The sequence below is a fragment of the Pseudomonas sp. LAIL14HWK12:I7 genome (genome assembly GCF_000483465.1).
Lineage (GTDB): Bacteria > Pseudomonadota > Gammaproteobacteria > Pseudomonadales > Pseudomonadaceae > Aquipseudomonas > Aquipseudomonas kermanshahensis.
The window spans coordinates 110,971-868,090 of the sequence record NZ_AXYZ01000001.1; the positions used below are offsets into that span (position 1 = coordinate 110,971).

671 protein-coding genes, 2 tRNA genes, 1 other RNA gene, 9 pseudogenes and 2 riboswitches are annotated in these 757,120 nt (G+C 62.7%); of the genes and pseudogenes, 380 read left to right on the plus strand and 303 right to left on the minus strand.

The window, feature by feature from the left end; all coding sequences use genetic code 11:
* Positions 1–34: 34 nt before the first annotated feature.
* Positions 35–1,132: a DNA-processing protein DprA gene (dprA, locus tag D886_RS0100565; protein ID WP_027592046.1), complete on the minus strand. Its 1,098-nt coding sequence runs from the start codon at positions 1,130–1,132 to the stop codon at positions 35–37.
* Between the two features lie 207 nt (positions 1,133–1,339).
* On the opposite strand from dprA, the gene def reads away from it, so the two are divergent.
* From def to D886_RS0100590, 5 genes are read left to right on the plus strand one after another with little or no spacing between them, the layout of a single operon-like run.
* Complete coding sequence (def, locus tag D886_RS0100570) at positions 1,340–1,846, plus strand: peptide deformylase (protein WP_027592047.1); 507 nt, start codon at positions 1,340–1,342, stop codon at positions 1,844–1,846.
* A gap of 60 nt (positions 1,847–1,906) precedes the next feature.
* Positions 1,907–2,839, plus strand: a complete 933-nt coding sequence (fmt, locus tag D886_RS0100575) for a methionyl-tRNA formyltransferase (protein ID WP_027592048.1) — start codon at positions 1,907–1,909, stop codon at positions 2,837–2,839.
* Positions 2,836–4,146 carry a 16S rRNA (cytosine(967)-C(5))-methyltransferase RsmB gene (gene rsmB / locus D886_RS0100580; RefSeq protein ID WP_027592049.1) on the plus strand — a complete coding sequence of 437 codons (1,311 nt, stop codon included), beginning with the start codon at positions 2,836–2,838 and terminating at the stop codon, positions 4,144–4,146. Before fmt ends, rsmB begins: the two co-directional genes overlap by 4 nt.
* A gap of 23 nt (positions 4,147–4,169) precedes the next feature.
* A complete protein-coding gene (gene trkA / locus D886_RS0100585; protein ID WP_027592050.1) occupies positions 4,170–5,543 on the plus strand; it encodes a Trk system potassium transporter TrkA in 1,374 nt (457 codons plus the stop codon).
* Between the two features lie 11 nt (positions 5,544–5,554).
* Positions 5,555–5,863 (plus strand): tetratricopeptide repeat protein, encoded by a 309-nt coding sequence (locus D886_RS0100590; RefSeq protein WP_027592051.1) that lies wholly within the window; start codon positions 5,555–5,557, stop codon positions 5,861–5,863.
* Between the two features lie 135 nt (positions 5,864–5,998).
* On the opposite strand, the gene D886_RS0100595 is transcribed toward D886_RS0100590, so the two are convergent.
* Both D886_RS0100595 and D886_RS0100600 read right to left on the minus strand, forming a co-directional pair.
* Positions 5,999–6,886, minus strand: coding sequence for a lysophospholipid acyltransferase (locus D886_RS0100595; RefSeq protein ID WP_027592052.1), 888 nt, complete (start codon positions 6,884–6,886; stop codon positions 5,999–6,001).
* A gap of 41 nt (positions 6,887–6,927) precedes the next feature.
* Positions 6,928–7,479: a DNA-3-methyladenine glycosylase I gene (locus D886_RS0100600; protein ID WP_027592053.1), complete on the minus strand. Its 552-nt coding sequence runs from the start codon at positions 7,477–7,479 to the stop codon at positions 6,928–6,930.
* 83 nt (positions 7,480–7,562) lie between these two features.
* On the opposite strand from D886_RS0100600, the gene glyQ reads away from it, so the two are divergent.
* From glyQ to D886_RS0100620, 4 genes are read left to right on the plus strand one after another with little or no spacing between them, the layout of a single operon-like run.
* On the plus strand, positions 7,563–8,510 hold the full coding sequence (gene glyQ, locus D886_RS0100605; RefSeq protein ID WP_027592054.1) for a glycine--tRNA ligase subunit alpha: 948 nt from the start codon (positions 7,563–7,565) through the stop codon (positions 8,508–8,510).
* A complete protein-coding gene (gene glyS, locus D886_RS0100610; protein WP_027592055.1) occupies positions 8,507–10,558 on the plus strand; it encodes a glycine--tRNA ligase subunit beta in 2,052 nt (683 codons plus the stop codon). The genes glyQ and glyS overlap by 4 nt, the downstream gene beginning before the upstream one ends.
* Positions 10,559–10,561: 3 nt before the next feature.
* Complete coding sequence (gene gmhB, locus D886_RS0100615) at positions 10,562–11,089, plus strand: D-glycero-beta-D-manno-heptose 1,7-bisphosphate 7-phosphatase (protein ID WP_027592056.1); 528 nt, start codon at positions 10,562–10,564, stop codon at positions 11,087–11,089.
* Positions 11,090–11,149: 60 nt separating this feature from the next.
* Positions 11,150–11,920: a 1-acyl-sn-glycerol-3-phosphate acyltransferase gene (locus D886_RS0100620; RefSeq protein WP_027592057.1), complete on the plus strand. Its 771-nt coding sequence runs from the start codon at positions 11,150–11,152 to the stop codon at positions 11,918–11,920.
* Between the two features lie 180 nt (positions 11,921–12,100).
* Here D886_RS0100620 and D886_RS0100625 read toward each other — a convergent pair whose 3' ends face one another.
* Entirely contained in the window at positions 12,101–13,720 is a 1,620-nt protein-coding gene (locus tag D886_RS0100625; RefSeq protein WP_027592058.1) for an MFS transporter, read from the minus strand.
* Positions 13,721–13,817: 97 nt separating this feature from the next.
* A complete protein-coding gene (locus tag D886_RS0100630; RefSeq protein WP_027592059.1) occupies positions 13,818–15,464 on the minus strand; it encodes a GMC family oxidoreductase in 1,647 nt (548 codons plus the stop codon).
* Between the two features lie 160 nt (positions 15,465–15,624).
* Between D886_RS0100630 and D886_RS0100635 the strand changes: the two genes are divergently transcribed.
* Complete coding sequence (locus tag D886_RS0100635) at positions 15,625–16,512, plus strand: LysR family transcriptional regulator (protein WP_027592060.1); 888 nt, start codon at positions 15,625–15,627, stop codon at positions 16,510–16,512.
* Here D886_RS0100635 and D886_RS0100640 read toward each other — a convergent pair.
* Genes D886_RS0100640 through D886_RS0100650 form a run of 3 tightly spaced genes read right to left on the minus strand, consistent with a single transcriptional unit; the run spans position 16,501 to position 19,520 of the window.
* Positions 16,501–17,319 carry a sulfite exporter TauE/SafE family protein gene (locus D886_RS0100640; protein ID WP_027592061.1) on the minus strand — a complete coding sequence of 273 codons (819 nt, stop codon included), beginning with the start codon at positions 17,317–17,319 and terminating at the stop codon, positions 16,501–16,503. The two genes, D886_RS0100635 and D886_RS0100640, sit on opposite strands and share 12 nt — an antisense overlap.
* Positions 17,316–18,596, minus strand: coding sequence for an FAD/NAD(P)-binding oxidoreductase (locus tag D886_RS0100645; RefSeq protein ID WP_027592062.1), 1,281 nt, complete (start codon positions 18,594–18,596; stop codon positions 17,316–17,318). Before D886_RS0100645 ends, D886_RS0100640 begins: the two co-directional genes overlap by 4 nt.
* Positions 18,597–18,635: 39 nt before the next feature.
* Positions 18,636–19,520 carry an MBL fold metallo-hydrolase gene (locus D886_RS0100650; RefSeq protein ID WP_027592063.1) on the minus strand — a complete coding sequence of 295 codons (885 nt, stop codon included), beginning with the start codon at positions 19,518–19,520 and terminating at the stop codon, positions 18,636–18,638.
* A 222-nt stretch (positions 19,521–19,742) separates the two neighbouring features.
* Here D886_RS0100650 and D886_RS0100655 point away from each other — a divergent pair, with 222 nt between their 5' ends.
* Complete coding sequence (locus D886_RS0100655) at positions 19,743–21,044, plus strand: sigma-54-dependent Fis family transcriptional regulator (RefSeq protein ID WP_027592064.1); 1,302 nt, start codon at positions 19,743–19,745, stop codon at positions 21,042–21,044.
* A 140-nt stretch (positions 21,045–21,184) separates the two neighbouring features.
* A complete protein-coding gene (locus tag D886_RS0100660) occupies positions 21,185–21,607 on the plus strand; it encodes an RcnB family protein (RefSeq protein ID WP_027592065.1) in 423 nt (140 codons plus the stop codon).
* A gap of 68 nt (positions 21,608–21,675) precedes the next feature.
* Here D886_RS0100660 and gyrB read toward each other — a convergent pair whose 3' ends face one another.
* From gyrB to dnaA, 4 genes are read right to left on the minus strand one after another with little or no spacing between them, the layout of a single operon-like run.
* On the minus strand, positions 21,676–24,096 hold the full coding sequence (gene gyrB / locus D886_RS0100665) for a DNA topoisomerase (ATP-hydrolyzing) subunit B (protein ID WP_027592066.1): 2,421 nt from the start codon (positions 24,094–24,096) through the stop codon (positions 21,676–21,678).
* Positions 24,097–24,100: 4 nt separating this feature from the next.
* Positions 24,101–25,204 (minus strand): DNA replication/repair protein RecF, encoded by a 1,104-nt coding sequence (gene recF, locus D886_RS0100670; RefSeq protein WP_027592067.1) that lies wholly within the window; start codon positions 25,202–25,204, stop codon positions 24,101–24,103.
* A gap of 15 nt (positions 25,205–25,219) precedes the next feature.
* On the minus strand, positions 25,220–26,323 hold the full coding sequence (gene dnaN, locus D886_RS0100675) for a DNA polymerase III subunit beta (RefSeq protein WP_027592068.1): 1,104 nt from the start codon (positions 26,321–26,323) through the stop codon (positions 25,220–25,222).
* 40 nt (positions 26,324–26,363) lie between these two features.
* On the minus strand, positions 26,364–27,893 hold the full coding sequence (gene dnaA / locus D886_RS0100680; RefSeq protein WP_027592069.1) for a chromosomal replication initiator protein DnaA: 1,530 nt from the start codon (positions 27,891–27,893) through the stop codon (positions 26,364–26,366).
* 596 nt (positions 27,894–28,489) lie between these two features.
* Between dnaA and rpmH the strand changes: the two genes are divergently transcribed.
* The 23 genes from rpmH to D886_RS27385 all read left to right on the plus strand — a co-directional run bounded on the left by rpmH (position 28,490) and on the right by D886_RS27385 (position 50,405).
* Positions 28,490–28,624 (plus strand): 50S ribosomal protein L34, encoded by a 135-nt coding sequence (gene rpmH / locus D886_RS27525; RefSeq protein WP_003253163.1) that lies wholly within the window; start codon positions 28,490–28,492, stop codon positions 28,622–28,624.
* Positions 28,625–28,637: 13 nt separating this feature from the next.
* Positions 28,638–29,042 (plus strand): ribonuclease P protein component, encoded by a 405-nt coding sequence (gene rnpA / locus D886_RS27530; protein ID WP_077068714.1) that lies wholly within the window; start codon positions 28,638–28,640, stop codon positions 29,040–29,042.
* On the plus strand, positions 29,035–29,280 hold the full coding sequence (gene yidD / locus D886_RS27535) for a membrane protein insertion efficiency factor YidD (RefSeq protein WP_075046823.1): 246 nt from the start codon (positions 29,035–29,037) through the stop codon (positions 29,278–29,280). The genes rnpA and yidD overlap by 8 nt, the downstream gene beginning before the upstream one ends.
* Positions 29,281–29,282: 2 nt before the next feature.
* Positions 29,283–30,965, plus strand: coding sequence for a membrane protein insertase YidC (gene yidC, locus D886_RS0100690; protein WP_027592071.1), 1,683 nt, complete (start codon positions 29,283–29,285; stop codon positions 30,963–30,965).
* An 82-nt stretch (positions 30,966–31,047) separates the two neighbouring features.
* A complete protein-coding gene (mnmE, locus tag D886_RS0100695) occupies positions 31,048–32,418 on the plus strand; it encodes a tRNA uridine-5-carboxymethylaminomethyl(34) synthesis GTPase MnmE (protein ID WP_027592072.1) in 1,371 nt (456 codons plus the stop codon).
* A gap of 535 nt (positions 32,419–32,953) precedes the next feature.
* On the plus strand, positions 32,954–34,846 hold the full coding sequence (mnmG, locus tag D886_RS0100700; protein ID WP_027592073.1) for a tRNA uridine-5-carboxymethylaminomethyl(34) synthesis enzyme MnmG: 1,893 nt from the start codon (positions 32,954–32,956) through the stop codon (positions 34,844–34,846).
* Entirely contained in the window at positions 34,843–35,493 is a 651-nt protein-coding gene (gene rsmG, locus D886_RS0100705; protein ID WP_027592074.1) for a 16S rRNA (guanine(527)-N(7))-methyltransferase RsmG, read from the plus strand. The genes mnmG and rsmG overlap by 4 nt, the downstream gene beginning before the upstream one ends.
* A gap of 18 nt (positions 35,494–35,511) precedes the next feature.
* A complete protein-coding gene (locus tag D886_RS0100710) occupies positions 35,512–36,303 on the plus strand; it encodes a ParA family protein (protein WP_027592075.1) in 792 nt (263 codons plus the stop codon).
* Positions 36,304–36,312: 9 nt separating this feature from the next.
* The gene (locus D886_RS0100715; RefSeq protein ID WP_027592076.1) at positions 36,313–37,185 is read left to right on the plus strand and encodes a ParB/RepB/Spo0J family partition protein; all 873 of its coding nucleotides are present in this window, start codon (positions 36,313–36,315) and stop codon (positions 37,183–37,185) included.
* Positions 37,186–37,333: 148 nt separating this feature from the next.
* Positions 37,334–37,741: a F0F1 ATP synthase subunit I gene (locus D886_RS0100720; protein ID WP_027592077.1), complete on the plus strand. Its 408-nt coding sequence runs from the start codon at positions 37,334–37,336 to the stop codon at positions 37,739–37,741.
* Positions 37,742–37,757: 16 nt separating this feature from the next.
* Positions 37,758–38,627, plus strand: coding sequence for a F0F1 ATP synthase subunit A (atpB, locus tag D886_RS0100725; protein ID WP_016489912.1), 870 nt, complete (start codon positions 37,758–37,760; stop codon positions 38,625–38,627).
* Positions 38,628–38,769: 142 nt separating this feature from the next.
* Positions 38,770–39,027 carry a F0F1 ATP synthase subunit C gene (atpE, locus tag D886_RS0100730; RefSeq protein WP_003097235.1) on the plus strand — a complete coding sequence of 86 codons (258 nt, stop codon included), beginning with the start codon at positions 38,770–38,772 and terminating at the stop codon, positions 39,025–39,027.
* A 57-nt stretch (positions 39,028–39,084) separates the two neighbouring features.
* Positions 39,085–39,555, plus strand: a complete 471-nt coding sequence (locus tag D886_RS0100735) for a F0F1 ATP synthase subunit B (RefSeq protein WP_003253189.1) — start codon at positions 39,085–39,087, stop codon at positions 39,553–39,555.
* A gap of 12 nt (positions 39,556–39,567) precedes the next feature.
* Positions 39,568–40,104, plus strand: coding sequence for a F0F1 ATP synthase subunit delta (locus tag D886_RS0100740; RefSeq protein ID WP_003253191.1), 537 nt, complete (start codon positions 39,568–39,570; stop codon positions 40,102–40,104).
* Between the two features lie 21 nt (positions 40,105–40,125).
* Positions 40,126–41,670, plus strand: coding sequence for a F0F1 ATP synthase subunit alpha (atpA, locus tag D886_RS0100745; RefSeq protein ID WP_027592078.1), 1,545 nt, complete (start codon positions 40,126–40,128; stop codon positions 41,668–41,670).
* 48 nt (positions 41,671–41,718) lie between these two features.
* Positions 41,719–42,579: a F0F1 ATP synthase subunit gamma gene (atpG, locus tag D886_RS0100750; protein WP_016489911.1), complete on the plus strand. Its 861-nt coding sequence runs from the start codon at positions 41,719–41,721 to the stop codon at positions 42,577–42,579.
* A 27-nt stretch (positions 42,580–42,606) separates the two neighbouring features.
* A complete protein-coding gene (gene atpD, locus D886_RS0100755) occupies positions 42,607–43,983 on the plus strand; it encodes a F0F1 ATP synthase subunit beta (protein ID WP_016489910.1) in 1,377 nt (458 codons plus the stop codon).
* A gap of 43 nt (positions 43,984–44,026) precedes the next feature.
* Complete coding sequence (locus tag D886_RS0100760; protein ID WP_016489909.1) at positions 44,027–44,446, plus strand: F0F1 ATP synthase subunit epsilon; 420 nt, start codon at positions 44,027–44,029, stop codon at positions 44,444–44,446.
* A gap of 122 nt (positions 44,447–44,568) precedes the next feature.
* Positions 44,569–45,936: a bifunctional UDP-N-acetylglucosamine diphosphorylase/glucosamine-1-phosphate N-acetyltransferase GlmU gene (gene glmU / locus D886_RS0100765; RefSeq protein ID WP_027592079.1), complete on the plus strand. Its 1,368-nt coding sequence runs from the start codon at positions 44,569–44,571 to the stop codon at positions 45,934–45,936.
* A gap of 176 nt (positions 45,937–46,112) precedes the next feature.
* Positions 46,113–46,889, plus strand: a complete 777-nt coding sequence (locus D886_RS0100770; RefSeq protein WP_027592080.1) for a DeoR/GlpR family DNA-binding transcription regulator — start codon at positions 46,113–46,115, stop codon at positions 46,887–46,889.
* Positions 46,890–46,891: 2 nt separating this feature from the next.
* Entirely contained in the window at positions 46,892–48,727 is a 1,836-nt protein-coding gene (gene glmS / locus D886_RS0100775; RefSeq protein ID WP_027592081.1) for a glutamine--fructose-6-phosphate transaminase (isomerizing), read from the plus strand.
* Between the two features lie 357 nt (positions 48,728–49,084).
* Positions 49,085–49,498, plus strand: a complete 414-nt coding sequence (locus D886_RS0100780) for a hypothetical protein (protein ID WP_081717437.1) — start codon at positions 49,085–49,087, stop codon at positions 49,496–49,498.
* Between the two features lie 181 nt (positions 49,499–49,679).
* Positions 49,680–50,405 (plus strand): DUF2182 domain-containing protein, encoded by a 726-nt coding sequence (locus D886_RS27385; RefSeq protein ID WP_050580709.1) that lies wholly within the window; start codon positions 49,680–49,682, stop codon positions 50,403–50,405.
* 20 nt (positions 50,406–50,425) lie between these two features.
* Here the strand turns inward: D886_RS27385 and D886_RS0100790 are convergent, their stop codons facing one another.
* Together D886_RS0100790 and lpdA are read right to left on the minus strand one after the other, a co-directional pair.
* A complete protein-coding gene (locus D886_RS0100790; RefSeq protein WP_027592083.1) occupies positions 50,426–52,033 on the minus strand; it encodes a tyrosinase family protein in 1,608 nt (535 codons plus the stop codon).
* Between the two features lie 155 nt (positions 52,034–52,188).
* The gene (lpdA, locus tag D886_RS0100795) at positions 52,189–53,589 is read right to left on the minus strand and encodes a dihydrolipoyl dehydrogenase (RefSeq protein ID WP_027592084.1); all 1,401 of its coding nucleotides are present in this window, start codon (positions 53,587–53,589) and stop codon (positions 52,189–52,191) included.
* Positions 53,590–53,797: 208 nt separating this feature from the next.
* Here lpdA and cfaB point away from each other — a divergent pair, with 208 nt between their 5' ends.
* A complete protein-coding gene (gene cfaB / locus D886_RS0100800) occupies positions 53,798–54,982 on the plus strand; it encodes a C17 cyclopropane fatty acid synthase CfaB (RefSeq protein WP_027592085.1) in 1,185 nt (394 codons plus the stop codon).
* Between the two features lie 722 nt (positions 54,983–55,704).
* Here cfaB and cls read toward each other — a convergent pair.
* A complete protein-coding gene (cls, locus tag D886_RS0100805) occupies positions 55,705–57,144 on the minus strand; it encodes a cardiolipin synthase (protein WP_027592086.1) in 1,440 nt (479 codons plus the stop codon).
* 131 nt (positions 57,145–57,275) lie between these two features.
* Here cls and D886_RS0100810 point away from each other — a divergent pair, with 131 nt between their 5' ends.
* Entirely contained in the window at positions 57,276–57,803 is a 528-nt protein-coding gene (locus tag D886_RS0100810; RefSeq protein WP_027592087.1) for a DUF3617 domain-containing protein, read from the plus strand.
* Here D886_RS0100810 and folE2 read toward each other — a convergent pair.
* The gene (gene folE2, locus D886_RS0100815) at positions 57,787–58,692 is read right to left on the minus strand and encodes a GTP cyclohydrolase FolE2 (protein ID WP_027592088.1); all 906 of its coding nucleotides are present in this window, start codon (positions 58,690–58,692) and stop codon (positions 57,787–57,789) included. The two genes, D886_RS0100810 and folE2, sit on opposite strands and share 17 nt — an antisense overlap.
* Before the next feature lie 23 nt (positions 58,693–58,715).
* On the minus strand, positions 58,716–59,096 hold the full coding sequence (locus D886_RS0100820; protein WP_027592089.1) for a hypothetical protein: 381 nt from the start codon (positions 59,094–59,096) through the stop codon (positions 58,716–58,718).
* 115 nt (positions 59,097–59,211) lie between these two features.
* On the opposite strand from D886_RS0100820, the gene zigA reads away from it, so the two are divergent.
* Genes zigA through D886_RS0100835 form a run of 3 tightly spaced genes read left to right on the plus strand, consistent with a single transcriptional unit; the run spans position 59,212 to position 62,055 of the window.
* Positions 59,212–60,420 (plus strand): zinc metallochaperone GTPase ZigA, encoded by a 1,209-nt coding sequence (gene zigA / locus D886_RS0100825; RefSeq protein ID WP_027592090.1) that lies wholly within the window; start codon positions 59,212–59,214, stop codon positions 60,418–60,420.
* Complete coding sequence (locus D886_RS0100830; protein ID WP_027592091.1) at positions 60,417–61,043, plus strand: DUF1826 domain-containing protein; 627 nt, start codon at positions 60,417–60,419, stop codon at positions 61,041–61,043. Before zigA ends, D886_RS0100830 begins: the two co-directional genes overlap by 4 nt.
* 40 nt (positions 61,044–61,083) lie before the next feature.
* On the plus strand, positions 61,084–62,055 hold the full coding sequence (locus tag D886_RS0100835) for a GTP-binding protein (protein ID WP_027592092.1): 972 nt from the start codon (positions 61,084–61,086) through the stop codon (positions 62,053–62,055).
* On the opposite strand, the gene D886_RS0100840 is transcribed toward D886_RS0100835, so the two are convergent.
* Positions 62,056–62,445 carry a DUF3301 domain-containing protein gene (locus D886_RS0100840; RefSeq protein ID WP_027592093.1) on the minus strand — a complete coding sequence of 130 codons (390 nt, stop codon included), beginning with the start codon at positions 62,443–62,445 and terminating at the stop codon, positions 62,056–62,058.
* A 120-nt stretch (positions 62,446–62,565) separates the two neighbouring features.
* Here D886_RS0100840 and pdxY point away from each other — a divergent pair, with 120 nt between their 5' ends.
* The gene (gene pdxY / locus D886_RS0100845) at positions 62,566–63,438 is read left to right on the plus strand and encodes a pyridoxal kinase PdxY (protein ID WP_027592094.1); all 873 of its coding nucleotides are present in this window, start codon (positions 62,566–62,568) and stop codon (positions 63,436–63,438) included.
* On the opposite strand, the gene D886_RS0100850 is transcribed toward pdxY, so the two are convergent.
* Positions 63,435–63,920 (minus strand): acyl-CoA thioesterase, encoded by a 486-nt coding sequence (locus D886_RS0100850; protein ID WP_027592095.1) that lies wholly within the window; start codon positions 63,918–63,920, stop codon positions 63,435–63,437. The genes pdxY and D886_RS0100850 overlap by 4 nt on opposite strands.
* Positions 63,921–64,243: 323 nt before the next feature.
* Here D886_RS0100850 and D886_RS0100855 point away from each other — a divergent pair, with 323 nt between their 5' ends.
* Positions 64,244–66,004, plus strand: coding sequence for a cation:proton antiporter (locus D886_RS0100855; protein WP_027592096.1), 1,761 nt, complete (start codon positions 64,244–64,246; stop codon positions 66,002–66,004).
* 157 nt (positions 66,005–66,161) lie between these two features.
* Here D886_RS0100855 and D886_RS0100860 read toward each other — a convergent pair whose 3' ends face one another.
* From D886_RS0100860 to zwf, 5 genes are all read right to left on the minus strand, one after another.
* Entirely contained in the window at positions 66,162–66,569 is a 408-nt protein-coding gene (locus D886_RS0100860; protein ID WP_027592097.1) for an SMI1/KNR4 family protein, read from the minus strand.
* A 113-nt stretch (positions 66,570–66,682) separates the two neighbouring features.
* The gene (locus tag D886_RS0100865) at positions 66,683–67,537 is read right to left on the minus strand and encodes a Tim44 domain-containing protein (RefSeq protein ID WP_027592098.1); all 855 of its coding nucleotides are present in this window, start codon (positions 67,535–67,537) and stop codon (positions 66,683–66,685) included.
* A gap of 113 nt (positions 67,538–67,650) precedes the next feature.
* A complete protein-coding gene (uvrD, locus tag D886_RS0100870; RefSeq protein WP_027592099.1) occupies positions 67,651–69,834 on the minus strand; it encodes a DNA helicase II in 2,184 nt (727 codons plus the stop codon).
* Between the two features lie 122 nt (positions 69,835–69,956).
* The gene (locus D886_RS0100875; RefSeq protein WP_027592100.1) at positions 69,957–70,274 is read right to left on the minus strand and encodes a hypothetical protein; all 318 of its coding nucleotides are present in this window, start codon (positions 70,272–70,274) and stop codon (positions 69,957–69,959) included.
* 85 nt (positions 70,275–70,359) lie between these two features.
* A complete protein-coding gene (gene zwf / locus D886_RS0100880) occupies positions 70,360–71,802 on the minus strand; it encodes a glucose-6-phosphate dehydrogenase (RefSeq protein WP_027592101.1) in 1,443 nt (480 codons plus the stop codon).
* 103 nt (positions 71,803–71,905) lie between these two features.
* Here zwf and hexR point away from each other — a divergent pair, with 103 nt between their 5' ends.
* Both hexR and D886_RS28510 read left to right on the plus strand, forming a co-directional pair.
* Positions 71,906–72,772 (plus strand): transcriptional regulator HexR, encoded by an 867-nt coding sequence (hexR, locus tag D886_RS0100885; protein WP_027592102.1) that lies wholly within the window; start codon positions 71,906–71,908, stop codon positions 72,770–72,772.
* Positions 72,773–73,015: 243 nt separating this feature from the next.
* Complete coding sequence (locus tag D886_RS28510) at positions 73,016–73,234, plus strand: PA3496 family putative envelope integrity protein (RefSeq protein ID WP_081717438.1); 219 nt, start codon at positions 73,016–73,018, stop codon at positions 73,232–73,234.
* On the opposite strand, the gene D886_RS0100890 is transcribed toward D886_RS28510, so the two are convergent.
* On the minus strand, positions 73,176–74,138 hold the full coding sequence (locus D886_RS0100890; RefSeq protein ID WP_027592103.1) for a LysR family transcriptional regulator: 963 nt from the start codon (positions 74,136–74,138) through the stop codon (positions 73,176–73,178). The two genes, D886_RS28510 and D886_RS0100890, sit on opposite strands and share 59 nt — an antisense overlap.
* 189 nt (positions 74,139–74,327) lie before the next feature.
* Between D886_RS0100890 and D886_RS0100895 the strand changes: the two genes are divergently transcribed.
* From D886_RS0100895 to D886_RS0100910, 4 genes are all read left to right on the plus strand, one after another.
* A complete protein-coding gene (locus D886_RS0100895; RefSeq protein WP_027592104.1) occupies positions 74,328–75,743 on the plus strand; it encodes an acetyl-CoA carboxylase biotin carboxylase subunit in 1,416 nt (471 codons plus the stop codon).
* A gap of 11 nt (positions 75,744–75,754) precedes the next feature.
* A complete protein-coding gene (oadA, locus tag D886_RS0100900) occupies positions 75,755–77,563 on the plus strand; it encodes a sodium-extruding oxaloacetate decarboxylase subunit alpha (RefSeq protein WP_027592105.1) in 1,809 nt (602 codons plus the stop codon).
* 180 nt (positions 77,564–77,743) lie between these two features.
* Positions 77,744–79,069 (plus strand): type II toxin-antitoxin system HipA family toxin, encoded by a 1,326-nt coding sequence (locus tag D886_RS0100905; RefSeq protein ID WP_027592106.1) that lies wholly within the window; start codon positions 77,744–77,746, stop codon positions 79,067–79,069.
* Positions 79,066–79,344, plus strand: coding sequence for a helix-turn-helix transcriptional regulator (locus D886_RS0100910; protein WP_027592107.1), 279 nt, complete (start codon positions 79,066–79,068; stop codon positions 79,342–79,344). Before D886_RS0100905 ends, D886_RS0100910 begins: the two co-directional genes overlap by 4 nt.
* 9 nt (positions 79,345–79,353) lie before the next feature.
* Here D886_RS0100910 and D886_RS0100915 read toward each other — a convergent pair whose 3' ends face one another.
* Entirely contained in the window at positions 79,354–80,175 is an 822-nt protein-coding gene (locus D886_RS0100915) for an amino acid ABC transporter permease (protein WP_027592108.1), read from the minus strand.
* Positions 80,172–80,993: an ABC transporter substrate-binding protein gene (locus D886_RS0100920; protein ID WP_027592109.1), complete on the minus strand. Its 822-nt coding sequence runs from the start codon at positions 80,991–80,993 to the stop codon at positions 80,172–80,174. The genes D886_RS0100915 and D886_RS0100920 overlap by 4 nt, the downstream gene beginning before the upstream one ends.
* A gap of 105 nt (positions 80,994–81,098) precedes the next feature.
* Here D886_RS0100920 and D886_RS0100925 point away from each other — a divergent pair, with 105 nt between their 5' ends.
* On the plus strand, positions 81,099–81,998 hold the full coding sequence (locus D886_RS0100925; protein ID WP_033693890.1) for a homocysteine S-methyltransferase family protein: 900 nt from the start codon (positions 81,099–81,101) through the stop codon (positions 81,996–81,998).
* Here D886_RS0100925 and D886_RS0100930 read toward each other — a convergent pair whose 3' ends face one another.
* The 3 genes from D886_RS0100930 to D886_RS0100940 are packed head-to-tail and all read right to left on the minus strand — an operon-like array spanning position 81,999 to position 83,765.
* Entirely contained in the window at positions 81,999–82,670 is a 672-nt protein-coding gene (locus tag D886_RS0100930) for a GNAT family N-acetyltransferase (protein WP_027592111.1), read from the minus strand.
* Between the two features lie 7 nt (positions 82,671–82,677).
* A complete protein-coding gene (locus D886_RS0100935) occupies positions 82,678–83,124 on the minus strand; it encodes a GNAT family N-acetyltransferase (protein WP_027592112.1) in 447 nt (148 codons plus the stop codon).
* A gap of 11 nt (positions 83,125–83,135) precedes the next feature.
* Positions 83,136–83,765 (minus strand): FMN-binding negative transcriptional regulator, encoded by a 630-nt coding sequence (locus D886_RS0100940; protein ID WP_027592113.1) that lies wholly within the window; start codon positions 83,763–83,765, stop codon positions 83,136–83,138.
* A gap of 89 nt (positions 83,766–83,854) precedes the next feature.
* On the opposite strand from D886_RS0100940, the gene D886_RS0100945 reads away from it, so the two are divergent.
* Positions 83,855–85,384 (plus strand): PLP-dependent aminotransferase family protein, encoded by a 1,530-nt coding sequence (locus D886_RS0100945; protein ID WP_027592114.1) that lies wholly within the window; start codon positions 83,855–83,857, stop codon positions 85,382–85,384.
* A 174-nt stretch (positions 85,385–85,558) separates the two neighbouring features.
* On the opposite strand, the gene D886_RS0100955 is transcribed toward D886_RS0100945, so the two are convergent.
* From D886_RS0100955 to aspA, 4 genes are all read right to left on the minus strand, one after another.
* Positions 85,559–86,662: an extracellular solute-binding protein gene (locus D886_RS0100955; RefSeq protein WP_027592115.1), complete on the minus strand. Its 1,104-nt coding sequence runs from the start codon at positions 86,660–86,662 to the stop codon at positions 85,559–85,561.
* Entirely contained in the window at positions 86,662–87,705 is a 1,044-nt protein-coding gene (locus D886_RS0100960; protein ID WP_027592116.1) for a histone deacetylase family protein, read from the minus strand. The genes D886_RS0100955 and D886_RS0100960 overlap by 1 nt, the downstream gene beginning before the upstream one ends.
* Positions 87,706–87,866: 161 nt before the next feature.
* A complete protein-coding gene (locus tag D886_RS0100965; protein ID WP_027592117.1) occupies positions 87,867–88,859 on the minus strand; it encodes an AraC family transcriptional regulator in 993 nt (330 codons plus the stop codon).
* A gap of 177 nt (positions 88,860–89,036) precedes the next feature.
* Positions 89,037–90,461: an aspartate ammonia-lyase gene (aspA, locus tag D886_RS0100970; RefSeq protein ID WP_027592118.1), complete on the minus strand. Its 1,425-nt coding sequence runs from the start codon at positions 90,459–90,461 to the stop codon at positions 89,037–89,039.
* Positions 90,462–90,643: 182 nt separating this feature from the next.
* On the opposite strand from aspA, the gene D886_RS0100975 reads away from it, so the two are divergent.
* The 5 genes from D886_RS0100975 (at position 90,644) to D886_RS0100995 (ending at position 94,267) form a co-directional block, all read left to right on the plus strand.
* On the plus strand, positions 90,644–91,576 hold the full coding sequence (locus D886_RS0100975) for a LysR substrate-binding domain-containing protein (RefSeq protein WP_172960396.1): 933 nt from the start codon (positions 90,644–90,646) through the stop codon (positions 91,574–91,576).
* 171 nt (positions 91,577–91,747) lie between these two features.
* A complete protein-coding gene (gene purE / locus D886_RS0100980) occupies positions 91,748–92,239 on the plus strand; it encodes a 5-(carboxyamino)imidazole ribonucleotide mutase (protein ID WP_016489856.1) in 492 nt (163 codons plus the stop codon).
* A 10-nt stretch (positions 92,240–92,249) separates the two neighbouring features.
* Positions 92,250–93,332: a 5-(carboxyamino)imidazole ribonucleotide synthase gene (locus D886_RS0100985; protein ID WP_027592120.1), complete on the plus strand. Its 1,083-nt coding sequence runs from the start codon at positions 92,250–92,252 to the stop codon at positions 93,330–93,332.
* 107 nt (positions 93,333–93,439) lie between these two features.
* On the plus strand, positions 93,440–93,685 hold the full coding sequence (locus tag D886_RS0100990; protein WP_027592121.1) for a GlsB/YeaQ/YmgE family stress response membrane protein: 246 nt from the start codon (positions 93,440–93,442) through the stop codon (positions 93,683–93,685).
* A 12-nt stretch (positions 93,686–93,697) separates the two neighbouring features.
* Entirely contained in the window at positions 93,698–94,267 is a 570-nt protein-coding gene (locus tag D886_RS0100995; protein ID WP_027592122.1) for a DUF3299 domain-containing protein, read from the plus strand.
* 124 nt (positions 94,268–94,391) lie between these two features.
* Here the strand turns inward: D886_RS0100995 and D886_RS0101000 are convergent, their stop codons facing one another.
* Positions 94,392–95,288: a D-hexose-6-phosphate mutarotase gene (locus D886_RS0101000; protein WP_027592123.1), complete on the minus strand. Its 897-nt coding sequence runs from the start codon at positions 95,286–95,288 to the stop codon at positions 94,392–94,394.
* A gap of 72 nt (positions 95,289–95,360) precedes the next feature.
* Positions 95,361–95,759, minus strand: a complete 399-nt coding sequence (locus D886_RS0101005; protein WP_003253317.1) for an acyl-CoA thioesterase — start codon at positions 95,757–95,759, stop codon at positions 95,361–95,363.
* Positions 95,760–96,115: 356 nt separating this feature from the next.
* Between D886_RS0101005 and D886_RS0101010 the strand changes: the two genes are divergently transcribed.
* From D886_RS0101010 to D886_RS0101045, 8 genes are all read left to right on the plus strand, one after another.
* Positions 96,116–97,405 (plus strand): MFS transporter, encoded by a 1,290-nt coding sequence (locus D886_RS0101010; protein ID WP_027592124.1) that lies wholly within the window; start codon positions 96,116–96,118, stop codon positions 97,403–97,405.
* A gap of 212 nt (positions 97,406–97,617) precedes the next feature.
* Positions 97,618–98,616, plus strand: coding sequence for a phosphate ABC transporter substrate-binding protein PstS (locus tag D886_RS0101015; RefSeq protein ID WP_027592125.1), 999 nt, complete (start codon positions 97,618–97,620; stop codon positions 98,614–98,616).
* A gap of 139 nt (positions 98,617–98,755) precedes the next feature.
* On the plus strand, positions 98,756–101,044 hold the full coding sequence (locus D886_RS0101020; protein ID WP_027592126.1) for an ABC transporter permease subunit: 2,289 nt from the start codon (positions 98,756–98,758) through the stop codon (positions 101,042–101,044).
* Between the two features lie 17 nt (positions 101,045–101,061).
* The gene (gene pstA / locus D886_RS0101025) at positions 101,062–102,732 is read left to right on the plus strand and encodes a phosphate ABC transporter permease PstA (protein WP_027592127.1); all 1,671 of its coding nucleotides are present in this window, start codon (positions 101,062–101,064) and stop codon (positions 102,730–102,732) included.
* 72 nt (positions 102,733–102,804) lie between these two features.
* Entirely contained in the window at positions 102,805–103,638 is an 834-nt protein-coding gene (gene pstB, locus D886_RS0101030) for a phosphate ABC transporter ATP-binding protein PstB (protein WP_027592128.1), read from the plus strand.
* Positions 103,639–103,732: 94 nt separating this feature from the next.
* Positions 103,733–104,503 carry a phosphate signaling complex protein PhoU gene (gene phoU, locus D886_RS0101035; protein ID WP_027592129.1) on the plus strand — a complete coding sequence of 257 codons (771 nt, stop codon included), beginning with the start codon at positions 103,733–103,735 and terminating at the stop codon, positions 104,501–104,503.
* 165 nt (positions 104,504–104,668) lie between these two features.
* Positions 104,669–105,559: a response regulator gene (locus D886_RS0101040; protein ID WP_027592130.1), complete on the plus strand. Its 891-nt coding sequence runs from the start codon at positions 104,669–104,671 to the stop codon at positions 105,557–105,559.
* Positions 105,560–105,770: 211 nt separating this feature from the next.
* Positions 105,771–106,667 carry a peptidoglycan DD-metalloendopeptidase family protein gene (locus D886_RS0101045; RefSeq protein WP_027592131.1) on the plus strand — a complete coding sequence of 299 codons (897 nt, stop codon included), beginning with the start codon at positions 105,771–105,773 and terminating at the stop codon, positions 106,665–106,667.
* Positions 106,668–106,683: 16 nt separating this feature from the next.
* On the opposite strand, the gene D886_RS0101050 is transcribed toward D886_RS0101045, so the two are convergent.
* The 3 genes from D886_RS0101050 to phoB form a co-directional block, all read right to left on the minus strand.
* Positions 106,684–108,024 carry a hemolysin family protein gene (locus D886_RS0101050; RefSeq protein WP_027592132.1) on the minus strand — a complete coding sequence of 447 codons (1,341 nt, stop codon included), beginning with the start codon at positions 108,022–108,024 and terminating at the stop codon, positions 106,684–106,686.
* 139 nt (positions 108,025–108,163) lie between these two features.
* Complete coding sequence (phoR, locus tag D886_RS0101055) at positions 108,164–109,471, minus strand: phosphate regulon sensor histidine kinase PhoR (protein ID WP_027592133.1); 1,308 nt, start codon at positions 109,469–109,471, stop codon at positions 108,164–108,166.
* A gap of 45 nt (positions 109,472–109,516) precedes the next feature.
* Positions 109,517–110,206, minus strand: a complete 690-nt coding sequence (gene phoB / locus D886_RS0101060; protein WP_003253341.1) for a phosphate regulon transcriptional regulator PhoB — start codon at positions 110,204–110,206, stop codon at positions 109,517–109,519.
* Between the two features lie 172 nt (positions 110,207–110,378).
* On the opposite strand from phoB, the gene D886_RS0101065 reads away from it, so the two are divergent.
* Positions 110,379–110,747 (plus strand): hypothetical protein, encoded by a 369-nt coding sequence (locus D886_RS0101065; protein ID WP_027592134.1) that lies wholly within the window; start codon positions 110,379–110,381, stop codon positions 110,745–110,747.
* A gap of 109 nt (positions 110,748–110,856) precedes the next feature.
* Here D886_RS0101065 and ubiA read toward each other — a convergent pair whose 3' ends face one another.
* Together ubiA and D886_RS0101075 are read right to left on the minus strand one after the other, a co-directional pair.
* Entirely contained in the window at positions 110,857–111,747 is an 891-nt protein-coding gene (gene ubiA / locus D886_RS0101070) for a 4-hydroxybenzoate octaprenyltransferase (protein WP_027592135.1), read from the minus strand.
* Positions 111,747–112,304 carry a chorismate lyase gene (locus D886_RS0101075; RefSeq protein ID WP_027592136.1) on the minus strand — a complete coding sequence of 186 codons (558 nt, stop codon included), beginning with the start codon at positions 112,302–112,304 and terminating at the stop codon, positions 111,747–111,749. Before D886_RS0101075 ends, ubiA begins: the two co-directional genes overlap by 1 nt.
* 169 nt (positions 112,305–112,473) lie before the next feature.
* Here D886_RS0101075 and D886_RS0101080 point away from each other — a divergent pair, with 169 nt between their 5' ends.
* The 4 genes from D886_RS0101080 to D886_RS0101095 all read left to right on the plus strand — a co-directional run bounded on the left by D886_RS0101080 (position 112,474) and on the right by D886_RS0101095 (position 114,834).
* Positions 112,474–112,641, plus strand: coding sequence for a rubredoxin (locus tag D886_RS0101080; RefSeq protein WP_027592137.1), 168 nt, complete (start codon positions 112,474–112,476; stop codon positions 112,639–112,641).
* A gap of 34 nt (positions 112,642–112,675) precedes the next feature.
* On the plus strand, positions 112,676–113,824 hold the full coding sequence (locus D886_RS0101085; RefSeq protein WP_027592138.1) for an NAD(P)/FAD-dependent oxidoreductase: 1,149 nt from the start codon (positions 112,676–112,678) through the stop codon (positions 113,822–113,824).
* 188 nt (positions 113,825–114,012) lie between these two features.
* Positions 114,013–114,312 (plus strand): HU family DNA-binding protein, encoded by a 300-nt coding sequence (locus D886_RS0101090; protein WP_027592139.1) that lies wholly within the window; start codon positions 114,013–114,015, stop codon positions 114,310–114,312.
* 147 nt (positions 114,313–114,459) lie between these two features.
* Positions 114,460–114,834 (plus strand): helicase, encoded by a 375-nt coding sequence (locus tag D886_RS0101095; protein WP_027592140.1) that lies wholly within the window; start codon positions 114,460–114,462, stop codon positions 114,832–114,834.
* A gap of 130 nt (positions 114,835–114,964) precedes the next feature.
* On the opposite strand, the gene D886_RS0101100 is transcribed toward D886_RS0101095, so the two are convergent.
* The 6 genes from D886_RS0101100 to exbB form a co-directional block, all read right to left on the minus strand.
* On the minus strand, positions 114,965–116,368 hold the full coding sequence (locus D886_RS0101100) for an aminoacyl-tRNA deacylase and HDOD domain-containing protein (protein WP_027592141.1): 1,404 nt from the start codon (positions 116,366–116,368) through the stop codon (positions 114,965–114,967).
* A gap of 78 nt (positions 116,369–116,446) precedes the next feature.
* On the minus strand, positions 116,447–118,525 hold the full coding sequence (gene recG / locus D886_RS0101105; RefSeq protein WP_027592142.1) for an ATP-dependent DNA helicase RecG: 2,079 nt from the start codon (positions 118,523–118,525) through the stop codon (positions 116,447–116,449).
* A gap of 3 nt (positions 118,526–118,528) precedes the next feature.
* A complete protein-coding gene (locus tag D886_RS0101110) occupies positions 118,529–119,455 on the minus strand; it encodes a hydrogen peroxide-inducible genes activator (RefSeq protein WP_027592143.1) in 927 nt (308 codons plus the stop codon).
* A gap of 94 nt (positions 119,456–119,549) precedes the next feature.
* Complete coding sequence (locus D886_RS0101115; protein ID WP_027592144.1) at positions 119,550–120,281, minus strand: energy transducer TonB; 732 nt, start codon at positions 120,279–120,281, stop codon at positions 119,550–119,552.
* A complete protein-coding gene (gene exbD / locus D886_RS0101120) occupies positions 120,278–120,706 on the minus strand; it encodes a TonB system transport protein ExbD (protein WP_027592145.1) in 429 nt (142 codons plus the stop codon). Before exbD ends, D886_RS0101115 begins: the two co-directional genes overlap by 4 nt.
* Before the next feature lie 3 nt (positions 120,707–120,709).
* The gene (exbB, locus tag D886_RS0101125; RefSeq protein WP_027592146.1) at positions 120,710–121,681 is read right to left on the minus strand and encodes a tonB-system energizer ExbB; all 972 of its coding nucleotides are present in this window, start codon (positions 121,679–121,681) and stop codon (positions 120,710–120,712) included.
* 192 nt (positions 121,682–121,873) lie between these two features.
* Here exbB and D886_RS0101130 point away from each other — a divergent pair, with 192 nt between their 5' ends.
* The gene (locus D886_RS0101130) at positions 121,874–122,731 is read left to right on the plus strand and encodes an SDR family oxidoreductase (RefSeq protein WP_027592147.1); all 858 of its coding nucleotides are present in this window, start codon (positions 121,874–121,876) and stop codon (positions 122,729–122,731) included.
* Between the two features lie 130 nt (positions 122,732–122,861).
* Here the strand turns inward: D886_RS0101130 and D886_RS0101135 are convergent, their stop codons facing one another.
* The 5 genes from D886_RS0101135 to D886_RS0101155 all read right to left on the minus strand — a co-directional run bounded on the left by D886_RS0101135 (position 122,862) and on the right by D886_RS0101155 (position 127,530).
* Positions 122,862–123,587 (minus strand): hypothetical protein, encoded by a 726-nt coding sequence (locus D886_RS0101135; protein ID WP_027592148.1) that lies wholly within the window; start codon positions 123,585–123,587, stop codon positions 122,862–122,864.
* 55 nt (positions 123,588–123,642) lie between these two features.
* A complete protein-coding gene (locus D886_RS0101140) occupies positions 123,643–124,023 on the minus strand; it encodes a RidA family protein (protein ID WP_027592149.1) in 381 nt (126 codons plus the stop codon).
* A 23-nt stretch (positions 124,024–124,046) separates the two neighbouring features.
* Positions 124,047–126,155, minus strand: a complete 2,109-nt coding sequence (spoT, locus tag D886_RS0101145) for a bifunctional GTP diphosphokinase/guanosine-3',5'-bis pyrophosphate 3'-pyrophosphohydrolase (RefSeq protein ID WP_027592150.1) — start codon at positions 126,153–126,155, stop codon at positions 124,047–124,049.
* Between the two features lie 59 nt (positions 126,156–126,214).
* On the minus strand, positions 126,215–126,478 hold the full coding sequence (gene rpoZ / locus D886_RS0101150) for a DNA-directed RNA polymerase subunit omega (RefSeq protein ID WP_012312123.1): 264 nt from the start codon (positions 126,476–126,478) through the stop codon (positions 126,215–126,217).
* Between the two features lie 179 nt (positions 126,479–126,657).
* Positions 126,658–127,530, minus strand: coding sequence for a LysR family transcriptional regulator (locus D886_RS0101155; protein WP_027592151.1), 873 nt, complete (start codon positions 127,528–127,530; stop codon positions 126,658–126,660).
* 244 nt (positions 127,531–127,774) lie between these two features.
* Here D886_RS0101155 and D886_RS0101160 point away from each other — a divergent pair, with 244 nt between their 5' ends.
* The 3 genes from D886_RS0101160 to D886_RS0101170 all read left to right on the plus strand — a co-directional run bounded on the left by D886_RS0101160 (position 127,775) and on the right by D886_RS0101170 (position 131,550).
* Positions 127,775–129,118, plus strand: a complete 1,344-nt coding sequence (locus tag D886_RS0101160; protein ID WP_371097094.1) for a glutamine synthetase family protein — start codon at positions 127,775–127,777, stop codon at positions 129,116–129,118.
* Positions 129,119–129,122: 4 nt separating this feature from the next.
* Positions 129,123–129,896, plus strand: a complete 774-nt coding sequence (locus D886_RS0101165; protein WP_027592153.1) for a gamma-glutamyl-gamma-aminobutyrate hydrolase family protein — start codon at positions 129,123–129,125, stop codon at positions 129,894–129,896.
* 112 nt (positions 129,897–130,008) lie between these two features.
* Positions 130,009–131,550, plus strand: coding sequence for an APC family permease (locus D886_RS0101170; RefSeq protein WP_027592154.1), 1,542 nt, complete (start codon positions 130,009–130,011; stop codon positions 131,548–131,550).
* Between the two features lie 110 nt (positions 131,551–131,660).
* On the opposite strand, the gene gmk is transcribed toward D886_RS0101170, so the two are convergent.
* Entirely contained in the window at positions 131,661–132,281 is a 621-nt protein-coding gene (gmk, locus tag D886_RS0101175; protein ID WP_027592155.1) for a guanylate kinase, read from the minus strand.
* 13 nt (positions 132,282–132,294) lie between these two features.
* Entirely contained in the window at positions 132,295–133,158 is an 864-nt protein-coding gene (locus D886_RS0101180; protein WP_027592156.1) for a YicC/YloC family endoribonuclease, read from the minus strand.
* Between the two features lie 225 nt (positions 133,159–133,383).
* Between D886_RS0101180 and rph the strand changes: the two genes are divergently transcribed.
* Entirely contained in the window at positions 133,384–134,106 is a 723-nt protein-coding gene (rph, locus tag D886_RS0101185; RefSeq protein ID WP_027592157.1) for a ribonuclease PH, read from the plus strand.
* Positions 134,107–134,245: 139 nt separating this feature from the next.
* Here rph and D886_RS0101190 read toward each other — a convergent pair whose 3' ends face one another.
* A complete protein-coding gene (locus tag D886_RS0101190; RefSeq protein WP_003253401.1) occupies positions 134,246–135,025 on the minus strand; it encodes an exodeoxyribonuclease III in 780 nt (259 codons plus the stop codon).
* 80 nt (positions 135,026–135,105) lie between these two features.
* Here D886_RS0101190 and pyrE point away from each other — a divergent pair, with 80 nt between their 5' ends.
* A complete protein-coding gene (gene pyrE, locus D886_RS0101195) occupies positions 135,106–135,747 on the plus strand; it encodes an orotate phosphoribosyltransferase (RefSeq protein ID WP_008091580.1) in 642 nt (213 codons plus the stop codon).
* A 163-nt stretch (positions 135,748–135,910) separates the two neighbouring features.
* On the opposite strand, the gene argB is transcribed toward pyrE, so the two are convergent.
* The 4 genes and pseudogenes from argB to coaBC form a co-directional block, all read right to left on the minus strand.
* Positions 135,911–136,816 (minus strand): acetylglutamate kinase, encoded by a 906-nt coding sequence (argB, locus tag D886_RS0101200; protein ID WP_027592158.1) that lies wholly within the window; start codon positions 136,814–136,816, stop codon positions 135,911–135,913.
* A 30-nt stretch (positions 136,817–136,846) separates the two neighbouring features.
* Positions 136,847–138,220: pseudogene (locus D886_RS0101205) on the minus strand (phosphomannomutase/phosphoglucomutase); the annotation flags it as partial.
* 135 nt (positions 138,221–138,355) lie between these two features.
* Positions 138,356–138,811 (minus strand): dUTP diphosphatase, encoded by a 456-nt coding sequence (dut, locus tag D886_RS0101210; RefSeq protein WP_027592160.1) that lies wholly within the window; start codon positions 138,809–138,811, stop codon positions 138,356–138,358.
* A 5-nt stretch (positions 138,812–138,816) separates the two neighbouring features.
* Positions 138,817–140,028: a bifunctional phosphopantothenoylcysteine decarboxylase/phosphopantothenate--cysteine ligase CoaBC gene (gene coaBC / locus D886_RS0101215; RefSeq protein WP_027592161.1), complete on the minus strand. Its 1,212-nt coding sequence runs from the start codon at positions 140,026–140,028 to the stop codon at positions 138,817–138,819.
* A 127-nt stretch (positions 140,029–140,155) separates the two neighbouring features.
* Here coaBC and radC point away from each other — a divergent pair, with 127 nt between their 5' ends.
* A complete protein-coding gene (gene radC, locus D886_RS0101220) occupies positions 140,156–140,836 on the plus strand; it encodes a DNA repair protein RadC (RefSeq protein ID WP_027592162.1) in 681 nt (226 codons plus the stop codon).
* Between the two features lie 120 nt (positions 140,837–140,956).
* Here the strand turns inward: radC and D886_RS0101225 are convergent, their stop codons facing one another.
* Positions 140,957–142,546 carry an ABC transporter substrate-binding protein gene (locus D886_RS0101225; RefSeq protein ID WP_027592163.1) on the minus strand — a complete coding sequence of 530 codons (1,590 nt, stop codon included), beginning with the start codon at positions 142,544–142,546 and terminating at the stop codon, positions 140,957–140,959.
* A 360-nt stretch (positions 142,547–142,906) separates the two neighbouring features.
* Between D886_RS0101225 and rpmB the strand changes: the two genes are divergently transcribed.
* The gene (rpmB, locus tag D886_RS0101230; RefSeq protein WP_003253504.1) at positions 142,907–143,143 is read left to right on the plus strand and encodes a 50S ribosomal protein L28; all 237 of its coding nucleotides are present in this window, start codon (positions 142,907–142,909) and stop codon (positions 143,141–143,143) included.
* A gap of 11 nt (positions 143,144–143,154) precedes the next feature.
* Positions 143,155–143,310 carry a 50S ribosomal protein L33 gene (gene rpmG / locus D886_RS0101235; RefSeq protein WP_003253507.1) on the plus strand — a complete coding sequence of 52 codons (156 nt, stop codon included), beginning with the start codon at positions 143,155–143,157 and terminating at the stop codon, positions 143,308–143,310.
* Positions 143,311–143,378: 68 nt separating this feature from the next.
* Here the strand turns inward: rpmG and D886_RS0101240 are convergent, their stop codons facing one another.
* Positions 143,379–143,738 (minus strand): cupin domain-containing protein, encoded by a 360-nt coding sequence (locus D886_RS0101240; protein ID WP_027592164.1) that lies wholly within the window; start codon positions 143,736–143,738, stop codon positions 143,379–143,381.
* Between the two features lie 196 nt (positions 143,739–143,934).
* On the opposite strand from D886_RS0101240, the gene D886_RS0101245 reads away from it, so the two are divergent.
* Together D886_RS0101245 and D886_RS0101250 are read left to right on the plus strand one after the other, a co-directional pair.
* Entirely contained in the window at positions 143,935–145,428 is a 1,494-nt protein-coding gene (locus D886_RS0101245; RefSeq protein WP_027592165.1) for an aldehyde dehydrogenase, read from the plus strand.
* 139 nt (positions 145,429–145,567) lie between these two features.
* Positions 145,568–146,707: an MFS transporter gene (locus D886_RS0101250; protein ID WP_027592166.1), complete on the plus strand. Its 1,140-nt coding sequence runs from the start codon at positions 145,568–145,570 to the stop codon at positions 146,705–146,707.
* A 121-nt stretch (positions 146,708–146,828) separates the two neighbouring features.
* Here D886_RS0101250 and D886_RS0101255 read toward each other — a convergent pair whose 3' ends face one another.
* Both D886_RS0101255 and D886_RS0101260 read right to left on the minus strand, forming a co-directional pair.
* A complete protein-coding gene (locus D886_RS0101255; RefSeq protein WP_027592167.1) occupies positions 146,829–148,382 on the minus strand; it encodes a phospholipase D family protein in 1,554 nt (517 codons plus the stop codon).
* 60 nt (positions 148,383–148,442) lie between these two features.
* On the minus strand, positions 148,443–149,873 hold the full coding sequence (locus D886_RS0101260) for a PLP-dependent aminotransferase family protein (protein ID WP_177323868.1): 1,431 nt from the start codon (positions 149,871–149,873) through the stop codon (positions 148,443–148,445).
* 178 nt (positions 149,874–150,051) lie between these two features.
* On the opposite strand from D886_RS0101260, the gene D886_RS0101265 reads away from it, so the two are divergent.
* A complete protein-coding gene (locus tag D886_RS0101265) occupies positions 150,052–150,282 on the plus strand; it encodes a DUF1127 domain-containing protein (RefSeq protein WP_027592169.1) in 231 nt (76 codons plus the stop codon).
* A 28-nt stretch (positions 150,283–150,310) separates the two neighbouring features.
* Here the strand turns inward: D886_RS0101265 and D886_RS0101270 are convergent, their stop codons facing one another.
* Positions 150,311–151,603: an FAD-binding oxidoreductase gene (locus D886_RS0101270; RefSeq protein ID WP_027592170.1), complete on the minus strand. Its 1,293-nt coding sequence runs from the start codon at positions 151,601–151,603 to the stop codon at positions 150,311–150,313.
* A 195-nt stretch (positions 151,604–151,798) separates the two neighbouring features.
* On the opposite strand from D886_RS0101270, the gene D886_RS0101275 reads away from it, so the two are divergent.
* Entirely contained in the window at positions 151,799–152,152 is a 354-nt protein-coding gene (locus D886_RS0101275; protein ID WP_027592171.1) for a YkgJ family cysteine cluster protein, read from the plus strand.
* A gap of 2 nt (positions 152,153–152,154) precedes the next feature.
* On the opposite strand, the gene dadR is transcribed toward D886_RS0101275, so the two are convergent.
* Positions 152,155–152,643: a transcriptional regulator DadR gene (dadR, locus tag D886_RS0101280; RefSeq protein ID WP_003258963.1), complete on the minus strand. Its 489-nt coding sequence runs from the start codon at positions 152,641–152,643 to the stop codon at positions 152,155–152,157.
* A 155-nt stretch (positions 152,644–152,798) separates the two neighbouring features.
* Here dadR and dadA point away from each other — a divergent pair, with 155 nt between their 5' ends.
* From dadA to D886_RS0101305, 5 genes are all read left to right on the plus strand, one after another.
* Positions 152,799–154,100, plus strand: a complete 1,302-nt coding sequence (gene dadA, locus D886_RS0101285; protein WP_027592172.1) for a D-amino acid dehydrogenase — start codon at positions 152,799–152,801, stop codon at positions 154,098–154,100.
* A 149-nt stretch (positions 154,101–154,249) separates the two neighbouring features.
* Positions 154,250–155,323: an alanine racemase gene (gene alr, locus D886_RS0101290; protein WP_027592173.1), complete on the plus strand. Its 1,074-nt coding sequence runs from the start codon at positions 154,250–154,252 to the stop codon at positions 155,321–155,323.
* A gap of 123 nt (positions 155,324–155,446) precedes the next feature.
* A complete protein-coding gene (locus tag D886_RS0101295; protein ID WP_027592174.1) occupies positions 155,447–155,995 on the plus strand; it encodes a cupin domain-containing protein in 549 nt (182 codons plus the stop codon).
* Between the two features lie 154 nt (positions 155,996–156,149).
* Positions 156,150–156,554, plus strand: coding sequence for a cytochrome c5 family protein (locus tag D886_RS0101300; protein ID WP_033693936.1), 405 nt, complete (start codon positions 156,150–156,152; stop codon positions 156,552–156,554).
* A 198-nt stretch (positions 156,555–156,752) separates the two neighbouring features.
* A complete protein-coding gene (locus D886_RS0101305; protein ID WP_027592175.1) occupies positions 156,753–158,609 on the plus strand; it encodes an acetyl-CoA hydrolase/transferase C-terminal domain-containing protein in 1,857 nt (618 codons plus the stop codon).
* Between the two features lie 122 nt (positions 158,610–158,731).
* On the opposite strand, the gene D886_RS0101310 is transcribed toward D886_RS0101305, so the two are convergent.
* Both D886_RS0101310 and rep read right to left on the minus strand, forming a co-directional pair.
* Positions 158,732–159,304, minus strand: a complete 573-nt coding sequence (locus tag D886_RS0101310) for a xanthine phosphoribosyltransferase (protein WP_027592176.1) — start codon at positions 159,302–159,304, stop codon at positions 158,732–158,734.
* A gap of 65 nt (positions 159,305–159,369) precedes the next feature.
* Positions 159,370–161,379, minus strand: a complete 2,010-nt coding sequence (gene rep / locus D886_RS0101315; protein WP_027592177.1) for a DNA helicase Rep — start codon at positions 161,377–161,379, stop codon at positions 159,370–159,372.
* Between the two features lie 286 nt (positions 161,380–161,665).
* On the opposite strand from rep, the gene D886_RS0101320 reads away from it, so the two are divergent.
* Positions 161,666–163,330 carry a bifunctional diguanylate cyclase/phosphodiesterase gene (locus D886_RS0101320; RefSeq protein ID WP_027592178.1) on the plus strand — a complete coding sequence of 555 codons (1,665 nt, stop codon included), beginning with the start codon at positions 161,666–161,668 and terminating at the stop codon, positions 163,328–163,330.
* Between the two features lie 31 nt (positions 163,331–163,361).
* Here the strand turns inward: D886_RS0101320 and D886_RS0101325 are convergent, their stop codons facing one another.
* Positions 163,362–164,750 carry a NorM family multidrug efflux MATE transporter gene (locus D886_RS0101325; protein WP_027592179.1) on the minus strand — a complete coding sequence of 463 codons (1,389 nt, stop codon included), beginning with the start codon at positions 164,748–164,750 and terminating at the stop codon, positions 163,362–163,364.
* A gap of 154 nt (positions 164,751–164,904) precedes the next feature.
* Here D886_RS0101325 and D886_RS0101330 point away from each other — a divergent pair, with 154 nt between their 5' ends.
* Positions 164,905–165,858, plus strand: coding sequence for a LysR substrate-binding domain-containing protein (locus D886_RS0101330; protein WP_027592180.1), 954 nt, complete (start codon positions 164,905–164,907; stop codon positions 165,856–165,858).
* Between the two features lie 3 nt (positions 165,859–165,861).
* Here the strand turns inward: D886_RS0101330 and D886_RS0101335 are convergent, their stop codons facing one another.
* Both D886_RS0101335 and D886_RS0101340 read right to left on the minus strand, forming a co-directional pair.
* Positions 165,862–167,256: a VOC family protein gene (locus D886_RS0101335; protein WP_027592181.1), complete on the minus strand. Its 1,395-nt coding sequence runs from the start codon at positions 167,254–167,256 to the stop codon at positions 165,862–165,864.
* Positions 167,257–167,462: 206 nt separating this feature from the next.
* Positions 167,463–168,347: a LysR family transcriptional regulator gene (locus D886_RS0101340; RefSeq protein ID WP_027592182.1), complete on the minus strand. Its 885-nt coding sequence runs from the start codon at positions 168,345–168,347 to the stop codon at positions 167,463–167,465.
* Between the two features lie 135 nt (positions 168,348–168,482).
* Between D886_RS0101340 and D886_RS0101345 the strand changes: the two genes are divergently transcribed.
* Both D886_RS0101345 and D886_RS0101350 read left to right on the plus strand, forming a co-directional pair.
* On the plus strand, positions 168,483–169,973 hold the full coding sequence (locus tag D886_RS0101345) for an aldehyde dehydrogenase family protein (RefSeq protein ID WP_012274799.1): 1,491 nt from the start codon (positions 168,483–168,485) through the stop codon (positions 169,971–169,973).
* A 170-nt stretch (positions 169,974–170,143) separates the two neighbouring features.
* Entirely contained in the window at positions 170,144–171,430 is a 1,287-nt protein-coding gene (locus tag D886_RS0101350; protein WP_027592183.1) for an FAD-binding oxidoreductase, read from the plus strand.
* A 108-nt stretch (positions 171,431–171,538) separates the two neighbouring features.
* Here D886_RS0101350 and D886_RS0101355 read toward each other — a convergent pair whose 3' ends face one another.
* Positions 171,539–172,966: a mechanosensitive ion channel family protein gene (locus D886_RS0101355; RefSeq protein WP_027592184.1), complete on the minus strand. Its 1,428-nt coding sequence runs from the start codon at positions 172,964–172,966 to the stop codon at positions 171,539–171,541.
* A 336-nt stretch (positions 172,967–173,302) separates the two neighbouring features.
* Positions 173,303–173,455, minus strand: a complete 153-nt coding sequence (locus tag D886_RS28305; RefSeq protein ID WP_177323865.1) for a hypothetical protein — start codon at positions 173,453–173,455, stop codon at positions 173,303–173,305.
* 257 nt (positions 173,456–173,712) lie between these two features.
* Here D886_RS28305 and ycaC (D886_RS0101365) point away from each other — a divergent pair, with 257 nt between their 5' ends.
* From ycaC (D886_RS0101365) to D886_RS0101380, 4 genes are all read left to right on the plus strand, one after another.
* On the plus strand, positions 173,713–174,342 hold the full coding sequence (ycaC, locus tag D886_RS0101365) for an isochorismate family cysteine hydrolase YcaC (RefSeq protein WP_027592185.1): 630 nt from the start codon (positions 173,713–173,715) through the stop codon (positions 174,340–174,342).
* Positions 174,343–174,459: 117 nt separating this feature from the next.
* Positions 174,460–175,026 carry an antibiotic biosynthesis monooxygenase gene (locus D886_RS0101370; protein WP_027592186.1) on the plus strand — a complete coding sequence of 189 codons (567 nt, stop codon included), beginning with the start codon at positions 174,460–174,462 and terminating at the stop codon, positions 175,024–175,026.
* Positions 175,027–175,066: 40 nt separating this feature from the next.
* Positions 175,067–175,885: an alpha/beta fold hydrolase gene (locus tag D886_RS0101375; RefSeq protein ID WP_027592187.1), complete on the plus strand. Its 819-nt coding sequence runs from the start codon at positions 175,067–175,069 to the stop codon at positions 175,883–175,885.
* Between the two features lie 405 nt (positions 175,886–176,290).
* Complete coding sequence (locus D886_RS0101380; RefSeq protein WP_027592188.1) at positions 176,291–178,132, plus strand: amidohydrolase; 1,842 nt, start codon at positions 176,291–176,293, stop codon at positions 178,130–178,132.
* A 41-nt stretch (positions 178,133–178,173) separates the two neighbouring features.
* Here the strand turns inward: D886_RS0101380 and D886_RS0101385 are convergent, their stop codons facing one another.
* Together D886_RS0101385 and D886_RS0101390 are read right to left on the minus strand one after the other, a co-directional pair.
* On the minus strand, positions 178,174–179,436 hold the full coding sequence (locus tag D886_RS0101385) for an OprD family porin (protein ID WP_027592189.1): 1,263 nt from the start codon (positions 179,434–179,436) through the stop codon (positions 178,174–178,176).
* A 161-nt stretch (positions 179,437–179,597) separates the two neighbouring features.
* On the minus strand, positions 179,598–180,509 hold the full coding sequence (locus D886_RS0101390; protein WP_027592190.1) for a LysR substrate-binding domain-containing protein: 912 nt from the start codon (positions 180,507–180,509) through the stop codon (positions 179,598–179,600).
* A 135-nt stretch (positions 180,510–180,644) separates the two neighbouring features.
* Between D886_RS0101390 and ycaC (D886_RS0101395) the strand changes: the two genes are divergently transcribed.
* On the plus strand, positions 180,645–181,274 hold the full coding sequence (gene ycaC, locus D886_RS0101395; protein WP_027592191.1) for an isochorismate family cysteine hydrolase YcaC: 630 nt from the start codon (positions 180,645–180,647) through the stop codon (positions 181,272–181,274).
* 75 nt (positions 181,275–181,349) lie between these two features.
* Here ycaC (D886_RS0101395) and ycaC (D886_RS0101400) read toward each other — a convergent pair whose 3' ends face one another.
* Positions 181,350–181,976, minus strand: a complete 627-nt coding sequence (gene ycaC / locus D886_RS0101400) for an isochorismate family cysteine hydrolase YcaC (protein ID WP_027592192.1) — start codon at positions 181,974–181,976, stop codon at positions 181,350–181,352.
* An 82-nt stretch (positions 181,977–182,058) separates the two neighbouring features.
* Positions 182,059–182,439, minus strand: a complete 381-nt coding sequence (locus D886_RS26675; RefSeq protein ID WP_050580711.1) for an AraC family transcriptional regulator — start codon at positions 182,437–182,439, stop codon at positions 182,059–182,061.
* 179 nt (positions 182,440–182,618) lie between these two features.
* Here D886_RS26675 and D886_RS0101410 point away from each other — a divergent pair, with 179 nt between their 5' ends.
* A complete protein-coding gene (locus tag D886_RS0101410) occupies positions 182,619–183,593 on the plus strand; it encodes a GlxA family transcriptional regulator (RefSeq protein WP_027592193.1) in 975 nt (324 codons plus the stop codon).
* 145 nt (positions 183,594–183,738) lie between these two features.
* The gene (locus tag D886_RS0101415; protein WP_027592194.1) at positions 183,739–185,526 is read left to right on the plus strand and encodes a monovalent cation:proton antiporter-2 (CPA2) family protein; all 1,788 of its coding nucleotides are present in this window, start codon (positions 183,739–183,741) and stop codon (positions 185,524–185,526) included.
* 160 nt (positions 185,527–185,686) lie between these two features.
* On the opposite strand, the gene D886_RS0101420 is transcribed toward D886_RS0101415, so the two are convergent.
* Positions 185,687–190,789, minus strand: a complete 5,103-nt coding sequence (locus tag D886_RS0101420) for an ATP-binding sensor histidine kinase (RefSeq protein WP_027592195.1) — start codon at positions 190,787–190,789, stop codon at positions 185,687–185,689.
* 245 nt (positions 190,790–191,034) lie between these two features.
* Between D886_RS0101420 and D886_RS0101425 the strand changes: the two genes are divergently transcribed.
* Both D886_RS0101425 and D886_RS0101430 read left to right on the plus strand, forming a co-directional pair.
* Positions 191,035–192,027 carry a response regulator gene (locus D886_RS0101425; RefSeq protein ID WP_027592196.1) on the plus strand — a complete coding sequence of 331 codons (993 nt, stop codon included), beginning with the start codon at positions 191,035–191,037 and terminating at the stop codon, positions 192,025–192,027.
* A 29-nt stretch (positions 192,028–192,056) separates the two neighbouring features.
* Positions 192,057–192,410, plus strand: a complete 354-nt coding sequence (locus D886_RS0101430; RefSeq protein WP_027592197.1) for a response regulator transcription factor — start codon at positions 192,057–192,059, stop codon at positions 192,408–192,410.
* Between the two features lie 101 nt (positions 192,411–192,511).
* Here the strand turns inward: D886_RS0101430 and D886_RS0101435 are convergent, their stop codons facing one another.
* The 3 genes from D886_RS0101435 to D886_RS0101445 form a co-directional block, all read right to left on the minus strand.
* Entirely contained in the window at positions 192,512–193,999 is a 1,488-nt protein-coding gene (locus tag D886_RS0101435) for a YifB family Mg chelatase-like AAA ATPase (protein ID WP_027592198.1), read from the minus strand.
* A 158-nt stretch (positions 194,000–194,157) separates the two neighbouring features.
* Complete coding sequence (locus tag D886_RS0101440; protein ID WP_027592199.1) at positions 194,158–194,733, minus strand: PIN domain-containing protein; 576 nt, start codon at positions 194,731–194,733, stop codon at positions 194,158–194,160.
* A complete protein-coding gene (locus D886_RS0101445) occupies positions 194,733–195,197 on the minus strand; it encodes a helix-turn-helix domain-containing protein (protein WP_027592200.1) in 465 nt (154 codons plus the stop codon). Before D886_RS0101445 ends, D886_RS0101440 begins: the two co-directional genes overlap by 1 nt.
* Positions 195,198–195,582: 385 nt before the next feature.
* Between D886_RS0101445 and D886_RS0101450 the strand changes: the two genes are divergently transcribed.
* Entirely contained in the window at positions 195,583–197,610 is a 2,028-nt protein-coding gene (locus D886_RS0101450; RefSeq protein ID WP_027592201.1) for a DUF4034 domain-containing protein, read from the plus strand.
* A gap of 3 nt (positions 197,611–197,613) precedes the next feature.
* On the opposite strand, the gene D886_RS0101455 is transcribed toward D886_RS0101450, so the two are convergent.
* The gene (locus D886_RS0101455) at positions 197,614–197,874 is read right to left on the minus strand and encodes an accessory factor UbiK family protein (RefSeq protein WP_027592202.1); all 261 of its coding nucleotides are present in this window, start codon (positions 197,872–197,874) and stop codon (positions 197,614–197,616) included.
* A 385-nt stretch (positions 197,875–198,259) separates the two neighbouring features.
* Here D886_RS0101455 and glnK point away from each other — a divergent pair, with 385 nt between their 5' ends.
* The 3 genes from glnK to sutA all read left to right on the plus strand — a co-directional run bounded on the left by glnK (position 198,260) and on the right by sutA (position 200,735).
* Complete coding sequence (gene glnK, locus D886_RS0101460) at positions 198,260–198,598, plus strand: P-II family nitrogen regulator (RefSeq protein ID WP_002555808.1); 339 nt, start codon at positions 198,260–198,262, stop codon at positions 198,596–198,598.
* 47 nt (positions 198,599–198,645) lie between these two features.
* A complete protein-coding gene (locus D886_RS0101465; RefSeq protein WP_027592203.1) occupies positions 198,646–199,977 on the plus strand; it encodes an ammonium transporter in 1,332 nt (443 codons plus the stop codon).
* Positions 199,978–200,408: 431 nt separating this feature from the next.
* Complete coding sequence (sutA, locus tag D886_RS0101470) at positions 200,409–200,735, plus strand: transcriptional regulator SutA (RefSeq protein ID WP_027592204.1); 327 nt, start codon at positions 200,409–200,411, stop codon at positions 200,733–200,735.
* 166 nt (positions 200,736–200,901) lie between these two features.
* Here sutA and D886_RS0101475 read toward each other — a convergent pair whose 3' ends face one another.
* The 6 genes from D886_RS0101475 to D886_RS26680 are packed head-to-tail and all read right to left on the minus strand — an operon-like array spanning position 200,902 to position 205,512.
* The gene (locus tag D886_RS0101475; RefSeq protein WP_027592205.1) at positions 200,902–201,597 is read right to left on the minus strand and encodes an HAD family hydrolase; all 696 of its coding nucleotides are present in this window, start codon (positions 201,595–201,597) and stop codon (positions 200,902–200,904) included.
* On the minus strand, positions 201,594–202,493 hold the full coding sequence (gene xerC, locus D886_RS0101480; RefSeq protein WP_027592206.1) for a tyrosine recombinase XerC: 900 nt from the start codon (positions 202,491–202,493) through the stop codon (positions 201,594–201,596). Before xerC ends, D886_RS0101475 begins: the two co-directional genes overlap by 4 nt.
* Positions 202,493–203,203, minus strand: coding sequence for a DUF484 family protein (locus D886_RS0101485; protein ID WP_027592207.1), 711 nt, complete (start codon positions 203,201–203,203; stop codon positions 202,493–202,495). Before D886_RS0101485 ends, xerC begins: the two co-directional genes overlap by 1 nt.
* Positions 203,204–203,216: 13 nt before the next feature.
* Positions 203,217–204,047: a diaminopimelate epimerase gene (gene dapF, locus D886_RS0101490; protein WP_027592208.1), complete on the minus strand. Its 831-nt coding sequence runs from the start codon at positions 204,045–204,047 to the stop codon at positions 203,217–203,219.
* Between the two features lie 4 nt (positions 204,048–204,051).
* On the minus strand, positions 204,052–205,299 hold the full coding sequence (lysA, locus tag D886_RS0101495) for a diaminopimelate decarboxylase (RefSeq protein WP_027592209.1): 1,248 nt from the start codon (positions 205,297–205,299) through the stop codon (positions 204,052–204,054).
* Positions 205,300–205,308: 9 nt separating this feature from the next.
* On the minus strand, positions 205,309–205,512 hold the full coding sequence (locus tag D886_RS26680) for a lipoprotein (RefSeq protein ID WP_033693895.1): 204 nt from the start codon (positions 205,510–205,512) through the stop codon (positions 205,309–205,311).
* Between the two features lie 190 nt (positions 205,513–205,702).
* Here D886_RS26680 and cyaY point away from each other — a divergent pair, with 190 nt between their 5' ends.
* The 3 genes from cyaY to rnk all read left to right on the plus strand — a co-directional run bounded on the left by cyaY (position 205,703) and on the right by rnk (position 206,792).
* Positions 205,703–206,035 carry an iron donor protein CyaY gene (gene cyaY / locus D886_RS0101505; protein WP_027592210.1) on the plus strand — a complete coding sequence of 111 codons (333 nt, stop codon included), beginning with the start codon at positions 205,703–205,705 and terminating at the stop codon, positions 206,033–206,035.
* 1 nt (position 206,036) lies between these two features.
* Complete coding sequence (locus D886_RS0101510) at positions 206,037–206,249, plus strand: DUF1289 domain-containing protein (protein WP_027592211.1); 213 nt, start codon at positions 206,037–206,039, stop codon at positions 206,247–206,249.
* Between the two features lie 132 nt (positions 206,250–206,381).
* Positions 206,382–206,792: a nucleoside diphosphate kinase regulator gene (rnk, locus tag D886_RS0101515; protein WP_027592212.1), complete on the plus strand. Its 411-nt coding sequence runs from the start codon at positions 206,382–206,384 to the stop codon at positions 206,790–206,792.
* Positions 206,793–206,861: 69 nt separating this feature from the next.
* Here the strand turns inward: rnk and D886_RS0101520 are convergent, their stop codons facing one another.
* On the minus strand, positions 206,862–209,720 hold the full coding sequence (locus D886_RS0101520) for a class I adenylate cyclase (protein WP_027592213.1): 2,859 nt from the start codon (positions 209,718–209,720) through the stop codon (positions 206,862–206,864).
* Between the two features lie 199 nt (positions 209,721–209,919).
* Between D886_RS0101520 and D886_RS0101525 the strand changes: the two genes are divergently transcribed.
* Positions 209,920–210,375 (plus strand): YaiI/YqxD family protein, encoded by a 456-nt coding sequence (locus D886_RS0101525; RefSeq protein ID WP_027592214.1) that lies wholly within the window; start codon positions 209,920–209,922, stop codon positions 210,373–210,375.
* Positions 210,376–210,502: 127 nt separating this feature from the next.
* On the opposite strand, the gene elbB is transcribed toward D886_RS0101525, so the two are convergent.
* A complete protein-coding gene (elbB, locus tag D886_RS0101530; protein WP_027592215.1) occupies positions 210,503–211,171 on the minus strand; it encodes an isoprenoid biosynthesis glyoxalase ElbB in 669 nt (222 codons plus the stop codon).
* A gap of 112 nt (positions 211,172–211,283) precedes the next feature.
* On the opposite strand from elbB, the pseudogene D886_RS28515 reads away from it, so the two are divergent.
* Positions 211,284–211,910: pseudogene (locus D886_RS28515) on the plus strand (sterol desaturase family protein); the annotation flags it as partial.
* A 501-nt stretch (positions 211,911–212,411) separates the two neighbouring features.
* Here the strand turns inward: D886_RS28515 and D886_RS27545 are convergent.
* Positions 212,412–213,056, minus strand: a complete 645-nt coding sequence (locus D886_RS27545; protein ID WP_177323866.1) for a DedA family protein — start codon at positions 213,054–213,056, stop codon at positions 212,412–212,414.
* Between the two features lie 216 nt (positions 213,057–213,272).
* Between D886_RS27545 and ppk1 the strand changes: the two genes are divergently transcribed.
* Positions 213,273–215,510: a polyphosphate kinase 1 gene (ppk1, locus tag D886_RS0101545; protein WP_027592218.1), complete on the plus strand. Its 2,238-nt coding sequence runs from the start codon at positions 213,273–213,275 to the stop codon at positions 215,508–215,510.
* On the opposite strand, the gene ppx is transcribed toward ppk1, so the two are convergent.
* Positions 215,497–216,999, minus strand: coding sequence for an exopolyphosphatase (gene ppx / locus D886_RS0101550; protein ID WP_027592219.1), 1,503 nt, complete (start codon positions 216,997–216,999; stop codon positions 215,497–215,499). The two genes, ppk1 and ppx, sit on opposite strands and share 14 nt — an antisense overlap.
* 244 nt (positions 217,000–217,243) lie before the next feature.
* Between ppx and trxA the strand changes: the two genes are divergently transcribed.
* From trxA to D886_RS0101585, 7 genes are all read left to right on the plus strand, one after another.
* On the plus strand, positions 217,244–217,573 hold the full coding sequence (trxA, locus tag D886_RS0101555) for a thioredoxin TrxA (RefSeq protein WP_009684153.1): 330 nt from the start codon (positions 217,244–217,246) through the stop codon (positions 217,571–217,573).
* A gap of 228 nt (positions 217,574–217,801) precedes the next feature.
* Entirely contained in the window at positions 217,802–219,061 is a 1,260-nt protein-coding gene (rho, locus tag D886_RS0101560) for a transcription termination factor Rho (protein WP_003253661.1), read from the plus strand.
* Between the two features lie 213 nt (positions 219,062–219,274).
* Positions 219,275–219,595 carry a type II toxin-antitoxin system RelE/ParE family toxin gene (locus tag D886_RS0101565; RefSeq protein WP_027592220.1) on the plus strand — a complete coding sequence of 107 codons (321 nt, stop codon included), beginning with the start codon at positions 219,275–219,277 and terminating at the stop codon, positions 219,593–219,595.
* Entirely contained in the window at positions 219,592–219,924 is a 333-nt protein-coding gene (locus tag D886_RS0101570; protein ID WP_027592221.1) for an addiction module antidote protein, read from the plus strand. The genes D886_RS0101565 and D886_RS0101570 overlap by 4 nt, the downstream gene beginning before the upstream one ends.
* 81 nt (positions 219,925–220,005) lie before the next feature.
* Entirely contained in the window at positions 220,006–221,472 is a 1,467-nt protein-coding gene (gene ubiD, locus D886_RS0101575; protein WP_027592222.1) for a 4-hydroxy-3-polyprenylbenzoate decarboxylase, read from the plus strand.
* Positions 221,472–222,440 (plus strand): CDP-6-deoxy-delta-3,4-glucoseen reductase, encoded by a 969-nt coding sequence (locus D886_RS0101580; RefSeq protein ID WP_027592223.1) that lies wholly within the window; start codon positions 221,472–221,474, stop codon positions 222,438–222,440. Before ubiD ends, D886_RS0101580 begins: the two co-directional genes overlap by 1 nt.
* 245 nt (positions 222,441–222,685) lie before the next feature.
* The gene (locus tag D886_RS0101585) at positions 222,686–223,336 is read left to right on the plus strand and encodes a gamma-glutamylcyclotransferase (protein ID WP_027592224.1); all 651 of its coding nucleotides are present in this window, start codon (positions 222,686–222,688) and stop codon (positions 223,334–223,336) included.
* Positions 223,337–223,477: 141 nt separating this feature from the next.
* Here the strand turns inward: D886_RS0101585 and D886_RS0101590 are convergent, their stop codons facing one another.
* Entirely contained in the window at positions 223,478–224,455 is a 978-nt protein-coding gene (locus tag D886_RS0101590; RefSeq protein WP_027592225.1) for an NADPH:quinone oxidoreductase family protein, read from the minus strand.
* Positions 224,456–224,612: 157 nt separating this feature from the next.
* Between D886_RS0101590 and D886_RS0101595 the strand changes: the two genes are divergently transcribed.
* Positions 224,613–225,017, plus strand: coding sequence for a flagellar basal body-associated protein FliL (locus D886_RS0101595; protein WP_027592226.1), 405 nt, complete (start codon positions 224,613–224,615; stop codon positions 225,015–225,017).
* A gap of 218 nt (positions 225,018–225,235) precedes the next feature.
* Complete coding sequence (locus tag D886_RS0101600) at positions 225,236–225,670, plus strand: type II toxin-antitoxin system PemK/MazF family toxin (protein ID WP_027592227.1); 435 nt, start codon at positions 225,236–225,238, stop codon at positions 225,668–225,670.
* Positions 225,671–225,841: 171 nt separating this feature from the next.
* Here the strand turns inward: D886_RS0101600 and D886_RS0101605 are convergent, their stop codons facing one another.
* From D886_RS0101605 to D886_RS0101620, 4 genes are all read right to left on the minus strand, one after another.
* Entirely contained in the window at positions 225,842–226,954 is a 1,113-nt protein-coding gene (locus D886_RS0101605; RefSeq protein WP_027592228.1) for an ABC transporter permease, read from the minus strand.
* Position 226,955: 1 nt separating this feature from the next.
* A complete protein-coding gene (rbbA, locus tag D886_RS0101610; protein ID WP_027592229.1) occupies positions 226,956–229,676 on the minus strand; it encodes a ribosome-associated ATPase/putative transporter RbbA in 2,721 nt (906 codons plus the stop codon).
* A complete protein-coding gene (locus D886_RS0101615; protein WP_027592230.1) occupies positions 229,673–230,632 on the minus strand; it encodes an HlyD family secretion protein in 960 nt (319 codons plus the stop codon). Before D886_RS0101615 ends, rbbA begins: the two co-directional genes overlap by 4 nt.
* Before the next feature lie 94 nt (positions 230,633–230,726).
* On the minus strand, positions 230,727–231,176 hold the full coding sequence (locus D886_RS0101620; protein WP_027592231.1) for an EVE domain-containing protein: 450 nt from the start codon (positions 231,174–231,176) through the stop codon (positions 230,727–230,729).
* A gap of 178 nt (positions 231,177–231,354) precedes the next feature.
* Here D886_RS0101620 and D886_RS28310 point away from each other — a divergent pair, with 178 nt between their 5' ends.
* On the plus strand, positions 231,355–231,507 hold the full coding sequence (locus tag D886_RS28310; protein ID WP_172960392.1) for a hypothetical protein: 153 nt from the start codon (positions 231,355–231,357) through the stop codon (positions 231,505–231,507).
* Between the two features lie 19 nt (positions 231,508–231,526).
* Here D886_RS28310 and D886_RS0101630 read toward each other — a convergent pair whose 3' ends face one another.
* The 4 genes from D886_RS0101630 to D886_RS0101640 form a co-directional block, all read right to left on the minus strand.
* The gene (locus D886_RS0101630) at positions 231,527–232,135 is read right to left on the minus strand and encodes a 5-formyltetrahydrofolate cyclo-ligase (protein WP_027592232.1); all 609 of its coding nucleotides are present in this window, start codon (positions 232,133–232,135) and stop codon (positions 231,527–231,529) included.
* 67 nt (positions 232,136–232,202) lie between these two features.
* Positions 232,203–232,382, minus strand: a non-coding RNA gene (gene ssrS, locus D886_RS27550) — 6S RNA.
* Positions 232,383–232,399: 17 nt separating this feature from the next.
* Complete coding sequence (locus D886_RS0101635; protein ID WP_027592233.1) at positions 232,400–232,720, minus strand: cell division protein ZapA; 321 nt, start codon at positions 232,718–232,720, stop codon at positions 232,400–232,402.
* A complete protein-coding gene (locus tag D886_RS0101640) occupies positions 232,717–232,899 on the minus strand; it encodes a TIGR02449 family protein (RefSeq protein ID WP_033693939.1) in 183 nt (60 codons plus the stop codon). The genes D886_RS0101635 and D886_RS0101640 overlap by 4 nt, the downstream gene beginning before the upstream one ends.
* A 181-nt stretch (positions 232,900–233,080) precedes the next feature.
* Here D886_RS0101640 and D886_RS0101645 point away from each other — a divergent pair, with 181 nt between their 5' ends.
* The 10 genes from D886_RS0101645 (at position 233,081) to gcvP (ending at position 245,567) form a co-directional block, all read left to right on the plus strand.
* Positions 233,081–233,635: a YecA family protein gene (locus D886_RS0101645; protein ID WP_027592234.1), complete on the plus strand. Its 555-nt coding sequence runs from the start codon at positions 233,081–233,083 to the stop codon at positions 233,633–233,635.
* A gap of 21 nt (positions 233,636–233,656) precedes the next feature.
* Entirely contained in the window at positions 233,657–234,991 is a 1,335-nt protein-coding gene (gene pepP / locus D886_RS0101650; RefSeq protein WP_027592235.1) for a Xaa-Pro aminopeptidase, read from the plus strand.
* Complete coding sequence (gene ubiH, locus D886_RS0101655; protein ID WP_027592236.1) at positions 234,988–236,187, plus strand: 2-octaprenyl-6-methoxyphenyl hydroxylase; 1,200 nt, start codon at positions 234,988–234,990, stop codon at positions 236,185–236,187. The genes pepP and ubiH overlap by 4 nt, the downstream gene beginning before the upstream one ends.
* Entirely contained in the window at positions 236,184–236,666 is a 483-nt protein-coding gene (locus D886_RS0101660) for a DUF4442 domain-containing protein (protein ID WP_027592237.1), read from the plus strand. The genes ubiH and D886_RS0101660 overlap by 4 nt, the downstream gene beginning before the upstream one ends.
* A 9-nt stretch (positions 236,667–236,675) precedes the next feature.
* Positions 236,676–237,893 carry a 2-octaprenyl-3-methyl-6-methoxy-1,4-benzoquinol hydroxylase gene (locus tag D886_RS0101665; protein WP_177323869.1) on the plus strand — a complete coding sequence of 406 codons (1,218 nt, stop codon included), beginning with the start codon at positions 236,676–236,678 and terminating at the stop codon, positions 237,891–237,893.
* A gap of 204 nt (positions 237,894–238,097) precedes the next feature.
* Positions 238,098–239,099, plus strand: coding sequence for an extracellular solute-binding protein (locus D886_RS0101670; RefSeq protein WP_027592239.1), 1,002 nt, complete (start codon positions 238,098–238,100; stop codon positions 239,097–239,099).
* 146 nt (positions 239,100–239,245) lie between these two features.
* The gene (locus D886_RS0101675) at positions 239,246–240,862 is read left to right on the plus strand and encodes an iron ABC transporter permease (RefSeq protein ID WP_027592240.1); all 1,617 of its coding nucleotides are present in this window, start codon (positions 239,246–239,248) and stop codon (positions 240,860–240,862) included.
* Positions 240,863–240,991: 129 nt separating this feature from the next.
* Positions 240,992–242,074 carry a glycine cleavage system aminomethyltransferase GcvT gene (gcvT, locus tag D886_RS0101680; protein WP_027592241.1) on the plus strand — a complete coding sequence of 361 codons (1,083 nt, stop codon included), beginning with the start codon at positions 240,992–240,994 and terminating at the stop codon, positions 242,072–242,074.
* A 51-nt stretch (positions 242,075–242,125) separates the two neighbouring features.
* The gene (gene gcvH / locus D886_RS0101685; protein ID WP_027592242.1) at positions 242,126–242,509 is read left to right on the plus strand and encodes a glycine cleavage system protein GcvH; all 384 of its coding nucleotides are present in this window, start codon (positions 242,126–242,128) and stop codon (positions 242,507–242,509) included.
* A gap of 184 nt (positions 242,510–242,693) precedes the next feature.
* The gene (gene gcvP / locus D886_RS0101690) at positions 242,694–245,567 is read left to right on the plus strand and encodes an aminomethyl-transferring glycine dehydrogenase (RefSeq protein WP_027592243.1); all 2,874 of its coding nucleotides are present in this window, start codon (positions 242,694–242,696) and stop codon (positions 245,565–245,567) included.
* A 27-nt stretch (positions 245,568–245,594) separates the two neighbouring features.
* Here the strand turns inward: gcvP and D886_RS0101695 are convergent, their stop codons facing one another.
* The 3 genes from D886_RS0101695 to D886_RS0101705 form a co-directional block, all read right to left on the minus strand.
* On the minus strand, positions 245,595–245,909 hold the full coding sequence (locus tag D886_RS0101695) for a DUF2388 domain-containing protein (RefSeq protein ID WP_027592244.1): 315 nt from the start codon (positions 245,907–245,909) through the stop codon (positions 245,595–245,597).
* An 89-nt stretch (positions 245,910–245,998) separates the two neighbouring features.
* Complete coding sequence (locus D886_RS0101700) at positions 245,999–247,684, minus strand: GspE/PulE family protein (protein WP_027592245.1); 1,686 nt, start codon at positions 247,682–247,684, stop codon at positions 245,999–246,001.
* Positions 247,685–247,775: 91 nt separating this feature from the next.
* Positions 247,776–248,081 (minus strand): hypothetical protein, encoded by a 306-nt coding sequence (locus tag D886_RS0101705; RefSeq protein ID WP_027592246.1) that lies wholly within the window; start codon positions 248,079–248,081, stop codon positions 247,776–247,778.
* 126 nt (positions 248,082–248,207) lie between these two features.
* Here D886_RS0101705 and D886_RS0101710 point away from each other — a divergent pair, with 126 nt between their 5' ends.
* Positions 248,208–248,678, plus strand: coding sequence for an Lrp/AsnC family transcriptional regulator (locus D886_RS0101710; protein ID WP_027592247.1), 471 nt, complete (start codon positions 248,208–248,210; stop codon positions 248,676–248,678).
* A 118-nt stretch (positions 248,679–248,796) separates the two neighbouring features.
* Here D886_RS0101710 and D886_RS0101715 read toward each other — a convergent pair whose 3' ends face one another.
* Positions 248,797–250,173, minus strand: coding sequence for an inorganic triphosphatase (locus tag D886_RS0101715; protein WP_027592248.1), 1,377 nt, complete (start codon positions 250,171–250,173; stop codon positions 248,797–248,799).
* A 114-nt stretch (positions 250,174–250,287) separates the two neighbouring features.
* On the opposite strand from D886_RS0101715, the gene argE reads away from it, so the two are divergent.
* Entirely contained in the window at positions 250,288–251,430 is a 1,143-nt protein-coding gene (argE, locus tag D886_RS0101720; protein ID WP_027592249.1) for an acetylornithine deacetylase, read from the plus strand.
* Positions 251,431–251,554: 124 nt separating this feature from the next.
* Entirely contained in the window at positions 251,555–252,853 is a 1,299-nt protein-coding gene (argA, locus tag D886_RS0101725; RefSeq protein ID WP_027592250.1) for an amino-acid N-acetyltransferase, read from the plus strand.
* 151 nt (positions 252,854–253,004) lie between these two features.
* Here argA and D886_RS0101730 read toward each other — a convergent pair whose 3' ends face one another.
* Positions 253,005–254,381 carry a glutamine synthetase family protein gene (locus D886_RS0101730; protein WP_027592251.1) on the minus strand — a complete coding sequence of 459 codons (1,377 nt, stop codon included), beginning with the start codon at positions 254,379–254,381 and terminating at the stop codon, positions 253,005–253,007.
* Between the two features lie 574 nt (positions 254,382–254,955).
* Between D886_RS0101730 and D886_RS0101740 the strand changes: the two genes are divergently transcribed.
* The 7 genes from D886_RS0101740 to D886_RS0101770 all read left to right on the plus strand — a co-directional run bounded on the left by D886_RS0101740 (position 254,956) and on the right by D886_RS0101770 (position 263,266).
* Entirely contained in the window at positions 254,956–256,314 is a 1,359-nt protein-coding gene (locus tag D886_RS0101740) for a glutamine synthetase family protein (protein WP_027592252.1), read from the plus strand.
* A gap of 48 nt (positions 256,315–256,362) precedes the next feature.
* Positions 256,363–257,724, plus strand: coding sequence for an aspartate aminotransferase family protein (locus D886_RS0101745; RefSeq protein ID WP_027592253.1), 1,362 nt, complete (start codon positions 256,363–256,365; stop codon positions 257,722–257,724).
* A gap of 169 nt (positions 257,725–257,893) precedes the next feature.
* Positions 257,894–258,991 (plus strand): polyamine ABC transporter substrate-binding protein, encoded by a 1,098-nt coding sequence (locus tag D886_RS0101750; RefSeq protein WP_027592254.1) that lies wholly within the window; start codon positions 257,894–257,896, stop codon positions 258,989–258,991.
* A gap of 159 nt (positions 258,992–259,150) precedes the next feature.
* A complete protein-coding gene (locus D886_RS0101755) occupies positions 259,151–260,245 on the plus strand; it encodes a polyamine ABC transporter substrate-binding protein (protein ID WP_027592255.1) in 1,095 nt (364 codons plus the stop codon).
* Between the two features lie 71 nt (positions 260,246–260,316).
* Positions 260,317–261,459, plus strand: a complete 1,143-nt coding sequence (potA, locus tag D886_RS0101760) for a polyamine ABC transporter ATP-binding protein (RefSeq protein WP_027592256.1) — start codon at positions 260,317–260,319, stop codon at positions 261,457–261,459.
* Positions 261,456–262,376, plus strand: coding sequence for an ABC transporter permease subunit (locus tag D886_RS0101765; RefSeq protein WP_027592257.1), 921 nt, complete (start codon positions 261,456–261,458; stop codon positions 262,374–262,376). The genes potA and D886_RS0101765 overlap by 4 nt, the downstream gene beginning before the upstream one ends.
* On the plus strand, positions 262,373–263,266 hold the full coding sequence (locus D886_RS0101770; RefSeq protein ID WP_027592258.1) for an ABC transporter permease subunit: 894 nt from the start codon (positions 262,373–262,375) through the stop codon (positions 263,264–263,266). Before D886_RS0101765 ends, D886_RS0101770 begins: the two co-directional genes overlap by 4 nt.
* A 103-nt stretch (positions 263,267–263,369) precedes the next feature.
* Here D886_RS0101770 and D886_RS27555 read toward each other — a convergent pair.
* A pseudogene (locus D886_RS27555) lies at positions 263,370–263,825 on the minus strand (transposase).
* A 428-nt stretch (positions 263,826–264,253) separates the two neighbouring features.
* On the opposite strand from D886_RS27555, the gene D886_RS0101775 reads away from it, so the two are divergent.
* The 18 genes from D886_RS0101775 to D886_RS0101860 all read left to right on the plus strand — a co-directional run bounded on the left by D886_RS0101775 (position 264,254) and on the right by D886_RS0101860 (position 282,005).
* Entirely contained in the window at positions 264,254–265,342 is a 1,089-nt protein-coding gene (locus tag D886_RS0101775) for an efflux RND transporter periplasmic adaptor subunit (protein WP_027592259.1), read from the plus strand.
* The gene (locus D886_RS0101780) at positions 265,339–266,406 is read left to right on the plus strand and encodes an efflux RND transporter periplasmic adaptor subunit (protein WP_027592260.1); all 1,068 of its coding nucleotides are present in this window, start codon (positions 265,339–265,341) and stop codon (positions 266,404–266,406) included. Before D886_RS0101775 ends, D886_RS0101780 begins: the two co-directional genes overlap by 4 nt.
* Positions 266,403–269,465 (plus strand): efflux RND transporter permease subunit, encoded by a 3,063-nt coding sequence (locus D886_RS0101785; protein ID WP_027592261.1) that lies wholly within the window; start codon positions 266,403–266,405, stop codon positions 269,463–269,465. The genes D886_RS0101780 and D886_RS0101785 overlap by 4 nt, the downstream gene beginning before the upstream one ends.
* Positions 269,466–269,691: 226 nt before the next feature.
* Entirely contained in the window at positions 269,692–269,874 is a 183-nt protein-coding gene (gene oscA, locus D886_RS0101790; protein ID WP_003258557.1) for a sulfur starvation response protein OscA, read from the plus strand.
* A gap of 48 nt (positions 269,875–269,922) precedes the next feature.
* On the plus strand, positions 269,923–270,930 hold the full coding sequence (locus D886_RS0101795; RefSeq protein WP_027592262.1) for a sulfate ABC transporter substrate-binding protein: 1,008 nt from the start codon (positions 269,923–269,925) through the stop codon (positions 270,928–270,930).
* Between the two features lie 186 nt (positions 270,931–271,116).
* The gene (cysT, locus tag D886_RS0101800; RefSeq protein ID WP_012274724.1) at positions 271,117–271,935 is read left to right on the plus strand and encodes a sulfate ABC transporter permease subunit CysT; all 819 of its coding nucleotides are present in this window, start codon (positions 271,117–271,119) and stop codon (positions 271,933–271,935) included.
* Positions 271,936–271,947: 12 nt separating this feature from the next.
* On the plus strand, positions 271,948–272,820 hold the full coding sequence (gene cysW, locus D886_RS0101805) for a sulfate ABC transporter permease subunit CysW (RefSeq protein WP_027592263.1): 873 nt from the start codon (positions 271,948–271,950) through the stop codon (positions 272,818–272,820).
* A 3-nt stretch (positions 272,821–272,823) separates the two neighbouring features.
* A complete protein-coding gene (locus D886_RS0101810) occupies positions 272,824–273,813 on the plus strand; it encodes a sulfate/molybdate ABC transporter ATP-binding protein (RefSeq protein WP_027592264.1) in 990 nt (329 codons plus the stop codon).
* A 370-nt stretch (positions 273,814–274,183) separates the two neighbouring features.
* Positions 274,184–274,981, plus strand: a complete 798-nt coding sequence (locus D886_RS0101815; protein ID WP_027592265.1) for an energy transducer TonB — start codon at positions 274,184–274,186, stop codon at positions 274,979–274,981.
* A 40-nt stretch (positions 274,982–275,021) separates the two neighbouring features.
* Positions 275,022–275,744, plus strand: a complete 723-nt coding sequence (locus D886_RS0101820) for a MotA/TolQ/ExbB proton channel family protein (protein WP_027592266.1) — start codon at positions 275,022–275,024, stop codon at positions 275,742–275,744.
* 1 nt (position 275,745) lies between these two features.
* Positions 275,746–276,147 (plus strand): biopolymer transporter ExbD, encoded by a 402-nt coding sequence (locus D886_RS0101825; RefSeq protein ID WP_027592267.1) that lies wholly within the window; start codon positions 275,746–275,748, stop codon positions 276,145–276,147.
* A 355-nt stretch (positions 276,148–276,502) separates the two neighbouring features.
* Positions 276,503–277,084: an alpha/beta hydrolase gene (locus D886_RS0101830; RefSeq protein WP_027592268.1), complete on the plus strand. Its 582-nt coding sequence runs from the start codon at positions 276,503–276,505 to the stop codon at positions 277,082–277,084.
* 62 nt (positions 277,085–277,146) lie between these two features.
* Positions 277,147–277,932, plus strand: a complete 786-nt coding sequence (locus D886_RS0101835) for a sigma 54-interacting transcriptional regulator (protein WP_027592269.1) — start codon at positions 277,147–277,149, stop codon at positions 277,930–277,932.
* Positions 277,933–278,108: 176 nt separating this feature from the next.
* Entirely contained in the window at positions 278,109–278,894 is a 786-nt protein-coding gene (locus D886_RS0101840) for a MetQ/NlpA family ABC transporter substrate-binding protein (protein ID WP_027592270.1), read from the plus strand.
* Between the two features lie 166 nt (positions 278,895–279,060).
* Positions 279,061–279,726, plus strand: a complete 666-nt coding sequence (locus D886_RS0101845) for an amino acid ABC transporter permease (protein WP_027592271.1) — start codon at positions 279,061–279,063, stop codon at positions 279,724–279,726.
* The gene (locus D886_RS0101850) at positions 279,707–280,366 is read left to right on the plus strand and encodes an amino acid ABC transporter permease (protein ID WP_027592272.1); all 660 of its coding nucleotides are present in this window, start codon (positions 279,707–279,709) and stop codon (positions 280,364–280,366) included. Before D886_RS0101845 ends, D886_RS0101850 begins: the two co-directional genes overlap by 20 nt.
* Complete coding sequence (locus tag D886_RS0101855) at positions 280,363–281,136, plus strand: amino acid ABC transporter ATP-binding protein (RefSeq protein ID WP_027592273.1); 774 nt, start codon at positions 280,363–280,365, stop codon at positions 281,134–281,136. The genes D886_RS0101850 and D886_RS0101855 overlap by 4 nt, the downstream gene beginning before the upstream one ends.
* Positions 281,133–282,005: a transporter substrate-binding domain-containing protein gene (locus D886_RS0101860; RefSeq protein WP_027592274.1), complete on the plus strand. Its 873-nt coding sequence runs from the start codon at positions 281,133–281,135 to the stop codon at positions 282,003–282,005. Before D886_RS0101855 ends, D886_RS0101860 begins: the two co-directional genes overlap by 4 nt.
* Before the next feature lie 139 nt (positions 282,006–282,144).
* Here D886_RS0101860 and D886_RS0101865 read toward each other — a convergent pair whose 3' ends face one another.
* Positions 282,145–284,508 carry a penicillin acylase family protein gene (locus D886_RS0101865; protein WP_027592275.1) on the minus strand — a complete coding sequence of 788 codons (2,364 nt, stop codon included), beginning with the start codon at positions 284,506–284,508 and terminating at the stop codon, positions 282,145–282,147.
* A gap of 86 nt (positions 284,509–284,594) precedes the next feature.
* Here D886_RS0101865 and D886_RS0101870 point away from each other — a divergent pair, with 86 nt between their 5' ends.
* The gene (locus D886_RS0101870) at positions 284,595–285,161 is read left to right on the plus strand and encodes a sugar O-acetyltransferase (RefSeq protein WP_027592276.1); all 567 of its coding nucleotides are present in this window, start codon (positions 284,595–284,597) and stop codon (positions 285,159–285,161) included.
* On the opposite strand, the gene D886_RS0101875 is transcribed toward D886_RS0101870, so the two are convergent.
* Entirely contained in the window at positions 285,140–285,709 is a 570-nt protein-coding gene (locus D886_RS0101875; protein WP_027592277.1) for a DUF6436 domain-containing protein, read from the minus strand. The genes D886_RS0101870 and D886_RS0101875 overlap by 22 nt on opposite strands.
* Positions 285,710–285,852: 143 nt before the next feature.
* On the opposite strand from D886_RS0101875, the gene D886_RS0101880 reads away from it, so the two are divergent.
* Positions 285,853–286,779: an alpha/beta hydrolase gene (locus D886_RS0101880; RefSeq protein WP_027592278.1), complete on the plus strand. Its 927-nt coding sequence runs from the start codon at positions 285,853–285,855 to the stop codon at positions 286,777–286,779.
* Here D886_RS0101880 and D886_RS0101885 read toward each other — a convergent pair whose 3' ends face one another.
* Complete coding sequence (locus tag D886_RS0101885; protein ID WP_027592279.1) at positions 286,780–287,532, minus strand: DUF2059 domain-containing protein; 753 nt, start codon at positions 287,530–287,532, stop codon at positions 286,780–286,782.
* Between the two features lie 113 nt (positions 287,533–287,645).
* Between D886_RS0101885 and D886_RS0101890 the strand changes: the two genes are divergently transcribed.
* Entirely contained in the window at positions 287,646–288,278 is a 633-nt protein-coding gene (locus tag D886_RS0101890) for a 2OG-Fe(II) oxygenase (protein WP_027592280.1), read from the plus strand.
* A complete protein-coding gene (locus D886_RS0101895) occupies positions 288,265–288,762 on the plus strand; it encodes a DUF523 domain-containing protein (RefSeq protein WP_027592281.1) in 498 nt (165 codons plus the stop codon). The genes D886_RS0101890 and D886_RS0101895 overlap by 14 nt, the downstream gene beginning before the upstream one ends.
* Positions 288,763–288,861: 99 nt before the next feature.
* On the opposite strand, the gene D886_RS0101900 is transcribed toward D886_RS0101895, so the two are convergent.
* Positions 288,862–289,338: a transporter substrate-binding domain-containing protein gene (locus D886_RS0101900; RefSeq protein WP_027592282.1), complete on the minus strand. Its 477-nt coding sequence runs from the start codon at positions 289,336–289,338 to the stop codon at positions 288,862–288,864.
* Between the two features lie 199 nt (positions 289,339–289,537).
* Between D886_RS0101900 and D886_RS0101905 the strand changes: the two genes are divergently transcribed.
* Positions 289,538–290,014 carry a DUF4399 domain-containing protein gene (locus D886_RS0101905; RefSeq protein WP_027592283.1) on the plus strand — a complete coding sequence of 159 codons (477 nt, stop codon included), beginning with the start codon at positions 289,538–289,540 and terminating at the stop codon, positions 290,012–290,014.
* Positions 290,015–290,070: 56 nt separating this feature from the next.
* Here D886_RS0101905 and serA read toward each other — a convergent pair whose 3' ends face one another.
* Positions 290,071–291,300: a phosphoglycerate dehydrogenase gene (serA, locus tag D886_RS0101910; RefSeq protein ID WP_027592284.1), complete on the minus strand. Its 1,230-nt coding sequence runs from the start codon at positions 291,298–291,300 to the stop codon at positions 290,071–290,073.
* Positions 291,301–291,471: 171 nt separating this feature from the next.
* On the opposite strand from serA, the gene D886_RS0101915 reads away from it, so the two are divergent.
* The 4 genes from D886_RS0101915 to D886_RS0101930 all read left to right on the plus strand — a co-directional run bounded on the left by D886_RS0101915 (position 291,472) and on the right by D886_RS0101930 (position 295,630).
* Complete coding sequence (locus tag D886_RS0101915; protein WP_027592285.1) at positions 291,472–292,869, plus strand: FAD-binding oxidoreductase; 1,398 nt, start codon at positions 291,472–291,474, stop codon at positions 292,867–292,869.
* Between the two features lie 25 nt (positions 292,870–292,894).
* Positions 292,895–293,560, plus strand: coding sequence for a fumarylacetoacetate hydrolase family protein (locus tag D886_RS0101920; RefSeq protein ID WP_027592286.1), 666 nt, complete (start codon positions 292,895–292,897; stop codon positions 293,558–293,560).
* 154 nt (positions 293,561–293,714) lie between these two features.
* On the plus strand, positions 293,715–294,635 hold the full coding sequence (locus tag D886_RS0101925; RefSeq protein WP_027592287.1) for an SdiA-regulated domain-containing protein: 921 nt from the start codon (positions 293,715–293,717) through the stop codon (positions 294,633–294,635).
* 92 nt (positions 294,636–294,727) lie between these two features.
* Positions 294,728–295,630, plus strand: a complete 903-nt coding sequence (locus D886_RS0101930) for an SdiA-regulated domain-containing protein (RefSeq protein WP_027592288.1) — start codon at positions 294,728–294,730, stop codon at positions 295,628–295,630.
* A gap of 155 nt (positions 295,631–295,785) precedes the next feature.
* On the opposite strand, the gene rpiA is transcribed toward D886_RS0101930, so the two are convergent.
* The gene (gene rpiA / locus D886_RS0101935) at positions 295,786–296,460 is read right to left on the minus strand and encodes a ribose-5-phosphate isomerase RpiA (RefSeq protein ID WP_027592289.1); all 675 of its coding nucleotides are present in this window, start codon (positions 296,458–296,460) and stop codon (positions 295,786–295,788) included.
* Positions 296,461–296,610: 150 nt separating this feature from the next.
* Here rpiA and ilvA point away from each other — a divergent pair, with 150 nt between their 5' ends.
* Together ilvA and D886_RS0101945 are read left to right on the plus strand one after the other, a co-directional pair.
* Positions 296,611–298,125: a threonine ammonia-lyase, biosynthetic gene (gene ilvA, locus D886_RS0101940; protein ID WP_027592290.1), complete on the plus strand. Its 1,515-nt coding sequence runs from the start codon at positions 296,611–296,613 to the stop codon at positions 298,123–298,125.
* A gap of 38 nt (positions 298,126–298,163) precedes the next feature.
* Positions 298,164–298,589, plus strand: a complete 426-nt coding sequence (locus D886_RS0101945) for a DUF2269 family protein (RefSeq protein WP_027592291.1) — start codon at positions 298,164–298,166, stop codon at positions 298,587–298,589.
* 129 nt (positions 298,590–298,718) lie between these two features.
* On the opposite strand, the gene D886_RS0101950 is transcribed toward D886_RS0101945, so the two are convergent.
* Positions 298,719–299,375, minus strand: a complete 657-nt coding sequence (locus D886_RS0101950; protein WP_027592292.1) for an HAD family phosphatase — start codon at positions 299,373–299,375, stop codon at positions 298,719–298,721.
* A 141-nt stretch (positions 299,376–299,516) separates the two neighbouring features.
* Here D886_RS0101950 and D886_RS0101955 point away from each other — a divergent pair, with 141 nt between their 5' ends.
* On the plus strand, positions 299,517–299,996 hold the full coding sequence (locus tag D886_RS0101955) for an RNA pyrophosphohydrolase (RefSeq protein WP_003249017.1): 480 nt from the start codon (positions 299,517–299,519) through the stop codon (positions 299,994–299,996).
* A 22-nt stretch (positions 299,997–300,018) separates the two neighbouring features.
* Positions 300,019–302,298 (plus strand): phosphoenolpyruvate--protein phosphotransferase, encoded by a 2,280-nt coding sequence (gene ptsP / locus D886_RS0101960; protein WP_027592293.1) that lies wholly within the window; start codon positions 300,019–300,021, stop codon positions 302,296–302,298.
* A gap of 102 nt (positions 302,299–302,400) precedes the next feature.
* Here ptsP and D886_RS0101965 read toward each other — a convergent pair whose 3' ends face one another.
* Positions 302,401–303,147 carry an NRDE family protein gene (locus D886_RS0101965; RefSeq protein WP_027592294.1) on the minus strand — a complete coding sequence of 249 codons (747 nt, stop codon included), beginning with the start codon at positions 303,145–303,147 and terminating at the stop codon, positions 302,401–302,403.
* A gap of 130 nt (positions 303,148–303,277) precedes the next feature.
* Between D886_RS0101965 and D886_RS0101970 the strand changes: the two genes are divergently transcribed.
* The 3 genes from D886_RS0101970 to D886_RS0101980 are packed head-to-tail and all read left to right on the plus strand — an operon-like array spanning position 303,278 to position 305,920.
* Entirely contained in the window at positions 303,278–304,060 is a 783-nt protein-coding gene (locus tag D886_RS0101970) for a sulfite exporter TauE/SafE family protein (protein ID WP_027592295.1), read from the plus strand.
* 29 nt (positions 304,061–304,089) lie between these two features.
* A complete protein-coding gene (gene lgt / locus D886_RS0101975; protein WP_027592296.1) occupies positions 304,090–304,899 on the plus strand; it encodes a prolipoprotein diacylglyceryl transferase in 810 nt (269 codons plus the stop codon).
* A gap of 49 nt (positions 304,900–304,948) precedes the next feature.
* On the plus strand, positions 304,949–305,920 hold the full coding sequence (locus D886_RS0101980; RefSeq protein WP_027592297.1) for a thymidylate synthase: 972 nt from the start codon (positions 304,949–304,951) through the stop codon (positions 305,918–305,920).
* Between the two features lie 185 nt (positions 305,921–306,105).
* Here D886_RS0101980 and cadR read toward each other — a convergent pair whose 3' ends face one another.
* Complete coding sequence (gene cadR / locus D886_RS0101985; RefSeq protein WP_027592298.1) at positions 306,106–306,549, minus strand: cadmium resistance transcriptional regulator CadR; 444 nt, start codon at positions 306,547–306,549, stop codon at positions 306,106–306,108.
* A gap of 82 nt (positions 306,550–306,631) precedes the next feature.
* Between cadR and D886_RS0101990 the strand changes: the two genes are divergently transcribed.
* The 5 genes from D886_RS0101990 (at position 306,632) to D886_RS0102010 (ending at position 313,785) form a co-directional block, all read left to right on the plus strand.
* On the plus strand, positions 306,632–308,845 hold the full coding sequence (locus D886_RS0101990) for a heavy metal translocating P-type ATPase (RefSeq protein ID WP_027592299.1): 2,214 nt from the start codon (positions 306,632–306,634) through the stop codon (positions 308,843–308,845).
* A 9-nt stretch (positions 308,846–308,854) separates the two neighbouring features.
* A complete protein-coding gene (locus D886_RS0101995; RefSeq protein ID WP_027592300.1) occupies positions 308,855–309,724 on the plus strand; it encodes a LysR family transcriptional regulator in 870 nt (289 codons plus the stop codon).
* Positions 309,725–309,956: 232 nt separating this feature from the next.
* Complete coding sequence (locus D886_RS0102000; RefSeq protein ID WP_027592301.1) at positions 309,957–311,015, plus strand: putative 2-aminoethylphosphonate ABC transporter ATP-binding protein; 1,059 nt, start codon at positions 309,957–309,959, stop codon at positions 311,013–311,015.
* A gap of 1 nt (position 311,016) precedes the next feature.
* Positions 311,017–312,741, plus strand: a complete 1,725-nt coding sequence (locus D886_RS0102005) for a putative 2-aminoethylphosphonate ABC transporter permease subunit (RefSeq protein WP_027592302.1) — start codon at positions 311,017–311,019, stop codon at positions 312,739–312,741.
* A gap of 18 nt (positions 312,742–312,759) precedes the next feature.
* Positions 312,760–313,785, plus strand: coding sequence for a putative 2-aminoethylphosphonate ABC transporter substrate-binding protein (locus D886_RS0102010; RefSeq protein WP_027592303.1), 1,026 nt, complete (start codon positions 312,760–312,762; stop codon positions 313,783–313,785).
* Positions 313,786–314,052: 267 nt separating this feature from the next.
* Here the strand turns inward: D886_RS0102010 and D886_RS0102015 are convergent, their stop codons facing one another.
* Positions 314,053–315,417, minus strand: a complete 1,365-nt coding sequence (locus tag D886_RS0102015) for a GTPase/DUF3482 domain-containing protein (protein ID WP_027592304.1) — start codon at positions 315,415–315,417, stop codon at positions 314,053–314,055.
* The gene (locus D886_RS0102020; RefSeq protein WP_033693900.1) at positions 315,410–316,801 is read right to left on the minus strand and encodes a DUF2868 domain-containing protein; all 1,392 of its coding nucleotides are present in this window, start codon (positions 316,799–316,801) and stop codon (positions 315,410–315,412) included. The genes D886_RS0102015 and D886_RS0102020 overlap by 8 nt, the downstream gene beginning before the upstream one ends.
* A 54-nt stretch (positions 316,802–316,855) precedes the next feature.
* On the opposite strand from D886_RS0102020, the gene D886_RS0102025 reads away from it, so the two are divergent.
* The gene (locus tag D886_RS0102025; RefSeq protein ID WP_027592306.1) at positions 316,856–317,374 is read left to right on the plus strand and encodes a dihydrofolate reductase; all 519 of its coding nucleotides are present in this window, start codon (positions 316,856–316,858) and stop codon (positions 317,372–317,374) included.
* Positions 317,375–317,463: 89 nt separating this feature from the next.
* Here D886_RS0102025 and D886_RS0102030 read toward each other — a convergent pair whose 3' ends face one another.
* A complete protein-coding gene (locus D886_RS0102030; RefSeq protein WP_027592307.1) occupies positions 317,464–318,855 on the minus strand; it encodes an L-cystine transporter in 1,392 nt (463 codons plus the stop codon).
* Positions 318,856–319,096: 241 nt separating this feature from the next.
* Here D886_RS0102030 and D886_RS0102035 point away from each other — a divergent pair, with 241 nt between their 5' ends.
* On the plus strand, positions 319,097–320,152 hold the full coding sequence (locus tag D886_RS0102035; protein WP_027592308.1) for a phosphorylcholine phosphatase: 1,056 nt from the start codon (positions 319,097–319,099) through the stop codon (positions 320,150–320,152).
* Between the two features lie 11 nt (positions 320,153–320,163).
* On the opposite strand, the gene D886_RS0102040 is transcribed toward D886_RS0102035, so the two are convergent.
* Positions 320,164–320,832, minus strand: coding sequence for an FMN-dependent NADH-azoreductase (locus D886_RS0102040; protein WP_027592309.1), 669 nt, complete (start codon positions 320,830–320,832; stop codon positions 320,164–320,166).
* Between the two features lie 22 nt (positions 320,833–320,854).
* Here D886_RS0102040 and D886_RS26690 point away from each other — a divergent pair, with 22 nt between their 5' ends.
* Positions 320,855–321,490 carry a LysR substrate-binding domain-containing protein gene (locus D886_RS26690; RefSeq protein WP_256214912.1) on the plus strand — a complete coding sequence of 212 codons (636 nt, stop codon included), beginning with the start codon at positions 320,855–320,857 and terminating at the stop codon, positions 321,488–321,490.
* Positions 321,491–321,633: 143 nt separating this feature from the next.
* On the opposite strand, the gene ilvD is transcribed toward D886_RS26690, so the two are convergent.
* The gene (gene ilvD, locus D886_RS0102050; protein WP_027592310.1) at positions 321,634–323,475 is read right to left on the minus strand and encodes a dihydroxy-acid dehydratase; all 1,842 of its coding nucleotides are present in this window, start codon (positions 323,473–323,475) and stop codon (positions 321,634–321,636) included.
* A 478-nt stretch (positions 323,476–323,953) separates the two neighbouring features.
* Between ilvD and mgtE the strand changes: the two genes are divergently transcribed.
* Positions 323,954–325,009 (plus strand): magnesium transporter, encoded by a 1,056-nt coding sequence (gene mgtE / locus D886_RS0102055; protein WP_027592311.1) that lies wholly within the window; start codon positions 323,954–323,956, stop codon positions 325,007–325,009.
* Positions 325,010–325,152: 143 nt separating this feature from the next.
* Here mgtE and D886_RS0102060 read toward each other — a convergent pair whose 3' ends face one another.
* Positions 325,153–326,349: a class I SAM-dependent rRNA methyltransferase gene (locus tag D886_RS0102060; protein ID WP_027592312.1), complete on the minus strand. Its 1,197-nt coding sequence runs from the start codon at positions 326,347–326,349 to the stop codon at positions 325,153–325,155.
* A 191-nt stretch (positions 326,350–326,540) separates the two neighbouring features.
* On the opposite strand from D886_RS0102060, the gene D886_RS0102065 reads away from it, so the two are divergent.
* A complete protein-coding gene (locus D886_RS0102065; protein ID WP_172961418.1) occupies positions 326,541–327,359 on the plus strand; it encodes an HDOD domain-containing protein in 819 nt (272 codons plus the stop codon).
* 3 nt (positions 327,360–327,362) lie between these two features.
* Complete coding sequence (gene mutM / locus D886_RS0102070) at positions 327,363–328,175, plus strand: bifunctional DNA-formamidopyrimidine glycosylase/DNA-(apurinic or apyrimidinic site) lyase (RefSeq protein WP_027592314.1); 813 nt, start codon at positions 327,363–327,365, stop codon at positions 328,173–328,175.
* Positions 328,176–328,328: 153 nt separating this feature from the next.
* On the opposite strand, the gene D886_RS0102075 is transcribed toward mutM, so the two are convergent.
* From D886_RS0102075 to D886_RS0102095, 5 genes are all read right to left on the minus strand, one after another.
* Entirely contained in the window at positions 328,329–328,580 is a 252-nt protein-coding gene (locus D886_RS0102075) for a YfhL family 4Fe-4S dicluster ferredoxin (RefSeq protein WP_027592315.1), read from the minus strand.
* Positions 328,581–328,688: 108 nt separating this feature from the next.
* Positions 328,689–329,168, minus strand: a complete 480-nt coding sequence (gene coaD, locus D886_RS0102080; RefSeq protein WP_016489662.1) for a pantetheine-phosphate adenylyltransferase — start codon at positions 329,166–329,168, stop codon at positions 328,689–328,691.
* A gap of 111 nt (positions 329,169–329,279) precedes the next feature.
* On the minus strand, positions 329,280–330,878 hold the full coding sequence (locus tag D886_RS0102085; RefSeq protein WP_027592316.1) for a GMC family oxidoreductase: 1,599 nt from the start codon (positions 330,876–330,878) through the stop codon (positions 329,280–329,282).
* Between the two features lie 20 nt (positions 330,879–330,898).
* The gene (locus D886_RS0102090; protein ID WP_027592317.1) at positions 330,899–331,384 is read right to left on the minus strand and encodes a hypothetical protein; all 486 of its coding nucleotides are present in this window, start codon (positions 331,382–331,384) and stop codon (positions 330,899–330,901) included.
* Positions 331,385–331,394: 10 nt separating this feature from the next.
* Entirely contained in the window at positions 331,395–332,825 is a 1,431-nt protein-coding gene (locus D886_RS0102095) for a coniferyl aldehyde dehydrogenase (RefSeq protein ID WP_027592318.1), read from the minus strand.
* A gap of 150 nt (positions 332,826–332,975) precedes the next feature.
* Here D886_RS0102095 and D886_RS0102100 point away from each other — a divergent pair, with 150 nt between their 5' ends.
* Complete coding sequence (locus tag D886_RS0102100; protein ID WP_027592319.1) at positions 332,976–333,641, plus strand: TetR/AcrR family transcriptional regulator; 666 nt, start codon at positions 332,976–332,978, stop codon at positions 333,639–333,641.
* 35 nt (positions 333,642–333,676) lie between these two features.
* Positions 333,677–334,531, plus strand: coding sequence for a sulfurtransferase (locus D886_RS0102105; protein WP_027592320.1), 855 nt, complete (start codon positions 333,677–333,679; stop codon positions 334,529–334,531).
* 12 nt (positions 334,532–334,543) lie between these two features.
* Here the strand turns inward: D886_RS0102105 and D886_RS0102110 are convergent, their stop codons facing one another.
* The 6 genes from D886_RS0102110 to D886_RS0102135 form a co-directional block, all read right to left on the minus strand.
* Positions 334,544–335,536, minus strand: a complete 993-nt coding sequence (locus D886_RS0102110; protein ID WP_027592321.1) for a hydrolase — start codon at positions 335,534–335,536, stop codon at positions 334,544–334,546.
* A gap of 60 nt (positions 335,537–335,596) precedes the next feature.
* Positions 335,597–336,958: a pitrilysin family protein gene (locus D886_RS0102115; RefSeq protein ID WP_027592322.1), complete on the minus strand. Its 1,362-nt coding sequence runs from the start codon at positions 336,956–336,958 to the stop codon at positions 335,597–335,599.
* Complete coding sequence (locus tag D886_RS0102120; protein ID WP_027592323.1) at positions 336,951–338,243, minus strand: pitrilysin family protein; 1,293 nt, start codon at positions 338,241–338,243, stop codon at positions 336,951–336,953. Before D886_RS0102120 ends, D886_RS0102115 begins: the two co-directional genes overlap by 8 nt.
* Before the next feature lie 120 nt (positions 338,244–338,363).
* On the minus strand, positions 338,364–338,966 hold the full coding sequence (gene rsmD / locus D886_RS0102125; RefSeq protein ID WP_027592324.1) for a 16S rRNA (guanine(966)-N(2))-methyltransferase RsmD: 603 nt from the start codon (positions 338,964–338,966) through the stop codon (positions 338,364–338,366).
* Complete coding sequence (locus D886_RS0102130) at positions 338,966–340,456, minus strand: pitrilysin family protein (protein WP_027592325.1); 1,491 nt, start codon at positions 340,454–340,456, stop codon at positions 338,966–338,968. Before D886_RS0102130 ends, rsmD begins: the two co-directional genes overlap by 1 nt.
* The gene (locus tag D886_RS0102135; RefSeq protein WP_027592326.1) at positions 340,449–341,804 is read right to left on the minus strand and encodes a pitrilysin family protein; all 1,356 of its coding nucleotides are present in this window, start codon (positions 341,802–341,804) and stop codon (positions 340,449–340,451) included. Before D886_RS0102135 ends, D886_RS0102130 begins: the two co-directional genes overlap by 8 nt.
* A gap of 231 nt (positions 341,805–342,035) precedes the next feature.
* Between D886_RS0102135 and ftsY the strand changes: the two genes are divergently transcribed.
* From ftsY to rpoH, 4 genes are all read left to right on the plus strand, one after another.
* On the plus strand, positions 342,036–343,619 hold the full coding sequence (gene ftsY, locus D886_RS0102140) for a signal recognition particle-docking protein FtsY (RefSeq protein WP_027592327.1): 1,584 nt from the start codon (positions 342,036–342,038) through the stop codon (positions 343,617–343,619).
* On the plus strand, positions 343,616–344,287 hold the full coding sequence (ftsE, locus tag D886_RS0102145; RefSeq protein ID WP_027592328.1) for a cell division ATP-binding protein FtsE: 672 nt from the start codon (positions 343,616–343,618) through the stop codon (positions 344,285–344,287). Before ftsY ends, ftsE begins: the two co-directional genes overlap by 4 nt.
* Positions 344,284–345,306, plus strand: a complete 1,023-nt coding sequence (gene ftsX / locus D886_RS0102150) for a permease-like cell division protein FtsX (RefSeq protein ID WP_027592329.1) — start codon at positions 344,284–344,286, stop codon at positions 345,304–345,306. The genes ftsE and ftsX overlap by 4 nt, the downstream gene beginning before the upstream one ends.
* Positions 345,307–345,419: 113 nt before the next feature.
* Positions 345,420–346,274 carry an RNA polymerase sigma factor RpoH gene (gene rpoH, locus D886_RS0102155; RefSeq protein ID WP_023378197.1) on the plus strand — a complete coding sequence of 285 codons (855 nt, stop codon included), beginning with the start codon at positions 345,420–345,422 and terminating at the stop codon, positions 346,272–346,274.
* A 165-nt stretch (positions 346,275–346,439) separates the two neighbouring features.
* Here the strand turns inward: rpoH and mtgA are convergent, their stop codons facing one another.
* A complete protein-coding gene (gene mtgA, locus D886_RS0102160; protein WP_027592330.1) occupies positions 346,440–347,150 on the minus strand; it encodes a monofunctional biosynthetic peptidoglycan transglycosylase in 711 nt (236 codons plus the stop codon).
* Between the two features lie 64 nt (positions 347,151–347,214).
* On the opposite strand from mtgA, the gene D886_RS0102165 reads away from it, so the two are divergent.
* The 4 genes from D886_RS0102165 to trmB all read left to right on the plus strand — a co-directional run bounded on the left by D886_RS0102165 (position 347,215) and on the right by trmB (position 349,470).
* Positions 347,215–347,586: a DUF423 domain-containing protein gene (locus D886_RS0102165; RefSeq protein WP_027592331.1), complete on the plus strand. Its 372-nt coding sequence runs from the start codon at positions 347,215–347,217 to the stop codon at positions 347,584–347,586.
* A gap of 102 nt (positions 347,587–347,688) precedes the next feature.
* Positions 347,689–347,889, plus strand: a complete 201-nt coding sequence (gene thiS, locus D886_RS0102170) for a sulfur carrier protein ThiS (protein ID WP_033693942.1) — start codon at positions 347,689–347,691, stop codon at positions 347,887–347,889.
* A 54-nt stretch (positions 347,890–347,943) separates the two neighbouring features.
* Complete coding sequence (locus D886_RS0102175; RefSeq protein ID WP_027592333.1) at positions 347,944–348,738, plus strand: thiazole synthase; 795 nt, start codon at positions 347,944–347,946, stop codon at positions 348,736–348,738.
* 9 nt (positions 348,739–348,747) lie between these two features.
* A complete protein-coding gene (gene trmB, locus D886_RS0102180) occupies positions 348,748–349,470 on the plus strand; it encodes a tRNA (guanosine(46)-N7)-methyltransferase TrmB (protein WP_027592334.1) in 723 nt (240 codons plus the stop codon).
* A gap of 286 nt (positions 349,471–349,756) precedes the next feature.
* Here the strand turns inward: trmB and D886_RS0102185 are convergent, their stop codons facing one another.
* The 9 genes from D886_RS0102185 to D886_RS0102225 form a co-directional block, all read right to left on the minus strand.
* The gene (locus tag D886_RS0102185) at positions 349,757–350,083 is read right to left on the minus strand and encodes a DUF3392 family protein (RefSeq protein ID WP_027592335.1); all 327 of its coding nucleotides are present in this window, start codon (positions 350,081–350,083) and stop codon (positions 349,757–349,759) included.
* A 9-nt stretch (positions 350,084–350,092) separates the two neighbouring features.
* On the minus strand, positions 350,093–351,280 hold the full coding sequence (gene hemW / locus D886_RS0102190; RefSeq protein ID WP_027592336.1) for a radical SAM family heme chaperone HemW: 1,188 nt from the start codon (positions 351,278–351,280) through the stop codon (positions 350,093–350,095).
* On the minus strand, positions 351,277–351,873 hold the full coding sequence (gene rdgB / locus D886_RS0102195; protein ID WP_027592337.1) for an RdgB/HAM1 family non-canonical purine NTP pyrophosphatase: 597 nt from the start codon (positions 351,871–351,873) through the stop codon (positions 351,277–351,279). The genes hemW and rdgB overlap by 4 nt, the downstream gene beginning before the upstream one ends.
* The gene (locus D886_RS0102200; protein WP_027592338.1) at positions 351,870–352,304 is read right to left on the minus strand and encodes a DUF4426 domain-containing protein; all 435 of its coding nucleotides are present in this window, start codon (positions 352,302–352,304) and stop codon (positions 351,870–351,872) included. The genes rdgB and D886_RS0102200 overlap by 4 nt, the downstream gene beginning before the upstream one ends.
* A 22-nt stretch (positions 352,305–352,326) precedes the next feature.
* Positions 352,327–352,947, minus strand: coding sequence for a methionine biosynthesis protein MetW (metW, locus tag D886_RS0102205; RefSeq protein ID WP_008092977.1), 621 nt, complete (start codon positions 352,945–352,947; stop codon positions 352,327–352,329).
* Positions 352,948–352,954: 7 nt separating this feature from the next.
* Positions 352,955–354,094, minus strand: a complete 1,140-nt coding sequence (locus D886_RS0102210) for a homoserine O-acetyltransferase (protein WP_027592339.1) — start codon at positions 354,092–354,094, stop codon at positions 352,955–352,957.
* Positions 354,095–354,196: 102 nt separating this feature from the next.
* Positions 354,197–354,787, minus strand: coding sequence for a YggT family protein (locus D886_RS0102215; protein WP_027592340.1), 591 nt, complete (start codon positions 354,785–354,787; stop codon positions 354,197–354,199).
* 10 nt (positions 354,788–354,797) lie between these two features.
* The gene (gene proC, locus D886_RS0102220; RefSeq protein ID WP_027592341.1) at positions 354,798–355,616 is read right to left on the minus strand and encodes a pyrroline-5-carboxylate reductase; all 819 of its coding nucleotides are present in this window, start codon (positions 355,614–355,616) and stop codon (positions 354,798–354,800) included.
* Positions 355,617–355,654: 38 nt separating this feature from the next.
* Positions 355,655–356,341: a YggS family pyridoxal phosphate-dependent enzyme gene (locus tag D886_RS0102225; protein ID WP_027592342.1), complete on the minus strand. Its 687-nt coding sequence runs from the start codon at positions 356,339–356,341 to the stop codon at positions 355,655–355,657.
* A 65-nt stretch (positions 356,342–356,406) separates the two neighbouring features.
* Between D886_RS0102225 and D886_RS0102230 the strand changes: the two genes are divergently transcribed.
* A complete protein-coding gene (locus D886_RS0102230) occupies positions 356,407–357,396 on the plus strand; it encodes a type IV pilus twitching motility protein PilT (RefSeq protein WP_027592343.1) in 990 nt (329 codons plus the stop codon).
* Positions 357,397–357,508: 112 nt separating this feature from the next.
* Here D886_RS0102230 and D886_RS0102235 read toward each other — a convergent pair whose 3' ends face one another.
* Positions 357,509–358,135, minus strand: coding sequence for a C40 family peptidase (locus tag D886_RS0102235; RefSeq protein WP_027592344.1), 627 nt, complete (start codon positions 358,133–358,135; stop codon positions 357,509–357,511).
* Between the two features lie 167 nt (positions 358,136–358,302).
* Between D886_RS0102235 and D886_RS0102240 the strand changes: the two genes are divergently transcribed.
* A complete protein-coding gene (locus tag D886_RS0102240) occupies positions 358,303–358,722 on the plus strand; it encodes a TM2 domain-containing protein (protein WP_027592345.1) in 420 nt (139 codons plus the stop codon).
* 111 nt (positions 358,723–358,833) lie between these two features.
* Here D886_RS0102240 and D886_RS0102245 read toward each other — a convergent pair whose 3' ends face one another.
* The 3 genes from D886_RS0102245 to D886_RS0102255 all read right to left on the minus strand — a co-directional run bounded on the left by D886_RS0102245 (position 358,834) and on the right by D886_RS0102255 (position 363,603).
* Positions 358,834–359,532 (minus strand): SPOR domain-containing protein, encoded by a 699-nt coding sequence (locus tag D886_RS0102245; protein ID WP_027592346.1) that lies wholly within the window; start codon positions 359,530–359,532, stop codon positions 358,834–358,836.
* Position 359,533: 1 nt separating this feature from the next.
* On the minus strand, positions 359,534–361,270 hold the full coding sequence (gene argS, locus D886_RS0102250) for an arginine--tRNA ligase (protein WP_027592347.1): 1,737 nt from the start codon (positions 361,268–361,270) through the stop codon (positions 359,534–359,536).
* 113 nt (positions 361,271–361,383) lie between these two features.
* Positions 361,384–363,603 carry a primosomal protein N' gene (locus D886_RS0102255; protein WP_027592348.1) on the minus strand — a complete coding sequence of 740 codons (2,220 nt, stop codon included), beginning with the start codon at positions 363,601–363,603 and terminating at the stop codon, positions 361,384–361,386.
* A gap of 168 nt (positions 363,604–363,771) precedes the next feature.
* On the opposite strand from D886_RS0102255, the gene rpmE reads away from it, so the two are divergent.
* From rpmE to D886_RS0102270, 3 genes are all read left to right on the plus strand, one after another.
* On the plus strand, positions 363,772–363,987 hold the full coding sequence (gene rpmE, locus D886_RS0102260) for a 50S ribosomal protein L31 (protein ID WP_027592349.1): 216 nt from the start codon (positions 363,772–363,774) through the stop codon (positions 363,985–363,987).
* Between the two features lie 2 nt (positions 363,988–363,989).
* A complete protein-coding gene (locus tag D886_RS0102265) occupies positions 363,990–364,811 on the plus strand; it encodes a thermonuclease family protein (RefSeq protein WP_027592350.1) in 822 nt (273 codons plus the stop codon).
* Between the two features lie 178 nt (positions 364,812–364,989).
* A complete protein-coding gene (locus D886_RS0102270) occupies positions 364,990–366,258 on the plus strand; it encodes a malic enzyme-like NAD(P)-binding protein (protein ID WP_027592351.1) in 1,269 nt (422 codons plus the stop codon).
* A 380-nt stretch (positions 366,259–366,638) separates the two neighbouring features.
* Here the strand turns inward: D886_RS0102270 and D886_RS0102275 are convergent, their stop codons facing one another.
* Complete coding sequence (locus tag D886_RS0102275) at positions 366,639–369,089, minus strand: penicillin-binding protein 1A (RefSeq protein WP_371097097.1); 2,451 nt, start codon at positions 369,087–369,089, stop codon at positions 366,639–366,641.
* 181 nt (positions 369,090–369,270) lie between these two features.
* Between D886_RS0102275 and pilM the strand changes: the two genes are divergently transcribed.
* The 11 genes from pilM to D886_RS0102330 all read left to right on the plus strand — a co-directional run bounded on the left by pilM (position 369,271) and on the right by D886_RS0102330 (position 384,269).
* Positions 369,271–370,134: a type IV pilus biogenesis protein PilM gene (pilM, locus tag D886_RS0102280; protein WP_027592353.1), complete on the plus strand. Its 864-nt coding sequence runs from the start codon at positions 369,271–369,273 to the stop codon at positions 370,132–370,134.
* Complete coding sequence (locus D886_RS0102285; protein ID WP_027592354.1) at positions 370,131–370,667, plus strand: PilN domain-containing protein; 537 nt, start codon at positions 370,131–370,133, stop codon at positions 370,665–370,667. Before pilM ends, D886_RS0102285 begins: the two co-directional genes overlap by 4 nt.
* Positions 370,668–370,696: 29 nt before the next feature.
* Positions 370,697–371,680 carry a pilus assembly protein PilP gene (locus tag D886_RS0102290; protein ID WP_033693943.1) on the plus strand — a complete coding sequence of 328 codons (984 nt, stop codon included), beginning with the start codon at positions 370,697–370,699 and terminating at the stop codon, positions 371,678–371,680.
* On the plus strand, positions 371,604–372,872 hold the full coding sequence (locus tag D886_RS0102295) for a type IV pilus secretin PilQ (RefSeq protein WP_081717441.1): 1,269 nt from the start codon (positions 371,604–371,606) through the stop codon (positions 372,870–372,872). The genes D886_RS0102290 and D886_RS0102295 overlap by 77 nt, the downstream gene beginning before the upstream one ends.
* A gap of 4 nt (positions 372,873–372,876) precedes the next feature.
* Positions 372,877–373,395: a shikimate kinase AroK gene (aroK, locus tag D886_RS0102300; RefSeq protein ID WP_027592357.1), complete on the plus strand. Its 519-nt coding sequence runs from the start codon at positions 372,877–372,879 to the stop codon at positions 373,393–373,395.
* A 96-nt stretch (positions 373,396–373,491) separates the two neighbouring features.
* Positions 373,492–374,589 (plus strand): 3-dehydroquinate synthase, encoded by a 1,098-nt coding sequence (gene aroB / locus D886_RS0102305; protein ID WP_027592358.1) that lies wholly within the window; start codon positions 373,492–373,494, stop codon positions 374,587–374,589.
* 15 nt (positions 374,590–374,604) lie between these two features.
* Positions 374,605–376,230 carry an SPOR domain-containing protein gene (locus D886_RS0102310; protein ID WP_027592359.1) on the plus strand — a complete coding sequence of 542 codons (1,626 nt, stop codon included), beginning with the start codon at positions 374,605–374,607 and terminating at the stop codon, positions 376,228–376,230.
* Between the two features lie 372 nt (positions 376,231–376,602).
* The gene (gene gltB / locus D886_RS0102315; RefSeq protein ID WP_027592360.1) at positions 376,603–381,048 is read left to right on the plus strand and encodes a glutamate synthase large subunit; all 4,446 of its coding nucleotides are present in this window, start codon (positions 376,603–376,605) and stop codon (positions 381,046–381,048) included.
* 123 nt (positions 381,049–381,171) lie between these two features.
* Positions 381,172–382,590 (plus strand): FAD-dependent oxidoreductase, encoded by a 1,419-nt coding sequence (locus D886_RS0102320; protein WP_027592361.1) that lies wholly within the window; start codon positions 381,172–381,174, stop codon positions 382,588–382,590.
* Between the two features lie 151 nt (positions 382,591–382,741).
* Entirely contained in the window at positions 382,742–383,806 is a 1,065-nt protein-coding gene (hemE, locus tag D886_RS0102325) for a uroporphyrinogen decarboxylase (RefSeq protein ID WP_027592362.1), read from the plus strand.
* A 115-nt stretch (positions 383,807–383,921) separates the two neighbouring features.
* Positions 383,922–384,269, plus strand: a complete 348-nt coding sequence (locus D886_RS0102330) for a YgiW/YdeI family stress tolerance OB fold protein (protein ID WP_027592363.1) — start codon at positions 383,922–383,924, stop codon at positions 384,267–384,269.
* 99 nt (positions 384,270–384,368) lie between these two features.
* Here the strand turns inward: D886_RS0102330 and D886_RS0102335 are convergent, their stop codons facing one another.
* The gene (locus tag D886_RS0102335) at positions 384,369–385,556 is read right to left on the minus strand and encodes an MFS transporter (RefSeq protein WP_256214920.1); all 1,188 of its coding nucleotides are present in this window, start codon (positions 385,554–385,556) and stop codon (positions 384,369–384,371) included.
* A 165-nt stretch (positions 385,557–385,721) separates the two neighbouring features.
* Here D886_RS0102335 and D886_RS0102340 point away from each other — a divergent pair, with 165 nt between their 5' ends.
* Complete coding sequence (locus tag D886_RS0102340; protein ID WP_027592365.1) at positions 385,722–386,621, plus strand: LysR family transcriptional regulator; 900 nt, start codon at positions 385,722–385,724, stop codon at positions 386,619–386,621.
* 110 nt (positions 386,622–386,731) lie between these two features.
* Complete coding sequence (locus tag D886_RS0102345) at positions 386,732–387,505, plus strand: ParA family protein (RefSeq protein WP_027592366.1); 774 nt, start codon at positions 386,732–386,734, stop codon at positions 387,503–387,505.
* A 109-nt stretch (positions 387,506–387,614) separates the two neighbouring features.
* Here D886_RS0102345 and selO read toward each other — a convergent pair whose 3' ends face one another.
* The 6 genes from selO to betI form a co-directional block, all read right to left on the minus strand.
* A complete protein-coding gene (gene selO, locus D886_RS0102350) occupies positions 387,615–389,075 on the minus strand; it encodes a protein adenylyltransferase SelO (RefSeq protein ID WP_027592367.1) in 1,461 nt (486 codons plus the stop codon).
* 148 nt (positions 389,076–389,223) lie between these two features.
* Complete coding sequence (gene mscK, locus D886_RS0102355) at positions 389,224–392,541, minus strand: mechanosensitive channel MscK (protein ID WP_027592368.1); 3,318 nt, start codon at positions 392,539–392,541, stop codon at positions 389,224–389,226.
* Positions 392,542–392,577: 36 nt separating this feature from the next.
* Positions 392,578–394,320: a potassium/proton antiporter gene (locus tag D886_RS0102360; protein ID WP_027592369.1), complete on the minus strand. Its 1,743-nt coding sequence runs from the start codon at positions 394,318–394,320 to the stop codon at positions 392,578–392,580.
* Between the two features lie 255 nt (positions 394,321–394,575).
* Positions 394,576–396,273: a choline dehydrogenase gene (betA, locus tag D886_RS0102365; protein WP_027592370.1), complete on the minus strand. Its 1,698-nt coding sequence runs from the start codon at positions 396,271–396,273 to the stop codon at positions 394,576–394,578.
* Positions 396,274–396,349: 76 nt separating this feature from the next.
* Positions 396,350–397,822 carry a betaine-aldehyde dehydrogenase gene (betB, locus tag D886_RS0102370; RefSeq protein ID WP_027592371.1) on the minus strand — a complete coding sequence of 491 codons (1,473 nt, stop codon included), beginning with the start codon at positions 397,820–397,822 and terminating at the stop codon, positions 396,350–396,352.
* A gap of 38 nt (positions 397,823–397,860) precedes the next feature.
* On the minus strand, positions 397,861–398,517 hold the full coding sequence (gene betI / locus D886_RS0102375; protein WP_027592372.1) for a transcriptional regulator BetI: 657 nt from the start codon (positions 398,515–398,517) through the stop codon (positions 397,861–397,863).
* 478 nt (positions 398,518–398,995) lie between these two features.
* On the opposite strand from betI, the gene D886_RS0102380 reads away from it, so the two are divergent.
* Positions 398,996–400,999 (plus strand): BCCT family transporter, encoded by a 2,004-nt coding sequence (locus D886_RS0102380; protein ID WP_027592373.1) that lies wholly within the window; start codon positions 398,996–398,998, stop codon positions 400,997–400,999.
* Positions 401,000–401,116: 117 nt separating this feature from the next.
* Complete coding sequence (locus D886_RS0102385) at positions 401,117–405,790, plus strand: dermonecrotic toxin domain-containing protein (protein ID WP_027592374.1); 4,674 nt, start codon at positions 401,117–401,119, stop codon at positions 405,788–405,790.
* 5 nt (positions 405,791–405,795) lie between these two features.
* Here D886_RS0102385 and D886_RS0102390 read toward each other — a convergent pair whose 3' ends face one another.
* From D886_RS0102390 to gpmI, 4 genes are all read right to left on the minus strand, one after another.
* The gene (locus tag D886_RS0102390) at positions 405,796–406,563 is read right to left on the minus strand and encodes a divergent polysaccharide deacetylase family protein (protein ID WP_027592375.1); all 768 of its coding nucleotides are present in this window, start codon (positions 406,561–406,563) and stop codon (positions 405,796–405,798) included.
* An 8-nt stretch (positions 406,564–406,571) separates the two neighbouring features.
* On the minus strand, positions 406,572–407,888 hold the full coding sequence (locus tag D886_RS0102395; RefSeq protein ID WP_027592376.1) for a S41 family peptidase: 1,317 nt from the start codon (positions 407,886–407,888) through the stop codon (positions 406,572–406,574).
* A 102-nt stretch (positions 407,889–407,990) separates the two neighbouring features.
* Entirely contained in the window at positions 407,991–409,295 is a 1,305-nt protein-coding gene (locus D886_RS0102400) for a murein hydrolase activator EnvC (RefSeq protein WP_027592377.1), read from the minus strand.
* Positions 409,296–409,501: 206 nt separating this feature from the next.
* The gene (gene gpmI, locus D886_RS0102405; protein ID WP_027592378.1) at positions 409,502–411,037 is read right to left on the minus strand and encodes a 2,3-bisphosphoglycerate-independent phosphoglycerate mutase; all 1,536 of its coding nucleotides are present in this window, start codon (positions 411,035–411,037) and stop codon (positions 409,502–409,504) included.
* 206 nt (positions 411,038–411,243) lie between these two features.
* On the opposite strand from gpmI, the gene D886_RS0102410 reads away from it, so the two are divergent.
* From D886_RS0102410 to secB, 3 genes are read left to right on the plus strand one after another with little or no spacing between them, the layout of a single operon-like run.
* On the plus strand, positions 411,244–411,657 hold the full coding sequence (locus D886_RS0102410; protein ID WP_027592379.1) for a rhodanese-like domain-containing protein: 414 nt from the start codon (positions 411,244–411,246) through the stop codon (positions 411,655–411,657).
* Position 411,658: 1 nt separating this feature from the next.
* Positions 411,659–411,913 (plus strand): glutaredoxin 3, encoded by a 255-nt coding sequence (gene grxC / locus D886_RS0102415; RefSeq protein WP_003249204.1) that lies wholly within the window; start codon positions 411,659–411,661, stop codon positions 411,911–411,913.
* 39 nt (positions 411,914–411,952) lie between these two features.
* Complete coding sequence (gene secB / locus D886_RS0102420) at positions 411,953–412,438, plus strand: protein-export chaperone SecB (protein WP_027592380.1); 486 nt, start codon at positions 411,953–411,955, stop codon at positions 412,436–412,438.
* A 152-nt stretch (positions 412,439–412,590) separates the two neighbouring features.
* Here the strand turns inward: secB and trmL are convergent, their stop codons facing one another.
* Positions 412,591–413,052: a tRNA (uridine(34)/cytosine(34)/5-carboxymethylaminomethyluridine(34)-2'-O)-methyltransferase TrmL gene (gene trmL, locus D886_RS0102425; RefSeq protein WP_027592381.1), complete on the minus strand. Its 462-nt coding sequence runs from the start codon at positions 413,050–413,052 to the stop codon at positions 412,591–412,593.
* On the opposite strand from trmL, the gene D886_RS0102430 reads away from it, so the two are divergent.
* Positions 413,051–413,488 carry a hypothetical protein gene (locus D886_RS0102430; protein WP_027592382.1) on the plus strand — a complete coding sequence of 146 codons (438 nt, stop codon included), beginning with the start codon at positions 413,051–413,053 and terminating at the stop codon, positions 413,486–413,488. The genes trmL and D886_RS0102430 overlap by 2 nt on opposite strands.
* A 398-nt stretch (positions 413,489–413,886) precedes the next feature.
* Here the strand turns inward: D886_RS0102430 and ntrC are convergent, their stop codons facing one another.
* The 3 genes from ntrC to glnA all read right to left on the minus strand — a co-directional run bounded on the left by ntrC (position 413,887) and on the right by glnA (position 418,154).
* The gene (gene ntrC, locus D886_RS0102435) at positions 413,887–415,323 is read right to left on the minus strand and encodes a nitrogen regulation protein NR(I) (RefSeq protein WP_027592383.1); all 1,437 of its coding nucleotides are present in this window, start codon (positions 415,321–415,323) and stop codon (positions 413,887–413,889) included.
* Positions 415,320–416,405, minus strand: coding sequence for a nitrogen regulation protein NR(II) (gene glnL / locus D886_RS0102440; protein WP_027592384.1), 1,086 nt, complete (start codon positions 416,403–416,405; stop codon positions 415,320–415,322). Before glnL ends, ntrC begins: the two co-directional genes overlap by 4 nt.
* A 342-nt stretch (positions 416,406–416,747) precedes the next feature.
* A complete protein-coding gene (gene glnA / locus D886_RS0102445) occupies positions 416,748–418,154 on the minus strand; it encodes a type I glutamate--ammonia ligase (RefSeq protein ID WP_008095432.1) in 1,407 nt (468 codons plus the stop codon).
* Between the two features lie 491 nt (positions 418,155–418,645).
* Here glnA and thiI point away from each other — a divergent pair, with 491 nt between their 5' ends.
* Positions 418,646–420,100: a tRNA uracil 4-sulfurtransferase ThiI gene (thiI, locus tag D886_RS0102450; RefSeq protein WP_027592385.1), complete on the plus strand. Its 1,455-nt coding sequence runs from the start codon at positions 418,646–418,648 to the stop codon at positions 420,098–420,100.
* 128 nt (positions 420,101–420,228) lie between these two features.
* On the plus strand, positions 420,229–422,052 hold the full coding sequence (typA, locus tag D886_RS0102455; protein WP_027592386.1) for a translational GTPase TypA: 1,824 nt from the start codon (positions 420,229–420,231) through the stop codon (positions 422,050–422,052).
* Positions 422,053–422,245: 193 nt separating this feature from the next.
* On the opposite strand, the gene D886_RS0102460 is transcribed toward typA, so the two are convergent.
* Positions 422,246–422,650: a YkgJ family cysteine cluster protein gene (locus D886_RS0102460; RefSeq protein WP_016712459.1), complete on the minus strand. Its 405-nt coding sequence runs from the start codon at positions 422,648–422,650 to the stop codon at positions 422,246–422,248.
* 198 nt (positions 422,651–422,848) lie between these two features.
* On the opposite strand from D886_RS0102460, the gene D886_RS0102465 reads away from it, so the two are divergent.
* The 5 genes from D886_RS0102465 to D886_RS0102485 all read left to right on the plus strand — a co-directional run bounded on the left by D886_RS0102465 (position 422,849) and on the right by D886_RS0102485 (position 428,204).
* A complete protein-coding gene (locus D886_RS0102465) occupies positions 422,849–425,299 on the plus strand; it encodes a glycogen/starch/alpha-glucan phosphorylase (protein ID WP_027592387.1) in 2,451 nt (816 codons plus the stop codon).
* Between the two features lie 267 nt (positions 425,300–425,566).
* Positions 425,567–426,577 carry a class 1 fructose-bisphosphatase gene (locus D886_RS0102470; RefSeq protein ID WP_027592388.1) on the plus strand — a complete coding sequence of 337 codons (1,011 nt, stop codon included), beginning with the start codon at positions 425,567–425,569 and terminating at the stop codon, positions 426,575–426,577.
* A 3-nt stretch (positions 426,578–426,580) separates the two neighbouring features.
* Positions 426,581–427,177, plus strand: a complete 597-nt coding sequence (locus tag D886_RS0102475) for a DUF924 family protein (RefSeq protein WP_027592389.1) — start codon at positions 426,581–426,583, stop codon at positions 427,175–427,177.
* A 203-nt stretch (positions 427,178–427,380) separates the two neighbouring features.
* Positions 427,381–427,635 (plus strand): outer membrane protein assembly factor BamE, encoded by a 255-nt coding sequence (bamE, locus tag D886_RS0102480; protein ID WP_027592390.1) that lies wholly within the window; start codon positions 427,381–427,383, stop codon positions 427,633–427,635.
* Positions 427,632–428,204, plus strand: coding sequence for a lipocalin family protein (locus tag D886_RS0102485; protein ID WP_027592391.1), 573 nt, complete (start codon positions 427,632–427,634; stop codon positions 428,202–428,204). The genes bamE and D886_RS0102485 overlap by 4 nt, the downstream gene beginning before the upstream one ends.
* Positions 428,205–428,317: 113 nt before the next feature.
* Here the strand turns inward: D886_RS0102485 and D886_RS0102490 are convergent, their stop codons facing one another.
* Positions 428,318–429,682, minus strand: a complete 1,365-nt coding sequence (locus tag D886_RS0102490; RefSeq protein ID WP_027592392.1) for a formimidoylglutamate deiminase — start codon at positions 429,680–429,682, stop codon at positions 428,318–428,320.
* A 143-nt stretch (positions 429,683–429,825) separates the two neighbouring features.
* Between D886_RS0102490 and hutC the strand changes: the two genes are divergently transcribed.
* From hutC to hutG, 7 genes are all read left to right on the plus strand, one after another.
* Positions 429,826–430,536, plus strand: coding sequence for a histidine utilization repressor (hutC, locus tag D886_RS0102495; RefSeq protein ID WP_177323870.1), 711 nt, complete (start codon positions 429,826–429,828; stop codon positions 430,534–430,536).
* On the plus strand, positions 430,533–431,105 hold the full coding sequence (locus D886_RS0102500; RefSeq protein WP_027592394.1) for a HutD family protein: 573 nt from the start codon (positions 430,533–430,535) through the stop codon (positions 431,103–431,105). The genes hutC and D886_RS0102500 overlap by 4 nt, the downstream gene beginning before the upstream one ends.
* Positions 431,106–431,330: 225 nt before the next feature.
* Complete coding sequence (gene hutU, locus D886_RS0102505) at positions 431,331–433,004, plus strand: urocanate hydratase (RefSeq protein WP_027592395.1); 1,674 nt, start codon at positions 431,331–431,333, stop codon at positions 433,002–433,004.
* 69 nt (positions 433,005–433,073) lie between these two features.
* Positions 433,074–434,606 carry a histidine ammonia-lyase gene (gene hutH, locus D886_RS0102510; RefSeq protein WP_027592396.1) on the plus strand — a complete coding sequence of 511 codons (1,533 nt, stop codon included), beginning with the start codon at positions 433,074–433,076 and terminating at the stop codon, positions 434,604–434,606.
* A 151-nt stretch (positions 434,607–434,757) separates the two neighbouring features.
* Positions 434,758–436,161, plus strand: coding sequence for an amino acid permease (locus D886_RS0102515; protein WP_027592397.1), 1,404 nt, complete (start codon positions 434,758–434,760; stop codon positions 436,159–436,161).
* Between the two features lie 16 nt (positions 436,162–436,177).
* A complete protein-coding gene (gene hutI / locus D886_RS0102520) occupies positions 436,178–437,383 on the plus strand; it encodes an imidazolonepropionase (RefSeq protein WP_027592398.1) in 1,206 nt (401 codons plus the stop codon).
* A gap of 10 nt (positions 437,384–437,393) precedes the next feature.
* Positions 437,394–438,197, plus strand: coding sequence for an N-formylglutamate deformylase (gene hutG / locus D886_RS0102525; RefSeq protein ID WP_027592399.1), 804 nt, complete (start codon positions 437,394–437,396; stop codon positions 438,195–438,197).
* Between the two features lie 39 nt (positions 438,198–438,236).
* Here the strand turns inward: hutG and D886_RS0102530 are convergent, their stop codons facing one another.
* Complete coding sequence (locus tag D886_RS0102530; RefSeq protein ID WP_027592400.1) at positions 438,237–443,894, minus strand: NEL-type E3 ubiquitin ligase domain-containing protein; 5,658 nt, start codon at positions 443,892–443,894, stop codon at positions 438,237–438,239.
* A gap of 94 nt (positions 443,895–443,988) precedes the next feature.
* Positions 443,989–449,553, minus strand: coding sequence for a dermonecrotic toxin domain-containing protein (locus D886_RS26695; protein ID WP_050580712.1), 5,565 nt, complete (start codon positions 449,551–449,553; stop codon positions 443,989–443,991).
* Between the two features lie 206 nt (positions 449,554–449,759).
* Between D886_RS26695 and pip the strand changes: the two genes are divergently transcribed.
* The 7 genes from pip to D886_RS0102570 all read left to right on the plus strand — a co-directional run bounded on the left by pip (position 449,760) and on the right by D886_RS0102570 (position 458,564).
* On the plus strand, positions 449,760–450,731 hold the full coding sequence (gene pip, locus D886_RS0102540) for a prolyl aminopeptidase (protein WP_027592401.1): 972 nt from the start codon (positions 449,760–449,762) through the stop codon (positions 450,729–450,731).
* Positions 450,728–451,165 (plus strand): D-aminoacyl-tRNA deacylase, encoded by a 438-nt coding sequence (gene dtd, locus D886_RS0102545; protein WP_027592402.1) that lies wholly within the window; start codon positions 450,728–450,730, stop codon positions 451,163–451,165. Before pip ends, dtd begins: the two co-directional genes overlap by 4 nt.
* Before the next feature lie 262 nt (positions 451,166–451,427).
* Positions 451,428–453,152 carry a glucan biosynthesis protein G gene (locus tag D886_RS0102550; RefSeq protein ID WP_216642083.1) on the plus strand — a complete coding sequence of 575 codons (1,725 nt, stop codon included), beginning with the start codon at positions 451,428–451,430 and terminating at the stop codon, positions 453,150–453,152.
* Positions 453,145–455,718, plus strand: a complete 2,574-nt coding sequence (mdoH, locus tag D886_RS0102555) for a glucans biosynthesis glucosyltransferase MdoH (RefSeq protein ID WP_027592404.1) — start codon at positions 453,145–453,147, stop codon at positions 455,716–455,718. Before D886_RS0102550 ends, mdoH begins: the two co-directional genes overlap by 8 nt.
* 280 nt (positions 455,719–455,998) lie before the next feature.
* Positions 455,999–456,796 carry a transporter substrate-binding domain-containing protein gene (locus D886_RS0102560; protein WP_027592405.1) on the plus strand — a complete coding sequence of 266 codons (798 nt, stop codon included), beginning with the start codon at positions 455,999–456,001 and terminating at the stop codon, positions 456,794–456,796.
* Between the two features lie 78 nt (positions 456,797–456,874).
* Positions 456,875–457,837 (plus strand): amino acid ABC transporter permease, encoded by a 963-nt coding sequence (locus tag D886_RS0102565; protein ID WP_027592406.1) that lies wholly within the window; start codon positions 456,875–456,877, stop codon positions 457,835–457,837.
* A complete protein-coding gene (locus tag D886_RS0102570; RefSeq protein ID WP_027592407.1) occupies positions 457,830–458,564 on the plus strand; it encodes an amino acid ABC transporter ATP-binding protein in 735 nt (244 codons plus the stop codon). The genes D886_RS0102565 and D886_RS0102570 overlap by 8 nt, the downstream gene beginning before the upstream one ends.
* A 129-nt stretch (positions 458,565–458,693) precedes the next feature.
* Here the strand turns inward: D886_RS0102570 and D886_RS28690 are convergent, their stop codons facing one another.
* The 13 genes and pseudogenes from D886_RS28690 to ubiE form a co-directional block, all read right to left on the minus strand.
* On the minus strand, positions 458,694–459,587 hold the full coding sequence (locus D886_RS28690) for a methyl-accepting chemotaxis protein (RefSeq protein WP_371097099.1): 894 nt from the start codon (positions 459,585–459,587) through the stop codon (positions 458,694–458,696).
* Positions 459,588–459,596: 9 nt separating this feature from the next.
* Positions 459,597–460,637, minus strand: a pseudogene (locus tag D886_RS28695) (methyl-accepting chemotaxis protein); the annotation flags it as partial.
* A 245-nt stretch (positions 460,638–460,882) separates the two neighbouring features.
* Complete coding sequence (locus D886_RS28700; protein ID WP_371097101.1) at positions 460,883–461,755, minus strand: methyl-accepting chemotaxis protein; 873 nt, start codon at positions 461,753–461,755, stop codon at positions 460,883–460,885.
* Positions 461,738–462,853, minus strand: a pseudogene (locus D886_RS28705) (methyl-accepting chemotaxis protein); the annotation flags it as partial. The gene D886_RS28700 and the pseudogene D886_RS28705, both read right to left, overlap by 18 nt.
* Positions 462,854–462,900: 47 nt before the next feature.
* On the minus strand, positions 462,901–463,608 hold the full coding sequence (locus D886_RS0102585) for a 16S rRNA (uracil(1498)-N(3))-methyltransferase (RefSeq protein ID WP_027592410.1): 708 nt from the start codon (positions 463,606–463,608) through the stop codon (positions 462,901–462,903).
* Positions 463,605–464,393, minus strand: coding sequence for a twin-arginine translocase subunit TatC (gene tatC, locus D886_RS0102590; protein WP_027592411.1), 789 nt, complete (start codon positions 464,391–464,393; stop codon positions 463,605–463,607). The genes D886_RS0102585 and tatC overlap by 4 nt, the downstream gene beginning before the upstream one ends.
* The gene (gene tatB, locus D886_RS0102595; protein ID WP_027592412.1) at positions 464,390–464,776 is read right to left on the minus strand and encodes a Sec-independent protein translocase protein TatB; all 387 of its coding nucleotides are present in this window, start codon (positions 464,774–464,776) and stop codon (positions 464,390–464,392) included. Before tatB ends, tatC begins: the two co-directional genes overlap by 4 nt.
* Positions 464,777–464,779: 3 nt before the next feature.
* Entirely contained in the window at positions 464,780–465,052 is a 273-nt protein-coding gene (locus tag D886_RS26700; protein ID WP_033693915.1) for a twin-arginine translocase TatA/TatE family subunit, read from the minus strand.
* Positions 465,053–465,077: 25 nt separating this feature from the next.
* Positions 465,078–465,413, minus strand: a complete 336-nt coding sequence (locus tag D886_RS0102605) for a phosphoribosyl-ATP diphosphatase (protein WP_027592413.1) — start codon at positions 465,411–465,413, stop codon at positions 465,078–465,080.
* 1 nt (position 465,414) lies between these two features.
* Positions 465,415–465,807: a phosphoribosyl-AMP cyclohydrolase gene (gene hisI, locus D886_RS0102610; protein WP_027592414.1), complete on the minus strand. Its 393-nt coding sequence runs from the start codon at positions 465,805–465,807 to the stop codon at positions 465,415–465,417.
* Between the two features lie 72 nt (positions 465,808–465,879).
* Positions 465,880–467,499: a ubiquinone biosynthesis regulatory protein kinase UbiB gene (ubiB, locus tag D886_RS0102615; RefSeq protein ID WP_027592415.1), complete on the minus strand. Its 1,620-nt coding sequence runs from the start codon at positions 467,497–467,499 to the stop codon at positions 465,880–465,882.
* Complete coding sequence (locus D886_RS0102620; protein ID WP_027592416.1) at positions 467,496–468,119, minus strand: SCP2 domain-containing protein; 624 nt, start codon at positions 468,117–468,119, stop codon at positions 467,496–467,498. The genes ubiB and D886_RS0102620 overlap by 4 nt, the downstream gene beginning before the upstream one ends.
* Entirely contained in the window at positions 468,119–468,889 is a 771-nt protein-coding gene (ubiE, locus tag D886_RS0102625; RefSeq protein ID WP_012312396.1) for a bifunctional demethylmenaquinone methyltransferase/2-methoxy-6-polyprenyl-1,4-benzoquinol methylase UbiE, read from the minus strand. The genes D886_RS0102620 and ubiE overlap by 1 nt, the downstream gene beginning before the upstream one ends.
* A 124-nt stretch (positions 468,890–469,013) precedes the next feature.
* Here ubiE and D886_RS0102630 point away from each other — a divergent pair, with 124 nt between their 5' ends.
* Positions 469,014–469,289: a polyhydroxyalkanoic acid system family protein gene (locus D886_RS0102630; RefSeq protein ID WP_027592417.1), complete on the plus strand. Its 276-nt coding sequence runs from the start codon at positions 469,014–469,016 to the stop codon at positions 469,287–469,289.
* A 28-nt stretch (positions 469,290–469,317) separates the two neighbouring features.
* Here D886_RS0102630 and D886_RS0102635 read toward each other — a convergent pair whose 3' ends face one another.
* Positions 469,318–474,075 (minus strand): dermonecrotic toxin domain-containing protein, encoded by a 4,758-nt coding sequence (locus tag D886_RS0102635; protein WP_050580713.1) that lies wholly within the window; start codon positions 474,073–474,075, stop codon positions 469,318–469,320.
* Between the two features lie 187 nt (positions 474,076–474,262).
* Here D886_RS0102635 and D886_RS0102640 point away from each other — a divergent pair, with 187 nt between their 5' ends.
* On the plus strand, positions 474,263–474,682 hold the full coding sequence (locus D886_RS0102640) for a phasin family protein (RefSeq protein WP_027592419.1): 420 nt from the start codon (positions 474,263–474,265) through the stop codon (positions 474,680–474,682).
* Between the two features lie 10 nt (positions 474,683–474,692).
* On the plus strand, positions 474,693–475,478 hold the full coding sequence (locus D886_RS0102645) for a phasin family protein (RefSeq protein ID WP_027592420.1): 786 nt from the start codon (positions 474,693–474,695) through the stop codon (positions 475,476–475,478).
* Positions 475,479–475,598: 120 nt separating this feature from the next.
* On the opposite strand, the gene D886_RS0102650 is transcribed toward D886_RS0102645, so the two are convergent.
* The 14 genes from D886_RS0102650 to gshB form a co-directional block, all read right to left on the minus strand.
* A complete protein-coding gene (locus D886_RS0102650) occupies positions 475,599–476,213 on the minus strand; it encodes a TetR/AcrR family transcriptional regulator (RefSeq protein WP_027592421.1) in 615 nt (204 codons plus the stop codon).
* Positions 476,214–476,226: 13 nt separating this feature from the next.
* Complete coding sequence (gene phaC, locus D886_RS0102655) at positions 476,227–477,909, minus strand: class II poly(R)-hydroxyalkanoic acid synthase (RefSeq protein ID WP_027592422.1); 1,683 nt, start codon at positions 477,907–477,909, stop codon at positions 476,227–476,229.
* Positions 477,910–477,970: 61 nt separating this feature from the next.
* Entirely contained in the window at positions 477,971–478,822 is an 852-nt protein-coding gene (phaZ, locus tag D886_RS0102660) for a poly(3-hydroxyalkanoate) depolymerase (protein WP_027592423.1), read from the minus strand.
* A gap of 63 nt (positions 478,823–478,885) precedes the next feature.
* Entirely contained in the window at positions 478,886–480,565 is a 1,680-nt protein-coding gene (gene phaC, locus D886_RS0102665) for a class II poly(R)-hydroxyalkanoic acid synthase (RefSeq protein WP_027592424.1), read from the minus strand.
* Between the two features lie 353 nt (positions 480,566–480,918).
* A complete protein-coding gene (locus D886_RS0102670; RefSeq protein WP_027592425.1) occupies positions 480,919–481,296 on the minus strand; it encodes a gamma-butyrobetaine hydroxylase-like domain-containing protein in 378 nt (125 codons plus the stop codon).
* Between the two features lie 193 nt (positions 481,297–481,489).
* Complete coding sequence (hslU, locus tag D886_RS0102675) at positions 481,490–482,833, minus strand: ATP-dependent protease ATPase subunit HslU (protein WP_027592426.1); 1,344 nt, start codon at positions 482,831–482,833, stop codon at positions 481,490–481,492.
* Between the two features lie 73 nt (positions 482,834–482,906).
* Positions 482,907–483,437, minus strand: coding sequence for an ATP-dependent protease subunit HslV (hslV, locus tag D886_RS0102680; protein ID WP_003249309.1), 531 nt, complete (start codon positions 483,435–483,437; stop codon positions 482,907–482,909).
* Between the two features lie 244 nt (positions 483,438–483,681).
* Entirely contained in the window at positions 483,682–484,953 is a 1,272-nt protein-coding gene (locus D886_RS0102685) for a dihydroorotase (RefSeq protein WP_027592427.1), read from the minus strand.
* Positions 484,950–485,954: an aspartate carbamoyltransferase catalytic subunit gene (locus D886_RS0102690; protein ID WP_027592428.1), complete on the minus strand. Its 1,005-nt coding sequence runs from the start codon at positions 485,952–485,954 to the stop codon at positions 484,950–484,952. The genes D886_RS0102685 and D886_RS0102690 overlap by 4 nt, the downstream gene beginning before the upstream one ends.
* A 12-nt stretch (positions 485,955–485,966) precedes the next feature.
* Positions 485,967–486,485: a bifunctional pyr operon transcriptional regulator/uracil phosphoribosyltransferase PyrR gene (gene pyrR, locus D886_RS0102695; RefSeq protein ID WP_027592429.1), complete on the minus strand. Its 519-nt coding sequence runs from the start codon at positions 486,483–486,485 to the stop codon at positions 485,967–485,969.
* A 46-nt stretch (positions 486,486–486,531) separates the two neighbouring features.
* Complete coding sequence (gene ruvX / locus D886_RS0102700; RefSeq protein ID WP_027592430.1) at positions 486,532–486,957, minus strand: Holliday junction resolvase RuvX; 426 nt, start codon at positions 486,955–486,957, stop codon at positions 486,532–486,534.
* A complete protein-coding gene (locus tag D886_RS0102705; RefSeq protein WP_027592431.1) occupies positions 486,957–487,526 on the minus strand; it encodes a YqgE/AlgH family protein in 570 nt (189 codons plus the stop codon). Before D886_RS0102705 ends, ruvX begins: the two co-directional genes overlap by 1 nt.
* 171 nt (positions 487,527–487,697) lie before the next feature.
* Entirely contained in the window at positions 487,698–488,603 is a 906-nt protein-coding gene (locus D886_RS0102710) for an energy transducer TonB (protein ID WP_027592432.1), read from the minus strand.
* A gap of 91 nt (positions 488,604–488,694) precedes the next feature.
* The gene (gshB, locus tag D886_RS0102715; protein WP_027592433.1) at positions 488,695–489,648 is read right to left on the minus strand and encodes a glutathione synthase; all 954 of its coding nucleotides are present in this window, start codon (positions 489,646–489,648) and stop codon (positions 488,695–488,697) included.
* Between the two features lie 232 nt (positions 489,649–489,880).
* Here gshB and D886_RS0102720 point away from each other — a divergent pair, with 232 nt between their 5' ends.
* The 7 genes from D886_RS0102720 (at position 489,881) to D886_RS0102750 (ending at position 499,539) form a co-directional block, all read left to right on the plus strand.
* Positions 489,881–490,282: a PleD family two-component system response regulator gene (locus D886_RS0102720; protein ID WP_027592434.1), complete on the plus strand. Its 402-nt coding sequence runs from the start codon at positions 489,881–489,883 to the stop codon at positions 490,280–490,282.
* A 46-nt stretch (positions 490,283–490,328) separates the two neighbouring features.
* Positions 490,329–490,694: a twitching motility response regulator PilH gene (gene pilH, locus D886_RS0102725; RefSeq protein WP_027592435.1), complete on the plus strand. Its 366-nt coding sequence runs from the start codon at positions 490,329–490,331 to the stop codon at positions 490,692–490,694.
* Positions 490,691–491,245, plus strand: a complete 555-nt coding sequence (locus D886_RS0102730) for a chemotaxis protein CheW (protein ID WP_027592436.1) — start codon at positions 490,691–490,693, stop codon at positions 491,243–491,245. The genes pilH and D886_RS0102730 overlap by 4 nt, the downstream gene beginning before the upstream one ends.
* A gap of 47 nt (positions 491,246–491,292) precedes the next feature.
* A complete protein-coding gene (locus D886_RS0102735) occupies positions 491,293–493,317 on the plus strand; it encodes a methyl-accepting chemotaxis protein (protein WP_189662490.1) in 2,025 nt (674 codons plus the stop codon).
* A 9-nt stretch (positions 493,318–493,326) separates the two neighbouring features.
* Positions 493,327–498,270, plus strand: coding sequence for an Hpt domain-containing protein (locus tag D886_RS0102740; protein WP_027592438.1), 4,944 nt, complete (start codon positions 493,327–493,329; stop codon positions 498,268–498,270).
* Positions 498,263–498,736 (plus strand): chemotaxis protein CheW, encoded by a 474-nt coding sequence (locus tag D886_RS0102745; RefSeq protein WP_027592439.1) that lies wholly within the window; start codon positions 498,263–498,265, stop codon positions 498,734–498,736. Before D886_RS0102740 ends, D886_RS0102745 begins: the two co-directional genes overlap by 8 nt.
* Before the next feature lie 185 nt (positions 498,737–498,921).
* Positions 498,922–499,539, plus strand: a complete 618-nt coding sequence (locus D886_RS0102750) for a hemolysin III family protein (RefSeq protein WP_027592440.1) — start codon at positions 498,922–498,924, stop codon at positions 499,537–499,539.
* Positions 499,540–499,547: 8 nt separating this feature from the next.
* On the opposite strand, the gene D886_RS0102755 is transcribed toward D886_RS0102750, so the two are convergent.
* The 3 genes from D886_RS0102755 to D886_RS0102765 all read right to left on the minus strand — a co-directional run bounded on the left by D886_RS0102755 (position 499,548) and on the right by D886_RS0102765 (position 502,371).
* Complete coding sequence (locus D886_RS0102755; protein WP_027592441.1) at positions 499,548–500,267, minus strand: 16S rRNA (uracil(1498)-N(3))-methyltransferase; 720 nt, start codon at positions 500,265–500,267, stop codon at positions 499,548–499,550.
* Positions 500,268–500,396: 129 nt separating this feature from the next.
* Complete coding sequence (locus D886_RS0102760) at positions 500,397–501,803, minus strand: adenosylmethionine--8-amino-7-oxononanoate transaminase (RefSeq protein WP_027592442.1); 1,407 nt, start codon at positions 501,801–501,803, stop codon at positions 500,397–500,399.
* Between the two features lie 79 nt (positions 501,804–501,882).
* Positions 501,883–502,371, minus strand: a complete 489-nt coding sequence (locus tag D886_RS0102765) for a hypothetical protein (protein WP_027592443.1) — start codon at positions 502,369–502,371, stop codon at positions 501,883–501,885.
* A gap of 209 nt (positions 502,372–502,580) precedes the next feature.
* Here D886_RS0102765 and D886_RS0102770 point away from each other — a divergent pair, with 209 nt between their 5' ends.
* From D886_RS0102770 to D886_RS0102780, 3 genes are all read left to right on the plus strand, one after another.
* Complete coding sequence (locus D886_RS0102770) at positions 502,581–504,467, plus strand: flavin monoamine oxidase family protein (protein WP_027592444.1); 1,887 nt, start codon at positions 502,581–502,583, stop codon at positions 504,465–504,467.
* Positions 504,468–504,690: 223 nt separating this feature from the next.
* Positions 504,691–505,242 carry a cytochrome b gene (locus D886_RS0102775; RefSeq protein WP_027592445.1) on the plus strand — a complete coding sequence of 184 codons (552 nt, stop codon included), beginning with the start codon at positions 504,691–504,693 and terminating at the stop codon, positions 505,240–505,242.
* 31 nt (positions 505,243–505,273) lie between these two features.
* Entirely contained in the window at positions 505,274–505,852 is a 579-nt protein-coding gene (locus tag D886_RS0102780) for a YceI family protein (RefSeq protein WP_027592446.1), read from the plus strand.
* 71 nt (positions 505,853–505,923) lie between these two features.
* On the opposite strand, the gene D886_RS27390 is transcribed toward D886_RS0102780, so the two are convergent.
* From D886_RS27390 to ahcY, 6 genes are all read right to left on the minus strand, one after another.
* The gene (locus D886_RS27390; RefSeq protein WP_159455776.1) at positions 505,924–507,477 is read right to left on the minus strand and encodes a M60 family metallopeptidase; all 1,554 of its coding nucleotides are present in this window, start codon (positions 507,475–507,477) and stop codon (positions 505,924–505,926) included.
* 150 nt (positions 507,478–507,627) lie between these two features.
* Positions 507,628–509,514 (minus strand): DEAD/DEAH box helicase, encoded by a 1,887-nt coding sequence (locus D886_RS0102790; protein WP_027592448.1) that lies wholly within the window; start codon positions 509,512–509,514, stop codon positions 507,628–507,630.
* A gap of 218 nt (positions 509,515–509,732) precedes the next feature.
* A complete protein-coding gene (locus D886_RS0102795; RefSeq protein WP_027592449.1) occupies positions 509,733–510,521 on the minus strand; it encodes an ABC transporter substrate-binding protein in 789 nt (262 codons plus the stop codon).
* A 52-nt stretch (positions 510,522–510,573) separates the two neighbouring features.
* Entirely contained in the window at positions 510,574–511,650 is a 1,077-nt protein-coding gene (locus D886_RS0102800; RefSeq protein ID WP_027592450.1) for a hypothetical protein, read from the minus strand.
* Between the two features lie 93 nt (positions 511,651–511,743).
* Entirely contained in the window at positions 511,744–512,589 is an 846-nt protein-coding gene (gene metF / locus D886_RS0102805; protein WP_027592451.1) for a methylenetetrahydrofolate reductase [NAD(P)H], read from the minus strand.
* A gap of 137 nt (positions 512,590–512,726) precedes the next feature.
* Positions 512,727–514,136, minus strand: a complete 1,410-nt coding sequence (ahcY, locus tag D886_RS0102810; protein WP_027592452.1) for an adenosylhomocysteinase — start codon at positions 514,134–514,136, stop codon at positions 512,727–512,729.
* 20 nt (positions 514,137–514,156) lie between these two features.
* Positions 514,157–514,253: riboswitch (S-adenosyl-L-homocysteine riboswitch) on the minus strand.
* A 179-nt stretch (positions 514,254–514,432) separates the two neighbouring features.
* Here ahcY and D886_RS0102815 point away from each other — a divergent pair.
* Positions 514,433–514,834, plus strand: a complete 402-nt coding sequence (locus tag D886_RS0102815) for an acyl-CoA thioesterase (protein WP_027592453.1) — start codon at positions 514,433–514,435, stop codon at positions 514,832–514,834.
* 138 nt (positions 514,835–514,972) lie between these two features.
* Here D886_RS0102815 and D886_RS0102820 read toward each other — a convergent pair whose 3' ends face one another.
* Positions 514,973–516,208 (minus strand): sodium:proton antiporter, encoded by a 1,236-nt coding sequence (locus D886_RS0102820; RefSeq protein ID WP_027592454.1) that lies wholly within the window; start codon positions 516,206–516,208, stop codon positions 514,973–514,975.
* Between the two features lie 261 nt (positions 516,209–516,469).
* On the opposite strand from D886_RS0102820, the gene D886_RS0102825 reads away from it, so the two are divergent.
* Together D886_RS0102825 and D886_RS0102830 are read left to right on the plus strand one after the other, a co-directional pair.
* The gene (locus D886_RS0102825; RefSeq protein WP_027592455.1) at positions 516,470–517,303 is read left to right on the plus strand and encodes an EamA family transporter; all 834 of its coding nucleotides are present in this window, start codon (positions 516,470–516,472) and stop codon (positions 517,301–517,303) included.
* Positions 517,304–517,331: 28 nt separating this feature from the next.
* Positions 517,332–517,718, plus strand: coding sequence for an MAPEG family protein (locus tag D886_RS0102830; protein WP_027592456.1), 387 nt, complete (start codon positions 517,332–517,334; stop codon positions 517,716–517,718).
* Positions 517,719–517,831: 113 nt separating this feature from the next.
* Here D886_RS0102830 and D886_RS0102835 read toward each other — a convergent pair whose 3' ends face one another.
* A complete protein-coding gene (locus D886_RS0102835; RefSeq protein WP_027592457.1) occupies positions 517,832–518,983 on the minus strand; it encodes a murein transglycosylase A in 1,152 nt (383 codons plus the stop codon).
* 118 nt (positions 518,984–519,101) lie between these two features.
* Here D886_RS0102835 and D886_RS0102840 point away from each other — a divergent pair, with 118 nt between their 5' ends.
* Positions 519,102–519,548, plus strand: a complete 447-nt coding sequence (locus tag D886_RS0102840; RefSeq protein WP_027592458.1) for a cytochrome c — start codon at positions 519,102–519,104, stop codon at positions 519,546–519,548.
* Positions 519,549–519,670: 122 nt separating this feature from the next.
* Here D886_RS0102840 and D886_RS0102845 read toward each other — a convergent pair whose 3' ends face one another.
* The 4 genes and pseudogenes from D886_RS0102845 to D886_RS0102860 all read right to left on the minus strand — a co-directional run bounded on the left by D886_RS0102845 (position 519,671) and on the right by D886_RS0102860 (position 524,240).
* Complete coding sequence (locus D886_RS0102845) at positions 519,671–520,063, minus strand: DUF1090 domain-containing protein (protein WP_027592459.1); 393 nt, start codon at positions 520,061–520,063, stop codon at positions 519,671–519,673.
* A gap of 131 nt (positions 520,064–520,194) precedes the next feature.
* Positions 520,195–521,893, minus strand: a pseudogene (gene ligB / locus D886_RS26705) (NAD-dependent DNA ligase LigB).
* Between the two features lie 144 nt (positions 521,894–522,037).
* Positions 522,038–523,228: a methionine adenosyltransferase gene (gene metK / locus D886_RS0102855; RefSeq protein ID WP_027592460.1), complete on the minus strand. Its 1,191-nt coding sequence runs from the start codon at positions 523,226–523,228 to the stop codon at positions 522,038–522,040.
* Between the two features lie 19 nt (positions 523,229–523,247).
* Positions 523,248–524,240, minus strand: coding sequence for a metalloregulator ArsR/SmtB family transcription factor (locus D886_RS0102860; protein ID WP_027592461.1), 993 nt, complete (start codon positions 524,238–524,240; stop codon positions 523,248–523,250).
* Between the two features lie 225 nt (positions 524,241–524,465).
* Between D886_RS0102860 and tkt the strand changes: the two genes are divergently transcribed.
* The 9 genes from tkt to D886_RS0102905 all read left to right on the plus strand — a co-directional run bounded on the left by tkt (position 524,466) and on the right by D886_RS0102905 (position 533,963).
* On the plus strand, positions 524,466–526,463 hold the full coding sequence (gene tkt / locus D886_RS0102865) for a transketolase (protein ID WP_027592462.1): 1,998 nt from the start codon (positions 524,466–524,468) through the stop codon (positions 526,461–526,463).
* 150 nt (positions 526,464–526,613) lie between these two features.
* The gene (epd, locus tag D886_RS0102870) at positions 526,614–527,675 is read left to right on the plus strand and encodes an erythrose-4-phosphate dehydrogenase (RefSeq protein ID WP_027592463.1); all 1,062 of its coding nucleotides are present in this window, start codon (positions 526,614–526,616) and stop codon (positions 527,673–527,675) included.
* A gap of 12 nt (positions 527,676–527,687) precedes the next feature.
* On the plus strand, positions 527,688–528,851 hold the full coding sequence (locus D886_RS0102875) for a phosphoglycerate kinase (protein ID WP_027592464.1): 1,164 nt from the start codon (positions 527,688–527,690) through the stop codon (positions 528,849–528,851).
* Positions 528,851–529,102 carry a hypothetical protein gene (locus D886_RS0102880; RefSeq protein ID WP_027592465.1) on the plus strand — a complete coding sequence of 84 codons (252 nt, stop codon included), beginning with the start codon at positions 528,851–528,853 and terminating at the stop codon, positions 529,100–529,102. Before D886_RS0102875 ends, D886_RS0102880 begins: the two co-directional genes overlap by 1 nt.
* 178 nt (positions 529,103–529,280) lie before the next feature.
* On the plus strand, positions 529,281–529,610 hold the full coding sequence (locus D886_RS0102885) for an MliC family protein (protein ID WP_027592466.1): 330 nt from the start codon (positions 529,281–529,283) through the stop codon (positions 529,608–529,610).
* 100 nt (positions 529,611–529,710) lie between these two features.
* Entirely contained in the window at positions 529,711–530,775 is a 1,065-nt protein-coding gene (gene fba, locus D886_RS0102890; RefSeq protein WP_008093958.1) for a class II fructose-bisphosphate aldolase, read from the plus strand.
* Between the two features lie 209 nt (positions 530,776–530,984).
* The gene (locus D886_RS0102895) at positions 530,985–533,114 is read left to right on the plus strand and encodes a bifunctional diguanylate cyclase/phosphodiesterase (protein ID WP_027592467.1); all 2,130 of its coding nucleotides are present in this window, start codon (positions 530,985–530,987) and stop codon (positions 533,112–533,114) included.
* 39 nt (positions 533,115–533,153) lie between these two features.
* Positions 533,154–533,654: a M48 family metallopeptidase gene (locus D886_RS0102900; protein WP_027592468.1), complete on the plus strand. Its 501-nt coding sequence runs from the start codon at positions 533,154–533,156 to the stop codon at positions 533,652–533,654.
* A gap of 12 nt (positions 533,655–533,666) precedes the next feature.
* Complete coding sequence (locus D886_RS0102905) at positions 533,667–533,963, plus strand: helix-turn-helix domain-containing protein (RefSeq protein ID WP_003249396.1); 297 nt, start codon at positions 533,667–533,669, stop codon at positions 533,961–533,963.
* 29 nt (positions 533,964–533,992) lie between these two features.
* Here the strand turns inward: D886_RS0102905 and D886_RS0102910 are convergent, their stop codons facing one another.
* Positions 533,993–534,445 carry a GNAT family N-acetyltransferase gene (locus D886_RS0102910; protein WP_027592469.1) on the minus strand — a complete coding sequence of 151 codons (453 nt, stop codon included), beginning with the start codon at positions 534,443–534,445 and terminating at the stop codon, positions 533,993–533,995.
* A gap of 220 nt (positions 534,446–534,665) precedes the next feature.
* Between D886_RS0102910 and D886_RS0102915 the strand changes: the two genes are divergently transcribed.
* Positions 534,666–535,403: an ABC transporter substrate-binding protein gene (locus D886_RS0102915; RefSeq protein WP_027592470.1), complete on the plus strand. Its 738-nt coding sequence runs from the start codon at positions 534,666–534,668 to the stop codon at positions 535,401–535,403.
* A 108-nt stretch (positions 535,404–535,511) separates the two neighbouring features.
* Here the strand turns inward: D886_RS0102915 and yccS are convergent, their stop codons facing one another.
* From yccS to D886_RS0102950, 8 genes and pseudogenes are all read right to left on the minus strand, one after another.
* Positions 535,512–537,695, minus strand: coding sequence for a YccS family putative transporter (gene yccS / locus D886_RS0102920; protein WP_027592471.1), 2,184 nt, complete (start codon positions 537,693–537,695; stop codon positions 535,512–535,514).
* An 82-nt stretch (positions 537,696–537,777) separates the two neighbouring features.
* Positions 537,778–538,959: an NAD(P)/FAD-dependent oxidoreductase gene (locus D886_RS0102925; RefSeq protein WP_027592472.1), complete on the minus strand. Its 1,182-nt coding sequence runs from the start codon at positions 538,957–538,959 to the stop codon at positions 537,778–537,780.
* 71 nt (positions 538,960–539,030) lie between these two features.
* On the minus strand, positions 539,031–540,368 hold the full coding sequence (dbpA, locus tag D886_RS0102930) for an ATP-dependent RNA helicase DbpA (protein WP_256214922.1): 1,338 nt from the start codon (positions 540,366–540,368) through the stop codon (positions 539,031–539,033).
* A 112-nt stretch (positions 540,369–540,480) separates the two neighbouring features.
* Entirely contained in the window at positions 540,481–541,908 is a 1,428-nt protein-coding gene (gene mdtD, locus D886_RS0102935) for a multidrug transporter subunit MdtD (RefSeq protein WP_027592474.1), read from the minus strand.
* Between the two features lie 129 nt (positions 541,909–542,037).
* The gene (locus D886_RS0102940; protein WP_027592475.1) at positions 542,038–543,369 is read right to left on the minus strand and encodes a TldD/PmbA family protein; all 1,332 of its coding nucleotides are present in this window, start codon (positions 543,367–543,369) and stop codon (positions 542,038–542,040) included.
* Positions 543,369–544,811 carry a TldD/PmbA family protein gene (locus D886_RS0102945; protein WP_027592476.1) on the minus strand — a complete coding sequence of 481 codons (1,443 nt, stop codon included), beginning with the start codon at positions 544,809–544,811 and terminating at the stop codon, positions 543,369–543,371. Before D886_RS0102945 ends, D886_RS0102940 begins: the two co-directional genes overlap by 1 nt.
* A gap of 31 nt (positions 544,812–544,842) precedes the next feature.
* Positions 544,843–544,944: pseudogene (locus tag D886_RS28710) on the minus strand (hypothetical protein); the annotation flags it as partial.
* An 8-nt stretch (positions 544,945–544,952) separates the two neighbouring features.
* Complete coding sequence (locus tag D886_RS0102950) at positions 544,953–545,843, minus strand: LysR substrate-binding domain-containing protein (RefSeq protein WP_027592477.1); 891 nt, start codon at positions 545,841–545,843, stop codon at positions 544,953–544,955.
* Between the two features lie 233 nt (positions 545,844–546,076).
* Here D886_RS0102950 and D886_RS0102955 point away from each other — a divergent pair, with 233 nt between their 5' ends.
* Together D886_RS0102955 and D886_RS0102960 are read left to right on the plus strand one after the other, a co-directional pair.
* Entirely contained in the window at positions 546,077–546,340 is a 264-nt protein-coding gene (locus D886_RS0102955; RefSeq protein WP_027592478.1) for a DUF3077 domain-containing protein, read from the plus strand.
* Positions 546,341–546,396: 56 nt separating this feature from the next.
* Entirely contained in the window at positions 546,397–547,332 is a 936-nt protein-coding gene (locus tag D886_RS0102960; RefSeq protein WP_027592479.1) for a DMT family transporter, read from the plus strand.
* Between the two features lie 30 nt (positions 547,333–547,362).
* Here D886_RS0102960 and D886_RS0102965 read toward each other — a convergent pair whose 3' ends face one another.
* Entirely contained in the window at positions 547,363–549,165 is a 1,803-nt protein-coding gene (locus tag D886_RS0102965; RefSeq protein ID WP_027592480.1) for an acyl-CoA dehydrogenase, read from the minus strand.
* A gap of 383 nt (positions 549,166–549,548) precedes the next feature.
* Between D886_RS0102965 and D886_RS27575 the strand changes: the two genes are divergently transcribed.
* Together D886_RS27575 and D886_RS0102975 are read left to right on the plus strand one after the other, a co-directional pair.
* On the plus strand, positions 549,549–549,977 hold the full coding sequence (locus D886_RS27575) for a hypothetical protein (RefSeq protein ID WP_256214913.1): 429 nt from the start codon (positions 549,549–549,551) through the stop codon (positions 549,975–549,977).
* Between the two features lie 159 nt (positions 549,978–550,136).
* Positions 550,137–550,700, plus strand: a complete 564-nt coding sequence (locus D886_RS0102975; protein ID WP_027592481.1) for a hypothetical protein — start codon at positions 550,137–550,139, stop codon at positions 550,698–550,700.
* A gap of 266 nt (positions 550,701–550,966) precedes the next feature.
* On the opposite strand, the gene putA is transcribed toward D886_RS0102975, so the two are convergent.
* Positions 550,967–554,920, minus strand: a complete 3,954-nt coding sequence (gene putA / locus D886_RS0102980) for a trifunctional transcriptional regulator/proline dehydrogenase/L-glutamate gamma-semialdehyde dehydrogenase (protein ID WP_027592482.1) — start codon at positions 554,918–554,920, stop codon at positions 550,967–550,969.
* Positions 554,921–555,276: 356 nt separating this feature from the next.
* Here putA and putP point away from each other — a divergent pair, with 356 nt between their 5' ends.
* From putP to D886_RS0103025, 9 genes are all read left to right on the plus strand, one after another.
* Positions 555,277–556,755 carry a sodium/proline symporter PutP gene (gene putP, locus D886_RS0102985; RefSeq protein WP_027592483.1) on the plus strand — a complete coding sequence of 493 codons (1,479 nt, stop codon included), beginning with the start codon at positions 555,277–555,279 and terminating at the stop codon, positions 556,753–556,755.
* 106 nt (positions 556,756–556,861) lie between these two features.
* A complete protein-coding gene (locus tag D886_RS0102990; RefSeq protein WP_027592484.1) occupies positions 556,862–557,698 on the plus strand; it encodes a 23S rRNA (adenine(2030)-N(6))-methyltransferase RlmJ in 837 nt (278 codons plus the stop codon).
* 202 nt (positions 557,699–557,900) lie between these two features.
* Positions 557,901–559,658 carry a carbamoyltransferase gene (locus D886_RS0102995; protein ID WP_027592485.1) on the plus strand — a complete coding sequence of 586 codons (1,758 nt, stop codon included), beginning with the start codon at positions 557,901–557,903 and terminating at the stop codon, positions 559,656–559,658.
* Positions 559,642–560,772 (plus strand): glycosyltransferase, encoded by a 1,131-nt coding sequence (locus tag D886_RS0103000; RefSeq protein ID WP_027592486.1) that lies wholly within the window; start codon positions 559,642–559,644, stop codon positions 560,770–560,772. Before D886_RS0102995 ends, D886_RS0103000 begins: the two co-directional genes overlap by 17 nt.
* Positions 560,772–561,668: an antimicrobial resistance protein Mig-14 gene (locus tag D886_RS0103005; protein ID WP_027592487.1), complete on the plus strand. Its 897-nt coding sequence runs from the start codon at positions 560,772–560,774 to the stop codon at positions 561,666–561,668. Before D886_RS0103000 ends, D886_RS0103005 begins: the two co-directional genes overlap by 1 nt.
* Positions 561,665–563,068, plus strand: coding sequence for a PIG-L deacetylase family protein (locus D886_RS0103010; RefSeq protein ID WP_027592488.1), 1,404 nt, complete (start codon positions 561,665–561,667; stop codon positions 563,066–563,068). The genes D886_RS0103005 and D886_RS0103010 overlap by 4 nt, the downstream gene beginning before the upstream one ends.
* Before the next feature lie 48 nt (positions 563,069–563,116).
* Positions 563,117–564,073: a glycosyltransferase gene (locus tag D886_RS0103015; protein ID WP_027592489.1), complete on the plus strand. Its 957-nt coding sequence runs from the start codon at positions 563,117–563,119 to the stop codon at positions 564,071–564,073.
* 64 nt (positions 564,074–564,137) lie between these two features.
* Positions 564,138–564,911 (plus strand): glycosyltransferase family 2 protein, encoded by a 774-nt coding sequence (locus tag D886_RS0103020; RefSeq protein WP_027592490.1) that lies wholly within the window; start codon positions 564,138–564,140, stop codon positions 564,909–564,911.
* 45 nt (positions 564,912–564,956) lie between these two features.
* Entirely contained in the window at positions 564,957–566,048 is a 1,092-nt protein-coding gene (locus tag D886_RS0103025; protein WP_027592491.1) for a glycosyltransferase, read from the plus strand.
* A 3-nt stretch (positions 566,049–566,051) separates the two neighbouring features.
* Here D886_RS0103025 and D886_RS0103030 read toward each other — a convergent pair whose 3' ends face one another.
* The gene (locus D886_RS0103030; protein WP_027592492.1) at positions 566,052–566,657 is read right to left on the minus strand and encodes a hypothetical protein; all 606 of its coding nucleotides are present in this window, start codon (positions 566,655–566,657) and stop codon (positions 566,052–566,054) included.
* Positions 566,658–566,757: 100 nt separating this feature from the next.
* Between D886_RS0103030 and D886_RS0103035 the strand changes: the two genes are divergently transcribed.
* The 3 genes from D886_RS0103035 (at position 566,758) to hldE (ending at position 571,309) form a co-directional block, all read left to right on the plus strand.
* Positions 566,758–567,933: an O-antigen ligase gene (locus tag D886_RS0103035; protein ID WP_027592493.1), complete on the plus strand. Its 1,176-nt coding sequence runs from the start codon at positions 566,758–566,760 to the stop codon at positions 567,931–567,933.
* A gap of 15 nt (positions 567,934–567,948) precedes the next feature.
* Positions 567,949–569,757: a lipid A export permease/ATP-binding protein MsbA gene (gene msbA, locus D886_RS0103040; protein WP_027592494.1), complete on the plus strand. Its 1,809-nt coding sequence runs from the start codon at positions 567,949–567,951 to the stop codon at positions 569,755–569,757.
* A 130-nt stretch (positions 569,758–569,887) separates the two neighbouring features.
* Entirely contained in the window at positions 569,888–571,309 is a 1,422-nt protein-coding gene (hldE, locus tag D886_RS0103045; RefSeq protein WP_027592495.1) for a bifunctional D-glycero-beta-D-manno-heptose-7-phosphate kinase/D-glycero-beta-D-manno-heptose 1-phosphate adenylyltransferase HldE, read from the plus strand.
* Positions 571,310–571,517: 208 nt separating this feature from the next.
* On the opposite strand, the gene D886_RS0103050 is transcribed toward hldE, so the two are convergent.
* The 4 genes from D886_RS0103050 to D886_RS0103065 form a co-directional block, all read right to left on the minus strand.
* The gene (locus D886_RS0103050) at positions 571,518–572,486 is read right to left on the minus strand and encodes a hypothetical protein (protein WP_027592496.1); all 969 of its coding nucleotides are present in this window, start codon (positions 572,484–572,486) and stop codon (positions 571,518–571,520) included.
* A 37-nt stretch (positions 572,487–572,523) separates the two neighbouring features.
* Positions 572,524–573,336, minus strand: coding sequence for an aldo/keto reductase (locus D886_RS0103055; protein ID WP_027592497.1), 813 nt, complete (start codon positions 573,334–573,336; stop codon positions 572,524–572,526).
* The gene (locus tag D886_RS0103060) at positions 573,333–574,508 is read right to left on the minus strand and encodes an FAD-binding oxidoreductase (protein ID WP_027592498.1); all 1,176 of its coding nucleotides are present in this window, start codon (positions 574,506–574,508) and stop codon (positions 573,333–573,335) included. The genes D886_RS0103055 and D886_RS0103060 overlap by 4 nt, the downstream gene beginning before the upstream one ends.
* A 161-nt stretch (positions 574,509–574,669) precedes the next feature.
* Complete coding sequence (locus D886_RS0103065; protein WP_008095055.1) at positions 574,670–575,002, minus strand: multidrug efflux SMR transporter; 333 nt, start codon at positions 575,000–575,002, stop codon at positions 574,670–574,672.
* Between the two features lie 85 nt (positions 575,003–575,087).
* Here D886_RS0103065 and D886_RS0103070 point away from each other — a divergent pair, with 85 nt between their 5' ends.
* Complete coding sequence (locus tag D886_RS0103070) at positions 575,088–575,978, plus strand: LysR family transcriptional regulator (RefSeq protein ID WP_027592499.1); 891 nt, start codon at positions 575,088–575,090, stop codon at positions 575,976–575,978.
* A gap of 11 nt (positions 575,979–575,989) precedes the next feature.
* A complete protein-coding gene (waaA, locus tag D886_RS0103075; protein WP_027592500.1) occupies positions 575,990–577,261 on the plus strand; it encodes a lipid IV(A) 3-deoxy-D-manno-octulosonic acid transferase in 1,272 nt (423 codons plus the stop codon).
* Positions 577,262–577,375: 114 nt separating this feature from the next.
* Here the strand turns inward: waaA and D886_RS0103080 are convergent, their stop codons facing one another.
* Positions 577,376–578,812, minus strand: a complete 1,437-nt coding sequence (locus D886_RS0103080; protein WP_027592501.1) for a TolC family outer membrane protein — start codon at positions 578,810–578,812, stop codon at positions 577,376–577,378.
* A 161-nt stretch (positions 578,813–578,973) separates the two neighbouring features.
* Positions 578,974–579,080, plus strand: a riboswitch (TPP riboswitch).
* Positions 579,081–579,240: 160 nt separating this feature from the next.
* On the opposite strand from D886_RS0103080, the gene thiC reads away from it, so the two are divergent.
* Positions 579,241–581,121: a phosphomethylpyrimidine synthase ThiC gene (thiC, locus tag D886_RS0103085; RefSeq protein WP_027592502.1), complete on the plus strand. Its 1,881-nt coding sequence runs from the start codon at positions 579,241–579,243 to the stop codon at positions 581,119–581,121.
* 147 nt (positions 581,122–581,268) lie between these two features.
* Positions 581,269–582,552, plus strand: a complete 1,284-nt coding sequence (cytX, locus tag D886_RS0103090) for a putative hydroxymethylpyrimidine transporter CytX (RefSeq protein WP_027592503.1) — start codon at positions 581,269–581,271, stop codon at positions 582,550–582,552.
* Here cytX and D886_RS0103095 read toward each other — a convergent pair.
* Positions 582,521–583,267, minus strand: a complete 747-nt coding sequence (locus tag D886_RS0103095) for an RsiV family protein (RefSeq protein ID WP_027592504.1) — start codon at positions 583,265–583,267, stop codon at positions 582,521–582,523. The two genes, cytX and D886_RS0103095, sit on opposite strands and share 32 nt — an antisense overlap.
* A 185-nt stretch (positions 583,268–583,452) precedes the next feature.
* Here D886_RS0103095 and D886_RS0103100 point away from each other — a divergent pair, with 185 nt between their 5' ends.
* The 9 genes from D886_RS0103100 to D886_RS0103140 all read left to right on the plus strand — a co-directional run bounded on the left by D886_RS0103100 (position 583,453) and on the right by D886_RS0103140 (position 592,875).
* Complete coding sequence (locus D886_RS0103100) at positions 583,453–584,070, plus strand: NUDIX domain-containing protein (protein WP_027592505.1); 618 nt, start codon at positions 583,453–583,455, stop codon at positions 584,068–584,070.
* A complete protein-coding gene (locus D886_RS0103105; protein ID WP_027592506.1) occupies positions 584,061–584,513 on the plus strand; it encodes a DUF1249 domain-containing protein in 453 nt (150 codons plus the stop codon). The genes D886_RS0103100 and D886_RS0103105 overlap by 10 nt, the downstream gene beginning before the upstream one ends.
* Before the next feature lie 85 nt (positions 584,514–584,598).
* Positions 584,599–585,399: a 3',5'-cyclic-AMP phosphodiesterase gene (gene cpdA / locus D886_RS0103110; RefSeq protein ID WP_033693919.1), complete on the plus strand. Its 801-nt coding sequence runs from the start codon at positions 584,599–584,601 to the stop codon at positions 585,397–585,399.
* Positions 585,400–585,662: 263 nt separating this feature from the next.
* A complete protein-coding gene (locus D886_RS0103115; protein WP_027592508.1) occupies positions 585,663–586,271 on the plus strand; it encodes a YqiA/YcfP family alpha/beta fold hydrolase in 609 nt (202 codons plus the stop codon).
* Positions 586,272–586,319: 48 nt separating this feature from the next.
* Positions 586,320–588,224 carry a DNA topoisomerase IV subunit B gene (gene parE, locus D886_RS0103120; protein WP_027592509.1) on the plus strand — a complete coding sequence of 635 codons (1,905 nt, stop codon included), beginning with the start codon at positions 586,320–586,322 and terminating at the stop codon, positions 588,222–588,224.
* On the plus strand, positions 588,221–589,207 hold the full coding sequence (locus D886_RS0103125; protein WP_027592510.1) for an esterase-like activity of phytase family protein: 987 nt from the start codon (positions 588,221–588,223) through the stop codon (positions 589,205–589,207). The genes parE and D886_RS0103125 overlap by 4 nt, the downstream gene beginning before the upstream one ends.
* On the plus strand, positions 589,204–589,722 hold the full coding sequence (locus D886_RS0103130) for a TIGR02281 family clan AA aspartic protease (protein WP_027592511.1): 519 nt from the start codon (positions 589,204–589,206) through the stop codon (positions 589,720–589,722). Before D886_RS0103125 ends, D886_RS0103130 begins: the two co-directional genes overlap by 4 nt.
* A gap of 10 nt (positions 589,723–589,732) precedes the next feature.
* Positions 589,733–591,991: a DNA topoisomerase IV subunit A gene (gene parC / locus D886_RS0103135; RefSeq protein ID WP_027592512.1), complete on the plus strand. Its 2,259-nt coding sequence runs from the start codon at positions 589,733–589,735 to the stop codon at positions 591,989–591,991.
* Between the two features lie 173 nt (positions 591,992–592,164).
* Positions 592,165–592,875, plus strand: coding sequence for a membrane integrity-associated transporter subunit PqiC (locus D886_RS0103140; protein WP_027592513.1), 711 nt, complete (start codon positions 592,165–592,167; stop codon positions 592,873–592,875).
* Between the two features lie 228 nt (positions 592,876–593,103).
* On the opposite strand, the gene D886_RS0103145 is transcribed toward D886_RS0103140, so the two are convergent.
* A complete protein-coding gene (locus D886_RS0103145) occupies positions 593,104–594,567 on the minus strand; it encodes an AhpA/YtjB family protein (RefSeq protein WP_027592514.1) in 1,464 nt (487 codons plus the stop codon).
* Between the two features lie 135 nt (positions 594,568–594,702).
* Between D886_RS0103145 and serB the strand changes: the two genes are divergently transcribed.
* The gene (gene serB, locus D886_RS0103150) at positions 594,703–595,917 is read left to right on the plus strand and encodes a phosphoserine phosphatase SerB (RefSeq protein WP_027592515.1); all 1,215 of its coding nucleotides are present in this window, start codon (positions 594,703–594,705) and stop codon (positions 595,915–595,917) included.
* A gap of 152 nt (positions 595,918–596,069) precedes the next feature.
* Here serB and asd read toward each other — a convergent pair whose 3' ends face one another.
* The 3 genes from asd to D886_RS0103165 are packed head-to-tail and all read right to left on the minus strand — an operon-like array spanning position 596,070 to position 599,332.
* Complete coding sequence (asd, locus tag D886_RS28445; RefSeq protein WP_027592516.1) at positions 596,070–596,933, minus strand: archaetidylserine decarboxylase; 864 nt, start codon at positions 596,931–596,933, stop codon at positions 596,070–596,072.
* Between the two features lie 9 nt (positions 596,934–596,942).
* The gene (locus D886_RS28450) at positions 596,943–597,752 is read right to left on the minus strand and encodes a rhodanese-like domain-containing protein (RefSeq protein WP_027592517.1); all 810 of its coding nucleotides are present in this window, start codon (positions 597,750–597,752) and stop codon (positions 596,943–596,945) included.
* Between the two features lie 44 nt (positions 597,753–597,796).
* On the minus strand, positions 597,797–599,332 hold the full coding sequence (locus tag D886_RS0103165) for an HDOD domain-containing protein (RefSeq protein ID WP_027592518.1): 1,536 nt from the start codon (positions 599,330–599,332) through the stop codon (positions 597,797–597,799).
* A 131-nt stretch (positions 599,333–599,463) separates the two neighbouring features.
* On the opposite strand from D886_RS0103165, the gene motA reads away from it, so the two are divergent.
* Complete coding sequence (motA, locus tag D886_RS0103170; RefSeq protein WP_027592519.1) at positions 599,464–600,315, plus strand: flagellar motor stator protein MotA; 852 nt, start codon at positions 599,464–599,466, stop codon at positions 600,313–600,315.
* Positions 600,316–600,318: 3 nt separating this feature from the next.
* The gene (motB, locus tag D886_RS0103175; protein ID WP_027592520.1) at positions 600,319–601,347 is read left to right on the plus strand and encodes a flagellar motor protein MotB; all 1,029 of its coding nucleotides are present in this window, start codon (positions 600,319–600,321) and stop codon (positions 601,345–601,347) included.
* 226 nt (positions 601,348–601,573) lie between these two features.
* Here motB and D886_RS0103180 read toward each other — a convergent pair whose 3' ends face one another.
* Positions 601,574–602,053: a hypothetical protein gene (locus D886_RS0103180; RefSeq protein ID WP_027592521.1), complete on the minus strand. Its 480-nt coding sequence runs from the start codon at positions 602,051–602,053 to the stop codon at positions 601,574–601,576.
* 122 nt (positions 602,054–602,175) lie between these two features.
* A complete protein-coding gene (gene rsgA, locus D886_RS0103185; protein ID WP_027592522.1) occupies positions 602,176–603,207 on the minus strand; it encodes a small ribosomal subunit biogenesis GTPase RsgA in 1,032 nt (343 codons plus the stop codon).
* A gap of 148 nt (positions 603,208–603,355) precedes the next feature.
* Here rsgA and orn point away from each other — a divergent pair, with 148 nt between their 5' ends.
* Together orn and D886_RS0103195 are read left to right on the plus strand one after the other, a co-directional pair.
* Positions 603,356–603,898, plus strand: a complete 543-nt coding sequence (gene orn / locus D886_RS0103190) for an oligoribonuclease (RefSeq protein ID WP_027592523.1) — start codon at positions 603,356–603,358, stop codon at positions 603,896–603,898.
* A 91-nt stretch (positions 603,899–603,989) separates the two neighbouring features.
* Entirely contained in the window at positions 603,990–604,601 is a 612-nt protein-coding gene (locus tag D886_RS0103195; protein WP_027592524.1) for a trimeric intracellular cation channel family protein, read from the plus strand.
* A gap of 124 nt (positions 604,602–604,725) precedes the next feature.
* On the opposite strand, the gene queG is transcribed toward D886_RS0103195, so the two are convergent.
* Positions 604,726–605,790, minus strand: coding sequence for a tRNA epoxyqueuosine(34) reductase QueG (gene queG, locus D886_RS0103200; protein ID WP_027592525.1), 1,065 nt, complete (start codon positions 605,788–605,790; stop codon positions 604,726–604,728).
* Positions 605,791–605,854: 64 nt separating this feature from the next.
* Between queG and D886_RS0103205 the strand changes: the two genes are divergently transcribed.
* From D886_RS0103205 to D886_RS28720, 13 genes and pseudogenes are all read left to right on the plus strand, one after another.
* The gene (locus D886_RS0103205; RefSeq protein WP_027592526.1) at positions 605,855–606,715 is read left to right on the plus strand and encodes an NAD(P)H-hydrate dehydratase; all 861 of its coding nucleotides are present in this window, start codon (positions 605,855–605,857) and stop codon (positions 606,713–606,715) included.
* Complete coding sequence (gene tsaE, locus D886_RS0103210) at positions 606,703–607,167, plus strand: tRNA (adenosine(37)-N6)-threonylcarbamoyltransferase complex ATPase subunit type 1 TsaE (protein WP_027592527.1); 465 nt, start codon at positions 606,703–606,705, stop codon at positions 607,165–607,167. Before D886_RS0103205 ends, tsaE begins: the two co-directional genes overlap by 13 nt.
* 19 nt (positions 607,168–607,186) lie before the next feature.
* Positions 607,187–608,620, plus strand: a complete 1,434-nt coding sequence (locus D886_RS0103215) for an N-acetylmuramoyl-L-alanine amidase (protein ID WP_027592528.1) — start codon at positions 607,187–607,189, stop codon at positions 608,618–608,620.
* Positions 608,617–610,515 (plus strand): DNA mismatch repair endonuclease MutL, encoded by a 1,899-nt coding sequence (mutL, locus tag D886_RS0103220; RefSeq protein ID WP_027592529.1) that lies wholly within the window; start codon positions 608,617–608,619, stop codon positions 610,513–610,515. The genes D886_RS0103215 and mutL overlap by 4 nt, the downstream gene beginning before the upstream one ends.
* Position 610,516: 1 nt before the next feature.
* Positions 610,517–611,488, plus strand: coding sequence for a tRNA (adenosine(37)-N6)-dimethylallyltransferase MiaA (miaA, locus tag D886_RS0103225; RefSeq protein ID WP_027592530.1), 972 nt, complete (start codon positions 610,517–610,519; stop codon positions 611,486–611,488).
* Positions 611,489–611,582: 94 nt separating this feature from the next.
* Positions 611,583–611,843: an RNA chaperone Hfq gene (hfq, locus tag D886_RS0103230; RefSeq protein WP_003258160.1), complete on the plus strand. Its 261-nt coding sequence runs from the start codon at positions 611,583–611,585 to the stop codon at positions 611,841–611,843.
* A gap of 12 nt (positions 611,844–611,855) precedes the next feature.
* Positions 611,856–613,157: a ribosome rescue GTPase HflX gene (hflX, locus tag D886_RS0103235; RefSeq protein ID WP_027592531.1), complete on the plus strand. Its 1,302-nt coding sequence runs from the start codon at positions 611,856–611,858 to the stop codon at positions 613,155–613,157.
* A gap of 96 nt (positions 613,158–613,253) precedes the next feature.
* Positions 613,254–614,435 (plus strand): FtsH protease activity modulator HflK, encoded by a 1,182-nt coding sequence (gene hflK / locus D886_RS0103240; protein WP_027592532.1) that lies wholly within the window; start codon positions 613,254–613,256, stop codon positions 614,433–614,435.
* The gene (gene hflC, locus D886_RS0103245) at positions 614,435–615,304 is read left to right on the plus strand and encodes a protease modulator HflC (RefSeq protein WP_027592533.1); all 870 of its coding nucleotides are present in this window, start codon (positions 614,435–614,437) and stop codon (positions 615,302–615,304) included. Before hflK ends, hflC begins: the two co-directional genes overlap by 1 nt.
* A 300-nt stretch (positions 615,305–615,604) precedes the next feature.
* A complete protein-coding gene (locus tag D886_RS0103250) occupies positions 615,605–616,792 on the plus strand; it encodes an ATP phosphoribosyltransferase regulatory subunit (RefSeq protein WP_027592534.1) in 1,188 nt (395 codons plus the stop codon).
* 56 nt (positions 616,793–616,848) lie between these two features.
* Positions 616,849–618,141: an adenylosuccinate synthase gene (locus tag D886_RS0103255; protein WP_027592535.1), complete on the plus strand. Its 1,293-nt coding sequence runs from the start codon at positions 616,849–616,851 to the stop codon at positions 618,139–618,141.
* Between the two features lie 1,106 nt (positions 618,142–619,247).
* A pseudogene (locus D886_RS28715) lies at positions 619,248–619,460 on the plus strand (methyl-accepting chemotaxis protein); the annotation flags it as partial.
* A 201-nt stretch (positions 619,461–619,661) separates the two neighbouring features.
* On the plus strand, positions 619,662–620,366 hold the full coding sequence (locus D886_RS28720) for a methyl-accepting chemotaxis protein (RefSeq protein ID WP_371097102.1): 705 nt from the start codon (positions 619,662–619,664) through the stop codon (positions 620,364–620,366).
* 32 nt (positions 620,367–620,398) lie between these two features.
* Here D886_RS28720 and D886_RS0103265 read toward each other — a convergent pair whose 3' ends face one another.
* The 4 genes from D886_RS0103265 to D886_RS0103280 all read right to left on the minus strand — a co-directional run bounded on the left by D886_RS0103265 (position 620,399) and on the right by D886_RS0103280 (position 623,437).
* A complete protein-coding gene (locus D886_RS0103265; protein ID WP_027592537.1) occupies positions 620,399–621,964 on the minus strand; it encodes an iron ABC transporter permease in 1,566 nt (521 codons plus the stop codon).
* The gene (locus tag D886_RS0103270; RefSeq protein WP_027592538.1) at positions 621,964–622,977 is read right to left on the minus strand and encodes an extracellular solute-binding protein; all 1,014 of its coding nucleotides are present in this window, start codon (positions 622,975–622,977) and stop codon (positions 621,964–621,966) included. The genes D886_RS0103265 and D886_RS0103270 overlap by 1 nt, the downstream gene beginning before the upstream one ends.
* A gap of 198 nt (positions 622,978–623,175) precedes the next feature.
* A tRNA-Leu gene (locus D886_RS0103275) sits at positions 623,176–623,262 on the minus strand.
* Positions 623,263–623,350: 88 nt separating this feature from the next.
* Positions 623,351–623,437 (minus strand) — tRNA-Leu (locus D886_RS0103280).
* A 275-nt stretch (positions 623,438–623,712) separates the two neighbouring features.
* Between D886_RS0103280 and rnr the strand changes: the two genes are divergently transcribed.
* The 7 genes from rnr (at position 623,713) to dnaB (ending at position 630,883) form a co-directional block, all read left to right on the plus strand.
* Positions 623,713–626,292 carry a ribonuclease R gene (gene rnr, locus D886_RS0103285; RefSeq protein ID WP_027592539.1) on the plus strand — a complete coding sequence of 860 codons (2,580 nt, stop codon included), beginning with the start codon at positions 623,713–623,715 and terminating at the stop codon, positions 626,290–626,292.
* Positions 626,289–627,035: a 23S rRNA (guanosine(2251)-2'-O)-methyltransferase RlmB gene (rlmB, locus tag D886_RS0103290; RefSeq protein WP_027592540.1), complete on the plus strand. Its 747-nt coding sequence runs from the start codon at positions 626,289–626,291 to the stop codon at positions 627,033–627,035. Before rnr ends, rlmB begins: the two co-directional genes overlap by 4 nt.
* A gap of 288 nt (positions 627,036–627,323) precedes the next feature.
* Positions 627,324–627,749, plus strand: coding sequence for a 30S ribosomal protein S6 (rpsF, locus tag D886_RS0103295; RefSeq protein WP_003249557.1), 426 nt, complete (start codon positions 627,324–627,326; stop codon positions 627,747–627,749).
* A gap of 28 nt (positions 627,750–627,777) precedes the next feature.
* Positions 627,778–628,008: a 30S ribosomal protein S18 gene (gene rpsR, locus D886_RS0103300; protein ID WP_003249563.1), complete on the plus strand. Its 231-nt coding sequence runs from the start codon at positions 627,778–627,780 to the stop codon at positions 628,006–628,008.
* A 33-nt stretch (positions 628,009–628,041) separates the two neighbouring features.
* Positions 628,042–628,905, plus strand: a complete 864-nt coding sequence (locus D886_RS0103305; RefSeq protein ID WP_027592541.1) for a hypothetical protein — start codon at positions 628,042–628,044, stop codon at positions 628,903–628,905.
* A gap of 20 nt (positions 628,906–628,925) precedes the next feature.
* Positions 628,926–629,372, plus strand: coding sequence for a 50S ribosomal protein L9 (gene rplI, locus D886_RS0103310; protein WP_012316464.1), 447 nt, complete (start codon positions 628,926–628,928; stop codon positions 629,370–629,372).
* 113 nt (positions 629,373–629,485) lie between these two features.
* Complete coding sequence (gene dnaB, locus D886_RS0103315) at positions 629,486–630,883, plus strand: replicative DNA helicase (protein WP_027592542.1); 1,398 nt, start codon at positions 629,486–629,488, stop codon at positions 630,881–630,883.
* A 69-nt stretch (positions 630,884–630,952) separates the two neighbouring features.
* Here dnaB and D886_RS27395 read toward each other — a convergent pair whose 3' ends face one another.
* Positions 630,953–631,795, minus strand: coding sequence for an RHS repeat-associated core domain-containing protein (locus D886_RS27395; RefSeq protein ID WP_050580716.1), 843 nt, complete (start codon positions 631,793–631,795; stop codon positions 630,953–630,955).
* 206 nt (positions 631,796–632,001) lie between these two features.
* Between D886_RS27395 and D886_RS0103325 the strand changes: the two genes are divergently transcribed.
* Complete coding sequence (locus D886_RS0103325; protein WP_027592543.1) at positions 632,002–634,302, plus strand: YgiQ family radical SAM protein; 2,301 nt, start codon at positions 632,002–632,004, stop codon at positions 634,300–634,302.
* Positions 634,303–634,436: 134 nt separating this feature from the next.
* Here the strand turns inward: D886_RS0103325 and D886_RS0103330 are convergent, their stop codons facing one another.
* On the minus strand, positions 634,437–635,024 hold the full coding sequence (locus D886_RS0103330) for a TIGR00730 family Rossman fold protein (RefSeq protein WP_027592544.1): 588 nt from the start codon (positions 635,022–635,024) through the stop codon (positions 634,437–634,439).
* A 349-nt stretch (positions 635,025–635,373) separates the two neighbouring features.
* On the opposite strand from D886_RS0103330, the gene azu reads away from it, so the two are divergent.
* Entirely contained in the window at positions 635,374–635,823 is a 450-nt protein-coding gene (gene azu, locus D886_RS0103340; RefSeq protein ID WP_027592545.1) for an azurin, read from the plus strand.
* 119 nt (positions 635,824–635,942) lie between these two features.
* Here the strand turns inward: azu and nadE are convergent, their stop codons facing one another.
* Both nadE and pncB read right to left on the minus strand, forming a co-directional pair.
* Positions 635,943–636,770 carry an ammonia-dependent NAD(+) synthetase gene (gene nadE / locus D886_RS0103345; protein ID WP_027592546.1) on the minus strand — a complete coding sequence of 276 codons (828 nt, stop codon included), beginning with the start codon at positions 636,768–636,770 and terminating at the stop codon, positions 635,943–635,945.
* A gap of 3 nt (positions 636,771–636,773) precedes the next feature.
* Positions 636,774–637,979, minus strand: a complete 1,206-nt coding sequence (gene pncB, locus D886_RS0103350) for a nicotinate phosphoribosyltransferase (RefSeq protein ID WP_027592547.1) — start codon at positions 637,977–637,979, stop codon at positions 636,774–636,776.
* 470 nt (positions 637,980–638,449) lie between these two features.
* Between pncB and D886_RS0103355 the strand changes: the two genes are divergently transcribed.
* The 6 genes from D886_RS0103355 (at position 638,450) to D886_RS0103380 (ending at position 644,919) form a co-directional block, all read left to right on the plus strand.
* Complete coding sequence (locus D886_RS0103355) at positions 638,450–639,586, plus strand: branched-chain amino acid ABC transporter substrate-binding protein (protein WP_027592548.1); 1,137 nt, start codon at positions 638,450–638,452, stop codon at positions 639,584–639,586.
* A 157-nt stretch (positions 639,587–639,743) separates the two neighbouring features.
* The gene (locus tag D886_RS0103360; RefSeq protein WP_016489422.1) at positions 639,744–640,658 is read left to right on the plus strand and encodes a branched-chain amino acid ABC transporter permease; all 915 of its coding nucleotides are present in this window, start codon (positions 639,744–639,746) and stop codon (positions 640,656–640,658) included.
* Between the two features lie 2 nt (positions 640,659–640,660).
* Entirely contained in the window at positions 640,661–641,962 is a 1,302-nt protein-coding gene (gene livM / locus D886_RS0103365) for a high-affinity branched-chain amino acid ABC transporter permease LivM (protein ID WP_027592549.1), read from the plus strand.
* Positions 641,959–642,834, plus strand: a complete 876-nt coding sequence (locus tag D886_RS0103370; protein ID WP_027592550.1) for an ABC transporter ATP-binding protein — start codon at positions 641,959–641,961, stop codon at positions 642,832–642,834. Before livM ends, D886_RS0103370 begins: the two co-directional genes overlap by 4 nt.
* Positions 642,831–643,547, plus strand: coding sequence for an ABC transporter ATP-binding protein (locus D886_RS0103375; protein WP_027592551.1), 717 nt, complete (start codon positions 642,831–642,833; stop codon positions 643,545–643,547). Before D886_RS0103370 ends, D886_RS0103375 begins: the two co-directional genes overlap by 4 nt.
* 604 nt (positions 643,548–644,151) lie before the next feature.
* Positions 644,152–644,919 carry an SDR family oxidoreductase gene (locus tag D886_RS0103380; RefSeq protein ID WP_027592552.1) on the plus strand — a complete coding sequence of 256 codons (768 nt, stop codon included), beginning with the start codon at positions 644,152–644,154 and terminating at the stop codon, positions 644,917–644,919.
* Positions 644,920–644,967: 48 nt separating this feature from the next.
* Here D886_RS0103380 and D886_RS26715 read toward each other — a convergent pair whose 3' ends face one another.
* The 4 genes from D886_RS26715 to D886_RS0103405 all read right to left on the minus strand — a co-directional run bounded on the left by D886_RS26715 (position 644,968) and on the right by D886_RS0103405 (position 647,679).
* Positions 644,968–645,213: a hypothetical protein gene (locus tag D886_RS26715; protein ID WP_033693924.1), complete on the minus strand. Its 246-nt coding sequence runs from the start codon at positions 645,211–645,213 to the stop codon at positions 644,968–644,970.
* 73 nt (positions 645,214–645,286) lie between these two features.
* Positions 645,287–646,384, minus strand: a complete 1,098-nt coding sequence (locus D886_RS0103395; protein WP_027592553.1) for an AGE family epimerase/isomerase — start codon at positions 646,382–646,384, stop codon at positions 645,287–645,289.
* A 130-nt stretch (positions 646,385–646,514) separates the two neighbouring features.
* A complete protein-coding gene (locus D886_RS0103400; RefSeq protein WP_027592554.1) occupies positions 646,515–647,147 on the minus strand; it encodes a TetR family transcriptional regulator in 633 nt (210 codons plus the stop codon).
* Between the two features lie 124 nt (positions 647,148–647,271).
* Positions 647,272–647,679, minus strand: a complete 408-nt coding sequence (locus D886_RS0103405) for a hypothetical protein (protein ID WP_027592555.1) — start codon at positions 647,677–647,679, stop codon at positions 647,272–647,274.
* A gap of 339 nt (positions 647,680–648,018) precedes the next feature.
* On the opposite strand from D886_RS0103405, the gene D886_RS0103410 reads away from it, so the two are divergent.
* Positions 648,019–650,085, plus strand: a complete 2,067-nt coding sequence (locus D886_RS0103410; protein ID WP_027592556.1) for an AsmA family protein — start codon at positions 648,019–648,021, stop codon at positions 650,083–650,085.
* Positions 650,086–650,201: 116 nt separating this feature from the next.
* On the opposite strand, the gene D886_RS0103415 is transcribed toward D886_RS0103410, so the two are convergent.
* Together D886_RS0103415 and osmE are read right to left on the minus strand one after the other, a co-directional pair.
* Positions 650,202–650,732 carry a bacterioferritin gene (locus D886_RS0103415; RefSeq protein WP_027592557.1) on the minus strand — a complete coding sequence of 177 codons (531 nt, stop codon included), beginning with the start codon at positions 650,730–650,732 and terminating at the stop codon, positions 650,202–650,204.
* A gap of 48 nt (positions 650,733–650,780) precedes the next feature.
* The gene (gene osmE / locus D886_RS0103420; protein ID WP_027592558.1) at positions 650,781–651,122 is read right to left on the minus strand and encodes an osmotically-inducible lipoprotein OsmE; all 342 of its coding nucleotides are present in this window, start codon (positions 651,120–651,122) and stop codon (positions 650,781–650,783) included.
* A gap of 123 nt (positions 651,123–651,245) precedes the next feature.
* Between osmE and D886_RS0103425 the strand changes: the two genes are divergently transcribed.
* On the plus strand, positions 651,246–652,136 hold the full coding sequence (locus D886_RS0103425; RefSeq protein ID WP_027592559.1) for a triacylglycerol lipase: 891 nt from the start codon (positions 651,246–651,248) through the stop codon (positions 652,134–652,136).
* Here the strand turns inward: D886_RS0103425 and D886_RS0103430 are convergent.
* Entirely contained in the window at positions 652,117–653,010 is an 894-nt protein-coding gene (locus tag D886_RS0103430; RefSeq protein WP_027592560.1) for a DMT family transporter, read from the minus strand. The two genes, D886_RS0103425 and D886_RS0103430, sit on opposite strands and share 20 nt — an antisense overlap.
* A 189-nt stretch (positions 653,011–653,199) precedes the next feature.
* Here D886_RS0103430 and D886_RS0103435 point away from each other — a divergent pair, with 189 nt between their 5' ends.
* The 3 genes from D886_RS0103435 (at position 653,200) to D886_RS0103445 (ending at position 655,415) form a co-directional block, all read left to right on the plus strand.
* Positions 653,200–653,988 (plus strand): helix-turn-helix transcriptional regulator, encoded by a 789-nt coding sequence (locus D886_RS0103435; protein WP_027592561.1) that lies wholly within the window; start codon positions 653,200–653,202, stop codon positions 653,986–653,988.
* 63 nt (positions 653,989–654,051) lie between these two features.
* Positions 654,052–654,336, plus strand: coding sequence for a PsiF family protein (locus D886_RS0103440; RefSeq protein ID WP_027592562.1), 285 nt, complete (start codon positions 654,052–654,054; stop codon positions 654,334–654,336).
* A 71-nt stretch (positions 654,337–654,407) separates the two neighbouring features.
* On the plus strand, positions 654,408–655,415 hold the full coding sequence (locus D886_RS0103445; protein ID WP_027592563.1) for an AI-2E family transporter: 1,008 nt from the start codon (positions 654,408–654,410) through the stop codon (positions 655,413–655,415).
* Between the two features lie 61 nt (positions 655,416–655,476).
* On the opposite strand, the gene D886_RS0103450 is transcribed toward D886_RS0103445, so the two are convergent.
* Positions 655,477–656,748 carry an Hsp70 family protein gene (locus D886_RS0103450; RefSeq protein ID WP_027592564.1) on the minus strand — a complete coding sequence of 424 codons (1,272 nt, stop codon included), beginning with the start codon at positions 656,746–656,748 and terminating at the stop codon, positions 655,477–655,479.
* 164 nt (positions 656,749–656,912) lie between these two features.
* Between D886_RS0103450 and cbpA the strand changes: the two genes are divergently transcribed.
* Together cbpA and D886_RS0103460 are read left to right on the plus strand one after the other, a co-directional pair.
* Positions 656,913–657,869 (plus strand): curved DNA-binding protein, encoded by a 957-nt coding sequence (cbpA, locus tag D886_RS0103455; RefSeq protein WP_027592565.1) that lies wholly within the window; start codon positions 656,913–656,915, stop codon positions 657,867–657,869.
* Positions 657,870–657,871: 2 nt separating this feature from the next.
* Positions 657,872–658,177: a chaperone modulator CbpM gene (locus D886_RS0103460; RefSeq protein WP_027592566.1), complete on the plus strand. Its 306-nt coding sequence runs from the start codon at positions 657,872–657,874 to the stop codon at positions 658,175–658,177.
* Between the two features lie 126 nt (positions 658,178–658,303).
* Here the strand turns inward: D886_RS0103460 and D886_RS0103465 are convergent, their stop codons facing one another.
* From D886_RS0103465 to D886_RS0103555, 19 genes are all read right to left on the minus strand, one after another.
* On the minus strand, positions 658,304–658,819 hold the full coding sequence (locus D886_RS0103465) for a GNAT family N-acetyltransferase (RefSeq protein WP_027592567.1): 516 nt from the start codon (positions 658,817–658,819) through the stop codon (positions 658,304–658,306).
* 31 nt (positions 658,820–658,850) lie between these two features.
* The gene (urtE, locus tag D886_RS0103470) at positions 658,851–659,549 is read right to left on the minus strand and encodes an urea ABC transporter ATP-binding subunit UrtE (protein ID WP_027592568.1); all 699 of its coding nucleotides are present in this window, start codon (positions 659,547–659,549) and stop codon (positions 658,851–658,853) included.
* A gap of 62 nt (positions 659,550–659,611) precedes the next feature.
* Positions 659,612–660,469, minus strand: coding sequence for an urea ABC transporter ATP-binding protein UrtD (gene urtD, locus D886_RS0103475; RefSeq protein WP_027592569.1), 858 nt, complete (start codon positions 660,467–660,469; stop codon positions 659,612–659,614).
* The gene (urtC, locus tag D886_RS0103480; protein WP_027592570.1) at positions 660,466–661,545 is read right to left on the minus strand and encodes an urea ABC transporter permease subunit UrtC; all 1,080 of its coding nucleotides are present in this window, start codon (positions 661,543–661,545) and stop codon (positions 660,466–660,468) included. The genes urtD and urtC overlap by 4 nt, the downstream gene beginning before the upstream one ends.
* The gene (urtB, locus tag D886_RS0103485) at positions 661,545–663,032 is read right to left on the minus strand and encodes an urea ABC transporter permease subunit UrtB (RefSeq protein WP_027592571.1); all 1,488 of its coding nucleotides are present in this window, start codon (positions 663,030–663,032) and stop codon (positions 661,545–661,547) included. Before urtB ends, urtC begins: the two co-directional genes overlap by 1 nt.
* Positions 663,033–663,172: 140 nt before the next feature.
* A complete protein-coding gene (urtA, locus tag D886_RS0103490) occupies positions 663,173–664,438 on the minus strand; it encodes an urea ABC transporter substrate-binding protein (RefSeq protein WP_027592572.1) in 1,266 nt (421 codons plus the stop codon).
* Between the two features lie 188 nt (positions 664,439–664,626).
* Positions 664,627–666,033: a D-serine/D-alanine/glycine transporter gene (cycA, locus tag D886_RS0103495; RefSeq protein WP_027592573.1), complete on the minus strand. Its 1,407-nt coding sequence runs from the start codon at positions 666,031–666,033 to the stop codon at positions 664,627–664,629.
* 234 nt (positions 666,034–666,267) lie between these two features.
* The gene (locus tag D886_RS0103500) at positions 666,268–667,635 is read right to left on the minus strand and encodes a PepSY domain-containing protein (RefSeq protein WP_027592574.1); all 1,368 of its coding nucleotides are present in this window, start codon (positions 667,633–667,635) and stop codon (positions 666,268–666,270) included.
* Between the two features lie 58 nt (positions 667,636–667,693).
* Positions 667,694–669,760: a TonB-dependent copper receptor gene (locus tag D886_RS0103505; protein ID WP_027592575.1), complete on the minus strand. Its 2,067-nt coding sequence runs from the start codon at positions 669,758–669,760 to the stop codon at positions 667,694–667,696.
* 66 nt (positions 669,761–669,826) lie between these two features.
* Positions 669,827–670,258, minus strand: a complete 432-nt coding sequence (locus D886_RS0103510) for a DUF2946 domain-containing protein (protein ID WP_027592576.1) — start codon at positions 670,256–670,258, stop codon at positions 669,827–669,829.
* Between the two features lie 23 nt (positions 670,259–670,281).
* Positions 670,282–670,767 (minus strand): copper chaperone PCu(A)C, encoded by a 486-nt coding sequence (locus D886_RS0103515; protein WP_027592577.1) that lies wholly within the window; start codon positions 670,765–670,767, stop codon positions 670,282–670,284.
* Positions 670,768–670,813: 46 nt separating this feature from the next.
* Positions 670,814–671,203, minus strand: a complete 390-nt coding sequence (locus tag D886_RS0103520; RefSeq protein ID WP_027592578.1) for a DUF2946 domain-containing protein — start codon at positions 671,201–671,203, stop codon at positions 670,814–670,816.
* 194 nt (positions 671,204–671,397) lie between these two features.
* Positions 671,398–672,252, minus strand: coding sequence for an SPFH domain-containing protein (locus D886_RS0103525; RefSeq protein WP_027592579.1), 855 nt, complete (start codon positions 672,250–672,252; stop codon positions 671,398–671,400).
* Positions 672,253–672,278: 26 nt separating this feature from the next.
* Positions 672,279–672,716 (minus strand): NfeD family protein, encoded by a 438-nt coding sequence (locus D886_RS0103530; protein ID WP_027592580.1) that lies wholly within the window; start codon positions 672,714–672,716, stop codon positions 672,279–672,281.
* A gap of 134 nt (positions 672,717–672,850) precedes the next feature.
* Entirely contained in the window at positions 672,851–673,258 is a 408-nt protein-coding gene (vapC, locus tag D886_RS0103535) for a tRNA(fMet)-specific endonuclease VapC (protein ID WP_027592581.1), read from the minus strand.
* On the minus strand, positions 673,258–673,488 hold the full coding sequence (vapB, locus tag D886_RS0103540) for a type II toxin-antitoxin system VapB family antitoxin (protein WP_027592582.1): 231 nt from the start codon (positions 673,486–673,488) through the stop codon (positions 673,258–673,260). Before vapB ends, vapC begins: the two co-directional genes overlap by 1 nt.
* 92 nt (positions 673,489–673,580) lie before the next feature.
* Positions 673,581–674,300: a cobalt-precorrin-6A reductase gene (locus D886_RS0103545; protein WP_027592583.1), complete on the minus strand. Its 720-nt coding sequence runs from the start codon at positions 674,298–674,300 to the stop codon at positions 673,581–673,583.
* On the minus strand, positions 674,297–675,391 hold the full coding sequence (locus tag D886_RS0103550; protein ID WP_027592584.1) for a cobalt-precorrin-5B (C(1))-methyltransferase: 1,095 nt from the start codon (positions 675,389–675,391) through the stop codon (positions 674,297–674,299). Before D886_RS0103550 ends, D886_RS0103545 begins: the two co-directional genes overlap by 4 nt.
* Complete coding sequence (locus D886_RS0103555; protein ID WP_027592585.1) at positions 675,384–676,595, minus strand: bifunctional cobalt-precorrin-7 (C(5))-methyltransferase/cobalt-precorrin-6B (C(15))-methyltransferase; 1,212 nt, start codon at positions 676,593–676,595, stop codon at positions 675,384–675,386. Before D886_RS0103555 ends, D886_RS0103550 begins: the two co-directional genes overlap by 8 nt.
* Positions 676,596–676,808: 213 nt before the next feature.
* Between D886_RS0103555 and cobG the strand changes: the two genes are divergently transcribed.
* The 7 genes from cobG (at position 676,809) to D886_RS0103590 (ending at position 683,309) form a co-directional block, all read left to right on the plus strand.
* A complete protein-coding gene (gene cobG, locus D886_RS0103560) occupies positions 676,809–678,140 on the plus strand; it encodes a precorrin-3B synthase (RefSeq protein ID WP_027592586.1) in 1,332 nt (443 codons plus the stop codon).
* The gene (locus tag D886_RS0103565; protein ID WP_027592587.1) at positions 678,133–678,759 is read left to right on the plus strand and encodes a precorrin-8X methylmutase; all 627 of its coding nucleotides are present in this window, start codon (positions 678,133–678,135) and stop codon (positions 678,757–678,759) included. The genes cobG and D886_RS0103565 overlap by 8 nt, the downstream gene beginning before the upstream one ends.
* The gene (locus tag D886_RS0103570) at positions 678,756–679,490 is read left to right on the plus strand and encodes a precorrin-2 C(20)-methyltransferase (protein WP_027592588.1); all 735 of its coding nucleotides are present in this window, start codon (positions 678,756–678,758) and stop codon (positions 679,488–679,490) included. Before D886_RS0103565 ends, D886_RS0103570 begins: the two co-directional genes overlap by 4 nt.
* A gap of 2 nt (positions 679,491–679,492) precedes the next feature.
* Positions 679,493–681,175: a precorrin-3B C(17)-methyltransferase gene (gene cobJ, locus D886_RS0103575; protein WP_027592589.1), complete on the plus strand. Its 1,683-nt coding sequence runs from the start codon at positions 679,493–679,495 to the stop codon at positions 681,173–681,175.
* A 100-nt stretch (positions 681,176–681,275) separates the two neighbouring features.
* A complete protein-coding gene (locus tag D886_RS0103580; protein WP_027592590.1) occupies positions 681,276–681,956 on the plus strand; it encodes a hypothetical protein in 681 nt (226 codons plus the stop codon).
* A 62-nt stretch (positions 681,957–682,018) separates the two neighbouring features.
* The gene (locus D886_RS0103585; RefSeq protein ID WP_027592591.1) at positions 682,019–682,699 is read left to right on the plus strand and encodes a hypothetical protein; all 681 of its coding nucleotides are present in this window, start codon (positions 682,019–682,021) and stop codon (positions 682,697–682,699) included.
* Positions 682,686–683,309: a hypothetical protein gene (locus D886_RS0103590; protein WP_027592592.1), complete on the plus strand. Its 624-nt coding sequence runs from the start codon at positions 682,686–682,688 to the stop codon at positions 683,307–683,309. Before D886_RS0103585 ends, D886_RS0103590 begins: the two co-directional genes overlap by 14 nt.
* Here the strand turns inward: D886_RS0103590 and D886_RS0103595 are convergent.
* The 9 genes from D886_RS0103595 to D886_RS0103635 form a co-directional block, all read right to left on the minus strand.
* Positions 683,306–683,902, minus strand: a complete 597-nt coding sequence (locus tag D886_RS0103595) for a MarC family protein (protein WP_027592593.1) — start codon at positions 683,900–683,902, stop codon at positions 683,306–683,308. The two genes, D886_RS0103590 and D886_RS0103595, sit on opposite strands and share 4 nt — an antisense overlap.
* A gap of 53 nt (positions 683,903–683,955) precedes the next feature.
* Positions 683,956–686,727 (minus strand): hybrid sensor histidine kinase/response regulator, encoded by a 2,772-nt coding sequence (locus tag D886_RS0103600; RefSeq protein ID WP_027592594.1) that lies wholly within the window; start codon positions 686,725–686,727, stop codon positions 683,956–683,958.
* A gap of 135 nt (positions 686,728–686,862) precedes the next feature.
* Positions 686,863–688,158: a phosphoribosylamine--glycine ligase gene (gene purD, locus D886_RS0103605; RefSeq protein ID WP_027592595.1), complete on the minus strand. Its 1,296-nt coding sequence runs from the start codon at positions 688,156–688,158 to the stop codon at positions 686,863–686,865.
* Between the two features lie 135 nt (positions 688,159–688,293).
* Positions 688,294–689,901, minus strand: coding sequence for a bifunctional phosphoribosylaminoimidazolecarboxamide formyltransferase/IMP cyclohydrolase (purH, locus tag D886_RS0103610; protein ID WP_027592596.1), 1,608 nt, complete (start codon positions 689,899–689,901; stop codon positions 688,294–688,296).
* An 80-nt stretch (positions 689,902–689,981) separates the two neighbouring features.
* Complete coding sequence (fis, locus tag D886_RS0103615) at positions 689,982–690,302, minus strand: DNA-binding transcriptional regulator Fis (RefSeq protein WP_012274390.1); 321 nt, start codon at positions 690,300–690,302, stop codon at positions 689,982–689,984.
* Positions 690,299–691,312, minus strand: coding sequence for a tRNA dihydrouridine synthase DusB (dusB, locus tag D886_RS0103620; protein WP_027592597.1), 1,014 nt, complete (start codon positions 691,310–691,312; stop codon positions 690,299–690,301). The genes fis and dusB overlap by 4 nt, the downstream gene beginning before the upstream one ends.
* A 174-nt stretch (positions 691,313–691,486) precedes the next feature.
* Positions 691,487–692,899, minus strand: a complete 1,413-nt coding sequence (locus D886_RS0103625; protein WP_027592598.1) for a DUF3426 domain-containing protein — start codon at positions 692,897–692,899, stop codon at positions 691,487–691,489.
* 39 nt (positions 692,900–692,938) lie between these two features.
* Complete coding sequence (gene prmA / locus D886_RS0103630) at positions 692,939–693,817, minus strand: 50S ribosomal protein L11 methyltransferase (protein ID WP_027592599.1); 879 nt, start codon at positions 693,815–693,817, stop codon at positions 692,939–692,941.
* Positions 693,818–693,951: 134 nt separating this feature from the next.
* Positions 693,952–694,407 carry a MaoC family dehydratase gene (locus D886_RS0103635; RefSeq protein WP_027592600.1) on the minus strand — a complete coding sequence of 152 codons (456 nt, stop codon included), beginning with the start codon at positions 694,405–694,407 and terminating at the stop codon, positions 693,952–693,954.
* Between the two features lie 143 nt (positions 694,408–694,550).
* Here D886_RS0103635 and D886_RS0103640 point away from each other — a divergent pair, with 143 nt between their 5' ends.
* The 3 genes from D886_RS0103640 to D886_RS0103650 are packed head-to-tail and all read left to right on the plus strand — an operon-like array spanning position 694,551 to position 696,226.
* The gene (locus tag D886_RS0103640) at positions 694,551–694,913 is read left to right on the plus strand and encodes a CidA/LrgA family protein (protein WP_027592601.1); all 363 of its coding nucleotides are present in this window, start codon (positions 694,551–694,553) and stop codon (positions 694,911–694,913) included.
* Positions 694,910–695,626, plus strand: coding sequence for an LrgB family protein (locus D886_RS0103645; RefSeq protein ID WP_027592602.1), 717 nt, complete (start codon positions 694,910–694,912; stop codon positions 695,624–695,626). Before D886_RS0103640 ends, D886_RS0103645 begins: the two co-directional genes overlap by 4 nt.
* Positions 695,627–695,635: 9 nt before the next feature.
* Entirely contained in the window at positions 695,636–696,226 is a 591-nt protein-coding gene (locus D886_RS0103650) for an LON peptidase substrate-binding domain-containing protein (RefSeq protein WP_027592603.1), read from the plus strand.
* Between the two features lie 128 nt (positions 696,227–696,354).
* On the opposite strand, the gene D886_RS0103655 is transcribed toward D886_RS0103650, so the two are convergent.
* Positions 696,355–697,671, minus strand: a complete 1,317-nt coding sequence (locus D886_RS0103655; RefSeq protein ID WP_027592604.1) for a bifunctional DedA family/phosphatase PAP2 family protein — start codon at positions 697,669–697,671, stop codon at positions 696,355–696,357.
* Between the two features lie 3 nt (positions 697,672–697,674).
* Positions 697,675–698,343 (minus strand): DNA-3-methyladenine glycosylase, encoded by a 669-nt coding sequence (locus D886_RS0103660; RefSeq protein ID WP_027592605.1) that lies wholly within the window; start codon positions 698,341–698,343, stop codon positions 697,675–697,677.
* 298 nt (positions 698,344–698,641) lie between these two features.
* Here D886_RS0103660 and D886_RS0103665 point away from each other — a divergent pair, with 298 nt between their 5' ends.
* The 13 genes from D886_RS0103665 (at position 698,642) to D886_RS0103725 (ending at position 710,990) form a co-directional block, all read left to right on the plus strand.
* Entirely contained in the window at positions 698,642–699,913 is a 1,272-nt protein-coding gene (locus tag D886_RS0103665) for a glutamate-5-semialdehyde dehydrogenase (RefSeq protein WP_027592606.1), read from the plus strand.
* Positions 699,882–700,574, plus strand: coding sequence for a nicotinate-nucleotide adenylyltransferase (nadD, locus tag D886_RS0103670; protein WP_050580718.1), 693 nt, complete (start codon positions 699,882–699,884; stop codon positions 700,572–700,574). The genes D886_RS0103665 and nadD overlap by 32 nt, the downstream gene beginning before the upstream one ends.
* A gap of 42 nt (positions 700,575–700,616) precedes the next feature.
* Positions 700,617–701,036 (plus strand): ribosome silencing factor, encoded by a 420-nt coding sequence (gene rsfS, locus D886_RS0103675; RefSeq protein WP_027592608.1) that lies wholly within the window; start codon positions 700,617–700,619, stop codon positions 701,034–701,036.
* Between the two features lie 9 nt (positions 701,037–701,045).
* On the plus strand, positions 701,046–701,513 hold the full coding sequence (gene rlmH / locus D886_RS0103680; RefSeq protein WP_023382530.1) for a 23S rRNA (pseudouridine(1915)-N(3))-methyltransferase RlmH: 468 nt from the start codon (positions 701,046–701,048) through the stop codon (positions 701,511–701,513).
* 16 nt (positions 701,514–701,529) lie between these two features.
* Entirely contained in the window at positions 701,530–703,419 is a 1,890-nt protein-coding gene (mrdA, locus tag D886_RS0103685) for a penicillin-binding protein 2 (RefSeq protein ID WP_027592609.1), read from the plus strand.
* Between the two features lie 38 nt (positions 703,420–703,457).
* Positions 703,458–704,561, plus strand: a complete 1,104-nt coding sequence (rodA, locus tag D886_RS0103690) for a rod shape-determining protein RodA (RefSeq protein WP_050580719.1) — start codon at positions 703,458–703,460, stop codon at positions 704,559–704,561.
* Positions 704,562–704,578: 17 nt separating this feature from the next.
* Positions 704,579–705,589, plus strand: a complete 1,011-nt coding sequence (gene mltB / locus D886_RS0103695; RefSeq protein ID WP_027592611.1) for a lytic murein transglycosylase B — start codon at positions 704,579–704,581, stop codon at positions 705,587–705,589.
* Positions 705,589–706,593: a septal ring lytic transglycosylase RlpA family protein gene (locus D886_RS0103700; protein ID WP_027592612.1), complete on the plus strand. Its 1,005-nt coding sequence runs from the start codon at positions 705,589–705,591 to the stop codon at positions 706,591–706,593. Before mltB ends, D886_RS0103700 begins: the two co-directional genes overlap by 1 nt.
* A gap of 194 nt (positions 706,594–706,787) precedes the next feature.
* The gene (locus D886_RS0103705) at positions 706,788–707,948 is read left to right on the plus strand and encodes a D-alanyl-D-alanine carboxypeptidase family protein (RefSeq protein ID WP_027592613.1); all 1,161 of its coding nucleotides are present in this window, start codon (positions 706,788–706,790) and stop codon (positions 707,946–707,948) included.
* 75 nt (positions 707,949–708,023) lie between these two features.
* A complete protein-coding gene (locus D886_RS0103710) occupies positions 708,024–708,299 on the plus strand; it encodes a DUF493 domain-containing protein (protein WP_012312556.1) in 276 nt (91 codons plus the stop codon).
* Entirely contained in the window at positions 708,299–708,946 is a 648-nt protein-coding gene (gene lipB, locus D886_RS0103715) for a lipoyl(octanoyl) transferase LipB (RefSeq protein WP_027592614.1), read from the plus strand. The genes D886_RS0103710 and lipB overlap by 1 nt, the downstream gene beginning before the upstream one ends.
* A 2-nt stretch (positions 708,947–708,948) precedes the next feature.
* On the plus strand, positions 708,949–709,965 hold the full coding sequence (lipA, locus tag D886_RS0103720) for a lipoyl synthase (RefSeq protein ID WP_027592615.1): 1,017 nt from the start codon (positions 708,949–708,951) through the stop codon (positions 709,963–709,965).
* 86 nt (positions 709,966–710,051) lie between these two features.
* The gene (locus D886_RS0103725) at positions 710,052–710,990 is read left to right on the plus strand and encodes an LD-carboxypeptidase (RefSeq protein WP_027592616.1); all 939 of its coding nucleotides are present in this window, start codon (positions 710,052–710,054) and stop codon (positions 710,988–710,990) included.
* A gap of 83 nt (positions 710,991–711,073) precedes the next feature.
* Here the strand turns inward: D886_RS0103725 and D886_RS0103730 are convergent, their stop codons facing one another.
* The 5 genes from D886_RS0103730 to leuS all read right to left on the minus strand — a co-directional run bounded on the left by D886_RS0103730 (position 711,074) and on the right by leuS (position 717,154).
* Entirely contained in the window at positions 711,074–712,393 is a 1,320-nt protein-coding gene (locus D886_RS0103730) for a lytic murein transglycosylase (protein WP_027592617.1), read from the minus strand.
* Positions 712,394–712,453: 60 nt separating this feature from the next.
* The gene (gene arfA, locus D886_RS0103735; protein WP_016501800.1) at positions 712,454–712,618 is read right to left on the minus strand and encodes an alternative ribosome rescue factor ArfA; all 165 of its coding nucleotides are present in this window, start codon (positions 712,616–712,618) and stop codon (positions 712,454–712,456) included.
* A gap of 187 nt (positions 712,619–712,805) precedes the next feature.
* Complete coding sequence (gene holA, locus D886_RS0103740) at positions 712,806–713,843, minus strand: DNA polymerase III subunit delta (protein ID WP_027592618.1); 1,038 nt, start codon at positions 713,841–713,843, stop codon at positions 712,806–712,808.
* Positions 713,844–713,881: 38 nt separating this feature from the next.
* Positions 713,882–714,487 (minus strand): LPS assembly lipoprotein LptE, encoded by a 606-nt coding sequence (gene lptE / locus D886_RS0103745; protein ID WP_027592619.1) that lies wholly within the window; start codon positions 714,485–714,487, stop codon positions 713,882–713,884.
* 60 nt (positions 714,488–714,547) lie between these two features.
* On the minus strand, positions 714,548–717,154 hold the full coding sequence (gene leuS, locus D886_RS0103750; RefSeq protein ID WP_027592620.1) for a leucine--tRNA ligase: 2,607 nt from the start codon (positions 717,152–717,154) through the stop codon (positions 714,548–714,550).
* A gap of 227 nt (positions 717,155–717,381) precedes the next feature.
* Here leuS and D886_RS0103755 point away from each other — a divergent pair, with 227 nt between their 5' ends.
* Both D886_RS0103755 and D886_RS0103760 read left to right on the plus strand, forming a co-directional pair.
* Positions 717,382–717,696, plus strand: coding sequence for a hypothetical protein (locus D886_RS0103755; RefSeq protein ID WP_027592621.1), 315 nt, complete (start codon positions 717,382–717,384; stop codon positions 717,694–717,696).
* Positions 717,697–717,828: 132 nt separating this feature from the next.
* On the plus strand, positions 717,829–718,590 hold the full coding sequence (locus tag D886_RS0103760) for a YdcF family protein (RefSeq protein WP_027592622.1): 762 nt from the start codon (positions 717,829–717,831) through the stop codon (positions 718,588–718,590).
* A 126-nt stretch (positions 718,591–718,716) separates the two neighbouring features.
* Here D886_RS0103760 and lnt read toward each other — a convergent pair whose 3' ends face one another.
* From lnt to D886_RS0103780, 4 genes are read right to left on the minus strand one after another with little or no spacing between them, the layout of a single operon-like run.
* On the minus strand, positions 718,717–720,234 hold the full coding sequence (gene lnt / locus D886_RS0103765; protein WP_027592623.1) for an apolipoprotein N-acyltransferase: 1,518 nt from the start codon (positions 720,232–720,234) through the stop codon (positions 718,717–718,719).
* An 8-nt stretch (positions 720,235–720,242) separates the two neighbouring features.
* Positions 720,243–721,082 carry an HlyC/CorC family transporter gene (locus tag D886_RS0103770; RefSeq protein ID WP_027592624.1) on the minus strand — a complete coding sequence of 280 codons (840 nt, stop codon included), beginning with the start codon at positions 721,080–721,082 and terminating at the stop codon, positions 720,243–720,245.
* Positions 721,083–721,107: 25 nt separating this feature from the next.
* On the minus strand, positions 721,108–721,581 hold the full coding sequence (gene ybeY / locus D886_RS0103775; protein WP_027592625.1) for an rRNA maturation RNase YbeY: 474 nt from the start codon (positions 721,579–721,581) through the stop codon (positions 721,108–721,110).
* Complete coding sequence (locus D886_RS0103780) at positions 721,574–722,572, minus strand: PhoH family protein (protein WP_027592626.1); 999 nt, start codon at positions 722,570–722,572, stop codon at positions 721,574–721,576. The genes ybeY and D886_RS0103780 overlap by 8 nt, the downstream gene beginning before the upstream one ends.
* Positions 722,573–722,822: 250 nt before the next feature.
* Between D886_RS0103780 and D886_RS0103785 the strand changes: the two genes are divergently transcribed.
* Positions 722,823–723,149 (plus strand): DUF1820 family protein, encoded by a 327-nt coding sequence (locus D886_RS0103785; RefSeq protein WP_027592627.1) that lies wholly within the window; start codon positions 722,823–722,825, stop codon positions 723,147–723,149.
* 6 nt (positions 723,150–723,155) lie between these two features.
* Here D886_RS0103785 and D886_RS0103790 read toward each other — a convergent pair whose 3' ends face one another.
* The 4 genes from D886_RS0103790 to D886_RS0103805 all read right to left on the minus strand — a co-directional run bounded on the left by D886_RS0103790 (position 723,156) and on the right by D886_RS0103805 (position 726,626).
* Positions 723,156–723,701: a tetratricopeptide repeat protein gene (locus D886_RS0103790; protein ID WP_027592628.1), complete on the minus strand. Its 546-nt coding sequence runs from the start codon at positions 723,699–723,701 to the stop codon at positions 723,156–723,158.
* Between the two features lie 188 nt (positions 723,702–723,889).
* Positions 723,890–725,173 (minus strand): glutamate-1-semialdehyde 2,1-aminomutase, encoded by a 1,284-nt coding sequence (gene hemL / locus D886_RS0103795; RefSeq protein ID WP_027592629.1) that lies wholly within the window; start codon positions 725,171–725,173, stop codon positions 723,890–723,892.
* A 17-nt stretch (positions 725,174–725,190) separates the two neighbouring features.
* Entirely contained in the window at positions 725,191–725,814 is a 624-nt protein-coding gene (gene thiE / locus D886_RS0103800) for a thiamine phosphate synthase (RefSeq protein ID WP_027592630.1), read from the minus strand.
* Positions 725,815–725,828: 14 nt separating this feature from the next.
* The gene (locus D886_RS0103805) at positions 725,829–726,626 is read right to left on the minus strand and encodes a hydroxymethylpyrimidine/phosphomethylpyrimidine kinase (protein WP_027592631.1); all 798 of its coding nucleotides are present in this window, start codon (positions 726,624–726,626) and stop codon (positions 725,829–725,831) included.
* A gap of 265 nt (positions 726,627–726,891) precedes the next feature.
* Between D886_RS0103805 and D886_RS0103810 the strand changes: the two genes are divergently transcribed.
* On the plus strand, positions 726,892–728,880 hold the full coding sequence (locus D886_RS0103810) for a hybrid sensor histidine kinase/response regulator (protein ID WP_027592632.1): 1,989 nt from the start codon (positions 726,892–726,894) through the stop codon (positions 728,878–728,880).
* Between the two features lie 453 nt (positions 728,881–729,333).
* Here the strand turns inward: D886_RS0103810 and D886_RS0103815 are convergent, their stop codons facing one another.
* The 3 genes from D886_RS0103815 to D886_RS0103820 are packed head-to-tail and all read right to left on the minus strand — an operon-like array spanning position 729,334 to position 731,738.
* Positions 729,334–729,939: a hypothetical protein gene (locus D886_RS0103815; protein WP_256214916.1), complete on the minus strand. Its 606-nt coding sequence runs from the start codon at positions 729,937–729,939 to the stop codon at positions 729,334–729,336.
* Between the two features lie 22 nt (positions 729,940–729,961).
* Positions 729,962–730,339, minus strand: coding sequence for a hypothetical protein (locus tag D886_RS27600; RefSeq protein WP_081717446.1), 378 nt, complete (start codon positions 730,337–730,339; stop codon positions 729,962–729,964).
* A complete protein-coding gene (locus D886_RS0103820; RefSeq protein ID WP_027592634.1) occupies positions 730,332–731,738 on the minus strand; it encodes a PAAR domain-containing protein in 1,407 nt (468 codons plus the stop codon). Before D886_RS0103820 ends, D886_RS27600 begins: the two co-directional genes overlap by 8 nt.
* 232 nt (positions 731,739–731,970) lie before the next feature.
* On the opposite strand from D886_RS0103820, the gene D886_RS0103825 reads away from it, so the two are divergent.
* From D886_RS0103825 to D886_RS0103835, 3 genes are all read left to right on the plus strand, one after another.
* Positions 731,971–733,623 (plus strand): acyl-CoA dehydrogenase family protein, encoded by a 1,653-nt coding sequence (locus D886_RS0103825; protein ID WP_027592635.1) that lies wholly within the window; start codon positions 731,971–731,973, stop codon positions 733,621–733,623.
* A 71-nt stretch (positions 733,624–733,694) separates the two neighbouring features.
* Positions 733,695–735,158, plus strand: coding sequence for an AMP nucleosidase (gene amn / locus D886_RS0103830; RefSeq protein ID WP_027592636.1), 1,464 nt, complete (start codon positions 733,695–733,697; stop codon positions 735,156–735,158).
* Between the two features lie 6 nt (positions 735,159–735,164).
* On the plus strand, positions 735,165–735,800 hold the full coding sequence (locus tag D886_RS0103835) for a pseudouridine synthase (RefSeq protein ID WP_027592637.1): 636 nt from the start codon (positions 735,165–735,167) through the stop codon (positions 735,798–735,800).
* Between the two features lie 235 nt (positions 735,801–736,035).
* Here D886_RS0103835 and D886_RS0103840 read toward each other — a convergent pair whose 3' ends face one another.
* Both D886_RS0103840 and D886_RS0103845 read right to left on the minus strand, forming a co-directional pair.
* Entirely contained in the window at positions 736,036–736,239 is a 204-nt protein-coding gene (locus tag D886_RS0103840) for a DUF2788 domain-containing protein (RefSeq protein WP_027592638.1), read from the minus strand.
* Between the two features lie 53 nt (positions 736,240–736,292).
* Positions 736,293–736,769 (minus strand): Lrp/AsnC family transcriptional regulator, encoded by a 477-nt coding sequence (locus tag D886_RS0103845; protein ID WP_003249795.1) that lies wholly within the window; start codon positions 736,767–736,769, stop codon positions 736,293–736,295.
* Positions 736,770–737,166: 397 nt separating this feature from the next.
* Between D886_RS0103845 and D886_RS0103850 the strand changes: the two genes are divergently transcribed.
* Positions 737,167–738,018 carry a DUF6515 family protein gene (locus tag D886_RS0103850; RefSeq protein ID WP_027592639.1) on the plus strand — a complete coding sequence of 284 codons (852 nt, stop codon included), beginning with the start codon at positions 737,167–737,169 and terminating at the stop codon, positions 738,016–738,018.
* Between the two features lie 187 nt (positions 738,019–738,205).
* On the opposite strand, the gene D886_RS0103855 is transcribed toward D886_RS0103850, so the two are convergent.
* Both D886_RS0103855 and D886_RS0103860 read right to left on the minus strand, forming a co-directional pair.
* Positions 738,206–739,075 carry a cation diffusion facilitator family transporter gene (locus D886_RS0103855; protein WP_027592640.1) on the minus strand — a complete coding sequence of 290 codons (870 nt, stop codon included), beginning with the start codon at positions 739,073–739,075 and terminating at the stop codon, positions 738,206–738,208.
* A 24-nt stretch (positions 739,076–739,099) separates the two neighbouring features.
* On the minus strand, positions 739,100–739,519 hold the full coding sequence (locus tag D886_RS0103860) for a hypothetical protein (protein ID WP_027592641.1): 420 nt from the start codon (positions 739,517–739,519) through the stop codon (positions 739,100–739,102).
* A gap of 116 nt (positions 739,520–739,635) precedes the next feature.
* Between D886_RS0103860 and D886_RS0103865 the strand changes: the two are divergent.
* From D886_RS0103865 to hrpB, 7 genes and pseudogenes are all read left to right on the plus strand, one after another.
* Positions 739,636–740,049: pseudogene (locus tag D886_RS0103865) on the plus strand (DEAD/DEAH box helicase); the annotation flags it as partial.
* A 204-nt stretch (positions 740,050–740,253) separates the two neighbouring features.
* The gene (locus D886_RS0103870; protein WP_027592643.1) at positions 740,254–741,930 is read left to right on the plus strand and encodes a hypothetical protein; all 1,677 of its coding nucleotides are present in this window, start codon (positions 740,254–740,256) and stop codon (positions 741,928–741,930) included.
* Between the two features lie 207 nt (positions 741,931–742,137).
* Complete coding sequence (locus tag D886_RS0103875; RefSeq protein ID WP_027592644.1) at positions 742,138–742,545, plus strand: hypothetical protein; 408 nt, start codon at positions 742,138–742,140, stop codon at positions 742,543–742,545.
* 579 nt (positions 742,546–743,124) lie between these two features.
* Positions 743,125–743,379, plus strand: a complete 255-nt coding sequence (locus tag D886_RS0103880; protein WP_027592645.1) for a hypothetical protein — start codon at positions 743,125–743,127, stop codon at positions 743,377–743,379.
* A 310-nt stretch (positions 743,380–743,689) separates the two neighbouring features.
* Positions 743,690–743,977 (plus strand): hypothetical protein, encoded by a 288-nt coding sequence (locus tag D886_RS0103885; RefSeq protein ID WP_027592646.1) that lies wholly within the window; start codon positions 743,690–743,692, stop codon positions 743,975–743,977.
* A 51-nt stretch (positions 743,978–744,028) separates the two neighbouring features.
* On the plus strand, positions 744,029–744,433 hold the full coding sequence (locus D886_RS0103890; RefSeq protein ID WP_027592647.1) for a hypothetical protein: 405 nt from the start codon (positions 744,029–744,031) through the stop codon (positions 744,431–744,433).
* A 116-nt stretch (positions 744,434–744,549) separates the two neighbouring features.
* Complete coding sequence (hrpB, locus tag D886_RS0103895) at positions 744,550–747,084, plus strand: ATP-dependent helicase HrpB (RefSeq protein ID WP_027592648.1); 2,535 nt, start codon at positions 744,550–744,552, stop codon at positions 747,082–747,084.
* A gap of 79 nt (positions 747,085–747,163) precedes the next feature.
* On the opposite strand, the gene D886_RS26720 is transcribed toward hrpB, so the two are convergent.
* Complete coding sequence (locus tag D886_RS26720) at positions 747,164–747,649, minus strand: helix-turn-helix domain-containing protein (protein WP_027592649.1); 486 nt, start codon at positions 747,647–747,649, stop codon at positions 747,164–747,166.
* A 202-nt stretch (positions 747,650–747,851) separates the two neighbouring features.
* Here D886_RS26720 and D886_RS0103905 point away from each other — a divergent pair, with 202 nt between their 5' ends.
* From D886_RS0103905 to D886_RS0103930, 5 genes are all read left to right on the plus strand, one after another.
* A complete protein-coding gene (locus D886_RS0103905) occupies positions 747,852–748,253 on the plus strand; it encodes a hypothetical protein (RefSeq protein ID WP_080999575.1) in 402 nt (133 codons plus the stop codon).
* A 3-nt stretch (positions 748,254–748,256) separates the two neighbouring features.
* Entirely contained in the window at positions 748,257–748,652 is a 396-nt protein-coding gene (locus D886_RS0103910; RefSeq protein WP_027592651.1) for a hypothetical protein, read from the plus strand.
* Positions 748,653–748,733: 81 nt separating this feature from the next.
* Positions 748,734–749,462, plus strand: coding sequence for a metallophosphoesterase (locus tag D886_RS0103915; RefSeq protein ID WP_027592652.1), 729 nt, complete (start codon positions 748,734–748,736; stop codon positions 749,460–749,462).
* Between the two features lie 64 nt (positions 749,463–749,526).
* Complete coding sequence (locus D886_RS26725) at positions 749,527–749,898, plus strand: hypothetical protein (RefSeq protein ID WP_033693926.1); 372 nt, start codon at positions 749,527–749,529, stop codon at positions 749,896–749,898.
* A 602-nt stretch (positions 749,899–750,500) separates the two neighbouring features.
* On the plus strand, positions 750,501–751,193 hold the full coding sequence (locus tag D886_RS0103930) for a hypothetical protein (RefSeq protein ID WP_027592654.1): 693 nt from the start codon (positions 750,501–750,503) through the stop codon (positions 751,191–751,193).
* A gap of 160 nt (positions 751,194–751,353) precedes the next feature.
* On the opposite strand, the gene D886_RS0103935 is transcribed toward D886_RS0103930, so the two are convergent.
* On the minus strand, positions 751,354–752,766 hold the full coding sequence (locus D886_RS0103935) for an SH3 domain-containing protein (RefSeq protein ID WP_155951406.1): 1,413 nt from the start codon (positions 752,764–752,766) through the stop codon (positions 751,354–751,356).
* Between the two features lie 357 nt (positions 752,767–753,123).
* Between D886_RS0103935 and D886_RS0103945 the strand changes: the two genes are divergently transcribed.
* Positions 753,124–754,506: a hypothetical protein gene (locus D886_RS0103945; RefSeq protein ID WP_027592657.1), complete on the plus strand. Its 1,383-nt coding sequence runs from the start codon at positions 753,124–753,126 to the stop codon at positions 754,504–754,506.
* 174 nt (positions 754,507–754,680) lie between these two features.
* Here D886_RS0103945 and D886_RS0103950 read toward each other — a convergent pair whose 3' ends face one another.
* Complete coding sequence (locus tag D886_RS0103950; protein WP_027592658.1) at positions 754,681–755,430, minus strand: hypothetical protein; 750 nt, start codon at positions 755,428–755,430, stop codon at positions 754,681–754,683.
* Positions 755,431–755,762: 332 nt separating this feature from the next.
* Between D886_RS0103950 and D886_RS0103955 the strand changes: the two genes are divergently transcribed.
* The gene (locus D886_RS0103955) at positions 755,763–756,446 is read left to right on the plus strand and encodes a metallophosphoesterase (protein ID WP_027592659.1); all 684 of its coding nucleotides are present in this window, start codon (positions 755,763–755,765) and stop codon (positions 756,444–756,446) included.
* The last annotated feature ends 674 nt before the right edge of the window (positions 756,447–757,120 follow it).

The window sequence follows — 757,120 nt, forward strand, 5'->3', positions numbered from 1 at the left end:
CTCCGCCTATATACCTTGCTTGTGAGCAGTGTACTTAGCCAACGCGGGCAAACCAACGCCCGGCTTCATTGCTGACCCGCCCTTCAAGCTCCAGTTCGGTGAGCTGCGCCATCACCTGGGCCAACGACAGTTCGCTGCAGTGCGCCAGGCTCTCGGTAGTCTGGGGCGCGGCATGCAGCAAGGCGAGCAGGGGGTGATCACGCTGTTCAACAATGGCCGGGGGCAGGTTCTGCCAGCCCTGCAGGCTTTCCAGAATCTGTTCCACACTTTCCACCAGCAAGGCACCGTCGCGAATCAACTGGTGACAGCCTTTTGCACCTGGGTGGTGGATGGAGCCTGGGATGGCATACACCTCGCGGCCCTGCTCAGCCGCCAAGCGCGCCGTGATCAGCGAGCCACTGGCCAGGCTCGCCTCCACAACCAATACGCCCAGCGACAAGCCACTGATGATGCGATTACGCCGCGGAAAATTGCCCGGCAGCGGGCCGGCATCCAGCGGGTACTCGGAAACCAGCGCGCTGCCGCTGTCGATCATCGCTTGGGCAAGCTCGCGATGGCGCTGTGGATAAAGTTTTTGCAGCCCCGTCCCGAGCACCCCAATTGTGCCGCCCCCGGCCTGCAACGCTGCCCGATGAGCGGCACCATCGATACCCAGTGCCAGGCCGCTGGTAATGGTAAAACCCGTCTGCGCCAAGTAGCGGGAAAATGCTCGGGCAGTGTCGAGCGCGGGCGGTGAAGCACGCCTGCTGCCCACAATTGCCAACTGTGGCCTTTCCAGTAATGCGGGGTCGCCAGCGACGAAAAGCAACGGCGGCGGGTCGTCGGTTTCAGCCAGCAGAGCAGGGTAGCCAGGGCTGTCCCACATCAGTAAATGCTGGCCCGGGCGCTCTAACCAGGCCATTGCAGCCAGCGCACCGTCACGCACTTCGGCGCTTCTTCGGGCGTCGATACTGGCTTGCGGAATGCCCAGTGCGCGCCAGGCTGCGGCCGGCGCACTCAGCGCCGAAGAAGCGCTGCCAAAAGCTTTCAGCAGGCTGTGAAAGCGGCGTAACCCTGTGTCCGGCAGGCGGTGCAGGCGCAACCTCGCCTCCAGTTCGGCAGGCGCGCAAGGCGACGAATGGTGGGTCAACATGAGGATCATCCTTGATCGAAACGGGGCCATCGACGTGGCACAACCTGTGGATAACTGTGTTGATAACGCTTTGACAACCTGTCCATCAAATGGGTGATAAGCCGTTCGTTTAAACCCTAGCCGAGCTTTGCCAGGTGCCGAATCCCCCGATTACCTTTATTATGTGTGCTCAGTTTTCAACCGAACGCACAGTGACTGCCCGACCTTATGGCCATCTTGAACATTCTCGAATTCCCGGACCCGCGCCTGCGCACCCTCGCCAAACCGGTGACGGTGTTCGACGACGCCCTGAGCCAGCTGATCGACGACATGTTTGAAACCATGTATGAAGCGCCTGGCATCGGCCTGGCTGCGACTCAGGTCAACGTCCACAAGCAAGTGGTGGTGATGGACCTGAGCGAAGACCGCAGCGAGCCGCGGGTCTTCATCAACCCCGTCGTCGAAGAACTGACCCACGACATGGGCCAGTACCAGGAAGGTTGCCTGTCGGTGCCTGGCTTCTACGAAAACGTCGACCGCCCCCTGCGGGTGCGCGTCAAAGCCCAGGACCGCGACGGCAAGCCGTTCGAGCTCGAAGCCGAAGGCCTGCTGGCCGTGTGCGTGCAGCACGAGTTCGATCACCTCAACGGCAAGCTGTTCGTCGACTACCTGTCCACGCTCAAACGCGACCGGATCAAGAAGAAGCTGGAAAAGCAGCACCGCCAGCAAGCCTGATCCCCACCTTCCAGAAGGCTTGCTCCGGCAAGCCTTTTTCTTTTTTGCAGCGAGAACTCCATGCGCATCGTCTTCGCAGGCACTCCAGAGTTTGCCGCCGAACACCTCAAGGCACTGCTCGACAGCCCCTATGAGATCGTGGCCGTCTACACCCAGCCGGACCGCCCAGCCGGGCGTGGCCAGAAGCTCATGCCGAGCGCGGTCAAGGCACTGGCCGTGGCCCACGACATCCCGGTGCTGCAGCCGCCAACCCTGCGCAATGCCGATGCCCAGGCAGAACTCGCCGCGCTCAAGCCCGACCTGATGGTGGTGGTCGCCTACGGCCTGATCCTGCCCCAGGCCGTGCTGGATATTCCGCGCCTTGGTTGCATCAACAGCCACGCCTCTCTGCTGCCACGCTGGCGCGGTGCGGCGCCGATCCAGCGCGCCGTGGAAGCCGGCGATGCCGAGAGCGGCGTGACCGTGATGCGCATGGAAGCGGGCCTGGACACCGGCCCGATGCTGCTCAAAGTGGTCACCCCGATCAGCGCCGAAGACACCGGCGGCACGTTGCATGACCGCCTCGCCGAAATGGGCCCGCCTGCGGTGATTCAAGCCATTGCTGGCCTTGCCGACGGCTCGCTGCAGGGTGAAGGCCAGGATGACGCCCTGGCCACCTATGCCCACAAGCTGAACAAAGACGAAGCACGCATCGACTGGAGCCGCCCGGCCGTGGAGCTGGAGCGCCTGGTGCGTGCCTTCAACCCGTGGCCGGTGTGCCACAGCACCCTGGACGGCGAAAGCGTGAAGGTGCTGGCTGCGACGTTGTCCACAGGCAACGGCGCCCCTGGCGAGATCCTGTCTGCCAGCAAGGACGGCCTGGTAGTCGCCTGCGGTGACCAGGCACTGAGCCTGACCCGTCTGCAACTGCCCGGCGGCAAGGCACTGAACTTCAGCGACTTGTTCAACAGCCGCCGCGAGAAATTCGCCACCGGCAAGGTGCTCGGCCAATGAACCCACGCCTGGCCGCCGCCCGTGCCTTGGCCGCTGTGCTCAGCGGCAAGGCTTCGCTGAACAGCTCGTTGCCGGCACAACTGGACAAGGTCGACGAACGCGACCGGGGCCTGACCCAAGACCTGGCCTTCGGTACCGCCCGCTGGCAGCCGCGCCTCGACCTGCTCGCTGCGCAGTTGCTGCAGAAGCCGTTCAAAGCGGCCGATGCCGATGTGCAGGCCTTGATGCTGGTCGGCCTGTACCAGCTGTTCTACACGCGCATTCCGGCGCACGCCGCCATCGGCGAAACCGTGGGTTGCGCCGACAAGCTGAAAAAGCCGTGGGCCAAAGGCCTGCTCAACGCCGTGCTGCGCCGCGCGCAGCGTGAAGGCGAAGCGCTGCTCGCTGGCATGGAGCGCGACCCGGTGGTGCGCACTGCCCACCCGCGCTGGCTGCAGAAATCGCTGAAGGCCTTCTGGCCCGAGCAATGGGAAGCCATCTGCGCCGCCAACAACGCCCACCCGCCGATGATTTTGCGGGTCAACCGCCGCCACCACAGCCGCGATGCCTACCTGGCCTTGCTGGCTGAGGCCGGCGTGGGCGCCAGCGCCTGCCAGTACAGCCGTGACGGCATAGTGCTGAATGAGCCCTGCGATGTGCGCAGCCTGCCTGGCTTTGCCGAAGGCTGGGTAAGCGTGCAGGACGAAGCCGCACAGCTGTCCGCCGACCTGCTCGAACTGGCCCCCGGCCAACGCGTGCTCGACGCCTGCTGTGCCCCGGGCGGCAAGACTTGCCACTTGCTCGAAGCCGAAGCTGGCCTGGCGCAGGTGGTGGCCATCGACCTGGAAGCCAAGCGCCTGACCCGCGTGCGCGAGAACCTCGATCGCCTGCAACTGGACGCCGAGCTGATCGCCTGCGATGCCCGCGACACCGCCAGCTGGTGGGACGGCAAAACGTTCCAGCGCATCCTGCTCGACGCCCCGTGCTCGGCCACCGGTGTAATCCGCCGCCACCCGGACATCAAGCTGACCCGTCAGGCCGACGACATTCCGGCCCTGGCCACGTTGCAGGGCGAGCTGCTCGATGCCCTGTGGCCAACCCTGGAAGTGGGCGGCATGCTGCTCTATGCCACCTGCTCGAGCTTGCCGACCGAGAACACCGAGGTGATCGACGCCTTCCTCGCCCGCACCCCGGGCGCCCGTGAGTTGGACCTGGCCACCGAGGCCGGCCTGCGCCAGCCACATGGCCGCCAGTTGCTGGCCCAGGAAGGCGGCCACGACGGGTTCTACTATGCCAAGCTGATCAAGATCGCCGCGTCACGCGGATAAGCACAACGGTTAGGGAGTAGCGGATGAAGATCATCATCCTCGGCGCGGGGCAGGTGGGCGGTACGCTGGCAGAACACCTGGCCAGCGAGGCCAACGACATTACCGTGGTCGACACCGACGGCGAGCGCCTGCGCGACCTCGGCGACCGCCTGGACATCCGCACGGTGCAAGGCCGCGGCTCGCTGCCGACGGTGCTGCGCCAGGCCGGTGCCGACGACGCCGACATGCTGGTGGCGGTGACCAACAGCGACGAGACCAACATGGTGGCCTGCCAGGTCGCCTACTCGTTGTTCCACACCCCGACCAAGATCGCCCGGGTACGGGAATCGGCCTACCTCACCCGCGAAGAGCTGTTCCACAACGACCACATCCCGGTCGATGTGCTGATCAGCCCCGAGCAGGTGGTGACCAACTACATCAAGCGCCTGATCGAGCACCCAGGTTCACTGCAGGTAATCGACTTCGCCGAAGGCAAGGCGCAACTGGTGGCGGTCAAGGCGTACTACGGCGGCCCGCTGGTGGGCCAGCAGTTGCGCCAGATCCGTGCGCACATGCCCAACGTCGACACCCGTGTGGCGGCGATCTTCCGCCGTGACCGGCCGATCACCCCACGCGGCGACACCGTGATCGAGGCCGATGACGAAGTGTTCTTCATCGCCGCGAAAAAAGACATCCGCGCCGTGATGGGCGAGCTGCGACGCATCGACGAGACCAACAAGCGCGTGGTCATCGCCGGTGGCGGGCAGATTGGCGAGCGCTTGGCCGAGGCCATCGAAAGCCGCTATCAGGTGAAGATCATCGAGATGAACCCGGCCCGCTGCCGCCACCTCTCCGACACCCTGGAAAGCACCGTGGTGCTGCAGGGCAGTGCGTCGGACAAAGACCTGATGCTCGAAGAGAACATCGCCGACGCCGACATCTTCCTGGCCCTGACCAACGACGACGAGGCCAACATCATGTCGTCGCTGCTGGCCAAGCGCCTGGGTGCGCGCAAGGTGATGACCATCATCAACAACCCGGCCTATGTGGACCTGGTGCAGGGCGGTGAGATCGACATCGCCATCAGCCCACAGCTGGCCACCATCGGCACCTTGCTGGCCCACGTGCGGCGTGGCGATATCGTCAGCGTGCACTCCCTGCGCCGCGGCGCGGCCGAGGCCATCGAAGCCGTGGCGCATGGCGATTCGAAGTCGAGCAAAGTGGTCGGCAAGGCCATCGAAGACATCGCCCTGCCGCCAGGCACCACCATTGGCGCGATCATTCGTGACGAAGAGGTGATGATTGCCCACGACGACACAGTGATCGAATCGGGTGACCATGTGATTCTGTTCGTTGTGGATAAAAAGCACATTCGGGATGTGGAGAAGCTGTTCCACGTCGGCTTGAGTTTCTTCTAGGAGAAGAGGGCATGCGCGAATCGCTGGAGAAGATGCTGGCCAAGGGTGTGGATAACCCGCTGTTGAGGTTCGGCCTTGGCAAGGCCTGGCTGGACGAGGGCAATGGCGCTGAGGCGGCGGTGCACCTGGCGCGTTGCGTGGAACAGGACCCTAAGTATTCGGCAGCGTGGAAGTTGCTGGGTAAGGCGTATCAGTTGCAGGGGGATTTGGCGGCGGCGCGCAAGGCCTGGGAGGACGGGATCGTGGCGGCGCAGGCCCATGGGGATAAGCAGGCCGAGAAAGAGATGACTGTATTTCTCAAGAAGTTGAATAAAGTCTGAGATTGCCGGGGCTGCTTTGCAGCCCATTCGCGGGGCAAGCCCGCTCCCACAAGTCCTGCACAACCTGAGGGTCACTCTGTACCTTGTGGGAGCGGGCTTGCCCCGCGAATGGGGCGCAAAGCGCCCCCAACTATCTCAATACCAACGCGGCTCACCCGCCGGGCGCTTCTTGAAGCGCTTCATGCTCCACATGTACTGGCTCGGATACTCGCGCACATACCGCTCGACCACCTTGCTCATGGCCGCCGCCGACTCGGTCACATCCGTGCTGTACATCGCCTCCGGCGCCGCTTCCAGAATCACCCGGAACCCAGACCCGTCCGGCAGCCGCAACGCATGCAGGAACACACCCACCGCCTTGCCACCGGCCAGCATGTTCGGCACGAACTTGCTGGTCAGGGCCTGGGTGCCCAGGAACGGCACGAACACACCCGCCGACTCAGCAGGTTCCGGGTCGGCAGGAATGCCCACCTGGCCCCCGCGGCGCACTTCCTTGATCACGCTGAGGATGCCTTCCTTGGTCGAAGGCGCCACGCGGTTACCCATCTGCACTCGCTGTTCACGCAACAAATCATCCACAGCTTTGAGCTTTGGCGGGCGGTAGAAGATGATCGGTTTGCACTGGTTGCAATAGAAGTGGTTCAACACTTCCCAGTTACCCAGGTGGCTGGTGATGCCCACCACGCCCTTGCCCGAGGCCAGGGCCTGCTCCAGCACTTCCAGGCCGTGCACTTCCTTGACCAGTTCCAGCGAACGCTGCGGTGGCCAGATCCAGGCACAAGCGCTTTCGACAAAGGATTTGCCGATGTCTCTCAGCGCGCGGCCGACCAGTTGCTCACGTTCGGCCGGGTCCATCTCCGGGAAACACTTGGCGAGGTTGATACGCACCACGTTGCGCGACCCGTTCGGGACCTTCCACATCAGCCAGCCGATACCGGCGCCGACGCGCTGCACAGCGCCCCAGGGCAACTTGGCGAACAGTCGAAGCACCCCGACCATCAGGGCGCCCTTGAACTTTTCCACAGGCGAATTCCTTATTTCAGCAAGGCGCGCATTGTACCCCGTCAGCGCGCCAAGGCGGCGTAGCGATCACAATCGGTGGTGTGGTCCATGACCATACCGGTGGCCTGCATGAAGGCATAACAGATGGTTGGGCCGACAAACGTGAAGCCGGCTTTTTGCAGGGCCTTGCTCATTGCCTTGGCTTCATCGGTAACGGCAGGCATTTCGCTTCGGTCCTTGAAATGGTTGACCTTGGGCGTGCCGCCCACAAACGACCAGAGCCACTCGGCCGGGTTATCCACAGCCAGCCAGGCCTGGGCGTTGCGCCGGGCGGCCTTGAGCTTGAGGCGGTTGCGGATGATGCCGGCGTCGAGCATCAGTGCTTCGATCCGTTCATCGCTCATCTGCGCCAACTTCACCGGGTCGAAGCCATGCATCACCTCGCGATAACGCTCGCGTTTACGTAAAACCGTGATCCATGACAGCCCCGCCTGGAACCCTTCGAGCAAAAGCATCTCGAACAGCAACGCCGGATCACGCTGCGGTGTTCCCCATTCCTGGTCGTGGTAGGCCTGGTACAACGGATCGTCGGTACACCAAAAGCAGCGTGGCATAAGGCTCCAATGAGTAGAGGGCGAGGCGAATCAGGTTATACTCCCGCTCTTTACATCCGCATCCCCAGATACAGGTGAATTTCGTGAGCCAGCCTACGCCAGCCGTGCGTACCTTCCAAGACCTGATCCTCGCCCTGCAGAACTACTGGGCAGCTCAAGGTTGTGTGGTGCTTCAGCCCTACGATATGGAAGTAGGCGCCGGCACTTTCCATACCGCCACGTTCCTGCGCGCCGTCGGCCCAGAGACCTGGAACGCCGCCTACGTGCAGCCTAGCCGTCGCCCTGCCGACGGGCGGTATGGCGAAAACCCAAACCGCCTGCAGCACTACTACCAGTTCCAGGTGGTGCTCAAGCCGAACCCGGCCAACTTCCAGGAGCTGTACCTCGGCTCGCTCAAAGCCATTGGCCTGGATCCGCTGGTCCACGATATCCGTTTCGTCGAAGACAACTGGGAATCGCCAACCCTCGGCGCCTGGGGCCTGGGCTGGGAAATCTGGCTCAATGGCATGGAGGTGACCCAGTTCACCTACTTCCAGCAAGTGGGCGGCATCGAGTGCTACCCGGTCACCGGTGAAATCACCTACGGCCTCGAACGCCTGGCCATGTACATCCAGGGTGTCGACTCGGTCTACGACTTGGTATGGGCCGATGGCCCGTTCGGCAAGGTCACCTACGGCGACGTGTTCCACCAGAACGAAGTCGAGCAGTCGACCTACAACTTCGAACACGCCAACGTCGAGAAGCTGTTCGAGCTGTTCGACTTCTACGAAAGCGAAGCCAACCGCCTGATCAAGCTGGAGCTGCCGCTGCCGACCTACGAAATGGTCCTGAAGGCTTCGCACACCTTCAACCTGCTCGACGCCCGCCGCGCCATCTCGGTGACCGAGCGCCAGCGTTACATCCTGCGCGTACGTACCCTGGCCCGGGACGTGGCGCAAAGCTATCTGCAAGCCCGCGCACGCCTGGGCTTCCCGATGGCCACCCCTGAATTGCGTGACGAAGTGTTGGCTAAGCTGGAGGCTGCACAATGAGTGCTCAAGATTTCCTGGTAGAACTGGGCACCGAAGAGCTGCCACCCAAGGCCCTCGCAAGCCTGGGCGACGCCTTCCTGGCCGGTATCGAGAAAGGCCTGCAGGCCGCTGGCCTGAACTACGCCAGCAAATCGGTATACGCCGCGCCGCGCCGCCTGGCCGTACTGATCCGCCAACTCGACGTGCAGCAGCCTGACCGCAGCATCAACATCGACGGCCCACCCCTGCAGGCTGCTTTCAAAGACGGCGAGCCGACCCAAGCGGCCCTGGGCTTTGCCAAGAAGTGCGGTGTAGAGCTGTCGGAAATCGACCAGAGCGGCGCCAAGCTGCGTTTCTCCCAGCACATCCCGGGCAAGGCCACTACCAGCCTGCTGCCGACCATCGTCGAAGACTCGCTCAACGACCTGCCGATCCCCAAGCGCATGCGCTGGGGCGCCAGCCGCGAAGAGTTCGTGCGCCCAACCCAGTGGCTGGTGATGCTGCTTGGCGACCAGGTCGTCGACTGCACCATCCTCGCCCAGCAGGCCGGCCGTGAGTCCCGTGGCCACCGCTTCCACCACCCGGAAAACGTGGTTATCACCACCCCGGCCAACTACGTCGAAGACCTGCGCAAAGCCTACGTGCTGGCCGACTTCGCCGAGCGCCGCGAGCTGATTGCCAAGCGCACCGCCGAACTGGCCCTGCAGCAGGAAGGCAGCGCCATCGTGCCGCCGGCGCTGCTGGACGAAGTGACCGCGCTGGTCGAGTGGCCAGTGCCGCTGGTGTGCTCGTTCGAGGAGCGTTTCCTCGACGTGCCGCAAGAAGCCCTGATCACCACCATGCAGGACAACCAGAAGTACTTCTGCCTGCTGGACAGCGAAGGCAAGCTGCTGCCGCGCTTCATCACCGTGGCCAACGTCGAAAGCCGTGACCCGAAGCAGATCATCGAAGGCAACGAAAAGGTCGTGCGCCCACGCCTGACCGATGCCGAGTTCTTCTTCAAGCAAGACAAGAAGCAGCCGCTGGAAACCTTCAACGAGCGCCTCAAGAACGTGGTGTTCCAGGCTCAACTGGGCACCGTGTACGACAAGGCCGAGCGTGTTTCCAAGCTGGCCGCGTTCATTGCCCCGCTGATTGGCGGTGACGCCCAGCGCGCCGCGCGTGCCGGCCTGCTGTCCAAGTGTGACCTGGCCACCGAGATGGTTGGCGAGTTCCCTGAGATGCAGGGCGTTGCCGGTTACTACTACGCGCTCAACGATGGCGAGCCGCAAGACGTCGCCATGGCGCTGAACGAGCAGTACATGCCGCGCGGCGCTGGCGCCGAGCTGCCAGAGACCGTCACCGGTGCTGCCGTGGCGATCGCTGACAAGCTCGACACCCTGGTCGGTATCTTCGGTATCGGCATGCTGCCAACCGGCAGCAAAGACCCGTACGCCCTGCGCCGCGCCGCGCTGGGCGTGCTGCGCATCCTGATCGAGAAGCAGCTGGACCTGGACCTGACCGGTGCGGCCGAGTTCGCGGTCAAGCAGTTCGGTGCCAAGGTCAAGGCTGCCGGCCTGGCTGAGCAAGTGCTGGAGTTCATCTTCGATCGCCTGCGTGCACGCTACGAAGACGAAGGCATTGACGTGGCCACCTACCTGTCGGTACGCGCCCTGAAGCCGGGTTCTGCCCTGGACTTCGACCAGCGTGTGCAGGCCGTGCAGGCGTTCCGCAAACTGCCGGAAGCCGAAGCCCTGGCCGCGGTGAACAAGCGCGTGTCGAACCTGCTGAGCAAGGCCGAAGGCGCTATCGCCGAGCAGGTCGAGCCGAAGTACTTCGACAACGCCAACGAGTTCTCCCTGTACTCGGCCATTCAGCAGGCCGACCAGGCCGTGCAACCGATGGCCGCTGCGCGTCAGTACAGCGAGTCGCTGGCTCGCCTGGCAGCCCTGCGTGACCCGGTCGACGCCTTCTTCGAGGCGGTGATGGTCAACGCCGAGGACGCCAAGGTCCGCGCCAACCGTTATGCCCTGCTCAGCCGCCTGCGCGGTCTGTTCCTGGGTGTGGCCGACATCTCGCTGCTGGGGTAAGCCTTGAAACTGCTGATTCTCGATCGAGACGGGGTGATCAACTATGACTCCGACGCTTACATCAAGTCGCTGGAGGAGTGGATCCCCATTCCCGGCTCGGTCGAGGCCATCGCGCAGTTGAGCAAAGCGGGCTGGACGGTGGCCGTGGCCACCAACCAGTCCGGCATTGCCCGCGGCTATTACCCGGTGCAAACCCTCGAGGCCATGCACGCGCGCCTGCGTGCGTTGGTGGCCGAGCAGGGCGGCGAAGTGGGCCATATCGTCTATTGCCCACATGGCCCGGATGAAGGCTGCGATTGCCGCAAGCCCAAGCCGGGCATGCTGCGGGCGATTGCCGAGCACTACCAGGCCGACCTTGGCGGCGTGTGGTTTGTCGGCGACAGCCAAGGTGACCTTCAGGCCGCCCTGGCCGTCGGTGCACAACCCGTGTTGGTGAAAACCGGCAAGGGCGAGCGGACCCTGGAAAAAGGTGTCCCTGAAACTACACTGATTTTCGACGATCTGGCAGCTATCGCCAGAGAACTAATTTAAACAGTGCGCCTTAGGGCGCATTTTCTCAGGCGGGCACGCCCCGCAACGGTACATGCCACTATGTCGATCCTGCAGGCGATCAGAATCTTTCTTTTTTACCTGCTGCTGGGCACCAGCTCGTTGCTGTGGTGCTCCCTGAGCTTTTTTGTCGCGCCCTTCTTGTCGTTCCCCAAGCGTTACACGTTCATCAACGTGTACTGGTGCCGTTGCGCGTTATTTTTGACCCGCACCATCCTTGGCATCGATTACAAGATCACCGGCGCCGAGAATGTGCCGAATGAGCCGTGTGTGATCCTGTCCAACCATCAGAGCACCTGGGAGACCTTCTTCCTTTCCCAGTACTTCTCGCCGCTCAGCCAAGTGCTCAAGCGCGAGCTGCTGTACGTGCCGTTCTTCGGCTGGGCCATGGCCATGCTGCGGCCCATCGCGATCAACCGCGACAACCCTAAAGAAGCCCTGCGTCAGGTCGCCAGCCAAGGTGATGAACTGCTCAAGCAGGGTGTGTGGGTGCTGATCTTCCCAGAGGGCACCCGCGTGCCGTTTGGCACCGTCGGCAAGTTCTCCCGTGGCGGTACCGCGCTGGCGGTCAATGCCGGCCTGCCGGTGCTGCCCATTGCGCACAACGCGGGCAAGTTCTGGCCCAAGGCTGGCTGGGGCAAACGTGCGGGCACCATCGAGGTGGTGATCGGTGAGCCAATGTACGCCAACGGCACCGGCCCTCGTGCAATTGCCGAGCTCAATGACCGCGCCGCCGCCTGGAACGAGGCCACGCAAAGGGCCCTGGGTTCGCTGCCACCCGCGGCTGAAAAGCCACAGGAGCAGACTGCTTGAGTTTCTGTGGATAACTTGTGAGCAGTTTTTCTGCAATCTGTTCTATGTATGCAGTAAGTGATTGAATTAGCTGTTTATTTCTTCACATGACAGATTTGCGAAAAACGTGCATAAGTTTTTTCGCGGCATAAAAAAACCGGCTTTTAAAGCCGGTTTTTTTATGGGTAAACCTGAGCCGCGTCAGACCTTGTCGATATCCACGTCCTTGGTTTCTTTCAGGCAGAAAATCCCCACCACCAGGCTGATGCCGGTCACCAGCACCGGGTACCACAGCCCGTAGAAGATATCCCCGGTATACACCACCAGCGCGAACGACACTGTCGGCAGGAAGCCACCGAACCAGCCGTTGCCGATGTGGTAGGGCAGGGACATCGAGGTATAGCGGATACGGGTCGGGAACAGCTCGACCATCACCGCCGCCAGTGGGCCATAGGTCATGGTCGCGATCAGGATCATCGCCACGATCAGCACCACCACCATCACCTCGTTGACCTGCCCCGGATCAGCCTTGGCTGGGTACCCCGCCTGCTCGATCGCCGAGCGCATGGCGGCGTCGTCGAAACCATTGATGGTCTTGTCGCCAATGTTGACCACCACCTCGCTGCCAGCCACGCTCACCGAGCTGTACGGCAAGCCTTGCTTGACCAGGAACGTCTTGACCTTGTCGCATGGGCTGTCGAAGCGCGCCTTGCCAACCGGGTCGAACTGGAAGGTGCAGCCCTGCGGGTCGGCGGTCACGACGATCGGTGCCTGGCGGCTGGCGGCGTCGATCTGCGGGTTGGCGTAATGGCTGAGCGCCTTGAACAGCGGGAAGTACAGCACCGTCGCCAGCAGCAGGCCGAGCATCAGAATCGGCTTACGCCCGATACGGTCCGACAGCCAACCGAAGAACACGAAGAACGGCGCGCCGATCACCACACTGATGATCAGCAACGTGTTGGCCTGGGCGGGGTCCATCTTGAGCATCTGGGTCATGAAGAACAGCACGTAGAACTGCGCGGTGTAGAAGGTCACCGCCTGGCCAGCATTGATGCTGAACAGGGCAGTGAGCACCACCTTGAGGTTCGGCCAGGAGGTGAACGACTCGCGGATCGGCGATTTGCTGATCTTGCCCTGGGCCTTCATTTTCACGAAGGCAGGCGACTCGTGCATGCTCATGCGAATCCAGGTGGAAATCGCCAGCAGGAAAATCGACAGCAGGAACGGCAGGCGCCATCCCCAGGTTTCGAACTGGTCACCACTGATGTAACGGCTGCCCAGTACGACCAGCAACGACAGCAGCAGGCCCAGGGTGGCGGTGGATTGAATGAAACCGGTATGGAAGCCGCGTTTACCCGGCGGGGCATGCTCGGCCACGTAGGTGGCCGCGCCACCGTACTCGCCACCAAGCGCCAGGCCCTGCAGCATGCGCAGGATTACCAGGATGATCGGTGCCGCAATACCAATGCTGGCATACGTGGGCAGCAGGCCGACGGCAAAGGTCGACAGGCCCATCAGCACGATGGTCACCAGGAAGGTGTACTTGCGCCCGATCATGTCGCCCAGCCGGCCAAACACCAGCGCACCGAAGGGGCGAACCAGGAAGCCGGCGGCGAAGGCCATCAAGGCAAAGATGAAGGCCGTGGTGTCGTTGACCCCAGCAAAGAACTGCTTGCTGATGACCGCCGCCAGCGCGCCATAGAGAAAAAAGTCATACCACTCGAAAACCGTCCCGAGGGATGACGCGAAAATGATCTTTCTTTCTTCACGACGGCTGGCGCTGCTGGCCGTCGCACCCTGCTCTTGGATGTAATCCGACATCGTTGCTGTCCTCGGCCCACAGGCCACAGTGATTATTCTTTTTGTTCCACTGTCGGCAGCCTCCGACCGCAAGCTGCCGGTGTTGCACGCACCCGGGTCAGGGCGTCGGTATTGCGTCTTCGTTTAGGTAGGTCTGGGTCGCAGCTCCTTTGAGGATAAGTTGCGCCGCCTTTTCGGCGATCATCAGCGTGGGTGAACAGGTATTGCCGGAGGTGATCTGCGGCATGATCGAGGCATCCGCCACCCGCAAGCCTGGGATGCCATGCACCCGCAACTGGTTATCCACAACATCCTCTGGGCCACTGCCCATGCGGCAGGTGCCCACGGGATGGAAGATGGTGGTGCCAATCTTGCCAGCGGCCTCAAACAACTCGTCTTCGCTTTGCAGGGCAGGGCCCGGCAGGTATTCCTGGGGGTCGAAGGCCGCGAGGGCAGGGGCCTGGACGATGCGCCGCGTCATGCGAATGGCGTCTGCGGCGACCCGCAAGTCCTGTGGGTCACTGAGGTAGTTGGGGTCGATCAGTGGCGCGCTGTGCATATCGGCGGCGCGGATGTCGATGCGCCCGCGGCTGAGCGGGCGCAGGTTGCACACCGAAGCGGTGAAGGCCGGGAAGCGGTGCAATGGCTCGCCGAACCGCTCCAGCGACAAGGGCTGCACGTGGTACTGCAAGTTGGCCGTGGCCTGTTCGGGGCTGGAGCGCACGAACGCCCCCAACTGGCTAGGCGCCATGGCCAACGGGCCGCTGCGGTCATAGAGATAACGCAGGCCCATGCCCATCTTGCCCCACAGGCTGTTGGCCATCTGGTTCAAGGTACGGGTGTTGCGGATCTGGTAGATCAGGCGCAATTGCAGGTGGTCCTGCAGGTTGCCGCCGACACCGGGCATGTCATGCCGCACGCCAATGCCCAAGTCTTCGAGCAGCTTGCGCGGGCCGATACCAGACCGTTGCAGGATCCCCGGCGAGCCGACGGCGCCGGCGCACAGAATGATCTCGCGACGGGCAGCGAACTCGTGCCAGGCACCTTGCCAGCGGGCTTTTACCGCACGGGCACGGGTGTTGTTGAGCAGTACCTGATCGACCTCTACACCGGTCAGCACCGTCAGGTTGGGCCGGCTGAGCACGGGCCGAAGAAACGCCTTTGACGCGTTCCAGCGCACGCCACTGCGCTGGTTGACCTGAAAGTATCCACAGCCCTGGTTGTCACCGGTGTTGAAGTCGTCGACCTTGGCGATGCCACTTTGCTCGGCCGCCTCGCGGAACGCATCGAGGATCGGCCAGCTGTAACGCTGGCGCTCGACCCGCCATTCGCCGGCAGCGCCATGGTGCTCGCTGTCACCGGCAAAATGGTTTTCACTGGCCTTGAACAGTGGCAGTACGTCCTTCCAGGCCCAGCCTGGGTTGCCTTGCTCGGCCCAGTGGTCATAGTCAGCCGCCTGGCCGCGCATGTAGATCATGCCGTTGATCGATGAACAACCGCCCAGCACCTTGCCCCGTGGATAACCCAGGCTGCGACCACCCAGGCCGCTTTGTGCTTCGGTCTTGAAGCACCAGTCAGTGCGTGGGTTGCCGATGCAGTAGAGGTAGCCGACGGGGATGTGGATCCAGGGATAGTTGTCACGGCCACCCGCTTCCAGCAGCAGCACGCGGCAGGAAGGGTCGGCGGACAATCGATTGGCCAGCAGGCACCCGGCTGGACCGGCGCCCACGACCACGTAGTCGAAGACAGAATCGGCTGATGGCATGTGCAACCTCGCGCCTGATTATTGTTCTTGTCCCGAACCATCTTATTGATTAATTTCGCTGTGGAAACACGAGATTTCGCGCAGCCGCTGTGCGTTTTAGCACAGTGACATGTCTGCTTTGGCCATCGCCGGCCAGAGTGAACAGCCCAAAAGGATCAGCATGTTCGACTGGAACGATCTGCGGTTTTTCCTCGAGTTGCAGCGCAGCGGCCGTTTGCTCACTGCCGCCAAACGCCTCAATACCACCCACAGCACCGTGGCCCGGCATATCGAGAGCATCGAGAAAAGCCTGGGCACGCCACTGTTCGTGCAGCATGCCCAAGGCTACGACTTGACCCCGTCCGGGCAGGCCCTGCTCAAGCACGCCGAAGCCATGGAAAACGTCGCCTTGCTGGCGCAGGAAGAAATCACCCAAGCCATCACCCCGCTGGGCAAGATCCGCCTGGGGGTGACCGAAGGCATTGGCATCATGTTCTTCACCCCGCGCATGAACGCGCTGTTCGAGCGCTACCCAGGCCTTGAGGTGGAACTGGTGGCGGTGCCGCGCTTCGTCAGCATCCTCAACCGCGAGGCGGAAATCAGCATCCACCTGGAGCGGCCCAACGCCGACCTGCTGATCACCCGCAAGCTCACCGACTACCGCCTGGCGCTCTACGCCAGCCAAGCGTACCTCGACCGCGCACCGCCGCTGCGCAACCGCGAAGACTTGGCTCGGCACAGCTGGATCGGCTACGTCGATGACCTGCTGTTCAGCCAGGAGCTGCTGTTTCTCAACAGTTTCTGCCGCGCGCCCAACGTGGCGTTTCGCAGCACCAGTGTGATCGCCCAGCAACACGCGGCGCGCGCGGGCCTTGGCATTGCCGTGCTGCCCAACTTCATGGCGCGCCATGACCCGACGCTGGTCCGGGTGCTGCCCAGCGAAACCATCCAGCGCAGCTATTGGATCTGCACCCGTCGCGAGCTGCACAAATCGGTGCGCCTGCGGGTAGTGTGGGACTACCTGCTGGCGCTGTGTGCCGCCGAACAGGGCGAGCTGCTAGCCCAGTAGCGCCTTGCCGGCCAACAGCAGGGCGGCCGCCCAACCGGCCACGGCAAACATCTGCTGCAAGCGCGGCCCGGCGAGTTTGGCTGCCAATGGCCGCGCCAGCAGCAAACCGACCACCGCACCGAGCGCAAACGGTGCGCCGACCTGCCAGTGCATCACCCCCGCCAGGCTGGCGCTGACCACGCTCCCCGTGGACACCAGCGCAATCACCGCCAGCGAGGTCGAAACGATGCTGGCCATGCGCAAATTGGTGTAGCGGTTCAAGGCGGGGATGATCACAAACCCACCGCCCACGCCCAGCAACCCCGACAGCAACCCCGACAGCGCGCCGGTAAAGGCCAGGGCGCGTGCGCAGGGCAACGTCCAGCGTAAACGGCCCTGCAGCGGGTTGAGCACGCAGGGTTCGATGTAGCGGTGAGCATCGTTGGCTTCACCGCGCAGCTCCCTGGCCGCCTTGCGCCAAATGCGCAGGCAGGCGTAGACCAGCACGCCGGCGAATACCAATGCCAGCGGCGTGTTGGGCACACGGTGCGCCAGCATGAGGCCGAAGGGCGCTACCGCGATGCCGATCAGGGCGATGAACAACGCCGCTCGATAGCGCACCAACCCCTGACGCAAACCCAGCACTGCCCCCACGGCGGCAGCAAGGCCCACCGCCAACAGGCCGACTGGCGCCGCCTCGGCCATCGACAGGCCAAGGCCAAACACCAGCAATGGCACCGCAAGAATACCGCCCCCCGCACCGGTCAAGGCCAGCACGGCACCGATGACCGCCCCCAAGCCTGCGCCCAACAGTTGGTGTTCGATCACTGTTTGGCCTCAGCTACCAATGGCTGCGGCCGCGCCAACCATTCACGCCCCTTGAGCATGCCTTTCCAGTACAACGGCGGCAGTACCCGCGCCTTGAGCAACCAGGCCAGGCGCGTCGGCCGTCGGCCATCGAGTAGCCAGCGTGGGAAGCTCGGCGCCACTTTGCCGCCGTAGGTGAACTCGGCCAGCACGATCTTGCCGCGCTCGACAGTCAGCGGGCACGAACCATAGCCGTCGTACATGGCGAGGGTAGGGAGCCTGCCCAACCCCACCAACACGTTATTGGCCACTACCGGCGCCTGCTTGCGCGCTGCCGCAGCAGTCTTGGCATTACTGGTGTTGGCCACGTCGCCCAGGGCATGGATAGTGGTGAACTTTCGATGGCGCAAGGTCTGCGGGTCGACGTCGACCCAGCCCGCGCTGTCTGCTAACGGGCTCTCGCGAATGAAGTCTGGCGCCACCTGCGGCGGCACCACGTGCAGCATGTCGAAGGCCTCGACACGGGTTTCAGTGCTGCCGTCGGCCAAGGTACGCACGAACGTCGCGCGCTTGCCGGGGCCATCCACCGCCACCAGGCGATGGGCGTAGTTAAGGTCCACGGCGTACTTGTCGATGTAAGCCATCAGTGCGGGCACGTAGTCGGCCACGCCAAACAGCACGGCCCCGGCGTTGAAGAAACTGGCTTTCACATCCCCCAAGTGCCCGTGGCGCAGCCAGTGGTCGCAAGACAGGTACAGCGCTTTCTGTGGCGCACCAGCGCACTTGATCGGCATCGGCGGTTGGGTGAACAAGGCGCGGCCCTGCTTGAGCTGCTGCACCAGTTGCCAGGTGTACGAGGCCAGGTCGTAGCGGTAGTTGGAGGTCACGCCGTTACGGCCCAGTGTCTCGCTCAGGCCGTCGATGGCCTGCCAATCGAGTTTCAGGCCTGGGCAAACCACCAACTGTTCATAGCTGATAGCGCGGCCATCTTCGAGTACGACCAACTGGCCCAAAGGGTCGAAGCCCTGCACGCGCGCCTTGATCCAATGTACGCCACGGGGAAGGGTCGAGGCCATGGTGCGCGCCGTGTCTGGCGCCTTGAACACGCCGGCACCGACCAGGGTCCAGCCGGGCTGGTAGTAATGCACGTCGGCGGGGTCGATCAGGGCGATATCCAGTGACGGATCACGGCTGATCAGGCTGGACGCGGTGGCGATACCGGCAGCACCGGCACCGACGATCACCACTTTGTGGTGGTCGGTATTGAGCGTTTTGGCAGGGTGGAGCAAGGCAGGCATGGCGGTATTTCCTGGAAATCTCGTTATGGGTAAAAGCGGTTAAAGCGTGTTCAGTGGAATCTTCAGGTAGCTCACGCCATTGGCCTCGGGCTCAGGGAAGTGGCCGCTGCGCATGTTGACCTGCACCGATGGCAGGATCAGCACGGGCATGTCGAGGGTCTTGTCGCGGGCTTCGCGCATGGCCACGAAGCTGTCTTCGTCGATGCCGTGGTGAATGTGGACGTTGCTGCCACGTTGCTCGGCCACGGTCGTGACGTATTGCATGTCGCGCCCACCCGGCAGGTAGTCGTGGCACATGAACAACCGGGTCTGGTCGGGGAAGGCCAGCAGGCGGCGGATTGAGCGATACAGGGTGCGGGCATCGGCGCCGGGGAAGTCGCAACGGGCTGTGCCATAGTCGGGCATGAACAGCGTGTCACCGACGAACACCGCCGTTTCACCGCCATCGACCACCACATAGCTCATGCAGGCGGGGGTGTGCCCCGGCGTGTGCAAAGCACGGGCATGCAGGTTGCCGATACGGAAACCTTCCTCATCCTCCAACAGGACATCGAACTGGCTGCCATCCCGGGCAAAGCCGGGTTCGGCATTGAACAGCGCGCCAAACACTTTCTGCACCTGGGTGATCTGCGCACCGATGGCGGTGTGGCCGCCGAGCTTGTCCTTCAGATAGGCCGCGGCCGACAGGTGGTCTGCATGCACATGGGTTTCCAGTATCCACTGCACCTCGGCATCGAGCGCCTTTACCCGGGTGATCAACCGGTCTGCCGAGGCGGTGCAGGTGCGCCCCGACTTGGGGTCGTAATCCAAAACGCTGTCGATCAACGCGCATTTGCGCGTCTCGCCGTCCATGAGCAGGTAGCTGATGGTCGAGGTCGCCTCGTCGAAGAAGGCTTCCACGTGAAGGTTGTTACCGATGATCATCACGTTCTCCAAAGTTTCCTACGCCCCCTATAGAGGCGTAGGCAGTGAACGGAGGTTTATCAAGATGCATGCCAGGGTTTTTCACAGGCCTTGGCCAATGAATACGGGCCGGGCTGGCGCTTGCCTGGCAACATGGCAGCCACGTTGGCAGTCGACTGTCAGCCAATGGCAGTGTTTGGCAGTCCTTGCTACCCTCCGCCGGGTTATCACATCGGTGCCGTCATGCCTGAGCCTCATCACATCATCCTAGCGTTGGTTTCCTACCTCGAACACGATGCCCTGCCCACCATCGTGCTGGACACGGACTACAACATTCTCGCGGCCAACGCGGCCTACCGCCGCCAGTTCGGCCGAGACCAGCAGGCGCCGCTGGGTGAAAAATGCCACAAGGTCTCGCACCACTATGCCGTGCCGTGCGACCAGGCCGGCGAGCATTGCCCCATGCGCAAGGCATGGGACAGCAAGGTGCCGGAACGTGTGCTGCACATTCATCACACGCCACGCGGCCCTGAGCATGTGGACGTCGAGCTGCGGCCAATCCTGGATGAGCAGGGCAGGGTGGTCGCCTTTGTCGAGCGCCTCACCACCATCACGCTCGCCGCAGCGCAACCTCAGCAGCAGGGCTTGGTTGGGCGGGCGCCAGCGTTCAAGGCAGCATTGGCCAGCCTGCAGCGCGCGGCGCCCGCGCAAATCCCGGTGTTGCTCCAGGGCGAATCGGGTACCGGCAAAGAGCTGTTCGCCCGCGCCCTGCACATGGGCAGCCCGCGCGCAAACGGGCCGTTGGTCGTGGTCGACTGCACCGGCTTGACCGAGTCGCTGTTCGAGAGCGAGCTGTTCGGCTACGAGAAAGGGGCGTTCACCGGCGCCAACCAACGCAAGATCGGCCTGGCCGAAGCCGCACATGGCGGCACGTTGTTCCTCGACGAAATCGGCGAAGTGCCGATGGCCATGCAGGTCAAGCTGCTGCGCCTGATCGAGTCCGGCAGCTTCCGCCCGGTGGGCAGCCTGCGGACCGTGCACTCGGATTTCCGTTTGGTCTCGGCCACGCACAAGCCGCTCAAGAAAATGGTCGCCGAAGGTACGTTCCGTGAGGATCTGTATTACCGCATCAGTGGCTTTCCTATACGGCTGCCTGCCCTGCGTGAGCGCGTGGAGGACCTGCCATTGCTGGTCGAAAGCCTGCTCCAGCGTATGGCTGGGCAGCCCGCGCCCAGGTTGGCCGATGACGCATTGAAGCACCTCGGGCTGCATCCGTTCCCGGGCAATATCCGCGAGTTGCGTAACATCCTTGAGCGGGCACGGCTGTTTGCCGATGACGGGCTGATCCGTCCCGAGCACCTGCCTGACGACATCGGCCCACCGATTGCACCCGGCGTGACCAGGGGCCGAGGCCATAGCGACCTGAGTGAGCTGGCGCAGGCGCTGGAGCAGTTTCAGGGCCCACGCAGTGAGCTGGCGCGCCACTTGGGCATGAGTGAGCGCACCCTCTATCGACGCCTGAAGGCGCTGGGCTTGGGCACGTAGGCAGTCTAGGCCTTGCCCACCTTTACCTGACCTTTACCTCGAGCTAAGGAGTAGCTTGGCAAAACCGCTGTCTGATCCGTTAACCGCACCAGGCGAACAGAACTTGCGCCGGGCATTAACATGCAGAGGATCAGCAACACATGAAAAAAACCCTGACCGTGCTGTGCGCCGCGCTGATGTTCAGCGCGCCGCTGGCCAGCTTTGCTCAACCGGGCCCACCCCAGGGGCATGACAACGGCCCCTCCCATCAGGGCAACACACCGCATGGCAACGGCCAGCACGGCAAACAGCCGCAGGGTCGGCCGGGTAACGGCCATGCGCCAGCCCCTTACCAAAACCCGAACTTCCGTCCACAGCCGGGTATGCCGATACCTCATCAGCAATGGCAACGCGGGCATGCCGTTGACCCCCATTACCGCGGCGATCGCTACTGGGTAACCGACTGGCGTGCACGTCACCTCTATGCGCCACCGCGTGACCACCGTTGGTTGGCTGTGAATGGCGACTATGTGCTGGTGGCGATTGCCAGTGGGGTGATCGTGAACATTCTCAGCGGCTACTGACCCACCGTATCGCACGCATAAAAAAGCCCGCTTTCGCGGGCTTTTTTTGTCGTTCAACCTACACCTGATCAGAAGTCCAGGTTCGATACCGACAGCGCGTTGCTTTCGATGAACTCGCGGCGAGGTTCCACTGCATCGCCCATCAAGGTGTTGAAGATCTGATCGGCAGCGATCGCGTCTTCGATGGTGACCTTGAGCATGCGGCGCACGGTTGGGTCCATGGTGGTTTCCCACAGCTGGTCCGGGTTCATCTCACCCAGCCCTTTGTATCGCTGGATGGTGTGGCGCTTGGTGCTTTCGTTCATCAGCCAGTCCAGGCCTTCCTTGAACTCGACGATTGCCTTGCGGCGCTCGCCACGCTGCACATAAGCACCTTCGCCCAGCAGGCTGGCCAGCTTGGAACCGATGTTGACCACGGTACGGTAGTCGTTGCTGCCGAAGAAATCGCGGTTGAAGGTGATGTAGCTGGCCAGGCCGTGCGAGGTGATTTCCACTTCCGGCAGCCAGACATTGCGCTCCTTGTCTTCGCGCAGGCTGGCTTGATACGCCAGGCCCGACTTCTGGGTGCTGCTCAGACGCTCCTGGAACTTGGCCAGCCAGGCCTGCATCACAGCGTGGTCGCCCAGTTGCTCCAGGGTAACTTCCGGCAGGTAGATGAAGTGCTCGGTCAGCTCCTGTGGGTACAGGCGCGACAAACGCTTGAGGGTCTTCATCACGCCACGGAACTCGTTCACCAGGCTTTCCAGCTGAACACCGGAAACCGCTGGCGCCGACTCGTCCAGGTGCAGGCTGGCATCTTCCAGGGCCGATTGGGTCATGTATTCTTCCATGGCCTCGTCGTCTTTGATGTACTGCTCCTGCTTGCCTTTCTTCACCTTGTACAACGGTGGCTGGGCAATGTAGATGTAGCCACGCTCGACCAGCTCTGGCAGCTGACGGAAGAAGAAGGTCAGCAGCAGGGTACGGATGTGCGAACCGTCAACGTCAGCATCGGTCATGATGATGATGTTGTGATAACGCAGTTTGTCGATGTTGTACTCTTCGCGACCGATACCACAGCCCAGTGCGGTGATCAGCGTACCGACCTCCTGGGACGAGATCATCTTGTCGAAGCGAGCCTTCTCGACGTTGAGGATCTTACCCTTCAACGGCAGGATCGCCTGAGTGCGACGGTTACGACCTTGCTTGGCCGAACCACCGGCGGAGTCACCCTCCACCAGGTACAATTCGGAAAGGGCAGGGTCCTTTTCCTGGCAGTCGGCCAACTTGCCTGGCAAGCCCGCGATGTCCAGTGCACCTTTGCGGCGAGTCATTTCACGCGCCTTGCGCGCGGCTTCGCGGGCACGGGCGGCGTCGATCATCTTGCCGACAACAGCTTTGGCTTCGTTCGGGTTCTCGAGCAGGAAGTCCGAGAAGTACTTGTTCATCTCCTGTTCCACGGCGGTTTTCACCTCCGAGGAAACCAGCTTGTCTTTGGTCTGGGAGCTGAACTTGGGGTCAGGGACCTTGACCGAGATGATCGCGGTCAGGCCTTCACGGGCATCGTCGCCCGTGGTCGCCACCTTGTTCTTCTTGGCCAGGCCTTCCTGCTCGATGTAGCTGTTCAGGCTGCGGGTCAGCGAAGAGCGGAAGCCCACCAAGTGAGTACCGCCATCGCGCTGCGGAATGTTGTTGGTGAAGCACAGCAGGTTTTCGTTGAAGCTGTCGTTCCACTGCAGGGCAACTTCAACACCCACACCATCGTCACGCTGGACGTTGAAGTGGAACACCTGGTTGTTCACCGGCGTCTTGTTGGTGTTCAGGTACTCGACGAACGCACGCAGGCCGCCTTCGTATTTGAAGAACTCTTCCTTACCGCTGCGTTCATCCTTGAGCAGAATGCCGACGCCCGAGTTGAGGAACGACAGTTCACGGATCCGCTTGGCCAGGATGTCCCAGCTGAAGTGGATGTTCTTGAACGTCTCAGCCGAAGGCTTGAAGTGGATGTGGGTACCGGTCGTTTCGCTGTCACCTACAATCGCCATAGGCGCTTGAGGGACACCATGAACGTAGGTTTGCTCCCAGATCTTGCCGCTGCGACGCACAGTCAGCACCAGCTTCTCGGACAGGGCGTTAACCACGGAAACACCCACACCGTGCAGGCCGCCCGAAACTTTGTACGAGTTGTCGTCGAACTTACCGCCGGCGTGCAGCACGGTCATGATGACCTCGGCTGCGGATACGCCTTCTTCTTTATGCACGTCAACCGGAATGCCGCGACCGTTGTCGCGCACGCTGATGGATTCATCCGTGTGGATGATGACGGTGATGTCATCGCAATGACCGGCGAGGGCTTCGTCGATCGAGTTGTCGACCACTTCGAAGACCATGTGGTGCAGGCCGCTACCATCATCGGTGTCGCCAATGTACATGCCGGGACGCTTGCGTACGGCATCCAAACCTTTCAGCACTTTAATGCTGGAGGAGTCGTACGTTTGATTTTCGCTCATGCCTTCACTCCCGATGGTCGTGGGTCTGGGTGATACGGCCCTGTTCCACGTGGAACAAAGCAACTGGCGTTTCCGTCTGCCAGCCTTCCCTCAGTAATTCGTGATCTACACAGGTGATGAACACCTGGCAGCGTAATTCTTCTAGCAAGCGGCACAATGCGCGGCGGTGTTGCTCGTCCAGTTCTGACGGCAAGTCATCCACGAGATAAATACAGTGACCGCGGCGAGCCTGGCTGACGAGGTGCCCTTGGGCAATGCGTAGCGCACACACCACAAGTTTCTGCTGCCCTCGCGACAGAATGTCGGCTGCGTTATTGGCAGCCAAACGAAGACGCAGATCAGCACGCTGCGGACCGGCCTGGGTGTGGCCCATTTGCTGGTCACGAAGAAGAGAGGAGGCGAGTACTTCGTTGAGTTCCCGGTCCTTGTCCCAGCCTCGGTAATAGCTCAGGGTCAACCCGTCAAGCTCGACCAGTTCGCTCAGGGTTCGCTCGAAGACGGGCTTCAAGGCCTTGATGTAGTTGCGACGGTATTCATCTATTTCCGCGCTGGCCAGGCACAATTCCCGGTCCCAGGCGGCTTGCGAAGCTGGGTCAAGTGTACCATGCCGCAACCACGAGTTCCGCTGCCGGAGCGCCTTCTGCAGACGTTGCCAGGCAGGCAGAAAACGAGGTTCCACGTGGAACACTCCCCAATCCAGGAATTGGCGGCGAATTTTCGGGGCGCCTTCCAACAGCCTGAAACTGTCCGGGTTAATCAGCTGCAGGGGTAGCAGCTCGGCCAACTGCGCAGCGCTTTTGGCATTCTGCCCGTCGATACGGATGGTGAAATCACCTTGCCGCTCGCGAGATACGCCTAGGTTGCTGGTGCCCCCCGACGTCAACTCAACCTCGCCAAACACGGTGCAAGCTGGCTGCTCGTACTGGATGACCGGGTTCAGACGGGTACTGCGGAACGAGCGCGCCAGCCCCAACAAGTGCACAGCTTCGAGCACACTGGTTTTGCCGCTGCCGTTAGCACCGTAGAGGATGTTGATGCGGGGAGAGGGTGAGAGGGTCACCGGGTGCAGGTTGCGCACCGCGGTGACCATGATACGTCGAAGGGACATTCAGTCTGCTACAGGTTACAGACGCATCGGCATGACAACGTAGGAAGAGTCATCATTGCCAGCCTCCTGCAGCAGCGCACTGCTGTTGGAGTCGGACAGAATCAGACGTACCTGCTCGGTCGTCATCACGCCCAGCACGTCCAGCAAGTAGCTGACGTTGAAGCCGATCTCCAGCGCGCTGCCGTTGTAGTCGACGCTGATCTCTTCTTCTGCTTCTTCCTGCTCAGGGTTGTTGGCCTGAATCTTCAGTTGGCCAGCGGCCAGTTGCAGGCGAATGCCGCGGTACTTTTCGTTGGACAGGATCGCGGTACGGCTGAATGCCTCACGCAGCGCCTGACGATCACCGACCACCAGCTTGTCGCCCCCCTTAGGCAGTACACGCTCGTAGTCCGGGAACTTGCCGTCCACCAGCTTGGAGGTGAAGGTGAACTCGCCGGTGGTTGCGCGAATGTGGTGTTGCCCCAGGACGATGCTGACCATGCCTTCCGGATCAGTCAGCAGGCGCGCGAGCTCCAGGATACCTTTGCGCGGCACGATCACCTGGTGGCGATCATCCTGCTCGATGGGCGCGCTCATGGAGCACAGCGCCAGGCGGTGGCCATCGGTAGAGACGGCGCGCAGGGTGTTACGCGACACCTCCAGCAGCATGCCGTTGAGGTAGTAGCGCACATCCTGTTGAGCCATGGCAAAGCTGGTGCGCTCGATCAGGCGGCGCAGCTTGCTCTGTTCCAGGTTGCAGGTCAGCGAGCCTGGGCCTTCTTCCACCGTCGGGAAGTCATTGGCGGGCAGGGTCGACAGGGTGAAGCGGCTGCGGCCGGCCTTGACCAACAGTTTTTGCTCGTCGACCTTGATATCGATCAGGACGTCGTTTGGCAGGCTTTTGCAGATGTCCATCAGCTTACGGGCCGGGACAGTGATTTCGCCAGGCTCGGCTGGCTCTTCCAGTTGCACGCGGCCTACCAGTTCGACTTCCAGGTCGGTACCGGTCAACGACAGCTGCTGGCCTTGCACAACCAGCAATACGTTAGACAGGACCGGCAAGGTCTGACGGCGCTCGACGACACCGGCGACCAGTTGCAGGGGTTTCAACAGGGCTTCGCGTTGAATGGTGAAATGCATGGTCTAGTCCCTTGCCTTCAATTAGCTGCGCAGACGGCCATCAGGTCGTCAGCGTCCGCAGCAGGTTCTTGTAGTCCTCGCGGATGTCCGCGTCGGATTCCTTCAGTTCGTTGATTTTGCGGCAGGCGTGCAGCACGGTCGTGTGGTCGCGACCACCAAACATGTCGCCGATCTCCGGCAGACTGTGGTTGGTCAGCTCCTTCGACAGGGCCATGGCTACCTGGCGCGGGCGCGCGACAGAACGCGAGCGACGCTTGGACAACAGATCGGAGATCTTGATCTTGTAGTACTCGGCCACTGTGCGCTGAATGTTATCCACACTGACCAGCTTGTCTTGCAGCGCCAGCAAGTCTTTGAGCGATTCGCGAATCAGTTCGATGGTGATGTCGCGGCCCATGAAGTGCGAGTGAGCGATCACCCGCTTCAGGGCACCTTCCAGTTCGCGGACGTTAGAGCGGATGCGCTGGGCAATAAAGAAGGCAGCGTCATGCGGCAGCTCGACTTTAGCCTGGTCCGCCTTCTTCATCAGAATCGCGACACGCGTTTCCAGCTCGGGAGGCTCTACCGCAACGGTGAGGCCCCAGCCGAAGCGGGATTTCAGACGTTCTTCCAGGCCTTCAATTTCCTTCGGGTAGCGGTCGGAGGTGAGGATCACCTGCTGGCCGCCCTCGAGCAGGGCGTTGAAGGTGTGGAAAAACTCTTCCTGGGAACGCTCTTTGCGGGCGAAGAACTGGATGTCGTCGATCAGCAACGCATCGACCGAGCGATAGAAGCGCTTGAATTCGTTGATGGCATTGAGCTGCAACGCCTTGACCATGTCCGCGACGAAACGCTCCGAATGCAGGTAGACCACCTTGGCATTCGGATTTTTCTTCAGCAGGTGGTTACCCACAGCATGCATCAAGTGGGTTTTACCCAAGCCCACACCCCCATAAAGGAAGAGCGGGTTGTAGCCATGCTTCGGGTTGTCGGCGACCTGCCAGGCAGCGGCCCGCGCCAGCTGGTTCGACTTACCTTCGACGAAGGTGTCGAACGTGAACGTGCGGTTCAGGTAACTGGTGTGCTTGAGGGCACCTTCAACCTGAACAGTGCGCTGTTCGGTGCGGGTGTTGGTAGCCGGTGCCGGCGCAGGCTCGGCCATGGCATCAAAGCTGTCACGCGACGAAGGCTCGGCAACCTCATTGACCTGCGCAGCTTCCACAGGCGCAGCGGCAGGCTCTACCGACATCGCAGCAGGCGCGGCTTTTTGTACCTGGGTCTGCGCCAGCGAAGCGGCCACAGCGGCACTGACCGGCGCATTGGGCGCGGCCCGCGGCGCCGAGCTGCGACGGCTGCCTATTAATAAGGAAAGGGCAGGCGCAATGCCGCTGCCGTTCTCACCCAACAGCTCGAGCAGACGACCCAGGTACTTTTCATTGACCCAATCGAGAACGAAACGGTTAGGCGCATAGACGCGCAACTCGTCGCCTTCGGCTTCGACCTGTAGCGGACGGATCCAGGTGTTGAATTGCTGGGCAGGCAGTTCATCGCGCAGAAGCTCCACGCACTGCTGCCAAAGTTCCACTGACACGGATATCCCCTGAGTTTGAAAGCCGGATGAGGCAAAAACAAACCGCCATTGTACCGGTCGAGCGATCAGTTATCCACATGTGGATACGTTAGGAGCCATGACAAAACAGCCATTTATCGACCAAAACGGCTTTATTGCGCTGTGCATAAGCTCTGTGGATAACCGCGCCTGAGGGCTATGCACAACCCTGGGTTGAGATCTGTGGATAATTCACCTGTGGATAATGAGCACTTTAATCCACAGCTTCTGCGCATGCGGAGCACAAGCGCAGCACCGGATACCGACAGGGTTTCAAAACTCTGTACAGCCCGCTATTTCTGGGCTTCAGAACGTTATCCACAGAAAGTTATCCACTTAAGATTTATAAGTTCTTTAAGAAAGCTTTTTAAATGTCTCTTCTTTTTTTTCATGTTATCCCCCGATGTGCGTTCACGCTAAGGCCGTGTCTGGGCAGCGTCTGATCGACCGAGCCCGTCACGCCTTCTATAAGGAATGACTGGTTGGAAATTGACCTATTGGCTTGCTTTCTCTAGAATCGCCGGTCTCTTAAAAAGGGGGCCATCCCGGCCGTCGTCGACAAACCCAGGTAACACGCCATGAAACGTACTTTCCAACCAAGCACCATCAAGCGCGCGCGCACTCACGGTTTCCGTGCTCGTATGGCTACCAAGAACGGCCGCGCTGTTCTGTCGCGTCGTCGTGCCAAAGGCCGTAAGCGTCTGGCCATTTGATTTTTCGGCACAGGTGGTGAGTCAGGACTTCAGTCGGGAAAAGCGACTGCTTACACCCCGACATTTCAAAGCGGTCTTCGACTCCCCAACCGGCAAGGTTCCAGGGAAAAACCTGCTGATCCTTGCTCGCGAGAACGGCCTCGATCATCCGCGCCTTGGCCTGGTGATCGGCAAGAAGAGCGTCAAGCTCGCCGTTCAACGCAATCGCCTCAAGCGCTTGATGCGCGATTCCTTTCGTCTGAACCAGCAGATACTCGCTGGCCTGGACATCGTGATCGTCGCGCGCAAGGGATTGGGTGAGGTAGAAAACCCGGAATTGCATCAACACTTTGGCAAGCTCTGGAAACGCCTGGCGCGCAGCCGGCCTTCTCCAGCGGTTAGCGCCGATTCCGCAGGGGTAGACAGCCAAGATGCGTAAACTGGCACTCGTTCCGATCCAGTTTTACCGTTATGCCATCAGTCCTCTGATGGCCAGTCACTGTCGTTTCTTCCCCAGCTGCTCCTGTTACGCTTACGAAGCCATCGAAAACCATGGCTTATGGCGTGGTGGGTGGCTGGCCGTTCGTCGCCTGGGGCGTTGTCATCCGTGGAACGACGGCGGTTTCGATCCCGTTCCACCCGCTCCTTCCTCCCGAACTTCTTCGATAGCCGAGTAATCATGGATATTAAACGCACGATCCTGATCGCCGCGCTGGCAGTCGTGTCCTACGTCATGGTCCTGAAGTGGAACGATGACTACGGCCAAGCTGCCCTGCCGACTCAGAATACTGCTGCCAGCACTGTTGCTCCGGGCTTGCCCGATGGCGTGCCGGCCGGTAACAACGGTGCCAGCGCCGATGTACCGAGCGCCAACGCCGAATCGAGCCCTGCCGAACTGGCACCGGTCGCACTCAGCAAGGATCTGGTCCGCGTCAAGACCGATGTTCTGGAACTGGCTATCGACCCGGTGGGTGGTGACATCGTCCAGCTGAACCTGCCGAAGTACCCACGCCGTCAGGACCACCCGAACATTCCGTTCCAGCTGTTCGACAACGGTGGCGAGCGTGTTTACCTGGCCCAGAGCGGCCTGACCGGCGCCAATGGCCCGGACGCCCGTTCCACGGGTCGCCCGCTGTACGCGGCTGAACAGCGCAACTACCAGCTGGCCGATGGCCAGGAACAACTGGTGGTGGACCTGAAGTTCAGCGACAACGGTGTGAACTACATCAAGCGCTTCAGCTTCAAGCGCGGTGAGTACGACCTGACTGTCAGCTACCTGATCGACAACCAGAGCAGCCAGGCTTGGAGCGGCAACATGTTTGCCCAGCTCAAGCGTGACGCCAGTGGCGATCCGTCTTCGAGCACGGCGACCGGCACCGCTACCTACCTGGGCGCCGCCCTGTGGACAGCTGCCGAGCCGTACAAGAAAGTGTCGATGAAGGACATCGACAAAGGTAGTTTGAAAGAAAATGTGTCCGGCGGCTGGGTCGCCTGGCTGCAGCACTACTTCGTCACTGCCTGGATCCCGGCCAAGTCGGACAACAACGTTGTCCAGACCCGCAAGGACAGCCAAGGCAACTACATCATCGGCTACACCGGCCCAGCCATCAGCGTTCCGGCTGGCGGCAAGGTCGAAACCAGCGCCATGCTGTACGCCGGTCCGAAGATCCAGTCCAAGCTCAAAGAGTTGTCCCCAGGCCTGGAACTGACCGTCGACTACGGCTTCCTGTGGTTCATTGCCCAGCCGATCTTCTGGCTGCTGCAACATATCCACAGCCTGCTGGGTAACTGGGGCTGGTCGATCATCGTCCTGACCATGCTGATCAAAGGCCTGTTCTTCCCGCTGTCGGCTGCCAGCTACCGCTCGATGGCGCGCATGCGTGCCGTGGCGCCGAAGCTCGCTGCGCTGAAGGAACGCTTCGGTGATGATCGCCAGAAGATGTCCCAGGCGATGATGGAGCTGTACAAGAAAGAGAAGATCAACCCGCTGGGTGGCTGCCTGCCGATCCTGGTTCAGATGCCGGTATTCCTGGCCCTGTACTGGGTACTGCTGGAAAGCGTAGAAATGCGCCAGGCCCCATGGATGCTGTGGATCACTGACCTGTCGATCAAGGATCCGTTCTTCATCCTGCCGATCATCATGGGCGCCACCATGTTCATTCAGCAGCGTCTGAACCCGACGCCGCCGGATCCGATGCAGGCCAAGGTAATGAAAATGATGCCAATCATCTTCACCTTCTTCTTCCTGTGGTTCCCGGCTGGCCTGGTGCTGTACTGGGTTGTGAACAACTGCCTGTCGATTTCGCAGCAGTGGTACATCACCCGCCGTATCGAAGCAGCGACTAAAAAAGCTGCTGCTTGACGGGCTGCTAGTCTGTGAATAAAAACGCCCCCTAGTGGGGCGTTTTTGCTATCTGTCGTTTTTGTCGTAGAGGCTTTCGAGCATGAACACTGTGCGTGAGACCATCGCTGCCATCGCTACCGCCCAAGGCCGCGGTGGCGTGGGCATTGTCCGCTTGTCTGGCCCTCTGGCGGCCAAGGCAGGCCAGCTCATCACCGGCCGCACCCTGACGCCTCGCCATGCGCATTACGGGCCCTTCCGTGATGACCAGGGCCTGGTCCTGGACGAAGGCATCGCGTTGTACTTCCCGGGGCCGAACTCGTTCACCGGTGAGGATGTGCTCGAGCTGCAGGGGCATGGTGGGCCGGTGGTCCTCGACATGCTGCTGCAACGCTGTGTACAACTTGGTTGCCGCCTGGCCCGGCCCGGTGAGTTCAGCGAGCGTGCGTTTCTCAACGACAAGCTCGACCTGGCGCAAGCCGAGGCGATCGCCGACCTTATCGAGGCCAGCTCCAGCCAGGCCGCGCGCAATGCCTTGCGTTCGCTACAAGGTGAGTTCTCCAAGCGTGTGCACAGCCTTACCGAGGCGCTGATCGCCTTGCGGATCTATGTCGAAGCGGCGATCGACTTTCCTGAGGAGGAGATCGACTTCCTCGCCGATGGCCACGTGCTGTCGATGCTGGACGCGGTGCGTGGCGAGTTGTCCACAGTGCAACGCGAAGCCGGGCAGGGCGCTTTGCTGCGCGATGGCATGACCGTAGTTATTGCCGGCCGTCCGAATGCGGGTAAATCCAGCCTGCTGAACCGCCTTGCGGGCCGCGAAGCCGCTATCGTCACCGACATCGCCGGCACCACCCGCGACATCCTGCGTGAACATATCCACATCGATGGCATGCCGTTGCATGTGGTCGACACTGCAGGCCTGCGTGATACCGATGACCATGTGGAAAAAATCGGCGTCGAGCGGGCGCTCAAGGCTATTGGCGAAGCGGATCGTGTATTGCTGGTGGTGGATTCCACAGCCCCGGAAGCCGCAGACCCGTTTGCCCTCTGGCCGGAGTTCCTCGATCAGCGGCCAGACCCTGGCAAAGTCACCCTGATCCGCAACAAGGCTGACCTCAGTGGTGAGGCCGTGGGCCTGGAACAGTGTGACGACGGCCATGTGACCATCACCCTCAGCGCCAAGGACGACGACAGTGGCTTGCAGTTGCTGCGCGACCACCTCAAGGCCTGCATGGGTTATGAACAGACCGCCGAGAGCGGTTTCAGCGCCCGCCGGCGCCACCTCGATGCTCTGCGCCAGGCCAGCGATCACCTGGAGCATGGCCGCGCGCAATTGACCCTGGCGGGGGCCGGTGAGCTGCTGGCTGAGGACCTGCGACAGGCTCAGCAGGCCCTGGGAGAGATCACAGGGGCGTTCAGCTCGGATGACCTGTTGGGGCGCATCTTCTCCAGTTTCTGCATCGGTAAGTAATCCACAGGCCTTCAAAAGGCACTCGCAACACCAGGCCGCTCCTTCGGGAGCGGCTTTTTTTTGCCCGGCGATTGGTTAGCAAGGGGCTGTAGATAGCAAAAGCACGGCTCGACTTCCGGTTTTATTTCATCCACAGCAGCCAAAACACTCGCCTGTACCCTGTGGAAAACCCTCCATCAGCTCTCTTGATAACCCCCTCTTTTTCTTGAGGAAAAACCCGCTTGTGCATAAGTAGCACTTTAATCCACAGGCTAAAGGACGTTATCCAGAGGCCTTATGGCACTTGGATAACAGGGTTTAATTTCTCTGTACACAGCGCAGCGTAAGGGCTGTGTAACCTTATCCACAGAAAGGTGTGTGCATAAGAATAAACATAAAAACAAAGCTTTTTTAAATCTCTCTTCGTTGTTTTTGTTGTCTGCCACTCATCCACAGCCTGATCAAATTTTGCGCAAGCGGTTCCTTTGCAAGGGGGTAAGTCCCTATACTTGTCCGCTTACCTTCTCTATTCGCAAAAACAGGCACGAGGTGCGTGGTGGATTTCCCTTCCCGTTTTGAAGTGATCGTCATCGGCGGCGGCCATGCCGGTACCGAGGCTGCGCTTGCGTCTGCACGCATGGGTGTGAAAACCCTGCTGCTGACCCATAACGTGGAAACCCTCGGTCACATGAGCTGCAACCCCGCGATTGGCGGTATTGGCAAAAGCCATCTGGTCAAAGAGATCGATGCGCTCGGCGGTGCCATGGCATTGGCCACCGACAAGAGCGGCATCCAGTTCCGCGTTTTGAACAACCGCAAAGGCCCGGCCGTACGCGCCACCCGAGCGCAAGCTGACCGCGCCATTTACAAGGCTGTGGTTCGCGAAATCCTGGAAAACCAGCCAAACCTGTGGATATTCCAGCAGTCCTGCGACGACCTGATCGTCGAACAGGACCAAGTCAAAGGCGTGGTGACCCAGATGGGCCTGCGCTTCTTCGCCGACGCCGTGGTGCTGACGACCGGGACCTTCCTCGGTGGCCTTATCCACATCGGTTTGCAAAACCATTCCGGCGGTCGCGCCGGCGATCCGCCTTCGATTGCCCTGGCGCACCGCATGCGTGAACTGCCGCTGCGCGTAGGCCGTTTGAAAACCGGTACCCCGCCGCGTATCGATGGCCGGTCGGTAGACTTCTCGGTCATGACCGAGCAACCGGGCGATACGCCGATCCCGGTCATGTCGTTCATGGGCAACGCGCAGATGCATCCGCGCCAGGTGAGCTGCTGGATTACCCACACCAACGCCCGCACCCACGAAATCATCGCGTCGAACCTCGACCGTTCGCCGATGTACTCGGGTGTGATCGAAGGTGTTGGCCCGCGCTACTGCCCATCGATCGAAGACAAGATCCACCGTTTTGCCGACAAGGAAAGCCACCAGGTATTCATCGAGCCGGAAGGCCTGAACACCCATGAGCTGTACCCCAACGGCATCTCGACGTCGCTGCCGTTCGACGTGCAGCTGGAGCTGGTGCGCTCGATTCGCGGCATGGAAAACGCCCACATCGTGCGCCCGGGCTACGCCATCGAGTACGACTACTTCGACCCGCGTGACCTGAAGTACAGCCTCGAGACAAAAGTCATCGGCGGCCTGTTCTTCGCTGGCCAGATCAACGGCACCACCGGTTACGAAGAAGCCGGTGCACAAGGCCTGTTGGCCGGTACCAACGCTGCACTGCGTGCGCAAGGCCGCGAAAGCTGGTGCCCGCGCCGCGACGAGGCGTACATCGGCGTACTGGTCGACGACCTGATCACCCTGGGTACCCAGGAGCCGTACCGCATGTTCACCTCGCGTGCCGAGTACCGGCTGATCCTGCGCGAAGACAACGCCGACCTGCGCCTGACCGAAAAAGGCCGCGAACTGGGCCTGATCGATGACCAGCGTTGGGCCGCGTTCTGCGCCAAGCGTGATGGCATCGAGCGTGAGGAACAGCGCCTGAAGTCGACTTGGGTTCGCCCGAATACGCCGCAGGGCCAGGCAGTTGTGGATAAGTTCGGCACGCCGTTGAGCCACGAATACAGCCTGCTCAACCTGTTGGCGCGGCCGGAAATCGACTACGCCGGCCTGATCGAGGCCACCGGTGGTGATGAAATTGATCCACAGGTTGCCGAGCAGGTCGAGATCAAGACCAAGTACGCGGGCTACATCGACCGCCAGCAGGACGAAATCGCTCGGCTGCGCGCCAGCGAAGACACCCGCCTGCCTGTGGATATCGACTACACCACGATTTCTGGCCTGTCGAAGGAAATCCAGGGCAAGCTTGGCCAGACCCGTCCCGAGACGTTGGGCCAGGCTTCGCGTATCCCTGGTGTGACACCAGCGGCCATTTCGCTGCTGCTGATTCATCTGAAAAAACGCGGCGCTGGCCGCGAATTGGAGCAAAGCGCTTGAGTGCCCTGGTCACCCCGCAACACGCCGAAGAATTGTCCACAGGCGCGCGCCAGCTCGGCATCGAGCTGAGCGCCCAGCAGCACGAGATGCTGCTGGGCTACCTGGCCCTGTTGATCAAATGGAACAAGGCCTACAACCTGACTGCCGTGCGTGATCCGGACGAGATGGTTTCGCGGCATCTGCTCGACAGCCTCAGCGTCATGTCGTTTATCCACAGCGAGCGCGATAACTGGCTGGATGTCGGCAGTGGGGGTGGCATGCCAGGCATACCCTTGGCTATCCTGCACCCGCACAAGCAAGTGACGGTTCTGGACAGCAATGGCAAGAAGACCCGCTTCCTGACCCAGGTCAAAATGGAACTCAAGCTGGACAACCTGCAGGTTATCCACAGCCGGGTCGAAGCATTCAAACCGGCGCAACCGTTCAGCGGAATCATCTCTCGTGCCTTCAGCAGCATGGAGAACTTCACCAACTGGACCCGCCATCTGGGCGACACCGGGACGCAATGGCTTGCAATGAAGGGGCTGCATCCTTCCGATGAACTGGTAGCATTGCCCGCAGACTTCACAGTGGAAAGCGAGCAGGCCCTGACCGTTCCGGGTTGCCAGGGCCAGCGCCATCTGCTGATACTGCGCCGCAAGGCATGACTGGGAACACGCGCATCAATGGCTAAGGTATTCGCAATCGCGAACCAGAAAGGTGGTGTGGGCAAGACCACCACCTGTATCAATCTCGCCGCTTCGCTGGCCGCGACCAAACGTCGTGTGCTGCTGATCGACCTCGATCCGCAAGGCAACGCCACCATGGGCAGCGGTGTCGACAAGCACGAGCTCGAGCACTCGGTATACGACCTGCTGATCGGGGAATGCGACCTGGCTCAGGCCATGCATTACTCCGAGCACGGTGGTTTCCAGCTGTTGCCGGCCAACCGTGACCTGACCGCCGCCGAAGTGGTGCTGCTGGAAATGCAGGTCAAGGAAAGCCGCCTGCGCAACGCCCTGGCGCCGATCCGCGAGAACTACGACTTCATTCTCATCGACTGTCCGCCGTCGTTGTCGATGCTGACGCTGAACGCGTTGGTGGCCTCCGATGGCGTCATCATCCCCATGCAGTGCGAGTACTACGCACTGGAAGGTCTCAGTGACCTTGTGGATAACATCAAGCGCATCGCCGCCCGGTTGAACCCGGAGCTGAAGATCGAAGGCCTGTTGCGGACCATGTTCGACCCGCGCCTGAGCCTGAACAACGATGTTTCGGCCCAGCTCAAGGAACACTTCGGCGAGCAGCTGTACGACACGGTCATCCCGCGCAACATTCGCCTGGCCGAGGCCCCAAGCTTCGGCATGCCGGCCCTGGCCTACGACAAGCAATCGCGTGGCGCGCTGGCTTATCTGGCCCTGGCTGGGGAACTGGTACGCCGTCAGCGCCGTCCATCCCGCACTGCACAAACAACTTAAGGAATCCGTATGGCCGTTAAGAAACGGGGTCTCGGACGTGGGTTGGATGCACTGCTCAGTGGTCCTTCCGTCAGCGCGCTCGAAGAGCAGGCTGTCAAGATCGACCAGAAAGAACTGCAACACCTGCCGGTCGAGCTGATTCAACGTGGCAAGTACCAGCCACGTCGCGACATGGACCCGGTGGCGCTGGAAGAACTCGCGCATTCGATCCGCACCCATGGCGTGATGCAGCCGATCGTGGTTCGCCCGATTGCCGACAACCGCTACGAGATCATCGCCGGTGAGCGCCGTTGGCGCGCCACCCAGCAGGCTGGCCTGGACACCGTGCCGGCCATGGTCCGCGAAGTGCCGGACGAAACGGCCATCGCCATGGCGCTGATCGAAAACATCCAGCGCGAAGACCTCAACCCCCTGGAAGAGGCCCTCGCGCTGCAGCGCCTGCAGCAGGAGTTCGAACTGACCCAGCAGCAGGTAGCGGATGCCGTGGGCAAGTCGCGGGTTACCGTGGCCAACCTGCTGCGCCTGATCACCCTGCCTGAAGCGATCAAGACCATGCTCGCCCATGGAGACCTGGAGATGGGTCATGCGCGCGCTTTGCTCGGTCTTGAAGAGCATCGTCAGGAAGAGGGGGCGCGTCATGTTGTCGCACGTGGCCTCACCGTGCGCCAAACCGAGGCACTGGTGCGTCAGTGGCTCAGCGACAAGCCTGATCCGGTCGAACCGAGCAAACCTGATCCGGATATCGCACGCCTTGAACAGCGGCTCGCAGAGCGCCTGGGCTCTGCCGTACAGATCCGTCATGGCAACAAGGGCAAGGGCCAGTTGGTTATTCGCTATAACTCGCTTGACGAGTTGCAAGGCGTCCTTGCTCACATCCGCTGAAACAATTCCTGTTGTAGCGCGCAGTCGGAAATCACTACGAAGAGTTGAATAGGGGTTAATCCACCCCTATACTCTGCGCGCATTTTGTCGGCACAAATTATGCCAAGTCATAGCTGACTTGTTGGTCGACTTCCGAGGAGCAGTTGTGATGGAAATACGCACGCCAAACCGCTTGCCTTTCCATCGCTGGGCGGTTTTTCCGGTACTGCTGACTCAATGTGTTGTACTGCTGTTGGCAACGTTGGTGTTGTGGCAGTGGAAAGGGGCGGTCAGTGGATATTCAGGTCTCTGCGGAGGTTTGATTGCCTGGCTACCCAATGTGTATTTCGCCTGGAAGGCATTTCGCTTCAGCGGAGCCCGGGCAGCGCAGGCCATCGTCAAGTCGTTCTACGCTGGCGAGGCAGGCAAAATGATTTTGACGGCAGTGCTGTTTGCACTGACCTTCGCAGGAGTGAAGCCATTGGCGCCGTTAGCAGTATTCGGCGTCTTCCTGCTGACCCTAATGGTCAGCTGGTTCGCGCCACTGCTAATGAATAAAAGACTTTCGAGACCTTAGGGCGTTTGAGGCAACCATGGCAGCAGAAACCGCTTCGGGCTATATCCAGCACCACTTGCAGAACCTGACCTACGGTCAACTACCAGACGGCAGCTGGGGCTTCGCCCATTCGGCTGCAGAAGCCAAGGCAATGGGCTTCTGGGCGTTCCACCTGGACACCCTGGGCTGGTCCGTTGCGCTGGGTCTGATCTTCCTGTTCATCTTCCGCATGGCGGCGAAGAAGGCGACCTCCGGCCAACCTGGCGGTCTGCAGAACTTCGTCGAAGTGATGGTCGACTTCGTCAACGGCAGCGTGAAGGATTCCTTCCACGGCCGTAGCCCGGTGATCGCACCGCTGGCGCTGACCATCTTCGTCTGGGTATTCCTGATGAACGCCGTCGACCTGGTACCGGTCGACTGGATTCCTCAGCTGGCCATCCTGATCTCCGGTGATCCGCACATTCCGTTCCGCGCCGTGTCGACCACCGACCCGAACGCGACCCTGGCCATGGCCTTCAGCGTGTTCGCCCTGATCATCTTCTACAGCATCAAGGTCAAGGGCCTGGGCGGCTTCATCGGTGAGCTGACCCTGCACCCGTTCGGCAGCAAGAACATCTTTGTTCAGATCCTGCTGATCCCGGTGAACTTCCTGCTCGAATTCGTCACCCTGATCGCCAAGCCGATCTCGCTGGCCCTGCGTCTGTTCGGCAACATGTACGCCGGTGAGCTGGTGTTCATCCTGATCGCCGTCATGTTCGGCTCCGGCCTGCTCTGGCTGAGCGGCCTGGGTGTGGTGCTGCAATGGGCGTGGGCTGTGTTCCACATCCTGATCATCACCCTGCAAGCTTTCATCTTCATGATGCTGACCATCGTCTACCTGTCGATGGCGCACGAAGATAACCATTAAGACCGCCTGGCGTGTCTGATAGCCTTCCTCGCCGGTACGGGGGGAGGGCTTAAAAAGTCCGCAAGGGCAGCTGTACTCACGATTTGTTTTACCGCTTCAAACTAAAAACCTAACCAATACGACGTAAAAGTCGGGAGGAAAGATGGAAACTGTAGTTGGTCTGACCGCTATCGCTGTTGCTCTGCTGATCGGCCTGGGTGCTCTGGGTACCGCCATTGGTTTCGGCCTGCTGGGCGGCAAGTTCCTGGAAGGCGCTGCTCGTCAACCAGAAATGGTTCCGATGCTGCAGGTTAAAATGTTCATCGTTGCCGGTCTGCTCGACGCCGTAACCATGATCGGTGTTGGTATCGCTCTGTTCTTCACCTTCGCGAATCCGTTCGTTGGTCAGATCGCCGGCTAATCACTCGTCACCACGAGTTGATTTGCTGTATGAATTAAGACCGAGCGAGGTGTTGGCGTGAACATTAATGCAACCCTGATTGGCCAATCCGTTGCTTTCCTGATTTTTGTACTCTTCTGCATGAAGTACGTATGGCCTCCGGTCATCACTGCTCTGCAAGAGCGCCAAAAGAAGATTGCCGATGGCTTGGACGCTGCCAACCGCGCAGCTCGCGACCTGGAGCTGGCCCAAGAGAAAGCGGGTCAGCAACTGCGTGAAGCTAAAGCACAGGCAGCCGAAATCATTGAGCAAAGCAAGAAACGCGCTGCTCAGCTTGTCGAGGAAGCCCGTGAACAGGCCCGCGTCGAAGCTGACCGTGTGAAGGCTCAGGCTCTGGCCGAGATCGAACAGGAACTGAACAGCGCTAAAGACGCCCTGCGTGCCCAAGTGGGTGCTCTGGCCGTTGGCGGTGCTGAAAAGATCCTTGGCGCCACAATCGATCAAAACGCGCATGCGGAGCTGGTTAACAAACTGGCCGCTGAAATTTAAGCGAGGGCGATCATGGCAGAACTGACCACGTTGGCCCGACCTTACGCTAAGGCTGCCTTTGAGCATGCCCAGGCCCATCAGCAACTGGCCAATTGGTCAGCCATGCTCGGCCTGGCTGCTGCGGTGTCGCAAGACGACACCATGCAGCGCCTGCTCAAGGCCCCGCGACTGACGAGCGCAGAAAAGGCCGCCACGTTCATTGACGTGTGCGGTGACAAGTTCAATGCACAGGCACAGAATTTCATTCATGTTGCCGCGGAAAACGACCGTCTCCTGCTTCTGCCGGAGATTGCCGCTCTGTTCGACCTGTACAAGGCCGAGCAAGAGAAATCCGTGGACGTGGAAGTCACCAGTGCCTTCGCGTTGAACCAAGAACAGCAAGACAAACTCGCCAAGGTTCTCAGTGCACGGTTAGGCCAGGAAGTGCGCCTGCACGCGTCGGAGGATGCCAGCCTGATTGGCGGCGTCGTCATCCGCGCTGGTGACCTGGTAATCGATGGCTCTGTTCGCGGCAAAATCGCGAAACTGGCCGAAGCATTGAAATCTTGAGTTTGAAGGGGCAGCAGAGCAATGCAGCAACTCAATCCTTCCGAAATTAGTGAAATCATCAAGGGCCGCATCGACAACCTCGATGTGAGCTCCCAAGCCCGTAACGAAGGTACCGTCGTTTCGGTTTCCGACGGTATCGTGCGGATCCACGGTCTGGCCGACGTCATGTACGGCGAAATGATCGAGTTCCCTGGCGGCGTCTACGGTATGGCACTGAACCTGGAGCAAGACTCCGTTGGTGCAGTGATCCTGGGTGCATACGACACCCTCGCCGAAGGCATGAGCGCCAAGTGCACCGGCCGCATCCTGGAAGTTCCGGTTGGTAAGGAACTGCTGGGTCGCGTCGTCGACGCACTGGGCAACCCGATCGACGGCAAAGGCCCGCTGGGCAACACTCAGACCGACGCGGTCGAGAAAGTTGCTCCAGGCGTGATCTGGCGTAAGTCGGTAGACCAGCCTGTACAGACTGGCTACAAGTCCGTTGACGCCATGATCCCTGTCGGCCGTGGCCAGCGTGAGCTGATCATCGGTGACCGTCAGATCGGCAAGACCGCCATGGCCATCGACGCCATCATCAACCAGAAAGACTCCGGTATTTTCTGTGTGTATGTTGCTGTCGGCCAGAAGCGTTCCACCGTTGCCAACATCGTTCGCAAGCTGGAAGAAAACGACGCACTGAAAAACACCATCGTGGTGGTTGCCAGTGCTTCGGAATCCGCCGCACTGCAATTCCTGGCGCCATACGCCGGTTGCACCATGGGCGAGTTCTTCCGTGACCGCGGTGAAGACGCACTGATCGTTTACGATGACCTGTCCAAGCAGGCCGTTGCCTACCGTCAGATCTCCCTGCTGCTGCGCCGTCCACCAGGACGTGAAGCGTACCCAGGCGACGTGTTCTATCTCCACTCCCGTCTGCTGGAGCGTGCATCGCGCGTTTCGGAAGAGTACGTCGAGAAGTTCACCAACGGTGCTGTGACTGGCAAAACCGGTTCCCTGACCGCGCTGCCGATCATCGAAACCCAGGCTGGCGACGTTTCCGCGTTCGTTCCGACCAACGTGATCTCGATCACCGACGGTCAGATCTTCCTGGAATCGGCCATGTTCAACTCGGGCATCCGCCCTGCAGTGAACGCCGGTGTTTCGGTATCCCGCGTAGGTGGTGCCGCTCAGACCAAGATCATCAAGAAGCTGTCCGGTGGTATTCGTACCGCTCTGGCTCAGTACCGTGAACTGGCTGCATTCGCCCAGTTCGCTTCCGATCTGGACGAAGCGACCCGCAAGCAGCTGGAGCATGGTCAGCGCGTTACCGAGCTGATGAAGCAGAAGCAGTACGCGCCAATGTCCATCGCGGACATGGCCCTGTCGCTGTACGCCGCTGAGCGTGGTTTCCTGACTGACGTAGAAGTCTCCAAGATCGGTAGCTTCGAGCAAGCACTGATCGCCTTCTTCAACCGTGATCACGCTGAACTGATGGCGAAGATCAACGTGAAGGGTGACTTCAACGACGAAATCGACGCTGGCCTGAAAGCCGGTATCGAGAAGTTCAAGGCCACCCAGACCTGGTAAGCCGCAGCGGGGGCCCAGGCCCCCGCTTGCTAACCTGATAGGTGATACATGGCAGGCGCAAAAGAGATTCGCAGTAAGATTGCGAGCATCAAAAGCACGCAAAAAATTACCAGCGCCATGGAGAAAGTGGCGGTCAGCAAAATGCGCAAGGCACAAATGCGCATGGCTGCTAGCCGTCCTTACGCGGAGCGTATCCGCCAGGTGATCGGTCATCTGGCCAACGCCAACCCGGAATACCGCCACCCTTTCATGATCGAGCGCCCTGTTAAGCGCACCGGTTATATCGTGGTGAGCAGTGACCGTGGTCTGTGCGGTGGCTTGAACACCAACCTGTTCAAGGCCCTGGTCAAGGACATGAACGCAAACCGCGAACAGGGCGTGGAAATCGACCTGTGCGTGATCGGCAGCAAGGGTGCGACTTTCTTCCGCATCTTTGGCGGCAACGTCGTAGCCGCGATCAGCCACCTGGGCGAAGAGCCATCGATCAACGATCTGATCGGCTCCGTCAAAGTGATGCTGGACGCCTACCTGGACGGCCGTATCGATCGCCTCTCCGTGGTTTCGAACAAGTTCATCAATACCATGACCCAGAAGCCAACGGTCGAGCAATTGGTACCGTTGGTGGCAACCCCGGATCAGGATCTCAAGCATCACTGGGATTACCTGTACGAACCCGACGCAAAAGAGCTGCTGGACGGCTTGATGGTGCGTTATGTGGAGTCGCAGGTTTACCAGGCGGTGGTCGAGAACAACGCTGCTGAACAAGCGGCCCGGATGATCGCCATGAAGAACGCCACAGACAACGCCGGTGATTTGATCAAAGAGCTTCAGTTGATCTACAACAAGGCGCGTCAGGCTGCGATCACCCAGGAGATCTCGGAAATCGTCGGCGGCGCTGCCGCGGTTTAACGGTTCACATATTCAGAGGATCCAGCTATGAGTAGCGGACGTATCGTTCAAATCATCGGCGCCGTCATCGACGTGGAATTCCCACGTGACGTCGTGCCGAGTGTATACAACGCGCTGAAAGTACAAGGCGCGGAAACCACCCTCGAAGTTCAGCAGCAGCTGGGCGACGGCGTGGTTCGTACTATTGCGATGGGCTCGACCGAAGGCTTGAAGCGCGGTCTGGATGTCGTCGACACCGGCGCTGCCATTTCCGTTCCTGTTGGTAAGGCCACCCTGGGCCGTATCATGGACGTACTGGGCAACCCGATCGACGAAGCCGGCCCGATCGGTGAAGAAGAGCGTCGCGGTATCCACCAGCCAGCGCCTTCGTTCGCTGACCAGGCAGGCGGCAACGACCTGCTGGAAACCGGCATCAAGGTTATCGACCTGGTTTGCCCGTTCGCCAAGGGTGGTAAAGTTGGTCTGTTCGGTGGTGCCGGTGTCGGCAAGACCGTAAACATGATGGAACTGATCCGTAACATCGCCATGGAACACAGCGGTTACTCCGTGTTCGCTGGTGTGGGTGAGCGTACTCGTGAGGGTAACGACTTCTACCACGAGATGAAGGACTCCAACGTTCTCGACAAAGTAGCGCTGGTCTACGGTCAGATGAACGAGCCACCAGGAAACCGTCTGCGCGTAGCGCTGACCGGCCTGACCATGGCTGAGAAGTTCCGTGACGAAGGTAACGACGTTCTGCTGTTCGTCGACAACATCTATCGTTACACCCTGGCCGGTACTGAAGTATCCGCACTGCTGGGCCGTATGCCTTCGGCAGTAGGTTACCAGCCGACCCTGGCTGAAGAGATGGGCGTTCTGCAAGAGCGCATCACCTCCACCAAGGAAGGTTCGATCACCTCCGTCCAGGCCGTATACGTACCTGCGGACGACTTGACCGACCCGTCGCCAGCGACCACCTTCGCCCACTTGGACGCCACCGTCGTTCTGTCCCGTGACATCGCCTCCCTGGGTATCTACCCAGCGGTCGACCCACTGGACTCGACTTCGCGCCAGCTGGACCCGAACGTGATCGGCAACGAGCACTACGACACCGCGCGTGGCGTTCAGTATGTTCTGCAGCGCTACAAAGAGCTGAAAGACATCATCGCCATCCTGGGTATGGACGAACTGTCCGAGACCGACAAGCAACTGGTAGCCCGCGCTCGTAAGATCCAGCGCTTCCTGTCGCAGCCGTTCTTCGTGGCCGAAGTCTTCACCGGTTCGCCAGGCAAGTACGTTTCTCTGAAAGACACCATCGCTGGCTTCAGCGGCATCCTCAAAGGTGACTACGACCACCTGCCAGAACAAGCGTTCTACATGGTCGGCAGCATCGACGAAGCGATCGAGAAAGCCAAGAAACTGTAATTCCTGCGCCCCGCAAGGGGCGCTATCAGGTTGAGGCAAGCAGATGGCTATGACAGTCCATTGCGATATCGTCAGCGCGGAAGGAGAGATTTTCTCCGGTCTGGTCGAGATGGTGGTTGCGCACGGTAACCTGGGTGATCTTGGTATCGCTCCGGGCCACGCGCCGCTGATCACCAATCTGAAGCCAGGTCCGATCACGCTGACCAAGCAGGGTGGCGCCCAAGAGGTGTTTTACATCTCTGGTGGTTTCCTCGAGGTTCAGCCGAACATGGTCAAGGTGCTTGCCGATACCGTGCAACGTGCTGCAGACCTGGATGAAGCTCAGGCTCAGGAAGCCCTCAAGGCTGCCGAGAACGCCCTGAATCTGAAAGGCGCGGACTTCGACTACGGCGCCGCCGCCGCACGTCTGGCCGAGGCCGCAGCTCAGCTGCGTACCGTCCAGCAAATGCGCAAAGGCAAGTAATCGGCCCTGGGCTGATCACTTCTGTTGCGATTGAGTAAAAGGGTAGCCTCGGCTACCCTTTTTCTTTTTCCGAATTTCTCCCCCCGGTCATTTCACTGACCGCCCAGGATTGGTAGCCAGTAATGTCACTCGATATCGTTATTCTCGCCGCCGGCCAAGGTACCCGCATGCGCTCGGCGCTGCCCAAGGTGCTGCACCCGGTTGCCGGCAACTCCATGCTTGGCCATGTTATCCACAGCGCGCGTCAGCTCCAGCCGCAAGGTATTCACGTGGTCATTGGCCATGGTGCCGAGCAGGTGCGTGAGCGCCTGGCAGCTGACGATCTGAACTTTGTCATGCAGGACAAGCAGCTGGGTACAGGCCATGCCGTGGCCCAGGCGCTGCCAGCATTGACCGCTGACACCGTACTGGTGCTGTACGGTGATGTGCCGTTGATTGAAGTGGAGACCTTGCAGCGCCTGTTGGCCAAGGCCAATGATCAACAGCTGGGCTTGCTCACGGTCACCCTCGAAGACCCGACCGGCTATGGCCGTATCGTGCGTGACGAGCAGGGCAAGGTGACGGCCATCGTTGAGCACAAGGATGCCAGCGACGCGCAGAAAGCGATCAAGGAAGGCAACACCGGCATTCTGGCCCTGCCTGCGGCGCGCCTGGCGGACTGGATGAGCCGCTTGTCGAATAACAATGCCCAAGGCGAGTACTACCTGACCGACGTCATCGCCATGGCGGTGTCCGATGGCCTGGTGGTTGCCACCGAGCAACCTGAAGACCCGATGGAAGTGCAGGGCGCCAACGACCGTCGCCAGCTGTCCGAGCTCGAGCGCCACTATCAGCTGCGCGCAGGCCGCCGCCTGATGGCCCAGGGCGTCACCCTGCGTGACCCGGCGCGGTTCGATGTACGGGGTGAAGTGACCGTTGGTCGCGATGTGCTGATCGACATCAACGTGATCCTAGAAGGCCAGGTGGTCATCGAAGACGGCGTAGAGATCGGCCCCAACTGCGTGATCAAGAACAGCACCCTGCGCAAGGGTGTGGTGGTCAAGGCTAACAGCCACATCGAAGGTGCGGTGATGGGCGAGGGCAGCGATGCCGGCCCGTTCGCTCGCCTGCGCCCCGGCAGCGTGCTGGATGCCAAGGCCCATGTGGGTAACTTCGTCGAGCTGAAAAACGCTCACTTGGGCGAAGGCGCCAAGGCAGGCCACCTGAGCTACCTGGGCGACGCCGAAATCGGCGCGCGCACCAACATCGGCGCTGGCACCATCACCTGCAACTATGATGGCGCCAACAAGTTCAAGACCGTGATGGGTGAGGACGTGTTCATCGGTTCGAACAACTCACTGGTGGCGCCTGTGGAAATCAAGGCCGGCGCGACCACGGCAGCCGGTTCGACTATCACCCAGACCGTCGAAGCCGCCGACCTGGCTGTGGGCCGCGCGCGCCAGCGAAACATCTCGGGCTGGAAGCGGCCGGAGAAGATTAAGAAGAGCTGAGTTATACACAGCTGTTCGATCGAAAGCCGACTTATGTGAATAAGTCGGCTTTTTTTTGGGCGTGAGTTGCGCTCCTACAAGGGTGAAACTATCCACAGGGCAGCAACTGCTTGACGAAACGAGCGTCTTAGGTTTTGATTGCAACCATTATCTTTCGAAACGAAACTTAAGCACTCATGTCGAAACGTAACACGCCTCAACGCCGCCACAACATCCTGGCCATGCTCAGTGAGCAAGGGGAGGTGAGTGTGGATGCATTGGCCAAGCGCTTCGAAACCTCGGAAGTGACCATTCGCAAAGACCTCGCCGCCCTGGAAACCAACGGCCTGTTGCTACGCCGCTATGGCGGTGCGGTACCGGTGCCGCAAGAGCTGCTCGGTGAGCCGGCCCAGCCCGTGTCTGCCTACAAGAAGGCCATTGCCCGCGCGGCGGTAGGGCGTATCCGCGAACATGCGCGGATCATCATCGACAGTGGCAGCACCACTGCCGCGATGATTCCCGAGCTGGGCCGACAGCCTGGCCTGGTGGTGATGACCAATTCCTTGAACGTGGCCCGCGCCATCAGCGATCTCGAGCATGAGCCTGTACTGCTGATGACCGGTGGTACCTGGGACCCGCACTCCGAGTCGTTCCAGGGGCAGGTTGCCGAGCAGGTGCTGCGCTCCTACGATTTCGATCAGCTGTTCATCGGTGCCGATGGCATCGACCTCAACCGGGGCACCACCACCTTCAATGAGCTGCTGGGCCTGAGCCGAGTCATGGCCGAGGTCGCCCGTGAGGTGATCGTGATGGTCGAGTCCGACAAGGTGGGGCGCAAAATCCCCAACCTTGAGCTGCCGTGGGGCAGCGTGAATACCCTCATTACTGACGAACGCCTGCCCGCAGCGGCACGCGAACAAATTCAAGCCCGCGGCATCAACCTGATTTGCGCCGCGATCAGCCAGGAGCAATGAACATGTGTGGAATCGTTGGTGCCGTAGCCGAACGTAATATCACCGCCATCCTGATCGAAGGCCTCAAGCGCCTTGAGTACCGCGGGTACGACAGTGCCGGCCTGGCGGTCTACAGCCAGCAGGGTGGGCTGGAGCGCCGCCGCCGGATTGGCAAGGTCAGCGAGTTGGAAGCTGCCGTGGCCGCCGAGCCGCTCGTCGGCCAGCTGGGTATCGCACACACGCGTTGGGCTACCCACGGCGCGCCAACCGAAGGCAATGCCCACCCACACTTCTCGGGCAGTGAATTGGCAGTCGTGCACAACGGCATCATCGAGAACCACGAAGAACTGCGTGAAGAGCTCAAAGGCCTCGGCTACGTGTTCACCTCGCAGACCGATACCGAAGTCATCGTCCACCTGATCCACCACACGCTCAAGACCGTTGCAGACCTGACCGACGCGCTGAAGGCTGCGGTGAAGCGCCTGCACGGTGCTTATGGCCTGGCCCTGATCAGCGCTAAACAGCCAGACCGCCTGGTAGCTGCCCGCAGCGGCAGCCCGCTGGTGATCGGCCTGGGCCTTGGCGAGAACTTCCTGGCCTCGGACCAGCTGGCCCTGCGCCAGGTCACCGATCGTTTCATGTACCTGGAAGAAGGCGATATCGCTGAAATCCGCCGTGACCAGGTCAGCATCTGGGACCAGGCTGGCAACCAGGTCCAGCGTGAAACCGTGCAGTATCACGAAGGTGCAGAAGCAGCGGACAAAGGTAACTACCGTCACTTCATGCTCAAGGAAATCCACGAGCAGCCAAGCGTGGTCCAGCGCACCCTGGAAGGCCGTCTGGGCAAAGACCACGTGCTGGTACAGGCCTTTGGCCCGAAAGCCGCCGACCTGTTCGCCAAAGTGCGCAACGTACAGATCGTTGCCTGCGGCACCAGCTACCACGCCGGCATGGTCGCCCGTTACTGGCTGGAAAGCCTGGCCGGCATCCCTTGCCAGGTTGAAGTCGCCAGCGAGTTCCGCTACCGCAAGGTGGTGGTGCAGCCCGACACCCTGTTCGTCTCGATCTCGCAATCCGGTGAGACTGCCGACACCCTGGCTGCCCTGCGCAACGCCAAGGAGCTGGGCTTCCTCGGCAGCCTGGCGATCTGCAACGTCGGCATCAGCTCGCTGGTGCGTGAATCCGACCTGACCCTGCTGACCCTGGCTGGCCCGGAAATCGGCGTTGCTTCGACCAAGGCGTTCACCACCCAGCTGGTCTCGCTGATGATGCTGACCCTGGCCCTGGGCCAGGTACGCGGCACCCTCGAAGCCGGTGTCGAAGCCGAGCTGGTTGAAGAATTGCGTCGCCTGCCGGCCCGCCTGGGCGAGGCACTGGCCATGGACGCAACTGTCGAGAAGATCGCCGAGCTGTTCGCCGACAAGCACCACACCCTGTTCCTGGGCCGCGGCGCCCAGTACCCGGTAGCGATGGAAGGCGCGCTCAAGCTCAAGGAAATCTCCTACATCCACGCCGAAGCCTACCCGGCAGGCGAGCTGAAGCACGGCCCGCTGGCACTTGTGGATAACGACATGCCAGTCGTGACTGTGGCGCCGAACAACGAACTGCTGGAGAAGCTCAAGTCCAACCTGCAGGAAGTGCGTGCCCGTGGCGGTGAGTTGGTGGTGTTTGCCGACGAGCACGCTGGCATGACCAACGGCGAAGGCACCCACGTGATCAAGGTGCCGCACATCGCTGACGCCCTGGCGCCAATCCTGTACACCATCCCGCTGCAGTTGCTGTCGTACTACGTGGCGGTGCTCAAGGGCACCGATGTTGACCAGCCGCGTAACTTGGCGAAGTCGGTGACGGTGGAATAAACCGACGGGCAACCGTTAAAAAGCACCGGCCCCGCTGTAATCAACAGCAGGAGCTGGTGCTTTTTTGCGCAATAAAACGGTTTTTGGTATAACTTTCGGCCGGTTCAAGGGATTGAACACATTCAAACGCGCCTCAAAGGAATGACTGATGCCTGCTGTCCCCCCTTCTTACTTCGCTGCCGCCGTCGTCCTGACAGGTAGTGCCCGATTTTCCGCAAGTCAGCCCAACGCCTAGCCATCGCCTATTCACCACGCCTGCATGTGCCCGCGAGGTTCGTATGGAACTGTCTGAAATTTCTCCAGTCAGGGTGTGCTCAAGGCCAAAGCACTTCTTCAATCATCTGTAAGGTTGTCCACATGAAAGCTCTTCGTAATTGCCTCTTCGCCGCGCTGCCTTTCGTAGCCCTTTCGGGTTGCGCGAATTTTGAGCAAACAATGCAGGAAATTCAGAAGGCGACCGCGCCAGTAGCCATCGATCAAAGCCTTGCAGAAATCTGCCGTGTCACGAAAGAAAACAAGGTTCGCGCAAACAGCCTGTACCGCGGCAAGACCTTCTCCACTAACGGTGAAGTCGCCATGATCAATCAAGGGCTCGAGGCGTATCGGGTAGTGCTGAGCGTTGGCGACGTGGATATCCACGCTGAATCGACCAACACCAGCATGGTCAATGCGCTTTCCGTTGGGAAAAAATCGAATGTTTCCGGTGTCGTGACACTGGTCGACTACGACTACAAGAACTGCCACATCTCGCTCAAGAACGCGACGTTCTAAAGCTGATAGCAGGCTGCGGCGCTCTTGTTTGCAGAGCGCTGCGGCACAGCCAGCGGAGCATCCAGGCGTCCCTGTCACCATCAGTCGGCGTACCGGCAAGCCTTAGCAACCTGCTCTATAGTCACTAGCGCGGCACAGGCAATGAGCCAGGCCGTCTAGCCGATGACAGGGAGGCCGTCTGATGGCGCGCCAGGCTAATGCGCCCCTGCCAGCATGGGTGCGCGACACCTGCAGTGATCCGCTCAAATGCGCGTTATGGGCTGCCAGCCTCGTTGCTTTTATCTGGATGGCGCTCAATAACGACAGCCACCACGATCTTGAATCGTTCTGTATTTCCGGCTCGCCCTCGATGTTGACCGAGGGATGGCTGAACCTGCGCCTCTATTATTCCAGCATGGACATCGCCGTCTTCACCGGTGCGGTGGGGTTGATGTTGGTCGCGATGATGCTGCCCGCGCTGCAGGGGCCATTGGCGCATCTGTGGCATCAATCAAGGCCCTACCACCGAGCGCCCGCTGTCGCGGCATTTCTGCTGGGGTATTTTGGCGTGTGGCTGGCGGGCAGTGCACTGCTGTTGATGATTGCGCTGTTGCTGGTTTCTTTCACCGGCTCGCAACTCGCAGCAGGGTTGCTGGCGCTGATAGGGGCAGGGGGGTGGCAGTTGTGCGCGTTCAGGGCGCGTTGCCTTTTGCGCTGCCATCGGCCCGCCAGCGTCGCCAACCCATTGGCCAAGGGGGCGCTGCATGGGGTGTGGTGCTACGCCACCTGTTGGCCGTTGATGCTGATTGCATTTTGCCTGCCGGCTGTTCATCTGCCCGTGATGATCGCCGGTGCAATCATCATTGCTTATGAGCGTAGGGACCGCAGCGTTCAAGCGCCTGAGCGCAGCACCCGAAGCCAGGCTTAGGATGCTGCGCCGGCGGTGGCTCAGTAGGTTTCCAGTTTGAATGGCACGTCAGCGGCTACAGCGTTGCTGCTATTGAGCAGATTGGCCCCCTCTGGCCGTTTGAGCACCGTGTCACGGGTCTGTACTTCCACTTCGATTGTGCCTTCATCAATCGCCGAGTTGTCGGCGTTGAGTGGCAGCTTGAAGGTAGCGGTGGCTTCCAGGTGGGTCTGGCAGTTCATGCAGCCTTCGACATGCCAGCGGCTGAGAATCGGCCGGGTCCCCAGGTATTCGCGCTTGCCATCGACCTTGGCGTAGGCGCTGATCAGGAACGAACCGCGGATCTTGCCCCGGTTGATGCGGCTGACCCGCAAGGTCTTGCCAGCGGGTTGCACGGCCTCGGCCTTGAACAGCAACGGCTTGTTGGGTTGGGCGTAGGCGTCCAGCGAGCCTTTGCCATAGCCATAGCCCAGCTGGGTTTCGATGTTGAAGCAGTCACGGGTGGTGAAGGGGCTGCCGTCGGCCTTCACGAACGGGTCAAGCGTGGTGTCCAGGCTCAGGATGGCATTCGGGTCCAGGCCTGCTGCCCCTGCTGGCGGTTGCACGCCATCGGGCTTGTAGTAGCTGGCGCCGGGATCGGTGGCATCGATGCTGAATTCATCAGTCGCGCCTTGCCGACGCTGCCAGGTCCAGAACACATAGTCGATGAAGCAGTGGTGGAAGAAGAAGATCGGGTCCAGGCCGGCGGTCTCGTTCTCGCCCATGTCGCCGTTGGCACCCGGGATCGCCGAATTGTTGCCTTGCCCCGGGTAGTCGAAGCCGCCGACGGCCAGGTGCATGAAGTTATGCGGCTCTTCCAGGGAGACATGGTGAGTGCCCGCTGGGTCAGCCTTGTTTTTCGCGGCGGCCGACGTGGTATTGGAGAACAGGGTGTAGGTGGGCGCGTCCAGGCAGTTTTCGAAGCGGGTGAACACCTCGCCACGCCACCTACCACCGATCTTGATCTTGCCGCTCAGCCAGGTACTGATGTTGCTATTGAGGTAGCCGATGTTCTGCTCTGGGTCTGGGAATTGCGCGTTATGGGCGTCGGTCTTCGCGCGGTCTTCATCAGTGCCCACCAAACCGGACAGCGGGTAACGCACCGTCTCGTAGCCTTCCGGCTTGCTGTAGATGATCGGCGTGTCCTCGACCTCGTCGGTGATGGCTTTCGGGAACACGAAGGAGCGCAGAGGGTTGTCGATCTTCTGGCCATCGAGCACGAAATATTCTTGGGTCAGGGCCGACGGGATACCGTTTTCCCGTGATGCATCGCTGCATTCATCCCAGAACGGCAAGGTCACGTCTTTGCAGCCGGGGATGCTGCGCAGCGCCTCTTCCAGGCGCCAGAGGTAGGCGCGGTGCCAGCTTGGGAACAGCACCGTCCCGTGCTGGCAGTAGCCGCCCCACCAGTTGGGGTCGGTCTTGCCCTTGTCACGGAATGGCTCGCCATGCAGGCCGCCGAGGGTGAAGAAGGAGTTTGGGTCGTTAGCGGGAAGATCCTTGATGCCCTTCCAGGCGCGGATCAGATTCTCAAGTTCTGCTTTTTTGCCTTGGTCGTAGTCGGCCTGGATATCGCTGAGCGAACGACGTACACGCGGGGTGGATGACATGGTGAACCTCCTTGTTGCCACTGGTCCCGAAAACTCGGGGGTTTACTGCTCCATCGTCCAGCATATCCGGGTTGTAAAAATCTGCCTGGGAGGGCGCCAGACGGTTGATCTCCGTATCAACCGTGCCAGCACCGGCCCCTGTGGCCGAGGTTTTGTCAGATCTGCATCGCCATCCCTTCCACATTCATCGCCGCCTGGCGCAACGCCTCGGAGCGGGTCGGGTGCGGGTGGCAGGTGAGGGCGATGTCCTCTGCCGACGCCGAGAACTCCATGGCTACGCAGAATTCACCGATCATCTCACTGACACTCGGACCCACCAGGTGCACGCCCAGTACCTCGTCGGTGTTGGCATCGGCGAGCACCTTGGCGAACCCTTCGGTCTCGTGGTTGATCTTGGCGCGGCTGTTGGCGGTGAAGGGGAACTTGCCCACCTTGTAGGCGCGGCCTTCGGCCTTGAGCTGTTCTTCGGTCTTGCCGACGCTGGCCAGTTCGGGGCGGGTATAAATGACACCGGGGATCAGGTTGTAGTTGACCTCATGGGCCTTGCCGGCGATGCGCTCGATGCACGACACCGCTTCGTCTTCAGCCTTGTGCGCCAGCATCGGGCCTGAGGTGACATCGCCGATCACCCAGATGCCAGGCACCGAGCTGCGGTGATGATCGTTGCTCAGCATGCCGCGCTTGTCGGTCGCCAGGCCTACGCTTTCCAGGTTCAGGCCCTGGGTGTAGGGGCGGCGACCGATGGCCACCAGCACGTAGTCGGCCTGCAAGGTTTGTGCGTCGCCACCGGCGGCGGGCTCCAACGTCAGGCTGACGCCATCAGCCGACGAGGTGGCCTGGGTGACTTTGCTTCCGAGCTTGAAGCTCATGCCTTGCTTGGCCAAGGCCTTCTGCAAGGTCTTGGCGGTTTCTTCATCGGTGCCCGGGCAGATGCGGTCGAGGTATTCGATGACAGTCACTTCGCTGCCCAGGCGGCGCCATACCGAACCCAGCTCGAGGCCGATGACGCCGGCGCCGATGACGATCAGGTGCTTGGGCACCTGTGGCAGGGACAGGGCACCGGTCGAATCGATGATGCGCTGATTGTCGATGGTCACGCCTGGCAGGGGCGTGGGCTCGGAACCGGTGGCAATGACGATGTCCTTGGCGTGAAGGGTGCTTTCGCTGCCGTCCTCGGCCTTGACCACGACTTTGCCAACGCCATCCAGACGCCCCCAACCCTTGACCCAGTCGACCTTGTTCTTGCGGAACAGGTACTCGATGCCCTTGGTCAGGCCGGTAACGCTCTCGTCCTTCTGCTTCATCATCTGGGCGAGGTTCAAGGTGGGCTTCACTTCGATACCGAGGTGGGCGAACTCCTCGCCGCTGGCGGCCTCGTACAGCTCGGATGCATGCAGCAGCGCCTTGGACGGCATGCAGCCGACATTGAGGCAGGTGCCGCCCAAGGTCGAGCGGCCTTCCACACAGGCAACGGTCAGGCCCAGCTGGCCTGCACGGATTGCCGCGTTGTAGCCGCCAGGGCCACTGCCGATGATCACCACGTCATAGGATTTCATGGGTTCAACTCCAGGATGAAGAAGCGCGAGAGGGGCACAAGGTTAGTCTGTGCGTTTAAAGTTGTATACAATCTGCGTGTCTTTCATGTCTGTTTGTTCTAGACCATCGTCGTGTAAAACCCAAAATCGGCACCAATGAACTACCCTGATCCGGAGGCGTCCGAAATTATGAGGCGTGACGCCCCGTTACCTGAAGGGAGGGTCATTGATGCTTGCGCAACTTCCACCTGCGTTGCAGAGCCTGCACTTACCTTTGCGTCTGAAGTTGTGGGACGGCAACCAGTTCGATCTTGGGCCCAGCCCGCAAGTCACGATCCTGATCAAGGAGCCTCAACTGATCAGCCAGCTGACCCACCCGAGCTTGAACGAGCTGGGTGAGGCTTTCGTTGAAGGCAAGCTGGAGCTTGAAGGCGATATCGGCGAGGTCATTCGGGTATGCGACGAACTCAGCGAGGCGCTGCTGAGTGACGACGAGGACGCTGTTCCACAGCGTACCGCCCATGACAAACACACCGATGCCGAAGCCATTTCCTACCACTACGACCTGTCCAACGCGTTCTACCAGCTGTGGCTGGACCCGGACATGGCTTACTCCTGTGGCTACTTCCGTGAGCCAGACAACACCCTCGCCCAGGCCCAGCAGGACAAGTTCGATCACCTGTGCCGCAAGTTGCGCCTGCAGGCCGGCGACTACCTGCTGGACGTCGGCTGTGGCTGGGGCGGCCTGTCACGCTTCGCCGCGCGCGAATACGGTGCCAAGGTATTCGGCATTACCTTGAGCAAGGAGCAACTCAAGCTGGGCCGTCAGCGGGTGAAGGAGGAGGGGTTGGCCGAGCAGGTGGACCTGCAGATCCTCGACTACCGTGACCTTCCCCAGGATGGGCGCTTCGACAAGGTGGTCAGTGTCGGCATGTTCGAACACGTGGGGCATGCCAACCTGCCGTTGTATTGCCAGAAGCTGTTCGGTGCCGTGCGCGAAGGTGGCCTGGTGATGAACCATGGCATCACCGCCAAGCATGTGGATGGCCGGCCGGTAGGGCGGGGGGCAGGGGAGTTCATCGACCGTTATGTGTTCCCCCATGGCGAGCTGCCCCACCTGTCGATGATCAGTGCGAGCATCTGTGAAACAGGGCTCGAGGTGGTCGATGTAGAAAGCCTTCGTCTGCATTACGCCAAGACCTTGCACCACTGGAGCGAAAACCTGGAGAACCAGCTGCACCGCGCCGCGGCCATGGTGCCGGAAAAGACGCTGCGTATCTGGCGGCTGTACCTGGCCGGTTGTGCCTATGCCTTCGAGAAGGGCTGGATCAACCTGCACCAGATTTTGGCTGTGAAGCCCTATGCCGATGGTCACCATGACCTGCCTTGGACCCGCGAGGATCTTTACCGCTGAACGTCCAACCTTTGTAGGAGCAGCCTTGCGCTGCGAAGAGGCCGGTGCAAGCACCATCGATTGAGGGTGCCTGCACTGGCCTCTTCGCAGCACAAGGCTGCTCCTACAAAGAATTGAGCTGCGCCCCAGATCTTGGGCACCCGTCCATTATCTGCCGTGATTTCCCGGGCTTGATCAAAGTCACGCAGCACCACGTTCTGGTGCACAAAGCCCGTGCACCAGATCCTGGCTGTGAAGCCCTAGGCCGATGGTCGCCATGACCTGCCTTGGACCCGCGAGGATCTTTACCGCTGAACATCCAACCTTTGTAGGAGCAGCCTTGTGCTGCGAAGAGGCCGGTGCAGGCACCATCGATTGCGGGTGCCTGCACCGGCCTCTTCGCAGTTCAAGGCTGCTCCTACAAAGAATTGAGCTGCGCCCCAGATCTTGGGCACCCGTCCATTATCTGCCGTGATTTCCCGGGCTTGATCAAAGTCACGCAGCACCACGTTCTGGTGCACAAAGCCCGTGCACCAGATCCTGGCTGTGAAGCCCTACGCCGATGGTCGCCATGACCTGCCTTGGACCCGCGAGGATCTTTACCGCAGATCGTCCAACCTTTGTAGGAGCAGCCTTGTGCTGCGAAGAGGCCGGTGCAAGCAGCATCGATTGAGGGTGCCTGCACTGGCCTCTTCGCAGCACAAGGCTGCTCCTACAGAGATTGAGTAAGCTTGAAACTCAACTCAAAGAATCGGCGAGATCAACCGGGCTATTCGCATCCCAAGCTGCTGCAGCCGATGGGTATCGAGACTGTCTTCTGGGGTGATTTCCCGGGCTTGATCAAAGTCACGCAGCAGCATCTGTTCGACCTGGTCGGCGAACACGCGATCGACGGTCAGCAAGGTGATTTCGAAGTTCAGGCGGAATGAACGGTTATCCAGGTTCGCACTGCCGATCGCGCTGACCTCGTCATCCACCAGTACCACCTTCTGGTGCAGAAAGCCCGGCAAGTAACGGAACATGCGCACACCGGCACGTACGGCTTCGAAGGCAAACAGGCTGGAGGCCGCGTAGACGATCCGGTGGTCGGGCCGTGACGGAATGAGGATGCGCACATCCACACCGCGCAGAACCGCCAGTCGCAACGCGGCAAAAACGGCCTCGTCCGGGATGAAGTAGGGGCTGGTGATCCACACCCGGCGTGTCGCCGAATGGATCGCTTCGAGGAAGAACAGCGAGCAGGTTTCTTGTGGGTCTGCCGGCCCGCTGGCGAGGGCTTGGCACAGTACGCCGTTCTCCGGGTAGGTGTCGGGCAGGATCAACGGCGGCAGCTGGCGCGTCGCCCAGTACCAGTCTTCGGCGAACGACTCCTGCAAACAGGCCAGTACCGGGCCGCCGATCTGCACATGGGTATCGCGCCAGGGCGACAGTTGCGGGTGCTCACCCAAGTACTCGTCACCCACGTTGTGCCCGCCGATGAAACCCGTCAGGCCATCCACCACCACGATCTTGCGGTGGTTGCGGAAGTTGACCTGAAAGCGGTTGAACCAACCACGGCGTGTAGCGAAGGCATGAATCTCCACGCCACCGTCACGCAGTACCTGGCTGTAGCTGGCCGGCAAGGCATGGCTGCCGACGCGGTCATACAGCACGAAAACCTTCACGCCTTCAGCCGCTTTGCGCAACAGCAACTGCTGCAGTGCCTTGCCCAACGTGTCGTCGTGGATGATGAAGAACTGTACCAGCACCACGTCGCGGGCTTGATGGATGGCGGCAAAGATGGCATCGAAAGTCGCCTTGCCGTCGATCAACAGCTTTACCTGGTTGTTCGCCAGGCAAGGCATGCGCCCAAGTTTGGGCATGGCGCGCAGGGCGGCATAGCTTTCCGACTCGCGGGCGGTGAGGGCCTCTTCTACCCAGGGGCGCCAGTTCAGGTTGGCCATGGCCACGTGCATTTCCTGGTTGGCCTGGCGCCGTGCCTTGATGTAGGCGTAGAAGGAGCGAGCACCGAAGATCAGGTAGGGGATGAGCGTCAGGTAGGGAATGAAGACCAGGGGCATGGCCCAGGCAATCGCACCTTGGGCGGTGCGCACGGTGAACACTGCATGCAGTGCGGCGACAATGCCCAACAGGTGAATCAGGCCGAGCACATAACCGAAGAAGTAGGGGCTGTGGTAATCCATATGCATCCTGCTTGCCGAGTACACTGTGGGTAACAGAACACGTTCCAGGTGCGGCTTGCAACCTGCAGCTGGATTTGGCGTCTAAGCCTCAGCCCGGCCCGTTGGCCGGTTTTTTCCAGGAGCGTTCGTCCATGAAGATTCGTCTGCCACTGTTGGCGTTGGCCCTTGGCCTGAGCAGCCCATTGGTGCATGCACAGATGTTGCAGCCCGGCTTGTGGGAGCTGACCACCAGCAACATGCAGGTCGATGGCAAGCCGTTACCCGACATGGAGTTCATGCTCGGCCAGTTGAAAAACCTACCGCCAGAGCAGCGCGCCATGATGGAAGGAGTACTGGCCAAACAGGGTGTGACAGTGGGGGGCAAGGGCGTGCGCTCGTGCCTGACGCAAGAGCAGGTGGCAACCAACGATATCCCGCTGCAAGACCCGAAGTCGGGTTGCACGCAGAAGATTACCGACCGCACCGGTAATGTCTGGAAGTTCCAGTTCAGCTGCCCCAAGGCTCAGGGCACTGGGAAGGCTACCTTCCTCAGTGATAAGGAATTCACCACCCAGGTCAGTGGTACGTTCAACGCATCGGGGGTGCAGCAGCAAGGCAGCATGAACACCCGAGCCGTCTGGTTGGGCAATGATTGTGGCGCGGTCAAACCGCGCACGTGAGGTTCCATTGCCATTGGCTGGTGGCGACTGCGTCGTGGGCATGCAGGCTCTCTGCATGTTCCACGCGCAGCTTGAAGGCCGTGGCCCATTCTATTTGGCGCAACGATTGATGCAGTCGTCGTGCGGCGTCTTCGCAGAACATGAGGTTCTGCCCGTTGGCCAATGCGAACGCTTGTTCGTCCGCGCGCTTAACCGCCGTTTGCACGGCCGTTCCCAAGCTGGCCTCGACACGGTCGATCAACTCGGTAATCGGCAGCGCTAGCAAATTACGTTTCAGGCGCACGTGAATTTTCGCGCTACTGCGTTGGCTATGGGGCGTCGCAACAATGCCCTGGCTGCTGCCCAGCCACTCCAACACACTGTCTTTATCCAAGCGCCCCTCTGCAAAGTCCGCCTGAAACTGCTGCTGAATCAGCTGCCTTGCGAGTGCTGCAGAGCACGGGCACGTCGATGAGTAAGGCACAGAAACAAATAGTTCCACGTGGAACACTTCACTTTCGATGCGGGCATCGAGGGTAATCGGATAGCTTTTCCAACCTGCCAATGGGCTGATCAGAGCTGGCCGTTTCAGCAGGTGCTCGAAGGTGACGCGCAGATAAGCAGCGGAAGAGAGCCCTTCATGGCTGCTCAGAAAATCTGCCAGTAGCTGACGAATCGCTATGGGGGTGAGCGGTTGATGTTCCAGTGATTCCAATGCCAGGTACAGGCGCGACATGTGGATACCGCGTGAGCTACCGTCCACCAGGCTCACGCCCGCGTCGACAGTGGCAGCGGCTGTGCGACCTTCGAATTGCACAGGCACAGCGATCCCGCACATACCTACCCAGTCGAGGGGTAAGGCGTACTGTTGAGCTTGTGCGGCGATGTCGGGAAGCGTGAGTTGGGTCATGTGTCATTCCAAACGAAAAGGTTTCAGCGGCAACCGCCGATCAAGCTGCAGTGCAGGTTGAAGCGCTGCCCACTGGAGCTGGACACCCGGTTCAACGTAGTCCAGCCGATACGGCGGCTATAGCCCACCCAAGCCTCACCGTCGCTGGCCAGGCCGGTGTAGAAGGTCAACCCACCATAGCGGCTGTTGGTTTGCGCCCATGAACGGCGGCTCACGTGCTCATAGCCACGCAGATAGAACGTGCTGCCTTCAGTGCGCACACTGTAATAACTGCCCTTGCCATCCTGGCAGGCCAACAAGGTCGCGCTGCGGGTACACAGTGCCAACGGGTTGCTCTGTGGCATGGCTAACAGCGTTGTGGGCATGGCCAGCAACAGCATCAGCACAGCGCGTGGAGGCTTCATTTTTCATCTCCGGCGATCACTCTTCCGACGAGAACAGCTTGGCGAAATTGTATTGTTACTTTATAACATTATGCAATGCATCGTTTCGAATGCGTCTGCCTGAAGAGGTTTCGCCATGCCCAACCGTCTCCCCGTTACCGTGCTGTCTGGCTTTCTTGGCGCCGGCAAGAGCACCTTGCTCAACCATGTACTGCGTAACCGCGACAACCTGCGCGTCGCGGTGATCGTGAACGACATGAGTGAAATCAACATCGATGCCAGCGAGGTGCAACGCAACGTCAGCCTGAACCGCGCAGAAGAAAAACTCGTCGAGATGAGCAACGGCTGCATTTGCTGCACGCTGCGCGAAGACCTGCTCGAGGAAGTGGCGCGGTTAGCCGAAGAGGGGCGCTTCGACTATTTGCTGATCGAGTCCACCGGCATATCCGAGCCGCTACCGGTGGCCGAGACGTTCACCTTTCGCGATGAGCAGGGCCGCAGCCTGTCCGACATGGCCCGGCTGGACACCATGGTCACGGTGGTCGATGGCCTCAACTTTATGCGCGACTACCAGGCAGCGGATAGCCTGGCCAGCCGTGGCGAGACCCTGGGTGATGACGATGAGCGTTCAATCAGCGACCTGCTGATCGAGCAGGTCGAGTTCGCCGACGTGTTGCTGTTGAGCAAGATCGACTTGATCAGCCAGCACGAACGTGAAGAGCTCACGGCCATTTTGCGCAGCCTCAACGCCAGGGCGCAGATTGTGCCCATGGTGATGGGGGAGGTACCGCTGGCGCGCATCCTCGACACGGGCCTGTTCGACTTCGACCAGGCCGCACAAGCCCCCGGCTGGCTGCAGGAGTTGCGTGGCGCGCATGTGCCGGAAACCGAAGAGTACGGCATCGCCGCCAGCACCTGGCAAGCGAGGCGCCCACTTCATCCACAACGCTTTTTCGACTTTATCCACAAGCCCTGGAGCAACGGCAGGCTGCTGCGTTCGAAGGGTTTTTTCTGGCTGGCCAGCAAGTATCAGGAGGCCGGTAGCTGGTCTCAGGCGGGGGGCATGATGCGCCATGGCATGGCCGGTCGCTGGTGGCGATTCGTGCCGCGTGAACAGTGGCCGCAGGATGTGGATAACGCCGAGGCGATACTGAAATACTGGACTGTGGAGACGGGTGACTGCCGCCAGGAATTGGTGTTCATCGGGCAAAATATCGACTTCGAAAAGTTATCCACAGAGCTTGAAAGCTGCCTGTTGACGGATGCAGAAATGCAATTAGGGCCGATGGGTTGGTTACGTCTGCCCGACCCATTCGGCCCTTGGCATGAAGAGGCGGCAGCATGAACCTCGCGCATAGCCCTGTGGATATCTTTCAGGTGTTCGGTGAGTCGCCTCAGGTGCTAACCGATGTTCTGCAGGACGGCGTGAACCTGGCGGTATGGCGTCGGCGCTTGCCGGCCCAGCTGGAGGATTTTGCACAGCTGGTCATCAGCCTCAGCCAACCCTTGGCTGACCAGCGCGTAATCGATGTGGACGAACAGCAGATGCCGGCGTTGACCGGCCTGTTGCGCGAAGCTGCCGACCTGCAAGGCTATGAGAGCTTCGTCGCCGATGTCAGCTGGCTGGTGGCTGCCTATACCTGCCTGCTCGGCGCGCGCCGAGTGGGCCTGCGCCTGCGTGTGCTGCAAGGGCCGATGTGCCCGCGCTTCCATGTGGACCACGTGCCGGTGCGCTTGCTTACCAGCTATGCAGGCCCCGGTAGCGAGTGGCTGAAAGAAGGCGCTGTGGATCGGCGCGAACTACACCAGGCCGTGCCACCTGTGGATAACATTCAGTGCCTGCAGGCAGGCGAAGTGGCCCTGCTCAAAGGCGAAAAGTGGCAGGGCAACGAGGGCGCTGGGTTGGTTCATCGCTCACCCTCCGGGCGCCAAGGGCGCTTGTTGCTCAGCCTTGACTGGCTGGCGTGACGGCGCATAGTGAGGCGAACCTCCAGCCTGAAGCCATGCCATGTTGCAAAACATACCTACCCACGTGATTGCCGGCCCATTGGGCGCCGGCAAGACCACGCTCATCCGTCATTTGCTGGCCCAACGCCCCGCCGGTGAGCGTTGGGCCGTGTTGATCAATGAGTTCGGCCTGGTGGGGCTCGATGCCGCCTTGCTAAGCCGCGACGAGGACGGCATTGCCATCGGTGAAGTCGCTGGGGGCTGCCTGTGCTGCGTCAATGGCATGCCGTTCCAGGTGGGTTTGGGCCGGCTGTTGCGCAAGGCCCGTCCTGATCGATTGTTCATCGAGCCCTCCGGCCTAGGCCATCCGTTGCAGTTGCTCGCTCAACTTCAGCAAGCGCCTTGGGTTGGAGTGCTGACAATCCAGCCACTTCTCATGGTTGTGGATGCTCAGAAAATGCTCCGCGACGAGCCGCTTCCAGAGGCTCAACTGCACGCTTTCGAGGCCTGCAAGACAGTGGTTTTCAACAAATCCGAGGCTGTGGATGAATGTCATAGGTTGTTGATAACTAAGAAATTTCCACAAAAAGATATTCTTTGGACATACCAGGGGATGCTGCCCATTTCGCGGCTTCTGATTTCATCCACAGGGGCTATTTCGCCGCCAGATGTGGATAACAGGATTGTCGACAATCTGGGAAATACGCCTGCAACCCTATGGAATAAGCCCAATGAGCCGATCTGCAGTGCGCAGCAAGGGGAGGGAGGTTGGAGTATTGGCTGGCGCTGGCATCCCAGTCAGCAATTTTATCCACAACGCTTATTAGCGTTTTTGCACGCCTGGCCGTGGCGCCGTGCCAAGGGAGTTATCCACACAGGGCAAGGTTGGCAGTCTTTCAATGGGCTGGACGGGGTGCTGCCGCAGTGGCAGCCGAGCGACTGGCGCAGGGATACGCGCATCGAGCTGATTTTTGATCACGCTCAACCGCAGCCGGCCCTGGAGGCCGGCTTGAAGGAATGCCTTATGCGTTAATCAGCGCCAGCGGTTGTGCTCTTGGCGCCACTGCTGCATCTCGATCACATTGTCAGTGCGCGGTGGCGTCTTGATCTCGAACGGGTAGGGCGCCAGTTCGATCTGCACGCTGTGGGCGCCGAACTGGGTGACGGTGCCGGGGTGACGCTGCTCACCCGTCACGGTGAACTCGAAGGCATAGATGCGCGCCAGGCGCTTTTTGCCGTTGGCGTCACGGACAAAGGCGATACGCTTGAGGGCAACGGCATCGTCGAGCAGTTCGAGGTCGAGCTTGGCGCAATGCTGCTTGACCCGCTCCAAGGCTTTCTCGCGCAACCCATGGTTGTGCCACAACCAAGCGCCTGCCGTGGCGACCAGCATCAGGACGAAGAGATTCTCCAGGGTCAACATTTGCGTATGCTCCAAACAGGTCGAACCAGCTTAACTGCGTCCCTGGCCTGTCGTACAGGTGGCAATCGAGTTCATACTGCGCTGCGCACAATCATTGAAACAGCTTTGGAAATCTCCCGCATGAAACGTACCCCGCACCTGCTCGCCATCCAGTCACATGTGGTGTTCGGCCACGCCGGCAACAGCGCCGCGGTGTTTCCCATGCAGCGTATTGGGGTCAATGTCTGGCCGCTCAATACCGTGCAGTTTTCCAATCATACTCAGTATGGCCAGTGGGCAGGCGACGTGCTTGCTCCAGCGCAAATTCCTGCGTTGGTGGAAGGCATTTCCAACATCGGCGAGCTGGGCCACTGCGATGCGGTGCTTTCTGGCTACCTGGGCAGTGCCGAACAGGGGCGGGCGATCCTGGCGGGGGTCGAGCGCATCAAGGGCGTGAACCCCAAAGCGCTGTACCTGTGCGACCCGGTCATGGGCCACCCCGAGAAAGGCTGCATCGTGCCGCAGGAAGTGAGCGAGTTTCTGCTTGAAGAAGCGGCCGCCCGGGCCGACATCCTTTGCCCTAATCAGCTGGAGCTGGACAGTTTTTGTGGCCGCCGTGCGCAGTCGTTGGAAGATTGCGTGCAGATGGCGCGCAGCCTGCTCGCGCGTGGGCCGAAAGTAGTGCTGGTCAAGCACCTGGCGTATCCCGGGCGCGCCGAGGACCAGTTCGAGATGCTGTTGGTGACCGCCGAAGACAGCTGGCACCTGCGCCGCCCGCTGCTGGCTTTCCCGCGTCAGCCGGTGGGCGTGGGCGACCTGACGTCCGGCCTGTTCCTGGCCCGTGTGCTGCTTGGCGACACGTGGCTGCAGGCATTCGAGTTCACGGCCTCGGCAGTGCATGAAGTGCTGCTCGAAACCCAAGCCTGTGCCAGCTACGAACTGCAGCTGGTGCGGGCCCAGGATCGTATCGCCCACCCGCGCGTGCGCTTCGAGGCGCAGCGCCTGGCGCTTTAAACGGCGTCGGTCTTGAGGTCCTGGTAGCGTTTTTCCAGCTCCTGGCGGATTTGCCGGCGTTGTTGGCCCTGCAGGAACCGGCGCTTCTCCTCGCTGCTGTGCGGTTGGCGCGGCGGCACCGCTACGGGGCGGCGGTTGTCATCGACCGCCACCATGGTGAAGAAGCAGCTGTTGGAATGGCGTACCGAGCGTTCCCGGATGTTTTCGGTCACCACCTTGATGCCCACCTCCATCGAGGTGTTGCCGGTGTAGTTGACCGATGCGAGGAACGTCACCAGTTCACCCACGTGCACGGGTTCACGGAAGATCACCTGGTCGACCGACAGGGTCACCACGTAGCTGCCGGCGTAGCGGCTTGCACAGGCATAGGCGACTTCATCCAGGTACTTGAGCAAGGTGCCGCCATGCACGTTGCCGGAGAAGTTGGCCATGTCCGGGGTCATCAGGACGGTCATGCTCAGCTGGGCGTTTCCAGGTTCCATAGTGTGCTCACGGTGAGGTTGCGCTGAATCGGGGCGGGTATCTGCTGACACGTTCTGTTTCCCCTCTTTGAGTTTGCCTGCCTGGTACGGGACGTTGGCTGATGCGCCATGGTCACGCTGATCACGCCATCGGCGGCGGTTAACCTGCCGATCTGTTTCTACATATTGCACCGGCGTTATGCGGCGGGGTGCGATGTTAACCTGAGTACGCCCATGCAACATGGGCTTTCCTGCATTCAATACAGTATGTACTTGCTGCTCGCTCGGTTTGCCTTGGCAGAGGAGCGGTCTGCCCGGGCATTCGATAAAAGGAGTATCGCGCCATGCATGCCATCAGCTTCATCCAGGACCTGGCAGTGATCATGCTGGTTGCCGGGGTGGTCACGATTCTCTTCCACCGCCTCAAGCAACCTGTCGTGTTGGGCTATATCGTCGCCGGCTTCATCATCGGCCCCCACACACCGCCGTTTGGCCTGATCCACGATGAAGACACCATCAAGACCCTCGCCGAGCTCGGGGTGATCTTCCTGATGTTCTGCTTGGGGCTCGAGTTCAGCCTGCGCAAGCTGTTCAAGGTCGGCGCCACAGCGTTTATCGCGGCGTTCCTGGAAATCGTGCTGATGATCTGGATCGGGTTCGAGATCGGTCGCTGGTTCGGTTGGAACACCATGGATTCGTTGTTCCTCGGCGCAATCCTGGCGATCTCCTCGACCACCATCATCGTCAAGGCGCTCAACGACCTGAAGATGAAGAACGAGCGCTTCGCTCAACTGATATTCGGCGTGCTGATCGTCGAGGATATCCTCGGTATCGGCATCATCGCCTTGCTCTCGGGCATCGCCGTCAGCGGCACGGTCAGCTCTGGCGAGGTGTTTTCCACGGTCGGCAAGCTGTCGCTGTTCATGATTGTCGCGCTGGTCATCGGCATCTTGCTGGTGCCACGGCTGTTGGCCTATGTGGCGAAATTCGAAAGCAACGAGATGTTGCTGATTACCGTGTTGGGCCTGTGTTTCGGGTTCTGCCTGCTGGTGGTGAAGCTGGAATACAGCATGGTCCTGGGCGCCTTCCTGATTGGCGCGATCATGGCCGAGTCGCGCCAGCTGCTGAAAATCGAGCAACTGATCGAGCCGGTACGTGACCTGTTCAGCGCCATTTTCTTTGTCGCCATCGGCCTGATGATCGACCCTCAGGTACTGATCGACTACGCCTGGCCGATCGTGGTCATCACCTTGGCGGTAGTACTTGGCAAGATGCTGTCCTGTGGCATGGGGGCGTTTATCGCTGGCAATGATGGCCGCACTTCGTTGCGTGTCGGCATGGGGCTTTCGCAGATCGGCGAGTTCTCGTTCATCATCGCCGCGCTGGGCATGACCCTGCAGGTCACCAGCGATTTCCTGTATCCGGTGGCGGTTGCTGTTTCGGCCATTACCACGCTGCTGACGCCTTATCTGATCCGTGCGGCCGACCCCCTGTCATTGAAGCTGGGTAAGGTGGTGCCGAGCCGTCTGGCGCGTGTGCTGTCGCTGTATGGCGAATGGTTGCGCAACATTCAGCCGCAAGGTGAAGGTGCCATGCTGGCAGCCATGATCCGCCGCATCCTGTTGCAGGTTGGCGTTAACTTGGCACTGGTGATTGCCATCTTCTTCACCGGTGGTTACTTCGCTGGGCGCATTGGCAATTGGCTCAGTGAGTGGTTCACCGATGTCAGCCAGCAAAAGGCGGTGATTTGGGGGGCGGCATTGCTGCTGTCGCTGCCGTTCCTGATTGCGGCGTATCGCAAGCTTAAGGCGTTGTCGATGCTGCTGGCGGAGATGGGCGTGAAGCCTGAAATGGCGGGGCGTCACACCCAGCGTGTGCGTCGTGTGATTGCCGAGGTGATCCCGCTGCTGTCGCTGCTGGTGATCTTCCTGCTGTTGTCGGCGCTGTCGGCGAGCATCCTGCCTACCAGTGAACTGCTATTGGTCATTGCGGTGGTGGCGGCAGTGGTGGTGGCTTTACTGTGGCGTTGGTTTATCCGCGTGCACACGCGCATGCAGATTGCCTTGCTAGAGACGCTGGAGAACAGCCGCGAGAATTCGCACTGAGGGAGGTAATGCTCCCTGCGCAAGATTTCACCGTCGTCCGAGGGGATGGAGCGGTAGCGATGTCGCCAGGCGCAGAAAGCCTGGCGATTTTAATCGCATTAATGGCCCTGAGCCATAAATTTTCCTGGCGGTATTTCTGATGCTTTTGTAGGAATAATCAGCTTTCCAGCCAGACGTCCCGCGCCCAGTGCCAGACCGACTCCCAGCTGTCTTCAAGGACGATTTCTTCTTCGGCGTCCCACAGCACGACAGTGCCGTCTTCTTCCACGCAGTAATAGTTATCACCGTCCTGGCAGATCGGGATCAGTTCGCGCGGCACGCCGGCATCCCAGGCATTGGATGCAACATCTGGCAGGTAGGTATGCGACTGTGGGTCGGTGACCGTGACAGGTTCCAGGGAGCCGTAGACCACATCACTGACGGTCAGCAGGAACTCCTTGAACACGTAGGGAATGTTGATGAACAGCTGCTCTTCGATTTCTACCAGCTGATCTTCATCGGGAAGCTCCAAAGGTACCGGTACCGGTTCATTGGCTTCACGGAGTTGTTCGATCACTTCTTCCACGGTTCACTTCCTCTTACCTGATGACAACGCTGCGCGTTATACCCTAGTAGCCCAGTGTGGCAAAAGCAAAAACCCCGGGACAAGGCCCGGGGTTTTTGTAGTGCGCCTGTCGGTTAGCCGTTTTGACGGATACCGGCGACCAGCCAAGGCTGGTTCTCGCCCTGGGCGCGAACCATGTGCCAGCTTTCGCTGAACACTTCGCCCTGGTCGAAGCGCGAGGTCTTCGACACGCCACGGAAGGTCAGGGTGGCGTCGGTACGGTCGGCGCGGTCGTCTACACCGTCCAGCTGCACTTCGAGGTTGTCGATGTAGGTGGCCTGGAAGCCATCACCCAACTCGGCACGTTCGCGCTTGAGGAACTCGAGCATCTGCGGCGTGACGAACTCGGCGATCTTGTCCATCTCGTTGGCATCCCAGTGCTGCTGCAGCGACTGGAAGTGGCTTTGCGCGGCAGCCAGGAAGCTCTGCTCGTTGAACCAGGCCGGTGCGTTGATCACCGGAGCGGCTGCAGCGGCAGGTGCGGCCGAGCCACCGAAGACCGACGGCTGGGCAGGCTGTGCGTGGGCTTCACGCTGGAACGGCGCATGGCCCGGTGCGGCCATTTGCGGCTGCTGCTGGCGGCGACGCGCGGCAATGAAGCGGAACACCAGGAAGGCGATCAGGCCCATGATCAGGAAGTCCATGATCTGCATGCCCTGGAAGCCGTCACCCATGAACATGGAGGCCAGCAGGCCACCGGCGGCGAGGCCGGCCAGTGGGCCCAGCCAGCGCGAAGCACCGCTGGCGGCAGCCGGTGCACGGCCTGGCGCGGTCGGCGCGGCGGCAGGCGTGGTTGGCGTGGCCTGACGGGTCTGGTGAATAGGCGCGGAGCCCGAGCTCTTGCCGCCGCCGAACCGCTTGGCGTTGGCGTCCAGGCTCAGCGTCAAGCCGACGCAGAGCGCCAGAGCGATGCTAAGAAAACGTTGCATAAGTGGGATATCCCCTGTTGTGGATTGCACGCGCGTCATGGTGCACAGGTTCCCGGGCACATGACCAGCGACATAATGTTTCGAGCTTTTGCCTGAATGTTACAAGGCGGTGCCTACACCGCCTCGAGCTTGGCGTACCCCAGCATCAGCCACTTGCTGCCTTCGGCAAAATTCACCTGCACACGTGCCTGGGCGCCAGAGCCTTCGAAGTTGAGGATAACCCCTTCGCCGAACACCGCATGCTGCACCCGCTGCCCGAGATTGAAGGCGGTTTGCGGAATGTTGGCATTGGCGAACAGGTTGCTGGTGGTGGCCTTCGCCCCGCCGAACGGGCGGGTGACACTGTTGGACAGGCGCACTTCCTGGACCAGGCCTGCCGGAATCTCGCGTACGAAACGCGACACCTTGTTGTAGGTCTCGCTGCCATACAGGCGACGTGTCTCGGCGTAGGTCATGACCAGCTGGCGCATGGCGCGGGTAATGCCCACGTAGGCCAGGCGACGTTCTTCTTCAAGGCGGCCAGGCTCTTCCAGGCTCATCTTGTGCGGGAACAGGCCTTCTTCCATGCCCACCAGGAACACGTAGGGGAATTCCAGGCCTTTGGCGCTGTGCAAGGTCATCAGCTGAATGCTGTCTTCATGCTCGTCGGCCTGGGTATCGCCCGCTTCGAGCGATGCATGGCCAAGGAAGGCGGAGAGCGGCGAGAGGTCGGCGTCTTCGTCGCTGGACTCGAAGTTGCGCGCAGCGCTGACCAGTTCCTCAAGGTTTTCTACCCGTGCCTGGCCCTTTTCACCCTTTTCTTCCTGGTGATAGAGGATCAGGCCGGACTGTTCGATGGTGACTTGGGTCATGGTATGCAGTGGCATGTCCACAACCTTGGCGGCCAAGCCCTCGATCAACTCGATGAACGCCCCCAGGGCGCTGGCGGCGCGGCCCTTGAGGGCTTTGGCGGCGATCAATTGGCACATCGCCTCCCACATCGACAGCTGGCTGTGGCGGGCGTGGTCGCGGATGGCTTCGACGGTTTTTTCGCCGATACCGCGCGGTGGCACGTTGATAACCCGCTCCAGCGCTGCATCGTTGCCACGGCCTTCGAGCAGGCGCAGGTAGGCCATGGCGTTCTTGATTTCGGCACGTTCGAAGAAGCGCTGGCCGCCGTAGATGCGGTACGGAATGCGTTCGCGCAGCAGGGCTTCTTCCAGTACCCGCGACTGGGCGTTGGAGCGGTACAGAATGGCGATTTCGTTGCGCGCATTGCCTTGCTTGATCAGGCTCTCGATGGTTTCCACCACGTAGCGCGCTTCATCGTGTTCGTTGTAGGCCGCGTAAAGGGTCAGCGGTTCGCCTTCGCCCATGTCGGTCCACAGCTCTTTGCCCAGGCGCCCGCTGTTGTTGGCGATCAAGGCGTTGGCTGCCTTGAGGATGCCGCCGGTGGAGCGGTAGTTCTGCTCCAGGCGGATCATCTCGGCGTCGGGGAAGTCGGCTGTGTACTGGTGAATGTTTTCGATCTTGGCGCCGCGCCAGCCGTAAATTGACTGGTCGTCGTCACCCACCGCCATCAGGCTGTCGCCACCGCGCGCGAGCAGGCGCAACCAGGCGTACTGCACGGCGTTGGTGTCCTGGAACTCGTCCACCAGCACATGGCGGAAGCGCCGCTGGTAATGCTCCAGCAGGCCAGGGTGATCGCGCCACAGGTCCAGGGCACGCAGCAGCAGCTCGGAGAAGTCGATGACCCCGGCGCGCTCACAGGCCTGTTCGTAGGCGGTGTAGACGTCGCGCATGGTCGACAGGAACAGGTCACCGCCGGGCTGGATATGCTGGGGGCGCAGGCCTTCGTCTTTCTGCCCGTTGATGAACCACTGCGCCTGGCGTGCTGGCCACTTCTGCTCATCGAGGCCAAGCTCGCGCATCACCCGCTTGACCAGGCGCTGCTGGTCATCGCTGTCGAGAATCTGGAAGTTCTGCACCAGCCGGGCTTCCTGCCAGTGCGCGCGCAGCAGGCGATGGGCCAGGCCGTGGAACGTGCCCACCCACATGCCCGCCGGGTTTATCCCCAGCAACTGCTCGATCCGCTGGCGCATTTCTGCCGCGGCCTTGTTGGTGAAGGTCACCGACAAGATCGAGTGCGGCGAGGCCTGCTCGACCTGGATCAGCCAGGCGATGCGGTGCACCAGCACGCGGGTTTTACCGGAACCGGCGCCGGCAAGCACCAGTTGACGCCCGAGCGAGGCGGCTACGGCCTGGCGTTGGGCGTCATTGAGGGAGTTCAGCAGGAGGGAGAGGTCATCTGTGCGCATCGGGCCATTCTAGGGCGAGGCAAGGGATGGGGCAAACGTCTACTGTATAAATGTTCACCCTGAAGGCCCACCGTTCATCCGAGCGCTCGAGCAAGGGCCTGCCTTAAAGGCAGGCCGGGTGCTCAGTAGGTCACCATGATCTCGCTGATGCTGGTGATCAGGGCGCCATCGTGAAAGATGTCTACCTTGGGGATGTTGCTGTGGTCGCCTGGCATGTTGAAGCTCACCGGCTTTTGCGTGACCACCTGTGGATAAATGCCTTGGTCGGTTTCGAGCGTCAATTCAAGTGCCAGCGCGAAGGACTTGTCTTGTATCTTGCGCAGGCTCAGGGTCGGGTGGATACCGGGGTGGCCAACCATGACGCTGCCGGATACGCGAAATGCGGTAGCGCCAGGCATGTTGTCCATTTGGGCAACCCAGCCTTTGGTGTCGAGGGTCATGTTTCTGTTCTCCGAAGTTGCGCGACGAAGTGCCGCGTGAGCACAGGGTGATGCACCCACGAACATCATCGCAGCCAGAAACAGTTCAGCTGTGCCAATGCCTGCCCTGGTGCGCCAGCAGGCTGTTGGCCTGCTCAGGCCCGTTACTGCCAGCCGCGTAGGGGCGTGGAGCCTGGAAGTGCTCCTCCCAGCCCTTGATGATCGGGTCGATCCAGGCCCAGGCCGCTTCGACCTCATCGCGGCGCATGAACAGCGTCGAATCACCCTCCAAAATGTCCAGCAACAGCCGTTCATAGGCGTCCCAGCGGCGCGTCTGGCCAAATACCTGAGCCAGGTTCAGGTCCAGGTCGACCGGCTCCAGGCGCATGCCCTTGCCAGGGCTCTTGGTCATCATGCGCAAGCTGATACGTTCTTCAGGCTGCAGCTGGATCAGCAACTGGTTGACCTGGCCGCCGTTGAACAGCTCGTGGGGCACTGGCTTGAACTGGATGACGATCTGCGACGAGCGCCGCGCCATGCGTTTGCCGGTGCGCAGGTAAAAGGGCACGCCGGCCCAGCGCCAGTTGTCGATGTGGGCCTGCACGGCAACGAAGGTCTCGGTGTCGCTGTCGTTGTCCACGTCTTTTTCGAAGTAGTACGCCGGCACTTCCTGCCCGCCGATGCGCCCGGCGCCATACTGGCCGCGTACGGTGGTGTCCTGTACGTCCTGGCCGGTGATCGGCTTCAGGGCACGTAGAATCTTCACTTTCTCGTCCCGCACCGCCTCGGCCTCGAACTGCGCCGGCGGCTCCATGGCCACCAGGCACAGCAACTGCAGCAGGTGGTTCTGCAGCATGTCGCGGGTCGCGCCAGCGCGGTCGTAGTAGCCGCCGCGGTTCTCTACACCCAGGGTTTCGCAGACGCTGATCTGCACATGGTCCACCTGGCTGTTGCGCCAGACCGGCTCCAGCAGGGCGTTGGCGAAACGCAGGGCCATCAGGTTCTGCACGGTCTCCTTGCCCAGGTAGTGGTCGATGCGGAACACCTGGGCTTCCTCGAACACCGCGCCAATCGCTTCATTGATGGCCGTGGCGGACGCGTGTGAATGACCGATCGGTTTTTCCAGCACGATACGGGCCTCGGGGTCGGCCAGGCCGGCGATGCGCAGGTGGTTGGCGATGGGCACGAACAGGTTGGGGGCGGTGGCCAGGTAGAAGATCCGCGTCAGCCCGCCGGGTTCGCCGAGGTAGCGTGCCAGGCGGCCGAAGTCGGCGCTTTGCGCAGCGTCCATGGCGAAGTAGTCGAGCCGGGCGGAGAACCGCTGCCAGACCTCTTCGTCGAAGTCATTACGGGCAATCTGCGCCCGGCAGTGGCGCTCGGCGAGCTTCAAGTAGTCGTTACGTGGCAGGTTGCGCCGCGCCAGGGCGATGATCCGCACGGCGTTGTTCAGGCGAGCCTCGCGAAACAGGTGATAGAGCGCTGGAAGCAGTTTGTGCAGGGCCAGATCGCCGGTGCCACCGAAGACCAGAATGTCGCAAGGAATAGTCAAACCACCACTCTCCACGTTCGTTTAACTGGGCGGGTTGGCGCCCATGTAGTATAACTACAAGAAAGCTACATCCCGGCCAGCCGATCATAACCGAGTCCAGCCCGTGAATCTGTTGCAACATATCGCCCAATCGCGCCACCTGCTGCGCAAATCGGAACTGAAAGTGGCCGACCACGTGCTGCTAGACCCGGCTGCCGTCATGCACAGCTCGATGGCCGACTTGGCGCACAACGTGGGTATCAGTGAACCGACCATCGTGCGTTTCTGCCGGGCGATTGGCTGTTCAGGTTTCCAGGACCTCAAGTTGAAGCTGGCGCAGAGCCTGGCCGCCGGGGCCAGTTTTGGCCAGTTCGCGATCCATGAAGATGATTCGGTCGCCGATTACAGCCTGAAGATCTTCGACACTACCTTGCACACGCTGATGGAAGTGCGCGAGCACCTCGACCCGCAGGCGCTGCAGCAGGCCGTGAGCGCGATGGCGCAGGCGCAGCGTGTGGAGTTCTACGGTTTTGGCGCGTCCGGCGCGGTGGCTGCCGATGCCCAGCACAAATTCTTCCGCCTGCTGCTCAGTGCCGCCGCCTATTCCGACCCGCACATGCAGGCCATGTCGGCGGTCACCTTGAAGCCAGGCGATGTAGCGGTGTGCATTTCCCAGTCGGGCCGTTCCAAAGACCTGCTGATCACCGCCAACCTGGTGCGTGAAAGTGGCGCCAACCTGATCACCCTGTGCCCGAGCGCAACCCCGTTGGCGGAGCTTTCCACCGTCAACTTGGCGATCGACGTGCATGAAGACACCGAGATCTACACCCCGCTGACCTCCCGCATTGCGCACCTGGTGGTGATCGATGTGCTGGCCATGGGCGTTGCCATGGCGCGTGGGCCGAGCCTGGTCAACCATCTCAAGAGCGTGAAGCGCAGTTTGCGCAGCCTGCGGTTGTCGCCCAAGTCGATCAAGGCTACCGACGACTGACCCTCGCGATCATCTGCACGGCCCTTTGTAGCAGCAGCCTTGCGCTGCGAAGAGGCCGGTGAAAACGCCATGAATCTTCGCTGCTATCACTGGCCTCTTCGCAGCACAAGGCTGCTCCTACAGCGGGCGCAAGGCCCGGCGATGAAGCCAGCGAAAATTCATGGTTTTGTAACCTCCCCACCGCAAAACCGTAAACCGCCAGCGCCAGTCTGAAACTCCCGCATCCTAACTGGGAGACAGGCAATGGCTCGTGACTTCGACGGTACGTACCAACCCAACGCCAAGGCTCGCAAGCAGCAGGAAAAGGATCAGCGCCGCATGGAGTATCGCCGCGCGATCGAAAGCTACTGCGACCAGCGTCAATTGCTTCGTGACTTGGCCGACTACCCTGAGCTACAAGCACTTACGGTGTGGCAGGCGTCGGCAGCGACTTCCCCGAAAAACGCTCCACAATTGCGCTGATAAGCACGCGTTCGCTGCGGATGAACGCTAAAAATGCCAGGGCCACCGGTGACTGCCGCTTGGCCTTGGCCTGTACCACGCACCAGCTTCGGTACAGCGGCAGTTCCTCCACCGGTAATTCTTTCAGCACCCCCGTTGCCAGCTCCATGTTCAACGCATGGCGGGTCAGCAGGGCGATGCCCAAGCCTGCGATCACACACTCGCGCTGGGCATCGGCCGAGGCCACTTCGAGGGTCTGGGTGAAGTGCACACGCTTGTCCTTGAAGTACTCCTCGCACGCCTTGCGGGTGCCCGAGCCTTGTTCGCGGACCAGCAGGGTATGAGGCTCAAGGTCTTGCAGGCGCAGGTGCTCGAGCTTGCACAGCGGATGGTCCGGCGGGGCCACGGCGACGATCGGGTTGTTCAGGAACGGCAGGAATTCCAGGCCCATGTCCTGCGGCACCATGGACATGATGATCAGGTCGTCACGGTTGTCCGAAAGGCGCCGGATCGCCTGGGCGCGGTTGACCACCGTGAGCGTCAGGTTGACCTCCGGGTGTCGTTGCTTGAAGGCGGCGAACAGGTGTGGCACGAAGTACTTGGCACTGGACTCGATCGCCAGCTTCAGCTGCCCTTGCAGTGAGCCCTGCATGTCCGACAGTTGCATGTCGAGGCTCTCTAGCCGGCCGAAGATGTCGCGGCTGGCGCGCTGCAGCGCTTCGGCCGCTTCGGTCAGGTAGAGCTTCTTGCCGACGTACTCGAACAGCGGCTGGCCGATCAGTTCTTCAAGCTGGCGGATCTGTAGACTAACGGCGGGTTGCGTGAGCGCCATCTCCTCGGCCGCGCGGCTGTACGAGCGCAAATCGCACACTTCGTTGAAGATCTGTAACTGACGTAAAGTCATACGCATCAAGGACTTACGCATTTTTATCCAGGCTCCGGCAAAACCTTGTTACGGCACTATAAGCTTTTGCTAATACTGCCCCTAACAAATATTGATTTTTGTTTATCGACCTACAGCGCTAGGGTAAATGTGCGACTGGCCAGCAACGTCTGGTCACGCGCCGACCGGTAGAACCGGCTCGACTGTTCCTACGGCTTTGGGAAGACTCCAGTGATAAAAAAAATCCTGATCGCCAACCGAGGTGAAATCGCAGTTCGGATCGTGCGTGCCTGCGCCGAGATGGGCATTCGCTCGGTAGCGATCTATTCCGACGCCGACCGTCATGCGCTGCATGTGAAGCGCGCTGACGAGGCCCACAGCATCGGTGCCGAGCCGCTGGCCGGGTACCTGAACCCGCGCAAGCTGGTGAACCTCGCTGTCGAAACCGGTTGTGATGCCCTGCACCCGGGTTACGGTTTCCTGTCGGAAAACGCTGAACTGGCAGAGATCTGCGCCGAGCGCGGGATCAAGTTCATCGGCCCGGCTGCCGAAGTCATTCGCCGCATGGGCGACAAGACCGAAGCGCGCCGCACCATGATCAAGGCCGGCGTCCCGGTCACACCGGGCACCGAAGGTAACGTTGCCGATATCCATGAAGCCCTGAGCGAAGGTGACCGCATCGGTTACCCGGTGATGCTCAAGGCCACCTCCGGCGGTGGCGGCCGCGGTATTCGCCGTTGCAACAGCCGTGAAGAGCTGGAGCAGAACTTCCCGCGGGTGATTTCCGAGGCTACCAAGGCCTTCGGTTCGGCGGAAGTGTTCCTGGAAAAGTGCATCGTCAACCCCAAGCACATCGAGGCGCAGATTCTCGGTGACAGCTTCGGCAACGTGGTGCACCTGTTCGAGCGTGACTGCTCGATCCAGCGCCGCAACCAGAAGCTCATCGAGATCGCCCCAAGCCCACAGCTCACCCCCGAGCAGCGCGCCTACATCGGCGACCTGGCGGTGCGTGCAGCCAAGGCTGTGAATTACGAAAACGCCGGTACCGTGGAGTTCTTGCTCGCCGATGGCGAGGTGTACTTCATGGAAATGAACACCCGGGTGCAGGTGGAGCACACCATCACCGAGGAAATCACCGGCATCGACATCGTGCGTGAGCAGATCCGCATCGCGTCGGGCCTGCCGCTGTCGGTCAAGCAGGAAGACATCCAGCACCGCGGCTACGCGCTGCAGTTCCGGATCAACGCCGAAGACCCGAAAAACAACTTCCTGCCCAGCTTTGGCAAGATCACCCGTTACTACGCACCCGGCGGCCCAGGCGTGCGCACCGACACGGCCATCTACACCGGCTACACCATTCCGCCGTTCTACGACTCCATGTGCCTGAAACTGGTGGTCTGGGCATTGACCTGGGAAGAAGCCATGGACCGCGGCCTGCGGGCCCTGGACGACATGCGCGTGCAAGGGGTGAAGACCACTGCAGCGTATTACCAGGAAATCCTGCGCAACCCGGAATTCCGTAGCGGCCAGTTCAACACCAGCTTCGTCGAAAGCCACCCTGAACTGACCAACTACTCGATCAAGCGCAAACCCGAAGAGCTGGCCCTGGCCATCGCCGCCGCCATCGCCGCCCACGCAGGCCTGTGAGGAACCTAATAATGTCCAAGAAAATCCACGTAACCGACACGATCCTGCGCGACGCCCACCAGTCCCTACTGGCCACCCGCATGCGTACCGAAGACATGCTGCCGATCTGCGAAAAGCTCGACAAAGTCGGCTACTGGTCGCTGGAAGTCTGGGGCGGTGCCACCTTCGACGCCTGTGTGCGCTTCCTCAAGGAAGACCCGTGGGAGCGCCTGCGCAAGCTGCGCGCCGCGCTGCCCAATACCCGCCTGCAAATGCTGCTGCGCGGCCAGAACCTGCTGGGCTACCGCCACTACAGCGATGACGTGGTTAAAGCCTTTGTCGCCAAGGCCGCCGTCAACGGCATCGATGTGTTCCGCATCTTCGACGCCATGAACGATGTGCGTAACCTGCGCGTGGCCATCGAAGCGGTAAAGGCCGCCGGCAAGCACGCCCAGGGCACCATCGCCTACACCACCAGCCCGGTGCACACCATCGAAGCCTTCGTGAACCAGGCCAAGCAGATGGAAGCCATGGGTTGCGACTCGGTGGCGATCAAGGACATGGCCGGCCTGCTGACCCCGTTTGCCACGGGCGAGCTGGTCAAGGCACTGAAGGCCGAGCAGTCGCTGCCGGTGTTCATCCACTCCCACGACACCGCTGGCCTGGCTGCCATGTGCCAGCTCAAGGCTGTGGAAAACGGTGCCGACCACATCGACACCGCAATCTCCAGCTTCGCCTGGGGCACCAGCCACCCGGGTACCGAGTCGATGGTCGCGGCGCTCAAGGGCAGCGAGTTCGACACCGGCCTGGACCTGGAGCTGCTGCAGGAAATCGGCCTGTACTTCTACGCCGTGCGCAAGAAGTACCACCAGTTCGAAAGCGAGTTCACTGCGGTGGACACCCGCGTGCAGGTCAACCAGGTGCCGGGCGGCATGATTTCCAACCTGGCCAACCAGCTCAAGGAGCAGGGCGCCCTCAACCGCATGAACGAAGTGCTGGCGGAGATCCCGCGGGTGCGTGAAGACCTCGGCTTCCCTCCGCTGGTGACCCCGACTTCGCAAATCGTCGGTACCCAGGCGTTCTTCAACGTGCTGGCCGGCGAGCGCTACAAAACCATCACCAACGAGGTGAAGCTGTACCTGCAAGGCGGTTACGGCAAGGCCCCGGGCGTGGTCAACGAGCAACTGCGCCGCCAGGCCATTGGCAGCGAAGAAGTGATCGACGTGCGCCCGGCCGACCTGCTCAAGCCAGAAATGACCAAGCTGCGTAACGACATCGGCGCCCTGGCGCGTTGCGAAGAAGACGTGCTGACCTTCGCCATGTTCCCGGACATCGGCCGCAAGTTCCTCGAAGAGCGTGAAGCCGGCACCCTGACCCCCGAAGCCCTGTTGCCGATCCCGGAAGCCGGCGCCATTGCCGCACCTGGCGGCGAAGGCGTGCCGACCGAGTTCGTCATCGACGTGCACGGCGAAACCTACCGTGTGGACATCACCGGTGTGGGCGTCAAGGCAGAGGGCAAGCGCCACTTCTACCTGTCGATCGACGGCATGCCGGAAGAAGTGGTGTTCGAGCCGCTCAACGAGTTCGTCGGCGGCGGCGGCAGCAAGCGTAAGCAGGCCACCGACCCTGGCCATGTCAGCACCACCATGCCTGGCAACATCGTCGATGTACTGGTCAAGGAAGGCGACATGGTCAAGGCCGGCCAAGCCGTGCTGATCACCGAAGCCATGAAGATGGAGACCGAAGTGCAGGCAGCGATCGCCGGCAAAGTCGTGGCCATCCACGTGGCCAAGGGCGACCGCGTCACCCCGGGCGAGATCCTGATCGAGATCGAAGGTTGATAAAAACCTTCAGCTAAAAACGGTTTACCTCTGGGGAGCGGATGCTCCCCTTTTTTATGCATTAAATTGCATATTTTTAGCGATGCATGGCGAAGATATGCAATTTAATGCATATCTGGTGGGTTTATGGCCGTCAAATATGCACTATAATGCAGGTGTTGCTGCCTGTGGGCCTTGGTCATGTACTCGATAACGCTACAAATCTACGCTGATTGCGCTTGGCAAGATGCGATGACGCTCTCTTTCGCTCAGCCGGAACAGGGCTTCGTCGGCCCTTGCTCAATTGCCTATGAATCGTCCTACATCAGGGCCAACCTTGATGCTTACCAGAGCCAGTTCGCGAAAGCGGTAAGTGCTCGCTTGCCTGTGGATTTCGATAGTTTTTCGCTCTCCGAAGCCCCTGCATTCATCCATGACATCGCGCCTTCGGGTGCTGCGAAGCGATTTCTGCTGGCGCATATGGGGCGAGAGAAACCGGAGGGCCTGAGTGACGACATGTTCCTGCTGGCCAGAAGCACACCAGCTCCAATAGGTAACCTGCGGGTCAAGGAGTCGATGACGCACCTCGACACGCGTGAGCCGATGGGGTTCAGCAGGCAGGATGTAGTCAGTCGTGACCAGCAATTTCTCGAGTACGCGTATGAGCAGGGTGCTGCAATAGGCGGAGCGACCGGCGCGGGGGGAGAGGCGCCCAAACTGTTGATGACAGAAGGCCAAGACGGTCTGCTGTACCCAGATGCTGCCCTTGCGGATGCACAGGCCAGACGACATTGGTTCATCAAATTCGCTCGCAACCAAGCCCTTAAAAATGATCAGGAAATACTCAGGGCCGAGTACCTGTATTACCGGGCATTGCACACGCTGGGTATCGAGACGGTGGCCACCGATGAAATGGCCTTGGAAGAGGGTGAGAAACCCAGTCTCTGGATGCGCAGGTTCGACCGCAAAGTGGCTGAACATGGCGTAGAGCGACTTGCCGTGGAGTCTATCTATTCGTTGGCCGGCATCACCCTGCCCGGTAGCCGGCTGGACCACCGGGACGTGCTGATGGGGTTGGTACGGCTCTGGAAAGAGGCCGGTCAAGAGCAACAGGTAAATGACCTGATTGCCGAGTACCTGCGCCGAGACCTGATCAACAAGATACTGGGCAACTCGGACAATCATGGGCGCAACATGGCCGTCATTCGCGATGATGACAGGTTGCGGTTGGCGCCGATCTACGATTTGGCGCCCATGGTGTTGGATGCCGAAGGTGTCACCCGCACGACCAAATGGTCATCCGATATTGAGCGTGCTGGAGAGGTCGACTGGCGCAGGGCGTGTGAGAGCCTGTCGCCATTGATCAGTCCTGAGCAGGCGTTCGAGCAATTGCGTCAGGATGCGGCTCTGCTGTTGGCACTTCCGGATCTGCTCCGCGACTCTGGCTTGCCGGAGGTGGTGATGAATCATCCTGCTGTCGCGCTAAGACAACTCGAGCAGCGTTTTAGAGGGTGGGGCCTGCTATGACACTGACACCCGAGCAACGGGCCAAAGTCATTGATGATGTTCAGCAATGGATCGCCGACGGTACGTGGGACATGGGTACGGCAGTACGTCATTTGCGCGTGACGGTGGCAGGGCTTCAACAGTCCCAGTTTGCTCGCATGTGCAAGGTATCGTTGCGCACCCTTATCCAGATCGAGGGGGGCGAGGGCAACCCTACTCTCAAATCAATGAATGCCGTACTTCGCCCGTTTGGTCTTCAGGTAGGCGTGGTCAGACGCCAGCGTCAGGTCATCTGACGCCGGCGTTCAGTGCTGATAGCCCTTGCCAAAATGCCGCTCCAGCTTGGCCTGCACCAGTTCCAGCAAAATCGACAGCACCCAGTAGATCACCGCTGCGGTCGTCAGCATCTCCAGGTAGCGGTAGCTGGAACGGCCATAGGACTGGGCCAGGAACATCACTTCCCACACGCCCATCACCGAAATCAGCGACGAGTCCTTGAGCATCGAAATGAACTGGTTGGCGCTTGGCGGGATGATGGTGCGCATGGCCTGGGGCAGGGTGACGTGCCAGAAGATCTGCGCAGGGCCGAGGCCTAGCGCCATCGCCGCCTGGCGTTGCCCGGGGGCCACGCCAAGAATGCCGGCTCGGAAGATTTCGCTGAGGTAGGCGCCATAGTTCAGCGACAGGGCGATGATGCCGGCACTGATGGCCCCAGGCACCACACCGAGCTGCGGCAAGCCGAGGTAGATCAGCAGGATCTGGATCAGCAGCGGTGTGCCACGGAAGAACGACGTGTAGAAGCTGGCGATGCCCAGCAGCACTGCGCTGCTCGACAGGCGTGCCAGCGCTGCAGCGAAGCCCAGTGCCACGGAAACGACGATGGAGCACACGCACAGGAACAGGGTCAGCGCCGCGCCCTGCAAGAAGCCGTTCGGCCCCAGCTTGAACCCCGCCAGATACGGGAACTTCTCGACAATGATCGAAAACTTGAGGTCAAAGCTCAGGAAAAACGCGGCAAACAGCACAAACAGCCCAACCCAGGTCAGGTATAGGCGTGTGCGGAATCCGAACAGTCCAGCGCCCGAGGCTTTGGCAGTCGGGCGAGGGGCAGGTTGATGAGCACTCATTTACTGATATCGGCGCCGATCCATTTCTGGGACAGCTTGGCCAAAGTACCGTCGGCCTTGAGCTCGGCGAAAACTTGGCGCAGCTTGGCATCCCACTCCGGGTCGCCTTTTTCGATGGCCACCGAGTTGGGTTCTTCATAAAGCGGCGCGCCGGCCAGTTTGAAGCGTTTGTCCTGGTCGAGGCGGGGCTGGGCGGTGACCAGGTTGGTCAGGATCGCGTCCAGGCGCACGCCGGCACCCAGGCCCAGGTCCTGGAAGGCGACGTTGTCGGTGTCGTAGGGGGCGATTTGCACCATTTCGAAGGGGTAATCGATTTTTTTGTCTTCGTTGCCTTCGATGACCAGGTTCTTGTTCAGGTAGCTCTCGTAGCTGGATGCGCTGGTCAAGCCGACCTTGCGGCCATCCAGGTCCTTGGCCGAATGAATGCGATCGTCCTTGGCGTTGACCACGATCACGGCGGGCGAGGCGTAGTACTCGACCGGGAAATCAAACACCTCGGCGCGCGCCTTGCTTGGCGTCATGGAGCAGATGCAAAGGTCGTAGCGGCCACTCCAGCGGCCCGCGGCAATCACATCCCAGGACGGCGTTTCCAGGCGCAGCTTGACGCCCAGTTTTTCGGCCACGGCCTTGGCCACATCCACGTCAAAACCATCGAGCTGGTTCTGCGCGTTCAGGAACGAGAACGGCGGATAGCTTTCCATCAGCACGTTGACCATTTCCTTGCGCGATTCCACTCGGTCCAACGTGGCGCCTGCGAAGGCTTGAGTGGTGGCACACAGGGCGATGAGGCCGGTGCCGAGCAAGGTAAGCAAGCGCATGGAAGTACCTGAAAAAGTTGTTGGACAATCGGTGCTGGGTATTTAATAGTTATAACAAGTTACACACTAATGAATTTTATTCATAAACATATAAGTGATAGTCATATGGGCGAACGATCGCTGGTAATTCTGGATGGCGGTATGGGGCGAGAGCTGCAGCGTCGTGGTGCGCCGTTTCGGCAGCCCGAGTGGTCAGCGCTGGCCTTGAGCGAAGCACCTGAGGCGGTGCTGGCGGTGCATACGGCGTATATCGAGGCCGGGGCTCAGGTCATCACCAGCAACAGCTATGCAGTAGTGCCCTTCCATATTGGTGAAGAGCGGTTCGCCCAGGAAGGGCGCACCTTGGCTGCAACGGCGGGGCAATTGGCCCGTGCGGCAGCCGATGCGGCTGCCGCGCCGGTACGCGTGGCCGGTTCGCTGCCGCCGTTGTTCGGCTCTTATCGCCCGGACCTGTATCAGCCCGAGCGCGTCGCCGAAGTGCTGACCCCCCTGCTGGCAGGCCTGTCCCCCTACGTGGACCTGTGGCTGGCAGAAACCCAGAGCTCGATCGAAGAAGTTCGGGCCATCGGCGCGCAACTGCCCCAGGACGGCAGGCCGTTCTGGGTATCGTTCACGCTGCAGGACGAAGGTGACATCGACGTGCCGCGGCTGCGTTCCGGACAAACGGTCGCCGACGCGGCCGAAGCGATTGCCGGGCTGGGTGTCAGTACGCTGTTGTTCAACTGCAGCCAGCCTGAGGTGATTGGCGCGGCGCTGGATGTAGCGCGCGAGACGTTCGAGCGCCTGGGCGTGGACATCGCCATCGGCGCCTACGCCAATGCCTTCCCGCCACAGCCCAAAGACGCCACCGCCAACGATGGCCTCGATGAGCTGCGTGAAGACCTTGACCCACCGGGCTACCTGAGCTGGGCCAGCAACTGGCGGCAACGCGGCGCGAGCCTGCTCGGCGGTTGCTGTGGGATTGGCCCGGAGCACATTTCGGCGCTCAAGGCCAACCTGGCCTGATCACCCGTTGCGGCAGGCTTCCAGCGTCCTGGCTTGCCCCTCAGGGCGCTGGTTGTCGGCACTCAACCAGCGCTCGAACCCTGCCGCTACCTGTGGCCATTCATCATCGGTAATCGAGTACCACGCGGTGTCGCGGTTGTGGTCCTTGACCACTAGGTGCTTGCGGAAAACCCCTTCGTAGACAAAGCCAAACCGTTCTGCCGCGCGCTTGGAGCGGACATTGGCGTTGTTGCACTTCCACTCGAGCCTGCGGTTGCCCAGCTCGAACGCCCGCTTGCCCAGCAGGTACACCGCTTCGGTGCCCTTGGGCGTGCGCTGCATGGCGGCGCCGAAGGCGATGTGGCCGATCTCGATGCGGCCATGGTCGGGCACGATCGACATCAGGCTGAGAATGCCCTGGGCCTGGCCGGTGGGGCGGTCGATGACGGTAAAGAACAACGGGTCTGGGCTGGCGGCATGGCCTTGCAGCCAGCGGTCGAAGGCGCCGCGTTCCGGGAATGGCCCATAAGGCAGGTAATCCCACAGAACCGGGTCTGCATCCGGGCCTTGCAGTACGTCCCAGAGGTCGTCGCCGTGGTGCGCCGGGTCGAGTTTTTCCAGGCGGATGAAGCGGCCCTCGATGGGCGCTGCCGTGGGCGCGGTGGCGGGTTTCCAGTTCAGTGCGTCAGTCATGTCGTGCCTACAGCCCTTTGCGGAATTGAATGAAGCCCGGCCGCTCGGCGACCTGTTGGTACAGGCTGATGGCGGTGGCGTTGGTCTCGTGGGTCAGCCAGTGCACCTTAGCGCAGTTGGCAGCTTTGGCAGTGGCGTAGACATGCTCGATCAGTTGGCGGCCGATGCCCAGGCCACGCTGCGTGTTAACCACATAAAGGTCCTGCAGGTAGCACGAATTTTCGATGCTCCAGTTGGAACGATGATAGATCCAGTTGACCATTCCTACGGCTTTGCCATCGACCCAGGCCAGGGCCGAATGGGTCGGCTCGTTGGGGTCGAGCAGGCGCTGCCAGGTGTTGGCGCTGACCGCTTCGGCCAACTCGGTTTCGTAGAAGCGTAAGTAGGCCTGCCACAGGGCAAGCCAGGCTGCATGGTCGTTGGCGCTGACGGGGCGCAGAGTGACGCTGGGCATGGGCTTTTCCTTCAGAGTTGGCGCATGTGCGCCGCCAGTTGGTTGTCAGGGTAGTCGGCACTGCCGCTCAGGCCTTCACGCACGCCTGCGATGTCCTCGGCCGAACGGTTTTGGCTGAGCTTGCGGGCGCCTTGCAGGCGGGCGATCGGCAGGCGTATGCCGACAATGGCGCGCAGCATGCCGTCGATGTAGTCGCTGGGGGCGTCGGAGACCTTCCAGGGTTCACTGCGGCCCTGCTCGTGACGGTCGGTCAGGCGGCTGACGATCTGCAGCAGGGGCGCGGCTTCGTGGATCACTTCAACAGGGCCGTAGGCGTGCACCGCCAAGTAGTTCCAGGTCGGTACCACCTTGGGGTTCTCGGCCTTGCTGGGGTAGTAGCTGGGGCTGACATAAGCGTCAGCGCCGGGGAACACCAGCAGCGCTTCAGTGCCTTGCTCCAGGTCTTTCCACTGAGCATTGGCCCGCGCCAAGTGCGCGTAGACCGTGCCGAACTCACCTTGCTCGGGGTCGATCAACACCGGCAGGTGGGTGGCCAGCAGCCCGTGTTCGCCGTGGCTGATAAGCACGGCAAGGCGAGTATCGGCCATGTGCTGGTGCAGGCGATCGAGGTCGTGTTCCTGGTGGGGCTTGCTGTTGTACATGGTGGGTTCCTTGTCGAATGGCCCCATCCTAGGCAGGCTATTGGTTCTGTGTAAGATCCATTTATGACTGATTTGACAGGTCCAATACGGTGAACAAGCGCCCCCTCATCTTGCCCTTCGACCCCGCTGGCATCGTGCTGGACCGCCAGCGAGGGCTCAGCCAGCAGCTTTACCAGGCCTTGCGTGCACGGGTGCTGGATGGGCGCCTGAGCAGCGGTACGCGGTTACCGGCCAGCCGTGACCTGGCAGCCATCCTCGCGCTGTCGCGCAACAGTGTGGTGCGTGCCTACGACCAGTTGTATGCCGAAGGGTATATCGAGAGCCGGGTGGGGGACGGCACCTATGTCACTCAGCTCGATAAACTATCCACACAACTGTCCACAGGGTTATCCCTAGGGTTATCAACAGGCTTATCCACATTTTACTCAGAAAAGACTGAGGATTTATCCAGCTGTGAGCGCACCAGCGAGCCTTTGGAGCGTCTGAAAAGTAACCATTTGCCGCCTCCCAGAAGTGGCGCGCCGCGCGCATTCCGGGTGGGGATTCCGGCCTTCGATCTGTTCCCGTTTGACGTCTGGGCCAAGCTGCAAGCGGGTTTCTGGCGTAACCCGGACCCTGCGCAGCTGGGCTACGGTGAACCCGCAGGCGAGCTGCAGCTGCGCGAGCTGATTGCCACCTATTTACGCCGTTCGCGGGGTTTATCGTGCACGGCTGAACAAATTGTGATCACCAGTGGTGCACAGCAGGCCATCAGCCTTTGTGCACAGTTGCTGTTGCAGCCTGGCGAGGGGGTGGCTGTGGAAAACCCGGGCTACCGGGCCGCCGGGCATACCTTCGCCGTGGCGGGTGGCAGGGTGATGGGCGTGCCAGTGGATGACGAGGGTATGAATTGCCAGCGGCTGATGCAGCTGGCGGACTGCCGCCTGGCCTATGTGACGCCAGCCCACCAGTACCCGACCGGGGTAACCATGAGCCTGGCACGGCGCCTGGCATTGCTGGCCTGGGCCGAGCGCAGCGATGGCTGGATCATCGAAGACGATTACGACGGCGAGTACCGCTACAGCGGTGCGCCATTGGCACCGCTGGCGGCATTGGACCGGCAGGGGCGGGTGCTGTACATCGGCACGTTCGGCAAGATTGCCTTCCCCGCGTTACGCCTGGGCTACCTGGTGCTGCCTGGGCGCCTGGTGCAGGCCTTCAGCCAGGGGCGTGCGTTGGCCATGCGGCATTCGGAGGTCAGTAGCCAGTGCGTGATGGCCGAATTCATGGCCCAAGGGCATTTCCAGCGGCACATCCGGCGTATGCGCCGGGCCGCGTTGAGCCGGCGCAACGTGCTCAAGGCGGGCTGGCCTGTGGATGTTCCAGGCTTGGGCGCCATGCCGGAAGTGGCGGCGGGGCTGCACGTGAAGGTGGATGTGGATAACTTTGCGCGGGAACAAGCCTTGGTCGCCAAGGCTGAAGCGGTTGGCGTTGAGGTGAATCCGCTGAGTAGTTACTGGTTGGATGACAGCGAGGTGCCTGTGGATAAGCGGGCAGGGTTGGTGCTGGGGTTTGCGGCCGTGCCGGAAGGCGACATCGCCAATGCACTGATGCGATTGCGCAGTGCCTGGCGAAAGTGAACGGGGCCGCTGTGCGGCCCAATCGCCACCCTTTGCGCCAAGCCTTACCCCGGTAGGAGCAGCCTTGCGCTGCGAAGAGGCCGGTAAAGGCAGCGAAGATGCTGCTGGGTTTACTGGCCTCTTCGCAGCGCAAGGCTGCTCCTACAGCGATGTGGGCTGTGGCCTACATACCATCTAGGTGCCGGACTTAATGCGCGTCCAGGCCCTGGTGCGCGCGCGCTCGGCGTCGCGTGGCAACGGCTTGAGGGTGTACAGCTTGGCCATCGCTTCCGCCGTCGGGTAAAGGTTGGGGTTATTGCGAATCGCCGGGTTCACCTTCTCGGTGGCGTCCTTGTTCGGGTTCGGATAGCCGACAAAATCACTGATCGGCGCAATCACCTCCGGGCGCAGCAGGTAGTTGATGAAGGTGTGGGCGTCTTCGGCGTTGGCGGCGTTTTTTGGAATGGCCAGCATGTCGAACCAGATCGGCGCTCCTTCCTTGGGCAGGCGCATGTCGACCACCACGCCATTCTTCGCATCGCGGGCCCGGTTGGCGGCCTGCGAGAAGCTGCCGCTGTAGCCCACCGCCACGCAGATGTCGCCGTTGGCGATGTCGGCCATGTACTTGGAGGAATGGAAGTACGTCACGTGCGGGCGAATCTTCAGCAGCAGCTCCTCGGCCTTCTTGTAGTCGGCCGGCTTGTCGCTGTTGGGCGGCAAGCCCAGGTACTGCAGGGCCAGTGGCAAGATCTCCGAGGGCGAATCGAGCAAGGCAACGCCGCACTGCTTGAGCTTGGCAATGTTCTCTTCCTTGAAGATCAGGTCCCAGCTGTCCACAGGTGCGTTCTCACCCAGCGTAGCCTTGACCTTGGCCGGGTTGAAGCCGATCAGCACGGTGCCGTACATGTAGGGCACGGCAAACTTGTTGCCGGGGTCGTTGGCCTCGATCAGCTTCATCAGTGCCGGGTCCAGGTGTTGCCAGTTCGGCAGCTTGCTGCGGTCCAGTGGCTGGAACACGCCAGCCTCGATCTGCTTGGCAAGGAACACGTTGGACGGTACCACCACGTCATACCCGGAGTTGCCGGTCAGCAGCTTGGCTTCCAGTGCCTCGTTGGTGTCGAAAATGTCGTAGATCAGCTTTACGCCGCTGTCTTTCTGAAAGTCGACCAAGGTTTGCGGGGTGATGTAGTCGAACCAGTTGTAGACCCGCAGGGTGCGCTGTTCGGCCTGGGCCTGCAGGGCGCCGGTGAACAGGGTGGCAGCGATGATCGGGGCGAGCAGACGCTTGAGTCGGGCCATCATCGGGCTCCTGGCTGGGCGCGCTGGAAACCTTCCAGCACATTGACTGCGTTGATGCCGATTTCTTCCACAGCGTAGCCGCCTTCCATCACGAACAGGGTCGGCTTGCCGAGCTGGGCGATGCGTTTGCCCATTTCCAGGTAGTCAGGGCTGTCCAGCTTGAACTGGGAGATTGGGTCGTCCTTGAAGGTGTCCACCCCGAGCGAGATCACCAGCACATCGGCCTCGTAGGCAGCGATGCGCTGGCACGCGTCTTCCAGCGCTGCGCTCCAGGCGGCCCAGTCACTGCCGGCCGGCAACGGGTAGTTGATGTTGCAGCCTTCACCTGCGCCTTCGCCCGTTTCGTCGGCATAGCCGAGGAAGAACGGGAATTCGTCCTGCGGGTCGCCGTGGATCGAGGCGAAGAACACATCGCTGCGGCTGTAGAAGATGTCTTGGGTGCCGTTGCCGTGGTGATAGTCGACGTCGAGGATGGCGACCTTGGCGCGGCCTTGGTCCAGGAAGGCCTGGGCAGCGATGGCAGCGTTGTTCAGGTAGCAGTAACCGCCCATGACTTCGCCGGCGGCATGGTGCCCCGGTGGGCGGCACAGGGCGAACGCCGAATGGGCGCCTTGCTGGATGGCGGCCTGGGCCGTGAGCGCGACCTGGGCGGCGCTGTAGGCGGCTTGCCAGGTACCGGCGGTAATCGGCGCGCCGGCGTCGAAACTGTAGTAGCCAAGCTCGCCATGCAGGCCGGTGGGTTTAACCTGGCGCAGGGTGCGGGCTGGCCAGGTGAAAGGCAGCAGGTCGCCTTCATGGCCCAACGCGGCCCAGCGCGCCCAAGCGCCTTCAAAAAAGTCCAGGTAGTCGGCGCTGTGGACGCGCAGCAGCGGCGCGCGGCCGAAGTCGTCCGGCGCCTTCACGTCGCCCAGCTGGCGCTTGTTCACTTGATCGAGCACATGGTCGGCGCGCGAAGGCATTTCGAAGCAGGGCATCAGCTTGCCGTCGATCAGCTCGCAGCGGCCGTGGTGCAGGCGGTGGTCATCGGAATAGATCGTCAGCATTGTTGTTCTCCGGTTGGACTGGCGTGGTCCCATTTTCAGGGGCAGCCCGGTAGCGGAGAACGACGCAAACGGCCAAAAGGGGATCGATGTGGCCAAGGTCGCTGGCCGGGTTTAATGTGCGGGCCTCTTCGCGGGCAAGCCCGCGAAGAGGCCCGCCCAGGTCAACCGCGAAAGTGGCTGGGCGCCACGCCACTCCAGCGCTGGAACGCATGGCGGAAGCTGGCCGTTTCGCTGAACCCCAAGGTTTCGGCAATTCGGTAGATCGGCATCTGTTCATCGGCCAACAGCTGCTTGGCCCGCTCGAAACGCAGCTCATCGAGCAGCTGTTGATAACTGCTGCCCAGCGCCTGCAGGTGCCGACGCAGGGTCCGCGATGAGCAGTTCATCTGCCGCGCCAAACCCTCAAGCCCGGGCGCTGCGTCCAGTTGTTGGGCCAGCAGCTGGCGTATCTTGCCCAGCCAGGCCTGACGCCCTGTGAACTCGAGGTTCAGGCGTCGGCAGCGCTCGCTCATGGCTTTGTGGGTAATGGGGTCGGCCAACGGTAGCGGGGTATCCAGCCAGCGCCGCTCGAAGGCAAACGCGTTGTCCTCGGCCTCGAAGCCGATTGGGCATTGGAAGGCACGGGTATAGAGGCTGTGGTAGCCCGGCCGGGCATGCTCGAAGCGGCTGCCGAGCAGTGGCAGGGGCCGGCCCAGCAAGTCGTCGCAAATCACTTTAAGCGAGACCAGGCAGAACTCTGCATTGAAAGCAGTCAGCGCCGGGCTGTCGCGGTAATCGCTGGCGCTGAGCCATACACGCTGGCCGTCGTCGATCAGGCGCAGTTGGAAGACTGTTCCCAGCAGTGCCGGAAAGCGCAGCGCCAGGCGCAAGGCGTCACCCAAAGTGGCACTGGAGAGCAGGGCGTAACCGAGCATGCCATAGCACGACACGTGCATGCGCTGGCCCAGCTCCAGGCCGATGTCTTCGCGCCGGGCGACGGCATTGGCACACACCTGCAGCTCTTGCTGGGTGGTGATGCGCGCGTCTGCATGCCCCAGGTCCGCCGGGCCGATGCCGCTGCCGGCGAGCAAGGCCGAAGCCTCGCAACCCTCAGCCTGAAAGACGTTGAGGATCAGCGAAACCGCGTTGAGGGTGGTCAGGTGGCTGTGCAGCATGCTCGGTATCCCGTTGGTTGGGATGCATTATGGAGCAAGTTGTGTGCCGCAAACCTGGGGCAGCGCAACCGCGCTAGATCATGCAGGCAAAAAAAAGGCCCGATGCATGCGCTCGGGCCTTTGAAAGGTTGAGAGGTGTCTAGTCCCTCGACCTGGTGAGACAGTTGAAGCGGTCGGTTACGCCTTCAGCGGAACCAGACGCGGTGCAATCATGTTTTCTGGGCGCAGGATGTCGTTGAGCATCTCTTCGTCCAGCAGCTTCTCTTCGCGTACCAGTTCCAGCACACCGCGGCCTGTTTCCAGAGCAACACGGGCGATACGGGTGGCGTTTTCGTAGCCGATGTAAGGGTTCAGGGCGGTGACCAGGCCGATCGAGTGCTCGACCAGTTCACGGCAGCGCTGTTCGTTGGCAGTGATGCCGACGATGCAGTGCTCGCGCAGCATGTCCATGGCGCGCTGGAGCAGGCGGATCGAGTCGAAGATCTTGTAGGCGATCAGCGGCTCCATCACGTTCAGCTGCAGCTGGCCACCTTCGGCGGCGACGGTCAGGGCCAGGTCGTTGCCCATGATGGCGAAGGCCACCTGGTTGACGGCTTCCGGGATAACCGGGTTGACCTTGCCTGGCATGATCGAGCTGCCTGGCTGACGCGCTGGCAGGTTGATCTCGTTGATGCCGGTACGCGGGCCGCTGGACAGCAGGCGCAGGTCGTTGCAGATCTTCGACAGCTTGACCGCGGTACGCTTGAGCATGCCGGAGAACAGCACGAAGGCGCCCATGTCGGAGGTGGCTTCGATCAGGTCGGCAGCTGGGACCAGCGGCTGGCCGCTGATGGTTGCCAGGCGCTGTACGGCGAGCATCTGGTAGCCCGGGTCGGCGTTGATGCCGGTACCGATGGCAGTACCACCCAGGTTGATTTCGGTCAGCAGCTCCGGCGCCAGCGAACGCAGACGGTTGAGGTCTTCGGTCATGGTGGTGGCGAAGGCGCGGAATTCCTGGCCCAGGGTCATCGGCACGGCGTCCTGCAGCTGGGTACGGCCCATCTTCAGTACGTGGTCGAACTCTTTACCTTTGGCGGCGAAGGCCTGGATCAGGCTGTCGAGGCTGGCGAGCAGGGCGTCATGACCCAGCAGCAGACCCAGACGGATCGCAGTCGGGTAGGCGTCGTTGGTCGACTGCGCCATGTTCACGTCGTTGTTCGGGTGCAGGTACTGGTACTCACCCTTCTGGTGGCCCATGGCCTCCAGCGCGATGTTGGCGATGACTTCGTTGGCGTTCATGTTGGTAGAAGTACCAGCACCGCCTTGAATCATGTCCACCACGAACTGCTCGTGGTAGTCGCCTTTGATCAGCCGGCCGCAGGCGGCGCTGATGGCGGCGTGCTTGGCATCGCTCAGGTGCCCCAGCTCTCGGTTGGCGTCAGCAGCAGCCTGCTTGACCATCGCCAGGCCCACTACCAGTTTCGGGTAGTGCGACAGCGGAACACCGGAGAGGTGGAAGTTGTTGGCAGCGCGCAGGGTCTGGATGCCGTAGTAGGCATCAGCAGGAACTTCAAGGGTACCCAGCAGATCTTTTTCGACGCGGAACGATGCAGCGGCAGACATGATGTATATCATCTCGAATTTGACCCGGCACATGCCGGAATGGCGCTAATCCTAGGCCCGAAGAGGATTTTGCGGCCAATGCTGTTGCACGCTAACCTATGCACAAACGGCATAGTGTTTCATGTGACGCCAATTGACATTCGAGCGTGTTCCATTTTGGTGCATGCCGGGAGATGTGCTTCGTGAACCTGGAAAGCAAATGGCTGGAAGACTTCAGCGCCCTGGCTGCCACGCGCAGTTTTTCGCAAGCGGCAGAGCGGCGTTTCGTCACTCAACCGGCCTTCAGTCGACGTATTCGCAGCCTCGAAGCAGCCTTGGGCCTGCAGCTGGTGAATCGTTCCCGCACGCCGATTGAACTGACCGAGGCCGGGCAGCTGTTTCTGGTCACAGCGCGCACCGTTGTCGACCAGTTGAGCGAAATTCTGCGCCATTTGCACCACCTCGAAGGTGGCCAGGGCGAGGTTATCCAAGTGGCGGCGGCGCACTCCCTGGCGTCGGGGTTTTTCCCACGTTGGGTGGCCCAGTTGCGCAACGACGGGTTGAACATTGCCACCCGTCTGGTGGCGACCAACGTGGGTGATGCGGTGCATGCCCTGCGCGAAGGCGGTTGCGACCTGATGCTGGCCTTCTATGACCCCGATGCCGCGCTGCAGATGGATGCCGAGATCTTCCCGTCGCTGCACATGGGCACCACCGAAATGTTGCCGGTGTGTGCCGTGGATGCCGACGGCCAGCCTTTGTTCGACCTGGAAGGCGAGGGCAGCGTGCCACTTTTGGCCTACACCGCCGGTGCCTTCCTCGGCCGTTCGGTGAACCTGCTGCTACGCCAGCGCAACCTGCGCTACACCACTGTTTATGAAACCGCCATGGCCGACAGCCTCAAGAGCATGGCGCTGGAGGGCATGGGCATTGCCTGGGTGCCCCGCCTGTCGATGCGCGGCGAACTGGAGCGGGGCGAACTGGCCATCTGCGGTGGCAGCCAATGGCACGTGCCCCTGGAAATCCGCCTGTACCGCTGCGCCCTGGTGCGCAAGGCCAACGTGCGCTTGTTGTGGCGCAAGCTGGAAGGGGCGGCGGCGGTTGACCCAAAAGTCAGCCAAAGCCCCGAAAAATAAGGCCGACAGTTGGTCGCCGGGGGTGCCAGCATCGCCCAGGGTTACGGTATACTGCGCGGCCTTTAGACCGGATAGCTCCGGTCCTGATCAGCAAACAAGCCACGCCGGTCGTCCCGCGTGGCTTGTTGTTTTTTGACGCGCCCAAGGGCGCACAAGCGAAGAGGCTCGACGATGAGTGCACTGGTTGGCGTGATCATGGGCTCCAAGTCCGATTGGTCCACCCTTAGCCACACCGCCGATATGCTGGAAAAACTCGGCATTCCCTACGAAGTGAAGGTGGTTTCCGCCCACCGCACCCCGGATCTGCTGTTCCAGTATGCCGAAGAGGCCGAAGGCCGTGGCATCGAGGTGATCATCGCCGGTGCCGGTGGCGCAGCCCACCTGCCAGGCATGTGCGCCGCCAAGACCCACCTGCCGGTGCTGGGCGTGCCGGTGCAGTCGTCGATGCTGTCGGGTGTCGATTCGCTGCTATCGATCGTGCAGATGCCGGCGGGCGTTCCGGTCGCGACCTTGGCCATCGGCCGGGCGGGCGCGATCAACGCTGCATTGCTGTCGGCGAGCATCCTGGGCGCCAAGTACCCGCAGTACCACGCGGCGCTCAAGCAGTTCCGCACGGAACAGACCGACACCGTGCTGGACAATCCAGACCCGCGCCAGGCTTGAGGCTGACCCCATGAAGATCGGTGTAATCGGTGGTGGCCAGCTCGGCCGCATGCTGGCCCTGGCGGGTACTCCGCTGGGCATGAACTTCGCGTTCCTCGACCCGGCTGCAGATGCCTGCGCCGCCCCTCTGGGCGAGCACCTGCGCGCCGACTACGGTGACCAGGACCATCTGCGCCAGCTGGCCGACGAAGTCGACCTGGTGACCTTCGAGTTCGAAAGCGTCCCGGCCGAAACCGTGGCCTTCCTCTCGCAGTTCGTCCCGGTCTACCCAAGCGCCGAAGCGCTGCGTATTGCCCGCGACCGCCTGTTCGAGAAGAGCATGTTCCGCGACCTGGGTATTCCGACCCCGGCCTTCGCCGACATTCTCTCCCAGGCAGACCTGGACGCCGCGGTTGCCAGCATTGGCCTGCCAGCGGTGCTCAAGACCCGCACCCTGGGCTACGACGGCAAGGGCCAGAAGGTCCTGCGCAGTGCTGAAGACGTGGTCGACACCTTCGCCGAGCTGGGCAGCGTGCCGTGCCTGCTGGAAGGCTTCGTGCCGTTCACCGGCGAAGTCTCGCTGGTGGCCGTCCGTGCTCGCGATGGCGAAACCCGCTTCTATCCGCTGGTGCACAACACCCACGAGAGCGGCATCCTGCGCCTGTCGGTGGCCAGCGAAGCGCACCCGCTGCAAGGCCTGGCCGAAGACTACGTCGGCCGTGTGCTGAAGCAGCTGGACTATGTCGGCGTGATGGCGTTCGAGTTCTTCGAAGTCGACGGCGGCCTGAAGGCCAACGAAATCGCCCCGCGTGTGCACAACTCCGGGCACTGGACCATCGAAGGCGCCGAGTGCAGCCAGTTCGAGAACCACCTGCGCGCCGTTGCCGGCCTGCCGCTGGGCTCGACTGCCAAGGTCGGTGAAAGCGCCATGCTCAACTTCATCGGCGAAGTACCCGCGGTGGACAAAGTGGTTGCCATCGAAGACTGCCACCTGCACCACTATGGCAAGGCCTTCAAGGTCGGGCGCAAGGTTGGCCATGCCACCCTGCGTTGCCAGGACATGGCCACCCTCGCGCGCAAGATTGCCGAAGTAGAGGCGCTGATCAGCAACTGATCGGGCTGTAAATCGAACTTCTGCAAGCGGCTTGCCCTCTGAACATGGAACAAGCCAAAGCCCGTCTAGGCTTTGGCTTGTTCCATCTTCACTGCAGAGGGATTGCCATGGGCATCATTGGAACCATCTTCATCGGCCTCATCGTTGGCCTGCTGGCCCGCTTCATCAAGCCGGGCGACGACAGCATGGGCTGGATCATGACCATCCTGCTGGGTATTGCCGGCTCCTTGCTCGCCACCTACGGCGGCCAGGCACTGGGCATTTATCAGGCGGGGCAGGCCGCAGGGTTCTTCGGCGCGCTGGTCGGTGCCGTCGTCCTTCTGGTGATCTACGGATTAATCAAGAAACGCTGAATACCGTTTAGAATGCTCGGCAATTCATCCGAGTTGCCGAGCATTTTCATGCGTGCCTTATTTCTCATCCCCTTGCTTCTGGCCAGCACCCTGGCCCGTGCCGAGCTGCCCGAAACCGACTGGCTGGAGCTGATGCCCAAGTCGGACCAGAAGGCCCTTGAGCAGATGCCCGAAATCGACCACAACTCGCCAGAGGCCATGGGCACCTTCACCGACAAGGGCGGCCTCAAGCAGAGCAAAGGGTTGCCGGCGGTGATGTATTCGACCAAGACCGTGGCCGCCATGAACGGCAAGCAGATTCGCCTGGGCGGTTACCCGGTGCCGCTGGAGAGCGATGCCAAGGGCAACAGCACGCTGTTTTTCCTGGTGCCGTACCCGGGCGCCTGCATCCACGTGCCGCCACCGCCACCGAACCAGTTGGTGCTGGTGCGCTACCCGAAGGGGCTGAAAATCGACGACATCTACACGCCGCTGTGGGTTAGCGGGGCGTTGAAGGTGGAGAAGGTCAGCAACGACCTGGCGGATGCGGCCTATGCGCTGGATGCGCAGAAGGTGAGGGTGGTGGAGGACTCCGACCTCTGATTGCCTGCACCGGCCTCTTCGCGGGTAAACCCGCTCCCACAGGTACTTCACCCATTTCGAATGCGGTGCAGTACCTGTGGGAGCGGGTTTACCCGCGAAGAGGCCCGCAAAACCACTGCAAAACTCAGATCATTTCACAACCAATCTGCACGCCCAGCGAATGGCTCGCGCCAGGCTTCACTTCCACCACGTCATCCCACACATTCGCCGTCTCGATGCACAGCATCCGCTGCCAGCCATCATCCGCCATGTCCGGCAGCTCCCGCGCCCGCTCGGTCCACGGGTTCCAGATCACCGCCGAGCGCGAGCCACTGCTGGTCAGGGTAATCCGCCGCGCCCAGTGGGGGTCGACGATGCTAAGGGTTTGCGGGGTAGCCAGGTAGATCCGGTCAGTCTCCCCGGCAAATGCCAGCACACCTTGCTGCTGGCGCTGCTCCCAATCGGCCAAGGTCTCGATGTAGCTCAACCCCTCCGCACCCTCGACCCGCGCCTGGCGCACGTCGCTGACGGCAAAGTAGCTGTGCAGGGCCTGGCTGATGGTCACACTGTCGCTGCCGAGGTTATAGCTGGTCAGCGTCACGTTCAGCTGTTCGCCCAGTTCGATCAGCAACTTCAGCTCGACCTCATGCGGCCAGCCGGGCAAGTCACCTTGAGCCGCAGGCAGCTCGAATTCGATCTGAATCGTGTCGCCGACCTGCTCAGCCCTGTTCAACTGCCAGTCGCGACCCCGCACCAGCCCATGCGCGGGGGCTTGTTCGCCCGTGTACATACTTTGTACAGACGCGGGGTTGCGCTGCAGGTTGCCAAACCACGGCCAGCACACCGGTACCCCGGCGCGCACGGATTTGCCCTGGCGGAAAATGGCCTGGTCGCTCAGCCACAGCAGCGGCGGTTCGCCCACACGCTGGTAGCTGAGGATCTGCGCGCCCTGCTGGGCGATCAGTAGTTCGGCATGCTCGCTGGTGATGCGCCAGCAATTGAGTTCGCCGTGTTGCTCGGTGTCGACCTTGAAAGTAGCCATTGCACTCGTCTCATTGATTGCCCTGTGGGCCTTGGACCCGGGCACGTGCAATGAGTTTACCGCCGGCGTGGCTCAGCGACGAGGCACAGAGCGGGTGCGGCCACTGCCGTCGATGGCGACGAAGACGAATACCGCTTCGGTCACCTTGCGCCATTCACTGGACAGCGGGTCGTCGCTCCACACTTCGACCATCATCTGGATCGAGCTGCGGCCGATTTCCAGGGTCTGGGTATAGAACGACAGCTGGGCGCCCACGGCGACCGGGACCAGGAAGGCCATGCGATCGATGGCCACCGTGGCCACACGGCCACCCGCGACACGGCTGGCCATGGCAGTGCCGGCCAAATCCATCTGGGCGACCAGCCAGCCGCCAAAGATGTCACCAAAGCCGTTAGTCTCACGAGGGAGTGCGGTGATTTGCAAGGCCAGGTCGCCTTGCGGGATTGGATCTTCTTGTTCGAGCTCAATCATGCGATGGGGCCTCTGACCCGTGACGCTTTCGTTGGTGTGGCGCAAAGGCCGGGTAAACGATTCAGCTGGAAACATACTACGCCGATTTCGTTTCACTGGGCGGCCGTAGGGAAACTCTGCGAAACCGCCTGACATGCAGACCGGCGTTTTCGCACAACATCCCACGCTAGGAGCAACCTTTTCCTACGAACGGCCAGTATATAGAGCATAACGGCCAGCGACGACCGCGCATTCATGAATATCTGTATGGTTTTTGTATCGCTTTCGGCGCGCCTCGGCAATTTGCTATCTTCGCTCGTCTACCAATCCAGAAGTCGCGCGCCAAGCGGCCTGCATGACCTACAAGAGAAAGATCGATGACCTCCGTGCCGAGCAGTATCGAGCAGCCTTCACGGCCGCTGACCCGCAGCGACTACAAGACCCTTTCACTGTCCGCCCTGGGCGGTGCACTGGAGTTCTACGACTTCATCATCTTCGTGTTCTTCGCCACGGTGGTCGGCAAGCTGTTCTTCCCTGCCGACATGCCGGAATGGCTGCGCTTGATGCAGACGTTCGGCATCTTCGCCGCCGGCTACCTGGCGCGGCCACTGGGCGGCATCGTCATGGCGCACTTCGGTGACCTGCTCGGGCGCAAGAAGATGTTCACCCTGAGCATCTTCATGATGGCGCTGCCCACCCTGATCATGGGCCTGCTGCCGACCTACGCGCAGATTGGCCTGTGGGCACCGGTTTTGCTGCTGCTGATGCGCGTGATTCAGGGCGCGGCGATTGGTGGCGAAGTGCCGGGCGCCTGGGTGTTCGTCTCGGAGCACGTACCAGCGCGCAATACCGGCTACGCCTGCGGCACGCTGACCGCCGGCCTGACCTCGGGCATTCTGCTCGGCTCGCTGGTCGCGACCCTGATCAACAGCATTTACACCCCAGGTGAAGTTGCCGATTACGCCTGGCGTATACCGTTCTTGCTGGGGGGTGTGTTCGGCCTGTTCTCGGTGTACCTGCGCCGCTGGCTGCACGAAACCCCAGTGTTCGCCGAGATGCAGCAGCGCAAGGCCCTGGCCGAAGAGCTGCCGCTGCGTGCCGTGCTGCGTGATCACCGTGGCGCGATCATCTTGTCGATGCTGCTGACCTGGTTGCTGTCGGCCGGCATCGTGGTGGTGATCCTGATGACCCCCGCGCTGCTGCAGAGCTTCTACCAAATCAGCCCGACCGACTCGCTCAAGGCCAACAGCCTGGCCATCGTGCTGCTCAGCCTCGGCTGCATCGGTGCCGGTAGCCTGGCCGACCGCATCGGCGCTGGGCGTGTGTTCATCGTCGGCAGCCTGCTGTTGCTGGCCAGCTCCTGGACCTTCTACCACAGCCTGCCGACCCGCCCCGACCTGCTGTTCCCGCTGTATGCGCTGACCGGACTGTGCGTCGGTATCGTCGGCGCCGTGCCCTATGTGATGGTCAAGGCCTTCCCACCGGTGGTGCGTTTCAGCGGCTTGTCGTTCTCTTACAACGTCGCCTACGCCATCTTCGGCGGGCTGACGCCGATGGTGGTGACCGCGCTGTTGAAGGTCAGCCCAATGGCGCCGGCCTATTATGTGGCGGGGCTGTGTGCTGTCGGGCTGGCCGTAGGCGTTTATCTGTTCGCCAATAAGCGCTGATCGGCTTGCATCAATTGCCTCCCTCATTGGGGTAGGCGAAGAGCCTGAGCGGTTACCCCGCGCCTCTGCAACATCTTGAAAAGGCCATCCCCGGCACCGGGTGATGGCCTTTCATCCAATTGTCACATTGAAGTCATATCGTATTCATGCGGCCTGCAGATACTTGGGCCCGATCCATCCAACACCCCCAATATTCCTGCTAGGAGCAAGGCATGAAACTGAAGCGTTTGATGGCGGCCCTTACCTTCGCCGCCGCTGGCGTTGCAACCGCCAATGCGGTAGCCGCTGTCGACCCAGCAATCCCGACCTACACCAAGACCACCGGTGTTTCGGGCAACCTCTCCAGCGTCGGTTCGGACACCCTCGCCAACCTGATGACCCTGTGGGCCGAGGCCTACAAGAAGGAATATCCGAACGTAAACATTCAGATCCAGGCCGCCGGCTCCTCCACCGCGCCACCCGCGCTGACCGAAGGCACCGCCAACCTGGGCCCGATGAGCCGCAAGATGAAGGACGTCGAGCTGCAGGCCTTCGAACAGAAGTACGGCTACAAGCCGACCGCCATCCCGGTCGCCGTTGACGCCCTGGCTGTATTCGTCCACAAGGACAACCCGATCAAGGGCCTGACCATGGCTCAGGTCGATGCGATCTTCTCGTCCACTCGCCTGTGCGGCGCCAAGGCCGATGTCAAAACCTGGGGCGACCTGGGCGTGACCGGCGACCTGGCCAACAAGCCAGTGCAGCTGTTCGGCCGTAACTCGGTATCGGGCACCTACGGCTACTTCAAGGAAGAAGCCCTGTGCAAAGGCGACTTCAAGCCTAACGTCAACGAACAGCCTGGCTCGGCTTCGGTCGTGCAGTCGATCAGCTCCTCGCTGAACGGCATTGGCTACTCGGGCATCGGCTACAAGACCGCTAGCGTCAAGACCGTTGCCCTGGCCAAGAAAGAAGGCGGCGAGTTCATCGAAGACAACGAAGAAAACGCCCTGAACGGCAAGTACCCGCTGTCCCGCTTCCTGTACGTCTACGTCAACAAGGCCCCGAACAAGCCTCTGGCCCCGCTGGACGCCGAGTTCATCAAGCTGGTGCTGTCGCAAGCTGGCCAGCAGGTCGTGGTGAAGGATGGCTACATCCCGCTGCCGGCCAAAGTGGTCGACAAGACCCTGGCTGACCTGGGCCTGTCCCACGCTGGTAACGTCGCAAAGAAGTAAGTAACTGAGGAATCGGCCGGTGCCTAAGCCCGGCCGCTTCCACGAATTCTCAGTCCGAAGCCAGAACCCCTGAGCGTCGGGCTTTCTTGCGTCACTGCATTGTCATGTTTTTGTCATACGGGACCGCTAGGGTGTGCGCATGAATGATCTGGCCAACTCCACCATGACCCAAAATTCCCAACCCGTGCGGATTGACTTCAATACGCCCGAGTTGCAACGCAAGCGCCGCATGCGTGCGCTCAAGGACCGCCTGACTCGCTGGTATGTACTGGTGGGCGGGCTTGCCGTATTGGCGGCAATTACCCTGATTTTCTTCTACCTGGCCTACGTGGTGCTGCCGCTGTTCCAGGGCGCCGAGCTGACCAGCAAGAAGGCCCTGGAGCCGACCTGGCTGCAGCAGGATGTCGGCAAGCCGCTGATGATCGCGCTTGAAGAGCAGAACCTGGTGGGCATGCGGGTTTCCGACAAGGGGCAGGCACTGTTCTTCGACACCAAGACCGGTGCCGAGCTGCAGCGCGTCGACCTGCCGCTGCCGGCCGGTACCCAGGTGAGCTCCATCAGCACCGATCAGCCGGGTAGCCCGCTGGTTGTGCTGGGTCTGTCCAATGGTCAGGCGTTGGTGTTCCACCACACCTACAAGATCACCTACCCGGACAACAAGAAGACCATCACCCCAGGCATCGACTACCCCTACGGCAAGGACGCGTTCGTGCTTGACGACCAGGGCCGCCCTCTGGAGCACGTGAGCGTCAACGTCAACGGCGAAACCCTGCTGCTGGCAGGTTCCACCGGTTCGCACCTGCAGGTCACCCAACTGACCCGCGAAGAGAACATGATGACCGGCGAGGTCACCAGCGAGCAGAACCGTATCGACCTCCCGCAGATGACCGAGCCGGTCAAGGCCATTTACGTCGACCCGCGCCAGCAATGGCTGTACGTGGTCAACGGCCGTGCCACCGCCGACGTCTTCAGCCTGCGTGACAAGAGCCTCAACGGCCGCTACAAGCTGCTGGAAGATGGCAATGCCGAGATCACGGCCAGTGGCCAGTTGGTGGGCGGTATCTCGCTGATCTTCGGTGACTCCAAAGGTGGCTTGAACCAGTGGTTCATGGCCCGCGATCCCGATGGCGAGTCGCGCTTCAAGTTGATCCGCAGCTTCCAGATGGGCACTGCGCCGATCGTCCAGATCGATGCCGAAGAGCGCCGCAAGGGCTTCATCGCCCTGGACGCCGAAGGCAAGCTTGGTGTGTTCCACAGCACCGCGCACCGCACCCTGCTGGTCGAGCCGGCTGCAGAAGGCGCGGGCATCCTGGCCCTGTCGCCGCGTGCCAACCGCATCATCATCGAGGAAGGCGGCAAGCTGCTGCCGCTGAGCCTGAAGAACCCGCACCCGGAAGTCTCCTTCAGCGCGCTGTGGGGCAAGGTCTGGTACGAGAACTATGACGAGCCCAAGTACGTCTGGCAGTCGACTGCGTCCAACACCGACTTCGAGCCCAAGCTCAGCCTGTCGCCGCTGACCTTCGGTACCCTGAAGGCTGCGTTCTACGCGATGATCCTGGCCGCCCCGCTGGCCATTGCCGCCGCCATCTACACCGCCTACTTCATGGCCCCTGGCATGCGCCGCAAGGTCAAGCCGGTGATCGAGCTGATGGAAGCGATGCCGACGGTGATCCTCGGCTTCTTCGCCGGCCTGTTCCTCGCGCCGTACCTCGAAGGCCACTTGCCGGGTGTGTTCAGCCTGTTCGTACTGATGCCGTTCGGCATCCTGCTGGCCGGTTTCGTCTGGAGCCGCCTGCCGGAGTCGATCCGCCTGCGCGTGCCGGATGGCTGGGAAGCGGCGATCCTGATCCCCGTGATCCTGTTCACCGGCTGGTTCGCCCTGACCATGAGCCCTTACCTGGAGACCTGGTTCTTCGGCGGCGACATGCGCCTGTGGATCACCAACGACCTGGGCATCACCTACGACCAGCGCAACGCCCTGGTAGTTGGTATCGCCATGGGCTTCGCGGTTATCCCGAACATCTACTCGATTGCCGAAGACGCCGTGTTCAGCGTGCCGCGCAGCCTGACCCTGGGCTCCCTGGCCCTGGGTGCGACGCCGTGGCAGACCCTGACCCGCGTGGTCATCCTCACCGCCAGCCCGGGTATCTTCTCGGCGCTGATGATCGGCATGGGCCGTGCGGTGGGCGAGACCATGATCGTGCTCATGGCCACCGGCAACACCCCGGTGATGGAGATGAACCTGTTCGAAGGCATGCGCACCCTGGCCGCCAACGTGGCGGTAGAAATGCCGGAGTCGGAAGTCGGTGGCAGCCACTATCGCGTGCTGTTCCTGGCGGCCCTCGTGCTGCTGATGTTCACCTTCATCATGAACACCTTGGCCGAGCTGATTCGCCAGCGTCTGCGCAAGAAATACTCGTCGCTTTGATAGAAAGGTAGAGATCCGTGAAAAAGGATTCCCTCAAAGGCTGGTTCAAGAGCGGCGCCCCAGGCGTCTGGATCAGCGGTGGCGCGGTTGCCATGGCGGTGATCATGACCATCGGCCTGCTGTCGGTCATCGCCGTGCGAGGCCTGGGCCACTTCTGGCCGGCCGACCTGGTCCAGGCCACCTACAAGGTGCCTGGCCAGGCTGATCACATCGTCGTCGGCGAAGTGGTGCAAAAAGAAGAAGTGCCCCGTGCACGCCTGAAGGGTGCCGGCTTGCCGGTACCTGAGCAGGGCCCGGAGTTCATGACCCGTGAGCTGATCAAGGTCGGTAACCGCGACCTTAACGGCAGCGACTTCACCTGGGTGGTGGGCGACTGGCTGGTCGATGAGCAACGCCCGGTCGACCTGATGGCGCTGGAACGCCGCGAGTGGGGCAACTTCTACGGCTACCTGGTCAGCGTCAAGGAAGAAGGCCGCGTGGTCGCCGAAGGCCCTGCTGCCTGGAACGAACTGCAGGCCCGCCTCAAGCGCGCCAACCAGCTCAATGGCGAATTGCAGCAACTCGAGAAAAAAGACATCGGCGCCATCAACCATGGCCTCGAACGCCTGCGCCTGCATAGCCGCAAGCTGGAGCTGGAGGGCAAGCTCGACGCCGCTGCCCAGGCCGACATGGACGCCGAGCGTGCCGAGCTGAACAGCCGCTACAAGGCCATCGAAGACCGCCTCAGCGGCCTGCACCAGGCCTTCTCCCGCGACAGCCTGGTGGCACGTGATGCCAACGGCCGCGAAGTGGAGATCAACCTGAGCAAGGTGGTGCACGCTATCCAGCCGAACGGCATGTCCGGGCTGACCAAGATGGGCACTTACTTCGCCAAGGTCTGGGAGTTCCTCAGCGACGACCCGCGTGAAGCCAACACCGAGGGCGGCATCTTCCCGGCCATCTTCGGTACCGTGATGATGACCCTGATCATGGCCGTGATCGTGACCCCGTTCGGCGTGCTGGCTGCAGTCTACCTGCGCGAATACGCCAAGCAGGGCCCGGTGACGCGCCTGATCCGCATCGCGGTGAACAACCTGGCGGGTGTACCGGCGATCGTCTACGGCGTGTTCGGCCTGGGCTTCTTCGTCTATGTACTGGGTGGCTCGATCGACCGGCTGTTCTTCCCCGAGTCGCTGCCGGCACCCACCCTGGGTACCCCGGGCCTGCTGTGGGCCTCGCTGACCTTGGCGCTGCTGGCGGTACCGGTGGTGATCGTGGCCACCGAAGAAGGCCTGGCGCGGATTCCACGCACTGTGCGCGAGGGCTCGCTGGCCCTAGGCGCGACCAAGGCCGAGACCCTGTGGAAAATCGTCCTGCCGATGGCCAGCCCGGCCATGATGACCGGCATGATCCTCGCCGTGGCCCGCGCCGCGGGTGAAGTGGCGCCACTGATGCTGGTGGGTGTGGTGAAGCTGGCGCCGTCGTTGCCACTGGATGGCAACTACCCGTACCTGCACCTGGACCAGAAGATCATGCACCTGGGCTTCCACATCTATGACGTCGGCTTCCAGAGCCCTAACGTCGAGGCCGCACGGCCGCTGGTGTACGCCACCGCGCTGCTGCTGGTGCTGGTGATCGCCACCCTCAACCTCTCGGCGGTGTGGATCCGTAACCACCTGCGCGAGAAGTACAAGGCGCTGGACCACTGATCCTGATTACAAGCGTGCCGCCTGCAAGCCGGGCGGCCCTTTGAAACGAATTGATAGCGTATGGAGTTGACCATGCAGCACGAATCCCATACCCACGGCATCGACATGTCTGCCCTGGGCCGCGACAAGCAGAGCCTGCGCCTGGCCGAAGAGACCGTGGCCATCGAAGTACCGGGCCTGAGCCTGTTCTACGGCGACAAGCAAGCCTTGTTCGACGTCAGCATGAATATCCCCAAGCAGCGCGTGACCGCCTTCATCGGCCCGTCCGGCTGCGGCAAGTCGACCCTCCTGCGTACCTTCAACCGCATGAACGACCTGGTTGACGGTTGCCGCGTGGAGGGCGCCATCAACCTGTATGGCACCAATATCTACCGCAAGGGCGAAGACGTGGCCGAGCTGCGCCGCCGTGTGGGCATGGTGTTCCAGAAGCCGAACCCGTTCCCCAAGACCATCTATGAGAACGTCGTCTACGGCCTGCGCATCCAGGGCATCAACAAGAAGCGCACCCTCGACGAAGCCGTCGAATGGGCACTGAAGGGCGCCGCCCTGTGGGATGAGGTCAAAGACCGCCTGCACGATTCGGCCCTGGGCCTGTCGGGTGGCCAGCAGCAACGTCTGGTCATTGCCCGCACCATCGCCGTGGAGCCAGAAGTATTGCTGCTCGACGAACCGTGCTCGGCACTGGACCCGATCTCGACGCTGAAGGTCGAAGAGCTGATCTACGAATTGAAATCCAAGTACACCATCGTCATCGTGACCCACAACATGCAACAGGCGGCGCGCGTCTCGGACTACACCGCCTTCATGTACATGGGCAAACTGGTCGAATTCGGGGACACCGATACCCTGTTCACCAACCCGGCGAAGAAGCAGACCGAAGACTACATCACCGGTCGCTATGGCTAGTCGGTCTGCCAGCCGCAGGCCTGGGGCCAAGGGATAACACGAACGACTTGAAGCTTGCGGCTTGAGGCTTGCAGCTTTTTCGCGGAGCGAAACGATGATCAACAAAGAAAGCCTTACGCATCACATCTCCCAGCAGTTCAACGCCGAGCTCGAAGAGGTGCGCAGCCACCTCCTGGCCATGGGCGGCCTGGTCGAGAAACAGGTCAACGACGCGGTAACCGCGCTGATCGAGGCCGATTCGGGCCTGGCCCAGCAGGTGCGCGAGGTCGATGAGCAGATCAACCAGATGGAGCGCAACATCGACGAGGAGTGCGTCCGCATCCTCGCCCGCCGCCAGCCAGCGGCGTCCGACCTGCGCCTGATCATCAGCATCTCCAAGTCGGTGATCGACCTGGAACGCATCGGTGACGAGTCGACCAAAATCGCCCGCCGCGCCATCCAGCTGTGCGAAGAAGGCGAGTCGCCACGCGGCTACGTTGAGGTGCGCCACATCGGCGACCAGGTGCGCAACATGGTGCGCGATGCGTTGGACGCCTTTGCCCGCTTCGATGCCGACCTGGCGTTGTCGGTGGCGCAGTACGACAAGACCATCGACCGCGAGTACAAAACTGCGCTGCGCGAACTGGTGACCTACATGATGGAAGACCCGCGTTCGATTTCGCGGGTGCTGAGCGTCATCTGGGCCTTGCGTTCGCTGGAGCGTATCGGCGACCACGCCCGCAACATTTCCGAGCTGGTGATTTACCTGGTGCGCGGCACCGACGTCCGCCACATGGGCCTCAAGCGCATGAAGGCGGAAGTGCAGGGCACCAGCGGCGATGAGGCCGAAAGCGCTAATGTTCCGGGCCAAGCGGACGATAAATAGTATTGCTCCCGAGCCTCAACGCCCGGCTTAGGCCGGGCGTTTTCGTTTGCGGTCGAGCAGCCATCAGGCACCCGCGAACGGTGTGAAGAAGTCCCGCTCCACGCGCAGTTGTGGCAAGTAGCCATCACTTGCCGGTAGGCTAGTCGGGATTCAAGAGGAGTATCGATGAGTAAAGTCAATGTGCTGGTCGTGGATGACGCCCCGTTCATCCGCGATCTGGTCAGGAAGTGCCTGCGCAATGCCTTTCCGGGCATGGTCATCGACGATGCGGTCAACGGTCGCAAGGCGATGGCCATGTTGGGCAAGGAGCCGTTCGACCTGGTCCTGTGTGACTGGGAAATGCCTGAGATGTCGGGCCTGGAGCTGCTCAGCTGGTGCCGTCAGCAGCCCGCGTTGAAGAGCCTGCAGTTCATCATGGTGACCAGCCGTGGTGACAAGGAGAACGTGATCCAGGCCATTCAGGCCGGTGTGTCCGATTTTGTCGGCAAGCCGTTCACCAACGAGCAGTTGCTGACCAAGGTAAAGAAAGCCCTGACCAAGATCGGCAAACTCGACAGCCTGATGGCCACTGGGCCTGCGCGCGCGAATTCGGCGTTTGCCAACGATTCGCTGAGCGCGCTGACGGGCGGCAAGCCTGAAGCCGTCAAGGTCGCGGCGCCTGCTGCCGCGCCGGCCAAGCCGTTGATCAATGCACCGGCACCGCCTGCGGCTGCACCCAGTGGCCGTGGCCAAGGCCAGCTGCGCCTGTCTAGCGGCACACAGCCGTGCGTGATCAAGGCGTTGAGCCTGAAAGAGGCGCTGCTGGTGGTGCGCCGCAGCGAAGCGCTGCCGCAGGTGCTTGAGGGCGCGGTACTGGACCTGGAGCAAGGCGAAAACGCCGAAGTCGCGCGCCTGAACGGTTACCTGCATGCCGTCGCGGCGCTGGAGCCCAAGCCAGACAGTGACTGGCTGCAGCTGACCTTCAAGTTCGTCGATCAGGATGCGCAGAAGCTCGACTACCTGTCGCGGCTGATTGCCCGCGGCACGGCGCAGAAGCACTTCACGCCCGGCGCCTGATCGACAGCCAGGCATACGCGGTTCTTGTAGGAGCAGCCTTGTGCTGCGAAGAGGCCGGTGATAACACAGTGATATTGGCTGTTATCACCGGCCTCTTCGCAGCACAAGGCTGCTCCTACAGGTACGTGTTCGCCATCCGACCAACTGTCATATCCCCCGCCAAACCGGCTGCTAGGCTTCGACAGATCACAACTGTCAAAAAGCCACTATCATGCCCGCCCGCCTGCTGCTGTTCTGTGCATTGCTCATGGCCTCGGCGTCGAGCCTGGGCGTGACCCTCTACCCGATCACCGATGCCAACGGTGTGGGTGCCTATACCGACCGGCCAGGCCCCGGGGCCAAGCCGATCGAGCTGCATGAATCCATGGTCGAGCGCCAGGAAAGCCAGGTGCGGCTCAACGCGATCGTGTTCCAGGGCGGCGTGAGCTTTTCTGCGCGCAATGAATCGCATGTGCCGGTGCAGGTCGAATTGCACCTGGACAAGCTGATCAACGCCCAAGGCGGCAATGCGCCGCGGATCGTGCGCAGGGTGCTGCCAGGGCGTTCAACCCAGATGCTCAGCGTGCTGCGGGGCCGCCCTGGGACGTTGCTGGGCTATCGCTCGACGCTGCTGCAGGCAATGGGCGACCCGGGGCTGCGGCCTCAGGGTTATCGGTACGCCTTCCCCTGGCTGGGCGGGCCGTTTCGGGTGACGCAGGGGCCCAACGGCCGCTTCAGCCATTTTGGCCCCAAGGGGCGCTATGCCATGGATATCGCCATGCCTGAGGGCACGACCATCATTGCGGCCCGGGAAGGGGTGGTGGTGAATGTCGAGAACAGCCAGACCGGGCGTGGCAGCAACCCTTCGGGCAATTTTGTCAGGGTCCTGCACGCCGACGGCACCATGGGCGTGTACCTGCACCTGATGCGCGGTTCGGTGGTGGTGGCTGAGGGGCAGCGGGTGAAGCAGGGGCAGATGCTGGCCAAGTCCGGCAACACCGGCAACAGCACCGGCCCGCACCTGCATTTTGTGGTGCAGCGCAACGTGGGGTTGGCGCTGGAGTCGATACCCTATCAGTTCGACAGGCCGATCAGTGGGCTGCCCGACTTTACGGCGGGCAACCCCTGAATGATGGACCGTAAGGTCAATCCAGCTTCAGCACCTTGGCCAGCACGATCTTCGGCCCTTTCATCTTCTTGATGATGATGCGCAGGCCTTCAACCTCAAGCACTTCTTCCTCTTCAGGGACGCGCTTGAGCGTTTCATACACCAGCCCAGCCAGGGTCTCCGCCTCGATGTGGTCCAAGTCGATGCCCAGCAGGCGCTCGACCTTGAACAGCGGCGTGTCACCACGCACCAGCAGCTTGCCCGGCTGGTAGGCGAGGATGCCGCGCTCGGTCTTGCGGTGTTCATCCTGGATATCGCCGACCAGTACTTCCAGCACGTCTTCCATGGTCAGGTAGCCGATTACCTTGCCATCGGCTTCCTCGACCAGCACGAAATGCGCGCCGCCCTTGCGGAACTGCTCCAGCAACTGCGACAGCGGCATATGCCGGGAAACCCGCTCCAGCGGGCGGGCCAGGTCTTCGAGGTCGATGGTTTCGGGCAGGTGGTCGAGTTCGGCCAACTCCAGCAACAGGTCCTTGATGTGCAGCAACCCGGTGAACTCTTCGCGTTCGGCGTCGTAGACCGGGTAACGGCTGAATTTGTGGCGGCGTAGCAGGGCCAGGATCTGCTTGAGCGGCGCGTGCGCGTCGATGCTGACCATGTCCTCGCGGGAGTTGGCCCAGTCGACCACTTCCAGCTCGCCCATTTCCACTGCCGAGGCCAGCACGCGCATGCCCTGGTCGCTCGGGTCCTGGCCACGGCTGGAGTGCAGGATCAGCTTGAGCTCTTCGCGGCTGTAATGATGCTCGTGGTGCGGGCCAGGCTCACCTTGGCCAGCAATGCGCAGGATGGTGTTGGCGCTGGCATTGAGCAGGTAGATGGCCGGGTACATCGCCCAGTAGAACAGGTACAGCGGCACCGCGGTCCACAGCGACAGCAGCTCGGGCTTGCGGATCGCCCAGGACTTGGGCGCCAGCTCACCGACCACGATGTGCAGGTAAGAGATGACGAAGAACGCGACGAAGAACGAAATGCCCTTGATCAGCTCTGGCGTGTCCACGCCCATGTAGGCCAGCAGCGGCTCCAGCAGGTGGGCGAACGCCGGCTCGCCGACCCAGCCCAGGCCCAAGGAGGCGAGGGTGATGCCCAGCTGGCAGGCGGACAGGTAAGCGTCGAGCTGGTTGTGCACCTTGCGCAGGATGCTGCCACGCCAGCCGTGCAGTTCGGCGATGGAATCGACGCGGGTTGAGCGCAGCTTGACCATGGCGAACTCGGCGGCAACGAAAAAGCCGTTGAGCAGCACCAGGAGCAAGGCAAAGATGATCATGCCGAAATCGGCGAATAACGAGGTGAGGCTGATACCAGGGGAAGGGTCCATGATGGAGTTTTTACGGGGTCCGTCTTTGAGGAATGGAGAAAAAAAGTGCCAGCACAGGCTGGCACAGGGGATCCAATGTAGCGGTTGAAGCCGCAAAAGCAAAGGGTGATGGTCTTGATGGGGTTGCGGTGCAGCCTTCTCAACCCTTGCCGTTGGCCAATTGGGCCGGCGCAAAGTGACAGGTAAAGGTGCTGCCATGCCCCGGCACGCTGCTGATCTCCAGGCGCCCGCGATGGCGCAGCAGCACATGCTTGACGATCGCCAGGCCCAACCCCGTGCCCCCGGTATTGGACGCCCGGCTGGAGTCGACGCGGTAGAAGCGCTCGGTCAGCCGTGGCAAATGCTTGGCATCGATGCCGATACCCGAATCCTGCACGCTGAGGTGCGCACCCTGGGCATCGGCCCACCAGCGGATGCGAATGCTGCCCTCGTCCGGGGTGTACTTGACCGCGTTGAACACCAGGTTTGAGAACGCACTGCGCAGCTCTGCCTCGCTGCCCTTGAGGCTGACGCCGGGTGCGGCTTCCAGGCTGATGCGCTGGTTACGTGGGCCGGACAGCGCCTGGGCATCGCCCTTGATCGACTGCAGCAGGGCATCGACGGGCACGGGCAGGTTGTCGGAGGGGTAGTCGGTGGCCTCCAGCTTGGCCAGCAACAGCAAGTCATTGAGCAGGGTCTGCATGCGTGAACCTTGCTGGCTCATCTGCTGCAGGGCCCGGGTCCAGCGCGGGTTTACGTCCTCGACGTTGTCGAGCAAGGTTTCCAGGTAGCCGGTAATCACCGTCAGCGGCGTACGCAACTCATGGGAAACGTTGGCGACGAAGTCTTTGCGCATCTGTTCGAGCTGATGGATGCGGGTGACATCGCGCACCAGCATCAGGTGCTCGTTATTGCCGTAGCGGGTGATGTGCAGCTGCACACGCATCCGGTCATTGATCGGCGAAGGGATTTCCAACGGCTCGACGTAGTTCTCCGCCTCGAAGTATTCCTTGAAGCGAGGGTGGCGCACCAGGTTGGTCACCTGCTGGCCGCCGTCCTGCGGGGTCTTGAAGCCCAGCAGGGTTTCGGCGGCGCGGTTCCACCATTCCAGGTTGCCGTCGCTGTCGAGCATGATCACCGCATCGCGCAGCGCGGCAGTGGACTCCTGCACCCGGTCGATCACCGCCTGCAGGCGGCCGCGTACGCGTTGGTCGCGACGTTGCAGGTGGTAGATGCTGTCGAACACTTCGCCCCACAGGCCGTAGCCGTCTGGCGGGGCCTCGTCGGGTTGATGGTTGCGCAGCCAGTCATGCAAGCGCAGCAGCTGCTTGAGGGTCCAACCCAGGTAAAGGGCCAGGCCGATGGCCAGGCTCCAGCCGTAATAACCGCTGACCAGCCCACCGAGCAGGCAGACAGAGATCAGCAGCAGCAGGTGGCGAATCAGGGTCGCGTGCCAGTTCTGGTTCAATTGACGGTCCTTGTACAACGTCGTGCAGCCAGGCGTGCAGGCGTGTCAGCTCTTGGTCGAGAAACGGTAGCCAGTGCCGCGGACGGTTTGTACCAGATTTTCGTAGGCTTCACCCAGCGCCTTGCGCAAGCGGCGGATGTGCACGTCGACAGTACGCTCCTCGACATAGACGTTGCCGCCCCAAACCTGGTCCAGCAACTGGCCACGGGTGTAGGCGCGCTCTTGGTGGGTCATGAAGAACTGCAGCAGGCGGTATTCGGTGGGGCCCATCTCTGCCGGTTTGCCGTCGATGGTCACGCGGTGGCTGATCGGGTCAAGCAGCAGGCCACCGACTTCGATCGGCGCCTCGCTGTCGCTCGGGCCGGTGCGACGCAGCACGGCTTTCAGGCGGGCGACCAGCTCGCGGGGCGAGAAGGGTTTGGTGATGTAGTCATCGGCGCCCACTTCCAGGCCTTGGATCTTGTTGTCCTCTTCACCTTTGGCGGTGAGCATGATGATCGGGATGTCCCCGGTCAGCTCGTCACGCTTCAGGCGGCGGGCCAGTTCGATGCCCGAGGTGCCCGGCAGCATCCAGTCGAGCAGGATCAGGTCAGGCTTGCGGTCGACGATGATCGCGTGGGCCTGTTGCGAGTTCTCCGCTTCCAGGCAGTCGTAGCCGGCCATTTCCAATGCAACGGCGATCATCTCGCGAATAGGCGCTTCGTCGTCGACGATCAGAATGTTCCTGCCAACCATGCTCAAAACCTCTCCTGGAAAATCGTGTCTGGCCCGCATTAGATAACGGAATTATTGCAGCTGTGTGACAGAGCATTGGCTGTTCTGGCGACATTCCATGACTGGACTAGGCTTGAAAGGGCCGCTGCGGCGGCTATCAGAACTCATTTCCCCGGAAACAATGGTGAATCCAATGACACGACATACGCTGAGCTGGATGGCCCTTCTTGCTGCGCTGGCACTCCCGGGGGTGGCCTTGGCCGACCATGCGATGGAGAAAAACGGCATGCTGGTCGACCATGCCGGCATGACGCTGTACACCTTTGACAAAGACGCTGGGGGCAAGTCGATGTGCAATGGCGATTGCGCAACGAATTGGCCGCCGTTGACGGCTAAAGCGAGTGAAAAGGCAGAGGGCAAGTGGACACAGATCAAGCGTGACGATGGCAAGATGCAATGGGCCTATGACGGCAAGCCGCTGTACACCTTCGTCAAGGACAAGAAGGCCGGCGATACCACCGGTGACGGCATGAAAGACGTCTGGCACGTGGCCAAGCCGTGACATAGCCGGGGCCGCTTTGCGGCCCTATCGCCGGCAAGCCGGCTCCCACAGGGGCAGCAGCTATGCAAACTCTGTGGGAGCCGGCTTGCCGGCGATAGGGCCGGAAGAGTCAGCGCAGTGCGTAATCCAGCACGACCCCAATGAACACCAGCAACCCCGCCCAGTGATTGTGCAGAAACGCCTTGAAGCATGACTCGCGGTCCAGCTTGCGCGTCGACCAGAACTCCCAGGCAAAGCACAACGCCGCCCCCAGCAGCCCCAGGTGGAACCAGCCGCCCAGCTCGAAGCGGCTCCCAGCCAACAGCAGGCAAGCCAGCGACAGCAACTGCAAGGTCAGGATGATCACCCGATCGGCTTCGCCAAACAGGATGGCCGTCGATTTCACGCCGATCTTAAGGTCATCGTCGCGGTCGACCATGGCGTAATAAGTGTCGTAGCCCACGGTCCACAGCAGGTTGGCGATGTACAGCAGCCAGGCACTGGCCGGCAGCTCACCGCCAGCAGCGGTGAACGCCATGGGGATACCCCAGGAATACGCGGCGCCCAGCACCACTTGCGGGTAATAGGTATAGCGCTTCATGAACGGGTAGCAGAACGCCAGGGCCACGGCGCCGAACGACAGCCACACGGTCCGGCTGTTGGTGCATAGCACCAGCAGGAAGCTCACCCCGACCAGGATCGCGAACAGTGCCAGCGCCTCGCGGGGCTTGACCCGGCCGCTGGCCAAGGGGCGGTCAGCGGTGCGTTTGACGTGGCCATCGACCTTGCGATCGGCAAAGTCATTGATGCAGCAGCCTGCCGCGCGCATCAGCACCACGCCAAGGCCGAAGATCAGTACGTTGGCCAGGGTCGGCGAACCTTGGCCTGCAATCCATACAGCCGACAGGGTCGGCCACAGCAGCAGGTAGATGCCGATGGGGCGGTCCATGCGGCTGAGCTGGACAAAGTCCCAGGCGCGCGGGTGCACGCGGTTGAGCGACTTGAGCAGTTGCAGGTACATCAGCGGTTTTCCTCCTTGGCCGCTTGCCACAGGGCTGGCAGGAACACCTCGGCTACCAGCAGGTCCAGGCCGTCCCGTTCAAAGCGTGAGCGTCGGCCCCAAAGCGCATCATGGCGGGCCTCGGTCGGTAACCAGGCCTGTGGATAACTGCACACTTGCAGGGGGTGGCGAATGAACGCCTGGTCACAGAACAGCAACTCGCCCAGCGAGCGGCTGCCCAGGGTCTCGAGGTCCAGGCCACCGCGCTCCAGGGCACTGCGGCTGGCCACGCTGCGGGCGAACACCCAGGGCTGGCCGTGGCCACGCAGGTACACCTCGCGCACCCAGCCTTGCGCCCCCGGCGCGATGCCCAGGGCCAGGCATTCGTCATCACGCAGTGGCTGCCAGCCTTCCAGCAGCGGGGTGACGGAGAAATGATCGTGGGACAGGCGGGTCAGGCGGCGGGTCAGCGAGCCCTCGTCGAACAGCCAGTCTAGGGTTGGCTGGTCGATCTCGGTCGCCAGCTGTGAATACGGCAGCCACGCGACAGCGGCTGCTTGCGGGGATTCGTACGACACGTCGGTATGCTTGTTACAGCCAGAGAGGCGGCGAGCTTAGCATGATTGCCCCGACTGCTTGCATACTGCTGGCAGGGCCAGTAAAAAGCCCCCAAAGATTGCGCGGCGGCCCCCTGGCGGGCCATCAGCAGCGACACGAGCCCGAGCCTGAAACGAGGAATCCGTACCGATGAAAAAATGGCAATGTATTGTCTGTGGCCTGATCTACGACGAAGCCGAAGGCTGGCCCGACGACGGCATCGCCCCCGGCACCCGCTGGGAAGACGTGCCTGCAGACTGGCTGTGCCCCGACTGCGGCGTCGGCAAGAGCGACTTCGAAATGATCGCCATCGGCTGATCATCCCCTTTTACCACCCTGAGGTAAGCACGACATGACGTCCCCCGTAGTCATCATCGGTACTGGCCTGGCCGGCTACAACCTGGCCCGTGAATTTCGCAAGCTCGATGGCGAGACGCCGCTGCTGTTGATTACCGCCGACGATGGTCGTTCCTACTCCAAGCCCATGCTCTCCACGGGTTTTGCCAAGCTCAAGGATGCCGATGGGTTGTGCATGGCCGAGCCAGGCGCGATGGCCGAGCAGCTCAAGGCCGAAATCCGCACCCACACCCGTATCAGCGGCATCGACCCCGGCCACAAGCGCCTGTGGATCGGCGAAGAGGCCGTGGCCTATCGCGACCTGGTGCTGGCCTGGGGCGCCCAGACCGTGCAGGTGCCGATCGAGGGCGACGCTGGCGGGCAGGTCTTCCCGATCAACGACCTGGAGGACTACGCACGCTTTCGCGCCGCCGCTGCTGGCAAGCAGCGCGTGCTGATTCTGGGCGCCGGCCTGATTGGCTGCGAATTCGCCAATGACATGAGCCTGGGCGGGTTCCAGGTCGAGGTGGTGGCCCCGTGCGAGCAGGTGATGCCGACCCTGTTGCACCCAGCCGCGGCCGCTGCCGTGCAGGCCGGGCTAGAGGGCCTTGGCGTGCGCTTCCACCTGGGCCCGGTGCTGACGCGCCTGCAGCAGGTTGCGCAGGGCCTTGAGGCGCACCTGTCCGACGGTAGCGTGATCGCCTGCGACCTGGTGGTTTCAGCCATCGGCTTGCGCCCGCGTACTGATCTTGCCGCCGCTGCTGGCCTGCAGACTAATCGCGGCGTGGTAGTGGACCGGAAGTTGCGCACGTCCCACGCCAATATCTTCGCCCTGGGCGACTGCGCTGAGGTGGACGGCATCAACCTGCTCTATGTGATGCCGCTGATGAGCTGTGCCCGCGCCTTGGCGCAAACCCTGGCCGGCAACCCCACGGCCGTCAGTTACGGGGCGATGCCAATCACCGTGAAGACCCCCGCATGCCCGCTGGTGGTCTCGCCGCCCCCGCAAGGGCGCGACGGCAACTGGCAGGTGGAGGGGCAGGGCAGCGACCTCAAGGTGCTCTGCCACGATGCCGACGGCAAGCTGCTGGGCTATGCCCTGACCGGTGCGGCCGTGATGGAAAAGCTGGCCCTGAATCGTCAGCTACCCCCGGTAATGGCGTAAATAGCTGGCGTTCTGTCGGGTTTGTCCTGTTGTTGCTCACACAATGGCCGCCCAGATACTGGCGCGGCCTCGGTGGGCGTGCCATTCTCACTCCCGTCTGCCGCAGATTAGAGCCTGCGGTGCCTTGAGCGCTGCTCCCAGAGGCAGCACGGCATAACAACAAAAAATCCCGTCAAAGAGGCTTCACTATGCGCAAACCAGAACTCGCCGCTGTCATCGCCGAAAAGGCCGATCTGACCAAGGAAAAGGCCAACGTGGTGCTGAATGCGATCCTCGACAGCATTACCGGTGCGCTGGACAAGGACACCGTGACCCTGGTCGGTTTCGGCACCTTTGAAAAACGTCACCGTGGTGCGCGTACCGGCAAGAACCCCCAGACCGGCGAGCCGGTGAAGATCAAGGCCAGCAACACCGTAGCCTTCAAGCCAGGCAAGAACCTGCGTGACAGCGTCAACGTACCGGCCAAGCCAGCCAAGAAAGGCAAGTGATCGAATCCTGACATCCCCAGTGTCGGTTCAGCGGGCGCCCCAGGGCGCCCGTTGTGCTTTCTGTAGGGATATGTTGCGAACTTGCATAAATAGTTCTGGAAGAGGATAAACTGCGCGACTCAGTCATTTTTTATTCGAGGCGCGTTGATGAAGTTCCGCTTTCTTCTCTGGGCCATGGGGCTGTTGATGGCCAGGGCCAGCCGTAACAACCCGGCGTTCAAGCAGCAGCTCAAGGACAAGGATCTGGTTTTCCAGATGCAGACCCTGGACGGCAAAATCGCCCGGCACTTCATCGTCAGCGACGAGCGCATCAGCAGCAAAGGTGGCGTGCACCCGCAGCCGGCGTTCGCCATTGCGTTCAAAGATGCCGCTTACGGGTTTGCCACGCTGCAGGCAAGCAACAAGCAGTTGGCCTTCATGCAGGGGATTCAGGACAAGCACATCCAGATCAAGGGCAATCCGGCGTTGGTGATGTGGTTCCAGGGCTTGATGAAGTACCTCAAGCCGAAGAAAAAGCGCTGAGCCTGGCCCTGTAGGAGCAGCCTTGCGCTGCGAAGAGGCCGGTGAAAACACAGTGAACTTCGCTGCAGTCACCGGCCTCTTCGCAGCGCAAGGCTGCTCCTACAACGGGTGCGCATTACGCCCCACTCTATTAGTGCGGGGCGTGAAACTGCGATGCCAGTTCCCGCAGCAGGGTTTCGGCCTCCAGCACCTTGTTCACCACATCCTCGGCCTTCTCCCGAGTCACCCCCAACCGCTCCAGCAGTTCATCGGGTACCTCCTCCTGAGGCCCCGAGCCAATCCCGCGCGAACGCAGCAGGCGCGTCGCCAGGCACACCAGGTTGGGGAACGCCGCATAGACGCCGTCATAAGACGGGTCATGCTGGAAGCGCAGCGCCGTCGAGAGCTCTTCTGGCATGTCCCACAGCTTCATCAACCACGCGCCGATCTGCTCGCGGTTGATGCCCAGCAGGTGTTGCTCCACATAGGTGTGGCACAGGTGCGGGTTGACCTCCAAGTGCCGGCAGATCAGCGAGAAGTGCGGCGGGAACACGTGCGCCAGCAGCAGATAGCCAAAGTTGTGCAGCAGCCCCGCCAGGTAGGTCAGGCCGGCTTCCGGGCGCTCTGCCCGGGGCATGGCGCGGGTCAGGCCTTCGATGATGGCTGCGGTGTAGATCGACTGCTGCCAATACGGTGTGGCCTGCTGCGGGTGATCCTTGGGCAGGCTCAGGGTCTTGCCCAGGGCCAGCCCCAAAGCCAGGTTGATGACCAGGTCGAAGCCCAGCACGCGCACGATGGCGTCTTCCACTGAACGGATCTTGCCTGGTGAGGCGTAGTAGGGCGATGCCGCCCAGCTGACCACCTGCGCAGCCAGCGCAGGGTCGGTCTCGACCACGCCGGTGATGTCATCGATGCTGGCGTTGGGGTCTACCCGCAGCTTGATGATTTTCTGCGCCGTGTCGGCCAACGGCGGGATTTCAATGGTTTCTTCCAGGCGCTTCTGGATACGTCGGGCGGTAAAGGCCTGGACCGCTTGGGTGATTTCGTGGGAGTCGTCATCAGGCCGGTCGAGGTTGGGGCTGATGGCCTTCACCTCCTGGCCAAAGCTGCTGGCGCTGGCCTTGGCGAGCATGCGCTTGAAGTCCGTGCGGTCGATTTCCAGCAGCAGCCCGGCTTCGCCGGACTGAATCAGCACCGTCTCACAGTCGAGCAGGCTTTTTTCGTACTGGCACGGCGAGCTGGTCAACGCCGGAATGCCCGGCAGGCGCTTGAGGTGGTGCTTGTCGAGCATCTGCTTGAGCCGGGGGACCGATACGGCGGTCAGCTTGCGGCCGGTCAGCTCGGTCAGGCGATTGAGGTCAAGCAGCTGGCTCTGCGGGAACAACACCATCAAGGCGCCGACTTCGTCGTCGAGGAGCACCGCCTGCACCCGCGAGGCGGCAGGCAATTGCGCATGCTCGAGCACTTCGCGGTAGGTGACGCCAACCTTATCGAGCAGCAGCCGGATAACAGAGGGCGCGTGTGGGGTTGCGGTGTCCAGGGCAACTTCAGTCATGGTCCGTATCCACTAATTCTTTTAAACGCGAAGTATAACCAGTCCCGCCGCAAATCTGGATCCATTGTGGGACTGGCGTCACACTTGGCCGTATTGCTGGCCGTGCCGCAGCCAGCGGTCAAGCAACGGGCTGACATGGTCCGGCCAGCGCGCGATCAGCGCTTGGGCGGCATCACGTACGGCCGGCAGCAGGTCGGCATCACGCATCAGGTCAGCGACCTTGAACTGTAGCAGGCCGGTCTGGCGTGTTCCCAGCATCTCGCCGGGGCCGCGCAGTTCCAGGTCTTTTTCCGCGATGATGAAGCCATCGTTGGTTTCACGCATGATCCCCAGGCGTTCGCGGCCGATCTGCGACAGTGGCGGGTGATACAGCAACACGCAGTGGCTCACCGCGCTGCCCCGGCCAACCCGGCCACGCAGCTGGTGCAGTTGGGCCAGGCCCAGGCGTTCGGGGTTCTCGATGATCATCAGGCTGGCATTGGGCACGTCCACGCCCACCTCGATGACCGTGGTTGCCACCAGCAGTTGCAGCTCACCGGCCTTGAACTGGGCCATGATCTCGGCCTTTTCCGCAGGCTTCATGCGCCCGTGGATAAGGCCGACGCGTAGCTCGCCCAGGGCGCTGCCAAGCTCCTCATAGGTGCTCTCGGCCGCTTGGCAGGTCAGTTCTTCTGACTCTTCGATCAGGGTGCACACCCAATAGGCCTGGCGCCCCTCGGCACAGGCGGCGCGTACCCGTTCGACCACTTCGAAACGGCGGCTGTCGGCCACCAGCACGGTGTTCACCGGCGTACGCCCGGGTGGCAGCTCGTCGAGGACCGAGGTGTCGAGGTCGGCGTAGGCGCTCATCGCCAAGGTCCGAGGGATCGGCGTCGCAGTCATGATCAGCTGGTGCGGGCACAGCTCGCCGGCCACGCCTTTTTTGCGCAGGGCCAAGCGTTGCTGCACACCGAACCGGTGCTGTTCATCGATGATCGCCAGGGCCAGGTGCTTGAATTTGACCTCTTCCTGGAACAGCGCATGGGTGCCCACCACCATCGGTGCACCGTTGGCGATTTGCTCCAGCGAGCTGGCCCGGGCCTTGCCCTTGAGCTTGCCGGCCAGCCATGCCACCTCGATGCCCAGCGGTTCGAGCCAGCGCTTGAAGGTAATGAAGTGCTGTTCGGCGAGGATCTCGGTGGGGGCCATCAACGCCACCTGGTAACCGGCCTCCAGCGCTTGCAGTGCCGCCAGTGCAGCTACCACCGTTTTACCGGCCCCGACATCGCCCTGTACCAGGCGCATCATGGGCTCGGCCTGGGCCAGGTCGTAGGCAATTTCGTTGGCCACCCGTTGCTGGGCGCCGGTCGGCTTGAAGCCCAGGTTGGCCAGGTACTGCGCCGGCAACCGGCTGGCCTTGGGCAGTACGGGGGCACGCAGGCTGCGCAGGCTCTCGCGCAGGCGTTGCTGCGACAGCTGGTGGGTCAGCAGCTCTTCGAAGGCCAGGCGGTGTTGAGCCCAATGCTGGCCTTCGGCAAGCTCGTCAAGGTCGGCATCGGCCGGCGGGTTGTGCAGGTAGCGGATGGCATCGTCCAGCGGCGCCAATTGGTAGTCCCGGGCCAGCTCATCGGGCAGCCAGTCTGGCAGGCTGCGCGGGCCAAGCATGCCAAGGCTCTGCTGGCAGAGCAGGCGCAGGCGTTGCTGGGTGAGGCCTTCGGTGGACGGGTAGATCGGCGTCAGGGTCTGTTCCACCGGGGGCGGTGGCTCGTCGCCGTTGAGCGCCCGGTACTCCGGGTGGTAGATCTCCAGGCCAGAGGCGCCGGGGCGTGCTTCGCCATAGCAGCGCAGGTGCGTGCCGCGTTTCAGGCCTTCTTTTTGCGCATTGCTGAAGTGATAGAAGCGCAGGCTCAATACGCCGCTGCCGTCACCCAGGCGCACCACGAGGCTGCGGCGCTTGCCCATGGTGACGTCCGCACCGCTTACTACACCTTCGATCACGGCATCCTGCCCCGGGCGCAGTTCGCCAATGGGCACCACACGGGTGCGGTCCTGGTAGCGCAGGGGCAGGTGGAACAGTATGTCCTGCAGGTTCTCCAGGCCAACCTTGGCGAGTTTTTCCGCCATGGCATCGCCCACACCTTTGAGCACCGTGACCGGGACCTTCGACAGCTCACTCATGACTCAGGCCGGCTGTTCCACAGGAGGTTTGGCGACCGAGCAGAGGCGGATCGAGTCAGCAAGGATCTCGATGGCCTTGGGCCGCGGGAAGCTTGCACGCCAGGCGATGGCCACGGTGCGGAACGGTGCTGGCGCAGTCAGCGGGCGCACTTCGATGATGCCTGGCGCGTAATGGTGGCTGTGCACGGCCGACAGCGGCAGGATCGAGACGCCAAGGCCCGAGGCAACCATGTGCCGAATGGTTTCCAGGGAGCTGGATTCCACCGTGGTGTGCCGGGAGCCTTCGCCGCCTTTGTTCAATGTCGGGCAGGCTTCCAGGACCTGGTCGCGGAAGCAGTGGCCTTCACCGAGCAGCAGCAGGCTCTTGTCGTTGAGCATGGCGGTGTCGATGGTCTTTTTGGCCGTCCATGGGTGGTCGGCAGGCATCAAGGCGCAGAATGGCTCATCGTACAGCGGCAGGGTCAGCACGTCGGCTTCGTTGAACGGCAGGGCGATGATCACTGCGTCGAGTTCGCCGTTGCGCAGTTTTTCGCGCAGTACGTGGGTGAAGTTCTCTTCGATGTACAGCGGCATCTGCGGCGCCACACGGTGCAGCTGCGGGATCAGGTGCGGGAACAGATAAGGGCCGACGGTATAGATGGCACCGACCTTGAGCGGGGCCGTCAGCTGGTTTTTGCCGGCCTGGGCCAGCTCGCGGATGCCTTGGGCCTGTTCCAGTACCTTCTGCGCCTGGGCTACGATGCTTTCACCGACCGGGGTCAGGCGCACCGCGCTCTTGCTGCGCTCGAAGATCAGCACGCCAAGCTCGTCCTCGAGCTTCTTCACACCGACCGACAGGGTCGGTTGGCTCACGTGGCAACGTTCGGCCGCGTGGCCGAAATGTTGTTCCTGGGCGAGTGTGACGATGTAGCGTAATTCTGTGAGGGTCATAACGTGCGTCCATGAAGTTGCGAGCCCAGCATAGCGGCTGCAATCGATAGACGCACGTTATCAGACTTGCCGATTTGTGACAGAAACAAAAGTCTCAGCGGCGGTCCAGCGAGTAGACGAACGGCGCCACGACTTCGATCGTGCCGTTGTTCAACAACTCGGGTGGCGGCTTGGGTACCGTGCCGGCACGACGGATCATTTCCAGGGTCGCCCGGTCCAGTGCCGCGCTGCCCGAACCCCCGGCCATGGCGTACGACACCACCTTGCCTTCGGCATCGACCACGAAACGCAGGCGGTTGATGCCCTGCAGGCCGCGACGACGCGCGTCTTCCGGGTAACGCTTGTACTTGGCCAAGTGGCGCAGCAGGTCACTCTGCCAGGTAGGCAGGGCGTTGCTGTTGGACGCAATGCTCGGTGCCGGTGCCGCGGACTTCTGCGGCGGCGTGTTGCTTGGCGGTGCGTCTACCACGCTTTCGGTCGGCGGCGCTTCCTTCGGCGGCTCAGGCTTTTTCTCGGGCTTGGGCGGCTGGGGCTTGGCCTTCGGCTTGGGCGGCTTGGCGATGGCGATCTTGGGTTTAGGGGCTTCCACCAGCTTGGGCAACGGCAGTTCTTCAACCGGTGCCGGCGGCTGGGGGACGGCTTTTGGAGGAGGAGGTGGCGCAGGCTCCGGCAAAGGTGCCAGCTCGACCATCATGGCTGCCGGCGGCAGCTCGATGGCCTGAGGCACCGACCAATTGAGCGTGAGCAGCACAGCGACGGCATGGACACCCAGCACCAGTGCCAGGCTGCCGCTGTAACGCGCCAGGTTGTGCCGCGTCTTCGTCATTTCTTGGCTGCCGTCTCGAGACCTACCAGACCGACCTTCAAATAGCCGGCCGCGCGCATGTTGTTCATCACTTCCATCAGGTCACCGTAATCCACGCCCTTGTCGGCCTGGAAGAAGATGGTGGTTTCCTTGTCGCCCTTGGTCTTGGCATCGAGCATCGGGCCAAGCTGGTCGGGCGCAGATACCTGATCGTCGCCGACATACAGCTTCTGATCGGCCTTGACGCTGACGAACACCGGTTTCTCGGGCCTCGGCGCTGGCTTGGCGGTCGAGGCCGGCAGGTCGACTTTGATGTCGACCGTGGCCAGGGGCGCCGCCACCATGAAGATGATCAGCAGTACCAGCATCACGTCGATAAACGGCGTAACGTTGATTTCGTGGTTTTCGGCGAGGTCGTCGCCACCTTCGTTGAGATGCAGGCCCATGGCTTACCCCACTTTCACCATGTGCGGGGCGGCGCGCTCGCTGCCTTGGTGGTCCAGGTCACGGCTGACCAGCAGCAGCACCTGGGCAGAAGCGTCAGACACCTGAGCCTTGTAGCCGGCAATGGAGCGGGCGAAGACGTTGTAGATGACCACTGCCGGAATTGCTGCAACCAGGCCCAAGGCGGTTGCCAGCAGGGCTTCGGCGATGCCTGGGGCAACCACTGCCAGGTTGGTGGTTTGGGTCTTGGCGATGCCGATGAAGCTGTTCATGATGCCCCACACGGTGCCGAACAGGCCGACGAAAGGTGCGGTCGAACCAATGGTGGCGAGCACGCCGGTGCCGCTGCTCATGTTGCGGCCGCTGGCGGCTACCAGGCGCTCAAGGCGGAAGGCGACGCGCTCCTTGATGCCCTCTTTTTCACGTGCATTGGTCGACAGGCGCATCTCTTCGAGCGCATCGTGGACCAAGGTGTGAGCCAAGGTGCCTTCCTTGTTCGAGACGTCGCTGGCTTCCTTGAGGCTGGCGGATTTCTTCAGCTGGGCGATCTCGCCGCGCAGACGACGCTTGGCGCCCATCAGCTCGAAGCCTTTGGCAATCCAGATGGTCCAGGTGATGATCGAGGCAATGGCCAGGCCGATCATGACGATCTTCACCACGATGTCGGCGTTTTTGTACATGCCCCATGGGGACAGGTCGTGCGCCATGCCCAGGGTAGTATCTTCGACCAGTGCTTCGACGCTTGGGTCTGCAGCGGCTGGCGCATCGGCCGGGGCGTTGGCGACAGGTGCCGAGCCGTCTGCGGCTGGGGCAGCGGCGGTGTTAGCCGGGGCGGCAGCGGCAGCCGGGGTGCTGGCGTTGGCAGTTGGCTCATCGGCCATGGCCACTGGGGCCAGCACCAGGCTGAACATCAGCGCGGCAATGGCACGCCAGGCGCGCGACGGGGTTGGCGAAGCGGAGGGTTGAGTACGTGTCATGCTGGCCGGACCTGATGAAGAAAAAGAGTGAACGTTCTCCAAGGCCTCGAGATAGGCCGAGAACAGATAGGGGCGCCATTATTGCAAGTAATTCTTGTTAACAAAAGTAATCTTGTTGCTTTTTTCACCTAAGGTCTAGCCACTCATCGTGTAGCGTGGCGGGTTTGATCAACTGGTCTAGGGAGTTTTGAGATGTCAGACCTTTCAGTAATGGTCGTAGGTTGTGGTGATGTGGGCGGCCGTCTGGCCCAGCAATTGCTGGCCCGCGGCTGGCAGGTGAGTGGCCTGCGCCGCGCGGTCGAGCACCTGCCAGCGGGTGTTGTACCGGTAGCTGCCGACTTGGCCGAACCCACCATCCCGCCAGCGTGGCCACAGCGAGCGCCGGACTACCTGGTGTACTGCGTGGCGGCCAGCCAGCACGACGAGGCGGGGTATCAGTCGGCCTATGTCGACGGGTTGCGCCATGTGCTGGCCTGGCTTGCCGAACGTGGTCAGCACCCGCGTCGCTTGCTGTTTGTGTCCAGCAGCAGCGTGTTTGCGCAAAAAGACGGCGAGTGGGTCGACGAGACGGCTGTCACCGAGCCGGAAGGGTACTCTGGCCGGATCATGCTCGACGCCGAGCGCTTGGCGCTGGCCAGTGGTATCCCGGCAAGCGTGGTGCGCTTGACCGGCATCTACGGGCCGGGCCGTGAATGGCTACTGAGCCAGGTGCGTCAGGGCTACCGTGTAGCTGAAGAGCCGCCGCTGTATGGCAACCGTATTCATGCCGAAGACGCCGCAAGCTTGCTGGCTTATCTGCTGCAGGCCGATGCCGACGGCGTGGCGCTGGACGACTGCTATATAGGTGTCGATGACGACCCGGCGCCGCTGGCCGATGTGGTGGGCTGGTTGCGTGGGTACCTGGGCGTTACCGAGTGGTCGGATGAGCAGCGGGTGCGCCGTACGGGCAGCAAGCGCTGCAGCAATGCCCGTGTGCGGGCGTTGGGCTGGGTGCCAGAGTACCCCAGTTACAAAGAAGGGTATGCGGCGATTCTGCAGGGTAAGGGGTGAGTCTACCGGCCTCTTCACGGGTAAACCCGCTCCCACAGGGTGAGCGCTGATTCGGATGTCAGCGGGGTAGCTGTGGGAGCGGGTTTACCCGCGAAAGGGCCGGCGTGACGGGTAGAGATCCTGGCAGGCCTCAGTCCTTCTCCAGCACCCATTGCCGAGCACCGGCCGCCAATACCGGCATTTCATCCGGCTTCGCGCGGTTAACGGCCTGGAAAATCTCCAGCGTGTCGCCATCACGCTTGATGATAAACGGCGCGCCGCGCTGTTTGCGCTCCAGCCACAGGCTGTCGTTGCTGCCGCCCATGGTCGCGCAATCGCCGGCCAGGCACAGGGCAAAACGGTCCGGGCCAGGCAGGCCACTGACGTTGCCGGTGTCGCTGAAGCGAACGGCGGTGCCTTTGCCCTGGCCTTCGATGATTTTCCATTCACCGCCCAGGTAGGCCTGGTACAGCGCCTTCTCGAAGCTGCCACCCAGCGGTGCATTGCCGGGTTGCTTGACGCGCACGAAGGTTTGTTCGGTACCGGACTGCGCAGTGGTTTTCAGCTCGTCGCCATCCAGCGCCAGCTGCTCGGTCTGGCCGTCCTGGAAGCTGGCCAGCCATTGCTTCTCGTTGGCGCTCAACTGGCCGTCGGCAGCCTCGAAGCCATTGCTGAAGCTGGCCTGTTGGTGAGCCACGTCGAGTTTCCACTCGAACACAGGGCCGTGTTCATTCAGTGCCTGACGCAGGCTGCCACTTTTGACGGCGGCTTTGATGGCGTCCTGGTTGATCCAGGTGCCGTTGAAGTCTTCGGGTTTATGGCTGGCGCAACCGCTCAGAAGCAGGGCTGCCAGCGCGAGGGGCAGTGCTTGACGCATGGTGGGTAACCTTGGGGAGAGAAGGTGACGGGCAGGGCGCCCGTCACCAGGGGCATCACTCGATGACCAGGATCGCGTCCATCTCGACCTGGGAGCCTTTTGGCAGCGCGGCAACGCCAATGGCGGCGCGGGCTGGGTAAGGCTGTTCGAAGTAACGGCCCATCACTTCGTTGACCTTGGCGAAGTGGCTCAGGTCGGTGAGGAAGATGTTCAGCTTGACGATGTCTTTGAACGAGCCACCCGCGGCTTCAGCCACAGCCTTGAGGTTCTCGAAGACCTGCACGGTCTGGGCCTCGAAGCCTTCGACCAGTTCCATGGTCTTGGGGTCCAGTGGGATCTGGCCCGACATGTAAACGGTGTTGCCGGCCTTGATTGCCTGGGAGTAGGTACCGATGGCGGCAGGGGCCTTGTCGCTGTTGATGACGGACTTGCTCATGATGACTCCTTGCGGTTGGCGGACTACGTACGCATGCGGGTGATGCGGACCACACCGGTCAAGGTACGCAGCTTCTTGATCACTCGTGCCAGGTGCACGCGGTCGTGCACGCTGACCACCAGTTGGACCACGCTGATACGGCCGTCGCGTTCGTCCATGCTGATCTTCTCGATGTTGCCGTCGGCGGCATTCACGCTGCTGGCCAGCAGCGCAATCAGGCCGCGCTGGTGCTCCAGCTCGACACGCAGCTCGACATTGAATTCGCCAGCGATGTCCTTGGCCCAGGAGAGCTGCACGCACTTCTCTGGGTTGTGGCGAATTTCACTGATGTTGCGGCAGTTCTCCAGGTGCACGACCATGCCTTTGCCCGCCGACAGGTGGCCGACGATCGGGTCACCGGGGATCGGCGTGCAGCATTTGGCGTAGCTGAGCACCAGGCCTTCGGTGCCGCGAATGGCCAGCGGGCCTTCCGGCGTCGGCAGCTGTTCGCCTTCGGCCGACAGCAGGCGCCGCGCGACCACATAGGCCATGCGGTTGCCCAGGCCGATGTCTTCGAGCAGGTCCTCGATAAGCTCCAGGCGGTACTCGGCGAGAATCGCCTGAATGCGCTCCTGCGGGATCTTTTCGAGGCTGCTGTCGAAGCCGGTCAGCACCTTGTTCAGCAGGCGTTCGCCGAGGCTGATGGACTCGGAGCGGCGCTGTTGCTTGAGGGCGTGGCGAATGTGCGTGCGTGCCTTGCCGGTGACCACGAAGTTGAGCCAGGCCGGGTTCGGCCGGGCGCCCGGCGCGCTGACGATCTCTACCGTCGAACCGCTTTGCAGGGGCTCAGACAGGGGCGCCAGGCGGCGGTTGATGCGGCAGGCGATGCAACTGTTGCCCACGTCGGTGTGCACCGCATAGGCGAAGTCGACGGCCGTGGAGCCTTTCGGCAGCTCCATGATCCGGCCCTTGGGCGTAAAGACATAGACCTCGTCCGGGAACAGGTCGATCTTCACGCTCTCGATGAATTCCAGCGAGTTGCCCGCGCGCTGCTGCAGTTCGAGGATGCCCTTGACCCACTGGCGCGCCCGCGCGTGGCTGCCTTTTGGCTGCTCGTCGTCGTTGGACTTGTACAGCCAGTGGGCGGCGATACCGTTGTTGGCCATCTCTTCCATCTCGCGGGTGCGGATCTGGATTTCGATGGGCACGCCGTGCATGCCGAACAGCGTGGTGTGCAACGACTGGTAGCCGTTGGCCTTGGGGATCGCGATGTAGTCCTTGAAGCGACCGGGCAGCGGCTTGTACAGGTTGTGCACGGCGCCGAGCACGCGGTAGCAGGTGTCGACCTTGTCGACGATGATGCGGAAGGCGTACACGTCCATGATCTCGTTGAAGGCGCGGCGCTTGCCGCGCATCTTCTTGTAGATGCCATAGAGGTGTTTCTGCCGGCCGCTGACCTCGCCCTGGATGCCGTCGGCAGCCAGGCAGTTGGCCAGCGATTGTTCGATTTTAGCGACGATCTCTTTGCGGTTGCCGCGGGCGCTCTTGACCGCCCGGTGAATCAGCGACGAACGCATTGGGTGCATGGCCTTGAAGCCAAGGTCTTCGAATTCGACGCGCACGGTGTGCATGCCCAGCCGGTTGGCGATGGGGGCGTAGATTTCGAGGGTTTCCTTGGCAATGCGCCGGCGTTTTTCACCGGACAGCACTTCCAGCGTGCGCATGTTGTGCAGGCGGTCGGCCAGCTTGACCAGGATCACGCGGATATCGCGCGCCATGGCCATGGCCATTTTCTGGAAGTTCTCGGCCTGCGCCTCGGCCTTGGTCTCGAAGTTCATCTGGGTCAGCTTGCTGACCCCATCGACCAGTTCGGCAACCGTCTCGCCAAATTGCTGGCAGAGGGCTTCCTTGGCGATGCCGGTGTCTTCGATCACATCGTGCAGCATGGCGGCCATCAGGCTCTGATGGTCCATGTGCATGTCGGCGAGGATGCTGGCCACGGCCAGCGGGTGGGTCACGTAGGGCTCGCCGCTGCGGCGGCGCTGCCCGTCGTGGGCCTGCTCGGCGTAGAAATAGGCGCGCCGAACCAGGTTGACCTGTTCGGGGCCCAGGTAGGTCGACAGCCGTTCGGCTAAGGCTTCTATACCCGGCATGGGTTCACCTCTTGCAGAGGAAGAGGGCCTTGTGCCGCGCGACGTCGACCTGGCATCAATCAGACAGCCTCGTTGGACTCGTCCTCGAACGCGGCGAAGACCGGATCCTCGGTGACGATCTCTTCAGCAGCGATGAACTCGTTGGTGACGATGCCTTCGGCGATTTCACGCAGGGCAACAACGGTCGGCTTGTCGTTTTCCCACGCGACGCGTGGCTCTTTGCCGCCGGTCGCCAGCTGACGGGCGCGCTTGGTCGAGAGCATGACCAGCTCAAAGCGGTTATCCACGTGTTCCAGGCAGTCTTCAACAGTTACGCGGGCCATGGTCTTCCTCAGTAGCAATTGCGGTGGGCGTGCAGCCCAATATGGGCAGGCGGACTCGATAGTATAAAAATTCACCAGCCAATAGGGAAGCGCTGTTTTGCCACGCGCGGATCAGGCCCGCCCCTGTGGGGGCGGGTTTAGCCGCGAAAGGGCCGCAACAGACACCCTCCTCTTGTATCTCACAACATCGCGTCGCGCAACCGCGGGGTCAATTCCTCGAACAATGTCTGCACCGAGCGTAACGCCCGGCAATCGGGCCGGGTCAGCAGCCACAGTTGGGTGTCGCAACCGGGCAGCGGGCCACTCAGCGCATCGACGCCAGGCAAGGCATGCACCATGTAGTCGGGCAGCGCCGCCACGCCCAGCCCGGTGCTGACCAGTTGCGCTATGGTCGACATGCCGCTGCACTGGTAGCGCGGGCTCAACCCAGGGTATTGCTGGTTGCGCCAGACCACGGTCGGGTGGTCCTGCATCGAGTCGTCCGGGGCAATCCACGGCACGCTGCTGGCCGACTCGGTCAGCCGTTCGCGCCACTGCGGCTGGCCGCAGATCACGTAGGAGGTCGAGCCCAGGCAGCGGCCTACCAAGTGTTCGGGCGGCGTATTGGTCAGGCGCAGGGCGATGTCGGCATCGCGCCGGCTGAGGTTGGCGAAGGTGTTGGAGGTGCCCATTTCCAGCGACAACGCCGGGTAATTGGGCATGAAGTCGGCCAATGCCGGCAGCAGCAGGCTGTGCATTACCGCCTCGGTGCAGGTCAGCCGCACCGTACCGCTGACCACCTGTTCGCCGCTGGTCATGGCGATGCGCGCGGCTTCCAGGGCCTGTTCGGCGCGCTCGGCCTGCTCAGCCAGAGCCTGGGCGGTGTCGGTGGGCAGGTAGCCTTTACGGCTTTTGACGAACAGCGCGGTGCCCAGTGCCGACTCCAGGCGACGGATCGAGCGGAACACCGTCGAGACGTCCACCTTGAGCAGTTCGGCAGCCTTGGCCAACGAGCGGCCACGTTCCAGGGCCAGGACCAGGGAGAGGTCGGCGTGGGTAATCTGATATTGCATTGATGCACGCTCTGCTTGCCGAAATGCCAATGTCTGTTGCGTTGAGGCCATTTTATAGTGGAACCGCCCCTGGGAATCAATGCGCCCGGTCGGGCAACCAATCCCCACGATGGGAAAGTGAAAAAAACAACAGCTGCAACCATCGTCGCCCGTGAGGCGCCAGCCGTATCCCCACATCGCCGCAGCAAATCAAAGGATGTACACCATGACGTCGGTCACCCCGTGCGCCAGTTCTTCCAGCGAGATGAAAGACTTCCTCCAGGCCCATCCGGATACGCAGTATGTCGATCTGCTGATCTCCGACATGAATGGCGTGGTACGCGGCAAGCGCATCGAGCGGGCCAGCCTGCACAAGGTGTACGAAAAAGGCATCAACCTGCCGGCGTCACTGTTTGCCCTCGACATCAACGGTTCGACCGTTGAAAGCACCGGCCTGGGCCTGGACATTGGCGATGCCGACCGCATCTGCTACCCGATCCCCGGCACGCTGTGCAACGAGCCGTGGCAGAAACGCCCGACCGCCCAGTTGCTGATGACCATGCACGAGATCGAAGGCCAGCCTTTCTTCGCCGACCCGCGCGAAGTGCTGCGCCAGGTGGTGAGCAAGTTCGACGACCTGGGCCTGGATATCTGCGCCGCGTTCGAACTCGAGTTCTACCTGATCGACCAGGACAACCTCAACGGCCGCCCGCAACCGCCGCGCTCGCCTATTTCGGGCAAGCGCCCGCAGTCGACCCAGGTGTACCTGATCGACGACCTCGACGAATACGCCGACTGCCTGCAAGACATGCTCGAAGCGGCCAAGGAGCAAGGCCTGCCGGCCGATGCCATCGTCAAGGAAAGCGCCCCGGCGCAGTTCGAGGTCAACCTGCACCACGTTGCCGACCCGCTGAAGGCCTGCGACTACGCCATCCTGCTCAAGCGCCTGATCAAGAACGTGGCCTACGACCATGAGATGGACACCACCTTCATGGCCAAGCCCTACCCGGGCCAGGCGGGCAACGGGCTGCACGTGCACATCTCGCTGCTGGACAAGAAAACCGGCAAGAACATCTTCGCCAGCAGTGACCCGCTGGAAAGCGACGCGCTGCGCCACGCCATCGGTGGCGTGCTGGAGACCATGCCGGCGTCGATGGCCTTCCTCTGCCCGAACATCAACTCGTACCGTCGTTTCGGCGCGCAGTTCTATGTGCCCAACGCGCCGAGCTGGGGCCTGGACAACCGCACCGTGGCGGTTCGCGTGCCGACCGACAGCAGCGAGAACGTGCGCATCGAGCACCGTGTGGCCGGCGCTGACGCCAACCCTTACCTGATGCTCGCGGCCATTCTCGCCGGTATTCACCACGGCCTGACCAGCAAGGTCGAGCCGGGTGAACCGATTGAAGGCAACTCGTACGAACAACTGGAACAGAGCCTGCCGAACAACCTGCGCGATGCCCTGCGCGCGCTGGATGACAGCGAAGTGCTCAATCAATACATCAGCCCGGATTACATCGATATCTTCGTCGCCTGCAAGGAAAGCGAGCTGGCCGAGTTTGAAGTGTCGATCTCCGACCTCGAGTACAACTGGTACCTGCACACGGTGTAAGCCCATGAGCGCAAATGCGGTCCCCTTGATCGGTATCAGCGCCTGCCGCCAGCAGGTGGGGAAGAACTCGTCGCACACGGTGGGCGACAAGTATGTCGAGGCGGCCGGCTTTGCCGGGCTGCCGCTGATTTTGCCGGCGCGCGACGAGGGCAGTGATACCTCCGCGCTGCTGGCCCAGCTCGACGGCATTCTTTTTACTGGCTCGCCTTCAAATATCGAACCGCATCATTACAATGGCGCCCCCAGCGTGGAGGGTACCCGGCATGATCGCGCGCGCGATCGCCTGACCCTGCCGCTGCTGCAGGCGGCGATTGCCGCCGGTGTGCCGGTGTTCTGCATTTGCCGTGGGTTCCAGGAATTGAATGTGGCCCTTGGCGGCACCTTGCACCAGCGTGTGCAGGAGCTGCCTGGCTACCTTGACCACCGCGAACCTGAGGACGCACCCCTGGAGGTGCAATACGGCCCTCGTCACCCCGTTGGCATCGCGCCTGGCGGGTTGTTCGAGCGCCTGGGCCTGGCTGCGCAATTCGAGGTCAACTCGTTGCACAGCCAGGGCATCGACCGCCTGGCCCCTGGGCTGCGCGTCGAGGCGCGGGCCCCGGATGGCCTGATCGAAGCGGTGTCGATGCCAGATGCGCCGGGCTTCGTGCTTGGCGTGCAGTGGCACCCTGAATGGCGTTTTGCCGAAAACCCGGTCTCCCGGCGCCTTTTCCAGGCGTTTCGCGAGGCCTGTATTGCCCATGCTGCACGGGAGGGTACGCGCCAGAAGGCATTCTGACGTCACCCGAAAGTCTCGGATGACGCACCCCTGTTGCAAGCTTTCAATGAGTGAAAGCGGGCCTTGTACGCAAGGCCCGCGAAAACAATTCCAAAATTTACGGCACATACTCATGAGCGATTACACAGAAGCCGGCCGCCCACCCGATGTGGCGGCCGACGCGGGCAACACCCAGCGCAGCAAGGGCTTGGCCAAAGGCCGCCTGGGCTTGCTGGCCAGCGTGGTGCTGGGCATTTCCACCATCGCCCCGGTCTATACCCTGACCGGCGCGCTTGGCCCAACCGTGCGAGAGGTCGGTGCCCACCTGCCTGCGGTATTCATCGTCGGCTTCCTGCCGATGCTGCTGGTCGCCCTCGGCTATCGCGAGCTGAATTCGGCAGAGCCGGACAGCGGCACCTCGTTCACCTGGTCGGCGCGCGCCTTTGGCCCGATGATCGGCTGGATTGGGGGCTGGGGGTTGGTGGTCGCCACCACCATCGTGCTGTCGAACCTGGCAGGCGTGGCGGTCGACTTCTTCTACCTGTTCCTGGGGCAGATCACCGGCAACCATGGCCTGGCGGCCTTGGCGGACAACCTGCTGATCAACATCAGTACCTGTTGCGTGTTCATCGCCCTGGCGGTGTGGATCTGCTGTCGCGGCATAGCCACCACCATGACGGTGCAGTATGGCCTGGTGGCCCTGCAGTTGCTGGTGCTGATCGGCTTTGCCTTCGCCGCCTTCGGTGGCACCACTGCGCCGCCACCGCTGGAATTCGATTTCGCCTGGTTCAACCCGTTCGGTGTCGAGTCGTTCTCGGCCTTTGCCGCGGGGCTTTCACTGTCGATCTTCATTTTCTGGGGCTGGGACACCTGCCTGACCGTCAGCGAAGAGTCGGTGGGCAGCGAAGAGGTGCCGGGCAAGGCCGCCACCTGGACCGTGATGTTGATCCTCGGCCTGTACCTGTTCACCGCCATCGCCACCCTGCAGTTTGCCGGTATCAGTGAAACGGGCCTGGGCCTGAACAACCCGCGCATCCAGGAGAACGTCTTTGCCCACCTGGCCGGCCCGGTCATGGGGCCGCTGGCGATCCTGATGTCCATCGCCGTGCTGGCCAGCACCGCAGCGTCGCTGCAGTCGACCTTCGTGGCACCGGCGCGCACCTTGTTGGCCATGGGTTACTACGGTGCGGTACCGCCTAAGTTCGCCAGCGTTTGCCCGCGTTCGCAAACCCCGCGCTACGCCACCATCTGCGCTGGCCTGGCCGCCGGCCTGTTCTACGTGACCATGCGTACCCTGAGCGAGAACGTGCTGGCCGACACCATCACCGCGCTGGGGATGATGATCTGCTTCTACTATTCGCTGACTGCGTTTGCCTGCGTCTGGTACTTCCGCGACAGCCTGTTCGACAGCGTGCGCCACTTCGTCATGCGCGGCCTGTGCCCGCTGGTCGGTGGGGTCATCTTGTCGGTGATCTTCGCGCGTACCGCGATCGACAGCGCTTCGCCAGACTTCGGCAGCGGCTCGCATGTGGGTGGGCTGGGGCTGGTGTTCGTGATTGCCGCGATCATTTCGGTGCTTGGCATCGGGCTGATGCTGCTGTCGCGGATGCGGGCGCCGGCGTACTTCCTGGGGGCGACCTTGCGTCAGCAGGCGACCCTGCCGCTGGCGGAGTAATGCAGAGGGGCGCTTTGCGCCCCATTCGCAGCACAAGGCTGCTACATCCTTGCCTTTGTAGGAGCAGCCTTGTGCTGCGAATGGGCTGCAAAGCAGCCCCGCTCCGTCTCTCAGGAAAGCAGTTCTTTCAGCAGCCCACCGTGGCGCTGCTGTTGCTTCTTCAACTGCAGGCGGTTCGAGCGGAACACCGCCTTCAACTCCTCCAGCGCGACGCCGAAGTCATCATTGATGATCAGGTAGTCGTACTCGTCGTAGTGCACCATCTCGCTGACCGCTTCTTTCATGCGCCCGGCGATGATCTCCTCACTGTCCTGCCCACGCCCATCCAGGCGCTGACGCAGCGCTTCCTGGCTGGGTGGCAGGATGAACACCGAGAGTGCCTCGGGCATCAGCTTGCGCACCTGCTGGGCACCTTGCCAGTCGATTTCCAGGATCAGGTCGAAGCCCTGGTCGAGGGTCTGCTGCAGCGCGCTGCGCGAGGTGCCGTAGAAGTTGCCGAACACTTCGGCATGCTCGAGGAAGTCGCCTTGCTCGATCAGTGCCTTGAATTCTTCGTGCACGACGAAGTGGTAGTTCACCCCGTGCTGCTCACCCGGGCGCATGGCGCGGGTGGTGTGCGAGACCGAGACGCGGATTTGCTTGTCGTCCTGGGTCAGGGCCGTTACCAGGCTGGTCTTGCCGGCACCCGAAGGGGCCGAAACGATGTAGAGGGTGCCGCTGCTGTGGTTCATGGTCGGGGTGGCCTTACTCGATGTTCTGTACTTGTTCACGCATCTGTTCGATCAATACCTTCAGGTTGACCGCCGCTTGCGTGCTACGCGGGTCGAATGCCTTGGAGCCGAGGGTATTGGCTTCGCGGTTGAGTTCCTGCATCAGGAAGTCCAGGCGCCGGCCGGCCGCGCCGCCCGACTTGAGCACGCGGCGCACTTCGGTGACGTGGGTGGCGAGGCGGTCGAGCTCTTCGGCGACGTCGCTCTTTTGCGCCAGCAGCACCATCTCCTGCTCCAGGCGTTGCGGGTCGAGCTCAGCCTGCATGTCGCCGAAGCGGTCGAGAATTTTCTGCCGCTGGGCCGCCAGCATCTGCGGCACCAGGGCGCGCAGTGTGGTGACCTCGGTGGTCATGTTGTCCAGGCGTTCGTTGATCAGCCGGGCCAGCTCCTGGCCTTCACGCAGGCGCCCGGCCTTGAGCTCGGCCAGCGCGTCGTCGAACAGCGCCACGGCCTCGGCGTTCAGCGCTTGCGGGTCGCTGGCGTCGGCAAACAGCACGCCGGGCCACGACAGCACTTCCAGGGGGTTCAGCGGGGCCGGCTGCTTGATCAGGCCAGCCACCTCTTCGGCGGCGGCGACCAGCTGTGCGGCGCGCTCACGGTCCACTTTCAGTGGCTTGCCGGTGCTGTCTTCGTTGAGGCGCAAGGTGCATTCCACCTTGCCGCGCGACAGCCCCTGGCGCAGGCCTTCGCGTACCGCGCCTTCGAGGTCGCGCAGGGCCTCGGGCAGGCGCAGGTGCGGCTCCAGGTAGCGGTGGTTGACCGAGCGCAGCTCCCAGACCAGGGTGCCTTGGCTGCCGGCGCGCTCGACACGAGCAAAAGCGGTCATGCTGTGCACCATGGGGAGTACCTCGCGTAGATGAATGAACAGGGAAGCCTCTCGGCTGCAAGGCGCAGGATTGTAGCGCAGTGGGGCCTCGGCGCCCAATCCAGCCATGTTACAGAGGGCGAAATGCGCAGTGGGAAAAGGCGACAGGCTGTCAGGGGCGCGACAATAGGCGTGTCCTCCCGCAGCTGCGAGCTCTATAATGCTCGGCAGATTCAAGTCCCAGTACAGGTATCCCAGATGAAACGTCCAAGTGGTCGCGCCGCCGATCAGCTCCGCTCGATCCGCATCACCCGCAACTACACCAAGCACGCCGAAGGGTCGGTACTGGTCGAGTTCGGTGACACCAAGGTCATCTGCACGGTCAGCGTGGAGAATGGTGTGCCCCGCTTCCTCAAAGGCCAGGGCCAAGGCTGGCTGACAGCCGAATACGGCATGCTGCCGCGCTCCACCGGCGAGCGTAACCAGCGCGAAGCCAGCCGTGGCAAGCAGGGCGGCCGCACCCTGGAAATCCAGCGCCTGATCGGCCGCTCGCTGCGCGCCGCGCTGGACATGAGCAAGCTCGGTGACATCACCCTGTACATCGACTGCGATGTGATTCAGGCCGACGGTGGCACTCGCACCGCGTCGATCACCGGTGCCATGGTCGCCCTGTGCGATGCCCTGGCCGTGATCAAGAAGCGTGGCGGCCTCAAGGCTGGCAACCCGCTCAAGCACATGATCGCCGCGGTTTCCGTGGGCATGTACCAAGGCGAGGCCGTGCTCGACCTGGACTACCTGGAAGACTCCGCCGCCGAGACCGACCTGAACGTGGTCATGACCAGCGCCGGTGGTTTCATCGAGGTACAAGGCACCGCCGAGGGCGCGCCGTTCCAGCCTGAAGACCTGAACGCCATGCTCGCCGTGGCGCAGAAGGGCATGAACGAGATCTTCGAACTGCAGCAGGCCGCCCTGGCCGACTGATTCATAGCAATTGGGGCCGCTTCGCGGCCCATCGCCGGCAAGCCGGCTCCCACCGCGACTGCGCAAACTTCAAGTCATGCGCTATGCCCGTGGGAGCCGGCTTGCCGGCGATGGGGCGCGAAGCGGCCCCAATGGTTTTCTAGATGGTCAACGTCCAGTCATAGTCCACAATCAGCGGCGCATGCTGCGAGAAGCGCGGCTGACGCGGCAGGCGGGCGTTACGCACGAAGCGGCGCAGGCCTGGGGTGAGGATCTGGTAGTCGAACCGGTAGCCCAGGTTGAGCATCTCGGCCTGTTCGTTGTCCGGCCACCAGCTGTACTGGTCGCCTTCACGGCTGACTTCACGCAGGGCATCCACGTAGCCCATCTCGCCCGTGATCGCGTCCATCCAGGCACGCTCCGGTGCCAGGAAGCCAGGCGATTGCTGGCTGTCGCGCCAGTTTTTGATGTCGAGCTTCTGCTGCGCCACGTAGAACGAGCCGCAATAGATGTACTCGCGACGCTTGCGCCGCTGTTTGTCCAGGTACTTGGCGAAGTCGTCCATCAACTTGAATTTCTGGTTCAAGTCTTCGTCGCCGTTCATGCCCGAAGGCAGCAGCAGGCTGGCAATACTGACTTTGTCGAAATCTGCTTGCAGGTAACGCCCGTAACGGTCGGCTGTCTCGAAGCCCAGGCCGGTGATGACTGCCTTGGGCTGCATGCGCGAGTAAAGGGCTACGCCACCTTGGGCGGGCACCTCCGCGTCGCAGGCATAAAGGAAATAGCCATCGAGCTGGAAAGCTGGGTCGTCGAGTTCAAAGGCCGAGGCGCGGGTATCCTGAAGGCAGATGACGTCGGCATTCTGGGCTTGCAGCCAGCTGAGCAAACCACGCTCGGCCGCAGCCTGAATGCCATTTACGTTCACACTGATGATCCGCATAAATGGCCCCAAAAATCTCGTGCGTGTATGATACCCGAGCTCAACTCATTTAGCTAAATCCGTGGTGTCCGGGACTTTCCATGCAGCCGTATCAGCGCGACTTCATTCGTTTTGCCATCGACCGCGGCGTTCTGCGCTTCGGCGAATTCACCCTGAAATCGGGGCGTACCAGCCCGTACTTCTTCAATGCCGGCCTGTTCAACACAGGTTCTGCACTGGCGCAATTGGGCCGTTGCTACGCGGCGGCCATCGTCGACAGCAAGATCCCGTTCGACGTGCTGTTTGGTCCAGCCTACAAGGGTATCCCCCTGGCGGCGACCACCGCCGTGGCCCTGGCCGATCAGCATCAGCTCGACGTGCCATGGTGCTTCAACCGTAAAGAAGCCAAGGATCACGGCGAAGGCGGCAGCCTGGTTGGCGCGCCTTTGGCAGGTGACGTACTGATCATCGACGACGTGATCACGGCCGGCACGGCCATCCGTGAAGTCATGCAGATCATCAATGCCCAGCAGGCCAAAGCCGCTGGCGTGCTGATCGCGCTTAACCGCGAAGAGCGCGGCAATGGCGAGCTGTCGGCGATCCAGGAAGTGGAGCGTGACTTTGGTATTCCGGTGGTCAGCATCGTTTCGCTGACCCAGGTGCTGGAGTTCCTGGCCGATGATCCGCAGCTCAAGCAGCATCTGCCTGCTGTTGAAGCGTATCGGGCGCAGTACGGAATCTGATTCCGGCTCGGTAATAAAAAAGGCGACCTTTGGATGAAGGTCGCCTTTTTTTGTGTCGCCTGTCCTGGCCTCTTCGCGGGTAAACCCGCTCCCACAGGATCTGCGCCAACACCTGTGGGAGCGGGTTCACCCGCGAAGAGGCCAGTGCAGGCTAACTAATCACTCAGCGCGGCTTGCGGTTGGTGATCAGGGTACCCACGCCGCTGTCGGTGAAGATCTCCAGCAGTACCGCGTTCGGCACGCGGCCGTCGATGATGTGCGAGCTGTTCACGCCGCCCTGCACCGCATCCAGTGCGCACTTGATCTTCGGCAGCATGCCGCCGTAGATGGTGCCGTCGGCGATCAGCTCGTTGACTTGCTCAGTGGTCAGGCCGGTCAGCACCTGGCCCTGCTTGTCCATCAGGCCGGCGATGTTGGTCAGCAGCATCAGCTTCTCGGCTTTCAGTGCCTCGGCTACCTTGCCCGCCACCAGGTCGGCGTTGATGTTGTACGACTCACCGTTGGCGCCCACGCCGATCGGCGCGATCACCGGGATGAAGTCACCCTTGACCAGCATGTTCAGCAGGTCGGTGTTCACGCTCACGACTTCGCCGACGTGGCCGATGTCGATGATTTCCGGGGTGGTCATCTCTGGCGTCTGGCGGCTGACGGTCAGCTTCTTGGCGCGGATCAGCTCCGCGTCCTTGCCGGTCAGGCCGATGGCGCTGCCGCCGTGGCGGTTGATCAGGTTGACGATGTCCTTGTTGACCTGGCCGCCCAACACCATCTCGACCACGTCCATGGTGGCCGAGTCGGTCACGCGCATGCCGTCGATGAAGTGGCTTTCGATCGACAGGCGCTTGAGCAGGTCACCGATCTGTGGGCCACCACCGTGGACCACCACCGGGTTGATGCCCACAGCCTTCATCAGCACGATGTCACGGGCGAAGCCGGTTTTGAGCTCCTCGCTCTCCATCGCGTTGCCGCCGTACTTGATCACCAGTGTCTTGCCGACAAAGCGGCGGATGTAAGGCAGTGCTTCGGACAAAACTTCGGCTACATGGGAAGCGGCATCGCGATCGAGGGTCATGCAGGGCTCCTGTAAGGAACAGATAGTCGGTCAGAACGGCAGTTGCAGCTCAGGGGCAACCCGCAGCAACTGGGCGCGGAAAACATCCTTGATACGTTGCAATTCGGCGTCGTTGTCGGCCTCGAAGCGCAGCACCAGCACCGGCGTGGTGTTGGAGGCGCGTACCAGGCCCCAGCCGTGGGCGTAGTCGACCCGCACACCGTCGATGGTGGTCAGGTTGGCCGCGCCCCAGTCGGCGTCGCGTTGCAGTGCATCAATGATGCTGAATTTACCCTCGTCGGTCACATCAATATTGATTTCCGGCGTGGAAATATCGTTCGGGAACGCTGCGAACAGGCTTTCGGCGTCTTGCCCGGCCTTGCTGAGGATCTCCAGCAGGCGTGCGGCACTGTAGATGCCATCGTCGAAACCGTACCAGCGTTCCTTGATGAAGATGTGCCCGCTCATCTCGCCGGCCAGCAACGAACCGGTCTGTTTCATCTTCTTCTTGATCAGCGAGTGGCCGGTCTTCCACATCAGCGCGCGGCCGCCATGCTGTTCGATCAGCGGGGTCAGGCGACGGGTGCATTTGACGTCGAAGATGATCTCGGCGCCCGGGTTGCGCGACAGCACGTCCTGGGCAAACAGCATCAGCAGGCGGTCGGGGTAGACGATGGTGCCGGTGTTGGTCACCACGCCTACGCGGTCGCCGTCACCGTCGAACGCCAGGCCGATGTCGGCCCCGGTTTCCTTGACCTTGGCGATCAGGTCCGCAAGGTTTTCCGGCTTGCCTGGGTCTGGGTGGTGGTTAGGGAAGTTACCGTCCACCTCGCAGAACAGCGGGATAACGTCGCAGCCCAGGGCTTCGATCAGCTGCGGGGCGATGACGCCGGCAGCGCCGTTGCCGCAGTCCACCACCACCTTGAGCTTTTTCGCCAGCTTCACGTCGCCGACGATTTGCTGGTAATAGCGCTCGAGGATTTCGACCTTTTCCACGCTGCCTTCGCCACGGCTCAGGTCGTTGGTTTTCAGGCGGGTCTGCAGGGCCTGGATCTGTTCGTTGGCCAGGGTGTCGCCTGCGATGACAATCTTGAAGCCGTTGTAGTCCGACGGGTTGTGGCTGCCGGTGAGCATCACGCCCGATGTGCCGGCCAGCACGTTGGCGGCGTAGTACAGCGCGGGGGTCGGCACCAGGCCGACATCGCTGACCTGGCAGCCAGCGTCGGCCAGGCCTTTGATCAGCTGTTCCACCAGCATTGGGCCGGACAAGCGGCCATCGCGGCCAACGGAAATCTTGGGCTCGCCCTGGGCAAGGGTCTGCGCGCCGATGGCGCGGCCGATCCAGTAGGCGGTTTCGGCATGGAGGGTCTTGCCGACCACGCCGCGAATGTCATAAGCGCGGAAAATGCTGTCCGGCAGTGCGGGGACCAGGTGGGCCATTTCGTTCATCTCTGGAAGCTCCATTAGTCAAAGGCTGTCTGGGCAGGCGCAAACTGAACGCTTGGACGGTGGTTTCGCCAGAGAGTTCGCCATCCTTGGCCTGAACGGTCAGCTGTCGGCTCAGTGGCTGCCGGAGTGGCCGAAGCCGCCAGTGCCACGCTGGCTTTCGTCGAAGGCTTCGACGATGTCGAAATGCGCTTGCACCACCGGCACCAGCACCAACTGGGCGATACGCTCGCCAATGGCGATGGTGAACGGGGTGTTGCCGCGGTTCCAGCACGACACCATCAGCTCGCCCTGGTAGTCCGAGTCGATCAAGCCGACCAGGTTGCCCAGCACGATGCCGTGCTTATGGCCCAGGCCCGAGCGTGGCAGGATCATGGCTGCCAGGCCCGGGTCGCCGATGTAGATCGACAGGCCGGTGGGGATCAGCAGGGTCTGGCCGGGCTCGAGGACGGTGTCCTCCTTGAGCAGGGCGCGCAGGTCCAGGCCGGCAGAGCCTGGGGTGGCGTACTGCGGCAGGGGGAATTCGGTGCCCAGGCGTGGGTCGAGGATCTTGGCTTGAAGAGCGTGCATGTAACTTATTGAACCTGGTTGAGCCGTTCGGCGATGAAGGCGACCAGCTGCCGGGCGATCTTGCCCTTGCTGGTCTGCGCAAAGAGGGTCTGGTGCTGCTGGCGGTCGATCACGGTCAAGGCGTTCTCTTCGCTGTTGAAGCCGATGCTGGGGTTGGCCACATCATTGGCGACGATCAGGTCGAGGTTCTTGTCCTTGAGCTTGCGTGTGGCGTAATCGAGCAGGTGTTCGGTTTCGGCGGCGAAGCCGACGCTGAACGGGCGGTCGCCACGGCCAGCGATGGTCGCAAGGATATCGGGATTACGCACCATCTGCAGCAGCATGCCGTCGCCGGTCGTAGGATCTTTCTTGAGTTTTTGCGTGGCAACTACCTCTGGGCGGTAGTCCGCGACCGCTGCCGAGGCAATGAACAGGTCGCAGGGCATGGCCGCTTCACAGGCCGCGAGCATGTCCCGCGCGCTGACCACGTCGATGCGGTTGACCCGGTCGGGGGTCGGCAGGTGCACCGGGCCGGTGACGAGGGTCACCCGAGCACCGGCTTCGGCAGCCGCTTCGGCGAGGGCGAAGCCCATCTTCCCGGAGCTATGATTGGTGATGTAGCGGACCGGGTCGATGTTTTCCTGGGTGGGGCCGGCAGTGATCAGCACGTGTTTGCCGGTCAGCGTCTGGCGCTTGAAGCTTTCGGCGGCGCACCAGGCCAGGTCGGTGGCTTCGAGCATACGGCCAAGGCCTACGTCGCCACAGGCTTGGCTGCCGGAAGCTGGGCCGAACACCTGGATGCCGCGGCTTTTGAGCAGGTCGAGGTTGGCCTGGGTGGCCGGGTCACGCCACATCGCCTGGTTCATGGCCGGGGCGACGGCAACGGTGGCGTCGGTGGCCAGGATCAGGGTGGTCAGCAGGTCGTCGGCCATGCCTTGGGCCATGCGCGCCATGAGGTCGGCCGTGGCGGGGGCGATGAGGACCAGGTCGGCCCACTTGGCCAGCTCGATATGGCCCATGGCCGCTTCGGCGGCGGGGTCGAGCAGGTCCATGTGCACCGGGTGGCCGGACAGCGCCTGCAGGGTCAGCGGGGTGATGAACTCTGCACCGCCACGGGTCATGACGACGCGCACCTGCGCGCCGTGCTCCAGGAGTCGGCGGATCAGTTCGGCGCTTTTGTAGGCGGCAATGCCGCCACCGACGCCGAGGACGATGCGCTTGTGATACAGCCGCTGCATAGGCTTTTGCCTTTTTCCAGTGAAAGCGGGCGGCGACAAGAACTGCCTGCGGCAGAACGTCGCATGTACGAGGCGAAATAGATTAACACAGGGCCCAAACGTGCCGCAGCAGGACCAAGGAGTGGGGATGAGTATCAGGGAATGGCCGGCTGAAGAACGGCCGCGGGAGAAGTTGTTGTTGCGGGGGGCCGCGGTGCTGTCGGACGCCGAGCTGGTAGCGGTGCTGCTGGGCTCGGGCGTTGCCGGGCGTAACGTGCTGGAGCTGGCGCGGGGGTTACTGGTTCGCTTTGGGGGCCTAAGGCCATTTCTGGAGGCTGATCGCCAAGCCATTTTGCGCGAGCCAGGTCTTGGGCCTGTGAAGTACGCCCAGTTGCAGGCACTTCTGGAGATTGGCCGGCGCTACCTGGATGAGACGATCGAGCGCACGCCGGCGCTGGAGAGCCCAGAGGCGGTGCGGCGCTACCTCAAGGCCATGCTGCGCCATGAGCCCAGTGAAGTGTTTGGCTGCCTGTTTCTGGATACCAAGCACCGGCCGCTGGCGTTCGAGATCCTGTTCAGGGGGACGATCGACCGGGCCAGTATCTACCCGCGGGAAGTGGTGCGCCGAGCGTTGCTGCACAACGCAGCGGCGTTGATCCTGTGCCATAACCACCCGTCGGGCAACAGCGAGCCCAGCCAGGATGATGTGCACATGACGTTGGCGCTAAAGCGCGCGTTAGGGCTGATCGATGTGCGGGTGCTGGACCACATCATCGTGGGCGATGGCGAGCCGTTGTCGATGGTGGAGGAGGGGTGGATCGTTGCTTAGCGGTGTACTTGTGCCGGCCTCTTCGCGGGGCAAGCCCGCTCCCACAGGTATCGCACAGCATTCAAAGGCTGTCAGGTCCTTGTGGCAGCGGGCTTGCCCCGCGAAGAGGCCGGCACAGGCTTACTTGGTCACCGAAACCTTGCTGAAATCCAACCGCCCAAACGGGCTCACCTGGTACCCCTCGACCCCCTGGCGCAGCAGGGTAGCCGCGGTCGGATGCGCCAGCGGCACCCACAGCGCCTGCTGCTGGATCAGCGTCTGCGCCTGCTGGTACAGCCGGCTGCGTACGCTCTGGTCATTGGTGGTGCGCCCGGCGTTGATCAGCTGGTCGAGGCGGCTGTCGCAGAACCGTGCAAAGTTGGTCCCCGACTTCACCGCTGCACAGGAAAACTGCGGGCTGAGGAAGTTGTCCGGGTCGCCGTTGTCACCTGCCCAGCCCATGAACAGCAAGTCATGCTCGCCGGCCTTGGCGCGGCGGATCAGCTCGCCCCACTCGATCACGCGGATTTCGGCCTTGATGCCGATCTTGCCCAGGTCGGCCTGCAGCATCTGCGCGCCAAGGCTGGGGTTGGGGTTGAGCAGGCTGCCCGAAGGGCGGGTCCAGATCGTGGTGCTGAAGCCGTCAGGCAGGCCAGCCTTGGTCAGCAAGGCCTTGGCCTTTTTCAGGTCCAAGGGGTAGCCGGGCAGGTCCTTGGCGTAGCTCCAGGTGTTGGGCGGGTAGGGGCCGTTGGCGGCCGTCGCGGTGCCTTCGAACACCGCCTTGAGGTAAGCCTGTTTGTCGAAGGCCAGGTTGATGGCCTGGCGCACCTCTGGCTTGTCCAGGGGCGGGTGTTCGCTGTTGATGGCGACGAAGGCGGTCATGAAGGCCGGCGTGCTGGCTACCGTGAGGTTGCCATCCTTGCCGGCTTCAGCGATGTCCAGCGGCTTGGGCGACAGGGCCACCTGGCACTCGTTGCGCTTGAGTTTTTGCAAGCGCACGTTGGCATCAGTGGTGATGGCGAAGATCAGCGGGTCGACCGCAGGCTTGCCGGCGAAGTAGTCGGGGTTGGCGCGGTAGCGCACCACGGCGTCCTTCTGGAAACGCTGGAAGACGAACGGCCCGGTGCCGATCGGCTGGCTGTTGAGCTTGTCCGGCGTGCCCGCCTTGAGCAGTTTGTCGGCATACTCGGCGGAATAGATCGAGGCAAAGCCCATGCTCAAGGTGGCCAGGAACGTGGCATCCGGGTGGGTCAGGGTGAAGCGCACAGTGTGCGGCTCGGGGGCATCGATCGCCTTGATCAGGCTGCCCAGTTGCAGCGATTGCGCATGCGGGTAACCGCCCGGCGCAGTCTTGTGCCAGGCGTGGGCCGGGTAGAGCATGCGCTGGAAGCTGAACAGCACGTCGTCGGCGTTCAGCTCGCGGGTCGGTTTGAAGTAGGCGGTGGTGTGAAACTTCACGTCATCGCGCAGCTTGAAGTCGTAGATCAGGCCGTCTGCCGACACCGTCCAGCTCGCCGCCAGGCTGGGGACAACCTTGCCTTGGCCAGCGTCGAACTCCACCAACCGGTTCATCAGCACGTCGGCCGAGGCATTGGTGGTGGTCAGCGAGTTGTACTGGACCACGTCGAAGCCTTCGGGGCTGGCTTCGCTGCAGACACTCAGCGGGGCTGCCTGGGCGATGCCGGCGGCAAACAGGGAGGTAAACAATAAGGAAAAGGCGGCGGCACGCATCGTGACTCCTTGGCTGTCAGTGGCCCATCTGCCAGTGCAGTCTGGAAACGTCCTACCCTAGTGTGCGCATCAGCAAATGACCACCCTCTTTTTCTGTCGGCTGGCGACGAGTGGTCGACAGTGCGCCGCGCTAGTCGCTATGCTGCTCGCGCACGATTTGCCTCAGCTAGATGCTCATCATCTGTTGTTGCAATGCAGTCTTTCTGGTATAAAGCAGCGCTCTTTTCTAGGGGCTCGGCCTGTCGCATCAGCGGATCCGGTCGATAAGACCTCCAGAATCACGGCGCCTGGCGCCAAAGACTGAGAGATTAAGCGGCCAACCCATGCCGGGTTGGGCATGTGGTTTTAGAGGGCTGAGTCATGTCGAGAGTCTGTCAAGTTACTGGTAAGGGTCCAGTAACCGGGAACAACATTTCCCACGCAAACAACAAAACCCGTCGTCGTTTCCTGCCGAACCTGCAGCACCACCGTTTCTGGGTTGAGTCCGAGAAGCGTTTCGTGCGTCTGCGCGTTTCCGCCAAGGGCATGCGTATCATCGACAAGCGCGGCATCGACGCCGTTCTGGTTGACATCCGTAAAGCTGGCGCCAAGGTTTAAGGGAGAACATCATGCGTGAATTGATCCGTCTGGTTTCGAGTGCCGGTACCGGCCACTTCTACACCACCGACAAGAACAAGCGCACCACTCCGGACAAAATCGAGATCAAGAAATATGATCCGGTTGTTCGCAAGCACGTGGTGTACAAGGAAGCCAAGATCAAGTAATTGATCGGCAACCTTAAAAAAAACCCGCATCCGAAAGGACGCGGGTTTTTTTTTGCCTGCCAGGACCCTTACTTCTGCTCGAACATCACGTAGATCTTGCGGCAAGGCTCCAGCACCTCCCAGGTGCCTTTGAAGCCGGCCGGGATGACGAACCGATCACCGGCGCGCAGGGTCTTGGCGCCGCCATCCTGGTCGCGCAGCACCGAAACGCCCTGCACGATCTCGCAATATTCGTGCTCGGTATAGTTCACGGTCCACTGCCCGACTTCACCTTCCCAGACACCCGCCGCAAACTGGCCGCACGGGCTGGAGTAGTGGTTATAGACGGCCTGGTCGGGCTCGCCCTTGAGGATTTTCTCTGCCGCCGGGCGGTAGCGTTCAGCCTCGGTCAGAACCTGGGCGAAGTCGATGATGCTGGCGATGCTCATGGTGCGGCTCCTGTTGTTGTTTAATAAAATGAACATCAGTAGGCTTTTAGGCCTTTCGTGTCAAATATATTGATAGTTTACACAGGCTGGTTTAGGGTGTCGTTTGCCCGTGCGCGCGCGTCGCCCGGCCAGAATTCTGACAACGCCAGTGAGTCCTCAGTGCGGCGTTGCACCTAAACAAGAGGAGGAGTTTCGTATGACCACCCTGACTCGTGCGGACTGGGAACAACGTGCCCAGCAACTGAAGATCGAAGGCCGTGCCTTCATCAACGGCGAATACACCGACGCCGCATCCGGTGAGACCTTCGAGTGCCTGAGCCCGGTCGACGGACGCTTCCTGGCCAAGGTCGCCAGCTGCGACCTGGCTGACGCCAACCGTGCCGTCGAGAACGCCCGCGCCACCTTCGATTCCGGCGTCTGGTCGCGCCTGGCTCCGGCCAAGCGCAAGGCCAAGCTGATCCGCTTCGCCGACTTGCTGCGCAAGAACGTCGAAGAGCTGGCACTGCTCGAAACCCTGGACATGGGCAAGCCGATCGGCGACTCCTCGACCATCGACGTCCCAGGCGCGGCACAAGCCCTGCACTGGAATGCCGAAGCCATCGACAAGGTCTACGACGAAGTCGCACCGACCCCGCATGACCAACTCGGCCTGGTAACCCGTGAGCCGGTGGGCGTCGTCGGCGCCATCGTGCCGTGGAACTTCCCGCTGCTGATGGCCTGCTGGAAACTCGGCCCGGCCCTGGCCACCGGTAACTCGGTGGTGCTCAAGCCGTCCGAAAAATCGCCACTGACTGCCATCCGCATCGCCCAGCTGGCCATCGAAGCCGGCATCCCGGCCGGTGTGCTGAACGTGTTGCCAGGCTACGGCCACACTGTCGGCAAGGCCTTGGCCTTGCACATGGACGTCGACACCCTGGTGTTCACCGGCTCCACCAAGATCGCCAAGCAGCTGATGATCTACGCTGGCGAATCGAACATGAAGCGCATCTGGCTGGAAGCCGGCGGCAAGAGCCCGAACATCGTCTTCGCTGACGCACCGGACCTGCAAGCCGCTGCCGAAGCCGCTGCCAGCGCCATCGCCTTCAACCAGGGCGAAGTCTGCACCGCGGGTTCGCGCCTGCTGGTCGAGCGCTCGATCAAGGACACGTTCCTGCCCCTGGTGGTCGAGGCCCTCAAAGGCTGGAAACCGGGCAACCCACTGGACCCGCAGACCACCGTTGGCGCGCTGGTCGATACCCAGCAGATGAACACCGTGCTGTCGTACATCGACGCGGGCCACAAGGATGGCGCCAAACTGCTGGCCGGTGGCAAGCGCATCCTCGAAGAAACCGGCGGCACTTATGTCGAGCCGACCATCTTCGACGGCGTGACCAATGCCATGAAGATCGCCCAGGAAGAAATCTTTGGCCCCGTGTTGTCGGTGATCACCTTCGACACGGCCGAAGAAGCCATCGCCATTGCCAACGACACGCCGTACGGCCTGGCGGCTGGCATCTGGACTTCGGACATTTCCAAGGCCCACAAGACCGCCCGTGCCGTGCGCGCTGGCAGCGTCTGGGTCAACCAGTACGACGGCGGCGACATGACCGCGCCGTTCGGTGGCTTCAAGCAGTCGGGCAACGGCCGTGACAAGTCGCTGCATGCGCTGGAGAAGTACACCGAGCTGAAAGCGACCTGGATCAAGCTGTAAATCGCTGGGGCCGCGATGCGGCCCATTCGCGGGGCAAGCCCGCTCCCACACGTTCACCGCTGATTTCAGAATCGCGGAGTACCTGTGGGAGCGGGCTTGTCCCGCGAATGGGCCCAAGAAAATCCAACAGGGGGAGCACATGCGCTGGGGTACCTACTTCGCCGTACTGGCATCCGTACTCAGCGTCGGCCTTGCGCTCGGCGTGAGCATGCCGCTGGTTTCCCTGCGCCTGGAGGCCTGGGGCTACGGCAGTTTCGCCATCGGCGTAATGGCAGCGATGCCCGCCTTGGGCGTACTGCTGGGTGCCAGCCTGGCCAGCCGCCTGGCCGGTTGGGTCGGTGTGCCTGCCGCCATGCGCCTGTGCCTCTGGGGCGGCGCGCTGTCGATCGGCCTGGTTGCGGTGCTGCCCAGCTACCCGCTGTGGTTGGCCCTGCGCCTGCTGATTGGCATGTCCCTGACCGTGGTGTTCATCCTCGGCGAAAGCTGGATCAACCAATTGGTGGTCGAGCAATGGCGTGGCCGCCTGGTGGCGCTGTATGGCAGCAGCTATGCCTTGAGCCAACTGGCCGGGCCGCTGGTGCTGGGCTTTCTCGGTTCGGACGACGACTTTGGGTTCTGGGCCGCGACCGGCCTGCTGTTGCTGGCACCGCTGGTGCTGTTGGGCCGCGGCGGGGCGCCGACCACTGAAGCCTACAGCGTCACCTTCCGTGACCTGGTCGCCTTCTGCCGCCGCCTGCCGGTGATCGCTTGGGCAATCGCCCTGTTTGCCTCGTTCGAGGCGATGATCCTGACCTTGTTGCCGGTCTACAGCTTGCAGCAAGGGTTCACCACTGAGGTTGCCTTGTTCATGGTGAGCACGGTGGTGGTAGGCGATGCAGTGCTGCAGTTGCCGATCGGCGCGCTGGCTGACCACATGTCGCGGCGCACCCTGTTCACCGGTTGTGCGGTGACCTTGATGTGTTCCAGCCTGGCGATTCCGTTGCTGCTGCACACGCCGGTAATCTGGCCGCTGTGGGTGCTGTTCGGGGCCAGTGCCGGGGGGTTGTTCACCCTGTCGCTGGTGCTGATCGGCGAGCGTTATCGGGATGATGCGCTGGTACGTGCCAATGCCCATGTGGCGCAGCTGTGGGGCATCGGTTGCCTGCTCGGGCCGCTGTTGGCCGGGGCGGGTAGCCAGTGGATCAGCGGGCATGCGTTGCCGTTGTTGATGGCTATTGGGGCCGCAGGGCTGGTGGTGTTGACCCGTCGGCGCGGTGCCTTCGAACCTGCGCCTGCTTGATGTTCTTTGGAAGCTTTGCGGCCCTTTCGCAGCACAAGGCTGCTCCTACAGGAATACGCGGTGCTCTGTAGGAGCAGCCTTGTGCTGCGAATGGGGCGCAAAGCGCCCCCCGCCATCTGAACTACAGCATCTTCTCCAGGCCAACCGCCTTGCTGATCCAGGCATTGAAGCGCCGCCAGAGCCCGCCGGGCTCTGCTGTCAGCGTGTGCAGCTGGCCATTGTCCTCGGTCACCCAGACCAGCTTGTCATTGGCCAGCCTCACCTGATAACTCAGCGCGGGCGCCATGCCCTGCACGGCCAGCTCGCGGGTATATTCGGCCAACTCCGGGCTGTCCACCAGCACCCCCACCTCGGTATTCCACAGCACCGAACGCGGGTCGAAATTGAACGAGCCGATGAACGTCTTGCGCCGGTCGAAGACGATCGCCTTGCTGTGCAGGCTCGAATCGGAGCTGCCACGGAAGCTCAGGCGCCCGGCGCTGGGGTCGCCCGGCTGGCGGCGCAGCTCGAACAGTTGCACGCCATGTTCGAGCAGCGCACGGCGGTAGGGCGCATAGCCGCCATGCACCGCTGGCACATCGGTGGCTTCCAGCGAATTGGTCAGCAGCCTGACCGACGCCCCGGCATCGGCACGGCCGGTCAGGTACAGCAACCCCGGCTCGCCCGGCACGAAGTACGCCGATACCAGGATCAGCTCCTTGTGCACGTTGGCCAGGTCCGGCGCCAACTGCTGGCTCAGCAGCAGGTGCGGGTCGGGCTCATCATCGGCTAGCACCTTGCTCGGCGCATCCCACAGCGCTTGGCTGTGGGCCCAGATCAGCTCGTTGCGCCAGATATCCAGGCGCGGCTGTGACTGGTACGCCATCAACCGGTCATACAAGGCCTTGCGCCGCGTCCGCGCCTCGGCCAAGGAAACTTCCAGGCGGTGCCGGCTGGCGCGCAGGTCGTCGGCATCCGGCAGGCGCCAGAGAAAATCGCCGATCGGTCGGCTCAGGGCGCTGTTCCAGTACTGGTCGAAACCGTGGCCAAGTTGTTCGGCCACCGGGCCTACGCCCAGCAAGTCGATGTCGGTGAAGTTGAGGTTGGGCTCGGCATCGAAGTACTCGTCACCCAGGTTGCGCCCGCCGACGATGGCCATGCTGTTGTCCACCAGGAACAGCTTGTTGTGCATGCGCCGGTGCTGGCGCGACAGGTTGAACAGGCGGCCTACGGCCCGCGTGGCGCCGGTGCTGCGCCCCAGGTGCAGCGGGTTGAAGACGCGGATCTGGATGTTCGGGTGGGCATCGAGGGTGCCCATGATGGTGTCCAGGCCATCGCTGGTGGTGTCGTCCAGCAGGATGCGCACGCGCACGCCACGGTCGGCGGCGCGCAGCAGCTCATGCACCAGCGCACGGGTGCTGAGGCCGTCGTGGACGATGTAGTACTGCAGGTCGATGCTGGCCTGGGCGTTGCGGATCAGCTCGGCGCGCGCGCGAAACGCCTCGTTGCTGTTGGGCAACAGGCGAAAGCCCGAGCGCCCCTCATAAGGTGCCGCCTGGCGCAGCACCGAGCGGCCGAAGGCGGAATCGTTGGCCGGCAGCGCCTGGCTGACTTCGCGAGGGGCGCCGACGCTGGCACAGCCTGCAAGGCCGAGCAGTAGCGTCAGCAGAAGCGGCAGAGCTTGCTGCAATCTCAAGGTAAGCGCGTCCTGTACAGCAAAGGCTTAAGGGGTTGGACCGTGGAGGGCGGCGCAAAGTTACGCGCAGGCGTCGTCCTGATCCAGTAGACGAAGGGCGGTTTCACCCACGTTGCGCACGGCGGCCTCGATTGCCGGCGTAGGTTGGGCGGCGAAATTCATGCGCAGGCAGTGACGGAACTTGCCCGAGGCCGAGAAAATGCTGCCCACGGCAACCTGCACCCCCTGCTCCAGTAAAGCGCGGTTCAGCCGCAGTGTGTCGAAATGTTCGGGCAGTTCGACCCACAGCATGAAGCCCCCCTGGGGCCGGCTGACCCGGGTGCCCGGTGGGAAGTAACGGGTGACCCAGTCGCTCATCACATCGCGGCTGCGTTGGTATTGGCTGCGCATGCGGCGCACGTGGGGTTGGTAATGGCCGGCCTTGATGAAGTCGGCAATGGCCAGTTGCGGCTGGCTGGCGGTGCTGCCGGTGCTGATGTACTTCATGTGCAGCACCCGCTCCAGGTAACGCCCCGGCGCGACCCAGCCGATGCGCAGGCCGGGGGCCAAGGTTTTGGAGAACGAGCTGCACAGCAACACGCGGCCGTCGTCGTCGAACGACTTGAGGGTGCGCGGGCGCGGGTAGGTGTAGGCCAGGTCGCCGTACACATCGTCTTCCAGAATGGCCACGTCATAGCGCTGGGCCAGGCTCAGCAACGCCTTTTTGCGCGCCTCGGGCATGATGTAGCCGAGTGGGTTGTTGCAGCTCGGGGTGATCTGGATGAGCTTGATCGGCCACTGCTCCAGGGCCAGCTCCAGCGCTTCGAGGCTGATGCCGGTGACCGGGTCGGTGGGGATCTCCAGTGCCTTCATGCCCAAGCCCTTGAGGGTTTGCATGGCGCCATGGAAGCTGGGCGAGTCGACCGCGACGATATCGCCCGGCTCGCACACCGCGCGAATGCTGCAGGACAGCGCCTCATGGCAGCCGGTGGTCACCACCAGGTCGGCCGGGCCCAGGCGGCAGCCGGAGTCCAGCATCAAGCGGGCGATCTGCTCGCGCAGGGCCAGGTTGCCATGGATGTTGTCGTAATACAGGCCAGGCATGTCCTGGCGCCGGCTCAGTTGGGCGAGGCTGCGCAACAGCGGCTTGAGGGTCGGGCTGTTGACGTCGGGCATGCCGCGGCCCAGTTGCATCACGTCCTGGCGCGGGGTACTGCGGACCAGCTCCAGCACCTGTTCCCACTGGGAAATGTCCACAGGACGCTGGGCCGGGCGGCTGACGGCGGGCAGGGCAGGGAGGTGGCGGTGTTCGCTGACAAAGTAGCCCGACTTGGGCCGCGGCGAGACCATGCCGCTGTCTTCGAGCATGCGGTAGGCCTGCTGCACGGTGCTCAGGCTGACGCCGTGTTCCATGCTGAGGGCGCGCACCGAAGGCAGGCGCTGGCCGGGGCGATACAGGCCTTGCTCGATACGGGCGCCGAGCAGCTCGGCGAGGTTGAGGTAGAGCGTCACGGCATACTCCAGCGTCGCCTGCGTCCAGCGACCAGTACAGTTGCGCTGAAAATACAGCATTCACGCGTCGATTCGCCAATTCTGTATGGGAATAATAAGCCGCTAGTGGATCTGTATTGTCACCATTGTCAACGCGCATGCTTGCTCCACGGTATCAACTGAACGGGAGAACGCAGTGATGGGTGGCATGAGCGATGTGCGCTTGCAACTGATGGCCAAGGACTTGGACGCCGAGCAGCGGGCCAAAGTCTTCAATGCGCCAGCGGGCCTGAGCCGTTGGGGGCTGATGGTGCATCGCTGGCATACCCGCAAGGCGCTGCTGCAGCTGACAGACGATGAGTTGCGCGATGTCGGGCTGAGCTGGGAGCAGGCCCGTACAGAAGGGCGCAAACCCTTCTGGAAGGCATAAACGGCCCAATTTGTAGGAGCGGCAGCGTTCAGACCAGCTCTTTCAGCCGGTGCCAGAGCATCCCCAGTGCCAGCAGTGGCGAGCGCAGGTGCTTGCCGCCTGGGAAGGTGATGTGCGGCACCTTGGCGAACAGGTCGAAGCGCCCGCTTTGCTGGCCACTGATGGCCTCGCCCAGCAGGCGCGCGGCCAGGTGGGTAGCGTTCAGCCCATGGCCGGAGTATGCCTGGGCGTAATAGACATTCGGCTGGCTGGCCAAACGGCCGATCTGCGGCAGGCGGTTGGCGCCAATGCCGATCATGCCGCCCCATTGGAACTCGATGCGCACATCGGCCAGGTGCGGGAAAACCTTGAGCATTTTCGGCCGCATGTAGGCGGCGATGTCTTGCGGGTCGCGGCCGGAATAGTGGCAGGCACCGCCGAACAGCAGCCGGTGGTCCGCAGACAGGCGATAGTAGTCCAGCGCTACGCGCTGATCGCACACGGCCATGTTCTGTGGCAGCAGTGTGCGCGCGCGTTCCTCGCCCAGTGGCTCGGTGGCAATGATGTAGCTGCCGGCGGGCAGCACCTTGCCGCCCAGCTCGCGGTTGAGGTCGTTGTGGTAGGCATTGCAGCACAGCACGAGGGTCTTGGCGCGAACCTGGCCTTGAGCGGTGTGCACCTTGACCTCTGGGCCATACTCGATGCGGGTGACTTCCGACTGCTCATACAGGCGCACGCCCAGGCGGCTGGCTACGGCCGCCTCGCCAAGGGCCAGGTTGAGCGGGTGCAGGTGGCCCGAGCCCATGTCGATCAGGCCGCCGACATAGCACTCGGCGCCGACCACGCTGTGGATATCGTCTTTGCCGACCAGGCGCAGCTCATGCTCGTAGCCCAAGCTGCGCAGTGCTTCAGCCTCTTCGGCAAAGCCCAGCAGCTCAGCAGGTTTATTGGCCAGGTCGCAGTAGCCCCAGGTCAGGTCGCAGGCGATGGCGTGGCGCTCGACCCGCTCGCGGACGATCTGCACGGCTTCCAGGCCCATCAGCTTCATGCTGCGCACGCCTTCTTCGCCGATCACCGGAAGGAACTGGTCCAGGCCATGGCCAACCCCGCGGATGAGTTGCCCGCCGTTGCGCCCGCTGGCGCCCCAGCCGAGCTTGCGGGCTTCCAGCAGGATCACCGAGAGGCCACGTTCGGCCAGTTCGATGGCGGTGTTCAGGCCTGAATAGCCGCCGCCGACGATGCACACGTCGGCGCTGTGCTCGCCTTGCAGGAAAGCGTGGTCGGGGTGGGGCGCGCTGCTGGCGGCGTAATAGGAGGCGGCGTGCTGCGCGCTGTGGATCATGGGGCAGGTCCTGGGCAGGAAAACAGAAGGGGGGAGGATAAGCTGGGGTTTTGTGGTGGGGCAACTGGCCCAATCGCCGGCAAGCCGGCTCCCACCGGGGCTGCACTGCCCCTGAGATAAGCGGTGTACTGGTGGGAGCCGGCTTGCCGGCGATTGGCCCTATAATTCGACCTCGACCCTCATTGTGTACCCGCCATGTCCTGCAACCGCCACAAGATCCACTTCCTGCGCGAGCTCATCCCCTCATTCGAGTGCGAGCCCGGTTGCCACGATTGCTGCGGCCCGGTCACCACGTCCACCGAAGAAATGGCCCGCCTGCCGCGCAAGACCGAGGCGGAGCAGGCCGCTGCGCTGGAGCACCTGGACTGCGTGCACCTGGGCCCCAATGGTTGCACGGTGTATGAAGAGCGGCCGATGATCTGCCGTCTGTTCGGTACCACCCCGCGCATGGCCTGCCCGCGCGGTCGCGGCCCTGAACAGATGATCGAGCCCGAGGCCGAGCAGCTCGTTCACCAGTTCATCGCCACCACCCGCCAAGTACTGGTCTAGCCTCAGTCCGGAATCGGCAGGCAGAGGCTCTCTTTTACCTCCTCCATCACGATGTAGCTCTTCGACTCGCGCACGTGCGGCAGCTTCAGCAGGATGTCGCCCAGCAGCTTGCGGTACGAGGCCATTTCCGAGATGCGCGCTTTCACCAGGTAGTCGAAGTCGCCTGAGACCAGGTGGCACTCCAGCACATGGGGCAGCTTGAGCACGGCGCGGCGGAACTCCTCGAAGGTGTCGCCAGACTTGTAGTCCAGGCTGATTTCGACGAACACCAGCAAGCTGCCCTTCAGGTGCTGCGGGTTGAGCCGGGCGTTGTAGCCCATGATGATGCCCTCGCGCTCCAGGCGGCGGACGCGCTCGGTGCACGGGGTGGTGGAAAGCCCAACTTTCTCGCCCAGTTCGGTGAAGGAAATACGGCCGTCATTCTGCAGGATCCGCAGTATGTTGCGGTCGATCTTGTCCAGTTCACGCTTGCTCTGGTGCTGGGTTCTCATAGGGGATGCCCCTCCGTGAAAGGCAATATTGCCGAGAATTCTCGCCAAATATAGGCTTTTATATAGTGAATTGCACTGGTCTGTAATTTTTATACTGCGCGCATCCATGCCATTTCAACAAAAGACTGCGGTGCGCCGCGTGCGAGGGATCAACAATGCGAGTTCTGGTACTTGGTAGCGGTGTCATCGGAACCGCCAGTGCCTATTATCTGGCCCGGCAAGGTTTTGAAGTGACGGTGGTCGACCGCCAGCCAGCGGCGGCCATGGAAACCAGCTTCGCCAACGCAGGCCAGATCTCGCCCGGCTATGCCTCGCCCTGGGCTGCCCCGGGTGTGCCGCTCAAAGCCATCAAGTGGCTGCTCGAACGCCATGCGCCACTGGCCATCAAGCTCACCGGCGACGTTGACCAGTACCTGTGGATGGCACAGATGCTGCGCAACTGCACCGCCAGCCGCTATGCGGTGAACAAGGAGCGCATGGTGCGCCTGTCCGAGTACAGCCGCGACTGCCTCGACGAGCTGCGCGCCGAAACCGGCATCGCCTACGAAAGCCGCACCTTGGGCACCACCCAGTTGTTCCGCACCCAGGCGCAGGTCGATGCCGCAGCCAAGGACATCGCCGTGCTCGAACAGTCCGGCGTGCCGTATGAACTGCTCGACCGCGATGGCATTGCACGCGTCGAACCGGCCCTGGCCGGGGTTAAAGACATCCTCGCCGGTGCACTGCGCCTGCCCAACGACCAGACCGGCGACTGCCAGCTGTTCACCACCAAGCTCGCCGACATGGCGCAGAAGCTGGGTGTGGAGTTCCGCTTCGGCCAGGACATCCAGCGCCTGGACTTTGCCGGTGACCGCATCAACGGTGTATGGATCGACGGCAAGCTGGAAACCGCCGACCGCTACGTGTTGGCCCTGGGCAGCTACTCGCCGCAGATGCTCAAGCCACTGGGCATCAAGGCGCCGGTCTACCCGCTCAAGGGTTACTCGCTGACCGTGCCGATCACCAACGCCGAGATGGCGCCGACGTCGACCATTCTCGATGAGACCTACAAGGTTGCCATCACCCGTTTCGACAACCGCATCCGCGTTGGCGGCATGGCTGAGATCGCCGGTTTTGACCTGTCGCTCAACCCGCGTCGGCGCGAAACGCTGGAGATGATCGTCAACGACCTTTATCCTCGCGGCGGTGACCTGAGCCAAGCCAGTTTCTGGACCGGCCTGCGCCCGGCCACCCCGGACGGTACGCCGATCGTGGGTGCCACAGCGTTCCGTAACCTGTTCCTCAACACAGGCCACGGCACCTTGGGCTGGACCATGGCGTGCGGCTCCGGTCGCCTGCTGGCGGACCTGATTGCACGCAAAAAGCCGCAGATCAGTGCCGAAGGGCTGGATATTTCCCGGTATGGCAACAGCCGGGAAGTGGCCAAGCACGGGCAGACAGCGCCCGTTCACCAGTGATGTGAGTGCCTGTTCCGGCCTCTTCGCGGCTAAAGCCGCTCCCACAGGGATCGCATGAACGTGCAGTTTGTGCGGTCCCTGTGGGAGCGGGTTTACCCGCGAAGAATCGAACACTGTTTTTAAACTGAACCACCATAAGGCATGCCGCCATGCGTCCCGCCCGCGCCCTGATCGACCTCCAGGCCCTGCGCCACAACTACCGCCTCGCCCGTGAACTGACCGGCGCCAAAGCCCTTGCCGTGATCAAGGCCGATGCCTACGGCCATGGCGCGGTGCGTTGCGCCCTGGCGCTGGAAGCCGAAGCCGACGGCTTTGCCGTGGCCTGCATCGAAGAAGCCCTGGAGCTGCGCGCTGCGGGCATCAAAGCCCCCGTTTTGCTGCTCGAAGGCTTTTTCGAGGCCAGCGAGCTGGCGCTGATCGCCGAGCACGACCTGTGGTGCGTGGTGCATTCGCTGTGGCAACTCGAAGCGATCGAAAAGACCCAGGTGCACACGCCACTGACGATCTGGCTGAAGCTCGACAGCGGCATGCACCGCGTCGGCCTGCACCCCAAGGATTACCACGAGGCGTATCAGCGCCTGCTGGCCAGTGGCAAGGTGGCGCGCATCGTACTGATGAGCCATTTCGCCCGTGCCGACGAACTGGACGCCGACGCCACCGCCGAGCAGATCGCGGTGTTCGAGGCTGCGCGTCAGGGCCTGGCCGCCGAGTGCAGCCTGCGTAACTCGCCCGGCGTGTTGGCGTGGCCACAGGCTGGCGGCGACTGGGTACGCCCAGGCCTCATGCTGTATGGCGCCACCCCCTTCGAAGTCGCCCAGGCCGAGGCGCAACGCCTGCAACCGGTGATGACCTTGCAGTCGCGCGTCATCAGCGTGCGCGAACTGCCCGCCGGTGAGCCGGTTGGCTACGGCGCCAAGTTCACCAGCCCGCGGCCGACCCGTGTCGGCGTGGTTGCCATGGGCTACGCCGATGGCTACCCGCGCCAAGCCCCCAATGGCACCCCGGTGATGGTCGCCGGCAAGCGCGCCCAGCTGATCGGCCGGGTCTCGATGGACATGCTCTGCATCGACCTGACCGATGTGCCAGAAGCTAACGTCGGCAGCCCGGTAGAACTGTGGGGCAAGCAGGTGCTGGCCAGCGAAGTGGCTGCGCAGGCCGGCACCATCCCCTACCAGATCTTCTGCAACCTGAAGCGGGTGCCGAAAGACTACTGCGGTGAGTAAGTGCGACGAATGAGACGCTGAAGCGGACAGCTTGAGGGGTGGTGTGTTGTAAATACTGAACGGCATTGCCATGATATCGTTCACATCCACCCCTATTTCTACCCGTTTCAGGAGGCTCCAGCTTTGGACGTCGGCGAACGACTGCAAGCCATCCGCAAGCTCAAGGGCCTGTCACAACGTGAACTCGCCAAGCGCGCGGGCGTAACCAACAGCACCATCTCGATGATCGAGAAAAACAGCGTCAGCCCTTCGATCAGTTCGCTGCGCAAGGTGTTGAGCGGCATTCCGATGTCGATGGTCGAATTCTTTTCGGTCGAACTGGCTGTCGAGAGCCCGACGCAGATCGTCTACAAGGCCGATGAGCTGATCGATATCTCGGACGGCGCGGTGACCATGAAACTGGTGGGCAAGTCGCACCCCAACCGGGCCATCGCGTTTCTCACCGAGGTCTACCCACCGGGTGCCGACACCGGCGCCGAAATGCTTACCCACGACGGCGAAGAGACCGGCATCCTGCTCGAAGGCCGGCTTGAACTGGTGGTCGGCAACGAAGTGTTCATCCTCGAAGAAGGCGACAGCTACTACTTCGAAAGCACCCGCCCGCACCGCTTTCGCAACCCCTTCGACGCGCCGGCCCGGCTGATCAGCGCGGCGACGCCTTCAAACTTTTGATCCAGCGCAGTGCATTGATTCGGCAATACCCCTTTCCTGTGTAGGGTCGTTTCACGGTCTCTGGGTTCCCGCTATACTTTTCAACGCTCGCCGACCCGTGGCCGCGAGCGTGATTAGCCACCATGAGGGTGTACGCGTGAACCAAATCAAGAAGATGCTGGCCGTACCAGCAGCCGTATTCGCCCTCTGGGCAATGAGCGCAACCGCTGCGACCAACGACGACATCGCCAAGCGCCTAGAGCCGGTTGGCCAGGTGTGTGTCCAAGGCCAGGAGTGCAAGGGCATGGAAGTGGCCGCGGCGGCAGGCGGCGGCGGTGCCAAGACGCCAGACGACATCATCGCCAAGCATTGCAATGCCTGCCATGGCACCGGCTTGCTCGGCGCGCCGAAAATCGGTGATACCGCCGCGTGGAAAGAACGCGCCGACCACCAGGGCGGCCTGGATGGCATCCTGGCCAAGGCCATTACCGGCATCAACGCCATGCCGCCTAAAGGCACGTGCGCGGATTGCTCGGATGATGACCTGAAAGGGGCGATCAAGAAGATGTCGGGGTTGTGAGTAACCGCTGAATTGCACGAGGCCCGCCGTTGATGGCGGGCTTTGTTTTTGTGCTGCCTGTGCGGGCCCTTTCGCGGGTAAACCCGCTCCCACACGGACCTGTAGGAGCGGGTTTACCCGCGAAAGGGCCCGCACAGGCAACAAACAAGGCATGTCCATGTCCAACCCCTGAACCCATGGAAGACTCAGGAGGCCAAGATGCACCTCTGCGCCATCGATCAGGCTGTCGAGCAGGTCTTGTCACGCCTGCCGGCCCATATCCACATGGGCCTGCCACTGGGCCTTGGCAAACCTAACGCCTTCGTCAACGCCCTGTACGCCCGGGTGCGCGAACTGCCCGAGCGCCAGCTGACGATCTACACCGCTCTGTCCCTTGGCAGACCACCCTTGGGCGATGGCCTGCAGCGGCGTTTTCTCGAGCCCTTCGTCGAGCGTGTCTTTGCCGACTACGAAGAACTCACTTACCTCGCCGACCTGCGCAACGACCAACTGCCACCGAACATCCGCGTCGAGCAGTTCTTCATGCAGCCCGGCAGCCTGCTGCACAGCGAGACTGCCCAGCAGGACTACATCAGCAGCAACTACAGCCACGCCGCTCGCGACATCAATGCCAAGGGCCTGAACCTGATTGCCCAGCTGGTGGCTGCCACGCCAGAAAAGCCGGTGCACCTGAGCCTGGCCTGCAACCCCGACATCACCCTCGACCTGCTGCCGATGATCGCCAAGCGCCGCACGGCCGGCGAGACCATTCTCATGCTCGGGCAGGTTCATGCCGAACTGCCCTACATGCCGGGTGATGCGGAGCTGAGCATCGACGCCTTCGACCTGCTGATTGACGAGGTGGAGCAACGTCGGCTGTTCTCTACGCCAAACATGCCGGTCAACACCCAGGACCACTGCATTGGCCTGCACGCCAGCACGCTGGTGCGCGATGGCGGCACGCTACAGATCGGCATTGGCGCCATGGGCGATGCCGTGGCCGCCGCGTTGCTGGCCAGGCAGGGCGACAACGCCGGCTACCGGGCCTTGATGGATGAACTGGATGTCGGCCCGTGGCAGGCCCTGATCGAGCGCGAAGGGGGGCTGGATGCCTTCGCCCAAGGCCTCTACGGTTGTAGCGAGATGTTCGTCAATGGCCTGCTGGCGCTGGCCGAGGCAGGCGTGGTGCGGCGCCCGGCGGACGAGCAGGGCGTGCTGGTGCATGGCGGGTTTTTCCTTGGCCCGCGGGCGTTCTACCAACGCTTGCGCGAAATGCCGCTGGAGCAGCGCGCACGCTTTGCCATGACGCGGATCAGCTACATCAACGAGCTGTATGGCCAAGAGGAACTGAAACGCCGCCAACGTCGGGATGCCCGCTTCATCAACACCGTGTTCACCATGACCTTGCTTGGCGCGGGGGTTGCCGACCAGCTAGAGGATGGCCGTGTGCTCAGCGGCGTGGGCGGGCAGTACAACTTCGTCGCCCAAGGCCACGCGCTGGAGGGTGGGCGCTCGATTTTGCTGCTGCGCAGTTGGCGTGAGGCGGGCGGGCAGGTGACGTCCAACCTGCTCTGGCAGTACGGCCACTGCACCATTCCCCGGCATTTGCGTGACATCGTGGTAACCGAGTACGGCATCGCAGATTTGCGTGGGCAGACTGACAGTGAGGTGATTGCGCGGCTGCTGGCGGTCAGTGACTCACGCTTCCAGGGCGAGCTGATGGCGCAGGCCAAGAAGGCCGGCAAGCTGGCCAAGGATTTCGAGCTGGAAGCCCGCTTCACTGACAATACGCCGGAGCGGCTCGAGGCCATCCGGGCACGGCATGCAGGGTTGTTTCCGGAGTATCCGCTGGGGACTGATTTCACGGCTGAGGAGCGGGACTTGCTGCGGGCGCTGAACTGGTTGAAGAGCAAGTTCAGGCTGAGCGAGGTGCTGGAGCTGGGGAAGGCCGCGCTGGATGCGCCGGGGCCTGAGGGCTATGAGGGGCACCTGGAGCGGATGGGGCTGGACGCTCCGCAGGGATTGAAGGAAGAGTTGTATCAGCGGCTTTTGCTGGCAGGGTTGGCGGCGCCCTGAAGATTGCCGGGGCTGCTTTGCAGCCCATCGCCGGCAAGCCAGCTCCCACAGGAACTTCACGAGGCCGCGCCTTGTGCAGTACTTGTGGGAGCCGGCTTGCCGGCGATGGGGCCGGTACAGGCTTACTCTATGAAGCTGACCACACCGCCTTCCAGCGACTTCACCCGGGCCAGCGACTCAACGCGGTAGCCCTGGCTGTCCAGCTCGGCACGGCCGCCCTGGAACGACTTCTCGATGACGATACCCAGGCCGGCCACGGTGGCGCCGGCCTGCTTGATGATCGAGATCAGTGCCTGCGACGCCTTGCCGTTGGCCAGGAAGTCGTCGATCACCAGCACGCGGTCGCTGCTGTTGAGGTGGCGCGGCGAGATGGCCACGGTGTTCTCGGTCTGCTTGGTGAAGGAGTACACCGAGGCAGTCAGCAGGTTCTCGGTCAGGGTCAGCGACTGGTGCTTGCGCGCAAAGATCACCGGCACGCCCAGCTTCAGGCCAGTCATCACCGCCGGGGCGATGCCCGAGGCTTCGATGGTGACGATCTTGGTCACGCCGGCGTCGGCGAACAGGCGGGCGAACTCGTCACCGATCGACTGCATCAGCGCAGGGTCGATCTGGTGGTTGAGAAACGCGTCGACTTTAAGAACCTGATCGGAAAGCACGATGCCTTCTTCGCGAATCTTCTGATGCAGTGCTTCCACTGTGGTTTTCCTCGATGTAGCAAAGGTGGCCGCAACAGCGGCAACGGTTAAAGAGTAAGGGTTGATCAGCGTTTGAGCATTGCCCGAATATCGGCCAGTGCGTTGTTGCCACGCGCGGCTTTCACTTCGACGGGCGCATCGTCCAGGCCTTCCCAGGCCAAATCGTCCGGCGGCAGTTCGTCGAGGAACCGGCTCGGGGTGCAGTCGATGATCTCGCCGTACTGCTTGCGCTTGGCCGCAAAGGTGAAGGCCAGGGTCTGGCGCGCGCGGGTAATGCCCACGTAGGCCAGGCGGCGTTCTTCTTCGATGGTGTCGGCTTCGATGCTGGAGCGGTGCGGAAGGATCTCTTCTTCCATGCCCATGATGAACACGTAAGGGAATTCCAGGCCCTTGGAGGCATGCAGGGTCATCATCTGCACACCTTCGGCGTTTTCTTCCTCTTCCTGCTGGCGCTCGAGCATGTCGCGCAGCACCAGCTTGCCGATGGCGTCCTCGATGGTCATGTCACCCTCTTCGTCCTTCTCGAGGGTGTTTTTCAGCGCTTCGACCAGGAACCAGACGTTGCTGATGCGGAACTCCGCCGCTTTGTCGCTGGCGGTTTGCTGGCGGATCCAGTTCTCGTAGTCGATGTCGCGGATCATCTCGTGCAGCGCGGCGATCGGGTCATCCAGCGCCACCTTGTGGCGCACCCCGTCCAGCCAGTGCTTGAAGCGCTGCAGGCGCTCGGTGTAACGGGCGTCCAGGTGCTCGCTCAGGCCCAGCTCTTCGCTGGCGGCGTACATCGAGATACCGCGTTCGGTCGAGTAGTTGCCGAGCTTTTCCAGGGTCGTGGAGCCGATTTCCCGGCGCGGCACGTTGATCACGCGCAGGTAGGCGTTGTCGTCGTCGGGGTTTACCAGCAGGCGCAGGTAGGCCATGAGGTCCTTGACCTCCTGGCGGCCGAAGAAGCTGTTGCCACCCGAAAGGCGGTACGGCACCTGGTGGTGCTGCAGCTTCAGTTCGATCAGCTTGGCCTGGTAGTTGCCGCGGTAAAGGATGGCGAAGTCGCTGTACGGGCGGTTGGTGCGCAGGTGCAGGGTGAGGATTTCCATGGCCACGCGTTCGGCCTCGGCTTCCTCGTTCTTGCAGCGGATCACGCGGATCTCGTCGCCCACGCCCATCTCGCTCCACAGCTGCTTCTCGAACGCGTGTGGGTTGTTGGCGATCAGCACGTTGGCGCAGCGCAGGATGCGGCTGGTGGAGCGGTAGTTCTGCTCGAGCATGACGATCTTCAGGGAGGGGTAGTCCTCCTTGAGCAGCATCAGGTTCTCGGGCCGCGCGCCACGCCAGGCGTAGATCGACTGGTCATCGTCGCCGACCACGGTGAACTGGTTGCGCATGCCGATCAGCATTTTCACCAGCAGGTACTGGCTGGCGTTGGTGTCCTGGTATTCGTCCACCAGCAGGTAGCGCACGCGGTTCTGCCAGCGCTCCAGCACTTCCGGGTGTTCCTGGAACAGCTTGACCGGCTGCAGGATCAGGTCGTCGAAGTCCACCGCGTTGAACGCCTTGAGCGTGCGCTGGTAGTGGGTGTAGACGATGGCAGCGGTCTGTTCGCGCGGGTTGCGGGCCTTTTCCAAGGCCTCGGGCGGGAGGATCAGGTCGTTCTTCCAGGCACCGATCATGTTCTTGATCTCGTCGATGCCGTCGTCGCCGGAATACTCTTTTTGCATGATGTCCGACAGCAACGCCTTGATGTCGGACTCGTCGAAGATCGAAAAGCCTGGCTTATAGCCCAGCTTGTCGTGCTCCTTGCGGATGATGTTCAAACCCAGGTTGTGGAAGGTGCACACCGTCAGGCCGCGGCCTTCCCCCGGGCGCAGCAAGGTGGCGACCCGCTCCTTCATCTCGCGCGCGGCCTTGTTGGTGAAGGTCATCGCCACGATGTACTGGGCACGGATGCCGCAGTTCTGGATGAGGTGGGCAATCTTGCGCGTGATGACGCTGGTCTTGCCGGAACCTGCACCGGCGAGCACCAAAAGAGGGCCGCCGACGTAGTCTCGGGCTTCCTGTTGCCGGGGATTGAGTCGGGACATGCTAGAAACCGGGGGTCGCCAGAAAATAGCCGCGCATTCTAACAGGCATGGGCCGGTAATGGCGCGACCGTCTGACGTCTGAGTCAGACTTTTATCAGCGCATAAGTATTAGTCAGGCTCATGCTATTCACCGAAAAAATCGTATTTGCCGGTTGGCCTGGTTTCGCGCACGATGCACGACGAAATGTGTCGTTGCCTACATATATAAAAGCGTAAATCATTTTCATTCATGCAGTGGCATACTTGGCCTCTGCCGTTGCACCCGCCCATGCCCTAAGGAGCCCGCTTGTCCACGCCTGTCGAACCGTTGCGTTTGCTGCTGTTGGCTGATGAGCCGGAATGGGCCGTGCTGTTGCGCGAGTGCGTGCAAGCACTGAGCGGCAGCGCGGTGTTGTTGACCGCACCTGACTGGGAGTCGGTCGATAGCCTGTTCAGCCACGACCGCCAAGCCGTGATCCTGGCCACCCCGGCCTTGCAGCCAGCCCCCGGCCGCTGCGAGCTGCCCACTATCGTGCTGCTTGATCACGAGCCTGAAGTGGCGCCCACCGGGGTCAGCGACTGGCTGGTGCGTGACCACCTCAATGCCGATGCCTTGCGCCGCTCGTTGCGCCACGTTCGCGAGCGCGGCGTGCTGGTTGCCACTTTGCAACGCCTGGCCGAGCAGGACCCGCTGACCGGTATTGCCAACCGCCAGGGTTTCCAGGCCTTGCTGACCACGCGCCTGGCAGAGGGGGATGGCCGTGGCCTGGCCCTCGGCCACCTCGACCTGGACAACTTCCGCCACGTCAACGACGCGCTTGGCCATCAAAGCGGCGATCGGCTGATCCTGCAGGTGGTGGCACGGCTCAAGCTGCAACTGGAGGCCGGTGACCAGCTGGCCCGGCTGGGCAGTGACGAATTCGCCCTGCTGATCGATACCCGCCGCGACCCGAACCGCGCCGAGTGGATGGCCGAACGCATCATCGAAGCCTTGGCCGAGCCTTACTGGATCGACGGCGAAAGCCTGCTGCTCGGCTGCAGCCTGGGCCTGGCTCACGCCCGGGCGCAGGGCGGCGCCGACCCGCTGATGTGGCATGCGCACATCGCCATGCGCCAGGCCAAGGGTAGCCAGGGCTGTACTTTTCATGTCTTCAACGAACGCATCAACCGCAACGCCCGCAGCCTCGCCGACCTGGAAAGCGAGCTGCGCCGGGCCCTGCGCCGTGACGAGCTGGAGCTGCATTACCAGCCACGGCTGAACCTGGCCGATGGGCGCATCGTTGGCCTCGAGGCGCTGGTGCGCTGGCGCCATGCCGAGCGCGGCCTGTTGCCGCCCAGCGAGTTCGTGCCGCTGGCCGAGCAGAGCGGGCTGATCGTGCCGCTTGGCTACTGGGTGATATCGCGCGCGCTGCGTGACATGCAGGCGCTGTGCGAGCATGGCCTGCCGCCGCTGCACATGGCGGTGAACCTGAGCTTCAGGCAGTTTCAGGACAGCCAGCTGCTGGCCACCCTGAGCCGGTTGATCATCGAGCACGGCGTCGATGCGCGCTGGCTGGAGTTCGAGCTGACCGAGACGGCGGTCATGCGCCGCAACGAACAGGTGCGCCAGACCATGGATGCCCTTGGGCGCTTGGGCGTGCGTTTTTCCTTGGATGACTTCGGCACCGGCTTCTCATCGTTCGTGCACTTGAACAGCCTGCCAATCGCCTTGCTCAAGGTTGACCGCAGCTTTGTCGCCGAGATGGAAATGCGCGAGGAGAACCGCAAGCTGGTGCACGCCATGATCAACCTGGCGCATAACCTCAACCTCGAAGTGGTTGCCGAGGGAGTGGAAAGCGAAGCGCAGATGGCGTTGTTGCGCGAGTTCGGCTGTGACCAGGTGCAGGGATTTTTGGTCAGCAAGCCGCTGCCGGTGGCGGAGTTGATGGCGTTTTTGCAGGACTGTGGAACGCCGCATCTGGTTAGCCTGTAATGCGGCTAGGGCTGCAAAGCAGCCCCGGCAATCACACAGGCAGTGCAGACCTGTCAGGCAAACCCGCCTTTCTCAACAGCCGTTTCATCCGCCATTCAAAGCCAAGGGTCAGCGCCACTGCCGCACAGGCCAGCCCCAACGCCAGCCCCCACCAGATCCCGACCGCGCCGCCTCCCAGGTTGAAGGCGAACAGCCAAGCGCTGGGGGCGCCCACCAGCCAATAGCAGCACAGCCCGATCAGGAAGGTGGTCTTGGCATCCTTCAGCCCACGGATCGAGCCCATGGCGATGGTCTGCATGCCGTCGAACAGCTCGAACCAGGCCGCGACCATCACCAGCTGCACGGCCAGTTGGTAGATGGCCGCGAACGCGGGGTCGTTGCGGTCGATGAACAACCCCACCAGGGCATCCGGCAACAGCCAGAACAGCGCGGCGAAGGCGAACATGATCATCCCGCCGAAACCGATGCCCACCCGGCCTGCGCTGCGGGCCGCGAGCAGGTTGCCGCCGCCGTAGTACAAGCCCACGCGCATGGTCACGGCATAGGACAGCCCGGTGGGCACCATGAACGCCGTGGAAACGATCTGCAGCGCGATCTGATGCGCCGCCAGCTCCGTGCTGCCGAGCACGCCCATGCACAGCGCGGCAAAGGCGAACAGGCCCACCTCCACCATGTACGTGCCGCCAATCGGCAGGCCCAGCCGCCACAGCTCGCGCAGGGCTGGCAGGGAAGGGCGTGACAGGCCCTGGCGCAGCGGGTAGGCGGCATAGGCCGAGTGCCAGCGGATGTACAGGGCCAAGGCAATCGCCATGCCCAGCGACACCACGGCAGTGACCAGGCCGATGCCCATCAGGCCCAGCTTGGGCAGGCCGAACATGCCTTCGATCAACGCAACGTTGAGCAGGTAGTTGAGCACCGTGCCTATCACGCTGATGACCATCACCGGCGTCGAGCGGCCAAGCGCGCTGGTGAAGCCGCGCAGGGCCATGAAGGTCAGGTAGCTGGGCAGGGCCAGCGGCAGCAGGGTGAGGAATTCGGCGGCCGAGGCGACGTTCTCCGGCTGTTGGCCAAACATCAGCAACACCGGCTCCAGGTTCCACAGCACCAGCGCCGCGACCAGGGCCAGGCCCCAGGCCAGCCACAGGCCGCTTTGTGCCAGGCGTGTGACGCCCTCGATGTCGTTGGCACCCTTGCGGATGGCCACCAGCGTGCCGACCGCGGCGATCACGCCCAGGCAAAAAATCGACACGAACGAGTAGCTCGCAGCGCCCAAGCCGCCGCCCGCCAAGGCTTGCGGGCTGATGCGGGCCATCATCAGGGTGTCGGTCAGCACCATCAGCATGTGCGCCAACTGCGAGGCGATCAGCGGCCCAGCCAGGCGCAGCAAAGCCTTGAGTTCGGTGGTAGGCGCTACATGCATGCGTGTGGTCCTTTTCCTGATCCCGTGAGCGAAGGGCGATTCTGAGGCTTTGGTCAGCTTTGCACAAAAGGATAAAAACGATCATTGGCATGAGTTTGACTCATGTGTTTATGCTGTCAGCGATCCGTTCCCCAGCCCGCATGGCAGGTGCCTAATGTCTCGTCAGCTCCCACCGTTGTATGCCTTGCGCGCATTCGAAGCCGCTGCGCGACTGAGCTCCTTCACCCGTGCCGGCGAAGAACTTTCGATTACCCAGAGTGCGGTCAGCCGCCATATCCGCACCCTTGAACAACACTTCGCTTGCCGCCTGTTCGTGCGCAGCGGCCGCAGCTTGCAATTGACCGAAGCGGCCAGGGTGTTGCTGCCCGGCGTGCGCGAAGGCTTCGCCGCACTGGAGCGGGCTTGCGACACCTTGCGCGGCGAAGATGACATCTTGCGCATGAAAGCGCCCTCTACCCTGACCATGCGCTGGTTGTTGGCCCGCCTAAGCCGTTTTCGTCACCTGCAGCCCGGTAACGAAGTGCAACTGACCAGCGCCTGGATGGACGTCGACCATGTCGACTTCAACCAGGAACCTTTCGATTGCGCCGTGTTGCTCAGCGATGGCGTGTTCCCGGCGCATTGGGAAGTGCGCCGGTTGTTTCCCGAACTGCTGATCCCGGTGGGCGCCCCGGACCTGCTCGATGATGGGCCGTGGGACGAGCGTCGGCTGGCCTGCATCGAACTGCTGCACCCGACCGTGGACAAGCGTGACTGGCGCGAATGGCTGGAGCGCATGGGGCTTAGCGACAAGGTGTCGCTCAAGGGCGGCCAGGTGTTCGATACCCTGGAGTTGGGCATGATCGCAGCGGCGCGTGGCTATGGCATATCGATGGGGGATTTGCTGATGGTGGCCGAGGATGTGGCGCAGGGGCGTTTGAGCTTGCCCTGGCCAACGGCGGTGCCCAGCGGCATGGATTACTACCTGGTGTGGCCGCGCACCCGGCCGGGTGGCGAGCGGTTGCGGCGCTTGAGCGAATTCTTGCACGCGGAGGTGGCGGCGATGGACCTGCCAGATGTGCAGGTCCTGCCGACGCTTGGGCCGCAGCGCGACCCAATGCGACCCTAAGGCTTACATCGACCCCAGGTTCAGCGCCTGTGCACACGCCTGCAACGAGCGGCGCTCGCTCTGCGCATACAACGCCAGCTCATCCTGCACCTTCAGCCCCAATGCAGCTTCGAACGCCTCACGGTTAGCGTTGCTGCCGTATTCTGCCTGCGCATCATCGCCCAGGTTGGACTGGAAGATCCCCGCTGCACTCACCGGCAGGAAGTCTTCGTACACCAGCGCCTCGAAGTGCACATGCCCCGCATCGATCAGCCCTTGCAGGGTGGTCGGGCGGTCGCTGTAATCGCGAGCGGCCAGGCCTTTTTCGGTGGCGAAGTAACGGAAGTAGGCCAGGCCCTGTTCACGCATCTGCGCCAGGTCGTCGGGGAACTCGGCGAAGGTCTGGCTCAACAGCGTCCTGTAACGCTCGGCATTGGCTTCGGCTGGCACACCGCCCAAGGCGGCGCGGGTAGCATCAAGCAGTTTGTCGTACAGCTGGCGACCCTTCGGCGTCAGTGCGGCACCGCGTTGTTCGATCTCGCCGAAACGCGCGGTGTGGCTGCCCTCGCTGCCTTGCTGACCGCTGAAGGCGACTTTTTCCTGCAGCGCCTTGAAGCTGGTCTGGCGCAGCAGAATTGGGTGGCGGCGGGTGGGCGGGCCTTCGACCACGGCCTTTGGCGGAATGCCCTTGGCCGGCATGCCGACCTGGATCGCGTCGATGTCCAGGGTGCGCGGGGTCAGGTGGTTGATGTGCGGGCCCTTGAAGGCCACCACATCGGCAATCAGACGGTGCTGGTCGTGCAGTTGCTGGTACTGCTCGGCGGTTACCGTGGCGTCATGGTGCCAGCGGAAGGTGTGCAGCGCTTCCTGCACGAACGCCTCGGCGTCGGCTGCGCTGAGGCCGCCGTCACGCTCGCACTGGGCAATCAGCTCGAGTACGCGCGGGGTGAAAATCTTGCGTTTGGCCAGGATGCCCTGTGCCAGTTCGCGCAGTTGCGGGTTGTCGATCAATTCCAGGCGCAGCAGCGAGGTGAACACCCGGAACGGGCTGACATGCAGGGACTGCTCGTGCACGGCGCGGAAGGCGGTGGAGTGCACGGGTACGCCTGCAGAGCTGAGGTCGTAGTAGCCGACGGGCTCCATGCCCATCACCGCGAACAGTTTGGCGATGGTGGCCAGTTCTTCGGCGGTGCCGACGCGGATGGCGCCGTGGCGTTCCTGGTCCAGGCGCTCGATTTCGCCGGTCCAGCGCAGCGCTTCGGCCACCTCTGGTTGCTGGGCCATCACCTGCTGGTTGATTTCGCTCACCAGCTCCAGCAGCGTGCCATACAGCGGCACTTCCTGTTTGTACATGAGCGACATGGCGGCAGAGAACTGCGCGCGGATGCTGTCTGGGCTGACGAAATCGTGGGCGGGCATCGCTAGCTTCCTGGTTGGGTTCGGACGCTTACATGAAAGCTGGGAATGCACATGGCTCACAAGCGAAAAAAAGTGCGAGTGTCATTCCTTTTTTGATCGACCTAGGGCCCCTTCGCGGGTGAACCCGCTCCCACAGGTACTGAACAGCGTTCAAGCATTGCACCACCCCTGTGGGAGCGGGTTTACCCGCGAAGAGGCCCTAGAGCCTACAACTGCTCGCGAATCCACTCCACCAACGCCCGCACCTTCGGCACCTCCGCCGCATGCTCGGCATACGCCAGGTAATGCGCCCCGGTACTCTTCATCGCATGATTCCAGGCAATGACCAGGCTCCCTTCATTCAGCTCCTTGGCCACCAGGTACCGCGGCACCAGCGCCACCCCACAGCCCGCCTGCGCCGCGCTCAAGGCCATATAGAACGTATCGAACCGCGGCCCGTGGTAGGCGCTGACACTCTGCAGCCCTAGCTCCAGAAACCACTCATGCCACGCCTCTGGCCGCGACGTACTCTGCAGCAGCACCAGCTCGGCCAACTCACCGGCATCGGCCAGCGCCCGCCCGGCCAACAGCTCCGGCGCGCACACCGGCACCACCTCTTCGCGGAACAGCTCCACACAGGTCGCCCCCGGCCAGGTGCCTTGCCCATAGAAGAACACCACATCCGCCGAGCCTTGCAGCAAAGCGAATGGCTCCATCTCGTTACGGATGTCCAGGTGGATATTGGTGTGGCGCTTGCCAAAGCCTTTGAGGTGGGGGATCAGCCAGCGCACGCCAAAACTCGGTTGAGTGGCTACCTTCAATATCTCGGTCTGCTCGCCATAGGTCAGTACGTAGCGGCTGGACATGTCCACCTGGGTGAGGATCTTGTTGACCTCGGCCAGGTACAGGCTGCCCGCTGGCGTTAGCTGCAGGCGGCGGCGGATGCGCAGGAACAGGTGGTGGCGCAGCATGTCTTCGAGTTGCGCCACTTGCTTGCTGACCGCGCTCTGGGTCAGGTGCAGCTCTTCGGCGGCACGGGTGAAACTTAAATGACGGGCTGCAGCTTCAAAGCACTGCAGGGCGGTCATGGAGGGCACCAGGCGTTTGGACATAGCGGTCTCTGCGGCTCAAATCATTACCTGACGGAATGATATGCGGAATAAAGGTCGTTTGTTGCACTGGTGTGATCGGATTAATACTGATCCACATCATTTTTCCACCCCATCACCGATGTAGGAGATGCACAAATGGTTGCTGGATTGCTCGAGCGCCTTGGCGTTGCCGCCGAGGCTTACACCCAGGGCGACTACCCTGTTCACACGCCGATCGACGGCAGCCAGATCGCCTCGGTGAAACTGCTCGGCAAGGCCGAGACCATCGCCCGCATCGATCAGGCGCAAAGCGCCTTCGACGCCTGGCGCACCGTGCCGGCCCCACGCCGTGGCGAGCTGGTCCGCCTGTTCGGTGAAGTGCTGCGTGAACACAAGGCCGACCTCGGCGAACTGGTTTCGATCGAAGCCGGCAAGATCACCCAGGAAGGCCTGGGTGAAGTCCAGGAAATGATCGACATCTGCGACTTCGCCGTCGGCCTGTCGCGTCAGCTGTACGGCCTGACCATCGCCTCCGAGCGCCCTGGCCACCACATGCGTGAAACCTGGCACCCGCTGGGCGTGGTTGGCGTGATCAGCGCCTTCAACTTCCCGGTTGCCGTCTGGGCCTGGAACACCGCGCTGGCCCTGGTGGCCGGTAACTCGGTGGTGTGGAAGCCGTCGGAAAAGACCCCACTGACCGCCCTGGCCTGCCAGGCGCTGTTCGAAAAAGCCCTGAAAGCCTTTGGCGATGCACCGGCTGGCCTGGCGCAACTGGTCATCGGTGGCCGTGAAGCGGGCGAAGCGATGGTCGATGACCCACGTGTGCCGCTGGTCAGCGCCACGGGCAGCACCCGCATGGGCCGTGAAGTCGGCCCACGTGTTGCTGCTCGCTTCGGCCGCAGCATCCTCGAACTGGGCGGCAACAACGCCATGATCCTGGCCCCGAGCGCGGACCTGGACCTGGCTGTGCGCGGCATCCTGTTCTCCGCCGTGGGTACTGCGGGCCAGCGCTGCACCACCCTGCGCCGCCTGATCGTGCACCGCTCGATCAAGGACGAAGTGGTTGCCCGCGTCAAAGCCGCCTACGGCAAAGTACGTATCGGTGACCCACGCAAAGACAACCTGGTGGGCCCGCTGATCGACAAACTGTCGTTCGACGCCATGCAGGGCGCGCTGGCCAAGGCCCGCGACGAAGGTGGCCAGGTGTTTGGCGGCGAGCGTCAGCTGGCTGACCAGTACCCGAACGCCTACTACGTGTCCCCAGCCATCGCCGAGATGCCGGCCCAGAGCGACGTGGTTCGCCACGAGACCTTCGCGCCGATCCTCTACGTGCTGGCCTACGATGATTTCGAAGAGGCCCTGCGCCTGAACAACGAAGTGCCACAAGGCCTGTCCTCGTGCATCTTCACCACCGACATCCGTGAAGCCGAGCGCTTCCAGAGTGCCTCGGGCAGCGACTGCGGCATCGCCAACGTCAACATCGGCACCAGCGGCGCCGAGATCGGCGGTGCGTTTGGTGGCGAGAAAGAAACCGGCGGTGGTCGTGAATCCGGTTCGGATGCCTGGAAAGGCTACATGCGTCGTCAGACCAACACCGTCAACTACTCGCGCGAGCTGCCGCTGGCGCAGGGTATCGTGTTCGACTGATGCTGCAGGGCCGGGGGCTTAGCCCCCGGTTCGCGGGGCAAGCCCGCTCCCACAGAAATCTTGCAGCCAACGCGATCTCTGTGGGAGCGGGCTTGCCCGCGAATGGGCCGCAAAGCGGCCCCAAAATATTAGATGCACCCGCAATAAGAACAACACTGCTGGAGCCGGCCATGTCCGAACTGCGTCAACAATGCTTGTGGGAATTCGTCAGCAAACCGACCGTCGCCGCCCAGGCCCTGGCCGGTGAGCACAAGGCCGATGTCTGTGTCATCGGTGGCGGCATCACCGGCCTGTCCGCAGCGATCCACCTGCTCGAACAGGGCAAGTCGGTGATCTTGCTGGAAGCCTGGAAGATCGGCCACGGTGGCTCCGGACGTAACGTTGGCCTGGTCAATGCTGGCACCTGGATCCGCCCCGACGACGTCGAGGCGACCCTCGGCCAGAAGCAGGGCAGCCGCTTGAACAAAGTGCTTGGCGAAGCACCGGGCGAGGTATTCGCCATGATCGAGCGCCTGGGCATCGACTGCCAAGCCCAGCACAAAGGCACGCTGCACATGGCGCACAACGCCACCGGCATCGCCGACCTCGAAGCCCGCCATGAACAATGGAGCCGCCGCGGTGCTGACGTCGAGCTGCTGACCGGCGCTCAGTGCCAGGAATACTGCGGTACCGACAAGATTTCCGCCGCGCTGCTCGACCGCCGCGCCGGCACCATCAACCCCATGGGTTACACCCAAGGCCTGGCCGCTGCGGTTTCGCGCCTGGGTGGCAAGGTGTTCCAGCAGTCCTCGGTCGAGGGCCTGGAGCGCGAAGGCGATGGCTGGCGCGTGAAAACGGCACGTGGCTCGGTGCGCGCCGACAAGGTGGTGATTTCCACCGGTGCCTACACCGAAGGCGACTGGAGCAACCTGCAGAAGCAGTTCTTCCGCGGTTACTACTACCAGGTCGCGTCCAAGCCGCTGCACGGCGCTGCCGCTGACAAGGTGCTGCCGCATGGCCAGGGCTCCTGGGACACCCGCACTGTGCTCAGCAGCATCCGCCGCGACGACCAGGGCCGCCTGCTGCTCGGCAGCCTGGGCCGGGTCGACAACAAGCCGGCCTGGTTCGTGCGCAGCTGGGCTGACCGTATTCAGAGCCATTACTACCCTGAGCTGGGCAAGGTCGAGTGGGAGATGCACTGGACCGGCTGCATCGACTTTACCCCCGACCACCTGATGCGCCTGTTCGAGCCGGCGCCGGGGCTGGTGGCGGTGACCGGTTACAACGGCCGCGGCAACACCACCGGGACCGTGATCGGGCGAGCGTTTGCCGAGTTCTTGCTCAAGGACGAAGCGGACAGCCTGCCGATTCCGTTCTCGCCGATGACAGGGGTGAGCGCGCCGTCGCTGCGCACGGCGTTCTACGAGTCCGGTTTTTCGCTGTACCACGCGGGGCAGTGCTTGAGAGTTGTGCTGTAAGCACTGGCCTCTTCGCGGGTAAACCCGCTCCCACCGGTACTGCACAGGGTTTCAGCTTTGCGCAATCCCTGTGGGAGCGGGTTTACCCGCGAAGGGGCAAGTACAGGCTTACTTGTGCAGCCAGCTGAGGAAGCCGCCTTTCTTGATCGAAACCGGCTTCTGCAGCAACAGCGACTCCCGGCTCTGGCGCCGGAACCGCTGCAATTTGCTCAACGCCGTCTGCACCTCCCTGCGCTGCTCAAGGCAGCTCTTCACCTGCGCTTTTTCAATGCGGTACAGCACGCAGCTGGTCAAGGTGCGGAACTCGGCCATCGAGTCGTCTTCGTCGATGATCCCCTCGATCCCCAGCACTTCCCCCGGCCCCATGCGCCCGGCCTCCAGCAGCTTGTCGCCATCGCGAATCGACGCTGAAACCACGCCGCTGCCAATCACCAACAGGTGATCCGAGCGCTCGCCCACACCCAGGATCACTTGGTCCGCCAGGTATTCCACGGCCGTCATGCGCTGGCTCAGCGCATCGCGCTCGTCATCGCTCAGCGAGCGGAACACCCGCACTTCATCCAGCACCTCGCGTTGGCGGCTGCGCGGCGGCAGGGCCAGGTCGACGTTCCACATCACGCCACTGGCCTCCAGGTGCCGATGGGCCAGGTCGAACAGCTGATTGCGCGCGTCGGTCTTGCCGCCCATGTCGGCAATGAAGCCACTGGCTTCGTACTCCACCGACTCCAGGGTCGACGCCTTCACCGTGACCTTGGGCTTGGGCGTGGCGAGTATCGCGCGCGTGCCCTGCAGGGCCTTTTCCAGCGCATCGAACACCCGCTTGGGGCGCACCTTGGCCGGCACCACCACACTGATCGACACCCCATGCACGTCAGGTGGGCGGCTGTGGTTGAGCAGTTTGGCTTTGGCCGCCACCGAATTGGGGATCACCGCCAGGCTGCCGGCACTGGTCAGCAGCCGCGTGGCACGCCAGTCGATGTCCAGCACCTTGCCTTCGGTGCCGTCGATGGAGATGGCATCGCCGATCTGATACGGCCGCGTCGTGTTCAGCACGATGCCGCTGAACACGTCGGCCAAGGTGCTTTGCAGCGCCAGGCCGATGACGATGGCCATCACCCCAGAGGTGGCCAGCAGCCCCTTCACCGGCAGTTGCATCACATAGCCCGCCGCAGCCACCACCGCCGCCAAAAAGATCAGCGCCCCCAGCACATCCTGCAGCAACCGCCCGCCATGGCTGCCACGCGCCACCAGCAACAGCCCGAACACCACGGTCACCGTGCGCGCACCGAACAGCCACCAGCCGATCGTCAGCACTGTCGCCATCAGGTTGCGCGACACATCGTCAGGCCATGGCGGCGGCTGCAAAGGGCTCATGCCCGCGGCCAACAGCACCCAGCTGAACAGCAGGAAAATCACCAGCCGCGAGCCGATACGCCAGGCCCGGCGTTGGAGGGGAATCAGTTGCCAGAGAATCAGGTCGAGCAGGATCAGTGAAGTGCCGAGCAACAACGGGGACGACTGGATGAAAGCCAGCATGGTGGTCTCGGGGGTGAGGGGAGGGCTGTGCGTAGTAATAGAGCAGGTTGGGCAGGCAGGCAATGGGGGACGGGTAAGTTGTATCTGACGGTCAAGGCCGTTGCCCTGTGGTCGAAGGGGTCGCGGCGCTGCGCTCCAACTACATCCCGCATTGCCGCAAAGCTGTTGACTTGCTCAAAGACTGTGATAGCGTTTTACCCGAGCGCGAAACCAGTTGCCATTCAGCGGCAGTAACTGGCGTAGGAACCCCGTCGATGGCTGAATCATCAGCGCAGGGTGAGACCTCCACACCCCGGCTTGAGGGTGTGTATATGAATATCAAGCGTCTATTCAGGGCTACTGGTGACAGTGGCCCTTTTCTTTGCCCGGCAGAAACTCATAGCGCTTGTACAGCAGTTCGCCATGGCGGTGCTTGTTGAGTGCTTTCGCGTCGCACTGCATGAAATTCCACAGTATTTTTCCGCTCTCGAGCGTAACGATCGCCAGCATCTGCCGCTTGGCTTCATATCCCCCTGGATTTTCTTCAGACGAAGCAATGGCGTAGGAATTGGCTTGTGGTCTTCAACAAGCCCAGCGTCCATGAAGCCGGCTTGCCCGTTTACAGGCCTGCCAATCCATCGTTCATAAAACAGAACGCTAAAGCCAAAAACCGCTATCTACCGCTCCAAAGGTGATGGTTTTAATCTTCTCCCATCAACGCGAAACACCCAACTTACTGAACATCAAAACCCTTAGGAGCAACGACCATGGCCCAATTCAAATACAACCGCCTGAACAAAGACGACGCCGCTGTGCTGCTGGTCGACCACCAGGCTGGCCTGTTGTCCCTGGTCCGCGACATCGAGCCAGACGCGTTCAAGAACAACGTGCTGGCCCTGGCCGACCTGGCCAAGTTCTTCAACCTGCCAACCATCCTCACCACCAGCTTCGAGCAAGGCCCCAACGGCCCGCTGGTGCCTGAATTGAAAGCGCTGTTCCCAGACGCCCCTTACATCGCCCGACCAGGCCAGATCAACGCCTGGGACAACGAAGACTTCGTCAAAGCGGTAAAGGCGACCGGCAAGAAGCAGCTGATCATCGCCGGTGTAGTGACTGAGGTCTGCGTCGCCTTCCCGGCCCTGGCAGCCTTGGAAGAAGAGTTCGAGGTGTTCGTGGTAACCGATGCGTCCGGCACCTTCAACGCGATGACCCGCGATGCCGCCCATGACCGCATGAGCCAGGCCGGTGCGCAGCTGATGACCTGGTTCGGCGTGGCCTGTGAGCTGCACCGCGACTGGCGCAATGACGTCGAAGGCCTGGCGGCGCTGTGCTCCAACCACATCCCGGACTACCGCAACCTGATGACCAGCTACAACGCCTTCAACGCCGGCAAGTAACCCGCCGCGCACCGGGCACCGACCGTCGGTGCCCGGCAAGGGCAGCACACCTATTCAATCCTCCGCCCGTTCGCTGTTGCACAGTGAGTGCGGGCCAGCTCATCCCAAGGAATGTCGATGAACACCGCACTCCAAGACAACCGCAACGTGGTCACCCTGGTCATCCAGCACAAGGTTCGCGCCGAGGCGCTGGCCGGCTACGAGGACTGGCTCAAGCACACGGTCAGTGCCGCGCGCCGCCAACCCGGCCACCTCGACGTCAACGTGATCCGCCCCGAAGACGGCGGCCGCCACTTCACCACCGTGGTGCGCTTCAGCGATGCCAGCCTGCTGCAGGCCTGGGTCAACTCCACCGAGCGCCAGACGCTGGTCAGCCAGGTGCTGCCGCTGCTGGAGGAGGGCGATAACACCCAGGTTCACGAAGACCCAGAGTTCTGGTTCACCCCACCGAGCACCACGGCGGCACAACCGCCGCGCTGGAAGCAGGCGTTGCTGACCTACCTGGTGATCTGCCCGATGACCATGGTCATTCCGCAACTGCTGGCGCCGTTGTTCGCGCGCTTTCCGCACTTGGGCGGCGCGATCACCGGCAACCTGATCGTCAACCTGTTTGTCATCCTGCCCGTGGTGTTCTACATCATGCCGTGGGTAACCCGCCGCTGCGCCAACTGGCTGCGTGGCTGATTCAGCCCCTTCCCCCATAGACTTTCAAGGAGATACCGATATGAGCACACTCGTAACCCGCGATGGCACTTCGCTCTATTTCAAGGACTGGGGCAGCGGCAAGCCCGTGCTGTTCAGCCACGGTTGGCCGTTGGACGCCGACATGTGGGATTCGCAGATGGAATTCCTGGCCAGCCGTGGCTACCGCGCCATCGCCTTCGACCGCCGTGGTTTCGGCCGGTCGAGCCAGCCGTGGAATGGCTATGACTACGACACGTTTGCCGATGACATCGCCCAACTGATCGAACACCTCGACCTGCGTGAAGTGACCTTGGTGGGCTTCTCCATGGGCGGTGGCGATGTCAGCCGCTACATCGCGCGCCATGGTAACGAGCGGGTGGCCGGGCTTGTGTTGCTGGGGGCGGTGACGCCGGTGTTTGGCCAGCGGGATGACAACCCTGAGGGGGTCGAGGCTGCGGTGTTCGAGGGTATTCAGGCGGGCTTGCGTGCCGACCGGGCGCAGTTCATCGCCGATTTTGCGACGCCGTTTTATGGCTTGAACCAAGGGCAGCAGGTGTCCCAGGGGGTGCTGACGCAGACCCTGAACATCGCGCTGCTGGCCTCGATCAAGGGCACGCTGGATTGCGTCACCGCGTTCTCCGAGACCGACTTCCGCCCGGACATGGCCAAGATTGAGGTGCCGACCTTGGTGATCCACGGTGATGCGGACCAGATCGTGCCGTTTGAGACCACGGGCAAGAAAGCCGCCGAGTTGATTCGTGGGGCCGAGCTGAAGGTGTATGAAGGTGCGCCGCATGGGTTTGCCGTGACGCATGCGCAGCAGCTGAATGAAGACTTGTTGGCGTTTCTCCAGCGATGACGGTGTGAGGCATTCGCGGCGGTCCGGCTCCCCGGTAAACCCGCTCCCACAGGATCAACACAGCTTTTGGGGCATGTGATGCCCCTGTGGGAGCGGGTTCACCGGGGCGCCGGACCGCCGCGAAGAGGCCGGCCCTGGCAGCACAAAACGTGAACAGGGCTAACCTTCTTCAACCCACCGCACATCCATGCAATCCCTGACCAGGCTTGAACCGGCATGCTCGGCAGTTGCGCTTGCCGCTGCCGCACCCAGACGGAGAAGACCATGTCCCAGGACCCTAACGACAAGAGCCGTCGCCAGTTCCTCGCCACCAGCACCGTGCTCGGTGCCGCCGGCGCGCTCTGGTCCGCATTGCCCTTCGCCGGCTCCGCCGGTTCCGCCCATGCATCCACTCAAGGAGGCTCCATGACCGCCGACCTCATTCTGTTCAATGGCAAACTGCACACTGTCGACCGTGAGAAGCCCACCGCCACCGCCGTCGCCATCAAGGACGGCCGCTTCATCGCCGTCGGCAGCGACGCCGAAGCCATGGCCCACAAAAGCGCCACCACGCAGATCATCGACCTCAAGCAGCGCACGGTCATCCCGGGCCTGAACGACTCCCACCTGCACCTGATCCGCGGTGGCCTGAACTACAACCTGGAGCTGCGCTGGGAAGGCGTGCCTTCGGTAGCCGATGCCCTGCGCATGCTCAAGGACCAAGCCGCCCGTACCCCGACCCCGCAGTGGGTGCGTGTGGTCGGTGGCTGGAACGAGTTCCAGTTCGCTGAAAAGCGCATGCCGACCCTGGAAGAAATCAACCAGGCCGCGCCCGATACCCCCGTGTTCCTGCTGCACCTGTACGACCGCGCGCTGCTCAACCGCGCCGCGCTCAAAGCCGTGGGTTACACCAAGGACACGCCGAACCCGCCGGGTGGCGAGATCCAGCGCAACAAGTTCGGCGAGCCGACCGGCATGCTCATCGCCCGCCCTAACGCGATGATCCTCTACGCCACCCTGGCCAAAGGGCCGAAGCTGCCGCTGGAGTACCAGGTAAACTCGACCCGCCAGTTCATGCGTGAGCTCAACCGCCTGGGCCTGACCAGCGCCATCGACGCCGGGGGCGGCTACCAGAACTTCCCGGACGATTACTCGGTGATCCAGGAGCTGGCAGACAACAACCAGCTGACCGTGCGCATCGCCTACAACCTGTTCACCCAGAAGCCCAAGGAAGAACTCGACGACTTCAAGAAGTGGACCTCCAGCGTCAAGCTGCACAGCGGCACCGACTTCCTGCGCCATAACGGCGCGGGTGAGATGCTGGTGTTCTCCGCGGCCGACTTCGAGGACTTCCTCGAGCCGCGCCCGGACCTGCCGCAAACCATGGAAGAAGAGCTGGAACCGGTGGTACGCCACCTGGTCGAGCAGCGCTGGCCGTTCCGCCTGCACGCCACCTACAACGAATCCATCACGCGCATGCTGGATGTGTTCGAGAAGGTCAACCGCGACATCCCGTTCAATGGCCTGCCGTGGTTCTTCGACCACGCCGAGACCATCACCCCGCAGAACATCGAGCGCGTGCGCGCCTTGGGCGGCGGTATCGCCATCCAGGACCGCATGGCCTTCCAAGGTGAGTACTTCGTCGACCGCTACGGCGCCAAGGCTGCCGAGCAGACCCCGCCGATCAAGCGCATGCTCGACATGGGCGTGCCGGTTGGGGCCGGTACCGACGCGACCCGCGTCTCCAGCTACAACCCGTGGACTTCGCTGTACTGGCTGGTCAGCGGCAAGACCGTCGGCGGCATGGAGCTGTACCCTGAGGGCCTGAGCCGTGACACCGCGCTGCAATTATTCACGCAGGGCAGCGCCTGGTTCTCCAGCGAGCAGGGCAAGAAGGGCCAGATCAAGGTTGGCCAGTTGGCGGACCTGGCGGCGTTGTCGCTGGACTTCTTCAGTGTCGAGGAAGAAGCGATCAAGGGCATCGAGTCGGTGCTGACCATCGTTGACGGCAAGGTCGTGTACGCTGCCGGCGAGTTCGACAGGCTCGGCCCACCGCAGGTACCGGTCTTGCCGGAATGGTCGCCGGTGGCCAAGGTGCCGGGGCACTGGCGTGTGGGTACGCCATCGCTGGCAGCGGCGGTGCACCAGTGCAGCGGGCCGTGTGGGGTGCATGCACACAGCCACGAAAAGGCGCGGCATTCCAGCGTGCCGGTGAACGACTTCCAAGGGTTCTGGGGGGCGTTGGGGTGTTCGTGTTTTGCGTTCTAAGTTGACATGAGGAAAGGGGCCCGTAGAGGCCCCTTTTTTGTTCAAAAGCCGCCTTTGAGCGGGTATTCGATGATCACGTAGAAGCGGTCGATATCATCGCCCGCCTGGGCTTGGTTGGCGCGGTGGCTGACGTGGGACAGCGCCAGGCTGAGGTCTTTGGCGGCGCCGGACTGCACCACGTACTTGAGGTCGACATCGCGCTCCCAGTGGCGCCCGCCCTGGCCCTGTTGCGCCGTGTAGGCGCCCCCTGCCGGGGCATGCGTGCCATCGACACCGCGGCCGCTGACGTAGCGGCCCATCAGGCTCAGGCCGGGCATGCCGAGGGTGGCGAAGTCGAGGTCGTAACGCAGTTGCCACGAACGCTCGCCGGGGCCGTTGAAGTCGGCGTACTTGATCGAGTTGGCCAGGTAGATGGAGTCGCCGCCGACGAAGTCGAAGGGGGTGTCGCCCTCGACCTTCTGGTAGGCCAGGGTCAGCGCCTGGGCACCGAAGCGGTACTTGCCCGCCAGGCTGTAGGCGGTGGTGTCGATGGCGCCAGCGCTGGCGTTGCCGGTATCACGGGTTTTGTAGAGGTTGCCGTCCAGGCGCCAATTGCCCTCGGCCAGGTTGAGATTGAGGTAGGCCTGGTGCCAGGTGTCTTGCAGCTGGCTGGTGTACAGCGCACCGCCGAACGGGCCATCGGGGGCGAACGTGGCGCCGGCCAGGCTGATAGCGCGGCCATGGGTGGTGGCGCCGTAGCCGGCGAAATCGTCGTGGGTCGAACTGTTGTCCTGGTTGTTGAACGCAGTGAAGCGGCCCGCCTGCAGGCGCCAGTCGGGCAAGTCGGTGTTCTCCAGCAACCAACCCGTGGCGTATTCGGGGTGCAGGCGTTTGTCGCCGGTGTCGAACACCGGTGTCTCGACAGTCATCTCGCCGTAGCGCAGCAGGGTATTGCCCAGGCGTAGCTTGAGGGCTGCACCGGCGCTGGAATAGTCGGACTCGGCACGCCCATCGCTGTCACGCGGCAGCAAGCCAGTACCGGCATGGCCGCGGCCACCGTCGAGCTTGAGGCCGAGAAAACCATGCGCGTCGATGCCAACATCCACCGTGCCTTCGGTGAACCCCGAACGGATTTCACCGATGAAGCCTTGGGCCCATTCCTGGCGGTAGTTTTGGCCGCTGCCGGAAGGCGAGCGGAAGTCGCTGTGCAGGAAGTAGTTGCGGCTGAGCAGCGACCAGCCGGGTTCATCTGCCTGGCTGAATGCGGGACAAAGGGCGAGGGAGGCGAGCAGGGCGCGGCCTGGTCCGTGATTGGCGCGGATCATGAGGGCTCCGGGGTGGATGATCCCAGACTGTGGCGCACGCGTAGGTGAGGGTCTTGTAAGGGTGTGCTGGCCTCTTCGCGGGGCAAGCCCGCTCCCACAGGGACCGCGTGGTCTCCAGGGCGCTGGGCCCCGTGAAGAGGCCGGTACTGACAGCAACTGACTCAGGCCATGTCGCTGATCGCGAACTCCTCGGCCAGGTGATCGATCAGCGACCGCACCGACGGCAACAACCCGCGCCGTGACGGGAAGATCGCATGCACGATGCCGCACCGCGGGTGCCACTCTGGCAGCAACTCCACCAGCCGGCCCTCGGCCAAGTCTTCGCGCACGGCCACCCGTGGCAAGTGCGCGATGCCAACCCCGGCCACTACAAAATGCCGCAGCGCGAACAGGTCGTCGGTGACCATGCGCGGCGTGTGCGGGATCACGATGCTGCGGCTCATGTCCTCGCCCTGGAACAGCTCCCATTGGTACTCACGCTGGGCGCTGCCCCAATGCACGCTGGGCAGCGTGCCAAGCAGCTGCGGGTCGAAGCCTTCGGGCAGTTGCGCCAGGTACTGCGGATGCCCCACCAGGCACTGGGTGCTGTTGCTCAGCACCTTCATCACCATGTCGGTGTTTTCCAGTGGCGGAAAGCGCACGCGCAGCGCGACGTCGAAGCCTTCGTGCAGCAGGTCGACGCGGCGGTTGGTGCTTTCGATGAACAGCTCCACCTGCGGGTACTTGAGCATGTAACGGGTCAGCATTGGCCCGACCCAGGAGTTGAGCAGGGTGGTCGGGCAGCTGATGCGCACCAGGCCGCGAGGCTCGCTGCGGTTGCGCTCGATGATCTCCGCCGCGCCCTCGGCTTCCACGCGCATGGCCAGGCAGCGGTTGTAGTAGGCCTGGCCAATTTCGGTCAACGAGCAGTGCCGGCTGGTGCGGTGCAGCAGGCGCACGCCCAGGCGGTCCTCAAGGTCGGCAATGCGCCGGCTGAGTTTTGACTTGGGCATGTCCAGCGCCCGCCCGGCCGGGGCGAAGCCGCCGTGCTCGACGACTTGGGTGAAGTAGTAGAGGGAGTTGAGGTCTTCCAATGATCGTTCTCCAAATGGAACGCTAAAGGCAATTTTCGCAGTCTACCGCAGCAAAGGTGATGAATTTAATCTGTGCCCATCAACGCGAAACACCCCACTTACTGAAAACATCGAAGCCTTTTAGGAGCACGGACCATGAGCAAATTCACCTACAACCGCCTGAACAAAGATGACGCCGCTGTGCTGCTGGTCGACCACCAGGCTGGCCTGTTGTCCCTGGTCCGTGACATCGAGCCGGACAAATTCAAGAACAACGTACTGGCCCTGGCGGACCTGGCCAAGTTCTTCAACCTGCCAACCATCCTCACCACCAGCTTCGAGCAAGGCCCCAACGGCCCGCTGGTCCCCGAGCTGAAAGCGCTGTTCCCAGAGGCCCCGTACATTGCCCGCCCAGGCCAGATCAATGCCTGGGACAACGAAGATTTCGTCAAGGCAGTGAAGGCCACTGGCAAGAAGCAGCTGATCATCGCCGGTGTAGTGACCGAAGTATGTGTGGCATTCCCGGCGCTGGCAGCCTTGGAAGAAGAGTTTGAGGTGTTCGTGGTGACCGACGCTTCCGGCACCTTCAATGCAATGACCCGCGATGCCGCCCATGACCGCATGAGCCGTGCCGGTGCGCAGCTGATGACCTGGTTTGGCGTGGCCTGTGAGCTGCACCGCGACTGGCGCAATGACGTCGAAGGGTTGGCAGCACTGTGCTCCAACCACATTCCGGACTATCGGAGTTTGATGACCAGCTACAACGCGCTGACGGCGGGTAAGTAATCACCCGCTAGTGGCAAACGAAAAGGCCGGCGCCCTGTGAGGGCGCCGGCTTTTTTGTCGCTGTGCAGGCTTGGATCAGCGAGCGCTCAACGCCGCATAGCTGTTCATCAGGTTGCGGTAGTTGGGAATCCGCTGCGACAGCAGATTGCCCAGCCCTTCGATGTCGTTGCGCCAGTCGCGGTGCAGCTCACAGGCCACCGAGAACCAGTTCATCATGTGTGCGCCTGCTTGGGTCATGCGTACCCACGCGGCCTGCTGCACGGTTTCGTTGAAGGTACCGGAAGCGTCGGTCACCACGAACACCTCGAAGCCTTCAGCCAGCGCCGACAAGGTCGGGAAGGCCACGCATACGTCAGTGACCACGCCGGCGATGATCAGCTGCTTGCGGCCTGTCGCCTTGATCGCCTTGACGAAGTCTTCGTTGTCCCAGGCGTTGATCTGGCCAGGGCGGGCAATGTACGGCGCGTCTGGGAACATCTCTTTCAGCTCGGGCACCAGCGGGCCGTTGGGGCCTTGTTCGAAGCTGGTGGTGAGGATGGTCGGCAGGCCGAAGAACTTGGCCAGGTCGCCCAGGGCCAGTACGTTGTTCTTGAACTCGTTGGGCGAGAAGTCCTGCACCAGGGAGATCAGGCCGGTCTGGTGGTCGACCAGCAGCACCACGGCGTCGTCTTTGTTCAGGCGCTTGTAATCCGGTTGGCTCATGAGGGTAACTCCTTGCATTGGGCTTAGGGTGTGAAACTCAGGTGTACTACCCGAAGGTGGTATACCAATGGATAAAAGGCGCTTAAGAATGCGGGCCGGACGCGGCACCTTGCGTGGTCAACCGCCACGCTTTGGGCGGCTGGCCGACCAGGCGGCTGAATGCCCGGGTGAAATGGGACTGGTCGCAGAAACCACATTCGAGGCTGACATGGGTGATCGGCGCCTCGGTGGCCAGCAGGCGCTTGGCCTTCTCCATGCGCGCCAGCAGGCGCCAGGCCTGGGGCGACAAACCGGTATTGACCTTGAACGCGCGCGAAAAATGGCTACGGGTCAGGTTGCACACACCGGCGATCTCGATGATCGACAAAGGGCTGTGCAGCATCAGTTCCTTGGCCTGGCGCAGCCGCGCAGGGGTCAGCGCGCCTGGGGCCGGTGAGGTGCTGCGGATCGTCAGAGGGCTCATGGCGACTCTCCTGTTCAATGAGGAAAGTCTCGCCCCCGGGTCATGACAAAGTCCTGAGGCAAACCTGAAGAGTTCTTAATTGTGCAGTGCTGGCCCTGGCCGCTATACCAATACCTTAAGATGCGCGCGTGTTCAGTTTCAGGCCGCTACCGGCGGCCCGCATTCAAGGCGAAAGAGGCATGCAGGAAAATCCCGCCCACCGCACCGTGGCGATGGTGCTGTTCAATGATGTGCTGTTGCTGGATGTCACCGGCCCCATGGACGCCTTTGCCATCGCCAACCGGTTTTTGCCCGCTGAGCGGCAGTACCGGCTGATCACCTTGGCCGAAGGCCAGGGTACGGTGCGCGGCTCATGCGGGCTGAGGGTGATGGCCGACCTGCGTCTGGAAGAGCTGCCCGAAGCCGTCGACCTGTTGCTGGTACCCGGCGGCCCAGGGGCCTATGACGTCGCGCTGCCGGGCCTTGAGCACTGGCTGCCGCAGGCCGTGCGCGGGGCCAAGCGGTTTGGTGCCATCTGCACCGGCGTGTTCTTGCTGGGCCGGGCCGGCCTGCTCGGCGGCTATCGCTGCACCACCCACTGGAACTACGTCGAACGGCTGGCGCGGGCCTTCCCTGAGGCGAACGTCGAGACCGAACAGATCTACGTGATCGACCGCTGCCTGATCACCTCGGGCGGCATCACCGCCGGTATCGACCTGGCGCTGGCCGTGGTCGCCGAAGACCACGGCAAGGCCCTGGCCCTGGAAGTGGCCAAGGTGCTGCTGGTCGCTCGCCATCGTCAGGGCGGGCAAACCCCGTATGGGCCGTTGCTGGCGGCCGTGCCGCGTGATGATTCACCAACCGCGCGGGTGCAGGCCTATATCGTCGACCATATCGACCAGGCCTTTACCGTGCAGAAAATGGCCGACCTGGTGGCCATGAGCAGCCGCAACTTTGCCCGTACATTCCAGCGCGAGGTCGGTATCACGCCGTTGCAGTACTTGCAAAATGCGCGCATTGACCAGGCGCGCAAACTGCTCGAAGGCAGCGACCTGCCGTTGAAGGTGGTGGCGGCACGCTGTGGGTTTGGCAGTGATCGGCATATGCGCAAGGTGTTTTGCGAGCGCATCGGCATGACGCCAGCACAGTACCGGGCGCAGTTTGGCGAAAGCTGAGCCGATGCGCGTGCGATCAGCTAATTGTCTTGTTAAGCGGGACAATGTTTCTCCTGCAAGCCGGATTGTCTGATACCCGCACAATGCCCAGAATTGCCGGCCACATTGTTCAACGCTGCCCCGGCAGCTCATGGAGTACGAGCCAATGCCACACGAAGGCAGCCTTCTGCAAACCGCGGTGATCTTCCTGCTCGCCGCGGTCCTTGCTGTTCCCCTGGCCAAGCGCCTGCAGCTGGGCGCCGTGATCGGCTACCTGCTGGCCGGCGTGGCCATCGGCCCGCAGGCACTGGGGCTGATCCGCGATACCGAAAGCGTCGCGCACATCTCGGAACTCGGCGTGGTGCTGCTGCTGTTCATCATCGGCCTGGAACTGTCGCCCAAGCGTTTGTGGCTGATGCGCAAGTCGGTGTTCGGCGTGGGCGCTGCGCAGGTACTGCTGACCGGCGCGGTGATTGGCGCCATCGCCCTGTTCGGCTTCGCCCAGTCACTGGCCGCCGCCTTGGTGCTGGGCCTGGGCCTGGCGCTGTCATCCACCGCCCTGGGCCTGCAGAGCCTGGCCGAAAGCAAACAGCTCAACGCGCCTCACGGTCGCCTGGCATTCGCCATCCTGCTGTTCCAGGACATCGCTGCCATTCCGCTGATTGCCCTGGTCCCGCTGCTGGCCGCCAGCGGCCCGGATACCGGCCACGGTGACAGCCTTGAACATGCACTGAAGGTGTTCGCCAGCATCGCCGTGGTCATCGTGGGCGGCCGCTACTTACTGCGCCCGGTGTTCCGCATCGTCGCGCGCACCGGCCTGCCAGAGGTTTCAACCGCCACCGCACTGCTGGTGGTGATCGGCACCGCCTGGCTGATGGAAGAGGCCGGTATTTCCATGGCCTTGGGTGCATTCCTGGCCGGCCTGTTGCTGGCCGACTCGGAGTACCGGCACGAGCTGGAATCGCAGATCGAACCGTTCAAAGGTCTGCTGCTGGGGCTGTTCTTCATCAGTGTCGGCATGGGCGCCAACCTCAGCCTGCTGCTGGAAATGCCGCTGGTGCTGCTGGGCCTGACCCTGCTGCTGATCGCGGTCAAGCTGACCTTGCTGATAGGGGTCGGCCGGCTGGCCGGCGGCCTCAACAGCGCCAGCGCCCTGCGCCTGGGCATGGTGCTGGCGGCGGGTGGCGAGTTCGCCTTCGTGGTGTTCAAGCTGGGCAAGGACCAAGGCTTGTTCGACACGCAGACCTACGACCTGCTGATGATGACCATCACCTTGTCGATGGCCATCACGCCCCTGTTGATGCTCGGCTGCGCCCGTGCCCTCAAGCGCCCGCAACCGCAGCGTGAAGTGCCCGAACAGTACAAGCAGATCCAGACCGATGCACCGCGCGTGGTGATCGTTGGCATGGGCCGCATGGGGCAGATCGTCTCGCGCATCCTGCGTGCCCAGAAGATCCCCTTCATCGCCCTGGAAACCTCGGTGGACGCCATCGAGATGACCCGCATGTTCGAGCAGGCCCCAGTGTTCTACGGCGACCCCCTGCGCCCCGAAGTGCTGCATGCGGCCAAGGTGGGCGAGGCGGAGTATTTCGTGATCACTACCGACGACCCGGAAGTCACCACCCGCACGGCGGAGCGGGTCAAGCGCCTGTACCCGCACCTGAAAGTGCTGGCCCGGGCACGTAACCGCCAGCATGTGCACAAGCTGGTGGACGTGGGTGCCGAGCCCATTCGCGAGACATTCTACTCAAGCCTGGAGCTGACCCGCCGTGCGCTGGTGGGGTTGGGGTTGAGTGACGAACAAGCGGCGGACCGTATTGCGCGGTTCACCCAGCATGACGAAGAAGTGCTGGAGGCCCAGGGGCAGGTGCGCGATGACCGGGCCAAGGTGATGCAGACGGCGAAGGAAGCGCGGGTGGAGTTGGAGCGGTTGTTTGATTCGGATGCGGATTGAGTTTTGATTTTGCGCAGTGTCACCGTCCGCTATCTACATGGGATGTTTCCCAGAGTTTTTCCATCATAGACTGGGGCTGCAGGGCAGCCCTTCGCGGGCAAGCACACGGCCCTGTGGGAGCGGGCTTGCCCGCGAAGAGGCCGGCGCAGGCTAAAACAGGTCAATCATCCGCCCGAACCGGCACCGTCAACCTGATCCGGCACCCGCCCAGCTCCGAAACCTGAGCCTGCAACTGCCCACCATGGGCCTGAATCACCGAGCTGCAGATCGCCAGCCCCATTCCCAGGCCGCCACTCTTGGTGGTGTAGAACGCACCAAACACCCGCTCCAGCTCCTCTGGCGCAATCCCTGGCCCATTGTCGTCCACGCAAATCTCCACCCCCGCCTCGACCACGGCAGACGTGATGCGCAACAGGCCATCGTCGCGGAACCCCGCCAGCGCTTCCAGGGCATTGGTGATCAGGTTGTAGATCAGCTGCTGCAGCTGCACCGGGTCGGCCATGAGGCTCGTTGCGGCCTGCAACCGGGTTTGCACCTTCACGCCGCCTTTCAAGGCATCCGAGGATGTCAGGCGCACCACTTCCAGAATCAGCGCATCGAGCTTCACCGGCTTGAGTTGCATCGGCGACTGTTTGGCCAGCGACCGCAGTGCGCGGACGATGTTGGCTGCCCGTTCACTGTCGTTGCGGATATCTTCCAGGCCGGCGATGGCTTCTTCCAGGTCGGGCTGGCCTCGCTTGAGCCAGCGCAGGCTGGCGGCCGCATTGGCGGCGATGCCAAGCAGGGGCTGGCTGATCTCGTGGGCGATGGAGGCGGACAACTCGTTCATCACCTGCAGGTGCGCGCTGCGGGCAAGCTCTGCACGTGAGCGGCGCAGCTCGGCCTCCATCTGCGCGCGGCTCTGGTTGTCCTCGGCCAGGCGCGTATAGAACTTGGCCGTTTGCAGCGATACCGCAGCCTGCGAAGCGAGAATCTCCAGCATGGCCAGGCGCTGGCTGCCGAACAGGTTCGGCACCAGGCGGTTTTCCAGGTAGACCAGGCCGATCAGCACACCCTGCAGCAGCAGCGGCAGGCACAGCACCGAGCGGGCGTTGCGGGCGTGCAGCTCCTGGCGAAACGCTTCTGGGCAGTCGCTGAGGGCGTCGTTCAGCACCATGGGTTTCTTGGTGCGCAGGGTGGCATTGATGATCGACAGCGGCGCCTGGGTCAGGAACTTCTGGCAATTGTCCATGCGCACGTGCAGACCCGCATCGTCGATGTAGGCCAGCGCGGCCATCTGGAACTCGGCGCCGCTGACGATCAGCAGGGCACCGTGGTCGGCACCGGAATGCTGGGTCAGGTGGCCCATCAAGGTTTCGATCAGGCCCTCTAGCAACACCTCTTCGGATAGCGCGCGCGCGGCTTCCAGGCCGACTTCCAGGTCGAGCCTGGCCTGGCTGGCAGAGCGGTAGGTTTCCTGCACGGGCTGGGTGCGCAAGAACGGGTGCAGGGTTTCGAGCTGGCGCACCTTGCCCGTGGCACCCCAGATGTGGAAGCAGTCACGGGCAATGCGCAGGTGCAGGTTGGCGCCAGAGATCAAGCCACTGGGGATGCACACTTCAGCCAGTTGCTCGTGGGCCAGGGCCTGCTCATGGATGAAACCGGCGGCCGTGGCGGCGATCTGGGCCTGGTCGAAGCAGCGGATGGCAGCCAGGCCATCGCCGCTGAGCTTGGCGATCACACCTTCGATCAGCAGGAGCTTGTTGCGGAAGGTGACCGGGTTGAAGCTCGCCCACGCCGCAAAGCGCTCGCGCAATTCGTGCAGCGCAGCCAATTTGCCCATCGCGCTGCCTGGGGCTTCCGGGCTGCCCAGGGTGAGGCCGCGGAACAGGTGGTAGTCGGCCAGGTTGATGTGTGCAGGGGCGGCCCAGGCATGGCTGCCGGCGCTGGCGAGTTGGCGTACGGCCTGTTTGATATCGCCCAGGTAAAAGGCCGACATGCCGGCGTAGAGGTGCTTGAAGAACAGCGTGGTGCAGGATTTTATGCTGTGCACGCGGGCTTCGGCAGGCGCTTCGCACCCCGAGCGCGACGCAAGGCCGACCCTGCCGCTGCTGCCGGTCATGACAGCGACGAATGCCTGCTGGGCCAAGAGGATGTGTTCGACATCGCTGTAGCCGTAGCCGCGAACGGTGACCAACCCTTGCTCCACTTCGCCGCTGACTTCCTGCAAGGGTTGGCCCATGAACAGTGAGTCGGAAACCAGGTGATTGCGGGCATAGCAGGCCATCGCCAGGTCGCCGCTCAGGCGCGGCGATTCGACCGCTTCCAGTGCCGTGCGCCGGGCGAACTCCATCGGCGCCGTCCAGGCGCTGACCTGGTCGAGGGCGAGCAGGGCGCTGGTCAAGTCGGCCTCGAAACCGTGCCGCTCGATCAGCTTGAGCGCCGCCAGGCAGTAAGCATGGCCGTCGTGGTAGGCGGCAAAGCGCTCGGCCGCCATCACGCCGAACCAGGCCAGGCCATAGGTACTGCCGGGGGCGACGCCATGGAGCAATGACAGCTCCATGATCTTGGCCAGGTGCAGGAAGCAGAGGTCGTCCTTGACGAAGAACGATGATGACAGGGTCGCCAGCAGCGCGATTGCCACCGCCGCGTCTTCCGAGTCGGCCCTGGGCAACGATTCCAGGCAATGACGGCCCTTGTTCTCGATCAGGGCGTGGACACGGCCATAGGCTGCCTCGACTTGCTCGGGGTGGATGCCCTGGGCGAGCGTGATGCCCAACAGCTCAAGGCCGCCGATGGCGCAGGCGATGGCGGCTGGGTAGTCCGAACGCAAGGTATGCAGGCGTGCTTCAAGCTTGCATACCCGGGCCTTGTCGAGCGCCGATAGCGCACGCTGGTGGCATTCGAGGATGCGAACGTTGGCCTGTGGCATGCGTGACAGTTGCATGTCGCACTCAGCGGCCAGGCAGGCGATGGCAAAGGCATGGTTTGCCTGGCTGCCGGGCGTGGCGCCGAAGCGCAGCAGTTCGTCGGCCGCCTGCAGGTAGCCGGCGGCCTGCTCATAGGCGGCATTGTCGCGCGCCCGCAACGCGGCCTCCTGCAGCAGCACCAGAAACCCTTCGCAGTCGCTGGCAGCAAATGCATGCGGGCTGGCCAACTGCACCTGGTTGGCGATTTCAAACACCGCGTCGTGTTGAGCCGTTTGCCAGGCCGCCCGCATGGTTTGGGCAATATGCGCGTGCAGCGCCGGCCGCTCGCGCGATGGGGTGAGTGCGTAGGCGGCGTCCAGTACGCGATCGTGCGAGAACACCAGCGCCTTGTGTCCAGGTAGCAGGAAGCCCGCGCCAATCAAGGCCTTGAGCTGTTCGGCCAGTTGCTCGGCGGGCAGTGGCAGCATGCGGCGCAGCAGGCGTTCGTCGCATCGGCCACCCGCGGCGCTGGCAAAGCGCAGCACAGTGCGCTGGGCTTCAGGCAGGCGTGTCAGGCGATGGACCATCAGGTCGGCGACGTTGTCGGCATAGCGGTGTTGCGCTACTGCTGGCAGCGACCACGACCAGCGCATGGTCTGTGTGTCGAAGGTGAACAACTGGTCCTCGACCATCGCCCCGAGGATCTGGTGGATGAAGAACGGGTTGCCAGCGGTCTTCGCGTGCACCAGCTCGGCGAGCTGCAAGGCAGCGTCAGGCGCGGCGTGGTAGCGCTCGCTGATCATCTCCATCACGGCGCCGACGGTGAGGGGGCGTAGGTCTAGGGTGGTACTACGGATGGACGCGGGGGTAACCAGGGGCTTGCTGCCGGGTGGTGCATCGCTGCGCCGGGCGAAGATCAACAGCAGGTTGCTGGGTGCTTGCTCCAGCAGCTCATCAAGCAAGTGCAGCGTGGCGTCGTCAGCCCACTGCATGTCATCGAGAAACAGCGCCAATGGTCGCCCGGGGCGGCTGAACACCTGCAGGAATTCGACGATCGCTCGCAGCTCTTTCTGCAAGGCGAGCCGTGTGGGCTTTTCCGGGAACTCGGCCATGGGCCCGATCACCAGCTTCAAGTCTGGGGCCAGCTTGCCCAGCAAACGGCCGCGCCCTTTGATGCGTCGCAGAATTTCACGGCGCAGCGCGTCAAGGTCATCGCGGTTCTTGGCCAGCAACTGGGTGGTCAGCGAACCGAGAATCTCGATCCAGGGCCCATAGGGCACCGCCCGTTCCAGGCTGTTGCACTTGCCGCTGGCCCAATAACCCTCGGCGCCGCCCTTGAGCGCTGCCTGTACCAGGCTGGACTTGCCCATGCCGGTAGCGCCCTTGATGAACAGGGCCTGGGGCGCGCTGTCGCGGCGCAATGCCTTGAGCAGCAGGGTGATGACCTTCTGCTCGGCTGTGCGGCCATAGAGGCGTTCGTGGTTGGGCGAAAGGGGGTCAGCGCTGCCAGGCTCGAAATCTTCGATGGCCTGGGCCGCCAGCCACTGCCGTTGGCAGTGAGCAAAGTCCACCGCCAGCGCACGGGCGGTCTGGTAGCGGGCATCGGGCTCTTTGGCCAGGGCCTTGGCGAGGATGCGGCTGAGTGGCTGCGGCACGCGGTTGTCGACCTCGATGGCCGCCCGTGGCTGCACGCCGGCATGCAGCTGGCGCCAGTGCAGTGTGTCGCGCCCGGCGAGCGGCAACTCGCCCAGCAAAAGCTGGTACAGGATGGCACCCAGCGCATAGATATCGCTGCGTTGGTCGCTGCTGGAGCCGAGGGGGCAGATCTGTTCCGGCGCCAGGTAGGACCAGTTGCCGATGGGGGCGCCTTGCTCGCTGATGAGCGAGTGCGCATCCGCGCGAAACCCGCCAAGCCTCACCCGCTGCGCGTGCTGCACGCAGATATGCGCGGGTTGCAAGGCGCCGTGCAGTACGTTGGCAGCGTGTGCCAGCGCCAATGCTGATGCGGCGTTGACGGCGATGTCGAGGAAGCCGGGAAGCGCTGCCGGGCCTTGGGCGATGAGGTCGGCGACCGAGCGGCCGCCCGGATACACCAGCAGCGGCCCTTCGGCCGAACGCACATAGGCCGAGGGCATCACGGCCCACTTCGGGTCGAGGCGCAGGCGATAATCGCGCTCCAGGCGCTGGCAGGCAGCAGGGGCTTCGATTGGGGCGCGCACAGCGATCCAGGCCTGCCCCGTGCCGGGGTCACACAGGCGGAAGTAGGTCAGCTCGCCTTCCTGCCCCAGGCGAGTGATGTCGCACCGATTCAACCAGCCCTCGTCGATCGACTGGTCATAATCGATGGGCCTGTAAGCGAGGCGTTCATCGAGCATCAAGCACCCCCTGCTAACCACATCCAAGGGCGCGAGTATACGCAGCGATCCCCCCACGCATGCCCGGGCCAGACGGCTTGGCAGGAACGGGAACCATCTTGACCGTTATCGTCCCCTTGGCCGTGGCGGGCGCTTGTATAGTCCCAAGGCCAACCTATCCCTCGGGATAATTGTATGAATGCGGGCGCTGGCCTAGATTGCACGGGGCTGCGCAACCGCCCGGACCCGTGAGACTCGAGAAGACCATGATCCGATTTGGCAATGCCCAGGTGTCGCTGGAGCGACGAGAAGCCTTTCTCGACGGCAAGCCGATCGTGTTGGGCGGGCGCGCTTTCGAGGTGCTGGCAACATTGATCCGCGCCAAAGGCCGCGTGGTTGGCAAGGACGAGCTGTTCAGCCAGGTGTGGGCCGGCACGGTGGTCGAAGACAACAACCTGCAGGTGCAGATCTCCTTGTTGCGCAAGGCGTTCGGTGACCGCGGCCTGATCCAGACCGTGCCACGCCGCGGCTATCGGCTGGCGGCTGAAGTGGCCCTCGACCTGCCGGCGAGACATTTGAGCAACGCTTCGCTAGCCTTCGACCTCGATACGGCTGAGCCCGCGGCTGATTGCGCAGCGGTGCCCGTGCTGGTGGTGGATGACGACCCATCGGTGCTTAAAGCCTTGGGGCGACTCTTTCGCTCGCACGACATTGTGCATCGCCTGTACGCCTCGGCTGAGGCGCTGATTGAAGCGCATGCCGACACGCCTTATGCCTGCCTGTTGCTGGACATGAACCTGCCTGAGGCCAGCGGTTTGGAGCTGCAGGCGATGGTGCGTCGGCTCGACCTGCCCTGGCCGATCGTGTTCATGACCGGCCACGGCACTATTCCCATGACCGTTCAGGCGATGCGTGCGGGTGCTGTGGAGTTCCTGACCAAGCCCTTTGATGAGGCGCAATTGCTGACCCTGCTGACGGCTCTGCGTGCCCGGGCGCTGACGGCTGGGCGTGCGTGGCGGCATACACGGCAAGTCAGGGAAAAGTACGCGCGGCTGACCCAACGTGAGCGGCAGGTGTTCGCGCTGGTGGTCGGTGGGTTGTCGCACAAACAGATTGCCAAAGAGATTGGCACCAGCGAGGTGACGACCAAGGTGCACAAGAAGAACATCATGAACAAGATGCAGTCCCGCTCGCTGGTCGAATTGGTCGCCATGCACAACGTGCTCGAGGCCCGTGCCGAGGGCCAGGGCGCCGCATGAAACCCGAGGTCGAACGCGACAGGGCGTGGGTGTGCATCGTCGACGATGATGCGTCGGTGCGCAAAAGCCTGGCCAACCTGCTGCGAGCGACAGGCTTCGGCGCATTGCTGTTCGGTTCGGGCGAAGAGTTCTTGGCCTCGACGCTGGCGCGCGAGGCCGGGTGTGCGTTGCTGGACTTGAAGATGCCTGGGCTTTCCGGGCTTGACGTACTGCGTGAGCTGGCGCGCAGGGGCTGGCGGCTGCCGGTCGTCTGCATGTCGGCGCATTGGGACGACATGGCGCTGAAGGCTGCGCAGCGCCATGGGGCGGTGGCGTGCCTGGGCAAGCCGTTTTCTGAAGAGGCGTTGCTGGCGGCGGTAGAGGCGGCGTTGGCCGACCGATAGCGCCGCACAGACTCCCCCCGGGCGGAGGCGGGCGCTGTACTTGTAGGAGCGGCCTTGCGTCGCGATGGGCCGCAAAGCGGCCCCAAAATCGCGGATCCAAATCAACTCCCCGGCCGATACTGCAGCGCCTCGGCCAGGTGCGCCCTGGTAATCGACGCCACACCTTCCAGATCCGCCAGCGTGCGTGCCACTTTCAGCAGCCGATGTGCCGCGCGCAACGACAGGGTCAACCGCTCACAGGCTGTCTCCAGCCAGGCTTGGTCCGCCGCCTCCAGCGGGCAATGGCGGCGCAAGCCGTTGAGGTCGAGAAAGGCATTTGCGCACCCTTGCCGGCGTTGCTGCAGCTCGCGTGCTTCCGCCACCCGTTCGGCGACAGCGGCGCTGGTCTCGCCGCTGGGTTGGTTGTTGAGGGTGGTGGTTTCACGCGCCACGGTCAGGTGCAGGTCGATGCGGTCCAGCAGTGGGCCCGACAGTTTGTTGCGATAGCGCTGGATCTGCTCGGTGCTGCAGCGGCAGCGGCCGGTAGGGTCGCCCAGATAGCCACAAGGGCAGGGGTTCATCGCGGCCACCAACTGGAACCGCGCAGGGAAACGTACCTTGTCCCGAGCCCTTGCAATCACGATCTCGCCGGACTCGAGCGGCTCGCGCAATACCTCCAGCACACGCCGCTCAAATTCGGGCAGTTCATCGAGAAACAGCACACCATGGTGAGCCAAGGTGATCTCGCCGGGTTGCGGCCGACTGCTACCTCCTACCAGCGCAGGGCCCGAGGCTGAGTGGTGTGGGTGGCGGAACGGGCGTTGCGGCCAGCTGTTCAACGGCGCATGGCCGCTGACTGACTGAATAGCCGCCACCTCCAGCGCTTCGCGCTCGTCCAGTGGCGGCAACAGCCCTGGCAGGCGGCTGGCAAGCAAGGTCTTACCGGTGCCAGGCGGGCCGGTAAACAGCAGGTTATGGGCCCCGGCGGCCGCCAGCAGCAAGGCGCGCTTGGCCGCGATTTGGCCTTGTACCTCGCTGAGGTCGGGGTAGGGTCGGCTGTTCAAGACCAGGCCATTGGCGGCATACGGCGGCAAGGGCACTTGGCCGTTCAGGTGGGCGACCAGCTCCAGCAGGTGCCCGACGGCATATACCACCAGTCCGCCTGCCAGGCTTGCTTCCTCGGCGTTCTCCCGCGGGACCACCAACGCCCGGCCTGCTTCCCGTGCCGCCAGCGCCGCCGGTAGAACGCCCTGCACGGGGCGCAACTGGCCGGACAGCGCCAGTTCGCCAAGGCATTCGATGTCGCAGAGGGTGGCCACCGGCACCTGCCCACTCGCGGCGAGGATGCCCAAGGCAATAGCCAGGTCATAACGCCCGCCATCCTTGGGCAGGTCGGCAGGCGCCAGGTTTTGCGTGATGCGCCTGGCTGGGTAATCCAGGCTGGAATTGACGATGGCACTGCGGACCCGGTCTTTGCTTTCCTTGACCGTGGTTTCGGGCAGGCCGACCAGGGTCAGGTGGGGAAGGCCGTTGGCCAGGTGGGTTTCGACGCTGACCGCCGGTGCCTGCACGCCGACCTGGGCGCGGCTGTGGACGAGAGCAAGTGACATGGACGCTCCATTGTCGCGGAATGGGGCCGCTTCCTGCGGCTTGGGCAAGCTTAGCGGCGACAGCCAGGATCAGCGCAATAAGTGTGCGTCGGGGTTTTTCAGGCTCATTGTGAAGCGGTCGCAGGCGAGGGTTGGACGGATGCACCTGGCCAGTTGGGTCAGATCAGTAGTTCGTAGTTCGAGAGAAGCTTGACGATCTCTGGGAGTCGCTGTTTGAGGAGCGAATCCATTAGTTCGCGGGGGGTGTAAACAGGGTTTTTGAGTGCCGCGCGCTGCTTCTGGACGGCCTCGAGCACGGCTGCTTGGTCAAGGTCCCAAATGTCGGAAAGGAACACATCGGGATGCAATGCCTCGATCTCAAAACGTTTCAAGATTTCGGACGGGAAATCTTTGAGGTTGTACGTGACGATCACCGTGGCGCCGCATTTGATTGCTGCCGCCAAGACGTGTCGGTCGTCTTCGTCAGGAAGGTCCAGCCCATGTATCAACGGCTCATAGTCGCTCACCAAGGAGTCAGGAATAGCCTGATTCATGAATGCGACTGTGCGATGAAGTTGTGTCGGCGATACGTCAGGGCGATTTTTCAACACATTGCGCGTCCACTCATCGTGAATTTGCTCGGACCAGCGAGCGCGAAACACACCCGTCAGCGCCAGATGCATCAGTAGATCACGTAAGGGCGCTGGATATAGAACGCAGGCGTCATAAACGACGGTAAAGGGTGAGTGCCTCATCAATACCCCATATTAAGTGCTTGAGCTTGTGCCGCCAGTTCTTCCATGGCCGCCTGGCTCGCTTTATCACGATCGGCTTTGTAAGCCATAAGATCGGTGAATTTTATGCGGCGGTGGCTCCCGGTTTTGGTGTGCGGGATTAGCCCTTCATCCAGCAGCTTGACCAGATGAGGACGTGAGACGTTGAGCAGGTCGGCGCCTTCTTGAGTGGTAAGTTCTGCATGGATAGGCACCACCTTAACGGTGTTGCCCGAGGCCAGTTCGTTGAGGATGTCGCCGAGCAGTCTGAGCGCGAAAGTCGGCAGTTCAACGGTCTGGCGCTGCTGGTTTTCATCTACGAGCTCAATGCGCTGAGTATCCAGCTTCGTTGAGACGAAAGCGGCAATCTGGCGACTGGACTCAGTGGCCGCAGCGATCGCTTTTTCATCTGGAAGGATGGTTCGGGCGAAGTCGGCGGTGGTCATCGGTGTTCTCCAGTAGCTAATAGGAATCCCCGGCGGCTGATACGACAGGTATCTGATTTATATTCGAAACAAACGAAACACGCAATAGTCGAAATAAACGAAACACTAGACGAGCTGCGCGCTGTGATGCAGTTGTCCGTCGGTGGCTGCAGGCTGAGCTGGGCGAGGCTTGGGCAAGCTTAGCGGCGACAGCCAGGATCAGCGCAATAAGTGTGCGTCCTGGTTTTTCAGGTCAGGTATTTCCCCTGGGTTTTCTTAGAATCCGACACAAATGGATCCAATTATTTTTGCGCAGATCCAGGGTATGGCTTAGTGTTGAAGGGCTACTGTGATTGCCATGGGATGGCAACACAACTTCCTACAAATGGACTTGAGGTATTGCCCCGTGCAAACGCTCACTCGCACTCGCCAGGCAATCCGTGAACTGGTGCAGGCCAGTGCATTCGTTGAACTCAACCGCTTCTTCGACATCCTCGAAGTGCGCTGGCGGCAGTCGCCGCCCGGCGAGTTCCCGGCCTACCTGGAGGCCGTCGAAGGGCACATGCTGGTCGATAGGGACAGCCAGGGCGACAAGGCCCTGACGCAGATCCTCAAGGCCTGGATCGATGCCTGCCCCAAGGCCTATCACCCTCAGGTGGTGATGGGTTTTCATTGTTTCAGCCGGGCCTGCCATATCCGCGAGTCTGCCAACACCCAGCCCATCAGCGCCGAGCGTCGGCTGGCGGCGGAACAGGTTTGCGAGATTGGCGCGGCGCACCTGCTGCGTGCCATGGGGCGCTCAAACCAACCCGTGGCAGCGGCGATCGGCATGCTGAAGATCAGCGCGCATTTCGCGGAGCCAGGCTGGTTGCTGGGCCTGTTCGACGGCCGGCCGGTGCGCTTCAGCCCCTGTGCTCAGGCCGACGTGGAGGTGCAAGAGGCTGCAGCGCCGCTGCTGGTGAAATACGGCCTGCTACCTCTGGCCGAACTGCCTCAGGCCTTACCGGCGTGCCTGTGCGAGCGGGCCGAGCAGGGGCGAGAAAACGTCCAGCACTATTGGCTGCATCAAGCACTTGGCGCATTCCCCGGCTGTTTCGAAGCGATTCAGGCTTATGCAACCTACCTGTTGCCCTGCTGGGGAGGCAGTGACGCCGCGATCGACGCCCTGGCCATTGGGCCGCTGTGTGAGCGTTGGCCCGAGGAACAGCGTAATGCACTGCGCTGGCTGGCTATCGAGGACCAGCTCGAACTGCCGCATGCCGGCCAGTCACAGTCGATCGCTGTGTGGCTGCAGGTCTTCAAGGCATGGTCGCTGCGAGCACTCAGGCCCAGGGAGCGTGCCACCTTGCTGGCCTGGCGTGGTGCTTTGCGTGGTTGTGCTCAGCAGGATTACGCCGGCGCCCTGCGCGATTTTGCCGCCAGTGTGAATCTTTACCCTGACCTTGGGTTCGTCCCGGGCATCGGCCAGCCCTTCCGTAGTTTTGTCTGCGTCATGCTGTTCCACGCAGTGAAGGATGACCAGCAGGCCTTTCGTATCGCTATCGAGCAGCTCTGCGCGAGCCGCTCGCACCCCGCCGCCTGTGCGTTGAGGGCGGTTGGGCATGCGTTTGGGCTGTGGGGTTTTCAGTGCTCGTACGAGCAGGCACGTGTGTGGTCACTGGCTGCGGTAAAGCGCCAATGTGGCCGCCAAGGGCCGGGTTTGGACGTGCTTGAAGTGCCACGCCTGCTCTGGGCTGCCAACCAGCACGAGGCAGCGTTCTACCTTTATGAACGCTGTGCCGAGCTGAGCCTGCCAGAGGCTGCCCTTAGCCTTCATGACCTCCACCGAGGCGCGCTGCCCAACACCCCCGCGCAGTACTTGGACGCGAGTGCTGCCGACTATTGGTTGTTGCGCGCGGTAGAGACCGGTTGCAAGCAGGCGAAATACACCTTGGCCTGCCGTCGCATGCAAAGCGCAGAAGCCTTGAATGAGCGCAGTGCCATGCTGGCCGTCAGGCGATTGTTGAACGATGCGTTGGGCGATTTGCAGACCGCTGCCAGTGCGCGTTTGCAGCTGGGTATTCTGCTGCGTCAGTTCGGCGAACCGCAGGAACAGGCCGAAGCCGTCGACTACTTGCAGGCGCTGGTCGAGCACCCGGACGCCAGTATTGCCGCTCGCGCCAGTGCTGAACTAGGGCTGGCCTGGATGCAAGGGCAGGGCACGCGCAAGCAAAGCCGCTTCGCCGCCATCGAGTGGATCAACCGTGCGGTCGCATTGCAGCCGGCGGATAACGACATCGAGCATATCCAGGCTGAGATACTCAACTCGCACAACCGGGTGAAGACGCTGTTCACCTTGTGCGGCGCGACGCTGTTCCGCGGCACACTGCACGCCAGCGAGCTACCGCCGAAACCAGGTAATCGGCGCGAGGATCGATTGCAGGCCTCCGCCTAAACCTTATTCGCTGGTCGGCGCCATCCGCGCTTCCAGCTCGGCGACCTGCTTCTCCAGGGCCTCCAGGCGGGCGCGGGTACGGGCCAGTACGACCATCTGGCTGTCGAATTCGTCGCGGCTGACCAGGTCCAGCTTGCTGAAGGCACCCTGCATCAGCACTTTGAACTGGCTTTCCAGTTCGGCGCGGGGCTGGGCGGTATCGCTGCTGAACAGGCGTGAGGCCTGGTCGCTCAGGGCATCGAGAAGGGCTTTGGGCGCGAGCATGTTCGGCTGTCCACTGAAACTGAAAAATGACCCGCAGTGTAACACGCAGCAAAACGCGGTTTGGCCAGTGAGCAAGCAGTGTGCACTGCACATTTTTCGCGCAGTGGGCCAAGCCGGCACGCACCGAAATCGTGCATCTTTTCAATGCTGGCGACTGGCCAATCCCGACTATTTCGTGCAACTCGCTGTTTTCTGGCGTTTTAGTGGAACTGGCAAGGTTTCTGCAATGACCTGTACGAGCCATGCACTGATGCAGTTCCTTGTGACCAGGCAGTGCGCACGCGGAGCCGGATGCCGACGACGCGTTACAAAGCCAACCGCTGCGCTTAGACTTGAGACGGGTTTGTTTTCCTGGGGCAAGTCCACCAAATCGGGAGAGAGTTTCATGAAGCTAGTCACAGCCATCATCAAGCCGTTCAAGCTGGACGACGTGCGCGAGTCACTGTCGGAAATCGGCGTGCAGGGCATCACCGTCACTGAAGTCAAAGGCTTCGGTCGGCAGAAGGGCCACACCGAGTTGTATCGCGGTGCTGAATACGTGGTCGACTTCCTGCCCAAGGTGAAGATCGACGTCGCCATCGACGACAAGGACCTTGATCGGGTAATCGAAGCCATCACCAAGGCAGCCAACACCGGCAAGATCGGTGACGGCAAGATCTTCGTGGTGAATCTGGAGCAGGCGATCCGCATCCGTACCGGCGAAACCGATACCGACGCGATCTAAGTAACAAAAAAAGCCTCACCAAACCCAACGCCCCAGGAGAAAACAACATGACTCTGCGTAAGATCGCAGGGCTAGGAGCCCTATTGTCCCTCGTAATGCCCGGGCTCGCCCTGGCAGAGGAAGCTGCCCCAGCGCTGAACTCCGGCGACACCGCCTGGATGTTGACCGCTACGGCGCTGGTGCTGTTCATGACCATCCCGGGCCTGGCCCTGTTCTATGGCGGCATGGTGCGTTCCAAGAACGTGCTTTCGGTGATGATGCAGTGCTTCGCGATCACCGGTCTGATGAGCATTCTCTGGGTCGTCTACGGCTACAGCATGGCCTTCGATACCAGCGGTATGGAAAAGGGCGTGCTCAACTTCAATTCCTTCGTCGGTGGCTTCTCCAAGGCGTTTCTCAGCGGCGTCACGCCCGACAGCCTGACTTCGGCCACCGCATTGTTCCCTGAGGCGGTGTTCATCACCTTCCAGATGACCTTCGCCATCATCACCCCGGCGCTGATCGTTGGTGCCTTCGCCGAACGCATGAAGTTCTCCGCGATGCTGGTGTTCATGGGCATCTGGTTCACCCTGGTGTACGCACCGATCGCGCACATGGTGTGGAGCGGTGATGGCGCACTGATGTGGGACTGGGGCGTGCTGGACTTCGCCGGCGGCACCGTGGTGCACATCAACGCAGGTATCGCTGGCCTGGTGTGCTGCCTGGTGCTGGGCAAGCGCAAAGGCTACCCGACCACGCCGATGGCCCCGCACAACCTGGGCTACACCCTGATGGGCGCAGCGATGCTGTGGATCGGCTGGTTCGGCTTCAACGCAGGTTCTGCCGCCGCCGCCAACGGCACGGCCGGCATGGCCATGCTGGTGACCCAGATCGCCACCGCCGCCGCAGCCTTGGGCTGGATGTTTGCCGAGTGGCTTGGCCACGGCAAGCCGAGCGCCCTGGGCATCGCCTCGGGTGTGGTCGCCGGCCTGGTCGCAATCACGCCTGCCGCAGGCACCGTGGGCCCGATGGGCGCCCTGGTGATCGGCCTGGCTTCGGGTGTGATCTGCTACTTCTGCGCCACTAGCTTGAAGCGCAAGCTGGGCTATGACGATTCGCTGGATGCCTTCGGCGTACACGGTATCGGCGGTATCGTCGGCGCCATCCTTACCGGTGTGTTCGCCGCACCGGCCTTGGGCGGCTTCGGCACGGTCACCGATATCGGCATGCAGGTCTGGATCCAGGCCAAAGGCGTGATTTTCACCGTGGTCTACACCGCCATCGTCACCTACGTGATCCTCAAGGTGCTGGACCTGGTGATGGGCCTGCGGGTCAACGAAGAAGAAGAGTCGGTCGGCCTCGACCTGGCTCAGCACAACGAACGCGGCTACAACCTGTAACTGCGACGCGGTAAAAACTTGCCCGGTTCGCCGGGCATTTTTTCGCCTGATTTTTGCCATTTCCCGCACGGCAAACGGTTTATTCGTCACGTTCGCGACGTAGGCAGAAAACTTACAAGATGCCGAGCGTTTATGGAGCTTTGCTTTTTCCACGGGCGCGCTAGAATGCGCGCCGAAGGGTGTTTGACATGCAGTCCGCACGCTTCCCCAGCCTTTGCTAGGCTTGCCATTAGCGCGTGGCCAGCAGGTGGCTCAAGGATTTCGTCAGGTCCTGCCAGGAGCAGGGCCTGCAGGGTACGACCCTCCCATCAGGAGGTGGATGCCCAAGGCAGTGGCCAACCCACGGCCAGTTGAATTTTCACTGGTGGCTGCCGGTCTACGGCTGCACTGGTCTATAACCAACCTGCTTTTCGCAAGTCATGAGGTAGAACATGAGCGACGATGATCTGGAAAACGACGACCTCGAAGTAGGCGACGATGATGAGGCTGATGAGGGTCTCGAAGCAGCGGCTGACGACGTTGCGGAAGACGCTGGCGAAGACGATAGCCCTGCGCCCACTGCCAAAGGCAAGTCCAAGGCCGCTGTCTCGGTAGACGAGATGCCGAGCATGGAAGCCAAGCAGAAGGAGCGCGATGCCCTGGCCAAAGCGATGGAAGAGTTCCTTTCGCGCGGTGGCAAGGTGCAGGAAGTGGAGGCCAACGTGGTCGCCGATCCGCCCAAGAAGCCGGACAACAAATACGGCAGCCGCCCTATCTGAGTGGTCGCCCACAAAAAAGCCCGCCGTCGCTGCGGGCTTTTTTGTGCCTGTTGGGTTTAGGAGCGCTATCGCCGGCAAGCCAGCTCCCCCAGGATAAAGCTACCTTAGGCGCAGCGCATACCTGTGGGAGCTGGCTTGCCGGCGATGGGCCGCGAAGCGGCCCCTGTCAGCGCCAGCGCGCCATTACCTCAGGCAGTTGCGAAAGCCGCTGGATCTCGGCATCGGGTGCCCGCTCACCGGCCCAGGGCTTGCCTTGTGGGTTGAACCACACGGCCCGCAGCCCGGCCCGTTGGGCGCCGGCGATGTCATCGCCGGGGTGGTCACCCACATGCACCGCCGCGCTAGCCTCGACCTCGCCACGTTTCAGCGCCTCCAGAAACGGTGCCGGGTCCGGTTTGCCGATGCCCAGGTCCTCGGCGCACAAGGCAAAGCGGAAGTAGTCCGCCAAGCCCAGGCGGCTCACATCGGCGTTGCCGTTGGTGACCACCCCCAGGGTGTACTGATGGCGCAGGATTTCCAGCACCGGCTGCACCTCAGGGAAAATTTCCACCTGGTGGCGTGCATGCAGGAACACTTCAAAGCCTTCGTTGGCCAGCGCCTGCGCGTGCTTTTCGCTGTAGCCGACCTCTTCCAGGGCATGGAACAGCACCCGCCGGCGCAGGGCGCTGATACGGTGCTTGAGGCCGGGCTCGGCCTGCACCAGGCGCTCGCGAATGGCGAACAGGTGTTCGACCGGTACGCCGCCGAGGATCGGCGCGTTGGCTTCGAGCCAGTCGCGCAGGACCACTTCAGCGCTGGCAATCACCGGCGCGGTGTCCCACAGGGTGTCATCGAGGTCGAAGGTGATCAGCTTGATGCTCATGAGTCTGTGCCTTTGCTGCGTTTGGCCCGGGGGTGGGCGCTGTCGTACACCGCGGCCAGGTGCTGGAAGTCCAGGTGGGTGTAGATTTGCGTGGTGCTGATGTCGGCATGGCCGAGCATCTCTTGCACCGCACGCAGGTCCTGGGACGATTCCAGCAGATGGCTGGCGAAAGAATGGCGAAGCATGTGCGGGTGCAGGTGCTGGCCCAGCTCGCGCTCGCCGGCGACCTTGACCCGCATCTGGATGGCCCGTGGGCTCAGGCGATTGCCCTGGCGCGTGATGAACACGGCGCTGTCGCGTGGGCCGCCGATGCCGCGCAGGCGCAACCACGCCTGCAGGGCCTCGCGGGCTTTACGGCCGACAGGCAGTACGCGCGCCTTGCCACCCTTGCCCAGCACCTGCACCAGCCCGCCGGCAAGGTCGAGGTATTCGAGGTCGAGGCCAGCCAGTTCGGACAGGCGCAGGCCTGACGAATAGAACAGTTCGAGGATGGCCTGGTCACGTCGGGCAATGAAGTCGTCGTCGACGCCGCCATCGAGCAGTTGCAGGGCGCGGTCGGTATCCAGCGTCTTGGGCAGGCGGCGCTCGCCCTTGGGCGCAGACAGGCCGCTGGCCGGGTCGTGCTGGCACAGCCCTTCACGGTTCAGGTATCGGTACAAGCCGCGCACGGCCGACAGCAGGCGCGCCAGGCTGCGCGAGGATTGGCCTTGGTGGTGCTGGCGGGCGATCAACTGGCGTAGCTGCTGGATTTGCAGCGCTTGCCAGCCGGCGATGCCCTGATCGTTGCAGTAGGCAATGACCTTGTCGAGGTCACGGCGGTAGGCCAGCAGGGTGTGCTCGGACACCTGGCGCTCATTGCGCAGGTGGGCGCAATAAGCCTCCAGCTGGCGTTCCATCAGCGCACCGGACGCAGGGTCTGGGTAACGCGCGGCACGACACGGCCCAGCACCTCGGCAATGTAGCCGAGGAACAGGGTGCCGACGCTGCTCTTGTAGTGTTGCGGGTCGCGGCTGCCAATCGCCAGCACGCCGTGCAGCCCTTGGTATTCGAGGGCGGCAACGGCGCTGGAGCCGACTTCGAGGCGCTGATCTTCACCGAACAGGAACGCCAGCTCATGGTCGCGCAGGTTGCCGCTGACCGTTTTGCCGCCCCCCAGCAGGCCGCCGATGGCTTGGTGCGCCTCGGCGTTGCTGACCCAGCGGCCCACTGGCGCGACGTTATCGCCGAACAGGATCAGGCTGACGAAGGGCACCTGAAACTCCTGGCGCAGGCTGTCTTCGACCGCTATCACCACTTCTTCCAGGCTGCCTGCATCGAGCAGGTCGAGGATCAGCCGGCGGGTCTTGTCGAACAGCCGGTCGTTATCTCGCGCCACGTCCATCAGTTGCGACAGGCGATGGCGCATCTCGATGTTGCGGTCGCGCAGCAGCTTGAGCTGGCGCTCCACCAGCGACACGCTGTCGCCACGCTGGTGGGGGATGCGCTGCTCGACCAGCAGCTCGTCGTGCTCGGCGAAGAAGGTCGGGTGGGCGCGCAGGTACGCGACCACCGCCTCGGCATCGAGCTCGGTGGACTGCTGGGGTACAACCTTGGGCTGATCGGTCATGGCGGTTACTCGCTTAGAGACGAACCTGTCCTTCGTAGACGCGTACGGCCGGGCCGGTCATCAACACGGGCTTGCCGGGGCCGGCCCATTCGATGTGCAGGCGGCCACCCGGCAGGTCGAGGGTCACCGGTGAGTCCATCCAGCCTTGGCTGATAGCCGCCACGGCCGCAGCGCAAGCGCCGGTGCCGCAGGCCTGGGTCTCGCCGGCACCGCGTTCCCAGACCCGCAGGTTGGCACGGTGACGGTCGATGACCTGGATGAAGCCAGCGTTGACCCGCTGCGGGAAGCGCGGATGGTTTTCGATCTTCGGGCCCAGGGCATGCACAGGCGCGGTATGCACGTCATCGACGCGCAACACGGCATGTGGGTTGCCCATGGACACAGCGGCAATGGCGTGAACCTCGCCGTCGACTTCCAGTGGGTAACTCAGTGCCTGCTCGTCGGCGACAAAGGGGATTTCGGCCGGCACCAGGCGCGGCGGGCCCATGTCGACACTCACCTGGCCGTCGTTCTGCACGTCCAGCTCGATGATGCCGCTCTTGGTTTCGACGCGGATGCGCTTTTTCGCGGTCAGGCGCTTGTCCAGCACGAAGCGGGCAAAGCAGCGCGCACCGTTGCCGCACTGTTCGACTTCGGAGCCGTCGGCATTGAAGATCCGGTAGCGGAAGTCCACTTCTGGATTGTTCGGTGCCTCGACGATCAGCAGCTGGTCGAAGCCGATGCCGGTGTGGCGGTCGCCCCATTGCTTGGCATGCTTGGGCTGGATGTGTGCGTGCTGGCTGACCAGGTCGAGGACCATGAAGTCATTGCCCAGCCCATGCATCTTGGTGAAACGCAGCAGCATGGGCTCACTCCGGCAGCAGGCTTTCGCCAGCATACAGTTCGGCGACGGTTTCGCGGCGGCGTACTTCGAACGCCTGGTCACCGTCGACCAGGATTTCGGCGCAACGGCCACGGGTGTTGTAGTTCGAGCTCATGACAAAACCATAGGCGCCGGCAGACTGCACAGCCAGCAGGTCGCCTTCGGCCAGGTTCAGCTCGCGCTCCTTGGCAATGAAGTCGCCGGTTTCGCAGATCGGCCCGACCAGGTCGTAGGCGCGGCCTTGGCCTTCGCGTGGGGTGACCGCGCTGACGCCCATCCAGGCCTGGTACAGGGCCGGGCGGATCAGGTCGTTCATCGCCGCATCGATGATGGCGAAGTCTTTGTGTTCGGTGTGCTTGAGGTACTCGACGCGGGTCAGCAGAACACCGGCGTTGGCCACGATGTAGCGGCCCGGCTCGAAGACCAGGGCCAGGTCGCGGTCGCCGACGCGCGCGCGGATGGCCTTGATGTAGTCGGCCACCAAAGGCGGCTCTTCATCGCGGTAGCGCACGCCAACGCCGCCACCCAGGTCAAGGTGGCGCAGGTGGATGCCGCAGTCGGCCAGGCGGTCGACCAGGTCCAGCAGGCGGTCGAGGGCATCGAGGAACGGCTCGACGGTGGTCAGCTGCGAGCCGATGTGGCAGTCGACACCGACCACGTCCAGGTTCGGCAGTTGGGCGGCACGCACGTAGATGGCTTCGGCGTCGGCGATGGCGATGCCGAATTTGTTTTCTTTGAGGCCGGTGGAGATGTACGGGTGGGTGCCGGCGTCGACGTCCGGGTTGACCCGCAGCGAGACCGGGGCAACCTTGCCCATCTCGGCGGCCACCACTTGCAGGCGCTCAAGCTCGTCGGTGGACTCGACGTTGAAGCAGTGCACGCCGACTTCCAGCGCGCGGCGCATGTCTTCGCGGGTCTTGCCGACACCGGAGAACACCACACGATCAGCACGGCCGCCAGCGGCCAGTACACGCTCCAGCTCACCGCCGGAAACGATGTCGAAGCCTGCGCCCATACGGGCCAGCACGTTCAGCACACCGAGGTTGGAGTTGGCCTTGACTGCAAAGCACACCAGGTGTTCGACGCCTTGCAGCGCGTCGGTATAGCTGCGGTACTGGGCTTCGATGTGGGCACGCGAGTACACGTAGGTCGGGGTGCCGAAACGTTCGGCGATGGCCGACAGGGCCACACCTTCCGCGAACAGTTCACCGTCGCGGTAATTGAAAGCGTTCATCTGATTTCCTTACTGCTCTGGCGTTTGCTCGGGCTGGATAGGCTGCTCTTCTTGCGGCTGTACCGCCGGAGCGTGCTTGTGCTGATGCGACTTCTGGCTGCCCTTGCCGTCCTTGCCGTCTTCCGGCAGGTACAGGGGGCCCTTCTGACCGCAGGCCGAAACGAGGCAGGCAACCGCGACCAGCGCCGCGAGCGAGGAAATCAGGCGCTTCATGGGTGAAATCCTTTGAAATATGCAGTATTGCGCCCGAGTATACCGAGCGACCGGCGGATTGCCTATGCAAGAGCCGGTCCGCCGGGCGGGCTATTCTTGCCGCCTGCAATGGCTAATCTTTGCATTCGGCGGCAAGCGCCCGTATCTTGCCCGGCTTGCCTGTAACGCAGCCAATTTCGAGGTTCCTGCAATGAGTTTGAGCGAAGCGCGTTTCCATGATCTGGTCGACGCGACCCAACAGGCCCTGGAAGACCTGTTCGACGAGAGCGGCATGGACCTGGACATGGAGAACTCCGCCGGTGTCCTGACCATCAAGTTCGACAACGGCAGCCAGTTGATCTTCAGCCGCCAGGAGCCCCTGCGCCAGTTGTGGCTGGCGGACAAGTCGGGTGGCTTCCACTTCGATTATGACGAAGAGAGCAAGAAGTGGATCTGCGAGAAGAGCGAAGAGCTGCTCGGCGAGATGCTGGAGCGCATCGTCTGGGAGCGGGCCGGCGAGAAGCTGGACTTTGACGAGATCTGAGATGAGTGAGCAGCCGCGGCCGCCCAAGCCGCTCTACAGCAATGTCAGCACGGCCGTGAAATCGCCGTGCATCAGCGTCTGCCGCCTGGATGAGCAGCGTGTCTGCACCGGCTGCCACCGCCCTGTGGAGCACATCCGCGAATGGCGGTCTGCAGACGACGAGCGGCGCCGGCAGATCTGCCGCGAAGCCGAGGCCTTGCGCGCACGGGCTTGAGTATTTGCCCGGCTGTGGTAGTGTCAGGTTCTGCGTCGGTGACGCCAAAGTCATCATAAACCCCGCCCTTGGGCGGGGTTTTGCTTTATTTGCCCGACGAAAATTGCCTGTTCAAAGGAGTCTGACTGGATCATGAGCACCAAGCCTTCCCTCATCCTCACCCGATTGGACGTACAACGTCTCGAGCGTCTGATCGACAGCCTCGACGAAAGTACGCCGGGTGTGCTCGCCCTGCAGGACGAGCTTGACCGCGCCGAACAGGTGGTCGGTCACGAGGACGTCCCGGCCGGGGTGGTGACCATGAACTCGCGCGTGCACTGCCGTGAAGAGGCCAGCGGCAAGGACTACCACTTGACCTTGGTGTACCCGAAGGATGCTGGGCCGGAAGGCAAGGTATCGATCCTGGCGCCGATTGGTTGTGCCTTGCTGGGCCTTTCGGTCGGTGAGCAGATCGACTGGCCGGCGCCGGGCGGCAAGACCCTCAAGCTGAAGCTGCTGGAAGTCGAGTACCAGCCAGAAGCGGCGGGTGATTTCGACCTGTGAGCCTTGAGGGCCGCTGCGCCAAGTCTCTTGTGGCAGCGGGCAAGCCCGCTCCCATACGGCCCCGCTGGTTCACCCCCCGACCGCTGCTTGCAGCTGCTCTAGCCCCTCATTCAGCGCCTGTTCCAGCTCCCGCTTGTAACGCAGGTACAAAACGGTTGCGCCCAGCTCATCACCCAGCAGCTCGGACAAATCCAGGTCGGTAATGTAGCAGCGGTAATGACCGGCGCTACGGCGTTGCCCGATGATCTGCCGGGCGACCACGGCGTACAGCTGGTCGCCATGGTCCAGCTCGGAGAACTCCTGCTGGTCACAGTACAACGTCACCGTCACGGCGCCCGCAGCACCGCCCTGGATAATCGCCTGAACCTCATAGTACGGCTGGCCGCTGCCCTCGACAGGCACCAGCCGTGGCTCGATGCTGCGCGCCTTGCCAGGGCCTGACGGCAGTAACTGCCCATATTGGATATCCAGCGAAGCGGGGCGCAGGGCGTCCAGCGGCAGTTGGGTATCGCGGCGCATCAGCACCGAACGCAGGAAGCGTTGCAGCGGCAGCAGCAGATGGGCTTCATCCTGCAATGGCAGGCGCTGTTGCCACAGCGCGTTGTACTCATCCAGCACATACAGATCGGCCCAGGCGCCTTGCAGGCGATAGAACACTTGGATGCACGCGGGCCGCCCCTGCTCCAGCACCAGTGCCAGGTCGTGGTCCTGCAGGGCATTGGCGTCCAGGTGCAGCGGGCTGTAGCGGCTGCGTTCTTCGCTCAGGTAGTCCAGCAGCGCCTGGTGGTCAGCCAGGGTCGCCAGGCTTACCTGGCCGGGCAGCAGCTCCAGCACATGGGTGTGCTGGGCTACCTGCAGCAGGTAGCGGTAGTTTGCCCCCTGGTCGAGCAACTGTTGCACCGTGGCGAACACCTCCTCGACCCGCTGCTCGATGGCCTGGGCGCGGTTGTGGCAGAAGCAGCGTACCCGTAGCCGGGGGCGGTGGCCGCGCTGGCCGAGGCTGTTGAGGTAATCGCGCAGGCAGCGCAGCAACGCGTGCTCGCCGTCGTAGCGCTGTACCAGCACTTCGTTCCAGCTGTTGAGGGTGACCTGGTCCAGCGTCAGCACCAGGTTTTCGCGCACGCCGGCGTAGCTCAGCGAGTCGGTGCGCTCGGTGGTCATCAGGATGTTCAGGTCGCGGTGCTGGCGCAGCGGGTCGATGCCGACGTTGATCAGCAACAGGATCTCGTCGGCCACACTGGGCTGCAGCAGGCGGACTTCGCTGACGGTCGGCAGCGGCAGGTCGAGGGTCTGCTGCAAGCTGCCCAGCAGGTTGAACAGCTCGAGCTCGCGCAGGTCACTGGCGCCAGGATGCACGGCGAAGCGTGTACTGCTGTCGATGACGCCATTGCGATGGGCCCAGGTCAGCAGTTCGAGCAGCTCGCGGCAACGTTTGATCGGGCTGAAATGCGTCACCTCGTGCGTGCTCAGGTTGCCGGTGTAAAGCTCCCAGTGGTGGCTGCCCGGCTCTTTGCGGTTGGGGGCCTGGACCAGGGTGAGGGTGCCCTCTGCCAGGTCCGGGGCGATCCCAGGGTTGATCACCTCGGTCTTGCCGGCACGGCGCTCGAAGGCGGCGTACAGGCGCCGGCCCAGCACATTGAGGTCACGCTGGTCGGCGCGGCTGCTGGCGTTGCGGGTCTGGGCGAACTGGCTGAGGAAGCGGTAGCTGTGGTTCAGCTCAGCCACCAGCTCGCGGCGTTCGACCGCGACCTGGCCAACCTTCCATTGGCTGCGGCTGTCGAGCAGGGCCAGCTGGCGCTCGTCCCAACCCCATTCGTCCGTCAGGCGCTGCAGCAATTGGCGCTGCCAACCGTTGGCGCGCACCTGGCCGCTGAGTTTCTTGTTGACCTTCAGGTACAGGCTGCGCCTGACCAGCTCAAGGCGCGCCGTTTCGCCGCGTTGCCGCAGATAGTGCTCGATGCGCCGATAGACCATCACGTAAGGGTCCAGCTCGTCGAGGTCGAGCTGGTTGGCGAACACCGCATGCTTGTAGTCCAGGCTCAGGCAGCGAACGGCAGGGTGCTCGCTGGCGTAGGCTTCGGTCAGCAGCAGTTTGAGCAGCGATTTGTAGGGCGAGTCGATGCCTTTGAACAGTTGCCACAGCCCTGCACCCACGAACTCGCCGGGGGGGATATGCGCCAGGTTGCCGAGGTCGAGCACGTCCTGGCTGCGGATGAAGCGCTTGCTGAGCAAGGTCTGGGTATAGGCACTGTAGTTGTGCTCTTCGTAGACCGGCACCAGCCACCACAGCGGCGTACGCCCAGCCAGCCAGATGGCGGTGCGGTAGAACTCGTCGAGCAGCAGGTAATGCTGGGTGGTGCCGCAGTCGTCGGAGCCAAGCTGGCCGTCCCGCTCGCCTTGCGCAAAGCCTTGCGGGTCGATGAGGAAGAAGTGTGCCTCGGCGCCCAGGCTGGCGGCCCAGGTTTCCAGCAGTTGGCATTTGCGGCGCAGCTCGTTCAGCAGGTCATCACCCAGGCCTGGCGCATGGCAGACCCACAAGTCCATGTCGCTTTGTTCGGCCTGGGCCAGCGAGCCCAGGCTGCCCATCAGGAACACGCCATGGATTGGGCGCGCTGCCTGCCCCTGGCGGGCCTTGTAGGCGAACGAGCGTGCCAGCCGTTGCGCTTCGGCGACCAGGTCGTCGGCAGGCTCGAAACCGGCCACCCCGGCGGGCGTGCTGCTCGAGACATAGCCGGGCAGCAGTGGGTGGTTGACGTGGAACAGCAGCGGCAACAGCGTCAGTACCTGTTGCTGGCGGGTCGACAGCCCCTCCATCGCACGTTGCAGGCGACCTTGGTTGAGCGTCAGAAAGCGCGCACGCAAGGTCGCCAGAACTTTGCGGTCGATGCCTTCGTCCAGGTCTGGGCGGATTTCTTGGGGGTGGTTCATTGCGCGCTCGTGGCAGGCCAGTAGGGCTGCCGCGAGTTTAGCCTGAGTGAACCAGTCGGATAAGCGCTAAATCGATTTGTTGGCGTCATTTTTCCAGCGTCCTTGCGTGTGGGTGAAGCCCGCCGACTCCAGCTTTCAGCCCGCTTCGGGCATGATGGGCTGCATGAGCGTAGTCTCGCTGATTTAGAGGTGTTTACGGATGCGTGTATGGATCGATGCCGACGCTTGCCCCAAGGCGGCAAAGGATTTGATCGTCAAGTTCGCCCTCAAGCGCAAACTCGAGGTGGTGATGGTGGCAGGCCAGGCGCAAAGCAAGCCGGCCTTTGCCTGTGTGCGGCTGATCGTGGTACCCAGCGGTATGGATGCGGCCGACGACTATTTGGTCGACAACGCCGAGCCTGGTGAACTGGTGATCTGCAGCGACGTGCCGTTGGCCGATCGGCTGGTCAAGAAAGGCGTGGCGGCGCTGGACCCGCGCGGGCGCGAGTTTGACGAGCGCAACATGGGCGACCGGCTGGCGACGCGCAACCTGTTCACCGATTTGCGCGAGCAAGGGCAGGTTGGGGGAGGGCAGGCGCCGTATGGCGAGCGCGAGAAACAGGCATTCGCCAATGCGCTGGACCGGATTATCGCGCGCTTGTCCAAGCCCACCTGACGTCCACGGCTTTTGTAGGAGCAGCCTTGTGCTGCGAAAGGGCCGGCATGGCCACTGAATGCCTTGAGGCTTCAACGGCCTCTTCGCAGCGCAAGGCTGCTCCTACCAAGGCAGCGCAGGCTGGGGGTTATTGGTCGCCCTCGTGGGTCAGCTCCAGCACCCGGTCTACCAGCTTGTAGATCCCACCGGCTGCTTCGCTGATCGACTTCGCAACCATGTAGGCCGGGGTCGTCACCAGCTTGCGCTGGGTGTCTTCAACGATGTCGTGCACATCGCACTCTTCATGCTTGCCACCCATCTTCTCTACCGCAGCAGCCGTGCCGGCATCGTTGCCGATGGTGCAGACCACGCCTGGGCCGTAAATCTTCGCCGCCAGTGCTGGCGAGATGCAGATCAGCCCAACCGGCTTGCAGGCATCGGCAAAGGCTTCGGCCAGGGCCAGCACGTCTGGGTTGACGCTGCAGTTGGTGCCTTCGACGGCAAAGTTGGAGAGGTTTTTCGCCGCCCCGAAACCACCGGGCACAATCAGTGCATCGAAGTCTTCGGCATTGGCTTCGCGGATGTCCTTGACCTCGCCACGGGCAATACGCGCCGACTCCACCAGCACGTTGCGCGACTCGGGCATTTCTTCGCCGGTCAGGTGATTGATCACATGCATCTGCGCGATGTTCGGCGCAAAGCACTGCACCTGCGCCCCGCGCTGGTCGAGGCGCAGCAGGGTGATCACGCTTTCGTGGATTTCGGCGCCGTCATAGACGCCACAGCCGGAAAGTATCACCGCTACTTTTTTCGTCATGCTCATTACTCCAGTGTCGAGGCGCTAAATGTCCTCTAGTTTGGCAGATGTAGCCATAGGGATTCCCGCGGTCGCGGCCTAATCTTTGTGGATAACGCCTGAGGTCGTCACCATGGACCTGATACTGCTGGCCGTGCCGTTCTTCTTCGTATTGATCGCCGTCGAGCTGGTGGCTGACCGCGTGCGTGGCCAGCGTAATTACACCCTGGCCGACGCGATCAACAGCCTGAGTACAGGCGCCTTGTCGACCAGCACTGGCCTGTTGACCAAAGGTGTCGGGCTGCTGACCTATGCCTTGGCCTGGGAGCATCTGGCGCTGCTGCGCTTGCCCCAGCAAGCGTGGTGGGTGTGGGTGCTGGCGTTCGTCCTGTACGACCTCTGCTACTACTGGCTGCACCGCCTGGGGCACGAACGCAACGTGCTGTGGGCGGCCCATTCGGTGCACCACCAGAGCGAGGAGTACAACCTCACCACGGCGCTGCGCCAGACCAGCAGCGGCTTCATTTTTTCGTGGATCTTCTACCTGCCATTGGCGCTGATCGGCGTGCCGCCCCTGGTGTTCATCACCGTGGCGTCGCTGAACCTGCTGTACCAGTTCTGGGTGCATACCCGGCACATTGCCAAACTCTGTTGGCTTGAGTGGATATTCATCACGCCATCCAACCATCGCGTCCACCATGCGCAAAATCCTGTTTACTTGGATCGCAATTACGGCGGCGTGTTCATTCTCTGGGACCGCCTGTTCGGAACGTTCAAGGAAGAGGACCCGGCCGAGCCCGTGGTGTTCGGCGTGACCACGCCACTGGCCAGCTGGAACCCGCTGTGGGCCAACCTGCAGTTCTACGCCCAGCTGTGGCGTGATGCCCGGCGCACGCGCAGCGTGTGGGACAAGTGGCGGATCTGGTTCATGCCCACGGGCTGGCGCCCGGCCGATGTCGCGGCGCGTTACCCGCAGGCCAAGCCGGACCTGGCGTTGTTTTGCAAGTTCGAGGTTGCCCTGGGGCGGGCGCAGCAGGCCTATGTAGCGGCGCAGTTCGTCGTCTATGTGGCCTTGGGCAGCTATTTGATGGAGGCCGCGGAGCGCGTGCCTGCCGCCGCCCTGATACTGGGCTGGTCGGTGATGGCCTTGGGCCTGTTCGTGCTCGGCGCGCTGCTGGAGAACCGGCCCTGGGCCGTGCGCCTGGAGCGGGCGCGGTTGCTGTCGAATGCGCCAGCGCTGTACCTGGCTGGCGCTCTGGGCTTAGCGGTGATCACGCCGCTTGGGTGGGTCTTGCTCCTGGCTTACAGCCTGCTCAGCGTCTGGGGCCTGAGCCAGTGCCGCCGCCTTGCGCTCCGCGCGCAGGGTGCGGAAGCGCCGGCGCAGCCAGAGCAGGACACCGAGCAACAACAGGCCGCCGAGCACCCATAGCTCGTACTTCTTCACATTGCCCAGCAAGCCTTCGAGGATGGCGCCGAAGTGGTAGGCCGCTGCGCCCAGGGCCAGCGCCCAGATGGCGGCACCGAGGCCGTTGAGCAGCAGGTAGCGGCGCGGCGGATAGCCCGACAGGCCAATGGCCACCGGCATGACCGTGCGCAGCCCATAGACGAAGCGGAAGCTCAGCACCCAGATGTCGGGGTGGCGGCGGATGTGGTCCAGCGCCCGATCACCCATGGCCTGCCAGCGCGGTTTGCGTGCCAGGATCTTACGCCCATGGCGACGGCCCATGAAGTACCACAGCTGATCGCCGGCATAGCTGCCGAAGAAGGCCACCAAGCACACCAGCTTGATGTCCATGTAACCGCGGAACGCGAGGAAACCCGCAAGCACCAGGATGGTCTCGCCTTCAAAGAAGGTGCCTAGAAAAAGGGCGAAGTAGCCGAAATCCTGCAGGAATTGTTGAAGCATTTTCTGAGGTGCTGGCGAAATGAACGCGCAGCCTACCCCTTCGCGCGCGTGGATGAAAGTGTCCAAATGTGTCTCGACGTGAACAATTCCTACAAGGACAATGCCTTCGGCCACAAGTCGCAGGCTTGCCAGTGGGTGTAACACAGGCGTCATAATGGCCGCTTATCGTCCCGCTCAATTGATGATAGGGCGTTAACGTCCTCCAGGAACGTCCAGATGAATAATGAAGTGCTCACCCCTGTCGCGATCAAGGACGCCCAGGCAGTCCCCGAAGAGATGGTGCAAACCCCGCCAGACCTGCCGCCGGCGCCAGAGCCCGAGCCTGTGGTCGAGGCCGCGGCACCGGCCCCCGCGCCGGCACCGGCGATCACCGTCCCGGGCCTCGACGACAGCAGCCTGTACATTCATCGCGAGCTGTCGCAGTTGCAGTTCAACATTCGGGTGCTGGAGCAGGCACTGGACGAGAGCTACCCGCTGCTCGAGCGTCTGAAATTCCTGCTGATCTTCTCCAGCAACCTCGACGAATTCTTCGAGATCCGCGTCGCCGGCCTGAAGAAGCAGATCAATTTCGCCCGCGAACAGGCCGGGGCCGACGGCTTGCAGCCGCACCAGGCGCTGGCGCGCATCAGCGAGCTGGTGCACACCGAGGTGGATCGCCAGTACGCGATCCTCAACGACGTGCTGCTGCCAGAGCTTGAAAAACACCACATCCGCTTCATCCGTCGCCGTCACTGGACGCCCAAGCTCAAGACCTGGGTGCGGCGCTTCTTCCGTGACGAGATCGCGCCGATCATCACCCCGATCGGCCTCGACCCGACGCACCCGTTCCCCTTGCTGGTGAACAAGAGCCTCAACTTCATCGTCGAGCTCGAAGGCGTCGATGCTTTCGGCCGCGACTCGGGCCTGGCGATCATCCCGGCGCCGCGCCTGTTGCCGCGGGTCATCCGCGTGCCTGAAGAAGTCGGTGGCCCGGGCGCTAACTATGTATTCCTGTCGTCGATGATCCACGCGCACGCCGACGACCTGTTCCAGGGCATGAAGGTCAAGGGCTGCTACCAGTTCCGCCTGACCCGAAACGCCGACCTGGCGCTGGACTCCGAAGAAGTCGACGACTTGGCCCGCGCCCTGCGCGGCGAGCTGTTCTCGCGCCGTTACGGTGATGCCGTGCGGCTTGAGGTGGCTGATACCTGCCCGAAACACCTGTCGGACTACCTGCTCAAGCAGTTCAGCCTGAGTGAGAGCGAGCTGTACCAGGTCAATGGCCCGGTCAACTTGACCCGCCTGTTCAGCATCACCGGCCTCGACAGCCACCCGCAGCTGCAATACATGCCGTTCACCCCGGCGATCCCCAAGCTGCTGCAGAACGCTGACAACATCTTCAGCGTGATCAGTAAGCAGGACGTGCTGCTGATGCACCCGTTCGAGTCGTTCACGCCGGTGGTCGACCTGCTGCGCCAGGCCGCCAAGGACCCGCATGTGCTGGCCGTGCGCCAGACCCTGTATCGCTCCGGTGCCAACTCGGAGATCGTCGACGCGTTGGTGGACGCTGCCCGTAACGGCAAGGAAGTCACTGCGGTGATCGAATTGCGCGCGCGTTTCGACGAAGAGTCCAACCTGCAGATGGCCAGCCGCCTGCAAGCGGCGGGTGCGGTGGTGATTTACGGGGTGGTCGGGTTCAAGACCCACGCCAAGATGATGCTGATCCTACGGCGTGAGCAGGGCGAAATCGTCCGCTATGCGCACCTGGGTACCGGCAACTACCACGCCGGCAACGCCCGCCTGTACACCGACTACAGCCTGCTGACTTCTGACGACGCCCTCACCGAAGACGTCGGCAAGCTGTTCAGCCAGCTGATCGGCATGGGTAAGACCCTGCGCATGAAAAAGCTGCTGCACGCACCCTTCACGCTGAAGAAGGGCATGCTCGACATGATTGCCCGCGAGACCCAGTTCGCACTGGACGGCAAGCCTGCGCACATCATCGCCAAGTTCAACTCGCTGACCGATGCCAAGGTCATCAAGGCGCTGTACAAGGCTAGCCAGTCCGGGGTGCGCATCGACCTGGTGGTGCGCGGTATGTGCTGCCTGCGGCCAGGTATTCCGGGGGTTTCGCACAACATTCACGTGCGCTCGATCATCGGCCGCTTCCTGGAGCACACCCGGGTGTTCTACTTCCTCAATGGCGGCGAGGAGCAGATCTACCTGTCCAGTGCCGACTGGATGGAGCGCAACCTCGACAAGCGCGTCGAGACCTGCTTCCCGGTCGAAGGCAAGAAGCTGTTGCTGCGGGTGAAGAAAGAGCTGGAAAGCTACCTGACCGACAACACCCATGCCTGGACGCTGCAGTCGGATGGGCGCTACGTGCGCAGCACCCCGACCGGCAACCAGAACCCGCGCAGTGCCCAGGCGACCCTGCTGGAGCGCCTGAGCAACCCGGTCCTCAACGTACGCTGAGGACGAAGCCGACCCGGGCCAGCCACTCCGCCTCGTTGGCGAAGTCGGCCTGGGTCAGCTGGTTCTGCTCCAGCCAGCCTTCAGGGAAGACCACATCGAGGCTGTTGTCGCCTGCTTGCAGCTGTACCTTCGGCATTTGCTGCGTGCCACGAATGTGGTGGAACAGGATGGCGAAGCGCAGCAGTACGCACAGGCGAATCAGCTGCACGCCTTCATCGCCGAACTCGGCGAACTTGTCCTTGGGGATGTTGCGGCGATGGCCGCGTACCAGCAGGGCCATCATCTGCTGATCCTCACGGGAGAAGCCCGACAGGTCGGAGTGCTCGATCAGGTAGGCGCCGTGCTTGTGGTAGTGATAGTGGGCGATGTCCAGCCCAACTTCGTGCACTTTCGCGGCCCATCCCAGAAGATCGCGCCAATTGCCCTCTTCCAGATTCCAAGCTTTTGCTACCTGGTCGAACGCGTGCAGTGCCTTGCGCTCGACGCGCGCGGCCTGGCCTTGGTCGACGTGGTAACGCTCCATCAAGGAGTTGAGGGTGCGCTCGCGCACGTCTTCGTGGTGATGGCGGCCGAGCAGGTCGAACAGCACGCCTTCGCGCAGGGCGCCGTCGCAGTGGTCCATGCGTTGCAGTTCGAGGGCGTCGAAGATGGCCTCGAGAATCGCAAGGCCTGCCGGGAAGATAGTGCGGCGGTCTGGCTTGACCCCTTCGAAGTCGATCTTGTCGACCTCGCCCAGCTTGAACAGTTTGCGTTTGACCCACGCCAGCCCTTCGGCGTTGACCTCGCCATTGCCCAGGCCGCTGGCCTTGATGGCTGCGCCGATGGCGCGGATGGTGCCGGACGACCCGATGGCTTCGTCCCAGGTCAGGCGGTGCAGGGCGTTTTCGATGCTCATCAGCTCCAGGCGCGCGGCGGTGTAGGCCTGGGCATAACGCGCCGGGGTGATCTTGCCGTCGCGGAAGTAGCGCTGGGTGAAGCTGACGCAGCCCATTTGCAGGCTCTCGCGCAGCAGTGGCTCGAACCGCTGGCCGATGATGAACTCGGTACTGCCGCCGCCGATGTCGGCGACCAGGCGCTTACCTGGGTTGTCGGCCAGGGTGTGGGAGACGCCGAGGTAGATCAGGCGGGCTTCCTCACGGCCGGAAATCACTTCCACCGGGTGCCCGAGAATGGCCTCGGCGCGCTGGATGAATTCGTTGCGGTTGCGCGCCTCGCGCAGGGCGTTGGTGCCAACGATGCGCACCGCACCCGCGGGCAGCCCGTTGATCAGTTGGGCGAAGCGCTTGAGGCATTCGAGGCCCCGTTCCATGGCTTCTTCGCTGAGCTTGCGCTCTTCGTCGATGCCGGCGGCCAGCTGAACCTTTTCCCCCAGCCGTTCGAGAATGCGGATCTCGGTGTGGTGGGCCTTGGCCACGACCATGTGAAAACTGTTGGAGCCAAGGTCGATGGCGGCGATCAGAGACAGGTTCTTCGCGTTGGTATGCGGCATGATCTGGATGTTCTCGGTCGTTAACCTGGCAATCGTGACACGATACGGGGCTGTCGCCAACGCGTGGCACGCCAAGGCTTGATGCAGGGCAATGTGCCATTCGATGTTATGACACGCATATGACAGTTTCGATTCGCGGCGTCTTGCACAACTATAGTTACACTCAATCGTCTGTGACTTCCTGTAGTCAGCCTCTGCGGCTATGATGGGCCACGTTTTTATGCTTACGACCCCGGAGATATCCATGAGCAGCGATCTGATCAAACACGTCACCGACGCCACCTTCGAGGCCGAAGTCCTGCAAGCCCAAGGCCCGGTGCTGGTCGACTACTGGGCTGAATGGTGCGGTCCATGCAAGATGATCGCTCCGGTTCTGGACGACATCGCTTCCACCTACGAAGGCAAACTGACTGTCGCCAAGCTGAACATCGACGACAACCAGGAAACCCCGGCCAAGCATGGCGTGCGTGGCATCCCAACGCTGATGCTGTTCAAGAACGGCAACGTCGAGGCTACCAAGGTCGGCGCACTGTCCAAATCGCAGCTGGCCGCGTTCCTCGACGCCCACCTGTGATGTGAAAAAGCCCCGGAAATACCGGGGCTTTTCTTTTCCAACCCACTAGACGTCGAAAAAAGCAAGTGTTACATTCGGCCTCGCACTGCTTCTCCAGTGCCCCCTGCACGCCGTCGCCGACGCACTCCTAATTAGAATCTGTGCGCGATCCTATCGCCTTCTAGCGGCGCGGCTTCATTAAGCCAGAAGCTTAATCCTCCCTTCATACATGATTACGTCACTCCCCTTATGAACCTGACTGAACTCAAGCAAAAGCCGATTACCGATCTGCTGGAAATGGCCGAACAGATGGGCATCGAAAACATGGCCCGTTCGCGCAAACAGGACGTGATTTTCGCCCTGCTGAAGAAGCACGCGAAAAGCGGCGAAGAGATCTCGGGTGACGGCGTGCTGGAGATTCTCCAGGATGGTTTCGGTTTCCTGCGTTCGGCTGATGCGTCCTACCTGGCCGGCCCCGACGACATCTACGTCTCGCCTAGCCAGATCCGCCGTTTCAACCTGCGTACCGGCGATACCATAGTCGGCAAGATCCGCCCGCCGAAGGAAGGGGAGCGTTACTTCGCCCTGCTGAAGGTCGACACGATCAACTTCGATCGCCCTGAAAACGCGAAGAACAAGATCCTGTTCGAAAACCTGACGCCGCTGTTCCCCAACAAGCGCCTGAAGATGGAAGCCGGTAACGGTTCCACCGAAGACTTGACCGGCCGCGTCATCGACCTGTGCGCCCCGATCGGCAAAGGCCAGCGTGGCCTGATCGTCGCCCCGCCGAAAGCGGGTAAAACGATCATGCTGCAGAACATCGCGGCGAACATCACCCGTAACAACCCCGAGTGCCACCTGATCGTCCTGCTGATCGACGAGCGCCCGGAAGAAGTGACCGAAATGCAGCGCACCGTGCGCGGCGAAGTGGTCGCTTCGACCTTCGACGAGCCGCCAACCCGCCACGTGCAGGTTGCCGAGATGGTCATCGAGAAGGCCAAGCGCCTGGTCGAGCACAAGAAAGACGTGGTCATCCTGCTCGACTCCATCACCCGTCTGGCACGTGCCTACAACACCGTGATCCCGAGCTCCGGCAAGGTCCTCACCGGTGGTGTCGACGCCCACGCCCTGGAGAAGCCGAAGCGTTTCTTCGGTGCCGCGCGTAACATCGAAGAAGGCGGTTCGCTGACCATCATCGCCACCGCGCTGGTCGAAACCGGCTCGAAGATGGACGAAGTGATCTACGAAGAGTTCAAGGGTACCGGCAACATGGAGCTGCCCCTGGACCGTCGTATCGCCGAGAAGCGTGTGTTCCCGGCCATCAACATCAACCGCTCCGGCACCCGCCGCGAAGAGCTGCTGACCGCCGACGACGAACTGCAGCGCATGTGGATCCTGCGCAAGCTGCTGCACCCGATGGACGAAATCGCCGCCATCGAGTTCCTGGTCGACAAGCTCAAGCAGACCAAGACCAACGACGAGTTCTTCTTGTCGATGAAGCGTAAGTAAGCTTCGCTGCATCACGCAAAAAGCCGGGGAAACCCGGCTTTTTGCTGTTTGTCACAAAAGATCGTTCGCCAGCCCCCAGAACGCAGGCCACCATGCTGCCTGCGGTTTTCGGTCATGCCCCTGCAGGCATCAACCTCACGCCGTCATCGAGCCTAGCCCCAGGGTCGGTGAATAAGTCGACACATGGATTGTCTCTTATAAGGTACAATATGGATGTACACAGTTCATCACGTTCTATCCGTCAACGGTGTGGATCTCTACCAAGCCTGGTTGGATACCATTCGCGACACCCGGTTGAAAGCAAGAATTACCACACGCATCGACCGAGCAGAACAGGGCCATTTCGGTGTGACCGAGCCAGTGGGTGATGGCGTGTTCGAGATGAAACTGGATTTTGGGCCAGGCTACCGCATCTATTACGCCACCCGTGGGCGGAGCATTATTTTCCTGCTCGGAGGCGGCTCGAAAGACCGGCAGCAGGCTGATATCGACCAAGCCAAGTTGCTTTGGCACAGGCACAAGGTAACGCTATGACCGGCACACGTTCGCATGAAGAAAGTGTTCTTGAGATGCTTCGCAATGACGAAGCCTTCGCCATCGACTATCTCGCCGTGGCACTCGAGGAAATCGATGAGCCTGGTGGTGCTGCGGGCTTTCTGACGGCGGTCCGCCGCGTGGCTGAAGCGCGCGGCGGCTTGGGCAATCTTGCGCAGGCCACGGGGCTTGCCCGTCCCAATCTCTATCGCGCGCTGGCAGCGGACGGTGATCCTCGGCTATCGACCGTGCTTAAGGTGCTGCAAGCACTGGGAATCGGGCTGTCAAAAGTGGTAACGCATAATAGCGAACAGCACCACAGCGGCTGATCCCAGACTCCTTTGGCCAATTTGCCCCCTTAGGCGCTACACTCTGCACCCCGACCGATACGGCCAACACGAGGCTCCTGCATGCAGTATCGCGACTTGCGCGACTTCATCCGTGGCCTGGAACAGCGCGGTGAACTCAAGCGCATCCAGGTTCCGATCTCTCCCGTCCTGGAAATGACCGAGGTCTGCGACCGCACCCTGCGTGCCAAAGGCCCGGCGTTGCTGTTCGAGAAGCCTACCGGGTACGACATCCCGGTACTGGGCAACCTGTTCGGCACGCCCGAGCGGGTGGCCATGGGCATGGGCGCTGAGTCGGTCGAAGAACTGCGCGAAATCGGCAAGCTGCTGGCCTTCCTCAAAGAACCAGAGCCGCCGAAAGGCCTGAAGGATGCCTGGTCGAAGCTGCCGATCTTCAAGAAGGTCGTGTCGATGGCGCCGAAGGTGGTCAAGGACGCGGTGTGCCAGGAAGTCGTGGTCGAAGGTGACGATGTCGACCTTGGCCAGTTGCCGATCCAGCACTGCTGGCCAGGCGATGTGGCCCCGCTGATCACCTGGGGCCTGACCGTTACCCGCGGCCCGAACAAGGACCGCCAGAACCTGGGCATCTACCGCCAGCAGGTCATCGGCCGCAACAAGGTCATCATGCGCTGGCTGAGCCACCGTGGCGGCGCGCTGGATTACCGCGAGTGGTGCGAGAAGCACCCCGGCCAGCCGTTCCCAGTGGCCGTGGCGCTGGGCGCAGACCCTGCAACCATCCTGGGCGCCGTGACGCCGGTGCCGGATACCCTGTCCGAATACGCCTTCGCGGGCCTGCTGCGTGGCAACCGCACCGAGCTGGTCAAGTGCCGTGGCAGCAACCTGCAGGTGCCGGCCACCGCCGAGATCATTCTCGAAGGCGTGATTCACCCGGGCGAAATGGCGCCGGAAGGCCCCTACGGTGACCACACCGGCTATTACAACGAAGTGGACAGCTTCCCGGTGTTCACGGTCGAGCGCATCACTCACCGGCTAAAACCGATCTACCACAGCACCTACACGGGCCGTCCGCCGGATGAGCCGGCGATTCTCGGCGTGGCGCTGAACGAAGTGTTCGTGCCGATCCTGCAAAAGCAGTTCCCGGAGATCGTCGACTTCTACCTGCCACCGGAAGGTTGCTCGTACCGCATGGCGGTGGTGACCATGAAAAAACAATACCCAGGCCACGCCAAGCGCGTGATGCTGGGTGTGTGGTCGTTCCTGCGACAGTTCATGTACACCAAGTTTGTTATCGTCACCGACGATGACATCAACGCCCGCGACTGGAACGATGTGATCTGGGCCATCACCACGCGCATGGACCCCAAGCGTGATACGGTGATGATCGACAACACCCCGATCGACTACCTGGACTTCGCGTCGCCGGTGTCCGGGTTGGGGTCGAAGATGGGCCTGGACGCCACCCACAAGTGGCCGGGCGAGACTACACGCGAATGGGGACGGGTCATCGTCAAGGACGAGGCCGTCACCCGCCGTATCGATGAGCTGTGGGATCAGTTGGGAATAGATTGATGCAGGTAACGTTGCAGCCGTCCGGGGCAGTGCTGGCGCTTGAACCCGGGGAACGGATCCTGGATGGAGCGCGGCGGCTCGGCTATGACTGCCCGAACAGCTGCCGCAATGGCAATTGCCATGTTTGCGCCGCCTTGCTGGTGGAAGGGAGCGTCCGCCAGAACGGCGAAGTACGCGACCATGGCGAGCTGTTCACCTGTATTGCCGAACCGCTGGAGGATTGCGTGTTGCTCTGGGACGGTGTGCTCGCCCTGGGCGAGCTGCCAGTGCGCAAGCTGGCGTGTAGCGTGAGCGAATGCGTCGAGGTCGGTGGCGACGTTTGGCGCGTGCGCCTGCGTGCGCCTGCCGGCAAGCCGCCGCGTTATCACGCCGGTCAGTACCTGATGATCGAGCGCGAGGGCGGCAAGCAGGCGGCGTTCTCCCTGGCCTCTGCGCCCCATGGTGGGCGTGAGCTGGAACTGCACGTGCTGGCGCGTGAGCCCAGCGCGCTGCAGCTGATCGAGCAACTGCAGCGTGATCGCCTGGCGCGCATCGAAATGCCTTTCGGTGATGCGCACCTGGCCGAGTTGCCAGACGGGCCGCTGGTGCTGATCGCCGCCGGTACGGGAATGGGCCAGATGCACAGCCTGGTCGAGCATTGCCGCGCCCAGGGCTTCAAGCATCCGGTACACCTTTACTGGGGTGTGCGTCGGCCTGAGGACTTTTACCAGATCGAGCATTGGGACGAATGGTTGCGCCTGCCCAACCTGTTCCTGCACAAGGTCGTCAGTGACCTGTGTGGGTGGGAAGGCCGTTGCGGCATGCTGCACGAGGCCGTTTGCGAAGACATCCACGACCTCAACGGCGTGCACGTCTACGCCAGCGGCTCGCCAAACATGGTCTATGCCACCCTCGATGCCCTGGTCGAGGCCGGTATGGATGCACACCGCATGCGCGCCGATGTATTTGCCTACGCGCCGCGCGGCTAATAACTCAAGTTCAACCGAGTGGGTATAAGGCGGTAATTGTTACCGCCTTGGCTAATAACTTCCCTGCGCTCGAAACAATGCTCTCCAATCGTCGGAAGTTCGCGTGAAACTTTAGCTTTCAGGCTTGAGTGTTGGCGCGTTTCTATCCTAAGGTTAATGCAGACACCTTAGGTGCGGGGCGCAAACCCCGGCACACAGCGATTCTCGCTTCATCTGTAGTTCACAGGGAATAATGGCGGCAGCGTATGTCGGCAATTGAAAGTTTGTCCTGGACAAGTGCTTACCCTCCGGCGCTCGACTTCGGCCAGCAACTGACCCACGAGCAATTGATCAACTCCATGCAACTGACCATGTCACGCCATGAAGGCGGGCCTGTGTGGTTGTTCGCCTATGGTTCATTGATCTGGCGACCGGAGTGCAGTTCGGTAGAGCGGCAGCGCGCACGGGTGCACGGTTATCACCGTGGGCTGTACCTGTGGTCGCACGAGCACCGTGGCACACCGGAAACGCCCGGCCTGGTGTTCGGCCTGGACCGTGGTGGGTCATGCAGTGGTTTTGCCTATCGGCTGGATGAAAGCAACCTGGATGATTCGCTGATGGCCCTGTGGCAACGCGAGATGCCGTACCCGGCCTACCGCCCGCATTGGCTCAGCTGCCGGTTGGGTGATGGCAGCAAGGTGCAGGCCTTGGGTTTTGTGCTGGAGCGCCATTTGCCGTGCTATGCGGGGAATTTGCCCGACACACTGCTCAGCCAGATCCTTGCCAGTGCCAAGGGGCGATATGGCACCACGCGCGAGTATGTGGAGCAGACGTTGAATGCGTTGCGCAGCCACCAAATGCCGGATCGCAACCTGGAGGCGCGGTTCAGGCGCTGCCATAACCTGCGGGAAGTCTGATTTATTGACTGGCAGTACCGGCCTCTTCGCGGGGCAAGCCCGCTCCCACAGGCACCCGAGCCGACTTAAGGGCAGTGGATAATCTGTGGGAGCGGGCTTGCCCCGCGAAGAGGCCCGAGCAGGCAACCAAGCAGCCAGACGCTAGCTAGTCAGCACCACCAACTTACCCACAGCCTGCCGCTGCCCCAGCTTCTCAATGGCAGCCCCAGCCTCAGCCAGTGGATAAGTCTCCGACACCAGCGGCTTCAGCTTGCCTTCACCCTGCCAGGCAAACAGCTGACGGAAGTTAGCTGCATTCTGCTCCGGCTGACGCTGGGCAAACGCCCCCCAAAACACCCCCACGACCGCTGCGCCCTTGAGCAGCACCAGGTTCGCCGCCAGCTGTGGGATCGCCCCGCTGGCAAACCCCACCACAAGCAGCCGGCCATTCCAGGCCAGGCCCCTTACCGCCTGGTCGAACAGCTCGCCACCCACCGGGTCGTAGATCACGTCCACGCCCTGGCCGCCGGTCAGGCGCTTGATCTCGTCCTTGAGGCTGGCCTGGCTGTAGTCGATCAGCTCATCGGCGCCGGCAGCCTTGGCCACGGCCAGTTTTTCGGCGCTGCTGGCTGCAGCGATCACCCGGGCGCCCATGGCCTTGCCTATTTCCACGGCCGCCAGGCCCACACCCCCTGAGGCCCCCAGCACCAGCAGGGTTTCACCCGGCTGCAGGTGGCCGCGCTGCTTGAGTGCATGCATCGAGGTGCCATAGGTCATGCCGAAGGCGGCGGCGGTGGTGAAGTCCATGTGCTCGGGGATCGGCATCACGTTGTAGAAGGGCACCGCCACCTGTTCGGCGAACGCACCCCACCCCGTGAGGGCCATGACCCGATCGCCCACCTTGAACGCACCGGCCTTTTCGCCGACCGCAGCCACCACACCGGCCGCCTCGCCACCTGGGGAAAACGGCAGCGGTGGCTGGAACTGGTATTTACCTTCGATGATCAAGGTGTCGGGGAAGTTGACGCCCGCAGCCTGCACATCCAGCAGGATCTCGTTCTTTTTCGGCACGGGGCTGGCGACGTCTTCCAGTACCAGGTCGCGCGCCGGGCCCAAGGTTTTGCACAACACAGCTTTCATCGGGGCTATTCCTTTGCGGGTAGTGGCCGATAAGTGTAGGAGGGCCACCTGCCGGGTCAACGAGCATGGCCTACCCTGATGAGCCGGCATAAGCCAGGGCTTGGGTTTGAGCGGTGTGCTGGGTAAGCTGGCGCCAATTGTATTGAGGAGCGAATTCGTGAAAGCGTGGATCTTGATGGTGCTGGCCCTGATGCTGCCAGTTGCGGCCGTGGCCGAAGAAGCCAAGGAAGGGGCGCCCAAGGTCGCCTACATCACCCTGAGCCCACCCTTTGTCGGTAACTATGCCCTCGACGGCAGCCCCAAGCTGCGTGTCTACAAGGCCGACGTAGCCCTGCGCGTGACCGGTGATGAAGCCGCCAAGGCCGTGAAACACCACGAGCCGCTGATCCGTAACCAGCTGGTGGCGCTGTTCACCCAGCAGACCGTGGACAAGATGAGCAACGTCGACGCCAAGGAGCAACTGCGCCAGGAAGCCTTGAAGCAGGTGCAGCAGGTGATGGAAGCGGAAGAGGGCAAGCCAATTGTCGAAGACCTGCTGTTCAACAACCTGATTGTGCAGTGACCTGAAACCCTTGGGGCCCATCGCCGGCAAGCCGGCGACAGCGGCTTCTAGTAGGGCGCAGGTCTCCAGCAGGGCCTTGTCATTTGTGTCTGAAACGAGCTCAGACACCCTAGTCGTAGGACCTTTCTGTCTTCCTTGTACGTCCGCCAATTTACAGTTTCTGATGCGATGGCCGCGTTAAATTGTGCCTCGTCTTCAGTTGCTCGAGAGTATTGGCAATGCCTTTGAAGTACCAACCGAAAGAGGCGACTGTACTGATGTGCGATTTTTCAGGATTTCAAACACCTGAAATGATCAAGGTGCGGCCCGTCGTCGTTCTTCGCAAGCACAGTCAAAATTGCCAGTTGGTGACGATAATCCCGTTGAGCACCACTGCTCCTGATCACTTGGCCAGGCATCACGTTGTCCTGCCGAGTTATTTGCCTGGCCCTGATCTGACATGCTGGGCCAAGTGCGACATGATCTACACGGTTGCAACCTCCAGGCTGGACAGATGCCGCGTCAAGTCGCGGCAGGGAGGTGGCCGGGAATATATGACTTTTACAATGCAGCCCGAGCATTTTGCCGCCGTTAGGGCCGCCGTTTGCTTCACGCTGGGCTTCACACATCCAGCAACAGTGCAGTCTGTTGTCAATAAAGCACCTGATGCGTGATAATCCATCCTGCTCCCGTAAGGGGCTTGTAAGACTCTGCGGATCCTGGTTAACCAGCAATCACAGAGCCGGGCAGGTAGATGGCGATGACAAGCCGACCTGTCTGTGAGTAGGGCGCCGGAAGGCGCCCTTTGTCTTTGTGTCGTTCTCATATTCCCCAGCGACACTCTCTCAGGACGCCAGCGTCCGCCGAAAGCGCGCCAGCGCCACGCTGAAGAACACCAGGCCAATCACGGCCAGGGCCAGGATGTCTGGCCATACCACGGCCGCGCCAGCGTCGCGGAACAGGATCGCGGTGCCGAGGCTGACGAAATGCGTCGACGGCGAGCCCTGCATGACCCACTGCAGCCACTGCGGCATGCTGTCCAGCGGGGTACTGCCGCCAGACAGCAACAGCATCGGGATAATGACCGGAATCGCCAGCAGGCCGAATTGAGGCGTCGAGCGCGCCAGGGTGGCGAGGAAGATGCCCAAGGCGGTACTGGCGAACAGGTACAGCGCGGTCACAGCCAGGAACAGCCCCATGGAGCCAGACAGCGGCACGCCCAGGGCGCCTTTGACCACCACGATGAGCGACACCCAGGTACACAGCACCACCACCAGCGCGTTGCTGGCGATTTTCGCCAGCATGATTTCCAAAGCGGTCAACGGCAGCACCAGCAAGTGGTCGAGTGTGCCGTGTTCACGCTCGCGCAACAGCGCCGTGCCGGTGAGGATGATCGCCAGGATGGTGATGTTGTTGATGATCTGGATCACGGCCAGAAACCAGCCACCCTCCAGGTTGGGGTTGAACAGTGCCTTGGGGTTGATCAGCACGGGGCTCTGGGTTGTGGTGCGCTGGGCATAGTCGAGCAGCTCACGCTCGAAAATCCGGCCGATGTAGCCGGCGCCCATGAACGCCTGGCTCATGGCCGTGGCGTCGACGTTGATCTGCAGCTCGGGTGAGCGCCCGGCCAGCAGGTCGCTCTGGAAGTTCACCGGCACATTGATCACGAAGGTGTACTGGCCGCTGTCCATGGCCTGGTCCAGGCGGTCCGGGGGCAGCGGCACGGCAGGTTGAAACTCGGGTGGTTGCAGTGATTCGGTGAGCTTGCGCGAGAGCTGGCTATGGTCTTCGTCCACCACGGCAACGCTGGCGTTGTGCACGCCGATCACCGAGCCCGCCGCCGGCATGTAGATCGCCACGCTGAAGGCATACAGCAAAAACAGCAGCAGCACGCTGTCGTGGCGCAGGCTGGTCAGCTCTTTCAGGCCCAGGCGCAGGGTGTGGTTCAGGCGCGACATGTCAGGCCTCCTGCTTCTTCAGCATGGCCAGGCTCAGGCCGGTGAACACGGCGAAGAAGCTCAGCAGGATCAGGCACTGCGGCCACAGCTCGCGCAGGCCCAGCGCTTTGGTGAAGGTGCCGACCGCGATGTCCAGGAAGTAACCCGCCGGGAACAGTTGGCCCATCACTGCCGCGGCGCCATCGAGCGACGAGCGTGGCACGATCAGACCGGAGAACTGGATGGTCGGCAGGCTGGTGATGATCATGGTGCCCAGGATGGCCGCGATCTGGGTGCGGGTGAAGGCCGAGATCAACAAGCCCAGGCTGGTGGTCGCCAGCAGGTAGGCGGCGCCGCCGCAGGCCAGGGCCAGCACGCTGCCCTTGAGCGGTACGGCAAACAACCAGCGGTTCATCGCCACCAGCAACGCCAGGTTGACCAGGCTTACGGCCAGGTAGGGCAGCTGCTTGCCGAGCAGAAACTCCAGGCGGGTGAGGGGCGTGGCGTAGAAGTTGGTGATGGAGCCAAGTTCTTTTTCCCGGACGATGCCCAGGGCGGTGAGCATGGCCGGGATGAACGCCAGGATCAGCGCCATGACGCCGGGCCCGATGGCATTCACGCTGACCACGTCCTGGTTGTAGCGGAAGCGTGTTTCCAGGCGCACCGGCTCCTGGCGCTGCACCGGTTGCTGGCTGGCCGCGGCAAATTGTTCGAGGTTCGCCTGGTGCACCGCTTCAACATAGTTGCGGCTGGTCTCCGCACGGAACGGCATGCCGCCGTCGAGCCAGGCGGCCACCACCGGTTGGCGACCGGCGTAAAGGTCACGGCCAAAGCCGGGTGGGATCTCCAGCGCCAGTTTGATTTCGGAACGTTGCAGGCGTTGGTGCATTTCACGGGTATCGCGAATCGGCGCCTGCTCGGCGAAATACCGTGATCCGCGAAACGCTTCGAGGTAGGCCCGGCTTTGCGGGCTTTGGTCTTGGTCATGAACGGCGAAGGCGAGGTTCTCTACATCCAGCGAGATGCCATAGCCAAAGATCACCATCATGAACACGGCGCCGAGCAGGGCGAAGGCCAGGCGCACCTTGTCGCGCAGCAGCTCCTTGCCCTCCCGGCTGGCCACCGCCAGCAGGCGGCGCAGGCTGAAACCTTGGCGCAACGGTGGTGTGGCCGCTGCCGGCTGTTCCAGCACAGTGTTTTGCGGGGCCTGGGGTACGGCCTCCTGGGCTTGCTCCAGGCAGCGCACAAAGGCGTCTTCCAGCGTTTCGCCGGCGTACTGGCGTTGCAGGGCATCAGGCGTGTCACAGGCGAGCACGCGCCCGGCGTGCATGAACGAAATGCGATCGCAGCGCTGGGCTTCGTTCATGAAGTGCGTAGAGAGGAAAATGGTCACGCCTTGCTCGCGCGACAACTCCACCAGCAGTCGCCAGAAGTCATCCCGGGCGGCAGGGTCGACGCCGGAAGTCGGCTCGTCGAGGATCAGCACTTCAGGGCGGTGCAGCACCGCGACGGCCAGTGACAGGCGCTGGCGCAGGCCGAGGGGCAGGGCGCCTGACGGTTGGTCGGCGATGTCGCGCAGGCCAAAGCGCTCGATCAGTTCGCTGATGCGCTGCGCGCTGTCGGCCTTGGGCAGGTCGAACAGGCGCGCATGCAGCGTGAGGTTCTGACGGGTGCTGAGCTCGCCATACAGCGAGAAACTCTGCGACATGAAACCAACCCGCTTGCGCGTGGCCAGGTCGCTGGCGTCCACCGGGCGACCCAGCAGGCTGGCACTGCCCTCGCTGGCGGGTACCAGGCCCGTAAGCACTTTCATGGTGCTGGTCTTGCCGCAGCCGTTGGAGCCGAGAAAACCAAAAATTTCCCCACGACCAATGGCGAAGCTGACCTTGTTGACCGCGGTGAAGTCACCAAAGCGCAGGGTCAGGTCATGCGCTTCGATGGCGACCAGGCCGTCATTTGCCGAGCGTGGCGGGATAGTCAACGGCGCAGGTTGCGTACTCCCTGCCCCCTGGAAATGGGTGAAGGCATCGTCCAGTTTGCCGCTGGGCGTGACGCCCGCCAATGCGTGGCTGGGGCCCGCGGCAATCAGCCGGCCGCCATCGAGCATCAGGCAGTGCTCGAACTGCTCGGCTTCCTCCATGTAGGCAGTGGCCACCAGCAGCGTCAATTGCGGGCGTTGTTCGCGTACCTGCTCGACCAGTTCCCAGAAGCGTCGCCGCGACAGAGGGTCGACCCCGGTCGTGGGTTCGTCGAGGATCAGCAGGTCAGGTTCGTGGATCAACGCGCAGCACAGGCCCAGTTTCTGCTTCATGCCGCCCGACAGCTTGCCGGCCGGGCGCTCGGCGAAGCGATGCAGGTCGGTGGCCTGCAGCAGGTTGGCCATGCGCTGTTCGCATTCGTGCCGGCCCAGGCCAAACAGCGTGGCGAAAAAACGAATGTTCTCGCTGATCGACAGCTCGGGGTACAGGTTGTTGCCCAGCCCTTGGGGCATGAACGCGACCTTGGGGTACAGCGCAGCTCGGTGGCGTCGTTGGCGGATCGAGCCGCCCAGCACCTGCAACTCGCCCTGCTGCAGGCGTTTTACGCCGGCGATCAGCCCGAGCAGGGTCGATTTGCCGGCCCCATCAGGCCCGATCAGTGCACAGCGGGTGCCGCTGGGCAGGCTGAAACCCAGCGTCTGCAAGGCGATCAGGTCGCCATAACGGTGGCTGATGCCCTCGGCCAGCAATGCCGGCGCGTTCATTGCAGGTTGGCCGGCCAGTCCACGTCAGCCGTGCGCACATAGCCAGCACCCGGCATGCCCGGCTTGGCTTGCGGCACGGCGCTTGGGTCGCTCAGGCGCAGTTTTACGCGAAACACCAGTTTCTGCCGCTCATCGCGGGTTTCGACCTGTTTCGGGGTGAACTGCGCCTTGGCTGCGACAAACGCTACCTTCGCTGGCAACGCCTGATCGGGCAGCGCATCGAGGACGATGCGTGCCTGATCGCCAACGGTCAGCCGGCCGCTGGTGGAGGCTGGGAGGTAGAGGTTCATGTACTGGTCGCTCGGGTCGATCAGCATCAACACGCGACCGCCAGCGCCCAACACCTCACCCGGCTCGGCCAGACGCAGCTGGATGATGCCGTCGATGGGCGCGCGCAGGCTGCTGTCGTCGATCTCGCTGGTCAGCTGGGCGACCTGGGCCTGGGCCGCGCCGATGGCGGCTTTGACGGCTGCCAGCTGGGCGCGCGCCGCAACCACCGCCGCGTTCGCGGTGTCGAAGCGGGCCTGCTGCTGGTCGAGCAGTTGTTGGCTGGCATAGTTGCGCTTGAAAATCTCGCGCACGCGCTTGAGCTCCTGCCCGGCGAGCAGCAGCTCACTCTGGCGCAGTTGCACGCTGGCCTGGGCCGCCGCGTAGTTTTCCTGGGCGCGCAGCACTTCGGCCTCGGCCTGGTTGCGCTGGGCTTCCATTGTGCGGGTGTCGATACGCGCCAGCAGCTGACCACGGGTCACCTTGTCGCCTTCGTCGACCCGCACTTCAGCCAAACGCCCGGGGACCTTGGTGGCAATTTGCACTTCGGTCGCCTCGAGACGGCCGTTGCCCATGCTCAGGCCTTCCGGCAGCTGGTCATGCAGCGACTTCCAGTAACCCAGCCCGGCAGCGGTCGCCAGTAAGACGATCAGCGCGGTGGCGAAGATCCTGGGGGCATATCGATTCATCAGTCAGCATCCCTGCTCAGTGCACAGCCTATCGTGGCGTGCGGCTATCCATGGCGTGTTGATATCGGTCAAACCCCTTGATCCTAGCCCACCTTCACTTCAGCGCGACAATGGCCGCCCATTGTTCGGGGGTAACCGGCATCACCGACAGGCGGCTGCCTTTTTGCACCAGCGGCAATTCGGCAAGCGCGGCCTGTTGTTTGAGCCTGCCAAGGTCAAGCACTTTGGGTAGGGTTTTCACATGGGCCACGTCCACCGCACTCCACGGGTTCTTCTCGGGGGTGGCCTTGGGGTCGTAATAGTGGCTTTCTGGGTCCAGTGCGGTCGGGTCCGGGTAGGCCGCCGCAATGATGCGGGCGATGCCAGCAATGCCCGGTTGCGGGCAGCTGGAGTGGTAGAAGAAGAACTCGTCACCCACACTCATGGCCCGCAAAAAGTTGCGCGCCTGGTAGTTACGCACGCCGTCCCAGCGCGCTTCGCCCAGCCGGCCAAGGGCTTCGATCGAGAGCTCGTCGGGCTCGGATTTCATCAGCCAATAGGCCATGCATGCTGCTCCTGAAAAGGTTTGAAATAACCTGTTGCACGAAACCGACAGCCGGTTGGCGCCAATGTTTGCGTGTCGGCGCAGGTTGTCGGAAAATGCGCCCCGTTTAAAGCGAGATGCTCTGGCGATACTCAGAAAATCGCCAAGCCGAAACAGTTTGCCTGGGGGGCAATCTTCGATGAATCAACGCAAAAAGCCGGATCTGCTGTGGATCCTGGTGTTCATTTTTGGCCTGGGTGTGGTCACCACTGGTTATGCGCAAGGGTTCCTGGAACGTAAGCTGGACACCGCCTATCAAATGCCGGTCGACGCCAGCCAGCCGCAACGTTGATGCCCTCCGCTGGCGCCGCTCAGTTCGGCGCCAGGTACCAGTCGCGGTCCGAGACCGTGCCTTGCAATGGTACATCCCAACTGGCCTGTGCCAGCCGCTCGACCTTCTGGCATTCATGCGCCAGCCCCAATAGCAAAGGTTTCTTCCAGGTCTTGCGGCGCGCCTGGTAGGCCAGGCTGCGGTCATAGAAACCACCGCCCATGCCCAAGCGGCCACCCACTTCATCGAAACCCACCAGCGGCAGCAGGATCAGGTCCAGAGCCCAGATCGGGCGTTGGCGTTTGCGGTCGGTCAGTGGCTCTGGAATACGGAAGCGGTTGCGCTTGAGTTTTTCACCCTGTTCGAAACGCTGAAACACCATGCGTGTGCGCGGCCAGGCGTGCAGCACCGGCAGGTAAGTACGTTTGCCGCGTCGCTGGGCTTCGCGCAATAGCAGGTAGGGGTCGATTTCACCGTCGTTGGGCAGGTACAGGGCAATGTGCCGGGCGCGGCGGAATAGCGGGTCTTGCGCCAGCTGGCGGTATAGGCCAAGGGCGGCTTGGCGCTGCTGGGCAGGCGTCAGTGCGCGGCGGGCATTGCGGAGCAGGCGACGAAGCTGGGGGCGGGTGAGCGGCGCGGTGTCGGTCATGGCACAGGCGTTCCCAGTTGTCGCGACTGGTAGGGGTATGCCCGCAGCAAGGGCGGACAAAAAAATAAGGCTCCCCGATAAGACCGCTATCGGTGTAGCCCTTGAACCCGAAAGTTCAAGGTGGAGATTGCAGGGGGCGTTAAGGCTTTCCGTCGAGCGGACATGCACACCGGCCCCAGCGTGCAACCCCCGTGGTTGTGCGTATCGGCTCAGGGACATAACCGACTGGCGCATCCCCCAGGGAGTGGCGCCAGTATACCAATCTCAGCCGATTTTGGTATCCGTGTCGTCGGACAAAGCCTTATCGACCCGATCCAGCAGGTCGCGCACCTGTTCGCGGTTGGTGCCAGCGACCGGGGCAGCGCTACGGTCTTCCTGGCGGTGCAGCATCTCGTGGGTAATGTTCAACGCAGCCATGACCGCGATGCGGTCGGCGCCGATCACCTTGCCGCTGCTGCGGATCTCGCGCATCTTGCCGTCCAGGTAGCGCGCGGCGCTGACCAGGTTGTTGCGCTCTTCCGGCGGGCAGATGATCGAGTATTCCTTGTCGAGGATCTGCACGGTGACGCTATTGCTTGAACTCATGAGTCTTGCTCCAGAGCCTTGAGGCGTAAAATCATCGACTCGACCTTGCGCCTTGCGATCTCGTTCTTTTCGATGAGGTGGGCGCGCTCTTCGCGCCAGGATTTTTCCTGAGCTACTAGGAGTGCATTTTGCCGTTTTAGTTGCTCGACACGTTCGATCAGCAACTCGAATCGGCTCATCAGCGCTTGCAGGTCGTTCTCTTGCGTGGGTTGCACTCGAATCGCTCCGTCGTTGAGTCACCTGGCGATGATGCCTCTCCCCGGGCCGCGACGGCCAGTGCCGATGGTCTTGGCGCGCCTGCCGGTGCTAGGATACAAGGTCTCCATTCTAGTCATTGCGCCGTCTGGCGCCTAGTTGCCCATGCCCAATACCCAATCGCCCTACATTGCCTTCGCCATGCTGCTTACCAGCAACGGCCACCCTGTCACTCCTGCCGAGCTGCACGGCTTGCTGGTCGGGCGCAGCTGCGCCGGTGCCGGCTTCGATGCCGACGCCTGGCTGGCCGACGCCGCCCAACTGCTGGAAAACGAACCCGGTGACACCGTCCGCAACGCCCTGATCGGCTTGCAAGAGATGGTCAAGGGCGAGCTCACCAGCGATGACATGGCCATCGTCCTGCTGCTGCCGACCGATGATGCCGCGCTGGCTGACCGTGCTGAGGCGCTGGGCCAGTGGTGCCAAGGCTTCATCACGGGCTTTGGCCTGAACGCCGGTGGCAAGGACCTGTCCACCGAAGCCAAAGACGTGCTGCAGGACCTGGTGGCAATCTCCCAGGTACAAGAAGCCCTCGAAGAATCCGAAGACGGCGAGAGCGACTACATGGAAGTCATGGAATACCTGCGCGTCGCGCCGCTGCTGCTGTTCTCCGAGCTGGCCAAGCCGGCCGCACCTGCGTCCAAGCCATCGTTGCACTGATCAACCGGGGGTAGTCTGCCCATGAGCCACATTCCCAAGGCCGAGTATGCCCGTCGGCGCAAGGCGCTGATGGCGCAGATGGTCCCCAACAGCATCGCCATCCTGCCCGCCGCCGCCGTTGCCATTCGCAACCGCGATGTCGAGCACGTGTACCGCCAGGACAGCGATTTCCAGTACCTCAGCGGCTTTCCCGAGCCCGAGGCGGTGATTGCGCTGATCCCGGGCCGTGAACATGGCGAGTACGTGCTGTTCTGCCGCGAGCGCAACCCTGAGCGCGAGCAGTGGGAAGGGCTGCGCGCGGGCCAGGAAGGTGCGGTGCGTGATTTTGGCGCCGACGATGCCTTCCCGATCACCGACATCGACGAGATCCTGCCGGGCCTGATCGAGGGCCGGGAGCGGGTGTACAGCGCCATGGGCAGCAACCCGGAATTCGATCGCCGGCTGATGGACTGGATCAACGTGATCCGCTCCAAGGCGCGCCTGGGTGCCCAGCCGCCGAACGAGTTCGTTGCGCTGGATCATCTGCTGCACGACATGCGCCTGTATAAATCGGCGGCAGAAGTGAAGGTGATGCGCGTTGCCGCAGACATTTCCGCCCGTGCCCACGTGCGTGCCATGCAGGCCTGCCGGGCCGGGCTGCATGAGTACAGCCTGGAAGCCGAGCTGGATTACGAGTTCCGCAAAGGCGGCGCGAAAATGCCGGCCTACGGCTCGATCGTCGCGGCCGGGCGCAATGGCTGCATCCTGCACTATCAGCAGAATGACGCCCCGCTCAAGGACGGCGACCTGGTGTTGATTGACGCGGGCTGCGAAATCGACTGCTATGCCAGCGACATCACCCGTACGTTCCCGGTCAGCGGGCGTTTTTCGCCCGAGCAGAAGGCCATCTACGAGCTGGTGCTGAAGGCCCAGGCCGCAGCCTTCGCCGAAATCGCCCCCGGCAAGCACTGGAACCACGCCCACGAGGCGACCGTGCAGGTCATCACCGAGGGCCTGGTGGAACTGGGGCTGCTCAAGGGCGATGTGCAGGGGCTGATCGAAAGCGAAGCCTACCGCGCGTTCTACATGCACCGCGCCGGGCACTGGCTGGGCATGGATGTGCATGATGTGGGCGAATACAAAGTGGGCGGCCAGTGGCGCGTGCTGGAGCCCGGCATGGCGCTGACCGTCGAACCGGGCATCTACATCGCCGCCGACAACCAGGCGGTGGCCAAGAAGTGGCGCGGCATCGGCGTAAGGATCGAGGACGACGTGGTAGTGACCAGGCAGGGCTGTGAAATTCTGACGTCGGGTGTACCCCGCACAGTCGCCGAGATCGAGGCGCTGATGCAGGCTGCGCGCAAGGACGCGGCATGAACCGGGTCCACTTGGCGATCATCGGTGGCGGCCTGGTCGGCGCGAGCCTGGCGTTGGCCCTGCAGGCCGGGGCCAAGGCGCGAGGCTGGAAGATCCTGCTGATCGAGCCGTTCGCACCCGGCCATAGCTTCCAGCCCAGCTACGATGCACGCTCGTCGGCGTTGTCGTATGGCACGCAACAGATCTACCAGCAATTGGGGCTGTGGCGGGCCATCAGCCAGCGCGCCGAGCCTATCCTGCAGATTCAGGTATCGGACCGTGGCCGGTTCGGTGCCACGCGCCTCGATGCCCACGAAGAAGGCGTGCCAGCGCTGGGTTTCGTGGTGGAAAACGCCTGGCTCGGGCAGTGCCTGTGGCAGGGGTTGGACCCTGAGGTGGTGAGTTGGCGTTGCCCCGCCGAAGTGAGGGCGATGCACGCCATCGAAGGCGGTTATCGCCTGCAGCTGGATGACGACACCAGCCTGGAATGCGACTTGGCCGTGCTGGCCGATGGCGGCCGCTCTGGCCTGCGTGAGCAGCTGGGTATTCATGTGCGCCGCACGCCCTATGAGCAAAGCGCCCTGATCGCCAACATCACGCCTGGCGAAGCCCACCGCGGCCAGGCGTTCGAGCGGTTCACCGAAACCGGCCCGATGGCCCTGCTGCCACTGCCGGAAAACCGCTGCGCGCTGGTCTGGACCCGTCAGGGCATGGACGCTCAGCGCTTGGCCGAAATTGATGAACGCAGCTTCCTGCGCGAACTGCAGGACGCCTTCGGCTATCGTCTTGGGGCCTTGCGCCAAGTGGGTGCACGGCATCTGTACCCGCTGGCACTGGTCGAGGCCGAAGAGCAGGTACGCCCGCACCTGGTGGTGCTGGGCAACGCTGCGCACAGCCTGCACCCCATTGCCGGCCAGGGCTTCAACCTGTCGCTGCGTGACGTCCAGGTGCTTGCACACGCGCTGCTGGCGGGCCCGCAGCACCCCGGTGACCTGGGCACCCTGCGGGCCTACCACCAGCGTCAGCGCCTGGACCAGGCGCTGACCATTGGCTTCTCCGACCAGGTCACCCGCCTGTTCGGCAGCAACCAGCCGTTGCTGGCTGCCGGGCGCAACATTGGCCTGCTCGGGCTCGACCTGCTGCCGCCGGCAAAAAGCTGGTTTGCCCGCCAGGCCATGGGCCTGGGTACGCGCCCCGATCCGCGGGGCCAGGCATGAGCAATCCGCGCAGACTGGCGCGCCGGGCCCGCATGTTGCGCTGGTTGCTGAACCTTTACCCGCCGTACCTGGGCGCCGGTATCCGCGTGCAGCACATCAGCCCGGACATGCGCAGCGTCAAGGTCCGCATGAAGCTTACCCGCTGGAACCGCAACTACGTCGGTACCCAGTTCGGCGGCAGCCTCTACTCGATGGTCGACCCGTTCTACATGCTGCTGCTGATCGAGCAGTTGGGGCGCGAGTACATCGTCTGGGACAAGGCGGCGAGCATCGATTTCATCTCGCCGGGCAAAGGCCCCGTGTACGCCGAGTTCCACCTCGATGACGCCCTGCTCGACGACATTCGCCAACAGACCGCCACCGGCAAGAAGTGCCTGCCGCGGCTGCAGGTGGACATCCGCGACGGCGCCGGCGAACTGGTAGCGCGGGTCGATAAAACCCTTTACGTGCGGCTCAAGCCGCAAGCGAGGCAGGCGTAAGGCATGGAAATGCGCGCAGATCTGTTGATTGTCGGTGCCGGTATGGTCGGCAGCGCCCTGGCCCTGGCATTGCGCCACAGTGGCTTGGACATTCTCCTGCTCGACGGCAGCCCGCTGTCGGTAAAACCCTTCGATACCGAAGCGCCGTTCGAGCCGCGCGTCAGTGCATTGTCGGCGGCCAGCCAGCGCATTCTGGAGCGCCTAGGCGCCTGGGATGGCATCGCCCGGCGACGGGCCACGCCGTATACCGACATGCACGTCTGGGATGGCAGCGGTACGGGCCAGATCCACTTCTCGGCGGCCAGCGTGCATGCCCAGGTGCTCGGCCACATCGTCGAAAACCGGGTGGTGCAGGATGGCTTGCTGGAGCGTCTGCATGACAGCGACATCGGCCTGTTGCCCAACGCGCGGCTCGAGCAACTGCGCCGTTCCGGTGACGAGTGGCTGCTGACCCTGGCCGACGGCCGCCAACTGCGGGCACCGTTGGTAGTGGCGGCGGATGGCGCCAACTCGGCGGTACGCCGCCTGACCGGCTGCGAAACCCGTGAGTGGGATTACCTGCACCACGCCATCGTCACCAGCGTACGTTGCAGCGCGGGGCACCAGGCCACGGCCTGGCAACGCTTTACCGACGAGGGCCCGCTGGCGTTTCTGCCGCTGACACGTGAGGGCCAGCAGGACTGGTGCTCGATCGTCTGGTCGACCACGCCAGAGCATGCCGAGCAACTGATGGCGCTGGACGAGCCGGCCTTCCTCAAGGCACTGGAGCGGGCCTTCGAGGGGCGCCTGGGCGAGGTGCTACAGGCCGACCCACGCGTGTGCGTGCCGCTGCGTCAGCGCCATGCCAAGCGCTATGTGGCTGAGGGCCTGGCGCTGATCGGCGATGCCGCGCACACCATTCATCCGTTGGCCGGGCAGGGCGTCAACCTGGGGTTCCTTGATGCCGCCGTGCTGGCCGAGGTGCTGGTGAATGCCAGCGAGCGCGGCGAACGGCTGGCAGATGTAAAGGTGCTGAGCCGCTATGAGCGCCGGCGCATGCCGCACAACTTGGGGCTGATGGCCGCCATGGAAGGGTTCGAGCGGCTGTTCCAGGCCAATCCGCTGCCGTTGCGCTGGTTGCGTAACAGTGGCTTGAAGCTGGTGGAGCAGATGCCGGAGGCCAAGGCATTATTCGTGCGCCAGGCGTTGGGTTTGAGCGGAGACCTGCCAGAATTGGCCAAGCCCTGACGTTAGCACGGCCTCTGTAGGAGCAGCCTTGCGCTGCGAAAGGGCCGGTATGACGAGCACCGTTGTGGCTTCTTCGCAGCACAAGGCTGCTCCTACAGGAGGCGCTTGCGCGGGCTGCAACATCCGGTAACGGCTCCGAGGGTGAGGGACAAAATGGGATTCACTACCATTTGCGCCTCTCATACGATCCGAGGAGTGCATTTCATGTTGCCACGCAAGCCCCTACTGGCCGCCCTGGCCCTGACGTTGTTCGGCGGCACTGCCCAGGCAGCGGAAGAAGTGGTGGTGTACTCCTCGCGCATCGACGAGCTGATCAAGCCGGTGTTCGACGCCTACACCGCCAAGACCGGGGTCAAGGTCAAGTTCATCACCGACAAGGAAGCCCCGCTGATGCAACGCATCAAGGCCGAGGGCGAGAACGGTGTGGCCGACCTGCTGCTGACCGTCGATGCCGGCAACCTCTGGCAGGCCGAGCAGATGGGCATCCTGCAACCGATCAAATCGGACATCATCGGCCAGAACATTCCGCCGCAATACCGGGCCTCGTCCCACGACTGGACCGGCCTGAGCCTGCGCGCGCGCACCATCATCTACTCTACTGACCGGGTCAAACCGGATCAGCTGAGCACCTACGAAGCCTTGGCCGACAAGCAGTGGGAAGGGCGTCTGTGCCTGCGCACTGCGAAGAAGGTCTACAACCAGTCGCTGACCGCCACCTTGATCGAGAACCACGGCGAGGCGAAAACCGAAGCCATCGTCAAAGGTTGGGTGAATAACCTGTCCACCGACGTGTTCTCCGATGACAACGCCGTGATCCAGGCCATCGAAGCTGGCCAGTGCGACGTGGGCGTGGTCAACACTTACTACTACGGGCGCCTGCATAAACAAAACCCCACGTTGCCGGTCAAGATCTTCTGGCCCAACCAAGGTGACCGCGGTGTGCACGTCAACCTGTCGGGTATCGGCCTGACCAAGCATGCCCCGCACCCTGAGGCTGCGAAAAAGCTGGTGGAATGGATGACCGGCGAGGACGCGCAGAAGCTGTTCGCCGACATCAACCAGGAGTTCCCGGCCAACCCGAAGGTCAAGCCATCGGACGAGGTAGCCGCCTGGGGCAGCTTCAAGGCTGACAGCATTCCGGTCGAAATCGCTGGCAAGCGCCAGGCCGAAGCGATTCGCTTGATGGATCGGGCTGGCTGGAACTAAGTTATCCTTCCGGGGCCTGCAAGGGCCCTTTCGCGGGCAAGCCCGCTCCCACAGGTTTTCCACTGAAGCGTGTGTAAACCCTGTGGGGGCGGGCTTGCCCGCGAACGACCGCGCAGCGGTCGCAATCGCAACCGAGAGTTCTGAACTTGCCCCACACCCCCCAACGTCGCTGGTACCTCCCGGTCGCCCTGGTCGCCGCCCTGGTGCTGTTGCCTCTGAGCGTCCTGCTGCTGTCATGGCAGTCGATCGACCTGCAGATCTGGTCACACCTGCTCGACACCCAGATGAGCCGCCTGCTCGGCAACACCCTGACCCTGGTAGTAGGCGTAGGCATCGGCGTGACCGTATTGGGGGTCAGCCTGGCCTGGCTCACCAGCCTCTGCGAATTCCCTGGCCGGCGCTGGCTGGACTGGGCGCTGATGCTGCCGTTTGCCATCCCCGCCTACGTGCTGGCATTCGTTTTCGTCGGCCTGCTGGATTTTGCCGGCCCGGTGCAAAGCGCCCTGCGCGAAGTGTTCGGGCCGATGCGCCTGCCGCGCGTACGCTCCACGGGCGGGGTGATCATCGTGCTCGTGCTGGTGTTCTACCCCTATGTCTACCTGCTGGCGCGCACAGCCTTCCTGGCGCAGGGCAGGGGCCTGATGGAAGCGGCCCGGGTACTGGGGTTGTCACCGCTGCAGGCGTTCTGGCGCGTCGCACTGCCCATGGCGCGGCCGGCGATCGGTGCCGGTATCGCCCTGGCATTGATGGAAACCCTGGCCGACTTCGGTGCAGTGGCGGTGTTCAATTTCGACACCTTCACCACGGCCATCTACAAGACCTGGTACGGCTTCTTCAGCCTGTCCAGCGCGGCCCAGTTGGCCAGCCTGCTGCTGTTGGCGGTGATGCTGGTGCTGTACGGCGAGCGCCGTGCCCGCGGCGCGAGCCGCACGGGTAATGAGCGCGCGCGTGGCAAGGCGCTCTATCACCTGCGTGGGGCCAAGGCGCTGCTGGCCAGCGGCTGGTGCCTGCTGGTGTTCGCCTGTGCCTTCGTCATACCGCTGCTGCAACTGCTGGTGTGGTGCTGGCAGCGTGGGCGGCATGACCTGGACGAGCGTTATGTCGGCCTGGTGTTGCACACCTTGTACCTGGGCGGCATGGCTGCATTGATCACGGTGAGCGTGGCGCTGCTGCTGGCCTTCGCCCGGCGCCAGGCGCCGACCGGGGGCATCCGCGCCGGGGTCGGCCTGGCCAACCTTGGTTATGCCCTGCCAGGCTCGGTGCTGGCCGTGTCGATCATGCTGGCCTTCAGTTACCTCGATAACCAGCTGGTGGTGCCGATTTCGACGTGGCTGGGCGGCGCTGGCAAACCCTTGCTGCTGGGCAGCCTTGCGGCCTTGCTGCTGGCCTACCTGGTGCGCTTCATCGCCGTGGCCTACGGGCCGCTGGAAAGCAGCCTGGAGCGTATCCGGCCCTCATTGCCAGAGGCTTCGCGCAGCTTGGGCGTCGGCGGCGTGGCATTGTTTTTCAAGGTGTATCTGCCGTTGCTGGTGCCCGGTGCACTGAGTGCTGCCCTGCTGGTATTCGTCGATGTGTTGAAGGAAATGCCGGCCACCTTGCTGATGCGCCCGTTCGGCTGGGACACCTTGGCGGTACGGGTGTTCGAGATGACCAGCGAGGGCGAGTGGGCGCGTGCCTCGCTGCCTGCCTTGACCCTGGTGCTGGTGGGCTTGCTGCCGGTCATCGGGCTGATTCGCCGCTCAGCTCGGCGCCCCGGTCACTGACAGTAAGGATGCCAGCCCGCGCCCATGCGGCTACAATGCGCGGCATTCGCGCGGCGGGTCCTACAAGAAGAGCTGACGACCAAACGTCATCGACCGCCGCCGCTTCGCCACGCCCGGAAGGAGAAACCCATGGGACAGCGCACGCTTTTGTATGACCTGCACCTGGCGCTCGGCGCCAAGACGGTCGATTTTGGCGGTTGGGACATGCCCCTGCACTATGGCTCGCAAGTCGAGGAGCACCATCAGGTGCGCAGTGACTGCGGGGTCTTCGATGTTTCCCATATGACCGTGATCGACATCAGTGGCCGTGATGCTACCGCTTGGTTGCAGCATTTGCTGGCCAACGATGTTGCCCGCCTCGACAGTGTCGGCAAGGCGCTGTACAGCCCACTGCTCAACGAAGAGGGCGGGGTCATCGATGACCTCATCGCCTATCGCACCGAAGCCGGCTACCGCCTGGTCACCAACGCCGCTACCCGCGCCAAGGTGCTGGCTTGGCTCAAGGCCCAGCAAAGTGGGTTCTCGGTCGATTTCGAGGTGCGCCCGGACTTGGCCATTCTTGCCATCCAAGGCCCGCAGGCGCGTGACAAGGTCGCCGCCTTGCTCAGCGCCTCGCGCGCCGCGCTGATTCGCGCGCTGCGCCCGTTCGAAGGCATTGCCGACGGCGACTGGTTCATTGCCCGCACCGGTTATACCGGTGAAGACGGCCTTGAGATCATCCTGCCAGGCCACGAGGCCGTTACTTTCTATAACGACCTGGTTGGCGCCGGCATCGCCCCCAGTGGCCTGGGCGCCCGTGACACCCTGCGCCTGGAAGCCGGTATGAACCTTTATGGCCAGGACATCGACGAAACCCATACCCCACTCACCTCCAACCTGGGCTGGAGCATCGCCTGGGAGCCGGCTGAGCGCGAGTTCATCGGCCGCGCGGGCCTGCTGGCGGAAATCGAGCAAGGTGTGAAGGAAAAACTGGTTGGCCTGGTGCTGGAAGAACGCGGCGTTTTGCGTGCCCATCAGGTGGTTCGCGTTGCCGGCATTGGCGAAGGGGAGATCACCAGTGGTAGTTTCTCTCCTACGCTGAGCAAGTCTATTGCCCTGGCGCGTTTACCCATGGCCACCGGCGACCGCGCCGAGGTCGAGATTCGCGGCAAGTGGTACCCGGTGCGGGTGGTCAAACCGACCTTCGTGCGCCACGGCAAAATCCTGATTTGAATAATTTTTAACCGGCGGGCCGACCGCTGAGCCAATCGAGGAATTCAAGACATGAGCAATATCCCCGCCGAACTGCGTTTTGCCGAAAGCCACGAGTGGGCACGCCTGGAAAGCGACGGCACAGTGACCGTTGGCATCAGCGACCACGCACAGGAAGCCCTGGGTGACGTCGTGTTCGTCGAACTGGCGGAAGTCGGCAAGGTGTTCGCCCAAGGCGACGCGGCTGGCGTGGTCGAGTCGGTCAAGGCTGCTTCCGACATCTACGCCCCGATCGGTGGCGAAGTGATCGCGGTCAACGAAGCACTGGCCGACAGCCCAGAGCTGCTCAACGAAGAGCCTTACGGTGCCTGGATCTTCAAGCTGAAGCCAAGCGACAAGGCTGAGCTGGACAAGCTGCTGGATGCTGCGGGTTATCAGGCTGCCATCGGCGAGTAATACCGCGTCGCCTTCTTCGCGGCTAAAGCCGCTCCCACAGGTACTGCACTGCAGCTGATACCCCTGTAGGAGCGGGTTTGCCCGCGATGAGGCCGGGCCTGCAAGCAAGTTTCCCCGCACAATCGGCAATCCTTCCTAGACTTATAAGTCTCCATGAGGCCTGGTCTAGGAAGAGAGCGTCGTCATGTCCCAGTCGCCGTCCCTGCATCAACTGCAAGAGCTCAACCCTTTCCTGCGTCGCCACCTGGGCCCCGATGCCTCGGAGCAGCAGGCCATGCTCAGCGCGTTGGGTGTTGCCAGCCGCAGCGAGCTGATCGAGCAGACGGTCCCGCCGGGGATCCGCCTCAATCGCCCCCTCGACCTGCCGCCGGCGCTGGACGAACAGGCCGCATTGGCCAAGCTCGCCGGTTATGCCGAGCAGAACCAGGTCTGGACCAGCCTCATCGGCATGGGCTACCACGGCACCGTCACGCCGACCGTCATCCTGCGTAACGTGCTGGAAAACCCTGGCTGGTACACCGCCTACACGCCTTACCAACCCGAAATCGCCCAAGGCCGGCTGGAAGCGTTGTTGAATTTCCAGCAGATGGTCATCGACCTCACCGGCCTCACCTTGGCCAACGCCTCGCTACTCGACGAGGCCACCGCCGCTGCCGAGGCCATGGCCCTGGCCAAGCGCGTGGCACGCAACAAGAGCAACGCGTTTTTCGCCGACGAGCACTGCCACCCGCAAACCCTCTCGGTGCTGAAAACCCGCGCTGAAGGGTTTGGCTTCGACCTGATCGTCGATTCTGTGGATAACCTGGCCAAGCACGCGGTATTCGGCGCCTTGCTGCAGTACCCGGACACCCACGGCGAGGTACGCGACCTGCGCCCGCTCATCGATCATCTGCACAGCCAGCATGCCTTGGCCTGCGTCGCCGCCGACCTGCTCAGCCTGGTGGTGCTGGCGCCACCCGGTGAGCTGGGCGCCGATGTGGTGTTGGGATCGACCCAGCGCTTTGGCGTCCCGATGGGCTATGGCGGCCCTCATGCCGCCTATTTCGCCTGCCGCGACGACTTCAAGCGGGCCATGCCGGGGCGCATCATCGGTGTGTCGCGCGATGCCCGGGGCAACACCGCGCTGCGCATGGCCCTGCAGACCCGCGAGCAGCACATCCGCCGCGAAAAGGCCAACTCCAACATCTGCACGGCCCAGGTGCTGCTGGCCAACATCGCCGGCTTCTACGCCGTCTACCATGGCCCAGAAGGCTTGCAGCGCATCGCCCAGCGGGTGCACCGGCTGACCTTCATTCTGGCGGCCGGCCTGGAGGCCAAGGGCATCAAGCGGCTCAACCAGCATTTCTTCGACACCTTGACGCTGGAGGTGGGCGGCGCGCAGGCGGCGATCATCGAAAGTGCCGAGCACGCGCGTATCAACCTGCGCATCCTCGGGCGCGGGCACTTGGGCGTGAGCCTGGACGAAACCTGCAACGAACAGACCGTGTTGCGCCTGTTGGACATTTTCCTCGGCGTCGATCACGGCCTGGACATTGCCGCGCTCGACCAGTTGGCGCTGCCAGAAGGCATCCCGGCGGGGCTGGTGCGGCGCACCCCGATCCTCGCGCACCCGGTCTTCAACCTGCACCACAGCGAAACCGAGATGCTGCGCTACCTCAAGCAGCTGGAAAACAAGGACCTGGCGCTGAACCAGTCAATGATCCCGCTGGGCTCCTGCACCATGAAACTCAACGCCACCAGCGAGATGATCCCCATCACCTGGCCAGCCTTCGCCCAGCTGCACCCGTTCGCCCCGGCTGCCCAGGCAGTGGGCTACAAGGCGATGATCGACGAGCTGGAAAGCTGGTTATGCGCCATCACCGGCTTCGACGCCATCTGCATGCAGCCCAACTCCGGCGCGCAGGGCGAATACGCCGGCCTTATGGCCATCACCCGCTACCACCGCAGCCGCCACCAGCCTCAGCGTACCTTGTGCCTGATTCCGTCCTCCGCCCACGGCACCAACCCGGCCTCGGCGCAGATGGCCGGCATGGAGGTGGTGATCGTCGATTGCGACGACGACGGCAACGTCGACCTCACGGACCTCAAGGCCAAAGCGCAAGCGGCCGGGGATCGGTTGTCGTGCCTGATGGTCACCTACCCCTCGACCCACGGGGTGTATGAAGAGGGTATTCGCGAAATATGCGACGTGGTGCACCAACACGGTGGCCAGGTGTACATGGACGGCGCCAACCTCAATGCCCAGGTCGGCCTGACGCGCCCAGCCGACATCGGCGCCGATGTGTCGCATATGAACCTGCACAAGACCTTCTGCATCCCCCACGGGGGCGGCGGCCCCGGCATGGGCCCGATCGGTATCCGCGCCCACCTCAAGCCCTTTGTCGCCAGCCACCCGGTGGTGCCGGTGCCGGGTTTGGACCCGAACAACAGCGCGGTCAGTGCCGCGCCTTGGGGCAGCGCGAGCATTTTGCCGATCAGCTGGATGTATATCGCCATGATGGGCCCGCAACTGGCCGATGCCAGTGAGGTGGCGATCCTCTCGGCCAATTACCTGGCCAGCCAACTTGGCGGGGCTTTCCCGGTGCTTTACCGCGGGCGTAACCAGCGCGTGGCCCACGAGTGCATTCTCGATCTGCGGCCGCTCAAGGCGCAGACCGGTATCAGCGAGGAAGACGTGGCCAAGCGTTTGATGGACTATGGCTTCCATGCCCCGACCATGTCATTCCCGGTACCGGGCACGCTGATGGTCGAGCCGACCGAGAGTGAGTCGAAAGCTGAGCTGGACCGTTTCGTCGAAGCGATGCTGGCGATCCGGGCAGAAATCGCTCAGGTACAGGAAGGCAACTGGCCGGCCGAAGACAACCCGCTCAAGCATGCTCCGCATACCTTGGCTGACGTGTTGGCACCGTGGAACAGGCCGTACAGCCTGGAGCAAGGCATCGCCCCCAGCGCTCACGTACGCCAGCACAAGTATTGGCCAGCGGTGAACCGGGTCGACAATGTGTATGGGGACAGGAACTTGTTTTGCGCGTGTGTGCCGGTGGAGGCTTATCGCTGATTTTTGGGGGGCTGGCCCCCCAAAAACTTATTCGGCTACCGCGTTCTTGGCCAGGATGGCATTGGCCAGTTCCATGTCGCTGGCCTGCATCCCTGGGTTTTCAGCGCGCACTTGGCGCATCGCCGATTCCAGGAACGGCCCGCGGATTGCGCCTTCACTGGCCACGAAGCTGCCGGCGTCGTCCTGCGCGGCCATTACCAGTTTGTGATCCTTCGACGTCAGGTAGGTCGACGCCGTGGTTGCACCGGAAGAAATCACGTTACGCCAGAAGGTATCGGCCATGGCGGAGCCCATTGGCAGCGAAAGCAAGGCAGCGGTCGCGATGGCGGTTTTGAGACGCATGTTGAAACACCTCGAAGGGTGAGGGTTGAAGATGCGCGGTTTGATCCTGCCGAGGGGGTGCAAGTTCCTTGAATACAAGGGTTTTTTGCTCAGGAGCAGGCCCTTAGCACTTCCTCTGTAGCGGTCAGGCCACGGGCCACTTTCGCCTCCCCGCACCGGCGCAGGTCTACCAAGCCTTCGGTCAGCGCCTGGCGTCGCAACTGCGCCAGGTCGGTGTGTGGGCCTATCTGCGCGCGCAGGCTTTCGCTGGGTATCAACAGTTCGAACAGGCCAGTACGGCCCTGAAAACCGGTACCGCGACAGGTGCGGCAGGGCTGGCCGCTGGCTGCCGAGGCACACCCCTGGCAATCGCTGCACAAGGTGCGAATCAGGCGCTGCGCCATGACCCCGATCAGTGTTGCCTTGATCAGGTAATCAGCCACGCCCAGTTCCTGCAGCCGGGTGATCGCGCCGCAGGCATCGTTGGTGTGCAGGGTCGACAGCACCAGGTGCCCGGTAAGGGCTGCCTGCACGGCCACCAGGGCGGTTTCCCGGTCGCGGATCTCGCCGATCATGATGATGTCCGGGTCCTGGCGCAGCATCGCCCGCACGCCGTCGGCGAAGCACAGGCCCAGTGCGGGCTGGACTTGCAGTTGGTTGAAGGCCGGCTCCAGCCGCTCGATGGGGTCTTCGATGGTGCACAGGTTGACTTGCGGGGTGGCCAGCAGCTTGAGGCTGGCGTAGAGCGTGCTGGTCTTGCCTGAACCCGTGGGGCCTGTCACCAGGATGATGCCCTGGCGTTGGCCCAGCAGCGCGCGCCATTGCTCCAGTTGCTGCCCTTCCAGGCCCAGGCGGTCGAAGCCTTCATGCAGCTGTTGCGGGTCGAACAGGCGCAGTACCAGTTTTTCGCCAAACGGCGTCGGCAAGGTCGAGAGGCGCAATTCCACTTCGCCGCCGCCGGCAAGGCGGCTTTGCAACCGGCCGTCCTGTGGCCGGCGTTTCTCTGCCACATCCATGCGCCCGAGGTGTTTGAGGCGGCTGACCAGCGCCAGGGTGACGCCCGCGGGGAAGGCGTAGACGGTGTGCAGCAGGCCGTCGATGCGGTAGCGCAGCTGCCCTTTTTCGCGGCGGGGCTCCAGGTGGATATCGCTGGCGCGTTGCTCGATGGCGTACTGCAGCAGCCAGTCGACGATGTGCACGATGTGAGCATCGTCGGCGCTGGCTTCGGCCTGGCGTTTGCCCAGCTCCAGCAGGTGTTCGAGCTCGCCCAGGCTGGCTGACTGCTGGTGCTGCGCGCCCTGTACCGATTGGGCCAGGCGGAAGAACGACTGCCCCAGCTGGCGGATCTGCAGCGGGCTGGCCAGCACGCGGCGGATGGGCCTGCCCAGGCTCCTGGCCAAGTCCGCTTGCCAGTCATCCTGATAGGGCTGTGCGCTGGCCACGGTGACGCCGGAAGGGTCGGCGGCGACGACGAGAATGCCATGGCGCTGGGCGAAAGCGGGGGAGATCAGCCCGCTGACCTGGGCCATGTCGAGTTGCATGGGGTCGATGCGCAGGAACGGCTGGCCGATCTTGTCAGCCAGCCATTGGCAGAGGCGGTCCAGGTCCAAGGGCTGTCCGGGGTGCTTGCGGTCTTCAAGGCCTTGGGCGGCGATGAGTTCCAGAGGGTGGCAGGTCGGCCGTGACGCGGCCTGCTGCAGTACCAGCAGGGTGTCGCTGGCGTCCAGGTGCCGGTCGGTGAGCAAGGCCTGGAGCAGGCGCTTGAGGTCGAGGGCTTGGTTGTCGGGGGTATGCATGGCGGCGTCCTTGCCAGGAGGGGAGTCCTGTTGAAGGCTAGCCGGGTGTGGTGCGCTTACGGCGGGCAAAGGGTTTCTGGATCTTGCGGTGTCAGACCACCGCCAGCTCCACGCGCGCCAGGTTCATCAGGCTTACGTCGCCCACGCACACCAAGTTGCGCAATTTTTGCGCAATCACCTCGGCCCGGTGCCAGCTCAGCCCGCCAATGCCGATCTCGATGGCGAGCCAGTCATCCTGTTGGCTGACCTGCACGTGGTGCGGGGTCAGAAACTGCAAGGCAAACAGGTTGAGCACCCGGCATAAGCTGTCGGGCTCGGCCTCGGCCTGCAGGCGGTAGTGCACGGTGCTGTGGGCGTTGCTGGCGGCCCAGGCGTCGGTACGTGGCAGTGCGTTCATGCTGGTCTCCGCAAATGTGGGAGAAATTCTTGCACGTTGAGGCGGGTATTTTTTCGCTATGATTCGACCAATTGGCCGGTATGGCAGATTGTTCTATTCGAAATATCGTGATCTGGAGAATTATTCATGCACAGCGAATTGGACGCCTATGATCGGCGCATCCTCGAATTGCTGCAGGAGGACGCTTCGCTGTCCAGCGCACAGATCGCCGAACGTGTGGGGCTTTCGCAGTCGCCTTGCTGGCGGCGCATCCAGCGGCTGAAGGAGGAGGGGGTGATACGTGGGCAGGTGACGCTGCTCGACCGCAAGAAGATCGGCCTGAACACGCAGATTTTTGCAGAGGTGAAGCTCAACGCGCACGGTCGCTCCAATTTCACCGAGTTCACCGAGGCGATCCGAGGTTTTCCGGAGGTGCTGGAGTGCTACGTGCTGATGGGCTCGGTGGACTTCCTGCTGCGTATCGTTACCTCGGACATTGAGGCGTATGAGCGGTTTTTCTTCGAAAAACTGTCGAATGTGCCGGGGATTCAGGAGGTCAATTCGATCGTGGCGCTTTCGGAGATCAAATCCACCACCAGCCTGCCACTGTCGAGATAGGACACGATCTGTAGGAGCAGCCTTGCGCTGCGAAGGGGCCGGTTTGACCAGAAAAAATCTGTGGCAAAACGGGCCTCTTCGCAGCGCAAGGCTGCTCCTACAGGGCTAGCGACGCCGATCAGGCCTTGAGCAGGTACTTCCAGCCACGGCTCTGATCAACCGCGCGGGCCTGCTCGATACGGGCTTCAAGCAGCTCGTCGGGCGTTTCGGACAGCGGCAGTTCAGCCAGCTCGTGCAGCTTTTTCAGGTCGCCGTACAGGCGGTCCATCTGCGGCGCTTCGAGCACCTGGCGGGCATGGTGCAGCCAGGCGAGCAGCTGTTCGATGCGCGGCAGCTGTTCGGCCAGGTCTTCCGGGCGCTGGGTGTACAGCGGCAGTTTCAGCGAACGGCCTTCTTCACCCAGCAGGTGCGCCATCCAGCTGGCCAGTTGCGCCTTGCCCTGGCGTTCGCCACGGCCTTTGCGCTCGACGGTCCAGCCACGGGCCAGCAGCCAGCGCGAGGTTTCCAGCGAGAACTGGCCCCAACGCACGTCTTCGAGTTCTTCGGCAAATTGCTCAGGCGCAGCGCGGCGGATGTCTTCGTCATCGTTGCCGGCCTGCACCAGTGGGCGCCAGTCTTCCAGCAGCGCGTCGAGGCTGGCGCGCAGTTCGCGGGTGGTGGCGCGCGGTGCGGCCTGGCCCAGGCTGGCGACCAGTGCGCGCAGTTCGGCCAGGGACTGCACCCAGTCCTGCAGCAGGCGCCAGTGGCCATTGTGGCGGTATTGCTCGGCCAGGCGCTGGCTGCTGCCGAGCAACTGCCAGGCGAGGGCGGCGAAGGCATCGTCCAGGGCCATTTCGGCATCCAGCTCGGTCTGGGGCAGGCCCAGCTCGTAGCTTTCGGGCTCCAGCAGGCGGTAGCCACGCTCGGCCTTGCTGATGTCGCAAGGCATCAGCGGCAGGCTGGCGGCGAGCTCGGCGGCCAGTTCCAGCAGGGCTTCAGGTGCGCCTTCGCGCAGTTCGAGCTCCAACTCGCAGATTTCTTCCTTGCGCTTGCCGGCGATCACGAAGCCCTGGTCCAGCGCGGCCTCGATCACGACCTTGCTCTTGCCGCGGCCCCAAGCGATTTCGGCGTATTCACGGCTGAAGTCGGTGGTGAACAGCGGCTTGATGGTTTTCTTGTCGAGCGCAGCCAACTGCTCGGGCCAGCAGGTGCCGTCGAGCTTTTTCAGGTCGAGCTTGACCTTGTCCAGGTGCCACTCGTACTCGTTGCGCTCGGACAGCCCGGCCACGCTTTGCCCGCGGCACTTCAAGGTCTGGATGATTGCATCACCATCGCGGCGCAGGCGCAGGGCGACACGGGCGGCGGAAAGCTCGCGCTCCGGGGTGTCGAAGTACTGGTTGAGCAGTTCACGGGTCTGCCAACCGGACTTGTTGCGCTTTTTCAGCAGGGGGTGCTCACGCAGGGCGGCAAGGGTCTCGCGGCTGGCGCGGAGCTTGAGTTCGGTTTCTTTGTGCATCGCAGGCTCGAAGGAGGGGCTCGTTGGCAGAGAGTCTACAGGAGTCGGCCGTCAACGGTTTATTCCAGACGGCAGATGGTCCTATGATGGGCAACGCTTCCGAGGAGTACAGGCATGCCGTTGCCGACGCTGAAAGACCAGTTCGCCGCTTTGATCGCCGCACCTTCGGTCAGTTGTACCCAGCCTGCGCTGGACCAGTCCAACCGTCAGGTCATCGACCTGCTGGCCGGCTGGTTGGGTGACCTGGGTTTCACGTGCGACATCCAGCAGGTCAGCCCCGGCAAGTTCAACCTGCTGGCCAGCCGTGGCACCGGCCCGGGTGGCCTGGTGCTGGCGGGGCACAGCGACACCGTGCCCTACGACGAGCAGCTGTGGTCGAGCGACCCGCTGAAGCTGACCGAGGTCGATGGCCGTTGGGTGGGCCTGGGCAGCTGCGACATGAAGGGCTTTTTCGCCTTGGTCATCGAGGCGGTGATGCCGTTGCTTGAGCATGACTTCAAGCAGCCGCTGCTGATTCTCGCCACCTGCGACGAAGAAAGCTCCATGTCCGGCGCCCGTGCCTTGGCCGAGGCCGGCCAACCGTTGGGCCGCGCCGCAGTGATCGGCGAGCCCACGGGCCTGCGGCCGATCCGCATGCACAAGGGCATCCTCATGGACCGCATCGACATCCTCGGGCGCAGCGGCCATTCGTCGGACCCGTCCCTCGGCCGCAGCGCCCTTGAGGCTATGCACGCCGCAATGGGCGAACTGATGCAGTTGCGCGGCGAATGGCAGCAAACCTACCGCAACCCACAGTTCACGGTGCCTACACCGACGATGAACTTCGGCTGCATCCATGGCGGCGACAACCCCAACCGGATCTGTGGCCAATGCGCGCTGGAATTCGACCTGCGGCCGTTGCCGGGGATGGATGTCGAGCAACTGCGGGCAGCGATTCGCCAGAAGCTGGCGCCGGTGGCGGAGCGGTTCGAGGTGCGCATCGACTATGCCCCGCTGTTCCCGGAAGTGCCTGCCTTCGAGCAGGCTGCGGACGCCGAGCTGGTACAGGTGGCCGAACGCCTGACCGGTCACCGCGCCGAAGCGGTAGCGTTTGGCACCGAAGCACCTTATCTTCAGCAGCTGGGCTGCCAGACCATCGTGCTGGGCCCTGGCGACATCGCCTGTGCCCATCAGCCCGGCGAGTACCTGGAAATGTCACGAATCGAGCCTACCGTGCGTCTATTGCGTGACTTGATTCGGCACTATTGCCTGCACTAAACGTCCATTGAGCTTATTCGTTCCTGCCTAGAGGAGACCGCGCGTGACCGCAAGCCTGTTCCGACGATGATCTTGAACGCCCCCTGTATCGCCGTTCTCCGTCCACTTATCCACAGGCCCTGTCATGCCCGATTACGTCAACTGGCTGCGTCATGCTTCCCCGTACATCAATGCCCATCGCGACTGCACGTTTGTAGTCATGCTCCCTGGCGATGGGGTGGACCACCCTAATTTCGGCAACATCGTCCACGACCTGGTGCTGCTGCACAGCCTGGGCGTGCGGCTGGTGCTGGTGCATGGCTCGCGCCCACAGATCGAGAGCCGCCTGGCCGACCGTGGCCTGACCCCGCACTACCACCGTGGCATGCGCATCACCGATGCGGCGACCCTGGATTGTGTGATAGATGCCGTGGGTGCCTTGCGCCTGGCCATCGAAGCACGCCTGTCGATGGACATCGCCGCCTCGCCGATGCAGGGCTCGCGCCTGCGCGTGGCGTCCGGCAACCTGGTCACGGCGCGGCCGATCGGTGTGCTCGAGGGTGTGGACTACCACCACACCGGCGAAGTGCGCCGGGTCGACCGCAAAGGCATCAGCCGCCTGCTCGACGAGCGTTCCATCGTATTGCTGTCGCCGTTGGGTTATTCGCCCACAGGCGAAATTTTCAACCTGGCTTGCGAAGACGTGGCCACCCGCGCGGCCATCGAGCTGGGTGCCGACAAGCTGCTGCTGTTTGGCGCCGAACCGGGCCTGCTGGATGAGCAGGGCAAGCTGGTGCGTGAGCTGCGCCCACAGCAGGTGGCGCCGCATCTGCTGCGCCTGGGCAGCGACTACCAGGGCGAATTGCTGGATGCGGCCGCCGAGGCCTGCAAGGGCGGCGTGGCGCGTAGCCATATCGTCAGTTATGCCGAAGACGGCGCGCTGCTGACCGAGCTGTTCACCCGCGGTGGTGGCGGCACGCTGGTGTCGCAGGAGCAGTTCGAAGTCGTGCGTGAGGCGACCATCGAGGATGTGGGCGGCCTGTTGGAGCTGATCAGCCCGCTGGAAGAGCAAGGCATCCTGGTGCGCCGTTCGCGCGAGGTGCTGGAGCGGGAAATCGAGCAGTTCAGTGTGGTCGAGCGCGAGGGCATGATCATCGCGTGTGCAGCGCTGTACCCGATTGCCGATTCCGAGGCGGGGGAGTTGGCGTGCCTGGCGGTGAACCCGGAGTACCGGCATGGCGGGCGGGGCGATGAGTTGCTGGAGCGCATCGAGAGCCGTGCGCGGCAGATGGGGCTGAATACGTTGTTCGTGCTGACTACGCGGACTGCGCACTGGTTCCGTGAGCGGGGCTTTGCGCCCAGTGGCGTGGAGCGGCTGCCGGCGGCGCGGGCATCGCTGTACAACTACCAGCGCAACTCCAAGATTTTCGAGAAGTCCTTGTAAGCCTGTACCGGCCTCTTCGCGGGGCAAGCCCGCTCCCACAGGAAACTCACAAGGCTTGAAGCTTGTGGAATACCTGTGGGAGCGGGCTTGCCCGCGAAGCAGGCGGCGTGGTCTCGAATAAAAACGCCGCCCTTGTGGGCGGCGTTTTCAGTTACACGGTATGCAGATACCAGTTGTACTCGAGGTCGGAGATCGAGTGCTCGAACTCCTCCAGCTCGCTTTCCTTGCACGCGACAAAGATGTCGATGTACTTCGGATCGATGTACTTGTTGAGGATCTCGCTGTCGTCCAACTCGCGCAGGGCATCGCGCAGGTTGTTCGGCAGGCTCTGCTCCAACTGCTCGTACGAGTTGCCTTCGATCGGCGTGCCCGGCTCGATCTTGTTGGTCAGGCCGTGGTGCACGCCGGCCAGCACGGCCGCCATCATCAAGTACGGGTTGGCATCGGCGCCGGCGACCCGGTGCTCGATGCGCACGGCGTCTGCAGAGCCGGTCGGCACGCGCAGCGCGACGGTGCGGTTGTCCAGGCCCCAGCTCGGTGCATTCGGCACATAGAACTGTGCGCCAAAACGACGGTACGAGTTGACGTTCGGGCAGAGGAACGCCATGGACGCGGGCAGGGTCTCGAGCACACCGCCGACAGCGTGACGTAGCGCGGCGTTCTGCTCGGGATCCTCGCTGGTGAAGATGTTGTTGCCATCTTTGTCCAGCACGGAGATGTGAACGTGCAGGCCGTTGCCTGCCTGGCCCGGGTAGGGCTTGGCCATGAACGTGGTGTCCATTTCATGGTCGTAGGCGATGTTCTTGATCAAACGCTTGAGCAGCACTGCGTAGTCACAGGCCTTGAGCGGGTCTGGGACGTGGTGCAGGTTGACTTCGAACTGCGCAGGGGCGCTTTCCTTGACGATGGCATCGGCCGGAATACCCTGCTCTTTGGCACCTTCGAGGATGTCCTGCAGGCAGTCGGCGTATTCGTCGAGGTCGTCGATCAGGTACACCTGGGTCGACTGTGGGCGCTTGCCCGAGATCGGCGAGCGCGGCGGTTGCGGGCGGCCGTTCACGTTCTCCTGGTCGATCAGGTAGAACTCCAGCTCGAACGCGGCGCAGATGGTCAGGCCCATGTCGTCGAACTTGCTGACAACCTGACGCAACACTTCACGAGGGTCGGCGAAGAACGGCTCACCTTCGATCTCGTGCATGGTCATGAGCAGCTGTGCGGTGGGGCGTTTCTGCCACGGCTCGTTGCACAGCGTATCGGGGATGGGATAGCAGATGCGGTCGGCGTCGCCGATGTCCAGGCCAAGGCCGGTACTTTCGACGGTGGAACCGTTGATATCCAGGGCGAAGAGGGAGGCCGGCAGGTTGATGCCTTTCTCGTAAACCTTGTGGAGGCTGGTGCGCTCTATGCGCTTGCCGCGCACCACACCATTCATATCTGCAATCAGAAGGTCAACGTAGAGAACCTCAGGATGTTCCTTAAGGAACGCGTTCGCTTCGTTAAGCTGAACGGCACGCGGGGGTACCGACATGATGCAACACCTTTGTTGTTAAAAATATCAATCAAGGGGGGCTTGCAAGACCAGTCAATCGAAAAGCCCTACTGATGTCAAGCCAACCCCATGATGCCCTGAAATGGCACATCTACGGCAGATTTGCTGCATATCGGGGCGAACCATTATCCGCTATTTCCCGCGTGAAGGGCTATCTCAAGCGTGCCGTGTTTTATTTTTTACGGAGGTGTTGTGTAAAAAAATGAACAAGGCTAAGCTCGGATTCAACCCAGAACACAATAATACGAGGGTCACATGGTCCGCTTGTCGCGACCTGAAAGCACTGCCTGCGCAGTGCCATCGGGTACCCCTGTCGTTCATGCACGCACCGTCAACGGTGTGGCCGCCCTGGCCGCAATAATTGACGCTTGGCGCACCCGGACCATTCCCCGTAGCGGCTTAACACGCTTCGATTCGCCTTCCTGCCCTTCAAACTCATTACGGACACGCTTGTTTTCAGTGTATCCACTGTGCTCCTGCGTGGGGGTTTTTGCTTTAGCAATCTTCTCCATCCAGAATCAAGGCGCGGACCACCTTACCTCCTGAGGTATTTATGAGTAACAACCTCGACCAGCTCACCGATTGGTTGAAAGAGCACAAGATCACTGAAGTCGAATGCATGATCAGCGACCTGACCGGCATCACGCGCGGCAAGATCTCGCCGACCAACAAGTTCATCGCCGAAAAAGGCATGCGCCTGCCCGAGAGCGTGCTGCTGCAGACCGTGACGGGTGACTACGTCGACGACGACATCTATTACGAGCTGCTCGACCCGGCCGACATCGACATGATCTGCCGCCCCGACGAAGACGCCGTGTTCCTGGTGCCCTGGGCCATCGAGCCGACGGCGCAGGTGATTCACGACACCTACGACAAGAAGGGCAACCCGGTCGAGCTTTCGCCGCGCAACGTCTTGAAGAAAGTGCTCAAGCTCTACGCCGACAAAGGCTGGCAGCCAATCGTCGCGCCCGAGATGGAGTTCTACCTGACCAAGCGCAGCGAAGACCCGGACTTCCCGCTGCAGCCTCCGGTAGGCCGTTCGGGCCGCCCGGAAACTGGCCGCCAGTCGTTCTCGATCGAGGCCGCCAACGAATTCGACCCGCTGTTCGAGGACGTCTATGACTGGTGCGAACTGCAGCAGCTGGACCTCGACACGCTGATCCACGAAGACGGCACGGCGCAGATGGAAATCAACTTCCGTCACGGCAACGCCCTGCACCTGGCTGACCAGATCCTGGTGTTCAAACGCACCATGCGCGAGGCCGCGCTCAAGCACAACGTGGCCGCAACGTTCATGGCCAAGCCCATGACCGGCGAGCCGGGCAGTGCCATGCACCTGCACCAGAGCGTGGTTGATGTGGTCACCGGCAAAAATATTTTCAGCAACGAAGACGGCAGCATGAGCGAGCTGTTCCTGCACCACATTGGTGGCCTGCAGAAGTTCATCCCTGAAGCGCTGCCGCTGTTCGCCCCCAACGTCAACTCGTTCCGCCGCTTCCTGCCCGACACCTCGGCACCAGTGAACGTCGAGTGGGGCGAAGAAAACCGTACCGTCGGCCTGCGCGTACCGGATGCCGGCCCGCAAAACCGCCGGGTCGAGAACCGCCTGCCGGGCGCCGATGCCAACCCTTACCTGGCCATCGCCGCCAGCTTGCTGTGCGGCTACATCGGCATGGTCGAAGGCATCGAAGCCAGTGCGCCGGTGCAGGGCCGCGGTTACGAACGCCGCAACCTGCGCCTGCCGCTGACCATCGAAGACGCCCTGGAACGCATGGAAATCAGCCGTGCGCTGGTCCAGTACCTGGGCAAGAAGTTCATCACCGGCTACGTCGCCACCAAACGCGCCGAGCACGAAAACTTCAAACGCGTCATCAGTTCCTGGGAGCGTGAGTTCCTGCTGTTTGCTGTCTGATCAACCCTGGTGCCGCAGGAGCGCGGCTGTCGGATAACGGAGAAGCACATGAGCGTCAAAAACCCGCAAACCCGTGAATGGCAAAACCTGAGCGGCGAGCACCACCTCGCGCCCTTCAGCGACTACAAACAGCTGAAGGAAAAGGGGCCGCGCATCATCACCAAGGCCCAGGGTGTGCATTTGTGGGACAGCGAGGGCAACAAGATCCTCGACGGCATGGCCGGCCTGTGGTGCGTGGCGGTAGGTTACGGCCGTGAAGAGCTGGTGCGGGCTGCGGAAAAGCAGATGCGCGAGCTGCCGTACTACAACCTGTTCTTCCAGACCGCCCACCCGCCTGCGCTGGAACTGGCCAAAGCCATCACCGACGTGGCGCCGGAAGGCATGACCCATGTGTTCTTCACCGGCTCCGGCTCCGAAGGCAACGACACCGTGCTGCGCATGGTCCGTCACTATTGGGCACTCAAGGGCAAACCGCACAAGCAGATCATCATCGGCCGCATCAACGGCTACCACGGCTCCACCTTCGCCGGTGCGTGCCTGGGCGGCATGAGCGGCATGCACGAGCAGGGCGGCCTGCCGATTCCGGGCATCGTGCACATCCCGCAGCCGTACTGGTTCGGTGAGGGCGGCGACATGAGCCCGGACGAATTCGGTGTGTGGGCTGCCGAGCAACTGGAGAAGAAAATCCTCGAGGTCGGCGAAGACAACGTCGCCGCCTTCATCGCCGAGCCGATCCAGGGTGCCGGTGGGGTGATCATCCCGCCAGAAACCTACTGGCCGAAGGTCAAGGAGATCCTCGCCAAGTACGACATCCTGTTCGTGGCCGACGAAGTGATCTGCGGTTTCGGCCGTACCGGCGAGTGGTTCGGCTCCGACTACTACGACCTCAAGCCAGACCTGATGACCATCGCCAAAGGCCTGACCTCCGGTTACATCCCCATGGGCGGTGTGATCGTGCGTGACACCGTGGCCAAGGTGATCAGCGAAGGCGGCGACTTCAACCACGGCTTCACCTATTCAGGGCACCCGGTCGCGGCCGCCGTAGGCCTGGAAAACCTGCGCATTCTGCGCGACGAAAAAATCGTCGAGCAGGCGCGCACAGAAGCGGCACCGTATTTGCAAAAGCGTTTGCGTGAGCTGCAAGACCACCCGCTGGTGGGCGAGGTACGCGGCCTGGGCCTGCTCGGCGCGATCGAGCTGGTCAAGGACAAGGCCACCCGCAGCCGTTACGAAGGCAAGGGCGTGGGCATGATCTGCCGCAACTTCTGCTTCGAGAACGGCCTGATCATGCGCGCGGTCGGTGACACCATGATCATCGCGCCACCGCTGGTAATCAGCCATGCAGAGATCGACGAGCTGGTGGAAAAGGCGCGCAAGTGCCTTGACCTGACCCTCGAAGCGATCAGATGAGCACCTGCTAGGCTAGCGTTGTGACATTAGTTGGTTACAAGGGGCTGCTTTCCTTGAAACAGCGCCTTGTAACTTGCCAGACTAGCGACTGTTTCAGTCGCCCGACGCGTGTACTGCGGGACCTGGCAGCTGAACGGATGGCTAATCAAAAAAATCTGGAGCATGACGCATGAAGAAAATGGGCAAGACGTTGCTGGCCGCCGCCCTGATGGGTGCCATGGCGACCGCTGTTCAGGCTGAAGACAAGGTATTGAACGTCTACAACTGGTCGGACTACATCGCTCCGGACACCATCGCCAAGTTCGAGAAGCAGACCGGCATCAAGGTCAAGTACGACGTCTTCGACAGCAACGAAACCCTGGAAGCCAAGCTGCTGGCAGGCAAGTCGGGCTATGACATCGTCGTGCCGTCGAACAACTTCCTGGCCAAGCAGATCAAGGCTGGCGTGTACGAGGAACTGGACCGTTCCAAACTGCCGAACTGGAAGAACCTCGACACCGACCTGCTCAAGGCCGTTGGCGATGCCAGCGACAAGGACAACAAGCACGCCTTCCCGTACATGTGGGGCTCCATCGGCATTGGCTACAACCCGGAGAAGGTCAAGGCCGCGCTGGGCGTGGACAAGATCGATTCGTGGGACGTGGTGTTCAAGCCTGAGAACATCGCCAAGCTCAAGAGCTGCGGCGTGAGCTTCCTGGATGCGCCGACCGAGATGATCCCGGCCGCGCTGCACTACCTGGGCCTGCCAAGCAACAGCACCAAGAAGGAAGACCTGAAGGCCGCCGAGGACCTGTTCCTCAAGATCCGTCCTTCGATCACCTACTTCCACTCCTCCAAGTACATCGGCGACATGGCCAACGGCAACATCTGCGTGGCCGTCGGTTACTCGGGTGACCTGGAGCAGTCCAAGGCCCGCGCCCACGAAGCTGGCGACAAGGTCAAAGTGGACTACGTCATTCCGAAAGAAGGTGCCGGTACCTTCTACGACATGGTCGCCATCCCGAAAGATGCCGAGCATAAAGACGCTGCCTACCAGTTCATGGACTTCCTGATGCAGCCGGAAATCATGGCTGAGATCACCAACGCCGTGCGCTTCCCGAACGGCAACGCTGCCGCCACCCAGTTCGTGGACAAAGACATCACCAGCGACCCGAGCATCTACCCGCCTGCCGAAGTGAAGAAGCAGCTGTACGCGATCGCTGCGCCTGACGCTTCTGTGCAGCGTGTGATCACCCGCAGCTGGACCAAGATCAAGTCGGGCAAGTAAGCCCGATGCAAGGCGCTCTGGGCCGGGGTTGCCCGGCCCAGAGGCCATGAAAGGCAATTGATGATTGCGGCATCGAAGCTGCGAAGGTAAGTTGCGCGCCGGTTTTGCGTGTGCGGCCACATTGCCGCTACCCAGGCACTGATTGTGAGGACCACCCACTTGTCTATTTCTGTATTACGCAAGGCCTTGATGGCTGGAGCGGGCCTGACGCTGGCATGCAGCGTCCAAGCGGCGCCTACGGTGCATTTATACAACTGGTCCGACTATATCGGCCCGACCACACTCGCGGACTTCGAGAAGGCAACGGGTATCAAGCCCGTGCAGGACGTGTTCGACTCAAACGAAACCCTGGAAGGCAAGCTGCTGGCCGGCAACACCGGCTATGACGTGGTAGTGCCGTCCAACCATTTCCTCGGCAAGCAGATCAAGGCGGGCGCGTTCCAGAAGCTCGACAAAAGCCTGCTGCCCAATTATTCCAACCTGGATCCGGCGCTGATGAAACGCCTGGAAAAGAACGATCCGGGCAACCAGTACGCCGTGCCTTACCTGTGGGGCACCAACGGCATTGGTTACAACGTTGAAAAGGTCAAGGCTGCGCTGGGCGTCGACACCATCGATTCCTGGGCTGTGCTGTTCGAACCCGAGAACATGAAGAAGCTCTCCAAGTGTGGTGTGGCCTTCCTCGACTCGGCGGACGAAATGCTCCCGGCGGTGCTCAACTACATGGGGCTGGACCCCAACAGCAGCAACCCCAAGGACTACCAGGCTGCCGAGCAGAAGCTGCTGGCGGTGCGCCCTTACGTCACCTACTTCCACTCGTCCAAGTACATCACCGACCTTGCCAACGGCGACATCTGCGTCGCGGCGGGCTTCTCTGGCGACATCTTCCAGGCCAAGGCCCGCGCCGAAGAAGCCAAGAAGGGCGTGAACCTGGCGTATGCGATTCCCAAAGAAGGCGGCAACCTCTGGTTCGACGTGCTGGCGATCCCCAAGGACGCCAAGAACGTCAAAGAGGCCCATGCCTTCATCAACTATTTGCTGAAACCTGAGGTTATCGCCCAGGTCAGTGATTACGTCGGTTACGCCAACCCGAACCCCAAGGCTGGCGACCTGATGGACCAGGCCGTGAGGACTGACGCCGCGGTTTACCCACCGCAGGAAGTGCTGGACAAGATGTTCGTCAACAGTGAGTTGCCGCCCAAGGTGCAACGCTTGATGACCCGTAGCTGGACCAAGGTCAAGTCGGGCAAGTAACAATCCAGACCCGCCGCGGCCCCTGCAGAACAGGCCGCGCGGGCACAAAAATCTTGTTGGGAGTTTCACTCATGGCAGTTGCCTCCGGAGCCTATAAGAAAGCCCTCGAGGGTGGCCAGCAACCCAAGCAGGTGCTGGTCAAGATCGACCGGGTCACGAAAAAGTTCGACGAAACGGTAGCGGTGGACGATGTGTCCCTGGAAATCCGCAAGGGTGAGATTTTTGCCCTGCTGGGTGGCTCCGGTTCCGGCAAATCGACCTTGCTGCGTATGCTGGCTGGCTTCGAGCGCCCCACCGAAGGGCGGATCTTGCTCGATGGCGTCGACATCACCGAGATGCCGCCCTACGAGCGGCCGATCAACATGATGTTCCAGTCCTATGCGCTGTTCCCGCACATGACCGTGGCGCAGAACATCGCCTTCGGCCTGCAGCAGGACAAGCTGCCCAAGGCGGACATCGACGCCCGTGTGGCCGAGATGCTCAAGCTGGTGCACATGACCCAGTACGCCAAGCGCAAGCCGCACCAGCTGTCGGGTGGCCAGCGCCAGCGTGTGGCCCTGGCGCGTTCGTTGGCCAAACGCCCGAAACTGCTGTTGCTCGATGAGCCGATGGGCGCCCTGGACAAGAAGCTGCGTTCGCAGATGCAACTTGAGCTGGTGGAAATCATCGAGCGCGTGGGCGTGACCTGCGTGATGGTGACCCACGACCAGGAAGAGGCCATGACCATGGCCCAGCGCATCGCCATCATGCACTTGGGCTGGATCGCCCAGATCGGCTCGCCTGTGGACATCTACGAGACCCCGACCAGCCGCCTGGTGTGCGAGTTCATCGGCAACGTCAACCTGTTCGAAGGTGAAGTGGTCGACGACGCTGAAGGCCACGCGATCATTGCCAGCCCTGAACTGGAGCGCAAGATCTACGTTGGCCACGGCATCACCACGTCGGTCGAAGACAAGCACATCACCTACGCGCTGCGCCCGGAGAAGATGCTGGTCACGACCCAGCAACCGACCTGCGAGCACAACTGGTCGCGCGGCAAGGTGCATGACATCGCCTACCTGGGCGGCCACTCGGTGTTCTACGTCGAGCTGCCGAGCGGCAAGATCGTCCAGTCGTTCGTGGCCAACGCCGAGCGCCAGGGCACACGTCCGACCTGGGGCGATGAAGTGTACGTGTGGTGGGAAGACGACAGCGGCGTGGTACTGCGGTCATGAAACTGCGCAAGCTCAAGCGAGCCTTCCAGCGCTTGACCCCGGAGGGGCGGCACTTGGTGATCGGCGTGCCGTTCATCTGGCTGTTCCTGTTCTTCATGCTGCCGTTCTTCATCGTGTTGAAGATCAGCTTTGCCGAAGCCGACGTGGCGATCCCGCCGTATACCGAGATCTATAGCTACGTCGAAGACAAGATCCAGTTGGTGCTCAACCTGGCCAACTATGGCCTGTTGACCGAAGACGAGCTGTACATCTCGGCCTACCTGGGCTCGTTGAAGATGGCCTTCTTCAGCACCTTGCTGTGCCTGCTGATCGGCTACCCGATGGCCTATGCCATCGCCAACGCCCGCAAAGAGTCGCAGACTGTGCTGCTGTTGCTGATCATGATGCCGACCTGGACGGCGATCCTGATCCGCGTCTACGCCTGGATGGGCATCCTCAGCAACAACGGGCTGCTTAACAGCTTCCTGCTGTGGCTGGGGCTCATCGACCAGCCACTGCAGATTCTCAACACCAACCTGGCGGTGTACATCGGCGTGGTCTATTCGTACCTGCCGTTCATGATCCTGCCGCTGTACGCGAACTTGGTGAAGCACGACCCGAGCCTGTTGGAAGCCGCATCGGACCTGGGTTCGAGCACCTTCAACAGCTTCTGGAAGATCACCGTGCCGCTGTCGAAAAACGGCATCATCGCGGGCTGCATGCTGGTGTTCATCCCAGTGGTGGGCGAGTTCGTGATCCCAGAACTGCTGGGCGGCCCGGAAACCCTGATGATCGGTAAGGTGCTGTGGCAAGAGTTCTTCAACAACCGTGACTGGCCGGTAGCGTCCGCGCTGGCGGTAGTGATGCTGGCGATCCTGATCGTGCCGATCCTGCTGTTCAACCGCAGCCAGGCCAAAGAAATGGAGGGCAGGGCATGAAGCGCTTCAGTTTCTCCAAGCTGATGCTGGTGCTCGGCTTGCTGTTCATCTACCTGCCGATGCTGATCCTGGTGATCTACTCGTTCAACGCCTCGAAGCTGGTGACAGTGTGGGGGGGCTGGTCGATCAAGTGGTACGTCGGCCTGCTCGACAACACCCAGCTGATGGGGTCGGTGATGCGCTCGCTGGAAATCGCCTGCTACACGGCGGTGGCAGCGGTGGCGCTGGGTACCCTGGCGGCCTTCGTGCTGACCCGGGTCACCCGCTTCAAAGGCCGCACGCTGTTCGGCGGCCTGGTCACCGCGCCGTTGGTGATGCCAGAAGTGATCACCGGTCTGTCGCTGTTGCTGCTGTTCGTGGCCATGGCGCAGATGATCGGCTGGCCGCAAGAGCGTGGCATCGTCACCATCTGGATCGCCCACACCACGTTCTGTGCGGCGTACGTGGCGGTGGTGGTGTCGGCACGCTTGCGTGAGCTGGACCTGTCGATCGAGGAAGCGGCGATGGACCTGGGTGCCAAGCCGTGGAAGGTGTTCTTCCTGATCACCATCCCGATGATCGCGCCATCGCTGGCGGCGGGCGGCATGATGTCGTTTGCCCTGTCGCTGGATGACCTGGTGCTGGCCAGCTTCGTGTCCGGGCCGGGCTCGACCACCTTGCCGATGGAAGTGTTCTCGGCGGTGCGCCTGGGCGTGAAGCCAGAGATAAACGCCGTGGCCAGCCTGATCCTGTTGTCGGTGTCGCTGGTGACCTTCATGGTCTGGTACTTCAGCCGCCGCGCTGAAGAGCACCGTCGCAAGGCGATTCAGCAGGCCATCGAAGAAGGGGCTGCGGCGAACGTGTCGCAGCCACAGGTCAAGCGCCCGACGGCAGCAGCTGCGCCGGTCTGACCCACCTCTTCGCGGGCAAGCCCGCTTCTACAGGCAAGTGCAGCTCTAGAACACTGCACACATCCTGTGGGAGCGGGTTCACCCGCGAAACCCCAGCACCGATTCAAAGCCATACTGCATCCCAGTGTGGATAGTCCCGGACACTTCTGACCAATCCAGCCCTCAACGGATTGGCAACAATGTACCGGGCTACATGCACCATGCTTTCCTCCCTTCTCAATGCCCGGTCCTGATACCCAGGCTGCCACACCGGATCATGCTCAACCCCCGCCTAATGCAAAACCAGACTGGATCTGGATTTGAATCTGCGCATCAATGTACCCAGCGTCGTGCCTTTCAACTCGATCAGCCAATGCAGATGGTCCGGCATCAGTACCCAGGCCAATGACCGGCAGGCGTGGTCGTGATCGGATTGTCGCAGTTGATGGATAACTAATCGGGCATGTTGGAAGTCATTGAACAGCGGCTTGCGTTGATGGGTAACAGTAGTAAGCAGGTACAGCCTGCCGAGTTCTGAATAGCGACCACGTCGAAGCAGGTGTGATTGAGCCCGAGGCATTGGTTTCTTCCTTGAAGAGTGACCTCTCCAAGGTAGTGGATGTGAAACCGCAAAAGTGCGTTGGATGGTTTCGGGATATGGCAGGGGGCTTGTGGTTGCCTGTACCGGCCCTTTCGCGGGTGAACCCGCTCCCACAGGTGCTACGCACGATTCAGCATTTGCACAGTCCCTGTGGGAGCGGGTTCACCCGCGAAGAGGCCCGCACCAGCGCCGCAAATACTCGAGTGATCTCCATCAGTGATGTTTGCCACAGGTGCTATGCAGGATTCAGCATTTGCACAGTCCCTGTGGGAGCGGGTTCACCCGCGAAGAGGCCCGCACCAGCGCCGAAAATACTCCAGTGATCTCCATCAGTGATGTTTGCTGAACCCTGAACTACGCTGACAGTCGCATCTCACAAATCATTTGTGCGCAAGCTAGGAGCCTGCATGAGGGTGACGCGTCCACTGGTGCTGGCAGGCCTGAGTGTGCTGTACATGCTCACCGGCTGTAGCAAGGAAGAAACCCCCGAGACGCTGCCTCGGGTCGGTGTGCAACAGGTCCAGCCTACCGATTTCGCTGCCAGGGTGACCCTGACCGGCGACGTACAAGCGCGGGTGCAAACCGACTTGTCGTTCCGTGTGGGCGGCAAGATCATTTCGCGCAGCGTCGATGTGGGCGATCACGTCAAGGCCAACCAGGTACTGGCACGGCTGGACCCGAAAGACCTGCAGAACAACGTCGACTCGGCCAAGGCCGAGGTGTTCGCCGCCCAAGCGCGCGTGACGCAGACGGCCGCGGCTTTCGTGCGTCAGCAAAAGCTGCTGCCCAAGGGCTATACCAGCCAGAGCGAGTACGACTCCGCCGAAGCCGCATTGCGCAGCAACCAGAGCGCGCTCAAGGCCGCCCAGGCGCAGCTGGCCAATGCCAATGAACAGCTGAGCTACACCGCGCTGGTGTCCGAAGCTGCCGGCGTGATCACCGAGCGCCAGGCCGAGGTCGGCCAAGTGGTGCAGGCCACCATGCCGATCTTCGGCTTCGCCCGCGATGGCGACCGTGATGCAGTGTTCAACGTGTATGAATCGTTGCTGGTGGCACCGCCAAGCGATGAGGGGGTGATCGTGAAGCTGCTCGATGACCCCAACGTCCAGGCGCAAGGCTTCGTTCGCGAAGTGACGCCAACCGTTTCAGCCCAAAGTGGCACGGTGCAGGTCAAGGTTGGCCTGCGCAACGTGCCGCCCGGCATGCAGCTGGGCTCACCGGTGACGGCCACTGCCAATACCCAGGGGCGCTCCAGCATCGAGCTGCCCTGGTCGGCTTTGACCAAGGCCTTGCATGAGCCTGCCGTCTGGGTGGTGGGCGAGGGCGACAAGGTCGAACTGCGCAAGGTTGAAGTAGCGCGCTACCTCACCGGCAAGGTCGTGGTCGCCAACGGCCTCAAAGGCGGCGAGACCGTGGTGGTCAATGGCGGGCAGTTGCTGCACCCCGGCATGCAGGTGGAAAAAATCGATGAAAAGGCTGCGGGGGATGCGCCATGAAGCGCTTGCTGTTATTGCTCCCGGTCGGGCTGTTGCTGGTTGCTTGCAGCTCTGAGGAAGAAGCGGTCGAGCCCGTTCGGCCGGTGCTTTCGGTGAAGGTCGAACCGCAGGTGCAAGCGCAACTTGGGCGCTTTGCCGGCAGCATTCAGGCGCGCTTCGAGAGCACCTTGGGCTTTCGCGTGTCCGGGCGTATTGCCCGGCGTTGGCTTGATGTGGGGGCGCAGGTGAAGCCTGGGGACACACTGGCCACCCTCGACCCCACCGACCAGCAGAACCAGTTGCGCGCCGCCGAAGGCGACTTGGCCAAGGTCCAGGCGCAGTGGATAAACGCCCAGGCCGACGCGCGCCGTCAGCAGCAGCTGTACGACCGCGGTGTCGGCGCCCAGGCCCAGCTGGACATTGCCCAGACCAACCTGAAAACCACCGGTGCGGCGCTGGAGCAGGCACGCTCGGCGGTCAGCCAGGCGCGTGACCAGCTTGATTACAGCACCCTGCGCACCGACCACGCGGCGGTGATCACTGCCTGGCAGGCCGAAGCTGGGCAAACGGTAACGGCGGGCCAGGCTGTGGTGACCCTGGCCCGGCCAGACGTCAAGGAAGCCGTGATCGACCTGCCGATCGGCGTGGGCGAGCAACTCGACAAGGGCCTCACCTTCACCGTGGCCTCGCAGCTCGACCCCAGCATCAACACCACGGCCTCGTTGCGCGAGCTGGAACCGCAAGCCGACGCCACCACGCGCACCCGGCGTGCGCGCCTGACCCTGACCAGCACACCGGCCGCCTTCCACCTTGGCACCGCGATCAGCGTGAGCCTGAGCTCTGCGGTCACGCCGCGCAGTGAACTGCCCCTGAGCGCCTTGCTCGAGCGTGACGGCAAGACCCAGGTGTGGGTGATCGACACGCAGCAGAAAACCGTGGCGACCCGGGATGTCGCCTTGATCGACCGCACCCGCGAACACATCGTCATCGCCTCCGGCGTACAGCCAGGCGAGCGCGTGGTGACTGCCGGCGTCAACAGCCTCAAGCCTGGCCAGAAGGTCACCTTCGACGAGGATGCGCAATGAAAGGAAGCTTCAACCTGTCCGAATGGGCGCTCAAGCATCAATCGTTCGTCTGGTACCTGATGTTCGTCGGCTTGCTGATGGGGATTTTTTCCTACTTCAACCTGGGCCGTGAGGAAGACCCGTCGTTCACCATCAAGACCATGGTCATCCAGACCCGCTGGCCCGGTGCGACCCAGGACGAAACCCTGTACCAGGTCACCGACCGCATCGAGAAGAAACTCGAAGAACTGGACTCGCTCGACTACACCAAAAGCTACACCCGCCCGGGCGAGTCAACGGTCTACGTGTACCTGCGCGACACCACCAAGGCCAAGGACATCCCGGACATCTGGTACCAGGTGCGCAAGAAGATCCAGGACATCCGCGGCCAGTTCCCCGAGGGCATCCAAGGCCCGGCGTTCAACGACGAATTCGGTGATGTGTTCGGTTCGATCTACGCCTTCACCTCCGATGGCCTGACCTTGCGGCAACTGCGGGACTACGTGGAGCAGGCCCGCGCCGAAGTGCGCGAAGTGCCCAATATCGGCAAGATCGAGCTGGTCGGCACCCAGGACGAAGTGCTGTACCTGAACTTCTCCACCCGCAAACTGGCGGCCTTGGGTATCGACCAGCGCCAGGTCATGCAGGCGCTGCAATCGCAGAACGCGGTGACCCCGGCAGGGGTGATCGAGGCGGGCCCCGAACGTATTTCGGTGCGGACCACCGGCCAGTTCGCCTCTGAAAAGGACCTGGAAACGGTCAACCTGAGGATCAATGACCGCTTCTTCCGCCTTGCCGACATTGCCGATATCGAGCGCGGCTACGTCGACCCGCCGTCACCGATGTTCCGCTACAACGGCCAGACCGCCATTGGCCTGGCCATCGGCATGAAGGCGGGCGGTAACATCCAGGTGTTCGGCGCCGCCCTGAAGAAGAAAATGGACAGCGTGATCGCCGACTTGCCGGTGGGGGTGGGTGTGCACACCGTGTCCGACCAGGCCGTGGTGGTCAAACAGGCGGTGGGTGGCTTTACCAGCGCACTCTTCGAGGCCGTGGTGATCGTGCTGGCGGTGAGCTTCGTCAGCCTCGGCGTGCGCGCCGGGCTGGTGGTGGCCTGCTCGATCCCGCTGGTGCTGGCCATGGTCTTCGTGTTCATGGAGTACAGCGGCATCACCATGCAACGGATCTCGCTGGGCGCGTTGATCATCGCCCTGGGCCTGCTGGTGGACGATGCGATGATCACCGTGGAGGTGATGGTCACACGCCTGGAAATGGGCGAGAGCAAAGAGCAGGCCGCGACCTTTGCCTACACCTCGACGGCGTTCCCGATGCTGACCGGTACCCTGGTGACGGTGGCCGGCTTCGTGCCGATCGGGCTCAACGCCAGTTCGGCAGGTGAGTACACCTACACACTGTTCGCGGTGATCGCCGTGGCGCTGATCGTGTCGTGGGTGGTGGCGGTGTTCTTCGCCCCGGTGCTGGGCGTGCATATCCTCAGCAGCAAGGTCAAAGCCCACGAGGCCGAACCCGGGCGCGTGGGCCGGGCATTCGAGGGCGGCCTGCTGTGGTGCATGCGCAACCGCTGGCTGACCATCATTGGCACCGTGCTGCTGTTCGCGCTGGCGATATTCTGCGAGCGCTTCGTGCAGAACCAGTTCTTCCCATCATCCGACCGCCCCGAAATCCTGGTCGACCTCAACCTGCCGCAAAACGCCTCGATCGAAGAGACCCGTAAAGTCGTCGACCGGCTGGAGGCCAGGATCAAGGACGACCCGGACCTGGTGCGCTGGAGCACCTACATTGGCCAGGGCGCGATTCGCTTCTACCTGCCCCTCGACCAACAATTGCAGAACCCCTACTACGCGCAGTTGGTGATCGTCAGCAAAGGCTTCGAAGAGCGCCAGGGCATGATGGATCGCCTGCAGAAACTGCTGCGCGAAGAGTTCGTCGGCATCGGCACCAACGTGCAATCGCTGGAGATGGGCCCGCCGGTGGGCCGGCCGATCCAGTACCGGGTCAGCGGCCAGGACATCGACCAGGTGCGCAAGCACGCCATCGAGCTCGCCACCTTGCTCGATGCCAACGAGCACATCGGCGAGATGATCTACGACTGGAACGAGCCGGGCAAAGTGCTGCGCATCGAGATTGCCCAAGACAAAGCGCGTCAGCTGGGGCTGTCGTCCGAAGACGTGGCCAACGTGATGAACAGCATCGTCACCGGCGTGCCGATTACCCAGGTCAACGACAACATCTACCTGGTCAACGTGGTTGCCCGCGCCGAAGACAGCGAGCGTGGCTCGCCCGATACCTTGCAGAACCTGCAGATCCTCACCCCCAATGGCACCTCGATTCCGCTGCTGTCCTTCGCCACGGTGCGTTACGAGCTGGAACAGCCGTTGGTCTGGCGGCGTGATCGCAAGCCGACCATCACCATCAAGGCGTCGGTCAATGGCGACATCCAGCCCACCGACCTTGTGGCTCAGCTCAAGCCCAAGATCGACGAGTTCGCCAGCAAACTGCCGGTCGGCTTCGAGGTGGCGACCGGCGGTACGGTGGAGGAGAGCGCCAAGGCGCAAGGGCCGATCCGCAAGGTTATTCCGTTGATGCTGTTCCTCATGGCGACCTTCCTGATGATCCAGCTGCACAGCGTTCAGAAGCTGTTCCTGGTGGTCAGCGTGGCGCCGTTGGGCTTGATCGGGGTGGTGCTGGCGTTGGTGCCTACGGGTACGCCGATGGGCTTTGTGGCCATTCTCGGGATTCTGGCCCTGGCCGGTATCATCATTCGTAACTCGGTGATCCTGGTGACCCAGATCGATGAGTTCGAGGCGCAGGGGTTGTCCCCGTGGGATGCGGTGGTGGAGGCCACCAACCACCGGCGGCGGCCGATCTTGCTGACGGCGGCCGCGGCCAGCTTGGGCATGATCCCGATTGCCCGCGAGGTGTTCTGGGGGCCGATGGCCTACGCCATGATTGGCGGGATCATCGTGGCCACCTTGCTGACGCTGCTGTTTTTGCCGGCGCTGTATGTGGCCTGGTACAAAATCCGCGAGCCTGAACACAAAACTACAAGCACACACTGACCCCTGTGGGAGCGGGTTTACCCGCGAATGCGATGGTGGATTCACCGCCGCATTCGCGGGTAAACCCGCTCCCACGAGGTCGGCGTGATGGCTTTGCAAAATGGTTATATAAACATTCTTAAACAGTATTTTTAAGAATATCCCCGCCTCACTACTATTGCCCTCAAGCCAGGCGCAAATCCCCTTCAAACCTCTGCCCGGCACCCTCACTCCAAGGAGAACGAGCATGAGTGCATCTCTGCGTAGCATCGACGGTCAGGACGAAGCCACCATTCTGCGTGAGATCCAGAGCGCCCTGCGCGATCTGCGTTTCGGTGCGGTGGAGATTACCGTGCACAACGCTCAGGTCGTCCAGATCGAGCGCAAGGAGAAGTTCCGCCTGCAACAGCCCGGCAACAAGACCGGCTGATCGCGCCACACCTCTAAAACTAGAAAAATGCCAATCGGGAGCTTCACCATGTCCATCCGCCGTTATGCGCTCGCCGCCCTGGCCAGTGCTGTTTTTGCCGGTTCCGCAATCGCCAAGGACTACGAACTGCTGAACGTGTCCTATGACCCGACCCGTGAGTTGTACCAACAGTACAACGCCGAATTCATCAAGCACTGGCAGCAGTCCCACCCGGACGACAAGGTGAAGATCCAGCAATCCCACGGTGGCTCGGGCAAACAGGGCCGCGCTGTAATCGATGGCCTGCGCGCCGACGTGGTGACCCTGGCCCTGGCCGGCGACATCGACGAAATCGCCAAGCTTGGCAAGACCCTGCCGGACAACTGGCAGACCCGCCTGCCGGACGCCAGCACCCCGTACACGTCGACCATCGTGTTCCTGGTGCGCAAGGGCAACCCGAAAGGCATCAAAGACTGGGGCGACCTGATCAAGAAAGACGTCTCGGTCATCACTCCGAACCCGAAAACCTCTGGCGGCGCCCGGTGGAACTTCCTCGCCGCCTGGGCTTATGGCCTGAAGACCGGCGGTAGCGAAGACAAGGCCAAGACTTACGTGCAAGAGCTGTTCAAGCACGTGCCGGTGCTCGATACCGGCGCCCGTGGCTCGACCATCACCTTCGTCAACAACGGCCAGGGCGACGTCCTGCTGGCCTGGGAAAACGAAGCCTTCCTGGCGCTGAAGGAAGACGGTGGCGCCGACAAGTTCGAAATCGTCGTGCCGTCGCTGTCGATCCTGGCCGAGCCACCGGTGGCCGTGGTCGACAAGAACGCTGAGAAGAAGGGCAATACTGCGATTGCCACCGAATACCTCAAGCACTTGTACAGCCCGGCTGGGCAGAAGATCGCCGCCGAGAACTTCTACCGCCCACGTGACGAGAAGGTCGCTGCCGAATTCGGCAAGCAATTCCCGAAACTGGACCTGGTCACCATCGACAAGGACTTCGGTGGCTGGAAGACTGCACAACCCAAATTCTTCAATGATGGCGGTGTGTTCGACCAGATCTATCAGGCACAGTAAGCGGTTATGGAAAAACGGGGCCGCTGTGCGGCCCATTCGCGGCACAAGGCCGCTCCCACAAGGAACCGCGCTCCCCTGTGGGGGCGGCCTTGTGCCGCGAATGGGCTGCACAGCAGCCCCAAGATTCAGAAGCCTGCACTGGCCCGGGATTAATTCCGGGCTTCGTGCGTTCAACCAGGGATACTTATGTCACGTCGTATTTCCCCCGTCATACCCGGCTTCGGGCTGACGCTGGGTTACACCTTGGTGTACCTCAGCCTGATTGTGCTGATTCCGCTGGCGGCCATGTTCATCCATGCCTCGCAGCTGACCTGGGAGCAGTTCTGGAACATCATCAGCGCGCCGCGGGTCATCGCCGCGCTCAAGCTGAGTTTCGGCACCGCCCTGTTCGCCGCCATCATCAACGGTGTGATCGGTACGCTGCTGGCCTGGGTACTGGTGCGCTACACCTTCCCCGGGCGCAAGATCATCGACGCGATGATCGACCTGCCGTTCGCCCTGCCTACCGCCGTGGCCGGTATCGCCCTGACGGCCCTGTACGCCCCGGCGGGCTGGGTTGGCCAGTTCGCCACCGACCTGGGCTTCAAGATCGCCTACACACCGCTTGGCATCACCTTGGCGCTGACCTTCGTGACCCTGCCGTTCGTGGTGCGCACGGTGCAGCCGGTGTTGGCCGACATCCCGCGTGAAGTCGAAGAAGCCGCCGCCTGCCTGGGCGCAAAACCGCTGCAGGTGTTCCGCCACATCCTGGCTCCGGCACTGCTGCCTGCCTGGCTGACCGGCTTTGCCCTGGCCTTCGCCCGTGGGGTGGGTGAGTATGGTTCGGTGATCTTCATTGCCGGCAACATGCCGATGAAGACCGAGATTCTGCCGCTGCTGATCATGGTCAAGCTCGACCAATACGACTACACCGGCGCGACTGCCATCGGCGTGCTGATGCTGGTGGTTTCCTTCATCCTGCTGCTGCTGATCAACCTGCTGCAGCGCCGCATCGAAACCCCTTGAAGGAGGCCGGCTATGTCTAGTTCATCCCTGAGCGCTACCGCCGCCGCCAATGCCGCCCGCCGTGGCAGCGCCACCTCGCGGCGCATCCTGATCGGCCTTGGCTGGTTGGTGTTCGCGCTGTTCTTGCTGCTGCCGCTGGTGATCGTGGTATCGCAGGCGCTGAAAAACGGTTTCGGCACTTTCTTCGAGGCGATCTTCGAGCCCGACGCCTTGTCGGCGCTCAAGCTCACCCTGTTTGCCGTGGCCATCTCGGTGCCGCTGAACCTGGTGTTTGGCGTCAGCGCGGCGTGGTGCGTGAGCAAGTACACCTTCCGTGGCAAGAGCGTGCTGGTGACCCTGATCGACCTGCCGTTCTCGGTCTCGCCGGTGATCGCGGGCCTGGTCTACGTGCTGATGTTCGGCGCGCAGGGCCTGTTCGGCCCCTGGCTGCAGGACCATGACATCCAGATTGTGTTCGCGCTGCCGGGCATCGTCCTGGCGACGATCTTCGTTACCGTGCCATTCGTTGCCCGTGAACTGATCCCGCTGATGCAAGAGCAGGGCACCCAGGAAGAAGAGGCCGCGCGCCTGCTGGGCGCCAATGGCTGGCAGATGTTCTGGCATGTGACCCTGCCCAACATCAAATGGGGCCTGATCTACGGCGTGGTGCTGTGTACGGCGCGGGCGATGGGTGAGTTCGGCGCGGTGTCGGTGGTGTCCGGCCATATCCGCGGCGTTACCAACACCTTGCCGCTGCACGTGGAGATCCTCTACAACGAGTACAACCACGTCGCGGCCTTCAGCGTGGCCAGCCTGTTGCTGATCCTGGCGCTCTTCATCCTGCTGCTCAAGCAGTGGAGCGAGAACCGTATTAACCGCCTGCGCCATAGCGCTGCGGAGGAATAATTCATGTCGATCGAAGTTCGTAACGTCAGCAAGCGCTTCAACAGCTTCCAGGCCCTGGACAACATCAACCTGGATATCCACAGCGGTGAGCTGGTGGCTTTGCTCGGCCCGTCCGGCTGCGGCAAGACCACCCTGCTGCGCATCATTGCCGGCCTGGAAACACCGGATGACGGCAGCATCGTGTTCCATGGCGAGGATGTGTCTGGCCACGACGTGCGTGATCGCAACGTCGGCTTCGTGTTCCAGCACTACGCGTTGTTCCGCCACATGAGCGTGTTCGACAACGTCGCCTTCGGCCTGCGCATGAAGCCCAAGGGCGAGCGCCCGAGCGAAAGCAAAATTGCCGAAAAGGTGCATGAGCTGCTGAACATGGTCCAGCTCGACTGGCTCTCCGACCGCTACCCCGAGCAGCTTTCCGGTGGCCAGCGCCAGCGTATCGCCCTGGCCCGCGCCTTGGCGGTAGAGCCTAAGGTGCTGTTGCTCGACGAGCCGTTCGGTGCCCTGGATGCCAAGGTGCGTAAAGAGCTGCGCCGCTGGCTGGCGCGCCTGCACGAAGATATCAACCTGACGTCGGTGTTCGTCACCCATGACCAGGAAGAGGCCATGGAAGTCGCAGACCGCATCGTGGTGATGAACAAGGGTGTGATCGAGCAGATCGGCTCGCCGGGTGAAGTCTACGAGCAGCCGGCCAACGACTTCGTCTACCACTTCCTCGGCGACTCCAACCGCCTGGCCTTGAGCGAAGGCCACCACGTGCTGTTCCGCCCGCATGAAGTGTCGCTGTCGCGCCATGAAACCGAAGGCCACCATGCCGCCGAGGTGCGCGATATCCGCCCGCTGGGCGCGACCACCCGGGTGACCTTGAAGGTGGAAGGGCAGAGCGAGCTGATCGAGGCCGAAGTGGTCAAGGACCACGACAGCTTGACCGGCCTGGCACGCGGGGAGACGCTGTTCTTCAGGCCGAAGGTGTGGCAGAAGGTGGCGGATATCTAAGCTACCCCAGCGTATGGAACCCGGGCTCTGTCCCGGGTTTTTATTGCCTGGTGGATTGCTGAGGCTGCTTCCCACCCCTTCGCCGCACAATGCTGCAGCGCGATTCCCTGTAGGAGCAGCCTTGTGCTGCGAATCGAGGGCGCAGCCCTCGCAGCAATCTCATGCCTTACGCGAATATTTTGCATGCCCACAAAGCATCGCTAATCGCCCTCCAGCCCACAGCCCGCGAAATCCGTGGCCTTCACACGATCGCTCAAAAACAATATTCAATTAAGTTCTAACTATAATTTTAAACATTACTTTAAGAGATAAGCCTCTGGCCCCGATGATTCAGCCACACACCTGAATCGAGACCCCAGGAGTTTGATCAATGGGTAATGTCCAGACGGCCGTCAGAGCCTACGACCAGCCATGGCGCCCGGCACCGGGCGACCTGGTCGAGCTTGGACGCACGCTTCGTCTTCCGCTTGGCCAGCAGCGCCTGCAACGCACGCCTGCCAGCGGCCTCAAGCGCCGCGACAAGCTGGCGTTGGCGCTGCTGGTACTGGCGCTGCACGGCGCCGCCGCCTACTGGGTCAGCCAGGCACCGACGCCTGAGCTGCCCGTAGTGCCGCCGCAGGTGCCACCCATGACCATCGAGTTCGCCGCCCCTGCGCCGCCCGTGGTCGAGCCGCCACCCCCGGCACCCGCGCCGCCGGTGGTCGAGCCACCGCCGCCGCCACCGGTAGTCGACGAGCTGGCCGCCAAGCCCAAACCGAAGCCAAAACCGATCCCTAAACCGGTGGTCAAGCAGGCGCCCAAGCCGCAGCCGAAACCGGTCGAGGCACCGCCACCGGCACCTGTTGCAGCCCCGGCACCGCCAGCCCCTGCGCCCGCGCCGGCGCCGGTGACACCGGCTTCAGCCAACGCCGCGTACCTCAAGAACCCGGCGCCAGAGTACCCGCAGATGGCCCAGCGCCGCGGCTGGGAAGGCACCGTGCTGTTGCGCGTCGAGGTGTTGCCCAGTGGCAAGCCGGGGCAGATCCAGGTGCAGAAGAGCAGTGGCCGCGATGCCTTGGACGCCGCTGCGCTGGCCGCCGTCAAGCGCTGGAGCTTCGTCCCCGCCAAGCAAGGCGACGTGGCCCAGACCGGGTGGGTCAGCGTGCCAATCGACTTCAAGCTTCGCTAACGCATTTCACAGAATCAGCAGAACATAGGAAGACATCATCATGAGCCTGTTGGCATCCCCCCTCGAATCCGTTGAAAGCGCAGTCATCTGGCTGCTGGTTGGTTTCTCTGTCGTCACCTGGGGCCTGGCCCTGGTCAAGGTCGTGCAGTTTGTGCGGCTGAAGAACCAGGAAAAACGCTTCCACCAGCAATTCTGGGCAGCCTCCAGCCTGGACTCGGCCGCCGAAATCAGCCATGAGCTGCCTGGCCCAGCCGCCCGCGTTGCGCAGTCCGGTTATGCCGCTATTGCCGTCGGCGATACCACCCAGGCCAACGACCTGAGCCACGCCATCAACCACCAGGACCGCCTCGAACGCGCTCTGCGCCAGCAGATCGTCCGCGAGCGCCGTTCGCTGGAAACCGGCCTGGCGGTGGTCGCCAGTATCGGCAGTACCTCGCCCTTCATCGGCTTGTTTGGCACCGTGTGGGGCATCATGGAAGCGCTCAAGGGCATCAGTGCGGCAGGTTCCGCCAGCCTCGAGACCGTGGCCGGGCCGATCGGCGCGGCACTGGTGGCCACGGGGGTGGGTATCGCCGTCGCGGTGCCAGCGGTACTGGTTTACAACTACTTCCTGCGCCGCCTCAAGCTGACTGCAGCAGACCTGGACGACTTCGCCCATGACTTCTACAGCCTGGCGCAGAAGAGTGCCTTCCGGGTACTGGTGCACCCTACCGTGCACAAAGCCCAGGCCGGTTTCACCCAGCCGGTGAAGGAGGCGTCCTGATATGGCCTTTTCGACCCAGGACAGCGACGAAGTCCTCAGTGAAATCAACGTCACGCCGTTGGTGGACGTCATGCTGGTGCTGCTGGTGGTGTTCATCGTCACTGCGCCGCTGCTGACCAACGCCATCCCCATCAACCTGCCCAAGACCGAGGCGGTGGCACCGGTGGAGCAGAAAGACCCATTGGTGGTGAGCATCGACGGGGCCGGCAAGTTGTTCATCAACAAGGACGAGATCCAGCCGGACCTGCTGGAGACCAACCTCAAGGCGGCCAAGGCCAAGGACGCGGAAGTCCGTGTGCAGTTGCAGGCCGATGATGGCGTGAACTACGGCGAAGTGGCGCGGGCCATGGCGGCGATTGAACGTGCGGGGATCAGCAAACTGGCGGTGATAACCGCGCGCTGATTCGGCAATCCTCTTCAGGCAAGTGACTCTCTTTGAGAGCTTATGGGCCATATCTCTTGGCAGGGGTTGGCCCTTTTTTTTGGCCTGATGGATAGGTATTGGGCTACAAGGTGTTTGCCGGTGAATGTTTAGCGCCTGTTAGATCGAGCGCCGCCCGCGCGGCGCTCGATCTGCGCCCCACCGCCCCCCCAAGCCAGGCCCCCCGTGGCCATCTCCCATCCTCGCAACAATCGCTTCGCACCCCCCCCTAACAAAATTCATTTAGGTTATTAACAAATAGCTTCTTATTCCTTTACGAATATAACTCCCTCCCTATACTGGTCTCCAAGCACGCAAACTTACTGGAGGCGTCCCCATGCGCAATGAGTCGATTCGTTACCTGATTGTGCCGGGCTGGCAAGGATCGCCAGACAACCATTGGCAGAGTCACTGGCAACGCACCCTGCCCAATAGCGCCCGGGTCGAGCAGCACGACTGGCTGACCCCGCAGCGGCGCGATTGGGTGCAGGCCCTGGAGCAGGCGATTGCCGCCGAACGCTCGCCGGTGATTCTCATCGCACACAGCCTGGGCTGCGTCACGGTCGCTCACTGGGCCGCCGAGGCCAGCCCGGCGTTGCTGCGTCAGGTACGTGGCGCATTGCTGGTGGCGCCGGCGGATGTCGAGCGGCCGACCTGCGCGCCAGCCCTGCGCAACTTCGCGCCGATTCCGATGCAGGCGTTGCCGTTCCCAAGCCAGGTGGTCAGCTCCGACAACGACCCGGCGGTAAGCGTGCCGCGCGCGCTGCACCTGGCCCAGGCCTGGGGGGCCGAAGCGGGCTTGCTGACCAACGCCGGGCACATCAACGTCAAGTCCGGCCACGAGCGTTGGGAACAAGGCTTCGCCTATCTGTACCGCTTGCAGAGCCGGGTGGAGCAACGCGCACTGCGCCGCGCCTGATCGCCTACTGATTACCGTTTGCCTGACGCCCGGCCACCGAAGGCCTGGGGCGGGAGTTTTTCATGACTTTTCAAAACCCGTTTGGCCAGCCGCTGCTGACCTTTCCCGAGCTGGACAAGAGCCCACTGAGCATTCGTGCCAAGGCCCTGGTGTTCATCGACCCGCGCTCGCAACAGCTGCGCGAAGACCTCGAACGCCTGGCGCCGCAGCCCTTGCCGGTGTTGATTCGTGGCGAAACCGGCACCGGCAAGGAGTTGCTGGCACGGCAGATTCACCGCGCCAGTGACCGCGCCGGGCTGTTCGTCTCGGTCAACTGCGCGGCCATCAGCCCGACCTACGCCGACGCCGAGTTGTTCGGCTACAGCGCCGGCACCCACGGCGGCACGCTGTACCTGGACGAAATTGCCGACTTGCCGCTGGAGATTCAGGGCAAGCTGCTGGCCGCGCTGGAAAACCGTGAAGTGACACGCGTCGGCGCGCAGCAGCCCCAGCCTGTGGATGTGCGCCTGGTGGCGGCGACCAGCATCGACCTGGCGCGGGTGGTGAAAGCCGGCAGGTTCAATGAGCGCTTGTACCAGTACCTGCGTGAGGGCGCGCTGGAGCTGCCGCCGTTGCGCGAGCGACGTGGCGATATCCTGCCGCTGGCCGAGTACTTCGTGGGTATCTACACCGCCCGCCTGCAGCGCTCGGTGCCGCTGATCAGCGACGCCGCCCAGCAGGTGCTGGAAGCCCATGCCTGGCCCGGCAACACCCGCGAGCTGGAGAACGTCATCCACTTCGCCTTGCTGGTGAATGACAGCGAAGAGATCCAGCCGGAAGACCTCGACCTGGCCAACCCTGCGCGCTAGACAGCGCTCATAAGCAAAGGCGGTGATGGCAGTTTGTTTTTGGAATAAGCAGCGAATTAAAAGATATTGTTGCGGCATAAGAAATCTCGGTATTGTCCGCTTCACGCTCACCCGACACGGGGCAGGGCACACGACTTCGCCATCGCCGATGGCCCAGATTCAGAATAAGGACCACCATGAAGAAGACCCTGCTGACCACCGCCCTGGCCGCTGCCCTGTCGTTCGCCGGCCTGGCCAACGCCGCCGAGAAACTGGTGGTTGCCGCCACCCCGGTGCCGCATGCCGAGATCCTCGAGCTGATCAAGCCGACCCTCGCCAAAGAAGGTGTGGACCTGCAGATCAAGGTCTTCACCGACTACGTGCAGCCGAACGTGCAGGTTGACCAGAAACGCCTGGACGCCAACTACTTCCAGACCCTGCCGTACCTGCAAAACTTCAACGAAGGCAAGGGCACCCACCTGGAAACCGTGGTCGGTGTACACGTCGAACCGTTCGGTGGCTACTCGAAGAAGGTCAAGAACCTGAGCGATCTCAAAGAAGGCGCCACCGTTGCCATCCCTAACGAAGGCAGCAACAGCGGCCGCGCCCTGCTGCTGTTGCAGAAGGCTGGCCTGATCACCCTGAAAGACCCGAAAAACGCCCTGGCCACGCCGAAAGACATCGCCGAGAATCCGAAGAAACTGAAGTTCCGCGAGCTGGAATCGGCCATGCTGCCGCGTGTGCTGGATCAGGTTGACCTGGACATGATCAACACCAACTACGCCCTGGAAGCTGGCCTGAACCCGGCCAAGGACGCGCTGGTGATCGAAGGCGCCGACTCGCCGTACGTCAACTTCCTGGTTGCCCGCCCGGACAACAAGGACAGCGACGCTATCCAGAAACTGGCCAAAGCCCTGACCAGCCCGGAAGTGAAAGCGTTCATCGCCAAGAAATACAGCGGTGCCGTGCTGCCGGCGTTCTGATCCGTTCGTGGCCCCGCGCCTGAAAACGCCGACGCCATTGCGTCGGCGTTTTTGTTGGTGCGTTAGTCCGTACTATTGATATGCGATAAAGATATTTATTGAAAGTTTTTTATAGCTTTAAAGTCTAGTGATCGTGCTCCTCGCACCCCGCATGACTGTTCTACCCATGACCTTCGATATCCCTTTCATCCTCAGCACCCTGCCGGCGTTTCTCAACGCCGTGGGCGTGACCTTGCAGGTGGGCCTGATCGCCATCGCCACCTCCTTGCTGGTAGCCCTGGTCAACGCCACGCTACTGGTGCTGCGTACGCCCTATCTGTCACGCCTGGTCAAAGGCTACGTCGAGCTGGCGCGCAATACCCCGCTGTTGATCCAGCTGTTCTTCGTGTACTTCGCCTTGCCCAGCGTGGGCCTGAAGATCTCCGGCTTCACTGCTGCGATCATCACCATGACGTTCATGGGCGGCGCTTACCTGACCGAGGTACTGCGCGCCGGTGTCGAAGCAGTGCCGCGCGCTCAACTGGAGTCCGGGCGCTCCATCGGTCTGTCCGAGGGCCAACTGCTGCGCCATGTGATTCTGCCTCAGGCCAGCATCCTCAGCCTGCCAGCGCTGTTCGCCAACTTCATTTTCCTGCTCAAGGAAACCACCGTCGTTTCGGCCGTGGCCGTTCCCGAGATCCTCTACACCACCAAGAACTACATCGCGCTGTACTACAAAACCTACGAAATGCTCGCTGTGCTGACCCTGCTTTGCGTGCTGCTGTTCCTGCCGCTGTCGTTGCTGCTGCGGTACCTGGAAAGGAGGCTGCAGCATGGCCAGTTCGGCGCCTGAACTGCTGTGGGTGTCGCTGCCGCAACTGGCCAGCGGCGCAGCACAGACCTTGGCCATTTCGGCGTTGGGCATGCTCTTCGCCACCTTGGGCGGCGTGCTGTATGGCGTGTTGGCCACCCTTGGCAACCGTGGCCTGAACATCGTTCTGCAGGTGTATCTGGAGCTGTTCCGTGCCATCCCCGTGCTGGTCTGGCTGTACCTGGTGTTTTTCGGCCTGCCGATCTTCTTTAGCGTGAGCATCCCCAGTTTCTGGTGCGCGGTGCTGGTGCTGGGCCTGTGGGGTGCCAGCGAAATCGGTGAGGTGGTGCGCGGCGCGTTGCGTTCGCTGCCACGTGGCCAGCGTGAGGCCGGGCTGTCGATCGGCCTGTCCGGCTGGCAGCTGTATGGCTATGTGCTGCTGCCCCAGGCACTCAAGCGCATGACCCCGCCGACCATCAACCTCTACACGCGGATCATCAAGACCAGCTCGTTGGCGGTATTGATCGGTGTTGTCGAGGTGATCAAGGCAGGCCAGCAGATCATCGAGCGTACCTACGAGTCGGTGCTGATCTACGGCGCGTTGTTCCTGTTCTTCTTCATCATCTGTTATCCGCTGTCCGCCGCTTCGCGCGTGCTGGAACGCCGTTGGGCACACTCATGAGCGCATTGATCGAATTCCAGGGTTTCAACAAGTTTTTTGGTGAGCAGCAGGTGCTCAAGGACGTCGACCTCAAGGTGCAAGCCGGCGAGGTGCTGGTAGTGCTGGGGCCCAGCGGTTGCGGCAAGAGCACCTTGCTGCGCTGCTTGAATGGCCTGGAACAAGCCCACAGTGGCCACCTGCGCCTGGACGGCCAGGAGCTGCTCGCCCCACGCACCGACTGGCGCCAGGTGCGCCAGCGGGTAGGCATGGTGTTCCAGAGTTACCACCTGTTCGGCCACATGAGTGTGATCGACAACCTGTTGCTTGGCCCGCTCAAGGTGCAAAAGCGCGAGCGCGCCGAAGCCCAGGCCCAGGCCGAGGCGCTGCTGGCGCGGGTGGGGCTGTTGGACAAGCGCGATGCCTACCCGCGGCAGTTGTCCGGCGGCCAGCAGCAACGCATCGCGATCGTCCGGTCGCTGTGCATGAACCCCGAGGTGATGTTGTTCGATGAAGTCACGGCGGCCCTCGACCCGGAAATGGTCAAGGAGGTGCTGCAGGTGATCCAGGGCCTGGCCCGCGACGGCATGACCCTGCTCATCGTTACCCACGAAATGGCCTTCGCCCGCGCGGTGGCCGACCGCATCGTGTTCATGGAGGCCGGCAGGGTCCTTGAACAGAGCGAGCCCGAGAGCTTCTTCACCCGACCGCAGACCGCACGCGCGCAGCAGTTCCTGGAGAAATTCTCCTTTGTAGAAAGCCTGCCGAAGACACTGCACAAGGAACTGTCATGAAAACTGCCAACCTCACCAAACTGCTGGCGCCGCTGTTCGGCCTGGCCCTGCTGGCCGGCTGCAACAAGGCCGAAGAACCCACCAAACCCGCGGCGGCCTCGCCGGCCACCAGCTACCTGGAAACCATCAAGGCCCGCGACAAACTGATCGTCGGCGTATTCACCGACAAGCCACCCTTCGGTTTCGTCGATGAAAAGGGGCGCTATGTCGGCTTCGATACCGACATCGGTCGCCGCCTGGCCAAGGACCTGCTGGGCGACGAGAACAAAGTCGAGTTCGTTGCCGTGGAGCCGGCCAGCCGCATTCCGTTCCTGCAGAGTGACAAGGTCGACCTTATCCTGGCCAACATGACCGTAACGCCAGAGCGCAAGGAAGCGGTGGACTTCACCAACCCCAACCTGCGCGTCGCCGTGCAAGCCATCGTTGCTGACGGCAGCGCGGTGCAGAAACTCGACGACCTGGCCGACAAGACCATCATCGTTACCACTGGCACCACGGCCGATATCTGGCTGACCAAAACCCACCCGGACTGGAAGCTGCTCAAGTTCGAGAAAAACAGCGAGTCGCTGCAAGCCCTGGCCACTGGCCGCGGCGATGCCTATGCCCAGGACAACCTGATTCTGTTCAGCTGGGCCAAGCAGAACCCAGGCTACCGCGTGTTGCCTGAGCTGCTGGGCGACGAGGCACCGATTGCCCCGGCGGTGAAGAAGGGCAACACCGAGTTGCGCGACTGGGTGAATGCCGAGCTGGCCAAGCTGGGTGAAGAGAAGTTCCTGCTCAAGCTGTATGACCAGTATGTGCGCAAGGAACTGAGCGATGACACCAAGCCTGAGAGCGTGATTGTCGAAGGGGGCAAGTGGCAGGGTTGATCGTGTAACGAGGGCCGCTATGCGGCCCATTCGCGGCAAACCCGCCCCTGGTAGGAGCAGCCTTGTGCTGCGAAGAGGCCCGTGACTGCACCGAAATTTACAGTGTTTTCACCGGCCTCTTCGCAGCGCAAGGCTGCTCCTACTCTCCAGGAATCAGCCTGAGCGTACGCTGCGCCGGAATCACCCCCATCTGCGCCCGTTGGTACTGCCCCTCAATGTACCCTGCAGCCTGATCCGAATAGTGCTTATCAAACGGTACCCCGCTTTGCCCGACCGGGTTACTGGTCAAGGCTTGCCCGGCATCGGCAAAGTCGATCAGCCTGCGTGTCGAAGGCCCATACGTCACCGGCCACGGCGCCGGCCCGATTTTCGCCGACAGGTTGTTGGGCACCTCATGCGTGCCAGGCGCCGCGAACGGGCCGACGTTGAACAGCAGGTTCAGCGGCTTCTTCACGCCAAGCGGATGGTTATGGGTCAGGGTATGGGCTTTGCCCCATTGCCAACTGGCCGGGTCGCTGCCCAGGGTGTCTCGCAGGTGCTTCACGCTTTTTTGCCAGGCGATGCGCACGATCGCAGTGCGGTCGGTGCGTTCGTTTGCTCCCCGCGTGCTCCACCATGGCGACTCGGCATCGGCGGCCAAACGAGGCAACGCGGCATCGATGGCGCGGGTGCTGATCAGCACCGGGAACCAGGTGTCGCCCAGTTCGTCATGCAGGGCCGCGAACGCCAGTTCATACAGGAACTGGTTGAACAGCGTGGCGCTGATCGAGTCCAGGGGGTAGTCACCGCTCCAGGCGGCCAGTTGCTCGACCAGCTCCTTTTCCTCGTCCCCCTCAGCCACTGAGCGCAGCGTCGCCAGCAGCGGTGCGAGGGTGCGTGGGCCATGGTCGCTGGCGGTGTCCAGCTGCAGGGCCTGGCTGTTCTGGGTATCCCACTTTACGTCAGGGTTGGCCAGATGGCGGTCGAGCTGGCGGCCACGGTCCGGCAGGTTGTAGTAACCCGGCACCGGCACGGCCGAGGGCGGCTGGTAGTTGGCCGACACGATGTAGCCGCGTGCGGGGTTTTCTTGCTGCGGGTTGGCACTGAAGGGGTAGAAACCGAGCTTGTCTGCCTGTGGGCTGGCGCCATCGAGGATGAATGTCGGGTTGACCCCCTCTGGGCGGATCGGCAGTTGTGCCGCAGCCCACCAGCCGATATCGCCACGGGCATTGGCCCAGACGAAGTTCAGCCCAGGCGCCTGAACCTTGGCGGCCGCCTCGCGCATCTTGCCCAGCGTGTCGGCGCGGTTGAGCTGGTAAAACCCGTCGAGGATCGGGTTTTCGGTTTCCAGAAACGCCCACCACATGGCCACCGGCGTGGTCCCGGCGGTAGCGCCCAATACCTCATTGACGATCGGGCCGTGGGGCGAGCGGCGCAGGCTGAGGGTGACGGGCGCCTCGCCTTTGACGGCGAGGGTTTGCTCGGTCTTTTCCAAGGTCTGCCAGGTGCCGTCGATCATCACCTGGTCGGTGTTTTCGGGGTTGGTCCGTTCGGCGATCAGGTCGACGTCATCGTTCTGGAACATCGTCAGGCTCCAGCCGAAGTCGCGGTTGTGGCCGAGCAGCGCGAAGGGGTTCAGCGCCTGGAAGTAGCCATACAGGTTGAACCCAGGGGCAGACAGTTCGGCCTCGTACCACACCGCCGGTACCGCGAAGCTGATGTGTGGGTCACCGGCCAGTAGCGGCTTGCCGCTGCGGGTGCGGCTGCCGGCGACGGCCCAGGCGTTGCTGCCTTCGAATTGCGGGATAGCCGCGTCGCTTAGAGCGTCGTGGCTGAGCCGGGCAAGTGCCTCCAGGCTGCGCCAGTCGGCGGCCGCCAACGGCGCGGCCAGGGCGCCTTCGGGTTGCCAGCCAAGGTCGAAGATTTTCAGGTACTGCGGGCCGAGCTGGTCGCGAATATAGGTGAGCGCGGGCTCGGTGCGGAACGCGGCGGCGAAGCTGTAGGCCAGGTAACCGGCGATGCTCAGGGTGTCTTCGGCGGTGAACGGGCGGGGGGTGATGCCCAGCAGGTCGAACTCGATCGGCTTGGGATGGCTGGCCTGCCAGCTGTTGATGCCCTCCAGGTAGGCTTGCAGGGCCTGCCAGGCGGGTGATTGGCGGTCCTGCCGCTGCACCATCAGCGCCGCTTGGTCGCGAATACGCAAGCTGCGGAACAGGGTGTCGGTGGGCACGAGTTTTTCGCCCAGCACTTCGGCCAACTCACCGCGCGCCAGGCGGCGCATGATCTCCATCTGGAACAACCGGTCCTGGGCGTGCACATAGCCGAGGGCGCGGTACAGGTCCTGTTCGTTCTGTGCCTGCAGGTGCGGAACGCCGCGGCTGTCATAGCGCACGCTGACCGGCGCCTGCAGGCCGGCGATCGCCACTTCGCCTTCGCGTTGCGGCAGCTTGCCGTGCACGTACCCGTATCCGGCGCCAGCGGCCACGGCGATTACCACGGCCAACAGGGTCAGGCTGCGCTTCATCGAAACTCCTTGTGCATTCGAACGGAAACTGTGGTCCGATCATCGACGGATTCGCGCACAGAGCATAGCCCTCGAAAGGAGTTTCCATGTCCCTCAGCGAAAAACAGAAAATGCTCGCAGGCCAGCTCTACCATGCCGGCTGCCCCGAGCTGCAGGCCGAGCAAATTGCCAACAAGCACTGGATGCAGCGCTACAACAGCAGTTTCGAGCTGCTCAACGACGCACGTCACGGCCTGCTCGCCGAGCACTTCGGCCAGGCCGGCGAAGGCACGGTGATCCGCCCGCCGTTCTATTGCGACTATGGCTACAACATCAGCATTGGCCGCAACACCTTCATCAACTTCAACTGCGTGATCCTCGACGTGCTGCCGGTGCGCATCGGCGACGATTGCCAGATTGGCCCGGCGGTGCAGATCTACACCGCCGACCACCCACTCGACCCTGAGCTGCGGCGCACCGGGCTGGAAAGCGGCCGGCCGGTGAGTATTGGCAACAATGTGTGGATTGGTGGCGGGGCGATCATCCTGCCGGGGGTGACCCTTGGCGACAACGCGGTGGTCGGCGCGGGCAGTGTGGTCACCCGTGATGTGCCGGCGGGTGCGGTGGTGGTCGGTAACCCGGCGCGGGTGCGTCAGCCGGCCCAAGGGCAGTAGCAACCCACCGCCAAGGTGTTGGAGGCCGTCACCTGGCGGTTGTCGATCAACGCCTTGAGGATCGGTTCGATGAAACTGTTGCTGGCGTTGCACACCGCCCCTTCACTGTAAGGCCCGAAGTAGGCGAGGTGGCCTTGTCGGTCCCAGATGGCCACGGCCGGGGAGGCGGGCAGGTGTTCGCTGCCGGGCAGGCTGGCGAGGGGCTTGAGGGCGCTGAGGTTCGCGGGCAACTGGCCGTGGCTGCCGGGTTTTTGCAGCACATGGAAGCTGACGCCGTCGCCTGCGAAGTGGCTGACCAGGTCGGCCAAGTGCTGCTGGTTGCCGACATTGCACGGACAGGCCGGGTCCCAGAAGTGCACCACACGGATCGGGCCGGGGCCGGCCAGTTCTGCGGGCAGGCGCAGTTGGCTGCCGTCGAACAGGGTGGCCTGGTTGTCGAACGGGCGCAGGTAGCGGGACTGGAAGGTGGTGTAGGCCTGCCAGAGAATGCCAACGCCAACCAGTAGGGCGATTGCCGTGCGCGATGTTTTGATGATTCGGCTATTCATGAGGAGTCATTGGCCCTTTCGCGACACAAGGCCGCTCCCACAATTTGATAGGTGTTGGTTGTTCGAGGGTGAGCAAGCTTGCCACGACGCCAGCTAGAGCTGAATATCACAGATCAATACTCGCTGCGCTCTGGATGTACCCGATGCCCGCCGCTTTGCTCCCCGACCTTCTGCGTGCCAGCCTTGCGCCCTTGACCGATCGCCAGCCGTTGTCGGCGCAGGGGCGCGATTACCAGCATTTTTATGGCCTGGACCTGCCCGTGCACAGCTGGCTGGGTGGCTTTCAAGCGGCCGGGTTCGAGTTGGTCGGGCAAGTCTGGCTGCCGCCGCAGCCGGTGGCCACGGTGTTCCTGCTGCATGGCTATTACGACCACATGGGCCTTTACCGGCATGTGATCGAGTGGGCACTGGGCCAGGGTTATGCAGTGATCAGCTGTGACCTGCCCGGCCATGGCCTTTCCAGCGGTGAGCGGGCCAGCATCAGCGACTTTTCGCTGTATCAGCAGGTGCTCGATGCACTCTTCGAGCAAGCGCGCAGGCTGGGCCTGCCGCGGCCTTGGCATTTGTGCGGGCAAAGCACGGGAGGCGCCATTGTGGTCGACCACCTGTTGCACCGGGGCGAGCAAAGCCCGGCCGATGGGCAGGTGATCCTGCTCGCGCCGCTGGTACGGCCCTGCTCCTGGCGTTGGTCGAAGCTCAGCTATTGCGTGCTGCGCCATTTCGTAAACGGCATCGAACGGCGCTTCAGTGAAAACACCAACGACCCGGCCTTCCTAGCGTTTCTGGAGGCCGACCCCCTGCAACCGCGTCGTTTACCCACGGCCTGGGTCGGCGCGCTGATCGCCTGGGTCAAGCGCATAGAAGCCGCGCCACGCAGCACACGGCGGCCCTTGATCGTGCAAGGTGAGGCGGACGGCACGGTGGACTGGCCCTACAACCTCGAGGTGCTCAAGGCCAAGTTCACTGAGCCGCAAATACTCATGCTGCCCGAGGCGCGGCACCACCTGGCCAATGAACTGCCCGGCATTCGCCAGCGCTACTTCACCTTCATCGACCAGCGCCTGGGCTGATCACTTGAGGTCGGCAGCACTCTGGCCGACCGCCAGGCCGGCGCGCACGGCAGCCAGTGCCGCCTGGTAATACGCCTTGCCCTCAGGTGATTCGGCGAAGTTGGCGAATTGTTCCAGCTCGGCGTCGGACAAGTCGCGGTACACGTACAGCAGCGTATTGTTGAGGTCCTCGCCGATCTGGCCCATCAGGCGTTGGCGCTGGCCATCGAGCAGGCTCTGGGCCTGGCCGCCGCCAAACAGGCCGGGGATCATCGAACTGAGGCTGTCGGCGGCGACGCCGGCAATCGCCAGGCTGACCTCTGCACCGGCCTCGCGGGCGGGCAACGCCTGGGCCAAGTGGCCGATAAGCAACAGGCGGTCGTCACTGGCCTGGACCTTCGGCAGGCCTTTGGCGTTCTTGGCCAACTGGTCCTTGCGCGTGGCTTGCAGTTCGGCAGCCACCACCTTGCGGCCCAGCGGCGACTGGAAGAAGGCCAGCGCTGGCGCAGGGTTGCTCAGGGTTGCGCGCAGTTTCGCCTGGGCACGACGGTCCACGGCCTGGGCCTGGAAGCGCTGATTGCTGTTGTTGACCAGCGCTTGGTAGACGGCAGGCGGCAGGCTGTTGCGATAGCGTTCCTGGGCGGCGCTCAGGGCATCGTTGAAGTGGGCGCGCTGGTCGGGCCAGCCGGCGGCCTTGTACAGTTGATCCAGGCTGTCTGCCCAGACAGGCATGGTGCAGATCATCAGCAGAATCAGGGAAAACAGACGGCGCATTCAGGACTCCTGTCGGCAGGCTGCCATTGTCCTTGGCCCAGCGTCGGTTTGTCGAGATATCAGCGCGCTTCTCGGCCAAGTGGCGCTGTGCGAGTGCAAGGCTAATGGATATGATGCGCGCCATGCACATCTCCCCTGAACACCCGATGCTTGCGGCCGTCGTTGACGATCTGGCCACCCATGGCTGGTCCCAGCAGGCGCTCTTTTTGCCTGGCGACCTGGTGCGCGCGCTGGCGGCCGAGTGCCGGCGCCGTGACGCCGAAGGCGAGCTCAACCCGGCAGGGGTTGGACGCGGGGCTTCACAGGAGATCCGCGAGGCGATCCGCGGTGATCAGATCCAGTGGATCGACCCCGGCCAGGCCGCTGCCTGCGACCAGTACCTGGCGGCCATGGACCAGCTGCGCCTAGCCATCAACCAGGGGCTGTTCCTGGGCCTTGAAGATTTCGAATGCCATTTTGCCCTGTACCCGCCGGGCGCGTTCTATCGCCGCCATTTGGACCGCTTTCGTGACGATGACCGGCGCATGGTCTCGGCAGTGCTCTATTTGAACGAAGACTGGCAGCCACAGGATGGCGGCCAGCTGCGCATGTTCCTGGCGCAGGGTGTCGAGCACGATGTGCAGCCCGTGGCCGGATGCCTGGTGGTGTTCCTGTCGGGCGATGTGCCCCATGAGGTATTGCCGGCCGGGCGTGAGCGCCTGTCGTTGACTGGCTGGTTCCGGCGCCGTGGCAATGACCTGTTCTGACTTGCCCAAGGTGCTGGTCAGCGCGTGCCTGCTGGGGCAGCCGGTGCGCTATGACGGCCGCGCCAGTGGCCATCCGGGTGTGTTGCAAGCCTGGCAGGCGGCAGGGCGGGTAGTGCCCTTGTGCCCGGAAGTGGCCGGTGGCTTGCCTACACCGCGACCGCCTGCGGAGATACCAGGCGGGCAGGGCAGCGCGGTGCTCGATGGCCAGGCACAGGTGCTGACGGTGACGGGTGAGGACGTCAGCGACGCGTTTCTGGCCGGTGCTCAGCTGGCGTTGGCGCTGGTGCACCGGCACGGAATTCGCGTCGCGGTGCTCAAGTCTGGCAGCCCTTCGTGTGGTAATCGCCTGACCTACGATGGCACCTTCAGCGGGGTGAAGGTGCCGGGGGAGGGCGTGACCACGGCGCTGCTGCGTCGGGAAGGGGTGCTGGTATTCAGCGAGCTTGAGCTGGATGAAGCACAACAAGCGTTGGCGAACCTGTAGGAGCAGCCTTGCGCTGCGAAGAGGCCGCACCTGCAACACCCGTTCCTGCCTTGCCGGCCCTTTCGCAGCGCAAGGCTGCTCCTACAAAGAGCCGGTCATTCACTGGCCTGCAGCCGTCTCCTGGGTACCCTTGAACCACTTCTGCTCCAGCTCTGCCATGCGCCCATCGTCCTTGATCCGTTGCAGGGCGTTGTTCACCGCGCTCTCGAACGCCGGGTTGTCTTTCTGGAACGGAATGACCTGTTTCTTCTCACCATAAGGCTGGCTCACGTCCAGCTGTTTACTGGTGTTCTGTTCATTCAAGGTAATGTCGTACTTGCCACTCTCCACGCCCGGCAGCACTTCTTCAGCTGGCGTTTCAATGAATTCAGCCCGCAGGTCCAGTTCCTTGGCCAGGATTTGCCCGAACTCGATCTCGAAACCCGTGAGGTGGTCGTTTTCCTTGAATACATAGGGCGGTGTATCGGACTGCACGGCAATGCGCAGTTCGCCGCGGTCGTTGATTTCGTCTATCAGCTCGGCTTGGGCCAATGGACTGATCAGTACTGCAAGCAGTACGCCTAGGGTCGAACGCATGAATGCCCCTTTTTTATTCGGCAGATGAATTTCATTCGCCACGGCTTTCTTCCTCGTCGTGGTCGAGCGCAGCCTATGACCTTGAAGCCTTGGCGAGGTTTAACCCTAACTGAAATATTTCTCTTTGTGGGCTATGGTGAACTACCGCTGCCGCACGTTTTAACGGCAGTGGTCTTTAAGTGAATCACAGGAGAAGTGAATGAACAGCCTATTTTCGCGTGCTGCCGTAGCCGGTCTGCTGATGGGGGCCTCGGTGTTCGCCAGTGCCGAGGATGCCCTGAAGAGCCAGGAGCCGCCCAAGGATGCCAAGGTCGTCATCGTTTCCCCCGTCGATGGCGCAACGGTCGACAAGACCTTCACCGTCAAGTTCGGCATCGAGGGCATGGCGCTCAAGCCTGCGGGTGACCAGACCCCGCATAGCGGGCATCACCACCTGCTGGTGGACGTCGATAAAGAGCCGGAGGCCGACAAGCCCCTGCCAACCAGCGTGATGCCTGAAAACAACGCGCCGCTGCCGGCCGGCCCGCAAGTGCTGCACTTCGGCAAGGCACAAACCGAGGCGACCATTACCCTGACCCCAGGCAAGCACACTTTGCAGTTGGTCTTGGGCGACAAGTACCACGTGCCGTTCAAGCCGAGCGTCGAATCGAAAAAGATCACCGTCGAGGTGAAGTAAGCACCCACGAAAAAGGGAGGCCACCACGGCCTCCCTTTTTCATGCCGCCGTGAAACTTAGAACAGAACGCGGGAGCGGATAGTGCCCTTCACGTGCTGCAGTTTCTCTTGCGCCAGGTCCGAGTACTCGGCGTCAACGTCGATCACCACGTAACCCACTTTCTCGTTGGTCTGCAGGAACTGACCGGAGATGTTGATGCCGTTCTCGGCGAAGACCTTGTTGATCTCGCTGAGCACGCCAGGGATGTTTTCGTGGATGTGCAGCAGGCGGTGTTTGCCTGGGTGCGCCGGCAAGGCAACTTCCGGGAAGTTGACCGAAGACACCGAGGTACCGTTGTCGCTGTACTTGACCAGCTTCTCGGCAACTTCCAGGCCGATGTTGGCCTGGGCCTCGGCAGTGGAGCCACCGATGTGCGGGGTCAGGATGACGTTGTCCAGGCCGCGCAGCGGGCTTTCGAACTCTTCGTCGTTGGAGCGCGGCTCGACCGGGAACACGTCGATGGCGGCGCCGATCAGGTGCTTGTCCTTGATCGCGGCAGCCAGGTGATCCAGCTCGACCACGGTACCGCGGGCGGCGTTGATCAGGATCGAGCCCTTCTTCATCGCGCGGATTTCCTTCTCGCCGATCATCCACTGGGTGGATGGTAGCTCAGGCACATGCAGCGAGACGATGTCGGCCAAGCCCAGCAGCTCGTGCAGGCTGGCGACCTGGACAGCGTTGCCCAACGGCAGCTTGGTCAGCGGGTCGAAGAAGTACACCTGCATGCCTAGGTTTTCAGCCAGGACCGACAGTTGGGTGCCGATCGAGCCGTAGCCGACGATGCCCAGCTTCTTGCCACGGATCTCGAAGGAGTTGGCCGCGCTCTTGATCCAGCCACCACGGTGGCACGAAGCGTTCTTCTCGGGGATGCCGCGCAGCAGCAGGATGGCCTCGGCCAGCACCAGTTCGGCGACCGAACGGGTGTTCGAGTACGGGGCGTTGAACACGGCGATACCGCGCTCGCGGGCCGCTTCCAGGTCGACCTGGTTGGTACCGATGCAGAAGCAGCCGACCGCAACCAGCTTCTTCGCGCAGTCGAAGATCTCTTCAGTCAGTTGCGTGCGCGAGCGGATGCCGATGAAGTGGGCATCGGCGATCTTTTCCTTCAGCTCGGCTTCCGGCAACGAACCAGTGAGGTATTCGATGTTGGTGTAGCCGGCAGCCTTGAGGGTATCGACCGCGTTCTGGTGCACACCTTCAAGAAGAAGGAACCTGATCTTGCTCTTGTCGAGAGAAGTCTTGCTCATCTGCGTAAACCTGTATCCCGGAGAAAAAATGGCGAGGGGTGATGCTAGGCGCGGCGTCGGCCTTAGCATGAACAGCGGGAGGGCTATGCTAGCATACGCGACACAATCTGAGCTTATCCCGACAGGTGAAGAGTGCTCAGGGTGACTATGAATAAGTCGAGAGTTCCAGCGATGACCCACCCCGCTGTTATTGATGAACTGATGACCCTTGTCGACCCTGGCAAGGTCCTGACTGACGCCGTTTCCCTCGAAGCCTACGGCAAGGACTGGACCAAGCATTACCCGCCAGCGCCCACGGCCATCGTGTTCCCCAAGAGCATCGCGCAGGTGCAGGCCATCGTTGCCTGGGCCAACCGCCATCAGGTCGCGCTGGTGCCGTCCGGTGGGCGTACCGGGCTGTCGGGCGGTGCCGTGGCGGCCAATGGCGAGGTCGTGGTCGCGTTCGACTACATGAACCAGATTCTCGATTTCAATGCGTTCGACCGTACGGTGGTGTGCCAGCCGGGGGTGATTACCCGGCAATTGCAGGCCTACGCCGAGGCGCAAGGCCTGTATTACCCGGTGGACTTCGCCTCCAGCGGCTCCAGCCAGATTGGCGGCAACATCGGCACCAACGCCGGCGGCATCAAGGTGATTCGCTACGGCATGACCCGCAACTGGGTTGCCGGGCTGAAAGTGGTCACCGGCAAGGGCGAGCTGCTGGAGCTGAACAAAGACCTGATCAAGAACGCCACCGGCTACGATCTGCGCCAGCTGTTCATTGGTGCCGAGGGCACGCTGGGCTTTGTGGTCGAAGCGACCATGCGCCTTGACCGCGCCCCGCGCAACCTCACCGCGATGGTGCTGGGCACGCCGGATTTCGACTCGATCATGCCGGTGCTGCATGCCTTCCAGGCCAAGCTCGACCTGACGGCCTTCGAGTTCTTTTCCGACAAGGGCCTGGCCAAGATCATGGGCCGTGGCGATGTGCCGGCGCCTTTCGAGACCGATTGCCCGTTCTATGCCCTGCTGGAGTTCGAAGCCAGCACCGAAGAGGTCGCCAACGAAGCCTTGGCCACCTTCGAGCACTGTGTCGAGCAGGGCTGGGTGCTGGACGGGGTGATGAGCCAGAGCGAAACCCAGCTGAGAAACCTGTGGAAGTTGCGTGAGTACCTGTCCGAAACCATCTCCCACTGGACCCCGTACAAAAACGACATTTCTGTCACCGTCTCCAAGGTGCCGGCGTTTTTGCGCGACATCGATGCCATCGTCGGCGAGCATTACCCGGACTACGAGGTGGTCTGGTACGGCCATATCGGCGATGGCAACCTGCACCTGAACATCCTCAAGCCCGACGCCATGAGCAAAGATGCCTTCTTTGCCTCCTGCGCCAAGGTCAACAAGTGGGTGTTCGAAATCGTCCAGCGCTACAACGGCTCGATCTCGGCCGAGCATGGCGTGGGCATGACCAAGCGTGACTACCTCGGCTACAGCCGCTCGGCCGAAGAAATCGCCTGCATGAAGGCAATAAAGGCCGTCTTCGACCCTAACGGCATCATGAATCCGGGTAAGATCTTCGCTCCTGAATAATAAGCAGTATGCAGAGGAGTCGGCCATGAGTTACCAGCACCAGTACGTAGACGGCACGCGCATCCACTTCCCATTGGGCAAGGTGGTGTGCATCGGCCGTAACTATGCCGAGCATGCCAAGGAACTGGACAACCCGATCCCCAGCGAGCCGTTGCTGTTCATCAAGCCGGGCAGTTGCGTGATGCCGCTGGAAGGTGGTTTCAAGATCCCGACCGACCGTGGCGTTGTGCATTACGAGGCCGAGATTGCTGTGCTGCTGGGCAAGCCGTTGTCCACCAAGCCAACCGAAGAAGAGGTGCTGGACGCCATCTCCGGTTACGCCCCGGCGCTCGACCTGACCCTGCGCGACGTGCAGGCCAAGCTCAAGGAAAAGGGCCTGCCTTGGGAGCTGTGCAAGAGCTTTGACGGCGCCTGCGTGCTGCCGCCGTTCGTTTCGGCGGCCAGTTTCGAGGATGTGACCGACATCCCGGTGCGCCTGACCCTCAACGGCCAAGTGGTGCAGGACGGCAACAGCGCGTTGATGCTCAACCCGATCGTGCCGATGATCCAGTACATGGCGGCGCATTTCTCGTTGCAGGCGGGCGATGTGATCTTGACCGGTACCCCTGCGGGCGTAGGGCCGTTCAATGTGGGTGATGAGCTGGTGATTGAGTTGCCGGGTGTGAGCCGCTTCGAAAGCCGGGTGCTCTGAGGTAAACCCTCCCACAGGGTCTGCACAAGACTTGAACATTGTGAAATGCCTGTGGGAGCGGGCTTGCCCGCGAAGAGGCCGGCACTGTTTACCGATTTTTCACACCTTATCTGGATAATGCGCGGACCTACGCCCATTTTCCCAGGATCCACGTATGCCATCTCGCTCCAGCGCCCCGGCAACTCCCAAGCGTCGCTTTTACCTGCGCTGGCCGTTCGGCCTGGCAGTTGCAGCGGTGATCGGCTATGGCGTATCCGTGGCCATGCACTGGGATGACCGCGGGGCACTGTGGGTGAAGGAAAGCTTTGAAAGCACCGCCGAGCAAAGCGAGAGCGTCTGGCTGCCGGCCTATCAGGCCGATATCGACGCCAAACCGCTGCCCGGCATGGACGATGACGAAGCCTCGGACGTGGCCTTCAACCCGCAAACCCGCACCTTGTTCGCCGTCATGGGCAAGAACCCGTTCCTGGTCGAGCTCAGCCTGGACGGTAACGTGCTGCGCCAGATTCCATTAAAGGGCTGGAACAACCCGGAAGGGCTGGCGGTGATGGAGGACGGGCACCTGGCGATCGTCGACGAACGGCTGCACGACCTGACTGTGGTCAAGGTGGATGCGCACACCACGTCGCTTAACCATGACGACTTCCCGAGCTACGACCTGGGCAAGTCGGTGAAGAGCAACAAGGGCTTCGAGGCCGTGGCTTGGGACCCGATGCGTCAACGCCTGGTGATCGGCGAAGAGCGCCCGCCCAAGCTGTACACCTGGAGCACCGATGGCCGTAGCCCGCTGAAGGGCGACAAGCAGTTGCTGCCCAATGATGAGCTCGACCTGCGCAACCTGTCGGCCCTCGGCGTCGACCCGCGCACCGGGCACCTGTTGGCATTGTCGGCGGACTCCAACATGCTGTTGGAGCTGGATGAGCAGGGCCAGCAAGTCAGCTTCATGACCTTGCTGGGCGGTTTCAATGGCCTTGAGCGCACCATCCCACGTGCCGAAGGCGTGGCCATGGATGACCAGGGCAACCTGTACATGGTCAGCGAGCCGGCGCTTTTCTATCGTTTCAAGAAAAACTGACAGCAACATCAGATTTGTCGGATGCTGGCATTAAGCTTTGATTCAGTTGTTCATGGTTAGATTCGCCACCCTTACGTCGAGTCTGTCCCCAAATGCGTCGCTATCTTCGCCTGTCACTGATTCCGGCCTTTATTGGCCTGCTTTTGCTCGGCTGGGCCGGGCAGGAGTTTCGCCTGTTCGAGCGCGGCTGGTTCAACCTGAAAACCTGGTGGCAGCCAGCCGAGCAGGGCATCGGCCTGGACCGTTATCGGGTGGTGGTCGAGGCGCAGCCTGTCGAGGGGCTGGACGATGACATTTCGGCGCTGACCTACGACCCAGACCGCAAGACCCTGTTCACCGTCACCAATGCACGTTCGGAGCTGATCGAGCTGTCGCTGGACGGGCGCATCCTGCGGCGCGTGCCACTGACCGGCTTTGGCGACCCGGAGGCGGTGGAATACGTGGGCCCCAACAGCTATGTGATCACCGACGAGCGCCAGCAACGGCTGATTCGCGTGCGCCTGGACGACGATACGCTGTTCCTCGATGCCGGCGATGCCGAGCAGTTGACCCTGGGCATTGGCCTGAACGGCAATAAGGGGTTCGAGGGGCTGGCGTACGACTCGGCCGGCAAGCGCCTGTTCGTGGCCAAGGAGCGCGACCCGATGCTGATCTACGAGGTGCATGGCTTCCCGCATGACAACCCCGAGCAGCCTTATGCCGTGCATGTGGTGCAGGACCGCAAGCGTGACTCGCGTTTGTTTGTGCGGGACCTGTCGAGTTTGCAGTTCGACGAGCGCAGCGGCCATTTGTTGGCGCTGTCGGATGAATCGCGGCTGGTGCTGGAACTGGATGTGAAGGGCAAGCCGCTCAGTACCTTGTCGCTGCGCAAGGGGTATCAGGGGTTGAAGAAGACGGTGCCGCAGGCGGAAGGAATTGCGATGGATGAGGCGGGGACCATTTACCTGGTCAGTGAGCCGAACCTGTTTTACGTGTTCAAACAGCCGGCAGATTAAATGCGGCCCTGCGCGATCCGGGTAGGAGCAGCCTTGTGCTGCGAAGAGGTCGGTAACAGCAGCAGAGATTCACTGTGAAGTCACCGGCCTCTTCGCAGCACAAGGCTGCTCCTACCTGGATCGCGCAGGGCTAGAACAACGCTTATAGGCCTGGGTTACTCGGCCTTGAGGGTTTTCACACCTTCAGCGGTACCGAGCAGCAGCAAGTCCGCCGGGCGTGCCGCGAACAGGCCGTTGGTCACCACGCCAACGATCGCATTGATCTGCGCTTCGAGCTCGACCGGGTTGGTGATCTGCAGGTTGTACACGTCCAGGATCACGTTACCGTTGTCGGTCAGCACACCCTCGCGGTACACCGGGTCACCGCCCAGCTTGACCAGCTGGCGCGCCACGTGGCTGCGGGCCATTGGGATCACTTCGACGGGCAGCGGGAAGGCGCCCAGCACCGGGACCAGCTTGCTGGCATCGGCGATGCAGATGAAGGTCTTGGCCACGGCCGCGACGATCTTCTCGCGGGTCAGGGCCGCGCCACCGCCCTTGATCAGGTTCAGGTGCGCGTCGCTCTCGTCGGCGCCGTCCACATAGAACTCCAGCTCGCTGACGCTGTTCAGCTCGTAGACCGGGATGCCATGACCCTTCAGACGCTGGGCGGTGGCCTCGGAGCTGGCGACTGCGCCATCGAAGGCGGTCTTGTGCTGAGCCAGGGCGTCGATGAAGAAGTTGGCGGTCGAACCGGTACCGACGCCGACGACGCTCTTTTCATCCAGCTTGGGCAGAATGAAGTCGACAGCGGCCTGGGCGACGGCCTGTTTGAGTTGGTCCTGGGTCATGCGGGCTCCGAGAGGGGCGGGGAGGGTTTCAAAGGGGGCTGGGTTTCAAAGGGGCTTAGTATAGCGGCTTGCGCGGCTTTGCTGTGGTCGCCCGACGTAGCGCTGGGTTAGACTCGCAGCCCTTGTCCCGCGGCCAGTGATGCTTTCCCGATGCTCGAACAGTACGTCAAGAAGATCCTCACCTCGCGCGTCTATGACGTCGCCGTCGAAACGCCGCTGCAGAGCGCCGGGCAGCTGAGCAAACGCCTCGGCAACCAGATTTTGCTCAAGCGCGAAGACCTGCAGCCGGTGTTCTCGTTCAAGATTCGCGGGGCGTACAACAAGCTGGCGCAACTGACCCCAGAAGAGCTGGCCCGCGGCGTGGTCACCGCCTCGGCCGGCAACCATGCCCAGGGCCTGGCCCTGGCGGCGCGTGAGCTGGGGATCAAGGCAACCATCGTGATGCCCAAGACCACCCCAGAGATCAAGATCGAAGGCGTGCGTTCGCGGGGCGGCAAGGTGGTATTGCACGGCGACACCTTCCCCGAGGCGCTGGCCTACTCGCTCAAGCTGGTCGATGAGAAGGGCTTCGTCTACATCCACCCCTACGACGACCCGCACACCATCGCTGGGCAAGGCACAGTGGCCATGGAGATCCTGCGTCAGCACCCGGGCCGGCTCGACGCGATCTTCGTGCCGGTCGGCGGCGGCGGCCTGATCGCCGGCATCGCGGCCTACGTGAAATACCTGCGCCCGGAAATCAAAGTCATCGGCGTCGAGCCGGACGACTCCAACTGCCTGCAGGCCGCCATGGCCGCGGGTGAGCGCGTGGTGTTGCCGCAGGTCGGGCTGTTCGCCGACGGTGTGGCGGTGGCGCAGATTGGCCAGCACACCTTCGACATCTGTCGCCTGCACGTGGATGAAGTGATCACTGTCAGTACTGACGAGATCTGTGCAGCCATCAAGGATATCTACGACGATACCCGCTCGATCACCGAACCTGCTGGCGCGCTGGGGGTTGCCGGCATCAAGAAGTATGTCGAGCTGTATGGCGTGACCGGCCAGACCCTGGTTGCCATCGATTCGGGCGCCAACGTCAACTTCGACCGCCTGCGCCATGTGGCCGAGCGTGCCGAATTGGGCGAAAAACGCGAAGCCATCATCGCCGTTACCATCCCTGAGCGCCCGGGCAGCTTCAAGGCGTTCTGCGAGGCGATCGGCAAGCGCCAGATCACCGAATTCAACTACCGCAAGCACACCTCCGACGAGGCGCACATCTTCGTCGGCGTGCAGACCCACCCAGAGAACGACCCGCGTGCGGTACTGGTGCAGCAACTGACCGAGCAGGGCTTCCCGGTTACCGACCTGACCGACAACGAACTGGCCAAGCTGCACATTCGTCACATGGTGGGTGGCCATTCGGCCGGCGCCAGTGATGAGATTGTGCTGCGCTTCGAGTTCCCCGAGCGGCCGGGTGCGTTGTTCAACTTCCTCAACAAGCTGGGCGGGCGCTGGAATATCTCGATGTTCCACTACCGCAACCATGGCGCTGCCGACGGGCGCGTGGTGGCGGGCTTGCAGGTACCGGAAGACGAACGCCACCTGGTGCCAGCGGCGCTGGCCAAGATCGGTTACCCGTACTGGGACGAGACCGATAACCCGGCTTACCGGTTGTTTTTGGGTTGAGCGACTAAGCTTGGCTCATCGCGCATGGATATGAAGACATGGAACACCTGACGACGCTCAAGGCCTTGCACATCACCGCCACTGCGCTGCTGCTTCTGGGCGCGCTGGGCTTGGTGATCTGGACAGTTCGCGCCCACCGGCTGGGCGATGCCGAGGCCTACGGCAAATTGCTGCGCCGGCCGCTGGTGTTCGTCTGGTTGGTCATGGGCGTGTGCCTGGTGAGCATGCCGGTCACTGGCTGGTGGCTGGTGCACCTGGTCGGCTGGCCACTGGGGCAGACCTGGGTGCTGGCATCCAGCGTCATCTATACGCTGGGTGCGTTTGCCGTGTGGTGGCTGCTGGTGCGCTTGAACCGGCTGCGCAAGGCGCAGGTGGTGGGGCTGCGGTTTACCTTGGCCTTGGCGGTGTTCAGCGGGGTTTGCTTCTTGTCCATTGCCGGCTTGATGGGTGCCAAGCCAGTCTGATGGCCTTGTGCTGTCCATGCCGGCCTCTTCGCGGGGCAAGCCCGCTGCCACAGGACTGCACAGCCCTCGGGCCTGATGCAATCCCTGTGGGAGCGGGTTTACCCGCGAAAGGGCCTGCACAGGACAACCTCAATCCCTCAGCGAAATCACCGGCCACCCACGCTGCTCGGCTTCCGCCCGCAGGTTCGGATCCGGGTCCACCGCCACCGCATGCGTCACCTGCTGCAGCAACGGCAGGTCATTCATCGAATCGCTGTAGAAATAGCTGTCTTCAAGGTCGTAGCCGTTTTCCAGCATCCAGCGCTGCAACCTCGTCACTTTCCCTTCACGGAAACACGCTATATCGGTACTGCGCCCGGTGTAGCGGCCATCTTCGGTCTCGCATTCGGTCGCCAGCAGGGTACGCACGCCCAAACGGCGGGCGATTGGCGCGGTCACGAAACGGTTGGTGGCAGTGATGATCACCAGTTTGTCGCCCGCCTCGCGGTGCTGCTGCAGCAACGCCAAGGCCTTAGGCAGGATGATCGGCTCGATGCAGTCCCGCATGAAATCGCGGTGCCACGCGTCGAGCTGGGCCATAGGCGTTGCCGCCAGAATCTCCATGGAAAAGGCCAGGTAGGCCTGCAAGTCCAGGGTGCCGTTCAGGTAGTGCTGGTAGAAGGCATCGTTGCGTTGTTTGTAAGCGACCGGGTCGAGTATGCCGCGCTCGCACAGATAGTCACCCCAGGCATGGTCGCTGTCGCCACCGAGGAGGGTATTGTCCAGGTCGAATAAAGCCAGGCGCATCGCGTTCACTCGCATCAGCTACAAGGTAGGCCCGCAGAATACGGAGTTTTCACCTCGCTGCACATAAGCTTGGCGGGCGCGTTGCTGCGCTCGCAGGCTTTGTGGAACAATGCGGTGACATGCGTTTGCGAGGTTGCTGCCGTGATCGACCCGGATGGTTTTCGCCCCAATGTCGGGATCATTCTCACGAATGATGCCGGGCAGGTGCTATGGGCTCGACGGATCAACCAGGATGCCTGGCAATTTCCCCAGGGTGGCATCAACCCTGACGAGACGCCGGAAGATGCCCTGTACCGCGAGCTGAACGAAGAAGTTGGCCTTGAACGCGACGATGTGGAAATTCTTGCCTGCACGCGCGGCTGGTTGCGTTATCGTTTACCCCAGCGTCTGGTGCGTACGCACAGCCAGCCGCTGTGCATTGGCCAGAAGCAGAAGTGGTTCCTGCTGCGTCTGGTAAGCAACGAACAAAGGGTGCGGATGGACCTGACGGGCAAGCCGGAGTTCGACGGCTGGCGCTGGGTCAGCTATTGGTACCCGCTGGGCCAGGTTGTGACATTCAAGCGCGAGGTCTACCGTCGCGCCCTGAAAGAGCTAGCACCGCGTCTTCTGACGCGCGACTGACGACGGAGTTCGACCCCGAGCCATGCTCAATACGCTGCGCAAGATCGTCCAGGAAGTGAACTCCGCCAAAGATCTCAAGACGGCGTTGGGGATCATTGTCTTGCGCGTCAAGGAGGCCATGGGCAGCCAGGTCTGCTCCGTCTACCTGCTTGACCCGGAAACCAACCGCTTCGTGCTGATGGCCACCGAGGGCCTGAACAAGCGTTCGATCGGCAAGGTCAGCATGGCCCCCAACGAGGGCCTGGTCGGCCTGGTCGGTACCCGGGAAGAGCCGCTGAACCTGGAAAACGCCGCCGATCACCCGCGTTATCGCTACTTCGCCGAAACCGGTGAAGAAAAATTCGCCTCCTTCCTGGGTGCACCGATCATTCACCACCGTCGGGTGGTCGGGGTTCTGGTCATTCAGCAGAAGGAGCGCCGCCAGTTCGATGAGGGCGAAGAAGCCTTCCTGGTCACCATGAGCGCCCAGCTTGCCGGGGTTATCGCGCATGCCGAGGCGACCGGCTCGATCCGTGGCCTTGGCCGCCAGGGCAAGGGTATCCAGGAGGCTCGCTTCGTCGGCGTGCCGGGCTCGCCAGGCGCCGCCGTTGGCCGCGCAGTGGTGATGTTGCCGCCGGCCGACCTCGAAGTGGTGCCGGACAAGACTGTCGAAGACATCGACGCCGAACTCAAACTGTTCCAGAACGCCCTTGAAGGCGTGCGCGCCGACATGCGCAAGCTGTCGGCCAAGCTGGCCACCCAGCTGCGGCCCGAAGAGCGCGCGTTGTTCGACGTGTACCTGATGATGCTCGAAGACGCCGCCCTGGGCGGCGAGGTGACCGAGGTCATCAAGACCGGCCAGTGGGCCCAGGGCGCTTTGCGCCAAGTGGTCGGCGAGCACGTCAACCGCTTCGAGCTGATGGACGATGACTACCTGCGTGAGCGCGCTTCGGACGTCAAGGACCTTGGCCGCCGGCTGCTCGCCTACCTGCAGGAGGCTCGCTCTCAATCGCTGGTGTACGCCGACAATACCATCCTGGTCAGCGAAGAACTGACGCCAGCGATGCTGGGCGAAGTGCCGGAGGGCAAGCTGGTCGGCCTGGTGTCGGTATTGGGTTCGGGCAACTCCCACGTCGCGATCCTGGCCCGCGCCATGGGTATTCCGACGGTGATGGGCCTGGTCGACCTGCCGTATTCCAAGGTCGATGGCATCGAGCTGATCGTCGACGGCTACAAGGGCGAGGTGTTCACCAACCCCAGCGACGTGTTGCGCAAGCAGTACAGCGAAGTGGTCGAGGAGGAGCGCCAGCTGGCGCAAGGCCTGGATGCGCTGCGCGAGCTGCCCTGCGTCACCCCGGATGGCCACCGCATGCCGCTGTGGGTCAACACCGGCCTGCTGGCCGACGTCGCCCGTGCCCAGCAGCGTGGCGCCGAAGGGGTAGGCCTGTACCGCACCGAAGTGCCGTTCATGATCAACCAGCGCTTCCCCAGCGAGAAAGAGCAGCTGGCGATCTACCGCGAACAGCTGGCGGCCTTCCACCCGCTGCCAGTGACCATGCGTACCCTGGATATCGGCGGGGACAAGGCGCTGTCGTACTTCCCGATCAAGGAAGAAAACCCCTTCCTGGGTTGGCGCGGCATTCGCGTTACCCTCGACCACCCGGAAATCTTCCTGGTCCAGACCCGCGCCATGCTCAAGGCCAGCGAAGGCTTGAACAACCTGCGCATCCTGCTGCCGATGATTTCTGGCATTCACGAGCTGGAAGAGGCACTGCACCTGATCCACCGCGCGTGGGGTGAGGTGCGTGACGAAGGCACCGATGTGCCGATGCCGCCGGTTGGCGTGATGGTCGAGATCCCTGCGGCGGTGTACCAGACCAAGGAGCTGGCGCGGCAGGTGGACTTCCTGTCGGTCGGTTCCAACGACCTGACCCAGTACCTGCTGGCGGTCGACCGCAACAACCCACGGGTCGCCGACCTGTACGATTACCTGCACCCGGCCGTGCTGCAAGCCTTGAACACGGTGGTGCGCGATGCCCATGGCGAGGGCAAGCCGGTCAGCATTTGCGGCGAGATGGCCGGTGACCCGGCGGCAGCGGTGCTGTTGATGGCGATGGGCTTCGACAGTTTGTCGATGAACGCCACCAACTTGCCCAAGGTGAAGTGGATGCTGCGCCAGATCAACATGAGCAAGGCCAAGGAGCTGCTGACCGAAGCCATGAGCCATGACAACCCGCAGGTTATCCACAGCTCGCTGCAATTGGCGCTGAAGAACCTAGGGTTGGCGCGCATGATCGGGCCTGGGGCGAACAAGACCCTGTGATACCTGTACTGGCCTCTTCGCAGCACAAGGCTGCTCAAGGTAACGCGATCCCCTGTAGGAGCAGCCTTGTGCTGCGAAGGGCTGCAAAGCAGCCCCTGGCCCTCAAGCCATAATCTCAACTTCCCCCAAATGCCCCCCAAACGGCCCGAAACTGCGCTCAACCAGCCGTCTTCTCCCCTGATCATCCACGATCAGCACAGTACTCGCCCGCGTCCCATAATTCTGGCTGGCAATAAACACACTCGACAGCAGCTTCTCGGTCGCCAACCCCACGCCCGTTTCTGGCAACTCACTCTCGGCTGCCGGCTCACCATCGGCCAGCAACGCCAGCAAGCGCTGCGGGTCTGCTGACTCAAGCAACCCCTCCAGCCCGCTACGCGCCTTGACCAGCTTCGGCCACGGCGTATCCAACCCGGCATTGGATAACCCATAGACCCCAGGCTCCAGCAAGCGCGGCGCGGCGTCTCGGGCGTGCAGAAAGCCTAACTGCGCCCCATCACCCACCAGCAAGTTGAACCCCGAATACTGGCGGCTGCGGCTGGCCACCTGGTCAAGATAGGCTTCCACGCCAAGCTCACCCTGCAGAAACCCCGCCACCAGCTCCCCGCGCGAGCGCACGCCCAAGGCTTGCCCAGGGGCGCGAATGTTGGTTAGCGCGGCAAAGCGCCCCTGCGGCCCCACGCCCAGCCAGGTACCGCCAGCCTCCAGGTCACGTCCGGCATAGACGCCAGGGGCATCCTCCCAGGCGCTCAGGGCCTGCGTGGGCCGGGCATAGAACTCGTCGCGGTTGGCCGCCACGATCAGCGGCAGGGCATGCCCCGGCCGCCAGGCGAATACGATCAGGCACATCGGTTGGGCCTCTGTGTTTTTTGCCACTCTACCCACTGCGGCGGTGCTGATCCATCCTGTCACGAAGTTCACTAGAGCCTCAGGGCCGGCTTCCGTTACCATGCCGGATTGATTTTCTCAGGGGCAACGAATGGAGTTCGTACTCTATCTGCTGTTAGGTGCATGTGCCGGCGTGCTGGCCGGGCTGTTCGGCGTGGGCGGTGGCATCATCATCGTGCCGGTGCTGGTGTTCAGCTTCACCTTGCAGGGCTTCGACCCCTCGGTATTGACCCACCTGGCTGTCGGCACGTCGTTGGCAACCATCATCTTCACCTCGATCAACGCGGTGCTCGAACACCATCGCCGGGGTGCGGTGCAGTGGCCGATCTTCGCCTGGATGACCCTGGGCATCCTGATTGGCGCTGGTATCGGCGCCAAGACCGCCTCGTTGATCCAGGGCCCGCTGCTGCAGAAGATCATCGGTGTGTTCGCCCTGATCATCGCCGCGCAAATGGCCCTGGACCTCAAGCCCAAGGCCAGCCGTGGCATCCCTGGCAAGCCCGCGTTGACCGCAGCAGGTGGGGTGATTGGCTGGGCTTCGGCGATTTTCGGTATTGGTGGCGGCTCGCTGACCGTGCCGTTCCTGACCTGGCGCAGCCTGCCCATGCAGCAGGCGGTGGCAACGTCCTCGGCCTGTGGCCTGCCGATTGCCGTGGCCAGTGCCCTGAGCTTCATGTGGCTTGGCTGGCACGAAGAACACTTGCCAGCCCACAGCCTGGGCTACGTGTACCTGCCTGCGCTGGTCGGCATTGCCGTGACCAGCATGTTTTTCGCCCGCTTCGGCGCGCGCCTGGCGCACAAACTGTCGCCACGCCTGCTCAAGCGTTTGTTCGCCGCGCTGCTGTTCTGCGTCGGCCTCAGCTTTTTGATTTAGCTCGCTGATTTGAAACTAGAGGAAAATCCATGCTGCCTTACCCGCAGATAGACCCCGTGGCCGTGGCCCTCGGGCCGCTGAAAATCCACTGGTACGGCCTGATGTACCTGGTCGGCATCGGCGGCGCCTGGCTGCTCGCCTCGCGTCGGCTGAACCGCTTCGACCCCACCTGGTCCCGTGAAAAATTGTCCGACCTGGTGTTCTGGCTATCGATGGGGGTGATCGTCGGGGGCCGCCTGGGTTACGTGCTGTTTTACGACCTGCACGCCTACCTGGCCAACCCGACGCTGATTTTCGAGGTGTGGAAGGGCGGCATGTCGTTCCACGGCGGCTTCATCGGCGTGATGTTGGCGGCGGTATGGTTCGGCAAGCGCAACAACAAGTCGTTCTTCGAGCTGATGGACTTCGTCGCGCCAATGGTGCCGATCGGCTTGGGTGCCGGGCGTATCGGCAACTTCATCAATGCCGAGCTGTGGGGCAAGGCGACCGACGTGCCGTGGGCGATGGTGTTCCCACCGTTCAGCGACCCCGCCCAGCTGCCGCGCCACCCCTCGCAGCTGTATCAGTTCGCCCTGGAAGGCGTGGCGCTGTTCCTGATCCTGTGGCTGTACTCGCGCAAGCCACGCCCGACCATGGCGGTATCCGGCATGTTCGCGCTGTTCTACGGGATCTTCCGCTTCATCGTCGAGTTCGTCCGCGTGCCGGATGCCCAGCTGGGCTACATTGCCTGGGGTTGGCTGACCATGGGTCAGATACTCTGCATCCCGATGATTCTGGCCGGCCTCGGATTGATCTGGTGGGCTTATAATCGCAAACCTACGGCGAAACCCGCCATCTGACTCCCAACGGCAGGGGTGATCCCTCTGCCGTTCTTGCTACAGGTAAGCCATGAAACAGTATCTGGACCTGGTCCGTGACGTCATCGAAAACGGCACCCTTCAGGAAAACCGTACCGGCATCCGCACCATCAGCCTGCCGGGCGCCATGCTGCGTTTCGACCTGCAGAAGGGCTTTCCGGCCATCACCACGCGCAAGCTGGCCTTCAAGTCGGCCATCGGCGAGATGGTCGGTTTTCTGCGGGGCGTGAAAAACGCGGGTGAATTCCGTGAGCTGGGCTGCAAGGTCTGGGACCAGAATGCCAACGAAAACGCCCAATGGCTGGCCAACCCGTTCCGCCAGGGGCATGACGACCTGGGCGAGATCTACGGCGTTCAGTGGCGCCAATGGCCGGGCTACAAACGCATCCCGCTGAGCAACCCGGCGGCCATTGAGATGGCCGAGAAACAGGGTTTCCGCAAGATTGCCCAGGACCAGGAAGACGGCCAGGCCTTTGTCGTCCTGTACAAGGCCATCGACCAGGTGCGCCAGTGCCTGGACACCATCGCCAATGACCCGGGCAGCCGGCGCATCCTGTTCCATGGCTGGAACTGCGCCCAGTTGGATGAAATGGCTCTGCCGCCGTGCCACCTGCTGTACCAGTTCCACCCGAATGCTGAGACTCGGGAAATTTCCCTGACCCTGTACATTCGCTCCAACGACCTGGGCTTGGGCACGCCGTTCAACCTCACCGAGGGCGCGGCCTTGCTGTCGCTGTTCGGCCGCCTGACCGGCTACACCCCGCGCTGGTTCACGTATTTCATTGGTGATGCCCATGTGTACGAAAACCACCTGGACATGCTCAACGAGCAGCTCAAGCGCGAACCGCTCGAGGCGCCGAAGCTGGTGATCAGCGATCGCGTGCCGGCGTTTGCCGACACCGGCAAGTATGAGCCGGAGTGGCTGGAGAAGATCGAGCCGAGTGATTTCAGCCTGGAAGGGTATGAGCATCATGCGCCGATGACGGCGCCGATGGCGGTGTGATCATTAAGATTGCTGGGGCTGCTTTGCAGCCCATCGCCGGCAAGCCGGCTCCCACCCGAACTGTGTAGCCTCCAATTCTAGCGCCGCACCTGTGGGAGCTGGCTTGCCAGCGATGAGGCCAAACAAGTTGCTCCCACAGGGTTCGGCGTTGCTGTGGCTGGAGTCGGCGCAGCAACCCACCAAGTTCAATGTCCGTGGCTTCGTCCTACATGCGAATGCTCACCTTCTGGCACCGATACCGCCCCGTTCACCTCCAGTTGCTGCAAGATCGCGCATTCACTCCCCGGCGCGCTGCACCTCTGTCGCAGCTCCACCAGCTGCTCCTGCAACGCCACCAAACCATCGATACGCGCCTGTACATGGACGATATGCTCGTCGATCAACGCATTGACGCTGCCGCACGACCCTTCGGGGCTATCGCGCAGGCGTAGCAGGCTGCGGATTTCGTCCAGGGTCATGTCCAGGGTCCGGCAGTTGCGGATGAAGGTCAGCCGCTCGACGTGGGCCTGGGTGTAGAGCCGGTAGTTGCCGTCGGTGCGCGCCGGCTCCGGCAACAGTTGCTCGCGCTCGTAATAGCGGATGGTCTCCACGGCGCAATCGGTGGCTTTTGCCAGTTCTCCAATCTTCATCGCAAATCTCCAGCGGATGGCTTGACCCTATAGTGGCTACAGGGTGTTCACTTGGCAACAGGCTCACTTTAAGGATGACCCAATGAACCAGCCTGCCAGCCCCCACCACAAGCATGACCACCACGCCCACAGCTGCTGCGGCAGCGCGGCCGCCCCGGCGTTGGTGCAGTTGAGCGAAAAAGCCAGCGGCGACGCACAGCTCAGCCGCTTCCGTATCGAGGCCATGGACTGCCCCACCGAGCAAACGCTGATCCAGGACAAGCTGGGCAAGCTGGCGGGCATCGAGCAGTTGGAGTTCAACCTGATCAACCGCGTGCTTGGCGTGCGCCACACGCTGGCCGGTACCGCCGAGATCGAGCGGGCTATCGACAGTCTGGGCATGAAGGCCGAGCCCCTCATCGAAGGGGACGAGACCGCCGCGAACGCTGCCCCGCCCAGCAAGACCCGCTGGTGGCCGCTGGCGTTATCCGGTGTCGCGGCCATCGCCGCCGAAATCGTGCATTTCACCGGGCTTGCACCTGAATGGCTGGTGGCGGCGCTGGCCTTGGCGGCGATCCTGGGTTGCGGCCTGGGCACCTACAAGAAGGGATGGATTGCCCTGAAAAACCGCAACCTCAACATCAACGCGCTGATGAGCATTGCCGTGACTGGCGCTGTGCTGATCGGCCAGTGGCCGGAAGCGGCCATGGTGATGGTGCTGTTCACGGTCGCCGAGCTGATCGAAGCGCGCTCCCTGGACCGCGCTCGCAATGCCATCAGCGGCCTGATGCAGCTCACCCCTGACAGGGCAACAGTGCTGCAAGCCGATGGCCAGTGGCGTGAAGTGGAAGTGCGCGAGGTGGCCATCGGTGCCTTGGTGCGGGTACGGCCGGGCGAGCGCATCGGCCTGGATGGCGAAGTGACCAGTGGCCAATCCAGCGTCGATCAGGCGCCGATCACCGGTGAAAGCCTGCCAGTGGAAAAAGCCGTGGGCGACAAGCTGTTCGCCGGCACCATCAACCAGGCCGGTGCGCTGGAGTTTCGCGTCACTGCCGGCGCTGGGCAATCGACGCTGGCGCGCATCATCAAGGCCGTCGAAGAGGCCCAAGGTGCCCGGGCGCCGACTCAGCGTTTTGTCGACCGATTCTCGCGCATCTACACACCCGTGGTGTTCGCCGTGGCCTTGGCGGTAGCGGTCATCCCGCCGCTGTTCATGGCAGGTGCCTGGTTCGACTGGGTCTACCGCGCCTTGGTGCTGTTGGTGGTGGCCTGCCCGTGCGCCTTGGTCATTTCAACCCCGGTGACCATCGTCAGTGGCCTGGCTGCAGCGGCGCGCAAGGGCATCCTGATCAAGGGTGGGGTGTACCTGGAAGGCGGGCGCAAGCTGGACTTCCTGGCCCTCGACAAGACTGGCACTCTCACCCACGGCAAGCCAGTGCAGACGGATGCAAAGGTGTTGGACCCCCTGTTCGAAGGCCGGGCCCAGGCGTGGGCTGCCAGCTTGGCCGAGCGCTCGGACCACCCGGTTTCACGTGCCATCGCCCAGTTCGGCAAGGCGCAAGGTTTGGCCTTGAGCGCGGTCGACGACTTCGCCGCATTGGCCGGTCGCGGTGTGCGGGGGGTGATCGAGGGTGAGCTTTACCACCTGGGCAATCACCGCCTGGTCGAGGAACTGGGCCTGTGCTCGCCTGAGTTGGAGGCACAGCTGGATGCGCTGGAGCGTCAAGGCAAAACCGTGGTCCTGCTGCTCGACCGCAGTGGCCCGCTGGCCCTGTTCGCCGTGGCCGACACGCTCAAGCAGAGCAGCCGCCAGGCGATTGCCGAATTGCATGAACTGGGTATCAAGACGGTCATGCTTACCGGCGACAATCCCCATACCGCCGAGGCCATCGCTGCCCAGGTCGGCATCGATCGCGCTGAAGGCAACCTGCTGCCGGCCGACAAGCTGAAGACCATCGAGGCCCTGTATGCCCAAGGCCATCGGGTGGGCATGGTTGGCGACGGTATCAACGATGCACCGGCCCTTGCCCGTGCCGAGATCGGCTTTGCTATGGCGGCCGCAGGCACCGACACGGCCATCGAGACGGCCGACGTGGCGTTGATGGACGACGACTTGCGCAAAATCCCCGCCTTCGTCAGGCTGTCGCGCCAAAGTGCGGCGATTCTCAGGCAGAACATCGTTCTGGCCCTGGGCATCAAGGCGATATTCCTGGCGATCACCTTTGCCGGCATGGCGACCATGTGGATGGCGGTGTTCGCCGACATGGGCGTGAGCCTGCTGGTGGTGTTCAACGGCTTGCGCCTTTTGCGCAAATAGAGGACGTGCATGCTGAGTTCCGAGCTCAAAGCCTTCTACATGGTGGCCCGCCTGGGCAGCATCACCCTGGCGGCGAAGAAGCTCGGGCTCAGCCAACCCACCGTGACCACGCAGATCCGCAACCTGGAAAGCCAGTACGCAGTAGAGCTGTTCTACCGTGGCGGGCGGCGCCTGGTGTTGAGCGAGGAGGGCGTGCGCCTGCTGCCGAGGGTCAAGGCGCTGCTGCAGCAGGAGGCCGACATCGAGTTCGAACTGCGCAACAGTGGCCAGGCCCAGGGCAGCCTGCGCATTGCGGCCACCGCGCCTTACTACATCCTCGATCTGGTGAAGGTCTTCCGCGAGCGCCTGCCCCAGGTCGACGTTGCAGTGGAGATCGGCAACTCGCAGCAGGTGCTGGAAATGCTCGAGGACTACCGGGTCGATATCGCCGCTTCGTCGCAACTGGTGGAGGATGCCCGGTTGGTGCGCCGGGTATTGGGCACCGACCCGTTGGTGGTGGCTGTGCACCGCAACCATCCCTTGGCGCATCGTCAGGTGGTGTCCATCGACGTGGTGGCCGGGCATTGCCTGTTGATGCGCGAGCCGGGGTCGACCACACGCAAGCTGACCGAGCAGATGCTGCAGGAGGCCGGTGTGAAGGCCGGCACGTTGCTGGAGATTGGTAGCCGTGAGTCGATTCGCGAAGCGGTCCTGCGCAACATTGGCATCAGTGTGATTGCCCGCCATGAAGTGCCGCATAACCCCGAATTACGGGTGCTGGCGCTGGAGGATGCACCGGTAATGCATGAGTACCTGTATTGCCTGAAGGAGCGGCGCCAGGCGCGTTTGCCGGCGGCGTTTCTGGGGGTTGCGCAGGAAGTGGCCGGCTCACAGTTCTGAATCATCCCTTGTAGGAGCAGCCTTGTGCTGCGAAGAGGCCGGTGCACCCCATACATGTGCATCGCCGAGCAGGGCCTCTTCGCAGCACAAGGCTGCTCCTACCAAGAACCGTGGTGGCAGGTGGGGCACTACAAAATCTGCCTATACCACTATCGCGCGCTTTTGCCTGAAAGCCACAGAACCGTCGCACAGCCTTCCTAGCATGGTCCCATCTCTTCGATGAGGCCTTGCCATGAACAACGCCACCCCCGGCGCACAGATGAAAGTGCGCAACATCCACAAACGCTTCGGCGCCTTTACAGCGCTCAACGATGTCTCCCTGGACATCGCCGCCGGCGAGCTGGTGTGCTTGCTTGGCCCGTCCGGGTGCGGCAAGACCACGCTGTTGCGCTGCATCGCCGGCCTCGAACGCCAGGACCGCGGTGAGCTGTACATCGGCGAGCGCGACGTCTCCGAGCTGCCCCCCCAGGCCCGCGACTACGGCATTCTGTTCCAGTCTTACGCGCTGTTCCCCAACCTGACCGTCGAAGCCAACATCGCCTATGGCCTGACCGGCAGCGGCCGCGAACAGGCCCGCCAGCGGGTGGCCGAAATGCTCCAGCTGGTCGGCTTGTCCGGTAGCGAAAAAAAGTACCCCGGGCAGCTTTCCGGCGGCCAGCAGCAGCGTGTGGCCCTGGCCCGCGCGCTGGCGCCGGCGCCTTCGCTGCTGCTGCTCGACGAGCCGATGTCGGCGCTGGACGCGCGGGTTCGCGAGCACTTGTGCACCGAACTGCGCCAGCTGCAACGCCAGCTGGGTATCACCACCTTGATGGTTACCCACAACCAGGACGAGGCCATGCTGATGGCCGACCGCATTGCCGTGATGAACAACGGCCAGGTCGAGCAGTACGCCACGCCGCAGGCCATCTACGACCAGCCAGCCACGCCCTTCGTTGCCGAGTTCGTTGGCCAGGGTAACTGGCTGCCGTTCCAGCGCAGCGGTGACAGCCAGGCCCAGGTCGGCGGCATGAGCATGCGTTTGTCGCCTGGCTCGGCGCGGGCCAACAGCGGCCGCCTGTTCTGCCGCCCCGAGGCGATCACGGTCAACCCGCCGGTGCATGAAGAAAACCTGTTTCCGGCCAAGGTCCGCGAGATCACCTTCCTCGGCAATCGCTGCCGCATGAGCTTCGAGTTCAAAGCCTTGCCGGGCCATGCCTTGCTGGCCGAACTGGCCCCCGAGGCCATGCCGCGGCTGGGCTCGCAGGACATCTGGGTGGCGCTGCCACCGCAGAGCCTGCAGGTGTTCGCCTAAGATGGCCGCGCCAATGTCCCTGCCGCTGAACCCGGCCAAGGCCGCGTCGCGCCACGGCGTTGCCTTGGGTGACCGGCTGTTCGTCGTCGGTGGGAAGTGGTTGCTGTTGATGCTGCTGGTACTGGCGGTGCTGATGCCGCTGCTGGCGATCTTCTGGCGTGGTTTCAGCGGTGACGCCGGCCAGGGCGGCGGCCTGGCGGCTGCCCGGGCGCTGTTCGCCAGCGAGAACTTCCACTGGCTGCTCGGCAATAGCTTGTCGGTGGCGTTCACCGTCGCGGCCATCGTCATCCCACTGGCTTACCTGTTCGCCTATGCGTTGCAACGCACGCTGATCCCGGCCAAGAGCCTGTGGCGGGGCATCTCGTTGCTGCCCCTGCTGGCGCCGTCGATGCTGCCGGCAATCGCGCTGGTCTACCTGTTTGGTAACCAGGGCCTGCTGCGCGGGCTGCTGAGCGACAACATCTACGGCTTCTGGGGGATCGTGCTCGGCGAGGCCATTTACACCTTCCCGCATGCATTGATGATTCTGCTGTCGGCGCTGTCCTTGGCCGATGCGCGCCTGTTCGATGCTGCGTCGAGCATGGGCGCCGGGCCGTGGCGGGCGTTTTCCAGCATTACCTGGCCCGCCACGCGCCAGGCGGTGTTCGCCGCCTTCTGCCTGGTGTTCACCCTGACCATCACCGACTTTGGCGTGCCGGTCGTGGTGGGGGGTGATTATCAGGTGTTGGCCCTGGAGGCTTACAAGGCCGTCGTTGGCCAGCAGCAATTTGGCCGCGGCGCCCTGATTGGCATGGTCTTACTGGTGCCGGCACTGCTTAGTTTTGCTGTCGATGCCTGGTTGCGTCGCCGCCAGGGCGAGGCCATGAGTGGGCGAGCGCAGGTGTTCGAGCCCAAGCCCTCGCGCCGCCGTGATGCCTGCTTCCTGGCGGTCGTGTTGGTGGTCTGCGCGGTGCTGTTGCTGGTGATCGGCATGGCTGTGTATTCGTCGCTGGTCACCTTCTGGCCCTACAACCTGTCGCTGTCGCTCAAGCACTACCTGTTCGAGGACACCGCCGGCGGAGGCTGGCTGGCGTACCGCAATAGCGTGACCATGGCGATTGGCACGGCGCTGATCGGCAGCGTGGTGATTTTCTGCGGTGCCTACCTGATGGAAAAGACCCAGGGCCAACGCCTGCTCAACCAGTCGCTGCGCCTGCTCAGCTTCATCCCCATGGCGGTGCCGGGCCTCGTGCTGGGGTTGGGCTACGTGTTCTTCTTCAACCTCAACGGCAACCCCTTGCATGTGTTGTACGGCAGCATGGGCTTGTTGGTCATCTGCACCATTGCCCATTACCTGACCACTGCGCAGATGACCGCCACCACCGCACTGCGCCAGCTCGACGGCGAGTTCGAGGCTGCCGCGTTGTCGCTCAAGGCGCCGCTGTATCGGCACTTCCTGCGGGTAACCGTGCCGATCTGCCTGCCGGCGCTGCTGGACATCATCCGCTACCTGTTCGTCTCGGCGATGACCACCGTGTCGGCGGCGATCTTCCTCTACAGCCCCGACACCATCCTCGCCGCCGTTGCCGTGCTGAACATGGACGATGCAGGCAACGTTGGCGGTGCCGCCGCCATGTCGACCCTGATTCTGCTGACCAGCGCCAGCGCCTCATTGCTGCTGGCTGCAGCCTCACGCGGCCTGTTGCGCCGCTCCCAAGCCTGGCGCCAACGCGCCGCGGCTGCCTGACCTGTAAGGAACCCCACCATGTTCAAGCACCTTGCACTTGCTGCTGCCGTTTCTGCCGTGTTCAGCCTGCAGGCTTCGGCCGCCGGCATTCAGCTGACGGTTTACACCGCGCTGGAAGCCGAACAGCTCAAGACCTACAAGCAGGCCTTCGAAAAGGCCAACCCAGACATCGAGATCAAGTGGGTGCGCGATTCCACGGGCATCATTACCGCCAAACTGCTGGCTGAAAAAGACCGCCCGCAAGCCGATGCGGTGTGGGGGTTGGCGGCCTCCAGCCTGGCCGTGCTTGACCAGCACGGCATGCTCGAAGCCTATGCGCCCAAGGACCTGGGCAAAATCTCGGCAAACTACCGTGACGCAGCCAACCCACCGGCTTGGGTGGGCATGGACGTCTGGGCTGCGACCATTTGCTTCAACACCATCGAGGCCGAGAAGCAGGGCCTGAGCAAGCCGGTGAGCTGGCAAGACCTGACCAAGCCCGAGTACAAGGGCAAGATCGTCATGCCCAACCCGGCCTCGTCCGGCACGGGCTTCCTGGATGTCAGCGCCTGGCTGCAGACCTTTGGCGAGCCTCAGGGCTGGGCCTACATGGACGCCTTGCACCAGAACATCGGCCAGTACGTTCACTCCGGCTCCAAGCCGTGCAAGCTGGCGGCGGCGGGCGAGTTCCCGATCGGTATCTCGTTCGAATACCCCGCTGTGCAGCTCAAGCGCCAAGGCGCGCCGCTGGACATCGTGCTGCCCAAGGAGGGCCTGGGCTGGGAAATCGAGGCTACAGCGGTGATCAAAGGCACGCCAAAGGCCGATGCGGCCAAGCGCTTGGCAGACTTTTCGGCCAGCCCTGCGGCGATGGCGTTGTACAAGGAAAACTTCGCGGTGCTTGCCGCGCCGGGTATTGCCAAGCCGCAGACCGAGTTGCCGGCTGACTATGAGCAGCGGTTGATCAAGAACGACTTTGCCTGGGCCTCGAAGCACCGTGACGAGATTCTGGCCGAGTGGCGCAAGCGGTATGACGGTAAGTCGGAGAAGGTGGCGCAGCAGTGAAGGGGGGCGGGGCTGGGAGGTGCATGGCTTGAGGGGTGTGGCGCCTGGGAGATCGAGCGCCGCCCGCGCGGCGCTTCGCAGCACAAGGCTGCTCCTACATCTGTTTCGGGCCAGTGAGGCCTGTGATATTGGCGCGCGACCGCCTCAGGAATAATTGGCCCGAAAAATGTGGGAGCAGCCTTGTGCTGCGAAGCGCCGCGCGGGCGGCGCTCGGTCTCCCAGGCGCCGCCCCCCTAAAGGCGAACACCTACCAGCCCCCACACAAACTCAAATCTGCAACACCAACGCCTCCAACTGCTCCTGCCGCTCCGCCTGATTCACCCGCGCCCCGGGGTTGAGCGTCGACCACTGCGGATGCGCCCGCGCCTTGACCAACGCCTCAGGCAACTTGCCCTCGCGCCAGGTCTTCTCGTCCAGCTCGCCCAGGCGAATGCTGTCTTGCGCGGCATGCCCGCGGTTATCCAGGGCCACCATCAACTGCTGCTGGCGCAACGCCAACAGCCGCAACACCGTATCGTCCACCGTCAGCTCACGCTGCCCTTTGAGCTTGCCCATCAACCGCGACCCGTAATTGCGTGCCGTCTGTAGCGCGCCGCCTGCGATCGCACCCGCCAAGGCCGCCGCGCCCAGGGTCAGGCCTCCGACCAACAGATCGACCCCGGCCCCGGCCGCAGCGCCTGCCGCCACACCACTGCCCAGGCGTACGCCCAGCAGCTTCAAGGTTTCGGGGTTGAACAGGTCATCGCCCCAACGACCGTCCAGCAACGGCAAATCACTGGCATGGGCGTCTTCGCGGCGGAAGGCATACAGCTTGAGCAGCGCTTCGACACAGCGCTGTTCGCGTTGCCGCACATCCTGACGCAACGCTTCGATGGCCTTGGCTTCGGCGGCGGGTTCGGCCACCACGCTGCGCCGGCAGGCGGCGCAGTCGAGCAGCAGCTCGGCGATCAGGCGTTTACCGCTTTGATGGCGGGCTTGGCGTTGCGCCTGCTGGTCGTCGATCAGCCGTTGCAGGGCAGGGCGGGCGTCTTCCAGCAGCAGGGCCAGGCTTTCGTACAGGCGGCGCTCGCCGTCTTCCGGCGGGGCCACGCTGTCGAACCGCACCAAGGCGTGAAGGCCAAGCCGGGCAAGGGCTTCACGCCATTCGGGCTCGCGGTGCTGGCTGCTGGCGACGAAGTTGAGCACGGGTAGCAGCGGCTTGCCGCAACTGGCCAGCACCTCCAGTTCGTCGCGGTACTTGGCCAGCACTGGCTCGCGGGCGTCGATCACGTACAGGCCGGCATTGCTGGCCTGCAACTGGCGCAGCACCTTGGCCTCCTGCTCGAAGCGTTGGCGTGCCTCACTGCCCTGGAGGAAGCGTGCCAGCCGGGCCGGGCCGTCCAGGCGCTCACCCGGGCGCTCCAGCCGTTCGAGGTAGTCGAGCAGGGCAATGGCGTCTTCCAGGCCAGGGGTGTCATACAGCTCCAGCAGGGGCTCGCCGTCCACCGACAGGCGTGCGCCCTCCACATGGCGGGTGGTGCTGGGGCGATGGGACACCTCGCCAAAGCTCACGTCGCGGGTCAAGGTGCGCAGCAGCGAAGTCTTGCCGACGTTGGTGTGGCCGACCACGGCCAGTTTAAGCGGCTCAGTCATGGCCATGCTCCAACCAGGTCAGGGGCGAGGTGTCGGCGTGGGGCAGGCCGAGGCGGTCCAGCGCTTCGTGCCAGTCGCCCAGGCGCTCGGCGTCCAGGGCCTGGCCTGGGGCCGCCTGCAGCAGCCAGATACGGGTGGCGCCGGCGTTGCGTGCCAGCTCGGCCAGCAACGCCAGGCTGCCGCGATCGGGCGAGCGGCGTGGGTCGCAGGCGATAGCCAGGCGCGCCGGGGGGAAGCGGCTGAGTTGTTCGAGCAGCCGGTTGCGTGATTCACGGCTATCGAGCACACCGGCATCGGTCACGCTTTTGGGCAGGGCGGGTGGCCAGGGACGCTGGTCATCCAGCTCCAGGCCGACCAGCAAGGCACCGCTGCTGCCGCTTTCCAGTTGCCCGGCAGCGAAGTGGGGCAAGGTGTCGGGCGCGGCGTCCTGCACACCGATGCGCTCGCTGCGCGGCATAAGGCTTTCGCGCAATGCCGCGTAGCCTGGCAGGCTGAGGTCCAGCGCCAGGCGTGCGCGGCCTTGGCGCCAGCGCCACAGGCACAGTGCGGCCAAGAGCAGGCGTGGTAGCAGGCCATAGACCAGCACCACACCGAGCAACCAGCTAGCCCAGGCCTGGCGGGCCAGGTCCAGGGCCGGCAGCGTGTCGCCGCTGGCGCGGATCATGGCTTCGTCCGGCACGGCAAAGCCCAGCAGCGAAGGCAGGGCGCCGAGCGCCTGGGTCATGTGGATGAACGGCTCGGCGGCAAGCAGGGTGGTTTCCCAGACAAAGCCATAGCGCCGCGTGGCCAGCAACGCCAAGAGCATCGCCAACGCGGTCATCATCGCCAGCAGCCACAGCCCGTGCACCAGCACGCCAAGCAGCCAGCGATTCAGGCGCTGGCGCTGCAGCAGCACCAGCAACGCGGGCGCAAGGTGCGCGGCCTTGGCATCGCGGGCAAAGCGTTCGCTCAGCCACAACCAAAGCCGGCCCAGCCCAGCGCCGTGTTCGCCGCTCAGGCTGAAGCCGATCGCCCAGCTCAGCAGCATCAACAGGTTCAACCCCAGCAGGCTGCCCAGTGCCCAGAACACATTCACCGGGCGTTGGCCATCGCCCAGCGCCGCGAAGGCCAGGCCCGCGCCGCTGAAGGCGGCCATGATCAACAGGGCCAGCAGTGCCAGGCGCGCGCCCTGCTTCCAGTGGCGCAGGGCGGCTGTCATGCCGTCGCGTTCGGCCAGGAACAGCGCGCGCGTTTCGATACGGGTCGCCAGGTCGCCGCCGGCCTGGCGGGCGTGGCGGTTGGCTTCCTGGTCTTCCAGGGGGCCGGCATGTTCCTCGCGCAGGCGTACTGCTTCGGTGAGCCAGCGTTTGTCCAGTGGCGTCGGTCCAGTCACAAGGTCTTCCATTGCACAGGTCAGGGCAGAAGCATAACCCACGGCGGGTTTGCTATCCTCGCTGGCATGACTAGCACACTCCCCCTCAGCCTGATCGCGGCCCTCGCCGAGAACCGCGTGATCGGCATCGACAATTCCATGCCCTGGCACCTGCCGGGGGATTTCAAGTACTTCAAGGCCACGACCCTGGGCAAGCCGATCATCATGGGGCGCAAGACCTGGGACTCGCTGGGCCGGCCTTTGCCGGGGCGGCTGAATATCGTGGTCAGCCGCCAGCCTGGGCTGGCGCTGGCCGGTGCCGAGGTGTTCGCCTCGCTGGAAGCTGCGCTGGTGCGCGCCGAACAGTGGGCGCGTGAGCAGGGCGTCGATGAGCTGATGCTGATTGGCGGGGCGCAGCTGTATGGGCAGGCGCTGGAGAAGGGGCTGGTGAGCCGCATGTACCTGACCCGGGTCGAGCTGTCGCCTGAGGGCGATGCGTGGTTCCCGGCGTTCGACGAGGCGCAGTGGCGCCGGGTGAGCAGTGAGCCGCAAGCGCCTGAAGGGGCTGGGCCGGCGTATCACTTCGATGTCTGGGACAAGGTTTAAGATTGTTGGGGCGCTTTGCGCCCCTATCGAAACGCAAGGCCGCTCCTACAAAAAGACCGCGTCTTCTGTGCAGGGGCGGCCTTGGCGTATCAGCTATGACTCAGCGTTGCATGCTGGTCATCTGCTAACACGTCCTGGTCAGTCTCTTTCAACAGCTGGCTGGTCACCACCCCGGCCGTCATCGAGCCATTCACGTTCAGTGCCGTGCGGCCCATGTCGATCAACGGCTCTACCGAAATCAGCAGTGCTACCAGTTCAACCGGCAAGCCCATGGCCGGCAGCACGATCAACGCGGCGAAGGTCGCACCACCGCCCACCCCGGCTACCCCAGCCGAGCTCAGGGTGACGATGGCGACCAGGGTCGCGATCCACAGCGGGTCGAAGGTGTCGATGCCCACTGCCGGGGCAACCATCACGGCCAGCATGGCCGGGTACAGGCCGGCGCAACCGTTCTGACCAATCGTCGTGCCGAACGAGGCGCTGAAGCTGGCGATGGACTGCGGCACACCCAGGCGACGGGTTTGCGCTTCGATGTTCAGCGGGATGCTCGCGGCGCTGGAGCGGCTGGTGAAGGCGAAGGTCAGCACTGGCCACACCTTGCGGAAGAAGCGCAGCGGGCTGACGCCGGTCGCCGCCAGGATGACGGCATGCACCACGAACATCAGCCCCAGGCCGATGTACGAAACGACGACGAAGCTGCCCAGCTTGAGGATGTCGTCCAGGTTGGAGCTGGCGACCACCTTGGTCATCAGGGCCAGCACACCATAAGGGGTGAGCTTCATCACCACGCGCACCAGGCGCATGACCCAGGCTTGCAGGGTGTCGATGGCCGACAGGGCGCGCGCGCCTTTCTCGGCGTCGTCCTTGATCAGCTGCAGGGCGGCCAGGCCGACGAACACGGCGAAGATCACCACGCTGATGATCGAGGTTGGCTTGGCCCGCGCCAGGTCGCCTACTGGGTTGCTGGGGATGAACGACAGCAGCAGTTGCGGGATGTTGAGGTCGGCGACCTTGCCCGCGTAGTCGCTGTGGATCGCTTGCAGCCGCGCGCTTTCCTGCACGCCAGCCACCAGGCCGTCGGCGGTCAGGCCGAACAGGTTGGTCAAGACGATGCCGATCAATGCGGCGATGGCAGTGGTGAGCAGCAAGGTGCCGATGCTCAGCACGCTGATGCGGCCAAGCGAGGAAGCATTGTGCAAGCGTGCCACGGCGCTGAGGATCGAGGCGAAGATCAGCGGCATGACGATCATCTGCAGCAAGCCGACATAGCCGTTGCCGACCAGGTCGAGCCAGGCGATGGTGGCTTTCAATACCGGGTGGCCAGCGCCATAGATCGTGTGCAGGACCAGGCCGAACACCACGCCCAGCACCAGGCCCAGCAAGACCTTCTTGGCCAGGCTCCAGTCGGTGCGGCGGGTTTGTGCCAGGCCCAGCAGCAAGGCCAGGAACGCCAGCAGGTTGAGAGACAGCGGCAGGTTCATTGAAGCTCCAACAAAAAACAGAAGAGGCATCGCCTCTGTGAGCGATTGCGAACGGAAATGCTAACAGCCTGAAAACAAACGAATTTATACCCAAATGGAATGTGCATAGTCGTTTATGGAATAACGGAATGTCGCAGATAGCAATGAACAGGGCGTTTCAAGCTGCTTCAACGTCGTTGTCAGGGCTTGCTGGGCCGGTAGGTTGGACTAGCGTTTCCCGGTCATTTCAGGAGATTCGCACATGAAGTTCGCTCCGAAAGCCCTCGCCCTGGGTCTGTCCCTGCTGTTCGGGGCCCAAACCTGGGCCACCGAACTCAAGCATTGGCCTGCCGAGGCCGCCAAACAGCTCGACAGCATGATCGCCGCCAATGCCAACAAAGGTAACTACGCGGTGTTCGACATGGACAACACCAGCTACCGCTACGACCTTGAAGAGGCGCTGCTGCCGTTCATGGAGAACCAGGGGCTGCTGACGCGCGACAAGCTCGACCCTTCGTTGAAGCTGATCCCCTTCAAAGACACGGCTGAGCACAAGGAAAGCCTGTTCAGTTACTACTACCGCCTGTGCGAAATCGACGACATGGTCTGCTACCCCTGGGTGGCGCAGGTGTTCTCGGGCTTCACCCTGAAGGAACTGAAGGCCCAGGTCGACGCCTTGATGGCCTCCGGCAAACCCGTGCCCAGCACCTACTTCGAGGGTGACCAGGTCAAGGCCATCGAGGTGCAGCCGCCCAAGGTCTTTGCCGGCCAGGCCGAGCTGTTCAACAAACTGATGGAAAACGGCATCGAGGTGTATGTCATTTCTGCCGCGTCCGAAGAACTGGTGCGCATGGTCGCGTCCGACCCCAAGTACGGCTACAACGTCAAACCGCAGAACGTGATTGGCGTCAGCCTGCTACTGAAGGACCGCAGCAACGGCCAACTGACCACGGCGCGCAAGCAGATCAGCGCCGGCAGCTATGACCCCAAGGCCAACGAAGGCCTGGAACTGACGCCTTACCTGTGGACCCCGGCGACCTGGATGGCGGGCAAGCAGGCGGCGATCCTCACCTACATCGACGAGTGGAAGCGGCCGGTGCTGGTGGGCGGCGATACGCCCACCAGCGATGGCTACATGCAGTTCCACGGGGTGGACGTGGGCAAGGGGGGCATCCACCTGTGGATAAACCGCAAGGCCAAGTACATGGACCAGCTCAACGGCATGATCGCCAAGCACGCGGCCGCGCAGGCCAAGGAAGGGCTGCCGGTGACGGCGGACAAGAACTGGGTGATCGTCACGCCTGAGCAGATCCAGTAACCCGGTGCAGGTCAGCCGCTTCGGCCGACAATGAGCGTTCTGGCTTGTTGTTGGTCGAAGTTCTGCGCCAGCATGGCCACGGCTTCCATGGCGCTTGAGCGCACGCTGGCGCCCTCGGCGCCAAGCGTCTGTTCGGCCACGATGCTGTGCACCTGGTTGATCCCGACGAAGCGGAACCACGCATCGAGGAAGGGTTTTTCCAGGCCGAACGCCTGGTCGGGCGTCTGGGAGTCGGGGCCATAACCCAGCCCGCGGGTGTAGATGGCCACCGCCCGGCGCCCACCCAGCATGCCGTTCAACCCCTGTTCATCGAAGGTGAACAACACGCCCTTGTGCGAAATGGCGTCGATCAAGTGTTTGAGTTTGTAGGGGATGCCGAAATTCCACAGCGGGACGCTGAACACCACTGTATCTGCCCGGTGGAAGCGTTTGGCGAGGGTTTTGATCTGTGCCCAGGCGGCGTTTTGCGCGGGGGAAAGCGGCGCATCGACAAGCCCGGCGTACTTGGCCGCCAGCAGGTCGCCATCCACTTCGGGCAGCTCGCATTCCCAAGGGTCCAGGCGGTCAACCTCCACGGTTTTGCGCTCGGCCAACGCGGCCAGGAACACTTCGGCAATCTGAGCGGAAACCGAGCGTTCGCCTCTCGGCGATGCACACACATAAAGAACACGTTCAACCACGGGGCTACTCCTGTCAGCGTCGATGGCATTTCCCTGGCGATATACGGCACAGGGGGAGCGCAAAGTTTGCGGCACGGTGTCCGTGGGGTTGAGCGAGGAGATGGTCAAAGCCCCGATCATCGATTGCCTGCGTCGGTTTTCCGTGGCACACCCCGATGCCGAGGTTGCCCTGCAGGTCGGCTTGACCGGCGAGTTGCTCGCGCTCATGCACGCGGGTGGGCTGGATATCGTGCTGGGGAGCCGCTGCGGCAGTGATGAGCGTGGCGAGGTGCTCTGGTCCGAGCCGTTGGTCTGGGCGAGAGGGCCGCTGGCGCTGGGCACCGATGATGCGACCTTACCTCTACCTTTGGCGGTGTTTTCCGATCAATGCCCCTACCGTGCGGCGGCCATCGAAGCGTTGGCGCGTGCAGGGCGACAATGGCGGATCGTTTGCCAGAGCCCCAGTGCCGGGGGGCTGATGACTGCCGTAAGCGGCGGGCTTGGGGTAACCCCGGTCACCCGCTCATGCGCACTGGCCGCAGGCCTGCAGGAAGTGGCGACACTGCCCGCACTGCCTCACGCGCAGTTCATGCTGACCTCGACGGCGAAGCCAAAGCGCTCGGCGGCCCTGCTGCTGGCGCAATTGCGCCACTGCGCTTCGCGTGGGGAAGATAGTTGAAAGCGCTGGGGCCGCTCGGCGGCCCATCGCCGGCAAGCCGGCTCCCACCCGAACTGTGTAGCCTCCAAGGCTAGCGGCGCACCTGTGGGAGCCGGCTTGCCGGCGATGGGCTGCAAAGCAGCCCCAATACACTCATCAGAGCCTTACAGCCCGTCGAGCATCGCCTTGTTACGCACCGCACCTTTGTCGGCACTGGTCGCCAGCAGGGCGTAGGCCTTGAGCGCGGTGGTCACTTTGCGCGGACGCACTTCGGCGGGCTTCCAGCCTTTCTTGTCCTGCTCGACCCGGCGCTCTGCCAGCTCTTCGTCGCTGACCAGCAGGTTGATCGAACGGTTGGGGATGTCGATCAACACCTTGTCGCCGTCGCGCACCAGGCCAATGGCGCCGCCTGCAGCGGCTTCCGGCGAGGCGTGGCCGATCGACAGGCCCGAGGTACCGCCCGAGAAGCGGCCGTCGGTGAGCAGGGCGCAGGCCTTGCCCAGGCCTTTGGATTTCAAGTACGAGGTCGGGTAGAGCATCTCTTGCATGCCCGGGCCGCCCTTCGGGCCTTCGTAACGGATGATGACGATGTCACCGGCCTTCACTTCGTCGGCGAGGATGCCGCGCACGGCGCTGTCCTGGCTTTCGAAGATTTTCGCGCTGCCTTCGAACACATGGATCGACTCGTCGACACCGGCGGTCTTCACCACGCAACCGTCGAGGGCGATGTTGCCGTACAGCACCGCCAGGCCACCCTCTTGCGAGTAGGCGTGTTCGAAGCTGCGGATGCAGCCGTTTTCACGGTCGTCGTCGAGGGTTTCCCAACGGGTCGACTGGCTGAATGCGGTTTGGGTCGGGATGCCCGCCGGGCCGGCTTTGAAGAAGGTGTGCACCGCTTCGTCGTCGGTCTGGGTGATGTCCCACTTGGCGATGGCTTCTTCCATGCTGCGGCTGTGCACGGTCGGCAGGTCGGTGTGCAGCAGGCCGCCACGGGCCAGCGAGCCGAGGATGCTGAAGATGCCGCCGGCGCGGTGCACGTCTTCCATGTGGTACTTCTGGATGTTCGGCGCCACCTTGCACAGCTGCGGCACTGTGCGCGACAAGCGGTCGATGTCCCGCAGGTCGAACGCCACCTCGCCTTCCTGGGCCGCGGCCAGCAGGTGCAGGATGGTGTTGGTCGAACCGCCCATGGCGATGTCCAGCATCATGGCGTTTTCGAAGGCCTTGAAGTTGGCGATGCTGCGCGGCAGGACCGACTCGTCGTTCTCGCCGTAGTAGCGCTTGCACAACTCGACGATGGTGCGGCCGGCAGTGAGGAACAGCTGCTCGCGGTCGGAGTGGGTGGCCAGGGTCGAGCCGTTGCCCGGCAGGGCCAGGCCCAGGGCTTCGGTCAGGCAGTTCATCGAGTTGGCGGTGAACATGCCAGAGCACGAACCGCAGGTCGGGCAGGCGCTGCGCTCGTATTCGGCAACCTTCTCGTCGGAGGCCGTGGAGTCAGCCGCGATGACCATCGCGTCGACCAGGTCCAGGCCGTGGTTGGCCAGCTTGGTCTTGCCGGCTTCCATCGGGCCGCCGGACACGAAGATCACCGGGATGTTCAGGCGCAGGGCGGCCATCAGCATGCCGGGGGTGATCTTGTCGCAGTTCGAGATGCAGACAATGGCGTCGGCACAGTGGGCGTTGACCATGTACTCCACGGCGTCGGCGATGATCTCGCGGCTTGGCAGCGAATACAGCATGCCGTCGTGGCCCATGGCGATGCCGTCGTCGACCGCGATGGTGTTGAATTCCTTGGCCACGCCACCGGCGCGCTCGATCTCACGGGCAACCAGCTGGCCCAGGTCCTTCAGGTGCACGTGGCCCGGGACGAACTGGGTGAACGAGTTGGCGATGGCGATGATCGGTTTCTTGAAATCTTCGTCCTTCATCCCGGTGGCGCGCCACAGGGCTCGGGCGCCAGCCATGTTGCGGCCTTGGGTGGAAGTCTTGGAACGATAATCAGGCATGAAGCACTCCTGGCGGCTTAATCAGGTCACAAAAAGGGGAGTGAGCTTCTCTTGTCCTATGCGCCTTAGGCCGGTTGCCACTGGCACGGATGGGGCCGAAGACACCACGGGATCGCCGCGTGCTCGACCAGAGCTCATAAACCCGCCGGGGATGACTGGCGATGAATAGGCCGATTCTACACCGCTGGCGCTGTGAGGGAATGGCGATGTGTCTGGGCGGTGGCTTTCGCCTCATGACCGGTCGCTTGTAGGACGCTTCTGAAACGCCGGTTCAGGGGCTGACCTGCCCGCCCAAGCTGACTATGATCCGCCCGCCGCATGTGCGGCTTCACGAGATACACCCTCAATGGACCTTCCCAGTTTCAGTTCATACCGAACTCGCAAATTGGCACTGAGCGCGTCGTCGCCAGGGCTTCCGAAGGCTTGAGCCCGTGTGGCTGAGGTGTGCGGGTGCCTGCGTCGGCGCCTGGAGAACCTCATGCAGCACACCTCCGATACGCTCGTTTCACCCCTTGACCTGCGCCAGGCCGCCCAGGCCCGTCGTGACGACCTGCTTCACCCGCAAGGCTACCCCGAAGGCACGGCCGGTTACCTGATGACCAGTGAGTACTCGTGCCTGGATGCCGGCCTTAGCGCCAGCCAGGCCATCGACATGCTGCGCCGCGAGGCCGCCGATGCCGAAACCATCTACCAGTCCTATGTGCTCGACGGGCAGCGCAACCTGCTCGGGACCTTGTCCTTGCGCGAGTTGATCCTCGCGGCGCCTGAGGCGCTGATTGATCACATCATGGTGCACAAGGTCATTTGCGTCTGTACCACGACCCGTCAGGAAGACGTGGCCCGCTTGATCCGCGAGCACGACCTGCTGGCTGTGCCGGTGCTGGACGAGGCCGGGCGGCTGGTGGGCCTGGTGACCTGCGACGATGCACTTGATGTGGTCGTCGATGAGGCCACCGAGGACTTCCACAAAGGCGCCTCCATCACCAACCATGTGGGCAACCTGCGCGATGCCACCGTCAGCCTGCTGTACCGCAAACGGGTGCTGTGGCTGGTGTTGCTGGTCTTTGGCAACCTGTTCTCGGGGGCGGGGATTGCGGCGTTCGAGGAAACCATTGCCGCGCACATCGTGCTGGTGTTCTTCCTGCCGCTGCTGGTGGACAGCGGGGGCAATGCCGGGGCGCAGTCGGCGACCTTGATGGTGCGGGGCCTGGCGACGGGCGAAGTGTACATGCGTGATTGGCTGCGCATGCTCGGGCGCGAGTGCGGGGTTGCGCTGGCGCTGGGGGCGACCATGGCCGTGGCGGTGGCATCGCTGGGCGTGCTGCGCGGTGGGGTGGACATTGCCCTGATCGTTGCCAGCAGCATGCTGGTGATCGTGTTGCTGGGTAGCCTGATCGGCATGAGCCTGCCGTTCATGTTCACCAAGCTGAAGCTCGACCCGGCGACGGCCAGTGGCCCGCTGGTGACCTCGATTGCCGATGCGGCGGGGGTGCTGGTGTACTTTGGGATCGCGTCGTACGTGCTGGATATCTGACAGAGCGCATCCCTTAGAGCCCAAGCTCGACCCCTGTGGGAGCGGGTTTACCCGCGAATGCGAGGGTGAATGCACCGACGCTTTCGCGGGTAAACCCGCTCCCACAGGGGGTGGAGGTAATGCACGCTTCAGTGATTGCCCAATCAGCTGTTAGGCAGCAACCGGCAGGTAATGCTCTTGATGTAGCGGGTTTCGGCAATGGCCGGGTGCACCGGGTGGTCCGGGCCTTGGCCGCCGCGCTCGAGCAGTTGCATGTTGCGGTCCAGGTGGCGGGCGCTGGTCAGCAGGATGTTGTTCAGGTCATCCTCGGGCAGGTGCATCGAGCACGAGGCGCTGACCAGAATGCCGTCCTTGTTGAGCATGCGCATGGCCTGTTCGTTGAGGCGGCGGTAGGCCGCTTCGCCGTTTTTCAGGTCTTTCTTGCGCTTGATGAAGGCGGGTGGGTCGGCAATGATCACGTCGAAGCGTTCTTCGGCGGCCTTCAGCTCGCGCAGCGCTTCAAATACGTCACCTTCGATGCAGGTCAGTTTCTCGCTGATGCCGTTGAGCGCGGCATTGCGCTCGACGCCGTCCAGGGCAAAAGCCGACGCATCGACACAGAACACTTCGCTGGCGCCAAACGCGCCGGCTTGCACACCCCAGCCACCGATGTAGCTGAACAGGTCGAGCACGCGCTTGCCTTTGACGTAGGGCGCCAGGCGTGCGCGGTTCATGCGGTGGTCGTAGAACCAGCCGGTCTTCTGGCCTTCACGTACCGGTGCTTCGAACTTGACACCGTTTTCTTCCAGCGGGACCCAGTCCGGCACTTCGCCGTAGACGGTTTCGACGTAGCGCTGCAGGCCTTCGGCATCACGCGCGGCGGAATCGTTCTTGAACAAGATGCCGCTTGGCTTGAGCACTTGCACCAGGGCGGCGATCACGTCGTCCTTGTGCAGTTCCATGGTGGCCGACGCCAGTTGGACCACGAGGATGTCGAAGAAACGGTCGACCACCAGGCCTGGCAGCAGGTCGGAGTCGCCGTAGACCAGGCGGTAGCACGGCTTGTCGAACAGGCGCTCACGCAGCGACAGGGCGACGTTGAGGCGGTGTACCAGCAGCGACTTGTCCAGCGGCAGCTTGATGTCGCGCGACAGCAGGCGCGCGCAGATCAGGTTGTTCGGGCTCAGCGCCACGATGCCCAGCGGCTTGCCGTTGGCAGCCTCGAGGATCGCTTGCTGGCCGGCCTGGAAACCTTGCAGCGGGGTCGCGGCGACGTCGACTTCATTGCTGTAGACCCACAGGTGGCCGGCGCGCAGGCGGCGGTCGGCATTGGCTTTGAGGCGTAGGCTGGGCAGGGACATGACGTCGCTCCGGGAAAAAAGAGCGGGAGTATACCGTGTTGGCCTTCGCTTCGGGGTCAGGCGCGACAAAGTGCTGGCCAGGGCTAAAGCCAGCCGATCCGGTGTTAGAATTCGCCGTCCTCAACGAGTGTGTACGCATGTCCCAAGAACTCAGCGCCGAACAGATCCAGCAAGCCTTGCAAGGCATCACCATCCCGCCGCAACCGCAGATCATGGTCGACCTGCAGTTCGAGCAGTACATGCCCGACCCAGACCTGGAAACCATCGCCAAGCTGATTTCCCAGGACCCGGGCTTGTCCGGCGCGTTGCTCAAGTTGGTCAACTCCCCGCATTTCGGCCTCTCCAACAAGATCGGCTCGATCCAACGGGCGGTGAACCTGCTGGGCAGCCGTTCGATCATCAACCTGATCAACGCCCAGTCGATCAAAGGCGAAATGAGCGACGAGACCATCGTCACCCTGAACCGCTTCTGGGACACCGCGCAGGATGTGGCCATGACCTGCCTGACCTTGGCCAAGCGCACCGGCATGCAGACGGCTGACGAGGCCTACACCCTCGGGCTGTTCCATGATTGCGGTGTGCCGCTGATGCTCAAGCGCTTCCCCAACTACATGGAGGTGCTGGAAGAGGCCTATGCCGAGGCCAGCGCCGAAACGCGGGTGGTCGATACGGAAAACCGCGCGTTCAACACCAACCACTCGGTGGTGGGGTACTTCACCGCCAAGTCCTGGCGCCTGCCCGAGCACCTTACAGCGGCCATCGCGAACCACCATAACGCCTTGGCCGTGTTCCGCGACGAGTCTTCGCGCAATACCCAGAGCCAGCTGAAGAACCTGCTGGCAGTGCTGAAGATGGCCGAGCACATCTGCGCGTCCTACCGGGTACTGGGCAGCCAGAGCGTCGACCACGAATGGGAAGTGGTCGGGCCACTGGTGCTCGACTACATTGGCTTGTCGGACTACGACTTCGAAAACCTCAAACAGAATATTCGAGAGCTGGGCGGGCACTGACACATGCCGGAACTACCCGAAGTAGAAACCACCCGGCGCGGCATTGCGCCTCATCTGGAAGGCCAGCGGGTCAGCCGGGTGGTGGTGCGTGACCGGCGCCTGCGCTGGCCGATCCCCGAAGACCTGGACGTGCGCTTGTCGGGGCAGCGTATCGTCAGCGTCGAGCGGCGGGCCAAGTACCTGTTGATCAATGCCGAGGTCGGTACCTTGATCAGCCATTTGGGCATGTCGGGCAATTTGCGCCTGGTCGAGCTCGGCCTGCCGGCGGCCAAGCACGAGCACGTGGATATCGAGCTGGAGTCGGGGCTGATGCTGCGCTACACCGACCCGCGCCGTTTCGGCGCCATGCTCTGGAGCCTCGACCCGCTCAACCACGAACTGCTGCTGCGTCTGGGGCCAGAGCCGTTGACCGACCTGTTCGATGGCGAGCGTTTGTTCCAGCTGTCGCGTGGGCGCTCGATGGCGGTCAAGCCGTTCATCATGGATAACGCCATCGTCGTGGGGGTGGGCAACATCTACGCCACCGAAGCGTTGTTTGCTGCGGGCATCGACCCACGCCGCGAGGCGGGCGGTATTTCGCGGGCGCGGTACCTGAAGCTGGCCATCGAGATCAAACGCGTGCTGGCAGCGGCCATCGAGCAGGGCGGCACGACCTTGCGTGATTTCATCGGTGGGGACGGGCAGCCGGGCTACTTCCAGCAGGAACTGTTCGTCTACGGGCGGGGCGGGATGCCGTGCAAGCTGTGTGGCACGACCTTGCGCGAGGTGAAGCTCGGCCAGCGGGCAAGCGTGTTTTGCCCACGCTGCCAGCGCTGAACCACTGTGGGATGTAAGCGCGCCCTGTAGGAGCAGCCTTGCGCTGCGAAGAGGCCGGTGAACGCAGCGAGGTTTTGCAGCGTTTTCACCGGCCTCTTCGCAGCGCAAGGCTGCTCCTACAGAGGAGCGTGCATGCCCTGAGGTCGGCGCTTATCAGGCCTTGCCCGTAATCAGGCGATACTTGGCCATCAGCTGCTCTTCGGTCTCTGGGTGCGCTTCATCCAGGGGGATGCAGTCGACCGGGCAGACCTGCTGGCACTGGGGCTCGTCGTAATGACCCACGCACTGGGTGCACAAGTTAGGGTCGATCACGTAGATCTCTTCGCCTTGGGAGATGGCCTCGTTCGGGCACTCGGGTTCGCAGACGTCGCAGTTGATGCAATCGTCGGTGATGATCAGGGACATGGGGACTCCGGCCGGGGCTCTCAGCCCGGGCATGTTCAACGCTGTGGGCACAATTGTGCCGCATTCGCGCCCGCAGTGCACGCGGGCGCGATGATCAGGCGTGCAGGCTTACTTCTTGAACCGTTCGGTCAGCGCCTCAGCCACTACGGGGTGGACGAATTTGCTGATATCGCCCCCCAATGCCGCAATTTCCCGGACCAACGTCGAGGAAATGAACGAATAACGCTCCGAAGGCGTCAGGAACAGGCTCTCAACATCGGGTGCCAGTTGCCGGTTCATGTTCGCCAGCTGGAACTCATACTCGAAGTCGGAGACCGCGCGCAGGCCACGCAGGAAGACGTTGGCGCCCTGTTCCTTGGCAAAATGCGCCAACAGGGAAGAGAAGCCGATGACTTCGACATTGGGCAGGTGCTTGGTGACCTCACGGGCCAGCGCAACCCGTTGTTCCAGCGGGAACAGGGGGTTTTTCTTCGGGCTGGCCGCCACTGCGATAATCACGTGGTCGAAGAGCCGCGAGGCGCGCTCGACCAAGTCGCCATGGCCTTTGGTAATGGGGTCGAAAGTACCCGGGTACAACACTCGGTTCATCGCGTCATCCTGGCTGGAGTGCGTTGGGGAGTCGGATGGTAGCGCAGCGATAGCGCCCGGCCAAGTCATGCGGCCGGCTGATGGCACTATAGACAGTGGGTGCATTCGTTGTCATGCGTTGTGTGCCAGGCGGGCGATCAGGGCCTCGGTGAGCTTGGCGCTGATGGCGTACACCGACAATTGCGGGTTGGCGCCGATGCTGGTGGGGAACAGCGAGCCGTCGTGAATCGACAGGTTTTCCAGCTGGTGATGCTGGCCCAGGCTGTTGCACACCGCGTGTCGCGGGTCTTCACCCAGGGCACAGCCGCCCATCACGTGGGCGCTGCCCAGGCGTGTGCGGAACGGCGCCAGTGGCAGGCCGTCGATCATCGCCAGGGCTTCGCCAAGGTTGTTGGCGTAGCGGGCATCACTGTGTACCGGCAACACCTGCTCGGCCCCGGCGGCAAACTGTATCTGCGCCATGCTGCGGTAGGCGCGGCGCAAACCGTCGCGCAGGTAGTCATTGACCGGGTAATCCAGCACGGGCGAGCCATCGCCACGCAGCTCAACCGTGCCACCCTGGCTTTCTGGGTGGAAGCCATCGCGCAGCAACGCCAGCATCACGTGGGTATGCGGCAGCGCGGCCATGCGCTGGGCATTTTCGCTGCCATGCCCGCCCAGCAGGGTGCTGGCCAGGGCCGGGTGCAGCGGGGGCACTTCCAGTTTGTAGCCGACCGGGCCGCCGCTGCCGCCCAGCCATTGGAAGTGATCGCTGTAGATGGACTGCGGGGCACCGTAATAGGGGTCGATGCGCGCCTTGAACCGTCCCGCGCTGAAGTTGACCAGGTGCAGGAAGGTGCGTTTGCCCAGGCGGGCGTGTGGGTCGGGAGCGTTGGAGCGCAGCAGCAGGGCTGGGCTGTTGATACCGCCCCCGGCGAGGAGGTAGTGGCGGGCGCGCACGCTGATCTGCCGGCCGGTGGGGTTTATCCCTTGGGCATCCAGGGCTGTGCACTGCAACTGGGTAATGCGCTCGCCGTTGTGCTCGAAGCGCTCGGCACGCGCAAGATAGAGCAGCTCGCCGCCCTGGTCGAGGGTGGCTGGAATAGTCGTCACCAGCATCGATTGCTTGGCGTTGACCGGGCAGCCCATGCCGCAATAGCCAAGGTTCCAGCAACCCCGCACGTTGCGCGGGATTACCGCCCAGCGATAGCCGAGTTGTTCGCAGCCACGGCGCAGGACCTCGTTGTTGGCGTTGGGTGGCAAGGCCCAAGGGCTGATGCCCAGCTGCTGTTCGATGCGCTCGAACCACGGGGCTAGCGCCTCGTTGCCCAAGCCATTGACCTGGTGCTCCCGGGCCCAATGGGCCAGGGTCTGTGGCGGCGTGCGAAAGCTCGAGGTCCAATTCACCAGCGTGGTGCCGCCCACGGCGCGGCCCTGCAGAATGGTGATGGCGCCGTCCTTGCTCATGCGGCCGAGGCCTTCCTGGTAGAGGCTGGCGTAGGCCTCGCTCTCCAGCAGGTGGAAGTCGCTGCTGGTCTTCAGGGGGCCTTCTTCGATTAGCAGCACCTTGAACCCCGCGGCGCTGAGCAACTGCGCGCTGGTGGCGCCGCCAGCGCCGCTGCCGATTACGGCGACATCGGCCTGCAGGGCCAGGTCATGCGCCAGGCGCGAGCCGTCGTGGGTGATCCAGCCGCGTTCGAGGCCTTGGCGAAACGGGTCGATTACAGGCATTGGCAAGGCTCTTGTGGTCGTCAGATCTTCGGTGGCCCTGGGTAGCCGCAGGCAGCCCAGGCTTCCGGCCGTTCATACCAGGCCATCTGCAGCAATTGCAGCAGCGAGACGTGGCCCATGCGCAGCAGGTTCAGCGAACTGTCCTGCCAGCGTTGCAGAAACGCGTTGATCTGCTCGCTGCTGGCCTGCTGCCAGGCGCCCCACACGCCAGTCAGCGGGCCACGGGTCAGCGGCAGGCTGAGCACGTCGAACAGTTGCCGGGTGAGCTTGAGCATTTCTGGCGACAGCGCCGCCAGTTTGTGATCGAGGCTGTGCAGCACCAGCGCCTCGACGGCCTGGGTGCCGGCCAGTACCACCGGGATCAGCGCGCTCAACAGGGGCAGGTCGTCATCACGTAGCACCTTGTAACCGGGCGCGGCCGACTGTGCCGTGCAGCCGACCAGGCTGGTGGTGGCGAGGAAGGCGCTGGCGCCCAGGCTGAAGCGGAGCAAGTCGCGACGCTGCATGGGCTTGGGCTCAGCGGATGAACAGCTTGTAGACCAGACGCTGCAAGGCCTTGCCATACGGTGGGTAAATCAGGCGGGCAGCGTTCAGGCGCTGTTTGGCCAGCACGGCCTTGGCCTTGCTGAAGGTCAGAAAACCCTCGTGGCCGTGGTAGTGGCCCATGCCGGAAGGCCCGATGCCGCCAAAGGGCAGGTCGTCCTGGGCCACATGCAGCAGGGTGTCGTTCAGGCAAACACCGCCGGAGTGGCTGTGGCGCAGCACGTGTTCCTGTTCGCTGCGGTCGTAGCCGAAGTAGTAAAGAGCCAGTGGGCGAGGGCGCTGGTTGATGTAGGCCAATGCCTGGTCGAGGCTGTCGTAGGGCACCAGCGGCAGCAGCGGGCCGAAGATTTCGTCCTGCATCACCTGCATCTCGTCGTTCACGTGCAGCAGCAGGTGAGGGGGCAGGCGTCGTCCCTGGCGCGGCTCACCTGGGTACAGGTCGAGCACCTGGGCGCCTTGGTCGCGGGCGTCGTCCAGCAAGTGCTGCAGGCGCTGCAACTGCCGCGGGTTGATGATGGCGGTGTAGTCGGGGTTGTCGGCGATACGCGGGAACAGGCGGTGGACGGCGGACTGGTAAGCGTCACTGAAGGCCCCCAGCCGCTCGCGCGGTACCAGCACGTAGTCGGGGGCCACGCAGGTTTGGCCGGCGTTCAGGGTTTTGCCGAAGGCGATGCGCTCGGCCGCGCTGTCCAGGGGTACGCTGGCCGAGACGATGGCCGGGGATTTGCCGCCCAGCTCCAGGGTGACCGGGGTCAGGTTGTGCGCCGCGGCCAGCATCACTTGGCGGCCGACGCTGGTTGCACCGGTGAACAGCAGGTGGTCGAACGGCAGGCGGGCAAAGGCCTGGGCAACCTCGACCTCACCCAACACCACGCTGACCAGGTCTTCGGGGAACACGCGCGCCAGCAACTGCTGGAGGGCCAGGGCGCTGGCGGGCGTTGCTTCGCTGAGCTTGAGCATGACCCGGTTGCCGGCGGCCAGGGCACAGGTCAGCGGGCCAATGGCGAGAAACAGCGGGTAGTTCCACGGCACGATGATGCCGACCACGCCCAGCGGTTGATAGCGCACCTGCGCGCTGGCGGGCTGAAAGGCCAGGCCGACGCGGCGCCGGCTGGCGCGCATCCAGCGTCGCAGGTGCTTTTCGGCGTGGCGCAGGCCCTGGACCGAGGGCAGCAATTCAGCCAACAAGGTTTCATCGGCGCTGCGCCCGTCAAAGTCTTGATCGATGGCTTCGATCAGCTGCGTTTGCTCGGCCAGCAGTGCCTCGCGCAGGCTCTTCAGCCATTGCCGGCGCTGGGCTGCCGGGGGGGCGGGGTTACCCGCAAAGGCCAGGCGTTGGGCGGCGAACCTCGCCGTCAGGTCGAGGTCGGAATGCACAGGAGGCACGTCAACGGGCGAGGTCATATCGGCTCGAATCCGGGCAGGAAATCCCTAGAGCCTATACTCTAATCCGAACGATCGTGCGAATTTTTCGTTGGCGTCGAGCGGTGTATTCCACACCGGATACGCCTTAAGATGGCCCTTTGATCAAGGCCCGCAGACTGGGAGCTGAGCATGGCCCCGCGCATGAAGACCCGAGAGCGCATCGTGCAGAACAGCCTGGAGCTGTTCAACCAGCAGGGCGAACGTAGCGTCAGTACCAACCACATTGCCGCGCACATGGAAATTTCGCCCGGCAACCTGTATTACCACTTCCCCAACAAGCAGGCGATCATCGCCCTGTTGTTCAGCCAGTACGAAGAGCTGGTGGACAGCTTTTTGCGCCCGCCTCAAGGGCGTTGCGCCACCGTGGAAGACAAACGTTTCTACCTCAAGGCCCTGCTCGCGGCGATGTGGAACTACCGCTTCCTGCACCGCGACCTGGAGCACCTGCTGGACAGCGACCCCGAGCTGGCCGCCCGTTACCGGCGGTTTTCCGAGCGCTGCCTGCGTCAGGGCCAAGCGATTTACCGTGGCTTCGTCGACGCCGGGATCCTGGCCATGGCGCCGGCGCAGATCGAGTCGCTGACCATCAACGCCTGGATCGTCCTGACCTCGTGGGTGCGCTTTCTCAGCACCACGCGCGAGCATTCCGCGCACCTGGGTGAAGAAGCCTTCAAGCGGGGCGTCTATCAGGTATTGGTGCTGGAGCTCGGCTTTGTCACCGCAGATGCCCGCAGCGCCGTGGACGCGCTGTGCCAGGAATTCCACGTACCCTTCAACCAGGCCTTGGAACTGTAAACCAGGGCTCGAGTGCTATCGATCAGGAGATTGTCATGCCCCTTGCGCAATTGATCACCCCGGAAAAGTTGGCCGAGCGTCTGGGCTCGCCCGATTTGGTGATCCTCGACTGCCGCTTTGCCCTCGAGGATGTGGATTATGGCCAACGCAGCTATGCCGAGGGGCATATTGCCGGGGCGCACTTCGCTGACCTGGAGCGCGACCTCAGCGGCCCGATAAGCAAGGGGCGTACGGGGCGCCACCCTTTACCCGATGCGGCGCGGCTGGTCGAGCGTCTGCGTGAGTGGGGCGTGGACAATGACAGCGAGGTGGTGCTGTACGACGACGGCCCGGGTGCGTTTGCTGCTCGCGCCTGGTGGTTGCTGGTCTGGTTGGGCAAGCGCAGCGGCGTGTCGATTCTCGATGGCGGGCTCAAGGCATGGCATGCGGCGCACCTGCCGCTGAGCCTGGACCCACCGCTCAAACGTGAAGGGACCTTCAAGGGCGAACCGGACAGCACGCTGCTGATCGATGCCGCGCACCTGGCCAAGCACCTAGGCGATGCCGAGCTGACGCTGATCGACGCCCGCGCGCTGCCGCGCTTCCGGGGTGAAGTCGAGCCGATCGACCCGGTCGCCGGGCACATCCCTGGCGCGCAGTGCGCGGCGTTCACCGACAACCTGGGGGCCGACGGGCGTTTTCTGCCGGCCGAAGCGCTCAAGCAACGGTTCGCAGAAAAACTGGCTGGGCGCTCGCCGGAGCACCTGGTGGCCTACTGTGGGTCGGGCGTGACCGCTTGCCACAACCTGTTTGCCTTGGCACTGGCGGGCTATCCGCTGGGGCGGCTGTATGCGGGCTCGTGGAGCGAATGGATCAACAACCCGGCGCACGGGGTGGCTACCGGGGATTGACCCGGGCCGCCGCTAAGCGCCCTCTACCAGCCACTGCGGAATCCGCCGCTCCAGGTAATACCCCGGGTTGCGCAGGCTGCCATCGACAAAGCCCACATGGCCGCCGCGGTTGTGCAGTTCAAAGTGCGTCTGCGGCGCCAGTTCGCTGGCCAGGGGCAAGCTGTGGCTGGAGACGAATGGGTCGTCGCTGGCGTGGATGATCAGGGTTGGGGTGCGATTCTCACCCAGGAAGAAGCGGCTCGATGAGCGCCGGTAGTAGTCGTGTGCATCGTTGAACCCGTTCAGCGGCGCGGTGACCTTGCCGTCGAAGTCCCAGAAGGTACGCAGGTTGGTCAGCGGCCCCAGCCGTTGCAGCGCCGCCAGCCGCTCATGCTGGCCCTTCTCATGAAAATGCCGCTGCTTCAGTTGCACATAGGCCAACATCTCGCGCATGAAGTGCGCTTGGTAAACCTTCGAAAAGCCTTGGCCGATGCGGTCGGCACACTGGTCCAGACGAAATGGCACCGAGACCGCGACCGCCGCTTCCAGCTGGCTGGCCGGTCCGCTTTCGCCCAAGTACTTGAGCAACACATTGCCACCTAACGAATAACCCACCGCGTAAAGCGGTGCCAATGGGCGCTGGGCGCGCAGGTGGGCGACGATTTCTGCCAGGTCTTCGCTGGCGCCGGAATGGTAGCTGCGCGGCAGCAGGTTCGGCTCGCCCGAGCAACCGCGCCAGTTCACCGCCACACTGGCCCAGCCGCGGCCCTGCAGGGCTTGCTGCAAGCCTTTGACATAGGGCGAGTGGGAGGAACCGGTGAGGCCATGCAGGACCAGCACCAACGGCGCATCCGGTTGGTGCGGGCCGTGCCAGTCGAGGTCGATGAAATCGCCATCGGCCAGCCACAGCCGCTCGCGGTCGCGTTGCAGTTCAGGCAGCTTGCGCCAGAGCGGCCCCCACAGGGTTTGCAGATGGGGGTTGGACAGGCCGACGGCCGGGCGGAACGTGGCAGTGAAACTGGGCATGCTGGGCAACTCGTGATGTGCCTGCCTAGAGTGCCATGAAACGCCGCCGCTGTACCTGCGCTATTGGTCGGAGGCCGGTAGCGGTTGCTGATCGGCAGCCGGGCCGACACTGACCAGCAGCCTGCGCGTCAGGTCTAACCTGCGTTGCATGACGTCACGGACCGCTGCTGGGGTTAGCTCGGCCAAGCGCTCGTTATACGTGTTCAGGTGATCGGCAGGTTGGCGTTGCTGCGTGGTTTCGGTCAGCAGCTCGGCCAGGCGCTTGTTCTGCGCAACCGTGCGCAATAACTGGCCTGCCAGCTGTTGGCAGGCCAGTTGCATCTCGGCCTCGGTCGGCCCATGCAGCACCAAGTCGCGTAGCAAAGCTTCTACCAGGGCTTGCGAGCTTTTCACGTAGGGTGGGGCAATCTCCCACTCGATCGCGAAGAGCCCTCCAACGCGCTTGGGCACCAGTTGGCTGTAGATGTCGTAGGTCAAGCCTTGGTGTTTGCGCAGCGCTTTCATCAAGCGGGAGTCGGACCCCACACTCAGCACCTCGCAGGCCAGCTTCAGGGCAAGGTACTCAGGGTCGTTGGCCGGCACGTCGATGGGCAGCGCAAGAAGAACCGCGTTGCCTGCCCCGGCCTGCTCAATGTTGATTGTGGTGCCCGATGTTAGCGGCGCAGCTGGCAGCTCAGCGGCAGCCCAGCCTTGGGGCAGTGCCTGGCTGATACGCTGTGCCATGGCCTGCGCCTCGATGCGGGACAGATCCCCAACCACGACCATTTCCAGGTTGGTGGCGGAGTAGGCGCGTCGGTGGAACGCTTTCAGGTCAGCAGGCGTGACTGCGTCGAGCACTTGCGCAGTGCTGCCTTGTGGCTGGCCGTAGGGGTGGCCGCTGAAGAGGTGGCGATAGGCTTCGCTGCGTGCTCTGAGCACTGGTTGCCTGGCGCGGGCTGCGTCATGCAGCACCAACTGGCGTTTGACCTTCTCCAGGGCTGGGGCGGGGAAGGCCGGTTGTGCGGCCAGGCTGGTGAACAGCTCGATGGCAGGGTCAAGCAGTGCCTGGGTACTGACAGTGCGCAGGCTCAACGTGGCGTGATCGTGGCGTATCTGCTTTTCAACCACCGCACCCAGCCGCTCGATACGCTGCGCATGTTCGGCGGCATTGAAGCGCAGGCTGCCCTCGTCGAGCATGTACAGCGTCAGGGCCGCCAGGCTGGGTGGGTCAACCGAAGCAGTACCGGCGTTAAAGCGCAGCACCACATCGACGATAGGCAAGCCGCGGGCTTCGACGAACGTGACGCCTGTTCCCGCGTCGGTTCTCCAGGTGTGTACCTCGGTGCGGATGGCCTCGCGCTGTTGCAGGTCCAGCCCTTGGGCGGAGAGTAGGCCGCCGTAGATGCCATGGGCCGCCAGAGGGGGCGATATCCTGTCATTCATGGGCGCGCTCCTTGTTGTGCATGTAGGTGATCGCTGTGCGAGGCGCTGTCAGGTAGGCGACGGCGGCCTGGTGCACCTGTTCGGCCGTCACGGCTTCGAGGGTGGCTCGTTCATCATCCAGCGCAATGGGGTCCAGCCCGCAGGCCGCCTGCCTGCCGATGGCCTGTGCTTGCTCAGCGATGGCGTCCCGGGCAAACAGTTGCCTGGCGAGGAGGCGTGCCTTGGCGCGCTGAAGCGCCTCGATGCTGGGCGGCTGCTGACGAAAGCGTTCGATTTCAGCCAACAGCCTGTCGGCCGCAGCCTCGGGCGTGACGTGCGCGCTACAGAAGGCGTAGAGCGTCAGCAGGCTGTCGCCGCGCCGATACGGCTCGTAAGTTGCCTTCAGGCCTTGCAGCACCTGTTCGTCTATCACCAGCAGGCGGCGGAGGGTGGCGGCGTGGCCTTCGCTGAGGAGATCGGGCAGCAGCCGCAACGCATGGGCTTGCGCGTTGGACGTGGCGGTGCGTTGGCTGGGCAGGTTGAAACTGAGGATCACGCCAGGCCTCAGGCCTTGCAGGTGCAATGTTTGAGCGCGGCGCGTCAGCTCGGCATCCTCGACGGGCGTTTGACGGGGTGGCAGGCGATGGGCGGGGATCACGGCAAAGTGCCGCGCCACCAGTGCCTGCAGTGGCTGCAGCCCTATATCGCCGACGACTGACAAGGTCGCGTTGTTTGGGTGATACCAGGTCTGGTACCAGGTGCGCGCCGCTGCGGGCGTCATGGCGTGGAGATCGGGTGGGTGGCCGATCACCGGCGTTGCGTAGCGGCTGTTGCCGTGGGCTAGCAACTGGTGCTGCTCCATGGCGAGGGCCAAGGGGTTGTTGTCGATATCGACGCGCCGCTCGGCCATGACCACCGCCAGTTCGCGGGCAAAGGGTGCATCGCTGAGCGTGGCAGTGGCCATGGTGTCGGCCATAGCTTCCAGTGCAATCTCCAGCCGGCTGACGGGCAAGGTCAGTGGAAAATATGTGGCGTCTTCCAGCGTGAACGCATTCGGGTCACCGCCGAGGCGGGTCATCAGCGTCGAATATTGCCCGCTGGCCAGCTTGCTGCTGCCCTCGAACAGCAGGTGCTCCAGGACATGGGACAGGCCGCTGTGGCCGTCAGGCTCGTCGATGGAGCCTACGTGGTACCACAGCTGCACGCTGACCAGCGGGGCGCGACGGTCTTCGCGCAGGTAGACGCGCAGGCCATTGGCGAGGGCAAAGGACTGTACCGACGGTGTCGGCTTTGGCGGTTCGGTCATGGTTGAAGTGCTCCAGCAAGAAACGAAGGAGCAGCTTCAGCCAGGGGGCCGGTTGCTGTGCGGTAGCTAAATACGCCAACGCTTTACGCGGACAATGTACGCCGGCCTGATGTCAGGTGATCAGCCCCGCTGCCAGAGCGCGTAATGCACCTGACCGGTCTTTTTCTCCCGGTGCAGGCGCCAGTTGCCCGGCAGTTGCAAGGCCGAGGGTGCGGTCTCGCTCTCGGTGTAGATCCACGCCTGTTCCCGCAGCCACTGGTTCTGTTCCAGCAGGTTGCAGGTGTTGGCCAGCAGGTCCTGGTGGAACGGTGGGTCGAGGAACACCACGTCGAACTGCTGCTTGGCCGGGTTCTGCAGGTAGCGCAGCGCGTCGGTTTGCAGAATTTGCCCGCGAGGGCAGCGCAGCAGTTCGAGGTTGTCCTTGAGGTTGCTGATGGCGGCGGGGTTGCTGTCCAGTGCCACGGCGTCTTCGGCACCGCGCGACAAGGCTTCCAGCACCAGCGCGCCGCTGCCGGTGAAGGCGTCCAGCACGCGGGCGCCTTCGATGTAAGGCGCGAGCCAGTTGAACACGGTTTCGCGTACGCGATCAGGCGTTGGCCGCAGGCCGTCGCCTTCAGGCACCGCCAGGCGGCGGCTGCGCCACTCGCCGGCGATGATGCGCAGGTGGCCCTGGCCCTTGCTGTGGCCCGGTTGAGGGCGGGCGGGAGGGGTGGATCTTGGCATTAGTGCTCCGGTACGCCGAGCGGTTGCTCGGAAGGCTTGTCAGTGGGGGCTGGCAGCGGTTTTTGCGGCACCTTGGGGCCCGCGGTGACGATCACCAGTTTATCGGCTGACAGGTGTTTGTTCATGGCGGCCTTGACCTGCTCGACGGTGAGCGCCTGGGACTGCTGCATGAAGTCCTCCAGCCAGGTCAGCGGCAGGTTGTAGAAGCCAATGGCCCCCAGTTGGCCGACGATACTGGCGTTGCTGGCATTGGACAGCGGGAAACTGCCGGCCAGCTCGCGCTTGGCATCGTCCAGCTCTTGCTGGGTCGGGCCGCTCTTGAGGTAATCGGCCAGGATGTCCTGGACCAGCTTGAGGGTGCCTTCGCTGAGTTCGGCGCGGGTTTGCAGGTTGATCATGAACGGGCCACGTACCTGCATCGGGCTGAACACTGAGTAGACGCCGTAAGTGAGCCCGCGTTTTTCACGCACTTCGCTCATCAGGCGGGTGCCGAACGCGCCACCGCCGAGGATCTGGTTACCCAGCGACAGGGCCGGCCAGTCCGGGTCCTGGCGGTCGATACCCAGCTCGGCCAGCATCAGGTGGGTCTGCTTGGACGGGAAGTCGATGTGGGTCAGGCCTGCCTTGGGGTCGGTCGGTTGTGCCGGTGCGGCCAGCGCCGGGCCTTTCGGCAGGCCGGCGGATACCTGGGCGGCAATGGCTTCGGCTTCGGCGCGGCTGAGGTCGCCGACCAGGGCGATGACCGCGTTGCCGGCCGAGTAGGCCTTGGCGTGGAAGGCGCGCAACTGTGCCAGGGTGATGCCGTTGATGCTCTCGGCGCTGCCGTCGCTCGGGTGGGCGTACGGGTGGTCGCCGTACAGCTTGCCGAACAGGGCCTTGCCCGCGAGCTTGCCGGGGTTCTGCTTGTCGTATTCGAAGCCGGCCAGCATCTGGTTCTTGATGCGCTTGAGGGCGTCCTCGGGGAAGGTCGGCTTGCCTGCCACTTCAGCGAACAGCTTGAGCGCCGGTTCGCGCTTGTCCTTGGTGCTCAGGCTGCGCAGCGATGCCACGGCCATGTCGCGGTAGGAGCCGTTGCCGAAGTCTGCGCCCAGGCCCTCGAAGCCTTCGGCAATAGCGGTCACGTCCTTGCCGGCCACGCCCTCGTTGAGCATGGCGTTGGTCAAGGCGGCCAGGCCTGGCGTGCCGCCGTCCTGGCTGCTACCGGCGGCGAAGGTGACGCGCAGGTCGAACATGGGCAGTTCGCGGGCTTCGACGAACAGTACTCGGGCGCCTTCGGCGGTGTTCCAGTGCTGGATGTTCAGCTGACGTCGGCTGGGGGCCTTGCCGTCCAGCTCGGCCAGCGACTGCAGGGTATTGGCTGGGCGGGCCGCGGCGCTGTCAGCCTTGGCCGCGTTGTCGGCCAGGGCCGGGGCCGTCAATACCGCCGCCAGCGCCAGGGCGCGGATGCCCGTGGCCAGCAGGGTATGGCGTGGTGCGCTGCGATCACTCATGAGCGGACTCCTCGGGCAATACATGGGCAACGCTCAGGCGTTCGCGGGTGAAATAGGTGCGCGCAGCGTTCTGGATGTCTTGCGGGGTCACGCGCTTGAGCTCGTCCAGCTCGCTGTCGATCAGCTTCCAGGACAGGCCCACGGTCTCCAGCTGGCCGATGGTGGTGGCCTGGCTGCTGATGGAGTCGCGGTCGTAGACCAGGCCGGCGATCACCTGGGCGCGCACGCGTTCGAGTTCTTCGGCGCTAGGTGGGGTGGTCTTGAGCTCTTCCAGCAACTGCCAGATGCCCTTTTCCACGTCATCCATGGTTTTTTGCTTCTGCACGTTCGGCGTGGCCGAGATCAGGAACAGGCTGTCGCCACGGGTGAAGGCGTTGTAGCTGGAGGACGCCCCGGCCACCAGTTCCTGGCCGCGCTCCAGACGGGCTGGCATCCGTGCGCTGTAGCCGCCATCGAGCAGGGCCGAGATCAGGCGCAGGGCATGCACCGTGCGCGGGTCCTTGGCGGTCGGCAGGCCAGGTACGTTGAAACCGTAGATCAGGCTCGGCAACTGGGTGCGCACATGCAAGGTCAGCTGGCGCTGACCGGGCTCGGCCAGCTCAAGCGGCAGCTTGGCGGGCGGCACCGCACGCTTGGGAATGCCGGCGAAGTACTTTTGCGCCAGGCCCTTGACCTCATCGACGGTGACATCGCCGACCACCACCAGGGTGGCATTGTTGGGCGCATACCAGGATTCGTACCAATGGCGCAGCTCTTCGACCTTCATGCGGTCGAGGTCGGCCATCCAGCCAATGGTCGGGGTGTGGTAGCCACTGGCCGGGTAGGCCATCGCGCGGAACAGCTCGAATGCCTTGGCATTGGGCTGATCGTCGGTGCGCAGGCGGCGCTCCTCTTTGATCACTTCTATTTCGCGGCTGAACTCGTCGGCGGGCAGGCGCAGGCTGGCCAGGCGATCGGCCTCCAGCTCAAGGGCCACCGGCAGGCGGTCGCGGGCCAGCACCTGGTAATAGGCCGTGTAGTCGTCGCTGGTGAAGGCGTTCTCTTCCGCACCCAGGTCGCGCAGGATGCGCGAGGCCTCGCCGGGGCCGACTTTGGCGCTACCCTTGAACATCATGTGTTCAAGGGCGTGGGACAGGCCGGTCTGGCCCGGGGTCTCGTAGCTGGAGCCCACCTTGTACCAGATCTGCGAGACCACCACCGGCGCGCGGTGGTCTTCGCGCACGACCACCTTGAGGCCGTTGTCGAGGATGAATTCGTGGGTCGGTTGCACATCGGCGGCGAAGGCCGCGAGCGGCAGGCAGAGCGTGCCGAGCAACAGGCCAGCGGCGCGGCGGGCTAGAGCATTCATACGGTGTTTAACCTGTTCGGCGGCCCGCAGGGTTTAGCGTCGGCGGGCCAGGAGGTGCTAGGATACTGATCCGGTTGCCTGGCGACCATGCCTGTCGCCGTTCTGGCCCACAGGACACTAAGACAAAACGTTGCGCATGAACCAGCCGGCTTCAAGATAGTCTGTTCTGCGTATAGAGAATTCCCGATGCGTCATTGCTGGCGCATCGCTACCCTGAGATAGCCGTCCTCCATGTTTGGTTCCAACGACGACAAAAAAGCGCCGGCCGAGTCTGGCGAAAAGAAAGGCCTGTTCAGCTGGTTTCGCAAGAAGCCGCAGCAACCTGTCGCCGAACAGCCGCAAACCCCCGAGCCACAGGCTGAAGCGCCGGTAGCAGCGCAGCCTGCCGTCGAGCAGCCTGCTGTGGCGCCGGCCGAGCCGGTGGCCGCACAAGCCCCTGTTGCGCCCGAGCCGCCTCAACCTGTGCCGGCCCTGGCTGACCCTGAGCCTTCTCAGCCTGCCCAGCCCCCTGTGGCGGCGAGCATGCCCGCGAACGCGCAAGCCAGTGCGCCGCAGGTCGAACCCCAAGCGCCGGTGGTGACTGCCCCCGAAGCCCCGGTAATTCGCGCCGTCGAGCCGCCTGTCAGCAATCTGGTATTGCCAGTTGCCGAAGAGCCTGTGGCCCTGGTGCCGGACCTTGAGCCCACGGCCCCGCCTGCAATTCCTGAGCGACCAGCGGTCGAGCCCGCCGCGCCGGCGGCAGCCGCACCCCAGCCAGCGCCGGTGGTTGCCGAGCCCGCCCCGGTCGCGGTTCCAGCTCCAGCTGCAGAAACTCCAGCAGCTCCAGCTCTGGCCCCGGTCGAACCCGAGCCCGTTGCCGCCCCGGTCGCCACTGAACAGTCCAAACCCGGCTTCTTCGCCCGCCTCAAACAGGGCCTGTCCAAGACCAGCGCCAGTATCGGCGAAGGCATGGCCAGCCTGTTCCTGGGCAAAAAAGTCATCGATGACGACCTGCTCGACGAGATCGAGACCCGCCTGCTGACCGCCGACGTTGGCGTGGAAGCGACTTCGGCCATCGTCCAGAACCTGACCCAGAAGGTCGCCCGCAAGCAGTTGGCCGATGCCGATGCGCTGTACAAGTCGCTGCAGGAAGAACTGGCCGCACTGCTGCGTCCGGTCGAGCAGCCGCTGAAGATCCAGGCGCAGAACAAACCCTACGTGATCCTGGTGGTTGGCGTGAACGGCGCCGGCAAGACCACCACCATTGGCAAGCTGGCCAAGAAGCTGCAGTTGGAAGGCAAGAAGGTCATGCTGGCTGCGGGCGACACGTTCCGCGCCGCGGCGGTCGAGCAGTTGCAGGTTTGGGGTGAGCGTAACCAGATCCCGGTAATCGCCCAGCACACCGGTGCCGACTCGGCCTCGGTGATCTTCGACGCCGTGCAGGCCGCTAAGGCCCGTGGCGTCGACGTGCTGATCGCTGATACCGCAGGCCGTCTGCACACCAAAGACAACCTGATGGAAGAGCTGAAGAAGGTGCGCCGAGTGATCGGCAAGCTCGACGCCGAGGCGCCGCACGAGGTGCTGCTGGTGCTCGACGCCGGCACCGGCCAAAACGCCATCAGCCAGGCCAAGTACTTCAACCAGAGCGTCGAACTGACCGGCCTGGCCCTGACCAAGCTGGACGGCACCGCCAAAGGCGGCGTTATCTTCGCCCTGGCCAAGCAGTTCAGCATTCCGATCCGTTTCATCGGTGTGGGTGAAGGTATTGACGACCTGCGCACCTTCGAAGCCGAGCCGTTCGTCAAAGCGCTGTTCGCCGAGCGAGAGCATCCATGATCCGATTCGAACAGGTTGCCAAGCGCTATCCCAATGGCCATGTAGGCTTGCATGAGCTGAGTTTCCGGGCGCGCCGGGGCGAATTCCTGTTCGTCACCGGGCACTCGGGTGCCGGTAAGAGCACCTTGCTGCGCCTCCTGCTGGCCATGGAGCGCCCGACCAGCGGCAAGCTGCTGCTGGCAGGGCAGGACCTGGGCCAAATCAGCAATGCGCAGATCCCGTTCCTGCGCCGGCAGATCGGTGTGGTGTTCCAGAACCACCAGTTGCTGTTCGACCGCACGGTGTTCAACAACATCGCCTTGCCGCTGCAGATCCTCGGCCTGTCCAAGGCCGAGATCACCAAACGCGTCGACTCGGCCTTGGAGCGTGTCTCGCTGGCCGACAAAGGCGAACTGTTCCCGGCCGATTTGTCCACGGGGCAGCAACAACGGGTCGGTATCGCACGTGCCATCGTCCATCAGCCGGCCCTGTTGCTGGCCGACGAACCCACCGGCAACCTTGACCCGCGCCTGGCCGCAGAGATCATGGGCGTGTTCGAAGACATCAACCGCCTGGGCACCACGGTATTGATCGCCAGCCACGACCTGGCATTGATCGCGCGCATGCGGCATCGCATGCTGACCCTGCAGCGCGGCCGTTTGATCGGCGATGGGGAGGCCGGGCAATGAGCACTACACGTACGCCGAAGGTTTCCGAACGGGTTGCGCCGAAACCCGCCGACCCGCAACCGGCGAAGAAAAAGCGCGACGACGATGACGGCCCAGACTTCCGCACACTGCTGCACGCCTGGCTGGAAAGCCATCGCGCGAGCATGGCCGACAGCTTGCGTCGCCTCGGCAAGCAGCCGATCGGCAGCTTCTTCACCTGCCTGGTAATGGCAGTGGCGTTGAGCATGCCCATGGGCCTGTCGTTGCTGCTGAAGAACGTCGAAAAGCTCGGCGGCTCCTGGCAGCGCGCCGCGCAGATTTCGCTGTACCTCAAACTCGATGCTGGCAGCAAGGAAGGTGAAGCGCTGCGCGACGAGATCAAGCACATGCCTGGGGTGGCCGACGCGCTGTATGTCAGCCGCGATCAAGCGCTGGAAGAGTTCCAGCAGCAGTCCGGCCTGGGTGAGGCGTTGCGCGAGCTCCCCGAGAACCCGCTGCCTGGCGTGGTGGTGGTGACCCCGACCGAGGTCGACAAGCCAGCACTTGAAGCCTTGCGTCTGCGCCTGTCGGAGCTGCCAAAGGTCGAAGTGGCACAGCTGGACCTGGTCTGGGTCGAGCGCCTGGCGGCCATCCTGAAGCTGGGCGATCGCTTTGTCTTCGGCCTGGCTGTCATGCTGATTTCTGCGCTGCTGTTAGTAATCGGTAACACAATTCGTCTACATATTGAAAACCGCCGTACCGAGATCGAAGTGATCAAGCTGGTCGGCGGCACCGATAGCTATGTACGCCGGCCGTTCCTGTACATGGGCGCCTTGTATGGCCTGGGCGCGGGGCTGTTGGCCTGGGGCATCCTGGCATTCGGCCTGAACTGGCTGAACCAGGCGGTCGTCGGGCTCTCCGGGCTGTATGGCAGTGACTTCGCCCTGGGTGGGGTGCCGGCGTCCGATGGTCTGTCGCTCTTGATCGGAGCGGTACTGTTGGGGTATATCGGTGCATGGATCGCGGTCGCTCGCCATTTGAACGAGCTGGCGCCACGATAGTTTTTCCCGTGCCAGCATTGACTTTATTACCGTTTTGGGAACTTGTTTACCGGTTTCCGGTCAATGTTGGCAGTGCCCACAAGGCGCGAGTCTAGTAAGTCGGAGGTTCTTGAATGACCACATCGTTGCAACCTGCCTATGCCCTGGTGCCCGGTGCAAACCTGGAAGCCTATGTGCACACGGTCAACAGCATCCCGCTGCTGACGGTCGAGCAGGAGCGTGATCTGGCCGAGCGTCTCTATTACGAGCAGGATCTCGAGGCCGCTCGGCAAATGGTGATGGCCCACCTGCGTTTCGTCGTACATATCGCCCGTAGCTATGCAGGCTACGGCCTGGCTCAGGCTGACCTGATCCAGGAAGGCAACGTCGGCCTGATGAAGGCCGTCAAACGCTTCAACCCAGAGATGGGCGTGCGCCTGGTGTCCTTTGCCGTGCACTGGATCAAGGCCGAAATCCACGAATTCATCCTGCGCAACTGGCGCATCGTCAAGGTGGCGACCACCAAGGCCCAGCGTAAACTGTTCTTCAATCTGCGCAGCCAGAAGAAGCGTCTGGCCTGGCTGAACAACGATGAAGTTCATCGCGTGGCAGAGAGCCTGGGCGTCGAGCCGCGTGAAGTGCGCGAGATGGAAAGCCGCCTGAGTGGCCAGGACATGGCCTTTGACCCAGCGGCGGAAGCCGATGATGACAGCGCGTTCCAGTCGCCTGCGCATTACCTGGAAGACCACCGCTACGACCCGGCCGTACAGCTTGAGGATGCCGACTGGAGCGACAACTCCACCAGCAACCTGCATGAAGCACTGCAAGGCCTGGACGAGCGCAGCCGTGACATTCTCTACCAGCGCTGGTTGGCGGAAGAGAAGGCGACGTTGCATGAGTTGGCGGACAAGTACAGCGTGTCGGCTGAGCGTATTCGTCAGCTGGAAAAGAATGCGATGAACAAGGTCAAGGCGTTGATCACGGTGTGATTCACGCTTGGCTGTACCAAAAAGCCGCTGGCCTGAAGAGGGTTGGTGGCTTTTTTTTGTGTTGGCTTTGCGGGCCCTTTCGCAGCACAAGGCTGCTCAGGTCCGGCGCTATACCTGTAGGAGCAGCCTTGTGCTGCGAAAGGGCCGGTAAAGCCCGTCGATGATTCAAAGCCTGCGCGAAGCATCCAGCTGCATCAGGTAGCTAGGCCCACCCAACTGGCTCATCTGCCGCCGAATCCACCCGGCCCGACTGGCCACATAGGCGCTGGGCCGGCTGGCGCTCCACTTGATCGGGCTGGGCAGTACCGCAGCCAGTTGCGCGGCCTGTTGCCGATTGAGACGGCTGGCGTCGACCCCGAAGTGGTAGCGCGCCGCCGCCTGGGCGCCAAACACGCCATTGCCCCATTCGGCGCTGTTCAGGTAGACCTCGAGGATGCGCTCCTTCGACCAGAACAGCTCGATCAGCGCCGTGAACCAGGCTTCCAGGCCCTTGCGGAACCAACTGCGGCCCGACCACAGGAACAGGTTCTTGGCCACCTGCTGGGTCAGCGTGCTGGCCCCGCGAATGTTGCCGCCGCGTTCGTTGTAGGCCAGCGCTGCCTGAATGGCCGGGATGTCAAAACCCCAATGGGTGGCGAACTTCTGGTCTTCACCGGCAATGACCGCGACCTTGAGCTCATCGGAGATGTTCTCCCACGGTTCCCAGTCGCGCTGCAGGTCAATGGGCTCGCCATTCAGCCAGGACTCGACCTTGCGCTCGGCCATCAACGCCGTGCCGGGGGGCGGCACCCAGCGAAACACCAGCACCAATACGATACTGCCGGCAGCGAACCAGAGCAGGGCGCGAGTGAGGCGGCGGATAAGGGATGGCAGCATGTCGATGGCTTGGCCGGGCGGGTGGAACGGGCCATTATACAGACCCGATACAAGGAGTCGTCCCATGCTTCGCAGCTTCCTCATGCTTGCCGCCTTTTTCGGCTTTACCGGTGTGGCCCTGGGCGCTTTCGCCGCGCATGGGCTGAAAAACCGCCTGACGCCAGACTACCTGGCCATCTTCCACACCGGCGTGACCTACCAGTTGGTGCATGCCCTGGCGATTTTCGGTGTCGCCGTGCTGGCAGCGCATTTGCCGGGGCGCCTGGTGGGCTGGGCCGGCGGTCTGTTCGCGCTGGGTATCCTGCTGTTCTCCGGTAGCCTGTACCTGCTGACCCTGACAGGCGTGAGCAAGCTCGGCATCATCACGCCCTTTGGCGGCCTGTGCTTCCTCGCCGGGTGGCTGTGCCTGGGCCTGGCAGCCTGGCGGCTGGGCTGACCGAGTGGTCCACAATCGCGACTAATGGCGTGCACCGGCCTTGGGTAAACGGGGTGTTCGGCGCTAGAATGCGTGCCCCAAAGCACAATGGTGGCCGTGCGCATGCGCATTCAACTGAACGGTGAACCTTACGAACTGCCCGCTGGCGAAAGCGTCGCGGCCCTGCTGACGCGCCTGGACCTCACCGGGCGCCGGGTAGCAGTGGAACTCAACCTGGATATCGTGCCGCGTAGCCAGCACGACAGCACTGCGCTGAACGAAGGCGACCAGGTTGAAGTGGTCCACGCCATCGGCGGCGGCTGATAGCGGCTCGGCGGTTCACACGCAAGCCCAGTAACCTTTTCCCGAGGAACAACGATGAGCAACGTTCGTAGCGACAAGCCCTTTACCCTGGCCGGGCGCACTTTCCAGTCGCGCCTGCTGGTCGGCACCGGCAAATACCGTGACATGGAAGAAACCCGCCTGGCCATCGAGGCCTCGGGTGCCGAGATCGTCACCGTCGCTGTGCGCCGTACCAACATCGGTCAGAACCCGGGCGAGCCGAACCTGCTCGATGTGCTGCCACCCGACCGTTACACCATCCTGCCGAACACTGCGGGCTGCTACGACGCTGTCGAAGCCGTGCGCACTTGCCGCCTGGCCCGTGAACTGCTGGATGGCCACAACCTGGTCAAGCTGGAAGTGCTGGCCGACCAGAAAACCTTGTTCCCCAACGTAATCGAAACCCTCAAGGCCGCCGAAGTGTTGGTCAAGGACGGTTTCGACGTGATGGTCTACACCAGCGACGACCCGATCATCGCCCGTCAGCTGGCCGAAGCGGGCTGTATTGCGGTCATGCCGCTGGCTGGCCTGATCGGTACCGGCCTGGGCATCTGCAACCCCTACAACCTGCAGATCATCCTCGAAGAATCCAAGGTGCCGGTGCTGGTCGATGCCGGCGTGGGTACCGCCTCCGACGCCACCATCGCCATGGAGATGGGCTGCGAGGCAGTGCTGATGAACTCGGCCATCGCCCATGCCCAGCAACCGGTGTTGATGGCTGAAGCCATGAAGCACGCCATCGTGGCCGGTCGCCTGGCCTACCTGGCCGGCCGCATGCCGAAGAAACTCTATGCCAGCGCCTCTTCGCCGCTGGATGGTCTGATCAAGTAAGAGCTCCTGATGACTGAATCGCAAGAAACGCCGATCACCGCCGAAGGCGAAGAGCGCCCACACCGCCGTATCAAGAGCTTCGTGATGCGCGCCGGGCGCATGACCGAAGGTCAGCAACGCGGCCTGGACCAGGGTGGCCCCCTGTTCATCCTGCCCCTGGCCGACAGCCCGGTGGACTACGACCAGGTGTTCGGCCGTTCGGCGCCGCGCACCCTGGAGATCGGTTTCGGCATGGGCCACTCCCTGCTGGAGATGGCCGCTGCCGCGCCTGAGCAGGACTTCATCGGTGTCGAAGTGCACCGTCCGGGTGTTGGCGCGCTGCTCAATGGCGTGCTGACCCAAGGGCTGAAGAACCTGCGGGTGTATGACTGCGATGCCATCGAAGTGCTCAACCGCTGCGTGGCCGACAACAGCCTCGACCGTTTGATGCTGTTCTTCCCAGACCCTTGGCACAAGGCGCGCCATCACAAGCGCCGCATCGTGCAGCTGGAATTCGCAGAGCTGGTACGCCGCAAGCTCAAGCCGGGTGGCGTGTTCCACATGGCGACCGACTGGGAGCCGTATGCCGAGTACATGCTGGAAGTGATGAGCGCTGCGCCCGGTTACCGTAACCAGGCGGCGGATGGCGCGTATGTGCCACGTCCGCAAGAGCGGCCGATCACCAAGTTCGAGCGCCGTGGTGAGCGCTTGGGGCATGGGGTTTGGGATTTGAAGTTCGAGAAGGTGGATTGATTGGGCGCTTGAGCCTTTCGAGCTCAGCCTGCTGAAATGACAGACAAAAAAACCGCCTGAGAAGGGCGGTTTTTTTATTGAAGCGATCAGACTGAGGATCCTTCGCTTCGGGCTTTCACTGAAAGACCCCGTACTCATCCGGATCTTGTTTGTATTCAAGACCGCGGGGGATTCTGTGGGAGCGGGTTTACCCGCGAAGAATGCGACGCGGTATATGGCACGGGCTTCGCCCGTGTTCGCGGGTAAACCCGCTCCCACAGGGAAAGTGAAATGCTGTAGTCGTGCCTTACCCCCGCCGATCAGCCACCACGCCGATCAACACCAGCACCACCAGCAGCACGGGTGCCAACGCATAATTATTGAACTGGCCCAGCCCCTTCACCACCCACGGCGTGGCATAGATCAGCGCTGCGCCGCTGCCGATCATCACCAGCAGGGCCATGAACGGCACGCGCAGGGCGCCGGCCAGGCTGCCTAGGCGTTGTTCCACCGTGGCTTTGATATCGGTGCCGAACAGCACCAGTAGGCAGCCTACCAAGGCCAGCGAAATCTCCGACAGGTTGCTGCGGCTCCAGCGGGAAGCCGTTGCAAGCAGATCAAGTACCAGGTCCATGGGTCATCCTTAGGTCAAGAAATACTGCAGCAGGTCATTGAGGAACAACTGGCCGCGCGGCGTGGCCACCAATCGATCCGGTTCGACCTGCAAAAGGCCCTTTTGTTCGGCCGCGCGACGGGCCTCGGCCAGTTGCGCCAGCGGCAGGCCGGTGCGCTGGATGAACAGTTCGGCTTCGACGCCATCGGTCAGGCGCAAGGCGTTCATCAGGAACTCGAAGGGCAGCTCGTCCGCCGGCAGCCGCTTTTCGCCAGCCTTGAACGGTTTGGCCAGGTTCAGGTAGTCCTTGGGCAGGCGGGTTTTCCAGGTGCGCAGGATGCGCCCGTCAGCGAAGGTCAGCTTGCCGTGGGCACCCGCGCCGATGCCGATGAAATCACCGAAGCGCCAGTAATTGAGGTTGTGCTTGGCAGCACGGCCTGGCTGGGCATAGGCCGACACTTCGTACTGGCGGTAGCCGTGCTCGGCCATCAGGCTTTGGCCGGCCTCCTGGATATCCCAGAGGATGTCGTCTTCGGGCAGCTCGGGTGGCTGGTTCCAGAACACCGTGTTCGGCTCTACGGTCAGCTGGTACCACGACAAGTGGGTCGGCCCTAGGGCGATGGCCTGGCGCACGTCACCCAGCGCGTCGTCCAGCGACTGGTCGGGCAGGCCGTGCATCAAGTCCATGTTGAAGTTGTCGAACCCGGCGGCGCGCGCCATGTCGGCGGCACGGATCGCTTCGTCACCATTGTGGATGCGCCCGAGCGCCTCCAGCTTGGCGGGCTGGAAGCTCTGCACGCCGATGGACAGGCGATTGATGCCCGTCTGCCGGTACGCCTTGAACTTCTCTTGCTCGAACGTACCGGGGTTGGCCTCCAGGGTGATTTCGATGTCCGGCGCGAACGGGATGCGTTGTTCAACGCCACGCAGCAGCCGCCCAAGGGCGTTGGCACTGAACAAGCTCGGCGTACCGCCACCGAAGAAGATCGAGCTGATCGGGCGGCCTTGTACGGCTGCCAGCTCTTGATCGAGGTCGGTCAGCAGGGCGTCGACATAAGCCTCTTCAGGCAGCTCTGGGCCCGCCGCGTGGGAATTGAAGTCGCAATAAGGGCATTTGCGTACGCACCACGGGATGTGGATGTACAACGCCAAAGGCGGCAGCACGGCGAAACCAGCCGCACCCGCCGGGTGCGGTTGGATGGACAACGTTTCGATCATGCCAGGCCCAGGCGTTGACGCAGCAGGACCATGGCGCGGGCGCGGTGGCTGAGCTGGTTCTTGTCGACAGGGGCGAGGTCCGCGCTCGAGCAATTGCGCTCTGGCACCCAGAACAGCGGGTCGTAGCCAAAGCCGTGCTCACCGCTGGCCTCAAACATGATGCGCCCGTGCCACAGGCCTTCGCACAGGATCGGCAGCGGGTCGTCGGCGTGACGCACCAGCGCCAGCACGCAGACGAACTGAGCGCCGCGCTCGGCCTCGGACACGTCTTTCAAGGCGTCCAGCAGCTTGGCGTTGTTTGCCGCGTCACCCTTGCCATCGGCATAGCGAGCAGAATAGATACCCGGCGCGCCGCCGAGGTAGTCCACGGCCAGGCCCGAGTCATCGGCCAGTGCTGGCAGGCCAGAGATGCGCGCGGCATTGCGTGCCTTGAGAATGGCGTTCTCGACGAACGACAGGCCGGTTTCCTCTGGCTCGACCTGGCTGAATTCACCGATCGAGCGCAGCTGTACGGACGCGCCAAGCATGGCCTGGAGTTCCTTGAGTTTGCCGGCATTGTGGCTGGCCAATACGAGTTGCTGGAAATTCATCATTCGCCTGGGAACACTTCCTGGTTGAAGCTGAGAGAGTGACTGATGCCGCCGGTTTCGACATTGATGTCGAAGGTCACGGTTTCTGGCTGTTCGATCTTGAACTGGGCGATGTAGTAAATCGCGCCTTGTTCGGTGATCGGCTTGAAGGACAACGGGCTGCTGCGCCCGGTTAGGTCTTTCACCGTGCCGCTGACGACCGCCATGGCTGGCTTGTCGGCCTTGATCACGGCAATGTTGAGCACGCCCTGGTTCTTGCTGCGCACCAGGCCCGTTCTAGTGGCCACCTCCGGCGTCAGCATGCTTGAGGTGAACGCGCTGTAGTGTACCGTCACGTCGCCAAACACTTCCTTGCGCTCGGGACGGGCGGCATCGGCAGCCAGTACAGGCAGGGCCAGGCACAGGCTGATCAGGAACAGGGCTAGGCGACGCATGGTGCGATTCCTCCGGTGGGCGTCAGACCGCGAGCTGGTGCTCCTGCAGGCCAGGGCTGCTGACGCGATAGATGCCGATCTCACCTAGAAGATTAGGCCATAGCCGGCCGCCCCACCCATTACGGTGCAAGTGGTCGACGGCCAGGCGGTCGAGGACCTTGGCGTGGCGCTCGTGGCACAGCTCTTCAAAGTCGGCGAAGGTGCAGAAGTGGATGTTCGGCGTGTTGTACCAGGTGTACGGCATGAAGTCCGAAACCGGCATGCGGCCTTTGGTCGCCAGGTACCAGCGGCAGCGCCAGTGGCCGAAGTTGGGGAAGGTGATGATGCACTGACGGCCCACGCGCAGCATCTCGTCGAGGATGCGGTCGGGGTACTCCACGGCCTGCAGGGCCTGGGTCATGATCACCACATCGAAACTGTTGCTGGCGAAGTTGCCCAGGCCCTTGTCCAGGTCCTGCTCGATGACGTTGACGCCCTTGGCCACGCACGCGGCGATATTGTCGGCGTCGATCTCCAGGCCGTAACCGGTGACCTGCTTGCGGTCACGCAGCGAGGCCAGCAGTTCGCCACTGCCGCAGCCCAGGTCGAGTACCCGGCTGCCGGCGGGAATCCAGTCGTGGATGATTTCCAGATCGGCTCTCATGCTGTCCTCAGATGGCGATGCGGTTCATGTAGTTCGAGAAACCCTGCATGTAGCGAGGTGTGGGGATCAGGAAGGCATCGTGCCCATAAGGTGAATCGATCTCCAGGTAACACACGTTCTTGCGCGCGGCCATCAACGCATCGACGATCTCGCGTGAACGGGCAGGCGAGAAGCGCCAGTCGGTGGTGAACGACATGATGCAGTAGTCTGCCGTGACCGAGGCCAGGGTGGCGGCAAGGTCGCCACCCTGGGCTGCGGCCGGGTCGAAGTAGTCCAGGGCCTTGGTCATCAGCAGGTAGGTGTTGGCGTCGAAACGGCCGGAAAATTCCTCGCCCTGATAGCGCAGGTAGCTTTCGACCTGGAATTCGACGCTGTGGAAGTCGTAGTTGAGCTTGTCGCTCTTGAGCTCACGGCCGAATTTTTCACCCATCGAATCATCGGACAGGTAGGTGATATGGCCCACCATGCGCGCCAGCATCAGCCCGCGCTTGGGGATCACGCCCTGGTCCTGGAACGAACCGCCGTGGAACTCCGGGTCGGTGAGGATGGCCTGGCGCGCCACTTCGTTGAAGGCAATGTTCTGTGCCGAGAGCTTGGGCGCCGAGGCGATATCGACGCAGTGCCGCACGCGGTCGGGGTAGGTGATGGTCCATTGCAGTGCCTGCATGCCGCCAAGGCTGCCGCCCACAATGGCCGCCCACTGGCCAATGCCCAGGCGGTCAGCCAGGCGTGCCTGGCTGTGCACCCAGTCTTCCACGGTCAGCACCGGGAAGTCGGCGCCATAGGGCTTGCCGGTAGCCGGGTTGACGCTGCTCGGGCCAGTACTGCCATTGCAGCCGCCGAGGTTGTTCAGGCTGACCACGAAGAAACGGTTGGTGTCGATTGGCTTGCCGGGGCCGATGCAGCTGTCCCACCAGCCCGGCTTGCGGTCGGTGGCGGCATGGTAGCCGGCGGCATGGTGGTGGCCGGACAAGGCATGGCAGATCAGCACGGCATTGCTGGCGCTGGCGTTCAGGGTGCCATAGGTCTCGTAGACCAGCTCGTAGCTGGCCAGCGAGCGGCCACAGGCCAGGGCCAGCGGTTCTTCGAACCGGGCTGTTTGCGGTGTAACCAGACCGACGGAATCTTCGGGAAGGACAGTGGACATCGACCCTGCTCACGCTTGACGGAGGCGTAAGTCTAAAGAGCGCTACCCCCTGCGGCAAGCAAAGGCTTGCCGCAGGGGGCGTCGATGTTCAAGGGCGTTGGATCAGATCATCCGCCACAGTTCTTGAGGCATGCCGGCATAGGCAGCCAGCGGCGGCATGACGAACGACTGGATCACCTGGATCGCCAGGAAGGCGAAGATGGGCGAGATGTCCATGCCGCCCAGGTTAGGCACGAGGCGGCGGAACGGTGCCAGCACCGGTTCGCTGATCTGGTAGGCCAGCTCCGCCGCCGGGTTGTGGCTGTTGGGCGCGACCCAGGAGACGATCACCATGACGATCATCGCCACCCAGAAGATCTTCAGGAACAGCGAGGTGATGCCGATGATGGCCCACATCAGCAGGTGCAGCACATCACCGAAGGTGCCGTAGGTGACCATCAGCACGAAGCCCATCAGCAGCGCCTGGATGACCACTGCCAGCAGCAGCGACGAGGTGTCCAGGCCGCCAACGCTGGGGATGACCCGGCGGATCGGCTTGAGCAGCGGCTGGGTGGCGCGTACCGCGAACTGGCACAGTGGGTTGTAGAAGTTGGCCTTGACCAGTTGCAGCACGAAGCGCAGCAGGACGATCACCAGGTACAGGCTGACCAGGGTTTGCACCACGAAGATCGCGGCGCCAGACAGTGCATTCATCTAAAGCTCCTTATTTGCCCAGTTGTTCGGCCAGCTCGGCGGAGCGCGTCGCTGCGGCCTGCAGCGCTTGCTCGACGATGGCTTCGAAGCCGTTGGCCTGGAACGACGTGATCGCAGCTTCGGTGGTGCCGGCTGGCGAGGTGACACGGCGGCGCAGTTCGGCAGCGTCGACATCGCTGGCCACGGCCATGCGCGCCGCGCCCAGCGCGGTCTGCAGGGTCAGCTGGGAGGCGGTTTCGCGAGGCAGGCCGAGCTTTTCGCCTGCGGCGGTCATCGCCTCGATCAGCAGGAAGAAGTACGCCGGCCCGCTGCCGGAGACGGCGGTCACTGCGTCCAGTTGCTGCTCTTGGTCCAGCCACAGGGCAGTGCCCACGGCAGACAGCAGCTGTTCGGCCTGTTGCCGCTGTTCGGCGTTGACTTCCTGGGTGGCGTACAGGCCGCTGACGCCTTGGCGCAGCAGCGCTGGCGTGTTGGGCATGCAGCGCACCACCGGGCGTGGGCCTACCCAGCTCTGCAGGCTGGCGCAGGTGATACCGGCAGCGATGGAAACAATCAGCTGGCCTTCCTGCAGGTGGGCTTGCAGGGCTTGGCAAACGGCCTTCATGACCTGCGGCTTGACCGCCAGTACGATCACGTCGGCGTCAGCGATTGCCTGGGCATTGTCTTCGAAGGTTTCGATGCCGTGCTCGGCCTGGATGCGGGTACGGGTCTCGGCGCCCGGGTCGCTGGCGCGGATCTGCGAAGCCTCCAGGCCCTGGGCACGCAGGCCGCCGATCAGGCTGGCGGCCATGTTGCCGGCGCCGATAAAGGCAATACGTGTCTTGCTCATGTCAGGTCCTTGTGGGAAAGAGTGAGTAAAGCATGGAATCAGACGGGCCCGTAGTCGCGGGCACCGAACAGGGCGGTGCCGATACGTACCCAGGTCGCTCCCTGGGCAATCGCCGCCTCCAGGTCGTGGCTCATGCCCATGGACAAGGTGTCCAGGCCAAGGCCCAGGCGCTGCTGCAAGGTGCGCAGGCTGGCAAAAGCGGCCTCTTGGGCGGCGCGGTCATCGCTGGGCTCCGGGATGGCCATCAACCCGCGCAGGCGCAGATTGGGCAGTTTCGCGACGGCCTCGGTCAGCGCTGGCAGGTCGGCCGGTGCGCAGCCGGACTTGCTGTCTTCGCCACTGACATTCACCTGCAGGCAGATGTTCAGCGGTGCCAGTGCAGCAGGGCGTTGCTCCGAGAGGCGTTGGGCGATCTTCAGGCGGTCCACGGAATGTACCCAGTCGAAATGCTCGGCAATGGCTTTGGTCTTGTTCGACTGAATGGGGCCGATGAAGTGCCAGATCAAGGGCAGGTCGCGCAACGCTTCCTGCTTGGTCAGGGCTTCCTGCAGGTAGTTTTCGCCGACATCGCGCACGCCAGCGGCGTAGATTTCACGGATGGCGCTGGCGGGCTTGGTCTTGCTCACAGCCAGCAACTGGATGCTGGCCGGGTCCCGCCCGGCGGCCTGGGCGGCGCTGGCGATGCGGGCGGCAAGGGCGGATAGGTTGTCTGCTATGGTGGACATGGATCGATGCCGGCGGCGAAAGGGTCTGCGGCATTCTACCTGCTTGATCGCCTTTGGGGAGTCTCATGGATGTGACCGACCTGTTGGCCCGTGCTGTGGATGCGCGGGCTTCGGACCTGCACCTGGCCGCGGGCCAGGTACCGATGTTGCGCCTGGATGGCGAACTGCAACGCATGGACCTGCCGCCGCTGACGGCAGCGGCGCTGAGTGATGCCATGGCGCCCTTGCTGGGCGATGACGCTTGCCGGCAATGGGCGCAGGGGGATGAGCTGGACCTTGCGTTGGCGCTGCCAGCGTTAGGCCGTTTTCGCCTGAACCTGTTCCGCCAGTTGAATGGGGTTGCGGCGACCTTTCGCCTGATACCCAGACGCATTGCGACTTTGGACGAGCTCGACCTTGTGGAAGTGTTTCAAGCTGTTGCGCAGTGTTCCGATGGCCTGATTCTGGTGGGCGGGCCCACTGGCAGTGGCAAGTCCAGCACCTTGGCGGCGCTGCTCGATCAGCTCAACCGCGAGCGGTCACTGCATATCATCACCCTGGAAGACCCTGTGGAAGTTATCCACAGCAGCCAACGGAGCCTTATCAACCAGCGCGAGATGGGCCGCGATTGCCGCGGGTTTGCCCAAGGGCTGCGCAGTGCGCTGCGTCAGGACCCGGATGTGATCATGATCGGCGAGTTGCGCGATCTGGAGACGATTCGCCTGGCATTGCGGGCGGCAGAAACGGGGCACTTGGTGCTGGCAACCGTGCACACGCGCTCGGCTGCGGGCAGCATCGACCGGCTGGTGGAGGTGTTTGCCGCCGAGGAAAAGCCGCTGGTGCGGGCGATGCTGGCCGAGTCGCTGCGCCTGGTGGTGGCGCAAGTGCTGGTCAAGCGCGTGGGCGGCGGGCGGGTAGCGGCGCGGGAGGTGTTGGTGGCTAACACGGCAGTGCGTAACCTGATTCGCGAAGGGCGGATGGCGCAGCTGAGTTCGGTGATGCAGACGGGGGCGGCGGAGGGGATGCGGACGATGGAAGGGGCGATGCAAAGGCTGAAAGTGATGGGATGGGTGTAGGAGCATCCTTGTGCTGCGAAGAGGCCGGTGACGTCAGCGACAATCCGCTGTGTTTTCACTGGCCTCTTCGCAGCACAAGGCTGCTCCTACCAGAGCCGTGGTCGAGGCTCGATTAGCGCTTGGCCAGGGCCAGCTGCTGCTGTTCTTTCGGCAACACCCGCTTGGCCACGACATAGTGCTTCTGCCAGTAAGGCTTGCTGAGGGTGTCGATGCTCACCCGCTTGCCGCGACGCGGGGCATGGATGAAGCGGTCGTTGCCCAGGTAGATGGCAACGTGGTTGACCCGTCGGCTCTTGATGTTGAAGAAGATCAGGTCGCCAGGCTTGAGGTCGCCCTTCGCCACCTTCACACCGTGGCCCTGGGCCATGGCATTGGAGGTGCGTGGCAGGTCGACATCGGCCACATCATTGAAGGCGTATTTCACCAGGCCGCTGCAGTCGAAGCCCTTTTTCGGGCTGCTGCCGCCCCAGACATAGGGCGTACCGAGCACATTCACCGCACGGCTGAGCACATCGCTGCTCTGCTTCGGCGACATGGAGGCAACCGGCAGCCCACGGCTGCTGGCCGCGTTGCTTGGGCGTGCGCGCAGCGTGGTGTGCTTGGCAGGCGCGTGTTTCACCGAGGCATTGGTGGTATAGCCAGTGAAACCATTGGGAAGACGTTGCTCACGATTGGTGGCGTGGGCGGCCAGGGGCAATAATAGACAGAGGGTCAGCCATGTCTTGAGTAAAGGCGGCATAGATGAAGCTCTTTATGAATAGTTATGTGTTAGGCGCGCAACTTTATAACAGCTTTTTGATCAATTTCTGATCCGTTGGTCGATTGGTGGGGTGCCATACGTCGGCCTGCGACGAGAAAGTCACATTTTTTCTTAGAAAATTTTCGGATAACCCACGAGGGCTATGAATGAACAGTTATCAACAGGGTGAGCCGCTTCACGACACCCACAGCAAGGTCATCGGCTACTTTTTGTGGATTTTCGGCTTCACCGGCTCGCACCGTTTCTACTACGGCAAGCCGATCACTGGGACGATCTGGTTCTTTACCCTGGGCCTGCTGGGCATCGGCTGGCTGATCGACCTGTTTCTGATCCCGGCGATGGACAAGGAGGCGGACTTGCGCTTCCGGTCCGGTCGGATCGACTACAACATCGCCTGGATTCTGCTGACCTTCCTGGGCATTTTTGGCCTGCATCGCCTGTACCAGGGCAAGTGGATCACCGCGATCATCTACTTCTTCACGGGCGGCCTGTTCCTGGTCGGCGTGCTGTACGACTTCTGGACTTTGAACAGTCAGATTTCCGAAGCCAACAGCGATCGTCGCTGATTGCAGATCGTGTAGGCGCAGCCTTGTGCTGCGAAGAGGCCGGTACAAACACCTAACATCCTTGGTGTTTGCACCGGCCTCTTCGCAGCACAAGGCTGCTCCTACCGAGTTTTACTGGCGGGTCTGGCGCTGTTGCAGCAGCAGGTTGCTGAAGCCTGCGCCGGCAAGCTGTTTCTGCGCCCCGGTCAGTTGTTCGCGGTTGCTGAACGGGCCGACCAGTACGCGGTACCAGGTTTCATCCTTGACCGTCCCCGACTCCACCTTCACCGACTGGCCGAGCAGGATGATCTGCGCGCGGACCTTGTCGGCATCCGCCTGCTTGCGGAACGAGCCGGCCTGCAGGAAGAACTGCGTGGTGGCCGCAGGCTTGATCACCGGCGGTGCCGGTGGTGGCGTTTGGCCCAGCAAGGCGGCCTGGGCGCGTGCCGTGTCGATCTTCGCTGCTTCTGCCGGGGTGACCGGGGTCACTGGCTGGGCAGGCACCGGTGGCGTCTTCTCTGGCACGGCTTCCGGCGGCACGATGACCTCGGACTCCGGCAGCAGGGTGTAGAAGTCATACTTCGGCTTCACCGGCTGCTGCGGGGTGGCCGGGGTGGTCTTGCTGGCTTCGGCCACCTTTTCCGGTTTTTGTTGTTCAGGCTTGGTGCGCTTGATGTCCGCACCGCCTGGCTCGAGCTTCATCAAAAAGACGATGAAAGCGCCCACGGTCAACCCGACTGCCAGCCATACCCAACCCGGGATCGGCTGCTTGGCCGGCGCCTGTTGGCGGCTGGCGCCGCGTTTTGGAGCAGGTTTTTTCTTGGCAGCCAACTTACATGCGCTCCAGGGTTTCCAGGCCGAGCAGTTCCAGACCTTGCTTGAGGGTGCGACCGGTCAGGGCAGCCAGGCGCAGGCGGCTCTGTTGCTGCTCCGGGGTTTCGGCGGCGAGGATCGGGCAGTTCTCGTAGAAGCTCGAGAACAGGCCAGCCAGGTCGTACAGGTAGCTGCACAGCACGTGCGGCGTACCCTTGTCGGCCACGCTGTTAAGCACTTCGCCGAATTGCGCCAGGCGCGCGGCGAGGTCCAGCTCCTTCTCGGCCTGCAGCACGATCTTGCCGTCGACCTCGTCGAAGCCCTTGCCCAGCTTGCGGAACACGCCCGCCACGCGGGTGTAGGCATACAGCAGGTACGGCGCGGTGTTGCCTTCGAAGTTGAGCATCAGCTCGAAGTTGAAGCTGTAGTCGCTGGTGCGGTGCTTGGACAGGTCGGCGTACTTCACCGCGCCGATCCCGACCACTTCACCGATGTGGCGCAGATCGTCTTCGGCCAGGCTCGGGTTCTTCTCCTTGACCAGGGCGTAGGCACGCTCCTTGGCCTCGGTGAGCAGGTCGATCAGCTTCACGGTGCCGCCGTCACGGGTCTTGAACGGGCGACCGTCGGCGCCGTTCATGGTGCCGAAGCCCATGTGTTCCATTTGCATCGGGTGGCCGACGAAGCCTGCACGGCGCGCCACTTCGAACACCTGGTTGAAGTGCAGCGCCTGGCGCTGGTCGACGAAGTACAGGGCACGGTCGGCCTTGAGCACATTGCTGCGATAGCGCACTGCGGCCAGGTCGGTGGTGGCGTACAGGTAGCCACCGTCGGCCTTCTGCACGATCACTGGCAGGGGTTCGCCTTCGCTGTTCTTGAACTCTTCGAGGAACACGCACTGCGCGCCCTGGTCCTCGACCAGCAGGCCCTTGGCCTTGAGGTCGCTGACTACGTTGGCCAGGTCGTCGTTGTAGGCGCTTTCGCCCATGACGTCGGCCATGGTCAGCTTGACGTTGAGCAGCTCGTAGGTTTTCTGGCAGTGGGACAGGGAAATGTCCTTGAAACGCGTCCACAGGGCCAGGCACTCAGGGTCGCCGGCCTGCAGCTTGACCACCAGGCCGCGGGCGCGGGTGGCGAATTCTTCGGACTCGTCGAAGCGTTTCTTCGCGGCGCGGTAGAAGTTCTCCAGGTCCGACAGCTCGTCGCTGGTGATCGGGTTTTCCTGCAGGTAGGCCATCAACATGCCGAACTGGGTGCCCCAGTCGCCGACGTGGTTCTGGCGGATGACGTTGTCACCCAGGAATTCCAGCACGCGCGCCACGCTGTCACCGATGATGGTCGAGCGCAGGTGGCCGACGTGCATCTCTTTGGCCAGGTTGGGGGCCGACAGGTCGATCACGACCTTTTCGCTCGGGCCGGCCTTGCGCACGCCCAGATTGTCATCGGCCAGGGCAGCGTCCAGGCGGTCGGCCAGAGCGCTGGTGTTCTGGAAGAAGTTGAGGAAGCCTGGGCCGGCAATCTCGACCTTGCTGATGTCGTCGCTGGCGGGCAGCGCGTTGATCAGTTTTTCGGCCAGGTCGCGCGGCTTCATGCCGGCAGGCTTGGCCAGCATCATCGCGATGTTGCTGGCGAAGTCGCCGTGGGTCTTGTCCCGGGCGTTTTCCACCTGAATCGCCGGCGATAGCCCTTCAGGCAGCACACCGTCGGTGACGAGTTGGGTGAGGGCTTGCTGGATCAGCTGGCGAATGGTGTCTTTCATGGGGTTCTCTTTTCGACCGCAAGCGCGGTGGAGCGCTTCGATGCGCAGGTGGAAAAACTGGGCATTATCCGTTGCCGGGAGCGGGTTGCCAACCTTTGCCAAGGCTCAGGGTGTCAGTAGAGGTCTACCGGGTCCACGTCCAGCGACCAGCGAACCTGTCGGCCGCTCGGCATTTGCTCCAACACTAGCAACCAGGCGCTGATCAGTCGATGCAGGGGTGCCCGGGTGTTGGCCTGTATCAATAATTGGGCGCGGAAGCGGCCTGCTCGGCGCTCCATGGGAGCCGGTACCGGGCCCAACAGTTCAATGCCCGGCAGGCGCTGTTCGGCCACCAGGCGCTCTGCTGCGCTGCAGGCTTCGTCGAGGAAGCCTTCGGCCTGGCCCGGTTTGTGCGCTTCGGCGCGCAGCAAGGCCAGGTGAGAAAAAGGCGGCAGGCCGGCGGCGCGGCGCTCGTCCAGGGCTTGCTCGGCGAAGGCGAAATAGCCTTGTTCGGTCAGCTGTACCAGCAAGGGGTGGTCGGCCAGGTGGGTCTGGATGATCACCTTGCCGGGCTCTTCGGCGCGCCCGGCACGCCCGGCAACCTGCACGATCAATTGCGCCATGCGCTCGCTGGCACGGAAGTCGCCGGAGAACAGCCCGCCGTCGGCGTCGAGGATGGCCACCAGGGTCACGCGTGGGAAGTGGTGCCCCTTGGCGAGCATCTGGGTGCCCACCAGGATGCTCGGCTGGCCACGCTGGATGGTGCCGAACAGGTTGTGCATGGCGTCTTTGCGCGCCGTGCTGTCGCGGTCCACGCGCAGGATCGGGTAGTCCGGGAACAGCACCTTAAGGCGCTCTTCGGCGCGCTCGGTGCCTGCGCCCACCGGCCGCAAGTCGACATGGTTGCACTGTGGGCACTGGTGCGGCAGGCGTTCGTCATAACCGCAGTGGTGGCAACGCAGCACGCCGGAACGCTGGTGCACGGTCATGCGCGCATCACAGCGAGGGCATTCGGACAACCAGCCGCAATCGTGGCACAGCAACGTCGGGGCAAAGCCGCGGCGGTTGAGGAACACCAGCACTTGCTGGCCTGCTTCCAGGGTCTGGCGGATGGCCTGCTGCAGTGGGCCGCTGATGCCACTGTCCAGCGGCAGGCTTTTCACGTCCAGGCGCAGCATGCGCGGCGGGCGGGCACCGCCGGCGCGCTGGTTCATGCGCAGCAAGGTGTAGCGGCCGGTCTGGGCGTTGTGCAGGGTTTCCAGCGACGGCGTGGCCGAGCCGAGCAGGATCGGGATGTTCTCCTGGTGGGCGCGCACCAGGGCCAGGTCGCGGGCGTGGTAACGCAGGCCTTCTTGCTGTTTATAAGAGCCGTCGTGCTCTTCGTCGATGATGATCAAGCCGGGGTTTTTCATCGGCGTGAACAGCGCCGAGCGGGTGCCGATGATGATGTCGGCCTCGCCGTCACGGGCTGCCAGCCAGGCGTCCAGCCGCTCGCGGTCGCCGACCGCCGAGTGCAGCAAGGCGATGCGGGCGTTGAAGCGTTGCTCGAAGCGCGCCAGTGTCTGCGGGCCGAGGTTGATTTCCGGGATCAGCACCAGCGCCTGCTTACCGGCCTCCAGTGTTTCGCGGATCAACTGCAGGTAGACCTCGGTCTTGCCGCTGCCGGTAACCCCGGCCAGCAGAAACGCGTTGAAACTGCCAAGGCCCAGGCACACGGCATCGAAGGCGTTGCGCTGCTCTTCGTTGAGGGGCAGTTCGGGCTGCGCCAGCCAGTGCTCGTGGCGCGGCGTTGGCAGGTGGCGGCGTACTTCGACGGTGACCAGCTCCTTGGCCAGCAGCAGGTCGAGGCTGTCCTTGTTCAGGTTGAGCTTGCCCAGCAGGCTGTGGGCCACGCCGTGTGGGTGCTGCGCCAGGGTTTTCAGGGCATCGCGCTGGCGCGGTGCGCGGGCGATGCGAGGGTCATCGTGGCGGGCATCGGCGGCGACGTGCCAGAAGCGTTCCTGGCGCATCTCGGCCAGTTCGCCCTGGCGCAGCAGGGTCGGCAGGGCCCAGCTCAGGGTATCGCCCAGGCTGTGCTGGTAGTACTGGGCCGTCCACAGGCACAGCTTGAGCAGGGCCGGCGGCAGCGGCGACACCGGGTCCAGCAGCGCAATGGCCGGCTTGAGCTTGTCGGCGGGCACTTCGCTTTGGTCGCACACCTCCACCAGCACGCCGATCATCTCGCGGCGCCCGAATGGCACACGAATGCGCATGCCCGGTGTGAGGGGCTGGCGCGCCATGCTCGCCGGCGCCCTGTAGTCGAACAGGCGACGCAGCGGGGAGGGCAGGGCAAGGCGCAGGATGACGTCGGACACGCGGAAGGTCTCGCAAGGGCATTTCAAAGACTGGCGAGCCTAGCAGACGACAGTCGGTGCAAGCGACAACTTGCGCTGAGGCTGGGCTCTGGTATTATTCGCCGCCTAATTACGTGCGGTATTCAACAATTGGTGTTGGGTGGCGGCACGCAGCTCGAGGAAGTGACCATGAAAGCAAATATTCATCCGAACTACGAAGTAGTTGCAGTCACCTGCAGCTGCGGCAACAAGTTTGAAAGCCGTTCGACCCTGGGTAGCACCCTATCGATCGACGTTTGCAACCTGTGCCACCCGTTCTACACCGGTAAGCAGAAAGTCCTGGACACCGGTGGTCGCGTACAGAAGTTTGCCGATCGCTTCGGCATGTTCGGTGCCAAGAAGTAATAATGCGCATGGCGAATCCCTCGGGTTTCGCGTTGTTGCAAAAAAAAGCGCCCCTTGTGGGCGCTTTTTTTGTGGGCGCGATTTGGCATCTTCCTGCCCAGGCGTTCTGCCCGCTGCCGGCCAACCCTCAACCGGTGGCAGTGCGGCAGGTGGTAGATGGCGATACCTTGCGCCTGACCGACGGCCGCAGCGTGCGCATGATCGGCATCAACGCCCCGGAGATCGGTCGCAAAGGGCGGACCAGCGAGCCCTATGCCGAGGCGGCCAAGCGGCGCTTGCAAGCCTTGGTCAAAGCCAGCGACGGGCGTGTCGGGATGGTGACGGGCGTTGAGGGCAAAGACAAATACGGCCGCACACTGGCGCACATCTACGGCCGCACTGGCAACAATCTGGAAGCACAACTGCTCAGCGAGGGGCTCGGCTACCGCGTTGCCGTTGCCCCCAATGTGCGCCTGGTGGGGTGCCAGCAACTGGCCGAGCAAGCGGCGCGCAAGGCGGGTGTCGGGCTGTGGCGAAGCTCCCCGGTGCTGCGCGCGCGGGATGTCAGGCAGTCTGGCTTCGCTGTCATCGGTGGCCGAATCGAGGCGGTCGAACGTAACCGCGGCGGCGTCTGGCTGAGCCTGGATAGCACCGTGGTGCTGCAGGTTCCCGCTCGTCTGCAACGCAACTTCCCGGCCAGCTTCTTCGATAATCTCAAAGGGCGCCAAGTCGAGGCGCGTGGCTGGATGCTGGATCGTTCCCGCAAGGGCGGCCTTAAGCCTGGGCAGCGACGCTGGGTGTTGCCATTGACCGATCCGAGCATGTTAGAACGTATTTCAGGCTGAAAAGATGTAGACATTTCGGTATTGGATTGTACACACTGTGATTCGTATGCCCCGTGGGTTATAGCGTAAAGTCGTAGGCTAAAGGCCTTGACACAAGTGACCGACCAGTCTTGTGACTCCCCGGCTCTTTGCGTATCCTCGGCGGTCCGTCAGAACAGTAAATAGCGGAATGCCCACCATGTCAGACCTGAAAACCGCCGCTCTCGAATACCACGCTCAACCTCGTCCGGGGAAACTGAGCGTCGAGCTCTCGAAGCCCACCGCCACCGCCCGTGACCTCGCCCTGGCCTACAGCCCAGGTGTTGCAGAACCCGTGCGCGAAATCGGCCGTGATCCAGAGCTGGCCTACAAATACACCGGTAAAGGCAACCTGGTTGCGGTGATTTCGGATGGTACTGCCATCCTCGGTCTGGGTGACCTCGGCCCACTGGCCTCGAAGCCGGTCATGGAAGGCAAGGGTGTTCTGTTCAAGCGTTTCGCTGGCATCGACGTATTCGACATCGAAGTCGAGTCGGAAAGCCCGCAAGCTTTCATCGACACCGTTCGCCGCATTTCGATCACCTTCGGTGGCATCAACCTCGAAGACATCAAGGCTCCAGAGTGCTTCGAAATCGAGCGCACCCTGATCGAGCAGTGCGACATCCCGGTCTTCCACGATGACCAGCACGGCACCGCGATCGTCACCGCGGCCGGCATGATCAACGCCCTGGAAATCGCCGGCAAGAAGCTGGAAGAAGCCAAGATCGTCTGCCTGGGTGCCGGCGCTGCCGCTATCTCCTGCATGAAGCTGCTGGTCAGCATGGGTGCCAAGGTCGAGAACATCTACATGATCGACCGCAGCGGCGTGATCCACGCTGGCCGCGACGACCTGAACCAGTACAAGGCGCAGTTCGCCCACGCGACCGACAAGCGCACCCTGGCTGACGCCTTGAACGGTGCTGACGTGTTCGTTGGCCTGTCCGGCCCGAACCTGCTGAGCGCAGAAGGCCTGAAGTCGATGGCGGCCAACCCGATCGTGTTCGCTTGCTCGAACCCCGATCCGGAAATCTCCCCAGAGCTGGCTCACGCCACCCGTAACGACGTGATCATGGCCACCGGTCGTTCCGACTACCCGAACCAGGTCAACAACGTACTGGGCTTCCCCTTCATCTTCCGTGGCGCCCTGGACGTACGTGCCAAGCGCATCAACGAAGAAATGAAGATTGCCGCCGCCATCGCCCTGAAAGACCTGGCCAAGCTGCCGGTTCCTAAGGAAGTTTGCGAAGCCTACGGCGTCGAAGGCTTGGAATTCGGCCGTGAGTACATCATTCCGAAGCCTCTGGATGCCCGTCTGATCACCGTTGTTTCCGATGCTGTCGCCAAGGCTGCTATCGAGTCCGGTGTGGCGACCCTGCCGTATCCGAAGCACTACCCGCTGAACAGCGTGGATGAAGTGTTCAACGGCTGATTGCCGTAAGTGACACAAAAAAGCCCCGGCTCGCGAGAGTCGGGGCTTTTCGTGTAATGGGGTGTCAGACGTTTCTGTTTTGAGTGTGCCCCCAGCTCTTGCCGAGGAGTATCAATCAATATGGTGCATAACGTGATCGGATAGCTACTTGCAGCAACCGACAGCGACTAGGCGTTGAAGCTTCGGGCACAAAAAAAGACGCTCGAGGCGTCTTCTTTTGTTGCTTAAAGCAGATCCGGACACCACTTGCGAACCGCCTTGCGCGATTACGGCCTAGGCCGCTGGGAAGCGCTCAATCTCATCCGGTCAGTCGCTTCGAAGTGCCAAATATAAGCACTGATACGGCGTACGTCAATCTCGGATGAGATCCCTATCTCCGATCAGAACAGGTCCATCGGCGCTGCTTCGTCTGCTGGCAGCGGGCTTCCCGGTGCCGCGCCGTTGCCCAGTTCATCCCCTGACGGTGGCGAATCTTCGGCCTTGAACAACTCGAAGTAGGCGTTCGGCGTGCCCGGCGAGGCCGCACGGCCGCTGACCGGGTCGACACGCAGGCTAAGGATGCCTTCCGGCTCAGCCGGTACGTGGTTGGGTTTGTCCTTCAGCGCAGCACCCATGAAACTCATCCAGATCGGCAGCGCCGCAGTGCCACCGTATTCGCGGCGGCCCAAGGTCTCGGGTTGGTCGAAGCCGACCCATACCGTGGTCACGTAATCGGCGTTGTAGCCGGAGAACCAGGCATCCTTGGACTCGTTGGTGGTACCGGTCTTGCCGGCCAGGTCGGTGCGGCCCAGGGCCAGCGCACGGCGGCCAGTGCCCCGTTTGATTACATCCTGCAGCATGCTGGTGAGGATGTACGTGGTGCGGCCGTCGATGATCTGTTCCGCCACTGCCGGCGTTTGCGGTGCTGGCGTGACTTGGCCAAAGGCGGCCGGCGCCTCGCCCGGCATGGCTGCGGTGCTGATCGGCTGCTCTGGCGCGGCAAGGCCTGCCTGGTCCTGGGCGCCTTGCGGCACGCGGGGCGGGTTGGCGGTGAACAGGGTCTCGCCGCTGCGGCTCTCGATGCGGTCGATCAGGTACGGGGTGATCTTGTAACCGCCGTTGGCAAAGGTGCTCCAGCCCGTGGCGATTTCCATCGGCGTGAGGGTTGCGGTGCCCAGTGCCAGCGACAGGTTGCGCGGCAAGTCCTGCTTGTTGAAGCCGAACTTGGCGATGTAGTCGATGGTGCGGTCGACGCCCATGGCCTGCAGCAGGCGGATCGATACCAGGTTGCGCGACTTGTACAGCGCCTCGCGCATGCGGATCGGGCCGAGGAAGGTGTTGGTGTCGTTCTTCGGCCGCCAGACCTTGTCCAGGTACTCGTCGACGAACACGATCGGTGCATCGTTGACCAGGCTGGCCGCGGTGTAGCCGCTGTCGAGCGCCGCGCTATAGATGAAGGGCTTGAAGCTCGAGCCAGGTTGGCGCTTGGCCTGCATGGCACGGTTGTAGTTGCTTTGCTCGAACGAGAAGCCGCCTACCAGAGCACGAATGGCGCCGTTGTATGGGTCGAGGGTGACCAGCGCGCTTTGTGCGCCCGGCACCTGGCTGAACTTGAGCTTGCCGTCGTCCAGGCGCTGCAGGCGCACCAGGTCACCTACCTGGGCAACATCGGCGGGGCTTTGCGGTGCGCGGCCCTGGGAATTGCTATTGAGGAACGGGCGCGCCCACTTCATGGTGTCCCAGGCGACGGTTTCTTCCAGGCCGCTGCGGGTCAGCACCTTGAGGTCGGTCTTGTCGACCTGAGTGACGATGGCCGGCTCAAGGCCGCCCAGGGTGCGCTGCTTGCTCAGTTCCAGCAGCCAGGCCGCGTGGGTCTTGCCTGGGAAGCGTGCCTCGGGGCCGCGGTAACCGTGGCGTTCATCGTAATCGGAAAGGCCCGTGAGAATGGCTTTGTTGGCCATCTCCTGCATGTCGCTCGGCACGGTGGTGGTAACGCGGAAGCCCTCGGTGTAGGCATCGCTGCCATAACGGCCGACCATCTCGGCGCGGGCCATCTCGGCGACGTACGGGGCATTCACCTCAGGTGTCGGCACGTGGTAGCTGGCGTTGAGCGGCTCGGCCAGGGCGGCCTGGTAGCTGGCCTGGTCAATCTTGCCGAGCTTGTACATGCGGCCAAGAATCCAGTCGCGACGCTCTTTGGCGCGCACCGGGTTGGCCAGGGGGTTGAAGCGCGAAGGTGCCTTGGGCAGGCCGGCGATCATCGCCATTTGCGCCAGGCTCACGTCGCGGATCGACTTGCCGTAATAAACCTGTGCGGCGGCATCGATGCCGTACGCCCGGTTGCCCAGGTAGATCTTGTTCACGTACAGCTCAAGGATTTCGTCCTTGGTCAGCTCACGCTCGATCTGCAGGGCCAGCAAAATCTCGTTGGTCTTGCGCGAAAAGCTGCGCTCGCTGGTGAGGAAGAAGTTCTTCGCCACCTGCATGGTGATGGTGCTGCCGCCCGTCTGGATATGGCCGGTTTTTACCAGCTGAGTCGCGGCGCGCATCAGGCTGCTGGGGTCAACGCCGTAGTGGTTGAGGAAATTGTCGTCCTCGGCTGACAGAAGCGCCTGGATAAATTGTGGGGGGATTTCCGCGAAACGGATCGGCGAGCGGCGCATTTCGCCGAACTCGGCAATCAGCTTGCCGTCGCTGCTGTACACCCTGAGGGGGATCTGCAACTGGATGCTTCTGAGGGACTCGACCGAGGGCAGGCTAGGGCTAAGATACAGAAACGCACCGCTCACACCGAGTACGAGCGCGCTAATGACTGCGACGGAAGACCACCAGAAGAACTTCAGCAGACGTATCAAGGCTTTTGGGCGTCCAGGTTGATAAGTGAATTGCGTACGGGTCCGGCGGACCAAAAACGCTGGGCATTATAAGCATTTTTTCGCCTTGCCGGGTGACCGGCCAGGTGGCCCGTCGAACCGTTTGGCCGCTGGGGCCTAGCGCTGACGCGGGTTTGCGGCATACAGCAAAGGAACAGCGATGCTTGGACGTTTCGGCATGGATGCCGGTTCACTCTTGGGGGTGGAAATTGCCCCCGACTCCGTTCGGATTGTGCAGCTGCAGCGACGCAAGGGGCGTTGCCAGGTCGCGGCCTGGGCGCACGAGCCGTATGAACCGTACAGTGGGGCTGATTGGGCGACCGACCCTGCCCGGCTAGTGGCTGCGTTGCGCCGTGCCTGCAGGCGCAGCGGCAGTCGGCAGCGGCGCGTTGCGGTGGCGCTGCCGGCAAATCAGGTGATCTGCAAGGTGTGCCAACTGCCAGCGGGCCTGAGTGAAGCCGATATCGAGGCCCAGTTGCTGGCTGATGCGGATCGCCTGTTTCCATTTCCGCTTGATGATCTGGCGCTGGACTTTCAGTTGCTCGGGGCCTCCGAGGCCCAGGCCGATTGCCAGGAGGTCATGGTGGCTGCCTGTCGCCAGCGTGCGCTGGAGCCCGTTGAAGCCCTGCTTGATGCTGCCGGGCTGCAGGCCGAGGCGATGGAGGTCGACAGTATCGCGTTGCAGCGGATGCTGCCGCAGGGCGCGCTCGCGGGTTCGGCATTGCTGCGCATCGAAGCGCAAGGCGCGACGCTGCATTGTTGGCGGCAGGGCATGCCCGCGCAGCGCCGTGAAGTGCACCTCGGCCAAGCACTTGGCCAATGGCCGGCGCTTTTGGGCGACGACAGTCAACTGGAATGCGTGCTGGTCGCCGGCAGTTCACCGATCGAGCAAGCGTGGCTGGATAACCTGAGTGCAGAGGTGAAGCTGCCCTGTCGGCCCCTGCCTTCTATTGTGGGGTTGGAGCCTGGTGGGGGCGAGATGCTCTTGGCATGCGCCTTGGCGCTCGGAGGCATGCAGCCATGATGCGTCTGAACCTTTTGCCCTGGCGCGAGCGGCAGCGCCGGTCGATGCTTCGGCGCTTTCAGTGGATGTTGCTTGGCAGTGCGGCGCTGGCCCTGTGCGCCGTGATGCTGATCGATCAACTGGCACGCCAACGTGCGCAGCAGCAAGGGTTGAGCACTGTTAGCCGTCAATCCGCCATTGCGCTGCTGGATGAACAATTGGAGCAGCACGCTGAAGTGCGTGCCGCCCACGATGCTGCCCAGGCACACGCTGCGGTGTTGGCCAGCCTGCGTGCCGATCAAGGTGTATTCCCCGCGTTGCTTAGCGACCTGGAGGCAGCGTTGCCTGCTGGTCTGCAGCTCACTGAGCTCACGTTGGCAGGCGGCCGTTTGCAGGTGACCGGCCAGGCCGCGTCCGGTGCTGTGGTCGCTCAGTTCATGCGCGACCTCGAGCGGTCCGCGGTGCTGCAAGGCCTGGAGCTCAAGCATGTGAAGCACCTGCCTTCGGGCGATGAGTTTGTCCTGACAGCGCGTGTGTCGGCGTTTTGGTCGTGAATGCAGCCTGGTGGGTGAGCTGGCAGGGCATGGCCGAACGTTCCGCTCGCTTCAGGTGGGGCGCTTCGGTCGGTCTGGGAGTGTTGGTATTGGCGCTGGGGTGTGGGCTACGCCTGCCGGAGTTGCGGCACGCCCATGGGCAAGTGAATGCGCAGCATGAGCGGTTGAGCGAGGAGCATTCGGCCAAGGCAGCGCAGGTGCGGGAGCTGGCACGCATGCGCGCTGCGCTGGCCGCCGCACAGCAGGCGCTGCACGTTGCCCGGTGGCGTCTGGCCGCAGGCGAGGGCATGAGTGACCTACTCGATTCGCTTGCCGCCTCAGGGCATGAATTTGGCCTGCTGTTCGAGCGGCTCGATGTGCATGAGGCGGTGGAGCAGGCGCACTACCGAACCATTCCCCTCGATGTTCAGGTGGTGGGCCGGTATGCAGCACTGCGCCTGTGGTTGGACGAATGGCTTGGCCAGCTGCGGCTGCTGCGTGTCGGTGACTTGAGCATAAATGAAGTCGATGGGCGGCCGGGGTTGTTGCGCTTGCGTCTAAGGGTTCACGCGCATCATGCCGATGCAGCGGCGCCGGCCGTTGAGTCATTGGCGCATTTGCCCGCTCGGGCAGTGGCCGTGCCGCCGTTGGTCGATCCGTTCTCCGCAGCCCCGGCGAAAGTGGCACCTGGCGAATTGGGCCGTGTGCCCTTGGCGCAGCTGGAAATGGTCGGGAGCCTAGCGCAACGCGGCGCGCATGAAGCGCTGTTGTTGTCTGCAGGCCAGTTGTATCGCGTGCGCCTGGGCGACCGGCTCGGGCGCGATGAGGGTGTTGTGGTGCACATCGACGAGCAGCGGGTCGACGTGCGCGAGCGGTGGTTCGTGGCGCGTGAGTGGCATGAGCGCACAGCCGTACTCACCCTCCGAAAACCCCTGGACAAGGAGGTCATGGACAAGGATGAAAAGGCTATGGATGGGGGCGGCGGCGTTCGTCTTGTCGATCCCGCTGGCGACGGCAGCGCCCACTCGGGGTGAGCCACTGTCGCTGAACTTTCAGGATGTGCAGGTGCGCGCCGTATTGCAGGTGCTGGCAGACCATGCCGGCGTGAACCTGGTTGCCAGCGATTCGGTGCAGGGCAATATCACCTTGCGGCTTCAGGATGTGCCCTGGGAGCAGGCGCTGGATTTGGTGCTGCGCAGCAAGGGCCTGGCCCGGCGTGAAGAGGGCAATGTGCTGCTGGTGGCGCCGGCGGCGGAGCTTGCCGGGCAATCGCTCGACGCCCGACTAGGCCAGGCGCTGGATGCGCAATTGCAACCGCTGCAGCGTGAACTGATGCCGATCCACCATGCCGTAGCGTCCGAGCTCGCAGAGCTGTTGCTGGCAACCCTGGCAGACGACGGCATCCTCACTGGGCGAGGCAGTTTGAGCGTGGATGCGCGCACCAATACCCTGGTGGCCTACCAGCCCGCTGACCGCCTTGCCGAGCTGCGCCACCTGGTGGCGCAGCTGGATGTGCCGGTGCGTCAGGTGGCGATCGAGGCACGCATCGTCGAGGCCAATGTCGATTACGAAAAGAGCCTTGGGGTGCGTTGGGGTGGGCCCTTGTACGGTGAGAACGTAAGGCCAGGCAAGGAGCTGTTCGTCGACCTTGGGGTGGAGCGTACCGGCTCCAGTGTCGGCCTGGGCCTGCTGCGTGGCGGCATCCTGCTGGACCTTGAGCTCAGCGCCATGGAAAAGAGCGGCAATGGCGAAATCATCTCGCAGCCCAAGGTGGTCACGGCCGACAAGGAAACGGCCAGGATCCTCAAAGGTACCGAGGTGCCCTACCAGGAAACCAGCAAGAGTGGCGCCACGTCCGTGTCGTTTCGCGAAGCGTCCCTGTCGCTTGAAGTCACCCCGCAGATTACCCCGGACAACAAGGTCATCATGACGGTCAGGGTGACCAAGGACGAGCCTGATTACGTCAATGCCTTGAACAACGTGCCGCCGATCCGCAAGAACGAGGTCACTGCCAAGGTTCGCGTGGCGGACGGCGAGACGATCGTGATCGGTGGCGTCTACTCGACCACGCAAAACAATGTGGTCGACAAGGTGCCATTTTTCGGCGATCTGCCGTATGTTGGGCGGCTGTTTCGACGCGATGTATTACAAGAGAAAAAATCCGAGCTGCTGGTCTTCCTGACTCCGCGTATCATGAGTGACCAGGCGATTGCTGTGAGTCGTTGATTCTGTGCGAAATTTGATACTTGTGGGGCCAATGGGCGCTGGTAAAAGCACCATTGGACGCCTATTGGCCAAAGAGCTGCGCCTGCTGTTCAAAGATTCCGACAAGGAAATCGAACTGCGATGCGGCGCCAACATCCCGTGGATCTTCGACAAGGAAGGCGAGCCGGGCTTCCGTGACCGTGAACAGGCGATGATCGCCGAGCTCTGCGGGCTCGACGGCGTGGTCCTGGCCACCGGCGGCGGCGCGGTAATGCGCGATGCCAACCGTCAGGCGTTGCGCCAGGGCGGCCGGGTGATCTACTTGCATGCTTCAGTGGAGCAGCAGGTCGGTCGCACCGCACGTGATCGCAATCGCCCCCTGTTGCGTACCGCCAACCCGGAGGCGACCCTTCGCGCCCTGCTCGAAGCGCGTGATCCGCTCTACCGCGAGATCGCCGACCTGGTCGTTGAAACCGACGAGCGGCCACCGCGCATGGTGGTGATCGATATTCTCGAACGCTTGCAGCAGTTGCCGCCCCGATAAGCCGGGACTATTCTCGGCCACCAGCGCCGAGGCGAGGTTCAACTTACCGCGTGCGTCGCCCAAGCGGCGCCGCGCCCAAGTACATTGTGGGGATACATGCAGACACTAAAGGTCGACCTGGGCGAGCGTAGCTACCCGATCTACATTGGCGAAGGCCTGCTGGACCAGCCCGAGTTGCTGGCGCCGCACATTGCCGGGCGGCAGGTCGCCATCGTTTCCAACGAAACCGTCGCGCCTCTGTACCTCGAACGCCTGGCCAAGACCCTGGGTGCCTATTCGGTGCTGCCCGTGGTGTTGCCTGACGGCGAAGCCCACAAGAACTGGGAAACGCTGCAATTGATCTTCGATGGCCTGCTCACTGCCCGGCACGACCGTCGCACCACCGTGGTGGCCCTTGGCGGCGGCGTGATCGGCGACATGGCCGGCTTTGCCGCTGCCTGCTACCAGCGCGGCGTCGATTTCATCCAGGTGCCGACCACCCTGTTATCCCAGGTCGACTCCTCGGTCGGCGGCAAGACCGGCATCAACCACCCGCTTGGCAAGAACATGGTCGGTGCCTTTTATCAGCCCAACGCGGTGCTGATCGACACCACCAGCCTCAAGACCCTGCCGGCGCGTGAGCTGTCCGCAGGCTTGGCTGAAGTGATCAAGTACGGCCTGATCTGCGACAAGCCGTTCCTTGGTTGGCTCGAAGACAATATGAAGGCCCTGCGTGCCTTGGACTCCACGGCCCTGACCGAAGCCATCCGCCGTTCCTGCGCAGCCAAGGCTGCGGTGGTCGGTGCCGATGAGCGCGAATCCGGCGTGCGGGCGACCCTGAACCTTGGGCATACCTTCGGCCATGCCATCGAAACCCATATGGGCTATGGCGTCTGGCTGCACGGCGAAGCCGTGTCGGCGGGCACAGTGATGGCCCTGGAAATGTCCATGCGGCTCGGCTGGATCGACCAGGCCGAGCGCGATCGCGGAATCCGCCTGTTGCAGGATGCAGGTTTGCCGGTGGTGCCACCACAGGAAATGACCCCGGCGCATTTCATGGAGCACATGGCGGTCGACAAGAAGGTGCTCGACGGGCGTCTGCGTCTGGTGCTGTTGCGCCAGATGGGCGAGGCCGTGATCACCGACGACTATCCGAAAGAGATTCTTCAGGCCACGCTGTCGGCGGATTACCGCGCGATCGTGGCCCAGCTTTGAGGTTGTGACAGCGCAATGACCAGTTTGCATGCCGATGAGGCCTTTCTCGACCATTACCAGTTGAGCCACGATCCGTTCGCGCCCCGCGTGCCCGGCTTCAAATTCTTCCCGGCACAGCGCAAGCCTGTGCTGGGCCAGCTGCATCACCTGGCCCGTTACAGCCAGCTGATGCTGGTGGTCACCGGCCCCCTGGGCAGCGGCAAGACCTTGCTGCGCCAGGCCCTGGTGGCCAGTACCAACAAGCAATCGGTGCAGAGCGTCGTGGTTTCTGCCCGAGGCGCCAGCGATGCGGCCAGCGTGCTCGCCCAGGTCGCGCAGTCGCTTGAGGTCGCCCAGCCTGAGGTCCAGGCCATACTGTCGAAGGTGGTGCAACTGGCGCTGACCGGGCAGGAAGTGTATTTGCTGGTGGACGATGCGGAACAACTCGACGAGTCGGCACTCCAAGCGTTGCTGGAGCTGGCGGCGGGTGTTCCGGAAGGGCGCCCGCACGTGTTCCTGTTCGGTGAGCCGTCGCTGATCGCCGGGCTGGATGAGCTGAGTATCGAGGAAGAGCGTTTCCACGTTATCGAGCTCGCCCCCTACAGCGAAGAGGAGACCCGCGAGTACCTGGAGCAGCGTCTGGATGGCGCCGGCCGGGGCATCGAGGTGTTCACCCGCGAACAGATCGTCGATATCCATGAACACTCCGACGGTTGGCCTGGCACAATCAACCAGGTCGCCCGTGACACTTTGATCGAAGCCATGATCGCCAGCCGTTCGACGGCCAAGCGACCATCCATGGGGTTGAAAATGCCTAAGAAACATGTGCTCGCGCTGTCCGCTGTGGTTGTGGTCGCCGTTGCTGCCGCGGTTCTCATGCCCAAGAAAGGCGACAAGGCACCTGCCGAGGTGCCGGCTGCCCAGGCTCAATTGCCATTAGGTGAAGGCCAGCCGGGCGCCGCCCAGGCCAATAATGGCAACCCGGCCATCGAATTCTCCGGCTCGTCGCAGCCGATGCCACTGCCGCTGGTAGGGCAGTCGCAGCCGGTGATGCGCGAACCATTGGCCCAGGCCGCTGGCATGGGGGACGGCGAAGAGGGCAGCCCGGCCGGCAATACCGCGCTGCAGCCTGGCAACCCGCCGACCGTGACCACCATCGCACCGCCGCAAGGCGTGCCTGCCGGCCCGGCACCGACGCTGTCGAAGCCGACTGCCAGTGCGCCGGTTCAGCCGGTTGCGCCTGCGCCAAAGCCCGTCGCAACCCAGCCTGCAAAACCGGTTGCACCTGCTAAGCCTGCGCCTGCGCCAACCCAGGTCGCCACAGCCAAGCCAGCTGCCAAGCCTGTCGAGAAGCCTGCGGCTACTGGCAGCAGCGGTGGTGGCTGGTATGCAGGCCAGAAACCGGGCAATTACGTGGTGCAGATCCTCGGCACCAGCTCCGAAGCCTCGGCCCAGGCCTTCGTCAAAGCCCAGGGTGGCGACTATCGCTACTTCAAGAAAAACCTGCAGGGCAAGCCGCTGTATGTCGTGACTTACGGCAGCTTCGCCAACCGTGATGCAGCGGTCGCGGCAATCAAGAACTTGCCAGCGAAGGTCCAGGCTGGTAAACCTTGGCCACGTACCGTCGCCAGCGTCCAACAAGAGCTGGCCACGGCCCGCTGATACCTGCCGGGCGGCACCACCCCGCCGCCCAGTTGCTGAGCGAATTCTAGCTTTCGACTAGCCTGCTGCGCCCGAGCGCGGCAGGCTTTTCTGTCCCAGGCTGCCGGCCACAAGCCTCTCTTGCAGTCATGGCTGAAACGCTTCAGACTCGAGCCAAGCCGCTATCACGGCGCATGGCGCAAAAACATTCAAATTTGCGACATAAATTTTCAATGGTGAGACATGAAAATTTGTGGGCATCGCTGTCGCTGTGCAACAATGGTTTTCCATGACCACCGCAAAAAAGCTGGCGTTTGATCGGCGTGGATGGTAAGTGGTTGTTAAAAAAGAGATTTGCCTCCGTTGAGAGGTGAACCTGGTGAGAAAGTGTCTATGAAAACAGGTCTGTACCATCCCGAAGAATTCAAGGACAACTGTGGTTTTGGCCTGATCGCCCATATGACGGGCGAGCCAAGTCACCACCTTCTGCAAACCGCCATGCAGGCACTGACGTGCATGACCCACCGCGGCGGTATCAACGCCGACGGCAAGACCGGTGACGGTTGCGGTCTGCTCATGCAGAAGCCCGATCAATTCCTGCGGGCCGTGGCCCAGGAACAGTTTGCCGTCGAGCTGCCCAAGCAGTACGCCGTCGGCATGGTGTTCTTCAACCAGGACCCGGTCAAAGCAGAAGCCGCCCGCGCCAACATGGACCGCGAGATCCTCGCCGCTGGCCTCAAGCTGGTCGGCTGGCGCAAGGTGCCGATCGACACCAGCGTGCTGGGTCGCCTGGCACTGGAGCGCCTGCCGCAGATCGAGCAGGTGTTCATCGGTGGTGAAGGCCTGAGCGATCAGGAATTCGCCATCAAGCTGTTCAGTGCCCGTCGTCGTTCGTCCGTGGCCAACGCCCACGACACCGACCACTACATCTGCAGCTTCTCGCACAAGACCATCATCTACAAAGGCCTGATGATGCCGCGCGATCTCGCGGCGTTCTATCCAGACCTGGGTGACGAGCGCCTGCAGACCGCGATTTGCGTGTTCCACCAGCGCTTCTCCACCAACACCCTGCCGAAATGGCCGCTGGCGCAGCCGTTCCGCTTCCTCGCCCACAACGGCGAGATCAACACCATCACTGGCAACCGCAACTGGGCCATGGCCCGTCGCACCAAGTTCGCCAATGACCAGATCCCTGACCTCGAAGAACTCGGCCCGCTGGTCAACCGCGTGGGCTCCGACTCGTCGAGCATGGACAACATGCTCGAGCTGATGGTCACCGGCGGCATCGACCTGTTCCGCGGAGTGCGCATGCTGGTACCGCCGGCCTGGCAGAACGTCGAGACCATGGACGCCGACCTGCGCGCCTTCTACGAATACAACTCCATGCACATGGAGCCGTGGGATGGCCCGGCCGGTATCGTCATGACCGAAGGCCGCCACGCGGTGTGCCTGCTCGACCGTAACGGCCTGCGCCCGGCACGTTGGGTGACCACCACCAATGGCTACATCACCATTGCGTCGGAAATCGGCGTATGGGACTACAAGCCTGAAGACGTCATTGCCAAGGGCCGTGTCGGCCCGGGCCAGATCTTCGCCGTGGACACCGAAACCGGCCAGATCCTCGACACCGACGCCATCGACAACCGTCTGAAGTCGCGCCACCCGTACAAGCGCTGGCTGCGTCAGCACGCCACGCGTATCCAGGCGACCTTGACCGACGACCAGGGCGCGGCCAGCTACGATGCTGACCAGCTCAAGCAATACATGAAGATGTTCCAGGTCACCTTCGAAGAGCGTGACCAGGTGCTGCGCCCGCTGGGTGAGCAGGGCCAGGAAGCGGTCGGCTCGATGGGTGACGACACGCCGATGGCTGTGCTGTCGCAGCGCGTGCGTTCGCCGTATGACTTCTTCCGCCAGCAGTTTGCGCAGGTCACCAACCCGCCGATCGACCCGCTGCGCGAAGCGATCGTCATGTCGCTGGAGATCTGCCTGGGCGCCGAGCGCAACATTTTCCAGGAGTCCCCGGAGCACGCCTCGCGGGTCATCCTCAGCTCGCCGGTCATCTCGCCTGCCAAGTGGCGCTCGCTGATGAACCTGGAGCGTGAAGGCTTCGACCGCCAACTGATCGACCTCAACTACGAGCAAAGCGTCGGCCTGGAAGCGGCCATCCGCAACATCGCCGACCAAGCCGAAGAAGCGGTGCGCAGTGGCAAGACTCAGCTGGTGCTGAGCGACCGTTACATCGCCCCGGGCAAGTTGCCGGTGCACGCTTCGCTCGCCGTGGGTGCCGTACACCACCGCCTGACCGAGCAGGGCCTGCGGTGCGACAGCAACATTCTGGTCGAAACCGCTACCGCCCGTGACCCGCACCACTTCGCTGTGCTGCTGGGCTTCGGTGCCTCGGCCGTCTACCCGTACCTGGCGTACGAAGTGCTGGCCGACCTGATCCGTACCGGCGAAGTGCTGGGCGATCTGGACGAGGTGTTCAAGTATTACCGCAAAGGCATCTCCAAGGGCCTGCTGAAGATCCTGTCGAAGATGGGCATCTCCACCATCGCTTCGTACCGGGGTGCGCAGCTGTTCGAAGCCATCGGTCTGGCCGAGGAAGTAGTCGGCCTGAGCTTCAAGGGCGTGTCGAGCCGCATCAAGGGTGCGCGTTTCGAAGACCTGGAAAGCGACCAGAAGCTGCTCGCCGCCGAAGCCTGGAGCGCGCGCAAGCCTATCCAGCAAGGTGGCCTGCTCAAATTCGTCCACGGTGGCGAATACCACGCCTACAACCCGGATGTAGTCAACACCCTGCAGGCGGCTGTGCAGCAGGGCGACTACGCCAAGTTCAAGGAATACACCTCGCTGGTAGACCAGCGCCCGGTGTCGATGATCCGCGACCTGCTCAAGGTCAAAGTGGCCGACCAGCCGCTGGCGATCGAGCAGATCGAACCGTTGGAGGCCATCCTCAAGCGCTTCGATTCCGCCGGTATCTCGCTGGGCGCTTTGTCGCCAGAAGCCCACGAGGCGCTGGCCGAGGCCATGAACCGCCTGGGCGCGCGTTCCAACTCGGGCGAGGGCGGTGAAGACCCGTCGCGCTACGGCACCGTGCGCAGCTCCAAGATCAAGCAGGTGGCCACCGGCCGCTTTGGCGTGACCCCGGAATACCTGGTCAACGCCGAAGTGCTGCAGATCAAGGTAGCCCAAGGCGCCAAGCCGGGTGAGGGCGGCCAGTTGCCAGGCGGCAAGGTCAACGGCCTGATCGCCAAGCTGCGCTACGCGGTACCGGGCGTGACCCTGATCTCGCCGCCGCCGCACCACGACATCTACTCGATCGAAGACCTGGCCCAGCTGATCTACGACCTCAAGCAGGTCAACCCGCAGGCGCTGGTCTCGGTCAAACTGGTCGCCGAAGCAGGCGTGGGTACCATCGCCGCCGGCGTGGCCAAGGCCTACGCCGACCTGATTACCATCTCGGGCTACGACGGCGGTACCGGTGCTTCGCCACTGACCTCCATCAAGTACGCGGGCGCACCGTGGGAGCTCGGCCTTGCCGAAACCCACCAGACCCTGCGCGGCAACGACCTGCGCGGCAAAGTGCGGGTGCAGACCGACGGTGGCCTGAAAACCGGCCTCGACGTGATCAAGGCGGCCATCCTCGGCGCCGAGAGCTTCGGCTTCGGCACCGCGCCGATGATCGCCCTGGGCTGCAAATACCTGCGTATTTGCCACCTGAACAACTGCGCCACCGGCGTCGCCACCCAGAACGACAAGCTGCGCAAGGACCACTACATCGGCACCGTCGACATGGTGATCAACTTCTTCACCTTCGTCGCCGAAGAGACCCGCGAGTGGCTGGCTAAACTGGGTGTGCGCAGCCTGGGCGAGCTGATCGGTCGTACCGACCTGCTCGACATCCTGCCAGGCGACACCGAGCGCCAGCAGTACCTGGACCTGTCGCCGCTGCTGGGCAGTTCGCACATTCCGGCGGACAAGCCGCAGTTCTGCGAAGTCGACAAGAACCCGCCGTTCGATAAGGGCGAGCTTGCCGAGAAGATGGTCGAAATGGCCATGCCGGCGATCCGCGACCAGTCCGGTGGCGAGTTCAGCCTCGACATCTGCAACTGCGACCGCTCCATCGGTGCGCGCATCTCGGGTGAGATCGCCCGCTTGCACGGCAACCAGGGCATGGCCGCTGCGCCGATCACCTTCCGCTTCAAGGGCACTGCGGGCCAGAGCTTCGGCGTGTGGAACGCCGGTGGCCTGAACCTGCACCTGGAAGGCGACGCCAACGACTACGTCGGCAAAGGCATGACCGGTGGCAAGGTCACCATCGTGCCACCTGCCGGCAGCCCGTTCGAAACCCAGCACAGCGCCATCGTCGGCAACACCTGCCTGTACGGTGCCACTGGCGGCAAGCTGTTCGCCGCCGGTACCGCGGGCGAGCGCTTCGCTGTGCGTAACTCTGGCGCCCACGCTGTTGTCGAGGGCACTGGCGATCACTGCTGTGAATACATGACCGGCGGCTTTGTCTGCGTCCTGGGCAAGACCGGTTACAACTTCGGCTCTGGCATGACCGGCGGCTTCGCCTACGTGCTCGACATGGACAACAGCTTCGTCGACAAGCTCAACCATGAACTGGTGGAAATCCAGCGCATCAGTGGTGAAGCGATGGAGGCGTACCGCAGCCACCTGGCGCGCGTCCTTGGCGAATACGTGGACGAGACCGGCAGCGAGTGGGGGCGTGAGCTCTTCGAGAACCTGGACGACTACGTGCGGCGCTTCTGGCTGGTCAAGCCGAAGGCGGCCAACCTCAAGCAACTGCTGTCCAGCACCCGTGCCAACCCGCAGTAACAACAGCTGCAAGTGGCAAGCCTCAAGCTGTGAGTAAACGCAGTGCGAGGTTTGCCGGACCCAAGTGATCGACTTGCAGCTTGCGGCGTGTAGCTTGCGACTGCGGTAAAGAGGTTTTGAAAAATGGCTGAACGTCTGAGCAACGACTTCCAGTTCATCGAAGTGGGGCGTAAAGACCCAAAGAAAAAGCTGCTGCGCCAGCGCAAGAAAGAGTTCGTCGAGATCTACGAACCCTTCAAGCCGCAGCAGTCCGTGGAGCAGGCGCACCGTTGCCTGGGCTGCGGTAACCCGTATTGTGAATGGAAGTGCCCGGTGCACAACTTCATCCCCAACTGGTTGAAGCTGGTGTCCGAGGGCAACATCCTGGCGGCGGCAGAACTGTCGCACCAAACCAACACCCTGCCTGAAGTGTGCGGCCGTGTTTGTCCGCAGGACCGCCTGTGCGAGGGTGCCTGCACCCTGAACGACGGTTTTGGTGCGGTGACCATCGGCTCGGTGGAGAAGTACATCACCGACACCGCTTTCGCCATGGGCTGGCGCCCAGACATGTCCAAGGTCAAGCCGACTGGCAAGCGTGTCGCCATCATCGGTGCCGGCCCGGCGGGCCTGGGCTGTGCCGACGTGCTGGTGCGCGCCGGCGTAACCCCGGTGGTGTTCGACAAGAACCCGGAAATCGGTGGCCTGCTGACCTTCGGTATCCCCGAGTTCAAGCTGGAAAAGACCGTGCTGAGCAACCGCCGCGAAGTCTTCACCGGCATGGGCATCGAGTTCCGCCTGAACACCGAGGTGGGCACCGACATCACCATGGAGCAGCTGCTGGCCGAGTACGACGCGGTGTTCATGGGCATGGGTACCTACACCTACATGAAGGGCGGCTTCCCGGGCGAGGACCTGCCGGGCGTGCATGACGCGCTGGACTTCCTGATCGCCAACGTCAACCGCAACCTGGGCTTCGAGAAATCGCCGGAAGACTTCGTCGACATGCAGGGCAAGAAGGTCGTGGTGCTGGGCGGTGGTGACACCGCGATGGACTGCAACCGCACTTCGATCCGCCAGGGCGCCAAGTCGGTGACCTGTGCTTATCGTCGTGACGAGGCCAACATGCCGGGTTCGCGCAAAGAGGTGAAGAACGCCAAGGAAGAGGGCGTGAAGTTCCTCTACAACCGCCAGCCGATCGCCATTGTCGGTGAAGACAAGGTCGAAGGTGTGAAGGTGGTCGAGACCCGTCTCGGCGAGCCGGACGCCCGTGGCCGCCGCAGCCCTGAGCCGATCCCGGGTTCTGAAGAGATCCTGCCGGCCGATGCCGTGGTGATCGCCTTCGGTTTCCGCCCGAGCCCGGCGCCGTGGTTCGAGCAGCATGGTATCCAGATGGACACCCAGGGCCGCGTGGTGGCACCGGAAAAAGGCAAGTTCAAGCACCAGACCAGCAACCCGAAAATCTTCGCCGGCGGCGACATGGTGCGCGGTTCGGACCTGGTGGTAACGGCCATTTTCGAAGGCCGCACGGCTGCTGAAGGTATCCTGGATTACCTGGAAGTCTGATTGAATGCTGGGGCTGCAAAGCAGCCCCTTCGGCATTTTGTATACAAAATTGCTTGATCCAAGGCACCCAATAGACAAAACGCATGGCCTTGGCCGTGCCTTTTGTGCTGGCGTCTGAGAAAATGCCCGCACTTTTTTGCCGGATGCCGACATGACTGCCCTGAAGAACGATCGTTTCCTGCGTGCACTGCTCAAGCAACCCGTAGACGTCACCCCGGTCTGGATGATGCGCCAGGCTGGCCGTTACCTGCCGGAGTACCGCGCCAGCCGTGCCAAGGCCGGTGACTTCATGAGCCTGTGCATGAACCCGCAGTTCGCCTGCGAGGTCACCCTGCAGCCGCTGGACCGCTACCCACTGGACGCGGCGATCCTGTTCTCGGACATCCTCACCATCCCCGATGCCATGGGCCTTGGCCTGTACTTCGAAACCGGCGAAGGCCCGCGCTTCAAGAAAGTCATCAGCACCCCGGCCGACATCGAGGCACTGCCGATCCCTGATCCGCAGAAGGACCTGGGCTACGTGATGGACGCTGTCAGCACCATCCGTCGCGAGCTCAACGGCCGTGTCCCGCTGATCGGCTTCTCGGGCAGCCCATGGACCCTGGCCACCTACATGGTCGAAGGCGGTTCGTCCAAGGACTTCCGCAAGACCAAGGCCATGGCCTACGACAACCCGCAAGCCCTGCACCTGTTGCTGGACAAGCTGGCCCAGTCGGTCACCAGCTACCTCAACGGCCAGATCCTGGCCGGTGCCCAGGCTGTGCAGATCTTCGACACCTGGGGCGGCAACCTGTCGGCGGCGGCCTACCAGGAGTTCTCCCTGGCCTACATGCGCAAGATCGTCAGCGGGCTGATCCGCGAGCACGACGGGCGCAAGGTGCCGGTTATTCTGTTCACCAAAAACGGCGGCATGTGGCTGGAAAGCATCGCCGAAGCCGGTGCCGATGCACTGGGCCTGGACTGGACCTGCGAGATCGGCGATGCCCGCCGCCGTGTCGGTGACAAAGTTGCGCTGCAAGGCAACATGGACCCGACCGTGCTGTACGCCAAGCCCGAAGCCATCCGCAAGGAAGTGGCGCGTATTCTGGCCAGCTACGGCAAGGGCACCGGCCATGTGTTCAACCTGGGCCACGGTATTACCCCGGAAGTCGACCCAGAGCACGCGGGTGCGTTCATCAACGCCGTGCACGAGTTGTCGGCGCAGTATCACCAGTGATGTGATGCAGCAAACAGGAAACCGGCCTCAGTGCCGGTTTTTTGTTGGATTAAGTTTAGATTCAGCGATCGTCGTTAATCTGGTCCCATCGAAACCGAAACAGGACCTGATCCCCATGAAAGCTCGTTACCTCGCCCTGATCCTCGCCCCTTTGTTCAGCACCGCTGCACTGGCCGCTGGTTATACCGGCCCAGGTGCCCAGTCGGTCACTACTGTCGCCGCCGCCAATGACGCAGCCGATGACACCCCGGTGGTGCTGCAGGGTTATGTGACCAAGAAGATCAACAACGACGACAAGTACGAATTCAAGGACAACACCGGCACCGTCACCGTCGAGATCGACGATGAGGACCTGCCACCGACCCCGTTCAACGACAAGACCAAGGTCAAGCTGACCGGCGAAGTCGAGAAGCACCTGATGAGCCGTGAAGTGGATGTGGATATCGTCGAGATCATCAACTGATCCGAGGCCCCTTTCGCGGGTAAACCCGCTCCCACAGGATTGCACTACCCTTGAGGCCAGCGCCATACCTGTGGGAGCGGGTTTACCCGCGAATGGCCCTCAAGCCGTTTTCGGCTGAAGCTTGCTCAGGCGCAACGCCACCAGCAACGCCAAGGCCAACAGGCTGCCGATGAACAGCCCGATGCCATTCCACCCCCATGCATGCCAGAACACCCCACCTGCCGTCCCGGCCACACTCGACCCCGCGTAATAGCAGAACAGGTACAGCGACGAAGCCTGCCCCTTGGCCTTCAACGCCCGCCGCCCGATCCAGCTGCTGGCCACCGAGTGGGCACCGAAGAAGCCAAAGGTGAACACCAGCATGCCGAGAATCACCATCAACAGCGGGCTGGCCAAGGTCATCAGCAAGCCGCCTGCCATCACCACGATACTGACCCAGAACACCTTGCGCCGCCCCAGCTTGTCCGCCAGTGCGCCGACCTGCGCAGAGCTGTAGATACCCGACAGGTACACCACCGACAACAAGCCGACCAACGCCTGGTTCATGTGATAAGGCCCTGCCAGCAGGCGGTAGCCGATGTAGTTGAACAGCGTGACGAAGGCGCCCATCAGCAGGAATGCCTCGAGGAACAGCCAAGGCAGCCCGGCGTCCTTGAAGTGCATGACGAAGCCGTCCAGCAGGCTGCGTGGGTTCACGGCCTGCGGGCGGAAGTTGCGTGATTCGGGCAGGACCTTCCAGAACACCAGCGCCGCGACCAGTGCCAGGCCGCCGATGGTCAGCATCGCCGTGTGCCAGCTGACGAAGTCGATCAGTACCCCGGTGATGAGGCGCCCGCACATGCCGCCGATGGCATTGCCGCCGATGTACAGGCCCATGGCCAGGCCGATGTGCTGCGGGTGGATTTCTTCGCTCAGGTAAGTCATGGCCACCGCCGCCAGGCCGCTCAACGACAGGCCGACCAGTGCACGTGTCGCCAATACCGCTTCCCAGGTCGGCATCACCGCGCTGGCCAAGGTCGATAGGGCCGCGCACACCAGCGCAAACACCATCACCGGCTTGCGCCCGATGCGGTCGGAGATCGGCCCGGTGATCAACAGGCCGAACGCCAGCATGGCAGTCGACACCGACAACACCAGGCTGCTCTGTGCCGCGTTAATGGAAAACTCCTGCGACAGCAGGGGCATCATCGGCTGCACGCAGTACAGCAGGGCGAAGGTGGCAAAGCCGCCGCTGAACAGGGCCAGCACGGTCTTCATGAAGGCGGGCGTGCCTTTCTCGATCCACATTTCGTTAAGGGGGGCAGGTTCTGGGTCGACGGGAAGGGGAGCTACAGCAGTTTTCACGGGCGGGTACCTCTGGCGCAATGAAAAAAGCATATAGCTGGCTAATGATTAGATCCAATATATTGTTCGACCTATTTAAGATGTTTAGCGACTTGTTTGGAGCCGATCATGGAACTGCGCCATCTGCGTTACTTCATTGCTGTGGCAGAAGAGCTGCACTTTGGCCGCGCGGCCCAGCAGCTGGGTATTTCGCAGCCCCCGTTGAGCCAACAAATCCAGGCGCTGGAGCAGGAGCTGGGTGCCCGTTTGTTCGACCGTACCAATCGTCGGGTCGAACTGAGCGAGGCGGGGCGGTTGTTCTTGGAAGAAGCACGCCAGGTGTTGGCACAGGTGGAAAAGGCAGCCGATGTGGCGCGCAGGGCGCAACTTGGCGAGCTCGGCGAAATGAAGATCGGCTTTACCTCGTCGGCGCCGTTTACCTCGAAAATCCCCAAGGCAATCCATGCCTTTCGTCAGCGCTTCCCGGCCGTGCACCTGAACCTCAAGGAGTTGAGCAGCCGTGATGTGGCTGAAGCGGTGTTTGACGAGTCCATCGAGGTGGGGCTGATGCGGCCCATGCCGTTGCCGGAGGGCCTGGTGGCGACCGAGCTGTTTCGCGAGCCGCTGGTGGCCGTGATCAATGCCTCGCACCCCTTGGCCGTGGGCACGGAGCAGGGGGTGCACATGGCCTCCCTGGCGCATGAGCCGTTCGTGTTCTTTCCGCGCAGCTATGGCAGTGGGCTGCATGCGCAATTGCTCAGCCTGGCGCGGCACGCCGGGTTCAGCCCGCATTTTGCCCAGGAAGCGGGGGAGGCGATGACCATCATCGGCCTGGTGTCTGCGGGGCTAGGGGTTTCGGTATTGCCGGCCTCGTTCCAGCGCATGCGCATCGAGGGTGTGGTGTACCGCACCTTGCTGGATGAAGGCGCGATGACCGCAGTATGGCTGGTGCAGCGCGAACACGGCAGTTCAGCGATGGCCAAGGCGTTTGCTGAGCTGTTGACCGGCCAGGTGACGAAGCCTTCGTAGGCACGCTCGGGCATCGCGATCAGTTCGCCATCATCACCCGACAATTGCCGCTGGCCTTAGCTGGCGAGCCACCACATACTCGGGCATTCGTTGATACACGGAGTTCTCTCATGCGGCGCGTGGTGTTCAATCAGAAAGGTGGCGTGGGCAAGTCGAGCATCGCTTGTAACCTGGCGGCGGTCAGTGCCAGCGAAGGTTACCGGACCTTGTTGATCGACCTGGATGCCCAGGCAAACTCGACTCAGTACCTCACCGGCCTGACGGGTGAAGATATCCCCATGGGGATCGCCGATTTCTTCAAGCAAAGCCTGTCCAGCGGGCCTTTCAGCAAGAAGAACAAGGTCGATATCTACGAAACGCCGTTCGACAACCTGCACGTGGTGACGGCCACCGCCGAGCTGGCTGACCTGCAGCCCAAGCTTGAGGCCAAGCACAAGATCAACAAGCTGCGTAAGTTGCTCGACGAGTTGGACGAGGATTACGAGCGGATCTACATCGACACGCCGCCGGCGCTGAATTTTTATGCGGTTTCTGCGCTTATCGCGGCCGATCGCGTGCTCATCCCCTTCGATTGCGACAGTTTCTCGCGCCAGGCCCTGTACGGCCTGCTGGCGGAAATCGAAGAGCTCAAAGACGACCATAATGAGGATCTGCTGGTTGAGGGCATCGTGGTCAACCAGTTCCAGTCCCGCGCCAGCCTGCCCCAGCAGATGCTCGACGAACTGCTGGCCGAAGGCCTGCCCGTGCTACCGGTTTACCTGGGCAGTTCGGTGAAGATGCGCGAGTCGCACCACGCCAGCTTGCCGCTGATTCACCTGGAACCACGGCACAAGCTGACCCAGCAGTTTGTGGCGTTGCATTCGTTGTTGGAAGAAAACGCTTAGGGGTTCAAGGGTAGGGCGTGGGCGTTGTGGTGGGCAGAGATCGAGCGCCGCGCGGGCGGCGCGCGGTCTTACAGGCACAGAAAACCTCAAGGCAAACACCTTCCAGGCATCACGATGAACAGCTGATTTCCAGGTGCTTGCCCCACTCCGGCGGCCGCTGGGCGTATGCCTGCATCCCGGCCTGCTCCTCGAACGGCCGGCTCAGCACCTGGTGCAGCCGGCGCACTTCACTGTAATCCCCAGCCTCGGCCGCTTCGATGGCCTTCTGCGCCAGGTAGTTGCGCAGCACGTACAGCGGGTTCACCGCATGCATGCGTTCACGCCGCCCTTCGCCGTTGCCGGCCTCACGCGCGCAGCGGGCAAGGTAGTCCGCGCCCCAGGCATCGAAGGCCAGCAGGTCGATGAAGTCGTCGCGGACGACATTCAGCGCTTCGGCGACCGGCTGTTCACCCAGCTTGCGGAAGAACAGGGTGTAGTCCACGCCGCCCTTTTGCATGCATTGCAGCAGGCGCTCGACCAGGGCGAGGTCTTCATCCTCGGCGGTCGTCAGGCCCAGGCGCCGGCGCATGAGGTCCAGGTAATGCGCCTGGTACAACGGCAAGAACAGCCCCAGCGCCTCTTTGAGCGATTCCACTTCGATCACCGTGGTCAGCGCCTGGGCCAGCGCACTGAGGTTCCAGTGGGCGATAGGCACCTGGTTGCTGTAGCTGTAGCGGCCACGGTCGTCGGAGTGGTTGCAAATGAAATTGGCGTCGAAGTCGTCGAGGAAGGCAAAAGGGCCGAAATCGAAGGTGATGCCGAGGATCGACATGTTGTCGGTGTTCATCACCCCGTGGCAGAAACCATAGGCTTGCCAGCGGGCAATCAGTTCGGCGTTGCGCTCGACGATCGTACGGAACATGGCCAGATAGGGCTGCTCGGCCTCGCGGCATTCGGGGTAGTGCTGTTCCAGCACATGGTCGATCAGCACGCGCTGTTGCTCGGGCTGGCGGGTGTAGTAGAAGTACTCGAAATGGCCGAAGCGCACATGGCTCTGTGCCAGGCGCGTGAGCATGGCCGCGCTTTCGCGGCTTTCGCGCCAAACCGCGGTGCTCGAACCGATCACGCACAACGCCCGGCTGGTCGGGATGCCCAGGGCGTGCAGGGCTTCGGAGGCGAGAAACTCGCGGATCGACGAGCGCAGCACGGCGCGGCCGTCGCCCATGCGCGAATACGGGGTCTGGCCAGCGCCTTTGAGGTGCAGGTCCCAATGTTCGCCTGCATCGTTCAGCACTTCGGCCAGCAACAGGCCACGGCCGTCGCCCAGGCGCGGGTTGTACGAGCCAAACTGGTGGCCGGAGTAGACCATCGCGCGTGGGTCGGCCTCTTCCCAGAGCTTGTGGCCGCTGAACAACTCGGCGAACACCGGCAAGTCGGCTTGCGCGGGGTCGAGGTCGAGCAGGGCCATGGCCGACTCGCTTGCCACCACCAGGCGCGGGTCTGCGATGGGTTCGGGCAGGACCTGGGTGGAGAACGCATCGCCCAGGCGGGCGAAGCGGTTGTCGAAGCTGAGTTGGTCGAGGGCTTTCACGGGTTGCTCCTGGAAATCGGTGCCAAGGGGGCCGCTTCGCGGCCCATCGCCTGATGGCTAGCGCAGCCCCCTGTAGGAGCTGGCTTGCCTGCGATCGAGGGCGCAGCCCTCGCAAGGATTCAGAACAGAATACGGTATTCGAGCCCCTTTATACCGCTTCAGTGCCATCCGATTTCGGCTGCTCCAGCGGAATCAACTGCTGCTTGCCACCCTTCTGATCCATCAAGAACACCTCGACCTGGCGTACCGAGATCTTGATGTTATGCGCCTTGAACTCGCGGTTGATGTAGCGGTTGATCTCGTCCAGCGTCGGGTTACGGTCGCCCAGATCACGCACGTGCATGCGCAGTTCATGGTCCAGCGAGCTTTCGCCGAAGTTGAGGAAGTACACGATCGGCTCCGGGTCCTTGAGCACCCGCGGGTTCTCATGGGCACCCTTGAGCAGCAGGTCGCGCACCAGGTCGAGGTCGGAGCCGTAGTCGATGCCCAGCTTCAAGGTCACCCGGGTGACCGTGTCGGTCAGCGACCAGTTGATCAACTGGCCGGTGATGAAGGTCTTGTTGGGGACGATGATGTCCTTGCGGTCGAAGTCGGTGATGGTGGTGGCGCGGATGCGGATCTTGCTCACCGTGCCGGACAGGTTGCCGATGGTGATGGTGTCGCCGATGCGCACCGGCCGCTCGAACAGGATCATGATGCCGGAGATGAAGTTGGCGAAAATCTCCTGCATGCCGAAGCCCAGGCCAACCGACAAGGCCGCTACCAGCCACTGCAGCTTGTCCCAGCTCACGCCGAGGGTCGACAGGGTACTGACGATGCCGATACCGACGATGGTGTACGAGAGCAGCGTGGTGGTGGCGTAGGCACTGCCCTGTGCCAGGTTCAGGCGTGACAGCACCAGCACCTCGAGCAAGCCCGGCAAGTTGCCAGCCAGGGCGAAGGTGATGCCGACGATCACCAGCGCGCCGAGCAGGTCGCCCAGGCTGATGGGCACCATGCTGGCGGCGGTGCCGGTGCCACTGGTGTATTCGTACAGGGTGAAGTTGTTGAGGTAGGCGAACACCGAGATCAGGTCCGACCACACCCAGTACAGGCCGGCAATGAAACCACCCAGCAAGGCCAGGCGGATCAGGCGCAGCGACTGTTGGTTGACCTGCTCGATGTCCAGCGTCGGCTCTTCGGTGATGACTTCGCCATCCAGGCCTTCTTTGGCCGCTGCACGTTTGCTCAGGGCGCGCTGGTAGGCCAGGCGCCGTGCGGCCACCGACAGGCCCCGCACGAACGCCGCTTCGATCACCAGCCAGAACAGCAGCAGGTACAGGGTGTAGATCAGCCGGTCGGTCAGCTTCAGCGCGGTGTAGTAGTAGCCGAAGCACACCGCGACGAACAAGGCGATCGGCAGGGCGGTGAACGCCACGCCGACGGCCTTGCGGAACAGCGACGTGTCGCGGTGCGCCGGGCTGCTCAGCAGCAGGCGGCTGAGCAGCCAGGCCATCAGCGCGTAGCAGGTCAGCACCACGCCGATGCCGAGTACATCATCGGCCAGTGCCGAAGGCTGGTGCTCGGCAACCGCCACCACGCCGACCAGTGCGAGCACCACGGTGCCCAGCCTGCGCACCCAGCCCCGGAGGAATTCGACCTGCGGCTTGTGCCAACGGAAGTGCACTTCTGCCACGCCGCCAGGGGCGAGGATGCGGTAGGCGGTGTAGAACACCAGCCAGGCCTGGGCCAACTGCCACAGCGCCGCGCCGAGGTTGGCGTTTTGCCCGCGGGCGTCGATCTGCAGGGCATAGCTGCACAGGGCCAGGCCCAGGCTTACCGGCATCGCCAACAGAATGTTGATCAGGATGGCCTGGGGCGTGTGCCACTGGCTGTCACGGCGGAAGTGGCCGATGTCCTGGTGGACCTTGCTCAAGCGCAGGTAGAGGTATTTGCGCCGCCACAACAGGGCGCCAATCACCAGTAGCAGCGGCAGGAACAGCAGCGGGCGCTGGCTCAAGCCATCGGCCAGCTCCTTGAGGCCGGAACCCCAGGGCAGGTCGGCGACCTGGCTGGCAAAGCGCTCCGGCACATAGCGCAGCCAGTCCCAGTCCAGCGGCTTGTTGCTGGGGATCCAGAACATCTGCTCGTCGAGGGTGGTGCGCAGGCCTTGGGCCGTGCCCAGCAACTGCTTTTGGTTGAGCTGCAAGGTGATCGATTCGTTGAGCAGCGCCGACAGCTCGCGGTTCAGGCGCTCCAGCAGGTCGGTGCGGGTGATCGCCACTTCCAGCAGGGCCTTGCGCAGTTGCGGCGTGACGTCTTCCGGCGGCTGGTTGGCCAGCAGCTTGTCGACGTAGGTGACCGGGCTGCTCATCTGCTCGCGCTGCTGGTTGATTTCGAACTGGTAAAGGCGGGTGTCGGCGATCTGGTCGGCGAGGTCGCGGTCGACCTTCAGGTGCGGCAGGGTCTGCTTCTGCTTGTAGAGGATCTTGGACAGCAGCAGGCTGCCCTTGAGCACGTTGATCTGCTCGTCCAGGGCCTGGTCGGCCTGGGTCAGGCTGTCGAGCTGCTGTTTGGTGCGCAGGTTTTGCTGGGTCAGCTCGTTGAGGCGGTCGGTGCTTTTCAGCAGGTAATCGGACAGCTTGAGGTTGATCGTGCTTTCAGTGGCCAACAGGCTGCTGCCACCGGCCTTCTGGGCTTCGATCGACTGCTGGGTGACTGCTTCCTGGGATTGGGCCAGGCGCTTGTCGTTGATCAGCGTCTGCAGGTCCTGGATTTCCTGCTCCAGGCGTGTGGCGCGCTCGATCAGCAAGTCGTGGCGGGCATTGCCAAGGTCTTGCAGCAGGCTGTTGCCGGCCAGTTCCTGGCGGCGCAGCAGGGTCAGTGCATTGAGCGAAGCGAGCTCGGCACTGAGCTGGTTGCGCTGGTCGGCGTTGAGCGCCTTGCCGTTGTCCTTGCCAGATTTGAGGGCATTGTTGATTTGCTGGGAGCGGGCCTGGCTGTTGCTGATCTCGGCCTGGGCGCGCTCTGGGCGGGTTTGGGAATTGATGATCAGGCTGTTGGCTTCGGACAGCGCCTTTTGCAGCTCGCCTTGCAGGGTGCTGCGCTCGCTGAGCAGTTGCTCCAGCTGGGGCACCGAAAGGGTGGCATAGCGCTGGGCGACAGGCTGCGGCTTGCTTTCCTTGAGCCGGGCCAATTCTTTTTGGCTGTCGCTGGTTTCTTTCGGTGCGCCGGCCAGCTGTTGCTTCAGCGCGGCCAACTTGCGCTCGTTGTCTTCCTTGGTGGCCAGCAGGCTCAGGGTTTGTTCGAGCACCTGCTGCAGGGCCTTCTGATCGGCCTCGGGCAGCTTGCGCTCGGCGATCTTGTCGAGGCTGTGCTGGATGCTGGCGGTGGTCGGCGCTTCGGCCGCGGCGTTCGCGGTGGCCGCGAACGAGAGGGACAAGCACAGCCCGAACAGGGCTGTGCGAAGGTACACGCGCAGGGACATAGGCAGACTACATTGTGGATCAGGCAGAAACGGAGTTTAGAGGAACAATCCTGGTCCGGGTCGCGTTCCTTCGGGGAATCTGACGCCCACTTTCTGGACATTGTTCCCGTCCATGGTCGCCACGGTCCAAATCGTGCCATGCCATTCGACCTGGTCGCCTACTACTGGAGCGCCTCCGACCTTCTGTCGGATGAACTGCGCCAGCGGCATTTTTGCGTCCAGGCCGTCGAGTTTCAGGCCATAAAGCGCGGCCACAGCGCCCAATTCTGCATCGCCTTCGAGCACGAAGTCGCCGAAGAAACGCAGGTCCAGGCCACGTTGCGGCGCCTGGCTGAACAGCTTGCCCAGCGCGGGCAGGTTATGTTCGTGGCCGATCACGCAGAGCATGTCGCCCACCTCAAGCACCGTACTGCCCGACGGGTGCAGCAGTTGTTCGCCCCGGAACAGTGCGGCAATCCGCGTGCCTTCGGGCATCTTCAGCTCGCGCAGGGCCGCGCCGATGCACCATTTTTCGGCGCCCAGGCGGTAGACGAACAGCTCCCACTCGCTGGTGATGTGCACTTCCAGCGCCGAGCGGGAGATCGGCGCCGGGTCTGGCGGTACCGTGACCTTCAGCAGCTTGGCCATCCACGGCAGGCTGGTGCCCTGCACCAGCAGCGACACCAGCACGATGAAGAACGCCAGGTTGAAGAACAGCTGCGCATCCGGCAGCCCGGCCATCAGCGGGAACACCGCCAGAATGATCGGTACCGCGCCGCGCAGGCCGACCCAGGAAATAAAGCCCTTCTCGCGGCCATGGAAGGCCTTGAACGGCAGCAGCGCGGCGACCACCGACAGGGGGCGTGCAATGAGGATCATCCACAGTGCCAGGCCCAGGGCCGGCAGGGCGATCGGCAGCAGGTCATGCGGCGTGACCAACAGGCCCAGCACCAGGAACATGCCGATCTGCGCCAGCCAGGCCATGCCGTCGAGCATGTGCAGGATGCCGTGGCGGCTGCGAATCGGCTTGTTGCCCAGTACCAGGCCGCACAGGTACACGGCGAGGAAGCCGCTGCCATGCAGGGCGTTGGTCAGCGAAAACACCACCAGCCCGCCCGCCACCACCAGGATCGGGTACAGGCCACCGGCCAGGTTGATGCGGTTGACCAGTTGCAGCATCAGCCAGCCGCCGCCCAGGCCCAGCAGGCCACCGATGCCGAACTCGCGCAGCAGGTGGGTCAGCAGGCTCCAGTGCAGGCCGGTCTGGCCGCTGGCGATCATGTCGATCAGGGTGACGGTGAGGAACACTGCCATCGGGTCGTTGCTGCCCGACTCGATCTCAAGCGTAGCGGTGACCCGCTCGTTCAGGCCCTTGCCGCCCAGCAGCGAGAACACCGCCGCGGCGTCGGTGGAGCCGACGATGGCGCCGATCAGCAGGCCCTGGATCAGGCTCAAGTTGAACAGCCACGCCGCTACCAGGCCGGTGAGGGCGGTGGTGATCATCACCCCGACCGTGGCCAGCGACAACGCCGGCCACAACGCCACGCGGAAGCTGGCCACGCGGGTGCGCAGGCCGCCATCGAGGAGGATCACCGCCAGTGCCAGGTTGCCCACCAGGTAGGCGGTCGGGTAGTTGTTGAAGATGATACCGCCACCGTCCACGCCGGCGACCATGCCGACGGCGAGAATGATGACCAGAATAGGGATGCCCAGGCGAGAGGACAGCGAACTGACCAGGATACTTGCACCCACCAGCAATGCGCCGATCAGAAACAGGCTGTTGATGGTGCTGGCATCCAAAGGCAGGTACTCCGGGATATCGCGGGAAGGGGGCTTGACTGGCAAGTCGCGTGCCAACTGATTCTAACCTGATGAATTGGCAGCATGTAAAGCGTTTCTGCAGATGAAAAAAAGGCACCGCGAGGGGTGCCTTCTTTTGTGTTGCCTGGGTGGGCCCTTTCGCGGGTAAACCCGCTCCCACAGGTACTGCACAGTTTTCAAGAACTGCGCGAACCCTGTGGGAGCGGCTTCAGCCGCGAAGAGGCCAGGGCTAGCTTACGCTTGCTTCACTTCACGCATCGGCTTGCCTTTGACCGGCGCACCGTTGGCCACGTAGTACTTGGCCGTACTGCGCGGCAGTGGCTTGCGGTTGCGGATCTTGTCCGAGATTTTCTCGGCGATCATGATCGTGGTGGCGTTGAGGTTGCCCGTGATGATGATCGGCATGATCGACGCATCGACCACACGCAGGCCCTGCATGCCATGCACGCGGCCTTCACCATCGACCACTGCCATGTCGTCGGTGCCCATCTTGCACGAGCAGGACGGGTGGAAGGCGGTTTCGGCGTGCTCGCGGATGAACTTGTCCAGTTGCTCATCGGTTTGTACGTCGGCGCCTGGGCTGATCTCGCGACCACGGTACGGGTCCAGCGCCGGCTGGGCCATGATTTCGCGGGTCAGGCGGATGCCGTCGCGGAATTCCTGCCAGTCCTGCTCGGTGGCCATGTAGTTGAACAGGATGCTCGGGTGCTGGCGTGGGTCTTTCGACTTGGCCTGGATGCGCCCACGGCTTGGCGAACGCATCGAACCCATGTGCGCCTGGAAGCCATGTTCCTTCACGCCATTGGAGCCGTTGTAGTTAATCGCGACCGGCAGGAAGTGGTACTGGATGTTCGGCCACTCGAATTCAGGGCGGGTGCGGATGAAACCACCGGCCTCGAACTGGTTGCTGGCGCCGATGCCGGTGCCATTGAACAGCCACTCGGCGCCGATGGCCGGTTGGTTCCACCACAGCAGCGACGGGTACAGCGACACCGGCTGGGTGCACGCGTACTGCAGGTACAGCTCGAGGTGGTCCTGCAGGTTTTCGCCAACGCCCGGCAGGTCATGCACGACCGGGATGTCGAGGCTTTCCAGCAGGGCGCGTGGGCCGACGCCGGAGCGCTGCAGCAGTTGCGGCGAAGCGATGGCGCCGGAGCTGACGATGACTTCCTTGCGGGCACGGGCTTCGACGCGCTCTTCGCTGTCGCCGACCAGGTAGGTCACGCCCACGGCACGCTTGCCGTCGAACAGCACGCGGTCGCTCAGGGCATGGGTGACGATGGTCAGGTTCGGGCGCTTCTTGGCCTGGTCCAGGTAGCCGCGCGCGGTGCTGGAACGGCGGCCGTTCTTGGTCACCGAACGGTCCATCGGGCCGAAACCTTCCTGCTGGTAGCCGTTGAGGTCTTCGGTGCGCGGGTAACCGGCTTGCACGCCGGCCTCGACCATGGCGTGGAACAGCGGGTTGTTGCCAGCCTTGGGCGTGGCGACGCTGACCGGGCCTTCGCCACCGTGGTAGTCGTTAGGGCCGATGTCGCGGGTTTCTGCTTTGCGGAAGTACGGCAGGCAGTCCAGGTAGGTCCAGTCTTCCAGGCCTGGCAGTTCTGCCCAGCCGTCGAAGTCCATAGCGTTACCGCGGATGTAGCACATGCCGTTGATCAGCGAAGAGCCACCCAGGCCCTTGCCGCGGCCACATTCCATGCGGCGGCCGTCCATGTGCGGCTCTGGGTCGGTCTCGTAGGCCCAGTTGTAGCGGCGGCCCTGCAGCGGGAAGGCCAGGGCGGCTGGCATCTGGGTGCGGAAGTCGAAGCGGTAGTCGGGGCCACCGGCTTCCAGCAGCAGTACGGTGACGCTGGCGTCTTCGGTCAGACGAGTGGCCAGGGTGTTACCGGCGGAACCTGCGCCGACGATGATGTAATCGAATTCTTGGGACATTTAAGTACCCTCGTTTGGCGGTGATCAGGGAGCGGGAACGCCCGTGCGCGCTGGCACGGGCGTGACTACACGCGGTTTAGAAAACCGAGGAGTAGCCGCCCAGCTCGACCTGGACCGACTTGATGCGCGTGTATTGAGCCAGCGAGCTGATACCGTTTTCACGGCCAACGCCCGACTGCTTGTAGCCACCGACCGGCATTTCGGCCGGCGATTCACCCCAGGCGTTGATCCAGCAGATGCCGGCTTCGAGCTTGTGGATGATGCGGTGGGCACGGGTGATGTCGTTGGTGCACACGCCCGCGGCCAGGCCGTATTCGGTGTCGTTGGCGCGGCGAATGACTTCTTCTTCGGTCTCGTAGCTGAGGATGCTCATCACCGGGCCAAAGATTTCTTCCTTGACGATGGTCATGTCGTCGGTGCAGTCGGTGAACACGGTCGGGGCCACGAAGGCACCCTTGGCGAAGTCACCTTCGGTCAGACGCTCGCCACCGCACAGTACGCGGGCACCTTCTTCTTTACCCTTGGCGATGTAACCCAGCACGCTTTCCATGTGCTGGAAGCTGACCAGTGGGCCGAAGTTGGTGTTTTCGTCTTCCGGGTTGCCAGCACGGATGCGGGCAACGCGCTCGGCGATCTTGGCTTCGAAGGCGGCTTTCAGCTCGGCAGGGATGAACACGCGGGTGCCGTTGGTGCACACCTGGCCGGAGCTGTAGAAGTTGGCCATCATCGCGATGTCGGCGGCCTTGTCCAGGTCGGCGTCGGCGCAGATGATCAGTGGCGACTTGCCGCCCAGTTCCATGGTCACTTCCTTGAGCGAGGAGCTCGAGGCGCTGGCCATGACTTTCTTGCCGGTGGTGGTGCCGCCGGTGAAGGAGACTTTTTCGATGCGCGGGTGCTCGGTCAGCCAGGTGCCGACTTCGCGGCCGCTGCCGGTCAGCACGTTGAACACGCCATCAGGCAGGCCGGCTTCGGTGTAGATCTCGGCCAGTTTCAGGGTGGTCAGCGAGGTGACTTCCGACGGTTTGAAGATCATCGCGTTGCCAGCGGCCAGGGCTGGGGCGGATTTCCACAGGGCGATCTGGATCGGGTAGTTCCACGCGCCGATACCGACAGTCACGCCCAGCGGCTCGCGGCGGGTGTAGACGAAGGAGCTTTCACGCAGCGGGATCTGCTCGCCTTCGATGGCTGGCACCAGGCCTGCGTAGTACTCCAGCACGTCGGCGCCGGTGACGATGTCGACGTAGCGGGTTTCGGAGTACGACTTGCCGGTGTCCAGGGTTTCCAGCTGAGCCAGCTCATCGTTGCGCTCGCGCAGGATGTCGACGGCGCGGCGCAGGATGCGCGAACGCTGCATGGCGGTCATCGCCGCCCAGACTTTCTGGCCACGCTCGGCGCTTTCGACGGCTTTTTCGACGTCGGCCTGAGTGGCACGTTGCACGTGCGCGAGGACTTCGCCGTTGGCCGGGTTGATGGCCTCGAAGGTGGCATCGCTGCCAGCGTCGACATAACCACCATCAATGTAGAGTTTTTGCGTTCCGAAACGGGCCATAGTGTCCTCGCAAGTGCAGTGTGTGGTTGGCTAGCGCGTCACGCTCCTGCCGGGTTGGCAACGGCCGTGCGCGGTGGTTCAGAAGCCTGGTCGGTTGTGCCCAGGGACTGCTGTTTAGCCAGTTGTAGATCCATGTATTCGTAAGCGATTCGTATCGCCTGGTCGGTGTCGAAAGCATCTCCCGACAACGCGCCACGCAGCCATAGGCCGTCGATCAGGGCCGCCAGCCCGCGGGCTGCCTTGCGCGCATGGTAAAGCGGCAGGACGCGGCGGAACTGACAGCATAGGTTGGAGTACAAGCGGTGATCGTTGATCCGCTGCAACCTGTGCAAATCGGGCTGGTGCATGCTGGACGCCCAGAAGGCCAACCAGGTTTTCATTGCCGGGCCGTTCACCTGGCTGGCATCGAAGTTGCCCTCGATGATCACTTTCAGGTGGGCACGCGGGCTGTCGTCCGTCAGTGCCTGGCGCCGTGCTGCAACGCCTTCGTTGAGCATGTTCATGATGTAACCCATCGTCGCTGCGATCAGGCCATTCTTGTCCCGAAAGTAGTGACTGATGATGCCGTTCGACACGCCGGCCAAACGGGCAATGAGCGCAATGCTGGCATCTCCCAGCCCCACCTGATCGACCGCTAGCAGGGTGGCTTCGATCAATTGCTGGCGGCGGATGGGTTGCATACCGACCTTGGGCATCTTGCATTCTCCTCAGGCCTGACAAGCAGACGACAAGCGGCTGACTCGGCGAAGGCCAGTCTATTTTGTTTTGATTGAACGTTCAATCAATAAAGAATAAGCTCTGCGACAATTTGTGCCATTGACAGTTTTTCAGGCTGTTTCGAGCGCACGGATTGACACCCCAGGAAATCGCGTAACCCCCGGAATACAAGGCGTTGACGGGCATGTGCGATGCGAAATGCAGATTCTGCCGAACGGTCATCGACCTGCGGCAGGCCCTTGGAGCGGGCGGGGTGCTCTGTGACGAATGCGCGCACCACGGTGTTGGATGCGGCATTTTTTGCAGACCACCTGTCTGTTTTTTTGCAACGTATCGATTCGGGATCACGGTTTCCAGGGTGCTTTTATAACACCTGACGCAGTGGGGGTATTCCACCAATTGCTCGGGAAAAGACTGATTAGCCTCCACAGCCGTACTGCCCGGAGCATTCGTGCAATGAGTTCTGCCTCCCTTACCAAACCCCCCGCCGAGAGGGTCCGGGTCAATAGCGTCGTGTTCTACACCTCGGCGTTGCTGATCCTTGCGTTGACTGCCTTGCTTATCGCTGTACCCGAAACTGCAGGCCAAGTGCTGGGCGTGGCCCAGAAGTGGCTGACGCGCACTTTCGGCTGGTACTACATGCTGGTGATCTGCGGATACCTGGTGTTCGTCGTTTACCTGGCCTTCTCCGACTACGGCAAGCTCAAGCTGGGTGGCAAGGATGACCAGCCCGACTTCAGCTACGGCGCCTGGGCCGGCATGCTGTTCTCGTCCGGTATCGGTATTTCGCTGCTGTACTTCGGCGCTTCCGAACCGCTGGACCACTATTTCAACCCACCGGAAGGCACGCCCGCCAGCCTCGAAGCCGCGCGCCAGGGCCTGCAGCTGACCTTCTTGCACTGGGGCCTGCACGGCTGGGCGATCTACGCCCTGGTCGGCCTGGCCGTGGGTTACTTCGCCTACCGCCACAACCAGCCGCTGGCACTGCGCTCGGCGCTGTATCCGCTGGTGGGCGAGCGTTGGGTCAAGGGCGCTGCCGGCAATGCCGTGGACATCTTCGGTATGTTCGTCACCCTGCTGGGCTTGGTCACCAACCTTGGGATCGGCTCGATGCAGGTGTCTTCGGGCCTTGAGTACCTGTTCGGCATGGACCACAGCAAGACCAACCTGCTGGTGGTCATCCTGGTCATGGCCGGCGTTGCTACCGTGGCCGCAGTGTCGGGCGTGGAAAACGGCATCCGCCGTCTGTCCAACCTGAACATCATCCTGTTCAGCGGCCTGCTGATTTTCGTGCTGCTGGGCGGCGAGACCCTGCACCTGCTCAATGGCTTCGTGCAGAACGTTGGCGACTACCTCAATGGCATCGTGCTGAAGACCTTCGACCTGTACGTCTACGAAGGCGAGGCGGGCAAGTCTGAGCGCTGGTTGGGCCTGTGGACCGTGTTCTACTGGGCCTGGTGGATTTCCTGGGGCCCGTTCGTCGGCATGTTCATTGCCCGTATCTCCAAGGGCCGTACCGTGCGCCAGCTGGTCATGGGCGTGTTGCTGATCCCGCTGGGCTTCACCCTGGCCTGGTTGTCGATCTTTGGCAACACCGCGCTGGACCTGGTGATCAATCAGGGCGCCGTGGAGCTGGGCAAGACGGCCCTTGAGCAGCCGTCGATGTCGATCTACCAGCTGCTGGAATACTTCCCGGCCGCCAAGATCGTGATCGGTGTGGCGGTGTTCGTCGGCTTCGTGCTGTTCCTTACCCCAGCCGACTCCGGCGCGGTGATGATGGCCAACCTGTCGTGCAAAGGCGGCAAGGTGGACGAAGACGCCCCGCACTGGATGGTGGTGTTCTGGTCGGTGATCATCACCCTGGTCACCATCGGCCTGCTGTTCGCCGGCAACTTCGAAGCCATGCAGACCATGGTGGTGCTGGCGGGCCTGCCGTTCTCGGTGGTGCTGGTGCTGTTCATGTTCGGCTTGTACAAAGCCATGAAGCAGGACGTTGCGGTGGAGCAGGAGCGTGCCGAACTGGCCGCCCGTGGCCGCCGCGGCTTCAGCGAGCGCCTGACCCAGCTGGAACTGCAGCCGACCCAGGCCGTGGTGCAGCGCTTCATGGACAAGCAGGTCAGCCCGGCCCTGAAAGAAGCGGCCGAGCAGTTGCGCACCCTGGGCTTCGAGGTTGAAACCCGTGTGGGCCAGTCGCGCAACATGATGGGCCTGCGGGTAATGATGGAAGAGGGCAACCCCTTCGTCTATGAAGTGAGCCTGGACGGCTACCTGGCCGCGCCGAGCGAGGCGCCGGTCGAGGGCGAGCCGGAAGTGCAACAGCGCTTCTACCGCGCCGAGGTGTACCTGCACGATGGCAGCCAGGAGTACGACCTGATGGGCTTCGCGCCGGAGCAGATCGTGCGTGATGTACTCGACCAGTTTGAGAGCCATCGCCAGCTGCTGGGGCGTGTGTACAGCTGACCGTTGTGAAAAGGGCCCTGCTGAACAGCAGGGCTTTTTTTTGCCCTGCAATAAGTAGCACCAGTTGGCAGAGCGCGCGCGACAGGCTTCCAGCTCATTTACCTGGAGTGCCTTCGTATGACCCCCTCGGACGCATCGACATTCGATTTCAAGCGAGCCGCTGCCCGGCAGTTCGCCGCCCGTCCCACGCTACGCCAGGTCGTCAGCGACCAATTGCTCACGTTATTGCTGGCAGAGCTGCCATGGCTGGCCTCGGTACAGCCTGCATTGCTGTCTGCCGATGCGCTCACACTGGACAGCCCGGACCCGTCCACGCCCTACTGGTCCACTCAGCCGTTGGTCGATCGCGTACTGCAGGCCATGCTCGAGTCGCGTTTTCTTGATTTGGAGCCTGTCGAAGGCCGCCATCATAACCTCGGCCTTGTTGATCCTCACCGCTTCGCCGGCTCAGACAACGTGCTCGACACCCGCCAACTCAGCGGCCTGAGCGAACCGCTCAATGACCTGATCGAGCAACTGCCGCAGCTTTTTTGCCAAGCGCAGCTTGGCTTTTGGGCGAGTACCGGGAGTACCGGCGCAAGCCGTGATCATTGGCTGCAGTTGCTGTTGAGCACGGCCCTGTTGCGCGGCCTGCCCTTGCAAGGCCTGGACGCCCAGGAGCAGGCCTGCATCCGCGGCCTGATCCGCGGCGGTGCCGACCAGCCCACGGCGAGCTTCGTGCAGGTCCAACTGACCCAGGGTCTGCGTGAATCGGAACAATGGCTTAGCCATTTGCTGGTGACAGGTGAGTGGGATGAGCGGCAGGTGGTGCTCTGGTGCGCGCCATCTGGCAAGGTGCGCGGCTTTGCCTCGCTGGCCACTTTCGCCTTAGCCCTGCGTGATGACCTGGCGCAGCGCTACAGCTTCGATGCCCTGTCCTGGCGGCGTTATCCGGTTGAGGGCAATGTATTCGCACAGCAGGTGTCGGCGTTGCTGGAAACGCTGTTCACTCAGGTGGACAGGGTGAGCTACCGCCGCCTCGAAGATGTCGCCGCGCTGGAGCAACTGTTCGCCCAGATCAGTGACCCCGCGCAGTGGTTCGACAGCTACCCGGATGATACCCCGGCGGTCAGGCCCCCACCGGCTTTGTCGACCAGCTCTGGAAGCGATAGCGTGGCCTACCGTGCGGGCCTGTTGCAGCTGGCAGTCGATCAGCTCGACGCCGAAGGGGTTGCCGCCATGGATGGCATCCTTAGCCTCAAGGATTACACCCGCCAGCGGCTCACTGAACAGATGCAATCCGCTCACGCGCAGGCTATCTCCCCGGATGACCTGCTGATCGAATTCTTCGTGGCGCTGGGTATTCCGGGAGGCGCAGGAACGGGCGCAGGCGGTGGCGAGCCGGTGGCGTTCGAAGGCAGCAAGACGCTGACGGAGTTCGCCATTGGCAACCTCGGAACGCTCAGCAATGCCTCGATCCGGCGCATTCGGCGCGCCGACGGTTCTGCTGCCCCAGCCTGGCTGGATGCCGATGCTGCCAGTCGATTGGTGAGCCAGGTTGATGTCGGTGGCAACTATCCCGCCTATGTCGCCCGTCAACTGGACGACCCGTTGCAGCGTGCACAGCGCGTCCGGCGCTTTGCCCGGGAGTGGCGCAACGCCCTGCGTTTCAGCGCATTGAGCGCCAAGCTTGATGGCAAGATCACGGAAGCTGGGCTGCAATGCGTCGTTGATTTCTGTGCAGGCCATTTCGACCCGCAAACACCCCGTATGACCCTGATGCCGCTGACCTTCCGACGCCAACCGCATTCCCGCCAACAGGACCTCGTTCGCGGCATGTATGTGCTGTTCTGTGCCAAGCCTGAGCTGGTGCTGCTGTACCGGCCTTTATACCCGCAGGACACCCTTCGTGAGTATTCAACCCTGGCCGCGTTACTCGCTCACATCCAGGAGTCCACGCTGCTGCAAGCGAGTATTTTGGACTGGCTGAACCCGCAGGTCCGCCATATTTACGACCATGGCGGGTTCCATGAACCGCACGTCTCCAGTATTGGCATCGACCCGTCCAGCCTGCCCGAGCGCCCTGAGCCGCCCGTTATCGAGCCGGTCCTCTGGGCCACCGCTATCAACGAAAGGTTGTACAACGCCAACCGTGATCTGCTTATCGAATTAGCGGACATGCAATCCACCTCGAATGCCGAGCGGCGTTGGGAAACCCTGTCCCAAGGCGCCTGGCTGCTGTTCGATGTGGTGTCGTTGGCGCTGCGTGGCCCGGTGGCCAGTGTGGCGTGGCTGGTGCAACTGATCACCTCGCTTGAGAATGACCTGCTGGCGCTTGAGCAGGGCGGCGAGTTCGACCGGCCCGCCGCTGTTTCAGATCTGTTGCTGAACTTGAGCATGGTATTGCTGCATGCGCGGCAGCCGGCTCCGCACGCTGCCACGATCGGAACATCTCCCGATGTTTCGGCGTTCGATGGGCCCGCCCGGCAGCGAGGGGCTTTTGCCGAGGTCTCGGTGGCCCCCTCTGACGGAGGGGCTGCGGGAATCGGTGAGCTGGCAGCATTGCCGCAACGCCGGTTGGATCTCTCATGGCGTGGCAACCAAGGGTTCAATTGGCTTGCGCCTGAGCAGCGGCATGCGCTGCGCGCCATGCGTACGGGTGTATTGCTGCCCGACTCGGCATTGCAGGTCACGGGCGAGACCGCAGGCCTGTATCAAGTCGATGGGCGTCTGTACGCGACCATGGACGCCGATGTTTATCAGGTGGCAGTGTTCAACGGCAGTGTAAGGGTGGTCGATGGCAAGGGCGGCTACGGCCCATGGTTAAACTATGTACAAGGCGTTTGGCGTATCGATGGTTCGCTTCGTCTCGCTGGCGGGATGAGGCGGAACACACGCGAGAACATCGCCGACCGCTTCCACAAGCTCCACGCTACTGTTGCCAAACTTAATGCGCAGGTCAGAGCAGCGACGCTCCGCTTTGCCGAGGCCGGCTTCAGCATTCCGGTTTTGCGAGAAAAGGTCACAAAGCTGGGTGAATTGTTGGAAACAGAGCGGGCCAAGCTGGCGTTGGCCACCACAGACAGCGAGCAGGTCGCGCCCAGGGAAATGATTGGCAGGTACGAAGCGCGTCAAGCCGAATGGGATGCACAAATTCGTAGCAGGCGCATTGAAGCGGTAAAGCAGGTTGAAGAGGTCGTTCGGGACTGCCAGGAGATTCTTCGCACGATCGAGACCATGTTTGAACCCAAATATGCCCGCGAACGGCAAGCGGGGGTGGAAGCAGGCCTGACAGAGCAGCGGCGTGAGGTTCAGCTCAGCCTGATACGTAACAGCGATTTCATCCTCAATGAGCTATGGGATTTGGCGGATTACCCGGAGCTGGCCGGTATGCAGCAGCGCCTCAATGGGCAGCCTGGGCAAAAAGTGCTTGAAGCCTATCAGGCTTATCGCCGCAAGCTCGAGGGCGTCGTGGCGCTTCAGGATCGCATGCTGGCTGCACTCGAACATCTCGACGAGCTATTGGTCGAGGTACCAGGCGAGGTGATCATCAGCAATGACTCCGGACCTGAAAGCCGCAGCGTTGATTCATTTATTGCCAACCGTACGTTCAGCACGGTTCAGTTCCGCTTCCATCAGGTGTTGAACCTAGCCGATTTGGCTTTACACCTGGATAGCATTGATGGTCAGCGCACACTCAATGTATTCCGGGAGGAGCTGTCGGGGCTGTCACTGCGTAACGCGGCGGGTGCTCATGGTGAACTCGACTTCGCCAACCTGCCGCTCGAAGACCGCATCACCATCTTGCAGGAGGCATGGGACGAATACGCAGCTGCCCTGGTGAACTGCTTGCGAATTCGCGAAACGGGTGGGGCATTGATCGAAGTTTCGATGCTGGACCGCTACCGGACGGAGTTGGAGAAGCTCAAGCGTGATGCAGGGCGTCGGCTGGTCGCGTTGATCAAGGAGCAGGAGGGTGCCCGTGCGCCAGACGCGCGCTTGCCCTACATCATCTCAAGCGAGCCGCAGCGGGTGGTGCGTAACGCGGAAGGGCAGATTCTGATCGGCAAGAAAGAGCTCGATGCCGATGGTCAGGCGGTGTATCAGGTGCGTGATCCGTTCAATAACTCGGTGTTGGCCACCTTTGACTGGAGGGACGGCCAATGGCATGAGCGAAGCCGTGAGCCAGCGGCGGTCGACCCCGAAATTGCCGCAACTGATACGGCGTTTCGGGTGCAGGCGCTGCTGGACGAGAACGATCAGCTTCTGTTGAAGGCCGACGAATACGTGGTGAATGACCTTAAAGGCACGTTGCTTGCGCGCCTGTTTGATCTTCAGATAGACAAGCTGGGGCAGGCGGCAACGATATTGGGCGAGGAGGGCGCCAACGCCACCCTCATAAGACGCCTGGAGGTTGCCTCGGACCAGATGAGGTCGCAAAAAAACCTCAAGCTGACCATGCTGTACACCGACACGCGCTACCCCAGCGCCGAAGCGTTACGTTTTCTGCATGAACAGAACCTGATCAAGGTGGAGTACGTCGCCCCGCGTCAGGTCATGGCCAATGGCAGCACCTTCGACGAGTACAAGATCATGCGTCTGGCGCAGCCGGGTGCCGCATCAGGCCGGCCGTTGTGGGCCGCACACTTCCACATGCCTGCCGCCGACGCGCTGGCGCGTGACTTCACCTTGGGCCATTTGAAAACCTGGAGCCAGCGTCGCTTGAGTGGGCGCGAGGTAGGCTCAACCCAGCGGGTGCATAGAGGCAAACTCACCCTGGAACAGGCGCGCGGCATCATACCGTTCGATTGAGGCGTTCAGCGGTTGCTGTACCGGCCATGTTTGCCGTGGGCAGGCATGGCCTGGTTGCCGCGCTCGGCAATCATCTGCTTGAGCCCGATCAGCTCAACGCCCTGGCTTCTCAGGCGCGGGATTTCCCGTGCCAGCACTTCGAGGGTCTGCGGGTAGGGGTGGCCGATCAACACGGCCGAGCCTTGCTTGCGGGCCATCGCGACACCCAGTTGCAGTTGCCCGGCAATGGCTTCGGGGGTGCGCACGTCATCCAGAAACACATCCCGCGACACGTGTGCCACATCCTGTGCCTGAGCTTCGGCGGCGGCCACCGTGGCGGCACTGGTGCGGCTGTCGACGAAGAACAAGTGGCGGCGCTGCAGTTCGCCCATCAGCCAGGTCATGGCTTCGCGTTGGGCGGTCATGCGGCTGCCCATGTGGTTGTTGATGCCGGCCGCGTACGGCACCTTGGCCAAGGCCGCGTCGAGCCGGCTGGCCAGTTCGGGCAGCGGTAGCCCGGGGTGCCAGGCATAGGGGCCGGTAGCCGGGTCCATGGGCATGTGCAGGATCACCGTCTTGTGGGCTTTGTGTGCCTGGCGGGCGAAATCGCTGGCGTGCGGGGTGTCGGGCATGATTGCCAGGGTGACCGGGCCGGGCAGGGCGAGCGTGCGGCTGTCACGCTCGGTGCTCTGGCCCAGGTCGTCGATGATGATGCTCATGTAGGCCTTGCTGGCCGGCGCCGCTTGGGCGACGCCAACTAACAGGCAGCACAACAGACACAGCAGATACCGCATGGGCGCGATCATTTACCCGAGGTGATGTTCAAGCCCTTGAGCAGGCTCAGGGCCTGGCTCAGCTGGAAGTCATCATCCTGCGGCCGTTCCTTGCGCTTGCTGCTGCCGGTCGGGCGCTCGGCGCCGCCGTTGCCGTTGCCCAGGTGGCCCTGCAGGTCGGCTTCCTTGAAGTTGTCGGTATCGATTTCGGCAGTGAGTTTGGCCGGGCGCACTTCGATGTCCGGCACGATGCCCTGGGCTTGGATCGAGCGGCCGTTGGGGGTGTAGTACAGCGCAGTGGTGAGCTTCAGGGCGCGGTCGTTGGCCAGCGGCAGCACGGTTTGCACCGAGCCTTTGCCGAAACTGTCGGTGCCCATCAGCACGGCGCGCTTCTGGTCTTGCAGGGCGCCGGCGACGATTTCCGACGCCGAGGCACTGCCGCCGTTGATCAGCACCACCAATGGCACGCCTTCGCTGGCGTCGGCCGGGTCGGCAGAGAAGCGCAGTTCGGAGTTGGCGATACGGCCCTTGGTGTAGACGATCAGGCCCTTGGTCAGGAAGTGGTCGGCCACTTCGACCGCCGACTGCAGCACGCCGCCGGGGTTGTTACGCAGGTCGAGCACCACCCCGCGCAGCTTCTTGCCGTTGTCCTTGCGCAGCTTGGCCAGGGCCTTGCCCACCTCGTCGCCGGTCTTGACCTGGAACTGGGTGATGCGGATGTAGCCGTAGTCGTTTTCCAGCAGCTGGCTTTTCACGCTCTTGACCTGGATCACCGCGCGGGCGAGGGTCACGTCGAACGGGTTGCCGCCATCGCGGACCAGGGTCAGGGTGATTTTTTCGCCGACCTTGCCGCGCATCTTGTCCACGGCTTCGGTCATGGTCTGGCCGCGGGTCGGGGCGCCGTTGATCTTGACGATCAGGTCACCGGCCTGCACGCCGGCCCGGGAGGCGGGGGTGTCATCGATGGGCGAGACCACCTTGATGAAGCCGTCTTCCTGGCCCACTTCGATACCCAGGCCACCAAATTCGCCGCTGGTGCTTTCTTGCAGCTCCTGGAAGTCCTCGGGGCCGAGGTAGGCCGAGTGCGGGTCAAGGTTGCTGAGCATGCCCTTGATGGCGTTTTCCAGCAGGGTCTTGTCGTCCACCGGCTCAACGTAAGCGGCCTTGATGCGGTCCATGACCTCGGCGAAGGTGCGCAGCTCCTCCAGCGGCAGCGGCGCCTTGGCCGTCACCTCGGTAGCTGGCACCGCTGCTGGCTTGGCCGGCTCTGCGGCAATGGCCAGGGGCGCGCCGACCGCCAGGGCGATGGACAGGGCCAGCTGGGTGAGACGAGGCGAGTGCAGCATGTCGAACGAACTCCTGATCCTGAAGGCGCTCCGTGAGGAGCATCGGCGCAGCATTCAGGCTACGCCGTAAAAAGGTGAACTGGGTTGTTTTTCGGACAAACCCTAGCCTCTGCACCACTGCGACGGGTCGGTAGGCCGGCCCTGCTGGCGGATGGCGAAGTACAAGCCTGCGCTGTCCTGGCCACCGCTGTCACCCACGGTGGAGATGGCTTCGCCGGCCTTGACGATGTCACCGGCGCTCTTGAGCAGGCTCTGGTTGTGGCCGTACAGGCTCAGGTAACCATTACCATGGTCGAGAATGACCAGAAGTCCAGCACCGCGCAACCAGTCGGCAAACACCACACGGCCGCCGTGTACGGCGCGTACTTGCGTGCCTGGGTTGGCGCTGATCATCACCCCGTCCCATTTGGCCCGGGCGTCACTGCCGCGTGCATCGCCGAAGCGTGCCAGCAATCGACCATTGACGGGCCACGGAAGTTTGCCCCGTGCAGCAGAAAAAGCGCCGCCGTAGTTGGCACCATCGCTGGAAACCATCGGGCCCAGGGTGGTGCGGGCCTTTTTTGGCGGCTCGACCGGCTCGCGGGCTTCTTCGCGCGCAGCGGCGGCGGCCAGGGCTTCCTGCTGGCGGCGTTTTTCCGCCTCTTGCTGGGCCAGCAGGGCTTTCTTGCGCGCTTCCTCTGCCTCACGGGCCTGGCGTGCCAGGGTTTCCTCGATGGTCTTGAGTACTTTGCCAAGGTCCGCCTGGTCCTGCTCGCGGGCCTGCAGCTTCTGGTCGCGGTCTTTCATGTCGTTATTGAGCTTGGCCAGTACTTGCTGGCGCTTGCTGCGCTCGGTCTCGAGGGCCTGGCGGCGGCTGTCGAGGTCGGCGCGCTGGGCCAGCAGTTGCTCCTGCTGGCGGGCGATGTCCTGTTCAACGTTGGCCAACTGGCGCAGGGTCTCGTTGAAGGTGCGCAGTTGCTCCAGGCGCGCCTTGCTCAGGTAATCGTAATAGGTGAGGGTGCGGGCGAATTTCTCGGGGTTCTGCTGGTTGAGCAGCAGCTTGAGGTATTCCTCGCGGCCGTTCTGGTAGGCCGAGCGGGCCTGGATGGCAATCAGCCGTTGTTGTTCAACGCGGGCGCTCTGGAGTTTTTTTTTCTCGGTATCAAGGCGCTCCAGCTCGCCCTCGGTCTTTTTTAGTTCTTGTTGCAGGGCCTCCACCTGTTTCTCGAGGTTGCCGATGTCGGTCTCGGTGGACTTGAGGTCTTTCTGCACGCCGGATTTCTCTTCCTGGAGCTTGCCCAGCATCTTTTTGAGCTCGGCGATGTCCTGGCGGGTGGCGTCCAGTTGTTGCTGGGTCTGTGCGCGCTCATCGGCAAATGCCGGGCTGAGCAGGCAAGACAGGGCGAGTAGGATCAGGGCGCGGAGCATGGGGTTGGGCGTACCAGGGATGGAGACTGGCCTAGTATGCCCGCGCGAGCCTGCAAAAAAAACGCCTCGCGGCAGATGCGGCGAGGCGTTTGTCTGGAAACCTTGAATCTGGGGCCGCTTTGCGGCCCATTCGCAGCGCAAGGCTGCTCCTACAGGCGGTGCGCAGGCCATTGTAGGAGCAGCCTTGTGCTGCGAATGAAGGCAACTCAGGCGTCGATCAGGATCGACGTCCCGGTCATTTCCACAGGCTTTTCCAGCCCCAGCAGTTTCAGCATGGTCGGCGCCACGTCGGCCAGCACGCCGCCTTCGCGGACCTTGACCTTGCGCTTGCCCACATAGATGAACGGCACTGGCTCGGTGGTGTGCGCGGTGTGCGCTTGGCCGGTGCAGGCGTCTTCCATTTGCTCGACGTTGCCGTGGTCGGCGGTGATCAGCGCTTCACCGTCGACTTTATCCAGCGCCTCGACGATACGCCCGACACAGGTATCCAGCGCTTCGACGGCCTTGACCGCGGCCTCGAACACGCCCGTGTGGCCGACCATGTCGCCGTTGGCGTAGTTGACGATGATCACGTCGAAACGCTGTTGCTCGATGGCTTCGACGATGCGGTCGGTGACTTCCGGCGCGTTCATTTCCGGTTGCAGGTCGTAGGTGGCGACCTTCGGCGATGGGATCAGGATGCGCTCTTCGCCTTCGAACGGCTCTTCACGGCCGCCCGAGAAGAAGAACGTGACGTGCGCGTACTTTTCGGTCTCGGCGATGCGCAGCTGGGTCTTGCCGTTCTTGGCCAGGTATTCGCCCAGCACGTTGTCCAGGCTGGACGGTGCAAAGGCTGCTGGCGCCGGGATTTTTGCCGAATACTGGGTCAGGCCGATGTAGGCCGCCATCTTCGGCAGGCGCGCACGCGGGAATTCGTTGAAGTCCGGCTCGACGAAGGCACGCGACAGTTCGCGGGCGCGGTCGGCGCGGAAGTTCATGAAGATCACCGCGTCGCCGTCTTCGACCTTGACCGCCTCGCCAATGCGCGTGGCTTTGACGAACTCGTCGTTTTCTTCACGGGCGTAGGCGGCTTCAAGGCCGGCCAGGGCGGTGTCTGCGGTGTAGTCGGCAACGCTGTCGACGATCAGGTTGTAGGCCGCGGCAACGCGGTCCCAACGGTTGTCGCGGTCCATGGCGAAGTAGCGGCCGATGAGGCTGGCGATGCGGCCCTTGCCCAGCTTGGCGAAGGTCTTGTCGAGCAGCTCGATGGACGACTCGGCGCTGCGCGGCGGCGTGTCGCGGCCGTCGAGGAAGGCGTGCAGGTAGATTTTTTCGGCGCCACGCTGTGCGGCCAGTTCGGCCATCGCGATCAGGTGGTCCTGGTGGCTGTGCACGCCGCCGTCGGACAGCAAACCGAGGATGTGCACGGCCTTGCCTGCACCGACGGCCTTGTCTACCGCGCCGGTGAGCACCGGGTTGCTGAAGAACTCGCCATCACGAATAGCCTTGGTGACCCGGGTGAAGTCCTGGTAGACGACGCGGCCGGCACCGAGGTTCATGTGGCCGACTTCGGAGTTGCCCATCTGCCCGTCTGGCAGGCCGACATCCATGCCTGAACCGGAGATCAAGCCATGCGGCTGACTGGCGCGCAGGCGGTCATAGACCGGTGTGTTGGCGGCATAGATGGCGTTGTATTCGGGGCTTTCGCTGTGGCCGAAGCCATCCAGGATGATCAGGACCAGGGGTTTGGGCGTACTCGTCATCAATCAAACTCACGGTTGTTCAAAGATGATAAAGACACGCATTTTAGGGCAAATGCGCCATCAACGGCGAATATTCGTCCCATCCCCCGACCGGCGCAGCCACCGCGCCAGGGCAAAGCTGCTTTTCTGGCCGGCCAGTCGGGCTTTGGTGGTCATGGGGGGCTGTGTATACTGGCCGGCATTTTCAATCGCCTGGAACACCGCTGATGGTTGCTCACCTGATTCAATTCGCGACAGATCACTACATCCTGGTTGCGATCTTCGTTGTTCTGCTGGTCCTGCTGCTCATCAATGAAGTCCGCCGTGGCGGCCAGAGCCTGAGCAATGGCCAGTTGACTGCCCTGGTCAACGCTGACAAGGCCCTGGTCATCGACATCCGCACTGCCAAGGAATATTCCGCGGGCCACATCGTGGGTGCCGTGAACATCCCGCAGGACAAGCTGGTCAGCCGTATGGCCGAGCTGGAAAAGCACAAAGAGAAGACCCTGATCATCGTCGATGCGATGGGCCAGCAGTCCGGCACGCTTTGCCGCGAGCTGCTCAAAGCTGGTTACAACGCCGCCAAGTTGAGCGGTGGCGTTTCCAGCTGGAAAGCCGATAACCTGCCCCTGGTGAAGTGATATGAAGCCCGTCATCGTTTATTCCAGCGACTACTGCCCCTACTGCATGCGCGCCAAATACCTGCTCGAGAGCAAGGGCGTTGCGTTCGAGGAAATCAAGGTCGACGGCAAACCGCAGGTTCGCGCCGAAATGAGCCAGAAGGCCGGCCGTACGTCGGTGCCACAGATCTGGATCGGCAGCACCCATGTCGGTGGATGCGATGACCTCTATGCCCTGGAGCGCGCCGGCAAGCTCGACGCGCTGCTGGCGGCCTGATTTGCACTGCATTCAAAAACATTAGGATAAGGATCTGCCATGACTGACCAACAGACCAACGGCGCAGCTGCCGAAGACAACAGCCCTCAGTTCTCCCTGCAGCGCATCTACGTGCGTGACCTGTCGTTCGAGGCCCCGAAAAGCCCGCAGATCTTCCGTCAGCAGTGGGAGCCGAGCGTTGCCCTGGACCTGAACACCAAGCAGAAAGCCCTGGAAGGCGACTTCCATGAAGTGGTGCTGACCCTGTCGGTGACCGTCAAGAACGGTGACGAAGTGGCCTTCATCGCTGAAGTGCAGCAGGCCGGCATCTTCCTGATCGCCAACCTCGACGCTTCGTCGATGAGCCACACCCTCGGCGCGTTCTGCCCGAACATCCTGTTCCCGTACGCCCGTGAGACCCTGGACAGCCTGGTCACCCGCGGTTCGTTCCCCGCGCTGATGCTGTCGCCGGTCAACTTCGACGCCCTGTACGCGCAAGAGCTGCAGCGTATGCAGGAAGCGGGCGAGACGCCGACCGTTCAGTGATGACGGGCGGTTAGTAAAAAGGCGACCTTCGGGGTCGCCTTTTTATTGCTCTGTTGCCTGGTCCGGCCTCTTCGCGGGCAAGCCCGCTCCTACAGGAGTACTACTAAAACCTGTAGGAGCGGGCCCGCGAAGAGGCCAGAGCAGGCAATGGGTCAGCTTCCGGCAAACCCATTCTGCCGCCAGGCCTCATACACCGTCACCGCCACGGTATTGGACAGGTTAAGGCTGCGGCACCCCGGCCGCATCGGCAGGCGCAAGCGCTGCTCGGGCGGCAGGCTGTCCAGCACGTCGGCTGGCAAACCGCGGCTTTCGGGGCCAAACAGGAAGGCGTCGCCCGGCTGGTAAGCCACTTCATGGAAGGGGTGCGAGCCCTTGGTGGTGAAGGCGAACAGCCGTGGGTTACCCAGGCTTTCCAGGCATCCGGCCAGGCTCTCGTGGCGCTTGAGCGTGGCATACTCGTGGTAGTCCAGCCCCGCCCTGCGCAGGCGCTTGTCATCCAGTTCGAAGCTGATGGGCTCGATCAGGTGCAGGTGGCAACCGCTGTTGGCGCAGAGGCGAATGATGTTGCCGGTATTCGGCGGAATTTCTGGTTGAAAAAGGATGACGTGAAACATGCACGGCTCCAGGCGTGAAGATGACGAGCATTCTACCCCTGAACCGGACCTGCGTTCGAAGGCCTTCCCACGGGTGATGCTATCGCTGGCCATTGTCGGCCTGATGGTGGGCTTGATGATCGGCCGCCTGACCACCCCCGATGAGCGGGTGCTGGAGCAGGTCGAGGTGGTGCAGGACGGGCTCGACCTGTGGTTCAACGAAGAGCCGAAGCTGCATGGCGAGAACGTCGAGGGGACGGTTGCTGTGCTATTCGAGGCCCAGGGCAAGGCCCAGCGGGGGCAATTGAGCCTGCAGGGCAAACCCGTAGGTTGGCGTGTGCAGAAAAGCGAGGAAGGGCTGTTGCTGACGGTGGTGGCCGCGCGCCCTCTGCACGGCGAGTGGGCCGGTGCAGAGGACGCTGGGCGTTGGCGTGTGCAGGTGAGGCTGCACGAATAAAAGAGGGGATGTCCCGGCCTGCCTGTACCAGGGTCCCCAAAACTTGCGCTACTGCAAATAAAAGAGGGGTTTTCCCGGCCTGCCTGTACCGAGGACCCCGAAACGGGAGATACAGGACTTATTGCAGGGGGCGTGCCAGTTTTGCAAAACCCGGAAACATTGGCTTTCAGGGCTTTTTTGCCAGGTTTTGAGGGTTTTTGTGCCTTCGTGCGGTGCAGAGGGCACAGGATCGGTGCATTGCGGCAGAAATGATTGGGGCCGCTTTGCGGCCCTTTCGCGACACAAGGCCGCTCCTACAGGTCCGCGCTGGATTCAAGGTAAGCGCGGCCCTGTAGGAGCGGCCTTGTGTCGCGAAAGGGCTGCAAAGCAGCCCCAGTATTGAATGGCCTGTGTATGACTCAATGGTCTTCGCTGTCATCCTCATCGCCGCCAGCGACATTCATCCCCAGCTCCTTGATCTTGCGGGTCAAGGTATTGCGCCCCCAGCCCAGCAACAACGCCGCATCCCGACGCCGCCCGGCCGTGTGCTTGAGGGCGGTCTCGATCATGATCCGTTCGAAACTGGGCACCGCACTGTCGAGCAGGTTCGATTGGCCACGGGCCAGCGCCTGGTCCGCCCACTGGCGCAGCGCCTGTTCCCAGTTGGTCACGGGGGCGGCGTCCTGCGGCAGGTTCAGCAGCTCGGGAGGCAAGTCACCGATCAGCACTTCACGGCTGGACGCCATCACGGTGATCCAGCGGCAGGTGTTTTCCATCTGCCGCACGTTGCCCGGCCACGGCAGGTTGCGGATGAACTCTTCGGTTTCCGGCTTCAGCAGTTTTGGCTCCACCGCCAGCTCCTGCGCGGCGCGGGCGAGGAAGTGGCGGGCGAGTGCAGGGATATCTTCGCGGCGGTCGGCCAGGCGCGGAATGTGGATGCGGATCACATTGAGCCGGTGGAACAAGTCTTCGCGGAACTTGCCAGCCTGCACCAACGACTCCAGGTTCTGGTGGGTGGCGGCAATGATGCGCACATCCACCTTGACCGGCACGTGGCCACCCACCCGGTAGAACTCGCCATCGGCCAGCACCCGCAGCAGGCGGGTTTGGGTGTCGGCGGGCATGTCGCCGATCTCGTCGAGGAACAACGTACCGCCATCGGCCTGCTCGAAGCGGCCGCGGCGCAGGTTGGCCGCACCGGTAAAGGCGCCTTTCTCGTGGCCGAACAGCTCGGACTCCATCAGGTCCTTGGGGATGGCTGCCATGTTCAGGGCAATGAACGGTGACGCCGCACGCGGGCTGTGGCGGTGCAACGCATGCGCCACCAGCTCTTTGCCGGTGCCGGACTCACCGTTGATCAGTACCGTGATGTTGGAGTGGCTCAGGCGACCGATGGCGCGGAACACCTCCTGCATCGCCGGCGCTTCGCCGATGATCTCTGGCGTACGGGCCAAAGCTTGTGGCACATCGAGGCCTTGCTGCTCCTGGGCATGCTGGTTGGCGCGCTTGACCAGCGACACCGCCTCGTCCACGTCGAACGGCTTGGGCAGGTACTCGAATGCGCCGCCCTGGTAGGACGCCACGGCACTGTCGAGGTCGGAGTGAGCGGTCATGATGATGACCGGCAGGCGCGGGTGCTGTTCGCGGATCTGGGCCAGCAGGTCAAGGCCGCTGGTGCCCGGCATGCGGATGTCGGAAATGATCACATCCGGTTGCTGGCGGGCCAGGCGGCCCATCACGCCATCAGCGCTGTCGAAGCTCTGGGTGGTCATGCCTTCCTGTTGCAGGGCTTTTTCCAGGACCCAGCGGATGGAGCGATCATCGTCGACGATCCATACGGTTTCACTTCGGCTCATGAGGCGGTGGCTCCTTGTTCCAGAGGCAGGTAAATCGAGAAGGCGGTATGGCCCGCGTGGCTTTCACACTCGATCAGGCCCTGGTGCTGGCTGATGATGTTCTGGGTGATGGCCAGGCCCAGCCCGGTACCGTCCGGGCGCCCGCTGACCATGGGATAGAAAAGGGTGTCTTGCAGTTCCGACGGGATGCCGGGGCCGTTGTCGATGATCTCGACGCGTGCCACCAGGCGGTGGCGCACATGGCCGATGGTGAACTGGCGCAGCGCACGGCTGCGCAGGGTGATGCGGCCCAGGCGCAGTTCGTTCTGCGAGCTGATCGCCTGCATGGCGTTGCGCACGATGTTCAGCACCGCCTGGATCATCTGCTCACGGTCGATCAGCACATCCGGCAGGCTTGGGTCGTAGTCGCGCACCAACGTGATGCAGCCCTGGCTTTCGGCGTCCACCAGGCTGCAGACCCGCTCCAGCACTTCGTGGATGTTAGTCATGGCCAGCGAGGGCAGTTTGTTCGAGCCCAGCATGCGGTCGACCAGGTTGCGCAGGCGGTCGGCCTCTTCGATGATCACGTTGGTGTAGTCGCGCAGGCCTTCTTCAGGCAGCTCGCGGGCCAACAGCTGCGCCGCGCCGCGGATGCCACCGAGCGGGTTCTTGATCTCGTGGGCCAGGCCCCGCACCAGCATCTTGGTGGTTTCCTGCTTGCTCAGCTGGGCTTCTTCCTTGGTGATGCGCAGCAGCCGATCGCGCGGGTGCACCTCGAGCAGCAGCAGGGTCTGGCCCTGGTGCAGAATCGGCGTGACAGCGTAGTCGACGGTGATGGTCTGCCCAGTCAGCGAGGTCAGTTGCGCCTCGCGCTTGGTGAACGGGTGCGCCTGTTCCACCGCCTGGCGCAGCGAGCTGAGCGCTTCGGTCGATTCGGTGAACAACTCGCTGATGAACTGCCCATGGCTGCGCTGGCCACTGACGGCCAACAGCATTTCTGCCGCCGGGTTCATGTATTCCAGGCGCAGCTCGGCGTTCAGCAGGAGCGTGGCGGTGGTCAGGTTGTCCAGAAGCAGACGGTGCTGTGCATCGCTGATGGTCATAAGGCGTCGTTGACCTCTTTTGGCGCTTGCATGGCACTGGGTGGCCAGAGCCGGGCGCGCTGTGGATCCGCTGATGCCAGGAAAATGCAAGAAACAAACCAAAGCTCCGAAAAGAAGCGAGATTTGCCCATAAAGGCCTGTATCTGCGCACTTTCGGATCAGAAACTCTGGATGAAACGTTTCACTTGACCCAGATTGGGGAGCAAATAGGGGCACGGCTGGCAGTTGTGCACCAAGATAGAGCATAGCGGGAGTGGCGAGGGTTCTGCGTGGGCAGAAACAAAAACGGCCTCCCGAAGGAGGCCGTCTTGATCACGTCATCGGCGCCAGGCGCCGATCAGATCAGCAGCTGTAGTACAGCTCGTATTCCAGCGGGTGCACGAAGGTACGGACTTTGATCTCTTCTTCGCTCTTCAGCTCGATGAAGGCATCGATGAAGTCGTCGGAGAACACGCCGCCCTTGGTCAGGAACGCACGGCCTTTATCCAGCTCTTCCAGGGCCTCTTTCAGGCTGCCGCAGACTTGCGGGATGTCTTTCGCCTCTTCAGGCGGCAGGTCGTACAGGTTCTTGTCGGCAGCATCGCCTGGGTGGATCTTGTTCTGGATGCCGTCCAGGCCAGCCATCAGCAGGGCCGCGAAGGCCAGGTACGGGTTGGCCGATGGGTCCGGGAAGCGCGCTTCGATACGGCGGGCTTTCGGGCTGCCGACGTACGGAATACGGATCGAGGCGGAACGGTTGCGCGCCGAGTAGGCCAGCATCACCGGGGCTTCGAAGCCTGGAACCAGACGCTTGTAGGAGTTGGTCGACGGGTTGGTGAAGCCGTTCAGGGCCTTACCATGCTTGATGATACCGCCGATGAAGTACAGGGCGGTGTCGGACAGGCCGGCATAGCCTTCACCCGAGAAGGTGTTCTTGCCGTCTTTCCAGATCGACATGTGCACGTGCATGCCCGAGCCGTTGTCGCCGTACAGTGGCTTCGGCATGAAGGTGGCGGTACGGCCGTAGGCGTCGGCAACGTTGTGCACGACGTACTTCAGGGCCTGTACTTCGTCAGCTTTCTTCACCAGGGTGTTGAACTTGACGCCGATTTCGTTCTGGCCGGCAGTCGCCACTTCGTGGTGGTGAACTTCAACGGTCTGACCCATTTCTTCCAGTGCGTTGCACATGGCAGTACGGATTTCGTGGTCGTGGTCGAACGGCGGAACTGGGAAGTAGCCGCCTTTGACGCCAGGACGGTGGCCTTTGTTGCCGCCTTCCACGTCAGCGCCAGTCATCCACGAGCCTTGCTCGGAGAAGATCTTGAACATCGAGCCGGAGATGTCCGACTGGAACTTCACTTCGTCGAAGATGAAGAACTCAGGCTCTGGGCCGGCGAATACGGTGTCACCGATGCCGGTGCTCTTCAGGTACTCTTCGGCGCGCTTGGCGATGCCGCGTGGGTCGCGATCGTAGCCCTGCATGCTCGACGGGTCGACGATGTCGCAGGTGATGATCAGGGTTGGCTCTTCGGTGAACGGGTCCAGCACGGCGGTGTCATCGACCGGCATCAGGATCATGTCGGAGGCTTCGATGCCTTTCCAGCCAGCGATGGAGGAACCGTCGAACATCTTGCCGACTTCGAAGAAATCTTCGTCCAGGCCATCACGCGCCGGCATGGTCACGTGGTGCTGAATGCCTTTGGTGTCCGTGAAACGCAGATCAATCCACTTGACGTCATGATCTTTGATGAGTTGAACCGACTTCGACATGTTGTCCTCCGGATGGTCTAGAGCGCGGTGGGCCGCTGCCCTGGAAAAAGGGTGTTGCCGGGCGCGGATAGTCGGCCAAGCTTACCTGCCTCACAAGGGAGCAAATTGCATGCCAGTGCCCGAAAATGGCGAGGGCGGGATAAAAGAGGGCGTTTGCGGGCATCTGGCGACAGGGTGGCGGGGAAAAGTGCACCCTTAAGATGCGGTTTTTAGTATCAGTGCACCAATAGTGTGCACGTGCTTAGTGTTGTGCTTTCTTTGAGGGCCTCTTCGCGGGTGAACCCGCTCCCACAGGGACCGCAGGGATTTCGAAGATTGTGCAATCCCCTGTAGGAGCGGGTTTACCCGCGAAAGGGCCGTAACAGGCGCCACAAAACTCGGCTCCTGCATTTATCTCAAAGCTTCTGATCAAAAGTTGGTCAAATCCTGAGCAATTTCCGATATAATTCGCGCCCCTCATTTTCGGCAGGCCCTGCGCGCGCTGTTAACCAATGAAACTTATCGTCAAAGTCTTCCCAGAAATCACCATCAAGAGCCGGCCGGTGCGCAAGCGCTTCATCCGTCAGCTCGGCAAGAACATCCGCAACGTGCTCAAGGATCTGGATCCTGAGCTCGCGGTCGATGGTGTCTGGGACAATCTCGAAGTGGTCACCCGCGTCGAAGACGAGAAGGTCCAGCGCGAGATGATCGAGCGCCTCACCTGCACGCCGGGTATCACCCACTTCCTGCAGGTCGAGGAATACCCGCTCGGCGACTTCGACGACATCGTCGAGAAGTGCAAGCAGCACTTCGGTCATCTGCTGGCAGGCAAGCACTTCGCCGTACGCTGCAAGCGGGGCGGCCACCACGACTTCACGTCGATGGACGTCGACCGCTACGTCGGCAGCCAGCTGCGTCAGCAGTGCGGCGCCGCCGGCATCGAGCTGAAGAACCCGGAAGTCCTGGTGCGCATCGAAATTCGCAACCAGCGCCTGTACGTGATCCACAACCAGCACCAGGGCATCGGCGGCTATCCGCTGGGCGCCCTGGAGCAAACCCTGGTACTGATGTCCGGTGGCTTCGACTCCACCGTGGCGGCCTACCAGATGATGCGCCGTGGCCTGATGACCCACTTCTGCTTCTTCAACCTCGGCGGCCGTGCCCACGAGCTGGGGGTGATGGAAGTTGCCCACTACCTGTGGAAAAAGTACGGCAGCAGCCAGCGCGTGCTGTTCATCAGCGTGCCGTTCGAAGAAGTGGTCGGCGAGATCCTCAACAAGGTCGACAACAGCTACATGGGCGTGACCCTCAAGCGCATGATGTTGCGCGGCGCCGCCCATATGGCCGACCGCTTGCAGATCGACGCGCTGGTCACCGGCGAGGCAATTTCCCAGGTCTCCAGCCAGACCCTGCCGAACCTGTCGATCATCGACTCGGCGACCGACAAGCTGGTGCTGCGCCCGCTGCTGGCCAGCCACAAGCAGGACATCATCGACCAGGCCACCGAAATCGGCACCGCCGACTTCGCCAAGCACATGCCTGAATACTGCGGCGTGATCTCGGTAAACCCGACCACCCACGCCAAGCGTCACCGCATGGAGCACGAAGAGAAGCAATTCGACATGGCCGTGCTGGAGCGCGCCCTCGAACGCGCCAAGTTCATCTCGATCGACCACGTGATCGATGAGCTGGGCAAGGACGTCGAGGTGGAAGAAGTGCGCGAAGCGCTGCCTGGCCAGATCGTCATCGACATCCGTCACCCCGATGCCCAGGAAGACGAACCCCTGGTGATCGAGGGCATCGAAGTCCAGGTGATGCCATTTTATGCAATTAATAGTCGCTTCAAGCAGCTGGATGAAACACGCCAGTACCTGCTGTATTGCGACAAGGGTGTGATGAGCCGACTGCACGCACACCACCTGCTCAGTGAGGGACATGCCAATGTGCGTGTTTATCGTCCGGCATAAGACGCCAGGGCTGTATGGCGGCAGCATCCGCCATCGCCCTCCCGACCACCGGGCCTGCTGAGCCTTATACCTTACATATTGGTCGCCTAGACTAGGCGGCAACCGAATCCTCTGATCGAGATACACTTGTGATCGAAAATCTGCGTAACATCGCCATCATCGCCCACGTTGACCATGGTAAAACCACGTTGGTCGACAAACTCCTGCGTCAGTCCGGCACTCTGGAGCGTAACGAGCTCAACGACGAGCGCGTCATGGACTCCAACGACCAGGAAAAAGAGCGCGGTATTACCATTCTGGCGAAAAACACCGCCATCAACTGGAACGGCTACCACATCAACATCGTCGACACCCCCGGCCACGCCGACTTCGGTGGCGAGGTTGAGCGTGTAATGTCGATGGTCGACTCCGTGCTGCTGCTGGTCGACGCTCAAGACGGCCCGATGCCGCAAACCCGCTTCGTGACCAAAAAGGCCTTCGAAGCTGGCCTGAAGCCAATCGTTGTCATCAACAAGGTTGACCGCCCGGGCGCGCGTCCTGACTGGGTTCTGGACCAGATCTTCGACCTGTTCGACAACCTCGGTGCCACCGACGAACAGCTGGACTTCAAAGTCGTCTACGCCTCGGCCCTGAACGGCATCGCCGGTCTGGACCACACCGAAATGGGCGAAGACATGACTGCCCTGTACCAGGCTGTCATCGACCACGTTCCAGCGCCAGCTGTTGACCGTGACGGCCCGTTCCAAATGCAGATCTCCGCTCTGGACTACAACAGCTTCCTGGGTGTTATCGGTGTTGGCCGTATTGCCCGTGGTCGCATCAAGCCGAACACCCCGGTTGTCGCCATCGACGCTGACGGCAAGAAGCGTAACGGCCGTATCCTCAAGCTGATGGGCCACCACGGCCTGCACCGCGTCGATGTCGAAGAAGCCCAAGCTGGCGACATCGTCTGCATCAGCGGTTTCGACGAGCTGTTCATCTCCGACACCCTGTGCGACCCGACTGCCGTTGAGGCGATGAAGCCGCTGACCGTTGACGAGCCTACCGTTTCGATGACCTTCCAGGTCAACGACTCGCCGTTCTGCGGCAAGGAAGGCAAGTTCGTCACCAGCCGTAACATCAAGGACCGTCTGGACAAAGAGCTGCTGTACAACGTTGCCCTGCGCGTTGAAGAAACCGACTCCCCAGACAAGTTCAAAGTCTCGGGCCGTGGTGAGCTGCACCTCTCGGTACTGATCGAAACCATGCGTCGCGAAGGCTTCGAGCTGGCCCTGGGCCGCCCAGAAGTGATCATCCGCGAAGTGGACGGCGTGAAGCAGGAACCGTTCGAAAACGTCACCATCGACATCCCTGAAGAAGCCCAGGGCAAGGTCATGGAAGAGATGGGTCTGCGTAAAGGCGACCTGACCAACATGGTTCCGGATGGCAAGGGCCGTGTACGCCTGGAATACAACATCCCGGCGCGTGGTCTGATCGGTTTCCGTAACCAGTTCCTGACCCTGACCAACGGTGCAGGCATCCTGACTTCGATCTTCGATCGCTACGACACCGTGAAGTCCGGCCACATGTCCGGCCGTCAGAACGGCGTACTGGTTTCGGTCGAAACCGGCAAGGCGCTGACCTACTCGCTGGAAACCCTCCAGGCGCGTGGCAAGCTGTTTGTCGAGCACGGTCAAGAGATCTACAACGGTCAGATCATCGGCCAGAACAGCCGCGACAACGACCTGGGCGTCAACCCTACCAAGGGCAAGAAGCTCGACAACATGCGTGCTTCGGGTAAAGACGAAGTCATCGCCCTGGTTCCGCCTGTTCGCTTCACCCTGGAACAGGCTCTGGAATACATCCAGGAAGACGAGCTGTGCGAAGTCACGCCGAAGTCCATCCGTCTTCGCAAGAAGATCCTGGACGAAAGCGAGCGTACCCGCGCTGCCAAGAAAGCCAAGAACAGCTGATTTAGCTGTGGCTGAATGAAAACGCCCCCGGTCGAAAGGCCGGGGGCGTTTTTGTTTGTCTGCAGATTTTTTACTGTCGGTGCTGGCCTCTTCGCGGGTAAACCCGCTCCCACAGGTACTGCGCAGGCATTGAAGATTGCGCAAATCCTGTGGGAGCGGGTTTACCCGCGAAGAGGCCGGAGCAAGCTATCGGTCAGCGACCAACCACCTTGGGCTTGTAGGCACAATACCCCGGCCGCGGCCCAACCTTGGGGTGGTTGCGGCAGGTGTCCGGACGCTTGTCATAAATGGTGCACAGCCGGCTCTTACGATCCAGGTACATGCAGTCATCGTTGCTCATCCGGGTCAGGGTGAAAATGCCTGACTTCTGGTTGAAGCGTTCGATGATGCCTTCCTTCTGCAGGCGTTTGGCCACGTTTTTGGGCGGTTCGTCTTTTTCGAACTCGTCTACCACGCCAATGCGGATCAGATCCTTGATCTTCACCTCCACCGGCAGGGTGCAACAGGTCGAGTGGCAGCCACCGCACATGTGGCTGGCATAGCGCTGCCAAGTCTCCAGGCGGTCGACTTCGGCGGCGGCGATCAGGGTCGTTTTCATCGTTATGGGGGTGAATCACGGGCTTGGGGCGCGCGATGATACCGGAGTTGTTCAATTTGTGAACAACCTTTTGCCCGATTCACGGTGTTGATTCAGTGTTCAGGCATGAAAACTGCGAACAGGAACGGTAAGTCCCTGTCGAAGGGTCTAGTCTCTTCACTCTCCCTCCGTATTCGTCAACTTGCCCGAGGATGCCGCATGTCCCAGGAACCCAAAGCACGTGACGCCGAGGTGGCCGATTTTCGCGCCGCTGTACTGGATAAGCTGACCTACGCGGTCGGCAAGGACCCCGAGCATGCCTTCGACCATGACTGGTTCGAAGCCATTGCCCTGGCCGCGCGTGATCACATGGTCGATCACTGGATGGACCACACCCGTCAGGCCTACCGGCGCAGTCAAAAGCGGGTGTATTACCTTTCTCTGGAATTTCTCATCGGGCGGCTGCTGTACGACAGCCTGAGCAACCTGGGCTTGCTGGACATCGCCCGTGAAGCCCTTGATGGCCTGGATGTCGACCTGGAGCGTATCCGCCTGCTCGAGCCGGATGCGGCGCTGGGCAACGGTGGCCTGGGGCGGCTCGCCGCTTGCTTCATGGAAAGCATGTCGACCCTGGGCATCGCCGCCCACGGCTACGGCATCCGCTACGAGCACGGCCTGTTTCGCCAGGCGGTGGTTGATGGCTGGCAGCAGGAGCAGACCGAAAACTGGCTGGACTTTGGCAACCCCTGGGAGTTCGAACGCGCCGAGGTGATCTACCCGATCAGTTTCGGCGGCAGCGTCGAAACGGTGCAAGACACCCACGGCCAGCAACGGCAAGTGTGGTGGCCTGGCGAGACGGTGCGCGCGGTGGCCTATGACACGCCGGTGGTCGGCTGGCGTGGCGCCAGCGTTAACACCTTGCGCCTGTGGCGTGCCCGGGCGCTGGAAGAGCTGCACCTGGAGCGCTTCAACGCCGGTGACCACCTGGGCGCGGTCGCCGAAGTGGCCCGTGCCGAGAGCATCTCACGCGTTCTCTACCCGGCCGACAGCACCGAAGCTGGCCAGGAACTGCGCCTGCGCCAGGAATACTTCTTCGTTTCGGCCTCGCTGCAGGACCTGCTGCGGCGCCACCTGAACATGCACAAGGACTTGCTCAACCTGCCCGATGCGGCGGCGATCCAGCTCAACGACACGCACCCGTCGATTGCCGTGGCCGAGTTGATGCGCCTGCTGGTCGACCAGCATGAAATCCCGTGGGAAAAGGCCTGGGAGCTGACCGTCGGCACCCTGGCCTACACCAACCACACCCTGCTGCCTGAGGCATTGGAAACTTGGCCGGTGGCGCTGATGGAGCGCATGCTGCCGCGGCACATGCAGATCATCTACTTGATCAACGCCTACCATATCGACGCCCTGCGCGCGAAAGGCCTGCACGACTTCGACGTGCTGCGGGCGGTGTCGTTGATCGAGGAGGAAAACGGCCGCCGGGTACGCATGGGCAACCTGGCGTTTCTGGGGTCGCACAGCGTCAACGGCGTGTCGGCACTGCACAGCAAGTTGATGAAGAGCACGGTGTTCGCCGAGCTGCACAAGCTCTACCCGCAGCGAATCAACAACAAGACCAACGGCATCACGTTCCGGCGTTGGCTGTACCAGTCCAACCCGCAATTGACCGAAATGCTGGTCGAGGCGCTGGGCCCGGAGCTCAAGGACGACCCGGAAGGGTTGCTCGCCAACCTGGTGCCGTTTGCCGACAAGAGCAGCTTCCGCAAGCAGTTCGCCGCCCAGCGCCTGCACAGCAAGCGCGCCCTGGCCAGCATCATCCAGGACCGTATCGGCGTGACGGTCAACCCGGAGGCGCTGTTCGATGTGCAGGTCAAGCGCATCCACGAATACAAGCGCCAACTGCTCAACCTGTTGCACACCGTGGCCTTGTACCAGGCCATACGCAACGATCCGGGCACCAACTGGGTGCCGAGGGTGAAGATTTTCGCCGGCAAGGCTGCGGCCAGCTATCACCAGGCCAAGCTGATCATCAAACTGGCCAACGACATCGCCCGGGTGGTGAACAACGACCCGACCGTGCGCGGCCTGCTCAAGGTGGTGTTCCTGCCCAACTACAACGTCAGCCTGGCCGAGAGCATCATCCCGGCGGCGGACCTGTCCGAGCAGATATCTACCGCCGGCTATGAAGCATCGGGTACCAGCAACATGAAGTTCGGCCTCAATGGCGCGCTGACCATCGGCACGCTGGACGGTGCCAACGTCGAGATGTGCGAGCACGTGGGGGCCGACAACATGTTCATCTTTGGCCTGACGGCGCAGCAGGTTGAGGCGCGGCGGCGAGCGGGAGACTTTGGCGCCAGTGTGGCGATTGCCGAGTCGAGCCGCTTGAACGACGTGCTTCAGTCGATTCGTAGCGGGGTGTTCTCGCCTGATGATCCCTCGCGCTATACCGGGTTGATCGATGGGCTGGTGGCGTATGACCGCTTCCTGGTGTGCGCCGATTTCGATGCCTACTGGGATGCTCAGCGGCGGGTCGAGGAGCTGTGGCATACGCCGCAGGAATGGTGGCGGATGGCGGTGCTGAACACGGCAAAGATGGGCTGGTTCTCGTCGGACCGGACCATCCGGGAGTATGCGGGGGAGATCTGGAAGGCACTGGATTGAGCATGGGGCCGCGGTGCGGCCCATTCGCGGGGCAAGCCCGCTCCCACAGGATCTGCGTTGCCTTGAAGGCTGCGCAAAACCTGTGGGAGCGGGCTTGCCCGCGAATGGGTCGCACAGCGGCCCCAGTCGACAGCCGGCCTGGCAAAGGCTGAACTACCGACCTATTGTGCCGTCAGACAGCCCAGGCGAGTCTCATCACTCGCTAGCATCGCACTCTCCCTGTAAACTGCGGGGGTTTTTCTCCCCCTTTCCATTTCGGAGCCATACATGTCCCGCGTTACCCTGAGTCGCTATCTGATTGAGCAGACCCGCAGCAACAATACCCCTGCCGATCTGCGCTTCCTGATCGAAGTGGTGGCGCGCGCGTGCAAAGAGATCAGCCACCACGTGTCCAAAGGCGCCCTGGGCGGCGTACTGGGCAGCATGGGCACCGAAAACGTGCAAGGCGAAGTACAGAAGAAGCTGGACGTTATCTCCAACGACATCCTGCTGGAGGCCAACGAGTGGGGCGGCCACCTGGCCGGCATGGCGTCCGAAGAAATGGACAACGCCTACCAGATCCCAGGCAAATACCCGAAAGGCGCCTACCTGCTGGTCTTCGACCCGCTGGACGGCTCGTCTAACATCGACGTCAACGTTTCGGTCGGGACCATCTTCTCGGTACTGCGTTGCCCTAACCAGTACCTGAGCCAGAACGAAAGCCTCAACGAAGAAGCGTTCCTGCAGCCAGGCACCGAGCAGGTTGCTGCCGGTTATGCCATCTACGGCCCGCAGACCATGCTGATCCTGACCCTGGGTAATGGCGTCAAAGGCTTTACCCTGGACCGCGAACTGGGCAGCTTCGTCCTGACCCACGAAAATATCCAGGTACCGGCCACCACCGCTGAATTCGCCATCAACATGTCCAACCAGCGCCACTGGGAAGCCCCGGTACAGCGTTACGTGGACGAACTGCTGGCCGGTGAAACCGGTCCGCTGAAAAAGAACTACAACATGCGTTGGATCGCCTCGATGGTCGCCGACGTGCACCGCATCCTGACCCGTGGCGGCCTGTTCATGTACCCGCGTGACGCTCGCGACCCGAGCAAGCCGGGCAAGCTGCGCCTGATGTACGAAGCCAACCCGATGTCGTTCATCATCGAGCAGGCTGGCGGCGCATCCACCAATGGTTACGATCGTATCCTCGACATCAAGCCAGAGAGCCTGCACCAGCGCGTGTCGGTCATCCTCGGCTCGAAGGAAGAGGTCGAGCGCGTCACCGCGTATCACAAGGAGTAAGTCATGCTCGCACCTTGGCAGCCGTTGCTGGAGTGGTGGTTCGGTTGGGGCACCAGTCCCCAGGCCGTGGCTGACGAGATGAGCACGCTGTGGTTCGGCAAGCATCACGATGCCGAGGCCCAGGCGCTGTTTGGCGACTTGGTCGAACACGCCCTGACCGGCGGGCTCGAAGAGTGGCAGCAGAGCCCGCAAGGCTGGCTCGGCCTGCTGATCCTGCTGGACCAGCTGCCTCGCATGATTTACCGCGACACGCCGCGCGCCTTCGAGGGCGACCGGCGTGCGCAGGTGGTGGCCATGCAGGGCCTGCAAAAAGGCTGGGATTACCAGTTGCTGCCGATCCAGCGGGTGTTCGTGCTGCTGGTGCTGGAGCATGCCGAGGTGCTGGACTGGCAAAACCTGTGCGTCGAACGTTATCAGATGCTGCTGGACGAGCAACCTGAGGCCAATCGCCGGTTGTTCGAGGGGTTCCTCGACTACGCCGAGCAGCACCAGCGGGTGATTGCCCGGTTCGGGCGCTTCCCGCACCGCAACCTGATGCTGGAGCGGCCGAGCACCAGCGAAGAGATGGACTTTTTGCTGGAGCCTGGCTCCAGGTTCTGATTGCCACTGGGCCTGCTGCGCAGGCCTGTCGCGACACAAAAACCGCGCGTGCATCTGCAGGCGCGGTTTTTTTGTGCCTGCCATTGGCCAGCCGACCAATGGTGTAGGTGAAAAGGGGGGAGGGCAGGGAACCAGGGAGGGATTTTCCCGTCGAAGGTCACTGCAGGCCACTCGCCTGTATCCCCTGTTCAGGAGTGTCCTTCATGTCGTTGCGTTCCCTCGTCCTGTTGTCCCTGTGCGTCGTTCTGACCGCGTGCAGCAAGATCAACCAGGAAAACTATTCCAAGCTCAAGGCCGGTATGAACAAGGCCGAGGTCGAGCAACTGCTCGGCACGCCCACCGAGTGCTCTGGCGCACTGGGCATGAGCAGCTGTACCTGGGGGGACGAGAAGAGCTTTATCAGCGTGCAATACGCGGCCGACAAAGTACTGATGTATTCAGGGCAGGGCCTCAAATGAGGCGTGTCCACCTGCTGCTGGGGGTGTGCCTGGTAATGCTGCTGGGCGGCTGCGCTACGGCTGCGCATGACCCGCTGGCGCCGAAAACCGCCGGCAATGTCGACCTCAAGCGCTACCAGGGCAAATGGTACGAGCTGGCGCGCCTGCCGATGCGCTACCAAGAGGGCTGCGAGCAGTCCGAGGCGCATTACAACCTGAAGCAGGACGGCACGTTTGGCGTGCTCAATCGCTGCCGCACGATCGGTGACGAATGGCTGCGCGCCGAGGGGCATGCCAACATCCAGGAGCCGGGGCATACCGACAAGCTGTGGGTCGAGTTCGATAACTGGTTCACGCGCCTGGTGCCGGGTGTGGCGAGGGGCGAGTACTGGATTCTGTACGTGGACGACCGCTACCACACGGCGATCGTCGGCAGCCCGGACCGCAAATACCTGTGGATCCTGTCCCGCACACCGAGCCTGCCAGCCTGGCAGCGCGAGAGCTTGCTGGCCAAGGCACGGCAGCAGGGCTATGACACCAGCCGGCTGATCTGGCGCACGGCTGACCAGCAGATCGTCAAGTCTCATTGATGCCATTCACGCTGTGCGTGTAGGAGCAGCCTTGTGCTGCGAAGAGGCCGGTAGGCATTCAGCAAATGCTGGGGTAATACCGGCCTCTTCGCAGCACAAGGCTGCATCTACCCTCAGTTCAGCAGTTGACGCAGAACCTCGACGAACGCCCGCGCGCTTTCCTCTTCCTGTGCATGGCGCCCCTGGCGCACTACCCATTGCCCGTTAACCATCACATCGCGCACCTGGCGATCGCCGCCCGCGAACAGCCAGCGGTTGAGAATCGCATCGCCCTTTGCCGTGGCGATGTACGGGTCCTGCCCGTCGAGCACCAGCCAGTCGGCTCGCTTGCCCACTGCCAACTCGCCGACCGCTTGCCCAAGCGCCTGGGCGCCGCCGCTCAAGGCCGCGTCATACAGCGTGCGGCCGACCATCGGTTGGTCGCTGCCGTACAACCGGTTGCGCCGTTGATCGCGTAGCCGCTGGCCATACTCCAGCCAACGCAGCTCCTCCACCACGCTGAGCGACACATGGCTGTCCGAGCCAATGCCCATGCGCCCACCTTGTGCCAGGTAATCCACCGCCGGGAAGATACCGTCGCCCAGGTTGGCCTCGGTGGTCAGGCACAGGCCTGCCACCGCGCCGCTGCGGGCCATGGCGGTAACTTCATCAGCTTCGGCATGGGTGGCATGCACCAGGCACCAGCGCGCGTTCACGTCGACATGTTCGTACAGCCACTGCAGCGGACGGCGGCCGCTCCAGGCCAGGCAGTCGTCGACTTCCTTCTGTTGTTCGGCAATGTGGATATGCACCGGGCTGTGCGGGCTGCCAGCCTCCAGCACATGGGCGATCTGCCCTGGCGTGACCGCCCGCAGCGAGTGGAAGCACAGGCCCAGTTGCTGTGCCGGCTGCGCGGCCAGCAGGGGGGCGAGTTGTGCCTGCAGGCGCAGGTACTGCTCGGTGGAATTGATGAACCGCCGTTGCCCTTCGTTCGGAGCCTGGCCGCCGAAGCCGGCGTGGCTGTAGAGCACCGGCAGCAGGGTCAGGCCGATGCCGCTGCTGGCTGCCGCCGCGCTGATGCGCCGGGACAGTTCGGCAGGGTCAGCGTAGGCCTTGCCGGCCTGGTCGTGGTGCACGTAGTGGAACTCGGCCACCGAGGTGTAGCCGGCCTTGAGCATCTCGATATACAGCTGGCGCGCGATGACCTGCAGTTGCTCCGGGTTGATCTGGCCCACCAGGCGGTACATCAGGTCACGCCAGGTCCAGAAGCTGTCGTTGGGGTTGCTCGCCACTTCCGCCAGCCCTGCCATGGCACGTTGAAAGGCATGCGAATGCAGGTTGGGCATGCCTGGCAGCAGCGGGCCGGCCAGCCGTTCGGCGCCTTCGGCCGAAGCATCGGGCTCGATACGGGCCACGTTACCATCGCTGGCGACCTCGATTCGGACATTGCTGGCCCACCCGTTGGGCAGCAGGGCACGTTCGGCGAAGTAGGCGGACATCGGTGAAATCCTGTTATTGTTAACTTGTATATACATATACAGGCGTTTGCCTGCCGGGTAAACTGCGGCAAGCTACCGCTCATTCAATCGCACAAGGATCCAACGCCGTGCCGACACCTCCTGTCTCCGCGCTGGTTGCCCAGATGGGCGAGGGCCCGGCGCCGCTGTACGCGCGGGTCAAACAGATGATCATCCAGCACATCGACAACGGCAGCTGGCCGCCTCATCACCGGGTCCCTTCGGAAAGCGAACTGGTCAGCCAACTGGGCTTCAGCCGCATGACCATCAACCGCGCCCTGCGTGAGCTCACGGCCGAAGGCTTGCTGGTGCGCATGCAAGGGGTCGGCACGTTCGTCGCCGAGCCCAAGAGCCGTTCGGCGCTGTTCGAGGTCAACAACATCGCCGACGAAATTGCCGGGCGTGGCCACCAGCATAGCTGCCAGGTGATCACCCTTATCGAAGAAGCGGCCGGCTCCGAGCGCGCCCTGGCGCTGGACATGCGCGAAGGCCAGCGGGTGTTCCATTCGCTGATCGTGCACTACGAAAATGGTATCCCGGTGCAAATCGAGGACCGCTACGTCAACGCAGCGATCGCCCCTGATTACCTCAAGCAGGATTTCACCCGGCAGACGCCTTACGCCTACTTGTCCCAGGTCGCGCCGTTGACCGAGGGTGAGCACGTGGTCGAGGCGATCCTGGCCGAGCCGCACGAGTGCCAGCTGCTGCAGATTGAGCGGGGCGAGCCATGCCTGCTGATTCGCCGCCGCACCTGGTCCGGTCGCCAGCCGGTCACCGCTGCGCGGTTGATCCACCCCGGTTCCCGTCATCGCCTTGAAGGACGTTTCAGCAAATGAGCCAGATGCAGGTATTGCGTGCGCAGGGGTACCCGCGCATGCCGTGGAAGAACGGCGGGGGCTTCACCGAGGAAATCACCCGCGACAGCGGCGAGGGCCTCGACGGGTTCGGCTGGCGTTTGTCGATTGCCGATATCGAAGAGTCAGGCGGGTTCTCGTCGTTCGCCGGTTACCAGCGGATCATCACCGTGCTGCAGGGCGATGGCATGCGCCTGTTGGTCGATGGCCAGGCCAGTCGGCCGCTGTTGCCGTTCGATGCCTTTGCGTTTGCCGGCGAGAGCCAAGTCAGTTGCAAGCTGCTAGGTGGGGCGATTCGTGATTTCAACCTGATCTATTCGCCGCAGCGCTATCGGGCGCGGTTGCAGTGGTTCGATGGTACCCACCGGCTGTTCAGTTCGGCGTCGACGCTGTTGTTGTTTGCGGCCAGTAGCCAGGTCGAGGTGGCCATGGCGGGGCGTGAGATGCAGCGGCTGGGGTTGTATGACTGCTTGCGGCTTGAGGGTAACGATGAATTGCTGGGGCTGGAGGTTCAGGGGCGTTTTTGCCTGATCGAGCTGACAGCGCGCTGATCTCATTGCCGTGGAACTGGGGCTGCTGTGCAGCCCAATCGCCGGCAAGCCGGCTCCCACAGGGTCTTTGTGGGAGCCGGCTTGCCGGCGATTGGGTCGCGCAGCGGCCCCTTTGCATTTTGGAAGGAAAAATTTGGTTGTCCATGCTTGTACATACAAGTAAAGGTGTGTTTGTATATTGACCACGACACACCTGCCCGCGGACGACCGCAGAGGACCCTTCCCGTGACCGACAACAACAAATACCGTGACGTTGAAATCCGTGCCCCACGTGGCAACAAGCTGACCGCCAAAAGCTGGCTGACCGAAGCGCCACTGCGCATGCTGATGAACAACCTCGATCCGCAGGTCGCCGAAAACCCGAAAGAACTGGTGGTCTACGGTGGTATTGGCCGCGCTGCCCGCAACTGGGCCTGCTACGACAAGATCGTCGAGACCTTGACCCGCCTGGAAGACGACGAAACCCTGCTGGTGCAGTCGGGCAAGCCGGTCGGCGTGTTCAAGACCCACAGCAACGCCCCCCGCGTACTGATCGCCAACTCCAACTTGGTGCCGCACTGGGCTAACTGGGAACACTTCAACGAACTGGATGCCAAGGGCCTGGCCATGTACGGCCAGATGACTGCCGGCAGCTGGATCTACATCGGCAGCCAGGGCATCGTCCAGGGCACCTACGAAACCTTCGTCGAGGCCGGCCGCCAGCACTACGGTGGCAGCCTCAAAGGCAAGTGGGTACTGACCGCAGGCCTCGGCGGCATGGGCGGCGCCCAGCCACTGGCCGCGACCCTGGCCGGCGCGTGCTCGCTGAACATCGAATGCCAGCAGAGCCGTATCGATTTCCGTCTGGAAACCCGCTACGTCGACGAGCAGGCCAACGACCTCGACGACGCCCTGGCGCGCATCGCCAAGTACACCGCCGAAGGCAAGGCCATCTCTATCGCCTTGCACGGTAACGCCGCTGAAATCCTGCCTGAGCTGGTCAAGCGTGGCGTGCGTCCGGACATGGTCACCGACCAGACCAGCGCCCACGACCCGCTCAACGGCTACCTGCCGGCCGGCTGGACCTGGGAGCAGTACCGCGACCGCGCGCAGACCGAACCGGCTGCGGTGGTCAAGGCTGCCAAGCAGTCCATGGCTGTGCACGTACAGGCCATGCTCGACTTCCAGAAGCAGGGCATCCCGACCTTCGACTACGGCAACAACATTCGCCAGATGGCCAAGGAAGAGGGCGTGGCCAACGCCTTTGACTTCCCAGGCTTCGTACCGGCCTACATTCGCCCGCTGTTCTGTCGCGGCGTAGGTCCGTTCCGCTGGGCCGCGCTGTCTGGCGAAGCCGATGACATCTACAAGACCGACGCCAAGGTCAAAGAACTGATCCCCGACGACGCCCACCTGCACCGCTGGCTGGACATGGCCCGCGAGCGCATCAGCTTCCAAGGCCTGCCAGCGCGTATCTGCTGGGTCGGCCTGGGCCTGCGCGCCAAGCTGGGCCTGGCGTTCAACGAAATGGTCCGCAGCGGCGAGCTGTCGGCGCCGATCGTGATTGGCCGCGACCACCTGGACTCCGGTTCGGTATCGAGCCCCAACCGCGAAACCGAAGCCATGCGTGACGGCTCCGACGCCGTCTCCGACTGGCCGTTGCTCAATGCCCTGCTCAACACCGCCAGCGGCGCCACCTGGGTGTCGCTGCACCACGGCGGCGGCGTAGGCATGGGCTTCTCGCAGCACTCCGGCATGGTCATCGTCTGCGACGGTACCGATGAAGCCGCCGAGCGCATCGCCCGCGTGCTGACCAACGACCCAGGCACCGGCGTTATGCGCCATGCCGACGCCGGCTACGACATCGCCGTCGATTGCGCCAAAGAGCAAGGCCTCGACCTGCCAATGATCACGGGCTGATCGCTGCACTTTGAGAGATACTGAACAACAAGAAGGGGCCTGCGGGCCCCGACAGAATGGAGTAGCGAAGTGACCGAACTGACCCTCAAGCCTGGCACCCTGACCCTGGCCCAGCTGCGCGCGATCCACGCCGCACCCGTGCGCCTGCGCCTGGATGCCAGCGCCGACCAGCCGATCAACGACAGCGTTGCCTGCGTCGAACAGATTCTTGCCGAAGACCGCACTGCCTACGGCATCAACACCGGTTTCGGCCTGCTGGCCTCGACCCGCATTGCCAGCCACGACCTGGAAAACCTGCAGCGCTCGCTGGTGCTGTCCCACGCCGCCGGCATCGGCGCGCCGCTGGATGACGACCTGGTGCGCTTGATCATGGTGCTCAAGATCAACAGCCTCAGCCGTGGTTTCTCCGGCATCCGCCGCAAGGTGATCGATGCACTGATCGCCCTGGTCAACGCCGAAGTCTACCCACACATCCCGCTCAAAGGCTCGGTCGGTGCTTCCGGCGACCTGGCACCGCTGGCGCACATGTCGCTGGTGCTGCTCGGCGAAGGCAAGGCGCGCTACAAGGGCCAGTGGCTGTCGGCCACCGAAGCCCTGGCCGTTGCTGGCCTGGAACCTCTGACCCTGGCCGCCAAAGAGGGCTTGGCCCTGCTCAACGGCACCCAGGCGTCCTCGGCCTACGCCTTGCGCGGGCTGTTCTACGCCGAAGACCTGTACGCCGCTGCCATTGCCTGCGGTGGCCTGACCGTCGAAGCGGCGCTGGGCTCGCGTTCGCCGTTCGATGCACGGGTGCATGCCGTGCGTGGCCAGCGTGGCCAGATCGACACCGCCGCGTGCTTCCGCGACCTGCTGGGTGAAACCAGCGAAGTCTCGCAATCGCACAAGAACTGCGACAAGGTCCAAGACCCGTACTCGCTGCGCTGCCAGCCACAGGTCATGGGCGCTTGCCTGACCCAGCTACGCCAGGCTGCCGAAGTGCTGGGCATCGAAGCCAACGCCGTGTCCGACAACCCGCTGGTGTTCGCGGCTGAAGGTGACGTGATCTCGGGCGGTAACTTCCACGCAGAGCCGGTGGCCATGGCCGCTGACAACCTGGCCCTGGCCATCGCCGAAATCGGCTCGCTGAGCGAGCGCCGCATTTCGCTGATGATGGACAAGCACATGTCCCAACTGCCGCCGTTCCTGGTGGAAAACGGTGGGGTCAACTCCGGCTTCATGATCGCCCAGGTCACCGCTGCTGCGCTGGCCAGCGAGAACAAGGCGCTGTCGCACCCGCACAGCGTCGACAGTCTGCCCACCTCGGCCAACCAGGAAGACCACGTGTCGATGGCCCCGGCGGCGGGCAAGCGCCTGTGGGAAATGGCCGAGAACACCCGTGGCGTGCTGGCCATCGAGTGGTTGGGCGCCTGCCAGGGCCTGGACCTGCGCAAAGGGCTGAAGACCTCCGCCAAGCTGGAGCAGGCGCGTCAGGCGCTGCGCAGCGAAGTGCCGCACTACGACCGCGACCGGTTCTTTGCGCCGGATATCGAGAAGGCTGTCGAACTGCTGGCCAAGGGCAGCCTGACTGGGCTGCTGCCGGCTGGTGTTCTGCCTAGCCTGTAATGCCTTCGGGGCCGCGTTGCGGCCCATTCGCAGCACAAGGCTGCTCCTACAACGGCAACGCTTTCCCTGTAGGAGCAGCCTTGCGCTGCGAAAGGGCTGCACAGCAGCCCCCCTCGATCTCACGACCACAAAAACAAAATTAGGACGTGACATGCAACAAGCTCAAGGTCTCAAGCGCGGGCTATCGGCCCGGCACATCCGTTTCATGGCGCTCGGCTCCGCTATCGGTACCGGGCTTTTCTACGGTTCCGCCTCTGCCATCCAGATGGCCGGCCCCGCCGTGCTGCTGGCCTACCTGATCGGCGGCGCCGCCGTGTTCATGGTCATGCGCGCCCTCGGCGAGATGGCCGTGCACAACCCTGTCGCCGGCTCCTTTGGCCACTACGCCACGACCTACCTCGGCCCTATGGCCGGCTTCATCCTCGGCTGGACCTACGCCTTCGAAATGGTCATCGTCGCCATCGCCGACGTGACCGCCTTCGGTATCTACATGGGCTTCTGGTTCCCTGAAGTGGCCCGCTGGATCTGGGTGCTGGGCATCGTCTTCCTGATTGGCGGCCTGAACCTGTGCAACGTCAAAGTGTTCGGCGAAATGGAATTCTGGCTGTCGCTGCTCAAGGTCGGCGCCATCGTCGCGATGATCCTCGCCGGCCTCGGCATCATGGCCTTCGGCTTCAGCCAGGTGGGCACCGGGCATGCCGTCGGCTTGAGCAACCTGGTCGAGCATGGCGGCTTCATGCCTAACGGTGTCGGCGGCCTGATCGCCTCCTTCGCGGTGGTCATGTTTGCCTTTGGCGGTATCGAAATCATCGGCGTGACCGCCGGTGAGGCCAAGGACCCACAACGGGTCATCCCCAAGGCCATCAATGCCGTGCCACTGCGCATCCTGCTGTTCTACGTGCTGACCCTGTTCGTGCTGATGTGCCTGTACCCGTGGCCGCAGATCGGCAGCGAAGGCAGCCCGTTCGTGCAGATCTTCAGCAACCTGGGGATCGGTTCGGCAGCGGCAGTGCTCAACGTGGTGGTGATTTCCGCTGCGATTTCGGCCATCAACAGCGACATCTTCGGCGCCGGCCGCATGATGTATGGCCTGGCCCAGCAAGGCCATGCTCCGCGTGGTTTCAGCAAGCTGTCCAAGCACGGCGTGCCGTGGATGACCGTGGTGGTCATGGGCGCGGCGCTGCTGGTTGGGGTGTTGCTCAACTACCTGATCCCCGAGAACGTGTTCCTGCTGATCGCTTCGATCGCCACCTTCGCCACTGTGTGGGTGTGGCTGATGATCCTGGTCACCCAGGTCGCCATGCGCCGCAGCATGAGCCGCGAAGAAGCCGCGCAGCTCGCGTTCCCGGTACCGTTCTGGCCCTATGGCCCCGCCATGGCCATCGCGTTCATGGTGTTCATCTTTGGCGTGCTCGGCTACTTCCCGGATACCCAGGCCGCGTTGTTGGTCGGTGTCGTCTGGGTGGTGTTCCTGGTGGCGTCCTACCTGCTGTGGTGCAAGCCGCGGGCAGGGCAGGGCAAGGCGGCCCAGGCGCCGGCCGAGCTGCACCGCTAGTACAGGAGATTTGCAAATGAGAACCCTCTGGCAGCACTGCCATGCGGCAACCATGGTGGACGGGCGTTACGCGATCATCGAGGACGCGGCGATCGTCACCTGCGCCGGGCTGATCGAATGGATCGGCCCCCGCAGCGAGCTGCGGCCGGTCGAGGCTGAGCGTACGGTGGACCTGGGCTATGCCTGGGTCACCCCTGGCCTGATCGACTGCCACACCCACGCCGTGTTCGGTGGCAACCGCAGCGGCGAGTTCGAGCAGCGCCTGCAAGGCGTGAGCTATGCCGAAATCGCGGCGCAAGGCGGCGGCATCGCCAGCACCGTGCGGGCCACCCGCGCGGCCAGCGAGGATGAGCTGTTCGCCAGTGCTCGCCAGCGGGTTCAGGCATTGATGCGCGATGGCGTGACCACGCTTGAGGTCAAGTCCGGCTACGGCCTGGACCTGGCCAACGAGCGCAAGATGCTGCGCGTGGCCCGGCGCCTGGCCGACGAATTGCCGCTGGCGGTGCGCGCCACCTGCCTGGCGGCCCACGCCCTGCCGCCGGAGTACGCTGGCCGGGCCGACGACTATATCACCCATATCTGCGACGAGATGCTGCCGGCCTTGGCCGCAGAGGGCCTGGTGGATGCCGTGGATGCCTTCTGCGAACACCTGGCGTTCTCCCCGGCCCAGGTCGAGCGGGTATTCATCAAGGCGCATGAGCTGGGCCTGCCGGTCAAACTGCATGCCGAACAGTTGTCGTCGCTGCACGGCTCCAGTTTGGCTGCGCGCTACCAGGCGCTGTCGGCCGACCACCTGGAGTTCATGACCGAGGAAGACGCCATTGCCATGGCCGCGGCCGGCACTGTCGCCGTGCTGCTGCCGGGCGCCTTCTACTTCCTGCGCGAAACGCAGCTGCCCCCGATGGAGGCCTTGCGCCGCCACGGGGTGAACATTGCCCTGGCCAGTGACCTCAACCCAGGCACCTCGCCAGGGTTGTCGCTGCGCCTGATGCTGAACATGGGCTGCACGCTGTTCCGCATGACCCCGGAAGAAGCGCTGGCTGGCGTGACCACCCATGCCGCCACGGCGCTCGGCCTGGGCGACAGCCACGGCTCGCTTGAAGTGGGCAAGGTGGCCGACTTCGTCGCCTGGCAAATCGAACGCCCCGCCGACCTGGCCTACTGGCTCGGCGGCGACCTGCCCAAGCGCGTGGTGCGCCGGGGCCATGAAATATCCAATTGAGCGAGGCGCAATGGACAAGGTACTGAGTTTTCACCAGGGCCGCCTGCCCCTGCTGATCAGCATGCCCCACGCCGGGCTGGGCTTGACCCAGGCCGTGCGCGAGGGCTTGGTCGACCAGGCGCAGAGCCTGCCCGACACCGACTGGCACATCCCGCGCCTGTACGCGTTTGCCCGTGAGCTGGGTGCTAGCGTGGTGGCGGCGGAGTATTCACGCTTCGTCATCGACCTGAACCGCCCGGATGACGACAAGCCGCTGTACGCCGGGGCCACCACGGGGCTGTACCCGGCCACGCTGTTCGAGGGTGAGCCACTGTTCAAACACGGCAAGGAACCCTCCGCTGACGAGCGCAAGGTCTACCTGGAACAGATCTGGCGGCCTTATCACGAGACGATCCAGCGCGAGCTGGCGCGCCTGCGCGAGGAATTTGGCTACGCCTTGCTGTGGGATGCCCACTCGATCCGCTCGCTGATCCCGCACCTGTTCGACGGCAAGCTGCCGGACTTCAACCTGGGCACCTTCAACGGCGCCAGTTGCGATGCCGAGCTGGCCGAGCGGCTGCAGGGGGCGTGCGCTGAGGTACAGGGTTACAGTCATGTGCTGAACGGGCGCTTCAAAGGCGGGCATATCACCCGGCATTACGGTAACCCGGCCGAGCACATTCATGCTGTGCAGCTGGAACTGGCGCAGAGCACCTACATGGAAGAAGTGGAGCCCTTCGCGTACCGCGAAGACCTGGCGCAGCCGACTCAAGCGGTGCTGCGCGCGCTGCTTGAGACACTGCTGGCCTGGGGCCAGGAGCGCTACGGAAGGTAAGCGGATGTCGAGCGGCGCAGCGCGCCGCTCAACGGGGCGTCAAGCGTACCTGTAGCTTTCGGCGATGGTCAGTTCGCGTATCAGGTGGGCGACCTTCTGTTCGTATTCGAGCTTCAGGCGTTCGAACAGCGGCGCCAGTGCTTCCAGGGTCGGGCTGGCACCGCCGGGCTCCCGTGTTTCATCTGGCGCATCCAGCACGCGCTGTTGGTAGGCTTGCTCCAATACGGCGAAACGCTCCGCATAGGTTTCCCGCAGGTAGTCGACCCAGGCATCTTGCCGGGCGGCGAATAGCAGGAACGGGTCGCCACTTTCATCGGCAAGTACCTGCGCCCGAGCAGCATCCAACTCTGCGGGGCTGACGTTGGCGCAGGCCTGGTAGAGCATCTTCTTCGGTGCCAGTGGCAGCTCCAAAGCCTCTGCCAGGTTCAGCTTGTAGGCCATGCGCACTTCGGCCTCGTCCCTGGTACCGGCCCGTTTGCGGGCGATGGTTTCAACGGCCTCCAGCCGGTAGAGGCGCAGTACCAGCCGATACAGCGCCTGGCCGCGAGACTGCTCGGGCAGCGCCTTGAGTGCCTGTTCGGTGAAGACCTTGATCTCCATTTGGTTGAACACCAGCCAGGCGCCGTCGTGGCAGGTCTGGTATAGCCCTTGACCATTGCGCTCGACGCCCGCGTGGGCCATGCCGTTGAACAGTGCACGTTCCTCGGCGCTGTTTTCGGCGACCTCCAGAATGCGCCAGACGCGCGCGACGAAATCAGCGCGGGTGCCTAGCGTACGGTATGAGGCCGTGTGCGCCAGGCGGCCTACTAGCTCGAGTAATGCCGGCGCTTCGCCGCCCTGTTGCAGCGTTTCCCACACCGTGCGGTGTACTTCGTTTTCCTCCACGCTTGCCATAAGCCAGTCGTCGACGTCGGGGGCATCCATTTCAGGTTCCAGGGCGGGGCTGTGGGCATGGCCATGGTCGCCGGAACCGACGCTGTCATCATCGTCGCTGTCATCGGACTCGCTGTCCGAGTCGTGACGCTCGCGCCAATGCTCCTGAAGAATTTCGTCGGGCAGGTCCATCAGAAAGCTGTACGACCTGTTACGCGCTTCAGAGCCATGGGCGCGGGACATCGTGAAATCGCTCAGCGGGTTTCCACGCAGGGATATTTCCGTGTGCGCATGGTCATTGCGAGGGTTGTACAGGATGTTGTCCGGCAGGTTGACGATCTGGTTGTCGTCGAGGTCCAGAATGTCCAGGGGCAGAAGGGTCTCCACCCACGCTGGCCACGTGTGCAGGCCGGTGTTGGCCAAGGTGAGCCGAGTCAGGTGATCGCTCAGGGTTTGCAGGTTCTCATTGTCAAAAGAAGCGGCCAGGCGGTTGCCTTCCAGATTGAGCGATTGCAACTGGGGCATGCGCGCGAACATTGCCATGGCGTGGTCATCGATCTGACCGCCCTCTATACGGATTGTCAGGTGGTGTAGGTCCGGTAAGGACGCTAGCAAGTTGGGAAGCGCGCCAGTCGGTGCAACCTGGCCATCGAGGGTGAGTGCCTCCAGTTGGGTGAAGTGCCCCAGGAGCCTGTCGAGCTGCTCGCGGGTGGCGGTCATGCGCAGCAGCTGCAGTTCGCGCACGCGGGCGTACAGGTGCGGCGGCAATTGCGCTGGGAAGTTACTCAGCGAAATGTCGGTTAACTGCAACGGGCCCGTGGTCCCCAGGAAGTCAGTGCGCATGAACGCAAGCCATACCTCGCCGATTTGCCTTCTGGCTGCGGTTGTCTGTTCGCTCAAGGGGTTGGACGAGCTTGAGGCATTGGCCCAGTTGTCGAAGATAGCCCGCACCTGCTGTTGATCTCGCTGGTAGGCCTGCGCACTTTGCTGAATGCTGGGAGGGGTGTCGAATGCCAGTTCGAAGTGCCTCGCCTCGGGTGCCTGATCAGCCAACAGCGTTAGAATGGCCTGGCGCGACAGCAGGTTGCCTTGCAGGGATATGCGCCCACGTGGTTGTGCTGTTAGTGGCGCGAGGGCGATCTCGTCCGGCACGCTGGTCAGCGCGTTATCGCGCATGGAAAGGTGATCGATCATGGCGAGCGATTGGTTGTTGAGCCACGCAGGCCAGCGTGCCAGGCCTGTGCGGTCCAGGCCGAGATAACGTAAACGGACATTACCGATGTTCGGCGTATCCTCGAAGTAGTTGATCGGGCTGCCACTCAGGTCGAGCACCTCCAGGTTTGGAAAACGGTCACTCAACCCTGCGATGTAACCGCCACTCAGGCCCAGGCGCGTGTCGTGCAGCCGCAGCTCGCGCAGTGTCGCAAACGCCTGCCGGGGTTGCAGGTTCAAGGTGCTGTAGGTGAGCCCTTGAGGGCTGCTGACTTCCAGGGATGTGAGGTGCCGGAAGCGCTGCAGGAAGTTGTCTACCGCCTGCAGTTCCGGGCCGATGTTCGCGGCCAGGGTGTGTGAGTTCATAAGGCCCGTGCCTTGGTAATCAACCAGCTGCAAGCGCACGATGCGTTGTTCGAAAAAGGCGGGCAGCTGTGCGGGATAGTCGATCAGCAGGATGCGCTCCAGGCGCAGCGTGGCAGCGCCCCGCCCAATTTCCGGTAGGTGGGTGGCCTGCCAATGCTGCCATAGCGCGTCCTGAATGCGGGTTCGGCTGTCCAGGCGCCTGTGCAGGTCGGGCAGATCAAGGGCCGCGTCGCTCCAGGCGGTCAGGCTCTGGTCCAGGGCATCACGTTCGGCCATCAGCTCATTCAAGCGGTCGCTGATCTGCACGCGTGACAGCCCAGCGTCTTCCAGGGCGGCCAGTACCGCTTCGGCGCTCTGCGTGTCTTGCTCAAGCGCCAGCAGCCGAATCAGATACAGCAGGTCTTCCCTCGAGACCGTGCTGGCGAGCGTGCCGCGGCCGCTCAATGGGTAGCCCACTCGTCCATCGGCAAGGCGCATGGGCGAATTTGCGCCTGGTTTGGCCGGTTGCATGTGGAGCACCTTGCGCAACGCGGGCCGTGGCAGTAACGGTAACTGCTGCACGTGCTGCTTGAGCGCGGGGCCTTCCCAGGTATTGGGGAAGCCCAACGCTGCCCGGTTCGCGTCGGGCAAAGCATGCAAGATGGCCGAGTAGAGCGTGTCGCGCCCATGCAGTTCGTGCCCTTCGCCATCGTAGGTCTGGTAGCCATCGGCGTGTTGAGTCAGCACTTTACGAACAAGCCCGTCTGGCGCGCCTACCTGATCGATCAAGGGGCCGGTGAACCTGCTTTGGCGGACCTCGATGCAGATATCGTCAGCCCAGCCAGGCAAACGCGCCACACTGTGCAAAACAAGCCTGTCGGTGTCCGGGTTGTTCACATTGTCGAGGTAGAGCCCCTCGTAGGCACGTGCCAGGCGTACCTGCTGTTGGTAGGTATGGGTTTCTTGAGCCAGACGCAACGGCACCTTGCCCGCCAGCAACTGCTCCAGCTCCGCTGGGCTGGCATGGCGCGCCAACTCGTCCGCGATACCAACGGGCAGCGCGGGGTAGCGGCGAGTAATGGTCTGGGTGCTGGGGGCCTGATCGACGGGCGGTGTCTGGTAGCGCGTTTGAAAGGCAGTGATACGTGTGTTCGCGTCTGTGCCGGCCAAGTCCTGTGACACCTCATGGTCCAGCCTGAAGCGGCGCAGGGTGTCTTCCAGCAAAGCTGGCGGGCGCTGGTTTTCGGTCAGGACCTGGCGCAGGACGGTTTCATGGGTATCGCTGACGGCGAGGATGCGTCGGGCGGTTTCTTCAGAGAACCCGCTGGCCGAAGGCCCCAGGCGTCGGAACAGCGTGTGGCCCTGCCATTGGCGCGGGCGCTCGAACTCATGCTGCCAGGCACCGGCTTCGTTATGGCGCAGCAAGGGCTCGTAGCTGATGGCTTTGGTCGGGTGCTCGATGCGCTGTTGGGGTGGATTGCCTGGCGAGGTCTTGACTGAATAGACGCGGTCTTCCAGCGCCAGCCAAGTCTTGCCCTGGTAGTGATAGAGGCCGAACGCGTCAGGTTTCAAGCCGGCAGGCAACAGGATGTCATGGGCAAAGGGCGTGATATCAGGCTTGATCAGGCGTGTCTTGCCATTGGCCAAGGTAACGCTTTGCAGCTCTTCGATGAACGATGGGGTTTCGACCGGTATCCGCTCGAGGGCGGGCGTGGTGCCAGCACCGGCGCCGGCGGCGCCGAGTGCGGCGAACAAGGCGACGTTCTCGACCACGTCCATGAGGTAACCAAAGGCCTGCTCGCGCTCGCCCCGGCTCCAGCTTTCGATACCCTCGTAACTTTCATAGGCCAGCTGAAAGGTGGTGACAACCATCATCACCTGGCCCAGCACGGGTACGAAGAAGGCGCCGATGTTCAGTGCCTGCAGCACCCCGCCAGCGAAATACGCGAGGCGCGCTTCCAGTGCCTTTTCGTCCATCACCGCGGTGGGCACGCCATGGTAAAGCGCATCCGTTTGCAGTTTTCGAACCTTGCGCAGGGTGAACTCGGTCAGGAATGACTGGCTGTAGTCGTGCATGCGCACGTGCAGCTTGGCCTGCCGATCCGGGCGGCGAATCTTCAGTTGCCCGCCCTCGGCCCACACCAGCGGATAGAGGCGATCGGTAAGGGTGGCGAACAGGGCGTCGGCTTGCTCATCGGCCACCAGGCCACGGAAGAAGTCCAGGTAGCCTGGGCTGAACATTCGGTGCCGCAAGTCGCTGACGAAGTCGAGCGTGGAGGCGTACTCCTTGAGAGGGCACACTGGGTCTTCGGGAATGTAGACCGTGAAGGGCCCGTGCAGGCCGCCCTGGTCGTCCGACGGGCCGATGGCCACCACGCCGGTCAGGTCGACATCCCGCAGTTGCAGGTTACGGCTCAGCAGCGGGCTGGCGTTTTGCACAACGCGCTTGTTATCCGCAAAGTCCAGCAGCAAACCGTACGTGCGTTCACTGATGTGCTTTTTCATGTACGCCACGCAGGCATGCAGCTTCAGCGTCGAGCTTTCGCACCGTTTGAGCAGGCCGAGCTGATTGAAGGCGGCTGCCCCCGGTGCTTGGTCGGCCGAAGAGGTGGGGTTGAACACGGCTTCGAGGGTTTTCTGGTACTGCCCGCCCAGGTCCAGTTCCCGGCACAGTGCAGCGAATTCATGGGGGGCGATCGCCAGCGTGGGGTCCTCATTGGCGGGGTCGTAGATGGCTGGTTTCATGCGCCTCAGGTCCATCCCCCCAGCCTGAGTGTCGCCAGCCACGAAGTTTTGCAGCGCGGCGGTCAGCAAGGGCTGGGTGGCTCGGCGCACGGCGGCGGCGGCCTCCACTGCGGGGTCTTTCGACAGGTTCGCGAAAGACCAGGGCGTGTCCGCAAGCTGGGGGTGGAACAGGACGGCCCGACGAACGTCCACCTCCAGCCCAAAACGCTGTGTGATGGCTGCTTTGAGCAGGGGTTCGGCGAAGGTTTCAAGTGTGGTCAATTGCCCCAAGGCGTGTTGCTTCTGGGATTCGAGCCAGCGGAAGTGGGCATGCTCGGCGTGAAAGGTCGCGACGGTCTCCGGCATTTGCAGGCATGCCTGTTCATACCAGTCCAACGGCTGCTGGGTAGCACTGCGCAAGGCCGCGTACTGGTGCGCCGGCAGTGCCTTGAACCAATCGGGGACGAGCCCTGTGATCAGTGAGTAGGCGGGGTTAATGGCGTCGTCGCCGACGATTCCGGCAGGGGCAGTGATGGCAGGCATGAGAGACTCCGATTGATTGGTCAGTGTCGGAGTCTGTCTGGGGGGGCTTATCGCCAAGTGGTAGTTAGTTACCTGCGGCGGTTACCGGGTGGGGCTACTCAGTCGAGGAACGTGGCCTGCGGTCTGGGTTGGCGAACGAGGTGAGTTCGCGAATCAGGCGTGCCTCGCGGGCTTGTTTGATCCGTTCCAACGCCTCGAATGCTTCTGTAAGCGTGTCGAGGGGCCTGTCGGGGTACTGATCCGGAAGGTCCGCAACCTGAGCCTGGTAGCTTTGCTCGATCTCCGCAAAACGACCGGCGTAGGCCTGGCGCAAATGTTGGACCCACCGAGCGTTGGCGGCCGCAAAATTCAGGAAATCCTCGCCAAGCTCGCCGCGCTGGACCTGCAGCTCGGCATGCGCCAACTCATCGATGCTGGCACTGATCGCGTAACGCAGGGTGTCTTCGGGTTGGCCCAGGTCAAGCGGGGTGTTCAGCTCGCGTCGGTAGGTGAGGCGCACCTCTGCTTCATCCCGGCGGGCAGTCTCGCTTTTGGCGATCTCATCCAGTGCCTGCAGGCGATACAAACGGCGCAGTTCCCGGTAGAGGTTGCCTTCGGTATCTGCCGCATCGAACTGCAAACGCTGGTTGGCGATATACAGCTCGATATTCTGGAACACCAGCAAGGCGCCGTCGTGGCAGGTCTGGTCGCCGTTTTCCTGCAGCAGTGCCTCACTGGCCTGATGGTTGAACAGCGCAAGGTCGTCCGGGTTGACCACCGCACTCACCAGCACCTTGCGCACCCGTGCGCAGAACGCCACACGGCTTTTGCCATTCTGGTAAGGGGCGGCATTGCGCAGGCGGCCTACCAGCGCCAGAAGGTTCCCGGCATTGCCCGATGCCTGGAGGGCGTTCCAGCAATCCTTCAGGGCCTCGTTTTCGACGTCCGAGGCGAGCAGCCAGTCATGCAGGTTGGGCGCATCGGCAGCGGGGTCCAGGAAGGGTAAGTGGAAGTGGCCGGCCATCGCGCCTTCTGTCGAGGATTCGCTCATGCTGTCCGAGAGGTCGATGCCAAAGGTAAAGCTGTGCTGGCTATCCGAGGACGCGCGAGCGCGCATGACGGCTTCGTCGCTGAGCGGGTTGCTGAACAGCAAGATCGAGCTGATGGGGAAGTTGTTGTCGAGGTTGGCCAGGATGTGCGCAGGCAATTCGGTGAGGCGGTTTTCACTGAGGTCTAGCAGCTCTAGCGGCAGTAGGCTGTCCACCCAGCTCGGCCACTGTTCCAGGGCCATGGCGTTCAGGTCGAGGCGGCGCAGCGTTTGCAGCGCTTCAGGCGCCTGTGTGATCAGCCCCATGCGGTTGCCAGTGAGGTCCAACGAATTGAGCGTGGGCAGGCGACCCAGCGTATTGATCACCTGCTGGTCGATCACCAGGCCAGCGTTGCGCAAGGCAATGTCAGTCAGCCCGGGCAGGCGCAGCAGGGCCGAAGGCAGTGTCTGCTCTGCCTGCTGATAAGCATCGACAGACAGGCGCGTCACCTGCGGGAACTGGCGGAACAGCCCGTCGAGCTGGGCGGTAGAGCCGCTTACCCGCTCAAGTGCAAGGTTATGCACCTGATCGGTGAAAAATGCCGGCAACAGCCTGGGGAAATGCTCGAGCGCAATGTCGTTCAGGCGCAGGGCTGCACGCGTCAGCCCGATCTCCTGGTAATGCCAGAATTCGTTCAATGCTGTTGCCACACGGGTCCTGGTGGCCATCACGGCCTGGCTGACCGGCGTGCTGGAGCTGGAGGCGTTCACGTAGTCGTCGATGACATTGCGTAACTGCTGGCGACGTTGCAGTTGCAGGGCGAGGCGGGCGCTGAAGGCTTCGCTGCGGTCCACCTCGAAGCGGGAGGCGCGGCCATCTTCGCTCATCATCACGCGCAGCAGGTCGTCCTCGAACAGGTGATTGCCCTGCAGTGAGAGCACGGCGTGATCGGCGAGGTGGATTCGGTTGTCCAGCAGGAAGCGTGGCAGCATCGTGATCTGATTATTGCGCAGCCCAATGCGACGTATTTGGGTCACGGCATTGAACCCCACCCCCTCTGGCCAGTGGTCCAACGCCAGGTTGTCCAGGCCCAGGTAGTCGAGTGACAGTTCGTTGAAACGCGGCGGGTATTGCTCGGACAAGCGGTTGCCGCTCAGGTCCAGCCGGCGCAAGTGAGTGAGCCCGGCCAGGCTGTCGATGTCGGTCGACGACAGCGAGAGGTTTTGATGGGTCAGGCTCAGCGACTCCAGCGCGGGCAAGTGCTGGGCAATCACCGGCAGGCTGAACTGAAACGGCGAAGGCAAGGCCTCAGGCCGGTAGGCGCGGCTGATCTCCAGCGACCGCAGGTTTGCGAACTGTCGCAGCAGGCCATTGAGGTGGGGGGCGTGGTGGCTCCAGCCGGCAAAGTGTTCGGGGGCTGTTTCGACCAGTTGTAGGTCAGTGACGTTGGCCGTGAAGAATTCCGGCAGGTTGAGCGGGAAATCGTCCAGCGACAGGCGTTCCAGGCGAAGGGGCGGCGCGATGTCGTTGGGTGTGAGGAAGGCGCGTTCGTACCAATGCTGAGCGACTGCATTCAACACCCGCTCTAAATCATCCGGGGCCTGACGAGGCGTCAGCGCCGCTATCCGCCGCCAGTCGTCCAGCCGGCTGTGCAGTTCATCACGTTGTTCCAGCAAGGTGCTGAGCCTTTCTTCGATGTCAGCGCGGGTGAGGGCCCTGTGCTCCAGCGCGGTGAGAATCTGCTCGGCAGGCCGGGGGTTGGGGGCGTGTTGGCCTATCTGCCGAATCGAGCTGAGCAAGGTGTGCCGTGAAATGCTTGCGGCGCGGTGGCGCATGCCGCCAAGGGGATAGCCAAGGCGGCCATCGGCCAAGCGCAGTGGCGAGCGAAAGCCTGGGCGCACGGGTTGCATGCCGAGCACCTTGCGCAGGGCCGAACGCGGCATCGGCGGCGCCTGTTGAACCAACTGCCTGAGGCCTTGCTCATCGACGATACCCAGCGCTTCGCGTTGAGTGGCAGTCAGTACCTCGAACAGCGCGCCATACAGGGAATTGTGCGCGACAACCTGTGCATCCGGTTGGTCATTGCCCAGCACGATATAGCCTGCTCTGGCACTGACGATCGTGGTGCGGCCTGGCCCGTCCGGCGGCCCGAGACGCGTGAGCTGGATAGGTGAGTGCTGGCGCTGTTCAAGCACGAGGGTGGTATCGGCTGGCCAGGCGGGCAGTTGCCCGAGCGTCTGCACGACCAGTTGATCGGTGTCCCAGTTGCGTAGGCTCTGCAGATACACCCCTTCATACGCACGCGTTAGCCGGACGTTCGCCTGATAAAGGTGGATCTCTTGTCCAATGCGCAGGGGGACTCGCCCAGCTACTAACTGTTGCAGCTCAAGCGGGTTGGCGTTGCGCAACAACTCCTGGGTGATGGCGTCGGGAAGCTGTGGATAAACGTGCTGGATCACACTGGCGCCAGGGGCCTGGGTGGCAGGTAGCTGGCGATAGCGGGCCTCGAACTCGGCACCTGGCAGGCCAGGCTCAGCGTCTGCAGGCAATTGCCCGATCTGCTGGTCCAGGTTGAAGCGGGTCAAGGTATCTTCCAGCAGCGCGGGCAGGCGCTGGCTGTCAGCGACCGACCGGCGCAACACCGCTTCGTCAATGCCGCAGGCCTGCAGGATGCGTGTTGCTGTGGCTTCATCGAACGCCCCAGAAAGGTGCCCGGCCCGCCGGAACAGCGCCATGCCTTGCCACGCCAGGGGCCTGTCCAGCTCATGCAACCAGGCGCCGGCGCCGTTGTGCTGCAAGGCAGGTGTGTAGGCCTGGGGCCTGCGCGGGTGTTCGATCCGGTAGGCATTGCCCGGCTGGGTTTGCTTCACGGCATACAGCTGGCCCTCCAGCATCAGCCAACGCTTGCCGGCATGGCTGTACAGCCCGGTTTCATCCGGCTCAAGGCCCGCTGGCAAGGGCGTATCGTGGGCGAAGGGCGCAAGGTCGGGTTTCCACAACCGGGTGTCGCCATCCGGCAAATCGACTTCTTCGAGTTCCTCGATGTAAGAAGGGGTATCCACTTCGGGGATTTCAAGCACGGGGGCCTCTGGATTACCTGCCAGCACAGCACCGATCCCTTCCTTCACGACATAGCCCGCCGCCGCCCAGGCAGCCAGGGTTGCGGTGTTTTCCATCACATCGATCAGGTAGCGGTGGGCTTGCTCCCTGTCGTCGTTGCTCCAGCTTTCGATGCCCTCATAGACTTCGTAACCCAGCTGCGCGATGCACACCGCGAGCATCGCTTCGCCAAGGCCGGGGACGAAAAAGCCCGCGATGTTCAGCGTGGTCAGTACTTTCCCGGCGATGGCCTCTCGGTGACGCTTGGCAGACAGTAGGTCGACAGCCCAGGTGGGGACGGCATGGAAGAGGGCGTCCTTTTCATGACGGGCCACCTTTTGTGTCACCAAGGTGCCTAGAAACGAGTACCTGGCCTTGTGCGGTATCGGTTCGAGCGTTGCCTGCGGGTCTGTGACCCGCTCATGCAGGCCGCGGGTGCTCCAGCCCATGGGGGTCAACCGGTCTTGCAGCTTTTGTTGGATCGACGGTTTGTCACGGGCCGCCAGGCAGTTGTCCAGGTAATGACTGTCGAGTAGGAGCGCGTCGCGCAAAGCGGCTTCCAGTGTGTCTAAAGACGCGTATTCCTTCAGCGGGGCGTGCGGGTCGTCGGGGTTGTACAGTGCGACCCTGGCGTTTTGCGAGCCACTGTCGGGCTGCAACTGCAGCACTGCCATGCCGACGATTTCGACCTCCCACAATGTCAGCAGGCTGAACGTGAGTGAGCTGCCTGTGTGCGGCAGAGGCGCGTCCAGCGGGGCGGCCAGCGCCGCGTCATAAAAGCCCTGGCTGATATGCCCCTGCAACCAGGCACTGTGCAGGCTTTGCCTGAACGCGGATTGCTCGGCACGGGCGAGTGTTTCGTACACCTGCAGGGCCGCCTCATGGGGCCCTTGGTCGCCGGTTGGGGCCGGGTAGTAAATGTCATAGACCTGCTGGTGATAGCGCCCACCGATGTCCAAGGTACGGCACAGCTCGGCGAACGCGTGTGCGGGAATCGCCACGGTATTGGTCAAGGGCACGGTGCCCATGAAGCGCCGGTGGTCCAGCACCACCGACTTTTTCAGCAAGGCCTGCGGCGCATCCATGCCATCCGCTGCGCACGCGTCAGCATCAAAATTGTGCAATGCCCATTGCAGGAGCGACCGGGTAGCCCGGTCGACGGCTTGTCGGGCATCGATTGCCTGTTCGGTCTGGATCAGCCTGGCATCGATCAGGTAGGTGTTGGACACCTCAACATCCAGGTCGAAGCGTGCCTTGATGGCTTGTGTGAGTTGCTCGCTGGCGAAGGTGTGCAGGTCTGGCAGCGAGGCGAACAGCGCCTTGACCTGCGCCGCGTGGCTGCGGTGCTGGGCATGTTCTTGAGCCAGCGCGCGTGCGATGTCTGGTTGATCCTGCAGCGCTGCTGCAAACCACGGCGGTACCTTGCCCTGCGCGTCGCGTAGCGACTGGTACACCTCGCTGGAGGCAGCCTTCAGCCATGGCGGGGTGGCGTGGCCTATCCGTGCGGCGTGCAAAGGCGTGTTGCGCGAGGGGGTAGGGGAAGACGGGTTCATACAAGAGCCTCCAAGCTTGGGTGGGCTCGCAAGTATGTTCAGCAGGCCGGGGCCACTGAGGTAGTTATGTGTTTTTGCCGGGCTGACGGGCGCCGCCATCCGCCTCGCAAGCGTGATAGGGCCAAGGATGGCAACAGGACATGCTCAAAGCGCAATTCAGGTTTATGATGCCCAACGGCAGACTTAATCCTCACACGGAGTGCGCAATGCAGACCCTCTACCCGCAGATCAAACCCTACGCCCGGCACGATCTGGCCGTGGAAGCGCCGCATGTGCTGTATGTCGACGAAAGTGGCTCGCCGGAAGGTTTGCCCGTGGTATTCATCCACGGTGGCCCGGGCGCCGGTTGTGACGCGCAGAGCCGTTGCTACTTCGACCCCAACCTGTACCGCATCATCACCTTCGACCAGCGCGGCTGTGGCCGCTCCACGCCCCACGCGAGCCTGGAGAACAACACCACCTGGCACCTGGTCGAAGACCTGGAACGCATTCGCAAGCACCTGGGCATCGACAAGTGGGTGCTGTTTGGCGGCTCGTGGGGCTCGACCCTGGCCCTGGCCTACGCCCAGACCCACCCCGAGCGTGTGCACGGCCTGATTCTGCGCGGCATCTTCCTGTGCCGCCCCCAGGAAATCCAATGGTTCTACCAGGAAGGCGCCAGCCGCCTGTTCCCCGACTACTGGCAGGACTACATTGCGCCGATCCCGCCAGAAGAGCGCGGCGACCTGGTCAAGGCCTTCCACAAGCGCCTGACCGGCAACGACCAGATCGCCCAGATGCACGCCGCCAAGGCCTGGTCCACCTGGGAAGGCCGTACGGCCACGCTGCGCCCCAACCCGCTGGTGGTCGACCGCTTCTCCGAGCCGCAGCGGGCGCTGTCGATTGCCCGCATCGAATGCCACTATTTCATGAACAATGCCTTCCTCAAGCCGGACCAGCTGATCCGCGACATGCCCAAGATCGCCCACCTGCCGGCGGTGATCGTGCACGGCCGCTACGACGTGATCTGCCCGCTGGACAACGCTTGGGCGCTGCACCAGGCCTGGCCCAACAGTGAGCTGAAAGTCATTCGCGATGCCGGCCATGCGGCCTCCGAGCCCGGCATCACCGATGCCCTGGTGCGCGCCGCCGACCAGATGGCCCGGCGTTTGCTCGACCTGCCCCTGGAAGAAGCATGAAGGGGCTGTTGCAACGCGTGCGTGGCGCGCGGGTAGAGGTGGCCGGCGAGATCGTCGGCGCCGTCGATCAGGGCCTGCTGGTGCTGGTGGCCGTCGAACCTGAAGATACCCGGGAACATGCCGATAAGCTGTTGCACAAGCTGCTTAACTATCGCGTGTTCAGCGACGAGCAGGGCAAGATGAACCTGTCGCTCAAGGATGTCGGGGGCGGTTTGCTGCTGGTGTCGCAGTTCACCTTGGCGGCGGACACGCGCAGCGGCATGCGGCCGGGCTTCTCGACGGCGGCACCGCCTGCCCTCGGTGCCGAGTTGTTCGACTATCTTTTAGCGCAAGCGAAGGGCCAGCACGCCAAGGTGGCCAGTGGGCGCTTCGGTGCGGACATGCAGGTGCACCTGGTCAATGATGGCCCCGTAACATTTATGTTACAAATATGAGGTCAAAAACCCCTTGTTTGTAGGAGAACAAGGGGTTTTGTACGATAAATAGTTAGTCCAGCCTGATGCGTTGTCACGCGACCTGCTGGATAATCGCGCGCTGCATGGACCTGCGTTCGCAGGTTCGTTTCACTCTGACTCGAGCATTGTCTGGATCCGTTTGGGGAATCATTACGCCCTCACGGGGTCCGAACAGTGCTCGCCAACCCGGCATTAGTCGCTGGCCGTTGGTTTCATGATCTGTTTTCGGCGAGGGTTGCTCGTGATTGTTAGTCCCCATAAAGCATCAAGAATCCCCGGCATTCGGCTACGTAAGGCCCTGATGGCCAGTGTGGCACTGGTCGGCCTGATGAACGCGGGCCAGCTGTGGGCATTCAATCTTGACGATGTTGCAGCCAAGGCAAAGGATCTGGCCGGCCAGAAGTACGAAGCACCGAAGAGCAATCTGCCTGCGGTGTTCCGCGACATGAAGTTCGCCGACTACCAGAAGATTCACTTCCTGCAGGAAAAGGCCGAGTGGGCCAAGGACAAGACCCCCTTCAAGCTGTCGTTCTACCACCAGGGCATGCACTTCGACACCCCGGTGAAAATCAACGAAGTCACCGCCACCAAGGTCGAAGAAATCAAGTACGACCCGAGCCGCTTCGAGTTCGGTGACGTGCCGCACGACCCGGAAACCACCAAGAACCTGGGCTATGCCGGTTTCCGCGTGCTTTACCCGATCAACAAGGCCGACAAGCAGGACGAGATCATGACCCTGCTTGGCGCCAGCTATTTCCGCGTGGTCGGCAAGGGCCATGTGTACGGCCTGTCGGCCCGTGGCCTGGCCATCGACACCGCGCTGCCGTCGGGCGAGGAGTTCCCGCGGTTCACCGAGTTCTGGGTCGAGAAGCCGAAGGCTACCGACAAGCACCTGGTGATCTACGCCCTGCTGGACTCGCCGCGCTCCACCGGTGCCTACAAACTGACCCTGCGTCCGGGCAGCGACACCGTGGTCGACGTCAAGTCGCGGGTCTACCTGCGTGACCACGTCAGCCGCCTGGGCATCGCGCCACTCACCAGCATGTACCTGTTCGGCCCTAACCAGCCTTCCCGGGTCATGAACTACCGCCCGGCCTTGCACGACTCCGAAGGCCTGTCGATCCATGCCGGCAACGGCGAGTGGCTGTGGCGCCCGCTGAACAACCCGAAACACCTGGCCGTGAGCAACTTCAGCGTCGAAAACCCGCGTGGTTTCGGCCTGATGCAGCGTCATCGCGACTTCAAGGACTATGAAGACCTCGATGACAACTACCAGAAGCGCCCAAGCGCCTGGATCGAGCCAAAAGGTGACTGGGGCAAGGGCACCGTCGACCTGGTCGAAATCCCGACTGCCGACGAGACCAACGACAACATCGTGGCCTTCTGGAGCCCAGAGACCTTGCCGGAGCCAGGCAAGCCGTTCGAGTACGACTACCGCCTGCACTGGACCATCCAGGAAGCGCAGTTCCAGGCCCAGGACCTGGCCTCGGTTACCCAGACCCTGCGTTCCACGGGCGACGTCAAACAGTCCAACCTGATCCGTCAGCCTGACGGCAGCGTGGCGTTCATCGTCGACTTCGCCGGTGCCAACCTGGCAGCCCTGCCGGAAGACGCCGCGGTACGTAGCCAGGTCAGCGTCGGCGACAACGCCGAGGTGGTCGAGAACAACCTGCGCTATAACCCAGAGAGCAAAGGCTGGCGCCTGACCCTGCGGTTGAAGGTCAAGGAAGCCAACAAATCGACGGAAATGCGCGCTGCGCTGGTGCGCGACGTGCCTGTCGAGCCTGCCAAGCCTGCTGCCAAGGACGCCAAGCAGGACAAGGCCGCTGCCAAGCATGCCAAGGCCGAGAAAGACGCCAAGGCCGAACAACCTGCCGCCGATGCGGCGTCCACCAACGGTACCCCGGCCACCACCGAAAAAGTGCTGACCGAGACCTGGACCTATCAGTTGCCTGCCGATGAGTAACTCAAGCGCAAGGCCGGTATCGCTTGGCGAATACCTGGCCCACCTCCCACTGAGCGATGAGCAGCGTGCGGAACTCGCCAGCTGCACCTCGTTCAGTGAGCTGCACCAACGCCTGGCGGCCAACCCGGCCGCCAACGCCGCCGAGGCCGTGCAGGCTTCGGTGGGCCCGCGGTTGACCGTGGGCAGCGCCGCCGAACTCGAAGACGCCGAAATGCTCGGCGTCGACGGCAGCGGCCGGTTGTGCCTGAAAATCGCACCGCCGATCAAGCGCACCCGTGTCGTGCCCGAGCCTTGGCGCACCAACGTGCTGATCCGCATGTGGCGCCGCATGACCGGGCGCACCAACGCGCCGCAGCCAGAGCAGCGCGAGCTGCCCAAGGCCCGCTGGCGCACGGTCGGCTCGATCCGCCGTTATATCCTGCTGACCCTGATGATCGGCCAGACCATCGTTGCCGGTTGGTACATGAAGGGCATCCTGCCGTACCAGGGCTGGTCGTTCGTCGACCTCGACGAGGTGGTCAACCAGCCGCTGTGGGATACCGTCGTGCAGGTCTGGCCGTATGCCTTGCAGACGTCCATCCTGATTCTGTTCGGCATCCTGTTCTGCTGGGTGTCGGCGGGCTTCTGGACCGCGTTGATGGGCTTCCTCGAGCTGCTCACCGGTCGCGACAAGTACCGCATTTCCGGCAGCAGTGCCGGCAATGAGCCGATCGCACCCGAGGCACGCACCGCGCTGGTCATGCCGATTTGCAACGAAGATGTGCCGCGCGTGTTCGCCGGCCTGCGGGCAACGTTCGAGTCGGTGGCCGCCAGCGGCAACCTCGACCGTTTCGACTTCTTCGTGCTCAGCGACACCAACGACACCGACATTGCCGTGGCCGAGCAACAGGCCTGGCTGGACGTGTGCCGCGAGACCAAAGGCTTTGGCCGCATCTTCTACCGCCGCCGTCGGCGCCGGGTGAAGCGCAAGAGCGGCAACCTCGACGACTTCTGCCGTCGCTGGGGTGGCGAGTACAAGTACATGGTCGTGCTCGACGCCGACAGCGTCATGAGCGGCGAGTGCCTGAGCAGCCTGGTGCGCCTGATGGAGGCCAACCCGGACGCCGGTATCATCCAGACCGCGCCCAAGGCGTCGGGCATGGATACCCTGTATGCGCGCATGCAGCAGTTCGCCACCCGCGTGTATGGCCCGTTGTTCACCGCCGGCCTGCACTTCTGGCAGCTGGGCGAGTCGCACTACTGGGGCCACAACGCGATTATCCGCATGAAGCCGTTCATCGAGCACTGCGCCTTGGCGCCGTTGCCGGGTAAGGGTGCGTTCGCCGGTGCGATCCTCTCCCACGACTTCGTCGAAGCCGCGCTGATGCGGCGTGCCGGCTGGGGCGTGTGGATTGCCTACGACCTGCCGGGCAGTTACGAAGAGCTGCCGCCGAACCTGCTCGACGAGCTCAAGCGCGACCGCCGCTGGTGCCACGGCAACCTGATGAACTTCCGCCTGTTCCTGGTCAAGGGTATGCACCCGGTGCACCGTGCGGTGTTCCTCACCGGCGTGATGTCGTACCTGTCGGCGCCGTTGTGGTTCTTCTTCCTGGTGCTGTCGACGGCGCTGCTGGCGACCAACACCTTGATGGAGCCGCAGTACTTCATCGAGCCCTACCAGCTTTATCCGCTGTGGCCACAATGGCACCCGGAGAAGGCCGTCGCGCTGTTCTCCACCACCATCGTGCTGCTGTTCCTGCCCAAGCTGCTCAGCATCATCCTGATCTGGGCCAAGGGCGCGGTCGAGTTTGGCGGGCGCATCAAGGTCACCCTGTCGATGCTGATGGAGATGCTGTTCTCCATGCTGCTGGCGCCGGTGCGCATGATCTTCCACACCCGCTTCGTGCTGGCCGCGTTCCTCGGCTGGGCCGCGACCTGGAACTCGCCGCAGCGTGACGACGACTCCACGCCGTGGAGCGAAGCCGTGCGCCGCCATGGCCCACAAACCCTGCTGGGCTTTGCCTGGGCAGCGCTGGTGGCCTGGCTGAACCCGAGCTTCCTGTGGTGGCTGGCGCCGATCGTGGGTTCGCTGGTGCTGTCGATCCCGGTGTCGGTGATTTCCAGCCGTACCCGCCTGGGCCTGGCGGCCAAGGACGAGAAGCTGTTCCTGATCCCTGAGGAATACGCCACGCCGCAAGAGCTGCTGGCAACCGACCAGTACACCCACGAAAACCGCTGGCATGCCCTGCATGACGGCTTCGTGCGGGCAGTGGTCGACCCACGGCAGAACGCCCTGGCCTGCGCCATGGCGACGGCTCGCCATGGCCAGGCAGCGCCGATCGAAGCGCTGCGCGCCGAGCGTGTGGCCAAGGCGCTGGAAGTGGGGCCGCAAGGGCTCGACCTCAGCACCCGCCTGGCCTTGCTCAGCGACCCGGTTGCCTTGTCGCGCCTGCATGAGCAGGTCTGGGCCGGGCAGAACGCGGCGTGGATCGATGTGTGGCGTGCGTCGATCGACAACGACCCGCACTCGCCGTTGTTGCCGTTGCATCCAGAGAATGAAGGCCAACCGGCACTCGTCGGCGCCTGATAGACCCCGGGGGCCGCACTGCGGCCCTTTCGCCGGCAAGCCGGCTCCCACCGGTACGCCACAAGCCTTGAGCTATGTGGGGCCCTGTGGGAGCCGGCTTGCCGGCGATGGGGGTTACCCAATCTTCCCGCTACCTATGGATTTTGGCCAACAAAGTCCCCCCCAGCTCTAGGTCCCCGGGCCGCCATGCGTTAGCATCCCTCTCCGATAGAACGCTTCGGCCGTACGGCCGTGCCAACAATAAGATTTGCTTCTTTTCTTGCTAGGGGACTTGGTGATGATCAAGAAATACCTTTCGCGACTGCTGGTCGGTGTCACCGCCCTGGTCGCGGTCTCGGCAGCCCAGGCTGGCGCCATCGAAGACGCGGTCAAGCGCGGCACCCTGAAAGTGGGCATGGACCCTACCTACATGCCGTTCCAGATGACCAACAAGCGTGGCGAGATCATCGGCTTCGAAGTCGATATCCTCAAGGCCATGGCCAAGTCCATGGGCGTCAAGCTGGAGACGGTCTCCACCGCCTATGACGGCATCATCCCAGCCCTGCTGACCAACAAGTTCGACATGATCGGCAGCGGCATGACCCTGACCCAGGAACGCAACCTGCGCCTGAACTTCAGCGAACCCTTCATCGTGGTCGGCCAGACCCTGCTGATCCGCAAGGAGCTGGCAGGCGAGATCAAGACCTACAAAGACCTGAACAACGAGAAGTACCGCATCACCTCCAAGCTCGGCACCACCGGCGAGATGGTTTCCAAGAAGCTGATCGGCAAAGCCAAGTACCACGGCTATGACAACGAGCAGGAAGCGGTGATGGACGTGGTCAACGGCAAGGCCGATGCCTTCGTCTACGATGCCCCGTACAACGTGGTGGCGGTGGAAAAGGCCGGCGCTGGCAAGCTGCTGTTCCTCGAAGAACCCTTCACCTACGAGCCACTGGCGTTCGGCCTGAAAAAGGGCGATTACGACAGCATCAACTTCATCAACAACTTCCTGCACCAGATCAAGCATGACGGGACCTACGATCGTATCCACGACAAGTGGTTCAAGAACAAGGACTGGCTGAAGGAAATGGAATAAGGCCCAGGCCACAAGCCCAGCCTTTGACCCCAACGCGCAGGCAAACCCTGCGCGTTCGCATTTACGGAAGTACCCCACGTGATCAAACACAAAAAAGCCCAGTGGCCCTGGCACGCGCTGACCGCGCTGGTGTTGGTGGGCCTGGCGGTCAGCCTGTACCTGGCCACCTCGATGATGTCTTACGAGTGGCGCTGGAACCGCGTCCCGCAGTACTTTGCCTACCAGGCCGAAGAAGCCCAGCGCGCGGCCGGCTACGGCACCGTGCAGGACATCGTCGTTTCCGGTGACACTGCCCGCGTAACGCTGAAAGAAGAAGGGGGCGCCGAGCAGGTGCTCGACGTCGACAGCAACAGCCTGCTGCTGAGCCGTGGCGATGATGTTGCTGAGGGCGACCAGATCGGTGTTACCCGCCACTGGGCGGCCGGCCCGTTGGCGTGGGGCCTGTGGACCACGTTGTGGCTGTCGGTGGTGTCCGGTGCCCTGGGCCTGGTGATCGGCCTGTTCGCGGGCCTGTGCCGGCTGTCGAACAACCCGACCCTGCGTGACCTGTCGACCGTTTACGTCGAACTGGTGCGCGGCACACCGCTGCTGGTACAGATTTTCATCTTCTACTTCTTCATCGGCACTGTGCTCAACCTGTCCCGCGAGTTCGCCGGGGTGGCTGCGCTGGCGCTGTTCACCGGCGCCTATGTCGCCGAGATCGTGCGTGCCGGCGTGCAGTCGATTGCCCGCGGCCAGAACGAGGCGGCCCGTTCGCTGGGCTTGAACGCCAGCCAGTCGATGCGCCACGTGATCCTGCCCCAGGCCTTCAAGCGTGTGCTGCCGCCCTTGGCTGGCCAGTTCATCAGCCTGGTCAAGGACACCTCGCTGGTGTCGGTAATTGCCATTACCGAACTGACCAAGAGCGGCCGCGAGGCCATCACCACCTCGTTCTCGACGTTCGAGATCTGGTTCTGCGTGGCAGGCTTGTACCTGCTGATCAACCTGCCGCTGTCGCATTTGGCCAGCCGGCTCGAGCGGAGGCTTGCGCAAAGTGATTGAAGTCCGTGATCTGGTAAAAGTCTTCGACACCCGCGGCCACGTCGTGCGTGCGGTGGACAACGTCACCACGCGCGTGGCCAAGGCCGAAGTGGTGGTGGTGCTTGGCCCCTCGGGGTCGGGCAAGTCGACCTTCCTGCGCTGCCTCAACGGCCTGGAGCATTTCGACGAAGGCGTTGTCGCCATCGATGGCTTGCAACTGGCCGACCCGAAGACCGACATCAACGCCTACCGCCGCGAAGTCGGCATGGTGTTCCAGCATTTCAACCTGTTCCCGCACATGACCGTGCTGGAAAACCTGTGCCTGGCGCAAAAAGTCGTGCGCAAGCGCGGCAAGGCCGAGCGCGAGGCCAAGGCCCGTGCGCTGCTGGAAAAAGTAGGTATTTCGCAGAAAGCCAACGAGTACCCGTCGCGACTCTCTGGCGGCCAGCAGCAGCGGGTGGCGATCGCCCGCGCCCTGGCGATGGAGCCGAAGGTGATGCTGTTCGACGAGCCGACCTCGGCGCTCGACCCGGAAATGGTCGGCGAGGTGCTGGACGTGATGAAGACCCTGGCCCAGGAAGGCATGACCATGGTCTGCGTCACCCACGAAATGGGCTTTGCCCGTGAAGTGGCGGACCGGGTGCTGTTCTTCGATCACGGCAAGTTGCTGGAAGATGCCTCACCGGCGCAGTTCTTCGATGCACCGAAGGACCCGCGCGCGCAGGCGTTTCTGCGTCAGGTACTGTAACGACAGCCCTGTAGGAGCAGCCTTGTGCTGCGAAGAGGCCGGTAAGCGCTGCGAAGATCACGGGTAGTCTACCGGCCTCTTCGCAGCACAAGGCTGCTCCTACAGGGAGGCGCATGAACACAAGCAGTATTAAAGGCTGAACCGCCCCACCATCCCCCGCAACTGCCGCCCCAACTGCTCCAGCTCCCCGCTCGACGCCGCCGTCTGTTCACTGGCCGCGCTAGTCTGGTCCGACACATCGCGCACATTCAGCACACTGCGGTTGATCTGTTCGGCCACCACGCTTTGCTCTTCACTGGCCGTGGCGATCTGCTGGTTCATGCCCTGAATACTCGACACCGTGTCGGTGATCTGCCCCAGCGCATGCCCGGCCTTGCGGCTCAGCTCTACGCTCTGCTCGGTCAGGCTCTTGCTGCTGTCCAGTAAACGGTTCACTTCGTCAGTACCGCTGTGCAGGCTGTCGATCAGCTGCCCAATCTCTTCGGTTGCCGTAGAGGTACGCTGGGCCAAACCCCGCACCTCATCGGCCACCACGGCAAAGCCACGCCCGGCTTCACCAGCCCGTGCCGCTTCGATCGCCGCGTTCAAGGCAAGCAGGTTGGTCTGTTCGGACACCGACTTGATCACATCTAGGATGCTGCCAATGCGTTGGCTCTCGCCCGCCAGGTGCTGCATGGCCGCCAGGCAATGGTCCATCTGCCCGGCCAGTTGCTCAATGCGGCCGATGGCTTCGGCCACCACCTGATCGCCCATCTGCGCCTGCTGGTCGGCGTTGGTCGCGGCCATGGAGGCCTGCTCGGCATTTTGCGCGACTTCCTGCACGGTCGCGCTCATCTGGTTCATGGCGGTGGCCACCTGGTCAGTTTCTTCGCGTTGCTGGCTGATGCGCAGCTTGGTGTCTTCGCTGCTGGCCGCCAGCTGTGAGGCCGCCTGCGACAGGTGGCCGACACCCTGGTCGATGCCGCCGATCAGCTCGCGCAGGCTCACGGTCATGTCGCGCATGCTGGACTGCAACTGGCCCATCTCGTCGCGGCGCAGCACCGGCTCGACCTGGCTCAGGTCGCCCTTGGCGATACGGGCGGCCAAGGTCAGCGTCTGGCGCAGCGGTTGGGTGATCTGCAAGGTGATCAGCCAGGCGGCGAGCACGCCGACCAGCAGCGCCAGTACGGCCACGCTGGTCAGCAACGAGCGGGCGGCCAGGGCTTCGCTGTCGCGTTGTTCGACTTTGCGCTCGCCCAGCTCCACGCTCACGGCGCTGAGTTCATCGCCCATCTTTTCCATGTTGCCTTGCAACTGCTCGACCCGTATGGCGACGCTGCGGTACTGGTCCAGGCTGGCGCGGTAGTTGGCCAGTTCGGTGCCGGGTTGTTCGGTCAATGTGCGCGACAGGCCCAAGGGCGCAAGGTCCTTGAGCAACTGCCCCAGGCTGCTGTCGGCGGCATTCAAGGCAGCATCACCGACCTTGGCGAAGTCTTCGACGGGCGAGAAGGTATACGCCGGCACCAGGCTCTGCTGGTTGGCAACGTCGACGTGACGGCTAAGGGTGTCCATCAGGCCCAATAGGCCGCTTTGCCGGCTATCGTCGGGCATCTTCAGCAAAGCCTGGGTCTGCAGCTCATCGATGACGTCGTTGAGTTTCTGTTCTTGTGCCTGCATCGCGTCGCGCCGCGCTTGGCGTTGGCCGACCAGGCGTTGCAGTTCAGCGAAGTCGTCGCGCACACGCTGCAGCAGCTGCAGTTTCTGGGTGAGCATCTGGCGTGAGTCATCGACGTTGCTGCGCTGCTGCAGGGTGCTCAGCATGCCTTCCAGCTGATCGAGGATGCGCACGATACGCGATTTGCTGGCGTCATCACTGAGCACGCGGTAGGTGATGCGCTCTGCGCGAAGGTCTTTGACCAGGTCGTTGATCAGGCCGATTTCGCTGAGTTGTTCCGAACGGCTGATGGCGCCATCCAGCGCGCGCCAACCGCTGAGGGTGGTGGCCAGGGTAAGCAGCAAGACCACGGCGAAGCCGAGGGCGAGCTTGGCGCCGACACCGATGTTGCCGAGCCTGCGGTTAAGGTAACCGAGCATGGTGAGTCTCCGTCCATTTGAGAGAGGTCGTGCGGGCACAATGCCGGCATGACACTCCTGCCCATCGGCAGCGGAGGTGTAGGACTTGACCTGAAAAGCAGGTAGGAAATTTCGCTGTAACTGGTAGGAAGGCTCTGCCTGTACCGGCCTCTTCGCGGGTGAACCCGCTCCCACAGGGGTAGCGCTTTACCTGTAGGAGCGGGTTTACCCGCGAAGAGGCGAGCACACGCGCCGAAAATCGCTGATCAGAGCCGGAACCGTCCGACCAACCCCTGGAGGTGCGTACCCAACCGCGCCAACTCGACACTGGAACTGGCCGTCTCTTCACTGGCCGCCGACGTCTGGTCAGAGATGTCCCGCACATTCATCACGCTGCGGTTGATCTCCTCGGCCACGGCCGTCTGTTCCTCTGCCGCCGTGGCAATTTGCTGGTTCATCGCCTGGATCGACGACACGGTCCGGGTGATGGTCTCCAGCGAGCCGCCCGCGCGGCGGGTCAGTTCGACGCTGCTGTCGGTCAGTTGGCGGCTGTTGTCCATCACGCTGGCCACGCGCTGGGTGCCGCTTTGCAGGCCGGCGATCAACTCTTCGATTTCTTCGGTCGACTGTTGCGTGCGCTGGGCCAGGCTGCGCACTTCGTCCGCCACCACGGCAAAGCCGCGCCCGGCTTCACCTGCGCGTGCCGCTTCGATTGCCGCGTTAAGGGCCAGCAGGTTGGTCTGCTGGGCCACCGACTTGATCACATCAAGGACGCTGCCGATCTTGTCGCTCTCGGCCTTGAGCTGGTTCATCGCTTCGCTGGAGTTGGCCACTTCGCAGGCCAGGCGTTCGATCTGCGCCACCGCTTCACCCACCACCCGGTCGCCCTCGCGGGCCTGCTGATCGGCCATCAGAGCCGCTTCCGAGGCCTGCTCGGCGCTACGCGCCACCTCGTGCACGGTGGCGGTCATCTGGTTCATGGCCGTCGCCACCTGGTCGGTCTCGACCTTCTGGTTGTTGACCCCGGCGCTGGTCTGCTCGGTGACCGCCGACAGCTCTTCGGCAGCGCTGGCGATTTGCGTGACGCCGTCGCCGATGCCGCCGATCAATTCGCGCAAGCCTTGGGTCATGCGCTGCATGCTGGCCTGCAGTTGGCCCAGCTCGTCGCGGCGCTGCACCTGCAGGTCATGGCTTAGGTCGCCATTGGCCACGCGCTCTGCAGCGCTGAGGGTCTGGCGCAGCGGGATGATGATCTGCCGGGTAATCGCCCAGGCCGCCAGCAGGCCCAGGACTAAGGCCAAGGCGGTGGCGGCGGCGAGTAAGGTTTTGGCCTGGGTGGCGCCAGCGTCGCGCACTGCGGTTTGCGACGTGGTCATCGCCTGGCTGGCTTGCAGCAACACCGTGCCTTGGTCAGCCATGTGTTGCAGCGCTTGCTCGCTGGCCGTCTGCGCGTTGCTGAACTGGTTGACCGCATCACGGTAGCCGGCCATGGCGGTGGCGGCATCGTCAAGGCTGGCGGCATGCTCTGCCGGCACCTTGGCGGGCAGTGCCTTGAGTTCGGCCAGGGCTGCGTCGATGGCCTTCAGTGCGGTCTGTTGGAACTCGGCGTTGCCGCTGTAGGTATAACCGCGGACCTGGAAGCGCGCCTGTTGCAGCAGCGCACTTACCTCGACCGCATACTGGTATTGCGCGATGTCGCCCCCTTTCAGCAGGCCCCGCTGCACGCGGCCGACCAGCTCGACGGCCTTGTCGGCACTGTCGCCGAGCACACTACGGCTGGCCTCGCGGCGCTGGCCGGCCTGCTTCAGGTCGTTGAACGCTTGCTGGTAAATGCGCACCGCCTCGCGTTGTTGTTCGAGGCGCTGACGGTCGGCGGGGTGGCCGATCTGGCCCAGCATCAACGTCACTTGGCGATCGAGGTTGGCCAGGGCCTTTTCCAGCTCGGCGACGGCGGCGTCATCGCGGTTGCGCTGGTAATGCTGGCGGGCGATGCGCAGTTCTTGGGTGTACTGCTGGATCACCGAAATATTGCCCAGCTTGTCACCGCGGTCGATGACGCTGTCCAGGCCGTGCCAGCCGGTCAGGGTAATGGCCAGGGTCAGGAGCAATACCAGGCCAAAGCCTAGCCCTAGCTTGCGATTGACGCTTACGTTCCCCAGCGAGTGGGCTAACCATCGGTACATGTTCGACTCTCCGGTAACTTGGCAGCACGGATAATTATTGTGTTGCCAAGGCATCGGCCTGGGAGAGAGAAACTTGATGGGGGAAAAGACTGACTGATGCGTCAGAAAATGCGCGACAGCAGCGCGGTCACGGCAGTCTCCACGCGCAGGATGCGCTCGCCCAGTTGCACCGGTGCCAGGCCAGCCTTGCCCAGCAGCTCGACCTCGTAGGGGATCCAGCCGCCCTCGGGGCCAATGGCCAGGGTGACCGTTTGTTCGACGGCGCGCGGGCAGGCGGGGTAGGGGCCCGGGTGGCCCACCAGGCCCAGCGTGCCTTCGGCAATGGCGGGCAGGCGGTCTTCGACGAAGGGCTTGAAGCGCTTCTCGATGATCACCTCGGGCAGCACGGTGTCGCGTGCCTGCTCCAGGCCCAGGATGAGGTTTTCACGAATGCTGTCGGGGTTGAGGAACGGCGTTTGCCAGAAGCTCTTCTCGACCTTGTAGCTGTTCACCAGGATCAGGCGCGGTACACCCAGCGTGGCAATGGTCTGGAACAGCCGGCGCAGCATTTTTGGCCGCGGCACGGCCAGCACCAGGGTCAGCGGCAGCTTGGCGGGCGGTGGCTGGTCGAAGCCGACGTGCAGTTCTGCCTCATGGCCTTCCAGGCGCACCACGGTGGCGCGGCCCATCAAGCCGTTGACCTGGCCGACGCGCAGGCTATCGCCCACCGCGACCTTGTGGATCTCCTGCATGTGGGTGAAACGCCGGTCGGCCAGCACCACGCGGTCGGCCGCGATGAAATCGGCTTCTTCAAGTAGCAGCAGGTTCACGGTTGCGTCGCTGGCGGCTGATCGTTGTGATCGTTGGCCGCTTCATCGTGCGCGCCGCGCTTGCGGATCAGGCTGCCACACAGCACGCCGACCTCAAACAACAGCCACATGGGCACGGCCAGCAGGGTCTGCGAGAAGATGTCTGGCGGGGTCAGGACCATGCCGACCACGAAGCAGCCGATGATCACGTAGGGGCGAACCTTCTTCAGGTACTTCACGTCGACCACGCCGATCCACACCAGCAGCACCACGGCGACCGGGATCTCGAAGGCGACGCCAAAGGCGAAGAACAGGGTCATGACGAAATCGAGGTAGCTGGCGATGTCGGTCATCATCGACACACCCTCGGGCGTGGCGCTGGCGAAGAAGCCGAAAATCAGCGGGAACACCAGGAAATAGGCGAAGGCCATGCCGGCGTAGAACAGGAAGATGCTCGACACCAGCAGTGGTATGGCAATGCGTTTTTCGTGGCGATACAGGCCAGGTGCGATAAAGCCCCAGATCTGCTGAAGGATGAACGGGATCGCCAGGAACAGCGAAACGATCATGGTCAGCTTGAACGGCGTGAGGAACGGCGAGGCCACGTCGGTGGCGATCATCGTTGCATTGGCCGGCAGGTGGTCGCGCAGCGGCGCGGACACCAAGGTGTAGATCTGCTGGGCGAAGGAGAACAACCCGGCAAAGATCAGGAAGATGACGGCGACACAGCGCAACAGGCGGGTGCGCAGTTCAGTCAGGTGCGAGACCAGCGGCATGGGCTGGTCGTGTTCCGGATTTTCGCTCATGGGGCTCGCGGCGGTTGTGGCGGTTCAGAGGGGGCGGCCGGCGCTGTCGGGGCGGCCGGCGTAGCGTCTGGCGTGGCTTCGAGCCCAGCGGGCGGCTGCACCGTGGCCGTGGTGACAGGGGGCTGCACCGGCGGCGTCTGGGGGTTGAGGATGCGCCGGGCTTGCTCTTCCATTTGCAGGATGTGCTCGTTGTGCAGCTGGCGACGGATATCGTCGGCACCGATCTCGCGCTCGACTTCCATCTTGATGCTGTTGAAGCTGCGCTTGAGGCGGCCGATCCACAGCCCTGCCGTGCGCGCGGCGCCGGGCAAGCGCTCGGGGCCGAGCACCAGCAAGGCGACGAGGCCTACCAGCAGCAACTCACTGAAACTGATGCCGAACATGGGTCAGTCTTTCCGCTGCGGCTCTTGGACCGGCTGGGCCTGGCCTTCGATGGTGTGGCCCTGGGGCTGTTGTGCAGTGTTCTGCACCGGTGGCACAGGCTGGGCAGGCGGCGGGGTCTGCTCGGCCGGCTTGTTTTCTTCGTCGTTCATGGCCTTGCGGAAGCCTTTGATCGACTCGCCGAGGTCGCTGCCAAAGTTTTTCAGCTTCTTGGTGCCGAACACCAAAACGACGACGACCAGCAGGACAATCCAATGTTTCCAGTCAAAGATACCCATGTTGCTCTCCTAGAATTCTATACAGTCAGGCGGAAGGTTGACGCGCAGCCTTCTCGTCATGCCCGGAAAGCCCGAAACGGCGCTCCAGTTCATCGAGCACGGCCTGTGGGTGTTGCCCCAACGCGCTGAGCATGACCAAGCTATGAAACCACAGGTCGGCGGTTTCATAGATGACATCGCTGTAATCCTTGCTGACAGCGGCGTCCTTGGCGGCGATGATCGTTTCGATAGACTCTTCGCCGAGCTTTTCGAGGATCTTGTTCAAGCCCTTGTGATGCAGGCTTGCCACGTAGGAGCTGTCGGGTGCCGCGTGCTTGCGTTGTTCCAGCACGTCGGCCAGGCGGTTGAGGGTGTCGCTCATGTCAGTGTCCTGCGCTATAAATGGCGTCCGGGTCCTTCAGGACCGGGTCGACGGTTTTCCACTGGCCGTCTTCGAAGACGCGGTAGAAGCAGCTTTCGCGGCCGGTATGGCAGGCGATATGGCCCAGTTGCTCGACCATCAGGATGATCACGTCGGCATCACAGTCCAGGCGCATTTCGTGCAGTTTTTGCACATGGCCAGATTCCTCGCCCTTGCGCCACAGCTTGCCACGCGAGCGCGACCAGTAGATGGCGCGTTGCTCGGCGGCGGTCAGGGCCAGGGACTCGCGGTTCATCCAGGCCATCATCAGCACGCGTCCGGTCTTGTGGTCCTGGGCAATGGCCGGTACCAGGCCGTCGCTGTTCCACTTGATCTCGTCCAGCCAGTCTTTCATCGTCCACTCCAAAACGGGCCCGCTCCTGTGCCGGGCCCTTTGCGCTAGTGTGCCAGCCAGCGGGCCGGCTGGCTATTGGCGCACGATCAGGTAAAGGCCGGCGGCCAGCATCAGCCAGGCTGGCCAAGCGGCCGGGGCGGCCAGGCTGGCGGCCTCGGCGGCGCCTGCGGCCAGCACCGCGCCCCCCCCGAGCAAGCCTGCGCCCAGCAGGCGCAGCGCCCAGCGGTCACCTTGGCGGCGGCGCTCGGGCAACTGCGGGTCGTGCAGGTGCGGTTGCGACAGGCGCTCAAGCAGGTCGCGGGTCATGCCGGCCAGGTGCGGCAGCTGCTCGGCCTGGCTGTACAGATTGCCGACCATGGCCTTGGGGCTGTAGCGCTCGCGCATCCAGCGTTCCAGGAACGGCTTGGCGGTGCTCCACAGGTCCAGGTCCGGGTAGAGCTGACGGCCCAGGCCTTCGATGTTGAGCAAGGTCTTCTGCAACAGCACCAGCTGAGGCTGGACTTCCATGTTGAAGCGCCGGGCGGTCTGGAACAGGCGCATCAGCACCTGGCCGAAGGAAATATCTTTCAACGGTTTTTCGAAGATCGGCTCGCACACCGTACGGATCGCCGCCTCGAATTCGTTGACCTTGGTGTGCGCCGGCACCCAACCCGAATCGATGTGCAGTTGCGCAACGCGGCGGTAGTCACGCTTGAAGAAGGCAAACAGGTTGCGCGCCAGGTAGTCCTGGTCTTCTGACGTGAGGCTGCCGACGATGCCGCAGTCGATGGCGATGTACTGCGGGCTCCACGGCTTGACCGTGCTGACGAAGATGTTGCCGGGGTGCATGTCGGCATGGAAGAAGCTGTCGCGGAACACCTGGGTGAAGAACACCTCCACACCCCGTTCGGCCAGCAGCTTCATGTCGGTGCGCTGGTCGGCCAGGGTCGCCATGTCGGTGACCGGCACGCCGTAGATACGCTCCATCACCAGCACCTTGGGCCGGCACAGGTCCCAGTACACCTGGGGCACGTACATCAGCTCGGAGCCTTCGAAGTTGCGCCGCAGCTGGCTGGCGTTGGCCGCCTCGCGAAGCAGGTCGAGTTCGTCGTAGATGGTCTTTTCGTAATCGTTGACCACCTCCACCGGGTGCAGGCGGCGGGCGTCGGCAGACACCCGCTCGGCGCCCTTGGCGATCAGGAACAACCAGGCCAGGTCTTGAGCGATGACCGGCTTGAGGCCCGGGCGGACCACCTTGACCACGACTTCTTCGCCGCTTTTCAGGCGGGCGGCGTGTACCTGGGCCACCGAGGCCGAGGCCAGTGGCTCGACGTCGAAACGGCTGAAAACCTCGCCAACCTTGGCGCCGAGCTGTTCTTCGATCAACGCCACGGCCTGTTTCGGGTCGAACGGCGGCACGCGGTCTTGCAGCCCCATCAGTTCGTCGGCGATGTCGGTGGGCAGCAGGTCGCGGCGGGTGGACAGCAGTTGACCGAACTTGATGAAAATCGGCCCCAGGTCCTGCAGCGCCAGGCGCAGGCGCGCACCGCGGCTGAGCGCGGAGGGCTTGCGCGGCAGCCAGCGCCAAGGCATCAGCAGGCGCAGGCTCATCAGCCACCAGGGCAGGGGCAGGTCGAACAACAGGTCATCGAGACGGTAGCGGATCACCACACGCTGGATGCGAAAGAGACGGCGGACGGCGAGCAGCTTCATGCGTTATCGCTGGTATCAAGGGATCGGGAGAGGCGCTGCAGGCGCGCCTCGAGGCGTTCTATATCGACCTTCAGGGTATCGAGCTCGCTGAAGGCGGCTTCGGCTTCGCGTTTGCCCACCAGGGTGCGCGACTCTTCGGCCAGGTACTCGGAGAGGTTTTGGCTGAAGCGCGTCAGGCCTTGACGGGTCCAGCGCGCGCGCAGGCGAATGTGGCCGGCCAGCAACGCCGTGGCCACCGGGCCGAGCCAGCGCTGCAGCTCGTGCTCCCAGTCCAGTTCGAGGTCTTGCAGCACGCCGAACAGGTCGAGCAACACAGCGCTGTCGCCATGCAGTTCGACCTGTGGGCTGTGCAGCACGGCGGTCTTGTCCTTGGCCAGGGCCAGTTGCGCCAGGCTGCCGGCAGGGGCGCGCAGGCTGCAGTCGACCTCGCCCTCCCAGTGCGCGGCCAGCATCAGGCCGTCTTCATCGGGCAGGATGAACACCTGCAGGGCCGGCTGACGGCAATCGATCTCGATGACCTTGCCTTCGAGCGCGGCCAGCCGCGGCAGCGCCGTGCTGTCCATGCGCAGGACGCGGTTCAGGCCATGTTCGACGCTGGCGAGCAGCCCGGCCAGCAGCATCAGGGCTTGATTCCCCGGTGCACGGCGACGATACCGCTGGTCATGTTGTGGTAGGTGACGCGGTCGAAGCCGGCGTCGACCATCATGGCCTTGAGGGTTTCCTGGTCGGGGTGCATGCGGATCGATTCGGCCAGGTAGCGGTAGCTTTCCGAGTCGTTGGTGATCAGCTTGCCGGCCAGTGGCATGAAGGCGAACGAGTAGGCGTCATAGGCCTTGGACATCAGCTTGTTGGTCGGCTTGGAGAACTCCAGGATCAACAGGCGGCCGCCGGGCTTGAGCACGCGCAGCATCGAGCGAATGGCTTCGTCTTTGTGGGTGACGTTGCGCAGGCCGAAGGCGATGGTCACGCAGTCGAAGTGGTTGTCCGGGAACGGCAGCTTCTCGGCGTCGGCCTGGACGAACTCGATGTTGCCGGCCACGCCACGGTCGAGCAGGCGGTCACGGCCGACCTTGAGCATCGAATCGTTGATGTCGGCGAGCACTACTTGCCCGGTCGGGCCTACAAGGCGCGAGAACTTGGCGGCCAGGTCACCGGTACCGCCGGCGATGTCCAGCACGCGGTTGCCGCTGCGCACGCCCGACAGCTCGATGGTGAAGCGCTTCCACAGGCGGTGCATGCCGCCGGAAAGCACGTCGTTCATCAGGTCGTACTTGGCGGCCACGGAGTGGAACACCTCGGCGACTTTCTTCGCCTTTTGGCTCTCCGGGACGTCCTGGTAGCCAAAATGGGTGGTGGGTTCGGCGTGTTCGCCTTTGCGCTGGTCGTTCATATCGCTTCACCGGAAAAAATTACCGCCATTCTAGGGCGAATGGGCGGATTTGTCTTGGCGGGGTGTGCCAGGGGGCAGGGGCGGGCATAATGCTGATTATGTCTTCATACCCAGGATCACCCGCATGACCCAGATCAGCGTCGAACGCAAACATTCCCTCGGCCGCGAGGCTGCCCGCGCCAAGGCCGAGGCGCTGGTAGAAAAGCTCAGCCGCGAATATGACCTCAAGGCCACCTGGAACGGCGACCGCGTCGACGTCGCGCGCAGCGGCGCCAACGGCAGCGTGCAGATTGGCGAAGACACCATCCGCGTCGAGCTCAAGCTCGGCATGATGCTGTCGATCATGGGCGCTAGCATCAAGAGCGAGATCGAGCGGGCGCTGGACAAAGCCCTGGCCTAACACCAGGGCTGTGCCGTTGGCCGGCCCGTCAGTGGGTCGGAAAGGGGATGATGCCCTCTATCTGGTCCAGGCGCAGGTCGCCGCGGTAGATGTCGATCCGTTCAGCCGCTGTATGGGCGTGCTCAAGCCTGACCTCGCGCGCCTTTTCGGCCCTGCTGGCACGCGCGGGGCGCGGCTCCCAGTGCTTCAGGTGGCCTTTGACGAAGGTGCGGGGCGCCGCGTCGGCGCTGCGGTAGTGGAAGTGAGCTTCCCACAGCACCGCATTGGGCACCTGCACGTCCTTGATCTGGTAGACGTCCAGGTAGTCGTTGGCGGTGCGCAGCGGCTTTCGCGATGTGCTCAGGGCGATCTCGATCCGCTGTTGCTGATACAGGTAACGTAACGCACTGCTGTCCGGGTGGCGGGTGTTGAGGTAGGCGTCGGTGAGCAGTCGGCGTTTTTCGGTGTTCAGCGAGGCGATGGCATCGCGCAGTTGGCTGGCCAGGCCTTCGGACGCCCGGTCATCGGCGGCGCTTACGTGCTGCTCGACCTTGCGCATGTCCTCGATCTGCCAATCCATGAGATCGGCCAGGCTGTTCGGCTCGTTCGCGTAGCGCGCTGCCAGCGCGACCCGGTCACTCACTTGCGCCAGCAGGTGTTGCGCGCGACTGCGCAGCTGGGCGGAGTCTTGCGCGGCGGGGCGCTCCTCGCCTGGGACTTCGAACCACTGGCCATTGCGCCGCTCATAGGCGCCCCCAGGTTGCTCGGTGGCCGGGTTGCGCTGAACGGCATGATCGCCTTCCTGGTCTCGCTCGACCAGCACCGAGCGCCCTCGGGAGGTTCGGATCAGGGTGCGTTTGCCGGCCCTGACGCGGTGGGTCAGCTGTCGCGCAGGGGACGATGTGCCCTGTTCGGCATTCATCAAGGCGGTGCTCAAGTCGGTTTCTGCCAGGCGCTCCAGGCCCGTCATCGCCTCGATGTAGGCCTGCAGCATCGTGGTGTCCACGGCAGGTGCGGTGAACGATTGCATGTACCGGGCCCTGCCGATGACGGCTCGGTAAACGCGCAGGGCGTTGCCCAGCACCTCCGCTTGTTGGTCGGCAGGCAGGCTGGCAGAGGCAACGCCATCGTGGCTCCACAGCGCTGCTGACAGGTCCGTGTCGCTCAGGCTGTTTTGCAAGGGCAGCAGGTCAATGGCCGCTTCGGCAGTGAGCAGGGTCTTGTCCAGTGTCAGGTAAGCCAGGTCGCTGACAATCTGTGCGCGGACGATCAACGACGAGTAAGGGCGCAGTTTGATGGCGCGTTCGATCTTGGCTTTCTTGTCTGGGTAGGCGACCCGGGTATCGCTGAGCACGTCGGAAAGCGTTTTATCCAGCCGCTCGCTGACCACGAGCAGGCGGCGACTGACCTTCAGCGCGTCTCGGGTCGATTCGCGAAATACGGCGTGTCGGCCCCTCTGCTCGTCACTGTCAGGCACCCCACGCAAGCCCACGGATTGCTCCTGCAAGTGTTCGTGGTCGACCAGTTCGAGCAGGCGCCGCACCAGCAGCATGTCATTGTCGATGGCGGCTTCTGTCCAGTTGCTGAGCCGGCGTGCAGTGGCGCCCGAACGGTCGTACTTCAGGTAGCGAGGCTCGAGCATCTGCCGGTAGAGGTCGGCGTTGGCATGCAGCAAGCTGGCCTGCTTCTCCAGGTACAGCGACCCCGCGGCGATCTGCGGTAGGTGCTGCCTGCGCATTTCCAGCACTGCCTGGCGCTGCACTCGGAGCGCCGGTGGAAGTGCCTTGACGTCGGGTTTGGGCAACGCATTGAACGCCAGGCTGAACGCGGCCGCCTCGTCGTCAAACGCTTCAAGCTCGATGCGGTTGCGCTCCATGAAGGGCTCGAGCTGGGTCAGTTTGTCCTGGTTGGCTTGACCGGTCGCTTGCAGTGCATCGTAGTGCTGGCGATTCTGCGCGGTGACGGCTTCGCGGGTTTTTGGCATGCCGCCGGCCAAGTGCAGGTCCAGGACCCATTCGTCATTCCAGCGCCGCAGCCAAGGGCCTTTGCTGCGTTCGCGCCCGACAATGTAGTAGCCGTCGGGCGCGCCGCCCCAACGTGTGTGCCATTCGCCCTGGCTGGTGTCCGGGCCGATGATCTGGATTCCGCCCCAGGTTTCCTGCACCTCGTAGGCCACGTCCTGCAGGTTCACGTAGAGCCGCTCTTGCACCGTGTACAACCCGCGTAGGCGGCCTTGTGTTTCAGCGGCATGGCCTTGCAGGGAAACGCCTGCGCGCAGTTCACCCAGGCGCTGGCGGGCGTGGGAGGGCAAATTGCCCACCCGCTGGCTGTTGTGCCAACGGCTCACACTGACGTGGCCGGGGCGTTGCGCCTGGTGGGGCTCGACCCAGTCCGCTGTCTTGGGTGCCTCAACGGTTACCGGCGTGGAGGGTGCTCTGCGGGCGGGGCCCTCCAGGGCCATGGCGTCCACCGCTGCCGAGCTGACCCCCGCATGCGTTGGGGCTGTGGGGCCCTGCATCAACAACAGGGCCAGGTTGGTCAGCACATCTGCCGCTGCCAAGGCCTTTTCCTCCGCGCTGCCATCGGACAGGGCGGGTAGGTCATCCTTGAGCGTTGCCACGGCGGCGACCAACCAGGCCAGCATGGCCGCAGGGCCACGCAGCAGCGGCGTGACCGTGTTGAACAGAACCCAGCCGCACTGCACGATCAAGGCCCAGCGCTGTTGCGCATTCGAGCGGCTCTGCCGGGAGGCCAGCAGTAGCATTGTCTGAATGCGTGCGTTGTAGAGGTGGTTGTCCAAATCTTCCAGCCAAGGTGTGTGAACGGCTGTAACAGGGACCCTGAGGCGTTCCACCAGGGTGTCTACCAACGCCGACTGCGTGCCAATCAAGTGCGCCAGGGCCGACAGGCGGCTATGCAGGTGCGGACGTTCGAATCCGCCGTGCTGGTAGATGCCCCTGGCGTCGTCATCCATCCAGGCCAGCAGCTGTTGCTGCAACGCCTGATCAGCCCGTATCTGCGCCATCAGGCTGTCCAGGCTGGCAAACTCTGCCACGGCGTCATCCGCGAACAGGGGGCGATACAGGACCCAACGCTGGTTGGCCTTTACCTTGATCAGGAACATGCCGTGCACCGTGTTGCCTTCGGAGGCACCCGGTGCAGGCAGAAACGCGAGTGGCGCAATGCTGAGCGCATCAGGTGACGCTTGATTGGCACGGCAGAAATCGACGATTGCCTGGCAGGCCTGTGCGCTGAGCTTGGCTTCGATCCTGGCCCTGAGCGCGGCGAACTGCAGGGTGCTGCGCCATTCCGTGGCATGGCGCTGGAGGCGGCTGACCTTGAGCGTGGCGTCTTGCAGTTGGTGGGCGACATAAGCGGGGTAAAGCCCGCCGACATCCACGGTCGAGATCAAGCGGTTGACGTAATCCAGGTTCAGCCAGCTGCCCAGAGGCCGTGCGTGGGTGTCGAGCAGGCCGGACGCCACTTCGTCGCTGCCCGTGTGCAGGCGTGCAATGGCCAGTTCCGTCAGGGTCATGCTTTTCAGGTAGTTCAATTGCGCGGGGCCGGACGACGACAGCGGTACCACCACCGAGATCTGCACGAGCAGCTGGTCGGGGTCTTGCGGTGTTTCGGCTGGGAAGTCCGCATGCATCTGTTCGCGCAGCCGGCGAGCGGCATAGCGGCCCAGGGGTTCTATCGCGTCGAGCGACGTCCTGCCCTGGGCGTGCGCCTGGCTGGCGGCGAGCTCAAGCAGGGCTTCGGCGTACAGCAGGTGGCCGGTGCTGTCTGCTTGATTCAGCCAGGTGGGCAGGCTTAGCAGTGGCTGCTCGGTGCTTGGCAGGGGCAGGTCGAAGAAATGGGACGAAGGGTCGCTCAAGGTGCTGAAGGCCTCCTCAAGCGCGGGGACGCTGGTGAGCGTGGACAACCGCAGGCGGCCGACCCTGTCGAGGATGCCATTGAGTAGTTCAGTGGACTGGAACGCGAACGGGTCTGTGTTCAGTGGTTGCTGTGCCCAGCGCAGCGTGTCGAATTGATACTGCTGCGCCAGTGCGTCGCGAAGGGCCTCGGCGAAGGCCGCAAGGTCAACGTAGCTGCGCACCGTGCCTGAAGGTTTGCACCACAGCACCATCCCGGCTTCGGCGATGATCAACAGGTCCGGTAAGGCCTGGGGTGGATGCTCATCGAGGGTGACCTGCAGCCGGTTGATCGCCAGTGCGCTGGCCGTGCCGTTGACCACGCCATACAGCACGGCTTTCACCGGTTCGGACAAGCCCTGCCGTTCCACGCCTAGCAGCAGGGCGGCTTTCAAGGTCTGCGCCAAACTGTGCACATGGGACAGGCCCGATGTGGCGTCGCTTGCAGCCCAGAAACCAATCTGTGCCTGCTGAAAGGCTTCGGTCAGGGCCGCCAGCAGTTCGTCGAAGTCGCGGTTGAGGTTGTCCATGTTCAGGCTGACTTCGGGCTGGGCGTTTGGGCCGACACCTGCCGCCTGCGGCAGAAAGGGCAGGGGCGGCGCGATGCTGAGCACGTCTGTGCGCGTGAGGGCCATGCCTTTGCCCGACAGAAAATGGTCGAGCAGCGTGTTTACCAGGGAGACCTGTGCCGGTTGCTTGCCTGCGCCGTGGATGAGCGTGAAGGGCTCGAGGGACTGCAACTGCGGGTGGTTGCGCGTGATCCAGGGGTAGCGATTGGCCAAGATCGTCAAACCGGCCTTGGCAACCACCTCGCGCAGTGTGGGGCGTTGGGCGAATTGGCTGGCTACCCGTTGCTTGAGCGTGGTGGGTTGCAGGGGCGGGGACGCAGGCATGAGGTGTGAGCTCCGGTGGCGGGAATGCTCGCACGCTAGCGCCCATGCCTGTGGCGGCGGCGGTACATGTTTGGCCCCCTATGCCGCGTGAGCTTAGGGTGAGGTTTCTAATTTTCTTCCCTACCTTATGCTCAAGCCCAACCTCCATGGGCAGTTCCTCTCCACTCATGAGCATGAGGTACAGAGCATGGCCAAAGTGAATGTGAAGAAAAAGGACGACGCTCCAGGCACCCTGGGCGAAGTGCGCGGTTATGCGCGCAAGATCTGGCTGGCAGGTATCGGCGCCTATGCCCGCGTCGGCCAGGAAGGTTCCGAGTATTTCAACGAGCTGGTCAAAGCCGGCGAAGGCGTTGAAAAACGTGGCAAGAAGCGCATCGACAAAGAGCTCGATGCGGCCAACAACCAGCTGGATGAAGCGACCCAGGAAGTCAGCCGCGTACGCGGCAAGGTCGAAGTTCAACTCGACAAGATCGAAAAAGCTTTCGACGCACGGGTTGGTCGCGCCTTGAATCGCCTTGGCATTCCGTCTAAACATGACGTTGAGGCGTTGTCCATCAAGCTTGAACAGCTGCACGAGCTGCTTGAGCGCGTCGCGCACAAACCATAAGGAGAGCAGGATGGCTGGCAAGAAGAATTCCGACAAAGAAAGCAGCTCCTGGGTCGGCGGGATCGAGAAGTACTCCCGCAAGATCTGGCTGGCGGGCCTGGGGATCTATTCGAAGATCGACCAGGACGGCCCGAAGCTGTTCGATACGCTGGTGAAGGACGGCGAGAAGGCCGAGAAGCAGGCGAAGAAGACCGCCGAAGACGTGGCTGATAGCGCCAAGGCGTCGACCACGTCGCGCGTGTCCGGCGTGAAAGATCGCGCGCTGGGCAAGTGGAGCGAGCTTGAAGAAGCCTTCGACAAGCGCCTGAACAGCGCCATCTCGCGCCTGGGCGTACCAAGCCGCAATGAGATCAAGGCGCTGCACCAGCAAGTGGACAGCCTGACCAAGCAGATCGAGAAACTGACCGGTGCCTCGGTCACACCGATCTCCAAGGCGGCTGCGAGCAAAGCCTCTGCCAAACCACTGGCCAAGGCGCCTGCCAAACCTGCTGCGAAAACCGCAGCAGCCAAGCCGGCGGCCAAAGCGGCTGCGGCAAAACCAGCGGCTAAACCTGCTGCGAAAACCGCTGCTGCCAAGCCTGCGGCCAAACCTGCTGCCAAACCCGCTGCCAAGCCTGTTGCGGCCAAGCCTGCAGCGGCGAAGAAACCGGCAGTGAAGAAGGCCCCGGCCAAACCGGCCGCACCTGCGGCCAGTGCGGCACCGGCTCCGACTGCTACAGCTGCAGCGCCAGCGCCAAGCGCGGCACCGGCCAGCAGCACACCGTCGGCACCGACCGGTACCGGTACCCTGATCTAACCGCGTCGCCTTCTTCGCGGGGCAAGCCCGCTCCCACAGATTCAGCTCAGCTTGCAAACCCTGAGCTGGGTCTCTGTGGGAGCGGGCTTGCCCCGCGAAGAGGGCACCGCCGATGCGGCACTACCCCTCCAGATACCGCACCGCCAACTGCTCTGCCGCCGCCCGGGCCTGGGCCTGCAGATGCGGCGCCACCAGCATCATCACCTGGTATACCACGATCCCCACATCCCCCTCCCGCCCCAGCACGCGCTGGTAATCCAGCGAGAACATCAGTGTCAGGGTGATCTGCTCCACCAACTGCCCCAGCGCCTGGGTTTCGCTCACCACTTGTCCCTGGCCCTTGAGGCTGGCCAGCAACGCGGCAAGGGTTCGCTTCAGTGCGTTGATCAGGCTGCGCATGCCGCGGGCCAGCTTCGGCAGGCGCCCGGTCAGGTTGGACAGGTCCTGGAACAGGAAGCGGTACTGGGCCATGCGCTCGACGATCAAGTGCAGGAACAACCAGTAGTCCTCGGCCTCCAGGCGCACTTCAAGCGGTGGGTCGAGCAGCGGCATCAGCGCTTCTTCGAAACGCTCGAAAAGCCCCAGCACAACCGGTTCCTTGCCATGGAAGTGGTAGTACAGGTTGCCAGGGCTGATGCCCAGTTCGTTGGCGATCTCCAAGGTCGAGACATTCGGTTCGCCTTGCTGGTTGAACAGTTGCAGGGCGCATTCAAGGATACGGTCGCGGGTCTTCATCCGGGCGGTGTGCTCATCGGGTCAGGACATAGGTGCCTGGCGCAGGGCCCAGCGGCGGATAGGTGGTATTGCCAAGCGTGGTGCGTGGCGCTTTCAGCGGGCCGGAGCGCGGGGTGACCCACTCCAGCCACAATGGCCACCAACTGCCTTCGCTGCGCTGCGCGTCGTGGAACCAGGCACGCGGGTCGCTGGACAGCTTCGGGTTGGCCAGGTAGTAGGCCTTGGGGTTGCCAGGTGGGTTGATGATGCTCTGGATATGCCCGCTGTTGGCCAGCACGAAGCGTCGGTCGCCGCCTAGCAGCATGGCTGAGCGGTACACGGCATCCCACGGGGTGATGTGGTCGTTGCTGCCGGCCACGGTGAAACTGTCGAGGTCGACCTGCTTTAGGTCGATGGGCGTGCCACACACCTCAAGGCCTGCCGGGTGGGTCAGCGGGTTGTGCTTGAAGAAGTCCAGCAGGTCGCCATGCAGCGCCGCCGGCAGGCGTGTGCTGTCGGCGTTCCAGTAGAGGATGTCGAAGGCGGGCGGGGTCTTGCCGAGCAGGTAGTTGTTGACCCAGTAGTTCCAGATCAAGTCATTGGGCCGCATCCAGGCGAAGATCCGCGCCACCTCGGCGCCGTCCAGCACACCGCGCTGGTACGAGCGGCGCTTGGCCGCCTCGATCGTCTGCTCGTCGGCGAACAGGCTCGCGGGGCTTTCGAACTTGCTGTCCAGCAAGCTGACCAGGTAGGTGGCGCTGCGCACTCGGCGCAACTGGTGCTTGGCTTGCAGGTGGCCTTGCAGCGCTGCCATGGTCAGGCCGCCAGCGCAGGCGCCCATCAGGTTGGGGTCGCGGTTGCCACTGATGCTGCGGCACGCGTTAAGCGCCTCTTCCAGGGCCTGAACGTAGCTCGACAGCCCCCACTCGCGGTGCCGTGGGTCGGGGTTGCGCCAACTGACCATGAACACCTGCAGGCCGTTCTTGAGCATGTACTGGACAAAGCTGTTGGTCGAGCTGAGGTCGAAGATATAGAACTTGTTGATCTGCGGCGGCACCACCAGCAGTGGGCGGGCGTGCTGTTTTTCGCTCATCGGCTGGTACTGGATCAACTCCAGCAATTCGTTGCGAAACACCACGGCGCCGGGGGTTGCCGCGACGTTGCCACCCACCTCGAAGGCGCGTTCGTCTACCTGGCGAGGCAAGCCATCGTTGTGGCGCAAGTCGTCAAGCAAGTGCGCCACGCCACGCACCAGGCTTTGCCCGCCGGTGTTGAGCAGCTCCTTCACGGCCAGTGGGTTGAGCAGCGAATTGCTGGGCGCCAGGGCATCGTTGATCAGCGTGAACAGAAACTGCGCGCGGGCGCGGTCATCGTCGTCCAGGTGGCTTTCATCGATCCACAGGCGGGTCTGCTTTTGCCAGGCCAGGTAGGCTTGCAGGCCGCGCCGGTAGAACGGGTTCTGGCTCCAGGTCGGGTCGCTGAAGCGGGTGTCTCGCGGGCTCGGCTGGTAAGGGGTATCGCCGAGCATCACGCGGCCCAGCTGGCCGCTCAGGGCCAGCAGGTGGCGGGCGGTATGCAGCGGGTTGCGCAAGCCATGACGGCCGACACTGCGCAACGTGGAAATCAGGTCGCGACCGCGCAGGCCGAGGATGGCGTTCTGCACGTTCATGCTGGTGGCGGGAAGCGTTGGCGTTCCTTTGGCCGGTTTGTCTTTCATGGCAACACTCCCTCGTCTTGACCCTTGGCGCCTGCTGGCCCCGTCGCGGGCGAACCCGCCCCTACACGCCCGAAGCCGGGCGCGGATGCATGACCGCGCGCTGACGCTCTTGCTGGAGGAACTTCATGATGATCGGGGCGACGGCCTCGGCCCGGGTGATCAGAAACAGATGGCCGTCGTCGATAATGTGTAGCTGGGCATTGGGAATCCGCCAGGCCAGCAGGCGCATGTTGATCAGCGGGATCAACGGGTCGTCGTCGCCAGCCAGTATCAGGGTGGGCTGCTGGATCTTGTGCAGCCAGTGAATGCTGGTCCAGCCAAGCCCGGCGAACAGTTGCCAGTAATAGCCCAGCTTGCCGCCGGAGCGCACCTTGGCTGCGTGTCGCATGGCCAGGTCTGGGTCGCGGCGAAAGCCACCGCCGTAGATCAGCGGGGCGATGCGGATTACATGCGAAGGCTGGATGTAGCGCCGGGGGCTGGCCATCATCCACAGCACCTTGGGTTTGCCCGGCACCATCACCGCGCCGGCAGCCGTGGCGGCCAGTACCAGCTTCTTGCAGCGCTCGGGGTAGTCGTGGGCAAACTGCTGCGCCAGGGCGCCGCCCCACGACACGCCGATCACATTCACCTGGCCGTAGTCGAGGTAATCGAGCATGCGTGCCGTGAGCTTGGCCAGCCCCGGAAAGCGATAGGGCTGGCGTGGCGTCGACGAGCCGCCTACGCCCGGTACGTCGAAGGCGATGACTTCCAGGTCTGGGTCCAGCGCTTCGATGAACGGAAACACCAGCTCCAGGTTGGCGCCGATGCCGTTGAAGATCAGCAGCGGCGTCAGGTGCGGCTTGCCCGGGCGCACGGCAGTGCGGATGGACTGGTTGTCCAGTTCGACGGTCCTGAAGATATAGGGTGACGGCATGCGCGTGGCTCTGTGGTGAAGTGAACACCGTGGCCCACCCGCAGGTGGCCACGGCGCTGCAACTCAACGTTCGTGAACGTAAGTGCCCGGAGATGCCTCGCCAGCGGCATAGGCGCGGTTGCCCAGCCGGGTTGGCGCTTTTTTCAGGTCGCCGGCACGTTCGCCCAGCCAGTTTTGCCAATGCAGCCACCAGGAGTCGGCATGCTTGGTCGCGTTCTCCTGCCAGGCCACGGGGTCGCCCGGGCGATCGGCGCCGGTCATGAAGCGCGCCTTGGGGTTGCCCGGTGGGTTGAGGATGCTCTGGATGTGGCCGCTGTTGGACAGCACGAACTCGATCTTGCCGCCAAACAGGTGTGCCGAACGGTAGCAGGACGGCCACGGGGTGATGTGGTCGTTGGTGCCGGCGAGGCTGTAGATGTCGCAGGTGACCTGCTTCAGGTCGATCGGCGTGCCGCACACTTCCAGTGCACCGGGGCGGGTGAGTGGGTTGCTTTTGAACATCTCGATCAGGTCGCCGTGGAAGGCGGCCGGCAGGCGCGTGGTGTCGTTGTTCCAGAACAGGATGTCGAACACCGGCGGCTCGTTGCCGAGCAGGTAGTTGTTGACCCAGTAGTTCCAGATCAGGTCATTGGGGCGCATCCAGGCGAACACCTTGGCCATCTCGCTGCCTTCGAGCACGCCGGCCTGGTAGGAGTGGCGCTTGGCGGCTTCGAGGGTCTGTTCATCGACGAACAGCGCGACCTGGGTGTCCATGGTGGTGTCCAGCACGCTGACCAGCAGGGTCAGGGCATTGACCTTGTTTTCGCCCAGGGCGGCGTAATGGCCCACCAGCGCGGTGCAGGTGATGCCGCCAGAGCAGGCGCCGAGCATGTTCAGGTCTTTGCTGCCGGTAATCGCCAGCACGGCATCGACCGCTTCCTTGAGCGCATCGATGTAGGTCGACAGGCCCCACTCGCGCTGGGCCTTGGTCGGGTTGCGCCAGCTGATGATGAAGGTCTGCTGTTGTGAGCGCAGGCAGAAGCGCGCCAGGCTTTTTTCCGGGCTCAGGTCGAACACGTAGAACTTGTTGATCTGCGGCGGCACCACCAGCAGTGGCCGCGCATGCACCTGTTCGGTGATGGGGCTGTACTGGATCAGCTCCAGCACGTCGTTGCGGAACACCACGGCGCCGTCGCTGGTGCCCAGGTTCTTGCCCACTTCGAAGGCGTCCATGTTCACCTGGCTGGGCATGCCACCGTTGTTGACCACGTCCTTGGCCAGGTTGGACAGGCCATCGAGCAGGCTTTTGCCACCGGTTTCGAAGAAGCGCTTGACCGCGGCCGGGTTGGACAAGGTGTTGGTCGGCGCCATGGCCTCGGTCATCAGGTTGATGACGAACTGCCCGCGGCTGATGTCCTGGGGTGAAAGGTCGCTATTGCCGATCCACTCCTGCAGCTCCTTGCGCCAGGCCAGGTAGGTTTGCAGGTAGCGGCGGTAAAGGGGGTTGTTGCTCCAGGCCGGGTCGTTGAAGCGGCGGTCGTCGCTTTCGGGGGTGAGGCTGGATTTGCCCAGCAGCACGTTCTTCAGCTCCAGGCCGAAGTGCGCCACGTGCTTGGCGCTGTGCAAAGGTTGGCGCACGGCCTGGCGCAGCACGGTGCGTGCCGAGCTCAACAGGTCCTTGCGGCGGATGCCGATGACCGGGTTCAGCCCCAGGGTGTTCTCCGAGGCCTGCCGCTGCAACTCATCGTTGTTCTTGTTACTCATCTGCGACGCTCCGTTGTCCAGAGACGAGTACCGGTTGCCTGTGGCGCTTGCACAGTCCAGAGCCCGGTACTGCTACTCGGGTGACCAGTGATAAGGAACAGCGGTGCTGCGGGCCGGATGCATTCGGCGATGAGCTGCGGGGAATTCTGCGTGTGAAGACAGCCTGCTTTCGCTCGCGACCTCTACATACCGGCCAGGCCCTGATTGCCTTCAAGACGATGCAGGGAACTTGCCAGCTCCATTGGTTACCCGACTTTCATGTAATGCGCAAGACAGCCCGTCACTGAGCTGCCTGTAGGGGCATTCAAGCAGATGAGATTAGAAAATGCGCTCTAAACGTTCGAGGGCTTGCGCTAGAGCATGAGTTTCACGACCGATTCGGCCGGATCGCGGGATTTTCCGGCCTTGTGCAGCGCGTCGAGGTACTCGGCCCACAGCTGTTCCTGGCGCAGGCACAGTTGCTCGAGGTACTCCCACGTGAATAGGCCGCTGTCATGGCCGTCGTCGAAGGTCAATTTCAGTGCATATTGGCCGGCGGGTTCGAGGCCAGCGAGGCCGACGTTGACCTTGCCAACTTGCAGGATGGGGTTGCCGTGGCCCTGGACCTCGGCGGAAGGGGAGTGCACGCGCAGGAATTCGGCGGGCAGGTGGTAGACCTCGTTGGGGCCGTAGGTAAGGCTCAAGGTCTTGGAGGCTTTGTGCAGGTTGATGGCGGTGGGCAGACGGGCCATGGGCTGAATCTCTGGGGAGCTGATGCTGCAAGCTTCCAGCTTCTGAGGGAGGGATTCAAGCTTGATTGGGGCTGCTTTGCAGCCCATCGCCGGCAAGCCAGCTCCCACCGGGATAGCACAGTGCTTGAATACTGTGGGGTACCTGTGGGAGCCGGCTTGCCGGCGATGGGCCGCAAAGCGGCCCCATCCGGTCTTACAGGATATAGCGCGACAGGTCTTCGTTCTGCGCCAGCTCACCCAGGTGGCTGTTCACATAGCCCGCATCGATCTGGATCGGCGTTTCATCGTGAGTGCTGGCCAGGTCACCGGCACTGAACGACACCTCTTCGAGCAGGCGCTCGAGCAGGGTGTGCAGGCGGCGGGCACCGATGTTCTCGGTTTTCTCGTTGACCTGGTAGGCGATCTCGGCCAGGCGCTTGATACCGTCGGTGAGGAACTCGATGTTCAGCCCTTCGGTTTTCAGCAGTGCCTGGTACTGCTCGGTCAGCGAAGCGTGCGGCTCCCGTAGGATGCGCTCGAAGTCTTCTGGGGTCAGTGCCTTGAGTTCGACACGGATCGGCAGGCGGCCCTGCAGCTCAGGCACCAGGTCGCTTGGCTTGCTCAGGTGGAACGCACCCGAGGCAATGAACAGGATGTGGTCGGTTTTGACCATGCCCAGCTTGGTGTTGACGGTGCAGCCTTCGATCAACGGCAGCAGGTCGCGCTGGACACCTTCGCGGGACACATCGGCGCCGCCGACATTGCCACGCTTGGCCACTTTGTCGATTTCGTCGATGAACACGATACCGTGCTGTTCAACGGCTTCCAGGGCCTTGGCCTTGAGTTCTTCTTCGTTGACCAGGCGGCCCGCTTCTTCTTCACGGACCATCTTCAGCGCTTCCTTGACCTTGAGCTTGCGCGCCTTGCGCTTGCCCTTGCCCATGTTGGCGAACAGGCTCTGCAGCTGGTTGGTCATCTCTTCCATGCCAGGCGGCGCGGCGATTTCGACACCTACGGCGTCAGCCACTTCGATCTCGATTTCCTTGTCGTCCAGTTGGCCTTCGCGCAGGCGCTTGCGGAACAGCTGGCGGGTGTTGGAATCGCTGCTGGTCTGCGCGGCTTCTTCGCTGAAGCTGGTGACCCGCGCCTGCGGCAGCAGGGCATCGAGGATGCGGTCTTCAGCGGCGTCTTCGGCGCGGTGGCGCACGCGGATGATTTCTTGCTCGCGGAGCATCTTCAGCGCGGCATCGGCCAGGTCACGGATGATCGATTCGACATCACGGCCGACGTAGCCGACTTCGGTGAACTTGGTCGCTTCGACCTTGATGAACGGCGCGTTGGCCAGCTTGGCCAGGCGACGAGCGATTTCGGTCTTGCCGACACCGGTCGGGCCGATCATCAGGATGTTTTTCGGGGTCACCTCGGCGCGCAGCTCGGTCGGCAGTTGCATGCGCCGCCAGCGGTTGCGCAGGGCGATGGCCACGGCGCGCTTGGCGTCGTCCTGGCCGATGATGTGGCGGTTGAGTTCGTGAACGATTTCGCGGGGGGTCATGGACATGATGAAAATGGTCCTCGAGCAGAGCAATCAGTGTGGAAAAGTCCCGCCCTGGGCGGGACGCCAAAACAACTGATCAGTCGGCCAGGTCCTGCTCCTCGATGGTCAGGTTGTGGTTGGTGAATACGCAGATGTCACCGGCGATGTTCAGCGCGGTCTCGGCAATTTCGCGGGCCGAGAGGTCGGTCTTGTTCAGCAGGGCGCGGGCGGCGGCCTGGGCGTAGGCGCCACCGGAACCCATGGCGATCAGGCCGTCTTCGGGTTCGACCACATCGCCGTTACCGGTAATGATCAAGGATGCATCCTTGTTGGCCACGGCCAGCATGGCCTCCAGGCGGCTCAGGGAGCGGTCGGTACGCCATTCCTTGGCCAGCTCGACGGCGGCACGGACCAGGTGGCCCTGGTGTTTCTCCAGTTGGCCTTCAAAGCGTTCGAACAGGGTGAAGGCATCGGCGGTGGCACCGGCGAAGCCAGCAATGACCTGGCCGTGGTACAGGCGACGGACTTTTTTAGCGTTGCCTTTCATCACAGTGTTGCCGAGGGAAACCTGGCCGTCGCCGCCCATGACGACTTTGCCGTTACGGCGGACAGAAACGATGGTGGTCAAGGGGAGAGTCTCCACGCAGCGGGGCGAAAGTGCCTGATGCAGACTCATATGGGGGTGGGGGGAAGGATTTCAACCTGGGGGGATGAATGGTTGCGACAGGTTCAAGGTTGAATGCGATCCATGTGGGAGCGGCCTTGTGTCGCGAAAGGGCTGCGTAGCAGCCCCAGGATCTCGGCACCATGCATGGATTGCCGGGGCCGCTTTGCGGCCCTTTCGCGACGCAAGGCCGCTCCCACAGGGTTGGTCAGGCCTCGTGGCAGACGTGCCCATCGACCAAGGTATAACGCACAGCGCCAGGCAGGCAGTGGCCGATGAACGGGCAGTTCTCGCCACGGGACAGCCACTGTTCGCCGGCAACGGTCGAGGCTTTCGGATCGAACAGCACCAGGTCCGCCGCGCCACCTACCTTCAGTTCACCCGCCGGCAGGCGCATGGCGGCAGCCGGGCCGCTGGTCAAGCGTGCCAGCAAGGTCGGCAGGTCGAGCAGGCCGTCTTCGACCAAGGTCATGGCCAGTGGCAGCAGCACTTCGACACTGCTGATACCCGGCTCCGTGGCACCGAACGGCGCCAGCTTGGCATCGCGCTCGTGCGGCTGGTGATGGCTGGAGATCGCCTGGATCACCCCCGACTTGACGGCTGCGCGCAGGCCGTCGCGGTCGGCGGCGGTGCGTAGCGGTGGCTGCACGTGGTACAGGCTGGAAAACTCGCGCAGCGACTCATCGGTGAGAATCAGCTGGTACAGCGCCACGTCGGCGGTCACCGGCAGGCCCAGTTCCTGGGCCTGGGCGATCAAGCGCGCGCCGCGGGCGCTGGTGATCTGGGTGAAGTGCGCCCGCACGCCGCTCTGTTCGACCAGCAGCAGGTTGCGCGCCAAGGCCACGGTCTCGGCAGTCTCCGGGATGCCCGGCAGGCCGAGGAAGCTGGCCATGGCGCCTTCATGGGCCAGGCCACCTTGGGACAGGTCGCGGTCCTGGGAGTGGAACACCACGGTCAGGTCGAAGGTGGCGGCGTACTCCAGGGCACGGGCCAGGGTACGGTTGTTGGGGATTTGCTGCAGGCCATTGCCGAAGGCCACGCAACCGGTGTCGCGCAGGGCCACCAGCTCGGCCAGTTGCTCGCCTTCCAGGCCCTTGGTCAGGGCGCCGATCGGGTAGACCTTGCTGTTGCCGGCTTCGCGGGCACGGTCGAGGATCAGCTCGGCCACGGCCGAGGTGTCCAGCACCGGTTTGGTCTGCGGCGGGCAGCACAGGCTGGTCACACCGCCGGCCACGGCGGCGCGGGTTTCGCTGGCGATGTTGCCTTTGCGGCTGTAGCCCGGCTCGCGCAGAGAGACGTCGAGGTCGACCAGGCCAGGCGCTGCAATCAGGCCATCGGCCTGGATCGTGCGGCTGGCGCTGAAGCCGGCCGGTGCTGCGCCGATGGCGGCAATGCGGCCGCCGTCCAGGTGCAGGTCGGTGATCTGGTCCAGGCCGCTGTTGGGGTCGATAACCCGGGCGCCAAGAATACTGATGCTCACAGGGCGTTCTCCTGGTCGAGTTGGCGTTGCGCGTTTTGCCCGCTCATGGCCATGGACAGCACGGCCATGCGCACGGCGATGCCGTACGTCACCTGGTTGAGGATCACCGAGTGCTTGCCGTCGGCCACTGCCGATTCGATCTCTACACCGCGGTTGATCGGGCCAGGGTGCATGACGATGGCATCGGGCTTGGCACCGGCCAGGCGTGCGGTGGTCAGGCCGAACAGGCGGTAGAACTCGCCCTCGCTCGGCAGCAGGCCACCGGCCATGCGCTCACGCTGCAGGCGCAGCATGATTACCACGTCGACGTCTTTCAGGCCTTCGGCGAGGTCGGTGTAGACCTTTACGCCGTATTGCTCGATGCCGATCGGGATCAGGGTTTTCGGGCCGATCACGCGGATGTCCGGGCAGCCCAGCGCCTTGAGCGCGAGCATGTCGGAACGCGCCACGCGCGAATGCAGGATATCGCCGACGATGGCAACAGACAGGTTTTCGAAGCTGCCCTTGTGCCGACGGATGGTCAGCATGTCGAGCATGCCTTGGGTCGGGTGCGCATGGCGGCCATCGCCACCGTTGATCACGGCCACATCGGGGCACACGTGTTCAGCGATGAAGTGCGCGGCGCCCGAATCGGAGTGGCGCACGACGAACATGTCGGCAGCCATGGCTTCCAGGTTGCGCAGGGTGTCGAACAGGGTTTCGCCCTTGCTGGTCGAGGAAGTCGACACGTTCAGGCTGATCACGTCGGCAGACAGGCGCTGCGCGGCCAGTTCGAACGTGGTGCGGGTACGGGTCGAGTTCTCGAAGAACACGTTGCAGACGGTCTTGCCGCGCAGCAACGGGACTTTTTTCACGGCCCGGGCACCGACTTCCAGGAAGGAGTCGGCGGTGTCGAGGATCTCGGTCAGCAGTTCGCGGGGCAAACCGTCGAGCGAGAGAAAGTGGCGCAGCTGGCCCTGATCATTGAGCTGCAGCGGGCGCTTGGCGTCGATTGGCGTCATCGCGGGGGACTCTTAAAGGGCGGAAGCGGAGGCGAGGTCCTGGCGCTCGAGGGCGAGCGGTGCGGGTCCGGTCAATTTTACCCGTTCATGGGCTGCCAGCGACAGGGTGGCACCCAGCACATTGGGGCGAATCGGCAGCTCGCCGGCATCCAGGTCGAGCAGGCAGACCAGGGTGACGCTGGCCGGGCGGCCGTAATCGAACAGCTCGTTGAGCGCGGCACGGATGGTGCGACCGCTCATCAGGACGTCGTCGATCAGGACCAGGTGCTGGCCTTCGATTTCGAACGGCAGCTCGGACGGGCGTACTTGCGGGTGCAGGCCGTTCTGGCTGAAGTCATCACGGTAGAACGACACGTCCAGGGTGCCCATGGGGCTGGTATCGCCCATTTCTTCCTGCAGGGCCTGGGCGACCCAGACGCCGCCCGTGCGGATGCCGATGAAGCGCGGCTCGGTGATAGCACGGCGGGCCAGGTGGGCGCGAAGGTCGACAGCCATCTGCCGGATCAGATCGGCGGGATTGGGTAGGCTCATTGCGTGCTCCTCGGGGGCCGCCGGCTCTGCCCGGCGGCAAAGATGATCAGGTATTGGCCTCCAGCCAGCCTTGCAGCAGCAGGGCGGCGGCAATGGCGTCGACCGGGTTGTCGCGGTAGCTGCCGCGCTGGCCACCGCGGGTCAGGCGTTCGCCTTTAGCCTCGAAGGTGGTCAGGCGTTCGTCGTGGGTGTGCACGGGCAGGTTGAAGCGGCCGTTCAGGCGCCGGGCGAATTTCTCGGCGCGCGCGCTCATCTCGCTGGGGGTGCCGTCCATGTTCAGCGGCAGGCCGACGACGATGGCGTCGGGTTTCCATTCAGCGACCAGTTTTTCCACCTGGGCCCAGTCCGGCACGCCGTTCTGCGCTTTCAGGGTGCACAGCTCGCGGGCCTGGCCAGTGATGACCTGGCCAACCGCCACCCCGATCTGTTTGGTGCCGTAGTCAAAGCCCAGCAGCAGGCGTAGCTCGGCCATCAGGCGTGGCCCGCCTGGCTGGTCAGCAGGCTGAGGTTGATGCCCAGGCTGGCGGCGGCGGCGTTCAGGCGCTGGTCGCTGGCGAGGCCGAAGATGATCTCGGGGTCGAACGGGCAGTTGAGCCAGGCATTGTCGGCCAGCTCGGCTTCCAGCTGGCCGGCTTCCCAGCCCGCGTAGCCCAGGGTAATCAGGCTGTTTTGCGGCCCCACGCCCTCGGCAATGGCAAACAGCACGTCCTGCGAGGTGGACAGCGACAGGCCCTGCAGTTCGACGGTGGCCTGGTAGGTGCACTCGCTGGAGTGCAGCACGAAGCCGCGATCGGTTTGCACCGGGCCGCCCTGGTAGATCGGCACGTGCAGCGTGCTGGCCGGGGGTTCATCGTCCGGGCGCAACTGTTCGAGGATGTCAGCCAGGCTGAGCTCCTGCGGTCGGTTGACCACCAGGCCCATGGCGCCATTGGCGTTGTGCTCGACGATGTACGTGAGGGTCTGGGCAAAGTTCGGATCGGCCATGTGCGGCATGGCGATCAGGAACTGATGCTTGAGGTAGCTCGGGGCGAGGGTTTTCATGGGGGATAGTGTGGCGCCAGGTGGCGAGGCTGACAAGGTGCTCTGCAGGGCTTACTTGATCCCTGTGGGAGCGGGTTTACCCGCGAATGCGTCAGATCAGGCAATTATGTTGCCTTGTCGAACGCTTTCGCGGGTAAACCCGCTCCCACAGAGGCCAGTACAGCCAGCAAATCAGTTACTGGACAACCGGTCCCCACGGGCAAAGCGCCAGGTCCGGATGATCTCCAACCGGTCGAATTCCGCCAAGTCCCCGGTAAACGGCGCAAACGGCGCCGCCAGCCTGACAATACGTTGCGCCGCCTGGTCCAGCACCGGTTGCCCGGACGATTCCAGCACCAGCACTTCGTACAGCGAGCCATCGCGGTTGATCGAGACCATCATGCGCAAGTTGCCGTAGATCTGCTGGCGCCGCGCTTCGTCAGGGTAATTGAGGTTGCCCACCCGCTCGACCTTCTTGCGCCATTCTTCCTTGTACCAGGCGCCCTTGTCGCGCATGGTCGAGGCGGCGTTGAGGCGGTGGATGCGCGGGCGTTTGGCGTACAGCTGCTGTTCATTGGACAGCTCTGCCTCAAGGCTGGCGATCTGGCTGGACAGCTGCGAGCTGTCAAAATCAGGCGTGGGCGTTGCAGGCTTTGGCTGCGCCTTGCTTTCCTTGGGCTTGGGCTCGACTTTGTGAGGCTTGGCGGCCTTGGTCACCACGGCCGACTTCTCAGGCGTGGGCGGCGGTGCGACCTCGGGCTTGGCCGCAGGCGGGGGCGTGACCTTGTTGATCTTGCTGTCCTGGAAGGGGGCGAGTTCGGTGGTCTTGGGCACCGCCTTCTTCTCCAGTGTGCCGCTGCCTTGCTGGTTGTCCTGAGCCTGGAAATCGGCCTTCTCGGGCGCTTTCTCGCTTTTGAAAGTGGCGAGGGTGATGTCCATGGTATGGCGGATTTCAGCCGGCTTGACCACGGTAAAACCGACGCCAAGGATCAGCGCCAGGTGCACCAGGGCAGCCAGGAACAGGGTAAAGCCGAGCCGGTCCACCGGGCGAACGCGCGGTGGCAGCAGGTCGGAGGGGATGTCAGCGGGCAGCGTCATCAGGTATCCAGCAACCGCGGGGCGGGGCAGCAGGCCAAGTAAAAAGGACCCGTATCATACCCCACTCCGCGATTGTGCCGCGCGTTGCCGGTCAGCGCGCCTTCAGCTGGCGATCAATGGCGTCCATCAATTGCCCGCCGATGTCGGTGTTGAAGGCGTTGTCGATCTCGCGAATACAGGTCGGGCTGGTGACGTTGATTTCGGTGAGGTGCTCGCCAATCACGTCCAGGCCAACGAACAGCAGCCCTTTCGCGCGCAGGGTCGGGCCGACCTGGGCGGCGATCCAGCGGTCACGTTCGGTCAGCGGGCGCGCTTCGCCACGGCCACCGGCGGCCAGGTTGCCACGGGTTTCGCCACTGGCCGGGATGCGCGCCAGGCAGTAGTCGACCGGCTCGCCGTCGATCATCAGGATGCGCTTGTCGCCGTCCTTGATCGCTGGCAGGTAGGCCTGCGCCATGATCTGCTGCGCGCCCAGGGCGGTCAGGGTTTCGAGGATCACCGACAGGTTGGGGTCGCCGACCCGGTGGCGGAAGATCGAAGTGCCGCCCATGCCGTCCAGCGGCTTGAGGATCACGTCACCATGCTTGGCCGCGAATTCGCGAATGATGTCCGGGCGGCGGCTGACCAGGGTCGGTGGCGTGCACTGCGGGAACAACGTGGCGAACAGTTTTTCGTTGCAGTCGCGCAGGCTCTGCGGGCGGTTGACCACCAGCACGCCTTCGGCCTCGGCCTGCTCCAGCAGGTAGGTGCTGTAGACGAACTCCATGTCGAACGGCGGGTCCTTGCGCATCAGGATCACGTCCAGCTCGGCCAGGGGGCTGTCCTGCTCGTCGCCCAGCTCGAACCAGCGCGCTGGGTCGGCGAACACGTTTAGCGGGCGCATGCGTGCACGGGCCTTGCCTTCGCCCTGGTACAGGTCGCGCTGTTCCATGTAGAACAGGCTCCAGCCGCGTGCCTGGGCGGCCAGCAGCATGGCCAGCGAGCTGTCCTTCTTGTAGGAGATGGACGCGATGGGGTCCATGACAATGCCGAGGCGAACGCTCATGGGGTGGTTCCTCTTGGCGGCGCGCAGCCGCGATGGATCGAAAGAAAAGTGGCTCAGGGTGGCGCCGGGAGCGCCGATGGTCAAGGGGCGCAGCAGATGGAATGGCTACCCGGAGTGTGCTAAAAATGCGAGGCACAATGCTGCGCAAACCTGTAGGAGCGGCCTTGTGTCGCGAAAGGGTCGCAACGCGGCCCCAGCAATTCTGGCCTGAGCAGCGACGGTAGCCCAAGTGATGGAACAACCCCTGAAGGTCATGGTGATCGACGACTCACGCACGATCCGCCGTACCGCGCAGATGTTGCTCGGCGAAGCGGGTTGCGAGGTGATTACCGCCAGCGATGGTTTCGATGCCCTGGCCAAGATCGTCGATCACCAGCCACGCATCATCTTCGTCGATGTGCTGATGCCGCGCCTGGACGGTTACCAGACCTGCGCCGTGATCAAGCACAACAGCGCTTTCAAGGACATACCGGTGATCCTCCTGTCGTCGCGCGACGGCCTGTTCGACAAGGCCCGCGGGCGGGTGGTGGGCTCCGACCAGTTCCTCACCAAGCCGTTCAGCAAAGAAGAACTGCTCGAAGCGATCCGGGCCCATGTGCCTGGTTTTGCCGAACACCAACAACACGCACCCTGACCGCGTCCGCCATGGCGCGGTCTTACTTTCCTGATGGGGAAACAGCATGGCCCGAGTTCTGATTGTCGACGACTCGCCGACAGAGATGTACAGATTGACCGAATGGCTGGAAAAGCACGGCTACGAGGTGCTCAAGGCCAACAACGGTGGCGATGGCGTGGCCCTGGCCCGTCAGGAAAAGCCCGACGCGGTGCTGATGGACATCGTCATGCCCGGCATGAACGGCTTCCAGGCCACTCGCCAGCTGAGCAAGGACAAGGAAACCAGCGCCATTCCGGTGATCGTGGTAACCACCAAGGACCAGGAAACCGACCGTATCTGGGCGACGCGCCAGGGCGCCCGCGACTTCCTGACCAAACCGGTCGAAGAAGACGCACTGATCGCCAAGCTCAAAGAAGTGCTGGGGACTTGACCACCCGCCCTCATGGCGCGTCGCTGACCGCCTTCGAGTTGCTGTTGGACATCGACCGGCGCTGCCGCCTGCTGGTGGCGGACCAGCCCCCGCAGGACACCCGCCTGCAACAGTGGAGCGGGATCGGCTTTCGGATCGCCGGGCAATGGTTCGTCGCGCCCATGGGCGAGGTGGCCGAAGTGCTGCGCGAACCGCGCAGCAGCCGTGTTCCTGGGGTTCAGCCCTGGGTCTGCGGGGTTGCCAACTTGCGCGGGCGGTTGCTGCCGGTAATGGACCTGAGCAGCTTCTTCGGGCTTGGCCCGGCCGCCCCCGGCAAGCAGCGGCGGGTGCTGGTGCTGGACCATGAGGACCTGTTCGTCGGCCTGCTGGTGGACGAAGTACTGGGGCTGCAGCACTTTGCCCTGAGCAGCCTGGAGCTGTCGCCCCCGCAGCCCTTGATCCGCGCGGCCGCCCGCTTCGTGCAGGGGCACTTCCCGCGTGAACGCAATTGGGCAATCTTCAGCCCCTTCGCCTTGGCCCAGGCGCCGGGCTTTCTTGATGTGGCGTTATAGGACCTGCGAACGTGAACAAGCCTGCCACCAGCGCTACCGCAACGCCCATGGCTCCGCGTACGCGCAGCATCGCGCAGATCACCGTGCTGTTTTTGGTGCTGATCCTGTCGATCATCCTGTTGTTCGCCAATTTCGCCTACCTGAGCACCCAGTCCAACTACGACAAACAGTACATCGGCCATGCCGGTGAGCTTCGCGTGCTGTCCCAGCGGATTGCCAAGAACGCCACCGAGGCGGCGACGGGCAAGGCCTTGGCGTTCAAGCTGCTGTCGGATGCGCGCAACGATTTCGAGCGGCGCTGGAGCTACCTGCGCGAAGGTGACACGTCCACCGGCCTGCCAGCGGCACCGGCCACGGTGCGCGATGAGATGGAAGCCGTTCGCCAGGACTGGGAGAACCTGCGCAAGAACACCGATACCATCCTGGCCAGCGAGCAGACGGTGTTGTCGCTGCACCAGGTGGCGGCAACGCTTGCCGAGACCGTGCCGCAGTTGCAGGTCGAATACGAAAAAGTGGTCGAAATCCTGCTGCAGAGCGGTGCCCCGGCCAACCAGGTGGTCGTCGCCCAGCGCCAGTTGCTGCTGGCTGAGCGCATCCTCGGTTCGGTCAACACGGTGCTGGCCGGTGACGACACCGCGGCCCAGGCCGCCGATGCCTTCGGCCGCGATGCCGGGCGTTTTGGCCAGGTGCTGGAGGGCATGCTCAACGGCAACCCCGCGCTGCAGGTGACCCGCGTCGAGGACGCCGATGCCCGGGCGCGGTTGGCTGAAATCGCCGAGCTGTTCCAGTTCGTGGCCGGCTCGGTGGACGAAATCCTCGAAACATCGCCCGAACTGTTCCGCGTGCGTGAAGCCGCAGGCAACATCTTCAGCCTGTCGCAAACCCTGCTCGACGAGGCCTCGCACCTGGCCAACGGCTTCGAGAACCTGGCCGGCGGGCGTACCCTGGACACGGTCGGCGGCTACGTCCTGGGCCTGCTGGCGCTGGCCTCGATCATCCTCATCGGCCTGGTCATGGTGCGCACCACCAACCGGCAACTGCGCGAGACCGCAGAGAAGAACGAACGCAACCAGCAGGCGATCATGCGCCTGCTCGACGAGATCGAAGAGCTGGCCGATGGCGACCTGACCGTCACCGTGTCGGTCACCGAAGACTTTACCGGCGCCATCGCCGACTCGATCAACTACTCCGTCGACCAACTGCGCGACCTGGTCGCTACCATCAACCACAGCGCTGTGCAGGTGGCCGCTGCCGTGCAGGACACGCAGAACACCGCGCGTCAGCTGGCCAAAGCGTCCGAGCACCAGGCCGCGCAAATCAGCGAGGCGTCCGAGGCGGTGGGCGACATGGTCGAATCGATCGACCGGGTGTCGGCGCATGCCTATGAGTCGGCCAAGGTGGCCGAGCGCTCGGTGGCGATCGCCAACAAGGGCAACGAGGTGGTGCACAACACCATCAACGGCATGGACAACATTCGCGAACAGATCCAGGACACCGCCAAGCGCATCAAGCGCCTGGGTGAGTCGTCCCAGGAGATCGGCGACATCGTTAGCCTGATCGACGACATTGCCGACCAGACCAACATCCTGGCCCTCAACGCCGCGATCCAGGCCTCGCTGGCCGGTGAAGCCGGGCGGGGCTTTGCGGTGGTTGCCGACGAAGTGCAGCGCCTGGCCGAGCGTTCGTCGTCGGCCACGCGGCAGATCGAGGCGCTGGTGCGCACCATTCAGGCAGATACCAACGAGGCGGTGATCTCCATGGAGCAGACCACCGCCGAAGTGGTACGTGGCGCGCGCCTGGCCCAGGATGCCGGGGTAGCGCTGGCGGAGATCGAAGGGGTGTCGCAAAACCTGGCCGAGCTGATCCACAGTATTTCCGACGCGGCCCAGTTGCAGACGTCTTCTGCCGGGCAGATCTCCCACACCATGGCCGTTATCCAGCAGATCACCGCGCAGACGTCTGCCGGGTCCGGCGCCACTGCCGACAGCATCCGCCACCTGGCACGCATGGCCAGCGAGATGCGCCGGTCTGTTTCTGGTTTCACCCTGCCGGCACCTGCCGAGCCGCGCTGAGGAATGCCCATGGCTTCTGCCGCTGTAAGCCCCGAGCGCCACGAAACGGTAGCGCTGGCCTGGACCAAGGCTGCCATCCTCGACTGCCTGGGCCAGGCGCGACAGGCCCTGGAGCGCTTTGCTGGCGAGCCGGGCGATCTGTCCATGCTGGCCTTCGTGGTCGACAACCTGCACCAGGTACACGGTTGCCTGCGCATGCTCGAGTTGCGCGGTGCGACGCGCCTGGCTGAAGAGCTGGAGCTGTTCGCCCGGGCCTTGGCCGAGGGCCAGGTCAGCCCACGCGGCGACTGCCTGGGGGCGCTGTTCCGTGGCCTGGAGCAACTGCCGTCGTACCTGGAACGCCTGCGCGGCGCGCGCCACGACCTGCCCTTGGTGATGCTGCCGTTGCTCAACCAGCTGCGCGCCTGCCGCGGCGTGGAGCCCCTGGCCCAGGCCAGCCTCATCAGTGGCACTGCCCAGCGCTTTGCCGGCTCCGATGACCTGGCCAACCTTGACCTGTCGCTGGGCAACTGGCGGGAACAGATGCAGGCCGGGCCCGGCCGCGATGCCCTGCGCTCGGTGGTGAGCGCGCTGTGCGACGACCTGATGCGCATCAAGGAACGCCTGGACCAGTTCGTGCGCGGCGACCGCCAGCACAGCGAACAGTCCGAAGCCCTGCTCGCACCGTTGCGCCATGTCGCCGACACCCTGGCAGTGCTGGGCTTCCAGCAGCCGCGGCGGGTGATCATCGACCAGGTGCTGGCGCTGCAGGCCTTGGCCCCCGGCGAGGGCTCGGTGGATGACGCGGTCTTGATGGATGTGGCGGGCGCCCTGTTGTATGTGGAGGCGACCCTCAATGGCATGGTCGGCCCGCTGGAAGAAAGCGGGCAGGGCGGGATGCCGGGCTCAGACCTCACCGAGATCCGCCAGTTGGTGCTGAGCGAGTCGCTGGCCGTACTGCAGCAGGCCAAGGACTTGATTGGTGATTGCCTGGAGTCCGACTGGCCCCGGCAGCGCCTGCAGCCGCTGCCGGGGCTGCTGCAGCAAGTGCGCGGGGCGCTGGCAATGCTGATGCTGCCGGGCCCTGCCGACGTGTTTGCCGGCTGCGCCAGCTACGTGCAACGCTGGTTGCAGCACCTAGACGTCGAGCCGCCAGCCGATGAGCTGGCGCACCTGGCCGATGCCTTGAGCGCAGCCGAATGCTACCTGCAATGGCGGGTGGCCGACCCGCTTGCCGATGCTCAGCCCTTCATCGAAATGGCGCGCGCCAGCCTGGCGGCACTGGGCGTGGCCTGCGCGGTCAGCGAAACCGGCTTCGGCCAACAAGACTACGGCGATGGCATCGACGATGAGCTGCGCGATGTGTTCCTCGACGAGGCCGGTGAACTGCTGCCGGAAATCGAGCGCCACTGGCTGCGCTGGCGAGCCGACAACCAGCAGCGCGAGGCACTGCTGGAAGTGCGCCGTGCGCTGCATACGCTCAAAGGCAGCGGGCGCATGGTGCATGCCGAGGCGGTGGCCGAGCTGGCCTGGGGCGCGGAGCATCTGCTGAATCGAATGCTCGAAGGCCGAAGCGTGCTCACCCCGGAAGGGGTGGTCGCCTTGCAGCAAGTGTTCGTCCACCTGCCTGACCTGTTGGCCGACTTTGCCGCCGGGCAGTTACCGCAGCTGACCGAAATCGAGCAACTGGCCGGGCATCTGCATGCCCTGGCCGAAAACGATGCGCCACCCGCTGCTGAGGTGGATGGCCTCGATCCGCACCTGCTGGACATCTTCCGCAGCGAGGCACACGGCCACCTGGCCAGCCTCGAGGCATTCTTGCAGGGCGCCGACGGCCACGACACCCCGGTCAGCGACAGCTTGCAACGCGCCTTGCACACGCTCAAGGGCAGCGCCGCCATGGCAGGCGTGATGCCCGTCGCCGAGCTGGCCACCGCCTTCGACCGCCTGGCGCGTGAGTACAAGGGCCACCAGTTGCCCCTGCAAGTGGCGGAGATCGAATGGCTGGAGGCCGGGCGTTCATTGTTCCACCTGGGCCTGGCACAGCTGGACAGCACGCCGCTGGCGGCCATCCCGGGTGCCGCCGAATTGATCGAACAAGTGGGCCAGGCGGTGGATGTGCGCCTGGCCACCCTGCATGAAGACCCGCAGCATGCGCGCCGCAACAAGCGCGACCCGCAATTGACCGCCAGCTTCCTGGCCCAGGCCATGGACATTCTGCTCGACGCCGAGTCGTTGCTGTCGCGCTGGCAAGAGCAGCCGGGGCAGCGCCAGGCGCTGGACACCCTGCTCGATGAGCTGACCAGCCTGGGCCACGCGGCGCACCTGGCTGACCTGTGGCAGATGGACGATGTCTGCGAGGCCCTGCTCGACGTCTATGGTGCCGTGGAAGAGGGCAGCCTGGCCGCCGACGCACGCTTTTTCGCCCAGGCACAGGCAGGCCATGAGGCGCTGCTGGACATGCTCGACGAGGTGGCCGCCGGGCAGGAGATTTCGCCCAGGCCGGCGCTGATCGACAGCTTGCGCAGCCTCTTGGCGCAGGCCTTGGCACCTGAGGCCACGGGCCTTGTGGGCATTGATACGGTCACCCCGTTGCACCCCGACATGGACCTTGGCCTGGGGCCGTCGCGCAACCTGGCGCTGCCGCCAGCGGGCGAGCCGTTGACTGAAGAGCCTGAGAGCCCAGGCGACAAGGAGCTGCTGGAAGTCTTCCTGGAAGAAAGCTCGGACATCGTCGAAAGCGCCGCTGCGGCCCTGGCGCGCTGGCAGGCCGACCCACGCAGCAGTGTCGAGGTGGATAACCTGCTGCGTGACCTGCATACCCTCAAAGGCGGTGCCCGCATGGTCGAGATCGCCGCCATCGGCGACCTGGCCCACGAGCTGGAATTTCTTTACGAACTGCTCGCTGCCGGCCGCCTGCCGCCGAGCCCGCCGTTGTTCGCTTTGTTGCAAAATTGCCATGACCGCCTGGCACACATGCTCGATGCGGTGCGCCTGGGGCAGCCGCTGCATGCCGCCACGGCGCTGATCGACTACATCCGCAACTTCAGCAGTGCGGCCCTGACCGACAGCGCGGCGGGCCAAGGTGCTGTCGAGGCTTCGGCCCTCGAAGTGCCTGCTGCCGCGCCGGAGCGGGCAGCCGGCGACATGGTCAAGGTCGATGCCGAACTGCTCGACGACCTGGGCAACCTGGCCGGTGAGCATTCGGTGATCCGTGGCCGCATCGAGCAGCAGGTCAACGACGCCCAGTTCACCCTCAACGAAATGGAAACCACCCTGGAGCGCATGCGTGACCAGCTGCTGCGCCTGGATGTCGAGACCCAAGGGCGGATCTCGAGCCGGCAGCCGTTCGAGAGCGATGCCTACGACGATTTCGACCCCCTCGAAATGGACCGCCACTCGCAGCTGCAGCAGCTGTCGCGGGCCCTGTTCGAGTCTGCCTCCGACCTGCTCGACCTGAAGGAAACCCTGGCCCAGCGTGCCCAGGAAGCCTACGGCCTGTTGCAGCAGCAGGCGCGGGTGAACAGCCAGTTGCAGGAAGGCCTGACCGCGACCCTGATGGTGCCCTTCGAACGCTTGGTGCCGCGCTTGCAACGCGTGGTGCGGCAGGTGGCCAGCGAGCTGGGCAAGCAGGTTGAACTGGTGGTGGGCAATGCCGAAGGTGAGCTGGACCGCAGCGTGCTCGAACGCATGGTGGCGCCCCTGGAGCACATGCTGCGCAATGCCGTCGACCATGGCCTGGAAAGCCGCGAAGCGCGCCTGGCTGCCGGCAAGCCGGAGCACGGCACGATTCACCTGAACCTGTTGCACGAAGGCGCCGACATCGTCATCGAGATGACCGACGATGGCGCCGGCGTACCCTTGGAGGCCGTGCGGCGCAAGGCGATCAAGCGTGGCCTGCTGGACCCGCAGGCGCACTTGAGCGATCACGAGGTCTTGCAGTTCATCCTGCGCCCCGGTTTCTCCACCGCCGAGAAGATCACCCAGATTTCCGGGCGTGGGCTGGGCATGGACGTGGTGCACGAAGAGGTCAAGCAGTTGGGGGGCTCGATGACCATCGAGTCGGCCCAGGGCAAGGGCGCACGCTTTCTGATCCGCCTGCCGTTCACGGTGTCGATCAACCGCGCGCTGATGGTGCACCTGGGCGAGGACCAGTACGCGATCCCGCTCAATACCATCGAAGGCATTGTCCGCGTGCCGCCTGCGGAGCTGGCGGCGTGCTACCAACTGGATGCCCCGCGTTACGTCTACGCAGGCCACACCTACGACCTGCGCTACCTGGGTGAATTGCTGCAAGGCCAGCCACGGCCCAGCCTGCTTGGGCAAAGCGTGCCGCTGCCGGTGCTGCTGGTGCACTCCCAGGAGCAGTCGTTCGCCATCCAGGCTGACAGCCTGTCACCCAGCCGGGAGATCGTGGTGAAGAGCCTCGGCCCGCAATTCGCTGCGGTCGCTGGGTTGTCTGGCGCGACCTTGTTGGGCGACGGCCGGGTCGTGTTGATTCTCGACCTGCTGGGCCAGTTGCGTGGCCAGCAACGGCGCCTGGCACGCTTGCCGGGCGGCGGCGATGCCCAGCGGCAATTGTTCGGCCCGGCGCCGCGCCGGTCACTGCTGGTGATGGTGGTGGACGATTCGGTCACCGTACGCAAGGTCACCAGCCGGCTGCTGGAGCGTCATGGCATGAGCGTGCTCACTGCCAAGGACGGGGTCGATGCCATGGCGCAGTTGGAAGAGCATCGGCCGGATGTGTTGCTGCTGGACATCGAGATGCCCCGCATGGACGGTTTCGAGGTGGCCACGCGCATTCGACGCGACGAGCGCCTGAAGGATTTGCCAATCATCATGATCACCTCGCGCACCGGGCAGAAGCACCGCGACCGGGCCATGGCCATTGGTGTCAATGAATACCTGGGCAAGCCTTACCAGGAGTCTGTGTTGCTGCAGAGCATCGCCCACTGGAGCCAAGCCCATGCTTGAACTGATCTCGGGCCAGCGCAGCAGCCTTACCGGCCTGTTGTTGCCCTTGGGCGACCGTACCTTGGTCTTGCCCAATGTCGCCGTGGCCGAACTGTTTGGCCAGCGCAACCTGGTGTGCCAGCGTGGCGAGCCCGCCTGGCACCTGGGCTGGATCGACTGGCGCAAGCAGCGTTTGCCACTGATCGGCTTCGAGGCCGCATGCGGCGGCGAAACCCCGTGTGGCGAGCGCGCGCGCATCGTGGTGCTCAATGCCCTGGGCGATACCGGGCTGCGCTACCTGGCGGTGCTGCTGCAGGACATTCCACGCTCGTGCAAGCTCGACAGCCAGCTCAATTATGTGGATGTGGCGCTGGGCAGCCTGGAGCTGGCGGCGGTGCAGGTGGGCGAGCAGGTGGCGCGGGTGCCGGACCTGGTGGCCTTGGAACGGCTGGTGCGTGACGCGGATCTGCAACCTCTCGCAGGATAGGCTGCGGATAGCGCGGTCCCTGTAGGAGCAGCCTTGCGCTGCGAAGAGGCCGCAAAACGCTGCGCAGATCTACTGTGTAATCACTGGCCTCTTCGCAGCACAAGGCCGCTCCTACAAAGGGTTGGATTACCAGAGGACCGCGCAGGTTTTTGGAACCCAGCCCCTCACAGGAGGTCTGTGTTTGCATGTATTACGGTGAACGCTTCAACGCCTGGACCCACTTGGTCGGCGCCATTCTGGCCTGCATCGGTGCCATCTGGCTGATCGTCGTCGCGGGCCTGCAAGGCGACCCCTGGAAGATCGTCAGTTTCTCCATCTACGGCGGCACGCTGTTGCTGCTCTACAGCATTTCCACCCTCTACCACAGCACGCGTGGGCGGGCGAAGGTGATCATGCGCAAGCTCGATCACCTGTCGATCTACCTGCTGATCGCCGGCAGCTACACCCCGTTCTGCCTGGTCAGCTTGCGCGGGCCTTGGGGTTGGAGTTTGTTCGGGGTGGTCTGGGGGCTGGCGGTGATCGGCATGCTGCAGGAGATCAAGCCCCGCTCCGAGGCGCGGGTGCTGTCGATCATCATCTATGCGGTGATGGGCTGGATTGTCCTGGTGGCGGTCAACCCGCTGCTGCGCAGCCTCGGTACCGCCGGTTTCGCCTGGTTGGCGGCCGGCGGGGTGTTCTACACGGTGGGCATCATCTTCTTTGCCTTCGACAGCCGCTTTCGCCACTGGCACGGCATCTGGCACCTGTTCGTGATCGCCGGCAGCCTGCTGCACTTCATCGCCGTGTCGTTCTACGTACTTTAGGCGCCGGGTTAAAAATCGCCCCACAACTGCTGTGCCACCGACAGTGCCACCACTGGCGCGGTTTCGGTGCGCAGCACGCGTGGGCCGAGGCGCGCGGCGTGGAAGCCGGCGGCCTTGGCCTGGTCGACTTCAGCGTCGTTCAGGCCGCCTTCGGGGCCGATCAGGAAGGCCAGGCGTGACGGTGTTTCGTGGCTGGTCAATGGTTCGGCCACCGGGTGCAGGACCAGTTTCAGGTCGGCTTCGGTGGTTTTGATCCATTCGGCCAGCGTCACCGGCGGGTGGATCACGGGCAGGCTCGACCGGCCGCACTGTTCACAGGCACTGATAGCCACCTGGCGCCAGTGGGCCAGGCGCTTGTCGGCGCGTTCGTCCTTGAGGCGCACTTCACAGCGCTCGCTGACGATCGGGGTGATTTCATTGGCGCCCAGTTCGGTGGCCTTTTGAATGGCCCAATCCATGCGCTCGCCACGGGACAGGCCCTGGCCAAGGTGGATGTGCAGCGCCGATTCGGCTTGGCCAGCCAGGGCCTGGTCCAGCGTCACGCGCACGGTTTTCTTGCCGACTTCGAGCAACTGGCCACGGTATTCCTGGCCGCTGCCGTCGAACAGTTGCACGGCGTCACCTGGGGCCATGCGCAGCACGCGGCCGATGTAATGGGCCTGGGCTTCGGGCAGGTCATGCTCGCCAAGGCTCAGGGGGGCGTCGATGAAGAAGCGGGACAGTCTCATGGTTCTGCTCGGACGAAAAGGGATCATGTGAGCCTGTGGGAGCGGGTTCATCCGCGAATGCGAAGGTGGGGGCAACATCGCATTCGCGGGTGAACCCGCTCCCACAGGGTCGGCAGTGGGCTTTCGGGCCTAGCCCGGGTCGCGGAAGTCGGGGTGGAAGTTGGCCGGTACGGCAACGCTGACGCTGTCGCGGGTGGCGATGTCGATGCCTTCGCTGGCCACCTCGGCGAGGAAGTCGATCTGCTCGGGCGTGATCACATACGGCGGCAGGAAGTACACCACGCTGCCCAGCGGGCGCAGCAGCGCGCCGCGGGTCAGGGCGTGCTCGAAGACCTTCAGGCCTCGGCGCTCCTGCCAGGGGTAGGCAACCTTGCCGGCCTTGTCCTGGACCATCTCGATGGCCAGGGCCATGCCGGTCTGGCGGATTTCGGCGACATGCGCATGGTCGGCCAGGTGCGCGGTGGCCGTGGCCATGCGCACGGACAAGGCCTTGTTGGCCTCGATCACGTTGTCCTGTTCGAAGATATCCAGGGTCGCCAGCGCTGCGGCGCAGGCCAGCGGGTTGCCGGTGTAGCTGTGCGAGTGGAGGAACGCGCGCAGGGTCGGGTAGTCGTCGTAGAAGGCCTGGTACACGGTATCGGTGGTCAGGCACGCGGCCAGCGGCAGGTAGCCCCCGGTCAGTGCCTTGGACAGGCACAGGAAGTCTGGGCGGATGCCGGCCTGTTCGCAGGCGAACATCGTCCCGGTGCGGCCGAAGCCCACGGCGATTTCGTCGTGGATCAGGTGCACGCCGTAGCGGTCACACGCTTCGCGCAGCAGTTTGAGGTAAACCGGGTGGTACATGCGCATGCCGCCTGCGCCCTGGATCAGCGGCTCGATGATCACCGCGCTGATGGTGGCGTGGTGCTCGGCCAGGGTTTGCTCCATGGCCTGGAACAGGTTGCGCGAGTGTTCTTCCCAGCCCATACCTTCAGGGCGCAGGTAGCAATCGGGGCTGGGCACCTTGATGGTGTCGAGCAGCAGCGCCTTGTAGGTTTCGGTGAACAGCGGCACGTCGCCTACCGACATCGCGGCAATGGTTTCGCCGTGGTAGCTGTTGGTCAGGGTAACGAAACGCTTCTTCTCGGGTTTGCCGATGTTCTGCCAGTAATGGAAGCTCATCTTCAACGCGACTTCGATGCAGGATGAGCCGTTGTCGGCGTAGAACACCCGGTCCAGCCCGGCCGGGGTCATGGCGACGAGGCGCTCGGACAGCTCGATCACCGGCTGGTGGCTGAAACCGGCCAGGATCACGTGCTCCAGTTGGTCGACCTGGTCCTTGATGCGCTGGTTGATGCGCGGGTTGGCATGGCCGAACACGTTGACCCACCAACTGCTCACGGCGTCCAGGTAGCGCTTGCCTTCGAAGTCCTCCAGCCACACGCCTTCACCACGCTTGATCGGGATCAGCGGCAGTTGCTCGTGGTCTTTCATCTGGGTGCAGGGGTGCCACAGGACCTTGAGGTCACGTTGCATCCACTGATCGTTGAGGCCCATGGGTACTTCTCCTGGCTTTGCTGCTGGCTTGGACCGCGTAAGCCTAAGCAAAGCTGGAGGGCACCACAACCGCTGGCAGTCATTGTCGTCGGGTACCGGTCCATTCGAGCTTGCGAATGTGCACCGTGCCGGCCTGCGAGGTGGAGATGGTCAGGCGGCGGAAGGGGCCGTCGATCACTTGTTCACAAGGTTGGGTGACAATAGGGCCGGGCCTAAGGCCCGGGTAGTCGCTGCCTTCGACGGTGAGCCAATAGAAGTTGCGAGGTGCCGGAACGAGCATGTCGTAGTAATGGTTCTGAGCATCAAAGAGCATGTGCACGTTATCGTAGGGAAAATCTCTCACCACGTAGTACTCCAGCCACAAGCTTTCGACTTCCTCTGTAAAAGCAATCTGGACTTCAGAGTGTTCGCCTATGACCAACTCAGTGCCATCCTCGCCCTTGAACGCCTCGAAGCCCGACCAGGAGGTGCTGTTGGAGTGAATGGTGAGGCCTGATGGCATATCCAGTGGCTGTTGGTACCTGAGAAACTGTGGCACGACACCGGTGAAATGCTCCTCGAAGATCATGCGCAGGCCCTCCTGATGGGCTTTTGGCGATTGTCGCCAGCATCGCCTGCATGCGTGTGACACGGCTACTGGCAAAAATGTCAGTTGCCAAAAGGACTTGATGTCGCCGTGCTGGCAGGGTTGGCAGAGCTGACGTATTCTTAACGCATCGCCTCGGGGCATTCCTGCCTCCCTATTTTTCTGTAACGTCTGACTCGGAGTTCGCCGACATGGCTGCTGCTTGGGTGCGCCTGTGCGCGTTGGTATTGATTGGTGTGTCCAGCGGTGCCGCGCTGGCAAAGGACAAAACACCTACGGCTATCGTGGTGGGTGGGGGCCTTGCGGGCCTCACTGCAGCCTATGAACTGCAGAGCAAGGGCTGGCAGGTGACGCTGCTGGAGGCCAAGTCGGGTATGGGCGGTCGCTCGGGCCTGGCCACCAGTGAGTGGATCGGCAACGCCAAGGCACAGCCGGTACTCAACCAGTACCTCGACCGTTTCAAACTTGAAACACTGCCGGCGCCAGAGTTCGTGCGTACGCCGGGCTACCTGATCGACGGTGAGTACTTCAGTGCGACGGACCTTGCCACCAAGCAGCCCGCCACTGCCGAGGCGCTCAAGCGCTACGAGAAAACCCTCGACGACCTGGCCCGTTCGATCGACGACCCGCTGAACCCGCAGGCGACCAGCACGCTGTTCGCCCTCGATCAGATCAACGTGTCTTCCTGGCTCGACAAGCTGCAACTGCCAGCCACCGCGCGTCAGCTGGTCAACCAGCAGATCCGTAGCCGTTACGATGAGCCGTCGCGCCTGTCGCTGCTGTATTTCGCTCAGCAGAACCGCGTTTACCGTGGTGTCAGCGACCGCGATCTGCGTGCCGCGCGCCTGCCCGGTGGCAGCCCGGTGTTAGCCCAGGCGTTCGTCAAGCAGCTGAAAACCATCAAGACCAGCTCGCCGGTCACTGCCATCGTGCAGGACAAGGACGGCGTCACCGTCAAGGTTGGCAGCGTGGGCTACCAGGCCGATTACCTGGTCATGGCCGTGCCGCTGCGCGCCCTGGCCAAGATCCAGATGACCCCGGGCCTGGACAGCCAGCACCTGGCCGCGCTCAAGGGCACCAACTATGGCTGGCGCGACCAGCTGATGCTCAAGTTCAACAAGCCGGTGTGGGAAAGCCGGGCCCGTATGTCCGGCGAAATCTTCAGTAACGCAGGCCTGGGCATGCTGTGGATCGAGCCGGCGCTGAAGGGCGGGGCCAACGTGGTGATCAACCTGTCCGGCGACAACGCCCGCCTGCTGCAGGCATTTGGCGACAAGCAGATGGTCGACCAGGTGCTTATCCGCCTGCATGCGTTTTATCCACAGGCCCGCGGTTCGTTCACCGGCTACGAAGTGAAACGCTACAGCACTGACGCTGGCACCGGTGGCGCCTACCTGGCCTACGGCCCAGGGCAGATCAGCAAGTACTGGCGCCTGTGGGAGCGCCCGGTGCAGCGCATCAGCTTCGCCGGTGAGCACACTGACGCCCTCTACCCAGGCACCTTGGAAGGCGCCTTGCGCAGCGGTCAACGCGCGGCGGGCCAGGTGCAGGACCTGCTGGCCGGCAAGTCGTTCGACCCGGCCAAGGCAGTGCCTGTGGCGGCAGCCGCAGCAGGCGCCGCAGCGGCCAAAGACAAGGGCGGGTTCTTCTCCAACCTGTTCGGTGGTGCTTCCGACAAGGCTGAAAAGAGCGACAAGGTGGAAAAAGCCCCTGCCAAGGTCGAGCCGGTGAAAGAGGAGGCCAAGCAGGACAAGCCAGGTTTCTTCAAGCGCCTGTTTGGTGGGGCTGACAAGCCTGAGGTGAAAGCCCAGCCGATTGCCAAGGCCGACGAAGTGGCCCCGGCACCGGCGCCACAGGCCGCTCCAGAGCCGGTTGCACCGGCGCCTGTGGCCAATGAAACCGCGGTAAAACCTGCTGCTGCCAAGCCTGCCGCGACCAAAACCGCGCCTGCCAAGCATGCCCCGGCACACAAGCCGGCGGCTAAACAGGCGCACAAGCCTGTTGAAGCAAAAAAGGCCACGGTCAAATCAGAGCCCGCGAAGAAGCCAGTGGCCAATACCCAGGCCAAGGCGGGTTGATTGATCGACAGTGCCAGCCTCTTCCTCCTGTAGGAGCAGCCTTGTGCTGCGAAGAGGCCGGCACTGGCAACCCTGAACTCACCGACTATCGTTAATGTTTCCTTAATAGGAAGCTTTCACAATATCCATCGGATTTCTCGATAATCCGAAGCAATTTTTTCCGCTTTTATTCGATACGTTACGCGTTAGTCTGTGCACAGCTTTCACGGGGAAACACGCCAACATGCAACTGCGCAATTCACCTTCTCGCTACGGCGTGGTCAGCATCATCCTGCACTGGGGTGTCGCGCTGGCAGTCTTCGGCCTGTTTGGCCTGGGGCTGTGGATGGTCGGCCTGGATTACTACGACCCTTGGCGCAAGTCGGGCCCTGACCTGCACAAGAGCATCGGCCTGGTGCTGCTGGCAGTGATGCTGCTGCGCGTACTCTGGCGTTTCATCAGCCCGCCACCGCCGGCACCGGCCAACCACGGGGCACTCACCCGCGTGGCCGCCAAGCTGGGCCATCTGGCACTGTATGTGGGGCTGTTCGCGGTGATGATCGCCGGTTACTTGATCTCCACTGCCGACGGCGTCGGTATTCCGGTATTCGGCTTGTTCGAAATACCGGCTCTGGTCAGCGACCTGCCTGATCAGGCGGACCTGGCTGGGGTGATCCACCTCTGGCTAGCCTGGGGCCTGGTGATTTTTGCCGTGCTGCATGGCCTGGCAGCACTGAAACACCACTTCATAGACCGTGACGCGACCCTGATCCGTATGCTGGGCCGCAAAGCTTGACTCTCAACCTCAATTGCAAGGAATAGAAAGGATGTTGAAAAAGACTTTTGCCGCTCTGGCGCTCGGTACTGCACTGTTCTCCGCTGGCCAGGCCATGGCCGCTGACTACAAGATCGACAAGGAAGGCCAGCACGCGTTCGTCGACTGGAAGATCAGCCACCTGGGCTACAGCTTCATTCACGGTACCTTCAAGGACTTCGACGGCAACTTCAGCTGGGACAGCGCCAAGCCTGAAGCGAGCAAGATCAACGTCGACCTGAAGACTGCCAGCCTGTGGTCGAATCACGCCGAGCGTGACAAGCACATCGCCAGCAAAGACTTCCTGGACGTGAAGAAGTACCCGGACGCCAAGTTCGTGTCGACCGCCGTCAAATCGACCGGTGAGAAGACTGCCGACGTGACCGGTGACCTGACCCTGCACGGCGTGACCAAGCCGGTCACCTTCAAGGCCACCTTCAACGGTGAGGGCAAAGACCCATGGGGCGGCGAACGTGCTGGCTTCAATGCCACCACCACGCTGAACCTGAACGACTTCGGCATCAAAGGCCCAGGCGCGACTTCGCAGACTCTGGACCTGGATATCAGCCTTGAAGGCGTGAAGCAGAAGTAATTCGCTTCATTTCAATAAAAACGCCGGGGATGAGCGATTGACGCTCATCCCCGGCGTTTTGCTTTGCAGTGTCAGAGATACGGGACCAAGTCAGTCAACCCCGCCGCAGGCGCTGGAAGGCCCAAGGCCTGCAGGGCGTGCCATGTGGCATCGTTTACCGTGATGACGCCCCAATCCGCCAAATAATCAGCGAGGTTGCACTTTGCGACCAGGGACAGGGAAGTGGCGAACCCAGTCAAGTCGCCCGGGCATTGCGGATTGTCGCGAATGTAGCGATCCCAGGCGGGCAGGTAGTGGTCGCCGAAGCCCTTCCTGAGTTGTTCAAAAATGGCGAGGGAGTCTGGGGACTCCATGTATCGCTTCTGGTCGCGGGGCTTGGCCAGCCACGCTTTCAGCGCCGGCCAGCGAGTAGGGAGAATGTCGGTGTATTCGTGTGTGTGAACGCGCCCGACTGCAAGCGCGTAGATGTTTACCGAGTTCTCGCGGAACATGGGTGCGACGGCATTGACGACGTTCTGAAAGTGATGGCCGTACTCATGCAGCGTCACCCAGCGTTTGTGGGCTTCACCTGCAAGCAATGCGCACATGTATTCGTTGCCAGGGTCACGCCTATGCGGCAGAAGGATTAATCCCGTCGTTGCGCTTGGGTTGATCGTCGACGCTGCCTCCACAGCGTGTATCCACATATCGCTACGCCTATGCCTTGGCGATGAGCCGTCGAGGCCGCAGGCCTGGGCTTGGATGCTCAGCACTTCTTGATGGGAGCGGACAATTTCGGCGACATCGTCAATCGCAAACCGATTGAAGGTGTCGGTGTAGGCAGAAATGGCAACGCGGTCACCGACAAGCTGTACCTCGGACACTGCGTCACAGTGCAATAGCATTGCTAGAAAGTCCGAAGGCGGCGTCTGGTCGAGGACGTAGTACGGAATGGGTTGAAACGCCTCGTCGAAAATCACTCGGCAGCCCGAACTGCCGTTATTGCGGATATGTACCACGCCGCCCAGTGGGTCGAGGGGCAGTATGTTTTCCCCTCGCTGCAGACGATGCTCGCGCATGTTCTGGGTTTGCTGGCTGCGGTCCGCTTGCTGCGCCAGGCCCTGAATGCCGATCGTCAGGGTAACGTTGCAATCATCACCCTCCAGAAAGACCGAGGCGCGGGTGTTCGCCGGAAGCTTGTAGCCGGTGGGTTTGTAATCGGCCCATTGAAGTAGCCATCGATAGGCTTGTCGATCTGCCTGTTTAGTCGGAGTCGGAGTGACCCAGACCGAGCGTGGGTGGACGAAGTAGCTGTTGGCAAGGACAGGAATGGAGGCTTCGCCATCGACGATGCGAACCAGAATGGTGTCTTTGCTGTTGAGGTAACTCGCTGGAAGATCGCCATTATGAAACGTGCCATCGGGCTTCACACTGGCGATGCCTTTCCATCGGTTTTCTGAAAAGGCTTCGACTGCGCCCTTTCTAGCTGACGTGCTGCCACGCACATCGATGCGGGAACCCGCTCTCAACGAAAGTGTTTCTATCAGCGGTCTTGAAACTGCGATTTGTTCAAGGGCGTCGGCGTCGATGCAGTCGACGAGTGCACGTTGCGCGTTGCTGTGCTGCTGGGTTTCTGTATTACGCACTTCTATTACTCAGTGGGGATTGAGCAATTACGATGAGCGCAATGAAACGATGACAAAACTCGCAGGACTGATAGGTTGCGGGAGGGGGAGCATTCGGATAAAGCTATCCGGTGGGCTGTTCAGCAGCCCACCGCATAGATCACTTCAATGTCAGCGATTGCGCGTCAGCAGCGCTGGTCGCTCGCCGCGTGGGCGGCTTGGCAGATCGTCCAGTTGCTCAGGCGTTGGGTAACGATCGAGCTTGGATTCCTTGCGGATGATCACTGGCTGGTTCTGCGGCTCACGCGAGCTGCGGACTGCAGGTTCCTGGCGCGCAGCATCATCGCGCGCCGGGCGACCGCGACCACCACCGTTGTTGTCACGGCGTGCACCGCCGCCCGCGTTGTTGCGCGGTGGGCGTTTCTCGCCGCTGGCGCTGCGTGGCTGGCCACCCGTGCGAGGTTGGCCGCCGTTGTTGCTGCGCGGAGCCGCCGCACCTTGGCCCTGGTTTTGACCTGCGCCAGTGCCACCGCCAGGACGGCGGTTACGCCCCTGGTTCTTGCCCTGGTACGGGCTGACGTAGTCAGCGCGGTTGCCAAAGTTGTCGACTTCGTCATCCAGGAACTCGTCCGGGGCACGGTCGGCCGGTGCTTTCGGTGTGCTGTTCTGGCTGGCTTGCTGCTGGCGTGGCTTGTTGTCACGCGGCTTGCGCTGTTGCGGCTTGTCGCCCGCCTTTTCCTTCTCGGCAGGCTTCTCGGCAGCGTGCTGCCGGGTCTTGCCCTTGTCCTTGCCTTTGTCTTTGCGGCCGCCGTTGGCGTCTTTGCCGCCTTCGCCGCGTGGCTGGTTGCGACCGCCACGGCCGGCGTTTTGCGGGCGTTCGCGCACTTCCGGCTTCTCGGCCTCGACCTGGCTTGCGTCGAAGCCCATCAGGTCGCCGTCAGCAATCTTCTGCTTGGTGACCCGCTCGATGCTCTTGAGCAGCTTCTCTTCATCAGGCGCGACCAAGGAAATGGCCTCACCCGAACGGCCGGCACGGCCCGTACGGCCGATACGGTGGACGTAGTCCTCCTCGACATTGGGCAGCTCGAAGTTGACCACGTGGGGCAACTGGTCGATGTCCAGGCCGCGGGCGGCGATGTCGGTGGCAACCAGTACCCGTACCGCGTTGGCCTTGAAGTCGGCCAGGGCTTTGGTGCGGGCGTTCTGGCTCTTGTTGCCGTGGATCGCGGCGGCGGTCAGGCCGTGCTTTTCCAGGTATTCGGCCAGGCGGTTGGCGCCATGCTTGGTACGGGTGAAGACCAGCACCTGTTCCCAGGCACCCTGGGTGATCAGGTGTGCCAGCAGCGCACGCTTGTGGCTGGCGGGCAGGCGGTAGATGCGCTGCTCGATGCGCTCGACCGTGGTGTTCGGTGGGGTGACCTCGATGCGCTCCGGGTTATGCAGGAGCTTGTCTGCCAGGTCGGTGATGTCCTTGGAGAAGGTGGCCGAGAACAGCAGGTTCTGGCGTTTGGCCGGCAGGCGGGCAAGGACCTTCTTCACGTCATGGATGAAGCCCATGTCGAGCATGCGGTCGGCTTCGTCGAGGACCAGGATTTCGACGTGGGCCAGGTCGACCTTGCCTTGGCCAGCCAGGTCGAGCAGGCGGCCAGGGCACGCGACCAGAACATCGACACCTTTGGCGATGGCCTGGATTTGTGGGTTCATGCCGACACCGCCGAAGATACAGGCGCTGACCAGCGGCAGATCACGGGCATAGACCTTGAAGCTGTCATGCACCTGGGCGGCCAGCTCGCGGGTCGGAGTCAGGACCAGTACGCGAGGCTGGCGTGGGCCATGGCGCTGCGACTTGTCAGGGTGGCCACCCGGGAACAGGCGCTCGAGGATCGGCAAGGCGAAACCGCCGGTTTTACCAGTACCTGTCTGGGCGGCGACCATCAGATCACGGCCTTGCAACACGGCGGGAACAGCCCGCTGTTGCACCGGAGTCGGCTGGGTATAGCCCGCAGCCTCGATAGCGCGGACAAGAGCCTCGGAGAGACCGAGGGAAGCAAAGGACATGGGCAATCCTGTTCTCGTGTGGGCTGGGCCCGTTGGGATGTTCTGCCTGGCGCGACGGGCATCGGTGAGATGCGATCGCGTCCGGTCCAGCTTGGCTTTCACTGCACATCCAGGAAGCGGAGGGCTGACGCTATGGTGCGTCGTTGCCGATCGGGATGCCTGTTGCTAGGCCGAGCGTCCGGGCGTAAGCCTGGCGGGAAGGCCCGAGTATAACAGAGCTATCGCGACGTGCTGCTTTCCTGCTGCTCAACGGCGTTGAGAATGTTTCCGATGTCGCCTATGTAGCGGTGGCTGATGGCGGCGTAGGCGGGTTCCTGCTTGAAGCGTTGCAACTCTTCGGAGAACGCCTGGGCCAGTGCCTCGCGCCCGGGTTTGCGGGTCAGCCCCAGGTATTGCGTCTGTCGGCTGACCACCCAGGGCAGCTCTTCGATGCGTTGTTCAAGGCCCAGCTGGCGCATCAGGTAGCGCCCAACCCTGCGGTCGGTAATCAGCAAATCGATACGGCCCAGCAGCAGTTTGCCGAAGTTGGCTTCATGGGTAGGGGCTGCTTCGCGGCGAAAACGCGGCGAATCGTTGAATGCGGCGCCGTAGGTGTAGCCGGGCGATGTGCCGACGGACAGGCCCGCAAGATCGTCCAGGCCGGTGACGGCATGACGGCGGCTGCGGGCCTGGAACAGCACGAACTCGACATCCGACATGGGCTCCGTTGGGTAGACCAGGTAGGGCCTGCGCGTGTCGAGCTGGAAGACATCCACAATACCGTCGGCCAGCCCTTGCTCGATCATTGCCAGGCAGCGCTTCCAGGGCAGGAACTGCCATTCCACCTCTACCCCCAGGCGCTTGAATACCTGGGTGGTCACTTCGTAGTCGATGCCCCGAGGTTGGCCATCTTGCTGGTACACATACGGTGCCCAGTCGTCGGACACCAGGCGCAGGCGTTCGGCCAGAGCCAACGGGCTCAGGCAGGCGAGCAGCAGGATCCAGATCAATCGGGTGGTGGCGAACATGGCCCGCAGATTACGCGCTCGGCCTGCTCAAGGCCAGTGAAGCGGCGGCTGTTCAGGCCTGCGCCGACTTGAGCAGGTGCGCTTCGATAGCCTTGCGCTGTGCCCCGAGTGACAGGCGCAGGCCCGGGTGACGCAGGCACTGGCGCAGCTGTTCGGGCTGGATGCGGCCGTTGCGCGCATTGAAGTTCTCCAGGGCTTTGTCCCACCAGGCCGATGCACAGGCCCGGTCGAACTCGTTGGGGTAGGGGTAGCTGCCATACAGCAATTCGCGGGCAAATTGCCGCTCGTGGCTGGGCAGGGTCAGGCTCAACGCCTTGTAGCCCAGCCGATGCAGGGTCGGCGGCCGCGGCAGTTGATCGTTGACCCGTGCGACATCGGCCAGTGCAGCTTCGCTCAACGGAGTGTCGCCGTGTTTGCGCAGCCAGGCCTGGATCTTGGCGCGGAACTGGGCCTTGCGGCTCCAGTAGTGGTGGATGACGTCGGTGCACTCGGCCAGCTGCAGTTTGCGGTAGGCCGCCACGGCCAGGCAGAACTCTTCGAGGGTGTAGGCCTCGCGGGCCAGTGGGTAGAACTGGTCCATCATGGCGATGGAGTGGTCCAGTGCCTGCGCGTCTTCGGCGGTGAGCCCGATCACGCCCGAGTTGATCAAGGGCATCTGGCAATCGGCCAGGCCCTGGGCCTGGAGGACGGACAGCAGGTTCTTGTACAGCAGGCATTTCTGGTTGGCGCCGTAGCGCCCGCCGATGGCGTTGCACAGCAGGTGGCCAGGCGCGACCCGCTGGAACAGCCGCATCGGTGACTGACGGAAGAAGGTGTCGGTATCGATCAGCACCGCCATTGCATGCTGCGTCAACACCTGACGCAGCAGCACATGCTTGCTGCGAAAGTGATAACCATGCGGGGCATTCCACGCCGCGCGCGTGGCGGCGTCGAGCAGGTGCAGCGTGACCGGCAGCTTGGCATAGGGCGCCGGGTTGTCGGTGTAGACCTGAATATCCAGCGCCTCGCCTGCCGATACGTCCAGGTGGGCAAGGGCACTGACGATGCTGAAGCAGGCTTCCTGGTGGTAGGTGGCCGGGCCGAAAGCCAGGTAGACGAGCTGAGGGCGCGATGGCTGAGGATGCTGCATGTCAGGCAAGACCTGTTTAACCCGAAAATAAATAAGGCCTTAGTCTATGACCAAAGCCTTAATCATTTCTTAATCAGATATTGCCAAAAAGTTTCAGCGAGGCAGCTTCAGGTTGTTCCAGATCGCTAGGCTCGCTTCGGCCTGGTTCAGCGTATAGAAGTGCAAGCCCGGTGCGCCGCCTTGCAGCAGTTGTTCACACATGCGGGTGATCACTTCTTCGCCGAAGGCCTGGATGCTGGCGGTGTCGTCGCCATAGGCTTCCAGCTGCTTGCGGATCCAGCGCGGGATCTCGGCGCCGCAGGCGTCGGAGAACCGGGCCAGCTTGCTGTAGTTGGTGATTGGCATGATGCCGGGCACCACCGGGATATCGACGCCCAGTTTCTGCGCACGCTCGACAAAATAGAAATAGCTGTCGGCGTTGAAGAAGTATTGGGTGATGGCGCTGTCGGCACCGGCCTTGACCTTGTGCACGAAGTTGGCCAGGTCGATCTCGAAGTTGCGGGCCTGGGGGTGCATCTCGGGGTAGGCCGCCACTTCCAGGTGGAAGTGATCACCGGTTTCCTGGCGGATGAATTCGACCAGGTCGCTGGCGTAGCGCAGCTCGCCGCTGGCCATGCCCATGCCGGAAGGCAGGTCGCCGCGCAGGGCGACGATGCGCTTGATGCCAGCAGCCTTGTACTCGGCAAGCAGGGCGCGCAGCTCTTCTTTGGTGTCGCCGACGCACGACAGGTGCGGTGCGGCAGGTACTTTCACTTCGCTCTCCAGCTGCAGCACGGTGTTCAGTGTGCGGTCGCGGGTAGAGCCGCCGGCACCGTAGGTGCAGGAGAAGAAATCGGGGTTGTAGGTGGCCAGCTGGCGGGCAACGCCCATCAGCTTTTCGTGACCGGCATCGGTCTTGGTCGGGAAGAATTCGAAACTGTAGCGGCGTTCTTGTGACATCTCTGTTTCCTCAGCTGCAGGCCATGAGCCGCACGCTGCAAGTAAAAGCCAGGGCGGTGGGGGCCGGCCTGGCTTGGGCATCGATCAAGATTAAACGACTACAAGCGCCCGCCGGCATGCCGCCGGGCGCTTGCCGCTTAGTAGCGGTACGCGTGTGGCTTGAACGGGCCTTCGACAGTCACGCCGATGTAGTCGGCTTGCTGCTGGGTCAGCTGGGTGACCACGCCGCCGAAGCCGCGGACCATTTCCAGGGCCACTTCTTCGTCGAGCTTCTTGGGCAGCACTTCAACGGTCAGGCGTTCGGCTTTCTTCTCGGCCGACAGGTCGGCGTACTTCTGCTCGAACAGGAAGATCTGTGCCAGCACCTGGTTGGCGAACGAACCGTCCATGATGCGGCTTGGGTGACCGGTGGCGTTACCCAGATTCACCAGGCGGCCTTCAGCCAGCAGGATCAGGTAGTCGTCGTTTTGCGGGTCGAAGCTGCCAGCGCCGGTGCGGTGGATCTTGTGCACCTGCGGCTTGACCTCTTCCCAGGCCCAGTTCTTGCGCATGAAGGCGGTGTCGATCTCGTTGTCGAAGTGGCCGATGTTGCAGACCACGGCACGCTTCTTCAGGGCCTTGAGCATGTTGGCGTCGCAGACGTTGACGTTACCGGTGGTGGTGACGATCAGGTCGATCTTGCCCAGCAGCGCTTTGTCGATGCTGGCCTCGGTGCCGTTGTTGATGCCGTCGATGAACGGCGAGACCAGCTCGAAGCCGTCCATGCAGGCTTGCATGGCGCAGATCGGGTCAACTTCGGTGACCTTGACGATCATGCCTTCCTGACGCAGGGACTGGGCCGAGCCCTTGCCCACGTCACCGTAGCCGATCACCAGGGCTTGCTTGCCCGACAGCAGGTGGTCGGTGCCACGCTTGATGGCGTCGTTCAGGCTGTGACGGCAGCCGTACTTGTTGTCGTTCTTGCTCTTGGTGACCGAGTCGTTGACGTTGATCGCCGGGACTTTCAGCTCGCCCTTGGCCAGCATGTCCAGCAGGCGGTGCACGCCGGTGGTGGTCTCTTCGGTGACACCGTGGACGCGGTCCAGAACGGCTGGGTACTTCTTGTGCAGCAGTTCGGTCAGGTCGCCGCCGTCGTCGAGGATCATGTTGGCGTCCCATGGCTGGCCATCCTTGAGGATGGTCTGCTCCAGGCACCACTCGTACTCTTCCTCGGTTTCGCCTTTCCAGGCGAACACCGGGATACCGGCGGCAGCGATGGAGGCAGCGGCCTGGTCCTGGGTGGAGAAGATGTTGCAGGACGACCAGCGCACTTCGGCACCCAGGGCAACCAGGGTTTCGATCAGCACGGCAGTCTGAATGGTCATGTGGATGCAGCCCAGAATCTTCGCACCCTTGAGCGGTTGCTCGGCGAGGTACTTGCGACGCAGGCCCATCAGTGCAGGCATTTCCGATTCGGCGATGATGGTTTCGCGACGGCCCCAGGCAGCCAGGGAGATGTCAGCGACTTTGAAATCGGTAAAACCAGCAGGCGTGTTTACAGCGCTCATGAGAGCCTCCATTCGTAGTGTGCGAATGGGCGCCGTTGTGCGTTGAGCGTCCGCAGGAGCGGACAACGCCCCATCCGAGCCTGACAGGCCTAGCCTGCTGCAGCGCCCCTCGGACAGGTGGCGGGCATGGCCGCCGCTGCGGGTGGCCAAGTGAAGCGGCAGGATTATAGCCGCGACAGGGACCTTCGCCCAAGGTTTTCTGTCGATTAATCGAGACGATAGTCGATGTTCAATGGAGCGGCGACGGCCGCTCTGCCATCATGAATGCACGTTAGCCAAGCAGGTTAGGAGTACCGATGAACTTTCACACCCGCAAATGGGTAAAACCCGAAGACCTCAACCCCAATGGCACCCTGTTCGGTGGCAGCCTGTTGCGCTGGATCGACGAAGAAGCGGCGATTTACGCCATCGTCCAGCTGGGCAACCAGCGTGTGGTGACCAAGTACATGTCGGAGATCAACTTCGTCAGTGCCTCACGCCAGGGCGACATCATCGAACTGGGCATCACCGCCACTGAATTCGGCCGCACCTCGATCACCCTCAAGTGCGAAGTGCGCAACAAGATCACCCGCAAGAGCATCCTGACCGTCGACAAGATGGTGTTCGTCAACCTCGGCGAAGATGGCATGCCGGCGGCTCACGGGCGCACCGAGATCAAATACGTCCAGGACCAGTTCCCGGACAGCGCCGTGGAGTAGATTGCTGGGGGCTGCGCAGCAGCCCCATCGCCGGCAAGCCGGCTCCCACAGGTTAGGCGCATTGCAGCCACAAGGCCTTCGCAAAGCCCTGTGGGGGTCGGCTTGCCGGCGAAAGGGCCGCAAAGCGGCCCCTTGTTTTCAGGGCTGGGCGCTAACCTTGCGCACCACCCGCCCGATGCTCAGCCCCTGCACCAGGATCGACGACAACACCACGATGTAGGTGATCGACAGCAGCAGGTCACGTTCCTCACCCAGCGGCAGCGACAGTGCCAGCGCTACCGACACGCCGCCGCGCAGGCCGCCCCAGGTCAGTACCCGCACGGTGCCTTTCGGCACACTCCGCCAGCGGCGCAGCAGCAAGATTGCCGGGGCCACGGTAAGCAGCCGCGACAGCAGGACCGCCAGTGCCAGCACCCCGCCGGCCGCCAGGTGCATCCAGTTGAACGGCAGCAGCAGAAGCTCAAGGCCGATCAGCGCGAACAGCAGGGCGTTGAGCATGTCATCGATCAACTCCCAGAAACCGTCCATGTAGCGCCGGGTCATGTCGTTCATCGCCAGGTTGCGCCCCATGTTGCCGATGATCAGGCCGGCGACCACCATGGCGATCGGTGCAGAAACGTGCAGTTCGTAGCACATTGCCGAGCCACCGATGACCAGCGCCAAGGTCAGCATGACCTCGACCTGGTACTGCTCGACGCTCTTGATCATGCGGTAGGTGGCGTAGCCGATCACGCCGCCGAACACCACGCCGCCAATGGCCTCGCGGGCGAACAGGACCGCCGTGTCATAGGCACTGGGGGTTTCGCCGAGCTGGATGATGCCCAGCAGCACGGTGAACACCACGACCGCGGTGCCGTCGTTGAACAGCGATTCGCCGACGATGGTGGTTTTCAGCGGCTTGGAGGCATTGGCGGTCCGCAATGCGCCGAGCACGGCAATCGGGTCGGTGGGCGAGATCAGCGCGCCGAACAGCAGGCAGTAGATCAGCGGAACCTGCCAGCCAAACATCGCGAACACCCAGTGCGACAGGTAGCCGATCACCACGGTGGCGATCAGTACGCCGATGGTCGCCAGCAGGCCGATCGGCCAGCGATAGCTACGCAGGTCTGAGAGGTTGACGTGCAAGGCGCCGGCGAACAGCAGGAATGCCAGCATCCAGTGCATCAGCAAATCGTTGAAGTCGATCTGGTTCATCAGGCCTTCGACGCGCTCTTCGAGGCCAGGGAAGCCAATCAGGCTAAGCCCTTGCAGCATCAACGAGAACAGCAGTGCCGTGACCATCACGCCAATGGCGGGTGGCAGGCCGATGAAGCGGTAGTTGACGTAGGTGAGAAGGGTGGTGAGGCAGATAAACGCGGCAACTAATTCAAGCATCCCAAATCCTGTAACAGTGGCTTCCAAGTCGTACCCGAATGACTCGGGCAGTTCTTTGATGACCTGGCGAGGGCTTCGGGGCACACCTTTGACCAGAATTGTTGGAATCGTTCATATGTAGGGCTTGAGTTGTGCGATGGTTTTGAGATGCGCCGCCCGCGCGGCGCCCGATTTCGTAAGCGCTGAAAATCTTCCGACATACGCACACCAGACTGAAGACGATATATTCGTGCCTCAATAACGTCACAAGGACTTGAAGGCGTGTTGGCAACTTCCCTGGTATTGGTCGCCGCCCTCCTGCATGCGACCTGGAACACCCTGATCAAATTCAGCGGCGAGCGCTTGTTGGTGATTGCCAGCATGGATACGGTCGCGCTGGCTTTTGCCGTGCTGGCCGTGGCCTTTGTCGAGGTGCCTCCTGCTGAAATCTGGCCCTGGTTGGTCGCCTCGGCGCTGGCCGAACAGTTGTACCGCTATCTGCTGATCCAGGCCTATCGGGTTGGCGACCTGGGGCTGGTCTATCCTCTGATGCGCGGGCTGTCGCCGCTGGTGGTGCTGGGCTTGACCCTGGCCTTTGCCGGGGAATCGCTGAGCCAGCAGCAGATCATCGGCATCCTGCTCATTCCGTGTGGCATGGCGTGCCTGCTGTGGCAGGGGGGCGGTGGTGATCGGCTGCCTTGGTCGATGTTGCCCGTGGTGGCGCTGATTGGCCTGTGCATCGGTTGCTACACCTGGTTCGACGGCCAGGCGGTGCGGCTGTGGGGCAAGCCTTGGGACTACCTGGTATGGCTGACCTTGCTCAGTGCCTGGCCCTTCCCGCTGCTGGCCAGTGTGGCGCGCCGGGCACCGTTTGTGCTGTTTTGGCGAACCCAATGGCGGCTGGGGTTGGCCGTAGGGCTTTGCGTGCTGTTCAGTTATGCCCTGGTGCTGTGGGCCATGCACCTGGGGTCGGTGGCCGAGGCGGCGGCGCTGCGGGAATTGAGCGTGATCCTGGTGGTGCTGTTGGGTATGCGCTACCTCAAAGAACCTTTTGGCGGGCCAAGACTCCTAGCTTGCGGGCTGGTGCTGGCAGGCATGCTGGTAATGAAGCTCTAACCTTTCGATTGAACAAGGAGTGCTGTCCATGACCGTTGCCCTGTGGTGCATCCTGATTGCCCTGGTATTGCCGCCGCTTTGTGCATTGATCGCCAAAGTGAGCAGTGGCCGCTTCGGCCTCAAGGACAATCACGATCCGCGTGCCTTCCTGGACACGCTATCGGGCCTGCCACGCCGAGCCCACGCGGCGCAGCAGAATAGCTACGAAGCGTTTCCCGCGTTTGCGGCGGCCGTGCTGGTGGCAGATATCGTCGGCAATGCCGAGCAGGTGACGCAGGACGTGCTGGGCGTGATGTACATCACCAGCCGGTTGCTCTACATCATCTGCTACCTGGCGGACTGGGCGGCATTGCGGTCAGTGGTGTGGTTTGCCGGGTTGGCGTTGATCGTGGCGTTTTTCGTGGTTTCCGCCTGAAACCGAGTTGCCCTCTTCGCGGGTAAACCCGCTCCCACAAGGTTTAGCGCAGCCTGGAAGGTTTTCACAAGCCCTGTGGGAGCGGGTTTACCCGCGAAGAAGTCAGCGCAGAATCAAAGGACTTTCGGTACTTCAGGCAGCGGTTTGCCCTTAGGCCACAGCATCCAGATCTGCCCTTGCTGCTTCATGTTCCCGGCCAGCTCACCTGCTTCTGGCCCAGTCCCCCAGAACAGGTCTGCACGTACCTCACCGGCAATGGCCCCCCCGGTATCCTGAGCGCCTACCGGCCGCACCACCGGGGTACCATCCGGGCGCGTAGTGGATAACCAGAGCAGGCTGCCCAACGGAATCACCTTGCGGTCGATCGCCACGCTGTAGCCGGCCGTCAGTGGCACGTTGAGCGAGCCACGCGGGCCTTCGTTACTGTCGGGGCGGGTGCTGAAAAACACGTAGCTGGGGTTGCTGGCCAGTAGCTCTGGTACTCGCTGCGGGTTGGCCTGGGCCCAGGCATGAATGCTGCCCATGCTCACGTCTTCCTTCTTCAGCTGGCCCTGTTCCACCAGCCAACGCCCGATCGGCCGGTAGGGGTGGCCATTTTGGTCGGCGTAGCCCAGGCGCAGCTGGCGGCCATCTTCCAGTTGTACCCGGCCCGAACCCTGTATCTGCAGGAACTGCAAGTCCATCGGGTCGGTCAGCCAGGCCAGCACCGGGGCTTTTACGCCCTCACGGTTGATGACTTCGGCTGTGTCGTAAGGCTTGAGCACCCGGCCATCGAGTCGCCCGCGCAGGCGCTTACCTTTGAGCTCTGGGTACACGCTGGCGAGGTCGACCACGATCATGTCGTCGGGCACGCCGTACACCGCTACGTGGTTGGTTTCGGTCGGTTTCAGGCTGCCGGGGTAGACCGGCTCGTAGTAGCCGGTGATCAGGCCGTTGGCGTTGTTCTCGGCCGAGCGCAGGCCATAGACCTGCAGGTTTTGCTGCAGGAAGGCGCGTATTTGCAGGGCATCGTCCGGCACGCTGGCTGCGGCCTCGCAGGTGGTGGCCCAGACGGCGTCGCGCTTGAGTTTTTCACAGCCATTGCGCCACGCGTGGAAGCCGGCCACCAGGTCGGTGTCGCTGACGCTGGGCAGGTCCTGCCAGGTGGCACTGGCATAGGTGGCAATGGCATGGGGCTCAGGTTTGGCGTTCTCGCCGCCGTTGCAGCCGGCCAGCAAAGCCAGCGCCGGGAGTGTCCAGGCCAGGTGGCGCAGGGCGAATTTCATAGGGGGATTCCTGTCAGGGCGAACATGAAGATTCGCCCTTGTGTTTTATGTGGCTATTGGTCTTTGGCCCTTGGCCAGCGATACTGGCCGCCCATTTTCGTAGGCCGTAGTGACCGTGATGTTCAAGCGATTGACCGTTGTTCTGCTCGCAGCCCTTGCCCTGAGTGCCTGTGACCGTGTGGACCCGAACTCGCCGCTGGGCCAGCGCAAGGCGATCTTCAAGGACATGCTCAAGACCAGCGAGGACCTGGGTGGCATGCTGCGCGGCCGTTTGCCGTTCGACGGGGTGAAGTTCTCCGACGGGGCCGTGAAGCTCGACAGCCTGTCGCACCAGCCGTGGCAGCACTTCCCCCAAGCGCGCGATGGTGGGGACAGCAGCGCGCGAGCGGAGGTGTGGGAGCGTCAGGCGCGGTTCCATGACCTTGCCCGGCAACTGGAGGGCGTGACCGGTGAATTGGTCGATGCTACCCGGGGCCAGCCGCTGGAGGCGGCGCAGTTGAAGGGACCGATGGACAGGGTCGAGGCTGCGTGCAAGGCTTGCCATACTGAATTCCGCAATCATTGATCGCCTGTAAGGGCCTTATCGCCGGCAAGCCAGCTCCCACAGGAAATACACAGCCCTTGAGAGCAGTGGAGTACCCGTGGGAGCCGGCTTGCCGGCGATAAGGCGCTCACGGACGCTGCACCTCAGCGGTCGAGTTCGTCGACCGCTTCCTGCAGTTCTTTGCGCGACTCGGCGAGTTTGTCTTTACGCTTGTTTATCTTTTCAGCATCGCCTTTCTTTTCGGCCTTCTTCAGGTCTTTTTCGCGTTGCGCGACCTCATGGCGCGCATCGAGCACCTTTTGTTCACGCTCTTTGCGCAGGCTGGTTTCTGTACAGTTTTTTGCACCTTCCAGTGCCTGCTCGAGCCCCGCAACCTGGTCACTGTTGCCGTGTTCGCGGGCAATCTTCAGTTGGTTCTCGATGGCGCTGCGTTTGGCCGCGCAGCCAGTCAGGCCGGCATCCGGCTCGGCAGCCTGCACGGCGCCAGCAGCCAGGCCCAGTGTTGCGAGCAAGAAAAGAGTCGAAATACGTTTCATGAAAAGCCTCCTGAACGGGGCGGGGCAGAAAAGTTGGGGGAAATCCTGCCTTGGTTTTTCCTATTTAGAAACCCTTGTTGGTTTTTTATGGCCGAAACTCAGGCTTTCCCTGCGTGGGATTTGGTAAAAAATCATTGCGCGAGCGGTTTGTTGCTGATTTGGAACGCGTTTACGCCGGCCTCGTTTAACTGCGCCGCAATGGCTTGAGTTTCGTTGGCCGTAAAAAACGCTTCAAGCTGACGCGCGCACTGTGCCGATACCCGGCATGGCGTGCCAATCATTGGCCGTGCGCGAGGACAGCTGCGCCCAGTCACCGTCGAGCTGCATGCCACCCGGCACGGGTGCGCCAAGCGCGCGCAGCCAGCGGGAGAAGGGCTGTGATCGGGCGCCTTCGAAGGCGTGCAGCAGCTGCTTGGCGGTGGCGTCGCTGATGCCCGGTACCTGGCCCAGGCGCTGAGCATCGAGTTGCAGCCAATCCGTCATCGAAGTGACCAACCCAGCCCCGACCAGGCGTTGCCACGTACCTGGCCCGGTGCGCGGCATTGCCAGCCCCTGCTTGCCACTTAGCCATGTAAGCCGCGCAATGAACTGCTCGTCGCAACCGTCGTCTGCGTGCCAGCAGCTATGGGGGTGGTAGCGCCCCGGTTGCGGCGCTGCAACCGGCTGGCGTAGGGCCGCGCGGTGCACCACGTGCTCGAAACGCGGAATGGTCAGGCCGGCCAGGCTGATTGCTACCTGATCACCCGGCGCAATGTCGAGGCGCTGCCAGCGTGCCAGTGAGCCCAGGCTGACCTGTGTGATCAGCCGGTCGTCCAGCTTGACCGGGTGCAGGCGCAGCACCGGCGTGACCCTGCCTGTGCGACCGACTCGGAAGCGTACCTCTCGCACCTGGGCCAAGGCTTGGGTGTAGGGGTATTTCCAAGCTGCCAGCCAGTAGGGCGGCTTGGCCTGCCAACGCTCGGCGGGTGGCCGACTGCTCTGGCGCAGGATGACGCCATCGGTGGCGAAGGGCAGGGGTGAGCGGTACCAGTGCTGGCGCCAGTGTGCGGCATCGGCGATGGAGTCGATGGCAATGCTGTAGCGCTGGCTGTCGGGGAAGCCCAGTTGGGCCAGCTGCGACAGGCGCTCGGCCTGGCTGCTGGGGCCCTGTGGCCAATCCCAGACGAACAGGCCGATGCTGGCGCCTTGTTCAGCGCTGAGCTGCTTGCGGGCGAGCAGCCCTGCCACGGAACCCCGTGCCTTGGCGCTGCCCGCCTGGGCTTGCACATGCTGGTCCAGGCGCAGATACAGCTCACCCTGCAACACCAGGTCAAGGGCCTGGGGCAGTTGCCGGGTAATGGCATCGAGGTGCGGGATGTGGCGGCTCCAGTCGTGCCCTTGGGCCCCGTCACCCCGGCTCAGCAACTGTACGAGTTGCCCCTGTCGGTAGAGCAAGGATACCGCCACCCCATCGACCTTCGGCTGCACCCACAGGCCAGCCTTGCCGGCCATCCAGCGGCCGACGGCCTGCTCGTCGCCCAGCTTGTCGACGCCTGTATGCGGGACGGGGTGGGTAATCGGGCCGCGCGCCGTGGCCAGTGGCGCGGGTTGCGCCTGCAGGCCGAAGCATTGCTGCCAGTGTTCCAGGCGTTGCCGGCTCTGGTCATACAGTTCATCTGCTACCTGGGTGATGCCCAGGCGATGGTAGCCGTCGTCCCATTGGGCAATCGTGCTGCGAAGGTGGGTGACCTCGGCGTGGGCTTGTTTGGCGTCCCAGTCGGGGCAGGGGCTGGCGTGCGCCAGCGAGGTATATAGCGATAGCAGCAGTGCGAACAACAGCATGAACGGCATGGCCAGCATCCTTGCATGGCGGGTGGGAACCCTCAGCCTAGGCAGGCTAGGTGCCGATTGCCGTGAACAGTTGTCAGCCGATATGTCACAAAAAAGCCCCTGCCGATTGCTCGGCAGGGGCTTTCGTCCAGCGCTGTAGGAAACTTACAGGCCGGCAGCGTCACGCAGCGACTGGGCGCGGTCGGTGCGTTCCCAGGTGAAGGTGGTGAAGGTGTCGTCGCCGACTGTCTTCTGCTGCGGGGTGCGGCCGAAGTGGCCGTAGGCCGCGGTTTCCTGGTACATCGGGTGGAGCAGGTCGAGCATCTTGGTGATCGCGTACGGACGCAGGTCGAAGCACTCGCGCACCAGTTGGACGATCTTGTCGTCGGAGACCTTGCCGGTACCGAAGGTGTTGATCGAGATGGAGGTTGGCTGAGCTACGCCAATGGCGTAGGAGACCTGGATCTCGCAACGCTCGGCCAGGCCGGCAGCGACGATGTTCTTGGCCACGTAGCGACCGGCGTAGGCGGCGGAACGGTCGACCTTGGACGGGTCCTTGCCGGAGAACGCGCCACCACCGTGGCGGGCCATGCCGCCGTAGGAGTCGACGATGATCTTGCGGCCGGTCAGGCCACAGTCACCCACCGGGCCACCGATGATGAAGTTGCCGGTCGGGTTGATGTGGTACTGGGTATCTTTGTGCAGCAGTTCGGCCGGCAGGGTGTGCTTGACGATCAGCTCCATCACCGCTTCCTGCAGGTCTTTTTGCGAGACCTCAGGGTTGTGCTGGGTCGACAGGACCACCGCGTCGATGCCGACTACCTTGCCATTTTCGTAACGGCAGGTGACCTGCGACTTGGCGTCCGGGCGCAGCCACGGCAGCAGGCGCGACTTGCGCGCTTCGGCCTGGCGCTCGACCAGACGGTGCGAGAAGCAGATCGGTGCTGGCATCAGCACGTCGGTTTCGTTGCTGGCGTAGCCGAACATCAGGCCCTGGTCGCCAGCGCCCTGGTCTTCCGGCTTGGAGCGGTCGACGCCCTGGGCGATGTCCACGGACTGCTTGCCGATGATGTTCATCACCGCGCAGGTGGCGCCGTCGAAGCCGACGTCGGAGCTGTTGTAGCCGATGTCGATGATGACTTTACGTACCAGTTCTTCGAGGTCGACCCAGGCGGACGTGGACACTTCGCCAGCGATGATGGCGACACCGGTCTTGACCAAGGTTTCGCAGGCCACGCGGGCGTATTTGTCCTGAGCGATGATGGCATCAAGGACAGCGTCCGAAATCTGGTCGGCGATCTTGTCCGGATGCCCTTCGGACACGGACTCGGAGGTGAAAAGGGAGTATTCGCTCATCTCGAAGGGTTCCTAAAATTTACCGATGGTGTATGTCGCCAGTCGCCCGCTGAAAATGGCGGACCTGTATCTGGAAACCGTTGCGCAAGCCCACATAGAGGCTGTCCCCGGGGACCAGCCCGGCACTATTGGCCCAACGGGCCAGGTCGTCCTGTTCGAAGCCCAGCCAGAGGTCGCCGCAGGCATCGCGCGCCCACCCCTGGTCATGGCTGCACAGTTCGGTGACCAGCAGGCTGCCGCCCGCTTTCACCCGTTTGGCCAGCTGGCGCAGGGCCAGGGCCGGGTCGCTGAAATGGTGCAGCACCATGTTCAGCACAACGCAGTCGGCTGCCACATCCGTTGCATTCAGTGCATCGGCCAACTGCAGGTTCACGTTGTCCAGGCGCTCACGCTGGCAGACCTGGCGGGCCAGCTCGAGCATGGTCGGGCTGTTGTCCAGGGCGGTCACCGTGGCGAAGCGCCGTGCCAGGTCCGGCAGAAAGCCGCCGTCGCCGGGGCCTACTTCCAGCGCGCTGGCGGTGGGCGCGAAGTTCAGCTTGTCGAGCAGCGCCAGCAGGCTTTCGCGGTACTGCGGCAGGCCGGCGATCAGGTCTTGCTGGGCGCGGAATTTTTCTTCCACGCGCAGGAAAAAGTCCTGGCTGGTGGCTGCGCGGCGTTGCTGTACCTGGGCGATGCGCGCCTGCACCGCAGGTGGCAAGGTCAGGTCGTCGACTTCTTCGAGCAACGCCGTGTGCAGACGCCCGCCCAGGCGTAGGCTGTCGGGCAGGGCGCGGCGGTAGAAAATCGCGTTGCCCTCGCGCCGGGTAGCCACCAGCTCGGCCTGGGCCAGCACCTTCAGGTGATGGCTCATGCCGGACTGGCCGATGTCGAAGATTTGCGCCAGTTCGAGCACGCCAAACGAATCGCTGGCCAGCGCGCGCAAAACATTCAGGCGCAGCGCATCGCCGCTGGCTTTGCACAGGGCGGCCAGGGTGTCGCTTCGCTGAGGGATCGATTGCGCACGGAGGTTCATGGGGCGGCAGTCTAGACAGGCATCGTGGCACCCGCAAGGCCAATATCAAAAAGTTTTGATATTGGCGATGAGCTGCAAGGATAGAGCGGCCCCAGCCCATGCTCGCATGCACCTTGCCGCTTAAAGCGTGCCGCTTGACGCTTAAATGTTTGCCCCCAGCCCCCCAGTGGGCGAAAATGGCCGCCTTTTTTCGTATCACAACCTTTCAGCCCCAGGAGATCAGCGATGCCCAGCCGTCGTGAACGTGCCAACGCCATTCGTGCCCTCAGCATGGATGCCGTGCAAAAGGCTAACAGCGGCCACCCAGGTGCCCCTATGGGCATGGCGGATATCGCCGAAGTGCTTTGGCGTGACTACCTGAAGCACAACCCGAGCAACCCAAGCTTCGCCGACCGTGACCGCTTCGTGCTGTCCAACGGCCACGGCTCGATGCTGATCTACTCGCTGCTGCACCTGACCGGCTACGACCTGTCGATCGACGACCTCAAGGCCTTCCGCCAGCTGCACAGCCGTACCCCGGGCCACCCGGAATACGGCTACACCCCAGGCGTAGAGACCACCACCGGCCCACTGGGCCAAGGCCTGGCCAACGCCGTGGGCTTCGCCCTGGCGGAAAAAGTCCTGGGCGCACAGTTCAACCGTGACGGCCACAACATCGTCGACCACAACACCTACGTGTTCCTCGGCGACGGCTGCATGATGGAAGGTATCTCCCACGAAGTCGCCGCTTTGGCCGGCACCCTGGGCCTGGGCAAGCTGATTGCCTTCTATGACGACAACGGCATCTCCATCGACGGCGAAGTCGAAGGCTGGTTCACCGATGACACGCCGAAGCGTTTCGAAGCTTACAACTGGCAGGTGATCCGCAACGTCGACGGCCATGACGCCGACGAGATCAAGACCGCGATCGAGACTGCACGCAAAAGCGAGCAGCCGACCCTGATCTGCTGCAAGACCATCATCGGCTTCGGTTCGCCGAACAAGCAGGGCAAGGAAGACTGCCACGGCGCACCGCTGGGCAACGACGAAATCGCCCTGGCCCGTAAAGCGCTGAACTGGAACCACGACCCGTTCGAAATCCCGGCCGACATCTATGCCGAGTGGGACGCCAAGGCCGCCGGTGCCAAGGCTGAAGCCGAGTGGAACCAGCGCTTCGACGCCTACGCCAAGGCGTACCCAGAGCTGGCTACCGAGTTCAAGCGCCGTGACAGCGGCGAGCTGCCGGCTGACTTCTCCGAGAAGGCCCAGGCCTACATCAACGAAGTCGCTGCCAAAGGCGAGACCATTGCCAGCCGCAAGGCCAGCCAGAATGCCCTGAACGCCTTCGGCCCGCTGCTGCCCGAGTTCCTCGGCGGTTCGGCTGACCTGGCCGGTTCCAACCTGACCCTGTGGAAAGGTTGCAAAGGCGTCGACGCCCATGACGCTAGCGGCAACTACGTGTACTACGGCGTGCGCGAGTTCGGCATGACCGCGATCATGAACGGCGTTGCCCTGCACGGCGGCCTGGTGCCTTACGGCGCGACCTTCCTGATGTTCATGGAATACGCCCGCAACGCAGTGCGGATGTCGGCCCTGATGAAGCAGCGCGTGATCCACGTCTACACCCACGACTCCATCGGCCTGGGCGAAGACGGCCCGACTCACCAGCCGATCGAGCAGCTGACCAGCCTGCGCAGCACGCCGAACCTGGACACCTGGCGCCCAGCTGACGCGGTCGAATCGGCCGTGTCCTGGAAAAACGCCCTGGAGCGCAAAGACGGCCCATCGGCGCTGATCTTCTCGCGTCAGAACCTGCAGCATCAGGACCGTAACGCCCAGCAGATCGCTGACATCAGCCGCGGTGGCTACATCCTCAAGGACTGCGCTGGCGAGCCAGAGCTGATCCTGATCGCCACCGGTTCCGAAGTGGGCCTGGCGGTTCAGGCCTTCGACAAGCTGAGCGAGCAAGGCCGCAAGGTCCGCGTGGTTTCCATGCCGTGCACCAGCGTGTTCGACGCCCAGGACGCTGGCTACAAGCAGTCTGTACTGCCACTGGAAGTGGGGGCGCGCATCGCCATCGAAGCTGCCCACGCCGACTTCTGGTACAAGTACGTCGGCCTGGAAGGCCGTATCATCGGCATGACCACCTACGGTGAGTCGGCCCCGGCCTCTGCACTGTTCGAAGAATTCGGCTTCACCCTGGAGAACATCCTGGGCACCGCCGAAGAGCTGCTGGAAGACTGATACAGGCAAAGCGAGGGCCTTTGGCCCTTGTTCGCGGCACAAGGCCGCTCCCACAGGATCTGCATACGCCAGTACCCTGTGGGAGCGGCCTTGTGCCGCGAATGGGCCGTATGGCGGCCCCTTTCAACCGACGGATTTCAAGAGCCACCTATGCCCCACCCGCGTCCCTACAAAGTTGCACTCAACGGTTATGGCCGCATCGGCCGCTGTGTCCTGCGCGCGTTGTTCGAGCGGGGGGCGAAGGCCGGTTTCGAGATTGTTGCGCTGAACGACCTGGCCGATCAGGCCAGCCTCGAGTACCTGACACGCTTCGACTCCACCCACGGGCGTTTCCCCGGTGAAGTGAGGGTCGACGGCGACTGTCTGCATATTAACGGCGACTGCGTGAAGGTGATGCGCAGCGCCACCCCGGAAGGCATCGACTGGGCCGCCCTGGACATCGACCTGGTGCTGGAGTGCTCCGGCGCCTACAACACCCGCGCCGATGGCCAGCGTTTTCTCGATGCCGGCGCGCCACGGGTGCTGTTCTCGCAGCCCATGGCCAGCGAGGCGGACGTGGACGCCACGGTGGTGTACGGCATCAACCAGGCATGCCTGACGGGCAGCGAGCGCCTGGTGTCCAACGCGTCCTGCACCACCAACTGCGGCGTGCCGCTGTTGCGCGTGCTGGACCAGGCGTTCGGCATCGAATACGTGCAGATCACCACCATCCACTCGGCGATGAACGACCAGCCGGTGATCGACGCTTACCACCACGAAGACCTGCGCCGTACGCGCTCTGCGTTCCAGTCGGTGATCCCGGTGTCCACGGGCCTTGCGCGCGGCATCGAGCGGCTGCTGCCGGAACTTGCCGGGCGAATTCAGGCCAAAGCGGTACGCGTGCCGACCGTCAACGTCTCATGCCTGGACATCACGCTGCAGACCGCCCGCGACACCAGCGCCGCCGAGGTCAACCGGGTGCTGCGCGAGGCAGCGCTGGAGGGCCCGCTCAAAGGATTGCTGGCCTATACCGAGCTGCCCCACGCCAGCTGTGATTTCAACCACGACCCGCATTCGGCGATCGTCGATGCCAGCCAGACCCGTGTTTCCGGCCCCCGCCTGGTAAACCTGCTGGCTTGGTTCGACAACGAATGGGGGTTCGCCAACCGTATGCTCGACGTTGCCGAACACTATCTGCACGTCGTTCAACCAACCCGCAACAAACAGCCCTGAAGGACTGCATTCATGACCGTGTTGAAGATGACCGACCTCGACCTGCAAGGTAAACGCGTACTGATCCGCGAAGACCTCAACGTGCCTGTGAAGGACGGTGTGGTAGCCAGCGACGCGCGTATCCTGGCAGCGCTGCCGACCATCAAGCTGGCCCTGGAAAAGGGCGCAGCGGTAATGGTCTGCTCGCACCTGGGCCGCCCGACCGAAGGTGAATTCTCTGCCGAGAACAGCCTCAAGCCGGTCGCCGACTACTTGAGCAAGGCCCTGGGCCGTGACGTGCCGCTGATCGCCGACTACCTGGAAGGTGTCGAGGTCAAGGCCGGTGACCTGGTGCTGTTCGAGAACGTGCGCTTCAACAAGGGCGAGAAAAAGAACGCCGACGAGCTGGCGCAGAAATACGCGGCCCTGTGCGACGTGTTCGTGATGGACGCGTTCGGCACTGCCCACCGCGCCGAAGGTTCGACCCATGGCGTGGCCAAGTTTGCCAAAGTCGCCGCTGCCGGCCCACTGCTGGCCGCCGAGCTGGATGCCCTGGGCAAGGCGCTGAAAGCCCCGGCCAAGCCAATGGCGGCCATCGTCGCTGGGTCCAAGGTGTCGACCAAACTCGACGTGCTGAACAGCCTGAGCACCGTTTGCGACCTGCTGATCGTAGGTGGTGGCATCGCCAACACCTTCCTGGCGGCTGCTGGCCACCCCGTCGGCAAGTCGCTGTACGAGCCTGACCTGGTCGACACCGCCAAGGCCATCGCTGCCAAGGTCAACGTACCGCTGCCGGTCGACGTGGTGGTTGCCAAGGAATTCGCCGAAAGCGCCGAAGCGACCGTCAAGGCCATTGCCGACGTTGCCGCTGACGACATGATCCTGGACATCGGCCCGCAGACCGCTGCCAACTTCGCCGAGCTGCTGAAGTCGTCGCAGACCATCCTGTGGAACGGCCCGGTTGGCGTGTTCGAGTTCGACCAGTTCGGCAACGGCACCAAAGTGCTGGCCAAGGCCATCGCAGAAAGCGCCGCGTTCTCCATCGCGGGCGGTGGTGACACCCTGGCGGCGATCGACAAATATGGCGTTGGCGCCGATATCTCCTACATTTCTACCGGTGGTGGCGCGTTCCTCGAGTTCGTCGAGGGCAAGGTCCTGCCGGCTGTGGCAATTCTGGAAGAGCGGGCCAAGGCCTGATGACGTTGGCGCTTGGCAAAGGGAGCGACCTGATGGTCAAGCAATTGCCTGTGATGATTCTGGCCGGGATGCTGAGCGCGTGCTCCAGCAGCCCGTCTTCGGATGAAGCCGCGTCGCGGTTGCCCAAGGGCGGCTGCTACCAGTCCGAGTGGCAAGCTGAGACCGTACCGGTCATCAACAAGCGCCTGGGTCCGGATGGCCTGGAAAAGTATGACGAAGACCACCAGCACAAGGCGCCTGGTTGCCCTTGATCGGGTTCTCGGGCACCTAAGCTGGGTTTGAAGGTCTTCAACACTGGGGCCGCTGTGCGTCCCATCGCCGGCAAGCCAGCTCCCACAGGCCTTGCACATGCCCTTAGGGTGGTGCGGTACCTGTGGGAGCCGGCTTGCCGGCGATGGGCTGCAAAGCAGCCCTTAGCGGAGTAATGAGATGAAAGCGCTTATGGCCATCGCGGCCCTGGCGACACTGGCAGGATGCTCACTGCTGCAGCCGGCGCAACCCGCCCCGGCAGACAACTGGACCCGTTGGGTCTGTGACACCCAGACCGAAGTGCTGTGGCGCTTCGCGGATGCACAACAAGATTCGGTCGACGTACGCCTTGGCGGCGGCGACCAGGTCTACCGGCTCAAATCCGAGCCGAGCGCGTCGGGCGCGATGTACAGCGATGGCGTGCTGGCCTTCCACACCAAAGGCGAAGAAGGCCTGGTGTACTGGGTGGCAACCAACGATCTGATAGGGCGGGGCTGCAAGGCACCGTGACTGGCCGGGCCGCCCAGGTGGCCCACACTACTTGAACAGCAACCGCCCCTGCGGCAGGCTTGCACGAAACAAACGACGCTTGTCGGGAGAGAGATACACAATGGCACTCATTAGCATGCGCCAGATGCTGGACCACGCCGCCGAGTTCGGTTACGGCGTTCCAGCTTTCAACGTCAACAACCTCGAGCAAATGCGCGCAATCATGGAAGCCGCCGACAAGACCGACTCTCCGGTCATCGTGCAGGCTTCGGCGGGTGCCCGCAAATACGCCGGTGCGCCCTTCCTGCGCCACCTGATCCTGGCCGCGATCGAAGAGTTCCCGCACATCCCGGTGTGCATGCACCAGGACCACGGCACCAGCCCTGACGTGTGCCAGCGCTCGATCCAGCTGGGCTTCAGCTCGGTCATGATGGACGGCTCGCTGGGTGAAGACGGCAAAACCCCAACCGACTACGAGTACAACGTCCGCGTTACTCAGCAGACCGTTGCCATGGCGCACGCCTGCGGCGTTTCGGTAGAAGGCGAGCTGGGCTGCCTGGGTTCGCTGGAAACCGGCATGGCCGGTGAAGAAGACGGTATCGGTGCTGAAGGCGTGCTGGATCACAGCCAAATGCTGACCGACCCGGAAGAAGCCGCCGACTTCGTCAAGAAGACCCAGGTCGACGCCCTGGCCATCGCCATCGGCACCAGCCACGGCGCCTACAAGTTCACCAAGCCACCGACCGGTGACGTGCTGGCGATCGACCGCATCAAGGAAATCCACAAGCGCATCCCTAACACCCACCTGGTGATGCACGGTTCCTCTTCGGTACCGCAAGAGTGGCTGGCGATCATCAACCAGTACGGCGGCGACATCAAAGAAACCTACGGCGTACCGGTTGAAGAAATCGTCGAAGGCATCAAGCACGGCGTGCGCAAGGTCAACATCGACACCGACCTGCGCCTGGCCTCTACCGGTGCCATGCGTCGCCTGATGGCCCAGAACCCAAGCGAGTTCGACCCGCGCAAGTTCTTCGGTGAAACCGTCAAGGCCATGCGTGACGTGTGCATCGCCCGTTACGAAGCCTTCGGCACCGCCGGCAATGCCTCCAAGATCAAGCCGATCTCCCTGGAAGGCATGTTCCAGCGTTACCTGAAAGGTGAATTGGCCGCCAAGGTCAATTGATTCGCTGGTAGTACTGAAAAAACCCGCAGAGATGCGGGTTTTTTTATGCCTGCGATAACCCGTATTCACGGCAGAGCAACCGTTAGTCGGCTACCGTACAGTTTATGCACTGATAGCGTTCTGATTGCATTGCGAGTTACAGGCCCGGGTCTAGAGTACATATCGGATCCAATCGTGATTTGAAGTCGGTCACACAATAGAGAAGCAGCATGGATGGCGCTCACCTTCAACCACAGCCACGGGATGGTGGCAGCTCGGTTCTTCTAGTGGTAGATGATTACCCCGAGAACCTCATCAGTATGCGGGCCTTGCTGGCCCGGCAGGATTGGCAAGTATTGACCGCAAGTTCGGGGGTGGAAGCCCTGAGTGCCTTGCTCGAACACGACGTCGACCTGGTCTTGCTGGACGTACAGATGCCAGAAATGGACGGCTTCGAAGTCGCCCGGCTGATGCGCGGCAGCCAGCGCACGCGGCTGACCCCGATCATCTTCCTTACCGCTAACGAACAGTCCGATGCCGCTGTGCTGAAGGGCTACGCCAGTGGCGCGGTGGACTACATGTTCAAGCCGTTCGACCCGCAGATTCTCAAGCCCAAGGTCCAGGCCCTGCTCGATCAGCAACGCAACCGGCGCATGTTGCAGCAACTGACCCGCGAGCTGGAAACAGCCAGGGCGTTCAACGCTTCGATTCTGGAAAACGCCGCCGAAGGGATTCTGGTGGTGAATGCCGCCGGCACCATCAGTTTCGCCAACCCAGCCATTTCACGCTTGCTGGCAGCGCCAGTGGAGCAGTTGCAGGGCGCCCAGTTGCTTGACCTGGTGCAAATGGGCAACGCCAACCTGTGGAACGAGTCGGACTTCTACCAGGCCTACTTGGGGCGGCGGATTTTCCGCGTGCACGATGCCCAGTTACGCACCCTGGGGGGCGAACTGGTACCGGTCGCGCTGTCGTGTGCACCCTTGCCGGCCGATCAGCAGGCGATGGTGGTGACAGTGCTGGACATGTCGGTGGTGCGCAACCTGCACCAACAGCTCGAGTACCAGGCGGTGACCGACCCGCTGACCGGCCTGCTCAACCGCCGTGGCTTCTACCAGGCCGCCGAGGGCGTGCTGCTGCGCAACGAGCGCTCGGACAAGGCGCAGGCGCTGATGTACATGGACCTGGATGGCTTCAAGCGGATCAACGACTCGTTGGGCCATGAAGCGGGTGATCGCGTGCTGCGCTGGGTTGCCGAGCAGATCAAGGACTGCCTGGGCAGCGAGGCGCTGCTGGCACGGATGGGCGGTGATGAGTTCACGGCGTTGTTCGACAGCTTGCCTTACCCCGAGCAGGCCGGGCGTTACGCCGAGCGCTTGCTCGAGCGCATCGCCATCAGCCAGCAGGTGGAAGGGCTGGATGTGTGCCTTGGGGTCAGCATTGGTATCGCCACCTACCCCGACTGCGGTGCCACCGTTGAGGGCCTGCTGCGAGCAGCCGATGCGGCGATGTACGCGGCCAAGCAGGCTGGCCGCCAGCAATACCGCTTCTATGACCACGAGCTCAATGGCCGCGCACGTTCGCGGCTGATGCTTGAAGACGGTGTACGGGCAGCGATCGAACAGCAGGACTTCAGCCTGGTGTATCAACCCCAGGTGGGCTTCGCCGACGGCCACTTGCGCGGTTTCGAGGCGTTGTTGCGCTGGCAGCACCCCAGCGTTGGCGATGTGCCGCCGGGGCTGTTCATACCCCTGCTGGAAGAGGCCCGGCTGATCAACCGCCTGGCCAGCTGGATCTACCGCCAGGGGGCAGCGCAGCGCCAGGCCTGGTGCGATCGTTTCCCTCGCGACCTGGTGCTGGGTATCAGCCTGAGCCGTGCCCAGTTCGTCATGCCGGGCATGGTCGAGGAGCTGCAGCGGGTGATCCTGGATTACCAGCTGGACCCCGCGCAGCTTGAAGTCGAGGTGGCGGAGACGTCGCTGATGTACAACATCGACGCGGCGGTTAAGCAGATACACCGCCTGCGTGAGCTGGGCGTGCGGGTGGCGCTGGATGATTTTGGCGCAGGTGACTGCTCGTTGCGCATGCTGCGGGATTTACCGATCGATACCCTGAAGTTGGACCGCCACCTGGTGGCACGCCTGCCGGACTCAGCCGTGGACGCCGCGCTGGTACGCAGCGTGGTGGGCCTGTGCGCCGACTACCGCATCACAGTGATCGCCGAGGGCGTGGAAACCCCGGCCCAGGCTGCGTGGCTGAAGGCAAACGGTTGCGCCTACGTGCAGGGTTTTCTGGTGGCGCACCCCATGACCGCAGCGGATGCCAGCGGCTTCCCGGCGATTTTCTCCTGGCCTCGGCCATGATTGGCTAGAATCGCCCTTCGTCACGCCGAATGCACTGCCATGACCGTATTACGTTACCTGCAAGCCTACCCGCCGCACCTGCAAGAGCAGGTGCGGCAGATGATCGACAGCGACCGCCTGGGCGAGTACCTGCAGCGCCGTTACCCGGACCGCCATGACGTGCAGAGCGACAAGGCGCTATACGGTTATGCCCAAGAGTTGCGGCAGCAGTACCTGCGCAGTGCGCCTAACCTGGACAAGGTGCTGTTCGACAACCGCCTGGACCTGACCCACCGAGCGTTGGGGCTGAACACGGCGGTATCCCGGGTGCAGGGTGGCAAGCTCAAGGCGAAGAAGGAAATCCGCATCGCCGCTTTGTTCAAGGAGGCCGCGCCGCAGTTTTTGCGCATGATCGTGGTGCACGAGTTGGCGCACCTGCGTGAGCGCGACCATAACAAGGCGTTTTACCAGCTCTGTCAGCACATGGAGCCGGACTACCATCAACTGGAATTCGACCTGCGCGTCTACCTGACCTATCGGGAGCTGCCGGGCAACTGTTAAGGACCACGCAGCATGGAAGTGAGCAAGACCAAGAGCAGCTTCTACCGCCGCCTATACGTGGCTTGGCTGATCGACAGCCAGACCGCGACCAGCGTGCCGGCGCTGATGGAGGCCACCGGCATGCCACGCCGCACGGCCCAGGACACCATCGCTGCCCTGGCCGACCTGGACATCGTCTGTGAGTTCGAGCAGCAGGAAGGCGCGCGCAATCATGCCGGGCATTACCGCATTCATGACTGGGGCGCGATCGACAAGCAGTGGATCATTCGGCATTTGCGCCAGATCCGCGAAGTGCTGGGGTATCCGTGATGCGGGGGGCAAAGTGCCCCCTGGCTTTTTCAGCCTTTACGCATACCGATATGCGCAATGTCATCCTCAAGGTATTCCTCACCCACCGCCTTAAACCCATGCCCGGCATAAAACCCTTGCAGGTGCGCCTGCGCCGACAGGTACACCGGCGTACCCGGCCAGCAATGCTCGGCCGCCTCCAGCCCTTTGAGCAGCAACGCATGCCCCAGCTTGAGCCCGCGCGCCGCAGGTGACGTGACCACGCGGCCGATGACCACATCGCCCCCTTGGGATTGCGGGTCGAGCAGGCGCAGGTAAGCCACCAGCTTGTCGTCTTGCCAGGCCATCAGGTGCAGGGTGTCGCCGGTCAGGTCCTGGCCATCGACTTCCTGGTAGCTGCAGCGTTGTTCGACCACGAACACTTCAGTGCGCAACTGCAGGATGGCATAGAGCTGCTCCTTGCCGAGATCAGTGTGGTGCTTGCAAAGCCAGTCAATGGACATGGGCAGGAACTCCTTGAATGATCCGTCGATCATCGCAAATCCCAAGGCTACCGACGAGTGGCTGATTGCTGCAGGCGGTGTCATGCAGCCTTCGGCCAAAATAGAGGCAAAATGACACTATTGTCCGCTGCCTTCGGCCGCAGCTTTGTGTACGCTCAGCGGCAGTTGTGGTGCAGACCGCCTACACAGTGTGTGCCCTCCATTGCGAAAGGACTTGAGCATGCGGCCACTGCTTTGTGTTCTGGGGTTGCTGGCAGTGATGCTGGCCTCGCCCGCCCAGGGTTACGGCAAGCTGCGGCTTGTGGCGGACAACTGGCCACCGTTTACCGACACCAGCATGCCCGGCGGCGGTTTGGCGACCAGCATCGTCACCACGGCGCTGGCCCGGGCCGGATACACCAGTGCGTTCGAAGAAGTGCCCTGGGCACGGGCCTTGATGGGCGTCGGCGAAGGGCGTTACGACGTGTTGATCAATGCCTGGCGCAACGACGCGCGTGCGCGCATCGGCCAGTTTTCCGACGCCTACCTGACTAACCGCATCCGCTTGCTCAAGCGCAAGGGTGAGGCGTTTGACTATCAGCATGCTGCCGATTTGTACCCCTACAGCATTGCCGTGGTGCGCGACTATGCCTACTCGCCCGATTTCGACGGCGACACCCGCTTGCACAAGGTGCCTGTGCGCAACTTCTCGTCAGCCGTGCGCATGTTGGCGGCAGGCCGGGTGAACCTGGCGGTAGAAGATGAATACGTGGCCCGTTACAACCTGCAGCGCGAACCGCAGGCGGTGCGTGAGGGTGTGGAACTGATCGACCCGCCACTGGCGCAGAACAGCCTGCATATTCTGGTCAGCCTGAAACACCCGCAACACCAGCAGATTGTCGAACGGTTCGAGCAGGCGATTGCGGCGATGAAAGCTGATGGCAGTTATGCGCGCTTGTTACGCCAGCATGGCTTTTGATCTCTAATGCCCGTGCTGGCCTCTTCGCGGGTAAACCCACACAAGCGATACACCCCCCCTGTGGGAGCGGGTTCACCCGCGAAGAGGCCGCCATAGGCCACATAGCATTTAGGCCGGCGCGCTTTCCTTGACCAGGTGCGCCGCCAACGTGCGCAATGGCCCCAACTGCCTGCAAATCAGTGCCAGCTGGGTCTGCACCAACCGCTGGTGCTCATCCAGCTCTTCCGGCATCTGCTCCAGGTCGTTGGCCAGCGCTTCTTCGGCATCACTGTGGATCGCCACCGGTAGCCGCGCCGCCAGGCCATTGGCGATTTCATCCAGGCTGTTGGCCAGGCTTTGCCCCGCGCCCTCAATCAACTGCTCCTGCACCTCCGCCGGCAAGGCGGTGTCGCGGTGCGCGCCAAGCCCGGAGAGGTAGCTGAGCAGCGTGTGCGACAACACCAGGAAACGGAAGCCAACGTCCGCTTCCTTGCGGAAGTGCCCCGGCTCCATGAGCATGTTGGCCAGCGTGGTCGACAGCGCCGCATCGGCGTTGTGGGCATTGCGGCGGGCCAGGCGGTAGGCGAGGTCGTCGCGTTTGCCGTGGGCATACTGCTGCATGATCTGGCGCAGGTACACGCTGGCGCAGGCCAAAGTGTTGGCCAGCGCCTTGTTCAAGCGCCGGCCTTGCCAGTCGGGCAGGAACAGGAACACCGCCAGAATGGCGATCAGGCTGCCCACCAGGGTATCGAACAGGCGCGGTAGGAACAGGCCGTAGCCGTCGCCGATCTGGTTGAAGCAGAACAGCACCATCAAGGTGATCGCTGCGGTTGCCAAGGTGTACCGGGTGGTGCGGTTGACGAAGAACACCACCCCGGCGACCACGGCGAACATCGACTGGACGATCGGGCTGGGGAACAGGTCGAACAGGGCCCAGCCGACCGTCAAGCCGATGGCCGTGCCGAACACCCGCTGCACCAGCTTGCGCCGGGTTGCGCCATAGTTGGGCTGGCAGACGAACAGCGTAGTGAGGATGATCCAGTAGCCCTGGGTCGGGTGAATCAAATGCACCATGCCGTAGCCGATCGACAGTGCCAGCGACAGGCGCAGAGCGTGGCGGAACAGCAGCGAGGTCGGCGTGAGCTGGGTGCGCAGGCGACTCAACACATCCTTCAGCGAGCGTGGCGAACGGTCGAGCAGGCTGCTGTCACTGGCATCGGCCAGGCTGTCCGGGTTGCTGGCGGCGCCCAGCAGGCGGTCGAGGGTGGCAAGGTTGGCCGCCAGTGCCCGCAACGAGCGCAGCAGGCTACGCCAGGCCGGGTTGTTCTGGTTGCGCAAGTGCTCCAGGGAGGCGTTGAGGTCTTCCAGGGTGTCGGCAAACCGGCTGTCGAGCACGAACGGCTGGCGCAAGCGGATCGAGCGCGCCAGGTCTTGGCAGGCGGAGCCTTGATGACGCAGCAGGCGCTGGCAGCGGAACATCACGTCGCTGTGGAAGAATGCTTCGGCCAGGGCGTTGTACGGGTAATGCGAGGCGCTGACGCGCTCGTGAATATCCTGGGCCAGAAAGTACAGTTTCAGGTAACGGCTGACCTTGGAATTTGGCTGGCTGTTGCCGACCCGGTGCAGGATGATTTCCTTGGCGGCGTTGAGCGCCGCAACCACCTTGCCATTCTGCTGGGCCAGCTCCAGGCGGCGGGCCTCCAGGTCGAGGTTGCGGATGGGTTCGAACAGGTTGGCCTTGAGCTTAAGGTAGCGCCCCAGCTCGAAAAACAGTTTGGCCAGGCTTTGCTGCACCGGCTGATTGGAGAACAACGCTTGCCACAGCACCGACAGCAGGCCGTACCAGGCTGCGCCCGCCACCAGCAGCATTGGCTCGTGCCAGAAGTCATTCACCTGGCCGCCGCGTTGGTCCACGCCGATCATGGTGTACACCGACAAAATCAGCGTGGCTGAAGCGATCGCACCATAGCGCTCGCCCAGTGCACCGAGCATGGTCAGGCCGAAGGCCGCCAGGGCGAGGGCGCCGGCGAAGATCCAGGGGTAGGGGAACAGTAACTCGACCGACAGCGCGGCGATGGCAAAACACACCAGGGTTACCGCCAGCGCGCTGAGCCGGCCTTGCCAGCTGTCGTCGGTTTCGGCCAGGGCGCTGGCGATGATGCCCAGGAACAAGGGGATCAGCAGGGCCATTTCATCCTGGTACCAGCACAAGGCCATGCTGCCGGTAAGGGCGACCGTAACCCTGATGCTGTAGCTGAACTTGTCTTGGCCCCACAGGCGACGCAGTGACTGACGGAACGAGCTCGATGACATGATGGCCTTGGGCTGTGATCGAATGAATACAGTGCCGCACGGACCAGCAAGAAGCGTTCCGTGCTGCTGAATGGATTCTACTCTACACGAACTGCGCCGCAGCGTTAGCCGATGCCCATGCCCACTGGAAATTGAAACCGCCCAGGTGGCCGGTGACATCCAGCACCTCGCCAATGAAGTACAGCCCCGGGGCTTTGAGCGACTCCATGGTCTTGGACGACACCTCGCGGGTGTCCACGCCGCCCAGCGTCACTTCGGCGGTGCGATAGCCCTCGGTGCCAGCCGGTACCACTTGCCAGGCTGCCAGTTTTTCGGCGATCTGGGCCAGTTCTGCCGGGGTGTACTGCTTCATCGGCTTCGATTCGAACCACTGCTCGGCCAACAGGTTGGCCAGCTTGCGGGTGAACACCTCGCCAAGCACCGTCTTCAGTTCTGCGTTGGCGCGCTCGGCCTGCTGCTGTTGCAGCCAGGTCAGTGCATCGCGGTCCGGCAGCAGGTTGATCTCCACCGTGTCGCCGGCCTCCCAGAACGAGGAGATCTGCAGAATCGCCGGGCCGCTCAGGCCGCGGTGGGTAAACAGCAGGTTCTCGCGGAAACTGGTGCCGTTGCAGCTGGCCGTGCAGTCCAGCGAGGTGCCCGACAGTTCAGTGCACAGTGCCTTGAGTTGGGGCTCGGTGATGGTGAAGGGCACCAGCCCGGCGCGGGTCGGCAGCAGGGTATGGCCGAACTGGCGCGCCACCTGGTAGCCGAAACCGGTAGCACCCAGGGTCGGGATCGACAGGCCGCCGGTGGCGATCACCAGCGACTGGCAGGCGAACTGCCCGGCACTGGTTTGCAGCAGGTAGCCATTTTCGGTTTTCTCGATGTGCGAGATGCTGGTGTCCATGCGCAACTCGGCACCGGCCTCTTCGCACTCGGCCAGGAGCATGTTGAGGATGTCGCTGGCTTTGTTGTCGCAGAACAGCTGCCCGAGCTTCTTCTCGTGATACGGCACGCCATGCTTGGCCACCAGTTCGATGAAGTCCCACTGGGTGTAGCGGGCCAGCGCCGACTTGCAGAAGTGCGCGTTGTGCGAAAGGAAGTTGGCAGGCTCGGTGTACATGTTGGTGAAGTTGCAGCGCCCGCCGCCGGACATGAGGATTTTCTTGCCTGGCTTGTTGGCGTGGTCGAGCAGCAGTACCCGGCGGCCACGGCGGGCGCTGAGCTGGGCGCACATCAGGCCGGCGGCGCCGGCGCCGAGGATGATCACGTCGGTGGTGTGCACGGTGTTACCTCATTGGTAGCTGGGGCCGCTGGCTTGCCTGCGATGGGCTGCAGAGCAGCCCCAAAAAATCATCAGAGAATGCGGACTTTCAGGGCGCGGCCCTTGATCTTGCCGCTGTTCAGGCGCTGCATCGCCTGCTTGGCCAGTGCCCGTTCCACCGCCACGAAGGCCTGGAAATCGAAGATGGCGATCTTGCCCACCTGCTTGCCCGGGATGCCGGCATCGCCGGTCAATGCGCCGAGGATGTCACCCGGGCGCAGTTTGTCCTTGCGCCCGGCAGCGATGCACAAGGTGCTCATCACCGGCAGCAGCGGCTCGCCGCCTTTATTTTTCAGGCTGTCCAGCTGGTCCCAGCGCAGCGGGCTCTTCTGCAGCGCTTCGATGGCCTGGGCGCGGTGGCCTTCGGCCGGGGCCACCAGGCTGACCGCAACGCCCTTCTCACCGGCACGGCCGGTACGGCCGACACGGTGCACGTGGATCTCGGCGTCACGCGCCAGCTCGACGTTGAGCACCATGTCCAGGCCGTCGATGTCCAGGCCGCGCGCGGCCACGTCGGTCGCCACCAGCACCGAGCTGCTGCGGTTGGCGAACATGGCCAGCACTTGGTCGCGGTCGCGCTGTTCGAGGTCACCGTGCAGGGCCTGGGCGACGATGCCTTTGGCCGTGAGGTGGGCGACCACGTCTTCGCACTGCTGCTTGGTGAAGCAGAACGCCACGCACGATTGCGGGCGATAGTGGCCGAGCACGCGGGTCACCGCTTCGAGGCGCTGTTGCGCGTCGATTTCAATGAAGCGCTGTTCGATCTGGTTGTCGGTGTGCAGGCTTTCGACCTTGACCTGCTGCGGGTTGCGCATGAAGTCTGCGGCAAGCTGCTTGATGCCGGACGGGTAGGTGGCCGAGAACAGCAGGGTCTGGCGGCGGGCCGGAGTCTTGCCGATGATGCTGGCGATGGCGTCGAAAAAGCCCATGTCGAGCATGCGGTCAGCTTCGTCGAGGATCAGCGTGTTGAGCCCGTCGAGTACCAGGGTGCCTTTGTCCAGGTGCTGCTGGATGCGCCCCGGGGTGCCGACGATGATGTGCGCACCGTGCTCCAGCGACGCGATCTGCGGGCCGAGCGAAACGCCGCCGCAGAGGGTCAGGATCTTGATGTTGTCTTCGGCGCGGGCCAGCCGGCGCAACTCTTTGGCGACCTGGTCGGCGAGTTCGCGGGTCGGGCACAGGACCAGCGCCTGGCAACCGAAGTAGCGCGGGTTGATCGGGTTCAGCAGTCCGATGCCGAACGCAGCGGTCTTGCCGCTGCCGGTCTTGGCCTGGGCGATCAGGTCCTGGCCCTTGAGGATGACCGGCAGGCTCTGGGCCTGGATCGGCGTCATCGAGGCATAGCCGAGGGCGTCCAGGTTGGCCAGCATGGCGGCGGACAGCGGCAGGGTGGCAAAGGCGGTGGATTCGGTGGTCACGAGGCGGGCCTGTGTGGCGAAGCGAAAAATGCCGCACAGTCTACCAGCCTCATGGCCATTCGCCCTACGACTCCATGTGTTGTTCCGGACGACGGGCACGCCTTCCGTCTGTCGGCGCCAGTTGCAGGAAGATCGCTGCGGCCAGCATGGCCATGATGCCGATGGTCACGAAGGTCAGCTGGAAGGCGCCCAAGGTGCTTTCCACCCCCTCGGCGCTGCCGGCCGCCGTGAAGCCGCCCAGCAATGCACCCGCGCAAGCCACACCCAGGCTCAGCGCCAGTTGCGCGACCACCGACAGCAGGCTGTTGCCGCTGCTGGCGCTGGCATCGTCGAGGTCGATCAGGGTTACCGTGTTCATGGCCGTGAACTGCATGGAGTTCACGGCGCCGAGTAGGCCCAGCTGTATCAGCAGCACGGCGTAGGGCGTCTGCTCGTCGACCAGGCCGAGGCTGGCCAGCAGCAGGCCCAGCAGCAGGGTATTGCCGGTGAGGATGATGCGGTAGCCGAAGCGCTCGATCAGCGGCCGGGCGATGGACTTGGCCAGCATCGCCGCTGCAGCCAACGGGATCATGCTCATGCCTGCCTGGGATGGTGAATAGCCCAGTGCCACCTGCAACAGCAAGGGCACGAGGAAGGGCAGGGCGCCGCTGCCCAGGCGCGCGAACAGGTTGCCGAGGATGCCGATGGCAAAGGTGCGCACGCGGAACAGGCTGGGCGAGAACAACGGCTCGGGATCGCGCCCGGCCCGCAGCCAGTAGGCGGCCAGGCAGGCCATGCCAGCGAACAGCAGCAACATCACCCGCAAGTGCGGCAAGTGCAACTCGCCCAAGCCTTCCATGGCGATGGTGATCAGCACCATCGCCGCGCCGAACAAGAGGAAGCCCGGGCCATCGAAGCTGGTGCGCTCGGCGCCGCGCAGGTCAGGGATGAACTTCCACACGGCATAACAGCCGATGGCACCGACCGGCAGGTTGAGCAGGAAGATCCAGTGCCAGCTGAGGATTTCCACCAGCCAGCCACCGACCGTTGGGCCGAGCAGGGGGCCGAGCAGGCCGGGGATGGTGATGAAGCTCATGATCCGCACCAGCTCGGTGCGGGGGTAGGCGCGCAGTACCACCAGCCGGCCGACCGGCAGCATTAATGCGCCGCCCAGGCCTTGAACGACTCGGGCCATGATCAGAAAACCGAGGCTGTCGGCGGCGGCGCATAGCAGTGAGCCGAAGCTGAACAACAGGATCGCGCTGAAGAAGATGTGCTTGGTACCGAAGCGGTCGGCGAGCCAGCCGGAGGCGGGGATCAGCAAGGCTACGGTGAGCATGTAGGCGATGATCACGCCTTGCATGCGCAGCGGGTCCTCTTCCAGCGAGCGGGCCATGGCCGGCAGCGCGGTGTTGAGAATGGTGCCGTCCAGGGACTGCATGAAGAAAGCGATGGCCACGACCCAGGGGATCCAGCGGGCGGTGACGGGGTCCAGCGGGGTGCGTTCGGGCATGACGTCCTCGTTTGTCTGTGCCGGCCTCTTCGCGGGGCAAGCCCGCTCCCACAGGATCTCCACTGCCCTCGAATGGGGTGACATCTCTGTGGGAGCGGGCTTGCCCCGCGAAAGGGCCGCTAATGCCTATCACAATGTCAGGGTCAGGCCTTTGACCAATGCCCCCGGTAAATGACTCGACCCAGTACTGCGCTGTCCATAAGTACTGGTAGACAGGATCATCTCGCGCTCGCGCGTCAGGTCCTCTAGTTGGCTGCCCAGCAAACTGTACAGGCTGTCATCGAAGCGCATGGTACTTACCGGCCCCTGAATCTGGCCATTCTCCACCCAGAAAGTGGCAAAACGGGTCAGGCCGGTCATGCGTGCTGCTGGCCGGTCCGAGTAGTTCAGGTACCACAGGTTGCTGATATACAGCCCGGTGCCCAGCCGTTCGAGGATTGCTTCACTGGCCAGGTTGCCCGCCGCCAGGCTCAAGGCGCAGGGCGACTCGTAGCTGTCGGCGCCATTCGCCACCAGCGCGAACTCGGCCGCACTGCGTGCGCTGATCAGGCGCTGCACGGCTTGGCCTTGTTGGATCAGCGGCACATCGAGGCGGGGTGACCCCTCATCCGAAAACGCCGGGCTCAGCGAACCGCTGACCTGCTCGTCGAAGCTGACCAGCGGGCTCAGATGGGCATCGCCGTTATACAGGCGCTGCAGGGCGCTGTTGCCAGTGGCCAGGGCCTGCGCAGAAAACCCGCCCCAGCACAGCATGCCGGCGATCTCGTCCATGGCCGCTGGCGCCAGGTAGGCGCGGTAACTGCCCGGTTTCAAGGTGATGGCGGGGCGGCCCAGGAACGCCAGTTGCTCGCGGGCCTGGCGCAGGCGCGCGACGAACTCGTCAGCGCTCCAGGCCTGCCCGGCATAGTTGGCTTTCACGGCCTGGCCGTTGCTGTGGAACAGGCTCCAGTCCATGTTGAAACTGTTGGCCTGGTGCCAGCCAAAGGCCCCGAACGAGCTGGCGAAGCCGCGACAGATCGGCCCGGCGGCGTAGATGCCGACCAGGTCCAGGTCGCCGGCTTCCTGTTCGATCAAGGCCAGCACTTCATCCAGTTCCGGCAGCGTGTGGTCTTGTTGGCTGTGGCTGTTCCACGGGGTTTCGTCCAGGCGCAGGTAGGGGTCGACGGCCAGCAGGGGCAAGGTCTGGCGCAGTTGGCCCAGGGCATCGGCCAGGCGCGCGCGGTCCAGCACGGCATCATCGCCCAAGGTGATCAACTGCTCGGCCTGGCGGCCATCACAGATCAGGCGCAGTTGCACATTGGCCTGGCTCACCTCGCCGGCCTGGCGCACCTTGGCGTGGTTGAAACGCACGAACTGCGACTGCTCGGCGCTGTAGCCAAAGGTGAACTGTTCGCCCGGCTGCAGGGCATCGCGCAGGGCGCCAAGCAGGCTTTCGAAGCGGTGTTGGGGTGTGGCGCTCATCAGGCGTCGCCTCCGAAGACATCGATCTGGCTGAACACGCAGGCCGGCGAAGCATGGCCAACCCGCACCACCTGGTTGGGCTCGCCTTTGCCGCAATTGGGCGTACCGAGCACCTGGAAGGTGCTGGCGTCGCCGACGGCGGACAAGTTGCGCCAGAACTGCGCCGAGATGCCGCGGTAGTTGGGGTTCTTGACGATGCCCTTGAGCTCGCCGTTTTCGATCAGTTGGCCCCACTCGCAGCCGAACTGGAACTTGTTGCGGGCATCGTCGATGGACCAGGAGCGGTTGGTGCGCATCAGGATGCCGTGCTCGATGCCCTTGACCAGCTGCGCCAGCGAGCGGTCGCCCGGCTCGATGTTGAGGTTGGCCATGCGGTCGATCGGTGCGCGGTTCCAGCCACAGGCACGGCTGTTGGCCACGCCGTTCAGGCCGGAGCGGAACTGCGACAGGGCGCCGCCCAACGGGCGCAGTAGCACGCCATCGCGGATCAGGAACTGCTTGCTGGCCTGGGTGCCGTCATCGTCGTAGCTGTAGCTGGCGAGTTCTTCTCCGATGGTCGGGTCGAAGGTCACGTTGAGCAGCTTCGAGCCGTACTGCAGGCGGCCGAAGTCACTGGCGTTGACGAAACTGGTGCCGGCGTAGTTGCGCTCGTCGCCGAGAATGCGGTCCATCTCCAGCGGGTGGCCGATGGACTCGTGAATCTGCAGCATCATCTGGTCGGGCATCAGCAGCAGGTCACGTGGGCCGCTGGGTGTATTGGGTGCCAGCAGCAGTTGCAGCGCCTCGTCGGCGACCCGCCGGGCGGCGCCGACCAGGCCACAGCGCTCGATGACCTCGAAGCCACCCTGCTGGCCAAAGTTGTCCCGGCCCAGGCTGCGGCTCTGGCTGTCTTGGCCGTCACTGGCCGTCACGCTCAGGCCTGGGAACAGGAAGCGCTGGGCGTGGCGCAGCTCGGCGCCGGCGGAGTTGAGGTAGGTTTGTTCGACCAGGGTGATGTCCAGGCCGGCCTGCCAATCCACCAGGCGGCTGTCCTGGGGCACGCTGGCCGACTCGGCGGCGAGCAGGCCCAGGCAATCGGCGAGGTTGGGCAGTGGCTGGTCGAAGTTGGGCGAGACATGGTCGTGGCGTGCGCTGGTCACCGGTTGGTCGCGCAGGTCCAGCAGGCTATGCCTGGCGATCTGCCGGGCCAGCGCTTCGGCGCGTTCGAGCGCCTGCTGCAAGCCTTGCTGGGACAGGTCGGCGGTAGCCGCATAGGCCTCAACGCCGTTGACCCGCACGGTGAGCATGGCGCCCTCGTCCTGGCTGAAGAAGGGCGGCTCGGCCACATTGCGGCGCACAGACAATGCCTGGTACGACTGCTTCACATGACGCAGGGAAAACAACTCGGCCGTGCTGCGCAGCCCAGCAAAACGCTGGCGCAACAGGGCGCTGGAATCGAACATGCGGGAACCTCCGAGTCAGTGGTGGCTCCCCCTAGAACCACGCCACTCGCATGCCTAGGCCTGTATCGTTACGGGCCACGAGCAATGCCAGCTCATTATGGCAGCCAGGTACTTCCCTGGTCAGGAAATAACGCGGGCCGATCAACCACCGCGCTCCCAGCAATGGGGCGGCGTTGTTACGCCCACTTTCTGGATGGCGGCCTTCAACATAGCATTCAGATGCGCTGCGACATGGTGCGAGGTGTCCGTTAGCAAGTAGACGTGGTGCTTTTCGAGGTCGGGCAAGCCCAGCCCTTCCACGTACGCGAGTGAGGTATCCGTGCTATCCAGCCCTTCGACAATGCCCACGGCCAGGCCACTTCTCATGCAGGCCAGTACCGCGTGCCAGTTGGCGCTTTCCAGCAGCACACGGTAAGCAATGCCGTGGGCTTTCAGTGCCTGCAAGGCCGCCTCCCGGTACGGGCAACCCTTCAACTGCAGTGCCAGCGGCAAGGGGCGATTGGGGTCATGGCTGAATCCAGGCGCTGCGGCCCAGCGCGGCTGCGTCGAGCGAAGCCACTCGCCTTGCTGCCAGTCGTCACTGCTGACCGCTACAGCCAGGTCCAGCCGCTGTCGCGCAAACAGGTCGATGAGCTCTGCGCTGGATCGCGCTACAGCCTCCAACTCCAGCTTCGGGTTGTTGGCGACGAACACCGGTAGAAAGTCGCTCATGAGGTTGGCGGCATAACCGTCGGGTACGCCTATGCGCACTTTGCCGGTCATCTGCTGTGGCGACAGCGTGGCCAGTAGCCTGTCGTGAGCCATCAAGAAACGTGTCGCTTCGCCCATCAGCTGACGGCCCGCAGGGGTTAGCTCCACCGACTGGTTACTGCGTGTGAACAATTGTTGCCCGATCTTTCCCTCCAGCTTCTGGATCTGCGTCGTCACCGCCGATGGGCTGCGGTGGACGTAGTCGGCCGCCGCCTTGAAACGGCCTAGCCGGGCCACTGCCTGGAAGGTTCTCAGTACATCGATGTCGAGGCCTTTGCCCATGGAGCCACCTGATTTGGTCGGATCGAACCAGCGCTTCGATTTAATCAACTGTACAGCCTTTATACCCACTCTTACTGTGGGGCCGAAGCCCGCATGCCCCCTGAATTGCAATGGAATGATACGGATGACCTGAACGGGTTCACCGCAGTTTCAAGCCTCGTGTTGAACGAGTAGGAGGGGTTTGCCTCGCCAAGAGGCCCGGCCAGACACTGACGCTTGAGGGAGATTGAGCAGTGACCACAGACGACACCAAAACCACTGTCGGCAAGACCAGGTTCTACCAAGGCGAAAAGAAGACTCAGCCGCTGTTTTGCATTGAGCCCGGTATTCCTTGCCAGGATGCCCGCGAGCAGGCCTCTGAATTGATGGGTGTGGTGCGAGATTTGACCATCACCGGTGTAATGGAAGACAACCCGCAACTGATCTGGGCCTCGCATTACCTGAGCGCTTTGGCCAAGGCGCTGTTGGATGATGCCGAGCTCGGGATGCTGCGCTGATAGTTGCGGTGCGAGCCGATTACGTTCGAGGAATTACATTACACAAGGGCGTGATCATGCCAAGCAGTGCGCCGTACCTGATCCTGCTGCAAGTCATCTTTGTCCTTTCCTGGAGTTCAGGCTTTATTGGTGCCCGGCTGGGCACGGAGGACGCGGGTGCCATCAACCTGCTGTTCTGGCGGTTTCTGCTGGTCAGCATCTGCCTGCTGCCTTTTGTCGTGCATCGGCTGCGTGCGCTTACGTGGGCGCAGATACGCTACAACGCCGTCATTGGTTTCCTGGCGCAGTTTGCCTATCTGGTCAGTGTCTACATCGCCATCCGGGGCGGGCTACCGGCGGGGATTGCCGCCATCATTTGTGCGCTGCAGCCATTGATCACGGCATCGATGAGCAACAACAGCCAGCATGAGCGCAGTGGTCGGCAGGAATGGCTCGGGCTTGGGGTGGGGTTCGCCGGCGTCAGCATGATCATTTTTGCAGAGTACAGCCTGTCTGCGAGCCAGCTTAGCCTCTGGCTGTACGCCCTGCCGCTGATCGCCGCCATCACGTTGTCCATCGCCACGCTGTATCAGCGTCGGCAATCGATCATGGCGACGGACCACAGCAAGGACGGTCTGCTGATGCCGTTGTTTCTGCAATCGACTGCGACACTGCTGCTGCTCACGGCTGCAGGCTTGCCGCTGGGGTTGATCGACGTGCCTGCCAGCACACAGGTCTGGGCGGCGGTCGCATGGCTGACCCTGTTCTCCACGTTCATTGCCTACCTGAGCCTGTGGATATTGCTGACAAAGCTCTCGGCGACCCGCGTCTCGGCACTGGTCTACCTCGAGCCTCCGGTGACGCTGTTATGGGCGGCGATGATGTTCGGGGACGTGATCCATTGGACAACCTACGTGGGCATTGCGGTGGTCGCGGCAGGTATCGCCATCACCCGCCAGCCGCGCAGGTCGGCCACGCCTGCCATTGCGCTGAGCGACACGGGTGACAGATAGAGGCGCGTGAGCGCGGCACTGCGCTGGTCGCTAGAACCACCCGTCTTGCATGGTGATACAGGTGTCGTCGCGTACCTCGAGCAATGCCAGCTCATTGTGGCAGCCCGGCACTTCCCAGGTCAGGAAGTAGCGCGCGGCCTGCAGCTTGCCGAGGTAGAAGTCACGGTCGTCGGCGTTGCCTTTGAGCAGGCCGAGTTCGGCGTGGATGGCCTGTTCCAGCCAGCGCCAGCCAACCACGCAGTGGCCGAAGGCCTTGAGGTACAGGGCCGAGTTGCCCAGGGCGGTGCTGACGTTGCCCTGGGCCATGTCACCCAGCAGGGCAAGGGTGACGGCCTGCAGGCGATTGACCAACTGCTCCAGCGGCTGGCGCAGGGTGTCGAGGCCAGGGTGGTGGCTGGCGCGCTCGGCTGTGCTGGCGATCAGGCGGATCAGTTGCTTGAGCCCGGCGCCGCCGTTTTGCGCAAGCTTGCGGCCGAGCAGGTCGAGCGACTGGATGCCTTCAGTGCCCTCGTGAATCGGGTTCAGGCGGTTGTCGCGGTAATACTGCTCAACGGGGTATTCGCGGGTGTAGCCATGGCCGCCGAGGACCTGGATCGCTAACTCGTTGGCTTTGAGGCAGAAGGCCGATGGCCAGGATTTGACGATCGGGGTCAACAGGTCGAGCAGTGCCTGGGCGTGTTGCCGAGTGCTCTCGTCGTCGGCTGTCTGGGTGTCGTCGAACAGGCGTGCGGCGTACAGGCCAAGGTCGAAGGCGCCTTCAACGTAAGCCTTCTGCGTCAGCAGCATGCGCTTGACGTCGGTATGCCCGATGATCGGCACGGCAGGGCTGTGCGGGTCCTTGTTGTCCGGCAACCGCCCTTGTGGCCGCTGGCGCGCGTAGTCCAGCGAGTACAGGTAGCCGGCATATCCGAGCATCACCGCGCCCATGCCAACGCCGATGCGCGCCTCGTTCATCATCTGGAACATGCAGGCCAGGCCCTGGTGCGGCTGGCCGACCAGGTAGCCGATGCACTGGCCGTTGTCGCCGAAGTTCAACGCCGTCGAGGTAGTGCCGCGCCAACCCATCTTGTGGAACAGGCCAGCTAGCAGCACATCGTTACGCTCGCCACGGCTGCCATCCGGGTTCACCCGGTACTTGGGCACGATGAACAGCGAGATGCCCTTCACCCCGGGAGGCGCATCCGGCAGCTTGGCCAGCACCATGTGCACGATGTTTTCCGACAGCTCGTGGTCGCCGCCAGAGATGAAGATCTTGTTGCCCTTGAGCCTGTAGCTGCCATCGCCGGCGGGTTCTGCGCGGGTGCGGATATCGGCCAGGGACGAGCCCGCATGCGGCTCGGTCAACGCCATGGTGCCGAAGTAGCGGCCGTCGATCATCGGCTGCAGGAACAGGCGTTTTTGTTCGTCGGTGCCGAAGCTTTCGATCAGATTGGCCGCGCCCATGGTCAGGAATGGGTAGGCCGTGGTGCCAGCGTTGGCGGCCTGGAAGTGCGCAAAGCAGGCCTGCGAGACCAGGCTGGGCAACTGCATGCCGCCGACCTCGAAGTCGCGGTTGGCGTTGAGAAAGCCGGCTTCGAGGAAGGCGTCGACGGCGGGCTTCACTTCGGGGATCAGCTCTGCGCGGCCGTCGACGAAGCGCGGCTCGTTTTCATCGGCCTTGCGGTTGTGCGGCGCAAAGTACTTTTCGGCGATGGTACGGGCGGTGGTCAGCGCCGCGTCGAAGGTTTCGCGGCTGTGCTCGGCGAAGCGCGGGCGCTGGGTGAGGGCTTCGGCGTCGAGGACTTCGTAGAGCTCGAAGGCGAGGTTGCGAGGGCTGAGCAGGGTCTCGGGCATGGGGGCGGTCCTTGAGCGGGCATTGGCCGAGTCTAGGCGGGAGTGCGGATGTGGGAACAGGTCAATAGATGTGGGTGATATGGGCTTAAAAGGACCTGAATGCCTGCAAGGCTCGTGAGTAGGATGTAGGGCCGTCCGTAAGAAAAGGAAACGTCCTACATTATTTTAGGAGGTATCGCTGACGCACCGATGAGCAGGTTGGAGTAAGTGTAAAGACTTCAATCAAGAGGGGCAGGTGATGAGATGGTTGTCGCGTTGTGGCAGGGGCTGGAAAGAAGATTTACACAAAATCGAAGGTCCTTTTTTGGCTAAAACCATTGTTCAATTATGCCAACACCGCCAGGGATATAACTCAGAAGTGTGTACCGCTAAGTGAGGTAAGCGTGTCAGTAATCGAACCACGGCGCTGGGTTGGTTTTTTTTGGGGAAGTATGGATGCTTTTTATGTGGGGTTTGTGGTTGTCGCTGGAATAAATCGGGGTGTGACACCATTTTTTAGCGATTTCGATTCTGCGCTTTCCAATATGGAGCGGTGGGGTGGAGGACTTGAAATCCTTGTTTGGATAGGACTGATTGCTCAGCTTTCCATTGCTGTCAGCAGTGTGCTGCTTTGCTGGGGACGAAGGGCTGGCGTTTATCTGGCATTTGCTCAACTGCCTTTTCGCCTTTTTTTTGTAATTCCATCACTTTCCTTGATCTTACTACTGCCCGATATCAGCGCATGGCTTTGGTTGTGCGTTCTGGCTGCCTGCGAAGGAACAAAAGGCTGGAGTCTTTGGTGGCTTTGGCGGATAGCTCCTGCACATCAATGATCGCCCCGGTTCGCTTGGCCGTGCTGTCAAACGTCGCGAAGCGCAAGCGCAGGCAATTCAGAGACATTCCCCACAAATCAAGGAGAAATCGGACTACTGCGGATTGAGCGCGAGCTGGTCTTGAATAGGCGCTTTGGTGTTCATAAGGAAGCGTTTCTAATGAGTGATGCCCGCGACAATGAATTGCCCGATGCCAAGGGTCATGAAGTACCGTTTTATGTCGTTTCTCCCATGAAATATGGCGTGATGACGTTCTTCACTTTCGGCTTCTACTGGTTGTATTGCTTCTATCAAAGTTGGAAGCTGCATAGCGCGAAAACGGGAGAGCAGGTCAGCCCATTCTGGCGAAGCGCTTTTGCTGTGTTTTTTATCTATCCATTATTGCGAAGGGTAAATGACCAGATTCGCGACTCAGGGAGGACCTATCCGTGGTCCATCCTGGGGCTGACATTGGGCTACTACGGTATGACCATTGCTTGGCTGGTTGCCAGCGTCGCTCTGGATGATCAATGGTTGGCTGCCTATGTTGCAGGAGCTGTCATTCAGTTGGCTTGGCTGATCATCTTGGTGCCCATGCAGAAAGGCATCAATTTCAGTGCGGGTGACCCAGGGGGGGTGGGCAACAGCCGTTTCACACTGGCCAACTGGCTTTGGATGTTGCTGGGCATTGCGATTGCCGTGATGCAGTTGTTTGCCTTGGTCAGCCTTTCATCCATGGTCTGAACGTCAGTTTGCCCAGATACAAAAAAGGAGATCCGAGGCTCGCAATCCAGGTGAAAAAAATAGGTCACATAGCTTGCGCGCAATGGGCCACGCGAGGTGTTCGGCGGAGTATTCGCTTAAAGCTGTCAGGTGCCTGCCATTCCTCTTTCTGCGCCTATGAAATCGAGCGCCGCGCGGGCGGCGCTCGATCTCATAGGCGCCAAACATCTCAAGACATGCGCCCATAAAAAAGGAGAGCCGAAGCTCTCCTTTTTTATCAAAAGCCATCAACCGATGGTCATCAGGCTCGCATTACCCCCCGCAGCAGCAGTATTCACACTCACCGCCCGCTCGATCACCAAGCGCTCCAGCGCAATCTGGTGGTCGCCGCTGGACAGCCCGTGCACACCGACGATCGCCCCGGCACGCTTGGCCACTTGCTGGCACACGCTACGCAGTTGGTCCGAATCGCCATGGTGGATCACGGCGTCGAACGCCACTTCATCCTTGTTCCAATCCGCTACCAGCTTGACCTTGGCCTGCAGCTCTTTCGGCAGGCGGGCGCGCAGGGCTTTGCCCGGTTCGCTGTCAGCCCATACCGCCGAGCTGCCAACCGCCAGGACGGCAGCAAACTGCGCCAGCAGGTCGGCTTCGTTGTCCGCCAGGCACAGCACGTGCTCGCGCGGCAGGATGGTGTAGCTGTTGCGCTCGCCGGTCGGGCCTGGCAGCAGGCGGGCGATGCCGCTCTGCGACTGGCCGGCAAACTGGGTGCACAGCGCAGCCAGGTCGGCCTGCTGGTTGCTCTCGGCCCAGGCCTTGAGGCTGTGCAGCGGCTTGATCAGCTGCTCGTGCAGGGTGCGGTCAGGCTTGCCTTCGCCATCCTGCTGCTGGAAGTGACGGCCAATGGCGTCGGCCGGGCGGGTCGACAGCAGGCGGTACAGGTACAGCGGGCCGCCGGCTTTCGGGCCGGTACCGGACAGGCCTTCACCACCGAACGGCTGCACGCCGACCACCGCGCCAACGATGTTGCGGTTGACGTACATGTTGCCGGCGTTGGCGGTTTCCACCACTTTGGCGATGGTTTCGTCGATGCGGGTGTGCACGCCGAGGGTCAGGCCGTAACCGGAGTTGTTGATCTGCTCGATCAGTTGGTCGAGGTTGCGGCGGTTGTAGCGCACCACGTGCAGCACTGGGCCGAAGATCTCGCGCTTGAGTTCGTCGAAGCTGTCCAGCTCGATCAGGGTTGGCATGACGAAGGTGCCGCGTTTGACCTCGGCCGCATCGGCGATGGCAACCTGGTAGACCGAGCGGCCTTTTTCACGCATGCCCTGGATGTGCTTCTCGATGCCAGCCTTGGCTTCGGCGTCGATCACCGGGCCAATGTCCACGGCCAGGCGGTCCGGGTTGCCCAGGCGGCTCTCGGCCATGGCACCCTTGAGCATCTCGATCACACGGTCGGCGGAGTCTTCCTGCAGGCACAGCACGCGCAGAGCCGAGCAGCGCTGGCCGGCGCTGTCGAAGGCCGAGGACACCACGTCGATCACCACCTGCTCGGTCAGGGCCGAGGAGTCGACGATCATCGCGTTCTGGCCGCCGGTTTCGGCGATCAGCGGGATCGGGCGGCCCTGGTTGTCCAGGCGGCCGGCGACGTTACGTTGCAGCAGGCGGGCCACTTCGGTGGAACCGGTGAACATCACGCCTTTGACGCGCTCGTCACCGACCAGACCGGCACCGACAGTCTCGCCGCGGCCTGGCAGCAGTTGCAGGACGCCTTCCGGAATGCCTGCTTCCAGCAGCAGGCGCACGGCCTGGGCGGCAATCAGCGGGGTTTGCTCGGCGGGCTTGGCCAGTACTGGGTTGCCCGCGGCGAGTGCAGCGGCGACCTGGCCGCTGAAGATTGCCAACGGGAAGTTCCACGGGCTGATGCACACCACTGGGCCCAATGGGCGGTGGGCGTCGTTGCTGAAGTCGTTGCGGGCTTGCACCGCGTAGTAGCGCAGGAAGTCCACGGCCTCGCGCACTTCGGCGATGGCGTTGGCGAAGGTTTTACCGGCCTCGCGGATGAGCAGGCCCATCAGCGGCTGGATCTCGGCTTCCATCAGGTCGGCGGTGCGCTCAAGGATCGCAGCGCGCTCGGCGGGCGGGGTGGCCTGCCAGATCGGTGCGGCGTTGAGGGCGCACTGGATGGCGTTGTCGACGTCGGCAACCGTGGCTTCCTGGACGTGGCCGACCACATCGCGGTGGTCCGCTGGGTTCAGCACCGGCACAGCAGCCGATTCGCTGGCGGCGCAGGCCAGCAGCGGGGTGGCTTTCCAGTCGTTGTGGGCAGTGGCCAGCATGGCGCAGGACAGCGACGCCAAGCGGTGTTCGTTGGCCATGTCGATACCGGCCGAGTTGGCCCGCTCAGTGCCGTACAGGTCACGCGGCAACGGGATGCGCGGGTGTGGCAGGCCGATGCCGCCTTCCTGGGTGGCCATGCGCTCGATGCTGGCGACCGGGTCGGCAACCAGTTCCTGGATGGAGATCGAGTGGTCGGCGATGCGGTTGACGAACGAGGTGTTGGCGCCGTTTTCCAGCAGGCGACGAACCAGATACGCAAGCAGGGTCTCGTGGGTGCCGACCGGTGCATAGACACGGCACGGACGGTTCAGCTTGCCGTCGGAAATCTTGCCGACCACTTGCTCGTACAGCGGCTCACCCATGCCGTGCAGGCACTGGAACTCGTACTGGCCGGGGTAATAGTTCTGGCCGGCGATGTGGTAGATGGCCGACAGGGTGTGGGCGTTGTGGGTGGCGAACTGCGGGTAGATGGCTTCGGGCACGGCCAGCAGTTTGCGTGCGCAGGCAACGTAGGACACATCGGTGTACACCTTGCGGGTGTAGACCGGGTAGCCTTCCAGGCCTTCGACCTGGGCGCGCTTGATTTCGCTGTCCCAGTAGGCGCCTTTCACCAGGCGGATCATCAGGCGGTGGCGGCTGCGCTTGGCCAGGTCGATGACATAGTCGATCACATACGGGCAGCGCTTCTGGTAGGCCTGGATGACGAAGCCGATACCGTTCCAGCCTGCCAGCGAGGGTTCGAAGCACAGGCGCTCGAGCAGGTCGAGCGACAGCTCCAGGCGGTCGGCTTCTTCGGCGTCGATGTTCAGGCCGATATCGTATTGCTTGGCCAGCAGGGTCAGCGACAGCAGGCGCGGGTACAGCTCTTCCATCACGCGCTCATACTGGGCGCGGCTGTAGCGCGGGTGCAGGGCCGACAGCTTGATCGAGATGCCTGGGCCTTCATAGATGCCGCGGCCATGCGAGGCTTTGCCGATCGAGTGGATCGCTTGCTCGTAGGATGCCAGGTACTTCTGTGCGTCGTGCTCGGTCAGTGCGGCTTCACCGAGCATGTCGTAGGAATAACGGAAGCCCTTGGCCTCGAAACGGCTGGCGTTGGCCAGGGCTTCGGCGATGGTTTCACCGGTGACGAACTGCTCGCCCATCAGGCGCATGGCCATGTCGACGCCCTTGCGGATCATCGGCTCGCCGCTTTTGCCGATGATACGGGTAAGCGACGAGGTGAGGCCGGATTCGTTATGGGTGGACACCAGCTTGCCGGTCAGCAGCAGGCCCCAGGTGGCGGCGTTGACGAACAGCGATGGGCTGTTGCCCAGGTGCGGCTGCCAGTTGCCGGTGCTGATCTTGTCGCGGATCAGCGCATCGCGGGTGCCCTTGTCTGGGATGCGCAGCAAGGCTTCTGCCAGGCACATCAGCGCCACGCCTTCCTGGGACGACAGCGAGAACTCTTGCAGCAGGCCCTGGACGATGCCAGCGCGGCCGCCAGCGCTCTTCTGGTTGCGCAGTTTTTCGGCGATTCCGGCCGCCAGTTTGTTGGTGGCCTCTGCCAGTGGCGCGCTCAGGCGAGCCTGCTCCAGCAGCATCGGAATGACTTCCTGCTCGGGGCGGCGGTAAGCGGCGGTGATGGCCGAGCGCAGTACCGATTGCGGCAGGATGCTCTCGGCGAATTCGAGGAAGCATTGGTGAGCATGGTCTGGCTGGACTTCGCCAGCATCGTCGACCAGGTTGCTGGCATGACCGTTGAGTTCGGTCAGGGTGGCACCACCCTCGAGCTTCTCCAGGTAATTGAAGATCGCTTGCTTGATCAACCAATGCGGCGTGCGGTCGATGGACTGCGCAGCTGCTTTGAGTCGCTCACGGGTAGGGTCATCGAGTTTGACCCCAAGGGTGGTCGTCGCCATTTCTTATCCTCATTATTGCCACGACTGTGGCCTAAGCTGACGCCAAGAGTAGCTGTAGGGCAATTCAGGTGCAACCAGGTGCAACCCGATTTTTTAACGGAAAAGGTGCAACTCGTCCGGCGAACATTCCTACACTTAATTAAAGGTTGTTTCTGGGGCAATTTAGTCTGAAAAATCCCGTTTTTGCTCCAAAAAGGAGCAAGAACGAGGCTTTAACTGAAAATGCATGAGTAGGTGCAACTTGAAACGGAAAAAGGGTTGCACCCTGTTTGCGATGTTGCATAGCATTCGCCACCTGGGTGCAACCGCCACGTTGTGGTTGTGCATGAAATAACAACAAACGCCAGGGCACACGCATGGGCAATCCACTAACGATCACCTTTGTGGTCTATATCGCAGCAATGGTACTGATCGGCTTCGCCGCGTATCGCGCCACCAATAACCTTTCCGACTACATCCTGGGCGGTCGAAGCCTGGGTAGCGTGGTCACTGCGCTCTCTGCCGGTGCTTCCGACATGAGCGGCTGGCTGCTGATGGGCCTGCCGGGCGCCATCTACTTCTCCGGCCTGTCCGAAGCCTGGATCGCCATCGGCCTGACCGTCGGCGCCTACCTGAACTGGCTGTTCGTTGCGGGTCGCCTGCGGGTGCAGACCGAGCACAACGGCGATGCCTTGACGCTGCCGGACTACTTCTCCAGCCGCTTCGAAGACCAGAGCGGCCTGCTGCGGATCATCTCGGCCATCGTCATCCTGGTGTTCTTCACTATCTATTGCGCGTCTGGCATCGTCGCCGGTGCGCGTCTGTTCGAAAGCACCTTCGGCATGCCGTACGAGACGGCGCTGTGGGCTGGCGCTGCCGCCACCATCGCCTACACCTTCGTCGGTGGCTTCCTGGCGGTGAGCTGGACCGACACCGTGCAGGCTTCGCTGATGATTTTCGCGCTGATCCTCACCCCGGTGATCGTGCTGATCTCGACCGGTGGCTTCGACACCACCTTCCTGGCCATCGAAGCGCAGAACCCGGCCAACTTCGACATGTTCAAGGGTGCAACTTTCATCGGCATCATCTCGCTGATGGGTTGGGGCCTGGGCTACTTCGGCCAGCCGCACATCCTGGCGCGCTTCATGGCCGCTGACTCGGTCAAGTCGATCGCCAAGGCCCGTCGCATTTCCATGACGTGGATGATCCTGTGCCTGGCCGGTACCTGTGCCGTGGGCTTCTTCGGCATCGCCTACTTCTCGGCCAACCCTGATCTTGCGGGCCCGGTGACCGAGAACCACGAGCGTGTGTTCATCGAACTGGCGAAGATCCTGTTCAACCCATGGATCGCGGGCGTGTTGCTGTCGGCCATCCTGGCGGCGGTGATGAGCACCTTGAGCTGCCAGCTGCTGGTGTGCTCCAGTGCCCTGACCGAAGACTTCTACAAAGCCTTCCTGCGCAAGGGTGCTTCGCAGCGTGAACTGGTGTGGGTCGGCCGCCTGATGGTGCTGGCGGTTGCCCTGATTGCCATCGCCATGGCAGCCAACCCGGAAAACCGCGTGTTGGGCCTGGTGGCCTACGCCTGGGCGGGCTTCGGTGCGGCCTTTGGTCCGGTGGTGCTGATCTCGGTACTGTGGAAAGGCATGACCCGTAACGGCGCCCTTGCCGGTATCGTGGTGGGTGCGTTGACCGTGATCCTGTGGAAGCAATTCGACACCCTTGGGCTGTACGAAATCATCCCAGGCTTCCTCTTCGCCAGCATCGCCATCGTCGTGGTGAGCAAGCTGGGTAGCCCGTCGACGGCGATGGTTCAGCGCTTCGAAACGGCTGATGCGGCGTATCACGCGGACAAGTAATACCCGTTGAACAGGCGGCGCCCGCGAAGCAGGCGCCGCCGATCGACAGCCAGGCCTGACTCCGCCTGCAAGGCAAGGTAAACTTGCCACCCCCGCAGGAGTTGCCATGAACTATCGTCACGCCTTCCACGCCGGCAACCACGCCGACGTCCTCAAGCACATCGTGCTGACCCGCCTCATCGCCCTGATGTCGCGCAAGGAGCAGCCGTTCGCCTATATCGATACCCACGCAGGCCTTGGCCTGTATGACTTGCAGGGCGATCAGGCGACCCGCACCGGTGAATACCTCGAAGGCGTTGCCCGGTTGTGGAACCGCGACGACCTGCCGGCCATGGCAGGCGATTACCTGCGCATCATCAAGCGCCTCAATGCCGATGGCGAGTTGCGTTACTACCCAGGTTCGCCAGAGCTGGCTCGCCGCCTGATGCGTCAGCAAGACCGCGCCCTGCTCAACGAGAAGCACCCCGAAGACGGGCCGCTGCTCAAAGAGAACATGAAGAAAGACCCACGCGTCTTCGTTCACCTGGGCGAGGGCTGGCATGTGCCGCGCGCCCTGCTGCCGGTGCAGGAAAAGCGCGCGATCATGCTGATCGACCCGCCGTTCGAGCAGGCCGATGAGCTCAAACGCTGTACCACCTCGATGAAAGAGGCGATCGGCCGCATGCGCCAAACCGTCGCGGCCATCTGGTACCCGATCAAGGACCAGCGCTCGCTGACCCGCTTCTATCAGGACCTCACCAGCACTGGCGCGCCCAAGTTGCTGCGTGTGGAGTTGTATGTGCACCATCAGGACAGCCCGCAGGGGCTCAACGGCTCTGGCCTGGCCATTGCCAACCCGCCGTGGGGGCTGGAGGAAGAGCTGAAGGAACTGCTGCCCTGGCTCGCCAAAGAGCTGGCGCAGACGGCGGGTAGCTACCGGATGGACTGGCTGATCGCCGAGTAAAGCGGTTCCCCAGCTGGCCTTATCGCCGGCAAGCCGGCTCCCACAGGTACGGCGCTGCTCTTAGGGGCTGCGCCGAACCTGTGGGAGCCGGCTTGCCGGCGATAGGGCCAGTTGGAATTGTTTGCGTTATAATCTCGCCCTTTAGCCGCCATCCGCCCACGAGGCCGTTGGCGCATCTCTACCGAAAGAAGAGGCTAATCCCTTGGCATTGACGATTCTTGGCCTGTCCGGCGCCCTTAGCCATGACCCTTCCGCGGCCCTGTACATTGACGGCAAGCTGATTGCCGCCGCCGAAGAAGAGCGCTTCGTGCGTGACAAGCATGCGAAGAACCGCATGCCCTACGAGTCGGCGAAGTTCTGCCTGGAGCAGGCAGGCATCAAGCCATCCGACGTCGACGTGGTAGCCATTCCGTTCGCCCCGATCAGCCTGTTCGGCAAGGCCCGCTGGCACTATGCCAAGCGCTACTGGTATGCCCCGGACCGCGCCCTCGACGCGATCCTGATGGGCAACCGTCGCTACAAGCGCTACCGCAAGAAGATCGTCTGGTGCCTGGAGCAACTGGGCTTCGACCCGAAAAAGGTCAAGATCGAACCGGTCGAGCACCACCTGGCTCACGCCTCCAGCGCCTACCACTGCTCGGGTTTCAAGGAAAAGACCGCGATCCTGGGTATTGACGGTAAGGGCGAGTACGCCACGACCTTCTTCGGCTATGGCGAAAACGGCAAGATCCACAAGATCAAGGAATTCTTCGACCCGGACTCCCTGGGCGGCCTGTATGGCGCGATCACCGAGTTCCTCGGTTTCGAAATGCTCGACGGCGAGTTCAAGGTCATGGGCATGGCGCCGTACGGCGACGCCAGCAAATATGACTTCTCGCGCCTGGCCAGCTTCGAGAACGGCGAACTGGTGATCAACACCGAATACGCCAACGTCATCGGCCTGCGCCGCTATAAAGAGAAGGGCAAGGGCTTCTACTTCTCGCCGAAGCTGATCGAGTGGCTGGGCCCCAAGCGCGAAGGCGACATCGCCGACGAGCCGTACATCCACTACGCCGCCAGCATGCAGGCGCTGTTCGAGAAGCTGGCCCTGCAGATGATCGACCATTACCTGGGCGATACCTTGAAGCAGACCGGCAAGCTGGCCTTCGCCGGCGGCTGCGCGCTGAACGTCAAGCTCAACCAGAAGATCATCGCTCGCCCGGATGTGAAGGAGCTGTTCGTTCAGCCTGCTTCCGGTGATGCCGGTACTGCGGTGGGTGCCGCGGCCTATGTGTCCCATGCCCGCGGCGTGCCGGTCGAGAAGATGGAACACGTCTACCTCGGCCCGTCGTACTCCAACGAGGACGTGATCGCCGCCTGTGCCCGTCACCCGGACCAGCCGAAGTGGCGCAAGCTCGACAACATGCCCGAGCAGATCGCCAAGATCATGGTCGACGGCAACCCGGTGGCCTGGTTCCAGGGCCGCATGGAATTCGGCCCGCGCGCCCTGGGTGGTCGTTCGATCATCGGCTGCCCGAGCGTAGAAGGCGTGGCTGACCGCATCAACCACCAGATCAAGTTCCGCGAGCGCTGGAGACCTTTCTGCCCGTCGATGCTCGACACCGTCGCCCCGCAGATGATCAAGGTCGATCACCCGGCGCCGTTCATGACCTTCACCTTCGAAGTGGCTGAAGAGTGGAAAACCCGCGTACCGGAGGTGGTCCACGAGGACGGCACTTCGCGTGCCCAGGTGCTCAAGCGCGAATACAACCCGCGTTACTACGACATGATGAAGGCGCTGGAAAACCTGACCGGCAACGGCGTGTCGCTGAACACTTCCCTGAACCGTCGGGGTGAACCGATGATCTGCTCGCCGACCGATGCCCTGAACATGTTCTTCGGCTCGGACCTGCAGTACCTGATCATGGAAGACATCCTGGTAGTGAAGGACGGCGCGGCCGCGTATGACCAGCCGCTCTGAACCGCGCATCCTGCAGTTCTGCCATGGCTATGACGGGCCGTTTCTGGACTGTGCCCGTCAGTACGCCAGCCTGTTTCAGGGGCGTGGCTACCAGGTCACTACGGTGTTTCTCACCGGCGCCGCCGACCCGCAAGTCGCGGCCGGCTGCGCGTCGGACGAGGTGCTGTTCCTGGAGTTCAGCTCCAAGGCCGTGCGTGGGCTGAAGCTTGGCGCCATCCGTGCTTTGCGGCGGATTGCGGCTGAGCGCCATTTCAGTTTCTGCATCGCCCACCGGTTCAAGCCGATCTATGTCGCCTTGTTGGGCACTGGCCTGCCGGTGATCGGTGTGCACCACGCCTTTGGCGACTATCAGCGCAAAGGACGGCGGCTGTTTGCCAACCTGTTCAGCAAGCGTCTGAGCCTGCTCGGCGTTTCCGATGCGGTGCGGGACGACATGCGCCGCTGCCTGCCCGCATGGCCGGCTGAACGTATCCAGACCCTGTACAACCGTATCGACATCGAGGCCCTGCAGGCTGCATTGGTGCCTCGGGACGCAGCGCGCGAGGCACTTGGCCTCGACCCTCAGGCGTGGATCGTCGGCAACGTCGGCCGCCTGCACCCGGACAAAGACCAGGCCACGCTGTTGCGCGGTTTTGCCCAAGCGCTGCCGGGGCTGCCTGCTGGCGCGCGCCTGGCGATACTGGGCAAAGGCCGCCTGGAAGCCGAGCTCAAGGCACTGGCTGCCGAGCTGGGTATCGCCGCGCAAGTGGACTTCCTCGGCCAGGTGCCGGATGCCCGCCGTTATTTCACCGCGTTCGATGTGTTCGCCTTGAGTTCGGACCACGAGCCGTTCGGCATGGTCCTGCTTGAAGCCATGGTGGCGGGCGTACCGGTGCTGGCCACGGCCTGCGGCGGTGCCCGCGAAGTGGTCGAAGGTGTGGGTGTGCTGTTCCCGCTCGGTGACGCTGGGCAGCTGGCCCAAGGCCTGAAGCACATGGCCACGCTGGATGAGCAGCAGCGCGAAGCGTGCGCCGAGCACATGCTGCAACGCCTGCACCAGCGCTTTTCTGACCCGGTGGTGCGCGAGGCCTTCTGGCAGTTGCCGCAGGTGCGTGCCCTGGTGGCGCAGGCGTGATGCTCAATCATATCCAAGCCTTCCGCGAACGCGGCTGGCAAGTCATCGACGCCAACGCGTATGCCGAAGCCTGGGCACGTTTTGGCGGCAGCGTGGCCACGCACCCGCTGGTGGTCGAGCAGTTGGCCGAGCTGGCGCAAATTCCCGTGCGCTACTTGGGTTGGCTGCAAGGCGGCGAGCTGAAGGCAGCGATCCCGACGTGGGGGCGCCACCTGGCGCTGTCCAAGGACGTGCTCAAGCGTGCGGGCAAGAAAGGCCTGTTCGACCTCGGCAACGCCGAGATCATCCTGCCGGCCGCCGCCGATGCTGGCGCGCCACTGCGCCATGCCGCGCGTTACCTGTCCGAGCTGAACCAGGGCCGCTTCACCGGGCTCAAGGCGCAGACCGAGCAGTTGGCCATGGCCCGTGCCCACGAGGACCTGTCGAAAAAGTTTCGCTACAACCAGCGCCGCGAGTTGCGTTTGCTGGAAGAGGCGGGCGGGGTGGTGCGGCCGATCAGTGACTTTGACGCCGGCCAGATTGCCGCCATGTACCGTGACCTGTTCCAGCGTCGCTGGGGCTTCCCGGCCACCGGTGCCGAGCGCATTGACGAGGTGCTCGAGCGTTTGCGCGAGTTGTTGATTGGTTCGGTGCTGTTGCTCGACGACAAGCCCATCGCGATTCAGTTGGTGTATCGCGTCGAGGCGCCCGAGTGGATCAGCGTCGAGTACGTCAATGGCGGTGTCGACCCGGAAACCAAGGCGTTCAGCCCCGGGAGCGTGCTGAGCTTCCTGAATACCCAGGCGGCCTGGGAAGACGCCCGGGCGCGTAACAAACCCCTGCGGTTCTCGTTCGGTCGCGCCGACCGCGAGTACAAGGACCGCTGGTGCAATCCCGTGCCGGTGTTTCAGGCGTGAGCCGCAAGCAGCAGTTGCTCAAGCGCCACCGGCGCAACAAGCGCCTGGGCCTGCTTGCAGGCCTGCTCGTGCTGATCGGGCTGGGTGTATTCAGCTGGTGGTGGCTGCCGCTGTTGTTGCTGCCGCTGGTGTGGGCCGCCCACGAGGCCTGGTTCGCGGACCACCTGTTCTACGCGCCCACCGAGGACTATGCCTACAACTTCGGTGAGCAGGCCCGCGCAGCCTCGGCCAGCCTGCAAAACGGCCTGTTGAAGGCCGACGCAGCGCTGCAAGGCGACGAAACCCTGGTCTTGGAGCTGCGGGTAAAGAGCACCTGGTTGGGGCGGTTTCTCGACCCGCGGGTGGAGCTGTTGGCGGATGAGCTGACGGACCGGCAGGCGTTCGAGCGCGGTGTCGACGGGGTTCGCTTCCTCAACCTGACCGGCCTGGCCGCGCCGCTCCAGGCCGGTACGCTGCGTATGCGTGGCCGCCATTGCCGGCTGCAGGGCGAACCGCGCCTGTGGATAACCCCCAGCGTCGAGTTGCAGCGCCGTCGCGTGATGGTCATTGCGCCCCATGCCGATGACGCTGAGCTGGCAGCTTATGGCCTGTACAGCCAAGCCGACGAAACCTGGGTGGTCACCCTGACTGCCGGCGAAATCGAAGCCGAGCACTATCAACAGATGGGCTTGGGCAAAGCCGAGGCGGCGCGCCTCAAAGGCCGTTTGCGTGCCTGGGACAGCATTGCCGTGCCGCGCTGGGCGGGCGTGCCGGAATCGCGCTGTGTGCAGTTGGGCTACTTCTGCCTGCAACTGCCGGCCATGCAGGCCGCGCCGGATGTGCCGGCCGCTTCACGCGAAGCCGACATGGCCGATATCCGCCCGTTCCGCCAGTTCAACCCCTTCGCGCTGCCCGCCGACAGTGATGGTGCGCCGACCTGGCACAACCTGCTGGCTGACCTGCGCGCGTTGCTGGTCATGGCCAAGCCCGAAGTGCTGGTCATGCCGCACCCGCAACTCGACCCGCACCCTGACCATATCTGTGCCCAGGCGGCCGTGCTGGAAGCCTTGCAGGGCCTGGAGTGGCAGCCGCAAACGCTGCTGTGCTATGCCAACCACCTGCATGACAACGACCGCTGGCCAATGGGTGACAGCGGCGACGGTGTGGCCTTGCCGCCGCAACTGAGTGCCGACCAGCCGTGGGCGCCGTGCGCGCTGGTGCTGGGCCTGCCGACCCAACACGACAAGGCCATGGCCCTGGGCATGATGCACGACCTGCAGCCCCCGGCGCCGTTCAAGCGCCGCCTGCGCCGCCTGTTGCAACGCTGGCTGGCCGGGCGCCGGCCGTCGCCCTATGGCGAGAACGAATTCTTCCGCAAGGCCGTGCGCCGACATGAACTGTTCTGGCGGCGTGAGCTGTAGGCGCGCCCCCTGGTTGACCGCGATGGCGCTGAGCGCCCAAGGAACGCAATGAAAGTCTTATTTCTGGTGCAGAAGGAACAGCGGGCGATCCTCGACCGCCTGTACGATGGCGTCGCGGCCAACTGCGAATGTGACCTGCGCTGGCTGACCAGTGAAGACCAGCGTAACCTGCGCCGCTACTTCAAGCGTGAGGTGCAGGTGGAGCGTTATGACCGCATCGTGTTCTTCCTGCGCTTCAAGCAGGAGATCCGCCAGGTGGCGTTCATCCAGACGGTGCCTAACCTGGTCATCCTCGAGCACGACGCCTACCAGAACTACATCCCCTGCAAGTACACCGGCAAGTTCAGCGCGCATTACCGCAAGCTGCCGTGGGCGCGGGTGATCAGTTCGGGCTACATGGTCAGTGAGCGCCTGCGCCAGGAGGGCTTTGACGCGGTATTCGTGCCCAAAGGCTACGATGAGCACCTGCTGACCGACCAAGGCCGTGAGCGCGACATCGAACTGGCGTTCGTGGGCAGCACCAACAGCGTTGCCTACAGTGGGCGCAAGGCGCTGCTGGACGAGCTGGGGCGGGTCGAGAACCTGGTAGTGACCCGTACCAAGTCGGGCGAGGACTACTGCAACACGCTCAACCGTATTCGTTTCTTCGTCAGTGCCGACGTCGGCATGGGCGAGTACATGATCAAAAACTTCGAAGCCATGGCCTGTGGCTGTGTGTTGCTGGCGTTCGACCAGGGCGCGGAAGAAAACCGCGCCCTGGGCCTGCAAGACATGCACAACGTGGTGTTCTACGACAGCATTCCGACCCTCCAGGAAAAGCTTGGCCGTTTGCGGGCCGACCCTGCGCTGGCACAGCGGATTGCAGAAAATGGCCGCCATCTGGCGGTTTCCCGTTTCAGTTTCGGTGAAGTTGGACGTAGCATCGTCGACCACATGCGCCCTGCGCTCAGGCCTCATCCGCCGTTGTCTGCCTGGCAGCGGCTACGCCTGAAGCTGGGTATTTAAAAAGAGCTTTCGTGCCTACGGAGCGGGCGCTGGAAGTCGATTGTCGCAATGCGGAGGGAGTCCGGTGCGCTTTTCAAATGAGAGTGACGTCACGCTGGTCGTGACAAGTTGTGGGCGGTTCGATCTGCTCAAAGATACCCTTGAGAGTTTCGATCGCTACAACACCGCGCCCATTCGCGAAGTCTTCATCACCGAAGATTCAGGTGACGAGGCCGTGCATGGGGCAGTGCCGGAGCACTGGAAACCGCACTGCACGGTGTTCGTCAACCGGCCAAAACTGGGCCAGCTGCCGTCGATCGACCTGGCTTATAGCCACGTCAAGACGCCCTACATCTTCCACTGCGAGGATGACTGGCATTTCTATCGGCAGGGCTTTGTCGAAGACTCCCGGGCCATCCTGGAGGTCAGCCCCAACCTGTTGCAGGTCTGGCTGCGCAGCCATGCCCACGACCTGGCCGTGCACAGCCCCTACATCCACCTGGGCGATCGCCAGGTGATCGCGGGCGTGCCGTGCTACCCATTGCTGTCCGAGAAGGCCGACTGGCAAGCGTTTTCGCTCAACCCCGGCCTGCGTCGACTGAGCGATTATCAGCGCTGTGCGCCATTTGCCGCCTATGCTGGAGAAAAGGCGCTTTCCCGTCGCTATTCAGAGTTAAATCTGACAGCGGTCACCTTGGAGGGTGATGCAGTATTGCACACAGGATTTGGTAATCACGTGACCTTGCCGGTAGAAGTAGAGCGCAAGGCCAAACGTCGTCAACGTGACCGAATAAAGCTGGCATTGACGCTGGTGGCGGGTGCCGTAATCGGCATGGGTATCACCATTTTTGTTCAATGAAGTCGCAGTCCCACCTGACTTGAGCGGGAGAGGGGCGCTAACCCCATGAACATCGTCAATATGATGTGGGCAGGCGGTTCGCCGTACATGTCCATCCACAAGGTTCATCGACAGGTGCTGTCTCATGCGGGCCCCGATGCCAGGATCAGCAACTGGCTGCTATTAGGCAGCGGGCTTTGCTGTGGGCTCGGTTCGACCCGGGAGTGGCACATGCCACCGCGTGCGCTCAAGGGCCGGCACCTGTGGCGACTGCTGCGCCCGTGGCTGCGCATGCGGCTGCGCAAGGCGCTGGCCGAGGCTCAGGCCGAAATCGTGCTGCTCGATGGTGTCGGCGTCGCCCGGCTGGTGCTGCCGCTGTTGCAGCAGATTCCCAACGTACGCGCCAAGGTGCTGTTCCATGGCAAGACACGGCTGACGGCAAGCGACATCCGCTTGTTGCGCACGCTACCCGCCGAGCGCCTGAGCATTGCGGCGGTTTCCCATACGCTTGCCGAAGCCCTTGAACGTGATCTCGGCAGGCCCGTACAGACCCTGCGCATGGCGCTGGACCCACGGGCGTTCGTCGAGCCGCTGTTGAGCCGCGAGCAGGCCCGGCAAGCGCTGGCGTTGCAGCCTGGCAATGGGCAGGTGTTGGGTGCAGTGGGGCGGCTGGTCGAAAGCAAAGGCTTTGAAATGCTGATCGAGGCGTTTGCCAAGGCCGCTATCCACAAGCCTGATCTGCAACTCGCAATCATCGGTGAAGGCCCCTTGCATGCCGTGCTGCAAGCGCGCATCGACGCGTTGGGCCTGGCCGGGCGTGTGCACCTGTGCGGTCACCGTGAAGACCTACAGCAGCTCTACCGCGCGTTTGACTGGCTACTGGTGCCTTCGCGGTCAGAAGGCTTGGGGTTGGTCGTGCAAGAGGCGGTGATGGCCGATGTGCCGGTGGTCTGCAGCGACCTGTTGGTCTTCCGTGAGCAGTTGCTGGACACCGGTGGCTACCTGCCAATTGCTGACCAGTCAGCCTGGGCCGCGGCGATAGAGCGCTGCAGCGTGCCCGGCGCCACAGCGCTGGCTGCCCGGCAACGCCAGGCATTGGCGCCGGAGCAGGCCTGGCAGGCTTTCCAGAACGGGTCGCAAAGCCTGCTGCGCAGTTGAGTGTCAGCGGGCCAGCAGGGCGGCCTCGAAGTCGGCGAGGGGGAACCGGTCACCCAGGTTCTCCCGCTGAATGTAGTTCACCATGTGCTGCACGTTGCGCCGAATCATGCGTGCAGACAGCGGCGGGCGCAGGAAGCGCATGTCGGCCACGTCGATCAAGCCCAGGCGCTGGTCGGGGGTGACCACGACATTGCCCAGGTGCAACGAGCGGAAGTAGACACCGCTGCGGTGCAGTTGGCGGATCAACTCGATCAACCGCGGCAGGTAAGTGTCCCAGCTGAAGTCAGCGTCGCGCGACATTTGCAGCAGCGTGCGCCCAGGCAGCGGGCGGTACAGCACCGCCGTTCTACCGGGCAAGTCAAGTTTGTGCTGGCTGATCACCTCGAGGGTAGGAATGCCCAATTGCGCCAGGCGCGCGGCGTTGTCGACGAAGCGCTGGGAATAGGGGCGCAGCAGCGCAGATGAAATCAGTCGCTTACGACGAAAAACCTTGAGGAAATTACCATTCTCGAGCAGGTAGACTTTGGCGCCATGGCTGTCTGCCTCTAGCACCTGTGCGCCTAGTGTCAGCTGATCGAATTCGACCTGGGTGAGCCGGGAGCATTGCATGAATAGGGCCTTGTCGTCTGGCGAGCAAAATGACCGGCAATAATGCCGAAAATAATGCGGTAGCACCATGGATGGTGTCTTTGATTCATCGGGGGAAAGGATGTTGTATGAAAAAAACTGGGCGCGCGCCTGGTTAGGATTGGGTCTGGTCTGGTTCTTGGCGGCGATTGCGCTGGCGCCCAGCAATAAGCTGTACCAGCAAGGGCTGGTGCTGTTCTTGTGGTTGCCGACGTTGCTGTTGGCGTGGTCTGCCCGGCAGGTGCTGGCTGAGGCTTGGCGGCGCCAGCCGGCCTTGTGGGCGAGCGTGCTGCTGTTGCTGGCGTGGAGCGGGATCAGTTTGGCCTGGTCGCCGTCCGAGGAACCCGGGCGCGAAATCAAGCGGCTGATTTATATCCTGGTGTTTCTGATGGCATTCCCGCTGTTGGCGCAGCGCGGTCAGCAGCGAATTCGCCACTTGTTGGCGTTTGGCAGCGGCTTGCTGGGCCTCGCTGCGCTGATCTCGATCATCAACTTCTATGGTGTGCAGGGCAACCCGCTGCCGGTACGGCTGGGGGGGATCGGCGAGATTTCGCACCCGATCCTGGGCGCTTATGTGATTGGCGCTGCCGCGCTGCTGCTGCTTTACCAACCGCCGCGTCATCGCGGCCTGCAGTTGGCCTGGCTGGTGGCGCTGGCCTGCCTGGGGGCCTTCGCGGTGCTTAGCCAGAGCCGTGGCGCGGTGCTGGCCCTGGTCATCACTGTGGTGCTGGCGCCGCTGTGGTTCCGCGACCGCCACAGCCGGCTGTTCGCCATCCTCGCCATGATCGCCACCGCTGCGGCCTTCTACACCCTGTTCAGCCTGATCGCCGAGCGCGGCTCATCGTACCGCCCGGAGATTTTCCATGCGGTGCTGAACATGATCGCCGCCCACCCTTGGACTGGGCTGGGGCTGGGCGCGGCGTACGATGTGAACGCCGTTGGCCTGCACTTCGACCATACCCACAACATGTTCACCCACGTTGCCGTGGAAATGGGCCTGCCCGGCATGCTGCTGTGGGTGGCCGTGTGGCTGTACACCCTGGCTGAAATTGTCCGGGCACGCGGCACGCTGTTCGGCAAGATCCTGCTGTGCTTCTGGGTTTACTCGACCCTGGCCATGCAGTTCGATGCCGCCAGCCTCACTGGTACGCCGCGTGCAGAGTGGTTCATCAGCTGGCTGCCGGTCGGCCTGGCCATGATGTTGCCTTGGGGGCGTGCCGAAAATGACGCCTGTGGTAAAATTTCCGGTTCAACCTGAACAGCGAGCTCGATGATGGCCGAAACACCGCGAACCGCGGAGCATACCTCCAGCCTGAAGATCTACTTCCGGCTGCTGAGCTACGTGAAACCCTATGCCGGCATTTTCCTGCTGAGCATCGTCGGTTTCGTGATCTTCGCCTCTACCCAGCCGATGCTGGCCGGGATCCTCAAGTATTTCGTCGATGGCCTGAGCAATCCGCAAGCGGTGTTGTTCCCTACCGTGCCTTACCTGCGCGACCTGCAGCTGCTGCAGGCGGTGCCGCTGCTGATCATCCTGATCGCGGCCTGGCAGGGGTTGGGCTCGTTTCTGGGCAACTACTTCCTGGCCAAGGTTTCCTTGTGCCTGGTGCATGACCTGCGTGTCGAGTTGTTCAACAAGTTGCTGGTGTTGCCCAACCGCTACTTCGACAACCACAACTCGGGGCACCTGATTTCGCGCATCACCTTCAACGTGACCATGGTCACCGGCGCTGCGACTGACGCGATCAAGGTCGTGATCCGCGAAGGCCTGACGGTGGTCTTTCTGTTCGCCTACCTGCTGTGGATGAACTGGCACTTGACCTTGGTGATGGTTGCCATCCTGCCGGTGATTGCAGTGATGGTCAGCGTTGCCAGCAAGAAATTCCGCAAGCAGAGCAAGAAGATCCAGGTGGCCATGGGCGACGTGACCCACGTCGCCTCCGAGACCATCCAGGGCTATCGCGTGGTGCGCAGCTTCGGCGGCGAGGCTTACGAACAGCAGCGTTTTGGCCGCGCGAGCCAAAGCAATACCGACAAGCAACTGCGCATGACCAAGACCGGCTCGCTGTATACGCCGATGCTGCAGTTGGTGATCTACACCGCCATGGCGGCCTTGATGTTCCTGGTGCTGTACCTCCGTGGTGACTCGACCGCCGGTGACCTGGTGGCCTACATCACCGCGGCTGGCCTGCTGCCGAAACCGATCCGCCAGCTGTCCGAAGTCAGCTCGACCATCCAGAAGGGCCTCGCCGGCGCAGAAAGCATCTTCGAACAGCTCGACGAAGAGCCCGAGGTAGACACGGGCACCCTTGAGAAGGCGCAGGTAGAAGGCCGTCTGGAAGTGCGTAACCTCAGCTTCACCTACCCCGGCACCGACCGTGAGGTGCTGAGCGATATCAGCTTCGTCGCCGAGCCGGGGCAGATGATTGCCTTGGTAGGCCGCTCCGGCAGCGGCAAGTCGACCCTGGCGGCGTTGATTCCGCGCTTCTATCACCACGACAAAGGGCAGATTCTGCTCGATGGCGAGGAGATCGAGAACTATCGCCTGCGTAATTTGCGTCGCCATGTGTCCCAGGTCACTCAGCACGTCACCTTGTTCAACGACACGGTGGCCAACAACATCGCCTACGGCGACCTGGCCGGTGCACCGCGCGAGGACATCGAGGCGGCGGCTGCCGACGCCTATGCCAAGGAGTTCGTCGACAAGCTGCCGAAGGGCTTCGATACCGAGGTTGGCGAGAACGGCGTGTTGCTGTCCGGCGGCCAGCGCCAGCGCCTGGCGATTGCCCGCGCGTTGCTCAAGGACGCGCCACTGCTGATCCTCGACGAGGCGACCTCGGCGCTGGATACCGAGTCCGAGCGGCATATCCAGGCCGCACTGGATCACGTGATGGAAGGGCGGACCACCTTGGTCATCGCCCACCGCCTGTCGACCATCGAGAAGGCCGACCTGATTCTGGTCATGGACCAGGGCCGCTTAGTAGAGCGCGGTACCCATGCCGAGTTGCTTCAGGCGAATGGCCATTATGCCCGCCTGCATGCGATGGGCCTGGATGAGCCGGCCAAGGCCGATATCACCTGAACCTCGTTGATCGGGGCCTCGCCGGCCCCGATTGTCACCGGAATTTTCATGGGCCCGATCTGGCCATAAAGCCGTCGCTTACCCTGTGCTAATATCCTGCCCCTGTTCATTATTTTCATATGGGTTGCCCATGAAGTTGTCCATGCCGCGTTTCGATCAAGCCCCGGTACTGGTGGTCGGCGATGTCATGCTCGACCGCTACTGGCATGGCGGTACTTCGCGTATCTCGCCTGAAGCGCCAGTCCCGGTGGTCAAGGTCGATCAGATCGAGGATCGCCCCGGCGGCGCGGCCAACGTTGCCTTGAACATCGCCGCCCTGGGCGCACCGGCGTCGCTGATCGGTGTCACCGGCCAGGACGAGGCCGCCGACAGCCTGGCCAACAGCCTGCAAGCTGCGGGCGTGCGCTCGGTGTTCCAACGCATCGCGCACCAGCCGACCATCGTCAAGTTGCGGGTCATGAGCCGCCACCAGCAACTGCTGCGTATCGACTTTGAAGAACCGTTCGCCACCGACCCGCTGTCGTTGGGCGCGGAGGTCGACAGCCTGCTCGATGGCGTCAAGGTGCTGGTGTTGTCCGACTACGGCAAAGGTGCCTTGAAAAACCACCAGAGCCTGATCCAGGCCGCACGCGCCAAGGGCATTCCGGTGTTGGCCGACCCCAAGGGCAAGGATTTTTCCATCTACCGCGGTGCCAGCCTGATTACCCCGAACCTCAGCGAGTTCGAAGCCATCGTCGGCCGTTGCGCCGATGAGGCGGAGCTGGTCGCCAAGGGCCTGCAGCTGCTGCTGGACCTCGACCTGGGCGCCTTGCTGGTCACCCGTGGCGAGCATGGCATGACCCTGCTGCGTACCGGCCAACCTGCATTGCACTTGCCGGCCCGGGCGCGTGAAGTGTTCGATGTGACCGGTGCCGGCGATACCGTGATCTCTACCCTGGCGGCAGCCATCGCGGCTGGTGAAGAACTGCCACACGCGGTTGCCTTGGCCAATCTGGCTGCGGGCATCGTGGTAGGTAAACTGGGCACGGCGGCAATCAGCGCGCCTGAGCTGCGCCGGGCGATCCAGCGCGAAGAAGGTTCCGAGCGCGGTGTGCTGGGCCTGGAGCAACTGTTGCTGGCGATCGATGATGCGCGTGCGCACAACGAGAAAATCGTCTTCACCAACGGCTGCTTCGATATTCTGCATGCCGGCCACGTCACCTACCTGGAGCAGGCACGGGCCCAGGGCGATCGGCTGATCGTCGCGGTCAACGACGATGCGTCGGTCAGCCGCCTGAAGGGGCCTGGCCGCCCGATCAACAGCGTCGACCGCCGCATGGCGGTACTGGCGGGGTTAGGGGCGGTGGATTGGGTGATCAGCTTCCCGGAAGGTACGCCGGAAAACCTGCTGAGCCAGGTGAAGCCGGATGTGCTGGTCAAAGGCGGCGACTATGGTATCGACCAGGTGGTCGGCGCCGATATCGTCAAGGCCTATGGCGGGACCGTGAAAGTGCTCGGGCTGGTTGAAAACAGCTCGACCACGGCGATTGTCGAGAAGATCCGCAAGCATTGATGTACCTGCGCACTGCGCGGTCCTTGTACCTGCGCACTGCGCGGTCCTTGTACCTGCGCACTGCGCGGTCGTTGTACCTGCGCACTGCGCGGTCATTGTAGGAGCAGCCTTGTGCTGCGAAGAGGCCGGTGAAAGCACCATAGATTGAGGGTGATTTCACCGGCCTCTTCGCAGCACAAGGCTGCTCCTACAGGGCGCGCGCGTGAATTTATTTGTTCAGCGAGGTCCGCGCCCGCGCTAGCAGCGCCCGTGCCTTGTCGCCAAACCGCTGCAGGTGTGAAGCCCGCCCTGGCTTGGCCTCCACCAAGCCCTGCTGCTTCACCCAATCCCGCCAGCGAATCCGCTCATCGGTGACCACCCAGCCTTCTTGCCGGGCAAAGCTCTCTGCCAGGTAAAGCCCGCGTGTGCTCGCCGGCACCAGCTCGTCCTTTTTCAGCGTATAGAGCTCGGCCAACGGTCGGCCTTCTTCCAGTGGCATCAGGTACAGGTCTGGGCGCTTGCGATTCAGCCGGGCCACCAATTGGTCACCTTCCAGGCGTTCGTCGACATGGAACAAGCTGAGCTTTTTGGCGTCCTTGGGCACCTGCAGGCGCATGTCATAGATCAGCTGCAACGAGGCGGTCGGCAGGTGCACGTAAGCCCGTGGCCGCTCCAGCAGCATCAGCTTGCCGCAATGCACCGGCCGTGCCGCGCCAGACTCCGGCGTCAGCACAAAAGGCAGCGCTTCGCGGTAGTGCAGTGCGGCGGCGTAGGGCGCCGGTAGCCAGGTATCGTTGAAACGCCCGCCCAGCCAGCCTTCCGGCGTTTCCAGCAAACACTCCTCGGCCACTTCCTGGACGGCGGTGTGCAGCGGCAAGTTGAGCTCTTGAGCGGGGACGTAGCCTGAAATCAGCTTCAGCACCACGTCGCCACGGTCCTGGCGCCGCTGGCGCACCAGTACCCAGTAATCACGGTTTTGCCAATGCAGGGTCAGGCGTACCGAAACGCCCAGGTTGGCCAGCTCGGCCACGAAACGCTGTGTGTCGGGCAACTGGATGGCCCTGCGCCGCTGTTGGGTCTGGGCGAAGTTCAGCGGCATGCCGATGCTCTGGTAGACCAGGCCTTCGGCAGTTGCCTCGACATGCAGCGGCAGTGTCTTGAAGTTGCTCGGGTTCTTGCGGATCAGCGTACGCGGCACGAGGTTCCTCCTCCTGTCGGACGCCCGCGAGGGCGGCTCAATGCTGGCCCAGAATTCGGGCCACGGTGGCCACGTTATGGGCCAGGTGCAAGGGATTGATGGTGCCGACGATAGCACTGCTGACCCCCGGGTGGGAGAACAGCAGCTCGAAACTGGCCTGCACCGGGTCAACCCCAGGCGCTAGGCAGATGTGCCCGCTGGCCAAGGCTTTTTTAACCAGGATCGCCTTGCCGTGCTCGGCAGCGTAGTCCAGCACTGGGCGTTCTGCCTGCTCGTTCAGGTTGTAGGTGACCATGGCGCAGTCGCCCTGTTCCAGGGCTTTGAGGCCGCCAGCGACGGTCTTGCCGGACAGCCCGTAGCCGAGGATCTTGCCTTCCTGCTTGAGGGCGGCCAGTGTCTGGTAGACCTCTTGCTGTTCGAGGATGGCCAAGTCATTGCCGTCGGAATGCACCAACACCAGTTCGATGTGGTCGGTTTCCAGCAGGCGCAGGCTGCGCTCGACCGAGCGGCGGGTATGGGCGGCGCTGAAGTCGAAGTGGGAGTGGCCGTTGTCGAACTCTTCGCCGACCTTGCTGACGATCACCCACTTATCACGCTGGCCGCGCAGCAGCGGGCCAAGGCGCTCTTCGCTGCGGCCATAGGCCGGGGCGGTGTCGATCAGGTTGATCCCCAGTTCGCGCGCCTGGGCCAGCAGCATGCGGGCCTCGTCATCGCCGGGGATGGTGAAACCGGTCGGGTATTTCACGCCTTGGTCGCGGCCCAACTTGACCGTGCCCAGGCCCAGGGGCGAAACCGTGAGGCCGGTGCTGCCCAGGGGGCGATGGAAGTCGTGCAGGGTCGGCAGGCTCATGGCAGCAATTGCTCCCAAGCAGGTACGCCCAGCGCAGGGCGTGGCAGGCCAGAGAGATCGGCTTGGGCACTGGGGCGTATGCCATCGCGCTCAAGCTTGGCGATTACCCGGTCGCTGAAGTCCGGGGCCAGCGCCAACTTGGTCGGCCAGCCCACCAGCAGGCGTTGCTGGTCGGCAATAAACGCGTTGTCCGGGCGTACCAGGCCCGACTGTGCCGGTTCGGCGCGGTCGACGCGCAGGGTGGCCCAGCGAATCTGGCTTTGGTCGACCCACGGCAGCAGGTTGCCGATTTCCTTTTGCGCTGCGGCAATCTGCGCGGCAGGCTCACGCGCCACGCCATCGGCCTCGGCCAGGTCGCCGCCGAGGTACCAGACCCACTGGCCATCCGCCGCCGGGTGGGTGGTGATGGTGACCCGTGGCTTGGGCCCACCGCCCAGGCAGTGTGCATACAGTGGCTTGAGGTTCGGCCCCTTGGCCATGACCATGTGCAACGGGCGACGTTGCATGGCCGGCTGGCTCAGGCCCAAGGCGTGCAGCACGTCTTCGGTGCCGGCGCCGGCGCTGAGCACGATACGTTGCGCACGGATTTCACGGTCGTCCACGCGCAGGCCAACCAGCTCGTCGCCATCACGCAGGGGTTCGATGCGTTCGCCGGCGAGCAGGCTGTCGCCGGCCAGTTCGGCCAGGTTGGCCAGCAGGCTGGGCACGTCGATGACCAGCTCGGCCAGGCGATAGACCTTGCCCTTGAAGTCGCGGTCCTGCAGGGCAGGTGGCAGTTGCTCACCCTTGACCTGATCGACGCGGCCGCGTACGGCCTTGCTGGCAAAGAAGCTGGTGAGGTTGCCGGCCAAGGTGCCGGGGGACCAGAGGTAGTGCGCGTCGGACAGCAGGCGGGTCTTGCCCAGCGGCAGCTCGCCATCGCCCGCCAAGGCCTCGCGCCAGCGTCGCGGCATGTCGGCGATCGCTTCCGAGGCGCCGGTCAGGGCGCCGTGCAGGGCGTACTTGGTGCCGCCGTGGATGATGCCCTGGGACTTGATGGTCTGCTCGCCACCCAGGCTGGCGCGTTCCACCAGCACGGTCGAATAGCCCTGGCGGCGCAACCTGGCATTGAGCCAGAGGCCTGCGACCCCGGCGCCGACGATCAGCACGTCAGTGGAAATGGCGGTTGGCATGGCGGTACCTCGAAGACTGGGACAGCTGGCAAGTATACAGGCTATACCTGAGACGGCCCTATCGCCGGCAAGCCGGCTCCCACAGGTACGGCGTTGAGTCAGAGGCCAATGCTACCCCGGTGGGAGCCGGCTTGCCGGCGATGAGGCCAATTCAGGTTGCATCAATGCCCGGCAGTTTTCGAAAACAGCTGAATCACAACCACCCCGCCAACGATCATCGCCATGCCCAGCATTGCGGGCACATCCAGCTTCTGCCCGTAGATCACCAGCGCTGCCACGCTGATCAGCACAATCCCCAGCCCCGACCAGATGGCATAAGCGATACCCACCGGAATGCTGCGCACCACCAGGGTCAGCATCCAGAAGGCAATGCCATAACCGACCACCATCAACAGCAATGGCAACGGCGTGCTCAGGCCCTTCACTGCTTTCATGGAGGCAGTGGCGATGACTTCGGCGCAGATGGCAATAGCGAGGTAGGTGTAGGCGTTCATGGCAATTCTCCGGTGACTGGTCGGGCATTCTAGACGCCGCCTGGATGCGGTAAAGTCATTACCTATCACCATGGGAGATAGGTTGATGGCGGAACACTGGAACCTCGACCAATTGCGGACCTTCGTCCGCGTCGTCGAGCTGCGCTCGTTCTCCGCGGTTGCCCGTGAGCAGCGCAAGGCGCAGTCGGCAATCAGCACTGCAATCGCCATGCTTGAAGCCGACCTGGGCGTGACCCTGTTCGACCGCAGCAGCGGCCGCCAGCCTAAGCTGACCGAAAACGGTACCGCGCTGTTGGAGGACGCCCGCGAGCTGCTGCGCCAATGCGAGCGCCTCGACGGCCGTGCGCTGGCCCTGATGCGCGGGCAGGAAGCCCTGCTGCGTGTCGCCCAGGACGAGGCCATGCCCTATCAACCGGTGATCGACAGCCTCGATGAACTGGCCAGCCGTTACCCGTACCTGGAAGTGCAACTGGCCAGCGGCGCCCAGGGCGATGTGGCGCGCAAGCTGGTGGAGCGGCGTGCCGACCTTGGCCTGTTCTTTCATCACGAAAGCATGCCGGCATCGCTGGAGCGTCGTGCCTTGGGCAGTGTGGAAATGGTCACGGTGTGCGCGGTCGGCCATCCACTGGCGCAGCAGGCCAAGGTCAACCGCCAGCAGTTGGCGCGCCATCGCCAGCTATTGATCGCCCCGCAACAGAGTGGCTACCCCGGCGGCGAGGCGATCAGCCCGCAGATCTGGCGTGCCGACAGCTTCTACGCCATGGCCGAGCTGCTGATGCGTGGCCTGGGCTGGGCGTGGTTGCCCCGGCACGTGGTGCAGTACCCCACTTACCAGGCGCACATGGTCGAGCTCGCCAGCGAGTGGCGGCCACCGGCACTGGTCGTAGAACTGGCTTGGCGCCGTGACGAGCCATTGGGGCCTGCCGCGCAATGGCTGGCCGAGCGCTTTGCGGTGCACCTGCGCGCGATCGGGTAAACTTCGCCGCCATGAACAGAACTCTTTATACCTTGCTGTTTCACCTGGGCCTGCCGCTGGTTGCGCTGCGCCTGTTCCTGCGGGCGCGCAAGGCACCGGCCTACGGCCAGCGCATCGGCGAGCGCTTTGCCTTCGGCCTGCCGCCCATGCGCCAGGGCGGCATTTGGGTGCATGCGGTGTCGGTGGGCGAAAGCATTGCCGCCGCGCCCATGGTGCGGGCGCTGCTGAAGGCCTACCCAGGCCTGCCGATCACGCTTACCTGCATGACCCCGACCGGGTCGGAGCGCATTCGTGCGATGTTCGCCGATGAACCGCGTGTGCAGCATTGCTACCTGCCCTACGACCTGCCGTGGGCGGCCGGGCGTTTTCTCGACCATGTGCAGCCGAAGCTGGGCATCATCATGGAAACCGAACTGTGGCCTAACCACATTCACCAGTGTGCCAAGCGTGGCATCCCGGTGGCGCTGGCCAATGCGCGGTTGTCCGAGCGCTCGGCCCGTGGTTATGGGCGTTTTGCCAAGTTGACCCGGCCGATGCTCGCCGAGATGAACCTGATCGCGGTACAGACCGAAACCGAAGCGCAGCGCTTTCGCGACCTGGGCGCGCGCCCTGAATGCGTGCAGGTGACCGGTTCGATCAAGTTCGACCTGAAGGTCGATGACCAGTTGCTGCCGCGCGCCAAGGCGCTGCGCGAGCAATGGGGCGCCAGCCAGCGCCCGGTATGGATTGCCGCCAGCACCCATGAAGGTGAAGACGCGCTGATCCTGCAGGCACATCAGAAGCTGCTGCAGGTGCACGGCGATGCGCTGCTGATCCTGGTGCCACGCCACCCCGAGCGGTTCGATGCCGTGCATGCCCTGTGCAGCGAACAGTTCACCACCGTGCGCCGCTCTGCCGGCACCCCGGTCGATGACCAGGCCCGCGTGCTGCTTGGCGATACCATGGGCGAGTTGCTGTTCCTCTACGCCCTGGCCGACATCGCCTTCGTCGGCGGCAGCCTGGTCGCCACTGGCGGCCACAACCCGCTCGAGCCCGCAGCACTGGCTTTGCCGGTGATCATGGGGCCGCATGTGTTCAACTTCCTGGAGATCAGCGCGATGCTGAAGGACGCCGGGGCGTTGCAGCAGATCGAAGATGCCGACGGGCTGGCCGAGGCGGTGCGGCGGTTGATCGAGTTGCCGCAGGATCGCCAGCGCATGGGCGAGGCAGGCAGGGCGGTGATGCGGGCAAACCAGGGCGCCTTGCAGCGGTTGCTGGATGGTCTTGCTGCGATTATCCGCTGAGATAGGCGATTGCTTTTTCGCGGGTAAACCCGCTCCCACAGGGTTGGTGCTTTCCTTGCGAGCTGCACGAAACCTGTGGGAGCGGGTTTACCCGCGAATGGCGCGACATCTATCTCAAGGCCTGCGCTCGAAGTTCTTCGCCGCCGCCGCCGCCAGGTCCGGTGGCAGGAAGTCCTTGTCCGGGTTGTAGTCCGGCTTCAGGTAGCGCCCGAGGTCTTGCAGGTCTTGCGGGCTCAAGGTTCCCGCCGCCTGCTTCAGGCTCAGGTTGTCGAGAATGTAGTCATAGCGGCTGTTGTTGTAATCACGCACCGAGGTGTACAGCTGGCGCTGGGCGTCGAGCACGTCGACGATGTTGCGGGTACCGACCTGGTAGCCGATTTCGGTGGCTTCGAGCGCGCTCTGGTTGGAAATGATCGACTGTTTGCGTGCCTGCACCTGTTCCACATCGGTGTTCACCGCGCGGTGCAGGTTGCGGGTGTTTTCCACCACCTGGCGGCGCAGGCTTTCGCGCTGTTGCTCGCTCTGGCTCAGGCGCTGGTAAGCCTCGCGCACTTGCGAGCTGGTCAGGCCGCCACTGTAGATCGGGATGTTCAGTTGCAGGCCGATACTGGTCTGTTCCACATCACTGCCATAACGCACGTTTGGCTGCGCGGGTGAGTTGGTGAAGCCCAGGCTGTCGTTATCGCCTTTCTGGTATTTGGCGACCGCATCCACGGTTGGGGCATGGCCGGCCTTGCGCTGGCGCAGGGTTTCTTCGGCGGCATCGACGGCGTAGTTGGTCGCCAGCAGGTTGAGGTTCTGGCGGGCGGCGGTTTCTACCCAGGACTTGGCGTCATTGGGCGTAGGCACCTGGATCGGCAAGGTGTGGACCACACCCTGGATCGACGAGTACTCGCGGTTGGTCAACGTCACCAGCGCCTCGAAGGCATCCTGCACCTGGCGTTCGGCGATGATCCGGTTGGCCCGGGCCGTGTCGTAGCTGGCCTGGGACTGCAAGACGTCGGTCTTGTCGGAAAGGCCCACGTCGAAACGTTCGTTGGACTGATCGAGCTGGCGCTTGAAGGCGGATTCCTCGGCCTTGGTCGCGGCCAGGTTGTCCTGGGCCCGGAGCACGGCAAAGTAGTTTTGCGCGGTTTGCAGAATCAGGTTCTGCTCAGTGGCAGACAATTCCAGCGCCGCCTGTTCGTTGACCGCCTCGGCCGCCTGCAACTGGAACCAGCGGTCGGCACGGAACACCGGCTGCGCCAGGGTGGCGCTCCAGGAGTTGCCGCTGCGGTTGGCGGTGAGGGACGGCTCGTCGAGCTTGGTGCGGGTGTTCATCATCTCGGCACCGGCCGACAGGTTCGGCAGCAGGCCGGCGCGGGCCTGTGGGACGACTTCGCGGCGGGCGCCATAATCGGCGCGGGCTGCCGCAAGATCGGCGTTGTTGTCGACCGCTTCCTGGTAGACGCTGACCAGGTCGGTTTTAACCGTCATGGGCATTTCTGCTGCCCAGGCCATTCCGTTGGACGCACAAGACACGGCTATCGCCAGTGAGAGTTTGCGCAGCATAGAGGCAATCCTTGTACGAAATATAATTACTGAACTGTTGAGTATCGAGCGATGGGCCAGTGTAGTGCCATGCGCCCCCGGCAACAATCGCCCAGTGCGCCTTTCATCATCACCCGTATTTACCCGCTTGGCTTTGCCGACCACTCCAGTCTAGACTGCGCATGTTCTTGTCGGGGTGCCTTGAAGCAAAGGCTGAGATCGCAAAGTTGCGGATCCCGTTGAACCTGATCAGGTTAGCGCCTGCGTAGGGAACAAGATTGCTCGCCTTCCCGGGGAGCCTCTTGTGCCAGGTCCGGGAATGTCTCAGCTGCAAGCAGCTTACGGCACCCCCATGTATCCGGCACTGCACACCCGTAAAGGGGTGCGTCCGCGTCTTTCAGGTTCTCCCCGACATTCCATCCGCTAGGAAGCTGTCTGGAGAGCCCGTGATGAGCAAACAAGAAAAAACGATCAACCTCAGCGAATCGGCACAAGTCGATCAGCAGTCCGTGCAACCGTTCCCCCGTTCGCGCAAGGTCTATGTCGAAGGCTCCCGCCCGGACATCCGCGTGCCCATGCGCGAAATCAGCCTGCACGACACCCCTACCGATTTCGGCGGCGAGACCAACGCCCCGGTGCTGGTCTACGACACTTCCGGCCCCTACACCGACCCTAACGTCATCATCGACGTGCGCAAAGGCCTGGCCGACGTGCGTTCGGCCTGGATCGACGCGCGTGGCGACACCGAACGTTTGGGCGGCTTGAGTTCCGACTTCGGCCAACAGCGCCTGAACGATGCAGAGTTGGCCAAGCTGCGCTTCAACCACGTGCGCAACCCGCGCCGCGCCAAGGCGGGCGTCAACGTCTCGCAGATGCACTATGCCCGCCAGGGCATCATCACCGCCGAGATGGAATACGTTGCCATCCGCGAGAACATGAAACTGCAGGAAGCCCGCGCCGCCGGCCTGCTTGACCAGCAGCACGCGGGCCACAGCTTCGGCGCCAACATCCCGAAAGAAATCACCCCCGAGTTCGTCCGCGAAGAAATCGCCCGCGGCCGCGCGATCATCCCGGCCAACATCAACCACACCGAGTTGGAGCCGATGATCATCGGCCGCAACTTCCTGGTGAAGATCAACGGCAACATCGGCAACAGCGCCCTGGGCTCCTCGATCGAGGAAGAAGTGGCCAAGCTGACCTGGGGGATTCGCTGGGGTTCGGACACGGTCATGGACCTGTCCACCGGCAAGCACATTCACGAAACCCGCGAGTGGATCATCCGTAACTCGCCCGTGCCGATCGGTACCGTGCCGATCTACCAGGCCCTGGAAAAAGTCGGCGGTGTCGCTGAAGACCTGACCTGGGAGCTGTTCCGCGACACCCTGATCGAGCAGGCCGAGCAGGGCGTGGACTACTTCACCATCCACGCCGGTGTGCTGCTGCGCTATGTGCCGCTGACCGCCAAGCGCGTTACCGGCATCGTCAGCCGGGGCGGTTCGATCATGGCCAAGTGGTGCCTGGCGCATCACCAGGAAAACTTCCTGTACACCCACTTCGACGAAATCTGCGAAATCATGAAGGCCTACGACGTCAGCTTCTCGCTGGGCGACGGCCTGCGTCCGGGCTCGATTGCCGACGCCAACGATGCTGCGCAGTTCGGTGAGCTGGAAACCCTCGGCGAGCTGACCAAGATCGCCTGGAAGCACGACGTGCAGTGCATGATCGAAGGCCCGGGCCATGTGCCGATGCAGTTGATCAAGGAGAACATGGACAAGCAGCTCGAATGCTGCGACGAGGCGCCGTTCTACACCCTTGGCCCGCTGACCACCGACATTGCGCCGGGTTACGACCACATCACCTCCGGTATCGGCGCGGCGATGATCGGCTGGTTCGGGTGCGCCATGCTGTGCTACGTGACGCCCAAGGAACACCTGGGCCTGCCGAACAAGGATGACGTCAAGACCGGCATCATCACCTACAAGATCGCCGCCCATGCCGCCGACCTTGCCAAAGGCCACCCGGGCGCGCAGATTCGTGACAACGCCTTGTCCAAGGCGCGTTTCGAGTTCCGCTGGGAAGACCAGTTCAACCTTGGCCTCGACCCGGACACCGCCCGCGCGTACCACGACGAAACCTTGCCTAAGGAATCGGCCAAGGTCGCGCACTTCTGCTCGATGTGTGGGCCGAAGTTCTGCTCGATGAAAATCACCCAGGAAGTGCGTGAGTACGCCGCCAAGATCGAAGCTGTGGACGTGACGGTTGAAGAAGGCATGCGTGAGCAGGCCGAGCGGTTCCGCCAGGAAGGCAGCCAGTTGTACAAAAAAGTGTAAGGCAATCCGTCACCACCGTGGGAGCGGGCTTGCCCCGCGAAAGCGTCAGCTGGGCCAGCGCGATTGGCAGGCCAGACGCCTTCGCGGGGCAAGCCCGCTCCCACCGTTGGATGCCTGTTCATCCCAATCTTTGCGGCGATCACAACAATGACCACCCCCAGCCATTTTTCCCCGGACCACCCGGTCCCCACCAGCCAACGCATCTTCGGCTTCGGCGACCTGTTCTCACTGTGGTTCTCCCTCGGCATCGGCTTGATGGTGCTGCAGGTCGGCGCCATGCTCGCCCCAGGCATGGGCCTTGCCAGTGCGGTGCTGGCCATCGCCCTTGGCACCGGTGTGGGCGTGCTGTTACTCGGGGCGGCGGGTGTCATCGGCAGCGACACTGGCCTGTCGGCCATGGGCACCCTGCGGCTCAGCCTGGGCAGCCATGGCGCCCGCTTGCCGGCAGTGCTCAACCTGCTGCAGCTGGTGGGTTGGGGGGCGTTCGAGATCATTGTCATGCGCGACGCGGCCAGCCTGCTCGGCGCGCGTACTTTCGGTGAAGGCAGTGCGTGGAACAGCCCTATGCTCTGGACCCTGTGCTTCGGCGCCCTGGCGACCCTGCTTGCAGTCAGCGGGCCGCTGGCGTTCGTGCGCAAGGTGTTGCGCACGTGGGGCATCTGGGTGCTGTTGGGCGCGTGCCTGTGGCTGACCTGGAACCTGTTCGCCAAAGCCGACTTGGCCGACCTGTGGCAACGCGCCGGTGACGGCTCGATGTCGCTGGCCGTCGGCTTCGACATCGTTATCGCCATGCCGCTGTCGTGGTTGCCGCTGATCGCCGACTACTCGCGGTTCGCCCGCAGCGGCAAGCGTGTGTTCGGCGGTACCGTGCTGGGCTACTTCATCGGCAATACCTGGCTGATGAGCCTGGGCGTCGCCTACACCCTGGCCTTTGCCCCCAGCGGCGAAGCCAATGCCTTGCTGCTGGCCCTGGCAGGTGCTGGGCTGGGTATCCCGTTGCTGTTGATTCTGCTGGACGAGTCGGAAAAAGCCTTTGCCGACATTCATTCGGCCGCCGTTTCTACAGGCGTGCTGGTACGCCTGAAAGTCGAGCACCTGGCGCTGGCCATTGGTGTGCTGTGCACCCTGATCGCGCTGTTCGCGCCACTGGCCCAGTACGAAAACTTCTTGCTGCTGATCGGTTCGGTATTTGCGCCGCTGTTCGGCGTGGTGCTGATGGACCACTACGTGATCCGTCACCGCCGCCTGCCGTCACAGGTCGATGGCTTGCATTGGCAGGCGTTGCTGGCCTGGGCCGTGGGTGTGGCGGCTTATCACCTGATTGCCGCGCAAGCACCGGACCTGGGCGCAACCCTGCCGGCACTGGTGCTGGCAGGTGTGCTGCATGCGCTACTGAGCTTCAGCCGCGGCCGGGAAACAGCTCGGGCTTGATCACGCCGTTCAGGCGCGGGTAGGGGATCTTCAGCTCGACGTGGCCCATGGAGTAGGGCGCGATGGCATAGACCTCATACTTGACCACCACCGCGCCGTACGTCAGGGCGATGTGCGGCGACCGCTTGAAAGGCCAGGTCTTGACGAAGTCGGCGTCCTTGTCCATGCCGACGCTGATCATCCACGCGCGGTGCGACTCTTCGACGGTTTTCCAGAAGGTCTCTTCCTGGCCGGGCACCAGCATGTCCTGCAGGGTCAGTACCTTGTCTAGCTTGCGCGAATAGTTGATGAAGCCGCGCCCTGGCATGCCATGGGCGCCACCGCTGTCCAGGTAGCTGGACAGTTCGATGATCACCAGCCCGTCATGCTGTTCGCGTACCTTGGCTTGCAAGTAGCTGCTGTTGCGCTTGTCGGCACTGGCCAGGTACTGCTGCTCATACGCCTGCAGGGTGGTCGGCGCGGCGCCGTGTTGGTTGTCTTCGGTCAGCTGCAGCAGGCGCTGTTCGACGATGGCGTCGAGCTTGGGCTGGGCCGGGAAGTGAAGGGTGTCGATGTTCACCAGCGGGCAGTCGCTTTCGCTGCAGCCGGGTTTGACGTGCTCCCAGGCGTCACGCTTGACCTCGAGCGGGGCCCGGTAGTTGGGCGTGAACAGGCTCTGGCAGGCACCCAGGGCCAGTGCCAGCACAGCCACGGAAGTCAGTTTGACAAGTGTCATGATGATCCTTGCAGAACAGGGAAAAGTCGGCCTTTGACCGTCGGCGCGACCGTCAGTTCGCCACTAAGCTAACAGACAGAAGGCGCGCTGTCCCGACTGCGCGAACGGTTGCCGGAAAGGGGTGAAACGCGCCAAAGTGCGGAGTAGGATGGCGCGATGCAGTATTTGAGGCCATGAGGATTTCCATGTCAGACGCGTTGAATTCAGTGCCCAAGGGCTTCGAGATCATCGAGCGGGCCAATTGCTTCCAGGGCTTTTATAAGCTCGACAAGCTTCGCCTGCGCCATGAACTGTTCGCCGGGGGCATGGGCCGCGAGATCAGCCGCGAACTGTTCGTGCGCCACGATGCGGTTTGTGTATTGCCCTACGATCCACTGCGTGACGAGGTGGTGCTGATCGAGCAGTTTCGTGTCGGTGCGCTCGACAAGGTCGCCAACCCTTGGCTGATCGAGATGGTCGCCGGGCTGATCGACAAGGACGAGCAACCTGAAGAGGTCGCACACCGCGAGGCCGAAGAAGAGGCCGGGCTTACGTTCAGCGCTTTGTGGCCAATGACCCGCTACTTCCCATCGCCCGGTGGCAGTGACGAATTCGTCCACTTGTTCCTGGGGCGCTGCACCAGCGAGGGCGCGGGCGGCCTGCATGGCCTGGAAGAAGAGGGCGAAGACATTCGCGTGCGCGTGTGGTCGTTCGAGGATGCCTTGCAGGCCGTGCGTGATGGCCGTATCTGCAACGCCGCGACGATTATCGGCCTGCAATGGCTGGCGCTTAACAGAGACGAAGTTCGAGGTATGTGGAAGTGAACCTGCTGCGCGAGCGATATCGGGTTGACCTGGTCGGGCTGCAAGCAGCCTGCGAGGCCAATTACGCCCGGCTGATGCGTTTGTTACCAGACATGCGCACTACCCAGAGCTCGCGTCGCATCGGCATGACCCAGGGCGACCAGATGCTCGGTGTGCTGGTGCTCGATGTCGTGCTGGCCTGCCCTTATACCACCACCCTGCACGTGCGCCAGGAGCACAGCTTGCCGTGGCTGCCGGTGCCGCACCTTGAGGTGCAGGTGTACCACGATGCACGCATGGCCGAGGTGGTCAGCGCTGAGCATGCCCGGCGCTTGCGCAGCATTTACCCTTATCCGAATGCGGGTATGCACCAGCCGGACGAAAAAGCGCAGCTCAACCTGTTCCTCGGCGAATGGCTGAGCCACTGCCTGGCCTGCGGTCATGAACTGGCAAGTGTTCGCTGAAATGTGATGTGCGTCGGTTTCGGGTGTTTGCTCGCAACCGTTGCGCAGCCATAATTCGTGCTGAATCCGTTCGAGGAGACGGCCGTTGCCGCACCTAGACCCAACCCGCCCCGTGCATGTGGTGCAACTCACCGATGCCCACCTGTTCGCCGACCCGGCCGGTACCCTGCTTGGCCTGAACACCCGTGACAGCCTGCGCCATGTGGTCGCCCAAGTGCGCCGCGAGCAGCCGCCCATCGATTTGCTGCTGTGCACCGGCGATCTGTCCCAGGATGCCAGCGTGGCCTCCTATGAGGCGTTCCGTGAGCTGACCGCACCGTTTGCCGTGCCCACCCGCTGGTTGCCGGGTAACCATGACGAGGCGCAGGTAATGGCGCAGGTGGCGCCGGAGCTGGTGCAGGCGGTAACCGATATTGGCGCATGGCGCGTCGTCATGCTCAACACGGCCGTGCACGGTGCTACCCACGGTTTTCTGGAAGACGACCAACTGGCCGCGCTGGAATCAGCCTTGGAACAGGCCGGTGAGCGCCATTGCCTGGTGTGCTTCCACCATCAGCCGGTGGACATCGGCTGCGCCTGGATCGCGCCCATCGGGCTGCGCAATGCCCAGGCATTGTTCGCCATCGTTGAACGTTATCCACAGGTGCGGGCGTTGCTCTGGGGGCATATCCACCAGACGTGGGATGAACTGCGCGACGGGTTGCGCTTGATGGCCACGCCGTCGACCTGCATTCAGTTCGCGGCGCAAAGCGAGGACTTCAAGGTGAGCGAAGAGCAGCCTGGCTATCGCTGGTTGCGCTTGCATGCCGACGGGCGGTTGGAAACGGGCGTGGAGCGGGCGCGGGACTTTGAGGTGAAGCTGGACTTCGACAGCCCGGGGTATTGAGGTTCAGGCAATACATCTTCCTTGTAGGAGCAGCCTTGTGCTGCGAAGAGGCCAGCTACAAAAACGCCGATCTTGATTTCTTGCCACCGGCCTCTTCGCAGCACAAGGCTGCTCCTACACGGAAAGCGCCCCTTGAATGCCCGGAAGTGCCTGAAGAAAGTGTTGCGAAATCCCCCTCACTGCGTCAAAACCCGGCGAACGCGCTACACTGCGCGTCCCTGCGCCCGCAACAAGGGCGCGAAGCCGCAGATTCCGGGGGCAGCATGTCGGGTTCCATCCTCTATATCCATGGCTTCAACAGCTCGCCGCTGTCCAAGAAGGCGCGCCAGCTCGAGGCAGTCATGCAGCAGTTGGGCTTGTCCGACCAATTGCGTGTGCCGGCGTTGCACCATCACCCACGCCAGGCCATCGCCCAATTGCAGGGCGCCATCGCCGAACTGGGTGCGCCCTTGCTGGTCGGCAGTTCGCTCGGCGGCTACTATGCCACCTATCTGGCAGAGCGCCACGGCCTCAAGGCCTTGCTGATCAACCCAGCGGTAGCACCCCACCGGTTGTTCGATGGCTACCTGGGTACCCAGCGCAACCTCTACACCGATGAGGCCTGGGAGCTGACCCACGATCACGTGCAGGCCCTGGCCGAGCTGGAAGTGCCAGCCCCCGAGGATGCCAACCGCTACCAAGTGTGGTTGCAGACCGCTGACGAAACCTTGGATTATCGCCACGCCGAGCGCTATTACCGAGCGTGCGCATTGCGCATCCAGGCCGGTGGCGACCACAGCTTCCAGGGCTTTGTCGAGCGCCTGCCGGCACTGCTGGCCTTTGCCGGGATTGCCCCGGGCGCGTATGCGGCGCTCGACTTTTCCGTGCTCTGAGCTTTGTACCCAGCACTTTTGCATTCACCTGACTGACGACGAGACCCCATGGCCAATCCCAGCGCTAGCGCCTATAACGCAGACGCCATCGAAGTCCTCTCGGGCCTTGATCCGGTCCGCAAGCGACCGGGCATGTACACCGACACCAGCCGACCGAACCACTTGGCCCAGGAAGTCATCGACAACAGTGTCGACGAAGCCCTGGCCGGTCACGCCCGTTCGGTGCAGGTCATCCTTCACGCCGACCACTCGCTGGAAGTCAGCGACGATGGCCGCGGCATGCCGGTGGACATCCACCCCGAAGAAGGCGTGTCCGGTGTCGAGCTGATCCTGACCAAGCTGCACGCCGGCGGCAAGTTCTCCAACAAGAACTACCAGTTCTCCGGTGGCCTGCACGGCGTGGGTATTTCGGTGGTCAACGCCCTGTCGACCCAGGTGCGCGTGCGCGTCAAGCGTGACGGCAACGAGTACCAGATGACTTTCGCCGATGGCTTCAAGGCCAGCGAGCTGGAAGTGGTGGGCTCGGTCGGCAAGCGCAACACCGGCACCAGCGTGTACTTCAGCCCCGACCCGAAGTACTTCGATTCGCCAAAATTCTCCATCAGCCGCCTCAAGCACGTGCTCAAGGCCAAGGCCGTGCTGTGCCCGGGCCTGCTGGTCAGCTTCGAGGACAAAGGCAGCGGCGAGAAGGTCGAGTGGCACTACGAGGATGGCCTGCGTTCCTACCTGGTCGACTCGGTCAGCGAGTACCTGCGCCTGCCCGACGAGCCGTTCTGCGGCAGCCTGGCCGGTAACAAGGAGGCCGTGGACTGGGCCTTGCTGTGGCTGCCTGAAGGCGGCGACAGCGTTCAGGAAAGCTACGTCAACCTGATCCCCACCGCCCAGGGCGGCACCCATGTCAACGGCCTGCGCCAAGGCCTGCTGGATGCCATGCGCGAGTTCTGCGAGTTCCGCAACTTGCTGCCCCGCGGGGTCAAGCTGGCGCCTGAAGACGTCTGGGAACGCATCACTTTCGTGCTGTCGATGAAGATGCAGGAGCCACAGTTCTCCGGGCAGACCAAAGAGCGCCTGTCGTCCCGTGAGGCGGCCGCCTTCGTTTCCGGCGTGGTCAAGGACGCATTCAGCCTGTGGCTCAACGCCCACCCCGAGCTGGGCATGCAACTGGCTGAGCTGGCCATCAGCAACGCCGGCCGTCGTCTCAAGGCCAGCAAGAAGGTCGAACGCAAGCGCATCACCCAAGGCCCGGCGCTGCCGGGCAAACTGGCGGATTGCGCAGGCCAGGACCCGATGCGCGCCGAGCTGTTCCTGGTCGAGGGTGACTCTGCCGGTGGTTCGGCCAAGCAGGCGCGAGACAAAGAGTTCCAGGCGATCCTGCCGCTACGCGGGAAAATCCTCAACACCTGGGAAGTGGACGGTGGCGAAGTCCTGGCCAGCCAGGAAGTGCACAACATTGCTGTGGCCATCGGCGTCGACCCGGGGGCTGCCGACCTCTCGCAGCTGCGCTACGGCAAAATCTGCATTCTCGCCGACGCCGACTCCGACGGCTTGCACATTGCCACGTTGCTGTGCGCACTGTTCGTGCAGCATTTCCGCCCACTGGTGGAGGCCGGCCATGTCTACGTGGCCATGCCGCCGCTGTACCGCATCGACCTCGGCAAGGAAATTTACTACGCCCTGGACGAAGCCGAGCGCGACGGCATCCTCGATCGCCTGGTGGCCGAGAAGAAGCGCGGCAAGCCGCAAGTCACGCGATTCAAGGGGCTGGGTGAAATGAACCCGCCACAGCTGCGTGAAACCACCATGGACCCGAACACCCGGCGCCTGGTGCAGCTGACGCTGGACGATGTGCAGGCCACCTGCGAGCTGATGGACAAGTTGCTGGCCAAGAAGCGCGCCGGCGACCGCAAGAGCTGGCTGGAAACCAAAGGTAACCTTGCCGAGGTCATGGTTTGATTCGGCTGTTTCTCGCCGCTTGCCTTGCCCTGGTTGCCTTGCCGAGTGTGGCGGGCGACTGGCCGCAATTGAAGATGACTGCCGAATACCCCATCGAGGGTATGCGCGGCGGCAACTTGTCTGGGCTGGTGCAGTGCCGGGGTGCGTTGTGGGGTGTATCCGACCGTGACGATGACCGGGTCTATCGTTTCGATCAGCAAAACGCGGTGTGGCGTGCACAACCGCTGACCTTCACCCCGCCGCCCGTACCCGAGAGCGGCTTGCCGTGGGGGCTGAAGTCGCGCAACTGGGCGGCGTCCTATGTGCGCGGTGGCGAGCTGGATTTCGAAGGCATCACCTGTGACCAGGCCGGTAGCCTCTACCTGGTCAGCGAGGCGCATGCCGGCGTGTTGCGCATCCCGCTCAAGGGTGAGCCGGACTGGTTGAAGATCGACCCGGCCATGGTTCGGCAGGCGCGGGCCAGTGGCATGCTGCTTAACTTCAATGCCTTGTTCGAAGGCCTGGCGATCAACCCCGCGGGTGACCGCATCTGGCTGGCCGCCGAGCGCGAGCGCCGGGGGTTGGTGGCGATCGAGCGTCAGCAGTCGGTGTGGACCTGCGGGCGCAGTTGCGTGCTGCTGAGCGAAGCTGGTGTCGAGATGCAGCCGCCGCAGATGCCCAACCCCCGGGCGCTGTCGCGTGATTTTGCCGACCTGGCCTGGTTCGAAGGCAAGCTGTACACCCTTGAGCGTAACGCCTACCGCATTTGTCGCCGCGACGCAGACAGCGGCGTGGTCGAGCGTTGCTGGTCGTTCGCCGCCGATGCGTTGGTGGAATCGCGCCGGTACGATCAGCCGTACGGCCTGGCAGAAGCCCTGGTAATCGATGCCAAAGGCGCCTGGATTGGCCTGGACAACAACAATGGCGTGCGCGCCGATGGCGAGGCACGCCCGATCGTCTGGCGCTTTGACGCACCTGCCGGCGGCTGGAGCGCCAAGCCATGAGCCAGGCTCCGGGCAAGCGTGCCGGCAAGCTACTGATGATCGTCGCCTGGGCGGCGGCGTTGTTCCTTGCCACGCGTTTCTTCGGCCAATGGGAAGACAGCCAGCGCAACCCTAATGCCCAGGTGCAGTCTTCACGTGGCGAAGGCTTTATCGAGGTGCGCCTGCTGAGCAATGGCCAGGGGCACTTCGTGGTGGATGGCGCGATCAATGGCCAGGCAGTGCATTTCATGCTCGACACCGGGGCGACCGACGTGGCGATACCTGAGGCCTTGGCCCACACGCTGGCGCTTGCGCGCGGCAGCCCGGTGCTGCTCAGTACCGCAAACGGCCGCACCGAAGGCTACCGCACGCGGCTGAATACCCTGCAGCTGGGTGATATCCGCCTGCAGGACGTGCGAGCCACCGTGGTGCCAGGCCTGGACGGGCAGACCGTGCTGCTCGGCATGAGCGCCCTGAAACAACTTGAATTTACCCAGCGCGGCGGCACCATGCTGCTGCGCCAGAACCTGAAATGACGAGGCCCGCATGAGCGACTCACTGGAACTCAGCCTCGACGGCGTCGAACGCCGCTCGCTGGCGGACTTCACCGAACAGGCCTACCTCAACTACTCCATGTACGTGATCATGGACCGGGCCCTGCCGCACATCGGCGACGGCCTGAAGCCGGTGCAGCGACGCATCGTCTACGCCATGAGCGAGTTGGGGCTCGATGCCGATGCCAAGCACAAGAAGTCGGCGCGTACCGTCGGCGACGTGCTCGGCAAGTTCCACCCCCACGGCGACTCGGCCTGCTACGAAGCCATGGTGTTGATGGCGCAGCCGTTCAGCTACCGCTACACCCTGGTCGATGGCCAGGGCAACTGGGGTGCGCCGGACGACCCGAAGTCGTTCGCCGCCATGCGTTACACCGAAGCAAGGTTGTCGCGCTACGCCGAAGTGCTGCTCAACGAAGTGGGCCAAGGCACCGTGGACTGGGTGCCGAACTTCGACGGTACCCTGCAGGAGCCCGCGGTATTGCCAGCGCGCCTGCCCAACATCCTGCTCAACGGCACCACCGGTATCGCCGTGGGCATGGCCACCGACGTGCCGCCGCACAACCTGCGTGAAGTGGCCAGTGCCTGCGTCCGTTTGCTCGACGAGCCCAAGGCCACGATCGAGCAGCTGTGCGAGCACATTCAGGGCCCGGACTACCCGACCGAAGCAGAGATCATCACCCCGCGCGCCGAGATCCTGAAGATCTACGAAACCGGCCGCGGCTCGATCCGCATGCGCGCCGTTTATCGTGTCGAAGATGGCGATGTGGTGGTCACCGCACTGCCGCACCAGGTCTCCGGCGCCAAGGTACTGGAGCAGATCGCCGCCCAGATGCAGGCCAAGAAGCTGCCGATGGTGGCCGACCTGCGTGACGAGTCAGACCACGAGAACCCGTGCCGCATCGTCATCATCCCGCGCTCCAACCGGGTGGATGCCGACGAACTGATGCAGCATTTGTTCGCCACCACCGACTTGGAAAGCAGCTACCGGGTCAACGTCAACATCATCGGCCTCGACGGCCGGCCGCAGCTGAAGAACCTGCGCGCCCTGTTGCTGGAGTGGCTGGAGTTCCGTACCACTACCGTCCGTCGCCGGCTGCAACACCGTCTGGACAAGGTTGAGCGTCGCCTGCACTTGCTTGAGGGCTTGTTGACGGCCTTCCTTAACCTGGATGAAGTGATTCACATCATCCGCACCGAGGAGCATCCCAAGCAGGCGTTGATCGACCGCTTCCAACTGACCGAGATCCAGGCCGACTACATCCTAGAGACCCGCCTGCGGCAGCTGGCGCGCCTTGAAGAAATGAAGATTCGCGGCGAGCAGGACGAACTGCTCAAAGAGCAGGCCAAGCTGCTGGCCTTGCTCGGCAGCGACGCCAAGCTGCGCAAGCTGGTGCGCACCGAGCTGATCAAGGACGCCGAAACCTATGGCGATGACCGCCGTTCGCCAATCGTCGAGCGTGCCGAGGCCAAGGCGCTGTCGGAAAACGAGCTGATGCCGACCGAACCGGTCACCGTCGTGCTGTCGGAAAAGGGCTGGGTGCGTTGCGCCAAGGGCCACGACATCGATGCCACCGGCCTCTCGTACAAGGCGGGCGATGGCTTCAAGGCCGCCGCTGCCGGGCGCTCCAACCAGTTTGCCGTGCTGATCGACTCTACGGGCCGCAGCTATTCGGTGGCCGCGCATACCCTGCCGTCGGCGCGGGGGCAAGGCGAGCCGCTGACCGGCCGCCTGACACCGCCACCTGGGGCAACCTTCGAGTGTGTGCTGTTGCCTGACGATGACGCCCTGTATGTGGTGGCGTCGGACGCCGGCTACGGGTTCGTGGTCAAGGGCGAAGACCTGCAGGCCAAGAACAAGGCCGGCAAGGGCCTGCTCAGCCTGCCCAACGGGGCAAAAGTGATGACGCCACGCCCGGTGGCCAACCGCGAGCAGGATTGGCTGGCGGCGGTGACCACCGAGGGCCGGCTGCTGGTGTTCAAGGTCAGCGACTTGCCGCAACTGGGTAAAGGCAAGGGCAACAAGATCATCGGCGTGCCCGGTGATCGGGTGGCCAGCCGTGAAGAATTTGTCACCGACCTGGCGGTGATGGCCGAAGGGGCGACCCTTGTATTGCAAGCCGGCAAGCGTACGCTATCTCTGAAAGCGGACGACCTGGAGCACTACAAGGGCGAACGGGGCCGGCGCGGCAGCAAGCTGCCACGCGGCTTCCAGCGTGTCGATGGGTTGCAGGTGGAAGGTCCGGCGTAACCCGGTGAAATGTCTGGAACGGCAATTTCAGCGCCGTTCCAGGCAGAAATGCTGGAGTCGGACAGCTATTTCGCGGATGATATGGCCCCTGCGGTGCCGGCGTAGCCGTGTGCCCGATTGAATCTACATGAGTATCACTGCGGTCTGCCTGGGGCGACCGCCTGGATGGGATGATGAAACTTCTGCGCCTTCCATTTGCGCTGTTGATGACGGGCCTTTTGGGGCTGGGCGGATGCAGCATGCATCAGCCGGTTGCCTTGTACCAGCTCGACAGCGGTGATCCTGGCCAGCCGTCGCAAAGCGCGGGCATGGCCGTGGTGCTCGGCCCGGTGTCGGTTGCCGATTACCTGCAACGCGAGACGTTCCTGCAGCGTCAGGCCGATGGCAGCCTGAGTTCGGCGACCGACGGTCGTTGGGCGGGCAGCCTCTCGTCGGACATTGACCAGTTGCTGGTTCGCCAGCTGGCCTGGCGCCTGGACAGCCAGCGCGTGGTCCTGGCACCGGCAACCGCTGGTTTCAGCCCGGACGTGCAAGTCTTGCTGTCGATTACCCGCCTGGATTCTGGCAAGGACCAGCCGGCGATTCTCGATGCCCAATGGCGTCTGCTCGACCGTCGTGGCCATGTGCGCGACAACCGCATCGTTCACCTCGAGCAGCAGCACGAGGGTAGCGAGGCGTCGCAGGTGCAGGCGCAAGGGCAATTGCTGCAAAAGCTGGCTGAACAATTGAGCACGGCGGTCAAACCGTTGGCCAATCAGCCTGCCATTGCCGAAGAGGCGCCGAAAAAGCCAGCTGCACCGGTACAGGTGAAGAAGGCGCCGGAGAAATCCAAGATCCCGATGGCTTCGCCGATCCGTACCGATATGGAAGTCTATCGGTTCTGATGGTTCCGCCAGATACGAAAAAGCCCGCACATGTGCGGGCTTTTTCGTATCTGCTACGTGACCTCTGTAGGAGCAGCCTTGCGCTGCGAAGAGGCCAGGGCTGGCAATGCATCTCTGTTGCTAGGGCCGGCCTCTTCGCAGCACAAGGCTGCTCCTACAACTGGCCTCTTCGCAGCACAAGGCTGGTCCTACAACTGGCCCCTTCGCAGCACAAGGCTGCTCGTACAATCAGGCTCGGCGCTCGTGCATCCGCGCCAGTTGCCGTTCCAGCATCGACGGGTAAGGCTCCATCAGCCGCTCCACGCAGCACGCGCCTTCTGGGCTGGCAATCGGGCGGATCCGCGCGCGCTGACGAATCAGTGCGTCGTCGCTGATCTGACGCTCCACCAGCAACAGGTTGCGGCTGTGCTGCGACAGCGCCAGGGCATCCTGGGCTTTTTCAGCCATCAGCAGGTCGACCAGCTCCAGCCCGTGCAGGTCGTTACCCAGGGCCAGGCCCAGCTGCAGTTGCAGGGTAATGCCGCTGTCCGCGACTTCGATCTGCAAGGCATGGCCCAGTGCGCGCAGCAGCTCGCCACAGCAGATCGCATTGGTCAGGTAGTCCTCGCCACAGTCGCGGCTGTGGAACAGCACCAGAGTACTGCCGTCGTTGAGCGTGTGAGTTTCGCCCTCATACAGTGAGGCGGCATGCTCCAGGCAGTCGCGGTAGCGCTCCAGCAACTCGGTCAGGCGCGTGCGCGGCAGGCGGCGCAATTGCTCTTGCGAGCCGAGCTGCACGGCCAGCACTGCACTGTTTTGCGGCTCGTCAGACTCGAACGGCACCGCCTTCGGGGCGCTGTCCTCGTTGTCGAGCAACCCGGCGAAGGCTTCATCGTCCTCGTCGTCTGCCTGGGCGACAACCTTGGCGCGCGGGGCAGCCTTGGGGGCCGGTGGGGCTTCGTGCAGGTGCTCGAAAGTGTCTTCGTCGTCCTCGTCTTCTGGCTCTGGCTCTGGTGGCGGCGGCGGGGCCAGGCGAGTGTGCAACTGGCGGGCGATGTCACCGATCTCGTCCTGACGGTCGGTGGCCGGGGTGTAGGGGTGCGGGTCGCGCAGCCAGACACGCAGTTGCAGCAGCGGCAGGGTGATATGGCGGGCCTGGCGCAGGCTCAAGCTCAGTGCCAGGGCCAGCAGGATGGCGGCGAGGATGCCCATGCTCTGAAGGCTGATCAACATCGGCTGCTGGAACTGGCCCATGTCCAGGCTGATGCGCAGCTGCCCGGCGGTGACGTCCTGGAAGGTGATCTTGGTCTGGTACAGGCCTTCGGCCTCGCCCAGCAGGCTGTTGCGCGGGCGCTGGCCAGCTTCGGCGAGGATGCGGTTGTCCACGCTGTAGATCGCCGCATGGGCCACCAATGGGTTTTTCACCAGGTTACCCAGCAGCACGTTGAGGCTGAGGATGTCGTTGGACACCAACAGCTCCGTGGCCGACGTGGCCGTCTGCGTGGTCAGGCTCTGGCCGAGCGCATCCGCCTGCTCGTGCATGGCCTGCTTGAACTGCAGGCCCATCACGCAGGCATAGATGACCAGCGCCAGCGCCACCAGGAAAATGTTGGTGAAGGCGATGCGCAGCGCCAGAGGGACGCGACGTTGACTCAGGGCACGATAGATCATCAGGAAGAAGTTGTCTGGCTTGACGGGGGTGGGCCGGTTCACAGAGCTCGGCTCTTAATGGCATAAAAGTGAGGGGCAGTATAGCGACCCCGGTTTTTTCGGCAAAGTATCGTTCGCGCCCGATGGTCACGGAAAATCGGTAGAATGCGCATTTTTCATCGAAGTCGGAGTCCGGTCTTGCGCGAAATCGTCCTGATCAACATCACAGGTGAAGACCGTCCCGGTCTCACCGCGGCCATCACCGGCGTCCTGCTGCAGGGTGGTGTGAACATCCTCGACATCGGCCTGGCGGTCATGCACGGCACCTTGTCGTTCGGCATTCTGGTCGATATCCCGGACAACGAAGTGGCCACCAACCTGCTGCAAAGCGTGCAGGCCAAGGCCCATGAGCTCAATCTGCAGGCACGTTACACGCCGATTTCCGAGGCCGATTACCAGCATTGGGCCGATGGCCACGGTGAGGCGCGTCATATCGTCACCCTGCTCAGCCGCAAGATCACCCCAGAGCAGCTGCAACGGGTCAGCGCGGTCATCAGCCAGTACGGCCTGACCATCGAGCGCATCGAGCGCCTGTCTGCCCGGGTGGGCCTGGATGCCGACACCGAGAAGGGCAAGGCGGCCGTCGAGATTTCCGTGCGCGGCGAGCCGAGCGATGCCCAGGCCTTGCGTGCAGACTTCTTTGCCCTGGCCGAAGCGCTGAGCATCGACATCGCCTTCCAGAAGGACGACCTGTTCCGTCGCAACCGCCGCCTGGCGGTGTTCGACATGGACTCGACGCTGATCGAGGCCGAGGTCATCGACGAACTGGCCAAGGCTGCCGGCGTCGGCGAGCAAGTGGCTGCGATCACCGAGCGGGCCATGCGCGGCGAGCTGGACTTCCGCGCCAGCTTCAAAGAGCGCATGGCGTTGCTCAAGGGCCTGGACGTGGGCGTGCTGGATGAGATCGGTGCCTCGCTGCGCCTGACCGAAGGTGCCGAGAACCTGTTCGCCGAGCTCAAGCGCCTGGGCTACAAGACTGCGATCCTGTCGGGTGGCTTTACGTATTTCGCCCGTCAGGTGCAGGCGCGCCTGGGCATCGATTACGTGTTCGCCAACGAGCTGGAAGTGGTCGACGGCAAGGTGACTGGCGTGGCTGTCGAGCCTATCGTCGATGCGCAGCGCAAGGCTGAGCTGCTGCAGCAGTTGGCCCGCGAAGAGGGCTTGCAACTGGACCAGACCATCGCCGTGGGTGATGGCGCCAATGACCTGCCGATGCTGTCGCTGGCGGGCCTGGGCGTGGCGTTCCGTGCCAAGCCGCTGGTACGTCAATCGGCCAAGCAGGCGATTTCGACCCTGGGGCTGGACGGTGTGCTGTACCTGCTGGGGCTGCGAGACCGCGACGCGCGCGGCTGATTCGAGATTTTGGGGCTGCTTTGCAGCCCTGATCTCTGTAGGAGCAGCCTTGCGCTGCGAAGAGGCCGGTGAAGCGGCGAAGATTTAGTTGTTTTCGCTGGCCTCTTCGCAGCACAAGGCTGCGTCTACAGGGGCATGTGTACCTGCTGGCCTCAGGCTTCGGCAGGCGCTGCCAGTAGCTGCCCCATGCGCACGGCCGAACCGGCGCCCAGGCTTTCTGCCCACTTCACCTGCTCTGGCCCGAACAGCACGATGGCGGTCGAACCCAGTTTGAAGCGGCCCAGTTCGGCGCCTTTTTCCAAGTGGATCGGCGCGCGGCTGCCTTCGTCGTAACGGAAGGTCTTCAGCTCACGCTTGGGCGGGGTTACCAAGCCGGCCCAGACCGTCTCGATCGAGGCGACGATCATCGCACCCACCAGCACCACGGCCATCGGCCCACGCTCGGTGTCGAACAGGCACACCACACGCTCGTTACGGGCAAACAGCTCGGGGACGTTTTCTGCAGTGGTCTGGTTCACCGAGAACAGGCGGCCCGGCACATACACCATCTCGCGCAGGGTGCCGGCCAGCGGCATGTGCACACGGTGGTAGTCCTTCGGCGACAGGTAGATGGTGGCAAACTCACCGCCCATGAACGGCGCAGCCATGGCTGGATCGCCGCCCAGCAGCTCTTGCGCGCTGAAGCTGTGGCCCTTGGCCTGGAAGATGCGGCCGTGTTCGATCGGGCCAAGCTGGCTGACCGCGCCGTCGGCCGGGCACAGGATGGCACCGGGCGTTTCGTCCAGCGGACGGGCGCCGGGCTTCAGGGCACGGGTAAAGAAGGCGTTGAAGTGTTCGTAAGCGCTCAGGTCTTCGACCAGGGCCTCGGACATGTTCACCTGGTAGCGCTTGGCAAACCAGGCGGTGAAGGCATTTTTGAACCAGCGTGCACGGCACTCGGCAATGCAGCCGGCCAGCCGCGACAGCAGGTGGTGCGGCAGCAGGTACTGGCTGATGATGAACAAACGGGATTTCATGCAGGTTCCTTAGACTTCTACAGGCGTGTCCGGGTGGTTGCCCCATTCGCTCCACGAGCCGGCGTAGGCCTTGACGCGTGGGTAGCCGAGGGATTTGGCCACCAGGTAGGTGAAACCGGAGCGGCGGTGGGTCTGGCAGTGGGTGATCACTTCCTTGTCGGGGGTGATGCCCAGCTTTTCGAGGACGTCGGCGATGTCCTGGCGGATGCGCAGGTGGTCATTGAGGTCCATGCCGGCAGTCCACTCGAAGTTGATCGCGCCGGGAATATGACCGCCTTTGGCCGCCAGAACCTTCTCGCCGCTGTATTCCTGCGGGCCGCGGGCGTCCCAGATGACCAGGTCATCGGCGCCCAGGCGGCTTTGCAGGTATTCGCGGGTGGCGGTTGGCTCGCCATGCACGTGCAAGCGTACGGGCGTGTTGGCCGGCGCCGGTACGTCGGTCACCAGCGTGTCTGCCGGCCAGGCCTGGATACCACCATTGAGGTAGTGGTAAGCCTTGTGGCCGATCACGTCGAGCAACCAGATGAAGCGCCCGGCCCAGCCGCCGCCTTCATCGTCATACACCACATAGACGGCGTCGTCGCGGTGGCCGAGTTCGCTGAACAGTTTTTCCAGATCGCCCAAGGCCGGCAGCAGGCCGGGTGCAGGAGGCTGGCCCAGCTGGGTGCGCTTGCCTTCGACAAAGCGTGCGCCGGGGATATGGCCGCTGACATAGCGGTTGGCGCTGCTCAGGTCGACCAGGATCAGCTGTGGCGAATCCAGGCGCGGCAGCAGGTCTGCGGCTTCGATCACCAGGGGCAGGCCGGAAAAGTCAGTCATCCACGGTCTCCAGTGTGGAAAGAGGGGCGATTGTAGCGCAAGGCTCAGCCCTTGCGGTTGGCAAACACCGACAGCGCGCGCTCGATGCATTGCGCGGTTTTACCAAAGGCTTGCACGCTGATATCGGCCAATGGCCGGCAGCCCTGGTCGGCCACCATCAGCATCAGCACCTGATCGTTTACCGCCAGCGAGCGCAGCAGCACGTGCTCGCTGCGGAACAGGGCACGCAGCGGGGCGGGCAGCAGGGCCGAGAACTGGCTGTGGTTTTCCGGGGTGATGCGCAACTGTCCGGCCTGGGCCATCAGCTTTTGCAGCAGTTTGTTTTGCGACACCTGCAGGGCCAGGGCTCCGGCCTCTTTGGGCAAGCCGGCGGCCTGTTGCACGCGCAGGTAGTCGCTGGCCTTGTCCAGGCTCAGCAGCAGGATGCGTTGCATGCCGCAGGCCAGCAGGGCTTCGCGGGCCTGGGTGGCCAGGTGCACGGTATTGGTGAACGGGCTGGGCTGGGCCAACAGGTCCTGGCACAGCTTGCGCCAGCGCGCCAGGTCGTCGCTATTGGGCGGTGGTGGGGCCAGCATGTCCGGGTGCGGGCGGCGCTGGTGCCAGGGCCAGATCAGTGCTTCCGCCGGGTGGAACAGGGCATGCCTGGCGTGGCGGCGGGCGCTGGCCGCGGCCTGCTGGTGCACTTGCTGCTGCACGTCTTCCAGTGAGGTTTGCAGGTAGAGCGCAGTCAGCAGTTGCCAACGCAGCAGGTGCGGGTTGTCCCAGCCCACCTGCGCCGCCAGCGCAAGGTTGTTGGCCAGCAGCACGGTGTTGGCCGGCTGGTTGAACCAGCGGCGCAGGCCCGGCTCGGCATCCAGGCGGTGTTGCTGGCTGAGCAGGTCTTCGTCGCGGGCGATGCTCAGCACCTGGGCCAGTTGTTCGCGTTCTTCCAGCAGTAAGCGGTAACCCTGGGTTACCCACTGCGGCAGGCGCCAGTACTCCGCCATGGTCCGGCACAGCGCCATGATGCGCACGCCAAACAGCTCTTCTTCTACTTGGGCGGCGTCCTCGCCCTTGTGGATAACCCGCAGCTCCCAGGTGTCGAGCAGCTTGGGGTAGGCCAGTGCCAGCGGCCACAGGGGTGACAGGAACAGCAGGCTGCCCCAGTGAATTTCCTGCCACAGCCGTGCCAGGCGGCTGGCGAACAGGCCGCTGGCCTGCTGCGAAGCGTGCTGGCTGATCAGCTGGAACTGGCTGAGCACTGGCGGGATGTCTTCGACGGGCACGGAGGGCAGGCGCTTGAGCAACTGCTCGGTGCGGGCCAGGCCCAGCCGGTTAAGGGCGATTTCCAGGCTCTCGGCAGGCTCGGCCTGGCTGGCGTTGGTCGGGTGATTGGCCTCACGCAGCACGGAAAGCACCAATGCCGGGCTGTCCTGCATCAGTTCGGCGATGTCGCGCAGCGAGCGGCGGCTGTCATTGATGGCAGCGATTACCCGGTCGTGACTGTGCTTCGGCACGGGGATGCGGACACTCTCCAGCAGCTTTACCCAAGCCTCTAACGTACGCGGCGGCTGAGCGGGCACCTTGGTTTCAATTGGCATTTTGACATCAGTCCGAACTGGCTTTTCGCTTTGAGTGGCTATAGTCTGGCGCAGTTCTGCCGATAAGTAGAAGAAGAGTTTTAAAGCTCCCAGTCTCATACCCCGACCACGACAGCAAGTGCTTTGAACCTATGGCTAAAATTATCGGCATCATCGTCGTATTCGCGAGCGTGCTCGGCGGATACGTGCTCTCCCACGGCAAGATTGCGGCGCTGATCCAGCCGTTCGAAGTACTGATCATCGGCGGTGCGGCCTTCGGTGCATTCTTGCAGGCCAACCCTGGCCACATGACCATGCACGTCATCAAGAAGTCGATGAAGATGTTCGGCTCGCGCTTCTCCCATGCCTTCTACCTGGAAGTGCTGGGCCTGGTGTACGAGATCCTCAACAAGAGCCGTCGTGAAGGCATGATGGCCATCGAGAGTGATATCGAGGACGCCGCAGCCAGCCCGATCTTCGCCAAGTACCCCACCGTGCTGGCGGATGAGCGCATGACGGCGTTCGTCTGTGACTACTTGCGCATCATGTCCACCGGCAATATGGCCCCGCACGAGCTCGAAGGCTTGTTCGACATGGAGCTGCTGAGCATGAAGGAAGAGCTCGAACACCCCTCCCATGCGGTGACCGGCATTGCCGACGGCATGCCCGGCTTCGGTATCGTTGCGGCGGTACTGGGTATCGTGGTGACCATGGCTTCGCTCGGCGACGGCGACCAGGCGGCCATCGGCATGCACGTCGGTGCAGCGTTGGTCGGTACGTTCTTCGGTATCTTGGCGGCCTATGGCTTCTTCGGCCCCTTGGCCAAGTGCCTGGAGCACGATGCCAAGGAAGAGCTCAACCTTTATGAGTCGATCAAGGCCTCGCTGGTCGCGTCGGCCTCGGGCATGCCGCCGTCCCTGGCTGTGGAATTCGGGCGCAAGGTGCTCTACCCGAAACACCGCCCAAGTTTTGCCGAGCTGGAACAAGCGGTTCGCGGTCGCTGAGTCATGGAAAACAATCAGCCGATCATCATCAAGCGCGTCAAGCGCTTCGGCGGCGGCCATCATGGTGGCGCCTGGAAAATCGCCTTTGCCGACTTCGCCACGGCGATGATGGCGTTTTTCCTGGTGCTGTGGCTGTTATCCACAGCCACCCCCGAGCAGAAAATCGCCATTGCCGGTTACTTCCAGGACCCGATCGGCTTCTCCGAGAGTGGCACGCCCTACGTGATCGACCTGGGCGGCTCGCCCGAGATGGCGCCGGAAAAGACCATCAACCCTGAGGTGAAGACCGAGCCGACGCAGGAGTCCACGGTTCAGCTGAACAAGGACCAGGTCGAGACCATGGCCGAACAGGTCGAGCGCGAGCGCCTTGAGCTGTTGCTGCAGGAACTGCAGAACAAGGTCGAAGAAAACCCGCAACTGCAGAAGTTCAAGGACCAGATCCTGTTCGAGATCACCCAGGACGGTTTGCGTATCCAGATCATGGATGCCGAGAACCGGCCGATGTTCGACCTCGGCAGTGCGCGTTTGCAGCCGTATTTCGAAGACATCCTGCTGGCCATGGCCGACACCATCAAGGCGGTGCCGAACAAGATCAGCGTCAGCGGCCACACCGATGCCAAGCCGTTCGCCGGCACTGGTGAGTTCGGCAATTGGGAGTTGTCGGCCAACCGTGCCAACGCGGCGCGGCGTGCGTTGGTTGCCGGGGGCTATCCGGATGGGCAAGTGGCCCGGGTGGTGGGTTATGCGTCGTCGTCGTTGTTCGACCGCAAGAACCCGTTCAACCCGGTCAACCGGCGTATCGACATCATCGTGCTGACCAAGAAGGCCCAGCGTGATATCGAAGGTGAGCAGGCCGCGCCCGAAACGCCGCCGGCCCAGCCAGCACCGCCTGCCGGCGCCGCGCCGGGGGCTTCTTCGGCCCCTGCTGTACCGGGTGCTGAGCAAGCGCCGATGCAGCCACGCGAGCTGCGCCAGAAGCTGAACATCTTCGAGGATGGCACGCTGAAGATGGACGAAGCCAAGGAGCAGTAAGTGACTGGGTCCGCTCTGCGGCCCATCGCTGGCAAGCCAGCCCCCACCCGAACTATGTAGCCTCCAAGTCAAGCGCCGCACCTGTAGGCGCTGGCTTGCCAGCGATGAGGCCGGAACAAGCACCACAAGACAGTTGCTCCCACGGGGGTTGTGCGAGGCTCAGGCCCACACCCTATCTGTGGGAGCCGGCTTGCCGGCGATGGGGCGCGTAGCGGCCCCAATGCATTCAGAACCCCCGGCGGATCTTGGCCTTGAGGTCGGCATGGAAGTAGTCGGCATTATCCCGGTCAGCCCCTAACCCTCGCCCTGGCGGCAATGACATGGCCCGCTCGAAGGTGCGTTCATCGTGATACGCACGCACGAACAGGTCGATGTGCGGGCGCTCGCGCATGATCGGCCATCTGCCCAGGCACTCAGGCAGTGTGCCTGGCCCTTTGCAATAGAAACTCACCCGGCGGCAGCCCATTGCCGCAGCCCCCAGCAGCCAGGCAGTCCACCATTGTTCACCGACGCTGGCCGGCAACACGCCGACCCAATGGGTGGCATCGCTCATCTGCTGGCAGAAACTGCCATAGAGGTCATCGCGGGTCTGACCATCGCTGTCGTATTGCACCAGCTGGGTGGGGATGCCTTCGAGCAGCAGGCGCTCATTGAGGATGAACGCGTCGAGCCGCTCTTCGTGGCGGTAGCTGATAAGAACCGGCATGGCGGTTGCCCTCCCTGATAGAAGCCATGACCATCAGCGAAAGCAGGAGAAGGGGCAATAGATGACGCTAAAACCGGAGCGGTCTTACGCGCTCCGGTAATATTTCCTACAAATCAGGCGGGTTAGTAGCTGTCTTCCGGCAGGCTGGCGATGATCGAGCGGTAGCTGTTCATGCGTTGCTGCTTGATCCGGCCTTCGTCCAGCGCCTTGAGCAGCGCACAGCCCGGCTCGCGGTCATGCTTGCAGTCGCGGAAGCGGCAGGTGCCGAACAGGTCGCGGAACTCGATGAAGCCCCCTTCCACGTCATCGCGGCTGACATGGCCCAGGCCGAACTCGCGAATACCCGGCGAGTCGATCAGGTCACCGCCATTGGGGAAGTGGTACAGGCGCGCGGTGGTGGTGGTGTGCGTGCCTTGGCCCGACCATTCGGACAGGTCGCCGACGCGGGTGTCGGCAGCGGGCAGCAGGCTGTTGACCAGCGACGACTTGCCCACGCCTGACTGGCCGACGAACACACTGATGTGCCCGTCCAGCATCTGCTGCAGGCGTTGCATGCCGTCACCCTGGTGGGCCGAAACCTCCAGCAGCGGGTAGCCGAGGTCGCGGTAGACCTCGAGTAGCGCCTGCAACGCCGGGGCGTTCTCGTCGTTGATCAGGTCGGCCTTGTTCAGCAGCAGCAACGGACGGATGCCGGCGTGTTCGGCGGCTACCAGGTAGCGGTCGATCAGGTTTGGGTGGGGCTCGGGGGCTGGCGCGAAGACGATCACGATCAGATCGACGTTGGCCGCCACCGGCTTGAGCTGGCCGTGGTTGTTTGGCCGGCACAGCTCGGTGCTGCGCGGCATCTGCGCGACGATAACGCCGATGCCCTGGTTGCCCGCCCGCCAGACCACGCGGTCGCCGGTGACCAGCGCAGGCAGGTTGGCCCGCAGGTGGCAGCGGAAGATCTGCCCAGCTACGTCGCCGTCCTGGGCTTCGACCTCGACCTGCACGCCAAAGTGCGCGATCACCAGGCCCAGTTGCTCTGGCCCCAGGTCGCCGCCTTCCAGCTCTTGCAGCGTGTGCTGCTCGCGTTTGGCGGCGCGAGCGGCGCGCTCGTTCTGGATTTTTTCGATACGCCAGTTTTGGCGACGATTGAGCTGGCGTTTGGCCATGAAGATTCCGTGCTGGGACAGATTGAAAACGGCAGGCAGTTTAGCACGCCGGGCGCTCGACCATTCTGCTTACCTTTGCACCGCGCGCCGCACATGCGCCCGCCGCACTCGCTAGGCTACTATGACGGCCTATACGAGGAGCCCCTGCATGCAAAACCCACAGAACCTGATCTGGATCGACCTGGAAATGACCGGCCTGGATCCGGACAGCGACGTCATCATCGAGATGGCCACGATTGTCACCGACAGCGATCTGAACACCCTCGCCGAAGGCCCGGTGATCGCCATTCACCACAGTGACGAAGTGCTGGCGCGCATGGACGAATGGAATACCCGTACCCACGGCGGCTCGGGCCTGACCCAGCGCGTGCGCGAGAGCAAGGTCAGCATGGCCGAGGCCGAGGCCCAGACCATCGCCTTCCTCGAGCAATGGGTGCCCAAGGGCAAATCGCCGATCTGCGGCAACAGCATCTGCCAGGACCGCCGGTTCCTGTATCGCCACATGCGCAACCTGGAAAACTACTTCCACTACCGCAACCTCGACGTCTCGACCCTTAAAGAGCTGGTCGCACGCTGGGCGCCGAATGTGCGCGACAGTTTCAAGAAGGGCGGCACCCACCTGGCGCTGGACGATATCCGCGAGTCGATTGCCGAACTGCGCCATTACCGCGAGCACTTCATCAAGGTGTGAAGCGTGAGGGCGCAGATATTGTGTCTGTGCCCTCTTTTGGTGCCCTGGGCAACTGGTTAGACTGCGCGCCTTTCTCGCACGGACTCGCACCATGTTGTTGATGCTCTACCTCATTGCCATCACCGCTGAAGCCATGACCGGCGCGTTGTCTGCCGGCCGCCGCGGCATGGACTGGTTCGGCGTGGTGCTGATTGCCTGTGTCACGGCCCTGGGTGGCGGCTCGGTGCGCGACGTGCTGCTCGGGCATTACCCGCTGACCTGGGTCAAGCACCCTGAGTACCTGGTGCTGACCAGTTGCGCGGCACTGCTGACGATTTTCATCGCCCCCATGATGCGCCGCTTGCGCTCGATGTTCCTGGTGCTAGACGCCCTGGGGTTGGTGGCCTTTACCTTGATCGGTTGCATGACGGCACTGGAGATGGGGCAGGGCATGCTGGTAGCGTCGATCAGCGGCGTGATCACCGGGGTATTTGGGGGCATCTTGCGCGATATCTTCTGTAACGACATCCCGCTGGTGTTCCGTCGCGAGCTGTATGCCAGTGTGTCGTTCGCGGCGGCGTGGTTCTATCTGGGGTGTGTGCACTTCCAGTTGCCAGCGGAGCAGGCCATGTTGCTGACCTTGTTCGGCGGGTTTCTGCTGCGCTTGCTGGCGATCCGGTTCCACTGGGAAATGCCCAAGTTCCACTACAACGACCAGCAATAGAGCCGCCTTCAGGTGCGACGCGGTCACTGTGGGAGCGGGTTTACCCGCGAAGCAGGCACCGCGGTGTAGGGCACCGGCTCCGCCGGTGTTCGCGGGTGAACCCGCTCCCACAGGGATGGCGTGGCTACTGGATACCGTGCCGTTCCAGCGCCCACTCCACATGCTCGCGCACCAGTGCCGAGGCATCCTCGCGCCGTGCCTTCAGGGCCTCGATCACCGGGATCGTCGAAGGCGCATTGCCCAACCCCACGGCCAGGTTGCGCAACCAGCGCTCATACCCCGCGCGCCGCAATGGCCCGCCTTCGGTCTTGCGCAGGAAGGTCTTTTCGTCCCACAAGAACATCTCGGCCAGCTCGGCATTTTCCAACCCATGGCGCGGCTGGAAGTCCTGCTCCTGCGTGGGCCGGGCAAAGCGGTTCCATGGGCAGACGATCTGGCAGTCGTCGCAACCAAACACCCGGTTGCCCATCATCGAGCGCAACTCGACGGGGATCGCCCCCTTGAGCTCGATGGTCAGGTAGGAAATGCAGCGTCGGGCATCCAGCACATAGGGCCCGACAAAGGCCTTGGTCGGGCAGATGTCCAGGCACGCCTCGCAACGCCCGCAGTGCTCGCTGGTGTGCGCGTCGTCCACCGGCAACGGCAGGTCGACGAACAGCTCGGCCAAAAAGAAGTAGCTGCCGGCCTTGCGGTTGAGCAGCAGGGTGTTCTTGCCGATCCAGCCCAACCCGGCTTGCTCGGCAATCGCCTTTTCCAGCACCGGGGCGCTGTCGACGAAGGCCCGGTAGCCAAACGGGCCGATGGCCTCCTGGATGCGATCTGCCAGGTGCTGCACGCGCTTGCGCACCAGCTTGTGGTAGTCGCGGCCAAGGGCGTAGCGCGATACGTAGGCCTTTTCCGGCTGGGCCAGGCGTTGCGCCATCTGCGTGTCGCCGGGCAAGTAATCCATGCGCAGCGAGACCACCCTTACCGTGCCGGGGATCAACTGGTCGGGGTGTGCGCGTTTGCCATCGTGAGCGGCCAGGTATTCCATCTCGCCCTGATAGCCGGCTTCTAGCCAGCGCTGCAGGTGCTTTTCGTGCTCGCCAAGGTCCACCCCGGCGATGCCGACATGGGCAAAACCGAGTTCTTGGCCCCAGATCTTGATGGATTGGGCCAGGGCGGGGAGGTCAAGTGTGCAAGCGGACATGGATGGGCAGGCAATACGGGCTCAGGTGCGTATAATTCTGCCAGACATTGGAGCCTTTGACCCCATGCCCCAGACCAAACAACCCGCGCATGCCCCGCAACTGCTCAGCAGCGTGACCGTCGCGCACCTGCCGGCGAGGCCTGCGCATGCCCATAAAAGTGACTTCGGCCATGTGCTGGTGGTTGGCGGCGACCTCGGTACGGGCGGTGCGGTGCTACTGAGTGCCGAAGCCGCGCTGCGCTGTGGTGCCGGGTTGGTCAGCGTGGCGACGCGTCCTGAACATGTTGGCGCATGCCTGGCCCGCCTGCCGGAAGCCATGTGCCTGGGCGTGAGTTCGGCCAATCAGCTGATGGGCGTGCTGGAGCGTGCCTCGGTGCTGGTGGTCGGCCCGGGGTTGGGGCAGGCGGCGTGGGGCCGTAGCCTGTTGTCGGCAGTGGCCAACGCTGAGCAACCGCAGGTCTGGGATGCTGATGCCTTGAACCTGCTGGCGCGCACGCCCCTGGCCCTGCCCAGCGGCAGCATCCTCACCCCGCACCCGGGGGAGGCGGCGCGGTTGCTGGGGATTTCCACCGAGGCCGTGCAAGCCGACCGCCCAGGGGCTGCGCGCAAGCTTGCCCGCCGCTATGCCAGCGTCTGCGTGCTGAAGGGTGCCGGTACCCTGGTGGCCGACCCGAGCGGGCAGTTGGCGCGGTGTGACCGTGGGCACCCGGCCATGGCCGGCGCCGGCCTGGGCGATGTGTTGACCGGCGTGCTGGCGGCGCTGCTGGCTCAAGGCTTGGGGGCCTGGGAGGCCGCCTGCTTGGGGGCGTGGCTGCATGCCTGTGCGGGCGAGCGCCTGGGCGTCAAAGGTAGAGGCCTGGCAGCCAGTGATCTGGCGCCGGTCATTCGTGAGTTGTTGGAGGAGCATTCTGCGTGTCTGGCTTAACCCTGTTTCTGGCCGATGAAGCGGCCATGGTCGCGTTTGGTGCGCGGCTTGCCGAAGTGACCGGCGGTCATGGCGTGATTTTTCTCGAAGGTGACCTGGGGGCGGGCAAGACCACGCTCTCACGTGGCCTGATCCGTGGCTTGGGCCATACTGGTGCAGTCAAGAGCCCGACCTTTACCGTGGTCGAACCGTACGAGATGGGTGAGGTGCGTGCGTTCCATTTCGACCTGTATCGCCTGGTCGATCCGGAGGAGCTGGAGTACATGGGCATACGTGACTACTTCGAGGGCGATGCGCTGTGCCTGTTCGAGTGGCCACAAAAGGGTGCGGGCGTTTTGCCAAAGCCTGACCTGACCATTACCATAAGCCCCCAAGCGAGCGGACGCTCGCTGAACCTTTCGCCGCAGGGGGCTCGCGGCGAGGCTTGGTGCGTTGCACTGGGCAAACACTAAAACTGTAAGTGGGGTAGGTATGCGCATACGCGCACTGGTCGCCATCGTTGGGCTGCTGCTGACAACGGTGACCGTTGACGCTCTGGCCGTCACTCAAGTCAAGAGCATGCGCCTGTGGCGCGCGCCGGACAACACGCGGCTGGTCTTCGACCTGTCTGGCCCCGTGCAGCACAGCGTCTTCACCCTCAGCGCGCCAGACCGCCTGGTCATCGACATCAATGGTGCGACCCTGGCCGCGCCGTTGAACGTAGCGACGTCCAACACGCCGATCAGCAGCGTGCGTTCGGCCCAGCGCACGCCTACCGACCTGCGCGTGGTGGTCGACCTGAAAAAGTCGGTCACGCCCAAGAGCTTCACCTTGGCGCCCAATGCCCAGTACGGCAACCGCCTGGTGGTCGACCTGTACGACCAGGAAGCCGACGCCGTCGCTGCCAGTACACCGCCCCCGCCGCCGACGCCCGTGCAAACGCCGGTGACCACGCCTGCGGTGCCGGTGAGCCCGGCCCAGCCGGCCATCAAGCTGCCACCGGTGCCCAGCGGCAAACGTGACATCGTGGTCGCCATCGACGCCGGCCACGGCGGCGAAGACCCGGGCGCTTCCGGCTCGCGCGGCCAGCATGAAAAAGACATCGTCCTGCAGATCGCTCAGGAGCTGCAGCGCCAGATCAACAGCGAGAAAGGCTTCCGCGCCGAGCTGACCCGCACCGGTGACTACTTCATCCCGCTGCGCAAACGCACCGAAATCGCCCGTAAGAAGGGTGCCGACCTGTTCGTCTCGATCCACGCCGATGCCGCGCCGTCCAAGGCCGCCTTCGGTGCCTCGGTCTTTGCATTGTCCGACCGTGGCGCCACGTCCGAGACCGCACGCTGGCTGGCCGACACGGAAAACCGCTCCGACCTGATCGGCGGTGCGGGCAACGTCAGCCTCGACGACAAGGACCGCATGCTCGCGGGCGTGTTGCTCGACCTGTCGATGACCGCCACGCTCAGCTCCAGCCTCAATGTGGGCCAAAAGGTGCTGGGCAACATGGGCCGCATCACCTCGCTGCACAAGCAGCGTGTTGAGCAGGCAGGCTTCATGGTGCTCAAGTCGCCGGATATCCCGTCGATCCTCGTTGAAACCGGGTTTATCTCCAACGCCAACGAAGCCGCGAAGCTGGCTACCCGTAGCCATCAGCAGGCCCTGGCCCGCTCGATCCATACCGGCGTGCGCCAGTTCTTCCAGCAAAATCCACCGCCGGGCACTTACATTGCCTGGCTGCGCGACACCGGCAAGATCGCGGCCGGCCCACGTGAACACACCGTGCGCCCAGGTGAGACCCTGGCCATGCTCGCGGTGCGCTATCAGGTCAGCGTGGCCAGCCTGCGCAGCACTAACAGCCTCAAGACCGATGAGCTGAAAGTCGGCCAGCGTCTGGACGTGCCGGCCACTACCCTGGCTTCGCAGCAATGAGTGGTGGTTCACGCATCCAGCTGCTCAGCCCGCGGCTGGCTAACCAGATTGCCGCGGGGGAGGTGGTCGAGCGCCCGGCCTCCGTGGCCAAGGAGTTGCTGGAAAACAGCCTCGACTCCGGTGCCCGGCGCATCGATGTCGAAGTCGAGCAGGGTGGCGTCAAGCTGCTGCGGGTACGCGACGATGGCGGCGGGATTTCTGCCGATGACCTGCCACTGGCGCTGGCCCGTCACGCCACCAGCAAGATCCGTGAACTGGAAGACCTCGAAGGCGTGCTGAGCCTGGGTTTCCGCGGCGAGGCCCTGGCCTCGATCAGCTCGGTGGCGCGCCTGACCCTGACGTCGCGCACGGCCAATGCCAGCGAAGCCTGGCAGGTCGAGACCGAAGGCCGCGACATGACCCCGCGCGTGCAACCGGCTGCGCACCCGGTGGGTACCTCGGTCGAAGTGCGTGACCTGTTCTTCAATACCCCGGCCCGGCGCAAGTTCCTCAAGGCCGAGAAAACCGAATTCGATCACCTGCAGGAAGTCATCCGTCGCCTGGCCCTGGCTCGCTTCGATGTCGGCTTCCACCTGCGCCATAACGGCAAGAGCATCCTCAGCCTGCATGAGGCCCACGATGAAACCGCACGTGCGCGGCGCGTCGGCGCCATCTGCGGGCCGGGCTTCATGGAGCAGGCGCTGCCCATCGATGTCGAGCGCAACGGCCTGCGTTTGTGGGGCTGGGTGGGGCTGCCGACCTTCTCGCGGAGCCAGGCCGACCTGCAGTACTTCTTCGTCAACGGCCGGGCAGTGCGCGACAAGCTGGTCGCTCACGCTGTGCGCCAGGCGTACCGGGACGTGCTGTTCAATGGCCGGCACCCGACCTTTGTGCTGTTCCTCGAACTCGAGCCCAACGGCGTGGACGTCAACGTGCACCCGACCAAGCACGAAGTGCGCTTCCGTGAGGGGCGTTCGGTGCATGACTTCCTTTATGGCACCTTGCACCGCGCCCTGGCCGACGTGCGCCCCGAGGACCAGCTGGCTGCGCCCGCTGCGGCTGCCGACATCGTCCGCCCCAGTGGCCAGCAGGCCGGTGAGTTTGGCCCTCAAGGCGAGATGCGCCTGGCCTCGCCGGTGCTTGAGCAGCCTCGTGCGCCGCAGTTTTCGATTTCCAATGGTGGCAGTGGCTCGGGCTATCAGTCCCAGTACAGCCCGCGTCCGTCGCAGCCACTGCCGGCCGCCGAGTCGCAGGCGGTGTATCGCGAGTTCTACAAGCCGCTGAGCGATGGCGCGGCTGCACCTTCGTCGCTGCCGGAAAGCCAGGGCGACATTCCACCGCTGGGTTATGCCTTGGCTCAGCTCAAGGGCATCTACATCTTGGCCGAGAATGCTGTCGGCCTGGTGTTGGTGGACATGCACGCCGCGCATGAGCGGATCATGTACGAGCGGCTCAAGGTGGCCATGGCCAGCGAAGGCCTGAGCGGTCAGCCGCTGCTGGTGCCTGAGTCGTTGGCCTTGAGCCAGCGCGAAGCCGACTGCGCCGAAGAGCACGCCCAATGGTTTCAGCGCCTGGGCTTCGAGTTGCAGCGGCTGGGCCCCGAGACCCTGGCGATCCGGCAGATCCCGGCGTTGCTCAAGCAAGCCGAGGCCAACCGCCTGGTGCAGGATGTGCTCGCCGACCTGATGGAATACGGCACCAGCGACCGCATACAGGCGCACCTCAACGAACTGCTCGGCACCATGGCCTGCCACGGCGCTGTGCGCGCCAACCGGCGCCTGGCCATCCCCGAAATGAACGCACTGCTGCGCGACATGGAAAACACCGAGCGCAGCGGCCAGTGCAACCACGGCCGACCGACCTGGACCCAAATGGGCCTGGACGACCTGGACAAACTTTTCCTGCGCGGTCGATGACATGAGCGGCAAGCCCCCAGCAATATTTCTCATGGGCCCGACGGCGGCCGGCAAGACTGACCTTGCCATCGAGCTGACCAAGGTCCTGCCCTGCGAGTTGATCAGTGTCGACTCGGCGCTGGTCTACCGTGGCATGGACATCGGTACCGCCAAGCCTTCCAAGGAACTGCTGGCAGCGCACCCGCACCGGCTGATCGACATTCTCGACCCGGCCGAAAGCTACTCTGCCGCGCACTTTTGCACCGATGCCTTGCAAGCCATGGCGGAAATCACCGCACGGGGCAAGATACCGCTGCTGGTGGGTGGCACCATGCTGTATTACAAGGCCTTGATCGATGGCTTGGCTGACATGCCGCCGGCCGACGCCAGCGTGCGTGCCGAACTCGAAGCGCAGGCCCGGGAGCTAGGCCTGGTCGAGCTGCACCGCCAGTTGGCCGAAGTGGACCCTGAGTCGGCGGCGCGCATCCATCCGAATGACCCCCAGCGGCTGATCCGTGCGCTTGAGGTTTACCGAGTGAGCGGCGAGAGCATGACGGCCCATCGCCAGCGTCAATTCGCGGAAAGTCGCGGCGCAGACGCAGGCGCTGGCGGACATTTGCCCTATACTGTCGCGAGTTTGGCCACCGCTCCTACAGATCGTCACATTTTGCATCAGCGAATTGCGTTACGATTTTCGCAGATGTTGGAACAGGGCTTCATCGACGAGGTCCGATCGCTGCGAGCCAGAAGTGACTTGCACGCCGGGTTGCCGTCTATACGGGCAGTGGGGTACAGGCAAGTCTGGGACTACCTCGACGGCAGGCTTAGTGAGAATGAGATGCGAGAACGCGGTATCATTGCCACTCGCCAGCTGGCCAAGCGGCAGTTCACCTGGTTGCGCGGTTGGTCTGACGTGCACTGGCTTGACAGCCTCGCCTGCGACAATCTGTCCCGCACCTTGAAATACCTGGGAAGCGTCTCCATATTGAGCTGAGTCCCTGCTAATTGCCGTCTATTCTTGCGAAGGGGCGGCCTAATTTATCGATTTTCTTGATTTTCTATTATTTATCCTTACAGGAGTGCGGCATATGTCAAAAGGGCATTCGCTACAAGACCCTTACTTGAACACTTTGAGAAAAGAAAAGGTTCCGGTTTCCATCTACCTGGTCAACGGGATCAAGCTGCAGGGCTCGATCGAATCTTTCGACCAGTTCGTTGTGCTGCTGAAGAACACTGTCAGCCAGATGGTCTACAAGCACGCTATTTCGACCGTGGTTCCTGCGCGTCCGGTTCGCCTGCCAAGCCCGTCCGATTCCGAACACGGTGACAGCGAGCCAGGCAACGCCTGATAGGAGCCTGCATTGTTCTTTGAGCGCCACGGTGGTGGTGAACGGGCGTTGCTCGTTCACTTGGAAGGTCAGAACCCTGAGGCGCGCGAAGACCCGCAGGAGTTTCAGGAGTTGGCATTGTCGGCCGGGGCGGACATCGTCTCGCTGGTGACCATTACACGGCATCAGCCTACGGCCAAATACCTGATTGGCAGCGGCAAGGTCGAAGAACTACGCGACCAAGTCAAAGCCGATGAGGTCGATCTGGTGATTTTCAATCACACCCTCACGCCCAGCCAGGAGCGTAACCTCGAACGTGTCTTCGAGTGTCGCGTGCTTGATCGCACCGGGCTGATTCTCGATATCTTCGCCCAGCGGGCGCGTACCCATGAAGGCAAGCTGCAGGTCGAACTGGCCCAGCTCGAGCACATGAGCACGCGACTGGTACGCGGCTGGACTCACCTTGAGCGGCAAAAAGGCGGTATCGGCCTGCGTGGCCCGGGTGAAACCCAGCTTGAAACCGACCGCCGCCTGCTGCGGGTACGCCTGCGTCAGATCAAGGCACGCCTGGAGAAGGTGCGCAGCCAGCGCGAGCAGGCCCGTCGCGGCCGGCGCCGCGCCGATATCCCGTCGGTTTCGCTGGTGGGTTACACCAACGCCGGCAAGTCCACCCTGTTCAACGCCCTGACCCAATCCGAGGTCTACGCCGCCGACCAGCTCTTCGCCACCCTCGACCCGACCTTGCGCCGGCTCGAGTTGAACGACCTTGGGCCGATCGTGCTGGCCGACACCGTCGGCTTCATTCGTCACCTGCCGCACAAGCTGGTCGAGGCTTTTCGGGCTACGCTCGAAGAGTCGAGCAACTCTGACCTGCTGCTGCATGTGATCGACGCGCATGAGCCCGACCGCATGGAGCAGATTGAGCAGGTGTTGGCGGTATTGGGCGAGATCGGTGCCGAAGGCTTGCCGATCCTTGAGGTCTATAACAAACTCGACCTGCTCGAAGATGTCGAGCCGCAGATCCAGCGCGATGCCGATGGCAAGCCGGAGCGGGTCTGGGTATCGGCACGCGATGGGCGTGGCCTGGAGCTGGTTGGCCAGGCGATTGCCGAGTTGCTGGGGGATGATCTGTTTGTCGGTACCCTGTGCCTGGAGCAGCGTTTTGCCCGCTTGCGCGCGCAATTCTTTGCCCTGGGTGCCGTGCAGAGTGAAGAGCATGATGAAGAAGGGCGCAGCCTGCTGAGCGTGCGACTGCCCAAGGTCGAGTTGAATCGTCTGGTCAGCCGCGAAGGCATGGAGCCGCAAATGTTTGTCGAGCAACACACTTTGCAATAAATGCTCGACGAGGTCGCCGGGCAGCAGTGACAGGCATTCTGTAGCATTGGACGGCGCGCCGTGGGCGCGTCTTTGCTTTATCAGATGGAGAGCGCTATGGCTTGGAACGAGCCGGGTGGCAACTCGAACAATCAGGATCCCTGGGGCGGTCGCCGTGGTGGCGGCGGCGGTGGTGGCGATAAAAAAGGCCCGCCGGATCTGGACGAGGCCTTCCGCAAACTGCAGGACAGCCTGAACGGCATGTTCGGCAGCGGCAAGAAACGTGGCGGCGGTGACCGCAATGTCGGCAAGGGTGGCGGCTACGGCCTGCTGGGCATCGGCCTGGCGGTGTTGGCTGCCATCTGGCTGTACAGCGCCGTGTACGTGGTCGACGAGCAGGAGCAGGCCGTAGTGCTGCGCTTCGGCAAGTACTATGAGACGGTCGGTCCCGGCCTGAACATCTACTTCCCGCCCATCGATCGCAAGTACATGGAAAACGTCACGCGTGAGCGTGCCTACACCAAGCAGGGGCAGATGCTGACCGAAGACGAGAACATCGTCGAGGTCCCGCTGACCGTCCAGTACAAGATCACCAACCTGCAGGACTTCGTGCTCAACGTCGACCAGCCAGAGGTGAGCCTGCAGCATGCGACCGACAGTGCCCTGCGCCATGTGGTGGGTTCCACCTCCATGGACCAGGTGCTGACCGAAGGCCGTGAGCAGATGGCCGTGGATATCCGCGAACGCCTGCAGCGCTTCCTCGACAACTACCGTACCGGTATCACCGTCACCCAGGTCAACGTACAGAGCGCGGCAGCCCCGCGTGAAGTGCAGGAAGCCTTCGACGACGTGATCCGTGCGCGCGAAGATGAACAGCGTGCCCGCAACCAGGCCGAGTCCTACGCCAATGGCGTGGTGCCAGAAGCCCGTGGTCAGGCTCAGCGCATCATCGAGGACGCCAACGGTTACCGCGATGAAGTGATCGCTCGCGCCAAGGGTGAAGCCGACCGCTTCAGCAAGCTGGTGACCGAGTATCACAAGGCGCCGGACATCACCCGTCAGCGTCTGTACCTGGAAACCATGCAAGAGGTCTACAGCAACTCGAGCAAGGTCATGGTGGCCACCAAGGACGGGCAGAACAACCTGCTCTACCTGCCACTGGACAAGATGGTCGAAGGCAGCCGCAACACGTCCGCACCGGCCAGCGGTGTATCTGCGTCGGCCAACGACGCGGCCGCGCGTGCGGCGCAGGACCTGCAACAGCAACAACAGCCGCCGCGCACTAGGGAGAGCCGCTGATGAGCAATAGATCGCTGATCGCCCTGATCGCCGCTGTGGTGCTGGCCGTCGTGGCCTGGAACTGCTTCTACATCGTGTCGCAGACCGAACGTGCCGTACTGCTGCAATTCGGCCGTGTGGTCCAGGCTGATGTTCAGCCGGGCCTGCATGTGAAGGTTCCTTACGTGAACCAGGTGCGCAAGTTCGACGCCCGCCTGATGACCCTTGATGCGCCAACCCAGCGGTTCCTGACCCTGGAGAAGAAAGCGGTCATGGTCGACGCCTACGCCAAGTGGCGCGTCAAGGATGCCGAGCGCTTCTACACCGCCACTTCCGGCCTCAAGCAGATCGCCGATGAGCGTCTGTCGCGTCGTCTGGAAAGCGGCCTGCGTGACCAGTTCGGTAAGCGTACCCTGCACGAGGTGGTTTCCGGTGAACGTGACGCGCTGATGGCTGACATCACCGCTTCGCTGAACCGCATGGCTAACAAAGAGCTGGGTATCGAGGTCATCGATGTGCGCGTCAAGGCCATCGACCTGCCGAAGGAAGTCAACCGCAGCGTGTTCGATCGTATGAGCACCGAGCGTGAGCGTGAAGCCCGCGAGCATCGCGCCAAAGGTAACGAGTTGGCCGAAGGTATCCGTGCGGATGCCGATCGTCAGCGCCGTGTACTGCTGGCCGAAGCCTATCGTGAAGCTGAAGAAACCCGCGGTGACGGCGACGCCCAGGCGGCTGCCATCTACGCCAAGGCCTACAGCCAGGACGCTGATTTCTATGCGTTCAACCGTAGCCTGCAGGCGTACCGCGAGAGCTTCTCGAACAAGAGCGACGTGCTGGTCCTGGACCCGAAGAACGAGTTCTTCCGCTTCCTGGACAAGAGCAAGCCTTGATGCTCTAAGCCCGTTTTCATTGGGGCCACGCCCCGCCTGGCAGCTAAAACACCAGGCGGGGTGCATCCTGAATGAAAAGGGGTGTATGATGAGGCAGCCGGGAAATTTCCCGGCTTTTTTGCGTCTGCAAGGTTGATTGGCAAACCGCCAGTTGACGGTTTGGTCAGCGCGCAAGGCAATTCGAGGGTATTGGGTACGGTGGCTGCGCTGGGATCAGTGCTGCCCGCTGCTGTGCGCGATACCTGCTTTACTGACGGCTCGCCACAGGCAGGCCGCCCGGACCAGAGGGGAAATGGCGTAATGGCAACGGTAGACCGCTGGCTGCTGCCAGATGGCATCGAGGAAGTACTGCCACCTGAGGCTGCGCGCATCGAGATCGCGCGTCGCCAGGTGTTGGACCTGTTCCAGAGTTGGGGCTACGAACTGGTCGTCACCCCGCATATCGAGTACCTGGAGTCGCTGTTGACCGGCGCCGGCCAGGACCTGGATCAGCGCACCTTCAAGGTGGTCGACCCGCAGTCCGGTCGCCTGATGGGCTTCCGTGCCGACTTCACCCCGCAGGTGGCGCGTATCGACGCCCACACCTTGCGCCGTGAAGGCCCGAGCCGCCTGTGCTATGCCGGCAGCGTGCTGCATGCCCAGCCGCGTGCTCTGTCCACCTCGCGCAGCCCGATCCAGCTCGGTGCCGAGTTGTACGGCGATGCCAGCCCCACCAGCGATGTCGAAGTCATCAGCCTGATGCTCGCTACGCTGCAACTGACGGATGTCGCGGACGTGCACATGGACCTCGGCCATGTCGGCATCTACCGCGGCCTGGCGCGTGCCGCTGGCCTGTCGGGCGCGGTCGAGCAACAGCTGTTCGACGCCCTGCAGCGCAAGTCGGTCGACGAAGTACAGGCACTGACCGCCGACCTGCCGAAAGACCTGGGCAACATGCTGCGCGCCCTGGTCGAGCTGTGCGGTGGCCGTGAAGTGCTGGCCGAAGCCCGCGTGCGCCTGGGCCGTGCCCCGGCCAGCGTGCTGGCGGCGCTGGACGACCTGCTGGCGATCGCCGATCGCCTGGCGTCGCGCTACCCAGACCTGCCGTTGTACTTCGACCTCGGCGAGCTGCGTGGCTACCACTACCACACCGGCGTGGTGTTCGCCGTGTTCGTGCCGGGCGAAGGTCAATCGATCGCCCAGGGCGGCCGTTATGACGATATCGGCGCTGATTTCGGCCGGGCACGCCCGGCCACTGGATTCTCCACGGATTTGAAGACCCTGGTCACACTGGGGCGAGCGGAGGTCGTATTGCCAACTGGCGGCATCTGGATGCCCGACAGTGGTGACGCGGCCCTCTGGCAGCAGGTCTGCCAGTTGCGCAGCGAGGGCCAGCGTGTGGTTCAGGCTTTGCCTGGCCAGCCGTTGAGTGCTGCTCTCGAGGCGGATTGTGATCGGCAATTGATTCAGCAAGACGGGCGCTGGCAGGTACTGCCGCTGACCCATTGAGTTTCTGCGTCGGCAAAAGGCCGGCAACCAAGTTTGCGTGAATGAGGACCAATGTAATGGGTAAGAATGTCGTCGTCCTGGGCACCCAATGGGGTGATGAGGGCAAAGGCAAGATCGTCGATCTGCTGACCGAACATGCTGCCGCCGTAGTGCGCTACCAGGGTGGCCACAACGCGGGCCACACCCTGGTGATCAACGGTGAAAAAACCGTTCTGCACCTGATTCCGTCCGGCATCCTGCGTGAAGGCGTTCAGTGCCTGATCGGCAACGGCGTGGTCGTTGCTCCAGATGCCCTGATGCGTGAAATCACCAAGCTGGAAGAGAAGGGCGTACCGGTGCGTGAGCGCCTGCGCATCAGCCCGGCTGCTCCGCTGATCCTGTCGTACCACGTGGCCCTGGACCAGGCCCGCGAGAAAGCCCGTGGCGAAGCCAAGATCGGCACCACCGGCCGTGGTATCGGCCCAGCGTACGAAGACAAAGTCGCACGCCGCGGCCTGCGCGTTGGCGACCTGTTCCACCGTGAGCGTTTCGCTGCCAAGCTCGGTGAGCTGCTGGACTACCACAACTTCCAGCTGGTGAACTATTACAAAGAGCCGGCCATCGACTTCCAGCAGACCCTGGACGAGTGCATGGCCTACGCCGAGCAGCTCAAGCCGATGATGCTCGACGTCACCGCCGAGCTGCATAACCTGCGTCGCGCCGGCAAGGACATCATGTTCGAAGGTGCCCAGGGCTCGCTGCTGGACATCGACCACGGTACCTACCCGTACGTCACCAGCTCCAACACCACTGCCGGCGGTATCTCCACCGGTTCCGGCGTGGGCCCGATGTACCTGGACTACATCCTGGGTATCACCAAGGCCTACACCACGCGCGTAGGTTCCGGCCCGTTCCCGACCGAACTGTTCGATGAAACCGGCGCTACCCTGGCCAAGCGTGGCCACGAGTTCGGTTCGACCACCGGCCGTGCCCGTCGTTGCGGCTGGTTCGATGCCGTCATCCTGCGTCGCGCCATCGACGTCAACAGCATCTCGGGCATCTGCCTGACCAAGCTGGACGTACTGGACGGCCTGGAAACCATCAACATCTGCGTTGGCTACAAGAACGAGAACGGTGCTGTCATCGACGCCCCTTCCGACGCCGACAGCTACATCGGCCTGGAGCCGGTGTACGAAGAGATGCCAGGCTGGAGCGAGTCGACCCTGGGTGCCAAGACCCTGGAAGCGCTGCCAGAAGCTGCTCGCGCTTACATCAAGCGCATCGAGGAGCTGGTCGGCGCGCCGATCGACATCATCTCCACCGGCCCGGACCGCAACGAGACCATCGTGCTGCGTCATCCGTTCGCCTGATCCGCTTTTACGGCTGATCTGACGCCGCGGCCCTGAAAGGGGCCGCGGCGTTTTCATTTGTAGGCCTGCACCGGCCTCTTCGCGGGTAAACCCGCTCCCACCGGATCTCTACTGCCTTCAGGTTCAGTGCCGCCCTGTGGGAGCGGGTTTACCCGCGAAGAGGCCGGCACAAGCAAACACTCTGCTAGACCTTGGCACATATCCCTGCTGTTCCCGGCATAACCCTTGCTGTAAGAAGTTTCTGTAGATGCCATCAAAATAGTGGCGCCAGAAAACACGAGGGTTACACCGTGTCTGCCATCCTCTCACTGTTACGAAGCCGCCTTTTGCGGCCTGTGTTTGTTGCCCTTGGTATCGCTCTTTTAGTGCAGGTGCTGGTTGCTGTTGCGCTGACCCGAAGCACGGTCACCGCCTTGGAGGCCGACCTGGGCGAGCGCTTGGGCAATGACAGCCGCAAGCTGGCCAGCGAGCTGGAGCAAGCTGGGCAGGACGTGCGTTCGGGGCTCGACAGCCTGTCCAGCAGCACCCGTCAGCGCCTGAGCGCAGGGTTGTCGACACGCCTGCAAAACGAGCAGCAGCAACTGCGCACCACGCTGGAAAAGAACCTCAAGGATTCTGCCAACGACATGGCCGAACTGCTGGCCTCGGTCGCCCCGCGGGCTATCTGGGACAACGATGTGCCGGTGCTCTCCGACTTCGCCCGCCGCGCCCAGCGCAACCCCAATGTGCTGTTCGTGGTCTACGACGACGCCCAGGGTCAGCACCTGACCCGCTACCTCAACCGGCAAAACCCGATCAACCAGGCGTTGATGGAAAAGGGGCAGGGCGAGCGGGCGCTGGACAAGGTGATCGATGCGGCTCGCCGCGACCCGGCGGTGTATTTCGTCGAAGCGTCGATCAACCCCAATGGTGCGGAGATCGGCAAGGTGTTGATGGGCGTTTCCACGGCTGGCGTCGATCAGGAGCTCGCGGCCCTTGACCAGCGCTTCGCCGCCTTGATCGCCAGTGGTGAGCAGCTGGTGGGTGACAGTCTCGGGGCCGCCGCCGCTGACAGCGGCAAGACCCTGCGCCAACGCCTGGAGACTGCCCAGGGCAGTGCCACCGCGATGCAGGCCAATACCGCGCAGACGGTGCGTGAAGCTGCTGCCGAGCTGCGCTGGCGTATTGGCCTGGGCCTGGTGTTGGTGGGCTTTGGCGTGTTGCTGGTAGTTGCGGTGGTGCTTGGTAGACGGGTGCTCAGCAAGCTGCGCCTGTTGATCACCGCCCTGAACGACCTGGCTGCCGGTGAGGGTGACCTGACCAAACGCGTGACCCTCGACAGTCGCGACGAGATTGGTGACATGGCCTCGGCGGTTAACCGTTTCGTCGACAAGTTGCAGCCCATCGTCCGCGAGGCCGGTGAGGTGGCGCAGCGTACGGGTGTCGAGATTGGCGCCATGGCCCAGCGCAATGCCGGTGCCGACGCCGCTGCTGCGCTGCAGCGCGATGAAGTGGCCGCCAGCCTGCGTGACCTGTCGAGCATGGCCGACGAAGCCCAAGCCGAGAGCCATGCCATGCAGTCCGCCTTGCAGCAGGTGGTGGATATTCGCCAGGCCACTGATGAGAACAGCCGGACTTCGACCCAGCTCGCCGGCCTGATCGAAAGCTTGGCAGGGCAGGTGGAGACCGGCTCGCATGTAATCGAACGGCTGGCCAAGCAGAGTGAGCAGATCGAGGTGGTGCTGACAGTGATCCACGGCATTGCCGAACAGACCAACCTGTTGGCATTGAATGCGGCCATCGAGGCGGCGCGTGCTGGCGAGACGGGGCGCGGCTTTGCCGTGGTGGCTGATGAAGTGCGCGCGTTGGCGAGCAAGACGCAAAGCTCGACCGGGGATATCCAGGCGCATATTGCTGCGCTGCAGAAAGGCGCCAAAGAAGCTGTGGCCACCATCAGCCAGGCAGGGCTCAAGGCCAGCGAAGGGTTGTTGGTGTTGCGCGAGAACGAGCGCCGTCAGCAGTCGGTGCAGGCGGCGGTCGAGCAAGTGCATGCGGCGATCGGGCTGGCTACCCGCGCGGCCGAGCAGCAAGCGCACGGTGCGCAAGCGGTGCGCGGCCGGGTGGAGACCATTCACGCCCAGGCCGAACGCTCGGCTGAAGTGGTGATGCAGACCACGGCCAGCAGCAAGGTACTGGATGACCTGGCAGCGCAGCTGCGGGCCAGCCTGGGGCAGTTCAGGGCGTAACGCCCCCCTTTGAGGGGGCGCTCCTACAAAACTTACGCCTTGTTGAGGTACATCCGTGTGGTCAGCAGGTACACCGGCAACCCCGATACCACGATCAGCAGTGCCGCGTACGGCGCTGCCGCCGCGAACTCGACGTTGGCGGTATGCGCCCAGACCTCAGTGGCCAGGGTGGTCATGCCGGTCGGGCTCAGCAGCAGTGTGGCGGTCAGCTCTTTCATGGCATCGAGGAACACCAGGGCGAAGGCTGCGGCCAGGGCCGGGAAGATGATCGGCAAGGTCACCCGGCAGAACGCTGTGAAGCTGCTCGCGCCCAGGGTGCGGGCAGCCTCTTCGAGCGTCGGCGAAGCCTTGTTCAAGGCGGTGCGTACCGGCGCCTGGGCCAGCGGCAGGAACAGCAGTGCGTAGGCCAGCAGCAACAGCGCAGTGGTCTGGTACATCGCAGGCACGTAGTGCAGCGCGAAGAACACCAGCGTCAGCGCGATCACCAGGCCCGGCAGGGCATGCAGCAGGTACGGCAGGCGTTCAGCCCAGATCGCCAGGCGGCCCTTGTAGCGCACCACCAGGAAGCTGATCGGCAATGCCAGCAACACACAGAACCCTGCGCCGCCAAGCGACACCGACAACGAGGTGAGCAGCGCCTTGGAGATTTCGGCGACCGGGAACGCCGCCGACGAGCCAACACTCAGCCAGTAACCGAGCATGGCCAGCGGAATGCCGCTGCCCAGTACCGCCAGGCCCACGCAGAACAGCTGCGCCAAGGGCGCCCAGCCGCGCAAGCGCACAGGCTGTGCCCGGCGTGCCACGCCTTGGCCGATGCGTACGTGGCGGGCCTTGCCACGCACGCGCAGTTCCAGCCACAACATGATCATGCACAGTGCCAGCAGCACAGCCGAGAGCATGGCCGCATTGGCGTTGCTGAATTCCAGCTCGAACTGCTGGTAGATCGCCGTGGTGAAGGTTTGCAGGCCGAGGATCGACAGTGCGCCAAATTCCACCAGCATGTGCAGGGCAATCAGCAGCGCGCCGCCCAGCATCGAGGGCCACAGCAACGGCAGGGTCACCTTGATGAACACGCCCCAACGGCTGCATCCCAGCGTACGCGCCGACTCTTCAAGCGAGGTGTCGACGTTGCGCAGGGTGGCTGCCACCGGCAGGAATACCAGCGGATACTTGGACAAGGCCATGACCAGAATGGCCCCGCCGAGGCCTTCGAAGTCCGAGCTCAGCGACACCCAGGTGAAGCTGCTGACGAATGACGGCACCGCAAACGGCAGGCACAGCACCACGCCCCACAGGCGACGCCCCGCCAGGTTGCTGCGTTCGAGCAGCCAGGCCAGGGCCAGGCCGACCACCATGCACACCAGCGTCACCCCGAACATCAGCATCAGGGTGTTGCGCATCAGGCCCCAGACGAATGGGCGCCACAGCAGGTGCAGGGCTTCTCGCCAGCCTGCTTCCCAGGCTTTGAGGGCGACATACGCCAGTGGCAGCAAACTCATCGCCACCAGGAACAGCACAGGCAGCACCACCCAGATCGAGGGGCGCTTGCGGCGCGGCACGAAACGTACCGGCGCCGGCTCGGACAGGGCGGCAGTCATCAGAGCAGGCCGACCTCACGTTCAAGTTCCAGGGCTTCTTCGGCATTGCCAAGGTCGGCCGGGGAGATCTTCGGTGGGCGCAGGTCTTCAAAAGGCTTCAGGCCACGGTCAGAAACCATGCCCTTGTGCAGTGGATACTCGGCGGTGGTCTGAGTGATCACACGCTGGCCTTCTTCGCTGGCCATCCAGTTGAGCAGGGCCTGAGCTTCTTTCGGGTGCTTGCTGGCCTTGACCGCAGCGGCGCCGGAGATGGTCACCAGGCCACCGGCATCGCCGTCGGCCAGGTAATACAGCTTGGAGTCCAGCTTGCCGCGCTCACGCTCCAGGGCGTACCAGTAGTAGTTGTTCACCAGCACGGCGGCGACTTCGCCTTTTTCCACAGCCTTCAGGGCGACCATGTTGTTGGTGTAGGTCTTGCCGAAAGCCTTCAGGCCGGTCAGCCACTCTTCGGCCTCATCACGCCCGTGCATCTTGAGGATGGCTACAGCCTGTTCCTGGAAGGCACCGCTGGTCGGCACGAAACCGACACGGCCATCCCATTCAGGGTTGGCGAAGTCCATGACCGATTGCGGCAGGTCTTTCTCATCGATCTTTTTCGGGTTGAACACCACCACCCGGGTGCGCGCGGTGACGCCCATCCACGTGCCGTTGGCGGCTACGTATTCCTTGGGCAGCATGTTCAAAGTGGCGTCGTCGATTTTCGCCAGCAAGCCCAGCTCACCCAGGTTGTTCAGGGGTGGCGACTCTTCGGTATAGATGATGTCGGCCGGCGAGCGCTCGCCTTCTTCGATGATCTGGCTGGCCAGCTGGTTGCTGCTGCCCTTGCGGATATTGATGTGAATGCCGGTCTTGGCCTCGTAGGCCTTGGCGATGGCCTCGCCGATTTCCTTATGCTGGCCGTTGTACATGGTCAGTGTGACCGGGGCGTCTGCCATGGCGGCCGGGGCGCCGATCACCAGGCTCAATACAGCGGCGGCCAGGGTGCGCATCAGCGGTTGCGGACGGATCGTCATGCGGGTACTTCCTCGCTTACGGCTACATATTTGGAAACAATGGTAAACGAAATCGTTTCTCAAGTGGCCGTGTGACAAGAAATTCATGGGCAGACGATCGTCGAGCAGCTGAATTTTTGGCCGGAGGGGAGGGCGTAGCGGGTGGAACAAAAAACGCAGGCAAGAAAAAACCCACTAGCAAGCTAGTGGGTTTTTATATGGTGCCCAGGAGAAGACTCGAACTTCCACGACCGTTAAGTCACTGATACCTGAAACCAGCGCGTCTACCAATTCCGCCACCTGGGCAAAGCTTTACATCAGCTGGTGAAGGCGACTATCGTTCGCTTTCACACAGTAGTAATAGATCCTTGGTCATCTATTACTTGATAATACTTGGTGCCCAGGAGAAGACTCGAACTTCCACGACCGTTAAGTCACTGATACCTGAAACCAGCGCGTCTACCAATTCCGCCACCTGGGCACACATTTCGTCGAGGTCACATGATGCTTTACATCGCGTTTCATCTCAACTACAACGTCGTCTGTCCGTCGTTGTGGTGCGCACTATACGGACGGTCCTGAGGGCTGTAAACCCCCTGATCAAAAAAAATTTCAAAATTTTCAACTTGTTGATTCTTCAGCCCTATTACACCTTCCTCGGCTCATCGCCGGGGGGCTGTCCAAGGCTGTCATTTCCGGTTTCAATACGCCTATGCCAGAATTCCTATCTATATACCCCAAGGTGAACCCCTTCTGATGGCCGATTGGCAATCCCTCGATCCCGAGGCCGCTCGCGAAGCGGAAAAATACGACAACCCTATCCCCAGCCGTGAGCTGATCCTCCAGCGTCTTGCCGATCGTGGCGAGCCGGCCGCCCGCGAGGAGCTGGCGGCAGAATTCGGTCTGTACGAGGAAGACCAGATTGAAGCCCTGCGCCGCCGCCTGCGTGCCATGGAGCGCGACGGCCAGCTTATCTATACCCGGCGTGGCACCTATGCCCCGGTAGATAAGCTAGACCTTATCTGTGGCCGCATTTCCGGCCACCGCGACGGTTTTGGCTTCCTCATCCCTGATGACAAGAGCGACGACCTGTTCCTCAGCCCTTCGCAGATGCGCCTGGTATTCGATGGCGACCGCGCCCTGGCGCGTGTGTCCGGCACCGACCGCCGTGGCCGCCGTGAAGGTGTATTGGTAGAAGTCATCTCCCGCGCGCACGAAAGCGTGGTCGGGCGTTACTTCGAAGAGGGCGGTATCGGCTACGTGACGCCGGACAACCCGAAGATCCAGCAAGAAGTGCTGGTGACCGCCGGTCGCAATGGCGGCGCCAAGATCGGCCAGTTCGTCGAGATCAAGATCACGCACTGGCCCACCCCGCGCTTCCAGCCGCAAGGCGATGTGATCGAAGTGATCGGCAACTACATGGCGCCGGGCATGGAAATCGACGTTGCCCTGCGCAGCTACGACATCCCGCACGTCTGGCCCGATGACGTGGTCAAGGAGGCGCGCAAGTTCCGCTCCGAAGTGGAAGAGAAGGACAAGGAAAAGCGCATCGACCTGCGCCACCTGCCTTTCGTCACCATCGACGGCGAAGATGCCCGCGACTTCGACGATGCGGTGTATTGCGAGCCGCTGGGCAAGCTGCGCCTGTTCTCCGGTGGCTGGCGCCTGTACGTGGCGATTGCCGACGTTTCCAGCTACGTGCGCCTGGGTTCTGCCCTGGACGTCGAAGCCCAGCAGCGTGGCAACTCGGTGTACTTCCCCGAGCGCGTGGTGCCGATGCTCCCCGAAGAGCTGTCCAACGGCCTGTGCTCGCTGAACCCGCACGTCGATCGCCTGGCCATGGTCTGCGAAATGACCATCAACAAAGCCGGCCAGATGGTCGACTACCAGTTCTACGAAGGCGTGATCCACTCCCATGCCCGCCTGACCTACAACAAGGTCAGCAGCATGCTCGAGCATGCCCGCACCCGTGAAGGGAAGGCGCTGCGCGAGGAGTACAAGGAAGTCCTGCCGGACCTGAAGAGCCTCTACGCGCTCTACAAGGTGCTGCTGGACGCGCGCCACACCCGCGGCGCGATCGACTTCGAGACCCAAGAAACCCGCATCATCTTTGGCGATCAACGCAAGATCGCCGAGATCCGCCCGACCGTGCGCAACGATGCCCACAAGCTGATCGAGGAATGCATGCTGGCGGCCAACGTGGCCACCGCCGAGTTCCTGCAAAAGCACGGCGTGCCGGCCCTGTACCGCGTGCACGATGGCCCGCCGCCGGAGCGCCTGGAAAAACTGCGCGCCTTCCTCGGTGAGCTGGGCTTGTCGCTGCACAAGGGCAAGGACCCGTCGCCGAAGGATTACCAGGCCCTGCTGGCGAGCATTTCCGAGCGCCCAGACTTCCACCTGATCCAGACCGTGATGCTGCGCTCGCTGAGCCAGGCGGTGTACAGCACCGACAACAACGGCCACTTCGGCCTGAATTACGAGGCTTACACCCACTTCACCTCGCCGATCCGTCGTTACCCGGACCTGCTGGTGCACCGCGCCATCCGTAGCATCATCCGCTCCAAGGTGGATACCCCGCACGTCAAGCGTGCTGGCGCCATGAGCATTCCCAAGGCGCGTATCTACCCGTACGACGAGAACACCCTCGAGCAACTCGGCGAGCAGTGCTCGATGACCGAACGCCGTGCCGACGAGGCGACGCGCGATGTGGTCAACTGGCTCAAGTGCGAGTTCATGAAGGACCGTGTGGGCGAGACCTTCCCGGGTGTGATTACCGCGGTGACCGGTTTCGGCTTGTTCGTCGAGCTGACGGACATCTACGTAGAAGGCCTGGTGCACGTCAGTGCGCTGCCGGGCGACTACTACCACTTCGACCCGGTTCATCATCGCCTGTCCGGCGAGCGTACCGGGCGCAGCTTCCGCTTGGGCGACACGATCGAAGTCAAGGTCATGCGCGTTGACCTGGACGAGCGCAAGATCGACTTCGAAGTCTCCGAGAAGACCCTCAGCGGGCCGATCGGTCGCAAGCAGCGTGGCACCGCAGCGTCCGCAGACGGCAAGCCCGAGCAGCCGCAGCCGGTCACCGAGGCGAAAGCCACGCCCAAGCCGCGCAGCCGCAAAAGCGAGGCGTCCGAGGCCTACTTCCCTAAAGATGCCGTGCAGCGCAACGCTGAAGTGCGCAAGAGCCGCGAGATGAAGAAGGCGTTGATGACCGACGCTCGCAGCAGTGCCGGCAGCAAGTCGGAGAAGGGTGGCAAGCCATCCGGCAAACCGACCAAGCATCGCAAAGGCCCGCCGAAGTCCGGTGCGCCCCGCAAGAGCAAGAGCAAGTCATGAGTCAGCTGGAAAAGATCTACGGCGTACACGCCGTGCAGGCGTTGTTGCAGCACCACCCCAAGCGGGTCAAGCAGGTCTGGCTGTCGGAAGGGCGCAGTGAGCCGCGCCTGCAGAAGCTGCTGGAGCTGGCCGCAGAAAACCGCGTAGCGGTCGGCCAGGCCGAGCGCCGCGAGCTGGATGCCTGGGTCGAAGGTGTGCACCAGGGTGTGGTCGCCGAGGTCAGCCCGAGCCAGGTGTGGGGTGAGTTGATGCTTGAGGAGTTGCTCGAGCGCACCGAAACGCCACCGCTGATTCTGGTCCTGGACGGCGTCACCGACCCGCACAACCTCGGCGCCTGCCTGCGCACCGCCGATGCCGCCGGTGCCACGGCGGTGGTGGTGCCCAAGGACAAGTCAGCGACCCTGACGCCGGTGGTGCGCAAGGTGGCCTGCGGCGCTGCGGAAGTGATTCCGTTGGTGGCCGTGACCAACCTGGCGCGCACGCTTGAAAAGCTTCAGCAGCGTGGCCTTTGGGTGGTCGGCACGGCCGGTGAGGCCGAGCAGGAAATCTACCAACAGGACCTGACCGGGCCGCTGGTGATGATCATGGGGGCAGAAGGCAAAGGCATGCGCCGCCTGACCCGTGAGCATTGCGATTTCCTGGTCAAGTTGCCGATGGGCGGTAGCGTCAGCAGCCTGAACGTTTCGGTGGCGACCGGCGTTTGCTTGTTCGAGGCTGTGCGCCAGCGTCAAGCCAAGCGCTGACTCATACCTGTGCGGGCCTCTTCGCGGGGCAAGCCCGCTCCCACAGGGTTCGCTGAGATCCCTGTAGGAGCGGGTTTACCCGCGAAGCGGCCAGTGCAGGCTAAAGTGTTTCGGGCTGTTCAAATAATCGCCAATTACCTTGCTTGTCCGCCCCGCCTTCTCTACAATTGCGCCCCTTGCCGAGCTGGCAGGCGCTCATGTGCCTCCCCTCCATGGCAAGACATACAGTGTCATTCACTCCTTGTCTGACCAGCGTTCTGGCAGACTACTAACCCGTAAGGAGCATTCATGCGTCATTACGAAATCATCTTTCTGGTTCACCCGGACCAGAGCGAGCAAGTCGGCGGCATGGTTGAGCGTTACACCAAGCTGATCGAAGAAGATGGTGGCAAAATCCACCGCCTGGAAGACTGGGGCCGTCGTCAACTGGCCTACGCAATCAACAATGTTCACAAGGCTCACTACGTGATGCTGAACGTTGAGTGCACCGGCAAGGCCCTGGCCGAGCTGGAAGACAACTTCCGCTACAACGATGCCGTGATCCGTAACCTGGTCATCCGTCGCGACGAAGCCGTAACCGGTCAGTCCGAGATGCTGAAGGCAGAAGAGAACCGCAGCGAGCGCCGTGAGCGTCGTGAGCGTCCTGAGCATGCTGACTCCGCCGAAGGCGATGACAGCAATGACAGCGACTCCAGCGATAACGCTGACGAGTAATCCACGGACCTTTTGAGGAGCCTATTACATGGCACGTTTCTTCCGTCGTCGTAAATTCTGCCGCTTCACTGCTGAAGACGTGAAAGAGATCGACTTCAAAGATCTCAACACCCTGAAAGCTTACGTATCCGAAACCGGCAAGATCGTTCCAAGCCGTATCACCGGTACCAAAGCTCGTTATCAGCGTCAGCTGGCTACCGCTATCAAGCGCGCCCGCTTCCTGGCCCTGCTGCCCTACACCGACAGCCACGGCCGCTGAGACCGGGTCGTCGACAAGCAGTAAGGGATAAGCATGCGAGCGTTAGCTGATTTCATCATGCGCGGTCGTGTGCAGGCCACCCTGGTGGTGGTCATCAGTGCAGTGTTACCGCTGTTGTTCTGGTTGAGTGCCGCTGCCGGAAGCCTCGTGCTTCTGCGGCGCGGGTTCAAGGATGCTTCAACGGTCATCGCGTTTGGGCTTTTGCCCGCGGTGGCCATCTGGGCCTTTGGCGACCCCAGTACCTTGCTGGTGCTGTTGGGGACGCTGGGGCTGGCCGCCTTGTTGCGTGCCGGGCATTCCTGGAGCCGGGTGTTGATGTTCAGTGTTGTGTTGGGGCTGGTTTACAGCCTCATCCTGGACACGGTACTGCGTGAAACCTTCGAGGTGTTGGCCAAGGCGCTTGTACAAGCCCTGCCACAAATCGAAGGCAAGCCGGTGATCCCCGGTGAGCTGATCGGCCCTGTGCTGGTCGCTTCAACGGCGGTGATGCTGCAGCTGTTCAGCGTGCTGGCTTTGATGCTGGCGCGTTATTGGCAGGCTGCGTTGTACAACCCTGGAGGCTTCGGTCGCGAGTTTCGCGCCTTGAAGTTGCCGCGGGTAGCCATGCTGGCTCTGGTGGCCATGATGGTGCTGGGTCCGTTCATCGGGCCGCAGTTCATCGTCCTGGCCTCTGCGTCCAGCCTGGTGCTCGTCCTGGCCGGCATCGCCTTGATGCATGGGCTGGTGGCACAGGGCCGATTGGCCGGTTTCTGGCTGGTGGGCATGTACGTGACGCTGCCGCTGATCATGCAGCTGATTTATCCGTTGCTCGTGGTTTTGGCCATTGTCGACAGCCTGATTGATTTTCGCGGTCGCAAGTCCCCTGAGGGGAATGACTCCGCGAACGGTGAAGGTTAAAAGTTAAGAGGTTTTACCAAATGGAACTGATCCTGCTGGAAAAAGTCGCTAACCTGGGCAACCTGGGCGACAAAGTAAAAGTTAAGGCTGGTTACGGCCGTAACTTCCTGCTGCCATTCGGCAAGGCCACCGTTGCCAACGCCGCCAACCTGGCTGCGTTCGAAGAGCGTCGCGCCGAGCTGGAAAAAGCAGCTGCTGACCGTAAATCGTCGGCTGAAAGCCGCGCTGCCCAACTGGCTGAGCTGGAAGTGACCATCACTGCCACCGCTGGCGACGAAGGCAAGCTGTTCGGTTCGATCGGCACCCACGACATCGCTGACGCCCTGACCGCCTCCGGCGTTGAAGTGGCCAAAGCTGAAGTTCGTCTGCCGAACGGCACCATCCGTCAGGTTGGCGAATACGACGTAGCCGTGCACCTGCACAGCGACGTTGAAGCCACCGTACGTGTGGTCGTCGTAGCTGCCTAAGCTGCGCTGACTGGCTGGCCGCACGCGGCCCAGCCGGTTAACATCGGGCACGGTCCTGTCTTTCACAGGCCGTGCCCTTTGTCTTTTTCGTCCCCCAGAATTTATTCGTGGCCATGAACGAGATCACCACCTCCGAACAGCTTGACCTGCAAACCGCATCCCTGAAGGTGCCGCCGCATTCCATCGAGGCCGAACAGGCTGTGCTCGGTGGCCTGATGCTGGACAACAACGCCTGGGAGCGGGTACTGGATCAGGTGTCGGATGGCGATTTCTATCGGCATGACCACCGCCTGATCTTCCGCGCCATCCACAAGCTGGTCGACCTGAACCATCCGTTCGATGTGGTCACGTTGCACGAGCAGTTGGACAAGGAGGGCGTGTCGTCGCAAGTCGGCGGCCTGGCCTACCTGGCGGAGCTGGCCAAGAACACCCCGTCGGTGGCCAACATCAAGGCCTACGCCGCGATCATTCGCGAGCGGGCCACGTTGCGTCAGCTGATCAGCATCAGCACCGACATCGCCGACAACGCGTTCAACCCGCAAGGGCGCAACGCCGAAGAGATCCTTGACGACGCCGAACGGCAGATCTTCCAGATCGCCGAGGCCCGGCCGAAGACCGGTGGCCCGGTAGGGGTCAACGAGCTGTTGACCAAGGCCATCGACCGGATCGACACGCTGTTCAACTCCGACAGCGATATCACGGGTATCTCCACCGGGTATACCGACCTGGACGAGAAGACCAGTGGCTTGCAGGCAGCCGACCTGATCATCGTCGCCGGCCGTCCATCGATGGGTAAGACCACCTTCGCCATGAACCTGGTGGAAAACGCCGTGCTGCGCAGCGACAAGGCGGTGCTGGTGTTCTCCCTCGAGATGCCAGGCGAATCGCTGATCATGCGTATGCTCTCGTCCCTCGGCCGCATCGACCAGACCAAAGTCCGTTCCGGCCAGCTGGACGACGACGACTGGCCGCGCCTGACCTCGGCGGTCAACCTGCTCAACGACCGCAAGCTGTTCATCGACGATACCGCCGGCATCAGCCCGTCGGAAATGCGTGCGCGCACCCGCCGCCTGGCGCGTGAGCACGGTGAAATTGGCATGATCATGGTCGACTACCTGCAGCTGATGCAGATCCCGGGTTCTGCCGGCGACAACCGGACCAACGAGATTTCTGAGATCTCCCGCTCGCTCAAGGCCCTGGCCAAGGAATTCAACTGCCCGGTCATCGCCCTGTCGCAGCTGAACCGCTCCCTGGAACAGCGGCCGAACAAGCGCCCGGTGAACTCCGACTTGCGTGAATCGGGTGCAATCGAGCAGGACGCCGACGTGATCATGTTCGTCTACCGCGACGAGGTGTATCACCCGGAAACCGAGCACAAGGGCATTGCCGAGATCATCATCGGTAAACAGCGTAACGGCCCCATCGGCTTCATCCGCCTGGCCTTCATCGGCAAGTACACCCGCTTCGAGAACCTCGCGCCGGGTATGTACAACTTTGATGACGACGAGTAAACAAAGGCCTCCGAGCGATAGGGGAGATGGCAAGGATGATGTTTGAGTCTCGCGTTAGGCTTTTTTGAATCAGGCGTTGTAGAAATCTGCCTCGGCGTTTCTGGGATTCAATTTGTGGGGATTACGTAAAACACCTGCTCTGGTCTTAACCGATGTCATGCCATGGTATGGCAACACTCGGTGTTTCAGGGCAGTAACAGTGTCCCCATCTCGCCAATGGCTTACCGATACTGTGGCGTCATAGCCTGACGATTGGGCCCCTGTGAGGCTGGATAGGTCAGAGATAAACGAGGTGCCGGTTGTGGGGTTCGTTAGACTGGTGTCGCAAGCGAAAATATGGGTTTGCCTGTGGCGCATGTTGACGCCTTTTTGGATGCTCAGGTAATCATAAACTCTCTGGGCGTTATACATATTCTTATTGTCCCCACTGATCAAACCTTCAGTCCCGTGGGCTACCAAATACAATGTTGAAAGGTTTCCATCGCGGCGCTCGGCTCCAGTGAACGCCACGATTCCATCAAACGCCGCAACGAATTCACCTTGGTAGGTTTTTGATGTTGTTAGTCGGTTGAAAAAGGACCTGAAGAATTCTACGAAACGTCCCGTGGGGTCACTGCCGTTGATCGGGTCATCCATCACAAATGCGTACGCATTGAGCCCCCCCTTTTTGAATGGGCTTTCCTGGTCGGGACTGTTGAAACGCATGAGCGCTGGATCGTACATGCGATGGCCTCCTCCCAGTACGAAACGATGAGCAACTGGCTCCAAGTGTTCGCCTTTAAAACCTACCGTCAGGGGGTGTGCCTTGCTCCAGCCGTACGGTGTGAATGCGATCTGTAAAAATTTTCCGCCCTCGGTGAAGCCCACCGGGGATTGCGAGTCATCACTGGCCACAATGGTGGTGCGCTTCATGGTTATGCTCCTGTGGAAAGTTTGGAGCTACAGCACATCTAGGAGGAAGGATAACTGTGCCGTATGGGTAGGCAACTGGTAATTCTGACAGGTCTAAGGGCGTGATCTGGAGGTAGTAGAAACCGATCAATAACGTCGGATTTGATCAAAATTTGTGCTATATTCCGCGCCCGCGATTTCCCTGAACACCAGAACCGGTCACTGACATGCAAGCAGCCAAACCACTCTACGACTATCCCAAGTACTGGGCCGAATGCTTCGGGCCAGCACCGTTCCTGCCCATGAGCAGGGAGGAGATGGATCAGCTCGGCTGGGATTCCTGCGACATCATCATCGTGACCGGGGACGCCTACGTCGACCACGCGTCGTTCGGCATGGCCATCATCGGCCGTCTGCTGGAAGCCCAGGGCTTCCGCGTGGGCATCATCGCCCAGCCAAACTGGCAGTCCAAAGACGACTTCATGAAGCTGGGCGAGCCGAACCTGTTCTTCGGCGTCGCGGCCGGCAACATGGATTCGATGATCAACCGCTACACCGCGGACAAGAAGATCCGTTCCGACGACGCCTACACCCCTGGCGGCATGGCCGGCAAGCGTCCGGACCGCGCCAGCCTGGTGTACAGCCAGCGTTGCAAGGAAGCCTACAAGCACGTGCCGATCGTGCTCGGTGGCATCGAGGCTTCGCTGCGCCGCATCGCCCATTATGACTACTGGCAGGACAAGGTCCGCCATTCGATCCTGATCGACGCCAGCGCCGACATCCTGCTGTACGGCAACGCCGAGCGGGCCATTGTCGAAGTCGCCCAGCGCCTGTCCCAGGGTGAGAGCATCGAACACATCACCGACGTGCGCGGCACCGCGTTCGTGCGCCGTGACACGCCGCAGGGCTGGTTCGAGATCGACTCCACCCGCATCGACCGCCCTGGCCGCGTCGACAAGATCATCAACCCCTACGTCAACACCCAAGACACCCAGGCGTGTGCCATCGAGCAAGCCAAAGGTGACGTGGAAGACCCGAACGAAGCCAAGGTGGTGCAGATTCTCGACAGCCCGGGCATGACCCGCGACAAGTCGGTGATCCGCCTGCCGTCGTTCGAGAAGGTGCGTAACGACCCGGTGCTGTATGCCCACGCCAACCGCGTGCTGCACCTGGAAACCAACCCAGGCAACGCCCGCGCCCTGGTGCAGAAGCATGGCGAAGTGGACGTGTGGTTCAACCCGCCACCCATCCCCATGACCACCGAAGAAATGGACTACGTGTTTGGCATGCCTTACGCACGTGTTCCGCACCCGGCCTATGGCAAAGAGCGCATCCCGGCGTACGAGATGATCCGCTTCTCAGTGAACATCATGCGTGGCTGCTTCGGTGGCTGCACCTTCTGCTCGATCACCGAGCACGAAGGTCGCATCATCCAGAACCGCTCCCACGAATCGATCCTGCACGAGATCGAGGAGATGCGTGACAAGGTGCCGGGCTTCACCGGCGTGGTTTCCGACCTTGGCGGCCCGACCGCCAACATGTACCGCATCGCCTGCAAGAGCCACGAGATCGAGAAGCACTGCCGCAAGCCGTCGTGCGTGTTCCCGGGTATCTGTGAAAACCTCAACACCGACCACAGCTCGTTGATCGAGCTGTACCGCAAGGCGCGTGCCTTGCCGGGTGTGAAGAAGATCCTGATCGCCTCGGGCCTGCGTTACGACCTGGCGGTCGAGTCGCCGGAGTACGTCAAGGAGCTGGTCACCCACCACGTGGGCGGCTACCTGAAGATTGCCCCGGAGCACACCGAGCGTGGCCCGCTGGACAAGATGATGAAGCCGGGCATCGGCACTTATGACCGCTTCAAGCGCATGTTCGAGAAGTTTTCGAAAGAGGCGGGCAAGGAGCAGTACCTGATCCCGTACTTCATCGCCGCGCACCCAGGCACCACCGACGAAGACATGATGAACCTGGCCCTGTGGCTCAAGGGCAACGGCTTCCGCGCCGACCAGGTGCAGGCCTTCTACCCGTCGCCCATGGCGTCGGCCACGGCCATGTACCACTCGGGCAAGAACCCGCTGCGCAAGGTGACCTACAAGAGCGAAGGCGTTGAGATCGTCAAGAGCGAGGAGCAGCGCCGTCTGCACAAGGCGTTTTTGCGTTATCACGATCCGAAGGGCTGGCCGATGCTGCGTGAGGCGCTGGAGCGCATGGGCCGTGCCGATTTGATCGGGCCAGGCAAGCACCAGCTGATTCCGCTGCATCAGCCGCAGTCCGACAGCTACCAGAGCGCCCGCCGCAAGAACTCGACGCCGGCTGGCAGCCACAAGGTAGGCAAGGAGCAGAAGATCCTGACCCAGCACACCGGCCTGCCACCGCGTGGCAGCGATGGCAGCAAGCCGTGGGACAAGCGTGAGAAGGCCAAGGCCGAGGCATTTGCCCGCAACCAGCAGGCGGCCAAGGAGCGCAAGGAAGCGGCCAAGGGTGGCGGCAAGGGTAAGAAGCCGCGTCAGCCCGTTATTCCGCGCTGAGGCTTGAAGGGGGCCGCTTTGCGGCCCATCGCAGGCAAGCCAGCTCCTACAGGTACAGCGCAGGCCTTGAATGCTGCATTGTATCTGTAGGAGCTGGCTTGCCTGCGATGGGCTGCAAAGCAGCCCCTTTCAGTTCAATCCGGCTGCTTGTCGACCCACTTCGGCGCTACCGGCGCGACGAATTCATTCATCCCATCCAGCAATGCATCCGCCTGCTGCCCCAGCAGCAACATCGCCCGATGCTGCGGCCGCACGAAACCTTCCTCGACGATATGGTCAAGGAGCCCGCCCAGCTTTTCATAAAAGCCATTCACATCGAGCAGGCCCAGCGGCTTGGCGTGATAGCCCAGTTGCCCCCAGGTCCACACCTCGAACAACTCCTCCAGCGTACCCAGCCCACCCGGCAGCGCAATGAAGGCATCGCTGAGTTCGGCCATGCGCGCCTTGCGCGCGTGCATGCCATCGACCACCTCCAGGCGGCTCAGGCCCTTGTGGCCCACCTCGGCGTCCAGCAGGCTTTGCGGGATGATCCCGACCACTTCGCCGCCCGCAGCCATGGCAGCATCGGCCACGACGCCCATCAAGCCGACAGCGCCGCCACCATAAACCAGGGTCAGGCCGCGCCGGGCAATGGCCTGGCCCAGGGCGACGGCCGCTTCACGGTAAGCAGGGTTGGCGCCGATGCTGGCGCCGCAGAAGACACACACGGAACGTACAAGCATTGCTCATCTCCAATCATTCAGAATGACAGGGTACGGCGCATGCCTGGCCGTTCCAAGGCCGGTGTCATTCCGGCCGGGAGAATTCGCAGACAGCACCCGTGGCACCCTGGGCATAGGCGGCAAGCAGGCTGTTCATGAAGCTGGAAATGCGCATTTGGTATTGCTCCTAAATGAGAGGTTGTCCCATCCTCCAATAAAAGGGCATGATGTGCCCTTAGATTGGTTGTATACAATCCATTGAACAATTCTACTGGCTGGCCACTTGACACCCCCTTGACCCATATCAGAAAGGGGCTGAACGGTTTCAGGCAGTCTCGCAATTGATAAAACCCTGCCAAGGAGATTCATGATGTTTGCGAAAGCTGTAGCGGTATCCCTGCTGACCCTCGCCAGCGCCTCTGTCTTCGCAGCCGAATGCTCGGTGACTGTCGAATCGACGGACCAGATGTCCTATACCACCAAGGAATTCACCGTCGACAAGAGCTGCAAGGAGTTCACCGTCAAACTGACCCACTCCGGCAACCTGCCGAAGAACGTCATGGGCCATAACCTGGTGATTAGCAAGACTGCTGACATGCAGGCGATTGCCACTGAAGGCATGAGCCAGGGCATCGAGAAGGGCTACCTGAAAGAAGACAACGCCAACATCATCGCCCACACCGCGATGATCGGTGCGCCGGAGAAAGAAACCGAAGTGAAGTTCGACACGTCCAAGCTTGAAGCCGGTGGCGACTACAGCTTCTTCTGCACCTTCCCGGGCCACATCTCGATGATGAAGGGCAAGGTTGTCGTCAAGTAATTGAGTAAGGGGAGGGCTTTGCCCTCCATTCGCAGCACAAGGCTGCTCCTACAGGGGAATGCAAGCGTCTGTAGGAGCAGCCTTGTGCTGCGAATGGGCCGCAAAGCGGCCCCAGGCCCTCAAGGCGCGAACGGCAGTTCGCGCTTGTGCTGGGTCTTGCGGTAGGTCGCGACGATGATGTCGAACGCTGCCTGATCAACCGGCTGCCCCTGCAGGAACGCATCAATCTGCTCATACGTCACGCCATGTGACGCCTCGTCCGGCTTGCCCGGCTCAAGGTCTTCCAGGTCCGCTGTCGGCACCTTCTCCACCAGCGATTCCGGCGCACCAAAGCGGCGCGCAATGGCCCGTACCTGGTTTTTCACCAGCCCGCTCAGCGGGGCCAGGTCGCAGGCACCATCACCAAACTTGGTAAAGAAGCCCATCACCGCTTCGGCGGCATGGTCAGTGCCGATCACCAGGCCTGCACGGGCGCCGGCGATGGTGTATTGGGCGACCATGCGGGTACGCGCCTTGACGTTGCCGACAACGAAGTCCACCAGCGTCGGCGAGCCGTTTTTCAGTTCCACCACCTCAGCTGCCAACGCTTTCACTGCCGGTGCAATGTCGACGGTGTGCACTTCATCGGCCTTGATCACGTCAAGGCACGCTTGGGCGTCATGCTCGTCATGCTGCACCTGATAGGGCAAGCGCACGGCAATGAAGGTGTAGGCCTTATCGCCGGTTTCGGCACGCAGCTCGTTGATCGCGCGCTGGGCAAGCAGGGCAGCGGTCAGTGAGTCGACACCGCCACTGATGCCCAGTACCAGCGTTTTGAGCCGGGCATTGGCCAGGCACTCCTTGATGAACGCCACGCGCCGAGCCACTTCGTTGTCGAGCGCGGCGGCATCGGCGAACGGTGGCTGCACCTTGAGCGCTTGGGCAATCTCTCGCTGAACGGCTTGCATGGGTTACTCCTTGCTGGGGATTTTGAAAACGTGGCGCATGTAGGCAACGAAGTTCTCGTCGCGGCACTGGGTCTTGGCCGCCTCGTCAGAGATTTTCGCCACCGGCGAGCCATTGCAGTCGGTCATTTTAAGCACGATGTTCATCGGCGCCACACCCGGTATGTCGCAGGTCAGGTTGGTGCCGATGCCGAAACTGACGTTGATGCGGCCGCGCAGGGCACGGAAGATTTCCAGCGAACGGGTCAGGTTGAGGCCGTCGGAAAACACCAGGGTCTTGGTCATCGGGTCGATACCCAGCTTCTGGTAATGGACAATGGCCTTTTCCGCCCAGGCCACTGGCTCGCCCGAATCGTGGCGCAGGCCGTCGAACAGCTTGGCGAAGTACAAATCGAAATCGCCGAGGAAGGCGTCCATGGTGATGCAGTCGGTCAGGGCGATGCCCAGCAGGCCGCGGTACTCGCGTACCCAGCAGTCCAGCGCGGCGCTCTGGCTGTCGATCAAGCGCGGGCCGAGCTGTTGGTGCGCCATGATCCATTCGTGGGCCATGGTGCCCAGCGGCTTGATATCCAGTTTCCATGCCAGGTCGACGTTGCTGGTGCCCACGAAACGGGCCGGGAAGTCATCACGCAGCACCCGTACCACCTCTTCCTGAACACGGCTGGAAAACCGCCGGCGGGTGCCGAAATCGGCCACTTGCAGGTCGGCCAGCTCGTCGTCACTGGCATGCGCGCGCAGCCAGTCGAACTTGCGGTACAGCTGGTCGCGGGCTTCGGCCAGGCGCATGTGCGGGTGCAGGTGGCGGTTGCGCACTTCGCTGATGATGGCCAATAAGGGCACTTCAAACAGGATCACGTGCAGCCAGGGGCCACGCAGGCGTAGGAACAGTTGATCGTTTTCGATGCCGAGGCGCACGTAACGCAGGTTGAAGCGGAACAGGCGCAGAAACCGCAGGAAGTCTGGCTTGAGAAAGCTGATACGTTCCAGAAAGCCCAGTTGGCCTTCATCCAGGGTCAGGTCGCTGAGCAGTTCGAGCTGGTTGCGGATCTCGCCGAGGTAAGGGCGCAGGTCTTCGCCGTTGCGGCAGCGAAACTCCCATTCCACGTCGGCGTCCGGGTAGTTGTGCAGCACACCCTGCATCATGGTGAGTTTGTAGAAGTCGGTGTCGAGCAGGTTGTGCACGATGCGCTCGGCGAATGCGCTCTCGCTCATCAAGGGTGGCTCCGGAAGCGGCGAATGGCGGCCATTGTGCCAGCCTTTTGCATTTTCATGTTTCTGCTGCGGCCCATTCGCGGGCAAGCCCGCTCCCATCTGGCCGGCATAACGGCCAAAACAGAGGTGTTTTTCCGTGCACCCGCTAGCCTTGAAACAGTGCTGCCTGTAGCAGTCGCGCACCAGCGGTGTGCACTTCGGTGACGTCGGCTGTTACAGGGCGGTTGCACGTAAACACTTGCCAGGGTTGCAATGATGGCACTCCACGGTTGCTCCTTGTCTGTACGTGTGGTGGCGCCTGCCGCGCGGCAGACGGTTGCACGCTCAATAAAGAAAAGGCCGTCGGTCGCCTGCCAGCCACCCTGGCTGTGTGATTTCCCGGAATACAAAACCAATGGCACGGCCCTTGCTCTGAGCACAGGGTTGAGAAGTTGTAGTGCCAACCAAAAAAACTCTAGGAGCACCACCTCATGTCGCAGACGTTTTACAAGAAAGGTTTCCTGGCTCTGGCCGTCGCTACGGCACTGGGTATTTCTTCGTATGTTCAGGCCGACATCAAGATCGGCGTCGCAGGCCCGATGACCGGTGCCAACGCAGCGTTTGGCGAGCAGTACATGAAAGGTGCCCAGGCGGCAGCCGACAAGATCAACGCCGAAGGTGGGGTCAACGGCGAGAAGATCGTCCTGGTGAAGGGCGATGATGCCTGCGAACCGAAGCAAGCCGTGGCCGTGGCCAACCGCCTGGTCGACCAGGACAAAGTGGCAGGCGTGGTCGGCCACTTCTGCTCCTCCAACACCATCCCTGCTTCCGAGGTGTACGACGAAGCCGGTGTGATCGCCATCACCCCAGGCTCGACCAACCCGCAGGTGACCGAGCGCGGCCTTTCCGCCATGTTCCGCATGTGTGGCCGTGACGACCAGCAGGGCATCGTTGCCGGTGACTACATCGTCGATGTGCTCAAAGGCAAGAAGGTGGCCGTGCTGCACGACAAGGACACCTACGGCCAAGGCCTGGCCGATGCCACCAAGGCGCAGCTCGAGAAGCGTGGCGTGAAGCCTGTGCTGTACGAAGGCCTGACCCGCGGCGAGAAAGACTTCAGCGCCGTGGTCACCAAGATCCGCTCCACCGGCGCCGACGTGGTCTATTTCGGTGGCCTGCACCCAGAGGCCGGCCCACTGGTACGCCAACTGCGTGAGCAAGGCCTGAAGGACGTCAAGTTCATGTCCGATGATGGCATCGTCACCGACGAACTGGTGTCCACGGCGGGTGGTGCACAGTACGTCGATGGCGTGTACATGACCTTCGGCGCCGACCCGCGCCTGCTGCCGGACAGCAAGGCCGTGGTGGAAGAGTTCCGCAAGAACGGTACCGAGCCTGAAGGCTACACCCTGTACGCCTATGCCTCGTTGCAGGCGCTTGCCGCCGCGTTCAACGGTGCCAAGTCGAACAAAGGCGAAGACGCCGCCAAATGGCTCAAGGCCAACCCGGTCAAGACCGTCATGGGCGAGAAGAAGTGGGACAGCAAGGGCGACCTGACCGTCTCCGACTACGTGGTCTACCAGTGGGACAAAGACGGTAAATACCACCAGCTGGAAAAACAAAAATAATAACGGCTACCGGCCCGGGTGCTTACTGCCCCGGGCTGCAGCCCCGCGGTACCTGTCTTTATCCGTAGATCTGCACAGTTCTGCGCTGCGAGGGCCGCTGCATTCAGGGCCCGCCGTGGTAGGCGCTCGTGCAATCTCAATCAGGTGAGATTGCGTTATGGATGGTATTTTTCTGCAGCAACTGGTCAATGGCCTGACCCTCGGGTCGGTCTATGGCCTGATCGCCATCGGCTACACAATGGTCTATGGCATCATCGGCATGATCAACTTCGCGCACGGCGAGGTGTATATGATTTCCGCGTACCTCGCGGCGATCAGCCTGGCATTGCTGGCCTATTTCGGCGTCGAATCGTTCCCGCTTCTGATGCTGGGCACGCTGTTGTTCACCGTCGTCGTCACGGGCGTCTATGGCTTCACCATCGAACGCATCGCCTACAAACCCCTGCGCAACTCCACCCGTCTGGCACCGCTGATCAGTGCCATCGGCATCTCGCTGATCCTGCAAAACTATGCACAGATCAGCCAGGGCGCCCGCCAGCAGGGCGTGCCAACCCTGCTTGAAGGCGCCTTGCGGGTAGAAGTCGGCACCGGCTTCGTGCAATTGACCTACACCAAGATCTTCATCCTGATTGCCGCATTCGTCGGCATGGGCCTGCTGACCTATGTGATCAAGTACACCAAGCTCGGCCGCATGTGCCGCGCCACGCAGCAAGATCGCAAGATGGCTTCGATCCTGGGCATCAACACCGATCGGGTGATTTCCTACGTATTCGTCATCGGTGCAGTCATGGCCGCACTGGCGGGTGTGCTGATCACCATGAACTACGGCACCTTCGACTTCTATGCCGGCTTCATCATTGGCATCAAGGCGTTCACGGCGGCGGTATTGGGCGGCATCGGTTCGCTACCGGGGGCCATGCTCGGCGGCATCATTCTCGGCATCTCCGAGTCGCTGTTCTCTGGCCTGATCAACTCCGACTACAAGGACGTATTCAGCTTCTCGCTGCTGGTGATGATCCTCATCTTCCGTCCCCAAGGCCTGCTGGGTCGCCCGCTCGTGGCTAAGGTGTGAACATGTCCACTGCCAAAACTGCCCCTGTTTCCGAAACCCATGGTTTCGACCTCAAACGCAGCCTGCTGGAGACCTTCGTCGCCGGCCTGCTGGCGCTCATTGTCTTTGGCCCGGTCGTCGGCGTGGTGCTCGACGGCTACAGCTTCAACGCCGAACCCCGCCGCGTGGCGTGGCTGGTTGGCGGGGTGATGGTCGGGCGCTTCCTGCTCAGCCTGTACCTGCAGACAGGCGCCGGGCGGCGCATGCTCCAAGGCTTCGACAACGGTGGCTCGGGCGTGCATGTGAACGCGCCGGACTACAAGTCGCGGCTGCGCTACATCATCCCGGCGCTGGTGGTGATTGCCATCGTCTTCCCAATCTTTGCCAACAAGTACCTGCTGACCGTGGTCATCCTCGGCCTGATCTACGTGTTGCTGGGCCTTGGCCTGAACATCGTGGTCGGCCTGGCGGGCCTGCTCGACCTGGGTTACGTGGCGTTCTACGCCATCGGCGCCTACGGCCTGGCGTTAGGCTACCAGTACCTGGGCCTGGGCTTCTGGAGCGTGCTGCCGCTGGCGGCGATCGCGGCGGCGCTGGCGGGGTGCATACTCGGCTTCCCGGTGTTACGCATGCACGGTGACTACCTGGCGATCGTGACCCTGGGCTTTGGCGAGATCATCCGCCTGGTGCTGAACAACTGGCTGTCGTTCACCGGTGGCCCGAACGGCATGCCGGCACCGTCGCCGACCTTCTTTGGCCTGGAATTCGGCCGCCGGGCCAAGGACGGTGGGGTGCCGATCCATGAGTTTCTTGGCATCGATTACAACGCCAACCTGAAGTTCGTGTTCATCTACGCCGTGCTGTTCCTGGTGGTGCTGGCAGTGCTGTACATCAAGCACCGGTTGACCCGCATGCCGGTCGGCCGCGCCTGGGAAGCCCTGCGTGAAGACGAGATCGCCTGCCGCTCGATGGGCCTGAACCACGTGCTGGTCAAGCTTTCGGCGTTCACCCTGGGGGCTTCCACCGCGGGCCTGGCGGGCGTGTTCTTCGCCACGTACCAGGGCTTCGTCAACCCGTCGTCGTTCACTTTCTTCGAGTCGGCCTTGATCCTCGCCATCGTCGTGTTGGGTGGCATGGGCTCGACCGTCGGTGTGGTGATCGCAGCGTTCGTGCTGACCGTGGCGCCAGAGCTGCTGCGCAGCTTCTCCGAGTACCGCGTGCTGCTGTTTGGCGTATTGATGGTGTTGATGATGATCTGGCGACCGCGTGGGCTGATCCGCATCAGTCGTACCGGTGTGGTCCCGCGTAAAGGAGTGGCGCCATGAACGACGATATCATTCTGTCGGTCGACAACCTGATGATGCAGTTTGGCGGCATCAAGGCGCTGAGTGACGTGAGCCTCAAGGTCCGGCGCAACCAGATCTTCGCGCTGATCGGCCCCAACGGTGCGGGCAAGACCACGGTGTTCAACTGCCTGACCGGCTTCTACAAAGCCAGCGGCGGGCGTATCGAACTGAACGTGCGCGGCAGCCAGACCAACGTCATCCAGTTGCTCGGCGAGCGCTTCCAGGCGACGGACTTCGTTTCGCCCGCTCGCTTTGCCAACCGCCTGTACTACAAGATGTTCGGCGGCACCCACCTGGTGAACCGCGCCGGCCTCGCCCGGACCTTCCAGAACATTCGCCTGTTCAAGGAAATGTCGGTGGTGGAGAACCTGTTGGTGGCCCAGCACATGTGGGTCAACCGCAACCTGCTGGCCGGGGTGCTCAACACCAAGGCCTACCGCAAGGCCGAGAGCGATGCCCTCGACCATGCGTTCTATTGGCTGGAGGTGGTCGACCTGGTCGATTGCGCCAACCGCTTGGCCGGTGAGTTGTCTTATGGCCAGCAGCGTCGCCTGGAAATCGCCCGGGCCATGTGCACGCGGCCGAAGATCATCTGCCTGGACGAACCGGCTGCCGGCCTCAACCCGCAGGAAACCGAGGCGCTCAGTGGCATGATCCGCGTGCTGCGTGACGAGCACGACATCACCGTGGTGCTGATCGAGCACGACATGGGCATGGTCATGAGCATTTCCGACCATATCGTCGTGCTTGACCATGGCAACGTGATCGCCGAAGGCGCGCCACAGGAAATCCGCAACAACCCGACGGTGATTGCCGCCTACCTGGGTGCAGACGAAGAGGAACTGGTATGAGTGCACCCATTCTCGAGCTGAAGGAGCTGGATGTGTTCTACGGGCCGATCCAGGCCCTGAAGAAGGTGTCGATGCACATCAACGAAGGCGAGACGGTGAGCCTGATCGGTGCCAACGGTGCCGGCAAATCGACCTTGCTGATGTCGATTTTCGGCCAGCCGCGCGCGTCTTCGGGGCACATCGTTTACCGGGGCACAGACATCACCCGCAAGTCGTCGCATTACATCGCTTCCAACGGTATTGCGCAGTCACCTGAGGGGCGGCGGGTGTTCCCCGACATGACCGTCGAGGAAAACCTGATGATGGGCACCATCCCGATTGGCGACAAATACGCCAAGGAGGACATGGAGCGGATGTACGAGCTGTTCCCGCGGTTGAAGGAGCGGCGCACCCAGCGGGCCATGACCATGTCGGGGGGCGAGCAGCAGATGCTCGCCATCGCCCGCGCGTTGATGAGCCGGCCGAAGCTGTTGCTGCTCGATGAGCCCTCGCTGGGGCTGGCGCCGATCGTGGTCAAGCAGATCTTCGCCACCTTGCGTGAGTTGGCCAAGACGGGGATGACCATCTTCCTCGTTGAGCAGAACGCCAACCATGCGCTGAAGTTGTCGGACCGGGCGTATGTGATGGTCAACGGGCAGATCCGCATGACGGGCACCGGCCAGGAGTTGTTGGTGAACGAAGAAGTGCGCAGCGCCTATTTGGGCGGGCACTGAGTGGTAACACTGGGGCCGCTTAGCGGCCCCAGTGCTTCAAGCCGAATGTGGACAACTTGTCGCACACCCTTCTTCAGCCTCTCCAAAAACCCTTCTCAAGCCATTGTTTCCACAGCCTTGTTTTACCCACGGATAATGTGGAACCGCCTGTGGAAAACATGGGTGCACCTCGCTACAGCCCTTTGTTATCAAGCCTTGTAGGGTGTTGATCGTTTTTTGATCGCTTTGCCCTTGTGGATGATTTTTCACGGTTTTTTACTCACAGGCTGCTGCGTTCGAGGCCTGGTAAAACCTGTGGGTAAGTCTGTGCAAAAACCTTGGACAGACCGCTGCAAGCGGCATGGTTGAAAGCCTTGCGCCATCACCTCAGAGATATCCACCGGCCGTGGATCGCTGAAAGGGTTCCGCGAACTCGATAAGTTGCCCCCAATCCGTGGGGAAAGCCTTGTGGATAACGTGCGCATAGCTGGCGCGAAGCCCTCTGCTACGCGGCTTTGGCAGGTATGATCATTTTTTGACCAATGGCTTCAATGGCTTGCTGCCTGCGTGGTACGAAGGCATGCTGCAAACCCTGCCGAAAATAATCCACAGCGAGGAACACAGCATGACGTCCACCGTATTCATCACTGGCGCGACTTCCGGTTTCGGCGAGGCCACCGCCCGACGTTTTGCACAGGCCGGCTGGAAGCTGATCCTCACCGGTCGCCGCAAGGAGCGCCTGGATGCGCTGTGCGCAGAACTGTCAGCCCAGACCGAGGTGCACGGGCTGGTGCTCGATGTGCGCGACCGCAACGCCATGGAGGCGGCCATCGGTAACCTGCCGCCTGGGTTCGATAAACTGCGTGGCCTGGTCAACAACGCTGGCCTGGCCCTGGGCGTGGATGCGGCGCAGAACTGCAGCCTGGACGACTGGGAAACCATGGTCGACACCAACATCAAGGGCCTGATGTACACCACGCGCCTGCTGCTGCCCCGGTTGATCGCCCACGGGCGTGGTGCGTCGATCCTCAACGTCGGGTCGGTGGCGGGCAATTACCCGTACCCGGGCAGCAACGTGTATGGCGGCACCAAGGCGTTTGTTGGGCAGTTCTCGCTGAGCCTGCGTTGCGACCTGCGCGGCACGGGCGTGCGCGTCAGTAACATCGAGCCGGGGCTGTGCGAGAGCGAGTTCTCGCTGGTGCGTTTCGGTGGCGACCAGGCCAAGTACGACGCCACCTACGCAGGTGCCGAGCCGATCCAGCCGCAGGATATTGCCGAGACCATCTTCTGGATTCTCAACCAGCCGGCGCACATCAACATCAACAGCCTGGAGCTGATGCCGGTGAGCCAGGACTGGGCAGGGTTCTCGATCGATCGGTCGGTCAAGGGCTGATCAGCAGCATGGGCGGGTAAAAAGCCTGCCCATGCTGCTTCACGGCTTTCAGTGGTCGCGGAAGGTTTTGTCTGAATCGAGAAGGTGCAAGGCTTGCAGCATATCGTTGACGACATCAGCGAGCATGGCATCTTCTCTGGTTGGGTGCCCCTCGGCATACCTCAGCAGGCTTGAAAGCAGGCGCAGCTTTTGCTCGTGGAGCAGCTTGTTCTTCTCAAGCTTCGAGGTCGTGACATCCTTTTCGGTAGCAGCAATTTGCTTTTCAAAGTGAGCCTTCAGCGTTTCATTGCTCATGGCCGAACTCCTATCAATGGAGTCCTTACGCTATCAACGCGTCACGAGAACGGAAACTGGTAAAAATGTCAGGTCATTGCAAGCGCTGAAGCCCTTCCAGGCAAGTCGCCAAGTGATAAGGCGTAGTCGAAGGCATGTCATGTCGGCTAACCGCACCCTCGCCATCCCGGCACTCATACCAGCCGCCTTCATGCAGGAATCGCTGCTCCATCGCCTGCAACTGCGCAGCCAGTTTCGCCTCATTCCCCGACCGCAACGCCAGCGCCCGCAGGTACTCCGCCTGGGCCCAGATCCGTTGGGTGGCGTCGAGCACCTTGCCGTCCACCGCGAGCATCGACAGCACCGCGGAATCTTTAACCCCGTACTGCTCGGCGTATTCGAAGGCGCGGGCAATGGAGCCATGCAGTGGCGTGCCACGTAGCAGGGGCGAGGTATCGAGCAGGTAAAACCACTCGAACTGATGACCCGGTTCGAACCAGTTATCCACAGCGCCGTTTGGCTTTTCCAGCATCAGGCCATGCTGCGGTTCGATGAACTGCGCCTGCAGGGCCTCGCACAGGTGCAGCAGGGCCTGCTGCACGCCTTCATCCTCACGCACGGCAAGCACCTGCAGGAACGCTTCGGCCAGGTGCATCTGCGGATTCTGCAGCGGGCCGCTGCCCAGGTCGGACCAGTCTTCACCCAGGCTGGCCTCGTACAGGCCGTCGTCGCGGGCGAACTGCTCGCTGATGATTTCCAGGGCAGCGTTCAGTGCAGACTCCACCAGGCTCTCGCGAACCTTGCCCCAGTAATGGGCGCAGGCAAACACGATGAACGCATGGGTGTAGAGGTCTTTGCGGCGGTCCAGCGGCTTGCCTTCGGCATCGATGCTGTAGAACCAGCCACCGTGCTCGGCATCGTGAAAATGCCGCTGCAACGAACGGAACAACGCCGCCGCTCGCGCTGCCGCGCCGGGTTGCTCGATGCGGCTGCTGAACAGGTACAGTTGGCGAGCCCAGGCCATCGCCCGGTAGCGTTGCACGGGCAATGGCCGGTGCTGGGCGTCCAGGGCTTCGAAGGGCAGGGCCATTTCGTCGTTCCAGCCCGGGCCTTGCCACAGCGGCACGATACGCTCGGCGAAGTGCTGGTTGAAGCGGGCCAGTTCGGGCGGAGTGGGGCGGGGGTCGGACATGAAAGCGCTCGTCACAATCGGGCAGTGCGCCATGGTAGCAGAACTGGGGTTTTGGGTTGTTTACACGGGCCTCTTCGCGGGCAAGCCCGCTCCCACAGGTGCCCGCGAAGAAGCCCGTGTAGCCAACAGATCAGCTCGGGTTACCCAAGCCCTGCCAATGGCGTGCGCCGACGAAGATGAAGCGCAGCTGCTGGGTGATCTTTTCCTGCGCGGTCAGGGCCTGTGGATAACCCGCGTCGGGGCTGTCGATCAGCTCCGGCAGGGTAGCAAACACGGTCTTCACCACCAGGTCGGCCATCACCGCCAGTGCCGCAGCGTCCAGGTGCTGCCAGCGCTTCATGCGCGCCAGGTCGGTGGCCAGGTCGTCGCTGATGTCCTGGCGCAGGCGGGCAATCGCCTGGCGGACCGCCTGCGAGCCCCCGTATTGCTCACGGGCCAGGAACAGGAACTGGGCGCGGTGGGCGGCGACCACGTCGAGGAAGATGCGTACCGAGGCGTCGGTAATGCCACCAAACTCGAATTCGTTCTGGCGCACCAGGCGGATGGTCTGGCGGAAGGTGGTATCGACCTCGGCCACCAAGGCCAGGCCCAGTGCGTCCATGTCGGGGAAGTGCCGGTAGAAACCGGTCGGTACGATACCCGCCGTTTTCGCCACTTCGCGCAGGCTGATGCTGCCGAAACCACGGCCACTCTCCATGAGCTGGCAGGCGGCATCGAGCAGGGCCTGGCGGGTCTGTAGCTTCTGTTCGGCGCGCGGCAGCATGGGGGCAGGATTCTGTGTCGGTCGAGGCTGGGCACTCTAGTTAAAAAAACGAAGCCCGGTCAATGGACCGGGCTTGGAGGTGAGCAGGCAATGTGCTGCAGGTTGTTCTTTTCGGCCATGGCGATCAGCTCACACGGCTGAGTTCAACCAGGCGATCCGAGCCACCTTCAGCTACGCGGCCACTGCGTTCGATCAAGCGGTCGGCACCGCCTTCGGCGACTTGGCCAGCACGCTCGATCAGGCGATCGGAACCACCTTCGGCAACCCGGCCAGTGCGTTCGATCAGGCGGTCGGAACCACCTTCGGCTACGCGGCCAGTGCGTTCGATCAGGCGATCGGAGCCACCTTCGGCTACGCGGCCAGTGCGTTCGATCAAGCGATCCGAACCGCCTTCGGCAACGGTTTTCAGCGGCTGGGCGATTTCTGCGGCGCTGGAACGTGATTCGGCGGTCAGGTGCTGTTCAGCGGCCGGCAGGGCAAAAGCGTTGGCAGCAAGCAGGGACAGGGTCAGGGTCAGCAGGTGGCGTTTCATGATTTCGGTGCTCCTCTGGGGGGCTGGAAAGTGGGTACGGAGCCAATGCTACGCCCGGGATCGCCAGAGAAAAGTTCATAAGGATAATGGTAACAATCGACAGCATTGATAGAGGCTGGTGAAGGCTCTAGTGCAAGTGTCTTGAGGTGGGTGGTGGCTTTTTGACTTCACGCTTTAGGGCTAGGGTAACGCCCTTGCCCAGCGCAAATGCTGAACAAGAAGCCAGGAAAAACTTCGCTATCATGGCGCCACGGATAAAACCCAGCGGGTTTTCATCAGTCCGAGTTAATGAGTGCCATCGGCGCCCGCTTTGTGCCATGCCGTCAGGAGAATCACGCAATGACGCGACCCGCCAGAATGCTCGTCTGGACCCTTGCCACCCTGTTGACCCTCGTGGCGATACTAGTGGTGGTAATCGCCACCTTCGACTGGAACCGCGTCAAGCCGTTGCTCAACGAGAAGGTATCCGAAGCCCTGCACCGGCCGTTCGCGATCAATGGCAACCTTGCCGTGCAGTGGCGCACCGAACCTGACGAAGGTGGTTGGCGCGCCTGGGTGCCCTGGCCGCACTTCATTGCCGAGGACCTGACCTTGGGCAACCCCGATTGGCTCAAGGAGCCGAAAATGGTTGGCCTCGAGCGGGTGGAGTTCCGCCTGGCGCCGCTGCCGCTGGTGTTCCAGCAGATTGTCATCCCCCGCATCAACCTGACCAAACCGACGGCCAGCCTCACTCGCCTGGCCGACGGACGCGCTAACTGGACCTTTGACTTAGGCCCCAAAGACGAAAACGCGGAACCCTCGAAATGGCAGTTGGACATCGGGGCGATCGGTTTTGACCAAGGCAACGTCAGCCTCGATGACCAGACCCTGAAGACCAGCATGAAGGTGCAGGTCGACCCGCTGGGCAAGCCGATCCCGTTCAGCGACATCGTCGGCAAGGCGCGTGCCGAAAAAACCGGCGGCGCCCAGGACTACGCGTTCGGCTTCAAGGCCCAAGGCCGCTACAAGGGCCAGCCAGTGTCCGGCACCGGCAAGATCGGTGGCCTGCTGGCGCTGCAGGACGCCAGCCAACCGTTCCCGTTGCAGGCCGATGTGCGCATTGCGGATACCCACGTGGTGCTCGCCGGTACCCTGACCGACCCGCGCAACCTCGGCGCGCTCGACCTGCGCCTGCGCCTGTCCGGCAATAGCCTGGGCAACCTTTACCCGTTGACCGGCGTGACCCTGCCGGACACTCCGGCTTATGCCACCGACGGCCACCTCAGCGCCAACCTGCATGCCGAGCAAGGCGCCACGTTCAATTACCAAGGGTTCAATGGCAAGATCGGCGACAGCGACATCCACGGCGACTTGGCCTTCGTGGCCAGCCAGCCACGGCCCAAACTCTCTGGCAAGCTGGTTTCCAACCAGCTGTTGTTCAAGGACCTGGCGCCGCTGATCGGTGCCGACTCCAACGCCGAGCAGAAGGCCCGCGGCGGGGCCAGCAAGCAGCCGACGGGCAAAGTGCTGCCGGTGGAGGAATTTCGCACCGACCGTTGGCGCGCCATGGACGCCGATGTCGAATTTGCCGGCAAGCGCATCGTCCACAGTGAGCAATTGCCGTTCAACGACCTGTCTGCCCACGTGATTCTCGAAGACGGCCTGCTGCGCATGGCACCGCTGCGCTTTGGCGTGGCCGGCGGCAACCTGGCTTCCAGGATCCGCCTGGATGGCCGCAGCGTACCCTTGCAAGGCCGTGCACAGCTGACTGCGCGGGGCTTCAAGCTCAAGCAACTGTTCCCCACCTTCGCACCGATGCAGACCAGTTTTGGCGAGCTGAACGGCGATGCCGACATCACCGGCCGCGGCAACTCGGTGGCGGCACTGCTGGGCACGGCCAATGGCGACTTGCGTATGTTGATCAACGATGGTGCGGTCAGCCGCAGCCTGATGGAAATCGCCGGGCTGAACGTGGGCAACTACGTGATTGGCAAGTTGTTCGGTGACGAGGACGTGCAGATCAACTGCGCGGCGGCCGATGTCGGCATCAAGGATGGGCTGGCGACGACACGCCTGTTCATCTTCGATACCGAGAACGCGATCATCTACATCAACGGCACGGCGAACTTTGCCAGCGAGCAGCTTGACCTGAAAATCACCCCAGAGTCGAAAGGGCTGCGGCTGTTCTCGCTGCGTTCGCCTTTGTACGTGCGCGGGCCCTTTGCCAAGCCCAGTGCCGGGGTGCAGGCAGTGCCATTGGCGTTGCGTGGCGCGGGGATGGTGGCGTTAGGGGTGGTTGCGGGGCCGGCGGCGGGGTTGCTGGCATTGATCGCGCCGAGCAGTGGGGATGAGCCTAATCAGTGCACGCCGTTGTTGCAGCAGATGAGGGCGGGCAAGGCGCCGACTGAGGTGAAAGGCAAGAAATGAGTGAAGGGGGCCGCTTTGCGGCCCATTCGCGGCACAAGGCCGCTCCTACAGGAGATCGCATTCCCCTGTAGGAGCGGCCTTGTGCCGCGAATGGGCTGCAACGCAGCCCCGTGCGATTACAGCCCTTGCAGCAAATCGGACATATCGTCCGCGTGCTCTTCTTCCTGCGCCAGGATGTCTTCAAAAATACGGCGCGTGGTCGGGTCGCTATCACCAATGTACTGAATGATCTCGCGGTAGCTGTCGATCGCAATGCGCTCGGCCACCAGGTCTTCAAGCACCATTTCTTTCAAGTTGCTACCTGCCACGTATTGGGCATGGGAGTTCTTGGTCAGGTTGTCCGGGTTGAAGTCCGGCTCGCCACCTAGCTGGACAATCCGCTCGGCCAACTTGTCGGCATGCTCGGCTTCCTGGTTGGCATGCTCCAGAAACTCTTCGGCTGCCACGCTGGCCTTGATACCGCTGGCCATGAAGTAGTGACGCTTGTAACGCAGCACGCAGACCAATTCGGTGGCCAGCGACTCGTTGAGCAGGCGCAGGATCTCGGTACGGTCGGCGTGGTAACCCTCGGTCACCGCGCCTTGCTCCACGTGCTGGCGGGCACGTTCGCGCAGGGTTTTCACATCGGTCAGTTCAACGTTGCTCATGGTTATCTCCAAACGAATCAGGACGGGGGGTCAAGTGGTAACGAAGGCTCACGCGCCGTGGACGGCGTCGCTGTCCTCTTGTCGTTGTTTGCACGTCTTGAAGCCCTTGGCGTCGACATGCCCGGTGGCGTCGAAACGCACGTAGTAGGGCTGCTGCTTGCCGTCGCGGTTGAGGATGTAGTCGTTGCAGGTGCCCCCGTGCGGCAGGTCGATCACGTTCGACGGGCTGCCGCCGATGGCAATGACCTTCTGCATGGTCATGCCGTGCTCGACCTGCTTGACCAACGGTTCGTCACGGTAGGTGACGTAATCCACCGGGTTTTCCGGGCGGCTGCCGCAGGCGGCCAGGGTTGCACTGGCCAGAAGGATTGCCAGGGTCTGCTTGTACATGGTCCCGCTCCTTGCTCAAGGGTCTGTTCTGGTTTGGAACCGCACGGCGCGCCAGGAGTTCGATTGCGATGGTCATCGAAGCCGCTGTAGTGTGGGCCGTCGTCCACGGAGAGGGGCAGGGCAATGGGGCAGGAACTGGCTACGCGATACCCTGTGGTGCTGGTGCCGGGCATGCTCGGCTTCGTGCGGGTACTGCTTTATCCCTACTGGTTCGGGATCGTGCCGGCCTTGCGCAAGGGCGGCGCGCAGGTGCATGCCGTGCAGGTGTCGCCGTTGCATTCCAGCGAAGTGCGCGGCGAGCAGTTGCTGGCGATCATCGAAGGCATCTGCCAGCGCAGCGGCGCGGCCAAGGTCAACCTTATCGGCCACAGCCAAGGCGCCTTGGATGCGCGCTATGCGGCCGCCAAACGGCCCGACCGGGTGGCTTCGGTGACGTCGGTGGCGGGGCCCAACCATGGCTCCGAACTGGCTGACCACCTGGAACGCACTGCGCCTGGCGATTCACCCCAAGGGCGCATCCTCAAGGCGGTGCTGCATGGCGTGGCAGTGCTGCTGGTGTGGCTGGAAACCGGCTGGCGGCGCGACCCGCTGCCCATCGATGTACACGCCTCGCACCAGTCGCTGACCAGCGCCGGGGTGGCGCTGTTCAACCAGGCTTATCCACAGGGCCTGCCCGATACCTGGGGCGGTGAAGGGCCCGCGCAGGTCAACGGCGTGCGCTACTACTCCTGGTCAGGCACCTTGCAGCCTGGCCTGACTGACCAAGGGCGCAACCGCTTTGACGGCAGCAACCGCTTCTGCCGCTTGTTCGCCCGCAGCTTCGTCAAGGAAAAGGGCCACTGCGACGGCATGGTCGGGCGTTTCAGCTCGCACCTGGGGCAGGTGATCGGCGATGACTACCCGCTCGATCACCTGGACATCGTCAACCAGTCGCTGGGGGCAGTCGGCAAGGGCGCCGAACCGGTGCGGCTGTTCACCGAACACGCCGCCCGGCTCAAAGCTGCGGGGCTATGACGCGGCGGCGCACCGGTGTGGTCCAGCGTTCGGCAAGGATCACCCCGGCCAGGGTCAGCAGGCCGCCGATCAGGTGATAGCAGGCCAGTTGTTCATCCAGCACCACGGCGGCGATCAGCGCGGTGACCAGCGGCAGCAGGTTGAAGAACAGCGTGGTACGGCTTGGCCCCAGGCGGTGCACGGCCTGCATCCATACCAGCGGCGCGATCATCGAAGCCAGCACGCAGGCGTACAGCACCAGGCCGACGTTGTGGGTGTTCAGGCCGGTCTTGTCCGACAGCAGGAACAACGGCAGCAGCACGATGATAGCCACCAGCACCTGCAGGTACAGCAGCTGCAAGGGCGGCAGGCGCAATTGCCATTTCTTCAGCAGGAAGCTGTACAGCGCGTAGGCCAGGGTGGCCACCAGCATCAGCAGGTCGCCGCTGTTCAGGCCCTGTTCCAGCAGCGCCCCGGGGTGGCCGGCGGAGACCACCTCGAGCACGCCGAAAAACGACACCAGGGCGCCGATCAAGGCGCCGAAGGTCAGGCGCTGGCCGAGCCAGGCGATGGACAGGGCCAGCGACATCAACGGCATCAGCGAGAGAATGATGCCCATGTTGGTGGCGCTGGTGATGCTGGCGGCGAAGTACGCCAGGCTCTGGTACAGGGCCATGCCCAGCACGCCGAGGACGAAGACCTTGCCCAGGTGCGGTCGGATGGCGGCGCGGTTGCGCCACACGGCCGGTAGCAGGAAGGGGGTGAACAGCAGGCCGGCCAGCAGCCAGCGATAGAAGCCGATCTCTGCAGGGTGGATGGCACCGGCCGACAGCTTGGTGACGACGGTGTTGCCAGCCCAGATGAGGATGGCGAGCAGGGGGAAGGTGTAGTTCATGTCGCGGTTACTCGGTTTGGCAAGGTTAGGCCTGCTTTGCAGCGCGCAGTTTGCAGGCAGCGCTGCACCTGTAGGAGCGGGCTTGCCCGCGAAGGCCTGCACAACAGGCCCCGATAGCCCGCTATTATCCGCTGTCTGTCCGCAAGCCTATACTTGTATCCAGACAACCCACCCTTTGAAGCAGACAGCATGCCGCGCAAATACCTCGACATCCCCGGTTTCGACCAACTTCCGGCGCCGGTGTACTTCCGCCATGACGAATTTGGCGCCGACACCCACAGCGCGCCACACCGCCACACCTGGGGCCAACTGAACTACGCGGCCCACGGCGTCATGCACCTGGACGTCGAAGGCCAGCGCTTTCTCTCGCCGCCGCACTACGCCGTCTGGGTGCCGCCGGGCACCGAGCATGGCTGTTACAACCCCCAGGCCATCGTCTACCGCTCGGTCTACCTGGCGCGCAGCCTGTGCGCCGACCTGCCGCAACAACCGTGCAGCCTGGTCATCAGCGACATCCTCAAGGCCATCCTTGGCGACTTCGCCCGGCGTGACCTGAAGGTGGCGCAAGATGAACGCGACCAGCGCCTGGTGCAGGTACTGCTCGACCAGTTGCTGCTGGCCCCGACCCAAACCTGCTACCTGCCCTTCGCCCGCAGCGAGGGCCTGGGCCAGGTGCTCGACGCTTTGAGCCACGCCCCGGGTGACAACCGCCCGCTGGCTGACTGGGCCGCGCAGGTGCATGTCAGCGAACGTACCCTGGCCCGCCAGTTTCTTCGCGAACTGGGCATCAGTTTCGGTGAATGGCGCCTGCGCCTGCGCTTTTTACGCGCCATTGAGGCGCTGGAAGCGGGCTTGCCGATTCAGGCCATTGCCTTCGACCTCGGCTACAGCAGCGGCTCGGCCTTCATCGCCATGTTCCAGCGCCAGGCCCACTGCACACCGGAGCAATACCGGCGCCAGTCGCGGGCTGAGCTGTAAAAATTCTTGTCTACACTCAGTGGCACCACCGCGCATCGGGCGCGGAAACAGGGAGACCACTCCATGAAGCTGTTGCAAATGCCACTGCTGGTGTTGGCTGTGTTGTTCAGCGCGCAAGGGTTCGCCGCCACCGCGCAACAGGAAAAGATGACCTCGTGTAACGCCGACGCCACCGCCAAGGCGCTCAAGGGCGACGAACGCAAGGCGTTCATGAGCAACTGCCTGAAGAAGAGCGTGCCTGCCACCCAGCAGGAAAAGATGAAGACCTGCAACGCCGACGCCAGCACCAAGGCACTCAAGGGTGATGAGCGCAAAGCGTTCATGAGCGACTGCCTGAAGAAGAAATGACCTGCGCCTATGCCTGTAGGACGAAGGCTGGCAGACTGCGGGTCTTTTCCGTTGTCTGCCCCTGAGGCTGTATGACTTTCACCCCCCGCCAGGTCACCCTGGCCAGCTGGATCATCGTGTTTGCCGGCCTGCTGCTGGCGTTGCCCCTGAAGTTGCTGCCGAGCCTGCTTGCCGGTTTGCTGGTGTTCGAACTGGTCAATATGCTGACGCCACGGCTGCAGCCGCTGATCGCCGGGCAACGTGCGCGTTGGCTGGCCGTGGCCCTGCTCGGCACGTTGGTGGTCACCACCCTGACCCTGCTGATCGCCGGCGCGTTCAGCTTCCTGCTGCACGAGGCAGAAAACCCCGGGGCTTCGCTGGACAAGTTCATGGCCCTGGTCGAGCGGGCGCGTGGGCAGTTGCCGCCGTTCATCGAAGGCTACCTGCCGGCCAGTGCCGCCGAGTTCAAAGTGGCCATCGGTGACTGGCTCAAAAGCCACCTGGGTGAGCTGCAACTGGTGGGCAAGGGCATGGCGCACATGTTCGTCACCTTGCTGATCGGCATGATCCTCGGCGCCATCGTTGCCCTGCAGCGCATCCCTGACATCTCGCGGCGCAAGCCGTTGGCGGCAGCGCTGTTCGAACGCCTGAACCTGCTGGTGCAGGCGTTTCGTAACATTGTCTTCGCGCAGATCAAGATTTCGCTGCTCAACACCACCTTCACCGGCATCTTCCTGGCCGTGGTGCTGCCGCTGTTCGGTGTGCACCTGCCGCTGACCAAGACGCTGATCGTGCTGACCTTCCTGCTCGGGCTGCTGCCGGTGATCGGCAACCTGATGTCCAACACCCTGATCACTATCGTCGGGTTGTCGTTGTCGATCTGGGTGGCGCTGGCGGCGTTGGGTTATCTGATCGTTATCCACAAGGTCGAGTACTTCCTCAACGCGCGGATCGTCGGCGGGCAGATCAGTGCCAAGTCGTGGGAACTGTTGTTGGCGATGCTGGTGTTCGAGGCGGCCTTCGGCTTGCCGGGGGTGGTGGCGGGGCCGATCTACTATGCCTACCTGAAGAGTGAGCTGCGGCGGGTGGAGCTGGTTTAACCCGTACTGGCCTCTTCGCGGGCTTGCCCGCGAAGAGGCCCTTTCAGGCAGCAAAGAACTGTCAGGCTGCGCCGTAGCGCTTACGCGCCTCAATCGCCAACCCGCTACCAATGCTGCCGAAGATGTTGCCTTCCACATGCCGGGCATTGGGCAGCATCGCCGCCACGCTGTTACGCAGCGCCGGAATCCCGCTCGAACCCCCGGTGAAGAACACGGTATCCACCTGCCCTTCGCTGACGCCCGCCTTGTTCAGCAGCTCGCTGACGCTGCCGCGCACGCGCTCCAGCAGGCCTTCGATCGCTGCTTCGAACACGGCACGGGTCAGTTCCGCTGTCAGCTCCGGCTCTACCCGGCGCAGGTCGATATGGCGGCTGTCGTGCTCGGTCAGCTCGATCTTGCTGGCTTCCACTTCCATCGCCAGCCAGTGGCCGGCGCGCTGTTCGATCAGCTTGAACAGGCGGTCGATGCCCAGGGTGTCTTCGATGTCGTAGCGCATGTTGCCCAAGGCCAGCTGCGACTTCTGCGAATACAGGGCGTTGATCGTGTGCCAGGTGGCCAGGTTGAGGTGATAGCTGGTCGGCATCAGCGCACCGCTCTTCATCCGGCTGCCATAGCCGAACAGCGGCATCACGCCCTGCAGGCTCAGTTGCTTGTCGAAGTCGGTACCGCCAATGTGCACGCCGCCGGTGGCGAGAATGTCGCTTTGGCGTTCTGCCACCAGGTGGCGCTCGGGCGACAGGCGGATCAGGGTAAAGTCGGAGGTACCACCGCCGATATCGACGATCAGTACCAACTCTTCACGGCTGATGCTCGACTCGTAGTCGAAGGCTGCGGCAATCGGTTCGTACTGGAACGACACGTCCTTGAAGCCGATCTTGCGTGCCACGTCGGCCAAGGTGTCCTCGGCTTCCTGGTCGGCGGCCGGGTCTTCATCGACGAAAAACACCGGACGGCCCAGCACCACCTGGTCGAAGCTGCGCTCGGCGGCGGTTTCAGCGCGCTTTTTCAGCTCGCCGATAAACATGCCCAGCAGGTCCTTGAACGGCAGGGCGCTGCCCAGCACGCTGGTGTCGTGCTTGATCAGCTTGGAGCCGAGCAGGCTCTTGAGCGAGCGCATCAGGCGGCCTTCGTAGCCTTCCAGGTATTCGTGCAACGCCAGGCGACCATACACCGGGCGACGCTCCTCGATGTTGAAGAAGACCACCGAAGGCAGGGTGATCTTGCCGTCTTCCAGGGCGATCAGCGACTCAGTACCAGGGCGGTGCCAGCCGACCGTGGAGTTAGAGGTGCCAAAGTCGATGCCCAGGGCGCGGGCCGGGGATACGTCAGACATGGGAAAAGGGCTTCCGGAGGCAAAACGGCCGCGCAGTTTATGCCAGTTGGCAAGAGAATCAAGACCAGTCGTCTGCCATGCAGCAATCCCAAGTGGGCCTTGAAAGGCTATGCTTGACCCCTATCTTCAGTTGCAACACGCAATTTCACATTGGTGATCCACAGATGGACTTCAAAGACTATTACAAGATACTCGGCGTAGAGCCCACGGCGGATGACAAGGCGATCAAGGCCGCGTACCGCAAGCTGGCGCGCAAGTATCACCCCGATGTCAGCAAGGAGCGCGACGCCGAGGACAAGTTCAAAGAGGCCAACGAGGCCTACGAAGTGCTGGGCGACGCGCAGAAACGTGCCGAATTCGACGAAATCCGCAAGTACGGCGGCCAGCATGGCCGGCCGTTCCAGGCGCCGCCGGGCTGGGAAAACCGGGGCGGTGGTGCGGGCGGTGGTTTTGAAGGCGGCGACTTCTCCGACTTCTTCAGCTCGATTTTTGGCGCGCGCGGGGGCAACCCCTTTGGTGGCGCCCGGCAACAGCGCAGTGCAGGCAGGCGAGGGCAGGACGTGGAGCTGGAACTGGCGGTTTTCCTTGAGGAGACCCTGAGCAAGGAATCCAAGCAGATCAGCTTCCAGGTGCCGCAAACCAATGCCGCCGGGCAGCGCACCGGGTTCACCACCAAGACCCTGAACGTCAAGATCCCTGCCGGGGTGACCGACGGCGAGCGCATTCGCCTCAAGGGCCAGGGTGCGCCGGGCAGTGGCGGCGGGCCCAATGGCGACCTGTTCCTGACCATCCGCATGGCACCGCATCCGCTGTTCGATGTCGAAGGTCATGACTTGATCATCACCGTGCCATTGGCACCGTGGGAGGCTGCGCTGGGCACCAAGGTGGCGGTGCCGACCCTGGACGGCAAGATCAACCTGACCATCCGCCCCGACAGCCAGAGCGGCCAACGCCTGCGGGTACCGGGCAAAGGCCTGGCCAACAAGCAGGGCGAGCGCGGCAACCTCTACGCGCAGCTCAAAGTGGTTATGCCGACGGCATCCGACGAGTCTACCCGTGAACTGTGGGCCAAGCTTTCCGAGAAGGCCGCGTTCAACCCGAGGGCACAATGGAGTAAGTGATCATGAGCAGCACCTTGATCGTTCAACTGGACATGCGCACCCTCTGCCAGGAGGCCGATATTACGGCCGACTACGTGATCGAAATTGTCGAACACGGCATCGTCGAACCCTCTGGGCGAACGCCTGAGGATTGGTTGTTCGACGATCAGGCGCCGCTGTTGGCCAAGCGTGCGGCGAAGCTGCACCAAGAGTTGGAGCTGGAGTGGGAAGGCGTGGCGCTGGCGCTGGAGCTGCTGCAGGAAGTGCAGCAGTTGCGCAGTGAGAACAGCATGCTGAAGCAGCGCTTAGGTAGGTTTATCCAGATGTGAAGGTTGCAGGCCCGGCCTCTTCGCGGGTGAACCCGCTCCCACCAGTACGGTACTGGCCTCAGGCCCTGCATGGTCCCTGTGGGAGCGGGTTCACCCGCGAAAAGGCCAGTACTGCCAACATCACTCTCAGGTTGGATCGGCACCCAGGTTCAGCACCAGTTGCATGAAGGTCAGGTCCAGCCAGCGGCCAAACTTCACCCCCACCTGCGGCATCTGCCCGGTCACCACGAAGCCCAACCGCTCATGCAGGCGTACCGACGCCGCATTGCCACTTTCGATCGCTGCCACCATCACGTGCTTGCCACAGCCCCGCGCACGCTCGATCAATGCGGCCATCAACACCGGCCCCAAACCCTTGCCGCGCTGGTCGCCACGGATATACACCGAGTGCTCGACGGTATGGCGAAAACCCTCGAACGGCCGCCAGTCGCCGAACGATGCATACCCCAGCACGCCGGTCTCATCCACTGCCACCAGGATCGGGTAGCCCTGTTGTGCCCTGGCCTCGAACCAGGCCTGGCGGTTGGCCAGGTCCACCGGGGTTTCGTTCCAGATCGCCGTGGTGTTGCGCACGGCGTCGTTGTAGATGTCGAGGATGCCCGGCACGTCGGAGGGCAAGGCGTCGCGGATTTCGTGGCTCATTGCAGCGTCTCACAAGGTCGATGGGCGCAGATTAAATGGTTACCAGCCCGCGTACACCCTCGGCTTGCATGTTTTCACCACGCCCACGCTGGATGATCTCGCCACGCGCCATCACCAGGTACTGGTCGGCCAGTTCTTCGGCAAAGTCGTAGAACTGCTCGACCAGCAGGATGGCCATGTCGCCACGCTCGGCCAGGCGCCGGATGACCGCGCCGATTTCCTTGATCACCGAGGGCTGGATGCCTTCGGTGGGCTCGTCGAGAATCAGCAGGCGCGGGCGGCTGGCCAGGGCACGGCCAATGGCCAGTTGTTGCTGCTGGCCCCCGGACAAGTCGCCGCCGCGGCGTTGTTTCATCTGTTCCAGTACCGGGAACAGCTCGTAGATGAAGGCGGGCACTTCGCGGGCCTCGCGGGCGGGAAAGCGCGACAGGCCCATCAGCAGGTTTTCTTCCACGGTCAGCCGCGGGAAGATTTCCCGGCCTTGCGGCACGTAGGCGATGCCGGCGTGGACCCGTTGCTGGGGCTTGAGCGTGGTGATCGGCTTGCCTTCCCATTCGACGCTGCCTTCGCGGGCGGCGACCAAGCCCATCAGGCAGCGCAGCAGGGTGGTCTTGCCCACGCCGTTGCGGCCCAGCAGGCAGGTGACTTCGCCGACCTTGGCCTCGAAGGACAGGCCGCGCAGGATGTGGCTGCCGCCGTAGTATTGGTGCAGGGTGTCAATCTTGAGCATGTCATGTCCCTGAGTTTTTTGTTGTGGCTGCACCGGCCTCTTCGCGGGGCAGGCTGTTTGAATCATCGGCCTAGGTACACCTCGACCACGCGCTCATCCGCCTGCACCTGCTCCAGCGACCCCTCCGCCAGCACGCTACCTTGGTGCAGCACGGTCACATGGTCGGCAATACTCCCGACAAACCCCATGTCGTGCTCCACCACCATCAGCGAATGCTTGCCGGCCAGGCCCTTGAACAGTTCGGCGGTGAATTCGGTCTCGGCGTCGGTCATGCCGGCCACCGGTTCATCGAGCAGCAGCAGTTGTGGTTCTTGCACCAGCAACATGCCGATCTCCAGGAACTGCTTCTGGCCGTGAGACAGCAGCCCCGCCTGGCGCTGCGCCAGGGATTGCAGGCGCAAGGTGGCGAGCACCTCGTCGATGCGCTGCTGTTGCTCACCACTCAACCGCGCGGCCAGGCTGGCCCACACCGACTTGTCAGTCTTCAGGGCTAGCTCCAGGTTCTCGAACACGGTCAGCGCTTCGAACACCGTCGGCTTCTGGAACTTGCGGCCGATGCCGGCCTGGGCGATCTGGTATTCGCTCATGCGGGTCAGGTCGAGGGTGTCGCCAAAGAAGGCGCTGCCGGTGTCGGGGCGGGTCTTGCCGGTGATCACGTCCATCATCGTGGTCTTGCCAGCGCCGTTGGGGCCAATGATGCAGCGCAGTTCACCGACGCCGATGTACAGGTTGAGCGCGTTGAGGGCCTTGAAACCATCGAAGCTGACGCTGATGTCTTCCAGGCTCAGCACGGTGCCATGGCGGGTGTCCAGGCCCGCTGTACGGCGGCTGCCCAGGCCGATGGCGTCGCGGCCGGCGCCGAGGTTGTCGAACACCGGCTCAAGCATGAATTCTGGATGCACAGGGGGCACGCCTCTCATGGTTGGCTCCTTTTCTTCAACAGACCGACCACGCCCTTGGGCAGGTACAGGGTGACGAGAATGAACAGCGCACCGAGGAAGAACAGCCAGAACTCCGGGAAGGCCACGGTGAACCAGCTCTTCATGCCGTTGACCAGGCCAGCGCCGAGCAGCGGGCCAATCAACGTGCCACGCCCGCCAAGGGCGACCCACACGGCGGCTTCGATGGAGTTGGTCGGCGACATCTCGCTGGGGTTGATGATGCCTACCTGAGGCACGTACAGCGCACCGGCAAGGCCGCACAGCACGGCGCTCAGCACCCACACCAGCAGCTTGAAACCGCGTGGGTCGTAGCCGCAGAACATCAGGCGGTTTTCGGCGTCGCGCACGGCGGTGAGCAGGCGGCCGAATTTGCTTTGGGTCAGGCGCCAACACAGGTACAGGCTGGCCAGCAGCAGGCCGACAGTGAGCAGGAACAGCACCGCACGGGTGCCTTGCGCGGCGATGTCGAAGCCCAGGATGGTGCGGAAGCTGGTGAAGCCGTTGTTGCCGCCAAACCCGGTTTCGTTGCGGAAGAACAGCAGCATGCCGGCAAAGGTCAGGGCCTGGGTCATGATCGAGAAGTACACGCCCTTGATCCGCGAACGGAAGGCGAAAAAGCCGAACACCAGCGCCAGCAGGCCCGGCGCCAGCACCACCAGGCATAGCGCCCAGGCAAAATGCTGAGTACCGGCCCAGTACCAAGGCAGTTCGGTCCACGACAGGAAGGTCATGAAACCCGGCAGCCCGTCCCCGGCGGCCTGGCGCATCAGGTACATGCCCATGGCGTAGCCGCCGAGGGCGAAGAACAGGCCGTGGCCCAGCGACAGCAGCCCGGCATAGCCCCAAACCAGGTCCAGGGCCAGGGCGACGATGGCATAGCAGAGGATCTTGCCGACCAGTGTCAGGGTGTAGGCCGAAACCTGCAGGGCATGGTCCGCCGGCAACAACGACAGCAGCGGCAGGGCCAGCAACAGCAGGACGACGACAGCGCCGATGGCCAGCGACAGGCGCGGCCCGGCTTTTTGCGAAGCGGTGACAAGCAGTGGCTGGTTCATCAGTCGATTACCCGTCCCTTGAGGGCGAACAGGCCTTGCGGGCGCTTCTGGATGAACAGAATGATCAACGCAAGGATGAGGATCTTGCCAAGCACCGCACCGATCTGCGGCTCCAGCAGCTTGTTGGCGATGCCGAGACCGAAGGCGGCCCAGAGGCTGCCGGCCAGTTGCCCGACGCCGCCGAGCACCACCACCAGGAACGAGTCGATGATGTAGCTTTGGCCAAGGTCCGGGCCGACGTTGCCGACCTGGCTCAAGGCCACGCCACCCAGCCCGGCGATGCCCGAGCCCAGGCCAAAGGCGAGCATGTCGACGCGCCCGGTGGACACGCCACAGCAGGCGGCCATGTTGCGGTTCTGGGTCACTGCGCGCACGTTAAGGCCAAGCCGCGTGCGGTTGAGCAGCAGCCAGGTGAGCAGTACCACGGCGAGGGCGAAGCCGATGATCACCAGCCGGTTGTACGGCAGCACCAGGTTGGGCAGCAGTTGAACACCCCCGGACAACCACGCCGGGTTGCTCACTTCGACGTTCTGCGCGCCGAACAGCAGGCGGATGGCCTGGATCAGGATCAGGCTGATCCCCCAGGTCGCCAGCAGGGTTTCCAGTGGGCGGCCGTAAAGGTGACGGATCACCGTGCGCTCCAGCGCCATGCCGACCCCGGCGCTGACGGCGAAGGCCACGGGCAGAGCGATCAGCGGGTAGAACTCGATCGCGCCGGGGGCGTAACGCTGCAGCAGCACCTGGACCATGTAGGTGCTGTAGGCCCCGAGCATGAGCATCTCGCCGTGGGCCATGTTGATCACCCCGAGCAGGCCGAAGGTAATCGCCAGGCCCAGGGCTGCCAGCAGCAGGATAGAACCCAGCGACAGGCCGCTGAAGGCTTGGCCGAGCAGTTCGCCGACCATGAGTTTGCGTTTGACCTGGGCCAGGCTGGTTTCAGCCGCCGTGCGCACGGCGGCGTCGCTTTCGACGCCGGGCTGCAGCAGCGCTTCCAGGCGCGTACGGGCGACCGGGTCGCCGGTCTCGCCCAGCAAGCGCACGGCGGCCAGGCGTACGGCAGGTTCGCTGGCACCCAGTTGCAGGTTGGCCAGGGCCAAGCCCAGGGCTGCGTGCACCGCTGCGTCCGGTTCGCTGGCAAAGCGCCGGTCGAGGAAGGCCATCTGTGCGGGTTGCGCGCTCTTTTGCAGTTGCTGGGCTGCGGCCAGGCGAGTGTCGCTGTTGTCGCTGAGCAACTGGTGGCTGGCCAGGGCGTTGTCGATCAGGCTGCGCAGGCGGTTGTTCAGGCGCACCTTGCGGGTGTCGCCCTCGGCGATGCGGCCTTGGCGCAGGTTTTCCAGCAGCGGCAGGCGCGCGGCATCGGGTTGGGCTGCCCAGCCTTCGAGCAGGCGGGCTTGCTCGGCAGGCTTGGCGGTGAGGAAGAATTCGCCCTCGCTGGCCTGGGTGGCCAGGGGCATTAACAGGAGAAGGGTGAGCAGGAGTCTAAGCATGCGAGCAATCCTGGATTACAGCGGTGGATTCTTCGCGGGTAAACCCGCTCCCACAGGTACGGCGCAAGGGCTGGATCGTGCGCGGTCCCTGTGGGAGCGGGTTCACCCGCGAATGGGCCGCAAGGCGGCCCCAATGGCATTCAGTTACCTTTCACCGCGTAATCGGGCCGCTTGTCGTTGCCCGGAATGAACGGGCTCCAAGGCTGCGCCCGCAGCGGCTGCTCGGTTTCCCAGACCACACTGAACTGCCCGTCATCCTGGATCTCGCCGATCATCACCGGCTTGTGCAGGTGGTGGTTGGTCTTGTCCATGGTCAGGGTGAAGCCGGACGGTGCCTGGAAGCTCTGGCCAGCCAGTGCCTCGCGCACCTTGTCGACATCGGTGGACTTGGCTTTTTCAGCCGCCTGCGCCCACATGTGGATGCCCACATAAGTGGCTTCCATCGGGTCGTTGGTCACCGCCTTGTCGGCGCCCGGCAGGTTCTTGGCCTTGGCGTAGGCCTTCCAGTCGGCGACGAACTTCTGGTTGACCGGGTTATCCACCGACTCGAAGTAGTTCCACGCGGCCAGGTGGCCCACCAGCGGCTTGGTGTCGATGCCGCGCAGTTCTTCCTCACCCACCGAGAACGCCACCACGGGCACGTCGGTGGCTTTCAGGCCCTGGTTGGCCAGCTCTTTGTAGAACGGCACGTTGGAGTCGCCGTTGACGGTGGAGATGACCGCCGTCTTGCCGCCCGCGGAGAACTTCTTGATGTTGGCGACGATGGTTTGGTAATCGGCGTGGCCGAACGGGGTGTAGACCTCTTCGATGTCCTTGTCGGCCACGCCCTTGCTGTGCAGGAAGGCGCGCAGGATCTTGTTGGTGGTGCGCGGGTAGACGTAGTCGGTGCCCAGCAGGAAGAAGCGCTTGGCGCTGCCGCCTTCTTCGCTCATCACGTATTCCACGGCGGGGATGGCCTGCTGGTTAGGCGCGGCGCCGGTGTAGAACACGTTCGGCGACATCTCTTCACCTTCGTACTGCACCGGGTAGAACAGCAGGCCGTTGAGCTCCTCGAACACCGGCAGCACCGATTTGCGCGACACCGAGGTCCAGCAGCCGAACACCACGGCGACCTTGTCCTGGGTCAGCAACTGGCGGCTCTTTTCAGCGAACAGTGGCCAGTTGGACGCTGGGTCGACCACCACCGCTTCGAGCATCTTGCCGTTCACACCGCCCTTGGCGTTGATCTGGTCGATGGTCATCAGCGCCATGTCCTTGAGCGACGTTTCGGAAATGGCCATGGTCCCGGACAGCGAATGCAGGATGCCGACCTTGATGGTCTCGGCGGCCTGGATGCTCCAGCTAAGACCCATCGCCGCAATCGATGCGCTGAGGGTAAAGGCCTTGATCAGACTGCGACGCTTCATGTGCTCTCTCCGCTGAGATTTTTTATGGTGTTGGCCAAGCGGGAGGGGCGTTGCAAGGGGTGTGCCGAGTGGCGGAAGGTGCGTAATAGAGGGGGTGTGCGAGGTGTTGGGGCGTTTGCAAGGTCCAGGTTGGTGCCGTGCAGATGTGTGTGCACAGGATTGGGGCTGCAAAGCAGCCCCATGCGGCATCAGCCGTTACGCACCGCCGTGCGCGGATGGCGTTTGCTGCGCACACCCTGGTAGGTCACTGCCAGCAGCACGAACCAGATTGGCGTCACCAGCAGCGCTGCGCGGGTGTCGTCTTCCAGGCTCAGCAGCACCAGAATGCCGGCAAAGAACACCAGGCACACGTAGCACATGAAGCGCCCGCCGGGCATTTTGTACTTCGACGCCTGGTGCAGTGCGGCGCGGCGTTTGCGGTAGCTGAGGTACGACAGCAGGATCAGCGTCCAGACGAACATGAACAGCACCGCCGACACCGTGGTGACCAGGGTGAACGCCTCGACCACATCGGGCACCAGGTAGATCAGCACCGCGCCCAACAGCAGGCAGGTGCACGAGAAGTACAGGCCGTTGGCCGGCACGGCGCGCCGCGACAGCTTCTCGAACGCGCGGGGGGCATCGCCTTCCTGGGCGAGGCCGAACAGCATGCGGCTGGTAGAGAACACGCCACTGTTGGCCGACGAGGCGGCCGAGGTCAGCACCACGAAGTTGATGATGCTGGCCGCCGCTGGCAGGCCGGCCAGCACGAACAGTTCGACGAATGGGCTCTTGCCTGGCACCACATCGCGCCACGGGGTCACGGCCATGATCGCGATCAGCGCCAGCACGTAGAACACGATGATACGGATCGGGATCGAGTTGATCGCCCGTGGCAAGGTGCGCTCGGGGTTCTTCGCTTCCGCGGCGGTGGTGCCGACCAGCTCGATACCGACGAAGGCGAACACGGCAATCTGGAAGCCGGCGAAGAAGCCCATCAGGCCATTGGGGAACATACCGCCGTCATTCCACAGGTTGGCCAGTTGCGCGGTGCGCCCGCTCGGCGATTCGAAGCCGCTGATGACCATGTACAGGCCGGTGGCGACCAGGCCGAGGATGGCGACGATCTTGATCAGCGCGAACCAGAACTCGAGCTCGCCGAACATCTTCACGGTAACCAGGTTCAGCGACAGCAGCACCGCCACGCAGGTCAGCGCAGGTATCCACTGCGGCAGGTCGGGGAACCAGAATTGCGTGTAGGCGGCAATCGCGACCACATCGGCGATACCGGTGACTACCCAGCAGAACCAGTAGGTCCAGCCAGTGAAGTAGCCGGCCCAGGGGCCGAGCAGGTCGGCCGAGAAGTCGATGAACGACTTGTAGTTGAGGTTCGACAGCAGCAATTCGCCCATGGCGCGCATGACGAAGAACAGCATGAAGCCGATGATCATGTAGACGAAGATGATCGACGGGCCAGCGAGGCTGATGGTCTTGCCCGAGCCCATGAACAGGCCGGTGCCGATCGCGCCACCGATGGCGATGAGCTGAATGTGACGGTTGGTCAGGTTGCGCTGCAGATGCTGCTCTTCAGCGGGCGGGGAAGAGGTCCGGGTCATTGGCTGCATTCCATTGAGGGTCAGTCTTTTTGTGAAAGCCGAGTAGGCTAACACGGGCGTCCCAATTCGGGGCGCGACAGATCGACACGATTCTGGCGGTGCAGCGTTGTGTCAGTACCGGCCTCTTCGCGGGACAAGCCCGCTCCCACAGGTACGCCGCTGCTCCGGAGTTCATCGGCGTACCTGTGGGAGCGGGCTTGTCCCGCGAAGAGGCCCGTAAGGTCACAGCAAGGATCAGGCGCTGGCCAGCACTCCGCGCCTGCGCACCACCAGGCTATCGACCAGCCACATCACCACCATCGACACCCCCACCAGCGGGAACATCACCCCCAACACCACCATCACCGCAACCGCCGTCTTCCAGCGCGGCAGGTCATGGCGCAGCGGCGGCACTCCCAGCCCGCCAGCCGGCCGGCGTTTCCACCACATCACCAGGCCACTGACCGAACCCAGCAAGATCATCAGGCACACCAGCAGAATGATGGCCTGGTTGAACGCCCCGAACATCTTGCCCTCATGCAGCATCACGCCCAGCTCGGTGGCACGCGCAACCGGGCTGTAATCCTGCCAGCGCACGTCGGCCAGCACCTTGCCGGTGTATTGGTCGACATGCAGCGTAGCGTCGTTGCGCGGGTCGTCGGCGAATACCGCAACGGTGAACACGCCGTCGGCCGTGGTCGGCAAGGTGATGCTGTAGCCCGGTTCGACCTGGCGCGCAGTGGCGATGTCCTCGACCTGCTGCAGGCTCACCTGCGGCGCTGCCGGGGCATTCGACATCATGTGATGCCCGGCATGTTCGGCATGGGCGCCGGACTGCGGCATGGGGGTGTTTTCCATTGCCCAGGGCACGGTCTGGCGATGGGCGCTGTTGAGCTCACCTGCCTGTTGATCGGACTTGGGTACGTCGTTCCACATCGCGGCCGGGAAGCGGTTCCACAGATCGGCGTATTGCTTGCCCCACAGGCCCGTCCAGGTCATGCCACTGAGCAGTATCAGCAGCAGCAGGGCCGAGCCCCAAAACCCCGTCACCGCATGCAGGTCACGCCACAGCAGCCGACCGCGTGCGGAAAAACGCGGCCACAGCACGCCCGCGCTGTTGCGCCCACGTGGCCACCAGAGGTACAGGCCGGACACCACCAGCACGATGCCCCAGCCTGCTGCCAGCTCCACCAGGCGGTCACCGACCGTGCCGACCATCAGCTCACCGTGCAGGGCACGGGCTATCGCTTGCAGGTTCTGCTTGCCGTCCTGCGCACCGAGCAGCTTGCCGCTGTAGGGGTCGACGAACACGTTCAGTTCACGGCCGCCGTCATGCACCACGAACTGCGCGCTGCGTTCGCCATTCAGGGGCGGCAGGTACTGCCCCACATGGCCTTGCGGATACGCCTGGCGTACCTCGGCCAGCATCACATCCGCGGCCTGTCTGTGATGGCCGGCTTCGACCACCATCAGGTCGCGGTACAGCAGCGGGTCGAGCTGCGGCTTGAACAGGTAGATGATCCCGGTGAGCGCCAGCAGGATCATGAACGGGGCGACGAACAGCCCCGCGTAAAAATGCCAACGCCAGGCCAGGTTGTAGAAAGAGATGCGTGTTCCGCGCATGGGAACCTCCTGTTTGACCAGGTGAGGGGCGCGACCGTGGCCGCGCCCGTTGTTGTTGTCAGAAGCTGAAATCGACCTTGGTCCAGAAGGTCCTGCCTGGCTCGTTCACCGGCTGTGGATCTGTGGCCGGGTAGCCGAACCCGGCGTTCCCGGCCAGGTTCAAGTGCTCGGCGTAGGTGTTGTCGAACAGGTTGTCGACCCCTGCGCTGAGCTTGAGGTTGTTGTTCACCTTGTAGGCACCATTGAGCGAGAACACACCAAAGCCCGCGCTCTTTTCGTAGTCCTTGCCGACCACGTTGCCTTGGTTCTCGGCGATGCGGTTTTGCGCGGCCACCAGCCGCCACAGCGCACCCACACTCCAGACGTCGCGGCTGTAGGTCAGGCCCAGGCGGCTTTCCAGGGGCGGCATTTGCGGTAGCGCTTTGCCATCGCTGCTGTTCTTGCCCCAAGCGTAGGCCAGGGTTGCGTCGGCCTTCCAATTTTCGCTGAGCTTGTAGGCCGCGCCCACTTCGCCGCCCATGATGCGGGCGTCAATGTTCTGGGCCTGGGACGTACTCATGCCCATCATGCCGGTGCGGTAGTCGAACAGGATGTAGTCACGGATCTGCCCGACATAACCCGATGCCCAGGCTTCGAGGCGGGCGTCACGGTACTGGATGCCGAAGTCGAGCTGGGTGGTCTTTTCCGGCTTGATGCCGTCGAAGGCGTTCGCTGCGCCGGCTGGCGCCAACTTGGGCGAGAACAGCTCCCAGTAGTCGGGGAAGCGCTGGGCGTGGCCGAGGCCGACGTAGGTGGTGGCGGGGATGGCCGCCAGGTCATGTTCGTAACGGACGAAACCGCTGGGCAGGGTGTCTGCGCGGGTGTCGCCTTCGGTGGCGCTGCCTTTACGGAAGTCGCGGGCCGAGGCGCGGTCCAGGCGGGCGCCGGTGATCAGCCGGTCCTCGCCACTGACGTACCAGGTCAGCTCACTGAAGGCACCGTAGTTGTGGAAATCGGCATCCTTGGTCCAGGCCTGGCCTTTGTGCGCATCGACGCCCATGCCGCCGCGCTGGCGGTGTTCGTTGGTCTGCGCATCGATACCGCTGACCAGTTGCACGTCGGCCCAGCGCCAGGTCGCCTTGACCCTGGCGCCCATCGTGCGGCGGTCGACGTTGCTGACCATCGGCATGCCCATCATGCCGCTGCCCGAGGGTGTGCGCAGGCTGTAGTTGTCCATCACGTGGTCGGCGTAGTTGTAGTAGACCTGTGCCTCGACCTTGTCGAGCACCTCGCCGAGGTTGGACTTCTCGAAGCGCAGCCCAAGGCTTTCACGCTTGAACTGCGAGCCGTCCATGCCGCGCCCGGCATAGCGTGCTTCGCCATCGCCCTTGCCTGCGGTGAGTTCGAGCAGGGTGTCCTGGTCGGGGGTCCAGCCGAGGGTCACATCGCCGTTCCACTTGTCCCAGCGCGAGGGCACGGTGTCATCGTTGCCGTCGTGGTAGTCGTCCGAGCGCGACTGGTTGCCGACGAAGCGGGCGTAGGCCTGGCTGTTGCCTGCCGCAGCGTCCAGCACTTTGTCGAAGCGGCCATTGGAGCCGGCCAAGAGGCTTGCGTTGACGCGGCTGCCGAGGGTGCCGAACTTTTCAGGCTCACGCTCGAAGAGGATGGTGCCGGCCGAGCCGCCAGGCCCCCAGATCACGCTTTGCGGGCCTTTGATCACGGTCAGGCGGTCGTAGGTTTCTGGGGAGATGTACGAGGTGGGGGCATCCATGCGGTTGGGGCAGGCGCCCAGCATGACGCCGCCATTGGTGAGGATGTTCAGGCGTGAACCGAACATGCCGCGCAATACCGGGTCGCCGTTGGTGCCGCCGGAGCGGATGGCCGAGAAGCCGGGGATGGTCTTGAGGTAGTCGGCCCCGTCGCTGGCCGGTACAGGCTGGCGAGGGTCTTTCGGGTTGGTGACCACAGTCAGCGGCGAGCTGGGCGCCACGGCAGTGATCACCGTCGGGCTCAGCTCGGGTGCGTCGTGCGCGTGGTCAGCGTGGCCGAGGTCGCTGGCCAGGGCCACGGGCGCGAGCAGCGAACCGCACACGGCGGCGATGGCCCCACGCAGGGACAGGGCAAAAACAGGGGTGCAGCCGGACATAATGATTCCAGTCGATCAGTCATGAGTGGGCGCGAAGCCTCCTGGCTCCGTGCGAACAATGGTTTTTCAGACGCTGATCGAGGAAGGCGGTGCGCGGCTGCGCGCGCCAGGGAATACAGCCTGCCGGGCATGCCCCTGGTGCGTGGCGGCACTAAGGTGGGTGGTGGGTACTACGATGCTGGCACTGAGCGGGCTGAGGGTTTGTGGCAGTGCGGGGCAGTTGAACAGCAGGCTGCAGTAACCGCACTTTTCCCACATCACATGCAATTGGCCATCGTCACCGTGGCCGTGATGCGAGTCGGCGCCATGCTGATGCCCGGTGGGCATCGACATTTCCATCGGCATGTTCATGCCGGCGTGGTGATCCATCGGCATCGACTGGGAAATCAGCGGGCCGATGAAGATCATCCACATGGCGAACAGGCTCAGCCAGCCGCCACCGACGCGCCTGCGTTCAGGGCGGGTGGTACGGCTGAGGCTGTTGCGCGGCAGGCTCATGGCGAGTGCCTGTCAGCTAATGGTCAGTGTGCGTGTTCGTGGGCCTGGGGCGTTCCCGAGGGCGCCTCTTTCTGCACGGCGACTTCGACGGTGACGTCACCGGCTTTTTCAAAATGCAGGGTCAGCGGGAAACGCTTGCCGTCGGTGAGCAGGCTGCGGTCTTTAGGCTGCATCAGCATTACGTGGTAGGCGCTGGGGGCGAAGGTCACCTCCTTGCCAGCGGGCACTACCACGTTGGGCACCTGCTGCATCTTCATGGTGCCGCTGGCCGTCATGGCGTGCTCGTGCAATTGAGCGTCGTCGCTGATGGGGCTGTCGACACTGAGCAGGCGATCATCCGCTTGGCCATTGTTGTGCACGACGAAATACGCGGCGACGTTGGGTGCATTCGGTGGCAGTTGCAGCGACCAGGGGTGCGCGATGTGCAGGTCGCCCACGGTGTATTCGTGGGCAGTGGCGAAGGCGCTGGGCAGCAGCAGGGCAGCCACGACGAGAGCGTGCTTGAGCATGGTGAGTCTCCGATCTGTTCAGGTTCAGGCAGACAGCGTGAGCAACTCAGACCAAAGGGGAGGCGCGGGGGTTGAGCGCGGGCCATAGCTGGCGCGGCGTGGGTTGGTAATCGGCAAGCTGCGGCGAGTACCCGGCGTGCAGGGGCGGCGGGTTATGCAGCTGTGGCGGATAGCCCGGCAAGGCCAGCAGCGGGGCGGCACCGGAGCAACACCAGCAGTTCATCATGCTGGCGCTGTCATCGCTCTGCGGGCCGAGGTCGATCTTGGCCAGGGCCTGGACGTCGACCTTGGCCTTGTTGGCCATGCTGGAACAGAACGCCCCCCACAGCAACTGCTCGGCCGGGCCCTTGGGCGCGGCAGAGGACAGCGGCATGGCCAGCAGGTTGAACAGCACTGCTAGGCAGGCTATCCAGGCAATGTGCCGACGTGGGGGCATGGAGAGATCCGGTCAGGAATCGTGGTGGCTATTGTAAGGCGCAGTATAGGTAAAAAAGGTGGGGTGCGGTGAAGTGACGCAGTTGGCGGGGGTTTTTGGGGCTGCTCTGCAGCCCATTCGCGGTGCAAGCCCGCTCCCACAGGGTGTGGGAGCGGGCTTGCCCCGCGAATGGCCGCAGAGCGGCCCCGGCATTCTCAAACCTTGTTGCGGCCCATCAAGCCGCGCACGGTTTCTTGCAGGTCGGCCGGCAGCACCACGACTTTGGCATTGTCGCTGCTGGCCAGGTTCTCCATCGCGCCGATGTACCGTTCGCCCAGCAAGTACATGGCCGGCACGGTCTCGTTACCCACCGCGTCCTTGACCAGCGAAATCGCCCGCGCCGAAGCCTCGGCCAGGTTGATTTGCGCCTCGGCGTCCAGCTTGGCCGATTGCAGGCGCGCTTCTGCCTCGAGGATCGCGGCCTGTTTGGCACCTTCGGCACGGGTCACGTCGGCTTTACGTTCACGCTCGGCGGCGGCCTGGCGCTCCATGGCCAGTTGCATGTTCTGTGACGGCTTGATGTCCTGGATTTCTACCGAGCGCACAGTCACGCCCCAGTCTTCGGTCTGTTCGGACATCGCTTCGCGCAGGCGTGCCTTGATCTGTTCACGGCTGGACAGGGCCTCGTCCAGGTCCATGGCCCCGACGATGGCGCGCAGCGAGGTCATGGTCAGGCTGGTGACGGCGAAGGAGAAGTTCTGCACGCCGTAGGAGGCCTTCTGTGGGTCGACCACTTTGGCGAAGCACAGGGCATTGGCGACGATCACCGCGTTGTCTTTGGTGATGATTTCCTGCTCTTGCACATCGAGGATGATGTCTTTGGTGGGCAGGCGATAGGCGACCACGTCCACGTAAGGAATGACGATGTTCAGGCCGGGCTTGAGGGTGTTGTTGTAGCGGCCCAGGCGCTCGACGATCCACTCTTCGCCCTGAGGCACGATACGCACCCCCTTGAACACGGTGATCAGGACGAACAGGGCGAGGGCGCCCACGACGATAAGGCTGGTCATGATACGAACTTCCTTTTAGTACGGATTCAGGCCCGGATGACGCGGGCGGTGTTCCCTTCGATGGCGGTAAGGCGCACGCGCTCGCCAGACGGGATGTCAGTGTCGGCGACGCAGGTCCATTCCTCGTTGCCGAGGATTGGCTTCTGGAAACGCACACGGCCTTTCTGGAACTCGGAAACACTGGCGGTCAGCAGGCCGACTTCGCCAATCACGCTGTCGGCTGTCCAGCGCACATCCGGCTTCTTGTTCCGGAACACCTTGAACCACAGCGCAGTGGTGACTGAAGAAAGCAGCACCCACAGCAGCATCTGCATATCCAGTTGCAGGCTGGGCGCGGCGAGCGAGATGAGCGAAACCAGCACGGCGCCGATGCCGAACCAGAGAATGAAGAACGTGGGCAGGACCAGTTCGAGCAGGATCAGCGCGATACCGAAGACCAGCCAGATCCACCATTGCATGTCCATATGAATGAAGCCTTCTGGGGGAGAGGGCTGAAGTCTAAGGCAACGGAGGGAACAAAGGCCATTCGGGTGCGACCGAGTGAAACGGTGGCAAAGTCGATAGGACCTGTAGGAAAGCAGAACTAACCGTTACGCTGTCAGGGCGAAACGAGCCAGTCTTCAACCCTTAGACCGGGTACTCGTTGAAACTCGCGCACATTGTTAGTCACCAAAATTAAGCCAAGCGCTCGGGCATGCCCGGCAATCAGTTGGTCGTAAGGACCAATGGGGGTCCCTGATCTGGCCAATTCCGCACGAAGCTGGCCACTGTGCTCAGCCGCATGGCTATCGTAATCGAGTACTTCAAGGCGCGCGGCAAAGCCCTCGACCACCGAAAGATTGCGCTCAGGATGATCCGACTTCTCAGCGCCGTAGATCAGTTCCATCAAAGTAATTGTGCTGATCGCCAATTGGCCGTGATGGCGATTGAACGCTTCGCGGACGCGTTGCGGTTTATTCTTGATCGTGAAAATGCAGATATTGGTGTCGAGCAGGTACCTGAGCATTAAAAGCCTTCACGTTCCTGGTCTGCAGGTTGGTCACGGGTGGCCATGTAATCCGCGCTTGCAGGCTCACTTTCGAACCAGCTGTCCCATGATTCACCAGCAGGTGTGATGATGCGCGTACGCCCAACTGCAACAATATCCACGCGGGTGATGCCATCGGGAAGTGCGACGGATTTTGGCAAGCGGATGGCCTGGCTGCGGTTGCTTTTGAAGACAGCACCTTGCTCCATGATGGGCCTCCTAGGGTAGCGACAATGTGTGACAGAAGTTTAGGATGCATGTCGTATATGTCAATGGGATATACGTCATGACTGGCGAGCAGTCAAAGCGTCAGCCTGGCAAGCAATGCGTCTGAGTGAATGAATGTCTCATCGACCACCGGCAGTTCCGGCCGCCGCAGGATCAATACTGGCACCCCTAGCTCCCGCGCCACGTCCAGCTTGGGCTCGGTCGCCACGCTGCCGCTGTTCTTGCTGATCAGTACGTCGATCTTGCGGCGCGCGAACAACACACGTTCGTCTTCGATTCGGAATGGCCCGCGTGCGCCGATCACCTCGCAACGTTCGTTACCGGGGCAGGCCTCCAGTGCGCGCAAGGTCCAGAACTGATCCGGCGGGATCTCTGCCAGGTGTTGCAGCGGCTCGCGGCCCAGCGTGAACAGCGGCCGCCGGAATGGCGCGAGCGCCTCGATCAACCCCGCCCAGTCGTCCACTTCGCGCCAATCGTCACCCGGCTGTGCCTGCCAGGCGGGGCGGCGCAGCGCCCAGCAGGGGATACCCGCACGACGTGAAGCGATGGCGGCGTTGCGGCTGATCTGCGCGGCATAGGGGTGGGTGGCATCGATCAGCAGGGTAATGCCCGCCTCGCGCAGGTATTGGGCAAGGCCTTCAGCACCGCCATAGCCGCCGACGCGCAACTGGCAGGTCAGGTCCTGCGGTACGCGGCCGATGCCCGCCAGGCTGTAAACGTGCTGCGGGCCCAACTGGCGGGCGATGGCCAGGGCCTCGGTGACGCCGCCCAGCAGCAGGATGCGCGCGCTCATTGAACACCTGCCTGGCCGACGATGCCGCCTTGGCGGTCGATGGCGAACACCTCTACCTGCACCTGCGGCGGCACCACGCTGCGGGCGAAGGCCAGCGCGTGCGCGCAGACGGCGTCGCCCAGGGCGATGCCTGCAGCATGCGCCAGCGCCAGGGCTTGCTGGCTGGTGTTGGCGGCGATGATTGCGGCCTGAAGGTTTGCGTCGGCGCCGATATCCGCTGCCCAGCCGGCCAGCTGCGGCAGGTCGATGCTTGAGTGGCGGCTGTGCAGGTCCATGTGCCCGGCCGCCAGCTTGCTGATCTTGCCGAACCCCCCGCACAGGCTCAGGCGGGGTACCGGCACCTTGCGCAGGTGCTTGAGCACGGCGCCGACGAAGTCGCCCATCTCGATCAGGGCGATTTCCGGCAGGCCGTAGACCCGGCGCATGGTGTCTTCGCTGGCGTTGCCGGTGCAGGCGGCGATGTGCGTGTAGCCGTTGGTGTGGGCCACGTCGATGCCCTGATGGATCGAGGCGATGTAGGCCGCGCAGGAAAACGGCCGGACGATGCCGCTGGTACCCAGAATCGACAGCCCGCCGAGGATGCCCAGGCGCGGGTTCATGGTCTTCAGTGCCAGCTGTTCACCGCCCTGAACATTGACCGTGACTTCGAAACCGCCGCGGTAGGCGCACTCGTCAGCCAGGCGTTGCAGGTGTTCGCCCATCATGCGCCGGGGCACTGGGTTGATCGCCGGTTCACCCACTGCCAGCACCAGCCCCGGGCGTGTCACGGTGCCGACGCCTTGGCCTGCGACGAAGCGGATGCCGGGCTCTGCCAGCAGGCGGACCTGGCTGAACAGCAGGGCACCATGGGTCACGTCCGGGTCGTCGCCGGCGTCCTTCAGCGTGCCGGCTTCGGCGCATTCGCCATCGCGGCGGCAAAACTCCAGGCGCATCTGCACGACCTTGCCCTTGGGCAGGGTGATGCTCACGGCGTCGCTGCAGACGCCGGTCAGCAGCAGGCGCGCCGCCGCGAGGCTGGTGGCGGTGGCGCAGCTGCCGGTGGTCAGGCCGCTGCGCAGGGGCGCGGGCTGCTCGTGGGTTTCTTCACGCATCGAGGGGCTTCACCACATCGAGCAAGGTGATTGGCAGTGCCTGGCGCCAGGTGTCGAACGTGCCCAGCGGCTGCGCATGGGCAACATGAATACGGGTCAGTTCACCCCCGTGTCGCTCGCGAAAGTGCGCCAGGGCCAGTTCGCTTTGCAGTGTAACCGCGTTGGCCACCAGTCGCCCGCCGGGGCGCAGCCGCTGCCAGCACAGGTCGAGCACGCCTTCACGCGTTACCCCGCCGCCAATGAAGACCGCGTCGGGCTGCTCGAGCTCTGCCAAGGCTTCAGGCGCCTTGCCACGGACCAGTTGCAGGCCGGGCACGCCCAGCGCATCGCGATTGTGTTCGATAAAACCCTGGCGCCCTGCGTCGGCCTCGATGGCCAGCGCACGGCAGGCGGGGTGGGTGCGCATCCACTCGATGCCGATCGAGCCGCAGCCCGCTCCCACGTCCCACAGCAGCTCGCCGGGCAGGGGGGCGAGACGGGCCAGGGTGATGGCGCGGACATCGCGCTTGGTCAGCTGGCCGTCATGCTGGAAGGCGCTGTCCGGCAGCCCAGCGACCCTCGGCAGGCGGGGGGCATCGGGCGCGGCGAGGCATTCGATGGCCACCAAGTTGAGCGCTGCAACCTGGGTGTGAGGCCAGTCCTGAGCGGTGCCCGCCACTTCGCGTTCATCGGTGCCACCCAAGTGTTCGAACACGCGCAGGCGGCTCGGCCCGAAGCCACGCTCGCACAGTTGTGCGGCGATTGCTGCGGGGCTGTCACCGTCGTTGCTCAGTACTAACAGGCGGGCGCCGCTGTGCAGGTGCGCATTGAGCGCCGCCAGCGGCCGGGCGACCACCGAGACCACCTGCACGTCCTGCAGCGGCCAGCCGAGGCGGGCGGCGGCCAGTGCACAGGAGGACGGCATCGACAGCACCCGCATCTCGCTGGCGGGCACCTGGCGCGCCAGGCTGGCGCCGACGCCGAAGAACATCGGGTCACCGCTGGCCAACACGCAGACCGGTTCGCCGCGCTGGGCGAGCACGGGCGCCAAAGAGAAAGGGGTTGGCCAAAGCAGCCGCTCGCCGACCACGCAGCGTGGCAGTAAAGCCAGTTGGCGCGGGCTGCCGAAGATCCGCGAAGCGCCCAGCAGGGCACGCCGGGCCTGCTTGCCAAGGCCATTGAAGCCGTCTTCGCCGATGCCTACTACTGTCAGCCAGGGTGCCATGTGTTTCAATCCGCCATTTCTGGGGCCGCTTCGCGCCCTTCGCGGGCAAGCCCGCTCCTACAGGCACAGCATGATCCCTGTAGGAGCGGGCTTGCCCGCGAAGGGGCGCGAAGCGGCCCCGGGTAAACGATAAGCTCGACCACCGGCTTTTCATGCCGCCGGACAAAGCAGGCATAATACCGCGCCTTCTACACTCAAGCGCACTTTCACAGATTGCCGGACACCCCTTTGAAGCAGGCCCATGCCCCCGACGTTTCACCTCGCCCCTCGGCCTGCCCGGGGTTGTGGCGCATCGTCAGTGCCCGTGATGGCGGCATTTGCCGCATCAAGCTGCCGGGTGGCCTGCTGCTGGCCGACCAGGCCGATGCCGTGGCCGAGGCCGCCGAGCGCTTTGCCGGTGGCGTGATCGAGGCAACCAACCGCGGCAACCTGCAGATTCGCGGTATTGGCAGCGACCACCAAGGCCTGATCGCCAGGCTGCTCGCGGCAGGCCTGGGCCCGCGCGAAGCCGCCGGTGACGATGTGCGCAACCTGATGCTCAGCCCGCTGGCCGGGCATGACCCTGCCATGTTGCTGGATGCCCGGCCGCTGGCGGGGCAGATCCTCGACCTGCTGGAAGGCACACCGCGGTTTCACCAGTTGTCGGCGAAGTTCGCTGTGCTACTGGACGCCGGCGAAGGCCTGGCGATGCTTGAGCACCCGCATGACCTGTGGCTCTCGGCGCTGCTTATCGAGCAGCGCACGTGGCTGGCGTTTGGCCTGGCGGGCTGCCCCGCCGATGGCCAGGTGCTCGGGGCGGTGCCGGTGGAGCAGGGCCTGGCCCTGGTGCGTGCCGTGCTGGAGCGCTTTCTTGACCTGGCCGCTGTGGACCAGTCGCGCATGCGCCAGTTGCTCGAATGCTGTTCGCCCGCGGCGTTCGTCGAAGGGCTCGGCCTGGACATCCGCCGCGATGCCGCCGTGCTTGAATGGCGCCGCCCGACACGCCAACCCGAGTGGCTGGGTGTGTTGCCACAAGCCCACGGTCTCGCCCTGGGCGTTGCTCCGCCGCAGGGCCGCTTGACCCCCGAGATGCTGCGGGGTGCCGCGCGCATCGCCCGGCACCTGGGTGACGGCAGCCTGCGCCTGAGCCCTTGGCAAAGCCTGGTGCTGACCAATCTCGACCCGGACCAGATCACGCAAGCCCAGGGCGAGTTGTCCACGCTGGGCCTGCTGTGCCACAGCCACGAGCCACTGGCCCGCATCAGCGCCTGCACCGGCAGCAGTGGCTGCGCCAAGGCACAGGGCGAAACCAAGGCCGATGCCGTGGCCTTGGCCGCGCTGCTGGGCCCTGGCGTGCCGGGCAGCGTGCACCTGTCCGGGTGCCCCCGATCCTGCGCCGTGGCCCATGTTGCCCCGGCCACCTTGCTGGCCCGTTCACCGGGCCGTTACGACCTGTATGTGCGCGATGCGCGCCTGCCGGGCTTCGGCGCCCTGCGTGCCATCGACCTCACCTTGAACGAAGCAGGCGCCATGCTCGACCTGCCGACGGAGCACCTTGATGATTGACTACATCCGCGATGGTCAGGAGATCTATCGCAATTCCTTCCGGATCATCCGTGAGGAAGCCCGACTCGAGCGGATACCCGCAGACCTCGAAAAGCTCGCCGTGCGCGTGATCCATGCCTGCGGCATGGTCGAAGCCATCGACGGCCTGCAGTTCTCCGAAGGGGCCGGCCGCGCCGGCCGTGAAGCCCTGGCCAAGGGCGCACCTATCCTCTGCGATGCGCACATGGTCGCCGAAGGCATCACCCGCGCGCGCCTGCCCGCCGACAACAAAGTGGTCTGCACATTGCGCGACCCGAGCGTGCCTGGCCTGGCCAAAGACGCCGGCAATACCCGTTCCGCCGTGGCCCTGGAGCTGTGGCGGCCGTACCTGGAAGGCAGCGTGGTGGTGATCGGCAACGCCCCAACCGCGCTGTTCTACCTGCTGGAGATGATCGACGCCGGCGCACCCAAACCTGCGCTGATCCTCGGCTTCCCGGTCGGCTTCGTCGGTGCGGCCGAATCCAAGGCGATGCTCGCCGCCGACAGCCGTGGCGTGCCGTTCGTGATCATGCAAGGCCGCCTGGGCGGTAGCGCGATGGCCGCCGCCGCAGTCAACGCCCTTGCCACGGAGGTGGAATGATGGCGCCACGTGGACGTCTGCTCGGCCTGGGCGTAGGCCCCGGCGACCCTGAACTGATCACCGTCAAGGCGCTGCGCCTGTTGCGCGAGGCGCCGGTGGTTGGCTACTTCGTGGCCAAGGGCAAGCGCGGCAATGCGTTCGGCATCATCGAGGCGCATCTGCAGCCAGAGCAGACCTTGCTGCCGCTGGTCTACCCGGTCACTACCGAAGCCTTGCCGGCACCGCTGTCCTATGAACAGGTCATCAGCGACTTCTACGATGAAGCCAGCGTGCAGGTTGCCGAGCACCTGGACGCCGGCCGCGATGTGGCGGTGATCTGCGAGGGCGACCCGTTCTTCTACGGCTCCTACATGTACCTGCATGACCGCCTGGCGCAGCGCTATGAGGCTGAAGTGATTCCTGGCGTCTGCTCGATGCTCGGGGGCGCCTCGGTGCTCGGCGCGCCGTTGGTGTACCGCAACCAGAGCCTGTCAGTGCTGTCGGGCGTGCTGCCGGCCGAGGAGCTCAAGCGGCGCCTGGCCGATGCCGATGCGGCGGTGATCATGAAGCTGGGCCGCAACTTCCCCAAGGTGCGTGACGTGCTGGCCGAACTGGGCCTGGACGAGCGTGCGCTGTATGTCGAGCGGGCGACCATGGCCAACCAGAAGATCGTGCCGCTGGCGGACGTCGACCCCCTGTCGTCGCCGTACTTCTCGCTGATCATCGTGCCGGGTGAAAAATGGCAGGGATGAGCATGCACAAGGCACCGGCAATCATCATCCTGGGGCCAGGCAGCCTGGCCACGGCGCAGCGTATCCAGCAGCGTTATCCACAGGCGGTGATTCATGGCCTGAGTGGCCGTGTCGAGGGCGCCGATCAAACGTACGCCTCGTTTGGCGACACCCTGCGCGCGCTGTATCAGCAGGACACCCCGATCATCGCCCTGTGCGCCGCCGGTATCGTCATCCGCAGCTTGGCCAGCGTGCTCAGCGAGAAAGGCGTCGAGCCGCCCGTACTGGCGGTGGCCGAGGATGGCAGCGCGGTGGTGCCGCTGCTCGGTGGCCTGAGCGGTGTGAACGTGATGGCGCGTGAAATTGGCGAGGCATTGGGCGTGGCGGCTGCGATCACCACCAGTGGCGAGCTGCGTTTCGGCACCTGCCTGCTGAACCCGCCACAGGGCTATGCCCTGGCGGATATCGAGCAAGGCAAGCGCTTTGTTTCCGACCTGTTGGCCGGCGAGACGGTACGCGTCGAAGGGGATGCGCCGTGGCTGGACCAGGCGCAATTGCCTGCCAGCGAATCGGCCCAGCGCACGATTCATGTCGGCCATCAGGCACGTGCGAGCAGCCGGGACGAGTTGCTGATCCACCCGCGTTCGGTGGTGGTGGGCGTCGATACCGCAGACCTGCAGGGCATTCGCACGGCGCTAAATGACGCGGGTATTGCCGAGCAGTCGTTGGCCTGCCTGCTGGCGAGCGAGCACGCCATGGCCGATGCCGCCTTGCACGAGGCGGCGCAGGTGCTTGGTGTGGCGCTGCGTTTCGCGGCCAAGCCTGGCGACCTGCGTGGCATGGTAGCCCAGGCGTTGCCTGACGCGCAGTTGATCGAGCAGGCCAACGCCGTCATCGCAGTGGCTTCGGCACCGGTGGATGCCGAGCGGATCGGCCGCCGCCGTGGCCGCCTGGCGGTGATCGGCCTCGGCCCTGGCGCTGCGGAGTTGATGGTGCCGGCGGTCAAGGCAGAGCTGGCACGCGCCCAGGACATCCTCGGCTACGAAACCTACGTGCGCATGGCCGGGCCGTTCCGTGCAGACCAAGTGCAGCATTGCACCGACAACCGCGAAGAGATGCAGCGTGCTCGCCATGCCTTCGAGCTTGCTGCACAAGGGCGCTCGGTGGTGGTGGTGTCGTCGGGTGACCCGGGTGTCTTCGCCATGGCCGCCGCCGTGCTCGAAGCACTGCACGCCTCCAGCGACCCGGCCTGGCAGCGGGTTGATCTGGAGATCCTGCCGGGTGTTTCGGCTTCGCTGGCCACCGCTGCCCAGGCGGGTGCACCGCTGGGGCACGACTTCTGCGTGATGTCGCTGTCGGACAACCTCAAACCGTGGTCGGTCATCGAGCATCGCCTGGACTTGGCGGCCCAGGCCGATCTGGTCCTGGCGTTCTACAACCCGATTTCCCGCTCGCGGCCTTGGCAGCTGGGGCGTGCGCTGGAGATCGTGCGACAGCACCGCGATGGGAACACACCTGTAGTCCTTGGCCGCGACATCGGTAGGCCAGGGCAGACACTCAAGGTGGTCTCCCTGGCCGAACTGGTGCCAGAAATGGTCGACATGCGCACCATGGTCTTGCTGGGTTCTTCCACGACCTGTCAGTTTGCCAAGGCCGATGGCACCCAGTGGGTGTACACGCCGCGTTGGTACCCGACCGCCGGGTGAGGCGCCGAGGGAACCCGTTCATGCCTGTACCCCGGTCGTTTGCAGCATAGGGTGAAGGCCCCTCGACGATACCCGTCGGGGGCCTTCAAGGATTCTGCTCATGACCGATGTAAGCACTAACAGCATTGCCGTTGTCGAACAATCGCTTCTGGCGCTCAGCGCTGGCATGTCGGCGCAAAGCCGGCGTGATGCCAAAACCACCTTCCAGTTTGCCTCTCGCGTGGCGTCCAAGCTGCATGATCGCGATGGCGAATCCGAGGCCTGGTTCAACAAGTTCCTGGAAGTGATGCGCACTTTGGGTTGGGTGGTCGGTAAACGTTCCTACGAACGCGACTATGACCAAAGCCAATCGCTGACCCTGGGGCCGATTGCTTTCAAAGTCGCTAGCGCCGCTGGTAAAGCACTGCTCGGTGGGCCAGTCGGTGAGGCCATGGCCAAGCTGGCGGGTGATGCCATCAGCGCGCTGGGCAATATCGAGGAAGCACAGAAGATCTACCAGCAAAACCTCAAAGGGCATCCTGTGTCGACAACGGGCCTTGGGGCCTGCATCGAAACGCCGGAAGGCGAACTGTTCATGCTGGTCAACGCATTCAGTGCTTCGCCGGGCGAAAACGATCTGAATACCACGGTGTTCGAATGGAAAAGTTCGAGCAAGGACCGGTATTGCGGTTCGGCCGTGCTCAGCCTCAACGAAGTGGTGTACACCGACGCGGTTCGTGCATCGATCGAGCAGAAGTTGATCGACAAGGCCGTCCAAGCCGCCAGCGAATTCGACATCTGACACGGGAGCGGGGCTTTTCAGGCCCCGCTCTTCTTTCAATGTTTGCAAGTCGAGGTATTTCGATGAGTAAGGAAGGTTATTCCTTGTGGCTCGTTGGCGGTACAGCCTTGTTGATGGCCGAAACGGCATCCCCGTCGTGGCAATATGCGCTGGACTCGCTGCTGTTCGCACAGTTGCGCTCGGACAAATTGAATGGATCACGCTTCGCCAATTTCACGCGCTGGTACAGCGGCTACCGCACAGCCCTTGAGGCACGTGGGTGGATCATCCCTAGCAGTCGCAGTGATTATCAGCCCTTGAAAGGCAATACCTTGCTGGCTCAACGACTCACAGATGATTTGCAGGCCCGTCATCCCAGCCTGTCCGGTTACGTGCAGGCGGCGATTGCCACACTCTCGCGGGATGACGTGCAGCAATACCTGCAGCCTTTCACCTTGCTCGAACAGGACCAGGCAACCCATGCGGTTTATGAGTTGGGGGTGATGCTGCCCGACGCTTCCCTGGACCTGTGCGCGATGGCGTTCAAGAGCACGCTGCCCGCAGCACAGATCCGCCCTTGTACCGTGTTATCACCGCCACCCAGCGATAAAGCCGACCTGCGTACCACCCTTGCAACCTTGGGCGAACAGCTGACGGAAGCTGATCGCCAAGGCCTGCACGCGCTGCTCGAACGCAAGCAGTACGCAGGACGAATCAGACATTTGGGCGTGCTCAGGCTGGAGGATAGCCATGCAAACACATGAAGCCACCGTTGTCGGCGCCAGCCTGGTTGCCTTCATTCCTGGTGTCAGCCTTGAACAGCGCAAAGCCGTGAAGCTTGCTTCGCTGTGGGCTGAAAGCACGACCTTGCAAGACATGGCCGGAGAAAGTGCCCAGGACCAGTATCAGTACTACCGCAAAAAGTTGATGTACTTGGGTTGGGACGCGAAGTCGGCCGAAGAAGTGCACTGGCCGGATCCCCAACGGCCGAAGATCGTCGACCAGGCGTTGAGAAGGATCGATGCCGTAGCGGGTGTTCATCATTCCAGCAACATGGCGCTGGCTTTTGAAGTACTGAAGAAGAACGGCAAGCCCCTGCTGCATTTTGAATCGCGCAGCAAGGACCGGGCGCAGTTTCAACTGTTGTCCTGTGCGCCAGTCAGTGGCAATTACGTGGACATCGTGGTCTATCACGAGGCCGGCAACAGCGTGGCGTTCACCACTGGGTTTCTATTTCGTGAACGCCGCGACACGCGCGTGACCGCAGAGTTGGTGCGATTCAATACGCGCCTGTTCGACCAGGAGCGCCGTAGTGCAGTGGAGCGTGCCCTGGTGAAAATCGCGCTGAAGGAGATCCATGAGATGGCGATCTAGAGCACCAGGTAACCCTTGATCCCGGTAAAGATGATCTGCGCCGCCAGGGCACAGACGAACAATCCCATCAAACGGCTGACGATCTGCAGGCCTTGGTCGCCGAGAATCCGCTCGATGCCGTGCGAGAGGTACAGCACCAGGCCCACGGTGAAGCTGGCCAGCGCGATACTGGCGATGGCCAGCAACTTGTCGTCCCAATGCGGCTGGCCCACGCCCATCACCAGCAGGGCACCGATGGTGCCGGGGCCGACGGTCAGGGGGATGGTCAATGGCACGATGGTCACGTCCTGCTGAACGTTGTCGGCCTGCACCGCCGGTTTGCCCTGCGCCATGCCCAACGCCGAGATGAACAGCACGCTGCCGGCACCGATGCGGAAGGCGTCGGCGGTGATGCCGAAAATGCCGAAGATTGCCCGGCCGAACAGGTACAACAGCACGCTGGCGACCAGGGCGGCGAAGGCAACCTTCCAGGCCAGTTGCTTGCGTTCCTTGCTGGAATGGCCGCGGGTCAGGCTGATGAAGCACGACAGCACGAAGAACGGGCTGTAGAGCACGAGCATCTTCAGGTAGACACTGAACAACTCATGGAGCATGGGTTGGGATCCTCGGCTGCGGTGGGTGCCTGTCGATGCATCGTCGGCATTGCTTAGGGGATAGGCGCCGGATCCGTCTTGGCTTCCCGGTGATTCGCCCAATATTGGATCAGCTCGCGCAATTGCGACAACTCCACCGGCTTGGCCATGTGCCCATCCATGCCCGCCAACTTGGCGCGCTCCTTGTGCTCGGCAAGGATGTGCGCGGTCAGCGCCACCACGGGCGTACGTGGGCGCTGGTGCGCGGCTTCCCATGCGCGCAGTTGCTGGGTGGCCGAGAAACCATCCAGCACGGGCATTTCGCAATCCATTAGTACCAAGTCATAGCGCTGCGCCTTCATGGCTTGCAACGCTTCTTCACCATTGCAGGCCGTGTCTGGCTCAAGGTTGAGCTTGCCCAGCATGCCGCGGATCACTTTGGTCGAGATGCTGTTGTCCTCGGCGACCAGCACGCGGAAGTCGCGGGGCAGGTCCAGTGCTTGCGGCACACCGGGAGGGGTGGCCGGCACCGCTTGCTCACGGCCGCGTTGGGCCAGCTCTTCGGCCAGTGTGGTCTTCAGCGTATAGCCTGCCACTGGTTTGGCGAGTATCCGCTTGACCCCGGCATTGCGTGCGATGACTTTGCTCGGCGCGTTGCTGATGCCCGTGAGCATCACCACCAGGATGTCGTGGTTAAGGCTTGGGTCTTCCTTGATCTTGGCCGCCAGTTGCATGCCCGTCATGCCGGGCATGTTCTGGTCCAACAGCACGGCATCGAAGTAGTCGCGCAGGTGCGCCTTGGTGCGCAGCAATGCCAGCGCTTCCTTGCCGGAAGGCACCGCGCTGACATTCATGCCCCAGGCGCTGCACTGCTGTACCAGCACCTTGCGGCAGGTGTCGTTGTCGTCCACCACCAGTACCCGCGCGTCGCGCAACGGGCCATCGAGGTCGGCGGGCGGTTGTTCCAGGCGCGAAGGGTCCAGCGGTAGGGTCAGCCACAGGGTGTTGCCCATGCCGCTGCTGCTCTTGATGCCGAATTCGCCCTGCATCAGGCCGATCAACTGCTTGGCGATGACCAGCCCCAGGTGGCCGCCGAGCTTGTTGCTGGAGAGGAAGTGATGGCTGTGCAGCTCGGCTTGCAACAAGGCTTCGCGCTCAGCGGCGGGCAACGGTTCGCCGCTATCCTGCACGGCAATGCGCAAGCGCGGCGCCTCGCCACGTTGGTCGAGTGCCACCACCAGCAGGATCTCCCCCTGGTCGGTGTTTTTCAGGGCATTTTCCAGCAGGCTCGACAGTGCCTGGCGCAGGCGCGTTGGGTCGCCACTGATCACGCGAGGCACTTGAGGCTGGGTGAAGCTGATCAGCTCGATGTTCTGCTGTTCGGCCTTGGCCCGGAAGATGTTCAGGCAATCCTCGATCAATGCATTGAGGTCGAACTGCACATCGTCCAGTTCGATCTGCCGGGACTCAAGCTTCGAGATGTCGAGAATCTCGTTGATCAGCGTCAGCAGCTCGTTGCCGGCGCTGTGGATGGTCTGCACGTAGTCGCGCTGCTTGACCGACAGCGGCGTGCCGAGCAGCAGCTCAGTCATGCCCAGCACGCCGTTCATGGGCGTGCGGATTTCGTGGCTGATCTTGGCCAGGAACTCGGCCTTGGCGTTGATCTCGGCATCGCTGGCGGCCAGGGCGCGGCTGGCGCTGAAGCGCTCTTCGCTCATGCGTCGCAGGCGTTCGCTGACGGCCAGGTTAAGCAGCAGGCCGCAGATAACGGTCAAGCCCATGAGCACGCACAGCAGCCACGGCGTCGACGTGCGGGTCAGCCCCAGAAGCGCGGGCAACAGCACCAGGCCGCCAAGGTTGTAGACCCCCATGGCGAGGGTGAACAGGCGTGCGGGTGCGTAGCCCTTGTACCAGTGATAGGCGCTGACCAGCAGCATGCTGACGCTGCCTAGGGCCAGCAGGGCATAGGTCATCAGGTTGAGTGGCAAGGTGTCGACGAACAGCAGCACCAGGCCGCTGACCGCAGCCACCAGCATCTCGCCCTGCAACAGGCGGTTGAGCCGCGGCGAATCGCACGGCGAGAAGAAATGCAGGGTGAAATACAGGCCAGCCAAGCCTGCGAGGACCAGGGTGAGGTAGGCCGCTGGCGTTTGCGCACTGTGCCACACGTGCCACCAGGGGCCGCTGAGGTTGAGCAGGATCAACCCGCTGAGCAGCATCAGGCCGTGGTAGAGCGCCAAAATCAACGTGGTGGTGGAGCGGCCATAGAGGAAGCGGATCAGGTTGTGCAGGATCAGCATCACCAGGCCGCCGAACAGCATGCCGAACAGCAGCGGTTGGGTCTGGTCGGAAGCGGCCACAGCCGCGGGCTCAAGGCTGATGGCCGGGCGCAATTGGTGCTCGGAAACCAAGCGCAGGTAGATGTCCAGCGGCTGCCGGCTGTTGGGCAATGGCAGCACATGGTCGCTGCCGCGCAGGGTAGGGCTGGCATTGCCGGCCTGGCGCCCGTGGTGCAGTTGACGCAGTAATTTGTCGCCCTCGAGGGCGTAGAGGTCCAGGCCTGAAAGGTCTGGGGCGAACACCCGCAGCAGTTGCTCCTGATCGCCAGGTTCCAGGCGATAGTGCAGCCACAGGGCTTGTTCGGCAGGGGCGGCATCCAGGTCGCTGAGCAGCAATGGGCTGAACTGGTTGCGGTAGCGATCGGAGCGCACGTCGCTTAATTGCAGGTTGGCCTGTTCGTCGAGCAGAACGGACCAGCCTCCGCCTTCTTCGGCCGAGGCCGGGAGCAGGCAGAGCAGGGTCAGCAAGCTGACGATCAGAGCTGTGGCAATCCGAAGCCGACGCACTACGAAATCCCTTCTTAGCCGATGTGCCGGATACTAACTATGCGCGGCGCGCCAAGTCGAAGGCAAGGCCCAGAAAGGGCCCTGTCGACGAGCCGAAGGCCGTGGGCGCAAGGCGTCACGGCGCTTCGGTAAAGGTTACTGCTGGTGTTCACCGCGCTCGCGGGCAATGGCCCGGTAGCCGATGTCGGTACGGTAGAAGCTGCCGTCCCACTTGACCTGCTCTGCCAGGCGGTAGGCCTGCTGCTGAGCGGCTTCGACGGTTTGGCCCAGGGCAGTGGCGCAGAGCACTCGGCCGCCGGCGGTAACCACTTGGCCGTCTTTCAGGGTGGTACCGGCATGGAACACCTTGCCTTCGAGCTTGGCGGCTGCGTCCAGGCCGCTGATCGCGTCACCTTTGGCGTAGTCGCCCGGGTAGCCACCGGCAGCCAGCACGACGCCCAGGCTCGGCCGTGGGTCCCACTGGGCTTCAACCTTGTCCAGGGCCTCGGCGAAGGCGGCTTCGATCAGCAGCACCAGGCTCGACTCCAGGCGCAGCATGACCGGTTGGGTTTCCGGGTCACCGAAGCGGCAGTTGAACTCGATGACCTTGGGGTTGCCCGCCTTGTCGATCATCAGGCCAGCATAAAGGAAGCCGGTGTAGACGTTGCCTTCCTCGGCCATGCCGCGCACGGTCGGCCAGATCACTTGGTCCATCACGCGCTGGTGCACGTCGGCGGTCACGACAGGGGCAGGCGAGTAGGCGCCCATGCCACCGGTGTTCGGGCCGGTGTCGGCGTCGCCGACGCGCTTGTGGTCCTGGCTGGTGGCCATTGGCAACACGTTGTGGCCGTCGACCATGACGATGAAGCTGGCTTCTTCGCCGTCCAGGAACTCTTCGATGACTACACGCGAACCCGCATCGCCAAAGGCGTTGCCGGCCAGCATGTCACGCACGGCGTCTTCGGCTTCCTGCAGGGTCATGGCGACGATCACGCCTTTGCCCGCAGCCAGGCCGTCGGCCTTGATCACGATCGGCGCACCCTTTTCCTGCAGGTAGGCCAGGGCTGGCTCGATTTCGGTGAAGTTCTGGTAGTCGGCGGTCGGGATCTTGTGACGCGCCAGGAAATCCTTGGTGAAGGCCTTGGAGCCTTCGAGCTGTGCGGCGCCTTTGGTGGGGCCGAAGCAGTCCAGGTTGCGGCTGCGGAACAGGTCGACGACACCTGCGACCAGTGGCGCTTCAGGGCCGACGATGGTCAGTTGCACGTTCTGTTCGGCGAAGTCGGCCAGTTGCTCCAGGGCGTTGACGTCGATGGCGACGTTTTCGCACTTGGCTTCAGTGGCGGTGCCGGCGTTGCCCGGGGCAACGAAAACTTTCTCGACGCGTGGGTCTTGGGCGACTTTCCAGGCCAGGGCGTGCTCACGGCCGCCGCTGCCGATGATCAAAACTTTCATGTCAAAACCTCTGTTTGGCGGCGTACTTCGCCCGCTGTGGGAGCGGGTTCACCCGCGAATGCGATGCTGGGCTTACCGCCGCATTCGCGGGTGAACCCGCTCCCACAGGGGCCGAGGTACGGCCGGCCATCTTGATTAGTGGCGGAAGTGGCGCATACCGGTGAACACCATCGCGATGCCGGCTTCGTCGGCTGCGGCGATGACTTCGGCATCACGCATCGAACCACCTGGCTGAATTACGGCGCTGATACCCACTTTAGCCGCATTGTCGATGCCGTCACGGAACGGGAAGAACGCATCCGACGCCATGACCGCACCTTGAACCTGCAGGCCAGCATGCTCGGCCTTAATTGCAGCAATGCGAGCGGAGTTGACGCGGCTCATCTGGCCGGCGCCGACGCCGATGGTCTGGCGCTGCTTGGCGTAGACGATGGCGTTGGACTTGACGAACTTGGCCACTTTCCAGGCAAACACCAGGTCGTGGATTTCTTGCTCGGTCGGGGCACGCTTGGTGACGATTTTCAGGTCATCGGCGGTGATCATGCCGATATCGCGGCTCTGCACCAGCAAACCACCGTTGACGCGCTTGAAGTCCCAGCCGGCAGCACGCTCAGCTGGCCATTCGCCGCATTCCAGCAGGCGAACGTTCTGCTTGGCGGCGACCACGTCGCGGGCGGCCTGGGAGATTTTCGGGGCGATGATCACTTCGACGAACTGGCGCTCGACGATGGCCTTGGCGGTTTCGCCATCGAGCTCGCGGTTGAAGGCGATGATGCCGCCGAAGGCCGACTCGGTGTCAGTGGCGTAGGCCAGGTCGTAGGCCTTACGGATGCCGCCTTCGTCTTCCGGTACCACGGCCACGCCGCACGGGTTGGCGTGCTTGACGATGACGCAGGCAGGCTTGACGAAGCTCTTCACGCACTCCAGCGCGGCGTCAGTGTCGGCCACGTTGTTGAACGACAGCTCCTTGCCTTGCAGCTGGATGGCGGTGGAGATGCTGGCTTCACCCTTCTTGGCTTCGACGTAGAACGCCGCGCTCTGGTGCGGGTTCTCGCCGTAGCGCATTTCCTGGGCTTTGACGAACTGGCTGTTGAAGGTGCGCGGGAATTCGCTGCGTGCTTCAGTGCTCAGGGTGTCCTTGGCCTGGTCGATGGTGCCCATGTAGTTGGCGATCATGCCGTCGTAGGCGGCGGTGTGTTCGAACGCCTTGAGCATCAGGTCGAAGCGCTGGGCGTAGGTCAGGCCGCCGGCTTTCAGGCCGTCGAGGACGCTGGCGTAGTCGCTGGCATTGACCACGATGGCAACGTCTTTGTGGTTTTTGGCAGCGGAGCGGACCATGGTCGGGCCACCGATGTCGATGTTCTCGATGGCGGTCGACAGGTCACAGCCTGGCTTGGAGATGGTGGCTTCGAAGGGGTACAGGTTGACGGCGACCAGGTCGATCGGCTTGATGCCGTGCTCGTTCATGATGGCGTCGTCGATGCCGCGACGGCCCAGAATGCCACCGTGGATTTTCGGGTGCAGGGTCTTGACCCGGCCATCCATCATTTCGGCGAAGCCGGTGTAGTCGGCCACTTCCACCGCGTTCACGCCGTTATCCTTGAGCAGCTTGTAGGTGCCGCCGGTGGACAGGATCTCGACACCGAGCTGCTGCAGCTCACGGGCGAATTCGAGGATACCGGTCTTGTCGGAGACGCTGATCAGGGCGCGGCGGATCGGCAGGCGGGTAGTCTGGTCGGTCATTTCGGATTCCATAACGCGGTGGAGTCAGCAAAAAAGGCGCCTCTGTTCAGGGAGCCGCCTTTTCTGATTGGGATTCTGGCTTACAACAAGTCGTACTGCTTGAGCTTCTTGCGCAGGGTGCCTCGGTTGAGCCCGAGCATCTCGCTGGCCTTGGTCTGGTTGCCCTTCACGTAGTTCATCACGCTTTCAAGCAGGGGCGCCTCGACTTCGGAGAGCACCAGGTTGTACACGTCCGTGACGGTCGCGCCTTCCAGGTGGGCGAAGTAGTTGTGCAGCGCCTTCTCGACGCTGTCGCGAAGGGTCTGGCCCTCTTCGCTTGGCGTGTTGAGGTGCTGTTTCAGGTTGGCGTTGTCGCTCACGGGCGTTGTTCCACTCACAAATGTCTCGGTCATCATCGTCATGCGGCCACCCCTTGTCCGTCCTCTGTCTCAAGGCTCTGTCGACGTTCACTGAAAAACGCGCGAACGTTGGCGCACTGCGCTTGTGTGTCTTCCAAAGCATTGAACCGGGAGCGAAACTCCTTGCCGCCGGGTCGTGTTGCCAGGTACCAGCCAACGTGCTTGCGGGCGATACGTACGCCCATCACATCGCCATAGAAGGCATGCAGCGCGGCCAGGTGCTCTAGCAGGATGCGTTCCACTTCGTCCAGCTGCGGGGCCGGCAACTGTTCGCCGGTCCGCAGGTAATGCTCGATCTCGCGAAAGATCCAGGGCCGCCCTTGGGCAGCGCGGCCGATCAACAGGCCATCGACCCCGGTGGCGTCCAGTACCGCCCGGGCCTTTTCTGGCGATGTGATATCGCCGTTGGCAAATACCGGGATAGACACCGCCTGCTTGATGGCAGCGATGGTGTCGTATTCGGCTTCGCCTGTGTACAGGTCGGCGCGTGTGCGGCCATGCACCGCTAGCGCCTGGATGCCGGCCTGTTCAGCGATCTTCGCCACATTCAGGCCGTTCTTGTTCGCCCGATCCCACCCCGTGCGGATCTTCAGCGTCACCGGGACGTCCACGGCGCCTACCACGGCGTGGAGAATCTCGCTGACCAAGGCTTCATCTCTCAATAAAGCAGAGCCTGCAGCTTTGTTGCAGACTTTTTTTGCCGGGCAGCCCATGTTGATGTCGATGATCTGGGCACCCGCTTCGACGTTGGCTTTTGCCGCCGCTGCCATCATCTGGGCATCCCCGCCGGCGATCTGCACCGAGCGCGGCTCGGGATCGCCTTCGTGAATGCGGCGCAGGCTCGACTTGCGGCTGTTCCAGAGGCTCATGTCGCTGGACACCATCTCCGACACCACCATGCCTGCGCCCAGGCGCTTGCAAAGTGTTCGGAAAGGCTGGTCCGTGACCCCGGCCATGGGGGCGAGGATCAGGTTGTTTCGCAGTGTGTATGGGCCGATGCGTACCGCCGACATAGGTGATCCCTGTTGTGGGGCCGAATCTTGGAGTTCGAAAAAGGGTGGGCATGATACCCGCTCTCGGTGACCGGATAAAGATGGATTTGGATAAAATCTGAACAGTTGTCGGCTTATGACTTTTGGTGTGGGTAGGCGAGGCTGGGGGCACAAAGTGCCCCCAGGATCAGCCGATTACTCCGGCGAGCGGAAGCTCAGGCTGTAGTTCACGGCCTTGGGGCCTGGGTCGAGGATGTCCAGGGCAATGTGGATCGGGGTCTGGCTGGGCATCTCGCCGCGCCCGGCCAGTTCGCCAGAGAGGTACTCGCTGGGCTTGAAGCGCCGGCTGGCGATCAGTTGGCCATTGAGGTCAGCGAAACGCAGCTCGAGCAGCGGGAACGGCTGGGCGAAGGGGGCGCGGTTGTAGATGATCGCATCGACGATCAGCGCACCCTTGAAGTCAGGGTGGCTGCGCACCACCAGGTTGCTGCTCTTGATGCGGGCGATGTCGACGCGGGTTGGCACTTCGCAGCCGAACAGCGGGCATACCTGCTGGAAGATCGGCCGGTACTGGTCCTGGCGGGCCATTTCATCGAAATGGAACCACACGTACTGGAACGCCAGCAGGCCTGCAGCCAGCAGCGTCAGGAAGCCCCACAGCAAGCGCTTGCCCCAGTTGGGCTGGGGCTTTTCCCAGCCCAGTTGCAGCGGGTCGTCGACCACGTCGACCAGCGGTTCCTTGCGCGGCGCACGCTCGGGCTTGCTGGACAGGCCAGGCTCCAGGCGTTCACCGGGCAACGGCTCTACAGGGTCGTCGTCGTGGGCCGACAAGTGCAGGTCCAGTTCGTCATCGTCGCGCGCGCTGAGGCCCTTTTCCGGGGCTGGATCGTGGCTGGCAGCGAAGTGCTCGCTGACGAACGCATGGTGCTCGTCGGCCTCGATGTCGCGCCGTACGGGGGGCTCGTCGTCGATGTCCAGGTCCAGGTGGCCGCCTAGGGTCGGCTCGGTGCGATCGCCCGGGGCGGGCTCCAGGTCCAGTGACTCTTGCTCGAACGCTTCCTGCTCCAGCGCGTGCTGTGTCAGTAGCGTGGGTGCAGGTTCAGGCGCCTGTTCAGGCTCGAAGCGGTCGTCGGTGGCGTTGCCAAACAGCTCATCGGTATGGGCGTCTGGCTGATGTTCTTCACGGCGGGCCTGCAAGCCGTTGTCCGCGCTGGGCGGGCGAGCGGCGGCAGGTTCGCCACGACGTTCAAGGCGGGCCAGCTCTTGGTCCAGGTCCAGTTCATCCAGGGCCTGGGCCGTGAGCGCCCAGTCGTCCTCAGGGGGCGCTGGGCGTTCGCTGGCGGGGGGATCGGGCGTGACAGCAGGCTCGGCAATCGGCTCGGCAGGTGCTACGGGTGCGGCGGGTACCACTGGCGCCACGGGAACCCTAGGTTCCACAGGCACGCTGGCATCACCGGCGCGGTTCTGCTCCAGCAGTTGCTTTGCGGCGTTGAACACCTGCAGGCAATGGCCGCACCGCACCACGCCGCGCGCCACACTCAACTGGTGATGGGTGACGCGAAAGCTGGTCTGGCAATGCGGGCACTGGGTGACGAAACTGTCGGTCATGCGGCGATCCGGGGTTGTACAAAAGTTATTCTAGCGCGCTTAACGGCGGCGACCACTGATGCGCACCCAACCATCGCGTACGGCGATCGGGTCCAGCTCGAAGTCGGCGGCGTAGGCAGCAGCCACTTCATCGCCTTGTTCGGCAAGGATGCCCGACAGTGCCAGCAGGCCACCAGGGCGGACCAGGCCAGACAACTGCGGCGCCAGCGAGACCAGCGGGCCGGCCAGGATGTTGGCGACCAGTACGTCAGCCTGCATGGCCGGCATGTGCTCGGGCAGGTACAGCGCCAGCTTCTCGTCGGCGATGCCATTGCGCTGGGCATTGTCGCGCGAGGCTTCAATGGCCTGCACGTCGATGTCGGTACCGACCGCTTCGCGCGCACCCAGCAGCAGGGCGGCAATGGCCAGAATCCCCGAGCCGCAGCCAAAGTCCAGCACTTGGGTGCCTTCGAGTTGCTGGCCGTCGAGCCATTCCAGGCACAGGGCGGTGGTCGGGTGGGTACCGGTGCCGAACGCCAAGCCTGGGTCGAGCAGCAGGTTTACCGCGTCCTTGTCCGGCGCTTCGTGCCAGCTTGGCACGATCCACAGGCGGCGGCCGAAGCGCATCGGCTGGAAGTTGTCCATCCAGCTGCGTTCCCAGTCCTGGTCTTCGATCACTTCAGCCTGGTGCTCGGGCAGCTCGGCGCCTGTCAGCAGGCGGACGTGGGCGAACACCTGCTCGGGCTCGGCATCGGCCTCGAACAGGGCCAGCAGGTGAGTGTGCGACCACAGCGGGGTGGTGTTGAGGTCGGGTTCGAAGATCGGCTGATCTTCTGCGTCCACGAACGTGACCGAGACGGCGCCTACTTCAAGCAGGGCGTCTTCGTAGGTTTCGGCTTGTTCCGGGCTGATGGCCAGGCGTACTTGCAGCCAGGGCATGGCGGGCACCTTTGGTAAATCGACAGGGGCAGCCCGAGGCTGCGCGAAGGCTCGCAGTTTACGCGAGTGCGCGGGGTTTGTGGATTGTATCGGGGGCCTGTCGCGAATGGGGCGCACAGCGCCCCGGCGATCACTCAGACAAAACAGAGCGACAGGGACTCGGCTATATAAGCAGGCTTCTCTTCCCCTTCGATTTCCAGCGTGGCGATTGCCTTGAGCAGCCACTGGCCGGGTTTTTTCTCGAGCACTTCGGCGAGATCGATCTTCAGCCGCACCTGGCTGTCGACCTTGACCGGTTGAATGAACCGCACGCTGTCCAGCCCGTAGTTCACGACCATCTTCAACCCTTGCGGCAGGACCAGGATGTCCTCCATCAGCGTGGGGATCAGCGACAACGTCAGGAAACCATGGGCGATCGTGCAGCCAAACGGTGTTTTCGCCGCCTTCTCCGGGTCGACATGGATGAACTGAAAATCGCCAGTGGCTTCGGCAAACAGGTTGATGCGCTGCTGGTCGATTTTCAGCCAGGCAGAACGGCCCAGTTCCTTGCCAACGTACTGCGAAAGCTCTGTAACCGGTACATAGGGCATCGCGACTCTCCAGGTTGTGAGTTGGTACGAAGGTGCAAGATCAGCACGCCCCACCGTTTCAGTCAAGTTGCGCGTTTTTCGGCGATTATCGGCTTATACCCTTAGCGTGCTTATAATGGCCGCCATGCCCGAGGGAGGTGCTTATGCTGTTGCGTGGTTTGACCTGGCTGGTGTTGTTTCAACTGCTGGGTACGGCGATCAATCACCTGTTTGTGCCGTTTTTGCCGGGGCCGATCATCGGCCTGTTGCTGCTGCTGTGCTTCCTGATGGCCAGGGGGGAGGTCGGCAAGCCGCTCAATGAAGCCGCCAGCAGCTTGCTGCGCTACCTGCCACTGCTGCTGGTGCCGCCGGCGGTGGGGGTAATGGTGTATGCCAAGGACATCGCCGCCGACTTCTGGGCGATTGCCGGTGCACTGTTCATTTCATGCCTGCTGACCCTGGTGTTCGTCGGCGTGTTGATGCAGAAGCTCATCCACCGCCAAGGCAAGCACGAGGAGCAGCCATGATGCTCGACTGGCAAGGCGCGCTCGATGCAGTCATCCACCATCCTTTGTTTGGCATCGGCATTACCCTGGGGGCCTATCAGGTCGTGCTTGCGGGCTATGAGAAGACCCGATGGATCTTCCTGCAGCCGGTGCTGGTGTCGATGCTGCTGGTAATTGGCGTGCTGCTGGTGTGCGGCATCGACTACAGCGAGTACCGCCAGCGTACCGAGATCATGAACACGCTCCTGGGGCCTGCCACTGTGGCCCTGGCCGTGCCGCTCTATCTCAACCTGCGGCGTATTCGCCAACTGTTCTGGCCGACATTTACTACGCTGGTAATCGGAGGCCTGTTCGCCACGGTCTGCTGCCTGCTGCTGGGCTGGTGGTTCGGCGCCGAACACATGATCCTGATGACCATGGCGCCGAAGTCGGTGACATCGCCGATCGCCATGCTGGTGGCCGAGCAGATTGGTGGTGTGGCGGCGCTGGCCGCGGTGTTCGTGCTGATCACCGGCGTTATCGGTGCGATCTTCGGCCCGGCGCTGTTGACCCGTCTCGGTGTGCACAGCCCTGAGGCGCGCGGCATGTCGCTGGGCGTGACCGCGCATGCGGTGGGCACTTCGGTGGCCCTGCAGGAAAGTGATGAATGCGGCGCTTTCGCCGCGCTGGCGATGAGCCTGATGGGGGTGGCCACGGCGGTGTTCCTGCCGCTGGCGGTCAGCCTGGTGGCTTGAGGAGTTGTGATGACGCTACCGCTGTTTCCCCTCAATACCGTGCTGTTTCCGGGGTGCTTCCTCGATTTGCAGATTTTTGAGGCGCGCTACCTGGACATGATCAGCCGCTGCATGAAGCAGGGCGAGGGCTTTGGGGTGGTGTGCATCCTGGAAGGGGAGCAGGTTGGCAAAGCGCCACCGACGGTTGCTTCGATCGGTTGCGAGGCGATGATCCGCGACTTCGTGCAGCAGGATAACGGCTTGCTGGGTATCCGTGTCGAAGGGGTGCGGCGTTTCAACCTGGAGCAGACCGAGGTGCAGAAGGACCAGTTACTGGTCGGGCAGGTGCAGTGGTTGCCGGAGCTGGCTGATAGCCAGCTGGGCGAGGCGGACGACGACCTGCTGGCGTTGCTGGTTGCCCTGGGTGAGCACCCGATGGTCGAGGCGCTGGACATGCCGCGGCCGGTGGATGGGCGGCAAGCGTTGGCCAATCAGCTGGCGTATCTGCTGCCGTTCATGGAAGAGGACAAGCTGGACCTGCTGAGCATCGACTCGCCGCAGTTGCGGCTGGAAGAGATTCAAAGGCTGTTGGAGCGGATTCAGGGTGAGCTGTTTGCCTAATTGCTCTTTATAGCCTGTGCTGGCCTCTTCGCGGGCAAGCCCGCCCCCACAGGTGCGGCGTTAGCCTTGGAGGCTACACATTCGGGTGGGAGCGGGCTTGCCCCGCGAAGAGGCCAGAACAGGCAACATCAATACTGATACCGTTCCAAGGCCTGAGGCAGCGCGTGCATGGCAAAGAACGCCAGCAGCGCGACACACGCCGGTAGCACCAACCACCACACCCGCAGTGGCAGCGCTGGAAGCGGCTGGCGATGCTGCACCAGGGTCAGGCTAACCGCGCAGACGCAGCACGCCAGCAAGGCGCCGGCCAGAATATCGGTCGGCCAGTGCGCCCCCAGGTAAACCCGCGACAACGCAATCGCCAAGGCAGGAATGCACCCCAGCAACACCCAGGTCAGGCGCATCCGCGGCGGCTGGGCACGCCCCGCCAGCACCGCCATTACCAAAAAGAACGCAAACGACGCCGAGCTGTGGCCGCTGGGCATGCTGTAGCTGGTCAGTGGGTCGGTCAGCACCTCGGGCCGCGCGCGGGCGAATAGCCACTTGAGCGTGCCATTGGCAATCGCCGTACCCATCAATGCGCCGCCCGCAAACAGTGCATGGCGCCATTGTTGGGCGAGCAGCAGCAGGCCGGTCAGCAGCCCACCGAGGAAAAACTGTGTGCGAAAATCACCCAGCCGTGTCACGAGTACCACGGTACCGTCGATGACTTGGCTGCGGTGTTCCTGCACCAGTGTCATCACGCCCTGATCGAATTCGTGCAGGTACGGCCAGCCCAGGAATATCCCGGCCAGGGCCGCGAAGCTCAAGCCGGCGATCAGCCGAGTGCCGTGGCGTTGATCGCGGATGCTGCTGTTCAGGCTCAGGCCGATGAGCACCGCCAACGCACCGGCAAGGATGCCCGCATCCAGCCAGAAGCCTTCCGGTAAAGGCAGGCGCATGGCGGCGCCCGTGGCCCAGCCAGGCAGCAGGTAGGCAACCGACCAGCCGGCGCCTGCCACCAGGCTGACGGCAATGAAGCGCGGCAGTGGCATGTCGAACATGCCGGCGACCATCGGCAGCATGGGCCGCAGCGGCCCAATGAAGCGCCCGACCAGCAGGCTGGCGATGCCATAGCGCTGGAAGTAGGTTTCGGCGCTGCCGATCCATTCCGGGTGGTGGCGTAGCAGTGGCAGGCGGCGGATGTTCTGGTGGAAATACTTGCCGACCGTGTACGACAGTGCATCACCCAGCAAGCCGCCGAGAAAGCCCAGCAACAGCGTCTCGCCCAGGCTGAAGGTGCCGCTGCCGGCCAGCACGGCGACCGCGAACAGCAGCACGGTGCCAGGCACGATGATGCCGGCAATGGCCAGGCATTCGATGCAGGCCACCAGGAAAATCGCCAGGCCAAGCCACTGGGGGTTGGCGCTTAGCCAGCCGGTCAGGCTGTCGAGCCATTGGCCCATGTGTCAGTTTCCTTGTTGATGAATGAAGAAGTCTCGGCCTTCGACTTGGCCGCGTCGCAACGGGTTCCGTGTACAGAAGCGGGCGTATTCGGCGTCGACGAAGCGGTACGGCAGGTGCTCATCGCGGCCCTGCGGGATACCCAGGCGCGCAGCCTGGATCACCCGCGGCACGGCGATGCCGCAGTCGTCGACGTACAAGTGCTCAGGGTCGAACCGCTGCGCGTCCCAGCGCGGCACTTTCAGGCCCAGTGCACGGCATAGCAGGGTCTGGCCTGCGCACAGGCGCTCGGCCGGGCGCAGGTTGCCGCTGGCGTCGGGGTTGTTCAGCTGCATCTGCGCCAGGCTGTTGGCGTTCGAGAGGTCATCCTGCCAAGGGTAGGCGGACTTGATCAGCACCGCATTGCCCGGGCCATGGGCGCTGAAGTTCAACGAGTCGCCACCGCGGGCGTAATACATGTAGATGTGCCCGCCATCGAGGAACAGGGCCTTGCGCTTTTCCGTATACCCGAGCGAGGCATGGCTGCCTTTGTCGGTCAGGTAGTAGGCCTCGGTCTCGATGATGCGCGCGGCCAGCCAGAGGTCGCCCTGGCGATGGCGGATGACCTTGCCCAGCAACTCCTTGGCCAGGGTCTGGGCGTCACGGTCGAAAAAGCGGTCGGGCAGGGCTGGCATGCTGGCAGTTCGTGGCTTCAAAGGCTTGGATGATAGCAATGAATGGCTTAATCGAGGCTGAACCGGGAGGGGGGTTGAATGGTATCTGTATGTTTCTTTGGGGGGGCTGAGAGGTGTTCGTCTTGGGGGGATTTGATGCCTGGGAGATCGAGCGCCGCGCATGCGGCGCCCGACCTCCCGGGTATTAAAAAAACCAAACCAAGCCCGCCATTTTCTACCATCCGCCACCCGCCGCTGGGCGTATACCTGCGCGACAGTTATAATCAGCCGATTTCCCCTTCGCCAAGACACCGAACCCATGACTGAGTCCGTTCTTGACTACATGACCCGTTTGGGTCGCGCTGCTCGCCAGGCTTCCCGGGTGATCGGCCGTGCCAGCACCGCGCAGAAGAACCGCGCCCTGCAAGCGGCTGCCGATGCGCTGGACGCTGCCCGCGCCGAGTTGACTGCCGCCAACGCACTGGACCTCGCCGCAGGCCGCGCCAATGGCCTGGAGCCCGCACTGCTCGACCGCCTGGCGCTGACCCCGGCGCGTATCGACGGCATGATCACGGGCCTGCGCCAGGTGGCCAGCCTGCCGGACCCGGTCGGCGCCATCCGCGACATGAGCTACCGCCCATCGGGTATTCAGGTCGGCAAGATGCGTGCCCCCCTGGGGGTGATCGGGATCATCTACGAATCGCGCCCCAACGTGACCATCGATGCCGCCAGCCTGTGCCTGAAGTCCGGCAATGCGACTATCTTGCGTGGCGGCTCCGAGGCCATCCACTCCAACCGTGCCATCGCCACCTGCATCCAGCGTGGCCTGGCCGAGGCCGGCCTGCCGGCGGCGGTAGTGCAAGTGGTCGAGACCACCGATCGCGAAGCCGTGGGCGCGCTGATCAGCATGCCCGAGTTCGTCGATGTGATCGTGCCGCGCGGTGGCCGTGGCCTGATCGAACGTATCAGCCGCGATGCGCGGGTGCCGGTCATCAAGCACCTGGACGGCATCTGCCATGTCTATGTCAGCGAACATGCCGACCTGGACAAGGCCTGGCGCGTCGCTTTCAACGCCAAGACCTACCGCTACGGCATCTGTGGCGCCATGGAAACCCTGCTGGTCGACCAGCGTGTAGCCGAGCGCTTCCTGCCGGAAATGGCCCGCCGTTTCCAGGAAAAGGGCGTCGAACTGCGTGGCTGCGAGCGCACGCGTGCGCTCATCGCGGCCAAGCCGGCCAGCGAAGACGACTGGCACACCGAATACCTGGATGCGATCCTGTCGATTCGTGTAGTCGATGACCTGGATCAGGCCATCGAACACATCAACCACTATGGCTCGCACCACACCGATTCGATCATCACCGAGCACCAGGGCCAGGCCCGCCAATTCATGGCAGAGGTCGACTCGGCGTCGGTGATGCTCAATACCCCAACCTGCTTCGCCGACGGTTTCGAGTACGGCCTGGGCGCGGAGATCGGTATCTCCACCGACAAGTTGCATGCCCGCGGCCCGGTTGGCCTAGAAGGCCTGACCTGCGAGAAGTACGTGGTGATCGGCGATGGCCAGCTACGCGGCCAGGAGTCCTGCTGAGTTGAGCAAGGCCCAGGCAGTCCGGCGCATCGGCATTCTAGGCGGCACCTTCGACCCCGTTCACATCGGCCACCTGCGCAGCGCGCTGGAAGTGGCCGAGTTGATGGCGTTGGACGAGTTGCGCCTGTTGCCCAATGCCCGGCCGCCGCACCGCGACACCCCGCAAGTGGCCGCGCAAGATCGCCTGGCCATGGTGCGCAGCGCCGTGCAGGGTGTTGCCTGCCTGAGCGTGGATGCCCGCGAGCTTGCCCGCGACAAGCCGTCGTACACCATCGACACCCTGGAGTCGATCCGCGCCGAACTGGGCGCTGACGACCAGCTGTTCCTGGTGTTGGGTTGGGATGCCTTTTGTGGCCTGCCCGCCTGGCACCGCTGGGAAGAGCTGCTGCAACACTGTCACATCCTGGTGCTGCAACGCCCGGATGCCGACGTTGAACCCCCTGACGAGCTGCGCAACCTGTTGGCTGCGCGCTCCGAGAGCGATCCCACCGCCATGTCCGGCCCGGCGGGAAATATTTCGTTCGTCTGGCAGACACCGCTTGCGGTGTCGGCTACACAGATCCGACAGCTGCTGGCCAGCGGCAAATCGGTGAGGTTCCTGGTGCCGGACGCCGTACTGGCCTACATCGAGGCACACGAACTGTATCGTGTGCCTAACTGACGGTGCTCCGGCACCTCATCCAACAAGTTGAACGAGTTTTATATGACCAAGCAGAAAATTTACGGCGAAGAACTGGTCCAAGTGACCAAGGCAGCGCTGGAAGACGTCAAGGCCCAGGATATCCAGGTCATCGACGTGCGTGAAAAGCACAGCCTGACCGACTACATGATCATTGCCACCGGTACCTCCAACCGCCAGATCAACGCGATGGCCGAAAAGGTCCGTGAAGCCGTCAAGGCCAAGGGTGCCCAACCCCTGGGTGAAGAAGGCAAGGGCGACAGCGACTGGGTGCTGCTGGACCTGAACGATGTCATCGTGCACATGATGACCGCCGCTGCCCGCCAGTTCTACGACCTGGAGCGCCTGTGGCAGGGTGCCGAGCAAAGCCGTGCCGCCGATGGCAAGCACCACAGCCCGGACCACGCCCACGAGTACTCCGACAAGCTCAAAGACCGGGAATAAGGAAGCGTCGTGCGTCTGCGCCTGATCGCGGTCGGCTCGCGCATGCCCAAGTGGGTCGAGGACGGTTGGCATGAATATGCCAAGCGCCTGCCCCCGGAGCTGTCGCTTGAGCTGGTGGAAATCCCGCTGAATACCCGTGGCAAGAATGCCGACGTCGCTCGCCTGATCCGTCAGGAGGGCGAAGCCATGCTGAGCAAGGTTCAGCCTGGGGAACGCATCGTTACCCTCGAGGTCCATGGCAAGCCCTGGAGTACCGAGCAGCTTGCTACCGAGCTGGACCGCTGGCGCCTGGATGCGCGCACGGTGAATTTGATGGTGGGCGGCCCGGAAGGGCTGGCGCCTGAGGTTTGCGCACGCGCTGAGCAACGCTGGTCGCTGTCGCCGCTGACGTTGCCGCACCCGTTGGTAAGGATACTCATCGGCGAGCAGATCTATCGCGCCTGGACCGTGTTGTCCGGGCACCCTTACCACAAATGAGCCTGTAAGCAGTCCGATGTCGCAGCCGATCCGTCTCAAGGACCACGAGAAAGACGCCCGCCTGGTGCGTAACCGCGTCGTGGTCGGCGCGGTGGCGATCATGCTGCTTATCTGCGTTTTGATCGCGCGGCTGTATTACCTGCAGATCATCCAGTACGACTATCACTCGACGCTGTCGGAGAACAACCGGGTGCATGTGCAGCCGATTCCGCCGACCCGTGGGCTGATCTTCGACCGCAATGGGGTGATCATCGCCGATAACCGGCCCAGCTTCAGCCTGTCCATGACCCGTGAACGTGCGGGTAACTGGCAGGAAGTGCTGGACAATATCGTCGAAGTGCTGGAACTGACTGACGACGACCGCGCCCTCTTCGAGAAGCGCATGCGCCAGGGCCGTCGGCCGTTCGAGCCGGTGCCCATCCTGTTCGAACTGAGCGAAGAGCAGATCGCCCGGGTAGCGGTTAACCAGTTCCGCCTGCCCGGCGTGGAAGTGGTCGCGCAGTTGGTGCGGCATTACCCGCAAGGTGCGCATTTTGCGCACTCGGTGGGGTATGTCGGGCGCATCAACGAGAAAGAGCTGAAAACCCTCGACCCTGTGAACTACAGCGGTACGCACCATATCGGCAAGACCGGTATCGAGCGTTTCTACGAAGATGCGTTGCACGGCCAGGTCGGTTACGAGGAAGTCGAGACCAACGCCCGAGGCCGCGTGCTGCGGGTGCTCAAGCGTACCGACCCCAAGCCTGGCAAGGACATCGTCCTGAGCCTCGACATCAAGCTGCAGGAAGCCGCCGAGGCCGCCTTGGGTGGTCGTCGTGGCGCGGTGGTGGCGCTCGACCCGCGTACCGGCGAAGTGCTGGCGATGGTCAGCCAGCCAAGCTTCGACCCTAACCTGTTCGTCACCGGCATCAGCTTCAAGGCCTATGCCGAGCTGCGGGATTCGATCGACCGGCCGTTGTTCAACCGCGTACTGCGCGGGCTGTATCCACCTGGCTCGACCATCAAGCCAGCGGTGGCCATCGCCGGTTTGGACAGTGGCGTGGTCAATGCCGGCAGCCGGGTGTTCGACCCAGGCTATTACCAGCTGCCCAACTACGATCACAAATACCGTAACTGGAACCGCTCTGGCGATGGCTGGGTCGACCTGGATACCGCGATCATGCGCTCCAACGACACCTACTTTTACGACCTTGCCCACAAGATGGGCATCGATCGCTTGTCCAGCTACATGAACAAGTTCGGCATCGGCCAGCGGGTTTCGCTCGACATGTTCGAAGAATCCGCCGGCCTGATGCCGTCTCGCGAATGGAAGCGTGCCACCCGCCGCCAGGCCTGGTTCCCCGGCGAAACCCTGATTCTCGGGATCGGCCAGGGCTACATGCAGGCCACGCCGCTGCAACTGGCCCAGGCCACCGCGTTGATCGCCAACAAAGGCGTGTGGAACCGCCCGCACCTGGCCAAGACCATCGAAGGCCAACCGCCGGTGGACGAGAACCCGATGGAAAACATCATCCTGCGTGACAAGTCGGACTGGGCCAAGGTGACCCACGGCATGGAGCAGGTGATGCACAACGCCCGCGGTACCGCGCGCAAGGCTGCTGCCGGCGCCCAGTACCGCATCGCCGGCAAGAGCGGTACTGCCCAGGTGGTGGCGATCAAGCAAGGCGAGAAATACGACCGCAACAAACTTCAGGAACGCCACCGCGACCACGCCCTGTTCGTCGCCTTCGCCCCGGCCGACGACCCGAAGATCGTGGTGTCGGTGATGGTCGAGAACGGCGAATCCGGCTCTGGCGTCGCCGCACCCGTGGTGCGCCAGATCATGGACGCCTGGTTGCTCGACGAGCACGGCCGGCTCAAGTCCGAGTTCGCTCCCGCCACCGTTACCCAGGAATCGGCCCTGTGATGAACAATTTCGATCGCATGCTCTCCAGCGAGGATGTGATGCGTCGGCGCGCCAGCTTCCTGCAGCGCATCCATATCGATGGCCCGTTGCTGGTCATCCTCCTGACCCTCGCGGCTGGCAGCCTGTTCGTGCTGTATTCGGCCAGTGGCAAGAACTGGGACCTGCTGCTCAAGCAGGCGACTTCGTTCGGCATCGGCCTGGTGTCGATGTTCGTCATCGCCCAGCTGGAGCCGCGGTTCATGGCGCGCTGGGTGCCATTGGCCTACGTCACCGGGGTGCTGTTGCTGGTGGTGGTGGACGTGATGGGCCACAACGCCATGGGCGCCACCCGGTGGATCAACATCCCCGGGGTGATTCGCTTCCAGCCCTCGGAATTTCTCAAGATCATCATGCCGGCGACCATCGCCTGGTACCTGTCCAAGCGCACCTTGCCGCCACACCTCAAGCATGTGGCGATCAGCCTGGTATTGATCGGCGTGCCGTTCATCCTCATCGTTCGTCAGCCCGACCTGGGCACGGCGCTGTTGATTCTGGCCTCCGGTGCGTTCGTGCTGTTCATGGGCGGGCTGCGTTGGCGCTGGATTGTCAGTGTGGTGGCGGCGGCGGTGCCGGTGGCAGTGGCCATGTGGTTCTTCGTCATGCACGACTACCAGAAGCAGCGCGTGCTGACCTTCCTCGACCCGGAAAGCGACCCCTTGGGCACCGGCTGGAACATCATCCAGTCCAAGGCTGCGATCGGTTCGGGCGGGGTATTCGGTAAGGGCTGGCTGCTGGGCACCCAGTCGCACCTGGACTTTTTGCCCGAGAGCCACACCGACTTCATCATCGCCGTGCTCGGTGAGGAGTTCGGCCTGGTCGGCATCTGCCTGCTGCTGATCGTCTACCTGCTGCTGATTGGTCGCGGCCTGATGATCACGGCCCAGGCGCAGACCCTGTTCGGCAAGCTGCTGGCGGGCAGCTTGACGATGACCTTCTTTGTATACGTGTTCGTCAATATCGGTATGGTCAGCGGCCTTCTGCCCGTGGTGGGCGTGCCGCTGCCCTTCATCAGCTATGGCGGAACTTCGTTGGTGACGCTGCTGTCAGCGTTTGGCGTTCTGATGTCGATCCATACGCACCGCAAATGGATCGCACAGGTTTGAATAAGGTGAAGAATTTCATGCAAGCAGTGCGTAACTGGGCTGCCCGTTGTGCGCCGTGGATCGGCGCGGTGGGCCTGTTCGGCGCTGTCCAGCTGGCCCATGCCGGCGACTACGAAGGCTCGCCCCAAGTGGCCGAGTTCGTTGGCGAAATGACCCGCGACTACGGCTTTGCCAGCGAGCAGCTGATGGGCGTGTTCCGTGAGGTCCAGCGTAAACAGTCAATTCTCGATGCCATCTCGCGGCCGGCCGAACGGGTCAAGCCGTGGAAGGACTACCGGCCGATGTTCATCACCGACGCGCGCATCGCCCGCGGTGTGGACTTCTGGCGCCAGCACGAAGCGGTGCTGGCGCGGGCCGAGCAGGAATACGGGGTGCCGGCGCAAGTCATCGTCGCGATCATCGGCGTAGAGACCTTTTTCGGCCGCAATACCGGTAATTACCGGGTCATCGACGCCCTCTCGACGCTGGGCTTCGACTACCCGCCGCGGGCCGAATTCTTCCGCAAGGAGTTGCGCGAGTTCCTGCTGCTGGCCCGTGCCGAGCAGCTTGACCCGCTCACGCTCAAAGGCTCCTATGCAGGCGCCATGGGCTTGCCGCAGTTCATGCCGAGCAGCTTCCGCAACTATGCCGTGGACTTCGACGGCGATGGCCACATCAATATCTGGAACAACCCGGACGATGCCATCGGCAGCGTAGCCAGCTACTTCAAGCGCCATGGCTGGGTGGCCGGCGAAGGCGTGGTCAGCCGCGCCATGGTCCAGGGCGAGCGGGTTGATGAAGGCCTGACCACGGGTATCGAGCCGGTGAAGACTGTCGGGGAGTTGCGGGCGCTGGGCTGGTCGAGTCATGATGCGCTGCGCGATGATCTGCCGGTCACCGCCTTCCGCCTGGAGGGCGAAAACGGCCCCGAGTACTGGATGGGCCTGAAGAACTTCTACGCGATCACTCGCTACAACCGCAGCGTGATGTACGCCATGGCGGTGCATCAGCTTTCGGAACAGCTGGTCCAAGCACGGGGCGTCAAGTAATGCGCGCAATCATCTCTGCCACTACCTTCAAGCTGCTGACCTGCATGACTGTCGGCATGCTGTTGGTCAGCTGCTCTTCCAGCCGCCCGACCACCACCCAGAAAAGCGGTAATACAGTCCGCGCCCAGCCCGGCCTGGACATCAACCGTGCCCACAAGGACGGTGCGCCGTGGTGGGACGTGGACGTTAACAAGATCCCCGACGCCACGCCAACCGTGCACACCGGCAACTACAAGGCCAACCCTTACACGGTACTGGGCAAGACCTACTACCCGATGCAGGACTCGCGCAACTACCGCGCCGAGGGTACTGCGTCGTGGTATGGCACCAAGTTTCACGGGCAGAACACCGCCAACGGCGAGCTTTATGACCTGTACGGCATGAGCGCAGCGCACAAGACCTTGCCGCTGCCGGCCTACGTGCGGGTGACCAACCTGGCCAACGGCCGCAGCGTGGTCCTGCGGGTCAACGACCGTGGCCCGTTCTACTCCGACCGTATCATCGACCTGTCCTATGCGGCGGCGAAGAAGCTCGGCTACGCCGAAATTGGCACCGCGCATGTGCGCGTCGAAGGTATCGACCCGCAACAATGGTGGGCCCAGCGCGGCCAGCAGCCACCGTTGGTGCTGAAGGAGCCTCAGGTTGCCCAGACCCAGTCGATCCCGGCCAGCACCGGCCGTGTCGAGCAGTGGACGCCGCCACCCCAGCAGCACGCTGCACCCGTAGTGCCCGTTCAAGTCGGCGGCAACAATGTGCCGGCAGGCAACGGCGGCAGCTTCTTGCAGGTGGGCGCCTTCGCCAACCCGGACGCCGCCGAACTGCTGCGTTCGAAACTGAGCACCATGGTCAGCGCGCCGGTGTTCATCAGCTCCATCGTGCGTAACCAGCAAACCTTGCACCGCGTGCGTTTGGGGCCGATCAGCAGCCAGGGCGAGATCCAGCAGGCGCAGAACAGCATTCGCCTGGCGAACTTGGGGCAGGCGAAGCTGGTCACAGCTGACTGACCGCACCGGCCAAACTGTCGGTTTTGTCATGAATTGACGGGCGCGGGCATGTACAATGTCCGCTTTTGCCCGCAGCGACATAAAGCCGCAGTGTGCGGGCTCGGCCCAAGGCCTTAAAAACTAGACTGACTGGCGCTGGGCACACGATGTGGCCCAGGCAACATCTCAGACCATTAGCGATTTTCGAGAGACGGATGAACATCACCAACCTTGCCAAACGACTTTGCCTGCCCGTACTGCTGATGATCACGCCTGCTGCTTTCGCGGCAGAGCAGATGATGCCGGCACCACCGCAACTGGCAGCCAAGTCCTACGTACTCATGGACGCGTCCAGCGGCAACGTGCTGGTCGAGAACAACGGTGACGAGCGCCTGCCGCCAGCCAGCTTGACCAAGCTGATGACCGCCTACATCGCCACCCTGGACATTCGCCGCGGCCAGATCGGTGAAAACGACCCGGTTACCGTCAGCGAAAACGCCTGGCGTACCGGCGGTTCGCGCATGTTCATCAAGGTTGGCAGCCAGGTGACTGTCAGCGACCTGCTGCACGGCATCATCATCCAGTCGGGTAACGATGCGTCTGTTGCGCTGGCCGAGCACATTGCCGGCAGCGAAGACGCCTTCGCCGACATGATGAACAAGACGGCCGCTGACCTGGGCATGTCCAACAGCCACTTCATGAACCCGACCGGCCTGCCGAACCCCGAGCACTACTCCTCTGCGCACGACATGGCCCTGCTGGCGCGCGCGATCATCGACGTCGACCCGGCCCACTATGCGATTTACTCGCAGAAAGAGTTCTTCTGGAACAACATCAAGCAGCCGAACCGCAACCTGCTGCTGTGGCGTGACAAGACCGTCGACGGCCTGAAAACTGGCCACACCGACGAAGCCGGTTACTGCATGGTGGCTTCGGCCGTACGTGACGGCCAGCGCCTGATCGCCGTGGTGTTCGGCACCAACAGCGAGCAGTCCCGTGCTGCCGAGACCCAGAAGCTGCTGACCTACGGCTTCCGCTTCTTCGAAACTCAGACCTTCTATCAGAAAGGCACCGAGTTGACCCAGGCTCCAGTCTGGAAGGGCGCCACCAGCCAGGTTAAAGCTGGCCTGGCCAACGACCTGACCATGACTATGCCTAAAGGCCAATTGAAGCGCCTTCAGGCTTCGATGACCATGAACCCGCAGCTCACCGCACCGATCGCCAAAGGTGACGTGATCGGCAAAGTGGAAGTCAAACTGGACGAGAACGTGGTTCACAGCGCCGACCTGATCGCCCTCGATGGCGTCGAGGAAGGTGGTTTCTTCCGCCGTATGTGGGATAGCATCCGTCTATTCTTCTACGGGTTGTTCAACTGATAACGTGACCTGCCACGCTCCCGCTGTTCAGGCGGGGGCGTTGTTGTTGCCACGGCTTACGAGGCCGTTTCCGCTATGAGCGAACCTGACGTCAAGTCGCACAAAATCGAATTCCCCTGCGCCGACTACCCGATCAAGGTCATCGGCGATACCGTTGTCGGTTTCAAGGACATGGTCATCGAAGTCCTCAGCAAACACGCCAAGGTCGACCTCGCCACGCTGGCCGAGCGCCAGAGCAAGGAAGGCAAGTACACCACTGTGCAACTGCACATCGTTGCCGAGAGCGAGAACCAGCTGCACGATATCAACAGCGCCCTGCGCGCTACCGGCATCGTGAAAATGGTGCTCTGATGTCCGCCTGTCTCGGTTTTCGCGATCTTGGCCTGCAGCCCTATGAACCGGTGCTGGAAGCCATGCGTCGCTTTACCGAGCAGCGAGGGCCCGACAGCCAGGATGAAATCTGGCTGGTCGAACACCCTTCGGTTTTCACCCAGGGCCAGGCCGGCAAGGCCGAGCACCTGCTGATTCCGGGTGATATCCCGGTGGTGCAGACCGACCGCGGTGGCCAGGTGACCTACCATGGCCCCGGGCAACTGGTGGCCTACCTGCTGCTGGATGTGCGGCGGCTGGGGTTTGGGGTACGTGAGCTGGTCAGCCGCATCGAGCAGACCCTGATCGACCTGCTTGCCAGTTACGATGTCCAGGCGGCGGCCAAGCCCGACGCCCCGGGTGTCTATGTCGATGGAGCGAAAATCGCCTCCCTCGGCCTGCGAATCCGCAACGGCCGTTCGTTCCACGGCCTTGCCCTGAACGTGGACATGGACCTTGCGCCATTCCGCCGAATCAACCCCTGCGGTTATGCGGGGCTGGCCATGACCCAGCTACGCGATCTGGCAGGCCCGATCGAACTCAACGAGGTCAGGACAAGGCTGCGCGGACAGCTGGTCAAGCACCTCGACTACGCTGAGCAGACGACCCTCACGGGCGGAATCGACTGAATATGACAACTGTGCAAGAAGCCGTGCCGAACCTGATACCTACCCAGGATGCCACCCCGCGCCCAGCGCCGAAGAAGGTGGAAGCTGGGGTCAAACTGCGTGGTGCCGACAAGGTCGCGCGCATCCCGGTAAAAATCATCCCTACTGATGAACTGCCGAAAAAGCCTGACTGGATCCGCGTGCGCATCCCGGTCTCGCCCGAGGTAGACCGCATCAAGCAACTGCTGCGCAAGCACAAGCTGCACAGCGTCTGCGAAGAGGCCTCCTGCCCGAACCTGGGCGAGTGCTTCTCGGGCGGTACTGCGACCTTCATGATCATGGGTGACATCTGCACCCGTCGTTGCCCATTCTGCGACGTTGGCCACGGCCGACCGAAGCCACTGGACCTCGATGAGCCGAAGAACCTCGCCGTCGCCATCGCCGACCTGCGCCTGAAGTACGTGGTGATTACCTCGGTGGACCGCGACGACCTGCGTGATGGCGGTGCCCAGCACTTTGCCGACTGCATCCGCGAGATCCGCGCCTTGTCGCCGGGTGTGCAGCTGGAAACCCTGGTCCCGGACTACCGTGGCCGTATGGACGTGGCCCTGGAGATTACCGCGCAAGAGCCGCCGGATGTCTTCAACCACAACCTGGAAACCGTACCGCGCCTGTACAAGGCCGCGCGTCCCGGGTCGGACTACGACTGGTCGCTGGACCTGCTGCAGAAGTTCAAGCAGATGGTCCCGCATGTACCGACCAAATCGGGCCTGATGCTCGGCCTGGGCGAGACCGACGAAGAAGTCATCGAAGTGATGCACCGCATGCGCGAGCATGACATCGACATGCTGACCCTCGGCCAGTACCTGCAGCCGTCGCGCAGCCACTTGCCGGTGCAGCGTTTCGTGCACCCGGACACCTTCGCCTGGTTCGCCGAAGAAGGCTACAAGATGGGCTTCAAGAACGTGGCTTCCGGCCCGCTGGTGCGTTCTTCGTACCACGCTGACCAGCAGGCTCACGAAGCCAAGATCAAGCTCTGAGCCTGGTCTGAAGCACCCGTGCCGATGCGCGCCGAAAGGCGGCATCGGCATTTTTGTTTGTGTGCCCTGCACTGCAAGGAGTTGCGATGAATTGCGCTGAAACCGTTGAATCCCGACTGCCCGCTGCCCTGGGGGAGAATGCCTGCTTTGCCATCGTCGCCCCGGCCGGGCCGGCGCGGCTGGATGCGCAAAAGGCCAGCCAGTGGTTCACCGAGCGTGGCTACCGCTGCCGTATCTACTCGGGCGTTGAACAGGCGCAGGGCTACCTGGCGGGGTCCGATCAGCAGCGGCTGCAGGACCTGCACGATGCTTTTGCTGACCCGGCCATCGACGCCATTCTGTGTATGCGCGGCGGCTATGGCAGCATGCGCCTGCTCGACAGCCTCGACTTTGACCTGATCCGTTGCAACCCCAAGCCGCTGATCGGCTACAGCGACATCACGGCGCTGCACACGGCTATCCAGCGCAAAGCCGGGTTACTGACCTTCCATGGGGCGATGCTGAATGCCGACCTGTTGGGCGCCAAACTCGAGCCGACCGAGTCGTCGCTGCTGGCGCAACTGATTGGGCAGGTGGGTGCAGGCGATGCGATCGCGCATCCGGCCGACTTTGCGTTGAGCTGCGTGGTGCCGGGGGTTGCCCGCGGGCGTTTGCTGGGGGGCAACCTGTCGATGCTGGGGGCGACCCTGGGAACGGTGGCAGAGATCGATACGCAGGGCTGCATTCTGTTTATCGAAGACGTCAACGAGCCGTTGTTCAGGGTGGATCGTTTGCTGACCCAGTTGCGCCTGGCGGGCAAGCTTGCGGGGGTGAAGGGGGTGCTGGTGGGGGATTTTGCCGGGATCACCGTGGCGGCGTTGACGCCGCTGCTGCAAGACATTTTCGGGCCGCTGGGCGTGCCGGTGCTGGCCGGGTGGCGCAGTGGGCATTGTGATCCGAACGTGTGCTTGCCGCTGGGGGCTGAGGTGGTGCTGGACAGTGGGGAGATGAGGCTGGTGTTGCAGCAGGATTTGTTCAGAGGCTGAGGGCGTCGGGGCCGCTTTGCGGCCCATTGCAGGCAAGCCAGCTCCTACAGGAGCGGGTTCACCCGCGAATGGCCGCAAGGGTATTACTGCTGGCGCAAGCTCTCGAGCAGCTTATGGGTTGGATACCCATCCGCCGGCCATCCCAACCCCTGCTGGGCATTGCGAATGGCCTTGCGGGTGTTGGCGCCTATGATGCCATCGGCGTTGCCCGCGTCATGCCCGCTGGCGTTGAGCAGGTGTTGCAGCTCCATGCGCTCGCTGCGGCTCAAAGGCAGGTCCTCTTTCGGCCAGCTGCCGGCAATGAAGCCCCAGCCCGAGAACCGGTCACCCAACAGGCTTACGGCCAGTGCGTAGGACGACGAGTTGTTGTACTTGAGGATGGCGCGGAAGTTGTCCAGCACCAGGAACGCCGGGCCGCGTGCACCTGCAGGCAGCAGCAGGGCGGCAGACAGCTGATTGCTGTTGGCGGGCAACTGAGTACCGGCTGGCAGCTTCACGCCCAGTTGCAGCCACTCGCTCACCGGCTTGCGCAGCGACCCGTCGGCCAGCCAGAAGTCGAACCCGGCCGGTACTTGCACTTCAAAGCCCCAAGGCTGGCCGCGTTTCCAGCCAGAGCTCTGCAGGTAGTGCGCTGTGGAGGCCAGGGCATCGGGGGTGCTGTTCCAGATATCCCGGCGGCCATCACCGTCGAAATCCACTGCATGGGTGTTGTAAGTGGTCGGGATGAACTGGGTCTGGCCCATGGCGCCAGCCCACGAGCCACGCATGGCCTCTGGCTGGATATCACCGTTCTGCAGGATTTGCAGGGCGGCAATCAGCTGGTCTTGGGCGAATTGGGGGCGGCGGCCTTCGTAGGCCAGGGTCGCCAGTGAGCGAATGACCGACTTGCTGCCCTGGAACTGGCCGAAGTTGCTCTCCATGCCCCAGACCGAAACCAGCACTTGGCGGTCCACGCCATAGCGCTGTTCGATGCGGGTCAACAGTTCAGCATTCTGCTCCATCAGCTTCTTGCCGTTGCGCACGCGCAGTGGCGACAGTGCGCCTTCCAGGTATTCCCACACCGGGCGGGTGAATTCTGGCTGGCTGCGGTCGGCCTTGATCACGTCCATGTCGGGGGTGACACCGAGGAACGCACGGTCGAAGGTGTTTGGCGAAATGCCAGCCTGCAAGGCTTGTTGGCGGAAGCCAGCCTGCCATTGCGCGAAGGTTTGCAGGGGCTGGATCTCAGTAGCGCTGGCGTCGGGCGTTGCACCAGGCACGTTCACCACCGGGGCGGGCTGGGCAGGTGCCAGCGGCAAGGCATCGGCGGCGGTGGGTTTTTCCGCGCAGGCGACGAGCAGGATGAAGCTGGAGGCCGCGATCAGCTGGCGGGATTTCCAACGGGGAAGAAGGCTGAGGAGCATGCACAGATCCAGAATTTCAGGTCAGGTGACGACCATACCATGCCTGCGCTTTCGATGCTTTCATGCCGCCAAAAAGTAAGAAGCCTCCCAATCTCTCGATTGGAAGGCTTCGCGGCGGTAGCTGCCTTTGCCCTTGTCCGGTTGTTCCTGGCGGCAGCGGAACAGTGGCTGGGCGACGATCGACTTGGCCTTGTTGGGGCCGTGCTTCTTCGGCTTTTTGCTCATGGTGCGGATTCCCGATGGGTGGCTTTCGGGGCGCACTGTAGGCCTGTCGATGGGTGAGGGCCAATTGATTGTGTATATGATTCGAAGGCCCTATCGCCGGCAAGCCGGCTCCCACAGGTACGGCACCGCCTTCAAGGCCTGTGATTTACCTGTGGGAGCCGGCTTGCCGGCGACAGCGCTTTGACTATTACTCGGAAGGCAGCGCTAGCCGCTGCCCGGCCATCAGCAGCGACAGCCGTGCCAGCCCGGTCCAGGGCGAACCCTCGGCCTGGCCCTTGATCTGCGCATCGATCCGCTGGGCATCCTGCAACAGCTGCGCCCAGCGTTGCGCCGAGAGGCGCTGCAGGGCTTTGCTGACCAGTGGGCGGCGTTTATCCCACACCGGTGGCCGCGCCTGGCTGAAGGCCTTGTCCAGCGGCACGCCCTGGCTGAACTGTTGGGCCAGCCCGGCCAGTTGGCGCAGTTCGCGCGCCAGTGCCCACAGAATCACCGGCGGCTCCACGCCTTCGCCGCGAAGGCCTTCAAGCATGCGCAGGGCGTGCGCGGCTTCGCCATTGAGAATGGCATCGACCAGGCCGAAGACATCGAAGCGGGCGCTGTCGGCGACCGCCGCCTGTACGGTCTCGACGGTGATCTGGTTGCCGTCGGCCAGCAGCTTGAGTTTTTCGATTTCCTGGGCGGCAGCCAGCAGGTTGCCTTCGACCCGGGCGGCGATCAGGTCCACGGCATCGCGTTGAGCCGAAAGGCCTGCCTGCGACAGCCGCTGGTTGATCCACTGCGGCAACTGGTGCGCATCCACCGGCCAGATCTGGATGAACTGGCAATGGGCGCCTTCGATCAGGGCCTTGCCCCACTTGGTCTTCTGCGCGCTGCCGTCGAGCTTGGGCAGGCTGATCAGCAGCAGCGTGTCTTCGGCCGGCCTGGCGCAGTATTCCATCAAGGCGGCAGCACCCTTGTCACCGGGCTTGCCGGAGGGCAAGCGCAGTTCCAGCAGGCGGCGCTGGGCGAACAGCGACAGGCTGGCGCCCGCCTGGAGCAAGGTGCCCCAGTCGAAATTGGCGTCGGCGCTGAACACCTGGCGTTCGTCGAAACCTTGCTGGCGTGCGGCGCCGCGGATGGCGTCAGCGGCTTCCTGGCACAGCAATGGGTCGTCGCCGCTGACCACGTAAACCGGTGCCAGGGCGCCTTGCAGGTGCTTGTTGAGTTGGGCGGGGGCGAGTTTCATCGGAAACAGGCGGGGCACCTAAGGTGCCCCGCACGGGCTCAGTTGCCCGGAACTTCCATTGGCGACTGCTGAGGCGTTTCCGCCTGCTGACGGCGTGCCGCTTCCAGCGCGGCGGCTTCAGCCTGGGCGCGTTCGTCGGCTTTACGCTGCAGCTCGTCGAGTTGCGTCGGGGTCAGCATCTGCAGGCGTACGACCATGGCGTTGACCAGGTCGCGGCGCATTTCGTCACGTGCCCGTTTGGCTTCCTGCTCGGAACCGGTGATGTTGGAACCGTCACGCACGTAGACCTTGCGCATTTCCAGTTTGTCGCTGAGCAGTTCCAGGTTGTTCAGGCCCTGAATGCTGTAGTTCAGTACCGTGGTCAGCTCGTACTCGGCCGAGCGGCTGCCACCGGTGTAGGTCGCGGCGCGTTCGTTTTCCTGCTCGTTGGTCAGCACCAGGCGGTAAGGCGCGCCCGCGTGCACGTTGACGCCGTTACGCTCCAGAACCTGACGCAGCTGGGTCACGGTTTCGCCATAGGCATTGCGCGCGCTGACGTCCATCTCTTTGACGCTCAGCTCGGTGGTGCCGGTGCCACGCAGCTGGAAACCGCAGGCGCTGAGCACGACGGCCAGGCCGATTACCAGCAGATTGCGTTTGATCATGTTGTTGCTCCCTCTTGGGCCTGTACCGCCCGCCCGCAGAACCTGCGGGCGGGCGTGCCATCAATTGGCGACGATGTTGACCAGCTTGCCCGGTACCACGATGACCTTGCGGATGGTCAGGCCATCGATGAAGCGCAGGACATTCTCGTTGCTGCGGGCGGCGGCTTCGATTTCCTCGCGGCTGGCGGCGGCCGGCATTTCGACCTGGCCACGCAGCTTGCCGTTGACCTGCACCACCAGGACGATGCTGTCCTGTACCAGTGCGCTCTCGTCGACGGCTGGCCAGCCAGCATCGATGACCGCCTGGTCGTGGCCCAGCGCCTTCCACAGTTCGTGGGAGATGTGCGGGGTGATCGGCGCCAGCAGCAGGGTGACGGCTTCAAGGCCTTCCTGCAGCAGGGCACGGTCCTGTTCGGTGGCTTGCGGGGCCTTTTCCAGGACGTTCATCACGGTCATCACCTGGGCGATGGCGGTGTTGAACTTGTGGTACTGGCCCACGTCGGTGCTGGCCTGCTTGATCGCGGCGTGGATGGCGCGGCGGATGACCTTTTGCGCGTCGTCCAGCGTGGCGACATCCAGCTTGCCCGGCAGGCCCTGGCTGACGTGGCCTTGGGCCAGACGCCAGACACGGCGCAGGAAGCGGCTGGCACCTTCGACGCCGGAATCGGACCACTCCAGGCTCATGTCGGGCGGCGATGCGAACATCATGAACAGGCGGCAGGTATCGGCGCCGTAGGCTTCGATCATCGATTGCGGGTCGACGCCGTTGTTCTTCGACTTCGACATCTTCTCGGTGCCGCCGATTTCCACTGGCAGGCCGTCGGTCTTCAGGCGGGCGCCAATGATCTTGGCCTTGGCGTCACGTTCGATCTCGACATCGGCCGGGTTGAACCAGTCCTTGCCGCCGTTGCTGGCAACGCGGTAGTAGGTCTCGGCGACTACCATGCCCTGGGTCAGCAGGTTCTTGAACGGCTCGTTCGAGGTGACCAGGCCTTCGTCACGCATCAGCTTGTGGAAGAAGCGCGCGTACAGCAGGTGCAGGATCGCGTGCTCGATACCGCCGATGTACTGGTCGACCGGCAGCCAGTGGTTGGCGGCTTTAGGGTCGACCAGGCCTTGGTCGTAGTTTGGCGAGGCGTAGCGGGCGAAGTACCAGGACGACTCGACGAAGGTGTCCATGGTGTCGGTTTCGCGCTTGGCCGCCGTGCCGCATTTCGGGCAGGTGCATTCGTAGAACTCGGGCATGCGCGCCAGCGGCGAGCCGGCACCGTCCGGTACCACGTTTTCTGGCAGGGTGACCGGCAGCTGGTCTTCCGGCACCGGCACGTCGCCGCAGGACGGGCAGTGGATGATCGGGATCGGGCAGCCCCAGTAACGCTGACGGCTGATGCCCCAGTCGCGCAGGCGGAACTGGGTGCGCGACTTGCCGAGTTCCTTGCGGATCAGGGCGGCTTCGATGGCGTCGAAAGCGCCGGCGAAGTCCAGGCCGTCGAACTCGCCGGAATTGATCAGTTGGCCATGCTCGCCGTAGGCAGCCTGCCACTCGTTGCCGACTTCATCGCCAGCGCTGGTGCGCACCACGGCTTTGACCGGCAGGTTGTACTTGTGGGCGAACTCGAAGTCGCGCTCGTCGTGGGCCGGCACGGCCATCACGGCGCCATCGCCGTAGTGCATCAGCACGTAGTTGGCGACCCAAACCGGCAGCTTCTCGCCGGTCAGCGGGTGTTCGACCAGCAGGGAAGTGGGCATGCCCTTCTTCTCCTGGGTGGCCATATCGGCCTCGGCGACGCTGCCGCTCTTGCACTCGTCGATGAACGCCTGCAGCGCCGGGTTGCCTTGGGCAGCCTGGGTGGCCAGCGGGTGTTCGGCGGCGACGGCGACGTAGGTGGCGCCCATCAGCGTGTCAGGACGGGTGGTGAAGACCTTGAGGGCGCCTTCGTGGCCGATGCTGGCCTGGTCGAACGGGAACTGGACTTCCATGCCACGCGATTTGCCGATCCAGTTGCGCTGCATGGTCTTGACCTGTTCAGGCCAGCCCGGCAGCTCGTCGAGGCTCTCGAGCAGCTCGTCGGCGTAGTCGGTGATGCGGAAGTAGTACATCGGGATTTCGCGCTTCTCAATCAGCGCGCCCGAACGCCAGCCACGGCCGTCGATGACCTGCTCGTTGGCGAGCACGGTCTGGTCGGCCGGGTCCCAGTTCACGGTACCGTTCTTGCGGTAGATGACGCCCTTTTCGAACAGGCGGGTGAACAGCCACTGTTCCCAGCGGTAGTAGTCCGGCTTGCAGGTGGTGACTTCACGTGCCCAATCGATGGCCAGGCCCAGGCTCTTGAGCTGGGTCTTCATGTAGTCGATGTTTTCGTACGTCCACTTGGCCGGGGCGACGTTGTTTTTCATCGCCGCGTTTTCCGCGGGCATGCCGAAAGCGTCCCAGCCCATCGGCTGCAGGACGTTTTTGCCCAGCATGCGCTGGTAGCGGGCAATCACGTCACCGATGGTGTAGTTGCGCACGTGGCCCATGTGTAGCTTGCCGCTCGGGTACGGGAACATCGATAGGCAATAGTAGGTGTCTTTGCCTGGCTGTTCGGTAACAGCGAACGATTGTTGCTCGTCCCAGAAGTTCTGGGCGGCGGCTTCGATATCACGGGGCGTGTATTGTTCGTGCATGGCTACTTTTGGCTGAGAGAGAAGAGACCTTGTTCCAGGCAGCGGAACCTCGCTGCAACCGGTACTCCGGTGTCGTTTAGAGTGAACGCCGTAGCATACAGCAGCGCTGCGCATCGTGGGAAACCTTGATTGTGAATGCCCGCTGGTCGCGGCAAACGGCTGCTTTTTAGAGTGACGCTAAGCTCAGGTGTGGGGGGAGATATTTTTATCTTCAATGAGGTGAACGGATGGGAGAGACGCAGCTACCCGCAATCAAACCGGAGCTTTACGAACGCCTGATCGACCGCCTTGGCCTGGCATTGGAAGTTGCCCGGACGTCGGTACGATTGCGCGACGAGAGTCCAGCCGAGCTGGAGTTGCGCGGCCTTAGCCACGCAGAGTTCGAAGTGATCAAGGCCTACCTGGAATCCCTTCCGGAGCGCCAAAATGCCTGTGCCGGCAGTTACCCGCAAGCGGAGCCGACATCGGCCAAGATCATCTGGCTCAAGGACAAGAAACGCCCCGCCAGCACGGCGAGATCCAGGACGCTGCCGCATCGTTAGCCGTTCAGGACGCCAGGCGCAGGCCATCGCGCGCCGGTTCTTCAATACACTTCTCACGATCGTCGCCGGCCGCACACTTGTTGCCCGGCGTCGATCCTCTTAGGCTGCACGCCTTCCATGGAGGTGTAGCCGATGCCCATTCGATTCTTCATCAAGCAATGGCTGATGCCGCCGGGCGTCCTGTTCCTGCTGCTGCTGGCCGCCTGGTGGCTGCGTACCCGCCGCCCGCGGCTGGCGGGGCTGTGCTTTGCAGTGGGGCTGGGTGGCCTGTGGCTGATGAGTTTGCCCCTGGTGGTGCAGGAGTCGGCACGGTTGCTGGAAACCGAACCGCCTTTGCAGGTCAGCGAGTGGGCGGGCCTTGCCGGCAGGGCGGATGCCATCGTCGTGCTAGGTGCCGGGCGTGAGCGCGGCGACCCGGCTTGGGGTGGGGATGACCAGCCTACGGCAACGGCCCTTGAGCGCATGCGCTTTGCTGCGCGGCTGGCCAAGGCGTCGGGGTTGCCGGTGCTGACCAGCGGTGGCTTGCACTACGGTACGCCGCCGAGCGAGGCGCGGTTGATGGCGGACCGCCTGCATGAGGATTTCGCGGTGCAGGTGAAGTGGAAGGAAGAGGACAGCCGCACGACCTGGGAAAATGCCCAGATGAGCGCCAAGGTGTTGCAGCCGTTGGGTATCCGCCGGGTGGTGGTGGTGACCCAGGCGTGGCACATGCAGCGCTCGCGCTGGAGCTTCGAGCAGGCCGGGTTCGAGGTGGTGCCGGCGCCGGTGGGATTCCTCGGGCGTGATCATGCACGGCCGTTCGGTGGGTTGCTGCCGGAGAGCCGGGCCATGTGGCAAAGCGGGCAGTTGCTCAATGAAGCCGTTGGGTTGTTGGGGTATCGGTTGTTCTATTGAGCCTTGTATTGCTTGTGCTGGCCTCTTCGCGGGTAAACCCGCTCCCACAGGGTCTCCACTGTCGTCGAGGCCAGTGGAGATCCTGTGGGAGCGGGTTTACCCGCGAAGAGGCCGGTGCAGGAGAACTCAAACGGTCTTGGCGATGCGCCCGGCCAGCAACGCCCAGCCCAGCAACAGCACACAGAGGATCGCCAGCGGCCACGAGCGCCACTGCAGGTAAGGCGTCAATTGCTGCATCGGCACCACCTCGCCATACAGCACCGCCTGCTGGAACTGCGGAATTTGCGTGGTAATGCGCCCGAACGGATCGATCAGCGCGGTTATGCCGTTGTTGGTGGCGCGGATCATCCAGCGGCCGGCTTCCAGTGCCCGCATCTGCGCCATCTGCAGGTGTTGCAGGGGGCCGATGGAGGTGCCGAACCAGGTGTCGTTGCTGATGGTCAGCAGCAGGTCGCTGCGCGCCGCCAGGCTCGCCGCGAACTCGGGGTAGACCACTTCGTAGCAGATGTACGGCGCGATCTGGTAACCCTTGGCCTGCAACAGCGGCTGGTCTTCGGGGCCCCGGGCAAAGTCCGACATGGGCAGGTTGAAGAACTCGATCGCGCCACGCAGCATGTCTTGCAGCGGCACATACTCGCCAAACGGCACCAGTTTCTGCTTGAGGTAGGTGCCGTCGCCTTCGCCGGTCACGGTGATGCCGTTGTAATAGCGGCGTTGGTGGTGCACCACCTCACGTACGGGGACGCCGGTGATCAGCGCCGAATGCCGCTCGGCGGCAAAGCGGCCCATCACGTCGATGTAGCCCTGGGCCTGGTCCTTGAGCACCGGGACCGCGGTTTCGGGCCAGATCAGCAGGTCTACGGGCTTCGAGGTGAAGGTCATGTCGCGGTACAACGCCAGCTGCGCGTCGATGTGCGCGGGGTCCCATTTCACCTCTTGCTCGACGTTGCCTTGGATGGCGGCCACCTTGAGCGGATCACCCGCAGGCTTGGTCCAGGCGTGCCCCTTGAGGGCCATGCCCAGTACCCAGGGGCCCAGCAACAGCACGCCGGCGACGGCCAGGAACGAGGGCCGGGCGCGTAGCCGATGCAGGTTGCACAGCAAGGCAGCGCTAAGCGCCAGGGTGAAGGAAATCAGCCACACGCCGCCTAGCGGCGCCAAGCCCGCCAAGGGGCCATCGAGCTGGCTGTAGCCCGCATAAAGCCAGGGGAAGCCGGTCAGGAACCAGCCCCGGAAGGCCTCTTGCAACAGCCACAGGGCAGCGAAGCACAAGGCATCGGCCAGCGGCGCCTCGTTGCGCCGCAGCCAGCGCGCCCACAGCCACGTGGGCAGGGCGAAGAACCAGGCAAGGGCGGCGAAGAACGCCAGCAGCAGCAGGATCGCCAGCAGCGGCGAAGCGCCGCCGTAGGTGTTCATGCTGACGTAGATCCACCAGGTGCCGGCGCCGTACAGGCCAAAGCCGAAACACCAGCCGCGGCCCATGGCCTGGCGCGGGCTGAGCTCGCGCAGGCCAAGGTAAAGCAGGGCGATGGACAACAGGGCCAGCGGCCAGATGTCGAACGGCGCCAGGGCCAGGAGGGTGGAAGCGCCGGCCGCCATGGCCAGCAGGTTACCGGGCCAGCCGGGGCGGGTGATCCAACGCATGATTGTCCTTAGCGGGTGATCGGTGTCAGGCGCAGCAGGTGAATCCGCCGGCTGTCGGCATTGAGAATGCGGAACTTGTAGGCACCGATCTCGGTGGTTTCGTTGCGCTTGGGCAGGTGCCCGAACGCGCTCATCACCAGGCCGCCCACGGTGTCGAATTCGTCATCGGAGAAGGTGCTGTCGAAGAACTCGTTAAAGTTCTCGATCGGGGTCAGCGCCTTGACCAGGAAGTCGCCGCTGGGCAGCGGCTTGATGTAGCTGTCTTCCTCGACGTCGTGTTCGTCCTCGATGTCACCGACGATCTGTTCGAGCACGTCCTCGATGGTCACCAGGCCTGCCACACCGCCGTATTCGTCGATGACGACGGCCATGTGGTTATGGTTGGCGCGGAACTCGCGCAGCAGCACGTTCAGGCGCTTGGACTCCGGCACGAAGGTGGCCGGGCGCAGCAGGTCCTTGATGTTGAAGCTGTCGCCGTTCTCTTTGAGGATCAGCGGCAGCAGGTCCTTGGCGAGCAGTATGCCCAGCACATCATCGTGGCTTTCGCCGATCACCGGGTAGCGCGAGTGCGCGGCGTCGATCACCGCCGGCAGGAACTCGCGAGGCGATTGGCTGGCCTTGATGCTGATCATTTGCGAGCGCGGCACCATGATGTCGCGCACCTGCAGGTCAGCAACCTGGATAGCGCCTTCGACAATGGTCAGCGCTTCGCTGTCGAGCAGCTTGTTCTGATGGGCTTCGCGCAGCAGCTCAAGGAGCTCCTGGCGGTTTTTCGGCTCATGGGCAAAAGCCTGGGTCAGTTTACCCAGCCAGGACTTTTGCCCGTTGCTCGATCGATCTTCGCTCATGGCGGTTCTCGTGATCCTTGCAGTATCAGTGTGTGATGGTTTCGTCTTCATCGTCGGCATACGGGTCAGGGTGACCCAGTTCTGCCAGCAATTCTCGTTCCAGGGCTTCCATTTCCTCGGCTTCGTCATCGTCGATGTGGTCGTAGCCGAGCAAGTGCAGGCAGCCGTGGATGACCAGGTGCGCCCAGTGGGCCTCCAGGGTTTTGCCCTGTTCGGCGGCCTCGCGCTCGACCACCGCCACGCAGATCACCAGGTCGCCCAGCAGGGGGATATCGAGCAGGTCATCAGGCACGTCGGCCGGGAACGACAGCACATTGGTCGCGTAGTCCTTGTGCCGGTAGGTGTGGTTCAGCTCGCGGCCTTCGGCTTCGTCGACCAGGCGGATGGTCATCTCCGAGTCGGCGCTGCGCTGGCGCAGGGCCAACTCGCACCAGCGGCGGAAGGCAGCATCGTCAGGGGCGGCGGCGTCCGTGGCCCGTTGCAAGTCAAGTTCAAGCATCTTTGCCGGGTGCCTCTGGCTTGGCCTGACGGCCTTCGAAGCGGTCGTAGGCCTCGACGATGCGTTGCACCAGTGGGTGACGAACCACATCTTTGGGTTGGAAATGGGTAAAGCTGATACCCGGAACGTCCCGGAGCACCTCGATCACGTGCGCCAGGCCCGACTTCGTGCCACGGGGCAGGTCGACCTGGGTGATGTCACCGGTGATCACCGCCGTCGAGCCGAAGCCGATGCGGGTGAGGAACATCTTCATCTGCTCGAGCGTGGTGTTCTGGCTTTCGTCGAGGATGATGAAGCTGTTGTTCAGGGTACGGCCACGCATGTAGGCCAGCGGGGCGATCTCGATTACCTGGCGCTCGATCAGCTTGGCCACGTGTTCGAAGCCCAGCATTTCGTACAGGGCGTCGTACAGCGGGCGCAGGTACGGGTCGATCTTCTGTGCCAGGTCACCGGGCAGGAAGCCGAGCTTTTCGCCCGCTTCGACTGCCGGGCGTACCAGCAGGATGCGGCGCACTTGCTCGCGCTCCAGGGCATCTACGGCACAGGCCACGGCCAGGTACGTCTTGCCGGTACCGGCCGGGCCGATGCCGAAGTTGATGTCGTTGGCCAGGATTTCCTTGACGTACCGCTGCTGGTTGACACCGCGCGGGCGAATGTTGCCCTTGCGCGTGCGCAACGAGACGCTGACCTCGTTGACCGCCGGGTTGTCGATGTTCTCGACGGTCGATTCCTGCAGGTACAGGTGGACCGTTTCTGGCGACAAGTCGGTGGCCTTGGCCTCGCGGTAGAGGCGGCGCAGCAGTTGCTCGGCAGCGGAGGTGGTCTTGGGTTCGCCGATCAGTTCGAACTGATTGCCGCGGTTGCGGATCTCGATGGCCAGGCGTTGCTCGATGAGGCGCAGGTGCTCGTCGAACTGGCCGCACAAGTTGGCGAAACGGTGGGCCTCGAAAGGTTCGAGGATGAAACGATGAGGTTCTATGGGTGCGTTCAAGGTCGTTTTTAGCCGCCCGACGGCAATGGGTGTGAGCTCAAGAATAACCCTTGAATGGCAGTGGCGAAAGCACTGAAACGTTCAACGGTATGTAGGGCCTGTTCTGGCCTATTCGCGGGTGAACCCGCTCCCACAGGTACTGCGCAGGTTTCAAGGCCGGTGGAGAGCCTGTGGGAGCGGGTTTACCCGCGAAGAGGCCGGCACTGCTATGATGCGCACCTTTTCTTACGCATGTGTTATCCCGCCAACCATGAGCAAACGCGAACCCGCCATCTATAAAGTGATCTTCCTCAACCAGGGGCAGGTCTTCGAGATGTATGCCAAGCAGATCTACCAGAGCGACCTGTGGGGCTTCCTGGAAATCGAGGAGTTCGTCTTCGGCGAGCGCACCCAGGTGGTGGTCGACCCCAGCGAAGAGAAGCTCAAGAGCCAGTTCGAGGGCGTGATCCGCAGCTTCGTGCCGATGCATTCGATCGTGCGCATCGACGAGGTCGAGCGCTTGGGTACGGCGAAGATCAGCGAGGCCAAGGGCGGCGGCAATGTGATGCCGTTCCCCATGCCGATGCCAGAGAAGTAGGGCGTTTCAGGGAAGTGGCGAGAACGGCGAGCGCCCTTCGGCGTTCTGCAGTTCAAGCAGGTACTTGCGGAAGATCTGGCCGAGCACCTGGGTCGCGTGTTCCAGCTCGTCGCGGGGCATCTGCTCGGTCACTTCGTCGGCCATGTCCAGCGCATCTTCGGCGCCGTTGACCGCCGCCATCTTCAGCAGAATGTAGGCCTGCACGTTATTGGCCTTGACCCCTTCGCCGCGGAAAAACATGGCGCCAAGCCGGTATTGGGCCTGGGCGTGACCTTGCAACGAGGCCTGCTGAAACCAGTTCAGGGCCTTGTTCAGGTCTTTGGGCGTCTGGGTGTAGTAGTACTCGCCCAGTTCGAACTGCGCCTGGGCATCCCCCGTCGTCGCCGTCTGCTCGCAGGCCTTGAGGGCATTGGCGAGGTCTTCTGGCTGAACATTCAGGGTGCAGCGGCTCGTCGCTGGAATCAGCAATGAGTTACCACCCTCCGCCAGGGCCAGCAGGGGCTGAAGAAGCAACAGGCAGCCCAGGGTCAGGGCGCGGCCGGTGCGGTTCATGGGGATCGACTTACCTCTGCAAAGCTGCGGCCAATGTCTCTGGTGGCACATTATGGGATAAGCAGCGCCAACCTTACAAAGTTTTACGCGAAATTCTGTCGGGTTGGGGAAGTCAGCTGATTGTGTAGGAGCGGCCTTACGTCGCGAAAGGGCTGTAAGGGCGCTCCTACAGGGGCAAATGTGGCGGTTTACTTCAGTGCAGCAAAGGCCTTTTCAGCCGCATCCAGGGTGATCTGCAGCTCCTTGTCGCCATGGGCGATGGAGGTGAAGCCCGCCTCGAACGCGCTTGGCGCCAGGTACACGCCACCGTCGAGCATCAGGTGGAAGAAGCGTTTGAAGCGATCCGCATCGCTGGCCATCACGTCATCGAAGGTGACGATGTCATCGGCGCCGCTGAAGTACAGGCCGAACATGGCACCCGCCTGCGTGGTGACGAACGGTACGCCAGCGGCATCGGCACGCTGTTGCAGGCCGTCGAGCATGCGGCTGGTGAAATCGGTCAGTTCGGCGTGGAAGCCTGGGCGGCTGATCAGTTTCAGCGTGGTCAGGCCGGCGGCCATGGCCAGCGGGTTGCCCGACAGGGTACCGGCCTGGTAGACCGGGCCCAGCGGGGCGATGCAGCCCATGATCTCGCGCTTGCCGCCGAAGCAGCCGACCGGCATGCCGCCGCCGACGATCTTGCCGAAGGTCGACAGGTCAGGGGTGATGCCATAGTGGCCTTGGGCGCCGCCCAGCGAGACGCGGAAGCCGGTCATCACTTCGTCGAAGATCAACACCACGCCGTGCTTGTCGCACTGCTCGCGCAGGCCTTCGAGGAAGCCCGGGGCTGGCGGTACGCAGTTCATGTTGCCGGCGACCGGCTCGACAATGATGCACGCCACGGTCTGGCCAACGTCAGCCAGGGTTTTTTCGACCGCGGCAATGTCGTTGAACGGCAGGGTCAGGGTGTGTTTGGCGAAGTCCGCCGGCACGCCCGCCGAGCTTGGCACGCCCTGGGTCAGAAGGCCCGAGCCAGCTTTCACCAGCAGGCTGTCGGAGTGGCCGTGGTAGCAGCCTTCGAACTTGATGATGGCGTCGCGGCCGGTGTAGCCACGGGCCAGGCGGATGGCGCTCATGGTGGCTTCGGTGCCCGAGCTGACCATGCGGACCATTTCCATCGACGGCACGAGCGAGCAGACCAGGTCGGCCATCTCGGTTTCCATGGCGGTCGGGGCGCCGTAGGACAGGCCGTGTTGCAGCTGGTTGCGCACCGCGTCGAGCACTTCAGGGTGGCCGTGGCCGAGGATCATCGGGCCCCAGGAACCCACGTAGTCGACGTAGCGCTTGTCGTCTTCGTCAACGACATAGGCGCCTTCGGCGTGCTTGAAGAACAGCGGCGTGCCGCCAACGCTCTTGAACGCGCGGACGGGCGAGTTGACGCCGCCCGGGATGTGCTTCTGGGCTTGGGCGAACAGGGTTTCGGAACGGGACATGGGATCTTCTCTCGAAATCAGGAAGCGAACAGGGCGTTGAAGGCACGGGCGCGGCGGGTGACTTCCTGCGCGCTATCGGTACCAAACAGGCCGTGGATCACCGCCAGCAGGTCGGCGCCATGGGCGACCAACGGGGCAGCGTTGTCGAGGGTGACGCCGCCGATCACGGCGATCGGCAGCTTGACCTGGGCGCGGGCCTGTTCCAGCAGGTCGAGGCTGGCGGCCGGTGCGCCCGGCTTGGTCACGGAGTTGAAAAAGCGACCGAAGGCCACATAGCTGGCGCCTTCGCTGGCGGCCTGGCGGGCCAGGTCGAGCTGCGCGTGGCAGGTCGAGCCGATGATGGCCTCGCGGCCCAGCAACGCCCGGGCCGGGGTCAGCGGGCCGTCGGTCTGGCCCAGGTGCACGCCGACACCCAGGCGTGCGGCCAGTTCGGCGTCGTCGTTGATGATCAGCTGGGTGTCGTAGCGCTCGCACAGTTGCTTCAAGGCTTCGGCTTCGCGCAGGCGACGCGCGGCGTCGTCACTCTTGTCGCGGTACTGCAACAGTCGCACCCCGCCGTCCAGGGCCGCTTCGACATGGGACAGAAAACGGCCGGCGAGCAGCTGGCTGTCGGTGATTGCGTACAGACCGCGTAGCTTCATCTGAAAGCCTCGTATCAGGAGCAGAAATCCAGGGGCAGGCGGCGCGGCACGTACTGGCCCTTGCCCAGTTGCTCGGCGTCACGCAGGGTGCGCCAGGTGTAATCCAGGGCACTGCGCACAGCGCTTTGCAGTGCTTCGCCCAGGGCCAGTCGGCCGGCCAGGGCGCTGGCCAGGGTGCAGCCGGAACCGTGGTAGCTGCCTGGCAGGCGTTGGCAGGTCCAGGTCAGGCGTTGGCCATCGCGGCTGTACAGGCGGTTGTGGATTTCGTCTTCGTCGCCGTGACCCCCGGTAATCAACAGGTGTCTACAGAACGGCAACAGTTTCTCGGCACACTCGTCGGCGGTGCCTTCAGGCAGCTCGGCGAGAATGCGCGCTTCCGGCAGGTTCGGCGTGGCGATGGTCGCCAGCGGCAGCAGGCGTTCGCGCACGGCGTAGCCCACTTCGTCCTTGCCCAGGCGGCCACCGCCACCGGCACGCAGGACCGGGTCGCAGACCAGCGGCAGGTGCGGGTGGGCGGCAAGCAGTTCGGCGATGGTGTCGACCATGTCGATCGAACCGAGCATGCCCAGCTTGACGGCCGCTACCGTGGAGTCAGCCAGCACGGCGTTGGCCTGGGCCAGCACCCACTCGCGGTCGAGCACGCGGAAGTCGGAAACATTGACGGTATCCTGGACGGTCAGGGCGGTCACCGCGGGTGCGGCGTGACAGCCTTGGGCGATCAGGGCTTCGATATCTGCCTGCAAGCCGGCGCCGCCACTGGGGTCGTGGCCGGAGAGACAGAGGACAACGGGGCGGGAGCTGTAGGTATTCATGGGCGGCGAGCTTACCACCAAACCCATTTGTGGGGATCGTCCTACAAACGAGTTTTGCTGATCGACTGGTCAGATTCAGGTGTGTTGTTCTGCTGAAAGTATTGATTTAGAGCCTTTTGGCCGCAATTCGAGATGGCCGATTGCCAGGTAGGAAAGCTATGCTAGAGTGCTCGGATAACTCGACAAACGGGTTCTGCCGGATTACGTCGTCTCAAACGGATGGGAGGCAACCGCGACGCGACCGGACAGGCCATGCTGGGGCTGTATGCGCTATTTGCTGATTGTGCTTCTGGGCTTGTTGCCCGTGCTGGCCGTTGCGGTCGACTTCGACGACGCTACCCGCCATCTTCCGCTGGGCGAAACCCTTCAGGTCTTCGAAGACCCTGATGGCAGTACCAGCATTGCCCAAGTCAGTGAGCCCACGTTCGCCAACCACTTTCGGGCCCATCACGAGCCTGTGTTGAACGCGGGTTATTCCACGTCGGTGTTCTGGTTGAAGATCGACCTGCGTTACCTGCCGTCGGCCACTGCCACCCCCCGCCAATGGCTGCTGGAACTGGCCTACCCCCCCCTGGATCACCTCGAGTTGTACCTGCCCGACAGCACCGGTACTTACCGCCTGGCCCAGCGCACGGGCGACGCCTTGCCTTACGCCAGCCGGCAGATCCGGCAGAACAACTACCTGTTCGAGTTGCCGCTGCCCCCAGGCCAGGCGACCACCGTCTACTTGCGCTTGCACAGCCAGGGTTCGGTGCAGGCGCCGCTGGCGCTATGGTCGGCCGAGGCCTACATGGAGGACCAGCCCACGCGCTTGTACGTATTGGGCATGATCTACGGCGTGTTGCTGGTGATGCTGGTGTACAACCTGTTCATCTACCTCAGCGTGCGGGATGTCAGCTACCTCTACTACATCCTCTACATCGCCTCGTTCGGTCTTTATCAGGTTTCGGTGAACGGTGCGGGGGTCGCCTACTTCTGGCCGGACAGCCCCTGGTGGGCGAATGCCTCGACGCCCTTGTTCATTGGCGCTGCCGGTTTGTTCGGCTGCCAGTTCGCCCGGCATTTTCTGCAATTGGGCAAGATCAGCCGTGGCTTCGACCGGTTGTTGCAACTGCTGATGCTGGGCGGTGGGCTGGTGATGGTCTTGGCCGTGAGCATGCCGTATGGCATCGCCCTGCGCATGGCCACGGTGCTGGCGTTGCTGTTCACCGTCAGCATCTTTGCCGCTGGCGTGTATGCCTGGTCGCGCGGTTTGCGGGTGGCGCGCTGGTTCATCATCGCCTGGTCGGCGTTTTTGCTGGGCGGGCTGGTCAACACCTTGATGGTGCTGGGTTACTTGCCGAACGTGTTTATCACGATGTATGCCAGCCAGTTGGGCTCGGCGCTGGAGGTGGCGCTGCTGTCGCTGGCGCTGGCCGACCGTATCAACAGCCTGCGCGAGCAACAGGCGCAGACCCTGCGTGAAACCGGTCGAACCCTGGAGCAGTTGAACCTGCAACTGGCCAGGAGCAACCGCTTGAAGGACGAGTTCCTGGCCACGGTCACCCATGAACTGCGCACCCCGATGAATGGTGTGATCGGCTCGCTTGAGCTGATGCACACCCTGCCGATGGAGGCCGAAATGGCCCAGTACCATCGCACAGCGGTCACGTCGGCGCAGAGCATGATGGACATGGTCGACGACATCCTCACCCTCTCCGAGCTGCAGGGCGGCCGCTTGCGTGTGCAGGCCGCGCCCTTCAGCCTGCGTAACATGCTGCAAGGCTTGCGAGCCGCACACGCTGGCCAGGCGCTGGGCAAAGGGTTGTACCTGAGCCTGGACATACCTGCCGATCTGCCAGACGCGCTGCTGTCCGATGCGCAAAAACTGGCCCGTTGCCTGGGTTGCCTGCTGGACAACGGCCTGAAGTTCACCGATCAGGGTGGGGTCATGCTGCAGGTGCGCGGCCAGCGCCTGGGGCCGGACAACTTGGCGCTTACCTTCACGGTCAGTGACAGCGGCATCGGCTTTGATGATCTCGACCAGGCCACGCTTTATCAGCGTTTTTTCCAGGTTGACGGTTCCATGACCCGGCGTTATGGCGGGCTGGGGATCGGCTTGTCGATTTGCAGGCAGATGGGCGAGTTGCTGGGGGCCACGCTGTCGCATGAATCTACGCGCGGGTTGGGGAGCCGGTTCGAGTTGACGATGAAAGTCGCGATATCGCAGGTGCAGTTGCCTCCGCACTCTCAGCAGACGCGTCGCTCCTTCTAGTAGTAGGTGTATCGATAGCGGGCAGGACGCGTTTGGGGCTGACAGGCGCCCGCCACGGGAGGTATAGCGCCTGGGAAATCGAGCGCCGCCCGCGCGGCGCATTGCAGCACAAGGCTGCTCCTATATTTCTTCCGGGCCAGTTATTCCGCGCGATCCCTTGGTGCATGGCGCGATATCGTGCCGGACCAACAAGGCGGTCGCGCGCCGCCCTCACAGGCGTGACTGGCCCGAAACAGATGTAGGAGCAGCCTTGTGCTGCGAAGCGCCGCGCGGGCGGCGCTCGGTCTCATAGGCGCTAAATGTGTTGTGGCGAGCACCTTTCAGCCCTGATGCATTCTCAAATCATGCCCCCGCGACCTACAACAACTCCAGCCTCTTGCTACGCATCTGCGCAGGAGCCATGGCCAAGGCGTTGCTGGATGATACACCTCAGCCAAGGCTAGGCAGCGCGGGTTACTGCATTAAGGGTGCGTAAGCCGACAAATAGCCAAAAAGAGCGGTAATGGGCATCCAGCAGACAATCAGCCATAGAACATTTGCCCAAGTTATTTTTGAATTTTCAAACCCACACGCATCACCCTCACAAACATTGACTGATTGCTGTATCTGTACCATTGCCACCGAGAAAAAGGTGGTGTAGAGGAGTGTGAGCATAATCGGGATTAGGGTGAAAGCTGAGAGTGGCAGGCTATCGAATAACTTTTCGGATATATAGAATTCCCAGCCCACTATCATCAGGATGGGTGCGTAAAGCATCAGAGTGACACCGACCGCACTACCTTCTACAGGCCGGTTCGCTTGAGTGCAGCGCGCGACGATTTTTTTCATTAGGAAGTAGATTGTTACAGCGCCGAAAATTGTACAAAGCAGCGGGATGAGTCTGAGACCATGCTGACCTCTAATGAGTAACCAGTGTCGATAGTGCCAGTAATAAAGGTACAGGCCCATTGATAAAAAAGCCATGATTATGAGTTTTGAAATGGAAATGATATAGAGTTGTGTTTCTTGTGGGTGTGAGGTGGTTGGTGATTCGGGATGGTGCTTCTGGGCTGAGGTCATAAGGGGTGGTCTCTCAGATAGGCTATTCGAAGAGGAAATTTACGGCTATCCAGATGATGCCGATGATGTTCAATGATGATGAAAAAAGTATTTTGCTTTTTAGCTTCTTAGGGAATTGTAGGTAATCTCGCTCATCCATAATCCCTCTGCGAATACTTGAGTTTGGTGATCCGATGGCGCCAGCGATTACAGAAATTACTAGCACTCTGGAGCCAATCTTTTTCTCCCCCCACATGCCGGTCGCAAATGGAAGGCACGCACTCCGTTGGAGTGCCGAAGTCATCTCTTTATATTGGCGAGAGCAGGCGATATGAACATCAGTAGCAAGGCCGATCAAAATTAGGCATGCAGGTGTTGCTAGCAAGAATAGTCTTAGTTTTAAGTCAAGGTGCTCAATCATCTGCAAAGACCTCGAAGACTAATTCGCCTAGTTTTTCACCATATTCCATGCCGGAGACGCTGCCAGCCAAGGCACCTGCGCCAGTGATTACTACTCCACATGCGAGAGTCCCAGGTCCGAATCTCCAGCAAACATTCGCAGAGACTCTGACTGATATTTTGCCGGCCGCCCAGCCGCCAGCTAAGCCGCCAGAGAAATTACTTGCCTCAGTAACTTTGACTTTTTCGCAAGCTTTGGAGTTCCCCTCTTTACATACTTCAGAGACTTTAATTGCCGAGCCGATGCCACCAATGGTAATCCCTATACGTCCACCTGTTTTCAAATATTTGGCCATCTTGGCCAGCTTATCCAAATGTGTCGCGTAGCCAGGAATCTGTGTCGGTCCTCCCGCCTTGCTCCAGTGATGCACCAAACTTCTCGACGAGATTCCCAAGTCCCGCCGCAGACTTTGATAGTTTCCGAGGTTGAGGCGTTTATTCAGAACGGTCGCTTTCAAGTTCGCACTCAATTGCGTGAACAGCTTTTGACGTTCTGCAAAGAACTCAGGGTGCCGAAGATGCCCGTGTTTGATGAATTGGTCTTTATGAAGATGTTCGATTTTTTGCAAAATGGCGCTGAGTTCATCCATCGACTTGGCAACCATCGCCTCGCTCACACCCATCGCCAGGCTCACATCACTGAGCAGCCCGGCAATCTCGGCCTGATGACGCATCATGAATTCGGCTTCTTCTGGTGTCAGGCTCGCCAACGCTTCCCGTGCCTGTTTCGCCGCACTCATCGCCTGTAGCTCTTCACGGGTGCACACCGGGCGCCTCTGGCCGTCGCCGATGACAAAGATTTCGCCTGCCTTGAACCCACTCTGATACGTCGGGTTCAGCCGTTCCAGGATTGAACGCGGCAAGTTGGCCTGTGGCGCGCCGAGCTCTGCCAGGACTTCCTGGTAGGTCATGCAGCGCGGGAGGATATAAAAGCCAGGTTCCATGGCTTGCGTAGCGGGCGAGGGCTGAAACCCCTCAGGTCGGTAGCTACTGCTTGTCGGGCTACTCGTTTGGGCCTGTGGCTGTGCCTCATAGACGGTCGCAGGAGCGGGCGCTCTGCGCGGGGTCGGCCCATTGGGGGCCCGCGCAACCAAGCGATTGCTGCCTATGGGGCAACCGCACTGAACCAGGGCGCCATCCACGGCGGTCGGTATCCCGTCCTGCTTCCATCGACGTTCGCCTTCAACGATGGTCCCTTCGTTACCGCAGAGTGGGCAGGGTGTTGTTTTGTCGCCCACCAGCAGCCAGCCGCTCCCGTGTACACGCCCACGTGCCTGGCCGGCGATACAGATGGCTCCTGTGGTGGTCTGGTCGCCGTCGAGTCCCTGGCCTTTGCCAAGGATGTTCATACGCTGGCTCATGGTTCGATGCTTCCTGAAAGGCTGGAAGCCCGAACCTAGCACTCTGGAAACGGCACATTTCACTGGAAGAATGGTTTAGGAAACCTCCTACACGAAATGCAGATTTGGATGTCGTCCGATAATCACCGCCGCAGCCAAATGCCATCCCGATTAGTCATTTTTGTCACTTTGACTGACCCCCAGGGAGTGCTTCACTGGGACTTTCAGGCCTGCACGGATCCAGGAGCTGCCAATGAACCTGCACCAGTACGCTGAAACCCACGAAGTCACCAACCAGCCGCCGTCTCTCGACGGCGCCAACCTGTACCGCCTTGACCAACCCTTGCAGGAGTGGTCGCGGCGTTTTGGCGCTGGCTGGGCCGAGTCGCGGATCGATGCGTACGGTGCCTTGGCCGGTGGGCCGCTGATGGCTGCGGGCTTCTTGGCCAACGCGCACAAGCCCGAATTCAGCAGCCACGACCGTTATGGCCACCGTATCGACCTGGTCGAGTTCCATCCGGCCTATCACGAACTGATGCGCACTGCGGTCGAACATGGACTGCCCTCGTTGCCATGGGCGGAACCCCGCGCAGGTGCGCATGTAGCGCGGGCATCGATGACTTACCTGCACAGCCAGGCCGAAGCTGGCACTGGCTGCCCGCTGACCATGACCTTCGCCGCCGTGCCGGCGCTGCGCCTTCAGCCCGAACTGGCCGAGTACTGGCTGCCGAAAATCCTGGCCTGCGAATATGACCCGCGCAACGTCGGGGACCGGCACAAGGCCGGGGTTACCCTGGGCATGGCCATGACCGAGAAGCAGGGCGGCACCGACGTGCGTGCCAACACCACGCGCGCCTACCCGGTCGGTACGCCGGGCCCTGGCCAGGCCTATGAACTGGTCGGGCACAAGTGGTTTTGCTCGGCGCCGATGTGCGATGCCTTTCTTACCCTGGCCCAGACCGAAAAAGGCCTGAGCTGCTTCCTGTTGCCCCGCCATCGCCCGGATGACAACCGCAACCAGTTCTATATCCAGCGCTTGAAAAACAAGCTGGGTAATAGCTCCAATGCGTCCAGTGAAATCGAGTTTCGGGGCGCCCTGGCGTGGATGGTGGGTGAAGAAGGGCGGGGTGTGCCGACCATTATCGAGATGGTCGCCATGACCCGTTTCGACTGCATGGTTGGCTCCAGTGCCCTGATGCGCCAGGCCCTCACCCAGGCCGCCCATCATTGCGCGTTCCGCAAGGTCGGCGGCCGGGTATTGAACGAGCAGCCGCTGATGCAGAACGTGCTGGCCGACCTGGCGCTGGAGAGCGAGGCGGCGCTGGCCCTGAGCCTGCGCATGGGGCAGGCCCTGGAGCAGCTCGATGACCCGCAGCAGGCACATTTTGCCCGGCTGGTCACAGCGGTGGGCAAGTACTGGATCTGCAAGCGTGCCCCGGCAATGATCAACGAGGCCGCCGAATGCCTGGGCGGGGCCGGGTACGTCGAAGACAGCATCCTGCCGCGGTTGTACCGCGAAGCACCGGTCAACTCGACCTGGGAAGGCTCGGGCAATGTGCAGTGCCTGGATGTGTTACGGGCTTTGTCCAAGGAGCCGGGGGTGCTGGACGCGCTGTTCACCGAGCTGGGTGATGGCCATGGCGACCCACGGCTGGCTGCGCACATTGGCAACCTCAAGGGGGCGTTCGCCGACACCACCGACATCCAGTACCGCGCCCGTCAGTTGACCGAGGACATTGCACTGGCGCTGCAGGCCAAGCTGCTGCTGGAGGCGGGTAATGCGGTGGTCAGCGATGCGTTCATCGGCAGCCGCCTGGCCGGTGGTGGTCGGGCCTATGGCGCGCTGCCGCGGGGTGTGGATGTGCAGGCGCTGGTGGCAAGGGCCACGCCGGTCTGGCAAGACTGATCAATGGGGGTGTATTTACCCACGAAGGCAGGCAAGATGGTCCACATGCATGTCCAGACAGGAAGCACAGTGTGAGCCACGCTTTTGTAGTCGTTGATACCCCAGAACAGGCCGTCGACCGTCTGGCGGCCCTGCATGAACAGGCCACCGGTGCCCTCAGCCAAGCCCTCAAGCGCTACCTCAAGGACCGAACCGAGCCCGATGCCGACGAGCGCGGGCTGTTCCGTTATCCCGCGCTGCGCCTGACCTATTACAGCCAGGGTGAGGTCGCGGCCACCACGCGTGCCTACGCCAAGGTCCAGGTCGCCGGCACCTACAGCGTCACCGTCACCCAGCCAGCCGCGTTCCGTGGCTATCTGCTCGAGCAACTGCGCCCGCTCATGCACGACTACACCGTGACGGTGGAAGTGGGTGTGAGCGAGCAGAACATCCCGTACCCGTACGTGGTCGATCAGGGCGACGAGCTGGCCGGCAGCGGCATCACCGCCGCCCAGCTGGCACGGGTGTTCCCCAGCACTGACCTGTCGGCAGCCACCGACAATATCGCCGATGGCCTGTACGACTGGGACAGCACCGAAACCCTGCCGCTGGCGTTGTTCGATGCCGCGCGTGTCGACTTCTCGCTGCGTCGCCTGGTGCATTACACCGGCAGCGACTGGCGGCATGTACAGCCGTGGATTTTGCTGACCAACTACCACCGCTATGTCGACCAGTTCATCAGCCATGGCCTTGAGCAACTGCGTGACGACCCGCGTTTCGTGCGCATGGTGCTGCCGGGCAACGTGGTGATCGAAAAGGGTATGGACCATGGCGAAACCCAGGCCCTGGTGGCCAGCGTGGTCTGGCACCGTTACCAGATGCCGGCCTACCACCTGATCGCCGCCGATGGCGACGGCGTGACCTTGGTCAACATCGGCGTCGGCCCTTCCAATGCCAAAAACATCACCGACCACCTGGCCGTGCTGCGCCCGCACTGCTGGCTGATGATCGGCCACTGCGGCGGCCTGCGTCAGTCGCAGACCATCGGTGACTATGTGCTGGCGCACGCCTACATGCGGCGCGACGGCATTCTTGACCGTGTGGTGCCGCCAAACATTCCGATCCCGGCCCTGGCCGAGGTGCAGATGGCCTTGCAGGAGGCAGCAGCACAAGTAACCGGTGAGCGCGGCGAACAGCTGAAAAAGCGCCTGCGCACTGGCACTGTGTTGACCTACGACGACCGAAACTGGGAACTGCGCTGGGCTCAGGAGCGGCCACTGATCAACCTGTCACGTGCGGTGGCGGTGGACATGGAGAGTGGCACCATTGCCGCCCAGGGCTACCGCTTGCGGGTGCCGTACGGCACGTTGCTGTGTGTCTCCGACAAGCCGCTGCACAGCGAGATCAAGCTGCCGGGCTCGGCCAACGCGTTCTACAACCGGGCGGTCAGCCAGCATTTGAAGATCGGCATTGCCGCCCTCGACCTGCTACGTACCGAGCTCAATTCGTTGCACTCGCGTAAACTGCGCAGCTTCGATGAGCCGCCGTTCCGCTGAGGATCCATGCCCCTGCCACCCCGTTCCAAGCCGCGCCGCCCTCAGGCGCGGCCTGCCGACCCGCGTCGCCAGCCCAAGGCGCCGCCGGCCGAGCCACGCCTGATCCTGTTCAACAAGCCGTTCGACGTGCTGACCCAGTTCAGCGATGGTGAAGGGCGCGCGACCCTCAAGGACTTCATCGACATCCCGGGCGTTTACCCGGCCGGGCGGCTGGACCGCGACAGTGAAGGCCTGCTGCTGCTGACCAACCATGGCGGCCTGCAGGCGCGCATCGCCGACCCCAAGCACAAGCTGGCCAAGACCTACTGGGTACAAGTGGAAGGTGAGCCGAGCGACGAGCAGTTGCAACGCCTGCGCGAGGGGGTGATGCTCAATGACGGCCCGACCTTGCCGGCCGAGGCCCGCCGCCTGGATGAGCCTGAACTGTGGCCGCGCAACCCGCCGGTACGTTTTCGCAAGAGCGTGCCGACCCATTGGCTGGAGCTGGTGATTCGCGAAGGGCGCAACCGCCAGGTGCGGCGGATGACGGCGGCGGTGGGGTTGCCGACCTTGCGCCTGGTGCGGGTGCGGATTGGCGACTGGACGTTGGACGGGTTGGACCAAGGCTGTTGGCGCGAAGTGCCAGCCAAGCTACCGAGATAACTGGGAAACCTCGAAGCCTGTTCAAGTCTCTGTGGGAGCAACTGTCTTGTGGTGCTTGTTCCGGCCTCATCGCTGGCAAGCCAGCTCCCACAGGTGCGGCGCTAGACTTGCAGGCTACATAGTTCGGGTGGGAGCCGGCTTGCCGGCGATGCAGGCGCTGGGGTGTATGGCACCGGCTTCGCCGGTGATCGCTGGCAAGCCAGCTCCCACAGGGTCCCTGGCCCATGCCCGGCTGTTACACCCCTTCCAGAAACGCCACTACCACGCTCTTGATGATAAAGGCCAGTACCCCAAGCCCCAGCACGAAGAACAGGATCAGGGTGCCAAACCGCCCGGCCTTGGACTTTTTCGCCAGGTCCCAGACGATAAAGCCCATGAAACCGATCAACACGGTGACGAGGATGATCATCATCCATTCTTCGAATACGGCGGGATCCATCAGTGTTCTCCAGGCAGGCTGAGCGCTCGATCATACGCCGGGCGATGAAGTATTCAACGCAGGTGGGTCAATGGAAGCTCGGTACTGGCCAGTACCTGGTTCAGCACGAAGCTCGAACGCACGCTGGTGACGCCTTCGATGCGGGTCAGGCTGCCGAGTAGCAATTTCTGATAGTGGTCCATGTCCGGTACCACCACCTTGAGCTGGTAGTCGGCGTCCATACCGGTGACCAGGCTGCATTCAAGCACCTGGGGCAAGTTGCGGATGGCGGCCTCGAAGGTCTCGAAGCGCTCTGGGGTGTGGCGGTCCATGCCGATCAGTACATAGGCGGTCAGGCTCAACCCCAGCTTCTTGCGATCGAGCAGGGCAACCTGGCGCGAGATGTAGCCGTCGTCCTCAAGTTGTTTGACCCGACGCGAGCACGGCGAAGGCGACAAGCCGATGCGTTCGGCCAGCTCCTGGTTGGAAATGCGCGCATCGCGCTGCAGTTCGGCGAGGATGCTCAGGTCGTAGCGGTCAAGTTTGCTCATGGAATATGCCTTTTCTGTTCAGATTGCGGTGAATTATCAATCTAAGGTGAAAAATTGCGCAAGTGCTATTTATCTGAGCAATCTTCGCAATCCTCTGCCGCCCTCTGCCCGGTATCTTTATCCACAGAATCACTGCCCGGACATCAGTCCACGGCGACGCGCTCTAGGCGAGCGGTCGCGGCCCAGCCATCCAACAGGATCCGCCAGGCCCCCGGGCTACACACCGTCCAGAAGACGGCGTGAGGTGAGCCGGCGCCACAAGTGCCGAGCACGGACGACAATTCCCAAAGGGAGGCCCAACGGCCTCCCTTTTTTCATGTCCGCGATTTTAAGTTGCCGGTGTGGCCGGCGCGGTAGACTGGCAGCGGCTGCAGTCATTTTGATCGAGAGGGGCACCATGAAGTCGCGCATCTGGCAGTGGGCAGGTGTTGGTTTGGTTACGTTGAGCATCAGCCTTGGCGCTGTGGCGCAGGGGCCTGATGAGGGGCATGGCGGGGGCCACGGCGGCAACGGGCCACAGGACCCGAACGGCGCTGCCGCGGGCCGCTCCCCGCTCAACTCGCGCGACGAAGTACGCCAGACCCAGCCCCCGCGCCAGGGCTATTACCAGGACATCCCCCGGCACAATGGCGATAACCGCTATTGGCAAGCCGGTGGGCCGGGGCAGCGGCCGGGCGGTGACTGGCAGGGGCGCCCGGACGGCCATGGCAATGGCTGGGGGCCAGGGCCGCAGTATCGCCCAGGGCAGACCATCGACCGCTTCCCGGATCCCTACTGGAAGGTGCCTTACCGCGGGCACGACTACTTCTATTCGGGCGGCTATTGGTATCGACCGCACGGCGGCAGCTACATCGTCGTGGCACCGCCTTATGGTGCGCGGGTGGAGTACCTGCCGGCGTATGCCCGTGAGGTTTGGCTGGGTGGGGCGCTGTTCTTCCTGGTAGCCGATACCTATTACCAGTACCTGGCGGACAGCCGCGAGTATGTGGTGGTGAACCCGCCGATGGCTGCACCCGCGCCTGTGCCAATGGCTCCGGCAGGGGGTGGCTATGATGTGGTGGCTTATCCGATGTATGGCCAGGGGCAGGAGCAGCAGGAACAGGACCGCTACCAGTGCCACCGCTGGGCGGTGAGCCAGTCAGGCTTTGACCCGGCGACGGCGGCCTATGCACCCCCTTTGAATGTGACCGATACCTACCGGCGTGCGCTGGGGGCTTGTTTCAGCGGGCGGGGTTACAGCATCAACTGAAACTGTCGCTGAATGATCCGGCCCTATCGCCGGCAAGCCGGCTCCCACAGAACTGTGCAGTGCTCTGTCTTGTGGTGCTTGTGCCGGCCTTATCGCTGGCAAGCCAGCTCCCACAGGTGCGGCGCTAGACTTGAAGGCTACATAGTTCGCGTGGGAGCTGGCTTGCCGGCGATAGGGCCGGACAGGATTACACCGGGTCCGCGTGCACCATCACATCCGCCTGTGGATAACGCTGGCGAATCACCTCCGATGCCGCCACGCACAGACTGTGCGCCTCATGCAGCGCCAGCTCGCCCGGTAACTCCAGGTGCAACTGCACGAACCATTGGTTGCCCGAAACCCGTGTACGCACATCATGCACCCCCTTCACGCCAGGGATGGCCAGCACCAGGGCGGACATCGCCTCGCCCACATCGCCCGGCAGCTCCTTGTCCATCAGGATGGCGGTGCTCTCCCGCGCGATCTGCAGCGCACTCCAGAGAATGTAGAAGGCAATGCCCAAGCCGAACAGGGCATCCAGTTGCGACCAGCCAAATTGAGTCAGCAGCAAAGCCAGCAAGATGCTGCCGTTCAGCAGCAGGTCTGAGCGGTAGTGCAGGGAGTCAGCCCGCACCGCAGTGGAGCCGGTCAGGCGTATGACCTTGTGCTGCAACGCCAGCAAGGCAACGGTCAAGGCCAGTGAAAGCAGCATGACCGCGATGCCGACGCCCGTGTCACCCAAGGGTTGTGGGGTTTGCAGGCGTTCGACTGCCTGCACCCCGATCAGCACCGCGCTGACTGCGATGAACAGCGCCTGGGCCATACCCGCCAAGGCCTCGGCCTTGCCGTGGCCAAACCGATGGTCGTCATCGGCCGGGCGCAGGGCGTAATGCACGGCGAGCAAGTTGAGAAACGAGGCGACGGCGTCCAGTGCCGAGTCGGTCAACCCGGCCAACAGGCTGACCGAGCCGCTCAGCCACCAGGCCAGCGCCTTGCTCACGACCAGGATGCTGGCCACCGCCAGTGACGCGCGGGTGGCCAGGCGCAGCAGGCGCTGGTGTTCAGCCGGGGTGATCATGCCGGGGCGATGTCCTTGTCTGGGTCAGGCAGCCGGTACCAGTTGGTAGGCGGCCAGTTGCTCGACGCTGCCACGGTGCTGGATCAGCCGTGGGTCGTTCAGCGGCAGGCGCTGGCCCAGTTCGCTTTCAAGGATGGCCTGCAGCTTGAGGTTGTCGACCTTGCCGTCCGGGCTTACCGCTTCGCGCAGTTTCTCTGGGGCGACCTGGGCTGTGCGGCCACCTGGGTAGTAGATGGCGCCGGTGGCAAAGTCGATGCCGAAGGCGATCAGCCCGGGGATCACGTAGAAGAGAATGCCGATGGCATCCATGGCGGCGACCACGGGGTCGATCTTGCCGTCGATCTGGCCGCGGCGGTCTGGGTAGAACAGCGTGCCGCAGGCCGTCAGCTGGGTCAGCAAGGTGACGATGAGGGCGCCGCCGATGACACGGGATGGGATACGCATGTAAATCTCCGAAAAGGTATTCAGCAGGGCAAGCGAAGCGCCAGCACCTGATGCTAAGACCATGATAGAGCAGGCTGGGTTCGCCGTTATACTCGCCCGACTGTTCGAGGACCACCATGATTTCATTACCGATCGATACTGTTTTGCCCGCCTTGCGCCAGGCCCTGGAAAACCGCGACGAAGCCGTGCTCGAAGCACCGCCCGGCGCCGGCAAGACCACCCGTGTGCCCTTGGCATTGCTGGACGCGCCGTGGCTGGCCGGGCAAACCATCGTGATGCTCGAACCACGCCGCTTGGCCGCCCGCGCGGCGGCCGAAAGGCTGGCCAGCGAGCTGGGTGAAAAGGTCGGGGAGACCGTGGGCTACCGCATTCGCCTGGACAGTAAGGTCGGGCCGAAGACCCGTATCGAGGTGGTCACCGAGGGTATCCTCACACGCCGCTTGCAGGCAGACCCTGCGCTGGATGGCGTGGGGCTGTTGATCTTCGACGAGTTCCACGTTTTGCTGATCGGTCATTCTTCAGCTCTGGCTTGTCAGGCTTTTCAGTCAAAGCCCACAAGGCTTTGATGCTCCTGCTCCTGCTCCTGCTTCATCTACCTGCCTTCACCGTCCCCTCCAGCTCCAGCTCGCAGAACCCACCCGCCTCCATGGTCATCACGCCCCCATCACCACCATCGCAATCACCTCAAATTCCTAGCATCATCAGCACATCCAAATTCATCACCGGGACAGTGCATGAGCGGGTCGAAAGCTAAGTCAACAACCAGCGCTAAGAAGAAAGCCGAAGCCAAGCCAAAGCGTGACGACTTCGTAGGATCAACACCGCAAAAGATTCGCGACAGTGCTGGAAATGTGTGCTCTTACCCTGGCTGTCACGTACACACTCATGGTGCGAAATCAAACGGAGAGGGCACTGTAAGCGTTGGTGTTGCATGCCACATCAAAGCCGCTGCGCCAGGTGGCCCGAGGTACGACGAACAGCAAACCTCAGAACAGCGAAAGCACTTCGATAACGGCATCTGGATGTGCCAGACACATTCAAGGTTGATCGATGCGGACGATTCTGCCTTTAGCGTCGAAACCCTCCTTCAGTGGAAGCGCGATGCGGAAGCTAGATCCAACTCGTTACTGAATCAGAAAAGCTTCACCGAAAAGGAAGTGAAGGTAGCCGCAGAGCAAGGCTCAGTAGATCTGCTCCATCGGTTCGTGAATCGAGCTAATGACCCGCTCGAGACACCTGTAGCGGAGATAGTGAAGGGCTACGAATCTAACCTAGAAAACCTCGATTCGCGCTTCACTGTTGAGGTGAACAAAAGCGGAAATCACTACACGCATGTGATTCAGGCAGCTCAAGACAAGGTCAGCATCGACTTGGTATTGCAGAACCTCGATAAGCTGGATGATTTCTGGGCGGCGCAAAAGGCGTTTGTTGAAGAAGGCAGGGAGCTTAGGATCCCCGGTAAGCATTTTGAGCTCAAGGGTTCCAAACTCTTCGATGCTATTCAGCAGAAAGCCAATGGTGTTGGCCAAGGGGTGTTGACTATCGGTGGGGTCAAGAAACCGATCGCCGCCAATCTCTATATCCGCACCGATGGCGGGAGCGAAGTATTCATTGAGTCATTCACGTGCTACTACACCTCCGGCACTATGAGGACAGTCTTCGAGGGCTCGGCCTTGGAAGGCTTCATCGCGATCAAAGCCCATTGCTCGCATGAGGGGCAGGATCATCAGTTTGATCTGTCATTCAATGTTGAGCCTTGGAAGGGGAAAAACATACTCGAGCTGCCTCGTTTTGCTCGACTGTTAAAAGCAGCCCAGATGATGGACAAGGGCAGGCTGGTTTTTGAGCTGGAGGTTGGCAGCAATGCTGCATCGTTTGACTCCAAATCGAGCATGATCTCCGATGAGTTCCACGCCCAGTTGCAATGGGTGATTCTCTATTTAGACGTGGCACGCAAGATCGCTGAGCAGTGCGATAAGCCTGTGCTGCTGCATGAGCTCGACTTCGATTATCAGCTTTATAAGGAGCTGAAGAAGTACGCAAAGCTTTTAGCTGGCCCCATCCATACGCAGCAGACCCCTGGTTTTGTTTGCTCAGGGGTACTGAATGAGTACGAGCCTGGTGCAATGGAGCGCGCTCAGTCCAGAGGCTGTTCTTCTCAGATAAAGCTGGCGCAAGAGGATTCGTTGGTGTTTGGGCTGTTTGGGACGGTCATACGGGCTCCAAGGAGGGAGTACATTTATACGGGCGTTGAAACGCTCTACTTCAGCGACATCGAAGAGCGCGGTGAGCCAAGGGTTGAGATTCACGCGACTCCTGAAACGAATGTTGTTGTTCAACTGCAGCCTGGCGAAGCGTGGACTGTTTTGGACGACTGGGATGGATCAGAGCTGCCGGCAGTAATTGACTGATCTCAGCAGAGCCCCTCAGCCTGGTTGACCCCCTTAAGCGAGCGGAGCACATGCAAGGCCGCGACAGACGATCACCTCTCATGTAGGTCGTGTCGGTTGTAGTGGCAAGTTGCCAAGCGCCACGGCTACTATTGGCCGACGCTGCTTCACGCCGAGACTTCCAAGGAGGGTCGCCATGTGGGTTGATAACGAGACGGATATGCCTTGATGACCAAGGGTGAAATGCTCGCTGCATGCCGAAACCAGAGTTTGCTCAAAGAGCATGCTGTGGCTTCAACAAGTTGCGGACGATTTCAGCGTTTCGGGTACAAGCACTGCGGTCGTTGTGTGCCTTGCCAGGTGCGGCGCGCCTCTTTCAAACGATGGTCTGCGATACGCGACGACACCCGGTACGTCTATGACAACCTGAGCCTGGATGATCTGCAGCATGGGAAGTTTGAGGACGTACGGTCTGTCGGCATGGCTTTAGCCAATGTTGCCCACGAGGGATTTGAGCACTGGCTGGGACATAGTCTGTTCTCGCCCTTTATCCAGGATCGAGCTGGTTACAGTGCGATGCTTGCCAGAGGATTGGACGAGCTTGGCCGTCTGCACCAAGCCTACAAGCTCAGCTAAATGCTTCATCGCTAAGCCCAGTAAAATGCAATGCCAGTCGACGCCTCGCGGATGGGGTGTCGACTTGCCCGAGAGGGGGTGCCCACTAGAAATGCGCACGCTGCATCGGCGCAAAATCCTGCCAGATTGCGTCGCTCAGTGCCGGGAAATGGGGCGGTTGGATAAAGAAAAAGGATATTTGTAACAAGATAAAACAGGATTGAAACCGAGAAACCCTTGTCCCATGCGGGCTGTGCATGCGTACAGTACAAAAATGGGATCCAAGACACAGTTTGCGCACAAGTTATCCACACCCCATCAACTTGCGCGTCTCGAAATAGCCCCTTATCTTGTAGCTAAGTCGTAACGAGGCCACTATATCTTGGGTTTCGGCGGCTAAGGCGGAATCGAAAAAGCTAGCAGGCACATGCGCAACGTTTGCAGACACAACGCATGAACCTGCCACCCGATACCGCTCATGAAAGCGGTGGGATGCGCATTTAGAGATAACCAGGGGAGGGTGTCAACGCTCTACCAGAGGTTTCTGCTCAACGTGCTCCCGCCTGAATCTCGATTCAAGACTGTGGAGTATTCCCTGCTATGTCTAAAAATACGAAAGAAACGTCCCCGAAGGTTGCCACCCTGGCATCTGAAACCCTGCGCGACTCGAACTCTTCTGCGATTCAGAAGAAGCTCGCAGCATCTGCCATGTCCCAGTCGTCCTCTGGTAAGCAGACCAGTGCTGAGATGGAAGCGGTAGCTGGTCGCGTGTTGGAAAGCGACAAGTACAGCTCTACTACCAAAACGTTGGCAGCCTCGGTGCTCGCTCAGTCCAACAAAGAGCGGGGTAACTAATCATGGCTCGTTATTACGTGAACAAAAACGCGCAAGCCAACGGCGATCATGAAGTGCACACGGGTAGCTGCACCTTCCTCCCTTCGATTTACAACCGCCAAGATTTGGGCGAGCACACCTCGTGCTTGACTGCTGTTCGTCAGGCTCGGGTGACGTACCCACAGTCCAATGGCTGCCGGTTCTGCTCTTCTCTCTGCCATACCAGCTAACCATTGGCCAGGGTCGACTCTCCTTGTTTGGGAGTGTCGTCCCCTGGTGTTTATGCAGCGGTTTGCTGCGCGTAGAAATCTCGAAGCCTAGGAGGCAGGACATGGCAGTAACGGTGAAGCATTTGGATCTGCAGCAGCAGAAGTACAAATACACCTGGAAGCGCGATAAAGGGGATGGGACGTACGCCGGCCCACTTGACCGAGCTAAGGTCGACAAAGACGAGGGCTATGAGGTCGCTGACTTCATCGAGAAATTGATGAATGACCATGGCAAGTCCGGAGCGGCAAATATCCGTGCCGCAGAGGAAGCTCTCAAGGCACCTCAACTCAGCACCATGACTTCTCGAGCGGATCTCTATAAGGCGGTCAAGGCTGATCTGCGCTGGTAGGTCTGCTAGCCAGTACCTTTCACGATAGTCATGAGATCTATGGGGAAGCGCATGTTGGATGCACCGTTTTTCGATCCGCGTATGCCTTGGTGGTTTGACCAGGTCGCGAAGGATTACAGCCAGAAGCTGGCCACGCTTGGAAAATGGCTTTTTGTAGGAAGCGGCGCGCTGTTCTTTGTTCCGCTAACTCAGTGGCTAGCTTTGGGGTTGGCCGGGGTGCTGCTTGCGACTGCGGTCATCCTAGGGCGTGCTTACAATAAGCATGTTGATGAGTTTATCGAGCACACTTCGCTCGCAAACCTCATCAAAATTTTCGCTCCCACGTGGCGATTTGTGCTCATGACGAGCATTCTCCTCGGGGTTGGCTGTGGGCTGACTGAGTGGAGCTTCTTCGCCGAGTACAAGCAGATCATTATTGGTCTGTTCGTTTCGGGCGGGATTTTGGATCTGGCTTAAGGTCTCTTCAGCAACTGAAGAATGGCGGGTAGCGGCCCGTTTTGGCCAGCTATCCGCTACACAGATCCGTCACCTGACGAACCTTTGTATACTGCGCTCCTGCCGCAGGAGTACTCATGAGTTTGTTGCCAATCAACGCCGCGTTGCCGGCCCTTCTTGAAGCCCTTCAAAATCGAAATGAGGTGGTACTTCAAGCACCGCCTGGCGCCGGTAAAACGACTCGCGTCCCGCTTGCCTTGCTCAATGAACCATGGCTCCAAGGGCAGACGATCATCATGTTGGAACCTCGCCGGCTCGCAGCCCGAGCTGCCGCCGAGCGCATGGCGAACGAGCTAGGCGAGAAGGTCGGTGAGACCGTTGGCTATCGTATTCGCCTGGACAGCAAAGTCGGGCCAAAGACGCGGATCGAGGTGGTGACCGAAGGAATACTGACGCGCCGTCTGCAGAGCGATCCTGCACTTGAAGGTGTGGGGCTCGTAATCTTCGACGAATTCCATTTGAGAAACCTAGATGCCGATCTCGCCTTGGCCCTGACGCTCAATGGTCGCGAGCTTTTCCGGGACGACGCTCCACTCAAGGTGCTGCTGATGTCGGCAACGCTGGAAGGTGAAAGGTTGTCGCGCTTGCTGGATGACGCACCGATCGTGACGAGTGAAGGCCGGATGTTCCCGGTCTCGACAGTCTGGGGAAAACCTCAGCAACCTGGAGAATACGTCGAGCCTCAAGTGATTAGTGCGTGCCTTGAGGCGCTTGCTGATCAGCCTGGCAGCTTGTTGGTTTTCCTTCCTGGTCAAGCCGAGATCCGTCGAGTCGTGACAGGCCTGGAAGATGCTTTGACCCAGTCACCATCACTTCAGCGTGACGTTCTACTTTGCCCCCTTCATGGTGAACTCGATCTGAATCAGCAGCGGGCTGCGATTGATCCGGCACCGGCAGGAAAGCGGAAGGTTGTGCTGGCCACAAACATCGCTGAGACCAGTGTCACCATCGACGGCGTGCGTGTCGTTATCGATGCAGGTCTTGAACGTGTACCACGTTTCGATCCTCGCAGCGGTATGACACGGTTGGACACCCAACGCATATCGAAAGCCAGTGCTACTCAACGTGCTGGTCGAGCAGGGCGGGTCGAGTCAGGTGTGTGCTACCGACTCTGGTCTGAAACCCAGCACGACCAAATGGCGGGTTTCAGTTCGCCCGAAATTCAACAAGCGGATCTCACAGGTTTGGCCCTGCAGCTCGCTAAATGGGGCGTCCAGCCAAGTGACCTGAAGTGGCTTGATGCTCCGCCTACAGCTGCTTACTCGCAAGCGAACGATTTGCTTCGACGGCTTGGCGCCCTGCAACCAGATGGGCAATTAACTAGGCACGGCCAAGCTATGGCTGAGCTGCCGAGTCATCCTCGGATCGCACATTTGCTACTGCGTGGCCATGAGCTTGGTCTGGCTGAAACCGCATGCAACATCGCTGCGTTGCTCGGCGAGCGTGATATTCAGCGTGGCGGTGGAGCAGACCTTCACAGTCGTTTGGCCATCCTGTCCGGTGAGCAGAGAGCACAGCGGGGTGAGCAAGGCGGTGCTCAAAGAGCGAAGCAAATAGCAAGGCAATATCGGTCGTACTTGCGCGGCCAAGCATCGCAACCAGTCGCCGATCCCGACCACTCAAGGTGGGTGGGCTGCTTGCTTGCCTTGGCGTATCCAGATCGTGTTGCACAACAGCGTCGTGCTGGTGGGGCTGAGTATCGTCTGGCTAATGGTCGAGCTGCGATGTTCACCGAAGCTGATGCACTGATGAAGCATTCTTGGCTGGTGATCGCCGACTTGGGAAGCCGGCAGGGCCAGCGTGAGGAGCGGATCTACCTGGCTGCCGATTTGGATGAAGCGTTGTTCGACACTGTCCTTCAAGAACAGGTCTCCCGGGTGGATGAACTTGATTGGGATGAGCGTGAAGGTGTGCTCCGCGCCGAGCGGCAGGAGAAAGTCGGGGAGTTGATTTTGTCGCGTGCGCCTCTGGTCGACCTAAGCGATGAAGCGCGCGTTCAGGCCTTGCTCAACTACGTTCGCCGGAAGGGGCTGGAGCTTCTTCCGTGGACGCCTGACCTGCGTCAGTGGCTGGCAAGGGTGGAGCTGCTGCGCATACTGGATGAAGAATCGGGTAAGCAGAGCGAGTGGCCCGATCTTCGTGATGAAGCCTTGCTGGTGTCGCTCGAGCAGTGGTTGGGCCCCTACGTCGGTAAAGTTACGCGGCTCAGCCATTTTGGTCAGCTCGATCTGTCCTCTATCATCCGCAACCTGCTGCCGTGGCCCCTTCCGCAGCAGTTGGATGCGCAGGCGCCCCAGACGGTTTCGGTACCGTCCGGGTCGAATATTCGAATCGACTACAGCGAGCGTCCGCCCGTACTCGCGGTGAGGCTGCAGGAACTGTTCGGGCAAGCTGACACGCCACGCATCGCGAATGGTCGCCAAGTGCTCAAGCTGCATCTGCTATCGCCGGCGCGGCGTCCCGTACAGGTGACCCAGGACTTGGCAAACTTCTGGGCATCGACCTACGTTGAGGTGAAGAAGGATCTGAAGGGCAGATACCCCAAGCATTTCTGGCCTGACGACCCCCTCGTCGCTCAAGCTACTGCGAGAGCCAAGCCGAGGGGTACCTAATCTGGTCGTAGGCAAGACAAAGACTCAGGGTTGCAATTGTAAGGTCGCTGTCGTCCCGTGGTGTTATCGCTATCCCACTTCACTCATCTGCCGCTGGCATGTGCCAGAACTTGTGTACGGTGGAGTAAGGAATCTCCAGCTTCACTGAGGTCGCTTTCTGGCTGAGGCCGTCAGCCTTGCAGTCGAGGATTGCTTTGATCCTGTCTGGAGGAGTCGGCGGCTTGCCGGACTTCGCCGCTATAAGCGCCCCATTCGAGAATTGCGCAGGCAGGCTTTCCATCACACGCATCTCACGAAGCTTACTCAGCTCTGTCCAGAGGTGCGTCATGAACTCTTCAAGTTGTTCTTGGCGCTCGTAGCAAGAGGCAGCTGCGAGGAGTGCTACCGAATCGACGTCCAGGCGTTTACTGATGTCTTCGAGCATCTCGAAGCTGATGTTGGATTTCGCGTGCTCGATCCTGTGCAAATGCCGAGGCTCCACCGTGGATGCGAGCTGTTCTTGGGACAGGCCGCGAGCAGCACGGGTGGCGCGGAGGACGGCTGCCAGAGTGTATCGCGTTGGCATGGTAGAGCTTCCCGCAAAGGGAAGCATAAGGCCACACCGAAAATTCTACATCCACGTACTATAGGCAGTGAATGTGGAATGATGGTATGGTGGCCCCATCCGTTCCCGCATGTCGCTTTTGTTCTGAGAGCACGATCATCTGTGGGTGCTAAGTTGTCAATTTATATGAATTGTTTAAGGGCCTAGTTCTAGCTAAGCGCCCATGATTTATGGGGGCTACACGTTGTTAGTTACTAACCAGACAGAGCTTCGAGGTCAGTTTCAAGCCCATGACAGTCTGCGCATGCTGTGGAACTCAGCGAGCCTCGATCCGACCGGCTATTACTTCGTGGTGGAAGGGAGCGGAGTTACTGATGCGGGGGTTGGGCCTACTGTGCGGTTGGTGTCGAGCGTCGAAGCTGTTGATGCTTTGTGCAAGGGGAGTTCGCCCGAATTTCTGAGCGTCAACCGGGTTCAGTTGATCGCGCCGCCAGCGATGACCAAACAGCCTGAAATATCGATGCAGCTGCTCAGTGAGATTCGTGTCGAGGAAGGCAGCGAGGCAGATCCTGTGTACGTGTTCGTCACTCGGGACGGGCAGATTTTCACCAGTGCTCGGAGGTGAGGGATGCCAGTTTCCCTGCAAGACGCAATGTCGTTCCTCTACGGAGCCGGTGAGCTCACCCAAGGCTGGACTGGAGAGAGAGCCGACCTGATCGATGTTGCGCAGCAGCGCTTCCCAGGTAAGGCGTTTTGCTTAGTGAAGCGGTGGATCATTGTTGAAATCCCCACGGACGAGGTTGAGTCGCTGCCGGGTGGGATCGCGCCGATGATCGTACTCGCTCATGAGGTCATTCATGACAGTCGAGGACGTTTCGTGCCTGGCAGCTGGGTGAGAACAACCTACGCAATTTCGCATGAGCAGCCATGGATGTTCGAGACTCGCAACACGATCTATTTACTAGTCGGCGACGGATACACGAAGCAAGCATCTCTGGAAATGGTGCTGTCGTTTCGTCCCTGAGCACTTCAGATTTTGTAGCCCGGTCGTCCTTCGGACTGGCCCGGGAGTAGCGACGCAGCCCATGCACGACGGAGCGCGAGTATGAAGATCGCGGTTTATTCGGATCTACACAATGAGTTTTCCCCGTTTGAACCACCTCAGCTAGACGTCGACCTGGTTGTGCTCGCTGGGGATATTTCTGTGCGCGGTCGAGGAGTCAAGTGGGCCAACGATACGTTCGACTGTCCGGTGATCTACGTTTGCGGGAATCACGAATACTACGGCGGTCACCTCGATCGGACGCTGACGAAGATGAAGCAGGCGGCAGCCGAGCACGTGCGGGTATTGGACAACGAGTCTTTGATCGTCGGCGATGTCAGATTTTTGGTGGCGACTGCGTGGACGGATTTCACCTCAACCGGCAATTACAGGCTAGCGATGTCATTGTGCTGGGAGCGTATGAACGATTTCAGCCAGATCCGACATGGTGAAGGCTACAGCCGGCTTCGCCCGGTCGACCTCATTGCTCGCAACATCAGCACGCGCGCATTTCTGGCTGAAGAGCTGGCCAAGGACTTCGAAGGCAAGACCGTCGTCATCACCCATCATTGCCCGATCGAAGAGGTCGCGGGGGATGGTCATGAAGGCCATCTTGGCGCCGCTTACTTCAATCGGTGGGATGACTTGGTCTCGCAGGCTGATGCCTGGGTTTTTGGCCACACCCACTACGCAGTCGACACTGTCATCGATGGGTGTCGACTGGTTTCAAATCCTAGGGGATATCCCGGTGAAAAGGCCGGCTTTTTGCCGGACTTCGTCTTAGAAATTTAAGCGTTCCCTAGGAGCCTTGGGTGCTTGGGAGAGGGCTAATTTGCATGCAGGAGCGCAAGAACAGATGACAGCTGAGATCATCAGGTATCCAGGCAAAGAGCTAACGGCTTTCCAGCTCAAACGTATCGTTCGAGCTATGAGTCAGAAGTACCCTATTCCGATAACGGCCTATCTGAGCGATGTGGTCATTGCTAACGACTGCGCGATCGGTGCGGTGTTTGGTCAAAGCGCCTCGGGGGTTATCGAAAAGCGCACAGATGCATACTCGTTGACGACTGCGCCGATTTTCACATTGATGAAAATTGAGCAGTTCTGGGTGGTTACTACGAAGGGAGGGAATTTCGTCCTGACGTCGTTCAGACGTGGAATGGGGAAAGCCAGCCTCCGAGCGTTGATCGCTACAGCTGACAAGCCAGACGCGATCACTGCCGTCTAAACCTGCTCGCCACCCGCATTAGGGCACCGGCTAGACCACACAAGCCATTCCTGGCGGTACAGCTTTAGACAGCGGTTCGAAGTAATTCAATGGCAGGTTCAGAAATCGGAGTTGCGTTAAGCCTACACGGATGATGGGCAGCTGAAAAAAGATAGTTTTGATGCTATCCGTGGCGGTTTCCATCGGGCTTTGCAGGTCGACTTATTGGCTGATAGCCTGGCCCAGCACAGGGATTCTCCATGAAAGACTATAAAGCTAGGTTGAATGAGGCGACCGCAAGCAGTGGGGCATCAGAGAGTGACGGCTCACTGAAAAACCTTGTTTGCTCGAAAGTGCGAGGGCCTGAAGCGTACCTTCCTCGAAACGCCCCAGTCGCCCGCATGCTGGCGTCGAGCGTTCGTAAGCGTGCGGCGATCTTGCCTTCCGGACTCCAGCATTAGGGTGATGGTGTCCGCGTATTTTTGATCGGACGCGATCACCCATATCGCCAGGATTTCCATGCTCGAACGAAGCTCTTACGAATCGAGCGTAGCATCTTGGTTGGTAGCCTAGTATGGGGAAGGCGGACTGTATCTCTTACCCTTATCAGGAGCATTTCTAAGATGGAAATCTTCGACGACCCATCGGAAAAAGCGGCGGCGTTGCTACACCGTCTGGGTGTCCATGAAGTGTCTTCGGGAGTCTGGGCGTTCACGGACGTGGACGTCGCGAGCCACGGCCATGTGCATCACTCTCAGCAGCCGGTTGCTCTTGCTGCGTACGCCGCCATCAACACGACGTTTGCAGCCGGTCGCTTTCCCGGATACTCGCTGATCGACCTGGTTGAAAAAGTGAGTTGCATGGACGGCACAGAAAATGCCGCCTTAGCGAAGGTTTGCCAGGTACCTCCACCAATAGACTGGTCACCCAAGGAACGAGGGGAAAAGTTCGGAGAGGTCGCTTGGCACATCGTTAAGAAATACGAGCTGGATGCCTGCTTCACACGAAGTAGGCCGTGGGGAATCCAAGAAGGTAGTCATTACAGCATGCGTCCTTGCGGCTTCGATCATGATCGGTCAGAGCCTGACCCTGATGGGTTAAAAGCGATGCGCCGTGCGTACAGAGAAATGACCGATTTACAGCGAGTGATGGTACTGACGCTGCTTCACCTATATTCACCAGGAAAGGACGACTTCTACCTGATAGGTGGCTGTCCGACCCAGATTTCTGCAGCTGCAGCACTTGGAGTTTTGCGAGCAAATGGAAATGCGATAAGGGAATGGGGACTGCTCGTAACTCATTACGCAGGCTGGTAATGCTGCCAGCGCGCCTTATTGGCGCGCTCGTCTGGCGTTCTCAAGTGCAAGAGTCTGCTCAGCAAGGATGTCCATCGGCCTGGTGGCCAGCCGCGCAGGACGCTGGCTACGCGGGGAATCTTGGTCATGACCGATCAACAGACGCTGTTGAAGCCTTTCGCTATTTTTTGCCCGGTACCGCAAATGGCACCGTATACCGCCGCGCAATCCAACCCTCTTGGATTTCGCCTGAGACATCAACGGATACCTTTATCCACGCCTCCCCATCCTCCAGTACCTCAAGAACAGCTCCGATTTTAGGAAGCGCTTTAATTTCTGACTCTTCGGATGGTTCCGTTCGGAGATTGACCTTGTCGCCGATCAGCACCCGATGGCCTGAAAGCAAGTTCACCTGATCTTGAGGAATCTGAGCAATACACGCCTTGACCTCAGCTGGGCTTTTCGCATCAGATAGTTGGCCCTGCGAGAACACGACTGCCTGCCACACATTCATGAGGTACATGATCACATTCATGAAGTGATACAGGTACATCATGTACTGCAGCAGGTGAGCTCTGGCTGGTGCAGGCAATTGCTCAACCGCGTCGCCGCTGTAAATTTTGTCGACGATCTGACGTTCCATCGCTGGGACGTCTTCATGCTCAGCTGTGTTGCTCGAGAATAACGACTCTGGATTCTGAAGTGCGACCTCTGCCAAGATCGCCGAGATGTCATGTGCTTCGTCTGATGCCAGATAGCCGAGGAGAGGGGAGTCTAGATCTCCCCAAGATCCGATGGCCACAGCAGCCATACGTAGCGCAGAACTGCTAGTGATCGAGTCCAGCTCAGTGAAAGCATTCCTCCATGAGGATACCGTCAGTGACTCGAGTACAGCTCTAGCCGCTGTCAATCCCGGATTGTTGATCGACTTCAGCGCTGCCTCTATGGCTTGCTTCCATGGCGGATTTTGAGCTGACTCGATAGCCACCATTGCTTTTATCCAAGGCGGATTGTTCAGCGAATCGGCGGCCGCCAGGGCTTGCTTCCACGGAGGATTTTCGGTCGATTCGATTACTGCCATCGCCTTCTTCCAAGCGGGGTTGTTCATCGAGTCAACTGCGGCCAAGGCCTGCCTCCATGGCGGGTTCTCTATTGATTCAATAGCAGCCATGGCCTTTTTCCAGGAGGGGTTACCACTCGAATCGGCCGCTGCTAGAGCTTTTTTCCAGGGCGGATTTTCCATTGCTTCGATAGCCGCCATGGCCTTCTTCCAGGGCGGATTCTCGATTGATTCGATCATCGCCATGGCCTTTTTCCACGGTGGGTTGTTGATTGATTCGATCAGCGCCACGGTCTTCATCCACGGTTGGTTGCTGATTGAGTTCAACCTGTCTATCGCGTTCAGCGAAGCTCTTGCCTGATCTAGGGCAGTGACGCGCGGAAGGTCGTAAGACAGATCCGCTTCTGTCAGTGCGGTACTGTCGACCCCGATAGGCGGAGTCTCGCCCTTGAAAGCTTGGTCTGGGGGCAAGGCCGAAGAAATTTGATTAGGTACTTCTGTTTCGGTGCGTGGAGGTCGGTTTTTATCTTTCAAGTCGCTCACCCTTTCCCTCGCCGTCCGCTGAAATGGACGGCCTGAATTATGGCGATTCTAAGTCATTTCCCCCTATCACAAGCTGCGAGGAGGGCGAGGGAGGGTGGAGGTTTCGGCAGTTTAGACGCCAGCGCGTGACACCTAACGTCATCTGCGTTCTCTGGGTTGTCCGATGCAAGCGCGGCTCAAAGACATCGCTCATCCCCGAAGGGGCTAGAGTCGTAACATGCTGCTCCGATTGGCCTGGTTTCAGTGTGACGGGTCGACTCTCCATGGAGCTCGAGCGCTCGAAGTGCGTGGTGGCACGGTGATATCGGATCAGAGTATTCTCCGTGTTCCCCACATGGAGAGACCACAATGGATGCTGTCAGTCGGGTTGAGCGCGCAAGGATCAAAGCGTTTTATAAGTTGCTCGTAGATAGGCTTGGAGCTGAAGCTTGGGCTCAGCGCAGAGCTGCGTACGTGAAGCGCGTCCGAGAGAAAGATTCGAGTTTCGATGTCAGGCTGCCGATCGAGCCCCAGCTCTTCATGCCGGAAGAGAACGACATCGACTGGTACATTCTGGTTGCCTACCTGGCGCACGATTTTCCACTCTGTGATTCTGCCTATAGCAGCAGACGCATCTACCCGTACGCCATGGCCATCGGCGCCGTTGCAGATCAGCTTCGCAAGGTGCCGAATGTTGAGGACGTTCTCGACAAAATGTTGGCGAACAACAACAACCCTGAAACTCAGCTGTTCGAGCTGCTGACGGCCTCTTTCTACATCAAGAATGGCTATGAGGTTTCCTTCATCCCCGAGAACAGTATCACCTGGCCCAACGGGAAGAAAAAGTCTCCAGACCTCCTGGTTAGATCTGGAGACCTGGAATTCTATGTAGAGTGCAAGCGCTCGATTATGCAAACCAAGTACTCTCAAGCTGAAGAGCAAGCTTGGGCTGACATTTGGGCAACGCTGAGCCATCACATGCTCAAGGCTGCCCCTTGGAGCATTGCTGACCTGACATTCCATGACCAAGTTTCTGTTGTGACAGCTGAGGATGTGATCAAGGTAGTCAACCTTGCCATCAAGGCAGGTGGGGTTAGGGTTAGAGAGGGCTCAATCAGCGCTCATGTCCGTGTCATCGATAAGAAGCAACTCAAGCGCCATTACCGAGATTTCTCTGTGCGCCCTCACAGCCCGCAGCAAGAGAAGCTGGTGTTCGGCCATATCGATAGCAACGAGAAGCGAAGCATCGCGACCGTTGCTAGCCGGGTCATTCGACCCGGTACCAATGACGATATCCTCAACATGTTCGTCAAGGACGTCGCCAACTGCGTAGCTGCCCAATGGCGCTGTGACCATGAGGAGTCGATCTCGACTCGCTCCAAGCATTTCAAAAGCCTAGTCAACGATGGCGTCAGTCAGATTCCGCCTGACCGGGCTGGTGTAGTGCATGTCTGGTACGAGACCCGTGACGGTATCCAGATAGAAGAGCTGCGCCGGGAAAAAAATATCGACAACATCTCGGCATACAATGCGTCCGAAACCACGGTGCTCGGCGTGTTCGTGCATGCGGTCAACTACTACCCATTCGAGGAGAACTACGAATGGGCAGAGACCGTACAAGACTTTGCCCGAATACCGCACCTAATGGACATTTTCCCTCGCCAAAGCTTGATGCTGGGATCTGACGGGGTTGACGAGATTCCGGATATCACCCATTGGGAGCAGGATAAGGCGGCGAGAACGCAGCTCTAACGAGAGACGATACAGAGGCGTGAATGTACCTCACGCATCCCTAGATTGATTGGAGTAGAAAGTTGGTACGGGTGCCCCATGTGCACCCGTACCGCGTCATGCCCTTCAACGCTGATGCCTGTTCTTCAGTATCTACTGTGAATGCTAGAGAACGTATCTGGGGCCAGGCTTCTTTCAGAAGTCTTCCGCTCGCTCATCCAGCGCAGCGTTGATTCTCCGCTGCAGATCTCCTGCAAAATTCCGGATGGTACTGATCGCTTCGTTTACCTGTTCTAGCCCAATCTCGATCGGCTCATCATGAACGGTCTTTCCATTTCGGTGAACGATGTCATGGCGCGTTATGCAAATGCGGGCGATTGCAGCTAGGTCTAAGCCATTCATGTGCCTACCGAACATCGCCTCCAGGATTTGTTTGATCGTTGCTACGTTGTGGAACGTCAGCTCGGACAAGGTCTGCTGAGCAATGCTCTCCAAGAGCTTTGGTTGCTCAGCAATTTCCTTGAGCGTGATGGTCTTGCCGCTCAATTTTCCGTAGCCGGCAACAAGGTTTGTCAGGAACTGTGCGTCTTTCACGATCAGGTGGCGTACGACAGAGCTGATCAGAGCCTCCAGAAGGGTGACGGTGTGGGCGTAGACTAGTTTGTTGAGGGTGTCGGCGTGGCTTGGGTTATTAGCAGTCAAAAGTAAGCTTGATGCTGTGCCAAGCTCCTGCGAGAACTGACGGAAAAACTCGCTGGGTGTATGCCGGTTCAGCCATTCGTACTCGTACTCCTGGGCATCGAGCATCGCTGAGTATTCTCCCGCTAGCTCCTCCCAGGTGTCAGGGTTTACGTCTGGATCGATTTCGATCCCATACTGCTGCCGAATCCAAGCTATGCAGTTGTCCTGCTGAACCTCGAATAAATGATCCTTGACCGAGCTCATGGTGTGCCTTGTCCTCTTGACGTTCGTAGAGTGATCGCCGCTTAGCTTTCTGTGGCTCTTTGAATCAGGCGCGCAAGCGAACGGGTCATCTATAGGTTGGTGCCGTCCGCCTCATCGGCAATCATGCACCTTTTCACCGATGGCGGTACTTTGCCATCATCCGCAGTACGGAGGTCGCGGTAGCGAATGTTTGCTTTCAAGCGCAACAGAGTGCTCTGCTGTAGGCACGACGATACAGCTACGCTAGTGGAGCAATGCCGGCGAGGATGAGGTACCAACGGGCGCTTCATCCAGGCTTTGACGAATCGCGACTTTGCAGCAGGGTCTAAAAAATGATTTGGTTCCTCGGGGACGTGCATGGCCGTTTTGATCATGTGATCCGACACGTGAAAAACCATCGGCCCGAGGCCGTCGTCTTCCTGGGTGACATTGAATGTAGCTTACCCCTAGACGTCATTCTTCGGCCCATCCTAGGGCTCACGGAGATATGGTTCATCCATGGTAACCACGACGTCGACGAACTCTCTTATTGGGAGAATCTCTATGGAAGCGGCCTTTCCGAGCGCAGCTTGCATGGACGAGTAGTCGAAATCGCTGGCTATCGCATTGGTGGACTGGGAGGTACTTTTGAGCCTCCAGTTTGGCGTCCAGGGAGTCCTGATACAGGTATTCAAAGCTACGGCGACTTTCTTGAGCGTTTGGCCCTCAGGCCGCAGCACGCTGATGTCCTTGCGACGAAAAAGCAGCACGCGCTTTCGGCAATTTTCCCAGACGACTATTTTTCACTCGCGCTTAAGAGCGCGGACATCTTAGTCACCCACGAAGCTCCGAGCTGCCATCCGCATGGCTTCTATGAAATTGATGAGCTCGCATTGTCCATGGGGGCCAAAATGGTTGTGCATGGACACCATCACGATTGCTTGGATTACAAATCTGACTGGCCCCGGCTCGGCTTTGAGGCCTACGGCGTTGCTTTCAGGTCAATCATGGGAATCGACGGCTCGGTCATCCTTTGATGATTTGGTGGCGAGCTGTGAGGCTTCTTGTGTAGCTGGCATCGCGGCTTCGGGCTCGTAGAGCCGGCTACTCTGTGCACGACAGGGCGGTGATGCGGTTGGCCGTCTACGGCAGCTTTCTAAATATGCGGACACCATCGCTCAAAGCTGGACTACGGAAGGTGTATTCGCCGGACGCTAATCGGGGGAAAACCCAAAATAGCGGGTTACCGCAGGCATCTGCCAGTAGCAAGCCGCCTTCAGGCTGGCAGTCGGGTGTCGGTTACGCGATCTGGTTGAGTGTAGATGGAGAGCAAATGTGCTTTCTTGGGGGCAATTTATGGCCATTTGAAGATGAGCCGACGGTTTGCCCTTGCTTGATCGAGAGGTACCGCCACCCACCATTTGGGTGGCAGGTGGCAGGTGGCAGGTGGCAGGTGGCAGGTGGCAGGTGGCAGGTGGCAGGTGGCAGGTGGCAGGTGGCAGGTGGCGGCAGTTGAAAGGATCAGTCGCCCACTAGATCTTCATAGTGCTCTTCGCAGTAGAAGGTTGAGCCTAAGGCGTACGCTGCAGGTTCAGGGCAATAATCGCAAGGATGGCCATCCAGATCGGCACTGAACTGGCAGCTCGGGCAGCGGCACTCGACTTCGTCAAATTCTGTGTCAACGAACTCGAAGTCGTGCAGCGAAAACTCA

What these genes read in the sequence shown, in the direction of transcription:
- ycaC (WP_027592192.1), bottom strand. Translation starts at nt 181,976, where the DNA reads ATGAGCCAACCGGATTACAAGCGCCTGAACAAAGACGACGCCGTGGTG.
- orn (WP_027592523.1), top strand. Translation starts at nt 603,356, where the DNA reads ATGCAAAACCCACAGAACCTGATCTGGATCGACCTGGAAATGACCGGC.
- motA (WP_027592519.1), top strand. Translation starts at nt 599,464, where the DNA reads ATGGCTAAAATTATCGGCATCATCGTCGTATTCGCGAGCGTGCTCGGC.
- D886_RS0101155 (WP_027592151.1), bottom strand. Translation starts at nt 127,530, where the DNA reads ATGCAATATCAGATTACCCACGCCGACCTCTCCCTGGTCCTGGCCCTG.
- D886_RS0100810 (WP_027592087.1), top strand. Translation starts at nt 57,276, where the DNA reads ATGAAGATTCGTCTGCCACTGTTGGCGTTGGCCCTTGGCCTGAGCAGC.
- rsmD (WP_027592324.1), bottom strand. Translation starts at nt 338,966, where the DNA reads ATGCCAAGATCCACCCCTCCCGCCCGCCCTCAACCGGGCCACAGCAAG.
- rlmB (WP_027592540.1), top strand. Translation starts at nt 626,289, where the DNA reads ATGAGTCAGCTGGAAAAGATCTACGGCGTACACGCCGTGCAGGCGTTG.
- D886_RS0100875 (WP_027592100.1), bottom strand. Translation starts at nt 70,274, where the DNA reads ATGACCCTCGACACCAAAGGCTGGGTTGCCCAAATGGACAACATGCCT.
- D886_RS0103055 (WP_027592497.1), bottom strand. Translation starts at nt 573,336, where the DNA reads ATGAGCCTGCCGACCCTGCACGACTTCCATCGCCCCCTGGGCAGCACC.
- lptE (WP_027592619.1), bottom strand. Translation starts at nt 714,487, where the DNA reads ATGATCAAACGCAATCTGCTGGTAATCGGCCTGGCCGTCGTGCTCAGC.
- D886_RS0102770 (WP_027592444.1), top strand. Translation starts at nt 502,581, where the DNA reads ATGGCTGCTGCTTGGGTGCGCCTGTGCGCGTTGGTATTGATTGGTGTG.
- D886_RS0102475 (WP_027592389.1), top strand. Translation starts at nt 426,581, where the DNA reads ATGCTCGCACCTTGGCAGCCGTTGCTGGAGTGGTGGTTCGGTTGGGGC.
- D886_RS0103555 (WP_027592585.1), bottom strand. Translation starts at nt 676,595, where the DNA reads ATGGCACCCTGGCTGACAGTAGTAGGCATCGGCGAAGACGGCTTCAAT.
- D886_RS0103660 (WP_027592605.1), bottom strand. Translation starts at nt 698,343, where the DNA reads ATGCCAGCCCTGCCCGACCGCTTTTTCGACCGTGACGCCCAGACCCTG.
- D886_RS0101050 (WP_027592132.1), bottom strand. Translation starts at nt 108,024, where the DNA reads ATGGACCCTTCCCCTGGTATCAGCCTCACCTCGTTATTCGCCGATTTC.
- glnK (WP_002555808.1), top strand. Translation starts at nt 198,260, where the DNA reads ATGAAGCTAGTCACAGCCATCATCAAGCCGTTCAAGCTGGACGACGTG.
- D886_RS0101780 (WP_027592260.1), top strand. Translation starts at nt 265,339, where the DNA reads ATGAAGCGCTTGCTGTTATTGCTCCCGGTCGGGCTGTTGCTGGTTGCT.
- cysT (WP_012274724.1), top strand. Translation starts at nt 271,117, where the DNA reads ATGTCACGTCGTATTTCCCCCGTCATACCCGGCTTCGGGCTGACGCTG.
- urtC (WP_027592570.1), bottom strand. Translation starts at nt 661,545, where the DNA reads ATGAACCAGCCACTGCTTGTCACCGCTTCGCAAAAAGCCGGGCCGCGC.
- dnaN (WP_027592068.1), bottom strand. Translation starts at nt 26,323, where the DNA reads ATGCATTTCACCATTCAACGCGAAGCCCTGTTGAAACCCCTGCAACTG.
- D886_RS0103930 (WP_027592654.1), top strand. Translation starts at nt 750,501, where the DNA reads ATGGAAATCTTCGACGACCCATCGGAAAAAGCGGCGGCGTTGCTACAC.
- D886_RS0100830 (WP_027592091.1), top strand. Translation starts at nt 60,417, where the DNA reads ATGAACCTCGCGCATAGCCCTGTGGATATCTTTCAGGTGTTCGGTGAG.
- D886_RS0103430 (WP_027592560.1), bottom strand. Translation starts at nt 653,010, where the DNA reads ATGAACTACACCTTCCCCCTGCTCGCCATCCTCATCTGGGCTGGCAAC.
- D886_RS0101825 (WP_027592267.1), top strand. Translation starts at nt 275,746, where the DNA reads ATGGCCTTTTCGACCCAGGACAGCGACGAAGTCCTCAGTGAAATCAAC.
- D886_RS0103025 (WP_027592491.1), top strand. Translation starts at nt 564,957, where the DNA reads ATGAACATCGTCAATATGATGTGGGCAGGCGGTTCGCCGTACATGTCC.
- ilvD (WP_027592310.1), bottom strand. Translation starts at nt 323,475, where the DNA reads ATGCCTGATTATCGTTCCAAGACTTCCACCCAAGGCCGCAACATGGCT.
- ycaC (WP_027592191.1), top strand. Translation starts at nt 180,645, where the DNA reads ATGAGCAAATTCACCTACAACCGCCTGAACAAAGATGACGCCGCTGTG.
- D886_RS0101590 (WP_027592225.1), bottom strand. Translation starts at nt 224,455, where the DNA reads ATGAAAGCTGTGTTGTGCAAAACCTTGGGCCCGGCGCGCGACCTGGTA.
- D886_RS0102115 (WP_027592322.1), bottom strand. Translation starts at nt 336,958, where the DNA reads ATGAATGACAGGATATCGCCCCCTCTGGCGGCCCATGGCATCTACGGC.
- dbpA (WP_256214922.1), bottom strand. Translation starts at nt 540,368, where the DNA reads ATGCTGGCCAACCTGGACGCCCTCGGCTATGCCTCGATGACGCCGATC.
- D886_RS0101970 (WP_027592295.1), top strand. Translation starts at nt 303,278, where the DNA reads ATGGAGTTCGTACTCTATCTGCTGTTAGGTGCATGTGCCGGCGTGCTG.
- D886_RS0103655 (WP_027592604.1), bottom strand. Translation starts at nt 697,671, where the DNA reads ATGGGCCAATGGCTCGACAGCCTGACCGGCTGGCTAAGCGCCAACCCC.
- D886_RS0101865 (WP_027592275.1), bottom strand. Translation starts at nt 284,508, where the DNA reads ATGAAGCGCAGCCTGACCCTGTTGGCCGTGGTAATCGCCGTGGCCGCT.
- D886_RS0102020 (WP_033693900.1), bottom strand. Translation starts at nt 316,801, where the DNA reads ATGGAAGACCTTGTGACTGGACCGACGCCACTGGACAAACGCTGGCTC.
- D886_RS0102185 (WP_027592335.1), bottom strand. Translation starts at nt 350,083, where the DNA reads ATGGACCTGGTACTTGATCTGCTTGCAACGGCTTCCCGCTGGAGCCGC.
- phoU (WP_027592129.1), top strand. Translation starts at nt 103,733, where the DNA reads ATGATCAACAAAGAAAGCCTTACGCATCACATCTCCCAGCAGTTCAAC.
- D886_RS0103500 (WP_027592574.1), bottom strand. Translation starts at nt 667,635, where the DNA reads ATGCGCGGAACACGCATCTCTTTCTACAACCTGGCCTGGCGTTGGCAT.
- rdgB (WP_027592337.1), bottom strand. Translation starts at nt 351,873, where the DNA reads ATGATGAATTTCCAGCAACTCGTATTGGCCAGCCACAATGCCGGCAAA.
- D886_RS0102210 (WP_027592339.1), bottom strand. Translation starts at nt 354,094, where the DNA reads ATGTCCACTGTCCTTCCCGAAGATTCCGTCGGTCTGGTTACACCGCAA.
- rsgA (WP_027592522.1), bottom strand. Translation starts at nt 603,207, where the DNA reads ATGGCCAAACGCCAGCTCAATCGTCGCCAAAACTGGCGTATCGAAAAA.
- alr (WP_027592173.1), top strand. Translation starts at nt 154,250, where the DNA reads ATGCGTCCCGCCCGCGCCCTGATCGACCTCCAGGCCCTGCGCCACAAC.
- D886_RS0100820 (WP_027592089.1), bottom strand. Translation starts at nt 59,096, where the DNA reads ATGAAGCCTCCACGCGCTGTGCTGATGCTGTTGCTGGCCATGCCCACA.
- secB (WP_027592380.1), top strand. Translation starts at nt 411,953, where the DNA reads ATGACTGACCAACAGACCAACGGCGCAGCTGCCGAAGACAACAGCCCT.
- D886_RS0100720 (WP_027592077.1), top strand. Translation starts at nt 37,334, where the DNA reads ATGGAAATACGCACGCCAAACCGCTTGCCTTTCCATCGCTGGGCGGTT.
- D886_RS0102290 (WP_033693943.1), top strand. Translation starts at nt 370,697, where the DNA reads ATGGCCGAACGTTCCGCTCGCTTCAGGTGGGGCGCTTCGGTCGGTCTG.
- tatB (WP_027592412.1), bottom strand. Translation starts at nt 464,776, where the DNA reads ATGTTCGGCATCAGTTTCAGTGAGTTGCTGCTGGTAGGCCTCGTCGCC.
- D886_RS0102395 (WP_027592376.1), bottom strand. Translation starts at nt 407,888, where the DNA reads ATGCTGCACTCGCCTCGTCTCACCCAGCTGGCCCTGTCCATCGCCCTG.
- D886_RS0101385 (WP_027592189.1), bottom strand. Translation starts at nt 179,436, where the DNA reads ATGATCCGCGCCAATCACGGACCAGGCCGCGCCCTGCTCGCCTCCCTC.
- D886_RS0103270 (WP_027592538.1), bottom strand. Translation starts at nt 622,977, where the DNA reads ATGACGATCCGTCCGCAACCGCTGATGCGCACCCTGGCCGCCGCTGTA.
- waaA (WP_027592500.1), top strand. Translation starts at nt 575,990, where the DNA reads ATGAACAGAACTCTTTATACCTTGCTGTTTCACCTGGGCCTGCCGCTG.
- exbD (WP_027592145.1), bottom strand. Translation starts at nt 120,706, where the DNA reads ATGGGCCTGCATCTCAACGAAGGTGGCGACGACCTCGCCGAAAACCAC.
- D886_RS0100780 (WP_081717437.1), top strand. Translation starts at nt 49,085, where the DNA reads ATGAAAGCTCTTCGTAATTGCCTCTTCGCCGCGCTGCCTTTCGTAGCC.
- vapC (WP_027592581.1), bottom strand. Translation starts at nt 673,258, where the DNA reads ATGCTCAGGTACCTGCTCGACACCAATATCTGCATTTTCACGATCAAG.
- D886_RS0100960 (WP_027592116.1), bottom strand. Translation starts at nt 87,705, where the DNA reads ATGCTGACGATCTATTCCGATGACCACCGCCTGCACCACGGCCGCTGC.
- D886_RS0101830 (WP_027592268.1), top strand. Translation starts at nt 276,503, where the DNA reads ATGCGCAATGAGTCGATTCGTTACCTGATTGTGCCGGGCTGGCAAGGA.
- D886_RS0102760 (WP_027592442.1), bottom strand. Translation starts at nt 501,803, where the DNA reads ATGGGCCTCAACGATCAGTGGATGCAACGTGACCTCAAGGTCCTGTGG.
- D886_RS0102410 (WP_027592379.1), top strand. Translation starts at nt 411,244, where the DNA reads ATGGTTGCTCACCTGATTCAATTCGCGACAGATCACTACATCCTGGTT.
- D886_RS0103585 (WP_027592591.1), top strand. Translation starts at nt 682,019, where the DNA reads ATGAGTAAGGAAGGTTATTCCTTGTGGCTCGTTGGCGGTACAGCCTTG.
- urtE (WP_027592568.1), bottom strand. Translation starts at nt 659,549, where the DNA reads ATGCTCAAGATTGACACCCTGCACCAATACTACGGCGGCAGCCACATC.
- D886_RS0101870 (WP_027592276.1), top strand. Translation starts at nt 284,595, where the DNA reads ATGTCCCTCAGCGAAAAACAGAAAATGCTCGCAGGCCAGCTCTACCAT.
- cls (WP_027592086.1), bottom strand. Translation starts at nt 57,144, where the DNA reads ATGGATTACCACAGCCCCTACTTCTTCGGTTATGTGCTCGGCCTGATT.
- grxC (WP_003249204.1), top strand. Translation starts at nt 411,659, where the DNA reads ATGAAGCCCGTCATCGTTTATTCCAGCGACTACTGCCCCTACTGCATG.
- D886_RS0103590 (WP_027592592.1), top strand. Translation starts at nt 682,686, where the DNA reads ATGCAAACACATGAAGCCACCGTTGTCGGCGCCAGCCTGGTTGCCTTC.
- D886_RS0103465 (WP_027592567.1), bottom strand. Translation starts at nt 658,819, where the DNA reads ATGAGCCACGAAATCCGCGACGCCTTGCCCTCCGACGTGCCGGGCATC.
- D886_RS0101010 (WP_027592124.1), top strand. Translation starts at nt 96,116, where the DNA reads ATGACCTCCGTGCCGAGCAGTATCGAGCAGCCTTCACGGCCGCTGACC.
- D886_RS0103375 (WP_027592551.1), top strand. Translation starts at nt 642,831, where the DNA reads ATGAGTGCACCCATTCTCGAGCTGAAGGAGCTGGATGTGTTCTACGGG.
- D886_RS0101730 (WP_027592251.1), bottom strand. Translation starts at nt 254,381, where the DNA reads ATGTCGGTACCCCCGCGTGCCGTTCAGCTTAACGAAGCGAACGCGTTC.
- argB (WP_027592158.1), bottom strand. Translation starts at nt 136,816, where the DNA reads ATGACCCTCGATCGCGATGCCGCTTCCCATGTAGCCGAAGTTTTGTCC.
- gcvT (WP_027592241.1), top strand. Translation starts at nt 240,992, where the DNA reads ATGGGACAGCGCACGCTTTTGTATGACCTGCACCTGGCGCTCGGCGCC.
- D886_RS0103130 (WP_027592511.1), top strand. Translation starts at nt 589,204, where the DNA reads ATGAGCCAGGCTCCGGGCAAGCGTGCCGGCAAGCTACTGATGATCGTC.
- D886_RS0103880 (WP_027592645.1), top strand. Translation starts at nt 743,125, where the DNA reads ATGTCTAAAAATACGAAAGAAACGTCCCCGAAGGTTGCCACCCTGGCA.
- yccS (WP_027592471.1), bottom strand. Translation starts at nt 537,695, where the DNA reads ATGTCATCGAGCTCGTTCCGTCAGTCACTGCGTCGCCTGTGGGGCCAA.
- nadE (WP_027592546.1), bottom strand. Translation starts at nt 636,770, where the DNA reads ATGCAAGCCGTTCAGCGAGAGATTGCCCAAGCGCTCAAGGTGCAGCCA.
- D886_RS0102975 (WP_027592481.1), top strand. Translation starts at nt 550,137, where the DNA reads ATGAGTGATGCCCGCGACAATGAATTGCCCGATGCCAAGGGTCATGAA.
- D886_RS0102820 (WP_027592454.1), bottom strand. Translation starts at nt 516,208, where the DNA reads ATGCTTGAATTAGTTGCCGCGTTTATCTGCCTCACCACCCTTCTCACC.
- D886_RS0102910 (WP_027592469.1), bottom strand. Translation starts at nt 534,445, where the DNA reads ATGTCCATTGACTGGCTTTGCAAGCACCACACTGATCTCGGCAAGGAG.
- gltB (WP_027592360.1), top strand. Translation starts at nt 376,603, where the DNA reads ATGAAAACAGGTCTGTACCATCCCGAAGAATTCAAGGACAACTGTGGT.
- D886_RS0100935 (WP_027592112.1), bottom strand. Translation starts at nt 83,124, where the DNA reads ATGCCCAGCGTCACTCTGCGCCCCGTCAGCGCCAACGACCATGCAGCC.
- D886_RS0101705 (WP_027592246.1), bottom strand. Translation starts at nt 248,081, where the DNA reads ATGAACGCACTGCCACGTACCGACGCCTGGGCCGCCAGCAACGCCCAC.
- cobJ (WP_027592589.1), top strand. Translation starts at nt 679,493, where the DNA reads ATGCACAAGGCACCGGCAATCATCATCCTGGGGCCAGGCAGCCTGGCC.
- D886_RS0103445 (WP_027592563.1), top strand. Translation starts at nt 654,408, where the DNA reads ATGACTTTCACCCCCCGCCAGGTCACCCTGGCCAGCTGGATCATCGTG.
- D886_RS0101695 (WP_027592244.1), bottom strand. Translation starts at nt 245,909, where the DNA reads ATGCGTCTCAAAACCGCCATCGCGACCGCTGCCTTGCTTTCGCTGCCA.
- D886_RS0101785 (WP_027592261.1), top strand. Translation starts at nt 266,403, where the DNA reads ATGAAAGGAAGCTTCAACCTGTCCGAATGGGCGCTCAAGCATCAATCG.
- recF (WP_027592067.1), bottom strand. Translation starts at nt 25,204, where the DNA reads ATGTCCCTTCGACGTATCATGGTCACCGCGGTGCGCAACCTGCACCCG.
- D886_RS0103380 (WP_027592552.1), top strand. Translation starts at nt 644,152, where the DNA reads ATGACGTCCACCGTATTCATCACTGGCGCGACTTCCGGTTTCGGCGAG.
- D886_RS28450 (WP_027592517.1), bottom strand. Translation starts at nt 597,752, where the DNA reads ATGACTGACTTTTCCGGCCTGCCCCTGGTGATCGAAGCCGCAGACCTG.
- D886_RS0101115 (WP_027592144.1), bottom strand. Translation starts at nt 120,281, where the DNA reads ATGACGAAGACGCGGCACAACCTGGCGCGTTACAGCGGCAGCCTGGCA.
- D886_RS0103355 (WP_027592548.1), top strand. Translation starts at nt 638,450, where the DNA reads ATGTCGCAGACGTTTTACAAGAAAGGTTTCCTGGCTCTGGCCGTCGCT.
- phoB (WP_003253341.1), bottom strand. Translation starts at nt 110,206, where the DNA reads ATGGTTGGCAGGAACATTCTGATCGTCGACGACGAAGCGCCTATTCGC.
- D886_RS0101670 (WP_027592239.1), top strand. Translation starts at nt 238,098, where the DNA reads ATGTTGCCACGCAAGCCCCTACTGGCCGCCCTGGCCCTGACGTTGTTC.
- pilM (WP_027592353.1), top strand. Translation starts at nt 369,271, where the DNA reads ATGCTTGGACGTTTCGGCATGGATGCCGGTTCACTCTTGGGGGTGGAA.
- phaC (WP_027592424.1), bottom strand. Translation starts at nt 480,565, where the DNA reads ATGAGTAACAAGAACAACGATGAGTTGCAGCGGCAGGCCTCGGAGAAC.
- D886_RS0102000 (WP_027592301.1), top strand. Translation starts at nt 309,957, where the DNA reads ATGAACAACGCCACCCCCGGCGCACAGATGAAAGTGCGCAACATCCAC.
- D886_RS0103080 (WP_027592501.1), bottom strand. Translation starts at nt 578,812, where the DNA reads ATGCTGCGCAAACTCTCACTGGCGATAGCCGTGTCTTGTGCGTCCAAC.
- D886_RS0103770 (WP_027592624.1), bottom strand. Translation starts at nt 721,082, where the DNA reads ATGAGCGAAGATCGATCGAGCAACGGGCAAAAGTCCTGGCTGGGTAAA.
- D886_RS0101355 (WP_027592184.1), bottom strand. Translation starts at nt 172,966, where the DNA reads ATGCTGGCTTTCATCCAGTCGTCCCCGTTGTTGCTCGGCACTTCACTG.
- tatC (WP_027592411.1), bottom strand. Translation starts at nt 464,393, where the DNA reads ATGAGCGAAAATCCGGAACACGACCAGCCCATGCCGCTGGTCTCGCAC.
- uvrD (WP_027592099.1), bottom strand. Translation starts at nt 69,834, where the DNA reads ATGCGCACAGATGACCTCTCCCTCCTGCTGAACTCCCTCAATGACGCC.
- D886_RS0103635 (WP_027592600.1), bottom strand. Translation starts at nt 694,407, where the DNA reads ATGCCCTATGTACCGGTTACAGAGCTTTCGCAGTACGTTGGCAAGGAA.
- D886_RS0103905 (WP_080999575.1), top strand. Translation starts at nt 747,852, where the DNA reads ATGATTTATGGGGGCTACACGTTGTTAGTTACTAACCAGACAGAGCTT.
- ruvX (WP_027592430.1), bottom strand. Translation starts at nt 486,957, where the DNA reads ATGGCCGAGCTACGCCTGCTGCTGGGCTTTGACTACGGCACCAAACAG.
- D886_RS0100655 (WP_027592064.1), top strand. Translation starts at nt 19,743, where the DNA reads ATGCCTGAGCCTCATCACATCATCCTAGCGTTGGTTTCCTACCTCGAA.
- D886_RS0102795 (WP_027592449.1), bottom strand. Translation starts at nt 510,521, where the DNA reads ATGTTCGCCACCACCCGATTGATCTGGATCCTGCTGCTCGCCTGCCTG.
- D886_RS0103840 (WP_027592638.1), bottom strand. Translation starts at nt 736,239, where the DNA reads ATGGATCCCGCCGTATTCGAAGAATGGATGATGATCATCCTCGTCACC.
- D886_RS0103405 (WP_027592555.1), bottom strand. Translation starts at nt 647,679, where the DNA reads ATGAAACGCCACCTGCTGACCCTGACCCTGTCCCTGCTTGCTGCCAAC.
- D886_RS0102905 (WP_003249396.1), top strand. Translation starts at nt 533,667, where the DNA reads ATGGAAGTGAGCAAGACCAAGAGCAGCTTCTACCGCCGCCTATACGTG.
- D886_RS0102900 (WP_027592468.1), top strand. Translation starts at nt 533,154, where the DNA reads ATGACCGTATTACGTTACCTGCAAGCCTACCCGCCGCACCTGCAAGAG.
- pip (WP_027592401.1), top strand. Translation starts at nt 449,760, where the DNA reads ATGCAGACCCTCTACCCGCAGATCAAACCCTACGCCCGGCACGATCTG.
- D886_RS0102090 (WP_027592317.1), bottom strand. Translation starts at nt 331,384, where the DNA reads ATGCAGCGTCGCGACTTGCTCCGCTTCAGCCTGGGCGCCAGCGCCTTC.
- D886_RS0103650 (WP_027592603.1), top strand. Translation starts at nt 695,636, where the DNA reads ATGACGCTACCGCTGTTTCCCCTCAATACCGTGCTGTTTCCGGGGTGC.
- D886_RS0102130 (WP_027592325.1), bottom strand. Translation starts at nt 340,456, where the DNA reads ATGAGTGATCGCAGCGCACCACGCCATACCCTGCTGGCCACGGGCATC.
- D886_RS0103805 (WP_027592631.1), bottom strand. Translation starts at nt 726,626, where the DNA reads ATGAATACCTACAGCTCCCGCCCCGTTGTCCTCTGTCTCTCCGGCCAC.
- ptsP (WP_027592293.1), top strand. Translation starts at nt 300,019, where the DNA reads ATGCTCAATACGCTGCGCAAGATCGTCCAGGAAGTGAACTCCGCCAAA.
- D886_RS0103785 (WP_027592627.1), top strand. Translation starts at nt 722,823, where the DNA reads ATGAGCAAACGCGAACCCGCCATCTATAAAGTGATCTTCCTCAACCAG.
- lipA (WP_027592615.1), top strand. Translation starts at nt 708,949, where the DNA reads ATGACAACTGTGCAAGAAGCCGTGCCGAACCTGATACCTACCCAGGAT.
- lnt (WP_027592623.1), bottom strand. Translation starts at nt 720,234, where the DNA reads ATGCGTTGGATCACCCGCCCCGGCTGGCCCGGTAACCTGCTGGCCATG.
- D886_RS26725 (WP_033693926.1), top strand. Translation starts at nt 749,527, where the DNA reads ATGACAGCTGAGATCATCAGGTATCCAGGCAAAGAGCTAACGGCTTTC.
- D886_RS0101715 (WP_027592248.1), bottom strand. Translation starts at nt 250,173, where the DNA reads ATGCACAAAGAAACCGAACTCAAGCTCCGCGCCAGCCGCGAGACCCTT.
- thiS (WP_033693942.1), top strand. Translation starts at nt 347,689, where the DNA reads ATGCGCATTCAACTGAACGGTGAACCTTACGAACTGCCCGCTGGCGAA.
- D886_RS0101640 (WP_033693939.1), bottom strand. Translation starts at nt 232,899, where the DNA reads ATGAGCCGATTCGAGTTGCTGATCGAACGTGTCGAGCAACTAAAACGG.
- gcvH (WP_027592242.1), top strand. Translation starts at nt 242,126, where the DNA reads ATGAGCAATATCCCCGCCGAACTGCGTTTTGCCGAAAGCCACGAGTGG.
- D886_RS0101570 (WP_027592221.1), top strand. Translation starts at nt 219,592, where the DNA reads ATGACCGGCACACGTTCGCATGAAGAAAGTGTTCTTGAGATGCTTCGC.
- mtgA (WP_027592330.1), bottom strand. Translation starts at nt 347,150, where the DNA reads ATGCTGCCATCCCTTATCCGCCGCCTCACTCGCGCCCTGCTCTGGTTC.
- glyS (WP_027592055.1), top strand. Translation starts at nt 8,507, where the DNA reads ATGAGTGCTCAAGATTTCCTGGTAGAACTGGGCACCGAAGAGCTGCCA.
- D886_RS0101475 (WP_027592205.1), bottom strand. Translation starts at nt 201,597, where the DNA reads ATGAGCATCAAGCTGATCACCTTCGACCTCGATGACACCCTGTGGGAC.
- argS (WP_027592347.1), bottom strand. Translation starts at nt 361,270, where the DNA reads ATGAAAGACACCATTCGCCAGCTGATCCAGCAAGCCCTCACCCAACTC.
- D886_RS0102860 (WP_027592461.1), bottom strand. Translation starts at nt 524,240, where the DNA reads ATGAACCTCCGTGCGCAATCGATCCCTCAGCGAAGCGACACCCTGGCC.
- D886_RS0102460 (WP_016712459.1), bottom strand. Translation starts at nt 422,650, where the DNA reads ATGAAAACGACCCTGATCGCCGCCGCCGAAGTCGACCGCCTGGAGACT.
- def (WP_027592047.1), top strand. Translation starts at nt 1,340, where the DNA reads ATGGCCATCTTGAACATTCTCGAATTCCCGGACCCGCGCCTGCGCACC.
- betB (WP_027592371.1), bottom strand. Translation starts at nt 397,822, where the DNA reads ATGGCCCGTTTCGGAACGCAAAAACTCTACATTGATGGTGGTTATGTC.
- dapF (WP_027592208.1), bottom strand. Translation starts at nt 204,047, where the DNA reads ATGCTGCTGCGTTTCACCAAGATGCATGGGCTGGGCAATGACTTCATG.
- D886_RS0100650 (WP_027592063.1), bottom strand. Translation starts at nt 19,520, where the DNA reads ATGATCATCGGTAACAACCTTCACGTGGAAGCCTTCTTCGACGAGGCG.
- D886_RS0103395 (WP_027592553.1), bottom strand. Translation starts at nt 646,384, where the DNA reads ATGTCCGACCCCCGCCCCACTCCGCCCGAACTGGCCCGCTTCAACCAG.
- D886_RS0102915 (WP_027592470.1), top strand. Translation starts at nt 534,666, where the DNA reads ATGCGGCCACTGCTTTGTGTTCTGGGGTTGCTGGCAGTGATGCTGGCC.
- putP (WP_027592483.1), top strand. Translation starts at nt 555,277, where the DNA reads ATGGGCAATCCACTAACGATCACCTTTGTGGTCTATATCGCAGCAATG.
- cadR (WP_027592298.1), bottom strand. Translation starts at nt 306,549, where the DNA reads ATGAAGATTGGAGAACTGGCAAAAGCCACCGATTGCGCCGTGGAGACC.
- D886_RS0101565 (WP_027592220.1), top strand. Translation starts at nt 219,275, where the DNA reads ATGTACACAGTTCATCACGTTCTATCCGTCAACGGTGTGGATCTCTAC.
- gpmI (WP_027592378.1), bottom strand. Translation starts at nt 411,037, where the DNA reads ATGACGAGTACGCCCAAACCCCTGGTCCTGATCATCCTGGATGGCTTC.
- urtA (WP_027592572.1), bottom strand. Translation starts at nt 664,438, where the DNA reads ATGAAGCGTCGCAGTCTGATCAAGGCCTTTACCCTCAGCGCATCGATT.
- D886_RS0102430 (WP_027592382.1), top strand. Translation starts at nt 413,051, where the DNA reads ATGCACGGCTCCAGGCGTGAAGATGACGAGCATTCTACCCCTGAACCG.
- ntrC (WP_027592383.1), bottom strand. Translation starts at nt 415,323, where the DNA reads ATGAGCCGAAGTGAAACCGTATGGATCGTCGACGATGATCGCTCCATC.
- D886_RS0103030 (WP_027592492.1), bottom strand. Translation starts at nt 566,657, where the DNA reads ATGCAATGCTCCCGGCTCACCCAGGTCGAATTCGATCAGCTGACACTA.
- D886_RS0102895 (WP_027592467.1), top strand. Translation starts at nt 530,985, where the DNA reads ATGGATGGCGCTCACCTTCAACCACAGCCACGGGATGGTGGCAGCTCG.
- metF (WP_027592451.1), bottom strand. Translation starts at nt 512,589, where the DNA reads ATGTCACAAGAACGCCGCTACAGTTTCGAATTCTTCCCGACCAAGACC.
- D886_RS0101440 (WP_027592199.1), bottom strand. Translation starts at nt 194,733, where the DNA reads ATGAGGCACTCACCCTTTACCGTCGTTTATGACGCCTGCGTTCTATAT.
- D886_RS0102815 (WP_027592453.1), top strand. Translation starts at nt 514,433, where the DNA reads ATGAACTTTCACACCCGCAAATGGGTAAAACCCGAAGACCTCAACCCC.
- dusB (WP_027592597.1), bottom strand. Translation starts at nt 691,312, where the DNA reads ATGTCGGCGGTACGCATCGGCCCATACACACTGCGAAACAACCTGATC.
- D886_RS0103710 (WP_012312556.1), top strand. Translation starts at nt 708,024, where the DNA reads ATGAGCGAACCTGACGTCAAGTCGCACAAAATCGAATTCCCCTGCGCC.
- D886_RS0103525 (WP_027592579.1), bottom strand. Translation starts at nt 672,252, where the DNA reads ATGACCAGCCTTATCGTCGTGGGCGCCCTCGCCCTGTTCGTCCTGATC.
- D886_RS0102135 (WP_027592326.1), bottom strand. Translation starts at nt 341,804, where the DNA reads ATGAATGCTCTAGCCCGCCGCGCCGCTGGCCTGTTGCTCGGCACGCTC.
- rsmB (WP_027592049.1), top strand. Translation starts at nt 2,836, where the DNA reads ATGAACCCACGCCTGGCCGCCGCCCGTGCCTTGGCCGCTGTGCTCAGC.
- potA (WP_027592256.1), top strand. Translation starts at nt 260,317, where the DNA reads ATGGCAGTTGCCTCCGGAGCCTATAAGAAAGCCCTCGAGGGTGGCCAG.
- D886_RS0100760 (WP_016489909.1), top strand. Translation starts at nt 44,027, where the DNA reads ATGGCTATGACAGTCCATTGCGATATCGTCAGCGCGGAAGGAGAGATT.
- D886_RS0101920 (WP_027592286.1), top strand. Translation starts at nt 292,895, where the DNA reads ATGAGTTACCAGCACCAGTACGTAGACGGCACGCGCATCCACTTCCCA.
- D886_RS0102670 (WP_027592425.1), bottom strand. Translation starts at nt 481,296, where the DNA reads ATGGCCCGTCTGCCCACCGCCATCAACCTGCACAAAGCCTCCAAGACC.
- D886_RS0100840 (WP_027592093.1), bottom strand. Translation starts at nt 62,445, where the DNA reads ATGTTGACCCTGGAGAATCTCTTCGTCCTGATGCTGGTCGCCACGGCA.
- D886_RS0102110 (WP_027592321.1), bottom strand. Translation starts at nt 335,536, where the DNA reads ATGCCCAGTTTCACTGCCACGTTCCGCCCGGCCGTCGGCCTGTCCAAC.
- D886_RS0101265 (WP_027592169.1), top strand. Translation starts at nt 150,052, where the DNA reads ATGGGTGGCATGAGCGATGTGCGCTTGCAACTGATGGCCAAGGACTTG.
- D886_RS0103910 (WP_027592651.1), top strand. Translation starts at nt 748,257, where the DNA reads ATGCCAGTTTCCCTGCAAGACGCAATGTCGTTCCTCTACGGAGCCGGT.
- D886_RS0100990 (WP_027592121.1), top strand. Translation starts at nt 93,440, where the DNA reads ATGGGCATCATTGGAACCATCTTCATCGGCCTCATCGTTGGCCTGCTG.
- lysA (WP_027592209.1), bottom strand. Translation starts at nt 205,299, where the DNA reads ATGAACGCTTTCAATTACCGCGACGGTGAACTGTTCGCGGAAGGTGTG.
- D886_RS0101455 (WP_027592202.1), bottom strand. Translation starts at nt 197,874, where the DNA reads ATGCTCGCGCCCAAAGCCCTTCTCGATGCCCTGAGCGACCAGGCCTCA.
- D886_RS0102750 (WP_027592440.1), top strand. Translation starts at nt 498,922, where the DNA reads ATGTATTACGGTGAACGCTTCAACGCCTGGACCCACTTGGTCGGCGCC.
- dadA (WP_027592172.1), top strand. Translation starts at nt 152,799, where the DNA reads ATGCGAGTTCTGGTACTTGGTAGCGGTGTCATCGGAACCGCCAGTGCC.
- D886_RS0102320 (WP_027592361.1), top strand. Translation starts at nt 381,172, where the DNA reads ATGGCTGAACGTCTGAGCAACGACTTCCAGTTCATCGAAGTGGGGCGT.
- D886_RS0101605 (WP_027592228.1), bottom strand. Translation starts at nt 226,954, where the DNA reads ATGTCGCGCCTGAACCACACCCTGCGCCTGGGCCTGAAAGAGCTGACC.
- holA (WP_027592618.1), bottom strand. Translation starts at nt 713,843, where the DNA reads ATGAAACTCGCCCCCGCCCAACTCAACAAGCACCTGCAAGGCGCCCTG.
- argE (WP_027592249.1), top strand. Translation starts at nt 250,288, where the DNA reads ATGCCGTTGCCGACGCTGAAAGACCAGTTCGCCGCTTTGATCGCCGCA.
- rpiA (WP_027592289.1), bottom strand. Translation starts at nt 296,460, where the DNA reads ATGACCCAGGACCAACTCAAACAGGCCGTCGCCCAGGCCGCTGTCGAC.
- D886_RS26715 (WP_033693924.1), bottom strand. Translation starts at nt 645,213, where the DNA reads ATGAGCAATGAAACGCTGAAGGCTCACTTTGAAAAGCAAATTGCTGCT.
- D886_RS0102010 (WP_027592303.1), top strand. Translation starts at nt 312,760, where the DNA reads ATGTTCAAGCACCTTGCACTTGCTGCTGCCGTTTCTGCCGTGTTCAGC.
- D886_RS0101100 (WP_027592141.1), bottom strand. Translation starts at nt 116,368, where the DNA reads ATGACTGAAGTTGCCCTGGACACCGCAACCCCACACGCGCCCTCTGTT.
- D886_RS0101135 (WP_027592148.1), bottom strand. Translation starts at nt 123,587, where the DNA reads ATGCGTCAAGCACTGCCCCTCGCGCTGGCAGCCCTGCTTCTGAGCGGT.
- D886_RS0100965 (WP_027592117.1), bottom strand. Translation starts at nt 88,859, where the DNA reads ATGCTGCACAGCCACCTGACCACCCTCAACGCGGTTTCGCTGATCCTC.
- D886_RS0101700 (WP_027592245.1), bottom strand. Translation starts at nt 247,684, where the DNA reads ATGCATACCCCCGACAACCAAGCCCTCGACCTCAAGCGCCTGCTCCAG.
- dnaB (WP_027592542.1), top strand. Translation starts at nt 629,486, where the DNA reads ATGAACGAGATCACCACCTCCGAACAGCTTGACCTGCAAACCGCATCC.
- D886_RS0101750 (WP_027592254.1), top strand. Translation starts at nt 257,894, where the DNA reads ATGAAGAAAATGGGCAAGACGTTGCTGGCCGCCGCCCTGATGGGTGCC.
- yidD (WP_075046823.1), top strand. Translation starts at nt 29,035, where the DNA reads ATGCGTAAACTGGCACTCGTTCCGATCCAGTTTTACCGTTATGCCATC.
- zigA (WP_027592090.1), top strand. Translation starts at nt 59,212, where the DNA reads ATGCCCAACCGTCTCCCCGTTACCGTGCTGTCTGGCTTTCTTGGCGCC.
- D886_RS28690 (WP_371097099.1), bottom strand. Translation starts at nt 459,587, where the DNA reads ATGGGCCAGTTGCAGTCCAGCATGCGCGACATGACCGTGAGCCTGCGC.
- serA (WP_027592284.1), bottom strand. Translation starts at nt 291,300, where the DNA reads ATGAGCAAGACTTCTCTCGACAAGAGCAAGATCAGGTTCCTTCTTCTT.
- D886_RS0102840 (WP_027592458.1), top strand. Translation starts at nt 519,102, where the DNA reads ATGTTCAAGCGATTGACCGTTGTTCTGCTCGCAGCCCTTGCCCTGAGT.
- thiE (WP_027592630.1), bottom strand. Translation starts at nt 725,814, where the DNA reads ATGAAGCTACGCGGTCTGTACGCAATCACCGACAGCCAGCTGCTCGCC.
- D886_RS0102790 (WP_027592448.1), bottom strand. Translation starts at nt 509,514, where the DNA reads ATGTCCTTTGCTTCCCTCGGTCTCTCCGAGGCTCTTGTCCGCGCTATC.
- D886_RS0103580 (WP_027592590.1), top strand. Translation starts at nt 681,276, where the DNA reads ATGACCGATGTAAGCACTAACAGCATTGCCGTTGTCGAACAATCGCTT.
- D886_RS0102400 (WP_027592377.1), bottom strand. Translation starts at nt 409,295, where the DNA reads ATGCTCCGCGCCCTGATCCTACTCGCCCTGTCTTGCCTGCTCAGCCCG.
- D886_RS0102095 (WP_027592318.1), bottom strand. Translation starts at nt 332,825, where the DNA reads ATGACCTCGCCCGTTGACGTGCCTCCTGTGCATTCCGACCTCGACCTG.
- arfA (WP_016501800.1), bottom strand. Translation starts at nt 712,618, where the DNA reads ATGAGCAAAAAGCCGAAGAAGCACGGCCCCAACAAGGCCAAGTCGATC.
- D886_RS0101875 (WP_027592277.1), bottom strand. Translation starts at nt 285,709, where the DNA reads ATGAATAGCCGAATCATCAAAACATCGCGCACGGCAATCGCCCTACTG.
- dut (WP_027592160.1), bottom strand. Translation starts at nt 138,811, where the DNA reads ATGCACGCTCTTCAAGCCAAGATCCTCGACCCACGCCTGGGCACCGAA.
- D886_RS0103760 (WP_027592622.1), top strand. Translation starts at nt 717,829, where the DNA reads ATGCCCATTCGATTCTTCATCAAGCAATGGCTGATGCCGCCGGGCGTC.
- D886_RS0103205 (WP_027592526.1), top strand. Translation starts at nt 605,855, where the DNA reads ATGCCCCAGACCAAACAACCCGCGCATGCCCCGCAACTGCTCAGCAGC.
- mdoH (WP_027592404.1), top strand. Translation starts at nt 453,145, where the DNA reads ATGAGTAACTCAAGCGCAAGGCCGGTATCGCTTGGCGAATACCTGGCC.
- D886_RS26700 (WP_033693915.1), bottom strand. Translation starts at nt 465,052, where the DNA reads ATGGGTATCTTTGACTGGAAACATTGGATTGTCCTGCTGGTCGTCGTC.
- D886_RS0102605 (WP_027592413.1), bottom strand. Translation starts at nt 465,413, where the DNA reads ATGAGCGACACCCTCAACCGCCTGGCCGACGTGCTGGAACAACGCAAG.
- hemW (WP_027592336.1), bottom strand. Translation starts at nt 351,280, where the DNA reads ATGATCGAAACGTTGTCCATCCAACCGCACCCGGCGGGTGCGGCTGGT.
- D886_RS0101275 (WP_027592171.1), top strand. Translation starts at nt 151,799, where the DNA reads ATGTCCTGCAACCGCCACAAGATCCACTTCCTGCGCGAGCTCATCCCC.
- D886_RS0101745 (WP_027592253.1), top strand. Translation starts at nt 256,363, where the DNA reads ATGAGCGTCAAAAACCCGCAAACCCGTGAATGGCAAAACCTGAGCGGC.
- mrdA (WP_027592609.1), top strand. Translation starts at nt 701,530, where the DNA reads ATGTCGCAGCCGATCCGTCTCAAGGACCACGAGAAAGACGCCCGCCTG.
- D886_RS0101665 (WP_177323869.1), top strand. Translation starts at nt 236,676, where the DNA reads ATGCGCGCAGATCTGTTGATTGTCGGTGCCGGTATGGTCGGCAGCGCC.
- D886_RS0102100 (WP_027592319.1), top strand. Translation starts at nt 332,976, where the DNA reads ATGGCCCCGCGCATGAAGACCCGAGAGCGCATCGTGCAGAACAGCCTG.
- rpsF (WP_003249557.1), top strand. Translation starts at nt 627,324, where the DNA reads ATGCGTCATTACGAAATCATCTTTCTGGTTCACCCGGACCAGAGCGAG.
- D886_RS0101815 (WP_027592265.1), top strand. Translation starts at nt 274,184, where the DNA reads ATGGGTAATGTCCAGACGGCCGTCAGAGCCTACGACCAGCCATGGCGC.
- putA (WP_027592482.1), bottom strand. Translation starts at nt 554,920, where the DNA reads ATGGCGACGACCACCCTTGGGGTCAAACTCGATGACCCTACCCGTGAG.
- vapB (WP_027592582.1), bottom strand. Translation starts at nt 673,488, where the DNA reads ATGGAGCAAGGTGCTGTCTTCAAAAGCAACCGCAGCCAGGCCATCCGC.
- rodA (WP_050580719.1), top strand. Translation starts at nt 703,458, where the DNA reads ATGCGTCGGCGCGCCAGCTTCCTGCAGCGCATCCATATCGATGGCCCG.
- hflC (WP_027592533.1), top strand. Translation starts at nt 614,435, where the DNA reads ATGAGCAATAGATCGCTGATCGCCCTGATCGCCGCTGTGGTGCTGGCC.
- D886_RS0101270 (WP_027592170.1), bottom strand. Translation starts at nt 151,603, where the DNA reads ATGATCCACAGCGCGCAGCACGCCGCCTCCTATTACGCCGCCAGCAGC.
- D886_RS0100620 (WP_027592057.1), top strand. Translation starts at nt 11,150, where the DNA reads ATGTCGATCCTGCAGGCGATCAGAATCTTTCTTTTTTACCTGCTGCTG.
- D886_RS0103850 (WP_027592639.1), top strand. Translation starts at nt 737,167, where the DNA reads ATGAAGTCGCGCATCTGGCAGTGGGCAGGTGTTGGTTTGGTTACGTTG.
- ftsX (WP_027592329.1), top strand. Translation starts at nt 344,284, where the DNA reads ATGAGCACTACACGTACGCCGAAGGTTTCCGAACGGGTTGCGCCGAAA.
- D886_RS0102765 (WP_027592443.1), bottom strand. Translation starts at nt 502,371, where the DNA reads ATGATCTTCGAGGAGCATTTCACCGGTGTCGTGCCACAGTTTCTCAGG.
- D886_RS0103820 (WP_027592634.1), bottom strand. Translation starts at nt 731,738, where the DNA reads ATGAGCCAGCGTATGAACATCCTTGGCAAAGGCCAGGGACTCGACGGC.
- azu (WP_027592545.1), top strand. Translation starts at nt 635,374, where the DNA reads ATGTTTGCGAAAGCTGTAGCGGTATCCCTGCTGACCCTCGCCAGCGCC.
- D886_RS0103400 (WP_027592554.1), bottom strand. Translation starts at nt 647,147, where the DNA reads ATGCTGCCGCGCGCCGAACAGAAGCTACAGACCCGCCAGGCCCTGCTC.
- coaD (WP_016489662.1), bottom strand. Translation starts at nt 329,168, where the DNA reads ATGAACCGAGTGTTGTACCCGGGTACTTTCGACCCCATTACCAAAGGC.
- hisI (WP_027592414.1), bottom strand. Translation starts at nt 465,807, where the DNA reads ATGAAAGACTGGCTGGACGAGATCAAGTGGAACAGCGACGGCCTGGTA.
- metK (WP_027592460.1), bottom strand. Translation starts at nt 523,228, where the DNA reads ATGAGCGAATACTCCCTTTTCACCTCCGAGTCCGTGTCCGAAGGGCAT.
- D886_RS0101335 (WP_027592181.1), bottom strand. Translation starts at nt 167,256, where the DNA reads ATGCCCGCCCACGATTTCGTCAGCCCAGACAGCATCCGCGCGCAGTTC.
- hfq (WP_003258160.1), top strand. Translation starts at nt 611,583, where the DNA reads ATGTCAAAAGGGCATTCGCTACAAGACCCTTACTTGAACACTTTGAGA.
- D886_RS0103325 (WP_027592543.1), top strand. Translation starts at nt 632,002, where the DNA reads ATGCAAGCAGCCAAACCACTCTACGACTATCCCAAGTACTGGGCCGAA.
- folE2 (WP_027592088.1), bottom strand. Translation starts at nt 58,692, where the DNA reads ATGACCCAACTCACGCTTCCCGACATCGCCGCACAAGCTCAACAGTAC.
- D886_RS0103665 (WP_027592606.1), top strand. Translation starts at nt 698,642, where the DNA reads ATGACTGAGTCCGTTCTTGACTACATGACCCGTTTGGGTCGCGCTGCT.
- purE (WP_016489856.1), top strand. Translation starts at nt 91,748, where the DNA reads ATGAGTGCACTGGTTGGCGTGATCATGGGCTCCAAGTCCGATTGGTCC.
- cbpA (WP_027592565.1), top strand. Translation starts at nt 656,913, where the DNA reads ATGGACTTCAAAGACTATTACAAGATACTCGGCGTAGAGCCCACGGCG.
- D886_RS0101980 (WP_027592297.1), top strand. Translation starts at nt 304,949, where the DNA reads ATGAAACAGTATCTGGACCTGGTCCGTGACGTCATCGAAAACGGCACC.
- rep (WP_027592177.1), bottom strand. Translation starts at nt 161,379, where the DNA reads ATGTCCCGACTCAATCCCCGGCAACAGGAAGCCCGAGACTACGTCGGC.
- D886_RS0102470 (WP_027592388.1), top strand. Translation starts at nt 425,567, where the DNA reads ATGTCCCGCGTTACCCTGAGTCGCTATCTGATTGAGCAGACCCGCAGC.
- D886_RS0102875 (WP_027592464.1), top strand. Translation starts at nt 527,688, where the DNA reads ATGACCGTGTTGAAGATGACCGACCTCGACCTGCAAGGTAAACGCGTA.
- D886_RS0102105 (WP_027592320.1), top strand. Translation starts at nt 333,677, where the DNA reads ATGCCCCTTGCGCAATTGATCACCCCGGAAAAGTTGGCCGAGCGTCTG.
- D886_RS0100590 (WP_027592051.1), top strand. Translation starts at nt 5,555, where the DNA reads ATGCGCGAATCGCTGGAGAAGATGCTGGCCAAGGGTGTGGATAACCCG.
- D886_RS0101245 (WP_027592165.1), top strand. Translation starts at nt 143,935, where the DNA reads ATGACCACCCTGACTCGTGCGGACTGGGAACAACGTGCCCAGCAACTG.
- rpmB (WP_003253504.1), top strand. Translation starts at nt 142,907, where the DNA reads ATGTCGAGAGTCTGTCAAGTTACTGGTAAGGGTCCAGTAACCGGGAAC.
- D886_RS0102060 (WP_027592312.1), bottom strand. Translation starts at nt 326,349, where the DNA reads ATGTCCCTGCCCAGCCTACGCCTCAAAGCCAATGCCGACCGCCGCCTG.
- D886_RS0101855 (WP_027592273.1), top strand. Translation starts at nt 280,363, where the DNA reads ATGAGCGCATTGATCGAATTCCAGGGTTTCAACAAGTTTTTTGGTGAG.
- D886_RS0103700 (WP_027592612.1), top strand. Translation starts at nt 705,589, where the DNA reads ATGCGCGCAATCATCTCTGCCACTACCTTCAAGCTGCTGACCTGCATG.
- D886_RS0103810 (WP_027592632.1), top strand. Translation starts at nt 726,892, where the DNA reads ATGCGCTATTTGCTGATTGTGCTTCTGGGCTTGTTGCCCGTGCTGGCC.
- parE (WP_027592509.1), top strand. Translation starts at nt 586,320, where the DNA reads ATGGCCAATCCCAGCGCTAGCGCCTATAACGCAGACGCCATCGAAGTC.
- D886_RS0103815 (WP_256214916.1), bottom strand. Translation starts at nt 729,939, where the DNA reads ATGACCTCAGCCCAGAAGCACCATCCCGAATCACCAACCACCTCACAC.
- D886_RS0101170 (WP_027592154.1), top strand. Translation starts at nt 130,009, where the DNA reads ATGAGCGATTACACAGAAGCCGGCCGCCCACCCGATGTGGCGGCCGAC.
- D886_RS0103730 (WP_027592617.1), bottom strand. Translation starts at nt 712,393, where the DNA reads ATGCTCCTCAGCCTTCTTCCCCGTTGGAAATCCCGCCAGCTGATCGCG.
- mltB (WP_027592611.1), top strand. Translation starts at nt 704,579, where the DNA reads ATGCAAGCAGTGCGTAACTGGGCTGCCCGTTGTGCGCCGTGGATCGGC.
- D886_RS0101510 (WP_027592211.1), top strand. Translation starts at nt 206,037, where the DNA reads ATGAGTGAGCAGCCGCGGCCGCCCAAGCCGCTCTACAGCAATGTCAGC.
- rho (WP_003253661.1), top strand. Translation starts at nt 217,802, where the DNA reads ATGAACCTGACTGAACTCAAGCAAAAGCCGATTACCGATCTGCTGGAA.
- D886_RS0103250 (WP_027592534.1), top strand. Translation starts at nt 615,605, where the DNA reads ATGGCAACGGTAGACCGCTGGCTGCTGCCAGATGGCATCGAGGAAGTA.
- D886_RS0101015 (WP_027592125.1), top strand. Translation starts at nt 97,618, where the DNA reads ATGAAACTGAAGCGTTTGATGGCGGCCCTTACCTTCGCCGCCGCTGGC.
- D886_RS0102165 (WP_027592331.1), top strand. Translation starts at nt 347,215, where the DNA reads ATGCTTCGCAGCTTCCTCATGCTTGCCGCCTTTTTCGGCTTTACCGGT.
- D886_RS0101225 (WP_027592163.1), bottom strand. Translation starts at nt 142,546, where the DNA reads ATGCGTGCCGCCGCCTTTTCCTTATTGTTTACCTCCCTGTTTGCCGCC.
- D886_RS0101300 (WP_033693936.1), top strand. Translation starts at nt 156,150, where the DNA reads ATGCTGGCCGTACCAGCAGCCGTATTCGCCCTCTGGGCAATGAGCGCA.
- D886_RS0103115 (WP_027592508.1), top strand. Translation starts at nt 585,663, where the DNA reads ATGTCGGGTTCCATCCTCTATATCCATGGCTTCAACAGCTCGCCGCTG.
- D886_RS28720 (WP_371097102.1), top strand. Translation starts at nt 619,662, where the DNA reads ATGGCCGACGAAGCCCAAGCCGAGAGCCATGCCATGCAGTCCGCCTTG.
- D886_RS0103570 (WP_027592588.1), top strand. Translation starts at nt 678,756, where the DNA reads ATGATGGCGCCACGTGGACGTCTGCTCGGCCTGGGCGTAGGCCCCGGC.
- D886_RS0102240 (WP_027592345.1), top strand. Translation starts at nt 358,303, where the DNA reads ATGAACAGTTATCAACAGGGTGAGCCGCTTCACGACACCCACAGCAAG.
- D886_RS0102705 (WP_027592431.1), bottom strand. Translation starts at nt 487,526, where the DNA reads ATGAAAACCCTCGCCCCGAGCTACCTCAAGCATCAGTTCCTGATCGCC.
- phaC (WP_027592422.1), bottom strand. Translation starts at nt 477,909, where the DNA reads ATGAAAGACAAACCGGCCAAAGGAACGCCAACGCTTCCCGCCACCAGC.
- D886_RS0102285 (WP_027592354.1), top strand. Translation starts at nt 370,131, where the DNA reads ATGATGCGTCTGAACCTTTTGCCCTGGCGCGAGCGGCAGCGCCGGTCG.
- ycaC (WP_027592185.1), top strand. Translation starts at nt 173,713, where the DNA reads ATGGCCCAATTCAAATACAACCGCCTGAACAAAGACGACGCCGCTGTG.
- D886_RS0102500 (WP_027592394.1), top strand. Translation starts at nt 430,533, where the DNA reads ATGAGCCAGATGCAGGTATTGCGTGCGCAGGGGTACCCGCGCATGCCG.
- D886_RS0102385 (WP_027592374.1), top strand. Translation starts at nt 401,117, where the DNA reads ATGACCCCCTCGGACGCATCGACATTCGATTTCAAGCGAGCCGCTGCC.
- D886_RS0102175 (WP_027592333.1), top strand. Translation starts at nt 347,944, where the DNA reads ATGAGCAACGTTCGTAGCGACAAGCCCTTTACCCTGGCCGGGCGCACT.
- D886_RS0102740 (WP_027592438.1), top strand. Translation starts at nt 493,327, where the DNA reads ATGGCTTCTGCCGCTGTAAGCCCCGAGCGCCACGAAACGGTAGCGCTG.
- D886_RS0102800 (WP_027592450.1), bottom strand. Translation starts at nt 511,650, where the DNA reads ATGCAGCATCCTCAGCCATCGCGCCCTCAGCTCGTCTACCTGGCTTTC.
- D886_RS0102030 (WP_027592307.1), bottom strand. Translation starts at nt 318,855, where the DNA reads ATGAACCTGCCGCTGTCTCTCAACCTGCTGGCGTTCCTGGCCTTGCTG.
- fba (WP_008093958.1), top strand. Translation starts at nt 529,711, where the DNA reads ATGGCACTCATTAGCATGCGCCAGATGCTGGACCACGCCGCCGAGTTC.
- D886_RS0101160 (WP_371097094.1), top strand. Translation starts at nt 127,775, where the DNA reads ATGAAAGACTTCCTCCAGGCCCATCCGGATACGCAGTATGTCGATCTG.
- rnr (WP_027592539.1), top strand. Translation starts at nt 623,713, where the DNA reads ATGGCCGATTGGCAATCCCTCGATCCCGAGGCCGCTCGCGAAGCGGAA.
- D886_RS0103410 (WP_027592556.1), top strand. Translation starts at nt 648,019, where the DNA reads ATGACGCGACCCGCCAGAATGCTCGTCTGGACCCTTGCCACCCTGTTG.
- D886_RS0101525 (WP_027592214.1), top strand. Translation starts at nt 209,920, where the DNA reads ATGCGTGTATGGATCGATGCCGACGCTTGCCCCAAGGCGGCAAAGGAT.
- dtd (WP_027592402.1), top strand. Translation starts at nt 450,728, where the DNA reads ATGAAGGGGCTGTTGCAACGCGTGCGTGGCGCGCGGGTAGAGGTGGCC.
- atpB (WP_016489912.1), top strand. Translation starts at nt 37,758, where the DNA reads ATGGCAGCAGAAACCGCTTCGGGCTATATCCAGCACCACTTGCAGAAC.
- parC (WP_027592512.1), top strand. Translation starts at nt 589,733, where the DNA reads ATGAGCGACTCACTGGAACTCAGCCTCGACGGCGTCGAACGCCGCTCG.
- D886_RS0100930 (WP_027592111.1), bottom strand. Translation starts at nt 82,670, where the DNA reads ATGACTGACGCACTGAACTGGAAACCCGCCACCGCGCCCACGGCAGCG.
- D886_RS0100955 (WP_027592115.1), bottom strand. Translation starts at nt 86,662, where the DNA reads ATGGCCCGACTCAAGCGTCTGCTCGCCCCGATCATCGCTGCCACCCTG.
- D886_RS27600 (WP_081717446.1), bottom strand. Translation starts at nt 730,339, where the DNA reads ATGATTGAGCACCTTGACTTAAAACTAAGACTATTCTTGCTAGCAACA.
- atpD (WP_016489910.1), top strand. Translation starts at nt 42,607, where the DNA reads ATGAGTAGCGGACGTATCGTTCAAATCATCGGCGCCGTCATCGACGTG.
- D886_RS0102330 (WP_027592363.1), top strand. Translation starts at nt 383,922, where the DNA reads ATGAAAGCTCGTTACCTCGCCCTGATCCTCGCCCCTTTGTTCAGCACC.
- D886_RS0101850 (WP_027592272.1), top strand. Translation starts at nt 279,707, where the DNA reads ATGGCCAGTTCGGCGCCTGAACTGCTGTGGGTGTCGCTGCCGCAACTG.
- D886_RS0100915 (WP_027592108.1), bottom strand. Translation starts at nt 80,175, where the DNA reads ATGAGTGCTCATCAACCTGCCCCTCGCCCGACTGCCAAAGCCTCGGGC.
- D886_RS0101520 (WP_027592213.1), bottom strand. Translation starts at nt 209,720, where the DNA reads ATGAACCACCCCCAAGAAATCCGCCCAGACCTGGACGAAGGCATCGAC.
- D886_RS0103625 (WP_027592598.1), bottom strand. Translation starts at nt 692,899, where the DNA reads ATGACCGACAGTTTCGTCACCCAGTGCCCGCATTGCCAGACCAGCTTT.
- D886_RS26680 (WP_033693895.1), bottom strand. Translation starts at nt 205,512, where the DNA reads ATGAAGCGCCTGATTTCCTCGCTCGCGGCGCTGGTCGCGGTTGCCTGC.
- aspA (WP_027592118.1), bottom strand. Translation starts at nt 90,461, where the DNA reads ATGTCTGCCGCTGCATCGTTCCGCGTCGAAAAAGATCTGCTGGGTACC.
- D886_RS0101900 (WP_027592282.1), bottom strand. Translation starts at nt 289,338, where the DNA reads ATGCGTTCGACCCTAGGCGTACTGCTTGCAGTACTGATCAGTCCATTG.
- gcvP (WP_027592243.1), top strand. Translation starts at nt 242,694, where the DNA reads ATGTCCCAGTCGCCGTCCCTGCATCAACTGCAAGAGCTCAACCCTTTC.
- D886_RS0101040 (WP_027592130.1), top strand. Translation starts at nt 104,669, where the DNA reads ATGAGTAAAGTCAATGTGCTGGTCGTGGATGACGCCCCGTTCATCCGC.
- D886_RS0101620 (WP_027592231.1), bottom strand. Translation starts at nt 231,176, where the DNA reads ATGGCCTATTGGCTGATGAAATCCGAGCCCGACGAGCTCTCGATCGAA.
- queG (WP_027592525.1), bottom strand. Translation starts at nt 605,790, where the DNA reads ATGTCCGCTTGCACACTTGACCTCCCCGCCCTGGCCCAATCCATCAAG.
- lgt (WP_027592296.1), top strand. Translation starts at nt 304,090, where the DNA reads ATGCTGCCTTACCCGCAGATAGACCCCGTGGCCGTGGCCCTCGGGCCG.
- lpdA (WP_027592084.1), bottom strand. Translation starts at nt 53,589, where the DNA reads ATGAAATCCTATGACGTGGTGATCATCGGCAGTGGCCCTGGCGGCTAC.
- D886_RS0102835 (WP_027592457.1), bottom strand. Translation starts at nt 518,983, where the DNA reads ATGAAATTCGCCCTGCGCCACCTGGCCTGGACACTCCCGGCGCTGGCT.
- D886_RS0100920 (WP_027592109.1), bottom strand. Translation starts at nt 80,993, where the DNA reads ATGCGCTTGCTTACCTTGCTCGGCACCGGCCTCATCGCCCTGTGTGCC.
- D886_RS0101880 (WP_027592278.1), top strand. Translation starts at nt 285,853, where the DNA reads ATGCCCGCCGCTTTGCTCCCCGACCTTCTGCGTGCCAGCCTTGCGCCC.
- D886_RS0101660 (WP_027592237.1), top strand. Translation starts at nt 236,184, where the DNA reads ATGAGCAATCCGCGCAGACTGGCGCGCCGGGCCCGCATGTTGCGCTGG.
- bamE (WP_027592390.1), top strand. Translation starts at nt 427,381, where the DNA reads ATGTCGTTGCGTTCCCTCGTCCTGTTGTCCCTGTGCGTCGTTCTGACC.
- mgtE (WP_027592311.1), top strand. Translation starts at nt 323,954, where the DNA reads ATGCAGCACACCTCCGATACGCTCGTTTCACCCCTTGACCTGCGCCAG.
- D886_RS0103070 (WP_027592499.1), top strand. Translation starts at nt 575,088, where the DNA reads ATGGCGGAACACTGGAACCTCGACCAATTGCGGACCTTCGTCCGCGTC.
- proC (WP_027592341.1), bottom strand. Translation starts at nt 355,616, where the DNA reads ATGAGCAAGACACGTATTGCCTTTATCGGCGCCGGCAACATGGCCGCC.
- D886_RS0103520 (WP_027592578.1), bottom strand. Translation starts at nt 671,203, where the DNA reads ATGCCCCCACGTCGGCACATTGCCTGGATAGCCTGCCTAGCAGTGCTG.
- D886_RS0100910 (WP_027592107.1), top strand. Translation starts at nt 79,066, where the DNA reads ATGACACTGACACCCGAGCAACGGGCCAAAGTCATTGATGATGTTCAG.
- D886_RS0101615 (WP_027592230.1), bottom strand. Translation starts at nt 230,632, where the DNA reads ATGAATCGATATGCCCCCAGGATCTTCGCCACCGCGCTGATCGTCTTA.
- cysW (WP_027592263.1), top strand. Translation starts at nt 271,948, where the DNA reads ATGTCTAGTTCATCCCTGAGCGCTACCGCCGCCGCCAATGCCGCCCGC.
- D886_RS0102035 (WP_027592308.1), top strand. Translation starts at nt 319,097, where the DNA reads ATGAAGTTCGCTCCGAAAGCCCTCGCCCTGGGTCTGTCCCTGCTGTTC.
- ubiD (WP_027592222.1), top strand. Translation starts at nt 220,006, where the DNA reads ATGCAGTATCGCGACTTGCGCGACTTCATCCGTGGCCTGGAACAGCGC.
- D886_RS0101345 (WP_012274799.1), top strand. Translation starts at nt 168,483, where the DNA reads ATGGTTGCTGGATTGCTCGAGCGCCTTGGCGTTGCCGCCGAGGCTTAC.
- D886_RS28310 (WP_172960392.1), top strand. Translation starts at nt 231,355, where the DNA reads ATGAATCAACGCAAAAAGCCGGATCTGCTGTGGATCCTGGTGTTCATT.
- trmL (WP_027592381.1), bottom strand. Translation starts at nt 413,052, where the DNA reads ATGTTTCACGTCATCCTTTTTCAACCAGAAATTCCGCCGAATACCGGC.
- D886_RS0101045 (WP_027592131.1), top strand. Translation starts at nt 105,771, where the DNA reads ATGCCCGCCCGCCTGCTGCTGTTCTGTGCATTGCTCATGGCCTCGGCG.
- D886_RS0102390 (WP_027592375.1), bottom strand. Translation starts at nt 406,563, where the DNA reads ATGCGGTATCTGCTGTGTCTGTTGTGCTGCCTGTTAGTTGGCGTCGCC.
- D886_RS0103885 (WP_027592646.1), top strand. Translation starts at nt 743,690, where the DNA reads ATGGCAGTAACGGTGAAGCATTTGGATCTGCAGCAGCAGAAGTACAAA.
- D886_RS0100905 (WP_027592106.1), top strand. Translation starts at nt 77,744, where the DNA reads ATGTACTCGATAACGCTACAAATCTACGCTGATTGCGCTTGGCAAGAT.
- D886_RS0102335 (WP_256214920.1), bottom strand. Translation starts at nt 385,556, where the DNA reads ATGTGGATCGAGAAAGGCACGCCCGCCTTCATGAAGACCGTGCTGGCC.
- D886_RS0103640 (WP_027592601.1), top strand. Translation starts at nt 694,551, where the DNA reads ATGCTGTTGCGTGGTTTGACCTGGCTGGTGTTGTTTCAACTGCTGGGT.
- D886_RS0103005 (WP_027592487.1), top strand. Translation starts at nt 560,772, where the DNA reads ATGCTCAATCATATCCAAGCCTTCCGCGAACGCGGCTGGCAAGTCATC.
- rpmG (WP_003253507.1), top strand. Translation starts at nt 143,155, where the DNA reads ATGCGTGAATTGATCCGTCTGGTTTCGAGTGCCGGTACCGGCCACTTC.
- D886_RS0103435 (WP_027592561.1), top strand. Translation starts at nt 653,200, where the DNA reads ATGCCGCGCAAATACCTCGACATCCCCGGTTTCGACCAACTTCCGGCG.
- D886_RS0101580 (WP_027592223.1), top strand. Translation starts at nt 221,472, where the DNA reads ATGCAGGTAACGTTGCAGCCGTCCGGGGCAGTGCTGGCGCTTGAACCC.
- pyrR (WP_027592429.1), bottom strand. Translation starts at nt 486,485, where the DNA reads ATGAGCCTACCCAATCCCGCCGATCTGATCCGGCAGATGGCTGTCGAC.
- atpA (WP_027592078.1), top strand. Translation starts at nt 40,126, where the DNA reads ATGCAGCAACTCAATCCTTCCGAAATTAGTGAAATCATCAAGGGCCGC.
- D886_RS0101190 (WP_003253401.1), bottom strand. Translation starts at nt 135,025, where the DNA reads ATGCGGATCATCAGTGTGAACGTAAATGGCATTCAGGCTGCGGCCGAG.
- rpsR (WP_003249563.1), top strand. Translation starts at nt 627,778, where the DNA reads ATGGCACGTTTCTTCCGTCGTCGTAAATTCTGCCGCTTCACTGCTGAA.
- motB (WP_027592520.1), top strand. Translation starts at nt 600,319, where the DNA reads ATGGAAAACAATCAGCCGATCATCATCAAGCGCGTCAAGCGCTTCGGC.
- D886_RS0101635 (WP_027592233.1), bottom strand. Translation starts at nt 232,720, where the DNA reads ATGAGTTCAAGCAATAGCGTCACCGTGCAGATCCTCGACAAGGAATAC.
- D886_RS0101950 (WP_027592292.1), bottom strand. Translation starts at nt 299,375, where the DNA reads ATGCGCCTGGCTTTATTCGACCTGGACAATACCCTCCTCGGTGGCGAC.
- D886_RS0101330 (WP_027592180.1), top strand. Translation starts at nt 164,905, where the DNA reads ATGTCTCGTCAGCTCCCACCGTTGTATGCCTTGCGCGCATTCGAAGCC.
- pyrE (WP_008091580.1), top strand. Translation starts at nt 135,106, where the DNA reads ATGCAGCCGTATCAGCGCGACTTCATTCGTTTTGCCATCGACCGCGGC.
- D886_RS0102710 (WP_027592432.1), bottom strand. Translation starts at nt 488,603, where the DNA reads ATGACGCTGCCCGCTGACATCCCCTCCGACCTGCTGCCACCGCGCGTT.
- urtB (WP_027592571.1), bottom strand. Translation starts at nt 663,032, where the DNA reads ATGCTTAGACTCCTGCTCACCCTTCTCCTGTTAATGCCCCTGGCCACC.
- D886_RS0102295 (WP_081717441.1), top strand. Translation starts at nt 371,604, where the DNA reads ATGAAAAGGCTATGGATGGGGGCGGCGGCGTTCGTCTTGTCGATCCCG.
- D886_RS0102635 (WP_050580713.1), bottom strand. Translation starts at nt 474,075, where the DNA reads ATGCCTGCGTCCCCGCCCCTGCAACCCACCACGCTCAAGCAACGGGTA.
- D886_RS26675 (WP_050580711.1), bottom strand. Translation starts at nt 182,439, where the DNA reads ATGAGCCCTCTGACGATCCGCAGCACCTCACCGGCCCCAGGCGCGCTG.
- D886_RS0102225 (WP_027592342.1), bottom strand. Translation starts at nt 356,341, where the DNA reads ATGTCCACCATAGCAGACAACCTATCCGCCCTTGCCGCCCGCATCGCC.
- ybeY (WP_027592625.1), bottom strand. Translation starts at nt 721,581, where the DNA reads ATGCTTGAACTTGACTTGCAACGGGCCACGGACGCCGCCGCCCCTGAC.
- epd (WP_027592463.1), top strand. Translation starts at nt 526,614, where the DNA reads ATGCCCCACCCGCGTCCCTACAAAGTTGCACTCAACGGTTATGGCCGC.
- lipB (WP_027592614.1), top strand. Translation starts at nt 708,299, where the DNA reads ATGTCCGCCTGTCTCGGTTTTCGCGATCTTGGCCTGCAGCCCTATGAA.
- aroB (WP_027592358.1), top strand. Translation starts at nt 373,492, where the DNA reads ATGCAGACACTAAAGGTCGACCTGGGCGAGCGTAGCTACCCGATCTAC.
- urtD (WP_027592569.1), bottom strand. Translation starts at nt 660,469, where the DNA reads ATGAGAGGCGTGCCCCCTGTGCATCCAGAATTCATGCTTGAGCCGGTG.
- D886_RS0102735 (WP_189662490.1), top strand. Translation starts at nt 491,293, where the DNA reads ATGGCTCCGCGTACGCGCAGCATCGCGCAGATCACCGTGCTGTTTTTG.
- D886_RS0102885 (WP_027592466.1), top strand. Translation starts at nt 529,281, where the DNA reads ATGAAAGCGCTTATGGCCATCGCGGCCCTGGCGACACTGGCAGGATGC.
- cfaB (WP_027592085.1), top strand. Translation starts at nt 53,798, where the DNA reads ATGCTTGCGCAACTTCCACCTGCGTTGCAGAGCCTGCACTTACCTTTG.
- trmB (WP_027592334.1), top strand. Translation starts at nt 348,748, where the DNA reads ATGACTGAATCGCAAGAAACGCCGATCACCGCCGAAGGCGAAGAGCGC.
- D886_RS0103425 (WP_027592559.1), top strand. Translation starts at nt 651,246, where the DNA reads ATGGGGCAGGAACTGGCTACGCGATACCCTGTGGTGCTGGTGCCGGGC.
- D886_RS0102465 (WP_027592387.1), top strand. Translation starts at nt 422,849, where the DNA reads ATGTCCCAGGAACCCAAAGCACGTGACGCCGAGGTGGCCGATTTTCGC.
- D886_RS0103370 (WP_027592550.1), top strand. Translation starts at nt 641,959, where the DNA reads ATGAACGACGATATCATTCTGTCGGTCGACAACCTGATGATGCAGTTT.
- D886_RS0100600 (WP_027592053.1), bottom strand. Translation starts at nt 7,479, where the DNA reads ATGCCACGCTGCTTTTGGTGTACCGACGATCCGTTGTACCAGGCCTAC.
- asd (WP_027592516.1), bottom strand. Translation starts at nt 596,933, where the DNA reads ATGAAATCCCGTTTGTTCATCATCAGCCAGTACCTGCTGCCGCACCAC.
- D886_RS0103505 (WP_027592575.1), bottom strand. Translation starts at nt 669,760, where the DNA reads ATGTCCGGCTGCACCCCTGTTTTTGCCCTGTCCCTGCGTGGGGCCATC.
- D886_RS0103955 (WP_027592659.1), top strand. Translation starts at nt 755,763, where the DNA reads ATGATTTGGTTCCTCGGGGACGTGCATGGCCGTTTTGATCATGTGATC.
- exbB (WP_027592146.1), bottom strand. Translation starts at nt 121,681, where the DNA reads ATGACACGTACTCAACCCTCCGCTTCGCCAACCCCGTCGCGCGCCTGG.
- fmt (WP_027592048.1), top strand. Translation starts at nt 1,907, where the DNA reads ATGCGCATCGTCTTCGCAGGCACTCCAGAGTTTGCCGCCGAACACCTC.
- hemL (WP_027592629.1), bottom strand. Translation starts at nt 725,173, where the DNA reads ATGTCCCGTTCCGAAACCCTGTTCGCCCAAGCCCAGAAGCACATCCCG.
- hutG (WP_027592399.1), top strand. Translation starts at nt 437,394, where the DNA reads ATGGACAAGGTACTGAGTTTTCACCAGGGCCGCCTGCCCCTGCTGATC.
- D886_RS0101325 (WP_027592179.1), bottom strand. Translation starts at nt 164,750, where the DNA reads ATGCATGTAGCGCCTACCACCGAACTCAAGGCTTTGCTGCGCCTGGCT.
- ppx (WP_027592219.1), bottom strand. Translation starts at nt 216,999, where the DNA reads ATGCCGCATACCAACGCGAAGAACCTGTCTCTGATCGCCGCCATCGAC.
- D886_RS0102755 (WP_027592441.1), bottom strand. Translation starts at nt 500,267, where the DNA reads ATGAGACTGTCCCGCTTCTTCATCGACGCCCCCCTGAGCCTTGGCGAG.
- D886_RS0100635 (WP_027592060.1), top strand. Translation starts at nt 15,625, where the DNA reads ATGTTCGACTGGAACGATCTGCGGTTTTTCCTCGAGTTGCAGCGCAGC.
- fis (WP_012274390.1), bottom strand. Translation starts at nt 690,302, where the DNA reads ATGACGATGATGACCGAGACATTTGTGAGTGGAACAACGCCCGTGAGC.
- miaA (WP_027592530.1), top strand. Translation starts at nt 610,517, where the DNA reads ATGAGCGGCAAGCCCCCAGCAATATTTCTCATGGGCCCGACGGCGGCC.
- D886_RS0101350 (WP_027592183.1), top strand. Translation starts at nt 170,144, where the DNA reads ATGTCCGAACTGCGTCAACAATGCTTGTGGGAATTCGTCAGCAAACCG.
- D886_RS0100940 (WP_027592113.1), bottom strand. Translation starts at nt 83,765, where the DNA reads ATGTACAACAGCAAGCCCCACCAGGAACACGACCTCGATCGCCTGCAC.
- D886_RS0103565 (WP_027592587.1), top strand. Translation starts at nt 678,133, where the DNA reads ATGATTGACTACATCCGCGATGGTCAGGAGATCTATCGCAATTCCTTC.
- D886_RS0101130 (WP_027592147.1), top strand. Translation starts at nt 121,874, where the DNA reads ATGTCAGACCTTTCAGTAATGGTCGTAGGTTGTGGTGATGTGGGCGGC.
- D886_RS0101380 (WP_027592188.1), top strand. Translation starts at nt 176,291, where the DNA reads ATGACCGCCGACCTCATTCTGTTCAATGGCAAACTGCACACTGTCGAC.
- D886_RS0101340 (WP_027592182.1), bottom strand. Translation starts at nt 168,347, where the DNA reads ATGTCCAAACGCCTGGTGCCCTCCATGACCGCCCTGCAGTGCTTTGAA.
- D886_RS0101945 (WP_027592291.1), top strand. Translation starts at nt 298,164, where the DNA reads ATGGAACACCTGACGACGCTCAAGGCCTTGCACATCACCGCCACTGCG.
- hldE (WP_027592495.1), top strand. Translation starts at nt 569,888, where the DNA reads ATGAAGTTGTCCATGCCGCGTTTCGATCAAGCCCCGGTACTGGTGGTC.
- D886_RS0102880 (WP_027592465.1), top strand. Translation starts at nt 528,851, where the DNA reads ATGACGTTGGCGCTTGGCAAAGGGAGCGACCTGATGGTCAAGCAATTG.
- D886_RS0102775 (WP_027592445.1), top strand. Translation starts at nt 504,691, where the DNA reads ATGCAACTGCGCAATTCACCTTCTCGCTACGGCGTGGTCAGCATCATC.
- D886_RS0103790 (WP_027592628.1), bottom strand. Translation starts at nt 723,701, where the DNA reads ATGAACCGCACCGGCCGCGCCCTGACCCTGGGCTGCCTGTTGCTTCTT.
- D886_RS0101370 (WP_027592186.1), top strand. Translation starts at nt 174,460, where the DNA reads ATGAACACCGCACTCCAAGACAACCGCAACGTGGTCACCCTGGTCATC.
- D886_RS0103195 (WP_027592524.1), top strand. Translation starts at nt 603,990, where the DNA reads ATGTTGTTGATGCTCTACCTCATTGCCATCACCGCTGAAGCCATGACC.
- cyaY (WP_027592210.1), top strand. Translation starts at nt 205,703, where the DNA reads ATGAGTTTGAGCGAAGCGCGTTTCCATGATCTGGTCGACGCGACCCAA.
- hutC (WP_177323870.1), top strand. Translation starts at nt 429,826, where the DNA reads ATGGGCGAGGGCCCGGCGCCGCTGTACGCGCGGGTCAAACAGATGATC.
- D886_RS0101740 (WP_027592252.1), top strand. Translation starts at nt 254,956, where the DNA reads ATGAGTAACAACCTCGACCAGCTCACCGATTGGTTGAAAGAGCACAAG.
- argA (WP_027592250.1), top strand. Translation starts at nt 251,555, where the DNA reads ATGCCCGATTACGTCAACTGGCTGCGTCATGCTTCCCCGTACATCAAT.
- D886_RS0102650 (WP_027592421.1), bottom strand. Translation starts at nt 476,213, where the DNA reads ATGAAGACCCGCGACCGTATCCTTGAATGCGCCCTGCAACTGTTCAAC.
- D886_RS0103510 (WP_027592576.1), bottom strand. Translation starts at nt 670,258, where the DNA reads ATGAGCCTGCCGCGCAACAGCCTCAGCCGTACCACCCGCCCTGAACGC.
- gmk (WP_027592155.1), bottom strand. Translation starts at nt 132,281, where the DNA reads ATGAACCACAGCAGCGGCACCCTCTACATCGTTTCGGCCCCTTCGGGT.
- D886_RS0102200 (WP_027592338.1), bottom strand. Translation starts at nt 352,304, where the DNA reads ATGCGTCGCCTAGCCCTGTTCCTGATCAGCCTGTGCCTGGCCCTGCCT.
- D886_RS0103360 (WP_016489422.1), top strand. Translation starts at nt 639,744, where the DNA reads ATGGATGGTATTTTTCTGCAGCAACTGGTCAATGGCCTGACCCTCGGG.
- D886_RS0100985 (WP_027592120.1), top strand. Translation starts at nt 92,250, where the DNA reads ATGAAGATCGGTGTAATCGGTGGTGGCCAGCTCGGCCGCATGCTGGCC.
- hemE (WP_027592362.1), top strand. Translation starts at nt 382,742, where the DNA reads ATGACTGCCCTGAAGAACGATCGTTTCCTGCGTGCACTGCTCAAGCAA.
- yidC (WP_027592071.1), top strand. Translation starts at nt 29,283, where the DNA reads ATGGATATTAAACGCACGATCCTGATCGCCGCGCTGGCAGTCGTGTCC.
- D886_RS0101065 (WP_027592134.1), top strand. Translation starts at nt 110,379, where the DNA reads ATGACACGACATACGCTGAGCTGGATGGCCCTTCTTGCTGCGCTGGCA.
- prmA (WP_027592599.1), bottom strand. Translation starts at nt 693,817, where the DNA reads ATGCCCTGGCTGCAAGTACGCCTGGCCATCAGCCCGGAACAAGCCGAA.
- mutM (WP_027592314.1), top strand. Translation starts at nt 327,363, where the DNA reads ATGCCGGAACTACCCGAAGTAGAAACCACCCGGCGCGGCATTGCGCCT.
- D886_RS0102340 (WP_027592365.1), top strand. Translation starts at nt 385,722, where the DNA reads ATGGAACTGCGCCATCTGCGTTACTTCATTGCTGTGGCAGAAGAGCTG.
- D886_RS0101925 (WP_027592287.1), top strand. Translation starts at nt 293,715, where the DNA reads ATGCCATCTCGCTCCAGCGCCCCGGCAACTCCCAAGCGTCGCTTTTAC.
- D886_RS0100925 (WP_033693890.1), top strand. Translation starts at nt 81,099, where the DNA reads ATGGGCGAACGATCGCTGGTAATTCTGGATGGCGGTATGGGGCGAGAG.
- D886_RS0103140 (WP_027592513.1), top strand. Translation starts at nt 592,165, where the DNA reads ATGAAACTTCTGCGCCTTCCATTTGCGCTGTTGATGACGGGCCTTTTG.
- D886_RS26720 (WP_027592649.1), bottom strand. Translation starts at nt 747,649, where the DNA reads ATGCCAACGCGATACACTCTGGCAGCCGTCCTCCGCGCCACCCGTGCT.
- atpE (WP_003097235.1), top strand. Translation starts at nt 38,770, where the DNA reads ATGGAAACTGTAGTTGGTCTGACCGCTATCGCTGTTGCTCTGCTGATC.
- D886_RS0103165 (WP_027592518.1), bottom strand. Translation starts at nt 599,332, where the DNA reads ATGCCAATTGAAACCAAGGTGCCCGCTCAGCCGCCGCGTACGTTAGAG.
- dadR (WP_003258963.1), bottom strand. Translation starts at nt 152,643, where the DNA reads ATGAGAACCCAGCACCAGAGCAAGCGTGAACTGGACAAGATCGACCGC.
- D886_RS0101240 (WP_027592164.1), bottom strand. Translation starts at nt 143,738, where the DNA reads ATGAGCATCGCCAGCATCATCGACTTCGCCCAGGTTCTGACCGAGGCT.
- D886_RS0103440 (WP_027592562.1), top strand. Translation starts at nt 654,052, where the DNA reads ATGAAGCTGTTGCAAATGCCACTGCTGGTGTTGGCTGTGTTGTTCAGC.
- D886_RS28305 (WP_177323865.1), bottom strand. Translation starts at nt 173,455, where the DNA reads ATGCTGGCGATCGTTACGCTCGAGAGCGGAAAAATACTGTGGAATTTC.
- pilH (WP_027592435.1), top strand. Translation starts at nt 490,329, where the DNA reads ATGGCCCGAGTTCTGATTGTCGACGACTCGCCGACAGAGATGTACAGA.
- D886_RS0103000 (WP_027592486.1), top strand. Translation starts at nt 559,642, where the DNA reads ATGACCAGCCGCTCTGAACCGCGCATCCTGCAGTTCTGCCATGGCTAT.
- D886_RS0101485 (WP_027592207.1), bottom strand. Translation starts at nt 203,203, where the DNA reads ATGACCGATCAGCCCAAGGTTGTACCCCAGCAGTCCACCGAGCTCGAT.
- D886_RS0102940 (WP_027592475.1), bottom strand. Translation starts at nt 543,369, where the DNA reads ATGAGCGCCACACCCCAACACCGCTTCGAAAGCCTGCTTGGCGCCCTG.
- D886_RS0102515 (WP_027592397.1), top strand. Translation starts at nt 434,758, where the DNA reads ATGCAACAAGCTCAAGGTCTCAAGCGCGGGCTATCGGCCCGGCACATC.
- D886_RS0101890 (WP_027592280.1), top strand. Translation starts at nt 287,646, where the DNA reads ATGCGCGCCATGCACATCTCCCCTGAACACCCGATGCTTGCGGCCGTC.
- D886_RS0101885 (WP_027592279.1), bottom strand. Translation starts at nt 287,532, where the DNA reads ATGCGCCGTCTGTTTTCCCTGATTCTGCTGATGATCTGCACCATGCCT.
- D886_RS0100865 (WP_027592098.1), bottom strand. Translation starts at nt 67,537, where the DNA reads ATGCAACGTTTTCTTAGCATCGCTCTGGCGCTCTGCGTCGGCTTGACG.
- D886_RS0103755 (WP_027592621.1), top strand. Translation starts at nt 717,382, where the DNA reads ATGGGAGAGACGCAGCTACCCGCAATCAAACCGGAGCTTTACGAACGC.
- pdxY (WP_027592094.1), top strand. Translation starts at nt 62,566, where the DNA reads ATGAAACGTACCCCGCACCTGCTCGCCATCCAGTCACATGTGGTGTTC.
- D886_RS0102690 (WP_027592428.1), bottom strand. Translation starts at nt 485,954, where the DNA reads ATGACGCCAATCGACGCCAAGCGCCCGCTGCAGCTCAATGATCAGGGC.
- rpmE (WP_027592349.1), top strand. Translation starts at nt 363,772, where the DNA reads ATGAAAGCAAATATTCATCCGAACTACGAAGTAGTTGCAGTCACCTGC.
- D886_RS0101420 (WP_027592195.1), bottom strand. Translation starts at nt 190,789, where the DNA reads ATGCTCGATGAACGCCTCGCTTACAGGCCCATCGATTATGACCAGTCG.
- D886_RS0102630 (WP_027592417.1), top strand. Translation starts at nt 469,014, where the DNA reads ATGACCCAGATCAGCGTCGAACGCAAACATTCCCTCGGCCGCGAGGCT.
- rnk (WP_027592212.1), top strand. Translation starts at nt 206,382, where the DNA reads ATGAGCACCAAGCCTTCCCTCATCCTCACCCGATTGGACGTACAACGT.
- hslU (WP_027592426.1), bottom strand. Translation starts at nt 482,833, where the DNA reads ATGTCCATGACCCCCCGCGAAATCGTTCACGAACTCAACCGCCACATC.
- D886_RS0102310 (WP_027592359.1), top strand. Translation starts at nt 374,605, where the DNA reads ATGACCAGTTTGCATGCCGATGAGGCCTTTCTCGACCATTACCAGTTG.
- D886_RS0100660 (WP_027592065.1), top strand. Translation starts at nt 21,185, where the DNA reads ATGAAAAAAACCCTGACCGTGCTGTGCGCCGCGCTGATGTTCAGCGCG.
- D886_RS0102085 (WP_027592316.1), bottom strand. Translation starts at nt 330,878, where the DNA reads ATGCCTGTAATCGACCCGTTTCGCCAAGGCCTCGAACGCGGCTGGATC.
- ubiH (WP_027592236.1), top strand. Translation starts at nt 234,988, where the DNA reads ATGAACCGGGTCCACTTGGCGATCATCGGTGGCGGCCTGGTCGGCGCG.
- D886_RS0103460 (WP_027592566.1), top strand. Translation starts at nt 657,872, where the DNA reads ATGAGCAGCACCTTGATCGTTCAACTGGACATGCGCACCCTCTGCCAG.
- ubiE (WP_012312396.1), bottom strand. Translation starts at nt 468,889, where the DNA reads ATGAACGACCAGCGCAAAGGCGAACACGCCGAACCCACCACCCATTTT.
- rpmH (WP_003253163.1), top strand. Translation starts at nt 28,490, where the DNA reads ATGAAACGTACTTTCCAACCAAGCACCATCAAGCGCGCGCGCACTCAC.
- D886_RS0101765 (WP_027592257.1), top strand. Translation starts at nt 261,456, where the DNA reads ATGAAACTGCGCAAGCTCAAGCGAGCCTTCCAGCGCTTGACCCCGGAG.
- D886_RS0100710 (WP_027592075.1), top strand. Translation starts at nt 35,512, where the DNA reads ATGGCTAAGGTATTCGCAATCGCGAACCAGAAAGGTGGTGTGGGCAAG.
- D886_RS0101630 (WP_027592232.1), bottom strand. Translation starts at nt 232,135, where the DNA reads ATGACCGACACCGCGCCGCTCACCCGCCCCCAGCTTCGTCGCCTGCTC.
- mdtD (WP_027592474.1), bottom strand. Translation starts at nt 541,908, where the DNA reads ATGCCCGAACGCACCCCGCTGGACCCCGTCACCGCCCGCTGGATCCCC.
- D886_RS0101020 (WP_027592126.1), top strand. Translation starts at nt 98,756, where the DNA reads ATGAATGATCTGGCCAACTCCACCATGACCCAAAATTCCCAACCCGTG.
- D886_RS0101445 (WP_027592200.1), bottom strand. Translation starts at nt 195,197, where the DNA reads ATGACCACCGCCGACTTCGCCCGAACCATCCTTCCAGATGAAAAAGCG.
- D886_RS0101085 (WP_027592138.1), top strand. Translation starts at nt 112,676, where the DNA reads ATGACGTCCCCCGTAGTCATCATCGGTACTGGCCTGGCCGGCTACAAC.
- oscA (WP_003258557.1), top strand. Translation starts at nt 269,692, where the DNA reads ATGAGTGCATCTCTGCGTAGCATCGACGGTCAGGACGAAGCCACCATT.
- D886_RS0101965 (WP_027592294.1), bottom strand. Translation starts at nt 303,147, where the DNA reads ATGTGCCTGATCGTATTCGCCTGGCGGCCGGGGCATGCCCTGCCGCTG.
- D886_RS0103950 (WP_027592658.1), bottom strand. Translation starts at nt 755,430, where the DNA reads ATGAGCTCGGTCAAGGATCATTTATTCGAGGTTCAGCAGGACAACTGC.
- D886_RS0102120 (WP_027592323.1), bottom strand. Translation starts at nt 338,243, where the DNA reads ATGACCGAACCGCCAAAGCCGACACCGTCGGTACAGTCCTTTGCCCTC.
- D886_RS0102485 (WP_027592391.1), top strand. Translation starts at nt 427,632, where the DNA reads ATGAGGCGTGTCCACCTGCTGCTGGGGGTGTGCCTGGTAATGCTGCTG.
- gshB (WP_027592433.1), bottom strand. Translation starts at nt 489,648, where the DNA reads ATGAGCGTTCGCCTCGGCATTGTCATGGACCCCATCGCGTCCATCTCC.
- D886_RS0101845 (WP_027592271.1), top strand. Translation starts at nt 279,061, where the DNA reads ATGACCTTCGATATCCCTTTCATCCTCAGCACCCTGCCGGCGTTTCTC.
- pncB (WP_027592547.1), bottom strand. Translation starts at nt 637,979, where the DNA reads ATGAGCGAGAGCGCATTCGCCGAGCGCATCGTGCACAACCTGCTCGAC.
- glnL (WP_027592384.1), bottom strand. Translation starts at nt 416,405, where the DNA reads ATGACCATCAGCGATGCACAGCACCGTCTGCTTCTGGACAACCTGACC.
- D886_RS0100890 (WP_027592103.1), bottom strand. Translation starts at nt 74,138, where the DNA reads ATGCGTAAGTCCTTGATGCGTATGACTTTACGTCAGTTACAGATCTTC.
- D886_RS0103530 (WP_027592580.1), bottom strand. Translation starts at nt 672,716, where the DNA reads ATGGACATGCAATGGTGGATCTGGCTGGTCTTCGGTATCGCGCTGATC.
- D886_RS0103330 (WP_027592544.1), bottom strand. Translation starts at nt 635,024, where the DNA reads ATGCTTGTACGTTCCGTGTGTGTCTTCTGCGGCGCCAGCATCGGCGCC.
- rsfS (WP_027592608.1), top strand. Translation starts at nt 700,617, where the DNA reads ATGACCAAGCAGAAAATTTACGGCGAAGAACTGGTCCAAGTGACCAAG.
- D886_RS0101165 (WP_027592153.1), top strand. Translation starts at nt 129,123, where the DNA reads ATGAGCGCAAATGCGGTCCCCTTGATCGGTATCAGCGCCTGCCGCCAG.
- D886_RS0103705 (WP_027592613.1), top strand. Translation starts at nt 706,788, where the DNA reads ATGAACATCACCAACCTTGCCAAACGACTTTGCCTGCCCGTACTGCTG.
- D886_RS26690 (WP_256214912.1), top strand. Translation starts at nt 320,855, where the DNA reads ATGGCATTTCCCTGGCGATATACGGCACAGGGGGAGCGCAAAGTTTGC.
- D886_RS0101860 (WP_027592274.1), top strand. Translation starts at nt 281,133, where the DNA reads ATGAAAACTGCCAACCTCACCAAACTGCTGGCGCCGCTGTTCGGCCTG.
- D886_RS0100630 (WP_027592059.1), bottom strand. Translation starts at nt 15,464, where the DNA reads ATGCCATCAGCCGATTCTGTCTTCGACTACGTGGTCGTGGGCGCCGGT.
- purD (WP_027592595.1), bottom strand. Translation starts at nt 688,158, where the DNA reads ATGAAAGTTTTGATCATCGGCAGCGGCGGCCGTGAGCACGCCCTGGCC.
- D886_RS0102235 (WP_027592344.1), bottom strand. Translation starts at nt 358,135, where the DNA reads ATGCCGCCTTTACTCAAGACATGGCTGACCCTCTGTCTATTATTGCCC.
- betA (WP_027592370.1), bottom strand. Translation starts at nt 396,273, where the DNA reads ATGTCCCAAGAATTCGATTACATCATCGTCGGCGCAGGTTCCGCCGGT.
- D886_RS0101250 (WP_027592166.1), top strand. Translation starts at nt 145,568, where the DNA reads ATGCGCTGGGGTACCTACTTCGCCGTACTGGCATCCGTACTCAGCGTC.
- cycA (WP_027592573.1), bottom strand. Translation starts at nt 666,033, where the DNA reads ATGACCCGGACCTCTTCCCCGCCCGCTGAAGAGCAGCATCTGCAGCGC.
- D886_RS0102640 (WP_027592419.1), top strand. Translation starts at nt 474,263, where the DNA reads ATGGCCAAAGTGAATGTGAAGAAAAAGGACGACGCTCCAGGCACCCTG.
- D886_RS0101895 (WP_027592281.1), top strand. Translation starts at nt 288,265, where the DNA reads ATGACCTGTTCTGACTTGCCCAAGGTGCTGGTCAGCGCGTGCCTGCTG.
- D886_RS0103890 (WP_027592647.1), top strand. Translation starts at nt 744,029, where the DNA reads ATGTTGGATGCACCGTTTTTCGATCCGCGTATGCCTTGGTGGTTTGAC.
- D886_RS0101140 (WP_027592149.1), bottom strand. Translation starts at nt 124,023, where the DNA reads ATGAGCAAGTCCGTCATCAACAGCGACAAGGCCCCTGCCGCCATCGGT.
- betI (WP_027592372.1), bottom strand. Translation starts at nt 398,517, where the DNA reads ATGCCCAAGGTCGGTATGCAACCCATCCGCCGCCAGCAATTGATCGAA.
- D886_RS0103065 (WP_008095055.1), bottom strand. Translation starts at nt 575,002, where the DNA reads ATGAACGCCTACACCTACCTCGCTATTGCCATCTGCGCCGAAGTCATC.
- mnmE (WP_027592072.1), top strand. Translation starts at nt 31,048, where the DNA reads ATGAACACTGTGCGTGAGACCATCGCTGCCATCGCTACCGCCCAAGGC.
- D886_RS0103015 (WP_027592489.1), top strand. Translation starts at nt 563,117, where the DNA reads ATGAAAGTCTTATTTCTGGTGCAGAAGGAACAGCGGGCGATCCTCGAC.
- D886_RS0100645 (WP_027592062.1), bottom strand. Translation starts at nt 18,596, where the DNA reads ATGCCTGCCTTGCTCCACCCTGCCAAAACGCTCAATACCGACCACCAC.
- D886_RS0100855 (WP_027592096.1), top strand. Translation starts at nt 64,244, where the DNA reads ATGCATGCCATCAGCTTCATCCAGGACCTGGCAGTGATCATGCTGGTT.
- D886_RS0103725 (WP_027592616.1), top strand. Translation starts at nt 710,052, where the DNA reads ATGAATTGCGCTGAAACCGTTGAATCCCGACTGCCCGCTGCCCTGGGG.
- xerC (WP_027592206.1), bottom strand. Translation starts at nt 202,493, where the DNA reads ATGGAACGCCAGCTGGAGGCTTATTGCGCCCACCTGCGCAATGAGCGC.
- D886_RS0101425 (WP_027592196.1), top strand. Translation starts at nt 191,035, where the DNA reads ATGATCCGATTTGGCAATGCCCAGGTGTCGCTGGAGCGACGAGAAGCC.
- D886_RS0103415 (WP_027592557.1), bottom strand. Translation starts at nt 650,732, where the DNA reads ATGAGCAACGTTGAACTGACCGATGTGAAAACCCTGCGCGAACGTGCC.
- D886_RS0100770 (WP_027592080.1), top strand. Translation starts at nt 46,113, where the DNA reads ATGTCGAAACGTAACACGCCTCAACGCCGCCACAACATCCTGGCCATG.
- livM (WP_027592549.1), top strand. Translation starts at nt 640,661, where the DNA reads ATGTCCACTGCCAAAACTGCCCCTGTTTCCGAAACCCATGGTTTCGAC.
- spoT (WP_027592150.1), bottom strand. Translation starts at nt 126,155, where the DNA reads ATGCCGGGTATAGAAGCCTTAGCCGAACGGCTGTCGACCTACCTGGGC.
- D886_RS0103550 (WP_027592584.1), bottom strand. Translation starts at nt 675,391, where the DNA reads ATGCGTGAAGAAACCCACGAGCAGCCCGCGCCCCTGCGCAGCGGCCTG.
- D886_RS0103825 (WP_027592635.1), top strand. Translation starts at nt 731,971, where the DNA reads ATGAACCTGCACCAGTACGCTGAAACCCACGAAGTCACCAACCAGCCG.
- D886_RS0102745 (WP_027592439.1), top strand. Translation starts at nt 498,263, where the DNA reads ATGCTTGAACTGATCTCGGGCCAGCGCAGCAGCCTTACCGGCCTGTTG.
- dprA (WP_027592046.1), bottom strand. Translation starts at nt 1,132, where the DNA reads ATGTTGACCCACCATTCGTCGCCTTGCGCGCCTGCCGAACTGGAGGCG.
- thiI (WP_027592385.1), top strand. Translation starts at nt 418,646, where the DNA reads ATGAAACTTATCGTCAAAGTCTTCCCAGAAATCACCATCAAGAGCCGG.
- D886_RS0103595 (WP_027592593.1), bottom strand. Translation starts at nt 683,902, where the DNA reads ATGCTCCATGAGTTGTTCAGTGTCTACCTGAAGATGCTCGTGCTCTAC.
- atpG (WP_016489911.1), top strand. Translation starts at nt 41,719, where the DNA reads ATGGCAGGCGCAAAAGAGATTCGCAGTAAGATTGCGAGCATCAAAAGC.
- ilvA (WP_027592290.1), top strand. Translation starts at nt 296,611, where the DNA reads ATGCTCGAACAGTACGTCAAGAAGATCCTCACCTCGCGCGTCTATGAC.
- D886_RS0101645 (WP_027592234.1), top strand. Translation starts at nt 233,081, where the DNA reads ATGCCCAATACCCAATCGCCCTACATTGCCTTCGCCATGCTGCTTACC.
- D886_RS0101585 (WP_027592224.1), top strand. Translation starts at nt 222,686, where the DNA reads ATGTCGGCAATTGAAAGTTTGTCCTGGACAAGTGCTTACCCTCCGGCG.
- D886_RS0102015 (WP_027592304.1), bottom strand. Translation starts at nt 315,417, where the DNA reads ATGACTGAGCCGCTTAAACTGGCCGTGGTCGGCCACACCAACGTCGGC.
- glnA (WP_008095432.1), bottom strand. Translation starts at nt 418,154, where the DNA reads ATGTCGAAGTCGGTTCAACTCATCAAAGATCATGACGTCAAGTGGATT.
- D886_RS0101835 (WP_027592269.1), top strand. Translation starts at nt 277,147, where the DNA reads ATGACTTTTCAAAACCCGTTTGGCCAGCCGCTGCTGACCTTTCCCGAG.
- msbA (WP_027592494.1), top strand. Translation starts at nt 567,949, where the DNA reads ATGGCCGAAACACCGCGAACCGCGGAGCATACCTCCAGCCTGAAGATC.
- D886_RS0101840 (WP_027592270.1), top strand. Translation starts at nt 278,109, where the DNA reads ATGAAGAAGACCCTGCTGACCACCGCCCTGGCCGCTGCCCTGTCGTTC.
- D886_RS0102530 (WP_027592400.1), bottom strand. Translation starts at nt 443,894, where the DNA reads ATGCCTGCCATCACTGCCCCTGCCGGAATCGTCGGCGACGACGCCATT.
- D886_RS0101375 (WP_027592187.1), top strand. Translation starts at nt 175,067, where the DNA reads ATGAGCACACTCGTAACCCGCGATGGCACTTCGCTCTATTTCAAGGAC.
- coaBC (WP_027592161.1), bottom strand. Translation starts at nt 140,028, where the DNA reads ATGCAGCGGCTGTATCACAAGCGCATCGTCCTCGGCGTCGGTGGCGGC.
- D886_RS0103855 (WP_027592640.1), bottom strand. Translation starts at nt 739,075, where the DNA reads ATGATCACCCCGGCTGAACACCAGCGCCTGCTGCGCCTGGCCACCCGC.
- nadD (WP_050580718.1), top strand. Translation starts at nt 699,882, where the DNA reads ATGGCCAGCTACGCGGCCAGGAGTCCTGCTGAGTTGAGCAAGGCCCAG.
- tkt (WP_027592462.1), top strand. Translation starts at nt 524,466, where the DNA reads ATGCCCAGCCGTCGTGAACGTGCCAACGCCATTCGTGCCCTCAGCATG.
- D886_RS28510 (WP_081717438.1), top strand. Translation starts at nt 73,016, where the DNA reads ATGGCTCGTGACTTCGACGGTACGTACCAACCCAACGCCAAGGCTCGC.
- ahcY (WP_027592452.1), bottom strand. Translation starts at nt 514,136, where the DNA reads ATGAGCGCTGTAAACACGCCTGCTGGTTTTACCGATTTCAAAGTCGCT.
- D886_RS0103545 (WP_027592583.1), bottom strand. Translation starts at nt 674,300, where the DNA reads ATGAGCGCGCGCATCCTGCTGCTGGGCGGCGTCACCGAGGCCCTGGCC.
- D886_RS0101180 (WP_027592156.1), bottom strand. Translation starts at nt 133,158, where the DNA reads ATGGTGCACAGCATGACCGCTTTTGCTCGTGTCGAGCGCGCCGGCAGC.
- D886_RS0101990 (WP_027592299.1), top strand. Translation starts at nt 306,632, where the DNA reads ATGAACCAGCCTGCCAGCCCCCACCACAAGCATGACCACCACGCCCAC.
- D886_RS0102645 (WP_027592420.1), top strand. Translation starts at nt 474,693, where the DNA reads ATGGCTGGCAAGAAGAATTCCGACAAAGAAAGCAGCTCCTGGGTCGGC.
- D886_RS0102215 (WP_027592340.1), bottom strand. Translation starts at nt 354,787, where the DNA reads ATGAATGCACTGTCTGGCGCCGCGATCTTCGTGGTGCAAACCCTGGTC.
- hutI (WP_027592398.1), top strand. Translation starts at nt 436,178, where the DNA reads ATGAGAACCCTCTGGCAGCACTGCCATGCGGCAACCATGGTGGACGGG.
- D886_RS0101905 (WP_027592283.1), top strand. Translation starts at nt 289,538, where the DNA reads ATGAACAGCCTATTTTCGCGTGCTGCCGTAGCCGGTCTGCTGATGGGG.
- rplI (WP_012316464.1), top strand. Translation starts at nt 628,926, where the DNA reads ATGGAACTGATCCTGCTGGAAAAAGTCGCTAACCTGGGCAACCTGGGC.
- D886_RS0101775 (WP_027592259.1), top strand. Translation starts at nt 264,254, where the DNA reads ATGAGGGTGACGCGTCCACTGGTGCTGGCAGGCCTGAGTGTGCTGTAC.
- D886_RS0101090 (WP_027592139.1), top strand. Translation starts at nt 114,013, where the DNA reads ATGCGCAAACCAGAACTCGCCGCTGTCATCGCCGAAAAGGCCGATCTG.
- D886_RS0102780 (WP_027592446.1), top strand. Translation starts at nt 505,274, where the DNA reads ATGTTGAAAAAGACTTTTGCCGCTCTGGCGCTCGGTACTGCACTGTTC.
- D886_RS0103180 (WP_027592521.1), bottom strand. Translation starts at nt 602,053, where the DNA reads ATGCCGGTTCTTATCAGCTACCGCCACGAAGAGCGGCTCGACGCGTTC.
- D886_RS0102720 (WP_027592434.1), top strand. Translation starts at nt 489,881, where the DNA reads ATGGAACAACCCCTGAAGGTCATGGTGATCGACGACTCACGCACGATC.
- D886_RS0103870 (WP_027592643.1), top strand. Translation starts at nt 740,254, where the DNA reads ATGAGCGGGTCGAAAGCTAAGTCAACAACCAGCGCTAAGAAGAAAGCC.
- D886_RS0102945 (WP_027592476.1), bottom strand. Translation starts at nt 544,811, where the DNA reads ATGTTCGATTCCAGCGCCCTGTTGCGCCAGCGTTTTGCTGGGCTGCGC.
- rpoZ (WP_012312123.1), bottom strand. Translation starts at nt 126,478, where the DNA reads ATGGCCCGCGTAACTGTTGAAGACTGCCTGGAACACGTGGATAACCGC.
- D886_RS0101915 (WP_027592285.1), top strand. Translation starts at nt 291,472, where the DNA reads ATGACCCACCCCGCTGTTATTGATGAACTGATGACCCTTGTCGACCCT.
- D886_RS0100835 (WP_027592092.1), top strand. Translation starts at nt 61,084, where the DNA reads ATGTTGCAAAACATACCTACCCACGTGATTGCCGGCCCATTGGGCGCC.
- D886_RS0103450 (WP_027592564.1), bottom strand. Translation starts at nt 656,748, where the DNA reads ATGTCTGACGTATCCCCGGCCCGCGCCCTGGGCATCGACTTTGGCACC.
- cytX (WP_027592503.1), top strand. Translation starts at nt 581,269, where the DNA reads ATGACCACCCCCAGCCATTTTTCCCCGGACCACCCGGTCCCCACCAGC.
- D886_RS0103875 (WP_027592644.1), top strand. Translation starts at nt 742,138, where the DNA reads ATGACCAAGGGTGAAATGCTCGCTGCATGCCGAAACCAGAGTTTGCTC.
- mutL (WP_027592529.1), top strand. Translation starts at nt 608,617, where the DNA reads ATGAGTGGTGGTTCACGCATCCAGCTGCTCAGCCCGCGGCTGGCTAAC.
- ftsY (WP_027592327.1), top strand. Translation starts at nt 342,036, where the DNA reads ATGTTTGGTTCCAACGACGACAAAAAAGCGCCGGCCGAGTCTGGCGAA.
- mscK (WP_027592368.1), bottom strand. Translation starts at nt 392,541, where the DNA reads ATGTCCCTGCGCGTGTACCTTCGCACAGCCCTGTTCGGGCTGTGCTTG.
- hrpB (WP_027592648.1), top strand. Translation starts at nt 744,550, where the DNA reads ATGAGTTTGTTGCCAATCAACGCCGCGTTGCCGGCCCTTCTTGAAGCC.
- osmE (WP_027592558.1), bottom strand. Translation starts at nt 651,122, where the DNA reads ATGTACAAGCAGACCCTGGCAATCCTTCTGGCCAGTGCAACCCTGGCC.
- glmU (WP_027592079.1), top strand. Translation starts at nt 44,569, where the DNA reads ATGTCACTCGATATCGTTATTCTCGCCGCCGGCCAAGGTACCCGCATG.
- D886_RS0103945 (WP_027592657.1), top strand. Translation starts at nt 753,124, where the DNA reads ATGGATGCTGTCAGTCGGGTTGAGCGCGCAAGGATCAAAGCGTTTTAT.
- D886_RS0103645 (WP_027592602.1), top strand. Translation starts at nt 694,910, where the DNA reads ATGATGCTCGACTGGCAAGGCGCGCTCGATGCAGTCATCCACCATCCT.
- D886_RS0101600 (WP_027592227.1), top strand. Translation starts at nt 225,236, where the DNA reads ATGCCTTTGAAGTACCAACCGAAAGAGGCGACTGTACTGATGTGCGAT.
- trxA (WP_009684153.1), top strand. Translation starts at nt 217,244, where the DNA reads ATGAGCAGCGATCTGATCAAACACGTCACCGACGCCACCTTCGAGGCC.
- D886_RS27395 (WP_050580716.1), bottom strand. Translation starts at nt 631,795, where the DNA reads ATGAAGCGCACCACCATTGTGGCCAGTGATGACTCGCAATCCCCGGTG.
- D886_RS0100995 (WP_027592122.1), top strand. Translation starts at nt 93,698, where the DNA reads ATGCTCGGCAATTCATCCGAGTTGCCGAGCATTTTCATGCGTGCCTTA.
- D886_RS0101110 (WP_027592143.1), bottom strand. Translation starts at nt 119,455, where the DNA reads ATGACCCTCACAGAATTACGCTACATCGTCACACTCGCCCAGGAACAA.
- D886_RS0101995 (WP_027592300.1), top strand. Translation starts at nt 308,855, where the DNA reads ATGCTGAGTTCCGAGCTCAAAGCCTTCTACATGGTGGCCCGCCTGGGC.
- D886_RS0102960 (WP_027592479.1), top strand. Translation starts at nt 546,397, where the DNA reads ATGCCAAGCAGTGCGCCGTACCTGATCCTGCTGCAAGTCATCTTTGTC.
- D886_RS0103835 (WP_027592637.1), top strand. Translation starts at nt 735,165, where the DNA reads ATGCCCCTGCCACCCCGTTCCAAGCCGCGCCGCCCTCAGGCGCGGCCT.
- D886_RS0103035 (WP_027592493.1), top strand. Translation starts at nt 566,758, where the DNA reads ATGTTGTATGAAAAAAACTGGGCGCGCGCCTGGTTAGGATTGGGTCTG.
- ubiA (WP_027592135.1), bottom strand. Translation starts at nt 111,747, where the DNA reads ATGTACCTGCAACTGCTCAAGTCGCTCAACCGCGTGCACCCGCGCGCC.
- thiC (WP_027592502.1), top strand. Translation starts at nt 579,241, where the DNA reads ATGAGCAAACAAGAAAAAACGATCAACCTCAGCGAATCGGCACAAGTC.
- oadA (WP_027592105.1), top strand. Translation starts at nt 75,755, where the DNA reads ATGTCCAAGAAAATCCACGTAACCGACACGATCCTGCGCGACGCCCAC.
- D886_RS0100740 (WP_003253191.1), top strand. Translation starts at nt 39,568, where the DNA reads ATGGCAGAACTGACCACGTTGGCCCGACCTTACGCTAAGGCTGCCTTT.
- D886_RS0101435 (WP_027592198.1), bottom strand. Translation starts at nt 193,999, where the DNA reads ATGTCACTTGCTCTCGTCCACAGCCGCGCCCAGGTCGGCGTGCAGGCA.
- D886_RS0101795 (WP_027592262.1), top strand. Translation starts at nt 269,923, where the DNA reads ATGTCCATCCGCCGTTATGCGCTCGCCGCCCTGGCCAGTGCTGTTTTT.
- D886_RS0101710 (WP_027592247.1), top strand. Translation starts at nt 248,208, where the DNA reads ATGCACAGCGAATTGGACGCCTATGATCGGCGCATCCTCGAATTGCTG.
- D886_RS0102345 (WP_027592366.1), top strand. Translation starts at nt 386,732, where the DNA reads ATGCGGCGCGTGGTGTTCAATCAGAAAGGTGGCGTGGGCAAGTCGAGC.
- metW (WP_008092977.1), bottom strand. Translation starts at nt 352,947, where the DNA reads ATGAGAGCCGATCTGGAAATCATCCACGACTGGATTCCCGCCGGCAGC.
- D886_RS0101080 (WP_027592137.1), top strand. Translation starts at nt 112,474, where the DNA reads ATGAAAAAATGGCAATGTATTGTCTGTGGCCTGATCTACGACGAAGCC.
- D886_RS0103915 (WP_027592652.1), top strand. Translation starts at nt 748,734, where the DNA reads ATGAAGATCGCGGTTTATTCGGATCTACACAATGAGTTTTCCCCGTTT.
- recG (WP_027592142.1), bottom strand. Translation starts at nt 118,525, where the DNA reads ATGAGTGAGCTGTCGAAGGTCCCGGTCACGGTGCTCAAAGGTGTGGGC.
- D886_RS0102005 (WP_027592302.1), top strand. Translation starts at nt 311,017, where the DNA reads ATGGCCGCGCCAATGTCCCTGCCGCTGAACCCGGCCAAGGCCGCGTCG.
- D886_RS0101770 (WP_027592258.1), top strand. Translation starts at nt 262,373, where the DNA reads ATGAAGCGCTTCAGTTTCTCCAAGCTGATGCTGGTGCTCGGCTTGCTG.
- D886_RS0100715 (WP_027592076.1), top strand. Translation starts at nt 36,313, where the DNA reads ATGGCCGTTAAGAAACGGGGTCTCGGACGTGGGTTGGATGCACTGCTC.
- D886_RS0102990 (WP_027592484.1), top strand. Translation starts at nt 556,862, where the DNA reads ATGAACTATCGTCACGCCTTCCACGCCGGCAACCACGCCGACGTCCTC.
- trkA (WP_027592050.1), top strand. Translation starts at nt 4,170, where the DNA reads ATGAAGATCATCATCCTCGGCGCGGGGCAGGTGGGCGGTACGCTGGCA.
- D886_RS0102230 (WP_027592343.1), top strand. Translation starts at nt 356,407, where the DNA reads ATGGATGTGACCGACCTGTTGGCCCGTGCTGTGGATGCGCGGGCTTCG.
- D886_RS0102490 (WP_027592392.1), bottom strand. Translation starts at nt 429,682, where the DNA reads ATGTCCGCCTACTTCGCCGAACGTGCCCTGCTGCCCAACGGGTGGGCC.
- rph (WP_027592157.1), top strand. Translation starts at nt 133,384, where the DNA reads ATGAAACGTCCAAGTGGTCGCGCCGCCGATCAGCTCCGCTCGATCCGC.
- pstB (WP_027592128.1), top strand. Translation starts at nt 102,805, where the DNA reads ATGCAGCACGAATCCCATACCCACGGCATCGACATGTCTGCCCTGGGC.
- D886_RS0101410 (WP_027592193.1), top strand. Translation starts at nt 182,619, where the DNA reads ATGCAGGAAAATCCCGCCCACCGCACCGTGGCGATGGTGCTGTTCAAT.
- D886_RS0101465 (WP_027592203.1), top strand. Translation starts at nt 198,646, where the DNA reads ATGACTCTGCGTAAGATCGCAGGGCTAGGAGCCCTATTGTCCCTCGTA.
- ubiB (WP_027592415.1), bottom strand. Translation starts at nt 467,499, where the DNA reads ATGAAGCTGCTCGCCGTCCGCCGTCTCTTTCGCATCCAGCGTGTGGTG.
- D886_RS0100625 (WP_027592058.1), bottom strand. Translation starts at nt 13,720, where the DNA reads ATGTCGGATTACATCCAAGAGCAGGGTGCGACGGCCAGCAGCGCCAGC.
- D886_RS0101005 (WP_003253317.1), bottom strand. Translation starts at nt 95,759, where the DNA reads ATGATTGAGCTCGAACAAGAAGATCCAATCCCGCAAGGCGACCTGGCC.
- D886_RS0102950 (WP_027592477.1), bottom strand. Translation starts at nt 545,843, where the DNA reads ATGGGCAAAGGCCTCGACATCGATGTACTGAGAACCTTCCAGGCAGTG.
- D886_RS0103515 (WP_027592577.1), bottom strand. Translation starts at nt 670,767, where the DNA reads ATGCTCAAGCACGCTCTCGTCGTGGCTGCCCTGCTGCTGCCCAGCGCC.
- leuS (WP_027592620.1), bottom strand. Translation starts at nt 717,154, where the DNA reads ATGCACGAACAATACACGCCCCGTGATATCGAAGCCGCCGCCCAGAAC.
- D886_RS0101305 (WP_027592175.1), top strand. Translation starts at nt 156,753, where the DNA reads ATGCACCTCTGCGCCATCGATCAGGCTGTCGAGCAGGTCTTGTCACGC.
- D886_RS0101000 (WP_027592123.1), bottom strand. Translation starts at nt 95,288, where the DNA reads ATGGCTACTTTCAAGGTCGACACCGAGCAACACGGCGAACTCAATTGC.
- sutA (WP_027592204.1), top strand. Translation starts at nt 200,409, where the DNA reads ATGAGCGACGATGATCTGGAAAACGACGACCTCGAAGTAGGCGACGAT.
- ppk1 (WP_027592218.1), top strand. Translation starts at nt 213,273, where the DNA reads ATGAATAATGAAGTGCTCACCCCTGTCGCGATCAAGGACGCCCAGGCA.
- D886_RS0103060 (WP_027592498.1), bottom strand. Translation starts at nt 574,508, where the DNA reads ATGCCAACCGCCATTTCCACTGACGTGCTGATCGTCGGCGCCGGGGTC.
- D886_RS0103305 (WP_027592541.1), top strand. Translation starts at nt 628,042, where the DNA reads ATGCGAGCGTTAGCTGATTTCATCATGCGCGGTCGTGTGCAGGCCACC.
- D886_RS0103095 (WP_027592504.1), bottom strand. Translation starts at nt 583,267, where the DNA reads ATGACACTTGTCAAACTGACTTCCGTGGCTGTGCTGGCACTGGCCCTG.
- D886_RS0103860 (WP_027592641.1), bottom strand. Translation starts at nt 739,519, where the DNA reads ATGCGTATCCCATCCCGTGTCATCGGCGGCGCCCTCATCGTCACCTTG.
- D886_RS0102845 (WP_027592459.1), bottom strand. Translation starts at nt 520,063, where the DNA reads ATGAAACGTATTTCGACTCTTTTCTTGCTCGCAACACTGGGCCTGGCT.
- D886_RS0102075 (WP_027592315.1), bottom strand. Translation starts at nt 328,580, where the DNA reads ATGTCCCTGATCATCACCGACGATTGCATCAACTGCGACGTCTGCGAA.
- D886_RS0103845 (WP_003249795.1), bottom strand. Translation starts at nt 736,769, where the DNA reads ATGAGCAAACTTGACCGCTACGACCTGAGCATCCTCGCCGAACTGCAG.
- D886_RS0101820 (WP_027592266.1), top strand. Translation starts at nt 275,022, where the DNA reads ATGAGCCTGTTGGCATCCCCCCTCGAATCCGTTGAAAGCGCAGTCATC.
- D886_RS27545 (WP_177323866.1), bottom strand. Translation starts at nt 213,056, where the DNA reads ATGCTTCAACAATTCCTGCAGGATTTCGGCTACTTCGCCCTTTTTCTA.
- radC (WP_027592162.1), top strand. Translation starts at nt 140,156, where the DNA reads ATGAGTATCAGGGAATGGCCGGCTGAAGAACGGCCGCGGGAGAAGTTG.
- gyrB (WP_027592066.1), bottom strand. Translation starts at nt 24,096, where the DNA reads ATGAGCGAAAATCAAACGTACGACTCCTCCAGCATTAAAGTGCTGAAA.
- D886_RS0102830 (WP_027592456.1), top strand. Translation starts at nt 517,332, where the DNA reads ATGACCGTTGCCCTGTGGTGCATCCTGATTGCCCTGGTATTGCCGCCG.
- elbB (WP_027592215.1), bottom strand. Translation starts at nt 211,171, where the DNA reads ATGACGAAAAAAGTAGCGGTGATACTTTCCGGCTGTGGCGTCTATGAC.
- D886_RS0101810 (WP_027592264.1), top strand. Translation starts at nt 272,824, where the DNA reads ATGTCGATCGAAGTTCGTAACGTCAGCAAGCGCTTCAACAGCTTCCAG.
- D886_RS0103215 (WP_027592528.1), top strand. Translation starts at nt 607,187, where the DNA reads ATGCGCATACGCGCACTGGTCGCCATCGTTGGGCTGCTGCTGACAACG.
- glmS (WP_027592081.1), top strand. Translation starts at nt 46,892, where the DNA reads ATGTGTGGAATCGTTGGTGCCGTAGCCGAACGTAATATCACCGCCATC.
- D886_RS0101930 (WP_027592288.1), top strand. Translation starts at nt 294,728, where the DNA reads ATGCGTCGCTATCTTCGCCTGTCACTGATTCCGGCCTTTATTGGCCTG.
- D886_RS0103265 (WP_027592537.1), bottom strand. Translation starts at nt 621,964, where the DNA reads ATGACTGCCGCCCTGTCCGAGCCGGCGCCGGTACGTTTCGTGCCGCGC.
- phaZ (WP_027592423.1), bottom strand. Translation starts at nt 478,822, where the DNA reads ATGCCGTCACCCTATATCTTCAGGACCGTCGAACTGGACAACCAGTCC.
- rpoH (WP_023378197.1), top strand. Translation starts at nt 345,420, where the DNA reads ATGACCACATCGTTGCAACCTGCCTATGCCCTGGTGCCCGGTGCAAAC.
- D886_RS26695 (WP_050580712.1), bottom strand. Translation starts at nt 449,553, where the DNA reads ATGAACCCGTCTTCCCCTACCCCCTCGCGCAACACGCCTTTGCACGCC.
- D886_RS0101415 (WP_027592194.1), top strand. Translation starts at nt 183,739, where the DNA reads ATGCCACACGAAGGCAGCCTTCTGCAAACCGCGGTGATCTTCCTGCTC.
- purH (WP_027592596.1), bottom strand. Translation starts at nt 689,901, where the DNA reads ATGACCGACCAGACTACCCGCCTGCCGATCCGCCGCGCCCTGATCAGC.
- ftsE (WP_027592328.1), top strand. Translation starts at nt 343,616, where the DNA reads ATGATCCGATTCGAACAGGTTGCCAAGCGCTATCCCAATGGCCATGTA.
- D886_RS0102380 (WP_027592373.1), top strand. Translation starts at nt 398,996, where the DNA reads ATGAGTTCTGCCTCCCTTACCAAACCCCCCGCCGAGAGGGTCCGGGTC.
- hflK (WP_027592532.1), top strand. Translation starts at nt 613,254, where the DNA reads ATGGCTTGGAACGAGCCGGGTGGCAACTCGAACAATCAGGATCCCTGG.
- D886_RS0100790 (WP_027592083.1), bottom strand. Translation starts at nt 52,033, where the DNA reads ATGTCATCCACCCCGCGTGTACGTCGTTCGCTCAGCGATATCCAGGCC.
- D886_RS0100850 (WP_027592095.1), bottom strand. Translation starts at nt 63,920, where the DNA reads ATGGAACCTGGAAACGCCCAGCTGAGCATGACCGTCCTGATGACCCCG.
- D886_RS27385 (WP_050580709.1), top strand. Translation starts at nt 49,680, where the DNA reads ATGGCGCGCCAGGCTAATGCGCCCCTGCCAGCATGGGTGCGCGACACC.
- rbbA (WP_027592229.1), bottom strand. Translation starts at nt 229,676, where the DNA reads ATGAACGCGCCGGCATTGCTGGCCGAGGGCATCAGCCACCGTTATGGC.
- D886_RS0103255 (WP_027592535.1), top strand. Translation starts at nt 616,849, where the DNA reads ATGGGTAAGAATGTCGTCGTCCTGGGCACCCAATGGGGTGATGAGGGC.
- D886_RS0102025 (WP_027592306.1), top strand. Translation starts at nt 316,856, where the DNA reads ATGACTAGCACACTCCCCCTCAGCCTGATCGCGGCCCTCGCCGAGAAC.
- pepP (WP_027592235.1), top strand. Translation starts at nt 233,657, where the DNA reads ATGAGCCACATTCCCAAGGCCGAGTATGCCCGTCGGCGCAAGGCGCTG.
- D886_RS0103100 (WP_027592505.1), top strand. Translation starts at nt 583,453, where the DNA reads ATGTCAGACGCGTTGAATTCAGTGCCCAAGGGCTTCGAGATCATCGAG.
- D886_RS0102270 (WP_027592351.1), top strand. Translation starts at nt 364,990, where the DNA reads ATGTCAGACCTGAAAACCGCCGCTCTCGAATACCACGCTCAACCTCGT.
- D886_RS0101095 (WP_027592140.1), top strand. Translation starts at nt 114,460, where the DNA reads ATGAAGTTCCGCTTTCTTCTCTGGGCCATGGGGCTGTTGATGGCCAGG.
- D886_RS0102965 (WP_027592480.1), bottom strand. Translation starts at nt 549,165, where the DNA reads ATGCCCGAGACCCTGCTCAGCCCTCGCAACCTCGCCTTCGAGCTCTAC.
- D886_RS0102620 (WP_027592416.1), bottom strand. Translation starts at nt 468,119, where the DNA reads ATGCTGCTGGCCGGGCTGCTCGCCAGCGTCGAACATGGCCTGAACCGC.
- D886_RS0102265 (WP_027592350.1), top strand. Translation starts at nt 363,990, where the DNA reads ATGCGCATGGCGAATCCCTCGGGTTTCGCGTTGTTGCAAAAAAAAGCG.
- D886_RS28700 (WP_371097101.1), bottom strand. Translation starts at nt 461,755, where the DNA reads ATGCAGCGCATGACCCAAGGCTTGCGCGAATTGATCGGCGGCATCGGC.